This window comes from Pantoea sp. B566 (assembly GCF_024793925.1).
GTDB lineage: Bacteria > Pseudomonadota > Gammaproteobacteria > Enterobacterales > Enterobacteriaceae > Pantoea > Pantoea ananatis.
The window spans coordinates 2,928,027-3,850,772 of sequence record NZ_JANUQL010000003.1; the positions used below are offsets into that span (position 1 = coordinate 2,928,027).

The following is a 922,746-nucleotide window of genomic DNA, read 5'->3' on the forward strand; positions in this document are numbered from 1 at the left end:
CCCTTAGGCTGGCTGCGGCCCACCTGGCAGCCGGAAATGGCGCGTCATCTGGCAAAATACACGATTATGGCGCTGATCACCGCCGTCACCCTGCCGGTTGCCTGGGTGATGATGCGAAATCAACTGGCGGCCAGTAACGGCTGGGCGCAGGTAGGATTATGGCAGGGCGTAACCAGTATATCTGATGCTTATCTGCAGTTTATCACCGCGACCTTTAGCGTCTGGCTACTGCCGACACTGGCCCGGTTAGATAACAAAAAGGATATTGCGCGTGAGATCGGCCGGGCGTTACGCTTTGTGTTACCGGCGGTCGCGGCGGCCAGCCTGAGCGTGTGGATGATGCGTGATATCGCCATCAGCCTGTTGTTCTCCGCGGCATTTCACGACATGCGGGATTTGTTTGTCTGGCAACTCTGTGGCGATGTTTTCAAAGTCGGCGCCTACGTTTTCGGCTATCTGGTCATCGCGAAAGCCTCATTACGCTTTTATGTGCTGACCGAAATCAGTCAGTTTATTTTGCTGACGCTGTTCTCGCGCTGGCTTATCCCGTTACAGGGGGCCAGTGGGGCAGCGCAAGCCTATATGTTCACCTACGTTACCTATTTCGCGCTCTGCTGTGGCGCATTTATTCTTTACTGCCGAAAAAAATGACTTTAATTCACGTTTTGGGATCCAATATTCCCCATCACAATCTGACGGTGTTGCGTTTTTTTAACGACGTGATGAGCATCGAGCAGCCTGTTTCTGCACCGCGTCACTTTATGGTGGTGACATCGCAGCCTGAAAACCTCACCGGTTTTGGCGCTTTGCACATTGAAACCTTTAGCAGTAAGAAAGCGCTGGCTGAGGCGCTGTTGCAGCGGGCGAAAAATCGCGACCAACGCTTCTTTTGCCACGGGCAGTTTAACCCCTGGCTTTGGCTGGCGTTGCTGAGCGGCAGGTTACGCCGTTCTCAACTGTTCTGGCACGTCTGGGGAGCGGATTTGTATGAAGATTCACGCAGCCTGAAGTTCCGGCTGTTTTATTTCCTGCGCCGTGCTGCGCAGGGGCGCATTGCACACCTGTTCGCCACCCAGGGCGATCTGTATCACTACCAGCAACGCCACAAGTCTGTACCGCAGTCTTTACTGTATTTCCCTACAAAGTTACCTGCAGTCGCCATTACGCCCCATCCAGACAAGACGTTTACCGTGCTGCTGGGTAATTCTGGTGACGCCAGTAACCGCCATATTGAGGGGCTTGCAGCGATCAAGGCTCAGTTTGGCGAAGATGTGCGCATTGACGTGCCGCTGGGTTATCCGCCTGACAATGATGAGTATATCGGACAGATTCAGAACGCCGCCGACAGACTCTTTCCGCAGGGGCAGGTAAGGTTACTGCGGGATAATCTTGCTTTTGACGACTATCTGGCGCTGTTGGCACGCTGCCATTTGGGCTATTTTATGTTCGAACGGCAGCAGGGCGTGGGAACGCTATGTTTGCTGATTCAGGCTAATGTGCCTTTCGTCCTGACGCGTAAAAATCCGTTCTGGCGGGATGTTACCGCGCAGCAGCTTCCTGTCTTGTTCAACGACGATGCGCTGACGCCTGATATCGTCGCAGAGGCGCGTCGGCAACTTGTGGGATGCGATAAACAGCGCATTGCTTTCCTGGCCCCAGGCTATCTGGAAGGCTGGCGAACAGCGTTGCGCCTTTGCGAAGGAGAGCCCTCATGAGTCTTATGGCATTTAGTGGTCTGCTGATCGTGTATGTGCTGTCACTGGTGACCATTGTGACCCTGAACATGCGCGAACTTAAACAGGAACGATTTAACTTCCACCTGTTTTTTACCTTATTGTTTTTACTGACCTTCTACTTCGGTTTCCCGCTAACCAGTATTCTGGTCTTTCGGTTTGATACGCAGGTGGTTTCGGCGGATTTTCTGCTGCAGGCGATGCTGTCGGCCACGGCGTTTTATGCTATTTACTTTGTCAGTTACAAGGTGCGCCTCAGGCCGGCATCCGCAGCGCCGGCCCGGCCCTGGCTACAAATGAACCGGGTCGAAACGCATCTGACCGGTGGGCTACTGGCGCTGGTGGCGGTTGCAACCGTAACGGTGTTCTTTATCCATAACGGATTTTTGTTATTCCGGCTGACGGCCTATAACCAGATCTTTTCCAGTGAAGTGTCTGGTGTTGCACTGAAGCGGTTCTTTTATTTCTTCATCCCGGCGATGCTGATTCCCTATTTCTTGCATCCCACGCGCCGTAACTGGCTGCTGTTTCTCATCATCACGGTCAGCTTTGGCTTACTGACCTACGCGCTGGTTGGTGGCACGCGTGCCAATATCATTATCGCTTTTGCGTTATTTCTGTTTATCGGTATTACACGTGGCTGGATCACATTGTGGATGCTGGCCGCTGCGGGCGTGATGGCGATTGGGGGAATGTTCTGGCTGGCGCTGCGTCGCTACAATCTGGCTGTCATGGGCGACGAGGCTTTTTACACCTTTCTGTACCTGACGCGCGATACGTTTTCGCCATGGGAAAACCTGGCTTTGCTGCTGGAGAATTACCATAAGATAGACTTTCAGGGCTTAGCGCCCATGTGGCGCGATTTCTATGTGTTTATCCCAACCTGGCTGTGGCCCGATCGTCCTCTGTCAGTACTGAACAGCGCTAATTACTTTACCTGGGATGTACTGAACAACCATTCCGGACTGGCGATTTCGCCTACCTTAATCGGTTCGCTACTGGTGATGGGCGGCGTCTGGGCCATTCCGCCAGGCGCTGTGGCCGTTGGGCTGATCATCAAAGCTTTCGACACGCTCTATAAGCGCGGACGCAATGAATCGAATCGTTATACCGGGGCGATTCTGCAAAGCTTTTGTTTCGGTGCCGTATTCAACATGATTGTGCTGGCGCGCGAGGGGCTGGATGCGTTTGGCTCACGTGTTGTGTTTTTCTGTATTATTTTTGCCGCCTGTCTGGGGATGGCGAAATTGCTTTTCTGGTTACTGGATCATGTCGGCCTGATTCGCAGCCGACGTGAGCGGGCGCTTCATAGCCCATCCTGATTAACCTCTGGGATCTAAGGGAAGAATTAAAAAGAGATGAGTACAGTTTCCGAAACGCCACGCTATGTGATTCGCGGCATCACGCTATACGGCTTTGACAGCATGGCTTCATTTGTGGATTTCCTGATGCCGCATTCCGCTGTCCGGAGCGGCACGCTGGTGGCCATCAATGCGGAAAAAGTGCTGAATGCCGAACAGGATGCAGCGCTGCGTGCTCAAATTCAGCAGGCTGAATTCAAATATCCGGATGGCATCAGCATTGTACGCTCTGTCCGCAAGAAATACCCGCAGGCCTCAGTACAGCGGATTGCAGGGGCCGATCTGTGGGAAGCTTTAATGGAACGTGCCGGACGCAACGGAACGCCGGTGTTTTTGATCGGCGGTCGGCAGGTAGTGTTGGACGAAACATGCGATAAACTGCGTCGTCAGTGGAACGTGAATATTGTGGGTGCACAGGATGGCTATTTTGTCCCGGCGGAACGCGATGCACTGTTTGCCAGGGTTGCGGCCAGCGGAGCCAGGCTGGTAACGGTAGCGATGGGCTCTCCGCGTCAGGAACTTTTAATGGCCGAGTGTCAGAAGCACTGGCCTGAGGCGTTGTATATGGGCGTAGGCGGTACCTATGACGTGTTTACCGGTCATGTAAAGCGCGCGCCTGTAATCTGGCAGAAGCTTGGACTGGAATGGTTTTATCGCTTAATCAAACAGCCCAGTCGCCTACGCAGGCAGTTGAAGCTGGTGAAATATTTGCGTTATCACTGGCGTGGCGATCTGTAAGATCGCTGATTAACGCCAGGTTTTTCGCACGAGTAACGGCATAAATGCGTTAATTGTCGACGAAATGCACAAAGCGTAATCAAACGCGCTATTTTCTTTAAAAAGCACTAGACAGCGTGGGCGCTTATCTCTAGTATGCACATCCGCAACGGCGCTACGCGCCCGTAGCTCAGCTGGATAGAGCGCTGCCCTCCGGAGGCAGAGGTCTCAGGTTCGAATCCTGTCGGGCGCGCCATTTAGTTTGTGCGTAAGAGCTTCGGTGGTTTGAGTACCGCGTTAGTAACAAAGATTTAAATGCTGTGGGTTTGACTTGCAACATTCAGTACAGTGGTGGCTATAGCTCAGTTGGTAGAGCCCTGGATTGTGATTCCAGTTGTCGTGGGTTCGAGTCCCATTAGCCACCCCAGATTTTGCTGGGATACGCGAAGGTGGCGGAATTGGTAGACGCGCTAGCTTCAGGTGTTAGTGTCTTAACGGACGTGAGGGTTCAAGTCCCTCTCTTCGCACCAGGCAAAACAAAATAAAAAAATCGGCGAGTAGCGCAGCTTGGTAGCGCAACTGGTTTGGGACCAGTGGGTCGGAGGTTCGAATCCTCTCTCGCCGACCATTTTTAGAAACCTGTCTGCAAAGACAGGTTTTTTTTCGCCTGAATGAAAGAGGATGAGCACCGCCGAAGGCGATTCGCGCCGGGCGTCAGCGAGACAACGTTGCGAACGCAACGGTCCGAAGGGGCGCGTAATCCTCTCTCGCCGACCATTTTAGAAACCTGTCTGCAAGGACAGGTTTTTTTTCGCCTGAATAAAAGAGGGTGAGAACCGCCGAAGGCGATTCGCGCCGGGCGTCAGCGAGACAATGTTGCGCAGGCAGTGGCGTCTTTCAGGGGCGAAAATCCGCTCAGACGGGCACGTCATTTCTCTCGGAAGTGAGTCAGAGCGGAGTCATAGTAATGGCTGTCGCAAAAATGAGACGCTTAAATTACTGTTTTAACAGGGATTGACAAGTCTTTACCTTGTTTGTCGCCTGTATGCGACATCCATTGTCTGGTTTGTCGTAATAACACGACGCTCATTGCAAAGAGAAAGAACCCCAAAAAAAGCATTAAGATATAAGTGACTGATTTATAAAAATAATTAAAATAATAATAACAACTGGCATGGATTATGCAATAATTAACGCGTAGATGCTCATTCCACCTCTTATGTTTGCTTCGGCTACATAAACCTGGGAATGACGCAGAGCCAATTTTGGGTACCTGTTGTCTGCCTGCCTGTATCGCGAAAGTCTTACAGGGTTATCAGACACCACGTTGAGTCGGGTACCTCTCGGTTGTCTAACCGACCTGATCTTACACCTGCTTTTAGCAGGTGTTTTTTTTTGCCTGAAAGCGCAGACACAAAAAAACCGGGCGAGCCCGGTTTTTTACTTAACGCGATGCTGTGCTATCAGGCATCAGGGTTATTTTTCAGCGTCAGCAACAGGCCTTCACGACGCATTTTTGCCGCCTCTTCCGGACGGCGAAGGCGATCGTAAACGTCAGCCAGCCACGCGTAGTCAAAGGCGTCAGGGCGCTGAGCCAGTGCCTGCTGAAGTGCTTCCGCTGCCTGCTGCCATTCACCGTGGCGCATTAACAACTGCCCCAGGGTACTGTGCAACAGGGGCGTCGCGCCATGCTGTTTGATTTGCTGACGTAAGGCTTTTTCCAGTGCCTCTGGGTTGCCGCTCTTAATACGTGGCATCAGCAGCACCAGACGATCATCGTAATGACGTTTAAGCCCATCCAGCAAGATGTCCTGCGCGGTATCGTGGTCGTCACACTCAATCAAATGGTCAATCATCGCTACCTGCAATGATGTCTCATGGCGAGTTTTACGGCTCAGATTGCCCCACCAGCGCTTCAGTCCCTCGCTGCCCTGATCGGCCATCGCCTGGTTCATCAGGCCCAGCCAGGCCTGTTGCTGCAGCAGGGTGCGTTGCTCTTCTGTCCCGACCTCGGATTTTTCCATGGCGGGAAGAATATCCAGCAGTGCGCTCCAGGCGCTGGTGCGGACATATGCCTGCTCAGCCAGACGAAGTACTTCCGGATGACGAGGCGCGACTTCGAGCAGGCGATCGATGCTGTGGCGCGCTGCATGATCTTCACGACGCGCCAATTGAATGCGGGTACGGGTAATTTCTACCGGAATCACATCATTGCCGGCCAGCTCAGCCGCCCGTTCAAGGTGCTGGTTGGCCCGCATTTCATCGCCACGCTGTTGTGCGGCTTCTGCAGCTAGCAGGTAGTTAGCGACAGGCACATCAGCATGCTCTGCGTCTTTAGACAGCAGTTTCTCTACCTGTCTGAAATCCCCTTCCGCCAGTTTCATCAGGGCATTTTGCGTATGGCGCTGTGCACGACGACGCTTACGGCCAGTGAACCAGCCGCGGGTACGCGCGCCGGTGCGAAATAAACGGCGCAGTATCCATTCCACAGCCAGGATCACAAGCAGGCTAATAATCAGGATGATGGCCAGGCCCGTCACGCTGGTTTCAACGTTCCAGTTGTCGGTCTGAATCAGCACGTAGCCCTGATGACCCGCAATCATCGGCCCCAATACAATGCCGGCAATCAGCAGAACAAAGAGGATAAATACCTTAAGCATGATTAGCCTCCCTGCTGATTAGCGGCGGCAGAAGGCTGTGCCATCAGATTACGAACGCGGGTTTGCATCAGCTTTTCAAGCAGCGGCTGGCTCTCCAGGCTGTCGGGCAGATCCATATTGATGTTCTGCTGGCTTAATTCATCCAGCTGGGCCAGAAACGCTTTGGTTGAGGCATCATTGGTGTCATACCACGCGCGTACCCATGTTGAGACGGTTTCAAGCGACTGCTTGTAAATCTCTTCCTGGTGACGTGGTACGGCCTGAGCAGCGATGAGCAGGCGCGAGCGGATGTTCTCACGCAGATAAACATCCTGATTCGGTGCCAGCAGCGGCTGTGCGGTATTATCGCGACGGCGGATGGTAATAAAGTCATCCATAAAGTTATGCCAGCTCTTCACCAGATTCTGACGCCATTCACGAATGGAACTGGAAAGTTCACCGCTGTCGCTGTCCATAGGCGCATCATCGCTGTCGTTATCTGCCAGCCGCAGATTATCCACACCGTTTGATAACTGATTAAGTTTCAAAATGATGCCGTCATAATCCACCTGGGAGATGGCGGAGAGCGTACTGATATCCTGAGTTAACGCACGACGCACGTTCATGACGCTGGGATCGTTCATGTCTGCCAGGCTGGCATCTGCACTTTTCAGCAGCGCTGCAGCGGTGGTCACGTCCTGATCGCTCCACAATTTACGTCCGGCCAGCTTCACCAGGTAGTCAGCCTGGGCCACTAACCAACTGCGCACGTCATTACCTGAAATTGAAGCCATTTTTTCACGCAGCGTTTCCAGCTCTTTGGCCGATGCCGCCTGCTGTGACTGAGCGGTCTCTAATGCTTTTTCTGTCGCGCTCAACTGTTGGGCCAGCTGCTGTTTGTCGCTGTTTGCCTGTTTCTGCAGCGTGGACAGCTGATCACTCAGTTCCTGGTTGGTTTGTGCCTGCAGTTCGGCCTGGTGTTTATCGTTCAGGTATAACCCTGCGCCAATCGCCAGTGCGATGACAATCGCGACTGCTCCCAGCACCATGCCACCATTATTGCGATTGCGCGGTGATTTTTCCTGGGTAGAAGAGGGGCGATCAACCGCTGGTGTGGTTTCGTCAACCACGGCGGAGGTGTCTTTTTGTTCCGTCATATCTGGCACATCCCATTGTTAAGTTCAACATAACGCGCGCAACAGCGCATCGTTATCGGCACCATCGGCTACCTGAATAGTCTGCCAACCAAGATCGGCGGCCAGGGAAGCCAAACGTTCGCTGACGACGAGTAGTCGACAGCGGAGCAGCCATTCCTCACGATCGACCTCGGGGAACAGCGAATACAGCTGATGCAGCATCTCACCGCTGGTCACGACCAGCGTGTGAATATTACGATCGCGCCAGCGACGGCCTTCGATGGCGCCGTCATAGTGTTTTTGGCAACGTTGATAGCACTCTGCATAGGTGACCTGCGCGCCACGTGCCACCAGCGTTTCTGACAGCAGCTCGCGGCCCTGATTCCCTCGAAGGATAAGCGCATGCTTACCCGCTATTTGCTGCAATGTCGCCAGTTTTATCAACTCTTCGCTGGTTTCATGCGCGTGAGGGTAGGTCACCTGCAGGCCGCTGAACGTATGAAAAGCCAAAGCGGTACTGCGACCAATTGCATAATAGTCTACGTCAGCGGGCCATGCTTTGATGGCGTGCTGTGCAAAGTGAATAACCTGCTGCGAAAGGAGGAAAACGAGATCGCCGCGTTTCAACGTGGCAAGGGTGGCCGGTAACTGCAGGAGATCGTTACCCGGCGCGAATTCTATCAGCGGCAGGCTCCACGCCTGTTTACCCTGGGCGTGCAGGCGCGAGACCAGCTCCGCCGCTGCGGGTTCCGGGCGCGTCACCAGAATCGTCATACGGGAGGTTGCCCCTGATAAACGTCGCGCAGAATTTCACGTGCGCCACCGTTGAGCAACTCGTCTGCCAGCGAAATGCCCATTTGCTCTGCCTGATCGCGAGGCCCACGGCGTTCACCGCTCACCATGACGCTCCCATCGGGTGCACCCACCAGACCGCGAAGCCAGAGTTCGTCGCCTTCAAGTACGGCAAAGCTGCCAATCGGAACCTGGCAGCCACCTTCAAGTCGGGTATTCATGGCGCGTTCCGCTTTCACACAGACCGCCGTATCATCGTGATTCAATGCCTGTAACAGCGCAATTAACGTGCTGTCGTCTAACCGACATTCGATGCCAACTGCGCCCTGACCCACGGCGGGTAAGGAAATATCTGCAGGCAGCGGTTGGCGAATACGATCGGCCAGGCCAAGTCGATTCAACCCGGCGGCGGCAAGAATAATGGCGTCATATTCGCCAGCATCAAGCTTACTTAATCGTGTGCCCACGTTCCCGCGCAGCGAGCGAATCACCAGATCGGGACGTCGCGCGCTAATCTGGCACTGACGCCGCAGGCTTGACGTTCCAATGACAGCGCCCTGTGGAAGTTCATCAATTGACGCGTAGTGATTGGAGACAAACGCATCGCGCGGATCGTCCCGCTGGCAAATCGTGACCAGGCCCAGGCCTTCCGGAAATGCCACGGGCACATCTTTCATCGAATGTACGGCCAGATCGGCACGGTTTTCTAACATTGCCTGCTCGAGCTCTTTAACGAACAGCCCTTTCCCCCCCACTTTCGCGAGCGGTGTATCAAGAATGATATCGCCCTTTGTCACCATAGGTACCAGCTCCACGCGTAGGCCAGGATGGGCACTGATCAATCGTTGCTGTACATATTGTGCTTGCCACAGGGCAAGTGGGCTTTGTCGTGTAGCAATTCTGAAAATTTTGTTTAACATGCCGTTAACCATTTAGATCGTTCATCGAATATCCTATCATCGTTGAGGGAATGCTGTCAGTTTCAACGGATTGAAAAGAACCGCCTGCGGATTAAACCTGATATATCAGACAGTAATCTCAGGCCAGGCGCAGAGTGAGCGAAAAGTAGACGAAACCGTGCTAAAATGCAGGTAGCGTAACTTTCTTTACGGTCAATCCAGCGAGTGATAGATTGATCACGTTTCCAGCAATTATCTGCACGACATCTCTCTTATTAAGCGGCAGAGACTGGAAACAGGGTGCTTAAACTCCAGGACAACCAGGCGAAACGTCTTGTACCTCTATATTGAGACACTAAAACAGAGACTGGATGCAATTAACCAGCTGCGCGTTGATCGCGCACTCGCTGCCATGGGGCCCGCTTTTCAGCGAGTCTACAGTCTGCTTCCGATCTTACTACATTATCAACATCCGCTGATGCCGGGTTACCTCGAAGGTAGCGTTCCCCACGGCATCAACGTTTTCACGCCTGATGAAAACCAACTGCAGCTGCTTGCAGAGTTAACGGGCAAACAGGAACTCTCCCTGGTCGAAGCCCCTAAAGGTGAACTGCCTATCACCGGCATCTACTCAATGGGGAGCACCTCTTCCGTTGGGCAAAACAGCGTGTCTGATTTGGATATCTGGGTTTGCCATCAATCCTGGCTGGATAATGAAGAGCGCCTGAATCTGCAGCGTAAATGTGCGCTGCTGCAAAAATGGTGTGCCTCGCAGGCCATCGAAGTCAGCTTTTTCCTCATTGATGAAAACCGCTTCCGCCACAACGAAAGCGGCAATCTTGGTGGTGAAGACTGCGGTTCTACCCAACATATTTTGCTGCTGGATGAGTTCTACCGCACGGCGGTAAGAATGGCCGGTAAACGTATTCTGTGGAATATGGTGCCAGGCGAAGAAGAGCATCACTATGATGACTACGTGATGTCGCTGTATGCGAAAGGCGTGCTCACGCCAAACGAGTGGCTGGATTTGGGCGGCCTCAGCACGTTATCAGCAGAAGAGTATTTCGGTGCCAGCCTGTGGCAGCTGTATAAAAGTATCGATTCGCCCTATAAAGCGGTGTTGAAAACGCTGCTGCTGGAAGCTTATAGCTGGGAATACCCGGATACCAAACTGCTCGCGATGGATATCAAGCAGCGTCTGCACGACGGAGAAATCGTCTGCTTTGGCCTTGATCCTTACTGTATGATGCTGGAACGCGTTACACGCTATCTCACCAGTATTGACGATCAGCCCCGCCTTGATTTGGTTCGCCGCTGCTTCTATTTAAAAGTTTGCGAAAAACTCAGCAGTGACGATCACCCGCAGCGTAGCGGCTGGCGCCGTGAGATCCTGTCGCAGCTGGTTAAAGCCTGGGGCTGGGACGACGAAAAGATTGCTATTCTGGACAACCGTGCCGAATGGAAAATCGAGCGCGTGCGCGAAGCGCACAATGAGTTGCTGGATGCGATGATGCAAAGCTATCGCAACCTTATCCGCTTTGCCCGCCGCAACAATTTAAGCGTCAGCGCCAGCCCGCAGGATATCGGCGTGCTGACCCGTAAATTGTACGCCGCCTTTGAGGCCTTGCCGGGCAAGGTGACGCTGGTTAATCCGCAGATTTCTCCCGATCTGTCCGAATCCAATCTGACCTTCATTCACGTGCCGCCGGGCCGTGCCAACCGGCCAGGCTGGTATCTGTATAACCAGTCGCCGGACATGAGCTCAATCATCAGCCATCAGCCGCTGGAATATAACCGCTATCTTAACAAGCTGGTCGCCTGGGCCTGGTTCAACGGACTGCTGACCAGCAAAACGCGGCTGCACATTAAGGGCAATGAGCTATGCGATCTGGCGCGCCTGCAGGAACTGGTCGACGATGTCTCCAGCCATTTCCCGCTGCGTCTGCCTGCGCCCACGCCCAAGGCGCTCTACAGCCCGTGTGAAATCCGCCATCTGGCCATCATCGTTAACCTTGAGCACGATCCCACCTCGGCGTTTCGTAACCAGGTGGTGCATTTCGATTTCCGCAAACTCGATGTGTTCAGCTTTGGTCAGCAGCAGCAGTGTTTAATCGGCAGTATCGACCTGCTGTACCGTAACTCGTGGAATGAGGTGCGTACGCTGCACTTCAGTGGCGAACAGGCGATGATCGAAGGCCTGAAAACCATCCTGGGTAAAATGCATCAGGACGCTTCCCCGCCTGATACCGTTGAGGTGTTCTGCTACAGCCAGCATTTACGTGGATTGATTCGTACCCGCGTACAGCAGCTGGTGTCAGAGTGCATCGAACTGCGCCTTTCTAGTACGCGTCAGGAGCCAGGGCGGTTCAAAGCACTGCGTATGGCGGGCCAGACCTGGGGGTTGTTCTTTGAACGCATGGGCGTATCGGTTCAGAAGCTGGAAAACGCCGTTGAGTTTTATGGCGCCATTTCCAACAACAAGCTTCACGGCCTGTCGATTAAAGTCGAGTCTAATCAGACGCCACTGCCGCCTGTGGTTAACGGCTATGCCAGCGAAGGGATCATTCAGTTCTTTTTTGAAGATACTACCGACGATCGCGGTTTCAACATTTATATTCTGGATGAAAGTAACCGCGTCGAGGTCTATCACCATTGTGAAGGCAGCAAGGAAGAGCTGGTGCGGGACGTCAGCCGTTTTTACTCCTCGTCGCACGACCGTTTTACCTATGGCTCAAGTTTTATCAATTTTAACCTGCCGCAGTTCTATCAAATCGTGAACACAGGTGAACGTTATCAGGTCATTCCATTCAGAAATCAGGTCCTCACCGATCTCTGTGCCTCACAGCCTGATAACGACAATAACGATTATCAGCCACGCTATCAGGTACATTGAGTTCGGTAAGCCCGCAATGATGCTATCTTCAGGGCTTGCCACAACGCTCACGTGATTAGCTGGCATTTCCTGTTGCTTTTCCAACTTCAACTGCGATGATAAGCATCCAGGTCACAGGACATGAAGAGCATAAAGAATGAAGAAAGCGATAAGCCTGTTAGCAATGACAATGGCATTAACAAGCCTTGCAGGCTGTGGATTAAAAGGACCGCTCTACTTCCCGCCGCAGGACACGCCAAAACAAGCTGCGCCAACGTCAGCACCCACGCAAAAACAGAAAGCCGACGCGTCTAAAGCGGATGTAGGTGGTCTGGTGACGGGTGGTTCAAGCTCAAGCTCACAAATGAAATAACACTTATGGCGCATCCGGCGGAGCAAAAAATGCAGTTCTCCAAAATGCACGGTCTCGGCAATGATTTCATGGTTGTGGATGCCGTAACGCAAAATGTCTTTTTTTCGCCGGAATTGATCCGCCGGCTGTCCGATCGCCATCTCGGGATTGGCTTCGATCAGCTGCTGGTCGTTGAGCCGCCTTACGATCCCGATCTCGACTTTCACTACCGCATTTTTAATGCAGACGGGAGTGAAGTCGCGCAGTGTGGGAATGGCGCCCGCTGCTTCGCCCGTTTTGTTCAGTTAAAAGGGCTGACGAATAAAAGCGATATTCGCGTGAGCACCCAGGCTGGTCGCATGGTTCTGAGCGTTACACCAGACGATCTGGTACGTGTGAATATGGGCGAGCCGAATTTCGAACCCCAGCAGGTGCCTTTCCGCGCCAATAAAGCTGAAAACCTTTACCTGTTACGCGTGGCAGAACAAACGGTGATGTTTGGTGCCGTCTCGATGGGCAACCCTCACTGCGTAATCCAGGTGGAAAGCACGAAAACGGCCCAGGTTGAGCTTCTGGGACCGGTCCTGGAAAGCCATGAGCGTTTTCCGGAACGCGTCAACGTGGGCTTTATGGAAATTATCAGCCCTGAACACATCCGGCTGCGTGTTTATGAACGCGGTGCAGGGGAAACTCAGGCGTGCGGTAGCGGTGCCTGTGCGGCGGTTGCCTGCGGTATCCAGCAGGGTATTTTAAGTCAGAAAGTACGCGTTGATTTGCCAGGCGGCACGTTACATATCGCCTGGAAAGGCGTCGGACAGCCGCTCTACATGACCGGTCCGGCCACACATGTCTACGATGGGTTTATTCACTTATGAAAAATATCGAAGAGCAGGTGGAAAATACTGTCCTGCTGGACGATCAGGCCGTCAGTGATTATCTGCGTCAGAATCCTGATTTCTTTATGCGCAACGCCCGTCAGGTGGAACAGATGGCGGTGCCGCACCCGGTTCGCGGCAGCGTATCGCTGGTGGAATGGCACATGGCGCGCCAGCGCAATCACATCCAGCGTCTGGAAGAAGAAATTACGCTGCTGATGGAGCAGGCGACCGCAAATCAACAGTTATTCTCACGTCTGCTTTCACTGCAAAGTCACCTGGCCGCCGCCAGCTCACTCCAGGATATGCTTAATCGCCTGCATCGCTGGGCGCGCGATCTCGGACTGGCGGGAGCCAATATCCGCTTGTTTAACGACAAGTGGCGACTGGGTGCGCCGTCTGACTTTGTGCAGCTTGGCCTGGCCCGTCAGGCTTTCGAACCGTTACGCATTCAGCGCTTCGGTAATGAGCAGCACTATCTGGGGAATATCAATGGCCCGGAACTGCTGCTGCTGCTGCCTCAGGCAAAGGCCATTGGTTCAGTCGCCATGTCCCTGATGGGTGACGAGGGCGAGCTTGGCATCATTATCTTCAGTAGCCGTGACAGCCTGCACTATCAGTCGGGCATGGGCACCTTACTGCTTCAGCACCTTTCACAGATGATACCTGCGCTGCTGGAACGCTGGGTGGAGCGCGCATGAGCAGCGTGTTGCAGGAGACCGTTGACGGCTTTCTGCGCCACCTGAAGGTTGAACGCCAGCTCAGCCCGCTTACCCTGAGCAGCTACGCGCGTCAGCTTGCCGCACTGGTGACAATTGCCGATGAGATGAAAATCAGCGCGTGGTCACAGCTCGATCCCGCCATGGTGCGTAGCATGGCCGCCCGCAGCCGTCGTGCAGGTCTGGCTGCAAGCAGTCTGGCATTACGTCTTTCCGCATTACGCAGTTTCCTTGACTGGCAGGTGAGCCGCGACATGCTGGCGGCTAATCCGGCGAAAGGGATCGCCACGCCGCGCAACGGTCGTCATCTACCGAAAAATATCGATGTTGATGACGTTAACCAGTTGCTGGAGATTGATCTCACCGATCCGCTGGCGATCCGCGATCGTACGATGCTGGAAGTGATGTACGGCGGAGGGTTACGTCTTTCCGAGCTGGTCAATATGGACTGCCGCCATGTCGATCTTGAGGCGGGAGAGGTTTGGGTTTTAGGTAAAGGCAGCAAGGAGCGGCGCGTGCCGATCGGTCGCACCGCCGTCAGCTGGATCCAGCAGTGGTTGCCGCTACGCACCGCGTTTAACCCTGGGGATGATGCGCTGTTTCTCTCCAGCCGTGGCTCTCGTATCTCTGCGCGCAACGTCCAAAAACGCTTTGCCGAGTGGGGAATTAAGCAGGGTCTTTCCAGTCATATACATCCCCATAAGCTGCGCCACTCTTTTGCCACCCATTTGTTGGAGTCGAGTGGCGATCTGCGCGCGGTGCAGGAATTACTGGGCCATGCGAATCTGTCGACCACCCAAATTTACACCCATCTTGATTTCCAGCATCTGGCATCGGTGTATGATGCTGCGCATCCCCGCGCCAAACGAGGAAAGAGTGAATGAAGTTTTATCGCCCTCTGCGTGACATCAAAGCGATCACTTTCGATCTAGACGACACGCTCTACGACAACTATCCGGTGATCCGTAAAACTACGGAAGCCTCTCATGCTGCGCTGCAGGCTTTCCACCCGGCGCTGCGAGCCATAACGCCGGAAGACGTAGCCGCCTCGCGCAGTCAGTTACGTGCAAGCGAACCTGAGATCTACCATGATGTCTCTGAGTGGCGTCGGCGTTCAGTAGAACATGTCATGTGCCAGGCCGGGTTAACGCCATCCGAAGCCGCGGCGGGCGCGACGCAGGTTATGGATGTGTTCCATCAGTGGCGCAGCCAGGTCGATATGCCTGCTGAAACCCATGACACGCTGAACGCCCTGGCGAAGAAAGTGCCGCTGGTGGCGATCACCAATGGCAACGCGCAGCCTGAAAAACTCGGGCTGGCACACTACTTCCAGTTTTCACTCCGGGCGGGGCCAGACGGGCGCGCTAAGCCGTGGCTGGATATGTACCAGCTGGCCGCGCAACGTCTTAATATCGCCCCGGAACACATTCTGCACGTTGGCGACGATCTCACCACCGATGTGGCAGGCGCGATTCGTTTTGGCATGCAGGCCTGCTGGATTAACCTTCGTGAGGGTAATCTCATGCAGATCGAGGATGCCCGTCTGCTGCCACACGTTGAAATTTCCCAGTTGGCATCACTCACCTCGCTGTTATAATGGCTGTAAATTTATCCAGTCTTGTGCTTCGCATTTTCTGACTTATTGGTGCTTATGGACGTTTCTGAACTGCTCGACGGTTTGAATGACAAACAGCGCGAGGCCGTTGCGGCGCCGCGCAGTAACCTGCTGGTGCTGGCGGGCGCGGGCAGCGGAAAAACACGCGTTCTGGTGCACCGCATCGCCTGGCTGCTGTCGGTAGAAAACTGCTCGCCGTACTCCATTATGGCCGTGACCTTTACCAACAAGGCAGCCGCAGAGATGCGCCACCGTATTGAGCAGCTCATTGGTACCAGCCAGGGGGGAATGTGGATAGGCACGTTCCACGGTCTGGCACACCGCCTGCTGCGCGCGCATCATCTTGACGCAGGCCTGCCGCAGGATTTCCAGATCCTCGACAGTGAAGACCAGCTGCGCCTGCTCAAGCGCCTGATTAAGGCGATGAACCTGGATGAGAAGCAGTGGCCAGCGCGCCAGGGCATGTGGTACATCAACGGCAAGAAAGATGAAGGTTTGCGGCCCAAGCATATTGAAAGCTACGGCAATCCGGTCGAACAAACCTGGCTGCGGATATACCAGGCCTACCAGGAAGCCTGCGATCGCGCCGGGCTGGTCGACTTTGCTGAACTGTTGCTGCGTGCTCACGAGCTGTGGTTAAACAAACCCCATATCCTGAATCATTACCGTGAGCGCTTCAGTAACATTCTGGTGGATGAGTTTCAGGATACCAACAATATTCAGTACGCCTGGATTCGCATGCTGGCGGGCGACAGCGGCAAAGTGATTATCGTGGGTGACGACGATCAGTCAATTTATGGCTGGCGCGGTGCGCAGGTCGAAAACATTCAGCGCTTTTTAAAGGATTTTCCCGGCGCGGATACCATTCGCCTGGAGCAAAACTACCGCTCGACCAACAACATTTTGAAGTCAGCGAATGCCCTGATCGCCAATAACAACGGCCGACTGGGGAAAGAACTGTGGACTGACGGCAGCGATGGTGAGCCCATTTCGGTTTACTGCGCCTTTAACGAGCTGGATGAATCCCGCTTTGTGGTCAACCGTATCAAGGCCTGGATGGAAAACGGCAATGCGCTGGCGGATTGCGCCATCCTGTATCGCAGCAATGCCCAATCGCGTGTGCTGGAAGAAGCCCTGCTACAGGCCAGCATGCCGTACCGTATCTATGGCGGTATGCGCTTTTTCGAACGTCAGGAAATCAAGGACGCGCTGGCTTATCTGCGACTGATGGCCAACCGCAACGATGACGCCGCCTTTGAGCGCGTGGTGAATACGCCAACGCGCGGTGTGGGCGACCGTACGCTGGATGTGGTGCGTCAGACGGCTCGGGAAAAGCAGATGACCTTATGGCAGGCAACGCGCGAGCTGCTTCAGTCGCGCGCCCTGGCCGGTCGTGCGGCCTCTGCGCTGCAACGCTTCTGTGAGTTAGTGGATTCGCTGGCAAGCGAAACCGTGGATATGCCGCTGCACGTGCAGACCGACAGAGTCATCAAGGATTCTGGCCTGTGGATCATGTACGAGCAGGAAAAGGGTGAAAAGGGCCAGGCCCGTATCGAAAACCTGGAAGAACTGGTGACGGCAACGCGCCAGTTCAGCTACCAGGATGAAGACGAAGATTTGATGCCGCTGCAGGCATTCCTTTCTCATGCGGCTCTCGAAGCCGGGGAAGGCCAGGCGGACAAATGGCAGGATGCGGTGCAGCTGATGACGTTGCACTCCGCGAAAGGCCTGGAGTTTAGCCAGGTGTTTATTGTCGGGATGGAAGAGGGCATGTTCCCGAGCCAGATGGCGCTGGATGAAGGCGGGCGACTGGAAGAAGAGCGTCGCCTGGCTTACGTCGGCGTCACGCGTGCCATGATGAAGCTGACCCTGACCTATGCGGAAACCCGCCGTCTTTACGGTAAAGAAGTCTACCATCGACCTTCACGTTTTATTGGCGAACTGCCTGAAGCCTGTATTGAAGAAGTCCGTTTACGCGCCAGTGTGACGCGACCGGTCAGTCATCAGCGCATGGGCACACCGATCAGCAAAAACGACACGGGATTCGCCCTAGGGCAACGCGTTCGCCACGCCAAATTTGGTGAAGGCACTATTGTGAATCTCGAAGGCAGCGGAGAACACAGCCGCTTGCAGGTGGCGTTTCAGGGCCAGGGGATCAAGTGGCTGGTGGCCGCCTACGCTAAACTGGAAACCGTCTAGGCGCTGGTTGACGACTTTTTCGTCTCAGCGTAACATGCGCGCACTATTATCATGAGAGGACAATGCCTTGGACACGCCCAGTCGATGCTGGCTCATTAACCTGGTTTTCAGGAATAACATCTAAGGCTATCTCATTACGCTGGTAGCCTTAGCGGTTATCAGCGACCTCCCTTTTTAATCCGTCGCACGAGTCAGCACTGATTTATCCTTTATCCGTGTTCAGGTTCGCGGGTCTGCATTCAGACCGGCCGACAGCGTTGTCCCATAAAGTCTGCAATGGGGAGTCTTGCTATGCTGAGCGCATTTAAACTTGATAACAGTCGCCTGACGCGTCTGGAACTGGAAGATGAAAGCGATAAACTGACCACGTCAGTGTGGGTTGACCTGGTCGAGCCTGAAGAAGGCGAGCGCGACCGCGTGCAATCTGAACTGGGCCAGAGCCTGGCAACGCGCCCTGAACTGGAAGATATCGAAGCCTCGGCGCGTTTCTTCGAAGATGAAGACGGCCTGCACATTCACTCCTTCTTCTTTTTTGAAGATGCCGAAGATCACGCCGGTAACTCCACCGTTGCGTTTACCATCCGCGAAGGGCGTTTATATACGCTGCGCGAGCGCGAGCTTCCCGCTTTTCGTCTTTATCGAATGCGTGCCCGTAACCAGACATTGATCGATGGCAACGCCTATGAGCTGCTGCTTGATCTGTTCGAGACGAAAATCGAACAACTGGCAGATGAAATTGAGAACATTTACAGCGCACTGGAAAAGCTCAGCCGCGTCATCATGGAAGGCCAGCAGGGTGAGGAATACGACCAGGCACTCTCGCGTTTAGCCGAGCTGGAAGATATCGGCTGGAAGGTGCGCTTGTGTCTGATGGATACGCAGCGTGCGCTTAATTTTCTGGTCCGAAAAGCCCGTTTGCCGGGTAATCAGCTGGAGCAGGCGCGCGAGATCCTGCGCGATATCGAATCTCTGCTGCCCCACAATGAGTCGCTGTTTCAAAAGGTCAACTTTCTGATGCAGGCGGCGATGGGCTTTATCAACATAGAGCAGAACCGCATCATCAAGATCTTCTCGGTGGTATCCGTGGTTTTCCTGCCACCGACGCTGGTGGCATCCAGCTACGGCATGAACTTTGAGTTTATGCCTGAACTGAAGTGGAGCTTTGGCTATCCTGGCGCCATTTGCCTGATGATGCTTGCAGGCCTGGCACCTTATCTCTATTTCAAGCGTAAAAACTGGCTTTAATCATCAGCACGGGCTGTTAATACGGCCCATTTTGCTGGCCTGCCGCCTTAATTCTGCTACTCTAGCCGCTCAATTTTCATAATTGATTAATCATTCTATGGACGCTCTTTCGTTGCGCTGGCAATGGCTGCTGCTGTTAGTGTCATCTGTATTACTTGGCGCAATCTTCCAGTATTTTCACGTGCCGGCCGCCCTGTTGCTGGGACCCATGATCGTTGGCGTGGTCATGGGCCTGTCCGGTGCCACACTGCGTATTAACAAGCGGTTATTTCTGCTGTCGCAGGCGGTGCTGGGCTGCATGATTGCGCAAAGCCTGTCACCTTCTATCCTGACGCCGCTGCTGCAGGACTGGCCAGTCGTGTTAGCGGTCCTGCTGCTGACGCTGGCCGCCAGCGGGCTGTCGGGTTTTCTGCTGGTGCGTTTCAGCCAGCTTCCGGGCCCGACGGGCGCATGGGGATCTTCCCCTGGTGGTGCCTCTGCGATGGTCGCGATGGCGGGCGAATTTGGCGCGGACGTCCGGCTGGTTGCGTTCATGCAGTATCTGCGGGTGCTGTTTGTGGCGGGCGCGGCGGCCATGGTGGCGCGGATCGGGCTGGGCGATGGCGGTCATGCCGGCTCGCTGGTGTGGTTTCCGGCGCTTAACAGCGGTTTCCTGGTGACAATGTGCCTGGTGGTTTGCAGCGCATGGCTTGGCCCATGGCTGCGTATCCCATCTGGCGCGTTACTGATACCTGCGCTGATCGGTGCAACCCTGCATTCAACCGGTACGGCGGTGCTTCAGATGCCAGAATGGCTGCTTGCCCTGGCGTACGCCATGATTGGCTGGAGCGTGGGGTTACGTTTCACCCGGCCGATCTTCAGGCTGGCGTTAAGCACGCTGCCGCAGGTGCTGCTGTCCATTTTTGGCCTGATGCTGCTGTGCGGTGGGCTGGCATGGATGTTAACCCGCGTGTTGCATATTGACCTGATGACGGCGTATCTCGCCACCAGCCCAGGCGGGCTGGACACGGTGGCGATTATCGCTGCCGGAAGCCGGGTAGATATGGCTTTTGTGATGGCGATGCAGACCCTGCGATTATTCACCATCTTACTGACCGGGCCGGCAATGGCGCGCTTTCTTTCACGCTTTGCGCATTCGGCTCCGCGCTGAAAACGTCACGGCATCCAGAATAAAGACCAGCAGAGCCAGCCAGATAAAACCAAAGGTTACCATTTTATCTGGCGTAACGGTTTCACCATAAAACAGCACCGCCAGCAAGAACATCAGCGTAGGGCCCAGATACTGAAAGAAGCCCACCGTTGACAGGCGCAGTCGGGTACAAGCCGCGGCGAAGAACATCAGCGGAATCGTGGTGACTATGCCTGCGGCGATCAGTAACAGGTTCAGGCTCATGGGGTTCGCGCTAAGGTGGCTGGTGCTGCTGTCAGCAAAGCCAAACAGATAGAGCGCGGCCAGCGGAAACAGCCACAGCGTCTCTATCAGCATGCCGCTCTGAGCATCGACCTGGATTTTCTTCCTCATCAGGCCATAAAACGCAAAGCTGAACGCCAGCCCTAAGGCAATCACCGGCACTGAGCCAAATTTCCACAGTTGCAGAAGCACGCCGCCAGTTGCCAGGGCGACCGCCAGCCACTGCAGGCGACGGAAACGTTCACGCAGGAAAATCATGCCAAACACAACGTTAATCAACGGGTTGATAAAATAGCCCAGGCTGGCTTCAAGCATATGCTGATTGTTCACCGCCCAGATAAACAGCAACCAGTTTCCCCCTACCGTTACCGCCGTAAGGGCCAGTAGCAGCACTTTTTTTGGCTGGCGCAGCACGCTTCTGACCTGTCCCCAACTGCGACTCAGGGTAATCAGTAACACCATGAACAGTGCTGACCAGATCACCCTGTGGGTCATGATTTCAGTCGCCGGTACGGCCTTCACTAATTTGAAGTAGGCGGGCGCAATGCCCCAAATAAAGTAAGCGCCAAGCGCAAAGCCGATGCCCTGACGGGTGTGCTGGGTATCCATAATTCATCCTGAAATTTCGTACTGTACCGGAGGTCACTGAAATACAGCGGCGTGACAGAGGGCCGCAATGGTAACGCAGTCCTCGTTATCTCTGTAGCCCGATCTGGCGATAATGCTGGGTCAGTCTTTCTCCTGCTCCAGCGCGCGCTGGCGAGAAAGGCAGATGGCCTGATGATTGTTATCTGCCCATGCAATTAATTGCTGCATGGGTTCGAGAAATGAACGGCCTAAATCCGTCAGGCTGTACTCAACGCGCGGCGGCACTTCCGGATAAAGTGTGCGCAGGATATAGCCATCCATTTCCAGCCGTTTCAGACTGCGTGACAGCACCTGACGGGCAACATCGCCAATATGACGGTGAAGTTCATTGAAACGTAAGGTCTGTTCGGCCAGCGCTTCGAGAATCAATAAACTCCATTTGTCGCCTATCCGGTCAAGCACATCCCGGATGGGGCACGGTTGTTGATACGTAAAGGTTGCGGGTGAAGATTTGGGCATCGGGTCGGTTCCTGTGCATCGCTAAGCGTCACTTTCAGGTGATTAAGTCACTCTGGTGTGACTTCTTGTTATCCATTTTGCGCGAATGTAACATCCGTCACGACGTCAGTCTATTTTTGTGACCAGGTGTCCGAGCGAAACCCTGTATCGCATTCGACAGACGTCAGGCAATCCCTGTGTACTCAAAATCTGGTGCCTCGCGACCAGCGCTATGACGAACGATCAAGGAGAATAATGATGGTAGCTTTTCTGAAAACCCTGTTGCTGGCGGCAGGTATCCTGACCGCGGGTGCAGTTTACGCGGCACAACCTGGCGAAGGCCGCGATATCAAGGTGGAAGAGGCCAATCGTGCACTGGTGATCCATTTCTATGATCAATTTTTTAATCACCACAAGGTCGCTGAAGCGGCCCGGGTTATCGCGGATAATTACCGTCAGCACAATCCCGGCGTGCCAAACGGCAAGGCACCGCTTGTTAACTTTTTTACCGACTATTTCAGGAAAAACCCGCAGTCAAAAGCACGCATCGTCCGAAGTGCGACCGATGGCGATTTGGTCTGGCTGCATGTTCACTCCACCAACGGTGAACACGATCGTGGCCAGGCCGTTACGGATATTTTTCGCGTGAAAAACGGCAAAATTGTCGAGCACTGGGATGTGATTCAGGCTGTACCGGCGACGTCGGCGAACACCAATACTATGTTTTGATTCAGGCAGGATAACGCGTGGCAGTACTCAAACGCTGCCACGCGTTCAGTTCTGTGATCAACCTGTCAGATAGGTGGCTGTGGCGGTCGCGATGTAAACGCCCTGATCATTGTGTAACTCCACCCGCGCCACAGAGACTTTATTGCCGGCACGCAGTAAACGACTGGTGGCGATAAAACGCTCGCCGCGACCGGGACGCAGATAGTCTACCCGCATATCAATCGTTCCCATGCGAGACAGTCGCTGGCGGAGCATTTCCTCACTGATTGTTTCCTCACGCGTCAAGGCATGACTGACGCACACCATGCCTGCCGCCACGTCCAGTACGGCGGCGGTGACCCCACCGTGGAGAATCTGTTGAGCGGCATTTCCGACCAGCATGGTTTTGTTCACAAAACTGATTTCAGCGTAGTCGGCGTCAAGGTGATCCAGTTCCAGACCAAGTGCCTGGTTAAACGGCATATGATAAATAAAAATTTCACCGACCAGGCGGCGAGCGTCCTGCTGAGTCAATAGCACGGATGACATGGTGTTTAGTCCTGAACAGCTGACAAATGAACTGTAGATGTTAATGAGTTGTTTATTCTATGCTTCGCTCGACAGGGTTTCCAGTTTAGGAAATCAGCGCTGATGTTCGCTCACATTTGTGTGTAGAATGTCCTGCTTTTTACAACACCCATTCGCTTTTATGAATACGCAGTTTCCATTGGAGAATCCTATGCGTAAGCATCGCGCCTTGCTGGCGGCAATGTTACTTCCTGCTTTGGCGCAGGCGGACGAAGCCACGATCAAACACGTTCACGATGCACCCCAGGTTCGTGGCAGCATTATTGCCAACCTGCTGGAGCAGCATGACAACCCGTTTGTGCTTTATCCTTACGAAAATAACTATCTGCTTTACACGTACACTAGCGACATTAATAAAGAGGCGATTTCCTCTTATAACTGGGCGCAGAATGCCCGTAAGGACGAAGTGAAATTCCAGCTTAGTCTGGCATTTCCACTGTGGCGCGGCATCCTGGGTGACAACTCCGTGTTAGCCGCGTCCTATACTCAGCGCTCATGGTGGCAGCTATCCAATAAAAAAGAGTCGTCGCCCTTCCGCGAGACAAACTATGAGCCGCAGATTTTCCTGGGCTGGGCGACCGATTATTCGTTTGCCGGCTGGACGCTACGTGATGTTGAAGTGGGCGTGAATCATCAGTCCAATGGCCGTAGCGATCCCACGTCACGCAGCTGGAACCGTGTTTATACCCGCCTGATGGCGCAAAACGGTAATTTCCTCGCAGAGATCAAACCCTGGTTCCGTATTTCTGAGAGCGCCAGCACGGACGATAACCCGGATATTACAAAATACATGGGCTACTATCGGGCGAAAGTGGGCTATGCGATGGGTGACAGCATTTTCAGCGTGGAAGGCAACTATAACTGGAATAGCGGTTACGGCGGCGCTACGCTGGGCTGGAGTTATCCCATCACCCAGCACGTGCGTTTTTACACCCAGCTGTTTAGCGGCTATGGTGAATCTCTCATTGACTATAACCACCGTCAGACTCGTTTAGGCGTAGGTGTGACCCTTAACGATTTGTTCTAACCAACCATTAAGTCAGGAATACAGTGGCAACCTCGGCAGTTCTTAATCAGGAAGCGTTGGCGCAGCAGGTATTGCAGGATACCTTCGGCTACCAGCAGTTTCGTCCCGGTCAGCAGACAATCATAAATGAAGCGCTGAGCGGGCGGGATTGCCTGGTGGTGATGCCGACCGGCGGCGGTAAATCACTCTGCTATCAGATTCCGGCGCTGGTGCGCGAGGGGCTGACACTGGTGGTGTCGCCACTCATCTCTCTGATGAAAGATCAGGTGGATCAGCTCCTGGCAAACGGCGTGGCCGCGGCCTGTCTGAACTCGACCATGACGCGCGAGCAGCAGCAGGTTGTCATGGCCGATTGCCGCAACGGGCGCGTGAAGCTGCTCTATATCGCGCCAGAACGTCTGATGATGGACAACTTTCTTGACAGTCTGGCGCACTGGCAGCCCTGTATGCTGGCCGTTGATGAGGCGCACTGTATTTCCCAATGGGGACATGATTTCCGACCGGAATATGGCGCGCTGGGACAGATGCGCCAGCGCTTTCCCGATCTGCCCGTCATGGCGCTGACAGCGACCGCTGACGAAACGACCCGTCTTGATATCATTAACCTGCTGCATATGCAGGATCCGCTGATTCAAATCAGCAGTTTTGACCGCCCCAATATTCGTTACACGCTGGTGGAAAAATTTAAACCCACTGAGCAGCTGCTGCGTTACGTACAGGATCAGCGCGGTAAATGCGGCATTATTTACTGTAACAGCCGGGCAAAAGTTGAGGATACCGCCGCACGTCTGCAAAGCCGGGGGTTAAGCGTTGGGGCATATCATGCCGGAATCGACAGCGCCCAGCGCGCCCGCGTACAGGAAGCGTTTCAGCGCGACGATTTGCAAATCGTGGTGGCGACCGTGGCATTTGGGATGGGCATCAACAAGCCGAACGTGCGTTTTGTGGTGCACTTTGATATTCCACGCAACATTGAATCCTATTATCAGGAAACAGGACGTGCCGGACGTGACGGCCTGCCGGCAGAAGCCATGATGCTCTACGATCCTGCTGATATGGCCTGGCTGCGCAAATGCCTGGAAGAGAAGCAGCCTGGCCCGCTACAGGATATTGAACGTCACAAGCTGAATGCGATGAATGCTTTTGCCGAAGCGCAGACCTGCCGTCGTTTGGTGCTGCTGAACTACTTTGGTGAAGGACGTCAGCAGCCCTGCGGGAACTGCGATATTTGCCTCGATCCGCCAAAGCGCTATGACGGCCTGGTGGAAGCCCAAAAGGCACTCTCCAGTATTTATCGCGTCGGCCAGCGCTTTGGTATGGGCTACATTGTTGAAGTATTGCGCGGTGCCAATAATCATCGCATCCGCGAACAGGGACACGACAAGCTGCCCGTTTATGGGCTGGGTAAAGAAAACAGCCACGAGCATTGGGTCAGCGTCCTGCGTCAGCTGATTCATCTGGGGCTGGTGACGCAAAACATCGCCATGCATTCTGCGCTGCAGCTAACTGAAGCGGCCCGACCGGTATTGCGCGGTGAAGTTCCGCTGATGCTGGCGGTGCCAAGACTGATTACCGCCAGACCGAAAAGCAGCGGGTCGGCCAAAGTGTATGGCGGCAACTACGACCGCAAGCTGTTTGCCAAGCTGCGTAAACTGCGTAAAGCGATAGCCGACGAAGAGAATATTCCGCCCTACGTTGTGTTTAACGATGCAACCTTGCTGGAGATGGCAGAGCAGATGCCGGTGAGCGCCTCAGAAATGCTCAGCGTGAACGGCGTGGGGCACCGCAAACTGGAACGTTTCGGTAAGCCGTTTTTGCTGATGATTAAAGAACATCTCGATGAAGAGTAAAGAGGAGTTACCATGTTGATTTTGTTCGGCACGATTGCCCTGGTCCATCTTGTTGCCCTGATGAGTCCCGGCCCGGATTTCTTTTTTGTCTCGCAAACCGCCGCCAGCCGTTCGCGCAAAGAAGCGATGTTGGGCGTTCTGGGCATTACCCTGGCGGTCATGATCTGGGCCGCGGTAGCGTTGATGGGCCTGCATCTGATTTTGCAAAAGATGGCCTGGCTACACCAAATCATCATGGTCGGTGGCGGACTCTATCTACTATGGATGGGTTGGCAGTTAATTGGCTCAGCCCGTCAGCGCCACAAACAGCCCGTGCAGCAGGAACCTGTCGTCGAACTGCCCAGGAAAGGCATGAGCTTTATTAAAGGCCTGCTGACCAACCTGTCGAATCCCAAAGCGGTTATCTACTTTGGTAGCGTCTTTTCCTTGTTTATCGGTAACGATGTGGGGGGGCTGGAACGTTGGGGGCTGTTCGTCCTGATAAGCGTTGAAACCTTCGCCTGGTTTTCTCTGGTCGCGGCTGTTTTTGCCCTGCCGTGGATGCGGGATAAGTATCAACGTGCTGCGAAGTGGGTAGACGGTGTTGCGGGCGTGCTGTTTGCCGGTTTTGGCATTCATCTGATCCTGTCGCGCTGATAGCGGGTTACCGGACACGTCAGTCGTTACGGCAAGCCGCCGACAGCGTCACTGTCGTGCGGCAGCCTCCGCCGGGTCAGGCGATACGTCTGGCGCTGGCCAGCAGTCCTCCAATCGCGATGAATAAGCCGCCGAAAATGCGGTTCATTAGCTTCATCTGCCTGGGCCCTTTGATCCATCCTGCAATGCGCGTGGCTAATGTGGCATAGCCAATCATGACGATGATATCCACCAGAACGGTTGTGACGCCCAGCACCAGATACTGCAGCATCAGCGGCTGGTGAGGCAGGATAAACTGGGGAAACAGCGCCGCCAGAAACACAATGCTTTTGGGATTCGTCAGGTTCACCATTACCGCCCGCTTGAACAGGCGACGACGCGGCATGGCTTTCGACATAGCGTTGAGGTCAATCGCGCCCGCAGTGCGCCACTGTTGGATGCCCAACCAGACCAGATAGCCTGCACCGGCCCACTTTAAAATCTCAAATGCCAGCAGCGACTGGGAAAAAAGCGCCCCAAGACCGATCCCCACCAGGGCGATATGCAGGGCAAGACCAACCTGCAGGCCTGAAATAGACGCGACCGCACCACGATAACCGTGGCTGATGCCCGTGCTCATGGTGTTAATGGCACCAGAGCCGGGTGAAAGGCTAAGAATTGTGGTGGTAAGAAGATAAGTCAGCCACCATTCGATGGTCATGGGTTGTACTCCCTGTCACGTCTGAAGTGTGACACAATACGCCAGAATGCTGCGCAGGGCTATGGACATCATGCGGCCGTTCAGACTCTTTTTTTCCGGCAATCAGGAGGGCGGATGAAGCAACACAGAGCAAGCTGGCTGCAACGCGAAAAGGCCTTCGCTGCCTTCGCGACCGGCCCACTGCTTGATTTCTGGCACAGCCGTGAAGAGTGTGAATTTACCGGCGTTGAGAATCTGACCTTACGTTACGTTCGGTTCATTTCACCGCAACACAAGCGCGTGATTGTAATCGTTCCCGGGCGCATTGAGAGCTACGTTAAATATCCCGAGCTGGCCTACGATCTGTTTCACTGTGGGTTCGATGTGATCGTGCTCGATCACCGTGGTCAGGGGCGATCCGATCGGCTGCTGGATGATTCGCATCTTGGACATGTGGTGGAGTTTTCCCACTATGTCGATGACCTTGAAACGCTCTATCTGAAAGAGATTGTGAGCCGTCATTATCAACAACGTTATGCGTTGGCGCATTCAATGGGGGGCGCAATTCTGGCCCTGTTCCTGGCGCGTCAGCCTGGCGCGTTTCACGCTGCGGCTCTGGTTGCGCCGATGTTTGGCATCGCGCTGCCGTTACCCTCTTTTCTGGCGCATAAGATCCTCGACTGGGCAGAGAAACGACCTGCCGTTCGCGATGGCTATGCATTAGGCACGGGGCGCTGGCGGGCTCATCCCTTTGGCATTAACCGTCTGACGCACAGTCATGAACGTTATCGTCGCAGCCTGCGTTTTTATGCGGACGACCCGGCGATTCGTGTTGGCGGTCCCACCTATCACTGGGTACGGGAAGGCATTCATGCTGGACGCAACATATTCAGTCAGGTTGATAAAATAACGACGCCGCTACTGCTGCTACAGGCAAGCGAAGACAGCGTGGTGGATAACCGCTCACAAGATCTGTTTTGCGCCGCCATGGCGGCGGCCGGTCATCCCTGTGAGGGCGATAAGCCCCAGGTTATTAAAGGTGCACGCCACGAGATTCTGTTTGAAAAAGACAGCATGCGCGCCGAAGCATTGAATGGGATCGTCGATTTCTTTTTATCGCATCACTAGTTATCCGTTTACATTACCGGCTACGGCCAACCGACACAGATACCCGAGGTTTTCATGTACCACATTGTTGTGTCCGACCTGGACGGCACACTGCTCTCTCCCGAACACCGCCTCACGCCTGATGCCCGAGAAACGTTGCAGCAGCTGGTGGCAAAAGGCATTCACTTTATTTTCGCCACGGGCCGCCATCACATTGATGTTGGACAAATGCGCGACAAGCTGGGGATTCCGGCGTATATGATTACGTCAAACGGTGCCCGTGTGCATAATCCAGCCGGCGAACTGATTTTTAGCCATAACCTGGATTGGGATATCGCCCAGGACCTGTTCGGCCTGCAGTACCATCATCCGGAAGTGCTGACCCATGTTTATCGTGACGATGAGTGGTTTGTCAGCCGTTGCAGTCCGGCAGAGAAAGATTATTTTCGCGAATCTGATTTTCATTATCAGGTTTATGAACCGGGCATATTGCCCACTGACGGCATCAGCAAAGTCTTTTTCACCTGCGAAGAGCCTGAACACCTTATTCCAATGGAGCTGGCGATTGAAGCGCGTTGGGGAGACAGGGTCAACGTCAGTTTTTCACTGCCCACCTGTCTGGAAGTGATGGCGGGCGGCGTCTCAAAAGGCCACGCGCTCGAATCTGTGGCAAAACAGTTAGGCTTTACGCTGAAAGATTGTATTGCCTTTGGTGATGGTATGAACGACGTTGAAATGCTGAGTATGGCGGGCAAGGGCTGCATTATGGCTAATGCGCATCAGCGTCTGAAAGATACCTTGCCAGAGCTAGAAGTGATTGGCAGCAATGTTGAGGATGCCGTGCCGGCGACGCTCAGAAAGTTGTATTTATCGTAGTGCGCCGGAGCAGAAGGCCGGTTAACCGGCCTTCTGACGGCTAGGCCAGTTTTTGCTTGTGTTTATGCTCGCTGACCATAGTGAGCAGCAACAAAATCACTGCCAGCACACAGCCCACAATCATGACTAAAAATCCGCCATCCCAGCCAAAATAGTCCACCGTGTAACCCACAATGGCGCTGGCTGCAACCGATCCTCCCAGATAACCGAACAGCCCGGTAAAGCCCGCGGCCGTCCCGGCGGCTTTTTTCGGCGCCAGCTCCAGCGCGTGGAGTCCTATCAGCATCACCGGCCCGTAGATCAGGAAGCCAATAATAATCATACAGGCCATGTCCACACCGGGATGACCCGGCGGATTTAACCAGTAAACCACCGTTGCGATGGTCACCAGCGTCATAAAGAACACGCCCGTCGCGCCACGGTTTCCGCGAAACACCTTATCGGACATCCAGCCGCACAGTAGCGTGCCAGGGATCCCCGCATACTCATAGAAGAAGTAAGCCCAGGATGACTTATCCAGCGTGAAGTGTTTCACCTCTTTGAGGTAAGTCGGTGACCAGTCCAGAATGCCGTAACGCAGCAGATAAACAAACACGTTTGCCAGGGCGATATACCAAAGTAATTTATTCGGCAGAACATACTTCATGAAGATTTGTTTCGCCGTGAACTCTTCTTCATGGCTTTCGTTGTAGTCAGCCGGATAATCGTTTTTGTAGGCCTCGATGGGCGGCAGACCGCAGGACTGCGGCGTATCCCGCATCAGGGCAAAGGCCAGGATGGCGATGACAATGGCGCCAAAGGCCGGCATATAAAGGGCCGCCCTCCAGTCGTTAAACCAGGCCATTCCCAGCAGAAACAGCAGGGGAGGAATGCCGCCGCCGACGTTATGGGCACAGTTCCACACCGAGACAATGCCGCCGCGTTCCTTTTGCGACCACCAGTGCACCATAGTGCGTCCGCAGGGTGGCCAGCCCATTCCCTGAAACCAGCCACAAATAAACAACAGCACAAACATCACCATGATGCTGGAGGTCGCCCAGGGAACAAACCCCATGAACAGCATCACGAAAGCGGCCAGGATCAATCCTGCGGGTAAAAAGACCCGTGGATTAGAGCGGTCGGACACCGAGCCCATAATAAACTTGGAAAAGCCGTAAGCGATGGAGATACCGGAAAGCGCAAACCCCAGATCGCCTCGTGAGAAACCCTGTTCAACCAGATAAGGCATGGCCAGGGCAAAATTCTTTCTGACGAGGTAGTAAGCCGCATAGCCAAAGAAAATACCGATAAAGATTTGCCAGCGCAGGCGGCGGTAGAGTGGATCGATACGATCCTCTGCCACCTGAGGCTGGTGTGGTGCAGGTTTAAAAATACTTAACATTAGGGTGGCCCTCCGGGCGCATTATGGTTTTGATTCCCCAGCAGGTTGGGTCGAAAGAAAAAAGGGTGCTCGCAATGCACCATTTCGCGCAGAGAATAGACAGAGGCGGACTGGGTTACTGTGATGAATGACAAATTTGTTACAGTTTTATTACAGTAAAGCGCGAAAATGCCAGGCAGATGCGCTTTTTCGCCCATTTTTAACCTCATGCATGCTCTCCTGAGCGGATAAACGTCGGGCTGAGGAGGTGTTGCCTGATTGCCTGGTAAATAACCAGATGTCAACCAGATAATGCAGCTCTGATTCAGGACATTGTTTACACTGACGCTCTGTTTATTTCGGGGTTGTTACCGTGCTTTTATTGATTGTTACTACCATTCTGTGGGCATTCTCCTTTAGCCTGATCGGTGAATACCTTGCCGGGCAAGTGGACAGCTGGTTTTCAGTGCTGATGCGCCTGGCGCTGGCGGCCATTGTGTTTCTGCCGTTCCTGCGCTGGCGCGGCTATCGGCCTTCGACGCTCTTGCTCTATATGCTGGTAGGGATGTTGCAGCTGGGCATTATGTATTTGCTGAGTTTTGAAGCCTATCTGTATCTGAGCGTGTCAGAATTCCTGCTGTTCACCGTGATGACGCCGCTGTATGTCACCTTAATCTACGACCTGATAAGCCGAAGGCCCCTGCGCGTGGGCTACATTTTCAGTGCGCTGCTGGCCGTTGCTGGCGCGGCAATCATTCGTTATGACAAAGTCAGCGATAACTTCTGGTTTGGTCTGCTGCTGGTCCAGTTGGCGAATATCTGCTTCGCGGCGGGGATGGTGGGCTACAAACGTTTGCAGGAAACCCGTCCAATGCCGCAACATACGGCGTTTTCATGGTTTTATCTGGGCGCGGTTCTGATTGCGATCGTTGCCTGGGCAGCCTGGGGCAATCCCCATAAATTGCCTACCACGACGCTGCAATGGGGCATTCTGGTCTGGCTGGGCGTCGCGGCTTCGGGGCTGGGCTACTTTATGTGGAACTACGGCGCGACGCAGGTCGATGCCGGCACGTTGGGCATTATGAATAACATGCACGTTCCGGCCGGCTTATTGGTGAACCTGGCGATATGGCAGCAAAAACCGCACTGGCCAAGCTTTATCGCAGGAGCCATCGTGATTATGGCGTCGCTGTGGGTCCATAAGCGCTGGGTGGTAGACAACAGCGCAAGATAGTCCGTGGCGGGCCTTGCCAGCGAGTAAACCGTTGCGGGAGAAATGCAGGGCATCTGGGCTGGAAACAGGCTGTGAACGCCCCTGAGCCTGACCGGAAGCAGACCGCATGACAGCGAGCTGCTTCCGGTCAGGGCGTTTCTGATTAAGCGGGTTTACCTGTGGCGGGGCGATGAATCATCGTCAGCCCTTTAAGAAAATTACGCAGAATCTGGTCACCGCACTCGCGGTAGTTTTTATGATCCGGTTTGCGGAAGATTGCGCCAATCTCAGCCTGAGAGACCGTAAAGTTGGCTTTTTTCAGCACGTCAGGAATGTCGGTAGTTTTCAAATCAAACGCGATGCGCAGCTTTTTCATAAAGATATTGTTGTTCATCTTGCGCTCGATGGAGGGCGCAGGCGCGTCTTCACTTTTTCCGCGGCGATGAAAAATTAAACCGTTAAGAAAATATCCCATCACCACATCGGGGCAGGGGCGAAACGCCGCATCCTCATCTTTCTTCAGCCAACTGGTAATGTCCGCCTGAGCCACTTCACATTCAGTCAGCGCAAAAATCGCCACCATTTTGGCATCGTTCAGATCGAGCATATAGCGCACGCTGCGCAGAATATCGTTGTTAGTCATGGTGAGATCTTCTCATGGTAAATCGACAGGCTGCGCATTATAGGGGATTTTGCCTGCTATCGCGCAGCTTTGTCACTCACGCGATAAAACCTTCGCAGGATGCGCGGCGTCCCTGACAAAGGGCAAATGCTCGCAGGCATGCTGACGGGCAAAACGCATAAACGCTTCCAGTACCGGCTGGCGCTGTTCACCGTCGCGTACAGCGGCGTAAAGACGACTCCATAACCCTTCGCCCAGCGTTTTGGTGATCACCAGGCCCTGTTTTTCAAAACTTTCAACGACCCAGTGCGGCAGCGCAGCAATCCCCATGCGCGCCGAGACCATTTGAATCATCAGCAGCGTGTTATCGACATTCTTGAGCGCCGGACTGATCCCCGCAGGTTGCAGAAAGTGGCGCCAGATATCCAGGCGCTGGCGCTGTACCGGATAAATCATTAGCACTTCATCCGCCAGGTCTTCAGGTGAAATGTGTTCAACCTGCGCCAGAGGGTGATCTGGCGCCAGTACCAGGCGGACTTCGAAATCAAACATAGGTGAATAGAACAAGCCTGAGCGCGGCAGGATATCCGACGTCAATACAATATCCAGTTCGCCCTGCTGCAGCGCGGGCTGCGGATCAAAGGTTACGCCCGATTTAAAATCCATCATCACCTGGGGCCAGCTCTGACGAAACTTATCTAAAGCCGGTGTCAGCCACTGAATGCAACTGTGGCATTCGATCGCGACGCGCAGCGTGGTCTGATGCGGTTCGTGGCAGGCCTGAAGCGCCTGCTGAATTTGCGGCAGTATCTGCTCTGCCAGCTGCAATAAAATTTCGCCCTGCGGGGTAAAACGCAGTGGCTGACTTTTACGAACAAACAAACGAAATCCCAGCCGCTGTTCCAGATCGCTGAACTGATGTGATAACGCCGACTGTGTCTGATGAAGCTGAGCCGCAGCAGCAGCCAGCGAGCCCGTATTCTGCAGAGCCTGAAGCGTCCGGAGGTGTTTGAATTCGATCATGAGAGTCCTTCACATCGAAGCTGAATAATTTGCGCTTGAGCAACATACAGTACCCGCAGAATATAGCGGTGTAAACATCTGGACGGCTAAACATCTTTGGCGACCCGCCAAAGCCGAAGACTTTCTGGAGAATAGTGAATGACTATCTTAAATCATACTCTCGGTTTTCCACGTATTGGTCTGCGTCGCGAGCTGAAAAAAGCACTTGAAAGCTACTGGGCTGGCAACAGCACGCAGGAAGAATTACAGGCGGTGGGTCGCGAACTGCGTGCGCGCCACTGGCAACAACAAAAAGCGGCCGGCGTCGATAAAGTGCCGGTGGGCGATTTTGCCTGGTACGATCATATTCTGACGACCAGCCTGATGCTGGGCAACGTGCCTGCTCGCCATCGAAATCAGGACGGATCGATTGATCTGGATACGCTGTTCCGCCTGAGCCGGGGGCGTGCACCGACGGGTGAGCCGGCCGCGGCGGCAGAAATGACAAAATGGTTCAACACGAACTATCACTACATCGTGCCAGAATTCACGCAAGGCCAGTCGTTTTCTTTAACCTGGACCCAACTGCTGGATGAAGTGGACGAGGCGCTGGCGCTGGGTCATAACGTTAAGCCTGTGTTGTCAGGACCGTTAACCTACCTCTGGCTGGGTAAGGTAAAAGGAGAACCCTTTAATCGTCTGTCACTACTGAACGATATTCTGCCCGTTTATCAGCGGGTCCTGACCGAACTGAACGCGCGCGGCGTTGAGTGGGTACAGATTGATGAACCCGTCCTGGCGCTGGAACTGCCACAGGAATGGCGCGAGGCCTTCAAAGCGGCTTACGCTGCGTTAAACGGGCAGGTCAACCTGCTGCTGACCACCTACTTCGACAGTATCGGCCAGAATCTGGATATTATCCGCACGTTGCCAGTGCAGGGCCTGCATGTGGATCTGGTGCAGGGGCAAGATGATATCCAGCAGGTGAACCAACAACTGCCCGCAGACTGGGTGTTATCTGTCGGCGTGATCAATGGCCGCAACGTCTGGCGTGCCGATCTCAGCCGTTGGTTTGAGCGTCTGCAGCCGCTGATCGCCTCACGTGAACACCTGTGGATTGGCACATCCTGCTCGTTGCTGCACAGCCCCATTGATCTGAGTGTGGAGACCCGTCTGGACGAGGAGGTGAAAAGCTGGTTTGCCTTTGCCTTGCAAAAATGTGATGAGCTGTCGCTACTGAGTACGGCGCTTCGCCGCAACGATCCCGCATCGCTGAAGGAATGGAGCGCACCGGTTCAGGCACGTGCGCATTCCCGCCGCGTCCACAACGCGGCTGTCGCACTGCGTCTGACAAATTTTCAGGCCAAAGACACCGAACGTGCCAGCCCTTACGCCGGGCGTGCCAGCACACAACGTCAGCGTTTCAACCTGCCCGCCTGGCCAACCACCACCATCGGTTCCTTCCCGCAGACCACTGAAATTCGTGGATTACGACTCGACTTCAAAAAAGGCGCGATTGATCGCGCGCATTACCGTACCGGTATCGCGGAACACATTAAGCAGGCGATAGCTGAGCAGGAGCGTTTGGGACTGGACGTGCTGGTTCACGGCGAGGCGGAACGCAACGATATGGTGGAATACTTTGGCGAGAACCTGGACGGCTTCGTCTTTACACAAAATGGTTGGGTACAAAGCTACGGTTCACGTTGTGTTAAACCGCCGGTCATTATTGGTGACGTCAGCCGTCCTGAAGCCATTACCGTGGCGTGGGCAACCTATGCGCAGTCCCTGACTGACAAGCCGGTAAAAGGTATGTTGACCGGCCCGGTGACCATTCTCTGTTGGTCATTCCCGCGGGAGGATGTATCACGTGAAACGATCGCCAAACAGATTGCACTGGCGCTGCGGGATGAAGTTGCGGATCTGGAACACGCCGGCATTGGCATTATTCAGATTGATGAGCCTGCATTGCGTGAAGGATTGCCGCTGCATCAGTCCGACTGGGCAGATTATCTGCGCTGGGCCGTGGAGGCGTTTCGGTTAACCGCCGCTGTCGCGAAAGACGAGACGCAGATTCACACGCATATGTGTTACTGCGAGTTTAACGACATTATGGCATCCATTGCGGCACTGGATGCGGATGTGATTACCATCGAAACCTCACGTTCCGATATGGATTTGCTGGATGCATTCAACGCATTTGAGTATCCGAATGAAATCGGGCCCGGCGTGTACGATATTCACTCCCCCAATGTACCCGACGTCGAGTGGATAGAAAATCTGTTACGCAAGGCCGCACAACGTATCCCTGAGGAACGTCTGTGGGTGAATCCGGACTGCGGCCTGAAAACCCGCGGCTGGCGCGAAACCCGACAGGCGCTGGCTAACATGGTCAAAGCGGCAAGAAACCTGCGGGGCGAAACCGCCTGATTTCCTGGTGTTGTGTCAATACGTTGTCAGTATGTTGGGGCGCCTGAACGCCCCTTTTTTCAGTCACTTCGCGGGGGCAACACCGTATTGCGCAAACCAGGCTAACATGCGCGCCCAGCCATCGGTGGCCGATTCGGCGTGATAGCTTGGACGATAGTCGGCGTTAAAAGCATGTCCGGCCTCGGGATAAACAATGATCTCAGCTTTGGCATTGGCCGCGTGCAGTGCCTGGCGCATCTGCTCGACGCTCTCCAGCGGAATGCCGTCATCCTGACCTCCATACAACCCCAGCACGGGCGCGTTCAGATCAACGGCGATATCGATAGGATGTTTTTGCTGCTTCATGGTTTTTTCACCCACCAGGCGACCATACCAGGCTACGGCGGCGCGCAGTTGCGGGTTGTGCGCGGCATAAAGCCAGCTGATGCGTCCGCCCCAGCAGAAACCGGTAATCCCCATGCGGCGAATATCTCCCCCGTTACGGGCAGCCCAGTTCGCCGCGTGATCGAGATCTGCCAGCACCTGGCTGTCGGGCACTTTACTGACCAGCTCTTTGAACAGGGTAGGGATGTCGTTGTAATCGTTGGGATCGCCTTCACGGAAGTACAGTTCTGGCGCGACGGCCAGATAGCCCTCCAGCGCCAGCCGACGGCAAATGTCGCGAATATGTTCGTGAACGCCAAAAATTTCCTGTACCACCAGCACGACCGGCAACGGACCTTCTGCTGACTGCGGCTTCGCATAAAACGCCGGCAGGTTTTCACCCTGGCTCGGAATGGAGGTTTCCCCCGCATGGATGTTGGCGCTGTCGGTAATAATGGTGGTCGCTGCTGTGGGCTGAACTGCCGGAGCAAACGCGCCTGCAGCTGATTTTTGTGTCATATTATCTTCGGTTTTCATCGTTCTCTCCGTGCAAGCATAGGCGCAATCACGTAACTATAGCCTGGCCAACCATGACAGGTACCGGGCATTGAGTAACAGAGCTGTTAACCAATAAAATTACACTTCTCTTTAACATTCCCGCGATAGCTTCCACATCACCATATGTAGCAATACGCAAGGCGAGAGATGGATGTGTGATCTAAATCACCTTATTTTTCTTTGGGAATGTAACTTTCATTTTCTTAAGTGAATTTAGTCACATATTTACCTCGCCCGGTGACGTAAAGTGGCGTAAAAATTTTCCTTAACCCGGAGTCTGATATGACACAGTCTGACGTATTCCATCTTGGCCTGACTAAAGCTGACCTGCAGGGGGCAACGCTGGCCATTGTTCCTGGCGATCCAGAGCGCGTGAAAAAGATTGCCGGACTGATGGAAGATGCACAGCATCTTGCTTCCCATCGCGAGTTCACCACCTGGCTGGCGAAGCTGGATGGCAAACCGGTTGTTGTGTGTTCGACAGGTATTGGCGGACCTTCTACATCGATTGCCGTTGAGGAACTGGCACAGCTTGGCGTGCGTACGTTCCTGCGCGTGGGAACCACTGGGGCGATTCAGCCCCATATCAACGTCGGCGATGTTTTGGTCACCACAGCATCAGTGCGCCTGGACGGTGCCAGCCTGCATTTCGCCCCCATGGCGTTTCCGGCAGTGGCGGACTTTACCTGTACGACGGCATTAGTCGCGGCGGCGGAAGCCTGTGGCGCTAAAACCCATATCGGTATTACGGCCTCTTCTGACACCTTTTACCCGGGTCAGGAACGATACGATACCTTTTCAGGCCGTGTCGTAAAAAGCTTCCAGGGCTCTATGCAGGAGTGGCAGCAGATGGGCGTGTTGAACTACGAGATGGAGTCGGCGACCCTGTTAACCATGTGTGCCAGCCAGGGGCTGAGAGCCGGGATGGTAGCGGGCGTTATCGTCAACCGCACCCAAAAAGAGATTCCGGATGCCGTCACGATGAAGCAGACGGAAAGCGACGCGGTGAAAATCGTGGTGGAAGCCGCGCGCCGTTTACTGTAATTCCCCTGTTTTAACAGACAGGCCCGTGATCGGGCCTGTCTGTCCTGCCACTCACAAGCCTTTGCGTCGCCTCTTCCAACGCCAGCAAATATATCTGGACATTCATACAGTGCGAATTTACCTTTTCCTTCATTAGCCTGACCAGCGGGGAAAATATGGATCAGCACATCATTATCTACATCTGCCTGGCGCTTGCCGGCCTTGGTGTGGGCTGGATACTGGCGCAAATGCGGGTCGGCCATCAGCTGGCCAGCTTTTCTACAGAACGTCGCCTGCTAAACGAGGGACAACAGCGTCAGCAGCTGCATATCGACCAGCTCCAGCAACAGGTGCAGCAGCGTGAACAGGAGCTGAGACAGCTTCATGGCGCGTTAAGCGGGGCCAATGAGCGCCTGCAACAGCTCGACTACTGGCGCAACGAGAGCGAACAACTCACTCGTGAACTTCGTAATCAGCTCGAAGTGAACAGCGCGCAGGAAGCAGAGCTGCGCGAGGTCACGATTCGTCTGGAAGAAACCCGCTTTGCAGCAGAAGAAAAACAGCGACTGCTGACAAACAGCGAGCAGCGACTCAGCGCGCAGTTTGAAAATCTGGCCAACCGTATTTTTGAAAACAGTGGACGTCGGGTTGATGAGCAGAATCGTCAAAGTCTTAACAGCCTGATAGGGCCGCTCCGGGAGCAGCTTGACGGGTTTCGCCGCCAGGTGAATGAAAGCTTCGGTGCCGAAGCCCGTGAGCGCCACACGCTCACTCACGAGATTCGTCAGCTGCAGCAGTTAAATGCCCAGATGGCTCAGGAGGCGCTTAACCTCACGAAGGCGCTCAAAGGCGACAATAAAATTCAGGGCAACTGGGGCGAAGTGGTACTGAGCCGAGTGCTGGAAGCTTCTGGGCTGCGTGAAGGCTATGAGTACGACATTCAGGTCAGCATGCAGAATGAACAGCAAAGCCGGATGCAGCCGGATGTGATTGTTCGCCTGCCACAGGGAAAAGATGTGGTTATCGACGCTAAAATGACGCTGGTGGCCTACGAGCGTTATTTTAATGCCGATGACGATGTGGAACGCGAGCAGGCTATTCAGGAACATGTCAGCGCCATGCGCGGGCACATTCGCCTGCTGGGCCGCAAAGATTATCAACAATTGCCCGGTTTACGCTCGCTGGATTATGTGTTGATGTTTATTCCTGTTGAGCCGGCCTTCCTGTTGGCTATCGATCGTCAGCCCGAACTCATCAGTGAAGCCCTGCAGCAGAACATCATGCTGGTCAGCCCGACTACGCTGCTGGTGGCGCTGCGGACGATTAATAATCTCTGGCGCTATGAGCACCAGAGTCGTAATGCACAGCGCATTGCAGAGCGGGCCTCCAGACTGTATGACAAAATGCGGCTGTTTGTAGACGATATGAGCGGGATTGGTCACAGCCTTGACAAGGCGCAGAACAGCTATCGCGAGGCGATGAAGAAACTGGCAGAGGGGCGGGGCAACCTTATCGCCCAGGCTGAAGGTTTTCGCGATCTGGGTGTAGAAGTCAAACGCGCCATTAACCCGCACCTGGTTGAACAAGCCATGCCTGAGAATGAGCACGACAGTGAGCAAAATGACAAGGACAACGCAGACGAAAGTCATGAGAGGATTCGGCACCTCCGCGAATAAGCAGGTCACCAGCGTGCCTGACCTCTATGACTCTGATACACTTCAGTGAGTATTGTTTGTGGAGCAGGTAAAACCGATGGCAGATGAATCACAGCAGGAAACTACCCATTTTGGCTTTCAGACGGTCGCCAAAAGCGAGAAAGCCGATAAAGTCGCGGACGTGTTTCACTCCGTAGCGGCAAAATATGACCTGATGAACGATTTAATGTCGTTTGGCGTCCATCGAGTCTGGAAGCGTTTTACCATTGACAGCAGCGGCGTGCGCCGTGGTCAGCGCGTGCTGGATCTGGCGGGTGGAACCGGCGATCTTACCGCGAAATTTTCGCGCCTGGTGGGTGAAACCGGTCAGGTTGTGCTGGCTGACATTAACAGCTCAATGCTGAAAATGGGCCGGGAAAAACTGCGTAATCTGGGCGTGGTAGGCAACGTCAGCTATGTGCAGGCCAACGCCGAAGCATTGCCGTTTCCTGATAACTATTTTGACTGCATCACTATTTCGTTCGGTCTGCGTAACGTGACTGAAAAAGAGAAGGCACTGGCCTCAATGTTCCGCGTGCTGAAGCCAGGTGGACGTTTACTGGTGCTGGAGTTTTCTAAACCTGTTATCGAACCCCTTAGCAAAGCTTACGATGCTTACTCGTTCCATATTTTGCCCCGTATTGGGCAACTGGTCGCCCAGGACGCAGAAAGCTATCGCTACCTTGCTGAGTCAATTCGCATGCATCCCGATCAGGAAACCCTGAAAGCGATGATGAATGACGTGGGATTCGAAAACACGACTTATTCCAACATGACGGGTGGGATTGTGGCGCTGCATCGTGGGTTTAAATTTTAACCATTATGGCGATGACCTTAACACCTGTAATGACCGCCGGTATTGAAACGGCGTTAAACCGCATACTGTATCGCGATCGTAGCCTGAAAAGCGCACGTCAGCGCCTGGTCGGCAAGGTACTGATGCTGCGTTTAAGTGAGCTATCCTGGCCGCTGGTGCTGGTGTTCAGTGAACAGCAGCTTGACGTGCTCAGTGACTGGCAGGACAGCAGTGACTGCACGGTCATTACCCAGCTTAAGTCCCTGCCAAAGTTACGCGATCGCCAGCAACTGACGACCTTGATTCGTAGCGGTGAGCTGCAGGTTGAAGGTGACTTGCAGGTGGTTCAGCAGTTTTCTGCGCTAATGGATTTGGCCGAGCTGGATCCCGCTGAATACCTTGCTCCCTGGATCGGTGATATCGCCGCTCAGGGGATGAGCCAGGGCGCGCAGCGTGCATGGCGTTTTTTCAAAGCAGAAACACAACGGCGTCAGGACTATCTTGGTCAGGCATTAACCGAAGAGTGGCGGGTTGCGCCGGGCGCCCTGGAATTTGCCTGGTTCACTGAGGAGGTTAGCGCGATGGAACGTTCGCTTGAGGCGCTTGATGCGCGTCTGGCACAGCTGGAGGCGAAATGAGTTTTGGAGAGATCCGCCGGTTATATTTTATTATTAAGGTGTTTTTGACTTACGGCCTTGATGAACTGATTCCGCAGATGCGCCTGACTCTTCCGCTCAGGCTATGGCGACGCTGCATTTTCTGGATCCCCAACCAGCACAAGCAAGAACTCCTTGGCGTGCGTTTGCGTATGGCGATGGAGCAGTTGGGCCCGGTCTGGATCAAGTTTGGTCAGATGCTGTCGACGCGCCGTGACCTGTTTCCCCCGGTGATTGCCGATGAGCTGGCTGTCCTGCAGGACCGCGTTGCCCCCTTTGATGGCGTTAAAGCGAAAGCGCAGATCGAAGCCTCAATGGGCGCACCGATTGAATCCTGGTTTGATGACTTCAATATCATTCCACTGGCCTCAGCCTCTATCGCTCAGGTACATACCGCAACCCTGAAATCCAATGGCAAGAACGTCGTTATCAAGGTAATCCGCCCGGATATCCTGCCGGTCATCAAAGCGGACATGAAACTCATCTACCGCATTGCCCGCTGGGTGCCACGATTGCTGCCGGATGGCCGCCGTCTGCGCCCGGTTGAAGTGGTACGGGATTATGAGAAGACCCTGCTTGATGAATTAAACCTGTTGCGTGAAGCCGCCAATGCCATTCAGCTTCGCCGCAACTTTGAAAACAGCCGCATGCTGTATGTGCCAGAGGTCTATTCGGACTATTGCAGTGAATCCATGATGGTAATGGAGCGCATTTACGGCATTCCCATTTCTGATGTGGCGACGCTGGAGCAGCACGGCGTCAACATGAAGCTGTTAGCAGAACGCGGTGTGCAGGTATTCTTTACCCAGGTTTTCCGCGACAGCTTCTTTCATGCCGACATGCATCCGGGCAATATCTTTGTCAGTTACGATCATCCTGAAGATCCTCAGTATATCGGCATTGACTGCGGTATCGTCGGTTCGCTGAATAAAGAAGATAAGCGCTATCTGGCCGAGAACTTTATTGCCTTCTTTAATCGCGATTACCGCAAAGTGGCGGAACTGCATGTCGATTCGGGCTGGGTGCCTGCCGATACCAACGTTGAAGACTTCGAGTTCGCTATCCGTACCGTATGCGAGCCCATTTTTGAGAAACCGCTGGCAGAAATCTCGTTTGGGCATGTGCTGCTGAACCTGTTTAACACGGCGCGTCGCTTCAATATGGAAGTCCAGCCGCAGCTGGTGCTGTTGCAAAAAACCTTGCTTTACGTTGAAGGCATCGGTCGTCAGCTCTATCCACAACTGGACCTTTGGAAAACGGCAAAACCCTTCCTTGAGGACTGGATTAAGGATCAAATCGGGATTCCGGCGATTATCCGTGCGGTAAAGGAAAAAGCCCCTTACTGGGCAGAAAAACTGCCAGAACTGCCAGAATTGTTTTACGACAGTATGCGGCAGCATAAGCAATTACGCCTCAGCGTGGATAAACTCGCGAACGATTTAAGTGTCCAACGTTCACGTCAGCAGCAGGCGCGTTACCTGTTTGGCGTTGGCGCGACGCTGTTGATTAGCGGAACGGCGGTGCTCCTCAGCAGGCCTGAGTGGGACCTGTTTCCAGCGGCATTAATGGCGGCGGGCTTTGTCAGTTGGTTAATCGGCTGGCGTAAGACAAACTGATTGTCACCTGCGCCAGAAACGCGGTAATGTCGCTGATTCGGACCCGAATAAACACGGGTTTCGTGGTGCATGACCCCGCAGTTTTTAACAATAAAATCGAGGCTATCTCATGGGCGGTATTAGTATTTGGCAGTTGTTAATTATTGCCGTGATTGTGGTTCTTCTGTTCGGTACCAACAAATTACGTAATCTGGGTTCGGATTTGGGTTCTTCTATCCGTGGGTTTAAGAAAGCCATGAGCGACGAAGACGATAAAAAGGATCAACCGAAAGAGCAGGATGCTGATTTCCATGCCAAAACGCTGGCGGATAAACAGCCAACGTCGGCTCAGAAAGATGACGTCAAGAACGACAAGCAGGTGTAAGCCGTGTTCGATATTGGTTTTGGTGAATTGGTATTGGTGTTCGTGATCGGGCTGATCGTTCTTGGCCCGCAACGTCTGCCCCTTGCGGTAAAAACGGTCATGGGCTGGATCAGAGCGATCCGCTCGCTGGCCGCCAATGTCCAGAGTGAGCTGGCGCAAGAACTCAAGCTTCAGGAGCTGCAAGACAGCCTGAAAAAGGTGGAAGAAGCCGGCCGGGGCACGCTGTCCCCCGAGCTGAAGGAATCCATGGAAGAGCTGCGGAAAACGGCTGATTCAATGAAACGCTCGGTCAAGCAGAGCATTGATATTGAAAGAGACGAAGACGAAGCCAATACCATCCATTCTCCTCACCCTGCATCGACCACCGAAACGCTGCACCCCGTTACACCTGCCGCCAGCGAACATCAGGCGCAGGCACCTGTGCAGGCTCCGCTGGCGACGTCTGAACCTGCGGCTTCTCAACCGGCCGACAGCCGCGTTGAGCCCTCCCCGGTTCAGCCGCGACCTGCCTCAGGGCATGCCAGTGCACCGGCACAGTCGCCTGCTCATGCCGATGCACAAACTGCGGCTAAGCCCGTTAGCGCTGTGCCGTCGGCAGGTTCAGTTTCTACTCCTTCTGCAAGTGATGAGCGATAATGGCCGTTGAAGATACCCAACCCCTGATCAGCCATTTGATTGAGCTGCGTAAGCGTCTGCTGAACTGTATTGTTGCCGTGTTAGTCATCTTTCTGGCGCTGATTTACTTTGCCAATGATATCTACCATGCGGTGGCGTCGCCGCTCATTAATCAGATGCCCGCGGGCGCCAGCATGATCGCCACGGATGTCGCGTCACCGTTTTTTACCCCGATCAAGCTGACCATGATCGTATCGGTATTCCTTGCCGTTCCGGTTATCCTCTACCAGGTCTGGGCCTTTGTCGCGCCAGCCCTCTATCGCCACGAACGCAAGTTGGTCATGCCGTTGCTGTTCTCCAGTACGTTGCTGTTTTACGTGGGCGTCGCTTTTGCTTACTTCATCGTCTTTCCGCTGGCCTTTGGTTTTTTCGCCAAGACCGCGCCCCAGGGCGTCACTATTGCAACGGACATTACCAACTATCTTGATTTCGTGATGACGCTGTTCATGGCCTTTGGCGTGGCATTTGAAGTGCCGGTCGCGATTGTGCTGCTCTGCTGGACGGGCATTACCAACCCCGATGATTTGAAAAAGAAACGCCCCTATATTCTGGTTGGCGCGTTCGTTGTTGGGATGCTGCTCACACCACCAGACGTTTTTTCCCAAACTTTGCTCGCTATTCCGATGTACTGCCTGTTTGAAGTCGGCGTATTCTTCTCACGTTACTATGTGGGAAAAGGCCGCCAGGCAGAGGATGAGGAACATAACGCCGATTCCTGATGTCTGATTGGGCACAACCCGCAAGGCGGGAGAGGAAAGTCAAAAACCGCCGCCAGGCGGTTTTTGTTTAGGGTGTTATTGATAAAGAGTGGAAAAAATATGTTTGATATCGGTGTAAACCTGACCAGCACGCAGTTCGCCTCCGATCGGGAAAAGGTGATCTCACGCGCGCGCGAAGCGGGCGTCACCGGCATGTTGATTACCGGCACCAACGCACTTGAAAGTCAGCAGGCGCAGAAACTGGCTGAGGCCCATCAGGATTATTGTTGGTCAACCGCTGGCGTGCATCCCCATCATGCCAGCGAATGGTCAGCGGACGTTGCTAACACGCTACGCCGCCTGGCAGAGAAAAAAGACGTAGTGGCAATAGGTGAATGCGGTCTGGATTTTAATCGTAACCTGTCCGCTCACCAGCAGCAGGAGTATGCGTTTGACGCTCAGTTGGCACTGGCGGCAGAGCTTAATATGCCGGTGTTTCTTCACTGCCGGGAAGCCCACGAGCGCTTTGCGGCAGTTCTTGAACCCTGGCTGCCCAAATTGCCTGCTGCAGTGATTCACTGCTTTACCGGCACGCGCGAGGAGCTGACCGCTTGCCTGGACATGGGGCTGTCGGTAGGGATTACGGGCTGGGTATGCGATGAGCGTCGAGGTATCGCGTTGCGTGAGATGCTGCCACTGATTCCGGCCGAGCGGTTATTACTGGAAACGGATGCACCTTACCTTCTGCCGCGTGATATGCGTCCCCGTCCCACGTCGAGACGAAATGAACCCTGCTTCTTGCCGCATATCCTGCAGCAGGTCGCAAACTGGCGCGGGGAGAATGTCGAGATGCTGGCACGTCAGGTGGATCACAATGCGCGTAAGCTGTTTAGGCTGATTTAAGCTTTGCGGAACTGCCGGTTATCCACGCTGCGTACGACCTGCTTGTTGAGCAGATTCAGCAACAGAATTGAGCGTGCTTCGCCATCCGGTTCAGAGAATATCGCACGCAAGCCCTCGAACGTGCCTTCGGTGATGATCACTTCATCACCGTTTTGCGGCGTTTCGGGATCGAGCAACGTCTGGGGGACGTCGGTTTGCAAGGCATCAATCACCAGGGCGGGCACGGTTGCCGGTGTTGTACCAAAGCGCACAAAATGGCTGACGCCACGCGTACTACTTATGGTCGTGGTATGAATGGCTTCCGGATCAAATTCGATAAACAGATAGTTTGGAAACAGCGGCTCACTCACGGTCGTCCGCTTACCGCGCACGATCTTCTCCATCGCGATCATTGGACTCAGGCATTTTACCTCTTGCCGCTCAAGATGCTCTTTCGCACGCAATAGCTGCCCACGTTTGCAATAGAGTAAATACCAGGATTCCATAACTGCTCCCAATGAATGGACGCTAAGAATAGCAAACCTCCAGCCAGAGTTATAGCGCATTGGGGCCTGTAACGCGGCGTTGCCTGGAAAATAAACTAAGATTGTTCTGAATGATCAGTGCCACCGCATAAAGTGAGTAAACGTGAGTCATTCGCAACCCACGGGGCAATAACGATCGCCGTACCCAGCCTGACCGTTGTAAGTTACAGGCCAGGTAAAAGATGGGGCGCATAAAGCTCAACACATCCCTACAATCAGCCCTATAATGGCCCATTCACTCTGGCCGGAAAGTTGAAGCCGCATGAAATATCAGGATTTAAGAGACTTTATTGCGCTGCTTGAACAGCGTGGTGAACTGAAGCGTATATCGCACGAGATCGACCCCGAACTGGAAATGACGGAAATTGCTGACCGCACCTTACGTGCAGGCGGCCCGGCATTATTGTTTGAGAACCCTAAGGGTTACGACATGCCCGTTCTGTGCAACCTGTTTGGCACGCCAAAGCGCGTGGCGATGGGTATGGGGCAGGAAGAGGTCAGCGCACTGCGAGAAGTGGGCGAACTGCTGGCCTTTCTCAAAGAACCCGAGCCGCCAAAAGGCTTCCGTGACCTGTTCAGCAAAATGCCGCAGTTTAAGCAGGTGCTGAATATGCCCACCAAAAGGTTGCGCAATGCACCCTGTCAGGAAGAGGTCTTCAGCGGCGATGAGGTCGATCTAACGCGGATTCCGGTCATGAAATGCTGGCCAGGCGATGCAGCCCCCTTAATTACCTGGGGGCTCACGGTAACCCGCGGTCCGCATAAAGAGCGACAAAACCTGGGCATTTATCGCCAGCAGGTGATTGGTAAAAACCGTCTTATCATGCGCTGGCTTTCTCATCGCGGCGGGGCACTTGATTATCTGGAGTGGACGAAAGCCCATCCTGGCGAGCGTTTCCCGGTATCTGTTGCGCTGGGTGCCGATCCGGCGACAATTCTTGGCGCGGTGACCCCGGTACCGGACACGCTGTCAGAATATGCCTTTGCGGGCCTGCTGCGGGGGAATAAAACCGAAGTGGTCAAATGTATTTCCAACGATCTGGAAGTGCCTGCCAGCGCGGAAATCGTGCTGGAAGGCTACATTGAACCCGGTGATATGGCCCCGGAAGGCCCCTATGGCGACCATACGGGCTACTATAATGAAGTCGATAGCTTCCCGGTTTTTACCGTAACGCATATTACTCAGCGGCATCAGCCTATTTATCACTCGACCTACACCGGACGTCCGCCAGATGAGCCAGCTGTCCTTGGCGTGGCGTTAAATGAAGTGCTGGTGCCGATTCTGATTAAGCAGTTCCCGGAAATCGTCGACTTTTATTTACCACCCGAAGGATGCTCCTACCGGTTGGCGGTCGTCACGATTAAAAAACAGTATGCCGGTCATGCCAAGCGCGTAATGTTTGGCGTTTGGTCGTTTCTTAGACAGTTCATGTACACCAAATTTGTTATTGTGTGTGACGACGATGTTAATGCCCGTGACTGGAACGACGTCATCTGGGCAATTACTACGCGTATGGACCCGGCGCGCGATACCGTATTGGTAGAAAACACGCCAATCGATTATCTTGATTTTGCGTCACCGGTGTCAGGACTGGGTTCTAAAATGGGCCTGGATGCGACGAATAAATGGCCGGGCGAGACACAACGAGAGTGGGGCACGCCGATTGTTAAAGATCCGGCAGTCACTGCGCGTATCGACGCTATCTGGGATGACCTCGGTATTTTTAAACAGCCATCACAGCGTTGATGGCGCGCAATAACCATAAAGACGACCCGACAGAGGGAACGCATGACAACGTTAAGCTGTAAAGTAACTTCAGTTGAAGCGATTACCGACACGGTGTATCGCGTTCGCCTGATTCCGGAAGCGGAATTTAGCTTTCGTGCAGGACAGTATCTTATGGTAGTGATGGATGAGCGCGATAAGCGTCCGTTTTCTGTAGCCTCTACGCCAATGGAAACTGAAATCATTGAGCTGCATATCGGCGCGTCGGAGCTTAACCTGTATGCGATGGCCGTGATGGATCGCATCCAGCAAGACGGGCAAATCGTTGTTGATATTCCCCACGGCGACGCATGGTTGCGCGAAGAGAGTGACAAACCGTTAATCCTGATTGCGGGCGGCACGGGCTTTTCCTATGCGCGCTCCATCTTACTGACGGCGCTTGCCCAACAGCCTGATCGAGATATTGCGATTTACTGGGGCGGCCGTGAGCTGAAACACCTTTACGATATGGATGAACTGGACGCGCTGGCCATTAAGCATCCTAATCTCAAAGTGATTCCGGTAGTAGAACAGCCTGAAGCAGGCTGGCAGGGTCGTTCTGGCACCGTATTAACGGCCGTCATGCAGGACTTTACTACGCTGAGTGAGCATGAGATTTATATCGCCGGGCGCTTTGAAATGGCAAAAATTGCGCGCGATCGCTTCTGTTCTGAGCGTGGCGCAGTGGAATCACAGATGTATGGCGATGCCTTTGCCTTTATCTGATTTCATGCAGCAAGAAAAAACCCGCCCCTGACAGGCGGGTAAATCCCACAATAACGTCCCAACGTATCAAACGCGTTCGATAACGGTGGCGATGCCCTGACCCAGACCAATACACATTGACGCCAGGCCAAACTGCGCATCGCGGCGTTCCATAATATTCAGCAACGTCGTACTGATGCGTGCGCCTGAACAGCCCAGTGGATGACCCAATGCGATGGCGCCGCCATTTAAGTTGACCTTCTCATCCAGTTTGTCTGACAGTCCCAAATCCTTAATGCAGGGCAGAACCTGCGCTGCAAAGGCTTCGTTGAGCTCGAAGATGTCAATGTCGTTCACGCTCAGCCCAGCGCGCTTCAACGCCAGCTTGCTGGCGGGCACCGGACCGTAGCCCATGATTGAGGGATCGCAGCCCACCACCGCCATACTTTTAATACGGGCGCGGGGTTTCAGCCCCAGCTCCCGTGCGCGGCTTTCACTCATAATCAGCATGGCGGCTGCCCCATCTGACAGGGCTGAGGATGTGCCTGCGGTCACCGTCCCGGTCACGGGATCAAATGCAGGTCGCAGTGCCGCAAGGCCTTCCAGGCTGGTATCTTCACGGATCACTTCATCAAAGTCATAGCGTTTCAGCACGCCGTCGGCGTCGTGGCCGTGTATCGCAACAATTTCATTTGCGAAATCGCCGCGCTGTGTCGCCTGCCAGGCGCGCTGATGGGAGCGCAAAGCGAATGCATCCTGCTGCTCGCGGCTAATGTGGTGCATGCGCGCCAGCATCTCTGCGGTTAATCCCATCATCCCTGCCGCTTTCGCAACGGTACGCCCTAAGCCGGGATGAAAATCAACGCCATGGTTCATGGGTACATGTCCCATATGCTCCACACCGCCGATCAAACAGGCATGTGCATCTCCCACCATAATGGCGCGTGCGGCATCGTGTAGGGCCTGCATTGAGGATCCACACAGACGGTTGACCGTTGTGGCGGGTACGACATGCGGGATTTCGGCCAGCAGCGCGGCGTTGCGGGCAATATTAAAGCCTTGCTCCAGCGTTTGCTGTACGCAGCCCCAGACGATGTCATCCAGGGTGGCAGCATTGACTGCCGGATGCCTACTTAGCAGTTCACGCATAACGTGCGCTGACAGGTCTTCTGCACGTACGTGACGAAAGGCACCGCCTTTCGAGCGGCCCATTGGCGTGCGCACTGCGTCAATAATGACTACATTTTCCATTTTTTATCACCTCAGGCGCTTCTGAACGCGGCTTCATCAATCGGTTTGACGGCGGGGTACCAGCTTTCATGTTGGCGCGCTTTTTCTGACAGCAGGGCAGGCAGCTCATACAGGCCGCCCAGTGCCGTATAGCGTTTCGCCTGATCCACGACATTACTGTTCCCCAGCGTGTCGAGATAACGGAAAGCCCCACCACGGAATGGCGGGAATCCCAGGCCGTACACCAGCGCCATGTCTGCCTCGGCAGGTGAAGCAATAATCTTCTCTTCCAGACAGCGGACAACTTCATTCAGCATTGGCAACATCATGCGGTTCAGGATTTCTTCATCACTGAAGATCCGCTTAGGCTGGCAGGCAGGTTCAAGCAGCGCATCGACCTCGGGATCAGAGACTTTTTTAGGTTTCCCTTTTTTGTCTTCTTCCCAACGCCAGAAGCCTTTACCGTTTTTCTGACCAAAGCGTTTTGCTTCAAACAGAATATCGATAGCATCGCGATAGTCCTTTTTCATACGCTGTGGGAAACCATCCGCCATTACGCTTTGCGCATGATGTGCGGTATCAATCCCTACGACATCCAGCAGCCAGGAAGGGCCCATCGGCCAGCCAAACTGTTTTTCCATCACTTTATCGATTTGGCGGAAATCCGCACCATCGCGCAACAACATGCCGAACGCGGCAAAGTAAGGGAACAGAACACGGTTTACGAAGAAGCCTGGGCAGTCATTCACCACGACAGGGGTTTTGCCCATCTTGCTGGCCCATGCCACGACTTTACCCAACGTCGCTTCACTGGTTTTCTCTCCGCGAACCACTTCTACCAGCGGCATACGGGGAACCGGATTAAAGAAGTGCATACCGCAAAAGTTTTCGGGACGCTGCAGTGCCTGCGCCAGCTGGCTGATGGGGATCGTAGAGGTATTCGAGGCCAGGATGGCATCACTGCGCATATGCTTTTCTGTTTCAGCCAGCACACTGGCTTTGATCTGTGGATTTTCGACCACGGCTTCGACCACGACATCGGCCTGATCAAATCCGGCATAATCCAGCGTGGGTTGAATGGTGGCAATGACGGCAGCCAGCTTATTCCCGTCTATCTTACCTCGCTCCAGCTGCTTGTTCAGAAGCTTACTGGCTTCGTTCATGCCCAGAGTCAGCGCCTGCGGATGAATATCCTTCATCTTGACCGGCACACCTTTCCACGCCGACTGATAGCTGATGCCACCACCCATAATCCCGGCGCCCAGCACGGCAGCCTGCTTCGGCGCACCATTTTCGCTGCTGCGTTTTTTGGCCAGCCCTTTAATGTACTGATCGTTGAGGAAGATTCCGACGAGCGCGCGGGCCACATCCGATTGCGCCAACGGAACAAACGCCGCCGTTTCCAGTTTTAACGCATCGTCACGTCCTAATGCGGCTGCGGCCTCGATCGTCTTCACGGCGGTGAGCGGCGCAGGATAATGTTTTCCGGCCGTTTGCATGACCATGCCTTTAGCGATTGTAAAGCTCATTGCGGCCTCGACAGGGCTCAGCTTTAACGGGGCTAATTTAGGGGCGCGACGTGCCCGCCAACTGCCATCACTGGCTGCCGCTTTAAGCATCGTCAGCGCTGCATCGCGCAGTTTATCAGGGCTGACAACTGCATCGACCAGACCCAGCCTGAGCGCAGCCATACCATCAATATCTTTACCTGCCGCAATAATTTCCAGCGCGCTGTCAGCACCCAACAGGCGAGGCAGGCGAACGCTGCCGCCAAAACCCGGCATGATGCCCAGCTTGGTTTCAGGTAAGCCCAGGCGGGCGCTCGGCGTGGCAACCCGTAAGTCCGTCGCCAGAACACATTCACAGCCACCACCCAGCGCGTAGCCATCGATCGCGGCGATGGTGGGAACGGGTAAATCTTCCAGACGATTAAAAATACTGTTTGCGAAGGTCAGCCACTGGCTCAGCTTTTCCGTTGGCGCGTCAAAAAGCGCAAGGAATTCGGTGATGTCAGCCCCAACGATAAAGGCGGGTTTGGCTGAGCTCAGAAGCACGCCGTGCAGATCGGCGTGTTGCTCCAGCACAGCAATCGCTTCGCCGAGGCTGGCAACAGTTTGTGTATCCAGCTTATTAACCGAGCCGGGGGCATCAAACACCAGCTCGACAATGCCGTCGTCCAACTGATTAAGAGTGAGGTTAGCGCCTTGGTAGAGCATGTACGTCTCCTGAAACCGCGAAAGGTGATCTGGTCATACCAGATGATCGTGAGTTTGGGAGCGATGTTAATTTTTTGCAAACAGCTCTTTGTTTATTTGCTAACAAGATCACAGCCGCCCTGAACCCGGCATCCGTATTTTGGCTGTGATAAACTGCGGCTTTTCCGGACACTGGAGAGGCGGCAATGGATTCATTAAAAAGCTTGTATCACGCGCATATTACGACCTTGCAACAACGTGCTCAGCAGGTATTGGCACGTCATAAACTGGATGCCATGCTGATCCATTCCGGCGAGTTGCTCACCGTGTTTCTGGACGATCATACTTATCCGTTTAAGGTTAACCCGCAATTTAAGGCATGGGTGCCCGTAACCCAGGTGCCAAACTGTTGGTTGTGGATTGACGGTGTGAACAAACCGAAGTTGTGGTTTTACTCTCCGGTGGACTACTGGCATAACGTTGAACCACTTCCGCACAGTTTCTGGACCGATGACGTTGAGATTATCGGCCTGGCAAACGCGAATGCCATCGGCGATCTTCTGCCAGCCCAGCGTGAAAACGTCGCCTACATTGGCCCGGTGATCGAACGTGCGGCGCAATTAGGGATTAAGGCGGGAAATATTAATCCAAAAGGCGTGATCGATTTCCTGCATTACCATCGCAGCATAAAAACCGATTACGAGCTCAGCTGTATGCGTCAGGCGCAAAAAATTGCCGTGGCCGGGCATCGTGCGGCGAAAGAGGCCTTTTCTGCCGGCCTGAGTGAATTTGATATCAATCAGGCTTACCTGACGGCAACCGGACATCGCGATACCGATGTGCCCTATGGCAATATTATCGCCCTGAATGAGCATGCCGCCGTGTTGCACTACACCAAACTGGACCATCAGCCACCGGCTAAGCGTTACAGTTTTTTGATTGATGCCGGAGCGGAATATCAAGGCTATGCCGCCGATCTGACGCGCAGTTATGCCGCACAAAGCGGCACGCTGTATGCCAAAATGGTTGAGGCGATGAATACGGAAGAGCTGGCGTTGATTGCTACGCTGAAAGCGGGCGTGCGCTACACCGATTATCATCTGCAAATGCATCAACGTATTGCGAAATTGCTGACGAAGTTTGATTTGGTCCACGGGATAAGCGAAGAGGCGCTGGTAGCCGAGGATTTGACCGGCCCCTTTATGCCACACGGTTTAGGCCATCCGCTGGGCTTGCAGGTCCACGATGTCGCGGGCTTTATGCAGGATGAAACCGGTACGCACCTGGCCGCGCCAGAGCAATATCCTTATCTGCGCTGCACCCGGGTTATCCAGCCTGGGATGGTGTTAACCATTGAGCCAGGCTTCTATATTATTGATTCACTGCTGGCCCCGCTGCGAGAAGGCAAATTCAGCGCGCATTTTAACTGGCAGGCACTGGATGCGCTTAAGCCTTATGGCGGTATCCGCATTGAGGACAACGTGATTATCCATGCGAACCGCGTCGAAAACATGACGCGCGACCTGCATCTTGCCTGATGGAGGCGTTTGATATTCCTGCGCAGGCGCTCAGCGTCAGCGAGGAGACGATCAAAAAAAGCCGGTTTATTACGCTGCTGGCTCACACCTGTGGCGTGGACGCGGCGCGGGCTTTTGTCCAGCAGGTCAAGCAGGATCACCCGACGGCCCGGCATCATTGCTGGGCCTGGGTAGCGGGTGCGCCCAACGACTCACAGCAGTTGGGCTTTTCCGATGATGGTGAGCCTTCCGGGACGGCAGGTAAACCCATGCTCGCGCAGTTAATGGGTGCCGATATCGGAGAAATTACGGCAGTGGTCGTGCGCTACTACGGCGGCATTATGTTGGGGACGGGGGGCCTGGTTAAGGCTTATGGCGGCGGTGTCCAACAAGGGTTGAAACAGCTTGAGCGCCAGCGAAAAGTTCCGGTAAAACTGTTCACGTTACAGTGCGATTACGCCCAGTTGAGCGATATTGAGCGCCTGGTGCAGCGCTTTGAAGGGAGCATTTCTGAAAGTCAGTATCTTGACCGTATCACTATGACGCTGGCTTTGCCTTATGGACATATTGATGGATTTAAGCAAAACCTGTCAGACTTCAGCCGGGGTGCGTTAACGCTTCTTCCGCTTACACCATGATGTTCTTCTCTTTAATTAAAGGAACGGCTTAATGCACTTTCGCGCCATTACCCGCATTGTCGGTCTGCTGGTGATCCTCTTCTCGGTAACGATGATTTTACCCGGCCTCGTTGCGCTGATTTATCGGGATGGCGCGGGCCGCGCCTTCAGCCAGACGTTTATGATGGCCCTGGTGATTGGTTCGTTATTGTGGTGGCCAAACCGCAAGAAGAAAACGGAACTCAAGCCGCGCGAAGGGTTTCTGATAGTCGTATTGTTCTGGACCGTGCTGGGCAGCGTCGGTGCCATGCCCTTTATCTTTGCTGAACAGCCGCACCTGTCCGTTACGGATGCCTTTTTTGAATCCTTTTCCGGATTAACTACCACGGGCGCGACCACGCTGGTGGGGCTGGACTCCTTGCCTAAAGCCATTTTGTTCTATCGCCAGATGCTGCAGTGGCTTGGCGGCATGGGGATCATTGTGCTGGCCGTGGCTATCCTGCCGATTCTGGGCGTCGGTGGCATGCAGTTGTATCGTGCTGAAATGCCTGGCCCATTGAAAGACAACAAAATGCGCCCGCGCATTGCGGAAACGGCCAAGACGCTCTGGCTCATCTATGTGTTACTGACGATTGCCTGCGCGCTGGCCCTGTGGTTTGCCGGGATGCCTGCCTTTGATGCAATCGGCCACAGTTTTTCCACTATCGCCATTGGCGGTTTTTCAACGCATGATGCCAGTATCGGCTATTTCCAGAGTGGAACGATCAACACCATCGTGGCGGTGTTCCTGCTGATCTCCGGTTGTAACTACGGCCTACACTTCTCATTACTGAGTAACCGCAATCTGCGAGCCTACTGGCGCGATCCCGAGTTCCGGATGTTTATCGGGGTGCAGCTGACGCTGGTGCTGATTTGCACCATCGTCTTGTGGCTCCACAATGTGTATGACAGTGGCTGGCAAACGCTGAACCAGGCCTTTTTCCAGGTGGTATCCATGGCAACCACTGCGGGATTCACCACGGACAGTATTGCGCGCTGGCCGCTGTTTCTACCGGTGTTGCTGTTGTGTTCTGCATTTATTGGCGGCTGTGCGGGTTCTACCGGCGGCGGTTTAAAAGTGATTCGTATTCTGCTGCTGTGCAAACAGGGTAACCGTGAGCTTAAGCGGCTTGTCCATCCCAATGCGGTTTACACCATCAAACTGGGCAATCGTGCGCTTCCGGAACGTATCCTTGAAGCCGTATGGGGATTCTTTTCGGCATACGCGTTGGTGTTCCTGATCAGCATGCTGGCCATTATTGCCACCGGCGTTGATGATTTCTCAGCGTTTGCTGCGGTTGCGGCAACGTTAAACAATCTTGGCCCGGGCCTGGGCGTAGTTGCCGATAACTTCACCTCAATGAACGATGTAGCTAAGTGGATTTTGATTTCTACTATGCTGTTTGGTCGCCTTGAGGTTTTCACGTTGCTGGTGTTGTTCACGCCGACCTTCTGGCGGGAATAACGAATAAGGATGAACATAATGAAAGCGTTAATTCTCTTTTCCACCCGCGATGGTCAGACGCAAAAAATAGCCTCGGCTATTGCTGATGAGATTAAGGGCCAGCAATCTTGCGATGTCATCAATATCCAGGATGCAAAGACACTCGACTGGCAGCAGTACGATCGGGTGTTGATTGGTGCTTCAATCCGCTATGGTCATTTCCAGCCTGTCGTAAACGAATTTGTTAAGCACAACCTTCTTGCACTGCAGCAGCGCGTAAGCGGCTTTTTCTCCGTTAACCTGACGGCGCGCAAGCCTGAGAAGCGCTCACCGGAAACGAATGCTTATACCGTCAAGTTTTTAGCACAGTCGCCCTGGCAGCCTGATTGCTGCGCCGTCTTTGCTGGCGCACTCTATTATCCGCGCTATCGTTGGTTTGACCGGGTCATGATTCAATTCATTATGCGGATGACTGGCGGTGAAACGGATGCATCTAAAGAAGTGGAATACACGGACTGGCAACAGGTGCAGCGTTTTGCCAGGGATTTTGCACAGTTACCAGGCAAATCGTACTGAAATAACGCGATTTGGCGAAATTTGAGACGAACAGTAATCTTTTTGCAATTAACCCTTGTCAGGCCGCGCGAACTCCCTATAATGCGCCTCCATCGACACGGCACAACGGCTTACGGAATGCGGTGTTGAGAGGGTCAGGCAACTGAGCCGCCGGAGAAAAACTTCTGAAAAAGAGGTTGACTCTGAAGGAGGAAAGCGTAATATACGCCACCTCGCGACAGACGGTTAACCCGCTGTTCGCACTGCTCTTTAACAATTTATCAGACAATCTGTGTGGGCACTCGCAGGATTGATATCAGCGTCTCCGGACGTAAAAAATATCAAAGCCTCACGAGTGAACACATAATGAAATTCATTATGACGTTTTACAGATGAGCACCGCTGAACTGGTTTCAGCAAATCAAACTTTAAATTGAAGAGTTTGATCATGGCTCAGATTGAACGCTGGCGGCAGGCCTAACACATGCAAGTCGGACGGTAGCACAGAGGAGCTTGCTCCTCGGGTGACGAGTGGCGGACGGGTGAGTAATGTCTGGGGATCTGCCCGATAGAGGGGGATAACCACTGGAAACGGTGGCTAATACCGCATAACGTCGCAAGACCAAAGAGGGGGACCTTCGGGCCTCTCACTATCGGATGAACCCAGATGGGATTAGCTAGTAGGCGGGGTAACGGCCCACCTAGGCGACGATCCCTAGCTGGTCTGAGAGGATGACCAGCCACACTGGAACTGAGACACGGTCCAGACTCCTACGGGAGGCAGCAGTGGGGAATATTGCACAATGGGCGCAAGCCTGATGCAGCCATGCCGCGTGTATGAAGAAGGCCTTCGGGTTGTAAAGTACTTTCAGCGGGGAGGAAGGCGATGTGGTTAATAACCGCGTCGATTGACGTTACCCGCAGAAGAAGCACCGGCTAACTCCGTGCCAGCAGCCGCGGTAATACGGAGGGTGCAAGCGTTAATCGGAATTACTGGGCGTAAAGCGCACGCAGGCGGTCTGTTAAGTCAGATGTGAAATCCCCGGGCTTAACCTGGGAACTGCATTTGAAACTGGCAGGCTTGAGTCTCGTAGAGGGGGGTAGAATTCCAGGTGTAGCGGTGAAATGCGTAGAGATCTGGAGGAATACCGGTGGCGAAGGCGGCCCCCTGGACGAAGACTGACGCTCAGGTGCGAAAGCGTGGGGAGCAAACAGGATTAGATACCCTGGTAGTCCACGCCGTAAACGATGTCGACTTGGAGGTTGTTCCCTTGAGGAGTGGCTTCCGGAGCTAACGCGTTAAGTCGACCGCCTGGGGAGTACGGCCGCAAGGTTAAAACTCAAATGAATTGACGGGGGCCCGCACAAGCGGTGGAGCATGTGGTTTAATTCGATGCAACGCGAAGAACCTTACCTACTCTTGACATCCAGAGAACTTAGCAGAGATGCTTTGGTGCCTTCGGGAACTCTGAGACAGGTGCTGCATGGCTGTCGTCAGCTCGTGTTGTGAAATGTTGGGTTAAGTCCCGCAACGAGCGCAACCCTTATCCTTTGTTGCCAGCGATTCGGTCGGGAACTCAAAGGAGACTGCCGGTGATAAACCGGAGGAAGGTGGGGATGACGTCAAGTCATCATGGCCCTTACGAGTAGGGCTACACACGTGCTACAATGGCGCATACAAAGAGAAGCGACCTCGCGAGAGCAAGCGGACCTCATAAAGTGCGTCGTAGTCCGGATCGGAGTCTGCAACTCGACTCCGTGAAGTCGGAATCGCTAGTAATCGTGGATCAGAATGCCACGGTGAATACGTTCCCGGGCCTTGTACACACCGCCCGTCACACCATGGGAGTGGGTTGCAAAAGAAGTAGGTAGCTTAACCTTCGGGAGGGCGCTTACCACTTTGTGATTCATGACTGGGGTGAAGTCGTAACAAGGTAACCGTAGGGGAACCTGCGGTTGGATCACCTCCTTACCTGAAGATACCTTCCCGCGAAGTGCTCACACAGATTGTCTGATAGAAAGATAAAGAAGCAAGACGGCTGCGAAGTCGAGACACGTCAGTGTCCCCTTCGTCTAGCGGTTAGGACTCCGCCCTTTCACGGCGGCAACAGGGGTTCGAATCCCCTAGGGGACGCCACTTGCTTGGTGACAGGTGAAAGGTGTCTCCACGAAGTATCTCAAAACTGGCCTCAGGGTCACGTTTGAGATATTTGCTCTTTAACAATCCGGAACAAGCTGAAAATTTGAAACGACACAGCGTCGCATTCTTCCGTAATAAAGAATGATGACGATGTGTTCGAGTCTCTCAAAAGCTTACAGCTTACAAGCTAACTGTGAAGCCGTTACGGCGAAACAGATAAACGCCTGTGGGTTGTGAGGTTAAGCGACTAAGCGTACACGGTGGATGCCCTGGCAGTCAGAGGCGATGAAGGGCGTGCTAATCTGCGATAAGCGCCGGTAAGGTGATATGAACCGCTACAACCGGCGATACCCGAATGGGGAAACCCAGTGTGACTCGTCACACTATCATGCAGTGAATACATAGCTGTATGAGGCGAACCGGGGGAACTGAAACATCTAAGTACCCCGAGGAAAAGAAATCAACCGAGATTCCCCCAGTAGCGGCGAGCGAACGGGGAGGAGCCCAGAACCATCATCAGCTTGTGCATCAGTGGAAGCGTCTGGAAAGTCGCAGGGTACAGGGTGATACTCCCGTACACAAAGGTGCACAGGCTGTGAGTTCGATGAGTAAGGCGGGACACGTGGTATCCTGTCTGAATATGGGGGGACCATCCTCCAAGGCTAAATACTCCTGACTGACCGATAGTGAACCAGTACCGTGAGGGAAAGGCGAAAAGAACCCCGGCGAGGGGAGTGAAACAGAACCTGAAACCGTGTACGTACAAGCAGTGGGAGCCTTCTTTATGGGGGTGACTGCGTACCTTTTGTATAATGGGTCAGCGACTTATATTCTGTAGCAAGGTTAACCGTATAGGGGAGCCGCAGGGAAACCGAGTCTTAACTGGGCGTTAAGTTGCAGGGTATAGACCCGAAACCCGGTGATCTAGCCATGGGCAGGTTGAAGGTTGGGTAACACTAACTGGAGGACCGAACCGACTAATGTTGAAAAATTAGCGGATGACCTGTGGCTGGGGGTGAAAGGCCAATCAAACCGGGAGATAGCTGGTTCTCCCCGAAAGCTATTTAGGTAGCGCCTCGTGAATTCATCTCCGGGGGTAGAGCACTGTTTCGGCTAGGGGGCCATCCCGGCTTACCAACCCGATGCAAACTGCGAATACCGGAGAATGTTATCACGGGAGACACACGGCGGGTGCTAACGTCCGTCGTGAAGAGGGAAACAACCCAGACCGCCAGCTAAGGTCCCAAAGTCATGGTTAAGTGGGAAACGATGTGGGAAGGCCCAGACAGCCAGGATGTTGGCTTAGAAGCAGCCATCATTTAAAGAAAGCGTAATAGCTCACTGGTCGAGTCGGCCTGCGCGGAAGATGTAACGGGGCTAAACCATGCACCGAAGCTGCGGCAGCGACGCTTATGCGTTGTTGGGTAGGGGAGCGTTCTGTAAGCCGTCGAAGGTGTGCTGTGAGGCATGCTGGAGGTATCAGAAGTGCGAATGCTGACATAAGTAACGATAAACAAGGTGAAAAACCTTGTCGCCGGAAGACCAAGGGTTCCTGTTCAACGTTAATCGGAGCAGGGTGAGTCGACCCCTAAGGCGAGGCCGAAAGGCGTAGTCGATGGGAAACAGGTTAATATTCCTGTACTTGGTGTTACTGCGAAGGGGGGACGGAGAAGGCTATATCGGCCGGGCGACGGTTGTCCCGGTTTAAGCGTGTAGGTGTGTGTTCCAGGCAAATCCGGTTCACTTTACACTGAGGCGTGACGACGAGGCACTACGGTGCTGAAGTGATAAATGCCCTGCTTCCAGGAAAAGCCTCTAAGCATCAGGTAACACAAAATCGTACCCCAAACCGACACAGGTGGTCAGGTAGAGAATACCAAGGCGCTTGAGAGAACTCGGGTGAAGGAACTAGGCAAAATGGTGCCGTAACTTCGGGAGAAGGCACGCTGGCGCGTAGGTGAAGGGACTTGCTCCCGGAGCTGAAGCCAGTCGAAGATACCAGCTGGCTGCAACTGTTTATTAAAAACACAGCACTGTGCAAACACGAAAGTGGACGTATACGGTGTGACGCCTGCCCGGTGCCGGAAGGTTAATTGATGGGGTTATCCGCAAGGAGAAGCTCTTGATCGAAGCCCCGGTAAACGGCGGCCGTAACTATAACGGTCCTAAGGTAGCGAAATTCCTTGTCGGGTAAGTTCCGACCTGCACGAATGGCGTAATGATGGCCAGGCTGTCTCCACCCGAGACTCAGTGAAATTGAAATCGCTGTGAAGATGCAGTGTACCCGCGGCAAGACGGAAAGACCCCGTGAACCTTTACTACAGCTTGACACTGAACACTGAGCCTTGATGTGTAGGATAGGTGGGAGGCTTTGAAGCGTGGACGCCAGTCTGCGTGGAGCCGACCTTGAAATACCACCCTTTAATGTTTGGTGTTCTAACGTAGGCCCGTAATCCGGGCTGCGGACAGTGTCTGGTGGGTAGTTTGACTGGGGCGGTCTCCTCCCAAAGCGTAACGGAGGAGCACGAAGGTTGGCTAATCCTGGTCGGACATCAGGAGGTTAGTGCAATGGCATAAGCCAGCTTGACTGCGAGAGTGACGGCTCGAGCAGGTGCGAAAGCAGGTCATAGTGATCCGGTGGTTCTGAATGGAAGGGCCATCGCTCAACGGATAAAAGGTACTCCGGGGATAACAGGCTGATACCGCCCAAGAGTTCATATCGACGGCGGTGTTTGGCACCTCGATGTCGGCTCATCACATCCTGGGGCTGAAGTAGGTCCCAAGGGTACGGCTGTTCGCCGTTTAAAGTGGTACGCGAGCTGGGTTTAGAACGTCGTGAGACAGTTCGGTCCCTATCTGCCGTGGGCGCTGGAGAATTGAGGGGGGTTGCTCCTAGTACGAGAGGACCGGAGTGAACGCACCGCTGGTGTCCGGGTTGTCACGCCAGTGGCACTGCCCGGTAGCTAAGTGCGGAAAAGATAAGTGCTGAAAGCATCTAAGCACGAAACTTGCCCCGAGATGAGTTCTCCCTGAGCCTTTAAGGCTCCTGAAGGGACGTTGAAGACGACGACGTTGATAGGCCGGGTGTGTAAGCGCAGCGATGCGTTGAGCTTACCGGTACTAATGACCCGTGAGGCTTAACCTTACAACGCCAGAGGCGTTTTGGTAGAGAGACGACTTGAATTTTCAGCATTGTTTACCGGATAAAGAATTTAGTTCTGTTCTGCGGACGCGAGTCCGAAGGATTTTGCGCTGAGTGCAAGGCGGCAACCGAGACGGGGTGAAGGAGCATACTGAGGTATGTGACTGAGCGGCGCGAGGGAAGCCAGCGCGGCAGCAGCGTGAAAGACGCAGGACGGAGCACAAAGAATTTGCCTGGCGGCTGTAGCGCGGTGGTCCCACCTGACCCCATGCCGAACTCAGAAGTGAAACGCCGTAGCGCCGATGGTAGTGTGGGGTCTCCCCATGCGAGAGTAGGGAACTGCCAGGCATCAAACAAGTGAAGAAGCCCTGAACTGACGTTCAGGGTTTTTTTACGTCTGCGATCTGGCAGATAACCCCTCATCATATTCCGTCTCATCATGACCCCGATACAACCGCGGGTCTGCAACGCCGCTCTTGCTGCTTTAATCCTCTCCCGCACTGCGTCATTCTGAGCATCATCTGAAACAAAACTGTGAAAATCGTTACCTGCCAGCCTCCCGGTATCCACCCAACCACTTTATTTCTGTCGCTATCAGGATTTTCAGGAGCCGCAAAATCGTTGAAAGCCTTTCATCGCATGCAAATTCCCCCGCATTACCGTTGTGATGCGGTAAACTACCGGCAGATTAACCCGTTAAGGCCGTATCATGTCCAGTTCGTACATCTCATTAAAAGCCGACAACACGCTGGGGCTTGATGTCAGCGCAAAAACACGTATTGTCGCCGAATCGCCGGAAGCCATACTTTCAGCCTGGCAAATGAGCCAGCGTAGCCAGCAACCTTTTCTGGTCCTTGGGGAAGGCAGCAACGTGCTCTTCCTAGAAGACTTTGCAGGCGTGGTGGTGATCAACCGCATTGCAGGGGTTGAAATCCTTGATGAGACTGAGCGCTGGAAACTGCACGTTGGCGCGGGCGAGAACTGGCACCAACTGGTAAAAACTACCCTGGAAAAAGGGATTTCGGGTCTGGAAAATCTGGCACTCATTCCTGGAATGGTAGGATCAGCACCCATACAGAATATCGGTGCCTATGGCGTTGAGTTAAAAGATGTATGTGAATACGTCGATGTACTAAATCTGCATACCGGTCTCACACAGCGTTTGAGCCGTGACGATTGCCAGTTTGGTTATCGCGACAGTATTTTCAAACATCAGTACCAGTCAGGCTACACGATTATCGCTGTCGGATTTTCGTTGAAAAAACACTGGCAGCCCGTCCTGACCTACGGTGATTTAAAAACGCTAAACCCTGCCACGGCAAATGCCTGGGATGTTTTTCATGCGGTCTGTCATATGCGACAGAGTAAATTACCGGATCCGAAAATAACCGGTAACGTGGGCAGTTTTTTTAAAAATCCCGTGATAACTGGCCAGCAGGCGGCTGTGCTGTTGAGTGAGTACCCAGCGATGCCACATTATCCTCAGCCTACAGGTGAAATTAAACTGGCTGCAGGCTGGCTCATCGATCAATGCCAGCTTAAAGGCAGCCGAATTGGCGGTGCGGCAGTGCATCAGCAGCAGGCATTAGTGTTAATCAATGCTGAAAATGCCACACCTGACGACATTGTCGCGCTGGCAAAAAAGGTACGTTCCCGGGTAGGTGAAAAATTTAATGTCTGGCTGGAGCCAGAAGTTCGTTTCATTCAGGCTCAGGGTGAATGTAACGCTGTAGAGGTCATCTCATGAAGGATCATAGCGTACCGCTTAAATTAATTGATATCCTGGCCGATGGTGAGTTTCACTCGGGTGAGCAACTCGGTGAAACGCTTGGTATGAGCCGTGCGGCGATTAATAAACATATTCAAACGCTAAAAAGCTGGGGCCTTGAGGTATATACCGTCACAGGTAAGGGCTACAGTTTTCCAGCCCCACTTCAGTTACTGAATGAACAAAAGATTTTGGGGCAACTGTCTCAGGCTGATATAGCCGTAATACCGGTTATTGATTCAACTAATCAGTATTTACTCGAACGTATGCATTCTCTGCCTTCAGGATCCGTCTGCCTCGCTGAATATCAGCAGGCAGGACGTGGCCGACGCGGACGTCACTGGTTTTCACCCTTTGGTGCCAACCTCTATATGTCTATGTACTGGCGCCTGGAACAGGGCCCGGCAGCGGCAATGGGGCTGAGCCTGGTGATTGGTATCATTATGGCGGAAACGCTGAGGTCGTTAGGTGCGCAGGACGTACGGGTAAAATGGCCTAACGACATTTATCTTCATGACCGGAAGTTAGCGGGGATCCTGGTTGAATTAACCGGTAAAACCGGCGATGCAGCACAAATCGTGATAGGCGCCGGAATTAATCTGGCGATGAGAACTGCCGAAGCGGCGCAGATTAATCAGGGCTGGATTAACTTACAGGAAGCCGGCGTGACGATTAATCGCAATGAACTGGCAGCAACACTGATTAATCGCCTGCGTGAAGCACTACCCGTATTTGAGCAGGAGGGATTAACGCCCTTTGTGACGCGCTGGGCCGAACTGGACAACTTCATCAATCGCCCGGTTAAATTATTGATTGGTGAACGTGAAGTGCACGGTATTGCTCGTGGCATTGATAATCAGGGTGGTTTGCAGCTGGAACAAGACGGAAAAATTCAATCGTGGGTAGGGGGAGAAATATCTCTTCGACCGGTTTGAAAAATAAAATAAAGCCTGCTTTTTGGCAGGCTTTATCGCCACCTGTTATTTTCTGAGACGCAGTTTTTCCACCGCGTGGTTACCGCTTTTCGTCATAATCAAGCTGGCTCTTTCACGTGTAGGAAGAATGTTTTCTTTCAGATTCAACCAGTTAATCTCCCGCCACAACGAGCCAGCAATATTAACGGCTTCGTCTTCAGGTAGCTGAGCATAGTGATGAAAATAAGAGTTGGGATCGGTAAAAGCGCCCTGGCGAAATTTAAGGAAACGATTCACATACCAGCGCTGCAAAAGATCTTCTTCAGCATCCACATAGATTGAAAAATCCACAAAGTCGGAAACAAAAACATGGTGTGGATCGTGAGGATAATCCATGCCGCTCTGCAGCACATTTAACCCTTCCAGAATCAGAATATCAGGTTGCTGGACAACCTTATCGCCATCCGGAATAACATCATAAATTAAATGGGAGTAGACGGGTGCGGTAACCTGGCTGGCGCCCGACTTAAGGTCGGAAACAAATTTCACCAGCCGATGCATATCATAGGACTGAGGAAAGCCTTTTTTCTTCATTAAGCCGCGCTCTTTCAGCACGGCGTTGGGATGAAGAAAACCATCTGTCGTAATTAACTCAACCTTACGGTGTCCGGGCCAGCGGCTCAGAAGCGCCTGCAAAACACGAGCAGTGGTGCTTTTGCCCACCGCAACGCTGCCCGCAATGCTGATGATATAAGGAATTTTTTGCCCGTTCGTTCCCAGAAACTGCTCCAGCACGGCCTGACGGCGGACATTTGAACTTATATAGAAATTAAGCAGACGTGAGAGAGGCAGGTAGATTTCTGCCACTTCCTCAATTGAAAGATCTTCATTAATCCCTTTCAATTGCGCGATCTCATCCTCTGACAGCGTCATTGGAACCGAGTCGCGTAATGCCGCCCACTGTTCACGAGTGAACTGTAAATAAGGCGTCGTAAGTGATGTCGTTTTATCCATAAGTATACATTTGACTGCAGATTCAAACCGATCTGTACATTTTCGCCGATGACGAGTCGGGCCGTGTAGAGAAATGAATTGCCGGTCACAGGGCTATTAACGAGAACAATGGGCTGGAGGGTATCACCAGTATAGCTTTTAAAAGAAGTAAAAAATAAACGGCGGTATGCTTTCGCAAGCCTCTCCGCATATTTGATAAATCGTCGGTACAGAGACTTGAAATCTTTAATCGTTATGCTTTTTATTGCCATTCAGACATCAGGCAATTTTGTGCAAAGGCGTTTTTGGCTTTCGCACCGCTGTCATCGTGACGCATGGTTCAGGCCGGGTGCATGGCATCAGATATGCCCGGATATACTCTTTTGATGCTGCACAGCTGGCGCTATAGCACAACGTCCGTGCCTGCTGTTCGAAAGACAGCCGCGCTGTGTCGTACAGGCGCATGCAGATTGTCAGCGCTTGCTCTTCATTGCGTGAACCCTGTCTGCCCTGGCGTCTTCGGTCTCGTGCTGCTGTATTAAGGACAGCCATAGCTTATCTGTCAGCGACGCTGGTGCATCAGACATTCTTATAGAGGCTGTCAGCGACGTTCTTTATCGCATCTGAGTTTCATGCTCACCCGACCTGCTATGCGGTGGAGAGCATGACAGGCTGTCTGTGAGTCACACAGCCGCTCTACGAACGCTTGTGCAGATTATCAGCCCTTTTTCTCCTCAGGCACCGTACCGCCCCGCAGGTGGTCTGTCAGCCGTGACGTTTTTATCTGCCTTTCGCCTGATACTGATACTTATCTTCAGGCCGGGCAGTGTCGCCTGAAAACTTTTAGGGGATAACACCCAAGGCTGCGGCCTTAGGTAGGGTCCTGTCGCGATAAAAGTACGCATGAGGTGATTGAAAACTGAGCAGTTAATGCATTTTTCTGGCAGAGGCCTAAGAAAAGGTGAGGGATGAAGATAAGAAAGCGGGCGAGACAGGGGGAGGGAGCAACATTATCGGAAAGAGAGTGAAGAGAAATTTTAACCAATAATTGGATGTTATTTCTGCATATCAGGGGTAAATTGCGATGCTTTGCACAAATAGTAAGCGATAGAACAAAAACAGTGATTTTTTTGTTGCATCCTTCTGCCGACCTTCCTAGAATGCGCGTCACTTGATGCCGGCTTAGCTCAGTTGGTAGAGCAACTGACTTGTAATCAGTAGGTCACCAGTTCGATTCCGGTAGCCGGCACCATCAAGTAGGTGGGATTCCCGAGCGGCCAAAGGGAGCAGACTGTAAATCTGCCGTCACAGACTTCGAAGGTTCGAATCCTTCTCCCACCACCATTTCAACCCCCGGGTTGAGAAACAGATAAACAACCTGTTTATCTGGCAGGTGAGTCACTTCTTCTCACCCTGAATTCAGATTGGGTGTAAGCTCAGTCAAAGTCAGTCAGCTTCGCTGACGGGCGAAGGATAACAGAGGACATCCTCTGTTATTCACAAGCTACAGAAAGAACAGGTAGCCGAGTTCCAGGATGCGGGCATCGTATAATGGCTATTACCTCAGCCTTCCAAGCTGATGATGCGGGTTCGATTCCCGCTGCCCGCTCCAGATGTGCTGATATGGCTCAGTTGGTAGAGCGCACCCTTGGTAAGGGTGAGGTCCCCAGTTCGACTCTGGGTATCAGCACCACTTCCTTTATCTCCCTCCTGATTTTTCTCTGTAACTCCTTGCAGTCAGGCAATGCCTGGTTAATGTGACGATATCTTTGATATATCCGTGTCTTAGAGGGACAAGCGATGGCTAAAGAGCAATTTCAACGTAACAAACTGCACGTAAACGTGGGAACCATCGGTCACGTTGACCACGGTAAAACCACCCTGACTGCAGCGATCACCACCGTTCTGGCTAAAACCAACGGCGGCCAGGCACGTGCGTTCGATCAGATCGACAGCACCCCGGAAGAAAAAGCACGTGGTATCACCATCAACACGGCACACGTTGAGTATGAAACCCCGTCTCGCCACTATGCGCACGTTGACTGCCCAGGCCACGCCGACTATGTGAAAAACATGATCACCGGTGCTGCGCAGATGGACGGCGCGATCCTGGTTGTTGCTGCGACTGACGGCCCAATGCCGCAGACCCGTGAGCACATCCTGCTGGGTCGTCAGGTAGGCGTTCCTTACATCATCGTGTTCCTGAACAAGTGTGACATGGTTGATGACGAAGAGCTGCTGGAACTGGTTGAGATGGAAGTTCGTGACCTGCTGTCACAGTACGACTTCCCGGGCGACGATACACCAATCGTTCGCGGTTCAGCCCTGAAAGCGCTGGAAGGCAACCCAGAGTGGGAAGAGAAGATCGTTGAGCTGGCTGGTCACCTGGATAACTACATCCCGGATCCAGTACGTGCAATCGATATGCCATTCCTGCTGCCAATCGAAGACGTATTCTCAATCTCTGGCCGTGGTACTGTTGTAACCGGTCGTGTAGAGCGCGGTATCGTTAAAGTCGGCGACGAAGTTGAAATCGTTGGTATCAAAGATACCGCGAAATCAACCTGTACCGGTGTTGAAATGTTCCGCAAACTGCTGGACCAGGGTCAGGCAGGCGAAAACTGTGGTGTTCTGCTGCGCGGTATCAAGCGTGAAGACATCCAGCGTGGTCAGGTTCTGGCGAAGCCAGGCTCAATCAAGCCACACACCAAGTTCGAGTCAGAAGTTTACGTTCTGTCTAAAGACGAAGGTGGCCGCCATACTCCGTTCTTCAAGGGCTACCGTCCACAGTTCTACTTCCGTACCACAGACGTGACCGGTTCAGTAGAGCTGCCAGAAGGCGTTGAAATGGTTATGCCAGGCGACAACATCAAAATGGTTGTTACCCTGATTCACCCAATCGCGATGGACGAAGGTCTGCGCTTCGCAATCCGCGAAGGTGGCCGTACCGTTGGCGCGGGTGTTGTTGCCAAAGTTATCGCTTAATTACCGATAATATTTGACGCAATGCACGTGGAAAGGGCATCATTTGATGCCCTTTTTGTACGCTGTTTCATAGAACCTGACTCATCAGTGATTTTGAACCATAATCATTGCTGAGACAGGCTCTGTTATGCGGCGCTGGATACCGAGTTACGCCCCAAAAGCTCATTCGGTTTGGATGCCTCGCAATGCGGGGCAGAATAGTTTCTGAATTATTGTGGCAGGTTGGTTTATGAGTGCGAATACCGAAGCTCAAGGGAGCGGGCGCGGCCTCGAAGCGCTGAAGTGGGTAGTGGTAGTCTTATTACTGCTTGCGGCGATCGTAGGTAACTACCTCTATCGCGATGTGACGCTGCCTTTGCGCGCGTTAGCTGTGGTTGTACTGATTGCGGCAGCAGGCGGCATTGCGCTTTTGACGACAAAAGGCAAAGCAACCGTGGCCTTTGCACGTGAAGCAAGAACCGAAATGCGTAAAGTTATCTGGCCAACCCGCCAGGAAACACTGCATACCACGTTAATCGTTGCCGCGGTTACTGCCGTGATGTCACTGATTTTGTGGGGGCTGGATGGTATTCTGGTCCGTCTGGTATCGTTTATCACTGGCCTGAGGTTCTGAGATGTCTGAAGCTCCAAAGAAACGCTGGTACGTCGTGCAGGCGTTTTCCGGTTTTGAAGGCCGCGTAGCACAGTCGCTGCGTGAGCACATCAAACTGCACAACATGGAAGAGCTGTTTGGCGACGTCATGGTTCCTACAGAAGAAGTTGTTGAGATCCGTGGTGGTCAACGCCGCAAGAGCGAGCGCAAATTCTTCCCCGGCTACGTTCTGGTACAGATGGTAATGAATGACGCCAGCTGGCACCTGGTGCGCAGCGTTCCGCGCGTTATGGGCTTTATTGGCGGTACCTCTGACCGTCCTGCGCCGATTAGCGACAAAGAAGTCGATGCGATTATGAATCGCCTGCAGCAGGTGGGCGACAAGCCGCGTCCGAAAACGCTGTTCGAGCCGGGCGAAATGGTACGTGTCAACGATGGTCCATTTGCCGACTTTAACGGTGTGGTTGAAGATGTGGACTACGAAAAGAGCCGCCTGACGGTTTCTGTTTCCATCTTTGGACGCGCAACGCCAGTAGAACTCGACTTCGGTCAGGTTGAGAAGGGCTAACCTTTTCCGACATACAATTTGGCTGTTGCAGCAGGCGCGAAATTTAACTATAATTTCGCGCCTTTTGTTTTTATGCGCTGGCAACAGCGTGTAAATCGTTACCACGGGGAGCCTTTTACAGGCGCTATAACCCAATTGAGGAATTATCATGGCTAAGAAAGTACAAGCCTACGTCAAGCTGCAGGTTGCAGCTGGTATGGCGAACCCAAGTCCACCGGTTGGTCCAGCTCTGGGTCAGCAGGGTGTTAACATCATGGAATTCTGTAAAGCGTTTAACGCCAAAACAGAATCACTGGAAAAAGGTCTGCCGACTCCAGTTGTTATCACCGTATACAGCGACCGTTCTTTTACCTTTATTACCAAAACGCCTCCGGCTGCCGTTCTGCTGAAAAAAGCAGCAGGCATCAAGTCTGGTTCTGGTAAGCCGAACAAAGATAAAGTCGGTAAAGTGACTCGTGCTCAGGTACGTGAAATCGCAGAAACTAAAGCTGCGGACATGACTGGTTCTGACGTTGAAGCGATGACTCGCTCAATCGAAGGTACTGCTCGTTCCATGGGCCTGGTTGTAGAGGACTAAGAAATGGCTAAGCTGACCAAGCGCATGAGCGTAATTCGCGACAAAGTTGACGCGACCAAGCAGTACGATATTGCTGAAGCAATCGCTTTACTGAAAGAACTGGCTACTGCCAAGTTCGTCGAAAGCGTTGACGTTGCTGTTAACCTCGGCATCGATGCACGTAAATCTGATCAGAACGTCCGCGGCGCGACCGTTCTGCCACACGGTACTGGTCGTTCAGTACGTGTTGCTGTCTTCACCCAGGGCGCAAACGCTGAAGCTGCTAAAGCAGCTGGCGCTGAGCTGGTAGGTATGGAAGACCTGGCCGATCAGATCAAGAAAGGCGAAATGAACTTTGACGTTGTTATTGCTTCTCCGGATGCAATGCGCGTTGTTGGCCAGTTAGGCCAGGTTCTGGGTCCACGTGGCCTGATGCCAAACCCGAAAGTCGGTACTGTAACGCCTAACGTTGCTGAAGCGGTTAAGAACGCTAAAGCAGGTCAGGTTCGTTATCGTAACGACAAAAACGGCATCATCCACACTACCATCGGTAAAGTGGACTTCGATGCTGACAAACTGAAAGAAAACCTGGAATCTCTGCTGGTTGCGCTGAAAAAAGCAAAACCTGCACAGGCGAAAGGCGTGTACATCAAGAAAGTTAGCATCTCTACCACCATGGGCGCCGGCGTTGCCGTTGACCAGGCTGGTCTGACTGCCGTAGCAAACTAATTGCTACTTGAAACGGGCGAAAAATTCACCTAGAATCTTACGCCCGTTGTTCTGCATTAATGCAGACGTCGATGTGGGTTATTCAGAACGTGGTAAGACGGTGGCCGAGTCAGCGACCTGAAGCACAGTGAACTGTGCGGCGGGTGAGGGCAAAGACAGCCAGCGCAATGCGGTTTGAGTGACAACACACGACCCAAATTTTAGGTTGGAGCCAGGCCTTATCCTGGCCTCCGTCCAAGACCGCAGGAGCGGAACATCCTCGGATGTAATGCTTAATCCCCTGCGTAGACGGTGACAGAACCAAAAGATTTTTTCTTATCTGGATTCTGCTCACCGTGTATTAGCGCTTATTTTCCTTCGGGCGAGTAAGTGAAGTGAGTTCCGGGGAAATCCTTCCCCGGTCAAATCCAGGAGCTAAAGCTAATGGCATTAAATCTTCAAGACAAACAAGCGATTGTTGCTGAAGTCAGCGAAGTAGCCAAAGGTGCGCTTTCAGCGGTTGTTGCGGATTCTCGTGGCGTTACCGTTGATAAAATGACCGAACTGCGTAAAGCAGGTCGTGAAGCTGGCGTTTACATGCGTGTTGTTCGTAACACCCTGCTGCGCCGCGTCGTTGAAGGTACTCAGTTCGAGTGCCTGAAAGACACGTTTGTTGGTCCGACCCTGATTGCATATTCTATGGAACACCCGGGCGCTGCTGCTCGTCTGTTCAAAGATTTCGCGAAAGCGAATGCAAAATTCGAGGTCAAAGCTGCAGCCTTTGAAGGTGAGCTGATCACGGCGGCCAATATTGACCGTCTGGCAACTCTGCCGACCTACGAAGAAGCACTGGCACGTCTGATGTCGACCATGAAAGAAGCCGCTGCCGGCAAACTGGTTCGCACTCTGGCTGCTGTTCGCGATGCAAAAGAAGCGGCTTAAGGCCTCTCTTTTGTTCGCACTTGCTAACGTATAAACTTTTTCTGATTCTTAGGAACAATTGTTATGTCTATTACTAAAGACCAAATTCTGGAAGCCGTTGCTGCTATGTCCGTAATGGAAGTAGTTGAGCTGGTTTCTGCTATGGAAGAAAAATTCGGCGTTTCTGCTGCTGCTGCTGTAGCTGTTGCTGCTGGCCCAGCTGAAGCTGTTGAAGAGAAAACTGAATTCGACGTCGTTCTGAAAGCTGTTGGCGCGAACAAAGTTGCAGTAATCAAAGCCGTACGTACCGCAACTGGTCTGGGCCTGAAAGAAGCCAAAGATCTGGTTGAAGCAACTGGCGTGATCAAAGAAGGCATCAGCAAAGATGACGCAGCTGCACTTGAAGCTGCTCTGAAAGAAGCTGGCGCTGAAGTTGAAGTTAAGTAAGACAACCCTCGGGTTGCAGTCTGAGTAGTTTCAGACTGATGGCTGGTGACTTTTTGGTCACCAGCCTTTTTGCGCTCCAGGGCCTCAATGGGGTTTCGCACTGTTTGTCCATTGTTGCTCATCAATATCTTTCTCTATCGACGACTTAATATACTGCTTTCCCGTGCGGGTTCCCTGCCCACGCTGAAGCAATGAAATGATTTAAGCGTGATAGAAAGAGGTATTGCACGTACTGCAGAGCAGTAGGTGAATCAAACAAAATCGTGTTGCATGAACTGTCCTGTCAGGACGGACAGCGTGGGTCGACTTGTCAGCTAGCTGAGGAACCCTATGGTTTACTCCTATACCGAGAAAAAACGTATTCGTAAGGATTTTGGTAAACGTCCGCAAGTTTTGGACATACCTTATCTCCTTTCCATCCAGCTTGATTCGTTTCAGAAGTTTATCGAGCAAGATCCAGAAGGTCAGTACGGACTGGAAGCTGCATTCCGCTCTGTATTCCCTATTGCGAGCTACAGCGGCAACTCTGAGTTGCAGTATGTCAGCTATCGCTTAGGTGAACCTGTCTTTGACGTGAAAGAGTGTCAGATCCGTGGCGTGACCTACTCGGCACCGCTGCGCGTGAAACTGCGTCTGGTGATCTATGAGCGCGAAGCGCCAGAAGGCACAGTAAAAGACATTAAAGAACAAGAAGTCTACATGGGTGAAATTCCACTCATGACTGACAACGGTACCTTTGTTATCAACGGTACTGAACGTGTTATCGTTTCTCAGCTGCATCGTAGTCCTGGCGTGTTCTTTGACAGCGATAAGGGTAAAACCCACTCCTCGGGTAAAGTGCTGTATAACGCACGTATCATCCCTTACCGTGGTTCATGGCTCGACTTCGAGTTTGACCCGAAAGACAACCTTTTCGTCCGTATTGACCGTCGTCGTAAGCTGCCGGCCAGTATCATTCTGCGCGCACTGCATTACACCACTGCTCAAATTCTCGACGTGTTCTTCGAGAAAGTGGTGTACGAAATCCGTGACAACAAGCTGCAGATGGAACTGGTGCCAGAGCGCCTGCGCGGTGAAACCGCGACCTTCGATATCGAATCGAATGGCACGGTCTACGTTGAGAAAGGGCGTCGCATCACTGCGCGTCATATTCGTCAGTTGGAAAAAGACGGTATCCAACACATCGAAGTCCCTGTGGAATACATTGCGGGCAAAGTGGTCTCTAAAGACTACATCGATGAGAATACCGGTGAGCTGATCGTTGCGGCCAACATGGAACTGTCGCTGGATCTGCTGGCGAAGCTGAGCCAGTCGGGTCACAAGCGCATTGAAACGCTGTTCACCAACGATTTGGATCACGGCCCATACATCTCCGAGACGCTGCGCGTTGACCCAACCAACGATCGCCTGAGCGCGCTGGTTGAGATCTACCGCATGATGCGTCCTGGTGAGCCGCCAACGCGTGAAGCTGCAGAGAACCTGTTTGAGAACCTGTTCTTCTCTGAAGATCGTTACGATCTTTCTGCAGTCGGCCGCATGAAGTTCAACCGTTCATTGCTGCGTGATGAGATCGAAGGTTCAGGTATCCTGAGCAAAGAAGACATCATCGAAGTGATGAAAAAACTGATCGACATCCGTAACGGTAAAGGCGAAGTGGACGATATCGACCACCTCGGTAACCGTCGTATTCGTTCAGTCGGTGAAATGGCTGAAAACCAGTTCCGCGTCGGTCTGGTCCGTGTTGAGCGTGCAGTGAAAGAGCGTCTTTCTCTGGGCGACCTCGATACGCTGATGCCACAGGACATGATCAACGCCAAGCCAATTTCGGCGGCGGTGAAAGAGTTCTTTGGTTCCAGCCAGCTGTCTCAGTTTATGGATCAGAACAACCCCTTGTCAGAGATTACGCACAAGCGTCGTATCTCTGCTCTCGGCCCGGGCGGTTTAACCCGTGAGCGTGCCGGCTTCGAAGTGCGTGACGTACACCCAACGCACTACGGTCGTGTCTGCCCAATCGAAACCCCTGAAGGTCCGAACATCGGTCTGATCAACTCCTTGTCTGTGTACGCGCAGACGAACGAGTACGGTTTCCTGGAAACCCCTTATCGTCGCGTTATTGACGGTGTGGTTTCCGATGAAATTCATTACCTTTCTGCAATCGAAGAAGGTAACTACGTTATCGCGCAGGCGAACACCAATCTGTCAGAAGAAGGTGCGTTCGTTGATGACCTGGTCACCTGCCGTAGCAAAGGCGAATCAAGTCTGTTCAGCCGCGATCAGGTTGACTACATGGACGTTTCCACCCAGCAGGTGGTTTCTGTCGGTGCGTCACTGATTCCGTTCCTGGAACACGATGATGCTAACCGCGCCCTGATGGGTGCGAACATGCAACGTCAGGCCGTTCCTACTCTGCGTGCTGATAAGCCGCTGGTAGGTACCGGTATGGAGCGCGCTGTAGCCGTTGACTCCGGTGTTACCGCTGTTGCGAAACGTGGTGGTACCGTTCAGTACGTTGATGCATCACGTATCGTTATTAAAGTTAACGAAGACGAGATGTACCCGGGCGAAGCGGGTATCGACATCTACAACCTGACCAAATACACCCGTTCTAACCAGAACACCTGTATCAATCAGATGCCGTGTGTCTCTCTGGGTGAGCCCGTTGAACGTGGTGATGTGCTGGCTGACGGCCCGTCTACCGATCTCGGTGAGTTGGCGCTGGGTCAGAACATGCGCGTCGCGTTCATGCCGTGGAACGGTTACAACTTCGAAGACTCCATTTTAGTCTCCGAGCGCGTAGTGCAGGAAGATCGCTTCACCACCATCCACATTCAGGAACTGGCCTGTGTGTCTCGTGACACCAAGCTGGGGCCAGAAGAGATCACGGCTGACATCCCGAACGTGGGCGAAGCTGCACTCTCTAAACTGGATGAGTCCGGTATCGTTTATATCGGTGCTGAAGTGACCGGCGGTGACATTCTGGTTGGTAAGGTGACGCCAAAAGGCGAAACCCAGCTGACGCCAGAAGAGAAGCTGCTGCGTGCGATCTTCGGTGAGAAAGCGTCTGACGTTAAAGACTCTTCTCTGCGTGTACCGAACGGTGTTTCCGGTACCGTTATCGACGTTCAGGTCTTCACCCGCGATGGCGTGGAAAAAGACAAGCGTGCGCTGGAAATCGAAGAAATGCAGCTGAAGCAGGCCAAGAAAGACCTGTCTGAAGAGCTGCAGATCCTGGAAGCGGGCCTGTTTAGCCGTATCCAGTCTGTCCTGATTTCCGGTGGCGTTGAAGCAGACAAACTGGACAAGCTGCCGCGTGAGCGTTGGCTGGAGCTGGGTCTGACTGACGAAGCCAAGCAAAACCAGCTGGAGCAGCTGGCAGAGCAGTACGACGAACTGAAGCACGAGTTTGAGAAAAAACTCGAAGGTAAGCGTCGTAAAATCACCCAAGGCGATGATCTGGCACCTGGCGTGCTGAAAATCGTTAAGGTTTATCTGGCTGTTAAACGTCAGATTCAGCCTGGTGATAAAATGGCAGGTCGTCACGGTAACAAAGGTGTTATCTCTAAGATCAACCCAATCGAAGACATGCCTTACGATGAGAACGGTACGCCGGTCGATATCGTACTGAACCCGCTGGGCGTACCTTCGCGTATGAACATCGGTCAGATCCTTGAGACTCACCTGGGGATGGCAGCGAAAGGTATCGGCGAGAAGATCAACGCGATGCTGAAAAAGCAGGAAGAAGTCGCCAAGCTGCGCGAATTCATCCAGCGTGCTTACGATCTGGGCACCGATGTGCGTCAGAAAGTTGACCTGAACACCTTTACTGATGACGAAGTTCTGCGCCTGGCTGAGAACCTGAAAAAAGGTATGCCAATTGCCACGCCGGTGTTTGATGGTGCGAAAGAGAGCGAAATCAAAGAGCTGTTAGAGCTCGGCGGTCTGCCTTCTTCCGGTCAGATTACCCTGTTTGATGGCCGTACTGGTGAGCAGTTCGAACGTCAGGTAACCGTAGGCTATATGTACATGCTGAAACTCAACCACCTGGTTGATGACAAGATGCACGCACGTTCTACCGGTTCCTATAGCCTCGTTACTCAGCAGCCGCTGGGTGGTAAGGCACAGTTCGGTGGTCAGCGCTTCGGTGAGATGGAAGTATGGGCGCTGGAAGCTTACGGTGCTGCGTATACCCTTCAGGAAATGCTTACCGTTAAGTCTGATGACGTCAACGGCCGTACCAAGATGTATAAGAACATCGTGGATGGCAACCATCAGATGGAACCTGGCATGCCAGAATCGTTCAACGTACTGTTGAAAGAGATTCGCTCGCTGGGTATCAACATCGAGCTGGAAGACGAGTAACCCTCAGTAACAGGCCTGGCCTGGAAGCGCAGGGTTAACGCGCTCGCATTTGTACTGGTTATGGGGCGTTCAATTTCGGTTGGACGCCCCTGAGTCTCACTCCGACGGGAGCAAATCCGTGAAAGACTTACTTAAGTTTCTGAAAGCGCAAACTAAAACCGAAGAGTTTGATGCGATCAAAATTGCGCTGGCGTCGCCAGACATGATCCGTTCCTGGTCTTTCGGTGAAGTGAAAAAGCCGGAAACCATTAACTATCGTACCTTCAAGCCAGAGCGCGATGGTCTGTTCTGTGCCCGTATTTTTGGGCCGGTAAAAGATTACGAATGCCTGTGTGGTAAGTACAAGCGTCTGAAACACCGTGGTGTGATCTGCGAGAAGTGCGGCGTTGAAGTGACCCAGACTAAAGTGCGTCGTGAGCGCATGGGCCACATCGAGCTGGCTTCGCCAACCGCACACATCTGGTTCCTGAAGTCACTGCCTTCGCGTATCGGCCTGCTGCTGGATATGCCGCTGCGTGACATCGAACGCGTGCTGTATTTTGAATCTTATGTCGTTATCGAAGGTGGCATGACCAACCTCGAGAAACGTCAGATTCTGACTGAAGAGCAGTACCTGGACGCGCTGGAAGAATTCGGTGACGAATTCGACGCGAAAATGGGTGCAGAAGCGATTCAGGCACTGCTGAAAAACATGGATCTGGAGCAAGAGTGCGAACAGCTGCGTGAAGAGCTGAACGAAACTAACTCCGAGACCAAACGTAAAAAGCTGACCAAGCGTATTAAGCTGCTGGAAGCGTTCGTTCAGTCTGGTAACAAGCCAGAGTGGATGATCCTGACCGTTCTGCCGGTTCTGCCGCCAGATCTGCGTCCGCTGGTACCGCTGGATGGTGGTCGTTTCGCTACGTCGGATCTGAACGATCTGTACCGCCGCGTGATCAACCGTAACAACCGTCTGAAACGCCTGCTGGATCTGGCTGCGCCAGATATCATCGTGCGTAACGAAAAACGTATGCTGCAGGAAGCGGTTGATGCCCTGCTGGATAACGGTCGTCGCGGTCGTGCGATCACCGGTTCTAACAAGCGTCCTCTGAAATCTTTGGCCGATATGATCAAAGGTAAGCAGGGTCGTTTCCGTCAGAACCTGCTCGGTAAGCGTGTTGACTACTCTGGTCGTTCTGTTATCACCGTAGGTCCATACCTGCGTCTGCATCAGTGCGGTCTGCCGAAGAAAATGGCACTGGAGCTGTTCAAACCGTTCATCTACGGCAAGCTGGAACTGCGTGGCCTGGCCACCACCATCAAAGCCGCTAAGAAAATGGTTGAGCGTGAAGAAGCTGTCGTGTGGGATATCCTGGACGAAGTGATCCGCGAACACCCGGTACTGCTGAACCGTGCACCAACTCTGCACCGTTTGGGTATCCAGGCATTTGAGCCCGTCCTGATCGAAGGTAAAGCTATCCAGCTGCACCCGCTGGTTTGTGCGGCTTATAACGCCGACTTCGATGGTGACCAGATGGCTGTTCACGTACCGCTGACGCTGGAAGCCCAGCTGGAAGCGCGTGCGCTGATGATGTCTACCAACAACATCCTGTCACCTGCGAACGGCGAGCCAATCATCGTTCCTTCACAGGACGTTGTACTGGGCCTGTATTACATGACCCGCGACTGTGTTAACGCCAAAGGCGAAGGCATGGTACTGACCGGTCCGAAAGAAGCTGAACGCGTTTACCGCGCCGGCCTCGCTTCGCTGCACGCTCGCGTTAAAGTGCGTATCACTGAGCACGAGAAAAACGAGCAGGATGAGTGGGTTTCTAAAACCAGCATCATCGACACGACGATTGGTCGCGCCATCCTGTGGATGATCGTGCCTAAAGGTCTGCCTTTCTCCATCGTCAACCAGGCGCTGGGCAAGAAAGCGATCTCCAAGATGCTGAACACCTGTTACCGCATCCTGGGCCTGAAACCAACGGTTATCTTTGCTGACCAGACCATGTACACCGGCTTCGCCTATGCGGCACGTTCAGGTGCGTCTGTTGGTATCGACGACATGGTTATCCCAGAGAAGAAAGTGGAAATCATCACCGAAGCGGAAGCGGAAGTGGCTGAAATCCAGGAGCAGTTCCAGTCTGGTCTGGTGACGGCAGGCGAACGCTATAACAAAGTGATCGATATCTGGGCTGCGGCCAACGAACGCGTTGCTAAAGCGATGATGGAAAACCTCTCTACTGAAGTCGTGATTAACCGCGATGGTGAAGAAGAGCGCCAGGTTTCCTTCAACAGCATCTTTATGATGGCCGACTCCGGTGCGCGTGGTTCTGCTGCACAGATTCGTCAGCTGGCCGGTATGCGTGGTCTGATGGCTAAGCCAGATGGCTCAATCATTGAGACGCCGATTACGGCGAACTTCCGTGAAGGTCTGAACGTACTCCAGTACTTCATCTCGACGCACGGTGCACGTAAAGGTCTGGCGGATACCGCACTGAAAACAGCAAACTCCGGTTATCTGACGCGTCGTCTGGTTGACGTTGCACAGGATCTGGTTGTGACTGAAGACGACTGCGGCACGCACGAAGGCATCATGATGACGCCGGTCATCGAAGGTGGCGACGTGAAAGAACCGCTGCGTGAGCGTGTTCTGGGTCGTGTGACTGCGGAAGACGTGCTGAAGCCTGGTACGGCTGACATTCTGGTTCCACGTAACACTCTGCTCGATGAGCACTGGTGTGACGTGCTGGAACTGAACTCAGTAGACAGCGTGAAAGTGCGTTCTGTTGTTGGTTGTGAAACCGACTTTGGTGTGTGTGCGCATTGCTATGGTCGCGACCTGGCACGTGGTCACATCATCAACAAAGGTGAAGCGATCGGTGTTATCGCGGCACAGTCCATCGGTGAGCCGGGTACACAGCTGACGATGCGTACGTTCCACATCGGTGGTGCGGCATCACGTGCGGCTGCTGAATCCAGCATTCAGGTGAAGAACAAAGGTACCATCAAGCTGACCAATGCCAAGTCGGTAACTAACTCGGCAGGCAAGCTGGTGATCACCTCGCGTAACGTTGAACTGAAAATGATCGACGAATTTGGCCGTACTAAAGAGAGCTATAAAGTTCCTTACGGTGCGACCATGGCGAAAGGTGATGGTGAGCAGGTTGCTGCGGGCGAAACCGTTGCAAACTGGGATCCGCATACCATGCCGGTTATCACTGAAGTGGGCGGTTTCATTCGCTTCACGGATATGATCGACGGTCAGACCATTACTCGTCAGACTGACGACCTGACCGGTCTGTCATCGCTGGTGGTCCTGGATTCTGCTGAGCGTACTGCGGGTGGTAAAGATCTGCGTCCAGCCCTGAAAATCGTTGATGCTAGCGGCAATGATGTCCTGATCCCTGGTACCGATATGCCAGCTCAGTACTTCCTGCCAGGCAAAGCGATTGTACAGCTGGAAGATGGCGTGAAGATCAGCTCGGGTGATACCCTGGCGCGTGTTCCGCAGGAATCGGGCGGTACCAAGGATATTACCGGTGGTCTGCCACGCGTTGCCGACCTGTTCGAAGCGCGTCGTCCGAAAGAGCCAGCAATCCTGGCGGAGATCAGCGGCATCATCTCCTTCGGTAAAGAGACCAAAGGTAAACGTCGTCTGGTCATTACTCCGCTGGATGGTAGCGATCCGTATGAAGAGATGATTCCTAAATGGCGTCAGCTGAACGTGTTCGAAGGTGAACGTGTTGAGCGCGGTGACGTGGTTTCCGATGGCCCAGAGTCACCACATGACATCCTGCGCTTGCGTGGCGTGCATGCGGTTACCCGATACATCACTAACGAAGTGCAGGAAGTTTACCGTCTGCAAGGCGTTAAGATTAACGATAAGCACATCGAAGTCATCGTTCGTCAGATGCTGCGTAAAGCAACCATCATGAGCGCGGGAAGCACCGAGTTCCTGGAAGGTGAGCAGGCTGAATTCTCTCGCATCAAGATCTCTAACCGTGAACTTGAAGCGAACGGAAAAGTGGGCGCTACCTTCATGCGTGACCTGCTGGGTATTACCAAAGCGTCACTGGCAACCGAATCGTTCATCTCTGCTGCATCGTTCCAGGAAACCACGCGTGTCCTGACCGAAGCGGCAGTTGCAGGCAAGCGCGACGAACTGCGCGGTCTGAAAGAGAACGTTATCGTGGGACGTCTGATCCCTGCCGGTACCGGTTATGCGTACCATCAGGATCGTATGCGCCGCAAAGCGGCAGGCGAAGTGCCGGTTGCACCGCAGGTGACTGCGGATGAAGCCTCTGCAAGCCTGGCTGAATTGCTGAACGCTGGTCTGGGCGGTAACAACGACGAGTAATCGTCAAACGCCTGATAAAAAACCCTGCTCTGGCAGGGTTTTTTTTTATCTTTAAGCTATCAGTGAATATCGCGTCGATTTAACCCAATGTCTTTTAACTGACAATCGCTAAGCCTGGACAAAATAGCGCGGGTTTCCCGCTGGCATTGCCAGCGTCGGATGCTCCCCCAGACAATGCGCAAGAACCGAAACGGTCTTATGACAAATGGCTTAGCCGCGCGGTTTTCTTCATATCCCATGATCCTGCCCCTCGTTGTTTATCTGAGAAACATTTTCACGTAGACCGTCTGTTCAATACAGACTCACCAGGAACAAATATTTAACATACAGATTGCGCGTTGACGCATCTGAATGGTAGAAATAGCGTTAATCTGTACCGCTTTGCGGGGCAATCAAACTTCATAAGGCATACAATGACGCGTTATCAACATTTAGCCATGCTGCTGGAAAAGCGCATTGCGCAGGGGCTGTATCGGAACGGCGAACGGTTGCCCTCGGTGCGCAGCCTGAGTGCTGAACACGGTGTCAGTATTAGCACCGTGCAACAGGCCTATTATTTGCTGGAGCAGAAACAGTTGATCATCCCGCAGTCCCGTTCGGGCTATTATGTCGCGCCGCATAAAGCGATGCCGCCCATTCCGGCACTGACCCGACCGGTACAGCGCCCGGTGGAAATCACGCAGTGGGATGCGGTCTTTGATCTGCTTAACAGCCGGCTGGAAGATGACATATTGCAGTTGGGCAGCGGCATGCCGGATCTCACACAGTCTACCCTGAAGCCGCTCTGGAAAGCGTTTAGTCGGCAGGCACAGAAGCAGGAAAGCACTCTGCTGAATTACGATAATCTGTATGGGGTGACCTGCCTGCGAGAGCAGATCGCCCGGCTGATGATTGACAGTGGCTGTCAGCTCAGCCATGAAGATATTGTCATTACGACGGGTTGCCATGAAGCCCTGTCTGTTTCCGTTCGCGCTGTCTGCCAGCCAGGCGATATCATCGCCGTGGAATCACCATCGTTTCACGGCATCATGCAAACGCTGCGCGGTTTTGGCATTCGCGCCATTGAGATCCCCACCGATGCGGTAACGGGCATCAGTCTTGAGGCGCTGGAGCTGGCCTTTGATCAGTGGCCGATTAAGGCCGTCGTTGTGGTGCCCAACTGTAATAACCCACTTGGTTTCATCATGCCAGAGAAGCGCAAGCGCGCCCTGCTGGCCTTGGCGCAACGTTTTGACGCCGCGATTATTGAAGACGATGTCTATGGCGAGTTGGCCTGGGAGTATCCACGGCCTTCATCCATTAAATCGATGGATGAAGACGGGCGCGTATTGTTATGCAGTTCATTTTCAAAAACGCTGGCGCCGGGTCTGCGCGTAGGCTGGGTGGCGCCGGGGCGCTACCGCGATCGGGTTCTGCATATGAAATACATCGGAACCGGGTCTACTGCGACTCAGCCTCAGCACGCAGTTGCAGAGTTTATTCATCAGGGGCATTACCAGACCCATCTGCGGCGGATGCGTCAGGTTTACCAACACAACTACGAAACCTTTATTTGCTGGGTTCGGCACTATTTCCCCTGTGGAATCTGCGTCACGCGGCCTCAGGGGGGATTTCTGATGTGGATTGAACTGCCAGAAGCCTTTGACGCCGTGCAACTTAACAATACGCTGCGGGAGTCCGGGATACAGATTGCTGTGGGTTCGCTGTTTTCCGCCTCGGGCAAATATCGCAACTGCCTGCGCCTGAACTATGCCTTGCCTGCCAGCGATAAAGTTGAACGGGCACTGGCGATAACGGGCAGCGCCGTTGAGCAGGCGATAGCGGCATGTGTCCACGATCGGCCAAGGGCACATACCTCTTTACCTGTGGTTGAGGAGCAGGGCCAGAAAGAGGAGGGAACTGGCCCTGGTCCGGCCATTCCGGCCGGACACCTGTGACTTTACTGAGCATAAAAAAACCGCGCCAGCCGTAATACTCATTGCCGTGCGCGGCTTTCCACTCTTTAACAGCCTTTTGCACAGGCTGCAGGTATTTCTGGGCGCTGACGCGCGTTAGTACGCCGTTTCGGATTCGGCAAGCCGCAGCAGAACACGCGTGGCCTCCTGCCAGTCTTCTGCCTGAGTAATCGCGCTCACCACCGCAATACTGCCCACCCCGGTGGCCAGGACCTCTGGCGCACGATCAATACTGATGCCTCCGATCGCGACTGTTGAGATGCCGTGCAGCCGGGCCAAATGGCGCTTAAGTTCAGCTACGCCCTGAGGGGAAGAGGGCATGGCCTTCGTCTGGGTGGGGAAGATGTGCCCCAGCGCCACATAGGAAGGGCGCAGTGCCAGCGCCCGATCCAGCTCTGCATCATCATGAGTTGAAAGTCCCAGCCGCAAGCCTGCGTGCAGGATCTGCTGCAGGTTAGCGACCTCTAAATCTTCCTGACCCAGATGGACGCCATAGGCCTGATGTTTAATCGCCAGTTGCCAGTAATCATTGATAAACAGACGTGCCTGATAGCGCTTACCTGCGGCGATAGCCCGAATAATCATGGGTTCAACCACCTCGTCCGGCTGATCCTTGATCCGAAGCTGAAGGGTTCGCACACCGGCTTCCAGCAGGCGCTCTATCCATTCCACGCTGTCAACGACCGGATAGAGCCCCAGACGTGATGCGGTTGCGGGAAAGGCGTCCATTTATTCCTCCTTTATTGCGGTCGCAGGGTGATACAGCTCACCGCCGCGCTCACGAAAATGATCAGACATTTTCGCCATCCCCACCTCAATCGCCTGGGCTTCGGCTTCCTGCCTTGCGGCGTAGTCACGCACTTCCTGGGTAATTTTCATTGAGCAAAATTTGGGGCCGCACATAGAGCAGAAGTGGGCCACCTTACCGGACTCCTGCGGCAGGGTTTCATCGTGGTAAGCCCGGGCCGTATGCGGATCCAGTGCAAGATTAAACTGGTCTTCCCAGCGAAACTCAAAACGTGCTTTGGACATCGCATTGTCGCGGATTTGCGCGCCCGGATGACCCTTGGCCAGATCGGCTGCGTGCGCGGCGATCTTGTACGTGATTAAGCCCTGTTTAACATCTTCCTTGTTTGGCAGACCTAAATGCTCTTTGGGCGTGACGTAGCACAGCATGGCGCAGCCGAACCAGCCAATCATCGCGGCACCAATGCCGGAGGTAAAGTGATCGTAACCCGGAGCAATATCAGTGGTGAGGGGGCCCAGAGTGTAAAACGGCGCTTCATGGCAATGTTCCAGTTGTTCGGTCATGTTGCGACGGATCATTTGCATGGGAATATGGCCGGGGCCCTCAATCATCACCTGCACGTCGTATTCCCAGGCAATTTTCGTCAGCTCACCTAAGGTGTGCAGTTCCGCAAACTGCGCTTCGTCATTGGCATCCTGAATCGATCCCGGACGCAGGCCGTCACCCAGTGATAATGAGATGTCGTAGGCCGCACAAATTTCACAGATGTCGCGGAAGTGCTCATACAGGAAGCTCTCTCTGTGATGCGACAGGCACCACTTCGCCATAATGGAACCACCACGCGAGACAATCCCAGTCAGGCGCTTCGCGGTCATGGGCACGTAGCGCAGCAGCACGCCTGCATGAATCGTAAAATAATCCACACCCTGCTCGGCCTGTTCCAGCAATGTGTCGCGGAAAATTTCCCAGTTCAGATCTTCTGCCACACCGTTAACTTTCTCAAGCGCCTGATAGATCGGTACCGTACCGATAGGCACCGGGCTGTTACGCAAAATCCATTCACGGGTTTCGTGGATATAGCGGCCGGTGGAAAGATCCATGACGGTATCGGCGCCCCAACGCGTTGACCACACCAGCTTTTCAACCTCTTCTTCAATCGAGGAGGTCACGGCTGAGTTGCCGATATTGGCATTCACTTTCACCAGAAAGTTACGCCCGATGATCATGGGTTCGGATTCGGGATGGTTAATATTTGCCGGAATAATAGCGCGCCCGGCAGCCACTTCCTGACGCACAAACTCAGGGGTAATATTTTCTGGCAGATGGGCGCCAAAGCTGTGCCCCGGATGCTGCTGCAGCAGCACCTCGCCGCGGATGCGTTCCCGGCCCATATTTTCCCGCAGCGCGATAAACTCCATCTCCGGCGTAATTATGCCCCGACGAGCATAATGGAGCTGGGTAACGCAGTGGCCTGCCTTCGCACGGCGTGGTGTGGGCAGGTGTTCAAAACGTAAGTGATCCAGGCCGTCATCGGCCAGCCGCTGTTGCGTGTAGGCAGAGCTGATTTGCACCAGATTTTCGCTGTCATTCCGCTCTTCAATCCAGCGCGCCCGCAGTTTATCCAGCCCCCGATGCACGTCGATTTGTGCGGCGGGATCGCCATAGGCACCGGCCGTATCGTAAACCGGAACGGGCTCATTCTCCTCATAAACCGGCGCTTCTTTACTGCCGCTGGTCAGGGTAGGGCTGAGTTGAATTTCCCGCATTGGGACACGGATATCATCGCGGCTGCCGGTAAGCCAGATACGTTTTGAATTAGGGAAGGCGCTGCCGCCCTGAAGAGAGTCAATGAATTCCTGTGCGTGAGCACGTTGTTCGCGACGGGTCGTTTTAGCAGTAGACATAGCAATATTCCAGTAAGAGGGAAGGTTGCTTGTCCGGAGTTCGGAAGGAGTAACGGCACTGCTGACACCATTCGGTGGCGTACCGTATAAATTTACTCTTGTTCCCTTCGCAGGTTCTAACCTGATCAGGTTCCGCGGATCCCGAATTAACGGTCTCAGCCCTTAGGCACTCCGACAAGATGAGGTTTCAACGATTTCGCTACGGCGCCCGCTCGGCTTCACCCCGGAAAAAGGGATAGCATGAACAGCGCCCGTAGATGACGTATCAACCGTAAACACCGACTACGTTCGGCGTTAAACGTAAAGCCCACTCAGCATAAGGGGGCTTTTAGCTAATCACAAGTCTTTTACAATCGATTAGGTTTTAGGCGGGGCGGGCAATTTCGCTGTCGTTAGCCACGGGCGGGGTCAGGTGATTATCCCATGCCATCTGGATGAGTTTGTCCTCAAGCGTAAAGCGTCCTTCCAGGGCTTCTCCGACCTCCGATAGCGCATTCTGAAAGGTGACGTAGTTATCGTCATCAATCGCCTGCTGCAGGTGTCCGTCATACAGCTTCATCAGTTGTTCGGTGTTGGCTTCCAGCGAGGGATAAATCTGCGTTGCTGCCAACAGCGGACTGGTACCGTCCATTTCTCCGATCAGGCGTTGATAGAGGCTGAAGTGGCCGGATGAAAGGTAATCGACCAGATTATGGCAAAAGTTATCAAGTGCCTGTTCATCCAGACGCGTCAGTGCCTCTTTCTTTGGCTTGATACCGACCAAATGGTAATAAGAAACCAGTAACTGGCGGCGAGCGGCCAGCCATGAATCGACCAGTTCATTACTGCCACCTACGCGTTTGGTCAGAACGTCTAACTGGTTGAGCATAGTTAACTCCGTATGAGTTATGCACCTTCATATTTCAGATTAGCGATGCGTCAAGTGCGCTTGTTTTCCACGAGCCTGCCGGGGAGAAATAAGCGTGTTGCCGTCTTGCAACCAGAATTATTTGGGTATAGTTGTTCATCTACACACTTAACATCGGGACTTCAGCGTGCGGGTTGACGCTAAGGATGACGAAATAAATGCAATGCGAAATTTCAAGCGTAGACGCTGGATGGTGGATTGTCAGCAGTGAACAAAAAATTTGGTTACCGCAAGGAGACCTGCCTCACGGTAATGCGCAGCATTTTGGCCTGACGGGTCATCAGGGGCGCGTAATTGGCGAATGGCAGGGGGAGAATGTCTGGCTGATTTGCGAAACACGTTCGGAGGATATGCTGTCTTTACGGCAGTTACTTAACGAAGATCCGGGACTGTTTCAGTTGGCAGGGCGCGGTGTACAGCTGGCCGAATTTTATCGCTCTCACCGCTGGTGTGGCTACTGCGGCCATGAGATGCACGCCAGCAAGCGTGAATTTGCCTGCCTGTGCAGCCACTGCCGTGAACGCTACTATCCACAGATTGCGCCCTGCATTATCGTCGCCATTCGCCGGGGGGACGAGATCCTGTTGGCTAACCATGCGCGCCAGCGTAATAACATTTACACTGTGCTGGCCGGTTTCGTCGAAGTCGGCGAAACCATTGAACAGGCCGTCGCGCGCGAGGTAATGGAAGAGAGCAACGTGCGTGTGAAGAATGTCCGCTATGTTACCTCGCAGCCCTGGCCTTTCCCGCAGTCTCTGATGATGGCGTTTATGGCGGAATATGATGGCGGCGAGTTACAACATGACGGCAAAGAGCTGCTGGACGCCGGATGGTTCCGCTTTGATGCGCTGCCTTTACTGCCGCCGCCCGGTACCGTCGCCCGTCGATTAATTGAAGATACGGTGGCCCTCTGCCGCGCTGAGGCGTGAGAGTGCTACACTACTCGCTTGATACCGAGAGAGTCCTGAGATGAGTGAACTGAAGAACGACCGTTATTTGCGCGCCCTGTTACGCCAGCCTGTAGATGTCACCCCCGTATGGATGATGCGGCAAGCCGGGCGTTATTTGCCGGAATATAAGGCAACGCGCGCCCAGGCAGGCGATTTTATGTCGCTGTGCAAAAATGCCGAACTGGCCTGCGAAGTCACCCTGCAACCCCTGCGTCGCTTTAAGCTGGATGCGGCGATCCTCTTCAGTGATATTCTCACCATCCCTGATGCGATGGGGCTGGGTTTATACTTCGAAACAGGCGAAGGCCCGTGCTTCTCCAACCCGATTACCTGCCGTGCTGATGTCGATCGCCTGCCGGTGCCCGATCCTGAACAGGAGCTGGGTTACGTGATGAATGCGGTACGCACCATCCGTAAAAACCTCAACGGCGAAGTACCATTGATAGGCTTCTCAGGCAGCCCCTGGACGCTGGCGACCTATATGGTTGAAGGGGGAAGCAGCAAAGCCTTCACCAAGATCAAAAAAATGATGTATGCCGAGCCTGCCACGCTGCACGCCATGCTGGATAAGCTGGCCGACAGTGTCATCCTCTATCTTAATGCCCAGATCCGCGCCGGTGCGCAGTCGGTGATGGTCTTTGACACTTGGGGCGGCGTGTTAACCGGGAACGACTATCGTGAGTTCTCGCTTTACTACATGCATAAAATTGTCGACAGCGTGCTTCATGAGAACGAAGGACGTCGTGTGCCCATCACCTTGTTTACCAAGAATGGTGGCCAGTGGCTGGAAGCCATTGCTGAAACGGGCTGTGATGCACTAGGTCTGGACTGGACTATCGATATCAGTGAAGCCCGCCGCCGTGTCGGCCACAAAGTTGCTTTGCAGGGCAATATGGATCCTTCCATGCTCTATGCACCCCCGGCGCGAATTGAGCAGGAAGTGGCAACGATTCTGGAAGGATTCGGCCAGGGTGAAGGCCACGTTTTCAATCTGGGACACGGCATCCATCAGGATGTTCCACCCGAGCATGCCGGCGTATTTGTTGAGGCGGTGCACCGTCTGTCACGCCAGTATCATTCGGCGTCATAATGGATATCGCCGCTCTTCGCGCGGAGCAACGCCAACGGGCCGCAGAAGTCGTACGGCAGGATGATTTTGACGTGCTGCCGCCACGCTTTATTGGTGGCGCAGACGTCGGTTTTGAGCAGGAAGGCGCAGTGACGCGTGCGGCACTGGTTATTCTTGAATATCCGTCCATGAAGCTGGTGGAATATCGCATCGCGCGCATTGATACCACCATGCCTTACATTCCGGGCTTTCTCTCTTTCCGTGAGTATCCGGCCCTGCTGGCGGCCTGGGACATGCTGGAGCAGAAGCCCGATCTGCTATTTGTCGATGGTCATGGTATCTCACATCCGCGCCGGCTTGGTGTCGCGTCGCATTTTGGGTTGATGGTGGATGTTCCCACTATCGGTGTTGCGAAAAAGCGTCTGTGCGGGCACGTTGAGGCGCTGGATGAAACGCCCGGCAGTCGGCAGCCGTTGATGGATAAAGGAGAACAAATTGGCTGGGTATGGCGCAGCAAGGCACGCTGTAACCCGCTGTTTGTTGCCACCGGACACCGCGTCAGTCTGGACAGCGCTCTGGAATGGGTAGAAAAGTGCACACAGGGCTACCGTTTACCGGAGCCCACGCGCTGGGCGGATGCTGTGGCATCTCGCCGACCCGCATTTCTGCGCTGGCAAAGCGCGCTTTAACACTGTTTGTATGGCGCTTTTGGGTTACACTGCCGCCAGCGAAACGAATAAGAGCTCTGTGTATGTTACAAAACCCTGTACATCTGCGTCTGGCAAAGCTGGAAAGCTGGCAACACCTGACGTTTATGGCTTGCCTGTGCGAGCGCATGTATCCCAACTACGTGGCTTTTTGCCAGCAAACCGAGTTTGCCGATCCTGCACTTTACCGCCGTATTCTGGATCTGATTTGGGAAACGCTGACGGTTAAAGATGCGAAGATCAATTTTGACAGCCAGCTGGAAAAGCTTGAAGCGGCGATTCCCGATGGCGATGCGTTTGAGGTTTACGGTGTCTATCCGGCCATCGATGCCTGCGTGGCATTGAGTGAAGTGCTGCATTCGCAGTTAAGCGGTGAAACGCTTGAACATGCGATTGAAGTCAGCAAGACCTCGATCACCACCGTTGCCATCCTGGAAATGACTCACGAAGGTCGCGAAATGACCGATGAAGAGCTACGAGAAAATCAGGCTGTCATCGACGAATGGGACCTGCAATGGGAGATTTTTCGCCTGCTCGCGGATTGTGAAGAGCGAGACCTCGAATTGATAAAAGGTCTGCGATCTGACCTGCGTGAGGCGGGAATTAGTAACATCGGTATAAAAATTCAGCAATAAGGCGAGAAAACGTGACTTCAGGCCTTAATTAGCGCGCCTGGAGGCTTCACATCAGCCCCCAGTCTGGTCTACATTTGGGGGGCTGAAAATTGTGGCTATCGGTGCGTGCAGGCTGAAGAGTGCCCGAAGCTGGCTTTTCCCTCGCACTCGTTGCTTAGCAAGCGATAAATACACTTTAAGGATAACTTATGAACAAGACTCAACTGATTGATGTGATCGCAGAAAAAGCTGACCTGTCTAAAACCCAGGCCAAGGCAGCGCTGGAATCTACTCTGGCTGCAATCACTGAGTCTCTGAAAGAGGGTGATGCTGTACAACTGGTTGGTTTTGGTACTTTTAAAGTGAACCACCGCGCTGAGCGTACCGGTCGTAACCCACAGACTGGCAAAGAAATCAAAATCGCTGCGGCAAACGTACCTGCATTCGTGTCTGGTAAAGCTCTGAAAGACGCCGTTAAGTAAGACGTCGCACTGCGGTAACGTTTTAAAACAGGGGCGATTTCGCCCCTTTTGTTTAGGGGCCAGCCACCATGACTACGCTGTTTCAGCGATTATCAGCCCTGCTTCTCTCCTCTTTTCTCATTGGGTGTAGTTCAACGCCCGACATTCCGGCTTTCTCGGCCAGCGGTTATCTCGCCGATCGCGGCAGTGTTCGTATCTGGCGCAAGAATACCGATCATCACTCGGTACATATTCGTACGCTCTATAATCCGTTCAACAGCGAAAAAAGTGAAATTACGGACTATCGCTGGCTCGGCGATGATCTGATCAGCGTGGAACGCCAGGTGAAAGGCGAAAAGCCAGACGACGTTACGCTACGCTTTGATCAAGGCGGCAATCTCAATTTTATGCAGCGCCAGCTCGCGACGCGCCGTGAGGCAGTCAGTCCGGATGCGGTTGAGCTTTACAAGTTTGATGCACAACGTATGCGTGAAGTCAGCGATGCGCTGTTAAGTGGGCGGGTGTTTCTGAAACAAGGACACTGGTCAGGTGGAAGCGTTGTGACAACCTGTGAGGGCCAGCAGGTGACGCCGGCTTTCGACAGTTATGCACTGCAGACGCTTACGCACTACCGCCGTGATAAGGCGGAACCCTTGATGATTTCATGGCTGGAAGCGCCTGAAGGCGTGCAGTTGCTGCGTGTGACTCAAAAAGATGAATGCGCGGATGCGCCGGATGAGGCGAATTTCTGAGGCAATAAAAAGGGGCACTGGGTGCCCCTTTGATCATTATTTACGGTTAATGGCACGATAGCCGATGTCGCGTCGGCAGAAACTGCCTTGCCAGGAAATCGGCTTAGCCAGTTCGTAAGCCCGTTTCTGTGCGGCAGCAACATCATCGCCTAGCGCGGTGACGCAAAGAACCCGCCCACCGTTCGTCAAAACCCGCTCCTCTTCAAGGCGCGTCCCGGCGTGGAAAACTTTGCCGTCGGCAACCTCTTCCAGCGGCAGACCGTGAATCTGATCGCCGTTATTGTAAGAGCCGGGATAGCCCCCGGCTGCCAGCACCACGCCCAGTGAAGGGCGGGGATCCCATTGTGAGTCTTTTTGATCAAGCTTGCCTTCACAGGCGGCCAGACACAGATCCACCAGATCCGACTGCAGGCGCAGCATAATGGGTTGTGTTTCGGGATCGCCGAAGCGACAGTTGAATTCGATCACTTTAGGCTGACCAGTCTGATCGATCATCAGCCCGGCATATAAGAAGCCCGTATAGACATTGCCTTCGGCGGCCATGCCACGTACGGTTGGCCAGATAACCTGATCCATAACGCGCTGGTGGATTTCATCGGTCACCACCGGGGCAGGGGAATAAGCACCCATTCCTCCCGTGTTCGGTCCGGTATCGCCGTCGCCCACCCGTTTATGGTCCTGGCTGGTGGCCATTGGCAACACATTCTCGCCATCAACCATCACGATAAAGCTGGCTTCTTCGCCGTCCAGAAACTCTTCAATCACGATACGGTGCCCGGCGTCACCAAACGCATTGCCCGCCAGCATATCCTGCACGGCATCTTCCGCTTCCTGCAGCGTCATGGCCACAATCACGCCTTTACCGGCAGCCAGCCCGTCAGCTTTGATGACAATCGGCGCACCTTTTTCACGCAGGTAAGCCAGCGCAGGGGCGACGTCGGTGAAGTTTTGGTACTCGGCACTGGGGATGTTGTGACGTGCAAGAAAGTCCTTGGTGAATGCTTTAGACCCTTCCAATTGCGCGGCGGCCTGAGTTGGACCAAAGATTTTCAATCCGGCCTCGCGGAACGCATCAACCACGCCTGCCACTAACGGCGCTTCAGGGCCGACAATGGTGAGATCAATCTGTTCACGTTGAGCGAAGGCCAGCAAAGCGGGAATATCGGTGGGGGCAATATCGACGTTCTGCAACGCGGGTTCCAGCGCTGTGCCCGCATTACCGGGTGCGACAAAAATGGTTTCTGCCAGCGGCGACTGCGCCGCTTTCCAGGCCAGTGCGTGTTCACGTCCGCCGTTACCGATGATTAAAATTTTCATAAAAGGCTCCACAGAATTAATGGCGGAAGTGACGCATGTCGGTAAAGATCATGGCAATACCATGCTCATCCGCTGCCGCAATCACTTCATCGTCGCGGATAGAACCGCCAGGCTGAATCACACAGCTTACGCCCACGGCAGCAGCGGCATCAATGCCATCCCGGAACGGGAAGAACGCATCGGAAGCCATCGCGGAACCTTTTACTTCCAGGCCTTCATCACCCGCTTTAATTCCTGCAATTTTGGCAGAGTAGACGCGGCTCATCTGGCCAGCACCTATGCCGATGGTCATATTGTCGCGCGCATAGACAATGGCGTTGGACTTAACGAATTTCGCCACTTTCCAGCAGAACAGTGCATCACGCAGTTCCTGCTCAGAAGGTTGGCGCTTGCTGACGACGCGCAACTGGCTGGCATCGACCATACCGAGGTCGCGATCCTGAACCAGCAGACCGCCATTCACCCGTTTGAAATCAAGGGCAGCCACGCGACCCTGCCAGTCACCGCATACCAGCACGCGGACGTTTTGTTTTGCCGCGGTCACTTTCAGCGCAGCTTCCGTTGCAGCAGGAGCGATGATGACTTCAACAAACTGTCGGCTGATGATGGCCTGGGCTGTCGCCTCATCCAGCTCGCGGTTAAAGGCAATGATGCCGCCGAAGGCAGATGTCGGGTCAGTCTGATAGGCACGCTCATAAGCTGCCAGAATTGACTCACCCACCGCAACACCGCAAGGATTGGCGTGTTTGACAATGACGCAGGCGGGCTCAATAAACTCTTTCACGCACTCAAGCGCGGCATCGGTATCCGCAATGTTGTTATAAGAGAGTGCCTTGCCCTGCACCTGGCTGGCGGTAGCGACCGAGGCTTCCTGCACATTCTCTTCTATATAGAAGGCGGCGTCCTGATGGCTGTTCTCGCCATAGCGCATATCCTGCTTCTTAATGAAGTTGAGATTGAGGGTGCGCGGGAAGCGGCCGGCTGGTTGGCTGGTTTCACCATGATAGGCAGGAACCAGAGTACCGAAGTAGTTAGCGATCATGCTGTCGTACGCGGCGGTATGTTCAAACGCTTTGATTGCCAGGTTGAAGCGGGTTTCGAGCGTCAGTGAGTTCTGATTGGCGTCCAGCTCAGCGATAATGGCCGGATAATCGCTGCTCTTAACGACAATCGCCACGTCTTTGTGATTCTTGGCCGCCGAGCGCACCATTGTCGGGCCGCCAATATCAATGTTCTCAACGGCGTCTTCCAGTGAGCAATCTGGTTTTGCGACGGTTTGGGCAAAGGGATAAAGATTGACGACCACCATATCAATCGGGCTGATAGCATGCTGCGCCATCACCGCATCATCTTGTCCACGACGTCCTAAAATGCCGCCATGGACTTTCGGGTGCAGTGTTTTAACGCGTCCATCCATCATTTCCGGGAAGCCGGTGTAGTCAGACACTTCTGTGACGGGAAGTCCCGCCTCTGCGAGCAGGCGAGCGGTACCACCTGTGGAGAGCAGCTCAACTCCGCGCTGAGAGAGTGCCTGAGCAAATTCGAGGATGCCGGCTTTATCAGAAACACTGAGCAGGGCGCGGCGTAAAGGACGAGGTTGTTGCATGGTGGTTTTATCCCTTGGCTTTGATTCGCGTAAATAAGAGCGTTACATCAAGCTTGTGTGCTTACTTTTCTCTATATAGAGCAGCAAAAGCGTAAAAACTTCAGGTAACGCCCCGAAAAGGGGCATCCATTGCGTTGCGGGGCATTGTAGCGAAAACGTTTGCGTGATGCTCGTCTAAATTTGATGCGGCCGGGAATGTGGATAACTTTGTGTGTAACTGCGTATAAGGCGGGGTTTTGCTGTGGAATGCAGCGAACAGTCATTTTTATTGAATTTAGCCCTTGTCAGCCAGAGAGAACTCCCTATAATGCGCCTCCATCGACACGGCACAACGGCTTACGGAATGCGGTGTTGAGAGGGTCAGGCAACTGAGCCGCCGGAGAAAAACTTCTGAAAAAGAGGTTGACTCTGAAGGAGGAAAGCGTAATATACGCCACCTCGCGACAGACGGTTAACCCGCTGTTCGCACTGCTCTTTAACAATTTATCAGACAATCTGTGTGGGCACTCGCAGGATTGATATCAGCGTCTCCGGACGTAAAAAATATCAAAGCCTCACGAGTGAACACATAATGAAATTCATTATGACGTTTTACAGATGAGCACCGCTGAACTGGTTTCAGCAAATCAAACTTTAAATTGAAGAGTTTGATCATGGCTCAGATTGAACGCTGGCGGCAGGCCTAACACATGCAAGTCGGACGGTAGCACAGAGGAGCTTGCTCCTCGGGTGACGAGTGGCGGACGGGTGAGTAATGTCTGGGGATCTGCCCGATAGAGGGGGATAACCACTGGAAACGGTGGCTAATACCGCATAACGTCGCAAGACCAAAGAGGGGGACCTTCGGGCCTCTCACTATCGGATGAACCCAGATGGGATTAGCTAGTAGGCGGGGTAACGGCCCACCTAGGCGACGATCCCTAGCTGGTCTGAGAGGATGACCAGCCACACTGGAACTGAGACACGGTCCAGACTCCTACGGGAGGCAGCAGTGGGGAATATTGCACAATGGGCGCAAGCCTGATGCAGCCATGCCGCGTGTATGAAGAAGGCCTTCGGGTTGTAAAGTACTTTCAGCGGGGAGGAAGGCGATGTGGTTAATAACCGCGTCGATTGACGTTACCCGCAGAAGAAGCACCGGCTAACTCCGTGCCAGCAGCCGCGGTAATACGGAGGGTGCAAGCGTTAATCGGAATTACTGGGCGTAAAGCGCACGCAGGCGGTCTGTTAAGTCAGATGTGAAATCCCCGGGCTTAACCTGGGAACTGCATTTGAAACTGGCAGGCTTGAGTCTCGTAGAGGGGGGTAGAATTCCAGGTGTAGCGGTGAAATGCGTAGAGATCTGGAGGAATACCGGTGGCGAAGGCGGCCCCCTGGACGAAGACTGACGCTCAGGTGCGAAAGCGTGGGGAGCAAACAGGATTAGATACCCTGGTAGTCCACGCCGTAAACGATGTCGACTTGGAGGTTGTTCCCTTGAGGAGTGGCTTCCGGAGCTAACGCGTTAAGTCGACCGCCTGGGGAGTACGGCCGCAAGGTTAAAACTCAAATGAATTGACGGGGGCCCGCACAAGCGGTGGAGCATGTGGTTTAATTCGATGCAACGCGAAGAACCTTACCTACTCTTGACATCCAGAGAACTTAGCAGAGATGCTTTGGTGCCTTCGGGAACTCTGAGACAGGTGCTGCATGGCTGTCGTCAGCTCGTGTTGTGAAATGTTGGGTTAAGTCCCGCAACGAGCGCAACCCTTATCCTTTGTTGCCAGCGATTCGGTCGGGAACTCAAAGGAGACTGCCGGTGATAAACCGGAGGAAGGTGGGGATGACGTCAAGTCATCATGGCCCTTACGAGTAGGGCTACACACGTGCTACAATGGCGCATACAAAGAGAAGCGACCTCGCGAGAGCAAGCGGACCTCATAAAGTGCGTCGTAGTCCGGATCGGAGTCTGCAACTCGACTCCGTGAAGTCGGAATCGCTAGTAATCGTGGATCAGAATGCCACGGTGAATACGTTCCCGGGCCTTGTACACACCGCCCGTCACACCATGGGAGTGGGTTGCAAAAGAAGTAGGTAGCTTAACCTTCGGGAGGGCGCTTACCACTTTGTGATTCATGACTGGGGTGAAGTCGTAACAAGGTAACCGTAGGGGAACCTGCGGTTGGATCACCTCCTTACCTGAAGATACCTTCCCGCGAAGTGCTCACACAGATTGTCTGATAGAAAGTCACGAGCAGAAAAAACCTCTACAGGCTTGTAGCTCAGGTGGTTAGAGCGCACCCCTGATAAGGGTGAGGTCGGTGGTTCAAGTCCACTCAGGCCTACCAAATTTCTTCTTATGCTGCGTTATGCGCGCGGTCGTTTACAGACGTAAACGTCCCTTCCGCATGCCTTGCCTGAGACGAAATGGCATCCTTCTTGATGAAGGATGTTTACTCGGTTGAGTGGTAGTAGTGGTCTCTGCAGTAACTGTATGGGGCTATAGCTCAGCTGGGAGAGCGCCTGCCTTGCACGCAGGAGGTCAGCGGTTCGATCCCGCTTAGCTCCACCATACTCACTACTGTTTTTTTCTGAAAATACTTCAGAGCGTACCGGCAACGGTGTGCTGCGAAGTATTCTGCTCTTTAACAATCCGGAACAAGCTGAAAATTTGAAACGACACAGGGTCGCATTCTTCCGTAATAAAGAATGATGACAATGTGTTCGAGTCTCTCAAAAGCTCATGACACGCAGCGTAAAACGCCTGTGGGTTGTGAGGTTAAGCGACTAAGCGTACACGGTGGATGCCCTGGCAGTCAGAGGCGATGAAGGGCGTGCTAATCTGCGATAAGCGCCGGTAAGGTGATATGAACCGCTACAACCGGCGATACCCGAATGGGGAAACCCAGTGTGACTCGTCACACTATCATGCAGTGAATACATAGCTGTATGAGGCGAACCGGGGGAACTGAAACATCTAAGTACCCCGAGGAAAAGAAATCAACCGAGATTCCCCCAGTAGCGGCGAGCGAACGGGGAGGAGCCCAGAACCATCATCAGCTTGTGCATCAGTGGAAGCGTCTGGAAAGTCGCAGGGTACAGGGTGATACTCCCGTACACAAAGGTGCACAGGCTGTGAGTTCGATGAGTAAGGCGGGACACGTGGTATCCTGTCTGAATATGGGGGGACCATCCTCCAAGGCTAAATACTCCTGACTGACCGATAGTGAACCAGTACCGTGAGGGAAAGGCGAAAAGAACCCCGGCGAGGGGAGTGAAACAGAACCTGAAACCGTGTACGTACAAGCAGTGGGAGCCTCTTTATGGGGTGACTGCGTACCTTTTGTATAATGGGTCAGCGACTTATATTCTGTAGCAAGGTTAACCGCATAGGGGAGCCGCAGGGAAACCGAGTCTTAACTGGGCGTTAAGTTGCAGGGTATAGACCCGAAACCCGGTGATCTAGCCATGGGCAGGTTGAAGGTTGGGTAACACTAACTGGAGGACCGAACCGACTAATGTTGAAAAATTAGCGGATGACCTGTGGCTGGGGGTGAAAGGCCAATCAAACCGGGAGATAGCTGGTTCTCCCCGAAAGCTATTTAGGTAGCGCCTCGTGAATTCATCTCCGGGGGTAGAGCACTGTTTCGGCTAGGGGGCCATCCCGGCTTACCAACCCGATGCAAACTGCGAATACCGGAGAATGTTATCACGGGAGACACACGGCGGGTGCTAACGTCCGTCGTGAAGAGGGAAACAACCCAGACCGCCAGCTAAGGTCCCAAAGTCATGGTTAAGTGGGAAACGATGTGGGAAGGCCCAGACAGCCAGGATGTTGGCTTAGAAGCAGCCATCATTTAAAGAAAGCGTAATAGCTCACTGGTCGAGTCGGCCTGCGCGGAAGATGTAACGGGGCTAAACCATGCACCGAAGCTGCGGCAGCGACGCTTATGCGTTGTTGGGTAGGGGAGCGTTCTGTAAGCCGTCGAAGGTGTGCTGTGAGGCATGCTGGAGGTATCAGAAGTGCGAATGCTGACATAAGTAACGATAAACAAGGTGAAAAACCTTGTCGCCGGAAGACCAAGGGTTCCTGTTCAACGTTAATCGGAGCAGGGTGAGTCGACCCCTAAGGCGAGGCCGAAAGGCGTAGTCGATGGGAAACAGGTTAATATTCCTGTACTTGGTGTTACTGCGAAGGGGGGACGGAGAAGGCTATATCGGCCGGGCGACGGTTGTCCCGGTTTAAGCGTGTAGGTGTGTGTTCCAGGCAAATCCGGTTCACTTTACACTGAGGCGTGACGACGAGGCACTACGGTGCTGAAGTGATAAATGCCCTGCTTCCAGGAAAAGCCTCTAAGCATCAGGTAACACAAAATCGTACCCCAAACCGACACAGGTGGTCAGGTAGAGAATACCAAGGCGCTTGAGAGAACTCGGGTGAAGGAACTAGGCAAAATGGTGCCGTAACTTCGGGAGAAGGCACGCTGGCGCGTAGGTGAAGGGACTTGCTCCCGGAGCTGAAGCCAGTCGAAGATACCAGCTGGCTGCAACTGTTTATTAAAAACACAGCACTGTGCAAACACGAAAGTGGACGTATACGGTGTGACGCCTGCCCGGTGCCGGAAGGTTAATTGATGGGGTTATCCGCAAGGAGAAGCTCTTGATCGAAGCCCCGGTAAACGGCGGCCGTAACTATAACGGTCCTAAGGTAGCGAAATTCCTTGTCGGGTAAGTTCCGACCTGCACGAATGGCGTAATGATGGCCAGGCTGTCTCCACCCGAGACTCAGTGAAATTGAAATCGCTGTGAAGATGCAGTGTACCCGCGGCAAGACGGAAAGACCCCGTGAACCTTTACTACAGCTTGACACTGAACACTGAGCCTTGATGTGTAGGATAGGTGGGAGGCTTTGAAGCGTGGACGCCAGTCTGCGTGGAGCCGACCTTGAAATACCACCCTTTAATGTTTGGTGTTCTAACGTAGGCCCGTAATCCGGGCTGCGGACAGTGTCTGGTGGGTAGTTTGACTGGGGCGGTCTCCTCCCAAAGCGTAACGGAGGAGCACGAAGGTTGGCTAATCCTGGTCGGACATCAGGAGGTTAGTGCAATGGCATAAGCCAGCTTGACTGCGAGAGTGACGGCTCGAGCAGGTGCGAAAGCAGGTCATAGTGATCCGGTGGTTCTGAATGGAAGGGCCATCGCTCAACGGATAAAAGGTACTCCGGGGATAACAGGCTGATACCGCCCAAGAGTTCATATCGACGGCGGTGTTTGGCACCTCGATGTCGGCTCATCACATCCTGGGGCTGAAGTAGGTCCCAAGGGTACGGCTGTTCGCCGTTTAAAGTGGTACGCGAGCTGGGTTTAGAACGTCGTGAGACAGTTCGGTCCCTATCTGCCGTGGGCGCTGGAGAATTGAGGGGGGTTGCTCCTAGTACGAGAGGACCGGAGTGAACGCACCGCTGGTGTCCGGGTTGTCACGCCAGTGGCACTGCCCGGTAGCTAAGTGCGGAAAAGATAAGTGCTGAAAGCATCTAAGCACGAAACTTGCCCCGAGATGAGTTCTCCCTGAGCCTTTAAGGCTCCTGAAGGGACGTTGAAGACGACGACGTTGATAGGCCGGGTGTGTAAGCGCAGCGATGCGTTGAGCTTACCGGTACTAATGACCCGTGAGGCTTAACCTTACAACGCCAGAGGCGTTTTGGTAGAGAGACGACTTGAATTTTCAGCATTGTTTACCGGATAAAGAATTTAGTTCTGTTCTGCGGACGCGAGTCCGAAGGATTTTGCGCTGAGTGCAAGGCGGCAACCGAGACGGGGTGAAGGAGCATACTGAGGTATGTGACTGAGCGGCGCGAGGGAAGCCAGCGCGGCAGCAGCGTGAAAGACGCAGGACGGAGCACAAAGAATTTGCCTGGCGGCTGTAGCGCGGTGGTCCCACCTGACCCCATGCCGAACTCAGAAGTGAAACGCCGTAGCGCCGATGGTAGTGTGGGGTCTCCCCATGCGAGAGTAGGGAACTGCCAGGCATCAAACAAGTGAAGAAGCCCTGAACTGACGTTCAGGGCTTTTTTACGTCTGCGTTCTGCCAGATAACCCCTCATCTCTGCGCCGTTCCGGACCGGACGCATCCCTTTACCGGCGTTTAACGGGCAAGGGTGAACCTGCAGCAAGGCACGGGTGCAGTGGCGGAGCGACGTAAAACACAGGCACGTCATCTGGTACGCGGCAGACAGGCTGTTATCAGTAGGCATCTTTGAAAACGCCTTAAAATCGTTGAAGATCGCCTGGTTGAGTTGGATAAGATGGGCAGCATTAATTAAAGACAAAAAAAGACCAGCTATTTTAAAAACGCGGAATGCGTTTAAAAACAGCCGGTCACGTGCTTTTTTAGCGCCGATATTATTTATATAATTCAGCGGTTACGTGGGCATAATTATTGGTGTCTGCACTGATAACTCTAAAATGATCGCCTTGTTGTTTCGCCTGTCTGGCAATTTTAGAGACCGCGCCATCCAGTGTTAATGAGGTGGCAGAGACGGTTTGTGCAAAACAACCGAAAGACATCAATGAAAATGCCACGGCAGCAGCAGCTGACGTTACTTTATTGATTTTCATAATATTACCCCTTTATTTCAGTTGATGAAGGAGTCTGTCTGGCTCCGTTAAAATTAAATTAGCAGAGTATGTGCAGTTTAAAATTAACGCCCTGTGCTCTAATTAATATCAACCTGCTAGCATTATTTTCAGTATGTAAAAGAGAATATCAGCAGGTTAAAACTGTAGGGATTTAATACTGGAATAATATAACTATACACTGGAATATCTTTCAGCCTGATTGTTTACAGCGCATAGTGAGATGCACTTTCCAGTTATGCCCGCTGACCAGGTCGTAATCTAAAAAACCGTCAAATAGTCTGCACAGTGATTTATCTGACCTTCGCCTGTACAGCCTGAACACGTTCACAAAGCCCTGTCCACCCCGGGCGAAGCTGTATCCCGCTGTCAGCTGTCAACATGATTCCGTTAAAGGTCTGTTCCGCAGCCTTGATGGTTTTAGCGCATCCGTTCTCTTTTTACCTTTCTGGTGTTTCGGTGACGCCGATCCGGACACCGGGTAAAGGAGCACAGCAGCGGTCAGGTATGCGCATCAAGAGGCTACCTTGCGACAGATAAGCGCTATATAATCTCTTGCATTACACTTCGGGGAAACCTTATTGAATACAACATTAAAGCGCCTGATGCTTGCAGGCATAGTGACGCTTACCGCCTTAAACAGTTACGCCAGCCGTGTTGTGACCGATCAAATTGGCCGCACCGTTACGATTCCAGATCGGGTTGATCGTGTGGTCGTGCTTCAGCATCAAACGCTGAATCTCCTGGTGCAGTTAAACGCGACAGATAAAATCGTAGGGATTCTCGCTAACTGGAAGCAGCAGCTAGGGGACAATTACGCGACGCTGGTACCTGAACTGACGCATAAAGCGCTGCTGGGTGATTTGACCCACGTGGATTTGGAAAAGCTGGTTGCGCTGCATCCACAGGTGGTATTTGTCACTAACTATGCGCCAAAAGAGATGATTGACCAAATCTCTGCATTGGGTATTCCGGTCCTGGCAATTTCATTGCGCCATGACGACGCCGGACAGCAGGGTGAGATCAACCCCAATATGCAAAACGAAGATCAGGCGTACGACCTGGGTATAAAAGAGGGGATTACGCTGATTGGGGAAGTCGTCAACAGGCAGCAGCAGGCCAAAGCGTTAATCTCAGCGGCATTCGCCGGTCGTCAGATCGTCACCGACCGTCTCAAAAATATCCCCGAGCAGCAGCGTGTTCGCGCCTATATGGCTAATCCCGATCTGACCACCTACGGAGCGGGTAAATATACCGGCCTGATGATGGCGCATGCCGGTGCCCTTAACGTGGCGGCCTCGTCGATTCAGGGATTCAGGCAGGTCAGCATGGAGCAGGTTGTCGTATGGAACCCACAGGTCATCTTCGTTCAGGACCGCTATCCACAGGTGGTAAAGGAGATTCAACAGAATCCCCTTTGGCGAACCATTGATGCAGTGAAACATCACCGGGTATGGCTGATGCCTGAGTATGCCAAGGCATGGGGCTATCCCATGCCGGAGGCCATAGGGTTAGGCGAACTGTGGATGGCGAAAAAACTCTACCCAGATAAATTCCGCGACATCGATATGCAGCAGCAGGCTAATCGCTGGTATCAACGGTTCTACCGGACGTCATACCATGAGAAATCTACAGGTTCTGGCAGCAGGTAGCCTGCGTGACGTGTGGAAGATGCTCATGACCGCCTTCCATGCCGAATCCGGCTTAACCGCAAATACTCAGTATGGGCCAGCCGGTCTGCTGCGTCAGCGCATTGAACAGGGTGAAATATGCGACCTGTTTGTGTCGGCTAACCTACAGCATCCAGAAAAGCTGCGCCAACAAGGCCTGGCAGATCATACCGGCCATTTTACAAATAACAAGCTTTGCCTGACGGCTAAACGTGATTGCGTCATTGAACAGGATGACTGGCTGTCGCTATTACTCCGTGAGGATTTGCGGCTGGGAACCTCAACGCCGCTTTGCGATCCCTCAGGTGATTACACCCTGGAGTTGTTTGACCATATCGAACAGCGCCATCCCGGTTGTGGCGATGCACTCAGGCAAAGAGCGATCGCGATGGTTGGCGGACCAGACAGCTTGCCTGTGCCTGCGGGTGACCTGGCGGCGCAGTGGATTATCAGTGCAGGCCATGCTGAGCTGTTTATCGGCTACGCCAGCTATGCGCCTCGCCTGGCTCGTTTTTCCCAGCTTCGGGTTTTTAACATTCCTTCCACTTACAATGTCCAGGCACGATATGGCTGGGCCACGCTGTCCGCCGCTGCCAGGCCGCTCGCGGCATTCCTGAGTTCCGATACCGCGCAACAAATTTTACGCCAGTACGGTTTTCTGTCCCTCAGCCAGTGACAGAACAGGCTTTCAATTTCTTTTCCGCAGGGGCGCGCTTAGCGAGATGTCACATCTCTGCCCCGCGCCTTGAAACTTTTTCACCTGTTGATACGCAGACTCGACATTTAGCCTTTAACTGGTTATCTTTGGCTGTCTGGATGTCTAAACGTGTATATGGTTACTAGAGGTGATTAAGCTATGCCAATCAGGGTCCCCGACGAATTACCGGCAGTGAATTTTTTACGTAACGAAAACGTCTTTGTGATGACGTCGTCACGTGCCAGTGTTCAGGAGATCCGTCCGCTTAAAGTGCTGGTTCTTAATCTCATGCCCAAGAAGATTGAGACAGAAAACCAGTTTCTGCGCTTACTCTCTAACTCACCGCTGCAGATCGATATCCAGCTACTGCGCATCGACAGCCGGGAGTCGCGGAATACACCCAGCGATCATCTCAACAACTTCTACTGCAATTTTAACGATATTCAGCACGATAACTACGATGGCTTAATCGTGACAGGTGCGCCGCTGGGCCTGGTTGAATTTAACGATGTGGCTTACTGGCCGCAGATAAAACAGGTGCTGGAGTGGGCGAAAGATCATGTTACCTCAACGCTGTTTGTCTGTTGGGCCGTCCAGGCGGCATTAAACATTTTATATGGCATTCCTAAACAGACCCGGCAGACTAAACTGGCGGGCGTCTTTGAGCATCAGATACTGCATCCCCATTCCTTACTGACGCGGGGATTCGACGATAATTTCCTCGCTCCCCATTCACGTTACGCTGATTTCCCGACGCAGCTCATCACGGATTATACCGATCTGGAATTATTTGCTGAATCGGAACAAACCGGCGCGTATCTGATGGCGAGCAAAGACAAAAGGCTGGCGTTTGTGACCGGGCATCCGGAGTACGATGCACTGACGCTGGCGGGAGAGTTTCAACGCGACTATGAAGCCGGGCTGAATCCTGAAGTACCCTATAACTATTTCCCACAGGATAATCCGCAGCTTACACCGCGCGCCACCTGGCGTAGCCATGGAAACCTGCTGTTTTCAAACTGGCTGAATTATTACGTCTACCAGATTACGCCGTTTGATCTGCGCCATATGAATCCCACGCTGGAATAATCCTTTTTTAGCGACAACTGAACCGTGTTAGCCGCTGGCAGCACGGTTTTTTTTCGTCTGTAAAACGTGAGTGAAAAGTATTACCTGTTAAACAATAAAATAAATCATTTATTAATCATGGTGATAAGTTGTTTTTTTATTAAAAATGGAAATAGTTTTTGATTTTAAAATTAAAATGAATATGCTCTGATCCTGTAGCTCAATAATTACCCTATCTGTGGATCATCCATGTTGATCCGCCTGTAAACAGGAGAGAGCAGACATGACAGACTCTGTTATCAACAGTGAATTACTTTTCAGTAAACCCTTTAGCGATGCGGAAAAGCAGTTGCTTACTCCCGACGCCATCGCTTTTCTGCAGGAACTGGTGACGCGTTTTGCACCCCAGCGTGAGAGATTGTTAGCCGCACGTCAGGTCCGGCAAAAAGAGTACGATTCCGGCGGGTTACCTGACTTTGATATGGAAACGGTTTCCATAAGAGAGCGAGCGTGGACGATCCGTGGTATTCCGGCCGATTTACAGGATCGTCGCGTTGAGATCACCGGTCCGCCCGATCGCAAAATGGTGATTAACGCCTTGAATGCTAACGTAAAGGTGTTTATGGCCGACTTTGAGGACTCGCTGGCACCTTGCTGGGAAAAACTCATTGACGGACAGCAAACCTTACGGGAAGCCGTGGCGGGAACGCTGCGCTATACCAGCGAGAACGGAAAAATCTATCAGCTACGGGCCGATCCTGCGGTATTGATGTGCCGGGTACGTGGACTGCATCTGTCTGAAAAACATGTTAGCTGGCAGGGCAATGCGATTCCCGGTGGTCTGTTTGATTTTGCTCTCTACTTTTTTCATAACGCGGAAGCCTTACTGGCAAAAGGCAGTGGCCCCTATTTTTATCTGCCTAAAACTGAGAGCTGGCAGGAAGTTGCGTGGTGGCGGGATATCTTTAGCTTTGCCGAGGATCGTTTTGATCTGGCTCGCGGCACCATAAAAGCCACCGTATTGATCGAAACGCTACCGGCGGTATTCCAGATGAACGAGATCCTGTGGAATCTGCGGGATCATATCGTGGGGCTGAACTGCGGCCGCTGGGATTATATTTTCAGCTATATCAAAACGCTGCGCGAACATGCCGATCGGATTCTGCCCGACCGGCAGTCTGTAACCATGGCTCAGCCCTTTCTGGATGCTTACTCACGACTGCTGATCCAAACCTGCCATCGCCGCGGTGCTTTTGCCATGGGCGGCATGTCAGCACTGATACCCAGCAAGGACAGCGCGCGCAATGAATGGGTGCTGCAGCGCGTCACTGAAGATAAACAGCGTGAAGCCAACAACGGACATGACGGTACCTGGATAGCGCATCCCGGCCTGGCAGACACTGCGATGTCAGTCTTCAACCAGGTACTGGGTGAACGCCCCAATCAGCTCAACATTCTGCGGCAGGATGACAGCCCGATAACGGCAGAGCAGCTTCTGGCACCCTGCGAAGGCGATCGAACGGAAGCGGGCATGCGCGCCAATATTCGGGTGGCGTTGCAGTATCTGGAAGCCTGGATTAGCGGCAATGGCTGTGTCCCCATCGATGGCCTGATGGAAGATGCCGCAACTGCAGAAATTGCCCGGACTTCAATCTGGCAATGGATCCGCCATCAGAAATCTCTGCTCGATGGACAGCCGGTCACGGCCGCGCTCTTCCAGCAGCTGCTGAACGATGAGCTGCAAACGCTACAGATGCATCTGGGCGATAAGACATTCAGTTCAGGTCGTTATGAGGAAGCGGCGCGCCTGATGGCGCAGATCACAACTCAGGACGAACTGGTTTCCTTTCTGACTCTGCCAGGCTACCGCCTGCTTCCCTGACTTAAGGAGCCGTTGCCATGACACGTACTCAACATATTCAGCAACTTGAAAAACAGTGGCAGGACGCGCGCTGGCAGGGCATTACCCGCCCGTACAGCGCAGAGGAAGTGATTAACCTGCGGGGCTCTGTTGTGCCGGCCTGTACTCTGGCAGAGCGGGGGGCGGTGAAGCTCTGGTCGCTGCTCAATGGCGACGCCAAAAAAGGCTATATCAACAGTCTGGGAGCATTAACGGGCGGTCAGGCTCTGCAACAGGCAAAGGCCGGTATAGAAGCGATCTACCTGTCTGGCTGGCAGGTCGCTGCCGATGCCAACGTAGCAGGGCAAATGTATCCGGATCAGTCGCTTTATCCGGTCAACTCCGTGCCTGAGGTGGTCACCCGTATTAATCAGACATTCCAGCGCGCCGATCAGATTCAGTGGGCTAACGGCACAGAACCTGGGGACAGCCGCTATATCGACTATTTTCTGCCTATAGTCGCCGATGCAGAAGCGGGCTTTGGTGGCGTGCTGAATGCGTTTGAACTGATGAAGTCATTGATCAGCGCAGGCGCGGCGGCCGTGCACTTTGAAGATCAACTGGCGGCGGTGAAGAAATGCGGTCATATGGGCGGTAAGGTGCTGGTGCCAACCCAGGAGGCGATACAGAAGCTGGTGGCGGCGCGTCTGGCTGCCGATGTCATGGGCGTACCCACGATCCTGCTGGCGCGGACCGATGCGGATGCCGCAGACCTGATCACGTCTGACTGTGACGAATACGACCGCCCATTTATACGCGGCGACCGCACGGCGGAAGGTTTTTTCCGCACCAACGCCGGCATTGAGCAGGCAATCAGCCGTGGACTGGCTTACGCCCCTTACGCCGATGTCCTTTGGTGTGAAACCTCCACCCCGGATTTGGCCATGGCCCAGCGTTTTGCCGATGCGATTCACGCCCGCTATCCAGGCAAGCTGCTGGCTTACAACTGTTCGCCTTCGTTTAACTGGAAAAAGAATCTGGATGACAAAACCATTGCGGCCTTCCAGCAGGCGCTCAGTGACATGGGCTATCGCTTTCAGTTCATTACGCTGGCGGGCATCCACAGCATGTGGTTCAACATGTTCGATCTTGCGCACGCTTACGCTCAGGGCGAAGGCATGCGCCACTATGTGGAAAAAGTTCAGCAGCCGGAGTTTGCTGCGCGCGAACGGGGTTACAGCTTTTCATCGCATCAGCAGGAGGTCGGAACAGGCTATTTCGATCAGGTGACCAACACGATTCAGGGCGGCAAGTCATCGGTGACGGCCCTGACAGGGTCCACCGAGGAGCATCAGTTTTGAGTTGAGTCTGTGTCTTTCCCGCCCGGCATCTGCGGGCGGGCTTTTTCAGGAGTGAATCATGCCGCCACGCGAATCACTGATTGCTCACACCATTCTGCAGGGTTTTGACGCGCAGTATGGTCGTTTTCTCGACATTACCGCAGGCGCACAACAGCGTTTTGAACAGGCCGAATGGCAGGCGGTACAGCAGGCGATGAAGGCGCGTATTCATCTTTACGATCATCACGTGGCATTAGTCGCCGATCAACTGCGCGTGCTGAACGGGGCGGCACACTGGGACGATGACTTTTGGCTGACGATTAAAAGCCATTACGAAACCCTGTTGCCCGGCTATCCGCGCTACGAAATTGCCGAGAGCTTCTTTAATTCGGTGTATTGCCGGTTGCATGGCCATAATGCACTGCAGCCGAAACGCCTGTTTATTTTCAGCTCTCAGCCAGCCTCAACGCAAACTTCCCCTGCGCGCCCTCTGGCGCGGACCTATCTGCCACATCAGGGCTGGCAAGCGCTGTTCCATCAGGTACTGCGCGACCTGCCTTTAACGCTGCCATGGCAGGATCGGGCGCGCGATGAAGCGTGGATTCACCGCCATTTGCGCGAGCAGTTTTCCGCCGCCCAGTTGGAGCAGGGCTGGCTGGACGTGTGCAGTGAGCTGTTTTTTCGCAACAAAACCGCCTGGATTGTTGCCCGGCTGCACCTGCCCGACGGCATATTTCCCTGTCTGTTGCCGATTCAGCGCAGCGATAAGGGCGAACTGTGGATTGATACCTGCCTCACGGACGTCAATGACGCGAGCATCGTGTTTGGCTTTGCCCGCGCTTATTTCATGGTCTATGCGCCGCTGCCGGCGGCGCTGGTGGCCTGGCTCAAGCCTGTATTGCCGGGTAAAACCCTGGCAGAGCGCTATATGGCTATCGGCTGTCAAAAACATGGCAAAACGGAAAGCTATCGGGAATATCTCCAGGCGCTGGCGCAAACCGACGCCGCGTTTGAGATTGCACCGGGTATTCGTGGCATGGTGATGCTGGTGTTCACATTACCGGGCTTTGATCGGGTATTTAAAGTCATCAAAGATCGGTTTGCACCGCAAAAAGAGGTCACCGAAATGCAGGTCAGGGCCTGTTATCAGCAGGTCAAAGAGCACGACCGTGTGGGGCGCATGGCCGATACACAGGCTTTTGAACAGTTTGCGTTGCCGCTCGCGCGTATCGCTCCCGCGCTACTGGAGGAATTTCAACACACGATTGCCGGAAAGATACGTATTGAGGGCGATCGCCTGATCATCAGCCACCTCTGGCTGGAACGTCGGATGCAGCCCCTGAATCTTTACCTGGCGCAGGCCAGTGAAAACCAACGCCAGCACGCCATTGAAGAGTATGGCAATGCGATCAAACAGCTGGCTGCCGCCAACATCTTTCCCGGCGACATGCTGTTTAAAAACTTTGGCATCACCCGACACGGGCGCGTCGTGTTTTATGATTACGATGAAATCCGCCCTATGCAGGAACTCAATTTTCGTGAGGTTCCTCAGGCGCGATATGAAGAAGATGAGCTCAGTGCGGAGCCCTGGTACAGCGTGGGGCCGGATGACGTATTTCCTGAAACCTTCCGCTATGCATTATGCAGCGAGCCTGCCACAGGCGCGCTACTGCAACAGCGGCATCCGGAAATTTTTGAGGCTAGCTGGTGGCGTGCACAACAGCAGCGCATCGCTCAGGGGCATATTGAGGACGTGATCGCCTGGCAGCATGCCCAGCGTTTCTGCGTCCGTTACGGCAGCACGTTGACGACGTCGTCACGTGTGCCTGCTACTGCAGGCATTCAGCCGTCCGTTTTTGCCAGCGGCCATGAATCAAACAGATAACCATCGAAATCAAGGTCATCAACATTGGAAAACTCCAGCAGGCGCTGTTTCACGTTTTCAAGATGTTGCCACATCGCCAGCTTTGCAGCGCGTGCGTCCTTCTTGATGAGTGCAGCAAGAATCTGTCGGTGATCGATCAACCATGCTTTACGATAAAGCGTATCGCCCAGGTGACTGTGCAACTGAATCCACATAGGGTTATTTTCACGCCATTGCCATGACTGGCGAAACAGTTCGACCAGCATGCTGTTATGCGTTGCTTCGGCAATGGCAAGATGAAAATGCATGTCACCGCTCTCTGAGTTTTCCAGCGAGCAGCTTGCCAGTTCGCGCTCTTCTAACAGCAGGGCCTGACGCATTTTGACGATATCTTCTCGCGTGGCCTGAAGCGCGGCGAATTCGGCGATATTACTTTCCAGTAGCTGTCGTGCCTGAAGCTGTTCAAACGGGCCGGCATCGTTGCAAAAATGCCTGTTCACTTCCTCAATACGTAATGGGTTTTTGTGCTCCACCACATAAATACCAGCACCGCGTCTGACTTCGATTAGCCCTTCAATTTCCAGCATAATCAACGCCTCGCGAACCACGGTGCGGCTGACGTCGAGCATGTCAGCAATTTCACGTTCTGGCGGCAAACGCTGACCCGAGCGGTAAGGCGTCTCCAGAATCAGTTGCCGGATTTTTATACCCACTTGCTGATAGGGCCGCTGCTGAGAGACAGACCTCATAATTATGCTCCCGTCAGATACCGTTCCGGCGAAAACTATATCACCCAACGGGTAAGGTAACAGGGTTTTGCGCACGTTAAGATAAACTGGTTGACCAGATGAAAAGAGGATTTATCCCTTATTTAACAATTAATTGCGGTTTTTATTAAAAGTGACATCATACGATGCCACTTTTGAAACACCTGTGCGACGTAATGGATGCGTCGTTACTTCAACATAAAATCGTATTGCACGCCGGTTTTCACATCCCAGTAATAAAGTTTATCGCCCAGCGCGCTGCCGGGCCGCTTCTCTCTGGCACGGTCAGCAGCCACGTACATATTCAGTCCTTTGAATGGCCCATCGGTAACGTTATACATCACCGCTCCCATGAGTCCGAGCCCGTTAATTTTAGTATTACGCTGCTTGTCTTCGTAACCTCTGGTGATAATTGGCCCCAGCATGACACCGACGTTTTGATTAAAGAAATACTGCCCGCCAAACTGCGCGGATAACATGTTTTCCTTGTTGCGGTCGATGCTCAGAGAGTCGGGATAGCCAATATCGGTGTAGACAATGCGCCCATCGATATCATGGGTCAGTTTGCCCACGGCGCCAAACAATCTTGCCTTATCAAAAGAGTAAGTTAAGCGTCCGGAAATTAAGGCGGTCTCGTGATGGTAACTAAGAGGCTTACTCATCCCTTCTACCTGACCATAAAATCCCATAAGCTCCCACTTCAGTGTATGGTCGTTGGAAAAGGTATGCGTTTTTTCAAAAATGCTCTGCACCTGGGTTGAGACATCTTGCTGATAAGACGCCCCCAACGAATAGCGTGACGACGCATCGTGCCATGATCCCACCAAATAGCCGCGTCCCCGGCGGGGATGGTACTTACCTGTTGCGCTGTCAATCACCCCTTCATCACGCACGCCGGTTGCCGAATCGACATAGTAGAAGGCGCGTTTACGCCACATTGACCAGAATTCCAGGTTTTCTGTTGCCTCAAAACGGGCCAGGACGCCTTCAGAAATCGTCTGTATCGTGCGGGACGAATTATCGGCGATCAGTGGAATGCGGTAGGGGAGACTGCCGTAACCATAGTCGGTACCAAACCGCCCAATGGTTAAGTAGAGATTATCGGCGGGTTTAAGCTTGACTGCGCCGACTGCCACGCCAAAGCTATCGTGCCCATCCAGATAGTAGCGGGTGCTCCAGCCGTCTTTCGCCCCCAGTTTGTATACGTAATAGGCACCCGCGCTGATACCAATAAAGTCAGAATAGTAGCGGGTGTTCACATCAATGAGCCCGCCTTGTACCCAGGCGTAGATATCACGCCCGGTACCTGCACTCGGCTTGTCTGCACGTCGAAAATCATTCTTTAAACGAATTCTTAAACTGTCTTCATTATCATTAATGGCTGCGGCGTACAGCAGCGAGGGACACAGCAGCAAAGCGATGGCCATGCAGCGAAAAAAACGTGTGTTCATAAAGGAATCCCTGGCGTATTAAGTATTTTCATTACGTTCAGGCGCAGGCAGAACGGGCTGCTATCCGATGGGATCAGCCATGCGTAACGTGCAACCCACTCAAGAACTGGCCTGGTTGAATTAAGGGCGTGCGTTATTATCCTGCTGCCACACCTGTTCATAGTCGTAGCCGGTCAGGGCCTTCACCACGACTTTGGTTTCGGGTGTACAGTCGGCTTTATTCCCGCCGGCCTTAAGACGATCAATTTCTTTCACCAGAACCCGATGCGTTTCACGGGTCAGTTTAAATTTGAAGGTCATATATAAGCTGATGAGTAATAAACCACCGGAGCCAAAGACCAGCAGACCAGTAATTGCATTCAGCGCACTTTCTGGCTGAATTAACTGCCCTTTGACGAAATGACTGTGCTCCAGTACGGCACCGACTATCATAATTGCGACGGCCACGGTACTTTTGCGCATCAGCGTCATCACGCCAGCAAAGACGCCTTCACGCCGTTGACATGTGACCATTTCATCCACATCAGGAATAAAGCTGTAAATATTCCAGGGAATAAAATAAAGCCCTGCGCGGCCAAAACCTAACAGAACAAATATCAGCGTGGTGAGCCACCAGGAAGACACAGCGCTATGGCCGATATACATCAAAATGAGATAACCGAGTACAGCAAAAATACACAGATAAGAAATACGCATGGCCAGGGCGGGCCTGATATTCAGCTTGTCCAGCATAAACATGAAAAGCAGCGTCGCGGGAATGGATACGGAGGTGGCAATCGAAAGATAGGCTGACGCGTTTGCCGCATCCAGGCTCAGGCCATATACGACGAAATAAACAAACACCGCTATGAAAATATCCAGCGCCGTAAATGATGAAATATAGATAATCAAGTGCTGTCTGAATATTTTTATTTTGAAGGTGGTGGCCAGCTCGATAAACATATTTTTCAGGTGGGATATCAGTCCAATACTTGGCCCGGCGTTAAGTCGCTCAAACTCTTCGGGATTCATGTCTTTCGATTCCCAGGTACAGGACCAGGTAATCAGCACCACAATAAAAAACAGGCATGAAAACAGGATACCGGTGTAGGTGAATGTCAGGGCAGAGTCCTGACCAAAATACTGGATCATAACGCCCGGTACTGAGGCGGTGAGGAAGGTGCCCACCTGAGAAAACGTCAGGCGGATTGCCGCCATACGGGTTCTCTCGCCAAAATCGTTGGTCATCTCTGCCGCCAGGGTTTCCCAGGGCACCAACACCATCGCCACCAGTAACTCTACCGCGAGATAGGTTCCAAGATAGTACCAGTAGCTCATGTCGCTGACCCAGACCAGCGCATAGATAAACATCAGCGGGGCGCTGATGAGCAGAAAGAAGCGGCGTCGGCCAAAACGTTTACCGAGGCGGGTGCTGCCAAACTTATCGGTGATATAGCCCATTATCGGGCTGAGAATAGCGTCAATGATGCGGGCGATAGCAAAAATGGAGCTCGCCTCGAGCATCGAAAGACCACAAAATGTCGTATAGAAAAAAAGCAACCAAGTCCCAATTAGCGCCATGGAGCCACCGCCAAAAATATCGGTAATGCCATAGCCTATTGCGGTGCCCGTGCCCACCTTCCTGCGTGGCGGTATTGTTGTTGTCATCATAATGTTCCCTTGATTAATTCAGCGTAACGGTCAGAAAACATCTTCAGGTTGTTATGCGATCGTGAAGATGAAGAGAATTTTTTTTAGTTAATTTGTAATAGGAGAAAACGGTTAAATTGAATCGGCGCTTTGTTTAAATAATGTTCCTCCTTTTGTTTTTTATTGTTGGTTGGTTTTAATGTTTAAAATAAGTGGGTTGATTCCCGTTCTGATGTTTAATGTCAAATGAAATTTATTTTGGTTAACCAGTGTTGACGGTGGTTAAGTCAACACAGTGAAGGCTATGTTGATTATCTGTCAGTGTATTTTTTGCTTGTAGTGCGAATGCATGGTAATCAGTCTGCTCTTTTAAAAAAAAGAGGTCGATCACAAATCCCCTGGATGTCCATAAGTTAGACTCAAAGTCAACTTTTGGTTGACCAGTTAAATGAATGGGATGTTTTATTATGTGAGAAGGATGTTATTTGATGTGGGTCTTGTTTGGGGTTTTTGTTAAATAAGGTGGTGGGTAATATATAAAATCTATTCTTCTTGTAATGTATAAAAGTAATGAAAATAACGCTTTTTATTTTTTTTGAAATTATTCAAGGAATCGATAATGATTTATTTTACATCAGGACGTGTTCCATCCTCTGCAAAACTTGAAGCCGCTATGGATGCGGTTATCGATCAGGCGATTGATGCACAGCGCATTGTCGGTTGTACGGTGATGGTAGCCCAAGCCGGCGAATTAATGTATCAGCGAGCGGCGGGTCTGGCTGACAGAGAGCAGAAGAAAGGCATGGCGCTGGATGCGATTTTCCGCCTTGCCTCGCTGACCAAACCCATCGTGAGCCTGACGGCAATGCGCCTGATCGAACAAGGGTACATGACGCTGGATGACGACATTACGCGCTGGCTTCCCAATTTCCGTCCCTGCCTGGAAGAGGGGAAACCTGCAACCATCCTGGTACGACATCTCCTGAGTCACATGTCAGGTTTACGTTACCGTTATTCCGCGCCGGCTGATTCCCTTTATCACACCCTGAACGTGTCTGATGGGATCGACTATCAACCGGGATTATCCATCGAAGAGAATCTACAACGCCTGGCAGGCACTCCGCTGCAGTTTGAACCGGGAAGCGGCTGGCGTTATTCCCTGGGCATTGATGTTTTGGGCGAAATCATGGTGCGGGCAACCGGTAAGCGTCTGCCGGATCTGGTAAGCCATGCGGTCACGGAGCCGCTCGGGATGAAAGATACGCTGTTTACCGTCAGGGATGAGGCGCGTTTAACCACGGTGTACACCGATGACAGCCCGGTGCCCACGGCAATAGGTGAGAATCAACGAATACCTTTTGGTGAGGGCGCAGCCATTTTCTGTCCTGACCGTATTCTCAAACCCGATGCCTGGCCGTGCGCAGGTGGGGGAATGGCAGGGACGGCCCCCGATTTCATGCAATTGCTGGAAACGATCCGGCGGCAGGGCGCGCCGCTGATTACGCGCGACAGCTTTGACTATATGACGCAGGAACACGTTGCCGCGAAATATGCCACGCAGGGACCGGGATGGGGATTTGGTGTGGGCTGGGCATTGCTTGCCGATCCCGATGCGGCCGGGTCGCCTCAGTCAGCGGGCACGCTGTCGTGGAGCGGCGCTTACGGCCATACCTGGTTTGTTGATCGCCAAAAAGAACTCTGTGTACTAGCCATGACAAACACGACGCCGGAGGGGGTAAACGGTCAGTTCCCCGTGATGTTGCGCGATGCCGTATATAGCGGTCTTGCGTAATGGATTGTTGGACTGACGGCGGGCGCCCCCTTTTAGGGCGGCGCTGGCCAGTCCACAGGCTGTTTCTTATAAAGGCTGCGGTTGAGAAAGCATGAAGGGCGCGCTGGCGTTATCGGGTGGGGCGGGCGGCATTTCTTTAACGGCCACTGTACGCCAGGGTGACCTGACGGGCTTCGCGGATGACCAGCGCGCCCAGTTCGGTGATGCGGTCGTCCGTCATGCGGGCAATAGGCCCAGAGATGGAAAGCGCCGCAAATGGCTCGCCGTGCTCATCGTAAATGGGGGCCGCCACACAACGCAAACCGAGCGCATGTTCTTCGTCATCGAAAGAAAATCCCCGAGTCCGGATCTGTGCCAGATTGGTTTTCAGACTCTGAGGTGACATCAGCGTATTGGGCGTGTAGTAATGCAGGCCTTTCTGATGCAGCAGAGCGGTGACCTGCTCGTCGCTGAGATGCGCCAGAAAAGCTTTACCTGCGCCCGATGCATGCATTGGCAGTTTGCCGCCGATCGGTGCAGACATGCGCATCAGTTGCGTACACTGTACCTGATCGATAATCACCGCCTGAAAATCGCTGAGGTCCAGCACCGCCAGATTGACCGTTTCACCCGAGTTTTCCATCAGCGTACGTAGCACCGGGTGGACCAGCGCCAGCAGGTTCCGGCTCTGTAAAAAACTGCTGCCAACCACAAACGCATGTGCCCCAATGGTCCAGTAGCCTAAATCGCCTTCCTGGCGCACAAACCCCTGCTGCTGCATAGTGGTCAGCAAGCGATGTGTTGTGGAGTTAGGCAGCCCGGCCTGCTGCGCGAGTTCGGTAAGCGCGACGCTGCCATGTGAATTAGCGATCAACTCCAGCAGCGTTAACCCACGGGTCAGTGACTGAACCTGACCGCCTGCGGGCGCTGAGGGGGCAGGGGTGCCACGGGGTTTTTTTCCGCGTTTCGCGGCGACGGGCGTTGCCATTCTGTTTCTCCTTTTCACATAGTGGAAACCATTTTCGTTTTAATCTGCCTGAATGCAAACGCTGACGTGCTGGTCAGACCTGATAATCACTTCCCTGAAAATCTCCGCTAAGGTTACTTTGAGGCATCATGACCTTATGCAAGAATGACTGGCTGGTATTTCACCAGCGCATTGACGTGGATGAGACAACCGTGAGCAATCTAACCGACGCGCTGCATCAGCAACTTGCCCACCGCATTATGGTATTAGATGGTGGAATGGGCACCATGATCCAGAGCTATAAACTGGACGAACACGATTTTCGTGGCAGCCGTTTTGCTGACTGGCCCTGCGATCTCAAAGGCAATAACGATCTGCTGGTGCTAAGCAAACCAGAGGTGATCCGCGAGATCCATGATGCGTATCTGGCCGCCGGTGCGGATATTCTCGAAACCAATACCTTTAATGCCACCTCCATTGCGATGGCGGACTACCAGATGGAAGCCCTGTCGGCAGAGATTAACTTCGCGGCCGCGAAGCTGGCGCGTACCTGCGCAGATGCGTGGACGGCAAAAACGCCAGATAAACCGCGCTATGTCGCGGGCGTACTGGGCCCCACCAACCGCACCTGCTCGATCTCTCCCGATGTTAACGATCCGGCGTTCCGTAATATCACCTTCAATCAGTTGGTGGACGCCTATCGTGAGTCCACCCGGGCGCTGGTGGAAGGCGGTTGCCACATCATCATGATTGAAACGGTATTCGATACGCTCAACGCCAAAGCGGCTGTCTTTGCGGTGAAAGCAGAGATGGAAGCCCTTGGCGTGGCGCTGCCGTTGATGATCTCCGGCACCATCACCGATGCTTCAGGCCGCACGCTTTCCGGACAAACTACCGAAGCCTTTTATAATTCGTTGCGCCATGCAGAACCCTTATCCTTTGGTCTGAACTGCGCACTGGGGCCGGATGAACTACGTCAGTATGTCGCTGAACTGTCACGCATCGCCGAAGGCTATGTCACTGCCCATCCCAATGCCGGTTTGCCCAACGCCTTCGGCGAATACGATCTTGATGCAGAAGTGATGGCGCAGCAGATTGGGGAATGGGCCAACGCCGGCTTTCTGAACATTGTTGGCGGCTGCTGCGGCACCACGCCACAGCACATCGCTGCCATGGCGGCGGCCGTGGAAGGCGTTGCGCCACGTCAGCGCCCCAAACTGCCCGTTGCCTGCCGTCTTTCGGGTCTTGAACCGCTGAATATCAGTGCAGAATCGTTATTTGTGAACGTGGGAGAACGCACCAACGTTACCGGCTCTGCCAAATTTAAGCGCCTGATTAAAGAAGATAAATATCATGAGGCGCTGGAAGTCGCGTTACAACAGGTTGAGAGCGGTGCCCAGATTATTGATATCAATATGGATGAGGGAATGCTGGACGCGGAAGCCGCGATGGTGCGTTTCCTCAACCTGATTGCGGGTGAGCCCGATATTGCCCGCGTGCCAATTATGATCGACTCCTCGAAATGGGAGGTTATTGAGAAAGGGCTGCAGTGTATTCAGGGAAAAGGCATCGTCAACTCCGTCTCAATGAAAGAAGGTGAGGCCGTATTTATCCACCATGCCCGCCTTGTCCGCCGCTACGGGGCCGCCATGGTGGTGATGGCCTTCGATGAGGTGGGGCAGGCCGATACGCGTGAGCGGAAGATTGAGATCTGTCGCCGCGCCTACCAGATCCTGACGCAACAGGTGGGGTTTCCGCCTGAGGACATCATTTTCGATCCCAATATTTTTGCCGTTGCGACCGGTATCGACGAACACAACAACTACGCGATGGATTTTATTGGGGCCTGCGAAGACATTAAACGTGAACTGCCCCATGCGATGATCTCGGGCGGCGTATCTAACGTCTCGTTCTCGTTCCGGGGCAACGATCCGGTTCGTGAGGCGATTCACGCGGTGTTTCTCTACTACGCCATCCGTAACGGTATGGACATGGGAATCGTGAACGCCGGGCAGTTGGCCATTTATGACGACCTGTCTGACGAACTGCGTGAGTCCGTTGAGGACGTGATCCTTAACCGGCGCGCCGACGGTACTGAGCGATTACTGGCGCTGGCGGAAAAATACCGCCGCAATAAAAGCGACAGTGCGGATGAAAAGCAGCAGGCTGAATGGCGCGGCTGGGACGTGGTGAAACGGCTGGAATACTCACTGGTCAAAGGCATCACCGAGTTTATTGAACAGGACACGGAAGAAGCCCGTCAGCAGGCCGCGCGCCCGATAGACGTGATTGAAGGGCCGCTGATGTCTGGCATGAATGTGGTGGGGGATCTGTTTGGTGAAGGCAAAATGTTCCTGCCGCAGGTCGTGAAATCGGCCCGCGTGATGAAACAGGCCGTCGCCTGGCTTGAACCCTACATTCAGGCCAGTAAAGAAGCCGGACGCAGTAACGGCAAGGTGGTGCTGGCAACGGTCAAAGGCGACGTCCACGACATTGGCAAAAACATTGTTGGCGTGGTCTTGCAGTGCAATAACTATGAGATTATCGACCTCGGCGTGATGGTGCCGGGCGAGAAAATCCTCAAGACCGCGCGCGAAGTGAAGGCTGACATCATTGGTCTTTCTGGGCTCATCACGCCGTCGCTGGATGAAATGGTCAACATGGCGAAAGAGATGGAGCGTCAGGGATTTACGCTGCCGCTGTTGATTGGTGGCGCCACCACGTCTAAAGCCCATACCGCCGTGAAAATCGAACAGCACTACAGCGGGCCCACCGTTTACGTGCAAAACGCCTCGCGCACGGTGGGTGTCGTGTCATCCCTGCTATCGGATACGCTCAGGGATGACTTCGTCGCGCGCACCCGCAAAGAATATGAAACCGTGCGTATTCAGCATGCGCGTAAAAAACCGCGCACGCCGCCGGTGTCACTCAGCGCTGCGCGCGACAACGCGACGAAGATTGACTGGGACAGCTATACACCGCCCGTAGCGAAGCACGTCGGTGTCAGGCGCGTCGACGCGGGCATTGACGTGCTGCGCAATTACATCGACTGGACGCCCTTTTTTATGACCTGGTCGCTGGCTGGCAAATACCCGCGCATCCTGGAGGATGAGGTCGTGGGCGATGAAGCGAAACGATTGTTTGCCGATGCTAACGCGATGCTGGATAAGCTGAGTGACGAAAAAGCGCTGACGCCACGCGGCGTGGTCGGCCTGTTCCCGGCTAATCGCGTGGGCGACGATATTCATATCTTTGCGGATGAGCAGCGCGATACGCTGCTGAACATCAGCCATCATCTGCGGCAGCAAACGGAAAAAACCGACTTTGCCAACTACTGTCTGGCCGATTTTGTGGCGCCGAAAAGCAGCGGTAAAGCTGATTATATCGGGGCTTTTGCCGTTACGGGCGGGCTGGAAGAAGATGCGCTGGCCGAGGCTTACGATAAGCAGCAGGACGACTACAACAAGATTATGGTCAAAGCTATTGCGGACCGCTTAGCTGAAGCCTTCGCCGAATATCTGCACGAACAGGTACGCAAAACGATTTGGGGTTTTGCTCCCGATGAGCACCTCAGTAATGAGGCGCTCATCCGCGAAAATTATCAGGGCATTCGTCCGGCGCCGGGCTATCCGGCCTGTCCGGAACACACTGAGAAAGCCACTATCTGGGCGCTGCTGGATGTGGAAACGCACGCGGGTATGAAACTCACGGAGTCTTTTGCCATGTGGCCGGGCGCCTCGGTATCAGGCTGGTACTTCAGCCACCCTGACAGCCGCTACTTCGCCGTGGCGCAGATTCAGCGCGATCAGGTTGAGGACTATGCGGCGCGTAAGCGCATGTCGGTAAGCGAAGTGGAGCGCTGGCTGGCCCCCAATCTGGGTTACGACGCCGACTAAAAAAACAAGGCAGCCTGATGGCTGCCTCTTTTTTAGTTAAACCGGGCGTCACGGTCCGAGGTCATGTCATACAGCTGGTACTTCCTTCCCAGCATCTGGCCACCATCACGGGTGAGCGGTACCCAGTTAATCTGCGCACGGCCACGGGTTGGCGTAACGGTAAACAGATCCATGGGGATGGAGATATAGAAGCCTTTAGTAAAGTCACCTTCGCCATACTGTTGCGATGATACGTTGGTTTTTGTGGCATAAACGCCAACCATCACGCCACTGTCGAAGCGCTTAGAGAGATCAATCGTGACGCCTTTATCCTTCGCCAGATACTGCCCGACGCTGGCTTTCACTAAGACGTTCTCCATAAACCAGGGACGCCAGTAGCCGGTAAGGTTGCCGGTAGGCGCTTCGTAACGGGTGAATCTCATCATGTCATCCCAGTCACGCTGGCGCACATAGTTAGCATCCACGCCAACGGCCCAGTTGCTGTCTACCGGACGATAGAGGACTTCGCCGCCTACGCCGCCATACATGGTTTCCAGATAGCCGCCGTAGACCTGGCCATAGAATCCGTTACCCAGATAATCCATGTAGTTGGCTTGCAGATCGTTAACGTAAACGTTGTTCTCAACGTAGTCGCGAATGTGCGTACGCACGCGTGGCAGCGTGGAATCCGCAGGTGCGCCGTTGTAGTTAAATTTGTCGTAATTGTTCGCAACGTTAGCAAACAGGCTACCGCCTACCAGCAAGTGATCGGTGAGCCAGTAATCGACGTTGCCCATCACGCCAACCTGGTACAGATAGAAACTTTCCGGGCCGCCCACAGACTGGTTAAGCACCGGCGACAGGCTGTAACTCAGGCGCTCTTTGCGAATAAACATGCCCTGCTCGGTAGGCTCCGGATCAACCGGATCTGTGCGGACCTGTTGTAACGGCTTTTCATGCCCTAATGGATAACCCCCCAGCTCGTTGCGCAGGCTGGCAACGGAGGTTTCTGTCGTGACCTGAGGCATGTTGTAACGCGACTCCGTCACGTTTATGGTCTCAATACCGTCTGGGAGATGATTCATGATGATGCGGTTCGCGCGATCCACACCTTCACGCGTGTCACGGTATTTGGTTTGCTCGCCTGATACGTACAGCGTGCTGCCTTTGGTCTGGATTTTTGGACCAGCCAGGCCTGCGTTGTACTTCAGTTCAGACAGCTGATTACCTGTCACCGTGGTTTCCAGCAGCTTAGGTTGCGGGTTCGGGTTGTACGCAGGTTTCGGACTGTCGATATGATCCTGATGCATATCGTTGAAGTTGGTGCGAATGGTGAAGCCGAACATAAAAGTATTGCCGCGCTCATAGCTGGCATTGATATCGGCCCAGTCAGTGACGCGGTAGATTGCACCGACGTTGACCTTGCTGCGCTGCGGCAGGCGTCCGGCGAAATCATCCTTGTAATCGTTACCTTCGTATTCCACCTTCAGGCGCAGCGGCTGCCAGGGCGTCTGGTATTCTATCCCGCCAAATACCGCCGAAGGGCCGTGGAACATCTGCGAGCCATTGATCGATCCCGCCTGACCGACGCCGGGACGCTGACAGTAGCTGTCGCTGTAGGAACAGAAGGGATTTTTCACGGTTCCGCTGTTGCCCAGATAGCCCCAGCCCATACCCAACGTAAAGTCGAACGGCCCCCAGGCTTTGGTGGCGACCAGGTACTCGCTGTCGAACAGGCCGGTGCCGCCCAGATCGCGGGTACCAAACGAGACCTCCGGCAGCCAGTAACCTTCCTGCCACAGGCGCAGCTTCAGGTCGAAAGCTTTATCTTTATAGCTTTGGTTGCCGCTGAAACTTTCCACCGCGCTGTAACGCCGGGTGCGCACATCGGTATAACGCACGGTTGTTTCCAGCCAGGGAAAAAGCTGCAGTGAAGCAGAATAGTAGCGATACTGATCATTATCGCGGAAGTTCAGGCTAAATTCGCCCTCTTTCGCCATACGCGCGGTGGGCACCTGCATCAGGCCCACGCCGCCAAAATCAGACTGCGAAGGCGTTACCGGCGCGGCATACATTTCCGCATGGGCCTGACAGGCGCTTGCCACAGAAACAGCCAACAGGCTGAGAAGATAACGTTTTTTCATCAGTCTGGTATCCGGTGAGTCAGAACAGAAACAAGGCGATCATTCAGGTCTTTAAACGCGCCTGGCAGGCTCCACGACGAGAAGCCCGTCATAATGATGCTGCCGGGTTCGGGTTCAACGTGGCGGTGATTCCAGTAGGCCACAGGCGCTTCCCGCGTCGTGCCGTCCGGCGCAATCACAATCGCGATATTACGTTCTGCTCCAGCCAGGCGGGGGTGCTCGCTCAGGTAATCCCGTACGGATTTCCCTGGCTGCCAGTTCACGGCACCGGCACCCGCGATGGGGCCAAACAACAGGACGCTGGTGCTGGGCTGGGTAAGGTAGAGATCGTAGCTGCCTTCCAGGCGGCGGTTATCCATCGTATGCAGACGGATCCAGTCGGGATCCAGGGAGGTGAACTGCCGCCCGGTCACCCGGATACCGCTTAACTGACGAATAACGGCATCAATGGCCGCAGCCTGCTCTCCGCTACTATCGGCACGCCAGGCGCGCAACTGCGCCAGCGTTTGCTGATACTGCTGCTGCGCGACTGCCGTTGCCCCGCGCTCGGCAATAACGGCGCGTCGCCAGTCAGTCTGTGTCATCAGCGCGGGCTGAGTCACCAGCTGTGCCAGGTTTTCCACCTGGTTAACCTGTACGCTCTGGGTATCGTGGGGGGCATGCACGGTAACCTGACCTGCGGCCTGAGCGGCCAGGGTGGTGAGCAGGCTCATTCCTGCCAACAAGCGTGTTATGTTTTTCATGATTTTGCCGGCTTCAGAATGGTGATATCAACAGGGAATGCATCGGCAGCCAGCATTTGTCGGGACTGCACGACCTGACCGCTACTGTTGTCGATCCAGAACGTGTTTTGCCACTCGCGATCCAGGCTGTCGATATGAAGCTGCTCATGCCAGACGCGGCAGGCAATGCGGTTCCCCGCAATATCCAGCACCTCGTCATCGCCCCGCGTGAAGGTTGAGCTCAGGGTTCCGCTATGGACGTTGCCCTGAACGGTCCACTGAACAATTCGCGTCCAGCTGTCGCCGTTGCTGAGGTGCAGGCCTTTAGCCAGCGGATCCTGCTGTAAATTGCTGACGTCTGTCAGATTGTCAGGCAGGCCCAGCGTTTTGATCAGCCTGCCATGTGCGGTGACCAGCATCGATTGATCGCGAGTGACCCACTTTTGCTGGCCATTTTCGTTATAACCCAGCACGACAAAAATGCGCTGGCCATCATTGATTCGGGCATACAGGCTGGCATAGGGCAGATTATCAATCTGCTGAGGAGTGACGGTGACATCTTCTGGCCCTTCAATGGCCATCATCACGGTCTGTTCGAGTCCTTTTTGCGTTTGTGTACAGGCCTGCAGCAGCAGGCAAACGAGCAGCAGCGGAAGTTGGCGCACAATGTGTCCCTGATAAATGATGCCAAAGTAAAAATAACCACACGAAAGTGTGGTTATGTTTAAAGCTCCCATACCCTTACTCGTTCAGGCCGCCGACGCTGTGGCATCCTGATAGCGACTCATTTACCTGCGCAAACGAATCGTGATATGCGCGTTCGCAGCCTTGCTACAGCCCGAATGAGCAGGGTACCCATCAACGCGTGGTGCCCGTTGTGGTTGTGGTTGTTGTACCAGTATTTGCCCCGTCACCACCGCCAGAAGCGGCAACACCGAGTCCTACTAACGCGCCGAGCACGCCGATACCTACAGCGGTCGTCGTACCTGCGGACATGGTGCCCGCCTGTGCGCCCGCTGCAGCACCAGCTTCTTCCGGCGCGGCAAACGCACTGGAAGAGACGGCTACGTAAAGTAATGCCAGACCGGCAATCATGCGTTTTTTCATAACAACACCTACATTGAGTGAATGAAGGATTGCTATCCGACATTTTTGCACAACAGCATAAACCGTTGACGCAAAGCCGAAGGACAGACCCATTACGGGCGCGTCCAGTATAGGGCAACAAAATACCAGAGTTCAGTAATGTAAAAACCTGTCAGTCTGTGAGGGCGTAAACGGGCTAAATTAAGTAAATTCAGCGTTAACTTATTTTAAAGGCATGGGTTTATGTTGAAAAGCCGGATATTTGTCTGCAAAGACGGAGAAAGCAAAGCGGTTTCTACTTATTTAGTATTCTTTGGTACGGAATAAGAATTATCGGAATTTCCTTAAGCGTGGTTAAATTAAATAACATTATAAAACAACAGGTAAGAATGAGCTGCATGCCGTTTTAGGGCCATTTTTAATAAGATTGTCATGATTTAACCCCGGCTAACTTCGGATTTGCCTCAGCCTATTTTAAGAATTATCCAATCCGTATATCGACTTTTCAGATAAAAAGCGGGTTGCACTCTCCATCATAGAATAAAAAAGGCGACTAAATAGCCGCCTTTTTGTGCCTGGAGAAATTTAACGCCAACGCTTGTAGCGATTAATTAAGGCATTAGTGGAGCTGTCATGACTGGTAATATCACTGTCATTTTCGAGCTCTGGCAGAATACGGTTTGCCAGTTGTTTGCCCAGCTCAACGCCCCACTGATCGAAGGTAAAGATGTTCAGAATGGCACCCTGGGTGAAGATTTTATGTTCATACAGGGCAATCAGGGCACCCAGGCTAAACGGCGTGATTTCGCGTAGCAAAATAGAGTTAGTAGGCCGGTTACCTTCAAACACTTTAAACGGCACAATATGCGCGACCGACTCGGCAGACTTGCCGGCGTCGGTGAACTCTTTCTGAACCACATCACGCGATTTCCCAAAGGCCAGGGCCTCGGTCTGGGCAAAGAAGTTAGACAGCAGTTTAGCATGGTGATCGGCAAGCGCATTGTGGCTCACAGCAGGGGCGATAAAGTCGCACGGGACCAGTTTGGTGCCCTGATGAATCAGCTGGTAGAACGCGTGCTGGCCGTTTGTACCCGGTTCGCCCCAGATAATCGGGCCTGTCTGATAGGTAACAGGCTGGCCTGCACGGTCAACGTATTTACCGTTCGATTCCATATTTCCCTGTTGGAAATAGGCCGCGAAGCGATGCATATATTGGTCGTACGGCAGGATGGCTTCTGTTTCGGCACCGAAGAAGTTGTTGTACCAGATCCCGATCAGCGCCAGCAGCACCGGAAGATTCTGCTCCGCTGGCGTGGTTGAGAAGTGCTTATCCATGGCGTGCGCGCCGCTCAGCAGCTGCTCAAAATTATCGAAGCCAATAGAAAGGATAATTGACAGACCGATTGCTGACCAGAGTGAATAGCGACCGCCTACCCAGTCCCAGAATTCGAACATGTTGTCCGTATCAATACCAAATTCGCCTACCGCTTTGGCATTGGTGGAGAGCGCAGCAAAGTGCTTCGCAACGTGCTGTTGATCGCCGGCCGTTTTCAGGAACCAGTCACGCGCACTGTGGGCGTTGGTCATGGTTTCCTGGGTGGTGAAGGTTTTAGAGGCGACCAGGAACAGCGTGGTTTCAGGACTCAGATCTTTTAGCGTTTCGGCAATGTGCGTGCCATCGACGTTAGACACAAAATGCATGTTCAGGTGATTTTTATACGGGCGCAGCGCTTCCGTCACCATGAAGGGACCGAGGTCAGATCCACCGATACCGATGTTAACAACGTCCGTAATGGGTTTTCCGGTATAGCCTTTCCAGTCACCGCCGATAATGCGTTCGGAAAAGCCTTTCATTTTTTCCAGCACGGCGTTGACTTCAGGCATGACATCTTTGCCATCAACGATAATCGGCGTATTACTGCGGTTACGCAGCGCGACGTGCAGCACGGCGCGATCTTCAGTGCGGTTAATCTTCTCACCCGAGAACATAGACTTAATCGCACCGCTTAAATCGGTCTCTTTTGCCAGTGCCTGAAGCTTATCGAGGGTTTCCTGAGTAATGCGGTTTTTCGAAAAATCCACCAGCATCTGGTCGTCAAAGGTGGCTGAGAATTTAGCAAAACGATCGGCATCCTGGGCAAACAGGTCGGCAATTTTCGCCGTTTTCATCTGTTCATAGTGCTCTTGCAGCGCTTTCCAGGCTGCGGTTTGGGTCGGATTGATATTTTTCATGGCAACACTCTTGTTGATATTAAGAACCGTCATTCCATCGGGGTCGCATCGTACCCGGTTAGCATTTCAGTATGACCACAGTTGCAACTGAAAGGAAAATTTTGTCTGCGCCATAAAGGCACCATGATGAAAACACGCTGTTTTACGGTCAATAATGCGGCAAGATTTCAGCCTGATTCCATGGGGGAAAGGCTGAAAAGTATGGCCTGTTAGCAGACCGCATACCTTGTGCCACATCAGAAAGTGGTGGCGTTGCTGAAGCCATTAAGCACTGTAGTCGCTGCATTAGGGCAAAATTTGTTATCCGGTGCGCTCTGCATGAAAAATTGTCCCACAGCGGTCATTGACAGCAGGGCCAGAAATCGATAAATCTATGCGCGCTACTTGCGCACCCGTGCGCAAGCCAGAAGAGGCGCGTCGCCCAGGCAGTGTGTTGGAGGAACCGTATCCGGCGATAACACATCAGGGGGAGCGACGCCGAGGTGGTAAACACACGGTGTGTTGACTGTCGGCTACAGGGGCTGAATCCTCTGGGTTGTCACCAGAAACGTCCACAGTCGGACGTTTTGCAAGGTGGAGCGCTTCTGGGTGACTCGTCTATTCGATCTTACCCGTTTCTGCTCTTTCCTTGTGCTTAGGCTGAATTACTGTTTCTCACCCGTTAACGGATGAGGGCAACGTACCCTGACACGAGGTCATACAATGTCTCTGAATCTGAATGTAGCGAAATTTGGCGGTACCAGCGTTGCCGATTTCGATGCCATGAACCGTAGCGCCGATGTGGTATTGCAGGACAGCAATACCCGGCTGGTGGTGCTTTCTGCCTCTGCAGGCATCACAAACCTGCTGGTCTCTCTTGCCGAAGGCCAGGAGACATCGCAGCGTGCAGCGCAACTCGATGACATCCGCCGCATTCAATACGCCATCATCGATCGTCTGCAAAATCCGGACGTCATTCGCGACGAAATCGACCGCATCATTGATAACATCGGCATGCTGTCCGATGCGGCCGCGCTGGCCACGTCTAACGCCTTAACCGACGAACTGGTCAGCCACGGCGAACTGATGTCGACCTTGCTGTTCGTTGAGATCCTGCGTGAACGCAAGGTTAATGCAGAATGGTTCGATGTACGCAAAGTCATGCGCACCAATGACCGTTTTGGCCGTGCTGAGCCCGATGTGGCCGTACTGGCTGAACAGGTTAGCGCGCAACTGCAACCGCGTATTGCTGCGTCACTGGTGGTGACCCAGGGCTTTATCGGCAGCGAAGAAAAAGGGCGCACGACCACGTTAGGTCGCGGCGGCAGTGACTACACGGCTGCCTTGCTGGGTGAAGCGTTAAAAGCCTCGCGCGTGGATATCTGGACGGACGTGCCGGGGATCTACACCACCGATCCGCGCGTGGTGCCTGCGGCAAAACGTATTGATGAGATCACCTTTGAAGAAGCGGCTGAAATGGCCACCTTTGGGGCCAAAGTGCTGCACCCTGCGACGCTGCTGCCTGCGGTGCGTAGCGACATTCCGGTGTTTGTTGGTTCCAGTAAAGATCCTGCCGCGGGCGGTACGCGCGTGTGCAATGAGACGGCGAATCCACCGCTGTTCCGTGCGCTGGCGCTGCGCCGCAAGCAAACCCTGGTCACCCTGCACAGCCTGAATATGCTACACACGCCGGGCTTCCTGTCTGAAGTGTTCAATATTCTGGTGCGTCACAACGTGTCAGTGGATCTGATCACCACGTCGGAAGTCAGCGTGGCGTTAACGCTGGATACCACGGGATCAACCTCAACGGGCGACAATCTGCTGAGCCAGGCGCTGCTGACGGAGCTGTCGTCACTCTGTCGGGTGGAAGTGGAAGAAAACCTGGCGCTGGTGGCCATTATCGGCAACGAATTGTCGAAAGCCTGCGGCGTAGGGAAAGAGGTCTTCGGCGTGCTCGAACCTTTTAACCTGCGGATGATCTGCTACGGTGCCAGCAGCTACAATCTCTGTTTCCTTGTGCCGGGCAATGATGCTGAAAGCGTAGTGCGTACACTGCATCACAATTTGTTTGAATAAGCGCTCAGCCGCCACTGGGTTAAAGCCGGGCTCTGTCCGGCTTTTTCACGACAGGCCGCCAGGCGGCACAGCGTGCTTTCACAGTAGTCCCTCACTCGCTCATAAGGATATCTGTTTATGCTTGCCACCTTAACTCGTCTGTTTCCTTTGTGGGCAATTCTGTTGTCTGTCGCTGCCTACTATTCACCCACAACCTTTCTTGGCATCGGTCCATGGGTCGCTTATCTGCTGATGCTGATTATGTTTGGCATGGGCGTAACGCTGAACATTGATGATTTTAAACGCGTGCTGACGCGCCCGGCGCCGGTTATTGCCGGCACCTTCTTACACTATCTGGTCATGCCGCTGGCCGCCTGGGCGCTGGCTAAGCTGTTTCATATGCCGCCGGATCTCGCTGCGGGGATGATTCTGGTGGGCAGCGTTGCCAGTGGAACCGCTTCTAACGTAATGATCTATCTGGCTAAAGGCGATGTGGCCCTGTCGGTGACGATCTCGTCGGTGTCAGCATTGGTGGGCGTGTTTGCCACGCCGCTGCTGACGCGCTTTTACGTGGATACGCACATTCAGGTTGATGTCGCTGGGATGCTACTGAGCATCGTGAAGATCGTCGTGATCCCTATCGGGTTAGGCCTGATCATCCATCACACCATGAACAGCGTGGTGCGCCGGATCGAGCCCTATCTACCAGCCTTTTCCATGCTCTGTATTCTGCTGATCATCAGCGCCGTAGTGGCAGGTAGCCAGGGCTTTATTGCCTCAGTCGGTGTCATGGTGATTGCAGCGGTCATCCTGCACAATGCCATTGGTCTGCTGGGAGGCTACTGGGGCGGTAAACTGTTTGGCTTTGATGAGTCCACCTGCCGCACGCTGGCGCTTGAGGTCGGTATGCAAAACTCAGGACTGGCCGCAACGCTGGGCAAACTTTACTTTTCTCCTCTGGCAGCGCTGCCGGGCGCCCTGTTCTCTGTCTGGCATAACCTGTCCGGTTCACTGCTGGCGGGTTACTGGTCGGGTAAACCTGTTGAGAAAAAGAAGTAGTTTTTTGCCTGTACAACCGATATCACGGGGCCGGATGGCCCCTGTAAATTAATCCCCGTCCCTTTCGTCATCCGGCTGTTCCAGCACCGTGTAGGCCACTGCGCAGAACAGGGAGTTCAGCCGCTTCATATCACCCAGCAGGCCCAGATGGAGTGAGCTGGTTTCAATGCTCTGCACATTCTGCTGGTGCAGGCGATTGACGTGTGAATGGGAATAACGGCGTATTTTCAGGCGGAAACGGTGTTTGGCTCGGCGCAACCGCTTCGCGCTGGTGACGTCGTGCGAGAGGAAAACCGACAGGCTCAGCCGCAGGTTTTCAACCAGCTGTTCGTAGAGTGACTCAAGCTCTTTCATGCCTTCTGGCGAAAAGGTCCGCCGCGCGGCAAGAGACTTATCGGCGACATCGCCGCTCATGCGTTCAATGATATCGCCTGCCATTTCCAGGTTTAGCGACATTTCAATCACTTCTCCCCAACGGCGAGAATCCTGCTCTGATAAATCCTCTTTGGGCATGCGCGCCAGATAGAGTTTGATGGCGGTGTAGAGCACATCGACGTCATCATCCAGCCGCCGCACGCGACGTTCCGCGCGTGCTTCTCCACGAACCACTTGCAGAAACGTGTCCAGCATCTGCTCCAGCACGTCGCCCATGCGCAACGCTTCGCGCGCCGCGTTAACCAACGCCAGTGCCGGTGTATCCAGCGCGCTGCTGTCAAGGTGCCTGGGTTTCAGCGTGGTATCGCTTTCGGCATCGTCAGCAATCAGTCGGCAACACAGACGCGCCATGGCATCGGCGAACGGCACCATCACCACGCAGCGAATCAGGTTGTAGAAAACGTGAAAGAAGATCACCAGCTCTTCGTCGTTCACCGGCAGCTTGTCCAGCCATACCGCAACCGGATCGACAAAGGGCAGAATCAATACGCAGCCAATCAGCTTAAACAGCAGGCTGCCCATCGCGACGCGTTTACCCGCCGCGTTGGAGCCACTGCCGTTGATGACGGCCAGTAAACCACTGCCGAGGTTAGCGCCAATCACCAGGCACAACGCCACCTTAAAGGCGATCACGCCCGTTGCCGTCAGGGTGGCCGTAATCAGCACCGCTGCCAGGCTTGAGTAGCTGATAATCGCAAAGACCGCGCCGATCAAGGCATCCAGCATCACATCACCCGTTAAGCTGGAAAACAGCACCTGTACGCCCGAGGCCTGGGTGATTGGCCTGGCGGCTTCGACAATCAACTGCAGCGCCAGCAGGATAAGCCCCAGACCAATGCTGGTACGTCCAAGCTGTCCTGCGCGGGTTTGTTTGCGGCTGATGAAAAACACTACGCCAAAAAAGATAAACAGTGGTGAAAGCCAGGAGAGATCAAACGTCAGGACGCGCGCCATAATGGCTGTCCCCACGTCAGCACCCAATATCACCACCAATGCCGGTGTCAGGCTCACCAGGTTTTGGGCCACAAATGAGGTCACCAGCAGCGTGGTGGCATTGCTGCTTTGTACCAGCATGGTCACGCCAATGCCGGCCAGGAACGCCATGGGTTTCTTTTCTACACTGCGGCTGAGCACCCGGCGCAAATCGGCACCGTATACGCGCATAATTCCGGAGCGGGTAATGTGCGTGCCCCATACCAGAAGCGCAACGGCAGAGAGTAAGTTAAGCAGGGTTAACACGTATAGTGGCTCCTTAACCATCAGGCTTCAGGCGGTTCAGATTGCCAGCCTGATGGAGAACGCAATCTGATCACGTGATTGCCGGACGCTGTGCAATTTTTTTCAGTGTTTTAAACAACCTGCGCAACGTCGACATCTCTAAATGTAGACTACTCTGGCGATCTGCATGGACAAATCCGGCCTGCGCGCACCGCTTCGTTTACCGGGCGAGCCTTTTCAGGCCGATTGAACGGTCAGCGGTAGCGCATCGCACCGGCAGAAACGTTCAGTGGGCGCGGGGCTGGCCGGAGAGGGCTGCGGGTGATACCCGGTTGCTGACCCTGGCAGGTCAGCACAGGAGCGGGTTTAAGACGTTCATGTTCTTAACCCTTCCGCCGCACGGGGAAGGGCGCCAGCTTCAGTATGCTGAGCCCGCCAGCAGGGCATGATGGACTGGCTTATCATGGAGCACATCAAGCAGTGAACACAGGGTGCCACAAAGCTCGGTTTGTTGAGGCGCCAGGCCGGGCCTTAGCGAGAATCCCTCGCCAAACACAAACAGCGGAACGGTCGTTTCTTCTGGCAGCATGCCACCGTGCGACCGGTCGTCGTTCATCCCGTGGTCGGCCGTGACGACGACCTGATAGCCTTCTGCCAGCCAGCCGGGCATCCACTGCGACAGATAGCCATCCGCCATGCGCGCGCGGTTACGGTACTGCGCAGAAGACAGGCCATGCTGATGTCCGGCATGATCGATATTCATCGGATGAATCAGCAGGAAATCCGGGTTGTAACGTAACCGAAGACTCTCGGCATCTTCAAACAGGTGCGAGTCTGGATAGCTGTCATCGACGTAAAAATGACCAAACTGAACAGGCAGGGTCGGGGCCTCAGTGTGGCGATCGCGTGCCGGGACGAAAGGGGTGCGGTTATACAGCTCGCTTATCCAGTGGTAAGCGGCGGCGGCGGTGGTCAGTCCGGCATCGCGCGCATAGTGAAACACACTGCGTTCGCGGCTCATACGGTTAACGTCGTTATGAATGATGCCACTCTGCACCGGCGCAACGCCGGTCAGAATACATTCATACAGCGGACGTGACAGCGAGGGTAGCTCGCAGGTCAGGCTGTAATAATGCCCTCTGTCCTGGGCGCATTCCGCATGCAGGTAACCCATAGCATGTTGAGCAACGTAGTGACTCAGGCCGTCCAAAATCACCAAAATCGTTTTCATGTTTTCTCCTTGCTGCGCCGCTGAATTTGCGCGTCTGAGCCCTCAGGGATCACTGTGAGGTTATCTGACGCGGTGACAGGCTTTGATTTCACGTCTCATTACCGCCTGCGCAGGATCTATTTTGATAGTGTGCGCACACTAACTTATTGCGAGCCGTCTGCTTTCTGGTGACGTCTCGCGTACTGCATCGCGTTTTTTGCGGCCACCTGACTCTGCTCACTGCTAGAGGACAGAAGCTACGCGCCAGCTCAGGGCAGTAAACGCCTTCATCCAGAGGCGCCGGTGAAAGCATTGTCTGACGCCGTCGTTCGCAAAAGCCGAGCCAATGTAGTCTGCGGATATGAAAAATGGATGACAGGCTTAACAATCCGCGGCACGGCGAAAATCAGCCGCCGTAACGGGCCGATGTGAGCCGCCGTAACACAGCAATAAAAAACCGGCCTGTACAGCTGTGTCATTCCGCCTTAGGGAGACGGAATTCACCCTGCCTGACAGGGAACACTGCACGTCTCAACGTTGTGTCGGAGAGGGCAGCGGATGCGGTAAGCCTGACGGCTATATTGTGATTTAGGTCACACTAAAGCATGATAACGCTAACCGAACTCCATTCGATTCTCGAGGCGTGACATGAGTGATAAAAATCCTGCAGCACAGAAGATTGCGCGCCTGATGCAGTGGGTGCTGAACGCGGGGCTGTTGATCCTGGCCTTCATTTTGATGGTATTTTTGGGCAAGGAGACGGTACATCTGGCCAATGTGCTGTTTAGCACCGGTGAGCAGGCGTCCTCCTACCTGCTAATTGAGGGCATTGTGATTTATTTTCTCTACTTTGAGTTCATTGCACTCATCGTGAAGTACTTTCAGTCGGGCTACCATTTTCCCTTGCGCTATTTTGTCTATATCGGGATTACGGCCATCATCAGGCTGATCATCGTCGACCATAAAAATCCCTTTGATACGCTGTGCTACTCTGCGGCCATCCTGCTGCTAGTGATCACGCTGTGGCTGGCAAACAGTAACCGGCTTAAACGCGAGTAATCACGTTCTCAGCATTCATGACGGGTGTTCCTCGTATCGCTCTGCGCTAAACTACCGCTCTGAAAATTTTTAGGGGAAAGTGCCATGACGCAAGACCCGCTCCGTTCGTTACGTTCACTTAACTGGCTGGCGCTGGACGATGCCGCATTGACGCAACCGCTTCGTGACTGGCTAATGGAAGAGGATTCCATGACGCGACGCTTTGAACAGCATTGCCAGAAGGTCAGGGTGGAACCTGTACGTGAGGACTTTATCTCCGCCGATGAACTCGGCGATGAAGGGGCATTACTCCCTGCCGATCAGCGTTTCTGGCTGCGAGAAGTCATTCTCTACGGGGATGAGGAACCTTGGCTGGCAGGGCGCACGCTGGTGCCAGAAAGTACCCTCAACGGCCCGGAAGCGATGTTACAGCAACTCGGTACGCGCCCGCTGGGGCGTTATCTGTTCTCGTCATCAACGCTGACCCGCGATTTCATTGAGCCTGGCCGCGTTGATGCGCTCTGGGGACGCCGCTCGCGCCTGCGACTGTCAGGGAAACCGCTGCTGTTAACGGAACTGTTTTTACCGGCTTCGCCGCTCTATCGTGATCAAGGTTAAGGGTTTGACCTGTGCAGAACACACAAAACATGACGAAATGGCAGGCTTATAGCCGCCTGATGCGCATTGATAAGCCGATTGGCGCTCTGCTGCTGCTGTGGCCAACATTGTGGGCGCTGTGGTTGGCAAAGATGGCTGTTCCGCCCCTACACATACTGGCGGTGTTTGTCGCCGGGGTATTTGTTATGCGCGCCGCAGGCTGTGTCATCAATGATTATGCCGATCGCAAGGTCGATGGTCATGTCGAGCGCACGAAGCACCGGCCGCTGGCAAGCGGTGCCGTCACTGCGAAAGAGGCCAAATACTTATTTGTGGTGTTAGGACTGATTGCCTTTGCCCTGGTGCTGAGCATGAACCTGATGACTATCATGCTCTCGATCGTGGGCCTGGCACTGGCCTGGGTCTATCCGTTTATGAAGCGCTATACGCATTTGCCGCAGGTGGTGCTGGGCGCGGCATTTGGCTGGGCGATTCCCATGGCATGGTCAGCAGTTAGTGAGTCCTTACCTCTTGTCTGCTGGCTGGTATTTCTGGCTAACATTTGCTGGACGGTGGCCTATGACACGCAATATGCCATGGTCGATCGCGATGATGACTTGAAGATTGGCGTTAAATCAACGGCGATACTGTTTGGCCGCTACGACAAATTCATTATTGGTTTGCTGCAGTTGGCGACGCTGGTACTCATGGCGTGGGTAGGGATGATTCTGGATCTGAACGGGGCGTTTTACTGGACACTATTGCTGGCTGGCGGGCTGTTTGTTTATCAGCAAAAGCTGATCGCAGAGCGCGATCGCCAGGCCTGTTTCCGCGCTTTTCTGAACAACAACTACGTAGGACTGGTTCTGTTTCTGGGCGTGCTGATGAATACGCCGCCGTTTTCACAGCTTCTTTAAACGCCATTGACAGGACATCACAGCCAGCTTGTGGATTGGAAAGTGGGTCAAAGCGGGTAGTTGCGCCATGCCAGCACGCGGATAAAAAAGGCGACCTCAATGGTCGCCTTTTTCGTTGTCGCTGACTCGTTAATCGTGCGCGACAGCGCTCTCAATGGTCATGCGTACATCGCTGGTAACCAGCTCAGCCAGGATATGCCAGGTCGCCAGCGTCTGCGCCACGTCTGCATCGCCACTGTCGCTGATATAGCCTTCATCACGCAGTGTGAGCACCAGTGAGGAAAACACGGCTTTATCAAAGAACTCCGGCGCGTTAATGCCGTGCAACACGCTCAGACGCTGCGCCAGGGTACGACTCTCTTTTTCCAGCGTGCCACGGTTGATGGTGGGCTTGGCACTCAGGATGGAGAAAGTAATGGCGTAGCGCTGCAGCGTCTCACGTACACCTGCGGCCAGCAGCTGAAGCGTACGGTAACGCGCGGTATTGAACGACAGCAGGCCCGCTTCAATGGTAATCAGCCCCTGACGCGTCAGTTCCTGGCACAAATCAGTGAGCAACTGCGGCAGTTGGTCATTGCTCCAGCGCAGGAACAGTTCGCTCTTCAGCATGGGGTAAATCAGACTGACCTGACGCAGCAGTTCGGCTTCGCTCAGATTACGGTGCTGCTGCACAATCGCCGCAATCAGCGCTGGCATCACGAGCATATGATGAATGTTATTACGGTAGTAGGTCATCAGCACGGCCTGCTCGCGCGGCAGAATAATGATGTCACCAATACTGTCTTTCTCACTCTCGAACTTGTTCATGCTAAGGGCATGGTCCAGCAAGGCTTCGGCGGACATGTCTGGCAATGTTGCATCCGGTGAGTAGGGCACATTGCGCAGCAACTGGGTGTAGCACTCCAGTTGCTCAATCAGCTGCTCGCGAGTTAGTGAGCGCTGACGTGAAGCAAGCAGGGCGGTCACGCACAGGTTCATGGCATTCGCCGCGCCGGCTTCATTGATTCGCACCATGATGGTGGCCGCGATATCATTCGCCGTTGGGGTTAACCAACCCGGGCGTTGGGCTTCAATGGGATCGATAGAATCCCGCCATTCAGGAACGCGCTTGTTCAGATAATTTATCAGCGGCAGCGGCTCACCAAAATTCACGTATCCCTGGCCGAGGTTACGCAGCTTGCGCAAGCCGCGCACCATCTGCATAAAGCCTTCTTTCTCTTTAACGGCACCGCGCAGTTCTTTCGCGTAGGTTCCCACTTCCATGACGTGTTCATAGCCGATGTAAATAGGCACTAACGTGATAGGGCGCGTACCGCCGCGCAACATGGCCTGCAGCGTCATGGATAACGTCCCGGTTTTAGGATCCAGCAGTCGGCCAGTACGTGAACGGCCGCCTTCAACGAAGTACTCGACGGAATAGCCGCGGGTAAAAAGCTCGCCCAGATATTCGCGGAAAACGGTGGAGTAGAGCTTGTTGCCCTTAAAGGTACGGCGAATAAAGAAGGCACCCAGACGGCGGAAAATCGGCCCGGCAGGCCAGAAATTCAGGTTAATACCGGCGGCGATGTGCGGCGGTACCAGCCCCTGGTGATACAGCACGTAAGACAGCAGCAGGTAATCCATGTGGCTGCGGTGGCAGGGCACATAAACGATCTCGTGTCCGTCCTGCGCCAACTGACGCACGCGCTCACCGCCGTTCACATTGATACCCTGATAGAGGCGGCTCCAGAGCCAGCCCATTACCCGGTCCGTCACGCGAATGGCTTCATAGGAGAAGTTGGCGGCAATCTCTTCCATCATCTCGATGGCGTTCTGCTGCGCTTTCTCATGGGAAATCTTTTTACTGCGTGCTTCGTCTTCTACCGCTTTTTCAATCGCCTTCGATTGCAGCAGGCGGTTGAACAAATCCTGGCGCGCGGGAAGGCGCGGGCCAACAGCCGCCAGACGCTGACGGGCAAAGTGGATACGGGCAACCCGGGCCAGTTTCTGGGCGATGGATTTATCCGTGCCGTGCTCAGTCGCCATACGACGCAGAGAGACGGTCGGTGAGAAGCGCACAAAACTGTCACGTCCATGCCAGAGCACGGCAAAGAATTTTTGTACGCCGTTAAGCAAGCGCAAATGCGGTGGATTGTCTTCACCCTGCACTTCCCGGCCAGGTGCACGACCAAACATAACTGAAACCGGTAACATCTGAATATCAAGCTCAGGATTACTGCGGTGCAGATCAAGATATTCGTGGAAGATTTTTACCGACTCGACGCTGGGCACGAAATAGGGGAACACGCGCGGACCGTCGTGAATAAAGACATGGCGCGGCAACAGGGCCCCGTCAATCTCCAGTGGTGAGAGCGGATCGGGCAGATCGTGCCGGATGCACTGCGCACGCAAAGTGAGGAGATCGGCCTTTGAATCATAAGGCAGGACATACATAATAGGCCGGGTAGGATCCAGCCCATGTTCGGATACGGGATCGGCCGGAATGGCCTTACTCTTTACCAGAAACGAAAGGGGTAAATTCAGTAATTTATAAAAAAGTATACGCCAACCTGACATAGACAATATGAAGCCTCTTGTTAGCAAAGCGGCGCAAGCTTATCAGAAAGCGCAGCAAAAATCTGTGACAGCGACAATTGTGCGCTGCCCAATATTGACGTCAATCCTTTGAAAAGAGTTCCTTTATTATGACAAATAATGCCACCGGCCTTAACCGTATTGTGAAAGCGGCCGGCTATTCATGGCAAGGTCTGCGTGCTGCCTGGCAGCACGAAGCCGCTTTTCGTCAGGAAGCGGTTGCCGCAGTGGTGGCGATTATCCTGGCCTGCTGGCTGGATGTCGATACTGTTTCGCGCATCCTGATGATTGGTTCTGTCGTGCTGGTGATTATTGTCGAAGTCCTGAACAGCGCGATAGAAGCCGTGGTAGACCGCACAGGCCAGGAGCGTCATCCGCTTGCCGGGCGGGCAAAAGACATGGGATCCGCTGCCGTTTTTATCGCAATATTACTGGCCCTTTTTGTCTGGGGAACGCTGCTTTGGTCGCATTTGCGATAAGCGTTCCATCTCGGCTCAAATAACTGATTTTGACCTGAGTTTTGGTTTCCATTTCACCAATACCTGTATATACTCACAGCGACTGTATAAACAACCAGGGGGCGGGATGAAAGCATTAACCAGCAGGCAGCAACAGGTCTACGACTTGATTCGCGACCACATTAATCAAACAGGCATGCCGCCAACGCGTGCAGAAATTGCTGCACAACTCGGTTTTCGTTCGCCCAATGCGGCCGAAGAACACTTGAAAGCACTGGCGCGTAAAGGCGTGATTGAAATTGTCTCTGGTGCGTCCCGCGGTATCCGTTTGTTAATGGAAGAAGAGCCATCAGAGGGCCTGCCGCTGATCGGTCGTGTTGCCGCCGGTGAGCCATTACTGGCCCAGGAACACATTGAAACGCATTACAAAGTGGATCCCGACATGTTCAAGCCTTCAGCGGATTTCCTGCTGCGCGTAAGCGGTATGTCAATGAAAGACATCGGCATCATGGATGGCGATCTGCTGGCCGTACACAAAACGCAGGACGTGCGCAATGGTCAGGTTGTGGTGGCGCGCATCGATGACGAAGTCACGGTAAAACGCTGGAAAAAGCAGGGTTCTGTGGTGCATCTCTTACCTGAAAACAATGATTTCGAGCCTATCGTTGTTGACACCCGTGCCCAGTCACTGACCGTTGAAGGTCTGGCCGTGGGCATTGTGCGTAACGGTGAGTGGCTGTAAAACCGGTTAAGATTGTCGGCTTTCGTCAATCTTACTATTCCCCTGCTTGTCCTTACTTTTCCGCTGTGGGTTGACCTGAAACCCCGGCGGTTCATCGCACGGATTCACGAATGCGCTTTCTGACGGCTACCGATAAAAAACTGTGGCGGTTAGCGCTGCCCATGATCCTGTCAAATATTACGGTTCCTTTGCTCGGCTTGGTCGATACGGCCGTTATTGGCCATCTCGACAGTCCGATCTATCTGGGCGGCGTCGCCGTAGGCACGACCGTCACCAGCTTTGTCTTCATGTTGCTGCTTTTTCTACGCATGAGCACTACGGGCTTAACGGCACAGGCATTCGGTGCGGGCGATAAGACCGCGCTGGCGCGTGCGCTGACACAGCCACTGATCATCGCCCTGGTGGTCGGCATCCTGTTTATCTTCCTCCGCTATCCCGTCACCGCATTGGCGACCCGCTTTGTCGGTGGGGATCCGTCGGTGCTGGAACAGGCTGCCCTGTTTATTCATATTCGCTGGCTCAGCGCGCCCGCAACGCTGGCTAACCTGGTAATCCTGGGCTGGCTGCTGGGCGTTCAGTATGCCCGGGCACCCGTCATCCTGCTGGTGGTGGGGAATGTCATCAATATCCTGTTAGATCTTTGGTTGGTTCTGGGCCTGCACTGGGGCGTGGCCGGTGCCGCCACCGCCACCGCGCTGGCAGAATACGCGACGTTGCTGGTCGGTATGGCGATGGTGTGGCGCGTATTAAGGCTCCGTGGTATCAGGTTTGATATGCTCGCCCGCAGCTGGCGTGGCGATATTCACCGCCTTCTTCGCCTTAACCGCGATATCTTACTGCGCTCATTGCTCTTGCAGCTCTGCTTTGCCTCGCTGACCGTACTGGGTGCCCGTATTGGCCCGGATGTGGTAGCGGTAAATGCTATCCTTCTGATGTTTATTACTTTTACCGCTTATGCCCTGGACGGCTTTGCCTACGCCGTCGAGGCCTTTGCTGGCGAAGCTCACGGGGCAAAAGACGGTAGCCGACTGCAGCAGGTATGGTTGTCTGCCTGTCGCCAGGCCCTGTTAGTGGCGCTGTTTTTCTCGCTGGCCTATGCTTTTTTTGGCTATCAGATCGTGACTTTGCTGACTTCTATTCGTGCACTGCAAGAGGCGGCCGATAGTTTTCTGATTTGGCAGATGGTGTTACCGCTGATCGGCGTCTGGTGCTATCTGCTGGATGGCATGTTCATTGGTGCAACGCGGGGCAGAGAAATGCGTAACAGCATGGCAGTGGCTGCGCTGGGTTACTTCCTGACGCTCACGACACTGCCTTGGCTGGGCAACCATGGTTTGTGGCTGGCTATCGCCGTTTTCCTGGCCCTGCGTGGCTTATCCTTGTGGCTGGTCTGGCGGAAGCACTGGCGTAATGGCACCTGGTTCAATGCCTGACCGCTCAGCCGGAATTATGACGCAGGATACATAATATTTTCATTTTTTCCGGCAATCCTGAAATTACCTACTACAATTAACTTTGAATGGCGCTGATGACCAGCGCTTTATATCGTGATTTTGCTTAACTGCAAGATAATGCGAAACCGAAGGATAACGTGGAGGTCTGTAATGAATAAAGACGAAGCGAGTGGTAACTGGAAACAGTTCAAAGGAAAAATGAAAGAGAAATGGGGCAAGCTGACCGATGATGACATGCAAGTCATTGAAGGTAAACGCGATCAGCTGGTCGGTAAAATCCAGGAACGTTACGGCTACGCAAAAGAAGAAGCGGAGAAGGAAGTAACGGCCTGGGAAGGTTCTAACAAAGATTACCGCTGGTAATCACGCTTTTCAGGGACGCTCCTACCCGGGTCGGTACGCTCATGCCGGCCACCGCACAAGGATGTGCAAACTAGCCCCGCTTACCGCGCTTTTTCCCTTCAGTATGATGATCGTGATCACAATGTTCATGCTGTTCACACGCCTCAACTTCAGCACAGTTCTCACATAAGCCATGCGCTTCGATCACGCTATTTCTGAGGACAAAATGGGCTTCCTCAGCCAAAGAGGCGATGATCTGCTCCGCGCCCTGAGCCTGCTTTTCGGTCACGCCAGCACAGCGATCGCACACCAGCATAACCGACGTGTGTGCAGGCGCTTCGAAGTGATGGCACATTACGTAGCTGTTATTTGATTCCACCCGATGAATAAATCCCTGCTCCAGCAGGAAATCCAGCGCGCGATAAACGGTGGGCGGTTTTGCCTGTGGCTCGCTAACCCGCAGCTGATCCAGCAGATCATAGGCACTGATTGAGCCAGGCTGTCCGGCCATCAACCTCAGCACTTCTGCTCGCTGTGTTGTCAGGCGGACACCGCGCTGTAAACACAGCTTCTCAGCCTGGGTCATAATTTGCTCTGGCGTCATGGTTGACATGAAAGTTCTCCGCTGGACAGGTGATGTTATCTTATCACAATAATTATGTTGACGCTGAACCTCGCCAGGAGTCCCTAAGCCTGCCTTTTTGGCCGCTTTTACCCCCTGTTTTCCCCCGGCAACAACCCGCCTGAGACCAGTGTATTTCAGAATGTTTATAGATATTTTTTACTTTTACTTTACATCTCACTGAGTTAAGCACTAATGTTTAAATGTTCTTAATAAAGTGCTGGCTCAGACCGGATTTGCCTGAAGCTTTTCTGGCGGTAACTGCACATATCGGATCGAAAAATAATCAATCCACGGAATTGCGCCACTATTTACTCTGAATTCACAGCAATAAAGCGTTAGCAATCCTCCACAATGGAGCTAACAAACTATTCAGTCGTTAATGTTTTGACGGCAATATTTCAGGTGATGATAAGCAAATGGCAAAATTAACCGTACCACGTTCCGTTCTGGTTTTTCCTGCAGTGTTCAATGCCCTGGTTTTTTCATCTTCCGCGCTGGCCGCAGGAACCTGGTATGATGCCCGTAACGATGCCATGGGTGGAACAGGCGTGGCGTCGTCGACCTACGGATCAGCCGTTCTGGCCAACCCGGCCTTGATGACCAAAGCGAAACCTGATGACGATGTCAGCATCATTATTCCCAGTGCCGGTGCGCAAATCACCGACAAAGACAAGATGGTCGATAAGATCGATAACATCACTGACACAGTGAATCGCTATCAGGATCTGTTCGAAAATGCATCGGGGTTTGAGCTGTTGCGTCGTATTCCTGAGATACAGGCCGCTTCAGGCGACTTAGCGAATACGCTCCGGGACTTACGTGGTAACAAAGCTAATGCCACAGCGGGCGTGGCGATTGCCGTAACCATCCCTAACGAAACCCTGCCTTTTGCTTTTGTGACTAAGGCTTACGGTACAGCACATGTACGCGCAAACGTGAAAGAGGGCGACATTGTCATACTGCAGGGCGTTGCTGATGGCTCCTTTGCAGGTATTCCTGGCGGTCCCTTTGGGCTGGCTAATATCCAAAACTTGCTGGGTTCCAGTGCCAATGGGCTGGCTGCACTGAATACGGATTATGGTATTGCCGTTGCGCATGAATTCACCATCGCCGGTCAGCCGGTTTCAATTGGCATTACACCCAAGCTGCAAAAAACCTGGCTGTATAACTATTCCGCCAGCGTCTATAACTACGACAAAAACGATTTACGCGATGGCCGCTACCGCAGCACGGAAAGTGGCTTCAACATTGATGCCGGCATGGCGACAGTGTTTGCTGAAAACTGGACGCTGGGCGTGACCGGACAAAACCTGGTTTCCCGCGATCTGGAAACGAAAGAAGTGAACGGCTACCGCGATACTTACGAAATCCGGCCGTTAGTAACAGCGGGTTTAGCCTGGGATAAAGGTCCCGTTACCCTGACAGGCGATGTTGACCTCACTGAAACCCATCGCTTTAAATCGCAGGAAAACAGCCAGTACGCTGGCGTCGGTGCGGAATACCGTGTACTGGACTGGCTGCAGTTACGTGCTGGTTACCGCGCGGACATGCGTTCGACTGATGAAAACGTAGCCACAGCCGGTTTCGGCCTGTCACCATTCAATAATTCTGTGCACCTGGATCTGGCGGGTTCGGTAGGCCAAAACAATACCTGGGGCGCGATGGCTCAGCTCGGATTTAATTTCTAATCTCCGCCATTCACGGGCGGGCGATACCTTGTCGCCCGCCCTTATGCTATCCTTGCGCAGAATATCATCACTGTTAACCACCGGACCGACTGCGCTTCATGACCGATACTTTTTCATCCCAACGCTTCTCCATTGCCCCCATGCTCGACTGGACTGACCGTCACTGTCGCTATTTCCATCGCCAGCTTACGGCTGACACGCTGCTGTATACCGAGATGGTCACGACGGGCGCGATTATTCACGGCAAAGGCGATTATCTGGCATACAGCGAACAGGAGCACCCGGTCGCGTTGCAGTTGGGCGGCAGCGATCCCGCAGCCCTGGCGCAGTGTGCGGCGCTGGCGGAACAGCGCGGTTACGATGAGGTGAACCTTAATGTCGGTTGCCCGTCAGATCGGGTACAGAATGGTCGTTTTGGCGCCTGCCTGATGGCGGAAGCTGGCTTAGTGGCTGACGGCATCAAAGCGATGCGCGATGTGGTGGATATCCCGGTAACGGTTAAAACGCGCATCGGCATTGACGATCAGGACAGCTATGCTTTCCTTACCGACTTTATCGGCACGGTTGCCGAACGCGGTGGTTGTGACACCTTTATTATCCATGCCCGCAAAGCCTGGCTTTCCGGACTCAGCCCGAAAGAGAACCGTGAGATCCCACCGCTGGATTATCCACGTGTTTACCAGTTAAAACGCGATTTCCCTCAGTTAACGATTGCGATTAACGGCGGCGTTAAAACGCTTGAAGAAGCGAAAACGCATCTTCAGCATCTGGATGGCGTCATGATGGGCCGCGAAGCCTATCAAAACCCCGGTATCCTCGCACAGGTGGATCGTGAATTATTTGGCCGCGACCGTCCTGCTGTCGATCCGGTTGCGGTGGTGCGCGCGATGTATCCTTATATCGAGGCAGAACTGTCGAAAGGCACCTATCTCGGCCATGTCACGCGCCATATGTTGGGCCTGTTCCAGGGCATTCCTGGTGCACGTCAGTGGCGTCGTCATCTTAGTGAAAATGCGCACAAACCTGGCGCTGACGTCCGCGTGCTGGAGGCGGCGCTGGCGTTGGTCGCCGACAAAATTCCTCAGGAAGCCTAGTTCTGCCAAACCAGCCATCAGGCTGGTTTTTTTAACACCATAATTTGGTGAATTTCATCATCTTTGGGCTGGGGCTATTCTGTTATCTTATTTAAAATCAAAAAGTTAACCTTTGGCACGTTTCTTGTAATAAATAATCTATTGATAACGAGGAGCACCAAAATGGACATACTTTTTGTATTGGGTTTTTTCCTGATGCTGTTATTCACCGGCGTGTCCCTGTTAGGCGTCATTGCTGCCCTGATCGTCGCGACGGTGGTGATGTTTATCGGTGGCGTGTTTGCGCTTATCGTACACGTTCTGCCCTGGCTCATACTGGCGGTGGCAGCGGTGTGGCTTTATCGCCGCTTTTTTACTGATGAAGACACACGTCGACGCAACAGGCTCAAACGCCGCTTCAGCCGACTGGAAAGAGATGGCCGGTACTAAATGTGGGCGAGATCACAGGTTAAGAGATTGCCGGTAAGATAATGGCTGCGGACCATACTTTTTACTTATATTTTCTGTCAGGATGGCTCGCGTGATTTCATAATCTGTTCATCGCTTCTGCCCCTACATCAGTGCGAATGAAAAATAAAAGAAGGGCTTCCTGCGGGAAGCCCTTTTTATTTCACGGAATTAACAGGCTCGATCCGTGCGTGGCCCGGCTTTCCAGCACCTGATGTGCCTTACTGGCGTCTTTAAGGGCAAATTGTTGCTGTTCTGGCACATCGACCTTAATCGCACCGCTGGCCAGCAAAGAAAACAGCTCAGCGCTGGCTGTCTCCAGTTCCTGGCGATTGGTGATGTAACCAAACAGGGAGGGCCGGGTAACGAACAACGATCCCTTTTTGTTCAGGATACTGAGATCGATATTGGTCACCGGACCCGAAGCATTACCAAAGCTCACCATCAGCCCCTGACGGCGCAGACAGTCTAGCGAGGCCTCCCAGGTCGCTTTACCCACGGAGTCATATACCACGCCAACCTTTTCGCCTGCGGTCAGTTCCATGACGCGCTGGGCAATATCTTCTTGCTGGTAGTTAATGGTGGCCCAGGCGCCGGCATTTTTTGCCCGCGCCGCTTTTTCTGGAGAGCCGACGGTGCCAATCAGGTGTGCGCCAAGCGCTTTCGCCCACTGGCAGGCAATCAGCCCAACCCCACCGGCCGCCGCATGAAACAGGAATGTTTCATCCGGTTTTACCTTGTAGGTCTGACGAAGCAGATACTGTGTGGTCAGGCCTTTGAGGAAACTGGCGGCTGCCTGCTCAAAGCTAATTGCGTCTGGTAACAGCATCAGACGCTCTTCAGCTACATTGTGGCGTTCACTGTAAGCGCCCAGCGCCGCCTGGCAATATACGACGCGATCGCCGGGCGTAAAGCGCGTAACGGCCGAACCGACGCGGGTGACGACACCGGCCGCCTCGGTGCCCAGCCCCGAGGGAAAATGGCCCGTTGGATACAGGCCGCTGCGCACGTAGGTATCAATATAGTTAATGCCAATCGCGCGATTCTCTACCTGGATTTCATGCTCGGTGGGATCGGCAAGCTCAAAATCGACCCAGTTTAAGACCTCGGGACCGCCGTGTGCGTTGAACTGAATACGCTTTGCCATTCTTACTCCTGTGATTGTTTCATCATGAGGGTGAGGCGCGCCCCTTAACTGAGGTATACTTGCGCGTCCCCACAGAAGATCGGTAATGCATTCACTATGGCAGGAAATAAACCCACCAACAAATCGAACGAAACGCAGGATCGCCAGTTGGAAGGCGTGAAAATGCCCCCGCATTCGCTGGAAGCGGAACAGTCGGTACTGGGTGGGTTAATGCTGGATAACGAGCGCTGGGACAATGTGTCCGAACGCGTCGTAGCTAATGATTTCTTTAATCGCTCGCACCGTCTGATTTTTTCCGAGATGCAGCGCCTGCTGGAAAACAGTAAGCCAATCGATCTGATCACCCTGTCAGAATCGCTCGAAACGCGGGGCGAACTGGAAATGGCAGGCGGTTTCGCCTATCTGGCTGAGCTGGCCAAAAATACGCCCAGTGCTGCGAACATCGGCGCTTATGCCGATATCGTGCGCGAACGCGCCGTGGTGCGCGAAATGATCGCCGTGGCAAACCAGATCGCCGATGCCGGTTACGATCCACAAGGGCGCAGCAGTGAAGATCTGCTGGATTTTGCTGAGTCGAACGTATTTAAGATTGCAGAGGCGCGGGCCAATAAAGATGACGGCCCAAAGAACATCGAGCAGATTCTTGAAGCGACCGTTTCTCGCATTGAGTCGCTGTATCAGACGCCGCATGATGGTGTCACCGGAGTGGATACCGGCTACCAGGACCTGAATAAGAAAACCGCCGGGCTTCAACGGTCAGACCTGATTATTGTGGCTGCCCGTCCGTCTATGGGTAAAACCACCTTTGCCATGAACCTGTGCGAAAATGCCGCGATGCTGCAGGACAAGCCGGTTCTGATCTTCAGTCTGGAAATGCCCAGTGAGCAGATCATGATGCGTATGCTGGCTTCCTTGTCGCGCGTGGATCAAACGCGCATCCGTACCGGCCAGCTCGACGATGAAGACTGGGCGCGGATTTCAGGCACCATGGGCATCCTGCTGGAAAAGAAGAATATGTATATCGATGATTCTTCAGGCCTGACGCCAACCGAAGTGCGTTCGCGCGCGCGTCGTATCTACCGTGAGAACGGTGGACTGAGCCTGATTATGATCGACTACCTGCAGCTGATGCGCGTCCCGGCACTGTCAGATAACCGTACGCTGGAAATCGCGGAGATTTCCCGTTCACTCAAAGCGCTGGCAAAAGAGCTGAATGTGCCAGTGGTGGCCTTATCCCAGTTAAACCGCTCTCTGGAGCAGCGCGCAGATAAACGCCCGGTGAACTCCGATCTGCGTGAATCCGGATCGATCGAGCAGGATGCCGACTTGATCATGTTTATCTATCGCGATGAGGTCTACCACGAAAACAGCGATCTTAAAGGGATTGCCGAGATCATCCTGGGTAAGCAGCGTAACGGCCCCATCGGTACCGTTCGCCTCACTTTTAACGGTCAGTGGTCGCGTTTCGATAACTACGCTGGGCCGCAATACGACGACGAGTAATGCTGCTGTGTGCCGACATGCACGATCTGTGCATGTCGGCCCCCGCCGTGCGAAATAGTGTTGGACAAGCCTGCAGATAATCGGGTTATCTGTAGTAAAGCAACACTTTACGCGATGGAAACAGCATGACTCATGTAGACGATTACGATCTGAAAATCCTCACTCTGTTACAATCCAATGGCCGCCTTACTAATCAGGAACTCAGTGATTTAGTGGGTCTTTCTGCATCGCAATGCTCACGCCGCCGTATCAACCTTGAACAGGCAAACCTTATTCTTGGCTATCATGCGCGTTTGTCGCCCGACGCCGTCGGTCTTGGCATGGTTGGGCTAATCGAAGTGCGCCTGATCAACCATACTGCAGACTATGTTGAGAGCTTTCATCAAATGGTGGAACGGGAAGAGGCCATTGTTGATGCTTATAAAACCACCGGCGATGCCGACTATCTGCTTAAAGTCGCGGTAGCTGACTTAGCCTCGCTCAGTGCCTTAATCAGTCAGCTTTTAGCCGGGCACCAGAGCGTTTCCCATGTCAAAACGTCGGTCGTGCTAGGCAGACTGAAAGAGAATGGCCTGATGATGAGTGCGGAACCGGCTGCGCGCCAAAAAAGCGCATGATGTCCATTTTGGTGCAGATTAAACGCGATAAACTGCCTGATTTTGCGCTATCTGTGCATAAAATAAGTCGGTATTGCACGAAAGCACCCGCCCGGACGGGCGAGAACGGTGATCTTCTGTCAACCTGTTGCCAGCGCAGCCCGGCTGGCGCAGTTATTGCATCAGTGCGTCATTACCCGTACTGAGACAGCATCATGGATAACATTGTACAACCCGCTCATATTCCCCACTCTCGTCTTGAAGATGCGCTTGCAATTCTGCTCGGCACGTTAATGGTGTCGTTCGGCGTGATTATGCTGAAGCAGGCGGGCGCGCTGACCGGCAGCACGGCAGGCCTCGCGTTTTTAATCAGCTACCTGTCGCCCATGTCTTTTGGCAGCGCCTTTTTTCTCATTAACATCCCGTTTTACTGGCTGGCCGTAAAACGGATGGGCTGGGAATTTACCCTGAAAACCTTCAGCGCCGTCGGGCTGGTATCACTTTTTACCCACCTGCACCCGTTGTTTATGCATTTTTCCGCGCTGAATCCTTTTTATGCGGCATTGTTCGGTAACATCATCATGGGGATTGGGTTTATAGTGTTGTTTCGTCACAAAGCCAGCCTGGGTGGAATCAATATTCTGGCGCTGTGGTTACAGGATCGTTTCGATATCCGCGCCGGTAAACTGCAAATGGCGGTAGATACCTGCGTCGTGCTGGCGTCACTTTTTGTCGTCAGCCTGCCAATGTTGCTCGCGTCTGTGGCAGGCGCGGTGGTGCTTAATGTGATTATCGCAATGAACCATCGCCCCGGGCGGTACAGGGTTTAGTGGCCCCTTTTATTTCTAGACCAACCATGGAGATCTGCACCGTGTTCCAAAACGTTGATGCCTATGCTGGCGACCCTATTTTGTCGCTGATGGAAGCCTTTAAACAGGACCCGCGCGAGCATAAAGTGAACCTGAGTATTGGGCTTTATTACAACGAGCAAGGCATCATTCCTCAGCTACAGGCCGTGGCCGATGCTGAGGAACAGTTGCGTGCCGAGCCGCAGCAGGCGTCGCTTTATCTGCCAATGGAAGGATTGAGTACCTACCGCAACGCGATTGCCCCGTTGTTATTTGGTGCCGATCATCCGGTGCTAAAAGCGGGCCATGTGGCATCCATCCAGACATTAGGCGGTTCGGGCGCGCTGAAAGTGGGCGCGGATTTCCTCAAGCGCTATTTTCCGCAGTCAAACGTCTGGGTTAGCGATCCGACCTGGGAGAACCATGTTGCCATTTTTAGCGGTGCCGGTTTTGAGGTGAAGACCTATCCCTGGTACGATCCTGAAACTAACGGTGTCCGTTTCGATGCCTTCCTCAACACGCTGAAAACCTTACCAAAGCAGAGCATCGTGCTGTTGCATCCGTGCTGCCACAACCCAACCGGCGCCGACCTGACCAATGCTCAGTGGGACGAAACCGTCGCGGTGTTGAAAGCGCAGGAACTGATCCCGTTTCTCGATATCGCCTATCAGGGCTTCGGTGCCGGAATGGAAGAGGATGCTTACGCGATGCGTGCGGTTGCTGCCGCGGGCCTGCCTGCGCTGGTCAGCAACTCCTTCTCGAAAATTTTCTCGCTCTACGGCGAACGCGTCGGTGGGTTGTCCATCGTGTGCGACAGCGCTGAAGAGTCCAGCCGAGTTCTGGGTCAGTTAAAAGCGACCGTGCGTCGCAACTACTCCAGCCCGCCGAATTTTGGTGCGCAGGTTGTGGCACGTGTCTTGAACGACGCGGCTTTAAAGGCAAACTGGCTGGCAGAAGTGGAAGCGATGCGTCTGCGTATTATCGATATGCGTCAGGCGCTGGTACAGGTGCTGAGCACGGCATTACCGGGCAAGCGCTTCGACTACCTGTTAAAGCAACGCGGCATGTTCAGCTACACCGGCCTGAGCGCGCAGCAGGTGGATCGTCTGCGCGAAGAGTTTGGTGTGTATCTGGTCGGCAGCGGTCGTATGTGCGTGGCTGGCCTCAACAGTAAAAACGTTCACCAGGTTGCAGAAGCGTTCGCCGCGGTCATGTAATTTACGGCCGTCACAGGTTCTGGCCGCCAGCATTGTCTGGCGGCTTTTTTATTTTCAGGCTTCGGGTTTACCTTTGCGCCACATTCTGCACACTTAAATGGTCTGACAGATTCAGGGAAAAAATTATGTGGCATCAACAAACGTTGGTCTTAAGCGCGAAATCTCGTGGTTTTCATCTGATCACGGACGAAATCGTGCAGCAGTTGACGGGATTACGTGATATCAGAACGGGACTGGTGCATTTGCTGTTGCAACATACTTCAGCCTCACTGACGTTGAATGAAAACTGCGATCCTACGGTTCGACGTGATATGGAGCAGCATTTCATGCGCCACGTCCCGGAAGACGCACCTTATCAGCATGACTATGAAGGTCGTGACGATATGCCCGCGCACATTAAATCGTCCAGTCTCGGCGTGTCGCTGACATTGCCCGTGCAGCGCGGTCAGCTGGTATTAGGCACCTGGCAGGGGATTTGGTTGGGTGAGCATCGCATTCACGGCGGTGCCCGGCGTATCGTTGCCACCTTACAAGGGGAATGATAATGAATAATTCGGAGTTACTGACCTATTGCATGAACAAACCTGGCGCCGAACAGAGCGTACACAGCGACTGGAAGGCCACGCAGATCAAAAGCAACGGCGTACTGTTTGCCATGGTTCACGAGGTAAAAGGGCGTCCAGCGGTATCGTTAAAGTCGACGCCTGCGCTGGCCGAGCTGATGCGGGAAGAGCACAGCGATGTGTTCCCCAGTGAACACCTGAATAAATCCCACTGGAATACGCTGTTTCTGGATGGCACGTTAAAAGATTCGCAAATCTATTATCTGGTGGACGCCTCTTTTCAGCAGGCTGATGCCGGACGATAACGGCCCTTTCCCGAGGTGGGAAAGGGCAAACGGCAGGGTTATGCCGCTGATTCATCACGCAGCGTATTGATATCAATAACAAAGCGGTATTTTACGTCGCTTTTCAGCATACGTTCGTAGGCGTCGTTAATCTGATTCATCGCAATCAGCTCGATATCTGAGGTAATGCCATGCTCGCCACAGAAATCCAGCATTTCCTGGGTTTCTGCAATGCCGCCAATCAGTGAACCGGCAATACTGCGGCGTTTAAAGATCAGATTGAAAACCTGTGGTGCCGGGTGGTCGTGCTCAGGTGCGCCAACCAGGGTCATATTCCCGTCGCGCTTCAGCAGGGTGATAAACGGGTTGAGGTCGTGCTGGGCGGCGACGGTATTCAGGATAAAATCAAAGCTGTTAGCATGCTGAGCCATCTGGTCGGCATCTTTTGAGATCACCACTTCGTCCGCGCCCAGGCGTTTACCGTCTTCGATTTTAGACGGAGAGGTGGTGAACAGCACGACATGCGCGCCCATAGCATGCGCAATTTTCACGCCCATATGACCCAGGCCGCCCAGACCGACGATGCCAACTTTTTTACCGGGGCCTACGTTCCAGTGGCGCAGCGGCGAATAGGTCGTAATGCCGGCACACAGCAGCGGTGCCACGCCTGCCAGTTCAAGATTTGCAGGAATACGCAGTACAAAGTCTTCATCCACCACCATTGAGGTGGAGTAGCCGCCATAGGTAATGGCCCCTGTTAAGCGATCTTCACCGTTGTAGGTGCCGACAAAGCCATTTTCACAATACTGCTCCAGCCCTTCCTGACAGCTCGGACAGCTACGGCAGGAATCCACCAGACAGCCGACGCCGACCAAATCGCCCACTTTGTATTTTTGGGTCTCAGGGCCAACAGCGGTAACGCGACCGACAATCTCGTGTCCCGGTACCACTGGGAAAATTGTGTTTTTCCACTCATTGCGTGCCTGATGCAAGTCAGAGTGACAAACGCCACAGAACAGCACTTCAAGCTGTACGTCATGAGCACGAAGCTCACGCGGTTTGAAATCAAACGGTGCCAGTTTGGATTTTGCATCCTGAGCAGCATACGCATGGGTAATGTTCATGGTGTCTCCAGTTAAGGTGTGTCGTGATTTTTTGATCAACGCCGCAGCGTAAAGCGCGCAGCAAGAAGGTGACGCCAGGGGCGTACCAAAGAGGAACGGATTAAGGATAGTCAGGGGATTGAAAAGCGTATATGCCTATACGTGTCTGAATCTTGCCTGATCCTGCATTTCTCAGGGTAAACAGAACAGCGATCAAAAAAAGCCTGCCAGAGCCGTGCTGCTTGTCAGTCACGCCTCCGCTCAAAGGTGGCCTGAAAAACGGCTGTACCATTACTCAGCGCTACCGCCGATGGCGACGCGCCATTGGCCTTCTCCTGGTTTACGCCTGCCTGGCCGGAAGATCACAACATCAGTCCGTGAAAAATGGCCAACGATGTGAACGTCGCTGCCGGGGCGTTCAGTAAGGTCGTGTCGGAAACAGAGGATGAGGTCATCCCTGGCCATCCCCGGCGTTCTCAACGGCCGGGCACACGAGCAGGATAGTTTCACTGGTGTCTGTTATTGCGTTCGTTCATCTGGACGACTAAGGCTGCTTATCATCCCCGGAAAGGTTCTGTTGCCGTAAGCTGGAATGTTGTCGGACAGGCGATTGAAGAAGAGCCGGCAGGTCAAATCGCGTCAAAAAACATTACGTAAAGTATGGTTTTATGGTGGCGCCGGACAGACATGTAGATAGTCAGCGGAATCAGTCGCGATTTCCGGCCCGTCAGAGAACCTGAACGAGCTAATGGTGCGGGCATGCATAAAGTAAAAATAACGGTTTTATCGGTAGAGTTGAAGCCAACGCTAATTGAGCGGATGGCTATCCGAAAATGGAGAAATGTCCTAAGCATCAAGAGGGCGAGACATTTATTACTGACTTTCGCAAACCCAATGCCCTCTGTGAAGACGCCTGGGGTTGTATGGAAAAGTTCGTGTTTACTCTGGCTCATACCAGCGAGCCATTATTTTGGAATGACTGGTCTAGACAGGGCAAAGCGGTGGTGTGTTGCAATGACGGGTACCGGCCGGTGACATTTTTGCTCGAAACGCTGGATGAAGAGGCCAGGCCGTTTTAGCAATTAAAAGCCACTGTCATATCCCTGTAATATCAGGGGCATGGTCATACAGCGTCTCGTCTTGTGTCAGGGCTCGCCAGATGGGGGCTGCTTCTTACGCTTTGCCTGATGTGCTTGCCAGAGCCTGGCAGAAACGCCCGCCAACGCGCTTTGCTTGCCTGACGTAATGAAGGTATGAGTGCATTTAAAGAACGCCGCAACGTTATCCGTTGCGGCGTTCTGTTATTTTTCCAGCAAGGGCTTCAGGAAGCGCGCGGTATGCGATTTCTCGCAGTTCGCCACGGTTTCTGGCGTACCTGATACCAGAATTTCGCCGCCGCCGCTGCCGCCCTCTGGGCCCAGATCGACAATCCAGTCCGCCGTTTTAATCACGTCAAGATTGTGTTCAATCACCACAATCGTGTTGCCCTGATCGCGCAGCTGGTGCAGAACTTCCAGCAACTGCTGAATATCGGCAAAGTGTAACCCGGTGGTCGGTTCATCCAGGATATACAGCGTCTGGCCGGTACCGCGTTTCGACAATTCACGCGCCAGCTTCACACGCTGGGCTTCACCACCGGAGAGTGTCGTCGCCGACTGGCCCAGACGGATATAGGATAAACCTACATCCATCAGCGTTTGCAGCTTACGCGCCAGCGCCGGAACGGCATCAAAGAACTCGCGGGCTTCTTCAATGGTCATTTCCAGCACTTCGTGAATGCTTTTGCCTTTGTATTTAATCTCCAGCGTTTCACGGTTATAGCGTTTGCCTTTGCACTGATCGCACGGCACATAGATATCCGGCAGAAAGTGCATCTCAACTTTAATGACGCCGTCACCCTGGCAGGCTTCACAGCGTCCGCCACGGACGTTAAAGCTGAAGCGGCCGGGATTGTAACCGCGAGAGCGGGACTCAGGGACACCGGCAAACAGCTCACGTACCGGCGTGAAAATACCGGTATAAGTGGCCGGGTTGGAGCGCGGCGTACGGCCGATAGGGCTTTGGTCGATATCGATAACTTTATCGAAGTGCTCCAGTCCAGCTACGTCGCGGTACGGTGCCGGTTCGGCAATCGTTGCGCCGTTCAGGGCGCGCTGCGCAATCGGGAACAGCGTATCATTGATGAGCGTCGATTTACCTGAACCGGATACGCCGGTAATACAGGTAAACAGGCCGACAGGCAGGGTTAAGGTGACATCCTTAAGGTTATTACCCCGCGCGCCGGTAATTTTCAACACCTTAGACGGATCGCCTTTCACCCGCTCAGCGGGCACGGCGATTTCGCGTTTCCCACTGAGGAACTGACCGGTCAGGGAGGCCTCTTCAGCCATAATCTGATCGACGGTTCCTTCCGCGACAATCGTACCACCGTGCACTCCAGCGCCAGGGCCGATATCAATAACGTGGTCGGCGGCACGAATCGCATCCTCGTCATGCTCGACCACAATGACGGTGTTACCCAAATCGCGCAGGTGAATCAGCGTACCAAGCAGGCGCTCGTTATCACGCTGATGCAGACCAATGGAGGGTTCATCCAGCACGTACATAACGCCGACCAGGCCGGCACCGATCTGACTGGCCAGGCGAATACGCTGAGCTTCACCGCCGGAGAGCGTTTCAGCAGAGCGCGACATCGACAGATAATTCAGGCCGACGTTGACCAGAAAACTCAGGCGATCGCCAATCTCTTTCAGCACTTTCTCGGCGATTTTAGCCCGCTGGCCACTCAGTTTCAGGTTTTCAAAAAATGACATGGCGTGCCCAATACTCATCTCTGAAATAGTGGGCAACGTCGTGTTTTCAATATACACGTGGCGCGCTTCGCGGCGCAGACGTGTGCCTTCGCAGCTGGCGCAGGCCCGGTTGCTAATAAACTTCGCCAGCTCTTCGCGTACTGCGGAGGATTCCGTCTCTTTATAACGGCGCTCCATATTGTTCAGCACGCCTTCGAACGGATGGCGGCGAATCGAGGTATCACCCCGATCGTTAATATATTTAAACTCAATGTTCTCTTTGCCGGATCCATACAGGATCACGTTGCGAACGTTATCTGGCAGGCTGCTGAATGGCGCTTCAATATCAAACTTAAGGTGTTCAGACAGTGAGCGCAGCATCTGGAAATAGTAAAAATTACGACGATCCCAGCCGCGAATAGCGCCACCGGCCAGCGACAGCTCAGCATTTTGCACCACGCGATCGGGATCGAAATATTGCTGCACGCCCAGACCGTCACAGGTTGGGCAGGCCCCGGCGGGGTTATTGAACGAGAACAGGCGCGGTTCCAGCTCACTCATGCTGTATCCACAAATCGGACAGGCAAAGTTAGCCGAAAACAGCAGTTCTTCCGCATCAGCATCGTCCATATCAGCAACAATTGCCGTACCGCCAGACAGTTCAAGCGCGGTTTCAAACGACTCGGCAAGGCGCGTCGCCAGATCTTCACGCACTTTGAAGCGATCGATAACGACTTCGATGGTGTGTTTTTTCTGCAGTTCCAGCTTGGGCGGATCGGAAAGATCGCACACCTCGCCGTCAATCCTGGCGCGGATATAGCCCTGCGTCGCCAGATTCTCCAGCGTTTTGGTGTGTTCGCCTTTACGATCTTTCACGACCGGCGCCAGCAGCATCAGGCGGCGGCCCTCAGGCTGCTCGAGCACCTGATCGACCATCTGGCTGACCGTTTGTGCCGCCAGCGGCACGTCGTGGTCCGGACAGCGCGGTTCACCCACGCGGGCAAACAGCAGACGCAAATAGTCGTGAATCTCCGTGATCGTCCCCACTGTGGATCGCGGGTTGTGCGAGGTGGACTTTTGCTCAATGGAGATCGCCGGTGACAGCCCCTCGATATGATCGACGTCCGGTTTCTCCATTAAAGAAAGAAACTGGCGCGCATAGGCAGAGAGCGACTCCACATAGCGGCGCTGACCTTCCGCATACAGCGTATCAAACGCCAGAGAGGACTTACCGGAACCTGACAGGCCCGTCACCACAATGAGTTTGTCGCGAGGAATCGTCAGGTTGATGTTTTTCAAATTATGGGTGCGGGCACCACGAACTTCGATCTTATCCATTCACCTTTCCCGGATTAGCAGCACTCACCGCGCCCTACGACACGGCCAGAAGAAACGCATCATTATGGCACAAAAAATAGACTGAACAAATATCCAGTAGTTTTTTGCCTTTTTAAGACGGATGATAAAAATGGAACACCGCTCTAAAGTGGGAAACCAGGCGCGGGACGTGTTAGAATTGATCGCGTAGACTTACGTAAAAATTCATCGGGAGACAGCAACATGGCCAGTCGTGGCGTTAACAAAGTGATTCTTGTCGGGAATCTGGGTCAGGATCCGGAAGTACGTTACATGCCAAATGGTGGCGCTGTCGCCAACATTACGCTGGCTACGTCGGAAAGCTGGCGCGATAAGCAGACCGGTGAAAACAAAGAAATCACCGAATGGCACCGTGTCGTGCTGTTTGGCAAGCTGGCGGAAGTGGCGGGTGAATACCTGCGTAAAGGCTCTCAGGTCTATATTGAAGGCCAGCTGCGTACCCGTAAATGGCAGGATCAGGGCGGCCAGGAACGTTACACCACCGAAGTCGTGGTTAACGTCGGCGGCACCATGCAAATGCTGGGTGGACGTCAGCAGGGCGGTAACGCGCCAGCAGCAGGCGGCGGCCAGGGCAACAACAACGGTTGGGGCCAGCCTCAGCAACCGCAGCAGGCGAACAACAACCAGTTTAGCGGTGGCGCGCAGTCTCGCCCGCAGCAGCAGCCAAGCGCACCTGCCAGCAACAACAATGAACCACCGATGGATTTCGACGACGACATTCCGTTCTGATTGCAACGTTGCGTCGCTTCTCTACTATATAAAAGCCCCTTACCGGGGCTTTTTGTTTTTCTGCCTTGATTTTGCCGCGGTGACAGCCTGGCTTTTAGCTCAGGTCGTGCAGTGCCTTATCCAGCGGCGGGCTCAGTGAGATGTCCTCAAACGCAACGGCCAGGCCAGCGCGTTCTGGCGTGCAGCACATGACGCCAACGTTAACGCGGCCCGGCGGGAAGGGGCACAAACGCAGCAGCGGCCAGCATTGCCCGTCGGTTGAATACTGCAGTCTCAGGCTGTCGCCTTTGCGCGTCAGCCTCAACCAGAATGCGCGCGCATCGCCGGGAAAGATGCCCGTGGCCCAGTCAGACTGACCAAGCGTCAGGACGCTGCCGATAGCGGGCGCACCATCATTATATTCAATGCCCGCTTTCAACCAGTGCTGCGCATCGCGCATCAGCATCAGTCCGGCCTGATCGTACAGCGTCGTAAAGTCGGCACGAATCTTGACCTGGAAAGTAAAATCCTCCTGCACCGCCCTGGCGAAGATATGCCCGGAAAAGCGTTCAAATCCATACCAGGTTTGGTGCCAGAAATCCGTTTTTTCGTCGGTAACCACGTGCAGGATACCGTTCTGATGCTGCCACCTTGCGGGTTCATTGATCCAGGAAAAAGAGTCGAGCACGGCGCCTCCAGAATAAACCATTAATCACAGCCTTAGCGTTGAGGATAGTCGGCTAAGAAGACGTGTGCCGATCAAACCACGTTGAGCGGACAGGCCTCAGTGCCATTCGGCCAGCAGGGTGGCGGTATCGACAACGCGCGGCACGTTACCGGGCATGCTAAGGGCTGCCCAGACTTCATTATGCTGACCAATTAACTGCTCAGCGTTGGCATAGGTCCTGTCGGCAGTGGTGTGCGCGTCGGCGGCCACGGTGATGCGATACCCTAAGCCTGCTCCGACTTTGAGCGTGGTATCAACACAGTAGTCGGTGGCACAGCCACAAATCACGAAGTCAGTGATAGCTAAGGTGGCCAGCAGCGAAGCCAGGGTTGTCTGCCAGAAACTGTCGCAGGCGGTTTTGGTAACGTAATACGCATTCTGGGGCTGTTCAATTTCGGGTAGCAGCGCAAAAGCATGGGTGCCCTCAATCATCTTCCCTTCGCGATGCTGAATAAACAGTGTAATGTCAGCCTGTCTGATCAGTCGGTTGATCTGCGCCACTCGCCCGGCGCGATCGAAACGCGGCGATTCAAACACGCCATTTTGCATATCAACGACCATGACTACGCGCTGCATAATTGCTCCCGGTGAGTGTGCCTGTGAAGCAGTGTTACCTAATCGACAGAGGATAACAATCTGCAGTTTGGGTGCGGTGCAGAAGACCTTGTTGCAGGAATAAGGAGAGGTGAGGTGGAGGGCATTCCAGCCGTATTTCCCGGTGAAAAAGATCGCGCACAGTTTAAGCAATCGCCAGACCTGCCAGGTGTGGAGCTTTATCAGGCGCACATCTCTCATTACGCCTTTGAGCCGCATACGCACGAAGCGTTTGGCATAGGCACCATTGAGGCGGGAGCACAACGTTTTCGCTATCGCGGTACGCAGTACATCGCGCCCGCGCATTCGCTGGTGATGATGAATCCCGATGAGCTGCATACCGGTGAATCGGCCTGCGAAGACGGCTGGCGCTATCAGATGATTTATATTCAGCCGCAGTTGATGGACGAACTCAGTGGCGATCGCGGCTGGTGGTTTGATGAGGCGCTCAGAACGGATGTGCGTCTGGCACAACCTTTATCGCAACTCCTCTCGGCGCTGTGGCAGGCCGATACGGCACTGGCACGCGACAGTTTATTATCTGAACTGCTGCTGTATATGCGCCCGCTGGCGCGAATGTCCTCACCGCGTAAAGCTGAAGCCCGACACCGTTTCGATGACGTGCGCGACTACCTGCGCGCCAATCTGGCTGAACCGCTCAGACTGGAGACGCTGGCCGCGTTAGCCTCGTTGTCGCCCTGGCACTTTTTACGGGCCTTCCGAGATCGTTTTCACGTTACGCCTCAGCAAATGTTAATGGCTTACCGACTGTATGAGGCCAAACAGAAGCTGGCTCAGGGTGAGGCCATTGCCAGCGTGGCTGCCGCCGTGGGCTTAACGGATCAGGCTCATCTGACGCGCGCGTTTGCCCATCGTTATGGCATCACGCCGGGGCGCTATCAAAAACAGATAAACCCATAACCACTCAGGCGTTTATGAGGCGACTGCTGGCGCTGATTTGTGTGCGCTGAACAGTGGCCAGTTGGCCTGGCGATAGCCCGTCGTTATAGCATCACGCCGGGCCGCTATCAAAAACAGATAAACCCAAAACCACGCAGGCGTTTATGAGGCGACTGCTGGCGCTGATTTGTGTGCGCTGAATAGTGGCCAGCTGGCCTGGCAATGGCCCGTCGTTATGGCATCACGTCGGGCCGCTATCAAAAACAGATAAACCCATAACCACTCAGGCGTTTATGAGGCGACTGCTGGCGCTGATTTGAGTGTGCTGAACAGTGGTCAGTTGGCCTGCTACTGGGGCCTCATTTCGCTCCGCTGATGTGAATCATGCCGCCTTTCCTGTGAGGGAACACAGCCAGCGCTTATCGCTGTTGTTGATGAGGCCTCCCTCCGTTTTTGCCATCCTCGCCGGGCCGTTGTGGACATTGGTCTGGACTCAATACGGGCAACCTGTCTTCACATTAGTCGCTGTTTTTTTGCCTGGCTTCTGGCCTGTTCTGGACGATGCGATTTAAACCTCAGCCACGCGGTACTGCCATCAACATTCGATAAGCCTTGCCCCTGATAATTGATAATTACCCGGTGTGATATTCACGCTTTTTCGGATTATGCCTGACTCAGGCACGGCAAAATAACGCGGTAATCGCGCTTTTCTCACCCTGTAACTGGCCTTTATCTGTTATATGCGCCGCGCGCTCTGCAAAAAAATGTGATCCCCGTAGGGCGTTACCACGTGCTGCCGGGTGCATTTTGAACAAAAAACAGACAGTTTTGTCCGGGGCACGACCGTCATTCGCCCTAAAAAGAGGAGAATGTGAGCCTGATGTTTAGGCTGGCCGCCAAATTTTATGTGTAACCAGCACGCAGCGTTGCCGTTTGGTTAAGATAAATCCCTATAAAAAACCACCCTTTACTTCAGCAGTGTCTAATTAAATCGCTCGTTCATCCCGCTTCGCTTTTATTTAATGTTTAACGATGGGCATCAATAGTACAGGATATGTGCTATTGGCTGCTGAAAGTGATAAGTATCAATAAACTGTTTATCTGAGATTATTCTGGCCTGTTTTTATCTTTTTATGCTGACAACGATCGCGGCGAGATTGGAAAAAATTCCCAAGGCCAGCGGTGGCTAAAAAAAGCACTTTATAAACCGACTTAACATTACCCTTGCTGAACAAAGAGGCCAGTGGATATTCGATTCTTTTAGGGAGGCTAATGAAAAAAAGAGGGGCGCCAATCTCACCGAAATGAGATTTGGCGTATAAAAGTGGCGTAGATAGAGAGACTTTTGCTGTTGTGAATCAATTTTACCGCAAAAAAGGAAGCGTAACCGCAAATCCATTCATTAATTACGGACTGGGCGAAGCGCACCACCATAAATGTCCTGTTAAATGCTCTTCATCTCTTCTGGTAAGAACAAATCTCAGCGATGTCGCCATTATAAAGCCGTTGTCTCACTATTAGCGGTTATCTGAACCGGCAGGGTAATGATAAACGCTACGGCTAATATCCAGTAAACGGCAGCTGCGCCGGGTTCCTACATCAAAAGTGCTCTGTAAGAAGTTGACCGCCTGACGTTTTTCGTTGGTGGTGAAGAAATTCTTCAATACGCTCTGTAGCATTTCCTTATCCGCGTTCAGCGCTTGCAGTTCGCGTGTCAGAAACTGTACTTTTTCTTCCAGTTCTTTGATTTTTCTGCCTTCTTCCGAGGATAGCCCAGAGAACTTCTTCTTCCAGCTGTAGAAGGTTGCCTCAGAGATGCCCAGCTCTTCACAAATCTCTTTAACCTTAACGCCCGATTCAGAAGCTTTAATGGCATTTGTGATTTGATCTTCGCTATATCGTGACTTTCTCATAAATGCTCTTACCTTTCTTATCAATTAATGGATGAGAATTACTTTATTAACCTTTGGTACTGTATGATTTCATTGAGTGCCGTATTTAAATACGGACGTTAAATTGCGAGGGTTAAATTAAGATATTTAGAATAAATATCATCATGGGATAAATCTTATTTTATTCTTATCGGGATGTCGCGCCTTCCTGGTATGGGGTTTTTGATATAAATTCATCGCATCCCAAAGATAAAAAATGACTGTAAATTTGATATTCAAAGCCGCCTGACCTGTTTTATTCAGGGAGGATGGTTTTTGGAAACATTATTGGTTTCAATTTGAAATCGTTTCCAGTAGAGGGTATTCGGTCCAGATATAATCAGAATTCTCCTGAATTCTCCCGATAAAATAAGACTGGATTCTCATTTTCGCGCCGGACTGGCGCGATGTTTATAATTTCGCTATGAAATTTAAGCGCTTATTAATTCGTCCCAGGGATGGGCACCGAAGTGGTAGATGTAGAGTAATACTAAGGAACAGTCGATGAAATTGAGCGTAATGTCTAATGCCGCCTGGATGATGTCTGAAAAGATTATCTCCGTCTTTGGCGTCATTTTCGTGACGTCATATGTGGCAAAATCCTTCGGTCCGACCCTATTTGGTCAGATGGCATTTTCAACGTCATTATTTGCTATGGTGCAAACCATAGCCCTCTTTGGCACTGAAACAATTTTGTTTAAACGTGTCAGCAAAAATGCGGCCAAAGGTTTACGTTTAATGCGCATCGCACGCACGTTGCGCATGGGTTTATTACTTCTCACCTCAGGGCCAGTATTAATTTGGGTTTGGTACAACATGCAGGAGAACTTCCTGGCATTTGCACTGGCCTCTTTTGTTGCGTCTGTTTTTGTCACACAGGACACCTTTAGCGTTTACAACAATGCACGATTGGCGTCAAAGCTGAATACCGTGGCGAATGCGATTGGCATGCTGATGAGTTTTGCCCTGAGCTTTATCATTGCCTGGCTGCGTCTCAATCCATTGTGGCTAACGCTTTCGGTTATCACGGTCACGCTGGTGCCTTACGCCATCAAACGTTACACCTTTTATCAGGCACATCAGGACCAGCTTCCGCCGCGCGAGACGCGAACACTGTATTTGCGTTACCTGATGTATGCCGGATTGCCTCTGGCGATTTCCAGCATTTTTATCTCTGTCCAGGTAAAAGCCGCGCAGATGTTTTTGGCTGGCATCGCATCGGCCCAGGAGCTTGGCTTGTTTGCCGCAGCCAATACCATCGCCGCCTCGTGGATTTTTATTCCCGTCGCACTCATCACCTCGTGCTTTAGCGAAATTTTTCGCGCGCGCGGTGAGGAAGCGATCAGGCTGACGGCGCGGCTCCATGGCTACGTGATGGCCGTGTCTTTGCTGATGTTGCTGATCGTCGCACTGTTCGGTGAACAGATAATCATCGCGCTGTATGGCCCAGCGTTTACCCAGTCAGGCAATCTCATCACCCTGCTGTCGATAGCGACCAGCTTTTCGGCGCTGGGCACCGTCGCGTATCGCTACATGGTAAAGGAAGGGGGCTTTGATTATTTACTGAAGAAAATCATTTGTCTGGTGATCATCAGTATGCCGCTTTCCTGGTGGCTGATTCAGGGCTATGGCATTACAGGAGCCGCATGGAGCGTTTTTCTATCAGAGCTCCTGTCCCTGACCGTCATGAATTATTTCTTTAAACACGGCGTGATTCAAAAAATCCAGGTTTCCTCACTCAACTACAAAACCTACAAATGAGGTCAAATATGCTCAAGTTAAAACACGAGCTCAGAAGAAGTTTGCAATACTTCATCAAGAAGATGCCCTGGACTTATCAGGACCGGATTTATTATTTCCGTAAGTTCAGAAGGCTCCCCAACCTGCGTGAGCCCAAGGTGTTCAATGAAAAAGTGCTGTATCGCAAGTTCATTCATGGTGACTATCAGCTCTATGCCCGCCTGTCTGACAAGTTTTCGGTGCGTGAGTTTATTGCTGAGAAGATCGGCAATGAATATCTGATACCGCTGCTTCATGACACGACCGATCCCACCACGTTGAACAATCTGACGCGTTGGAAGGGAACGGTGATCAAACCGAATCATGCGTCAAACATGGTCGAGATCGTGCTGGAGGAACCTAACGCACTCCGGAAGCAGCAAATCATTCATAACTGCTACACGTGGTTAAAGACTGACTTCGCCAACGAAGCGCGTGAGATTCACTATCGCTACATCAAGCCACGTATTCTGGTTGAGCAATACATCGGTGATGGCAAAAGTGCCCCGGTTGACTACAAGTTCCACATGTTTAATAAGCGCGATGGCAACTTTGAGTATGTGCTTCAGGTCATTTACAACCGCTGTCAGCCTCAGCTCTCAATGAATTTTTATGTGAACAACCTGAGTGAGGCGTTCCATAAAATTCGCGATACCGGGCTGGACGTTTCGACGGTGATGCCATCGTTACAACAGGCCCTGGCGTTAAGCAAAACGCTGGCCAGCGACTTCGACTATGTCCGTGTTGACTGGTATATCCATGATGAACACATTTATTTTGGCGAGCTGACGTTCACGCCAGGCGCAGGCATGGTGACGGGTCTGGATGGCGGGCTGGATAAGATGATGGGTGAAATGTGGATTCAGGATCGTCGCGGAACGCAGAGGCCGGACGTAGAAATACAGGACGTTGCCATTCCTGTTATGTTGAAGAAAATTTGACGCTACACAGCAATATAAAAAACCCCGCTTTGCGGGGTTTTTTATGGGTTTATCAGGGCATTTGCCAGTTAGCGGGCGCTCGACTCATCACGTCGATAAAGACATCTTTAGAGACGCTAAAGAAATGGTGCACGTTTTCCATACTCAACGTGATGCCCATCAAGCCGGTCACGAACCAGCACGACATCCCAACGCCTACGCTGCCACAGAGAAACGCCATGACGTGATGACTGTCCTGGCGGAGACGGGTTTTTAGCGTGCTGGCAAAGAACATCATTATCGCGCTAAGCAATTCCCAGCGCATAACAAGAAAACTGGTGGTTAAAGTCGCCATCAATTTTGACCTCAAAATCGGAGATTACGCCTGACTGTCTGCGAACATCACGTCGGCGGAAAAGTCTGTCAGGTCGGGCTCTTTCGTCGGCAACAAGTGTCATAATGTGATGTGGGTCACACTATATCATCCGATTTCTGATTTTTGTACAAAATTTGTCTGATCTGGCAGCAGAAAAAGAGGGCGCTTACGACAAGGTTGGGGCACTAAATGCGGCGTGCGCCTGGGCAGGCGCACGGAGCGCGTCAGCTAACCGGACAGCATTCTCCCGTTGTCCGCTGGGTAAAGCTGGTCATCGTGTCGCTGCAGTCAAAGCGCATCAAACGCGGACGCTGGATGGCCTGGCGGCGCATCGCGTGGCGATAAGCCGTGGGCGTTTGTGAAAACTGGCGACGAAAAACGCGTGAGAATGTCTGTTGCGAGTCATAGCCATATTGCATCGCAATATCAAACACCGGCCGCTGCGTTTGTCGCAGCGCTTCAGCGGCCAGCGTCAGGCGGCGTTCGCGAATATAGCCACCCAACGTCTGTTTCGTCACGCTACGGAACATACGTTGCAGATGCCATTTCGAATAGCCTGATTTGGCGGCGACTTCGTCAATTGACAGGCTCTTATCCAGGTTTTGGTCAATCCAGTGCGTCAGTGAATGAATGATCTCTTCTTGTATCATGGCCTCATCCTTCTGGTGAATTTCCCCTTAGCGTTCATGCGGAATTGACAGGCTTTCGGCGATAAAACCGGGTCCGCCCGCTGGCGCATGACATCATAAGGGAAGGTGTCGTTCTGATGGGAAAAGAGTATAATTCCTCAAGTTAACTTGAGGTAAAGTGCCAAATGAAAAAAGATCGCAATTACCCAAAACCCGTGCTGACACCGGGCGAAGTGGCGCGCCGAAGCGGCGTCGCCGTTTCTGCACTGCACTTTTATGAAAGCAAAGGGCTGATTTTCAGCACCCGCAATAGCGGAAACCAGCGGCGTTACAGCCGTGATGTGCTGCGACGGGTGGCCATTATTAAAATTGCACAGCGCATTGGTATTCCGCTCGCCAGCGTCAGTGACAGTCTTGAGAACATGCCGGCAGATAAGCGGATGTCTGCTCAGGAATGGGGCAATCTGACGCAGCACTGGCGCGACGAACTGGATAAGCGCATCGAAACGCTGACGCGCCTGCGTAACGATCTGGATGGCTGCATTGGCTGTGGGTGTTTATCAATGCGTGACTGCCCGCTGCGCAACCCTGGCGACCTGCTGGGCCAGCAGGGCTCTGGCGCGGTATTGCTCGATCCTGAGCAGGATGGTTCCCTGCATAAGACAAGGTGACGTCTATACTTGCAGCATATTCACTCACAGGGAACCATGATGATCACCGTTCACCATCTTGAACAATCGCGCTCTCACCGGGTGCTGTGGATGCTGGAAGAGCTGGAAGTGCCTTACCAGGTCAAGCGCTACCAGCGCGAACCCACGATGCTGGCGCCGGACGCTTTAAAAAAAGTGCATCCGTTAGGGAAGTCGCCCGTGATCACCGATGGCAATCGCGTGGTGGCCGAGTCCGGTGCCATCCTTGAGTATCTGGAAGAAAGATACGACAGCGAAAAACGGCTGCAGCTCACTGATGAAGAGGCGCAGCTACAGGCGCGTTACTGGCTGCACTATGCGGAAGGTTCACTGATGCCGCTGCTGGTGATGAAGCTGGTTTTTGGCCGCCTTGGCAGCGCGCCGGTGCCCTGGTTGCTTCGCCCCGTGGGCGCGGCGCTGGGCAAAGGCGTTCAGAAAGCCTGGCTGGATAAACAACTCAAATTGCACAAGCAGGTCATTGAAGCTCACCTTTCAACACAGCCGTGGTTCGCGGGTCAGCGCTTCAGCATTGCGGATGTGCAGATGAGTTTCCCTATTCTGGCGCTGAGCCAGCGCGCCGGACTGAAAGATGCCCCCGCTACGCAAAGATGGTTAACGACCGTGCAACAGCGCGCGGCCTGGCAGCGCGCTATTCAACAAGGCGGTGAGATTAACCTTTCTGGCTGATGCACGTTGCCCGATGACGCCGACCGGCGTCATTCTTGCCTGCCTTCTCGTGATTGACGCCTTATCCTGACGGACAGAATGTTAAATGATGGTATCAAGAGCATTCCTGATGTTATCAACCTGATCTTTATAGTCACCAATCCTCACTCAGCGGTTGAAAAACGGCGGTTAAACGCCGGATAATCTGCCCCCTTTAAACGGGGCAGCGTGACGTCCCGTTCTGTGCGGCGAAGTAAACGTTTGCCTTTTGCCGGCTACCCGCTGGCGATGACAGGTTTCCAGGGACGTCAGGGCCGTTACCGCACGATCCCACTACAACAATTTTTGAGGCTCAACTATGTCAATTGAATCACGCCCGTCCGGTGGAAAGCTGGATGCCTGGTTCGCCATCTCGGCCCGTGGCAGCAGCGTGCGACAGGAAATTGTCGCCGGGCTGACTACGTTCCTCGCCATGGTTTATTCAGTGATCGTGGTGCCCGGCATGCTCAGTAAGGCGGGATTTTCACCCACGGCGGTGTTCGTTGCGACCTGTCTGGTGGCGAGCGTGGGATCGATCATCATGGGGCTGTGGGCGAATTTACCCATGGCAATTGGCTGTGCTATCTCACTGACGGCGTTTACCGCTTTCAGCCTTGTGCTGGGTCAGCACATTAGCGTACCCGTGGCGCTGGGTGCCGTGTTCCTGATGGGCCTGCTCTTTACCCTGATTTCCACCACCGGGATTCGCGCCTGGATCTTACGCAATCTGCCAATGGGGGTTGCGCACGGAACGGGCGTCGGCATTGGTCTGTTTTTGCTGCTGATTGCGGCAGACAACGTGGGACTGGTCGTCAGAAATCCGGCCTCAGGGTTACCCGTTGCCCTGGGCCAGTTTACGTCGTTCCCCGTCATGATGTCATTGCTGGGGCTGGCCGCCATTTTTGGCCTGGAAAAACGCCGCGTGCCTGGCGGTATTTTACTGACCGTTATCGCGATTTCTGCTCTGGGGCTGGTGTTCGACCCGGCCGTGCGCTGGCAGGGACTGTTTGCCCTGCCCAGCCTGCGTGATGCGCAGGGTGAGTCACAGCTCTTTAGCCTGGACATCATGGGCGCCTTGCAGCCTGCGGTGCTGCCCAGCGTGCTGGCGCTAGTGATGACGGCGGTCTTTGATGCCACCGGCACGATCCGCGCGGTTGCGGGCCAGGCCAATCTGCTGGATAAAGACGGGCAGATCATCAACGGTGGTCGGGCGCTGACCACGGATTCCGTCAGTAGCCTGTTTGCCGGCCTTGTCGGTGCTTCGCCTGCGGCAGTCTACATTGAGTCTGCCGCCGGTACGGCGGCGGGCGGTAAAACCGGCCTGACGGCGATCGTTGTGGGTCTCCTGTTCCTGGTCATTCTGTTCATGTCGCCGATCGCATACCTGGTGCCGGCTTACGCCACCGCGCCAGCGTTGATGTATGTCGGCCTGTTGATGCTGAGCAACGTGGCCAAGATCGATTTCGGTGACTTCGTTGATGCCATGTCCGGCCTGCTCACGGCGGTGATTATCGTGCTGACCTGTAACATCGTTACCGGCATTATGATGGGGTTCGCCACTCTGGTGGTGGGCCGTATGTTTGCGGGCGAGTGGCGTAAGCTCAACGTGGGCACTGTCGTGATTGCCGCCGCGTTAGTCGCCTTTTATGCCGGAGGCTGGGCGATCTGACTGTCAAACCGGACGTTCAGCGGAGCGTCCGGAATTATCCGCTTTTTGGTCTTTTAAGCACGGCTTGCTTTTCCTGCCCTGGCCAGTTTGTTTTACACTTTTAACTTATAGTTGATTCGAAGATAACAACCGCCTAAGGAAAGCATGGAAATCTTTTTTACTATTTTAATTATGACACTGGTGGTGTCGCTCTCCGGGGTCGCCGCACGTATCTTGCCTTTTCAAATCCCGCTACCGCTGGTGCAGATCGCCGTCGGTGCGCTACTGGCCTGGCCTAACTTCGGCCTGCATGTGGATTTTGATCCGGAACTGTTCCTCGTCTTATTTATTCCGCCGCTGTTATTTGCTGACGGCTGGAAAACGCCGGTTAGCGAGTTTCTGCATTACGGGCGGGAAATTCTTGGCCTGGCGCTGGTGCTGGTGCTGATTACCGTCGTCGGAATTGGCTATCTGATTTACTGGACGGTTCCCGGTATTCCTCTTATCCCTGCTTTCGCCCTGGCGGCAGTGTTATCACCTACCGATGCCGTGGCGCTTTCAGGCATTGTCGGCGAAGGCCGCATTCCTAAGAAAATTATGGGAATACTTCAGGGCGAAGCCTTGATGAACGATGCCTCTGGCCTGGTTTCACTGAAATTTGCCGTCGCGGTGGCGATGGGCACCATGGTGTTTAGTTGGGGCGGTGCCAGCGTCGAATTCCTGAAAGTGGCGGTCGGCGGCTTAATTGCCGGTGTTGCGGTCTGCTGGCTCTACGGTAAGTCACTGCGTGTCCTGAACCGCTGGAGCGGTGGGGACGATGCTGCCACACAGATTGTCCTGCTGCTGCTGCTGCCGTTTGCCTCTTATCTGATTGCAGAACACCTGGGCGTTTCCGGCATTTTAGCCGCCGTCGCGGCCGGGATGACCATCACGCGCTCCGGTATTATCCGTCAGGCCCCGCTGACCATGCGACTGCGCGCCAACAGCGTCTGGCACATGCTGGAGTTTGTGTTTAACGGCATGGTGTTCCTGATGCTGGGCCTGCAATTGCCCTCTATCCTGGAAAATTCCATTCAACAGGCGAACGCGGATCCCAACGTGGATATCTGGATGATCTTTGCAGATATCGCATTGGTCTATGCGGCGTTAATGGTGGTGCGTTTCGGCTGGCTGTGGATCATGCAGCGTTTCAGCAAGCGCCTGTTAAAAAACAAGCCGTTAGTTTTCTCCAGCTACTCTTTGCGCGAACTGCTGATTGCCTCTTTTGCGGGCGTGCGCGGGGCCATCACCCTGGCGGGTGTCCTGTCGATTCCCCTGTTCCTGAGCAACGGCAATCCTTTCCCGGCGCGCTATGAGCTGGTGTTTATCGCAACCGGCGTGATTCTGTTCTCGTTACTGGTTGGCGTCATTGTTCTGCCGGTGCTGCTGCGCGGCGTCGAGACGATGGATAAGAGTGCCCATCGGCACGAACTTCAGCATGCAAGAGCGGTGATGGCCGGTGTGGCTATCGATAGTCTGCAAAAGATGGAGGCACGGCTCGAAAAGGAAACCGACGAAAATATCGATCCTGAGCTGCTGAAAGAGGTCAGCCTGCGTGTCATCGGCAACCTGCGTCGCCGTGCGGAGGGGAAAAACGACCTCGAGCACGCGCTGTTTGCCGAGAACCTGGAACGTCGCTTCCGTTTGAACGCACTGCGTGCCGAACGTGCCGAAGTGTATCACCTGCGTGCCACCCAGCAGATATCCAACGAAACGATGCAAAAATTGTTGCACGATCTGGACCTGCTGGAAGCGCTTCTGATCGAGAAAGAAGAGTAAACTCCCTGTTGCGCCGCGCCCGCCCGGTCACCTGCGTTCTGCGACGGCCGGGCGGGCTGCCGCACTAGACGGAGAGGCGCGGCGCCTGATCGGGCCAGTGTTCGCGGCAACACGCAATCCACGCCTGCGCGCTGCGTGACAGATAGCTGCCTTCCCGCCAGATCAGCCCCAGATGCCACTGAAGCTCGGATTCCAGCGGCAGCCACAGTAACGACTGTTTATCTAACCGCTGGCATATCGGCTCCGGCAAAATTGCCAGCCCCATCCCGGCCTGCACCATGGCGGCCAGAAAATCCCACTGCCCGCTACGCACGGCAATGGTAGGGGTTATCTCCTGACGCTGAAAAGCTTTCATTAACTGGCGGTTCAGCGAAAACTCTTCATTAAAGATCAGCAAAGGATGCGGAGCCAAATCGCGCAGGCTGAGCTGGGTGCGTTGCAGCCAGGGTTCCTGACGGGGCAGTAAGACACATAACGGATGCTGCATCAGCGATAACGTTTCCAGGGGTAATTCGGCATCGACCGGGAGCGCCGTCAGGGCAATATCCAGCGTGCCTGCCAGCACCGCCTCCTGAACCGTTAAGCCGCCAAACTCAGCAATGCTGAGTTCCACGCCCGGATACCGGCGACGAAACGCCGAAACCGAACCAGCGATCTGCATGCCGACCATTGGGGGAATACCGAGCCGCAGCTTGCCGGTTTTCAACTGATTGATATCGCCTATCTCTGCCTCAAGCTGATGGAACTCCTGCAAAATAGCCAGTCCGCGTTGATAAACGGCTTGTCCGCTGTCCGTGAGATGTAGGCGACGTCCATCGCGAAGCAGTAGCGCGCAGTCCAGCTCCTCTTCCAGCTGACGCACCATTTTGCTGATCGTCGGCTGCGTCACAAACAGCTTTTGCGCGGCCCGGGTAAAACTCTGCTGACGTACCACTTCGGTAAAGTAACGCAACGCACGAACGTCCATAACTATTCCTTTCTGGCATGATTTTAATAATTTTAATTCATTTTTTTCACAGTACCTCGTGATTCTATACTGAGCGCATTAACGATATGGGAGAAAAATGATGGCCCTGGCATTGCCGCGCCTTAACCTCGACAGGCTGCAACGGCTCAGCTTACCGCTACAGCTGGCGCTGTTTATCTCGGTATTCGTCGCCAGCGAGCAGCTGGTGAACTGGCTGCATCTGCCGCTGCCGGCCAACATTGTCGGCATGCTGCTGATGTTAATGCTGATTGCGCTACGCGTTTTACCGCTGCGCTGGGTGAAAGTCGGTGCCAGCTGGCTGCTGGCAGAGATGCTGCTGTTTTTTATCCCGGCAGTGGTGGCGGTGGTGAATTACGCTGATCTGTTGCAGATTGATGGCTGGCGGATTTTTGTGGTGATTGCGGTCAGTACGCTACTGGTGCTGGCAACGACCGCCCTGGTGGTGGATCGCCTGTACCGCTTCGAGGTCGCGCGGGCCGCGCGTAAGCAGGGCGGCGACGATGCGTAATCTGTTTATCAGCCTGCTGTGTGCGGCCGTCACGCTATTGATTTATTACCTGAATAAACGGCTGTATCGCCGCTGGCCAACACTGTTACTGATGCCGCTGATCATGACGCCGCTCATTCTGGTGGCGCTGCTGCTGCTGACCCATATCAGCTGGCAAAACTATATTGCGGAAAGCCACTGGCTACTGTGGCTGTTGGGCCCCGCGACGTTGGCCTTTGCGGTGCCGGTCTATGAAAATCTGGCGGTGATTAAACGCCACTGGTTATCGCTGAGTGCCGGTGTGTTAACCGCCACAACAGTCTCGGTATGCAGTTCCGTCTGGCTGGCGCGCTTACTGAATTTACCGGAAACTATTCAGCGAAGTCTGGCCGTGCGCTCCATTACTACGCCCTTTGCGCTGGCGGCGGCCAAACCCATGGGTGCGCAGCCCGATCTGGTGGCACTGTTTGTGGTTGTGACAGGCGTATTTGGCATGGCGGTAGGGGATGTGCTGTTCCTGCGCATCGCCATCAAACAGGGCGTGGCGAAAGGGGCCGGATTCGGTGCCGCTTCGCACGGTGCCGGTACGGCACGCGCTTATCAACTGGGGCAGCAGGAAGGCGTGGTATCTAGCCTGGTGATGATGCTGTCTGGTGTAGTAACCGTCATACTGGCGCCGTTCATCGGGCACCTGATGTGGGCACACTGAGCCGGGTGATGACAGGCCTGAATGCGCCTGTCATCCGCTCTTTTCCGCTTAACTTACAGCGCGTTGTCCGTTTTGGCACAAAATGACATCTCTTTTTACGTAAAGCTTTCCAAATTTAGTTGTCACCTCGTTTCAGACTGCTACCCTTGATGCGGAATTATTTGACCCATCATGGAGAGAATCATGTTTAAGCAACTTGTTACCGGAAGCGCTCTGAGCTTCATTATGCTGAGCGGCGCCGCGCAGGCCATCGAGGGCAGCGTCGATGTTGGCGAGCACAGCACCAACCTGAATGTCGGTTTGGGCACGACCTCACCAGGCCTGTTCCTGAACGGCAACTGGTTGCGTAGCGATCATGACGGCAGCACTTACGGCGCTGGCCTGGGCTACAACGTCGATTTTGGCGATCTGCGACTGGCGCCAACCGCAAAGGCGATTTTTACCCATCCTGAAGACGGGAAAGACGGATTTGCGGTGGCGCTGGGCGGCAGCGCGCAGTACAACTTCAACAGCATGTGGGGCCTGTACGGCCAGTATTATTATGCGCCGGAAGGCCTTACCGATCATCTTGACAGCTACCAGGAAGCGAGTGGTGGTGTGAGCTTTACGCCGGTCTCTCTGCTTAACCTGCGCGTGGGTTATCAGTATATCGAGCTGAATAATAAAGGCGGTCGTAAAGACAACGTCCTGGTCGATGGTCCATACGTGGGTGCATCACTGCGCTTCTGATAGTGGCCTGAGAAAAAGGGCAGGGGCCTCGCGGACCCTGCCCTTTTTTTATGCCCGGGAAAAGGGATTAGTGCGCTTTGCCCTGCTCAATACCGGCACCGGTCTGGGAGCGAATAAACTGCGCCCGGAAGCGTGAACGCTCTTCTGCGCCCTGTTGCGAATGATCGGTAACCGAAAACAGCCAGGTGCCCACAAAGGCGATAGTAATAGAGAACAGGGCCGGATATTCATACGGATAGATTGGCGAAGCATGGCCCAACACCTGAACCCAGACGGTAGGGCCAAGAATCATCAGCACCACGGCGGTGATCAGCCCTAACCAGCCGCCGACCATCGCGCCGCGGGTGGTGAGTTTAGACCAGTACATGGAAAGCAGGATAATCGGGAAGTTACAGCTGGCCGCAATCGAGAACGCCAGGCCGACCATAAACGCGATGTTCTGTTTTTCAAACAGAATACCCAGGGCGATCGCCACAACACCGAGCACCAGCACCGTAATTTTCGACACCCGCAGCTCGTCGCGCTCGCTGGCCTGGCCCTTACGGTAAACGCTGGCATACAAATCGTGAGAGACCGCCGAAGCGCCCGCCAGCGTCAAGCCAGCCACCACGGCCAGAATCGTGGCGAATGCCACGGCTGAAATAAAGCCCAGGAAGGTGCTGCCGCCAACCGCATTCGCCAGGTGTACCGCCGCCATATTGGTGCCGCCGATTAACGCGCCGGAGGCATCTTTAAAGGCCGGGTTGGCACCGACCAGCAGTATGGCGCCGAAGCCGATAATAAAGGTCAGAAAGTAGAAGTACCCCATAAAACCGGTGGCCCAAAATACGCTTTTACGTGCCTCTTTGGCGTCGGCAACGGTAAAGAAGCGCATCAGAATATGCGGCAATCCCGCCGTACCAAACATCAGCCCCAGCCCCAGCGACAGGGCAGAAATGGGATCTTTAACCAGCCCGCCAGGCTGCATAATGGCCGCGCCTTTCGGGTGGACAGCCATCGCTTCGGTGAACAGCGTATTAAAGCTAAAACCGGTGCTTTTCATTACCATAATGGCCATGAACGAGGCACCAAACAGCAACAGAACGGCTTTAATGATCTGAACCCAGGTCGTCGCCAGCATGCCGCCGAACAGCACGTACATCACCATCAGGATCCCCACCAGGATGACGGCGATATGATAATTGAGGCCGAACAGAAGCTGGATCAGTTTACCTGCCCCAACCATCTGAGCAATCAGATAGAGCGCAACCACCACCAGTGAACCGCAGGCTGACAGGGTGCGTATGGGTTTTTGCTTCAGGCGATACGAGGCAACATCGGCAAAGGTATAGCGCCCCAGATTACGCAGCCGTTCTGCAATCAGAAACAGAATCATCGGCCAGCCGACCAGAAAGCCCAGCGAATAGATTAAGCCGTCATAGCCCGAGGTATACACCAGCGCCGAAATACCCAGAAAAGAGGCGGCGGACATAAAGTCGCCTGCCATGGCCAGCCCATTCTGAAAGCCGGTGATATTTCCGCCTGCGGTGTAGTAATCGCTACGCGAACGCGTTCTCTTCGACGCCCAGTAAGTGATACTCAACGTGGCGCCGACGAAAATCACAAACATGACGATCGCCTGATAGTTAACAGCCTGTTTCTGTACCGCGCCCGTAATGGCATCGGCGGCCAGAGCAGAAAACGGCAGCAGCGCTGCCAGCATCCACAGCATAAGACGGATCATGGTTTTACCTCGCTGAGGATAGCCTTCGTCAGACGATCAAACTCGCCGTTTGCGCGCCAGACGTACACGCCGGTCAGGACAAAGGAGATGACGATCAGCCCCACGCCGAGCGGAATGCCGCGTGTCACATTGGTGCCGGCATGAAGAGGCGTGCCCAGCCAGCCAGGGGCAAAAGCAATAAGCAGAATAAAGCCGACATACAGCACCAGCATAATTAACGACAGCAGCAGGGCAAAGGACTGGCGCTTGTGTACCAATTCCTGAAAGCGAGGATTACGTTCAATTTGTTGGTAGATCCTTTCCTGTTCGGGCAGGGCATCATTCATCACATTATCTCCAGAAGCATGCAGGCGTGGACCTCACGCAAAAGCGTGAATGAGTTATATTTTTGTGACTACAGAAACACACTACGTAGGGAAGTGGTGGCGGAAAGCCTGATGCTTTCCGCCGGGTTGTTACGGCATGGTGATGGACTGTTTCTCTTCAAGCAGTTTCTCAACGACGCCAGGATCGGCCAGCGTTGACGTATCGCCTAAATTACTGGTATCACCCGCGGCGATTTTCCGCAGGATACGGCGCATGATTTTACCGGAGCGGGTTTTTGGCAGAGAGTCGGTCCAGTGCAGCACATCGGGCGTGGCGATCGGGCCAATTTCTTTGCGTACCCAGTTACGCACTTCGGTATAAAGCTCTGGTGAGGGCTCCTCGCCGTGATTCAGGGTGATATAGGCGTAAATCGCCTGGCCCTTAATGCTGTGCGGGATCCCCACCACAGCGGCTTCGGCAATTTTAGGGTGGGAAACCAGGGCCGATTCAATTTCTGCCGTGCCCAGACGATGTCCTGACACATTCAGCACATCATCCACGCGGCCGGTAATCCAGTAATAACCGTCCTCATCCCGTCGCGCGCCGTCACCGCTAAAGTAGGCATTTTTGAAGGTAGAGAAATAGGTTTGTTCGAAACGGTCGTGATCGCCGAACAGCGTTCGGGCCTGGCCTGGCCAGGAGTCAGTGATAACCAGGTTACCTTCGCAGGCTCCTTCCTGAGGATGCCCCTCATTATCGACCAGCGCGGGCTGTACGCCAAAGAAAGGCGTGGTCGCAGAACCGGCCTTAAGCCGCGTTGCGCCGGGTAGCGGGGTAATCATAAACCCCCCGGTTTCGGTCTGCCACCAGGTATCCACTATTGGACACTGGCTGTTGCCGATTTTTTTGTGATACCACTCCCAGGCTTCCGGATTAATCGGCTCCCCGACCGAACCCATAATACGCAGGCTGCTACGGTCGGTGCCTTCAATCGCCTTGTCCCCTTCGGCCATCAGCGCGCGGATAGCCGTGGGCGCGGTATAGAGCAGGGTGACTTTATGCTTATCCACCACCTGCGCCATGCGGGCGGACGTCGGCCAGTTGGGCACGCCTTCAAACATCAGCGTCGTGGCACCGCAGGCCAGCGGGCCATACAGCAGATAGCTGTGGCCGGTAACCCAGCCTACGTCAGCCGTACACCAGTAGATATCGTCCTGATGGTAGTCAAAAACAAACTTAAAGGTGGTCGCGGCGTAAACCAGATAGCCGCCGGTCGTATGCAGCACGCCTTTCGGCTTGCCGGTTGAACCTGAGGTATACAGGATAAACAGCGGATCTTCTGCCTGCATTTCTGCTGCAGAGTGGTTGGTACTGGCGTTCTGCATCAGCTCGTGCCAGTGCCTGTCACGTCCTTCAACCCAACCGACGTCTTTGCCGGTACGTTGAAAGACCACGACGTTTTTCACGCTGTTTACGTTGGGATTTTTTAACGCTTCATCCACATTTTTTTTCAGTGGGATCGTACGCCCCGCGCGCACGCCTTCATCGGCTGTCACAATTAAGGCTGCACTGGAGTCGATCACGCGACCTGCCACCGCTTCCGGTGAAAAGCCGCCAAAAATAACCGAATGCACGGCGCCAATGCGCGCGCAGGCCAGCATGGCGACCGCGGCTTCCGGCACCATTGGCATATAAATCGCGACGACATCGCCTTTTTTAACCCCGAGCAGCTCCAGCACGTTGGCAAAGCGACAGACATCGGCGTGAAGCTGACGAAAGGTTATTGTTTTGCTTTCGTTGGCATCATCACCTTCCCAGATGATGGCAGGATGATCGCCCCGGGTTGCCAGGTGACGATCCAGGCAGTTCGCCGCCAGATTGAGCGTGCCGTCCTCATACCAACGAATGGAAATATTACCAAGCGCAAAAGACGTGTTTTTGACTTTGCTGTAAGGCTTTATCCAGTCAAGGATTTTACCTTGCTCCCCCCAGAATGTTTCTGGATCGGTAACCGATTGCTGGTACATCGCCTGATACTGTTCGGCAGTAATCAGCGCGTTTGCTGCAATATTTTCTGGAACAGGATAGATATGATGTTGGCTCATGGCGAATCTCCTTGAAGATGTTAATCATATGTCAATCAATGGTTAAGTGAAGCCCGACAACCGGTTTTGTTTCTTTTTTGCGCCATAGATCACGCGTTAACCTTGCTGACATAAAAACGTCGTGAATTGGGTAAAATCACCCTAACTCCCTGCAAAAAATGGGGATTTAAGTTGCAACATTTTGTGAAGGGCTCTGGTTAAAAAAACAGCGAACGAACCGCGCAGACATTGAGCATTGCCTGAATAGCTATGCGAAAACTTATCGAAGGTTTACTTTTCATAACAGCAGGTTAGGGATTTGCGCCTGTGCCAGCATTTTATGCTTAAGAGATGGTGAAGTTTTAATCGAAGCCTCCAAGGGTTGCATTTACCACAGTGAAAATGGTACTTATCTCGCCCCTGATCATCAGGTATCAACTCAGACCGCGTCTGAAAATGGGTATGGAAATCATCGCATTTCAATGCGGGACGCCGTCTATAAACACCCTCTAATTTACCGGGCTTTTTGCTCACTTCCCTGTGTGTATTGTCTTCTGCACCTTCGCAGTAGAGAGAAACGGGTTTTGACTGAGGAAATTACGCGTTATGAAAGGTTTTAAAATCAGCCTTGCCTGGCAGATTCTGATCGCACTTGTGCTTGGCATCATCGTGGGTGCCGTGTTGCATAATCAGCCAGAAGATCGTGAATGGTTAGTCAATAATATTCTCAGCCCGGCGGGCGATATCTTTATTCATCTGATTAAGATGATTGTCGTGCCCATCGTGATTTCATCCTTGATTGTCGGCATTGCGGGTGTCGGGGATGCGAAAAAGCTGGGACGCATTGGTCTCAAAACTATTTTGTACTTTGAAGTGATTACCACCGTTGCCATTGTTGTTGGTATTACCCTGGCCAACGTGTTTAAGCCCGGCACCGGCATTGATATGTCTACGCTGGCAACGGTGGACATCTCTAAATATGAAGCCACAACCGCTCAGGTGCAGGAAGGCACCCACAGTCTGGTGGCGACCATCCTGTCGCTGATCCCGCAGAACATCTTTGCCTCCATGGCGAAGGGTGAAATGCTGCCGATTATCTTTTTCTCGGTACTCTTTGGGCTTGGACTGTCCGCTCTGCCGTCAGAACAGCGCGATCCGCTGGTCAATCTGTTCCGTGGCGTATCAGAAACCATGTTTAAAGTGACGCATATGATTATGCGTTACGCGCCAGTGGGCGTGTTTGCGTTGATCGCCGTGACGATTGCTAACTTTGGCTTCGCGTCGCTGTGGCCGCTCGCGAAGTTGGTGCTGCTGGTATATGTGGCGATCCTCTTCTTTGCCTTTGTGGTGCTGGGAGCGGTCGCGCGTTTCTGCAAGCTACGCATTACGACGCTGATGCGCATTTTAAAAGATGAGCTGATCCTGTCTTACTCAACGTCCAGTTCAGAAACCGTGCTGCCGCGCATCATGGAGAAAATGGAAGCCTATGGCGCGCCCAAAGCGATTACCAGCTTTGTCGTTCCGACCGGCTATTCGTTTAACCTGGATGGATCAACGCTGTATCAGAGCATCGCCGCCATCTTTATTGCTCAGCTGTATGGCATTGATCTGTCGCTGACGGACGAAATTATTCTGGTGCTGACGCTGATGGTCACCTCCAAAGGCATTGCGGGCGTGCCCGGCGTATCCTTTGTTGTGCTGTTGGCAACGCTCGGCAGCGTGGGTATTCCGCTGGAAGGGCTGGCGTTTATTGCGGGCGTGGACCGCATTATGGATATGGCCCGCACCGCGCTCAACGTGGTGGGTAATGCTCTGGCAGTGCTGGTCATTGCGCGCTGGGAAAACCAGTTCGATACAGAACAGGCTAAAGCGTACGAATTACAGTTACGGACGCAAACCGCCAGTTAACAGCGGGTTAGCAAGACAAAGGCTCAACGGTGGTTGGGCCTTTTTTTTACCCCGTTTTTATCACCGCAGAAAAAAACGTGGGCAGAGGATGAATTATTCATTCGTTGTGTTAAAAATATCCAGAATAAATTATTCCTGTGGAGGACGAGTGTGAAAATCGATCTCAGTCAGATGATCACGGAAGGGCGCAATCCGGCCAGCCAGCATATTGATGAAATGAGCACAGAGGCGATGCTGCGGGTCATCAACGAGGAAGACAAAAAAGTCGCTCTGGCCGTGGAGGCGATCGTGCCGGAGATTGCGCGCGCGGTGGAGGCGATCTGCGCGGCGTTCAGCGCAGGGGGACGTCTGGTTTACTGCGGTGCCGGGACATCCGGCCGTTTAGGTATTCTTGATGCAAGTGAATGCCCACCAACTTTCGGAACACCACGCGACCAGGTTATTGGCCTGATTGCCGGGGGCCATCAGGCCATCTTGCAGGCGGTAGAGAACGCAGAAGACAATGTGGAACAGGGCGCTCAGGATCTGAAGGCTATTCACTTTAGCCGCCACGACGTGCTGGTCGGCATCGCTGCCAGTGGACGGACGCCCTATGTATTGGGCGCGCTGGATTATGCCCGGCAGTGCGGTGCCTCCACGATAGCGCTGACCTGTAATCCACTCAGCAAAATGGCTCAGGTCGCCGATATCGCCCTGACGCCAGTAGTGGGGCCTGAAGTGGTGACGGGATCATCACGCATGAAAGCCGGAACCGCACAGAAGCTGGTGCTGAATATGCTCACCACCGGAGCGATGATTCGTAGCGGTAAGGTTTACGGCAACCTGATGGTGGATGTTGAAGCCACTAACCAAAAGCTGGTGCAGCGGCAGGTTAACATTGTTATGCAGGCCACTGACTGTGATGAAGCCAGCGCCCGCTCGGCGCTGTCAGCCTGTGGCGGACACTGTAAAACCGCCATCCTCATGATGTTGGCAGGATTAAATGCCGATGAGGCGATCGCGCTGCTCGCTAAGCACCAGGGCTTTATCCGCAAAGCATTACAGGATTCGGGAGCGCGCTAATGGCAAAAATGACCGATGCACTTCTGCACGATATCGTGCAGGCAGTGGGCGGCGCGGCGAACATCGTCGTATGCGGCAACTGTATGACGCGTTTACGACTGACGCTGAGACACAATCAGGCCGATATTGCCCGGCTGAAACGCCTGCCCGGCGTGCTGGGCGTCATCGACAGCGATGATCAGTTGCAGATAGTGCTCGGTCCTGGTAAGGCACAGACGGCGGCAGAACGGATGCAGGCCATCCTGGCGCAGGCGCAGGGCGATGCCGCGGTATTGCACCAGGTAGCGGCAGAACAGAAACAGCAGATAAAAGCCAGGCAGACTGGCGCGCTGCAGCAGTTCCTGGCACGCTTCGCCACCATTTTTACGCCGCTCATTCCGGGTTTTATTGCCGCAGGTTTACTGCTGGGGTTTGCCACCCTGATTGAGCAAAGCCTGCACCTGAGCACGCCTGGCGATCATCCTGGCTGGCTGATTCAGGGCGTGGCCTATATGAAAGTGTTCGGCAAAGGGCTGTTTACCTTCCTCAGCATTCTGATTGGCTACAACGCGCAAAAAGCCTTCGGCGGCACGGGCGTAAACGGGGCCATCATCGCCTCGCTGTTTATTCTGGGCTACGTGCCGGATGCCAAAGTCGGCTATTACAGCGGTATGGACAGCTTTTTTGGTCTGGCTATCGATCCGCGCGGTAATATCATCGGGGTGCTGCTGGCGGCCATGTTTGGTGGCTGGTTGGAAAGGCGGCTGCGCACGATCATTCCAGACAATCTTGATATGATTCTCACCTCGCTGCTGACCTTATTGATCACGGGCGCGCTGACATACCTGCTGATTATGCCGGTCGGCGGCGAGCTGTTTAAGGGCATGTCATGGCTCTTTATCCACCTCAATAACAACCCGTTTGGCTGTGCGCTACTGGCCGGACTGTTCCTGATCGCCGTCATGTTTGGCATTCATCAGGGATTTATCCCGGTCTATTTTGCCCTGATGGAAACCCAGGGATTTAACTCACTGTTTCCGATTCTCGCCATGGCGGGTGCCGGTCAGGTCGGTGCCTCGCTGGCGCTCTGGTGCAAAGCGGAAAAGGGCGCGCTGCTGCGTGCCCAGATAAAAGGCGCTATCGTGCCAGGCTTACTGGGCGTGGGGGAACCGCTTATCTACGGAGTAACGCTGCCGCGCCTCAAACCTTTTATTACCGCCTGCTGTGGCGGTGCGGTCGGCGGATTCTTTATTGGCTTAGTGGCATGGCTGGGGCTGCCGGTGGGCATGAATACCGTATTTGGCCCGTCTGGACTGGTCACGCTGCCGCTGATGACGTCGCATCAGGGGATTTTTGCCGGCATGGCTGTCTATCTGGGGGGATTGATCGTCGCCTGGGTTAGCGGCTTTTTACTGACGTGGTGGTTCGGCACCCGCAATGTCGACCTGCGCTGAATTGATAAATAAAACACGAAGAAAGCCTGTTAAGCAGGTCTGTAAAAAATTAAGGATGGGGAGTCTGTTGCATCAAAACGTCCCTAACACTGTCTCGGGCTTACCAGTCTGCGTACTCAACCCGCTACGTTCGCAATGCATGATCGCGGTATAAATACCAAAAGCCGCCCTAAAGCGGCTTTTTAAATGCAACAAATTTGCGCGTAGCACTAAAGAGTCATTACGCAAGTGCCGAAAACATAAAAAAAGGTAATCTTTACCTTTTAACACTCACTCATTAACACTTCTGGTGTAAGTCTGACTGGTACGAGCAAGGACTCCTATGCGCAATAACCAACCTGTTTCCCAGCGTGAATATGTCTATGACGATCATGCCACACTGATGTCAACGACCGACCTGAATAGCTATATCACCTATGCCAACGACGCCTTTATTGAGGCCAGTGGTTTTACCTCTGATGAGGTAAAAGGGCAGCCGCACAATATGGTGCGCCATCCGGATATGCCACCAGAAGCCTTTGCAGATATGTGGGCCACCTTAAAACAGGGTGAACCCTGGACCGCGCTGGTTAAAAACCGGCGTAAAAACGGAGACCATTACTGGGTGCGGGCGAATGCCATTCCGGTGGTGCGTGACGGCAAGGTCCAGGGCTATATGTCCGTACGCACTAAGCCCTCAGCGCAGGAGGTTAAACAGTGTGAAGCGCTGTATCGCGATTTCCGCGAAGGGCGCGCAAGGGGCCGCCAGTTTCACAAAGGGCTGATTATACGCAGCGGCTGGCGTCGTCTTGGATCGATATTAAAAACGTTGCCGCTCCGCTGGCGCATTCGCACTGCGTTACTGGCTGTCTTGCCGCTGTCGGTTGCGGGCGTCTGGGCATTGGGCGTTGCGCCACTGGCGCTGGCGGGCTTTACGGGCGGTATGGCCTGCCTGCTGTTGCTGGCCAGCCTGTGGCTCGAACAGCAGATCTCGCGTCCCATCGAGCGCATGTGCAGGCAGGCGCTGCGTGTGGCAACCGGTGCCAGCCATCAGGTTGAGCAGATGGATCGCATCGACGAGGTAGGACTGACGCTACGCGCCATTGGACAGCTGGGGCTGATGTTCCGCTGGTTAGTCGATGATGTCAGTGGCCAGGCCATTAATGTGCTGAGTGCCAGTGATGCGATTGCCCGTAGCAATAATGAACTGAGTCGTCGCACCGAGCAGGCGGCGGCCAACGTACAGCAAACGGCCGCGACCATGAACGAAATGACTGCAACGGTAAAAAGTAATACGCAGACCGCACAGGAAGTGAGTTCGCTCTCTGTTAACACCAGTGAAGCGGCAAGCAAGGGCGGCGAGGTCATGAAGGAGATGATGGGAATGATGGCAGAAATCGCTGACAGCTCACAGCGCATTGCCAGTATCACCAGCGTTATCGACAGCATTGCTTTCCAGACCAACATCCTGGCGCTGAACGCGGCGGTAGAGGCGGCCAGAGCGGGTGAACAGGGGAAAGGGTTCGCCGTGGTGGCCGGTGAGGTGCGGAGCCTGGCACAGCGCAGCGCAAAAGCCGCCAGCGAGATTAAAGCGCTGGTTGAAACCAGCGCCAGCCGGGTCAATTCGGGTAACGAGCATGCGGGTGCCGCAGGCCATACCATGCAGGACATTGTGCAGCAGGTCCAGAACGTGACGTCACTGATCGGCCAAATCAGCGCCGCGACAGCAGAACAGTCCACCGCGTTGAGTGAAGTGAGCACGGCGGTGGAAGATCTGGACGATATTACCCATCAAAACGCCGCCCGCGTTCAGGAAAGCGCAGAAGCCTCAGGGCGCATGACGCATCAGGCTAACCGGCTGGTTGAAGCGATCAGCGTGTTTCGCTAAGACGCGACCGCCTGCGTGCCCGCATAGCCGGCACGCAGCGCACCGGGTGACTGGCCGATTATTCGTTTAAAGGCCCGGCTAAAAGCGGCCAGTGAACCATAGCCCAAATCGAAAGCGACCGTTTCCAGCGCCTCACCATGGTCGGCGATGCGTTTAACCGCCAGTCGCATGCGCAATTCGGTCAGGTAGCGCAGCGGCGTCATACCGGTGGCATGAAGAAAGCGTTCGGCAAATACCGAGCGTGAGCTACCGGCTTCGCGCGCTAAACGTTCTACCGTCCAGTTCTCGCCCGGAGAACGGTGCATGGCGGCAATGGCCTCACTCAGGCGCGGATCGCGCATCGCCTGCACCAGCCCGCTACTTTGCCCACAGCCATTTTCTACCCAGCCACGCACCACCAGGGCCGCAACCACATCCGCCAGACGCGAAAGAATCCCGGCGTGACCCGCGTGTCGGGTTCGTGATTCACGCTCCATCGCCTCCAGCATTGGGCGAATCTCCGGATAGTGTGACAGCAGCGTACTGACCAGCATGACGTCCGGCATCGTGTTGATCAGCGGCTGCATGCCGCCCAGTTCAAATGCCATGCTGGCGCTGAATAACAGGACGCTGTGGTCATCTTCACAGGCATCTGCCGGTGCCGTAATGGCACAGATACTGTCACAGATCGGTTTGCTCGCCATCGCGTCAATGCACTGACAGTCGGCATCCTCACTGGAGAGCAGGCTGTGCGGCTTACCGTGAGGGATCAGCAGGGCATCGCCACTGTTCAGCGTGAAAAGCGCGCCGGATGCGCCACGCACCAGCAGCGTACCGCGCCCGACAAAATGAAACTGGGCCCGTCCCGGAGAATCATTAAAGCGCAGGCCAAAAGGGGCGCTGACGGCAATGCGCTGGTAGTTAACGCCATACAGGCGCATGCCCATTAGCAACTCACTGGTCAACTCATCGTAACGGCTCATCACAGAAATCCAGACGAATTATCAAAAATGACGGTGTAACCATCATAGATCGTCTTGCTCATCCCCTCTATGCTCAGCACTACTTTTTTTTCCGGAGAAGCAACATGAGTCTCAACACTGAAGTGGCTGATGAGGTTTCCATACCCACTCATCCAGCGTGGGGCGCCGTCTTTGCGATGTCGTTTGGCGTATTTAGCCTGATTACCGCCGAGTTTTTACCTATTAGTTTGCTGACGCCGATAGCGCGCAGCCTGAACGTTTCGGAAGGTCTGGCGGGACAGACAGTGACCGTCACGGCCCTGATTGCGCTTCTCACCAGTCTGACGGTAGGCAGCCTGGTCCGACGCATCGATCGCCGGGTGGTGATGCTGGCCTTCTCATTACTGCTCATCGTTTCCGCATTGATGGTGGCACTGGCCGCCAATCTGACCGTCATTTTGCTGGCGCGCGTCCTGCTGGGAGTGGCCATTGGTGGCTTCTGGACGTTGTCTACCGCCATTACCATGCGGCTGGTGCCCGCCGATCAGGTTCCTCGCGCACTCTCCATCGTGTTTAGTGGTATCTCACTGGCGACCATTATTGCGACCCCGCTGGGTAGTTATCTGGGCGGGCTGGTAGGCTGGCGAGCGATCTTCCTGTTTACGGCGGGCCTGGGCGCGACTTCCCTGCTCTGGCAGTTTTTCACCCTTCCCGCCATGCCTGCCGAAGGCAACGCGCGCAGCGGCGGTGTGCTGGCGTTGTTACGGATAAATGTCATGCGCTGGGGAATGCTGGCGGTGATCATGATGTTTACTGCCCACTTTGCTTTTTTCACCTATCTGCGACCATTTCTGGAAAGCGTGGCGCGGCTTGACCTCAGCCAGCTGTCTCTGGTGCTGCTCGCATTTGGCATCGCTAACTTTGTGGGTACGTATCTGGCCGGTTATCTGGTGACACGTAGCGTATCACTGACGCTGAGCGGAATGGCCCTGCTGATGGGCGCGACGGCCCTGATGCTGGTGAGTTTTGGCCATACTGGCTGGCTGGTTGCAGGCGGTGTCGCGATCTGGGGCCTGGCGTTTGGTTCGATGCCGACGGGCTGGTCCACGTGGATTTCTCGTGCGGTGCCAGACGATGCTGAATCGGGCGGTGGGTTACTGGTGGCAACCATTCAGTTAGCGATTACGGTGGGCGCGGCGGCGGGAGGCTGGATGTTTGACTTACGCGGCGCAGGCGGCGTTTTCCTTGCCAGTAGCGCGCTGATGCTGGTGGCGGCAGTAACGATCTTTTCCCGCGTCAGGCATCACGGTTAATGTGACTCATGGCAGCGATATATGCTGCCTTTTTATTGCAGTCTGGTTTTTTAACCTTTTGTGTTTTAACAGGGCTAAACGTGCTTTTCAATTTCAGTTTTATTGAACAACTTAAGCAAAACCCTCTGCTTTTTTCTGATCAATATTCGGCCTATTATGTTTTTCACACAAGGCAAAACGCCTTAAATAAACTGAAAATGACCGAGGAATTTATCATGAAAACTATCAAAACTTTTGCTGCTGTTATCGCCCTTGCCGTTCTTCCTGTTGCAGGCTTCGCGCAAACTGTGACAGCGACCGGTTCTACTCTGGACAGCACCGAAGCGAAAATTGCTGCGCAGGCGCAAGAAGCTGGTGCTTCCTATAAAATCACCGAAGCTAACACCAATAACGGCGTGCACATGACCGCTGAACTGCTGAAATAATGCTTGAAGTTGTGTGCTGACAGGACGCCTATGGGCGTCCTGGCGGCGTTTGTGGATGCCCGCCGTTTCATCTTTTCCCTTCCAGGTTCCCCATCAGACTCCTTTGTTATTCGCCACTAAGCCTGTCAGCTGTGCAGACGCTTGCCTGATTTTTGGGCGCGATAACGTGCAGGCTTCTCCGCTGCGGCCGCGATTTCACGCGAGAGACGATTTACTGCCATTAATAGCCAGGTGCAAGACAGGCTGGCCTCGGACGATCCCTGATGTAGCAAGACGGTAAGACCACGTAAGCCTGGTCGGACGACAGCCGATGGCAAAGTCCATCACGGGCTAAGGGAAGCAGAGCCTGGGCAGAAGGGGAAGACGTAAACCGCATCAGTAACCGGTTTACCGGTCTGCTGCGCTCTGCAAGTCGCCAGGTTCTGCTTGTCAGTCTGGATTGCGTGAAGCGCGGCCAACAATCCTGGCAGGCACCGACTCATGACTCTGGATTCGCGATAATTTGCCTGCGGCATGAGGCTGCCGCAGGCGAAGAGCCTGGTTATGACACGTCTTCAGAGGCGTCACGCATCATCTCACCGTGCGGCACGTCATCCAGAATCTGCTCAAAGCTACGCAGACGTTTATAGATAGACATCAGCTCAACCAGCGTCGACCACGAGGTGATCAGGTACTGGAACGAGCTGCGGACCTGATCGAAAACGTTGGTTATCTGGTTAAGCAAACCCAGCGTTATCGTTCCGGCTACAATGGACGGGAACAACAGAAACAGTCCAAAGACGTTATCGACCTGAAGATAAAGAATGCGGCTGATGTTGAAGTAGAGATAGTGAAAATACAGACGGAAATAGTTAACCCGCACGTTGTTGAACAGCACTTTTACCGTGGGTGGTGTGGCACGGTCGGCGTTGTCTTCGCCGTAAACCAGCTCTTTACGATAAGCAGCTTCAACCCGTTGATTACGAAATTCGAGACCGGGGAGCTTAATCCCGACCAGCGCCAGCAGACCGGTACCGAACAGCGACCAGAGAATCGCAGCAATCACCAGCGCGTAAGGGAGATTCCCCAGAATCGGAATGTTTTCGACATGATGTGACAGGGCGATCAACACCGGCAGAAACGCCACCAGGGTCATAATGGCCTGGATAAAGTTCACGCCCCAGCTTTCCAGCGTTGTGGCAAAACGCATGGTATCTTCCTGCACACGCTGAGCCGCGCCTTCAACGTGGCGTAAGCGCTGCCAGTGGTGCATATAATAATTGTTCATTGCGGTACGCCAGCGGAATACCCAATGGCTGATGAAAAAAGCATTCATCACGCCAATAACGACCGCAATTAAGGCAATGCCCAAAAAGGCCATCACCTGAGCATAAAATTCGTTGATTTGAACCGAGCCGGCTTTCGTCAGCGCTTTTTGGATCAAATCATAAAAAGGGCCATACCAGGCGTTTACGGCAACGCCAACCTGCACACCAAACCAGGTGACAAAAATAATCAGTGCCGAACCCCATACCGACCAGCGTTGCCACGGATGGTTGTCAGTTAGTCGCCAGGCTATCGCGAAAATTGCCACCATCAGCCAGTAATAGGCATAAAACCACAACTCACCCGGCGCAATAAACCGCATTACCGTCGTGGGCAAGGGCTGCTTGATGGCGGCCTGAAAAGCAGGCCAAAAATGGGCCGGTAAATCGCTGGCAAAGCCAAACCAGCCAAAAATCGCCAGTAAACTCCAAAGGGCGGCCGAGCTGAAAAACAGTCCCGGTCGCGGGAAGAAAGACTTAAACATAGGTACTCCGCTGTTGTGTAATCGCTTTTATAACGTTTAAACGGCTATCTGTCTGTAGCCTGTTGTTTCTGAACATGACATCGACAAAATATATGTTAATGAAATTGTGCTTTTTTGTTTCCTTAAACTAAATGTTTATTGGCAATGGTGTTACACTTATATTCATTGTTACCGGTAACAGTTCGTTGTACCCGAAATCCGCAGATAAAAACCACTACAACGTACTCACTTCTCTTTTTCGTACCGCAGTTGATGCGGTGATGAGGCAATGTCATGTCAGACCAGAAAAAGGGTCATTCACGCAGGGATTTTTTGCTGAAGACCATCACCCTGGCGCCCGCAGTGGCGGTAGGCAGTAGCGCACTTGGTGCATTTTCTGCGCCCGCTCAGGCGGCAGCGCCCGCCGCACCCCAGCCCGCCCGAGATTATCAGCCCACTTGGTTTACCGCCGAGGAATTTGCCTTTATCAAGGCGGCCGTTGCGCGCCTGATTCCTGCTGATGAACGCGGCCCCGGCGCGCTGGAAGCAGGCGTGCCTGAGTTTATCGATCGTCAGATGAATACGCCTTACGCCACCGGAGCAAACTGGTATATGCAGGGGCCTTTCAATCCCGACGTCCCTAAAGAAATGGGCTATCAGCTGCCGCTGGTGCCGCAACAGATCTACCGTCTCGGTCTGGCTGATGCCGATCATTACAGTCAGCAGCAGCACGGTAAGGTGTTTGCCCAACTCGACGCCGGGCAGCAGGACGCATTATTACAGGCCATGGAGAGCGGCAAAGCCGGTTTCCGTCAGCTGCCCGCCAACGTGTTTTTCTCATACTTATTGCAGAACACCCGCGAAGGCTTCTTTAGCGATCCCATCCACGGCGGCAATCAGGGCATGGTGGGCTGGAAGCTCATCAACTTCCCTGGCGCACGCGCCGACTTTATGGACTGGGTAGAGCGCGGTGAACGCTATCCGTTCCCGTCAGTGTCGATTCGTGGAGAGAGAAGCTGAGCATGGCAAATGAATTAAAGAAAGTGGATGCCGTGATTGTCGGCTTTGGCTGGGCGGGCGCCATTATGGCCAAAGAGCTGACCGAAGCAGGTCTGAACGTGCTGGCGCTGGAGCGCGGTCCACATCGTGATACCTATCCGGATGGTTCTTACCCGCAGTCGATTGATGAGCTGACCTACAACGTTCGCAAAAAGCTGTTTCAGGACCTGTCTAAGAGCACCGTCACCATTCGGCACGACGCCTCACAAACGGCCGTGCCTTACCGCCAACTGGCGGCCTTCCTGCCCGGTACCGGTACCGGCGGCGCCGGGCTGCACTGGTCGGGTGTCCATTTTCGGGTTGATCCCGTAGAGCTGAAGCTGCGTAGCCACTATGAGGCGCGCTACGGTAAAAACTTTATTCCTGAAGGCATGACCATTCAGGACTTTGGCGTGGACTACCAGGAGCTGGAGCCGTTTTTTGATAAAGCTGAAAAGGTGTTTGGCACCTCCGGTAGTGCCTGGAGTATTCAGGGCAAGGTCGTCGGCAAAGACAAAGGCGGTAACCCCTTTGCGCCCGATCGCTCTGACAACTTTCCACTGCCCGCGCAAAAGCGGACCTGGTCGGCTCAGCTGTTCGCCCAGGCCGCCGAGTCCGTAGGTTATCACCCTTACGATCTGCCGTCGGCGAACACCTCTGGTCCCTATACCAATACTTACGGCGCCCAGATGGGGCCGTGCAACTTCTGCGGCTACTGCAGCGGCTACGCCTGTTATATGTATTCCAAGGCATCGCCGAATGTGAATATTTTGCCTGCGCTGCGTCAGGAGCCAAAGTTTGAGCTGCGTAACAATTCTTACGTGCTGCGCGTCAACCTCACGGGTGATAAGCAGCGTGCGACCGGTGTCACCTATGTCGATGCGCAGGGCCGTGAGCAGGTGCAACCGGCGGATCTGGTCATTCTGTCTGCCTTTCAGTTCCATAACGTCCATTTGATGCTGTTGTCCGGCATCGGTAAACCTTACAACCCGATCACCAACGAAGGTACGGTAGGGCGCAACTTCGCCTATCAAAACCTGTCGACGTTGAAAGCGCTGTTCGATAAAAACACCACCACCAATCCCTTCATCGGTGCAGGCGGTGCAGGCGTCGCCGTGGATGATTTCAATGCCGACAATTTCGATCATGGTCCGCACGGCTTTGTTGGCGGGTCGCCGTTCTGGGTGAACCAGGCGGGCACCAAACCGATCTCGGGGCTCCCCACGCCGACCGGCACGCCAAACTGGGGCAGTCAGTGGAAAGCCGCCGTGGCGGACACCTACACGCACCACCTTTCCATGGATGCTCACGGTGCGCACCAGTCTTACCGCGCTAACTATCTGGACCTGGACCCGAACTACAAAGATGCCTACGGCCAGCCGTTGCTGCGCATGACGTTCGACTGGCAGGACAACGACATCAAGATGGCGCAGTTCATGGTGGGGAAAATGCATAAAATCGCCGAAGCCATGAATCCTAAAATGATCATTGGCGGGGCGAAGAAGCCTGGTACGCATTTTGACACGACCGTGTATCAGACGACCCACATCAGCGGCGGCGCGATTATGGGTGAAGATCCCAATACCAGTGCGGTGAACCGTTATCTGCAAAGCTGGGATGTGCCGAATGTGTTCGTTCCCGGCGCTTCAGCGTTTCCGCAGGGGCTGGGATATAACCCCACCGGCATGGTCGCCGCACTGACCTACTGGTCGGCGAAAGCGATTCGGGAACAGTACCTGAAGAATCCGGGTCCCCTGGTGCAGGCATAAGGAAGATGGTGATGAAAAACGGTATTTTAGCCCTGGTGTTGGGCAGCCTCGCCTTCGCCGCCCTGGCGGATGACAGCACGGCGGATCGGGTCAAACGCGGTGAATATCTGGCGCGCGCGGGCGACTGTGTAGCCTGCCACAGCAGTGAAGGCGGCAAGCCCTTTGCAGGGGGATTGCCGATGGCCACGCCGATTGGCACGATCTACTCCACCAATATCACGCCGGATAAATCGACCGGTATTGGTGACTACAGCTACGACGACTTTCAGAAAGCCGTGCGGCACGGTATCGCGAAAAACGGCGATACGCTCTATCCCGCTATGCCTTATCCGTCTTATGCCGTGGTCAGCGATGAAGACATGCAGGCGCTGTATGCCTACTTCATGCACGGAGTTGCCCCGGTCAGTCAGGCCAACAAAGAGAGTGATATTCCCTGGCCCCTGTCAATGCGCTGGCCGCTGGCGATCTGGCGCAATCTGTTTGCACCGGATGTAAAGGCGTTCCAGCCTGCCGCGCAGGAGGATGCGACGTTGGCGCGCGGCCGTTACCTGGTAGAAGGTCTGGGCCACTGCGGTGCCTGCCATACGCCGCGTAGTTTTACCCTGCAGGAAAAGGCGTTAACCAATGCCGGGGGAACGGATTATCTGGCGGGCAGCAGTGCGCCGGTTGACGGCTGGACCGCAAGCAATCTGCGCGGAGATAACCGCGATGGCCTGGGCCGCTGGAGTGAAGATGACCTGCGCCAGTTCCTGCGCTATGGGCGTAACGACCACACGGCGGCATTTGGCGGCATGTTGGACGTTGTCGACCACAGCCTGCAGCACCTGACGGATGAAGACATCACGGCCATCGCCCGCTATCTGAAGTCGCTGGGTGCCAAAGATCCGCATCAGGTGGCGTTTAGCGTGGATGACGCGACGGCCAAAGCCTTATGGAAGGGCGACGACAGTCAGACGGGCGCCGCGACCTATGTGGACAGCTGCGCAGCCTGCCATAAAACCGATGGCAGCGGCTATAAACGCTTCTATCCTGCGCTGCGGGGCAATCCTGTGGTGATGGCAGACGATCCGACCTCGCTGATTCACATCGTGCTGGTTGGTGGCGAACTGCGTGGAGTAAAAGGCGCGCCTTCAACCATCACTATGCCGGCATTTGGCTGGCGTCTGAACGATCAGCAGGTCGCGGACGTGGTGAACTTTATTCGTCGCAGCTGGGGCAACAATGCGGCGGATAACGTGACGGCGAAGCAGGTGGCTGCCCTGCGTGAAGAGTTCAAAGATCGTCAGGGCAATGCAGATATTAAGGTGTTAGAAGGGAAGTAAACCTCAGTGTTTCAGCCTTCCCCGCAGGGGGAAGGCTGAATGTTCAGATGTGTTCCAGCCTGATACCGCGCGTCTTAGGCCCGAAAACGCCCACCGACAGCATCACCATCAGCATACTCAGCACGATAAACGCGATAACGCCATGCGTGCCGGCGTACTGTAAAATCACACCGATCAAAAGACTGCTGAATGCGGTTGATAACCGGCTGAACGAGTAGCAGAAACCCACTGCCCGTGCGCGGATGTGCGTGGGGAAAATCTCGGTCTGATAGGCATGATAGCTGCAGGTCAGCCAGGCATTCGAGAAGGTGATCAGGAAACCGCAAATAATCAGCAGTACCGGGTTGGTTTGCAGGGCAAACAGCGTACCGAATACCACCGTCATGAGCGAAGAGAGAACGATTTGCCATTTGTTTTCGAGCTGGCTGGTAAAACTGCCACAAATCAGCGATCCAATCGGGTAGGCAAGCGTGATAAAAAACGCATACAGCAGGCTGTGGGTGATCGACGTTCCCTGACCGGACAGCAATGCCGGCAGCCAGTTACCAAAACCATAAAAACCAATCGCCTGAAAGAAGTTCATGACCACCAACATAAGCGTGCGCTTGCGATAGCGGGCTGACCAGATCTCCCGAAAGCGGCTCTTCTCCGGTTTCTTGTCTGAGACGGACGGCTTCGTCAACGGCAGGCCCGGGGCGATGCCGCACCGTTTTTCCATTTTCGCCATCACCTGATGGGCCTCATCGACGCGCCCCTGCTGCACCAGCCAGCGAGCGGACTCTGGCAGGTTTTTGCGCACAAACCAGATCACCAGTGAACAGACCGCACCGGCAATCACCACCCAGCGCCAGCCTTCCAGCCCAAGGATATTTTGCGGCATCAGCCACCACGACATGAGCGCGACGGCAGGCACCGACAGGAACTGGATAAAAAATGAAAAGGCAAAAGCCCGGTTACGCAGGTGAGTGGGCACCCATTCACTCAAATAAGTATCAATGGTGACCAATTCTACGCCCAGCCCAATCCCCACCAGAAAGCGGCACAGGATCACCATCTCCGCGCTGTGCTGAAAAGCCATGAGCAGTGAAAATACGCCGTACCAGGCCAGGGCACAGATAAAGGTCAGTCGACGACCAAAGCGGTCGGCAAGGGGCGTGAGCAGGCTGGCGCCAACAAACAGCCCCAGGAAGGTAGCGGAAGCAAACGCAGCCTGATCGGTAATGCCCAGTATCCCGGCACTGCCCGCGTGAAAGATACCGGCCGCCAGCAAGCCAGTGCTGATATACCCGGTTTCAAACAGATCGTAAAGCTCAAAGAACCCGCCCAGCGCCAGCAGCGAGATAAAGCGCCATAAACCGACAGAAGAAGGTAGCGCATCAATGCGCTCAGCTAAGCTGGTGTTGGCCGACGATGCCGCCGTCGGTGCTATCCCTGTGATGAAGGCTGGTGTCATGTAAGGTGAACCTCATGTCAGGATGATTGCCATTCCCGCTACAGGCCGTGATGTGTTTTGAAAGCGTTGCCCATTCGCGAGCCGTGAAGCAGCAGAATAATCAATTACCTGATTCTTGCCGACAGGAATAGTGATGAATTTTTAGCAACGCATATTGCAGTATTGACTGGGACGGTTTTTAGGGCAGAACGGCAGGCGGCCGAGGTAAAGGCACAAGAGCCGGTCAGGGCACAAAGGCGCGGTCAGCCGTCACCACGATTGGCGGGCCGGTAAAGGCCAGGCACTCACAGGCTGACGCCGCGCCGCACAGAGTCTGTTTCCCGCTCAGGCCTGATCACCCGAGCGGGAATCCGTTTTAGACGCCAGACAGGCGGAAAGCAGAAACGGAGTGGGTCAGGTGCTGAGCCTGCTCTTCCAGCGAAGCAGCCGCGGCGGCCGACTCCTGGACCAGCGCGGCGTTTTGCTGCGTCACACCATCCATCTCAGTGACCGCCTTTTCAATCTGGCTGATACCGTGATGCTGCTCATCGGACGCGGTTGAAATGTGGTCCATCAGCTCGTTCACCCGGCTCACCGAGGAAATAATCGCATTCATCGCCTCGCCCGTGCGGCTGACCTGATCAGAACCCACGCGAATCGTCGCGACCGATTCGGCAATCAGCCCTTCAATTTCTTTCGCCGCCACGGCGCTGCGTTGCGCGAGATTACGCACTTCACCGGCGACAACGGCAAAACCCCGGCCTTGCTCACCGGCGCGCGCCGCTTCGACGGCGGCGTTCAGCGCCAGAATATTGGTTTGAAAAGCAATGCTGTTAATAACGCTGGTAATATCCTCGATCTTCTTCGAACTTTCATTAATTTTGGCCATTGAAACGATAACCTGCTGAGAAACCTTCTCGCCGGTTTCTGCGTTCTGTACCGCTTCGTTAGCCAGACGGCAGGCTTCAAACACGTTGTCCGTGTTCTGTTTAACGGTTGCCCCTAACTGCTCCATGCTGGCCGCCGTTTCCGTTAGCGCCGCAGCTTGCTGCTCGGTACGGGACGCCAGATCGATATTACCGCTGGCAATTTCCTGTGAAGCACAGGACACCGCGTGGGTTGAGTGGCGCACCCGGATAATAATGTCCGTCAGAGACGTCCGCATTTGCTCCATCGAGCTCATCAGTTGCTGAATTTCGCTCTTCGAGCCGATTTTGACCGGCACCGGGTGATCGAGCACGCCTGCCGCAATCTCGCTGCAGTGCGCTTTTGCGTTATTGAGCGGCGATAAGATATAGCGTCTGACAAAGATCAGTATCGCAATGATGATGGCCAGGAATAACAAGCCAAACACGATGAGCAGCGTGATCCCGGATGAAAAGTTGCCCTGGGCGTCAGTATTCAGTTTCTTCGCATAAGCCTCGTGTTGGGCCAGCACCTGATCCAGCACGATTTCATACTGCCGGTCGAGGCGGACTACGTTGGCAATTTGATTTTTAAAGCGCTGCTGATCGCGGGCTTCGGCCGCTTCAATCAAGGGTTGAATTCCCTGATCGCGATAAGCCAGATAGGCCTGACGATAGCGGTCTGCATCGGCCTCTTCACCCGGAATGCGTGGCGCACTCAGATAAGCCTGAAAGGCAGCATCGGCTTTAGCCGCGACGCTTTTCACGCTGTCCAGAGAATAGCCGCCCTGCGGGCCGTCGTTCTCAATTTCTTTCATGTATTCCATCAGCCGGACGCGTAACGTTCGGCTGTGGTTGATAGGATCGATAACTGATAACACTACGCGGATTTCTTTATTAACCGCATTTAACGACGCGTTGCTCCGGGCCAGTAACCAGATGCTGACCGATATGCTGATAAGAAAAAGAATTAACAGGAACGACAAAACCAGTAGTGAAGATTTTTTTAACGACATTACGCAGTCCTGAATAGGGGATTATGGACTGATATATCGGCATCAAGAGGGTAAATATTTAGTGGGAACGTGCTGAAATTAATAAACAATAAGGTGGGTAAAAGATGAGCGAAATAATGAACCAGATGATTCAATATTATTACCTGATGATCTTTTCTGCCGGTTCGGTTATTTCGCCCTTTACGTTAGATAACCTGAGTTTTAGGGCCAGACAGATTTAACAAAGCCCGAACGATCGGCGCGTGCACAGGATGACTGCTGGCGATAAACAGCACGGCGCAAGAGGTGATGTATCGTAACGCGTTATAAACTGGCCTTTTATTTCATCATTCGACGGTCATGCTTTGTTATTATTGCCATGACAATAATATCTGACAGGAAATCACGCTTTTATTGTTGTCAGGTCTGGTCCTGTTTTATTTGTAAAATCAACAGAGAAAAGGCTGACCTACGTCAGGTAAATAATCCGAATGATGAATCTTTATCCGGTTATCGTCGTCAACCCTGACCTGTCGTCTACACTTATTACATCGTTATAAGGAAGTCTCTACTCACCGGTATCGAGGTAATAATGCAAGTATGTCCCTATTTGTTTCTCTATGGTCGCTGTGAAGAAGCGATAGAATTCTATTTGCAGGCAACGGGTGGAAAACTGCTGCAAAAAATGACGTTTGGCGATATGCCGGAGCAGGGTGAACAGGTGGGCGATCGGTCCGCTCCGCCGTTGCCCCCTGAGAAAATTATGCATGCGCACCTCCGCATTGGTCAGGGTGAGCTGATGATGAGTGATGGCAATCCCCATCAGCCTCCGGCCTCAGAACACGCGGGCTATGCCGTGAGTCTGGCAACCAATGATGCAGAGCAGGGTAAGGCATGGTTTGAAAAGCTGTCTGCAGGCGGGAAAGTCACTACGCAATGGCAGGAGACGTTTTGGTCTAACGGCTTCGCCATGTTTATCGATAAATTCAATATTCCATGGCGCATCAACGTGGTAAAACCCGACGCGTAATACGCTGCAGTCTGTAAAGACGCGAGGCCTTCCCTATGGGAAGGCCTCAACGTTTGCCGCCACCTCTTTTCGCGGTGCAACAGCAATCAGAAGTTATAGCCAGCGACCAGGTAGTAACCCCAGCCTGTGGACTTGATTTCAGACGCGCTTTCACCAAATCCTAACTCCTGACCCGCTCCCCACTGACCGCCGTTATGAAAATAACGGGCGACGGCCGAGAAGTGCCAGTGATCGTAACCCAGCGACAGGATATGGCTGGAGGCGATTGAATTGCTGGTGCGAATCGGGCCACTCTTTTCGCGTAAGTCTGAACCCCAGTCGAAGTTGGTAAAGCCTACGTAGCCAAGGTTACCGCCCCACAGGGTGGTGATCGGCATAAAATATTTCACTTTGAAGCGATAGCCATCCCAGCTGTTTTCATTCGCTGCACCGTAGTTTTCCCACTGGTATTTGGCATAGACGTTAAGCGACAGACCGATATCGCTGTGCGTATCGATGTCGGTGCCCAGGCCCATATACCAGGTATTCTGACGGTTGGCGCTGTTGCGGCCCATATCGTAGATATAGTTGTTCGCGAAGTACCACTCTTTAAACGGACCAAAGGCCAGGCTGGTGCCGGTCAGTTTATCAATGGAGAAACGCGGCTCAATTTCCATGAACAGCGGCGAACCGTGGTCGAAAATGCCGTTAGCATTGCTGTTGCCCACGCCAAAGAAGTTCGGCAGATCAACGTAGCCGTAAAAATCAAACCAGTCTTTTTTCGCAAACGCTTCATATTCCAGATAGACGTCATTATTGAACTGCGGTCCGAAGCGAGTGTGGTAACTGCCCACCACGTTTACGCTCTGATGCCACCAGTCGGAAACGTACTGGGGAGCATTGTCAGCAGCCTGCACTGCACCGTTTAAGGAACCTGCCAGCAGGGCGCCTGCCATTAACGTTTTAAATTTCATTATATTTTGACCACTGGTTTTTATGCGCAAGACAATCGTTTGCGCGCTGTTTGGAAATCAATCCCAAAGGTTGGGCAGTAATGTACTCAGGCCGCCTGTTTTAGTTAGCGTAGCGTGCCTGTAACAGAGAGATAGAAAATAGCTTTTGGTCACATTTGTCAAAATGTGTTGCATAACAATTCATCAATATTGTGATTCTTGTCACAATATTGTCTCAGGCGAACGGAACCAGGCAACCGTTTACGTTGTCCGGTTCCGAATCAAACAGCGAGGATCAGGGAAAAGTGACGCGGACCTGAAAACCGCAACGCACACCGTGCGGATTCAGGCAATTGGACAGGGCAACGCGGATATGATGTTTGTGCGCCACGCTTCGTACAATAGACAAGCCTAACCCGCTCCCCTGGGCTTTAACATCCGGGGCGCGGGCAAAGCGATCAAACGCGCGTTCAATAAACGACTCCGGCATGCCAGGGCCGTTATCGACGATATCTACCACGGTTTGCCCGTCAACACGGTGCAGCAGGACATCCACCAGGCTGCCTTCAGGCGTATGAAGCATGGCATTGCCAATCAGGTTATCAAACAGGCTTCGCAGCTCCGATCGTCCGGCCTGCAACTGGTAGTGCGTGGTGCCGCTAAAGCCAATGTCGATACCGCGTTTATCTGCCACCACCATGAGCTGCTCAATGCTCTCTTTCAGCACATCTTCCAGCGCGATAGTTTCGAGGCTTGCGACAACCGACTGATCTTCCCAGCGTGACATATTCAGCAATTGGGTCACCAGATGGCGGGTGCGGGTCACGCCCGATTCCAGTTGTGCAAACTGACGGCTGGCCTCGCCAGGCTGAATATGCTGCCGCAGGTTCTCCAACTGCAACGTAACCGCCGTGACCGGCGTCCGCAATTCGTGAGCGGCATCTTCCATAAACTGGCGCTGTGAAGACCAGGCCGCACGAAGTTTATCCAGCAGCGAATTATAGGCGGCGACCAGCGGCTGAATTTCATCAGGCAGGCTTCCCGGTGAAACGCTGTGTGGGTGATGGGCATCCTGCGCGGCAATCTCCCGGGAGGCAACGCGCAAATCCCGGGTGATTTTGCGCACGACCAGCCAGATAACCAGTAATGACAGCGGCATCATTAAAATCAGCGGAATAATCGCCGACAGCGCCCGCCTCACCATCATTTCTTTCATGTAGCTGAGATTGAGCATCACCTGAATGGTCTTTATCTCGCTGCCGGGCTGGCCGGAGCGGGTATAAATTCGCCATTCGCAGTCGCGGCAGCCGCCGATCTGCACATCTTTGTAGCCGTTTTCGGCCTGTAACGGCGCGTGCAACTCAGGCCAGGAGCTGGAGCGTAGCTGACCTTTGGCATCCCATAGCTGAATGACGAAGGCGCTTTTGATCTTGTGCGCTGGCGCAATAAGCGGCATCAGTGGAGGGATTTCGCGATTCACTGACCAGGCATCGGCCAGCTTGGCGAGCTGCTCATCCTTGATGACGCCCACCATTTCACCGTAGCAGCTAAAGAAATACCAGGCCACGCCGCCAATCATCAGCAAATGAATGACCAGTAACGTACTGAGTAATTTATTCCGTAACGATCGCATAAAGATTTTCATATTGCCGGTACTCGCCAACCCAGTCCGCGCACGTTGCGGATCACATCATTATCCAGCTTGCGCCGCATGCCGTGGATTAATACGTCTACTGCATTGCTGCTGACTTCTTCGCCCCAGCCATAGATGCGGTTCTCTAACTGCTCGCGTGACAGGATGGCACCGGGCCGCTCCAGCAGCGCATAGAGCAGGGCATATTCCCGGGCGGTTAACTGCTCACGTTGCCCTTTGTACAGGACTTCGCGCGTCAGCATATCCAGTTGAACATCCCCGCTGCCCAGCACCGAATCGGCGGAACCGTGATGGCGCCGGGTAATCGCACGCATGCGGGCCATGACCTCCTGAAGATCAAAAGGCTTAAGCAGGTAGTCATCCGCACCATAATCCAGGCCCTGTACGCGCTGAGCGACCGTATCGCGGGCGGTAAGGATCAAGACCGGTGTGGCATCCCCGCGCCCGCGTGCCCGTCTCAGCACCTGCAATCCGTCGTCCCGGGGTAAGCCAAGATCAAGCAGGACGCAGCTGTAGCCGCCTTCGCTCCAGGCGTTTTGCGCATACACGCCATCGCGTACCCAGTCAACTGACCAGCCTGCCGCTTCCAGCGCCTGCTGCAAATTCGCGCCGATCATTTCATCATCTTCGACCAACAAAACGCGCATGGATGATGCCCTCCCGAAAAATGGCAACAGTGTAGCGCTGGATTATTAGCGCAGAATTATTGGGGCGCTCAGCCTGCTAAAAGGCCGGGGCGCGCCGGATGCCTGTACCTAAAGAGGCGATTTTACCGCTTTGCTAATTCTGCGCTAATTTTTCGCTAATTAAGGGATAAATTTAACGCGCTACAGTGTGTTCCCTGCACATCTGCTTTAACCAGGAGAACACCATGAATCAGCGCGAGTTTATTCGTAGTTTGCTGGAATGGATAGAAAGCAATTTAGGACACGATCTGCATCTGGACGAAGTTGCTCGCCGCGCGGGCTATTCCCGTTGGCACCTGCAACGGTTATTTCGCCAGCATACCGGCTTCTCACTGGCCGAGTATATCCGTCAGCGCCGTCTGACCGAGTCGGCCCTGACGCTGCTTAACAGCAACGAAGCGATTTTACAGGTGGCGATGAGCTATGGGTTTGATACCCAACAGGCCTACACACGAACGTTTAAAAACTATTTTATGGTCACGCCGGGTCAACTGCGCCGTCAGCGCCGGGTAGAGCCAGATCGTTTATTATTCCCTTATGCCATGGCAAGTTAGTCTCTGTATGGACATTCCCATCCGCGAACTTGTGGGAATGTCCATGCATCGTCAGGGCTGCCTCGCGTCCTTTTTCCTGCTCCCACGCTGTCCGCTTTCCTTCCGTTGCTTTATTCTGACTGCCTGAGGCACGGCGTCGTGGCTGTGCAATAACCTTCAGCAGGCCGATTTGTCCCAGGAATCCGATGACTAACAGCGATAACCTGATCGCCATGATGTTGTTTGCGCGCGTGGTGGAACTCAAAAGCTTTACGGAAGCCGCACGCGTACTCGGCGTGTCAAAGTCCCATATCAGCCGGGAAATTGCCGGGCTGGAACAGCGGCTGGGCATTCGGCTGCTCCAGCGTACGACTCGCCGGATGACGCTGACGGAACTCGGCCAGGCTTACTATCCCTTTTGCGTGCGTATGCTGGACGAAATGCACCGGGCCGAAGATTTTGTGCAGCAGGCTCACCAAAATCCTGCCGGTAATGTCCGCTTACAGGCGCCCGTCACCTATGGCTGCCAGTGCATCGTGCCGCTGCTGAATCGGTTTCTGCGCGGTCATCTGCACATCAATGTCGATCTCAGCCTTACGGATAACAACGATGAGACCCTTGGCGACGGGGTAGACATCGCGATAGTTATCCGTGCTCATGCGCCCCGCCAGGGCAACTTTCGTGTTTTGAGCGACATCCACTGGGGCCTGTACGCCGCGCCTGACTACCTGGCGCAGCATCCTGCCATTTCGCATCCGCGCCTGTTACCCCGCCATGATCTCTTGATGTTTCACGGTCCGGCGCACACGGCGGCACTGCCTTTTCGTCGCGATAAGCTGCGTCTGGCGGTAGACGTGCGTAGCCGCTTTCGGGCCAATAACAGTATGGCGCTGCTGAACGCTGCACTGGCGGGCAACGGCATCGCCTATCTGCCTTCCTATATGGTGCAGGAGGCGCTGACGCAGGGGCAAATTGTCCAGGTGCTGCCGGAGTGGCAGATGGATCGCTCACAGAGTTACCTGCTGAGGCATCAGGACATCGCATCGGCCTCTCCCATCAACCTGCTGTGCGATACGCTGATCGACCAACTGGGCGCGCACTGATTGTTGCAGTACAGCAACAAAACAGGCCAGTCAGCAAATATCGCGCGCCGACTGTTGTTGTCTCGTCACCATTGTTAGCCTGAGTCCCTAAATACGATGGGGATATCGCATGGAAATCACGTCTGAGGCACCTGTATTCCACCACTGGAAACGTAACTTATGGGTTTGCGTCTTTGGCTCGTTTACGACCCTGGTCGCCATGACCTTGCTGCTGCCTTTTTTACCCTTGTATGTTCAACAGCTGGGCGTACAGCACCCGGCGGCCATTGCGCGCTGGTCCGGCGTGGCCTATGGCGCAACCTTTCTCAGCGCCGCGTTAACCGCGCCGCTGTGGGGCAGGCTGGGCGATCGCTACGGCCGTAAGCTGATGCTGATCCGGGCGAGCCTGGGAATGGCCCTTGCCATGGCACTGATCGGCATGGCAACCGCTGTGTGGCAGCTGGTGGCGCTGCGTTTACTGGCGGGATTACTCGGGGGCTATTCTTCCGGCTCCACCATTCTGATTGCTGCGCAAACCCCTAAAGCGCATACCGGATGGGCGTTAGGCGTGCTGGCATCCGGCATGATGGCCGGTAATGTTATAGGCCCCATACTGGGCGGTGTACTCCCGCCGCTGATCGGCATTCGGGCTACGTTCTGGCTGACGGGGGCGGTCATTTTTGTGGCATTCCTGGCGACCACCTTTTTGCTGAAGGAGCCAGCCGTGGCGCGTAAGAAGGTGCAGAGCGTTTGTCCTCAGCCGGGCGAGGCTGCTGCTCCCTTTGACCGGGCGATAGTCAGGCTGATGTGGTTAATGGCCATGCTGCTGGTGTTTGCCAATATGTCGATAGAGCCTGTCATCACGCTGTATATCGGCCAGTTTTTACATCAGGAGCATGCCATCATCCTGATGTCCGGCCTGGTGATGGCCGCAGCCGCGCTGGGCAGTATTCTTTCAGCACCCTTTGTCGGCAAGCTGGCCGACCGCGTGGGGCACTGGCGGGTCCTGAGCGCTGGCCTGTTTGGCTGCGCGCTGTTACTGATCCCTCAGGCTTTTATTACCGATGCCTGGCAGCTGCTGCCGTTACGTTTCCTGATGGGCATGTCGCTGGGCGGTCTGATGCCCTGCATTACTGCCATTATCCGTCACCACGTTCCCGCCGTGCAGGTGGGGCGCATGCTCGGCTATTCGACGTCGGCGCAGTATATCGGCCAGGTCAGTGGTCCCCTTTTTGGTGGGGTGATTGGTGGCGCGTGGGGAATGCGGCCAGTATTTCTGGCCACCTGCATGGTCATGGGGCTGTGCGCCTGGTTAAGCTGGCGCTCCCCACGCACAAAAGCGCAGGGCAGATAGCAGGCATAAAAAAAGGCGGACCGGAGTCCGCCTCTGTTCAGGTGTTAATTACTTCTGGTCGGGCAGCGCATAGGCAATCACGTAATCGCCCAGCTTGGTGCCGAATGAACCATGGCCACCGGCAGCAATCACAACGTATTGCTTGCCGTTAACTTCATAGGTCATTGGCGTTGCCTGACCACCGGCTGGCAGGCGCGCCTGCCACAAGAGTTCACCGGTGTCGGTGCTGTAAGCGCGCAGGTAGTTATCAGCCGTTGCGCCAATAAAGAACACTTTGCCTGCGGTGGCAACCGGTCCGCCCAGCATTGGCATACCCATTTTAAAGGGCAGCGGTACAGGTGAGCTGTCACGAACGGTACCAATACGTTGTTTCCACACCACTTCGTTGGTTTTCAGGTCAACAGCAGAAACATAACCCCATGCAGGTTGTTTACACGGCAGACCAAAAGGTGACAGGAACGGATTCAGTTCAACGCCATACGGCACGCCGTACTGCGGCTGAATACCGGTTTCAGTACCTGAACCGCCCGTTGCGCCTTTTGGTGGCTCTTCCGGATTACCCGGACCGCGTGGGATCAGCTTAGACACGAACGGCAGCGCCATTGGGTTAGCAATCGCAATCTGACGATGCGGATCAACGGAAATGCCGCCCCATTCAAACATGCCCAGGTTGCCCGGGAAGACCAGGGTGCCCTGCTCAGAAGGTGGCGTGAACGGACCTTCGTAGCGCAGACGTTTGAAAATCACGCGGCACACCAGTTGGTCATACATCGTCGCGCCCCACATGTCCTTATCCGTCAGGTTCTGTTTCGGACGGAAGGTCAGTTCAGAGTAAGGCTGTGTAGCTGAGACATGGTCGCCCTTAGCCGCGCCCTGCGGAACAGGGGTTTCCGGGGCCGGAACCACAGTTTTACCTGTGCGGCGATCCAGAACAAAGATGTTCCCGGTTTTGGCAGGGGCATAGATAACCGGCACGGTGTTACCGTCTTTATCGGTAATATCCGCCAGCGTCGGCTGCGAAGGCAGGTCCATATCCCACAGATCGTGATGCACAGTCTGATATGACCACACCAGCTTACCGGTCGTCGCGTTCAGCGCCAGCACGCTGCTGGCATAACGTTCCTGCTCAGGTGTGCGGTTGCCGCCCCAGATATCCGGCGTGGTCACCCCCATTGGCAGGTAAACGATATCCAGCTTCGGATCGTAAACCGCAGGTGCCCACGAGTTAGGGGAGTTCATGGTGAACGTGTGTTCATCCGCCGGAATCGCGTTAGGATCTTTCGCGCCCGGATCGAACACCCACAACAGCTTACCGGTGTTCACATCAAAGCCACGGATGGCGCCTGAAGGCTCACGGGTTGAAAAGTTATCGGTTACCGCGCCGGCCATCACAATGGTGGTGTCAGTAATCACCGGTGGCGAGGTTGGCTCATACATGCCTGGCGTTGTGACCGGCTGCTTGTGCTGCAGATCCAGCTCACCGTTGTTACCAAAGGCCGGGCAGCGTTCACCGGTTTCCGCATCCAGCGCAAACAAACGCCCGTCATTGACTGGCAGGTAGATACGACGCGAGCACAGCGCAGGCTGGGTATTGGACGCATCCTTCGCTGCAGGGAATTCGTGGTATGACACACCACGACAGGTCACGTGCTGGAAGGTTGGGTTGGTTTTCAGGCCGGGATCAAACTTCCACTTTTGCTTGCCGGTGGCCGCATCCAGAGCAAATAAAATCTGATGTGGCGTGCAAAGATACAGCGTGTCGCGAATCTTGATTGGCGTCACTTCATCGGTAATTTCGCCCGGATCGCTTGGGCGTTTCATATCACCGGTCTGGAATTGCCAGGCAACCTGCAGTTCTTTCACATTGTCGTGGTTGATCTGCTTGAGCGGCGAGAAGCGCGTCCCTTGCTGATCGCGCGCATAGGCCGGCCAGTCGCCATCAGCAATATTGCTCAACGGCTGTGCCTGAGGCGCATTATCCGCTGTTGCCGGTAATGCACCGTTAACCACTTGCGGATCATTAAAGACGGAATAGGTTAACACCGCTGCACTGGCAACCAGCGCTACGCCCATGGCACCCAGTGCGCCTTTACCCGGCTGGTATAAACCGCGATAGACAAAGGGCAACACCAGCCAGACGCCAAAGATCACCAGTACGTCGGTACGCGGTGCCAGTGCCCAGAAGTCGGTGCCGACTTCCCAAACGCCCCAGGCCAGCGTAGCCAGCAGTAAGAGCGCATAGACAACCAGGGCAGCGCTGTTACGTCGCCACAGCAGGAAAGCGGTAAGCAGCATGGCTGCACCGCCGATGACGTAGTACCAGGAACCACCGATCGTGGCCAGCCAGATACCACCAATTAACATGAACGCACCCGTTAGCACGGCGAACAGCACCGTTAAAAAACGGACCACGCTAAAGGATGAGGAGTTTTTCCCCATAATGTTGACCTCATTTCGTTGCCAGAAAACTCAGGAAAACAATCAGATAGATTGTTGTCAGTCATAAAGTACAAAAGATGAAAGGCATTCTTATTTCGCTCTTCCCTGAAGCGTGATGATCCATATCTGTTAAATGTTATAGCAAAATTGGTATGAGTTTTGATTTTTTTGGCTTAAAGCTCTTAACAACGCATCTAAGGCAATACTTTAGACGGTGTTAATGGGGCTTGCCGATATGATTCAATAGTGCCAGGAGATAAGAAAGGTTAAAGCGTAAAGGGAATGAGATCGCCAGACGCGCGTTGTAATTGCCAGCCGCTAATGTTAAGTGCCGCGAGTTGCTCTGCTGATAACGTCGGTTCGTAACCGCGCACGATAATCTCGGCGCCTTTCCCTTTTAATGACTCAAGAAAAAAAGGAAATGTAAATTTCCGATAGTTGTCATTAAAGAATGAATAACTTAAGACAATGGCGGAAAAAGGAAAGGATTCGACTAAATGCCAGTCTGCGCCAGGCGGTGCAAAATCAAAAAGCCAGAAACGATAAGCGTTAATTAATTCCAGTAATTTTTCCTGATGGGCCCTGAGGTTGCGATAATTAATACCAATACGCACCCGCGCATCCTGTAGGTGTAAATAACGTTCAGGATGCTGAATCCATTCTTTTAACTGTGCATCACACAGGGGGATAATGATTAATGCTTCTTCAGTTGCAAGATGGTTGTGCAATGAAATAATGTTGTCATCGTTAAGTATCCTTTTCGTCGGTTGTGTGCAGTCCGAATTCGGGAGGTGGTAACAAATACCGGCCACCTGACTCGTGACGTGATGAATAGGCTCAGTAATATAAGGGTTATATCCGCTATTTTTCATTATCTCATCGAAACTATTTAACGTTTGCTGTGAATTTTATTTTTTGCATAACGAGAGGGAAGTACGGCGATTAATATACGCGATTCTCCTGGCAACACACGTTTTTTATATATTAATCAGCACTTTTTTGTTATCCGTTATTTAAATTTATATGCACTCTAATGATAACGTTAAATGGTCTTTTCTGGCGTGACTACTCGTCGAAAGCGTTAATTCACCCTGCACGTTGTTTTGTAAAACGCGTAATAAACGTCATCTGATTATCAGCAGAAAGTGTCGTTCTGATGTCACAACGGCCGCTTCGTTTACTGCTTTATCTTATCCTGAGTTAAGTTATCAGCAGAGCAGGCGGTTTTTTTTAATAATCATCCGCACAGGTCAATCCTCATGGAAAACGCAGGCGGAAACGCCTGATGCCGCGTGACGCTTGCCCGCAGGGCAGGAGAAGTACAGGTGTGGAGGAATAAAAAAACCGGCCTGAGGCCGGTTTAAGTAGGGTACCAGTCGTCGAGCTATGTTTAACCTGATGGGCTCGGGGGAGTGAGCTATCAGGAGGGAACTAGTGCGTTCCCGTTTTTCCCAGGTTGGCGTCAAAACGTGTCCAGCTTTCGGTCAGATCGATGACGCTGCGGGTTTTGCGCGCTTCATCAATCTTAATGGCCGTCAGGCCGGCTTCCAGTGCGTCAACAACAGAAACTTTTAGCGGCGTTCCCTGCTTGACGTGCTTAACGATCTCTTCCGCCATTAAGGCATCGGCACCGTAATGACCGTCATAGGCGTTGCCGCTGTAGGCGGTTTCCACTTCTTTTTCGCCGGTGCGTGCGTTGTGCACGCGAAAATAGTTACGGACAAAATCGCCTTCAGCCATGCCGTCAGTGCCTATCACGCAGAACCGGCGGAATTCGTCCGGGACGTTGAGGTTAGCGTGAAAAGACAGCGTTGCGCCGCTGGCGTACTCAATCAGGGCGGTCTGGTAATCGACAATATCGGCATCGCTGCTAAACACCGCGTCGGTACTCGACCAGCCGCTGGGCTTAGTGTGATAAATCTCAGACTGCTCGGTGATCGCACCTTGTGGTGCATGCTGAGGCGTGAACGACTTGCGTCCGCCAAAGCTGGCTACCCGAAGGGGGCGCTCCTGCATTAATCCCTGGTAGAGATCGATGTCGTGACAGCATTTTTCCAGAATATAAGGACCGGCATACTTTTCGAGCCTGCGCCAGTCGCGCTGGAAGAACGCGCCATGATAAGGCTTAATATGTTCTGTCGCTTCAATCGAGGTGATTTCACCCAGGCGACGATCGTCACGTGCTGCCAGCAGATCGTGATAGAGCGGCGAGTAACGCAGCACCAGCCCTACCAGAATACGGTCTTCGCCATACTGCTGAACCAGTTTTGCCATCGCCATCGTTTGTTCTTCGTTAATCACGACAGGCTTTTCAGTAAACACAGTATAGCCTGCTGCAAGCGCCTGTGTGACATGCTCAAGATGCATAAAGTTAGGCGAGCCCACCAGCAGCAAATCAAAACCACCCTGTTGCAGCAGCGCCTCAACGGAATCGAACGCTTTGCCGGGATCGATGCCGAAACTGTGCAGATTCGGCAAACCGGCCGGTGCTGGATCGTAATAACCTACCAGCGAAAATTCGGTATCAGCCTTGTGAAACTCTTTAACGACATGAGAAAGACGAAAGCCGAGACCAATAATGCCTACTTTCATGGTAAACCCCTGATCCTGAATTCTGACAACGGTGAGTACGCCGCTGACGGGACGCAATGATGGAAAGACTGGCTACCAACTTATTACGACAGAAAAACTAATGTCAATAACACGTTGTGTGATTTGCATACGTATTTTTGGATATTTCATTGATTTTAAATAATAAATAGTTATTGTTTTTTGCCTATATTTATTTGTTATTGCGATTTAAGTTTTTTTCACCTATCGTTCGCAGATTACAGAATCGAGATGCGTTTACGGCGGGAGGAAGCGCGTGCAATCACACTATCTCCTTGGTATTGATGGCGGCGGTACGCAGTGTCGCGCGCGGTTGACCGACGCGAATGGCAACGTGCTGGCTCAGGCGGTGGGCGGCCCTGCCAACGTCTGGTCACAGTTTGATGCGGCTCTGAACTGCGTTGAGCAGCTCATGGCAGCCGTGCTGTCTCAGGCAGGGCTGACGCCAAAGGCGCTGGCGCAGACCTCGCTGGTGGCAGGATTAGCCGGTGCGAATGTGGCCTCGGTTAAGGCGCGCCTGACGCAATGGCAGCCTGCCTGCGCGACCGTGCAGGTGGTCAGCGATGTTGAGATCGCCTGCGCCGGCGCCCATGCGGCGGCACCCGGTGCGGTTTTTATTATTGGCACCGGTAGCCAGGGCGCAGCCTGGGATGGCGAGCGGTTTACGCTGCTGGGCGGCTGGGGATTCGCGCTGTCCGATCACGGCTCCGGCGCTGAGCTGGGGCGACGCGCGCTGCGGCTGGCATTACTGGCCCATGAAGCCATTGTTGACAGCACAGACTTTACCCACGGCCTGATGGCACAGTTTAACCACAGCCCGGAAACCATGTTGATGTGGACGCGAGAAGCGATGCCCGCCGACTGGGCGCGCGTGGTGCCTGATGTATTCGCCGCCGCGCACGCGGACGATCGTCATGCCGTGGATCTCCTGCAGCAGACTGCAAGCGATATTGGCTTAATGGTCAGCCGTCTCTCTACCATCAGTCAGGGATGCGTCGCCCTCATGGGCGGGCTGGCCACACCGATTCAGCCCTGGCTGAGCGCGGAGAGTCAGGCCCGGCTGGTCGCTGCGCAACACGATGCTCTGGACGGGGCATTAATGATGGCCCGGGCAAATCTGAGGACGCTATGATTGCTCCAAACGTTACCGCGCGCATTCTGAGACTGATCGTGGAACATGCGCCTGTCAGCCAGTCTGACCTCAAGGTCCGAAGCGGACTCAGCATGTCTACCGTCTCCCAGGCGACCAACCGACTGCTGGCGCAGGGCATCGTGCAGGAACTGGGGCTGCGCCGCGTATCAATGGGGCGGCCTAAAACCTTGCTGGGGCTGAATCCCGATCGCGCCAGCGTCATTGGCATTCAGCTTAACGCCGAACGTAACCTGATCGTAATGACCGACCTCAGCGGCAATCTGCTGGGAGAACAGCAGATGCCTTCCGGCGCCATCACGCCACGACAGCTGGGCGATGCGCTGGCTAAATTTCTACGCGGCGTGGAAGAAAAACAGGTTGGCGCGATTGGCCTGGCCTTATCCGGTTTAGTCGATGCCGAAAACGGCTACTGTATTCGTTCGAAAGTGCTCGACTGGGAGAATGTCCCTATCGCGCAGATGCTGGAAACACGCTTTTCCCTGCCGGTATTTATCGAAAACGATGCCAATGCGATGGCGATGGCCACCCTGGTGTTTGGCCAACTGGGCAACGCGCAGTCAGCGGTTATTGCGACTTACGGTAAAGGCATTGGCGCAGGCATTATTCTTAACCGCCGACTGTATCGCGGGCGACATGGCAAAGCGGGCGAGATCGGTAACGGCCTGGTCGGCGATGGCTCGCTGCGTCTGCTCGAGGATGTGGCCTCGTCCCGGGCAATCCTGCAACGTGTCCAGCAGGATGAAGCGGGCGGTCCGCTAACGTTGCAGGCGCTCGATCAGCGGCCCACGGCCGAGGTGCTGAGCGCACTGGAAGAGGCGGGACGTGAACTGGGAATTTCCCTGGCCAATCTGTCGGTGGCGTACGATCCTGACGTCGTGTTCCTGGCGATGGAACCGCACATGGCTTCACGTATTCTGCTGGACCACATTACCCAGAGCTTTCAGGCCTATCGTCTGAAGCTGACGCCACAGATGACACCGCTGCAGTTTCTGACAGAATCAAACCGCATGTGGGCGCTGGGCGCGGCAGGCTTTGCCGTGAATATGCTGCTCGATCTGCTGGCTGCCCAGGCGGATGAAGAACCCGTGACCTGACGGCGCCGCAGCGCCATCCTGTTTAACGCAGACGCTGCCCCTGCTCATCAAACAGCAGGCAGTGGTCTGCCGATAAACCCAGCCTGACCTCCACGCCTAAATCACGCCGTTGCGCCTCGCGCGCCTCAACAACCAGCATCTGTTCAATGCCTAAATCAAGGTAAAGATAATTGGTGTGGCCGAGCATTTCGGCAAAGGAGAGCGTGCCGCTGAACTGACGTTCGGCTGGCGTTTCCGCGGCGGGCTGCATGTGCTCGGGACGAATGCCCAGGGTGACGCGCTGGCCCTCGCGGCAGGGCGCCGCAATCTTTAGCACCAGCTGCGTTATCTTCAAATCCGGCACGCATAACTGCACCTCACCCTGACCCGTGGCGGTGACTTCGGCTTGGAGGAAATTCATCTTCGGCGAGCCGATAAAACCGGCCACAAACAGGTTGTCTGGGTCGCTGTATAACGCTAACGGCGCGCCAACCTGTTCAATCCGTCCTTTGCGCAGCACCACGATACGATCGGCAAGCGTCATCGCCTCCGACTGATCGTGGGTCACATAAATCATGGTGTTGCCCAGCGAGGCGTGCAGGCGGGCAATCTCGATGCGCATTTGCAGACGCAGCTCGGCATCCAGGTTGGAGAGCGGCTCATCAAACAGGAAGATGCGCGGATGGCGAATAATGGCGCGGCCAATGGCCACGCGCTGACGCTGGCCCCCGGAAAGCGCCCGTGGCAGGCGATCCAGCAGTTCGGTCAGGTGCAAGCGCGCGGCGGTTTGTTCAATTGCCTGGGCTATCTCGGCTTTCGGCTTTTTCATCACCTCAAGCGGATAGGCCAGATTACCGCGCACCGTCATGTTGGGATAAAGCGCATAAGACTGAAACACCATGGCGATGCCGCGTTCGGTTGCGGGCTGACGGGTCATGTCTTTATCGTCAATCAGCAATGTGCCGTCAGTAATTTCTTCCAGCCCGGCGATCATCCGTAGCAGGGTAGATTTACCGCAGCCGGATGGCCCAACGAACACCACAAATTCGCCGCTGTTTACCCTGAGATCGACGCCGTGAATCACATCGATATGGTCATAGGACTTCTTAACGTTCTGTAAGCGCAGGCTGGTCATAAACTCTCTCACTTAAAGTAACTGGCCCATATATATGGCGTTGCTGCGCAGGATGTGGCTGAATCCCATGCGTTGATAGAACGCGCACACCTGTTCATTTTGCAGGCTGACGCCAAGGTGAACGCCTTTCACGCCGGCCTGGCGTAGCGCAGCCAGTTCCTGTGCAATCATCCTGCGGCCCCAGCCGCCTTGCTGCACCGGCGGCAGCAGATTGATATGTAAATGCGCGGGCCACTGTGTCACCAGCTGCGCATCGGCACGTTCAGGCTGACGGATGCTGTCGAGAATTTTGCTGTCATAGGGGGCGCTGGGCGTGCGGTCACGGTATTTTTCCTGAAGCTGAGGCCACCAGTGCTGCTCAAGCTGCGCTTCAAAGGCGCGGGTATCGGGCGTAGCGACAACATAGCCCATCACTTCGCCTTCCACGTCCAGCACAAAGGCAAAATCCGGTGCAAAGCGGGCGTAGGGCACCGCAAAGCGCTGTCCAGGATACTCGGGATCGGAATAGTGGTTACGGGCATCCTTACCGGCATTGGCGGTTTCCAGACAGATGCGGTAAAGCGCTGAATAGTCCGACTCGGTGGCCGGACGAATGACACCTTGATTCGCCATCGTCATCTCTCACAGGTCAGTAGTTGAACAACCTCACGGTAATGAAAGCTGACTTAGTTTTCAAGATGGAATAATTGCCCCGCTATCCTGAACTCGCCTCCGCTCGGATCTTATTAGCTGACCAGGCCAGTCCCTGTGGGCTTCTGTCGCAGGCGGTGAACCGGCAGGCGGCAATCGTCAGAGGAAATAAAAAGTTAAAAATGTGAGCGTCATATGATTTTCATATTTTTTATCAGCAAGTTATTACGCCATTTTTAGGCTGGTTTATCGTGCTGGCCCGCGGCGAACGGACACCGATAACGCGCCAGATTTGTGCGGATTTCTCTCCACTTATGCTGAGCGTTGCCCTGTCAGCGTGTTTTTTTGCGCAGGCTCACAACCTGGCAATTCCCAAGGTGGGATGTTTGACTTTATTTTTTTATTAAAGTAACTATGAGTGAGAAGGTGATTTATGCGGCGACAGTCTGCGGGATTGCAGACCCTGTGAAGAAAGGATGCCCATCCTGTATTGGAGAAAGTGAGCATGATGTCTGATTCCTCAGTTCGTTCGTTCCGTTTTCGCACTTCGGTTCGTAGCCTGTTGGCGGCGGGCTTGCTGATGGGCAGCGTTGCGCATGCCGACAGCACCGTTACCCTGAATGAATGGGATATCTACAGTTATCCTCAGCAAACGGCGGCCGTCGATGAAGGTATTAAAGACTTTTCCCAGCAAAACCCCGGTATCGTTATCAACCGGTCCGTGCACTCCTTTGAAGACACGCGCATTCCTCTTAAGTTGGCCCTGACCGCAGGTGAAGGTCCGCAGATTGCCCAGGTGAATCAGGGCGGCGGCGATATGGGATCGCTGGTCAAAGACAAACTGCTGCTGCCGCTGGATAGCTATGCGGCCGAATACGGCTGGACCCAAAAATTCCCGGACTCCATTCTCAAGCGTAACCGCTGGTCTGACAGCGGCCAGTTTGGCAGCGGCAAGCTGTACGGCGTGGCCAGCCTCGGTGAAATGGTTGGCCTCTATTATAACAAGGCGCTGCTGGATAAGGTCGGTATTGCGGTACCGAAAACCCTGAGCGAGCTTGACGCCGCAATGGCAAAACTCAAGCAGCAGGGCACGCCGCCAATGATGCTGGGTTTATTAGACGGCAACATGGGGCAGCAGTTACTCAGTACGCTGTGGGAAGCGCAAATTGAAAGCAGCGACCGCAAAAAACTGGATGATTTGATTTACGACGTGGGCGGCACGTTCAAAGATGACAAGCTGAAAAAAGCGGCCACCATGATGAAAGGCTGGGCGGACAAAGGTTATCTGTTCCCGGGCTATCAGGGCATTGGTCATGATGATGCCGCCACGTTATTCCAGAACGGTCAGTCTGCGTTCCTGGTGAGCGGAACCTGGTATCTGGGCCAGTTTAAAGACAACAAAGATATTCACTTCACCGGGATGCCAGCCGGTGACGGCGTTAAGCAGCCGTTGATGGTCGGCGGAACCGATCTGGCCTTCTCGATGACCAGCATGGCGAAAACCAAAGCCCAGCAGGATGCCGCCGCCAAATTTATTAACTATATGGTGTCGGACAGCATGGCAAACCGCTGGCTGAACGTTGGCTTCCTGCCGGCCAGTACCAATAAAGACGCAAAAATCCCGGCGGATAATCCGCTGTTAGGCGAAGCCTGGCAGGTGTGGCTGAACCTGAATGCCTACGACGGTCTGGGCCATTATGTCGACTGGGCAACCCCGACCATGAACGCCGAACTGAATCAAAACGTTCAGCTGCTGCTGGCGGGCCGACAGACGGCTGAGCAGATGGTGATTAACTTCGATAACAACTATCAGCGTTACATGAAAACCCTGAAACACTAAGCCGGTTGCCCGGCAGCGAACCTGCCGGGCCTGAATGTCGCTCTGACTACGACGAGTACGGTTATGTTGAATCAAAGCAGTTGGCGTAATTTTCTCTATCTTCTTCCCGCAGTCCTGGTTTATGGCCTGTTTCTGCTGTTACCGCTGCTCGCGTCGTTGGGAATCAGCTTTACCGAGTGGGATGGCACCTCGCGGCCAGTTTTCGCGGGCATCAGTAACTACCTGCGTATGTTCAGCGATCCGGTCTTCTGGATTGCCCTTGGCAATAACGCCATTCTGATGCTGTTTTATACTCTCCTGCCGATTGGCGTGGGGCTGCTGCTGTGCAGCTTTCTGTATGAAACCCGAAACAACACCGAGCGCAGCGTACTGCGCATCCTGTTCTTTCTACCTTATATCATGCCGATGGCGGTTCTCGGCGTAGTGTGGCGCTGGCTGTACAACCCGGCCTTTGGCCCCATCGATCAGGTCCTGCGTGCCATCGGATTGCCGCAGTTGGCGATGTCCTGGCTCGGGGATTTTACCTGGGCACTGCCGGCCGTCGGCATGGTCGCCACCTGGTACTTTTTTGGTTTCTGTCTGGTGCTGTTTATGGCGGGACTGCAGCGAATGGATCCGTCCCTGCTTGAAGCGGCGGACCTGGATGGCTCCTCGCGCCGCCAGAAGTTTATGCGCATTACGCTGCCGGGACTGCGTCCGGAGCTGCGCATCGCGCTGTTGCTGACGGTCATCGCCAGTCTGAAGGCGTTCGATCTGGTGTACGTAATGACGCAGGGCGGCCCTGGCACCTCCACCATGGTGACCAATATCTTTATGTACAAGCAGGGCTTTGATCTGCATTACTTCGGCTATGCCTCATCGGTTGCCGTATTCAGTATGGTCATTGTGTTAGGACTTAACTATCTGATCCATCTGGCATTGAAGGAACGTTACTGATGAAAAGCACACCGATCATTTCTCGTGCGCTGATCTGGATTGTGGCGCTGATGACCATCATGCCGTTTTTAATGGCGTTGATGACCTCGTTTAAAACGCAGATGGAGCTGTTTCAGGGCGTGTTTCATTTACCCGCCTCACTGAATGTCAAAAACTACATCACCGCCTGGCAGCAGGGACACTTTAACGTTTACTTTATGAACTCGGTGCTGGTGGTGTTTCCGGTGGTGCTGAGCAGTATTTTACTGGGTATTCTGGCCGGATTTGGCTTTGCCTTACTGAAAATTCCGGGCAAGAAAGTGGTGGCGGCCATGCTGGCGCTGGGCATGGTGCTGCCGAGTGAAGCCTTTATTATTCCGCTCTATCATGAACTGCACTGGATGGGGCTGACCAACACCTATCTGGCCCTGATTCTGCCGCAGGTTGCGCTGTCGCTGCCGTTTACTACCCTGATGATTGCCAGCGCTTTCCAGCAGGTGCCTAAAGAGTTAGTCGAGGCGGCGGTGATGGATGGCGCGCCTCGCATTAAAATCCTGTGGGGGATTTTAGTTCCGGCCATCTGGCCCACGATCTCCACGCTGGCCCTGCTGTTGTTTATCTGGACGTGGAACGAATTCCTTATTCCGTTGATTTTGGTCAACAAAGATGAGCTGCGAACCTTGCCCATTGGCATGATGTTTTTCCAGAATAAGAACACCATTGATATCCCGGTGCTGATGGCTGGCGCGATGATCGTTATCATGCCGCTTATCGTGGTTTTCCTGTTTTTCCAGCGCAAGTTTATCAGCGGCGTAACGGAAGGTGCGGTGAAGTAAGCGCACCGGTTCATCTCTCATTCACTAAGGCCGGACGATGCATCTTTCCCTTGGCGATTTTCATCCCGTCGCAGACGGCGAAACCCCTGATACACGCATCCTGCAACAGGCGATTGACCAGATTGCGGCGGCGGGCGGTGGGCGACTTACGCTGCCGCCGGGGCGTTATCGCAGCGGCTGCCTGAACCTTCCTTCCGATTTTGAGCTGCACCTTGAAGCCGGCGCAGTGCTGGTTGCCAGCCGACATCTGGCGGACTACCAACAGTGGAAAGCGCTGAGCTGTGCCGAGAAATCGCATAACGTCCTGCTGTATGCGCTGGGGCAGCGTAACCTGACAATTACTGGTCAGGGCCATATTGAGGGAGACGCCGAAGCGTGGTTTGCGGCGGAGCCTGACGAACAGGGCTACCGGGTCCCAAAAGCAGACAGGCCACGCATGATCGTGTTTGAGGATTGCGAGCAGGTCAGGTTGCAGGACATCAGCCTGATCCGCGCACCGATGTGGACGGTGCACCTTGTCAGCTGCCGCCATGTGCATATCGAACGTCTGACCATTGATAACGCCATGACGCTGCCCAACACCGACGCACTGGACATTGACAGCTGCGAGGCGGTTTTTATCAGCAACAGCTATTTCAGCGCGGCAGATGATGCGATTTGCATCAAAACCACCTTCAAGCCCGCTGGCCTGCGTCGTCCGGCGCGACGAATCGCGGTGAGCAACTGCCTGCTGCGCAGCGACAGCTGCGCCTTGAAGATCGGCACTGAAACCTGGGACGATATTGAAGACATTACCGTTTCAGGCTGCACCCTGTTCGATTCCAACCGTGGCATCGGCATTGTGTCACGGGATGGTGGGGCGATACGGCGCGTCCTCTTCAGCACAATCGCCTTTAGCTGCCATCATGTTGCCGCCTGCCACTGGGGCAAAGCCGATCCCATTTTTATCTCCGTACGGACCCGTGATCCGGCGGTGCTGCCGGGGATCGTGGAGCAAGTCCAGTTCAGTCAGCTCAGCGGTGTGGCAGAGGGCGCGATCAACCTGCATGCTGCCCAGCCAGGCTGGATCCGTGATATTTCACTCAATCAACTCCATCTGCGGCAAACTGTCGCGCAGGGCGTGCAGGGACAGTACGATGTGCGGCCGCCCTGTAATCCCGATTCCCCCACCGGGATGGGGCTGGATAATGCTTACCGGCTGGATAAAACCACGGGCGAGGCTTACGGCGTTGAGCGCTATCCCGGTGGGCTGCCGGGACTGTTTGCGCGCGGCGTTGAGAACCTGCAATTGAACAACCTGACGATTCAGCGGCCTGAGCCGCTGCCGTCAGGCTGGCATCCGGACAGCGTTGTGCTGCTGGCAGACTAAGTTACAGCGCCGCCGCGATAGCGGCACCCAACTGCTGCGTATCCGCGCTGCCGCCCAGGTCGCGGGTTAAATGTTCACCGGCGGCCAGGGTACGCTCAATGGCGTTCAGCACGGCATCACCGGCTTCCTTGTAGCCGAGATGCTCCAGCATCATGGCACCACACCAAATCTGGCCGATCGGGTTGGCGATATTTTTACCGGCGATATCGGGCGCCGAGCCGTGCACCGGTTCAAACAAGCTGGGGAATTTGCCTTCCGGATTGATATTGGCAGACGGCGCGATGCCAATGGTACCGGTGCAGGCAGGGCCGAGATCCGACAGGATATCGCCAAACAAATTGCTGGCAACCACCACATCAAACCAGTCGGGATGCAACACAAAATTGGCGGTAAGAATATCAATATGATATTTATCCACCTTGATCTCGGGATAGTGCTCACCCATCGCCTGAACGCGGTTATCCCAGTAGGGCATGGTAATCGCGATACCGTTCGATTTAGTGGCAGAGGTCAGGTGTTTTTTGGGCCGACGCTGGGCCAGTTCGAAGGCAAACTTCAGAATGCGATCGACGCCCACGCGGGTCATGACCGTTTCCTGAATGACCACTTCCCGCTCGGTGCCGGGGAACATGGTGCCGCCCACGCTGGAATACTCGCCTTCGGTGTTTTCCCGCACCACGTAGAAATCGATATCGCCCGGCTTACGGTTGGCTAACGGTGCTTTCACGCCGGGCATCAGGCGTACCGGACGCAGGTTCACGTACTGATCAAACTCACGGCGAAACTGCAACAGCGATCCCCAAAGCGAAACATGATCCGGCACCACATCAGGCCAGCCAACCGCGCCAAAATAAATCGCATCGAACGTTTTCAGCTCAGCAAACCAGTCGTCCGGCAGCATTTTGCCATGCTGTTGCCAGTATTCTGCGCTGGCATAATCGAACCACTCCCAGCGCAGTGGAATGTTGAACTTCTCTGCCGCCACGTTCATCACGCGCACGCCTTCTGGCATCACTTCTTTGCCAATGCCGTCGCCGGGAATCACGGCAATACGATGGATCTTCTCTGTCACTGGGCACCTCTGAGGTTGGTAGGGTGAGTCGGTCAGGTTTCCGTATGCTGTCTTGGTGCAGCTTGATTTATCACCGGGCGTTAGCGCAGTATAACTCTCCACCTGAGGTAAACAATTGGCCTTAAAGTTAATCCCATGTTGAATCAAAGTAGAGAATCTCGGACGTCAAGTGACGATCTGGCGTTTTTCCTGCGCGTGGCGTCATTGGGCAGCCTGACGGCGGCCGCGCGGGCGCTGGGGCTTTCTCTGGCGGCCGTCAGCAAACGCCTGAGCCTGCTGGAGCAGCGGCTGGGGGTTCAGTTACTGCGCCGCACCACGCGCAGGCTGGAACTGACGCCCGAAGGCCGTCGATACCTGGAAGGGGCTCGTCCGTTGCTGGAGCAGTTGGTGGCGCTGGAAGACGCGGTGAGCGGCGAAACGGCCGAGCTGCGCGGCACGCTGAATATTAATGCCTCGTTTGGTTTTGGCCGCCGCCATATCGCGCCCTGCGTGTCTGCCTTTGCTGCCCTGCATCCTCATCTGGCGCTTTCCCTGCAGCTCAGCAGTCAGTCGCTGAATTTTCTTGATGCCCATGTGGACATCGACATTCGCGTCGGCGAACCGCCAGACTCACGGCTGGTCGCCCGGAAACTGGTGCACAACCCGCGTGTACTTTGCTGCTCGCCCGCCTACGCCGCCAAACACGGGTTGCCGGACAGCATCCGGGCGCTGGCGCAGCATAACTGCATTTTACTGAGGCAGCATGACAGCGATTTCGCCCTGTGGCGGTTTGTCAGCGATGCGGAGAGCCTGAGTCAGAAAGTCCGCGGAAACCTGGTCACGAACGATGGCGAGGTGGCGATGCGCATGGCGCTGGATGGTCATGGCATCCTGCTGCGCTCCTGGTGGGATGCAAAACACAGCATTGCAGCCGGGGAGCTGCGGCATGTGTTGCCCGAATGGCGGTCACCGGACGGCGATATCTTCGCAGTCTGGCAGGCGCAGCGACAGCAGCCCTCGCGGCTCATGGCGTTTGTGACCTTTCTACAGGAAAGGCTTCAAAGCGATAGCGCGCTAACTCATCTGTAATGTCCCACGCAACTTTTCTGTAAATCATTATCACTATTAAAGTATTTTCCGGCAGCGTCGATACCGATCTTATGTGTCTGCGCCCGTTGCGTAGATCGACTGTGAGCACGCCTCTGGTCTGAGGCGCGGTTTAACCTCTGGTGGATGCCTGGCGATGAATACAGATTTAACCCGCTCCGGGGATGGCGTTTCCCCTCAACGTATTGCAAAACAGGCAGACAGGCTGATTGTCATGCTGTGTTGGATCATGGTGGTGATTTCAGCCATCGTCGGAAGCCTGTACCAGTCAACCTGGCTGGCGATAACGGTCGGCACCGGGCTGGCACTGGTCGCCACGCTGGTGGGATGGCTGGCAAACGGCACGCTATTTTCGCGCTTATGGTTGGCCTTCACGCTCATCGGCTTCGCGGGTTTGCTGATTCAACTGGGCCAGGGCGAAACCGAGTTCCACTTTTCGGTGTTTGTCTTGCTGTCGGTATTGCTGGTCTATCGCGACAGCCGACCCTTGCTGGTGGCCGCCGCGACAGGCGCCGTTCATCATCTCCTGTTTAACTATCTGCAGGAACACGATCTGTTTGGCATCGTGGTCTTTCACCATCCCGGTCTGGATATGGTGCTTTTCCACGCGCTGTTTGTGGTGGTACAGACCGCGATGCTGGTGCTTATCGCCCGGCAGATGGCCGCCGATCTCCGCGCTTCAAGTGAGGTCGCGCAACTGGCTGCCCGCATCAACCGTGAACCGGGTTGCCTGACGCTGTCGGTGGAAAATCAACAGAGTGAAACGCCATTCGCCAAAACCTTTAGCCAGACGCTGAGCACGATGCGCGGTACGTTGAACCAGGTCAGCCACGGCGTCGCTGAACTGCTGCAGGAGGCCGACAGCATGCTGTCGCGTAACGCCGCCCTGTCGCAGCGCACCGATGAACAGGCTCAGGCGCTGGAGGTGGCGACCACCGCGATGTCACAAATCAGCGTTGCCGCCAGTCAGGCGAAGGATAAGGCGCAAACGGCCTGCGATCTGGCTCATGAAACCCGCCAGGTAGCGAATAAAGGTCAACAGAATATTCAGCGGGCGATGGCCTCCATGGCGCAGATTAACGTGGAGTCTGGCCGGGTTAAAACCATTCTTGAACTGATTGACGGCATTGCGTTCCAGACGACGATTTTGTCCCTGAATGCCTCAGTAGAAGCCGCCCGCGCGGGTCAGGAAGGCCGGGGTTTTGCCGTGGTGGCCAACGAAGTGCGCAGCCTGGCATTGCGGTGTGAAAATGCCGCCCGTGAGATTCGCCAGCTCATGGATGTGTCCAGTTCCAGCGCCGAGCAGGGCACCGCGCAGGTTGATCAGGCCGCCCAGACCATGCAGGCGATTCACGTCAGTATCGACAGCCTGTCACAGCTGGTGAACGAGCTGTCGGAGATGAGCGTGCAGCAAAATCAGAGCATCGAACAGATTCAGCACAGCATTAACAGTATTGATGACAGCGTGAATCATAACGTCAAACACGTGACCGAAACGCTACAGGTGGCGCAGCACCAGCGTCAGCAGGCCAGCACGCTACAACAGGCTATCTCACTGTTTCGTTTTAGCTAGGCGAGGCAGGCAGAATCCGTTATGAGGCGGTTCTGGCGGAGAAAACACGGGCGTTATTGCCCGGGTCGCGAGGATACCGTATCAGCGGCGTCGATGGGCGCGAGTGCCCCGCAGGCCAGATGGACTGCGGGGCAATGGCGGGCATGCCCGCAAAGCGATTAATCGACGCCTTTTACCAACAGTACGCGATAAGTCGAGCCCTTCAGGCGGTGCTGTTTCGCCTCCTGATATTCCGGGCTGTCATACCAGGCATGGGCGGCGTCGGTGCTCGGAAATTCAATAATCACCACACCTTCCGCCTCTGGGCCTTCCAGGGTTTCCAGATCGCCGTAAAAGGCTAATGGCTTGATGGGATGGTTGCCATGGGCTTTGCCGGCTTTATCGGCGTAAGTCACCATTTCATCCTGATCCAGGGTGTTGTCACGAATAAATACGACGTAAGCGCTCAACGTTTTTCTCCTCAGGCTTGCTTGTCTTGGGTTTGCGTATCAAAGTCCGATGCGTCATGGCGCTCGCGCAGCTGATCGGCGGGTTCGCCCATCACACGGTTCACCTTGCGGCCGCGCATAACGGCCGGACGCAGGGCGATCTCTTCGGCCCAGCGCACCACATTTTTGTAGGACTGAAGATCGAGGAATTCTGCCGCATTGTACTGGTTATACAGCACCATGCTGCCGTACCACGGCCAGGTGGCGATATCGGCGATGGTGTAATCGTCACCCGCCAGATAACGGTTGTCGGCAAGCTGACGGTCCAGCACGTCAAACTGACGTTTGGCTTCCAGTGAGAAGCGGTTGATGGCGTATTCAATCTTTTCTGGCGCGTAATGATAGAAGTGACCAAAGCCGCCGCCAAGGTAAGGGGCAGAGCCTTGCAGCCAGAACAGCCAGTTCAGCGTTTCGGTGCGTTTGGCCGGATCTTTCGGCAGGAAATAACCGTATTTTTCCGCCAGATAGAGCAGGATGTTACCGGATTCAAATACGCGAATCGGTGGTGTGGCTGAATGATCGCACAGTGCCGGGATTTTGGAGTTGGGGTTGATCTCAACAAAACCGCTGCTGAACTGATCGCCTTCACCAATATTGATTAACCAGGCATCGTACTCTGCATCGTTCACGTTCAGCGCCAGCAACTCTTCCAGCAGAATAGTGACTTTCTGGCCGTTAGGCGTGCCCAGAGAGTAAAGCTGCAGCGGATGCTTACCAACCGGCAGGGCTTTTTCATGGGTTGGGCCAGCGGTAGGGCGGTTAGTTTTGGCACCATTACCTTTCGCTTCCGGGTCCCACTTCCAGACTTTAGCGGGCTGATAGTGTTGTTCAGACATGATGAGGTTCGCCTTTTTGTGTTTGGAGTTTTCACGAGTGTAGCAGTTGCCAGCGCGCTGGTTTAACCCTGGTGGCGGTGACTTTGTATCGCTTTACTACAGCGCTCAAGACAGCTTTACCGCCAGTGCGAAGAGATTTTCCCCACACAAATCACATTTATGACGCCTGAGCAATGCTAAGCTAAAACGGTTTAGTAAAATTTAGCTTTATCTGCGTAGGAGAGAGGTATGTCAGCACGAGTCTGGTGTCTGGGTGATGCCGTGGTGGACCTGCTTCCGGACGGGCCGGGGCATTTAATACAGTGTGCAGGCGGGGCGCCCGCCAATGTGGCGGTGGGCATTGCCCGCTTACAGGGCCGCAGCGGGTTTATTGGCCGGGTTGGGGACGATCCTTTTGGTCACTTTATGCAGCACACGCTGGCGACTGAACAGGTTGATACCCGCTATATGACGCTGGACAGCGCCCAGCGCACCTCAACGGTGGTGGTGGCGCTGGATCAGGAAGGTGAGCGGACTTTTACCTTTATGGTGCGCCCCAGTGCAGATCTGTTTCTGGAACAAGGCGATCTCCCCAGGTTTGAGCAAGGTGAATGGCTTCACTGCTGCTCAATTGCCCTGGCGGCAGAACCTTCGCGCTCCACCACCTTTTCTGCCATGCAGCAGATCAGCGATGCCGGTGGCTTTGTGAGCTTTGATCCCAATATTCGTCACGATCTGTGGCACGACGATGCCCAACTGCGGGACTGTGTGAACCGGGCGTTACAGCTGGCCGATGTGGTCAAGCTGTCTGAGGAAGAGCTGGCTTTTCTGACTCCGGGGGCGCAACACGCTGACAGCATGCAGGCGCTGGCGGAACGCTTTGCGATTAGCCTGCTGATGGTCACCCAGGGCAAGGCCGGAGTGAAAGTCTGGCATCAGGGTAAACATTATCACTATCCCACGCTGCCTGTGGTGAGCGTGGACACCACCGGCGCAGGGGATGCGTTTGTCGCCGGGCTGCTATGGGGGCTGGCGGAAAAGGGGATGCCCGCTAATGAGGCCGAGCTGGCGGCACGACTCAGCAGCGCACAGCAGTGTGGGGCGCTGGCGACGACGGCAAAAGGGGCGATGACCGCGTTGCCTTATCGTCACCAAATTGAAGGATAATATCCCGATAACGCCACGACGCACTGACCGGCAACCCTCGCCTGTGTCCGGTCAGTCAGCGGGTGCAGCGCCGAACGGGGTCGGCCGCTCATCCAGCGGGCCTGTCATCACTAAAGGGGACAGCGCCCGTTACCTCAGATCGGGCAGAGCGATCAGCCCCTGTCCACGCTGATGACCCGGCCGCTCAGGATGAACCGCCTGCCGGCATAAAGCGTGGTCGGGCTTTGTCTGTCACCGCAACGCAAGCTTTACTGTTGCCCCATCATGCCGAGCCTTTTCGCGCATTGATCTGTTCCCGCGGCCATCTGCCCGTTGTCAGCGCTCCCCGTTCGCGCATCCTGACCGGGGCCGGCAAGACAGCGACCCCGCTCATAAATCTCACTGCCGATCCCGCTTTGCTGTGAGGCAGTTCACTCATTCGCCCTTCGTTGCTTTACATCCCCATTCCGGCCTCGTAATGTCATCTTAATGTGAGCGGATAACAATTTTACGCAGGAGACTGCCATGACCCTGGACAGAGATTCATTAGCGGCCGTACTCGCCCGGCGCGACTGGGAAAACCCCGGCGTCAGCGAACATAACCGGCTGGAAGCCCATCCGCCGTTTTACAGCTGGCGCAGCGCTGAGGCGGCCCATAACAACGCGCCATCGGCGCAGCGAAAAAGCCTGAGCGGCGAATGGACGTTTGCCTTTTTCCCTGCGCCCGAGGCGGTGCCGGATAGCTGGCGCACCCAGGATTTGCAGGCGGCAGCGACGATTACCGTGCCGTCAGTCTGGCAAATGCAGGGCTATGATGTTCCGATTTACACCAATGTTACCTATCCCATTCCGGTTGATCCCCCGCGCGTTCCGGCTGAAAACCCTACGGGATGTTATTCGCTCACATTTAATGTGGATGCAGACTGGCTGCAACATGGACAAACCCGAATTATTTTTGACGGCGTGAATTCGGCCTTCTATCTCTGGTGCAACGGACGCTGGGTGGGCTATGGGCAGGACAGCCGCTTGCCGTCTGAATTTGATCTGAGCGAATTTCTGCGCGAAGGTGAAAATCGCCTGGCGGTGATGGTGTTGCGCTGGAGCGATGGCAGCTATCTGGAAGATCAGGATATGTGGCGCATGAGTGGTATTTTCCGCGATGTTTCCCTGCTGCATAAGCCTGCCAGCCATCTTCGCGATCTGCGCATTCGTACGCATTTCAATGACGATTTCAGTCGTGCGCGGCTGGAAGCTGAGGTGCGGGTTGCCGGAGCACTGGATGAAGATTTACGGGTCAGCGTGCAGCTCTTCGCGGGTGACACGCTAACCGGAGAAGCGACGTCGCCCTTGGGCAGCGCGATTATTGACGAGCGCGGCGCGTGGAGCGATCGGACAACGCTGTGCATCAACGTTGCTAACCCTGCGCTGTGGAGTGCGGAAACGCCGCATCTCTACCGGGCGGTTGTGCAGTTACACCGGACGGACGGTACGCTGATTGAGGCGGAGGCCTGCGACGTGGGATTCCGTCACGTCAGCATCGAAAATGGCCTGCTGCTGCTCAACGGTCAGCCACTGCTCATCCGCGGCACCAACCGCCACGAGCATCATCCTGAACGCGGTCAGGTGATGGATCGTGACACTATGGTGCAGGATATTTTGCTGATGAAGCAGAATAACTTCAACGCGGTGCGCTGCTCCCATTACCCTAACGATCCCCTGTGGTATAGCCTGTGTGACCACTACGGCTTGTACGTCGTCGATGAAGCCAACATCGAAACGCATGGCATGGTGCCGATGAATCGCCTGAGCGACGATCCCGTCTGGCTTCCCGCCATGAGCCAGCGCGTCACGCGCATGATGCAGCGCGATCGTAATCACCCCTGCATTATTATCTGGTCACTGGGTAACGAATCGGGCCACGGTGCTAACCATGATGCGCTCTACCGCTGGCTGAAAAGTGAAGATCCTTCCCGCCCGGTCCAGTACGAAGGTGGCGGGGCCAATACCGCAGCGACCGATATTATCTGTCCGATGTATGCGCGGGTCGATGAGGATCAACCTTTCCCGGCCGTGCCGAAATGGTCCATTAAAAAATGGCTGTCTATGCCAGGCGAGCAGCGTCCGCTTATTCTCTGTGAATATGCTCATGCCATGGGAAACAGCCTTGGTGGCTACGCAAAATACTGGCAGGCATTTCGTCAGTATCCTCGCCTGCAGGGCGGTTTTGTCTGGGACTGGGTCGATCAGTCGCTCATAAAATATGACGATAACGGCGAACCCTGGGCTGCCTACGGTGGCGACTTTGGTGATACGCCTAATGATCGCCAGTTCTGCATGAACGGGCTGGTCTTTGCCGACCGGACGCCCCATCCCTCGCTCTACGAAGCCCGCCATGCGCAGCAGTTCTTCCAGTTCAGGCTGCTACCGGGCAGCGAGCGCACGCTGGAAGTGACCAGCGAATACCTGTTCCGCCACAGTGATAATGAAATCCTGCACTGGTCGGTGGCTCAGGATGGCAACCTGCTGGCCGCCGGTGAAGTCACGCTGGATATCGCGCCACAGGGCCGCCAGCAGATCGCACTCCCGGAGGTGCCGCTGCCTCAATCTGCAGGCCAGCTCTGGCTGACGGTGCGGGTGGAACAGCCTCAGCCGACGGCCTGGTCAGAAGCCGGTCATATCAGCGCCTGGCAGCAGTGGCCACTGGAGGCGATCCTGAATGTGGCCCTGCCGCCTCAGGCGGCGAGTGCGCCACAGCTCAGCCGCGGCGAAGACACCTTCAGCGTGGCGGTGAACAACCAACGCTGGGCATTCAGCCGTCAGCAGGGCGTGCTCACGCAGTACTGGATCGACGATCAGCCGCAGCTCCTGTCGCCGCTGCGCGATCAGTTTACCCGTGCGCCGCTGGATAACGATATCGGCGTCAGCGAAGTCACGCGCATCGACCCTAATGCCTGGGTCGAGCGCTGGAAAGCGGCGGGGCACTATCAGTCTGAGGTCACCACCCTGCAGTGCACCGCCGAAGCGCTCTCCGACGCCGTCGTGATCAACACCGTCCATGCCTGGCAGTTCCAGGGCAAAACGCTGTTTATCAGCCGTAAAGCGTACCGTATTGATGGATTTGGCGAGATGGCGGTGACGGTCAACGTGGAGATCGCGAGCGGCACGCCTTATCCGGCACGCATTGGTATGAGCTGTCAGCTCACCCAGATCGTCGAGCGAGTGAACTGGTTAGGCCTGGGGCCGCATGAAAATTACCCGGATCGCCTGACCTCTGCCTGCTTCGACCGCTGGGATTTACCGCTGAGTGAAATGTACACCCCGTATGTTTTCCCCACTGAAAACGGCCTGCGCTGCGGCACGCGTGAACTCAACTATGGTGTGCACCAGTGGCGTGGCGATTTCCAGTTCAACATCAGTCGCTACAGCCAGACACAGCTGATGGAAACCTGCCATCGCCACCTGTTACGGCCTGAGGCGGGCACGTGGCTCAATATTGATGGCTTCCACATGGGCGTCGGCGGTGACGATTCCTGGAGCCCGTCGGTATCACCGGAATTCCTGCTCAGTGCAGGACGTTACAGCTACCAGTTTATCTGGGGGCAACAAAAATAATGAGCGGGCAGGCTTGCGCCTGCCTGACTCTCGCGTAAGGACGTCCAATATGTACTATTTAAAAAACACGAATTTTTGGCTGTTTGGTTTTTTCTTCTTCTTTTACTTTTTCATCATGGGTGCCTATTTCCCGTTCTTCCCCATCTGGTTGCATGATATTAACCATATCAGCAAAGGGGATACCGGCATTATTTTTGCCAGTATTTCGTTGTTTTCTCTGCTGTTTCAGCCGCTGTTTGGCCTGTTGTCCGATAAGCTCGGCCTGCGCAAACACCTGCTGTGGGTTATCACCGGTATGCTGGTGATGTTCGCACCTTTCTTTATTTACGTTTTTGGGCCGCTATTACAGGTGAATATTCTGGCGGGCTCGATTGTTGGCGGTATTTACCTGGGTTTTATCTACAACGCCGGGGCACCCGCGATTGAAGCGTACATTGAGAAAGTCAGCCGCCGCAGCAATTTTGAATTTGGCCGGGCGCGCATGTTTGGCTGTGTAGGATGGGCCTTGTGCGCCTCCATCGTCGGGATCATGTTCACCATCAATAACCAGTTTGTGTTCTGGCTGGGGTCGGGCTGTGCCGTGATTCTGGCGCTGCTGCTGTTCTTCTCCCGTACCAGCACATCGTCATCCGCGACGGTTGCGCAGGCGGTGGGAGCGAATCACTCGGCGTTCAGCCTGAAGCTGGCGCTGGAGTTGTTCAGGCAGCCAAAACTGTGGTTTTTATCCCTGTATGTCGTCGGCGTGTCCTGTACCTATGACGTGTTCGACCAGCAGTTTGCTAACTTCTTTACCTCATTCTTTGCCACAGGCGAACAGGGTACGCGGGTATTTGGCTATGTGACCACCCTGGGTGAATTACTGAACGCGTCCATCATGTTTTTTGCTCCGCTGATCGTTAACCGCATTGGCGGCAAGAACGCCCTGCTGCTGGCAGGCATGATCATGTCCGTGCGTATTATCGGTTCCTCCTTTGCCACCACGGCAGTGGAAGTGGTGATTCTTAAAACGCTGCACATGTTTGAAATCCCTTTCCTGATTGTCGGCTGCTTTAAATACATCACCAGCCAGTTTGAAGTGCGCTTCTCCGCCACCATTTATCTGGTGTGCTTCTGCTTCTTCAAACAGTTAGCGATGATATTCATGTCGGTTCTGGCGGGTAACATGTATGAAAGTATTGGCTTCCATGGCGCCTATCTGGTGCTAGGCTCTATTGCGATGGCCTTTACGTTGATCTCCGTTTTCACTCTGAGCGGGCCGGGACCGCTGACGCTGTTACGTCGTCAGGCTGCCTGATCCCTTCCTCAAGACAACCGGACAGGCGTCATGACGCATCCGGTTGTCTGCTTGCCGACCGCGTTTTTTTCATCACGTCATTCCCCCTTTTCGCCTCGTCGCCGCTTCGTTTTGCGAACTGTCTCACATTCATAAAATCGGTTTAGCAAATTACTTTGCCTGAAAATACATCGATGAATATCATCCGAAAACTAAAACGGTTTAGCAAAAGACAGCATCACTACCCTTACCTTTTCTGGGATGTAAAACGATGAATAAAAAGGCACTTGCCGTAACCGTTGGGCTGCTACTGAGCGCGGGGCCGGTTCTGGCAGCAGAACCAAGCATGAGCAGTATTGAAGCACGGCTGGCGGCACTGGAGCAGCGGTTACAGGCCGCAGAGCAGCGGGCGAATGCGGCAGAGAATCGCGCAGAAGCCGCAGAAAAACAGGCGCAGCAGCTTGCCCGCGCACAGCAGAAAAGCCAGGCCACCGCGACGCAGGTTGAACAGCGCACGGCGAAGCTGGAGCAGAAAGCGAGCAGTGAAGACGGCTTCGAATTTCACGGCTATGCCCGTTCCGGGCTACTGATGAACAGCTCGGCGACCAAAACTCAGGGCGGCCCGACCGTGACGCCTGCCGGGGAAACCGGCGGGCACGTCGGCCGCTTAGGTAACGAACCTGATACCTACGTAGAGCTGAATCTGGAACATAAACAAACGCTGGAAAACGGCGCAACGACCCGCTTCAAGGCGATGCTGGCCGACGGCCAGCGCACCTATAACGACTGGACGGCATCCAGCAGCGACCTCAATCTGCGTCAGGCTTTTGTCGAGCTGGGCCAGCTCCCGACCTTTACCGGCGCGTTCAAAGACACGACCGTCTGGGCGGGTAAACGCTTTGACCGGGATAATTTCGATATCCACTGGATCGACTCCGATGTGGTGTTTCTCGCCGGTACCGGAGCAGGTATTTACGACATGAAGTGGAGCGATCAGGCTCACAGCAATCTGTCGCTTTACGGACGAACCTTTGGCGATATCGAGAACAACGACAACACCGCACAGAACTATATTCTGACGGCTAACAACTTCTACGGCCCATTCCAGCTGATGCTGAGCGGCATGCGGGCGAAAGATAACGACGACCGGCTGGATGTGAACGGCCTGAAGGTGAAGGGCGATGCCGCGAACACCGGGTTACATGCGCTGGTGGGGCTGCATAACGACAGCTTCTATGGCCTGCGCGAGGGTTCAGCGAAAACGGCCGTGCTGTACGGTCACGGCTTAGGTGCAGAGGTAAAAGCTATCGGTTCAGACGGGGCACTGTTACCGGATGCCGATACCTGGCGGCTGGCCAGCTACGGGATTACCCCGCTGGGCGGCGGCTGGCATATCGCCCCGGCGGTGCTGGCGCAAAGCAGTAAGGATCGTTACGTCAAGGGCGACAGCTATCAGTGGGCCACCGCCAACATGCGCCTGATTCAGGGGCTGACCGAGAACTTTGAAATGCAGTACGAAGCTACCTATCAGTATATGGATCTGCGACCAGAGGGCTTTAATCAGCGCAGTGCGGTCAACGGTAATTTCTACAAACTGACCGTTGCGCCTACGCTGAAGGCCAGCAACGTGGGTGAATTCCTCAAACGTCCGGAAATTCGCCTTTTTGCCACCTGGATGGACTGGGACCACCGACTGGATAACTACGCGCGCGGCGATGCCTTTGGCAGCAGCGGCTTTGAAGCGGGCGGTGAGTGGAACTTCGGCGTACAAATGGAAACCTGGTTCTGATCAGTCGGCCCTGCGGGGCTGTTTCAGCCGGGCCGACACTATCACACGATAAAACAGAGGTTTTTTATGGATTTCGTACAAATCTCCCGTGCATTACTGCCGTTGCTGGGGGGCAAAGAGAATATTGCCAGCGCGGCGCACTGCGCGACCCGGCTCAGGCTGGTGCTGGTCGATGACGCCAAAGCGGATACCAGCGCGATCGGAAAAATCGACGGGGTAAAAGGCTGTTTCCGTAATGCCGGACAGCTGCAGGTGATTTTTGGCACCGGGGTGGTCAACAAAGTCTACGCCGCCTTTGTCGCCGAAGCCGGGATCAGTGAATCGAGTAAATCTGAAGCCGCCGATATCGCGGCCCGCAAGCTCAATCCTTTCCAGCGCATCGCCCGTTTGCTCTCGAATATTTTCGTGCCGATTATTCCGGCCATTGTCGCGTCCGGCCTGCTCATGGGCCTGCTGGGCATGGTCAAAACTTATGGCTGGGTGAACCCGGAAAATGCCCTGTATATCATGCTGGATATGTGCAGTTCGGCGGCGTTTATTATTCTGCCGATCCTGATCGGCTTTACGGCAGCACGTGAGTTTGGCGGTAACCCGTTTTTGGGGGCGACGCTGGGCGGCATCCTGACCCATCCGGCGCTGACCAATGCCTGGGGCGTGGCGTCCGGGTTCCACACCATGAACTTCTTTGGGATAGAAGTCGCGATGATCGGCTACCAGGGCACGGTGTTTCCGGTGTTGCTGGCCGTGTGGTTTATGAGCCTGCTGGAAAAACAGTTACGGCGCATCATCCCTGACGCGCTCGACCTGATTCTGACGCCGTTCCTGACCGTGATTATTTCTGGCTTTGTGGCGCTGCTGATTATTGGTCCAGCGGGGCGTGCCTTGGGTGACGGCATCTCCTTCGTGCTCAGCACGTTGATTGCTCATGCTGGCTGGCTGGCCGGATTACTGTTTGGCGGGTTGTACTCCGTTATCGTGATTACTGGCGTGCATCACAGTTTCCACGCCATTGAAGCGGGCTTGCTGGGTAATCCTTCAATCGGCGTCAATTTCCTGTTGCCGATTTGGGCGATGGCCAACGTGGCGCAGGGCGGTGCCTGTCTGGCGGTGTGGTTTAAAACCAAGGATCCTAAAATCAAAGCCATTACCTTGCCTTCAGCCTTTTCGGCCCTGCTGGGCATTACCGAAGCCGCCATCTTTGGTATCAACCTGCGCTTTATGAAGCCGTTTATTGCCGGACTGATCGGTGGTGCCATCGGCGGTGCCTGGGTGGTTTCCGTTAAGGTCTATATGACCGCAGTGGGGCTGACTGGCTTACCCGGCATGGCCATTGTTCAGGCCAGTTCGCTGCTGAATTATATTATTGGTATGGTGATCGCCTTTAGTGTCGCCTTTGTCATCGCTTTCATGCTCAAGTACAAAACGGATTCTGAATAATGGCCCTGAAAAACCTGCTCCCCGCCATGCTTAAGGCGGTAATGAAAGGCCAGCCCAGGGCGCGGGAGGACAGCCACTATCCGGGCTGGCACCTGGCGCCAGTTACCGGGCTGCTTAACGATCCCAATGGCTTTATCCACTTCAACGGACAGTACCATCTGTTCTATCAGTGGAATGCCCTGGCCTGCGAGCACAAGCACAAATGCTGGGGCCACTGGCGTTCAGCGGATTTACTGCACTGGGAACACGAGCCGGTCGCGCTGTTGCCCGATGAAGAGTATGACCGCAGCGGATGCTATTCCGGCAGTGCGGTGGACAACAATGGCGAGCTAACCCTGTGTTACACGGGGAATGTTAAATTTGAGGACGGCTCACGTACCGCCTGGCAGTGCCTGGCCGTGCAGAACGGTGAGGGCGGATTCGACAAGCTGGGGCCGGTTATCCCGCTGCCTGAAGGCTACACCGGTCATGTCCGTGACCCCAAAGTCTGGCGGCATGGCGGGTACTGGTACATGGTGCTGGGCGCGCAGGACGCGCAGTTACAGGGCAAAGTCCTGTTACTGCGCGCCAGCGATCTGCGCCACTGGGAGAACCTGGGCGAAATAGCGGGAAGTGGCCTGGGCGGATTAGGCGCGGCGGGCTATATGTGGGAATGCCCTGACATGTTCACCCTGGGAGCCTCGACGTTTCTGATCTGCTGCCCGCAGGGCATTCCCCGGGAAGAGAAGCGCTATCTGAATACCCATCCCTGCGCATGGCTCAGCGGTACGCTCGACTATGAGAACGCGCATTACTCGCACGGTGCCTTTAATGAACTGGATGCCGGCTTTGAGTTTTATGCCCCGCAAACCACGTTAACCCAGGACGGGCGCAGGCTGCTGGTGGGCTGGATGGGCGTGCCGGACGGCGAAGAAATGCGCCAGCCCACCGTGGCGTTTGGCTGGATTCATCAGATGACCTGTATACGTGAGCTGACCGAGCGGGACGGGCGGCTTTATCAGCAGCCGGTGGCCGAGCTGCAGGCGCTGCGGCTGGACGAGCAACGCTATCGCGGGCCTGCGGATGGCGCACCGGAGATGGCGGCCCGACGTCTTGAGCTGGTGCTGACGTCCGGCGGCGATATCACGCTGGACTTTGCCGATACGCTCCGGCTGAGCTGGCATCAGGAGACGCTTTGTCTGGCACGCCGCAGTCTGGAAAACGGCGAATGGCTTTATCGTCACTGGTGCGGCAGCGCGCGCAAACTGCATATTCTGTGCGATCACTCCAGCGTCGAGATTTTTATCAATGACGGCGAAGGCGTGATGAGTAGTCGCTACTTCCCGCAGCATCCTGCCCGTTTACGCCTGAGCGGCAGCGCAGAAGTCACTGCCTGCTACTGGTCGTTACGATCCTGCATGGTAGAATAAGCCCTTGTTTCCTTAAACGAAGCACCGACGTGAAAAAAACAAAGCGCGTGACCATCAGTGATATCGCTGCGCTGGCCGGGGTGTCAAAAGCCACGGCCAGCCTGGTGCTCAACGGGCGCGGTAAAGAGCTGCGCGTGGCAGAAGAGACGCGCGAACGCGTGATGTCTCTTGCGCAACAGCACCACTATCTGCCCAGTATCCATGCCCGTCTGCTGCGCGAAAACCGCAGCCATACGTTAGGGCTGGTGGTGCCGGAGATCACCAACTACGGTTTCGCCGTTTTCTCTCACGCGCTAGAGAACCTTTGCCGTGAAGCCGGGCTACAGCTGCTGATCTCCTGTACCGATGAAAATGCCAGCCAGGAAACGCTGGTGGTTAACAACCTGGTCTCGCGTCAGGTTGATGGCCTGATCGTCGCCTCAAGTCAGCAGAGCGACAGCGACTATCTGAAGCTGAGTGAACAGCTGCCGGTCGTGCTGTTTGACCGCCACGTGAATAACAGCAGTTTGCCGCTGGTGATCACCGATTCGATTACGCCGACCGCCGAGCTGGTAGAGCGCCTGGCGCGTGCTCATCCCGATGAGGTCTATTTCCTGGGCGGGCAGCCACGACTGTCGCCGACCAAAGATCGTCTGGCCGGCTTTATGCAGGGGCTGGAGCGGGCGGGGGTAAGTCCCCGGCCGGAATGGATTATTCAGGGCAACTACCATCCCAGCAGCGGCTATGAAATGTTTGCGGCCCTGTGTGCCCGTCTTGGCAGGCCACCTAAGGCGCTGTTTACCGCCGCCTGCGGTTTGCTGGAAGGGGTGCTGCGCTATATGAGCCAGCACCATCTGCTGGAGAGTGATATTCACATAGCCAGTTTCGACGATCACTACCTGTATGATTCGCTGTCACTGCATATCGATACCGTAGAACAGAACGTACCGCGCCTGGCGCAGGAGTGCTTTTCCGTGATTAGCCAAATGATCCAGGGGCAGGAACCGGCGGACAAACAGATTATCTTGCCCGCCAGGCTGCGCTACCGTTCATCTCTGGCGCGTTAACGCCGCTTACCGACAGGCGGCCAGATCGGCCATCTGCTGTTTATCAGGCAGGCCAACAATCTGTTGCAGCTTTTGTTCATGATTCAGGTAGTAGATAGCGGGCGTGCCGTTGGCCCCTAACGCCTGCATCTGTGCCTGGTTATGCTGAATCTGATCAAACAGCGCGCGCGGCGTGCTGTCCGGGAAGGCCGGCTTATTTTTACCCTGCGAGCGTTCGAAATCCTGCCAGGCTTGAGCAGGATCGGCCGCCGCGAGAATGGCAGACGCGTAGCGTCCGCTCTCGGGCTTAAGAATGCCGACAAGCTGGGTTTTGATGCTGAGCGAGTTATTTTGTACCAGCGGCTGCACCTGCTGCCAGAAGGTCCGGCAGTAGGGGCAGAACGGATCGGCAAAGACCACGACCTGACAGCGGGCTTCAGCGCTTCCCTCCTTGATGCCCGGCATGGCCTGCAGTTGCTTCCACATGGCGCGTCCGGCGGGCAAATAAATTTCATCATTGATGATTTTTTCGCTGAGGTTATTGCCCTGCGCGTCATACATATAGCCCGAAATCGCATGCTGACCATCTGGCGTCAGGTAAATGGTGACGCCGGTTCCCTGATATTGACCCAGCCAGCCCTGAACCCCGCCGGGTGCCTTAAAGGGTTTGATGATTTCCACGCCCTGCTTTTCAATTTGCTGGACGGGGGCGGGCAGCGTAGCCGCCTGGGTCGTGCTGCTCAACAGCAGTGCGGAAAGCAGTATCCTGAACGTTTTCATTAATCCCTGTCTCTTAACGTCGTGATGAAAGTGAGGCGGTGCGGCTGTCGAGCCACTCAAAGAGCAGCATGCCTGCCAGCATGGCGATCAGGAACACTGCGCCCTTAAGCACTCCGCCGCCGAGCAGCACCAGCGCCGGACCGGGGCAGATGCCAGCCAGCCCCCAGCCAATCCCGAACAGCATAGCCCCTGCGATCAGTTTTTTATCCAGCGCGCGCTGGCCGGGCAGATGAAAGGTTTCGCCAAAGACCGGACGCTCATGTCGGGAGGCCAGCCAGAAGGCCACCAGCCCGACGGTAATCGCGCCGCCCATCACCAGCGCCAGAGAGGGATCCCAGGCGCGGGTAATGTTCAGAAAACCCAGAACCTTGGCCGGGTTCGCCATGCCGCTGACGATTAAGCCCGTACCAAATAACAGCCCACTAAGCAGAGAAAATAAAACGGCCATTGTTCCTCCTGATATTCACCCGTGGCCCATCACGCCAACGGTCAGCATGGCGGTTAACATAAAGACCAGCGTCGCCACCAGTGAGCGCAGTGACAGCCGCGATAATCCACATACGCCGTGACCGCTGGTGCAGCCCGAGCCCAGGCGAACACCCAATCCCACCAGCACGCCGGCGAGTACCAGACGTCCCCATGACGCTTCAGTTTCAATGGCGGGCAGGGCGCTGAACAGCTGGAACACCAGCGGCGACAGGACCAGGCCCGCAATAAAGGCCAGCCGCCAGGGCTTGTCTGATGAGCGGCGTTTAAGCAGACCGCCCAGAATGCCGCTGATACCGGCTATGCGGCCACAAAGCAGCACCAGTATGCCCGCCGCCGCGCCAATCAGCAGCCCACCCACCAGGCTTTGCAGCGGCGTAAAATGAACCAGGTCAATATGCATTATCCACCCTTCCCAGTGCAGTGCTTACGTCTTGCGTTAAAAGCGGTTTAACGGGATTTTCAGATAGCGCTCGCCATCGCTCTCGGGTTCAGGTAACCGTCCGCCGTTGATATTGACCTGCAGTGCCATCAGCATCAGTTCAGGAAGCGGGAGCGTGGCATCACGCTGCCGCCGCCGGGCAATAAAATCCTGTTGGTGTTGATCAACCACCCACGGATTGTTTTCCCGCTGCTCACGTACCGTGCTTTCAAACTGCACGTCGCGCCCGTCAGGGCGATAATCATGACCGGTAAATAAACGTGTGTCGTCAGGTAACTGCAGAATGCGTTGCAGGCTGTCCCATAATACGGCAGCGCTGCCGCCGGGGAAATCAGCCCGCGCTGTGCCGCTGTCGGGCATAAAAAACGTGTCGTGGATAAAAGCACAGTCGGCGATGTGATAGGTCACCGACGCCAGCGTGTGGCCGGGAGATAAAATGACTTCACCCCGCAGATTGCCGATGTAAAATACCTCGCCGTCCCTGAATAAGGTGTCCCAGATTTTCTCAGCTGGCGTCAGGCCGGGCAGGTTATAGAGAGTTTGCCACAGCCTTTGTACCTCAGTGACCTTTTCACCGATGCCGGTAGGCGCACCGGTTTTCCCGGCCAGCCAGGCGGCGGCAGAGAAGTGGTCGGCATGAGGATGGGTATCCAGAACCCACGCAACCTGCCAGTTTTTTTGCTGAATAAAATCCAGTATGCGTTGGGCCTGCTGACAGGATACCGCTCCCGAGCGGCGATCAAAGTCCAGCACCGGATCGATGATGGCGCAGCGCCGGGTTTGTCCGTCAGCAATCACATATTGCAGGCTTCCGCTCTCAGGTTCATAGAAATGGTACACCTCTGCCTGAGGCGGATGGCGCAGCCTGTTTGCATACCAGGCCAGGGGCTTATCGGCATCGGCACCAAACTGTTGGCAGGTAGCCCGAAATTCGGCCTCGTCTATCCGGCCTTCGCGTAACTCATGCAGTAAAAACAGGCTAAGCGATCGCGCACCACTCCGACAGTGTGCAAAGATTTTTGCACCGCGTTTAACCCGACGATGAAAAGCCTCAACGTCTTCCCAGCTCAGCGTGTCAAAGGTGAAGGGCATATAGACGTAGTCCATGCCCAGTTGCTCAGCCAGCGCCTTTTCCTGCTGATGAGGCAGAAAGGGGCCTTCTTCCTCATCAGGCCGATTATTAACCACAACCTCAAAGCCCAACTGGTGCAACTGGCTGAAATCCTCTGCAAGTGGTGCACCGGAAAACGCGATTTGCGCATTAAAATGGCGGATATTCATAACCTGTTCCCGTTTATTCAGAGATTTTTAAGCAACATGTAGCAGGCCATCACGATCAACATGGCTGAAAAGACGGCATTGATCGCGCGCGCATTGTGTTTCAGCCGGCTGGCCACCGCGACACCGACTAAGCCGCCCAGCAGGCCGCCAGCAATGAGGTAGATTGTCATCACCACAGAGACTTTGCCCGCCAGGGCATAGCTTGCGCTGGTCGAGATCCCCATGGCGAACACCACCATCAGCGAGGTTGCTATCGCCTCCACCATGGGTAAGCGGAACAACCAGACAAGCGCGGGCACCACTAAAAATCCTCCTCCGATGCCCATAAATCCGGCCAGTATGCCCAGCAGCAGTACGCTTCCCCAGACGATAGCGGGGGCAAAGTGCCTGTCTGGCGCGGAGGCACCGGGCAAAGGAGACTGTTTTCTCAGCATCATCAGCGCCACGGTGAACATCAAAAGGGAAAACGGCAGTAGCAGGTATTGTCCACTGACGATTTTTCCCAGTTCGGCTCCGAGCAGTGCGCCGCAGACCGCCACAAGAGAAATCCTCGCACCCGTTGCCCATCTGACATTGCCTTTATGACTATGGGCAAACAGATTGATCAGGGCGCTGACCGCCACCGCAATGGCGCTGGTGCCGATGACCCGATGCGTGTCGGGCACCTTTACCAGATACAGCAGCAGCGGCACGCACATGACCGATCCGCCGCCGCCGGTCAGCGCCAGAAAAAAGCCTACGGCGATGCCTGTTACAATTAACAGGCTCACCGTGAGGGCTGAAAAATGGGTGAATTCCTGAATGATCATTTTCATTCCTGGCGTTATTTTTACGCTATTAAAGAGGTCGTAAAAATGACTGTCAACTCATTATTTCTTTTTGCTATATCATATAGCTAAATATTATAAGAGGTTTTTTTTATAACTTTAAAGTCTATTGATTTGCTTTATATCTGTGCTGCTATCCACTACGGTTAAATGAAAGGGAGGCCTGCATGAATGATAAAAATAATCCCCATCACCCGCATCTTGTTGTTATTGGTGGTGGCTCAGCTGGAATTGGCGTCATCGCAAGTATTAAGAAACGCATTAAAAACATCAAAATAACGCTAATTGAGCCAAAGGAAGAACATGATTATCAACCTGCCTGGACACTGGTGGGTGCCGGATTATTTTCCGCTGAAAAAACCCGAAAACGCATGAGTGACGTTATTCCGTCGGGCGTGAACTGGATTCACGATGCCGTGACGCATGTTTCACCTGATCTGAAATATATTGAAACAGCGACAGCCCAAAAAATAGGTTACGACTATCTTATTATCGCCAGCGGTCTGATGCTGCGTTGGGATAAAATCAGGGGCCTGAGTGAAACCCTGGGCCGCAACGGCGTAACGTCAAACTACCGATACGATTTGGCGCGCTATACATGGGAACTGGTGCAAAACCTGAAGCAGGGAAAAGCCATTTTTACCCAGCCAGGGATGCCGATAAAGTGCGCGGGTGCGCCGCAGAAGGCGCTCTATCTCTCCGCCGATTACTGGCTGCGACGGGACCGTCTGGCACAGATCAACATTCAGTTCTGCCTGGCAGGTCAGGTCGTTTTTGGCGTGCCCGAATTTGTTCCGCCGCTGAAGGCCTATCTGGAGAAATATCAGGCGCAGGTCAATTTTGGACATACGCTTACTGCCGTTGATGGAATCAATAAGCAGGCGACGTTTACTCTCACCGATCCCGACGGCAGCACGCGTGACGTCACCCTGCCGTTCGATATGCTCCATGTTGTCCCGCCTCAGGCTGCGCCAGACTTTATTGCCGAAAGCGGTCTGGCGGATGCTGCTGGCTGGTGTGATGTCGATAAAGAAACGCTGCAGCACAGCCGCTGGCCCGATATTTTTGCTTTGGGCGATTGCTGCTCAACGCCGAACGCCAAGACGGCCGCAGCGGCGCGTAAACAGATCGTGGTCGTGGCCGAAAACCTGAGGCAGGTCGTTAACGGGGCGATCCCGCAAACGCGTTACGATGGCTACGGTTCGTGTCCGCTCACAGTGGAGAAAGGCAAAGTCGTGCTGGCCGAGTTTGGTTATGGCAACCGCCTGCTGCCGACCTTTCCGCTCCCTTCAGCCCGTCCCAGCCGCGCAGCATGGTGGCTAAAGGCCTGGTTTTTACCGCGCTTTTATTGGGCTGGTATGCTGCGCGGTATTGAGTGGTTGGCCAAAAGTAAACCCCTGTAGAGAAGGCCGTTCAGGGGCGAACGTATAAAGCGCCCCGCGACTGCTGTTCAATAATGTAGGTTATGGCGGCGGGCACGACGCAAAAGTGGGATGGCAGCATGCTGACGTCAATATTTTGTGCCCGGAGGGCGTTATTGCAGAGTAACAGCGTCACGCTCGGCGCATTCTTAAGGGCATCTGAAATCGTCCTGCCAGTCACATCACCTGCCGCGTCGCCATTAAAAACGATGGCGATATCCCCGTCAAAATCCTCTTCTTTAAGCAGATTGCCAGCATTAGCCAGGGCGTGAGCAATGCGATTTTTATCAGGTACATGCAAAATGATTTTCATTCTGGGCCTCAGGTTGTTATCGCGACGGGCGAAAAACGAATGGCTCAGAATAAAACAGCGTGAGGATCGGATAAATGTGATGAGTGAAAGAAAATATGTCGTCGACGATGGTTTCTAAAAAAAGAAAAATAGCGGCTCTGATAAATTCGAAATTGCTGTGTGCGTCTTTTTTAAAAAAAAGGGGGGTTCCCCTTTTAATAGCTAATTATTTTTTCAAATTTTCAGGGAAATTGGCAGGTAATTCACTCGCCGCGCAGGCTATCACGTCATCGTTATTTTTTCCCGCATCGTGGACAAAGGTGATAGTCGCGAACTCATCAATGACTTCTATTGGATAAGTCGGGCCGGCATCGCGGTACTGCGCCATTTCGTCCAGATGATCGTTCTGGAAGCAGACGGTGCGTTCAGGATTATTCATGACCCAGCGCGGGAAGAAGATGGTGCCATGAAACAGCTTGTCGCCCAGGTTGGCAATCAGGCTGACACTGGTGCCGGTCGGTTCAGTCCAGGACACTTTATAGATGTCTTCACCGACGCAGACAATATAGACATGCTGGTCTTTCACCCAGCGGTTGCCCACCATGCCGCTATGAATACGGTAATCGACGGTGTCTTCGTTTTTAATATACAGCTCGTAATTCCAGCCATTGTCATAGGTATAAACCAGATGTTTACCGATGAAACCGTCAAGATTGTGTTTGTCGAATTTGCTCATTATTTGTTCTCCTCTGTGGTTGAAACCAGCTTACCCATTCACTTTGTGAATTAAAAACGCTAATTTATGATGAAATTGATTCAAAAATTGGATGGGTTATGCATAAAACCACACTGGAGCAGTGGAGCCTGTTGGACAAGGTGGTGCGAGAGGGCAGTTTTGCCAGAGCGGCGAGTCTGACCAACCGCAGTCAGTCATCCGTCAGCTATAACCTTGCTATGTTGCAGCAGCGCATAGGGATTACGCTGTTACATGCAGAGGGGCGCAAGGCGGTGCTGACGCCCGCAGGCGAGTTGCTGCTGGCGCAGGCGCGCCCGCTACTGAAAGCTTTTCATTCACTGGAGGCGTTTGCGGGATCAATACGCAGCGGCGTCAGAACAAAGCTGGATCTGGTGGTTGACAGCATCTTTCCGCGTCGACAACTGTTTTCCGTCCTTAAGGCGTTTCAGCAATGCCATCCTCATACTCAGATCAACCTGACCGAGGTGCTGGAAACCAACACCGATTACGCCGAGGCCGACGTGATGGTGGTGACCCAGCGCCAGGATATGGCCGGGCGGGGAGAGTGGTTGATGAATGTGGATTTCGTCGCCGTGGCGCACTGCGACCATCCCTTGCATCAGCATGGCGGCATCCTGGATGAAGAACGGTTGGCACAGTATCCGCTGATTCGCATTGCCGACCGGGAACATTTCACCGTGCAGGATGAGAGCAGCAATGGCGATTACTGGTCGTTTTCGACTATTGAGGCGGCGGTAGAGGCGGTGGTGCACCAGGTGGGTTATGGCTGGATCCCCTTCGAGCGCATCGAACATGAACTGGCGCAGGGAACAATAAAAATATTGCCCTTACAGCACGGCGTTCGTCGTGCCACCCCGCTGCACTTACTGATTAAGAAAGATATCCTGACGCTGGATCCACAAATTGTTACCCTGCTCGATCTGCTGAAAAACGCCACCCGTTCGTGACAGAGGGATCGCGATGAGGAACGCGTCTTCAGGGGCTATTTGTCACCGTTCAACGCAAGGAGCAGGGCATCCAGCGAATCTGGCGCGTGCGGATATCCGTTTTTTACCTTGTGAACGTCCCAGGACATTGCATCCTCAAGGCAGAAATCGCCTGCACACTGCAACGCGAGGTCTTCATCTAACAGCCCAATCGGTAGCCAGATCAGGGGGCGGCCGCGCAACAGGTTCGGCACCGTCGAGCCACAGTGCCTGCAAAAGTCATTACGGTATCCCTGCGGGCGACGCCAACTGCTGATATCGGCTTCACCGGCCAGCCAGCTAAACTGATCGGCATGCACCAGCGTGGCCAGGTTATGGCCGGTACCGGTCTGACGGCGGCAAAGCGAACAGTGACAGCGGTAAAAATGGCTGGGTTGTTGAGCCAGCTTAAAAACGACCGTTCCGCATAAACAACGTCCAGAAATCATCCTTGTTTCCCTGAATGCGCCAACCCTAAGGCGATGTTTAGTGTGCCCGCTTTTTGGCCCAGTAAGCCATAAAGTTAATCGCGTCGCGATCGACGCCGCGCTCCCCTATCAGGTGGCGGCGTAATAGCTTCACCACGGTCGATTCGGCCGCTACCCAACCGTAAAATTCCGTGTTGCGGCCCTGAGCACGGTCCCACAGCAATTCGCCTTCTGCCTCTTCCTGCACGTCCTGCTGGCGGCCGCCATCGGGAACGTTAACCCGGGATTTTATTGCCTCAACCAGGCATTCCCCGTGTGAAGCAAATGCAGGTTTTCGCGGCAACCAGACGATGTCGGCAAAGGTATAGGCGTGCAGATCGACGCAATCTTCCGCATCTGGGACTTCAAAAAAGGCCTGAACCCGAGGCGGATTTTCCTGTCTGGACAGTCTTTCCAGAATGCCTTTCGCCGCGGGTAATGCGGTTTCATCGGCAATCAGTAACGCATTACGCAGCGCATCCGGTGGCGTCCATTCATATCCGCCGCTGTCAGATTCACAGGCCGCATTGGGCGCAACGATCACCAGGCCGTCACCCGGTTCAGCATTGATTGCCCAGGCCGATGCCGGGCCTTCCGTACCGTGGCTGACAAACTCAATCGTCAACTCCTGGCGCTCAGGATCGAGATGACGCAGCGTATAGGTGCGCAACAGCGGACGCTTCTCTTTTGGCAGCGACAGAATGGTCTGGTACCACTCGCCATCATTGGGAAGCGCAGGCATGCTGCCATCTTCCGCCGGCAGCAAAATTTTGATCCGCTGATCGGGCGCGTCAGACTTCATCTGCGCCACGTCAGGCCCGTTGAACACCAGGCTCAGCATTGAGGGAGAAAGATGACGCTTGCGTGCCAGTTTTACGTCAAACAGGCGGTAGCTATGGGCTTCAGCCATCGTCGTTCCTTTTGGTTAATGAGCCGATAAGGTTGAGCGGCGACGTGCACGCCAGATCACACCTGACATCGCCACGAACAGCAGGGCAGCGCTGAATGCGGCAGCGATCAGCGCCGTTGCGCCCTGTGACTGCGACACCAGGGGAACCAGCAGCGCGCACAATCCGTAGCCTAAGGTATGGCTGGTGGCTATCCAGCCGGCACCGGCACCGTCTGCTAGCCTGTCATTTAGCAGCAGCTGATAAGCTGGCGTACCCAGTGCAGCACCAAACGAAAGCAGGGCACAGCCGGTGTAAAACAGCCAGAGCGGTGTGCTCAGCATCATCGCCAGACCCAGAGACATCAACAGCCCTGCGCTCAGCAACAGCGCAAGCGGCGTCAGTAACTGGGGTCGCAGTACCATAAACTGGGCGCCCAGTGAGGCGATGGCCGCCACGCTCAGCAGCCAGGCAACCTGATGGCTGATTGCGGCGGTATCACCGGTAAACTGTCTGGCCAGTGCCGGGGATAAGCCCAACTGCATCAGGCTCACCGTGGCCGCCAGCAGCAGAGCGCACAGCAGATAGGGCAGACAATCGATGCGCAGGCGGGCATTCCTGCGCGCCACCGCAGGCTGTGGCTCGGTACCGCGCAACGGCAACAACATAGCCAGCGCCAGCAACGGCGCAACGACCAGTAACACCAGCGGTGCCATCGGATGAATAACTAACATTCCGGCAGCGCACAGCGGGCCAAACAGCCTGCCGCAGCTCAGACCGGAGCTGATGGTCGCCAGCGCCGTCATGCGCTTGCCTTCACCGGCACGGTTTAGCGCCCAGACCTGGCACGCCGGAACCATCGCCGATACCATCAGGCCATAAATCACCCGGGCAATAATTAATATACCTAATCCAATCGGAGCACTGACCGCCCGCGTGGAAAGAAGTGCGCAGCCCATAGCGAGTAGCAAAAAACTTGCGCCATAACCGGCCAGTGACCACAGCACGACCGGTTTGCTGCCGAGACGCGCAATCTGTTTTCCCCACCACGGCGATGAGGGCAAAAACAGCATAGAGCCGAGCGTTAACAATCCCGCCCAGACCGAAAGACTTAAACTGGTCTGCGCAACCAGCATCGGGATAGCCACCAGCAAACCATTCTGTCCGACGCCCAGCAGTCCGGCGCTTAATGCTAAAGGCCAGTTAGGTAAGGCTTTTTGTGGCGTAGCGGTCAGTTCAAGAGATGTCACAATGTTGCTAACCCGTATCTTTGTTGTATGTATTTGTAAAATTTATTCCGCCAATTCTAACAATTGTCGTTGATAATGAGAACTGTTATCGGCAGAATTCGCATTATCATAACGCCTGGAAATTGTTTGATAATGATTCAATCGACGTACAATGGATCCTGGGATGTGGCCGCACAGTGCTTCCTGAATTCCCTGATCCGTGAAACCAAGGACTGGCGACTCAGCCAGGGTGAACCCGCCGAGTTAGTGATTCCGTTGGCGGAAGAAAAGGCCCTACACTTTAAGGTGGCTTACTTTTCTCCTACCCAGCATCACCGTTTTGCCTTCCCGGCCCGGCTGGTCACTCACCGTGGCAGCGAGACGGTGACGTTCGCCACCGTTGCCAGACTGATTGTCGATAAACTGCAACATCAGCAACAGCTGCCCGCTCCCGGCTGTGAGGCGTTTTACCAGCGCGTGATGGAAAGCCATGTGCATACCGCTGAGGCAACGGCTGCCCGCCACGACTGGCGAGGCCTGCGTGAGAAAGCCCTGAACTTTGCCGAAGCAGAGCAGGCCCTGCTGGTCGGGCACGCCTTCCATCCGGCACCCAAATCACATGAACCTTTTACGCAGCAGCAGGCCGAACGTTACCTGCCTGATTTTGCGCCACATTTTCCGTTACGCTGGTTTGCGGTGGATAAAGACCAGCTGGCGGGTGACAGCCTGCAGCTGACGTTGCAGCAGCGCCTGACGCGCTTTGCGGCAGAAAACGCGCCGCAGTTACTGCATGCGCTAACCGATCGGCAGTGGCTGTTCCCGCTCCATCCCTGGCAGGCGGACTATCTGCTCCAGCAGACCTGGTGTCAGCAACTGGTGGAAAAAGGCCTGGTTACTGACCTGGGTGAAGCCGGTGCGCCCTGGCTGCCCACCACCTCATCGCGTTCGCTGTACTGCGCGACCAGCCGCGACATGATCAAGTTTTCCCTGAGCGTGCGGCTGACAAACTCCGTCCGCACCCTGTCGGTCAAAGAGGTCAAACGCGGCATGCGGTTGGCGCGTCTGGCGCAGACCGACCGCTGGCAGGACATGCAGGCACGCTTCCCGGCGTTTCGCGTGATGCAGGAAGATGGCTGGGCCGGACTGCGCGATGCGCAGGGCACGATTATGGAAGAGAGCCTGTTCGCACTGCGTGAAAACCTGATTGTCGACAGGCCGCAGAGCCAGACCAACGTGCTGGTTTCCCTGACGCAGTCCGCGCCGGACGGCGGCGACTCACTGCTGTCTGCCGCAGTAAAGCGCCTGAGCCAGCGCCTGCACATCAGCGAAAAACAGGCTGCGCATGCCTGGGTCGACGCCTACTGTCAGCAGGTGCTGAAGCCCCTGTTTACCGCCGAAGCCGATTACGGCCTGGTGCTGTTAGCCCATCAGCAAAATATCCTGGTGGAAATGGAGCAGGACCTGCCGGTTGGCCTGATTTATCGCGACTGCCAGGGCAGCGCCTTTATGCCTCACGCCGCAGGCTGGCTGGACATGATTGGCGAAGCGCAGGCGGAAAACGTCTTTAGTCGCGAGCAGCTGCTGCGCTACTTCCCCTATTACCTGTTAGTGAATTCTACCTTTGCCGTCACGGCGGCACTGGGCGCGGCGGGCATGGACAGTGAAACCCATTTGATGGCGCGGGTACGCGATGCGTTAAGTGCGCTACGTAACGAGGTCACGCACAAGGGCTGCCTGGATTACGTGCTGGAAAGCCCGCACTGGAACGTCAAGGGCAACTTCTTCTGTTACCTGCACGATCACAATGAAAACACCATCGTCGATCCGTCGGTGATCTACTTCGACTTCATCAACCCACTGCTGTCTCAGGAGCGCTAAATGTCTCAGGCAACGATTGTTCACAGCGGCCACGGCCTGCGTTGCGAAAAGTCAGGAAAAACCCTGAATCTGGGTTGGGGACAGGACAACAGTGCGGTGCTGCATTTTGCCGGTCCACTGCCCGAAGGCTGGCTGCGTGACGCGCTGGATCAGATGTTTATCGCTGCCCCGCAGCTTTCTGCCGTGGTGCTGCCCTTCGCAGAGTGGCGTGAAGAGCCTCAGGCGCTGGCGCTGTTTGCGGCCCTGAAAAGCGATATCGTCCACCGCGAGACGTTCTGGCAACTGCCGCTGTGGTTGTCTGCTCCTCGTCAGCAGGCCTCCGGCGAGATGGTATTTGATGCCGAACGTGAGATCTATTTTCCCCAGCGCCCAGCGCGACCTGATGGCGAAGTGTATCGCCGTTACGATCCGCGCGTACGGCGCACGCTGAGCTTCCGCGTGGCCGATCCTGCCCGGGATGCCGAAGCGTTTACCCGCTGGATGAACGATCCGCGCGTGGATTACTTCTGGGAGCAGAGCGGATCGCTGGCCACTCAGACCGCCTATCTTGAACGCCAGCTCGGCAGCAGCTATGCCTTTCCGCTGATTGGCTGTTTTGATGACGAGCCCTTCAGCTACTTTGAAATTTACTGGGCGGCGGAAGATCGTATCGGACGGCACTACAGCTGGCAGCCGTACGATCGCGGTTTGCATCTGCTGGTGGGTGAGCCGCAGTGGCGCGGGCCGCACTTTGTGCAGAGCTGGCTGCGCGGCATCAGCCACTATCTGCTGCTGGATAATCCGCAAACCCAGCGCCTGGTGCTGGAACCGCGGGCGGATAATCAGCGCCTGTTTCGTCACCTTGAACCCGCGGGCTATACCACCGTGAAAGAGTTCGACTTTCCGCACAAGCGCTCTCGCCTGGTGATGACCCAGCGCGCCCGTTTCTTCAGCGAGGTGGGCCTGTGATGAATTCGTACGCATGGGAAACCGTTAACCGTCAGCTGGTGGCAAAAATGCTGGCCGAGCTGGAGTACGAGCAGGTCTTTCAGGCTCAGCCGCAGGGCGACAACCGTTACTGCATCAGTCTGCCGGGTGCCGAATGGCAGTTCACCGCCGAGCGGGGCATCTGGGGCTGGTTATGGATAGATGCACAAAGCCTGCGCTGTGCGGATGAGCCGGTACTGGCCCAGACGCTGCTGTGCCAGCTACAGCCGGTGCTGTCGATGAGTGATGCCACGGTGGCGGAACATATGCAGGATCTCTATGCCACGCTGCGCGGCGATCTTCAGCTTATGCAGGCACGTCAGGGCATGAGTGCCGATGCGCTGATTGATATGGATGCCGACCGCCTGCAGTGCCTGCTCAGCGGCCATCCCAAGTTTGCCTTTAATAAAGGCCGTCGCGGATGGGGACAAGAGGCGCTGGCGCGCTACGCACCCGAATATATGAATACCTTCCGCCTGCACTGGCTGGCGGTAAAGCGTGATCATATGGTCTGGCGCTGCGACAGCGAGCTGGACATCCAGCAGTTGTTGCAGGCCGCGATGGACAGAGCCGAATATACGCGTTTCACCGAGGCCTGGCAGGCGCAGGGGCTGGACGACAGCTGGCTGCCTTTGCCGGTGCATCCCTGGCAGTGGCAGCAAAAAATCGCGCTCGATTTTGTCGCGGATCTGGCCACGGGCAATATGCTGTCGCTGGGTGAATTTGGCGATCGCTGGCTGGCGCAACAGTCACTGCGCACCTTGACCAACGCCAGCCGTCAGGGCGGGCTGGATATCAAACTGCCGCTTACCATTTACAACACCTCCTGCTATCGCGGTATTCCGGGCAAATATATCGCGGCGGGCCCGCTGGCCTCCCGCTGGCTACAAAACGTCTTTGCCACCGACACGACGCTGCAGCAGAGCGGGGCGGTGATCCTGGGCGAGCCGGCCGCCGGTTATGTTTCCCATCGCGGCTACGGCGCGTTGCCCGAAGCCCCCTATCGCTACCAGGAAATGCTGGGCGTGATCTGGCGTGAAAATCCGTCGCGCTGGCTGCACGCGGACGAAACGCCAATTCTGATGGCCACGCTGATGGAGTGCGATGAAAACAACCAGCCGCTTATCGGCGCCTACATTGCCCGCTCGGGCCTGAGCGCCGAGGCCTGGTTAAGTCAGATGTTCCGCGTGGCCGTGGTGCCGCTGTATCACCTGCTGTGCCGTTATGGCGTGGCGCTGATCGCACACGGGCAAAATATTACGCTGGCGATGAAAGACGGCGTACCCCAGCGCGTATTGCTGAAAGATTTTCAGGGCGATATGCGTCTGGTAAAGGACGATTTTCCGGAGATGGACTCTTTGCCTCAGGACGTCCGCGATGTGACGGCACGCCTGAGTGCTGACTATTTGATTCATGATTTGCAGACTGGCCATTTTGTCACGGTCCTGCGTTTTATTTCGCCGTTAATGGCGCGCCTTGGCGTTCCGGAACGACGTTTTTACCAACTGCTTGCCGCAGTGTTGAGCGACTATATGCAGGACCATCCGCAACTGTCGGCGCGTTTTGCGCTTTTCTCACTCTTCAAGCCACAAATCATTCGTGTCGTGCTGAACCCGGTAAAACTCACCTGGCCCGATCAGGACGGCGGAAGCCGTATGTTGCCCAATTACCTGGAAAATCTGCAAAACCCGCTGTGGCTGGTTACCAAGGACTGAATCATGACAAACACTGTTGATTTTATTGGCGTTGGCATTGGCCCGTTTAACCTGAGTATCGCGGCGCTGGCACACGAAGCTGAAGGCTTTACCAGCCAGTTTTTAGACAGTCGCCCAGATTTTGCCTGGCATCCCGGTATGCTGGTGCCTGACTGCCATATGCAGACCTCGTTTTTAAAAGATCTGGTCTCCGCGGTCGCGCCCACCAGCCCGTTCAGCTTTGTGAACTATCTGGTGAAGCGTAAAAAGTTTTACCGCTTTATGACCACCGAGTTACGTACCGTCTCGCGCGATGAGTTTTCCGACTATCTGCGCTGGGCTGCCGAGGGCATGAACAACCTGCGCTTTAATCACACGGTGGAACGCATCGATTTTGATGAGGCCAATAAACGCTTTGTGATTCACAGCAACGGCGGGGAAAGCTATGCCCGCAACATCTGTCTGGGCATCGGCAAGCAGCCCTACCTGCCGCCCTGCGTAAACCGCATCAGCGCCACCTGTTTCCACGCCAGCGAAATGAGCCTGCGTAAACCCGACCTGCGCGGCAAGCGTGTGGCGGTGATTGGCGGCGGTCAGAGTGGTGCCGATCTGTTCCTCAACGCCTTCCGGGGCGAGTGGGGCGAACCGGCTGAGGTCAGTTGGGTATCACGCCGCAACAATTTTAACGCCCTGGATGAGGCCGCTTTCGCCAACGAATACTTCACCCCAGAGTACGTTTCCAGCTTTGTCGGTCTGAACGAGGCTGCCCGACAGAAAATGCTGGCTGAACAGAAGATGACCTCGGACGGCATCACGGCAGATTCCCTGCTGACGATTTATCGCGAGCTGTATCACCGCTTTGAAGTGCAGCGTCAGCCGCGCAATGCGCACCTGCTGCCGAGCCGCTCGGTCATTGAACTCAACAGTCATCACCAGGGCTGGCAGCTTCAGTTGCAGCATCAGCTTGACCAGGGCTACGACCTTATCGAATGCGATGTGGTGATTTTCGCCACCGGCTACCGGCCTGCGCTGCCAGAACTGCTTTCCCCCCTGATGAGCCGCCTGACTATGAAAGATGAGTGCACGTTCAGCGTGCGTGAGGACTTCACGCTTGAGTGGAACGGGCCAAAAGAAAATAACATCTTTGCGGTGAACGCCAGTATGCAAACCCACGGTATCGCGGAGCCTCAGCTCAGCCTGATGGCATGGCGATCCGCCCGTATTCTGAATCGCGCACTGGGGCGTGATTTGTTCGATCTCAGCACGCCGCCCGCCCTGATCCAGTGGCGCAGCGTCAGCCGGGAAAAACCGCAGCACGGCGCTGCGTCCACTAAAAACTATACCGAGTCCTTGGGGTAAGCCTTAACCTCGCACGCAGGAACGATAATGAAGACTAAAAACAAGAATATCTGGCTGCTTAATCCGCTGTTGTTAGCCATGATGGCGCCCGCGGTCGCACAGCAAACCAGTGAAAATGACATGGTGGTTTCGGCCAGCCGTACGCACCGTACGGTGGCAGAAATGGCTCAAACCACCTGGGTGATTGAGGGGGCCGAACTGGAGCAACAGGTTCAGGGCGGCAAAGAGTTTAAAGATGCGCTGGCGCAGCTGGTGCCGGGCCTGGACGTCAGTAGCCAGGGCCGAACCAACTACGGCATGAATATGCGCGGCCGCGCGATTGTGGTGCTGGTGGACGGCGTTCGCCTGAATTCTTCGCGCACAGACAGCCGCCAGCTGGATTCGATCGATCCCTTTAACATCGATCACATCGAGGTGATCTCCGGTTCAACCTCGCTGTACGGCGGGGGCAGCACCGGTGGCCTGATCAATATCGTCACCAAAAAAGGCCAGCCGGGCACCCAGTTTGAGTTTGAAACCGGCACCAAAACCGGGTTTAACAACAGTAAAGATCACGATGAGCGCGTGGCGGGCGCGATTTCTGGGGGGAACGATCGCGCGTCCGGACGGTTGTCGGTGGCCTACCAGAAGTTTGGCGGCTGGTATGACGGCAACGGCGATTCTGTTCTGCTCGATAACACCCAGACGGGCCTGCAATACTCCGATCGTCTGGATGTGATGGGCACCGGCACGCTTGAGATTGACGATCACCAGCAGTTGCAGCTGGTGACGCAATACTACAAGAGCCAGGGCGATGACGATTATGGCCTCTATCTTGGCCGAAACTTTTCGGCGGTAACCGGTAACGGTAACGCCTACACCAGTAAAGGACTGAACTCCGACCGTATTCCCGGCACCGAGCGCCACCTGGTCAGTCTGCAGTACTCTAATACCGATTTCCTGGGTCAGGAGCTGGTGGGTCAGGTCTACTACCGTGATGAATCTCTGGCGTTTTATCCCTTCCCAACGGTGTCCGGCGGGCGGGTGACCAGCCTCTCTTCCTCTAAACAGGATACTGATCAGTACGGCGGCAAGCTGGCAATCACCAGTAAACCGCTCGACAACCTGCAGCTGACCTACGGTGTTGATGCCGATCATGAACGTTTTAGTTCCAATCAGATGTTCTTTGATCTGGCACAGTCGGCCGCCTCGGGTGGCCTGAACAACCAGAGCATTTACACCACCGGACGCTATCCGGGTTATGACATTACTAACCTGGCGGCTTTCCTGCAGTCCAGCTACGACATCAACGATACCTTCACCTTGAGTGGCGGCGTACGTTATCAGTACACCGAAAACAAGGTGGACGACTTTGTCGGCTATGCCCAGCAGCAGGCGATTGCTAATGGCACGGCGCGTTCGGCCGATGCGATTCCAGGCGGCTCAACGGATTACGACAACGTCCTGTACAACGCCGGTATCCTGATGCATATCACCGAGCGGCAGCAGGCATGGTTCAACTTCTCGCAAGGCGTTGAACTGCCGGATCCGGGCAAGTATTACGGCAACGGCACCTATCGTCTGCAAAACGGCAACTACCAGTTGTTGAACAGCGTTAATGTCGATCAGTCGAAGCTTCAGGGCATCAAAGTCGATTCTTACGAGCTGGGCTGGCGTTACACCGGTAATGACCTGCGCACGCAGTTAGCAGCCTACTATTCGCTGTCAGACAAATCGATTTCGGTCAACCGCAGCGATATGACCATTAACGTGGACGATGACAAGCGCCGTATTTATGGCGTGGAAGGTGCGGTGGATTACTTTATCCCCGATACCAACTGGAGCACCGGCGTCAACTTCAACCTGGTCAAGTCTGAAACCAAAAAAGATGGCGGCTGGAAGAAGTGGGATGTCATTTATGCCAGTCCATCGAAAGCCACCGCCTATGTTGGCTGGTCGCCGGATCCCTGGAGCCTGCGCCTGCAAAGCACGCAGTCGTTTGACCTGACCGATAACGGCGGCAACAAAATTGACGGTTATACCACCGTTGATTTTATCGGCAGCTACCAGTTGCCGGTGGGCAAGCTGAGCTTTAGCGTCGAGAACCTGCTGGATCGCGACTACACCACGGTGTGGGGACAGCGTGCGCCGCTGTTCTACAGCCCGACCTATGGCTCGCCGTCGCTGTATCAGTACAAAGGCCGGGGTCGCACCTTTGGGCTGAACTATTCGGTACTGTTTTAAGTCTTCATTCTTGCCCGGTGTGACGCCGGGCAAGCCTCACTCAATCTCACTTTTTCCTCCTGTCGCCGCTAAACACGCTGTGCCGTTACATAATGTAAACAATACCTAAACGAATACGCTCAGTTTTGTCAGGTACATGCCGATAGTCTTTATGTACGTACATTTAATGCACAAAGCATTTTCGTTTTAACGACCAGGCGGAACAAAAAATGACCATTACACAGCGACTTTTCCTGACCTTCTCCCTCCTTGCCGCCTCACTGGCTGTTCTGGCTATGGTGGCGATCACGGTGGTAACAGGATTTCAATCACGCTTCGATTACGTGCAGAGAAATACAATTCCTTCTATTACCGATCTTAATAAGCTTGTCGATAGCAGCAATGCCCTGACACTGCTGCTTTATCGCCATCAAAGTGCGACCGATCAACGCAAGCAGGCCCAGTTTGAGAAAGATATCGCTGGCGTGATTGCGGATCTGAAAAAGCAAAACCAGTATTACTTTGATCACGACCTTTCCAGTGCTGAAGACAAGGCCCTGAGCGAAAAAGCCTTTGCGGAGATAAAAGAAGCGGAAGCCAGGCTGCCGACCTTTTTTGCCGGGTCACGGGCACAAAATGATGCCATCGCGTTGGGCGCGATCCAGGGAGACAGTGGTGTGGGCCAGTCTGTTCGCGATCTGATAGCGGGGTTAAAGCGACAGCTGCAGCTGAATGTGGACATTGGCAAAACCTACAGCCAGCAAAACAATCAGGTTTATCAACAAACCTTGTGGGGCATGTCCGGCGGTTCGCTGCTGATTATCCTGCTGCTTGGCGCGTTTTCGGTGAAAACCATCTTCAGCATCCGTCGTCAGCTCAACGCGATTCGTGCCACCATGGAAAGCGCCAGCGAACGCCTCGATCTGACGCTGCGCGCAGATGAGTCGCGTCGCGACGAAATTGGCTTAACGGCCAGCGCTTATAATCACCTGGTCAGCAATGTGGCGCAGTCGTTGTCGTCCGTTGAACAGGCATCCCACTCTGTCGGCTCTGCCTCATCCCAGATTTCAGCCGGCAACGACGATCTCTCGGCGCGTACCGAAGAGCAGGCAGCGTCGCTGGAGGAAACGGCGGCCAGTATGTCTGAACTGAGCGAAACCGTGCGTCAGACGGCTGAAAATACCCGCCTTGCCAGCCAGCTGTCCAAAAATGCGCGTGAAATCTCGGAAGACAGCTCGGGCAAAGTCAAAACCATGCTGAGCACCATGTCCGATATCAAAAGCAGTTCAGCGAAAATCAACGACATTATCGCGTTGATTGAAGGCGTTGCCTTCCAGACCAATATCCTGGCGCTGAATGCGGCCGTTGAAGCCGCCCGTGCCGGTGAGCAGGGACGCGGTTTTGCCGTGGTCGCCGGAGAGGTGCGTAATCTGGCACAGCGCTCTTCTTCTTCTGCCCGTGAGATCAAAGCACTGATCGAGTCCTCCATGCGCTACGTTGAAACCGGTGCCGCTCAGGCTGAAGAAGTCGGACAAAATATGGGCCGGATGAACGATGCCGTGCGTCAGGTAAACGATCTGGTCGATGAGATTGCGGTGGCGGCAAGCGAACAGTCGCAGGGCATTGGTCAGGTACATGAAGCGGTCAATCAGATGGACAGCGTAACCCAACAAAACGCCGCACTGGTGGAGCAGGCTTCTGCCGCTGCGCGTTCGTTAACGGAGCAGTCCACCACGCTGCAACAGCTGGTGGCCGCCTTTACCATCCGTTCAGCTCAGGTTGTCGCCGCTAAGCCGCCTTTAGCCGCCGTGACGGCCGCGCCCGTGCTGAAGCGTCCACAGCTTGCGGCGGCAGGTGCAGGTGCGCAGGAAGATAACTGGAAGAGCTTCTGATCGTGGCGAAGCAGTGGCCCGGGCGGCCGCTGCTTTTAAAAGGTTACGAACTTCTGTGCAGCGTCAACGGCGTTGATAACCAGCGGGCAACGCGTTTGCCTGCCTTAATGGCGGGTTTTTCAATCCAGAAAAACATCACGGAGGCCAGCGCCACACTGATGCTAATGGAGAGGATGAAAATCATCAGATTGTCCGTCCAGGCTTTATCCGCCAGGCTGTTCATCAGCAATATCATCATCGGATAGTGGATGAGATAGAGCGAATACGAGATATCGCCAAAGAAGATCAGCGTGCGGTTATGACCACTTTCCGTGCGGTAACCCAGCATCACCGTGATGCTCATAATGGCCGCCGCCAGCCAGAAACCGCCATGCAGGCCAAACGGCTGCGGCCCAATCATCAGCGCTGTCGCAAACGCCAGTACCAGCCCCACCTGCAGTATTCTGCGCATCTGAGGATTCAGCTCAGGGAGCTTTTGTCTGACGATTAATTCAGCCAGCATCATCCCTAAGATAAACTCCATGCAGATGGTATTGCTGATAAGTTTGATCCACGCCTGCCACCAGTGCGTCACCGCCATATCAGGCGAAACCTGAGAGGAAAAGGTAAAACTGCCGTTGTAATACAGCTGAAAGCCCACGCTGGAGGCGAGGAAAATCAGTGCACACAGGAAGCTACGGTAGCGATAGTTTATGCACATCGCCACGGTGAATACGGCGTAGAACAGGATCTCATAGGAAAGCGTCCACGGCGGACCTAATGCGCTGAATCCAAAGGTCGGCCCGGGGCTGCTGTAATCCTGCAGGCAGAAGTAGAGCGCACAGGACATATCCTGAAGCGAACGGTCGTGATAAACCACCACGAACGAGAGCAGCCAAACCACAAAGAAGACCGGCCAGATGCGGAAAAAGCGTTTCACCATGAACGACGTCGGCGCTTCGTTAAACTGATGCGTAATAAAAGTCATGATGAAGCCGCTGATAATAAAGAATACGTCCACGCCCAGCGCGCCGGGAATGTGCCGGGTCCAGTGACTTTCTAACAGCGATGAGTTGTGCGCCAGCACCACAAGTAGCGCAGCCAGGCCGCGCAGATACTGGATTGAGACGATTTTCATGAGCGTTACAGGCCTGTCAGTTTACTCAATCACGGCGTTCGCCTGAACGAGCCGGTTAGGGTTAAGCGTAGGCCGTATTGTAAAAATGCCTTAACGATTATCAACCGCCATTTAGCGGCCAGGAAAAAAGGATTTTGCCTGATAGCCTAATTTTGCAGAAAAAATGGCGACGATCGACGGAGTTAGGCGCACAGGATCAGAAGTGCGCCGTTGGGATTTCAGAGGGTTCTTAAACAAATATGATGACTTGAGGGGATACAGGCACTACGCGGACGCGCGCGGAAAGACGCTCCCGCCCATGGCGCGCCGGAAGATCTCAATCGTCCACATCCACAGAATATGCCCCAACGTCTCCGAGGCGATTTCCGCTAACGGCAGGTGCCACAAGGGCGGTGCCCAGCCGTTCATCGGCAAGATCACGCCGTGAAAGCCCAGGGTAATGAGCAGGGCGAACGCTACGCCCTGGCCCAGCGTAACGACCGGGAGGATCTCCGCCAGGGCGCAGTAGAGCAGGGCGAAGACGATTGAGAACAGGTGGTGAACCCCGGCAACGCCCCAGTTCACCACGTAACCGGAATAATGATAGACCAGGTTGCTGACGTTGATCCCCATATCCTGCAGCATCTCCGCAGGGGGAATCGCCCTGTCAGGCGTTCTGGGCGGAAACGGATTCTCCGTTCCCCATTTTACGAAGCTGGCAACGTTGCCGCCCCAAAACCCTGCCCAAAGCGCCGGACCATAATGCCGGTCGGCAGGGGACGTCAGACGAAACGACCTGTTCATAGTTAACCGCTCCTGCTGAGTAAGATAACCACCGTGGATTACTGCCCGTAATAGGCATTTGCTCCATGCTTTCTGAGAAAGTGCTTGTCCAGTAAGGGCTGTTGCATGTGGGTAATACCGGGCGTCAGCTGGCGGGAGAAAATGCCCATATAGGCGATCTCTTCCAGCACCACCGCATTGTGGACCGCATTATCGGCGTCTTTTCCCCAGGCAAAGGGCCCGTGCGCGTTAACCAGCACGGCAGGAATAGCTGTCGGGCTGATGCCGCGCGTGCGGAAGGTTTCAATAATCACTTCGCCGGTATTGTGTTCATAGTCGTGGGCTATTTCGGCCTCCGTCATCAGCCGGGTGCAGGGAATGGCCCCGTAAAAGTAGTCGGCATGGGTTGTGCCCCAGGCGGGCAGGTCCTGACCGGCCTGCGCCCAGATGGTGGCGTGGCGCGAATGGGTATGCACAATGCCGCCAATATCCGCAAAGGCGCGGTAGAGCGCCAGGTGCGTCGCGGTATCCGACGAGGGTTTTTTACTGCCTTCCACCACCCGTCCGCTTTCCAGTTCCACGACCACGATGTCGTCCACCGTCATGCCGTCGTACTCCACGCCGGAGGGTTTGATGGCCATCAGCCCCTGCGCGCGATCGACAGCGCTGACGTTGCCCCAGGTAAAGGTCACCAGCTGATGGCGCGGCAGCGCCAGGTTGGCGGCCAGCACCTGCTCTTTCATGGCGGCTATGCTCATACTAAACCTCCTTCCTGCATTTTCTGTTCAATCCAGCGCCGGGCCTGCACGATCTCGGCAACCGGCTCCTCGGCTTTTTCCGTCCACATTTCAATCAGGAACGATCCGCGATAGTTCAGCGCCTTAAGCGTGCGGAATACGCCGACAAAGTCCACGCAGCCCTGACCAAAGGGGACGTCCCGAAACTGGCCCGGCGAGCTTGCGGTCACGGGTTGGGTATCTTTCAAATGAATCGCGGCGATGCGATCAATACCCAGGGTCAGTTCGGCGGTGACATCATTGCCCCAGGCGCTGAGATTGCCCACGTCCGGATAAACGGAAAACCATGGAGAAGCCTGCTGCTGCTCCCAGACTTTCCACTTGCTGATAGCGTTCATAAACTCGGTATCCATGATCTCAACCGCCAGCATCACCTGCGCCGCGGCGGCGCGTTGCACCGCACGTGACAAGCCTTCGGCAAAGCGCGCTACGGTGCCATCATCGTGAGGTTCGTAATAGACGTCGTAACCGGCAAGCTGAATCGTGCGGATCCCCACGTCCTTTGCCAGTTGGATGGCGCGATCGATCAGATCGTCTGCCCGCTGGCGGATCGCCGGATCGTGACTGCCAAACGGAAAGCGGCGATGCGCCGACAGGCACATGGAGGGAATGGTCACGCCGGTTTCAATCATGGCGTTGACCAGCGACAGGCGCTGCTCTTTGCTCCAGGTCAGGCGCTCCAGCCGCACGTCGGTTTCGTCTACCGACATTTCCACAAAATCAAAGCCACAGGCTTTTGCCAGCGCCAGTCGTTCAGGCCAGGTGAGGTTAGCGGGCAGGGCTTTCTCGTAAATACCTAACGGATGCTGGCGTTTCATACTGTTCCCCAAATGCTGGCAATGGCCTGATGGAATTCCGCTGCGCGTTGAATGCCGCTGGCGGGATCGCTGAGGGCGCGCCCGGCGATAAACGCTTTCACGTCAACGTCTTTAAATTGCGCAAGATCCTGAGGCGTAATGCCGCCCGTGATGGAGAGCGCAAAACCCAAATCCGACAGGGCTTTCATGGTATCCAGGTCATGCTGATTCCATTGCTGCCCGCTGGCTTGGGCATCCCGCCCCCGATGGTAAATGGCCTGTTTCAGCCCCAGTTGCCGCCAGCGGCGGGCATCGTCCAGCGTCCAGTGACCAAACAGTTCGATTTGAATATCGCCCTGGTGCTGCTGCGCCACGTCCAGCGCGCTGGCAAACGTCGCCAACGGTGCGGCACAGATGACCGTCATCCAGCTTGCGCCCGCCGCGAAGGCCATGTCTGCCAGCGTGCCGCCGGCATCCGCCACTTTATAGTCGGCCACCAGGGTCTTTTGCGGATGCTGCTGGCGCAGACGGCGCACGGCTTCGACTCCGCAGCTCAGGCACAGCAACGTACCGGCTTCGATGATATCGACATGCTGATGCAGCTGCTGTGCGGTATCCAGCGCCGCATCCAGCGCGGTATGATCCAGCGCCAGCTGGAGTAAAGGCAGGCTCATAAGGGGGCTCCTTGTGCGTCACTCAGGACGCGGATCAGATGCTGATAACGCTGATACTTCTGCTGATAACGGGCATGCCGTGTGCTGTCCGGTAGCCAGGTGACGATATCCGGCGCCAGGGCCTGCTGGGCCTGCTGCAGCGAGGTGTAAGCACCGGTGCCGGTCAACGCCACCAGCGCCGCGCCCAGACAGCCGCTTTCGCTGATCTGCGGCACTTCAACGCGCAGGCCGCTGGCATCGGCAAACATCTGCATCCAGGGCGCGGAGCGCGTAGGGCCGCCGCTCAGACGCAGGGCAGTGACCTGAGGAAAGCGTTGCAGAATGCGGTTGAGATGCGTCAGGTGGGAGAACACCACGCCTTCGTAGATGGCCTGCACCAGGTGGGCACGCGTGTGGCCCGCCTGCAGACCAAAGAAACTGCCGTGCAGGTCGGCCCCGGCGTTGGTGCCGTACAGAAAAGGCATAAACAGCAGCGCGCTGCTGGCAGGTTCCAGCTCCTCGACCCACTGATTTAATTGTTGGTAGTCGCGGATGCCCCACTGCTCACAGAACCACTCCAGGTTTGCCGCCGATGTCGGGCTGGCTTCGTGGATAAGATACTGGCCTTCAATGGCATAGCGACCGTAAACGTAGGGATAGTCTGCTTCATCGCTAATGCAGTCGGTAATGCCGCTGGTCACCGACCAGGTGCCCATCACCGCGTTCAGGCGCGTTGCGTCATTCAGTCCCGCACACAGCGCGGTGGACATCACGTCAAACAGGCCCCCGACCACAGGCGTGCCGGGCAGCAAACCGCATGCGGCGGCAGCCTGCGCGGTTACATAGCCGGCAATCTGCGTTGATGCCACAATCGGGGGCAACGCCGGCACGATCTCGCTGATATCCAGCATCTCAGCCAGCGCGGGCGACCAGTCTGCCGCCTGCATGTCGTACAGATTGGATTCAGAGATGTTAGTTTCTTCACAGGCCAGCTCGCCGGTCAGACAGAAACGCAGGTAGTCGTGGGCCATCAGTACGCTGCCGATTGCGGCGTAGCGCTGCGGCTGATGCTGCTTTAGCCAGCGCAGGAGCGACACCGGATGGCCGGTCCAGAGCGTCTGTCGGGTGAGAGGATAGAGTTTTTGCGGCATGCCTTCCCGCTGCCACTGTTGCACCAGGCTCAGGGCGCGACGATCGGAGGATAAGATGCCATTTCCCAGCGGATTGCGATCTTTATCCAGCAGAAACAGCCCTTTACCCTGAGCAGAGATGCCTAATCCAGCGACGTCGGCGGCATCCTGACCGCTGCGGGTCAGTACTTCGCGAATGACCGCTGCCGCCTGCTGCCAGAGCAGCGTCATATCGCGTTCGGCATAACCCGGCTCTGGTACCTGTACCGGCAGGTTTTGCCGCGCAACGGCCAGCTCGCGGCCCTGCCTGTCGTAGAGTCCGGCTTTAATAAAGGTGCCGCCGCAGTCCAGTCCCAGCCAGCGTTTCATAATGCCTCCCGTTTCGCAGAATCACAGCGGGCAGGCAGGGTCATTGCCAGCAGCGCAGCCAGCGCCAGCGAAATGGCAAGGCTGTAAACCCCGGCATCTTTGCTGTAGAACGCCATCAGCACGCCGACCATGTAAGGCCCACAGAAGCCGCCAAGGTTGCCCAGTGCGTTGATCAGGCCGCGTGCCCCGCCCGCGACCTCGGCATTGAACAGGCGCGGCGGAATACTCCAGAACACGCCCGCTGCAGACTGAATAAACACGCCACAGCCCACCAGCGCCGCGTAGGACCACCAGATATGCGCTTTTAGCAACACCGACAGCGCCATGCATAGCGCAAAACCTGCCAGTGGCAGCGCCACAAACAGCTTGCGCCGCCCGGTTGCATCCGAAAGAACAGAAAACAGAAACATGCCGAAGATCGCCCCGACGTAGGGCAGTATGGCCAGCATACCAACCTGCTCGACATTGCCGTGGGTCAGCTCTTTAAGAATGGTGGGCAACCACAGGGTGTAGCCGTAAATGCCGGTCTGATAAAAGAAATTGACCAGAATCAGCCGCCACATCACGGGCTCGTGCATGACCTTAAGCAGAGAAGCGTTGCGCACGTTCTGCCCTTTGATCATCAGTTGCTCGTTGTGCAGGGTCGTAATCAGATACTGCTTTTCAGCCGGAGAAATCCACTTCGCCTCCTGCGGCCGGTTGCTGATGGTGAAATGCCACAGGGCCATGACGACCAGCGATAACGCGCCTTCCACGTAAAACAGCATGCGCCAGTCCCAGCCGGTAATGATCCAGCCGGAGAGCGGCGCGGTAATGATCCCGGCGATCGGGACAAACATGATCACAATGGCATTGGCGCGGCCGCGCTCGGCATCCGGGAACCAGTTGCCGATCATCGTCAGCACCACCGGCAGCATGCCGCCTTCGGCGATCCCTAACGCAAAGCGCAGTGCCAGCAGCTGGTACTGACTGGTTGCCATGCCGGTCAGTATCGAAATGACTGCCCAGGCCAGCAGCGACCAGCCAATAAAGCGTTTGCCGTTACCGTAGACGGCCAGCTTGCCGCCCGGCACCTGCAAAAACAGGTAACCAATGAAGAAAATACCGCCCGCCAGACCGGCCATTGAGGCGCTGATGCCCAGTTCGGCGTCCATTCCGCCCGGCATGGCAAAGGCAATATTAACCCGATCCATATAGGAAATGATGCAGGTGATCAGGACAGGCGGAATGATCCGTAACCAGCGCAGGGCAGGGATCTTTTCACGGTTAACGGCAGTTGATGTCAGACTCATGGCCTTTCTCCTTGCTTACGCCAGATCGCAGGTGGGGATCTTGACCACCACTTTGCGAATCGGTCCTGGCGTGCCCACCGCGCAATTTGGCCGGTGGATATCCTGCGGAAAAAACACGGCAAAGGTGCCCGGCAGCATGCGCACTTGGGTCTCATGCGGCACGTGCTGGTAAAAAATAATGTCGCGCTCCGGGTCGTAAGGCTGATGCACCGCGAAATCCACAGGCTGCGTTGCGACGCCGATGACTTCTTCGCCCGTAACCAGGTACTGCACATCAATGTGCAGGCGGTGTGCTTCCGGGTAGTTCTCCTCGGCCGGAACGGTGTGCAGATCCAGTACCTGCATAACCCAGCCGGTTTCACTGTCCTGATAACGTCCCGCCGCCAGGGTGAGCAGGTCGTAGCGGGTCAGGCAGGCGATCGCTTTGGCGATCGCCGGAGGATAGTGACGCGGGTCGGTATTCGCGATGTGTCCGGTGATCATGATTCCCTCCTTACAGCGCCTGGATACGCGCCCAGACGCGCTCATCTACCGGAATGCCAAGTCGCTGATTTTCAGCCCGCAGCGGCGGAAACTTATCGCCGGGCAGGCGAATGGCCTGCGCGCTGTCGGCCCGTTCAGCGTTGATAATTGATGCCCGGATGCGGTCGAGCTTGTGCTGGCGGGTTTCACCGTCGATAAGGCGGTCAACATCAATCGCGATAAAGACCTGCGAGATGCCGAATTCATCGCCGTTGTCGTGTGTCACTTCGGTGACGGAGGCACCGTTGGAGAGCAGGGTGGCCAGCATGTCCAGCACCACCGACAGCGCGGAGCCTTTCCAGTAACCCATGGGTAAGATGCGACGGTTCTGCTCAAGGGTGGCCGGATCGCGCGTGTAATTGCCTTCATCATCAAATCCGCCATCGACCGGCAGGCTCTTACCGGCCAGACGATTCACTTCCAGCATGCCGTAGGAGAACATCGACATCGACATATCCACCATGGTGATTGGCTCGCCTGGTACGGCGATGATCAGCGGGTTGGTGCCGATAGCGCCGCTTTTCGCGCCCCAGGGCGGCATCACGGCAATGGAGTTCGTCCAGCAAATGCCCACAAAGCCCTTTTCCGCTGCCTGCCAGCCATAACTGCCGCCGCGCATCCAGTGATTGGCATTACGCAGTGCCACCAGCCCAATACCGTGATCCGATGCCAGGGCCATAGCGCGATCCATCATCCCGTGCGCGGTGATGTTGCCGATGGCGCGCTGCGCATCCCACTGCTCGATCGCGCCCAGCGACAGGACTTTTTGTGGCTCCGCCTCGGGCACGATATGGCCAGCATCCAGCTGCTGAATAAACCGCGGGAAGCGGTTCACGCCGTGGGAATACACGCCGTTGAGACTGGTTTCGGTAAACATGCGCGCGCAGGCTTCGGCTTTATCCTGAGGCACGTTACGACCTGTAAGTACGCGGAGAAACTCCTCATACAACTGCTGATAGCTGATTCTCATACGACTGATACTCCCAGCGTTACCGCTTTATTTCATAATGTGGAATGTCATTTCAACTAAATGCTATGGGGAAAAGCCGGGCCAGTCAAAGAAATGACCGAAAAATTAATCAATAAAAATCAGTGGCTTATATTTATTGTCGGCTTTTGTGATCTCTGGCTTATTCGCCAGATTTTGCCCACAGGCGGGCCGGTCAGCCCAACAGAGGCTGACCTGATTGACGCATGCGGCATCCCTGCCTGAGCAGACGGCTTAGGGCAGCCTTACCCGGTAGAGCGACGTGTTTGCGGTGATATAGAGTTCATTATTATCCGGCCCACCCAATGTGCAGTTGGATACCGTTTCAGGGACCGGAATTTTGCCTTTGCGCTCTCCGTCAGGGTTAAAAATAATCACGCCGTCTGCGCAGCTACAGTAAATGTCGCCGTGAGAATCGACACAGAAGCCGTCCGGGAAGCCCGGCGTGACATCGGCAAAAAACTGGCCGGGCGACAGCTCGCGTCCTTTAACCTGATAGACCCGGAGCTGGTGGCGCCCCAGGGTTGGAAAGTCCACCACCGACATATCGGCAACATACAGCAGGCTTTCGTCGGGCGAAAACGCCAGCCCGTTAGGCCGTTGCAGATCGCTGGCCGCAATACTGAGCTGCCCGGAGGCGGGATCGAAGCAGTAGAGATAGCAGCCAATCACCTGACTCGGGGCCAGATAGCCTTCGTGATCGTTAACGATCCCGTAAGGCGGATCGGTAAACCAGATGGTGCCATCGGCGCGGATCGCCAGATCGTTGGGCGAGTTAAAGCGCTTGCCCTCTACTTTGTCGATCAACACGTTGACCGTGCCATCCAGTTCGGTCCGGCTGATAGCCCGGCGGCCGTGTTCGCAGCTGACTACGCGTCCCTGCCCATCCCGGGCATTGCCGTTGGCATAGTTAGCGTGATGACGCCAGATGCTGAGCTCACCGTTGCGCTGCCAGCAGTACATGCGGTTGCCTTTGACATCGCTGAATACCACCGCATCGTGCTGCGGCAGCCATACCGGGCCTTCGGCCCAGATGGCAGGGGAACACAGTTTTTCTACCTGCATGCTGCTGGCCTCCGTTACTTCACGCCCCAAATGGTTTTATAGTGCTGCTGATAACCGTTTTCGGGGTCATAGTTATTTTGCGGTCCGCCATCCCGGCTAATATTTTCCTGAGTAATTAAGTGCGCAGGCGTGACATAGCCGGAAGGCGGCTGGCCAGCGAAGGCGCGGTTGAACTCATCCAGCAACTGCCAGCCGTGGAGTTTTAACGGTTCCGCCACGGTTGCCGACTGGCTTTCGCCATTGCGAATACGCTGGAAGGCCGAGACAGACCCGTCGCCCGCAGAGATATTGTATGGCGCGTTTTTGCCCCCCTTGCCTGCGGTTTTCAGCGCCGGTGCCATGAAGTCAAAATAGAGATCGTTAATCGCCAGCGAGTACTGCCAGCGGTCGCCGTACTTCTGTAACAAGCTGAAGGTGAGTGACGGCATACGGTTAGAGGTATCGGCCAGTGGCGTATCAATAAAGTCGATGACCTTACACTCGCTGCACTTTTCAATTTCCTGCTTCATCGCATTGGCTTTATCCAGCGCGATTTTGTACAGCGAGTCGGTAAAGATGATGACCTGAGCTTTACCGCCTGATTTCACCACCGCGTACTGTGCCGCCAGGCGGGCAACCTCATTTGAGTCAGAAGTAATGTTATCCGTAATGCCGTACTGCTTAATCGGGCCTGGCTGTGGCTCCGCATGCCAGGCCATCAGCACTATCTTTTGCTGGACCGCTTTTTTGAGCGGCATTTTGGCGACGTTGGGGTTCCAGCCGCCAATAATGATGCCGTCAGGGCGCTGGGCAATAGCCTGATTCAGCGCGGCAAGCTGATCCTTCACCGACCCCGCACCGTCAAGCGTATCCAGCTTCCAGCCCGCCACTTTCGCCGCCTCGCTCAGCCCCTGCTGAACCCCCTGTACGCCGCCATTTTTCATATCTGAGGCGATAAAAATCAGTTTCTTGTTCGCCTGGAGTTTCGGCCCCGTGGTAGGGCCGTCCCAGGTGGTGGCGCTGGACGTGGCTTTGGCGACGGCCGCGGTGGCCTGTTCCAGGTAGCTGTCTGCATGAGCGGGCAGTGAGGCGACCAGCATGGCAACGAGAGAAAGACCAAATACCGGATTTTTCATAATGAGTTCCCTGGTGTGATGGTTTTTTGCTGTGGGTCAGGTGTTGTTGCTGGCGTGCTCTGACTGCGCACGACAGCTTTTTGGTTCAACATACGGCGACGCTGGGCGTAGCCGGCAAGCGTAATCGACAGCAACAGCGTGGCACCGTTAAATAAGGGTTCAACCCAGAAGGCGCCGCCAAACTGCTGAATACCGGCGATACCAATAGCCAGAATGGCGATGCCCACTACGGTGCCCCAAACGTTAACCCGTCCCGGACGAATGGTGGTGCTGCCCAGAAAGGCGCCCACTAAGGCAGGCAGCAGGTAATCCATCCCGACGCTGGCCTGGCCGACGCCCTGTTCTGCGGCAATCAGCACGCCGCTGAAGCCGGTAATGACGCTGGAGGCGATAAAGGATCCAATGACGTACTTATTAACGGCGATGCCGTTGAGGCGTGCCGCGACGGGATTACCGCCCACGGCATACATGCATCTTCCCAGCGGCGTATGCTCGGTGACCAGCCATAACGCCAGCGCCAGGCCCAGCACATATAATGCGCCAATCGGAATGCCAAGGATTTCCGTGCTGTGCAGCGCGCTGAACGCATCCGGTAAATCACCCACAATTTGTCGGCCGCCGGAGTGCCACAGCGCAATCGCATACAGCACCGTCCCGGAGCCCAGCGTGGCGACGAAGCTGTCAATGTCTGCCAGCGCGACCAGGATGCCGTTAAGCAGGCCATACAGGGCCGACAACACCAGCACTGTCAGCACCGCCATCTGCCAGGAAAAGCCATATTCCACCTGCAGCGTAATGGCCAGGATGTGCCACAGCACGATGCCAAAACCGACGTTGAGGTCGATTTTGCCAACGATCATTGGCAAGGTGGCCGCCAGCGCCAGCAGCGCAATTTTTGCCTTACTGGACAGAATCGCCTGTACGGTCAACATCGAAGCGAAGGTGGGGGACAGAACTGAAAACAGTAACGCTAACAGCACACATAACAGCAGTAGCCCGTAGCGGGTGAGGATCTGCATCGACCACGGCGCAAAGCCATGCTGAGCAAGGCTGACCCGTTGTTCGAGCGCGGTGGACTTCACCGAGGTTTTAGACATTTCGTTTCTCCTGACTGCCTGTTCAGACGGTAGCTAATGGAGCAGCAGAACTGGCCGAGGCCAGCTCCAGTAAACCTGCAAACGTAACCTGTTCATTTCTCAGCTCACCCACCACCTGGCCCCGGTTAAACACCAGCGCGCGGTTGCAGATATGAGCAATTTCTTCAAGGTCATTGGAAATCACCAGCACCGCCACGCCTTCGGCGAGGGCTTTATTGAGCAGGTGATAAATCTCTTCGCGTGCGCCGACATCCACGCCAGCGGTAGGATCTTCAAGAATCAGTAGCGGCGCGTTGAGGTGCATCCAGCGGGCCATGACCACTTTCTGCTGGTTGCCGCCGGACAGGGCGCTGATATCCAGGTTGACGTCTTTGGGACGCACGTCGAACAGCTGGACTTTCCACCAGCTGGCGCCTACCTCGGCGCGGCGACCATAGTGCGATATCAGCCGATGACCGCTGGCGCAGGGATTAATAAACAGGTTTTCACGCACGCTCATCGACATCACCAGACTTTCGCCCGTGCGGTCGCCTGCCACCAGTGAGATGCCCGCTGCCATCGCCTCACGGGGAGAGCGTGGGTGGCAGGGGTTGTCGCGAAAAATAACCTGTCCGCTGGTGGCCTGCTTCAGGCCAAACAGCATTCGGCCTATTTCTTCCTGACCGGCTCCGCGCAGTCCTGCCAGCGCCAGCATCTCGCCTGGCTGCAGGCTAAAAGAAACCGGCCCGACTTCGTCAATGCACAGCTGATTCAGCGACAGCACCGGCGGCCGCGCCTCGGGCAGCGCGAGGCGCTGGTTACTCTCCAGCGCCTCGCCCACAATCATTTCCACCAGATCGTGAAGCTTGTAATCTGCCGTGACGCCTTCCGCAACGCGTTTACCGTCTCGCATCACGCAAATACGGTCGGCAATTTCGATCACCTCATCCAGGCGATGTGTCACGTAAATCATGCCGACGTTGCGGCTTTTCAGGCGTTCAATCACGCCAAACAGGTGGCGCACGTCGTTGGCGGGCAGCGAGGCGGTGGGCTCATCCAGCACCAGCACTTCGGCGTTGACCGCGACGGCACGGGCGATGGCCAGCAGCGATTTCTCTGTCCGCGACAGTTCAAACACGCGGGCATCGGGGTCCAGCTGAATACCGACTTCCTCCAGCGCCGAACGCGCCCGCTCACGCACCGCCCGCCAGTTGACCAGGCCAAAGCGGCGGTTGAATCCCATCACCAGTGCCATATTTTCCGCCACGGTCATCCACTCAATCAGCCCCAGGTCCTGGTGAATAAACGCGATGGGCTGGCTGGTTGCCGTTTTCAACGCGGCGGCGGATGCCGTGACGTTTCCCTGAAAGGTAATCTGGCCCTCATCGCTGGTATACACGCCAGCCAGCACTTTGATCAGGGTGGATTTACCTGCGCCGTTTTCCCCCAGCAGCGCCACCACCTCGCCGGGGAAGACGTCCAGACTCACATCATTAACCGCGGGGTTACCGCCAAAGCGTTTGGTGATATGGCTGAGTGTAAGAACCGGTTTATCCGGATGAGGTTGCATTTCTGCCTCCCGTGACGCCTGGTGAGTATCGGCAGCAAGAGCGGCGACCGCTCGTTGCTAATTTCAATATGTGAAATACTATTCCAAAAAATAGTATTCCTGACGCCGGGGAAAAGCAAAGAAGGAGGGTGGATATTTATCTATAAGAAACAGTAAGTTAAAATATTGTTTTGAATTTGTGATGAACAGCGCACTTCTGTCACGACGAGAAGCGTGCGCCCGACCACACTAAAAAGCTAAAGATTCCCTGTCGGTAAGCCTTGAGTTAACATCATGCGTTAGCGCGTTCAGGAAGTGAGAAATGGAGAGGGTCGGTGGATGGCGGTGAAAGTGGATAAAGCAAAGGAAACGAAGAGCGATAAACCCTTAGGGACACAAAGCCTGTTTCGTGGCCTGCAGTTAATAGAATTGTTAAGTAATTATCCTAACGGTTGCCCGCTAGCCCATCTTGCTGAACTGTCTGGAATGAACAAAAGCACCGTACATCGCCTGTTGCAGGGGCTGCACAGCAGCGGTTACGTGACCCAGGCACCTTCGCCCGGGAGTTACCGCTTAACCACCAAGTTTATTTCAGTCGGTCAGAAGGCGCTGTCGTCGCTCAATATTATTCACGTTGCAGGGCCACATCTGGAAAAACTCAACCTGGACGTGGGTGAAACCGTGAACTTCTCCAGCCGCGAAGACGATCACGTTGTCTTGATCAACAAGTTAGAACCGACTACGGGCATGATGCGCACCCGCGCCTACATCGGTCAGCATATGCCGCTCTACTGTTCAGCCATGGGCAAAATTTTTCTGGCCTGGGGCAGCGAAGAGTACCTGCTGCAATACTGGCAAAACCATCAGGACAGCATTGAGCAACTGACGAAAAATACCATTACCACGCTGCCCGAGATGCAGCAGGAACTCAACGATATTCTTCAGCAGCGCACCGCGATGGATCGCGAAGAAAATGAACTGGGTGTTACCTGCATTGCGGCACCGGTGTTCGATATTCAGCAGCGTGTCCCTTATGCGGTTTCGGTATCCCTGCCGACGGCCAAGCTGCAGCAGATTGGCGCGAAGCATCTGATGGCGAAGGTGGTTGCCACGGCGCAGGCCATTTCAGAAGAGCTGGGCTTCACCGCCTGAAAACGCCCGGCCTGCCGAGCCAGGCTTAGTTTTCAGGGAGCGTGCTGTCTCCGTCACCGAGCGTGCGCTGCATCAGCACCGTATCCAGCCAGCGGCCATGCTTGAACCCCACCGACGTTAATGTGCCGGTCACGGTAAAACCGGCGGCACGGTGCAGGGCGATAGAGGCCACATTGGCACTGTCACCTACGTTTCCCACCATCTGGCGAAAGCCGCGGGACTCAGCCCAGTGAATAGCATGGGCCAGCAGGCGTTTGCCAATGCCCTTTCCCTGGAACGCGGGCGCAATATACAGGGAATCCTCCAGGGTGAAACGATAGGCATAACGGGGCCGGTAAAAGCCCAGATAACAGTAGCCACAAACCTGTCCTTCACTGAGGGCGACGAACCAGGGCAGCCCGGCGGCGCGAAGTTTCTCCAGCCGGCTGGCTATCTCTGCCTCGTCGGGCGGGACGATTTCAAAACTGCCCGTGCCCTGTAATACGTGATGGGCGTAAATCTGTTGTATTGCCGGAACGTGGCTGTCTTCTGCCAGTATTATTTCCATTTCACTGTCTCCCTGCCTGTTAGCGTCGCGAAAGGGCATTGTCATCAGAATAAAAACGACCGGACATCGCGCTTCACCGGCAGAGGCCAGGTTGGCTGAACCGGACGCGGTAAGGCGCAACGCCTCCCACCATACAACCGGGCCAGACACGACCGATCCCGAACAAGAATACGCGGATTACACAGCCAAATTCCAGCGCCTGTAAGCCTCATCAATCGCCTTTGTGCCCTGCAAAAAGCATTTGGGCAGATCGATGTGCGGGTAGCGCGTTTTATAGCGCCTGCGGTTTCCCGGCGTTATCAACGCGATGTGCTTTATCATCGCCCAGTTCACCTTATCCACACTGCCCTCAAGTGCGCCCGGCCGGTTGGCACTGGCGTAACAACGTCTGACGTAACGCAGCAAGCTGGCGGGCATTGGGACATCAAGCAGAATATAGCCGGTTGCTCGCGCCAGTCGTTCGTTAAGACAGGCTGTGTAGTTGCCGTCCATTACCCAACAATCCCGGTGAATAGCCTGATGATGTAAATGCAAAAACTCAGCCTTCTCTCTTGGCTGCCAGTGGGTATTGGGCAGGTGATAAAGTTGGTCAAGATGAATGGCAGGCAGGGCGGTGTGATGTGAGATCGCGGTCGCAAGCGTTGATTTTCCGCTGTTAGACGGCCCCATAATGCAGATGCGTGGCCCTAGATCCTCAAGACTGATTAACGCATTCATGGCGACGGTCCTGTAGACGAAGTGGTGGATTGCCCTCAGCCCGGCGGGCAGAAGGGCAATCCAGCAGAATTAGACTGAACCTTCTTTTTCGATCACCAGCACTCGCGCTTCACCCTGGGGATGGGCGACATGCTCGGTACCGATACTGGCATAGAAAATATCGCCCGTTTCGAGACGAATTGTCTTCGTTTCTCCCGCTTCCTTGTAATGCATGTCAACGCAACCATCCATAACGGCAAACACTTCCTGGCCATCATTGATATGCCATTTGTAAGGCTTGTCTGTCCAGTGAAGGCGCACGGTTGTGCCTTCAAAATTAGCAATGTCGAGGGCGCCCCAGGCCTTTTCGGCTGAGAAAGCTTTGCTGACGTAGGTTTTCATTTTTTTCCTGACAGTCTGAACGCGTGTGATACGGTTATATCGCATCACATGAGGCATGATTTGCAAAATATTGCGCATATTGCTGGCAGAGGAAGGGGAGGTCACTCGCACGGGGCCAGGTGAGCCAGCGCGGCACGCCGGGGCGCTGCCACGTGCACGATAAAACCAGCCAGCCGGATGCGGTCACCTGCCCGGCTGGCATGAAGGCGGAATCAGAAGTTCACGTTAGCGCTGATTCCACCCACAAAGGCATCTTTCACCTCACTGACGGCGCCCGGCGCAACAACGTATTGCAGGTTAGGACGCAACTGCAGCCACCTGGTCAACTGGGCGTTGTAGTAAATCTCATAATTGTATTCCGACCCTTCCTGGATGGGCAGGTAGGTTGGACTCGTAAAGTCAGTCTGGCCGCTGGCATCGTTCTGCGCACGCAGCGAGCGGGTATAGGCGCTGTTAACGTGAATACGCGCGGCCCCCACACCCATCTCATCCTGCGGACGGGCATCAAACGGCCCTTTCCAGGTGAAGCTGATGGACTGGTAGTTATCTGTTTTAGAGGTTTTATGATCGTTCATGACCGCCTGAAGGCTGACGCCCAGGCCACGGCTGGCATCACCGCCTTGTGCCGTAAGCTGCTGCTGTAACAGCACATAGCCGCCGTAGGCATGGTCTTTGCTCTGATAGGCGCCATCACGCCAGCTGCCGTAGTTATCGCCATTTGCCGACGAGTAGTAGTAGCCGATGCGATAATTACCCGGCAGCTTCTCCGGTCCGAAAGTCGGTTTCCAGCCCAGTTCGACCGGCACCAGATTGCCTTCAGAATTGCTGGTATCAAGACGGAAGCCGTCGCCCCGGTCGTAGTTCGCGCGGTTCTGATTATAGAAACCAACCTGGAAAAAGACCTCAGGGGTAAAGTTAACCTTCACCCGTCCGCCCCACTGGGATACCGGCCAGTTGAACCAGCGATCGCCCCGCCAGTTACCGGCCTGACCGCTGCCGAATGCCAGGTTCTGAAACTTGCTGTCGAAATTATCGAAGTCTTCTCCGACGGTGACGCGGCCGGCTTTAACATTCACTGTGTTATCGAACAGGCCTTTGCTTAACCAGAACTGCGTCAGTCGCCAGGTCTGGCCGCGGCCGTAGACTTCCTGTGTCGAAGAGAGCATCCCGGTGCGACGGTCGGCAACCTGATCGGAGATGTTGCGACCATTACGATCGGTGATGGTCACCTGGAACTGAGTATCCTGCCAGTCGAGGAGTTTTTGCAGATCAAAATTGGCCCCGAAAGCCCACTGATCGCTGTAACGCATCGAGGTATGGGTATCGGCGCCGCCGCCCAGATTAGCGGCGCTTTCCATGGTGTAATTAACGTCTAATTTAATGCCGTCTTGTTCCAGCTGTGTTCGCGAACCGTTCCAGTCACCAAACAGATAAGGTGAATCGTAGCTGAAGGCATCGGCGGCCAGCGCGGAGGCGCTTAGCATTGTAAACATCAGGGTGCCCGCGGCCAGGCGAGGCATAAACTGCACTGCTTTTTGCATATTCATAATCGTTATTCTTGTGTGAATGACAGTAATTGACAGGGCAGAGAATAATGCTGACTAAATGTCAATTTTTGCAAATCCGTGCGTATATAACGTCAAGATAATAAGTAATTAACGCAAGTGTGACAGGTCTCTCTGAACGAATATGTTTTTAACAGAAAAGGCATTTATTGCGAGGCAGCGTAAAAAAAGGGATGCCGGAGCATCCCTTTCGCCTCAGGCTTTGCTGGCGCGGGAGAGTTCTTCAATCTCCTGCTTACTTAAGGCCAGTTCCGTTGCCTTTACCAGTTCATCTAGCTGTTGCAGAGAGGTGGCGCTGACGATAGGTGCCGTAATACCCGGACGGGCAATCAGCCAGGCCAGTGCAACCTGAGTAGCCGAAGCATCATGCGAGGCGGCGACGTCTTCGAGCGCCTCAACAATCCGCAAGCCGCGTTCATTCAGGTATTTATCCACAATGCCCTGGCCGCGCTGACTTTTCGCGGCATCCTGAGGTTTCTTGTATTTACCGCTCAGAAAGCCGCTGGCCAGCGCATAGTAATTGATCACGCCAAGGTGGTTGTCGCGTGCGACCTGCTCCAGTTCACTTTCATAACCTTCGCGGTCGTAAAGGTTGTATTCCGGCTGCAGGGTTTCATAGCGCGCCAGCCCCTGCTGCTTGCTGATATCCAGCGCCGCCTGCAACCGCTGCGCGCTGTAATTGGATGCACCCAGCGCCCGCACTTTTCCTTCTTTCACCAGTGCGTCGAAAGTGCCCAGCGTATCGGCCAGCGGCGTGGATTCGTCGTCACGATGTGCCTGATAGAGGTCGATAACATCCGTTTGCAGGCGGCGCAGGGAATCCTCCACGGCCTGGCGAATATAGGCGGGTTTCAGCCCTTTTTTCTCTGGCGACATCTCTATACCGACTTTTGTCGCCAGCACGATCTTGTCGCGTTTGCCGCTTTTCTTCAGCCATTTGCCGATGATGGTTTCTGACTCGCCACCCTGATTGCCTGGTGCCCAGCGGGAATAGACGTCTGCGGTATCAATAAAGAACAGACCTTTTTCAACCAGCGCATCAAGTAGGGAAAACGAGGTTTTCTCGTCTACCGTCCAGCCAAACACATTGCCGCCAAAAGTCAGAAGCGGCACGTTGATACCACTGTTGCCGAGCTGGCGGGTTTTAAGCTGCGTCATAGCATTCTCCTTGGTTAAACGAATAAGGTATATCTTTCAGCTTAGCAAAGGAAAATCCTCGTTATTTAATTCGGCTTATCAACCCGTGCGCCAGGCGAATGCAATGTGCCGAGACGGATGAGAAGGGTGAGATGAATTTAGCCCGTATAGGGCAGACGAAAGGGAACGTCTTTTCATCTGTTTTGCCCGCCATCAGGCGCCGCCGATGCCAGCTGATAAGGCCATCTTTTCCCGGCACGGAACCTGACCTTGCATTTTTTACAGTCTGAAACCCATCTTAACCAGAATGCAAAGAATCGCGGCAGACGGCGAGGTCGTTTGGCGCTATAAAAAAGCAGGGGCCGGGCCAACGTGGCCGGAATATTGCCCACTGGAATCCGGAGGCATCGTGGCGCTACGTCATACCGATACCGTCTTTACCTCAACCTCGCCATGCCGACGCCGGTTTCTGAAAAGCAGCGCGGCGCTGATGCTGGCGGGCGCGCTGCCGTTGCCGGTTCTGGCATCCATCCCACCTTTTCCCGCCCTTAAAATTGTTGCGGCGCAAAGTCATCGGCTGTTTGGCTTTGCCGTCAGGCCCGACAGTCTGCAATCCGATGCGCACTATCGGCAGTTTGTGGCGAGTCAGGCGAGCATTATCGTGCCGGAAAATGCGCTGAAATGGATGGCCGTCCATCCCGCGCGCGATCGCTACGATTTCGCCGGGCCCGATGCGATCGCCGCCTTTGCCCGCGAGCAGGGGATAAGGCTTCGCGGGCATACGTTTTGCTGGCACCGCGCCCTGCCGGACTGGGTACAGGCTATTGCTGATGAGGCTGAGCTGGAGAAGGTTTTGAGGCAGCATATAGCGACCGTTGCGGGCCGCTACCGCGGGCAGATTCACAGTTGGGACGTGGCTAACGAAATCATCAATCTCGCCGACGGACAACCTGGTGGATGGCGCAACAGTTTCTGGTATCAGCGGCTTGGTACGCGTTATATGGATATTGCCTGCGAGGCGCTGCACCAGGCCGATCCCCATGCGGTCATCTGTTACAACGATTACGGGCTGGAAAGTGACGATGTGAGTGGGCAAAGGAAACGGGCGGCGGTACTGGCGATGCTGCGCGACTTGCAGTCCAGACATATTCCGATTGGCGCGCTCGGCATCCAGTCTCATCTCAAAGCCGGGCCTCATCCCGCCTTTGGGCCGGGGCTGGCGGCATTTATTCGCGACGTGAAATCGCTTGGCCTGAAGGTGTACATCACCGAACTGGACGTGGATGACAGCAGCGTGCCGATGGAGAGCCGGCCGATGGCGGTTGCCGCGCTGTATAAACGCTATCTTTCACTGGTTCTGGAGGCGGGCGTTGCCGCCATTTTAACGTGGGGCGTTTGGGATACGCCGCACCGCACGGCTGCGACACCGAAGGCGGGGGACGCGCTGGCGACCGGGCCGCTGCTGTTTGGTAAAGACGGCAGCATTAAAGAGGCCAGTTGGGCGGCGCTGCACGCGCTCCGCTCATCACCGGATCTCAGATGACGCAGGTGCGGCAATCCACTGGCGATAACGCAGCGGCGTCATCTCCATCATCTGATGAGAGGCTTAACCGCAGAGCGGAACCTTGCTCTGCGGTTAAGCGATCAGAAGGACTGCCAGTTTTCCGCTGACAGGCCAGCGCTAGTGCTCTCCGCTAAAGGCTTCTTCAGCGATGGTTTACGCAGCACATTCTGACCTGCGGCCGGGGTTCTGCCTGTGTTAAACACCGCTACCGACTGGCGTAACTGCGTTGCCTGATCCTCCAGCGAGGCAGCGGCACTGGCCGACTCTTCAACCAGCGCGGCGTTTTGCTGCGTGACGCCATCCATTTCAGATACCGCTTTACTCACCTGCTCAATGCCGCGCGTCTGCTCGGCCGAGGCGGAGGCAATCTCTGCCATCAACTGCGTCACGCTGTTAACGGAATTCACAATGCTGCCCATCACATCGCCTGCTTCTGAGGCGTGCGTCGAACCACTGTTTACGCGCTGGGTGGACTGGTCAATCAGCGTGCGGATTTCCTGGGCCGCGCTGGCGCTGCGACCGGCCAGAGACCGCACTTCACCGGCCACCACAGCAAAACCACGTCCCTGCTCGCCCGCACGCGCGGCTTCCACTGCGGCGTTAAGCGCCAGGATATTGGTCTGGAAGGCGATGCTGTCAATAATGCCAATAATGCTGGCGATCTGTTTTGAGCTTTCACTTATCTGTTCAATGTTGGCGATCACCTTCGCGACGATTTGCCCACCCTGCGAGGCCATCACGGAGGCATCTTTCGCCATGGTGGTTGCCTGCTGAGCATTTTCCGCGTTCAGTTTTACCGTTGAGGTGAGCTGCTCCATGCTGGCTGCGGTTTCCTCAAGGGCTGCGGCCTGTTGTTCGGTGCGCGAGGAGAGATCGGTACTGCCGGCAGAAACTTCTGCCGCGCCGGTAAAAATTGACTGCGTGGCATCATCCACAGAGCGGATGGTGACAACCAGCGCACTGCGCATCTCTTCGAGCTGGCGAAGCAGTCTGCCGGTTTCATTTTGACTCTCACTGGCGATCTCCTGAGTCAGATCACCGGCAGAGATAGCACGCATGTAATCCGTCGCCATGCTCAGCGGTTTCAGCAGCAGGGTTCTCAGACCGGCCCAAACAGTGGCAACGGTGACAAGGGCAATGATCGCGATAATCAGCAACGTCCACAGCATATTACTGTAGTTGCTATCGTTTTCAGCGGCGATCTGCTTCATTAACTGGTAGTTCGCACTGCGCCATGTCTGATAAGCCTTATCCAGATTATCCTGAGCTTCCTGCGCATCAAGATTCCCGTAACCCTGATAGTTATTATTTTTCAGGAAGTCTACTGAGGCGAGCATTGTTTCGTGCATCTTGTTGTAAGCCGCCTCGACATTTTTTGTCACCTCAGCATGCTGACCCGGTAATGCGGGTGCGGTCTTATAAGCATGGAAATACTCATCAGCTTTATCGGCGGATTGTTTTGCCACCTCCAGCAGTTTGGCAATAGACGCCAGTGACGCCGGATCTTTCTGGTTTTTAAGGAAGCGGATCGCCACGCGGCTGATCGTCACGCGGGTTTTAATCAGCGTTTGTACACTGTCGCTCAACTGTTGTTGCTGCAGCGTAAGTTGTTCAGTATGAGAGAAATTGCGCCCGGCCTGACTGACAGAGGAATAAAAAAGAAAGCCCGTAATGGTCAATAGCGCACTAAAAAGAAATAACACGGCAACAATACCCGTCGTGATTTTAAGGTTTTTAAGCATTGTAGTAATCCCGGTAAAAGGTGATACAGGTTTATCGGTATTAAAATGATTAGCTTAATAGTGACGCGCTAAATAATGTGATCTATGACAATAACTAAGAAATAAAAGCGGCTTTTCTGAAGAGAGAAGATGTTAGCGAGCCCTTGGGGAACATCGTCTCAATGATAAAAGGCAGCGCGGCTAAAATGTACCATCAGATACATTATTGTGATCTGACAATAATAAAAAGGTCCACGGTTTGCGCCCATGCGTCGTTATTTTGCACACCCGATGCCTGTATTTTCACGCGAATATAATAACGCTTTGAAATAATAATGAAAACCTGATGCCCGGCGCTTTTCTCCCACTGGCGTTATTCGTGCAAGCGATGCAGAAGTTAGCGGATGTCAGGCGCAATGGCGCAATGGAGGGCGAAAAATATTCTGGAAGGCTGCCGCAAGGGCGAATGCAGTTTATGACAGGCATAAAAAAACCCGCACAAGGCGGGTTCTTTTCACAACGACTTAACTGCTCAGGCTGTTGCCATCATCGCGATCGTAAGCGGTCGTGAGGGCATCAGCTGTTACAGAGCAACAACATTGCCAGCTGAAGGACCTTTAGGGCCGTTCTCGATTGAGAACTCCACTTTCTGGCCTTCATCTAATGTTTTGAAATCGCTGCTCTGAATAGCAGAGAAATGTACGAATACATCTTTGCTGCCGTCCTGAGGAGAAATAAAGCCGAAGCCTTTATCAGCGTTAAACCATTTTACTAAACCAGTCATTTTAGTTGACATAGATGTGTCCTTTTCATTTTGAGCCACGCAAGGTGACGAAGATGGCCTGTTTTGCAGATTTTACTTATTGGGCACTTAGGAGGAGGCTCATGAAGAAGGGCATCTGGGAATGACGCTTGAACTGAGGACTGCTTTACTAAAACTGCTTTCATAAGGTCTGTGTTCCAAACCGATGTCGCTACACTATAGAGGTTGAACATATTAAGCAAGGTTTAATTTTATTTAAGTCAGACAGGCAGGCGGCCATGTAGCAAACCCGGCCAGCGCACGGCCTTGCGCTGGCCACGGCCCGTTGTTGAACAGGCCCGCTTATCCCGATCGCCACCACCCCATTCATTTCTGCTTTCCTGGGGTTCTGCCCATCCAGATCAATAAACAAGAATAGTTATCATTTGTATAATCCCTTTCTGCTGTTACCGGAACGGATAAGGCCATGCAAATTACACCAGGTACAACCTATCGCATCAGGGGATACCAACATTCTATTCATCCCGCCTGGCGGCAAAAATTATTAACTATGGGCATGTTACCCGGCACGCTGATTGAGGTCGTTCGGATCGCACCGCTGGGCGATCCCGTGCAGGTCCGCACGCGTCGCGTGAGCCTTGCGGTCAGGCAGCAGGACCTGGCGTCCGTCATGCTGGAAGAAATACGCTGATGAAAACATTGACTCTAGGCCTGATTGGCAACCCAAATACCGGCAAAACCACGCTGTTTAACCAGCTTACTGGCGCACGTCAGCGCGTAGGCAACTGGGCTGGCGTCACTGTCGAACGTAAAGAAGGGCAGTTTTTTACCGCCACAACGGATGTGCGACTGGTGGATTTGCCAGGCACCCGCTCGCTCACCACCTGTTCGGCGGACGGCTCTGTTGATGAAAGCATCGCCTGCCGATACCTGTTTGACGATCACGCCGACCTGATTGTGAACGTGATCGACAGTTCAAACCTGGAGAGCCATCTTTTCCTGACGTTTCAGTTACTGGAACTGGGGGTTCCCTGCATTGTGGCGCTGACTATGCAGGACATTGCGGCCAGCCATAACATTCGCATTGATATCGCTGCACTCTCAGCCCGTCTGGGCTGTCCGGTTGTCACCCTGACTTCTACCCGTGCTGACGGCATCGCTAAGCTGAAAGACGCCATTGATAGCTGGCAAAAAGAGATCGCGCCGCCGCCGGTGGTGTACCCGTCCGGGATCGAAGCAGCGATTTCCCGGCTCCGCGCTATGATGCCCGGCGATATCAGCACGCAAAAACAGCGCTGGCTGGCGTTACAGCTACTGGAAGGCGATGTTCACAGCCGTGAGGTTTGTCCTGCGGCCGTAGCGCATTTGCCCGAGATTGTTGAGGCGGCTGGCGGCGATCCGGCGATGGTGATCGCCGACAGCCGTTATCAGGCCATTGCGACGCTCTGTGCCGCCGTCAGTAATATTCAGCAGTCGGCGCCGGGCACGCTGACTGAAGGACTGGACAGCATCGTGCTCAACCGGTGGGCAGGTATTCCAGTTTTTCTGGGTGTGATGTACCTGATGTTTGTTCTGTCGATCAATATTGGTGCCGCCCTCCAGCCACTATTCGATAGCGGTTCGGTGGCGCTGTTTATTCATGGCACGCAATGGCTGGGTTTTCACTTTCACTTTCCCGACTGGGTGACGGTGTTTCTGGCACAGGGAATCGGTGCCGGAATCAATACCGTGCTACCGATTCTGCCGCAGATTGGCCTAATGTATCTGTTTCTCTCTTTTCTGGAAGATTCCGGTTACATGGCGCGTGCGGCATTTGTTATCGATCGCCTGATGCAGTCGCTGGGCCTGCCCGGTAAATCCTTTGTTCCCTTAATCGTCGGCTTTGGCTGCAATGTGCCATCCGTTATGGGCGCCCGCACGCTCGACACACCCCGTGAGCGCTTACTTACGGTGCTGATTGCGCCCTTCATGTCCTGCGGGGCTCGTCTGGCCATTTTTGCTGTATTTGCCGCCACGTTTTTTGGGGCTTACAGCGCCAGCCTGGTCTTTTCCCTTTACGTGCTGGGCATTGCTGTGGCGATTATCACCGGGTTGATCCTGAAACACACCCTGCTGCGTGGAGAAGCGTCTCCGTTTGTGATGGAGCTGCCCGTCTATCACCGTCCCCATCTCAAGAGCCTGCTGATCCAGACCTGGCAGCGCCTGAAAATGTTTATCATCCGTGCCGGACGGGTCATCATTTTAGTGAGCATGGTTATCGGTCTGCTCAGCAGCTTTTCGTTTAACGGATCGACGGTGGACAATATCAACCAGTCCGCCCTGGCCTCAGCCAGCAAAGTCGTCACGCCGGCACTGCGGCCAATCGGGATCACTCCGGATAACTGGCAGGCCACTGTGGGCCTGGTCACCGGCATTATGGCAAAGGAAGTGGTGGTTGGAACGCTGAACAGCCTCTATGTCGGAGAAAATGTGCAAAGCGGTGCCTTTGATCCGCAGCACTTTGATCTGTTAGGTGAGCTGGGCGACGCACTCACAGAAACCGGCAACAGTCTGCAAGCGGCATTTCGCCTGAGCGCGCTGGCAAATCCTATCGAGGCCAGCAAAGGAGACAGTGAAATAAATGCCAGGCAGATGGGCGTGATGAGTGCGAAGTTTGGCAACGGCTTTGCCGCTTACAGCTACTTAATTTTTGTGCTGCTTTACGTGCCCTGCGTCTCGGTTATGGGGGCGATTGCCCGCGAGGCTGGAAGAAACTGGATGCTGTTTTCATTCTTTTGGGGTTTAAACGTCGCCTATTCCGTCGCCACGCTGTTTTATCAGAGCGTCAGCTTCCGCAGCCACCCTGGCGTGAGTGCGCTTTGCCTGATCGGTGTCGTAATGGTCAACGCTGTGGTGTTTGTTCTGCTGCGGCGATTCAGCACGCGCGTGAAGGTGACGCCTTTTTCCAGCGTGGCAACCTCAGTGGGTTGTGGGGGCTGCCAGGGATGCGCCAAACATCAGCATACAGGTTAGGGCGTTTGCCGTGCGACGAATCAGCGCCCGGAACTCGCCTCTGTTGCTGTTGGCGTGATGGGCGCAATGGTACTGATGGTCCGACGCCAGGGCGTTGTGAGTTGCCCCGATCCTGAAAACCACTGCGCCCGCTGACAACAGCCTTAATCACGCGGCAGTTGATTGGCCCTCAGCCTGTTTCGATTTAGGTACAATACATAGTGCGTGCTCATAGGCCCGTGTGAGCATGACGGCTACCGGCCAAAATGTGATGTTTAAAAAAACAGGCCGTTTAAGCAAAAAAGAGTATTCGATATATCAGCCGCGTGAATATTTAGCGTGGCGATATATCTTCAATACATCGATGCATGAAGTTAAACGTTAATTAAACACGATGGCGTCTTCTGCTTTATATATTTATTTAGTTGTGGACTTTGCTGATTTTTTAGTTATGCCGCCTTTAGCATTTTTATGGCTATTATAAGGATATTCTTATTCCTGAGACAGAATCCCCACTTCCTCCCCGTAAGACTACGATTAAGAGAGTCCTGATTTCGCATTGTGGGGCGGTTTGTAGAGCCGGCTTATTGCGAAAACGATCCGCATTTATGTAAAGTGGAATATACCATTCTTTGTGCATTTCAGACGGTATTCCAGGTCCTTTATAAATTACAGAATACTCCTAATTTATCTGTTATTGTTTTGTTTTTTTTGGTTTTTTTTATCACTGGAGTTCTTTAAAACATTTTGATACAAAAATTGACGATGTGCCTACATACGACTGATTTAGAGTAGCCAAAAATTGTTCAAATAAAATATAGTTGGGACTAACTGGCCATCTCTCTGCATTTCATTTTAATAAATTTGTCACACCAGAGGTTATATGATTAATAATCAGCAGGGCCCTTTAGTGTCATTTATTGTGCCCGTTTACAATGGCGCCGAATTTATTGCGCGCTGCGTTAAGAGTATTCTTAAGCAGCCACAGGCTGAGCGCTGTGAACTGATTCTGGTGAATGATGGATCCAGCGATAATTCACTTGAACTGTTGAATGAATACCAGAATTATCCTGGTGTGTTGATCATCGATAAGCCTAATGGCGGGGTTTCTTCAGCGCGTAACTGTGGGCTGGACGCCGCAAAGGGTACCTTTATTTCTTTCGTTGATGTTGACGATTTCCTGCCCCCACGTGTACTTGATACCTGGCTGATGCTCATGAAGGACGATGCAATTTTAGCCGTAGGCGAATCGCGTACGTTTTCTCATGATGGGGAACCTCTGTCAGAGGTAACAGAAAACGACACACAGCGCTGTATGAGTGCGGATAAGGCGATAAGTGAACTGCTGTATCACACGCCCAGGCACGGTCTTTGCGATAAGTTTTTCCGCCGAGACATCGTGCAGCAGCAGCAGTTGCGCTTCCGTGAAGATATCTTTAACTTTGAAGATCTGTTGTTTGTCATCAGTTATTTGTCTGCTGCGCGCCACGGGCAGGTCGTGTTTAGCCGTCGTGTGGTTTATCACTATGTCGAATCAAGAAACTCTGCCACGCGTTCGGATCTTAAAGAAAAACACTTCACCTATGTCCGGGCGTTTGCAGGAATTAAAATGCTGCTGCTGCGCCCCCATGAACGCTTTTACTACTTTTTGTTCCTGAAGGTGACCGCTTCGCACATTTACAAAGCACTGCACAGTAGGGACTTCAACGCTGCGTTTGTTAAGCAATATATCGATCTCTACCGTCAAAATTACCGTGCTTATTGCGCCGCCGGTGTCATTCCGGATGCATGGAGCCTGTACTTCACCTTTTTCTTTCTGTCTCCGCGGCTGGTATCGGGGCTGCGTCACTTCGCACAGAATGTGCTGAGGGCACGGTCGTGAAACAGAAGCTACAAAACTCCCTGTGGATGATTATTGAGAAGCTGGTTGCCGTCTTTGGGCTGATGTTCGTCACCTCTTTTGTGGCGAAATACGTGGGGCCTGTGACGTTCGGCGTCATCGCAATTTCGATGCTGATATTCCAGTTTATCCAGTCGGTTGCCATGATGGGCTGCGACGTCATTCTGCTCAAACGCATTGCGCAGAACCACCGCTCTGGCATCCGGCTTATGGTGCCCGCCGTCATGCTGGTCTTTGCCATCTACTGCGTGTTGTCTGTGATTGGCATCATCGTGATGCGTGAGGAGATGAGTGCTCAGGCTTTTGTCTTTATCTGCGCCGCCGCGCTGGCCTGCCTGTTTTCTGCTATCGACCTGATTAACATCTATAACGAAGCGGTGTTGAATGCCAGGCTGAATGTCATGGCGAATCTGACCGGCCTGCTCATCAGTCTGGGCATTCGCTATGGAATTTCGTACTACCAGCTCGAACCTGAGTTGCTGGCGATTCCGATTGTACTGGCCACTTTTATTCCTTTCGTCATTAAAATTTGCGTGTTTGGCTGGTATCACAGGCATTCTCAGGTACGACCGCCGCTTCCCAGGCTGAGCCATATTCGCCGTTACAGCCGCTATATCCTTCAGGCCGGGCGTTCGCTGGTGATGTCGGTTATCGCGATTACCATTTACACCCGACTGAATCAGCTCAGCGTCTCATGGTTTTTAGGCCTGAAAGAGGCGGGTATTTTTTCGGTCGCGATGACGTTGTCAGTGGCGTGGGTGTTTTTGCCTAATGCGCTGCTGGCTTCTTTCTATCCGGCTCTGTTTGCCGAACGCGATCCTGACGTGGCCGTGGTGCGGGCCCAAAAACTGCAGTTGCTGGTCATTGCCGTCTCACTTGGTGTGATCCTTGGCATCATCCTTGTCGGCCCGTGGTTTATTGCGCATTTCTATGGCGCGGCCTACACCGAAGCAATTGCGCCCATGGTGCTGTTAAGCGTTGGTGCCATGTTTGGTGTGCTGAGCAGCGTAATGGACAGATTCATCATCAAGTACAACGGTTATCGTTATCTGATCAAAAAAACGTTTTGTGTGTTGGCCGTGTGTCTGGCAACGACGGTAACGTTGGTGCCGCTGTTTGGCATCACCGGAGCGGCGATAAGCGTTGTCATTACCGAGTTTATGGCTTTCACCGTTCTTAATTATTTTTTCCGTGGTCAGCCGATGATGAATATTCATAAAATATTCATCCAGCCGGGTAAATTATGGTTCCTGATTAACCGTACCCTGTTTTCTGGCCGGTAAGTTAAGCTTTTATGAAAGGTATTATTATTTTTGAGAAATAATACCTTTCATCATATTGAAATACATTCATTGAGATTTAATTTCCTCGTAGATTATCTGTAGGCTTCAGATAAATATTATTTTTATAATCCTGCAAACCTGCGGGAGGCGTACGTATGCCTTTATTATTTCATTCATTATTTTATCTACAGTATTTGATTAAGGTTAATTACTGATCTTCGTTGCCGGAATTATACCTGTTTATAGTCAGTTTAATTTAGCGCTTTTATACTGTGATCGTGGATTTATAAATAATTAAAAAGCTCATTTTCTCCAGGGAGATAAGGAATGAAGGCGGCTAAACAGCGCCAGTTTTCCTCTGTCCGATAGTGCCATGACGTATGCTGGTTACGAGGTTTTAAAATGAATGATAAATATTTATTCAGTATAATAATACCGGTTTATAATGCCGAGAAAACGGTGATGCGTACGCTGCAAAGCCTTCTTCTCCAGACATTTAAAAATTATGAAATCATTCTGGTCAATGATGGCAGTAAAGATAACTGCGCTGCGATCCTTGAGGAGTTCAAACAGTACAATAATTTTAAAGTCATTACTCAGGATAATGCCGGAGTTAGCGTCGCCCGCAATACTGGACTGGAAGCGGCATCGGGTGACTATGTTATCTTTATCGATTCCGACGACTGGGTTGACAGTGATTTCCTTGCTGTATTTCATCAGCACCTTTACTCAGGCATTCCACAACCTGTTGATCTGATGGTAGGGAACCTCAAGTGCGATCGCGTGGGCGACCTTTCGACTTACGGTTATTTTACGCAACCCGAGATCCCGGCCGTCCTAGGCGAGATAGAGCTCAGCGATAATATTGGTTATCTTCATAACAAGTGTTACAGAAAAAAAATTATCGATGATTTTAGTATTCGCTTCACTAAAGGCATTTCGATGAGTGAAGATCTCCTGTTTAATCTTAACTATTTCTACTACATCGATAACCTGTTTGTTTTCGACAGTGCCTCCTATCACTATGATGATGTAGAGAACTCGCTTTCAAAGAAACGCGTACTGTATGAAGAGCTGCTGGATCGTAAACATTACCTCAACGACTTATATCAAAGGCTGCTGGTTAAGTATAAAAACGGCGATATGGCCCGCTTTTCTACTGGAATAACCAAACGTAAGCTGACGCTGGATATGCAGATCGTGACCGCGATGTACTACACCACGCTGAATATTAATGAGGTGCGTAACAGCATCAAGCGTATTAAAGAGAAGCGTTATCCTGAGAATGTCCTGGGGCTGTTAAACAGAAGCGAGAAAGTGAAGTATCATGTCATGAACGTCAATGCCAGAGCGGCCTATCTGGTGCTGTATATGCTCTACAGATTGCGTTTTTTTTAAGATTCAAACTGTCGCCTGTTTTCATTATTCACTACCAGTCTTCTGGTGCAGGGCGGGGCATGTTGTTGTTTTAACTTTACCTGGTTTTGCGATTTCCGGATCGCCAGCATCAGGCGCTGTTTTTCCAGCGTCAGTTTGTTAAGGCATGCATAAGAGCGCAGGCTGTTGAACGCCGTCAGCCAACGCTCTGTGATTTTCCCAAATTCAGTCAGTGTCCTTGAGCGATATAATAACCCGTCTGGCAGGTCGTCACGTCCAGTTGAAACGCGGAATAAGAGCTCGCTGGGTGGGTTTTATCGCTTTGATCAATGCCAGCATCGGGCAACGACCCCATGAGATTGATGGATTATGATAGACAAGAGTGATTTATCCCCTCTTCAATAAGAGAAAAAACGTCATCAAGAACATCATAATAAGTGGCTTCAGACTCGCGTTCTTTCCAGATGTCGTAAGCTGAACTGTAGACGAATTCCAAAATAGCCGCGATAGTGTGTGGCCTGATGTCTTTTAAAGGATCGATACCCATTTTCAGTCAATCGCCACGGGTTTAACCGCCCTCTCAGCGTCAGTTGAAATGACTTAATGAGAGGTGTCCATGAGCGGTAAGCGTTATCCCGAAGCGTTTAAAATCGAAGCAGTGAAACAGGTCGTTGATCGCGGCCATTCTGTTTCCAGTCTCGCACTACGCCTCGATATTCCCACCCACCGCTTCACGCAGGGATAAAGACGTCAGGTCCGGATTCTTTCTGTAATAATGAACGGTCAGAATATAAATTAATAATTCTGAATCGAATGCATGAAACGCGTTTTGCCGAATTGGAAAGAGATGCAAAAGTATCAAACGATTCATTAAAATATTATTAAATAAAAAATATCAAAAAAACAATGGGTAACGATATCGGCAATCATTCCAATTTGAATTAATAGCAGCCTATGTAATTTTTTGTAAGTTTTGCGCTTGCATTAACCGTAAAAAAAGCATAGAAAGGTTACAATTTAGCAACATTTAATAAAGTTTTACACTGACACACCTGACAGCTTTCACTTCTGTCTGGAGAGGGAAATGAAAAGACTTTCTGCGTTGTTAACCCTAAAATCTCTAAATAGATGTGCAGGATTGCCCCTGAGTAATTTAATGATGAATCAACGATACCAGACAAGTTCGAATATCGCTGCATCACAGGTTGGGGAATCGGCAGATGACCTTGTTATGTCATGGAGGCCACCAAAAAAAAGCGGAACCCTGAGTAAGGGTTGCAGCATACTGGCTTACCAGTACAGGTGGCAAATAAATGGCAGCGACTCAACCATATGGCATTCTATTCCTCAATATGCCACCTGCTTTCAGCGTTTTCGTGTTGAAAATGGCCTAATAACCAGAGGGTATTCTTCTGGCGTTTGTCCGAAAAGACCTGAAGGTGCGAAGTTGATTCCCAACACACGGGTATCAAAATCAACGCGTTAAAGCTACCTGGTCATAATATTGATATCAAATAAATCTGTCATGCCAGATTTACTTGATATTAACTTTCATTGAAGCTTTATAGTAAAAATTACTTGAAGGTAAAAATGAAAAAAAACAAAAAAACATTCCATTATGCTTCGTAAAAAAGACACACAACGCTTTTTTTAACAGAAGCATAGCGGCGCTCATTTCAGCGCTTATCGCTTTTATTTTTTGTTTTTTTTCTGGCAGTGGTGCTTATGCCCAGTCTGCTCGAATATTATCTGCCACAGATAATCAAGACGACTATAAAGAAAACAGTGACAAAGCCTCTCATTCAGAGGGTAGTGCCCTGGCGCTCCCGACAATGCATGTGGTACTTGAATGGGAGTGGTTGCCAAATGGTGAAAACCTTGCACGCAAGAATTATCAAGTGAAACTTGATGCCTGCAAGGGTTCCGGTATGCCTTTCAAAGCGCTTTCAGCACAAGATGAGGCCAGGCTGGGTAAGGGAGAAGTAGAGATATCTATTGATGGACATCATCAGGTTGCTAAGGAAGTCAGCTGGACGATGGGCGCTGAGGGTGAGGATGCTCAACATGCCTGTATGATTACACTCGAAGAACACACAGACCAAAACGAAGTTAAAGATGCTGCAGAGGAAGGAATGTATCAGGCTATCGACAGCGACAGTCGCATTCAAAATCATCAGAATGCCCAGTCTGTCGGCTGGAAAATAACGGGAGAAAAGCAATATAAAGGTATTCCCTGTACTGCCTGGAGTAATGGTAAACAAGAGGTCTGTATGTGGTCAGGTGGCTTAAAATGGGGTTTTGATGATTCAGCAATGGATACCGCGGGATGTTCCGTAAGTACTGCCGGTGATTTTCTCACGTCTATACCTGTTGACGCGAAGCCTTTAAAAGGGGCAAGCGGGTGTTTATTCAAACTCAAGACATTCAATATTAATAAAAGCTAACTCACCTTTTTTATCGATTCCATAAAGCGGTCAGTCGTTCACAACTCATGGAGAAAAAAATGAAAAGCATCATGGTTCTTTTCACAATAATGTTCGTATTAACAGGATGTAGCACATCGGGTGGGGAGGATAAATTTAGCCGCACTTATGTTTCATCCCATATCATAGCCAACAAAACCACACAGGCTGAAGTCAAAGCGCTTTATGGCGTGCCTGACGATCAAAGTTCATCCTCAAACGGTTCGGTCACCTGGCGTTACTACAAGGGTGGAAACTTAAGCACTGCATCAAGCGTCCTGGGATATATTCCGGGTGCCAGTGCTCTCTCCAGCGCCGTTGGCATGGCTTCGGGTGCGCAAGATGCCTCTAATTCAATGACAAAAGCATCCGGTAAACTGACTGGCAATACAGAACAACATAGTAATTATTTATCGGTGATTTTTGATACAAACAATATTGTAACTGATTGGTATTTATAAAATCCCTGGTTAAGGAGGATGAGATTCAATCTCATCCTCCTTTTTAAACTTTCCTTACCGATGCTTTACGACTGACTTTCGTTTTTATGAATAATTGATGTAGAACGGATTTCGTCGTTAGCGCTCTGGCACCGCGCCGCCTCAATCAGATTTAACCTTATCATTATATCCTAACGTCTAATCCTGACCCCGAGTTTAATCCAGTTATAATCAGGGCTAGCCAGTTTCGGTCTGGCTGCATTAAATGTATCTGGCAGGGAATTAAATACCCTGTACGCCCGTCCATCTTCAGTAATGCGTCGGGCACACATTGAAAGAAATGTCAGGTTCTGTTCTCAGGTGATTGACACTACGCTTTAAGACGTGTCGGTTGTGCACAAATTTATCTAAACAGCGATGAATATCCTTTCCTGCCAGAAAAAACAGATCTTGAAATCAGCGACTCGCAGCACGCCGTGACGGATTCCTGTCTGCTAATCAACGGACAGGCCGCGATCACATTATTCCCTCATGGGGTTTTGCAGGGCGGATCCGATATCAGCGTCGCGCCTCGCTAAACCGCATAAAACTGTTTGCGGGCCTTTACCGATCGCCATTTCGCCCCCACATCTGCAAAATCAGCTGCCGGGATTGTCACGCCGAAATATAACCCTACTGGCGACGCGTGTCGTGCTTGCATGGATTGCCAGAGCATAGCGCTGTTCGTTGAATGATGTTGCTGCAGCTTGTCAGGTTCATTGAGCAGCGTGGCAGTGCGGATGGCGTATTGATGGGGGTTCCAGCGTTTATCGAACCCACGAGCTTGCAGTTATGCCCCAAAATCCAGATATAAAAAAACCCGTTGATATTCAGTGATATCATCGGGTTTATTTAACGTACTGATTTTTATGTCTCCGGACTGACTAAGCTATCCCAAGACAATAATATGGTGCCCGAACCCGGAATCGAACCAGGGACACGGGGATTTTCAATCCCCGCGTTTAAATGTTAAATTTCGTAGCTATAAGTTACCAATATGTTAAATCGAACCTGTTCCAAAACAGGTAAGATTAAATGCATTCAAAATCAGTAAGTTGCACAAATCCTACTAGGGTTAAAGTTATCCCTGTCGTCTCGACAAAGGGCGGTGAAGGTAAGTCCACTCAAACCGCTAATCTTGGCGGATTTCTGGCCGATGCAGGTCTCAAAGTTCTCATCATTGATGGCGATCACGCCCAGCCAACGGCCAGCAGTATATTTCCTCTGACTTATGAAGCCCCCTGCGGATTGTATGAACTGCTTATGCAGAATGCAGACCTGTCAGTGGCTGATAACATCATCTCCCGCACCGCCATCGATAACCTTCATCTCATTGCATCGAACGATCCCCGTAATCTTCTCCCGACCCACATGCTTAATGTGCCCGATGGTCGTGTACGTCTGCGCAATGCGCTCTCAGCTCCTTTGTTTAAAAGCTATGACGTGATCCTGATTGATTCACAGGGTGCCAAATCCGTAATGCTGGAGCTGATTATACTGGCTTCGACGGGTGAAATGATTGGCATGGTCAAGCCTGTGCTGCCAGATGTTAGGGAGTTTTTACGCGGAACGGTCGCGCTGATGGAGGACCTGCGTTCCTACTCTGCATTCGGGATCAGACTGCCGGCTGTGCGCATGCTCGTTAACTGCATGAAATATACAGCTCTTGCAAAAACAACCTTTGAGCAGGCCGAAGCCATCATTAACAGCAGAGAGTACAGCGCTCATGCTGATGAAATAGCTATATCCATGCTGCAGACGCGTATTTACGATCTCACCGTCTATGAGCAGGGCCATGCCAGCGGACTCCCTGTTCACCGGCTTGAGAGCAAAACGTCCCGCGTCAGCGATTCAGCATTTGACTCTATGCACAAGCTTGCGAGTGAACTGTTCCCCGAGTTTAAAGAGCGCTTTGACGCTTTTGCTGCCAGCGGAGGTGTGAATGTCTGATAACCGCAGGAATATACCGGGCCTTTATTCACAGGATGCGGAACAGAGCGTCATTGGCGGCCTGATGCTGGATAACGACTGCTGGGATGAAGTTGTACTGCGCTTAGGCTCGGATGATTTTTTCCACAAGGTTCATCGCGAAATTTTTAAGGCAATGTCGCACCTTGTAGCAGCAGGCAGGCCTATTGACCTTCTGACGCTGTCTGAAAGTATTGAAAGCCGCGGTAAAGACTCGCTTGAGCAACTGGGTGGCTTTGCCTACCTGGCTGAGCTTGCCAAAAACACCCCGAGCGTGGCCAACATCACGCACTACTGCGACATCGTGGCCCGCTACAGCCGTGGTCGCCAGCTGGCAGCCATCGGTAATGAGATACATGAATCTGCTACCGCCCCGGGGGCGGATATCGCCGCTGCGATGGAGTCCGCCGAGCAGAAAATAACGCAGCTGGCAGAGCGAGCCGAACCGCAACAGGGCGTGACCATCATAGACGGTCTCGAAAAACTGGCGGCCGAGCTGGAACGCCGCTGCCAGACGCCCGACGGTATCACCGGCACGCCAACGGGATTTGACGAACTGGACACCTTCACAAGCGGTCTTCAGCCGGGTGATCTTGTTCTTGTCGCTGCTCGCCCCTCCATGGGAAAAACTGCATTGCTCATCAACATCATCATGAATTCTCTGATGAAAAAAACAGAATCCAACGGCCAGTTTTACAGTCTGGAGCAGCCAAAAGAACAAATTCTGATGCGCGTGGTGTCCTCGCTCGGCAACGTTGACCTGACCCGCATGAAAAGCGGAATGATGGACGAAGAGGACTGGGCCCGCGTATCAGGTGTTTTCTCATTGCTGACTAAGGATATTAAAGATCGACTGCTCATTGATGATACCAGCGGGTTGACACCGGCCATGCTTCGCGTCCGTGCGCGGCGTAATGCCCGCCGCTATGGTAACCCTGACATCATTGGTCTCGACTACCTTCAGCTCATGCGCTGTCCGGACCAGGAAAACCGCACCCAGGAAATTGCCGAGATATCCCGTTCGCTCAAGGCGCTGGCGAAAGAGATGGGCTGTCCGGTGGTGGCGCTGTCCCAGCTCAATCGTTCACTGGAAAGCCGTGCTGACAAACGCCCCAACTGCGGCGACCTGCGTGACTCGGGTGCCCTTGAGCAGGATGCTGACGTCATCATCTTTGTTTACCGTGACGAGGTTTACAACGACAACTCCCCGGACAGGGGCCTGGCTGAACTCATTATCGGCAAGCAGCGTCAGGGTCCAACCGGCACCCTGCGCCTGCGCTTTGAGGGCCGGTATACCCGCTTTGAAAATCTCCAGGTCGATGCCGGGAGGTCTGCATGAGTAACGTGCGCAACCTGAACCTGGGCACAGCGATGCTGCAGCGGGGGAAGTCGCCTGTACAGCAGAGTGACAGTGCAGCTTCGCCTCACGTTCCTGTCAGTGAAATGGCCATGATACTGACACTTGATCAGCTCCGGCCCAATCCGGATAACCCCCGTAATGCAAAAAATCCCCGTTACGAAGATATAAAGGCTTCTGTACGTGCGCGTGGTCTGGATTCCGTACCTAAAGTCACCCTAGATCCGGACGGTGATGGCGTCTATATATTCAGCGATGGCGGGAATACCCGCTATCAAATACTGTGTGAACTCTGGCAGGAGACGGGGGATGATCGCTTTTATCGTGTTCACACCATCTTTAAACCCTGGCCGGGTCGGCTGAAATGCCTGGTAGGTCATCTTGCTGAGAATGAGGTCAGGGGTGACCTGACATATATAGATAAAGCCTTAGGCGTACATAAAGCGCGGGTTATATACGAGGAACAGCTTTCACGTAACGTAACATTACGTGAGCTTTCAGAGCTACTGGGGAGAGAGGGATATCCAATCGACAGTTCAAGCATTAGTCGAATGGAAGACACGCTTGATTATCTCTACCCATACATGCCACGAATGCTTGAAAGCGGTATGAGTCGGGGGCAGGTTATGCCGTTGCTCAGCCTGCGTTCCTCAGCACTGAAGGTCTGGAAATCTTTCAGTGGCGACGTCAACCCCAGCGTCACTCTCGATAACGTTTTTGGCGAATCCTGCCGCGTATTTGATGAGCCGGACAGTTATTCCCTGGAAGTTTTCAGGGATGAGTTTATCGGGCAACTGGTGAAGGCTCTGCCACACCCCAGCCTCAACTATGACCGCTGGCTGATAGAGCTCGACCCTAAAGAACAGAAACGCCGCGAGCAGTTTGGTGAGCCGCCGGCCATGCCGCCGCTGACGCCCACTCGCCTGTCAGAAGGTTCTGGCGGGAAGGCTCCCCCTGTCACCGTTCTGCCGGATGACCCGACCGCCGTCACGCCCGTCACCGGCCTGCGCTCAGGCACCCTCACGGGTTCAACCCGCCCCGAACCGGCTCCTGAGCCAGCAGTCAACATGGTATTGCCTGAGAGTCAGGGCATTAGCACCGGCAGTCTTCCGCGCAGTGAAATCCAGAATGATCTCTTTGGTGGCCGTCCCGTTATTACCGGTGACGGCGTCAGCAGTAACGCGGAACACGGCACGGGGCTGGTTTCTCCGGGGAGTTTATCCCTGGCCTCGGCGTTTGGTGAGCAGGACGATGCGGTGCCAGTGTCAGCCGGCTCAGTGAGCTTTGCCGAAACCGGCCTTGAGCCCGTAAGCGACATCTGGCTGATCCCGGCTATGCAGGATGATGTTGAGCATCTTCAGGATATGGCCTACCGGCTGGTCTACGAAATTGCCGAGGGGATGGGCTGTGTAAGCGACATCAGTGAGGACAAAAGCCCTGAGTCTGCCGGTTTTTCCGTATCCGGCGGCAGCAGAGAATTCAGCCTGTTCCTTTCAGGCCTTTCCGGCTGCCTGCCCAATCAGCAGTGCAACATGTTCATGTTCTGTCTCAATTTTTTTGGTTCACAGAAACCGGCTGACACGCCGGTATTTGACGACGTCATGGTGGTCAAAATGATGCGCCTTATCCGCATCATTCGCCGCCTGCGAGAGCTGCAGCGCCTTGCCGCAAAAGGGGGAGAAAATGTCTGATGATTTGAACGACGAAATGGCACAGGCCAGTACGGCCTTATTCATTCAGCGCGGCATTGACGCCGTCCGGTCGCAGCTCCGCTCTGACAGGCCGTCAAACGAATTCTGTGAGTGCTGCGGTGCTGGCATTCCTATTGCCCGTCAGCGTGCCGTGCCGGGTGCGGAACTCTGCGCCGACTGCCAGTATCTCGAGGAGAAAAAGAGCCGCCACATGACGGGCGGTGACGGGAGGGGTCGTCATGGCAGATAAGTCAAAACTCACCCGGCGCATCCGTCGCCTTATGGCCCTTGGGGCGAAGAACAGCAACGACCATGAAGCCGCCCGGGCGGTTGCGCTGGCCCAGCGGCTTATGCGCCGTCACGGCCTGAATGACGAACAGATTACGCTGAGTGAGATAGGTGAATCGGTCTGCGAACAGCTGACCAGCAACGCCGAGAAAGTGCCCGCCTGGATGCACTCGCTGGCCACGGTGGTGTACATGGCCACGGGCTGCCGGTGCTGGTTTGGCTGGTACGGCTATGTGAGCCCGGGCGGACTGCGCATGATACGCCGGTCACTTCATTTTTACGGCTTCGGCGAGCGCCCCGAGCTGGCCCTCTATATCTATACCGTCCTGCAGCGCAAGCTGCGGGCGGCTACCGACAGCCATATGTCTACTTACCGCAAGCGCCGCATTCTCAGGAGCACGCTGCGCGGCCGCGCCGACCAGTTCCGTGAAGGCTGGGTCTCCGGCGTCTGGCACGTTCTGCAGTCTTTCAGTACGCCTGACGGTGAGAATCAGGTGCTACAGCGCTGGCTTGCGCAGCGGCATTCGGGGCAGACGTTATCCGAGTTCGCAGGCCGTCAGGCCGAACTCAGTCACGGCCTGACAGGGGCGCAGGCTAATAAGCAGCTTACGGCGGGAGACACGCGCAATGATTAACACACTCTTACTGGGGGCCTGCCTGTCGGGCTGGCTCTTTGATGCAATCCAGTTGACCAGCCAGGTCAGTACGGGAGGTGGTCTGTGAACCAGCAAAACCTTCCCGGCGCGACAGCCAGCATTCTGAGCTCGCTGCTGATGGACCTCAAGAGCGGCAATATCCGCCGCTGCGAATCGCTGGGCCTGTCGGTTGAGGAAATCCGGGCGCTCAGCGGCCTCAGCCTCGACGAGCTGCACTATATCGGTCAGTCGAAGGTGTCCGTTCTGGACGTCAAATTCAACCACGAGAACTTCTGGCTGATACTCAACCAGGCCCGCAACGAGCAGGCCCGTATGCTTATGATCGACCGCGCCCTTGAGCTGGGTGGCTCTATGGAGCTGATGGACAAATACTTTGGCATGTCACCTTCGGACGTCAGCAGCCGTCGCCGGCTGATGGGCATCGAGAGCCGCCAGGGCCGGACGCAGTCTCTGACCGAGGAGCAGGATGCGCTTCTGTGGGACGAGTGGAAAAACACCGGGCTTGAGTCGCCGGAATCACACAAGGCGCTGGAGGCGATGATGCTCGCGGCTGAGCTTCACGGCCTGTCGCTGACCGCCGTGTGGACGAAGGTCTGCCAGTGGTGCCGGGAGGTATCAAAACGGGTTCCCTCAGTATCTGCGCTGCGTAAGGAGGCCTGATGAGATTAAACGACTTTACACGGCGTCAGCAGGTTTCCCCGTCGGTTCGCCGCCGGTCTCAGCAACTGTTTCTTGCGGTCTGCAGCGGCAAAAAGGTGTTCCGGCGGCTTGCCCTCAACGGCTACCTCAAGATTGATGTCGGTCCCTGCTGGCGTATTCTCAGCAAGGACGGAGGCCGGCAGTGGTGGCTGATGGATCATGAGACGTACAACCGTGAAATACGCCGGTAACGGACGACCAGCGATGACCAGACGGTGCCGGGTTAATCCCGGCACTGTGCTGTCTCAGGCAAAAAAGGGGAGCAAAAAATGAACATACCCGCCGACAGCATCGTGGCGCACACGCTGTCACGCATGGAAAAAAGCCTTGAGCGCAGGGCAGTTAACGGCGACGCCGGTCAGGAACGTAGCGGCCTGTTGTTTATGGGCAACGTCCACGACGCGTTTCCCCGCCGGCTCTTTCTTGACACGCGCCTGTCGCCGCTTGATAAAACGGCCTGGGTGATGATACGGCTTTACGCGCAGCAGAATGAGGGAGCGGTGTTTCCGACCTATGACGAACTGCAGGCGCAGCTCGCCTCGGCGCACTCTGAGAGAGCCTCGCGTGAAACCGTGAGCCGCACGCTGCTGATGCTACGGCTCACGGGCTGGATAAGCCTGTGCAAAAAGGTGCGCGACGAGGGCGGCCGGGTTCGCGGCAACATCTATGCCCAGCACGATGAGCCGCTGGGCTACCGTGATGCGGAGACCTTCGATCCGGGCTGGCTGACGCTGGTTGAGCAGAGCTGCCTGAGCCGGAACAAGTCCGTGCGCATGACGGCGCTGGCCATCATCAACGACATTCTTCTGGACAAGAGTATGCGCCATCGCCACAGCCGTCTGGCGTTGATTGAAAGTCGCATGAATGCCCCTTCAACGCCGATGGCCATGATGCGTAAAAACGGCGCGGCACGACCGGGTTCGAAAAACGAACTCAGTCAGAAAGCAGCTGAAAAATCACCTTTAACACTGAGTTCGGAATCCGAACTCAGTCATGCGCAGGGTCGAAAATCACTGAGTACGGAATCCGAACTCAGCCTGAAATCAGTTAGTTACAACCGAGTTCGAAATTCGAACCGTAACGTACGTTCTTTAACACAGAGTGTGATTAAAGAAACGTACGTCCCTGACGCGCCGGTTCTGCCAGAGAGCTTTCTGGCCATGCTGAGCAGCGAAGACCGCCAGATGGTGAGTCAGCAGTTCGGTGCGCTGCCGGTGCCGGTGGCTGAAGGGCTGAGCGGCCTGCTGCAGGCGCAGCTGCGCAAAGGCCGCCTGGCGAATCCTGCCGGCTGGATGTTCACCATGCTGAAACGCGCCAGACAGGGCGAATTTCGGCAGTCTGATGCCCCGGACACACCCGCAGTCCGGAGTGGATCGGCACCTGTCAACGTTGCCGCAGACAGGCCTGCACAGTATTCCACCTCGTCCATCGCTGCTGCGGTGCTGCCTGAGAACCGGGCATCGGCTGAACAGGTTATCGCTGTCATTGCCGCTATCAGGCAGCAGTTTACCAAAGCGCCATAATAACATTGTATGAAAAACCACCTTGTTGCGGGGCGCAACAAGATTAAAAAACAACCAGCAGGGTAATATTAATGGCGGGCCAAACCTGATTAGCCCGCAACTGGTTAAAAAACAGCCTTGTTGCGGGGCGCAACAAGGTCAAAAATTAAACAGACTGTAATTAGGCGAACGGGATTATGAGTTTCAGGCTGTTGTTAAAACTGCGCTTTCAGGATGATGCCGGTTCATCTTAACTGAATGCAGGTATTAACGATGGCAGAGAAGAAAAACAGGGCCGGTGTGCTTCAGTCTGAACTACGAATTGAACTGCACACTAATTATGCGATTGGTTTATGGGAAGGCCGCAAAGCGGAGAAGCGTGAAGACGGTAAAAAGGGAAAGCAGCCTATTATGGGAATGCCCCAGTTTCTTCATCGTGCCACACAGATCAACCGGGATTCTCAGCAAAACGAACCCTGGGCTGATATGGCCATGCTGACCCTTGAAGAAAAGATTGAGCATGCCAGTCAACAGATGAATGAACTTATCGCATCCCTTGATAAGCAGATGAGTTTCGTGCCTGCTGGCGTCAGTATTACGGATGCACAGGCAACTGAAACGCTGGATCTGACGGTATTCAGTGGTACCCCCCTCGGTTACCGGTGCGTATTTTTACTGATGGGTTTTGATCAGTATGCAAAAAGGGTTTTGCAGGCTGCCCATTACGGTGTCATCTCCCGAAGTCAGCGTTATGACATGCTGGGCAGCGGAAGCCGTCTGCTGAGAGAGATTTATGGTTCTGTTCTACGCTATCGCAAAGTAGGCGCAACCCGTCTTGACGCTGCTGAAGATAACGAGACATGGCGCACTGCATGTGAGGCGGCCGGTGAACCCGATCGCGCTGTCCTTCTCGGAGAAAAGCGCTCGGCGTTTTCCCCGCCCGTTAATGAAGCGAGCGTAAGCCTTCTGCGCCTGCGTTATAAAGCCGGTCAATAGCGGGGCCGGTGATGCGGTTATTTTTGTGTGAGAAGCCTTCTCAGGGTCGTGACCTCGCCGCTGTGCTGGGGGCGAGCCGGCGCGGTGACGGTTTTATGACGGGTAATAGCGTGACGGTCACCTGGGCGGTAGGCCATCTGCTGGAGACCGCACCGCCAGAGGTCTACGGCCAGCAGTACGGCAAGCCCTGGTCTCTGTCTGCACTGCCAATTCTCCCTTCAAGGTGGCAGGTTGTCGTTAAAAAGGACACGCAGGATCAGTTTAAGGTCATTGAGAAACTGCTCAGGCAGGCTGATGAGGTGGTCATCGCCACCGACGCCGATCGTGAAGGTGAAGTCATCGCCCGCGAACTGCTGGACTACTGCGGCTGGGAGGGGAGGATTCTGCGCCTCTGGTTTTCGGCTTTGGACGAGCTCAGCGTCCGGGCTGCTCTGAGCGACCTGCGTCCGGGACAGGCTTCGGTCGGGATGTACCATGCCGGGCTGGGACGTTCACGCGCGGACTGGCTGGTCGGCATGAACCTGTCCCGACTGTATACCCTCCGGGCGGCTGAAGCCGGTTTTGAGGGAGTGGTCTCAGTCGGGCGGGTACAGACGCCCACGCTGGCACTGGTTGTTCGTCGCGACCGCGAGATTGCCGCATTCGTGCCGAAGCCCTACTGGCAGGTTAAGGCTGTGCTCAGCGCCTCAGGTGTCAGTTTTCAGGCATCGTGGGTGCCTGCCGCCGTCTATGCTGATGAGGAAAAGCGCTGTATTCACCAAAATATTGCTCAGCAGGTGGCGCAGCTCTGCCGTCAGGCGGGTGTTGCAACCGTGACGGAGTACGAAACAAAACGGGAGAAAGAAGCCGCCCCGCTGGCCTTTTCACTGGGAACGCTGCAGCGGGCCTGTGGCAAGATGTGGAATATGTCGCCACAGCGGGTGCTGGACACTGCTCAGAGCCTGTATGAAAAGCACAAGGCCACGACCTATCCCCGAACAAACTGCGGCTGGCTGCCGAGGTCTATGCGGGAAGAAATCCCGGCCGTGTTTGATGCCATGGCACGTACTGACCCCTCACCTGAGTTCGCATCCCTGTTGTCACAGCTGGACAGAGGGTTTGCTTCCCGCATCTGGAACGATAAAAAAATCACGGCGCACCACGGCATTATCCCCACGCGCAACGCCGTTCAGCTGTCCGCCCTGACTGAGATTGAGCGTCAGGTTTACCTGCTTATCCGCCGCAACTATCTGGCCCAGTTCCTGCCGCTCTGCGAGTCAGATGCGACGCGCATTTCCTTTGATATTGGTGGCCAGTTGTTCCGCACAACTGGCCGAACTGAAGTCTTAAAGGGCTGGAAAGTGCTGTTTACTAAGGACGAAGAAGATAAGGACACTGCTGAGGAAGACAGCGCAGGTTCCCTGCCACCGCTCAACAAAGGGGCACAGTGCGGCGTTACTGGCGCAGAAGTTAAGCAACTGATGACCCAGCCGCCTGCACACTACACTTTTGACACGCTGATTGGTGCCATGATGAACGCCGCTGCGTACGTCACCGACCTTCAACTGCGTAAAATCCTCAAAGAAAACGCCGGGCTCGGCACTGAAGCAACGCGGGCTGGCATCATCGAGCAGCTGCTGAGCCGCCGTTTCATCACGCTCAAAGGCAGTAAACTTCTGGCAACAGACCTGGGGGCGGACGTCATTGATGCCCTGCCACCGCAGCTGACCGACCCGGGTATGACTGCGCTCTGGGAGCAGGCGCTTGACGAAGTGGCTGCCGGCCGTATGAACCTGAGTGACTTTCTGCAGCGTCAGACCGCCTGGACCTCGACGCTGGTCAGCCAGGGAATGCAGCAGCGCATCAGCATCCGGGTGCCGCCTTCGCCTCCGTGCCCGCTCTGCGGCAGCAAAACCGCCCTGCGCAGGAGCCCTAAAGGAGAAATCCGCAGCTGTACTCGCTACCCGGAATGCAAAGGCATCATCAGTCTGGATACTGGCAGGCGTAAAAGCTCAGGCAGAGCTAAGTCGCCAAAAACAAAAAAGAATTAACCCGTGTTATCCGATTGCGGGCGGGTAGCGCCTTTGTTATTGTGACGCCGGCTCTGAAGCCGCACCCCGTGACTGCGGGCTCCGTCAGCATCTAATGCATGTGCTGCCGGAATACAGTCTGGCCGCCCCCTACTACCTGTGCGGGAGGCGGCAAGGCACGAAAACTCCGTGAAACCCGTGCCGGGAGCTGAACACGCCAGCGGAGCAACTGCCTCAGGCAGATTAACTTAAGGTCGATGGTGCAGACCCCGATGGCGGTGCCGAGAGGTGCCGCTTTTTATTATCCGCGCACTGATGAATTTTTATACGTAGCCAGATTGACAAGCGCTGCGTGTACGTGAAAGATAAAGAGGCTAAACGTTGTCCTTCCGACAACTGCCAATGTTCCGGTGATTTGAGAGGAACGCCTTCGGGTAATCACATGCCAATGCCATCATAACCTGAGAGATGGCGCTTTCGGGCGGTTCAAACCTGTTAACCTTTGCAAACAGGGACCTGTATACCAGGTTAAGGTCCACTTCACTAATACAGCCTGTCGGCAATTACTTGCTGACCCCCTGCGGGAAACTCTCTCCCGCACGGGACTGATGTTTCTCCGCACCCTGTTTCGTGTTACTCCGGAGATCACATCATGACTGCAACTGCAAACACCCCTGCTTCAAACAACACTGCCTCTGCTGGCTCTGCCACTACCGGCAACAACCAGAAAGAGTATTTCAACCTTAACGTCAGTGGTATCGGCTACCTCAGTTCGATTCGTCGTCTTGAGGGGCAAAAAGGTGAATTTACCTGCGCCGTTATCAATGCCCTGACCGGACCAACTGACAGTGCATCCTATACCCGCTTCGACATTACCGTTGCAGGTAAAGAGCAGACCTCACTTATTAACCGCTGTCAGAAAGCCGTTGATGAAGAGGAAAAAGTCCTGATTGGATTTGTACTCAGTGGTCTTAAAGCCGACGTTTTTACCCTGCAAAGCGGTGAGCATGCCGGTGAATCCCGCCCCTCACTGAAGGCCCGCCTGATAAAGGTTGAGTTCATCAAAAAGGGACAGGTCGTTGTTTACAAGGCTCCTAACGCTTCCCAGACGCCAGAAACCGGTCCAGCCGCTCAAAAGGCTTACGATCCGGAATCTTTCTAAGCGTCACGGACACACCGCCGGAACACATCCCGGCGGGTGTGTTCCTCTCAACACCATTTCTAAGAGGAATTCATTATGTCCGCACGCGGCGTCAACAAAGTTATCCTGGTCGGCAATCTCGGTCAGGACCCCGAAGTTCGTTACATGCCAAACGGAACTGCAGTGACCAGTCTTTCTCTGGCCACCTCAGAAACATGGCGTGACAAACAGACCGGTGAAAACCGGGAAAAAACCGAATGGCATCGCGTCGTGCTGTTTGGAAAGCTGGCTGAAATAGCCGGTGAATACCTGCGTAAGGGTTCACAGGTTTATATCGAAGGCAAACTCAGAACACGTGAATGGCAGGATAGCGAAGGTACTAAACGCTATACGACCGAAATCGTGGTTGATGTAAATGGAACGATGCAGATGCTGGGCGGGGCTAAAAACAGCACCAACACCAGTGGAAACAATAAGCCTTCAGGCCAGCAAGATGGATGGGGTAAGCCACAACAGCCTCAGCCTTCTCAGGCACAACAGTCGGCTCCGAGTAATCCGGCGAACGAGCCGCCAATGGACTTTGACGATGACATACCGTTCCTCGGACACGGTTATGGCGTCTGTCGTAAGGCCATTTACGCAATTTCGTAAAGGATTCATTAAGTTATACCATCAGGAGCGCCAGTTTGACTGGCGCTTTTTTATTCACCATAATCGAGCCATGCACGGGGTAAAACGTTTATGCCCGTTATACTCAGAGTACGCGGATTCAAATTTTTCTTTTATTCAAACGAAGGTAACCCCCTCGAACCTGCTCATATCCATGTTCGCAGTGCTGAGGGCGAAGCCAAATTCTGGACGCAGGGTGAAGTCCGGCTGAGCACTAATGATGGATTCGATTCCATAACGCTCAGAGAGTTAACAAAGCTGGTTAAAGTTAACCAGACGCTTTTTGTGGAGGCCTGGAATGACTATTTCAGCTAAAACGGTAAGGTTCGACGAAAGTACCATGTGGGTTGAGCTGAGCGATGGCAGAACGATGGGAGTGCCACTTGTCTGGTTTCCAAAACTTCTCAACGCATCAGAACGAGACAGAAACGACTTTGAGCTGAGTAAGCGTGGCATTCACTGGGATGTGCTCAATGAGGATATATCAGTGGATGGCCTGCTGGCTGGCCGGGGTGACGTAACCCATACCCCTCATCATGTTGCATAATAATTCAAAAACCAGAACGCCAGCTGATGCTGGCGTTTTAATTTAAGTCTTAAAACACAAATTCTTTTAAATTAGTTTAATGGCAGTCAGAAATAAAATACGCAGGCTGTTCCCCCTGAAATAAAACCATCCCGATGGCAGTAAAGTCTTTATGAATAAAAGGAGAAGTTTTATTTAGCATGACCCTCCGACTAAGGCCTGTGAATGTCAGCCCTTCTGAAAAGCATATTTTCACCCGAACCTCCGGTTTTCCGCTGGAGCTCAACATTTGCTTTGTGAGCAATCAGACCAGCGGACATGCATGCTTAATCAACAGGTTTAAATGCACGGTTAAGTTCAGCAATACCTTGATGATTAATTTCTTCATCTGCTTCATCAACAGCCCTCGAAATGGTCAGCAGGCTCTGAAATTCACTGAGCAGGAGCGCGGCATCAGACTTCAGCAGGTCATCGCATTCGGCAGAGTCAATAACCGTATTAATCGCCTTATTGGCGCTTTCAATCATTTCGGTCACGCCACCTTCTTTACTGACAGCAAGAACAAGCGCGCTAATGAGAAGAGACTGCGCCTCAACGCGGGCTGTTAACTGCTTCATACCTGCATCGATGTGCGATATTTTAGCCAGCATGCTGAGTACAACGTTTTTCATTATATCCTCCTTAAAGTGAAGATTAGCTTTTTAAAATGAGCTGTTCAGCACTCTGCTGTTCAGGCGAGACCGCCATGTTCAGTCCGCAATGACCAGTACAATCGGGCTGAACGCGTCAATTGAGTCTTTTTAACGGAAGCCCGACTGCCTCGATGCGCAGGAAACGGTCACAGAACATCAGGCTTTATGATTCCCCTGTGAGGGCAAAGCCTGAACGATTTTCTCCTGAACATGCCTTATACCGTCACGCAGACTGGCGAGCGTTTCAAACGGAATGCCCATTTCACAAATCATCGCAGCAGGCACCCCGGCGGCCCGGCTTTCCAGTTCACGGCCTGCTCCGGTCAGGCGGATAATCACCCTGCGTTCATCATGACCGGTGTCGCGCATGCGGCTGATGAAGCCTGCCTGTTCGAGTCGCTTCAGCAGGTGGCTTAGCGTACCCGTGTCCAGCTGCACGCGCTGACCTACCTCAGACACCGTGATACCGTCCTTTTCCCACAGTACCAGCAGCGCCAGATACTGCGGATAGGTCAATCCGAGGGGCTTCAGATGCGGCTGGTAAAGCTTTGTCATGGCCAGCGAGGCTGAGTAAAGCGCAAAGCAGAGAAACTGCTCCAGACTCTGAGGCTGGTCACCTTTACTTTCACTGACGTCATTTGTGTCGGTCATTCCGGAACTCCTGATGAGGATGAAGCCGGCAGGCGTCTGGCGAACCGTATTGTGCGACAGGCGCAGTGAGCCGGAAATAAAAAGGATATCACGGACAGATACGGATGCCTTTAACCACCGACAGAGTGACCCCGGCAGCAATAATAATGACATCAATTAAGTTGTGTTCAATTTATTTTGTAAAGCCTGTGGAGTCTACCCCTGTTGCAGCCGATAGAACCTGACAGTGACAATCACACCCAGGAAAAATAATGAAGGTTTCAACACGTCTTGCTACAGGCTTTGGTTTACTTGTTCTGCTTCTGGTTATCTGCACGGGTACGGCTCTGCACGCGCTGACCGAGGCGCAGCGCGGCATGAATGATGCGATAAACAATAAAATGAAACGGTTTGCGATTGTTCTGGATATGCGGGGTGATATCCGCGACATGGCGATTGCCGTCCGCAACCTGGCGCTGCTGACCGATGAGAAAGACTCCAGGCCTGAATGGGAGCGCATGACGACTCAGCGCCAGAAGTACATCGCGGAACGTGAGCGGCTTGTAGACAGCATGGCCAGCAATGTCAGTGAGCAGGGCAAAAACGCGCTGGCTGAAATACTCGCGGCAGAAAGTGATGCTATGCAGACGCTGATGACGGCCGGCAAAATGGGGCTGGAGAACCGTCAGCAGGAAGCGACTGCTTACCTGCTGAAGACTGCGAGACCTGCACAGCGCAGGTTACTGAATGCGCTAAACAAGTTGACCGAGATTCAGAGGGCGCAGACGGTAAATACGGTCAGTGAAACCAGTGAGACCGTTTCCCGGACCCGTGCGCTACTGGTTATTCTGACACTGCTGTCTGTACTGACCGCCGTGGCGGGTTGCCTGATTGTCAGCCGCAGCCTGATGCGACAGTTGGGCGGTGAGCCGGTTCAGGCTCAGGCGCTGGCCGCCGCCATCGCTGCCGGCGACCTGACAGGACCGGTTACGCTGCGCCGTAACGACACAACCAGCCTGCTGGCTTCACTGGATGGTATGCAGGCGAACCTTCGCGGCCTGGTGTCGAAGATTAAAGATTCGTCCGCCTCCGTGGCACTGGCCGCAGATGAAATTTCACAGGGCAACACGGAGCTGTCCTCACGCACTGAACAACAGGCCGCCGCCCTGCAGGAAACGGCTGCCAGCATGGAGCAGCTCTCAGCTACTGTGAAAAGTAACGCGGCCGGCGCCCGGCAGACGGCAGATTCGGCCCGCGAGACCGCGCAACTGGCCCGCAACGGTGAAACCGATGTGAAGCGCATGTCGGACACCATGTATGACATCTCAGTGAGTGCAGCGAAGGTACGCGACATCACCTCAGTGATTGAAAGCATCGCGTTCCAGACCAATATTCTGGCCCTGAACGCCGCCGTCGAAGCGGCGCGTGCCGGTGAAGAGGGCCGCGGCTTTGCCGTGGTTGCCGGAGAGGTCAGGACGCTCGCGCAGCGCAGCGCTACGGCCGCGAAAGACATTAAAACCCTGATAGAGCAGGCTGTCACGCAGGTGGAGAGCGGCGTCACAGTGGCCTCATCAACCGGGCAGAGCATCCTGAAAATTGTCGGTATGGTGGGTGAGCTGGCCGAATCCATGGATGAATTGTCGCTGGCGTCCTCGGAACAGATGCAGGGTATCTCACAGGTCAGCATTGCCGTGAGCCAGATGGATGGCGTCACTCAGAATAACGCGGCGCTGGTCGAGGAGTCTTCTTCCGCTTCACAGTCCCTTTCAGAGCAGGCCCACACCCTGCGCAACATTGTGGAGACGTTTAAGGTATGAGTCACGATGCTGATAAAGCGCAAGAAGCCGTACAAATGTATAAGACACTTCGCGGGCTGAAGGAAAGTGTAGACTTCCTGGTAAACCAGCTGATTCTGGGAAATTACCTCTCAACGTCCACTTTTGCCAACAACCTGCTTCACATGAGCCGGGCCTTTGAGCCGATACATACCAGAATGGCAGTGCCGGGCGTTATGGAGCTACTCCTCCGGGAAGACGTACTGCTTGCCGCTGACCTGATTGCGACGGGGCGAGCAATTGCGATGATGAATAATTTTATGGTCTGCCTCACCGGTCATGGTGATGACGGCCCGCCAGGAAAAACTAAAATAATACTTTAAGCATTCCAGCCTTACCCATTTCGAATGCACACACTTTAATGCCAGAAACGGCCCGACAGGCACTGCCGGGCCGTTTCGCTCAGGGTGCTATACTTTAAGGACATTCGCTTTACGGAGGCTTCATGGGTTCCAGAGTGGATACCAGGGAAAAGGCATTTGAACTGACGGGTATCGTTACCTCGCAACTGCTCAGCATAAAAGACGACGTAATGAGAGAAGACATTATTTCCGCGCTGAACCGCCTCAGTCAGGAAACCAGTGACTGGGCGGTGCGGGCAGGGTGTGTAAAGGCCGTTAAGATAATGAGAAGCAGGGGGAACTGACTCATCCTGAAGCACCACCTGCAGTATGTGTAAGAGCGAAGGGTCGATCGTTATCAGTGGCAGATGAACGGCCCCGAGGTTCCTCTAGCATGAGCAGTTTTCCCTCTGGCCGCGTTATCTTGCACGTCTCCTGCACTTTGTAAAAACCCTCCGGTCTGCCTGATTGCATCCTGAATGGCCTTTCGACGCGCTTCGCTGGTCTCAGTTTTAAGCATCCCCTTTAGATGATCCGACAGGTTTTTTGCACTGACTTCAGCGTCATCATCAATCAGTGCTAACAGGGCTTCTCCAATGACAATGTTAACGTTCTCTTCTTCAATTCTGAACATATTAACCTTCCTGTTTCTGGTGATAAAAGTCCATTCTGGCGGACAAGTGGCACTACAATGGAGCGGTATTTCTTTTATGTTTGAATTTTAATCTACACCCTAACTCCCGAAACTTATAATCAAAAATGGCCCTGAATGTATCCGGATATGATGTTGAGTCGACAAGGGGCTGGGCCTCATTAACAGATGATGGCATCGTAAACAGAAAGATACTGGTTGGCTGTAATCCACTAATCAGCCTTAAACCCTCAGGTGATAACATTGTCCTGCCATGAAATTGCTATTATGGCATTACGTAGCAGGCCGCAGAGATATATCAGTAAAGGGTGAAAACCGAGTGTCCGAAAAAGCTGCCTCAGGCGATTGGTTCCCCTTTTACATTGTACAGAGCGCTCTTTGCGGAGAACGCCATTAGCCTGGTTATTCTCACAAAGGTATGAAAGAGCAAGCGGCTAATCTCCACCTCCGAAAATTTTTTGTTCAGTCCACGATCAGAGTTTTGAATTGTCCGGTTTCACGCTACGGCCAGAATAACAGTCCTGATTAAGACTATTCCTGGGGTGGAACCTGATGGCAGTACCTTCCGGACAGGCCGGTAAACGTGCCGGCATCATTGCCTGCACTGTGATGCTGGCAGGCTGTGTGAATGCAGCCGCGACAGACAACGCATCGGTGTATTCCCGCAGCCGCACACCGGCCCGATTTGATGATATCTATCGCAACCGCTCGCCTGAGGTGGTGCGCTACGATCGCTATACCCTGGTCAGCACCCGCCCTGCCGATGCGCAGCTGGACCCGCTGAATCAGGTTGTCGATATCACTATGCCGGCGCAGCTGGTCAGTACGGTCGGTGAAGGATTCCGCTATCTGCTGCTGGAGTCAGGCTATTCACTGTGTTCAGCAACGACCGCTGCATTTTCTGAACTTTTAAGCCGCCCGCTGCCCGCCGTTCAGCGCACCATCGGCCCGCTGAAGCTCAGCGAAGCGCTTCAGGTTGTCGCGGGTCCCGCCTGGCGTCTGAAGGTGGACGAAGTAAACCGTGAAGTCTGCTTCGAGTTGCGCGACCAGTACCGCAGTTTTTCAGCGCCGGCTGCCAGCCTTCCGGCTATTCGCCCTGCGGTCAGCGCCCCGGTCACCAGGCCATACGCAGCTCCGGTTGTGCAGGCTAAAGCCGTATCAGTTCAGACTCCTGCATCCGGGCTTGCCAGAAACCCTTTCACCGGTGATGTGGTCACGCCCTCAGGACTTAAACCGCAGAGCCTCAGCGTTCCCTCGCCGGTACTGCAGCAGAGTCAGTCGTCAGTAACCTCAGGCAGTTTACCGGCCTCTTCACAGAAGCCGGCTTCTTTAGCTTCAGCGGGAACCGCAGCTGCTGCGCACACCACCGCGCAACAGAATCACGCCGTCATTACGCCTGCAGCCGTCAAAACCAAAACTGCCCCCCTGACTACAGTGAATGCCACGCCGAAAGCGTCTTCAGTCGTGCATCAGCAGCCGTCCACGGCTGTCACGCCGGCACCCGCTGCGGACAGCCGCATCGTACCCACTTATTCGACGGGTACACCGGTAACGCCGGCTGCCACGGGGCAGACCTGGCGGGCTGAGCCGGGCACCACGCTTAAAGAAGCGCTTATCGCCTGGACGGCAAAAGCGCCCTGCGCCAGTGGCGGCAACTGGGTCCTGATCTGGCCCGTCACGCTGGATTACCGCATCGATGCCCCCCTGGTGTTTCACGGCAATTTCGAGTCGGTTCTGGTGCAGGTGTTTGACCTGTACCGCCACGCTGAAAAGCCGTTGTTTGCCGAAGCAAACCGCATTCAGTGCCTGGTGTCCGTCAGCGACACACCCACGCCCGGAGGGCGCTGAAATGGGTTTTGCCATGCCGGTTATCGCGCTGGCCATGTTCTTCTGGCTGATGGCCAGTGACGCCCAGCGTCGTAACTCTGACGTTGTCACGCAGTCAGTGACCGTGGCCGCGCCCGCCCGGCTTGCCACCGACATGCTGCGAACGGCTGATGCGGTAAACGACTGGCGGCATGGCCGCTCAGTGGGTGACGGCCCCGTTTCGCCGGCGGCGACCGGTATGATGCCGCCCCCTGATGAGCGGATTCAGAGTGTCATTCAGAACGGCAGGCTGTGGGTCTGGGTCGCTGACACGCCGGGGGTTTATGCCGCGCTCCGTAATCAGTCGACATCCTCTGCGCTGGCGCTGACCGTTTCGGGAGGCCGTCTGCGCATGTATGACGGCACCGACATGAATCTTTCCCTTCCGTCCGGCGTGACGGAGGGGAGCATTGTTTACCTTAACTGAGGAGCAGCGGATGTCGCGCACCCCATTAAAAATGACGCTGCTGGCCATGGCCGTGCTGCTCTCTGCGTGCTCGGTCAGAGACGTGGCCACCATTGAAAAAGACAACAATACGCAGGGCGACACGGCGCAGCGGATACTGCAAAGCCGCCTGGATATGTCGCAGCCGGCTGTCGTGTGGGCGGACAAGCCCTGGGTGAACCTGAAACCCATTCAGTCAGCTATCGCGGCGCCGGACGACGTCAGAATGCCACCCTGTCCGGTGTATTTTAACAGTCCCGAAGGGCTGACGCTGCCGCAGATAGCCAGCCGCATTAATGCCCTCTGTGGCTTCCGGGTTTACATCTCGCCGGAGGTGTCCGCTGCGCTGCTGCAGTCCGCCGGTGGCAGCGTCGTCACGTCACAGATGAGCGGCCGCCTCCCGGCACCGGACGACAACGGTCGGGTGCCGCTGTCACAGATGGGTATGCCGGCGCAGCCCGCTGTCATGTCAACGTCTGAACCTGTCCTGTTCCAGGGAACGCGATTTCAGGGCGATGCGCAGGAAGCCCTGAACATTGCCGCCAGTACGCTGGGCCTTTCCGTTCGCCGCACAACGGGGCGTGTGGATTTCTTTATTCAGGACACGCGCACCTTTCAGCTCGCCATACTCAATACCAAAGTCGACAGCTCCGCGTCTATCACCTCCGGGGCGGGTGCTCAGCTGGGCAACCAGAGCGGAACAGGCGGCACCAAAGGCGACGTCAGTTCGAATCAGAAAACCAACTACGGCATGAACAGCGACCTCTATAACGATATCCGCAAAACGGTCGAGCAGATACTCACGCCAAAAAGCGGCCGCTACTGGCTGTCTGACGCCACCGGCACGCTCAGCGTGACTGACACGCCTGACGTACTGGACAGGGTCGGCCGTTACATTGATTACCAGAATCAGGTCCTGCACCGTCAGGTACAGCTGACACTGCAGATAGTCCGTTTCACCCAGACCAAAAACGTCGACAGGGGGCTGGACTGGGGGCTGGTTGCCAAAACGGTTTCCGGCCTGGGCGCGAGTATCGGCAGCACCTTTACCGGTGCCCCGGCCAATGCGGGGAGCTTTGGTCTGTCCATCCTGAACAGCGTAACCGGCGGGGCTGAGAAATTTTCCGGCTCACAACTCATGATCAGAGCGCTTGAGCAGCAGGGTACGGTCACGATGGCCCTTAACCAGACCGACCCGACGGCTAACCTGACACCGGTGGCCTACCAGTTATCCAACAATACCGGGATGCTAAACAGCTCAAGCTCCACGGCGGTGGCCAACGTAGGGGTGACGTCCAGTCAGAGCGTATCCAGTATTACCACCGGCCTCTTCATTACCATGCTGCCTTTTGTGCAGGCAAATGGCGATATCCAGCTGCAGTTCGCCTACAGCTACACCACGCCGCCCGATATCAAGAGTTTTATCAGCAAGGACGGCAATACCCGTAACGACGTCGCCAATACCGCAACCGAAGGACTTGCGCGCAAGGTCAACCTGCGAGCGGGTCAGACGCTGGTACTTACCGGCTCAGATCAACAGAACGCATCCTCAGACAAGCAGGGCACCTTTTCGCCTGAAAATTATCTTCTGGGCGGCGGTCAGAGCGGCGCGAAGAGCCGTTCCACGCTCATCATTATGATTACGCCGGTTTTGCTGGGACAATAACGATGAAAATCAAAAAGAAAGTGTCAATTCATCTCAGCTCCGGCGTAACGGTCAGAGACAGAAAAAACCGCCGCGAATGGGTGGCCGGGATGGAGTGGGAGGAGGCACAGTCCGGTATTCAGTGGCTTCGCCACGGCAGCCGTGCTGCGGACACGCACTACCGGATTCAGGGAGCTCGTCCGCATGCTCTGGTGGGGTATGTTTCTCCGGGCCGGACCCGTAGCGGCCTGTACTCTCTGGCTCTGGCGTTTCAGCTAAAAGAAAGCGGCAATGCCTGGGGCATATACCGGCTGAGCCGTGAGCATGACAGCTGGGTGCTTCTTGCCATAAACAATGGACACCTCTCGGTCATGGGCGACTTCACCGGCACCCGGGCTGATGCAGAGTCCGCCGCCAGAAACTTCCTGCATTTCAACGAAAACGAATCGGGTGAGTTCCGCTGCGTTGCAGCAGCTGATGAGGATACTGATGTACTGTCTGTTACCTCAGGCCTCACAGGCGCTCAGCTCAAACGCTGCCGTCTCCGCCGTCGCCTGAGCCCGGCGGAAGTCGCACTGCCCTCACTGTTACTGATCGTGTTGCTGTATGCCGGCTGGTATGCAAAAGACACCCTCAGCGAACGGGCCAGACAGGCCGCCGATGAAGCCGCATTCCGCGCAAGGATGGCCATGACGCCGGCAAAACCTGTGCTGCCTGCCTCAGCACCGCATCCCTGGGCGCATCAGTTGCCGGTGCCTGTGATGCTCAGCTTCTGCTGGCTGACGCGTGAACCGCTGTACGCCTCTGTTGCCGGCTGGCGCGTTTCAGATGCGGAATGCATTCCGAAGGGCATACGCCTGCGCTATACCGCCATGCCGGGCGCCACGGTGAGTGATTTTGCCAGACGCGTCAAGGAGTTGTTTGGCCTCGATGCGGTCTTTAACCTTCAGGAAGGCGGCAAAAACGGGGATGTGTTTATCCCTGCCAGGGTTAGCCCTGCGCAGTTTGAAGACGAAAAGCTGCCGGGTACTGATGTGCTTCTGATGCGCTTCATCTCTCATCTGCAGCGGCGAAACATTGATGTGAAGTTTGATGAAGTAAAGCCGCCAGTTCTCGCACCCGGGCAGGAAATGAAAACAGCACCGCAGGACTGGCGGGAATTCACCTTCATCATCAACTCCCGCCTGCAGCCTGAGCTGCTGTTTCAGGGGCTGGATGCGACGGGGATTCGTCTGACGAGCGTGGCCATCACTATGAACGAGCAGGCGAAGTTCAATTACACCATTAAGGGGAGCGTTTATGCGCAGAAATAGCCCTGCCGTTATCTGTCTGCTGCTGTCATGGACGCTGATGCATCACGCTCAGGCAGCAGACAGCGGTTCTCTTCCGCCCAACGTCACCCTGGGTGAGCTGGAATCCGCTCAGGCGCAAAACCTGCTGCTTGAGCAGAGGGTACAGACGGCGCGACTGCAGCAGCAGTTGCGGGAGAGTCAGACGCCCGTCGCGTCTGCGCCAGCGCTGTCAGCCGTCGTTCCGCCGCTCTCCTCTTACCCGCAAGCCGGGCAGATGCCGCCATCATCTGCACAGGTGAAAGAGAGCAGCTCATCGAACGCTAAGTCTGCCGGCATCCGGCTGGTCGAGATTTACGGTAAGCCCGGCCAGCTCCGCGCACGCCTCCTGTTGCCGAGCGGCGGTATCGCCGAGGTGGTGAAAGGTGACCAGATCCCCGGCACGGCAAAGCGTGTCACGGCCGTGACCGAAACGCTCGTGCGTCTCAGTGACGACACCGAACTTTCATTCTGAGGTGACCATGAAACCGGCTAAAGAAATTGCTGACTTTGTGTTTGCAGAACAACACCCGACCCAGGGTGTCACGCTGCTGATTGATAAAAACCGCCGTCAGGACCCGGCCATACAGCGCTGGGCCGTGGATATGGCGAAACAGCACCCCGGCGCAAGAACGGAATTCGTTACGCTCAGTGAACTCAGCCAGCGCCGTGAAAGCGCTGTTGCTCAGGGGCTGGTTGTCTCGGAAAACGACCTTGATAAAAAAGACGTCAGCCGTTCCCAGGATAAGGTGCTGAGTTATTTCAGCCTCGCGTATGAACTTAACTCCTCAGATATTCATTTTGAGATTAGCGCCGACCGCAAACTCACCATTATCAGGATGCGCATCCACGGTGAGCTTGAGGTGATTGATGAGCTCACCGATGAAGAAGGAATTACCCTCGTCTCAACGGTATACATTTCCATGTGCGATGTCCGTGAACAGTCTTTTTACATGGGGCGTGAGCAGTCGGGCCGTGTTGACGCGAAGTTTGCCCGTCAGGCCGGGTTATACGGGGCACGTTATGAGCATCGCACCACGCCTGACGGGCTGTTTGTCGTCATGCGTATGATCCCAGATGACAGCAAAAATATGCCAACGCTGCCTCAGCTTGGCTTCCTGCCCGGGCAAATCGGGATTGTAATGCAGATGCTCCGCCTGCCCTCGGGTATGGTGCTTCTGACGGGGCCAACCGGCTCAGGCAAGAGTGCCAGCATGCGCTCGTTCTGTGATCTGTGGATGAAACTGACGGGCGGCAAAAAGCTGCTGCTCACTCTTGAGAACCCGACCGAAGGCCTGATGCCCGGCGCCATTCAGACGCAGGTTATGCCCGATGACAATAGTCCCGAAGCCATCAGCAGGGCGTGGAATAACGGCAATGCCTCTTCGCTCCGACTCGATCCGGATGCGCTGGGAACGGGTGAAATGCGTGACCTCTATTCCATCCTTGCAGCAATTTATGCCTGCGAGACAGGCCACCTTTTTTTCTCAACGCTGCATACCAAAACCCCAATCGGTGCCCTCCGGCGCATGGAGCTCTTCGGCATTGATCGCCGTCTTCTGGCTGACCCTTCCCTCATCGTCGGGCTGATAGGTCAGCGACTGGTGCCCCTGCTCTGCGAGAGATGCAAAATTTCCTGGTCCGATAAAATGCCTGAGCTCAACACGGAGGCCCGTGAGCGACTGAAGAAATACTGCAACGTTGTAGGCGTCTGCACGCCACAGCAGCTTTTCTTTCGTAACCCTGAAGGTTGTGAGTGCTGCAGAAAGGTCGTTCCGTTCAACGGCCGGATTGTCAGTAAAGGTGTTACAGGGCGTGCCGCAGTGGCAGAGGTCATGCGCACTGATGCCCGATTGATGAAAATCTGGCTGTCAGACGGGCCTGATGCTGCGCGTCTGGACTGGATCAAACGGGGCGGCATCTCACGCCTGATGCACCTGATGCGCTACCTTGCCGAAGGCAGGGTCGATCCGCTGGAAGCTGACCTGATTTGCCCCCTGGATGAAGACGAACACCTGCACAGCGAGGCGTCTCATGTCGCGTAATCTGCGTTTCAGGACAGAGCGGGACATGTCCCTTTTTGAACGATGCCGTTATCACGCCGTGAGACTGACCTTCACCGGCGCACACCGTCAGGTGTTTTACGAGAACATGCGTTTTCTGCTGGAAAACCGCAAGCCGCTGGATATTTCCCTGAAAATGATTGGCGATGTACACACCAGTTTTGGTGAGAAGTGGCATCCCTATCGGGAACTGATCGAAGACTGTCTCGAAGGGCTCAGCGATAACACCCCGGGGCGGTCGCTCAGCGACGTGCTGGCCATATGGGTGCCTTACGAAGAAGCCGCGCTAATCACTGCGGGAATACGGACAGGGAGGATTCCTGTTTCCCTGTTACAGGCAGACAAACTCATCAGAGCCCGACAGCGCATCCTTAATCAGGTGGTTTTTGCTTCGGTCTATCCGCTGGTACTGGTTGTACTGGGCGGGGGGCTGCTGGGCGTCAATAACCTCGCGCTTGTTCCGATGCTGAGTAACATTACCGACCCGGCAGGCTGGACGGGGGCTCTGGGCTTCATGAAAGATCTTTCGGACTGGACCGCTCAGTGGGGGCCTGCAACAGCATGTTCCGCTGCCGCTTTGTTTGTCGCCAGCCTGTGGTCCCTTCCCAGGTGGCGCGGCAGCCTGCGCCGCATCGCCGATAACTTTCTGCCCTGGTCTTTGTATAAAGACCTTCAGGGGGCGGTGTTTCTGATGAACACCGGTGCGCTTCTGGGTGCCGGGGTCCCTGAGCTTGAGGCACTGGAGCTTCTCAACGGTTTTGCTCCCCCATGGCTGCAGGAACGCATTGAGGCCGCCATGGACGCCATGAGCGAGGGGCATTCTCTCGGCATGGCGCTGCGTGAGAGCGGCTATGACTTCCCCAGTCGTGAGGCTGTTAACTACCTGTCACTGCTTGATGACGGCAAGGGGTCAGCCGAAATGATCAGCAACTATGCCGACCGCTGGCTTGAACAGACACTGAAACGTGTGGCCCGCAGGGCCAATACGACCAAATTTTTTTCAATGCTCATGATTCTGGGGTTCTTTGCACTCATCATTCTGATGGTCATGCAACTTCAGGATACAGGCTCTTTTAACCTTCGCTGAGGACATGCCATGTCTGTTTCAAATAATACCGTAAAAATTCACCCTGACCGGGGCTGGGGTTTTAGTGAACAGGGCTATATCGCCTTGGGTTATCTCCTTGTTATTACCATTGTGGTAATCGCCGGCTGGAAACTTTTGCACAAAAAAGACACCGCCGTTGAGGTTACCAGCCTGCAGACCATGCTGAGCAACGGCGTGGCCCTTAAAGGACGTAACGGATACGATTATTCCAGCGGTGCCTCCATGACAGGCACCCTTATCAAAAGAGATCTCGCACCCTCCGGTTATACCGTTCACGGCACGCCATCGTCTGGTACTGCCTCCCTGACAAACAGTTACGGTGGTCAGGTCGTCATCGCCCCGGTTGCGGTCAATGGTTACAACAACGCCTTTTCAGTGACAACCCAGAGCCTCCCGCAGTCAGCCTGTATTGATGTTGCATCCGGTATGAACTCATCGGGCACCTCCAACACGCTGACTATCAACAGCACGGATTTCAGCGATGGTGCCAGCTCTGAGACAATCGCACAGGCCTGTACCGCAGACAGCGGACGCACCGGCAATAACACGATTGTCGTGACCCATAACGGCTGATGTGATGTCTCGCCCGGTACTGATTGTGATGATGTTTATGACGCTGTTTTGTGCCCGCGCGCAGGCATTCTGCTTTGACGCAGCGGGTGCTAAATACCATATTGATCCGCTTCTGATTAAAGCGATCGCGACGGGCGAGAGCAGCCTCCGCCCGGGCGTTACCAACATCAATCATGACCCTAAAACCGGGCGGGCTGTGAGCACGGATTACGGACTGATGCAGGTGAACTCTTCGCATATTCCGTCGCTTGTGGCCCAGGGCTTTATCAGCAGTCCGCAGGATCTGCTGACGAAACCCTGCCTCAACGTGCAGATAGGCACCTGGATTCTGGCCTCGCATTTTCAGGTCTGTGGCATCAGCTGGAACTGCCTGGGGTCGTACAACGCCGGGTTCCGTAAAGACCGGCATGAAACCCGCGAGTCCTACGCCAACCGCGTTTATGCCATTTATAAGAAACTGCTGTTAAAAGAGCGGGGAATAAAACTGTGACAATGCTGACCCTGAGTATGCCCTGGCAGTTTACTGCCGCGCTGTTTCCTGTGTTTCTTTTATTGCTGAGCCTTATCGCCACACACGTCCGTAAAAGCATCGGCCTGTATTACCTCCCCCGTAACCGGGGTGAACAAGAGGTCACCGCCGCTGCCGTCTGCTGGCTGTTTGCAGCGGCTGCCACGGTGGTCATGCTCTCTCCGCTTTCACAGCGACTGCCGGCGTTTTTTTTCATCCTGTTTCTCTTCAGGCTGACGCTGACAGATGCCCTGACGGGGTTGCTGCCGCGACACATGACCGTCAGTTGTCTGCTGGCTGGGCTGGCGGCTTCACTATGGAAGCCCGTCAGTGAAGGTTCCGGCGCCGCGTTGTCTGTCCTGGCGGGTCACGCAGTTGCCTGCCTGGCCGTCCTCGTCATAGTCGGTGCCTTACGGCAGTTCAGTATTATGCGCGACGGCAGAGAAAACCCTGCGCTGGGCGACGTGTTGCTGGCTGGCGCTGTCACCGGCTGGCTTGGATTTTCAGACGGCTGCTGGGCGATCGGAACAGGTGTTGTCATGTTTACACTCTGGCAGGCGCCGAAACGCCACACGGGCGAAGGCGGTCCGCTGGGGCCATGGCTGTCAGCGGGCGCCGTGACAGTGACCCTGATTCAGCTCTATCAACCCATTGTGGTCTGGTGAATAACATGCCTGCTCAAAAATCTCACGATCGTGGCTGGGCCATAGTCAGCACAGGGATTGCGCTTATGGTTGTGCTTTATATGTCCGTCTGGGGCGGTTCGCTGGTACGCGACTGGAATGAGAGACAAAACTGGCTCAGGAGCGCCACCCAGGCATCCCGGTTCACGCAGGCCGTGAAAAGCTACACGGGTCGCTACTACGATACGCTGTTGTCGACCGCGCCCGTCACGGTGACGCCGGCCATGCTGAAAAACACGGGTTTTCTGGAGCCGGGATTTACCGAAAACAACGACTACGGCCAGCTCTATCTTGCCTCTGTGGTGCGTAATCCGTCGCAGAATAACCAGCTACAGGCGCTGGTTTACACGCAGAACGGGAATCCGCTGCCCTTTATGGCCATGGATCAGATTGCCGTCAGTATTAACGCGGGGATGGGCGGCTACATCGATACAGCGGGCACCGTCACTGGCGCCCGGGGCGGCTGGTCGGCACCTCTTCAGACGTTTAACGCCAGCACCACGCCCGGCCATATTGCGGCGCTTCTGACTACGGACGACCTGGGCGCATCCCGTGCCGAAAGCGATCGGTTGTACCGGTTTGCGGTAAACGGCAAACCGGACCTCAACACCATGCATACCAGTATCGATATGGGCGGAAATGACCTGAACAATACGGGCAATGTGAACGCGGCAAACGGCAATTTCAGCAGCAACGTCACGGCGAACGGCACCGTAACGGGTCAGGACGTTAACGCACGCGGCAACATGTCTGCCGGCAGCAGCATCACGGCGAACGGCGATATTCGCAGTAACAGTGGCTGGCTCATCACCCGCGACGGTAAAGGCTGGCTGGATGAAGCGCACGGTGGCGGTTTTTACATGTCGGATAACGACTGGGTTCGCGCCGTTAACGATAAGAGCATATACACCGGCGGCCAGCTTCAGGGCGGAACGGTCAGGTCAAACGGCCGGCTCTCCACTGGGGATGTCCTTCAGCTTGACGGGGTAAACAGTCCCGGTGCGGGATGCGGGCCAAACGGTCTGGTCAGCCGCGACTGGAGTGGAGGCATACTCTCCTGCAAAGATGGTAAATGGGTGGGTATGAAATCAACCGGCCAGTATGCTGACCTGGGTTATATCACGGGGCAGTATAATGGCTATAACGGTCAGCCTTATACCATAACCGTTTATGCTACAGGCGGCTCCCCGACTGTCCACAGAGAAGTGGGGGATGGTGGTGACTGCACTAACACTTACGATCTTACTGGCTACTCCGGAGGTAAGTATGTTGCGCAGGCGCACGATAATAATCCGGGCTGGGCAAAAATGGGGTTTATCAGTTTTGAGGTGCCGGCTAATACCAGCTTCAGCATCGTTTCCAACCCCTTACCTGAATACGGATGTTCACCGGGCGCCTTCAGCGGCTTCATTTACCAGTGATGTCTGTATACAGAACGGGCGTGCAATAAAAGACCGCCCTCTGGCGGTCTGCGTTTCATACTGCTGACCGGGACACCCGGGGTTGCTCTTCTCTGATGTGTTCGTCAGGTGTTTCTGCCGTGTCGGCTATACCTGAATGGCCGGTATAGCCGCTGCGGTGCCAGGGCAGAGGCTTTACATGCGGAATGTCTCTGGCCATCGCGGTAAAGGTGACGAACATACACAGAGCTGCAAAACGGAATCCCGCTTTCATGTGTCTTCCTCCTCGCTGTTGAACAACCGGAGCTATCCTGCAAAAAATTCCGTAAAGCTGCGTCAGTCAGATTTAAATCTCCTGAGTAGCCTGTAACGGATTCATAAATCTTTGAAAGCGGCTGATGAGTTAATCATCGCCAGTGCTGCGTTAATTTTGCACCTTATGGCCGTTCTGCTGTGCAGCCATAAGGAATTCACCGATGTCACTTTCCCATGCCTCACCTGATGAACTGGTTGCGCCCGTATCGGGGGCCTGCGTCACAACAGATGAGTCCGTTGTTTCTTCGCCAGCATCTGAAAAAAGGCCGCCCGACATACGGCGACGGTTGCGTCAGGGTTGTGCTGCCATTGTGGTTATCGCTCTCCTCGGCACCCTGACGGCATCATCGTTACTGCTTGTGCGCGTGTCGAACCTGACTATCCGGGTTAACACCCTGGATGCCGCTTTCCGCAGCGGCGAGATTGGCCAGTTGTCTTCGAACGTTACCATCATGCAGGAAAAGCTGAAAACGCTGGAAAAACAGGTGTCAGCGCTTGCGCCGGTGCAGGACAAAGTCACCTCGATGTCGACTGAACAGCTGAAACTCAGCACCCGTGTGAATCAGCTCAGCGATGCGAGCCTCTCCGATCAGCAGTCTGTTGAACAACTGCAGCAACAGCTGGGTCAGTTACGTCAGGAGGTTCAGACGTCGGCCTCAGCCATCGATGCGTTGAAACAACAGGCCGTGGCCACGCAAAAAGCCCCTGAGCCCGAAAATGCAAAGCCGCAGCCGTCTCAGAGGGCAGTGTCCTCGCCAAAAAAGGCTAAACGGTCAGTCCGGCACGTGGTGATGCCGGCTGCACCGTTTGAGCTGACCGGCATCGAACGTCGCGGCGGCCAGACCTTCGCCGTCGTCATTCCCCGTGGCGTCACCGTGATTTCCTCAATGCGCCTTCTCTCACCCGGGGACGGCTTTATGGGCTGGACCCTGCGTGAGCTTGAGGGCAACGCGGCGCTGTTCAGCGTCAACGGCAATGCCGTTCGTCTTCAGGTTCAGTAAAAGGACAACTCATGAAAAAAACACTGACCGCAGTTCTCATATTACTGCCGCTCTGGGCGCTGGCATCCACAGCGCAGACGCCTGCAGTTAACAGCCGTGTGGCACCGCTTCAGGAAAACACCTCTTCCAGTCTGAGCACTCAGCAGCAGGCCCAGCAGTGGGGGTTATCTGACAGCGACTGGAGCCGTTATCAGACGCTGATGAAGGGTGAGCGCGGGATCATGTCACCGGGTCTGGACCCGCTTACGGCGCTCGGTGTGGAAACCGATAACAGCGCGGAACGCCGGCGTCTGGCTGAGTTATGGGTAAAACACGAATATCAGCGAACCGAGAAGGAGCTCGCTTTTCAGCGTGACGTTAACGCGGCCTGGCTTCGCCTCTATCCGGAAACGCTGGCGGTAAACATGGGCGCCAACGCGGCCGGCATTGCGCACGACACGCAGGGTCGCCTGGCGCTGTTCCTTAAGGAGGACTGCTCACGCTGTGATGCGCGCCTTGCCGCCGTTCTGGCTGATAACCGCCCCGTAGACCTGTATCTGGTAGGCATCGACAGCGATGACGGCCTGCGTGCCTGGGCCGTTAAGCACAACATTCCGGTAGAAAAAGTCCGCAGTCGTCAGATAACGCTTAATCACGACAATGGCCTGTGGTTCAGGTACGGCATGGGGCAGATGCCGGTCATTCTGCAGCAGGGGGAGACCGGATGGCAGGTTGCGGCGTACTGAAAAAAGCGGCCGTAGTGGTCTGCCTTGTCAGCTGCGCCTGCAGTGCGGCTGACAGCCGCCAGGTCATTCCGGATGCCTACCGGCAGATAGCGGCAGCAGAACGCGTGCCGGCGGAGTCGCTGTATTCGCTGGCTATGGCAGAGAGCACCCGCAAAACCGCATGGGGTACAAAACCCTGGCCGTGGACCATCAACGTAGCCGGCCGGGGTTATCACTATGAAACGCGTGAAGCGGCCTTTACCGCGCTGCTGGGGTTCATGCAGCGCTGGCCACTGAAGAACATCGATGTCGGCGTGGCTCAGGTCAACCTGGGCTGGAACGGGCATTTTTTTCCGACTTACCGCGACGCCTTTGACCCGTATCTCAACCTCCGTGCCGCCGCCCGCATACTCCGGGCCTGTTACGAAGCGCGTCCCGGCAGCTGGTTAAACGCGGCTGGCTGTTATCACCATCCTGCCGGCGGTAAAGAAGCGCAGACCTACATCGCCATCGTCCGCCGCAAGCTTGGCCAGATTGCCCCGGTGTCATCCGGTGCACAGTCTGTCACGCCGGTCGAGCTCGCCAGTAACACCCTTGCCTGGATCGAACCGAAATGATGAAACGCAACTGCTTTATCCGGAATGCTCTGTTCAGCGCGTGCCTGCTCTCCGTCGTCACGGGGGCCAGCGCGGCGCTGGTTGTGGTTGGTGACCTGGGTGGTGAGCCCACAGCGCCGTACTTTGATGCCATTAACGCTGACAAAGATGCTGTTGCCGGTGCACCCTCCGTGCCTGCAGCACCGCCAGAGTCGCTGTCCATATCCGACATGCTGCCCGTCAGCACGCCGGAAATGAGCCCGGGGCCAGTAACCCCTCAGCCGCTTGAGCTTTCAGGCATGCCGCCGGTGTTTGTTGTGGGCGACGACAGCCTGTCCAGACAGTGGCTTTCACAGCATGCGGCAGCGCTCGGTCAGATGCATGCCACAGGCATGGTCGTGAGCGTGAAAGACACGGCTGCTCTGAGCGCGCTTCGTGCGCTGGCGCCGTCAACTGAAATGGTGCCGGTCAGCGGCGGTGACCTTGCCCGCCGTCTGCACCTGGTCCATTACCCCGTGCTGATTACCGAAAAGGGGCTGTCACAGTGATACCGGTGTCTGTTATTGCGGAGCTGGTAAGGGGACATCCGTTAAAGGTTGCGGTCGCTGTGGCGCTGGCCCTTGTTCTGGTGTGTCTGCTTTCGCCTTTCTGTCTCAGGAGCGCCAGTGCGCGTCGTCACTGCCTTTATCAGAAACGCGCTGCATCAGCACTCTCCCGCCTGCCGCAGCTGCGTGACGATGCTGCCCGCATGGTCTGGCTGCGCAAAATGAATCCCTATGTGTTTGAGGAGATGTTGCTGACGGCATTATCCCGCCAGGGGTTTCGTATCAAACGCAATGCCCGCTACAGCGGAGACGGCGGTATGGACGGTCAGGTCTGGATAGCCGGCCAGCGCTGGCTGATTCAGGCGAAGCGCTACGGCTCCACCATAAACGCACAACACGTTGCCGCCTTCGGCCTGCTGGCCGTTCAGGAACAGTCCCGAGGGCTGTTTATTCATACCGGTCGCACCGGCCTGAGCAGCCATGATGCTTTCAGGCGCTGCCCGTTAGTCATTCTCATCAGCGGCCAGCGCCTGCTTCAGCTGCTTGCCGGCGACCGGCGCTGGCTGGATTTCAGCGACAACGTCCGACAGCTGTCGTCACAGGCCCGCTCTTCGTCCACCTCAACACCTCCGTAAGGAACCCGTCATGCGCCTATTTCTGAAAACTGTGCCAACAGCTGTCAGTAATCTACTTCAGTCTGTGGGGATAAATAACGCACTCTCATTCATCATGAGCTCTTTACTCTGGCTGCTGGTATCGTTGGCCTTTCTCTTCCTTTACCTGCTTAAAATCGTGATTCTGTGGCCCCTGATGTGTTTTACAGCATTGGCGGCCGTCGTAACTACCCTCATTCCGGTTCTCATGCTGACGAATCCGCTGTTTACACCTGATATTGTGACTCACGGGGTGATCAGGGTATTTCACCAGTTAGCTTATATTTGGCTGGCATTCATCCTGCTGAGCTTTATGACCGACGTGCTGCTTTGTTTACGCCAGGAATATAACCGGGAGTTTGGGAGAGCATGTGGCTTTATATATAAAAGTGGCAGAGGCCAGGCATCCGGTAGTGCCTTACCCTTTAAACAGAGGGCAGAGCCGTGAGCGAATTTCTGTCGAAAATTGACGCAAATCCGCCACACTGGGCAGGCGAGCTTATCGAAGCCTGGGATGACACACTGCTTTATCAGTACGCTGGTTTTCTCACACGGCATCACTGGACGGAATCCGGCACGATCAACGTCTTCTGCATCAAAGGCACATCGCATCCGAATTATCAGGGCCTCAGCTGGTCTGAGTTTCTGCACCAGGGCAAACATATGGCCAGTAACCTTGCCCTCATTGAGAGCAATCAGGCTTACTATGAGTGCTACACGTCTTACTATTCTGAGATAGCAGCAAAACAGCCCGCAATGTGTTTTAACAGCTACAACGGCATTGACTGGTATGTTGGCGCAGACGGTAATCACCGTGCCGCCCTGGCACGATTTCTGTTTGACTACCTGGGAAAGTCGTATCTGCACGGTGTGCAACTGAATCATTATGAGTTCAATCTGCCGCTTCTTGACGTGTTTCTCGCCCTCAGGGAAGAGCTGAGTCTGCACACGGCGCAGGGTTTTTTCATGGACCTGAGCGTTAATCGCGTTCACCGCTGCAGAGAGAGTAATCCTGGCTGGAAAACAGACATTTATTCCACCTCTCTTTATTTCAGCACCGGCTCGTGGAGCCGGCGTTATGAGCAAAATCCGGCTGTCAGAGCTGTAAGCGAAGCCCGTGAAATTACTGATCCTGCTGAGGGCATTGAGCTGCTGGTTGCGCTCAGGCTCTGGCGTGAACGACGCATGGCTGAGCGTAAGGGTGTTTTCAGCTGGCTGTCTGGCAGGAGAGATTTATGAGCGATCGCTATGTCATGGAGTCGCTGCTCCGTCCAGCCGTCGAGCTGTATTCAGCAACCGTTGCCGGCAGCGCCACGTTTATCTGCCTGACTGCGCCCTGGTCTGTTGCGCTGGCGCCCTCGGTAAGCTGGGTGACTGCTGCGGGCTTTGGCGTGCTGGCGCTGAAGCGCACTTCTCAGGGATTAAAAATACTGCGCTACCGGCGCAATATACGTCGCCTTTCCCGCTATGCGCTGACCAGTGACCAGATACCGGTGAGCCGCAGGCATCTGTTCCTCGGCAAAGGTTTTCAGTGGTCTCCCCGGCACACGCAGCGGCTGATGGAGGCCCGCCGTCCTGAATGCGAAATCTACGTCCAGCCCTCCGTCATGTACCGCCTGGCACGCGAGCTGGAAAAAAAGATGGAGTACAGCCTGCCGTGGCTGTGCCGGATGACGTCGGCCGACTCTGCCTTAAACCCGTTCCGGCCGCTGCCGCCGGTCGGCGGCAGTTCCGTTTATCACGGGGTCGAGCCTGACGAGGTTAACGTCATGTCTGACCTGGGCGAGCGCGTGGGTCACATGCTGGTCATGGGCACCACCCGCGTCGGTAAAACCCGCCTGGCGGAGCTGCTCATCACGCAGGATATCCGCAGACGCAACGCCGCAGGCGAATTTGAAGTGGTTATTGTTTTTGACCCCAAAGGTGACGCAGACCTGCTGCGGCGTATGTATGCCGAATCGCACCGCGCCGGCCGTCAGGACAACTTCTGGGTGTTCCATCTGGGCTGGCCGGACATCAGCGCCCGATATAACGCAGTCGGTCGTTTCAGCCGTATCTCCGAGGTGGCGTCGCGCGTCGCGGGTCAGCTCTCCGGCGAGGGAAACTCTGCCGCCTTCCGTGAGTTTGCCTGGCGGTTCGTCAACATCATTACCCGTGCGCTGGTTGCCCTTGGCCAGCGTCCGGATTACAGCCTGATCCTGCGTTACGTCACCAACATCGGCGAGTTGTATGAGACCTATGTCGATAATCTGCTGAGCGAAAAGGCTCCAGAGCTGGTCGCTTCGATGCAGGCTAAGATAGCGCTCCCGTTAGCAGACAGAGATCTGCCACGACACCTCCAGGGGCGGGATAACGGCAAGAAAATCTGGGCGTCTGAGCAGGTGCTCGGCAGTCCTGAGGGTAAAAAGCTCTGGGACCCGGTCCTCGATGGCCTGCGCAGTGCTGTGCAGTATGACCGGACGTATTTCGACAAAATCGTGGCCTCGCTGCTGCCGCTGCTGGAAAAACTCACCACGGGCAAGACTGCCGCGCTTCTGGCACCTGATTACAACGATCTCAGCGACCCACGTCCGATACTCGACTGGCACAACATCATCAAGTCACGCGGTGTGGTCTACGTCGGCCTTGATGCACTGTCTGACCCGGTAGTGGCTGCCGCCGTGGGTAACAGCATGTTTGCCGACCTGGTCTCTGAAGGCGGGCACATCTATAAGTTTGGTCTGGGCGATGAGGGAGAAAAAAAAGCTGGTAAGGCCGTCATCAACCTGCACTGCGACGAGTTTAACGAGCTGATGGGGGACGAATTTATTCCGCTCATCAACAAGGGCGGCGGTGCCGGCTTTCAGGTTACGGCCTATACGCAGACGCTTTCCGACATTGAGGCCCGGATCGGGAATGCGGCCAAAGCCAGCCAGGTCATCGGTAACTTTAACTCACTTGTCATGCTCCGGGTTCGCGAAAAAAACACGGCCATGCTGATGACCGACCAGTTACCTGAAGTGGGGGTCTACCAGAAAACCCTGACGTCAGGTGTGACCGACGTCTCCCGCCCGGGTGAAGGCACGGACTTCAACAGTAACGTTAACGATCAGGTGACGCTGGTTAAGGTGCCGATGATAAGTCCGTCTGACATCATCAATCTGCCGAAAGGTCAGGCCTTTGCCCTGCTGGAAGGCGGAAGGTTGTGGAAAATCCGTATGCCGCTGCCGGTCAGCGACGACAACGACCGCTTTATGCCAGCGAGTCTGAAGCAGCTGGCTGACACGATGGAGAAAAACTACCACAGCGGCGAATCCTGGTGGACGGGTGGCGACGCCGGTATCCCGGGAGGCCTTCATGTCCCAGAATGACGGCGGAAATACCCGGCAGAGCGCTCCCGCGAAACACAGACACCCGGGCCCTTTTACGCTGCTGCTGTGGGACATGCCGCTGAGCATCATCGGCATCCTGATTGGTTCGTTGTTCGTCAGCCTGGGTGTTGAATATGCGTGCATGACATTCCTCTGGCCGGACGAGGGCGCGGCGCACAGCTATCAGGTGATGCTGGCCGAAAGCCACTGGCTGTCTTCGGGGTATACCCGAAGCCTGCTGATGGCCACGCCGGTGGAAACCATCACCCGCTGGGTTCAGGCCGCCTGGCACTGGCTGTTTGTGGACAGCGGATTCAGCCACTGGCTGGCCTCTTTCAGGGAAACGAGCCGGAAAGGGAGCGGTCTCATTCCGGCCCTGAACGGCTTTGGCGCATCCCTCATCAGCTGGCTGGGAGAGTATCTGCAGGCCACGCTCTGGGTGACGCTGATTTTCTTTATCCGCGTGATGATCCTGTTTCTCAGTATCCCGCTGTTCGGGCTGGTCATCATCACCGGTATCGTTGAGGGACTGGTCAGGCGTGACCTGCGTCGCTACGGGGCGGGATACGAATCAAGTTTTGTCTATCACCATGCAAAACGCTTCGTTAAGCCTGCACTGTACGGCCCCTGCATGCTGTATCTGGCATGGCCGACAGCGGTCTGGCCAAATCTGTTTTTGCTGCCCTCTGCGCTGCTGGTTGGTGGCGTACTGGCTGTTGTGACGGCGTCGTTCAAAAAGTATCTGTGATGTGTGTGGTTGCGGGGGATGTGCCCGGAGGGCCTGCGCTGCTGCAGGCCTTTTTTTAAGGCTAAAAAGAGGATTCAGAGGTCCATGCCCAGAACTGCGTATTCCGATGATTCCGGTCAGTGATTCCGGCGATTTCGATCGCGCTTCCCGCGCTGGTTATTTCTTACTTTAGTTTTTAACCCGTCTGATCGGTTTGCGCCAGTTTACGCATTGATTCACCTCTCAGCTCAACGCGATGTCCGTTATGCAGAAGCCGGTCCATCAGCGCATCGGCAACCGTCGGGTTACCCACCAGTTTGTACCATTCACTCACCGGTAACTGGCTGATGATTATCGTGCTTCCACGCTGGTATCTGTCTTCCATCACTTCCAGCAGGTCTGAGGACTGCCGGGTGTTCAGTTTCTCAAGGCCCCAGTCATCAAGGATCAGCAGCTCTTTCTTCGATAACTGCAGAAGCTGTTTCTGGTAACTCCCGTCGGCATGCCCGATATTCAGGTCATCAAGCAGTCGCGTCAGTCGGTAGTACGCCACCTGCATATGCTGCTGGCAGGCCTGCTCACCCAGGGCACAGGCAACGTACGTTTTGCCACATCCGGTTGGCCCGGTGATCAGCACATTTTCATGACGGTGAACATAAGCGCCTGTCAGCAGCTGTACCAGCAGCTGCCGGTTCAGCCCCCGTTCCGGGCGGTAGTCAAGTTGTGAAGGCTGCGCATCCAGCCTCAGTTTTGACTGCCTCCGCAGCCGGTTGACCTTCGAGACCTCACGCTGCAGCAGTTCATGCTCCAGCAGGAGCCCCAGACGTTCCTCGAAGCTCAGCGAGGTGTAGGTCATGGGCTGTGACCATTGCAGTTCCAGCGCGTTACTGACGTGCCCCAGCCGCAGGGCCCGTATCTGTTCCAGCAGGTTGTTGTGCATTATTGTTTCCTCAGTGGTAGTACCCGGCACCGCGTACATTGCTGTGCTCTACAGGCGATTCATCCGGCGCTTCGTCTTTCTGCCGGTCCCGGTGGTTGGTCAGCAGATTCAGGATCACCTGCCGCCATGGTCGCTCCAGCAACAGCGCCTGCTGGCAGGCATTCTCCAGCCGGGCATCGCCATATTCACGGCTGAGATTGAGCAGCCCCAGGCAGGTCCGGTAAGCCTGTTCCGGATGCGCGCGATGGTGCAGGTGCCAGGCCACCACGGCGCGGGTGGCACTGCCGATGCTTTCTCCCCAGGACAGCAGCCTGTCCGGGGTCCATCGTTGCTGGCGGTGCGACTCCGGCATATGTTCTGCCTGCGTGGTGAAGCCGCCCTGTTGCTGAGCCCGTGGATGCTGGGCAACCAGTATTCCCCGGTGATAGAGGCGAACAAGTCGGGCACCTGCCTCGATATCGATATGGCTGCCAACCAGCGCGTGAGGGACGGAGTAGGCATGTTTGCCGTACAGCACGTGATAGTCCGGACCGACCTTTGCCCGGCGGATATCAACGTATTCATACCGGTATGGCGGGAGAGCCTTCAGTGCGGGCTTATCCAGTTGCTCGTACTGGCTTTTCCGGCAACCCGGTAACCGACGGAACGGCCGCTCATTGAGATCCTGCAACAGCTCACTGATGGCCAGATTCAGCGCGGCCAGCGTATGGAACACTTCATGGCGCAACCGCATCAGGATCCAGCGCTCCACGACCAGAACGGCATTTTCAACCTTGGGTTTGTCTCTGGGTTTGCGCGGCCGGGCCGGGATCACTGCCGTGTTGTAGTGCCGGGCCAGCTTACGGTAGTTCTCGTTCAGTACTGGTTCATAGCGGTCCGCATGGCTGACCGCCGCTTTCAGATTGTCCGGCACAAGAAGTTGAGGAACGCCGCCGAAGAACTCGAACGCCCTGACATGGGCCATCAGCCAGCTTTCCTGACGCTGGTTTTCACAGGCTTCAACATAGGTGTAGTTCGAGGCACCGAGCGTGGCCACGAAGATCTGCGCCTGCCGGACCTCCCCCGTATCCGGATTGATAACCGGGATCGTCGGCCCGCAGAAGTCGAGGTACAGCTTCTCACCGGCGACATGATGCTGGCGCATGCTGCGCTTTTGTAACTTCAGCCATTCACCATAGAGGCTACAGAACTGGCTGTACCCGTAGGCGTTTTCACCGGCTTCCTGTTGATATTCCTGCCAGAGCAGGATTTTGGTCATCCCTTTACGCTTAAGTTCCTGATGGCACAGCGGGAAGTCCGGCATCCGTTTATGGCTGTCGCTGGCGCGTCCGGTATAGAGCACCGCTTCGAGTTGTGATTCCGTCATTCCTTCCGGCTGGGGCCACGCCAGCTGGCTCCCCCTGAAGCGGGTGACCACATCAGATACGGTGCTACACCCGATATTCAGACAGGCTGAGATGCTCCTGTTTGGCAGGTGACAGTCAAATTTCAGGCGCAGCAGTTCTTTAATTTTACTCATCCGCGTTCTCAGTCTTGCCATGGCGACACGTCTCCGGAAGATGGATTATCAGGAGAAAGTGTTGTCCATTGTTTTCAAAGTGAAAAGCGCGGGATTCCGACGACAGGATCACTGATTCCGACAATCCGATCACGGATTCCGGAGCCAGGATCACGGATTCCGACGGATGGCCAAATCTGGCCGGAACAAATCGGAATCCGTGGTCGGATTAAATCGGAAAGTGCGATCGGGTTACATCGGAATAAATGATCGGTTTGGAGCGGAATATGCACCCGGAGGGCCTGCGCTGCTGCAGGCCTTTTTTTAAGGCTAACCGGAGGGCCTGCGCTGCTGCAGGCCTTTTTTTAAGGCTAAAAAGAGGATTCAGAGGTCCATGCCCAGAACGTGCACCGTAACATCCTGAGTAGCAGTGTTATAGAAATTATCCCTGATAAACGTCATACCCTGTCTTTCATAAAATTTACGTGCACGGGTATTTTCTTTAAGCACCTCAAGCCACAGAAAGTCACTCCCTCTTTCTTTCGCCATCTCAGCCACTTCCTCAAATATGAGTTGACCGTAGTTTTTCCCGGTTGTGCCTTCTGAAAGATAGAGTTTTTTAAGAAGAGTGCCGTGTAAAGGCGTACCGGGAATATTGCACCGCCATATGACTTTAACAAATCCGATCGGAGCCGACGTCTCGACTATATACCAGCCTGCGGAAGGGTCAGCGAGGCTGCTTTCGATGACCTGTGGCGAATACTCCTGATTAAGGAACTCGTTCAGTTCCTCTCTGTGCGTCCAGTACTGCTTAAAATGATGGGTGTATGTACTGACACCCAACTCACTCAGGAGCGAAGCATCAGACTGTCTTGCTTCGCGCAGTATTAAAGCCATTCATTTATTCCTGACAAAGGGTGACTGTTTCGCCTTACTGGAAAAGCCAGCGGCCTGCCCGGGCCGACTCAATCAGCATGCTGACGGTCAGCGGCTTGTGAGGGTCAGGTACGTCTCTCGTTCCTGGCAACTCGGGGTGGAAATAATTTCTGATGTTAAAGCCCTGACTGTGAACATTCCAGCGCTCAAAATACTCCAGCATCAGCGCTTCAGCCGTTTCTAAAGTCAGCTTCAGGTCATCCCGAATTCGGGTTTCTGGCGTAACAGTCAGACGTTCACCCCAGAAGATAAAGCGACGACGGGCATAGTTTTCTTTCACAAAGGCAATGATTTCTTCGCTCAGGCTGTCCATTAAAAATAGGTCCATTGAATGCGGTGTTCCGGCCGCGCAACCCGGTTATAGGTGCTACGGATATCGTTAAAGATGTTGTAGACCGTGGTAAACGTCATTATCCAGCCCAGCCACGGGACATTCCGACCAACGAAAGCCCCCAGATGATTGGTCCAGCTCACGTGCAGTTGACTGATGGTTTTGCCGTTGAGTGTCGGCAGTAACATGCCTTTTGGAAAACGGTAATTCAGCAGGTATCGGGAAGCCAGAGAGGCGACTGACGTGCCTTTGGTTGCGCTTCCGGGTTTTGCACGGGTGGGGATGAGGGGTTGTCCCGCCAGAACCAGTGCCGCGTCGGTCGCCGCGAGTCCGAGATGCTCACTCACCACCTGTACGCCCACAAGCCAGAACAGCTGGACGTGGGTAACGTTGCTATACCCGCCATAGAAATAGGTGCCATTAAGCTCTTCGGTCGTGTCCATTTGCCTTCAGCTCCGGATATGAATGCATTGTTTAATTAATCATCGCCCAGCCGGTGCGGTTTTCGCCAGAAACAATCTGCTTTTATTTTCAGAAATCCATAAAGATTTTACTGCTGTCAGGCGGGCGCTGTTGCGTCACTCTCACCCTCATCTGTTACCCGGGAGAGCCGTACATGCGCCGTTTACCCCCTTTCATTGCACTCCTTGCCTGCGTCATGCCCACTATTGCGTGCCATGCCTCCGAAAAGGATGAGCTCGCGCTCGTTATGCGCCAGCTGGATCAGGTTCAGGCGGGCCTGGACCGCGCCCGCGTGGTGGCAAACCAGAATCAGGACGCCCGTTTTTATTTCGATTATCAGCAGGCAACACGCGATATCGCCACTATGAAGCAGGGCATTTCCACCTACCTCGAACCATCCCGTGCACAGCCCAACTCCAGCGCTACATCGGTCACCGGGCAATACCGTGCACAGGAGCCGGCATGGCGATGAACGGTGCTCAGACCTCCGGCTGGGCGGCTGGCACCGGCAGCACACTCACGCCTGAACAACTGAATGTTCTGATACTGGGCTCTCTGGCCGGCTTTCTGTTGTTGTTTTCTGCATGGTCACTGGTGCAGGCCCACCGGGGAGTCGCGTCTGGAACCGTGACATGGCGGCAGTTTATAGAGACCGCGGTCAGGCTAATCATTCTCTATCTGATAACGCTTTTTCTCTTTTTTCACTGAAAGGACAAAACAATGAAATCACGCATTCTGAGGCTTCGCCGGTATGCAAAAAAATGCCTGCATTTGTCAGTTATCCCTGCCGTTTTCTGGGTCGGACAGGTGATGGCCGACCTGCCAAACGTCGAAACTTTACCTGGCGGCGGAGGCGGAGGCACTTACGGAACTTTCAAAAATTATATCAAGAACGGTTTATTGCTTCTTGGACTGGTCGTCTGCGCTATCGCCTTCCTGTCCGTAGCACATAACGCCATAACTTCATACCACGGTATCAAGGCACAAAAGAACACCTGGGGGGAGTTCCTGGCGTTTGTGGTAACAGGCATCGGCCTCATCCTGGGCGTAATTTACCTGTGCACTCAGGCTGCGCAGATTTTATAAGGAGCTGGTATGGCCGTCATCGACTTTCTGCCCGACAGACTCAATAACCCGCCCGTAGTATGGAAAGGCTTTACGTCCTCAGAATTTCTTCTGGCTGGCGTGGTCGGCATGATCGCCGGTATTCCTCTTGCCATTCCCTTATGTCTGGTGCCCTTTATAGGCTGGCTTGCATTTCCGACCTGCATTCTCCTTATGCCGCTTGTCGTTGTTTTCCTTGGCGGTCCGAGGCTTGCAGCCTATAAGCGAGGCAAACCTGACAACTATATCTGGCAGCGGCTTGAGCAAATCCGCTGCAGGCTGGGCCTGTCGCGTTCGATGATTCTGGCCAGCCGCGCCTGGGAGCTGCAGCGCACGTCCGCACGCGCTATGAGGAGGTCCACATGAGCCGGTTTCGTAACGGTATCACGGCGCGTGATAACCACATCATTTCCCTTAGGATTTTCTGCGTCCTGTTCTTTACCGGCATGCTGGTTACCTCAGTTGGCTGGATGCGGGCGCCCTCGGAGATGACCATCCACATCCCCCCCGACCTGCGCTCGGGCAGCACGCAGAAATGGTGGGTTATTCCGCCCTATTCGGTATATGCCTTCGCCTTCTATATCTTCCAGCAGCTCAACGCCTGGCCGACTAACGGTGAGGTGGACTATGCGGCGAAGATTGCCCAGCTCAGTCCTTACCTGACGCCGTCCTGCCAGGACTTCCTGAACAAGGACTACGAATTTCGCAAAAACAATGGCGAGCTCAAAGACCGCGTTCGAGTGGTTTTTGAAATTCCGCGTCGAGGCTACAACAAAAGCAGCGTCGACATTCTGGATGACGACCATTGGGTGGTAAGGCTCGATCTCGTTGCAGATGAGTGGTATCAGGGCCAGAAGGTCAAACGCGCCCTGGTACGCTATCCCCTGAAAGTCTTGCGCTGGGAAGGCGATCCGGAACGCAATCCGTTTCGTATGGCACTGGACTGCTATGCCTCAACACCTCAGCAACTGGAAGCCATTCCGCAGACCGTACCGGACAAACAGACGGGGTTATTTCAGTGATGAAAAGAGCTCTCATTTTTCTGTGCCTGCTACTGTCGTCCGGTCTGACACAGGCCGTTGAACTGATGAAGTGGGAACGTATCCCGCTCCAGATCCCGCTCACTGTAGGCCAGGAGCGCATTGTATTTGTAAATAAAAACGTCCGCGTAGGCTTCCCGCCAACGCTCAACGGCAAAGTACGTATTCAGAGCACCGGCGGCGCAGTGTATTTTGATGCAACCGAGGCATTTCCTGTAACGCGGATTGAGCTGCAGAACAAGGAAAACGGCGAAATCATCCTCATGGACGTCAGCGCCGTGCCCGGTAAAACGACCCGAGAACCCGTAAAACTGGTTTATGACGGTGAGCTGGCCACTGCAACGGCCAGTGACAGACAGACTGTAAGCGGCGATGCCGGCAGCAACAGCAGTAAAAACACAACTCCTGACGCGCAGGTTGAATCAGCACCGACACGTAAACAGCCAAAACTCGCCGCCCCGCTGCCGGTGGTGCTGACCCGCTATGCTGCGCAAAGCCTTTACGGACCGGTTCGGACCGTAGAACCAGTGCCGGGCATCAGTCCTGTATCGCTGAAGCTACCCTCACTGATTACCACGCTTATGCCCGGCGAGCCTGTTTCGGTCACGCCGATGGCGGCCTGGAGCCTCCTTGGTGACAGTATTGTGGCGCTACAGGTGCGGAACCGCTCAGCCGGCAAGGTGGTGCTAGATCCGCGTGAGTTGCAGGGTCAGTTCGAGACGGCGACCTTTCAGCACCGTTGGCTTGGTCGTGCCGGTACGCCCGAAGACACGACAGTTGTTTACCTGGTAATTCGCGGACGTCCTGAGGGCGCATTTATGGCTGAACCGCTCACTACCTCAGGCAAGCCAGGACGGAGGGCAAGGAATTGAGTAAGCCTCTCACGAATTCGATTGTAAAAATTGCCGCACCAGTAGTCCTCATTGCTGCTGTCTTTGTTGGCCTCAAATCCTGTTCAGGTCCAAAGACTTCAACGGCTGATTCGCAGGCAAGTACCAATGCAGCCTTAAAAAACATGACACCTGACGAGCTCAAGGCGCTTGGCGTTGAGGGCGATACCCCTCAGGACACCCTGCGCACAATAGTGGGTAACTTTAACCATATGAAGGAACGACTGGACACTTTGGCGGATGATAACAAAAAGCTAAAAGATGAAAACACGGAGCTGAAAAAGACCAACAGTAACGTTGACTCACAAATCAGCCAGGCTGTGGCCAGCGTCCGGGCAGATGAGGCTGCAAAAAGTTCAAAGCTGAGATCGGAGGTTTCAGATCTTAGCGGACAGGTCAGTCAGATGATGGAGCAGTTAAAAAGCGGGAGCACATCCACTACGAATAAAAGCGCTTCGCCGGGTAGTGATATTCCGATTGGTATGGGTTATGACGGTAACCCTTCCGGCGCAGCCGGCTACGCTGCACCCGTCTCGGACGGTCTGCAGTGGGTCGAACCTAAAGACGGCATCCCGGTGGATGCCAGCGGCAAACCCGTTACTGACAGCAATAAAAACAGCGCGACCGGCTTCTCGTTTGCCTCGTCATTCGGTGAAGCGGGTGACGTCGGTAAGCAGGCCGGCGCAGCGGTTTCCACAGCCGTCAGCCAGGCTGTGCCGGATGCGGTGAAACCCGTCGATCCGGTGTTTACGCTGCCGGAGAACTCCACGCTGGTCGGCAGTCGCGCCATGACGGCCCTGCTCGGCCGCGTTCCCATTGACGGTAAAGTCACCGATCCGTACCCGTTCAAGGTCATGTTAGGCAAAGACAACCTGACGGCCAACGGCATCGAGCTGCCGGACGTTCAGGGTGCCATCGTATCGGGTACGGCGACCGGCGACTGGACGCTGTCCTGTGTGCGGGGGTCCATTACCAGCATCACGTTTGTGTTCGCGGACGGCACGGTGCGCACGTTGCCGTCGCCGGACAGTCAGAACGGCGGCGGTAACAATCAGAATTCGCAGAACAGCAGCGGAAACGGCAATAACAGCATTGGCTGGATTTCAGATGACAACGGCATTCCCTGCATCTCCGGCACCCGTAAAAGCAACGCCTCTACCTATCTGCCGACTATCAGCCTGCTGGCCGGCGCGGCCGCTGCCGGCGATGCCCTTTCACAGAACCAGATGACGGGTCAGACCAACGCCATGGGCGGCGTGACGCAGACCCTGACCGGTGATGCGGGACAGGCCGTGCTGGGTAAATCGCTGTCCGGGAGCATGAAAGAAACCGTGGACTGGGTAAAACAGCGTTATGGCCAGACGTTTGACGCGATATACGTGCCGCCGGGTCAGACCGTTGCGCTGCACATTACCCGCCAGCTGGCGATCGACTATGAAGAAAAAGGCCGCAGGGTGAAGTATGACTTCAGCCTGGCAGGCTCAGGCACGGGGATGGACTGATGAAAAATGAACTAACAACCAGTAATTTAAATGATTATGTGCGGGCCTGTGAGGTCGGGCATCTGGCTGAAAGTGCTGGTCCCGTGGGCAATCCGGCGGCGGTGATGCAAAGGCTGATGAGGCTTGAGTGTGAAACAGTAGTGCGAGCTGCAGACGGTAAACTCCGTCATCCCGCATCCCTTTATAATGAACACCCAGCCCCGGAGGTGCCGGATGCGTCAGTGTAAACATCTGGCGGCGCTGGCAGTGGCTGGCCTGACCGCGCTGATGCTCAGCGGCTGCAGCACCTCCAAAGATGAAATGCTGCCCCCCGGTGACAGCACCATGCTGGAGCTCTGGAACAACGGCGCATCCACCACGCACGCCACCGCTGAAAGCCGCACCACGCTGCGCCGGCCGGTCTCCGACAGCGAACGCACGATCGGACAACAGACCCGGGACAGCTACAGCCGCACCCAGGAAAATGAAATTCAGCAGACGTTTCCGCGCCTGCCCAATCCGGACATGGTGATGTATGTGTTTCCGCATCTGGCCGACGGCAATACGCCGGTGCCGGGCTACAGTACCGTGTTCCCGTTTTACAGCCAGGTGCAGTATGCGCTGCCCGGCGAACGCACGGAGGCGCTGTAAATGGCCTTTCGTCTTTTTCGCCGCAGCCGCGAAGCGCAGACTGAACATCAGTACGGTCACGGACCGTTTTCGGTAGAGAGCCATGAGCCGATCACCCGCGACGGCCGGCTGACGCATGCCGATGAGTCAGGTCTTTATGCCACAGGCCCCTCCATCATTGACCACGTTCCCTGGGGAGAATACCTGCCGGAACACCAGTGCATTCTGCTCGACGACGGCATTTCGGTCGGTGCCGTGTATGAACTGACACCCGTTTCCACTGAAGGGCGCCCCGAATCTCGCCTGGAGCAAATCCGCGACGTGGTGGAAAATGCACTGCAGGACAGCATTCCCGAGCTGGACTCCCACCAGTGGGTGGTGCAGTTTTTCTGCCAGGATGACTCCGACCTGTCGGCGTACATGGATTCCATCCGGGGTTATGTCAGACCGCTTGCGCAGGGAACAGCATTTACTGAAGCCTGGCTGCGTGTACAGGAGCAACATCTGGAAAACGTCGCTTCTGAAAAAGGCCTGTTTGTGGATGAAACCGTGACCGGCGCGCCCTGGCGGGGACAAATCCGGCGCACGCGCATGGTGGTTTATCGCTGGGTGGAAAAGCCTTACCGCGACCCGATGGCGCCGGAGGTTCTACTGAGTCAGGTCTGCGGCCGTCTGACATCGGCAATGAGCGGTGCCGGCATCCATTCCTTGCGCCAGAACGGCGAGCAGATACACAGCTGGCTGCTGCGCTGGTTCAACCCGGCCCCTCAGTGGACGGACAAAGCCACGCTGTACCGCTGCGCCCGCCACCGCGACGACGCGCCCGGAGACCTGCCGCTGCTCAATGATTTCAGCGAAAGCCTGTGGTTCACCCGTCCCCGCAGCGATGCAGACAAGGGGATATGGTGGTTTGATAACGTTGCGCACAAAGCGGTGCCGGTCGCCCGACTTCGTACCCGCCCGCAGACAGGACACCTCACCGGTGAGGTAAAGCGCGGTGACAACATCAACGCCATTATGGATCTGCTGCCGGTAGGCACCGTGCTGGCTATGACGCTCGTCGTTCAGCCCCAGGACAGGCTTGAGGAGGATTTTTCCCGTCTCGGTAAGAGCTCAATGGGGGAAAACGTCGATTCCCTGCGGGCCCGCGAGGATGCCGCCACGGCCCGCACGTATCTGGGTAACAAGCACAAGCTGTACCGGGCGGCGATAACACTGCTGATTAAGGGTCAGGACGAGGATATCCTGAGCAAACGCTATCGTGAACTCAGTAGTCAACTACTGAACTGCGGGCTGGAGCCGGTCAATCCTGAACACGATATCGGTCCGCTCAGCACCTATATGCGGGCGCTGCCGATGTGCTTTAACCCGCAGCACGACCGCCACAACTGGTACACGCGCCTGATGTTTGTTCAGCACTTTGCCTGTATGGCACCGTTATACGGGCGTGACACCGGCACCGGTCATCATGGTCTGACCTTCTTCAACCGGGGCGGCGGTCCGCTGTCTGTCGACCCGCTGAATAAAGCGGACCGCACCCAGAACGCGCACCTGCTGCTGTTTGGCCCGACGGGAGCCGGCAAGTCTGCCACGGCGGTCGATAAGCTGTCGCAGATGTTAGCCATTTACCGTCCGCGTATTTTCCTGATCGAGGCGGGTAACAGCTTTGGACTTTTCGGTGATTACTGTGCTTCGCTCGGGCTCACAGTAAACCGAATCAGCATCAAGCCAGGAAAAAAAGTTTCGCTCGCCCCTTTTGCCGATTCGCACCTGTTGCTGGAGGTCAGCCCGAAAAAGCTTCTCATCGATGAAGATGAACTTACGGACATTTACGACGAAGATGAGGAAGATGATGATGAGCGTGACGTTCTTGGCGAGATGGAAATTGCCGCCCGGCTGATGATTACCGGCGGGGAAGCGGTTGAAGAGAGCAAGCTGTCCCGAGCCGACAGGTACATGATTCGCGAGGCCATTTTGACTGCCGCCCGCAAGGCTCATGCGGATTCCCGGCAGATGTTGCCCGAAGATCTGATGAATGAGCTGTATAACATTGCGCATGATGACAGTACAGGCGAAGACGGTCGGGCAAAGCGAACGGAGGCACGCCGCGCGCGCGCTGAAGAGATGTCAGAGGCGCTGGGTATGTTCACTGAAGGCTTTGAAGGTGAACTGTTTAATCAGCCGGGCACGCCCTGGCCTGAGGCTGACGTGACTATTGTCGACCTGGCGACACTTGCACGAGAAGGATATGAAGCCCAGATGGCCGTGGCGGTTATCTCCCTCCTGAACACCGTCAACAACATCGCAGAACGCGATCAGCATCTTGACAGGAACATCATCGTACCCATTGATGAGGGGCACATTATCACCACCAACCCGTTGCTCAGTCCTTTCGCCACTAAAATTGCCAAAATGTGGCGTAAGTTAGGCGCCTGGCTGTGGATATTTACTCAGAACCTTGCCGACTTCCCGGATACATCTGAAAAAATGCTCAACATGGCTGAGTGGTGGATTTGTCTGGTCATGCCGCCTAAAGAGGTGGAGCAGATTGCCCGCTTCAAGAAACTTGATGATGAGCAACGGTCCATGCTGCTTTCGGCCAAAAAACTTCCCCAAAAATATACCGAGGGCGTCATTCTTTCCGTTAACACGCAGGCCCTGTTCAGGGCCGTGCCGCCGAGCCTCTTTCTTGCGCTGGGCATGACGGAAAAAGATGAGAAAGCAGAACGCCGGGCCATTATGGACGAATTTAAGTGTACGGAACTTGAGGCCGTTTTCCACGTTGCACGTCGTTTTGACGAAAGCCGTGGTCTTATTCACTGACAGGGGATTGTATGAAAAAACTGACCATGGCTCCGCCACAGGTTGTCCAGGACAAGGCTTTAGTCGCCACTGTCATATTTACCGTCCCGCCGCAGGGGCTGGCATCGGTGGGCGAGACGGATAACCGCGCCATCGTGCAGCTCCGGGAGGAGATAGGTCAGCGCCTTGAGCATCCCTTGCTGGTATCGGTCTATCCCCATCGCGTCGGGCGCCGCAGCTGCACGGCCGTGCACCTGTCCGGTGCCAATAACAGGGTTCTGGATATTCTTATTACCGTCACGGGTAATACGCTATGGCCAACCGAGGGGGATTACAGGACCGGCATTCGCTGGAATATCTGTGTGCCCGATGCGACGGATATGCTCTGGGTGCTCAAGGAGATAGACCGCGCAACAGAAGCTGAGATGTGCCATTAAACAGGCCCTCCGTTATCGCCCGGCACCGGTGTGTGGTGTCGGGCGGGAACGGAGGCTGCGGGTGCGGGCGGCATAGAGCCCGCGGATGGTAAGATTTTGAAAAGTACAAATAGGATTTTATTCTCACACCCTGAACTGTTATATGCAAGAAGCTAAATAATTTTGTTATATATGAGGTGATGTATAATGATGACTCCAATTCCTTTTGGCCTGTTTGGTGTATATGCCCTATCGTTGCCTAGAGGGTTGGGGTTTGGTGACGATCCCCCTGTTAGCGCTTGGGGTAATCGTGATCACTTAACAGTCTGTGCACTAACTAAAAATTCTAATAGCGGAAAGCATGGCATTCTCATAATGCGTCGTCGTGAGGACGACGTATGGGCAGTCTTGCGTAGGGAATCAAATTCTTTTAGCGAAGGGGAAGCACTAACAATTATCCGTCAGGCGTGCGAAGAATCTGTATGTCGAGTTCCTCTACCTCCAGGAATTCGTAGGCGTGCTCCTCTATGGGATGTTAAGGGAATAGAGCCAAGTGGCATCTTCAAATTGCTCGGAGTACCCTATAGAGAGCGTGGGGCATGGATACTTAATCAATTGTATCTTGCAATGCCTAATCCTGACCCTCACTGGGCCAAAGAATGTCAGACAGATAACTTTCACACCCGCATATGGGAAGCTATGCTTTTGGGTAGTTTCCGTGAGCAAGGACTTTTCGTAGCTCAAGAACAACCTTCTCCTGATTTTCATGTAACGAACAGAGCGGGCGGAGAAGCTTGGATTGAAGCTGTAACAGTCAACCCTTCAGAGCGTTATGATCATGCCAGCGCAGGCGTTGCTCCGTTTCCTATAAATCGGCGTCAAAGAATTTTGGGAACAGCTGCGGAGCGATATGCTCGAACCCTCCGAAATAAATTGCGGAAGAATTATACAAGTTTGACTCATGTTGTAGGAAAACCTTTCGCCATTGCAATAGCGGACTTCCATGCTCCGGGTTCAATGATATGGAGTCGTGAGGCTCTCATTACTTATCTATATGGATTTTATGCCAGAGAGGTAACAATAGATGGAAAGGTTGAAGTTACTGCCGAAACCATTGATTATCTTTCAAGTGACCCCAAAATCCGCGCTGGTTTATTTTTCTCATCTGAAAATATAACACTTTCAGCTGTTATATTTTCTAATTCAGCAACCATATCCAAATTGAGTAGAGTGCCTATTTCTTTCGGTGGTGTTACCGAAGGATACCGCTATGTGAGAATTGGTGAGTTCGCTAACGATACTCATGGCGCTCTACGTGGTATTCCCTTCAGCATGGACGTGAACAGCGACGAATATCGTTGCTTATGGAAACCATATAGTTATGAACCTTGGTCTGCTGAGATTGAAGTTTTTCACAATCCTAATGCTCAAAACCCCATCAACCCTGCGCTTTTTCCAGAGGTAACTCACTGGCTGCCAGTAAATGGTGAGATAATTTGTAAACGCTATTTCAAACACGGCATCTTAAAAAGCCAAACCTTGATTCTACCTTCACATGTGCCAGTTCCCAGTGTAGATAGTCTCGTGTTTCGTGACACTTATGAATAAAACGATACCATGAGTTAATTGTGACCTTCGCTTCATGCCAGCAGCGCTCGTTTCAGCAACAATAGAATTGTTGCATAATGAAAAACTTGACGCTGCTACTGTTATAGTAAAGTTTGCGTTCTGGATGCAAGGTTACAACTCCCAATCTCAAATGTGTGCAAACCGAGGTTGTTAAGAGAAGACAGTACCCGCAGAGCGTGATTAATTAACTGTGTCTAGTTAATGGACTCAACATCAAAAAAATCTAGTAAAATTATTTATCAGCATTTATCATTTATCTTAAGTTAATTCCCCCCCCCCCTGCATTCCAAGTTACATGAAAAGGAATTTATATGCTTGAAAGAATTCATAAAATATCTAGCGTGGGTTTGTTTCGGGATATCCGCCCAGCAGGAATTTCCTTTAAGAAAATGACCTTCATCTATGCTGATAATGGTCGTGGAAAATCCACTCTGGCGTCTATTTTTCGCTCCTACAATGAATCGAATCCAGATATCGTTCGTTACAGGAAAACGATTGGGGAAGCAACCCCCCAAAATATTCACCTACAGTTTTCTAATGGAAATCAAGCTAGATTCGATAACTGTACTTGGAGTGGTAAGTATTCAGACGTGCACATTTTTGACTTAGATTTCGTTGACCGTAATGTTTACTCAGGCGGTGAAATCAACGCTCAGCACAGAAAGCGACTTCTGAGTTTTGCGCTTGGCAGTGATGCGGTAGCAGCTAGGGCTGAGTTCATTGATGCTTCAGCAAATGCCGAAGAAGCTAAAAGAGCTACCAGACTGGCAAGTGAAAAGCTTACAGTTCCCCGGGGGAATGTAACGCTTGCAAAATACATAAAACCTGTTATTGATGAGGGTATTGAGCAAAAAATTGAAACAGTCCTGTCGGAAATAGAGCTCTGCAAAAGAACAGATTCGATCCTCAATCGTCCGGGTTATTTTCAGTTACCGCTTTACACTCCCGATTTCAGTTCGTTGTTCTCAACACTAGCATTGAGTTATGACAGTCTTAGTGCGGGTGCAGAAGAGGCCGTCTGTGCGCACATTGAACATATCAATGTCGAAGGCTTTGAACGATGGGCTAGTAATGGCCTTGATTTTATTAAAGACGAACATTGTCCTTTTTGTACGCAAAGTCTTGAAGGCGTTGAATTGATACGTCACTATCGGGAACGGTTTAATCACGCCTATAAAGCTTTACTTAATCAGGTTACAGGCCTTGATAATGTTGTGTCGATCTCCATGCGTGTTTTCAACATGGACTTACTTAGGAGCAAAATTGAGCAGGCAAAATTAGTTACTGAAAACTGGAAAGATTGCATCCAGTTGAGCGTTAACCTCCCTGATTTCGATAAAATCACAACCAATTTGGGAGGTCTGCAGTCATTGTTGAGTTGCTTTACAGAAGCTAAGAAAAGCAATCCTCTTTCTGAGGCCCAAGGCGACTATGAAAAGCAAATCGCCGATGCAGTGACTGCAATCAATGATGAACTTTCTACTTTTAACACGGAAGTGGAAGCTGCCAATCTGGATATTCAGGCATATAAAGCGACGCTTGAAACTAAAAATGAAGAAACTCTGCGGTCTACATTATCCCAGCTAGAAGCAATCCGACTGCGCCTATCACCCGAGGTGGCAGGTTATATTTCTGATTATCAGACTGCCAAAGCAGCTGAAGTGACAGCCACTGAAATCAAGGAAGCTCGACGAGTTGACCTGAATTCAATCATGGACTCCACTCTCGGAAAGTACCAATCATCCATAAATGATTTATTGATAAGGTTTGGTGCAAGCTTTCGTATCACAGAAATTGATTATAACTATGCCGGTGGAGGAGAACCTAAATCTGAATATGCAATTGAACTTAGAGGGGAAAAGATTTCGCTAACGGGAGATGAATCTAGTTTCCGAAGCTCACTTAGTGAAGGAGACAAAAGGACGTTAGCCTTCGCTTTTTTCATATCTGTATTACTCCATGATGCCGACCTTGATAGAAAAGTTGTCGTGATTGATGATCCGATGTGTAGTCTGGACAATCATCGCAGGAACCATACAATCGCCTTGATTAAGCAGATTTATCTTCGTAGTCAACAGGTAATAATCTTGGCTCATGATCTGTTTTTTATCCGCACGATGCGGGATGAATTTCTGAAAATGCCTTCTACTCAAATACAGGACATTTCTGCATTACGTATCATCCATATTGCAGACGATTTTAGTGACTTGGACAAACTAAATATCGATTTAGAATGTGAATCTCCCTACTACAAAAATCACAGGCTGGTGAGTGGATTTGTCGATGGTACTCATCAGCATCTTCACGATACTGCAGTTGCAATCAGACCGCTTCTTGAAGGATATCTGCATCGACGTTTTCCCGGAAAAATTTCACCGGGAAATATGTTTGGGGAGGTAGTAACGCAGATTACACAAGCACAACCAAACGACCCGTTATTTTTCGCACAATCTCTTGTTGCTGAGTTGAATGAAATTAACAATTATGCTGGTCGCTATCATCACGATACGAACCCTCAAGCTTCATCAGAGCCCATCACGCCCGGTGAATTGAAATCTTATTCTGCACGAGCTTTGAAGGTTATTTATAGCGGCAATGTATGAGAGATAACTGTTCGGTCGTTCTCAATAATAAGTATGAACCGCACATTTCATAGTGAGCCCTCGTAGGGCTCACTGCGCAGTGAGTCCTACGCGTTGAAGCATGGTTATACCTAATTGAAGGTAAAGTTGCCATGAGCTGCAGAGTTTTTCCGATTTAATATCCATCTTTATATCGCTGCCGGACTTTATACAGTCGTTTCGATTCCGCGCGACGACCGTCAGGCGGTACACCTGCGGCCAAGTTAAGGCAGTGCTCACGCCGCCTGGCGATCAATTCTCTTTCTGCATCGTCACTGGAGCCATCCATTACTGCCAGCCACCGGCGTGCTGCGCGGTGCCATAGGCCGCGTTTTTCAAGTGATTCAGCAATGCTGTCTTCCAGTTTCATTGATTTTTTGCTCGTATTAATCAGCCTGATCGTACCCGCTATTCTTTCAGGCTCCCGTTATGACTTCTTCATTTAACCCTTAATCAGCATCAGGAAAATGGCTCTGAAACCACTACAGGAGCATTCTGATGCGACATCCCTTCGAACTCGACCCTGAAATCATTCACCACATCATCTACAGCCAGGCCGGATCAGTGGCCAAAGCCCTTATCGAACTCATCATGAACAGCGTCGATGCCGGCGCGGGCGCGGTCATCCTGGATATTACCCCGGAGGGCTTCACCTGCCGTGACGACGGTCATGGATTTGCGACACATGACGATGTTAAACGCTATTTTGGCCGCTTCGGAACGCCTCACCGTGAAGGCGATGCTACCTATGGCCGCTTTCGTCTGGGCCGTGGCCAGATTATGGCGCATGCCCGGACCGTCTGGCGCTCGCAGCGCTGGCAGATGGAGGTCGACACGCGGGTAATGGGTTATGAATATGAACTGACAGAACCCGGAGAGATTCAGGAAGGGTGTGCCATCAGTGGTGACTGGTATGAGTCGATGTCGACTCAGGAGCGTATGTCATGCATGCAGGAAATTCGTGATCTGGTGCGTTACACGCCCGTCTCGGTCAGCCTCAACGGCAAGGTGATTACGCGTAAACCGGAGCTGGAAAAATGGGACGCTGAGGATGACGCAGCCTGGTATCGGCTGCGGGAAGACGGCGCCGTGTCCATTTATAATCAGGGCGTGCTTGTCAGGCATGACCCGGGCCATAACTGGGGCGTTGGCGGCCTTATCGTGAGTAAAAAAGCCATTGCGCTCAATGTTTCGCGCACTGAGATTCTGCGCAAGAGCTGCACGGTCTGGAAGCAGATAGCAGCAAAATTCAGCGGGCTGGCTCAGGCCTTTTCTGATAATACCGGCAGCCACCGCAAAACCGAGTCCCGCCGTGAGAAAACCGCCCGGGCGCTGCTTGCCGGTGAGGGAGACCTGCAGACGCTGGTTAACGGTGAAGAGGTAATTACGCTGCTCCCGGGCAAACAGCACGTCACCCTGGAGCACTTCCTGCGCAAGTGCCGCCACTATCCGTCCGCCGTCGATAAAAACTGTTTTACTGTGGCTGAGTATGCACGGGACGTCCCGCGCGGGGAGCTCATTGCGCGTGCCGGCATCGCGCCGGTCATTCACCCGGTGACGCTGACGCGCTTTAACTGCGACGGCACGGATGATTTTATGGACTACATGCGTCGCGTACGCGACAACCTCATCGCGTACCGCGCACAGCTGCCGTCTTCCGGCCGCTGGGGAATGCCGTTCAGCTCAGAGCTGCAGCTCATTGATTTTGATACGCTCAGCGCGAACTTTGTCGACCGCACGCAGATGGTGAGTGAAACGACGCTGGATAAGGAAACCCGCAGGGCCTGGACGGCGCTGCGCTACTGCCTGGCCCAGTATGCCCGGGTGTGTTCGGGCGGCGAGCGCGGGAGCACCTCCCGGGCTTACGGCGGCGTGCGGTTCCAGATTCTGCTGGGCGAGTCGACGTCGGCCGACGCCTGGACGGACGGTGAGACGTACATCGCGTATAACACTGATATCGTGCGTCAGCTTAAAACCGAAGCGCTCAGAACGGCCAGTCGCCTTTTCAGCCTGACGGAGCACGAGGTGGCACATGAAGGTGACAGCATGGACTGCGGCCACGATGAGGGATTTTATCAGCGGTTTCACGATATCAGCACAGCGTGTGCAACTGATCGTCAGCATTTTATCCACGTCTGGCTGATGAAATACACGACCAGCCTTGAAGGTGCCGGTAAACGCGCGAAAGGCCAGGCGTGGAGTGAGCGTTACCTGGCTGAACGCGCCAGCACCGGTCGGGAAAGGAACGGCCTGCCCGGGATTATCAGTGCTGACAGCCTGGCTGATGACGTCGGGGCGGCTGTCGAACCGGAGGACGGTAACCTTCTGACCTTCCTTAATCAGCAGCTCGGAGTAGCGGGTACGCAGTCACCTGAATCCGGCAACTGGGCTGACGTAGTGGCTGCGGGGATCGAGGAGGCCGGCGTCGCTCGCGAACGCAGGGCTGAGGAGAGAAGAATTCACGAGGAGGAGTTGGAAGCTTACAAAGCATCGCCCGAATACCTGCAGCTTATAAAAGACCAGACCGAGTCTGAGCAGGAAGAGCGGGAGTTCATGGCGTCCAGCCGTCTTCGTTTACTTGAGTCTCTTCCCGGCGCAACCCCTGAAAACCTCACGCAGGAAATTTTAGAATATCTTGTCTACATCACAGATACAGATGAAGAGGAGCTGGATGCCTGGCAGCGAAAAACATGGGAACAGCCCGGCGGATACCGACCTCTGCCCGCAGCAGACGACAACGCCTCAGCTGTTCAAAAGTCTGAGGCCCGACCAAAAGACAGCATCCCTGAAAACTGGCAGCCGTACGTTAATGAGGGTGAGACGCGCGGAACGATTGAGCGCAATGCGGCCGCTGCGGGATTTTTATGGGAACTGGATTATCTTGAATGGCGACATTCAAACGAGACTGACAGTCACGAATGACTGATAAAAAAAGGGCCCCAGGGGCCCCAAAGTGAATTTGCTAATGATCATATTTGACATGCTCGCCTCTTGCATGGGCTCGCTTATTCTTTATCGTCAGCTGCTCAGGTTTCTTAAGGGTTTAATTATGAAACGTTACATTCTTTCACTGCCTGGAATTCACCCATGCAGAATTATGATTTCCGGTTTAAGAGTTAACTGCTGAACCTTACGCGCTAAAACCGCACCCTGAGGGCATCATTCACTCAGGGAGTGTTAGTCATGAAAATCCCCCTCTGCAGTCTTGCCGTCCTGTTCCTTAGCGCAGGTGCCCACGCCGGCACCGTGATTTACACCGACCATGCGCATCCTGTTACCGGCGAACTGAGCCCCGACGTCACCGTCACCGAGCTGGACGCACCCGACCGTCTCCAGGCTGAACTCTTTGGACCACTCTCCGCTAACCCGGCGCAAGCCGGGCAGCAGGCACGGGCCGTCATCGCCTCACCGGCGTTCCGCCAGAATCAGCAGGCCTTAGCGGCGAGCTATGCCGGTGTCGCACATGCCTGGTCGCTGGGGCTGGAAAAGGTTCCTGCCGTGGTGTTCGACGATAAATGGGTAGTGTACGGCACCACCGACGTCGCAGCTGCACGGGCGAAACTCGATGCCTGGCGGGAGAAACATCCGTGAACATGCGCCTGTCCCGTCCGCGCCGGCTGATGCTGGCCACGCTGTTTACCTGTACCGGCACGCTTGCCAGTGTGAACACCGCGAGCCTGGTCTCCAGCGCCATGAGCCCGGACTGTATAAGCTGGCGCATCAGCGGTATCTGCTACTGGCTGCTCTGCACCCCCTTTGGCTGCACGGTGAAAGCCTCGGTCAAAGTCACCCACTACATTCCGGAAGCGGTGGTGTCTGCCTACCTTAGTCCGGGTGACAATCCCTGGACCGAAATGTCAGCCGTGAGTGCCACGGCAGGCGGCGCTGAAAGCCTGGTATCCGGGGGTCTCGCCGGCGTGCCAGCTGGCGGTGGTCGTCAGGAGATGAAGGCTCCGGGCATGCGCAAACAGAACCTGCATTTCTACTACGGAGATGCGTATGGTCACCCGGCGACGTCGCTCATCGGCGGCATGGTGCCGGGCTACTCCTGCCGCTCAGCCGCCACGCCGTTCGTGCCTTATTTTGTGAGCGCCATGGACGCACTGGCCTGGCGAACGGGCATTCCTGAATCGTTCTATCCGGAAGCGCTGATTCCCGGAAAGCGTGAAATCGGGAATACGTTTGCCGGCGAGATGTGGGGCAACATTTATCCCCGCAGCGGCTTCGTGACGCAGACCAACAGCTACAAGTCAGCGGCCGTCGTGGTCCAGCGCGTGGCCGATATCATCACCCGCGAGGGACAGCTGCACGTCTACAACCCACTGGTTGGCCAGTGGTCGCCGGGCTACTGGCCACCTGACCCCGTTACCGAAAACACCGGCACAAACAACCACAAGTGGCAGCGGCTTTCGCCGCAGCTGTCGCAGAGCTGCGCGGTCTTTCCTGATACGGGTGGCCAGACGGCGGAAAGCGGCGACTACGCCTGGGCGCTCTGGCAGCCCTACAGCTGCTGTAAGCGACGTGGCCAGACCTTCCTTTACAGCACCGATTTTTCATAAGGACACACAGCATGATGAATTTCAGCGTTAAAAAACTGCGCGTGGCCACGGGCACGTTATTCCTTTCCCTGGCGATGCCGGCACTGGCCATCGATACCACGCTTTCCTCACAGGGTGCCGGCGTCAGCGGCGCCATTAACGACGGGCTGTTCTACTCCATCGGCGGCGGCTCGGTCATTTCGCCGCCCTCAACGCGCAGTAACATGTCAAGGCTCGGCCTGGACGGAGGCTGGAGCAGCGATTTGATGTGCGGCAACTTTGACCTGAAAACCACGGTCGGTAACCAGCTGAACGGCATCACCAGCGGATTTAAGGACCTCATGGGCAACGTCATTCAGGGTGCGACCGGCGCGGTGATGAGCATGCCGGCGATGGCCATTCAGCGTGCCAATCCGGGTCTGTATGAAATGCTTACCAACGGCGTGCTGCAGGCGGGCCTGAACTTCGACAAGGCCCAGATGAACTGTCAGAACATGTCGAAAAAGCTGGCCGACTACACCCTGGGCAGCAAGTGGCAGCAGGCGGCGGTGTCTGAAGAGTATAAAGATATCGTGGCATCGAGCGGCGGTGATGCGGTATCGAGCGACCAGAAACTGCAGAAGGCCACGGGCGAAGAGGGTGTGACCTGGGTCGGTGGCCAGAAACGCGGCGGCAAGGGACAGCCGGCGATTCAGCCCACGCGCGACCTGGCAAAAGCCGGCTACAACATGATGAACAGCCTGCCGGTTACCAGCAACAGCAGCGTAGGCTCATCCAGTTGCAACGGTACGGTCTGCCAGCGCTACAAATCCTCCGATGAAGCCGCTGCGGCCGTGGTGAAAGTCCTCGGCGACCGCTCAATCCGAACCTGCCGCGAAACCAGCGAATGCACCAGCGGCGGCGCGGATAACCAGCCGGGCAGCACCGTTGCTGGCACCGGCTTCTCGCCGGTACTGGAAGACGCCACCAAAACCAACCTGGAGCAGCTCAGCAAAATGGTTAACGGTCAGCTTCAGCCCACGGCCGATAATCTGGCCGCGCTCAAAACCGGCAGCCTTGTCGTCACGCGCGGCGTGATTCAGGCGCTGCGCGATGACTCGGACAGGGCCGCACTGGTGCAGCGACTGGCGGGTGAGCTGGCCATGGCTGACACGGTTGAGGCGGCACTCACCATGCGCCGCATGCTGACGACCGGTGAGTCTGAACCGAACGCGGCCGAACAGCCTGAGGCCATCGCCGAGGGTGACCGTCGCGTGGATGCGCTCGACCGCGAGCTGAACGCGCTGCGCAACGAAATGGAGCTGCGCAAATCCATCAGTAGCAACAGCCTGCTGACCACGCTTGAGCGTCAGGGCGAACGCAATCAGGACAACCAGCTGCAGCAGAAAGCCGGCAATCAGGACCAGGGCTTCAGCCAGATGGGCCAGCCCCAGCCAGGAGGCAACTGACATGAAGCGCAGATTCATGAGCGGCCTCACCGGCCGCATTTTTCTGATATTCCTCAGTACCGTTGTGGCCATGGCCGCGCTTTTTGGCCTGGCGTCGGTGTTCATGGCGTACGACCCCGACGGGCACCTTATTCAGAAGTGGCTTTACGACAGCCGCTGGGCCATGTTTGCCTGGCGACTGTGCATGTATGGTTTCATCGGCTGTGTCTGGATTATGAAGGTGCGACCGCGCCTACTGAAGCGCTGGCCGGAAGACGCAGCAACAGTAAAAAGTACAGAAATCTATGCCGTGCTTTTCGTTCTGGTCACGGAGTACGTGGCCTGGTCAAACGCGGTTCAGGGAGGCTGACATGACGGCGAACAGTTACCTGGAATACTTCCTCATCCTGTTTGGCTGGGTGCTCAATAACTCGATGTGGGGCATCCTCAGCAGCACCGGCCTGTTCGCGCTGCCGCTGGTTTTCAAGGTGCTCGGCGTGTGGCTGAAGGTGCGGGAGGAAGGGGCCGATGAGGGAAACAAAGGCGTTCTGGCGCTGCCGCGTATCGAGCACGCCATCTATGTCTCATTTCTGGTCATGCTGCTCTGCTGCGTTCCGCTGGTGCCGGTTGATATCAGCACGATCAAGTTTGATGATTCGCGGGCGAAACAGTGTGGCTTCATCGTGCCCACGCCGCAGAACTCCGGCTATAAAGGGCTCGTCAACGACTTCGACGGCCGCACGGCCGAGGTGCCGGTGTGGTGGTATCTGCTGCATATGATGTCGAAAGGCACCACGCAGGCAATGATTGCCTCCATTCCCTGCGGCACACAGCTGCGGCAGCTGCGCTTTGACGTGCAGAACACCAAACTGCGCGACCCGGTGGTGCTGCAGGAGGTCCAGGACTTTGCAAACCAGTGCTACTCCCGGGCCTACTTCAGGCTGAAGAACAGCAACAGCCAGCTGAGCGACGCCACCATTAACTCGGTCGGCTGGATTGGCAGCGACTATTTTCTCAACACCTCGGGTTATTACGACTATTATACGGCCATGACCCCCCGCAGCCAGTGGCCATACAGCAGCAGTCGTGACAGCGGCTATCCGGATACGGGCCAGGGTGGGTATCCGACGTGCAAAACCTGGTGGTCTGACGGCAGCAACGGGCTGCGTAAGCGTGTTCTGGCCAGCATCAGTGACGGCACGCGCATAGAGCTTCAGCGCCAGTTCCCGGGCAGTCAGTGGGAAGAACCAGCGCTGCGTTGGCTGGTTAGTCCCCGCAATGCCGGGCTGTCCGGTGATGGCACAACTTATGCAATTGGCAGCGCAGATAATACCAGCGGCGTGGTCGGTAACCTTACCCGGCTGACGTCAACAATTGGACTGGGTCTTAAACAAGCTGAAGCTCTGCCGGGCTTTGATGCTCTCAAGCAGGCGCTGCCGATGATACAGGCGCTGCTGCAGATGATGATCATTATCGTCATCCCCGTGCTGATGATGTTCAGTGCCTATGAACCCAAAACAGTTGTGACAATTTCGTTTGCGCTGTTTGCGCTGCAGTTCATCACGTTCTGGTGGGCACTGGCAGGCTGGCTGGATGACCGACTTATCACCATTCTCTACAACAACATGGCTGACCAGGGACTCACGAGCTCGGTTCCTTTTGCCAATTTCATGAGCTCAACTAATGACGGCTGGATTATGAACCTGGTGCTGGGAATGATGTACTTGGTTTTTCCAGCATTTTGGTTAGGTATGCTAAGTTGGGCAGGAGTTCGAATTGGGGGGATCATCGATTCAGCGATGAGTGCTGCATCTAAAATGCCACAGCAAGCCGGAAGCGATGGGGGTAAAGCTGCAGTGGACACAGTTAAAACAATTGGGACAAAGGGCAAGGCTTGACTAAAAACAGGTTAAATCAGCATCTTTAAACGATGCTGATTTAATCTTTGATACCACTACGATAGTAACCATAGCCCTGAGGGCCATTCCTCCATCCGTCAGAAGCACCTGAAAGAGGCTCATGTGCATCTTCAATACTCACAGACTGGGTTTTTGTAGGTATCTTGGAGGCAATAATCGCTGTTGCCCCCAAACAACCTAAAGCCACATCGAGCGTTCCTAAAACTGCGTTTTTACCTAACTCTTTATAATCTTTCTTGCTCATGTGGAATTTACTCCTCTTACGGGAACAAATTTCCTCAAGATCTTTTGGATCGAAGCCATCTTTACTCATAACAACACCTTTATAATGCTATATAAGCACCAAAAAGTTGAACATAGCTACCCATAACCTTCAGTACCCAGGTTACTTTAAATTGCCCTCATTGGCAAATTTTTAAACAACCAAGCGGACTAACCGCGCCATAAGTTATATACGCATAAATTTATATATTAATCAAATGGTTAGATTCATCTTGAGCACCTTGGCGTTTCAGAATAAATTAACCCCCTGAATCCTTCTTAACGAGGTAACTATGTTCAGCAGTTTTATAAAACCTTACGTGCTTTTTTGTTATAGCGCCACTTATAGCATTCTTCAGATATTAGATGGTACAGGTTTAATATCAACTATTAGTTACGGTACAAGCCTCCAAAGCCCCTTTGCTACTCTAATATTTTCAGCGGATGTGCAGGCCCGTAGTCTTTTGCCTTTGATAATTATCAGCATGATAATTATTGTTTGTATATTTATACTGGCTGCATTTGTTTATGGTCATTTCAAAGGAATGGCTTTATGTATTTTCCTTCTATTGTTACCCGGCATACTATCAATTTCCGGGCACTTTCCAGACATAAGGTGGCTTCCATTTTATTACAGTCTTGGTGGCGGCGATGAGGTCGGCAGCCCTACAGGAATTAGTTGCCTCATTATTTCTGGAATGATTTTAGGATGGGCTATTTTCATCTTGGTACAGTATGCAATTAATGCAGGAGAAAAGTTCAGAACTATACTCGATATAATGCTTATACTAACTGCCTCTGCCAATGGAATATTTTGGGTGCATGATAAAGAAGTTGGTGGTATCAATTCCTTATATCAAGAAACCAGTGCAGACATGAACAAAGCAAGCTCATATCTTTTGAAACAAGTTGAGTATTACGATGAGCAATGCAGTAGTGGCTTAGTTAAAAGTAAAAGCTCTTGCCATTGGGCATCAGAAATTCAGTCACATCTGAAAGATTATGCTTATGCTTCTCCTGAGTATCTCATTCGATTCACCCCAAGTAGCATTATAGATTTTTATAAACCCTACGACATGCCAGAAAGTGAGGTTGATGAAATCCGAAATGAGATCTCCAAATTCAACGAAATTACTTGTCCTGAAATACAATTGGGGCAAGGAGTTTCAAAAATGGCTTCATCATCGAGATTATGTCAGGAAACTCCTCAGCAATTCTGCAATGCAATTATTGAAAATAGATTCATGGAAGTTGCTTCAGGAGAGGTTGCGGTTGCAAGTGAGTGCATTTTCTCATCAATGCTCAGAAACAAGAAAATTTTAACTAAACAGAATTCAGAACTTAATGAGTCATCTCATAGTAACAACTTTCGCTGGTTATGGTTTATTCTTCTCTCAATTTTCCTTGGAGGGAAAGTTGCAGCTTTAATGTATAAAATTAAGAAGTAAAGTAGCAAAAACCTGAGGAATTTGAAAGCACCTCAAAAGTCAAATTACAAGCCTTCTGGTCCTTAAAAGGCTTGTATTTGGACTAAGAGTTAAACATATCTCCACGTAAAACTTTCTTGAAATTTATAGCTATCTCGATCTAACATCTCCGTGTTGTACCGTTGCTTTCGCAACACGCCAATGTCCCGGTAATCTGAGAGGGACGCCTTCGGGTGATTGCACTGCCAAAACCGTCATGACCTGAGAGACGGAGCCTTCGGGCGGTAACTTCGTTTAACCTTTGAGAACGAAGATCGCGTTGCGATAAAGGTCCTTTCTTTTTACAAAGCCATTTCTGGCATTTTCTGATAACGGTTTCGGCCGTCTCTCTTCCACTTTTCTTTACGCATTGACGCTGAAGAGCTGCTGCGAACTTTGCAACGCGGGTATGACCATTTGGAACATTTGGGCATCTTCCACGTTTGCATTTAAAGCAGAGGAGCGCGGCGTCACTTGTGTACGAGTGAAACGAGTACCAAGTGACGCGCGCAGCGCATAACGATCAGCGCTTACGCACTGTACCTTCAACGTCATGATTACCAACTGACCAACACGTATTGAAGGACTTCTGACGTCCTAAAGACGTTTTTCCTCTCATCACTGATTTACTTTCAACCTATCGTTCATTCACTTTTTGAAGCATTGAACGTCATTTAAATAAGGAGAAATCGGCACGACATCGATGGCGACACCAGACAGCTGGTGTGTGGAGGCAGACTGATTCATTTCAGCCCGGCGAAAGCCGCGAACAGGTCAGAGACCTGGGGAGCCTTGCAATAACTCAACATTTCGCCGCCCCGATGCACAGATGTCTGCCGAGACGCAGGAAGCGCAAAATGAACCGTGCCGTCGGGGTGAAATTCCATCGTCTGTAATCACTGTGCAGCCGGTGACAGAACTTTTCCGTTCACACGGACGGAAAAGCTCTGTCACCTCATTGAATGGAGCGTGGTCTGTGGCAAAGCTGAATAAAAATTTAAAGACCCTTGCCCGCCAGGCGGGCGGAAGTTTTAAAACTGTATCTGACCGTACAAAAATTGCTGACCGGTTTGCTGACAGAATGATCAGTCTTAACATTCAAATTCGGGATATTAAAAACATAAAGACAAATCATATAGAAACATATATTCGTAGTCGTTTGGCGGAAAATATATCAAAACGTACGCTTCAAAATGAGATGGCGGCGATACGCGCTATACTGCGTGTATCGGGTAAAACCTTTATGGCTGATCCAGCTCATCCGAAGTTGAACAATGATGCTTTGAATATCTCTGGTACAAGCCGCGACGGAACTAAGGTTGCAATAACTGATGACTATTTCCAGCAGGTTTTTGCATCTGTTAGTGAAAAGGATGAGGGCGTCGCCTGTGCAATGAAACTTTCACGGCTTTTAGGTTTACGAACAGAAGAAACTGTACAGTCTGTAAAATCGCTTCAGACATGGAAAAAAGCACTGCAGAATGGTGATGAAAAAGTTCGCGTTGTATTTGGCACGAAAGGAGGGCGACCGAGAGATACCACAATCATAAACCGGGCTGAAACTATTGACGCCATTAACAGAGCAATAAATTATTCTGCTGAGAATAACGGAAAGCTTATCGATAAGCCATCTATTCATCTGGCAATTGAACGATACAGGAATATCGTCCGTGAGGCAGGGCTTGTTGGAGAGTTTGCCCCTCATAGTCTCAGATACGCTTACACTCAGGACGTTCTTAAGTTGCATAGGTATAGAGGTTTTAGCCAGAAGGAGGCTGAGGCACTTACTTCTATGGATCTAGGTCATGGGGATGGACGCGGGCACTATATATCTCGTGTTTATAATAAAGTAAGAATGTAGTGGCTTAAAAAAACCATATTTATCATTCACTTAATTAAGGTATAAAATCTTACCTATAGAGAGCTGGTTAAAAAATGCTCATCGAAACATCCGATACGTGTTAGTAGCTTAAATTTTGGACACCATGCATTTGCAACCAAGTAAGAGTGATTTGAAAATATAAAGCATCTTCACAATATTTCTTTAACGATCCTTATGGATTACAATTGTTCTTTGAAGTTGTATAGCCACCATGCTGTAAAAATTAAAAGGATATTATAATGAGCTTCATCCAATCACCCACTGATTTCTCACAAGGTTTCAATACAAATACTGATATCTTCACAAGAATAAACCTATTCCGTAATCTTATAAATTTGTGCGACAATTCCCCGGAGGAAAATTTAGTAATTGCTTTGGATGATCAATGGGGAGAAGGGAAAACAAGTTTTGTTAAAATGATGAAAGGTCAAATTGAAAAAGATTATTCAGATAAATTTAACGCGATATATTTTGACGCTTTTGAGTGCGATTATCACTCCGACCCATTCATTTCAATTAGTGCAGAATTTTATTCGCTTATCAACAAGCCAGAAAGTAAGTTAGATGGCTTTAAAGATACTTTTATAAATATCACCAAGAGAGTTGGTGCCGCCGCATTAATTGGGGGGTTAAAGGCCGTTATTAATACAACATCTGCTGGATTAATAAGTGGCGACAAGTTGGTTGATGCTACTGTTAATGCTGGTAAGGATATTTCTGATAATTTAACTGGTAGTTTAGAAGAGTATATTAAAAAGAAAATAACGACGGCTAGTGAGGAAAAAGAGGATATTTCTAAATTTAGAGAAATCCTTTCAAAAATGCATGAAGAATCAAATAAAAAAACGATATTCATCATCGATGAGCTTGATAGGGCCAGGCCGGATTACTCCCTTGATCTTCTTGAAAAAATAAAGCACCTCTTCTCTGTAAAAGGTGTCATATTTATATTGGTGATGAATCGAACTCAGTTTGAAAAATGCATTGAAAAGCGGTACGGCAACATAGACTCAAGAATGTATCTCAATAAGTTTATAAATTTTTTCTTTACACTGCCAAAAATAAAACAGCATGATATAACCCGAGTAAATTATTATACAAAGACAACAATATATAGTTACATGAGCAGATTGTTATCTTCGAATAATGTTATAGAGGTGGGCGGTGTTATTCATAAAACCCTTTGCTATCTTTTGGATGTAAATGGATGCTCTCTAAGAGAATGTGAAAGATGTTTATCTTTATTAAGCATTTTCAAACCCTCTACAGGCTTTATTAATTATTACAATGAGTATTCATCCTCACTTGCATTTGTGATCTTCTTAAAGGTTTACAATCCAAAGCTACTAGATTCTTTTATAGAAAAAACTACAGACTTCAAAACAGTTACAAGCAAGATAAATATATTTAATAACTCGACGGTGCATTTGCCAGAAGTGGATATCCTGCTTAAAACAATTAATTACCATTATCTAACTGAAGAAGAATTAAAGAAACCTGAGTACGCGGGTGTGTATCCCAATTTAACATTAGGTGGTCCTGATCTTAGCCCGTTTGTATACTTTGATTCAAATCTAAAGAACTTCACTTTAGAATAATTTAATTTTTTTATCTTAAAAATAAACCCCGTCAATCCGGGGTTTGAACTCATTTCAAAAATAATTTGGTTATGTACTTGTCCGAGTGTTTAGCTTGCAGTACGATATTTCTGCTTACTGTTGTCTCTATGACAACTGCTAATGTTCCGGTGATTTGAGAGGAACGCCTTCGGGTAATCACATGCCAATGTCATCATTACCTGAGAGATGACGCTTTCGGGCGGTAACAAATCTGTTTAACCTTTGAAAACAGAGACCCCTACGGTTAAGGTCCTTTTCTACTTCGCACCACACTCCCATACACCTGTTTTACTCATCTGGCATTTTGTGCCTGATTCTCACTCCTGAGGGATACTTTCCCTCCGGGACGGTTCCCTTTTTATTAAGGAATCGTACCCATGCATTACACCAGAATGATCAACCCTCTCACGTTACTGAACTGTGATTCGCCGGCTTCTGCAAAAATCATGGTGGATTACGTCAAAACTCAGCTTAACGTTCGTCTGGATTACAGACTCATGGTCGATGCAGATCCACAGGTTCCTGCTGACGGCCTTCCGGACTACCTGACTTTTCTGAGACATGTCGCGCTCACAGTTGGTTTTGCAACAGAGCATGGCTACATCAGACATGCCTTTACCGAAGAGGCAGTGAACGAGCTTACTCTCCTTGGGACAAGTGTTCACCGCCTTCACTGGAATGCGGCTTTTCATGAGGGCGCTATCCGGTCTCGCGAGGATAAAGAGCTGGACAACGCTACAGAGCAATTGCGCGCAATGTTTTATCAGAGCGCTAATGCTTCTGACATCGTCTGACCGCTTTATTCACCTAATAGCTTCTCACCCTGTCGGGACTTCTGTCCCCGTCAGGGGCAGGGTTCCTCAATTTTTAAGGAATTCTTTATGAACGCATTAACTCTTACCGAAGATTTTCAAATCAGTGCCAGCGAACGTGACGCTTACAAAGTTGCACTGGCCAAAGCAGAAGGTGACCTGCTGATTATTGCAGCGCATCGTCGCCTTGGTCTTCACACCAGTACCGATGAAGATGGTTCTCCATACTACGTTTGTGAAATGGCTCATGTCGCACAAGACCTTGCCGAGCTGTCTGTACGCGAACTCGTGCCTGCATCCTGGCAGTCTTTCTTTGAAAGCCTCTGCCTCATGGCCAGAGACATTGATGAAGCAGCCTGGACGTTTTTTTTCGGCATTGCCGTAAAATACGAACACGGCCGGATGTATGACGAACGCTAATGGCAGCGTTAAAGCGAATGCTGAACGGACTGCTGTCTATTTACCCTTGCGGGATTTAACTCCCTGCGGAGACAAATCCTCCTTTAATTAAAGAGGATTTGTCGATGAACACACTGGAATCTGAATACTGTTTATACGTTAAACGTGACAGCAGTGAATGGCACCGCATGAGGAAAAAACTGGCGCGCCATAAGCTCAACCGCTCACTTTCGGAGCCTACCGTCGCTGATTATGACGGCGAAATCTGGCAGTACATGTCGACCTGGGAAACCACGTCAGGCCTGTTGCCCGGTAAACGCTTTGAGCACCATTTCAGACATCGTGCGCACCCGCGTTGCGGGCGCACATATATAACCGTTCCTGCGAGCTGGGGTTTTAATCCGGACGATGCAGATAACGTCGGTTACCGTCATTTGGGTTAACTGTTAACCACCGGTCTGCGTCAGTTTCTGACAAAGACTTTAACCCGCGCGGGGACAACCTCCCCGCAACAGCGGCGGTGGTTTTCTCCGCGCTTAATCAGGAGAAAACCATGAGCAGTATAATGCTTTCACTTATCACCCGCCTTTCAGGCGCACTCAACCGGCTTGCCGGCAACCTGCAGCAACAACAGGCAGAGTGGTTTACCAACCGCAGCGGCCGCTGCAGCTTTAAGGCAGACGTCGTGCCGACAGAGAACGGGTTTACGCCCGTCATCTCCCGTCGCACCGGCTTCACTCAGCGTGACTGGCATATAGACCAGTTGCCTGGAACCGGTACGTACGCAACAGCCCGTAAGGCCCTCAGGGCCGGTCGGCTGATGGCGCAGCAGATGGCGGAACTTCGCTACCGCTTTGACTGATGTTAACTGAATGACACTTCCCGGAGGGACCTTCCCTCCCGGGGAGGTCACCTCCTTTTTTAAGGAGCCACTATGGTACGTTTCACTTCCACTCAGCTACGTCCGGTTCTGTCCCTCAGGCGTGGCATGAAAGGTCCCGTCATACTCGAAAAAAACAACGGTATCTTTCTCCGCCGCAGTGATCTCAGACCGCAGGTAAAGGAGCCGCTGGCCTGGGCAGAAGGATGCAATCCGTTGTCAGATGACGGATGGCGTAAGTTGTCAGACTGCCTGATAACCGAGAAATACTTCTTTCATCAGTTTGATCTGAGCCAGGAAGCCTGTGACGCAGTCCTTAATGATCACCAGGATCTGCTTGTATCTTTCATTTGCCAGACTCCGGGTGCCGTCAGGGTTTTTGCCGAAACAGGTGAGCCTGAGAAGGTTTATCTGCCTGTCGGCATTTACCGTAGCAGGATCTCATGGCTTTATGACCATGCATTACATCACTTCCGGTCTTGCGGCAGTAGGGCTGAACATCTCAACTGGCGTTCGCAGGCCCTGAGCGTGCTCGACAGGGTTATCCGGCTCGATTCAAGGCGGGCTAAACCCTCTGATCGTGAAATGCTCAACAGCGCTGTGCAGGAGCTTCGTAAGCGTATCAGCCAGATCGCACCAGACGGCTCAATACGTTTTTACTCATAGCGTTTTTCCCACTCACCGGTGGCGCACTGTCCGCCACCGGGACAGATGCGCCGTTTTTTTAGAGGCGCATCCCATGAAGAAAAAAACTGCCGGCCGTAAGGCCACAACGGAACAACAGACTGACCTTTATCAGCAGGTCACCGACAAAATCATCATCGCGCTGGAAAACGGCGTGCCGCCCTGGCGTCGGCCATGGCGTTCTGCGCAGAAGGTCTACGGCAGTGGGCTGCCGGTCAACGCCGTCACGGGCAGACACTACAGCGGCGTCAACGTGCCGCTGCTGTGGATGGCTGCAGAGGAAGCGGGTTACGGCGCCGATCGCTGGCTCACGTATCAGCAGGCAAAGGCTGCCGGCGGACAGGTCAGAAAAGGCGAGCGCAGCTCAATGGCCATCATCTTCAAACCGTTTGAAAAGCAGCTCCGCGACGGCAATGACAGTCCGGTGTTCAGGGACGGCGTGCCGGTGATGGAAAAGCTGGCCATGATGAAACCCCTGCAGCTGTTCAACGTTGCGCAGTGTGAAGGGCTACCCGATAAGGTGTATGCCCCCACGATGATGCAACCGGATACTCCCCCTGAGGGGTTCTCAACCGGACAGCAGCAACAGGTTCTGGAGATACTCAACGCAACCGGCGTGAAGTGCTCTTCTCACCGGCAGAACCGGGCGTATTACAGCCCGGGGGCAGATCGGATTGTGTTGCCTACAACTTCACAGTTTCGTTCACCTGAAGACTACTGGTCCACGCTGCTGCACGAACTGGTGCACGCGACCGGCCACCGCAGCCGCCTCGATCGTGAGGGGATAACCTCCTCATCAAGAGAGTTTGGCGATCCCGTTTACGCTTTTGAGGAGCTGATAGCGGAAACCGGCAGTGCGTTTCTCTGTGCACATCTCGGCATTTTTGGTGAGGTACAGCACGAGAGCTACCTGAACGGCTGGCTCAGCGTTTTACGTAATGACAAAAAGGCGTTTTTCCGTGCCTGCCGGTTTGCCCGGGAAGCATCGGAATATCTGCTTAAGCCGCTGGGTGAAACCCGGAGCGAAGCAGCGTAGTTAACCCCGGCGACGTCAGTCGCCATCATCCCCCTGAGGGCACTCTCCTCAGGGAGATGCCCTCTTTTTTAAACGTAAAAGAGGAGTACAACTATGTTTTCATGGTGCAAAAACCGTTTGGAAATCACCGGTAAGTCTGACTGCATCAATGTCATGCAGTCGTGGATTGCCGGAACCGAAGTGCCGCTTTACCGCCACGCCATACGGCAGGCCATAAAGCTGTTTCTCGCCGGCTGTGCAGGTATGCTCAAACCCGTTAAAGCAACGAAATACCGTGCTTATCCGGAGCTGGTTTCATCAGGAACCGGAGGCAGCACATCACCGAACCTGGCGTTTCAGCATTTCCTGGAGCTGCTTGACAGGGATGCCTTGCTTGACGATGCAACGCTCTCGAAAATGGACAAAATCTGGCTCCAGTCCGGCATCGGTGACGTGAAATGGGAGAGTATCCCTCATGCAGCCCGCCAGACCATCACCCGGCTTATGTCTGTTCACTACGCCGACTGGTTTGGCGTCGCCTCTGAGGGCGGTCAGTTTGACCCGCAGGAGCGCTGGGAATGGCTCAGTATAATGCCGGACACGACCTGTGCGTGCGACATGCTGATGGTGATGCCGTCATGTCTGGCCACCGAGCTCAACGGGGAAAGTGGTCTCTTCTGTGGCCTCAGCACCACGTCAGAACTCTATACCCAGCTTTACGGGACGGAGTTTCCGGCGGGGCACCGGATGGAGTGGAGTCGTGACGATATCGGTTCACTGAAGCTGACGTTCTCTTCGCCCTGGTTTCCGCCGTCGGCGGAAGTCATGGGGCACATGTCGGAGAAGTTTGACTGTGAAATCCGTCACTACTGGCTGTCTCCGGATGCCGGCACGTCGGGTTACAACTGTTTTGACCGCGGTGACCACGTCGACAGCGGTCCTTACCCGGAGGAGGACGTGCAGTATCCGGTAAGTGAAGGTGCCCGTCTGTATCAGTTCAGTGCTGAAGCAGGCGCACCTGCCACTCCGGCCGTTGCACACTACGCCGGCGTTCGCGCATGACGTTACCAACCGACAGACCGGCATCTCAGGTCTGTCAGACAATGGCCACAGCATCTGCTGTGGCCGCTTTTTCACCCGAAGGGGGAACATCGTTTCCCTTACGGGGCGTGTTCCCCTTTTTCTGAGGAAACACGCATGAGCATCCGTACCGACCATGAGAAAGAATTTATCTCCCTGTTCAACTCCATTGCTCGGGGCACCCGGCGTCTTCAGGTGTTTACCGACTTCATCAGCTGCAGCGTCATTGCGATTCAGAATGGTGTGCAGTTCTGTGATAAACGTGAAAAGAAATACATGGCCATCGTCGCCAGATACAAAAAAGAGGACGTTTAATCGATGGCCAGACTGCTGGCCTGTGTAGTGAACGGCCTGGAAGAAAAGATTTGTGACTTTCTCGGGCGCATTTACATGCTGCTGGAGCTCGGTGACAAAGACAAAGAGCAGTATTTTACTCCATGGAGCGTGGCGCTAATGATGGCGCAGCTGCAGTTCGGCGCGCAAATCAGCAAGTCTGAAGCGGTGTTCAGAGACAAGTCGTTTATCACTTTCGCTGAACCGGCCTGCGGCGCAGGCATTTGCCAGCATGCTCCGGCAGGCAGGTCAAAGCAGCTAGAATGCCGCCAGTGATTCATGTCCATCCGACATAAAGTAATTTTGTTAAACCTAAACACAAATATAAATAGTAAATAAAGCCAATTGTTAGCCAGCAGTCAAGCTTTATGACAGTTTAATCCACTAGGGAGCTTATAATTACACTGTGATAATAATTTTTATTCATCAAAAAAAAGACAGTACGAAAAAAAATAATTTAAAAATTTCATTAAAAAAAATACACGATTTGTAGGGCTTTTGAGGCGAAATGACTAAGCCAATAGAGTGTGAATTTAATTAAAACATTGATTAATAACTGAAATTAAACAGCACACACACGGAAGCAAAAAATAGAAACATTCAGAAACACTAAATCAATTGAAACTCTGCATTTTCGCAAAGTATAACTATCACTCAACAAAACTATAGCGGAGTGGTAAGTTTTATTTAATAATTTCTGCAATAAAATAATTCAGTAAGACTGAAATTTTATTGGTGAGTTAAATTTACTACAAAGCATTAACATCCGCGTTTTACATTAAACTTTGAGAGTAGCAATTCTTTAGCAGCAGATTCAGGAAGATAAGTTAGTTGGAGTTTTGGCTATTGAATATTAATAAATTCGATAGAAAGAAATTTAATTAAATACTGTTGAGCTATATCGGAAAAATGCTATGAAAAATATTCAACTCTACGATCCAACTTTAAGGGATGGCAATCACGCGCTCTCCCATAGTATAAGCCTCAATGACATAAAAAATTACTGCAAAATCATTGATAATTGTGAACTTTACTGTGTTGAAGTTGGACATGGAAATGGTTTAGGCGCATCCTCACTCCAACTAGGTTTAGCATCTCACAGTGATGAAGATATGCTTAGCACTGCTAGAGAAATGTTAAAAAATACGCGTTTGGGGGCTCATGCTATCCCAGGATTTGCAAAGCTTGACGATCTAAGAATGGCAATCGACCAAGGCGTAGATATTCTGCGCATTGCTTGCCATTGTACAGAAGCAAATACAACCTCACGTTATATCGAGTTAGTCAAAAATAGTGGTAAACTAGCTCAAGGTGTCTTAATGATGACTCACCTAACTAGTCCTCAAAATCTTTTAGAGCAAGCCAAACTACAAGTGAGTTATGGATCTGATGCAATAATAATAATGGATTCAGCAGGTGCTTATACTGAAAATGATGTTTATGAAAGAATATCCCTGCTTAAAGAAAATATAAATATACCAATTGGATTTCATGGTCATAATAATCTCGGCTTGGCTATCGCAAATAGCATAACTGCAGCCAATGCTGGTGCTTCGATTATAGATGGAACAATAAAAGGAATTGGTGCGGGTGCCGGAAATACTGCTCTGGAAGTGTTATGTGCTGTGATGATGAAATTAGGCCTTTTGAACGAGCATAAGGCCTTAAATACTATATCAATATCAGAAAAATTAGTGGCAACATTTAATTCTTATCGCTCCGATATTAAACCGGTGAACATTATTAGTGGCTTATATGGGGTGTTCTCTGGGTTCGAAAAGCCTGTTTTAAAATTTTCGAAAGAGTATGGAGTATCGCCATATGATATTTTTAAAATTCTAGGTGACAGAAAAGTTGTAGCCGGACAAGAAGATATAATTATCGAAATCGCAGCTGAACTTGCAAAGCAATCCTAATTAATACAATTTAAAATAAAGTGAGATTATTATGCCTGTCAGAGTTGCTATACTAGGTAGCGGCAACATTGGTTGCGACCTTTTAATGAAGGTGATTCGTAGTAAACATTTGGAATGCAGTTTTTTTATAGGAAGAAATAGCGAATCTGATGGACTTAAATTCGCAAATAAACTGGGTGTACATAATGATAGTTTAGGTATAGAAACGATAATAAAAAATATTAATAATATCGACTTAATTTTTGATGCTACAAGTGCACAAGCTCACTTGGAACATGCTAAAGCAGTTGAACCTTATGGCAAACCATTAATTAATTTAACTCCAGCGGAAATTGGGACTTGGTGTGTGCCTAATATTAACAGAGAAGCTGCAAATAGAAGCAAAAATGTAAATATGATCACTTGTGGTGGTCAAGTGTCTTTACCAATAGTTCATGCAATTAAAGCTAGCAATAATAGAATTAAGTACGTTGAGGTTGTTTCATCTGTGTCAGCAAAAAGTGCTGGGCCCGCAACCAGACTTAACATTAACGAATATTTATGCACAACAGAGAAAGCATTAAAGTTTTTTTCTGGAAGTGAAAATGTGAAGGTAATATTAAATATAAATCCTGCCAATCCTCCAGTTGATATGCAAACAACCATATACACAATTTTAGAGAACCCGAATATATACGATTTGAGGTATAACGTGTTATCAATAATGAAAAATGTTCGTGAGTATATGCCTGGGTATCGTCTTGTAATGGAGCCGACTATATTAGATGGTAAAGTTGTCACTATCGTTAAAGCTACAGGTGCAGGAGACTATTTACCGCCATACGCTGGTAATTTAGACATTATTACTAGCGCAGCAGTCAACATAGCTGAAAAAAAATTTATGTAATTGACCTGTTAGAGTGGAAAATTTGAGGGGGTTGATAAATGTCAAAAACATATGGAACTTATGGACCAAAACTGAAATTTTTACCCAAAGTTGTTAAAATGATTACAGACTTTATATATAAAAAAATTGGCGAGAAAAACCTTTTTTTCAGTGGAGAGAGCTCATATGCGAGAAAAAAAGGTTTTGAATTTTCTCAACGTTTGTCTAATGGAGAAACATTATATTTAATAGGAGTAGGTCCTTTTGGCCATAATACAGGATGTGCACTGATTAGAGTTAGTGAAAAGGATGGGATAAATATCATTGCTAACAATGAGGAGGAGCGATTCAGCGCTGAAAAACATTCTAATAAGTTCCCAGAAAAAAGTCTAAAAGAAATGCATCAAATAATTTTAAATAATGAAATAAAAGAAAAAGACATTTTTTGCATTTTAGGTAGTTGGGATTACATTAAAGTTTTGGGATTTGATCTGAAAATAATTTTTGAACATGCACCAAGCAGTTTAGCATTACTAAATCCAAAACATGATCCTACTTTTAACCCAAGTCATTTGTTGAAAGGATTAAGTGCACCCAAGATGATCTCTAGCACTTTAGGGTTGAGAAATATAAAACCATTGATCGGCATGCATCATCATAACAATCATGCTTATCTTGCTTATGCTTTATCTCCTTTTTCAAAAGAAGATGAGAATGTCATCATAACAGTTTTAGATGGAACTGGGGATAATGGTGCCATATCATTATATGAGGTTCGGAACGGTAAATTCATTTGCCATCGACAAAATGAAAGTACTATAGACTCATTAGGATATCTATACGGCTATATAAGCTCCACACAAGGCGGATGGAGCTTCCTAAGTTCAGAAGGACGTTATATGGGAGCAGCTGCTTGGGGTAACTCAAGTCGATTGATGAATCCATACTATAAAAGGCTGCGACAAATTCTTTACTTTGGGGATGAAGGTAATATTTATGTCAATAGAACAATGGTTAATTGGCATATAAAAAGTCATAGTGAACCTTATGGCAAGCTTTTAATTGAGATACTTGGTGAACCAATCCCCCCCCAAAAAATGTGGAATCCAGACAACGTTTTGAGCGTAGAGAATATTGAGCATTCAGAAATAACTCAAGATAGAGTTGATAAAGCACAAGCACTTCAATTAGTTTTCGAAGATGCATTATTTCATATTGTTGATTACCTAATTCGTAAAACGGGGGCAGATAAATTAGTACTTACTGGTGGAACAGCTTTGAATTGCATAGCGAATATGCACTTAGTTAAGAACTTTGACCAAACTTATTACAAACGATACTTAAATAAAGAAAAATATTTAAAAATATGGGTGCCGCCAATTCCTAGTGATTGTGGTGTCGCGTTAGGTTCTACATTACAATTTGCTATGCAAAATGGAGCAACGGCTCGTAATGATTTCGCAAGCCCTTACATCTGCGGTATAGCCCCCACTACAGAACAAATTCAGCAAGCATTATATAATGATAACGAAATTGAATATGCAAGAATTGGTTCTATATCGCAAACCGAATCCCTTAAAAAAGCAGCAAGAATGATGGCAACTCTTGTATGTAAAGATGCAGTAATAGGCATCTTTCAAGGTTCAGCTGAGACAGGGCCAAGAGCTTTAGGAAACCGGAGTATATTAGCTAATCCATGTAACCCAAAGACTTTAGAGTTATTAAATTCAAAGGTAAAATTTAGAGAAAAAATCAGACCTCTCGCACCAATGGTTACCTTGGACGAAGCTCATAGATTATTTGAATTAGATATAGGAGCTAAAACAGACAATTACTCTGCCTATAATTATATGGTACTTACTGCTCGAGCAAAAGCTGAAGCTCTTAAATTAGTGCCAGCTGTAATACATGTAGATGGTACCAGTAGGTTACAAATTGTACGCCAATCACTAAATCCATTAATTTACGAATACTTAAAGGAAATGGGGAAAATATGCGGTGTTGAAGCATCTGTAAACACGTCTCTTAACGTTGGTAGTCCTATAGCGCAAACACCTTTGCATGCCATAGAAACATTAAAAAAAGCAAAGGGAATGGATGCGGTTATTATGGTTGGTTCTGATGGGGCTATTTTCTCAGTATGGAAAAAAGGGAGTCCATTCAGGAAAAATATAATTTCATTAGAAAATGAAAATTCTAAAATAGCTATTAACAGCTCTAAATTAGAGAACGGAGAAGTAATAGTATGAATATGCATAAAGAAGCTAAGGTGCTTAATAAGTATCGTAATAATGATAAAGCTGTTGAATATGGCAATCAATTTTGGAATGAATCCGAACATAACGGTCTTGCAGCAATTGTAGCCAATTTAGCAGGTGATGGAAGCTTACAAGCGTTAAATGGGCACAAATTTATCAATGTCAGCTGCTGTTCTTATCTTGATCTCGATTCTCATCCAAAGATTATTCAAGGAGCTATAAATGCATTAAACCGATATGGAGTTCTAGATCATTGTATTTCTAGAATCCGTATTCAAATACCAGCTTTATTAGAGTTAGAAGAATCACTTTCCCAATTATTTAATGCAAAAGTTATAACAGCTATTTCTGCTGGTGCAGCTACAGCAGGGATTTTACCACTTTTAGCATCAGGTCATTTAACTAAAGGCTCTCGTCCTGTGATGGCTTTTGATAAATTTGCACACTTTTCTATGAGCCTATATAAACCAGTTTGCGGAGATGAAACTGAAGTAATAACAATACCTCACAACGACCTAAACGCTCTAGAAGACTTATGCCGGAAATATCCCAAAGTTGCTTACGTGGCTGATGGAACCTATAGTATGGGGGGGCATACACCACTCTCAGACCTTCTTACTTTACAAGATAAATATGGCTTATTCCTTTATCTTGATGATTCACATTCATTATCCATCATGGGTAAAAACGGTGAGGGATATGTTCGCTCTAAAATTTCAGAAGTAAATGAAGATACAATTATTGTATCTACTTTAAATAAAGCTTTTGGCACAAGCGGTGCAGCTATTATGTTTGGGCCTAAAGGAAAAGAAGCTGAAGATATCATAACACGTTTTGGCGGTCCTATGGCGTGGTCACAACCTATGAATACAGCAGCCATAGGCGCATCTTTAGCTTCTGCTGAAATACATCGTACTGCGGAATTAACAGAGCGACAAAATGCATTGTCAAAAAATATAAGGTCTTTTGATAAATTTATATCAACAGAGCAACACGGGAATTCATTTCCTATACGACTCGTAAAACTCCCAAATGATAAAGTTATCGAGTGTGGTAAAAAACTATACGAAAATGGATTTTATGTTTCTCCGGTGTTTTTTCCAATAGTTGCTAAAGATAGTGCGGGCTTACGCGTAATGCTGCGCGCAAAAATGGGTGATGAACAAGTGCTACGTTTATGTGAATTAATTCATCAATGTGATATTTCATAAATTTTAGGAGCATATATGATGGAAAACTTAAATGCCTCATATCTACATACGCCGAATATTCCGCGTTCAATTCTTTATACACCTGGATACAATTTGGAACGTTTAGTTAAAGCGCGAGAATCGGGTGCAGATGTGTGCTTGATAGACTTAGAGGACTCAGTTCCATTATCAAAAAAAGCTTTAGCTCGTAAAAACTGTTTGCATATCCTTAGCAGTCATCCTCATAAAAGTAAGGTTGCTGTTCGCATTAATGAATTAAGATCTCCTGAAGGGTTGCTAGACATTAATGTGTTAATAGAAAGTACAGTTATACCTGATATTTTGGTGATGACTATGATACGTGATGCCAGTGAAATAGAGATCGTTCGCTCACTGCTTAATACTAAAAATAAACCTTTTATACTCTACGTCACTATTGAAACATTAGAAGCAATCGATGATATAGACAGAATAGCAATGCAATGTGATGGACTAGTTTTTGGTTCAGCAGATTTCGCAGCAGAACTAGGCGTAGAGATAGCTTGGGAAAACATGCTATATGTTCGTCAACGTATAGCTAATGCAGCAGCGCGTCATAATATAGCAGCTATTGATACTGCTTGTTATCATTTAGATAATCAAGAACTATTACTGGAGGAAAGCATTGCTGTTAAGGCTCTTGGGTTTCATGGAAAAGCTATAGTTCATCCAAAACAATTGAGCACGGTCATGAAAGTGTTTAGTCCTAGTATTAAAGAAATAGAACGCGCAAAAGAGATATTACGTCTTGCAAAAGATTCTAAAGGGGAAATTTTCACTTTTGAAGGGGATATGATAGGCCCTCCATTCATTAAGAAAGCCCGAAAACTATTAAATAACTACTCTGTGGAGATTTAGTATATGAAATCTACAATTGAGATGATAGATGAAGGTGATTATCTGGAGTCGCCAGGAATGTATATGGAAGACTTTAAAGTTGGCGATGTAATTAGGCATTGGCCAGGAAGAACAATTTTAGAAACTGATAATACATGGTTAACTCTATTATCAATGAATCATCACCCTCTTCATTTTGACCAAAATTATGCAGAGAAAACTGAGTTTGGAAAAGTTCTGGTTAATAGCGTGGTTACGTTTTCGATTATTAATGGTATGTCAGTGCAAACTATGAGTATTCGAACTATAGCTAATCTAGGTTGGGACAATGTTCGATTAGTTGCACCAGTTTTCGTAGGAGACACTCTTTATGCTAAGTCTAAAGTCATATCAATTCGTTCTAGTAAATCACGCCCGGGTCAGGGAATAGCGACTATAGAAACACAAGGTTTTAAAGCTGATGGCACGGTAGTTATTAACTATCAACGCTCTTTTATTGTTCCAAGTCGTCAGAGTATTTAATATAATAGGCTTTTGAATGAAAATTCTAACTTTAGACTCTAAATCTATGTCCAACGCATTAACTATGCCTGAGGCGATATCTGCTTTACGTTGTGCTTTAACACCAAGTGATGGTGTTTTTTCTCAGGTACCTGCGCGTACAATTATGAATTTAAGCTCTTGCTTAGATAGTAATCAATTATTAGTCATGCCGGCGGCTTTATCTTCAATTCAATCTCTAGCAGTTAAAGTTTCGACTATTACGCCTGAAAATAAAAATATTGGAAAACCTTTAATACATGCGGTTGTAATTCTAATTAATACTAAAACAGGCGAAATACAAGCCATAATGGAAGGTGCCTATCTTACAGCCTTACGGACCGGAGCAATGGCAGGTTTAGCTACTGATCTTTTAGCTCCACCAGACTCTAAAGTTCTGTCAATTATTGGAGCAGGCACACAAGCACGCACTCAAATTGAAGCAGTTTGCTCTGTAAGGCCTATAGAAAAAATTTTTATTTATTCAAAAACACCTTCTAAAGCTGAAATATTATTTGAGTGGGTAAAAAAAAGAGGGTTATGCAAGAACGTAATATTAAGCGATAGTGCTTCCAAGGCAGTAAAAACCGCAAATGTTGTGTGCACAGCCACTTCGACCTCCAGTAACATACCTATATTAAGAGCAAGCGATATATCTCTTGGAACTCATATTAATGCTATTGGTGGAACAAATGAATACGCGCTCGAAATTGATCCTGATTTATTTAGGTCGGCTGATGTTTTTGTAGAAGATTATGACGCGTCGATTAAAGAAGCAGGTGAAATAATCCAAGGGTTACTTCTGGGTGTGATAAAGGAGAATGAAATTATTGATATTAAAAGTTTATTAACAAACCCATATGAAAGAAGTGTAAAAAAAACAACCGTATTCAAATCTGTAGGTATTGCAATACAAGATGTTGTAATTGCTTCAGCAATATTTCTTGCTGCAAGAAAAACAGGACTTGGAGATGTTGTAAGCTTATAATGCAGTTTAGAAAGGAAAAGCAAATGACCAGTAAAAAGTTAAGTGGTAAAAATGTTTTAATTACAGGGGCTAGCCATGGTATAGGGCGAGCTATAGCTATAGCAATGGCTCGTGAGGGAGCCAATATATTATTCACATATAATAAAGATAATAAATCAGCAGAGGATTTAATCGCCAAAATAGTTAATCTTGGTGTCACTTGCAATGCTTTAAAAATTAATGTTCAAGGTCATAAAGCCGTTGAGAGCCTTGTTAGCCAAGCCTTCATTTTTTTTGACAAAATACATGTCCTTGTCAATAACGTCGGTATCACGACGCGCACCAGTTTTTTGGAGACCTCTGAGGGAGATTTTGATGAAGTTATGAAAGCTAATATTCGCTTTCCTTTTTTTCTTACACAGAAATTAATTGGTCATATGATAAAAATGAAAATAGAAGGAAGTATAATAAATATATCCTCAATTAGCTCTTTTAAAGCTATAAGCAAAATGGCACATTATCAGTCATCAAAAGCCGCGTTATCAATGCTTTCGAAGAGCTTAGCTTTTGAGTTTGCTCATCACGGCATTCGAGTCAATACAATATCTCCGGGATTAACAGCAACACAAGGAAACCGTAATCAGTGGCAAGATAATCCACAAATATGGTCGGATCGCGGTAAAGACATTCCTATAGGACGTGCAGGAAAACCGGACGATCACGCAGGTGCTGCTGTTTTTCTTGCAAGCGATGAATCTACTTGGGTCACCGGTGCTGATATTATTATCGATGGCGGTGAGTCGACTATTTGATTTAATAATAGTAAGGTTAATAAACATGGAATTCAAAGAAATAAACGAAGCTTTGCATAATGAATTGAAAAAATATTTTTATAATACTCCCCTAATAAATATGTTCAAACTCACTCCTCTGCCACCAGTTTTATTCTGTGCAGAATCCTATGAGTCTGTAGCATCCGACTTAACTTTAATACTTAAAGCACAGTCAATAATCCTTAGCTATCTTATGACTCTTATGTCTCAAGATGAAATATTAGAATATTTTAATGTCCCAGTTCAAATTAGAGACTTAGTTGATTGGTCCTTACTAAAAAATGGAGGTCGCCTTATAGGCCGAGCTGATGTGCTTTTAGACAAAAACGGGAAATGTTGGTTATGCGAGTTAAATGTTGGACCCGCTATAGAAGGCCCTCTGATGCATGAAGTTTCATGTAAATATCTTAAAGAGATAGGTTTTGATACAAATGGACTTAAACATGGTGTATCTCCCTATTCAGATTTAGCTCGTTTGATTAAAAATCTTTGTGATGAAAATCAAAAAACAAGGGTCATACTTCTCGATTTAGAAGCATATGAGCATTGGGCAGGTTCGATTGCATACCATCCGCTATTAAACTACGTTCGTCTAGAATGCCCTGGCATAGAGGTTTTATTAGTTAATGAAAATAGCTATTTAGAAGAATGGTTTACATATGAAGAAGGGTCAAAAAATCTTGTGTATCGATTATTTCTAGAAGAAGAAATTGTTGATGGGGGAGAATTAGTTCGACGTATTTGCAACTCAGGTGCATTACTGCTTAATACATTTGAAAATTATGTCACCGGCTGCAAGTCTTGGTTCTCTTTATTTCATGACCCAATCCTTCGTAGCAATTTAGAACAGAAATACTTATCAGCCATAGATAGACGAATCCCTAAAACTATACGAGTATCGAAAGAAAATCTTAGTGCTCTATTAAAAAAGAAGGAAGAATATGTTTTCAAAAAATGTAATTCCACTGGTGGTAAGGGTGTTATACTTGGTGAGGAATCAACATCTGAAAATATCATTCTGTCTATCCAAAATAATCATTCACAATGGATAGCTCAAGAAGTTATTCATCAATGTTCATATAAATTACCCGATATAAATCTCAATGTTTTTGATGAGCAGTTTGTTGTATTTGGTCTTTACTACATTAACAATAATACATCAGGCCTATCTGTTCGTAGCAACAAACGCTCAAAAGCCGTTAATGTTTCATCGGGTGGAATGCCCGGATGGGCTTTACCTATCACCTCAGATGAAAATAAAATTTTATTAACTTGCCTTGATGTTTTGTTTAAAGACAGTAAAATTTAATACAAATATTTTAAATTAGGCACACAGGTGAATATATGGCCGAAAAAGTTTTTTGTTTTGAACGTTTCAGAACCTTACCTATACAAATACGGTTAATTTTATTCAGTAGCTTGTTGAGTCGAACAGCCTTTTTTATGACTTGGCCATTTTTAAGTGTTGTCTTATACATTGATTTTGGTTTAAGTCCGACCATTATTGGTCTGATGCTTACTACCGCTATGGCGATTGGTGCTATGAGCAGCATTTATACTGGATGGCTTTCTGATTTTTTCGGAAGAAGAAAATTAGTACTAGGGGGTTCTATCCTCATTGGCTTATCTTTCCTTTTATTTGTCAACAATAAATCTGTTATTGTTTTTGGTGTAGCTTTAGCTGGAATAAGCATAGGTAGCTCATTTCTTGAATCAACTTACAAAGTACTAGTTGGTGATTTTGTTTCAGATCCCAAATCTCGAGAATTAGCTCTGCATACAAATTATTTCCTTATGAATATTGGTTCTTCAATTGGACCATTATGTGGAATGCTCTTGTTTTCATCTTATCGTCCTTTAGTTTTCTTTTTATGTTCTTTAACATATTTCATATCTGGAGTTATGATGTTTTACATGCTAAAAAATAATGCAAAACTCATATATAAAAACGAGGAAATTGTTGTTCCGGGCTTTTTTAAAGCAATAGTTTCAATATTCAAACATCGTAGTTTTGCGCTTTTAACTATTTGCTATACTTTAGCTGCTTTCGTATATGCATCTTTTGATACAACTCTTCCGCAATACTTAGCAAGATTTACAATGTATCAAACTATCTCATTGCTCGTGATTTTAATCTCTCTTAACTCATTGATGGTGATTTTTTTTCAGTTTCCATTGATGCATTTATTGCAGCCTTTAACTATTAAAAAAAGGCTGCAACTAGGCATGGTATTCTTGCTAACTTCGCAATTTTTCTTTGCCTATTCTTTCATGCATATAATCTGGTTTCTTATATTTGCTACTATACTTTTAAGTATTGGTGAGATGATTGTTTTTCCAACGTTTAGCGTCGAAGTTGACCGCCAAGCTCAATCAGGGCTTCGCGGTACTTATTTTGGTATTTCAGCTTTATATCGAATGGGAATAGCTTTTTCTCCTCTTTATGGTGGTGCAATGTTAGATATATTGGGGGGGAAAGGTATGTATATAGGTTTAGCCATCATATGCGGTCTCATTATGACCATTCAAAAATTTTTAATTCATGAATAGTAGTTTTTTATGTTAAGATATTTGAACATGGAGTAATTTAATGTCTATAATCAGTATTTTAGATGAGAAGTTTTCAAATGTTTTAAGAGAACTAGGGGCTGATAATTGTTCCCCAACAGTTCAAGCTGCCAGCCGTCCGGAATTTGGTGATTTCCAAGTTAATGGTGTTATGGCTGCTGCAAAGAAACTAGGTTTACAACCCCGTAAACTAGCTTTACAATTGATTGAAAGAGTTCAACTTAACGATATTGCAGAAAAATTAGAAATCGCAGGTCCCGGATTCATAAATATTTTTATTGACAATAAATTTATTGAGAAGAAAATTGAGTATGTATTAAAATCACCTAATTTGGGTATAAATATCCCCCCATCTAAACGAGTCATGGTAGAGTATGCTTCTGTTAATCTTGCAAAAGAAATGCATGTCGGTCATTTGCGAGGTAGTATAATTGGTGATGCTTTAGCAAGAATTAATATTTTTATGGGCCAAGATGTAGTATTACAAAGTCATGTTGGTGATTGGGGAACCCAATTCGGCATGCTGCTTGCCCAAATGAACAAGGAAAATAACACAGATATCAAAAAATACGAACTTGCGGATCTTAATAGTTTTTACCAACAAGCAAAAAGAAGCTTTGACGAATCAATAGATTTCGCCAATATTTCTCGTGACTATGTTGTGAGATTGCAGCATGGCGATTCAGAAGTTATGGAGATGTGGGAGTCTTTTGTAGAGATTTCATTATCTCATGCTTTAGATATTTTTGATAAATTGAATTTATTATTAAAAAAATCTGACATTAGAGGCGAAAGTTTTTATAGAGATGATTTGCAACCACTAATTCAAGAACTTTATAGTAAAAATCTTTTATGTGAAAGCCAGGGGGCCAAGATTGTTTCGTTAGATGAATACAAAAACAAAGTAGGTGAAAACTCCGCTTTTATTGTTCAGAAACAAGATGGTGGTTACTTATACGCTACAACAGATCTTGCTGCGATCCGCTTTCGTATTAAAGAATTACAAATCGAACGTTGTCTTTATATTGTTGATGTAAGGCAATCTCTCCATTTTAAGCAACTTTTCTTGGTTGCTCGTAAAGCCGGTTTTTTACCCCCTGCGGCTGAGTTTGAACATATCAGTCATGGAACAATAAAAGGTAATAATGGCAAACCTTTAAAAACAAAATCTGGTGAGTCTGTAAAACTTGATGCTTTGCTAACAGAAGCTATTGATAGAGCCGAAAGTATAATAATTTCTAGGAACCCAAACTTAGACGATAAATCACGCCAGGCCTTAGCTAAAATAGTTGGCATTGGGGCGTTAAAATATGCAGATCTATCGAGAAACAGAATTTCGGATTATGTATTTGATTGGAATTCCATGCTATCCTTTGAAGGCAATACAGCTCCTTATCTTCAATATGCATATGCACGGGCTAATAGAGTACTCAATAAAGTAGGAAGTTTTAATATCATAAATTCACGGATTGAGCATTCAATTGAGCATGATCTTGCTCTCGAAATCTTGCGTTTTGAAGATGTCATGCTTCAAGTCATACGTGAGAGTTCTCCTCACATTCTTTGTAATTATCTTTACAGTCTATCTGCTTTATTCTCTCGTTTTTATGAGTCATGTCCAGTTATTTTACAAGGGAATGCAAATGGTATGCGTTTAAAACTTTGCGAGCTTACCTCATCGATATTGAAAAAAGGGCTTGAATTATTAGGCATTGAAGTTTCTGAAACAATGTAAAATATTGTTTTATAATTAATTCCTAGGGTGTTTTACATGCACCCTTTAAAACCCTTATATGATTTTCTTAATATACACAGAATGTTTTACAATTAATAAATGATTTTCATTTCATGTATCCCCCTTTTATTAATTATTTTTCAATAAAAAAAGGGGAGTTAACTTTCAAACTCATAGGAGTCTGCAATGTACGAAAATATTGAAGAAATTTGGCTTGAGGTTGTTCAACATGTAGAAAAATCCACGGGACTCGACTGTAATAATTTTAAAAAAGCAATATTTCATGTTAACAACAATATACGATCTACTGAAAATATACCTGTTCAAAATCCAAGTTTTATGTCTATACCCGGTATGCTATCGAAACCATGGTGGTCAATAGCCGATTTCGATGATAAGTTACAATTTTTTCTACTACGTTTAGAAGAATTATATAATGAATACTTAGATGAATTTGAACAAAATTACAGATCTATAACTTTTGGTGACGGCACTGCTACCGCTTATTATGGTCCTAATGAGGGTTGGAAATCTTTTATGTTTTATGATGAAGAAGCTAATGTAGTTCCCGGCGCCTCAAAATACTTTCCTAAAATGGCAAACCTGCTTGAAGAGATGCGCAAAGAAAATTATATAGCAAAGTCACATTTTTCTGTATTAAAAGCTGGTGCATCAATTGCAGTTCACTGTGGTGGTATTAATAATGAATTACGTATGCATTATGGATTGAAAATCCCAGATGGTGATATTGGTATTAAAGTGGGTGGTGAAACACGTAAATGGAAAAATGGCAATGTTTTAATTTTTGATGATACCTTTCCTCACGAGGTTTGGAATAATACCGATTGTGATAGGTTTATACTCCATTGCAGACTTCAGCATCCAAGCCTTTCTAAGCATGAAAGAGAGTTGAGTTACATTCTCGATCGAGAACTTACTAAAGCACTCGAACGAAGAAAAAACCAACAATGAACTACAAATATGGTATATTGAATGACTCTTGATATGTCATGGGAAATACTTACTTAAAATATTTCAGCGACTGTACATTCGTTTAATCTGTACAGTTGCTGAATACTTTCTTTATTTTTTATAAAAACCTTAATTTCTTAATAAAAATACTATGCTTACGTGCTGTAAATTTTAAAAATAATAATTTACCACAAGCGTTAAAAGCTTATTTGTGATTTATTTTTCTTATTAATGGTTGCAATTTCTACTCGCTCAAAAAGGGATTTTCTTTGATGCTTAATAACTTCTTTAATGGCATATGACACTGAGAGTCGCAACTCATGGCCGTATTTCAGACTACCAAAAAACCTATCCGGTAATTTGCGAAAATAAATTTGAGCGACTCTTCCTTTTAACCTCAGTAATTCACAGAAAGAGAGAAAAGCGTTTGTTTCTGATTCAGTGTTGACCGTAAGAGGGACCACGCCGGTTAAATAATTAATTTCAAGGTACACGCCATTGATATATTTATCCCGGGTCGCTGTGATTACCATCTCGTGGCTGAAATTTAGTGCTGGCTCACCTTCATTAAGCTGACGTCTGTAAAAACGTAAGGAGTTAATCACTGTATCTTTATGCGGCAGAAGGCATTCAGCTGCCTGCCAGAAGTCACGCAGTACCACGGACGGAACCGGAAGGATGTCTTTTCCGGCGAGCCAGCCGGACTGCACACCGAACCATGACGCAAGCTGCTCCAGCACTGGCAGGGTAAGGTGATCAAGCGTGCGCTCCCGGTTTTCAAGCACACTCATGCCGATGTTCAGCTCAGAGAGCAGCGTAGCCACCTGCGCCACATCAAGGCCGTGGCGGTCCATCAGGTGCCAGAAGCGCTCATAAACGCGGTTTACCGAGGCTCTGCGGGGCGCTGTGGTTTCTGTCATGACGCCCTCAACAATCACATTGACCAGCTCTGAAACGGAGATGCCGAGCTTGTGTGATACCTGATTCACAAATTCCCGTGATGCCGGCCGGAAACGGATGGTCACTGGCGGACTTACGGTTTTCTTCCCTTCCGCAAACTGCTCAAGCAGTTGCCTCTGCTCATCGGTCTGCTCTAAGGCGACGCGGGACAGGATTTCTGTCAGGTTCATGCGTTTCATAAAGGCCCTGGTGTTGGCTGAATGAGAAAATATTTTGTTAATCTTTTCAGTATTCGGTGTGAATACAGTACCTGGCAAAACCGCGTGTTGTATAACGCGATATTTCGATCGTTCAGATCGAATACATGTGTGTAATCAGTGTGAACATTGCCTTCGTGACTTAACACCCGAAATTATTTTTCCGGTTCAGAATTTTTTTTCAGCAGCATCACCGGCCACCGGGTCCGGGACGGACAGCGCCAGTGCCACTGCCGGAAGAGAATTTCCAGCTGCATCAGCGCGCGGGCTGAATCCCGGAAAGGGACGCTGGTCAGCCTGCTGCGGTAAGACCAGCCCCGCACCTTCAGGTATGTCCTGAGCCTGGCCGCACGGGCAGGCGTTAACAGATGTGAAGCAACCACAACGGTTTTTCCCCCGGCTAACGCGGCTTCAGCAGACTCAAACACTCCCGACCAGAACCAGCGCACGCGCTCAGGCGTGAGCCCGACGGTTGGCTGACAGGGTGACAGATGAACGGTGATGCGTTTTCTGCGGCTCAGCATGCAGGGCTTCCTTAGCAGCTGACGGGTCAGCCAGTCGAGGGGTCTGAGCAGAAACGGAGAGAGTGCCGTAAGCAGCCACATAAAAAAGAATGCGTCACAGCCGGATGAAATATAAAGGCTGATGCTGCCGGACAGCGTCAGCCACAGCAGAAGGTACAGCGCTACCAGACGTTGCTGCATAAGTGTGTTCAGTTTAATTAAAGGAAGGTTGCGCAAGAAAAGCACGGGACGTTAAAGCCGTCCGCCGTTAATCCTGAATCCGTTCCTGAAAATTAACGCAAGCAGAATATCTCTCTGCACTAAATCCAGGATTAACGTTGCAAATGTCGCCCCGTCTCTTAGCGTTACGTCATTTCAGATAATGAGCGGGTGTCGATGGAACGGGTGATGAAGTGGCTGACGGGGCGGGGAAACAACAGGCATTCAGGGCAGCCGGCGGATACGGTCGTCAGAGAGGTGGCGTTTCGCCCGGTTCTTGAGGGCAGTACGCTTTTGCAGACGGAGGAGCGACGCAGGTTTGTCAGAATGCTGGCAGATAATAGCCCGCTTTCACAGTCCGTCACCAATGCGTGGTGGCTGAGGCCTGCGCAGACGATGCTTGAGCGTGTGCAGGACTGCCCGGCCGCTTGGAAGGGTGCCTATTCGTCACCGGGGGGATTTGGTGACCTGAGCCTCGGCGTGGCAGTCCGGGCGGTCAGGCTCGTCAGGGGAATGATGCTGCCGCCTGGCGCCACACCTGAAGAGCAGTCGGCACAGGCCCCGGGCTGGATCTGCGCGGTATTCTGGGCAGGCCTGTTTCATCATCTGCCCTGGCTGACGCAGGTGGAAGGCGCGACGCAGTCCGGAAAAATCTGGTATCCGGGGCTGCACAAGCCGGACAGTCCGTGGCGGGTCCGGCCCGCAAAGACTGCCCGGGCGCCGGCCCTGACAGGTCAGTACATGGCGGCAAAGCTGCTGCCAGAAACAGGCATGCTGTGGCTTCACCAGTGGCCGGAAGCGTCACGCTGTCTTCTTCAGTTTCTGTCGGGTGAGCGTGCCGGTGCCGGAGTGCTTTACAGCATCATCATGCAGGCGCGGGAGGGGGCAGGTCTGGAAATGGGTGGTCTTTCAGATGTTACTGTCACGTCTTCTGTAAACCCGGCGCCGGAAACGCAACGTGCTGATAATGCCCCAAAATTAGCAGATAACGCACCTGTCCTTTTGTCGAGTCACATCATTTCAGCAAATGTTTCAGAGCCAATTGAAAGCGAAGCGGCAGCGTATACTTCCACACAGGCAGCCGGAGAGGAGACCGCTCCCGGAACAGAAGAAACTGAGTTACCGGTACTGAGCTCCGCGCTGCAGTCTGCCCTCAGCGGGAGCGAAGCGACTGAGTATGGTTCAGATGGTGAAAATGAAAAGGAAGATTCAGAAATTAAACAGGAAGTGGATTTACTTTCGGTACTGGACCTGATGGCTAAAGGGGAGGCACCCGTTTTATCAGCCGTACAAACTGCTGAGTCAACGAAGCAGGAGCAAACGGAAGACGGGAAGCCGGCAGCGGACAGTGAACCCTCTGAGGGCAACGTTTTTCTGGACTGGCTGCGGGAGAGCGTGGAGGCCGGAAAAGTTACCGTCAATGAGTCCGACAGTCTTCTGCATATGCTGTCCGGTTTTATTTTTATGATATCGCCTGATGTGTTTTTCCGGTTTATTTCCTCGCAGCCAGAAAATAAATACGAAAAAAACAAGCTGCAGAAAAACTTTGAATCACTGGGCCTTCATCACTCACGAAATGGTAAGGGTCTTTACTCCTACCATAAATATGACTCGCCTGATAAACGCGGTCAGTTCACCAAACTGTCGGGCTACATGATTAAGTCTGACATTATTTTAAAGAAAGGAAGCTGTCTTTCAGACAGCAAATGGCTCTTTCCCAAAAAAGAGTAATTACAGGGTTAATAAAATACGAGGTTACCATGTCTGAAAAAACGACCTTCGATGACATTCTGAACGACTATTTTTTCAGTAAGGTTCTCCGTCCAGCCAGTGAATGGAGCTACAGAAAGGTTGTAAAAACTTTCACAGAATTCAGTGAAGGTAAAATATTGCCTGAAAGTATATGTCGCCTTGATGTTCTTAAATGGCGACGTCACGTTTTGAACGAACAAAACTGCAGTAAACGGACATGGAATAATAAAGTTGCACATATGAGAGCGCTGTTTAACCACGCTATAACGCACTCTCTCGTTACTGCCCGGGACAATCCGTTCAATGGCGTGGTCGTTAAGCCAGACCGTAAACGAAAGAAAACGCTTACCCGGGAACAAATGAAGAAAATTGATCTCGTAATGCATCGAAAAATTGAACAGGAGCAGATCGGTATTCATGATCCCCGGCCGAACGCGCTTGAACCCGCATGGTTCTGGATGACAGTGATTGAAACGCTAAAGTTTACAGGCATGCGTCAAAACCAGCTGCTGCATATAAGGCTGTGCGATGTGGATCTTAAACAGGGTGTTATTGAGCTGAGACCTGAAGGCTCAAAAAATCATCGTGAACACCGGGTGCCTGTCACGGACAAGCTGAGGCCTCGCCTTGAAGATCTGTACCGTCAGGCTAAACAAATGGGCGCAAGGCCGAAGGATCAACTGTTTAATATCAACCGTTTTAGTCGTTTAAAAAAGAAAACCGTCACAGGCGGTAACATGGATCATCCCCCAATGCGGGCGTTTTTCAGGCGGCTTTCACGCGAGTGTCAGTGTGATATCAGCCCGCACCGTTTCAGGCATACCATCGCTACAGACCTGATGAAAACACCGGAACGAAGCCTGAATGACGTGAAAATGTTGCTGGGGCATTCAAGTGTTGCGGTCACTCTGGAGTATGTTGAAGCGAATATGGATCATCTTCGAAGGAATCTTGAAAGCGCATTTATGCTCTAGGACTATTCCTAAGTCAAATTTCTAACGTACTGATATCAGTGTAGGAAAAATTAGCGCGGTTTCATTTACAGATCGTTGACACAAACCTTGTGAAAAGGTAAAAACCTGTAATTGAAATACTCGGGATGTGAGAAATCCGGATGATGCTCGCAACATCATCCGGATTCTTAATCCCATAATCTTCAAGTGTAGAACGAATGCGACTCATCCTGCACGATGACGAAAAGGGATCTCTGTCTTGCCCGTTAAGGATCTCAACTCTTAACGAACAGGCTCTGAAGAGTGGTGCCCGAACCCGGAATCGAACCAGGGACACGGGGATTTTCAATCCCCTGCTCTACCGACTGAGCTATTCGGGCAACGGGGCGCATTAAACCGTAAAGGCCGCAGGCCGTCAACGGCTTTGATAAAAAAACCACGCAAAACGTGACTGATTGCCTGAATTTCAGTCAAAGACGATGAAACTCAGGCCAGTGCGCCGTTTTTACGGCAGAGGGCGATACTCAATACGTCTTCCGCCAGGCGTTTCGCCACATCAACGTCCTGCACGTTGCGTTTAACCAGCAGTTTGCTCAGGCAGCCTTCCAGTATCAGTTCCATTTGATCGGCAACCATACTGGGGTTATCCAGACCAAGCGAGGTTAAGATGGTATGCGTAAATTGCCATGAGGCGCGCTTCTGCTTTTCTGCCAACTGATGGATGGGCTGATCGGGCTGGGGATAAAAACTGCAGGCGGCGATAAACAGGCAACCGGGAAAGCGGCCCTTGTTGACCTGCTCGTTTAATCCTTCATAGCGTGCCATCAGCTTCTGATCAGGACGCAGAGCGTCGTTCTGCAGAATGTCATGGCGCCACTGTTCAATCTGCTGGGCGTGAAACTGCAGTGCATCGTAGAGCAGCGCGTCACGATCGGGCCAAAACTGTTCAAGCTGTGTCAGGCTGAGCTGCATATCATCGGCCAGGATTGCCAGCGATGAGGTCGCCGCCAGACCGTTTTGTTCCAGTACGTTTAACGCATGGTCAAGTATCTGTTCACGTTGCAAATCGTTCTCCTCTGGTGTGCAAGCCTGTTTTGTTCAGCAGACTGTGTCCTGGTTCCAGTGTTGTTTACTCATGCAATTTCTGCAAATGCGCGCGAAAATCATTCGCCTTCAGGAAGCCGGTAATACGCGATTCCGGGATCTCTTTTCCTGTCGCATCAAAGAACAAAATCGTGGGTAACCCGAGCACGTGCAAATGCTGCAACAGCGCATTATCGGTGGCCGTGTTCGCCGTGACGTTAGCCTGCAACAGCTGCACATTGTTCAGGTTGTCACGTACCGCGCTGTCGCTAAAAGTATATTTTTCAAACTCTTTACAGGCCACGCACCAGTCCGCATAGAGATCCACCATGGTGATACGGCCCTGAGCCTGCTGCAGGGCCTGGTCTACCTGTTCAAGGGTTTGAACAGGCTGAAAGGGAAGGTGCGCGATGTTTTGCTGCGGCGCGCCGCTGCCAAAGGCCCAGTCCTGCAACGGGCGGGCGCTGATCAGGGCGGCGACCAGCATCATAATTTGCATCACGCGCCATTTGCCGCCGCTGGCGCGTAAGCTCGCGCTGAATGCCCAGGCAAAGAATGCCACGGCCAAAAGGCTCCACAAACGCATGCCCCACAGATCGCCCAGTATCCGCTCCAGTAGGAAGACCGGCAGCGCGAGAATAACAAAACCAAACCCTTCTTTGACGGTCTGCATCCAGGGACCGCTTTTAGGGAGAAAGCGGTTGCCAAACAGGGTAACGGCAATCAGCGGCAGTCCCATCCCGACGGCATACAGCCAAAGCGTACCGGCACCGGCCAGCAGGTTTCCGCTCTGCGCGATATAAAGCAGAATTGCGCTGAGTGGCGCAGTGGTGCAGGGCGAGCAGATTAGGCCTGCCAGCGCGCCCATCAGGAAAACGCCCGGCAGTGAGCCGCCTTGCTGACGATTGCTCCACAGTGCCAGACGCGTTTGCACGCTGGCGGGAAGCTGTAGCGAAAACAGGCCAAACATCGACAGGGCTAACAGGATAAACAGCGCCGATAAGCCAATAAGCACATAAGGATGCTGCAACGCCGCCTGAAAGCGCAGGCCCGCCGCCGCCACAATCACGCCCAGTAAGGTATAAGTGAGCGCCATTCCCTGTACATAGACCATGGCCAGCGCAAACAGCCTGCCCAGTGAATAGTTACGCTTACCGCCAAGGATAATGCCAGAGATCAGCGGATACATCGGCAACACGCACGGCGTGAAGGCCACACCGATGCCAATCAGCAGCGCCCAGAGCGGCGAAAAGGGCAAAGGGTTGGCGCTGGCAGGCGCAACGGCTGGCGGGGACATTGTGGCGGCTACCGGGGAAAGGGGGATGCTGCGGGTTTCCGGTGGATAACAGAAGCCGGCGGCGGCACAGCCTTGATAACTTACGCTAAGGGTCGCTCCTTTCGCGGCCTGCTGCAGTATGATGGGCACGCTGAGATCCTGCGGGTAAATCTCGCTTTTACCAAAAAATTCATCTTCATGCGGCTGGCCCGCAGGCAGGGCTAACGGCGCAATACGTGCATCATGGGGCACGACCTTAATCTGTTGGCGGTAAAGGTAATAGCCCTCTTTGACTTTCCAGTGCAGGTTAAGCTGCGAGCCTTGCTGATCGAAATCAAAGGCAAAAGCCTGGTCAACGGGCAAAAAGCGGCTGGTGGTTTTGGGGGAAAATAAGGCAGCCTGCGCCTGCAGGCAGATAAACAGCGCCAGTACCAGTGTGATTAAGCGAGAGATGCGTGCAGCCATGACAAGTATTCACTGTCTCCATGTTGAACCGGAAGTACCAGCAGTTCTGGTACATCGTAAGGATGCGCGAGCTTAAGCAGTTCGATCAAGGCCTGCTGATGGGCTGTGTCGCATTTGAGTAACATCTGAACTTCGCTGGACTGCGCCAGTTGGCCCTGCCAGACATAATATGACGTTGCACCCGGCAAGAGGGTGACACAGGCGGCCAGCCTGGCCTGCAGCGCCTGTGTGGCAAGCTGTTGCGCACAGGCCTGGTCTGGCGCAGTACAGAGGATGATAACGGCGTTCATCGTAACGATCCTGTTGAAAATAACGCCGATAGTAGCACGTTCCCTGCCCGGCTGGAGTTACAGTAACAGCCCACCAAAAATAAAGCCGAACATGACAGACAAGGTGATAGCAAGGACGCCAGGAATAATAAAGGCATGGTTGAAGACAAACTTACCGATTCGGGTCGAACCCGTATCGTCCATCTCCACGGCGGCTAACAGGGTGGGATAGGTCGGTAACACAAACAGCGCAGACACGGCGGCAAATGAAGCGATGGCTGTCAGTGGCGTTACGCCAAGCGCTAACGCGGCAGGCAGCAGGGCTTTGGCGGTGGCGGCCTGGGAATAAAGCAGCATGGAAGAGAAGAACAGCACCAGCGCCAGCATCCACGGATAGGTTTTTAAGGTATCGCCCGCCAGCATCTGGATATCAGCCAGATGGGCTTTTACAAAGGTGTCGCCCAGCCAGGCCACGCCCATCACACAGATGCAGGCGCTCATGCCAGACTTGAATGTGCTGGCGCTGAGGATAGCACCGGTATCAATTTTGCAGGTCAGACTGATCAGCGTGGCAATAGTGAGCATAAACACGACGATCGCCTCATTGCGCGGCAGCGGTGGGTTAGCGATCAGGTTGACGCTTTCGCTGGTGGCGGTGGCGTAAATCACCACGGCGGCAATACCGGCCAGGAACAGCAGTACCGATTTTTTTGCACCGGGTTGAGTCTGATAAACCGTCTCGCCGCGCAGCGTCACTTCACCTTTCGCCAGCCTTGCCTGGTAAACCTCATCATCTTTTAGCTCTTTACCCAGAAAATTGGTCACCAGGGCGGCAAGAAACAGCCCCACCATGGTGGCCGGAATGGCAATCGCCAGCAGCATGATATAGCTCACTCCGCGCGGTTCCAGCAGCGTGGCAAAGAACACCACCGCTGCCGAAATGGGAGAGGCGGTAATGGCGACCTGAGAGGCGACAACCGCAATCGATAACGGGCGGGAAGGCCGGACGCCTTGCTCTTTCGCCACTTCAGCAATGACCGGCAAGGTGGAGAAGGCGGTGTGGCCGGTACCCGCCAGCAGGGTCATCATGTAGGTCACCAGCGGCGCAAGGAAAGTGACATAACGTGGATGACGACGCAGCAAACGTTCGGCAAGGCTGACCAGATAATCCATGCCGCCCGCCACCTGCATGGCGGCAATCGCGGCGATCACGGCCATGATGATTTCGATCACATCAAAAGGGATCGCACCGGGCTTCATGCCAAAGCCCAGCGTCAGGATCAGGACGCCTGTGCCGCCTGCGAAACCTATGCCGATGCCGCCCAGGCGTGCGCCCAGCCAGATCGCCATCAACACGATAAACAGCTCAATCAGGAACATCTGTCACTTCCTCAAACAGGATTAGCCGGTAAGCAAACTCATCCTTTTAACAAACAAAAAGGCACATCGTTTTGATTACGATGTGCCTTTTACATCAGTAAGTACAATTAAGCCTTACTGTTCGTTTTCGTCGGTGTAACGTTTGGCTTTATAAACCGGATACATCAGGTTTTGCACAGAGAAAATATCGTCCAGCTCGCTTTCGGTGAGCAGGCCGCGCTCAAGCACCACTTCGCGAACGCTTTTACCGGTTTCGGCACAAATTTTACCGACGATATCGCCATTATGGTGCCCAATGTAGGGGTTCAGGTAAGTGACGATGCCAATGGAGTTAAACACATAAGCTTCACAGACCGCTTTGTTGGCTGTGATGCCGTTAACGCATTTTTCCAGCAGGTTGTAGCAAGCGTTAGTCAGGATGCTGACCGACTCAAACAGCGCCTGGCCAATCACCGGTTCCATAACGTTAAGCTGCAGCTGCCCGGCCTCGGACGCCATGGTGACCGTGGTATCGTTGCCAATCACTTTGAAGCACACCTGGTTTACCACCTCAGGCACCACCGGATTCACTTTGGCAGGCATGATTGAGGAGCCGGCCTGCAATTCTGGCAGGTTAATTTCGTTCAGGCCGGCACGCGGACCCGACGAGAGCAGGCGAAGGTCGTTACAAATTTTAGAAAGCTTCACGGCCAGACGCTTCAGCGAAGAGTGCACCATAACGTAGGCGCCGCAGTCGGAGGTGGCCTCGATCAGATCTTCGGCTGGCACCACCGCCAGGTTACTGACTTCTGCCAGTTTCTGAACGGCTAAGTGTTGGTAGCCATCCGGCGTATTCAGGCGAGTACCAATAGCGGTCGCGCCCAGGTTAACCTCCAGCAGCAGTTCGCCGGTGCGCAAAATGCTTTTCGTCTCTTCATTGAGCAGCACGCTAAACGCATGGAATTCCTGACCCAGCGTCATCGGCACCGCATCCTGTAGCTGAGTACGGCCCATTTTTAAAATCGTCTGGAATTCGTCAGCTTTACGCTGGAAACCTTCGGCTAACTGGCTGATGCCGTCGAGCAGTTTCAACAGCGAGCTGTAAACGGCGATGCGAAAGCCGGTCGGGTAAGCATCATTGGTGGACTGGCATTTATTCACGTGGTCGTTGGGGTTCAGATACTGGTATTCGCCTTTCTGATGCCCCATCAGCTCCAGACCAATATTGGCCAGCACTTCATTGGTATTCATGTTGACCGAGGTGCCCGCGCCGCCTTGATACACATCGACCGGGAACTGATCCATGCAGCGACCTTTGTTCAGCACTTCATCGCAGGCCTGAATAATGGTATTGGCGATGTCACGCGGCAACGTTTGCAGCTCTTTATTGGCCATCGCCGCCGCTTTTTTTACCATCACCATGCCGCGCACAAACTCAGGAATATCACTGATTTTGCTGTTGCTGATGTAAAAGTTTTCAATCGCACGCAAAGTATGAACGCCATAATAAGCATCCGCCGGAACTTCGCGCATGCCTAACAGGTCTTCTTCGATACGAATGTTGTTCGCCATGATAACCTTCTTGTTGTCACTGCTAACCATCGCAGATGATGTGTTTGTTTTGTGGGGAAGCGCCAGAACCGCTATTTTATCCGTATTCAGGCGGGTGAGCACGATCCTATTCTGACCCAGCCCTAAAGCGCGAACAGAGATCACCTTACTGGCCTTATGACGTTAACAATATGTGAAATTGCTCACAAATTTAACCCTGCAGCAAAAATTTGCCTGGCACGGTTGAAATGGGCGGCCTGAATGACCATCTCTGTATCTTGTTATCATTATTTTTTACGCTGCCGGGTCATCAGCCGGGCAGCCTGACTCACAGGAGAATCCGGTGCGCTGGTTACCGTTAGTGATCTTTTTCGTACTGGCCTGGATTGAGATCTCGCTTTTCATTCAGGTTGCACACGTCCTTGGCGTGCTGCTCACCATGCTGCTGGTGGTTTTCACCTCCTGCATCGGCGTGTCTTTGGTAAAAAATCAGGGCATGAAAAACTTTATACTGATGCAGGAGAAGCTGGCTCGTAACGAAAGTCCGGCGCAGGAAATGGTGAAAAGCGTTTCGCTGATCATTGCCGGTTTCCTGCTGCTGCTGCCAGGTTTCTTTACCGACATGCTGGGCCTGCTGCTCTTACTGCCACCGGTGCAAAAACACCTGACCTTAAAACTGATGCCGCATCTGCGCGTCTGGCGGGGGCCGGGTGCAGGCCCGGACAGCGGTTATACAATGGATGGCGAGTTCGAACGCAAAGACAGCGATCGCCTTGAACATCATGACGATCCAAAAGATCGTTAATCTCATCCTCTTAGCGCGACATCAGGTCGCGCTTTTTGTTTGTCTTCTGACCCGTCCGCGCGGTTTGTCTAAAAAGTCATCAGTTGCATCATCAGACTAAAAAAATTTGTGGGTTGCCCCCTTGAAAGTGTCAGGTCGCGGCCCTATCTCTCTGGTCACGAGGCCGGAAGCCACACAGCCCGGTATTCAACCCAAAAATGAATGATTGGACTTCTCAAAGGAGAGCTATCAAATGAAAATTCGTCCATTACACGATCGTGTCATCGTGAAGCGTAAAGAAGTTGAAGCTAAGTCAGCGGGTGGCATTGTGCTGACCGGTTCTGCAGCAGGCAAATCCACGCGTGGTGAAGTCCTGGCTGTGGGCAAAGGCCGTATCCTTGAGAGTGGCGAAGTGAAGCCGCTGGACGTACAAGTTGGTGACGTCGTGATCTTCAGCGAAGGCTACGGTGCCAAAACTGAAAAAATCGACAACGAAGAAGTCCTGATCATCTCTGAAAGCGACATTCTGGCGATTGTTGAAGCGTAAGTTTTACGCGTAATTCACTGAACGAAACGAATTTAAGGGAAATTTGAAATGGCAGCTAAAGACGTAAAATTCGGTAATGACGCACGCGTAAAAATGTTGCGTGGCGTGAACGTACTGGCAGATGCAGTAAAAGTTACCCTGGGCCCGAAAGGCCGTAACGTGGTTCTGGATAAATCTTTTGGTGCACCGACCATCACCAAAGATGGTGTTTCTGTTGCGCGTGAAATCGAGCTGGAAGACAAGTTCGAAAACATGGGCGCACAGATGGTGAAAGAAGTTGCCTCTAAAGCGAACGACGCAGCAGGCGACGGTACCACCACGGCAACCGTGCTGGCGCAGTCCATCATCACCGAAGGCCTGAAAGCCGTTGCAGCGGGCATGAACCCGATGGATCTGAAGCGCGGTATCGACCAGGCGGTCATCGCTGCGGTTGAAGAGCTGAAAAAACTGTCTGTTCCTTGCTCAGACTCTAAAGCTATCGCTCAGGTAGGGACTATCTCTGCTAACTCTGATGAAACCGTCGGTACCCTGATCGCTCAGGCGATGGAAAAAGTGGGCAAAGAAGGCGTCATCACCGTTGAAGAAGGCACCGGCCTGCAGGACGAGCTGGACGTGGTTGAAGGTATGCAGTTCGACCGTGGCTACCTGTCTCCGTACTTCATCAACAAGCCAGAAACAGGTGCCGTTGAGCTGGAAACCCCTTTCATCCTGCTGGCTGACAAGAAGATTTCTAACATCCGTGAAATGCTGCCAGTGCTGGAAGCCGTTGCGAAAGCAGGCAAACCACTGCTGATCATCGCGGAAGACGTAGAAGGCGAAGCGCTGGCGACGCTGGTGGTGAACACCATGCGCGGCATCGTGAAAGTGGCTGCGGTTAAAGCACCGGGCTTCGGCGACCGCCGTAAAGCCATGCTGCAGGATATCGCTATCCTGACCGGCGGTACCGTGATCTCTGAAGAGATCGGTATGGAGCTGGAAAAAGCAGCACTGGAAGATCTGGGCCAGGCGAAGCGTGTCGTGATCAATAAAGACACCACCACCATCATCGATGGCGTGGGTGAAGAAACCACTATTCAGGGGCGTGTCACTCAGATTCGTCAGCAGATTGAAGAAGCCACCTCTGACTACGACAAAGAAAAACTGCAGGAGCGCGTAGCGAAACTGGCAGGCGGCGTTGCCGTTCTGAAAGTGGGCGCAGCAACTGAAGTTGAAATGAAAGAGAAAAAAGCTCGCGTTGAAGATGCCCTGCACGCAACCCGTGCTGCGGTTGAAGAAGGCGTGGTTGCAGGTGGTGGTGTGGCGCTGGTTCGCGTTGCAGCACAGCTGACAGAACTGCGTGGTCAGAACGAAGACCAGAACGTGGGTATCAAAGTTGCGCTGCGCGCAATGGAATCACCACTGCGTCAGATCGTTTCTAACGCCGGCGAAGAGCCTTCTGTTGTGGCGAACAACGTGAAAGCAGGCGACGGTAACTACGGTTACAACGCGCAGACTGAAGAATACGGCAACATGATCGACTTCGGTATTCTGGACCCAACCAAAGTGACCCGTTCTGCTCTGCAGTACGCGGCATCGGTTGCTGGCCTGATGATCACCACCGAATGTATGGTCACTGACCTGCCGAAAGGCGATGCGCCAGACTTAGGTGCAGGCGCTGGCGGTATGGGTGGCATGGGCGGTATGGGCGGCATGATGTAATCGCCCCTGACGCTTGCGTCATAAGAACCCCCGATCGGAAACGGTCGGGGGTTTTTCTTTTGCAGAGGAAAGGGTATAAGTAGGGGCGCAACGGTTACGTTGGCACGGATTAGGGCAATGAATGTTCAGAAAAAATGCGTGTTTTTCTGCTACGCTGCCATCCGACACTGATGATAATAAATGGGGATTATAATGCGTATTAACCTCTTGCTCGGTCTTACGGCTGGTGCGTTATTGCTTGCAGGCTGCAGCAGCTCAACCGACCTGACTTCTGCTGGACAGCGCGTCACCTTTACCGATCAGCAGCCTGGCAAACAATGTCAGCTTCTGGGCAGCCTGACCGGCTCGCAAAGTAACTGGTTAAGCGGAGCCGGTGGCGAAACCAGCGCGCTGCGCGGTGCAGCTAACGACCTGCGGAACCGTGCTGCCGAAATGGGCGGAAACGTCATTTATGGCGCAACCAGTCCTACACAAAACCTGCTTTCAGCCTTTGCACCACTCGACAGCAAGATGACCGGCCAGGTCTATAAATGCCCTAACTGATCCTGCGCTGAACAGGCAACATTTTTTGAGACGACCGGCCAATGTGCCGGTCGTTTTTTTAGCGTTTATCAATGGCTTTTAGCCGCCAGTGCAACGGGTTGGCAGCCCGCTGCTCGGCGGAAATGAGGCTTGCGGCTATCGGGCTGTGTGCCGCCCGTGATTTATTCCTGCCGAAGTTGCAGATCCAGCGGGGTTTTACTGGGTTCCCCGCCGATCTCACGTGCCAGCTTCGGCACCAGATAACCGGACACCCGCGGCAGCAGGCTACGCATCAACGCCCGGGCTTCTTCATCAGAAACGAAGAAATGCGCTGCGCCCTGCACTTTGTCCAGCACATGCAGGTAGTAGGGCAGAATGCCGGCATCAAACAGCGCATTGCTCAGCGCCGCCAGGGTTTGTGCATCATCATTCACGCCGCGCAGCAGTACGCTCTGATTAAGCAGCGTCACGTCAGCACGTTTCAGGCGCAGCATGGCATCACAAAGCGCCTCATCAATCTCACGGGCGTGGTTGATGTGGGTGACCATCAAGACCTGAAGCCGCGTTTCCGCCAGCGTCTGACACAGCGCCTCGGTAATGCGATCCGGAATCACGACCGGCAGTCGACTGTGAATACGTAGCCGTTTCAGATGCGGGATAGCGCCCAGCGCGTCAATGAGCCAGGCCAGCTCATGATCTTTTGCCATTAACGGATCGCCACCCGAAAAGATGATCTCATCCAGTTCAGGATGGGCGGTAATATAATCCAGCGCGGCCTGCCAGTTACGCTTGTTGCCCTGATTATCCTGATAGGGAAAATGACGGCGGAAGCAGTAGCGGCAGTTCACCGCGCAGCCGCCTTTGACCAGCAGCAATGCACGGTTTTTATATTTATGCAGTAATCCCGGCACGACGCTATTTTGTTCGTCCAGCGGATCGGTGCTATAACCTGGCGCGTCGACAAACTCCTGACGGCTGGTCAGGACCTGGAGTAGAAGGGGATCCTGCGCATCGCCTTTTTTCATTCGCCGGATAAAGGCGCGCGGCACGCGCAGGGCAAAAAGTCGGCGTGCGTCGCCGCCAGCAGCCAGATCCGGATGATGGTCGAGCGCTAAAAGTTGCAGTAATTCATGAGGATCAGTGACAACATCAGCAAGTTGCTGCAACCAATCTTCTCTGGAAGGGGAATTTAGGGTTACAATGTGTGCCATTTTTTTGGCTATTACCAGTTAATATCTACAGAGGGCCTTTATGGCGACTTATCTTAGCAACGATTTCCGTCCCGGTCTTAAAATCATGTTCGAAGGCGAACCTTATGCCATCGAATCAAGCGAGTTCGTTAAGCCGGGTAAAGGTCAGGCGTTTGCACGTGTAAAAATGCGTCGTCTGCTGACCGGTTCACGCGTTGAGAAAACCTTCAAATCAACTGATTCTGCCGAAGGCGCAGACGTGAAGGATATGACGCTGCAGTACTCTTACAACGACGGCGATTTCTACTACTTCATGCACCCGGAATCTTTTGAGCAATACCAGGTTGAAGCAAAAGTGCTGGATGAAGTGCAGAAGTGGTTGCAGGACAACGCGGAGTGTATCGTAACCTTGTGGAACGATAAACCGATTGCGGTTCAGCCACCAAACTTTGTTGAAGCGGAAGTCATTGAAACTGACCCAGGCCTGAAAGGTGATACTGCCGGTACGGGCGGTAAGCCAGCAACGCTGTCTACGGGTGCAGTCATTAAAGTGCCATTGTTCGTGCAGATTGGCGAGGTGGTGAAGGTTGATACCCGCTCTGGCGAATACGTGTCACGCGTAAAATAACCTTGAAAGGCGCATCCTGTGATGCGCCTTTTTTTTGAGTGAGTTCACCATGAAAAAACGAGCAAAACTTATCGCCTTGGCGTTGCTGGTGGCTTCTGGACTAAGCGGCTGTAACACCTTCCACGGTTTTGGCGAAGACGTATCTCACCTGGGCGGCGCAATCTCGCGCGCGGCTAAATAAGTTATTCCTGCCTTCCTTTTTTCGGCGGCTCAGGCTCGCGACGTTGCATAATCAGTCTATGCTTTAAAAGCTGTACCTATAATGCAACCAAAAAGGATATGGATATGTTGAAGAAAAGTATTGTTGCGATTTTCTCTGTGATGATGTTCTCTGCACTGCTTTCTGGCTGCAACACCACGCGCGGCGTCGGCGAAGACGTTGAAGCGGGCGGCCATGCAATCCAGCGTAGCGCGCAGTAACGGTAAAACCGGTACGAACGTTTTTCGTACCGGCCTTTCTCTAGCCCTGTTTCACCCAAATCAGCTCATCTACCGGGAAACCGGCCTGGCGTGCCTGCTGCACCAGCTTTTGTTTCACACCTTCATCCAACTGCGGCGTCCGTGACAGTATCCACAGATAGTGGCGGTTAGGCCCGCATACCAGTGCGTAACGGTAGTCAGGATCCAGCGCTATCACGTTATAGCCACCGTAGAAGGGCCCAAAGAACGAGACCTTGAGTGCCGCACGCTGTTTATCGCCGGTGAAGTAGGCTTTACCCACGCTCTCCTGCCAGCGCTGCTTTTTAACGTTATAGCCGCGATTAACGACTTTCAGGCCGCCATCCTCACGTGGGCTGTAATTTGCCGTAACCTGTTCGAGGCCGCGTTCAAAGCCATGATCCAGCCGGGCTATCTCGTACCACTGACCGAGGTAACGCTGACTGTCGAAGTTTTCAACGACGGTAACGTTTTTTGGCGGTGTGGTCGTGCAGGCGACGGACAGGAAGGCACTCAGGCTGGCGACCAATGTTTTCCATGGAGACATAAAAAGATTCCTTTGTTATTTAACCTGTTAATTATAGAAGCCGGTCAGTTTATTGGACAGGCTTGCGCCACGATTGTTTGCCACTGACATTACGAGTAGACTTCCCTCCCTTATTTGTATCAGGAGCCGTCACCATGAGTGAAACGACAAGCTGGCAACCTGGCGCTTCGATTGCCAGTTTAATTAAACGCGCAGCCATTATTGCTGAAGTGCGTCGTTTCTTCGCCGATCGTGGCGTACTGGAAGTCGACACGCCCGCGATGAGTCAGGCCACGATTACCGACATTCATCTGGTGCCATTCCAGACGCGCTTTGTCGGCCCTGGCCTGTCTGAAGGCCGCGATCTCTGGCTGATGACCAGCCCGGAATACCACATGAAACGCCTGCTGGCGGCCGGAAGTGGCCCTATCTATCAAATGGGCCGCAGCTTTCGCAACGAAGAGGCCGGGCGCTACCACAACCCTGAATTCACCATGCTGGAGTGGTATCGCCCCCATTACGATATGTACCGCCTGATGAATGAGGTCGACGATCTGCTGCAGCAGGTGCTGGAGTGCGACAGCGCGGAGTCGCTCTCTTATCAGCAGGCCTTTATTCGTCACCTTGAGCTGGACCCGCTTTCTGCCGACAAAGCGCAGCTGCGTGAGGCGGCGGAAAAGCTGGGTGAGGGCGAGCTGGCCAGTCGGGAAGAGGATCGCGATACCTTGCTGATGCTGCTGTTTATGCTGGGCGTGGAACCGAAGATTGGTCAGGACAAGCCGTGTTTTATCTACCACTTTCCGGCCAGCCAGGCGGCATTAGCGGAGATCAGTACGGAAGATCATCGGGTGGCAGAGCGGTTTGAGGTGTATTACAAGGGCATTGAGCTGGCGAATGGCTTCCGCGAACTCACCGACAGCCGTGAACAGCGCCAACGCTTTGAGCAGGATAATCGTCGGCGTGCGGCGCGAGGGTTGCCGCAACATCCGATTGATCACTACCTGCTGGCCGCGCTGGAGCACGGCATGCCGGCCTGTTCGGGCGTTGCACTGGGCGTGGACAGGTTGATTATGCTGGCGCTGAAGGCAGAGTCGCTGTCGGAGGTTATTGCGTTTCCGGTAGACCGCTGCTGACCCTTGACGCCGTGCTGACAGAATGGCGCAGCGCCATTTAAGCTGATAAACAAGGCCTCAAGTGGGCCTTGTTTGCGTTCACCGCTACTGACTGCTGTCCGGAAACTCCTGAATCGTCACCGGGAAGGTCAGCTTCTTGTCATTACGCAGCACCTGCACATTCACCACCGAGCCGGGCCGAATTTCCGCAACCTGGTCCATGGTTTCCTGTGCGGAGAGCGCCGGTTTACCGTCTACGCTCAGCAGCACATCATTGGCCTGGATACCGGCTTTCTCAGCCGGGCCGCCCGGCGTCACCACGCTGACGATAATGCCCTGAACCCGATCGAGACTGTTGCCCTGGCCGTGAAGCGGCGGCACTTCGCGGGCGGTAATGCCGATATAGCCGCGAATGACCCGACCATCACGGATGAGCTTATCCATAATTTTGGTTGCCAGCGCGGTGGGGATAGCAAAACCAATGCCTTCGGGCGTTTCGCCATCGCTGCTCTTATCGAACGTCAGGGTATTGATGCCCATGAGTTCGCCCAGCGAGTTAATCAGTGCGCCACCGGAGTTCCCCTGATTGATTGATGCATCCGTTTGCAGGAAGTTCTGGCGGCCTGACGAGCTGAGTCCAACGCGGCCCGTGGCGCTGATAATGCCCTGTGTGACCGTTTGTCCCAGGTTATAGGGGTTGCCGATGGCCATCACCACATCGCCAATGTGTGCGACGCGTTTGGGATTAATCGGGATAACCGGCAGGTTTGACGCGGTAATTTTTAGCACGGCCAAATCGGTCATGGCATCTGAACCCACCAGCGTGGCTTCAAAAAAACGGCCATCCTGTAGAGCGACGATGATCTGATCGGCATTATTGATAACGTGCTTGTTGGTCAGGATATAACCCCGGTTATTCATAATCACGCCAGAGCCCAGCGTGGTAATACCGCGGTTGTTGTTCCCATGCGCGCTGCGGTTGTAAACATTCACAACGGCAGGCACGGCACGCCTCACCCCTTGATTAAAGCCAAAGGGCGTTTCATCGTTACTGTCATTTTGACTATACAGGGCAGCACCGCCCAAACGCAGTGCGGGCAGCGCTGCGAGCAAGATGCCCGCAACAATCAGTCCCAACACCACTGAACGCAAGAGTTTAAGAAACATGGTGTTAAATCACGTCAGGGGAGAACGTTGGGGAGAATAACATGAGAGCGGCGGACACACACGTGCTTGTGTCCGCCATCGTGCGGGGTTTATCTCAATAACAGATAGATACTTTCCTCACCACGAACCACATTCAGCGCCATCACCGGCGGTTTGGCTTCCAGCACCTTGCGCATTTCGGCAATATTCTGAATTCGCGTGCGGTTGACGCCAATGATCACGTCATCTTTTTGCAGGCCGACCTGTTCAGCCGGAGTGCCTTTTTCGATGGCATCAATCTTCACGCCTTTATCACCGGTTTTGGTCTGACCATCGCTCAGAGTCGCGCCCTGCAGGGCCGGAGAAAGCAGCTGTGCGCTGGCCGTCGTCTGGGCGCTTTGCTCAAGGGTGACATCAACACTCACCGGTTTACCTTCACGTAGCAGGCCAAGCTTCACTTTCTCACCCGGCGCCGTCGTGCCGATCTTCACCCGCAGTTCTGCGAAGCTGGTAATCGGTTTATCGTTGACCGAAACAATGATATCGCCTGACTTGATACCGGCTTTTTGCGCCGCAGACTGCGGCAGCACTTCAGAAACGAACGCGCCGCGCTGTGCGTCAACGTTAAACGCTTTTGCGATGTCCGCGGTCATCTCGGTACCTTTGATACCCAACTGACCCCGTTTGACTTCGCCGTACTTAATCAACTGCTCGGCCAGGTTCATGGCCATATCGCTCGGAATCGCAAAGCCAATGCCGATATTGCCGCCACTGGAGGCCAAAATGGCGGTATTAATGCCGATCAGCTCGCCGTTCAGATTAACCAGCGCGCCGCCCGAGTTACCGCGGTTAATGGCGGCATCGGTCTGGATAAAGTTTTCCAGCCCTTCGAGATTCAGGCCGCTGCGGCCCAGTGCCGAAATAATTCCGGAGGTCGCTGTCTGACCAAGGCCAAAAGGATTGCCGATGGCCACGGCAAAATCACCGACTTTCAGCTGATCCGAATCGGCGACTTTTATCTGCGTCAGGTTTTTCGCGCCCTGAATCTGGATAAGGGCGATGTCGGTCTGCTCATCGTGACCAATCAGTTTGGCATCATATTCGCTGCCATCGCCGAGCTGGACGTTGATCTTATCCGCGCCGTTGACCACGTGGTTATTAGTCAGAACATAGCCTTTGGCGGCATCAATGATGACACCGGACCCCAGCCCCTCAAAGGGTTGAGGCTGGCTCGGGGCACCACCGGGCAACTGGCCAAAGAAACGCTTAAGCGGCTCGGGAATATCCTGTGTCTGGGCCTGGGCATCAGACTGGGTGCCTTCAACGTGCACGCTGACCACAGCAGGTAACACTTTTTCCAGCATCGGTGCCAGGCTGGGAAGCGGCTGGCTCTGAATCTGTGCAGGCAGCGTCGCCATCGCGCCGGGCGCAGCGGCAAGACTCATTCCAATACTCAAGGCTAATGCGCTTAACAGTCGTGCTTGTTTTTTCATTGCTACAACGCTCTCGCTGCAAAAATGGGGGGAGTAAATCAATGAGACAGCCGTTTGCGGCCGGGGTTCGCAAAAACAGCGGGCACAGCGTCACTGTGCCCGATCATGCTTAGTCGCGGACGGCGCGTTCACCACGCAGTAAGCCAGAGGCGCCTTCAGAGTAGTCACGCGGCATTTGCACCGGTGCCTGATCGTTATCCGCTTCGGCTTCGGTCAGTTGCCATGCAAAGGGGTTTTTGTCCCCGGGCATGTTCGGCAGCAGGTCGTTGGACCCTTTCGCCATGTGCTGATAGAGCTGACGGTAATCACGCGCCATGTTATCCAGCAGCTCTGCGCTCTGCGCAAAGTGGTTGGTCAGCTCTTCGCGATAATCTGCCAGCTCGGCTTTCGTCTTATCCAGTTCGTACTGCATGCTGCGCTGCTCACGCAGCTTCCGGTTGCCAAAACGCATTGCGACTGCGCCGACAATAATACCTACCACTAAACCAATTAGCCCGTATTCCCAGGTCATAATGACTCCCGTGTTATTTCCGTTGTTCCGTAGGGCGTTGCACCACTTAATAATAGTCACTATACCCGTTAATCTTATGGATGTGGAACTCTGGAGCGCCATGCCTTAGTGTAGAGCGGCCTTTTTTTCGACAAACGACGTTTGAATAAGACAAAATTCAGGGACACTGAGCGAACCATGCAAACCTCATCTCCGCTTGCCCGCTATGAGCAGGCGCTATCACAGGGCGATTTCAAGCCCGACGACGTACAGCGTGAAGCGATTACCCGCTTAGATGCTATCCAGCAAGGGCTGATCGCGCGTCAGCACACCACCGAACTTCCCTCGCAGGGGCTGTTAGGTCGTCTGTCGAAGCTGATGGGAAAAGAAAAGTCGCAGCCCAAAGCGCCCGTCCGTGGCTTGTATATGTGGGGCGGTGTTGGCCGGGGGAAAACCTGGGTAATGGATCTGTTTTTTCAGTCTATTCCTGGCGACCGCAAACTGCGCTTACACTTTCACCGTTTCATGCTGCGCGTGCATGAAGAGCTGACCGAACTGCAGGGGCACAGCGATCCGTTACTGATCATCGCCGACCGCTTTAAAGCAGAAACCGATATTCTCTGTTTTGATGAGTTTTTTGTGTCTGACATCACGGATGCCATGCTGCTGGGAACGCTGATGGAAGCCCTGTTTGCGCGCGGCATCAGCCTGGTTGCGACCTCGAATATTCCGCCTGATAACTTGTACAAAAACGGCCTGCAGCGTGCCCGTTTTCTGCCCGCCATCGAGCAGATTAAGCAGCATTGTGAGGTAATGAATGTCGATGCGGGCATTGATTACCGTCTGCGTACGCTGACGTCCGCGCATTTGTGGACGTTTCCTCTGGGGCCGGAAACCTACGCCGAGATGGACCGCATGTTCCAGGCATTGTCAGGCGAAAAACGCGACAGCGCACCGGTGCTGGAGATCAATCACCGTAAAATGCCGACCCTGGGCGTGGCAGAAGGGGTGATTGCGATTGATTTTAAAACCCTGTGTGGAGAAGGGCGCAGCCAGCATGATTATATTGAGCTGTCACGCCGCTTTCACAGCGTCCTGCTGTTTGATGTACCGGTCATGATCTACAAGACGGAAGATCAGGCGCGGCGTTTTCTGGCGTTGGTGGATGAGTTTTACGAGCGCCATGTCAAACTGGTTGTCGCTGCAGAAACCTCCTTGTTCGAAATTTATCAGGGCACGCGCCTGAAATTTGAATATCAGCGCTGTCTGTCCCGTTTGCAGGAAATGCAGAGCGAAGAGTACCTGCGGCTGGCGCATTTACCCTGAGATTCCAGGTAATAAATGAAAATAGGGTTCGATTTTTGTAATCGACTTCTCTATAATCTTGCGACCCCACGTTACAGCACAGGATTTTTTTCCCAAATCCTCTGCGTTCCGGTAACGCTATCCGAAGGGGTGGCTTGCTGGTCAAAATGGTCGTGTGAGCCTCATTCGTTTACTTAAGCGTTTGGGATTTCACCAACGTGTAACTTAATTTGGGTAAGCTTTTCGATGAAAACTTTTACAGCTAAACCAGAAACCGTCCAACGTGACTGGTATGTTGTTGACGCAACTGGCAAAACCTTGGGTCGCCTGGCGACTGAACTGGCGCGCCGTCTGCGTGGTAAGCATAAAGCGGAATACACTCCGCACGTTGATACTGGTGATTACATCATCGTTCTGAACGCTGAGAAAGTTGCTGTAACCGGCAACAAGCGTTCTGACAAGATTTACTATCACCACACTGGTCACATCGGTGGTATCAAACAGGCGACCTTTGAAGAGATGATTGCTCGCCGTCCTGAGCGCGTGATTGAGATCGCGGTTAAAGGCATGCTGCCGAAGGGCCCGCTGGGTCGTGCTATGTACCGTAAACTGAAAGTTTACGCAGGTAACGAGCACAACCATGCGGCACAGCAACCGCAAGTTCTTGACATTTAATCGGGATTAAAGGCAATGGCTGAAACTCAAAACTACGGCACTGGTCGCCGCAAAAGCTCATCCGCACGCGTCTTCATCAAGCCGGGTAGCGGTAACATCGTAATCAACCAACGCTCTCTGGAGCAGTATTTCGGTCGCGAGACTGCACGCATGGTCGTGCGTCAGCCTCTGGAACTGGTTGATATGGTTGGTAAACTGGACCTGTACATCACCGTTAAAGGTGGTGGTATCTCTGGTCAGGCAGGCGCGATCCGTCATGGTATCACCCGCGCTCTGATGGAGTATGATGAGTCACTGCGTGGCGAACTGCGTAAAGCAGGCTTCGTTACCCGTGATGCTCGTCAGGTTGAACGTAAGAAAGTCGGCCTGCGTAAAGCACGTCGTCGTCCTCAGTTCTCCAAGCGTTAATTGTTGCTGCTTCGGCAGACACAGTTGGCACAAAAAACCCGCTCCGGCGGGTTTTTTATTTTTATTCTCAGGTCATCCTGTCGTATAAAACCACAATACTGTTCGCATTTTACCCGCAAAAATGCATTCCCCCACCCACAAGCTGCCTAAAATCTGGTAAACTCTGTGTCACTTTGCGCCCGCAAGCTGGCGCGTTATGCGCCTCGCATTAGTCGGGGGTGGTTAGCGCGGATTGCGAGCGAGTTCTATGAGCAGGTGAGTCGCCGTGTGGTTGGCCATTCGCAGTAACTTTTTGTGAACAAACTGGGAGGTTTTCATGGCTGTCGCTGCCAACAAACGTTCGGTAATGACGCTGTTTTCTGGTCCTACTGACATTTTTAGCCATCAGGTACGTATCGTGCTTGCCGAGAAAGGTGTCAGCGTAGAGATCGAGCAGGTCGAAATGGATAACCTGCCGCAGGATCTGATTGACCTCAATCCGTACCGCACTGTGCCGACGCTGGTAGATCGCGAACTGACGCTGTACGAATCACGCATCATCATGGAATATCTGGATGAGCGTTTTCCCCACCCACCATTGATGCCTGTCTATCCGGTTGCACGTGGCGAAAGCCGTTTAATGATGCACCGTATTGAGCAAGACTGGTACAGCCTGATGAGAAAGGTTGAGAACAGTAGCGGTCAGGAAGCTGAAGCGGCGCGTAAGCAGCTGCGTGAAGAGCTGCTGGCTATTGCTCCTCTGTTTGGGCGTACGCCATTCTTTATGAGCGACGAGTTCAGCCTGGTAGACTGCTATCTGGCTCCGCTGTTGTGGCGTTTACCGTCAATGGGTATCGATCTGCTCGGGTCGGGCTCTAAAGAGCTGAAAGGCTACATGAACCGCGTATTTGAGCGTGACTCCTTCCTTGCTTCACTGACTGAAGCTGAACGTGAAATGCGCCTGCAAGCCCGGGGCTAACGTATGGAAATGTCACAACTCACAGCCCGCCGACCTTATTTGCTGCGTGCTTTTTATGACTGGTTACTGGATAACCAGCTCACACCGCATCTGGTCGTCGACATCAACCTGCCTGGCGTTCAGGTTCCACTCGAATATGCCCGCGATGGTCAGATCGTACTGAACATTGCGCCGCGTGCCGTGGGTAACCTTGATCTGGGCAATGACGAAGTCTCGTTTAACGCACGTTTTGGTGGCGTTCCACGTCAGGTGAATGTGCCAATGGCGGCCATACTCGCCATCTATGCGCGTGAAAACGGCGCAGGCACGATGTTTGAACCTGAACCGGCCTATGAAGGCGGCACACAGGAATTTGCTGAGAATCAGGAAGAGACGGTCATGTCAGTGATTGACGGCGACCGCCCTGATGATGCCAGCGATGACGATAATTCACCGGATGACGATCCCCCGCCACGTGGTGGCCGTCCCGCACTGCGCGTGGTGAAATAACACAGAATACCCGTCACCTGACGGGTATTTTTTTGCCTGTCTACCAGCCGGTCACAGGCATAAAAAAATCCGGGAACACAGGTTGCCCGGATTTTTGCTTTCTGCCGCAGCGATCAGTAAACGTCGCGCAGGTAGCGTTTCTCTTTCTTCAGCTGATCGATGTAGTCAGCGGCCCGTTCACTGGAGAGCCCGCCAAACTGACGTACGATTTCATACAGCGCGCTATCCACGTCTTTCGCCATGCGTGATGCATCGCCACACACGTAAAAGTGACCGCCTTCCTGCAGCCAGGCATAGAGCTCTGCACCCTGTTCCAGCATCCGGTTTTGCACGTAGATTTTCTTGTCCTGATCGCGTGAGAACGCCAGATCGAGACGCGTGAGCAGACCGCTTTCCTGCCAGGCCGTCAGTTCTTCGCGATAAATGAAGTCGTGTTCCTGATGCTGATCGCCAAAGAACAACCAGTTTTTACCCTGAGCGCCTGTTACCTGACGCTCCTGCAAAAAGGCGCGGAACGGGGCGATACCGGTGCCGGGGCCGACCATAATCAGGGGGGCGTTGCCGTTAGCCGGAACGCGAAAGGCTTTGTTGGGTGAGATGAAGATCGCGGGCTTTTCACCACGGCGTACACGCTCAGCCAGATAGGTAGAGCACACGCCGCTGCGGTTGCGGCCACCGCTGTGATAGCGCACTGAGGCGATGGTCAGGTGAACCTGATTCGGATGCGCTTTTGAGCTGGACGAGATGGAGTAGGCGCGATGCTGCAACGGGCGCAGCAGGGCGACGAACTCGGGTACGCTCAGGCTACGCGTCAGTTCGAGCTGGAGCAGATCCAGCGTATCTTTGCCCCATAGCCAGACACCGAGCGCGTCTTTGTCGTCGTGCTGAAGCACGTGACGCAGCTCCTGGTTGGTGGTGTTTTGGCCCACCCACTCGATCAGCTTGCGTGAAGGCTCTGAAATTTCAAACTGGTAGGTCAGCAGGTCGCCCAGGCTCCTGTCGAATCCCGGCACCGGCGTCTGGTAATCGGCGTTCAACTGGGTAAGCAGCAGGCTGACCAGCGACGGCTCGTTGACCGGAATCACGCCAAGTGCGTCACCGGCTTCATACTTCAGGCCGCTGTCGGTGAGATCAAACTCGACGTGGCGAATATCTTTTGCCGATTGCTCACTCGACAGGCGTTTATTGGTGATCAGGGCTGCCGCATACGGATTCGATTTGTTGCTGCCAGGAATAACCGGCGCTTCCGGAGCGCTCTCCAGCACCGTGCCGCTGCTGCCTGCGCTGCTGGCAAACTGGGGCATCGTGCTGTTAATCCACTCATTTGACGGCTCTTCGTAATCGATATCGCAGTCAATGCGGTCAACAACGCGCTTTGCCCCAAGCTGTTCCAGGCGCATATCCAGGAACTTACCTGCCTGACAGAATCCGTCATAGCCGGTATCGCCAATGGCCAGCACGGCGAAGTGCATCTGCTCCAGACGTGGCGCGGTGCTGGCGGAAATCGCGTCCCAAAACAGCTGGGCGTTGTCGGGCATTTCACCTTCACCATAGGTCGAAGTGACAATCAGCACGTGCCGCATGGTAGCGAACACGTCGAGATCCACATCGCCTAATGCCTGAACGACCGGCACCAGACCTTTGGCACGGGCTGACTTCGCCGCTGACTGGGCCAGCGCCTCAGCATTACCGGTCTGAGAACCATAAAGGATGTGCAGTTGGGTGGTCGCGGCAGCGCTGCTGCCCGCAGCCGGCTGCTGTTTGTCTTCCAGCACCAACAAACGGGAGTGCAGGCCGGCCAGGAAGCCCGCCAGCCAGTATTTCTGATCACCATTGAAAGGTGCATCTTCAGGAATATATGGAATTTTCATGGATACCTTTACTCAATCCCGCTCTTAACCGTCATGCTTCGCTGTGCCGATGGCGGGCGGTTCCTGTGCTCTCAGCAACAGCCTGCTGCTGAGAGGATAAGGATGCCGCTGCGCCCGGCACGTCGAACAAATCAGGGTCATCATCATTAAACACAGTTCTGTTCACTGAGCCTGCTGTCAGGCCAGTTTACCCACGGCCGCTGCAATTTCAGGTAACGCCGCACGCGCAAACAACTCTTCAAAATCAGGCAGGCGACCGAGAATGTCGCGGTTGCAGGCATCCTGATACATGATCCAGCCGTAAGTGGCCAGGCTGTCCATTGAGCGGATATTACGTTGCGTCAGTGCCGCTTTGTAATCGGACATGCGTTTTGAACCGATCAGGCTGGCCAACTCGCTGTCGCTATAGCTTTCAATCGCTGCTCGCGCATGGCGTTGCAGCTTACTCACCAGTGAAAAGTCTTCGGTCATCAGCAGATTCCGCACGGCTTTCTCCACGGCGGCGTCTTCAACCGGCGTGCCTTTCGGCAGCTTGCTGAGTGCCAACTGCTGGGCAAAGCTCAGTACGGTGTAGTTATTCAGTAAAACAAACATTTCCTGCGTATCTGTCGCGCCATAAGCCGGAACCGCGCCGTCGGCAATGGTCTTGCCTTCGCGCCAGGCGGCTTTAAACTTGGCAACCTGATGGCCTGCCAGCGCCGTTGACAGCTCTTCCAGCAGATCCTTGCGGGACTTGGCCTTCAGAATTTCACCGCCATCCTGGTAAAGCAGCAGGGAACGCGGCATAACGTAGACAAAGTGCTGACATTCGGTTTCCCAGTGCTCCAGCAGCCAGGCGGCACGCGGAGACTGCGTGGCCTCCAGGTGCCAGTTCAGCATGGTGAGAACCGCCTGCTTATGAATCTGTGCCAGCTCATCCGGGTCAGCGATTGAGCCAAACAGAACGGAGTCGCCCGCCGCATGGCTCGCCAGTGAACCATAGGGATCGTACTGATAAGCAAAGCCGCCGCTCATGCCGTTACCGAAGCCTTTACCAAAGGTGCCCAGGTTTAACACTGCGCCGTTGGTCATGTATTCGCAGCAAAAGTCACCGACGCCTTCCACCACCGCAGTGGCACCGGAGTTACGCACCGCGAAGCGATCGCCGGCCTGGCCCTGAACGAACAGACGGCCGCCGGTGGCGCCAAACAGAGCGAAGTTACCGATCAGAACGTTGCCATCGCTGTCCTGCGCGCCGCCGCCCGGTGAGAGCACGACCAGTTCGCCGCCGCACTGACCTTTGCCGACGCCATCGTTGCAGGTCCCACGATGTTTCATCAGCATGCCGTCATTGCAGAAGGCCCCGAAGGACTGACCAGCAGAGCCGGTCGTGGTGATTTCTACGGTGGCAGGTGCCAGATAGCGACGACCGCGATCGTCACGCAGCACGGCCGGCATTGCCTGAATCTGTGCAGCCGTCAGGGTGTGATTCAGCATGCGCTCAATATCGATAGCTAACTGGCCGCCCACGCTTTTATTGCGGTTGTTGAGTACGACATCCTTACCCAGTTGCAGAGAGGTTTTACCCTGATCGACCAGTTGCTGGCTCAGTTCTTCAACCCAGCGGTCATCCAGTTCAAAATCTTTCTCCAGATAAACTGGCTTAGCAATCTTCAGCTCGGGCACCACGGTCAGCATGGCACGCAGGTCCAGCTTACCGACTTCCAACGGGTGATCCATCAGATGAAGCAGATCGGCGCGGCCACGGGCTTCACGCAGGGAACGCAGGCCCATACGCGCCAGAATCTCACGCACTTCATGCGCCACGTTCAGGAAGTACTGTGCCAGCTGGCGCGGATCGCCATCAAAGGCTTCGGCGTTAGTGGTTAATCCCGCCGGGCATTTAACGTTACAGTTCTTCGCCATCACGCACTTCAGCATCATCAGCGCGGTGGTACCAAACTCAAAGCTGTCGCCGCCCAGCAGTGCGGATTTCACCACGTCGCTGCCGGTTTGCTGTGCGCCTGAGCAACGCAGCAGAACTTTGTCGCGCAGGCCGTTTGCACACAGGGCCTGGTGAACTTCGGCGATACCGATTTCGGCAACGCGACCGGTATATTTCAGGCTGGTCACCGAGGCGGCGCCTGTACCACCCGTGTTACCGGCAACGTTAATCACGTCAGCACCGGCTTTCGCCACGCCCACGGCGATGGTGCCAATACCTTCAGATGACACCAGCTTCACAATGACGCGCACGCGGGCCGCTTTACAGTCGTGAATCAGCTGCGCCAGATCTTCGATAGAGTAGGTATCGTGGTGCGGCGGCGGGGAAACCAGCTCAACGCCTGGCGTGCCGCCGCGCGCGGCGGCGATCTCTACGGTAACTTTTGCCGCCGGAAGCTGACCGCCTTCTCCGGGCTTGGCGCCCTGGCCGATTTTGATCTCAAGCTCTTCCAGCATCGGATCGGCCAGGTAGGCCGCCCAGACGCCAAAGCGGCCTGACGCCAGCTGTTTGATACGTGAAGCGCGAATGGTGCCGTGACGGGAGTAGTGCTCACCGCCTTCTCCACAGTTACTCATGCCCCCGACCATGTTGGTGCCATGCGCAACGGCTTCATGCGCCGGTGCGACCAGCGCACCGTGACTCATCGCGCCAGACGCGAAAGTGCGGGTAATTTCGCTCGCGGGCTGAATATCGCTCAACGGCAGCGACGGCAGCGCCGTGAAAATACGTGACAGGTAGTCCGCCGCTTTGCCGCTGGCGGTGACTTTCAGGCCGCCAGCAACCACTTCTGCGGTTTCAATCTCGTCGTTAAAACGGGCTTTCAGCGCACGTGACAGGTTGAGCAGGCGTTCACTTTCTGGTTTCAGTCCGGCAATGGCATCGGTCAGACGCAGCATAAAGGCATTCTGGCTGCCCTCAATGGCGTCACAGACCAGGCCGCGGGTGGCAAAACCATTGTTAGTCAGCGAGTAGCGACCCAGCTTACGCCGGAATTCGGCCTCACTGTCGATGTGGGTAAGATCTGCCGGGAAGGCCAGAATATCGCGCAGCGCGGCTGGGCGGCGTTTGCGCTCTTCGTACATCAGGCTGGAGAACTGACGATAATCGGCCGTAATGGCAAAATCATTCATCACCTCATCCGGGATGCGCTCAAAGCTGCTGTCTTTAAACGTCTCCGGCTTGATGCCAAAGGCATTGTCCAGACGGGCCAGCGTCATCAGACGAATAAAGTTATCCTCTTCACGCGCTTTGTCCGTGAAGCGAATCGGCTCTTCCGTCATATCAATAAAGGTGCGTACGGCAATGGTGCCGTAAGAGTGGCCTGCGCCCTCTGCACGTTCTTTAAACAGGCCTAACAGCGGCACTTCGGACTCGCCCTGAATTTTCAGTGCGCTCTGATGCCAGTCCACCGCCATCTGAGCGATGGTTGCGAAGCCCGCGCCGCCCACAGGCGTTTTAATGTTTGGAAAATACTTTCTCAGTACCGGGTCATCGGTATTCAGGAAGTTAGGCTCGAAGAACTCGCCGCTGCTGTAGCTCTCAACGGTACACAGCCCCACTTTACCCATGGTTTTCATCAGGGCTTTTTCGGCCGCTTTAGCGTAGCGTTTAAAGGCTTTGTTGCCTTCTTCGCCTTCACCAAATTTTTCCTCAGCACGCATTTGCACGCCGAGCGGATAAACGGCTGACGCGCCAAAGCCCAGCGTAGCCGCAATATGGTGAGAAGAGATGATCTGTCCGCTCTCCACCACCAGCGACACATCCAGGCGTAAACCTTCCTGTACCAGACGCTGGTTAACGGCAGAAATGACCAGCAGCATGGGCAATGCGGCCTGGGTAGAAGAGATATGGCGATCGGTCAGTACGGCAATGCCGCCCTCTGAGCGGGCAAAATCCACCACCTGCTGTGCCAGATCGTCAATCGCTTTTTCCAGCGCGCTGGCGTTCGCTGTGCGGCTCAGCAGATCTTTGCCGGTGACCGGCTCGTAAAGCATTTCGAAGCGAGCGTAAGGGGCCACGTTCTGCTCGCGCAGCTGCAGCATGTCCAGATGGGTCAGAATCGGGGTTGGCACAATGATCTGCCGACCTTTACTGCGGCCCAGATGCGGTTTAGCGCCCAGCGCCACGCGCAGCGTCATGCCATCCGCTTCGCGAATGGAGTCCAGTGGTGGATTGGTCACCTGAGCAAAGCGCTGCGAGAAGTAGTGCGCCATGCCGCCTTCATGATCGGAGAGGCCGTTAATCGCATTGCCGTAACCCATCGCAGAGATTTTCTCGGCGCCGGTGTTCAGCATCGGATCCATCATGAACTTAAAGCTTTCCTGGTTATAGTAGTACGCCACGAAGCGCTGATAGGTTTTCAGATCGCCGCGATAGCGCAGGGGAGAACCCTGTTGTTCAGCAGGAATAACCGGCAGCTCTCGTAAATCGACACGCGACTTGCCGAGCAATGCCGCATAGTCTTTTTCAGCAGCCAGCTTCTCCAGCGCCTGGTGCGTGGTGTAACTGCGCTTTTCGCGATGGTCAAAATACAGCATGCCGCCGGCTTCAATACGGCCACGGCGCAGCACGCTTTCAGGGGGAAAGGCAATTTGTCCCGCTTCGGACATGGCACCGATGTATTCCGCCGTTTCGATTGAACGCAGCGGGCGCAGCCCCAGGCGATCAAGACGCGCACCGATTACCTCGCCGTTACCAAAAATTAAGGCGGCCGGGCCATCGTTTTTCTCTTCATAGAGCGAAAAGTATTCCAGCATGTCACGCACGGCAGGGGAGAGCGCGGTATCGTTTTCCCAGGCAGGCGGCATCATCGACACCACCGCGGTGATCAGGTCCAGATCGTCTTCCATCAGGCGGCTGTGAATGCTCTGATCCAGTCGCGAACTGTCTGACTGGCCTTTCGGACGCACAATAGTTTTGCCACGGGCGGAAGCCAACGCAGATTCGGCGATGCGGTTTTTACGATCGGTATTCAGCTCACCGTTGTGGGCCATCAACCGGAAAGGCTGTGCCATGGTGGTGTGCGGATCGGTATTCGTTGAGAAGCGAGTATGGAAAAACAGTCCGCGTACGTGATGATCGGGATCGGTCAGATCTTTGAAGTAAGGGATCACTTCATTCGAATTCAGGCGCGCTTTAAAGACCTGGGTGCGCGACGACAATGACAGTGGATATAACCCGCCAAATTCGGGTTGGGTAAAGGCTTGTGCCTCGATCGTCAGCAGGGCGCGATAAATCAGTTTTTCAAAATCGATCTGATTGCTGATGTCCTGAGGTGCGGCAAAAATCCACTGCACAATGGGAAGCTGAAACTGCATGGCAGCCGGGCGCGTGACGCTGTTATCCAGCGGCATTTCACGCTTCAGGATAACCGGCAGATTAAAGCGATTTAGCGTCTCTTCGACTAAACGTTCGGCATTGGCGCGCAGTTCCGTGTCTTTCGGCACGAAGAAGTTACCTACACCAAAGCGTCCGGCTTCAAGCGCCTGACCGGTAATTTTACGGAAAAAATGCAGGGAAAGATCGACGTTAACCCCGGCGCCATCGCCCACGCCTTCGGCGGACATACCGCCACGGTGCGGAACCGTACAGAGTGCGCTGTGCGCCATGCGCAGAATTTCATGAGTCTGCTCGCCGTCCTTACGGGTAATGAAACCTACACCACAGCTGTCACTTCCTGCTGCTGGGTCATATAAGCCATAGGAATCAGGTTTTTTACTGGACATTGAGGGTCTCCTTAAAACTGCTTTAGACATTACCTGCATTGTTTCAGGCACTGAGTTCAACTGCACACTTCCCAGCGCAAATTCTTTCATTTCCGCGCCTGACAGCCTGCGCGATTGGGTTTTACGCACTTTTCATCGCCAGGAGAAAGGTCCCTTGAGGCGTTGCGCTTGATTTTTCCGTTCTCGAAAGGAGATGACTCAAACCATGTGGGCGTCATGTTGCATAGATATGCCGTGACACGTATCCATCATGAAAGCTTTCAGCGGAATTCCAACTTATCGGGAAAGCGAATCGAGGTCAAATAGTGATACTGACACAGTTTAATCCCATCTTTGTATCCTTAACTGAATGAATTTATTATTTTTTTATGTCTAAAATGTGTCAGTTTGCCATTCAGGTATAGGGTATGAAATGTGAACTGTATCACTGTGCAGAAGGCGTGAAATCACTGAAGTATGCTGGCGATAAGGGACTAAACAGCATCAAATGCTGCTTCAGGCAGTGTAAGCACAGGATGTATCTGTTTTTCTTATAGCACCAAATTTGAATGAATAAGGGCATCATGATTAGCAAAATTAATCACGTCAGGTTGCTTAAAACTGCAATTTATATGAATGAGTATGCATGAAAAGCATGGCGTCGCGATAACAGGAGGTTATTTGGCGAAAAAGCAGAGGCAGTAATAGCCCGCCTTGCAAAAAGGCGGCCTTACAGATTCATTGAGTTAGCACAATTAGTCAAGGGTTTTAGCATTAAGGAGCTGAACGTCGGCGAAGAGACCGTGTTTTGCACCATATAAGTGCATCCGCGCGGCGATCTTACCTTATGCACTGCGACGACAGCGAAATAAATACGCTATCATGTGGCTGTTCTCATCCAGGGAGTGTTTATGAAACAGATTCGCCTGCTGGCGCAATATTATGTTGATTTAATGGTCAAGCTTGGCCTGGTACGTTTCTCGCTGCTGCTGGCCTCCGCGCTGGTCGTGCTGGCGATGATTGTGCAGATGGCGGTCACCATGGTACTGCGTGGCCACGTCGAAAGTATCGATATGGTGCGTTCGGTCTTTTTTGGCCTCTTAATCACGCCCTGGGCGGTCTACTTCCTTTCTGTGGTGGTTGACCAACTGGAAGAGTCTCGTCAGCGTCTGGCAAGGCTGGTGGATAAGCTGGAAGAGATGCGCACGCGCGATCTCGAACTAAATCAACAGATGAAAGAGACCATCTCACAGCTTAATAATGAAATCGCCGATCGTAAAAAAGCTGAGGAAGCACGTGAGCAGGTGATGGCGAAGCTGCGTGAAGAGGTGGCGCGCCGCGAGCAGGCGCAAATTGAGCTGGAGCAACAGTCTTCCTTTCTGCGTTCGTTCCTGGATGCCTCACCGGATCTGGTCTTTTACCGCAATATCGATAAACAGTTTTCGGGCTGTAACCGGGCCATGGAGTTGTTAACCGGCAAAAGCGAAAAACAGCTTATTGGTCTGACGCCTCGCGACATCTATGACAACGATACGGCCACCAAGGTGCTGGAGACCGACGAAAAAGTCTTCCGGCATAACGTCTCGCTGACCTATGAGCAGTGGCTGCAGTATCCCGATGGCCGTAAAGCCTGTTTTGAGATCCGCAAAGTGCCCTATTATGACCGCGTGGGTAAGCGCAGTGGGCTGATGGGCTTCGGACGCGATATTACCGAGCGTAAACGCTATCAGGACGCGCTGGAGAGTGCCAGCCGCGAGAAGACCACCTTTATCTCAACGATCAGCCACGAGCTTCGTACGCCGCTTAACGGCATTGTCGGGCTCAGTCGCATCTTGCTGGATACCGATCTGAACCAGGAGCAGCTTAAGTACCTGAAAACGATCCACGTTTCCGCGATTACGTTGGGCAACATTTTCAATGACGTCATTGAAGTCGATAAGATCGAACGCCGCAAGGTTCAGCTGGATAACCAGCCGGTCGACTTCACCAGTTTCCTGGCCGATCTGGAAAACCTCTCAGGCCTGCTGGCTCAGCCTAAAGGGTTGAAGTTTGTCATGGCGCCACAACTCCCGCTGCCGCATAAGATCTCGACTGATGGCACGCGCCTGCGGCAGATTCTGTGGAATCTGATTGGTAACGCGGTGAAATTCACCCAGCAGGGAGAGATCGTCGTACGCGTCGCGTACGAGCAGGATGAAACGCTGCGCTTTGAGGTTCAGGACTCAGGGCAGGGGATTCGGCAGGAAGAGCAGGATAAAATTTTTGCGATGTATTATCAGGTTACCGATCAACACGGCGGGAAGCCGGCGACCGGAACCGGTATTGGTCTGGCAGTGTCACGCCGCCTGGCACAGGCCATGGGCGGGGATATCAGCGTAAACAGCGCACCGGGGCAGGGCTCCTGCTTTACCGTTGTGATAAAAGCGCCACGCATTGCAGAAGAAGTGGAAGATGAAGGCGTGGACGACCCGCTTCCGCTCCCTGCTTTGCACGTCCTGCTGGTGGAAGATATTGAGCTGAATGTCGTTGTTGCACGCTCGGTACTGGAAAAACTCGGATGCAGCGTAGAAGTGGCGATGACTGGCAAGGCGGCACTGGAGATGTTTGATCCGCTTGAGTTTGATCTGGTGCTGTTAGATATCCAGCTGCCGGACATGACCGGGATGGATGTGTCACGCGCCATCCGTCAGCAACATCCAGACGCAAACCTGCCGCCGTTGGTGGCGTTAACGGCCAACGTGCTGAAAGACAAAAAAGAGTACTTCGACGCTGGCATGGACGACGTGCTCAGTAAGCCCCTTGCCGTGCCCGCGTTAACGGCCATCATTAAAAAGTTTTGGGACTATCAGTCTGAGAGCGATGCGCAGCCGGCCAGGTTCGTGAATAACAGTAAAACCGATGCAATACTGGATGTTCCTATGCTCGAACAATATCTGGATCTGGTGGGGCCGAAGCTGATTACGCAAAGCCTGACTATGTTTGAACAGATGATGCCGGGTTATCTTGAGGTGCTGGATTCCAACATGATGGCGCGTGACCAAAAAGGCATTGCTGAGGAAGGGCATAAAATCAAGGGTGCAGCAGGCTCGGTTGGGTTACAGCATCTTCAGCAGGTGGCAAAGCAGATTCAAAGCCCTGAACTACCGGCATGGTGGGACAACGTGGGCGAATGGGTCGAAGAACTGAAGCGTGAATGGCAACACGATGTGCAGGTACTGCGCGAGTGGGTTGCTGAAAAACAGCGTTGATACAAAAAAATGACCCCAGCCGAAGCCGGGGTGCGCTAATACTGCGCCAACACCAGGGAAAAAGACGCTGCTGCTATGCTTAATGTTATTCATGCAACAGCGGGGTATTGGTTAACACTTGCAACACCTTAGCAAATTCAAATTACTTTGTGACAAGATTCATTAAAATTTGTGATGTTGAACCGCGTTTAAATACAGGAAACATTAATTCGACAACATAGTCAAGCAATGAATCAATTTTACCGTCGTATTGGTTGTTTTTTAATCAAACCTACTGTTTTTTGTACGGGCTTAAGCCAAATTTGTTAACAAAACCTGTGTTGCGCGCGGTAACCAAAATTTTTTGCCGTAGCTTGCGAGTAAAATAGATATAAACTTATGATAATAAAGAATAATGAAGAAAACAGGTCGATCGGACCCAAAACGTTTCGGGTCACCGGATCTTATCTCATCATCAAAAGGTTTTGCCGATAGAAAGTCTTTTATAATTCGGCAAAAACATAGAGTTGAAATAACGCTGTGTGACAAATAAATCCCTTAGCAAGGTCACTGAGTGAACATTTTATCAGCAGGTGCCGTGAGGGCTTTTTACAGTCCGCAGAATTATATATAAGTTTTGTGAAACATTGAGGTATGGGATTGTCACAAAATGGTATCATCTTTTTAGAACGGTGAGCGCATTACAAAAAAGATGGAACCGATTCCTTACGCGTGGAAGTAATTGAACTCATTCAAACTATTGTTGCATTCAGAATGCATTTTCATTGTTTTGTTATAAACGTTGCACAACGTAGCAGCGCATTTGTCAGTAAAAAAGTGTACGCCGGGCAGTGGTCACGCCTGAAATTAATTAACGCATAAAAATCTTGAGACGAGCGCATGAGTAAGCATAAAGGGAACCTGTGGCGGCGCGTGAAGCCTGTAGTGATGCGCATTGTGTTTATTTGGCTGGGGCTGTGGCTGGCGGGCATTCTGCTCTTTTCGTTCATTCCTGTCCCCTTTTCAGCCGTGATGGCAGAACGTCAGGTAGGTGCCTGGTTCAGGGGCGATTTTGGCTACGTCTCTCATTCGGACTGGGTAGGAGCAGATGAAATTTCACCCTGGATGAAACTGGCCGTCATCGCTTCTGAAGATCAACACTTCCCCGACCATTGGGGGTTTGACGTAGCGGCAATCCGGTCCGTACTGGACGACAGTGACAGCCGGATGCGTGGAGCATCCACGCTGTCACAGCAAACGGCAAAAAATCTGTTTTTGTGGGATGGCCGGAGTTGGGTGCGTAAAGGACTGGAGGCGGGATTAACCGTCGGGCTGGAAACCGTATGGACCAAACGGAGGATCCTGACGGTTTATCTGAATATCGCGGAGTTTGGCAAAGGCACGTTCGGGGTAGAGGCGGCTTCACGCCGCTTCTTTCATAAACCTGCCAGCCGATTAACCCTGTCTGAAGCGGCGCTGCTGGCTGCTGTCTTGCCTAATCCGCTGCGCTTTCGCGCAGACGCACCTTCAGGCTATGTCCGTCAACGCCAGCAGTGGATCCTGCGCCAGATGCGTCAGTTGGGTGGCGAAGGCTTCCTGCAGCGCAATCATCTGAACTGACGTTAGTCTTCGTCGAATCCGGCTTCAAACAGTTCAATGACGGCGGCCAGGGCTTCCGTTTCCTGTGGGCCGCTGGCTTCGATCTCAATATGACCGCCTTTGGCCGAATCCAGCATCAGCAACGCGATAACGCTGCTGGCTTCGGCCTCTGTTCCGCTCTCGTTACGTAACAGCACTTCGGCATCGAAACTCTGCACCAGTTCAAACAGCTTCATAGCAGGACGTGCATGCATGCCGAGCTTATTTCTGATTTCCACGGTTTGCTTAACGGTCATGATTTACGTTTTTCCAGCGTGCGATGACGAGACTGTACATTTTTACCCCGCGAGCGGAAATAGTCAGCCAGCTGTTCGGCAATATACACGGAGCGATGTTTGCCGCCAGTACAGCCAATCGCCACGGTAAGATAGCTACGGTTGTTGGTTTCCAGCATCGGCAACCAGAGTTCCAGATAGCTACGCGTCTGATATATGAAGTTATGGACTTCAGTATGGCGATCGAGGAACGCGGCCACGGGCCTGTCCAGACCGGTCATGGGACGTAATTTGGGATCCCAGTGCGGGTTAGGCAAAAAGCGCACGTCGAAAACGTAATCTGCATCAATGGGAATGCCGTGCTTGAAGCCAAACGATTCGAACACCATTGTCAGCTCACGCTCACGTTTACCCAGCAAGCGGGTACGCAACATCTCCGCCAGTTCGTGTACCGACATCTCTGAAGTATCAATAATCAGATCGGCACGGGAACGCAGCGGTTCAAGCAGGTCGCTCTCTTCGTCAATCGCGCTTTCCAGCGACAGATTCTTGCTGGATAACGGATGCAGACGGCGCGTATCACTGTAACGGCGGATCAACGTGTTGCGATCGGCATCAAGAAACAGCAACTGCGGTGAGAATGCTGAAGGCAAACTGCTGAGCGCCGTCTCAAAAATCTCAGGAGATTCGGGCATATTGCGTACGTCAATACTCACGGCCGCAGAGATATTGCGCTCGACCAGTGATTCAGCCAGTTGAGGCAACAGCACCACTGGCAGGTTATCAACGCAGTAAAAACCCATGTCTTCCAGCGCGCGAAGCGCCACTGACTTTCCCGAGCCTGACCGACCGCTGACGATCATCAGCACCATGACCTTCTCTCCCGTTTTAAAGCCGGCTTACGCCGGTAAATCACGCGCTTTATTGCTCTGTTTGTGCTTCGGTAATAATCGCATACAGTTCTTCATCGCTCTGCGCGGCACGCAGGCGGCGGCAAACCGTTTTATCCGCCAGTCGTTTTGCCACTAACGACAGCGTATGTAAATGGGTTTTACACTGGTCAGCCGGCACCAGTAGCGCAAAAAGCAGATCGACAGGCTGGTTATCCACGGCATCAAAAGCGATGGGTTGCTCCAGGCTGATAAAGACGCCTACGGCCCGTAAAGTATCTTCCTCCAGCTTGCCGTGAGGGATCGCGATACCGTTACCGATACCGGTGCTCCCCATGCGCTCACGGGTTAGGATCGCTTCAAACAGCGTTTGATGCGGCAGGTTGAGCTGCTTAGCGGCCAGTTCGCTGATAATCTCCAGCGCCCGTTTTTTGCTTTGGCAGTGTACGCTACTGCGGGTGCAGTCTGGCGAAAGCACCGTGCTCAGTTCCAGTGTTAAATCATTGTTCATTGTCGTTTCACTTGCGAGTTCACATAGCCATCAACCCGGTACGTAAACATCACGTCGCGGAATAATGGCGCTGGCACAGATGACAAAACGGGGCGGTTAATCCGCCCCATCCTTTCAGCTTTGCGCGCCGGGCGCGCCTGCCAGCGTGAAGGTTAGTGTTTTTTTAGCTTGTCTTTATATTTGGTCAGTTGACGGGTCAACTTGTCAATCAATCCGTCAATTGCCGCATACATATCTTCCGCTTCAGATGTGGCATGCAGCTCGCCACCGTTGACGTGCAGGGTTGCATCAGCAATCTGCGTCACCTTCTCAACTTTCAGGACAACATACACCTGATTGATATGATCAAAGTAATGTTCCAGTTTGGCAAATTTCGTTGTCACGAACTCACGCAGGGGTTCGGTGATTTCAACATTTTGCCCGGTAAGGTTCAGCTGCATAGGTCTTCCTTCTCATTTCTGTCAAACCAGCTGTTTACGCTGATTTGAAGGCGGTATGGACAAAGACTCGCGGTACTTAGCGACGGTTCGACGTGCCACTATTATCCCTTGATCAGATAACATGGAGGTCAGTTTACTGTCACTCAAGGGCTTGGCGGGGTTTTCCGCCGAGATTAATTTTTTCACCAGCGCACGAATAGCGGTAGATGACGCTTCTCCGCCACCTTCAGTATTAACATGACTGGAGAAAAAATACTTCAGTTCAAAAATGCCTCGTGGGCTGTGAAGGTATTTTTGCGTGGTCACGCGGGAAATCGTCGATTCATGCATGTCCACCGCCTGGGCAATATCGGCCAGCACCATAGGACGCATAAACTCTTCACCCTGGTCAAAAAAGGCCTGCTGCTGTTCCACAATACAGCGGGAGACTTTTAACAATGTCTCGTTACGGCTTTCAAGACTTTTAATCAGCCAGCGGGCTTCCTGCAAATTACTGCGGATAAACTGACTGTCGCTGTCGTTGCGTCCGGCTCCGCCCATGGCGGCATATTGCTGGTTGATCTTCAACCTGGGCAGGCTGTCGGTATTCAGCTCGACCGTCCAGCGCGTCGTCACTTTACGTACCAGCACATCGGGAATCACGTATTCGGGTTCACCGGTGTTAATCGACTGACCCGGGCGCGGATCGAGCGACTGAATCAGCAGCATTGCCTCTTTCAGTACGTCTTCTTTCAGACGCGTTACGCGCATCAGGCTGCGGAAATCGTGGTTCGCCAGCAAATCGAGATGGCTGCTGACGATCAATTTTGCTTCCGCCAGCATCGGCGTTTCAGGCGCATACTGCGACAGCTGCACCAGCAGGCAGTCGCGCAAATCACGCGCGCCGACGCCGACAGGATCGAAACGCTGAACGCGCTTTAACACGGCTTCGACTTCGTCGATTTCCAGCTCGTCGTTACCGATACTATCGAGAATCTCTTCAAGTGAAACGGTAAGATAACCGGTGTCATCAATGGCATCGACGATAGAGGTCGCAATGGCACGGTCGTTATCGCTGAAGGGCGTTAACTCGACCTGCCACATAAGATAGTCCTGCAGTGACTGTGTGGTTTCGCCCTGATAAATCGGCAGCTCGTCATCCTGATAATCGGTGCCGGTTCCTGAAGGCGTGCCTGCGGTGTAAATCTCGTCCCACGTGGCGTCAAGCGGCAGCTCTTCAGGCATATCCTTTTGTTCCAGCGCTTCTCGGGTATCCAGTCCCGCTTCGCCTTCCTGATACTCTTTCGCGTCTATTTCATCGTGCAGATCGGTTTGCTCAAGCAGGGGATTGCTTTCCAGCGCCAGCTGTAACTCTTGCTGGAGTTCGAGCGTAGAGAGCTGCAGCAGACGTATCGCCTGCTGCAGTTGTGGGGTCATCGCCAGTTGTTGGCTGAGCCTGAGTTGCAAACCTTGCTTCATAGACAGGATGGATATTCCCGGGTAAACATCAGTATTAACGACACCTTATCAGAGTCTGAACTCTTCACCCAAATAAACCCGTTTAACTTGCTCATCTGCAAGGACTTCATTCGGCGTACCGTGCGCAATCAGGTTTCCCTGACTGACGATATAGGCGCGTTCACAGACCGCCAGCGTTTCACGCACGTTGTGGTCGGTGATGAGAACACCAAGGCCACTGTCACGCAGGTGTTCAATGATTTTTTTGATGTCGATAACGGAAATCGGGTCGACCCCGGCAAAGGGTTCATCCAGCAGGATAAATTTCGGATTCGCTGCCAGCGCACGCGCAATTTCTACGCGACGGCGCTCACCACCCGACAGCGATTGCCCCATATTGTCGCGCAGATGAGCAATGTGAAACTCTTCCATTAGCTCGTTAGCCCGATCCTGTCGCTGCTCTTCGGTTAAGTCATCACGAATTTGCAGGACCGCCATCAGGTTGTCGTAAACGCTCAGGCGACGAAAGATTGAGGCTTCCTGCGGCAGATAGCCAATGCCGCGGCGCGCACGCGCATGAAGCGGCAGGATGCTGATATCTTCGTCATCAATAATGATGCGTCCCGCATCGCGCGGAACAATGCCCACCACCATGTAAAAGGTGGTCGTTTTACCCGCACCGTTTGGACCCAACAGCCCGACGATTTCACCGGACTTTACCTGCAGGCTGACGTCTTCAACCACGCGGCGGCCTTTATAAGCCTTTGCCAGGTTTTCTGCGATTAATGTGGCCATAGTGATCAGTTACTCTTTTTTTCGCTGTTGGTTGACGCGGGCTTATCCTGCAACTGCGACGGCACCAGCACGGTCGTTACGCGCTTGCTCTGGCCCTGGCTGTAAGCCTGCATTTTTTGCTCTTTTACCAGATAGGTGATGCGGTCGCCTTTGATGTTGCTGTCCAGTTGCTCAATGTAGGCGTTGCCGGTCAGCTCAACAAAGTCATTGGCAAGCTCATAATGCAGTTTGGACGCATGACCCTGAACCGGTTTGCCGTTGTCCTGCATCTGGTAAAAGGTGGCAGGGTTACCGTAAGCATCTACGATGGTTTTTTTACTGTCACCGCCCGGACGCGTGACCACCACTTTATCCGCAGTAATTTTGATCGATCCCTGGGTGACAATAACATTACCGGTGAAGGTCGCGACATTGCCTTGCAGATCCAGAGACTGATTCTCAGAGTCGATATTGACGGGTTTGTCCGAGTCACCGGTCAGCGCCAGAGCAGGCAGGCTGGTTGCAAGCAGCATACTGGCCAGTAAAAACTTAATGCGGTTTTTGTTCATTTTGAATTTCATAAGAAGTTTTGACCTTTTCGATTAACTCGGCGTTCTTTGTCCGTAAATTACCGCGCATTTTCATACCGGTAGAGTTAAAACTGCGGCCATATAACGTCACCTGGTCGTCAGAGGCGACGTCCTGCGTGACAAGATTGACCTGAGCGTTATCCGTTTTAATTCTCTCAAGCTCAGAATCTGGAGCCAGAGCATTCAGCTCAACATGGCCGTACAGATACAGCATACGATCTTTGGTAAGCTTTGCTTTATCTGAACGTACCGTCCAGGTCGGCATTTTATTTTCGTCATAGGTAGTCATCACCGGATTATCAAACCAGCTTATTCCGCTGTCTTCGTAATAGGTGACTTTGTCCGATATCAGCTTATAAGCCAGCCCGCCTTGCGGGTTGTAGACTACGGTATGCGAATTGGCACTAGTGTAGGTTGGCGTTTGATCATTATTCGCTACCGGCGCGCTGTTGTCGCCATCCCGGTTAGTGAAATTCCAGCCAATAAGCACCAGCGCAATCAAGGCCAGACCCAACGTTATCCAACGCCTGCTTTTACTCATACTGATTGCCCTTTGGCATCCTCGAATTTATTTTGCGCCATTAAGATGAGATCGCACAGCTCCCGCACCGCGCCGCGCCCACCGGCAATACGGGTAACGTAGTTCGCGCGCGTCAATAGCAATGGATGGGCATCGGCGACAGCCACGCTTAGCCCGACTTTCGCCATCACTGGCCAGTCAATCAGATCGTCGCCAATATAGGCGACCTGATCGTCAGAGAGCGACAGTGTATCCAGAAGTTCACCATAGGCCAAAAGCTTATCTGATTGCCCCTGATAAAGGTGGCGAATCCCGAGCGTTTTACAGCGGTCTTCCAGTAATTTGGCCGTGCGGCCGGTAATAATAGCCACTTCGACGTCAGAGGTCAGCAGGCAGCGAACGCCATAGCCATCGCGCACGTTAAAGGTTTTCAGCTCTTCGCCGCTGTTCCCCATATAAATCAGGCCATCCGACATCACACCGTCAACGTCGCAGATCAGCAGGCGAATTTTACTGGCGCGCGTCATGACATCTGAACTGACCGGGCCGTAGCACGTTTCTAAAGTGGCATTTTCCGACTGCATTATGTCTTCCTGTTTACACTACGCCAGCGCGCAGCATGTCATGCATATGTACCACACCCAACAGACGGTCGTCATCGGCCACCAGCAGGGAAGTAATGTTTTTGGTTTGCATCAAATTCAGCGCATCCACCGCCAGCACGTTAGGCCGCACGCGAATGCCACCCCGGGTCATGACTTCAGCGATAGTGGCGTGTTGAAAATCAATGCCCATATCAAAGATGCGGCGCAGGTCACCATCGGTAAAGATGCCCTCGATCTTCATCAGATCGTCCACGATAACCGTCAGGCCGAGATTTTTACGGGTAATTTCCAGCAGGGCATCACGCAGGGAAGCATCGCGAGTGACGTGCGGGAGTTCATCCCCGCTGTGCATAATGTCGCTGACGTGTAGCAGCAGCTTCCGGCCCAGCGCACCGCCCGGATGGGACAAGGCAAAGTCTTCTGGCGTAAAGCCGCGGGCTTCCAGCAGGGAAACGGCCAGCGCATCGCCCATGACCAGCGTTGCGGTTGTGCTGGTGGTGGGTGCCAGGCCGAGCGGACAGGCCTCCTGTGGGACTTTCACGCACAGGTGGATATCTGCGGCGCGGGCCATGGCGCTTTCAGGACGGCTTGTCATACCGATCAACGGAATCTTTTGGCGTTTCATTACCGGTATCAGCGCCAAAATCTCACTGGATTCGCCACTGTTAGATATCGCGATGACGACATCGTCTTTACCTACCATGCCAAGATCGCCATGGCTGGCTTCAGCGGGATGCACAAAGAACGCCGGCGTGCCGGTGCTGGCAAAGGTGGCCGCCATTTTTTTCCCGATATGGCCCGACTTGCCCATCCCCATGACCACAACTTTTCCCTGACAGGCATAAATCAGTGCGCAGGCGTCGGCGAAAGCCTCATTAATATATTGATCAAGCTGCTCCAGGCCTTCGCGCTCGATGCGTAATACCGTTTTACCGGCTTTCTGAAAATCAAAATTTACCGTTGGTTGCTGATATGACATGGCGAATCTGTCCTTTTTAGCCGTCCATAAACGCCGGCTGTAGCCACAGCAGCGTTACCCAGACGAAGAAACCACAGAGTAAAAGCGAGCCCGCCGTACGGCCAACCCGGCGGCGACGCAGCAGACAAAGCATGGCGAACAGCACGCTGACACCCAGCATTATCCAGTAATCGCGCGCAAATGCGTGATAGTCTACGCTGCCGGGATGAATCAGGGCCGGCAGACCCAGAACGATAGCCAGATTATAAATATTGGCACCAATCAGGTTGCCTATAGCGATATCATCTTCACCTTTCAGCGCGCCCGCGATGACGGTTGCCAGCTCTGGCAGACTGGTGCCGACCGCGATGAGCGTCAGCCCCATGACCAACTCGCTGACGCCAAAGTAATCCGCAAATACGGTCGCGTTATCGATCACCATGTGCGTCGACATGGGCAGGATAATCAGTGCGACGGCCAGCCAGAGAAAGGCGACGGTATTTCCGCTCTCTTCACGCGGCAGTTCGGCTAATTGTTCGCGCGTTAACGTATCGTTATTGTCCTTCTCTGCTTTGCGCGCGATGCGGATGGTCACTATCAGATAAATCGCGGCGATAGCAATCAGTGCAAGGCCATCCAGGCGACTAAGATAGTTATCAAATAACATGATGCCGCTAAGAAGTGAGACCAGCACCATCAGCGGCAGTTCACGGCGTATTAAATTGGAATGGATGCTCAGGGGATGCAGCAAGGCCGCGCCACCGAGAATCAAAAGAATGTTGGTGATGTTTGAGCCAAGCGCGGTGCCCACCGCCAGATCCATCTGTCCGTACTGCGCTGCCGAGAAAGAGAGAATGATCTCCGGGAGCGAGGTGCCGATACTGACGACGGTCATGCCGATGATCAAGGGCGGGATGCCAAAGGATCGACAAAGTATTGCAGCACTAAACACCAGACGATCGGCACCATAAGCCAGTAAAAGCAGTCCGATAATCAGCAGTGCGGTAGCGACGAACATGAAAAATCCTTGCTTAAAACCCCTGTCGGCTCGCCTTCAGGTTCTTTGTGACAAAACAGGCGCTGATTTTGACCTTCTGAGCGGCAAAAGTAAATTTTATGACCGTTTTCGCCAAATCTTTGTATTAAGTTTCTGTAAAGCTATCGTGCGTTTAGCCTTAACAGGCTACCATCGTACCCTATGTTGACGCCCGAACCGTAATAGAGGTGATAATGATCCAACAAAAAACGAACCTGGTTGAGGTTCGTGGCGTGAGTTTTTCACGTGGCGATCGCAAAATTTTCGACGATATTTCGCTGACGGTGCCAAAAGGTAAAGTGACGGCGATTATGGGGCCGTCGGGGATCGGGAAAACAACGCTGCTACGCTTAATTGGCGGGCAACTGCAACCTGACAGCGGTGAGATCTGGTTTCGGGATGAGAACATTCCGACATTGTCGCGCACAAAGTTGTATGAAGCGCGTAAAAAGATGAGCATGTTGTTTCAGTCAGGCGCGCTGTTTACCGACTTAACGGTATACGAAAATGTGGCCTGGCCGCTGCGTGAACATACCCGGCTGCCCGCGCCGATTTTACACAGTACCGTATTGATGAAGCTGGAAGCCGTGGGTTTACGCGGTGCTGCGCAGCTGAAGCCTGCGGAGCTGTCAGGTGGGATGGCCCGCAGGGTTGCGCTGGCGCGCGCGATTGCGCTTGAGCCTGAACTCATTATGTTCGATGAACCCTTTGTAGGGCAGGATCCCATTACCATGGGCGTGCTGGTTAAGCTTATTGATGAACTGAATCATGCGCTGGGCCTGACCTGCATCGTGGTTTCCCACGACGTGCCCGAAGTGTTGAGTATTGCTGATTACGCCTACATTGTGGCAGGACAAAAAATTATTGCGCACGGCACGACGCCAGACCTGCGTGCTAACAACGATCCCCGTGTGCGCCAGTTTATTGACGGCATTGCGGATGGGCCAGTGCCGTTTCGTTTTCCGGCGGGCGACTATTTGGCCGACTTAACCGGCTCAGGGAGAATCTAAGCTGATGTTGTTGAAAGCACTGGCGTCGTTAGGACGCCGGGGAATAGGAACCTGCGCCAGCTTTGGGCGTGCCGGTTTAATGCTTTTTCATGCGCTGGTCGGTAAGCCCGCGTTCCGTAAACACTTTCCGCTGCTGATCAAACAGCTTTACAGCATCGGCGTACTGTCTCTGGTCATCATTGTCGTCTCCGGTCTGTTTATTGGCATGGTGCTGGGCCTCCAGGGCTATCTGGTGTTAACCACCTATGGCGCTGAAACCAGTCTGGGCATGCTGGTGGCGCTGTCGCTGCTGCGTGAACTGGGTCCGGTTGTGACGGCGCTGCTGTTTGCAGGGCGCGCAGGATCGGCCTTAACGGCAGAAATCGGGCTGATGAAAGCCACGGAGCAACTCTCCAGTATGGAGATGATGGCAGTCGATCCCCTGCGCCGTGTCGTTTCGCCGCGCTTTTGGGCGGGTTTTATCAGCATGCCGCTGCTGGCGTTAATCTTTACTGCTGTAGGGATTACGGGCGGAGCGCTGGTAGGCGTGAGCTGGAAAGGGATTGACCCTGGCTTCTTCTGGTCGGCGATGCAAAACGCCGTCGATTTTCGTAGCGATGTGGTCAACTGCATTATTAAAAGCGCTGTGTTTGCCGTCACTGTCACCTGGATTGCATTGTTCAACGGTTACGATGCCATCCCGACCTCTGAAGGGATTAGCCGCGCCACGACGCGCACCGTGGTGCATGCATCACTGGCGGTGCTCGGTTTAGATTTTGTGCTGACAGCACTGATGTTTGGGAATTGATGCGATGCAAAGCAAAAAAAGCGAAATTTGGGTTGGCGTGTTTATGATCATGGCAATGATTGCCGTGTTGTTTCTCTGCCTGCGCGTGGCAGATCTCAAATCTTTAGGTACGGAGCCCACCTGGAAACTGTATGCCACCTTCGATAACATCGGCGGCCTGAAAGCCAGTTCGCCAGTGAAAATTGGCGGCGTGGTGATTGGGCGCGTAACGGACATTTCTCTTGAACCTAAAACGTTACTGCCGCGCGTCACAATGGATATCAGTGATAAATATGCCAATCAGATTCCGGATACCAGTTCGCTGGCGATCCGCACTCAGGGGTTACTGGGCGAGCAGTTTCTGTCGTTAAATATCGGCTTTGACGATCCTGAGCTAGGATCGTCAATGCTGAATGACGGCGGGACGATTCGCGATACCAAGTCGGCGATGGTGCTGGAAGATTTGATTGGCCAGTTCCTGTATAAAAGCGGCGACAATAAAGGCAACAAGCAAACCAGTGACAGTAAGGACGCGCAGGGCGGCGAGATGGCCGCACCGGCAGCAGCGGCTCAACCTTAAATAGAGGGATAACATGATGTTTAAACGTTTTCTGATGATCGCCATGCTGGTGGTCACGCCACTGGCAGCCACCGCGGCCGATCAAAGCAATCCTTATAAACTGATGAACGAAGCGGCTAACAAAACGTTCACCCGTCTCAAGAACGAACAGCCGAAAATTAAGCAGGATCCAAACTATCTGCGTGAGATCGTTCGTCAGGAGCTCCTGCCTTACGTGCAAATCAAATATGCCGGTGCATTAGTGCTGGGCCGTTTCTACCGCGATGCCACACCAGCACAGCGTGAAGCTTACTTCAAAGCCTTTGGCGACTATCTGGCTCAGGCTTATGGCCAGGCACTGGCCCTGTATCACGGTCAGACCTATCAGATTGAACCTGAGAAGCCGATTGGCAACACCAATATTGTGGCTATCCGCGTGACCATTATCGATCCTCAGGGCCGTCCGCCTGTACGCCTCGACTTCCAGTGGCGTAAGAACAGCCAGACCGGCAACTGGCAGGCTTTCGATATGATCGCGGAAGGCGTGAGCATGATCACCACCAAACAGAATGAGTGGGGCGATCTGCTGCGTACCAAGGGGATCGATGCGCTGACCGCTCAGCTGGAAGCCTCAGCGAAACAGCCTATCACCCTGGATCAAAACAAATAATGCAGGCATCACTGCACTGGTCACGCGAGGCAAACACGCTGCGGCTGGAAGGCGAGCTGGATCGTGACACGCTGCTGAGTCTGTGGGAGCAGCGTGAAGCGCTGGTTAACGCGGTCGAACTGATCGATGTTTCCGCCCTGCAAAGGGTGGATTCATCGGGACTTGCGCTGCTGGTTCACCTGCGGGAGATTACCTCGCAGCAGGGAGGCTCGCTGCGCTTTGTGGGAATCGGCGACAAATTGCAGTCGTTGATCACCCTTTACAACCTGCAACAAATTATTGTTTCTGCGGATTAAAGCGCCTGAACTGGCCTTTCTCGTCAAAGCCCCGGTCCCGTACAGGGGCTTTTGCGTATTTAAGAATCAGGCACTTTCCTCTACTATGTCAGCCTTATTATTATTAAGTGAAGTTAAGAGCAATGGAAAACAGTGAGATTCAGGCCGTGCTGATGGCAGCGCTGCCCTTAGATGAAGTTCATGTCATGAGCAATGATGGCAGCCATTTCCAGGTTATCGCCGTGGGTGAGCTGTTTGGTGAGTTAAGCCGCGTGAAGAAGCAGCAGGCTGTCTATGCGCCGCTGATGGAATTTATTGCGGACAACCGTATTCATGCCGTCTCCATCAAAACTTACACGCCTGCAGAGTGGGCGCGTGACCGTAAACTCAACGGTTTTTGATTCCCTCCGGGGCTGCTCGCCTGAGCGTGACCGTTTTATAGCCAGTTAATTGAGAACCGTGTTAATGGATAAATTTCGTGTGCAAGGCCCCACCCGCTTAAGTGGTGAAGTCACCATTTCCGGCGCGAAAAACGCCGCGCTACCCATTCTGTTTGCTGCTTTGCTGGCTGAAGAGCCGGTAGAGATCACGAATGTGCCAAAGCTGCGTGACATCGACACCACCATGAAGCTGTTGACGCAATTGGGTGCAAAGGTTGAGCGCAACGGTTCTGTACACGTTGATGCCAGCGGTGTAGACGTTTTTTGTGCGCCTTACGAACTGGTGAAAACCATGCGTGCCTCAATTTGGGCGCTGGGTCCGCTGGTGGCGCGTTTTGGCCAGGGCGAAGTGTCACTGCCGGGCGGCTGCGCCATCGGTGCGCGCCCGGTTGACCTGCATATTACGGGCCTTGAGCAGTTAGGTGCAGAGATCAAGCTGGAAGAAGGTTATGTCAAAGCATCCGTTAACGGACGCCTGAAGGGCGCGCTGATCGTGATGGACAAAGTCAGCGTGGGCGCGACCGTCACCATCATGAGCGCAGCGACGCTGGCAACCGGCACTACCGTGATTGAGAATGCGGCGCGTGAACCTGAAATCGTTGATACCGCCAACTTCCTGAACACGCTGGGCGCCAAAATCAGCGGTGCCGGTACCGATAAAATTACTATCGAAGGCGTCGAGCGTCTGGGCGGCGGCGTTTACCGTGTACTGCCCGATCGCATTGAAACCGGCACCTTCCTGGTTGCGGCAGCCATCTCCGGCGGTAAAGTCATCTGCCGCAATGCACAGCCCGATACGCTGGATGCGGTGCTGGCGAAGCTGCGCGATGCAGGGGCAGACATCGAAACCGGTGAAGACTGGATCAGCCTGGATATGCACGGCAAGCGACCTAAAGCGGTTAACGTGCGTACGGCTCCGCATCCGGGATTCCCGACCGATATGCAGGCACAGTTTACCTTGCTGAATCTGGTGGCAGAAGGAACGGGTTTGATTACCGAAACCATCTTCGAAAACCGCTTTATGCATATCCCTGAGCTGATTCGTATGGGCGCGCATGCAGAAATTGAGAGCAATACTGCAATCTGTCACGGTGTAGAAACCTTGTCAGGTGCGCAGGTGATGGCAACGGATCTTCGTGCCTCGGCCAGTCTGGTCTTGGCAGGCTGTATTGCGGAAGGAACAACGCTGGTCGATCGTATTTACCATATTGACCGTGGCTACGAGCATATCGAAGATAAGCTCAAAGCGATGGGGGCGAATATTGAGCGCATCAGCGGCGAATAATCTCGCGGCGTCATGCTAATGAAACCAGCCTTATCACAAGGCTGGTTTTTTTTTCGGCTACCGATCGCGTTACGCTAGCTTTTGGTCTCGTTGTGAGTCGGTCGCACACGCTTTTTGCGATCCAGGAGACAATGGGTTTCGGGATCGTAATAACGACTTGGCCATATCTCTGACGGATGAACATTGATCGCATCGGCAATCAGCCATTCGCCTTTGGGCCAGGGGCGCGAGAGCGCGTTGGCCAGGGTTGATGAACTTAATCCCGACTGACGTGAAAGCGCCGCCAGCGTGGTGCCACGTTTACGTAGTGCGGCAATGATATCGGCGGGATGCCAGTCCTCTGTCCTGCTCTGCATAACCTTTTCTCCTTGTCCTTGTCAGTGCGTAACGCGCGAGTGATGCTGACTTGTCTACATCCTATCTGGAAAGTTGTCGAATTTTATATCAGAAAATTTCCATAAGATTCCAGTAATATTTAGGCAAGCAGACAGAACTGAGCGGCCTGACGCAAAAGGAGTGTAACGCGTGAAAGAAGAAGGGGAGTGGGAGAAGGTCACGGAGCCGTGGTGGCTCCGTCAGGAACAGAAATCAGAAATCGCGTTGGACTGACATATGCGCCAGCGCTTCCAGGGCTGAGCGCCACGGGGTTTCTGGCAGAATCTGCAAGGCTGCAATGGCTTTATCGGCCTCTTGCTCCGCACGCTGACGCGTCCATTCCAGTGAGCCACACTGGTTCATCGCTTCCAGAACGGGCGCCAGTAAATGGCGACCGTTGCCCTGTTCGATGGCATCGCGGATCATCTTCGCCTGCTCAGGCGAACCATGGTTCATGGCGTGAAGCAGTGGCAGGGTGGGTTTACCTTCGCTGAGGTCGTCACCGGTGTTTTTACCCAGGGTTTCGCCATCGGCACTGTAGTCAAGTAAATCGTCAATTAACTGGAAAGCGGTCCCCAGATAGCGCCCATAATCCTGTAGGGCTTTTTCCTGCGCTGGCGTTGCCTCCGCTAAAATCGCCGAGGCCTGAGAGGCGGCTTCGAATAAGCGAGCTGTTTTGCTGTAGATCACCCGCATATAGCTCTCTTCTGTGATGTCAGGATCGTTGACGTTCATCAGCTGAAGCACTTCCCCTTCCGCGATAACGTTCACCGCTTCAGACATCAGCGCCAGGATACGTAGCGATCCCATGCTGGTCATCATCTGGAAGGCGCGAGTATAAATAAAATCACCGACCAGCACGCTGGCTGCATTACCAAATGCAGCGTTCGCGGTGGCCTTGCCACGGCGCATATCGGATTCATCCACGACATCGTCATGCAATAGCGTGGCGGTGTGGATAAATTCGATCAGCGCCGCGTTGGTGACGTGGAGATCGCCCTGATAACCCATGGCGCGCGCCGACAGCACGGCAATCATGGGGCGAATGCGTTTACCGCCGCCACTGATGATGTAATAACCCAGCTGGTTGATGAGCGAGACATCTGAATTCAGCTGGTCGAGTATGGTCTGGTTAACGGCAGCCATGTCCTGTGCGGTTAATTCGTTAATCTGTTCTAAGTTCATTCGTCTTTTCAGCTATGACTCGTTTCTTTGCCATGGTAAGCGGTTTTACCCAGCCAGCGTTCAGTAATCTGTTACTGATTGTACTTGAATTTTCAGGTTGAGAAACGTTTGCATTGAGCCTGTGTTTTTTTTCTGCAAGAGTGTGCAAAGTGCTCTTGTCTTCTGTTTGAGTTTTGCGTAGAATTCGCGCCCTATTGTGAATATTTAGCGCGCCGCCTGATGAACTGAAAGGCAAGCGCAGAAGCGGAGTTTTATATGTACGCGGTTTTCCAAAGTGGTGGTAAACAACACCGAGTAAGCGAAGGTCAGACCGTTCGCCTGGAAAAGCTGGACATCGCAACCGGTGAAACCATCGAGTTTGACCAGGTTCTGATGATTGCAAATGGCGAAGACGTGAAAATCGGCGCGCCACTGGTTTCAGGCGGTGTGATCAAGGCAGAAGTTGTTGCTCATGGTCGTGGCGAGAAAATTAAGATCGTTAAGTTTCGTCGTCGTAAGCACTACCGTAAGCAAGCTGGCCATCGCCAGTGGTTCACTGATGTGAAAATCACTGGTATCACGGCGTAAGAGGAGATCTGACAAATGGCACATAAAAAGGCTGGTGGTTCGACTCGAAATGGTCGTGACTCCAATGCAAAACGTCTGGGCGTAAAACGTTTCGGTGGCGAATCTGTTCTGGCAGGTAGCATCATCGTTCGTCAGCGTGGCACCAAATTCCACGCAGGTAGCAACGTTGGTTGTGGTCGTGACCACACCCTGTTTGCTACTGCAGACGGCAAAGTAAAATTCGAAGTTAAAGGTCCGAACAACCGTAAATACATCAGCATCGTTGCTGAGTAAGGTTGTCGTGACGCAGACGGTTAACGTCTGAACGCACGAATTGAAGGCCCCGCAACTGTTGCGGGGCTTTTTACATTCTGCGACCCCTTGCCCGACAGGCGACATCGCCTGAATGTTTGCTGTACACTTTATGTACACGCTGGCGTCAGCCAGTTTTGATTTATCCGCCGCTGGTCGCGCAGAAGACCCTGGCGGACCCGTCTGCAGCGTATTGCAGACGATTGTGTGACGGAGAAAGAAAATGAAGTTTGTAGATGAAGCGACAATTTTGGTCGTCGCAGGTGATGGCGGTAATGGTTGTGTCAGTTTCCGCCGTGAAAAATATATCCCGAAAGGCGGCCCGGACGGCGGTGATGGCGGTGACGGCGGCGACGTATTCTTAGTGGCTGACGAAAACCTTAACACCCTGATCGATTATCGTTTCGAAAAGTCGTTCCGCGCCGAGCGGGGACAGAATGGTCAGAGTCGCGACTGTACCGGTAAGCGTGGTAAAGATATCACCGTTAAAGTGCCGGTAGGAACCCGTGTTATCGACCAGGGAACAGGCGAAACGCTGGGCGATATGACGCGTCACCAGCAGACCCTGATGGTGGCAAAAGGCGGCTGGCACGGTCTGGGAAATACCCGCTTTAAATCGTCGGTAAACCGCAGTCCGCGTCAAAAAACCATGGGTACGCCCGGTGAGAAACGCGACCTGCAGCTAGAGCTGATGCTGTTGGCTGACGTAGGCATGCTGGGTTTACCTAACGCCGGGAAATCGACCTTTATCCGTGCGGTTTCTGCTGCTAAACCAAAAGTGGCGGACTATCCCTTTACTACGCTGGTGCCAAGCCTGGGCGTGGTGCGTATGGATAGCGAGCAGAGCTTTGTGGTGGCCGATATCCCCGGCCTGATTGAAGGCGCAGCCGAGGGCGCAGGTTTAGGTATTCGCTTCCTGAAGCACCTGGAACGCTGCCGCGTGCTGCTGCACCTGATCGACATTGCGCCCATTGACGAGAGCGATCCGGTTGAGAACGCCCGTATTATTTTGGGTGAGCTGGAGAAATACAGCGATAAGCTGTTTAACAAGCCGCGCTGGCTGGTATTCAACAAAGTCGATCTGATTGATGAAGAAGAAGCTCAGGCGCGTGCAAAAGCCATTGCCGAGGCGCTGGGTTGGGAAGATAAATACTATCTTATCTCTGCCGCCAGCCGTCAGGGCGTTACGGACCTGTGCTGGGACGTGATGAGCTTTATCAACGCTAATCCGAAAGAAGCTGACGTTGAAGAAAAACAGCCGGAGAAAGTGGAGTTCATGTGGGACGATTACCACAAAGAAGCCATTGAAACCGCGGCGGTTGAAGAAGATGAAGAGTGGGATGACGACTGGGATGAAGATGACGACGAAGGCGTCGAAATCATCTACCAGCGCTAGACCGCTTATGACTGCCCCCTTTCCACCGGAACGGGGGCAGATTTCTTTCAGGGCTGCGCCAGCACCGCAACGGTAAGCCGTGCGCTACAGCATAATTTATCCTGCTCGTGATGAATCTCAATCTGCCACGTCTGATACCGCTTCCCCACATGCAGCGGACGACAGATACCGCGCACCAGACCACCTGAAACGGCCCGATGATGGCTGGCATTCACTTCGATGCCCACTACGCGGCTGCCATCCTCTGATGCCAGATAGCCCGCCACAGAACCCAGCATTTCGGCTAACACCACTGAGGCGCCGCCGTGCAGCAGGCCAAAGGGCTGCTGCGTGCGGCTGTCTACTGGCATGGTGGCTTCAAGATAGTCATCACCCACTGCGGTAAAAATGATGCCCACATGCGCCACCAACGTATGAGTGCTCTGCGCATTGAGCGCATCCAGACACACTACGCGTTTCCAGATCGTTGCCATTGTCAGCCTCCCAGGGTTGCGCCATCGTCTTCCACGCTGCGATGTCACATGACGTAACGCAGAGGCGAAAGAATTAGCGTAGTGATAACCGCCTGCGGCTGTCCAGTTTTACATCAGCATTGCATCTCAAGGGTAAAAGAAGGGCGTTTACTGGGCCGGGCGACAGGGCGTTGCAGCCTCTGCCTGCGATCTCCGTTACCGTCCCTGAATCCGGGTGGATTCGGTTAAGAAAATTTATGCGATTACCCAGGGTGCCAGCGTGAGGCGGGGCGCAGATAACCCGCTAAACAGGTACCGATTCCGTAAGACCCGGGTATAAGAAAAGTCATGCGGCTGGGAGTGATGCGGCCTGGCGCGCAGGCGAAGGTATCCTGAACAGGTTGTTGCGCGCCTGAAGCCGAGGCGTTATCCCTGACTTTTTGGCGATGATAAAAAAAACGCAGCAGGTGGTCGCCCGCTGCGTTTCCTAACATAAATCAGTAATTCTTATTGATATCGCGATAGAGCCGGCTTTCAAAGCGCACCAGCGGAATACGGCGTGTGCGCTGATCCTGCGGCGGAACCGCATAGCCAGAAAGGAACTGCACAAACGCCACGCGTGCCCCGCTGGAGGTGGTGATAAAGCCTGCAAGGTTATATACGCCCTGCAGTGAGCCGGTTTTAGCCGAGACCTTGCCATCCAGACCGGCTTCGTGCAGTCCCCCACGGTACTGCAGCGTGCCATCGTGTCCGGCCAGCGGTAGCATCGAAATATAATCCAGTTTGCTGTCGTTCTGCGCAATATATTGCAGCACCTGCATCATGGTGGCGGGGGAGATCAGATCGTGACGTGACAGGCCCGAACCATCCACCTGGATGCTGTTACCCAAATCAATATTGGCTTTTTCACGCAGGATGCGACGAACCGCATCTGACCCTGCGCGGAAGGTGCCCGGTACGTTGAAGTAATGATGGCCAATGGTGCGGAACACCGTGTCGGCAATCATATTGTCGGACTTCTTCAGCATCATATGCAGCAGCGTATGCAGCGGCGCTGACTGCGTTGATGCCAGCACGGTGCCCGGCTCGGTCACCTGCGTCTGACGTAGCAGATGGCCGCTGTAATCAATACCGGCGGAACGCAGTTCTGCTTTCAGGATTTCGCCTGCCCAGGCCGCGCCATCCTGAACCGCAAAGGCTAAAGGAAGCGGATCGCTACGCTGACGCATACAGCCGGTTAAGGTGTAGCGGTTCAGCTCGCCAGGCACCACGTCCAGCTCGCAGTATTGTCCGTCACCGCTGTTGCGCCCAATCGTCCGCACCTGGCTTAACATGTGAGCCGGGTAGTAGGACGCAATGCGGATAAAGGCATTTTCGCCCGGTTTGTCGGCACTGTAGAGTGAAACCGAGAAGCAGTTTTTATCCACAATAGCCGCCGCCGGCGGTGCGCTAAAGCACTGGGTCATGTCATTCCACGGCCAGCCAGGCGCCGCATCATGGCTGGCAAACACCGAGGTATCGATGACCAGATTACCTTTGATGTGTGTGATGCCTTGTTTTTTTAACGCCGCGACCATATTCCGCAGATCCTGACGACCCAAGGTGGGATCGCCAGCAAACCGGGCTACTAAATCACCATTAAGCGTGCCATCGACCAGCGCGCCTTTGGTTTCAAAGGTGGTTTGAAAACGGTAATCACCGCCCAGTTCCAGCAATGCCGCCAGGGCGGTGATCACTTTCATGGTACTGGCGGGAAGTGCCATCTGTTTCCCGTGGTAATCGATAATTGGCGTGGATGCGCCCACTTTTTGCACCAGCAAAGCCAGATTGGCACCATCTGGCAGATATTGCATGTATTCATCAACTGGCGCTGCTTGTGCCTGCAGCATAAAAGCACAGGTTAATCCGGTAACAAGTCGTGAAAATCGCATAATCTCGCGGCAACTGACAGGTGAAGGCGACAATACTACGTCCCTGGACGGTGGAAAGTAAACGATGACCCGCAGGGAACTCTGGGTTAAAATACGTATCAAATTGCAAAACCTTTTCTGGCCTGGAACACTTTCCGGGTCAGTCTTCTTTTATTTGCAAAACGAGGTCTTGCGCCGCAGAACGCTTTTTTCTGCAGTCACCGGTCAGGATGCACCGTGAAACAGGAATGATGACGAGGAGCTAAAATGAACCAGATTCCGATGACGTTAAGAGGCGCTGAAAGGCTGCGCGAAGAGCTGCATGAGCTGAAAACGGTGAAGCGCCCGCGCATTATTGCCTCCATCGCGGAGGCCCGCGAGCACGGCGATTTGAAAGAGAACGCCGAATACCACGCCGCGCGTGAAGAACAGGGGTTCTGTGAGGGACGCATTCAGGAGATTGAAGCCAAACTCTCTAATGCACAGGTCATTGACGTCACACAGATGCCGAAAACCGGCCGCGTGATTTTTGGCGCAACGGTAACCGTGTTGAACGTGGACACGGATGAAGAGTTTACCTATCGCATCGTGGGTGATGATGAGGCAGACTTTAAGCAGAATTTGATTTCTGTTAACTCGCCGATGGCCCGTGGCCTGGTAGGGAAAGAAGCCGATGACGTGGCGATTATCAAAACGCCAGGCGGCGATGTCGAGTACGAAATCCTGAAGGTGGAGTACATCTGACAGGGTGCAATTGTCTGAAAAGCATTGCCGTACAGTGTAAAGAAAGGAAAAAGGCCGCGCTGCGGCCTTTTATCCCATGTAAGAGCATGGCACTTTCTTTGCCCACCTAGCGTGGCAGAGAAATTTTGCTCTCTTTAGCGGGGCGATACAGCACCAGCGTTTTGCCAATGACCTGAACGTTGCTGGCACGGGTTTCACGTACGATAGCTTCAACGATCAGCTGCCTGGTTTCACGTTCTTCAGAGGCAATTTTCACCTTGATCAATTCGTGATGTTCCAGCGCGTGTTCAATCTCAGCCAGTACACCTTCGGTCAGGCCATTGCCTCCGAGCATGACGACTGGCTTGAGCGGATGGGCGAGGCCTTTGAGGTGCTGTTTTTGTTTGGTACTTAGATTCATCGTATTATTTACTTACTCGGGGATTGAAAACGGTTCATTCTACCGCCATCTCGGGTATATCGCCAAATCGACGCAGCCTATCGCGTGCAGATTTATCGCTACGATGACGATTTAGTTGGAAATTTTATGACCGGTAAAAAGCGTTCAGCCAGCTCCAGCCGCTGGCTACAGGAACACTTTAGCGATAAATACGTGCTCCAGGCACAGAAAAAAGGGTTGCGTTCGCGCGCCTGGTTTAAACTTGATGAAATCCAACAGGGTGACAAGCTTTTCAAACCCGGGATGACCGTGGTAGATCTGGGTGCTGCACCCGGTGGCTGGTCGCAATATGTGGTACAGCAAATTGGGTCCAAAGGTCGCGTTATCGCTTGTGATATTCTGCCGATGGATCCTATTGTTGGTGTCGATTTCCTTCAAGGTGATTTTCGTGAAGAATCGGTGATCAAAGCATTACTTGAACGTGTGGGCGAGCAGAAGGTCCAGGTCGTCATGTCGGATATGGCACCGAATATGAGTGGTACACCTGCCGTAGATATTCCCCGGTCGATGTATTTGGTTGAGCTGGCGTTGGATATGTGCCGTGATATTTTGGCTCCAGGCGGCAGTTTTGTTGTGAAAGTGTTCCAGGGAGATGGCTTTGATGAATACCTGCGGGAAATTCGCTCCCTGTTTACGAAAGTGAAAATACGTAAGCCTGACGCTTCACGTTCACGTTCACGTGAAGTTTATATTGTGGCGACTGGGCGCAAACTGTAACCGACGTGATGGATAACCCGGCATTCCTGCTGCGATTCCATGTACGAAGGATCTATAGTACCCTACGCTATCTGTTAACACCGTTGTAATATGAGGTTAATCCCTTGAGTGACATGGCGAAAAACCTGATTCTCTGGCTAGTCATCGCGGTCGTGCTGATGTCGGTCTTCCAGAGCTTTGGGCCCAGCGAGTCGAATGGCCGTAGGGTTGATTATTCAACCTTCCTGTCGGAAGTGAACCAGGATCAGGTCCGCGAGGCACGTATTAACGGGCGTGAAATTAACGTTATCAAAAAAGACAGCAATAAATACACCACTTACATTCCTGTCAATGACCCCAAGTTACTCGATAACCTGTTGACCAAGAACGTCAAAGTGGTTGGTGAACCACCTGAAGAGCCGAGCCTGCTGGCATCTATCTTCATTTCATGGTTCCCAATGTTACTGCTGATTGGTGTGTGGATTTTCTTCATGCGTCAAATGCAGGGCGGCGGTGGCAAAGGCGCGATGTCCTTTGGTAAAAGCAAAGCCCGTATGTTGACGGAAGATCAGATTAAAACCACTTTTGCTGACGTTGCAGGCTGCGACGAAGCGAAAGAGGAAGTCGGTGAGCTGGTTGAATACCTGCGTGAGCCGAGCCGCTTCCAGAAGCTCGGGGGTAAAATTCCGAAAGGCGTGCTGATGGTTGGCCCGCCGGGTACCGGTAAAACCTTGCTGGCAAAAGCGATTGCCGGCGAAGCGAAAGTGCCTTTCTTTACCATTTCGGGCTCTGACTTTGTTGAAATGTTCGTCGGTGTCGGTGCATCTCGTGTGCGCGATATGTTTGAACAGGCCAAGAAGGCGGCACCGTGCATTATCTTTATCGATGAAATCGATGCGGTCGGTCGTCAGCGTGGTGCCGGTTTAGGTGGCGGTCACGATGAACGTGAACAAACCCTGAACCAGATGCTGGTTGAGATGGACGGTTTTGAAGGCAACGAAGGCATCATCGTGATTGCCGCAACCAACCGTCCAGACGTGCTTGACCCCGCGTTGCTGCGTCCGGGCCGCTTTGACCGTCAGGTTGTTGTTGGCTTGCCAGACGTGCGTGGCCGTGAGCAGATCCTGAAAGTGCACATGCGCCGCGTGCCATTAGCAACGGATATTGACGCGGCGATCATCGCGCGCGGTACGCCGGGCTTCTCAGGTGCCGATCTGGCTAACCTGGTAAACGAAGCCGCGCTGTTTGCTGCCCGCAGCAACAAGCGCGTTGTATCGATGGTGGAATTCGAAAAAGCCAAAGACAAGATCATGATGGGTGCAGAGCGCCGCTCCATGGTGATGACGGAAGCGCAGAAAGAGTCCACCGCTTATCACGAAGCCGGTCACGCCATTATTGGTCGCCTGGTGCCGGAACACGATCCGGTGCATAAAGTCACCATTATCCCGCGTGGTCGTGCATTAGGTGTGACCTTCTTCCTGCCTGAAGGCGATGCGATTAGCGCCAGCCGTCAGAAACTGGAAAGCCAGATTTCGACCCTGTACGGTGGTCGTCTGGCAGAAGAAATCATCTACGGTGTTGAGCATGTCTCAACCGGCGCATCAAACGACATCAAAGTGGCGACCAACCTGGCACGTAACATGGTGACCCAGTGGGGCTTCTCTGAAAAACTCGGTCCGTTACTGTATGCAGAAGAAGACGGTGAAGTGTTCCTCGGCCGTTCTGTGGCGAAAGCCAAGCATATGTCAGATGAAACCGCGCGTATTATCGATCAGGAAGTTAAACACCTGATTGATACGAACTACCAGCGTGCGCGTCAGATTCTGGGTGAAAACATGGACATCCTTCATGCGATGAAAGATGCGCTGATGAAGTATGAAACCATTGATGCACCGCAGATTGACGACCTGATGGCTCGCCGTGAAGTGCGTCCTCCTGCGGGCTGGGAAGATCCCGGCACCAGCAGCAATTCTGATAACAATGGCACGCCAAAGGCACCGCGTCCGGTCGATGAGCCGCGTACGCCAAATCCAGGCAACACCATGTCAGAACAGTTCGACAAATAAGACTTCACGTCTTTTAATAAAACCCCGGCTGGTCCGGGGTTTTTTACATCTATACATTGCGCTACAAGGAGTACATCACCATGAAATTGTTCGCCCGTGATTCCCATCTTGATTTGTCGTTTCCACATGTGATGGGCATTCTTAACGTCACGCCGGACTCTTTTTCGGATGGTGGTAAACACAATGCGTTGGTGGATGCACTCACGCATACCAATGAAATGGTGAATGCCGGCGCAACCATCATCGACGTGGGCGGCGAGTCTACGCGTCCCGGCGCGGATGAGGTCAGCGTTGAGGAAGAACTTGAGCGGGTCATCCCCGTGGTGGCAGCAATCGCTCAGCGCTTTGAAGTCTGGATCTCCGTGGATACCTCTAAGGCTGAGGTCATCAGGGAAGCGGCGAGCGTGGGGGCGCACATCATCAATGACGTGCGCTCTCTGTCTGAACCAGGAGCGCTGGCCGCCGCCGCCGCGACTGGCCTGCCGGTATGCCTGATGCATATGAAGGGCGAGCCGCGCACCATGCAGCAGGCACCGGCCTATCAAGATATCTTCAGCGAAGTGGATGCTTACTTCGTTGAGCAACTGGCCCGCTGCGAGGCGGCCGGAATAAAAAAAGAGAATCTGCTGCTCGACCCGGGCTTCGGTTTCGGTAAGAATCTCAGCCACAATTATGAACTGTTGGCTCGACTCGGCGAATTTCACCATTTTGGTCTGCCCCTGCTGGTTGGCATGTCACGAAAATCAATGATTGGTCAGCTGCTGAATGTCGGGCCTGGCCAGCGTCTGACCGGCAGCCTGGCCTGCGCGGTGATCGCCGCCATGCAGGGAGCACACATTATTCGCGTTCATGATGTAAAAGAAACGGTCGAGGCGATGCGGGTGGTCGAGGCGACACAAAGAGCTAAAGGATGATAGAGCATGAGTAATCGTAAATATTTTGGTACAGATGGTATTCGCGGCAAAGTGGGAGAGTCTCCGATTACCCCGGATTTTGTTTTAAAACTCGGCTGGGCTGCGGGCAAAGTGCTGGCGCGCCACGGTTCAAAAAAAATCATTATCGGCAAAGATACTCGCATTTCGGGCTATATGCTGGAATCTGCACTGGAGGCAGGACTGGCCGCCGCAGGGCTGTCAGCGGCGTTTACCGGCCCAATGCCGACGCCTGCCATTGCCTATCTGACCCGCACGTTTCGCGCTGAGGCCGGTATTGTTATCTCCGCCTCCCATAACCCGTTTGACGACAACGGCATTAAGTTCTTCTCAGCCGAAGGCACCAAGCTACCTGATGATGTAGAAGAAGCGATTGAACTGGAAATGGAAAAGCCGCTGACCTGTGTGGAATCATCCCTGTTGGGTCGCGCCAGCCGAATTGTGGATGCCGCCGGACGTTACATTGAGTTCTGTAAGGGCACCTTCCCCAGTGAGCTGAGCCTGAGTGGCCTGAAAATTGTGGTGGACTGTGCTAACGGTGCCACCTACCACATCGCGCCGAATGTCCTGCGTGAGTTGGGCGCAACGGTGATTGCCGTTGGTGTACAGCCTGATGGCATGAACATCAACAAAGAGTGCGGTGCGACCGATCTGAAAATGCTGCAGCAGCGCGTTCTGGCCGAGAAGGCGGACATCGGCCTGGCCTATGATGGCGATGGCGATCGCATCATGATGGTGGACCACTTGGGCGAGAAGGTCGATGGCGATCAGATTCTTTATATCATCGCCCGTGAAGGCCTGCGTCAGGGGCAACTGTGCGGCGGCGTTGTCGGCACGCTGATGAGTAATATGGGGCTGGAGCTGGCGCTGAAGCAGTTAGGCATTCCTTTTGTGCGGGCCAAAGTGGGTGACCGCTATGTGCTCGAAAAATTACAGGAAAAAGGCTGGCGGCTCGGCGCTGAAAACTCAGGCCACGTGATTCTGCTGGATAAAATCGCTACCGGTGATGGGATCGTAGCAAGTTTGCAAGTGCTTACTGCGATGGTGCGCAATCACATGAGCCTGCATGACCTGTGCACTGGGATGAAGATGCTGCCTCAGGTGCTGGTCAACGTGCGCTTTACGGGTGAACACGATCCTCTGGAAAGCGAAACGGTGAAAACCGTGGCGCAGGACGTGGAGAAAACCCTGGCCGGCCGTGGGCGCGTGTTGCTGCGTAAATCCGGTACGGAGCCGTTAATCCGCGTGATGGTAGAAGGCGAGGATGCAGCCCAGGTGACGGCGCTGGCTAACCAGATTGCGGATGCGGTGAAAGCGGTCTGACGCAGGTGACAGGCCGGGACAGCGTTCTGTTCCTGCCTGTAAAATCATCGCACTGGCGCTTTTTTCTGCAATCAGCCTGCGACAGCTAAATTGCACTTGCAGAGGTATGCGCCATTGGTTAGTATTCACACCCGCTTCTGATGGGTGATGAACATACTCCCCGTCATATTGGTTGAAGCTTTAACTGTGCGGATTACGCGCAAGGAAACAGGTTGATTATGTACGAAGCTCTGTTAGTTGTTTTCCTTATTGTAGCGATTGGCCTTGTAGGTCTTATTATGCTGCAGCAAGGCAAAGGCGCTGATATGGGAGCATCATTTGGTGCAGGCGCGTCTGGCACGCTGTTTGGTTCTAACGGGTCGGGTAACTTTATGACTCGCATGACCGCAGTATTGGCTACGCTGTTTTTCGTGATCAGCCTGATTCTGGGTAACCTGAACAGTAACAAGACGTCCAAAGGAAGCGAGTGGGAAAACCTCACTGCGCCAGCTCAGTCTCAACAGCAGACTCAGCCAGCTAAACCGGCTACGCCGGGCAATGATATCCCGCACTAATAGCAGCAATATAGCGTCAGGAAAAAGCGGCAGAGCAGCGTCGCAGTCAGTGCAGTACCGAGGTGGTGAAATTGGTAGACACGCTACCTTGAGGTGGTAGTGCTCGAAAGGGCTTACGGGTTCAAGTCCCGTCCTCGGTACCAAATCTTAGTATTACTTGCATTTTATGCATGTTCGGCGTAATATTCGCCACGTTTTCGGACGCGGGGTGGAGCAGCCTGGTAGCTCGTCGGGCTCATAACCCGAAGGTCGTCGGTTCAAATCCGGCCCCCGCAACCACTTTCCCTTAGAGTTCTTTTTCAAATATACTGTGTGCATCGACGGGCGCATAAGCAGCGAATTTTGAAAAAAATTCTTTTGGATGGGCGTCCGGGCCGCAGTGCGGCATACAGGGTCCAGTGATAAAAAGCCCCGAATATTCGGGGTTTTTTGTTATTAGCGAATCGTAATACTGGGCTATAGGCCCTTTTTTTATGTCTTGGGGGTGGGCTTGTCCACATTAGAGCAAAAATTGACAGAGTTGGTATCTGCTCCGGTAGAAGCGCTCGGCTACGAACTGGTCGGAATTGAATTCGTTCGTGGTCGCACATCAACCCTGCGCATCTATATTGATAGTGAAGATGGCATCAATGTTGACGATTGCGCGGACGTCAGCCACCAGGTGAGTGCGGTGATGGATGTGGAAGATCCCATCACGGTGCCTTACCACCTTGAAGTGTCCTCACCGGGGCTCGATCGTCCTCTGTTCACTGCAGAACATTATGCACGCTTTACCGGCGATGAGGTGAGCCTGGTGCTGCGTATGGCCGTTCAAAACCGCCGTAAATGGCAGGGAATCATCAAGTCTGTTGAGGGCGAGATGATAACGGTAAACGTTGAGGGTAACGACGAGGTGTTCGCGCTGAGTAATATTCAGAAAGCGAACCTGGTCCCCCACTTTTAAAAGTCCGGATTGAGGCTAACCAGGATGAACAAAGAGATCTTAGCTGTTGTAGAAGCCGTTTCTAACGAAAAAGCCCTGCCGCGTGAGAAAATCTTCGAAGCGCTGGAGAGCGCGCTGGCGACTGCGACCAAGAAAAAGTACGAGCAGGAAATTGACGTACGCGTCAGCATCGACCGTAAGAGCGGCGATTTCGACACGTTCCGTCGTTGGGAAATCGTAGAGCAGGTTACGCAGCCTACGCGCGAAATTACGCTGGATGCGGCGCGCTACGAAGACGAGTCTCTCAATCTGGGCGAATACGTAGAAGACCAGATTGAATCTGTTACGTTTGACCGTATCACGACGCAGACGGCGAAACAGGTTATCGTACAAAAAGTGCGCGAAGCCGAACGTGCGATGGTGGTGGATCAGTTCCGCGAGCAGGAAGGCGAAATCATCACCGGTGTGGTGAAAAAAGTTAACCGCGACAACATCTCGCTGGACCTGGGCAACAATGCTGAAGCCGTGATCCTGCGTGAAGACATTCTGCCACGTGAAAACTTCCGCCCGGGCGATCGTATCCGCGGCGTTTTGTATGCCGTGCGTCCTGAAGCACGCGGCGCGCAGCTGTTTGTGACGCGTTCTAAACCTGAAATGCTGATCGAACTGTTCCGCATTGAGGTGCCAGAAATTGGCGAAGAAGTCCTTGAAATTAAAGCCGCTGCCCGCGATCCGGGTTCGCGTGCCAAAATTGCAGTAAAAACCAATGACAAACGTATCGATCCCGTTGGTGCCTGTGTGGGTATGCGCGGTGCGCGTGTTCAGGCAGTGTCTAGTGAGCTGGGCGGCGAGCGAATCGATATCGTGCTGTGGGACGACAACCCGGCACAGTTTGTGATTAACGCCATGGCTCCGGCCGATGTGGCGTCAATCGTGGTTGATGAAGATAACCACACGATGGATATCGCTGTTGAGGCTGGCAATCTGGCCCAGGCGATCGGCCGTAATGGCCAAAACGTGCGTCTGGCTTCACAGCTGAGTGGCTGGGAGCTGAACGTGATGACCGTCGATGATCTGCAGGCCAAGCATCAGGCTGAAGCACATGCGGCGATCGATATGTTCACTAAACATCTCGACATCGACGAAGAGTTCGCCACCATTCTGGTGGAAGAGGGCTTCTCAACGTTGGAAGAAATGGCCTATGTGCCAATCAACGAGCTGTTGGAAATTGACGGCCTCGACGAAGAGACCATTGAAGCCCTGCGTGAACGAGCAAAAAATGCGTTAACCACCCTGGCACTGGCAAAAGAAGAGAGCCTGGGTAATCAGGAACCTGCAGAAGACCTCCTGAATCTCGAAGGTCTGGATCGTGCACTGGCTTTCCGTCTGGCATCGAAAGGCGTTTGCACGCTGGAAGATCTCGCCGAGCAAGGTGTTGACGACCTGACGGATATTGAAGGGCTGACTGATGAGCAAGCTGGCGCGCTAATTATGGCCGCACGCAATATCTGCTGGTTCGGCGATGACGCGTAATAACAGGAAGGAACAGCATGACAGATGTAACCGTAAAATCGCTGGCAGCAGAAATTCAGACTTCGGTCGATCGCCTGGTACAGCAGTTTGCTGATGCGGGGATCCCAAAGTCTGAAAATGATGCGGTGACCCAGCACGAGAAAGAAACCTTACTGTCTCACCTGAAGCATGGTCAGGCCGGTTCAGGCAAACTGACATTGCAGCGCAAAACGCGTAGCACCTTGAATATTCCTGGCACCGGGGGTAAAAGTAAGTCGGTGCAAATCGAAGTCCGCAAAAAGCGTACGTACGTGAAAGGTGATGCAGAGTCTGAGCAAGCTCAGGCAGAAGCGGAAGCTGAGGCACAGCGTGAAGCGGAAGAGCAGGCGCAACGCGAGGCCGCTGAACAAGCGCGTCGTGAAGCGGAACAGAAAGCGCAACGTGAAGCCGAAGAGAAAGCCAGGCGCGAAGCCGCTGAAAAGGCCAAGCGTGCAGCAGCGGAAAATGAGAAAGTGACTAATCAACCTACCGACGAAGTGACCAAGGCCGCGCAGTCCGATAAAGCACGTCGTGAAGCGGAAGCCGCCGAACTGAAGCGTAAAGCGGAAGAAGAAGCGCGCCGTAAGCTGGAAGAGGCTGCCCGCCTCGCTGCGGAAGAAGCCCGCCGTTTAGCCGTAGAAAAAGCGGCTGAATGGGAAAAGCCTGAAGAAGAGGATAAGGGCGACTATCACGTCACCACCTCTACGCATGCCCGCCAGGCCGAAGACGAGAACGATCGTCAGGTTGAAGCAGGCCGTGCCCGTACCCGCAGTGCGAAAGCTGCCCGTCCGGTGAAAAAAGGCAACAAGCATTCAGAAGCCAAAACTGACCGCGAAGAAGCGCGTGCGCAGGTTCGTGGCGGTAAAGGCGGTAAGCATCGCAAACCAAGCGCACTGCAGCAGGGCTTCAACAAGCCAGCGCAGGCGGTTAACCGTGATGTCATCATTGGCGAAACCATTACCGTTGCCGAACTGGCTAACAAAATGGCCGTCAAAGGTTCACTGGTCATTAAAGCGATGATGAAAATGGGCGCCATGGCGACCATCAATCAGGTCATCGACCAGGAAACTGCACAGCTGGTTGCCGAAGAAATGGGCCACAAAGTGACCCTTCGTCGTGAGAACGAGCTGGAAGAAGCGGTAATGGACGATCGTGATACCGATGCCGCACAGGAATCCCGTGCGCCGGTCGTGACCATCATGGGCCACGTTGACCACGGTAAAACCTCCCTGCTGGACTATATCCGCTCGACCAAAATCGCCTCTGGCGAAGCGGGCGGTATTACGCAGCACATCGGTGCGTATCACGTCGAAACTGAAAACGGCATGGTAACCTTCCTGGATACCCCGGGCCACGCCGCGTTTACCGCGATGCGTGCACGTGGTGCGCAGGCAACGGATATCGTTATCCTGGTCGTCGCGGCAGATGATGGCGTGATGCCACAGACCGTTGAAGCTATCCAGCACGCCAAAGCGGCGAAAGTGCCGGTAGTGGTTGCGGTGAACAAGTGCGATAAGCCAGAAGCCGATCCGGATCGTGTTAAAAACGAGCTGACGCAGTACGGGATCATCCCGGAAGAGTGGGGCGGCGAAAACATGTTCGTTAACGTCTCTGCGAAAGCGGGTACCGGTATCGATGACCTGTTAAATGCTATCCTGCTGCAGGCTGAAGTCCTTGAGCTGACCGCTATCCGTGAAGGTATGGCGAGCGGCGTGGTGATTGAATCGTTCCTCGACAAAGGTCGTGGTCCGGTTGCCACCGTTCTGGTACGCGAAGGTACGCTGAACAAGGGCGACATCGTTCTGTGCGGCTTCGAATACGGCCGTGTCCGTGCGATGCGTGACGAACTGGGCCGCGAAGTGATGGAAGCGGGTCCTTCAATCCCGGTTGAGATCCTCGGCCTGTCCGGTGTACCGGCAGCGGGTGATGAAGCGACCGTGGTACGTGACGAGAAGAAAGCGCGTGAAGTGGCACTGTATCGTCAGGGCAAATTCCGCGAAGTGAAACTGGCGCGTCAGCAGAAATCTAAGCTGGAAAACATGTTTGCGAACATGACCGAAGGCGAAGTGTCCGAACTGAACATCGTGCTCAAAGCCGACGTACAGGGTTCTGTGGAAGCGATCTCCGACTCCTTGCTGAAACTCTCCACCGACGAAGTGAAGGTGAAGATTGTCGGTTCAGGCGTAGGTGGGATCACCGAAACCGACGCCACGCTGGCAGCGGCATCCAACGCTATCCTGCTGGGCTTCAACGTTCGTGCTGACGCGTCCGCGCGCCGCGTGATCGATGCTGAAAGCCTGGATCTGCGTTACTACTCCGTCATCTATAACCTGATTGACGAAGTGAAAGCCGCGATGAGCGGTATGCTGGCTCCAGAGTACAAACAGCAGATTATCGGTCTGGCTGAAGTGCGTGACGTGTTCAAATCACCGAAATTTGGTGCAGTGGCAGGTTGTATGGTGACGGAAGGCAATATCAAACGTCACAACCCAATCCGCGTACTGCGCGATAACGTGGTGATCTACGAAGGCGAACTGGAATCACTGCGTCGCTTTAAAGATGACGTGAACGAAGTGCGTAACGGCATGGAGTGCGGTATCGGCGTGAAGAACTATAATGACGTTCGTGTCGGCGATATGATCGAAGTCTTCGAAGTGATTGAAGTTAAACGCACTATCGCTTAAGTCTTAGCGTTAATGATGCAATTTGGGAGGCCGCTGGCCTCCCGAATTATTTGGGAGAAATAAAAATGGCGAAAGAATTTGGCCGTCCGCAGCGTGTTTCGCAGGAGCTGCAAAAAGAGATAGCCATGATCCTGCAGCGTGAAATTAAAGATCCGCGCCTGGGCATGATGGTGACCGTTTCTGGCGTTGAGGTATCCCGTGACCTCGCTTACGCCAAAGTGTTTGTTACCTTCCTCAATGATAAAGATGAAGAAGCCGTACAAAATGGCCTGAAAGCGTTAAAAGAAGCCTCGGGTTATATCCGCACGCTGCTGGGTAAAGCCATGCGCCTGCGTATCGTGCCGGAACTGACCTTCTTCTACGACAACTCGTTGATCGAAGGGATGCGCATGTCTAACCTCGTCACCAACGTGGTGAAAAAAGACGTTGAGCGTCGTGGTCCTGAGGCCACGGACGATGACGAGGAGGCGTAATGAGTCGTCCTCGTCGTCGCGGTCGCGACGTCCATGGCGTCTTATTGCTGGATAAACCACAAGGGATGTCATCCAACGATGTCCTGCAAAAGGTCAAGCGTATTTTCAACGCTAACCGTGCAGGACATACCGGCGCGCTCGATCCTCTGGCCACCGGCATGTTGCCGATTTGCCTGGGTGAAGCCACCAAGTTTTCTCAGTATCTGCTGGACTCCGATAAGCGCTATCGTGTGATTGCCCGCCTGGGTGAACGCACCGATACCTCTGATGCGGACGGCAATCTGGTGCAGACCCGTCCTGTGACCTTCACTCAGTCAGAACTCGACAAGGCGCTGGACAGTTTTCGTGGCGATATCATGCAGGTGCCTTCCATGTTTTCTGCACTGAAACATCAGGGCAGAAAACTGTATGAGTACGCACGTGAAGGCATCACCATCGAACGTGAACCCCGCCCGATTACCGTTTATGCGCTGCAGTTTATTCGCTGGCAGGGCAATGAGCTGGAGCTGGACGTCCACTGTTCCAAAGGCACCTACATTCGCACCATTATTGACGATCTGGGCGAGAAGCTTGGCTGCGGTGCGCACGTCATCATGCTGCGCCGGGTACAGGTTGCCCGTTATCCGTTTGAGAAGATGGTCACACTGGAGCAGCTCCGGGCACTGCAGCATCGCGCCAGTGAGACAGGTGAAGATCTGGCGCAGCACCTTGATCCGCTGCTTCTGCCAATGGACAGCCCGGCGTCCGATTATCCGGCGGTTAACGTTTCATCCGATGTCGCCGCGTACTTTAAGCAGGGCCAGCCGGTTCACGCCAGTCAGGCGCCAGCCCAGGGCTTAGTACGCGTCACCGAAGGTGAAGAGGGCAAATTTATCGGCATGGCTGAAATTGCCGAGGATGGCCGAATTGCCCCCCGCCGTTTAGTGGTGGAGTATCAGAATTAAGTTGTGCGCTTTCCGCGTTGGGCATTTGCGTTGCCCTCTGGCGAAGAGTAGAATGGCGCGGCTTTAAAGCGGGATGCTGAATTAGAGATCGGCGCCCATACATTCATTTAACTGGAGTTTATTATGTCTCTAAGCGTAGAAGCTAAAGCAGAGATCGTTGCTAAATATGGTCGTGGTGCTAACGACAGCGGTTCAACCGAAGTTCAGGTTGCACTGTTGACCGCGCAGATCAGCCATCTGCAGGGCCACTTCTCTGAGCACAAGAAAGACCACCACAGCCGCCGCGGTCTGCTGCGCATGGTATCTCAGCGTCGTAAGCTGCTGGACTACCTGAAGCGTAAAGACGTTGCACGCTACAGCAGCCTGATCGAAAGTCTCGGTCTGCGTCGCTAAGTCTTAAAATCGGGTCGTCAGGGATGCCACTTAAGTGCGCTAAAACCCGACTGGCGATCTGATTTGTGCGAGTTTCATGAAAAGGGGGCCTTTATGGCCCCTTTTTTCGAGCAATGCGCAGCAATCCTGAGCAAACTCATGTATTGTTGTTGGGTGTGATCTTTGTTTGCAGAGGTTCGCGCGGCTAATGAGAGGCTTTTACCGCAGGGGCGGTTAAGGGTTGTCATTAGTCGCGAGGATGCAACGAGGATCGGTAATCAATGGCAGGCTCAATATAGCACTGCCCCGATGTTAAGGACTTTGATTTTGCTTAATCCGATCGTACGCAAATTCCAATATGGTCAACATACCGTCACGCTGGAAACCGGCATGATGGCTCGCCAGGCGACTGCCGCCGTGATGGTGAGCATGGACGATACCGCAGTATTTGTCACCGTTGTTGGTCAGAAAAAAACCAAGCCAGGTCAGGACTTTTTCCCACTGACCGTTAACTATCAGGAGCGTACTTACGCTGCTGGTCGTATCCCAGGTAGCTTCTTCCGTCGTGAAGGTCGCCCAAGCGAAGGCGAAACCCTGATTTCACGTCTGATTGACCGTCCGGTGCGTCCGCTGTTCCCGGAAGGTTTCGTCAACGAAGTGCAGGTTATTGCGACCGTTGTTTCAGTTAACCCACAGGTTCACCCGGACATCGTTGCCATGATCGGTGCTTCTGCAGCCCTGGCGCTGTCAGGTCTGCCTTTCAACGGCCCTATCGGTGCGGCTCGCGTAGGTTATATCAATGACCAGTATGTACTGAACCCAACGGCTGATGAGCTGAAAACATCCCGTCTGGACCTGGTGGTTGCCGGTACACAGAACGCCGTTCTGATGGTGGAATCTGAAGCGGAAATCCTGTCTGAAGAGCAGATGCTGGGTGCGGTGGTGTTTGGCCACGATCAGCAGCAGATCGTGATTGAAAACATCAACTCCCTGGTTGCCGAAGCGGGCAAACCGCGTTGGGACTGGCAGCCAGAGCAGGCAAATACTGCACTGATTTCACGCGTTGCGGCGCTGGCCGAAACCCGTATCAGCGATGCATACCGCATTACCGATAAGCAAGAGCGTTACACCCAGGTTGGCGTCATTAAAGACGAAACCATTGCTGCGCTACTGGCAGAAGATGAATCACTCGATGCGGCCGAAATCGGCGATATCGTTCACAGCCTGGAAAAGAATGTGGTTCGTACCCGCATCCTGAACGGCGAGCCACGTATTGATGGCCGTGAAAAAGACATGATCCGTGGTCTGGACGTGCGCACGGGCGTTCTGCCACGTACACACGGTTCCGCACTGTTCACCCGTGGTGAAACACAGGCGCTGGTGACCGCGACGCTGGGCACCACCCGCGATGCGCAGAACCTGGATGAGCTGATGGGCGAACGCACCGACAGCTTCCTGTTCCACTATAACTTCCCTCCGTACTCCGTTGGTGAGACCGGTATGGTGGGCTCGCCTAAGCGTCGTGAAATCGGTCACGGTCGTCTGGCGAAGCGCGGCGTGCTGGCCGTGATGCCTAAAGCTGAAGATTTCCCGTATACCGTGCGTGTGGTTTCTGAAATCACCGAATCTAACGGTTCCTCTTCTATGGCCTCGGTCTGTGGTGCCTCTCTGGCACTGATGGATGCCGGTGTGCCAATCAAGGCCTCTGTTGCGGGTATCGCAATGGGCCTGGTGAAAGAAGACGACAAGTTTGTTGTCCTGTCCGACATCCTGGGTGATGAAGATCATCTGGGCGATATGGACTTTAAAGTCGCCGGTAGCCGTGAAGGTATCACTGCGCTGCAGATGGACATTAAAATTGAAGGCATCACCCGCGAGATCATGCAGGTTGCGCTGAACCAGGCCAAAGGTGCGCGTCTGCACATTCTGGGCGTAATGGAACAGGCTATCAGCACGCCGCGTCAGGAAATCTCTGAGTTCGCACCGCGCATTTACACCATCAAGATCAATTCAGACAAGATCAAAGATGTGATTGGTAAAGGCGGTTCTGTGATCCGTGCGCTGACCGAAGAAACCGGTACAACCATCGAAATCGAAGATGACGGTACCGTGAAAATCGCAGCAACCGATGGTCTGAAAGCGAAAGAAGCGATTCGTCGTATCGAAGAGATCACCGCAGAAATCGAAGTGGGCCGTATCTACAGCGGTAAAGTCACACGTATCGTAGACTTTGGTGCCTTCGTCGCTATCGGCGGTGGTAAAGAAGGTCTGGTGCATATTTCTCAAATCGCCGATAAGCGCGTTGAGAAAGTGACTGACTATCTGCAGATGGGTCAGGAAGTCCCGGTGAAGGTGATGGAAGTCGATCGCCAGGGCCGCGTACGTCTGAGCATCAAAGAAGCGACAGAAACCAAGCCTGAAGCTGTTGCAGCTGAGAGCGCACCTGACGCTGAATAAGTCTTTCCTGATTTGCCTCTCCTTGCCTGGCAGGGAGAGGCTTTTGTGTCATCGCGAGGGCGGGAATCCTTGTGCACAGCAGGCGGATAACAGGATGGTTGTCCCAATGTTTGTATTCGGGAGTGGGAAATGAAGCCTTTTTTGCGCTGGTGTTTTGTTGCGACAGCTTTGACGCTGGCAGGATGCAGCAACTCCAATTGGCGTAAGAACGAAGTTCTTGCAGTACCTTTACAGCCCACACTGCAACAGGAAGTGATTCTGGCTCGCATGGAACAAATTCTTGCCAGTCGAGCCCTTACCGATGATGAACGCGCACAGCTGTTATATGAGCGCGGAGTGTTGTATGATAGCTTGGGTCTGAGGGCATTAGCGCGGAACGATTTTTCGCAAGCGCTGTCTATAAGACCAGATATGCCAGAAGTGTTTAACTATCTTGGTATATACTTAACGCAGGCGGGCAACTTTGATGCCGCCTATGAAGCGTTTGATTCTGTACTTGAGCTTGATCCAACTTACAACTATGCGCATTTAAATCGTGGTATCGCCCTCTATTACGGCGGTCGATACAAGTTAGCGCAAGATGATCTGCTGGCGTTTTATCAAGACGATCCTAACGATCCTTTCCGCAGCTTGTGGCTCTACCTGGTTGAAAGCAGGATGGATGCCGACAAAGCAAAAGTGGCGCTTAAGCAGCGTTACGACAAAGCGGTCAAGGACCAATGGGGATGGAATATTGTCGAGTTCTACCTGGGCGACATCAGCGAAGCAACACTGATGGAACGTCTCAAGGCGGACGCAACGGATAACACCTCGCTCGCTGAACATCTCAGTGAAACCAACTTCTATTTAGGTAAGTATTACCTAAGTCTGGGGGAGAAGGACAACGCAGAAGCGTTGTTCAAACTGGCGGTTGCCAACAACGTGAATAACTTTGTTGAACACCGATACGCATTGTTGGAACTGGCGCAACTCGGCCAGGCACAAGACGATTTATCAGAATCTGACCAGCAATAGCTGACGAACTTTTTTGCCTGTAAAACCTGTCAAGTCATCATCTTCAGGGATGAGGGCTTTTCTGTTCGTCAAAACTTCTAATTTGAGCCGGTTCACACTTTTTGATGAAAATGACTGAAAGTTTTCACGACGAGTTATGTAGACTGGCCGCCGCAATCAACGAGGCACGTGTACTACATGACTGATATTCAAACCACTTTTGCAGAACTTGGCCTGAACGCCGAACTCCTTGAATCACTGAACGGCATGGGCTATGTCAAGCCATCCCCAATCCAGGCTGAGTGTATTCCTCACCTGCTGGCGGGCCGTGACGTATTAGGTATGGCGCAGACCGGGAGTGGTAAAACTGCAGCGTTCTCGCTGCCGCTGTTACACAACATCGATCCAACTGTTAAAGCACCGCAAATTTTGGTGCTGGCACCGACCCGCGAACTGGCGGTGCAGGTAGCTGAAGCTGTTACCGAATTCTCTAAACATATGCGCGGTCTGAACGTGGTTGCCCTTTACGGCGGCCAGCGTTATGACGTGCAGCTGCGCGCCCTGCGCCAGGGACCACAGGTTGTCGTAGGTACTCCAGGCCGTCTGCTGGATCACCTGAAACGTGGCACGTTAGATCTGTCTAACCTGCGTGGTCTGGTGCTGGACGAAGCCGATGAAATGTTACGCATGGGCTTCATCGAAGACGTTGAAACTATCATGGCGCAGATCCCAGAAGGTCATCAGACCGCACTGTTCTCTGCCACCATGCCAGAAGCGATTCGTCGTATTACCAAGCGTTTTATGAAAGATCCGCAGGAAGTGCGCATTCAGTCAAGCATGACTACGCGCCCAGACATCAGCCAGAGTTACTGGACGGCTTACGGCCGTAAAACTGACGCGCTGGTTCGCTTCCTTGAAGCAGAAGACTTCGATGCTGCGATCATTTTCGTGCGCACTAAAAACGCAACGCTGGAAGTGGCTGAAGCGCTGGAGCGCAGCGGTTACAACAGTGCGGCACTGAACGGCGATATGAACCAGGCACTGCGTGAGCAGACGCTGGAGCGCCTGAAAGATGGTCGTCTGGATATCCTGATTGCTACCGACGTTGCGGCCCGTGGCCTGGACGTTGAGCGTATCAGCCTGGTTGTTAACTACGATATTCCGATGGACGCAGAATCTTACGTTCACCGTATCGGCCGTACCGGTCGTGCTGGTCGTGCAGGTCGCGCACTGCTGTTCGTAGAGAACCGCGAGCGTCGTCTGCTGCGTAACATCGAACGCACCATGAAGCTGACCATTCCAGAAGTTGAGCTGCCAAATGCAGAACTGCTGGGTCAGCGTCGTCTGGCTAAGTTCGCGGCAAAAGTTCAGCAGCAGCTGGAAAGCAGCGATCTGGAACAGTACCGTGCGCTGCTGGCGAAGATGCAGCCTGAAGAAGAGCTGGATATCGAAACGCTGGCTGCTGCGCTGCTGAAAATGGCACAGGGTGAGCGTCCGCTGATCGTTCCTGCTGATGCACCACGTCCAGCGCGTCGTGAATTCCGTGAGCGTGACGATCGTCGTGAGAGCCGTGATGCACGTGGTCCACGCGAAAGCCGTGATGGCGACCGTCCACGTCGCGAACGTCGTGACGTTGGCGATATGCAACTGTACCGCATTGAAGTGGGCCGTGACGACGGTGTTGAAGTGCGTCATATCGTGGGCGCAATTGCCAACGAAGGCGATATCAGCAGCCGTTACATCGGTAACATCAAACTGTTTGGTACGCACTCCACCATCGAGCTGCCGAAAGGCATGCCAGGTGACGTGCTGCAGCACTTTACCCGTACGCGTATTCTGAACAAGCCAATGAATATGCAGCTGCTGGGTGATGCTCAGCCGCACGAAGGTGGCCGTGGCGAGCGTCGTCCTGGCGCCGGTGCTGGCGAACGTCGTGGCGGCGGTGCACGTCCTGAAGGTCAGGGCCCGCGTCGTTTCTCTTCTGAGCGCCGTGAAGGTGGTCGTGAAGGCGGACGCAGCTTCAACCGCGAAGGCGGTCGTGGTCCACGTCGTGAAGACGGTGCGGCTGCACCACGTCGTCGTGACGCGTAAGCGAGCTAAATCGTCGTAATAAAAAGGGAAGCCTGCGGGCTTCCCTTTTTTTATCCTGCTTCTGGCTTATCCCAGAAGGGCGGCTGCTGCTTTACAGGCTGCGTGCAGCGTCCATCGCCAGCTTAAACGAGTGCAGACGGGCTTGCGTATCGTAAATCTGACCGTTAACCATTATCTCATCCGCCTGGGTTTCACGCAGCAGTGAAGCCAGTCCGTGACGCACTTTCTCGACATCCCCTACCAGCGACATGCTCAGCGCCTGCTGAACGCCATACTGTTCTGACGGCGACCACAGGCTGTCCATGTTCTGGACCGGGGCAGGCAGCGGGCCCGGCTTGCCACGGCGCAGATTAATAAACTGCTGCTGCATTGAAGTGAACAGGAAACGCGCGTCGCTTTCGCTGTCAGCAGCAACCACGTTAATGCACACCGTAGCGTACGGCTCGGCGAGACGGGCTGAAGGCGTAAAGTTCTCGCGATAGACATGCAGAGCCTGGAACAGCTGGTCCGGCGCAAAGTGCGAGGCGAAGGCAAACGGCAGTCCCATTTTGGCCGACAGCTGTGCGCTGTAAAGGCTGGAACCCAGCAACCACACCGGAATTTTCAGGCCTAAACCGGGCACCGGCTGAACAGGTGGCTGCGCGCCGGCTTCCGCATCAAACCAGTCGATCAACTCAGCGACATCGTCCGGGAAGGTATCGGCCTGAATGCCCGACAGGTTGCGGCGCAGGGCCAGCATGGTGCGCTGATCCGAGCCGGGGGCGCGGCCTAATCCCAGATCGATACGGTCGGGATAAAGCGAGGCCAGAGTGCCGAACTGTTCTGCAATCACCAGCGGCGCGTGATTCGGCAACATAATGCCGCCCGAACCCAGACGCAGCGTTGTGGTGTTCGCGGCCAGATAGCCAATCAGCACAGACGTGGCGGCACTGGCAATGCCGGTCATATTATGGTGTTCAGCCAGCCAGTAACGTTCGAATCCCAGGGCTTCAGCCTGACGCGCCAGCGCGAGTGAATGGTGAAACGCATCACGAGGCGTGGCACCCTGAGGAACAGGGGCAAGATCGAGTACGGAGAGGCGAACGCTTTTTTTCTCAGACATGAGTACTCCAGAGTGTATAGCGCAGGTGTCATACCCTGCGCCATCAAGTATTGCGTAACATCCGCCATATTAAAACTTTTTACACTCGCCGTATGTTGCCTGTATGTGCCTTTCAGTCGCCAGCCTGCAAAACCATGCCCGGCAGCTTGCGCCAGTAGCCATTACAGTCCCGATTTTTCGCCAGATCCAGGGGCGCCTGCCCCTCTTCATTTGCGCGGAAACGGTCAATAAGGCTTAAGGTTTCCTCATCCTGAGGTGACAACCGCACGATATCTACATAGTTGTGCATACCAACCAGATCGTTCCCCAGGTTATAGCAGTAACCGCTCAGGGTCTGGATACCGTTCAGGACGAAAACCTGTTGCGATTCCTGTGAGAGGACCCGGCGTCCATGAGGATAATGAATACAGCAGGTTTCGCAGGCATCTTTGGCGCGATTCTCCGAACGTGCTGTAAAGCAGCGGGCTGACAGGGCCAGCGGCAAATGACCATAACCCAGCACCTCCACCTCGAACTGCTGGCGGATGCCTCTTGTCTCACACTGCTGGAGCAGCTCCACTAGCCAGTCGCGCGGCATTTCAACGGGCAAGCACCAGCGCGTCATGCCCTCTTTGACTAAAAGCTGCAGCGTATCGGCGTTATAAACATTGAGCGTGGGCCCCGCAACGAAGGGCAGCTTGCGCTCTGCCGCCATATTCACGGTGCCCAGGTCGTTGGCCTCAATAATAAACTCGCCGTTCTCTACATAGCGCTGTAGCTCTTTGAGCTCAGAAGGGGATTGCAGCAAAGCCAGCGTGCTAATGACCACCTGCTTCCCACGGGCTGACAGCATTCGTGCTAAATCCATCCAGGCGGCAAAAGGCGTGGCGCGTCGCTTGCTGCAGACGGCTTCCCCAAGACAAACAATGTCAGCGCTGCTGTCAGCAGTGAGGTGATAAAAATGTTCCAGCGTGGCGGTGGGCCAGTACCAGAGCACGGGGCCGAGAGAGTATTTCATGGTTTTTCCTCACTGCCAGTCACGATGATAGGCGCCTAAGGTGGTCTGCGTGCCTTCTGACAGGGCCCCCAGCGTTTTCATCCACTGCTGTGCCACTTCAAAGTTATCCGGCTGAGCTTGACAGCGATCGATAGCCTGACGCCAGACGCGGGCGACATCGGATACGTAGGCAGGGCTGCGCTGACGGCCTTCGATTTTTACGGAGGCAATGCCTGCCCGCATCAGCTCTGGCAACAGTTCAAGCGTATTCAGGCTGGTGGGCTCTTCCAGCACGTGATAGCGCTGGTCGTCAACCTGATAACGGCCTTTGCACAGCGTGGGATAGCCGGCGCTTTCCTCTGCGCGATAGCGATCGATCAGCACGTCATTAAGGCGCACCTCCATGCCGGCCGGCGTTTGTTGCCAGCGAACAAACTTCGCGGGGGAGCAGGCGCCTTTACTGTTTGGCGATTCACCGGTTAGCCAGGAAGAGAGGTAGCAGCGGCCCTCGGCCATGATGCACAGGCTGCCAAAGGCAAAGACCTCCAGCGGAACAGGTGTACTGCGCGCCAGCTGTTTTACCTGATGAATCGACAGTACGCGCGGCAGTACCACTCGGTGCAAATTGAAATGGCGATGATAAAAACGAATGGCCTCAAGGTTGGTGGCGGAAGCCTGCACTGACAGATGACGTTCGATGTGAGGATAGCGCGCGGTGGCATATTCCAGCGTTGCAATATCCGCCAGGATCAGCGCATCAGCACCGCTGTCTGCCGCCACATCGATAGCCCGCTGCCAGCGCTGCATGCCGTCAGGATGTGCAAAGGTATTGATCGCCACGTGCAGTTTACGGCGATGCTGATGAAGGTAGTACGCCGCTTCGTGCAGTTTCTTATCTGTAAAATTCAATCCTGCAAAGTGACGCGCGTTGGTGTCATCTTTCAGTCCGACATAAACCGCATCGGCACCATTTTCGACCGCACTTCGTATCGCAGGCAGGTTTCCGGCCGGACACAGCAGCTCCATACTCAATCCTCTCGTGATGCAGATGGAGCACGAGTCTAGTCATGGCGCTTTGGGCAAATGTTGATTTAGGGCAGTGAAACGGTCATTGATGAGATAGCCTGGCTTTTTTTTAACCCGCTTACGATAGGTTTTATTGATCTCAGAGGAGGCGGGAATGGCACTCTATGGCAATATAGCTAAAATTTTTTGTGACAGGAGTGCAAAACGTGTTCCAGCGGTTATCTGCCAGTTTAGTCAAAAACGGCCCTAAAATCCTTAGTTTACCTGCAACACTTGCTCCCTTCATGTTGAAGAAGCAGCTCTTGCAACAACTCTTAAACTGGCAATTTCGTCATGTTTTAGCCGAAGGTGAGTTAGACTTTCTTCAGGGACGCTTTTTGGGGATTGAGATTAGCGATATTAATCTCACGTGGATCACCACGCTGGAAGGCGGCCAACTGAGGGTGTTGCAGCATGCCGAAGCAGATGTCTGGTTCCGGGGCAACGCCAATGATTTGTTGCTGGTAGCAGCACGCAAAGCGGATCCTGATATGCTTTTCTTTCAGCGCCGACTGCTGATCGAAGGGGATACGGAACTGGGACTGGAGGTTAAGAACGTAATGGATGCAATTGAACTCAACACCATGCCCAAGGGGTTACGTACCGCCATTCAACAGATGGCCGCAATCGTGGAGACAACAATGCAACAGGACGCGAAAGCCGCACAGGCACGCGCGGGTGTCTCATGTTAATACGCACAGAAATTGGCGTGGATGCCGCCGGTATCGATGCATTACTGCGACGCTGTTTTCCCACCTCAGCCGAAGCCGAGCTGACTCAGGCCCTGCGTGAAGACGGGCTGCTAACGCTGGGCGTCGTCGCCACAGACGATGAAGGGCAGGTGCTGGGCTATGCCGCCTTCAGCCCGGTTACCCTGCAGGGGGAAGATCGCAACTGGGTCGGACTGGTTCCGCTGGCTGTGGATGAAAGCCTGCGTGGTCAGGGCATAGCGAAACAGTTGGTCTACGAAGGTCTGGATACGCTGAATGAGTTTGGCTACAGCGCCGTTGTGGTAAGGGGCGATCCCGCATTGTATAGCCACCTGGGTTTCGAGCCCGCAGCACGGCATGGGTTGCACTGCCGCTGGCCGGATAGCGAAGCCTCTTTCCTGGTGTACCCTCTGGCAGACAACGCGTTTGACGGGGCCGAAGGGCGCATTGAGTATTCCGCGCCTTTTAATCCACTGCGCTGAGCCAGGCGGTAAGGCTTACGGGTTGCTCGGCAACCAACTGTAGTTTTCGTTGACGGGTCAGTTGCTTAACCTGGTACTCCAGCGCGGAAGCCTGCGACCGGTCGCCCGCCGCGCAGGCATAGACCAGCGCCAATGGGCCCTTACCGCGCAGGGCACGGGCCCCGCGCCCACAGGCATGTTGTCCAAGGCGGCGCGCAACGTCGGTTGTGATGCCGGTATACAGCATGCCTGCGGCCGTTTGTATCAGGTAAAGTTGCCAGTGCTGACTCATAATGTGTTCCAGAAATGCCCGCCCGGCAGTGTAGCGCGCTTCTTTGCGCCGTGCTATCCGTCGCCCTTACCCGGAGTTGATTGTGTCTGACCTTGCCCATCTTGTTCGCTACCTGAAAAAGCAGCATGTGCTGTCCCTGTGCTGCTGTGCTGACGATGATCTGTGGTGTGCAAACTGCTACTACGTGTTTGATGAATTACGCATGGCTTTCTGGCTCATGACGGAGTCGGATACGCGCCATGGCCTGTTAGCAATGAAAAATAACCGCGTGGCGGGGACAATCAATGGACAGCCGAAGACGGTACTGCTGATAAAAGGCGTGCAGTATCGGGGTCAGATCCGGCCGCTCAGCGAAGAAGACGCGTCTGAGGCGCGCACCGCGTACCAACGTCGCTTCCCGGTTTCGCGCAAGGTTTCTGCGCCCCTGTGGGAAATTACGCTTGATGAGCTGAAAATGACCGACAATGCGCTGGGTTTCGGCAAAAAAATTGTCTGGCAACGCGAGGCGTAAATAAAGCGCCCCCTTCCTGGCGGAAAAGGGCGTGGGCCGTTACAGTGCCTGCAGAATACGCAGGGACTCACGGTTAAAGGCAGGCAGATCCGCCGGCGTACGGCTGGTGACCAGTTTGTCACCGTCAACCACCACTTCCTCATCACGGAAGTCGGCACCCGCATTGATCAGGTCGATCGCAATGGCCTTCACGCTGGTCATTTTACGACCGCGAACGCCGTTTGCGCTGATCAGCAGTTGTGGCCCGTGGCAGATAGCAAATATGGGTTTGCCGCTGGCCACAAAGTCTTTGGTAAAAGCAACAAAGCGGTCGTCACCGCGCAGTGCATCCGGCGAGTGTCCACCCGGTAGCAGCAGTGCGTCAAATTCCGCCGGGCTAACGTCGTCGATGCTGCGATCGATGGTGACTTCAGCATCGCCCTGTTTGCCCTTCACGGTTTTACCCGCCTGCTCCTCAATGGTAACCACCTCATAGCCCGCACGTTTGTAGACTTCGGCTGGCGAGGTAAACTCAGAGTCTTCAAATTCATCGGTGATCAGAACCGCAATTCTGGTGCTCATCTATACTCTCCTTTAGGCATGTCAGGCGCATACTGCGCTATCCTGATGACCTGTTAAGCCTGGTTGTCGATTCTGAGAACGCAAGCCAGGCGGCTCACATTGGCCAGATTTTGCACGGCTGGCAGCGAAACAGGGAATATTCTGAGATGAATCGTGTATTACTGACGGGCGCAACCGGCTTAGTGGGATCCTGTCTGCTGCGTTTACTGATCGACGATCCGCGCGTGGATGAAATTATTGCGCCCAGCCGTCGTGCGCTTCCCGCAATGAACAAGGTCGTCAACCCTGTTGAAGCCGATCTCACGGATGTCCTGCGCCCGCTGGAGGCACCGCTGACGACGGTATTTTGCTGTCTGGGCACCACGCGTAAGCAGGCGGGCAGTAAAGAGGCCTTTATTCACGTGGATTACACGCTGGTGGTGGATACCGCCCTGAACGCGTTACGTCTGGGGGCCAGAAAGATGCTGGTGGTCAGTGCGCACGGTGCTAACCGTCACTCCCCCTTTTTATACAATCGCGTGAAAGGTGAGATGGAAAATGCGCTGCGCCATCAGGCGTGGCCGAGCCTGACGGTGGTCCGGCCTTCGCTGTTGCTGGGTGAACGAAAAGATAAACGTCGGGGAGAAAGCCTGATGGCTCCGCTGTTCGCCTGGTTGCCAGGCAACTGGCGTGCCGTGTCGGCTCAGGACGTGGCTCGCTGCCTGCATCACCAGGCGTTTGCCGAAGAAAATACGGGGTTCACGCTGATCGAGTCCGGCGCGATCCCCCGTGTTTCAGCGTAGATACCAGATTTTCTGATTTCGGCTGCCGCGCCACAGGAGCGTGGCATCGCGTTCTGCCTCTTCAAACCGCCCGTCAATCACCACGTCTATCCAGGGCAGGATCGCGCGCTGTGCCGGGCTGAGTGCCTGCATCTCATAGCCGGTCCACAACCAGATATCTTTGCCTGCGCACGTCTGTTTTACCCGTTTCACTAACCGACGAACATGCGGCACGTTATGAGGATGCAGCGGATCGCCGCCGCTCAGCGATAAACCCTGACGCGGGATACGCGTATCCTGTAAATCCGCTAACAGCTGCTCCTCCATTTCCAGCGTAAACGGCACGCCCGAGTCCAGCCGCCAGGTGCTCTGGTTGTAACAGCCGCGACACTGGTGCTCGCAGCCTGAGACAAACAGCGTACAGCGCGTGCCGGGCCCGTTCACGATATCCACATCGTAGTAACGATGGATGCGCATCATCCCAGCTGTCCGCTATCCAGGTGCTTCACCCGACGCTGCACTTCTTGCTGTTTACCGGCGTTAAACGGGCGCGCATCCGGGCTGCCGAGATAGCCACATACGCGTCGCGTAACCGAAACCCGGGCAGGATCGTGATTGCCGCAGTTGGGGCAGGTAAAGCCGCGACTGGTGCAGGTGAATTCCCCGTTGAACCCGCAGTCGTAGCACTCGTCAATCGGCGTGTTGGTGCCGTAGTAGGGCACGCGGTCATAGCTGTAATCCCACACGTCTTCCAGCGCCTTGAGGTTGTGCTGCACGTTGGGATATTCGCCGTAACAGATAAACCCGCCGTTAGCCAACGACGGATAGGGCGCTTCAAAATCGATCTTATCGTAGGGATTCACCTTCTTCTCAACGTCCAGATGGAAGCTGTTGGTGTAGTAGCCTTTATCGGTTACCCCCTTTACCACGCCAAACTGCGCGGCATCCAGACGACAGAAGCGGTCGCACAGGTTCTCACTGGGCGTGCTGTAGAGACTAAAGCCGTAGCCGGTTTCGTCTTTCCAGGCATCGGTAGCCGCACGCATATGGGCCACGATGGCAACGCCTTTAGCGCGCAGCGCCGCATCATCGAAAGGATGGTGTTGCGCGCCACTCAGGGCATTCAGGGTTTCATGCAGACCGATATAGCCCAGTGACAGCGAGGCGCGGCCATTGCGGAAAATGGGGCCAATCTCATCATCGGCATTAAGCCGCACGCCGCAGGCGCCTTCCATGTACAGGATAGGCGCAACGCGGGCTTTGGTTTTTTCGAGTCGGGCAACGCGCGTCATGAGCGCCCGCTTCGCCAGCGCCAGCCGCGCATCCAGCAAGGTCCAGAAACGGGTTTCGTCTCCGTCTGCTTCCAGCGCAATGCGCGGTAAATTAAGGCTGATGACGCCGATATTATTCCGGCCTTCATGAATCTGCTCACCGTTTTCCTCGTAAACGCCCAGAAAACTGCGGCAGCCCATGGGAGTTTTAAAGGAGCCAGTGACCTGGACCACCTGATCATAATTCAGAATGTCGGGATACATCCGCTTACTGGCACAGGTCAGCGCCAGTTGCTTAATATCGTAGTTAACCTCGCCTGCACGGCGGTTCACGCCTTCCCGAATCGTAAAGACCAGCTTGGGGAACACGGCGGTTTTGTGATTTTTACCCAGCCCCGCCAAGCGGTTACGCAAAATGGAGGTCTGAACCAGCCGTGCCGCCCAGCTCGTGCCCAGGCCAAAACCAAAGGTCACGAACGGGGTTTGCCCGTTTGCCGTGTGTAACGTGTTTACCTCGTATTCCAGCGACTGGAAGGCGTCATAGCACTCTTTTTCGGTACGTTCGCGAGCATAGGCGTCCGCCTGAGGAATGTGCCAGTTTTGCGCCACGGCAAGGTGTTTTGCGAAGCTCTTTTCCACATAGGGTGCCAGCACTTCATCAATGCGGTTCAGCGTGGTTCCACCGTAAATATGGCTGGCGACCTGCGCAATGATCTGCGCCGTGACGGCCGTTGCGGTGGCGATGGATTTTGGCGGCTCGATCTCGGCATTACCCATCTTGAAGCCGTTGGTCAGCATCCCTTTCAGGTCGATCAGCATGCAGTTGAACATGGGGAAGAAGGGGGAATAATCGAGATCGTGATAGTGGATCTCGCCGCGTTCATGCGCCTGAACGACGTCCCGGGGGAGGATCTGCTGCTGCGCATAGTGCTTCGCGACGATCCCGGCCAGCAGATCGCGCTGGGTGGGGATCACTTTGCTGTCTTTATTGGCATTTTCATGCAGCAGGGCGGCGTTGGTCTGATCCACCAGACCACGAATGGCGTGATGCAGATGGCTGCGGCGCTCGCGCTCCACGTCGCGATCGTGACGATACTCAATATAGGTGCGTGCCAGCTGCGGGTAAGGCCCGGCCATGAGCGTTTCTTCCACCGCATACTGGATGTCACCGATATCCACTTCCTGACGATGGGCCAGTTGAGTGCTGACCCGATCGGCCACCGTGTCGCACCACCGTGCATCTTCCACGTTTGCCGCCCGTGCCGCAGCCTTCACTGCTGCGGCGATACGCTGTGAATCAAAGCCTACGCGGCATCCGTCGCGCTTCACCACCACCGTTGCCATTTTTTCTCCGTTAACTACATATGGGTGTGTTTTTGGATTTTAGACTCAATATGTAGTAATTGCAGTGAATTAATCGGCTTGTTTTTGACCTGAAGCAAAGAAGCCTTGAACAAGAAGATAAAATCGACACTGAAAAAAAACAGACCCGAGATCGCCTTTTCCGGCGGGCGAATTTGCTTAGCGGAGCAAAATGACTTAACTCTGTTTATCGTTCTTTTTAGCCATTGACCCGCAGGGAGCCGTGCCAATGCCGTTACGTCGAAATGTGCTGATCTGTTGTTGTGCGCTGACCTTTTCCGCCGCCGCCGATACGCTGCCGCTCATGCCGTGGCCACAGCAGGTTGAGCAACCTGCCCGCGCAGGCTGGCTGACGCTCACCCCACAGCTGACGCTACAGATTGTCGGGGACACGCTGCCCGGCGCCGAAACACGCTGGCTGTCGCGCATCGCTCGCCAAACCGGCTGGCCGCTGTTACCCGCCGATCAGCCGGTTGAGCATCCCACAATTCGTATTGCCATCGCGCAGGCGGTCAACCCTGTCCCTCAGCCTGACAGCGATGAAAGTTACCAACTGGACGTCAACCGCGACGGCGTGCTGCTGAAAGCCAACAGCCGCTTTGGCGCGATGCGCGGCATGGAAACGTTACTGCAACTGATAGAAAACAGTGCCGAAGGCACCCGCATTCCCTGGATAACGATTCACGATAAACCGCGCTTTGCCTGGCGCGGCATCCTTATCGACAGCGCCCGCCACTTTATGCCGGTCAGAACGCTGAAACGCCAGATCGATGGGATCGCGGCGGCGCGAATGAACGTGCTGCACTGGCATCTCACCGACGATCAGGGCTGGCGCTTTGCCTCCCTCCGCTATCCGCAACTGCAGCAGAAAGCCAGCGACGGGCTTTTCTATACTCAGGCGGAGATGCGTGAGGTGGTGCAGTATGCGGCTGAGCGTGGCGTACGCGTGGTGCCGGAGATGGATATACCCGGCCATGCCTCCGCGCTGGCGGTGGCGATGCCGGAACTGATCAGCGCGCCGGGGCCGTATCAGATGGAGCGCGGATGGGGCGTTTTCAAACCCTTGCTGGATCCCAGCAACGAACAGGTTTATCAGGTTATTGACGCGCTGGTGGGGGAGATGGCAGCGATCTTCCCCGATCCCTACCTGCATATCGGTGGCGATGAGGTGGATCCCAGCCAGTGGCAGGCATCCGCCGCTGTTCAGCAGTTTATGCGCGATCGTGGATTAGCCGATCCCCATGCGCTGCAGGCCTGGTTCAATCAGCGCGTTGAGAAAATCCTCGAAAAACACCAGCGGCGCATGGTGGGCTGGGATGAAATTGCCCATCCCGATCTGCCGCACAGCATTCTGATTCAGTCCTGGCAGGGACAGGATGCACTGGGCACGGTAGCGAAAAACGGCTATCGCGGCATTCTGTCCACGGGTTTTTATCTCGATCAGCCTCAGCCGGCCAGCTATCACTATCGCAACGAAATCTATCCTCAGGGCCTTAACGGCCAGGATGTGGTGCAGTCGGGCGAACAGGCTCAGAGCTGGTCCTTTACCATGCCACGGTTAAAAGGCAGCCCGGTAACGGGGAGTTTCACCCTGATTAAAGGCCGCGACGGCTGGCGCGGTTTTATCGACTTTGCCGGAAAATCGCGTCGTCTGGTGAACGCCATCGACTGGCTTTCGGCGAACCGGCTGACGTTCACGGTGGATACCTGGATGGGACCGTTCAAACCGGTCGTCACCCTGGCGAACAATCAACTGAGCGGATACATGCTGGTGGGTAACGTCCGTTACGCGGCCGAAGGGCAGCGGCTCGACGCGGTGCCCAGGGGGATTCAGCCTGTGCTGCCGGATGCGCGCCAGATGCAGCAAAACCTGCTGGGCGGTGAGGCCGCGCTGTGGGCCGAAAACGTCAACAGCGCGATTATTGATACCAAACTCTGGCCGCGTGCGTTTGTGGTGGCGGAGCGGTTATGGTCAGCCCAGGATGTCACCGATCCCGACAGCATGTACCAGCGGCTGGCGGCAATGGACCGCTGGACGACCGTATCGGTGGGGCTGCAGCAGCATTATCAGGCAGACCGACAGATGACGCGGCTTGCAAACAGCACGGATATTCAGCCGCTGCGCGTGCTGGCTCAGGCGCTGGAACCGGCCCAGTATTACACTCGACAGCATCTCAAGTTTCAGGCCGGGCATTACAACTACTTTGAGCCGCTGAACCGGCTGGCCGACGTTTTACCGGCAGAAAGCGACGCCGTCAGAACACTGGATAAGCAGGTGGTCGCGCTGGTTGAAGACAGAAGCAACGTGGCGGCTGCCGCAGCTATTCGCTCTCAACTCCAACGCTGGCACGATAACGCTGCTCAGGTTGCGCCATTACTCAACGGCAGCGCGCCACTTAAGGCGCTGGAAAGCAGCGCGAAACAGGTGGATGAGCTGAGCGTCATGGGCATCAACATGGTGAATGCCTGTGTCCGTAACCAGGCGCTTGGGGCCAGCGAAATGGCGCAGATGCATGCGAAGCTGGATGCGGCGGCACAGGTGCAGGACGAAACCGTCATCGCCCTTGTCAGGCCTCTTGAGGCCCTCCTCCGCGCCTTCAAATGAATAAGCTGGCGTCCTTCGCGCCGCAGGTGTCCTTGGCCGCGGCTCATCACCCCAGCCAATAAGCGGGCGTCCTTCGCGCCGCAGGTGCGTTGGCCGCAGCTCATCACCCCAGCCAATAAGCGGGTGTCCTTCGCGCCGCAGGTGCGTTGGCCGCGGCTCATCACCCCGGTCACTTACTGCAGTAAGCTCCCGGGGATGACTCACCTTGCCGCCTTCCCGCAACACGAATGCCACCGGCTTATTCCCTTGAAGGTTAGGAATGGAAAAGACATTTTGAACAATGGTTTGGGGATGATTTGGCGGATGGGTTTCCAGGATGAGGTTATGCCGCGCTGAGCGTCGCGGCAAGGTAAAGATGAACTCAGGATGAGGTCGCCGGGCCGCCGACTGAATGACGGCGGACCAGCGTGGGACTGAACATAGTGGTCACTTACTGCCGTAAGCTCCCGGGGATGACTCACCTTGCCGCCTTCCTGCAACACGAATGCCACCGGCTTATTCCGCAGAAGATGAGGGATGGAAAAGAGATACGGAACAATGGCCTGAAGCTGATTCGGCGGATGGGTTTCCAGGAGGAGGTTATGCCGCGCTGTGCGTCGCGGCAAGGCAAGGATCAACTCAGGATGAGGTCGCCGGGCCGCCGACTGAATGACGGCGGACCAGCGTGGGACTGAACATATTGGTCACTTCCGGCAGCGGCTGTTGATGTGCCAGCGCCAGAGCCAGTTCAGCGGCCTGCTGCGCCATGGTGACAATCGGGTAACGCACCGTGGTTAAGCGAGGGCGAACGTAGCGGGAAACCAGCACGTCATCGAAGCCGATGAGTGACATCTCTTCCGGTACCTGCACGCCGTTGTCGCTCAGCACCGCCAGGGCACCGGCGGCCATGGAGTCGTTGTAGCAGGCCACGGCGCTGAAGTTTTTACCGCGTCCCAGCAACTCCGTCATCGCCTGCTCGCCGCCGACTTCGTCCGGCTCGCCCCAAGCGACCAGCCGATCGTTGCAGGGCAGGCCGTGCTCCTGCAGCGCATCGTAATAACCCTGCAGGCGATCCTCCGCATCGGAAATCGTGTGAGTGGAGCAGATAAACGCAATATTCTGATGGCCCAGTTGAATCAGATGGCGCGTCGCCAGCCAGGCGCCGTAGCGGTCGTCCAGCGCGATGCAGCGCTTTTCAAAGCCCTTCAGCAGACGGTTCAGTAAGACCATGCCCGGCATCTGCTTCATCAACACTTCCAGCTCGCTGTCGGGGATTTTCTTGGCGTGCACCACCAGCGCCGCGCAGCGATGGCGCATCAGCTGCTCAATAGCCTGCCGCTCTTTTTGCTCATTATGGTAACCGTTACCAATCAGCAGAAAGTTGCCTGTCTGGCCCGCCACCTCATCAACGGCTTTCACCATCGCGCCAAAAAACGGGTCGGAAACATCCCCGACCACCAGCCCCAGCGTTTCAGTGGACTGCTGCGCCAGCGCCCGTGCATTGGCGTTTGGATGATACTGCAGCGACTCCATCGCCTGGCTGACCGCCTGACGTGAACTGTCACTGGCTTTAGGCGAATTGTTGATGACGCGGGAAACCGTGGCGACGGAAACTCCCGCCAACCGGGCAACATCCTTAATGGTGGCCATGCGATTACCTGATTTTGGGGAAACGTTTACACATCGCACCAGTGTTACGGAAAAGCGGGCGCACATCAAGACAACAGAATGCCAGCGCTGTCGCAAACAGGGTAAAATCAGACGGTTGGTGATGCCTTCTGTTCAGGTTGCGGCCCATGCTATGCTGCTGATCCCAACACCTGCCATAGCGATGACCATGAAAATTAAAGTGCCACATCTGGCGCACTGGGGCGCCTTTACCGCGGTAAGCGAAAACGATCGTCTTATCGGCTGCGAACCTTTTTTTGCCGACGCCGATCCCTCGCCGATGCTCAACACCATCCCGGAACTGGTTTACTCAGACAAACGTATTCGCCAGCCCATGGTGCGCCGCTCATGGCTGAAATCGCGCGAAAACAGTGACCGCACGCTGCGCGGACGCGAAGATTTTGTTGCCGTTGACTGGGAGACGGCGCTGGATCTGGTGGCAGAGGAAAATCGCCGTATTCGCGAACGCTACGGTGCATCCGGCATTTTTAATGGCTCTTACGGCTGGTCATCGGCGGGGCGCGTCAACCATGCGCGTACGCTGGTGCGCCGCTTCTATTTCCAGGGTGGCGGTGGCGTCGATCAGCAAGGCAACTACAGCTGGGGCGCCGCGCAGTTTTTCCTACCTTACGTGATGGGCACCTACATGCCGCTGACCGGGCGCGTCACCGACTGGCCGCAGGTGGTGGAACATGCGGAGGTGTTTGTCGCCTTCGGTGGGCTGGCGTTAAAAAATGCCCAGGTGGCATCCGGCGGCGCAGGCCAGCACAGCCTGAAACCGGCGCTGGAGCAGCTGGCGGCAAAAGGCACGCCGGTGATTAACATCAGCCCGATGCGCGATGACTGCCCAGAGTTTGTTAACGCGGAGTGGATCCCGATCCGGCCGAATACCGACGTGGCGCTGATGCTGGCACTCGGTTACGAAATTTGTCAGCGTGGTGCGACCGACGAGGCGTTTCTGGCCCGTCACTGCACCGGTTGGCCACAGCTACGTGCCTATCTGCTGGGTGAAAGCGACGGCATCGCCAAAACGCCCGGCTGGGCCAGCAAGATCACCGATATCCCGGCGGATCGCATTGTACATCTGGCCCGACAGCTGATCGGCAAACGCAGTTTTATCACCTGCTCCTATTCGGTCCAGCGCGCCCACCGTGGCGAACAGCCTTACTGGATGATGATCGCGCTCTCTTCCATGCTCGGGCAGCCGGGCTTGCCGGGTGCGGGCTTCTCGTTTGGACACGGCTCGATGAACAGCGTGGGCAATCCGCGTCAGGAAGGCCCCGCGCCGATGATGAGCACCGGACCGAACCCTTCAGGCCTGTCCATTCCGGTTGCCCGCATCAGTGACATGCTGCTCAATCCCGGCCAGCCTTATGGTTTCCAGGGCGAAACTCTGCACTATCCGGACATTCATATGGTGCACTGGGCGGGCGGCAATCCGTTTCACCATCACCAGCAGCTTAACCGGCTGGTGGAAGGCTGGCAGAAGCCGGATACCGTGGTGGTCCAGGATATCGTCTGGACACCTGCGGCGCAGATGGCCGATATCGTGCTGCCCGCCACCACCACGCTGGAGCGTAATGACATCGGCGGTTCATCACGTGACCGTTTTGTACTGGCAATGCACCAGGCGATTAAGCCGCAACATCAGGCACGGAACGATTTTGATATTTTTGCCGATCTCGCCGAGCGCTTAGGCTATCGCGATACCTTCACCGAAGGGCGCAACGAGATGCAGTGGATAGAACATCTCTACCAGCAATGTGCGGTGGCGCATGGCCGTCGTGGCATTCCTTTTCCAGAGTTCGGTGAGTTCTGGCAGCGTGGCTTTGTGGAGATCCCCGAAGGTGGTAAGCCTTATATCTTTATGGAAGACTTCCGCGCCGATCCCGAGGCCAACCCGATACAGACTGCCAGCGGTAAGATTGAGCTGTTCTGCCAGACCATCGCCGACTACCACCTGGAGGATATGGCCGGGCATCCGGAATGGCGTGAGCCTCAGGAATGGCTGGGCGCGGCAGCCAGCCGTGATTATCCGCTACACATGATCTCCATTCAGCCATCGGACCGGTTACACAGCCAGTTAGATGCGACGGCTACCGTTCAGGGTAACAAAACCGCCGGGCATGAAACCCTGTATATGCATCCGCAGGATGCGGCGGTGCGGGATATCGGAGACGGTGACGAAATTGAGGTCAGCAATGCGCGCGGCAGAATACTGGCCGGCGTGCGTCTGACCGAGGGGCTGAAGCAGGGCGTGGTGATCATTTCCACCGGAGCCTGGTTTGATCCCGGTTTTGGCAAAGCGTGGCAGCCGTTTGACCGGGCGGGCAACCCCAATGTGTTAACCCTGGATATCGGCACGTCATCCCTGACGCAGGGACCCAACGCCATGAGTTGCCTGGTTGACATTAAAAAACATGCCGTTTGCACAAAAGCCTAAGGTTCACACGGCTGGTTACATTTTGCAGGCATCTGTTGCGTTTCAGTCGTGGCGAAAAAGCCGTTTCGCTTGCTACATTCAGGATCCCAGAGGTATTGATGGGTGAACATCAACTGATTTTTTCTTGATTACACCGACCTGCGTAGATACGCAGGTTTTTTTTGCCCGAAATAAACTGAACGATAACGAACTGATACACAGTTTTCCTGTGTTTTTACCCGTGCTTTGATTATAACTGCGGGATTGACCTCTTTTTTTAAGCGCAGCGGATTGCCATGCCCCGGATTAAAAAATTACTGGGTAAAGACCAGATAAAAGCCCCGTTTAACCCTTTCCGTTTTCGCCTGATCTGCCTGGGCGTATTTACCTGCATGGCTGTTCTGCTGGTGCGCGTCGCCGATTTGCAGTTTCTTAATCAGCCCATGCTGGAACACGAGGCCGATCAGCGCTCGCTGCGTACCGTTACGCTTCCGACCAGCCGTGGCACCTTACTGGATCGCAACGGCGAAGCCCTGGCGCTCAGCGTACCGTCGCGGGATGTCATCGCCGATCCGCAGCGCGTGCTGGAGAGCAACCCTGATTTTACCAGCGCCAAGTGGGCCTATCTGGCGGCGGCATTAAGTATGCGACCAGAAGAGGTCGCGGCGCAGATCACCGCTAACCCCAAACGTCGTTTTCTCTATCTCGGGCGCAAAGTCGAACTGGGGATCGCCAAAGATATTAAAGATCTGAAGCTTAAAGGCATCAGTGAAGTCTACGACGACAGTCGCTTTTATCCGATGAGCGAAGCCTCCGCGCCGCTGATTGGTATTGTGGGGGCCGATAACACCGGCCTCAACGGACTGGAGAAGGGCTTTGATAAAGTCCTGCAGGGCCAGCCGGGTAAAGAAGTCTACCGGCAGGATGCGGCGGGGAATATTATCGCGATGATTAGCTACCAGCCGCCCACTCAGCCGCCGACGGTGCAGCTCAGCATTGATAAATTCAGCCAGTACACGCTCTACAGTAAGCTGCGCGATGGCGTGCTGCTAAACAAGGCGGATTCGGGCGCGGCGGTGCTGGTTAAAATTGATACGGGCGAGATTCTGGCGATGGCCTCTTATCCCTCGTTCAACCCCAACAACTATCAGGGGGCAACCCCAGCGCAGATGCGCAATACCGCCATTAATGACAGCTACGAGCCGGGTTCAACGGTAAAACCCCTTGTGGTGATGGAAGGGCTGGAACGTCACCTCGTCCGGCCGGATTCCGTGCTGGATACCACGCCTTACCGGGTTAACGGCCACCTGATCCGCGACGTCGGTCACTGGCCGCGCCTGACCATGACCGGCATTTTGCAAAAATCGAGCGACATCGGCGTTTCACATATCGCCCTGGCGATGCCGGCGGAAGCCCTGGTGAACACCTACTACGCATTTGGCCTGGGTAAACCCACCGGGCTGGGGCTGACCGGCGAAAGCGTAGGGTATTTCCCGCTGCACCGCACGCGCTGGGCCGATATCGAACGCGCGACCTTTTCCTTCGGCTACGGTTTGCGCGTCACGCCGCTGCAAATTGCCCGTGAATACGCCACGCTGGGTTCCTATGGCGTTTATCGTCCGCTGTCGATCACCAAAGTGACGCCGCCGGTGCTGGGCAAGCAGGTCGCTAATCCGGAAACGGTCAAGGAAGTGGTGCACATGCTGGAAAGTGACGTCCTGCCGGGCGGTACCGGACTGAAAGCGGCGGTACCGGGCTATCGACTGGCCACCAAAACCGGTACGGCTGAAAAGATGGGCAGCAGCGGGAAGTATGATGGCGGTTATGTGAACTACACCGCAGGTATTGCCCCGGCCAGCCATCCTGAGGTGGCGCTGGTGGTAATGATTAACCATCCTACCGCGGGCGATCACTTCGGTGGCTCCGTAGCCGCGCCGGTGTTCGGTAACATCATGGGGCCGGTGCTCAAGCACATGAATATTGCCCCGGATGCCATCTACAGCAAGCCTGTGGATAGCGGTTCAGATAAATCCTAACCAAATCAAACTGTAAGTGAGGTGTGGATGTTTTTACACCTCGTTTCATTTCGCCGAATTCATTTTCCTTTTTCACCTGTCACTGACTCCTGCAGGGTGAGAGTATGGACATCCCAGAGGTATTGATGGGTGTGAAAACGGGCACTGCTCCGGCAAGGCCAATCGTTATTACACCAACCCACGCAGATGCGTGGGTTTTTTTTGCCCACTATTCCGGCCGCCAGCCCCTGTTATTCGTGCGGGTCCACCCCGTGGGCAGGGGACTGGTAAGGTTTCTTAACGCAACCCTTACGGTTTGGCGATGGAAAGTCGTAACACAAGTAGCCGATAATCTTTGCAGATGCCGTTTCGACGATGCCTCCCATCCGGAGGATTTCTTTTATCCCTGTTTACCTGAAGAGTTCGATGACTACTCACGCTCCCCGTACCCGTGGTTCCCGCTGGCTGAAATGGCTGCTTCTGCTCATTGCGCTGTTAATCGTTGCCGCCGTGGCATGGCGACTGATGGGCCATAAAGGCGCAGGCGGCACCCTGCCCGCGCGCGGTCATGCCGGACGCCATGGCGGCCCCGGTATGCTGAAAGGCGGCACGACGCTGGTTCACAGCGGCACCGCCAGCACCGCCGATGTGCCGGTCTATCTCTATGCGCTGGGTACGGTGATCCCCAATGCCAGCGTAACGGTCACCAGCCGGGTAGACGGTCAACTGGAGAAGGTTTACTTCACCGAAGGGCAGAAGGTTGAAGCGGGCCAGCTGCTGGCGCAGATCGATCCCCGCAGCTACGAGGCCACGCTGAATCAGTATCAGGGGGAGCTCAGCGAAAATATGGCGTTGCTGAAAAGTGCCGAACTGACGCTGGCACGCTACCGTAAACTGGCGGCCCAGGACTCGCTGTCCCGCCAGGATTTAGATACGCAAATCGCGACCGTGGGACAGTATCGCGGCGCAGTGGCTGCCGATCAGGCCCAGATTGCCAGCGCCAGGCTGAATATTGGCTATGCGCGCATCACCGCACCCGTCAGTGGTCGGGTAGGGCTGCGTCAGGTCGATCCGGGCAATATGATTCAGAGCGCCTCCACGACCGGGCTGGTGACCATTACCCAGATGCAGCCTGCCGCCGTTACCTTTAGTGTGCCCCAAAGTCATATCCCGACGCTGGTAAAAGCCCTTCATCACGATCGGACACTGCCCGCCACCGCCTTCGATCAGGATAACCAGCATGCCCTGAGTCAGGGGCAGGTGAAATTTATCAGCAACGAGATCGACACGGCGACCGGCACCATTACGCTGAAAGCCATGTTCGCTAACGACGACGAGGCGCTGTACGCCAACCAGTTTGTGAACCTACGCCTGCAAACCAGCGTGCTGAAAGGCGCCACCATTATTCCGGCGCAGGCGTTACAGTTGAGCAGCGACGGCAGCTTTGTTTTTATCATCAATAAAGACAACACCGTGACGCGCCAGCCGGTTACGGCAGGTCCGGCTTACGGTGAGACGTGGCAGGCTATTCTGCAGGGCGTGAAGCCTGGCGACCGTCTGGTCACGGAAGGGATCGATCGCCTGACCAACGGCAGTAAAGTTTCGGTCGCGGACAGCACCCAACCGACTCCACCGGCTGAGGCACAATGAACCCGTCACGCCTCTTTATTCTGCGTCCGGTCGCCACCATCCTGCTGATGGCGGGCGTGCTGATCGCTGGCCTGTTTGCCTACCGGTTTCTTTCAACGTCGGCGCTGCCGCAGGTCGATTACCCAACTATTCAGGTGACAACGCTCTATCCCGGTGCCAGCCCGGACGTAATGGCATCGACGATCACTTCACCGCTGGAGCGCCAACTGGGGCAGATGTCAGGCCTGAGCCAGATGAGCTCGACCAGCTCAGGCGGATCGTCGATCATCACCCTGACGTTCAGCCTGGATCTGTCGCTGGATGTGGCCGAGCAGGAGGTGCAGGCCGCCATCAACGCCGCCAATAATTTGCTTCCGACCGATCTGCCCACGCCGCCCACCTATAAAAAGGTCAATCCGGCCGACAGTGCGGTCATCACCTTAGCTGCCAGCTCGGATACTCTGCCGCTGACGCAGGTTCAGGACCTGGTGAATACCCGCGTTGCGCTCAAGCTCTCGCAAATTTCCGGCGTGGGCATGGTAACGCTCGCGGGCGGTCACCAACCGGCAATTCGCGTGCAGATGAACCCTCAGGCGCTGGCGGCCCATGGCCTGACGCTGGAAGACGTGAATACGCTTATCGGCAACAGCAACGTCAAAGGCTCCAAGGGCGGATTTGACGGCCGCTATCACTCCGTCACCATTGACGCCAACGACCAGCTGCGCACCGCCGCCGAATACGGCAACCTGATTCTGACCTACCAGAACGGCGCCGCCCTGAGGCTGAAGGACATCGCCCATATTGAGCAGGGACCGGAGAACAGCTTTCAGTCTGCCTGGGCCAACAACCACCCGGCCATCGTGATCGGCGTGCAGCGCCAGCCGGGGGCGAATGTCATCCAGGTGGTGGACAGCATCAAGGCGCAGTTGCCCACGCTGCAGGCCGCGCTGCCCGACGGCGTGAAAATGACCATCCTGTCCGATCGTACCCAAACCATTCGCGCCTCCATCCGCGATGTCCAGTTTGAGCTGATGCTTTCCATTGCGCTGGTGGTGATGGTGACCTTTCTGTTCCTGCGTAACGTGGCGGCCACGCTGATCCCCAGCTTGGCGGTACCGCTTTCGCTGGTGGGAACCTTTGGCGTGATGTATCTCGCCGGCTTCAGCCTCAATAACCTGTCGCTGATGGCGCTGACGATTGCCACCGGTTTTGTGATCGACGACGCGATCGTGGTGGTCGAGAATATTTCCCGGCGGCTGGAAGCAGGGGAGCCACCGCTGGAGGCGGCGTTAAAGGGATCGCAGCAGATTGGCTTTACCATCATCTCTCTGACCTTTTCCCTGATTGCGGTGCTGATTCCGCTGTTGTTTATGGGCGATGTGGTGGGGCGCCTGTTTCGCGAGTTTGCCATCACGCTGGCGGTATCCATTCTGGTTTCAATGCTGGTCTCGCTGACCTTAACGCCGATGCTGTGTGCTTACCTGCTGCACTTTGTTCCGCCCGAGAAGCAGTCCCGTTTCGCGCGCAAAGGCGGCGAGGTTTTTGATTGGCTGATTCGCGGGTACGACCGCCTGCTGACCCGGGTGCTGGATCATCAGAAACTGACGCTGCTGGCGGCGCTGGCGACCTTTGCTCTCACCGCGCTGCTGTATATCCTTGTCCCCAAAGGCTTCTTCCCAACTCAGGATACCGGGTTGATTCAGGGCGTGACCGTGGCCACGCAGGACGTCTCTTTTACCGAGATGGCGAAGCGCCAGCAGGCGCTGTCTGCGGTGATCATGCAAAATCCGGCGGTTGAGAGCGTCTCTTCGACCATCGGTATTGACGGCAACAACACCAGCCTGAACAGCGGTCGGTTGCAGATCAACCTGAAGCCCTTTGGTCAACGCGACGACAAAGCCGGTGCAATCATCAAACAGCTGCAGCAGGCGGCAACGCGCGTGGTCGGCATTCAGCTTTATCTGCAACCAGCACAGGATCTGACGGTTAACGATCAGGTCACGCCGAGCCAGTATCAGTTCACCCTTGACGATGCCAACAGCGAAGACCTGGTGACCTGGTCGCCGAAACTGGTGGCGGCCTTGCAGAAACGGCCAGAGTTCAACGGCGTGGTAAGTAACCTACAGGATCAGGGCCAGGTGGCTTATGTCGAGCTGAACCGGGACAAAGCCGCGCGGTTGGGCGTGACCGCAGCGGACGTTGATACCGCGCTCTACAGCGCGTTTGGACAGCGGCTGGTCTCGACGATCTTTACCCAGTCGAATCAGTATCGCGTGGTGCTGGAAGTCGCTCCGCAATACCAGCAAAGCCCGGCCGCTTTCGACGATGTGTATCTGAAACCCTCTGCCAGCACGTCCAGCACCGCATCAGACAGCACGTCTGCCAGCAGCAGCCCGGATACCTCATCAGCCTCAACCGCCACCAGCACGGCCACAACCACCAGCAGCGGCATGGTCAGGCTGACCGCCATCGCCACGATCCATCAACGGACCGGGTCGCTGATGCACATGCGGCTGAATCAGTTTCCGGCGGTGATGATCTCCTTCAATCTCAATGACGGCTATTCGCTGGAAGATGCGCAGAACGCCATTACCAAAGTGACTGCACAGCTGCAGCTGCCCTCGGCGATTACGCTGCGCTATCAGGGAGAAACCTCGGCGTTTCAAAGCGCTACAAGTAACACGCTGTGGCTGATACTGGCGGCCCTGCTGACGATGTATGTGGTATTGGGCATTCTGTATGAAAGCTTTATCCATCCGGTGACGATCCTCTCGACGCTGCCCTCCGCGGCGGTCGGGGCGCTGTTAACCCTGTTGCTGGCGAATACGGCGTTCAGCCTGATTGCGCTGATTGGGGTGATTCTGCTCATCGGCATCGTGAAGAAGAACGCCATCATGATGATCGATTTTGCGCTGGAGGCCGAAAACAAGCAGCATCTCTCCCCCCGGGAAGCCATTCATCAGGCCTGTCTGCTGCGTTTCCGCCCGATACTGATGACCACCATGGCGGCGCTGCTGGGCGCACTGCCGCTGATGCTCGCGTCCGGATCGGGTGCCGAGTTGCGGCAGCCGCTGGGGCTGGTGATTGTCGGCGGATTGATCGTCAGCCAGGTACTGACGCTGTTCTCCACGCCGGTGATCTATCTGTGGTTTGATGGGATTGCCCAGCGCGGCAATGCCTGGGTGAAACGCCGTCAGCAACAGGCGCGGAGCGGGCAATGAACCTGACCCGGCTGTTTATCTTCCGCCCGGTCGCCACGCTGCTGCTGACGATGGCGATTCTGCTGCTTGGCGTGCTGGGCTACCGCCTGTTGCCGGTGGCCCCGCTGCCGCAGGTGGATTTCCCGACTATTATGGTTAATGCCAGCCTGGCCGGTGCCAGCCCGGAAACCATGGCGGCAACGGTTGCCACGCCGCTGGAACGCTCGCTGGGGCAGATTGCCGGTATCACCGAGATGACCTCAAACAGCTCGCAGGGCTCCAGCACCATCATTTTACAATTCGAACTTAACCGGGATATCAACGGCGCGGCACGCGACGTGCAGGCGGCGATCAACGCGGCACGCAGCCTGCTGCCAAGCGCGATGGCATCGCTGCCGACCTACCACAAAGCCAACCCCTCGGATGCGCCGATTGTCATGCTGGCGCTGACCTCCGCCACCCGCTCGCCGGGTGAGCTCTACGATCTGGCCGAAAGTAAAATCGAACAGGCGATGGGACAGATCAAGGGCGTGGGCGACGTGTCATTAATGGGAAGCGCACTGCCTGCTGTCCGCATCGATCTGCAGCCGCTTAAACTCATCCACGCAGGTATTTCGCTGGATACGGTGCGCAGCGCAGTGGCCAACAGCACCACCACGCTGCCTAAAGGCTCGCTGCAGGGCAGCAGCCAGTCGTGGATGGTGGACGGCAATGGCCAACTGGACAAAGCCGCCAGCTATCGCAACCTGATTATCAGCAACAAAGACGGCAATGTCGTGCGGCTGGGCGACGTCGCCAGCGTGTACGATTCAGTGGAGGACCGCTATCAGGCCGGCTTCCTCAATGCCCAACCGGCGGTCATGGTGGGCATCAAGCGCCAGGCGGGCGCCAACATGCTGGACACCATCGATGCCATTAAAGCCCGCCTGCCTGCCCTGGAAAAAGATCTGCCTGCCGATACTCAGCTTAAGGTGGTGGTGGACCGTTCGCCCGGCGTGCGCGCCTCGCTATACGATACCGAAGAAACGCTGCTGATTGCGGTGCTGCTGGTGATTGCGGTGGTGTTTGTCTTTTTACGCAACCTGCAGGCGGTGATCATTCCGGCCCTGGCGCTACCGGTCTCGCTGATCGGAACCTGTGCGGTGATGTACCTGCTGGGTTACAGCCTGGATAACCTGTCGCTGATGGCGCTGATCATCGCCACGGGATTCGTGGTTGATGACGCCATCGTGGTGTTGGAAAATATCACCCGCCATATTGAAGCCGGCCAGCGCCCGCTGCGTGCTGCCATCCGCGGTGCGCGGGAGGTCAGCTTTACCGTGCTGTCGATGACGGTCTCGCTGATTGCCGTGTTTATTCCCATCCTGCTGATGGGCAGCCTGCTGGGGCGGCTGTTTCGCGAGTTTGCGATCACGCTAACCGTTTCCCTGGTGATTTCGATGTTTGTCTCGCTGAGCCTGACGCCGATGCTCTGCGCGCGGCTGCTGAAACCGAAACCCAACGTGAGCAAGCGCCCGCATCCGCTTTATCAGTGGATTGAAAATCAGTTAAACCACGCGCTTGCGGCCTACTCGCGCGGTCTCAACTGGGTCATGCGCCATCAGAAACTGACCCTGTTCAGCCTGTTGCTCACCGTGCTGCTTAACCTGTTTCTCTATACGGTGGTGCAGAAAGGCTTTTTCCCCGAACAGGATACGGGCCTGCTGATGGGGGCCTTACGGGCGGATCAGAATATTTCGTTTCAGGCGATGAAGCCGAAGATGCTGCAGTTCACCAACATCATTCGGTCCGATCCTGCCGTTGAAAGCGTGATGTCATCCATGGGCAGCGGGATGTTTGGCTCGCGCAATAACGCCGACTTTTTTGTCCGGCTTAAAGCTTTTGACAAGCGTGATGCCACGGCTAGCCAGGTGGCTAACCGCTTAAGCCAGAAAACCAGTAAGATCCCCGGCGCGCAGCTGTTTCTGATGGCGGCGCAGGATCTGCACATCGGCGGGCGCAGTGCCAATGCCACCTATCAGTACAGCCTGCAGGCGGACGATCTGGCCCTGCTGCGCGAGTGGACGCCTAAAGTCCAGGCGGCACTGGCGGCGATTCCGCAGCTCAACAGCGTTGATTCCGATGCGCAAACCGGCGGTCAGGAAGTGATGCTGACGATCGACCGCGACCAGGCCACCCGGCTGGGGGTGAATGTGAAGATGCTGGACACGATGCTGAATAACGCGTTCAGCCAGCGGCAGATTGCCACGCTGTACCATACGCTCAATCAGTATCACGTGGTGATGTCGCTGCAGGACAGCGATACCCGCGATCCGTCGATATTGCAGCAGCTGTTCGTCATTAACGACAGCGGCGACCGCATTCCGCTGTCGGCCTTTGTCAGCTTCACGGGCGGCAATGCCCCGCTGACGGTGACGCATCAGGGGCAGTCAGCTACCAGCACCGTGGCCTTTAACCTGAATGACGGCGTCTCGCTGGAGCAGGCGGAGGCGCTGATCAAACAGGCGATGGCCCAGATTGGCTTGCCCTCAACCATTCAGGCGGGCTATGCCGGCACAGCGGCCGAATTTAATCAACTGACCGCCACGATGCCGTGGCTGATTGTGGCGGCGCTGGTGGCGGTCTATATCGTTCTGGGCGTGCTGTATGAGAGCTATATTCATCCACTGACGATTCTGTCGACATTGCCCTCGGCGGGCGTGGGCGCGCTGCTGCTGCTGTTACTGACCAATACTCAGCTCACGGTGATCGCGCTGATCGGCATTATCCTGTTGATCGGTATCGTAAAAAAGAACGCGATTATGATGATCGACTTTGCCATTGATGCCGAGCGGCGGCTTGGCCTGTCACCGCAGCAGGCGATTACCCAGGCCTGCCTGATGCGTTTTCGCCCCATTATGATGACCACGCTGGCCGCGTTCTTCGGGGCGCTGCCGCTGGCGCTGGGCAGCGGCGGTGATGCCGACTTACGCAGCCCGCTCGGCATTGCCATCGCCGGGGGCTTAGCGCTGAGCCAGCTGCTGACGCTGTTTACCACACCGGTTATTTATCTGTGGCTCGATCGCCTGAGCCGTGCCATCCAACGTCAATGGCGTCGTCTGCGCCATGCAGGAACCTGAATCATGAAATCACGTCTTCCGGCCGTGCTGGTGCTGCTGTTGCTGTTGAGCGGCTGTACTGTTGGCCCCGATTACCAACGCCCTTTGATGGCGATGCCGGTTCACTACAAAGAGGCCAGAGGCTGGCAGCAGGCGACGCCCCAGGACGATCGGCACAAGGGCGAATGGTGGTCGGTGTACCAGGATGCCACGCTAAACAGCCTGCTCAGTCAGGTCAGCCTCTCTAACCAGAATGTGGCTGAATACGCGGCGCAGTATCGCCAGGCGCAGGCGCTGGTGGCGCAGTCCCGGGCAGCGCTGTTTCCCACTCTGGATTATGACGCCAGTACGACGCGGAGCGGCAGCCACACTGACAGCACGCGCACCACCAGCAGCAGCCATCAGGCGGCGCTGAATGCCAGTTGGGAGCTGGATTTATGGGGCAAACTGCGTCGGACACGGGAAGAGGATCAGGCCAGCGCGCAGGCCAGCGCAGCGGAACTCGCCAATATCACCCTGAGCGCCCAGACCGAGCTGGCGGAAGACTACTTCCAGTTGCGCATCATGGACGAAAAAATTGGTTTGTATCAGCAGAGCATCGCCGCCTATCAGCGCTATCTGAGCGTGATACAGAACCAGTATCAGGCGGGAACGGAATCCCGTGCCACGGTGGCTCAGGCGCAGCAACAGCTGGAGAGCGCCAGCGCCTCGGCCCAGGATTATCAGTGGCAACGCGCCCAGATGGAACATGCGATCGCCCTGCTGGTGGGCAAAGCGCCTGCGGATTTCAGCCTGCCTGCCGCAACCCTGACGGCAACCTTACCGGCGATTCCCGGCGGCTTACCGGCCGAACTGCTGCAGCGCCGTCCCGATATCGCCATGGCCGAGCGTAAAATGGCGGCAGCCAACGCGGCGATCGGGGTTGCCACCGCCGGGTACTATCCCGATCTCACCCTCAGCGCCAGCGGCGGCGTGAGCGCCTCTGCGCTGCATAACCTGTTCGCGTTACCTAACCGTGCCTGGTCGCTGGGACCCGAGCTGAGCGGCTCGCTGCTGGACTTTGGCGCCACCTCGGCCAGTGTGGATCAGGCCCGCGCTGCCTACGATGCCAGCGTGGCGAACTATCGACAGACGGTGCTGACGGCGATGCAGGATGTCGAAGACCGCCTGGTGGAACTGAACACGCTGCAGGGCGAAATCGCCGCACAGCAGCGCGCCACCGCCGCCGCGCAGACTTCGGCGCAGGTCACACGCAATCAGTATGAGGCCGGGATGATTGACTATCTGGATGTGGCGACAACCGAAAACAGCAGCCTGAGCGCGCAACAAAGTTTACTGACGCTGAAAAGCACCCAGTGGGTCAGTAGCGTGGCGCTGATCGCGGCGCTGGGCGGCGGCTGGCATACCGCACCATGAAGGCGGCATAGCGCTGAAATCTGCCAATAATCAGTTGTCGATTACGGCTAAATCCTGCATCGTGAGTGGCTATTTTTAAGATGCTAAGGAGCCGGCATGTTATTCACCTTTTTCCGCCTGGTATTCCGCCTGCTGTGGCGGGTTGAACTCCGGGGCGATCTCGCTGAACTGCATAAGCAGAAGGTGCTGATTACCCCGAATCACACCTCGTTTCTGGATGGGGCGCTGCTGGCGCTGTTTCTGCCCATCAAACCGGTTTTTGCGATTTACTCGTCGATCAGCGAGCACTGGTTTTTACGTCTCATCAAGCCGTACGTGGATTTTGTTCCGCTCGATCCCACTAAACCTTTGGGGCTGAAGCAGCTGGTGCGGCTGATCGACAGCGGGCGTCCGGTGGTCATTTTCCCGGAAGGCCGGATTACCGTCACCGGATCGCTGATGAAAATTTACAGCGGGGCCGGATTTGTCGCCGCAAAATCTGGTGCCACCGTGGTGCCGATGCGCATTGAAGGCGCGGAGTTTACGCCGTTTGGTCGCCTGGCGGGCGTCTTTAAGCGTCGTTTGTTTCCGCGCATCACACTCAGCATTTTACCCGGTACCCATATTCCGATGCCTGAAGCGAAACGCGCCCGTGATCGTCGCGTGCTGGCCGGTGAACACCTGCATCACATTATGATGGAAGCACGCATGGCCGTGCGCCCACGGGAAACTCTGTTTGAGGCCTTTCTCAATGCCCGCCAGCGCTACGGCGCGTTTAAACGCTGCATTGAAGACGTGAATTTCAAACCGGACAGCTATACCGGTTTACTGAAAAAAGCGTTGGGCGTCGGACGGATTCTGGAGCGTTACAGCCAACCCAACGAGTACGTAGGGCTGCTGCTGCCTAACGCCACGGTCACCGCGGCGGCTATCCTGGGCGCTTCCCTACGTGGGCGCGTGCCTGCGATGCTGAACTATACCGCTGGCGTAAGCGGCATGCGCGCGGCGCTGACCGCATCAAAAGTGAAAACCGTGTTTACGTCCCGCCAGTTTCTGGACAAGGGCAACCTGTGGCACCTGCCGCAGGGCCTGACAGAGGTACAGTGGATCTACCTGGAAGATCTGAAGGATACCGTTACGCTCAAAGACAAGCTCTGGATACTGGCGCATCTGATCGCGCCGCGCCAGGCCCAGGTGGCGCAGCAGCCGGAAGAGGCCGCGATGGTGCTGTTTACGTCGGGATCGGAAGGCCATCCCAAAGGCGTTGTGCACTCGCACAAAAGCCTGCTGGCCAACGTTGAACAGATCCGTACCGTGGCAGACTTTACGCCGCGCGACCGTTTTATGTCGGCCCTGCCGCTGTTTCATGCTTTTGGCCTGACCGTGGGGCTGTTTACACCGCTGATGACCGGGGCGCAGGTCTTTCTCTATCCCAGCCCGCTGCACTACCGGATCGTGCCGGAGCTGGTTTACGACCGTAACTGCACCGTTCTGTTTGGGACCTCCACCTTCCTGGGTAACTATGCCCGCTTTGCCCAGCCCTATGACTTTGCGCGACTGCGCTACGTGGTGGCCGGGGCAGAGAAGTTGCAGGAAACCACGCGCCAGCTGTATATGGACAAGTACGGCATTCGTATTCTGGAAGGCTATGGCGTCACCGAATGCGCGCCGGTGGTGGCGATCAACGTGCCGATGGCCGCGAAAGCGCATACCGTGGGCCGTATCCTGCCGGGAATGGATTCTCGCCTGATGTCGGTGCCGGGCATCGAAAACGGCGGGCAGCTACAGCTGCGTGGCCCTAACATCATGAAGGGCTATCTGCGGGTCGAGAACCCCGGCGTGCTGGAAACCCCGGCCGCTGATAACGGCGAAGGCCAGAGTGAAGCGGGCTGGTACGATACCGGCGATATCGTCAGCTTTGATGAGGGCGGCTTCTGCCAGATTCAGGGGCGAGCCAAACGCTTTGCCAAAATAGCCGGTGAGATGGTGTCACTGGAGGTGGTCGAGCAGATTGCCCTGAAGGCCTCTTCGGATAAACAGCATGCGGCCTCGCTGCGCCCTGACGGTAATCGGGGTGAAGCATTGGTGCTGTTTACTACCGACAGCGAACTGGCACGCGAGAGCCTGCAAAAAGCCGCGCGTGAGCTGGGGGCTGCCGAGCTGGCCGTACCACGCGACATTCGCGTGGTAAAAACGTTGCCCCTCCTGGGCAGTGGTAAACCTGACTATGTCACGCTGAAAAACATGGCGGAAGAGGAACAGGCATGATCGTAGAACGTGATGCGCCGTTATTGTCGCGCGGCATGATAGCGGTAATGGTGGCGCAGTTTTTCTCCGCGTTCGGCGATAATGCCCTGCTGTTTGCCACCCTGGCATTATTAAAAAACCAGTTCTATCCCGACTGGAGCCAGCCGATCTTGCAGATGCTGTTTGTGGCAACCTATATCCTGCTGGCCCCGTTTGTGGGGCAGATGGCGGACAGCTTTGCCAAAGGGCGGGTCATGATGTTTGCCAACAGCCTGAAGCTACTGGGCGCGATGATCATCTGCTTTGGCTTTAATCCCTTCCTGGGTTACACCCTGGTGGGGATCGGCGCGGCGGCGTATTCGCCCGCCAAATACGGCATCCTTGTGGAAATCGCCCATGACGAGAAGCTGGTCAAAGCCAACGGGCTGATGGAAGCTTCCACCATTGCGGCGATCTTACTGGGCTCGGTGGCGGGCGGCATCCTGGCTGACTGGAACCTGGTTGCCGCGCTGGCGGTCTGTGCCTTGACCTATGCCGTGGCGGTAACGGCGAACCTGTTTATCCCTAAACTGCACGCCGCGCGTCCCGGCCAGAGCTGGAACTTCGCGGCCATGCTGCGCAGCTTTATTGCCGCAACGCGCGTACTGTGGAACAACGCTGAAACGCGTTTCTCCCTGCTCGGGACCAGCATGTTCTGGGGCGCAGGCGTCACGCTGCGTTTTCTGCTGGTGTTGTGGGTGCCGGTGGCGTTGGGGATCCAGGATAACAAAACCCCGACCACGCTGAATGCTATGGTGGCGGTCGGTATCGTCGTGGGCGCGGCGCTGGCGGCAAGGCTGGTTACGCTGGAGACCGTGCGCCGCTGTATGCCTGCCGGTGTGCTGATTGGGATCGTGGTGGTAATTTTCTCGCTGCAACATACGCTGCTGAATGCTTACCTGCTGCTGTTAGTGATTGGCGTACTCGGCGGTTTCTTCGTGGTTCCGCTTAACGCGCTGCTGCAGGAGCGGGGCAAACAGAGCGTGGGATCCGGTAATGCCATCGCGGTACAGAACCTCGTTGAAAACACCGCCATGCTGGTGATGCTTGGGCTGTATACCTTAGCCATACGGGCTGGCGCGCCCGCGGTGGCGACCGGCATGGGCTTCGGCGCACTGTTTGCACTGGCGATTGCCGTGCTGTGGCTGTGGCGTCCTAAAATGTAACATTCTCGCAGTCAGTCGCGGCTAAACAAGTTACGCCAGGCTCCCGGCGAGGTCTTGAAAGTCCTGTTAAAGTGCTGGCGCAAGGATACCGCACTGCCAAAGCCTGACTGTTGCGCCACGTTTTCGATCGGCTGGCGCGTGCTTTCCAGCAAACGTTGAGCATACGCAAGACGCTGGCCCAGCAGCCACTGGTTGACCGTCATTCCCGTCAGCTCACGAAAGCGTCGGGTGAAGTTTCGCCGGCTCATGGACACTCGCTGCGCCAGTGCATCAAGCGTATGCTGCTCAGCGAGGTTCGCCACCATCCAGTTCAATAAATCCGATAAACGGTCTCCGCCCGGCTGATGGTGCAGGGGCTGTTCAATATACTGCCCCTGGCCGCCCTGACGGTGGGGCGCAACGACCAGCCGCCGTGCAATCTGGTTCGCCACCTCTGCGCCATACCAGCGGCGTACTAAATGCAGACAGCAATCGAGCCCTGCTGCGGTGCCGGCCGACGTCACCAGTCGCCCGTCATGCGCATCCAGATACAACACGTCAGGCAGTAATGTGATCTGCGGATAGCGCTGCGAAAAATCTGCCACTGCGCTCCAGTGCGTGGTGGCTTGCTGTCCATCAAGCAGCCCGGCTTCCGCCAGCACATAGGCGCCCAGGCACAGGCCGACCACCGTTGCCCCGCGCTGCCAGGCCGTTCGCACCGCATTCAGCATGGACTCGGGTGGACGTTCCGTTGCGCTGCGCCAGGAAGGGACGATTAACACCTCGGCCTGCATGGCATCCTCAAGCGTCAGATCGCTATGTAACGTAAAACCCGCGACGGTGCGCAGCTTAGCATTTTCGTCAGCATCCACGGCACAGACGCGCAGATCGAAGGCAGGTAAACCTTCACCGGCACGGTTTTCAAACACCAGGCAAGGCACTGAAAGGTGAAAAGGACTTATACCGTTAAACGCCAAAACGGCGATAGTGCTGGGTGGCATCCTGGTTTCCATATTGGCCCGATTATTTCGTTTATTTTCTTTCGGGCCACTGTACCGCATTCCGGCTAAAGGGGAAGATGGGGTGAGAGGACTGGCGCACCGTCAGCTCGGCATTTTCAGAGGAGTTCTGCTAATGGTCACAACCTTTACCGCAAAGCGCGCCTTGATCGTAATTGATGTTCAGAATGAGTATTTTAGCGGCAATCTTCCACTGGAATATCCCAGCCCTGATGAAACGCTGACCAATATTGGTCTTGTTATGGATAAGGCGCGTGAGGCGGGGATCCCGGTGATTGTGGTGCAGCAGACCTCGCCTGCTGATGCCCCCTTGTTTGCGGTAGACAGCGACGGCTGGCAACTGCATCCCACCGTGGCTTCACGTCCGCACGATCTTCTGCTAAAAAAATCCCGTGCCAGCGCCTACGCCGGCACGCAACTGGCGGAGTGGCTGGCAGAGCGCGATATTAATACGCTTACCGTTACGGGTTACATGACCCACAACTGTAATGCCTCAACCATTAACCACGCCTGGCACAGGGGAACCGCCGTAGAATACCTTCATGATGCCAGCGGATCGCTGCCATATAAGAATCAGGCAGGACAGGCGAGCGCAGAAGAGATCCATCGGGTATTTTGTGTGGTATTGCAGTCAAATTTTGCGGCGGTGCTTTCAACCCAGCAGTGGCTGACGTGCGTGGACAGTGGTATGTTGCCGGTGCGTGATACGCTTTACCGCTCAAATCAACGGGCGCGTGGAGTGCTGTACCAGGAAAGGTAAGGACAGTGTGCAAAAACGCGCACGGTCAGTGCCGTGCGCGGTCAGATTTAGCGACGCAGCGCGATCGCTTCAATCTCAATCTTCACATCTTTGGGCAGACGGGCCACTTCCACGCAGGAACGCGCCGGAAAGGGCGCATTGTGCTCGGTAAAGAAGGCTTCGTAGGTGGCGTTTACGGTCGCAAAGTCATTCAAATCTTTCACGAATACCGTGGTTTTCACGATATCGGCAACCTTCAGGCCCGCCGCTTCGACGATCGCCTTCACGTTTTCCAGCGACTGGCGCGCCTGTGCCGATACGTCTTCAGCAACGTCGCCCGTGGCCGGGTTCACCGGAATCTGACCCGAGGTGATGATCATGCTGCCGAGATCAACGCCCTGCACGTAGGGGCCGATAGCCGCTGGGGCTTTTTCCGTACTGATTTCACGAGACATCATTTCTCCTTAGAGTAAGGCCGGGGCAGCAAAGGCGCTGCCCGCCATAAAACGCGGTTCATTATAAGCGCGGCAGGGCCGATTAAAAGTGACCCAATACCACATGACGGGCGAACTCTTTCTCACAGTATTTACACTTGAGGTGTACCTCATCGGCGCGGTGCTTCACGGCGAAGCTGGAGAACACCGGTTCGCTGCGGCTGATGCAGTTGCTGTTCGGGCAGGTCAGCACCCGATCGATGCGATCCGGTAGCGCAGGGGCGATCTTGGCCACCACTTCATAGTCATCAATGCGGTTGACGGTGGCGTGCGGCGCATAAAACGCCAGCTGATTGATCTGATCTTCCGTGAGATAGGTGTTCTCGATCTTAATCAAATCTTTGCGGCCCATTTCCCCCGACGGCAGATTCAGGCCGATGGTGATGCGCTGGTCGGTTTCGGTCAGGCGAAACAGCGACAGGAGCTTAAAGCCTACCTGCGCAGGGATGTGATCGATAACCGTGCCGTTTTTGATGGCTTCGACCTGCAGTTTGTTATCCTGGCTCATACTGTCACTCCTTACAGGGCGGTGTCGCTGTTTAAAACCAGTGCCAGTAAAGCCTGGCGTGCGTAGATGCCGTTACCGGCCTGCTGGAAGTACCAGGCGTACGGCGTGCTGTCCACGTCGGTGGTGATTTCATCGATGCGCGGCAGCGGGTGCAGCACCTTCATGTTGTCGCGCGCACCGTTCAGGTCTGCGGCGCGTAAAATAAACTGCGCTTTGACGTTGGCATATTCTGAAGGGTCAAGTCGCTCTTTTTGCACCCGGGTCATGTAGAGAATATCCAGATCCGGCATCACCTCTTCAAAGCTGTCGTGACGTGACCAGGTGATATTCTGCTCGTCCAGCATATCGGTAATATATGCCGGCATCGCCAGCGCATCCGGGGCGATAAAGAAGAAGCGGTTGCCGTCAAACTTCGCCAGCGCCTGGGTCAGAGAGTGCACGGTGCGCCCATATTTCAGGTCACCCACCATCGCCACGTTCAGGTTGCTGAGGCGCCCCTGGGTTTCACGAATGGTGAACAGGTCCAGCAGCGTTTGCGTTGGGTGCTGATTTGCGCCGTCTCCGGCATTCAGAATCGGGATGCCGTTGGAAAACTCGGTGGCCAGCCGCGCGGCGCCCTCCTGCGGATGACGCATCACGATGGCATCCACGTAGGTGCTGATAACCGAAATGGTATCGGCCAGGGTTTCCCCTTTTTTACCCAGTGACGTATTGCTGCCATCGGCGAAGCCCACCGCAGAGGCGCCCAGGCGATGGATGGCGGTTTCAAACGACAGCCGGGTGCGGGTCGAGGCCTCAAAGAAGCAGCTGGCGATCACGTTATGTTTCAGCAGTTCCGGCTGGGGATGTGCTTTAAGCTGCGCAGCGGTGTGCAGGACCAGCTCCAGCTCGTCGCGGCTGAGATCGTTAATTGAAATGATATGCTTGCGATATAGCGGGTTAGCCATAGCTCTCTCCTCTGCGGCGCGGCCGGATTGCGGACAAAAAAAAGCCCCTTAGAAAGGGGCTTTTTTAAGATCGGTTCGATGACGGAAAGAAACAGCGGTGCCGCCTGCGTTGAGGCGAGGTAGCGCGTCACATTGTGCACGATGCTGTTGCATGTTTCCTCCGGCAAATTGTGGCGCATTATACGCCATCAGGCATGCGCATCAAGGAAAAATCGCGCCACAGGTAAACGTTTGCGGCAACCCGATTAGCGCTGTCCCAGCGTGGCCACCATCACCGCTTTAATGGTGTGCATCCGGTTTTCCGCCTGATCGAATACGATGCTGTGCGCCGACTCAAAGACGTCATTGCTGACCTCCATGCCATCCTGCAGGCCGTACTGTTCCGCCATCTGACGGCCCAGCGTGGTCTGATCGTCATGGAAGGCCGGTAAGCAGTGCAGGAATTTCACCTGCGGATTGCCGGTCAGCGCGAGCATCGCGTGGTTGACCTGATAGTCGCGCAGCAGGGCAATACGTTCTTCCCACACTGCTTTGGCTTCACCCATGGAAACCCAGACGTCCGTATAGATGAAATCGGCGCCTTTCACGCCCTCGGCAATATCTGCCGTCAGGGTGATTTTGCCGCCGGTCTGTTCGGCAACCTGACGGCACTGGGCCACCAGGTCGGCTTCCGGCCAGCAGCTTTGCGGTGCGACCATACGCAGATCTAAGCCAACCTGTGCCGCCGCTTCCAGCATGCTGTTACCCATATTGTTGCGAGCATCGCCCACGTACACCAGGGTCATCTCACTGAGCAGCTTGCCTGGCAGATGCTCCTGCATGGTCAGCAGATCGGCCAGCAGCTGCGTTGGGTGGAACTCGGTGGTCAGGCCGTTCCACACCGGCACGCCAGCATGTTCCGCCAGGGTTTCGACCAGTGCCTGACCGTAACCCCGATACTGAATACCGTCATACATGCGGCCTAACACGCGCGCGGTGTCTTTCATCGACTCTTTATGGCCGATCTGGCTGCCGCTTGGGCCGAGGTAAGTGACGTTTGCCCCCTGATCGTAAGCGGCAACTTCGAAAGAGCATCGGGTACGGGTCGAGTCTTTTTCGAAGATGAGCGCGATGTTTTTGCCTTTCAGGTACTGGGTTTCACTGGCGGTTTTTTTTGCGCGTTTTAATTCGGCGGACAGGGTAAGCAAGTAGTCAATCTCAGCCGGGGTAAAATCCAGCAGCCTGAGGAAATGACGTTGATACAACTGACTCATACAGCACTCCGGTACGGGGTTTATAATGAATTAAAATTCAATTTAACCGTATGAATATGCATTTTCAACCCTGACGAGAATAATCTTTTCTGTTTTGTGTAGTGGCGCGACAGGCAGTATGGGAAAATAATCACTTATTGCCGAACTCAGAGAGGATATCGCCATGGCATTTGAAGCATTGTTGGAAGAGCAGCGTGAAGAGACGCGGCTGATCATCGAAGAACTGTTAGAGGATGGCAGCGATCCCGATGCGCTCTATACCATTGAGCACCATCTCTCCTGTAACAACTTCGACTCGCTGGAAAAAGCGGCGGTGGACGCCTTTAAACTGGGCTATGAAGTCACCGAGCCAGAAGAGCTGGAGCTGGAAGACGGCACTACCGTGATGTGTGTGGACATCCTCAGCGAAGGCGCGCTGAAAGCGGAGCTGATTGATGCCCAGGTGGAGCAGTTGGTGAACCTGGTAGCCAAATACAACGTCGACTATGACGGCTGGGGTACCTACTTCGAAGACCCGAACGCCCAGGATGACGACGAAGACGACGGCGAGGCTATCGACGAAGACGACAACGGCATTCGCCACTAATCAACACCGGCGGAGCCTGCTCCGCCTTTCCTGTTCTCCGGCCCTGTCTGACATCCATGAATTACGCATCTTTACTTGAACCGATACATCAGTTTTTGCTCTGCCGCACGCCTCAGGCCTGGATCCTTGAGGCGCGTAAACCGGAAAACCTGACCCTGCTGCTCACTGACCATCTGGTATGCGAACTGAAAGCGGCCCAGACCGCCGTGTGGCTGATCCGCAAATACGTTGCCGACAAACCCAGCGGTGACCGGATTCTGGCGTGGCTGAAGCCTTACGAGAATTTTATCTTCCGCGAGGACGGCGACAGCGATTTTATCAACGCCCATAAAAATCTGACCAAAGCCATTATTGTGCGTAACGAGCTTCCCTGGGCGGACGATCTGGTTGAGAAAATGGTGCTGCTGATTAAAGAAGAGCTGCATCACTTTTATCAGGTATGGGAAATTATGCAGGCGCGCGGGCTGGTCTATCAGAAAATCACCTCAAGCCGTTACGCCAAAGGCCTGCTGCGTGAAGTGACCACCCACGAACCCGATACGCTGGTGGATAAGCTGATTTGCGGTGCCTATATTGAGGCGCGCTCCTGCGAACGCTTTGCCAGCCTGGCGCCTTATCTGGATAGCGAATTAGAGAAGTTTTATATCTCGCTACTGCGTTCAGAAGCCCGGCATTACCAGGATTACCTGGCGCTGGCCGCGCAGATCTCACCGAAAGACATTTCGGCGCGCGTGCGGGCGATTGGGGAAGCGGAGGCCAGGCTAATCAGTGAACCGGACACGGAGCTGCGCTTTCACAGCGGTGTTCCGGCGTTTTAAGCGCATTACAGCGTTTTCAGCATCCTGAACTCGCAGTCACCATGTCCGGTACAGCCCAGCGCATGGTCGATGCGGGCAAAACCCAGCGATTCATAGAGCTTAATGGCGCGGGTTAAGCTGCCGGTGGTTTCCAGATAGCAGCGGCGAAAGCCCCGCTGACGCGCGTGCGCCATGGCTAAAAGCGCCAGTTCACGCGCCACGCCGAGGCCACGGATGCCCGGCAGGAAATACATCTTTTGCAGCTCACAGATATCCGGCGCGCTGCAGGCGAGGGGGGCAATGCCGCCGCCGCCCATCACTTTTCCCTGATGTTCCACAATCCAGTAGGCGCTGTGCCCGGCGCTGTAAAGTTCATAAAGCTGGTCCAGATTGGGATCGGCCACGGTATAGCCTTTGTCCGCCGTCAGGCCAAATTCCGCAGAAACGTCACGGATCACCCGGGCGATATGAGGATTGTCGTCGGCAGTAATGGGCCGCAACTGAATATCGGCAATGGTTTTCATCAAAATTCCGGTACAAAGTGAGCGCAATAAAAAAGCCGGGCAAGCCCGGCTTCATGTTCAAGCTAGCGGACTACGACGCATTACAATGCCGCAATCACCGCCTGCTGTTCAATCAGTTTTGCTTTTGACTGTTCCATCTCGGCGACGCGCTCGCGCTCTTTGGCAACGACCGCTTCCGGTGCTCGGGACACAAAGCCTTCGTTAGCCAGCTTGGTCTGGATCTTCTCGATTTCCACATCCAGCTTCAGCAGCTCTTTGGCCAGTCGCTCCAGCTCGGCGGTTTTATCCACCAGATCCGCCATCGGGATCAGCAGCTCGGCGCCTTCCACGATTTTGGTCACCGACACCGGGCCTTTCTCGCCCGCAGGCAGAATGGTCAGGCTTTCCAGTCGCGCCAGGCGTGACAGGAAGTTACGGTTGGCCTCAACGCGGCGCTGGGCCGCCGGGGAGCAGTCGCGTAGCAGCACATCCAGCAGCTTGCTGGGCGCGATGTTCATCTCCGCACGGATATTACGGACCGCGATGATCGCCTGCTTCATCCACTCGATGTCGGCTTTGGCTTCGGCATCTTCTTTCGCTGCATCAAACTGCGGGAACGGCTGCAGCATGATGGTGTCGTCGCTGATGTTTTTCAGGCCTTTCACGCGCTGCCAGATGGTTTCCGTGATAAACGGAATGATCGGGTGCGCCAGGCGCAGCAGCGCTTCCAGTACATGAACCAGCGTATGGCGCGTGCCGCGCAGCTCGGATTCACTGCCGCTGTTCATCACCGGCTTAGTCAGCTCCAGGTACCAGTCACAGAACTGGTTCCAGGTGAAGTCATACAGGATGTTGGCAGCGATATCGAAGCGATAGCTGTCCAGCGCCTCACGATAGGCTTTTACCGTGTGGTTGAACTCGGTCAGAATCCAGCGATCCGCCAGCGACAGCGTCATCTCGCCGCCGTTCTGACCGCAGTCCTGGTCTTCGGTGTTCATCAGCACAAAGCGGCTGGCGTTCCACAGCTTGTTACAGAAGTTGCGATAACCTTCCAGTCGCTTCATGTCCCAGTTGATATCACGGCCGGTTGAGGCCAGCGCCGCCAGCGTAAAGCGCAGGGCATCGGTACCTGATGGCTCAATGCCGTTCGGGAACTGCTTCTCGGTACGCTTGCGGATTTTTTCCGCCAGCTGCGGCTGCATCATGTTGCCGGTGCGTTTTTCCAGCAGATCTTCCAGCGAAATGCCGTCAACCATATCCAGTGGGTCAATCACGTTACCCTTGGATTTCGACATCTTCTGGCCTTCTTCGTCGCGGATCAAACCGGTCATGTAGACGGTTTTAAACGGCACCTGCGGCTTGCCGTTTTCATCTTTGATGAAGTGCATGGTCAGCATGATCATGCGGGCAATCCAGAAGAAGATGATGTCGAAGCCACTCACCAGCACGCTGGTGGGGTGGAAGGTGCGCAGGGCTTCGGTATTTTCCGGCCAGCCCAGCGTCGAGAAGGTCCACAGGCCTGATGAGAACCAGGTGTCCAGCACGTCATCGTCCTGACGCAGCGCCACATCGGCGGCCAGGTTGTTCTCGGCGCGAACCTCGTCTTCGGTACGACCCACATAAACGTTGCCGTCGTTGTCATACCAGGCCGGAATACGGTGGCCCCACCACAGCTGACGGGAAATACACCAGTCCTGAATATCACGCATCCAGGAGAAGTACATGTTCTCATACTGCTTCGGTACAAACTGAATATCGCCATTCTCAACCGCTTCAACCGCGACTTTTGCCAGCGGTGCCGTACGCACGTACCACTGATCGGTCAGCATCGGCTCGATGACCACGCCGCCACGGTCGCCGTAAGGCACGGTGAGATCATGCGGTTTGATCTCTTCCAGCAGGCCCAGCTCGTCTACCGCAGCCACGATGGCCTTACGGGCGGCAAAACGCTCCATCTTCTGGAAAGCAGCAGGAATCGCGTCGCTGTAAGCGGTGCTGGCTTCGCCGTTGGTGTCATAAACCTGCGCGCTTTCACGGATATCGCCGTCGAAGGTCAGGATGTTGATCATCGGCAGCTTATGACGACGGCCCACTTCGTAGTCGTTAAAGTCATGCGCCGGGGTGATTTTCACGCAGCCGGTGCCTTTTTCCATGTCGGCGTGCTCATCGCCTACCACAGGAATCAGGCGGTTAACCAGCGGCAGCATGATAAATTTACCGATCAGATCTTTGTAACGCGGATCTTCCGGGTTTACCGCCACGCCGGTATCACCCAACAGGGTTTCCGGACGGGTGGTTGCGACGACCAGATAATCTTTACCGTCGGCGGTTTTCGCGCCATCGGCCAGCGGATAACGGATGTGCCACATCGAGCCTTTGCTCTCGCGGTTTTCCACTTCCAGGTCAGAGATTGCCGTACGCAGCTTCGGATCCCAGTTCACCAGGCGCTTGCCACGGTAGATCAGGTTTTCTTTGTACAGGCGCACAAACACTTCTTTCACCGCATTAGACAGGCCATCGTCCATGGTGAAACGCTCGCGCTCCCAGTCAACCGAGTTGCCCAGGCGGCGCATCTGGCGGGTAATGGTGCCGCCCGATTCAGCTTTCCACTGCCAGATTTTGTCGATGAACGCATCGCGACCGTAATCCTGACGGGTTTTGCCTTCTTCTGCGGCGATCTTGCGCTCAACCACCATCTGGGTGGCGATGCCTGCGTGATCGGTACCGGCCTGCCACAGGGTATTTTTGCCCTGCATGCGCTGGTAGCGGATCATGGTGTCCATGATGGTTTGCTGGAAGGCGTGACCCATGTGCAAGCTACCGGTGACGTTCGGCGGCGGGATCATGATGCAAAAGCTTTCCTGGCTGGTGTCGCCATTCGGTTTGAAGTAGCCCTGCTTTTCCCAATGCTCGTAAAGCGGCTGCTCGATATCTTGCGGGTTATATGTCTTATCCATTTCTGCTATGTCGTTTGCGGCTGTGGCGGCGTTGCCGTATTCAATTGGAAGCCAACGCTGCGATACGCTTTGTAGCGATCGCGCGCCAGCTGTTTGAGAGCGTCTTCGTAAGGAACGAAGTCTATCACTTCATGGAAAGCAGTAGCAAAATCTGCGAACTGGGGCAGCAGGCTGATCAGCAGGTCGCGTGGCGAATTGCCCCGACGCTGCGGCCATGCCAGCTCAACCGGTGCGCCGTAGCGCGGACCTTCCCCGGCGAGATTGTGCGGCACAAAGGCGTTGGCGGGGCGCTGCCACAGCGCCTCATCAAGCCGAATGGCTTGCTGCTCATCTTCACAGGCGATGAGCACCCGCTTACCGGCCCGCCAGCGTATTTCCGCCAGATCGCACACCAGCGCTTCAACGGCGCTTAAGCCATCGCTGGATGCATCGGTTTCCAACACGTAGAAGGTTGCGTTTTTCATCGAATTGCCTGTTTAAAGAAAAGAAGGGCGGAGTAAGCTCCGCCCCGATGGGTTCGGTGGTCCGTACGATCAATCGTCGCCGTTCAGGCCAGCACGATTCAACAGGAACTGCGACAGCATCGGCACCGGACGACCGGTGGCGCCTTTGGCCTTGCCTGAACGCCAGGCGGTACCGGCGATGTCCAGATGCGCCCAGTTATATTTGCGCGCAAAACGGGCCAGGAAGCAAGCGGCGGTAATCGCCCCACCCGGACGGCCGCCAATGTTCGCCATATCGGCAAAATTGGATTCCAGCTGTTCCTGATACTCATCGGCCATCGGTAAACGCCAGGCGCGGTCGCCAGACTGCTCCGAGGCACCAATCAGTTCATGCGCCAGCGGATTGTGGTTCGACAAGAGTCCGCTGATGTGATGACCCAGGGCAATGACGCAGGCGCCGGTCAGTGTGGCAACGTCAATCACCACTTCCGGATCGAACCGCTCCACGTAGGTCAGCGCATCACACAGCACCAGGCGGCCTTCAGCATCGGTATTTAACACTTCAACTGTCTGACCGGACATGGTGGTCAGCACGTCGCCCGGACGCATGGATTTGCCGTCCGGCATGTTCTCGCAGCCGACCAGCACGCCCACCACGTTCAGCGGCAGATTCAGTTCGGCGACCATGCGCATCACGCCATAAACCGAGGCCGCGCCGCACATGTCGTACTTCATCTCATCCATGCTGTCCGCAGGCTTGATGGAGATACCGCCGGAGTCAAACGTCAGCCCTTTACCAACCAGCACAATCGGGCGCGCGTCGGTATCCGGGTTGCCTTTGTACTCAATGACCGACATCAGGGATTCATTATGCGATCCCGCGCCCACCGCGAGGTAGGCGTTCATGCCCAGCTCTTTCATCTGCTGCTCGCCAATCACGCGGGTCGTGATGTTTTTGCTGTAGGCATCCGCCAGCTGGCGCGCCTGAGATGCCAGGTACGCAGGATTACAAATGTTAGGTGGCATGTTGCCCAAATCTTTTGCCGCTTTCACACCGGCGGCCACCGCCAGCCCGTGCTGAATGGCGCGCTCACCGCTGGTGAGTTCACGGCGCGTCGGCACGTTAAACACCAGCTTACGCAGGGGACGACGTGGCTCCGCTTTGTTGCTCTTCAACTGGTCGAAGTTATACAGCGCCTCTTTCGAGGTTTCGACGGCCTGACGCACTTTCCAGTAAGTATTACGCCCTTTGACGTGCAGCTCGGTCAGGAAGCACACGGCCTCCATCGAGCCAGTGTCATTCAGCGTGTTGATGGTTTTCTGGATCACTTGCTTATACTGGCGCTCGTCCAGCTCACGCTCTTTACCGCAGCCAATCAGCAGAATACGCTCTGACAGGATATTCGGCACATGATGCAGCAGCAGCGTCTGGCCCACTTTGCCTTCCAGTTCACCGCGGCGCAGCAGGGCGCTGATATAGCCGTCGCTGATCTTATCCAGTTGCTCGGCAATCGGTGACAGACGACGCGGTTCGAAAACACCAACTACAATGCATGCACTGCGCTGTTTTTCCGGACTACCGCTTTTTACACTGAACTCCATGCACTCTCCTGAATCTTAAAGACAACGGCCGCTGCTGCCGCTAGAATGTAGCGCGTTCGTGACCCATTTATTAATTAGAGCAACATGACAGCATGCTGCTGGAGGTCATAATGAATCAGGGTGACAAGATGTTGTTTTTTCACCACCCAAACGCGATTACCATACATTTTTAGCGTCGACGACGGCCATTTATGAAGAAAAATGGCTAATAAGCGTTGAAATTAGCGATTTTCCTGCAAAAAGACAAGTTTTCACAGGCGTATTAAGCGTGATCATTATTAGATATCTGGTTCGGGAAACGCTCAAAAGCCAGCTGGCTATCCTGTTTATCCTGCTGTTGATCTTCTTCTGTCAGAAGTTGGTAAGGATTTTAGGGGCTGCGGTGGATGGCGAAGTGCCGACAAACCTTGTTCTGACGCTGTTAGGACTCGGCGTGCCTGAAATGGCGCAACTTATTTTGCCCCTAAGCCTGTTTCTGGCGATTTTAATGACGCTCGGGCGGCTGTATACGGAAAGTGAAATTACCGTTATGCATGCCTGCGGCCTGAGTAAGGCGGTGCTGGTCAAAGCGGCGATGGTGCTGATGCTGTTCACCTCGTTAGTGGCTGCGGTTAACGTCATCTGGCTTGGCCCCTGGTCGTCGCGCTATCAGGAACAGGTCACTCAGAACGCTAAAGCGAACCCCGGCGCAGCGGCAATGGCTGCCGGGAAGTTTCAGACATCCAGCGATGGCAACACCGTACTGTTTGTTGAAGACGTTAAGGGCAGCAATTTTGGCCATGTCTTCCTGGCACAGCTGCGGCCAAAAGGGAATGCGCGGCCTTCCGTGGTGCTGGCCGACAGCGGCCATATGGAACAAAAGAATGACGGCTCACAGATTGTGACCCTGGATAAAGGCACTCGCTTCGAGGGAACGGCGTTGCTGCGTGATTTCCGCATCACCGACTTCACTAACTACCAGGCTTACGTAGGTTATAAGCAGGCCACGCTGGATCCTAACGATGTAGACCAGGCCACGTTTGCTACGCTGTTATCGAACAAAACACCTGAGTTTAAGGCCGAACTTCACTGGCGTATTACGCTGGTCTTTTCCGTGCTGATTATGGCGTTAATGGTGGTGCCACTCAGCGTGGTCAACCCGCGTCAGGGACGCGTGCTCTCGATGCTGCCCGCGATGCTGCTGTACCTGATTTTCTTCCTGCTGCAGAGTTCGCTGCGCTCAAGCGGGGCGAAAGGCCGCCTCGATCCGGCTATCTGGATGTGGGTGGTGAATATCAGTTATCTGGCGTTAGCGATCGTGCTTAACCTGTGGGATACCGTGCCGATGCGTCGAATTCGTGCGCGCTTTACACGCGGAGGATCGGTCTGATGTTTCGCGTTCTCGATCGTTATATCGGTAAAACGATATTTAATACCATCCTGATGACGCTGTTTATGCTGGTCTCGCTGTCCGGCATTATCAAGTTCGTCGATCAGCTGCGTAAAACCGGACAGGGTGCCTACAGCGCGCTGGATGCAGGTTATTACACCTTGCTGAGTGTGCCAAAAGACATCGAAATCTTCTTCCCAATGGCGGCCCTGTTAGGTGCATTGCTGGGGCTGGGAACGCTGGCGCAGCGTAGTGAACTGGTGGTCATGCAGGCGGCGGGCTTTACCCGCATGCAGGTGGCCCTGTCGGTGATGAAAACGGCGATTCCGCTGGTGCTGCTGACCATGGCTATCGGCGAGTTTGTCGCCCCTCAGGGCGAGCAGATGGCGCGAAACTTCCGTGCGCAGCAGCTCTATGGTGGCGCGCTGGTGTCGACGCAGAGCGGTTTGTGGGCCAAAGACGGCAACAACTTTATCTACATTGAACGTGTTAAAGGCGACGATGAAATTGACGGCGTCAGCATTTACAGCTTCACAGACGATCGCCGTTTACAGAGCGTCCGCTATGCTGCAACGGCGAAATGGGATAAAGACAAGAAGTTGTGGGTGCTGTCTCAGGTGGACGAATCGAATCTGACCGATCCGAAACAAATCACCGGCTCACAAAGCCTGACTGGCGAGTGGAAAACCAGCCTGACCCCAGACAAACTGGGCGTGGTGGCGCTGGATCCGGATGCGTTGTCGATTACCGGCCTCTACGATTACAGCAAATACCTGAAGCAGAGTGGTCAGGAGTCTGGCCGTTACCTGCTGAACATGTGGAGCAAAATCTTCCAGCCGCTGTCCGTGGCGGTCATGATGCTGATGGCGCTGTCGTTTATCTTTGGTCCGCTGCGTAGCGTATCCATGGGCGTGCGCGTGGTCACCGGGATCAGCTTCGGCTTCCTGTTCTACGTACTGGATCAGATTTTTGGCCCGCTCAGCCTGGTTTATGGTCTGCCGCCGATTTTCGGCGCGATCCTGCCCAGCTTTGCCTTCTTTGCCATCAGTCTGTTTATGCTGATAAAACGGCGATAGATGCTGACAGTCAGAAAGGCCGCGCGATGCGGCCTTTTTTTATGGCTGGTGTCGGTGACGAATCGAACGCCTGAATTTCACCGCCTGATGCGGTGGCGATCGTCACGTGCCAGTAACGGTGCATCCGGTTGCCCTGATGTTTTACAGACTGGATTATCGATCTAGTAAGGTAAGGCATTCCTGAGGAACCCATCCATTTTCCCCAGAAGGCTTCTCAGCCCAGTACCAGCCGTTAAGCGCCTGCGTCACTATCAGGGCCTCACCGGGATGGACGGTTAACTCCTGTGCCCTATAGTCTTCCAGACAGACAACCTCATTTGGGCTCAGTGGCAAAAAGTATTGCTCTGGCGCCCAGCCCGCTTTGCCATCGGGCAGCGTAATCCATATCCATCCTCGCCATTCAAGATCGCAGTGGCTCACCACGGCTATCTCGTCGGCCTTAATCGTAATCGGATCGGGGAATGCCGACCTGTATTCATCGGTGACCACGGCCTGTGCTCTCATGATTTTTTCTCCTGCCATCTTACGAACAGCTTTAACAGACAGCTAAATCGGGTTTACCGGGCGGCGTGCCAGCAGCGCGTCTACATCACCGACACCATCCCCGCATTGTTGCCGACCTTGTAGGGCAGATCGCCTTCACCCGGCCGTGCTTCAGGAGAATACCGCTTCACAGGTCATCGCACTCCGTCACAAATCAACGCACCATAAAGCGTCTCCGCCTCGGCTAACCTGCTCAGCAGGCAATATTCATCGGTCTGGTGCGCCATTGAGGGCTCGCCAGGGCCCAGAATTATGCAGGGCGGATTGCCCAGCGCAGGCAACAGCAGCGACGCATCGGTGAAGTAGGGCACAATGCGCGGCACCAGGGGCGTATCATGCAATGGCTGGCATCGTTGATAAACCGCCTGAATCCATGCGTGATCGCCTTCACTGAGCACTGCTGGCAGGTCCACCAGCGTAGATATCGTCACACTTTCGCCCAGTAAGGTGCTGAGCTGCTGACGGATGGTGGCGTGCTGAAGATTGGGCGCGCTACGAATATCCACGTCAAACTGCGTGCGGTCAGGCACGGAGTTAATATTCAGGCCGCCTGTGATGCGCCCGACGTTGATCGTGGGCTGTTTCATCAGCGGATGCGGCGCGCCGGGGGAGAAATGCTGAATTTTACCCAGCGCATCGGCCGCCAGGTAGATCGCATTGATGCCCAGCTCGGGCATCGCGCCGTGCGCGGTTTTACCGCGTGTTTCACAGCGCAGCCACAGTGCGCCTTTGTGGCCGATAACCGGATAGTTCGCGGTGGGTTCGCCAACGATCAGCGCGCCCACCTCGGGCAGGTCAGCGGTATCGATCAGCGCCCGCGCGCCGTCGCAGCCGGTTTCCTCACCGCCGGTAATCAGCAGCACCACGCCCGGCCCCTGGCGAATGGCCTGCTGGTGCGTGACGCAGGCCACGGCAAAGGCGGCAACGGCCGCTTTCATATCGCTCGATCCCCTGCCATAGAGCCGATCGTCCACGATCTCGCCAAAGGGATCGTGTTGCCAGTCGGCGTTACCGAGCGGCACCGTATCCAGATGGCCGGTAAAGGCCAGCGCAGGTCCGGCCTGCTCGCCGCGCAGGCGGGCTATCAGGTTATGGCGTCCTTCGCCGAAGGATGACAGCGTGACCTCGAAGCCGTTTTCCTCCAGCCAGCCGGCAAAAAACATCATGCAGGCGGCTTCGTTACCCGGTGGATTGAGGGTATCAAAGCGGATCAGCTGTAACGCCAGATCCGCCGTGCGGGTAAGGGCCATCAGTGGCGAACCGTTAACCAGTCAAGACAGTTGATCCACAGCTGGCGATAACCCTGCCACTGGGCAAATTCCTGCGGCAGCCAGTGGGCAGACATATCGCTGGTCCACACCAGCGAGCGGCCCTGCTGATATTCGCGCACCGCCAGCAACGGATGCGCGGTGCCGGCAATGGTTGCCAGCAGTTTGCCTTCAGGGTGCATTTCCACTTCGTTGTAGCCCAGTAACCACGGCCATTCGTCGGGCATGTCGGTAAACAGCGCGTGGGATTCGGTGACGCTCGGATAAGAGCCTTCGGGCGTTTCGATGCGGTCGTCCCAAGCCAGGCAGCGTACCGGCAGCACTTTCTCGACCGCCGTGTTGCGATAGCGCGCGCCGCCGTTGATGCCCTGAAAACTGAAGTAGCCGCCGATCATCATCAAGGCACCGCCCGCCGCCACATAGTCGTGGATCAGCGTCAGACGGTTCGCCGTGCGCTGGCTCTTCAGCCAAGTATCCGGATGCAGCAGCAACGTGTTCGCGCCGATATCCGACAGAATGATCGCGTCCCACGCTTGCAGCCCGGCCAGCGTCAGCGGAAATTCGGTCGCCGCCGCGTGCGCGGGCATATAGGTGATGGCATAGTCGCTGTCGGCCAGCGCCGCCATAAAGTCGGTTGCACCATTGTGCCAGGTGGCGGTGGCAAACTGATCGAAGCCTTTAACGTGAACGGACGTGCTGGTCCAGGATTCCCCGACCAGTAAAATTTTCTTCTGCATTACGGTTCTCCCTTACCCACCAAAAACGCGCTGTGGGTTAGCAATCAGTAAGGTTTCAAGTTGTTCGCCGCTGACGCCGTGGCGTTTCAGGCGCGGAACAAAATGTTTAAGGATGTAGCCATAGCCGTGGCCGCCGTAGCGGGTCAGCATGGTTTTCAGGAACACGTCCTGGGACAGCAAAATCTGCTCAATAAAGCCGTCATCGATCAGTTCGCGGATGGCGCGGGCGTTCTCTTCGTCGGACGGTGACTGCGCGGACTCGTCGGCGTAGTAATAGCTCATGCCGATCATGTCGTATTCCAGAAACGCACCGCGCTGGGCCAGTTCACGCTGATAGCGCTTGTCGGCAAAGCTGGGATTCATGTGGCACAGCACCACGTGGCGCAGATCGGCCCCTTCGTGTTCAAGAATATCCAGCACCTTGTGCCCCAGCCGCTCCCAGCCGGGCAGATGCACCTCAATCGGCACCCGGGTTGCTGCACTGGCCCGGCCCGCCGCCCGCAGGGATTTTTCCTCGCTGGCGGTAAAGCGGCTGGACACGCCGATCTCACCGATCAACCCGGCGAGTACTTCGGGTTTTTCTTCCCGTCCGCCCAGGTCGTAAATCAGCTTGTCAGCTAACGCCTCGACGCTAATCGTTTTCACCCATTCCGGATGCGAAGGCTCCAGGTACAGGCCGGTGCTCATGATGATGTTCAGCCCGGTCAGGCGGGCGATGCGCTGCAATGCTTTGGGATCCCGACCGATGCCGATATTGGTAGGATCGACAACCGTGTCACCGCCGAGAGCACGGAACTTCATCAGCTCCTCAATCGCCAGATCCACATCGAACAGCCGGCAATTATCGCGGCTGATTAACGGGTTAAGCGACAGTTCGCCCAGGTTTTCCATACTCACCGGCATTTCCGCTAAATGGCGATCGCCACAGCAGCAGGGCGGCACCCACTTGCCGGACGCATCCAGCAGAATGTGTTCATGCATCAGCGTCACGCCCATCTCACTGACCGGCAGCGGCCCCAGCACCGTCATGACATAGCCGCTGTTGATGCCGAGCGGTAGGGGATCCGGATGCCGAAAAATAGAGTGTTTCATTGGCTATCCTTTTGCCGCCGCGCGGGTCGGGTTGAGAATGCGGGTATTCAGCCAGATCGCCAGCAAAATAATCGTACCTGTCGCGATCTGCGTGTAAAAAGGAGAGATGTGCGACAAAATCAGGCCGTTCTGAATAATGGCAATCGACAGCGCGCCCAGCAATGTACCGATGATGGTGCCGAAGCCGCCAAACAGGCTGGTACTGCCCAGCACCACCGCCGCAATCACCTGTAACTCAAAGCCTTCGCCCTGGTTAGAGGAGCCGCTGCCAAGACGGGCGGTGATAATCATGCCCGCCAGCGCGGCAGCCATGCCGCTGATGATATAGACCTTCATGGTCACGGCTTTGGTGTTAATCCCGCTGCGGCGCGCGCCTTCGGCATTCGCGCCAATCGCGGTGACATAGCGACCAAAACGCATATGATTAAGCACGATATGGCCGACAATCAGCACCACAATGCCGATCAGCGCCGGCATCGGCACGCCCAGCACTTTCGCGCGCCCCATAAAGGCAAACAGGCTGTCGGCAGGAATGGGAATGGAATAGCCCTGGGTAATCAGCAGCGCGACCCCGCGCACCACGGCTAAGGTGGCAAGCGTGACGATAAAGGCCGGAATGCCCTCATAGGCGATAAAGAAGCCATTGATAGCGCCCACCAGCGCGCCCAGCAGCAGGCCGCCCAGCAACACCACCGGCCAGGGCAGTCCCCAGTTGTTCAGCGCAATAGCCGACAGCGCACCGACCAGCGCCAGCGTCGATCCCACCGAAAGATCGATCCCGCCCGTGGTGATCACCAGGGTCATCGCCGTGGCGACGATCAGCAGAGGCGCGCTCTGGCGAATGATATTGAGCCAGTTAGCACTGCTGAGAAAGTTGCCGGTGATCAACGAAAACACCACGCAACAGAACACAAAGAACAGCGCGATGCTGACCACGCCAGAGTGATTGTGCATCAGGCGACGCGGCAACGAGTGTTGGGCCATACGGGAACCGCTCAGATTCATAATAGTCATCCTGTTACCTCGATCAGTGCGTCGCCGCAGAGCGGGCGACAAATTTTTCGCCCACGATCAAATTCACAATTTCGCCCAGATCGGTGTCCGCCACCCGGCGGTCTGCCACGTTGGTGCCTTCGTACATCACCATGATGCGATCGCAGACCAGGAACAGATCCTGCAGGCGATGGGTAATCAGGATCACGCTGACGCCGCGCGCCGATACCCGACGAATCAGCTCCAGCACCGCTTCCACCTCGGCCACGGCCAGCGCGGCGGTGGGCTCATCCATGATCAGCACTTTGGGATCGAAGGCGGCCGCGCGTGCAATGGCAATCGCCTGACGCTGTCCGCCGGACAGATTGCGCACCAGCAAACGCGTATCAGGAATGGAAATGCCCAGGCCTTTCAGCATTTCGCGCGCATCAGCGTGCATTTTCTCTTCATCAAGAAACGGAATGCCGAGGATAGATTTCATCGGCTCGCGTCCCATAAACAGATTGCCCGCCACATCCACGGTGTCGCACAGCGACAGGTCCTGGTAAACCATTTCGATATGGCAGCGGCGAGAATCCGCCGGATTGCTGAACTGCTGCTCTTCACCGTCAATGCGGATCGTGCCGCTGGTGGGCACCACCGCGCCAGACAGCACTTTGGTCAGCGTGGACTTGCCCGCGCCGTTATCGCCCACCAGGCCCAGCACTTCGCCGGGCGCCAGCTGTAAGTTCACGCCGCGCAGGGAACGTATCGCGCCGTAGGTTTTGGTTATATTCACCATCTCTACCCGTGCCGGGGCAGTTTGTGATTGCTGCATTCGATAACTCCCATCACCACTAACGGGAAAAGCTGAACAGAGATAAAAAAACGTTATCGTGCACGGTTTACGCCCTTGTAAACCGGTTTACCTGCCAGATAAAGCCTTCATACATAATCTCTGAACAACCGCTGTAACGATATTTGCTTGCCAGATACGTCATTGCAGCATCCGTGCCAGCCTGCAACACAGGCATTACACATCCGGTTTAACACGTTGTTTTTAAACACGTTTAAATGCTAACTTTTGGTAAACCGGTTTACTAACTATAACGCGCAGAAATTAAAAAGCGCGTTATTTGCGCTAAAGTTGTGCACTTTTGCGCCATTTTGGGACGCTGTTAACACATCCGTATCGAATCGCGCGCCACCCATTCCACCGCAAGGCGGGTTTCGGGAGGAATATCGGGCTCGTCATTCAGGATGCGCAGCATAATGTGAACCGCCGTGCGGCCCAGTTCCCGGGCGGGCTGGCGGATGGTGGAAATGCGGGGTTGGGTAAAATCGGCATAGGTGGCGTCGTCAAATCCCACCAGAGACAGCGCCTCGGGAGCCTGCAACCCGCGTGCGCGCAGACCATCCAGCAAGCCCAGCACCAGATAGTCACTGGCGGCAAACACGGCGGTTGGGCGTTGCGGCCGGCTGAACAGGTGTTGAAGCGCCTGTTCGCCAAACTCACGCTGGTATTCGCCGTACATTATCCATTCAGGCGGCACGGTCAGGCCCGCCTGCGCCATGGCGGTGCAGAAGCCCTGATAGCGTTCGCGCACGCTCATCAGCTCATCCGGCCCGCCAACAAACGCGATATGACGATGACCGGCGGCGATCAGCTTTTCGGTAGCAATGCGCCCGCCCTGCACGTTATCGGCGAACACCTTTGGCACTCTGCTGCCGGGAATATCTTCATCCAGCAGCACAATACGCTGGTGACGGTTAATTTCCTTACGCAGCAGCCCGTTATCCGGGTGGTTGGTGGTAAACAGCAAACCATCCACCTGGCAGGTATCCAGCCAGCGGATAAACTGGCTTTCTTTGCCGGGATGGTTGCGGGTGATGCAGAGCACAAGGCTGTAGCCACAGGCCGAAGCGGCTTCTTCCGCCGCGTCCGCCAGTTCGGCGAAGAAAGGGTTAGTAATATCGGGCAGGACCAGCCCTAAGGTTTCACTGCCGCCTTTGCTCAGGCGGCGCGCCAGGCTGTTGCCGCGATAATCCAGCTGGCGAATGGCAGCTTCAATGCGGTCGATGGTGTCCTGCGGCAGCATAATGCTTTGATTCATATAGCGGGATACGGTCGCTTTTGACAGCCCGGCCAGCGTCGCTACGTCGGATAACAGCACCCGTTTTTTAATCATATCCACAGCCATCTTGCCCAGAATCGGCTATCTGTAACACAGTTACGCGCGCCGGATACAGTATTTTTGCGCCGCCCCTGGCGATAAAATAATCGCTTGACAAAATCTAAGCGGAAGAGAATGGTAGAGACAGTTTACCGCATTACCCGGGAGTCACTCCCACACCGGCTTAGCCCGTTTCAGGTGTTCACCATAATGGACAGTGAGCAGAAACGCGGTTATTCAGGTTCAGGCTGAATAAGCCATTCACACGATATTTGCCCGCCAACAATAATCCCTCTGCATTTCGATGCGGAGATCGACTGGTTATCGCACATTCCCGACGAGGAATTTTAAGATGATGGCATTTAACACCAGAAAACTGCGTTCTGTTGCGCTGGCAACGGGCTTACTGGCAGCGGGTTCGTTTTTTACTTTGGCTCATGCAGCACCGACTTATGCGCTGGTACAGATCAACCAGCAGGCCTTGTTCTTTAATCAGATGAATCAGGGCGCACAGGAGGCAGCGAAAGCCAGCGGTAAAAATTTAGTGATCTTCAACGCCAACGATAATCCCGTGTCGCAAAACGACGCGATCGAAAATTATATTCAGCAGGGCGTGAAGGGCATTATGGTGGACGCGATTGACGTCAACGGCATTATGCCTGCGATTAAAGAAGCGGCCGCCGCTAAAATACCAGTGATTGCGATTGATGCGGTATTACCGGCTGGCCCACAGGCGGCGCAGGTGGGCGTGGATAATCTGGAAGGCGGTAAGATTATCGGCAAATATTTTGTCGATTACGTGGCGAAAAATATGGGCGGCAAAGCGCGGCTGGGCATTGTGGGCGCGCTGAACTCAGCCGTGCAAAACCAGCGTCAGAAAGGCTTTGAAGAAACCATTAAGAGCAATCCTGGCATTACCGTCGCGGACGTGGTGGATGGCCAGAACGTGCAGGACACCGCGATGACAGCAGCAGAGAACCTGATCACCGGCAACCCGGACCTGACGGCCATTTATGCCACTGGTGAACCGGCGTTACTGGGCGCGATTGCGGCCGTAGAGAACCAGGGGCGGCAGAAAGACATCAAGGTGTTCGGCTGGGATCTGACGTCAAAGGCGATCACCGGTATCGATAACGGTTATGTCACTGCCGTTCTGCAGCAGGACCCGAAAAAAATGGGTGAAGAGGCGGTCAAAGCTCTGAACGCGGTGACGTCCGGCAAAACCGTGTCGAAAACCATTCTGGTACCGGCGACGGTCGTCACCAAAGCCAACGTGGACAGCTACCGCGCGATGTTTAAGTAACGCCTGACTCGCCGCCTGCACTCAGCAGTGCGGCGAGTTCGTCGACGGAGGGGAAGGCACTCAGCGTGCCACGACGGCTCACCGTGATGGCGGCGGCCTGACTGGCGTGAGTAAGTGCTAACTTATCAATTTGAACCTGGCGCCTGAGTGCCGACGCCAGCATGACGGCAAGAAAGGTATCGCCCGCGCCGGTGGTATCCAGCGCCTCGACGGGCGTGGCAGGGCAAAACTCGCGGCGGTCGCCCTGAATCAGCCAGACACCCGCGCTACCGTGAGTAACCACTAACGTTTTAACCGCTTCAGGATGCAACTGCCGGGCTTCGTGCTGATTCACCACGGCAATATCCACCAGCGGCCAGCAGGCACTGAACCCGGCATGGACCGGCGAAGGGTTAAAGACGGTGATCAGGCCACGCGACTTCGCCAGCTGGAACAGCGCATGGGTTTTCTCCGGCGAGAAGTTGCCCTGCTGCACCAGGACATCGCCAGCGCGTGCCGCGGCCAAATGTGCACTGATGATATCAATGTTCAACGCATCGGCTGCCCCGGTGCTCGTAATAATGGCGTTGTCGCCGTCGGCGCTGTTGAGAATAAGCGAGGTATCGCTAAAGGGATGAACCGGTTCAGCGGGCATAAAATAAAGCGGCTCCTGAGTGAGCTGCTGGCGAAGAGTTATTCCATTGCTGTCTTTGCCCGTCGCGGCAATTAAATGGGTTTCTATGCCGCAGCGGGATAACAGAATCGCCTGATTCGCGCCTTTACCGCCGATATCCTGCGAAACTTTATTTCCATGAACCGATGCGCCTTTTAGCGGAATATCGGCAATGCTCCAGGTTTCATCGACAGTGATATTTCCGGCCACATAAACACGCATAGTGTTTCCCTGAACAGGATAAAGACAAGATGGTTGCTATATCAGCAGAAAAAAATGATGCAATACAAGCGATATTTTCCCGCCCCAAAGCGGTCATTGGCGTGATTCACTGTGACCCGTTTCCCGGCTCGCCTAAATACCGGGGGAAATCAGTCAGGGCGATAACAGAGCGTGCACTGCGCGATGCGGAAAATTATATTTGCGGCGGCGTTCATGGCCTGATTATTGAAAACCACGGCGATATTCCGTTTTCAAAACCCGAGGATATTGGCCCGGAAACGTCGGCCCTGATGGCGGTTATCACGGAAAAAGTGCGCGAACGGTTTGGCGTGCCGCTGGGCATTAACGTGCTGGCGAACGCGGCGCTGCCGGCCTTTGCCACCGCGCTGGCGGGCGGGGCGGATTTTATCCGCGTCAACCAGTGGGCGAATGCTTATATCGCCAATGAAGGCTTTATTGAAGGGGCCGCCGCCAAAGCGTTGCGCTACCGCAGCCAGCTGCGTGCCGAACATATTCGGGTGTTTGCCGACAGCCATGTTAAACACGGCAGCCATGCGATAGTGGCCGACCGCTCCATTCAGGAACTGACGCGCGACGTTGACTTCTTTGACGCGGACGCCGTGATCGCCACCGGACAGCGCACCGGCGACAGCGCCACCCTGGACGAAATCGACGAGATCCGCGCCGCCACCGCCTTGCCGCTGCTGGTGGGGTCGGGCGTCACGCCTGCCAATGTCTGCCAGATCCTGGGCCGCACCCAGGGCGTGATTGTCGCCAGCGCGCTCAAGGTGGACGGCGTCTGGTGGAACGATGTGGATCTGGAAAGGGTTAAACACTTTATGGCCGTGGCGCAGGCGGCGCTGGATAAGGCCTAGCCGCCGTTTAGCGTCAGCCACAGGCAACAAAAAACCCCGCGGGTGAGGCGAGGTTTTTTGTTTACGTCAGCACGGTTACGTGCGGTGCACATCATGCATTATCAACCTAATCAGCCTGTTACAGGCAGCGGAAAGGGTCGCAGGCTGTAAGTGCTCCTGACCACAGGAGCCAGCGTATGAGATGGATAGAAATCGCTCGCGTATTTCTGAAGCTCATGGTTGCACTACTGCAACTGCTTGAAATTATCGTGAAGTCTTTCAGGTAAATCACGTTCAGGCCGCACCTAAGGGAGGTGATATTCACCTCCCTTTAATCACAGGGTTCGAAAAAGCAGAGCGGTTACGTCAGGCCAGCCAGCCTTTCACCACCGGCAGCACCGCCGGAATCTGCGACAGCAGGTAGAGAATCAGCCCGATGGTGCCGCCCACCAGCGTGCCGTTGATGCGGATAAACTGCAGGTCCTTACCGATATTCAGCTCGATCTGCTGCGACATATCGCGCGCATCCCAGCTTTTCACCGTGTCGCTGATATGGCGCGTCAGGAACGCCGCGAATTCTGGCGCGACGCTGCGGGCGGCGTCTTCCAGATGCTGATTCATGGAGCTACGCAGTCCTTCATCGGCGGCCAGGGTTTCGCCCAGCCACAGGGCCGCCTGACGGACCTTGTCCTGCACTTTTGACGCCTCGCTGTTGAGATCCGTTTTCAGCCAGTCGCGCAGATCGCCCCACAGCTCGCCAATATAGCGGTTAAGCGTGGGATCGTCTTTTAACCAGCCTTTGATCACCTCGGCGCGCTCGGCCATCTCGGGATCGTTTTTCAGTTTCTCGATCAGGCGATCTACCGCGCGATTAAAGCCCAGCCGCAGCTCGTGGCCCTGATCCAGCGCCACGTCATCCAGCAGGGAATCCACCGCGTTGGCCACCAGCTCTGCGCTGTGCTCCCCCAGCCATTCGGTCGGCAACATTTTGGCCTTGATGGGGTGCTCGCGCTTCAGCCAGCGCACCAGCTGGCTGGCGATAAATTCCCGGGTGCTGGGCTTATGCAGCAGCCGCAGCAACTGCTCGACCGCCGCATCCAGCAGTTCCTGATGCCGGTTATTTTTGGTCAGGCTTTCCAGCATCAGCGCGCCGCTCTGGCTGAGATCCACCTTGTCGATCGCCTTATGCACCGCGCGGCGCATAAAGTGCTGGATGCGCGCGTCATCGGTCAGATCGAGAAAGCCGCGCATGACCTGCAACAGGTGGCGACCGATCCGATCGGCATTGCCGGGCGCACTCAGCCAGGTGGCCAGCATCTGCGAGGGATCGTGACGGCGGATCAGATTCAGCAGCGAATCGGTATCCAGAAACTTTTCCTGCACAAAGCGGCCCAGATTCTCCCCGATGCGATCTTTATTGCGCGGGATGATCGCCGTATGACGGGCAATAAACGGCACCGGTACGCGGCGAAACAGCGCCACCACCGCAAACCAGTCAGCCAGCGCGCCGACCATTGCAGCTTCGGCGATGGCTTTGATGCCGCTGACGTAAAAGTTGGGCGGCAGAAACAGGGTAACCACAAAGGTCGCGGCAGCCAGCAGCAGCAGCGACAGCGCCAGACGTTTGGTCCGTTTTAGTTCACGTTGTTTATCCATGTCCTGATCTTAGCAGCTTGCCTGATGAATACGTCAACATCGCCCAGTCCCGGCACTCAAATCCAGTTAAGCCTGGCATTAAACCGGCCTGTCTTAACGCGGTGGGCGATTGCCGCATCAGACTGTTCCTAAAAACTAATAACATCAAAAATTACCACTCTTATAAACAGTTACGTCAGTGTACATTTCCGGTGCAGTCTCCGTACGTTGACGCACCCTATCCATGGAACCAGACCAGGAGAATTCACGTGAAAGCAATCGCAACGGCAACCGCAAGTCTGTTGATGTTAATGAGTGGCGTATCCGCGCAGGCGGAAGGGCTGACCACCTCGCAGGATGGTAAAAACCTGACCGTCAGCTTCGGCCAGCCCACCATCAAGCAGGTGCTGCATTACCGTAAAATGTACGACAAAAAACCCTTCCCCGATGCCGAAATTTATTACTACGACAACGGCACCTATAAAATCATCTCGCAGGGCGAAAACCACTACGGCGTTTACGTGATGCAGGGTAAGTTTGATGATGAGACCTTCACGGTGCGCTTTATCTCGCTGCCTTCCACCGACTGGGGCAACAAAACCGCCTTCCATCAGCTGACCTTTGTGCGCGGCGACAAGCAGAACGTGTTTATCCAGAACGCGATTGTCGATACCGGCGAGGCGATCGCCCAGCAGAACGGCACCTACACGCAGGAAAAGAACACCGTCACCAATCCGGTGTCCACCAGCTGGAAGCACAAGTAGCGTTGAGGTGGCAGCCCGGCTGCCACCGTATTTTACCGACGACGTCCGCCAAACAGGCTGCCCAGCACGCCACGAACGATCTGGTTAGTAATCTGACGTCCCGCGCTTTTTGCCATGGTTTGCACCACGCCATCCCGCTTGCCGCCGCGCGGACCGGTGCTGCCAAACAAAATGTCTTTTAATCCCCCCAGAATACCGTCATCGACCGCCACCTCATTGCCTTTGGCTTCGGGCGCATTGGCCTTGTCACTGGCGGCCTGCACGCCCTGTTGCAGACGTTCGTAAGCCGATTCCCGATCGACTTCTGTGTCGTACTTGCCCGACAGCGGAGAATGGTTGATCAGCCCGTTGCGCTCGTCCGTGTTCACCGGCCCCATGCGCGAGCCGGGTGCGATCACCATCGCCCGCTCCACCACCGACGGGCTGCCTTTGGCATCCAGAAAGGAGATCAGCGCTTCGCCGGTGCCCAGCGCCTGTATCGCCTCCACGGTCGTAAACGCCGGATTGGCGCGCAGGGTTTCGGCGGCGGTTTTCACCGCTTTTTGATCGCGCGGGGTAAAGGCGCGCAGCGCATGTTGCACCCGGTTGCCTAGCTGGCCCAGCACGCTGTCGGGAATGTCCGCCGGATTCTGCGTCACAAACCAGATCCCAACACCTTTGGAGCGGATCAGGCGGATTACCTGCTCAATCTTCTCCAGCAGCACCGGCGGCGCCTCGTTAAACAGCAGGTGCGCCTCATCAAAGAAGAATACCAGCTTCGGTTTATCCAGATCGCCCGCTTCCGGCAGGTGCTCATACAGCTCTGACAGCATCCACAGCAGGCTGGTCGCGTAAAGCTTGGGCATCTGATACAGCTTCTCGGCCGACAGGATGTTAATAACGCCTTTGCCGTTGCTGTCAACGCGCATCCAGTCGCTAATCTCCAGCATAGGCTCGCCAAAGAAGTGCTCTGCGCCTTGCTCCTCCAGCGCCAGCAGCCCGCGCTGGATCGCGCCCACTGAGGCGCTGTTAATGTTGCCGTACTGCGTCTGAAAGCTTTTCGCGTTATCGCCGATGTACTGTGTCATGGCGCGCAGATCTTTAAAATCCAACAGCAGCAGGCCCTGATCGTCGGCAATGCGGAAGATGATTTGCAGCACGCCGCTCTGCACCTCGTTCAGGTTCAGCAGCCGCGCCAGCATCAGCGGCCCCAGATCCGACACCGTCGCACGCACCGGATGGCCTTTCTCACCGAAAATATCCCACAGCACCACCGGGCTGCTGGTTGGCTGCCAGTCGGTCACACCGATGTTGGCCAGCCGCGCCTGCAGCTTTTCGCTGCTCTGGCCTGCCATCGCCACGCCGGTTAAATCGCCTTTCACATCCGCCATAAACACCGGCACGCCGATGGCAGAGAAGGATTCCGCCAGCTTTTGCAGCGTCACGGTTTTGCCCGTGCCGGTGGCACCGCTGATCAGGCCGTGTCGGTTTGCCATCTGCGGCAGCAGGTGCAGTTGAACGTCAGGGGTTTGGGCGATAAGCAGGGGAGCGGTCATAGCGCGGCACTCATAAACAGTCAGTCATGCGTTAAGCATAGCCAGCGGGGCGGCAGACGTGAGTGAATATTGCGTGCCGCCGCCCTGAAATTTACTTCTCCACCTCTTCAAAATTCAGCAGCGTGACGCCAATCCCCTGTTGCGCGTGCGTCACGTTCTTGCGCAGCGCCACCTGCACCTCGCCCTGCAGCATCACCACGTAAGGCGAGTTCTGCTGAAGCTGCTGTTGCAGCGAGACGTAATCGGCCCGGCGTTTGGCGGCATCGCTTTCTCCGGCGGCTTTGCGCGTCAGGGCGCTCAGCTCCGGAATATCCCAGCCTACGCGCCAGGCCAGGGTTTTGCTGCCGTTCGGCACGTTATAGGCGAAGGTGCTGGCGTTGGTGTTGGGATCGATGTAGTCCGCGCCCCAGTAGGTAAAGATGGATTCAAAGTTGCGGCTACGCATCTTGCTCCACAGCTCGGATTCCGCCACCGGCTGGATGTCCAGATTCACATCCGCCTTCGCAAAGCTCGACTGCAGCGCCTGGGCAATATCGATATAAGGCGGCTGATTCACCACTGACAGCGCGATGTGCGCGCCGGGCTTAATGCCGCCTTTGGCTAATATCGCTTTGGCCTTCTCGACATCGTAGTGGAACGGTTTGGTTTCCAGCGCGCCGTCAAAGCCCTGGGGCAGGAAGCTCTGGTGTACGCGATATTGCCCCTTCAGCAGCTGATTCGCCAGGCTGTCGTAGTCCACCAGCCAGCGCGCGGCCTGCCATAAGGCCGGGTTGCCCAGCGCAGGCTGCTGCGTACTTTTGGTGTTAAAGCCGAGATAGTAGATCAGGCTGGAGGGAAAGGCGGCAATGTGCACGTTGGGATCGCTTTTCAGCGAGGCAAGCTGATCCGGCCCCAACTGGTACGCCGCATCCACATCGCCCTGCTGGATCAACAGCCGACGGGTGCCCGGATCGGCCACGCCTTTCAGCAGCACCCGTTTCAGGTGCGCTTTCTGGGTGCTGTTGGGATTGGCCTCCAGCACCAGCGCCTGCAGGGGCACGAACTGCTTGATTGCGTAGGCCGCGCTGCCCGCAGAGTGGGTTTTCAGCCAGCCATTGCCGAAGTCGTTATTGGCGGCATGCGACTGCGCCAGCTTGCTGTCAACGATGGAGGAGACCGGCGCGGTCAACAGGCGCAGGGCCAGATCCTGCCCGATCTCTGCCGGCCAGCGCAGCTCAAGCTGATGATCGTTGATCACGGTGAACTGCTGATCGATGTTCTCCGGCGTCCAGCCAAATTCCCCGAGGATAAACGAGGGCGCTTTGTTCAGCTTCACCGCGCGGGTAAAGGAGAACACCACGTCCTGCGCCGTTAACGGATTGCCGCTGGCAAAACGCGCCTGCGGATTCAGGTCAAACACCAGGCTGTGCGGGGTTTTGCCCGCCTGCCAGCGGGGCCAGCTTCTGCGGATCCTGATGGTCCGGCTCTAGTAACGTCTGATAGATATTACGCAGGCTGCTGTTGCTGACGGTTTCAAAGCTTTCCGCCGGATCGAAACTGATAATGCCATCTAGCGGCACGGCGACCACAAACGTATCTTTCGGCGTTGCCGCGTGGGCGGCAGAGGATAGAGCAAGGGCGGTAAGCAGGAGCAGCGGTTTGCGCATAGCGGTTATCCTTAATGATTGATAACCCTACTGTAACCCGCGCCAGAGCAGGTCAAAATGCCGGTTTGTTCTGAGCTATGCCAGTTTTGTCTTAGCCGATTTGCCTTAGGTGACAGGCCGCCCTGAGGCGGGCGGCTCAGGCCGTCAGTGAAAGTTATGAATGACTTCCAGCACGCCGTTGATAATGAACTGGACGCCCATGCAGACCAGCAAAAAGCCCATCAGGCGGGAGATAGCCTCGATGCCGCCTTTGCCCACCAGGCGCATGATCGCCCCCGAACTGCGCAGGGAAATCCATAAAATCACGCTCACCACCAGGAACGTCAGCACCGGCGCAATGTTCAGTACCCAGGCAGGGAAATCCACCCCGCTGCGCACGGTAGAGGCCGAAGAGATGATCATCGCGATCGTCCCTGGTCCCGCCGTGCTCGGCATCGCCAGCGGCACAAAGGCGATGTTCACCGGCTCCTGTGCCGTTTCCAGCTCATCGTGCTTGTGCTTAGCTTCAACCGAATGGCCTACCGGTTTCGCCGGAAACAGCATCCGAAAACCAATAAACGCCACGATCAGCCCGCCCGCGATGCGCAGCCCCGGAATGGAGATGCCGAACGTGTGCAACACCGCGCTGCCCGCGTACCAGGCCACCATCATGATGGCGAACACATAGATGCTCGCCTGCAGGGCCTGACGGTTACGCTCCTGAAAATTCATCTCACCGGCCAGGCCCAAAAACAGCGCCACGGTGGTGAGCGGGTTGGCGAGCGGCAGTATCACCACCAACCCCAACCCGATTGCTTTGATTAACTCCAGCATGCCTTATCCCGCTTAGTGTTTAGGACGTTCCAGCGCTTCCAGCAGCTCCGGGAAGAAGTCTTGCAGGATCTCCGGCGTCATCAGCTCCGGGTACTGCATCAGGTGCTCGCGGATACGTTCGTTTACGTCGGGGATCAGGCGCTGTGCCGCATCGCTGGCGCTGATTTTGTGCTTCTTCATGCTGCGCAGCAGGTCGGCGGGCAGGTTATCTTCGTCTTCGTTATCTTCCACCATCTCCAGCGCGTCCAGCTCGTCGAACATTTCCATCAACGCTTCGGTCTGCGGCGTGCGGGATTCATATTCGCGCGGATGCTCTTCTGCCATATAGCGCAGCATCAGGCGCATCGGCGTGCCATCCGGGGACTTGGGCGGTTCGGCGGCGAACCAGGTCAGCAGCTGGTGGATGGTCACCTGATGGACGTGATAACCGTTATCCACCAGCTCGTCGGCCAGCAGCTCGGCGCTTTCGTTTTCAATCAGACAGATATGCGTGCGGTTGGGATCGTACTCTTCGAGCCACTGGTAGATCTCTTCGATCACCCCATCGTCGTACTCGAACTTTTTGTTTACATAGCTCCCTTCTGACGCATTTACGCAGGCTGTGATCAGGTCTGGATCGAAGTAAATTGCGATGTTGATACCTTTCATGCGTGCTGTCCTGTTCAAATCCAAAACATCACTATAGCGCCCAACGCATTAGGAAGGAAAACTTATGACTTAACGTGTTGCGATACAAGGTGATGCAGACAGCGGGCGGGGGACTGACTGGCGGTAAAAAAGCGGGTAAGAAGAGGCGATAAACCTGCCAGCGCGGGGCTGGCAGGCGGCTGTCAGGAGATAAAGTTTTTACCCTGTTTCAACACCACGTCACAGGCTTTAGTTTTCAGCTTCTCGCCCATCGGCGAGTTGCTGAGGCTTTGCAGGTTTAGCTGCTGGCCATTGCCGGTGTTCAGCAGCCCGGCCACACCCTGGGTGTAATCCGGTTTCTGCTCCTGTGCCGCCGTGGTATTCAGGCCCAGCTTGCTCAGCACCTGATCTTTTACCGACTGCACGTTGTTTTTCACCACGTTGTGCTCCACACAGTACTGCATTACGCCGGCGGCATTGGTCATGCTGTTGGCGCTCATGGCTTTGTCGTTGCTGTTCAGCAGGCTGGTAATGGAGGACATCGACAGCCCGCCGTTCTGCTGACCTGTTGCACCGTTGTTTTGCTGACTCAGCTGGTTGGCGGCGCTGCTCAGTTGATCCTGCCAGCTTGCAGCTGACGCATTACCCGCCAGCAGCAGGGCTGCCAGGGCGCAGGCGATATGGCGCTTTTTCATTTCGACCTCGGTTGGGTTTTATGCTTCGTGCTGTTAAGAGGCGGTGCGGATGAGAAAGTTCCGACGAGATCGTAAGGAGAAGGCGGTTTGGGAGGATTCTGGCAGCGGGACAGCGCGGGTTTACCGGCTTCCGTGTGTTTTTTCGCCGCTTAGCGCACATCACAGCGGAATTGGGTTGCGTGCTGGGCATGTAACGGTATAATCGCCAACGTTTTCCGCATCCTCTTCAGTGCCGAAGTGGCGAAATCGGTAGACGCAGTTGATTCAAAATCAACCATCGAAAGATGTGCCGGTTCGAGTCCGGCCTTCGGCACCATCGGAACATCAATAGACGTCAACGGACGTCTTTTTTTGTGCCTGAAATCCAGTATTTACCCATCATTCCCGTTATATTAACTCTCTCAAGGTCAACCGACTTCAACGTACATCTACCAACAGATGTTGGTATAGATGATGGTATTTCCGGTTCGATAATGCTTGTACCAACAGGGAGGGGATAAGCATGGCGTTAACAGATATCAAAGTCAGAACAGCCAAGTCAACGGATAAGCAATACAAACTGACCGATGGCAATGGTATGCATCTTCTCGTCCACCCAAATGGTTCAAGATACTGGCGTCTGCAGTACCGCTATGGCGGAAAGCAAAAGATGCTGGCTTTAGGTGTTTACCCTGACGTATCTCTTGCAGATGCTAGAACTCGTCGCGATGACGCTCGTAAGCTTTTAGCAAACGGCATCGATCCGGGAGATAAAAAGAAAAATGATAAGATTGAGCAGGAGGAAGCACGTACTTTTGAGCAGCTTGCTATTGAGTGGCATGCCACAAATAAAAAGTGGTCAGAAGAACATAGTCGACGAGTGCTTAAAAGCTTGGAGGACAATCTCTTCCCTGCCATAGGTAAGCGGAATATCGCTAATCTTAAAACTAGAGACCTGCTGGCCCCAATCAAAGCGGTAGAGTTGTCGGGGCGACTTGAGGTGGCATCCCGTCTACAGCAGCGCACTACTGCAATTATGAGATATGCCGTTCAGAGTGGTTTACTTGATTACAATCCCGCGCAAGAGATGGTTGGTGCTGTCGCTTCGAGTAACCGTCAGCATAGACCTGCGTTAGAGTTGAGACGTACTCCCGAACTGCTTCAGCGCATTGATAGCTATACCGGCAGGCCTTTGACTCGTCTTGCCGTTGAGTTAACCCTCCTTGTCTTCATCCGCTCCAGCGAATTGCGTTTTGCTCGTTGGTCTGAGATCGATTTTGAAACATCTATGTGGACGATACCTGCAGAGCGGGAAGCTATTGAAGGGGTAAAGCACTCACAGCGTGGCTCAAAAATGCGCACACCTCATCTGGTGCCACTTTCTCGTCAGGCGTTAGCAATCCTTAAACAGGTACATAAGCTTAGTGGCGATCGTGATTTTGTTTTCATTGGCGATCACGACCATCGCAAACCGATGAGCGAAAACACAGTGAACAAGACGCTGCGCGTTATGGGTTATGACACGAAGGTTGAAGTTTGTGGGCACGGTTTCAGGACAATGGCTTGTAGTTCATTGATTGAGTCTGGATTGTGGTCGAGGGATGCAGTGGAACGGCAAATGAGCCATATGGAACGTAACTCAGTACGTGCAGCTTACATTCATAAGGCTGAGCATCTTGATGAGCGGCGACTAATGCTGCAGTGGTGGGCTGATTTTTTGGATGCGAATAGGGAAAGCGAAGTTAGTCCTTATGACTTTGGCAAGTAGTCTAATTCCTGATGCTTGCTATGTTTGAATTCGAAAAACCGGCTTGAAGTATAATCCATACTTTTTTATAACTGTATTATTCAGGCGATGACCAGCCCCCAGTATTAGATACAACCTTCAGTTAGTAATGTCGGTGGGTTTTTCTTCATGTTTCCCGTTTCGCCAGCCTGCTGCAAATTCAGATGGCGTCTGATAATTCAGCGATGAATGAGGTCTGGACTCGTTATAGTCCTGCCGCCAGTCATTAATGATTTTCCGGGCATGAAGAACATCGCTGAACCAGTGCTCATTCAGGCATTCATCCCGAAAGCGACCGTTAAAACTCTCAATAAATCCGTTTTGAGTTGGCTTGCCTGGCTGGATTAAGCGCAGCTCAACACTATGTTCAAAGGCCCATTGATCCAGCGCGCGGCAGGTAAATTCCGGACCATGATCGGTTCTTATTGTCGCAGGATATCCACGAAACAGCGCAATGCTGTCCAGAATCCGCGTGACCTGAACACCTGAAATCCCGAAAGCGGCTGTGATCGTCAGACACTCTTTCGTGAAATCATCCACACAGGTCAGGCACTTAATCCGGCGGCCGCTGGCAAGTGCATCCATGACAAAATCCATTGACCATGTCATGTTCGGCGCATCCGGGCGGAGAAGCGGAAGCCGTTCAGTCGCCAGACCCTTACGGCGGCACCTGCGTTTTACACACAGACCGTTAAGGTGATAGATGCGGTAAACCCGCTTATGGTTGACGTGAAGGCCCTCCCGGCGCAATAACTGCCAGATCCGCCGGTAACCAAATCGCCGGCGTTCAAGTGCCAGCTCTGTGATCCGTAGAGACAGTTGCGCGTCAGCAGCAGGACGCTGGGCCGAATAACGGCAGGTTGAAAGTGACAGACCAGCCAGACTGCAGGCACGGCGTTGCGACAGACCCATTGCCTCACACATGACCTCCACGGCTTCCCGCTTCTGGTCTGTCGTCAGTACTTTCGCCCCAGAGCCACCTGAAGTGCCTCCTTATCCAGCATGGCTTCGGCAAGGAGCTTCTTGAGGCGGGCGTTCTCCTCTTCAAGCGACTTGAGCCGCTTCACTTCGGGAACTTCCATGCCGCCGAACTTCTTGCGCCAGGAGTAAAAGGTGGCATCTGAAATGGCATGCTTGCGACAGAGTTCCCGGGCCGAAACCCCGTCTTCTGCCTCGCGGAGAATACTGATGATCTGTTCGTCGGAAAATCGCTTCTTCATGGGGATGTCCTCATGTGGCTTATGAAGACATTACTAACATCACGGTGTATTAATCAACGGGGAGCAGGTCAATCCTGTCAGACCTGGAAGTGAACCAGCCAGACCTCCGACAATAGAGCCAACCAAAGGGTGTTCCAAAAATTTAGCAAGCCGGCTTTTGGCTTACTGCTTTTCTTCGTCAGAAGCTGAAGATATCCTCGATGTGATGAAGTAATTTATTGAATAAATTGTGAATTTTTTGCGTATTGCGATTGCCAACCTGTGCTGGCCCATGAACATTTAACGTCGCGATTTGCATGCTGGATCCTAACTCGTAAGAACGGTTTTTCCCATGTTAGACTGATATAGCCATGCTCTGGCCTTCTTCTGTCAGGGATACATGTTCAAAATCTCCATAGTCCTTACGTAGAAGAGAACGGGAATGGCAGATGTTGATGATTTTGAACAAATACTCTTCCGACCAGGGGAGCCGCTCGTCAATAGCAATGCGATCGTTCTGGTCCATATCAAATCCAAATGAAACAGTTTTGATCGTCTCTCCGAGGTTCTCCAGGTCATCGTTCATATATGTTAAAAGAGCATCTATATCTGACTGAATTTTCTCTGCATCCATTTTTTACTTTATTTTTCGATTGTTAGAAAACAAGCATCGTGATATGCATATCGCCCGCCTTGCTGATTAATGCAGCAATCTCGAAAGCCATTTGAAAATCTTTATGATTATATTTGTCTTAGAAGTCTGTTGATTTGAAGTAACAGTCTTACTCTGAATGCTTTGAGCTGGTGATACCGACTGTGAAACTGATGTTCTCGTCTGACCTACATAAGGTGATGATGATTTATTAGGCACAATATGCTGAGTTTGCGCTCTTGCTTGCGATGCATTTTGTGTAGAAGCCCGTAACTTGCTGAGGATTGCCTGGTTTGCAGTTGTGGCGTTAGTGCTCACAGGCTTAGGAGTTGAAGTGGTACTCTTACCCTTAATGCGCTCCAGAGCTTCTTGATTGCTGCTAGTAGAAGTTAATGTTTTTCGACTATTATTTGGCCCGGCAAGACGCCAACGGGCATCTGCTTCGGAGATAACTGTCATTTGACCGATTGTCGTGACAGTAATTGCGAGATGTGAATATTTATATTTGTCGTTAGTGTAAGGTGGTTCCATAAGACCGATTGCACTGATCCATTTCCCCACCCATGAGGAATCAGGTTTGACAGGGAAAGACCTGAGGCCTTCGCTCCATATGGATATTTTGAAGATTTTACCCCGCCAATCCCCGAAATTAACGAAGATATATGGTTTTCCATTTCGGTCCTTATCAAGTCTTACGTTAATAATTTTACCGATAACTTCAACTTTATCACCAACTCTCTGAAGGCAAGCACTATAATCCCAGGCTGGCAGAACGGCGTAGGCACTTATGTAACCAGATTTCAGTCTGCTGCTTGGTATATCCCCATTCATACTAACGGAAGTTAGAGATAAGGGAATGTTTCTTCCAGCAATGAAGTCACCAAGAGAAGGCGTTTTTTCCATCGCTGAAGCGCAGATTGCGGCGAAATTTTTTATAAAAGTGGAAAGCTGCTGAATGCCCGATAGCATTCCTAAGATGGATGATGAACCGGGGTCTACAAAATCATTAGCTCGAAAAACTATTGCGTCCAGTTCCGAATTTGATTTATCCCAAATGGAAGGATCGATTTGTAATGACTTAAGTGCCAGCCAGAGAGATATTAGTGAGAAACGGTCTAGTGTGTGATTAAACGGATTCGTCTTTTGACGAAGGGGATGCTGAAAATTGACATGCCCCAGCTCTGAACTTCCTAATGTATCAATCTCATCAACGAACATTCCATCGTAGTCAATTAGCTGGACGGTAGCACCTCCGTCGGAAACCATCAGATTCCCAGTCTGAAAATCACCATGTGCAATTTTTTCTTTTTCAAGATAGGCGGCAAGTGATTCAATTGAGGCCGACAGCTTTGCCATCTCTTGTGCAGAACGCCTGTTGACCTCAAGGAACTCTCCTAGAGTTTCTCCCTTAGCCCATGCCATTTTGACTATAGGGTAAGATACTCCTCCAACGTTGATCCCTTGTGGCTGAAACTGAAAGTCGAGGAAATAGGGAGAACGAAGGCTGGATATTTTCCTGGATATAGCCTTATAGCGCTGTTCTAACGCTTTTGATTCCCTGTGAAAACAACGAACCGCGTATTTCTTAAAGCCTGATTTGATCGTATAAGTAAGCGCAAAGCCGCCACTAATGGCGAGTGGTAGCCCCAATCCTGTCGTTGCGACTGTACCTGACTTTAATTCAGGATCGTCTAGCACTCTGCTATGTTCTTGAAATGCCAGATTGTATTGCTCAAGAGACGGGTAAGGCATCTTAATTTCCGCGTTAGAACGATAGGACAAGCAGCGTTGAGTCGTCGATATGCATACGTTTGGCTGTACGCTCCCTGAGAACTAACTGTGCAAGCTGCTCTTCAGTTTGCAACGAAAGTAATTCGATAAAACCTGGATCCTCTGCCAGTGCTTGTTTCAGTGCCCATTCGCCGAGCGCATCTGTCATACAGAAGAGCTTAGGTTGAACTAGTTTTTCTAGGTAAAAAGTTTTTCCATGCAGTGTCCAGAAAGTACTTCCACCAATGAAATTATTATGAGTGGGAAGCGTAGCAAGCAATGTCGGCCTTTCTTTAAATTTTTCAGGATTATCAATAGGCCATGCACGAATAAGTTTCCCGCAATCAATCAGCATGGTGATGCTATCCCCAATAGCAAGAATATCTACCGTCTGATGATATTCAAATTGCTCAACGCCTATGAGTGTGGCAAAACTTCCTCGTTCGAATGCTGCCTGTTGTGACCAAGACATAGACGGGAAATCATGTGCGGCAGAATATTCTGCTAAAGCAGATGCTACCCACTCAGGCCTGACTTTAGGATCTTCATTAAATTTGCGAGTCAGAAGATCAGCCCATAACTTTGAATTAAAGGATTCACTTGCTCCATCACACAAAGCAAGCCTTCTCCCGTCTTCGGAGAAGGCGAATTTGTCCTCATTTGCCTCAGGGCATTCAGGGTCTTTTGGAACTGTTCCTGAGAATTCCAGTTTCATTGCGGACTCAACGTAATTGAGAAGCACGTGTTCCGATGTCGAAGAAATCGACTAGTTCGGCTGCTTCAGCGTTGAACATGAAACCACGAGATTCTATTCCCACCGTATGCCCTTTTTCCTGCGCGAAGCGTACCAAGTGCTCTGGTAAAGGGCTAGACATGCGGAAAAGCAACTTGGCATAGTCATCAGGTAAGCTAGTATCAGAGGCGGGAAATCTGATTGGATCATTACCGAGAGAGCTAACGTGAATATTAAGAATCAGAACTTCACCATCATTGGTGCGAATTTGTCGCAAATGATTGGCAATTTCTTCTGGATCTCCATCGTTTGATTCGCCATCAGTCACATGCAGGATAGTTGGAGGATAGCAATCCGGATGGGAATCACACCAAATCACCAATTCTTCGGCTGCTTTGGTTAGGGCTTCACGCATCGGTGTACCACCGCTTGCGATAGGATCAAACCATACTGGAAACTTAATTGCTGTCTCTATAATTCCACCTGCACCATCGTCCATCTTCCTTTTACGATCTTCTACCCTGGCTGGATTCTGTTCGAGAGTAGAAATTGGATTGAGTACTTGTCCTCCAAGAGGGCCGGAGAAGCCATTAGAAACTCCGTGATGGCCGTAGCCCAAAACACCAATTTCAAAATAATCACGGACGCCTTCAGATTTTGTACAACGAGTAATTAAATTCATTAACGTTCGATTTAGCGCATCGGCGACAAATTCTGCTTTGCTTCGTCCGGAGGACATTTTGTCAGACATTGAGCCGGACTGATCGACCACGAAAAGAAATGCTGTTGGATTATTACGACTTATCTGTGATTCATATGGCATATGTTATTTTCCTCTCCAAGACTATTCATATCCTATCAAGTTAATAGGTAAATGCGAGAAAATCACTATGAATAACAGCAATTGTTAGCCTGTTGAGAGTGAAAATTACAATTAGCTTTTCTATATGGAATTTATAGTCAAGTATTCTTTCTGTTATGTGTTTTTTGATAGGTTTTGATTATTATTTTCTGTTGTTAAGCATCGAGATCGATAAAAATAATTATTAGGTTATAAAATTATTCAGTAATGAGTGGTCTCTATGCTAAAAGAAGTTTTTTTATATGGAGTTTTTTGATGTGTTTTTAGTGTTAATTTTCCTAAAGATTCATATTAATTTCCCCTCGCAATGTAGTATTTAGTCACGCTTGTTGTTTTTTAAGATAAAAATCCAATTGTAATGGGCACTTAAGCGATAAAATCAACTTTTTCCAACGCCTCAATTCAGATGCCTGTCCTTTAGGCACGGATCTTATAGTGGAGTAATTATTATAAAACCCCACTCGCCCCCACCTCCGCAGGGGCAAGCCCCATCAACCCCTTACCAATCAGTCAGCCCAATCGCCTTCATCACCCGCTTTCTCTGCTGCACAGACAGCGAAGCCAGATCCTCAACCGATCCCACCCGCGTTCCGTTTATCACGTCCCTGGGCTTAAAGCTGATAATAATCTGGCACCAAGTGACCTTCACATCCAGTTGCACCCCAATCGGAAAACCCGCTTCTCCTAACCAACAGCCTTTCAGGGTAATCGCTGGAACGCGGCGGTAATTTGGAGTGCGGGTCACATAACCCACGGTCGCATAGCGCTGGGTATAGGTTTGGTCTTTAGCTTCAATCTGACCTGAAATAGAATTGATGACAGTCATGATGACTATTCCTGTTTAATAGTGATTGTGATCAGCGATGCGGATGTGTTGCCCCACATTCGTATCGCGCTAAATGACCTGATGATTTAATCAGGCAGGCGTGAACGCATCGAGAGTGATAATAAAAAACTGCGAAAGGCCACGCAGAAGAACCCCGCTCGTTTCAGATGAATTCATGCGTTTTCGACGTTGATTCAATTCCCCTCGGTTAACCCGCAAAGGATCGCCATGTTGCAAAAAGACGCTTTCCCTGGCAGGACAAAATGGACCATTATCGTGATTGGTATGCTGGCCGGGCTGACAGGGGCGCTGCCCGATGCGCTACATTTGCCGGCGAGCTATGCGCATTATCTGTGGCCACTTTCACTGGGCGCGGCCAGCGTGCTGGCGTTCACGCTCAATCGCCTGAACGCCGTTAAACCCTGGCTGTGTGCGCTTGCGGTATTGCCGTTGATTGCGTTGATGACCGGCTGGCAGCACTGGAATTTTCCTGCGTCTCATGATGATGATGCTTTTTTCAGAAACAGTGGTGCGGTCCTGCTTATGCTCGTGCTGGCGATGCCGTTTCTCGCCGCTATCTGCCATGAATCGCCGACGCCGCACAATAACCTCTCCCGCAGTGCAATCATCGTCGAAGCGATGTGGCGCAACACTTTTACGCTATGCGTGACCGCCATCATGACCGGGCTGTTCTGGCTGGTGCTGTTGCTATGGAGCAAACTCTTCAGTCTGATCGGCCTTAGCCTGTTCGAGCGGCTCTTTTTCAGAAATGACTTTTTCCCGTCGATGGCGACCGGTGCGGTCATAGCGGCGGGCATTGTATTTTGTCGATGTCTGCCTGGCGCTGTCGGTGTTTACCGCAACGTCGTCACGCTGGCGGTGGGCGTGATAGTGCCGTTGCAGGCGATCGCCTTGCTGCTGTTCCTGGCCTGTTTGCCCTTTACCGGATTGGCGATTATCCCCAAATCGTTCTCGGCCGCCACGCTGCTGCTGACCATGACGTTGCTGATGCTGATATTCAGCGCGATGGTCGTTATAAAAGAGCAGAGCGAACCACGCTGGCAGCGCGTAAGCGCCCAACTGGTGCTGGCTGCACTGTGGCTGACGCCGCTCCTGGCCGGTCTGGCTGTCTGGGCCGTATGGCTGCGTGTTGCCGATTATGGCTGGACGGTGGATCGGGTTTATGGCGCGGTAATCGCGTTTATTGCGTTTGCCGGCTCGCTGCTGATGGTGTGGTTCCAGCGACCAGTCTGGTTTCAGAACGCCAACAGCATGAATACCTATATCGTGCTGATGCTGGCGTTAGCGTCCGGCGGCTGGTTTTTGCTGCATTCACCGGTGATCGATCCCTGGCGCATTATGGTCACAAGCCAGCAGGCACGTTACGAACAGGGCAAAGCAAAAGCGGACGCGGGGGATCTCTATGTATTGAGCACAGCGGGGCGACGTGGGAACCAGCTGTTGCAGACGCTGAATGACCATCCTCAGTGGCTTGAGGATCCTGTAAGATTAAAAGTCATGCTGATGCAGATCCTGGCAGGGCATAACAAGACAGACATTCAGCACGATATCAGCACGCTCAGGCAGGCTATCCCGGTGCGTCCGGGTAGCGAAACGCCGCCGAAAAGCTGGTGGCAGGTACAGAAAGGCTCAGAACAGGCGTTGAGAACCTGTCTGATGGATGTGGGTTCCTGTCTGGTGTGGATGCAGGATCTCAACAACGATGGCTCGCCAGAAGTGCTGTTATACAGCCCACATTCATCCCTCATTGTTATCTATACCTTGCGCGGCAACACATGGCGGCAGACAGGCAGCGCGAACGTGCCGCAAAGCGCCGATAGCGCTATGCGTAAAGCAATGCCTGACATAGTGCCAAAAGCGTGGCGCGATCTGGAGATTAACGGCCAGCGCCTGTCGGTGGATTACTATGGCTATGAGGGGCAGTAGGGAGAGCCTCAGGCTTTGATGTTTTCCCAACTCAATGCAAAGCGAGCCAGATACTTGTGCAGGCGATCGGCGCTGTTGGGCGTTGTCGGGAGACGGCCAGCTGCCGTCGATATGTTTTAGACGGCTGGTACGATGCAGAGTAGAGCGTATTATGTCTGATGTGATTCATTGTTCTCAAAGAAATGCCAATAAATTTTTAAACAGATGTGATCGCGTCGTGTGATTGCTCAAAATTTAGCCATTTTCTGAAATCACGTACAAGAAAAAATCGCGTATAGCCGGAGAATGAGAAGGGCAAATACAACACTTCTTATGGACAGGGCGAAAAAGTGATTAACATCGAAGAAAAAATTGAAAGGCATATTCAATCATTTCCAGCATCATTAATTAACTACCTGAAAAGCGACTATGAAGAAGACTTAATGGTGGTTATAGATGATTTACTACCTGGTGATATAAAAACAGCAATGGAAAATGAGGCGCGCGAACTATTGGCAGAGGAGTCGTTGCGTCGGGAAGTAATTATTGCTGAAAGTGGTCATACACCGCGCGCTTATGATAGCGTGGGCAGAAATGCGATTCGGGAAAGAGGGAAGTATATACCTGCTTTTTTTGATAGCCCAAGCATTCTTAATTTTTTTATGCAAATAACCGGTGAAAAGTTACACCGTGTACCTTATGAGCCCGAAGAGTTTATAATTAATTCACAAAATAAAAGTGGTGATACGCATGGATGGCATTGGGATGATTATTCCTATGCATTGGTCTGGGTCATTGATGAGCCAGATGTTCTTTCAGGTGCTCGCGTTGAATATGTTCCACGTATTCCCTGGAAGAAAAAAGAAACACGTGAGTGGATTAAAAACGTTTTAAAAGATAATACAATTTTTAGCCACCATGTCTCACAGGGACAATGCTATCTGTTGAGGGCTCGGGATGCCCTGCATCGAATTTCTCCTCTCACTTATGAGTCTCGCCGGACGGTTATTGTCTTCACCTATGCCAATGACTTCGATCTGGCGGATGAAGGTCTTACGCATGATTCAATGGAAGCAATTTATCCGCAGGATACACAGGCTTAATTAAATAAAGGGAAGTGAAAATGTCGAAAGAAACTTCACTGGGCGGAATGAACGATGACACAGGTTTTCCCGTGTTTTTTACGGAAATATCAGACTGTCTGGGACGCTATGAAAATTACAAGGATGCAGCCAGAGCAATAGCAGAAAAATTTCCTCCCAGTAAGTTTCCTCGTCTGCTCGACATATGTTGTGGCATAGGAAAAATGAGCGTTTCACTTTTTGAACTGGGCTACGAGGTTGTGGGGTTAGATTTATCTCTTGAGCAGTTGTCTGTTGCTAAAAAGAGGTGTAAAGGACCGGTATATATCCATGCAGACATGGGTAATCTGCCTAAAGATAAATTCGATATTCTTATTAATGTCTACACGAGTTTTGGCTACTGCAGCACTGAACATGAAGATTTGGCCGTTTTGCCCGAATGGTATGAAGCCCTAAATCCAGGGGGCATACTGATAATGGAGTTGGCCGATATGGACAGAGCCCGGAATCGAATAGATGTATCTGGCAGATTAATACGTATGAATAGTGGTGTTACTGAAACGCTTTTTATGGATTGGGAGCAAAGGATTCTGACGGTAAATTACGACAAAGATGGTCAGTCATGGACGTGTTCAACACGACTCTACGAAAAAGAATTTTTACAAAATGCGTTACTAAATTGTGGTTTTTCCAGTGTCGAGCTTTATGGTGATTTTTCACAAAAGCCGAAGGGGAAAGACGATAATTTGCTTATCATTGCGCGTAAAGGATTATAATTATGAAAAATATTATCTGCATTGTGGATGCTTATTCAACGGGCGCAGATCTGGCTCCAGTTTTTAAGAAGTCAGGATGGCAATGTATACACGTTCAGTCTAATGCTGTTATTCCGGATGATTATCTGCCTTCATTTATTCCCAAAAACTTTGATTTTCTGATGGTGCCTGACTCAGATGAGTTAAGTGGATTCGAAAGTATCGTTGAGAAATTACAACTTTTTGACCCGGCATATATTATCCCGGGTACAGAGACAGGCGTCAAAATCGCTGACTATCTTTCCCATCGATTATCTAAACCCGGTAACGCTTGGGAAAGCAGTACCCTGCGACGAAATAAATTTCAAATGCAGGAGGCGCTTAATAATGGCGGACTTTTATCTATTCCTCAATTTGTCACCGATGATGTCATTAAAGCGGTAGACTGGGCAGAACAGCATCAATGCTGGCCGGTGGTTGTTAAACCTGTTGACAGTGCTGGAGCTGATAGTGTCAGGTTCTGTGAAAACCACGTGGAGCTGGAAGACGCTTTCAATAATATTCTTGGTAAGAAAAATAAACTCGGTCTGTTTAACAGCACTGTACTGATTCAGAAAAGACTGCGTGGTCAACAGTTTATCGTCAATGCCGTCAGCATGGATGGCATGCATCTCATCACTGAAATATGGACAGATGATAAAATACCCGTTTCAGATGCTTCCTTGATATGTGAAAAAGAAATCCTTCTTCCTTTTAGGGGAGAAATACAAAATACACTTGTTTCATATATGAAAAAGGCGTTAACACTTCTGGGTGTTGATAATGGTCCTTCACACAGCGAGTTAATCATCACTGAACAGGGGCCTGTTTTGATTGAAACAGCTGCGAGAATGCAAGGTACGATTATGCATGATGCGGTAATTTCTGCTCTTGGGTACAGCCACGTTACCCTGACTGCTGAGCGATATATCAACCCGAATGCTTTTTTAGGGAAAATCAATGATAAGTATAATCTCAAGAAAAATCTTTATTGTGTGACACTTTCTTCAAAAGAAGATGGCGTTGTCAAAAATAACAGATGTAAAGAGTTAATCGGCCAGTTTCCATCCTATTTTGGATTAATGCATACGCCAGAAAAAGGTGAAAATATTTTTCGCACGACTGATCTTTTTACGAACCCTGGAATTATTTATCTTTGTCATGATTGTGAAGATCAAATTAAACGTGATTATATAAAGATACGCGAGCTTGAAAGTGATGGTTTATTGTTTGAATTGATGTGAGAAAATCATGGAAATAAAAACTGGTGCTGTTTTTGGCCTCATTATGGTGTTAATTTATAATTTCCTTGATGCAGGAAAGGAAGTTTATTCTGGCCACTTGGTGCAAAGTTTGCATCCAATGCTAGTGACTTTTATTGTATTTTCAACAGTGCTGGTTTTTTTTCAATGCATATGCTTGGTGAAATTAAGCAGGGATTATATTATTCCTTTGCAGTACCCTGTTATCATTACACTTTTAAATATAACTACTGTGGGTTCTTGGGTGACTTTTTTTTATTGCCTTCGTTATATAGAGCCCGCTATTGCTTCAGCAATAATTACAGGATTTGCCCCACTTATTATTGTTATTATTTCTCCATTTTTATACCGTAATGAGAAAAGGCAATATAGATTAAGTTTACTTCTGGGGATTGCTCTGTGTTCGTTATGGTTGAGCATCATCAGCTTGCAAGTGGATAATAAAAATCATAGTTACACTAACTATGAAATAGTGGCTGGAATAGTTTTAGCGATTTCCTGTGCTTTCTTCAGTATCTTGTCGAATATACTGAGTAAGAAACTGAGTGACAGAAAATGTATTCCTGAATCAATCATGGCTCACCGATTTTACCTGACCATAATAGTTACTTTTAGTTACATTTATGATGTTAATATTGAACATCTAAGCGATAGTGGCCTGTTCCCGGGCGTCCTTTTTCTGGCTATATTGGGAGTGATATTGCCTTTATGGTGCCTTCAGTATGCTATTAAACATTTAGCACCAGCTAAGGTTATGATTTTTATGTCCATAAGCCCTGTGTTTACTTATGTGTTTCAGCTTTTAGATCCCAGGTTGTCTCCAACCTATTCATCGCTCGTGGCCATCTTGCTATTGTGTTGTTTTTCACTCGCCACTGAGATTTGGCAAATCAGACATAAAGGAAGCACTCTGGACAATGGCTATAACGGCGTACCGGAAGATAAGCGGAGTTGAGATTACTTTCTCAGACAGCACTGCTCATGCTTTTCCTAAGCATTCACATGATGAATTTTACATTGGTGCCAATGTCTCAGGACGTGAAAAAATCTGGCTGGACGGTAAGAGTGATGAAGCAAGCGTAGACGAAATCACAATTTATAACCCAGGCCAGGTACAGTCAGCGATTCCTACGCCTTACACATGGCTTTACTATAGTTTTTATATTCAACCCGATATGTTAAGAAGCCTGTCGGGTTTTCACGATGATGAAGAGTTTAAACGTAGCATTTTTTGCGCTCCGGATACCGCTCACCAGATTCGGGAAACGGCCCGATTTTGCCTTGATTCCAGTAACAGTAACGGAGAAGTGATTGAACACTTGGCGTGCCTTTTGAACACCGTGATCAAAAGAGCGGGTGTCCGCTATAAATGTGAGCTTGGTCATAATGATAGTTTATTGGCGGAGAAAATCGCATGCCGTTTGAAAAGTGAAATGTTATCTCCACCGTCCCTTATTGATTTAGCTGCCGAAAATTTCGTTACACCAGTGCAATTAGTTCGTATTTTTAGCCACACCTATGGTTTACCGCCTATTTCCTGGCTCCGATGTGAAAAACTCAAATTATCGAAGCAGCTTATTCTTAGTGGGGATGCCATTTCGGCGGTAGCTGCAGATCTTGGTTTTAGCGATCAAGCTCATTACACACGTAATTTTAAAAATATGTTCGGCATCACACCTGGAGCGCTTTACAATCTTGTGAATAATGTTTGAATGTAATTTTATTGTAACCCAAAGCTAATTGATTTTTCTTGTTTTTTTCTGATTATATTAAAGGGTAAGATTGATTTATAGTAATTTAATGGGGGGGTAATTAAATCCATCTTGTTCAATTAAAAGAGTAATAGATTTTTTTAGAAGGTGTTTGAAAGTGGCGTAATATTACCATTGACTCAGGTGAGTTAATAAAATGAGAAGTCGGGTGCATTAGATCAAGCACAGTTAAGGCAGTGGAAAACCGAATTTTTGCACAAGCACGGTGCTGGTTTATAAAAAATCATATACCTTCACTAAGGGTTAAACTATACGGTTTTTTATAAACTAACGTAACCAGCCAGCCAGACCCTTTTCCAGTTTATCGAGAGACTGAGTATGCTTTCTCCCTGTCATGTGATCATTGTTACGCAGCTTCCCTTGGCTGAACAGGAGGTTTTGCTTGGGATGTATCAAGAATTACCTGTCCCGCATTACATGAAGACAACCCAGTGATTCAGGAAGCGATTAACTATGACAGATGATATCGAACAGCGTGTTTTTGCGCTTGCGCGCCGCCACAACGGCTTTTACCTGTTTAACAACGAAAAGAATCAACGACTGTTAAACTGCAATACTGATATCGACTCTGATATGCAATTAGATGCTGGTGAAGCCGAAGAGCTGATGGATAATTTTTTCGAAGAATTCCAGGTGAAGAGGGGCAGTTTTAAGATTGAAACGTACTATCCAGATGTCCCTTTTTCGTGGAACCCCTTTAAGAAAATTGAACCTATACTCGTGCCTGATTTTACGATCGGTATGTTGATAGAATCAGCTAAGGCAGGAAAATGGTTGTATGACTGAGTGCCAGCGATAATCTTCAAATAGTCGTTATTTTCGAGAAGTGATGATGATTTTATAAATTATTCATAATCGAATTGCAGATTTTGGCATTGAAAAATGCCAGCAAAAAATTGTCTCTTGCTGGCCATTATCAATTTTAAAAATATCATACTTTCACGCGGTAGCACGTTCGTTCCATGCGTCGGTGAACTGGATATTTCCATCGATAATTCGCCAGGTGATCTTTTTATACTGCAGACTGATACTTTCAATATGGTTCATTTTATCATTACCCGATAATCGGACATTAGGTACGCCGCAGTTAACACCAGTGACTTTAACGTTTTCCATCAGGACAGTGTAATAACAAACTTCTTGTCCTGCATCGTTTATATGATAAAACGTTATTTCTGCACTTTTTAATGTTTGACCAGTAGCTGCTGCTTTATAAAAGTAAGGTGTAGAACTATCTACATCTTTTTCAATCATCATTGATGAATGCTGACGCGTACCAGTAATCTTCCCGTTAGTGTTATCAACAGGGAGGTTGACACCATGGCCCAGTCCGATGATCTCTATACTTCCTTCTCGATCTTGAACGTCAACAGATCCTTTAATATCTGCACCGCCGTCGTCTTTAAGCCACATATAGGGAGGGATTGGCATACTAACTTCTCCTGATTTTTCTAATTAATATCATGGTTATTAAATAAAAAACAATGCTGAGCGTTATGACAGTGAAGACGTCTATGTAGAAATAGGCATCGTAGATGGATTCTGCATTGACATCACCAGTTAATAGTAGGGCTAACTGACGGGGAAATTCATGGCCTGCGTAGTTCTCTGGATGACCGAGTGAGCGAGCAGCAGCAAACGTTATAATTAAAAAAAATATTATCTTAACCGCCTTACGGGCAAGAGCTATAACCATTAGTTACCACCTCAATCCAGCCACGAGCCATAAGATCACGCATGCAGGGGACCTGAACAGGATCCGTTTTAAGGATTGCATCCCTTATGCGCGAGTAATCTGAATTATGGGGTATGGTTAAACATCCTTCTGATACTTGCCCAGGATGAAGCCTGAATAATCCGCGGTAAACGCCTTCTATCCATGTTCCGTCATCAATACTCAGGTCATCTTTGTACAAAGCAAACCACTCATCGCGTCCAAAGGCCGTCCCATGATAAAATTTATTCCATGTATCGTGGATTTCCGTCTTTGCTTTAGAAAAAAATCCACCAGAGCCACGCTCTACAATCCAGTATTTACCCAGTGGTAACGGACCGTTACTTTTAACGGCACCACATGCACCGTTATTACGGTAGATACCATTACCAGAAAAGGCCATGAATACACCCACACCATATAAATTAAAAGGTGCATAATCTGCACCATCAAGCGTCACTTTTCCTTGTAATGCCATGATGTACCATTCCATAGTGAGGGTTTGTGGCTTATCATATAAATGAAAGATTAAGCTATCAACTTTATTTTCGCGAATTTGAATTTATATTCAATTAATGTGTTGTGGGTTTATTTTTACGATTTAATTTGTTACGAGCTATGGTTGTTGTTGAATTGCATGTGATCTTATTTTAAAAATCTAAGTTATGTGGTTTGTTTTTTAAATTAATAATAGTGTGAACTGTATACCAATTCAGTGGTTTCGATGAATTTTTTCCGTAACTCATATTGTTAGATGTGAAAGTTATTTGTTCCGTGACAGAAATGAAAGTTGAAATTCCATGGCATTCTATAAAGAGAGGGCTAGCAAGCCAGCGAGGATTTTCTTTTACAATCACTGGTGACGGAGGCGATATAGCGCGGATCACACCTCCGAGAATATAATGAAGGCCTCTGAACGGCTTTATCTCAGCGACACCATAAACCTTACCGCCACCAACGCATAAAACCCCGCACAGATCAGTTCGAAACTGCGCCGTGCCCGATTACGGTATTTCTCCGCCGTATGCGAGGCCAAAATCAGCGCATACAGGCCAAATATAATCAGGCCGGTTAGTGCGCAGGTAGCGACCAGAACATAGCTTTGCCACTGCGGCGCGCTGCGGGTCCGCCCATTCTGGGTAATGGTGAGCCACCGCTAACAATACCGTCATCAGTTTACAGAACAAAGGCGATAACTGCCGACGGCGGGAATCTCTATCGTCGGCCGTTTTTTCATTCAGACCTTGAATGTCTCTACGATGAGACGCAACGTCTGAGCCTGTTCAGAAAGCGACTGTGAGGCGGCTGACGACTCTTCAACCAACGCAGAGTTGTTCTGCGTTACACCATCCATCTGGCTTACCGCCACGCTCACCTGAGAGATCCCCTGCATCTGCTCAGCGGACGACAGGGCGATGGTATCCATTGATGTGGCCAGTTCGTCAACCAGATCGATCACTTTAAGAATATTTTGGCCTGTTTCATTCGCCACCGTGACGCCAGATTCCACCTGACCCACCGCCTGCTCAATGAGTGATTTAATGTCTTTTGCCGCTGTGGCGCTTCGCTGTGCCAACGTCCTGACTTCCGCTGCCACCACGGCAAATCCACGCCCGCTTTCACCCGCGCGTGCCGCTTCTACTGCCGCGTTAAGCGCCAGAATATTCGTCTGAAATGCAATACTTTCGATGACAGAGGTAATGTCTCTGACCTTAGACGCGCTTTGTGAAATTTCGCCCATGGTCCCAGACATACGGCGGACATCGTTTTCACCATTTTTTACGTGTAAAGCCGTATCCCTCGCGGCGTTGGCCGTCTGTCTGGCCATGGCGCTGTTACTCTGCACGGTGGCCGTCAGCTGTTCCATACTTGCCGCTGTCTGCTGGAGTGCTGCTGCCTGCTCTTCAGTGCGGAAAGCCAGTTCGTTGTTACCCTGAGAGATTTCGTTTGCTGAAAGCGCAACGGAAGCCGAGCCAGATTTAATGTCGGATACCACCCCGCGGAGCCGCGACTGCATACTGGACAAAGAGGCCATCAGGCTCCGGGTGTCATTTTTGCGTAGCTGAACGGCTGAGGTTAAATCTCCCTGAGAAATTGCATAGGCAAGGCGCTGTGCGGTAGCGGGTTCACCACCGAGTTCACTCATCAGCTTACGAATCAAATAGATGCCCGTGGACAGGCCAAAAATGACCGCGACAGCGAGCAGTACCAGTAAAATGACGTAAGCCTGTTCCGTCGTTTTACTGTTTGCACTGACGGCGTCATCAGACCGCTGAGTGAGCACCTGACCCATCGCCGTCAGTCCGTCAATCAGGGGATTTTGGGCGGGCCTGACGTTATCCAAAAGAAACTTCACGGTCGCGGCGTTGTTTTTTCCCAGTGCGAGTGGAACCGTATTACTGAATGATTCCAGTGCTTCTTTTTCACTGTTTTTAATCGCGTCGAACGCTTTTTTTTCCTCATTGCTGCCAGACTGGTCAATCATCTGCCCCAGTTGAGTGCTGCTGTCGACAAAGCGGGTCTTTAATTTTCCAAGCCGCGCGGATTGCTCCTCAATGCCTTTTTCATCGGTAAATAACGACAGATTCCTGACTGTAATGGCCATGTCGCGCTGGATTAGCGTCAGGTCTGTTATCAGTTTCGTTTTTTTCATATCTCCCTGAACGATGGATTCAAGGGCGTTTTTGGACTGATACAAAGAATGAATGGCAACCACTATGCACAGGGAAAAGAAGACGATTAACGTACCAAAACCCGAGCCGAGCCGTGTTGAGATTTTCATAAATCTTTCCTGAAGAAGGGAGGGGAGACGACGATCTTTCGGCGCAGACCCGGCAATCTTTATCCCGGCCGTGATAATTAAAATGTAAGCAATCACGACATAAACTTTTACAGGAAAAACCCCTCTCGCGGGTCTGTTAATATTTCTTATCTATAGGTTTTTGATGGCCCGGCCTGCAGCAGAAAACGGCAGATCGTGAGTGAAAGCGCGTCGCCCCAGCATCTTGTTGAGCATTTAGTGGGGAGAGGCTGAGTATCGGTCACGGGGCGGTTCAGTTGGGAGCAGGGCTGTCAGGACATCACCCCATGAGTGGCGATAACACCACGCGGCCAGCGTGAGTCGCGTTGATTGTTGCGATAAAGCGTTTACAGAACGCTTTTCCCAACTGCTGAAACGCGAGCGGATGAACAAGCCTAAGCAACACGGAAAGTAATCACAGTGCTGTTTTTGATTACATGGGAATGTTGTAAAACTGCAGGTGTTGGGATGGCTCGGGCAATCGGATGGCATCTGCTGAATCTAAAAGCCGATATCATCAAGGTTCCATCGTGTCTGAATCATTTTTCGTGATTCAGCGTGTCCACTCTTTGCACAGTGAACACAAGCGTCAGATGCAGGTAATTCGGCCCTTAATGCACAAGAAACCTAACGGCCAACGTTATTTCACAAATGCACGCATTTTGTCTCACTTACGCTAGAATCCGTTGATATTCCTGAAGAGTAAAAGCACTTTTGAATCTTTTTCTTTAGCCGGTTTCTGTCTGGCAAGGGAGGCGGAAATTATGCATCTTCCTTCGAGGTGTCATTCTGTTTCTGAACGGATCGGGGCGCTGGGACTGGGCTATTCCGTTATGCAACACAAAATTATTCTCAGGCATAATCGCATAATCGCATAATCGCATAATCGCATAATCGCATAATGTTTTTTAATTTGTTAAAGGCAATTGGAAACAAGGCAACCGCAGCCTGTAAGGGACCTGGAGCGTAATGAACAAAAAAGATCTCATTTCTGTCATTATTTGTGTGGCAATCTTTGGCCTGACTTACGGCCTTAGCGCACCGTTGATCGCCACACGATTGCAGGATAATGGTTTCAGCGAAAGCTATATCGGACTCAATGCCGCGATGCAGGCTATTGGCGTTTTTGCTGTCGCACCTTTTATTCCTCGTCTCTTTCAGCGCTTCCACCCAAGGCTGCTTTTGGGGACTTCGCTTGCCGCCGTGGCCGTCATCATGTTGCTTTTTACCTGTTTGCCTTTTATTTACTGGTTCGGACTCCGGCTTGCTTTGGGCATTTTCAGTGAGATTATAATGGTGCTCACAGAAACCTGGATCAATGACGCGACCGTTGAGCAGGCAAGGGCAAGAACAATGGCATGGTACACCGCTGGCATCTCAACAGGGTTTGCCTGTGGCCCGTTAATACTGACCCTTAGCGCAAGCCAGAGCAATTTTCCTTTCTTTATCGGCACGGCCATTGTTCTCCTGGCGTTGGTGCTTGTTAAGCTGCTGGGCATGGCGCAGCATCACTCGTCAACCAGCCACGCTATTGGCTTTCTGAAAAGCATCCGTATCGCCTTTTTAATGATCGTTGCCACGGGGTTAAATGCTGCCGTCGAAGTGGCCGGACTTAATTTTTTACCGCTTTATGCCGAGTCCCATGGCTGGAGTCGACAACATGCCGTTGGATTAATTTCGGTTCTGATGTTGGGTGCCATTCTCTTACAGCCTGTGGTTGGCATGATTGCTGACAGCGTTGACCGCCGACGACTCATCGTCATACTGGCGCTGTTGTCCACGGTGGGAGCGGCCATCTGGCCATGGTTATTATCCTGGCCGGTTGCGGCTTATCTGATCCTCTTTGTGTGGGGTGGGATGTTCGTGGGGATCTATACCGTCGCAATAACCTGGGCAGGCGCGACATTCAGTGGAGCAGAGCTCGCAGGCGTATATGCCGCCGCCTCGGTAGCATGGGGCGCAGGGGCTCTACTGGGGCCGCTGCTGTGTGGCCTTGCCATGTCAGCAACGCAGAATGGCTTACCGCTGATGGTCGGCGTGCTTTGCGGCCTCTTCTGTTTGATGGCCGCAGTGGATCTGCGTATTCATGGCCCCGGACGAGCCTGATAAGCCGTTACCGCCTTTGTCCTGAACGGTTTGCGGATAGGGCTGGCAGGTTATTTTTCTATGGCACGGCGCCAGGGCAGACGGTGATACCAGGGGCGAGGAACGGGATGCACCAGCGCATTCAGTGCCCGGCTGTAATCCATTACCAGGCCAGGCGTCCAGGCCATGATCTGCGCGCGTTTACGCACCTGTGCGGCGATCCATAGCTCCGGCACCAGCAGGTCGCTCAGTTTTCGCTCATGTGCCAGCGCACCATCCAGGGCGGCTTCAAGAGCATAGGCAACACTACTTGAGCAGTTACGATAAGTCAGGTTGTAGGTGTTATTGCGGCGATAAGATTCCCAGAAGTGATTCAGTTTCCGCAGGCTGAATTTTTTAAACTCGATTTGACGTACAGAATGACACCATTCTGAGGATTCTGTGGCGTAGTCTGGCAGAAAGCGCCCTGCCACATCATTATCACGGGTGGCCTTAAGTGTGCGCAAAAACTCCGAAGGAGACCGATCAATCTCCTCGGCAGGATAAAGGCTGATGTAGAGATAATCAGCCACTTCAAGCGCCGCGTGTCCGGTTGAGATAACACCATTTTCGTCCACGGCGGCGATATAACGGTTAATGACAGGGCGCGAAACAGGCCTGGCTTCGGTGGTTTCTTCAGGCGTCCATACGTGCACAATCAGTGCGCGCGCTGCAGCAGACGTCGGCACCGGATGGGGGGCGGTCAGTTCTTGTTCCTGGATTAAAGGTGAGCTACTCAGCAGTACGTCGCCGGGTTGAATCAGCTGAAAAATAGACGTACCTCTTTTCATCCGCATCGCCTTCCTGGCGATGCCAAGGGTACTCAACCCACTGGTAACCATCTGAAAACCAATAAAGAATGATACGGTCGCATCATGGTGACTGAGCAGGAAGAACGAAAAGGAAATTAATCCCAGTCCATAAATAAGCGTCAGCTTCCAGCGGGGAAAGCGCACAATAAAAGAGGAAAAGCTGGTGAAGAAGCCGATGATAAAAAAAGTAAAACCAAAAATGACAGCCAGCAGGACATTACTGTATTCCTGATTAACGATGATAATCAGTGATACGAATAAAAATATGCCGCCTTTGAAAAAAAGAATGCTCTTTTTTGTTCCGACAGCGCTGGTCGCAACACAAAGTGTAAGCATGCTTTCCAGCAGCAGAATATAGCCAAAGATCTGTAATGGGAAGTACGAGTGAAGGTCAAGACCATCGATGAAAAGTAATATACCTGTGATAAACCACAGTGTTGCGGCAACCGAAAGGTATCGGGCATTTCGCTTAATATATGCCGTACCCAGTAGCAACATGGCTATCTGTATCAATCTATCCCTCTCCTAAATGCGCTGAAAAGTCAGGTGGAAACCGACCAGTTACCCAGTATGAACAGCGATCCCTGACGCTCGAACATCAGTGCTCCGCTATCGGTAACGTGCAGCCATTGCCCATTTCCGTATTGCAATCTGAATTGAATCGCAGGAAGCGTCTGCTGACGTGGAATGGCCTGCCAGTGTCCGGCGAGGCGCTGTTTATCCTCTGGATGCAATTGCGCCAGTATTGCCTCTTTCTTTTCAAGAATCTCGCGAGGAAGCGCAGCAAGTTCACCAGAAAGGTTTTCCCAGCAGAGCGTGCCCTCTGTCAGGTTTAGCTGATAAATGGCCTGTAAATTGAGTCGTGCGTCGGTTTCTGAATTGAAGCGGTAAATATTTCGCGTCACCACCCGTAAAAAAACCAGCAGCAACGCACTGGCGCTTAAATAGCACTGCACAAGGAGCAGGGGTTCACCGGTATATAATCCCTTGAGAAAGAACGGCCCCACGCCCTTATCGGCATAATAGATAACGCAACCTGACAACGTTAATAACGCTATCGATCCGCCACGATTACCCCAGAAGAGCGTTAAAAAAGCGGCAAGAATAATCGGGAGGCAACTGAAAGCGAAAATCAGGCTTTCATCGTGGGTGATCGTATTAGCGATACTAAATTCTTTAACACCGCCACTGAATATCCACAACGAAAGTGCCACAAGCGCGGCGAGCAGCGTTAAGCCTGACAGAAGTGTTTTGATGGAAATCTGAACGGCTGTGGTAAGGCGGCTGTTAGCAAAGCCCATAATAATGGTGGTGGCCAGGAAAATGCCGGTCATGTCGGCAATAAAACCGGTCCAGAACAGATCGGAGAAGCTGTTTTTTCCTGCTAATGAGAGTCCGATACCGAAAAGCACGGCATCCAGAAAGCTGATGATAATGGTTGAGGCGAACCACAACATAATAATATTTAAATCATCACCGGGCCGGGAAAAACGTTTCACTATCCACGCAATTATCAGTGAAGAAGGCAGATCAAGAATGGCGTAAAACGTCTCGGTCGGCAGCCTGCTGAACGAAGGTTTGTCCAGAATCACATCAAGCACAACAAACAAAACACACAGCGCTGGCCATAGTCGCCAGCGCGAATTTAAAAACGCCGCAGTGGCGACGCCAGCAGGAAACCATACGACAGATATGTGCAACTGAGGATCGTCAAATCGCAGCGACAGCACGCCAGACAGGTAATAAACGACTGCCCATATCGTCAGCACTATCAGCCTGTGTGGTAAGTGTTGGAAAAGATTTTTCATGTTCGTGATAATAATACAGATAGCGATAATATGCTCAACATAAAATAGCGCCATTGGTGAAGCGCCTGCTTAAAGTCGCGCTGAAACGCCATGGGCAATCTTAAAGACCTCAATAATCTGATAATAGAATATTTACGCTTCAGGCAGGAACATTTCACTGATCGAACCATGCCGACGCTTACTGTTATAAACATTTTGGTGTAGTCCAAAAATCACAGCCTGCTTCTTCACGTCTTCCGTTGATCTTTATTGGTTTCGTATTTCCGTCGCTAAAAACCTTCTGTAACCATATTGCCGTGCAGTTAGCGCGACGACGTCTCTTCCTTTCCAGACCAAGGGGTTAATAAACCACAGCTCAAACTTTAAGTAAGTTGGAGCTAGCTGAGCATCAGCGCGGGATCGATACCGCACTGACTCGGCGAAGCGTCAGTGAATAATCCAGGCCCGAATTGAGTGCGGTGCTAGCTAAGAGGTCTTCGTCTTTCTGAGGCTCTGCATGAAGTCAGCCAGCGTCATGTCAGTTTCAAGTCGTATCCTCAGGTTGTTATCTGCGAAGCTGACGCGCCAGGCAGATCGAACAACCGCCTGTGAAAGGGGCTTTTTTAACCCAGCGACACCAAAAACCCCACCGCCACCAACGCATAAAACCCCGCACAAATCAGATCGAAACTGCGCCGTGCCCGATTGAGATACGTCTCCGCCATTTGCGAAGCAAAAATCAGCGCATACAGGCTAAATATCATCACGCCGGTCAGTGCGCAGGTGGCGACCAGAATATAGCTCTGCCACTGTGGCGCAGAGTTCGTCAGGCCCACGCTGGTCACGGTGAACCAGGTTAACGCGGCTTTGGGATTGGTCAGGTGCAATCCCAAACCCTGCAAATAATAGCCGCGTAAACGCGCGTGGGCCTGGGCTGGTCGTGCCGAAAGTTCTCTAGGGCGAAAGGCACTGCGCAGCGCTTTCGAGGCCAGCCAGAGCAGATAAGCCGCGCCGAGCAGTTTTAACCAGACGATAAAACCGTGGGAAGAAACCAAAATCGCGGACACGCCAAAGGCGGTTAACAGGCCCCAACAAATCGAACCTGAAATCACACCGGTGGCCAGCACCAGACCAGCTTTACGACCATAGTTCATCGCCGCATTGGCAATGGAAAGATTGCCCGGGCCAGGCGATGCCGTCCCTATGCTGTAAACCAGTAATGCTGCAAAGAATGAAGACATATCCCACATCTATCCAACCCCAACAGAAAGCATAAGCATGTATTAACATAATTTTAAAAAACATACATAACGGCTTGTATTGGATGGACGTGCACAGCAATGCTCGACCCCACGTGATTAACGCTGTTCAGCACTGAATCCCGCACTTTCGACGATGAGAATGTTCCCGCGTCGTACTGGTCGCCTGAAGCTGAAAAAGGAGGCACGTCCCTTCACGTGCCCCGGGACACATTCCGCGACAACACTACTGCGATACCGCTAACCCGGCATCCGGTTCTCCAGGTTCCTTTGGTTCTTTGATCAGAATCCACAGAGCCGCCGCACCGATAAGGTCAAACACCGCCAGCGCAACAAAGAACGGACCAAAGCCGATGATGCTGACAAACGCGCCGATAAACAGGTTAAAGATCAACTGACCGGACCAGGCACAGGCGCCAGCCATGCCGACGGCAGTCGCGACCTCATCCTTCCTGAACAGGTCTGCGCCCAGCGTGGCAGCTACGGTAGAAAGCAACTGGTGCGAGAAGCCACCAATGCTGATCAGCAACACGGCGACATAGGGGTTTTGAACAATGCTGACCAGGCCGATGGTGGTCATCAGCACCGCCCCGAGCGTAAAGGTAATACGGCGCGAATTGATCAGGCCGATGCCGCGATCGTTCAGGAACTTCGCCACAAAGCCGCTGGCCAGGCAGCCCAGATCGGCCATCAGGAACGGCAGCCAGACAAACATCGCAATCTCTTTCAGGCTGAAGTGCAGGGTTTCCACAAAGAAGATCGGCACCCAGAAATTGATGGTGCCCCAGGCCGGATCGGCCAGAAAACGTGAGAGGCCAATGCCCCAGAAATTACGCTGTTTGAGGATGGCTAATTTAGAGGTCTTCTCTTTCTGCTCGGTATGAAGGTGTTTTTCCTGACCGCCCTCAATATAGGCGCGCTCGTCCGCCGACAGCCGTTTGGCCTCTTTGGGATCTTTATAAAAGATGAGCCAGATAAAGGCCGCCACAATAGCCAGTCCACCGGCAACCAGAAATGCAAACTGCCAGCTGTGAAACAGTATGCACCAGGCGATCAGCGGCGGTGCCAGCATGGCACCAAAAGAGGTGCCCATATTAAATACGCCAGTGGCAATGCCGCGCTCCTTCGCCGGAAACCAGGTGGCAGCGGTTTTCACCCCGGCCGGAATCGCCGAGGCTTCACTAAAGCCCATGATGGCGCGCATAAACGCCAGGCCCTGCCAGGAACCGGTCAGTGAGTGCGCTAAGGTGGCCAGCCCCCAGACGATGGCGCAGATAAAAAAGCCCAGCCTCAGGCCAATGGTATCAATGAAATAACCCATCACGGGCTGGCCGATGGTATAAGCCAGCTGAAAGGCGCTGACGACCCAGGAATATTGCTCCTTAGTAATATCCAGCTCCTTCATAATTGTCGGGGCGGCAACGCCCAACGCAGTGCGATCGAGGTAATTAATAATCGTAATAAAGCACACCAGTAATATCATGTGCCATCGGTAATGTTTGATTATTTTCATGATTGCTCCCTCATTGTTACCTTTTCCTTATGACTTTGCTAAACAGGTGACATGATTTTTAAATTAGAGGCAGGTTAATTAATTGAGTGTTAGTAAATCTCATGATTGCACCTTGTTATTATTAGGTAAGCGATTTTGCAATAAACACGGAATTGCGTGGTGTGATAAGGCTCATTGTTTAATGCCGTGAAAATCACTTTTGGTAAATAATGTGATCAACGTAACCCACACATGTAAAAAGATTAAATAGCGGCAAGATGGCCTGGAATCAGGTTAACACTAAGACGTTGCAGCCAAATCTTTATGCCTGAAGCCACTTGCTGGCGTGCATAAGGGCATGTCCCTTGCAGGTTGAGAGGCGAGGTGCGTTTTTATTTCGACTGATTCAGACGTGATGTTAATCACCACAGCGGGTTGGATGCCTGATGGTCAATAAGGCAGCCTGTCGTTTTTAACGCAAATAAGATCGCGCTTTTATAAATGTTTTTTACTCAGACGCTTTTCTCTTTTGTTCGTTTACGCTGCCGGTGCGGAGCGTTTAGTCCTGCTGAAAAAAGAAATGATGGCGATGTTCAGCGTTCATGAAAATACGAGCGTGAAGGAAGATGTTGCAACTTTATAAGAGGAATCCTAAAAGGTCGTCGTTTGATGTTGAACAGGGATTCAGTATTATTTTCACCCTGTGCCACCCGCAAAGGATGTGAGATGCAAATCTGTACGATGGACTATGCTCGTCTCTCGCCAGACGGAAAAAGGGTCAAGCTTGACTGTTACGGCATCGGCTCATTTGATGTTTTGTCAGGAATTGACCGTTATCTCAATAACCCAGACTGTTCAGATAGAGAAAAGGCCGCGATCCCGCCGGGCACATACTGGATAGTCGACCGTCCGAAAGGAAGCGTGCTAAATCAGCTGCGTGCAGAAGTGATTGATGCGTATCATTTGTACAGAAATCATCATTCCGAATGGTTTGGTTTATATAACGCAGAAACCATGAGTGATCATGCTTACGTCAATGGCACACGTCGGGGCAGCTTTCGGCTTCACCCATTGAACAGCGACGGCACCGGGGTTTCGTGGGGCTGTGTAACGCTGTACAGTTCATCGGATTTTCAAACCCTCAGAAATGCTTTGCTGCGGATACCTAAGATAAAAGTGCCTGGCGGGAAAGACCTGATGGCTTATGGCCGCCTTGATGTGCGCGGCATTCCAGATTTTAGTCGGTGTGGTGTGAGATGAAAATTGCGATATTTATTATTGTGTTGCTGGCGGCTTTTGTGCTGATCCCGGATAGCTGGATCAACACGTTATTCATGAGCCATATCACTATCGAAGGCGATGGCGAAGAGGCGATGAACAGCTATTCGTTTACGTTCATCGTGGTGAAGTTCGTCCTGTCTCTCGTGCTGGCTGTCCTGGCCTCGTGGGGATACCGAAAGCGAAAACGTTAGCCCGCGCTCAGGTGCCTGGCGGGGACGCACGACAGATGCTCAGCGCGATAAGCCAGGCCTTTCCTGAAGGTGATCATCCGCATTCAACGCGCGTTTACCGTCCACAGACCCTTTGTTTCTCGCCCTTCACGATTCACATTTTCTGCTTTTCAGCCATCACAATGCCCGCTTTGATAACGCTTTAGCGACACAACCCTTCACTTCCGTTTACTTCCGTTTTTCCCCAGGTGCTGAGATCTGCATCACTTTCACGCTGCGTGCGCTCCCTTACGCTTAACGGCGAGGCAGGAGGGGGATGATGTTTCTGGAAGAACGACGCAATCAAATTTTGCAATGGCTGGACGAACATGAACGCGTCACCGTTAACGGGCTGGCGAGCCAGTTGCGTGTTACTCGGGAGACGATTCGCACCGATCTGCGTGCGCTGGCAGAGCAGGGGCTGGTTCAGCGCTGCTACGGCGGTGCCATAGTGCAACGCCGTAATCTGCAGGAAAAGCTCATCAGCGAAAGTGGCCATTTTGATGTTTTACTCAAGCGGTTGCAGGGGCGTAAAACCACCGTAAAGACCACCAGCAGGCAGGGAAAAGTCTGCATCCTTGGCGCATTCAATGTTGATATCGTCGCCAGGGTGGCGCGTTTTCCGCAAAGTGGTGAATCGCTGATGGCGCACGGCAGCACACTCGGGCCCGGCGGCAAGGGGGCCAATCAGGCCATGGCCGCCAGCCGGGCCGGAGCGCGCGTCCATTTTGTTGCCAAGGTCGGAACCGATCGGTTCAGCCAGTTTGCGTTTGATCACCTTTCGTCATCGGACATTCACTCTTTCCGTTTATACCAGACGGATACCGAACCCACAGGCAGCGCCATCATTTATGTCTCGCAGGAAAACGGCGAGAACATGATTGCCATCTACCCCGGTGCCAATAAAACCCTGACGGATGCCGAAATTGCCGAGCTGACCCATGAACTTACCGATGCGGATGTGTTGTTACTGCAGTTGGAAAACAACGTCGAGGCCACGCGCAGCGCTATCCGGCTGGCACATGCACTGGGCGTCCGCATCATCATGAACCCGGCGCCGTTCTCGTCAGAGGTTGTGAACGTTCTGCCGATGATCGATGTGCTGACGCCCAACGAAACCGAGGCCTCGCGGCTCTCGGGCATTGAAATCTGTGACATGGCGAGTGCGCGTAAGGCGGCGCAGGCGATTGTGGCGCAGGGGGCGCAGCGAGTGATCATCACCATGGGCGCGCGCGGCGCGCTGCTGTTCGACGCGCCGCATTGTCACGTCATTCCCGCCTTTCCTGCGCTCAGTGTGGACACCACCGGCGCGGGCGATGCCTTTAACGGCGCGCTGGCCGCCGCGCTGGCGCAGGGGCAGCCGTTACTGCAGGCCGCCACATGGGCATCGGCCTTTGCGTCCCTGGCCGTAGAGCGGGAAGGCGCAAGCAATATGCCCAAGCGGCATCAGGTCATCACCCGACTTAACCAACGATAATCCGACGTAACGCAACAGCCGCGCGCTGGCGCTGGCAGGAGAAACCATGAAAAAGATTGAAGGTATTGTCCCCGTCATGCTGACCCCATTCACTGCAGAGAATCAGATCGATTACCCCGGCCTGTCACGCCTGATCGACTGGTATCTGGCGCAGGGCGTGGATGCGCTGTTCGCCGTGTGCCAGTCCAGCGAAATGCAGTCTCTCAGCCTGGACGAGCGCGTTGCGCTGGCGCGTTTTGTGGTGGAGAAAGTGCAGGGCCGGGTGCCGGTGATTGCCTCCGGCCACATCAGCGATGGGTTAAGCGAGCAGACTCAGGAATTGCAGGCGATGGCCGGAACGGGCATCGATGCGCTGGTGCTGGTGACCAATCACCTCGATCCGCACAATCAGGGAAGCGAAACCTTTTATGCTCACCTGAATCACATTCTGGACGCGCTACCTGCCGGGCTGCCGTTGGGGCTCTACGAGTGCCCGGCGCCGTATCGTCGTCTGCTGAGCGACGACGAGTTCAGCTTCTGTGCCAACAGCGGCCGCTTTGTGGTGCTGAAAGACGTGAGCTGCGATCTGCCCACGGTGCAACGCCGCGTCAGGCTGGCGGAGGGCACGCCGCTGGCGGTGATTAACGCCAATGCGGCCATTGCGTGGCCGGCCATCCAGGCGGGCTCGCGCGGCTTCAGCGGCGTGTTCACGAACTTTCATCCGAACCTCTACGTCTGGCTTTATCACCAGGGCGCCCAGCAGCCTGAGAAAGCCCATGAGCTGTCGCTGTTCCTGTCGCTGAGCGCCGTCACCGAAACCCTTGGCTATCCCAAAAACGCCAAAATTTATCACCAGCGCCTCGGCACCTTCGCCAGCGAGCACTGCCGCGTTAACCGGGACAACGTGCTGGAGAAGTTCTGGGGGCTTGGCGTGTTGCTTGACCAGATTCGTGATGGCAGTGCGCTGTGGCAACACCGTCTTTCATAAAAAAACCGGACACCGTCTGTTCCTGCACCGTTTTACCACAAGGGAAAACACCATGATTGTATGCGATCAACTTGACTGGGCGCGTGAGCGTCACGCGTTTCATCCCATCGTTGACCAGGCGATTCGCTGGATAGCGGCCAGCGATTTCAGCCAGATGGAAACGGGGAAATACGATTTACTGCCCGACAACCAGATGTTCTGCCTGCTTCAGGAAATGGCGACCGAGCCCGCCAGCGCCCGCCGGGCCGAATCCCATTTTCGCTATGTCGATATTCAGTACCTGCTGGCCGGACGCGAAACCATCGGCGTGACGCGTGCCCATCCGCAGCATGTGATAGCGGAAGACCGGCGGGAGGAAAATGACGTGGTGTTTTATCAGGACATCACGGATGAGTACAGCATCGCGCTGACGCCGGGGCAGTTTGCGCTGTTTTTCCCTCACGATATTCATCGCCCTGGCTGTGCGTCGCCGGTGGCGCAGACTATCCGTAAAGCGGTGATTAAAATCCATCTCGATCTGTTTGCCGGGCGGGAGGCATCATGAAACCCTCTGCGGCGATGTCAGAAACAACGTTGAGCGGGCAGGGCACGCTGAAAGGGAAGCTGCGCTGGGGCATTGTCACGCTGCTGTTGCTGGCGGCGATAGTGAATTACCTGGACCGCGCCAACCTGAGTATTGCCAACACCACCATTGCGGCGGAATTTGGCTTTTCGCAAACCGAAATGGGGTTGCTGTTGTCGGCGTTTCTCTGGCCCTATGCGCTGGCTAACCTGCCCGCAGGCTGGCTGGTGGACAAGTTAGGCCCCAAAAAGATGTTCTCCTGGGCGCTGGGGCTGTGGTCGGGCTTTACCGTGCTGACGGCGTTTGCCAACAGCTACAGCTATTTCTACGGTCTGCGTATGCTGCTGGGCGTGTCCGAATCCCCGTTCTTTACCTCGGGAATTAAAATCACCCATCGCTGGTTTGGCGACAGTGAACGCGGTTTACCCACTGCGATTATTAATACCGGTTCGCAAATTGCCAACGCCATTGCGCCGCCCATTCTGACCGTGCTGTTGCTGACCTTAGGCTGGCGCGGCATGTTTGTGGCGATCGGCGTAATGGGGCTTCCCCTGCTGCTGGCGTGGTGGAAGTTTTATCGCGATCCCAATGCCCGGGAAGATGCGCTGCTGCATGCCGGACAACCCAGCGTCGCAGTGCCGCAAGCGAAGGGCGAGGTTCGCTGGCGTGCGCTGTTCCGACACAGCACCACCTGGTTTATGGTGATCGGCAACTTCTCCATTATGTTCACGATCTGGGTCTATCTGACCTGGCTGCCGGGCTATCTGGAAAAATCGCTGGGCTTTAGCCTCAAAGCCACCGGCTGGATTGCCTCCATTCCGTTTCTGGCCGGTATTCTGGGCGTGCTGGTGGGTGGGATGCTTTCAGACAACCTGGTGCGCCGGGGCGTCAGAGCCATCACCGCGCGTAAGGTGCCAATCGTATCGGGTGCGGCCCTGGCAGCCTGCTTCGTGGCGCCGATTCCGTTTGTAAACAGCACCCCGCTGGCCATTGGCCTGCTGGCGCTGGGTTATTTCTTCTCGCAGATGCCGCAGGGGGCGCTCTGGACGCTGGCCAGTGACATCGCGCCGAAGTCGCAGGTGGCCTCGCTGGGCGCCATTCAGAACTTTGGCGGTTTCCTGGGGGCGGCAATGGCACCGATCGTTACCGGCATTATTCTGGATACCACCGGCAAATTCACCAACGTGTTTTTGCTTGGTGCAGCGCTCTTGATGCTGGGCGCGCTGAGCTACGGCCTGTTTGTGCGCAAGCCGCTGCAGGCAGGATAGAAAGTCCAACCACGGTCCAGGGTGGCAAGGCGGCTTAATGGAAAAGGCACGCTGAGTGGTGCCGTTGGCGAGGCGTCGAGGTTGTCAGAGTGCACCGCCTTGAAATCAAAGCACCTGAAATGGCTCACCACTGCAAAAGGCACGGCCGGTTGCCTGTGACGTGGTTTCAGGATGGCAGGCCGGTCGATTGTCCTTCAAGAAAAAGATCCCTCCGGGCGAGTAAGTGTTCATCGCCCGGAAGGGGCTTTCCGCTATTCAGGTTAAACGTTTCATTTGCCGCGAGCTGAAATGCCGGATGACGCATGTTGAGCGACTGGCCTGCAAGCAATCCCCGGTTGGTACAACTGCTCCCGGGAGCATTAACACCTCCATCATCATCAAACGCTGGCACTGATATGTATCAGATCTTTCTGGGAAAAATCTCCTCGCTCAGCGCTGGCCCGACAGCGTCTGTGCTGAAAGATCGTGCCCCATTGGGCGCCCGCCGCGCAGGCTGGCTTGCCGGTCGCGTCATGCTTGCCTCTGTGATTTCGCCCCTGCCGGAGATTGTCGTTGGCCAGCACGGCAAACCGGCTTTTTCCACCGATGTGCGGCTCTGGTTTAACCTTAGCCACAGCGGCGACGATATTGCCCTGCTGCTCAGCGATGAAGGGGACGTCGGCTGCGATATTGAGGTGCTGCGTCCAAGAGCGGGCTGGCGCAGCCTGGCGGAAAACCTGTTCAGCGCGCAGGAACAGGCGCAAATAGCGGCGGAAGCTCCGGATCAGCAGTTAGCGGCCTTCTGGCGCATCTGGACGTTAAAAGAGGCGATCATCAAGCAGCGTGGCCCAAGTGCCTGGCAGATGGCCTGCATCGACAGCACGGCACCGACTACGTTGTCGGTCAGCACGCTCCAGGCAGGCGAACTGGCGCTGGCGGTTTGTACGCCGACGCCGTTTGTGTTGACGGTTGCAGCGGTTCAAATACAGGGGCGCTGAGACATCGCTGTGGTAAAGATGGCGTCCAGTAATTACGTCATCCTCAACGCGAGGCTTTTTTGACTTAACGAGAGGGGCGGGGTCTTTAAAAAAATTAGCCGCTTTGCCTTAATCAGAAACGAGGCATCAACGGGGATATTCCGTCTGATGCCTGGAGCCTGGCGTAGAGCACTGTGGCGTTTGGATGTGTCTCAGCCCACTTTTGCAAGGTAACGATCAAGCGTGTCGATTAAGTCTTTCTGTTCTTCTGGGATATAGCAAAGGCGAATATGCCATTCGTGTTGGTCATCAACACTGACAAATAACGAAAGACCGTCGTGATAGGGCACATAGTTGTATCCGAGAAAACGCCACTGTTCCCCTGTGGGATGATTGACGCCGTCATAATCCGTAAAAGGGCGGGATACGATGTACCGTTCTCCTTGTTTGAGATGATGATAATGGGGTTTTAAGCCATGCGCGGTCCAGTGCCCCTGTTCATAAGGCCCTGTCATCCTCCTGTCTCCTTTTGCCGTTTGAGCGTCAGCAACCTGGCTGGCGTTATTCATCCTGAATCAATATTGCCAGCCTGTTAATAATGGCGTCCAGTGTCCCATCCGATGCGGATTTATGGAGCAATCCCTCAATATAGCGATCGCCGCGAGTATAAACGGTCACCAGACTCAGGCACTCAGCGACAGAGGCGTGCGAAATCCTTTCTTTTTCTCTCAGCGACATATTGTTGGTTATCCACCGATTCCATCCAAACCCCGTCAGCATAAGTTGATTTTTTTCGGCGGATAGCGGCATGTTGTTTTCAATATCGTCCTGGCAGTCAGCGATGAAGCGTTTTAGTACTGTATCGTCTTGTCTGATAATCAGGAGATTAGCCCGTTGCTCAATATCATCGTGCCAGGCCAGTCGTGACAGCCAGGATTCAGGCAGGGCATCGTAACCATAATAAGCGCCCGCAAGCTGGCCATAAATAGCGGCGACACTGTCCGCGTCATCGCCAAGATTCGCCGCCAGTAACGCCCCTTCCTCAAATGTCTCGCTGTGCCAGAAACACCAGAGAGCGGCTTCCAGTGAGTGAATCACATAGCCAGAACTGCTGATTTTATCACGGGATTTAAGACGGTAGCGCCCTTGAATGATGGCTAAAGAATCCGGATGCAGTGTTTTTATCCATGAGTACTGCGCAGAATGAAACGCGTTGAATAGCCTTGCTTTGGTCGGTGTGTTATCGCTGTTGAGCAGCATGTGGATCAGGCCCGTGATGTACTGGCAGGCCTCAATACATCGCTGTTCTGCATGAGTGGTGGCGCTGGCCAGTTTCGTCGTTTCAAAGACCGCAGTGAGAGGGGCATGATGCATGAATAATGCCACAGGCGCGGTGCGCATTAGGCTGCCGTTGCCCGCACTTCTGGGGTCGGTGCTGCCCGCCAGCGCAATGCCTTCAGCGCTGAATTTTTTTAACGCGAGGGCGACGGTAGTGCCAATATCGAAACAGGTTCCGGTGCAGGAGTTATAACCATAATCGCGCCAGTTGATATAGCGTCGCATTTGATCGGCAGGAGCATTTTCGCCCCGTTCGATCAGGCTGTCAGCCAGACACAGCATCATGGACGTGTCATCCGTCCATTGACCGGGTTCAAGCATAAAGGGGCCACCGCCAACCAGGTCGGTTACAACCGGTTTTGCCGGTCTGGGCTGAAATTCAAGGGTGGTACCTAACGCATCGCCCAGCGCCAACCCAACTAATGCGCCTTTAGCCCGATTGACTTTATCAGCGTTCATCCATTTGTCCTGATTTACCTCAGCGCCAGCCAGACAGGGCGGCACGCTTCGCGGCTTTTCAAACACGATTTGGCACATTAACGCGAGTTGAAAGCGATGTCGATCAAAGACTATTGGTGGGCTGGGGGAGGAAAGCAGAATGGGAAAGGCAGGCGTGGATTTCATTGCAACGCCGAGGCGTAACCTTTGGCGGGGCGGCCGACTGGCAACCCCAACTGAACCGCTAGTGACTTTGCTTAGTGTCTTCTTCTTTATGCTTCTTCGCCAGGTAATGGCCTGCTGCGCAACCCGCCACGGCACCGGCAACCGCATGATGTTTAAGATGACCCGCTACGCCGCCCACCAGCGCGCCTTTCAGGCAGCCTTCAGCCTGCGCCTGAGAGGTAACCGACATCAAAAGGCCCAGTGTGACCAGCAGAAAGGGAGGTTTACGCATCAATACTCAGTCCTTATCAAGGGGGGAAAGTGTTCATGCTGCGACGATAACGCGAATGCGAGGCGGGCGGATAAAAAAATGCAAGTCGTTGCGCGATTGTTGCAGAAAAAGCGACGGACTTTTCATGCCAGAGAGGGCCTGAATTTTTTGAACCGCATCACACCCTGCGTTTTTTGCGTATCCCTTTGCTCTCTTCCTGAACGTAAAGATGCAATAACTACTTCGCCATACACAAAACCGGAACCCACGATGAAAAGAACTTTAGCCTGTTTTTCATTCCTGGCAGGCAGCCTGCTCACGGGATATGCACCAGCACTGATTGCCGCCCCTTTGCCGTTAACGCCAGACACGAGCATCCCGGTAAGTCGCTACATTACGGCGCTGAATCCGGATCACTCCATTACCTTTCGTCTTTTTGCCCCTGCCGCGAAGCAGGTTGCCGTCGTAACCGGCGCCACGCCGCTGAGCCAGCAGTCGCATGACATGAAAAAGGACAGCACGGGGATCTGGTCATGGACCAGCGAGCCGTTGAAGCCCAACCTGTATGAGTACTATTTTGACGTAGACGGTTTCCGCACGCCGGATACCGGCAGCCGTTTCCCGAAACCGCAGCGCCAGGTGAACACCAGTATGATTCTGGTGCCGGGCAGTATTCTGGATGAGCGCAACGTGCCGCACGGCGATGTACTGACCCTGACCTATCATTCCACCGCCCTGAAGTCTGAACGTCAGGTGTTTGTCTGGGCACCGCCGGGTTACAAGGCCGATAGCAAGCCGCTACCGGTGCTCTACTTCTACCATGGCTTTGGCGATACCGGGCTGTCGGCCATCTCTCAGCTCCGCCTGCCGCAAATCATGGATAACCTGCTGGCAGAAGGCAAAATTAAGCCGATGCTGGTGGTGGTGCCCGATACCGAAACCGACATCGTGCAGGCTATTCCCGAAAACTTCCCGCCAGCCGATCGCCGCAAGGACTTTTATCCCCTCAATGCCGCTGCAGCAGATAAGGAGCTGATGCAGGATATTATCCCGCTGATTGAGAAACGTTTTACTGTCAGCACCAGGCCCGCCGACCGCGCGATTGCCGGGTTATCCCAGGGCGGCTATCAGGCGCTGGTGTCCGGCATGACGCACCTGAACGACTTTGCCTGGCTAGCCAGTTTTAGCGGCGTGACCACCAGTACAGTGCCTAATGAGGTCGTGACGCGTCAGCTGAGCCAGCCGCAGACCGTGAATAAACAGCTGAAAAACTTTACGCTGGTGGTTGGGGACAAAGATGTTGTCACGGGCAAAGATATCGCCGGGCTGAAAACCGAGCTGGAAAAGCAGGGTGTGAAGTTCCATTACACCCAGTATCCGGGGCTGGGACATGAGATGGACGTCTGGCGACCTGCGTATGTGGAATTTGTGCAGCAGCTGTTTAAACCACAGTCGCACTAATTCTGGCTTCAACGCTGACCGCGCACAGGATGAGCAGGGCATCCTGTGTATCCTGTGCGCATTCTCTCCAACGCGGCGGGAACGCTGCTGTTTCGTTGGCGGCGGATTGCGTCATATCAGCCACGCGGTAAGCGCTTACGCATCACCCGCTGCCCAAACGCATCACTCCCTTCTGCGACCCAGCCATTTGCCTGATAAAACCCCTCCGCGTTCGAGCCGGGATCGGTGGTCAGCATAATCGTCTCTGCGCCCCGATCGCTAAACCACTGGACGATCGCGTTCAGCAGGTGCGTCCCGATGCCCTGTTTTTGATATTCAGGTTTAACAAACAGTCCGCCAATTAGCGGTTCGGGCGCATAGATCCCCAATCCATAACCTGCATAATCATCCCCGGCCTGGCAAATCCAGCCGCCGCCCTGACATATATCCTCCAGCGCTTGCTCACGCTGTAAATAGTGAATTTGATGCGCGTGAAGCCGGTTTTCCGTTACGGAAAAGCGTATTTCATATATTTCTTTAAGGTGCCGGGGTTCAAGTTTAAAAAAGGAAAGAGACATGGTCATTCTGTATAACATGACGGTGAAGTTGGAACACATTATCGTCTGGACCGCGGTATTTCAAGTCGCCAATATTTGGGTTGACCTCTGTATTTCCCGGAAGCGGTTTTTAACCCGCTTTTTTCATTTGGCTGGCATCGGTCTGTCATCGGTCTGTCAATTTCTTCTGTTTAACGCTGGCCTTAAGGCCGCCGGGACGATTGAACCCAGCCCTGTTCCCATTTCCCCTGTACTCTGAAAGGAATTAATCGGGACACATTGCCTCACAGGGATGACCAGCAAAAAATGCGGTCCATGGAAAACTGGAGTTTTATAGTTTGCCATTCATCATTAAATAACAAGGGTTTAACGATCGATTTTTGGGATTTGATAGGTTTAATCATAGTTTAATCCGTTAAAATTCATTTGATTGATAGCTAAAGGCGATCAATAATCAATCCACTTCAACATCGTTAATCAGAGCATGGCAATGGAAATCCAGAATCTTGATAATAATAACCGTGCCTGGCGGTTCATTGCTGAACCCATCGTAAACCTGAAATCCGAACGTATTGCCGTTGAAGTCTTAACCCGATTTGCCGCACCAGGGACGCCTTTTTTACATATAAGTAAAATGAATAAAGAACAAAAAATAAGGCTCCTGAGAGAGCAGTTGTGCTTAATTCACCAAAAAAGACATTTTTTTGAAAGTCACCAGTTGCTGTGTTCTGTCAATGTAGATGTAGAGATGGCTTTTGCGCTGCTGGAAGAACGGGATATTTACGAGCTCGCCACAGCGCATTCTTTTCTTCGCATCGAGGTTTCAGAAGACTTTCCCAACCTGGCTGAGGGGCTAAATAATCCCTTACTGCGAAAGTTATATAATAATTACACTTTATGGCTGGATGATTTTGGCAGTGCATCTTCTCATTTTCCCTGTTTGCAGGAGGGATTATATGAGGCGGTTAAAATCGATAAGCACTTTTTCTGGGAACATCATAATCGTCCACTCTGGAAAGAGACGCTGACGCAAATTAAAGACTACTGCCAGTTTATCATTGTCGAAGGCGTAGAAAAGGACACCTACTTCCAGTTTGCTAAACCCCATGCTGCCGCATTTCAGGGCTATCTTTTTAAAGCCTTTTCTTTTGATGCCATTACCTGACGACGCTTTTATTCTTAACGTCGCTGCCTGCTCGTTTTGATTTATTCTGATCGTAAATTTGCTCACTGTCTTATTACTGGCTGAGAGGGTTAAAGCCTACAGCCGGTTGTTGAAGCACGCAGCGTAACGAATGCTGTTCTGGCTGGATAGATTAGCTACAAGAACAGCCCCTCCTGTGATTTACGGCAATCGCGCGGGCTGCAGCCGAACCAGCGGCGAAAGGCGCGTGAAAAAGCGCTGACTTCAGAGTAGCCCAGCAGCAGCGCCATCTCGGAAACAGAAAGATGATGCTGTTTGAGATAATGCGTGGCCATTTCTTTGCGTACGCTGTCCACCAGCGCCGAGAAGCTGGTTTGCTCATCACGTAAGCGCCGTTGCAATGACCAGGCGGATAACCCCTGTTTTTCCGCGATGATTTCCAGTGAAGGTTCGCCGTTCAGCAGTTGCAGATGAATGTCCGTTCGGGTTTGATTAACGGTGTCCTGACGCACCACGGGCGGGCTGAGCCGACGGATGGCATCCTGCATAACCAGCAGCAGCATCGGATCATGATCCGGCATTTTCCGGTTCAGATCCGCTTTCGCGATGATCATCGAGTTAAAGGGTTGATCGAAGTAAACCGGGGCATCAAACACTTTACAGTGTTCGTGCCAGTGCTCAGGGCGCGGATGCTCAAAATGCACTTCCCGCGGCGCCCAGTGCCGACCTGCGGCATGGCGGATCAGGTTGAGGAACATGCCCAGCGTTAACTCGGCATCCTGGCGGCGCATCAGGATCACGCCATGGCGAACCTGATAATCCAGTTGCCAGCAGTCGCCGCGTTCGGTCAGCCGGATGCAGGTGTTGTGTTGATGAAAGGGAAAGGCATTGACGACGTTCCGCAGCGCCTGTTCCAGCGTGGCTGAACACAAGCCAATATAGCCGATCAGCCCCAGTGACTGGGGTCGGAACTGATGACCGTATTGCAGACCAAAGTTGTCCACGCCTGCCTGGCTTGCGGCTTCCTCCAGCACCCGGCAATAGCTGACCAGGTCCAGGCTCAGCGTTGGGCAGGCGAGCATATCGGGATCGATCCCGCTGATCCCGAAAATGCGATCGACATCGCCGCCCTGTGCATTGATAAATTCGCCTAAGCCCGTTGCGGCGGCAGACAACACACCGCGATGGCCGCCTGCGCCGGAGATGGCCGTTAACGCGGCCTCTGGAACTCTGCTGGTCATCTTGTTTTCCGCAAAAAGTGAACGTCTTAAGGTTCTGCAAAAAACGTACCAGCTGGAAACCACGCGATAACAATCGCTTACCCGATTCGCTTTCCGTGTTGCACCGCGATCAGGCACTGCGGCGGTGCGTTAAACGCCAATCGGCAGCGCGGCACCTTCAAGATAGCGCTGACACAGCCGGACGGTGTGGCTGGCCCAGCGATCGCCCAGGCTGCGCGCCATCTCGGTTTCGCGGTGGGAAGCTACCCAGGCCGTCAACTGGATACGCCGCTGGATCAGCATGGCGGGGATCATAGCCAGTTCCCGATCGCTGATGTGTGCGACCTGTTCGTAACCGCGTAACCAGTTTTCCACCCACTGCGGCGCACTCGGATGATGCTCAACAAAACTGATGGCTGCGGCAAGATCGTGCAGGTACCAGCCCATGCCGCAGTCATCAAAGTCGATCACCCGGGTTTCGCCTTTATGCACCAGCAGGTTGGTCAGGCGCAGGTCGGCATGAATCAGCCCATAGCGTTCAGGTGACTGTCCGAAGTCCAGCATCTGGCGGCGCACGTGTTCCAGCGTTTCTTCTACCACCGCGTGTTCAGCGGTGGGTAACCCCGCAACGTCCCGCCAGTCGCCCCAGTGGCCTGCCGGAGACACCATCGTATGATGATCCCAGATGATGCGGCGAAACCCCTGGGGCTTCTGCCATTTCCGGCTGTGATGGTGCAGACGGGCAGTAATGGCACCGAGCTGACGAAACGCAGCCGGATCGACGCTGTCGGTCAGCATATCGCCCTCTATCCAGTGAAACAGCACCGCATAGCGTTCGCCGCCATCGGGCAGCGGCAGGACCTGAATGCGTTCACCCTGACGATCTTCTACGGCAGCGGGGACGCTGATGTCCGCCGCCTGAAGCGCGTCCAGCCAGAGCAGCTCACTTTCAATATCCTGCTTCGCGTGGTAATCGCCCCGGTGAATGCGCAGCGCGTAGCGGCCCTGCGGCGTGCTGACAGATAACGTCGCGTTTTCTGAGCGACACAGCAGCCTGACCTCAGCCTGTGCACAGGCGGGATAGTTCACTAATGCCCGGTGGGCAAGCTGAAGGATGGTGTCGTTACTCAGCGTATCGTACTGTTTATGGCTCATGTCCGGCTCCCGGGTTTCTGCGTGTAGGGCCAGCATGGCGCTGAACCCTGCCTGCACGCTTGACCTGAAAGCAGGGGAAAATTGACTTTGGCAGGCACCTGGCAGCCAGGCCAGGGGCAAGTTGACCTTAAATCACGGCGTTCTGTTTTCTGCGGTCAAGTTTTTCCCTTCCCACTGTGTCCATCATCTACCCGACAGCTTTTGTGCAGTATTTTCAATTAACACAGACGGGGAACGCAGTGATGAAAGAGAAACTGAAACCCACCCTGGGCACCCTGCGACTTTGGGGCATTGCCGTGGGGCTGGTGATATCGGGTGAGTATTTCGGCTGGAGCTACGGCTGGGGCGCAGCGGGCACGCTGGGCTTTCTGGTCACGACGTTTTTTGTTGCCGTCATGTATACCTGTTTTATCTTCAGCTTTACCGAACTGACAACGGCTATTCCTCAGGCGGGCGGCCCGTTCGCCTATAGCCGCCGGGCGTTCGGCGACACCGGCGGGCTGATTGCCGGAATCGCCACGCTGATTGAGTTTGTGTTTGCGCCTCCCGCTATCGCGATGGCCATTGGCGCCTATCTCAACGTACAGTTTCCTGAAATTAATCCCAAGCTTATCGCCGTGTGCGCCTATCTGGTGTTTATGGGGCTGAATATCATCGGCGTGAGCATCGCCGCGACCTTTGAACTGCTGGTTACGCTGCTTGCCGTGATTGAATTACTGGTGTTTATGGGCGTTGTGGCGCCCGGCTTTAGCCTGGCGAATTTCGTCGCGAACGGCTGGGCGGGCCAGGGAACCTTCTCGCTGGCTTCCGTGTCCGGTATGTTCGCTGCGATCCCCTTTGCCATCTGGTTCTTTCTGGCGATTGAAGGCGTTGCGATGGCGGCAGAAGAGGCAAAAGATCCCCGCCGCACCATTCCCCGCGCCTATATCAGCGGTATTTTAACGCTGGTGGTGCTGGCGATTGGCGTGATGGTGTTTGCTGGTGGAGCAGGCGACTGGCGTACGTTATCGGGCATTAACGATCCGCTGCCTCAGGCGATGAAAATGCTGGTCGGGAATGACTCGCGCTGGATGCACATGCTGGTGTGGATTGGCTTATTCGGCCTGATCGCCAGTTTTCATGGCATCATCATGGGCTATTCCCGCCAGTTCTTTGCGCTGGCCCGTGAAGGGTATCTGCCGCCCGCCCTGGCGAAGCTTTCACGCTTTAACACACCGCACCGCGCCATTCTGGCCGGTGGCGTAGTGGGCATTCTGGCCATTTTCTCTGACGGGATCAGCTTTCAGGGCATGAGCCTGACCGCCGCCATGATCACGATGTCGGTGTTTGGCGCCATTGTGATGTACATCATGAGCATGCTGAGCCTGTTTAAGCTGCGTCGTACCGCTCCCACGCTGGAGCGCAGTTACCGTGCGCCGGGTTATCCGGTGATCCCTGCCATTGCCCTGTGCGGATCGCTGATCTGCCTGGCGGCGATGCTGTGGTTTAACCCGGAGATTGGCGCGCTGTTTATGGCCTTTATGGTCGTGGGTTACCTCTATTTCCTGACGACCCAGTCCCGGCGCGGCACGATCGCGCAAACCTCTGTCGCGGCGGAGATCGACTAACGCAGACAGACGCTGCCGCGCACTGATGTACGGCAGCGACAGTATTGAATCCGAGGAGTGATGATGACGGTACGTTCAACCATTATGGATACCAACAGCTTTCGTGCAGAAAACGCGGAAGCGCTGGCCCCGGCGATTCGCCAGTTAACCGACAAACGCAGCAAGGTGCTGGGCGAGTCATATCGGCTGTTTTACCGTAACCCCGTGCATCTGGTGCGCGGGCAGGGGCAGTATCTCTGGGACCAGGCGGGCAAACAGTACCTGGATATGTATAACAACGTCGCCAGCATCGGCCACTGTCATCCGGCGGTCGTGGAAGCCGTGCACCAGCAGATGATGCGGCTGAATACGCACACCCGTTACCTGCATGAGTCTATTCTGGACTACAGCGAGCGCATTTTGGCAACGATGCCGGCGGCCATCGATCGGGCCATGTACATGTGCACAGGGTCCGAGGCAAACGATCTGGCGATTCGTATGGCGCATGCGTGGAGCGGCGGCACGGGCATTATCGTTTCGAAAGAGGCCTACCACGGTACCAGCGCGCTGACGTCCGGCGTATCACCGGCTCTGGGCAGCGGCCAGCCGCTGTCTTCGCATACCCGGCTGGTGGCATCGCCAGATTTTTACCGCATTCAGCCCGCCGATCAGGGGGCCTGGTTTGCCCACGAAATTCAGAAACAGATCGATGATATGGCCGCGCACGGCATTAAGTTTGCGGGCTTTCTGGCGGATTCCATTTTCTCTTCGGACGGCGTATTGCCCGGCCAGCCGGGCTTTTTAAAGCAGGCTATCGACGTCGTCCATCAAAACGGCGGAATTTTTATTGCCGATGAAGTTCAGCCCGGCTTTGCCCGTACAGGGGAATCATTCTGGGGATTTGCGCGCCACGGCGTGGTGCCCGACGTGGTGACCACGGGTAAACCGATGGGCAACGGTATTCCCGTATCCGGTCTGATGGCGAAAGCCCCGGTTATGGCGGCCTTCAGTGACTCGCTCCCGTATTTTAATACCTTTGGTGGCAATCCGGTGTCGATGGCGGCGGCGCACGCGGTGATGGATGTGATCGAGCAGGAATCGCTTCAGGCGCACAGCCTGAAAACCGGGCAAGCTTTGTTAGCGGCACTGCAGTCCCTTCAGGATACCTATGCCTGCGTAGGCGACGTGCGCGGTGCTGGCCTGTTTATTGGCTTTGAGCTGGTCACGGACAGAGAGACGAAGCAGCCTGACAAACGGCTGGCGCTCGATTTGGTCGAGGCGCTGCGCGAAGAGTGTGTGCTGACGTCTGTCGCCGGGCCTTACGGCAACGTGCTGAAGATTCGGCCGCCGCTGTGCTTCCAGACGCATGATATCGACTGGGTAGTCAGCGCGATGGATCGCTGCCTGAAAAAACTGCACGGATAGGCCGCTGCCGGGCACAGGACAGGGCGGTAACGGGATGATTTTGCTGAATGCTGCACGCGTCGCATAACGCCCGTCATCACTGCACGGATAAAGCCCGACGTCAGCCGGGCTGGCGATATCCGTAAAACCTGATGCCAGGGATTGGCACGGCAGAATTACAAGGGGAGTTCGTGGCTGTCGCCGGAAATTGTCCAGCTGTCAGGATCCAGTAACCGCCCCTGCCCGAAAACGCAGCCGTTTGGCTGGAAAAACACCTCGCCATATTGCGGATCGTTGACGTAAAAGGTGCCGTCTTCGCGCCGCTCAACGGTGAGCTGTGCAAATCGCGCCTCAAAATCCGCCAGGTTATCCAGCCGCGGATCGTCATTCAGGCGAATCAGCCAGCAGGTTTCCTGCCCCGGCAAGCGGACTTCACAGTGCTGTGTCGGGCCATGAGCGATCCGCTGGAACGCGCGGTTGCCGGAGATCTGTACCATACCTTTACCACTGCGCAGCAGAATGCGTTTATCGTAGCAACGCACGTCTTCAAAATAGCGCTGCGGCAGCCAGGCGTGAGAAAAATCAGGCTGCCCTTCATGAACACGAAACAGAACGATCGCCAGGCCGCGATACTGCTGCACGCGCGGTAGCGTGCCACATCCTCCCCAGTAGGAAGGCCGCCCGAAGCCACTGTGCAGGCGTTCACCTGGATGGTTGATCCAGATCTGCGCCTCAGGCGTCTCGCCGATCCTCAGATGAATCGGGGTTTCCTGATAGCCCCATTCGCCCCAGCGGTATCCGGCAAGGGAACCCATTGCCACGTCGCGGGTTTTATAGTGGTAAAGGCGCGCAATGCGGTTAAGCCCCTGAGCGAAATACCATTCCAGCGCGCTGTCACCTCGCCATACCGCCACCTTTGCCAGTTCAGGTGAGTGCGTCAGTTTGCCCTGCTTTAACAGTAGTGCCAGCTGCGGTAAGGCATGAAAGCGACAGCCAACGTTGCCTTTGCCCCACAACAGGCGCGAAATTGCGGACAGCTCCAGCGAGCGACCTGCGCGCAGCGTGTGCTCGTATGAACGACCTTGCGATGCGGTGAGCATGCCCTGGTGGGAAGAGCGTGCTATCTGTTCCAGCAGGCGAAGGATAGCGCGCTGGCTACGGGCAACGATATCGGCATCCGGTGCCAGGGCGGCGAGGGCGGTTAATCCCTTGAGATCGATAGGGAAGTAAGGCGCGGAATTCCATTCGGCCATCTCGCATTGTTCAAAGTGATCCAGCCATGCCAGCACGCGCTGACGGCCTGCTTCTGCCTGCTCATAGCCCAGGCGGCCGGATCGCACAAAGGTTTTATCCGGAAAGGTGCTTCCCGCCAGGTAGGCGGCGGTATGAAACAGCAGCGCGTGGTTTTCAGAAAAATACCACTGCACGTCATTTCCCGGCTCATCCATCCAGTAACGAAAGGCTAAAATCGCCCGATCCATTTTCTCGCGAACGGGAGCGGCAATGCGATCCGCCCACTGGATCCGACACCACAGCAGCGGTACAAGCGTAAAGTCGGCGCAGTCATGGCACTCTTCAACCGGTGTTAAAACGCCTTCCAGCATGTTCTGGGTTTCGGTGTCATCCCTCCCGCAGGCTAGCCGGGCCAGCGCTTTTACGCTGCTGTATTCGCCGTGCAGGGCAACATGCATCAGCGCTTCGTCTGCACGCGCGTCTGCCGTTTTCGGCACCTGCGCCTGTTGCTCTGCATGGCAGATCTCCACGCCCAGGGTGCGCCTGATATGAAAGTTGTCTTTTTCCATGCTGATAACGAAATGACGAAAATCAGCCGGCAACGCGTCGCTTTCGGCAATCTCTGCCACCGTTTCGCCTTGATGTAAAACCGCGTTGAGCAGTACGGGCTGGTCTAGCGAAATAAAGTCGCCCTGCACGCGGATATTCAGGTTCAGCGTTTCCGGGGCTGGGATTGGGAAGCACAGGCGAACGGTGCCGCCTGTGTAGGTCGGCTGTTCAAACGCCATGCCTTCGAGCAGGGCTTCCATTTGCCGCACCCGATCTGCCTCAATCGGTGTTGCCAGTGCCACCTGCAGCGGCGAACCTTCAACATAGTCCAGTTGAAAAAAGAAGCGCACATCGCGTTCGGCCAGGTCATCGAACCAGACCGCGATAGCGCTCACTCAGGCATCCAGCATGAGCGCGAACTCAACGGTGCTTTCCAGATTACGCTGATAGTCTGCCTGCCATGCCACATCACCGCCGTTCAGCGTAATACAGGCGGCACCGCAGGTGGTCAGCCGAAAACGGTACAGGCCACCTTGTTCCGCAACAAGGTAGGTTTCTGCCTGAGCGCCGATGCGCGTGGCCCGGAACCAGAAACCTGATAAATCGACCCGATCGGAACCAAAAGGGAACCACCAGTTTTTCAGGGTAGTATCGCCGAAAGGAGTGGGCTTTTTTCCGGCATAGTGTTGCTGAAACTGCGTACGACAGGGATAGGTATGGGGAATAAAGTTTTTATGTTGGCTCAGAAAGAAAAACGGATCCATTTCACCGGACATCGGCGCATTGGGCACATCATAGCGCTGTGAAGAAATCGCGGATAACTGCCAGTAGCGAACGGCTTCATTCTGGTTAAGGGGGAAGTAACAATAATGGTTCTGGTCCATGATGATGTTCTCCTGGTGTCGACGTCCTGTTATTTTTTTAAATGTCTTAACCCTTCGGTCAGGCATAAAATAGCCAGCGCCTGGCCATAGCCGGTTGGCTGTAGCGGAATGTCTTTATAGAACTGCAGGGTTCTTCCCATGCGTGTGCCATAAGAGACGTTGTGGACTGTGCCGCTGCTGTCAATATTTCGCCGTACCGCGCCCAGGGCTTGTAAACCTGCCTGCAACCAACGTTCATCGCCATAGCCAAGACGAACGCCTTTTAATAAGCCATAGCCAAATCCGGCGGTAGCCGATATTTCTTCATAGCTGTCTGGATGGTCGAGCAGCGTGTGCCATGCACCGCTCTCAGATTGCAGCGTGATTAATGAATTAATTTGCGTTTTCAGGCATTCGAGTAAATAGTCACGGACCCCGCCGCGAAGCTGGGTCAGTTCCAGAAACTCAATAATGCCGACGGTTATCCAGGCATTTCCCCGCGCCCAGCGGGCCTGAGCAAAATGGCTCTTCTCGGCAAAGCTCCAGCCGTGAAACCATAAACCGGTCTGCGGATCGTTAAGATAACGGGCATGCAGTAAAAACTGGCGTACGGCCTCATCGACCAGCGCCTGTCGTCCGGAAGCCACACCGTAATGGCCGAGAAACAGCACCACCATAAACAGCGTGTCATCCCATATCTCCATGGGGTTAATGCCGTCGGACACCACGTGCTGGAAGCCTTGTTCCGGGGTGCGCGGCAGTTCTGTCATCACCCTGTCGGCCCAGCTATCCAGCACCGCTTGATAATGTGGTGCCCGGTTATGTGCCCACAACAGGGATAACGGCAGCATGGGGGCGGTGGTATTAATATTTAACGGGGGCAGGCCTTTTTGAATATTTTGCTGAAACCAGTTTTCAATGATTTGATAAATATCATCGCGACGGGTCAACTCCCATAATCTCACCAGACCGAACAGGCCAACGCCCTGCGGCCATTCCCAGTGAGCAAATGAGATGTAATCCCCCGCTGTGCCATCCATATTGGGTTCGTTAAATTTCCCTTCGTCTTTTAGCTGTGTAAATCCATTCAGTAACAGATCAAGTTGGCGGGCTGTTGATAATAATTCCATTATATTTCCCTCAATGCTGTATAAATCCTTACTCGTTTTTTATATTTCTGTGATTATTCACTGTAACCTTGACGTCCTTATTCGCCTCGACAGGCGGGAATAACGGTTATCCATAAGTTTCTCTGGGAAATGAAATCCCATGACGTCATCATTATCGGCTGGCCTTAAGAAGCCAGTTTTACATTAACCAGATATATTGACTTATTCATACGGTTGGCGTTCAGGGTCACTATTCTGGCCTCAATCATTATTCTTTCTCATAAGAAAGTAAAACCGGCTTTAATGATGCGATTGCCTGCCTGATTAATCGGGCTGCCTGCCATCATTATTCACGCATAACGACAGGCTCGCCCGGGCAGACGTAAAGGCTTAATGCTCAGCCTTAACGCGCGAGCCAGCCGCCATCGACGGCAATCGTATAGCCATTCATATAGTCAGAAGCTCGTGAGGCAAGAAATACCACCGGCCCCATCAGGTCCTCTGGTTTTCCCCAGCGACCGGCGGGAATGCGATCGAGGATTTCGGCACTTCGCTGTGCATCAGCGCGCAGTTGCTGCGTGTTATCGGTTGCCATATAGCCCGGGGCAATTGCGTTGACATTAATACGGTGCTTCGCCCACTCGTTGGCCAGCAAGCGGGTTATGCCCATTACGCCACTTTTAGACGCGGTGTAAGAAGGCACGCGGATCCCGCCCTGAAAAGAGAGCATTGAGGCGATGTTGATGATCTTGCCCCCATTCCCTTGGGCAATAAAATGTCGGGCGGCGGCCTGCGACATAAAGAACAGGCTCTTGATATTCAGATCCATCACATCATCCCAGTCCTGTTCGCTGAAGTTGATGGCATCCTCACGGCGAATCATGCCCGCGTTATTCACCAGAATATCAATGCGGTCAAAGTAGGCGATGGCGCTGTCCAGCAGGGCAGGAATAGCATCAATGTTACGCAAATCAGCTTTCAGGCTAAGGAAGCGACGTCCCAGCGCGGTCACCTGTTTAATCGTTTCGTCGGGTTCAACCTGATTAATACCAACAATATTGCAACCGGCTTCAGCCAGTCCCAATGCCATAGCCTGACCCAGGCCGGTATTGCAGCCCGAAACCACCGCGATTTTGTCCTGAAGAGAAAACGCATTCAGTATCATGTGAACTCCTTATTCACGCGCTACCTGCTTCTGACAGGCGGCGCATTGGTGAGGATTAGCGCAGATCCTTGACCGGTACGTGGTCCATATCATCAAACACCTGGTTTTCACCTACCGTTCCCCAGATAAAGGTATAGGCTTTCGTACCGACACCTGAATGGATCGACCAGGCCGGTGAAATGACCGCCTGTTCGTTATGGACAAGAAGATGACGCGTTTCCTGCGGCTCACCCATCATATGAAAAACGCAGGCATCATCATCCATATCGAAATAGAGATAGACTTCCATACGGCGTTCATGGGTATGACACGGCATGGTATTCCAGAGGTTGCCGGGTTCAAGCTGCGTTAACCCCATACTGAGCTGGCAGGTTTCCAGGACGTCAGGAACCAGATACTTGTTGATCGTGCGGCGATTGCTCGTGAGGTTATCGCCGAGCGTGACGGCAGCGGCATCGCCAGCCGTCACTTTGCGGATGGGCAATGTTTTATGCGCCGGTGCGCAGTTGTAATAAAACTTCGCGGGGCGATGGGGGGCCAGGCTGCTGAACAGGACTTCTCGGGCACCTTTGCCGATATACAGCGCTTCACGATGACCGATCTCATAGTCTTCGCCATCAATGGTGACCTGACCGGGCCCGCCGATATTAATCATGCCGAGTTCGCGACGCTCCAGAAAATAGCTGACGCCAAGTTGCTTACCCACATCTTTACCTATCGCGACAGCCTGGCCGACCGGCATCACGCCGCCAACAATGATACGGTCGATATGGCTGTACACCATGGTGAACTCATCGGGCAAAAAGATCTTCTCAATCAAGAATTCATCGCGTAATCCTTGTGTATCCAGCGCGTTGGCGTGGGCGCTATGAATGCTTTGTCTGACTTCCACGTTAACCTCCCGTTAGTGGTGCAAGTAAATTTATTCAGTAATGAATTAAAGCAGCATGAATTCATTTTTGTGCATCCTATTCGGCAAAAAATCTCTTTTCAATTAAAATTGAAACAATGTTTTATTTTTAAATTTAATTGGTGAGATGGCTCTGGTTTTTTTTGGGTGAATTAATGATTTTTGTAAGTGTAATAGCTAACTTTGCAGCATTCTTCTTATTTTTTAAAAGTAGTGTATTAGGACGGTTTTATTTAATTGTTAATTTAAATAAGTACTATCCGAAGGGGAAGAGAAAGTTCATTAAAGGGAGGGGTATATGATGTTAAATTTTCTATTTATAAAGTTAATTTTTGAAAGAAAGTCCTTTTTCCTGTCAGGGCCCCATGCAAGGGGCCATATATTTAAATTAGGTAAATTTTCACTATCGGAAAGCAGTTGTTTTTCTTTGCAAGTCCAACTGTTTTCTCCAGGCTCGATTGTGAAGAATAAAAGCGCAGGACTTATAAAACATCTCGCTATTAAGACACTTAAGAGCGATCAAACTTAACCCGATGCTTAATAATGCGCCAGTAAAAGAAAGAGAGTAATTATTGTTGCCGCTTATTGATGAAATCATAGTGATAAGTAGAAAAAATAAAGCGGTAATCAATGCCAGAATTAATATGAAAATATAAGCCCTTAGCGCCAAATATATTCCGCGCGAAACCATCATCATTGTCGTAAACAATACGAGTACATAGATAAAGGCTGCGGCAATAATACCGATAAAAACGGCGTGTTGTTCCCATCCCATCAGGTCATAGATAAATAACCAGAATGAAAATTGAGGCAGGGAAAAACTGATCACAGTAAGCACCATACTAATGATTAATGGTGCGCCAAAGGTATGTAATCCAATTGGCATGCCCATTTTTTCTTTCATATCATCTTTAATTTTCTCTAGTTCATCAACACCACTAACCTCTATTTTTTTATTTGTTTTTTCGCTTAATTTGATTATTTTATTAATGTATTTCATTTTTATAACTTATGTAGAGGAAAGTGACTGAATAACGCCGATAACATACTTTCCCGATTGAACAATGTTTTGTGGATTTCTTAATGTGCCTGTCAACGCACTACCAGCAAACGCCGATGAATTAACCAGCGCTGACGTTAATTCGCGCTGCAGAGATTTTTGTATAGCCTCAGCAGGGTAACGTTTAGGGTAAACACCTGCTTTCATCGCTGCCTTAATACCCCCGTTTGAAATACCGGGATTTTGAGCGCGTATTATTTCTTCTGTAATTCTTTTTCTCTCAGCGCGACTTAACGTTTTAAGCCATTCGAAGGCCTTTGCAGAAGAGGATGCTTTCATTACCTTGTATGTTTCAATTGCGCTCTTCAGACCGGCTCCCGCTCCTGCAAGCGATATCACATCCAGCGCAGTCGTTGTTGCAACGTACCAGGATTGTGAATCAAGCCACGCGACATAATCTTCGTTGCCTTCATAGATAGCATACAACCGTGCAGTGCCGATAGCGCATTGCATACCTGTAGCCAATCCGCCTGCGATAATCATACCCGCGACAACACCCGATGCGCCTGCTGTCAATGGCACGGCTGCAGCAGAACCAAATGCAAGGAATCCCGTCACCACTAAAGCACCACATGAAAACATCGTCGATGTAATCTCGCTAGCCAATGACGGTTTGCTAAGCGTTTCCGTCAGCGCCTTTGCAGCAACCTGAGGATTTGTGGCATTAACCTTGGTAATGATTACATGGCTCACACTACTCTTACTGGCTTGAGCGTGACGACGTGAAGGGCGAACCAGCCATTGTGCAAGACCATCAGAGTAAATAATGCCGACCTGACTGAAGTCCCGCGTGCAATCTAAACGATTTGCCAGAGCATTGAAATCAATGTCATCTGCGGACACCATCCCCATCCGTTGGCCAAGGCCGTAATCCGGAAGGTTATTTGAATACGATTCTGGTAAGGCCATTCGCTCACTCCTTGATCATGAAAGCCGGGTTGTCAACCCTAAAGGATAAAGCGTAGCGGAAGCTGATAAATTAAGAATAGTCTCAATAACCAATTAGTCCCGCAAATGCATTTACAGAAAAATCGAGTCAGCAATCTGCTTCTGTCTGGATAAGATGTACAAAAAATATTAATGGGGTTTATATTTTAAGTAACAGGTGCAGTCGTTCGTCGCGCAGGCAAAGACTGAGTGGGCCGCGATGAAACAACGGGGGTTATTGCCGTCTTAGTACGCTTCAGTTGCCAGCGTTTTGGGCGTGAGTCTCTGGTGCCATTTCCGCTATGGCAGGTTTGATAGTGTTAAGAAAATGGCTGCACCAGATGAGCCCGCCAAAATCGGGACTGGGCTTTCACAAAAAATTAATAAAAACCCGGTCATCAGGTGAGCATACGTTTAACAATCCTGCCTGATAATCCCTCACCTGAAATAATTCAGTCGCTCCCGTGATGAAAAGAAGAGAGGGTTCATGAACTTCCGATTCACCATGCTGGCGGCCAACAGACGGTTATTGCCTAACGTCTGGGATGCCGTGGCTTTTCCCTTGATCATTTGTCTGATTGCTATGGTCGCGGTCGGCTTTCATCAAACGTTGATGCCGATAGACAGTTTAAAAACCCAGGCTATCTCGCTCGATCCCACTAATCTGCCGGAATATGCCATGCGCACCACGCTGCGCATGCTGGTGGCAATGCTGGCTTCCCTGGTGTTCAGCCTGATTTACGGCACGCTGGCCGCCAAAAGCCGCCGTGCTGAAAAGGTGCTGGTGCCAATTCTGGATATCCTGCAGTCCGTGCCGGTGCTGGGATACATCTCCTTTACCGTCACCTTCTTTATTGCGCTTTTTCCGGGGCAGGTGCTGGGCGTAGAACTGGCGGCCATCTTTGCCCTGTTCACCAGCCAGGCGTGGAACATGACCTTTAGCTTCTATCAGTCGCTGCGCACCGTGCCAGCCGATTTGGTGGAAGTCTCGCGCGGATTTCATCTGACCGGATGGCAACGTTTCTGGAAGCTGGATGCGCCTTTTGCTGTGCCGGGGCTGGTATGGAACATGATGATGTCGATGTCAGGCGGCTGGTTCTTTATTGTCGCCTCTGAAGCGATCACGGTCGGCAATAACACCTTTACCTTGCCCGGTGTCGGTGGCTATCTGGCGCAGGCTATTCTGCATAAAGATATCCACGCGGTAGGCTGGGTGTTACTCACCATGGTGATTGTGATTCTGGCTTACGACCAGTTGCTGTTCAGACCGCTGGTCGCCTGGGCAGATAAGTTCCGCATGGAAAACACCCGCTCAGGCAATGCGCCAACCTCCTGGGTGCGTGATTTGATGCGTCGAACCCGTCTGATTCATCAGATCTTCACGCCGTTACGGCTGCTGCTGTCCGCGCTGGCGCGTATCTCATGGCGCTGGCCGACAGCGGCAACCGTGCGTTTCGAGAACAATACTCGCCGCGCTTCAAGGCTGGGTGACATTGTCTGGGGCGCGTTCGTCATTTTACTGACCCTGTATGTGGTGTACCGGGTCATTACTTACGTTCAGATCGGCGTGACGCTGGATGAGGTGAAACACGTTTTCACGCTGGGGCTGATTACCTTATTGCGCGTGACGGTGCTGATTCTGATTTCGTCGCTGATATGGGTGCCGTTAGGCGTAATGATTGGCCTGCGGCCTGCTCTGGCGGGCAAGATTCAGCCCGTGGCTCAGTTTCTGGCAGCCTTCCCGGCAAACCTGATGTTCCCGGTTTTCGTGATTATGATTGTGCATTTTCATCTTAATCCCGATATCTGGCTGTCACCGCTCATTGTGCTTGGCACCCAGTGGTACATTCTGTTTAACGTTGTGGCAGGGACTACTGCGTTTCCGAATGACTACAAAGAGGCCGCAGCGAACTTTCATATCCGTGGCTGGCAATGGTGGCGCCAGGTGATGTTGCCCGGCATTTTTCCTTATTACATTACGGGCGCGATTACCGCTTCCGGAGGCGCGTGGAACGCCAGCATCGTGTCTGAATTTGTGCAGTGGGGGAATACGCAGGTCACGGCGCACGGTTTAGGTGCCTACATCGCACAAACCACCGCCGCCGGGGATTTCCCCAAAATCATTCTTGGTATCGCGGTGATGTCGCTGTTTGTCACCCTGTTCAACCGTCTGTTGTGGCGACCGCTGTACGTGTACGCCGAATCAAAATTCCGTGCCAATTAAGGGACACCTGATGTTAAATAATCCACCCACACTGAACCCAGACGTGTCGAACAGGAAACCAGAAGGGCGCAAAGCGGTCCTGACGGTGAAAGACATTAAGCACGGTTATGATAAAACGCATGGTGAAGTACTGATTCTGGATGACGTTAATCTCACCCTGCAGGAAGGGGAAATTGTCGGTCTGCTGGGCCGCTCAGGCTCAGGGAAATCCACGTTGTTACGCATCATTTCTGGCCTGATCACGCCGGGTTCGGGCGCGGTTGAGTATCTGGGCAAGCCGCTTAACGGGCCGGCCAAAGGCGTGGCGATGGTGTTCCAGACCTTTGCGCTGTTTCCCTGGCTGACGGTACTGCAAAACGTGGAAGCTGGCCTGGAGGCGCTGGGCGTGGAAAAAGCGGAGCGCAGAAAACGCGCCCTGGCAGCCATCGACCTGATCGGCCTGGACGGTTTTGAAAACGCCTACCCACGCGAGCTGTCAGGCGGAATGCGTCAGCGTGTCGGTTTTGCTCGCGCGCTGGTGGTTGATCCCACTCTCTTATTAATGGATGAGCCTTTCTCTGCACTGGATGTATTAACCGCCGAAACGCTGCGTACGGATTTACTCGATTTGTGGAACGAAGGGCAGATGCCGATGAAGTCGGTGCTGATTGTCACTCACAATATCGAAGAAGCCGTGTTTATGTGCGACCGCATTCTGGTGCTGTCGTCGAATCCCGGACGCGTGGTGGCTGAAATCAAAGTGCCCTTTGGCCATCCCCGCAATCGCCTTGATCCCGCATTCCGTCGTCTGGTTGATGATGTGTACACGCAGATGACCGCCAGGCCAACCAGCGATAATGTGAAAAAGAGCCTCAGGCTGGGCACGCACCTGCCGCAGGTATCAACTAACCTGATGGCCGGCCTGATTGAAACCCTGGCGGCAGCGCCCTATCACGGTCGTGCAGACATGCCGGATGTTGCGCGTTCGCTGCATCTGGAGGTCGATGAGCTGTTCCCGATAGCCGAAGTGCTACAGTCACTGGGCTTTGCCGACGTCAGGGAAGGGGATATTTTCCTGACGCCACCTGCCCGGGTTTTTGCCGAATCGGATACCCAGCAGCGCAAAGTCATGTTTGCCGATCATCTTCTGCGCTATGTGCCGCTGGCCGCCTTGATTAAAACCGTGCTGGATGAACGTCCCGGTCATCGTGCGCCACGCATGCGTTTCGAGCAGGAGCTGGAAGACTCACTGGCTGACAGCGCCGCCAAAGAGACGCTGGACAGCGTGATCAACTGGGGCCGCTATGCAGAGATCTTCTCTTATAACGATCAGACCGAATATTTTAGTCTGGAAGACGTTGAGTTTTAATTCTGCTCGCTCAGCAAAACGTTGCGTATTCCTTACACCATCCCGTTACTCTGCACGGGATGGTGCCTGAAAGATTCTCAAGGCAATAATCCTTTCTGAAAGATAAATAAACGCGGTTTACACTGTTCTTATTCCTCAGAGGTAAATGGTTTATTGTGGTATTTGATGACTATAATTCATTGCCTGCACATTGAAAGCCAGTTGTTTAACTGGCTTGTTCGTGTTTTTTTCTCTTATTATTTTGGGGTGAATTGATTATTGGTGAATATTTAATTCTGTTTTATTTATTAATTTTATGGTTTCTGAAAATTAAGTGGCGGTAATTTATTATTTATTAATATTTCGTGATCTCATTAATGTTTGTGAGTTGGGCGATGGTTAAACAATTAGGATTAGGTTCTTTTAGAACCAGAGGAGTAAGACTGTTTTCATGCCCTAATGAAATGAAGGTTTAGACATGAAAGAAGACAAGGTTTTAATATTACGTACCTGTGCTAATAATATGGCCGATCACGGCGGAATCATCTGGCCGTTAAGCGGTATCGTAGAGTGTAAATACTGGAAGCCGGTTAAAGGCTTTGAGAACGGACTAACGGGGCTAATCTGGGGAAAAGGATCGGATTCACCGCTGAGCCTGCACGCTGATGCCAGGTGGGTTGTCGCTGAAGTGGATGCCGATGAGTGTATCGCTATTGAAACTCATGGCTGGATTAAATTTCCCCGTGCTGAGGTTCTTCACGTTGGAACGAAAACCAGTGCGATGCAATTTATCCTGCACCATCGGGCTGATTACGTTGCCTGTACGGAAATGCAGGCCGGGCCTGGAGCGCCTGATGTCACTTCAGAGGTAAAGGCAGGCAATCGATCGCTGCCTGTAACAGATGATATTGATGCGACCATCGAATCAGGCAGTACGCAGCCGACACAAACGATTGAAATCGCAACCTATGGCAGTACGCTCAGCGGCACGCATCAGAGTCAGCTGATTGCCGGATATGGCAGTACTGAGACGGCGGGTGATAGCAGCACATTAATTGCCGGTTATGGTAGCACCGGTACAGCGGGATCAGACAGCACATTAGTCGCGGGCTACGGCAGTACCCAAACCGCAGGTGAAGAGAGCAGCCAGATGGCGGGTTACGGCAGCACGCAGACCGGCATGAAAGGCAGCGATCTCACCGCCGGTTACGGCAGTACCGGCACGGCGGGTGACGACAGCTCCCTGATCGCCGGTTACGGCAGTACCCAGACGGCGGGCGAAGACAGCTCGCTGACAGCCGGTTACGGCAGCACGCAGACCGCGCAGAAGGGCAGCGATCTTACCGCGGGTTATGGCAGTACCGGCACGGCGGGTGCCGACAGTTCATTAATCGCGGGCTACGGCAGCACCCAGACGGCCGGGGAAGAAAGCACTCAGACAGCCGGTTACGGCAGCACCCAGACCGCGCAGAAGGGCAGCGACCTTACGGCCGGTTACGGCAGTACCGGTACGGCGGGTGACGACAGCTCCCTGATCGCCGGTTACGGCAGTACCCAGACGGCGGGCGAAGACAGCTCGCTGACAGCCGGTTACGGCAGCACGCAGACCGCGCAGAAGGGCAGCGATCTTACCGCGGGTTATGGCAGTACCGGCACGGCGGGTGCCGACAGTTCATTAATCGCGGGCTACGGCAGCACCCAGACGGCCGGGGAAGAAAGCACTCAGACAGCCGGTTACGGCAGCACCCAGACCGCGCAGAAGGGCAGCGACCTTACGGCCGGTTACGGCAGTACCGGTACGGCGGGTGACGACAGCTCCCTGATCGCCGGTTACGGCAGTACCCAGACGGCGGGCGAAGACAGCTCGCTGACAGCCGGTTACGGCAGTACCCAGACCGCCCAGAAGGGCAGCGATCTTACTGCAGGTTATGGCAGTACCTCTACGGCAGGCTATGAAAGTTCATTGATCGCGGGCTATGGCAGTACCCAGACAGCGGGTTACGGTAGCACGCTGACAGCGGGTTACGGCAGTACGCAGACCGCGCAGAACGAAAGCGATCTCATCACCGGCTATGGCAGTACGTCTACCGCCGGGGCAAATAGTTCACTGATCGCAGGCTATGGCAGCACGCAGACAGCCAGCTACAACAGTGTGCTAACGGCGGGCTACGGCAGTACCCAGACGGCGAGAGAAGGCAGTGACCTCACTGCCGGGTACGGCAGCACCGGCACGGCAGGCTCGGACAGCTCAATCATTGCAGGTTACGGCAGCACCCAGACCGCCAGTTATCACAGTAGCCTGACGGCGGGCTACGGCAGTACGCAGACGGCGCGCGAACAGAGTGTGCTGACGACCGGTTACGGCAGCACCTCAACCGCCGGCGCCGACAGTTCCCTGATCGCGGGCTACGGCAGCACGCAGACCGCCGGTTACAACAGTATTCTGACGGCCGGTTACGGCAGCACCCAGACGGCGCAGGAGAATAGCGATCTGACGACCGGCTACGGCAGTACTTCTACGGCAGGTTATGAGAGTTCACTGATCGCAGGCTACGGCAGCACCCAGACCGCCAGTTTTAAAAGTACGTTGATGGCTGGTTACGGGAGTTCGCAGACGGCCAGAGAACAGAGTTCGTTGACTGCCGGATACGGAAGTACCTCAATGGCCGGTTATGACAGCTCATTGATTGCCGGTTACGGTAGTACCCAGACGGCGGGTTATCAAAGTACGCTGACAGCCGGTTACGGCAGCACGCAAACGGCCGAGCACAGTAGTACGCTAACGGCAGGTTACGGCAGTACTGCAACGGCGGGCGCCGACAGCTCCCTGATCGCAGGCTACGGCAGTTCGCTGACCAGCGGTATTCGCAGCTTCCTGACGGCGGGTTATGGCAGTACGTTGATCAGCGGACTTCGCAGCGTACTCACCGCCGGTTACGGAAGCAGCCTGATTTCGGGCAGACGCAGTAGTCTGACGGCGGGATATGGCAGTAATCAGATCGCCAGCCACCGAAGCTCGTTGATTGCTGGCCCGGAAAGCACCCAGATCACCGGCAACCGCAGCATGCTGATTGCGGGAAAGGGCAGCTCACAAACGGCGGGTTATCGCAGCACATTGATCTCCGGGGCAGACAGCGTGCAAATGGCCGGAGAGCGCGGCAAGCTGATTGCCGGAGCGGACAGCACCCAAACCGCCGGGGATCGCAGCAAGCTTCTGGCAGGCAACAACAGCTACCTCACCGCTGGCGATCGCAGCAAACTCACGGCAGGCAATGACTGCATCCTCATGGCGGGAGACCGAAGCAAGCTGACGGCGGGCATCAACAGCATTCTCACCGCCGGATGCCGTAGCAAGCTGATAGGAAGCAATGGTTCAACCCTGACCGCCGGGGAAAACTCAGTTCTGATTTTTCGCTGCTGGGATGGAAAGCGCTACACTAACGTGGTCGCTAAAACCGGAAAGGGGGGAATAGAAGCGGATATGCCTTACCAGATGGATGAGGACAATAATATCGTGAATAAACCCGAAGAATAATCGCCATAACAGAGGGAATGTTCGCGAGGGGACGGGAGGTTTAAACAGCACGCAGACCAGGCTTAAAAAAGCAGAGAAGCGTGTTTTTGTTGGTTATTTATCTGTCCCTGAACACAGTAAAGCCGACCTGAACGGCCTGTTGTGGTCCAGGCCGGCCAGGCCAACAATGCCAGGGAAAAGCAAAAAGGCCCATTGCTGAGCCTCTGCAAAAAGACTTGGTGACTCAGGGACGCCAGACTGTGCCATCCGGAGTCCTGGCCATCGTCCAGGTCGGATTGCCGCCCTCGCAGGGGAATTTCGCCGCCAGCGCTTCGTTGATATCAATCCCTAACCCCGGCTTGTCATTGACGTAAGCATAGCCCTGATCCACTTCAGGACAGCCCGGGAAGACTTCACGTAGCGCATCATTCATTGGCGTGTATTCCTGAATGCCGAAATTAGGCGAGCTCAGATCCAGATGCATGTTTGCGCAAACCCCAATCGGGGAGATATCCCCAGGGCTGTGCCAGGCGGTGCGAACACCGTTTAATTCACTGTAGATGGCGATTTTTTTCGCCGGTGTGATACCGCCAATCGAGCTGATATGACAGCGGATATAATCAATCAGCTTATTGTCGATCAACGGCTTCCACTCATTCACATTAACGAACAGCTCGCCCATTGCGATCGGCGTGGAAGACTGCTGGCGCAACATTTTCAGCCACTCCGTATTCTCGGGAGCAACCGGATCTTCAAGGAAGAAAAGCTGATAAGGCTCCAGCGCTTTAGCCATATGGATGGCATTAATCGGCGTAATACGTTCATGGGCATCATGGAGTAGCTCCACGCTGAAACCCAGTTTATTGCGCAGATGATCAAACAGACGCGGAATGCTTTTCGCATAGGCTTCCGGATCAAAATAGATCCCCGGGGCTTTGGTGCGAGGCGAGCGCTTGGGTTGAATATTTTTCGCTTTCACCATGCGATTGGCAATCAGTCGCAGGTCATCAGTACCGGCACCGCCGTACATGCCCATCTGGCAGCGAATATACTGGTAGCCTTCTTCCATTTTGGCGCGAGCGCTGTCTTCCACTTCAACTTCATCGGCGCCATCGGTGTGCACATAGAGCGCAATACCGTCGCGACATTTCCCACCCAGCAGTTCATAAACCGGCAGGCCAGCCTGTTTACCTTTGATATCCCATAGCGCCATATCAATGCCGGAAAGGGCATTATTCATTACCGGACCATTGCGCCAGTAGCCACTCACTGCGGCGGACTGCCAGATATCTTCTATTCTGGCGGGATCTTTGCCAATCAGAAACGGGGCAAGGTACTCATCAATGGCACTTTGTACGGCGTAAATGCGCTGGGTAAAGGTGGCGCAACCCAAACCGTACAGTCCGGGCTCATTCGTTTCAATTTTAACCACTACCAGATCGATGCCGCCCGGCGCAGTCAAAATTGTTTTTACATTGGTGATGAACAGATTGCTCACACTAGCTCCTTATTATTCAGAACATTAACCGCACCGTACTCATCTCTGCTACGCAGGGTTTAATGGTATGTTGTCATACAACATTGCCTTTCTATCATAAATTTATCCGGCTTGAATTCTGCACTGCTATTTTTGTGACGGCGATCTAATGAAACGTCTCAGGCTAAATGTATTGTTTTTATGTCTATTAAATACAATGAGTTGATGTATTTTTCTGTTAAGCATTTGTGATATGTGCCTCATAAATACGCTTTGTGTATTGATTTAATCTGCCGGCAAATTCACCTTAATAAGATAGTTGTCATACATATTTGAAGGTGGATTATGACTGCAATGTTCGATCTGACCGGTAAAACGGCTTTGATAACGGGGTCCTCCCGCGGCCTGGGGTTTGCCTACGCCGAAGCATTAGCCGCTGCCGGGGCAGAGGTTATTTTGAACGGCACGCGTGAAGCGGTGCTGAACGAGGCCGTTGAACAGCTTAAAAATAAAGGCTATCGCGTCTCCGGCCGGGTGTTTGATGTGACCTGTGAAAGTGCGATAGAGCAGGTGTTCGCCAGTCTGGATGAGCAGGGCATCGCAGTCGATATCGTAATAAATAATGCCGGGATCCAGTACCGCAAACCCATGCTGGAGCTGGAACTGGAAAACTGGCAAAAGGTGATTGATACCAACCTCACCAGCGCCTTTCTGGTTTCGCGCGCGGCAGCCAAACGCATGATTGCCCGCGATCGGGGCGGCAAAATCATCAATGTCGGTTCGTTGACCAGCCAGGCGGCCAGGCCAACCGTTGCACCTTATACCGCTGCCAAGGGCGGCATTAAGATGCTGACCTGCTCAATGGCGGCCGAATGGGCGCAGTTTAATATCCAGACCAATGCGATTGGGCCGGGATATATCCTGACGGACATGAACAGTGCGCTGGTGGACGATGCCCGGTTCGACAGTTGGGTGAAAAGCAGTAACCCTTCGCAGCGCTGGGGACGGCCAGAAGAAGTGGCCGGTACGGCCGTTTTTCTTTCATCGCCTGCCTCAGATTATATCAATGGTCAGATTATCTACGTGGATGGCGGCTGGCTGGCCGTGCTGTAAGCGTTATTGACCCGGAAGAGGAAAAACATGTGCACAGCATAATGACGCATGCCTGCGTGGCAAAGGGTAAAAAAGAGATCGCGGTTGAGCAGCGCGAACTGAAGTATTCGGATGATGATGTCGTTGTTCAAGTGGAGTGCGGCGGCATCTGCGGCTCGGATATTCATTATTACCATGAAGGACGTGCCGGATTATCCGTGATTAAGCAACCACTGGTGATAGGTCACGAATTTGTGGGGCGGATTTTCCAGGCGCCGACAGCATCAGGGTTAGAACCGGGACAAAAAGTCGCGATTAATCCATCACAGCCATGTGGTCAGTGTGAGTATTGTCGGGCAGGTAAACAGAATGCCTGCGCCACCATGCGCTTTATGGGGAGCGCCCAGTTCACTCCGCACGTGAATGGTGGATTTGCACAATATGTCGTGGTGCCTGCGAAGCAGTGCGTGGCTTATGATGAGCAGGTTCCGGCCAGCGTCATGGCCGTTGCTGAGCCTACCGCCGTCGTGATCCATGCGCTCAACGTGGCAGGCAGCATCGTCGGGAAAAGGGTGCTGGTGATGGGCGCGGGCCCCATCGGCGCCTTAGCGATTGCCGCCGCAAGCGCTTCCGCCGCAAGCGCTTCCGGCGCGGCAGAGATCGTGGCGTTCGATCCGAGCGAGCGCTGCCGCCGCATTGCGGTAGAAATGGGGGCTGATGCGGCAGTGGATGCGAGCGATCGTGCCGCCGTTGCCCGCTACGGTGAAAATCGGGGATATTTCGACGTTACGCTGGAAGCCAGCGGAGCCGAAGCAGCGATTGAATCCAGTATTTTGGTTACGCGGCCTGGCGGCGTTGTGGTTCAAATTGGGATGGGAAAAAGTCCGCTTAATTTCCCGGTAGCGCAGATGCTGGTAAAAGAAATTAGCTGGAAAGGCTCCTTCCGTTTTATCGATGAATTTGATGTGGCGGTGAAATGGCTGGAAAAAGGCATTATCGATCCGCGTCCGATTCTTTCCGGCAATTATGCCTATCACGATATTGAAGCGGCATTAAAGGCGGCCAGTGATAAAACACAACATTCAAAAGTATTAGTTCAGTTTTCATAAAATATCTCAGAACCTGTAGTTATTACTCTGGCTTAAAACATCGGTGATTGTCGCGGGTGAAGAGATCCTCACGCTCCGCGTAAGCGGCACTCGCCTGTCATTTAGTCGCCTGTTAACGCATCGTCGACCTCAGGGTGAAAACATGAGTCATTTAAATACCAACACCACAGAACGTAATACCTCTGATCTGGTCCGGGCATCCGTATCAGGATGGCTGGGTACAACGTTAGAATTTATGGATTTCCAGCTCTATTCTCTTGGTGCGGCGTTAGTTTTTCATGAAGTCTTTTTTCCCGAACAGTCGGGTGCGATGGCGCTCATTCTGGCAATGGGAACCTACGGTGCAGGTTATATCGCGCGAATCGTCGGCGCCGTTTTTTTTGGGAAAATGGGCGACCGTGTTGGCCGAAAAAAAGTCCTGTTTATCACTATCGCCTTAATGGGCGTTTGTACCACCTTAATTGGCGTATTACCCACTTACCAGCAGGTGGGTATTTTAGCGCCCTTGCTGCTGGTGGCGCTGCGTATTATTCAGGGATTAGGTGCCGGTGCAGAAATATCGGGTGCCAGCACTATGCTGGCTGAATATGCGCCCAAAGGGAAAAAGGGCATTATTGCCTCGCTGGTTGCCATGGGCACCAACTGCGGCACGTTAAGTGCAACCGCCATCTGGGCGGCTATGTTCTTTTTCTTCACCAATGACGAAGTCATTGCCTGGGCATGGCGTATTCCTTTCCTGGCGAGTTTCGTCGTGATGGGATTTGCTATCTGGCTGCGCTTCAACCTGAAAGAAAGTCCGGTGTTTGAAAACGTTGCCGAATCTGCCACCGTCAAGCCCCACGATCAGCCGGCACAGTCTGTTTTCCAGTTAATCAAAGGCAAAGCCTTCTGGATTGCTACCGGGCTGCGATTTGGTCAGGCGGGTAACTCGGGCATCATCCAGACCTTTCTGGCGGGTTATATGGTTCAGACGCTGTTGTTCAATAAGGCGGTTCCCACCGATGCCATCATGGTGAGCTCGGTAATAGGATTTATGACAATTCCACTTATCGGCTGGCTCTCAGACCGGATAGGGCGCCGTATTCCTTACCGCATTCTGACGCTGGGCTCGATTATTCTGGCTTATCCGATGGTTTCACTCATCGTCGATAACGCGCAGGCGGTGAGTACCATCATGGTTTGCCTGATCGTCATTCACAATATCGCAGTGTTGGGCCAGGCGGCGATTGAAGGGATCACTATGGCAGAGATGTTTGGTTCCAGAAACCGTTTCGCGCAAATGGCCATCTCTAAGGAGATCGGTGGGCTGTTTGCCACTGGCTTAGGGCCGCTCCTGGCCGGTATTTTCTGCCAGCTCACGGGCACCTGGTATCCGATTGCGATCATGCTGATCGGCTATTCCTGTATCGGCCTGCTGGCTTCACTGATAATGCCAGAGGTGGTGGATCGGGATCTTACCGCAGAGGCCGATGCCTCGGGCGGCGTGCCGGATGGTTGTCATCCTGTTGCCCCCTCGATCCGGGCAGGAAGCGGCGAGTAAGGCAAGGTTGAACCCTGTCTGTCACTGCGTTAGCGCAGGACTTTGCTGGAAAGGATAAGATAGAATGGCGTCATGTAGGACATCATATGAGAAGGTGTTGTGAGCATAAAATCCATTCAGAAACAGAACGTCGTTAACGAAGTGTTCGAGCAAATTAAGGCGAAGCTACTGGACGGTAGCTGGTCCGCAGGCACGCGTTTACCTTCTGAAGCGGAGCTGACGCACTCTTTTAATGTCAGCAGAGTCAGTATACGCAGCGCGGTGCAGCGCCTGCGCGATCTGGGTATCGTGATTACCCGTCAGGGCAGCGGCAGTTACGTGTGTGAAGACTTTTCGCCACAGATGCTTAATCACAATGCCAGACCGTTAATGCATCTGAGCCGGGAAGCCTTTAACGACATGATGGTTTTTCGCCAGACCGTCGAGTTTAAATGTGTTGAGCTGGCAGTGGAACATGCCACAGAAGAGGATATTGGCCTGCTGGAGCAGGCGCTCAATAACATGCTTATTAATAAAGGCGATTATAAGAAATATTCGGAAGCGGATTACGAATTTCATCTGGCGATTATCCGCGCTTCTCATAACAGCGTGTTTTACAACGTGATGAAGTCAATCAAAGATATTTATTACTATTATCTTGAAGAACTGAATCGCTCACTGGGCATTACGCTTGAAAGTGTTGAGGCGCACATCAAAGTCTTTATGGCGATTAAAAACCGCGATGCGTCCTCGGCGGTACAGGTGCTGAATGAGGCGATGAAACATAACGTGGTCGCCATCGATATGATTAAAAAAGAAGAGGGGGAATAGGCTGTTTCGCGCTGCGGGAACGCGAAAAAAGCCACCCCCTTCTGCAGGCTGAGGAAAACAGGATTCACCGTGACAGGCTTCTTATTGCCATTGCTCTGCTGGTCCGTTTTATCGCCAGTAACGCGCTGGTCTGGGTCATGAGCACGTAGCGATCCAGCATTCTGTAAGAAATGAGGGCGAAGCGGCAGGTTAGCCATAGGGCTCTTCCGACGTGAGTGGTGAAGTTAACGGTGGCAGAATAAACAAGGGAGCCAGTGGACCGGGCTCCCTCTTCAATCAATGCAGGCAGCACTGCTTGTATTTTCTTCCGCTGCCGCAGGGGCAGGGATCGTTGCGGCCCGGCTGTTTTTCCGCAGTGACCGGCTGCTGCACCTGAGGAATCGCTTCGGGCTGTGAGATCCAGTAATCATGAAGCGCCAGGGCGGCAGGGCGGATAGCATCAATGCTGCTTTCCATTTCTTCAGGCGTCAGCGCATCAACCTTTTCCAGATTCTCTTCTGTGCCGTGCAGGGCGATGGCGTCCAGTGAGTCCTGGAGTTCAGCAGGAAGTGCAGACCAGTCGGTTAAGGCCACGCCGCGCATATAGCCGTAGCACCACTCTTCAACGACGGTAAATTCCAGACCTTCCATTTCGCGCACGCCAAACAGGGGTTCAAACTGTTCTGGAAACTCAGACAGGCGGTCAGCAATGTCATTCATGTGCTGGAAACTGAGTTCCATAAAGCGCGTCATTTCGCGCTCATTACTCCATTTGGGAATATGCTTTTCGCCGCCCCAGAGCGCGACCAGCCAGCGGCTTGGCTCTACCGTCGTCGGACCTGAAAGCACGGCAGTAAGCAGGCCATCCAGTTCTGAAACATCAAGAATCGACGCTTCACTACCGTATTTTTCCAGCATATCTTCGAGCCATTGCAGCTCTTTTTCGCTTAACGGGCCTTCTTTCATGGGATATCTCCGAACGTGTCTGGTGCAGCAGAAAATTTACTGCGTGTAAAAACGCGCAGTGTACACGCTTATTGCGCTGATGGCAGTGTCGTCGGGAGCGGACTCAGCAGAGGCATTACCAGGCCTGCTATGTTACTCTTCGCGGCCTGCAATGCGTTTTTCTGCACGATCGTGGCTATCGGGCGCCAACCTGCTTCGTTTCCCTTACGTATGTCCTGCCAGGGGTGACATCCTTCAGTAGGAAACGATGACCAGAAGCATAAAGATTTGGCTAATCTGTGTCGATATAAGCACAGCGGAATAATCCCCCGGCATGATGCTGATATGAACGTTCGTCAGTGCCTGATAACAACAATAAAATGGGCGCGAGGACGTGACCAGAAAAGAGTATACCCCCAGAGGTTACACCGACTGTTGAGCGGATGCGGCCACCTGTTTAGACGCAGTGCAGTTCTGATGATAAGCGCGCTGTTATTGGCTGCCTGCGGCACGCTGTCGCAGACCTCTGCGCCAGCAGGCGACAAGCTTTATCTGACGCACAGCGATTTTCATGACAACCTGGACGATCTGGTGCGCCATTATATGCAGCGTAAACAGGTGTCCGGCATCAGTATCGCGATTATCCATCATCTTAATCCCACCTTGTTTTACAGCGCAGGTGTCACCGATGACGTGCATCGCTATCCGATTACGCCTGAAACCTTATTTGCGCTCGGCTCACAGAGTAAAGGCGTAACCGCAGAGGTGATTATTGAGTTGGTTAACGAAGGCCAACTGCACTGGAGTGACACGCTGGCCGATTTGTTGCCCTCTGACGTCAGATTGAGCCAGGATGCACGTCAAATCACGCTATTACAGTTAGTGACCCATACCTCGGGTTTGCCGCGTTAGGATATGGATTTGCCGATGTTTATGCAGTTTATGGGCTATCTGCGCAGCGGTCAGAACTTTTATGGCAACCTGGATAGTGATGACGTTCTGGAATACCTGGCGGATTTTTCTGCGCCGCGTCAGCGGGGAGCGCAATACGCTAACCTTGGCTATGCGCTGCTGGGCTATATTTTGCGTGAACGCTGCCATAGTGATATTGAAACGCTTGCCCACCAACGGATTTTCCGACCGCTGGGAATGAGCAACACCAGCTTTGTGCCTGAGCGTTTAAGCGGTTTTTCCACACGGGCGTTAGGGCATGCTGGCGATCAGCCAAAGCTTATCCCGCGCGGTGAACTCACCCCAGACTGGCGTTTCCAGCGTAATATGGTCGCGGCGGGCAGTCTTTACAGCAACGCACGGGATCTGAGCGTCTATCTGCGCGCACATCTCACTGCGGGCAGCGATCCGGCGCGTAATCGTGCCTTTGCTGAGATCAATAAAGGCGTGTATCAGCAGGGCGCACAGACGCAGAATATCGCCTGGGTAACAGACAGGCTGGCAGGAAGGAACATTACCTACCAGGTCGGCTATATTGGTGGTTATTCCGCTTTTATCGGTTTTGACAAGCAGGCAGGCAATGCCATCGTGGTACTGCAAAACGCGTTTAACTGGAGCAACTATCTTGGTATCACATTGTTGCTTAACCTGGCAGAGAAAGACAGGTAAGGTGTAGGTTGGGTCCAGAATGAGTCGTGATTCCTTACACTTACCTTTATGAGTGACGGAACCGCAGCCCTGTTTAGATTGTCTTCAGAGTAGTCTACTGTTATTAAAATCAATTCAATGTGGAAATTATTATGCGCAGGACTCAAATTGCTTTTATTTCAGCTGGTTTACTGTTCGGCTCGCTGAGCCTGATCCCCGCCGCTCAGGCTGCGGGTGAAACCACCGACAATGTGCCACCGCCGCCGCAGATTCAACCGGCCAATCCAACCGCTCAACCTGGCGATAACAACGCGCAGCCCGGTGCTGCAGCACCTGCCCAGCCGCAGGCGCCGATGAGTTCTGACTCTAACGACGGTATTACCCCAACAACGCCTTCACAGTCAGCAGGCAATCCAGGCAAGCCAAATTACGATCTCAGCACCATTATCATTGATTATAAAGAGCATAAAATCGGTGATACCGTGCCTGATAAGTACCGCAGCAAGACTTACACCATCACCGAGTGGCAGAAACGTAATTTGCCTGCGCCTCAGCCAGATACCCACTGGGCTTATATCAATGCCAATTACATTCTGATTACTAACGACACCGGTAAGATCGTTATGGGTAAATCCGGCGATATCTTCTTCCGCGGGTAGTCCTGCGGCGCTTTGTTAGTTATCTCTTCTTTCAATGGCCGCGTTAAGCGGCCGTTTTCTATTTCTGTCTTTTTTATCAGTGATGACTTCTCAACGTGTTTGCAACATGGCAACGTGTTTTTATTCACTGCAATGGAGAAGGCATGATGTCGCAACACGTCAATCAGTATGGTCAACCTGTAGGGCAATCCATGCCCGACTGGCAGCCACGTCCCTTACCTCAGCGTGAGGTGCTTCAAGGTCAGGTTTGCCGGCTGGAGCCCTTTAGCGTGGCTTCGCATGCTGAAGCACTCTGGCAGGCCTGGTCGCTTGCAGAAGATGGCCGTGACTGGACCTATCTTTCTGATGGGCCGTTTAATGATGAAGCCGCCTGGCTCACCCATGCTGCTACGATGGAGGCGAGTCAGGATCCGTTGCATTTCAGCGTCATTGATGTTGAAACCGGTAAGGCCGTCGGAACGCTATCGCTGATGCGTGTTGATGCGCAAAATGGGGTGATGGAAGTGGGATATGTCACCTTTTCCCGATTGCTAAAGCAAACAAGAATGGCGACCGAAGCGCATTTTCTTCTGATGCGTTATGCCTTTGAGCAACTGGGCTACCGGCGTTATGAATGGAAATGTGACAGCTGTAATCTGCCTTCGCGTCGGGCCGCGCTTCGGCTGGGATTTCGCTTTGAAGGTGAATTTCGTCAGGCCCGCGTTTATAAAGGCCGCACGCGCGATACAAGCTGGTTCTCAATCATCGACAGTGAATGGCCAGCTGTTAAAAATGGGCTGGAACGCTGGCTGGCAGAGGCTAACTTTACAGCCGACGGGCGACAGCGTGAAAAGCTGGAAACTCTGCGAGGTTAAGGCCTGAAGCGCGGGTAACGTCTCAGGCAAGCACATATTTAATGGTCGCCATAAGCAACGTGGTGGTCATGATCATCAGCAGACGCTGTACCCAACGCATATCGTTTTTTAAACTCCCGACGTCGGTCTTGAGTACGCTGACATCCGTTTTGAGTTCAGCGACGTCGGTTTTGAGTACGCTGACATCGGTCTTGAGCACGGCAACGTCCGTTTTGAGTACGCTGACGTCTGCCTTGAGTTCATCCACATCGGTTCTGAGGCACGACTCCGTTTTCTTCAGTTGCGTGCTTAGCGAAAAGATATGCTGATTCTGACGCTGAAAAGCCTGCATGACATCAGCACGGGACAGCGCATTGTCCTGCTTTAATGCCGAAAAAATATCCACCATCGCTTCTGCCTGGCGATCGTTGATGCCTGCGCGCTGTAAACGTTTAAACGCTTTGTGTGTATTCATCATGGTGAGTGTCATTCAAGAGCCTTCCCGATTCATCACGTTATTTGAATATCATGTCAGGAGAGCCGGTCTGGTCACAGAAGATAAAAAACATATTGCGAAATAAATTCCATTATATCAATTAGTTAAACGCGTAGTTTTCATCTTTTTGCGGGGTGGGCCGCAAAAAAAACGTTGTCAGTTAGCCTCTTTTACACAGCCCGCTTACCAGGCAGTGTAAAAGGTGGGGGCTAACCGTCATCGTGAATAAACATCAGGGAACGGGGACAACCTTTAACGTAATCAGACCGATGCCGAGTTTGCGTGGGTCCTGACCTGCGATGTTGTTAAGATTGCTGAGTTGCGGCTCTGGTGGGGTAAACGTTAACCGATGGCTTCCGCGGGTGTTATCAAAACGCAGCGTCTGGGTTGATGCTTCTTCTCCCAGCATCAGGGGCTGTTTTGTGTCGCCTACCTGCACCCTTGTGGGTCGGTGCGCATTTGGGCCATAGGCGCGAGCGGTAATCACCAGATCAAATCTGGCGGGCAAAGGGTTAACGAATTCTATGGTCACTTCCGGGGCAAGATTGGCGTTTGACCAGCGGCCCCAGTTTTCCGTACGGGAAAGGCCGCTGAACTGCTTCACGCTTGCGGGTGCGCCGGGAACCGCGAACAGAAAGCTGTCGGCATCATAACGAATCGCATTATCGTCGATGCGCAGCTGCGCCACGGCATGTTGATAGTTTGCATCGTTCTGGGGGCCTGCCGGGAACTGCACCTTTCCTTTCCACAGGGGGGTATCCATACGCATGACGGAGGGATGGCCCGCGAGCTGGCCCATTGCCAGGCACCAGTCGCTGGAAAGGGCCAGCGCCGGTTGCCAGATACGGGCAATTTTAAAGCAGCGATCGACCCAGACAAACTTTTCCGCCGAGGTAAAGTCGGCCAGCTGATAACGTAAAGGCGCCGAATATTCCCCCTCAGGCAGTGGCTCTACATGCTTCTCCGTCACCCGCAGCAGAATGGGCAAGGCAAAGCTGGCGCCGGAAAAGCTGAGCGTGTTTTTCGTCTGATCCAGCGTGATGCTGTCGATCTTTTTGGGAAAGTTCCACAGCTGAATGATATCGGCTTTCCAGCTCAACACTTTGGTTTTCATATCCTCAAACTGGCTCGACAACGACACTGCGGACAGGCTGCTACGTCCCAAACCTATCGCATTGTCGCCGCCCAGAATATCCAGTAACGTCGCGCCGTTATCCAGCGTACTGCGTTTCATATCTATCACTTCTGCCTGCGGTTGATCGCCACGGATCACCATAAACAGATCGTGACGAGGACGCTTGATCAGAAAGGGATGCGCTGTGTTGTTCATGGCCAGATGATCGGATGCCACCACAATCACGGTATTCTTAAACCAGGGTGAAGCCTTAATACGGGCAATCAGGCGTGCGATATGCTCCTGCGAGCAGGATACGGCGCTGAACGACTGATTTGGCTTGCCCGCATAGCTGTAACTTTTGCGCTGGCAACTTCGGGAAATAAACCCATCAGGATGATGCGTATCCACCGTGAGCGCAAACAGCGCAAAACGTTTCTGCTGGCGCGAAAGTGCCTCATAGGTTTCAAACACCTCGTCCAACACGGTATCGTCGTAATAACCCCAGTTGTTGCGGTAGGTGGGATCGCTAACCTTGTCTTTGAGTTCCTGTGAACCGTACAGGCGCGCAGGGTCAAAGCCGTGAGAACGTAAAAAGACATCTTTACCCGCAAAGCGCAGGTCAGCGCCCTGAATAAACCAGTTTTCATAACCGGAATTTTTTAAAATATCGCCCAGGCAAACGTTCTGTGGGTAAAAACTGGAAAGGGAGGCGGAAGCATTTCCGTCGAAAGGGGCAAAAAGCGGGATACCGCACATCGATGCGACCATACCGGCAATGGTGTAATCCGTGCCGGGAAGCTGCTCGGTCTGGGTGAAGTCGATGCTTTGCTCTTTTTCCCGGCTGAGTTCGGGAGCCAGCCCAGGGAAGGCAATCGGGTCGAAGTAGGTCCGCTCCAGGCTTTCAGCATAAATATACACCACGTTAAGTGCGGGCTGCGCAATGCGCTTTTTCGGGACTTTATAGACGGTGGCAAAGTCGGAGTTTTCGCGCAGTGAGTGCGAGGTAATGAGAGAACTCACTTGCTGAAAGGCTGGCGTTGTTTGTACCGCGCCTGCGGCACAGGCAAAAGCCACCAGGCTCCAGCCTGAATGAAAGGGCCGCTCACGGCGGCGCAGCAGCCATGACAGGGCACAAAACAGTAAAAACAGCACGATGACCAGCCCAAGGGCGGGCACAACGTATTTACTCAGGCCCGCACCGGTGAGGCTGTTCGTTAGGGTATACACTACAGCGTCAGTAATGCCGTCGCCGGTAAAATAATTACTGGCGAACAGCGTGGCGTTGAGCAGCACGAACAGCATTAACAAGCACAAGGTGAGGGAAAACCAGATTCTGCTTCGGCCTGCTTTACAGGAATAAACAGCAATCGCGGTCAGAAAAAGTATCACTGACACGAATTCAGACAACGTCAAATCCTCTTATCGTATGAATATGTCTCTTATCAACAGGGGGACATTCCATGGATTTTTGACTCAATCTATAGTGGCTGTCATCAGGCTGCAACATCTCTGCGCAGATTTGGCTGCAGACTCACAGTACAGTCAATTCGACGTTAAACAGGGGCGAAGTGCCCGGCGATTTCTAATGAAACGGCCGGGCAGGGGGTGGATTACGCGCGTTGTTCCTGCGGCGCTGAAAGTCTGGCGGGAGAGGATGGGCTGTCGTGCATCGCTTCTCCGACCAGGCTGGCACGATTGTAAAAGCGTAACCGCAGGTTAAAATCGAGGTGCGCGCGCGCACTGTCACTGAGCCGGATGACCGGCGGCGGCGTGAGCGGACGCTGCTGAAACAGAACAGAGCGCACACAGGCATCGTTGCTGCCAGCATGCACCTGCTGATAATAGCCGACGCTGGCTTCCGCTTTACGTAACCTGGTATTAACCCGACGATGCTCATCCATAGCCAACTGATGTGCCAGCGCCGTGAGTTCGTCACCGGGGTTGCTGAGATTCTGTTGCACTGCAGGGAAATCACTGCGTTTCATTAACTCCAGCAGATAGTTTTGTCTCCCCACGTATTTTACCGGGGCCAGTTGTTTCAGCCATTCACGAATAAAGGGGTTTTGAGCAGGCGCCGCGATAAAGCCGGTTTCAATCATCGGTCTGAGTGGGTTAACCGTGTTTTGCTGACGATAATATCCCAGCACATCCATGGGGCGGTCGCTTTGGGCCTGATGGACCCAGGCAAGATCCTCGAACAGCAACGTGTTGCAGTCTATGCTGATGCCACCGTAGCGTAATAATAGCTCCAGCCGGATGATGTCGCTTTTTAGCTGCGGAGTCAGATCGGAAGAGACAAATTGCACATCCGGCAGCCACTGTCCCAGCGTCTGAGGGGTAAGCAGGTGGATCTCATGATCCGGATTATCACGGCAAATTTTACTGGCGTTAAGGGCAACGGAAGCAGGTAGCCGGTCGCCGGGCCAGTACAGCCAGACTTTTTTAGCAATGGCAGGCAGGGTCTTAGGTACGGATTCCAGCAGCACGTCCTGTTCCAGCGTAGGATCGTATTCAGGCGCGCTTACGGCCCGGTGTTGTTTAATCGTCCACAGCATGCGGCTGGTGAAAGCAAGTTTTTCCCATTGACGCCAGAGATGATGCAAGGAACGGCGGTGTGAATTCATGTTTCACCTGTTATTTTGATTATAGTGTTTATGCCAGTCGGCAAAATAAGGGCTTAAGCTGTCATCCCGTATATAAACCGCCATAAACGCAGACATGCTGCGCTGCGCAATTTTTATTGTATTTCCCTGGTGATGGTTCAATGGCGAGCCACGACAGTTTCTGTGCACAAGCGTGACGTGAGCGGCCGCGACTCATTTATTTAATAGAACACAATTCAACAATTCGCTATTCCTGATGGAAACTTTAGGATAAAACGGAAATAAGCATTCGCCTGAAATAAAAATAAATATTTATTTACGCTAATGTTTTATTCCGCTATGGCAATATCTTTATATCGACAGAGGGGGCGTTTTTCTGTCATGAAACCGATAAACAGTGCGCGAGTATGAGCATCAGTGCGGAATCGAGATAAGTGAAATATTCAGCATGATTAATGAATTTACAGATGTGCGCAGCCTGACAGTCATTGTCTACGCTTTAGCTATACAGACGAAAAGGAGATGACATGCCGTTTGAATCTCGAGGATTACTGGCGATTGACAGGCAAACCAGACGGGCGCTGTTTCTCGATCCTGACACCTTTGACGTCAGCCAGGCCGTGGACGTTATCCCAACGCGACTGCACGAGCTTTTGATGCTCGCGCCCTGGGAAAAGGCTTTTCTCCCTCTGTACGGTGACGATATGCAAGGCGATGCGCCTCATCCTGGCCATAAAGTGGCGGTCATTGATTTACGACAGCGGGCGATTAATGACTATATCGACCTCTCACCGTCACAAGCGCCGCACAGCGGTCAGTTAGGGCGCGACGGCAAAGTGTATCTGTGCTGCGAAAATCCTACTGTCGTGGTGGTGATCGATCCCCTTACCCACCGCGTTGAAAAGACGATTCCCATTCCGCTTGATAATACCCATCGCCTGACGCTTTCGCCCAGCGGCCGCAAGCTCTTTACCGACAATGAGCAGGATGCCACCATTACCGTCGTCGACCTGTGCGAAGCGGAAGGGCGAGTCATTGATACCATCCTGATGCCCGGCCCGGTTTCAGGCCTTACTGCATCACCCAGGCATCCCTATCTCATCGCCAGCGCCGCCGATGTGCCGCTGCTCTATGTCGTCGATCGCCAGAGCCATCGAATCCGCCAGCGGCTGGCGCTTCCAGGCCATCAACAGCCCTGTCAGAAGGTTCGCTTTAGTCCGGATGGCGAGTATCTGATGGCGATCGGGCACCAGGAACCCATCGTCACGCTTTTTGATGAATTACTGAATCCTTTGGGGCATATAGCGCTGACTCACCAGCCGCTGGATGGCTGTTTCAGTCCGGACAAGAAACGGCTATTGATCACCCATGATGATAACCGGACGCTGAGCGTCATTGATCTGGTACAGAAAACCGTTCTTGCGACAACCGAGGTGGGGGCTGGCTACGAAACGCTGAGCTACTTTCAAATTGGTTAAATAAAGGGGCGATGGTAGATGGCCGAACTCCAGTGGCGGCTGCTGGCGTGTTTTTCCGCCTGCCAGCCTCGCTTACGCAATTCACGGGCAATCATCTTGTTCATAATGCCGTGCCCCAGCAACAAAACCGTACCCTGCTGCGACAGGGCGATCAGCCGATCGGCGGCACGCGAGGCGCGGGCGCGCGCATGCTGCAGCGACTCGGTCTCCCCGGCATAGCCACAAAACCACATGGCGCGCAGGATGGCCTGCCAGACAAAGGTGGGTAACTGAATGCGATCAGCCCGGAGCAAAGGAATACCGACTTCACTGAACAGCGCATCAACGTGATGGGGATGCAGTCCGAGGCGCTCCAGCGAAGAGTGGGCGCGGGGCAGAGGACTGCAGACCACAACCGCCGCTTTTCTGGCGATGCTGATGCTGCGATCGGGCGGGCCATCGCTCACCAGTGACAGATCATAGGCTTCACACCAGTCTGCCAGCCCCTGTGCGCTTAAACGTCCGGCAAAAGGGTGGTCAGGTTTACCATGTCGCATCAGGATAATGGTCATAATGATTTAACGGCGTTCTCCGGTTTATGCGCCAGTCAGGTATATCTGAGGATGCGTTATGTGGCAATCGCTGCCTGTGCTGTCATCAGGCAGTCACACCAATATGCGACAACATCAGGCGATGAAAGGGTCAGACAGCCAGTTTGGCTTAATGTTAAAAGAAAAGTGCCTCTGGTTCCGGTGTATGCTGTTTTTTTGTGCGTCGGGTCGGGATTAACCGCCTGATTTTGCGCTTAAAATGGAATATTAATGAAGCTTGATAGTGAAGGAAATTTAACAAATTTTCTCAAAGGCTATTGATTTATCTACGCGCGTAGATACACTAGCTTCCAGTGATTGCTCACGGTGCTCGATGCACGGTAGGCCGATCGAGGATCAAGTTACATTCGCCAGATTAATACGACCGCTGAAATATACAGCGGCGAAGCTCGCGATACTGCGGATTCCAACACCAGGGAATCTTTAACTTTCCTTTTATCATGGTTAGCCAACTGAATGTCGCCACCGGGGCGTTCTGCTCGCAGTCAGGGAACCGTCTCTCGGAATGGCATTTATCGATCTGCATATTTTCAAGGGACAGCGTTTATGACGGCACAGCACTCCGTTACGCAGCAGGCAGCACAGCCTTCCACCTCCGCCGCTGATGAGCGGTTTACTACCCCAGCCGGCCGCAAAGATTTTTGGCGCGCGACGGTTTCATGCTGGTTAGGGACGGCAATGGAGTACGCGGATTTCGCACTCTATGGCCTCGCCGCCGGCATTATCTTCGGTGATGTTTTCTTTCCTGAACAAACCCCCGCCATGGCGCTGCTTGCCAGCTTTGCAACCTGGTCGGTTGGATTTGTTGCCCGCCCTATCGGCGCGTTATTTTTTGGCTGGCTGGGCGATCGAAAAGGTCGCAAAGTCGTCATGGTAACCACCATTATTCTGATGGGCGCATCCACAACCCTAATCGGCTTGATTCCCAGCTACGCCTCCATTGGCATCTGGGCGCCTGCCTGTCTGGTTCTGCTACGTTTCAGTCAGGGGTTTGGCGCAGGCGCTGAGCTTTCCGGCGGAACCGTGATGCTGGGAGAATATGCGCCGGTTAAGCGGCGTGGCCTGGTGTCTTCCGTTATCGCCCTCGGCTCTAACAGCGGCACGCTGCTGGCATCGCTTGTCTGGCTGCTGGTGGTGCAGATGGATAAACAAAGCCTGCTGGAATGGGGATGGCGTATTCCCTTCCTGAGCAGCGCCGTCATTGCCCTTGTGGCACTGTGGATCCGCCGCAACCTGCGGGAAACCCCGGTGTTCGAGCGCAAGAAAGCGCAACTGGAAGCGGAGCGGGCGAACCTTATCGCCACGCAGCATCAGACGGTTGATACGCGCCCCTTCTTTCAGCGTACCCGTGCTTTCTGGACCATGGTCGGCTTACGTATTGGCGAAAACGGTCCCTCTTATCTGGCGCAGGGTTTTATCGTCGGGTATGTCGCTAAGGTCCTGATGGTCGATAAATCCGTGCCGACCACGGCGGTCTTTATTGCCTCGCTGCTTGGCTTCCTGATTATTCCCCTGGCCGGCTGGCTGTCAGACCGCTTCGGTCGCCGGGTCGTTTATCGGGTTTTTTGCCTGTTGCTGATGATTTATGCCTGGCCAGCCTTTACGCTGCTGGATACGCGCGAACCTGCGATTGTTATCCCGGTTATCGTGGTGGGCATGGCGCTGGCTTCTCTGGGCATCTTTGGCGTCCAGGCGGCCTGGGGCGTGGAACTGTTTGGCGTGAACCACCGTTATACTAAGATGGCCGTGGCCAAAGAGCTGGGCTCGATTATTTCAGGTGGCACTGCACCTTTGGTGGCGGCGGCGATGCTGTCGTACACCGGGCACTGGTGGTCCATTGCGATCTATTTCTCAGCGATGGCTTCCATTGGTTTCCTGACCACCTTTGTGGCACCGGAAACGCGCGGGCGCGATCTTAATCTGCCAGAGGACGCCATCTGAATACGATGAAGTTACATGGCAAGCGGCATTAGATGAGGAGGGCGAAGTGGCGAAACCGGTAAAAACGACGGTCACGCGCAACGACGTGGCAAAAGCCGCAGGGACCTCCGTTGCCGTGGTCAGTTACGTCATTAATAACGGACCACGCCCGGTCGCGGATGCCACCCGTCAGCGGGTGCTTGCCGCCATCGAGCAAACCGGCTATCGCCCGAATGCCGCCGCCCGCGCCCTGGCGTCAGGCCACACCAAAACCTTTGGGCTGGTGGTGCCGAATATCAGCAACCCCTTTGTCGCGTCGATGGCGCACATGCTGCTGCAGGAGTCGCTCAATCACGGGCATGTAATGCTGCTTGGTGATGCAGGCGACGATCGCAAACGGGAGCTGGAGCTGATTCAGGGGCTACTGAATCGTCAGGTCGACGGCCTGTTTTATAACAGCGTGGATCGCCATCCTTTCATTGATATCATCACAGCCAGCGGGACACCGCTGGTTATGCTTGATCGGGTTGAAGCGCAGCCCGGGGTCAGCATGTTACGGGTGGATGAGCGACAAGCCGCCTTTCAGGTGTGCGCACATTTGCTGAGCCATGGTTATCAGCAGGTCGGCATGATTAGCGGACCGCTGGATATGCTCAATGCCCAGGATCGTATTCAGGGCTGGCGTGACGCGATGCAGGCGCACAATGTACAGATTGATGAATCACTGATTTTCCCCACCACCTATACCCGTGAGGGCGGTTATCAGGCAACGCTGCGCATGATAGCCAGCCAGAAGCTGCCCCGCGCGCTGTTTGCCAGTAACGAAGGCCAGGCCATTGGCTGTATCCGCGCCTTGAGTCAGCACGGCATTCGCGTGCCGAAAGATGTCGCGCTGGTCTGCTTTAATGGCACAGAACAGTCTGCCTATCACGTTCCGGCATTAACGACCGTGCGTCAGCCGGTAAAAGAGATGGCACGCTGCGCTATCCATATGTTGAAACAGTGGAATGGCGAGGCACGCATTGAATCGTTTCCACACCATCTTGAAATTGGTGAATCTTGTGGCTGTCGGCCATCACAGGCCAGAGTAAATAAACCAAATAATGAAAAGACTGATTATTGATTGTGATCCGGGGAATGGTATTGCAGGGGCGAACACGGATGACGGCCTTGCACTTTCTCTGGCATTAGCCTCACCAGGGCTGTCGTTAGAATTAATTACCACCGTAGCAGGGAATACGCCGAGTGATGTCGGTGCGCGGGTCGCCAAAGATTTGGTGACACGGCTGGGCTGTGCCGTGCCTGTCGTGCAGGGGGCCCGTCAGGCATTGTGCGAAGATCCCGGCCCCTGGCGCGCTGTGCTGGACAAGCGGGTTGAACAGCTCAATCTGCTGTCACTCTGGCAGGGCGTTCCTCAGCCTGCCATGTTAGAGGCCGATGCAACGGATGCCGCGCAGGCGATGGGGCAACTCATCTGCGATAACCCCGGCGAAATCACGCTGATTGCGATTGGCCCACTCACCAATGTGGCGCTGGCCATGCAGCGTTTTCCGGACATGGCGGAATCGGTGGCAGAGATAGTGATTATGGGCGGTGTTTTTGCGCTGGATGATTACATCAAAGACACCAATTTCGGCATCGATCCGGAAGCTGCTCATCAGGTATTACACAGCGGCGCCGCCATTACGCTGGTCCCCATGGATGTCACCACGCAAACGCTGCTGACTCAGGACGATCTGACGCGCATGACCTGTCGCGAACATCCGCTGACGCGCTTTGTGCATGGCACCTTGCAGCCCTGGATCGACTACTCAATGCAAACCCGTCACCTGGCCGGATGCTGGATCCATGATGCGCTGGTCGTCGCCTGGTTGCTTAATCAGCGCGTGGCATGGGGAACGGACTACCGTGTTGATATTGAGCTTCGTCCGGGCGCGACGCGCGGTAAAACCTGGCGCTATCGGCAGCCACTGCGTCTGGACGTGGGTATTCCGCCTGACGCCGGCGCGCTGGTGCATGTGTTGCACAGTGTGGATAACGCGCTCCTGCTGTCAATCATTGAGCAGGCCTTCAACCACCTCCCCGAGTAAAACCCAGGCGATTCGTCGCCTGGATTCTCTGCCGTCAGACACGCTTTCTTACAGCCTGATCCACTGCCTGACAATTGCGCGGTACGCTCTCCTCTAGAACATGATGTATACATTTGATTAACAATTACATCACTCTCCGACAGCGGCCAGGAACGTTATGGGCGATGCGCCAGAGTGTCTCACAGAGGAGACGTGTATGCTTGACTGGACATCCACCCAGCGCAACGTGGCTTTCGCCTGTTTTGCCAGTTGGACGTTGGACGCATTCGATTTTTTTATTCTGGTGTTTGTACTGAGTAACCTTGCTCAGTACTTCCACAATTCTGTCACCGATGTGTCCGTCGCCATTATGCTAACGCTGGCGGTGCGCCCGATTGGCGCGCTACTGTTTGGGCGGATGGCGGAGAAATATGGCCGTAAGCCGATCTTAATGCTGAACATTGTCTTTTTCTCCGTGTTCGAACTGCTGTCTGCCTGGTCACCGACCTTCGCTGCATTTCTGGCTTTCCGCATTTTCTATGGTATAGCCATGGGCGGCATTTGGGGCGTGGCCTCTTCGCTGGCAATGGAAACCATTCCCGATCGCTCCCGCGGTCTGATGTCGGGACTTTTCCAGGCCGGCTATCCGTGCGGTTACCTGCTCGCGTCCATCGTCTTTGGTTTATTTTTTGATGCGGTGGGCTGGCGCGGCATGTTCCTCATCGGGGCTGTTCCGATTCTGCTGTTACCCTTTATCTATTTCAACGTCCCTGAATCGCCCGTGTGGCTGGCGGCACGTGAGCGCAAAGAGAGCAGCGCACTGATGCCGATACTGCGCCAGCACTGGAAAATCTGCATCTACATGGTGCTGTTAATGGCCTGCTTTAACTTCTTTAGTCATGGTACGCAGGATCTTTACCCGACCTTCCTGAAAGTGCAGCACCAGTTTGATGCCCACACCGTGAGTATTATTGCCATAAGCTATAACATTGCCGCTATGCTGGGTGGCATCTTCTTCGGCACGCTGTCTGAACGTATTGGCCGCAAGAAAGCCATTATTATCGCCGCATTGCTGACGCTGCCGGTGCTGCCGCTGTGGGCCTTTTCCAGCGGTTCATGGGCTATTGGTCTTGGCGCCTTTTTGATGCAGTTTATGGTGCAGGGCGCATGGGGCGTGATACCGACTTACCTGAACGAACTGGTGCCGGGGAATGCAAGAGCGGTATTGCCCGGCTTTGTTTATCAGTTAGGTAATCTCATTGCGTCCGTCAACGCGACGCTACAGTCACGTATTGCTGAAGCGCACGGTGGCAACTACGGGCTTGGTATGGCCATCGTAGCGGGAACCGTGGCCGTATTGATTTGTGTTTTTGTCGCCTTTGGCCGCGAAACGCGCGGAATTAAAATTTCCGGCGCGATGGCAAAGCAGACACATTAACGCGTTTCACAGACGTCTACCCATTTTGCCGCAGTAAGTTCAGCCATCTGCTGCGGCGAAATGCGTACTGCACTGTGAACCGCGCCCGCGGCGGGCAACACTTCATCAAAGCTTTTTAACGAGATATCACAATATACCGTGACCGGATTTTCCAGGCCAAAGGGGCAAACCCCGCCAACCGGATGCCCGGTCCAGTTGATCACTTCGTCCACGCTTAACATCCGCGCTTTAGCACCCAGGGCGGCTTTGAGTTTGCGGTTGTCTAACCGCGCATCGCCACGGGTCACCACCAGGATCACCTCATTCTTGACCTTGAGGGAAAGGGTTTTGGCGATTTGTCCCGGCGCCACACCGTGAACGCGAGCCGCCATTTCTACCGTTGCCGTACTGTAAGGCATCTCAATGATGTCGATTTCCGGCGCACGCTCGGCAAAAAACTGGCGTACAGACTCCAGGCTCATTTTTCTCTCCATGCTAATTGAAGGCGTAAAAATTGCCACAAGCCCGCAGCGGTGTAAACGAGAGAGAGAAAGAATAGGTAACAGAATGCATAGCGGCGAGAGGGCTGGGGAAGGGCAGAGGCAAAACGAGAGGGCGCTAAGGGGCTGACGCGGTTTTATCTCTTCCTGTTTTCACCAGAGGAGCGCCGGATAACATGGCTATCCGGCACGCACTTATATGACGTCACTCGTCGCGGGGCTGGGAACACCGGGCAGATCTTCCCAGGCCAGAATCGTATTTCGCCCCCGATTTTTTGCGACGTATAATGCGCGATCAGCATTGGCAACGGCCTGATCAAATTCATTGTCGTAAATCGGCGCAATACCTGCACTAATGGTGACATGCGTCGAAACGCGCTCATTAAACAAATGGGGAATTTCCAGATTCACCACATATTGGCGAATTCTTTCCGCCAGCTTCATAGCGATTGATGCATTGACGTTGGTCATTAATACTAAAAACTCTTCTCCGCCGTAACGTGTTACCACATCGCGTGAGCGTACCGCATCGCGAATGGCAACCGAAACGCGTGCCAGCGCCTGATCACCCATCGCATGACCATAATTATCGTTGTAAGCCTTAAAGTGGTCGATATCTAACAGCAACACATAATGACTGCCGACATGATTATCCAGAATGTTATCAAGGCGATTTTTCAGTCCGCGTCGGTTATATAAGCCTGTTAAGGGATCAAGCATACTGAGGTCGCTGAATGACTCTTTTTCTTCATACAATTGATACATTAAGCGCAGCGTAAAGTCTTCCGAACGGCGTCGCATCAGATGTTGCAATGAAAAGCCAATCAGGGGTAAGGCAATCGTCAATAAAATCAACGGCAGATGTTGCCCGTGATCCAGCATGAGCACTGTTAACATGGAAGGGGTAATGTGTAGGCAAAACGCGACCAAATAATCGCTCAGTGCAATGGCGCTGATAAAAAAAACGCACAGCAGACTGACAATCAAAAAACCGCCATCGTCAATTAAAACAGAATGATAGCGATACTGAATATGCCATGCCCATAGCCCACCCAGGATGAGCGCGACGGGATTTAACAGCGGTAATTTTAGTTTAGTTTTTATTAAACACGTGCTCAGCATGGTCAGGCTAAAGAACGCCACCATCATCACCGGCACGGTGATTTGTGTTTCATTATTTTCGGCCAAAGGGAGCAGACAAAATAGCGAAACGGATGCGTTTAAAAACAAAAAGAGCATCAACGAGAGGCGGTATTTGCTGTGTTTCAATTCATCATAAGATTCTATTTTCATTATTCATACTCGTGACGGCCCTGAAATAACAAAGCAAAAACCGGCGCAGGATTTCAGCCGGTCGACAGGCATTATATTGCTGTTATAAAAAGTGTAATCGGTTGCAATTTAACATTTTCTTGTTTAGCTGTCATCTTCCCGCCCGCCTGTAAAAAAACAAGCTGAAAGTTGAGAATTATTATCATATGCTAATGGGAATGGTTATCATATCGGATTGACTAAAACGGCTCACAGGTGGTCAGGGGGAAGGCAATGCGCGGTATCAAACTGGATAGTGCATGGGGAAGTATGCTGGCATGTGCGGCAATACCGGTAATAACAGCATGGCAGCCTACCTTTGAGCAGTGGCGCATCGTGATGTTAATCGCGTTATTGCTCACCCTGCTTATGTTGTTTAATCAGCGCATGCGGCACTATGTATTGCTGCCTTCCTGTCTCGCGCTGGCAGGCGGCATTGCGGCAACAGGCTTCAAATTCAGCGGGCTGTAGTCTGTCCGAGGAGTGAAACGGGTAACGCAAGGGAAAGGAAAATGCAGGGATAATAGAGTGGGAATGACAACGTTGGTGCGAAGAGAGGGACTTGAACCCTCACGTCCGTTAAGACACTAACACCTGAAGCTAGCGCGTCTACCAATTCCGCCACCTTCGCATCGAGTTGTCTTTTCATATCACCGCAATGGTGCGAAGAGAGGGACTTGAACCCTCACGTCCGTTAAGACACTAACACCTGAAGCTAGCGCGTCTACCAATTCCGCCACCTTCGCGCAGTGCTCGCGATATGAAATATGTGATTTTGGTGCGAAGAGAGGGACTTGAACCCTCACGTCCGTTAGGACACTAACACCTGAAGCTAGCGCGTCTACCAATTCCGCCACCTTCGCATACCCGCAATACGTTACCGTATTACAACCACGGAGGCGCATTTTAGAGATTTTACTCAATGCGTCAACACATATTTCGCCAGACGGAAACGATCGCTGCAAAAAGCAACGTTTTCAGCCTGGCGACGCGCTAAAACGGCGAAAAAGGCAGAGAAAATGTATTAACGGGCTTTGGCACCGCGACCGTAAACCGCACGATAAACTTTAAAGCGGCCGGTTTGCGCCAGCACTTCGTGATTGCCAAAGGCTTCGTCCAGCACCTGGGGATAAGGCAGGAAGGCGTTCGCGACAATGCGCAGCTCCCCACCGCTGTTCAGGTGCTTAACGGCACCCCGGATTAGCGTTTGGGCGGCATCCAGGCTGGTCTGCGTGCCTTCATGGAACGGCGGGTTAGAGATAATCATGTCAAAGCGCCCGGTCACGTCGGAAAAGACGTTACTGGCAAAGACTTCGCCTTCCAGGCCGTTAGCGGCCAGCGTGGCTTTACTGGCCTCGATGGCGGCGGCATGTACGTCACACAGCCACAGGCGCACTTTAGGTGAATGCGCCGGTAACGACGCGGCGATCACGCCTGCGCCGCAGCCGATATCCAACACTTTCCCTTTGGTGTGCGGCGTGAACGTGGATAGCAGTAATGCGCTGCCCGCATCCAGACCGTCGCGACTGAATACGCCGGGTAACGTATGAACGGTCAGATCATCCAGCTGGTAGCTGTTACCAAAGGCCGAGGCATCAAAGGCAGGCAGCTTCTCCAGACGACCATGATAAAGACCACAGCGGCGTGCACTGTCGATTTTTTCCAGGGGCACCCACTGCTCCAGCATCCCTTCCGCACTGCGCACGCCGCTGCGGTTTTCACCTACCACAAAGACATCGCAGCCAACCGGCAGCAGAGACAGCAGATTTTGTAACTGGAATTGCACTTCCGGTTTGTTCTTGGTCCAGAAGTAAACCAGCGTATCGCAGCCCTGAACATCCTCTGCCTGAGCGACCAGTCCATAACGCGCCTGTTCCCCCATACGACGGCTCAGGTTTTGCCAGTGATGATATTGCTGAGTGTGCACGCGTGAAGAGGCGGTCTCAAGCTGTGCGGGCAGGTCATCCTGCAGATCGCCAGCAAATAAAACGTGGCGGGCGGTAAATTCATCACTGTGGCGCAGAATGACTTCGCTGGCCGGGGTAAAAGCAGACATGTAGGGCTCCTGTAAGATCTGAGCGGAGATTATAGTGGTTTGTTGGCGCATGTTCGATGGGTTTGCTAGCATAGCGTCGCATTCAGCGAGCAAAGCAGGTATATCATGACGTCCAGGCGCGACTGGCTTTTACAGCAAATGGGGATTACGCAGTATCAACTGCGCCGCCCGCGCGTGCTCCAGGGCGAGATCGCCGTACGGCTTTTGCCGGATACGCAGCTGATTATTGTGGCGGAGAATCCGCCAGGTTTGCAGGAACCCATCCTGCGTGATGTCCTGCACACGCTCAGTCTTAAACCGACGCAGGTGATGACTGTGACGCCTGACCAGCTGCAAATGCTGCCGGAAACGCTCAACTGCGCGGGCTGGCTATTGGGCGTTGAGAGCGAACAAACCTTTAATGGCGTTGCCTTAACCAGCGCTTCTTTTAATGAACTGCTTAGCAGCGGTGCCGCCCGGCGCGCGCTCTGGCAACAGATGTGTGAACATGACAGCCATTTCTTTCCTCACGCCTGACGCGATTCCCGAGGCCTTTGCTATTGAATGTCGCAGCCATGCATTCCCCTGGCGCGAAGAGACCTTTAACAGCAATCAGGGCGAACGTTTTCTGAATCTGCGGTTGGATGTCGATAACCAGATGGCCGCCTTCGCGATCACCCAGGTGGTTCTGGATGAAGCGTCGCTGTTTAATATTGCTGTCGACCCGGCTTATCAGCGGCGCGGCCTTGGCCGGGCGCTGCTGCAGCATTTAATCGATCAACTGATTGCGCGCGATGTCATGACATTGTGGCTGGAGGTGCGTGCGTCAAATGCACCCGCCATCGCGCTGTACGAACAGCTGGATTTCAACCAGGTCAGCCGCCGTCCCCACTATTATCCCACCGCCAGCGGCCGTGAAGATGCACTGATCATGGCGCTCACGCTGTAGCCGTTTCTGAGGAGTTTTGATGTTAGAGAACTGGGATTGCATCCTGTTTGATGCGGATGACACGCTGTTTCACTTTGACTCGTTTGCCGGCCTGCAACGTCTGTTTGCCGGATACGATGTGCAGTTCACCGACCAGGATTTTGCGGATTACCAGGCGGTCAACAAGCCACTCTGGGTGGAGTATCAAAATGGCCAGCTGTCCGCACAGGAGCTCCAGACCCGCCGTTTTGTCGGCTGGGGGCAGAAACTCAGCGTGGCACCGGCGATCCTTAACGATGGCTTTTTGTCAGCCATGGCGGAAATTTGTCTGCCGCTCGAGGGTGCAGTCAGCCTGATGACGCTGCTGCACGGCCGCGTCAAAATGGGCATCATCACCAACGGCTTTACCGCGCTGCAGCAGCGTCGTCTGGAGCGTACCGGCTTTCTCGAGTACTTCTCTGCACTGGTGGTGTCAGAAGAAGTGGGCGTGCCTAAACCTGACGCCAGGATTTTTGACTATGCGCTCGAACAGATGGGACATCCGCAACGCGATCGCGTGTTGATGGTTGGCGATACGCCAGAATCAGACATCCTCGGCGGCATGAATGCGGGCGTTAAAACCTGCTGGATCGACCACGGCTCGCGCCCGCTGCCCGAAGCGATCAAACCGGACTGGCGGGTGAATACGTTATCCGAGCTGGAAGCGCTGCTAAAAGGCTGATCCTGGCGCGTCACGCGGATCTGGAAAGGAAAAGGCCCTTAAGACGGGCCTTTTTTCATCGAGTGGGTTGGTGAGGCATGAGAGCAATGTCTGGCAGGCGGTAAAGTAAACCGCGCCGGGCCGTCGCGTCAGACCGAAGGGTTTGCGGTATCGTCCTTTTTCTCGTCCTCATCATCATCCTCTTTCACAGGCGTACTGGCCGTGAGCAGGAACGGAGACTGCTGCCAGCGCGTGCGGCGGTCACGCAGTAACGTACGGCTGAGGATGATGCCAATCGCCAGCGCCAGCAGCATCATCAGGCGCAGAATATTCGTGGTGTTATCCACCTGACGCGATTCGGTGACCAGCACGTGCGTATCCAGCGTCACCCGCAGAAACCCTGCGGGGCCGTTGCCGCCGGTGAGCGGTTGAACGATTTGGTGATTGAAGTAGCTTCCCGCGCGTTTGCCATCCAGCGCCAGCCGATCGCGCACGTTAATATTTTCGCCGCTGTGCGCCACCAGGCTGCCATCGCCTGCATAGACGGACGCATCCAGAATACGGCTGTTTTCGGTCATCTGATTAATAATGGCTTCAATCTGACTGCGGTTGTCTTCGCTGTTATCCATCAGGGGCTTAAGACTGAACGCCACCTGGCGGGTCAGCGTTTGAGCCAGCTCTTCTGCCTGTTCAGAACGCGCCATCTGATGGCCAAGGCTAAACCAGGATGCGCCTTGCATAAGCACCACTAACAGCGCCAGCGAAATCAAAACGATCACCGTGCGATGTAAGCGAAATTTCAGTGCGGTTTTAGCCATTAATTATCCGAATCACGTTACGACAGAAAGCCTGGATATTATGTTGCCAGAAGCAGCGCAGACAAGGTAGCCTCTTGCGTGGTTTTGTTGTTCCTACAGGAGCCCTGATGTCAAATCATCTTACCTGGTGCGATCTGCCTGCTGATGTCTCTCTCTGGCCGGGGTTGCCCCTTTCACTCAGCGGTGACGAAGTCATGCCGCTGGACTATCGTGCGGGTCGAACCGGCTGGTTACTCTATGGTCGCGGCCTGGATAAACAGCGTTTGACCGATTATCAGCACCAGCTTGGCGCCGCGATGGTGATCGTCAGTGCCTGGAACGTAGACGACTACCAGGTGATTCGTCTGGCAGGTTCCCTGACGCCGTTTGCCAGCAAACTGGCGCACGATCTGGCGCTGGATGTGGCACCGCTCGGGAAAATCCCGCATCTGAAAACGCCGGGCCTGCTGGTCATGGACATGGACTCCACCGCGATCCAAATCGAATGTATCGACGAGATAGCCAGACTGGCGGGCTGCGGCGAGCAGGTGGCAGAGGTCACCGAGCGGGCGATGCGCGGCGAGCTGGATTTTACCGCCAGCCTGCGCCAGCGCGTGGGCAAGCTGAAAGATGCCGACGCCAATATTCTTAAACAGGTGCGCGATGAGCTACCGTTAATGCCAGGCTTAACCACGCTGACCAAAAAATTGCAGGCGCTGGGCTGGCAGGTGGCTATCGCCTCTGGCGGCTTTACCTATTTTGCGGAGTTCCTGCGCGACAAGCTGCATCTGTCGGCCATCGCGGCTAACGAACTGGAAATCCGCGACGGTAAACTCACGGGTGAAGTGCTGGGCCAGATTGTGGATGCCCAGTACAAAGCCGAGACGTTAAAAAAACTGGCGAAGCGGTTCGGGATTGCGCCAGAACAAACCGTCGCCGTGGGTGACGGGGCGAATGATTTGCCGATGATCAAAGCCTCGGCGCTGGGCATTGCTTACCACGCCAAACCGAAGGTCAATGAGCAAACGGCCGTCACCATTCGCCATGCCGATTTAATGGGCGTGTTTTGCATCCTGACCGGAAGCCTGATTCACGAAGAGCGTTAACTGAGGAGTTGTTTTGGCCAAAGCGGCAAAACGCGCATTTGTTTGTAACGAGTGTGGCGCAGATTATCCGCGCTGGCAGGGGCAATGCAGCGCCTGTCACGCCTGGAACACCATTACCGAGGTACGGATTGCCGCCTCACCCGCTGCAGCGCGCAATGAGCGCCTCAGCGGTTATGCGGGCAGTGCCGGGACCAGTCGGGTGCAAAAGCTGTCCGAAATCAGCCTGGAAGCCTTGCCCCGTTTCTCGACCAGCTTTAAAGAATTTGACCGTGTGCTGGGCGGTGGCGTGGTGCCCGGCAGTGCCATTCTGATTGGTGGTAATCCCGGGGCCGGTAAATCCACTTTGTTGCTGCAGGTCATGTGCCGCTTAGCGCAGAACATGAAAACGCTGTATGTCACCGGCGAAGAATCTTTACAGCAGGTGGCAATGCGTGCCCATCGGCTGGGTTTGCCGACTGAAAACCTGAACATGCTGTCGGAAACCAGCATCGAACAGATCTGCCTGATCGCCGAGCAGGAAGCGCCGCAAATCATGGTCATCGACTCCATCCAGGTGATGCACATGGCCGATATCCAGTCTTCACCCGGCAGCGTCGCCCAGGTGCGCGAAACCGCCGCTTATCTGACGCGCTTTGCCAAAACCCGCGGCGTGGCGATTATCATGGTGGGCCATGTCACCAAAGACGGATCGCTGGCCGGGCCGAAGGTCCTTGAGCACTGCATCGACTGTTCGGTGCTGCTGGATGGCGATGCCGATTCGCGCTTCCGCACCTTGCGCAGCCATAAAAACCGTTTTGGTGCCGTGAATGAACTGGGGGTTTTTGCCATGACGGAGCAGGGCATGCGTGAGGTGAGCAATCCTTCCGCCATTTTCCTGTCGCGTGGTGAAGAGATTACGTCGGGCAGTTCGGTCATGGTGCTGTGGGAAGGAACCCGGCCATTGCTGGTCGAGATTCAGGCGCTGGTGGACCATTCGATGATGGGGAATCCCCGTCGTGTTGCCGTCGGGCTTGAACAAAACCGCCTGGCGATTCTGCTGGCGGTACTGCATCGTCACGGTGGATTGCAAATGGCGGATCAGGATGTGTTCGTCAACGTCGTGGGCGGCGTGAAAGTCACAGAAACCAGCGCCGACCTGGCGCTGATGCTGTCAATGGTTTCCAGCCTGCGCGATCGCCCCTTGCCGCAGGATCTGGTTATCTTTGGCGAAGTCGGGCTGGCCGGCGAAATTCGCCCGGTGCCCAGCGGCCAGGAACGGATTTCAGAAGCGGCTAAACATGGCTTCAAACGGGCGATTGTGCCTGCCGGTAACGCGCCGAAAAAGCCGATTGAGGGCATGCGCGTCTACAGCGCGAAAAAGTTGGCGGATGCGCTGGCGATTCTCGATGATCTTTAAGCTTTCCCCAATGCCCTTTTGCCGTTGTGCAAAAGGGCCGGTGAGAGACAACTGTCCTCACGTCGTTGATCATTTTTTGCAGGAGGCACCACATGTCGGCGTTTGATTATTTAAAAACGGCCATTCGCCAGCAGGGCCACACGCTACAACAGGTGGCCGATGCCAGTGGCATGACCAAAGGGTACTTAAGCCAACTGCTTAACGCGAAAATTAAAAGCCCCAGTGCACAAAAGCTGGAAGCCCTGCACCGTTTTCTCGGTCTGGAGTTTCCACGTCGCGACAAAAAAATTGGGGTGATATTTGGTAAGTTTTATCCGCTACATACCGGCCATATCTATCTGATCCAGCGTGCCTGTAGTCAGGTCGATGAGCTGCATATCATTATGGGCTACGACGAGCCGCGCGATCTGAGCCTGTTTGAAAACAGCGCCATGTCGCAGCAGCCTACCGTTAGCGATCGTCTGCGTTGGTTACTGCAAACCTTCAAGTACCAGAAAAATATTCGCATTCATGCCTTCGATGAAGAGGGCATTGAACCCTATCCACACGGCTGGGATGTGTGGAGTGCAGGGGTGAAAACCTTCCTGGACGAGCAGGGGATTGCCGCAGACTGCATCTATACCAGTGAAGCCCCCGATGCCGAAATGTATCAGCAGCACCTGGGCATTGAGACGATACTGATCGATCCAAAACGATCGTTTATGAATATCAGCGGCGCGCAGATTCGTCAGGATCCCTTCCGCTTCTGGGAGTATATTCCCACCGAAGTGAAGCCTTTCTTTGTACGCACCGTGGCCATTCTGGGCGGTGAGTCGAGCGGAAAGTCGATGCTGGTGAACAAGCTGGCGAACATCTTTAATACGTCCAGTGCGTGGGAATATGGCCGTGACTATGTTTTTTCCCATCTGGGCGGCGATGAGATGGCACTGCAGTATTCTGACTACGATAAGATCGCGCTGGGCCATGCACAGTACATCGATTTTGCGGTGAAATATGCCAATAAAGTGGCGTTTATCGATACCGACTTTGTCACCACCCAGGCCTTTTGCAAAAAGTATGAGGGACGCGAGCATCCTTTTGTTCAGGCAATGATTGATGAGTATCGCTTTGACCTGGTCATTTTGCTGGAGAATAACGTGCCCTGGGTGGCGGACGGATTGCGCAGCCTGGGCAGCTCTGTGGATCGCCGTGAGTTCCAGAGCATGCTGATCTCGATGCTGGGTGAAAACCACATCGATTTCGTTCATGTGCAGGAAGAAGACTACGATACGCGTTTCCTGCGCTGTATTGAACTTGTGAAAGGAATGCTGGGCGAACAGAGCCCGCTCTAAGGCTTTTACCTTCATACCGGGGCGGGGAAGGAACAAGACGTCGCCCCTTTAATGGCTATTTTTCATTCATATTATTCGCGCCCTCTCTAACCTGAACATGAGAAATAATGGCTCGTGAAAAACCACGTGCAGCCAAATAACGCGCGTAACATTAGAAAACAAAAAAAGAGATTTTGAATTCCCAGGTAACATTATTACGTATTTAAAAACTGATATTATTTCATTTCTTCTGTGTGTTGCTGTTAAATGTAAGTTCAATATTTTTAACTGGTTTATATTGAGGGAATGTTCTTAAGATAGAAATAATGATATACCCGGATGTAATAAGATGAAAAAGATTAGTATTGGTAGCGATGTGGTTTTTTATCCTGGGAAAAGGGAAATTATTAGTCATGATCAGACGGTGAAGTTGCACTCATCGGCCTCCTATTGTTTTGAATTGCTGATCGCGCGCCAGGGCGAAATTGTCGATCATGAAGCATTTTATCAATATGCCTGGCGCCGGTTCGGTATGGAAGTCAGTGCCAATGCCTTATATCAAAGTATTTCCCTGATCAGAAAAGCGCTGCTGGCATGCGATATCCGCCAGGACGTGATCAGAACAATTCCGCGTCGCGGCTTTATGCTTTCAAACGCAATCCTCATTGAGGAATCGACGACTGCGCCTGAAAAGCGTATTTCTGATGAGGAAGCAGTGGCTGGTAAATGTGCCCAGGAAGACGAACAGCGCATTTCGCTCTCACCTTCGGCCAGTGAAGATGAGGTTTCGCCAAATACGACGCAGTCCGTTATTCAGGATGATGAGAATATTTCAGAAAACCTCATTAATGACATGCCGCTTTCTGAACCAAAATCAAAAAAACCGATCGGCGATCCTGAATCTGCTATATTAACACTCAGAAAAAGCGCAAATCGCTATGCGATTTCCCCCCGTCATCTGTTTGTGACAGGGCTGACGGGGTTGACGATACTGATTTGTGGTTTTGCCATCATGGCCTTTTCACTTTACCGCCAGGAAATGGATTTTGTTAAACGCTTTGATATGAATGGATGCGAAATATATGGCAATGAAAAAGCGGATAACAGTCTGGTGGCACGAGTCGCTGTCGATATTAAAGTCGGTTGTACGGAGCGACGAAAAATTTTTATTACAGCGTTCACCAATGGTGAACGAATTTCAGTTTTACAGTGTAAAAATACCCTTTCACTTTTCGGCTCCCCGGACTGTGTTTCGTATTATTATATAAGGAGTCAGTGGTGAAGTTAACCTTTCTGTTGGCTGTAATCGTGATGACAGCAGCAGGCATTGTCGTATTTATGTTTCGACAGGATTCTGTCCATTGTATAGCAAACATTAATTACATCAGAGGCGGTGAGACATTTTCAGTGATCGCCTCTCACGATATGCGAAACGGTCAGGGTATTATTGCGATTACGGGACGACTCACCGATAGCGCGCATAAGGTTATCAGCCTGAGTAAAATTATCCGTTTTACTTATCAGCGTGAGGGTAATCTGTATCTTGCGCGATCAACATTAATAGAACCCTCACCGGATAACCAAATGTCTTTAGAGGAGCAACAAAAGTGGCTGCCGGCATTTTTCATTAGCGTCGGGGCGACATTTCCGTTTGTCATTAAAAGGACAGGCCTGCAGACGTGGGTATTCTATTCTGGGCCGGTACCGCTTTACCTTTGCGAAAAGTGATGTCGTCAATGTGGCGTTCGCTGTCGTCGCGCGCACGGCCTGGCCTGTTGTTATCTTATGAAATGTCTCTCTTCAGCAACACAGGGTTAACATTATCATATTGAATTTAAACATATTTTTTGTTTTCTAAAGCATTCTTCACATAAGGTCAGAACACTTCACACACAGTTTCTCTCCCATGCCCCTTATGATTCTCGCCGCCAATGAGCATGTTTATTAATCAGAATCACAAGAGGGAACCAATGAAAGCCAGGTCTTTATCACTCGGCATGACAATTGCCTTATGCGGTGCAAGTTTTATTTCTTTTAATGCTTTTTCCGCATCACAAAATACCATTCGCTTTCAGGGCGAGGTCAATGCACAAACCTGTAACGTTAATGTCAATGATGCAACCGGTAGCCCGATTATTCTGCTGCCAACGGTTTCCACTACCGCGCTGAGTACGGCAAAATCAACCGCCGGAAAAACGCCTTTTACCATTAACTTAACCGGTTGTGTTGCACCGGCATCAGGATCAACGCAGGCAATTAATATTAATCTGGTCGGCAACAACATTTCATCGACTGGTGATTTACTGAATACCGGAACAGCGAAAAACGTGGCACTGCGTTTGCTGGATAGTAGTGATAAAGCGATCGATTTATCTGGCGGTGCGGCGACGGTCAGCGGCATGACGCTGGCGAGCGGAAGTACCAGTGCATCACAAAATTTTTCGGTCGAATATTACAGCGACTCTGGAAGCGCTGGTGCAGGTACAGTTTTGAGTAGCGTCCAATATTCTGTCAGCTATCCATAACTATCAGGCCCTCTTTATTTAAGAGGGCAGGAGAAACCTGTGTTTAAATCTAGCGTTATTTTGTTGCTGATGCTGTCAGCCACTCTGTGTCAGGCGAGTGTGGTACTAAACGGCACCCGGATAATTATTGATGGTTCGAAAAATGAAAAGACCATCCAGTTTACTAACGCAGGCGATCAGCCTGTGCTTATTCAAATTCAGGCAGTGAATCCTGATGCAAATTCAACGCCGCCCTTTGTGGCGCTGCCGCAAATTTTTCGTATAGCACCGGTCGCCGGTCAAACGGTGAAAGTCAACGTCACTGAAAAAAATTTGCCGCAGGACAGAGAGTCGCTGTTTTATCTGGACTACACGGAGCTCCCCTCTGTTAAAAAGGGCGATGAAGATAAAAATAAACTTTATCTGGTTATCAAGAACAGGGTGAAAGTCATCGTTCGTCCCGGGGATCTCGATTTCTCTGTGGATAAAGTCAGACAGGCGCTTTCCTGGCGTATCGAGGGGCACACAATCCTCCTTAAAAATGCGTCTCCCTTTTACGCCAATATTCGCTCGTTTGTCCTGGTAAAAGGTAATCACACGCTTCCCTGGGACGATGCCGTCACGCTGGCACCTTTTAGTGAACAGCGCATTACGCTGAAAAGCCATTCACCCCTCTCTGGATATGCGCTTAATGCCGTCCTGATTAATGATTTTGGCGCCGACGAAAAAATCAACGTAAACGAAAAATAGCAGAAATGAATAAAGCCACATTATTGTTATTCTTCGCTTCAAGCCTGATTGCAGCCTGGGCAAGTCAGGCGGCTGATGCGCAAAATGACTATACGTTTGATCCTGCTTTAATCCGTGAAATGATGCCGGGACAGGTTGCGATGCCCGTTGATTCACAGGATGCCTGGTTTCAGCCTGGCCGTTACGATGTCGATCTTTACCTCAATGGTAAGTTCCAGCAATCCACGGCTCTGCAAATCGTGCGCGCCGAGGGGCCGCTCTCCGTGTGTCTTACCTCGCCGTTTTATCGGGCGTTTGGCGTCAAAACCCCTTATTTGTCCGCCCTGAAGGCGGAAGACTGCGCACGGCCTGAGGCATTTTTGCCCGGCGCGACCGTCAACGTGAATACGGCAAGCTTACGCGTGGATGTGACCATTCCTCAGGCGATGCTGGTCCAGCGGCCCGTAGGCTATATCGCGCCCGAAAACCTGACGGCGGGCGATACCATGGCATTCGTGAATTACAACCTTAACCAGTTTTATTCCGATTATAAAAATGCGCAGCGTTTTGAATCCACCTATCTGGGCATTAACAGTGGTATGAACGTCGGGATGTGGCGTTTCCGTCAGCAGGGGAATTTCACCCATGACGAGTTCGGCAATCGCTGGCAAAGCGCCCGGGCCTGGGTGCAACGTGCGCTGCCCACTTTACGAAGTGAGGCGGGGATAGGGGAACTTTTCAGTAACGGTGACTTATTTACTGCTGTCAGTTTTAACGGCGTCAGTCTGGACTCTGACGATCGTATGCTGCCGGATTCTGTTCGGGGTTATGCCCCGGTGGTGCGCGGCGTGGCAAGCAGTAATGCACGGGTAACAATCTGGCAGGGCAAGCAGCGGATATACCAGACAACCGTGCCGCCGGGTCCGTTTATCATCAATGACCTGAGTCCGGTGAGCTATGGCGGCGATCTCAGCGTTGAGGTTCAGGAGTCTGACGGCAGCCTTCATCGATTTAGCGTGCCTTATGCGGTGTTACCGCAGTCGCTGCGTCCTGGCCGGACGGACTACAACTTTGCTGCCGGTAAAGTCAGGGATTACAGTAAAGACAACGCCTTTACCGAATTAACCGTTAAGCACGGACTGACCAACGCCATCACCCTTAATGGCGGCGTACGGCTGGGCCAACGCTATCATGCTTTGCTGGCCGGCGGCGTCTGGGCCTCTGACATCGGCGCAGTGGGATTTAACAGCGCGTATTCTGAAGCCGATCTGAACGGCGGTGAGTCGACCCAGGGATGGCGTTACGCACTGAGTTACAGTCGAACCTTTCAGCCTACCAATACCACACTGACCTTTGCCGGATACCAGTATTCCACTCAGGGTTACCGGGATCTTAACGACGTGATTGCACTGAATAATGCAGAAACGCCTGGCCGCAACCTTATCAACAGCGAATATATGCAGCGTAACCGCCTGCAAATGACCCTTAATCAAACGCTGGGGCAGTGGGGCAATGTCTATCTCTCTGGCTCGAAGCAAAATTACTATGATGGACGCTCCCGGACGACGCAGTTTCAGGTCGGCTATGGCACGGTGCTGCCCAAAAATATCGCGCTGAATATTTCTCTCTCACGCCAGTATTCGCGCAGAGCCTACTCAACCGATCCGCGCATGGCGGTGATGGCCCAGCATGCAGACGATACCTTTTATAAAGATACCCAGTTGCAGGTCAGCCTCTCTGTGCCGTTGGGCTCGGACGCCACCTCACCCTATCTGGCTCTGGGCGGCACGCGGGGAAGCCAGAACGGCAGTAACTACAACGCGTCGCTCAGCGGGCTGAGCGGCGAGAGCGGCACCAGCTATAGCGTGAATGTGAATCGCGATCAGCAGCAACGTGATACGACGTTAAGTGGCAGCCTGGGCAAAAAGTTTTCAGAAGCCAGCGTGACCGGTACCGCATCGACCTCTTCGCGGTTTAACCAGATGTCCGTTAACGCGATGGGCGCAGCAGTGATCCACAGCGGCGGCGTGACGTTGGGCAATTATCTCGGCGACACCTTCGCCCTTGTCGAAGCGAAAGGCGCCAGGAACGCCCACGTTCTCAACAGCCAGGGTACCGAGATCGACCGCTTCGGCTATGCCCTGGTGCCGTCGCTTAACCCCTATCACTACAACCGGATTTCGTTGGGAGCCGGCGGCAGCGATAGCCATGTTGAGATACAGGACAGCGAGAAAATCGTCGCGCCCTATGCCGGTGCGATGGTGAAGGTGTCGTTCAGAACCTTACGCGGTTATCCGCTCATGTTAAAGACCCGCACCAATCGCGATAACACGGTGCCGATGGGCGCAGATCTGCTGGACGAGTCGGGCAATCGGGTGGGTACATTTGGTCAGGGCGGCAATGCCTGGTTGCGGGTGGCTAAAACTCAGGGGCAACTGAAGGCCGTCTGGGGAGAGGGCGCACAGTCATCCTGTTTAATTGATTACCGCATCCCGAAACCCAAGCCCGACGCGGTGATCACCTACGCGGATGCCGTCTGTCTTTTTTAGAATCTGAGGTATAAATGATGAAGCGCATTTTAGCGGTAATAACAGTATTTTTTTGGACGGTGTGGCTCCCGGCTCACGCGACCTGCACGCGTATACAGCCGGTCGATCAAGGCTGTGATGCCTGTGGTGCGCCCCTGAATTTCGGCAATATCGGGTTAATGAATCTTCGCTATCAGCCCGCCGGCACCGTGCTGGCCCGTTCGGTGTTTCGGGTGGTGCCGTCTGTGGCTAACAATAATCCCGATCGCGTGTTGTACGAGTGTGACCTTGCTGATAAAGACCAACTGTTTGAAGTCTTCGCCACCAACGGTGACAGCAACGTTGGCGGTGCCTGGGACATGGGGAACAACTATTTCCAGACCTATTTTCCTTTTACCGCATTAAAGCTGGTTCACGTGCGCAGCGGTAAGCCTTTTACCCGTATCTGGCAAAAAGTGCCGCTCACGCAGTATGAGATAGACGGGAACAAAATCAAGATCAGGGGGCGCGATTTCAGCCCCATCAGCGCGGAGCTCATTCGTACCGACAGCAACAACCGCACGCCCGGTTACGCGTCATGGGGCTGCCCCTGGGCGGCAGCCGATAATTATACCGGCGCATATAGTTGTAATCAGCCCAATGGCTATGTGGTGTTTATGGGGCCGGGAATGAATGTGCCCGAAGCGGGTCAGGACAGCTGGAACCATTTTGAAACCTGGGGTTCCGGACGTTATATGGCCTTTGGGATGAATACCGCGCCGGTCGCCACCCTGACGCAAAATATGACCCAGGGCTGTCGGGTGGAAAATTATACCGCAAACGTCATTTTCCCTGGCATCAGCATCAACGGGCTTAATGAAGGCCAGGCCGTGACAGCGCCGCTCAGCATTACCCTGGCCTGTGCAAACGGGACCGAGAACATCTCGGGTATTAACTCAGGCCAGCTCTCTCTGGGCTTCCAGCCAAGTTACGCGGCTTGGCTGCAGGCCGAGCAACTGAGTTTGACGACGGCAGGCGGTATCTCGCGCTACCTGGTGTCCGATCGCTATGACAGCGATCCTTCACTGGCAAAAGGCGTCGGCATTCAGTTACAGACGTCCAGTGGTCAGCCTGTCTCCTTTTTGAGCTGGAGCAGCTTCAGCAGTAATGCGGGCTGGCGGCCGGTACTGGAAGACGCGCAGGTTATCAGCGGTGGCCAGCAGAGTGACGAAAAGCTGTACCAGCGTACGTTCAGTGCCCGTCTTGCAAAGCTTCCCGGTCAAACAGTGACGGCGGGCCGTGTCGATGCGACCGCATCCATCCTTATTCGGCTGCAATAACATGAAAACGTTTTTTTGGTTAGTTATGTCTATCGCGATTCATGCCCATGCCGCAGTGATTCCACAGCAAAGCCGGCTCATCTTTCATCCTGGCGAGGTACAAATTCCGTTGCTGTTGGTCAACAGTGGTGACGCGCCTGTACTGATCCAGACCTGGATAGACGGCGGTTCACCGGAACGATCACCCGGCAGTAAAGCCTTTCCCTTTGTTGCGCTTCCCGGCGTTTTTACGCTGAATAAAGATGAAAAAAAGCAGATTGCGGTTCTGCGCACCGAGCTGGCCGCACAGCTGCCAAAGGATCGGGAATCCCTGTACTGGCTCAATCTTTACGAGATCAGCGCAGTGAAAAAAAGCACGCTACGGGCGGACAACGACAAGATCAGCATGGCGCTGAACACTCAGCTTAAAGTGATTAACCGGCCGTTCACGGACATTACGCCCTTTGCGGCACGGGTAAACGCGGTCACCTTTCAGGTAAGAAAAAAGCAGGGACAGTTTTTTATTCAGGCCATGAATCATAGCCGTTACTTTTTTACGCCGGGAAAAATGACGGTGACGGCAGGGGGGAAACGTTATCCCGTTTATCTGGACGGGGATAAAACGCTGGCACCTTTCACCCATAAAGAATATCCCCTCATGGGTGATGAGCCGCCTTTAGCCACAGGTGAGGGCAGCCTTAACTTTACCGCGCTGGACGATCAGGGTAATCCTCAGGTTTTCACGGCAACGCTGAGTCAGGCTTCGGCTTCCCCGTAAAATAACCGTACGCGGGTGCCCCTATTGTCTGGCACCCGCGAGTGATCAGTAAACCATGACAACCTTGCCGCGCATATGGCCTTCCAGCACGCGCTGGTGAGCGGTCTCAAGCGTTTCCACACTCAGGCCATGAAGCGTTTCGTTGAGTGTACTTTGCAGCTTGCCTTCGTCCAGCAGGCTGGCGACGGTATTGAGGATTTCACCCTGCTGCGCCATGTCTGGCGTGTTGTACATGCTGCGCGTATACATGAACTCAAAATGCAGTGCGGCGCTTTTTAACTTCAGTTGATCCATCGACAGCGGATGTTCATTCTCGACGATGGTGCAGATATGGCCCTGAGGGGCGATGAGCTGGCTCATGGTTTCCCAATGGCCGTCGGTGTCGTTAAGGCAGAAAATATAATCGACCTGTTTGATACCGTGCTTTTCCAGCTCCCCAACCATGTCTTTGTAGTTAATGACAAGGTCTGCCCCGCGATCGCGGCACCACTGGGCGGAATCTTCCCGTGAGGCGGTGGCAATCACTTTGGCTTTGCTGCGCATTTTTGCCAGCGGAATGGCCAGCGAACCGACGCCGCCAGCGCCGCCCACGACAAGCAGTGTTTGATCTTCACGTGCGGCGGCCATATCCAGCCGTTCAAACAGGCCTTCCCATGCGGTCAGCGCCGTCAGGGGAATAGCGGCAGAAGCCGCCCAGTCGAGGGTTTTCGGTTTGTGGCCGGTGATGCGTGAATCGACCAACTGCTCCGTACTGTTGCTGCCCGGGCGGGTAATATCGCCCGCGTAGTAAACCTCATCGCCTGGCTTAAAGCCGCTGACTTTGCTGCCGGTTTCCAGTACCACACCGCTGGCATCCCAGCCAAGAATACGCGGCACCTGTAAACCATTTTTGATCGCCCCTTTGTGGACTTTGGTATCCACCGGGTTGACCGAGGCGGCTTTCACCTGGACGCGCAGGTCATATTCGCCAGGCGTGAGGGTTTCTGGAAAAATTTCGACGAAGTTTTTTGGGTTTTCGGGATCGACGGCAATCGCGCGAACAGACATGGTTTATCTCCTGTAGTGTTTTCTCAAGTGTAGAACCCTGAGGCGATACTGATAAGATGGACAATCGTTATTAGCGTGTTCGTCTGAGGTGAACAATGGCGTTTCGTCAGTGGCAGGATATGGCGCTGTTTGCGTTAGTGGCAGAGTGTGGCAGTTTTACCGCCGCGGCAGAACGGGCGGGCTTACCCAAATCCAGCGTCAGTCAGCGCATCAGCCAGCTTGAACAGCGGCTGGGCATTCGCCTGTTAAACCGCACCACGCGTCAGTTAAACCTGACGTTTGCGGGCGAACGCTACCTGCTGCATTGCCAGGAGATGATGCAGGCCAGCGAACGTGCTGAGCAGGCTATTGCCAGTCTGCGGGAAAATCCCAGCGGTCGCCTGCGCATTACCAGCCCGGCAGGTATTGGCGCAACCTTACTGGCCCGCTGCAACGCCGCGTTTTTACGGCGCTATCCTGATGTGACGCTGGATATTTCCATTTCGGATGATATCCGCGATCTGGTGCAGGACGGTTTTGATCTGGCCTTGCGCACCGGCCAGCCGCAGGAGTCGTCTCTGATTGGTCGGCGCGTTGGCTACTGCCAGCGCTCGCTGGTGGCCGCGCAAGCCTATCTCGATCAGCATCCTCCGGTGACCCATCCTCAGCAGTTAGCCGCGCATCGTTGCATTGCGCACCGGGCCTGGAACGAGTGGGTGCTAAAACGGCACGATCAGTATCACCGTTGGCTGCTCCCGCCTGCACACCTCACCGACAATTTACTGTATGCACGCGAATCTGCGTTGGGCAGTGCCGGTATTACGCTTCTGCCGCGCTTTTTAATCGACGGAGAGATGCATGATGCGCGCCTGGTGCAGGTCTTGCCGGAATGGGAAATGGAGGGGAATGAACTGTGGCTGGTGTATCCCAGCCGAAAACTGAACTCACCTGCGCTGATGAAGTACATTGAATTTGCGTTGCAGTCGCCGGTGTTTCGCGAATTCTACCACTGAAGAAAATAGAAGGGCGGCATCGCTGCCGCCCCTGTGTTACTTAATAATACGCTTGTACTTAATACGCTTCGGCTCCAGCGCATCCGCGCCCAGCGTGCGTTTCTTGTACTCTTCGTATTCGGTAAAGTTACCTTCGAAGAACTCGATCTTGCCTTCATCCTGGTAATCCAGAATGTGGGTCGCGATACGGTCAAGGAACCAACGGTCATGCGAGATCACCATGGCGCAGCCAGGGAACTCAAGCAGGGCGTTTTCCAGCGCGCGCAGGGTTTCAATGTCCAGGTCGTTGGTTGGCTCATCGAGCAGCAGCATGTTGCCGCCAACCTGCAGCAGTTTTGCCAGATGCAGACGACCACGCTCACCACCGGACAGCTCGCCGACACGTTTGCCCTGATCCACGCCTTTAAAGTTAAAGCGTCCGACATAGGCACGGCTTGGCATTTCAGTGTTGCCGATGCGCATAATATCCTGACCGCCGGAGACTTCTTCCCATACGGTTTTGGCATTATCCATGCTGTCACGGAACTGATCGACAGAAGCCAGCTTCACGGTTTCACCCAGCACAATCTCGCCGGAGTCCGGCTGTTCCTGACCGGACATCATGCGGAACAGCGTTGATTTACCGGCGCCGTTCGGGCCGATGATGCCGACGATGGCGCCTTTCGGTACGGAGAACGACAGGCCGTCAATCAGAACGCGGTCACCGTAGGATTTACGCAGGTTGCTGACTTCCAGCACTTTGTCACCCAGGCGGGCACCCGGCGGAATAAACAGCTCGTTGGTTTCGTTACGTTTCTGGTAGTCGGTGTTGTTCAGTTCTTCAAAGCGAGCCAGACGGGCTTTGCCTTTAGACTGCTGGCCTTTTGGCCCTTTACGTACCCACTCCAGCTCTTTCTCGATCGATTTACGACGTGCGGCTTCGGAAGAGGCTTCCTGTGCCAGACGGGCATCTTTCTGCTCCAGCCATGAGGAGTAGTTACCTTCCCACGGAATACCTTCGCCGCGGTCCAGTTCCAGAATCCAGCCAGCAACGTTATCCAGGAAGTAGCGGTCGTGCGTAATCGCTACCACGGTCCCTTCGAAGTCGTGCAGGAAGCGCTCCAGCCAGGCGACAGATTCGGCATCCAGGTGGTTCGTCGGTTCGTCCAGCAGCAGCATGTCGGGCTTTTCCAACAGCAGGCGGCACAGCGCGACACGGCGACGTTCACCACCAGACAGGTTTGCGACTTTTGCGTCCCAGTCCGGCAGGCGCAGGGCATCGGCGGCGCGTTCCAGCTGCGTGTTCAGGTTATGACCATCATGTGCCTGAATGATCTCTTCCAGACGTCCCTGCTCGGCAGCCAGCTTATCGAAATCCGCATCTTCTTCAGCGTATAAGGCATAAACCTCATCAAGACGTTTCAGCGCACCGACCACCTCGGACAGGGCTTCTTCAACGGACTCGCGCACGGTGTGCTCAAGGTTAAGCTGCGGTTCCTGTGGCAGGTAGCCGATTTTAATACCGGGCTGTGGGCGAGCTTCACCTTCGATATCTTTATCAATACCGGCCATGATGCGCAGCAGCGTAGATTTACCCGCACCGTTCAGGCCGAGTACACCAATTTTCGCGCCGGGGAAAAAGCTAAGGGAGATGTTCTTGAGAATATGTCGCTTGGGCGGAACTACTTTGCCGACGCGATGCATGCTATAGACGAATTGAGCCACGTTGTATTGAGCCTCTGGGTCTGTTTGTCGTTTGGATGATGTCGAAGTTTAGCCTTTTTCGCCGCCTATTCACAGCCGATGGGCCGGGATAATTCCGCGCAGTCGCGCAGTCGGGCGTAACTGTTTGATTTGTGTCCGCTGTCAGACGGAGCAGCAAACGGCCGCCTTAGCGCAGCGCGTCTGCTGTCCGCGACGAGAATTTAGCAACAGCCTGTTGCCGCCGCGTGACAGAAAAGCGTCAGGGAAGGCGGACGGGAATGTGCTGTTGGGTTAACCACTCACGCAGGGCGGGTTCGGGCGCGCTGTCGCTGACCAGTAAATCAAAGCGGGCGAGCTCGCCAATGCGCGCGGGCAGCACTTTGCCATATTTGCTGCTGTCGGCAACCAAAATACGTTGGCGGGCGCGCAGCATGGCATGGTGTTTCATCGGCAGCTCGTTGAGGTTGTAGCAGGTCGCTCCCTGATCCCGATCTACGCCAGCCGCAGAGATAAACGCCAGGCTGGGACACAGGTCATCCAGAATGGAATGGCCGCCGACGGGCGTGAATAAGGCATTGTCTGCATGAAATTCCCCGCCGCTCAGGATCACGTTGCAGGCGGGTTTTTCTTTCAGCGCCAGAAAGGTATTCATGGCACAGCAGATGGCGGTAAAGGGCAGCTCATCCGGAATCGCATCCACGACATAGGGCAGGGTGGTGCCGCAGTCGAAAAACACCGTGTCGTTTTCACTAATCAGGCTGGCTGCTGCCTGAGCGAGCCGCTGCTTGCGGGCCGCATTTTGGCCATGTTGATCGGAGATGAAATAGTGTCCGGCGTGGTTTCGGGGATCGCTCACAATATAACCGCCCAACAATACCACGCTCGATGTCGGTTCACTTAAGTCCCGACGCACGGTCATTTCGGAGACGTCCAGCAGCTGTGCGGCATCTTTCAGATGTAATTTATCGGTGCGCTTAAGTGCCAGAGCCAGTTTGCGAATGCGTTCGTCGCGGCGGGTTTCCATTGTCATTTCTGAACCTGTATTCCTTGAAGAAGACGTCATACGTCAGTGCCTGTCACATTGTTATCGCGCAATTAAATTTACCTGAAATCGCCGTGGTTTTATTGAGGCTGTGACAAATTTCAAAAAATATAAGGTGTTGCGTGCTCACCGGGTAAGATTTTTCATCTTACCCGCAATGTTATTACCCCGCAAACCTGCACTAAAGCTAAGAATAACGCGCCGTTCAGATAGCTTGCTTTGTTATAATAGTAACATCTTGAGGGCGAGAAATCCGATATATCGCGGAATCTTGTCACGTTAAATGTGAAATTTATCACATATTAAACGCCGGTGAATTGATAGTGTTATTTTTATAACATTTTAGCTGTTCATTACCGGGGGAAAAATGGATATCGCCGTTATTGGTTCAAACATGGTGGATTTAATCACCTATACCAACAGCTTTCCTAAAGCTGGAGAGACGCTTGAGGCACCCGATTTTGCGATTGGCTGTGGGGGAAAAGGGGCCAATCAGGCTGTGGCGGCAGCAAAACTGGGTGGCGAGGTGATGCTGGTCAGTAAAGTCGGCGATGACCTGTTTGCGCCCACCACGTTGGCTAATTTGCAACAGCAGGGCGTGGATACGCGTTATGTCACAACCGAAAAAGGGGTTTCCAGCGGCGTGGCCCCCATTTTTGTTGATGATCAGTCGCAAAACCGCATTTTAATTATCAAAGGCGCGAATCAGCACCTCAAGCCGGCGGATATTGATGCTGCGGGTGATGCGTTGAAACGCTGTCGGTTGATCATTCTTCAGCTCGAAATTCCGCTGGAAACGGTGTACTACGCTATCGATTTTGCCCGTCAGCATGATATTCGCGTCATCCTCAACCCTGCGCCCGCCGTGGCAGACCTGGATATCCGCTATGCCTGCCAGTGCGACTTTTTTATGCCCAATGAGACGGAGCTGGAAATTCTTACCGGGATGCCGGTGGGGACGGATGATGACGTCAGGCTGGCCGGTGCGTCCTTGCTGAAACGTGGCCTGAAAAACCTGATCGTTACGCTGGGCAGTCGCGGATCGTTGTGGATGACCGGAGAGACACAGCACCAGGTTGCGCCTGTGCCGGTTAAGGCAGTGGATACCAGCGGTGCCGGTGATGCGTTTATCGGCTGCTTCGCTCATGAACTGGTGAAAACGGGCGATATTCCTGCGGCGATGGCCAAAGCCTCCGCCTACGCGGCCTGTAGCGTGACGGCGCGCGGCACACAACGTTCTTATCCTGATACAGCGGAATTTCAGCGCTTTCTTGACCTTCAGTGAGGTACAGCCATGCACCAGAACATTGTTCAGCAAAATGACGGTTATCTAAATAAGACTCCGCTGTTCCAGTTCATTCTGCTTTCCTGCCTGTTCCCCTTGTGGGGCTGTGCGGCAAGCCTGAATGACATTCTGATTACGCAGTTTAAAAGCGTTTTCGCCCTGAGCGATTTTGCCAGCGCCCTGGTGCAGAGCGCCTTTTACGGCGGCTATTTTCTGATTGCGATTCCTGCCTCGCTGGTGATCCGTAAAACCAGTTACAAGCTGGCTATATTAGCCGGTCTGGCGTTGTACATCCTGGGCTGCCTGCTGTTTTATCCCGCCTCGCATATGGCAACCTACACCATGTTTCTGGCGGCGATTTTTGCCATTGCCATTGGGTTAAGCTTTCTGGAGACGGCGGCGAACACCTACAGCTCAATGATCGGACAGCGTCAGCATGCCACGCTGCGTCTTAACATCAGTCAGACGTTCTATCCGGTGGGGGCGCTGATGGGCATTGTGCTGGGAAAATATCTGGTGTTCCAGGATGGAGAAAGTCTGGAAACGCAAATGGCAAACATGACGGCGGCGCAGGCGCATGCCTTCCGCCTGTCCATGCTGGAACATACCCTGGAACCCTATAAATATCTGGTGATGGTGCTGGTGGTTGTCATGCTGCTGTTTATGTTCACCCGCTATCCACGCTGCAAGCCGCAAAGCAACGAAAAATCGCTGCCAACGCTGGGGGAAACCTTTCGCTATCTGGCTAAAAATCGCCATTTTAAACGCGGTATTCTGGCGCAGTTTTTGTACGTCGGTATGCAGGTGGCGGTGTGGTCCTTTACCATCCGTCTGGCGCTTACGTTGGGAGCGGCCAATGAGCGCGAGGCATCCAGCTTTATGATTTACAGCTTTATCTGTTTCTTTATTGGCAAGTTTGTCGCCAACATTTTAATGACGCGTTTCCGGCCAGAGAAAGTGCTTATCGCCTTTTCACTCCTTGGCATCGCAACGCTGGGCTACGTGATGCTGATGCCCAATTTCACAGCAGTCTACGCTGCGGTGTTTGTCAGCGTGCTGTTTGGCCCGTGCTGGGCGACGATCTATGCCGGGACGCTCGCGACCGTTGACAGTAAATACACCGAAGTCGCAGGAGCATTTATTGTGATGTCCATTGTGGGTGCGGCCTTTGTGCCCGCGCTGCAGGGCTTTGTTTCCGATCACCTGGGATCGATGCAGCTGGCATTCGGCGTATCGCTGCTGTGTTTCGCATGGGTTGGGTTCTATTTTTGGGGCGAGCTGCGCCACAAAAAGCAGCTTCGCCTTAGCGGAAACCTGGCGGAGGAGGGGCGATGAAAACCCGTTTACCGCTTTGTCGCGAACAGTTCACCTACACGCCTTGCCTGCTGCTGGAGAGCGAGGACTTCAGCGTCGAGCTGTTTCGTTATCCTGCGGGCATTGAAGCCATTCGCATTCACAACCGACGGGGCACGGTAATTGTGTTGCCGTTTCTGGGCCAGATGGTGTGGGACGTGAATTTTGACGGCCGCGCATTAACCATGGGACATCGCTTTAAACAGCCGCTGCCGGGTGATTCGATTATCGATACCTATGGCTGCTTTGCCTTTCACTCTGGCCTGCTGGCGAATGGCTGCCCTGCTGCGGAAGACACGCACGCGCTGCACGGCGAAATGGCCTGCGCACGCATGGATACAGCATGGATTGTGCTGGAGGGCGACAGACTTTCGGTGGAGGGCGAAACCGAATACATCAAGGGGTTTGGTCACCACTATCGGGCGGCTCCGGCGGTAAGATTAGGGGCCAGTCAGGCACGACTGGTGCTGGAGATGAGCGTCACCAACCTGGCTGGCGCGCCGATGCCGTTGCAGTACATGTGCCACATCAACAGCGCGTGGGTGGCGCAAGGGCAGTTCAGGCAGACGATACCGGATGAGGCATTTCAGCTGCGCCGCTCCCTACCGGCACATGTGCGGCCCACGCCGCAATGGACCGCTTTTACCGCTTCCCTTGCCGGCGATCCCGCCGCTTTACGCCGGTTGGATCAACCCGAGATGTACGATCCAGAGATTGTCTTCTTTGCCGATCGTCTGGCGCAGTACGGGGAGAACGTTCAGTTTGAACTCCATTCTCCGGACGGTTACGCCCTGATGACCCGCTTTTCCACTGCGCAGTTCCCACATGCCACGCGCTGGATACTGCATAATGCGGATCAACAGGTTGCTGCCTATGTGCTGCCTGCCACCTGCCGTCCTGAAGGCTTTGCTGCGGCAACGCGCGCCGGAACGTTAATCGCGCTGATGCCCGGCGAGCAGCGCCATTTTCAGGTCGAAACCGGTCTGCTGTAAAACCCGTACGGCGACACTTCAGGGTCGTAACCTTACCCGGTGAAACAGGCTGTTGTTACCGCATCGTCTTTTTCCCCTGGGATTCCGGGGGCGTCATGCGCCCGGGATAATTCCGGTGGCGAAACGCGCTGGATAGCCTGTCGGTATCTTCGTTCGCGCTGGCTTCTTACTGAAGCCGGCCTCTTCAGACCGGATAAACACACCGGTATGCCGCGTTATGTCAGAACCCCGTCGTCACGCCTCCTGTTTTTTGCCCGGCTGAGAACCCTTCTTCTTTGGTTTGGCGCCGATGGAGATTATTTTCGCCATCTCTTCATCTTCCCGCGCCGAACATAAGCTGTTTTATGTGATCAAGATCACATAAAAAGACATTAGCCAGCTTTATGAGAATGCTTACCCTTTTAAAAGTTGAATGATAATGATTATTATTAGTGTTGTTATTATCGTTAAAAAGCGCATATTTAATGCAAATTAACCACATAAAATGTAGTTTTTAATGATTTTTTTAAACATAAATTCTTAATTTTCTTGATCTCATTGGTTAGCCAGCTCGGCTAAAGGTTACTGAATCTGAACTGACTCGCGCGGTCTGGCGCATGCTGCTGCCCTGTTTTCACGGTGGCCGGGCAGCCTACGTCTTTAACAAAGGAACAGGATATGGTGTTACGTAAGCAAAATCTGTCGGTGCCTCGCCGACATCTGCCTGATGAGGTCCTGACTGCTCAGGACTTTATCTTTAACGACGCGCAAATCCCTGCGTGGCATCAGCAAACGCAAGAGGCGCTGGCGCTGATCTCCAGCACCGTTCAGCGCGTTGAAAAGCCCTTCAGCGGTATTCTGCCCCACGAGCTGGCTCCGGCTTTCAGCGCTGTCGATCTTGACCAGCCGCTGGGAAATAACGAGGCCGCGCTGGAAGAGCTGCGGACGCTTTATCTGCGCGATGCCGTCTGGTTTCACCATCCCAAATACGTGGCGCACCTTAACTGCCCGGTCGTACTGCCGTCGCTGCTGGCCGAGCAGATCATGGCGGCAGTCAACAGCTCCGTGGATACGTGGGACCAGAGTGCGGGCGGAACGCTGATAGAACAGAAGGTGATTGACTGGACACTGGGCCGCATCGGTCTGCCTGCGAGCGCAGACGGCATCTTTACCAGCGGCGGGACGCAGTCGAATCTGATGGCGATGCTGCTGGCGCGCGACAGCTGGTGCGCCGCACATCATCCGGGCCACCTGATCAAACATCAGGGCCTGCCTGCCGATGCTGCAAAATGGCGCGTGTTGACCTCCAGACTGAGCCACTTCAGCATCCAGAAATCGATGGCCATTCTCGGCCTGGGCTACGATGCGGTCATCCCGGTAGCGTATGACGACCATTACCGCATGGACAGCGTGCAGCTTGAGCAGGAGATTCAGCGCTGTCATGAGCAGGGCCTGATCCCTATCGCCGTCGTTGCCACCAGCGGCACCACCGATTTCGGCAGTATCGATCCGCTGGAAAGCATCGCGAAACTTTGTCAGCAGCACGGCATCTGGATGCACGTCGACGCGGCGTACGGCTGCGGCCTCTTGGTTTCCGAACAGCATCGCCAGCGCCTCAACGGCATTGAAAAAGCCGACTCGGTGACGGTGGATTACCACAAGTCATTCTTCCAGACCGTAAGCTGTGGCGCGTTCTTTGTGCGCGAGAAACAGCACCTTAGCCATGTGACTCACCATGCTGATTACCTCAATCCGCTTAGCGCCCAGCAGGAAGGGACGCCAAACCTGGTCAATAAAAGTATTCAGACCACGCGTCGGTTTGACGCGCTGAAAATGTGGCTGACCTTACGCATTATGGGGCCGTCTGCACTGGGTGAGGCATTCGATACCATTCTGACGCTGACTCAGGCAACCCATCAGCGGCTGAACGCCCATCCGGCGATTGAGGTTCTGCATGCGCCTGAACTGACCACCCAAATCTTCCGCTTCGTGCCACGCCCTGGCATGAATCCCGCACAGCTGGATGCCATCAACGCCGGTATCCGCAAGGCGCTGTTCCGATCCGGTAATGCGGTGATTGCCGGGACCAAAGTGGAGGGGCGGCAGTACCTGAAATTTACCCTGCTGAATCCCACCACCTCGGTGGCTGACATTGAAGATGTGATCGCCCTGATCGCCCATTACGGTCGAGAACAGGCGCGTGACGTGACATTACCCGTGGCTAACCAGTGAGAACGGTGCAATGAACAACCAGATGTATGACTTTATCGGTATTGGTATCGGTCCTTTTAATCTCAGCCTGGCCTGCCTGAGCGAACCGGTTGAGGGGCTGAAGGGGATTTTTTTGGATCAAAATTCGGGATTCGACTGGCACACCGGCATGATGCTGGAGAGTGCGCATCTGCAAACGCCCTTTATGGCTGACCTGGTGACGCTGGCCGATCCCACCAATCCCTATAGCCTGCTGAATTATATGAAACAGAAAGGGAAAATTTATTCGTTTTACATTCGCGAAGACTTCTTCCTGATGCGTAAAGAGTACAACCAGTACTGTCAGTGGGCCTGTTCACAGCTGAGTAATTTACGCTGGAACACGCGCGTAGACTATGTAAGCTACGACGATGCCCGACAGTGCTACTGCGTTCGCTCGGTGGATACGCTCACGGGTCAGCAGCAAGAGTGGCTGGCCCGTAAGCTGGTGTTGGGCACCGGACCCACCGCCTGGCTGCCGGCGTGCAGCCGACCGCACCAGTCGCGTTTCACCCATTCCAGCCAGTATCTGGCAGACAAAGCGGAATTGCAGAAAAAAAGCACCCTCACCGTGCTGGGAAGCGGGCAGAGCGCTGCAGAGATCTATTACGATCTGCTGACGGACATCGATCGGTTTGGCTATCAGCTGAACTGGATCACCCGCGCGCCGCGTTTTTATCCGCTGGAATACACCAAACTGACCCTGGAGATGACCTCGCCAGAATGGGTCGACTACTTCCACGCGCTGCCGGGGGAGAAGCGCGATGCGCTGAACGCGCGCCACAAAAATCTCTACAAAGGTATTAACAGCACCTTAATCAACGACATCTACGACCTGATGTACGTCAAGCAACTGGATGGCGCGCTGGACGTTAACCTGTTCACCCATTCTGAACTTACCGGTATGCGCTGGTTGCCAGGCGGTGAATGTGAACTCGCGCTGCATCATCAGGAACAGGATTGTGCTTACACGCGTCGTACTCAGGGCCTGGTCATGGCAACGGGTTATCAGTATCGCCCGCCGATGTTTATCGAAGGCATCAGCCAGCGTCTGCGCTGGGATGAAAAGGGCCGTTACGACGTCCAGCGCAATTACAGTATCGACCTGCACAACCAGGTCTTCGTCCAGAACGCGGAGCTGCATACGCATGGTTTTGTGACGCCGGATCTTGGCATGGCCTGCTATCGCAACTCGGTGCTCCTGCGTGAACTCACCGGGCGGGAAGTTTATCCCGTTGAGCGTCAAATCGCCTTCCAGACTTTCCCGGCCCAAACGGAACACTAATATGTCACAGTCCACACTTTTCACTGCGGCCCGTCCAGCGGGGCAGTTTACCCTTCGTCCCCTGCTGCCCGCTGATGTGAGGCTTATTCACCGCTGGGTCACGCGCGACTACGCCCGCTTCTGGGGAATGCAGGATCACGCGCCAGAGCAGGTCGCCGAATTCTATCAACAGCTGACGGCAAAAGATCCCCATGCGGCGTTAATCGGCTGCTGCGATGGCGAACCGGCGTTTCTTATCGAATGTTATCGTGCCAGTGAGGATGAGGTCGGCAGGCATTATCCCGCCCAGCCAGACGACTACGGCATGCATATTCTGATCGCGCCCGCGGTGACACCGGTCAGCCAGTTTAGCTGGCAGGTGTTCAGCACGGTCATGGACTACATGTTCAGCCGCCCCGAGGTTAACCGCGTGGTGGTCGAGCCGGACGTGCGCAATGACAAAATCCATCGCCTGAATAAACGTGCGGGTTTTCGCTATCAGCACACCATTGATATGGGACATAAAACGGCCTGGTTGGCTTTCTGCCAGCGCGATGATTATCAGCAGGCCCTACTGCAGGAATCACATATGAATAACACCACACCGCTGTTGAACGGTTCACACCTCACCGGACATGACTGGCTGCAGGCCAACCGTTTACTGATTCGCAAAGCCATTGCCGAATTCGCGCACGAGAAGCTGATCACCCCTGTTGATGTCGGCAGTGGCCGTTACCAGCTGGCCGTGCCGAATGGCGAATCAGAGTATGTTTTTTCCGCACAACGGCTGGCGCTGGACCACTGGGAAATCGATGTGGCTTCCCTGCAAAAACAGGAAAACGGCCAGCGTTTACCGCTGGATGCGCTGCAGTTTATTGAAGAGTTCAATGCCCAAATCGGCATCCCTCAGGCGCTGTTGGCGACCTATATGGAAGAGATTAGCAGCACGTTGTGCAGTAGCGTGTTTAAACTGCAGAAGAACAATCCAGACAGCCAGGCGCTGGTGAAGGCGGACTTCCAGACCCTGGAGTCGTCGATGACGGAAGGGCATCCCTGCTTTGTCGCCAATAACGGCCGTATTGGTTTTGATGCTCGCGATTATCTCGCTTATGCGCCTGAGGCGGCGACGCCGGTGAGATTGATCTGGGTCGCCGTGCATCGACGTAATGCTCACTTCTCCAGCATCAGTGAACTGAGCTATGCGCGGCTGTTGCAGGAGGAGTTAGGACAGGCTGCCCTCGACCAGTTCGCCGCTCAACTGGCGAGCAAAGACGTCGTCGCCGAAGACTATATCCTGATGCCGGTCCATCCCTGGCAGTGGCAGAATAAACTGCTGACGGTGTTTGCTGCGGATATTGCTAACCAGGACATTATTTATCTCGGAATCGGTGAGGACCACTATCAGGCTCAACAGTCGATTCGCACCTTCTTTAACCGCAGCCAGCCGCAGAAACGCTATGTGAAAACGGCGCTGTCGGTGCTGAACATGGGCTTTATGCGCGGTCTTTCGCCTTACTATATGGCGACCACGCCCGCGATTAACGAATGGCTGGAAACGCTGGTGGCAAACGATAGCTGGCTCCAGCGCTGTGATTTCCGCATCCTGCGTGAAGTGGCCGCAGTGGGCTATCACAACCGACATTACGAACGCGCGATCAAAGGCGACTCTGCCTACAAGAAAATGTTTGCGGCCCTGTGGCGTGATAATCCGGTCACTGACCTGCAGCCTGGCCAGCGTTTAATGACCATGGCGGCGTTTCTGCATGTCGATCATCAGCAGCAGCCGTTATTACCGGCGCTGATCGCCGATTCGGGGCTGCCAGCGGAACAGTGGATTGACCGTTACCTGAACTGTTATCTCAGCCCGCTGCTGCATTGCTTTTATCAACACGATCTGGTGTTTATGCCTCACGGTGAGAACCTTATTCTGCTGCTGGAAAACAATGTGCCGGTCAGCGCCTACATGAAGGACATCGGCGAGGAGATTGCGGTGATGAATCCGGATGCGGTTCTGCCTGAAAAGGTGCAGCGGCTGGCGGTGGACGTGCCTGAACATCTGAAGCTGCTGTCGATTTTTACCGACGTCTTCGACTGCATTTTCCGCTTTATCAGCGCGATTTTGCATCAGTCTGATACCTTGTCGGAAACCCAGTTCTGGCAGCGGGTGGCGCAGTGCGTCAAGGACTATCAGCAGGCCCATCCGCAGCTTGCCAGTAAGTTCGCCCGCTACGATATGTTTGCGCCCGAATTCACCCGCTCTTGCCTGAATCGCCTGCAACTGGCGAACAATCAGCAGATGATTAACCTGTCCGATCCTGCAGAAAACCTCAAGTTTGCCGGTACGCTGGAGAATCCCATCGCCAAATGGCGGTAACGGGATAATGACCTCCTTTCACATCAGCGCGGTCGCTCAGGCGACCGCGTTTTTTATCGTTTTTCTGGACATTCTACACGATGGCTCTTTTTCAACCGGTCTCGCGCCTCACGCGTCGACATTTCCTGTTCCCCTTATCGCTGGTGTTATTTGAGTTTGCCACCTATCTGGCGCACGACATGATTCAGCCAGGCATGCTGCTGGTCACGCAGGCATTTCACGTGGGTCCGGAGTGGGTCTCCACGTCACTGACCGCTTACCTGATGGGCGGCATGCTGTTGCAGTGGCTGTTGGGCCCGCTATCCGACAAGCTGGGACGACGTCCGGTGCTGCTGGCAGGCGTTGCCTTTTTCATGCTGACCTGCCTCGCAACCCACTGGGTGCAGAGCATTGGGCAGTTTATCCTGCTGCGCTTTCTTCAGGGCATCAGCCTGTGTTTCATCGGTGCAGTCGGTTATGCCGCCATTCAGGAGGCATTTGACGAAGCGCTCAGCGTAAAGATGATGGCGCTGATGGCTAACGTAGCGCTGCTGGCACCGTTGGCCGGGCCGCTGGCGGGCACGGCGTTTCTGGCTGTTGCGGACTGGCGCACGCTGTTCCTGTTTTTTGCCGCCCTGTCTGCTCTGGCATTGACGGGCCTGTGGCTCTCGATGCCGGAAACGGCGGGCGACAGAAACACCTCCGTGTCGCTGAAGTCCCTGGCGGCCGGCTATTACGCCTTGTTAAAAGACCGCCAGGTGATGTGCGGTTCACTGGCCATCGGCCTGGTGACGATTCCCTGTCTGGCCTGGGTAGCGCTTTCTCCCGTTATCCTTATTCACGATCTGGGACTGAGCCGCATGGATTATGCGCTGCTCCAGTTACCGGTCTTTCTGGCGATGATCGCCGGAAATCTGCTGCTGGGGCGGCTTGCCAGCCGTCTGCCGGTTGAACAGCCGCTGCGGCTGGGGGCCTGGCCGATTTTGGCGGGTTTGACGGTGGCCGCTATTGGCACCTTTATCAATGCAGGCAACGCGGCATGGCTGACGGCGGGCCTGAGCCTTTACGGATTCGGCACCGGAATGGTGAATGCCGGGCTGTACCGACTGACATTGTTCTCCAGCCGGGCGGGCAAGGGCAGCGTCGCGGCGATGTTAGGGATGGTCAGTATGGTGGTGTTTGCGCTGGGCATTGAGGCGGTGAAAGCGGCGTACTTCGGTGGCGGAACGGCCTGGTTCAGCCTGATTAATCTGCTGTGCGGGCTGTTATGGCTGGCACTGGTGCGGTCGTTTCTGCGCGAAAAACAGCGGCGACACAGCACCGTAACGGCCTGAGGTGAGACAGGCGGCCTGGTGCCGCCTGTGGGAAGGATCAGAAATCGTAGCCGACGGTGGCAACAATGGTGCGTTCAGCTCCCCAGTAGCAGAAGCCGGTGCCATAGCAGGCGGAGACATAGTCGCGATCGGTCAGGTTATTCGCGTTAACCTGCACAAAAGCCCCTTTCAGGCTGCTGTTCCAGACGCCTAAATCGGCACGTACCGTGGCATCAAACAGCGTAGCGGAAGGCAGACGAGTGGTGTTTTCATTGTCTGCCCACTGCCGACCAATGTAACGGACGCCTGCGCCTACGCTGATCCCGGCATCAAACTGGTATTTCGCCCACGCAGAAGCCATCGAGTTGGGCGTCACGTAAGGCGTATGACCGTTGTTACCGTCGATAGAATCTTTGAAGCGCACGTGGTTGAGCGTAAAGCTCGCCAGCGTGCTCAGGCGCGGAGTGAGCTGATTATGGGCTTCCAGTTCGAGGCCCTGAGAGTGCACTTTCCCGGCCGGTTCGTAATAAGAGCCTACCACCACGCGGTTACCCACATCATTTTGCGTCAGGTCGTACACGGCTGCTGAGTAGAGATCGGACGTGCCCACGGGCTGGTATTTAATCCCGGCCTCGTACTGCTCAGATGTAGTCGGTTTCAGCAGGTTGCCGTCCTGTCCGGAAAGCGATTGCGGCGTAATGGCCTGACTGTAGCTGGCATACGGAGAGATACCGTTATCGAATGCATAGAGCAGCGCCGCGCGACCGCTGACGTGATCGTCTTGACGACGATATTGCGTATCGGTGCTGTACTGTCTGTTTTCAGACACGATCCGATCGTAGCGGCCGGAGAGATCCAGATGCCACTTGTCCCATTTCATCTCATCCTGCAGATACATACCGGTTTGGTAGTAACGGCGCTGTGAGTTCTGGAATACGTAAGCCGGATTCGTCCCCACGGCCTGGCCTGTCAGCGCGTTAAGCTGACTGGCTAAGCCACTGGCATCACGCAAATCATTGGTGTACTGATGATATTCCGCGCCCAGTACGACCTTATGATCTACCGGACCCGTGGCAAAATCGGCTTCCAGTTGATTATCGATCGCGTACGCATTCAGTGAAGAACGTGAACCGGAATAGTAGCGATTAAGCAGTTCAGACTGCGGAGAATCCCAGCCAGCCTGATAAACCTGATCCAAATCGACATTGGAGTGGGAATAGCTGGCATTGGAGCGGAAGGCCCAGGTTTCATTAAAGCGGTGAGCGAACTCCGCGCTGTAAATTTGCTCGCGACGTTTGAACTGATCCAGTGTACTGTCGCCGTCATAAAAACCGGTGCTGAGCTTACGTCCGTTATGCTCGGTTATGCTGCCATCACCCGGCACGGCGCTGTGATAGCCACCGGAAGGATCCTTCTGCAGATAGGCGCGTAACAGCAGTGACGTATCTTCATCCGGTTGCCACAGCAGCGAGGGCGAAATCGCATATTTTTCTTCGCGGGTATGATCGTACTGCGTATCGCTGTTGCGCGTGATGCCGGTCAGACGAAAAGCCCACTGATCGTTGATCGCGTTGGTGTAATCAAATGCGGCGCTGTTGGTGTTATGGGTGCCGGTGGACAGACGGAAATGTCCTTCAGGCGCATATTGAGGACGCTTAGAGGTCTCCATCACTAATCCACCGGGAACGGTTTGGCCATACAGGGCAGAAGAGGGGCCTTTGATCACGTCAATGCGTTCGAGGAACCAGGGATCAACCTGCAGCACGTTGTAGCTGCCCGGATCGCTCATCAGCCGCAGGCCGTCCAGAAAAATATTATCAACGTCGCCGCCGTGGAAACCGCGCAACGATACCGTATCGTAGCGGGTGGCCGCACCGGCGAAGTTCGTAAAGGCGCCCGCAGTGTAATTCAGCGCCTGATTCACATCCATCGCACCCTGATCGTCCATTTGCTGGCGCGTGATCACCGAGACTGACTGCCCGGTGGTGATCAGCGGACGATCGGTCTTGGTTGCGCCTTTACTGACGGTCGCCGTATAGCCTTCTGTCGGGGTTGTCGACGTTTCTTCGGGCTTTGCTGTGACCACCAGCGTGTTGGCGGCAAAGGTCACTGCAGGTGTGGCAATGGCGATGGAACACAGCAACGCTAACCGTTTCCGGCAGAAAGGCATTCTCATTGTTTATCCCTTACAAATGGTAGATACGCCGCTCCCGACAGAGGAAAGGAGCGAAAATTGGTGTTAAGAACAAGTTATTTACATTGAATGCAAATGAGAATTATTGCCTTTACTGTTAATCATTACAAGATGTCTACAGCGTTATTGTTAAAGAAATTGCAGGCTAACGGGGTAAACACGCGTGGAACGTGCGTCAGGGAAGCCTTTTCGGGCAGGTTGTATCGGGCGGGGCGAGGGAGAAACATTCAACACGCTTCACGTACAACGTGAAGGCAGGCCAGGCGATCTGGCCTGCCGGGGAGGAGATGTCAGATGGCGACCAGACCGCGCACGTTCTCCGCCTCCATGTCACTGCCACGACCGCGCTGGATAATCTCGCCGCGCGACATCACCAGATAGCTGTCGGCCAACTCAGCGGCGAAATCATAGAATTGCTCAACCAGCAGAATCGCCATATCGCCGCGCTGCGCCAACTGACGGATCACCATGCCAATCTCTTTGATCACCGACGGCTGGATCCCTTCCGTCGGCTCGTCGAGGATCAGCAACTGCGGACGACTTGCCAGCGCGCGACCAATCGCTAACTGCTGCTGTTGTCCCCCGGACAGGTCGCCTCCGCGCCGCGACTTCATGTCGAACAGCACGGGAAACAGCTGATAGATCTCATCAGGCACCTGTTTGGCCTGTGAGGCGGAGAAGCGGGACAGGCCCATTAGCAGATTCTCCTCAACCGTGAGACGGGGGAAAATTTCGCGGCCCTGTGGCACGTAAGCGATGCCGGACTGCACGCGCTGATGCGGCTTGCGCGTCCCGATCGGCTTGTCCTGCCAGCGTACCTCACCCGATTTGGCCGGAATCAATCCCATCAGGCATTTCAGCAGCGTGGTTTTGCCCACGCCGTTACGGCCCAGCAGGCAGGTGATTTCGCCTGTTTTTACCTCAAAAGACAGGCCGCGTAGAATATGGCTGCCACCGTAATACTGATGCAGTTCAGATACCTGTAACATTTAGCGCCCCAAATAAACGTCGATGACCTGCTCGTTGGCCTGAACCTCGCGCAGCGAACCTTCCGCCAGCACCTTGCCTTGATGCAAAACCGTGACGTAGTCGGCAATGGTTTCCACAAAGCCCATGTCGTGTTCAACCACCATGAGTGAGTGTTTCCCTGCCAGGCTACGGAACAGCTCGGCGGTATAGTCGGTTTCCGCATCGGTCATGCCGGCCGCAGGTTCATCCAGCAGAAGCAGGTGCGGCTCCTGCACCAGCAGCATGCCGATCTCAAGAAACTGTTTCTGTCCATGCGACAACAGGCCCGCCTGGCGGTGACGCGAACCCGTAAGCCGCAACAGGACGAGGACCTCGTCAATCCGATCCCGCTGCTCGCTGTTAAGCCGTGCGCGCAGGCTGGCCCAAACGGTTTTGGTGGTTTTCAGGGCAATTTCCAGATTTTCAAACACCGTCAGCGCTTCAAACACCGTGGGTTTCTGAAATTTGCGTCCGATACCGCGACGGGCAATCTCAACGGGGGAGTGGCTGGTCAGGTCATTATCCTGATCGTAAATGACCCGGCCCTTATCCGGTCGTGTTTTACCGGTAATCACATCCATTAGCGTGGTTTTTCCAGCGCCGTTAGGGCCGATCACACAGCGCAGTTCGCCCACGCCTATCTGTAAGGACAGATCGGACAGGGCGCGAAAGCCATCAAAAGAGACGGTGACGGCTTCCAGTTGCAGCACCGGATCGCGCTGAACACGATGACGATCGGCGGGAAATGATTGGGTATACGGGTGCTCAGTCATCTTTTCTCCGGCGGAGTAAGCCAATCACGCCACGCGGCAGAAACAGCGTGACCAGAATAAACATCATCCCCAGAAAGAACAGCCAGTACTCGGGGAAGGCAACGGTAAACAGGCTCTTCGCGCCGTTAACAATCGCGGCGCCCAGCAGCGGGCCAATTAAGGTGCCGCGTCCACCCAGTGCGACCCAGATAGCGGCTTCGATGGAGTTGGTGGGGGACATTTCACCAGGATTAATAATGCCGACCTGAGGCACATAAAGTGCGCCCGCCATGCCGCATAACACGGCGGACAGCGTCCAGACGAACAGCTTAAAGCCACGGGGATCGTAACCGCAGAACATCAGACGGTTTTCCGCGTCGCGGACCGCCGTCAGCACCCGGCCGAATTTACTGCGTGCCAGGACAAAACCCAGGCCTAAACTGACTAACAGCAATATCACCGTCGCGACAAACAGGCCGATGCGCGTGCCCGTGGCGGTAACATTAAAACCCAGCAGGGTGGTGAAGCCGGTAAAGCCGTTGTTGCCACCAAAGCCGGTTTCATTGCGGAAAAACAGCAGCATGCCGGCATAGGTCAGCGCCTGGGTCATGATGGAGAAATAAACCCCTTTAATTTTCGAGCGGAAGGCGAAAAAACCAAAGACCAGCGCCAGCAGGCCGGGAACCAGTACAATCAGGCACAGCGCCCAGGCAAAATGCTGGGTGCCCGCCCAAAACCACGGCAGCCGATCCCAGGAGAGAAAGGCCATAAAGGCCGGTACGCCGTCGCCCGCCGCCTGGCGCATCAGGTACATGCCCATCGCATAGCCGCCCAGCGCAAAAAACAGGCCGTGTCCCAGAGAGAGTAAACCGGCATAACCCCAGACCAGATCCAGCGCCACCGCGACCACCGCATAGCACAGAATTTTACCCACCAGGGTTAAGGTATAGGTCGATATCGCCAGCGGATGGGTTGCCGGCAGCAGCGCCAGAAATGGCATGATCAGCAGCATCAGCGTAACCAGTGCGCCAATACCCAGCGTCAGGCGCGGGGCCTGACGAGCCAGACGTAAGGAGATGGGTTGCGTCATTAGTCAGTCACCCTTCCTTTCACCGCAAATAACCCTTGCGGACGTTTTTGAATAAACAGCACGATCATGACCAGAATCAGGATTTTCCCCAGCACCGCGCCGATTTGCGGTTCCAGCACTTTATTGAGAATGCCCAGCCCCAGCGCAGCCACGACGGTGCCGGCCAGTTGCCCCACACCGCCGAGCACCACCACCAGGAAAGAGTCAATAATGTAGCCCTGGCCCAGTTCCGGTCCGACATTTCCCAACTGGGACAGGGCCACGCCGCCCAGCCCGGCGATGCCGGAGCCCAGGCCAAAAGCCAGCATATCGACTCGGCCTGTTGGCACGCCGCAGCAGTCGGCCATGGCCCGGTTTTGCGTTACCGCCCGCACGTTCATCCCCAGCCGCGTGCGGTTCAGCAGCAGCCAGGTCAGGATCAGCACAAACACCACGAACAGAATGACCGCAATACGGTTCCAGGGCAGAACCAGATTCGGCAGCACCTGCAATCCGCCGGACAGCCAGGCGGGGTTCGCAACCTCAAGGTTCTGCGCGCCAAACAGCATCCGCACCAGCTGAATCAGCATCAGGCTGATGCCCCAGGTGGCTAACAGGGTTTCCAGTGGACGGCCATACAGGTGACGGATAATGGTGCGCTCCAGCGCCATACCGATAACCGCCGTTAACCCAAAGGCGACCGGGAGCGCCAGCAGCGGATACCAGCCGATGTAATGCGGCGCGAACTGCTGAAACAGGTTTTGCACCATCCAGGTCGCGTAGGCACCCAGCATCAACATTTCCCCGTGCGCCATATTGATCACGCCCAGCAGGCCGTAGGTAATCGCCAGGCCCAGGGCGGCAAGCAGCAGTATCGAACCCAGCGACAGGCCGCTAAACGCCTGGCCCAACAGATCGCCCCACATCAGGCGGCTTTTAATCTGTTGCAGGCTTTCTTTTGCCGCCTCGCGTACGGTTTCATCGGGCTCCACTGTGGGCTGGGTCAGCCGTTGCAGGCTGGCCTGGGTGTTAGGATCGCCGGACTCGCCCAGCAGTTTCACCGCCCGCAGCCGAACCATGGGTTGAGGGCTGGACAGTTGCAGGCTGGCCGCCGCCATCGCCAGCGCGGCATGCACGCGCGCATCCTTTTCGAGGCTCAGGCGTTGCGTAATCAGCGGGAGAAGATCGGCGGCGGCGTCATTTTGTAACTGCTGTGCCGCACTCAGGCGTACGCTGGCGTCGCTGCTCACCAGTTGATGTGCGGCGAGCGCACTGGCGACCAGCACGCGCAACCGGTTATTCATAAACAGTTTTTTTAGCGCGCCCTTCGGCTGTGATGACGTATCCAGCGGCTGGAGCCCATTACCGGTTTGGCTAAAAGGATGACGATCCTGATCCGTGACCACGGTTTCGGCTTTCAGCGCCTGAAGCAGCGGCAACAGGCTGACATCTGGCGCAGCGGCCCACTGTTGCAGCAATTCCGCCTGCTGAGCGCGGCTCGCCGCGGCGAAGTCGGCCGCCGGTCCGGCGCTGGCAAACAGCGGCAGGAGCAGCAAAAAACTAAAGAAACACAGGCGAAGCGTCATGGGAGAGCCTCATCAAATAGGCGATCATAGGAAGTCCTTACTGCCGCCCCACAGAGGGATCAGGGGCGGCACCTGTCTTACTGAGACGTTTTCATCGGGTGATCGGGTTTTTTGTCATTACCGGGGATATACGGGCTCCAGGGTTGGGCGCGTACCGGTTTGTCGGTTTGCCAGACCACGTTGAACTGACCGTTTTCTTCCACTTCGCCAATCATCACGGGTTTATGCAGATGGTGGTTAGTCTGATCCATCGTCAGGGTAAAGCCATCCGGCGCTTTAAAGGTCTGACCGGCCATGGCGGCGCGCACCTTATCCACGTCGGTGGTGCCCGCTTTTTCGACGGCCTGCGCCCACATATGGATCCCTACGTAGGTCGCCTCCATCGGATCGTTCGTCACAACGCTGCTGGCATTCGGCAGGTTATGGGCTTTGGCATAAGCACGGTAATCGGCGACAAATTTGGCGTTGGTCGGGTTATCCAGCGATTCGAAGTAGTTCCAGGCGGCGAGCTGGCCGACCAGCGGTTTGGTATCAATTCCACGGAGCTCTTCTTCGCCCACTGAGAACGCCACCACCGGTATATCGGTGGCTTTGATGCCCTGATTCGCCAGCTCTTTGTAAAACGGCACGTTGGAATCCCCGTTGATGGTGGAGACCACCGCGGTTTTCCCGCCTGCGGCGAACTTCTTGATATTGGACACGATGGTCTGGTAATCGCTGTAGCCGAACGGGGTATAAACTTCTTCGATGTCTTTATCCTGTACGCCTTTGGTGTGCAGGAAAGCCCGCAAAATTTTGTTGGTCGTGCGGGGATACACATAATCTGTTCCCAACAGGAAGAAGCGTTTCGCGCCGCCGCCATCCTGGCTCATCAGGTATTCCACTGCCGGAATAGCCTGCTGGTTAGGGGCTGCCCCGGTGTAGAAGACGTTCGGTGACATCTCTTCACCTTCATACTGTACCGGGTAGAAGAGCAGGCCGTTCAGCTCTTCGAAGACCGGCAGCACGGATTTTCGTGATACCGAGGTCCAGCAGCCAAACACCACCGCAGTTTTGTCCTGGGTCAGCAGCTGGCGCGCCTTTTCGGCAAAGAGCGGCCAGTTTGAGGCGGGATCCACCACCACCGGTTCGAGCTTTTTACCCAGCACGCCACCTTTCGCATTGATTTCATCAATGGTCATCAGGGCGACATCTTTCAGTGGCGTTTCGGAAATCGCCATAGTGCCGGAAAGCGAGTGCATAATACCCACTTTGATGGTGTCAGCCGCCTGGGCGTTCCATGAGAATCCCATACCTGCAACGGTAGCGGAGAGTGCAAAAGCCTTGAGCAATGAACGTCTTTTCATCAATGTTAAACCCCTGGTTAGATGGATGCGTTATTCGATGGGTTGGAGCCTGGCCTGCTGTAACATATGGATCGTGATCTTCCTGACCTCAGCCTTACTGGCGGCAATGTGTTCGCTCAGCATCTGCTGGGCTTTGCCGGTCTGCTGCAAAAAAATGGCCTGTAAAATTTGCGCGTGCTCGCGATACGTCGCCGCGATCCTGTCTTCGCGGGTAAAATCGAGACGACGAATAATGCGGATCTTCTCGGTCAGTTCAGCGTGAATACGCGCGATCTCACTGTTGCCTGCGGCGGCGACCAGCGTCATATGAAAGGCCTCATCGTGCTGCGACACTTTCTTGCCGTCATCCAGCCGGGCGGCCTCACACCAGAACTGATAAAGCTCGCGCAGCCGGGCGGCGCACTGCGCCGAGGGCAGTTCGCACAGACGCTTCACGGCTTCGCACTCCAGTACCGTGCGCAGATCGTACAGCTCTTCGAAATAGGCAAAATCGAAGGTTTTGACCTGCCATCCGCTGCGAAACCACACATCGACATAGCCTTCACGCTCCAGCCAGAACAGTGCCTGCCGGACTGGCGTGCGGCTGACCGCCATACGTTCAGCAATTTCACTCTCGCTGAAGCGGTCACCGGGCATCAGGCGAAACTCAAAAATGTCGTTTTTCAGCGTCTGGTAAACACGTTCCGCCAGGGCTTCCGGACGCGCTTTATTACGGGGTAAACGGGTTGTCATCGGCTCTCCTTATTCCAGCCACAGCAGCGTATCGCCAGGGCTGACGGCACGCCCTGCCTGACAGGCGATGCGTTTCACCCGACCGGCGCAGGGGGCTGCAATCGCCAGCTCCATTTTCATTGCTTCAACAATCACCAGCGTCTGACCCGCGCTGACGTCATCCCCGGGCTGTACCAGCACTTTCCAGATATTGCCGTTCATATCTGCCTGCACCGCGTGCGCGCTGTCATCTTCAGCGGCGGTGTGAGGCGCTTTATCTGGAGGAGAGGCGATCTCCTGTTCCTCCTGCGACCAGCGCGTGACTTCCTGCTCGAAAGCCGCTGCCTGACGCTGGCGAAACGCCGTGATGTCCTGAGCGTTATCCGCCAGGAATTGTTGGTGAGCGGCAAAGTCAAATTCAGTTTCGTCAATACGCAGCGTGGCGCGACCTTCGCGGAAATCGTCACGTAACTGCGTCAGCGCCTCTTCCGTTACGGGATAAAAGCGCACCTGATCGAAGAAGCGCAGCAGCCAGGGTTCGCCTGCAGTAAACTGCGCATTTTTGAGGAACTTGTTCCAGATAGGTAAGGTACGGCCCACCAGCTGATAGCCGCCGGGCGAGTCCATGCCGTAAATGCACATATACATCCCGCCGATGCCGACGGTGCCTTCTGCCGTAAAGGTACGGGCCGGGCTGTATTTGGAACTCAGCAGGCGGTGACGGGGATCGACAGGCACGGCGCAGGGCGCGCCAAGGTACACATCCCCCAGCCCTAAAATCAGATAGCTGGCCTCAAAGATCGTGTCGCGGACCTGGTCGCGGCTGGTTAATCCGTTAATGCGCTGAATAAAATCGACATTATTTGGCAGCCAGGGCGCGCTGGCACGCACGGTTTCTTTATAGCGTTCCACCGCACCGAGCGTCGCGCTGTCTTCAAAGGCCATCGGCAGCCAGACGATGCGTGACGGAACTTTCAGGTGACTGACATTGCCGAGCATCGCTTCCCGTTCCAGCAGCACGTTCATTAACTGCGACTGGCTCAGGACCAGGCTGTCGTAGCGAATTTGCAGCGAGCGCACGCCAGGAGAGAGCTCTTCGATCCCGGTAACAGGCTGAGCACGCAGCGCCTCCATTAACAAATGCACACGCAGACGCAATGCCAGATCGAGGACGTTGTCGCCATATTCGATGAGGATGTATTTATCACCGGCCTGGCGATAGACCGCCCTGGGGGAGGTTTCCGTGGCGGCGACAGCGGCGAGCAGGGTGCCGGAACCAAAGCGGTTTTCAGCCAGCGAGGGGACGTCAAACGCGGGCGCAGAGTGGGGCCGCAGCGTGGCAATCACCTGCTTCTGAGCCTGTTCCCGCGCGGTCGCTTCCTCTACGCTGATGGGGTGAAAACGGATGCTGTCACCAGGTTTAACCTGACCGACTTTCCACAGCTCGGCTTTGGCTATCGTTACCGGGCAGACAAAGCCGCCAAGGCTGGGGCCGTCGTGGGTGAGGATCACCGGGAAATCACCGGTAAAGTTGACTGCGCCGATAGCATACTCGCAGTCATGTACGTTGGAGGGATGCAGACCGGCCTCACCGCCGTTAGCGCGAGCCCAGCTCGGTTTTGGCCCGACCAGGCGTACGCCAAGGCGGTTTGAGTTGTAGTGTACCTGCCAGTCGCTGGCAAAAAAGTCGTCGATGGCGGCCTGGGTGAAGAAGTCAGGTGCGCCGTGCGGCCCGTACAGCACGCCAATGTGCCATTCGTTCGTGTAGGTCGGTATCAGCGCCGGGCTGAGCGCCTGGGGCGCGCTGATCGGGGCCGGTGTGGTGCAGGCGGCCAGCAGCGGCTGGGAAACCGGCAGCATATCGGCAACCCGCAGCGTCCGCCCCGCGTGCCCACCAAACTGACCGAGCGAGAAAGTGGAGCGGCTGCCGAGGTATTCCGGTACGTCAAAACCATTACGGATGGCCAGATAACAGCGACAGCCTTGCAGCGCGCGGCCCAGCGTGAGCGTTTGTCCCGCATTGACCGTGACAGGCTGCCAGTTTGCAACGGGTTCACCATCCAGCATGGCGGCGCAGTCAGCGCCGGTCAGGGCAATTGTCGTCGCACAATGAAAACGCAGCGTCGGGCCCTGTAAGGTAAATTCCAGTCCTGCTGCGGCCTCATGATTGCCGACGATACGGTTAGCCAGCCGGAAAGCATAGTCGTCCATGGGGCCGGAGGGCGGTACGCCGATATCCCAGTAGCCAAGGCGGCCCGGAACGTCCTGCACGGAGCTAAAGGTGCCGGGCTGCAGAACTTCCACTACCGCGGCCGACGGCGTGAAATCATCCAGAAAACCAGTCCAGACGTTGCCGCTCTGGAAGGCGTCGGTGGCGATGACCTGCCGCAGGTAATCAAGATTGGTGGCGATGCCGTGCAGTTGAGTGGCATTAAGCGCGCGTTGCAGTTTGGCCAGCGCGGCGTCCCGGGTTTCAGCATGAACGATCAGCTTGGCGATCATGGGATCGTAGTAGCTCGATACGTCGCTACCGGTGCTGATTCCACTATCGACGCGCACATCCTCGGGAAAGTGCACATGGGTTAAGACACCGGGACAAGGCTGAAAGTGTTTAAGCGGATCTTCAGCGTAGAGCCGGACTTCGATCGAGGCGCCCTGAGGTGCCTGCTGCAGGCGCGGCCAGTCGATCGCTTCATCGGCAGCCACGCGCAACATGCACTCGACCAGGTCAAGACCCGTGACGCATTCGGTGACCGGATGTTCAACCTGCAGGCGGGTATTGACCTCCAGGAAATAGAAGGCGTCCTGCTGCGCATCGTAAATGTATTCGACGGTGCCCGCGCTGCGGTAATTGACCACCTCGCCCAACCGGACTGCCGAGGCGAGCAGCGCATCGCGGGTTGCAGCGGGCAAACAGGGAGCGGGCGTTTCTTCTACCACTTTCTGGTTGCGGCGTTGCAGAGAGCAGTCGCGCTCGCCCAGAGCGACCACGGTGCCTTTGCCGTCGCCAAAGATCTGTACCTCAACATGGCGGGCATGATCGATGCAGCGTTCAAGAAATACGCCTGCGTCGCTGAAGAACTGTTCGCCAAGCCGGCGCACGCTCTCCCAGGCATGCCGGAGCGCCTCGGCATCCGCGCAGCGCGTCAGGCCGATGCCGCCGCCCCCGGCCGTGCTTTTTAACATCACCGGATAACCAATATGACTCGCGGCGGCCAGGGCGTCATCCAGCGAGTCGAGCAGCGGCGTGCCTGGCGTCATGGGAACACCGGCGTGCGCTGCCAGTTCACGGGCACGGTGCTTTAAACCGAACTCACCAATTTGCTGCGCTGTCGGTCCAACAAATACGATGCCGGCCTCCTCACAGGCGGCGGCAAACGGCAGGCTTTCAGAGAGAAAACCGTAGCCCGGCCAGACAGCCTGGGCGCCGCTTTCCTGCGCGGCCGCCAGAATTTTATCAATGCGCAGATAGCTGTCGCTGGCTTTGTCACCGCCCAGACAAATAGCGATATCGGCATCTTTGACATGTTGCGCGTTACGGTCGGCATTGGAAAAGACCGCGACGCTGGTAATGCCCAAACGTTTCAGGGTACGGATAGCGCGGCAGGCAATTTCGCCACGATTGGCAATCAGAACGGTGCTGAACATGATTGATTAACTCTCCAGAGAAGCGAGCCAGTTACGCCAGCCGCCGAATTCGGTAATCTCCAGCGCGTGCGTCAGCGCGGAACCTTCACAAATAAAGCCTTTCACCACGCGACCATCGGCAAGCGTGAGGCTGCCAATGCCTAGGGGTTGTGGGATCTCGGCCACGAATTCGCCAAAGCGCGCCAGGGGGATATCCCAGAGCTCGACGGCGATGGCGGCGCCCTGTTCCGCCCGCATCAGTCCCGGCTTTTTGACCGGGCCATCCAGCAGGGCAAACAGGCGATACTGGCTGGCCGTCTGGGTCTCTTCTACCCGGACGGCCTGGCGTTGCGTGAGCTGAAAGTTAAGTGGCATGCCGGTCAGGTGCGCGCCCACCACTGCAATGCGAACGTGGTCGCTGGAAAGGGGAAGCGGCGCAGGCTCAGCGGGTTGGGCCTTGCCAGTGGCGCCGCGCGGCAGGGCCATAGCCTGCTGCCAGCGCAGGCCAAACTGCGCCAGCGCGCGGTCATGCCAGGCGGGGGCGATGAGCGTAATGCCCGCGGGCAGATCGTCGTTTCTGAAAGGGGCGGGCAGCGCCAGTGCGGCAAGATCGGCCAGATTGGTAAAGTTGGTGTAAGTACCAAAATGTGAGTTGTAAATCACCGGCTCCTGCTGCATCTCATCCAGGGTATAGATCGTGGGGGACGTGGGCACGACCAGCGCATCAAACGGCGCCAGAGCCTGCTGAATCTGGCGCGCCAGCCGGGCGCGCAGGTATTCGGCCTCAAAGGCCTCGACGGCACTGTATTTCAGACCCGTCGAGATAATGCTGTGCACCACCGGATCCATCTTCTCCGGGTGGTTGAGCATCTCGCCTACGGCAGCGGTACGCTCCGCCACCCACGGGCCGTAGTAGAGCTGTTCGGCGAGCTGCGTGAAGGGGGTGAAATCAATCGGATGCAGCGTGGCGCCGCTGTCCTGCAGTGCGGTCAGCGCGGCGTCCCAGGCCGCTTCGGCAGCCGCATCATCAAAAAACACGGGGGCGGCAGGAATCGCGAAATCAGGATGGGATTTCATGCCCGCGGGCGCCGTACGAGGATGAACGCGCGAGTAGGCATCCTGAGCATCGTATCCTCCCGCCAGGCTGGCGACGCGAAACGCATCGTCCACCGTCAGCGCAAAGACGGAAATCGTGTCGTTCAGGCGGCAGGCAGGAACGACACCGCGCGCAGACAGCCAGCCCTTGGTCGGTTTCAGACCGACAATATTGTTGAAACCGGCGGGCACCCGGCCTGAACCGGCGGTATCGGTACCCAAAGAGAACGCCACCAGCCCTCGAGCCAGTACCGAGGCCGATCCCGAACTGGAGCCGCCGCTTACAAAGTCCGTGTCAAAGGTGTTACATACCGCGCCGTAAGGTGAACGTGTACCGACCAGTCCGGTAGCAAACTGGTCGAGGTTAGTTTTCCCCATCACCACCGCGCCCGCCGCTTTAAGCTGTGCCACCACAAAGGCATCCTCGGCGGCGATATAACGGAATGCAGGGCAGGCTGCCGTTGTCGGCCAGCCAGCCACGTCAATGTTATCTTTCACGGCAAAGGGAACACCGAACAGTGGAAGGGCATCCGGATCCTGCTGGTAACGTGCCAGGAGCGGCTCAGTTTGCGCCATTAACTGGGCGGGAGTGGCAAGACAGATCCACGCATTATCGTCTGGATCCAGCTCAGAAAGGTGTTCAGCCAGCAGCGTGTGAACCTGCTCCGGGTGTTGCCGAACGCGTTGCTGCCAGTCATTAAGGGTCAAACCGAATGTCGAAGCCATGCAGTGAATTCCAACAGGTATACAAGATGGGATTCAACAGAGCAAAGGACGTGCCAGAATTTTAATGCCATGAATCAATGAGATAATTCGAACAGCCATAAGAAGATGTGATGATAAAACGCACAGTTGTCGCGCAGGCAGTGTGACATCAGGGTGCGTTAAAGCGGTGCGAAGGTAAATTTTGTGAAGAACATGGCAAGAGTGGCTTCCCCTGGTTAGCATGAATAACGTCTGGCACAGAGCCAGCGCCCAGCAACAGAGGAGATTTACGTGGAGAAGTGGCGTAACTGGATGATAGGGATCTGCCTGGTCAGCACGGCCGGCAGCGCATGGGCTGATTCGCTTGATCAACAACGGCAACGATATCAACAAATTAAGCAGGCCTGGGACAGTAATCAGATGGCAACAGTTGAACAGCTGTTACCGACGCTACAGGATTATCCGCTTTATCCTTATTTAGAATACCGTCTGCTGGCGCAGGACCTGGACCAGGAAACCAGCCTGGCAGTACAAAATTTTATTCAAAAGTATCCGACTTTACCGCCAGCGCGCTCGCTGAAAACGCGTTTTGTTAACGTACTGGCGCATCGTCAGGACTGGCAAGGCGTGCTTAACTTCAGCCCCGACGAGCCCACGCCGGTGCAGGCACGTTGTAACTGGTACTATGCCAAATGGTCAACCGGAAAGCAGCAGGCGGCATTTGACGGTGCCAAAGCCATTTGGCTGCGCGGCACGGCCCTGCCGAATGACTGCGATAAGCTCTTCTCCGTGTGGCAGGCCAGCGGTCAGCTTTCTCCCATCACTATTCTTGAACGTATCCGCCTGGCAATGAAAGCGGGCAATGACAGCCTGGTCAGCTATCTGGCCAAAACGCTGCCTGCCGATTACAAGACGATGTCGGATGCATTACTGGCGTTGCAGAAAGATCCTCAGTCCGTCACGACCTTTGCCAACAGCGTGGGCGCAACCGACTTCACGCGCCAGGCCACGATTTTTGCCTTTACCCGCGTTGCCCGTGCCGATATGGAAACAGCCCGTAGCCTGATCCCTGAGCTGGTGCGCGCGCAAAAAATGGGGCCAGAAGATGAGCAGGCGCTGAAAGAGATTGTCGTCTGGCGGATGATGGGCAGCGATCTGACCTCCGAGCAGGCGCGCTGGCGCGATGCGGTGGTGATGAACAGCGAATCGACCGCGTTAGTAGAACGGCGGGTGCGCCTGGCGCTGAGTGAAAACGATCGTCGTGGCCTGAACACCTGGATTGCGCGTCTGCCGGTTGAAGCGAAAGAGAAAGACGAGTGGCAGTACTGGCAGGCCGATTTGCTTTATTCAAAAGATCGCAAAGAAGAAGCCGATGACATTCTGCGTAAGCTGATGAAAGAGCGCGGTTTTTATCCTATGGTTGCCGCACAACGTTTAGGGGTGGACTATCCTCTTCAGGTCGATGCGGCACCCAAACCTGACGCGGCAACCACCCAGGGGCCAGAACTCGCACGCGTGCGTGAGCTGATGTACTGGGGCATGGACAATCTGGCACGCAGCGAGTGGGCCAACCTGATCGGCAGCAAAACCCATGTCCAGCAGCAGATGCTGGCGCGCTACGCAAGCGAACAGGACTGGTGGGATCTGAGCGTACAGGCCACGATCACCGCGAAAATGTGGGACAGCCTGAAGGAGCGTTTCCCGCTGGCATGGCAGGATCTGTATAAGCAGAACACCCAGGGTAAATCCATTCCGCAGAGTTATGCGATGGCGATTTCCCGTCAGGAAAGTGCATGGAACCCGAAAGCCCGTTCCCCGGTGGGTGCCAGCGGACTGATGCAGATTATGCCGACGACCGCAACACACACCGTGAAGATGTTTAGCATCCCGGGCTATGTGAACGCGTCTCAGCTGTTCGATCCGCAGACCAACATTCAGATCGGGACGCAATATCTGGAGTATGTTTATCAGCAGTTTGATAAGAACCGGATATTCGCCTCAGCGGCTTACAATGCCGGCCCGGGACGCGTACGGACCTGGCAAGGCAGTACAGCAGGCAATCTCAACGCCGTCGCCTTTATCGAAACCATTCCGTTTTCGGAAACCCGGGGTTACGTGAAGAATGTGCTGGCCTATGATGCGTACTACCGCTACTTCCTGGGTCAGCCGGACAAGATCCTGTCCGATGCTGAGTGGAATCGCCGCTACTAGCTGTGTTAAGCTTCCGTACTCTTTAGCGAGTACGGAAGCCTCTCATGAATCAACCCTCTGTGCCATCCACGACTGACCCGGCTACGGACGCGCACTGGCTGCGTTTTGTTGAGCTGATGCAACAGGCTTTTGCGGATAACCAGGCGCTGCCGCTGTTACAGCTGATGACGACGCCAGATGAACGAGAGTCCTTTGGTACACGCTTGCGTATCATTGAATCGCTGCTGAATGGCGACATCAGCCAGCGTGAACTGAAAAACGAACTGGGCGTGGGCATTGCCACGATTACCCGCGGATCAAATAGCCTGAAAGAGGCGCCTCCGGCACTGAAGCAGTGGCTGGAAGCACACCTGACGCGTCGCTGATTACTGCTGATAGAACGGATGGGTTAGCGGGCAGAGCGCCAGTATCAGAGCCTGGTGGTAAACGCTGGAGCGGCTGAGCAGGCCCTGGGTCAGGGTGCCGATTGCGCCGCCTTTGTGCTTAATATTGTCGATGCCGGTGAGGCGCGCCATCTCCTCACCCAGTTCGCGTCCTTCACGTAAACCGGCCATCACCACCGGCGGCAGGGTAAAACTGGCCGAACGTGACTCTCCCCGCTGTTTCTGGTTTTCCACCACCATCCAGGCAAAAGCGCACTCTTCTTCAATTCCGGCTTCAATCGCCACCCAGAAGTCGGCTTCCGGACGAACCTGACGGGCATTCATCACGCGCTGGCGTGCGCCAGTTCGCGTTTCGAGGTTGGTTAAAGGCTGTGCCGCAACGCCGCTCTCGACCTCGACCCCTTCGATATGGCAGGATCCCTCGCCGAAAACGTCGTTGAATGCCTGAGCAATCGCACGAATCTTCGCTGGATTGATGGTAGCTGCGACAACATGGTACATAATTAATTGAACCCTCAGGTAATTAAGGCGATTTTGGTCGCAGTATAACGGAAACTAAGCATGCTACAGGTCTATCTTGTTCGTCACGGTGAAACGGTATGGAATGCAGAACGTCGCATTCAAGGGCACTCCGACAGTCCGCTGACGGAAAAAGGTGAGCAACAAGCCCGTCAGGTCGGTGAACGCATCAAAAGCGCCGGTATCACGCATATTATTTCCAGCGATTTAGGGCGCACCCGGCGCACCGCTGAAATCATTGCCGATGCCTGTGGTTGTGATATCACTTTCGACCCGCGACTGCGGGAGCTGAACATGGGCATACTGGAAAAACGATTGCTAGATGAACTGAGCCCGGAAGAAGAGGGCTGGCGTGCTTCGCTGGTGAACGGCAGCGAGGGCGGCCGCATTCCTCAGGGCGAATCCATGACGGAACTGGCGCAGCGTATGCAGGAGGCACTTAATGCCTGCCTGGCGCTGCCGGCAGGGAGCCGCCCGCTACTGGTCAGCCACGGCATGGCGCTGGGCGTGCTGGTCAGCACCATTCTGGGACTACCGGCCTATGCCGAACGTCGCCTGCGCCTGCGCAACTGTTCGATTTCCCGCGTTGATCATCAGCAGAGCGCATGGCTGGCACAGGGTTGGGTCGTGGAAACGGCGGGTGATATTGCCCACCTCGACGAACCCGCGATGGACGAGCTTCAGCGTTAATCGATGATGCCGTCATTACGGCGGCATCACACCAGGTATTAACGGCGAATCGGGATCAGATATTCACAACGAATCTCTGTAGGCGGTTCGCTGCGCTTTTTACCGCCGTGGGTAATAAAGCGCTCGATGTCCTGCCCCATGCGGCGCGTCAGGCCCAGCGTCGGCATGCAGGTACCGTATAACAACAGAATAAACTCCTGAAGTTCAACGCGCGGACCGCTGTAGTTGAACTGAACGTAATCCCCGGCTTCAAGAATGACCTTCTGGCCCGAATGCATATTGGTCGCGCTGTCGGTTGGCACGGCTGTGGTGTACAGAATCTCCTGCTCATCGTCTTTTTCATGACTGGCACGGACCTGGTGCAGACCGTAGAGCACGGGCGGAACCGTATCCGTTTCCAACAGAAACTGTTTCCAGAAATGGACACGCATTTCATCGCGGTAGCTGGAAATTTGTTCCAGGGTACAGGTGTAGCTCTGTGTCTGTCCCACCAGAACGGTCTCCGGCAGGGTGACGAACTGCGATTCCGGCTGCTGATCGTTTCCTAACCGAATGGGTGGGCGAATACCAAATGAATTCCAGTCAGACGAGCGGCGATACCATGCAGGTGTTTGATTAAACTGCTTTTTAAAGGCTCGTGTAAAGGTCTGCTGTGAATCAAACCGATACTGCAAAGCAATATCGAGAATCGGGCGGCTGGTCAGGCGAAGTGCCACCGCGGCTTTGGAAAGACGTCGTGCCCGGATATAGGCGCCAATGGCGTGTCCGGTAACGTCTTTAAACATCCGTTGTAGATGCCATTTAGAATAACCGGCTTTAGTGGAAACGTTATCCAGTGAAAGTGGTTGATCCAAATGGCTCTCCAGCCAGGCAAGCAAATCGCGAATGATACCGGCTTGGTCCATAAAACATCCTCATACTCTGGTGGCGCAGCTAAATGAAGTCGACGAATAATAGCACTTATTGCTTTAAAGACATGTTTGGTTTTGACTGGGATGGTTGTGCTATCTACGCGGGAATTTATACCCTTTTTACGTTGGTTATTGTATCGATTGACAGTACATTACATGCTCATCTATTACATTTGCAATGGTAACTCAATGACAATACCTCGTCTCCTGCTCGTCACCTTCGCGGGTTTGCTGTTTTCCAGTCCGCTTCTGGCTGAAGAGATTGGCTCCGTCGACACTGTGTTTAAGATGTTTGGACCCGACCACAAAATTGTGGTTGAGGCATTCGACGATCCCGACGTAAAAAATGTCACCTGCTACATCAGCCGGGCGAAAACAGGCGGTATCAAGGGCGGGCTGGGATTAGCGGAAGATACATCAGACGCGGCCATTTCGTGTCAGCAAATCGGGCCGGTAGAACTGAGCGAGAAAATTGCCAAAGGCAAAGCACAGGGTGACGTAGTGTTTCGTCAGCGCACATCGCTGATCTTCAAGAAACTGCAGGTCGTGCGTTTCTTTGACAGCAAGCGTAACGCATTAATTTATCTGGCTTACTCAGATAAAGTGGTGGATGGTTCACCTAAAAATGCGCTAAGCGCCGTACCGATTATGCCGTGGCACTAAGGCAATCATTAAACGCCCGTAAGGGCGTTAAATGATTGCCAGCTTAATCCTGCAGGTCACCACAGAAACGATAACCTTCGCCGTGAATGGTGGCGATGATTTCAGGGGTATCTGGCGTGGATTCAAAATGTTTACGGATACGACGGATTGTCACGTCAACAGTACGGTCGTGTGGCTTGAGATCGCGTCCGGTCATTTTCTTCAGCAAATCAGCACGCGTCTGAATCTTGCCGGGGTTTTCGCAGAAGTGCAGCATGGCACGGAACTCACTGCGCGGCAGTTTGTACTGCTCACCGTTGGGATTGATGAGTGAGCGGCTGTTGATGTCCAGCTCCCAGCCGTTGAACTTATAGCTTTCAACCTGGCGACGCTCTTCATTGGGTAAAGGCAAATTCATGGTGCGCAACAGCAGGTTACGTGCACGAATAGTTAATTCGCGTGGGTTAAACGGCTTAGTAATGTAGTCGTCTGCACCAATTTCCAGCCCAAGAATTTTATCGACTTCGTTATCGCGTCCGGTCAGGAACATCAATGCGACATTGGCTTGCTCACGCAGTTCACGTGCCAGTAACAGGCCGTTTTTACCCGGCAGATTGATGTCCATAATAACCAGATTGACATCATTGTCGGTCAACACCTGGTGCATCTCTGCACCATCGGTCGCTTCGTACACGACATAACCTTCCGCCTCAAAAATGCTTTTGAGGGTATTGCGCGTGACCAGTTCGTCTTCAACGATGAGAATGTGCGGGGTCTGCATGTTTAGCTACCTAATTTTGCCAACTAAATTGAAAACAGGGCGTACAGCGGTTAGGTGCTCTCCAGTGCGGAGAACGGCAAGCTTTGCTGAACCGTTGTACAAAAGTAAATTTTGATAAGCTTTTATCAAGGTCAACAACCGTATTCGCCAGCCTGCCGGGGTAAAAATTCCATGCCCTGCGGAATAATAATTTGAAACACATACTAACTGTATTAACAGCAACCTAACAGCAATAACAACAACTGGTAAGCATAAAAACAACGCTTCGTTGACTTATATCAAATGCAATTGTAGCACGTTAACATTTCTGTGAAAAACATCTCAAAAAATAGCGTGCTGGCTGACATTACGTCTCATTTTTGTCCCCGCCAGCCCGGCTTATCACTAAATATGATGTTAGAAACTTACTATTACAGTGGACTGAAATGAAAGGCTTTTATTTTGAAGGTTTTGATAATGTGCACTTTATGATAAAAAGGCGCGCTCCGGCCTTTTTTAACGTGTTTTAACATGTATGTCAGAGTCTTAACATGACCACCTATATCCCTCAATAAAGCAGGTGCGTGTTACACTAGCAGCGTGCACATTTACTGATGGAATGATCATGCTTTTTCCTCTTATCCTCGTCTCACCTGCCCGGGCAGAAAATATTGGCGCGGCGGCGCGTGCCATGAAAACCATGGGCTTTAATGAAATGCGTATTGTTGCCAGTGATGCATGGCAGGATCCGGCCGCCCGCCGCGTAGCTCATGGCGCAGGTGATATTCTGGACAGGATAAAAACCTTTGATACGCTGGCCGAAGCGCTGGCAGACATCGACTTTTCCGTCGCCACGACCGCGCGAAGTCGGGCCAGGTTCCGCTATTATGCAACGCCGCAGCAGGTGGAAGCGCAACTGCGGGAAAAACGTCAGTGGGTAAACAGCATGGCATTGGTATTTGGCCGTGAAGACAGCGGGCTGACCAATGAAGAGCTGGAGCAGGTTGACCTGCTCACCGGCATTCCAATGGCAAACGATTATCCTTCACTGAACCTGGGGCAGGCCGTTATGGTTTACTGTTACCAGCTGTCGGCGCTCAATCAGGTGGCTGCGCCTGTCGCCCCAGCGGCCGATGGTCAGCAGCTCCAAGCCCTGCGCCAGCGGTTTGAACAGTTACTGAGCCGGTTAGAGGTGAGTGACGACAATAAAATGGCCGACTGGATTAATCAGCGTATTGGCCTGTTAGAGCAGCGCGACAGTGCGATGTTGCACCGTTTGTTGCATGACGTGGAAAAAAAGCTGGCAGATAAATCCTCGGGTTAAGCGTGACTATACAGTCACAGATGTTAACGAAATGCGGTATAACAAACGATTCACCAGGCTTTTTTTGTTTAACAGCATGCTAAACATTGTGGTCTGTATTTGCGCAACGGATAAAACCGTTGACTTAATGTGCGCTTTGCTTTACTTCTTGACGCAGACGGACAATCAATGACAGACAGAAAAAATAAATCTGAATGCGTAATCACAGCCTGAACACCACAATTATTACCACCACCATTACCATTACGATCGGTAAAGGGGCGGGCTGACGCATCCAGGAAAAACAGAAAAGAAGCCCGCACCTCACGAGTGCGGGTTTTTTTTTGACTCAAAATCAGGAGAGTTGACATCATGCGAGTGCTGAAATTCGGTGGGACCTCGGTTGCTAATGCAGAGCGTTTTCTGCGCGTGGCCGATATTCTGGAAAGTAATGCGCAACAGGGACAGGTTGCCACCGTGCTTTCTGCGCCCGCTAAGATTACCAACCATCTGGTCGCGATGATCGAAAAAACCATTAGCGGTCAGGATGCGCTGCCGAATATCAGTGACGCGACGCGCATCTTTGCGGAGCTGCTGCAGGGGCTGGCCGAGGCGCAACCCGGTTTCGACTATGACGGGCTTAAAAGCCGCGTAGACAGCGAGTTTGCTCAGCTTAAACAGGTGCTGCACGGGATCAGCCTGTTGGGACAGTGCCCTGACAGCGTCAACGCCGCGATGATCTGTCGTGGTGAGAAGCTCTCGATTGCGATTATGGAAAAGCTGCTTGAGGCACGAGGTTATGGCGTCAGCGTTATCGATCCGGTCGAGAAGCTGTTAGCCATCGGCCACTATCTCGAGTCTACCGTGGATATCGCAGAATCAACCCGCCGCATCGAAGCCAGTAAAATTCCGGCTGAAAATATGATCCTGATGGCCGGTTTTACCGCCGGTAATGAGCGGGGCGAGCTGGTGGTGCTGGGCCGAAACGGTTCCGACTACTCTGCTGCCGTGTTGGCGGCTTGTCTGCGTGCCGATTGCTGCGAAATCTGGACCGACGTAGACGGGGTTTATACCTGTGATCCCCGTCAGGTGCCGGATGCCCGCCTGCTCAAATCCATGTCATACCAGGAGGCGATGGAGCTCTCCTATTTCGGGGCGAAAGTCCTGCATCCACGGACTATCGCGCCTATCGCCCAGTTCCAGATCCCTTGCCTGATTAAAAACACGGCCAATCCGCAGGCCCCAGGTACGCTGATCAGCGCCAATGGTGAACAGGATGAATTCCCGGTTAAGGGCATCACCAACCTGAATAATATGGCGATGTTTAACGTGTCTGGCCCGGGGATGAAAGGCATGGTGGGCATGGCCGCCCGCGTGTTCGCGACCATGTCACGCACCGGGATTTCAGTGGTGTTAATCACCCAGTCTTCTTCTGAATACAGCATCAGCTTCTGTGTTCCTCAGAGCGAGCAGGCGCGAGCGCGCCGTGTGCTGGAAGACGAATTCTATCTTGAACTGAAAGATGGATTGCTGGATGCGCTGGACGTTATCGAAAATCTGGCGGTGATCTCGGTTGTAGGGGATGGCATGCGCACCCTGCGCGGGATTTCAGCGAAATTCTTCTCTGCCCTGGCGCGCGCCAATATCAACATTATCGCTATCGCTCAGGGATCGTCTGAACGCTCTATTTCGGTCGTGGTCAATAATGATGACGTCACCACGGGCGTGCGCGTCGTGCATCAGATGCTGTTTGCCACCGACCAGGTGATTGAGGTTTTTGTGGTGGGCGTCGGCGGAGTCGGCGGCGCCCTGCTGGATCAGCTGCATCGCCAGCAGACGTGGCTTAAACAAAAGCACATCGATCTCCGCGTTTGCGGCATTGCGAATTCCCGGGCGCTGTTAACCAACGTGCACGGTATCGATCTCAGCGACTGGAAAGGCGAAATGGCGCAGGCCAAAGAGCCGTTTAACCTGGGGCGCTTAATTCGCCTGGTTAAAGAGTATCATTTACTGAATCCGGTGATTGTGGACTGTACCTCGAGCCAGGCGGTTGCCGACCAGTACGCAGATTTTCTGGCGGAAGGTTTTCACGTGGTCACGCCGAATAAAAAGGCCAACACCTCGTCGTGGGAATACTATCAGAAGATGCGTGTGGCGGCGGCGGGATCGCGTCGTAAGTTCCTGTATGACACTAACGTCGGCGCGGGTTTACCCGTCATTGAGAACCTGCAAAATCTGCTCAATGCAGGCGATGAGTTGATCAGGTTCTCTGGAATTTTATCAGGATCGCTATCCTATATTTTTGGCAAGCTGGATGAAGGTGTATCGCTGTCAGAAGCGACCAGGATGGCACGCGAGATGGGCTTTACCGAGCCCGATCCTCGCGACGATCTCTCAGGTACGGATGTCGCGCGCAAGCTGCTGATTCTGGCGCGTGAAGCGGGGCATTCGCTCGAAATGAGCGACATTGAAATCGAACCCCTGCTGCCCGCGCATCTGAATGCCATCGCCGATGTCGACCAGTTTATGGCGCAGTTACCCGAAGCCGATGCGGCGATTGCAGCCAGGGTGGAACAGGCACGTGCTGAAGGCAAAGTGCTGCGTCTGGTTGGCGTGATCGAAGAGGGCGGGGCATGTAAAGTGAAGATCGATGCGGTTGACGGTAACGATCCGCTTTTCAAAGTCAAAAATGGCGAAAACGCGCTGGCCTTTTACAGCCGCTATTATCAGCCGATTCCGTTAGTATTGCGCGGATACGGTGCAGGAAACGATGTGACAGCTGCGGGCGTGTTTGCCGATCTGCTGCGCACACTGTCATGGAAGTTGGGAGTGTAATGATGGTAAAAATTTATGCGCCGGCCTCAATCGGTAACGTCAGCGTGGGTTTTGACGTGCTGGGCGCGGCGGTATCGCCAGTGGATGGTACATTGCTGGGTGACTGCGTGTCGGTCGAGGCGGCCGACAGCTTTAGCCTGAGCAATGCGGGACGTTTTGTCAGTAAGCTGCCCAGCGATCCCAAAGAGAACATCGTCTATCAGTGCTGGCAGCGTTTTTGTGAAGCGATTGGCAAAACCGTACCTGTAGCGATGACGCTGGAAAAAAATATGCCGATCGGCTCCGGCCTCGGCTCCAGCGCCTGCTCCGTGGTGGCTGGCCTGATGGCGATGAATGAATTTTGTGGTAACCCGCTTGATGACACTCAGCTCCTGACCCTGATGGGAGAACTGGAAGGGCGCATCTCCGGTAGCGTACATTACGATAATGTCGCGCCCTGCTTCCTTGGCGGTATTCAGCTGATGCTGGAAGAAAACGGCATTATCAGTCAGGCCGTACCCGGATTTGACGACTGGCTGTGGGTTATGGCCTATCCGGGTATTAAAGTCTCGACGGCGGAAGCGCGGGCGATTTTACCTGCGCAGTATGCAAAGCAGGACTGCATCAAACACGGTCGTCTGCTGGCAGGCTTTGTTCACGCCTGTCATACGCGCCAACCCGCGCTGGCGGCTAAACTTATGCAGGATGTCATTGCTGAGCCTTATCGTACTCAGCTGTTACCGGGCTTTGCCGAGGCTCGCCAGGCCGCGCAGGATATTGGCGCGCTGGCCTGTGGAATATCGGGCTCCGGCCCCACGCTATTTGCCGTTTGCAACCAGATGGAAACGGCGCAGCAGATGGCCGACTGGCTGAGCCAGCACTATCTGCAGAACGATGAAGGCTTCGTCCATATCTGCCGTCTTGATACGGCTGGCGCACGTAAACTGGGATAACGCATGAAACTCTACAACCTTAAGGATCATAACGAGCAGGTCAGCTTCGCCCAAGCGGTGAAACAAGGTCTGGGTTCACAGCAAGGGCTGTTTTTTCCGCTCGAACTGCCGGAATTTGAACTGACCGACATCGATGCCATGCTGGAAATGGATTTTGTTACCCGCAGCAGTAAAATCCTTTCAGCCTATATCGGGGATGAAATCCCGGCAGCGCACCTGACTGAACGCCTGAAAACCGCGTTCACCTTCCCGGCGCCGGTTAAGGCCGTCAGCGACGACATTGCCTGCCTGGAGTTGTTCCACGGCCCGACGCTGGCGTTCAAAGATTTTGGCGGCCGCTTCATGGCGCAGATGCTGTCATACGTCAGCGGGTCGGATGAGCAAATTACCGTTCTGACGGCGACGTCCGGCGATACCGGTGCTGCCGTGGCTCACGCCTTTTACGGTATGGAGAATGTGCGTGTTGTCATCCTCTATCCGCAGGGGAAAATCAGCCCGTTACAGGAGAAGTTGTTCTGCACGCTGGGCGGCAACATCGAAACCATTGCGATTGACGGCGATTTTGACGCCTGCCAGTCGCTGGTTAAGCAGGCGTTTGACGATCAGGCGCTGAAAAAGGCGATCGGCCTGAACTCCGCTAACTCGATTAACATCAGCCGCCTGCTGGCGCAGATTTGCTACTACTTTGAAGCGGTTGCCCAACTGCCGCAGGAGAAGCGTAATCAGCTGGTGGTCTCCGTGCCAAGCGGAAACTTTGGTGATTTAACGGCCGGCCTGCTGGCGAAATCACTGGGTCTGCCGATTAAACGCTTTATCGCCGCGACCAACGCCAATGATACGGTGCCACGTTTCCTGGGCAAGGGTGAATGGCAGCCTAACGCCACCGTGGCGACGCTGTCGAATGCTATGGACGTTAGCCAGCCAAACAACTGGCCGCGTGTGGAAGAGCTGTTCCGCCGTAAAACCTGGCGTCTGAGCGATCTGGCTTACGGTGCGGTAACGGACGATGTTACGCGTGAAGCGATGCGCGAGCTGGCGAAGCTGGGTTACGTCTCTGAGCCGCATGCGGCAATTGCCTGGCGTCTGTTGCGTGACCAGCTGCAGGAAGGGGAGTTTGGTTTATTCCTCGGAACGGCCCATCCGGCTAAGTTCCTGGAGAGCGTGGAAAGCATTCTGGATCAGAAACTGGCATTGCCTGCCGAGCTGGCTGAGCGCGCGGATCTGCCCCTGCTGTCGCATCAGATGGGCGCAGATTTTGCCCAACTTCGGGCGTTTCTGCTCAAGTAATGCTCTGTCAGTCAGGATGAGGTGGGCTGACCACCTCATCGCTTTTGCAGGGCTAATGCTTCGGGCTGTTGTTACTGTTCGGCGCGTTTAAACACCATCTCATTCTCACGGCTTTCCTCAGCCGCAAAAGCATAGCCATCCACGTCGAACCGCGTAAGCTGCTCTGGCTTCGTCAGGCGATTCTGAATGATGTAACGGCTCATCAGTCCCCGCGCTTTTTTCGCATAGAAACTGATCACTTTGAATTTGCCATTTTTCTCATCCAGAAAGACCGGTTTAATCAGGCGCGCCTGCAGTTTCTTGGGTTTGATGGCTTTGAAGTACTCATCGGAAGCCAGATTAATCAGCACGTCATCGCCCTGACTGGCCAACGCGTCGTTCAGTTTTTCCGTTAACAGATCGCCCCAGAAGCTGTAGAGATCCTGACCGGCCGGGTTAGCCAGTTTGATGCCCATTTCCAGCCGATAGGGCTGCATTAAATCCAGCGGCCGCAGCAGGCCGTAAAGTCCGGACAGCATACGCAGATGCTGCTGGGCAAAGTCGAAATCTTGCTCGCTAAACGTCTCGGCCTGTAAACCGGTATAGACATCACCTTTAAACGCCAGAATAGCCTGACGGGCATTCTTCAGATTGAAATCCGGCTGCCAGCTGTTAAAGCGGTCAGCGTTTAAGTGTGCCAGCTTGTCGCTAATGCTCATCAGTGAAGCGACCTGTGCCGGCGAGAGCTTACGCGCAATTTCAATCAGCTGTTGTGACTTTTCTAACAGCGCGGGCTGGGTAAAACGCTGCGTCGTCAGGGGGCTTTCATAATCCAGCGTCTTGGCAGGAGAAATCACCATCAACATCGTCGCTTCCTCAATGAGTCCCTTTTTTTAAGGGGTTAGCCTGTAATTGTTGCCTGCGAGTGTAGCAAAAAAGCCGCAAGGATCGGCAAATCACTCCTATTTGTTCGCGCTATCGTAAACGGCATTCCCTGACCTTGCACCACCGTTACCGCGTGATATTATCCCAACAGCCTTTTATCACCCTGACAGTTAACTAAGAGAAAAAACATGACGGACAAACTGACCTCCCTGCGTCAACTGACCACCGTAGTGGCCGACACTGGTGATATCGCAGCGATGAAGCTGTATCAGCCTCAGGACGCAACGACCAACCCTTCTCTGATTCTCAATGCTGCTCAAATCCCTGAATACCGCAAACTGATTGATGAAGCGATCGCCTGGGCGCGTCAGCAGAGCAGCGATAAAGAACAACAGCTGCAGCTGGTATCCGACAAGCTGGCCGTTAACATCGGTCTGGAAATTCTTAAGCTGGTGCCGGGCCGTATCTCCACCGAAGTAGATGCTCGCCTTTCTTATGACACCGAAGCCAGCATTGCCAAAGCTCGCAGCCTGATTAAATTGTACAACGATGCCGGTATCAGCAACGATCGTATCCTGATCAAACTGGCCTCCACCTGGCAGGGCATTCGTGCAGCAGAGCAGCTGGAAAAAGAAGGTATCAACTGTAACCTGACCCTGCTGTTCTCCTTCGCTCAGGCGCGTGCCTGTGCTGAAGCGGGTGTTTACCTGATTTCGCCGTTTGTTGGCCGTATCCTCGACTGGTACAAAGCGAACACGGATAAGAAAGAGTACGCGCCACACGAAGATCCTGGCGTGGTGTCCGTGTCTGAAATCTACGATTACTACAAGCAGCACGGTTACGAAACCGTTGTGATGGGCGCCAGCTTCCGTAACGTCGGTGAGATCATCGAACTGGCCGGTTGTGACCGTCTGACCATTTCGCCTGCGCTGCTGAAAGAGCTGGCGGAGAGTGAAGGCACACTGGAGCGTAAGCTGAGCTACAAGGGTGAAGTTAAAGCGCGTCCGGCTAAGATGACAGAATCCGAGTTCCTTTGGCAGCACAATCAGGATCCTATGGCTGTGACCAAGCTGGCCGAAGGCATTCGTAATTTTGCCATCGACCAGGGCAAGCTTGAGAAGATGCTGGCAGAAATGCTGTAATCGTTTTACCGTGGCGGCGCTGTCGCCACGGTTTTCCCTTTCCGCCACCGTTTGTTATTCTTCTTAGTACCTCCTTCCCCATGCACCGCACTGCGGTAAATCACAGCGAATATCATCATGAACACATTACGTATCGGATTGATCTCGGTTTCCGATCGCGCCGCGAACGGGATTTATCAGGATCAGGGGATCCCTGCCCTGGAAGCCTGGCTGAACAGCGCGATCAGCACGCCTTTTGAAGTGGAAACGCGCCTGGTGCCCGATGAGCAGCCCATGATAGAACAGACGATTTGCGAGCTGGTCGATGAGCGTTTTTGCCACCTGGTATTGACCACCGGAGGGACAGGCCCGGCCCGGCGTGATGTTACGCCCGATGCCACGCTGGCCGTTGCCGATCGCGAGATGCCGGGGTTTGGTGAGCAGATGCGGCAAATCAGCCTGCAGTTTGTGCCGACCGCCATTCTGTCGCGTCAGGTAGGGGTAATCCGTAAACAGTCGCTCATTCTCAATCTGCCCGGCCAGCCGAAGTCCATCAGGGAAACCCTGGAAGGCCTGAAAGACGATCAGGGCAAGATAAACGTTCCGGGCATCTTTGCGGCTGTACCTTATTGTTTACAGCTTCTGGAAGGCCCTTACGTGGAGACGCACGCGGATGTGGTAGCAGCTTTTCGCCCCAAAAGCGCTATACGTGAGATAAATAACTAAATATTTTGCTTTTCAGGAATAAGCTACAGGCTCGCTGGTGTGGTGATAAATTGACGGTATAGTAAGCGAATCTTTACAACTGTTTTCACTTTCTCTGGACGCTTATGACCACACTTGAGACACCGCGCCTGAAACCCCAGGATTACAAAACGCTGGCACTCGCGGCGCTGGGTGGCGCGCTGGAATTTTACGACTTTATTATTTTCGTCTTTTTTGCTGCCGTGATCGGCGAGATTTTCTTCCCCAGCGATATTCCTGAATGGCTCCGTCAGCTCCAGACGTTCGCCATTTTTGCAGCGGGCTACCTGGCGCGTCCGCTGGGCGGCATCATCATGGCCCACTTTGGCGATAAAGTGGGCCGCAAAAAAATGTTCAGCCTGAGTATTTTGTTGATGGCGCTGCCCACGTTGGCTATGGGCGCACTGCCTGGCTGGGACGCGATTGGCCTGGCGGCCCCCCTGTTAATGCTGCTGATGCGCATGCTACAGGGCGCGGCGATTGGCGGGGAAGTCCCGGGCGCATGGGTTTTTGTGGCGGAGCACGTGCCCTACAAACGTATTGGTATCGCCTGCGGCACGCTGACCGCCGGACTCACTATCGGCATCCTGTTAGGGTCGGTCGTGGCAACCTTAATTAATACCACCATGACCCAGCAGTCCATTCATGATGGCGGCTGGCGTATTCCTTTTTTCCTGGGCGGATTGTTTGGCCTGGGGGCGATGTATCTTCGCCGCTGGCTACATGAAACGCCGGTTTTCATTGAAATGCAGCAGCGTAAAACGCTGGCGCAGGAGCTGCCGCTGAAAACCGTAATCCTTAAACACCAAAAATCGGTCGTGATTTCGATTCTGCTGACCTGGATGCTGTCTGCCTGCATCGTGGTGGTAATTTTAATGGCGCCGGTCTGGCTGCAGAAACAGCATGGTATGGCCCCGGCGCTCACCTTAAAGGCCAACAGCATCGCGATTATCATGTTATGTATCGGGTGCATCGTTGCCGGGCTGTTGGTGGACCGTTTTGGCGCCAGTCGGACGTTGAGCCTCGGTAGCGTGCTGCTGGCATTGTGTAGCGGGATGTTCTATTCCCTCGCGCCTCAGTATCCTGATTACCTGTTTCAGCTCTATGGGCTGGTGGGTTTTAGCGTGGGCGTCGTGGGGATTGTGCCCTTTGTGATGGTACGTGCGTTCCCTGCTGAGGTGCGTTTCACCGGCTTGTCGTTCTCTTATAATCTTTCTTATGCGGTATTTGGTGGCCTGACGCCGATTTGCGTGACGCTGCTGATGAACGTTTCCACCATGGCACCCGGCTGGTATGTCATGACGCTTGCGCTGGTCGGGTTGCTGACCGGTCTCTGGCTCAGACAGGATATCAGCCATGAGCCGAATCTGTGTGACGGGATAAAACAGGCATAAACACGCACGCGGAGCCGGGCTCCGCGTGCTGCCTCGACCATTTGCTTACGCGCCGATGGGCAGAACGATCCGTCCGAAGGTTTCGTTTAGCACTTCACCTATGGCCAGGTAACAGGCGCTGGCACCGCACACCAACCCGACCCAGCCTGCGCAGGGGATCAGCGCGGGAAGATGCGCCAGGTGACCCGTCGCCAGTAACAGGAACAACAACGCCAGCGAGCCGAAAACAAACTGCAGCATCGTTGCGCTCCGCAGCGTGCCAAAGAACATAAACAGGGTAAACAGGCCCCACAGTCCTAGCCAGGCGCCTAAAAAGGTCTCATTGGCCGGTTTCGCCAGCCCCATTTCAGGCAGTAACTGAATAGCCACAAAAATCAGCCAGAACATGCCGTAAGAGGTAAAGGCCGTCAGTCCAAACGTATTATTCTTTTTAAACGCCAGCAGTCCGGCCAGCACCTGCGCAATCCCACCATAAAACATGCCCATCGCTAAAATGGTCACATCCATGGCAAACAGGCCCGTATTGTGTAGATTCAGTAAAATCGTTGTCATGCCGAATCCCATCAACCCCAGGGGGGCAGGATTGGCCAGTGTTGTCGTTGTCATCGTTCCTCAGCGGTGTTGTTAGCGTAAAAGGCGCTGCCCGCCTCAATGCAGAATAAGCGCGGCGAGCCGCATAATAGTCAGCGTATTCATAGCCGTCTTTGATCCTGGTCTGACAGGGACTGAAAATTTTTTTTCATTTAACCCTTGATGCGCTTCTAAGCGACCCCATTTACTTGTCATCGAGCGTTGTGAACGTTGTAAAAAAAAGCATGTGAGGTTGGGTTGAATGTAAACAACCTGCCCACATAAAAGGTTCACAACCCAAACTGGCAACGAATTTAAGTGGGAGATGTTTAGATGGGTAAGATTATTGGTATTGACCTGGGTACAACCAACTCTTGTGTTGCGGTCATGGACGGCACCAAAGCGCGCGTACTCGAAAACGCGGAAGGCGATCGCACCACGCCTTCGATCATCGCTTACACCCAGGATGGGGAAACTCTGGTCGGACAACCGGCTAAACGTCAGGCCGTCACTAACCCGCAGAATACCCTGTTTGCGATTAAGCGCCTGATCGGCCGTCGCTTCCAGGACGAAGAAGTGCAGCGTGATATCAAAATCATGCCATACAAAATTGTGGGTGCCGATAACGGCGACGCATGGCTGGAAGTGAAAGGCCAGAAAATGGCACCGCCGCAGATTTCTGCGGAAGTCCTGAAAAAGATGAAGAAAACGGCTGAAGATTTCCTGGGTGAGCCAGTGACTGAAGCGGTTATCACTGTTCCAGCCTACTTCAACGATGCGCAGCGTCAGGCAACCAAAGATGCCGGCCGTATCGCAGGTCTGGAAGTTAAACGTATCATTAACGAACCTACCGCCGCGGCACTGGCTTACGGTCTGGATAAAGGCCAGGGCAACCGCACGATCGCGGTCTATGACCTGGGTGGCGGTACATTCGATATCTCTATCATCGAAATCGATGAAGTTGATGGCGAGAAAACCTTTGAAGTGCTGGCAACCAACGGTGATACCCACCTGGGTGGTGAGGACTTCGACAGCCGTCTGATCAACTATCTGGTCGCGGAATTTAAGAAAGATCAGGGCATCGATCTGCACAACGATCCGCTGGCGATGCAGCGCCTGAAAGAAGCGGCAGAGAAAGCGAAGATCGAGCTGTCTTCTGCGCAGCAGACCGATGTTAACCTGCCGTACATCACGGCGGACGCAACCGGTCCTAAGCACCTGAACATTAAAGTGACCCGTTCTAAACTGGAATCACTGGTTGAAGATCTGGTTGCTCGCTCTATCGAGCCGCTGAAAGTGGCACTGCAGGACGCCGGACTGTCAGTTTCTGACATCAACGATGTCATCCTGGTCGGTGGTCAGACACGTATGCCACTGGTTCAGGCGAAAGTGACCGAGTTCTTTGGTAAAGAGCCACGTAAAGATGTGAACCCGGACGAAGCGGTTGCCGTAGGTGCTGCGGTACAGGGCGGTGTGTTAGGTGGTGATGTTAAAGACGTTCTGCTGCTGGACGTGACCCCGCTGTCGCTGGGTATCGAAACCATGGGTGGCGTGATGACATCGCTGATCAGCAAGAACACCACCATCCCAACCAAGCACAGCCAGGTGTTCTCGACGGCAGAAGACAACCAGTCTGCCGTAACGATTCACGTGCTGCAGGGTGAACGCAAGCGTGCCAACGACAACAAGTCTTTGGGCCAGTTTAACCTGGACGGCATTCAGGCTGCGCCACGCGGTATGCCGCAGATTGAAGTGACCTTTGACATCGATGCGGACGGTATCCTGCACGTGTCGGCGAAGGACAAAAACAGCGGTAAAGAGCAGAAGATCACCATTAAAGCGTCTTCCGGCCTGAACGAGGACGAGATTGCGAAGATGGTTCGTGATGCTGAAGCGAACGCAGAATCTGATCGTAAGTTCGAAGAGCTGGTGCAGACCCGTAACCAGGGTGACCAGATCGCGCACAGCACACGTAAGCAGCTGGATGAAGCGGGCGACAAGCTGTCAGCTGATGATAAAGCGCCTATCGAAGCTGCACTGAGCGCGCTGGAAACTGCGCTGAAAGGCGAAGATAAAGCAGAGATCGATGCCAAAATGCAGGCGCTGATGGAAGTGTCCAGCAAGCTGATGGAAGCGGCACAGCAGTCTCAGGCAGGTGCAGCGGATGCCCACGATGCGTCAGCGAAGAAAGATGACGACGTGGTTGATGCTGAATTCGAAGAAGTGAAAGACAATAAGAAATAATTGCCCCTGACCGGGCGCGACGGTTGCCCTGACAGCCGTTGAAACCAGCACGGGCGTAGGAGTTTTCTCCACGCCCGTGCGATCATGTTAAGGGCTAAATAAATGGCGAAGAGTGATTACTACGAGATTTTAGGCGTCGCCAAATCTGCAGACGAGCGTGAAATCAAAAAGGCTTACAAACGCCTGGCGATGAAACATCATCCGGACCGCAATCCCGGTGATAAAGAATCTGAAACCAAATTTAAAGAAGCGAAAGAAGCCTACGAGATTCTGACCGACCCTCAGAAGCGTGCGGCCTACGATCAGTACGGCCATGCTGCCTTTGAACAAGGTGGTATGGGCGGTGGCGGATACGGCGGCGGCGGCTTTGGCGGCGGCGGTGCAGATTTCAGCGATATCTTTGGCGACGTTTTCGGTGACATCTTTGGTGGTGGCCGCCGTCAGCGCGCAGCCCGTGGTGCAGATTTGCGCTACAACATGGAGCTGACGCTGGAAGAAGCGGTTCGCGGCGTGACCAAAGAGATCCGTATACCGACGCTGGAAGAGTGTGACGTTTGCCACGGCAGTGGTGCCAAAGCGGGCACCAAACCGCAAACCTGTTCAACCTGTCATGGTGCAGGCCAGGTACAGATGCGTCAGGGCTTCTTCACCGTACAGCAGGCTTGTCCGACCTGTCACGGTCGCGGCTCGGTGATTAAAGATCCGTGCAATGCCTGTCACGGGCACGGTCGCGTAGAGAAATCGAAAACCCTGTCGGTAAAAATTCCTGCCGGTGTGGATACGGGCGACCGTATTCGTCTGAGCGGCGAAGGTGAAGCCGGTGAGCAGGGCGCACCTGCGGGCGATCTGTACGTGCAGGTGTCGGTGAAAAAACACCCGATCTTCGAGCGTGAAGAGAACAACCTCTACTGCGAAGTACCGATTAACTTCGCGATGGCCGCCCTGGGTGGCGAGATTGAAGTGCCGACGCTGGACGGTCGCGTGAAGCTGAAAGTCCCGGCAGAAACCCAGACCGGCAAGCTGTTCCGCATGCGCGGGCGTGGTGTGAAGTCGGTGCGCGGCGGTGCGGTAGGCGATCTGCTGTGTCGTGTGGTGGTGGAAACGCCAGTCAGCCTGAACGACAAGCAGAAAGCGTTGCTGCGTGAGCTGGAAGAGAGCTTTGGTGGGCCCAGCGGCGAGCATAACAGTCCGCGCTCCAAAAGCTTCTTCGACGGCGTGAAGAAATTCTTCGACGACCTGACGCGTTAATCGCGTTACTGACGTCAGACCCGATGAAAGCGGAGAGGAAACTCTCCGCTTTTTTTTGCGTCCTGCACTGCTGAAACGGTTTCTGGCACAGACCAGCTCTGCACCTTTCACGGCTATCCGGTTCTCCCGTCGGGTTATCATTCGCGGGCTGTTGTAGCCAAAAGTCTAACGTAATGTAAAAGCGACTAAATAAGCTTTTTATCAGGTTCGTTGAATCGTTACACTGCTCAGCATTCTGTATTACGCTCAGGAGGAGTGCATTTTGTCAAAACCTCGTCGAATTAAGCATTTACTGAAAAGTTTTATTGAGAGCGATGCCAGCAACGGCATGGTGCTCATTCTGGCTGCGGTCGTCGCTATGATCCTCGCCAATGGCGCTTCCACCGCCCAGGGCTACCAGGCTTTGCTGGATACACCGGTACAGATTCGCTTCGGCGAACTGGATATCAGTAAAAATCTGCTTCTATGGATCAACGACGCCCTGATGGCACTGTTCTTCCTGCTGATTGGTCTGGAAGTGAAGCGCGAGCTGATCTCAGGCGAACTCGCCAGCCGCGATCGGGCCATCTTTCCGGTGATTGCCGCGTTAGGGGGAATGGCGGCACCGGCACTGGTGTTTTTGCTGTTTAACCACGGTGATGAGATTGCCCGAAATGGCTGGGCGATCCCCACCGCGACGGATATCGCGTTTGCGCTCGGAGTCCTTGCCCTGCTTGGCAGCCGTGTGCCGACCGCCCTGAAGGTATTCCTGATGGCGCTGGCGATTATTGATGACCTGGGTGCCATCGTGATCATCGCGCTGTTTTACACCAGCGATCTGTCTGTGATGTCTCTGAGCGTGGCGGCAGGCGCTATCGTGGTGCTGGCGGTGCTGAACCGCTGTAACGTGCGGAATATCGCCATCTATATGCTGGTCGGCATAGTGCTGTGGACGGCCGTGCTGAAATCGGGCGTCCATGCTACGCTGGCGGGCGTGATCGTGGGCTTCTTTGTACCGCTGGAAGAGAAAGACGGCCATTCGCCTGCGGAACATCTGGCACACGGATTAATGCCGTGGGTGAACTGGCTGATTCTGCCGCTGTTTGCCTTTGCTAACGCTGGCATTTCGCTGACGGGTATCACCTTTGGCGATGTGCTGTCACCAGAGCCGCTGGGCATCATCCTGGGCCTGTTAATCGGTAAGCCGCTGGGGATTACGCTGTTTTGCTGGCTGGCGGTGAAGCTGAGGCTGGCAGCCTTGCCGAGCGGCACGACTATTCGCGATATCATGGCGATTGGCGTGCTGTGCGGTATTGGCTTTACCATGTCGATATTTATCAGTTCGCTGGCCTTTGACGCTGCCCACGAGCAGTTAGTGACGTTCTCTAAGCTGGGTATCCTCAGCGGTTCGTTGCTTTCCGCCGTTCTGGGTTACACCTTATTGCGAATCAAGCTGCGATAAAAATCCATTGCTGCAACACGTTCATCCGGTGTTGCAGCAATGCTGTTTCCTGTCTCAACATCTCAACATCTCAACATCTCAACATCTCAACATCTCAACATCTCAACATCTCAACATCTCAACATCTCAACATCTCAACATCTCAACATCTCAACATCTCAACATCTCAACATCTCAACATCTCAACATCTCAACATCTCAATATGGCCTGTGACCCACGATGACATTGCGCGTTGACTGGCTGTTATCGCGTTTCTCTGCGGCCGGTCTGAACTCGCAAGGACGCCGTGATTGACCTTCTCTGTTCACCCTGGACCTGATAACCCGAAGGAGGGCTCGTGAGAGAGGCTGCCCGGAGCGCTACGAGCCTGAACCTGGGGCAGCATTGTTCGGCAGGTTGAGAGCAGTGCAGAGGCGGTGGGTTGTCTGGCATGGCAGGGCAGGGCTGGAAGATAAAGTCAGGAAGATAAAGTCATGAAGAGACAGTCGCCTGGCGGTGCTAAACAGCAGGCATAAAAAAACCGGCTTAGCGCCGGTTCTTTCAACAAAGCGATGAACAAATGGCGATTAAGCCAGTTTGTTGATCTGTGCAGTCAGGTTTGCTTTATAACGTGCAGCTTTGTTTTTGTGGATCAGACCTTTAGCAGCCTGACGGTCCACAATTGGTTGCATTTCATTAAATGCGTTCTGCGCAGCAGCTTTGTCGCCTGAAGCGATCGCCGCGTATACTTTCTTAACGAAGGTACGCATCATAGAGCGACGGCTTGCGTTATGCTTGCGACGTTTCTCAGATGTTACGGCACGTTTCTTAGCTGATTTGATATTAGCCAAGGTCCAACTCCCAAATATGTTCGATAGAGACAAATCAAAGGCCGAGGACTATGCCTTTTGGACCTTCTGTTGTCAATGGATTTGTGCAAATAAGCGTCGTTTACAAGTGATAACCTGTATGACACTCGGTTACGTATTTGATGGCGCAAGATTCTACCAGCTTCCGCTCCCTGAATACAGTATTTCGCAACAAAATTCTCTCAGCGGCTTTGCAAGGCAGTAAATACGGCCTGTAACGCATGAAAGGCGTGTTCACGGGTTAACCTTGGCGGCTTTCGAGGGTATAATCCGCCGATTTCCACCGGTTTGAGTCAGCCATGAAGTTTATCCGCGGTATTCATAATCTTAACGCGCAGCATCACGGCTGCGTTTTGACCATTGGTAATTTCGATGGTGTGCACCGCGGTCATCAGGCGCTGATGGGGCGGTTGCTGGAAGAGGGACGGAAACGTAACCTGCCAGTGATGGTGATGGTGTTTGAACCCCAGCCGCTTGAACTGTTTGCGGGCGAAAGCGCACCCGCCAGGCTCACTCGCTTGCGAGAGAAGCTAAAATATCTGGCAGAAATCGGCGTGGACTCCGTGCTGTGCGTGCGTTTTGACCATCGCTTTGCCGCGTTGTCGGCGCAGAGTTTTATCAGCGAACTGCTGGTGAACAAGCTGGGCGTGAACTATCTTGCCGTCGGGGATGATTTCCGCTTTGGCGCTGGTCGCCAGGGGGATTTCCTGCTATTACAGAAAGCCGGCGCCCAGTATGGCTTTGATGTGGTCAGCACAGAAACCTTTTGTGACGGCGGTAAGCGCATCAGCAGCACGGCGGTGCGTCAGGCACTGGCCGAGGACAACTTAGCGCTGGCGCAGTCACTGCTGGGCCATCCTTTCAGTATCTCTGGGCGCGTCGTGCACGGTGATGCACTCGGACGCACGCTGGGGTTCCCTACGGCTAATCTTCCTTTACGCCGCTGCGTGTCGCCGGTTAAAGGCGTTTATGCGGTGGAAGTCCATGGGCTGGGGCCACAACCCCTGCCTGGTGTTGCCAATATCGGCACCCGCCCGACGGTAAAAGGTTTGCGCCAACAGCTTGAAGTTCACCTGTTGGACATCAATATGGATCTCTATGGTCGCCACATTGATGTGGTGTTGAAGCAGAAAATACGAAACGAGCAGCGCTTTGCTTCACTGGATGCGTTGAAAGAGCAAATTGCGAAAGATACGGTAACGGCCCGACAATTTTTTGGTCTGTAACCTGAGCGAAAAACGGAATCGAGAATCTGATGAGTGACTATAAATCAACCCTGAATTTGCCGGAAACGGGGTTCCCCATGCGTGGCGATCTGGCCAAGCGCGAACCGGGAATGCTGCAACGTTGGTATGATGACAACCTGTACGGCATCATCCGCGAAGCCAAGAAAGGGAAAAAAACCTTTATCCTGCATGATGGCCCTCCTTATGCGAACGGCAGCATTCATATTGGTCACTCTGTTAACAAGATTCTGAAAGACATTATTGTGAAGTCTAAAGGCATGGCAGGTTACGACTCGCCGTATGTGCCAGGCTGGGACTGTCACGGTTTGCCTATCGAGCATAAAGTTGAGCAGATGATCGGCAAGCCGGGCGAAAAAGTCAGCGCCGCCGAATTCCGCGCCGCCTGCCGTCAGTATGCCGCCGAACAGGTTGAAGGGCAGAAAGCCGACTTTATTCGCTTGGGCGTGCTGGGCGACTGGGATCGTCCTTACCTCACCATGGACTTCACCACCGAAGCCAATATCATTCGTGCGCTGGGTAAAATCATCGGCAATGGCCACTTGCACAAAGGTGCCAAGCCGGTGCACTGGTGCATGGATTGCCGTTCTGCTCTGGCGGAAGCCGAAGTGGAATACTACGACAAAACCTCCCCCTCCATCGATGTGATGTTCAATGCCGTTGATGCGGACAGGGCGCGCGCAGCCTTCGGTGTGACCGCCTCAGAAGGCCCGGTTTCGCTGGTGATCTGGACGACCACGCCGTGGACCATTCCGGCTAACCGCGGTATTTCACTGCATCCCGAGTTCACCTATCAGCTGGTGCAGATTGCAGGACGTAGCCTGATCCTGGCAAAAGATCTGGTTGAGAGCGTCATGAAACGCGCGGGCGTCAGCGACTGGACCGTGCTGGGCGAATGTCAGGGCGCGGCCCTGGAATTGCAGCTGTTCCAGCATCCTCTGCTTGAGCAGATCCAGTCCAAAGTCGTATTAGGTGAGCACGTCACGCTGGATGCCGGTACGGGGGCTGTTCATACCGCGCCAGGCCACGGCCCGGATGACTACGTGATTGGTCAGAAATATGGTCTGGAAACGGCTAACCCGGTCGGCCCTGATGGTGCCTACCTGCCGGGTACGTATCCGGGACTCGACGGCGTTAACGTCTTTAAAGCCAATGATATGATCGTTGAGCTGCTGAAAGAGAAAGGCGCATTGCTGCACGTTGAAAAACTGCTGCACAGCTACCCACACTGCTGGCGCCACAAAACCCCGATTATCTTCCGTGCCACGCCGCAGTGGTTTATCAGCATGGATCAGAAAGGCCTGCGTGCTCAGTCATTGCAGGAGATCAAAGGCGTGCAGTGGATCCCGGACTGGGGTCAGGCGCGCATTGAGTCCATGGTTGCCAACCGGCCTGACTGGTGTATTTCCCGCCAGCGTACCTGGGGCGTGCCAATGGCGCTGTTCGTACACAAAGAAACCGAAGCCCTGCATCCGGATACCCTGGCGCTGATGGAAAAAGTGGCGCAGCGCGTTGAACAGGATGGCATCCAGGCATGGTGGGATCTCGATCCGCGCGATCTGATGGGCGACGATGCTGACCACTACGTGAAGGTGCCGGACACGCTGGACGTCTGGTTTGACTCAGGTTCCACCAGCTATTCGGTCGTGGATGCCCGCCCGGAATTTGGTGGCAATACACCGGATATGTATCTGGAAGGTTCCGATCAGCATCGTGGCTGGTTTATGTCGTCGCTGATGATCTCGACCGCGATGAAAGGCAAAGCGCCTTATCGCCAGGTACTGACGCACGGCTTTACCGTCGATGGTCAGGGCCGCAAGATGTCCAAATCCATCGGCAATACCGTTGCACCCCAGGATGTCATGGACAAGCTGGGTGCGGACATTCTGCGCCTGTGGGTTGCTTCTACCGATTACTCGGGTGAGATGGCGGTATCCGATGAAATCCTGAAACGCTCTGCGGATGCCTATCGTCGTATTCGTAACACCGCGCGCTTCCTGTTAGCCAACCTGAGCGGCTTTAACCCGGCCACCGATCTGGTTAAACCGGAAGAGATGGTGGTGGTCGATCGCTGGGCGGTGGGACGTGCGCAGGCGGCGCAGGCGGATATCATCGCCTCTTACGAGCACTACGATTTCCACGAAGTGATTCAGCGCCTGATGCAGTTCTGCTCCATCGAGATGGGCTCCTTCTACCTGGATATCATTAAAGATCGTCAGTACACCGCGAAAGGCGACAGCCTGGCCCGCCGTAGCTGCCAGTCAGCGCTGTGGCACATTGTTGAAGCGCTGGTACGCTGGATGGCACCGATCATGTCTTTCACGGCCGACGAAATCTGGGGCTATCTGCCAGGCGATCGGGCGAAGTATGTCTTCACTGAAGAGTGGTATACCGGCCTGTTTGGTCTGCCAGAAAACGAAGCGCTGAACGATGCGTACTGGGCAGAACTGCTGAAAGTACGTGGTGAAGTGAACAAGGTGATCGAGCAGGCGCGTAGCGACAAACGTATCGGTGGCGCGCTGGAAGCGTCCGTTACTCTGTATGCCGATGCGGACCTGGCGACGAAACTGCAGGCGTTAGGTAACGAACTGCGTTTTGTGCTGTTGACCTCCGGTGCTCAGGTCGCTGATTACGCAGAGGCAGAGGCTGAAGCGCAGCAGAGCGAACTGGTAAAAGGGCTGAAAATCGGCCTGCATAAAGCAGAAGGCGAGAAATGCCCGCGCTGCTGGCACTACACGACTGACGTCGGTCAGAATCCGGAGCACGCTGCGGTGTGCGGTCGCTGTTACACCAACGTAGCCGGCAACGGCGAAGAGCGTAAGTTTGCCTGATGAGTAGACCTGTTTTCTCCACCGGATTGCGCTGGCTGTGGCTGGTGCTGGTTGTTATAGTTGTTGATTTCGTCAGCAAGCAGTGGGTCATGAACAACATGATGCTGCATGAAACGCAGCCGCTGATGCCGTTCCTTAACCTGTTCTATGCGCATAACTATGGCGCGGCGTTCAGCTTCCTCGCGGATAAAGGCGGCTGGCAGCGCTGGTTCTTTGCCGGCATTGCCCTGGCGATCGTGGTGTCGTTACTGGTCATGATGTACCGCAACAGCGCCAGTCAGAAGATCGCCAATATCGCCTATGCCTTAATCATTGGCGGCGCAGTGGGCAATCTGTTTGACCGTTCGTATCATGGCTTTGTGGTAGATTTTATCGATTTCTACGTCGGTAACTGGCACTTTGCTACATTTAATATCGCTGACTGCGGCATCTGTATCGGGGCCGCGTTGGTGGTGCTGGAGGGCTTTTTCAATCCTTCCAGCAAGCAGGTTAAAAAAGGGTAAACCATGACTGAGTCTGTACAGGGCGACAGCGCGGTATTGTTGCATTTCGTCATGAAGCTGGAAGACGGCTCAGTGGCGGAATCCACTCGTGCCAACGGTAAACCTGCGCTGTTTCGTCTCGGCGACGGTAGCCTGTCCGGCGCGCTGGAGCAGGCACTGTTGGGATTGACGCCGGGTGAAAAGCATCAATTCACGCTGGCACCAGAAGACGCGTTTGGTAGCGTCAGCCCCGATCTTATCCAGTACTTTTCCCGCCGTGATTTTATTGACACGGGAGAGCCTGAGATTGGCGCCATCATGCTGTTTACCGGAATGGGCGGTAGTGAAATGCCGGGCGTGATTCGGGAAATTTCCGGTGATTCAATCACCGTGGATTTCAACCATCCGCTGGCAGGCCACCGCGTTCAGTTTGATATTGAAGTGCTGGATATCGATCCGGTACTGGAGGCGAACAATGCAAATTCTGCTGGCTAATCCACGGGGTTTTTGTGCAGGTGTAGATCGCGCCATCAGCATTGTTGAAAACGCACTAACGCTGTTTGGTGCGCCGGTGTACGTCCGGCACGAAGTGGTTCATAACCGCTACGTGGTGGACAGCCTGCGCCAGCGCGGCGCGATCTTTATTGAGCAGATCGCGGAAGTGCCTGATGGCGCTATCCTGATTTTCTCTGCCCACGGCGTCTCGCAGGCGGTACGCAATGAAGCAAAAGGGCGTGATCTCACCGTCTTTGATGCCACCTGCCCGCTGGTGACCAAGGTGCATATGGAAGTGGCCCGCGCCAGCCGTCGGGGTGAAGAATCGGTGCTGATTGGCCACGCGGGCCATCCGGAAGTGGAAGGCACCATGGGGCAGTACAACAACCCTAAAGGTGGGATGTATCTGGTGGAGTCGCCGGAGGACGTCTGGAAGCTGGACGTTAAAGATGACAACCGCCTGTCCTTTATGACCCAGACGACGCTGTCGGTGGATGACACGTCGGAAGTGATTGATGCGCTGCGCGCTCGCTTCCCGAAAATCGTGGGCCCACGTAAAGATGATATTTGTTATGCCACCACCAACCGTCAGGAAGCCGTACGGGCGATGGCCGAGCAGGCCGATGTGGTACTGGTAGTCGGATCGAAAAACTCCTCTAACTCCAATCGCCTGGCCGAACTGGCCCAGCGCATGGGCAAAGCGGCGTATCTGATTGATGATGCGGCGGACATTCAGCCTGAGTGGGTGGTTTCTGTCGATTGTGTTGGCGTAACGGCGGGCGCTTCGGCTCCCGATATTCTGGTTCAGAACGTGATTAGTCGCCTGCAGGCCTTGGGCGGTGGTGAAGCGAGAGTGCTGGAAGGGCGGGAAGAAAACATTGTGTTTGAAGTGCCCAAAGAGTTGCGGGTTGACGTCCGCAACGTGCAGTAATCCGCACACGTTAAGCAATGAAAAGGCCGACTCTGTTCGGCCTTTTTGCTTTTCAGACCGGGCGGCGGCGGCGGAAATTGCTTTTACTGATAATCCGCCCCACCTGGCATAAAAATTCTTATTATCCCCGAGAAAGAGTGGCGCAGTTGTTATCTCATGGTTAACCTGATTGCGCTTGCATGCATAGATTTGTTTTAGGAATGAATAAATATGAAGAATATCCGCATTGCCATCGTGGGCGCGCCGGGGCGCATGGGGCGCAATCTGATTCAGGCGGTTGCTCAGCTGGAAGGCGTTGAGCTGGGCGCAGCGTTAGCCCGACCGGGATCCTCGTTGATCGGCAGTGACGCAGGTGAACTGGCCGGTATCGGCCACGCTGGCGTTACCCTGAGAGATGACTTACGCGCCGTCGTCGATGATTTTGACGTCGTGATTGATTTCACCCGCCCGGAAGGAACGCTGGAATACCTTGCCATCTGTCGTGAGCACCGCAAAGCCATGATCATCGGTACGACAGGCTTTGATGACGCCGGTAAAGCAGCGATTCGCGACGCGGCGGCGGATATTGGCATTGTGTTTGCCGCTAACTTTAGCGTAGGCGTTAATCTGGTCCTGAAGCTGCTGGAGAAAGCCGCCAAAGTGATGGGCGATTATGCGGATATTGAAATTATTGAAGCGCATCATCGCCACAAGGTGGATGCGCCCTCCGGCACGGCGCTGGCGATGGGCGAGGCGATTGCAGAGGCGATGGACTGGAAACTGGATGAACATGCCGTTTACAGCCGTGAGGGCCATACCGGTGAGCGCAAAGCGAATACCATTGGTTTTGCCACTGTGCGGGCAGGAGACATTGTCGGAGAGCATACCGCGTTATTTGCCGACGAAGGGGAACGCATAGAGATAACGCACAAGGCGTCCAGTCGCATGACCTTTGCCAATGGCGCCGTAAAGGCTGCCATTTGGGTGAGTGAGAATAAAACCGGGCTTTACGATATGCGTGACGTGCTGGATTTATCAATTTTGTAATGATTTTTACCTGTGTGATGTGGTGATTTCAATCGCTAATAACTTGATTGAGAAGGGCAATTTTTTAATTGCCCTTAATTTTATCTAAAAAATAGTCACTTTGACCTGTTTTTTCATTGTGATGAATGAAAGTCGGGTTTTTCTTCCTTTCGCTTCTCAGTAAACCTGCTAATTTTGACCATTTGGTCAAAATTAGCAGGTGGTTTTCCCGGAATAAACATCGACTGCGATCGGCAAACGTTTATTCGGCTGTGTTTACCCCTGTTTTTAACGCTTATCCTCTTCATTTTCGCTCTGAGCCTGAAAAGATGTTAAAAATGTTGCTTCAGGGTGGACAAGTATCAGGACGATCATTAGAATGCGCGCAATTTGCCAAAAATTGACCACTCAGGCAGTTTTTGCATTGATTCAGATCACTATTTTGAATTAATATGCAGATATTGTGACTGTTTATTCCCTGGAGGATGTTTTGATTAAGTCAGCGCTCTTGGTTCTGGAAGACGGAACCCAATTCCACGGTCGGGCCATCGGGGCTACAGGGTCGGCAGTGGGGGAAGTCGTTTTCAATACGTCAATGACCGGTTATCAAGAAATCCTCACTGATCCCTCCTATTCCCGCCAGATTGTTACTCTCACTTATCCCCATATCGGCAATGTTGGTGCTAACGCCGCCGATGAAGAATCCAGTCAAATCCATGCGCAGGGCCTGGTCATTCGTGACCTGCCGCTGATTGCCAGCAACTACCGTAGCGAAGAAAGCTTATCGGCTTATCTGCAGCGCAATAACATCGTGGCGATTGCCGATATTGATACGCGCAAGCTGACGCGACTGTTACGGGAAAAGGGCGCGCAGAACGGCTGCATTATTGCAGGCGATAATCTGGATGCGGCTCTGGCCTTACAAAAAGCGCAGGCTTTCCCTGGCCTGAAAGGCATGGATCTGGCAAAGGAAGTGACGACGGCTGAAACCTATGCCTGGCAGCAGGGGAGCTGGACACTGGAAGGGGATTTGCCAGAACAGAAACAGGCAGAAGCACTGCCTTACCACGTCGTCGCTTATGATTACGGCGCGAAACGCAACATCCTGCGTATGCTGGTGGACCGCGGCTGCCGCCTGACAGTGGTGCCGGCCAAAACGCCAGCAGAAACGGTCCTGGCGATGAATCCGGACGGTATCTTCCTCTCTAACGGCCCTGGCGATCCTGAGCCCTGCGATTATGCCATTGAGGCGATTCAGGCCTTCCTGAAAACTGATATCCCGGTGTTTGGTATTTGCCTGGGCCACCAACTGCTGGCCCTGGCCAGCGGCGCGAAAACCGTCAAAATGAAGCTGGGCCACCACGGCGGCAACCATCCAGTTAAAGATTTGGACAACAACCGCGTCATGATCACGGCGCAGAACCACGGCTTCGCGGTGGATGAGGCGAATCTGCCTGCGAACCTGCGTGTGACGCATATCTCCTTGTTCGATAAGACGGTGCAGGGCATCCACCGCACCGATAAGCCTGCGTTTAGCTTCCAGGGCCATCCGGAAGCCAGCCCGGGACCGGGTGATGCTGCACCGCTGTTTGACCACTTTATTGAGTTGATTGACGCATTCCGTTCGAAAGCAAAGTAATCAGGAGCTAATCATGCCAAAACGTACAGACATAAAATCCATCCTGATTCTTGGTGCCGGTCCGATTGTGATCGGTCAGGCCTGCGAATTCGACTATTCCGGTGCACAGGCGTGTAAAGCCCTGCGTGAAGAGGGTTACCGCGTCATTCTGGTGAACTCCAACCCGGCCACCATTATGACCGACCCGGAAATGGCCGATGCAACCTACATTGAGCCGATTCACTGGGAAGTGGTACGTAAAATCATTGAAAAAGAGCGCCCGGATGCGGTGCTGCCCACCATGGGCGGCCAGACAGCGTTGAACTGTGCGCTGGAGCTGGAGCGTCAGGGCGTGCTGGAAGAATTCGGCGTCACCATGATTGGTGCAACCGCAGACGCTATTGATAAAGCAGAAGACCGTCGTCGTTTTGACGTGGCGATGAAAAGCATCGGTCTGGATACCGCGCGCTCCGGTATCGCGCATACCATGGATGAAGCGCTGGCAGTGGCGGCCGATGTGGGCTTTCCCTGCATTATCCGTCCGTCTTTTACCATGGGCGGCACCGGCGGCGGTATCGCGTATAACCGCGAAGAGTTTGAAGAGATCTGTGAACGCGGCCTCGACCTTTCCCCAACCAACGAGCTGTTAATTGACGAATCGCTGATTGGCTGGAAAGAGTATGAGATGGAAGTGGTGCGTGACAAAAACGACAACTGCATCATTGTCTGCTCAATTGAAAACTTTGATGCCATGGGGATCCACACGGGCGACTCCATCACGGTTGCGCCCGCGCAGACGCTGACCGACAAAGAGTACCAGATTATGCGTAACGCCTCGCTGGCGGTGCTGCGTGAGATTGGTGTGGAAACCGGCGGCTCCAACGTACAGTTTGCGGTGAACCCGAAAAATGGTCGTCTGATCGTGATCGAGATGAACCCGCGCGTGTCACGTTCCTCGGCGCTGGCCTCCAAAGCAACCGGCTTCCCGATCGCGAAAGTGGCGGCAAAACTGGCGGTTGGCTTTACGCTCGATGAGCTGATGAACGACATTACCGGTGGACGGACGCCGGCCTCGTTTGAGCCTTCAATCGATTATGTCGTCACAAAAATTCCTCGCTTCAACTTTGAAAAGTTTGCTGGTGCGAATGACCGTCTGACCACGCAGATGAAGTCAGTGGGCGAAGTCATGGCGATTGGTCGTACCTTCCAGGAGTCGGTGCAGAAAGCGCTGCGCGGCCTGGAGGTTGGCGCGAATGGTTTTGATCCGAAAGTCCACCTTGACGATGCGGAAGCCTTAACCCGTATCCGTCGTGAGCTGAAAGATGCCGGTTCCGATCGGATCTGGTACATCGCCGATGCCTTCCGTGCCGGGATGTCGGTGGACGGCGTATTCAATCTCACCAATATTGACCGCTGGTTCCTGGTGCAGATTGAAGAGCTGGTTCGTCTTGAAGAGCAGGTAGCGCGCGAAGGCGTGAACGGGCTGAACGCCGATTTCCTGCGCACGCTGAAGCGCAAAGGTTTTGCCGATGCGCGCCTGGCCTCACTGGTGGGCGTGGCAGAAGGTGAAATTCGTAAGCTACGTCAGCATCACAATCTGCATCCGGTTTACAAGCGGGTGGATACCTGCGCGGCAGAATTCTCGACCAATACAGCCTATATGTACTCTACCTATGAGGAAGAGTGCGAAGCGAATCCTAACCAGGATCGTGACAAGATCATGGTGCTGGGTGGTGGACCAAACCGTATCGGCCAGGGCATTGAGTTTGACTACTGTTGTGTTCATGCGGCACTGGCACTGCGCGAAGACGGTTTCGAAACCATCATGGTGAACTGTAACCCGGAAACCGTCTCCACGGATTATGACACCTCTGACCGCCTTTACTTCGAGCCGGTAACGCTTGAAGACGTGCTGGAAATCGTCCGCATCGAAAAACCGAAAGGGGTGATTGTGCAGTACGGTGGTCAAACGCCGCTGAAACTGGCTCGCGCACTGGAAGCCGCTGGCGTACCGGTCATCGGGACCAGCCCGGATGCGATTGATCGGGCAGAAGACCGCGAACGCTTCCAGCAGGCCGTTGACCGCCTGAACCTGAAGCAGCCTGCCAACGCCACCGTTGCCACCCTGGAGCAGGCGGTAGAAAAAGCTGCCGGGATTGGTTATCCGCTGGTGGTCCGTCCCTCGTACGTGCTGGGCGGACGTGCGATGGAAATCGTCTACGACGAAATAGACCTGAAGCGTTATTTCCAGACGGCGGTGTCGGTTTCTAACGATGCGCCGGTCTTGCTGGATCGCTTCCTTGACGATGCTGTAGAAGTCGATGTGGATGCCATCTGTGATGGTGAGCGTGTACTGATCGGCGGCATCATGGAGCACATTGAGCAGGCAGGCGTTCACTCAGGTGACTCGGCCTGTTCTCTGCCGGCCTACACGCTGAGCCAGGATATTCAAAACGTAATGCGTCAGCAGGTTGAAAAGCTGGCGTTTGAGCTGAACGTTCGCGGCTTAATGAACGTGCAGTTCGCGGTGAAAGACAATGAAGTCTACCTGATTGAAGTTAACCCACGTGCTGCGCGTACCGTTCCTTTTGTATCAAAAGCGACGGGCGTACCTCTGGCGAAAGTCGCCGCACGCGTGATGGCAGGCAAAACGCTGGCAGAGCAGGGCGTCACCGAAGAGGTGATTCCGCCTTACTACTCTGTCAAGGAAGTGGTGCTGCCGTTTAACAAGTTCCAGGGCGTTGACCCCATTCTGGGGCCAGAAATGCGCTCAACCGGTGAAGTCATGGGCGTGGGCCGTACCTTTGCAGAGGCCTTTGCCAAAGCGATGCTGGGTGCGCAAAGCAACATGAAGAAAACCGGACGCGCGCTGCTGTCGGTCCGTGAGGGCGATAAGAAACGTATCGTTGACCTGGCCGCGAAGTTGCAGAAGTTTGGCTTTGAGCTGGATGCCACTCATGGCACTGCCGTGGTGTTGGGGGAAGCGGGCATTAATCCTCGCCTGGTTAACAAGGTTCACGAAGGTCGTCCACATATTCAGGACCGGCTGAAAAACGGCGAATATGCCTACATCGTGAATACCACGGCAGGCCGCCAGGCTATTGAAGACTCCAAGCTGATTCGTCGTAGTGCGCTGCAATACAAAGTTCATTACGACACTACGCTAAACGGGGGTTTTGCAACGGCCATGGCGCTAAACGCCGACCCGACTGAAAAAGTGATTTCAGTACAGGAAATGCATGCGCAGATCCTTGCGCACAAATAGCGCTGGCTGAGTGGCGGTAATAGCCCCTGCGGTGGGACGATTTGCCAGTGTGCTGGCTTAACGCTCCTCGCAGGGGCTTTTTTTTGAGAGATCGGGCCTGAACTGAGCGGTTCTACAGGCACGGGTACAGATCACCCTCCGCTGAGTGCGTTTCTGTCTTAGCGGGCAGCGTGGAGGCTGTACCTGCCTGCGGCAAGCGCCGCCTGTAAAAAAGGGCATCGCCTTTAGAATGGTTGGTGAGTCTGGGGTTGGTCAGAAAGCAGTCTGTTCCCAACGGAACGGGATGAACCCTGTTTCTGGGCAGCGATTCTCAGGTCAGCGCGACATTTCGAATAAACCGGTATTTTTTTAATATTCTTTTCAGGCTCATGAACGTTTCTGAGTAAACAGACTTTAATTAAATAGGTTTTTTAAATATTGATGCCTTGATGTTTAAATATGCATTAATATTTTTAATTATTTACGATCTGTTTCTTAACGTTCTACTGTATTTTCGCTATTTGATCGTTGCTCAACCGATTTTAAACAAACCCGCATTACTGCTTACAGTGCTCGATAATCACCTGTTCAGCCGCAGCGCTTATCTTTAAAATACCCTGTATTTTTCATGGTTTACATATCCAGAGAACCCATTCGCTTCTCTGAAGTTTACATGCTTGATTAAGAGTTAGCGCCTGACATGTTTATTCCCAAGTTTTTCAGATGGGGGCAGTGCTCTTTTGAGGATTATCAAAGAGCCTGTAATCATTTTGGTTATAACTGCGAGTCCGCACCGGAATTTATTGCCTTTAAAATGCGATTTGGGCAGTCCTTTGACTTTTATTCTTATCAAAGGAATGGGAAAACGATGGGGAGCGTCTGCGTTGAAAAGGGCTGGCTTGCCAACGATGGCAGACATCGGCAGCGTTCGCTTCCCGCGCTACTTGCTCCCTCAACCTCTGTCTATGTGCCGTTTTGCAACGAGGCGTCGAAAAAGGTGCTTTTACCTTTCCGGTGCAAGTCGCTACATCATTTGCAGCGTCATCGCTTCCTCAATACCTCCTATAGCCTGTTTAGTAAGAGCCATGCCGCTTTTACCAAGAGCCCTGTCGCCGACTTTTCCCGTAAAACGGTCTCGACACGGGAGAGAGAACTCAGAAAGTTTCTCAATGACGGGGGGAGTTTTCTCAATGTCAGCCAGCTTGACGGGGAACATATTTTTGAGGTGTTTGAGATTCTCTATCAGGCGAGACGCAATCAGGCCATCGCGGAGAGGGCCATTAATAAAGCGTTTTTCCGGGAGTTTCAGCCCTGTTTCAAAGGCTATATGATGTTCCTGCATAATGAACCTGTTGCACTGCAGCTCCTGCTTTCTGTCTCGAGCAGTGCCGGGATGTTCGTTGATTTTATTAATATTGGCTACCGGATAGACAGCAATGCTGGCGCGGTGGGGACAATGCTGATGTGGAAGAACCTGACAGCCTTGTATCAGGAAGCAGCAGAAAAGCAGCTTCCTCTTCATTACTCCTACGGTTCGATGTCCGGAGACTATAAAAACCGCTGGTGCCATTCGGTTAATAACGGCCGGGTCATCATCTGATTGATCCGTTCTGTCGGCGCGTTGACATACCTCTGCGTCGTGAAGCCAGTTTAGCGTGATTCGACCAGGTGCCTGATGGCCCTGTTTTTCCGCTCCCGTGGGCGGCTTTTGCCTGCGAAGCGCGATTGATCAATGCTCCCCTGCCAGCGCTGCGGCAGGGGAAAATGGCTCGCTGCATGCCTCAGGGAATAATGTTCGCCATCCTGAACTGAGTAAACAGGCGGATAAACATCTCATCCGTGGCGCAAAATTCGGTAAACCCTGCCCGCCTCAGTTTGCTGCCATCACCAAACATATCGTAATCCCAGCTAAAGACAAAATCGGCGAACTGACCGTCACTCAGCCTCATGATGTCAGCCTCAACCAGCTGTTTTTTTTCCGCCAGGGCATGCCATGTCCTGCGGTAATCGCCGAAAAGCTGCTGAAATGACAACGCAACCGGGGGCGCCGTCTCCAGTTCAAACCAGCCTGCAATGAGGGGCCAGAGCTCACACCATCGCCAGATATCACCGTTATTGATGTTAAATGCCTGATTCCTGGCGGAGGATGCGGTTGATGCCCACAGGGTGGCGGCAGACAATAAGCTATCATCGGTGTGATCGATAATGCTGTGCCAGGTGCGCTGCGACCCTGGAAAGCGCAGGGGCAGATTTTGCGCTTTGCACAGTGAAGCGTATATCGCGATACTCAGCGCAAGATTCATGGTATTGCCGGTTAACGCGCTGCCGACAACGCCAGGACGAAGTGCATGCCAGTGCCAGGTTTTATGATGCTGAAAGCGGCACAGCCAGTCCTGTTGCGCCGTATTGAATTCGGCGCCGGGAATAGCGGCATCGCTTTCTCTGGCGGGGGTTTTGAACGGGCCAAGATGAGCGCCGTAAATTTTGTAGCCCTGCATCAGGCTCACCGTTTCCAGCGGAGCCACGTTCTCAACCTGAGTGACCAGGTTACGTAACATGGTGACGTTGGGTTCAACCATTTCCCGCCAGCTCGCGGCATTAAGCCAGGCGCTGTAGAAAATGTGGGTAACGTGCCGAAGGGGCTTGAGGGCGCGTGCAGTGTCTTTTTCATTGAGCAGATCGACGTTAACAAACGGCACCGTGCCCCGGTGAGCGCCTCCTGCGCGAGACAATCCAATAACCTGCCATTCATTCTGCAACAGCGTTTTAACCAGTTTGCTGCCGACAATACCGCTTGCACCCGCAACCAGTGCGACTTTAGATTGAGGCTTCTGTGACATTTTTTGTCCTCCAGTTTGGTTGCAGACAGCCTGCTATAAATTGTTTTTTGTCGGTATCCCCGAACGCTGATGTCACTTATAAGAGAAATGCGTAAATGAATAACAAGCTCAATGCCATTCGAACGTTTTTACGCGTGGCTGAGGCGGGGTCTTTTTCTGAGGCAGCACGCCAGTTGAATATCAAACAGTCTGCGGTCAGCCAGCAGATCGCCGCGCTTGAGGCTGAACTCGGCGTAGTGCTGCTGCACAGGACGACGCGGGTGAGGGTACTGACAGCGCAAGGAGAATATTACCGGCGTAAGATGCAGCCCATACTTGAGGCAATGCAGGCGGTCGAGAACCAGCTATCCCCTGCCGCACAGCAATGGCAGGGCAAGATAAACGTTCAACTCCCGGGCGGATTAGGGCGTTTGTTTCTTCCTCATCTGCTCGGATTGCAAAAAGCGAATCCGGGTTTGCATCTGACGCTCTCGCTTGATGACAGGATATCCGACCTGGCCAGAGAAGGCGTGGATGTGGCGTTCCGCCTTACTCAGGATGCGCCGGAAGTGTATCCGGCACGGAAAATCGCGCGTATTGAAACACCGCTTTTCGCATCACCGGATTTCCCGCCGCTCAATTCACTGGATGCATTGATGTGCCAACCGCACGTGCGTTTCAGCAGCATTGCCGAGTCTGCGCCATTGCGGCTTGTCAGGGGCGATGAAACCGTAGAACTGGCCGTAAAGACAGCCTTCAGGGCCAATAGCAGTGAAGGGTTATTACAGGCGTTGCAGGCGGGAATCGGTGTAGGCGGTATGCAATTACCCCTTGCAACTGAGGCGTTGAAATCCGGCTCGCTTATCAGGGTGTTGCCAGCGTATCGCTATGCCGATCGCTTTGTGTATGCTGTTTTCCCGGATGCGCGCTTTATCCCTCCCAGGATTAGAGGCATCGTCGCGTTAATCGAAAAAGTGCTGGTCGATCTGCCAGGGGCAAACTAAACACGGCTCACAGCCAAAGGGAAGACCGGCGATGTAACGCATTCTCAGTCAGGCTGCTGATGCGGCCCACTGGCGCTGTATCAACCCGTTCATACTGGGGTAAGCGGCAGCAATCTCAAATAAATTTGATTTAATTTTTAGCCAATCATGCCCAATCTGCTCATTCGCACAAATCTATAATACAAAAAACTACCAGGCTGACATTGACCGCTGTAATATCCGGCTCGCTCATTATTAGAGCGTAAACAGGATAGTTATAACAATGAAAGCGCGTTCTTTTTCACTGAGTGCAGTGGCTGCACTCCTGGCTCTGGCGTCTTTTTCCAGCCAGGCTGAAATCACTCTTCTCAAACAAGACCCACAAGCAGGCGATCCCCTTAGCCGTCTCGATTTTAAATTCGGTGGCAGTATTCGTCCTCAGTTTAACCATCAAACCGGCGTGAATGATAAATCCTATAAGCGTAATGGCTTTGACGGTGGTTCACGTTTCCGCTTTAGCGCGGATTACTACCTGTTCGACGATATCAGTTGGACCAGCTACTACGAGCTGGGCGTTAACATTCCGGCCGTATTCAACTGGGATAATCACTACGCTGAAGGGGCGCATGAAACCACGCGCCGCCAGCTCTATACCGGCCTGAAAAGTAAAACCTGGGGCCAGTTGACCTTCGGTCAGCAGAACAGCGTTTATTACGACGTTGTAGGTGCCAAGACGGATATCTGGGATTACGACATGCTGGCCCAGGCACCGGGTAACGGCATTAACGGTGATTACGACGGTTCATACCGTTCTCGTAAGCAGCTGAAATACAAAAACAGTTATGGTGCAGTTGATCTTTATGCCTCTTACCTGTTTAGCGATAACGAATATTTGCCGGGCAATGGACTGCGCTACAAGCGTCAGGGCGGCGGTTCGCTGGGCGTGAATTACAACATTACGCCAACGCTGGCATGGGGCACGGCCTGGAACTACACCCGCGCCAGCATGCGTGATCCGGTCACGGGCAACAATAAAGATTACGACCAAAACATTTTTGGCACAGCACTGAGCTGGACGCCGGGTAACTGGACACTGTCAGCAGGCGGTGGCTGGTATCAAAACTTCCTGACGACCAAACAGCGCAACGTGAATAACTATTTTGCGGACGATGCCTGGGGCATCGAATATTACGCCGGATACAAAATCCCGGTGGCGCAATATGGTGTCAAAGCCGTTCAGCCTTATGTGATGGGCGACCGTTTAGAATACGTGAATGGCCGCAACTACCAGCGCATTGACAATGGCCTGGGCGTAACGTTATTCCTGGACTACGGTTTCCGTGTGGATTACGAACATGTCTTCACTTCCAGTACGGACAATCAGGGCGATATGAACCTGGTTCGTTTCCGCTACGATTTCTGATGACACACAACGGCTCCCCAGGGAGCCGTTTTTATTATCATGATTTATAGCGAGGTGACGCCATTATCTGGCGACTTTTGCGGTGGGCTTGCCCTTCTTATGGAGTAAAACCCTGTACAACGTCTGAAACATGGTGGCAATGCCGCTTTATGCAATAAGCACCTTCCTGCTATCGACGAAGGTTTAACCTTTACGTATCATGGCGCCTGTTTTTTTCAGCGAGCCTTTTAACATGATTAGTCTTATCGCGGCATTAGCAGCAGATCGCATTATTGGAATGGAAAACGCCATGCCGTGGGACCTGCCTGCAGACCTGGCGTGGTTTAAGCGCAACACACTGAAAAAGCCAGTTATTATGGGCAGACTGACCTTTGAATCTATTGGTCGTCCATTGCCTGGCCGGCTCAACATTGTGGTCAGCAGCAAGCCGGGCAGTGCCGAAGGCGTAACCTGGGTAACTTCGCTGGACGACGCCATCAGTGCGGCGGGTGAGGCTGAAGAGATCATGGTCATTGGCGGCGGCCGCATCTATGAGCAGATGCTGGCGCGCGCCGACCGTCTTTATCTGACGCACATTGATGCGGAAGTGGAAGGCGATACGCAGTTCCCGGATTACGAGCCGGATGAGTGGCACTCCACGTTCAGTGAGTTTCATGATGCCGATGAGCAGAACTCGCACAGTTACTGCTTTGAGATCCTCGAACGCCGCCGTTAATTTACGCGCAGTAAATAACGCCTTGTTGTGACAAGGCGTTTTTTTATGGCTGCGCGTTAGCGGGTTGACGATTGCGGAGTAAGATCGTCCGGTACGGACAACTGACGGTTCGATGGCTGAATATAGTAGCGTTGGGTTTCCCAGTGCAGGAGCGTCAGGTTCCCGCCCCAGCAGCAGCCGGTATCCAGACCGATAATGCCCTCTGGCGTGCCTTTCCCTTCCAGCGACGCCCAGTGACCGAAAACAATAGTGTGATCGCGTGCGACCGGGCCTTCAATCATGAACCAGGGTTTTAACGGCGGCGGGGCGGATTCCGGCGCATCCTTACAGATCATGTCTAGCTGACCGTTAGGAAAGCAGAAACGCATACGGGTTAGTGCATTGGTCGAGAAGCGCAGGCGGGCCAGGCCGGTCAGAGATTCACTCCAGTTATTCGGCATGTCGCCGTACATCGCGTCAAGAAACAGTGGGTAACTGTCGCTGGACAGCACGGCTTCCACTTCGCGTGCGCACTGTTGTGCTGTATCCAGATCCCACTGAGGCGTAATGCCGGCATGGCCCATCACCAGCTTTTTCTCTTCATCGACCTGCAGCAACGGCTGGCGACGCAGCCAGTTAATCAGGTCATCGGCATCTTCCGCTTCCAGCAGCGGTGTCAGGCGATCTTTGGGTTTATTACGACTGATTCCGGCATAAACGGCCAGCAAATGCAGATCGTGATTACCCAGCACCAGACGGACGCTGTCACCCAATGACTTTACGTAGCGCAGAACCTCCAGCGAGCCGGGCCCTCGCGCCACCAGGTCACCCGTCAGCCATAAGGTATCCTGACTGGGATCGTAATTAACCTGGTTCAGCAGAGCACGTAATTCATCATAACAACCGTGAACGTCGCCAATCAGGTAAGTATTCATAGAGGATTATCCAACTCAGACAGTCGCCCGCCAGGCGGGCGAAGGGCGCCAGTATCAATGGATGTGGGTTTGAATCGCGAGGCGGAATACCGGGATCTCGACGTGGAATTCATCGCCTTGCTCATCGACCATCACATAGTGACCTTGCATGGTGCCCATCGGGGTTTCAAGAACAGCACCGCTGGTGTACTGATATTCATTTCCCGGTGCAATATGCGGCTGTTCGCCTATGACGCCTTCACCCTGAACTTCCGTCTCACGGCCGTTGCCGTTAGTGATGAGCCAGTAGCGTCGGAGCAGTTGCACTGAGGACCGGCCTACGTTGCGAATCGTGACGGTATAAGCGAAGACATAGCGCTCATCTTCCGGTGAGGACTGTGAGGCGACATACAGACTTTGTACGTGCAGCGATACGCGGGCCGGTTCACTCATGGGTTACTCCTGGGGTTGATCCAGATGATCTGCCAGCCAGTTTGCTAACTGGCAATACTGCGCGACCGAAACATTTTCGGCACGCAGGCTGGTGTCGATTTCCAGCTCATCCAGTGCGCCAGCAACGACCATATGGCTCAGGCTGTTACGCAGCGTTTTGCGGCGTTGACCGAATGCTTCAGTGGTAATGCGGCTCAGAATACGCACGTCTTTGACCGGATGAGGCGGTGTCATGTAAGGGACTAACCGCACAACCGCCGAGTCCACCTTCGGGGGCGGGGTAAAAGAGTGCGGCGGCACTTCCAGCACCGGAATCACCTGACAATAGTACTGAGCCATTACGCTCAGACGACCATAGGCTTTGCTGCCGGGACCCGCAACCAGACGATTAACCACCTCTTTCTGCAGCATGAAGTGCATATCTTTAATCGAACCAGTATAGCTGAACAGATGGAACATCAGCGGGGTCGAAATATTATATGGCAGGTTACCGAAGACCCGCAGCGGCTGGCCTTTCTCTTTGGCCAGCGCAGCGAAGTCAAACGTCATGGCGTCCTGCTGGAAAATCGTCAGCTTGGGCCCTAAAAACGGATGAGTTTGCAGGCGTGCAGCCAGATCGCGATCTAACTCCACCACGGTTAAACTGTCCAGGCGTTCGCCCACGGGTTCAGTAAGTGCACCCAAACCCGGACCGATTTCCACTATTGCCTGATCGCGCTGTGGATGGATGGCGGAGACGATGCTGTCGATAATATATTGATCGTTCAGGAAGTTTTGCCCGAAACGTTTACGGGCGTAGTGCCCCTGATGGACGCGATTATTCATTACTGCTCTTGATCATAGTGATGGCGAGGTTAAGCGCCGTGATAAAGCTGCCCGCGTCAGCCTGACCCAACCCGGCTAATTCAAGCGCGGTGCCGTGGTCGACTGAGGTACGGATAAACGGCAGGCCGAGGGTAATATTAACCGCCCGACCAAATCCCTGAAATTTAAGCACCGGTAACCCCTGATCGTGATACATCGCCAGCACCGCATCGGCATGTTGCAGATATTTGGGCTGGAACAGTGTATCCGCAGGCAGCGGACCGGTGAGTTGAATGCCTTGCTCGCGCAGCGCATTGAGTGCGGGGATGATCGTGTCTATCTCTTCCCGCCCCATGTGACCGCCTTCTCCGGCATGGGGATTCAGTCCGCAGACAAAAATATGCGGCTGAGCAATGGCAAACTTATGCTTGAGATCCTGATGCAGAATGGTGATGACTTCATGCAGACAATCGCGGGTGACGGCACCAGCAACATCTTTTAACGGCAGATGCGTAGTGGCAAGCGCGACACGCAGTTGCTCGGTGGCCAGCATCATCACCACGCGCTGCGCGCCCGCGCGCTCGGCAAAAAATTCGGTATGCCCGGTAAACGGAATGCCCGCGTCGTTAATCACGCCCTTGTGAACGGGGCCAGTAATTAAGGCAGAAAACTCCCCGGATAAACATCCGTCGCAGGCGCGTGCCAGAGTTTCCAGCACATAGTGGCTGTTGGCGACGCATAGCGTGCCGGGCGTGACCGGCTGCGGTATTTCAACGGGGAGGACGGTGAGCGTGCCAGCCTGTTGCGGTTCGGGTTCGCCTGCGGCGTCGTAAACGCGCAGCGTCAACGGCAAACCCAGCTGAGCGGCACGTTGCAGCAACAGCTGGGGAGAAGCACACACAACCAGTTCAACAGGCCAGGCTCGCTGAGCCAGTTGAACGGCAAGATCGGGACCAATCCCGGCGGGTTCGCCGGGCGTGATCACCACACGAAAATCACTGCGCATTGTTATCCAGGATTTTCACGTAAGCGCCGGCGCGCTGTTCCTGCATCCAGGTTTGCGCTTCTTCCGCAAACTTACGATTAAACAGCATACGGTAAGCGCGCTCTTTCTGGGCTGCATCGGTTTTATCCACCTGACGCGTATCCAGCAGCTGAATCAGATGCCAGCCAAAAGAGGAGTGGACCGGCTGACTGGTTTCGCCTTTTTTCAGACGCAGCAGCGCATCGCGGAATGCCGGGTCAAACACTTCTGGTGAGGTCCAGCCTAGATCGCCGCCCTGATTAGCCGAACCCGGATCGTCGGAGAACTGTTTGGCGGCCGCGGCAAAGGTCGTCTTACCACTGCGAATGTCGGCAGCAATCTGTTCCAGCTTAGCGCGAGCCTGATCGTCAGTCATGATCGGAGACGGCTTCAGCAGAATGTGGCGCGCATGCACTTCGGTAACAGAGACGTTTTTGCTCTCGCCGCGTAGATCGTTCACCTTCAGGATATGGAAACCCACACCTGAACGGATAGGGCCAACAATGTCGCCCTTCTTCGCTGTGGTCAGCGCCTGAGCAAACAGGGTAGGCAGCTCTTCGATTTTTGCCCAGCCCATGTTGCCGCCCTTCAGCGCCTGAGAATCGGCGGAGTAGGTCACGGCCAGCTTGCCAAAGTCTGCGCCACCTTTCAGTTCCGTTATCAGCTGTTTTGCCAGCTTCTCCTGATCGTCAACCTGCTGCTGCGTAGGGTTTTCCGGCAGAGGCAGCAGGATATGACTGATATTCATTTCAGTGCCCTGCGTATTCTGAGCGCCAACCTGCTGCGCCAGCGTATCGACTTCCTGCGGCAGGATAGTGACACGACGGCGGACTTCATTATTACGCACTTCAGAGATCAGCATCTCTTTACGGATCTGAGCACGATAGGTGTTGTAGTTCATCCCGTCGTAAGCCAGGCGGCTTCTCAGCTGATCAACGCTCATGCGGTTTTGCGCGGCGATATTCTGAATAGCCTGATCCAGTTGCTGATCGGTAATCTGTAAACCGGCTTTATCACCTAACTGCAGGATGATCGCGTCCATGATCTCACGTTCGAGGATCTGATGGCGCAACGTCTTGTCATCAGGCAACTGTTGACCTGCCTGCTTCGCCTGAGATTTAACGGTGCTCATCATGCTGTCCACGTCACTCTCGAGGACCACGCCGTTATTCACTACAGCTGCAACTTTATCAACCACTTGTGGTGCTGCGAACGCGGTGTTGGCACTGAGCGCCACACCAAGAATCAGCATTCTCCAGTTCTTCATACTTTATCCATTATTGGTTCCGCACTGCGGGATTGCCTGTCAAACATCACAACATCAGAATGCACGCTGATAAGGGATGATACCCTGACTCAGCATCTGGCCGGTTCCCAGGCCATAATTTGAGCTCAGGCCACGTAACTCAATGTTGAATGAGATTTGGTTGTCATACTTACTGTCGTTGTTTTCCCAACCGTTGATTTTGCGCTCATATCCCAGACGAATTGCGTAGCAACAAGAGCTGTACTGCAGGCCAACCAACTGTGATGCAGGACGATTATTACGCGTATCATAGTAATACGCGCCAACCACCGACCAGGCATCATGAATCGGCCAGCTCGCCGTCGTACCGACCTGTGAAATCCCGTTTTTATAAATCGGGTTATTCACCAGTGAACTGTCGTTCAGCGCAGAAGCAACATACTCCGGGCTACTGTAACGGTAGCTCAACTGCACCATACGGTCAGCATCACGGCGGTATTCCAGCACGGTATTTCCCTGTGCCACGTTATTCAGGCGGGTATCGTACTGCAGCCCGCCGCGCACGCCCCAACGGTCACTTATCTTCCAGTAGCTGTCACCCGCCCACAGAAGACTACCGGTGTCGTCTTCTTTATTGACCTGGTTAACACCCGTACGAGAAGGTGTGAACGAATAGATTTGACCCACAGAAACGTTAAAACGTTCAACCAAATCGGTATCATAAATTCGCGTAGTGACACCGGTGGCAACCTGGTTGGCCGATGCGATGCGATCCAGGCCGCTGTATGAACGATCGCGGAACAGGCCGGTATAGTCGGTTTGCAGCAGGGTGGAGTCGTAAGGGTAGATATCACTCTGGTCACGATACGGGATATACAGGTACTGAACCCGGGGTTCCAGCGTCTGCGTGTAGCCCTGCGCCCAGTCCATATCGCGGTCAAACACCATACGACCGTCAACTTTAAACTGTGGCAAGGTCCGGTTAACAGAGTCTTTCAGCACGCCACTACTTGTACTGGTTGGCGCAAAATTCGTGTTGTAGTAATCAACATCTTTCTGCTGATAGTGCGTCGCCAGAAACTTCGCTTCGGTATCCAGACTGGCCCAACCGTTGGACAACGGCAGATTAATCGTGGGCTCAACGTGTAAACGCGTGGTTTCAGGATAGTTGCTGTTGACGTTGGTAAACTTGACGGCCTGCGCATAGATGCGGGTGTCGAACGGACCCACATCGTTCTGGTACCAGTTCAGATCCAGTTGCGGGAAGGCGCGATAGACGTTGCTGTTGCTCGTGTTGCCAAAAATCTGGAAATCTTTGGTCGACAGCGTTGCGTCCCAGTTGGTATCCGCATAGCCCACGCTGAATTTTTGCGAGGCGTAACCATCTGTCGAACTGTAGTAAGGCGAGGTCAGATCGTTGAAATAATACTGATCGCTGACTTTGGTGTAGTCAGCACTGAAACGCCAGTGTTGGTCGTAAACACCAGAGTGACGCCAGTAAAATAACCAACGGTCCGAACTGTCATTTTGGGCAATGCCGCGTGCAGCTTTGTCGTTGTCATACTGTTTATCTGAGGCCAGATAGTCAAACTCAACGAGGCCTGCGCCAGCCTGTGTCAGATAACGGAACTCATTCTGTAATTGCAGCCCGCGATTACTCATGTAATGCGGCGTAATGGTCGCATCGGCCTGCGGCGCGATGTTCCAGTAGTAGGGCAGAATGAACTCAAAACCGTTGCTGCTGCCGTATTTAGCATTGGGGATCAGAAAACCGGAACGGCGACGATCGCCCAATGGCAATTGCAGATAGGGGCTGTAAAACACCGGAACGGAACCCAGTTTAAAGCGCGCATTCCAGATTTCAGCCACTTCTTCCTGACGATCCTGAATGATCTCAGAACCCGCGACGCTCCAGCTGTTGCTGCCGGGCAGACAGGAAGTGAAGGTGCCGTTTTCCATGATGGTGTAACGGTTTTCACCGCGCAGCTTCATCTGATCGCCCGTTCCACGGCCCTGACGGCCTACCATCTGATAATCGCCGTTCCAGACGTTGGTATCTTTGGTATTCAGATTTGACCAGGCTTTCGGACCTTTCAGGATGACCTGATTATCATCGTAGTGCACATTACCTAGCGCATCGACGGTACGAACGGGGACGGTCTGACCTTCAGGCTGGCGTTGGTGAAGCTGTACTTCATCTGCCAGCATGCGGCTGTTACCCTGCTGCACATCCACATCACCTGTGAAGACCGCATCGTCAGGATAGTTGCCTTTCAGGGAATCCGAGTGAATAGTAACGGGCAGCTGATTAGGATCGCCGTTAACCAGGGGGCGATTGTAGCTCGGCACGCCTAACATACACTGCGACATTAAATCATCGGCGAAGGCTTGCTGGCTAATGGCTGCGCCGATCATGGTGGCCAGCAGAGTAGGTATATGTTTTTTCATACGCGGTATCGAGAATTCCATGAAAACTGGCATCATGCCGACAATCGGGTCAGAGACTAACGCACTGCCTGGCGTTGCGCCAGTGTTAATCCTTTTCTGTCCGCGCTGCCGTTAGGCGCTGAGATAAATGACAGGTATGATAATGCAATTTTCAGCCGTAAGCATGGCGAATTGAGGAGTTTATGCGCTACTGGGGAAAAGTAATAGGTTTAGTGCTTGGATTGCTGTCCGGCGCAGGCTTTTGGGGAATTGTTATTGGTCTGATCATTGGGCATGGATTTGACAAGGTTCGCGGCGCGCAGAGCAAAGCTTACTTCTCAAATAATCAGACCCGGCAGTCACTCTTTTTCAGCACGACTTTTCAGGTCATGGGGCACTTAACCAAGTCGAAAGGGCGCGTAACCGAAGCGGATATTCAGATTGCATCGCTGTTTATGGATCGCATGCAGCTGCATGGCGATGCCCGAATGGCTGCACAGCGCGCCTTTCGCGAAGGCAAGCAGGGGGAATATCCGCTCCGTACCAAACTGCGTGAATTGCGCAGTGCCTGCTTCGGACGTTTTGATCTGATTAGGATGTTTCTGGAAATTCAGATCCAGGCCGCGTTTGCCGATGGGTCGCTGCATCCCAATGAACGTCAGGTGCTGTATGTGATTGGTGAAGAACTGGGGATTTCTCAGAGTCAGTTCGACCAGTTTCTGCGCATGATGGAGGGGGGACAGCAGTTCGGCGGCGGTCGCAGCTATTCACAGCAGGGCGGTTTTCAGCAGGCGCAACGAGGCCCGACGTTATCCGATGCCTGTAACGTTTTGGGTGTGAAAACCACCGACGATGCCACCACCATCAAACGCGCCTATCGCAAACTGATGAGTGAACATCACCCGGATAAGCTGGTGGCGAAAGGTCTGCCGCCCGAGATGATGGAGATGGCGAAACAGAAAGCGCAGGACATTCAGTCGGCTTACGATCTGATTCGCAAAGAAAAAGGCTTTAAATAAGTGAGATGCGCGCCCGGCTGATGGCGAGGGCGCGCGAAGCATTAGCATCATGGCAGATTAAAAATCGGCAGGCTGCCTGAAGGTCATGGCATTACCAAACGCCGGGTGCGTGATGGTCAGCGATTCGGCGTGCAGCAGAAGACGATCTGCCATGGCTTTTGCTTCCGGATGTGCGTAAAAACCGTCACCCAGAATCGGATGGCCCAGCGCCAGCATATGTACGCGCAGCTGATGCGAGCGCCCGGTAATCGGTTTGAGCGCGACGCGCGCGCTGTTATCTTCACCGTATTCCACAACCTGATAGTCGGTTTGCGCCGACTTGCCGGTGTCGAAACACACTTTCTGCTTCGGGCGATTAGGCCAGTCGCAAATCAGCGGTAAATCCACCATGCCCTTCTCCTGCGCCGGATGGCCCCAAACCCGTGCCACATAGGTCTTTGCAGGCTCGCGTTCACGAAACTGACGTTTAAGCTCGCGCTCTGCGGCCTTTGTCAGGGCGACCACAATCACGCCGCTGGTCGCCATGTCCAGCCGATGCACAGATTCCGCCTCAGGATAATCGCGTTGGATCCGCGTCATCACGCTGTCTTTGTGCTCGTCAAGCCGACCGGGTACCGAAAGCAGGCCGCTGGGCTTATTCACCACCATGATATGGGCATCCTGATACAGAATGTGCAGCCAGGGCTCAAGCGGCGGATTGTAGGGTTCCATACTCTATTCCAAAAAAAGAGGGCCTTGCGGCCCTGAACTTATTGATGCGTAACCACAATCAGACGCAGTGCATCCAGTCGCCAGTTCGCTTCATCCAGACTCTCCAGTACCTGCTGGCGATTCGTTTCCAGCGCCTCGACCTCATCGTCACGGATGTTGGGGTTAACGGCTCTCAGTGCTTCCAGACGTGATAACTCGGCCCCCAGCTTTTCGCTCGCCTCGCGCCGTGCCGCGTCAATAACGGCACGTGCTTCACTGACGACTTCTTTTTCAGCCAGCGTCAGGATCGCGTGAACGTCCTGCTGTACGGCATTCACCAGCTTGCTGCCGGTGTGGCGGTTAACGGCATTCAACTGGCGGTTGAAGCTTTCGAATTCCACTTTACCGGCCAGGTTCGTCCCGTTGCGATCCAGCAGCAGGCGCACCGGCGTAGGGGGCAGGAAGCGGGTTAGCTGCAGATGTTTCGGTGCCTGGGATTCCACCACGTAGATCATCTCGACCAGCAGTGTCCCCACAGGCAATGCCTTGTTCTTTAACAGCGACAGCGCACAACTGCCGGTGTCACCTGACAGAATCAGATCCAGGCCATTACGGATTAACGGATGTTCCCAGGTAATAAACTGCGTATCTTCACGCGACAGGGCCTGGTCGCGATTGAAGGTGATCGTACAGCCGTCTTCCGGCAGGCCCGGAAAGTCCGGAACCAGCATATGATCTGAAGGTGTCAGCACGATCAGGTTATCACTGCGGTCTTCCTGATTAATGCCGACGATATCAAACAGGTTAAGAGCAAAGTTAACCAGTTCGGTATCATTATCCTGTTCGGCAATAGTATTGGCCAGCGCCTGGGCGGCTTCACCACCGTTAGAGTTTAGCTCCAGCAGGCGGTCGCGGCCCTGTTCGAGTTGGGATTTCAGCGCATCATGCTGCTTACGGCATTCGCTAATGAAATCATCAAACCCGTCGCTGTTTTCCGGTGCGGCCAGGTAGTTAATCAGCTCTGCGTTGACGCTGTCGTAGATGGCTCTGCCGGTCGGGCAGGTGTGCTCGAACGCGTCCAGCCCTTCGTGATACCAGCGCAGCAGCACGGCCTGGGCCGTTTTCTCCAGCCAGGGGACCAGAATCTGAATATCGTGCGCCTGGCCAATACGATCCAGTCGGCCAATACGCTGTTCCAGCAGATCCGGGTTAAACGGCAGATCGAACATCACCAGACGGCTGGCGAACTGAAAGTTACGGCCTTCGGAACCAATTTCGGAACACAGCAGAACTTGTGCGCCGTTCTCTTCAGAAGCGAACCAGGCGGCAGCCCGATCGCGTTCAATGATCGACAGCCCTTCATGGAACACGGCGGCGCGAATCCCTTCACGTTCACGCAGCACCTGCTCCAGTTGAAGTGCTGTAGTGGCCTGAGCACAGATCACCAGCACTTTTTCTTTACGGTTGCTGGTCAGGTAACCCATGAGCCATTCAACGCGCGGATCGAAGTTCCACCAAGTGCCGGTATCGCCTTCGAACTCCTGATAAATCTGTTCCGGATAGAGCAGATCGCGCGCGCGCGCTTCTGCGCTTTTACGTGTGCCCATAATACCGGACACCTTAATGGCCGTTTGATACTGAGCCGGCAGGGGCAGACGAATAGCGTGTAACTCACGTTTCGGGAAGCCTTTCACCCCGTTGCGGGTATTACGGAACAGCACGCGGCTGGTACCGTGGCGATCCATCAGCATGGAAATGAGTTCGCTGCGCGCGTCCTGTTTGCCTTCACGATCGCTGTTTGCCACCTGCAGCAGCGGTTCAATATCCTGCTCGCCGACCAGCTCATTGATCATATTCATCTCGTTTTGTGAGATGGCATGATCGGCCAGCAGCGATGTCACCGCATCGGCAATCGGGCGGAAGTGCTGCTGCTCTTCAACAAAGGCGGCAAAATCATGAAAACGGTCGGGGTCAAGCAAGCGCAGGCGCGCAAAATGACTCTCCATGCCCAGCTGTTCTGGCGTCGCGGTCAGTAACAGGACGCCCGGCGTTTTTTCAGCCAGTTTTTCGATCACCTGATACTCGCGGCTTGGTTCGCCTTCGGACCAGGCCAAATGGTGCGCTTCATCCACCACCATTAAATCCCAGTCTGCGTCCGCCAGCTTATCCAGACGCTGTTTGTTGCGACGCACAAAGTCCAGCGAGCAGATAATCAACTGTTCGGTGTCAAAGGCATTGTCGCTGTCGTGCTGCGCTTCAGCGTAACGATCGTCGTCAAACAGGGCGAAGCGCAGGTTGAAGCGGCGCAGCATTTCTACCAGCCACTGATGTTGCAGGGTTTCTGGCACGACGATAAGTACGCGTTCAGCACGGCCTGCCAACAACTGCTGCTGGATGATCATGCCGGCTTCGATGGTTTTCCCCAGGCCGACCTCATCCGCGAGCAGGACGCGCGGCGCATGGCGGCGGCCTACGTCGTGGGCGATATGCAGCTGGTGGGGGATCAGATTGGTACGCATGCCGCGCAGGCCGCTGACGGGCAGGCGATACTGCTCACTTTGATATTTACGTGCGCGAAAACGCAGGGCGAAGCGATCCATACGGTCGAGCTGGCCTGCAAACAGCCTGTCCTGAGGTTTGCTGAACACCAGTTTGCTGTCGAGCATAACTTCACGCAGCATGACGTGGGTTTCTTCGGTATCAAGGCGCGTGCCGATATAGGTTATCAGGTCATTGTCATTGCGTACTTCATCGACCTGCATCTGCCAGCCTTCGTGGCTGGTAACGGTATCACCCGGATTAAAAATCACGCGGGTGACCGGCGAGTCGCTGCGAGCGTAGAGGCGATTTTCCCCTGTGGCCGGGAACAGCAGGGTGATCATGCGCGTATCAATCGCCACCACGGTGCCTAATCCCAGTTCACTTTCTGTATCACTAATCCAACGCTGACCTAATGTAAAAACCATATAATTTTTGCTCGAATTTTTAACGTTTTTGAAGGTGTTCCCCATTCTCAGGCAATAGCATTTCATCCAGGCAAAAGGGCCTGGTGCGTCATGTCAGAGCAGTGAGTTTTGAGGAAGGGCGTTATGGTACTGGATGGCAGGGCATTCGTCACCTGTCAAAAAAGGCCTAACTGCCCGGTAATGAGTGTAGCAAAGTCGCCATCGACAAAAGGCAGAATGCCTTCGGCTACGGGCTGCAGCTGTTTAGTCACGTAGTGATCGTAGTCCAGCGGCGTGGTTCGGGCCTCTACCGGCTCGGGGCCGCCAGTGGCAATCACATAACGAATGCGGCCCCCGGTCTGATATTGCAACGGCCGGCCCAGCTTACGATTCTGCTCATCAGCCAGACGGGCGGCGCGGACATGGGGCGGCACATTGCGTTCATACTCGTTCAGTGGGCGGCGCAGGCGCTTTTTATAAATCAGCCTGTCGTCCAGCTCACCTGCCAACAGCTGGGCCACCGTGTTACGAACATAGTCTTCCCACGGCTGGCGATGAAATATGCGGCTGTAAAGCTCCTGCTGAAACTGCTGCGCCAGCGGCGTCCAGTCGGTACGTACCGATTCCAGTCCTTTGAACACCATACGCTCACTTTCGCCTGCCCGAATTAAGCCCGCATAGCGTTTTTTACTGCCCTGTTCAGCACCGCGAATCGTCGGCATCAGGAATCGGCAAAAGTGATTTTCATACTCCAGCTCCAGGGCGCTGGTCAGGCCGTATTGCTGCTGCAGATGTTCACGCCACCAACCGTTGACCTTCCCGGCCAGTGCCCGGCCAATTGCCTCTGCCTCGTCTTCATCCCGGGCGGATTTCAGCCAGACAAAGGTCGAATCGGTGTCGCCATAAATCACATCGTACCCTTCGGCTTCAATGAGTTCACGGGTTTGCTGCATGATGGCATGACCGCGCAGCGTGATAGACGAGGCCAGGCGAGGGTCAAAAAAGCGGCAGGCGCTGGTGCCGAGCACGCCGTAAAACGCATTCATGATGATTTTCAGGGCCTGCGACAGGGGTTTATTGCCCTGTGTTTTTGCGGTTTCGCGCCCCTGCCAAATCTGCTCTACGATGGCGGGCAGGCAATGCGTCTCACGTGAGAAGCGCGCCTCGCGAAAACCGGGCACCGAGTCCGCATCCGTTGGGTGCGCCAGACCTTCGATGAGCCCGACGGGATCGATCAGAAAGGTGCGGATAATCGAGGGATACAGGCTTTTATAATCCAGCACTAACACGGAATCATACAGGCCGGGCCGGGAATCCATCACGTAGCCGCCGGGGCTGGCTTCCGGCGCCACATCGCCCAGATTCGGGGCGACAAAACCGGCCCGGTGCATGCGGGGGATGTACAGATGACCGAATGCCGCGACGGAGCCACCGTGGCGATCGACTGCCAGCCCGTTAACGGCAGCGCGCTCCAGTAAAAACGGCATGATCTCGGTTTTATGAAAGATGCGCGTGACCAGCTCGCAGTCCTTCAGGTTGTAGCGCGCCAGCGCCGGTTTATCGTTGGCAAAACGCCAGTTGATCTCTTCCATGCGCTGCCATGGGTTATCAATGGCTTTGCCTTCACCGAGCAGCTGTTGCGAAACAGATTCCAGACTAAAAGAGGGAAAATCCCAGAAGGCGGATTTCAGGGCATCGATGCCGTCAATAATCAGGCGACCTGTCGCCTGGGCAAAAAACACGCCGGGTTTAAACCCATGCTCGCGCCACTCCAGCGCGGCCTGCTGGCGGCCAAGACGTAACGGAATGCCGTAGCGATCGGCGTGTTTCTGCAGCACGCGCAGGTCAAACTGCACCACGTTCCAGCCGATAATCACATCCGGATCGTTATCGGCAAACCAGCGATTCAGCGCCTCCAGCAACTGCGGGCGGCTCTCAAGATAGATAAGTTCGAAATCCAGTTCGCTGGCGTCGCCGTTAGGCGGTCCCAGCATGAAAACCTGGCGCTGCCCGCAGCCTTCCAGACCAATGCAGTAAAGCTCGCCATGCTGGGTCGTTTCAATATCCAGCGAGACCCACTTCAGCGGGGGCCGGTAATCGGGATGGGGTTTCAGACGGGCGTTAACCCATGTGTCGCCCTGAATGTCACCATCAAACCACACGGGCGCGGTAATAAACCGTTCCATCAGGTAGCGTTCGGGTGGACGAATGTCGGATTCATACAGGGGGATACCGCTTTCGCGCAGTTTCTTTTCAACCCACTGCAACTGGCGATGCTGCCGGCAGTACAGGCCAAATACTGGACGGCGGCGAAAATCTTTTAATTGCAGAGGCTGCATCCGCAGCTGGCGCTCGCCCTGCAACAGCGTGTCGACCTGCGCCTGATATTCACAGGGAATAAACGTCACGGATTCCTGCAAAGGCAGCACAACGCGCTGAGCACCCTCGTCGGTGGCCAGCCACAGCGTAATTTCGGTGCCTTGCGGCGTGTCGCGCCAGTGACGGCTGAGCAGAAACCCTGCGCGGGGCTTATTCACGTATTCTCCAGGCAGATAGCGAGTCGGACATCTCATTAACCAGTATAACATGGATATTTATACAGTGTCTGCCGGTGCGTTTTGTCAATATTGGCCTACAATTCTTGCCTTGACGCTGTGATGTCTGCTCTGGACAATCCAGCCTTCTGCTTTTTCTGAGGATTGATATGGAAGCCTGGGTTGAACACCTGATTACACAGTCGCTGGAGTGGGCGCTGTTTGCCGTCGCGCTGGTGACGTTTCTGGAGTCATTGGCGTTCGTGGGGCTGTTACTCCCTGGCACCGTCATGATGGCGAGCCTGGGTGCGCTGGTGGGCAGTGGACAGATCGGCTTATATCCCGCCTGGGCCGCGGGCTTCATTGGCTGCCTGCTGGGCGACTGGGTTTCCTATGGCATTGGCTGGAAGTTTCAGGGGCCGCTCCATCGCTGGAAATACCTGCAAAAGTACAAAGGGCTGCTGGATAAGACCGAACACGCGCTGTATCAGCACAGCATGTTTACCATTCTGGTCGGGCGCTTTGTCGGGCCAACCCGGCCGCTGATCCCGCTGGTGGCGGGTATGCTGGAATTGCCGATACGCAAATTTCTGCCCCCCAATCTGATCGGCTGTATTTTATGGCCACCGCTCTATTTATTGCCGGGTATTCTGGCAGGCGTCGCGATTGATGTCCCGAAAGAAGCCCAGGGCGGCCATTTCATCTGGCTGTTATTAGGCGTTGCTATCCTGGTATGGCTGGGATGCTGGCTGTGCTGGCGCTGGTGGCGCAGTGGAAAAACGCGCGACTGGGCGACGGCGTATTTGCCACCCGAACGTCTGCGCTGGCTGGCACCGCTAAGTTTTGTGGTGGCCGTTGCGGCGTTCGTCGGCATCCAGTTTCATCCGATGATGCCGATTTTCCGCCACCTGTTGTGGCAGGTCTTTATCGGTTAACGGCGCGGGATGCCGAGCACATCGGCTTCCCGTATGTTCCCTGACAGCAGTGCGTCCGTCGATCCCTGCCAGTAAACGCGTCCATCCACCACCACCACGCTACGTGGCGCTATCTGCTGTGCGTCTTCAAGACTGTGCGACACCATCAGCAACGTAATCGCACGGGTTTCGCAGACGGTGCGCACCAGATTAAGCATCTCGCCGCGCAGGGCCGGATCGAGCGCCGAAAAAGGTTCATCCAGCAGCAGCACCGGGCGATCGCGCAGTAAACAGCGTGCCAGGGCAACGCGCTGGCGTTGTCCTCCCGAGAGCTGGCCCGGCAGGCGTGACAGCATCTCACTGAGTCCGACCTGCTGCGCAATGGTCGTCACCTGCTGGCGCTGATCTGAGGTCAGCTTCAGACCGGGATGTAAGCCCAGCCCCAGATTCTGTTCTACGCTCAGGTGCGGAAACAGGTTATTTTCCTGAAACAGCATTGATACCGGGCGCTGGGCAGGCACGCTATTCGTATGGTCAACACCGTTAATCGTCAGGCTGCCCTGGCTGACGGGCAGAAAACCGGCAATCAGGTTTAATAACGTACTTTTACCTGCCCCGCTTGGGCCGAGAATCGCCAGTCGTTCGCCGCGCCCGGCGTGAAGGGAGAAACGCATCGGCAAATGCTGATACAGGTAAGTCAGATTATTCAGTGTCAGCATGGCGGCCCGGTAATTTTTCCATCAAGGTGAACAGAGACAGGCAGAGTAGCAGCAATAACAGTGCAGTAACGGCGCCATCGGCACCGCGATAGGCGCCTATCTGCTGATAAAGGTAGAACGGCAGCGTGCGGAAATCGGCATTACCAAACAGCGCTACGACGCCAAAATCACCAATCGACAGCACGCAGGCAAACGCCAGCGCCTGCGCCAGCGGACGTTTCAACGCCCGGAGTTCAATCAGCCACAGGCGGTTCCAGCCGCTGATGCCCAGTGCCCCGCACAGGTGGGCGTAACGTTCAGCGATATCCCGCATCGGATTTTCCAGCACTTTCAACGCGTAGGGAATCGCGATTAACGCATTGGCAAAGATCACCACGCCATCCGCGGAGTCCGGCAAGCCGGTCGTGGCGTTCAGTAGCAGGAAAAAGCCGGTTGCCAGCACGATACCGGGCATTGCCAAAATCAGCATGCCGCTGGTGTCCATGATCTGTGCGGCGAGTGTATGCTGCCGCAGGCGCAGCTCCCGGCTGCTCCACAACAGCATGGTGGTCAGGACCAGACACAGCACGCCGGCGCCGAGCGCGATACGTAACGAGGTCAACGTTGCCTGCCATAACGCCGGTTGCTGTAACGCGCCCCGAAGCCCGCTATCCAGACCATTTACGATCACCGCCAGCAGCGGCGGCAGCAGCAGCAGCAGGGCGAAAAAGATGATGGCGGCGTCGCTGACGCGGGCCAGCGTGGAATCCTGAGGATCGCGCCAGCCGTTCAGTTGCGGGCTACCCGCCGGAATGGCGTTGCTGAAGCGCTGGCTGAGGAGCACCAGCACCAGGCAGCAGCTGAGCTGAATCAGCGCCAGGAGCGCCGCGCGGCCCGGATCGTAGTCATAGCTTAGCGCCTGGAAGATGGCCAGTTCGATGGTGGTCGCCTGCGGCCCGCCACCCAGCGATAGCACGGTGGCAAAACTGGCAAAACAGAGCATAAAGATTAATGCCCCGGTGGGCAGGAGCTGGCGGCGCAGCCAGGGCCATTCAAGCAGCCGGAAATGATGCCAGCCACGTATGTTCAGTTGGGCAGCAAGCTGACGCTGTTCGGCAGGAATGCTTTCCAGCGCCTGCAGCATCAGGCGCGTGGCCAGCGGCAGGTTGAAAAACACATGGGCCAGTAAAATTCCCTGAAGCCCGTAAGGCGAGAAGTGATAGTCCACGCCAAGCCAGGCGCAAAGCTGCGCCAGCCAGCCCACCCGACCATAGACGGTGAGCAGGCCGAATACGGCCACCAGCACGGGCAGAACCAGCGTCATGGCGCACAGGCGCAGCAACACCTGACGTCCGGGAAAGCGCCGCCGATAAAGGGCTCGGGACAGTGGAATGGCCGGCAGCAAGGAGAGCAGGGCGGAAAGCAGCGCCTGCTTAAACGAAAAGCCAATAACATGATGCAGATATGTATCCTGCAGGACAGACCGCCAGTTGGTCGCTGGCGCCGCCATCCACAGTGCTGTGAAGGCCAGCAGCGCCACGCTGCAGAGCAGCAGCGTGGCGAGCGAACCCGGAATCAGCCAGAAAGGGATTAACGGCTGACGGCGCGTTGCCATTGGCTAACCCATTGCGAACGGTGGCTGGCAACCTCTTCCGGTGAAAACTGCAATGTTGTCTTTGGCACGCTGAGCGAGGCAAACCCGGCGGGCAGGTCAGTTTTGATCACCGGATACATCCAGTTCCCGGTAGGGATGGTGTTCTGAAAGGCTGGCGTAACCATGAATTGCATAAACTGTTCTGCCAGTTTGGGCTGCTTGCTGTTCGCCAGTCGGGCGGCCACCTCAACCTGCAGATAGTTGCCTTCGGCGAAGGATGCCGCAGCATAGTTATCTTTTTTCTCTTCAATGATGTGATAAGCCGGTGACGTGGTATAGCTCAGCACCAGATCGCTCTCGCCTTTAAGAAACAGGCCGTAGGCTTCACTCCAGCCTTTGGTGACCGTGACGGTTTTCTTCGCCAGCTTTTGCCAGGCCTCAGGCGCGTTGTCCCCGTAAACCTTTTGCATCCACAGCAGCAGGCCAAGGCCTGGCGTGCTGGTGCGAGGATCTTCATAAATCACGCGCCATTTCTCTGGGCTTTCGACCAGTTCTTTCAGGCTTGTAGGGGGATTTTTTAGCGTGTTTTTGTTGTACACGAATGCGAAATAACCGTAATCGAACGGCACAAAGGTGGTGTCCTTCCAGCCGCCGGGCACCTGCAGCTCACGGGTATCCACGTCGCTTTTGGCAAACAGGCCGGTTTGCTGCGCGGCCTGCAGAAGGTTGTTATCCAGGCCTAGTACCACATCGGCCTTTGTGTTCTTGCCTTCCATACGTACACGGTTCAGCAGCGAAACACCGTCTTCCAGCGCGACAAATTTCAGCTCGCAACCGCACTGGGCTTCAAAGGCTTTTTTGACGGCCGGACCCGGCCCCCAGTCAGCGGAAAAGGCGTCGTAGGTGTAAACCGTCAGGACAGGTTTGGCCGCAAAGACCGGGGCAGAAAGTAACAGCAGCACGGGCAGGACGTTTTTTAACACTTTGCGCTCCTAGGGCGGCAGGGTTGAGTCGCAAAGGATCTGAGCAAAACAACCTCTCAAATCCCTACGTCGGTATTAACCGATTCAGGTTCGACGGGTATTTCTCAGCGCCCTGACACTGTGGAAAGGGGCACCCCGTTGAGAACGCCACATTCTAGTCATTAAATGCGCAAGGGGAAAGGCTCACAGCGTAGGCGGGGCAAACCAGGCGGATTTAAAATCAAACCAGCCCAATGTATTCATCCGCACGCCGCGCATACTGCGCTGGCCCTCCAGCAGCAGCCAGTGATGAAACAGCGGATGAAGCCAGCTATTTTCCACCAGATATTTACCCCATTCAGCGAGGGAGAGCGTTTTTTCACGCCAGCGCGTGGCATCCTGCTGCCAGTTAACAGGCAGACAGTGCTGCATCAACGGCGTTTCGTATAACAGGGCAAACAGGGAATATTCGAGGGGCAGGGTAAAATTGACGCTGCCCAGCCAGATATCACTCTCGCCTTCGCCCTGATGCCAGCTTTCGTAACTGACTTCCCGGGTGTTCAACGTAACGCCCTGTTCTGCCAGCAACGGACGTAAGGCATCCGTAATACTGACATGCTCAATATGCTGGTTATACCAGGTTAACGTCAGGCTCGTGAGGCCCGCCGGTTTGTCCACTGGGGTCAGATCGCGGCGATGGTGCCAGCGGGGTAGCAGGCCGTAAGCCGGGAACCAGTAGCGCTGATAACCCCTGCCCGCATTATTGAGGAGTGCAATCGGGTTAAGCAGGTCGCTGAGCCAGCGTCGAATGTCTCGATCGGCCATTTTTTCTGAACGCTGATCGAACAGTAAATAGTAGCAACCTTCTTCAAGCCGGCTCTCTTCCTGTTTCTCATCGGCTTTTTCGCCCTGCAGGCGAACCCCTGCATAAACCAGCTCGTCACTGATCTCTGGCAGTACCCACACCGACACATCATCGATCAGCGCGCGATAGCCAAAGTAGTCGTCAAACGCTTCTATCTTCAACTGGCTGTGCTGATTACGGACGACCCGATAAGGACCTGTTCCCACAGGTTGACGGGCAAAATCGCGAATTTCAGGCCATTCCCGTGGCAGAATCATGGCGCTGACGCTGCCCAGCAGCCAGGGCAGCCAGCTGTCGGGCTGATCCAGATAGATATCCAGGGTCCAGGGGGCCGGTGAGTCGAGCCGTTGGATATGAGAAAACAGGGGATACTGACGCAGGCGTTCCAGGCTTGCGATCACATCGGCCATGTCCAGCTCCCGGCCATGATGAAAACGAATGGCAGGACGTAAATAAAAGCGCCAGTGGAAATCGGATGTTTGCTGCCAGTGATGGGCGATATCGGCCTCGATTTCCCCCTTTTCCTCATTTATGCGCGTCAGGCCGCTAAAGATCTGGCGGGCAATATGGGTTTCCGAACGGCGCAGGGGCGAACCGGGTAACAGATTCAGCAGAGGGCGATAATAGAGGACGCGCAAAATATGTTTGCCCTGGCGGAAGCTCCGCCCCAGGTGGGCGCTGATCATCTGTCTGACCTGATCTTTATCCCCCACCAGCTGGACTAACTGATCGATACGATCCTGCTCCAGAAGATCTTCGGCACGCTGCTGCTGGAGCGCCAGCCCGGTGTAGCAGAAGGTCATCAGGGAACGTTTGCCCCGTCCGGCTTCGGCCTGCCAGGTGAGCCAGCCAGCCGCTTGCATTCTGTTGAGCAGGTTTCGCATATGGCGACGCGAACAGTGCAGCAAATCAGCCAGTTCGCCCAAGGTTGTTTCCTGTGGTTGTCCCTGGCAATTTTGCCACAGACGAATGAACTGCTGCTTCAGACGTGATGACGACATAAAAGAGGAACTCCCTGATAAAGGTGCTCTGTTTTTCTTACCCCATTTTAGAGGCAATCTTTCCTGTATTGGAAGAGCGGGAGGCATTCAGTAATGAATGGCGCTCTGACATGGACTGGCAGCGATGTCTGTCCCTTCTGAGTAGTGTGTTACGATTTCGCCAGCAGGGTTATTCTGCTGGTTTTTTTTACGTTGCAGGTTTGGGTCGGGGTTCAATTGTTCCCGTTTCTCCCGTTGTTCTGTCAGGGATAAGGCATGAAATCTTTGTTATCGTTCTCGCGCCGTTTCAATCCGGTCTTTTTGGCTTTTATGGTGACCGCCTTTATCCTCGGCGTGGCCGGTGCGCTGCAGGCGCCGACGCTGAGCTTGTTTTTATCGCGAGAAGTGCAGGTGCCACCGCTGTGGGTCGGGCTGTTTTTTACCATCAATGCCATCGCCGGCATTGTGGTCAGCATGATGATCGCAAAGCGCTCCGACAGCGTTGGCGATCGGCGGAATATCATCTTAGTGTGCTGTATCCTTGCCCTGGCAAACGCCATACTGTTCGCGTTTACCCGCCATTACCTGACGCTGATAACGCTGGGCGTGCTGTTATCGTCGCTGGCGAACGTCGCCATGCCGCAGCTCTTTGCGCTGGCGCGAGAATATGCCGACAGTTCCTCGCGCGAAGTGGTGATGTTCAGTTCCATTATGCGCGCTCAGGTGTCGCTGGCGTGGGTGATTGGGCCACCGCTGTCGTTTGCGCTGGCGCTGAATTTTGGTTTCGTTACGCTGTTCAGCGTGGCGGCCGGCTTGTTTTTTCTCTGTTTCCTGCTGATCTGGTTTACCGTGCCCTCGGTGCCGCGCGCGGCTTCCCTGATGCAGTCGGGCGGGATCCCCCTGAGCGGCTGGCGGATTCGTGACGTGCGCATTTTGTTTGCCGCATCAACGCTGATGTGGACCTGTAACACCATGTACATTATCGATATGCCGCTGTGGATCAGCAACGATTTGGGCCTGCCCGAAAAGCTTGCCGGTCTCTTAATGGGCACGGCCGCCGGGTTGGAAATCCCAGTCATGATTCTGGCCGGTTTCTATGCCAAACGTTGGGGTAAACGAAAGATGATGGTGGGCGCGGTGGCCTCCGCCGTTGTGTTTTACAGCGGCCTGATTCTGTTTCACAGCCACCTGGCGCTGCTGGTCCTGCAGGTGTTCAACGCCCTGTTTATCGGCGTTGTCGCGGGCATTGGAATGTTGTGGTTTCAGGATCTGATGCCGGGGCGGGCAGGCGCAGCCACAACCCTGTTTACCAACAGCATTTCGACCGGCATTATTTTGGCGGGGTTATTTCAGGGCATACTGGTTGAACATTTTGGTCACGGCAGCGTGTACTGGGTGATTGCCGCGATTGCTTTACTGACGCTGGGAATGATACGCAACGTTAAAGACGTTTAATAAGCACGTACCCCCGGCATAACAGTGCCGGGGGTACGGTGCTTTAGAGCACAATCCGCCTAATATCGCCAATGATAAAGATATAGGCGACTAAGCCAATCACCGCAGTGATACCGATATACACGAGCGCATAAAAAAAGCTGCTTGTCATTGAAATGATAATGCCGATAATCAGGGGCGCTAAAATCGAAGCCATATTGGCGCAAAAGTTAAATATACCACCAGTGAGTCCTGCCATAGAAGCCGGGGCAATATCTGCGATTATTGTCCAGCCCAGACCGACCATGCCTTGTCCAAAAAAGGCAATGGACATAACGATGATAACGGCGCTGTCTGAACTCATCCAGTTAGCCGCAATAATCGTGCCGGAAAGCACCAGGCCGCTAATAACCGGAAGTTTTCGGCTCAGATTCATAGATCCTGTTGCATTCAACAGTTTATCTGAGAGCCACCCGCCAAAGAAAACGCCTACAGCGGCAGCCATAAATGGCCATACAGAGAAAAAGCCCACCTGAAGCCATTCCAGTTGCCGTTCTTTCGCTAAATAGGTGGGAAACCATGTCAGAAAAAACACCAGGGTCGTATTTCCAGCGAATTGTCCGAGACTGGCGCCAATAATTTGTCGGCAGCAGAGTAAACGTTTGGCATCGGGCCAATTAAAGGGCGTGTTTTTTAATGTTTCAATGGGTTCATTATTGATAATGTAATCAATTTCTTCCTGATTGGCTTTTTGGGATGCTTCAGGCTCATGGTAAAGTCGCCACCAAATAAACGTGAACAGAATACCGGCTCCGCCGGTAATAAAAAAAAGGCTGCGCCAGCCGTGATACTCCAGAATGAGATAGAGTAAGGGCGAGAAAGCCGCCAGACCAATATATTCCCCGACGGTATAGGTTGCGGTGGCGCGGGCACGTTCATGACGCGGGAACCATTTTGCCACTACGCGACTGTTAACCGGAAAACAGGGTGCTTCGCTCAATCCCAGCCCCAGTCTGAGGAAGATCAAAGACTTGAGCCCAAGAGTAAATGTTTGCAGTAGAGTGAAAATCGACCAAAACAGCACGGAAAGGGCGTAGGTCAGTTTGTTACCAAAGCGATCTAAAAACATCCCTCCGGGGATTTGTGCCAGCGTATACGTCCAGGCGAAGGCAGAAAAAGCCACGCCCATCATAGCGGGATCGATTTCAAGTTCGCGGGTGATTTTTGGCGCAACGATGCCTAAAATTGTCCGATCAAGATAGTTAATCATTGTGCCAGCGGATATTAATAGCAGAATGATTATTCTGACTTTCGTGGGTTTATTTTTCGGCGTGCGCCTGCCAGCGTGTTCCTCTTTGTATAACTTTTCCATGATGTATCCCTGAAGTTTAAACTATTTTTTGATGTTTTTTTTACATTGAAAAATAGTCTGATATTGCTAATTTTTTTGTTTCTTTATAGCATTTTTTAAGCGTCATTAATTTTGACCTGAGTACATAATTAGTCCTTTTAACGGTGATAAAGTAGCGATAGCAGATTTACTTTTCATTCAAAGGCAAATGCCATGAACCTCAAGCAACTTTATTATTTTAAACGCCTGTCAGAAACGGAGCATTACACGGAAGCGGCATCCAGTCTTTTTATCACCCAGCCCTCGCTTAGCCATGCTATCGCTGAATTAGAAAAGGAGTTAGGCGTTTCACTCTTTTTCCGTCAGGGCAGAAATGTAAGGATTAGTGAAAGTGGGAAATGTTTTTTACCCTATGTTGAGACAGCACTGTCGGCACTGGAAAATGGCAGGGAGAGGCTAAAAAACAATCACCTTCTGTGCCGGGAAAATATCCGAATTGGGTTTATCTATACAATGGGGGAATATGTTATTCCGCAAATTATCAACAATTACTCCCAACACTTTCGTCATAATGATGTGACATTCTCTTTTAAACAGGGGACGTCAGTTGCGTTGTTGCAGTCACTCAAAGCGGATAAGGTTGATATGGTCATCTGTTCGCGGATTGGCGACGATCCTGATATTGAATTTATCCCGGTTATTGAACAAGAATTAGTGGTAGTGACAGCGAAAGATCATCCGTTAGCGCGTCTTCACGAAAGCGACGTTGATTTAGCGGAAACCATCCATTATCCCTATGTCTATTTTTCAGAAAGTAGTGGGCTACGTCCGTTTATTGACGACATCTTTCACCAGCAAACGCTGTCACCGGATATTGCCTGTTATGTGGAAGAGGATTTAGCAATGGCCGGGTTGGTCAGTATCGGCTATGGTATTGCCATCATGCCAAGAATTGCGGCGCTCACGCACTACAATCTCCATATCCTGACGATCAAAAATTCGCTTCCACCGCGTTATATTTGTCTGGCGACAATTAAAACAAAAATGCTTTCACCGGCGGCGCTGAGGCTAAAAAACTTTATTATTACGCACAGTGATGTCGCCAGGAAACATGCCCAAAGCGCGGCTTTGGGCATGTCCGCCGCTAGGAAAGCGTCTCCATCATCTCCCGCAGTTGTGTAACGGCGATTTGCCCTGGTGCCGAGGACTGGCCCAGGGTGCCAAACGTCATTGCGGAACCGAACAGGCGTCCGGTGACCCGACTGACTCCGCCCATTTTTCCCATCGACATCGTGATAAGCGGCCGCGTTGCGTAGTGCTCTTTCATTAACAGGGTCGCAGACAGCAGCGTCAGCACATCCTGAGGTGTTTGAGGCATTACGGCAATCTTGGGCAGGTCTGCACCTAAATCCTGCATGCGACGTAACCGGTAAATGATCTCTTCCTTCGCGGGCGTTTGGTGAAAGTCATGATTACTCATAATGACCTTAACACCTGCGTTATGCGCCTCGCTTACCAGCGAACGGATGCGTGACTCATCGTTAAACAACTCAATATCAATCACATCAGCCAGCCCGCTTAAGGCGGCCGCGTGGTTGAGCGCGAAGTATTGGTCATCACTGATGTCCATTTCGCCACCTTCTTTTTTACTGCGGAAGGTAAAGAGCAGCGGCGTTTCCCCAAGTTGCTGACGAATGTCGGCCAGCGCCAGCAAGACTTGCTTCTCGTCTTTACCCTCGATGAAGTGGTCGACGCGCCATTCGATAATGTCTGCCTGTGCGGAAGTCAGTAACTGTGCTCTGGCCTGAAGCTCCTCGCGAGTGCGGCCTGTCAAGGGCACACAAAGCCGCGTTTGCCCTGCCTGAAAGACGATTTTTTTAACCCTAACCGTTTGAGTCATAGTCATTCCTGTTTTAACTGTTCAACTAGCCGCTGTAGCGGACTGACGGCGTGTTTCCGCACAATGACGTTGAAATTGGCGGGAAGCGATATAAAGCGCAAGGATAAAACCTGTCACCGCAATAATCAGATCAAACAACATGATGCTGGCGATACTGGTTCGTGAGAGATGCGCTGTAAATAAAGGGATGGTAAAGCTGGCCAGACTGCCGGCGGTATAAAACACGCCTGTCGCAAAGCCTTTCGCTTGTGGAAAACTCATCGCCATAATCGTTGCACCCAGTTGCATAACGCCGCCCGCGGCTGCAAACCCAAATACGAACGCAAAACCGGTAACAATCAGTGGCGTTGGATAGAGGCAGACGATCAGCAGTGAGAGGGCCGACAGGAACGTGTAAATGACCATCGCGATAGCGGAGCTCAACACTTTTTTCACCATGACCGCAGTGACGAATACGCAGGTCAGCGATCCTGCCGTGTAGATACTGAGTAACTTCACCGATGCGGTGTAGGGCATGCCCGCGACAAACTGTCCATACTGTGCCAGCCATTGGCTCACCAGATAAAACGTCGCCATGCTGATATAGCCGTAAAAGGTGAACACAACCATATCCAGCTGATACAGACGACTACGCGGTGGCGCGGTCACGCTGGCTGATGTTTCCGAGACTTTCTGTACCCGGTGATCGGGAAACGGCATTTTGATCAGGTAGATTCCGCTCATCGTCATTAAGGCTGCTGCCAGCACGAATGACCAACCAAACCACAAATCCGCCCAGATAAGCAGGCTAATGATAAACGGCAATAAAAATTGTCCGGCGGAGACAAACGCTTTTATCAGCACGTTAGCGCGGCTGGCGGAGTCCGGGAAGGCCTCCATCAGCGCCGGATAGGTAGCAGAATCAAGGAAACTGTTAGCCATTCCTGCCAGCACGCCAAAGAAATAGGCCGTATAAATATCCCGGGTAAACAGGATACCGATGAAAAAGGCCACGTAACTGATGATGCCAAAATAGACAAAAGGCTTTCGGCCAAAACGATCCGACAGAAAACCGGTAACGATGGTAATCAGTTTGCCAATGCCCAGTGAGGAAATCACAATCGATACGCCCGCCGCATCGGTATTCCATTGTGCCTGCAGGTTAGCCATGTTGAGAGTGATGACCAGCACGCCCATGCCATGAATGAGGTAATTGAGATACAGCCCGGCGGCGGTGGGAATATACTTGTTTTTCATCTCAGCCATCCTCAAAAAAGGATGTTTTTGATGTGATCAACCGGCATCGGTTTTCCCGTCCAGATTTCGAACGCGCTTGCGCCTTGCCACAGCATCATGCCGAGACCGTTAATAATACGGCAGCCTTTTTTCTCGGCCGTCTCAAGCAAATGTGTTTTACGTGGGATATAGACCACATCGGAGACAATAAGCTCAGGACGCAGGAAGCTCTCGTCGGGAAGCAGCATCTGTCTTTCAAAGGGTTTCATGCCGACGCCGGTCGCATTGGTCAGAATAACGCTGTCGTTAATTTCAGCACGCAAACGATCGTGGTCGTCGAGGTCAAAAAGGTGAATCTCACAGTCAGTATGGGCGCGAATCTTCGCGACGGTTTCCTGGGCATTTGCAAAGAATTTATCGCGTTGGTTAAAGACCGAGATCGCCTTAACGCCATCCAGGGCGGCCTGAACGCAAATGGCCGTTGCCGCACCGCCCGCGCCCAGAATCGTCATCTTTTTGCCCAGAATATCGATGCCCTCTTCAGCGAGGGCGCGCATATAACCTGTCCCATCCGTGATGTGCCCGGTCAGCACGCCGTTATCATTGACGACGGTATTCACCGCGCCCACAAGCTGTGCTGCGGGAGACAACGTATCCAGATAGCGGCAAACCTCCGTCTTATTGGGCATGGAAACATTGCATCCGCGCAGCTTCAGCGCACGAAAACCCTGCACCACCTTCTCCAGTTCCGCAGTGCCGACCTCAAAAGCCAGATAAACATAGTCCAGCCCAAGGTGCGCGAAAGCTTCGTTGTGCATGGTTGGCGACATGCTGTGGCGAATGGGGGTGGCGATCAGCCCAATCAGCTCGGTATGCCCGGTAATACGTTCTGCCATGATAGTGTCCTCAGTAAGTTAAAAGTGGAATGCTTGTCGCTTCGTGGCTGCCCAGTGCGCCAGTCTCTTCCAGGGCATCCAGTACGTTGCGTCCTTCGCGTACACCATCAATAATTCGCCGGGCTTTCAGGCTGTCGCCGATGTTCATTATTTTGATATGTCTGGCGGTGGCCCAGCGCTCAACGGCCTCGAAACCGCTGCGGTTGGGGCGCATCCCCAGACAGATAAAGCCGTAGTCGAAGGCGATGTCGAAGGTGTGGTGGGCGTTTTTAACGCGGAAGCGATCGGGTTTGACCTCAATGAGCTGCGTGTCCATGTGTTGTTCTACCTGGTGCTGTTCAAGCAGCGTTAACATGGCACTCTTTGTGATGATGTCGAGGTCACGTCCTGGTGAATTCTGCATTTCAATCAGTACTGCTTCAGCGCCCCGGGTGGCAAAATACTCGATGACATCGAGTCCAACGGCACCGCCGCCGACCACGGCGATACGTTTGCCTTGCAGCGCGCTGAATGTATCCAGGTGTTGAATCATGCCCGTAATCGTGAACACGACGCTGCCGGGGCGGTCGATCGTCTCATGTAATCCCGCAATGGGCGGCAGCAGGGGGACAGAGCCCGTGGCATTAACAATTAAGTCGGGACGCAGAACCTCAAGCTGCTCGGGCTGAACCTGTTGTCCCAGATGCAGTTGTAAATTCTCCAGCCGGGCCATACGGTTGCGCAGGAATTGCGGAAAATCGGCAATACGTTTTTTTTCGGGTAATCGTGCGATCTCGACAGCCAGCCCACCGATATGGTTTTTGGCTTCGAACAGCCAGGTCTTGCACCCTACCTCTGCGGCGGTGCAGGCGGCTTCGATGCCTGCCGTGCCAGCCCCGATCACGACGACACGCGTCGGACGCTTGACCTGGCGCTGCTTATAAGCGTCGCCATGGATGATATCGGGGTTAATTGAGCAGCGAAGGGGAAGAGAGCGGGCGATGCGATGGTCGGCGCATCCAATATTGCATGAGATACACTTACGCATTGTCTCCTCATGCCCACTCTGTACCTTTTGTACCCAATCCGGTTCAGCAATCAACCCACGACCAATAGCGATCAGGTCCGCGTCACCCTGAGCAAGAATGTCTTCAGCAAGTTGCGGGGTGCGAATATTGCCTGCGACAACGGTGGGCTTATTAAATCTGGTGCGAACGGCACGTGACAGATAGCGTTTCCAGCCATCCTCTTGAGACATTTGGTCTATCTGTAAATACAGGTTATCATTCTGCGCCGCTGACACATTGATGATGTCGACCTTTTCCTGACAACGTTCAAGAATGTGTAGCGAATCTTCCAGCGTGTTTCCACCTTGTAAGAAATCATCCGCGCTGATACGCAGGCTGATGGGAAACATCGGTCCCACGCAGGCCCGAACTTTGTCGACAATCAGGGTTAAAAAGCGCGACCGATTCTCGATATTGCCACCAAATTCATCAGTACGCTGATTAAACAGTGGAGATAAAAACTGACTGATTAAATAAGAGTGACCGGCATGAATCTCTACGCAGTCAAAATTGGCGCGTCTGACGCGTTCTGCTGCGTCGCCAAATTTGTCAACCGCCCGATATATTTCCTCATGCGTCATCGGACGGGGAATATTACCATTCTTTTTGGAGGGGACCGCGGAGGCGGAAATGGGCATTTCCCCATTGAGGCGATAGGCATAGGCTGATGCACCGGCGTGGTTTAACTGGATGGCGACACAGGTTCCATGTTTATGCAACGTTTCGGTAAGTTTGTATAAGCCAGGAATATACTGATCATTATCAATGCGCAGTTGTGTGGTGCCGTTCGACGCGAAGGGAAAATCCACACAAATATTCTCAATCGTAATGAGCCCAGTGCCGCCCCTGGCGCGAAGCGAATAGTAATCAAGCTGTTCCTGAGACACTTCGCCATTCAGACTGGCCAGGTTGGTGCCCATTGGCGGCATGATGACACGGTTTTTTAACGTCATTCCGTTGATTGTGAGCGGGGTAAACAGGTGAGGATAAGCGTGCATACAGAGTCTCCACAAAAGATCCGACAGCCAGGCTGAGACGATCTCGATGTGTTTTGCGTTAATCTTTATCTGTGGCGATGATAGCGAGGGAGAATGAGCGGAAATAATGCTTTTTTTTCTACAAGCTATAGGTGAGCTCTATGGAGTTAACGATCAAATAACATAAAAATGAAAACGATATTAATTAAATCAGCAAGCCATTTACGTCTTGTGAAAAAAAAGAAGGGAAAGTTGAGAAGAAAATGATGCGAGTCAAAATATCAACGTTGTTGCTGAATAAATAACAGGAGTTCTGCAATAAAATAAATCGCGATTAATTGTTTTAGCGCAGTTTTGCCAGATGAAAAAAAGCCCGAACGGCAGAGCCGAACGGGCTGGTTACATTATTTACGCGTTAACGCATAAAGGCAGGCTGGTTACTTTCGTAAGCCGAGATCGCGCTTTCGTGCTGCAGCGTCAGGCCGATACTGTCCAGCCCGTTCAGCATGCAGTGACGACGAAAGTCATCAATCTTAAAGCTGTAGGTGTTGTTGCCCGCTTTCACGACCTGCGCTTCCAGATCCACTTCGAAGCGGATACCCGGATGCGCATTCACCAGCGTAAACAGCTCCTCCACCTGCTCATCGCTCAGCGTAACCGGCAGTAACTGGTTGTTGAAGCTGTTGCCATAGAAAATATCGGCAAAGCTGGGCGCAATCACGACTTTAAAGCCGTAATCGGTCAGTGCCCAGGGCGCATGCTCACGTGACGAACCACAACCAAAGTTTTCCCGCGTCAGCAGGATAGAAGCACCTTTATACTCCGGAAAGTTGAGAACGAAGTCCGGATTGGGTTCCAGGCCGTGATCGTCCAGGAAACGCCAGTCATTGAACAGGTGGGCGCCAAAGCCTACGCGGGTGACTTTCTGCAAAAACTGCTTTGGAATGATGGCATCGGTATCGACGTTAGCGGCGTCCAGTGGAACCACCAAACCAGTATGTTGGGTAAATTTTTCTGCCATGATGGTGTCCTTATGTCAGGCTGCGAATGTCGGCGAAATGGCCATTAACGGCGGCAGCGGCGGCCATTGCCGGGCTAACCAAATGCGTCCGTCCGCCACGGCCCTGGCGGCCTTCGAAGTTACGGTTACTGGTTGAGGCACAGCGCTCGCCGGGGTTCAGACGGTCGTTGTTCATGGCCAGACACATTGAGCAGCCGGGCAGGCGCCACTCAAATCCTGCTTCAATAAAGATCTTATCCAGCCCTTCCGCTTCGGCCTGTGCTTTAACCGGGCCTGAACCCGGCACCACCAGTGCCTGAACGCCAGGCGCGACCTTACGCCCTTTGGCAATCGCGGCGGCGGCACGCAGATCTTCAATGCGTGAGTTTGTGCAGGAGCCAATAAAGACTTTATCAATGCTGACATCGGTCAGTTTGATGCCGGGTTGCAGATTCATGTAAGCCAGCGCTTTCTCCGCAGAGGCGCGCTCGACCGGATCGGCAAACGAAGCCGGATCGGGAATCTGCGCGTCCACCGCGATCACCTGGCCGGGGTTGGTTCCCCAGGTCACCTGCGGTGCAATCTCTTCCGCATGCAGCGTCACCACGCGGTCAAACTTAGCGCCTGGGTCGGACTTCAGCGTGCCCCAGTACTCAACGGCCTGCTCCCATTTTTCACCTTGAGGTGAAAACTGGCGACCTTTCAGGTAAGCGAAGGTGGTCTCATCCGGGGCGACCAGACCGGCTTTTGCGCCCATCTCGATAGCCATGTTGCACAGCGTCATGCGGCCTTCCATGCTCAACGCTTCAATCGCCGAGCCACAGAATTCAACAACGTGGCCGGTACCACCTGCGCTGCCGGTTTTACCAATAATCGCCAGTACGATATCTTTCGCCGTAATGCCCGGCGCAACCGTACCTGTCACTTCAATCTTCATGGTTTTGGCACGGCCCTGTTTCAGGGTTTGCGTGGCAAAAACATGCTCAACCTCTGACGTACCAATACCAAAGGCCAGTGAACCAAAGGCACCGTGCGTCGCCGTATGGGAATCGCCGCAGACAATGGTCATGCCGGGCAACGTCATGCCTTGCTCTGGCCCAATCACATGCACGATGCCCTGGAACGGGTGATTCAGGTCATACAACTGCACGCCGAATTCGGCACAGTTTTTCATCAGTTCCTGCATCTGAATACGCGCCATTTCGCCCGAAGCATTAATATCTTTGGTCTGGGTGGACACGTTGTGATCCATGGTGGCAAACGTCTTTGAAGGCTGACGAACTTTACGACCGTGGGCACGCAAGCCATCAAAGGCCTGTGGCGAAGTCACCTCATGAATCAGATGACGATCGATATAGAGCAACGGTGTTTCATTCGGCGCTTCGTGAACGACATGTGCATCAAATAACTTCTGGTATAAAGTTTTCATTTTATTATTTTTCCTCGGCGATAAAGCGGGCAATGATGCTGCCCATCTCATCTGTGCTGATCGCAGAGCCGTCACCGGCCAGGTCTTTGGTGCGATAGCCTTCCGCTAACGCCCGGCTGATGGCGCGCTCAATAGCGGCGGCGGCGTCATCGGCATTCAGGCTGTAGCGCAGCAGCAGCGACAGTGACAGGATCTGGGCAATGGGATTCGCAATATTTTGCCCGGCGATATCCGGCGCCGAGCCGCCAGCCGGTTCATACAGGCCAAAACCGTCTTCGCTCAGGCTGGCGGACGGCAACATGCCCATTGAGCCGGTGATCATCGCGCACTCGTCTGACAAAATGTCGCCAAACAGGTTAGAGCACAGCAGCACGTCGAACTGAGAAGGATCTTTGATCAACTGCATGGTGGCGTTGTCGATGTACATGTGGCTCAGCTGAACATCGGGATAATCTTTCGCGATCTCGTTCACGATTTCCCGCCACATAACGGATGTTTGCAGCACGTTAGCTTTATCGACAGAGGTGACTTTATTACGGCGCTTGCGGGCGGACTCGAAAGCCTGACGCGCAATGCGTTCGATTTCAAAACGATGATAGACTTCGGTATCAAAAGCGCGCTCGTGCGGGCCGCTGCCTTCGCGTCCTTTCGGCTGACCAAAATAAATGCCGCCGGTCAGTTCACGTACGCACAGGATATCGAAACCGCGTGCTGCGATATCGCTGCGCAAGGGACAAAAAGCTTCCAGGCCGCTGTAGAGCGCCGCAGGACGCAGGTTGCTGAACAGCTTAAAGTGTTTACGCAGCGGCAACAGCGCCCCGCGCTCGGGTTGAGAGGCCGGGGGCAGGTGCTCCCACTTAGGGCCACCTACCGATCCAAACAGGATTGCGTTGGCCTGTTCGCAGCCTGCAACGGTAGCCGGTGGCAAGGGTTCGCCGTGACGGTCAATGGCGATACCACCGACGTCGTACTCACTGGTGGTAATACGCAGGTTAAAACGCTGACGAATCGCATCCAATACTTTGATAGCCTGGGCCATCACTTCCGGGCCGATTCCGTCGCCCGCCAGTACTGCGATATGTGAAGAGTTTGACATGATTACACCGTTTCCTTCTGATCTTTAGACTTGCGCTGTAACTCTTTCTCGACCTGTTTGGCTCGCCAGATGTTGTTTAATGCGTTCACCATCGCTTTGGCAGAAGACTCGACGATATCCGTCGCCAGACCGACGCCGTGGAACTTACGATTGTTGTAGCCCACCACGATATCAACCTGACCCAGCGCATTCTCGCCGTGGCCTTTTGCCGTCAGCTTGTAATTAACCAGCTCTGCGTTGAACTGGGTAATTCGGTTAATGGCCTGATAAACCGCATCAACCGGACCGTTACCGGTCGCCGCTTCTGATTTCGTTTGTTCGCCGCAGCCCAGATTCACCGACGCGGTGGCCGTGATACTGGAGCCTGACTGCACATTGAAATCATTCAGTTGGAAAAATTCAGGCTCTTCGTTTTGTTTATTAATGAAAGCCAGCGCTTCCAGGTCGTAATCAAACACCTGACCTTTCTTGTCCGCCAGTTTCAGGAAAGCGTCATACAGGGAGTCCAGATTGTATTCGCTTTCTGTGTAGCCCATCTCTTCCATACGATGTTTTACCGCTGCGCGGCCGGAACGGGATGTCAGATTAAGCTGAATTTTGTGCAGGCCAATGGATTCTGGAGTCAGGATTTCATAGTTTTCACGGTTTTTAATGACGCCGTCCTGATGAATGCCCGAAGAGTGGGCAAAGGCGTTAGAACCGACCACCGCTTTATTAGCCGGGATTGGCATGTTGCAGATCTGACTAATCATCTGGCTGGTACGATAAATTTCCTGATGGTGAATGTTGGTGTGAACATTCATGATCTGCTGACGGGTTTTAATCGCCATGATCACTTCTTCCAGTGCGCAGTTACCGGCGCGCTCACCTAACCCGTTCAGCGTACCCTCCACCTGACGCGCGCCAGCCTGCACGGCAGCAATCGCGTTGCCGGTCGCCATACCTAAATCATCATGGGTATGAACAGACAGGATGGCTTTATCGATATTTGGCACGCGGTGAATTAACTGGCTGATAATGTTGGCGTACTCGTTTGGCAAGGTGTAGCCAACGGTATCCGGAATGTTAATGGTGGTGGCACCGGCATTAATTGCGGCTTCGACCATGCGGCACAGGTCGTCAATCGGTGTACGGCCACCGTCTTCGCAGGAAAACTCCACATCGTCCGTGTAGTTACGGGCGCGTTTCACCATGCGCACCGCACGTTCAATCACTTCAGGCAGGGTGCTGCGCAGCTTGGTGGCAATGTGCATGGGTGAGGTGGCAATAAAAGTATGGATACGGAAGGCCTCGGCGACGCGTAAAGACTCGTAGGCGGCATCAATATCTTGTTCAACACAGCGTGCCAGGCCGCAAACCCGGCTGTTTTTAATCGTGCGTGCAATGGTTTGCACGGATTCAAAATCACCCGGTGAGGACACAGGGAAACCGACTTCCATAACATCAACGCCCATACGTTCCAGCGCTAACGCAATTTGCAGTTTTTCTTTCACACTCAGGCTGGCTTGTAATGCCTGTTCACCATCACGCAGAGTGGTATCGAAAATAATAACTTGCTGGCTCATCGTGTTCATCCTTTTGCGTTTCTTGCCTTGCAACGAGCATAAAAAAACCCGCGACAGGCGCGGGTTTTTAACTTTTAGCAGGTTCGAATCAGTGTTTGATTTCGCCCACAAGTCTACCGCGCAGATAAGTTGCGTTTAGTAGTAGACCTGATAGACGGAAAGAAAGTGACATGTTTCAAACCTCGTGAATTTTTTGCTGCCTCTATTGGTACTGGAATCGCCAATCAATGTCAACCATAAGCGAAGGGTTATTTTTTTGTCACAGTAAAGAAAAATGTTCTGACATTTAACGCCTGCGCAGAGTATTAAACGAGACCCTTTGCACGCGCGGCGTTTAGTGCCGACGATCCGGGCCTGAAGGGCTGCGGTGATGGAGTAATGCAATGAAATATAATGATAATTTACTGTCGTGGTATCATTTTACCCAGGCGGTTTTGTTTAAAGGCAGCATAATCGAATGTGCATGACGCGTTTATAAGAGACTTACGCCATAAAAGTGCCCGACCAAAACACGGCTGCCTGAAGGCCTGCATCATATGTTTTTTTTATTTCTTAGATACGGCTGGAAAAAATATCAATCCCAGCATTTTCCTCTGCTATTAACAGACGTATTTAGTTTAATAATCGTAAGCCAAAGTTGGCGAGCAGAGCCTTTGTATCCTGCGCCATTTAATAAAAGGCGTTTGGCGTTTGCCAGCCCGTTTTTCTGCGGTTATGGTAATCGACCTACTCTTAGAAAAAATAACCCAGCAGAATTCTCTGTATCGGGACAGCAGAAATGAATTCTGCTGTCTTTGCAAAAACATAAGGTTTTGATCTTAATTGGCGAATAGCAGGGCAGGATGCATGTGGCTAGCGGGAAAGCAGTCGTCAGTAGATTCAGTTCCTCAAGCCGGGAGGCAGAAAATGGAGATGTTGTCAGGAGCCGAAATGGTCGTCCGGTCGTTAATCGATCAGGGCGTTAAGCAGGTATTCGGTTATCCGGGTGGCGCAGTGCTCGACATTTACGATGCGCTGCAGACCGTCGGCGGTATTGATCACGTTCTGGTTCGTCACGAGCAGGGCGCCGTGCATATGGCCGATGGCCTGGCTCGCGCAACCGGCGAAGTGGGCGTGGTGCTGGTAACGTCGGGTCCGGGCGCAACCAATGCGATCACCGGTATTGCGACGGCCTATATGGATTCTATTCCGTTGGTTATTCTGTCAGGTCAGGTGCCTTCATCCCTGATCGGCTACGACGCCTTCCAGGAATGTGACATGGTGGGTATTTCCCGTCCGGTGGTGAAACACAGTTTCCTGGTGAAAAATACCGAAGAGATCCCGACGGTACTGAAAAAAGCCTTCTGGCTGGCATCCACGGGGCGTCCTGGACCGGTAGTTATCGATCTGCCAAAAGATATTCTCAACCCTGCCAATAAGCTGCCTTATCATTATCCGCAGGAAGTGAGCATGCGCTCCTATAATCCGACGATTCAGGGGCATAAGGGCCAGATCAAGCGTGCGTTAAACACGTTGCTGGCAGCGCATAAGCCGGTGATCTACGCCGGAGGCGGCGCGATTACCTCTTCGTGCGAAGCCGAACTGCTGCAGCTGGCCGAGCGCCTGAATATTCCGGTTACCACGTCATTGATGGGGCTGGGCGCGTTTCCCGGTAGTCATCGTCAGTGCGTAGGCATGCTTGGCATGCATGGCACCTACGAAGCAAATATGACCATGCACAATGCCGATTTGATCTTCGGGGTGGGCGTCCGTTTTGATGACCGCACCACGAACAATCTGGCGAAGTATTGCCCGAACGCTACCGTGATGCACATCGATATCGATCCTACTTCCATTTCAAAAACGGTGGCGGCCGATATTCCGATCGTTGGGGATGCCAAACAGACGTTACAGCAAATGCTCGAACTGCTTGACCAAAGCGAAGCGAAGCAGCAACTGGACAGTCTGCGCGACTGGTGGCAGTCGATTGAAACCTGGCGTGGTCGTCAATGCCTCGAATACGATCGCACCAGCGACAAAATCAAACCGCAGGCGGTTATCGAAACCATTTGTCGTCTCACCAACGGGGAGGCCTATGTGACCTCGGATGTGGGTCAGCATCAGATGTTCGCCGCCCTCTATTACACCTTCGATAAACCCCGTCGCTGGATCAACTCCGGTGGTCTCGGCACCATGGGCTTTGGCCTGCCTGCCGCACTGGGGGTGAAAATGGCCCTGCCTGACGAAACCGTCATCTGCGTTACGGGCGATGGCAGTATTCAGATGAACATCCAGGAGCTCTCTACCGCACTGCAGTACGATTTGCCGGTGTTGGTGCTGAACCTGAATAACCGTTTCCTGGGCATGGTGAAGCAGTGGCAGGATATGATCTATTCTGGCCGCCACTCTCAATCCTATATGGAATCGCTGCCTGATTTTGTTCGTCTGGCAGAAGCCTATGGCCACGTGGGTATTGCCATTAATCATCCCGCTGAGCTGGAAGAGAAGCTGGCCATGGCGCTGGAAACCCTGGCGACAGGACGGCTGGTCTTTGTTGACGTCAACGTTGACGGCAGCGAGCATGTTTACCCGATGCAGATTCGCGGTGGCAGTATGGACGAAATGTGGTTGAGCAAAACGGAGAGGACATAATTATGCGTCGCATTTTATCGGTTTTGCTGGAAAACGAATCCGGCGCATTGTCTCGCGTAGTGGGCCTGTTTTCACAACGCGGCTATAACATTGAGAGTCTCACCGTTGCGCCCACTGACGATCCTACGTTGTCACGCATGACGATTCAGACCGTGGGCGACCAGAAAGTGCTGGAGCAGATCGAGAAGCAACTGCACAAGCTGGTCGATGTACTGCGCGTCACGGAGTTGGGGCAGGGCGCTTACGTTGAACGTGAAATTATGCTGGTGAAAATTCAGGCAACGGGCTATGGCCGTGAAGAGGTAAAGCGCAGCGCCGAAATTTTCCGTGGACAGATCATTGACGTCACGCCTTCGCTTTACACGGTTCAGCTGGCAGGGACGAGCGACAAGCTGGATGCCTTTTTGAACACCGTCCGGGAAGTGGCGGAAATTGTTGAAGTAGCCCGCTCGGGGATTGTGGGCGTGTCTCGTGGTGAGCGCATTATGCGTTAATGACGCACTGGTAGCCTCAGCGAAATTTGCAACCCGGCGAAATGCCGGGTTTTTTCTTTTTAATGCGTAAGACAGCCAACCATCGGAAAAGCGGTTGCTACGCGCACTTTTCTGCTGTTAGATGTGCTAGAAAGGATGTCCATAGCTTATCTGCGGATTAACGATCAGCTTAAGCCTGTTTAATGGTGGGGTTACAGTGAAACTGGATGAAATTGCGCGTCTGGCGGGTGTATCGCGCACCACGGCCAGTTACGTTATTAATGGGAAAGCACGGCAGTATCGTGTCAGCGACAAAACCGTTGAGAAAGTCATGGCGGTGGTGCGCGAGCACAATTACCATCCCAATGCGGTAGCGGCAGGTCTGCGCGCCGGTCGCACGCGCTCGATTGGGCTGGTCATCCCCGATCTGGAAAATACCAGTTACACGCGTATTGCTAACTACCTTGAACGCCAGGCCCGCCAGCGCGGCTACCAGCTGTTGATCGCCTGTTCTGAAGATCAGCCCGATAACGAGATGCGCTGTATTGAACATCTGCTGCAACGCCAGGTTGATGCGATTATCGTTTCAACGTCGCTTCCGCCCGAGCACCCTTTTTATCAGCGCTGGATTAATCACCCGCTGCCGATTATTGCGCTGGACCGGGCGCTGGATCGCGAACACTTTACCAGCGTGGTGGGTGCCGATCAGGATGATGCCTTTGCGCTGGCTGCTGAATTGCGTCAGCTTAAAATCAGTAATGTGCTGTTTATGGGCGCGTTACCTGAATTGTCGGTCAGTTTTCTGCGCGAGCTGGGCTTCAGAGATGCCTGGAAAGAGGATGAGCGCCCGATAGATTACATTTACTGTAACAGTTTTGAACGCACTGCCTCCGCAGCCCTGTTCGAAACCTATCTGGAAAATCATCCAATGCCAGATGCGCTTTTCACCACTTCTTTTGGCCTGCTGCAGGGCGTTATGGATGTTACGCTGAAACGTAACGGCCGCTTACCGGCCGACCTGGCGATTGCCACCTTCGGCGATCATGAGCTGCTGGACTTTCTTGAATGTCCGGTCCTGTCTGTGGGTCAACGTCATCGTGATGTCGCCGAACGGGTGCTGGAATTAGTGTTGGCTTCTTTAGATGAACCCAGAAAACCCAAACCCGGTTTAACCCGAATTCGTCGTAATTTATTACGGCGGGGACAATTAAGCAGAATTTCTAAATAAAATCAGGGCAGCAATGCGTCTGCCCCTGACTATTACCTGCTGTTTTTAAACTCTTTCCTTACAAAGTAAAAAAGCGTCAGCGCTAATCATCTATGCTAACAAATTAACTTAACAGACCATTCTTGTTTACTTACAACTTAGCCGCTGTTTAAAACCCCCGTCCGCGCGCGTGCCGCTGTGCATCCTTTAAGAAATCCCCTAAAATGCGTCCCCTGTCTCAAAACGACGCGCCGCCGTTCGGCCGGAATAAGCGCGCTAATTTTAGCCATGCTGTTTCGGGGCAGGTTTTTTTATTCAGTTATTCATTAGTTTAATTTTGATTAATCATCTTTTGGCGTTTTGAAACCTTCCCAGCGTTAATTCCCGCCTCGGTAAATAATCATATTCACCTGCCGCTCCGGCTTGACAATGATTTCCTACGATCCTTAAACTCGTTTTGTGGTAAAAAGTGGGATAAAGTGGTGTTATTGGGTAATTGAGGGGTGAGACTGGCATGTTCCGTGGAGCAACGTTAGTCAATCTCGACAGCAAAGGACGCCTGGCGGTACCAACCCGCTATCGCAATTTGCTGAACGAGGAATCACAGGGGCAGATGGTGTGTACCATCGACCTCCACCAGCCATGCCTGTTGCTCTACACCTTGCCCGCCTGGGAAATCATTGAGAAGAAGCTGGCGAGTCTTTCCAGCATGAATCCTCTGGAGCGCCGCGTGCAGCGCTTGCTGTTGGGGCATGCCAGTGAATGTCAGATGGACAATGCGGGCCGCTTACTGGTGGCGAATACGCTTCGTCAGCATGCAAATTTAAGCAAAGAAGTGATGCTGGTTGGGCAGTTCAACAAGTTTGAACTGTGGGATGAACAGACCTGGTATCAACAAGTCAGGGAAGATATTGACGCAGAACAGTCAGCTCAGGCGCCTTTATCTGAGCGGTTGCAGGATTTATCGCTATAGCTATGCAGGAAAATTACAAACACACCACCGTGCTGTTGGATGAGGCGGTTAATGGCCTCAACATCAAGGAAGACGGAATCTACATCGACGGCACTTTTGGTCGTGGCGGTCACTCACGCTTAATTTTGGCGCAGCTTGGCGCCAGCGGAAAGCTCATCGCCATTGACCGTGACCCGCAAGCTATCGCCGCGGCGGCTGAGATAAAGGATCCGCGCTTTTCCATTGTTCACGGCCCTTTTTCCGCCCTGGCGGACTACGTGGCAGAGCGTGAACTGGTTGGGCGCATCGACGGCATCTTGCTGGATCTGGGGGTTTCGTCCCCGCAGCTGGATGATGCTGAACGTGGCTTTTCTTTTATGCGCGACGGACCGCTGGATATGCGAATGGATCCAACGCGGGGCCACTCTGCCGCCGAATGGTTGATGCAGGCGGAAGAAGCCGATATCGCATTTGTGCTGAAAACGTATGGGGAAGAGCGTTTTGCAAAACGCATCGCCCGCGCCATCGTCGAGCGCAACCGTGAACAGCCAATGACGCGCACGAAAGAGCTGGCAGAGGTGATCGCCGCGGCCACGCCGATTAAAGACAAGTTTAAACATCCGGCCACCCGCAGCTTCCAGGCGATTCGGATCTGGATTAACAGCGAACTGGAAGAGATCGATACCGCCCTGAAAGGCGCGGTCGAGGTCCTGGCTCCACAAGGGCGTTTGTCCGTTATTAGCTTCCATTCGCTGGAAGACCGTTTAGTAAAACGCTTTATGCGCGATCAAAGTCGGGGTCCGCAGGTGCCGCGTGGACTGCCAATGACCGAACAGCAGCTCAATGCGCTGGGCGGTCGTCAGTTAACGTTACTGGGCAAGATGGTACCGGGTGACGCCGAGGTGAAAGAGAACCCCCGTGCGCGTAGTTCCGTTTTACGCATCGCGGAGAGAACCGACGCATGATCGGCAACGAAAGGCACAGCCTACCCGGCGTTATCGCTGGGGATATTTTGCGCAAAGGCAAAATTCCGCTGCTGTTGCTGATTGCTGTACTGGTTTCTGCCGTGTTGGTGGTCACCACTACGCATAAAACGCGCCTGTTAACTGCCCAGCGAGAGCAGCTGGTGCTGGAGCGCGATGCGCTGGACATTGAATGGCGCAATTTGATTCTGGAAGAGAACGCCCTTGGCGATCACAGCCGCGTTGAGCGGATCGCCACCGAAAAGCTGCAGATGCAGCACGTTGATCCTTCGCAGGAAAACATCGTGGTGCAAAAATAAGGATCTGTTACTGCTAATGAACGGCGTAAAAAGAACGCTGAAGTTAAAAAAACCAGAAGATAAAGCCAGCTTTGTAAGCTGGCGTTTTGCGTTGTTATGCGGTTGCATTTTGCTGGCGTTAGGTGGGCTGCTGTCCCGGGTTGCGTGGCTGCAGGTGATCAATCCAGACAAGCTGGTTAAAGAGGGCGATTTACGCTCCTTACGCGTTCAGGCGGTGCCGACCGCGCGCGGGATGATCAGCGATCGCGGTGGCCGTCCGCTGGCGGTCAGCGTGCCGGTTAATGCGATCTGGGCCGATCCTAAAGAGCTGCACGATGCCGGTGGCGTCACGCTCGACAGCCGCTGGAAAGCGTTGTCAGATGCGCTTTCCATCCCGATCGATCAGCTGGCCGCGCGCGTAAATGCCAATCCCAAAGGGCGCTTTATTTATCTGGCGCGCCAGGTTAATCCCGCCATTGGGGAATATGTTAAAAAACTTAAGCTGCCGGGCATTCACCTGCGCGAAGAGTCCCGTCGCTACTATCCGGCGGGGCAGGTCACCTCACACCTCATCGGCTTTACCAATATTGATGGCGAAGGCATTGAAGGCATCGAAAAGAGCTTCGATAAATGGCTGACCGGCGAGCCGGGCGAGCGAACCGTACGTAAAGATCGCTATGGCCGTGTTATCGAAGATATCTCCTCTGTAGACAGCCGTGCCGCGCATAACCTGACGCTGAGCATCGACGAACGCCTGCAGGCGCTGGTCTACCGCGAACTTAATAACGCGGTGGCGTTTAACAAAGCGGAATCAGGCACGGCGGTGCTGGTGGACGTTAACACCGGTGAAGTGCTGGCGATGGCCAACAGTCCGGCATACAACCCGAATAATCTGAGCGACACGGCCAAAGACCTGATGCGTAACCGCGCCATCACCGACATTTTTGAACCCGGTTCAACGGTGAAGCCGATGGTAGTGATGACGGCGCTGCAACGTGGCGTGGTGAAAGAGAACAGCGTGCTGAATACCGTTCCCTACCGCGTCAACGGCCATGAAATCAAAGATGTCGCGCGTTATAACGAACTGACTTTGACAGGTGTTTTACAGAAATCGAGTAACGTTGGTGTTTCACGACTGGCGTTAGCGATGCCCTCCTCAGCACTGGTAGAAACTTACGCGCGCTTTGGGCTGGGCAAACCGACCAATTTGGGGCTGGTCGGGGAAAGTAGTGGCTTATACCCTAAAAAACAACGGTGGTCTGACATAGAGAGGGCCACCTTCTCTTTCGGCTACGGGCTAATGGTAACCCCGTTACAGTTAGCGCGAGTCTATGCAACCATTGGCAGCTTTGGCATTGCCCGTCCGCTGTCGATAACGAAAGTTGATCCGCCGGTAGGCGGAGAGCGCGTGTTTCCTGAGGCCCTCGTGAAAACCGTGGTCCACATGATGGAAAGCGTGGCGCTACCGGGCGGCGGCGGGGTAAAAGCCGCCATTAAAGGCTATCGCGTGGCGATCAAAACCGGTACGGCGAAAAAGGTCGGCCCGGATGGTCGTTACGTGAATAAATACATTGCGTATACCGCAGGCGTTGCGCCTGCCAGTCGCCCTCGTTTTGCGCTGGTGGTGGTCATTAACGATCCCCAGGCCGGTAAATATTATGGTGGTGCGGTTTCTGCACCGGTGTTCGGTGCCATCATGGGCGGCGTGCTGCGCACCATGAACATCGAACCGGATGCCCTGCCGACCAATGACAAAAACGAGTTGGTGACAAACAGAAGTGAGGAATCAAGTGACAGATCGTAACCTGCGCGACTTACTCGGACCGTGGGTGCCTGACGCACCCGCGCGCCCGTTGCGTGACATGACTCTGGACAGTCGCTTAGCGGCTGCAGGTGATCTGTTTGTTGCAATTGCAGGCCATCAGGTTGACGGACGCCGGTTTATTCCTCAGGCAATTGCGCAGGGCGTGGCGGCCGTTATCGCGGAAGCGGAAGGGGAAGCAAGCGACGGTGAAATTCGGGAGATGCACGGCGTACCGGTGATTTATCTGGCGCAACTGCATCAGCGTCTTTCTGCCCTGGCAGGCCGTTTTTACCAGCAGCCGGGCGAAAAGCAGAAACTGATTGGCGTGACCGGTACGAACGGCAAAACCACGACCACACAGCTGCTGGCGCAGTGGGCCAGCCTGCTGGGTGAAACCAGCGCGGTGATGGGGACAGTCGGCAATGGTCTGGTCGGGCAACTGGTCCCGGCTGAAAACACCACCGGTTCAGCGGTGGATGTGCAACATAACCTGGACGAACTGGTCAGGAAGGGCGCATCGCTGACGGCAATGGAAATTTCCTCGCACGGGCTGGTACAGCATCGGGTCGCAGCGCTGCCGTTTGCCGCTGCCGTCTTTACGAATCTCAGTCGCGACCATCTTGATTATCACGGTGACATGCAGCAGTACGAGTCCGCTAAATGGCTGCTGTTTTCCGAACATCAGGTCGGTGTGGCCATTATCAATGCTGACGATGAGGTCGGTCGCCGCTGGCTGGCAAACCTGCCAGACGCTGTGGCCGTCACGATGGAAAATAATCTGCAGCCCGGCTGTCATGGCCGCTGGCTTCGTGCGACTGACGTGAATTATCACGACAATGGTGCGCACATTCGTTTTGACTCCAGCTGGGGCGAGGGCGAAATGAACAGTCGCCTGATGGGCGCCTTCAACGTCAGCAATTTACTGCTGGCGCTGGCGACGCTGCTGGCGCTGGGCTACGCCCTGGACGATCTGCTGCGCGTAGCGGCAAGACTGCAGCCGGTGAACGGACGCATGGAGGTCTTTAGCGCCACCGGTAAACCCACCGTGGTAGTGGATTATGCCCATACGCCAGATGCATTAGAGAAAGCGCTGGAAGCGGCGCGGCTGCATTGCAAAGGCAAACTATGGTGCCTGTTTGGATGTGGTGGCGATCGTGATAAAGGTAAGCGCCCACTAATGGGAGCGATCGCTGAGCAATTTGCCGACATCGTGGTGGTGACAGATGATAACCCACGAAGCGAAGATCCGCAGGCTATCGTACAGGATATTCTGAGTGGGCTGCTTGACCCTGGCCGTGCCCGCGTGGTCGCCGGTCGGGCGCAGGCCGTGACCAGCACCATTATGCAGGCCCAGCCCGATGACATCGTACTGGTGGCTGGAAAAGGTCACGAAGACTACCAAATTATTGGCAATCAACGCCTGGATTACTCCGATCGTGCCACGGTCGCCACACTGCTAGGAGGCGTAGCATGATTCCGGTTTCATTGAGCACATTGGCAGAGATCGCCAGCGGCACCCTGCACGGCGATGACCTGGTTTTAAATGACGTCACGACGGATACCCGTAAGGTCACCGCAGGCAGCCTGTTTGTGGCCATCGTGGGCGAGCGTTTTGATGCCCACGACTTTGCAGAAGATGCCATCGCCAAGGGTGCCAAAGCCTTGCTGGTGAGTAAGCATTTACCTGTCTCAGTGCCTCAGGTGGTTGTAAAAGATACGCGTATCGCCTTTGGTAAGCTGGCAGCATGGGTGCGCCAGCAGGCCACTGCCCGCGTTGTCGCGCTGACCGGCTCATCCGGCAAAACGTCAGTGAAAGAGATGACCGCGTCCATTTTGCGTCAGTGCGGCGAAACGCTGCATACCGCCGGTAACCTGAATAACGATTTTGGCGTGCCCATGACCTTGCTGCGTCTCACGCCAGAACATCAGTATGCCGTCATTGAGCTTGGCGCCAATCATCAGGGCGAAATCGCTTACACCACTGACCTGGTTCGTCCGGAAGCGGCACTGGTCAATAATCTGGCCGCCGCGCACCTCGAAGGCTTCGGGTCGCTGGAAGGTGTAGCAAAAGCGAAGGGTGAAATTTTTTACGGCCTGCCTGCCAGGGGAACGGCCATTTTAAATGCTGACAGCAATGACTGGCCGCGCTGGCAGGAGAACCTGCACGGTAAAACGGTCTGGCGTTTCTCGCCTCAGGCCGCGGACTGTGACTTCGGTGCGCATGATATCCGCATTCGTCAGGATGGGACCCATTTTGTGATGCGCACGCCCCGTGGAGAAGCCGACATCATTCTGCCGTTGCCCGGGCGGCACAATATCGCCAATGCGCTGGCCGCTGCTGCGCTCGCCCTGTCGGTCGATGCGCCGCTTAGCGCAGTTCAGGCGGGCCTGAAAAGTCTTCAGTCCGTTCCCGGTCGCTTATTCCCTGTTCGCCTCTCTGAGCATCAACTCATTCTGGATGACAGCTATAACGCCAACGTAGGATCGATGGTTGCGGCGGCACAGGTGCTGTCTGAGATGCCGGGCTACCGTGTGATGGTCGTGGGCGATATGGCTGAATTAGGTGATGAAAGCGAAAAGTTTCATCGTGAAGTCGGGCTGGCGGCTAAAGCTGCAGGGCTGGATCGGGTGCTCAGCACCGGTCAGTTCAGCCACTTCCTGAGTGAAAGCAGTGGCGTTGGCGAACATTTCAGCGATAAAACCGCGCTGACTGAACGTTTACGCCAGCTGCTGTCCGCACACCAGGAAATGACCGTATTGATTAAGGGCTCGCGTAGTGCCGCCATGGAGCAGGTAGTACAGAGTTTACAGGAGAAAGGAACATGTTAGTTTGGCTGGCCGAGCATCTGGTCGCATTTTATTCCGGCTTCAACGTCTTTTCGTATCTGACGTTTCGCGCCATTGTCAGCCTGCTGACCGCACTGTTTATTTCACTGTGGATGGGCCCACGGCTGATTGCGTGGTTGCAAAAACTGCAAATCGGCCAGGTTGTGCGTAACGATGGTCCAGAGTCGCACTTTAGCAAGCGCGGTACGCCGACCATGGGCGGCATCATGATTTTGACGTCGATAACCCTGTCAGTATTGATGTGGGCTTATCCTTCCAACCCGTACGTCTGGTGCGTACTGGTGGTGCTGGTGGGCTTTGGCGTGATCGGTTTTGTCGACGATTACCGCAAAGTGGTCCGTAAAGACACGAAAGGGCTGATTGCGCGCTGGAAATATTTCTGGATGTCGGTGATCTCTCTGGGCGTCGCTTTTGCGCTTTACCTGGCCGGAAAAGATACCCCGGCGACCGAGCTGGTGGTGCCTTTCTTTAAAGATGTTATGCCACAGCTGGGCTTGTTTTACATCGTACTGGCTTACTTCGTCATCGTCGGCACCGGCAATGCCGTTAACCTCACCGATGGTCTGGACGGCCTGGCGATCATGCCGACCGTCTTTGTTGCGGCGGGCTTTGCGCTGGTTGCCTGGGCAACGGGTAACGTGAAATTCGCAGAATATCTGCATATTCCTTATCTGCGCCACGCTGGCGAACTGGTGATCGTCTGTACCGCTATCGTGGGGGCGGGCTTAGGGTTCCTCTGGTTCAACACCTATCCGGCCCAGGTGTTTATGGGGGATGTCGGATCGCTGGCGCTGGGCGGCGCACTGGGCACCATCGCCGTGCTGCTGCGTCAGGAATTTTTACTCGTGATCATGGGCGGCGTGTTTGTTGTTGAAACCCTGTCGGTGATCCTGCAAGTGGGATCGTTCAAGCTCCGCGGGCAACGCATTTTCCGTATGGCGCCGATTCACCACCACTATGAACTTAAAGGCTGGCCGGAGCCGCGCGTGATTGTGCGCTTCTGGATTATTTCGCTCATGCTGGTGCTGATTGGCCTGGCGACGCTGAAGGTACGTTAATCATGGCTGACTATCGCGGGAGAAAAGTTGTCATCATCGGACTGGGCCTGACCGGGCTGTCCTGTGTTGATTTCTTTGTAGCGCAGGGCGTAACGCCACGCGTGATGGATACCCGTATGTCACCGCCCGGGCTGGACAAGCTGCCTGAGCAGGTGGAGCGCTATGTGGGCGGGATCAACAGCGACTGGCTGTTGGCTGCCGACCTGATTGTTGCCAGCCCCGGTATTGCGCTGGCACATCCGGCGCTGTGCGAAGCCGCGGATGCGGGCATCGAAATCGTGGGCGATATTGAGCTGTTTTGCCGTGAAGCACAGGCACCCATCGTGGCAATTACCGGTTCGAACGGAAAAAGTACGGTCACCACCTTAGTCGGCGAAATGGCGAAGGCCGCAGGCTGGCAGGTCGGTGTCGGCGGCAACATTGGCTTACCCGCCCTCAGCCTGCTGAAAGCGCCTGCGCAGCTCTATGTCCTTGAACTGTCCAGCTTTCAGCTGGAGACCACTCACAGCCTGAAAGCCGCAGCGGCCACCATCCTTAACGTGACTGAAGATCATATGGATCGCTATCCGTTAGGTATGCAGCAGTATCGGGCAGCAAAACTGCGGATTTACGAAAACGCGCAGGTCTGTGTCGTGAACGCGGATGATGGCATGACGATGCCGGTACGCGGCGCTGACGCGCGCTGCGTGAGTTTTGGTATCGATATTGGTGATTATCACCTTAATAAGCAGCAGGGCAGCATCTGGCTGCGCGCCAAAGGCGAGAAGGTCCTGAATACCGACGAAATGACGCTGGTAGGCCAACACAATTACACCAATGCGCTGGCGGCTTTAGCGCTGGCAGATGCGGTAGGGCTGCCCCGCTCAACCAGCCTGTCTGCGCTGGCAGCGTACTCTGGACTGCCGCACCGCTTTCAACTGGTTCATCAGAGTCGCGGGGTGCGCTGGATCAATGATTCAAAAGCGACCAACGTTGGCAGCACGGAAGCGGCACTGAAAGGCTTACAGGTTAACGGCACGCTCTGGCTGCTGCTCGGGGGCGATGGGAAATCGGCTGATTTCTCGCCGCTGGCCACTTATCTGCAAGGCGATCGTATCCGGCTGTACTGCTTTGGTCGCGATGGCGATGCGCTCGCCGCGCTGCGGCCTGACGTGGCGGTGCGTACCGATACGCTGCAGCAGGCCATGGAGCAGATCGCCAGACAGGTCCAGCCGGACGATATGGTACTGCTTTCCCCCGCCTGTGCCAGCCTCGATCAGTTTCGCAATTTTGAACAGCGCGGTGACGTCTTCGCGCAGCTGGCAAGGGAGTTAAGCTGATGCGGATTCCTGGTGCAGGCATAGTGAATTATCTGTCAGGTCGCCTGAGCAACTGGGTGATGGGGTCGCGTGAGAGCGACGATACCTCACTGGTGCTCTACGATCGTACGCTGCTGTGGTTAACCCTGGGATTAGCCGCGATTGGTTTTGTGATGGTGACGTCGGCATCAATGCCGGTAGGTCAGCGTCTGAATGACGATCCGTTCTACTTTGCCAAGCGTGATGCGTTCTATATTGCGCTGGCATTCGGCATGGCGCTGGTCACGCTGCGCGTTCCGATGGATTTCTGGCAGCGCTACAGCAACATAATGCTGATGGTTTCCGTCGCCATGCTGCTGATTGTGTTGGTGGTGGGCAGCTCGGTAAACGGTGCGTCACGCTGGATTGCCTTGGGGCCGCTGCGTATTCAGCCCGCTGAGTTATCTAAACTCACGCTCTTCTGCTATCTCGCCAGTTACCTGGTGCGCAAGGTAGAAGAAGTGCGAAATAACTTCTGGGGCTTTTGTAAGCCAATGGGCGTGATGGTGGTGCTGGCCGTACTGCTGCTGGCCCAGCCCGATCTGGGGACGGTGGTAGTGCTGTTTGTCACTACGCTGGCGATGCTGTTTCTGGCGGGGGCCAAACTGTGGCAGTTCCTGGCCATTATCGGCTCCGGCATCTTTGCTGTGGTGCTGCTGATCATCGCCGAGCCATACCGTATGCGCCGTGTCACCTCGTTCTGGAATCCGTGGGAAGATCCGTTCGGCAGCGGCTACCAGCTGACGCAGTCTCTGATGGCGTTTGGCCGCGGTGAATTCTGGGGGCAGGGGCTGGGGAATTCGGTTCAGAAACTGGAGTATTTGCCCGAAGCCCATACCGACTTTATTTTCTCCATTATCGGAGAAGAACTGGGTTACATCGGTGTGGTTTTAGCGCTGTTAATGGTATTCTTCGTGGCTTTTCGTGCGATGTCGATTGGCCGGCGCGCGCTTGAACTTGATCAACGTTTTTCCGGCTTTTTAGCCTGTTCAATTGGCGTGTGGTTCAGCTTTCAGGCACTGGTCAACGTGGGCGCTGCGGCCGGTATGTTACCGACCAAAGGTCTGACGTTGCCGCTGATTAGTTACGGTGGCTCGAGTTTGATCATTATGTCGACGGCCATCGTATTTTTGTTACGTATTGATTATGAAACGCGTCTGGCTAAAGCGCAGGCGTTTACCCGAGGTGGTCGATGAGTGGTAAACGATTGATGGTAATGGCAGGTGGCACCGGTGGACACGTTTTCCCGGGGCTGGCTGTTGCCCATCATCTGAAAGCGCAGGGCTGGGAAGTTCGCTGGTTAGGCACTGCAGATCGTATGGAAGCCGATCTGGTACCGAAGCACGGTATCGACATCGACTTCATTCGTATCAGCGGATTACGCGGCAAGGGCATCAAAGCCCTGCTGTTGGCACCGGTGCGTATTTTCAACGCCTGGCGTCAGGCTCGCAAGATTATTAAAGCCTGGAAGCCTGACGTTGTGCTGGGCATGGGTGGCTATGTTTCGGGGCCGGGTGGCCTGGCTGCATGGAGCTGTGGTGTTCCTGTGGTGCTGCATGAGCAAAACGGGATCGCCGGGCTGACAAACAAGTGGCTGGCAAAAATTGCCACCAAGGTTATGCAGGCGTTTCCCGGCGCCTTTCCTCACGCAGAGGTGGTAGGAAACCCGGTACGTACAGACGTGCTGGCACTGCCCTCACCGGCTCAGCGTCTGGCCGGGCGCAGCGGCGCTATCCGTATTCTGGTGGTGGGTGGCAGCCAGGGCGCACGTATCCTTAACCAGACCGTGCCCCAGATTGCGGCTCTACTGGGTGAGCAGATTACCGTCTGGCATCAGACCGGAAAAGGCGCGTTGCAGGACGTTCAACATGCTTATCAGCAAGTGGGTCAGGACCATCACAAGGTGACCGAGTTTATTGATGATATGGCAGCGGCCTACGCCTGGGCAGACGTCGTGATTTGCCGCTCAGGTGCACTGACGGTGAGTGAGATCGCCGCGGCAGGATTACCGGCGATCTTCGTGCCGTTTCAGCATAAAGATCGTCAGCAGTACTGGAATGCCTTGCCGCTTGAGGGCGCAGGTGCAGCCAAAATTTTTGAGCAGCCGCAGTTTACAGCGGAGGCGGTAGCGGAAACGTTGCGTCACTGGGATCGACCAACATTACTCGCGATGGCTGAAAAAGCCCACGAGGTGGCGGTACCCGATGCGACTGAACGGGTCGCGCAGGAAGTGGCTCGCGCCGCACATTAACGCATCAGGTCAGCCTGGCTGACCCGTGCTCATATTGAGCACAAACTGAATGAGTAGGTAGGTAATAAAGCGTAATGAATACACAACAACTGGCGAAACTGCGTTCTATCGTGCCCGAGATGCGTCGCGTCCGGCACATTCACTTTGTCGGCATCGGTGGTGCTGGCATGGGCGGTATTGCCGAAGTGTTAGCGAATGAAGGTTACCATATCAGCGGTTCTGATCTGGCGCCAAATCCGGTGACACAGAATCTGATCAATCTGGGCGCGACCATTTACTTTAACCATCGCCCGGAAAACGTAACGGATGCCAGCGTTGTCGTGGTCTCCAGTGCGGTGGCGCAGGACAACCCTGAGCTGGTGGCTGCACGCGAACAGCGAATCCCGGTCATCCGCCGCGCAGAGATGCTGGCAGAGCTGATGCGTTTTCGCCACGGTATTGCGATTGCCGGCACGCACGGCAAAACCACCACGACGGCGATGGTCTCGAGCATTTACGCGGAAGGCGGTCTGGACCCCACCTTTGTGAATGGGGGGCTGGTAAAAGCCGCAGGCACGCATGCACGTCTGGGCAGTAGCCGCTACCTGATCGCCGAAGCGGACGAGAGCGATGCGTCATTCCTGCACTTACAGCCAATGGTCGCCGTTGTCACCAATATCGAAGCGGATCATATGGACACCTATCAGGGCGATTTTGAAAACCTGAAGCAGACGTTCATTAATTTCCTGCACAATTTGCCGTTTTACGGTCGTGCGGTGATGTGTGTTGATGATGCCGTGATCCGCGATCTGCTGCCGCGTGTCGGCCGCCAGATTACTACTTATGGTTTCAGCGACGACGCCGACTTTCGCATCGAGGCGTTTGAACAACGCGGCGCGCAGGTTCATTTCAGCCTGATTCGTCAGGACAAAGCGCCGTTACAGATCACTCTGAATGCGCCGGGTCGACACAATGCTTTAAACGCCGCCGCCGCCGTGGCGGTGGCCAGCGAAGAAGGGATTGAAGACAGCGCGATTCTGGCTGCGCTGGAAAGCTTCCAGGGTACCGGTCGTCGTTTCGACCAACTGGGTGAGTTTCCTACGGAGCCGGTTAATGGGCAGCCTGGCACCGCCATGCTGGTGGACGATTATGGTCATCATCCCACGGAAGTTGACGCCACCATTAAAGCCGCGCGAGCGGGCTGGCCGGATAAAAAACTGGCGATGGTGTTTCAGCCGCACCGTTATACCCGCACGCGTGACCTGTTTGATGATTTTGCCAACGTGCTGTCTCAGGTTGACGTTTTGCTGATGCTGGATGTCTACGCCGCAGGCGAAACGCCCATCCCAGGCGCAGACAGCCGTGCACTGTGCCGCGCCATTCGTCATCGCGGCAAGGTCGATCCTATTCTGGTGCCGGAACATGATGCGCTCGTTGAAATGCTGGCGCCTTTGCTGTCAGGCAACGATCTGATTCTGGTTCAGGGGGCAGGAAACGTCGGTAAAGTGGCGCGGAAGCTGGCTGAATGCAAACTGCAGCCAGCACGCAAAGTGGAGGGCCGTCATGACTAAAGTTGCCGTTTTAATGGGCGGCACGTCAGCCGAGCGCGACGTGTCCCTGATGTCCGGCGGTGCCGTGCTGGCGGGCCTGCGTGAAGCCGGTATCGATGCACAGGGTATTGATACCCGCGACGTCTCAGTGCTGGAGTTAACCGCGCAAGGTTTTGAAAAGGTGTTTATCGCCCTGCATGGTCGCGGCGGCGAGGACGGCACGCTTCAGGCGGTGCTGGAATTCCTGCAGTTGCCTTACACCGGCAGCGGTGTGATGGCTTCCGCCGTCACCATGGACAAGTTGCGCACCAAACTGCTGTGGCAGGGCAGGGGACTGCCGGCGGGTAAATTTGTCTGGATTACGCGTGAACAGATGCAGAGCGGTCTGGATGCGGCGACCGAGGCGGCGATTAGCGCATTGGGATTACCCCTGTTCGTGAAACCGAGCAGCGAGGGATCCAGCGTCGGCATCAGCCGTGTAAACCAGTTAAGCGATCTGTCAGCTGCGCTGGAAGAGGCGTTTCGCCACGACGACAATGTGCTGGTCGAAGCTTTTCTGAGCGGTGAGGAATATACCGTTGGTATTCTGGGTGACCAGATTCTGCCCGCGATAAAAATAAAGACCGCCAGCGAGTTCTATGACTATGAAGCGAAATACATTTCTGACGATACTCAGTACTTCTGTCCAGCCGGGCTGAGTGCCGAGCGCGAGGCGGAATTACAACAGCTGGTGTGGTCAGCCTGGCGTGCACTCGGATGCAGCGGCTGGGGACGCGTTGATGTCATGACTGACGATCAAGGACACTTCCAACTGCTGGAAGCGAACACCTCACCGGGCATGACCAGCCACAGCTTAGTGCCGATGGCGGCAAAGCAGGCCGGGCTGACATTTTCTCAACTGGTCGTACGTATTCTGGAGTTGGCCGACTGATATGTCACAGGCGGCGATGAATGTACGTAATCGTGAAGCGCAGGAGCGGGCACGCACCGGTCGCAGTAACGGTGCCCGGCTCTTCGGCATCGTGTTTCTGCTGATGGTGATGGGCGTAATGATTGCGGGTGGCCTGGTCGTTCTGAAGTGGATGAACGATGCCTCCCGTTTACCCCTGTCGAAGCTGGTGGTCACAGGGCAACTGCACTACACCACCCATGACGATATTCGTCAGGCGATTTTGTCACTGGGTTCACCGGGCACGTTTATGTCGCAGGACGTGAACGTGATCCAGCAGCAGATAGAACGGTTGCCATGGATTAAACAGGTTAGTGTGCGTAAGCAGTGGCCAGACGAACTGAAAATTCATTTGGTGGAGTTTACACCGGTAGCGCGCTGGAATGACTCACACATGGTGGACAGCGACGGTGTGTCATTCAGCGTCCCGGCTAACCACATGGGTAAAGAAACGCTGCCGATGTTATACGGTCCAGAAGGCAGTGAAAAAGAGGTGCTGGCGGGTTATCACAGTATGGATGACGTGCTGAAGGCCAGGAAGTTTACCCTGAAGGTGGCGTCGATGACGGCGCGACGTTCATGGCAGTTAGTGACCAGCGATGATGTCCGCATTGAGCTGGGGCGGACCGATACCATGAAGCGTCTGAATCGTTTTATTGAGCTCTATCCGGTGCTGCTGCAGCAAGGTCAGAATGAACACAAGCGCATCAACTCGGTTGATTTACGCTATGACTCTGGCGCTTCTGTTGGCTGGACACCGATAGTGATGGATCCACAGGACAGTAATCAGCAACAAAACCAGGCACAGGCTAAACAACAATGATCAAGGCAACGGACAGAAAACTGGTAGTTGGACTCGAAATCGGCACTGCGAAGGTCGCCGCCCTGGTTGGGGAAATTCTGCCCGATGGTATGGTCAATATTATTGGGGTCGGCAGTTGTCCGTCCCGCGGTATGGATAAAGGCGGCGTAAACGATCTTGAGTCGGTGGTGAAATGCGTTCAGCGCGCCATCGATCAGGCTGAGTTGATGGCGGATTGCCAGATCTCCTCTGTTTACCTTGCATTATCGGGCAAACATATCAGCTGTCAGAACGAAATCGGGATGGTTCCGATTTCCGAAGAGGAAGTGACTCAGGATGATGTCGAGAACGTGGTGCATACTGCGAAGTCAGTGCGCGTTCGTGATGAGCATCGTATCCTGCACGTTATTCCGCAGGAATATGCTATCGACTACCAGGAAGGCATCAAAAATCCGGTCGGCCTGTCTGGTGTGCGCATGCAGGCAAAGGTGCATTTGATCACCTGTCACAACGACATGGCAAAAAATATTGTTAAAGCCGTTGAACGTTGTGGCCTCAAAGTTGACCAACTGATTTTTGCCGGTCTGGCGTCCAGCTTTGCGGTCCTGACCGAAGACGAACGTGAACTGGGTGTTTGTGTCGTGGATATTGGTGGCGGCACAATGGATATCGCCGTCTATACTGGCGGTGCATTGCGTCATACTAAGGTGATTCCCTATGCGGGGAATGTGGTAACCAGCGATATCGCCTACGCATTTGGTACGCCGCCCACCGATGCGGAAGCCATTAAAGTGCGTCACGGCTGTGCGCTAGGATCGATTGTAGGTAAAGATGAAAACGTTGAAGTGCCGAGCGTAGGCGGACGTCCGCCACGAAGCCTGCAACGTCAGACGCTGGCAGAGGTGATTGAGCCACGTTATACCGAGCTTTTAAATCTGGTCAATGACGAGATTTTGCAGTTACAGGAACAGCTTCGCCAGCAGGGCGTTAAGCACCATCTGGCAGCCGGGATTGTGTTAACCGGCGGTGCGGCGCAGATTGAAGGTCTGGCAGCCTGCGCGCAGCGCGTATTCCATACGCAGGTGCGCATTGGACAGCCGCTGAACATTACTGGCCTGACGGACTACGCCCAGGAGTCTTACTATTCCACGGCGGTCGGGCTGTTGCACTACGGTAAAGAGTCACATATGAACGGTGACGCAGAGGCTGAAAAGCGCGTTTCCGTGGGTAACTGGTTTAAACGTATTAATAGTTGGTTAAAAAAAGAGTTTTAATTTTTGTAAAAGGGGATCATGCTGTTTTCTTTAGTGATCTCCAGGCGACAGGCACATAACGGAGAGAAATCATGTTTGAACCTATGGAATTAACCAATGACGCGGTGATTAAAGTCATCGGCGTCGGCGGTGGCGGTGGCAACGCCGTAGAGCACATGGTACGCGAGCGTATCGAAGGTGTGGAATTCTTCGCTGTGAATACCGACGCGCAAGCGTTGCGTAAAACAGCAGTCGGCCAGACCATCCAGATTGGTAATAACATTACCAAAGGACTGGGAGCGGGTGCGAACCCGGAAGTCGGCCGTAACTCTGCAGAGGAAGATCGCGAAGCACTGCGTTCTGCGCTGGAAGGGGCAGACATGGTGTTCATCGCAGCAGGTATGGGTGGCGGTACCGGTACCGGCGCTGCGCCTGTTGTGGCTGAAGTGGCCAAAGATCTGGGTATTTTGACCGTTGCGGTCGTGACCAAGCCCTTCAATTTTGAAGGCAAAAAGCGCATGGCCTTTGCTGAGCAGGGGATCGCTGAGCTGTCCAAGCACGTGGATTCACTGATCACTATCCCGAACGACAAGCTGTTAAAAGTTCTCGGACGTGGTATTTCCCTGCTCGACGCGTTTGGTGCGGCTAACGACGTGCTGAAAGGCGCCGTACAGGGGATCGCCGAGCTGATTACCCGTCCTGGCTTGATGAACGTGGACTTTGCTGACGTACGTACCGTGATGTCAGAAATGGGTTACGCGATGATGGGTTCAGGCGTGGCTTGTGGTGAAGACCGTGCAGAAGAAGCCGCTGAGATGGCGATCTCCAGTCCACTGCTGGAAGATATCGACCTCTCTGGTGCGCGCGGCGTGCTGGTCAACATTACTGCGGGCTTCGACCTGCGTCTGGATGAGTTCGAAACCGTGGGTAACACTATCCGCGCCTTCGCTTCAGACAACGCGACCGTTGTAATTGGTACCTCTCTGGATCCAGAGATGAATGACGAACTGCGCGTCACCGTGGTGGCAACCGGTATCGGCATGGATAAGCGTCCAGAGATCACACTGGTAACGAACAAACCAGCCAGCCAGCCTGTCATGGATCATCGTTACCAGCAGCATGGTATGTCCCCGCTGCCGCAGGAGCAAAAACCTGCTGCGAAAGTGGTAAACGATCAGAGTGCACAGTCAAACAAAGAGCCCGATTACCTTGATATTCCGGCGTTTTTGCGCAAGCAGGCCGACTAGGAATAACCTTATAATTGGGATTTCCCGCTCTTTGTGCTAAAGTGTTCGCCCGCTGGTAACGTATACTGGCGGTCGGAAAGCGATATTGCGAGATAATAACGATGATCAAACAAAGGACATTAAAACGTATTGTTCAGGCGACAGGTGTCGGTTTACATACCGGCAAGAAAGTCAGCCTGACCCTGCGCCCTGCGCCGGCTAATACCGGGGTCATCTATCGTCGCACTGACTTGAATCCACCGGTTGATTTTCCGGCTGATGCAAAATACGTGCGCGACACCATGCTGAGCACCTGCCTGGTGAACGATGAAGGCGTGCGTATTTCGACAGTTGAACACTTAAATGCCGCACTGGCAGGTCTGGGCATTGACAACATTATTGTCGAAGTTGATGCGCCAGAAATCCCAATTATGGACGGCAGTGCAGCGCCTTTCATCTATCTGCTGATGGATGCAGGCATCGAGCAGCTGAACAGCGCGAAGAAATTTGTGCGTGTTAAGCAGACCGTGCGTGTTGAAGACGGTGACAAATGGGCTGAGATCAAACCTTACAACGGTTTCTCGCTTGATTTCACCATTGATTTCAATCACCCGGCTATCGATTCCAGCTCTCAGCGTTACCAGATGAAATTCTCTGCCGAAGCGTTTGTTCGTCAGATCAGCCGTGCACGTACTTTTGGCTTCATGCGTGAAATCGAATATCTGCAGTCTAAAGGCCTGTGCCTGGGCGGTAGTTTAGATTGTGCGATTGGCCTTGATGATTTCCGCGTGCTTAATGAAGAAGGCCTGCGTTTTGAAGACGAGTTTGTGCGTCACAAAATGTTAGATGCCATCGGCGATCTGTTTATGTGTGGCCATAACGTTATTGGCGCTTTTACCGCGTACAAATCGGGTCATGCTCTGAACAACAAACTGCTGCAGGCCGTTTTGGCGAAGCAGGAAGCCTGGGAATGGGCGACCTTCGAAGACGAAGCTGAATTGCCACTGGCGTTTAAAGCACCTAATCTGGTTCTGGCCTGATATCGGCTCAGAACGTAAAAACGGCTGGTTGCGCTGACACTCTCTCCGGTCAGTTGCACCAGCCGTTTTTTATTGTCTCGCCATTCATTTCCGCTTGCTGCGACAGCATTCTCCGCTCAGAACGACCAATTGCTGAATTGCTGCACAATCGCGCGCGATTTCTCCCACTGTCGCACTAAACTCAGGTGTCGCCGCGCCACATTAGTGTTACTATCTCTGGCGCTTTTACAGGCTGCATGCTGCTGAAAACAGCAGTGAATAATTAAAATGTTATGCGCAATGGAACAATTGTGATCGGAATTTTTCTACGCTGGCGACAAATAGGTAGACGCTATTTCTGGCCTCATTTCCTCCTGGGAATGGTGGCGGCCAGTCTTGGCTTGCCGGCGTGTGCGCAAACCACTGAACTCAATACGGCATCCGAAGCCTCAGCCAGTAGCCTGTTCATTGGCAATGCCGTCCGTTTTGATCATTTGATCCGTCTTCAGGAAGCCTCGCGACGCCCCAGTTTTACGGTTGACTACTGGCACCAGCATGCCATTCGCACGGTTATCCGCCATCTCTCTTTCACGTTAACGCCACAGGCGCAGGCGGAAGAGCAGGTGCATCCGCTGGCCGCACAAAAGCTGGCGTTGATTGATTCCCTTCATGCGTTATTAACGTCTCAGGCGGCACAGTCCGGCATCCCTGTTGGTTTGTCCCCGCAACCTCTTCCTGCTGCTCCGGTATCCTCACAGGCTGACGGACACGGCAAAGTGCACGGTATCCGTGCCGGACCCGCGCCATTGTTCTGCTAATCTTTGTGCTTTAAATCCCATTTTAGATTTCGCAGTCCGGGTGACCCGGCTGAATTGAGAATATATTTATTATGTTAATCAAAATGTTGACCAAAGTTTTTGGTAGCAGCAACGATCGTACTTTGCGCCGTATGCGTAAAAACGTTGATATCATCAACAAGATGGAGCCGGAATTCGAAGCGCTCTCTGATGAAGAACTGAAAGCCAAAACTGAGCTGTTCCGTGAGCGTCTGAAAAAAGGGGAATCACTCGAAAGCCTGATTCCTGAAGCTTTTGCGACGGTACGTGAAGCCAGTAAGCGTGTGTTTGGCATGCGCCACTTCGACGTGCAGCTGATTGGCGGGATGGTGCTGAATAACCGCTGTATTGCAGAGATGCGCACCGGTGAAGGTAAAACCCTGACGGCAACCCTGCCAGCCTATTTGAACGCGTTAACCGGAAAAGGCGTACACGTCGTTACCGTCAACGATTATCTGGCCCAGCGTGATGCGGAAAATAACCGCCCCCTGTTTGAGTTCCTTGGCCTGAGCGTCGGGATCAACATGTCAGGCCTGCCTTCCGTCGCCAAACGTGAAGCTTATGCCGCAGACATTACTTACGGTACCAACAACGAATACGGTTTCGACTACCTGCGTGACAACATGGCGTTCAGCCCTGACGAGCGTGTACAGCGTAAGCTGCACTATGCACTGGTGGATGAGGTTGACTCCATCCTGATTGATGAAGCCCGTACGCCATTAATCATCTCGGGTCCGGCAGAAGACAGTTCAGACCTGTACACCAAAGTGAATAAAATCATTCCTCATCTGATTCGTCAGGAAAAAGAAGACTCAGACAATTTCCAGGGCGAAGGTGACTACTGGGTTGATGAGAAAGCGCGCCAGGCACATATGAGCGAGCGCGGCCTGGTCAAAGTTGAAGAACTGCTGGTGAGCCAGGGCATCATGGTAGAAGGTGAGTCGCTTTATTCACCGACCAATATCATGCTGATGCACCACGTTACCGCTGCGCTTCGCGCCCATGCGCTATTCACGCGTGACGTTGATTACATCGTCAAAGAGGGTGAAGTTGTCATTGTTGATGAGCACACGGGTCGTACGATGCAGGGCCGGCGTTGGTCAGATGGTCTGCATCAGGCCGTTGAAGCCAAAGAAGGCGTTGAAATTCAAAACGAAAACCAGACGCTGGCGTCAATCACCTTCCAGAATTACTTCCGCCTCTACGACAAGCTGGCAGGGATGACCGGTACGGCTGATACAGAAGCGTTTGAGTTCAGTTCCATCTACAAACTCGACACGATTGTTGTCCCGACCAACCGTCCGATGGTGCGTAAAGATCTTGCCGATCTGGTTTATATGACCGAGAAAGAGAAGATTGACGCCATCATCGAAGATATTCGTGAGCGTACGGCTAACGGGCAGCCGGTTCTGGTGGGTACGATCTCCATCGAAAAATCAGAAGTGGTATCGAACGAGCTGACACGTGCAGGCATTAAACACAACGTACTGAATGCTAAGTTTCACGCCCGCGAAGCGGACATCGTGGCGCAGGCTGGTCAACCAGGCGCGGTTACCATCGCGACAAACATGGCGGGCCGTGGTACCGATATCATGCTGGGCGGTAGCTGGCATGCGGACGTTGCCGAGCTTGAAAACCCAACCGATGCGCAAATCGACGAGATTAAAGCCGCCTGGCAGATTCGTCATGATGCGGTGCTGGCCTCTGGCGGTCTGCATATCGTGGGTACTGAGCGCCATGAATCTCGCCGTATCGATAACCAGCTGCGCGGTCGTGCAGGCCGTCAGGGTGACGCCGGTTCTTCACGCTTCTACCTGTCAATGGAAGATGCGCTGATGCGTATCTTTGCTTCGGATCGTGTTTCAAACATGATGCGCAAGCTGGGCATGAAACCTGGCGAGGCCATTGAGCATCCGTGGGTGACCAAAGCCATTGCCAACGCACAGCGTAAAGTGGAAAGCCGTAACTTCGATATTCGTAAGCAGCTGCTGGAATATGACGACGTGGCCAACGATCAGCGTCGTGCTATCTACAGCCAGCGTAATGAACTGCTGGATGTGTCCGATGTATCAGACACTATCAACAGCATTCGCGAAGACGTCTATAAATCCATTATCGACAGCTACATTCCACCTCAGTCGCTGGAAGAAATGTGGGATGTACCGGGCCTTGAAGAGCGCCTGCGTAACGACTTCGATCTGGATCTGCCGATTAGCGAATGGCTGGACAAAGAACCGGATCTGCATGAAGAGACACTGCGTGAACGTATCATGACGCACGCGGCCGAAAGTTATGCGGCAAAAGAAGAGATTGTCGGCGCAGAAATGATGCGCAACTTTGAAAAAGGCGTCATGCTGCAAACGCTGGATTCGCTGTGGAAAGAGCACCTGGCCGCAATGGACTATCTGCGTCAGGGCATCCACCTGCGTGGCTATGCGCAAAAAGATCCTAAGCAGGAATATAAGCGTGAATCTTTTGCCATGTTTGCCGCGATGCTGGAAACGCTGAAGTACGAAGTGATCAGCACGCTGAGCAAAGTCCAGGTGCGCATGCCGGAAGAGGTTGAAGCGATGGAGCAACAGCGTCGTGAAGAGGCCGAGCGTCTGGCGCAACAGCAGCATCTGAGCCACGCCAGCGAAGAAATTCTGGCAGCGGAATCTCTTGCGCAGCAGGGTGGTGAGCGCAAAGTGGGGCGTAACGATCCTTGTCCGTGCGGTTCAGGTAAAAAATACAAACAGTGTCACGGTCGTCTGGCCTGATAAGCGGTTAACGAAAAGGAGCCACTGGCTCCTTTTTTTTTACTTTTCCGCTGACCATTCGGCCCCCTGAGCGGTTAACAACCTGCTTAACATGTTTTAGAATCAGCCCTCATTCACCCACTCTTCGGGATATTTTCATGAAGCACCTGCAGGTTGCAGTCGGCATCATTCGTAATGCCAGTAAACAAATTTTCCTTGCCCAGCGTGCGGCCTCTTCCTATATGGCCAATAAATGGGAATTTCCCGGCGGCAAAATTGAAGCCGGTGAGAGCGCAGAGGAAGGGCTGGTGCGCGAACTGGCCGAAGAAACCGGGATTGAAGTGACGCAGGCGCGGGCAATTGGCACGAAAGATCACACTTACGATGACCTGCGCGTGACGCTGCACTTTTTTCTGGTGGAAGGCTGGAAAGGAGAACCCTGGGGCAAAGAAGGGCAACCACAGCGTTGGGTCGATCAACAGGCGCTGATCGCCGATGAGTTTCCTGCGGCGAATCATGAGCTGATCGCACGTCTGGTGGCGGGCGAACTTTAACAGAGTGGGGCAACAAAGCCCCACGTCTCACTCAGCGCTCTTCCTCACTCCAGTTGTCGCTGTCGTTTAAATCATCACTGCTGGGAATGCGCTTCTCTTCCGCCGCCCATTCGCCCAGATCGATCAACTGACAGCGTTTACTGCAAAATGGCCGCCACGGACTGAGTTCATCCCAGATCACCGTTTTACCGCACTGTGGACATTCCACCGTCATTATCTCTTCCTGCATGTTCACCTCTAACAACAGGCCAGTTGGAAATTCAGGCGCGCAGGCACTTCGCCGCGCTCACTGTCCAATGGCATAAAACGAATCGCAAAACGGCTTTTATGGCCTGAAACCTGAGGATACAGCGCATCCTCCATTTCCAGCTGCAGCCGCAGTAAATCAGCGCCTTCAGCATTATCCTGGTAAAACCCATTCAAACTGGTTTGTAAACGGTAGGTGCCTGACTGGCGAATCAAATCCAGCAACATCGCCAGCGTACTGTGCAGCGGGATAAGCGTTTCCATCCAGCGCGTCACCTGCGCGTCGCGCGTCGCCTGGGGCAGGTGCAGCCAGATGTGCAGGCCGGGTAAATCAAAGCTACAGCATCCGCCGGGAATGCTGAGTCGCTGGCGCACCAGGGCAATCAGACGATCTTCCCGCAGCTGCTGGCCCATTCGTGGGGCGCTGTTAAGCAAAACAGACTGCGCTTTGAGTTTGTCACGCAATGCATCGACCACGGACATATCGACACCGGGGACATCCGCCCAGGCGCGCAGTTTCGTTTGCTGGCGTTCAAGTTCTTTCAGCAACTCGGTGCGCATGTCGCCGCGCTCGAAGATATCCAGTAATTCGCCAACCAGGCGGAAAAAAGTCAGTGCCGTGGCGGTGTTTTCCAGCGGCATAATGTCATGCAACTGGTCGATCAAAAATTCCACGCGCAGCCAGGTACGCATTTTTTCATTCAGTGGATGTTCAAACAGAACGACTGTACTCATGGGTTAATCCTGTCTCGTTGCCGCAAGCTTTAGATAAAGCTGATGAAGCTTGGCAACCTGGGGTAGCGCCTTTTCAGGTGCGCCACTGTTATCAATAATATCGTCAGCACAGTCAAGGCGCTGTTGGCGAGTGGCCTGTGCTGCAAGAATACGTTTAGCCTGCTCAAGAGAAACATTATCGCGCTGCAGCGTTCGTCTGAGCTGCGTCTCTTCGTCGGTATCGACCACCAGCACGCGATCGGCCTGGCGCTGCAGCCGGTTTTCGACCAGCAAGGGCACGACCCACAAAACATAAGGTGAGGCCGCCTGAGCTTTAAGCTGTTGCGTCCGGGCATTAATAAGCGGGTGAAGCAGCGCGTTTAACCAGTTTTTCTCATCGGGCGTCGCAAAGATGATTTCTCTAAGCCGTGAACGTTGCAAGGTTCCCTGTTCGGTCAATATCGCATCGCCATAGCGTTCGATAATGGCCTGAAGCGCTGGCGTGCCGGGTTCAACGACTTCGCGTGCAATGACATCCGCATCAATGATATCGACACCGGACGCAGCAAAATACCCGGCAATCGTACTTTTACCGCTGCCAATTCCGCCAGTCAGCGCCACGGTGTAGGGGGGATTTCTCACTCGAACTCTCTTAGTCGGTCAGTATCACGCAGGTCAACGCGTCGTTACAGGAAAAAATGCGTGCCGGATCACACTAAAAATCCGCATCTGAATGTAATGGATTGTAGCGTAAATAAAGTGAAATTCGCAGTCTTGTTGCGGCTGGAATGGCGCGTATCATGAGACAGGGAAAACCCTGATGGCGTCATGTACGGCAGTGTATAACCTCTTACCAGGACACGATGTATGCGCATTGAAGAAGATTTGAAACTGGGATTTAAAGACGTACTGATTCGCCCCAAGCGCTCCACGCTGAAAAGTCGCTCACAGGTTGAGCTGGATCGCCGATTCACCTTTAAGCATTCCGGTCTGAGCTGGAGCGGCGTCCCGGTTATCGCCGCCAATATGGATACCGTTGGCACCTTTATGATGGCTGAGGCGCTGGCAGGTTTTCATCTTTTAACGGCCGTCCATAAGCATTACAGCGTGGAAGAGTGGCGGGCCTTTGTTCAGCGCGTGCCGGGTTCAGTACTGAACTATGTCATGGTTTCAACCGGTACCTCGGATGCCGATCTCAATAAACTGATTGCGATCATGGCGATCTCCGATGCGCTACAATTTATCTGCATCGACGTCGCCAACGGCTACTCTGAACACTTTGTTGATTTCCTGAAGCGTGCCCGTGAAACGTTTCCCGGCAAGACAATCTGCGCGGGTAACGTGGTAACCGGTGAGATGGTGGAAGAGCTCATCCTGTCTGGGGCGGATATCGTCAAAGTGGGCATTGGGCCTGGCTCAGTTTGCACCACGCGAGTCAAAACGGGTGTCGGCTATCCCCAGCTTTCTGCGGTTATTGAATGTGCCGATGCAGCGCACGGTCTGAGCGGTCAGATCGTCAGCGACGGTGGCTGCAGCGTACCCGGCGATATCGCAAAAGCCTTTGGTGGTGGCGCAGACTTCGTCATGTTGGGCGGCATGCTGGCGGCGCATGACGAGTGCGAAGGTCGTATAACAGAAGAAAACGGTGAGCGTTTCATGCTGTTCTACGGCATGAGTTCAGAATCGGCCATGAAGCGTCATGCCGGTAGCGTCGCAGAATACCGTGCGGCCGAAGGCAAAACGGTGAAGCTACCGTTGCGCGGGCCGGTAGAGGAAACCCTCCGCGATATCCTTGGTGGTCTTCGTTCTGCCTGCACCTATGTTGGCGCTGAGCGTCTGAAAGAGTTAACCAAGCGCACCACCTTTATTCGGGTCGCCGAGCAGGAAAACCGAACCTTTAATCGTTAAGGTTGCCTGCTGCGTATGCAGTAAGGGCTATACAGCGCCTTTACTGCATCGCTTCTCCCAGCCCAAACACCGGCAAATACATGGCAATCACCAGCGTGCCAACGATGCCGCCAATCACCACCATCATGACAGGCTCCAACGAGGCGGCAAGGTTATCAGCCCGCATCAGCGTTTGCCCTTCATGCCATTCAGCCAGGCGCGCCAGCATCACATCCAGTGCGCCAGCCTCTTCCCCCACGCGAATCAACTGGCTGCAGAGCGGACTAAATAAGGGATGATTGCTCAGCGCCAGATACAGGGGATTACCCTGCGCAATGTGGTTCTGTAGCAGCCTGATGGCGTCCTGCCACAGTCGCGAGGACAGGGTGACTTTCGCTGCCTCAAGTCCCTGTAGCAGCGTGAGTCCAGCCTGCTGCGTCAACTGGAGAACGCTGTAGATTTGTGTCAGCTGATTGCCCTGCCATAGCCCGCCAACGATCGGAATGTGCATCAAAACGCGCTGTTCGCGCCGCTGCCAGTTTTCAGAACGCCGCCGCCACTGTTGCCACCCTGCGACCAGCAGAATAATCAATCCACTTAGCGGGAATCCCCATGCCTGTAATCGCTCAGAGAGCCCGATCACGGCCGCAGTGAACGCAGGCAAGGGAGCATTGAAGGAAGCATACACGGAAACAAACTCCGGCAAGACGAACAGCAGCATGCCGCAGGTAACGGTCAGTGCGACGGCCAGAATAAACAGCGGATAGCGCAGCGCCTTGATCACCTTGCTCCGCAAATGTTGCTGGCGCGTTTGCTGCAGTGCCAGCTGCTCGCAGCAGACATCCAGATGGCCCGTCAGCTCACCCACCTCCATGAGCGCCGGGTAAAGCGGGGGAAATATTTGCGGCCACTGTCGTAAGGCGCTGGAAAAAGGTTCGCCCGCTAATATCTGATGTTGTAGAGCCAGCATCAAGGCTCGCCAGGGCGTCTGCGAATGTCCTTCGGCAAGCAGGCTCAGGCTTTGTGACAGAGGAAGGCCTGCCTTAAGCAGCGTGGCGAGCTGGCGAATCAAGTCAATTTTGTGCTGCCACTTCCAGTCTCTTCGCCGCATCACCTTTCCCCGCGTCCAGCTGACGGGCAGTAAATGACGCTGTGCCAGGTCAGAAAACAACGTCTCGCCGTCAGGCGCAAGATGGTGGCCCGTTTGCAACCTTCCGCTGCCGTCTACCGCATGCCAGCGATACACATAAAGGCTAGTCATTATCCAGTCCGACAACGCGCTGCATTTCTTCCAGGGAGGTATCCCCACGGCTGACGGCTTCAAGACCCGACGCCAGCAGGGTGCGCATGCCCTGCTGTTTTGCCAGACTCAGCAAGCCCTCAAGTGGCATTTCGGCGGCAATGGCGTTTTGTAACTTAGCCGTTATGGGCAGTAATTCAAACAAGGCCAGCCGACCAAAATAACCGGAGAAGCAGTGATCGCAGCCCGGCGCCCGCCAGGTTTGTAACGTTCCGGGCCAAAGTGAGGCGGGAAAGTGGGCAACAGCCTGTGCTGGCTTACGGCAGTGAGGGCACAAACGCCTGACCAGCCGCTGGGCAACGATCAGACGAAGTGCGGAACCCAGCAGATAACCGGGAATGCCCATTTGACGCAAGCGCGTCAGCGTTTCCGCTGTCGAGTTAGTATGCAGGGTAGAGAGAACCAGATGACCGGTCTGAGCTGCCTTAACGGCAATCTCCGCCGTCTCGCCGTCACGTATTTCACCGACCATCATCACGTCCGGATCCTGACGTAACAGGGCGCGTAACACGCGATTAAAATCAAGGCCATACTTTGGATTAATCTGGGTCTGGTTGATACCGGGGAGAGGGATTTCAACAGGATCTTCCACGCTGCAGACATTCTTATCAGGCTGGTTGATCGCGCTCAGGCCACTGTAAAGCGTGAAGGTTTTGCCACTCCCGGTAGGGCCCGTTACCAAAATCAGCCCTTGTGGCTGCCTGAGCGCGGCGGTCAGAAGGCGTAACTGCGCGGTGGGTAATCCCAGCTTGTCCAGCGACAAGGCCGCGCCCTCACTCTGAAGCAGGCGAACGACGGCTTTTTCGCCGCCCTGAACGGGCAGGGTAGAGAGCCGAAAAGAGGCCGATTTTCCGTCAATGTCACAACTAAACTGTCCGTCCTGAGGCAGGCGCCGTTCGGCAATATCCAGACCGGCCAGAATTTTCAGTCGTGCCAGCAGCGCAGCCGGTTGTGTATCAAACTGCAGGGGGAGAGGATGCAGGACCCCGTCAATCCGCAGGCGAATACGCAGAGTGCTCTGATAAGGTTCGATATGAATATCCGATGCACGACGCAGAGTTGCCTGGCGCAAAAGCTGACTGGCCGTATCAATGGTCGATTCGCCGGGAGCTTTTTCATTGGCCACCAAAGGTTTACGCATCGATTCAAACTGTTCTATCCGGGCACGAGGCCAGCACTCCACCTCTGCCTGACACTGGCTGGCAAACTGTAATGCCTCCATCAGGCCCGCCGGGACGCTTTCAGGAACGGCAAGGCGCAAGTGTGTCGCACTGTGCTCAAGGACAATCGCCCGAAAGCGCTGGCAGATGAGCGCAATCGCATCATCAGACGTGGGCATAGGCACCTCCCCGATCGGCAAAGCGGAACTGCTCCTGACAATTATCACGTAGCGTGGTGTTAGCGCTGGTACAGGTGCGCTGCCACTGAATGCTGCCTTCATTGCTGTCCCACACGGGCAGCATTTCAACGCTTAGCCCGTTAAGGCTTTCCTGTCCGGTCAGGGTGATCGTGCCGTTCACGACGGTGACCGCTGAAACATACCGTGATGTTGTGCCTTGCGGAATCCCTCGCTGTCCGGCCTGGCAGGCGTCCGGGCCGCCGCGTTCAATGGCGCAAAGCTCAACCGCCGTTTTAAACGGCACCATCGTTTGCAGCATGTCGGTCAGCGCGGCGCGCTGCAGATAATTTTGGTAGGCGGGCAACCCAATAGCGCTGAGTATTGCCACGATGCCGACCACAATCATTAACTCGACCAGCGTGAATCCACGTTGAGAGATCATTGCATTACCTCCTGAATAAGAAGGTCGCAGTTTAAAAAGCCTGTGATGGCGTTAACAGCAGCAAAAGGGAAGAGTGGAAAAGGGCAGGCAGTAAATACAGCGGGTTACAGCAATACAGCGGTTACGCTGGAAGAAATAGCACAAAACAGGCCGTGCCAGCGGCACGGCACAAGCTGTTATTTAGCGTCAAAGCGCATAGAAAGATCCAGGGCATGGACATGTTTAGTCAGTGCGCCGACGGAAACATAGTCCACACCGGTCTGAGCAATCTCCTGGATCGTCGTTTCGGTCACGTTGCCTGAGACTTCCAGCAGCGCACGGCCCTCGGTTATCTTCACCGCCTCGCGCATCTCATCCAGCGTGAAGTTGTCCAGCATGACGATGTCGGCCGACGCCGTAAGCGCGTCCTGTAGCTCCTTTAACGACTCAACTTCGACTTCGACCGGTACATCCGGATAGAGCCAGGAGGCTTTTTCCACGGCCTGGCGAATCGAACCACTGGCAATGATATGATTTTCTTTAATCAAAAAGGCATCTGACAGACCCAGACGGTGATTGCTGCCGCCACCGCACAGCACCGCATATTTCAAAGCTGTGCGCAGCCCTGGTAGGGTTTTGCGAGTATCCAGAAGCTGAGTCTGTGTGCCTTCCAGCAGCGCAACATAGCGACTGACTTCGGTGGCAACGCCAGACAGCGTTTGCACAAAGTTCAGGGCGGTGCGTTCGGCGGTGAGCAACAGGCGGGCAGTGCCCTCGATTTCAAACAGCAGTTGATCCGGCGTAAGCGTTTGGCCATCTTCCACGTGCCATGTCAGCGCGGTATAGGCACCCAACTGGTTGAAGACTTCCTCTACCCAGCGTTTACCACAAAAAACACCGGCTTCGCGGGTAATCACCCGGGCGTGGGCGCGACTTTCGGCGGGCAACAGTTGGGCGGTAATATCCCGTTCGCTGTCTACCTCACCGCCAAGATCTTCCTGTAATGCGCGTGCGACCGTTTCAGGAATATCATTTTCAATACGTTCAAGCAGCGCACTCCGGCGACTGTCAGGATCATAGCGACGCACAGACATAGCGTTCAGCTCCAGCAAAAGACAGATAACAGTGGGATTACCATATCCTGGATAACAAAGCGGTGCCAGCCCCGAGGGGATTTTTGTTTAGTATACTTAACAAGCGGGCGAGAGTGAGGAGAGCGCGGCGCATTTTGGCGCAATAATGCCTTAGAATTCATGCTATTCTCAGTTCGACTTCGCGATGAGAAATCAGTATGAAATTAGAACATGGATGGCTGACCGGTGTGCGCCAGGTACCGTCACCCCACTGTAATGAACGGCCGCACAACGAGGCGCCCTCTCTTCTGGTCATTCATAATATCAGCCTGCCGCCTGGCGAATATGGCGGGCCGTGGATCGATAAACTGTTCACGGGCACACTGCCCTCAGACGCGCATCCCTACTTTGCTGATATCGCGCATTTGCGCGTTGCAGCCCACTGCTTAATTCGTCGTGATGGCGAGATTGTGCAATATGTTCCTTTTGATCAACGCGCCTGGCATGCAGGCATATCGCAGTTTGAAGGGCGGGAAAACTGCAACGACTTTTCCATCGGTATCGAGCTGGAAGGAACGGACGTTGAGCCCTATACCGAAGCGCAATACCACGCGCTGCATCAGGTCACGCAAATTTTGTTACAGCACTATCCGATAACGCCTGCTCGCATTACCGGACACAGCGACATTGCACCGGGACGTAAAACCGATCCCGGACCGGCGTTTAACTGGCAATATTATCTGCAGCGGTTACCGCAACAAAAATCGTGATTCATCTGGAGTAACTATGACGTTATTTACCTTGTTACTGGTTTTAGGTTGGGAGCGGCTGTTTAAGCTGGGAGAGCACTGGCAACTGGATCATCGGCTTGAACCTGTTTTTCGTCGCCGTCGGCAGGTTTCCCTCATGCGTACTCTGTTGATGTTGTTGGTCGTGATGGCATTGACTGCGCTGGTGGTGTGGAGCCTGAAAGGGATTCTGTTTGGGATCCCGCAGCTTGTGTTCTGGATTGTGGTGGGATTACTGTGCATCGGTGCCGGTGTGGTGCGTCAGCATTATCATGCCTATCTGCAGGCGGCGAGTCGGGATGAGGCGGCCGCGCATCAGGCGATGGCGGCAGAACTGACCTTGATCCACGGCGTGCCGGTTGAATGCAGCGAACGCGAATTTTTACGCGAGTTACAAAACGCCCTTATCTGGATTAACTTTCGTTTCTATCTGGCGCCAATGTTCTGGTTTGTGGTGGGCGGCGCATGGGGGCCAGTTTTACTGGTCGGCTACGCCTTTTTACGGGCCTGGCAAAGCTGGTTGGCAAAACACGGTACGCCAATGGCGCGCGCGCAATCAGGCGTAGACACGCTTTTGCATCTGGTTGACTGGATCCCGGTCCGCCTGGCGGGCGTTGCCTATGCGCTGCTGGGGCATGGTGAAAAAGCGTTGCCTGCCTGGTTTGCATCATTAACCGACAGGCATCGCTCTCAATACCATGTGCTGACGACGCTGGCACAGTTTTCGCTGGCCCGCGATCCTCATACTGATAAGGTTGCTACGCCACGTGTTGCGGTGGCGCTGGCAAAACGCATTTCACTGGTATTAGTGGTGGTCGTGGCGCTCTTGACCATTTACGGGACGCTGGTGTAATCCGCAGGTGGCACGCCAAAATCCGGTGTGCCATCTTCACGCCAGTAAAAATATTTCAGGCGCGTGTGGCGGTTGCCATCCCACAGTGGATCCCCTTCAATTTCCGTATAGTTGCGCGCATGGTAGACCAGCAGATCCCGCCCCGCTTCATCCTGGGTAAAACAGCTGTGCCCAGGGCCATACTGGCGGTTCTCCCAACTGGTTGAGAATACCGGCCGCGCTGACTTCTGCCAGGCCAGGGCATTAAGCGGATCGGCATCACGCGGAATCGACAGCAGGCCCATACAATAATTCTCATCCGTTGCGCTGGCGGAATAGGTAATAAAAAGCTGGTCGCCATGCACTATCGCCGCCGCCCCTTCATTAACACTAAAGCCTGCGCACTCCCATTCATATTCCGGACGGCTCAGCATGACCGGTTTACCTTTAAGCGTCCATGGGTTGCGCAGCTCCGCAAGATAGAGGTTGGAATTGCCCGGAATGCCGGGATCTTTCTGCGCCCATAAATACCAGTTTTTACCCTGATGAACGAAGTGAGTGGCGTCCAGCGAGAAGCTGTCGATATGGCTCAAAACCTGGCGTACAGGCTGCCAGCGGCCGCTGAGCGGATCCTCACCCTCGCAAACCAGCGCATACATGCGGTGCTGAAACAGCCCGTCTTTGATGTCACGCGAGGGCGCTGCGGCAAAATAGATGACCCATTGACCGTCAATGTGATGCAGCTCCGGCGCCCAAATCAGCTCGCTGAAGGGACCGATATCGGGCTTGTGCCAGATCACCACCGGCTCCGCGTGGCGTAAGTCCATTAGCGTACTGGCGCGTCGGATTTCCAGACGATCGTATTCCGGCACAGAGGCAATAAAGTAGTAGTGCTCTCTGTGGCGCAGGATAAAAGGATCGGCACGCCGTTCGATAAAGGGGTTCGGCCAGTGTTCACTCATTTCAGTGCTCCTGTCTGGATCTCGCTCAGCGGCTGGTTGCTGCCCGACTGTGCCGCGATGCGACGCAGGGCAAGATCGCGTTGGATGGTTTGCATTAAGGTACGATCCACTTTCATCAGTCGTACTACGCCCGCGGTGATCAAATAGCCGATGCCAGGAATAACGGTAAACAGCAGCACGATGCCGTTAATCGCCTGGGCGGATTGCTGCTTAGCTCCCGCATCGTAACCGTAAGCGGAGAGCAGGAACCCCACCATCGCCCCTGCTACCGCTAACCCGACCTTGAGAAAGAACAGGTTGCCTGAAAAGCTGATACCCGTGATGCGCTTGCCAGTTTTCCATTCACCGTAGTCATCCACGTCTGCCATCAGGGACCAGTGCAGGGGGGAAGGAATTTGATGCAGGATATTCAGCAGGAAGTAAGCGATAACGATTGCTACGGTGGCATGAGGATCAAGCCCGTAGAAGCCGCAGGAGAACAGGGCCAGGACAATATTGGTCCAGAAAAAGACTTTCAGCTTGCACCAGCGATCGGTCAGCACTTTGGCCAGCGTACTGCCCAGCATCATGCCCACCACGCCAAGGCTGATAAACAGCGTCGCAAAGTGCGGCGTTTGGCCCATTACCCAGGTCACGTAATACATGGTCGCCGCCATACGAATAAACCCCGGACACACGTTGCAGAGCGTGAGCAGCAGAATGCGCACCCATTGGTCATTCTTCCAGACATCGCGCAAATCGTGTTTCAGGTCATCATTTGTCGGCACGGCAGGATGAATACGTTCACGGACGTTTGCGAAACAGAACAGGAACATCGTCAGGCCGACCAGGGCCAGTACGCCCATCGCCATTTGGTAGCCGCGCGCTTTATTGTCGCCGCCAAACCACTCTGCCATGGGCAGTAAAGACAGCGAGAGAATCAGCGTGGCAATCCCCACCATCACAAAACGGTACGACTGACAGGATACACGCTCGCCAGGATCGTTAGTGATCACGCCACCCAGCGAGCAGTAGGGGATATTGATCGCGGTGTAGGTCAGGGACATGAAAAAATAGGTCACAAACGCCCAGATAACTTTGCTGTGATAGCTCCAGTCAGGCGTGGTAAACATCAGCACACTGAATATAACGTAGGGCACCGATACCCACAGCAGCCAGGGGCGAAAGCGCCCCCAGCGGCTTTGGGTTCTGTCGGCAATCGCGCCCATTATCGGATCGGTAATGGCATCCAGAATCCGGACGGAGAGTAACAGCACACCGACCAGCGCCGGGGCTAAGCCAAATACGTCGGTATAGAAATAGCTGAGAAATAACATGACGGCACCGCCAATCATGTTGCAGCCGGCATCACCCATGCCGTAACCCAGCTTTTCTCTGAACGAGAGGGTTTTACCTGTCATTAATGTTTCCTGCAGAACAATTAAACAGAAAAGAAGTATTAATGTTTAATCAGCAGGATGAGCGGCAATAAATCGTTGCGATGATGGACAAAACAGCCATGCGAGAAGAAGTGTGAACCGCGTCGGGTCTGGTGACGGCCCACCCGCTGAAAAATGGCGGCGGGTGGGCAGGGGGATCAGGCTTTTTGCGTCTTATTTTTGACGAAATAGCCAATAGCAAGAACGATCAGCCAGACAGGAATCAACCAGACGGAGATGGCCATCCCCGGCGTCATGGCCATCAGAACCAGAATGCCGGCCAGGAACACCAGGCAAATCCAGTTACCCAGCGGGTAGAGAACGGCCTTGAATCGGGTGGTTACGCCTTGCTGATTTTTCTTTTTACGGAATTTCAGGTGCGCCAGGCTAATCATCGCCCAGTTGATGACCAGGGCAGAAACGACCAGCGACATCAACAGGCCAAACGCTTCAGCCGGCATAAGAAAGTTGAGCAGTACACACAATGCCGTGGCAACGGCCGACACCAGAATACTCATCACGGGCACACCGCGACGGTCCACGTTCAGCAGCGCTTTAGGTGCATTGCCCTGCTGCGCCAGACCAAACAGCATACGGCTGTTACAGTAAACGCAGCTGTTATAGACCGACAGCGCCGCAGTCAGAATGACGACGTTCAGCGCGTTAGCCACCATCGCATCGCCCAGCTCGTGGAAAATAAACACAAACGGGCTGGTTTCTGCGGTTACGCGCGTCCACGGCATTAAAGAAAGCAGTACCGCCAGCGAACCGATATAAAAGATCAGAATACGCCACAGCACCTGATTAGTGGCTTTAGGAATCGTGGTTTCAGGATTGTCCGCTTCGGCAGCCGTAATCCCTACCAGCTCCAGTCCGCCGAACGAAAACATAATAATGGCCATGACCATCACCAGTCCGCCCAGGCCGTTGGGCATAAAGCCGCCTTGCTCCCACAGGTTGCGCACGGTAGCCTGTGGACCGCCGGTACCGCTAAACAGCAGCCAGCCGCCGAACAGGATCATGGCAATAACCGCAATCACCTTAATAATGGCGAACCAGAACTCCATCTCACCAAACACTTTTACATTGGTCAGGTTAACGGCGTTGATCAGCACAAAGAAGATGGCGGCTGAAGCCCAGGTAGGAAAATCAGGCCACCAGAACTGGATATACTTGCCCACCGCGCTCAGCTCGGCCATCGCCACCAGCACATACAGGACCCAGTAGTTCCAGCCGGAGGCAAAACCGGCGAAGTTGCCCCAGTATTTGTAAGCGAAATGGCTGAAGCTGCCGGCGACCGGCTCCTCGACGACCATTTCGCCGAGTTGGCGCATGATGAGAAAAGCGATAAATCCGGCAATGGCATAGCCTAAAATAACGGCCGGGCCAGCGGATTTGATAACCGACGCACTGCCCAGAAACAGGCCGGTTCCCACTGCACCACCCAGGGCAATCAACTGAATATGGCGGTTTTTTAAACCGCGCTTCAGCGATTCGCCGTGCTGTTGTTCCATACACACCTCATGATGTTGTTATTCTTCGCCGCAGGATGCTCTGACTGTAAAGAATTAAATACACGTAAGACTGATATTTTAGGGAATCTGACTTGCGTAATGCCGCCAGCTGTAACCTGCCGACCAGAATAGTGATAAGCGCATGGCTTTGCACCTGCTTTCGCTTTACCTGTTACGAGTTGGCTGAAAAAGAAGCAGCGGAAAAGGGGGATGTTGACGAGGTGGGTAAAAAAAGAACCTGAACGCAGCGAAAGGAAAGCGCAGCGAGCTAAATCGGTTTAACTGGGAGCTTTGTGTAATTTTAGGTAAACCCGAAAAAATTTAACATTGAGTTAACACCCTGTTTTCCACTTTTCAACTCAACAGTTAATGCAAAAGCACAGCCTTACGTCACCTTAATGTCACCGATGCCGTATAGACACAAGGTGAATACTTTGTTACTTTACGGGCTCCTTTTTTGAATTGGTATTACCAATTTACTTTATCAGACAGGCACACTAAGAAGGGAAGATGGCTTACATTAAGATTCGTCAACCCAAACTCTCCGATGCCATTGAGCAGCAACTTGAATCCCTGATTATGGAAGGGACGCTGCAGCCGGGAGAGAAGTTGCTCCCCGAGCGCGAACTCGCCAAACAATTCGATGTTTCACGTCCGTCTCTCCGTGAGGCAATCCAGCGTTTAGAAGCGAAAGGATTGTTACTACGCCGTCAGGGCGGCGGAACATTTGTACAGAAACATCTCTGGCAGAGCGTGAGCGATCCTCTCGTTGGGCTTCTTGCCGAGCATCCGGAATCGCAGTTTGACCTGTTGGAAACGCGCCACGCGTTAGAAGGCATCGCCGCTTACTATGCCGCGCTGCGCGGTACAGAAGAGGATTTACAGCGGATTCGCGACTGCCATCTTCATATTCAGCAGGCGCAGGACAGCGGCGATCTCGACGCTGAAGCAGACGCAGTAATGAAGTATCAGATCGCTGTCACAGAAGCAGCCCATAATGTCGTGCTTTTGCATTTGCTACGATCAATGGGACCTATGCTGGAACAGAACGTTCGACAGAATTTTGAATTGCTCTACTCGCGCCGGGAAATGCTGGCGAAAGTGAGCGGTCACCGCGCCAGAATTTTCGAGGCGATTGTGGCTCGTGAGCCGGAACAAGCACGCGAGGCTTCACACCGTCACCTGGCGTTCATTGAGGAAATCTTGCTGGACAGAAGTCGGGAGCAGAGCCGTCGAGAACGCTCCCTGCGTCGTTTACAGCAACGTAAGGAATAACGTGCGGCAAAGATCGTGCGAACATGTGCGACGAGCCTGTCTCCCTGACGTTAACAGGCTCCCGATTTTTCAACGTATTAGACACAGATAAGGAATACCCCCATGTCAGAACGTTTACACAATGACGTGGATCCGATTGAAACTCGTGACTGGCTACAGGCGATCGAATCGGTCATCCGTGAAGAAGGTGTTGAACGTGCACAGTATCTGATTGATCAGGTGCTGAGTGCAGCCCGCAAAGGCGGTGTGAAAGTTGCTGGCGGTGCTGCCGCAATCAGTAACTACATCAACTCTATTGCCGTTGAAGATGAACCGGATTATCCGGGCAACACCTCACTTGAACGTCGTATCCGTTCCGCCATTCGCTGGAACGCCATCATGTCGGTGCTGCGCGCATCGAAGAAAGATCTGGAACTTGGCGGCCACATGTCCTCCTTCCAGTCTTCTGCCACCATCTATGAAGTGTGTTTTAACCACTTCTTCCGCGCGCGCAGTGAAAAAGACGGCGGCGATCTGGTGTACTTCCAGGGCCACATTTCTCCGGGTATCTATGCCCGTGCTTTCTTGGAAGGTCGTCTGACTGAAGAGCAGATGAATAACTTCCGTCAGGAAGTGGACGGTAAAGGTCTGTCCTCTTATCCGCATCCTAAACTGATGCCGGAATTCTGGCAGTTCCCGACCGTCTCCATGGGTCTGGGCCCACTCAATGCCATCTATCAGGCTAAATTCCTGAAATATCTGGAACACCGTGGTCTGAAAGATACCTCCGGTCAGACCGTTTACGCTTTCCTGGGCGACGGCGAGATGGATGAGCCAGAATCCAAAGGTGCGATCACCATCGCCACCCGTGAAAAACTGGATAACCTGGTTTTCATCATCAACTGTAACCTGCAGCGTCTGGATGGACCGGTCACCGGTAACGGTAAGATCATCAACGAGCTGGAAGGCATTTTTGCCGGTGCTGGCTGGGAAGTGATCAAGGTTATCTGGGGCGGTCGTTGGGATGAACTGCTGCGTAATGACACCAGCGGTAAACTGATCCAGCTGATGAACGAAACCGTTGACGGCGACTACCAGACGTTTAAGTCACGTGATGGTGCCTATGTGCGTGAGCACTTCTTCGGCAAATATCCGGAAACCGCTGCCCTGGTGAAAGACTGGTCAGATGATGAAATCTGGGCACTGAACCGTGGTGGTCACGATCCGAAGAAGATCTATGCGGCACTGAAAAAAGCGCAGGACACCAAAGGCAAGCCGGTACTGATCCTGGCGCATACCATTAAAGGTTATGGTATGGGCGACACAGCCGAAGGTAAGAACATCGCGCACCAGGTGAAGAAGATGAACATGGATGGCGTTCGCTACATCCGCGATCGCTTCAACGTGCCGGTCGAAGACGACAAGATCGAATCTCTGCCTTACATCACCTTCGATAAAGGCTCTGAAGAGTACAACTACCTGCACGGCCAGCGTGAGAAGTTAGGCGGTTACCTGCCATCACGTCAGCCGAAGTTCACTGAAAAGCTGGAAATGCCGGCGCTGGAAGAGTTCAGTGCGCTGCTTGAAGAGCAGAACAAAGAGATCTCGACCACCATCGCGTTCGTGCGTGCACTGAATGTGATGCTGAAGAACAAATCGATCAAAGATCGTCTGGTGCCTATCCTTGCGGATGAAGCCCGTACCTTTGGTATGGAAGGCCTGTTCCGTCAGATTGGTATCTACAGCCCGAACGGTCAGCAGTACACACCGCAGGACCGTGAGCAGGTGGCTTACTATAAAGAAGACGAGAAAGGTCAGATTCTGCAGGAAGGGATTAACGAGCTGGGCGCAGGATCATCCTGGCTGGCGGCGGCAACCTCTTACAGCACCAACAACCTGCCGATGATTCCGTTCTACATCTATTATTCGATGTTCGGATTCCAGCGTATTGGCGATCTGATGTGGCTGGCGGGCGACCAACAGGCGCGGGGCTTCCTGGTCGGCGGTACATCAGGCCGTACCACCCTGAACGGCGAAGGTTTGCAGCATGAAGATGGCCACAGCCATATTCAGTCACTGACGATCCCTAACTGTATCTCCTACGATCCGTCGTATGCCTACGAAGTGGCAGTCATCATGCATGACGGTCTGGTTCGTATGTACGGCGAAGCGCAGGAAAATATTTATTACTACATCACCACGCTGAACGAAAACTACCACATGCCAGCGATGCCGAAAGGTGCCGAGGAAGGTATCCGTAAAGGTATCTACAAGCTGGAAACCGTTGAGGGTAGCAAAGGTAAAGTTCAGCTCTTGGGTTCAGGCTCTATCCTGCGTCACGTGCGTGAAGCTGCCCAGATTCTGGCGACCGATTACGGCATTGGTTCAGACGTTTACAGCGTCACCTCGTTCACCGAGCTGGCCCGCGATGGTCAGGACTGTGAGCGCTGGAACATGCTGCATCCAACGGAAGCCCCACGCGTGCCTTACATCGCTCAGGTGATGAACGAAGCGCCAGCCGTGGCCTCCACCGACTACATGAAGCTGTTCGCTGAGCAGGTTCGCAGCTATGTGCCTTCAAGCGATTACCGCGTGCTGGGTACGGATGGCTTTGGCCGCTCTGACAGTCGTGAAAATCTGCGTCACCACTTTGAAGTGGATGCATCTTACGTTGTGGTTGCCGCGCTGGGTGAACTGGCTAAACGTGGCGAAATCGATAAGAAAGTCGTGGCGGATGCGATCGTGAAGTTCAAGATCGATGCCGATAAAGTTAACCCGCGTCTGGCTTAAGAGGTAACAGAGTAATGGCTATTGAAATCAAGGTACCAGATATCGGGTCAGACGAAGTTGAAGTCACCGAAATTCTGGTCAAGGTTGGCGACAAGGTGGAAGCCGAGCAGTCGCTGATCACCGTGGAAGGCGATAAAGCCTCTATGGAAGTTCCCTCGCCGCAGGCTGGCGTGGTGAAAGAGATCAAAATCGCAACCGGTGACAAAGTGGAAACCGGTTCGCTGATCATGATGTTTGACGCAGAAGCCGCTGCAGAAGCAGCCCCTGCGCCCGCGCATGAGAAAAAAGCAGAGGCCGCGCCAGCCGCTGCACCTGCCAGCGCCAGCAAAGACGTTAACGTGCCGGACATCGGCGGTGATGAAGTTGAAGTCACCGAGATTCTGGTGAAAGTGGGCGACAAAGTTGAGGCTGAGCAATCGCTGATCGTCGTTGAAGGTGACAAAGCCTCAATGGAAGTTCCTGCGCCGTTCGCGGGCGTGGTGAAAGCGATCAAAATCTCGACCGGCGATAAAGTGAATACCGGTTCTCACATCATGGTCTTTGAAGCAGAAGGCGCTGCGCCTGCTGCAGATGCGAAGCCAGACGTGAAAGAAGACGCGGCGCCGGCACCTGCCGCTGCCGCGGGTTCAAAAGAGGTCAACGTACCTGACATCGGCGGTGACGAAGTCGAAGTCACCGAAGTGCTGGTGAAGGTGGGTGATAAAGTCGAAGCTGAGCAGTCACTGATTGTGGTGGAAGGCGATAAAGCGTCGATGGAAGTCCCGGCACCTTTCGCGGGCACGGTCAAAGAACTGAAAGTGGCAACGGGCGATAAAGTCAGCACCGGTTCGCTGATCATGGTGTTTGAAGTGGAAGGCGCTGCGCCTGCCGCTGCACCGGCTGCCAAAAAAGAGGCGGCACCTGCGCCAGCGGCGTCGGAATCGAAGCCTGCTGCACCTGCTGCTAAAGCAGAGAGCAAAGGCGAATTTGCCGAAAACGATGCGTATGTGCATGCCACGCCGGTCATTCGTCGCCTGGCGCGTGAATTTGGCGTTAACCTTGCCAAAGTTAAAGGCACAGGCCGTAAAGGTCGTATTCTGAAAGAAGACGTTCAGGCTTACGTTAAAGATGCCGTGAAACGCGCAGAAGCCGCGCCAGCCGCCGCCAGCGGTGGCGGCCTGCCGGGCATGCTGCCATGGCCGAAGGTTGACTTCAGTAAGTTTGGTGAAGTTGAAGAAGTGGAGCTGGGCCGTATCCAGAAAATCTCGGGTGCGAACCTGAGCCGTAACTGGGTCATGATCCCACACGTTACGCACTTCGACAAAACCGATATTACCGAGCTTGAAGCTTTCCGTAAGCAGCAGAACGCCGAAGCGGAGAAGCGTAAGCTGGACGTGAAATACACGCCAGTGGTCTTCATCATGAAAGCGGTGGCGGCGGCGCTTGAGCAGATGCCACGCTTTAACAGCTCACTGTCTGAAGATGCGCAGAAGCTGACGCTGAAAAAGTACATCAACATCGGTGTGGCGGTGGATACGCCAAATGGCCTGGTGGTTCCGGTCTTTAAAGACGTGAACAAGAAGGGCATTACAGAACTGTCTCGTGAACTGATGGCGATCTCTAAAAAGGCGCGCGATGGCAAACTAACCGCAGGCGACATGCAGGGCGGCTGTTTCACCATCTCCAGCCTTGGCGGCCTGGGCACCACCCACTTTGCGCCGATTGTTAACGCGCCAGAAGTGGCCATCCTTGGTGTGTCAAAGTCAGCGATGGAGCCAGTGTGGAACGGTAAAGAGTTTGCACCACGTCTGATGATGCCAATCTCTCTGTCCTTCGATCACCGCGTTATCGACGGTGCAGATGGCGCACGTTTCATTACCATTATTGGCAATATGCTGTCAGACATTCGTCGTCTGGTTATGTAAAAAGCGCAAAAGGCCGGCAAATGCCGGCCTTTTTGTAACATTCAGGGCACCGCGGTTGGCAGTTTATTAACAATTCTGTAAACTCTTGCGGTGAACATGTCCCGGTGGAATAAGGACATCATGAGCCTATTCCATTAGGCATAATTGGCGCAGTCAGCTTGCGTACCTGCCACGCAAACCCGTCAACGGTAGGGTGGTAGCAACATACGCAATATGGCCAGTTAACTAGCCTAATGGGATAGGCTCAGCGTCTGACCCGCCGGAAATCCAATAAGAGGTCATGATGAGTACAGAGATTAAAACTCAGGTCGTGGTACTTGGGGCAGGTCCTGCAGGTTACTCTGCAGCTTTTCGTTGCGCTGACTTAGGTCTGGAAACCGTACTGGTTGAGCGCTACAGCACCCTCGGCGGTGTCTGTCTTAACGTAGGCTGTATCCCGTCTAAAGCGCTACTGCACGTTGCCAAAGTGATTGAAGAAGCGAAAGCGCTGGAAGAACACGGCATTGTGTTTGGTCAGCCGCAAACGGATATCAACAAAATCCGCAGCTGGAAAGAGAAGGTGATTAACCAGCTGACTGGCGGTCTGTCAGGCATGGCAAAAGGTCGTAAAGTCAAGGTTGTTAACGGCCTGGGCAAATTTACCGGTGCGAATACGCTGGTGGTTGAAGGTGAAGGTGGTGCAACCACCATTAACTTCGACAACGCCATTATCGCTGCGGGCTCACGCCCAATCGAGCTGCCGTTCATTCCTCATGAAGATCCTCGCGTGTGGGATTCAACCGATGCGCTGGAACTGAAAGAAGTGCCTAAACGTCTGCTGGTCATGGGCGGCGGTATTATCGGTCTGGAAATGGCGACGGTTTACCATGCGCTGGGTTCAGAGATCGACGTGGTTGAAATGTTCGACCAGGTTATCCCGGCTGCCGATAAAGACGTGGTGAAAGTCTTCACCAAACGTATCAGCAAGAAATTCAACCTGATGCTGGAAACTAAGGTGACCGCCGTTGAAGCAAAAGACGACGGTATCTATGTTTCAATGGAAGGTAAAAAAGCGCCAGGCGAAGCCCAGCGTTATGATGCGGTTCTGGTGGCAATTGGTCGCGTGCCAAACGGTAAGGGCATGGATGCAGATAAAGCCGGCGTTGAGGTTGACGACCGTGGCTTTATCCGCGTTGACAAACAAATGCGCACCAACGTGCCGCACATCTACGCTATCGGCGATATCGTCGGGCAGCCGATGCTGGCGCATAAAGGCGTGCATGAAGGCCACGTTGCGGCAGAAGTCATTTCAGGTCTGAAGCACTACTTCGATCCGAAAGTGATTCCGTCCATTGCCTATACTGAACCAGAAGTTGCCTGGGTTGGTCTGACCGAGAAAGAAGCGAAAGAGAAAGGCATCAGCTATGAAACTGCCACATTCCCGTGGGCAGCATCCGGCCGTGCTATTGCTTCTGACTGCGCAGACGGTATCACCAAACTGATTTTCGACAAAGAAACCCATCGCGTTATCGGTGGCGCCATCGTCGGTACTAACGGCGGTGAGCTGCTGGGCGAAATTGGTCTGGCCATTGAAATGGGCTGTGATGCAGAAGACATCGCATTGACCATCCATGCGCACCCGACCCTGCATGAGTCAGTAGGCCTGGCCGCTGAAATCTTTGAAGGCAGCATCACCGATCTGCCTAACGCGAAAGCGAAAAAGAAATAATTTTCAGAACTGAAATAGCGGCCCCTTATGGGGCCGTTTTTTTATGGCTTAGATTCAATCGGATAATGAAAGGAATAAAAGAAAGGGCGCCTGTGCTAACACCTTTACACGGGCAAAAATGGCGTAGTCAATCCCGCCATTAACGCATTTTTTACTGTCTGGTTTCGTTATTCAAGACAGCCGAAAGTTCAGTACTCATTATTCTGAGGCGAAGTTCACATAATGAACGTCAATTTGATAAACGTAATCCTAAGAGCATTGACCCGCTGATAACAAGCGAACCGTATTTCGACTTGATGGTGGCACCTCTCTTGATTTTTATCGTGAGAGGGGTTAGGGCTTGCAGTGTTGAGGTATCAGGGTTTCCCCGCTCGCACGCGTTAAAATTATTGTGAGCGGTTCCTGCCTCTTTCCACCTCAGATTCTCACGTCAGGCAGAATGATTCATGAGCCCAACCGCAGTCTGCGCATGTATTATTTCAGAGTCTCTTTATATTTTATTGGATTATTTAGTGAACCATTAATAAGATCGTCAGAGGTTAATACGTCCTGATTAAAAAGGTTTTATATTTACTTTTTGGCGCCTTTTTAATTTTTTTAACGCGAGATCGCGTTGTTATTCAATTTTTATGATTGCCTGCTTCGTTATTATTAAGGCGTAGCCAGTCAATAAAATGCCGCAACGGCGCAGAGACATAACGCCTGCCAGGATAATACAGCCAGAAGCCATCTGCATGTTGGGTAAAGCCACTGAGCAGTTCAACGAGTGCGCCGCGCTGCAGATGGGCGCTGACCACGGCTTCCTGTAAGAAGGCGATCCCTGCCCCTGAAAGGGCGGCCTGCAAAATCCGCTCGTTGTTATCCAGCACCAGCGGGCCACTGACCGCGACCTCCTGCCTTTGCCCCGCGTGCCAGAATTCCCAGCGATAGCGTCGGCCACTGGGGAAGCGGCGTTCGATGCAGGGAAATGCAAGCAGTTCATCCGGCGTTTGCGGTGCGCCATGACGTTCGATTAAGGCCGGGCTTGCGACAACCAGAGTGCGCATTGCCGGGCCAAAGGGCAGGGCAATCATATCCTGTGCCAGCACATCGCCATAGCGAATGCCTGCATCAAAACCCGCTTCCAGAATATCGACCAGCGCATCATTACTGTCAATTTCCAGCGTGATTTCCGGATAGCGCTGGATAAACGGCAGAATCAAGCTTTCAAAGAACAGTGTTTCAGCAGAACGCGGCATATTGAGTTTCAGCTTGCCGTGTGGACGCGCCCGCCAGTCATTAAGTTCATCCACGGCCTGAGAGAGTTCGACCAGCGCGGGTTGAATACGCTGGAGAAAATGCGCGCCCGCTTCGGTCAGGGAAACGTTGCGAGTGGTGCGGTTAAGCAGCCTCACGCCGAGCCGCTGCTCGAAATGGCGCATTGCATGGCTGAGTGCCGAGGGCGTGACGTTACGCGCCTGCGCGGCTTTGCGAAAGCTACGATGGTGCGCAATCGCACAAAACATTTCCAGTTCCTGAAGCGTTGCCCGGGATAGCGTCATTGATGAGTTTTTCTCACTGAATTAGAAAATTAAGCACAATTGTTGTTGCGATTGATGAGGATTATAACAATAACACCGCAATAATGAGGAAGATGTCATGCAACAACGTCAATTAGGTAATCAGGGTTTACAGGTATCGGCACTCGGGCTGGGCTGCATGGGCATGACCTTCGCCTATGGCAACACGGATGAGTCACAGGCATTAAATACGCTCTCCCGCGCATTTGAACTGGGCATTAATTTTCTGGATACCGCTGAGATTTACGGGCCCTTCACAAACGAAGCGCTGATTGCAAAAGCCCTTAAAGGCCGCCGTGATAGCGTGACCGTTGCGACGAAATTTGGTTTTAGCATTAGCGGTGCCGGTCAGGGCTGGGAGAACATGACCGGTGTGAACAGTCAGCCACAGCATATTCGCGAGGCAGTAGAAGGATCTTTGACGCGTCTCGGCACCGATCATATTGACCTGCTTTATCAACATCGTTTCGATCCCGCGGTGCCGATCGAAGACGTGGTGGGCACGATGGCAGATTTAATTAATGAGGGAAAAGTGCGCTACCTCGGCCTGTCGGAAGTGTCTGCTGCCACGCTGCGCCGTGCCTGTGCCGTACATCCGATTTCGGCCTTACAAAGCGAGTACTCACTTTGGACTCGCGATCCCGAGCAGAGCATTCTTGCTACCTGCCGCGAACTTAACGTCGGTTTTGTGCCTTACAGCCCTCTGGGCCGCGGTTTTCTGACCGGTAAGCTGGCAGCGGTGACCGACCTTGATCCGCATGATTTCCGCCGTGGCTTGCCGCGTTTCCAGCAGCAGTCACAGCAACATAACCAAAAGTTAGTGGATCAACTGATGGAGATGGCGCGGGGTTATGGTATTTCTGCAGCTCAACTGGCACTGGCGTGGGTTTTAGCGAAGGGTGAGGATATCGTGCCTATTCCGGGAGCAAGCAAAGTCCACCATCTGGAAGAAAACTGTGCCGCCGCGTCAGTTGCCCTGAAAAAGGTCGACATCGACATGCTGGATACTGTGTTTGCCCCGGAAAACATTCGCGGTGAGCGCTACGCCAATGCAGAATACGGTATGATCGACCGCTAAACGTAATCGGGTATGACTGTGTTAGCAGGCGGGGCTTTACGCCCTGCTTTTTTTCCGTTTACACCGGATTAGTTAGCGCATTCTGCTACAGAAAACCCTAATGTTGCTTTTTTGTAAACAGATTAACAAGGCGGTTAAATCCTGCTATGCTGCCCCACGCGGAACCGGGCACCTTACCCTACTCATGGAATGCGTTGTCATCAGGGTGCACCGGAAACCCATACAATGAGAGCGAGGAGAACGTCGTGCTAGAAGAATACCGTAAGCACGTTGCCGAGCGTGCTGCCCAAGGGATCGTACCTAAGCCATTAGATGCTTCCCAAATGGCCGCGCTGGTTGAACTGCTAAAAAATCCACCTGCGGGTGAAGAAGAATTTTTGACCGATTTGTTGGTCAACCGCGTACCACCCGGCGTCGATGAAGCGGCGTATGTTAAAGCAGGTTTCCTGGCTGCTGTCGCCAAAGGCGAAACAACCTCTCCTCTGGTATCTCCTGAAAAAGCTGTTGAACTGCTCGGTACCATGCAGGGCGGCTACAACATCCATCCTCTGATTGAAGCATTAGATGATGCGAAACTCGCACCGATTGCGGCAAAAGCGCTTTCCCACACGTTGCTGATGTTTGACAGCTTTTACGACGTTGAAGAAAAAGCCAAAGCAGGCAATCCACACGCGAAGCAGGTGATGCAGTCGTGGGCGGATGCCGAATGGTATCTGTCACGTCCTGAGCTGGCTGAAAAAATTACCGTTACGGTTTTCAAAGTCACGGGTGAAACCAACACCGATGACCTGTCTCCGGCACCGGATGCCTGGTCACGTCCTGATATCCCACTGCATGCCCTGGCGATGCTGAAAAATGCCCGTGAAGGCATTGAGCCGGATGAGTCAGGCAACATCGGTCCGATCAAACAGATCGAAGCACTGCAGGCTAAAGGTTTCCCGCTGGCCTATGTGGGCGACGTTGTGGGCACAGGTTCATCCCGTAAATCGGCCACCAACTCGGTGCTGTGGTTTATGGGCGATGACATCCCTAACGTGCCGAATAAAAAAGGCGGTGGTGTTGTTCTGGGCGGCAAGATTGCGCCTATCTTCTTCAACACCATGGAAGATGCCGGCGCGCTGCCGATCGAAGTGGATGTGAACGACCTGAATATGGGTGATGTCATTGATATCTATCCTTTTAAAGGCGAAGTGCGCAATCACGAAACCGGCGATCTGCTGGCCAGTTTTGAACTGAAAACCGACGTGCTGATTGATGAAGTGCGTGCCGGTGGCCGTATTCCACTGATCATCGGTCGTGGCCTGACCAGCAAAGCGCGTGAATCCCTGGGGCTGCCTGTCAGCACCGTGTTCCGTATCGCGAAAGACGTGGCGGAAAGCTCACGCGGCTACTCACTGGCGCAGAAAATGGTTGGCCGCGCCTGTGGCGTTGACGGCGTCCGTCCGGGTGCCTATTGCGAACCGAAAATGACCTCGGTGGGCTCGCAGGATACCACCGGTCCTATGACCCGCGACGAGCTGAAAGACCTGGCATGTCTGGGCTTCTCTGCCGATCTGGTGATGCAGTCATTCTGTCACACGGCGGCTTATCCTAAGCCAGTCGATGTGAACACGCACCACACGCTGCCAGACTTCATCATGAACCGTGGCGGCGTTTCCTTGCGTCCTGGGGATGGGGTAATTCACTCCTGGCTGAACCGTATGCTGCTGCCGGATACCGTCGGCACCGGTGGCGATTCCCACACCCGCTTCCCAATCGGTATTTCCTTCCCGGCAGGTTCGGGTCTGGTTGCCTTTGCGGCAGCGACCGGCGTTATGCCACTGGATATGCCGGAATCGGTACTGGTACGTTTTAAAGGTAAAATGCAGCCCGGCATTACGCTGCGCGATCTGGTTCACGCGATTCCGCTGTATGCGATTAAGCAGGGCCTGTTAACCGTTGAGAAGAAAGGTAAGAAGAACATCTTCTCCGGTCGCATCCTTGAAATTGAAGGTCTGCCCGATCTGAAAGTGGAGCAGGCGTTCGAACTGACCGATGCCTCTGCTGAGCGTTCTGCTGCAGGCTGTACCATCAAGCTGGATCAGGCGCCAATCAAAGAGTATCTGACATCTAACATTGTCCTGCTGAAATGGATGATCTCAGAAGGCTACGGCGATCGTCGTACGCTTGAGCGCCGTATCGAAGGCATGGAGAAATGGCTGGCGGATCCACAGCTGCTCGAAGCCGACGCCGATGCAGAATATGCTGCGGTGATTGACATCGATCTGGCGGAGATCAAAGAGCCGATTCTGTGCGCGCCAAACGATCCCGACGATGCGCGTCTGCTGTCAGATGTGCAGGGCGAGAAGATTGATGAAGTCTTTATCGGTTCGTGCATGACCAACATCGGTCACTTCCGCGCGGCAGGTAAGTTGCTGGACAGCCACAAAGGCCAGCTGCCAACCCGTTTGTGGGTCGCACCACCGACCAAAATGGATGCGGCACAGCTGACGGAAGAAGGCTACTACAGCGTGTTCGGTAAGAGCGGTGCGCGTATCGAGATCCCGGGTTGTTCACTGTGCATGGGTAACCAGGCACGTGTCGCCGATGGCGCAACGGTCGTTTCGACCTCAACCCGTAACTTCCCGAACCGTTTAGGTACAGGGGCTAACGTCTACCTGGCTTCTGCGGAGCTGGCGGCGGTCTCATCACTGTTAGGTAAGCTGCCAACGCCAGATGAGTATCAGCAGTTTATGGCGCAGGTGGATAAAACGGCTAGCGATACCTATCGCTATCTCAACTTTGACCAGTTGAGCCAGTACACTGAAAAAGCGGATGGCGTGATTTTCCAGACCGCCGTCTGATTGCTGACCGTTGGTCCATTTAAGAGGGACGCTCTGGCGTTCCTCTTTTTTTTATGCCTGAAAAGTGTCCTGAAGGAAGCCGGATGTGTGCGCTAAGCAGGTGCATGGTAATGAAAATAGCGGTATAACAGCGCGAGTGACTGATAAAGAGATAAGATCATGGAGTATGAATTTCTACGTGACATCACGGGCAAAGTGAAAGTTCGTATGTCGATGGGACATGAAGCACTGGGCCACTGGTTTAATGAAGAGGTCGAGCACGATGCCAGCGTGCTGGATGAGGTGGAAGCGGAAGCCCATAAATTAAAAGGAAGTGAACGTCAGTGGCAACGTATCGGGCGGGAATACACGCTGTGGATGGATGACGAAGAGGTGATTGTCCGCGCGAATACGCTGAATTTTGAAGGCGATGAAATGGAAGAGGGCATGAATTATTACGATGAAGAAAGCTTGTGCTTCTGCGGTATGGAAGATTTTCTGGCGGTCATTGCTGCCTGGCGGCGCTTCATGCAAAACAGATAATACCGGTGAGTATTGCAGGCCCTGTGGTTCCACTCCGTATTGATTGATTATGCTCAACTAACCGCGCGCTATTCTGCGATTCATGCCGCAATTTTCCTCTTAATGATTTAATATCATCATGGTGATTATAATTAATCATAATGGTGATAATATGGATATTAAAGCAACAGTTGAAAAAATCCCGGGCGGTATGATGGTTGTCCCGCTGGTTTTAGGGGCCATCGTGAATACGCTCGCGCCCGAAGCCTTACAGGTGGGCGGCTTTACCACCGCGCTTTTTAAAGAAGGTGCACCTGCTCTGATTGGGGCATTTTTGTTTTGTATGGGCGCAGGGATATATATCAAAGCGGCACCCAAAGCCTTGTTGATAGGCGGTGGCGTCACGGCAAGCAAGTTTCTTGTTGCTGTGGCCGTGGGCTTTGCTGTGGATACCTTTTTTGGCGCGGAGGGGCTGTGGGGACTGACGTCGGTCGCCGTCATTTCGGCCATGAGCAATACGAATGGCGGCCTTTATGCTGCCCTCGCGGGGGAGTTTGGCCAGGACAATGAAGTCGGCGCGACACCCGTGATCTCCCTTAACGATGGTCCGGTACTCACCATGATTGCCCTGGGCGCGGCAGGGATGGCAAATATTCCTGTCATGTCGGTGGTGGTGGTGATCGTCCCCATGCTGCTGGGCATGTTGCTCGGTAATCTCGATCCAAAAATGCGCGATTTTTTGTCTCAGGGCGGCCCGATACTGATTCCCTTCTTTGCCTTTGCGTTGGGTGCCAGCATTGATTTTGCCATGCTGCTCAAAGGCGGGCTGGCTGGCATTGTTCTGGGGGGCTTAACCACGCTCGTCGGCGGCTTCTTTAATATAAAAGTCGATCGCTTGTTAGGTGGCAGCGGAATTGCCGGCGCGGCGGCATCCAGCACGGCGGGCAATGCTGTCGCCACGCCTGTTGCTATTGCTCACGCCGATCCCGCCCTGGCGGACGTCGTTGCGTCGGCCACGCCGCTGGTCGCGACGTCGGTCATTGTTACCGCAATTTTAACGCCCATGCTGACCTCATGGGTGGCAAAGAGTAATCAGCAGCGATCGCTGTCATCCACGGAGAAGTTATGATGAAAATGCTTGTCATCGCCGACGATTTTACGGGCGCAAACGATACCGGTGTCCAGTTGGCTAAAAAGGGCGCACGCACCGAAGTGATGCTGACGCCACAGCAGAAACCCTCGCGGCGGACTGACGTACTCGTCATCAACACGGATAGCCGGGCGCTTAGCGCAGAGCAGGCGAGCATTGCCGTTACTCAGGCGCTTTCTGCCTGGCTGGGCACGACGCAAAATAACGTACTGATTTATAAAAAAATCGACTCGACCTTGCGGGGGAACCCCGGGGCGGAGATTGCCGCGGCTATGGCGGCAAGTGGTGCCACGCTGGCGATCGTTGCCGCGGCCATACCTTCGGCAGGCCGCATCACGCGCCAGGGTGAGTGCCTGGTGCACCAGCGTCCGTTGCTGGAGACAGAGTTTGCCAGCGATCCTCGCACCCCGATTATTTCGTCGCGGATCAGTACGCTTATCGGCTTACAGACTCATCTGCCGGTGAGTGAAATGTCGCTGGACGTGGTAAGAGGCGGTGAGCTACGTGCCCGGCTTGAAAGTCTGGCCCGGCAGGGAGGGGGCATCGTGGTCATGGATGCCGAAAATGATAACGATCTGACGCTAATTGCCCAGGCCGCCCTGGCCATGACCCAGCCCCCTTTATTGGTCGGTGCGGCGGGGCTGGCGAATGCACTTCCGGCTGAAAGTTACATGACTATGCATCAAACTCTGCCGGTACTGGTGGTGGCAGGCTCAATGAGTGAAATGACCCGACGTCAGGTTGAGCAGGCGCAGCGCTCAGGACGCGTTGACGTTGTCAGAATTGCGGTACAAACCCTTCTGGGGCCTAAAGATGAGTGCGAGCATATCGTGGCCCAGGCGTGCGAGATTCTGATGCAGAACAGGCACTGTGTTCTTCAGACCAGCAGTAGCGTTGACGATCGTAATCAGATTGATGCTCTGACCGCGCACTACGAACTGAGTCGTGAAGCCTTAGGTGAAAAGCTGAGTCAGCGGCTGGGAGAAATCACGTTGGCGATTCTCGATCGTGCTCGTACCGGCGGCCTGTTTCTCACCGGTGGGGACATCGCTATTGCGGTGGCTAACGCATTGGGCGCTGAAGGTTATCGTATTCAGAGCGAAGTCGCTCCCTGTATCCCCTGCGGCACCTTCGTGAACAGTGAAATTGATGACCTGCCGGTTATTACCAAGGCGGGGGGATTTGGCACAGACAGTACGCTATGCGAAGCCCTGCACTACATAGAAGAGTTGTATCTCCAACCCTAAGCCCGGGCCTGTACATCGGCGACGTTGCAGTCGATGTGCAGGTTAAAATCGATTTCAGAGAGCACAAGGTAGGGGTGATTTGTATTAAGAGCACGGGGCACAGGGCAATATTTAACGCCGCGCGCGATGTTCTGTTTTATTAAAATATAACCTTTCACCAAAAAGATGAGGAGATGACAGGCGGTTTTGACATGAGTGATAAAATTTAATTGGTTAATAATGCGATGGCGCTAAGTCAAATTAACGTTGCACTTTATTCCTTCAACGCAATGTTGTAAGCATTTTCATTCTCATCTCTTTTAAAAGTCTTTGATTTTAATCTTTTTTATTTCGGTGGGTTAATTCACGCTCCGCTGAAGCTGCATAGTGATAGATAAGCATCTCTGCGATTTTTTGAAGTGGCTTAAAATTAAAAAGGTAACGCAGTGGAAATTTCAGCAACTGCGTTAATAATCAACTGGACATTAATGCGTTTATATTGGCGTCACTCATTTTTGGGTGCGTTAACAGGCTTTTCATTAAATTTACATGCCTGATTATTAATGTTTTTGCCATTAGTCTCAGTTAATTAATGGAATTTATTTATTTTTTCCACTCGCGGAGAAATTATGCTCAGCAACACATCTATCAGAACACGACTCTATATTGCATTTGGCGCGATTACGCTGGTCATGATTGTCGTTTGTGGCCTGTTTTATGCTGGTTTTGGCCGGGTAACACAAGCCAGCCAGCTTAATATTCATACTTATCAGGTTGTTGAAGGATTAAACAAGGCCACCGAAAACCTGCTTAATATGGAGACGGGCGTGCGTGGTTTTGCGCTCAACGGCAAACCGCAGATGCTGGTTCCGTTTAATGAAGGGAAACAGGCGTTCAGTCGATATATAGAGACTACGCATCAGCTGACCCAGGATAATCCGGAACAGCAGAAACGTTTAGTTGATTTGGAAAACAGACAAAAGGCCTGGCTGGAAACCTATGCCCAAAAGGTGATCGATGCGCGCGAACGCCTGAATCAGGGCTCGCTGGATCAGCAGCGCTTTTTTGAGCTCTTTGCCTCGGGTGAAGGGAAAGTTCAAATGGATGCGATGCGTTCTGTCATTGAGTCAATGATTGCCACTGAAAAATCGTTGCTGCAGGCCCGTGCAGACGAGTTAATCACTGAGCGTACAAAGACCAGAATGACGTTAACAGGCGGGCTGGTGCTTTCGACAGCCATCTCATTGGTGCTGGGACTGCTTATTTCCCGTAGCATTTCCCGTCCTCTGACGCTGGCGGTGAATACGGCTGATACCATCGCCCGGGGCGACCTGACCTCCGTCATTACCGTGGATCGAAAGGATGAGACCGGCAAGCTGCTTGCGGCGCTGGCCAATATGCAAAATCATCTGCGGACACTGGTTTCTCAGATCAAAGATTCCGCTGCGTCGGTTGAACTGGCAGCCAGCGAAATTGCACAGGGAAATACAGAGCTCTCTTCCCGCACGGAGGAGCAGGCTGCCGCGTTGCAGCAGACTGCAGCCAGTATGGAGCAGATTACCGCTACCGTGCGCAATAACACTTCCGTCGCAGAATCCACCGCCTCTTCGGCTCGCGAGACGGAATCGCTGACCCGCGCCAGTGAAAAAGCCGTCAATGAAATGAGTCAGACCATGCACAGCATTTCGGTGAGTGCGGCCAAGGTCAAAGAGATTACGGCGGTCATTCAGAGCATCGCGTTTCAGACGAACATTCTGGCGCTGAATGCCGCCGTTGAAGCAGCAAGAGCAGGTGAACATGGTCGCGGTTTTGCCGTGGTGGCGAGCGAAGTCCGGACGCTGGCTCAACGCAGCGCCTCGTCGTCACGAGAAATCGGCACCCTGATTGAAGAAGCCGTCAGTGGCGTCGAGAAAGGCGTAAAAGCGGCAGATAATACGGCACACAGTATTCTTAAAGCCGCGAGCGAGGTCGCCTCGCTGGCACAATATATGGATGGGCTGGCTCTGGCATCGGTAGAACAAATGCAGGGCGTTTCGCAGGTCAGCGTGGCTGTGACCCAAATGGACAGCGTAACGCAGAGCAACGCGGCGTTGGTCGAACAGTCCGCTTCTGCATCCCAGTCGTTAACGGAACAGGCAAGGAGCCTGAGAGTATTAACGGCCGCGTTTCAGATCTGATGCCCATCGGCCAGCCAGGGTAAATCATGCCTGGCTGGCTGTGCCGGATGGCTTAACGGGTCAGAAAGTTTTCCAGTTCGTGACTTTTATTGCCCGCTTTATCAAATTGCGCCGCGTAGTAATCGCAATTATGTTTCTTATGGCGTGAAAGCGCCGCCATTTTCCGGATTTCCTTTATCCCTTTTCCTTTCAGCCCACAGGCCAGCCGCTCAAGTGCACGGGCGTTTTCAAACTGATCGAACGCGCGGGGATAGATCAGTTGGGGAACGCCATTCTTGAGTAACTGCGCGGTGGTGCCAATACCGCCATGATGAATGGCAAATAAGCACGTTTCGACAAGGGCAATATTCAGTTGAGGTACGGTCATCACGTCATCGTTCACCGACAAGGCGGTTGCTGTTGGCGTAACAAGTACGCATTTTAACCCCTCAGCTTTTAAGTCCTGCAATATCTGGCTAACGGACTTTTTCTCAGCCAGTGCCCAACTGGTAAAAAACACCACCGTTCGGGAGTCAATAAAGGCGGTAATCTGTTCGTCATCCGTTGATGCACGGCTTTTATTAAGCATAAAACCAGCGTAAAACCCGTTACGCGCTTTTTTCTGATAGAACCAGGGTTCATATAACACGATCGAACGCTGTCCACCGCTCACCCAGTCAGCATAAATATTTCGACAGGCGGGCAGGTGATTGTCGCGGCGTAATTTGTCCAGCGTATCCTGAAGTGCGGGTGACACCAGTGCGCGTTGAAATAAGGCCAGTTTCCAGTTCAGATTCACTCGCAGGCCTTTTTCCAGCGCGTTAATCACGCGCCCGGGCTGCAATTTTAAATTTGAATTGGTCAGGCTGATTGCATATTTCTTAATCTGGTATTTGTCACTTACCGCTTTTGCAGCGAAGCACCATAAAGAATGAATGATAATGCAGTCATCATCCACAAGGGCGCTCATGGCATTGAACATGGCTTCCTGCTGTTCCGCCATATAGTGTGAGATACGTTTCAGAGAGTGCTTTTTTTCCCACAGCGAACGGTCCTGTACCGCGTTGACGTACGTTTCTTTATCGCCCACCGCAACAAAGGAAAGTCCGCGAGAAACGGCTTCTGACCTGAAGTAATCGTTAGCGAGCAAATAAACATCGTGATTTTTTTCTTTCAGAAGCGATCCAATTTCGATACAGGGAAAGACATCGCCAGCTGAGCCGAGTGCGCCAATGATCACTTTCATTTCAGACACCAATCTGGTTAAAAATGGTGTTAAAGGCGGCAGCCGTACGCTCCCGGCTAACTTTTCCTTCCAGATCTAAAAAGTGTCCCGCATCTCTGATCTGATAAAAGCAGGTTTTGTCCGACTCGCCGCAAATCTCTTCAATGTTTTTCTGCGGCGTATGAATATCCAGATCGCCATTGATAAAGTGAAACTGACATGCCGAATTATCGATAATGCTTTTGTAGTCATGATTGCGAATATTAGCGATTTGCTCAAGGTGGAAGCGACCCTGGCGGTACTCAATTTCATCCAGCGTGGTGAGGTGTCTGAAATTGCAGAATTTCATTTTGTTTGGCAAATAGGCACCGACTTCTTCGTTCATCAAATGCGCAAGATCGACAAATTTTTTCTCTTTTGAGTACAGATTTGCCTGTTTAACGTAGGTGCGCATTCGATCGTTAAATTCGAAAGAGTAAGACGCAATAATGGCGTGTTCCAGGCCATCTTCGCCGTTATTTAACAGCTTCAGCGTCGATGCGCCGCCCCACGAAGCAGAGGCAATAATGTTAGGCTTATAGATTGAAATAATTTCCCGAATGATCGCCACTTCATCATCCAGCGTAACGATATTACAGTCCTGCTCATTGTAGGGTTTCGATTTGCCGGAAAAAGGCAGATCGAACGTAATCACATCTGATTTATCCGCCAGAAACCGCTTCCAGTTCCGAAAGGAAGACGAGGTCGCCAGCGCGCCATTTATCAGGATGGTCCTGTTACGTGTGGGCACGCTGCATTTCACTAATTCCACATAAACGTTAAGTTTGTTTATGTTTATAACAGAGTATGCGTGACTCATATCACTCTCCTTACCAACGATTACCCGCGAAAAGTAAATTTTTTTAATGTATATCACAGGGTGATGTGATCATTAAGTTATTTTTATGTTTTATTGGTTTTTTTAATGGGATTAATTTTATGCCTATGATAGTTAAGGTTTTTAACGAGGTTTTAGATGACTAACCTTAAATGGCTTACTTTTAATCAAAAATTAAGCTTATGTTTTCTTGCGATACAATGTGATCTTCCTCATGGAAAAAGCATTGGTTAGCATGGCGTAAAGCGATGCAGTTTGTTAGGTCACATCATTTTCATTACAGAAATTCATGTTAACTAAATTAATGATTTGGGCGGATCTGGATTGGTTTTTTAGTGTTTAGTACTGAATATTTGAATTAATACCTGTGTTGTAGCGGAAAAGAGACAAGAACGGCCGGAGGAGGGCAGCGATGACAGCGCTGAGCAGGAGAAAGTGAGACGCGGGGTTCTGCGCGTATTACAAGAAAAGTGCTCGCGGCAACCAGGCGATAAAGCCACCAGAAGAGGCAAATTAACCGGACGGCGGCCATCCTGGTTTGCAGCGCATAATAAGTCCTGTTCTGGTTGAAACCGGAAGAGGCATGGATGATGACGAAGGAGAAAATGGCCCCCAACGCTGGGGGGCAGGGCAGCGGTAGGGTGACTAGTACGTTTTTAATCCCACTGACGGAATATTTCTGCCGTAGTAAATCTCACGCATTTCCTTCCACAGCAGGTCGGTAATACGTTTATGCTCCTGAGGCGTCAGATCTTCAGGGCGGGTATTGAAAAGATAGTGTTTTAAATCGAACTCTTTTAATAACATCTTGGTGTGAAAGATGTTTTCCTGGTAAACGTTAACATCCACCATGTCGTACATGCCCTTCATGTCTTCAGACATAAAGTTCTGAATAGAATTGATTTCATGGTCGATAAAATGTTTCACGCCGTTCACGTCACGCGTGAAGCCGCGCACGCGATAATCCACCGTGACGATGTCTGACTCCAACTGATGAATCAGATAATTAAGCGCCTTAAGAGGGGAGATCACGCCACAGGTCGATACTTCGATGTCGGCACGGAAGGTGCAAAGGCCGCCTTCTGGGTGGCTCTCTGGATAGGTATGTACACAGATATGACTCTTATCAAGGTGCGCAACGACGGAGTTGGGCAGCGGACCCGGATGTTCTGACGTATCAATATCTTTGGGATCGATGGGTTCCTCACTGACCAGAATGGTCACGCTGGCACCCTGTGGCTCATAATCCTGACGGGCAATATTCAGGACATTTGCGCCAATGATGGAACAGGTTTCGGTCAGAATTTCTGTCAGGCGATTGGCATTATATTGCTCATCGATATAAGCAATATACCCATCACGTTCAGCTTCAGTATTTGCATAGCAAATATCGTAGATACAAAAACTCAGGCTTTTGGTCAGGTTATTGAAGCCATGTAGTTTTAGCTTTTGCAATTTTATTCACCCCCTTATAAATGCCCAGTCAGCGCGGGTCTTCCAGTGCATTCAACAGATATTGTGGCAGGGCAAAGCTGCCAGTATGAATCGCCGGTGTATAGTAACGGCAGCGCAAGCCAGAGGCTTCGAAACGCGCCTGTAACAGGGCCGCGTCGGGCTGGCGCAAAGCAGGATTGTCGCTGGCCCAGGCAAACGTCATGATCCCGCCATAGTAGGTCGGGATAGCCGCCTGATAAAAGCTGACATCCTGGAAGTAGTGGCTGAGTTTACGATGGCTGTTCACTGCCTCATCCTGCTGCAGGAAGCAGACGCCGTTTTGTGCAACGAAAATACCGTTCTCATTCAGGGCTTTTTTACAGCCTGCATAGAATTCAGAGGTAAACAGGCTTTCGCCCGGACCGATGGGATCGGTACAGTCTGAGATAATAACGTCAAACTTTTCAGTGGTGTGATTGACGAAATTCACGCCGTCATCGATAACCAGATTGAGACGCGGATCGTCGTAAGCGCCGGCACTGTGATTGGGCAAATACTGACGGCAAAAGGTGACCACGCCAGCATCAATCTCGACCATTGTGATTTTTTGGATATCAGCGTGGCGGGACACTTCGCGCAACATGGCACCGTCGCCGCCGCCGATGATCAGCACGCTTTTTGCCGAGCCGTGAGCCAGCAACGGCACGTGCGTCATCATCTCGTGATAGATAAACTCATCACGTTCGGTTGTTTGCACCACGCCATCCAGCGCCATGACGCGACCCATGGCCGCGTTTTCAAAGATGATTAAATCCTGGTGGGCCGTTTTATCCCGATAAAGCTGTTTATCGACGGTAAAATACTGGCCAAAGCCGGCATGAAGTGTTTCATACCACATCTCATTTTGGGCCATGATGAAGCTCTCCTTTCGTGACATCACCCCGAAAATCGGCGGGACATCATAGCTAACTATGATAGTCCTTGCACGGGCAAATGTCTGGTGGGAGAGCGGGCTGGCGCGCTACTTTACATAAGCAAGCAGGCTGAGAGAATCCCGGGACAACGACTTACATTTTTGGTCATTAGCAATGGCGATGCCGCTTAAATCACGATAGCTGGCTTCGCCGAGGGCTTTCATGTTGTAGTTGTTGTAATTGCTTAAGTCCCAGCGGTTCTGCTGAGCAAAAAACACCAACGCCTTACGAATCTGCGCATCGGGCAAATCCTGGTAGCCACAATCATTTTTTAAATAAACGAATACGGCAGTGAGATCGGCAAGATCTTCTGCTTCGGATTCGCTCAGGGCAAAGCTGGTGGAGGAGAAGCCGAAGAGTCCCGCCAGCAGCAGGATCTTGATGCTTTTCTTCATAGTTATTCTCATCAGATAATTGTCTTAAGACGTTAGCACAGTTATGTAAAGATTTTCGATCAATTTACGCTTTTCGGGGCATTCTGTCCGGCTATGCTTGACCTTGCCATAAGGGCAGGGTTTAGGCTTCAGGTAATTTCGTTACAAGGATGCTGATTATGCAACGTCGCCACTTTTTGAAACTCAGCGCGGCACTGGGCGCGGCGGGTGCGCTGCCGCTCTGGAGCCGCTCGCTCATGGCCGCCACCCGACCGCCGCTTCTTATTCCCGCGTTGCTGGAGGCGGATGCGAATGGCCTGTACAGCCTGACGGCGATGGAGGGCACGACGCAGTGGCAGGGGAAAGCCGTACCCACCTGGGGCTACAATGGCAGCCTGCTGGGCCCGGCGATTCGCCTGAAGCGCGGTACGACAGCCACCATCAACATTCATAACCGGCTTAAAGAAGCGACTACGCTTCACTGGCACGGGCTGGACATTCCCGGTGAGGTAGACGGCGGCCCACAGGGCGTCATTGCACCGGGTGCGATGCGTCAGGTGACCTTTACCCCGGATCAGCCTGCGGCAACCTGCTGGTACCATCCGCATCTACACGGCAAAACCGGCCATCAGGTCGCTCAGGGCCTGGCGGGGTTAATTTTGCTGGAGGATCAGCCGTCAGGTACGCTCCGGCTGCCCAGCCAGTGGGGCACCGACGATGTACCGCTTATCTTTCAGGATAAGCAGCTGAGTCAGTCTGGCGAGCATATCGATTATCAACTTGACGTGATGCGCGCGGCGGTGGGTTGGTTTGGCGACATGATGCTGACGAATGGCGTGCAGTATCCGCAGCACGCCGTGCCGCGTGGCTGGCTACGTCTGCGCCTGCTTAACGGCTGCAATGCCCGTTCGCTGCATATCGCGGCCAGCGACAAACGTCCCCTGTATGTTATCGCCAGTGACGGTGGGCTGCTGTCGGAGCCGGTGAAAGTGGATTCACTTCCGCTGCTCCCTGGTGAGCGTTTTGAGATCATGGTCGATACCTCTGACGGCAACGCCTTTGATATCGTCACGCTGCCGGTCACGCAAATGGGCATGACGCTGGCACCTTTCGATCGCCCCCTGCCGCTGGTGAATATCTTGCCGCTGCGGATCATGGCCAGTGCAACTTTACCCGACCAGCTCGCCACGCTGCCAGCTGTGCCAAAAACAGAAGGCCTGACAACGCGCTGGCTGCAGCTCAGTATGGATCCCCAGTTGGATCAGCAAGGTATGCAGGCGTTAATGGCGCGTTACGGTGAGAAAGCCATGGGCAAAGGAGGGCAGCACGCTATGCCAATGGGCAACGACGCGAGCGAGATGAAACATGACAGCGGCGCAGAGACGATGGATCACCAAAATATGGACCATGGCGCAATGTCCGCTGCCGCGTATGATTTCCATAACGGCAATAAAATTAACGGTCTGGCATTTGATATGACGCGTCCCGCCTTCAATGTGAAACAGGGCGCCGTGGAAAAATGGACCATTTCCGGCGAAGGCGACAGCATGCTGCATCCTTTTCATATTCACGGTACGCAGTTCCGTATTCTTTCAGAAAACGGCAAACCGCCCGCCGCCCATCGTCAGGGATGGAAAGACATGGTGAATGTCGACGGCTGGCGCAGTGAAGTACTGGTGCGTTTCAATCACACCGCCGCCGCCGATCATGCATATATGGCCCACTGCCATTTGCTGGAGCATGAAGATACCGGGATGATGCTGGGCTTCACCGTGACCTGATCAGGCTTGTTCAAGGGCCAGTCGGATGTCTTCTACCAGATCTCCGGCATGTTCGATGCCGATCGATAAGCGTATCGTCGCGTCGGTGATACCGATGCGCTCACGGACCGCATCCGGCACGCCAGAATGCGTGGTTGTGCCGGGATGGCTGGCAAGTGACTCGGTGCCGCCCAGGCTAACGGCCTGCTTAAACAACGCAAGCGCATTGAGAAAGCGAAACGCGGCAGGTTGTCCGCCCACGATATCAAAAGAGAAGGTCGAGCCGGCGCCGCTGCACTGCTCGCGATACGTTTTGCCCGCGGGGCTTTCTGCATCCAGATAGGGCAACCAGTGCAACGCTGCTACCTTAGGATGCGGCTGCAGAAAGGCGGCAACGGCTTCGGCATTGCGAAAGGCTTTTTCCATGCGCAGCGACAGCGTTTCCAGCGAACGGCTAATCATCCAGCTTGAGTGCGGATCCAGTTGCGTACCGATAGCGCTGCGCAGGGCGCGAATTTGCGTCATCAGCGTTTTCTTACCCATCACCGCGCCAGCGATCAGGTCAGAGTGCCCGCCGACATATTTCGTCAGAGAATACAGCGATAAGTCCGCCCCCAGCGTCAGCGGCTGTTGAAAAATTGGGCCCAGCAAGGTGTTATCACAGGCGATGACCGGACGCGAACCCTGATGCCGATCGATCTCGTCGGCGATGCGCCCCATCAGCGCAATATTCACCAGGCTGTTGGTGGGATTCGCCGGGGTTTCCACCAGAATCATCGCGACGCGCCCCTGCGCCATCGCACGATGAGCCGCATCACGCACTTTTGCTTCATCGTGTCCGTCGCTGAAGCCGACCGCCTGAATGTCCAGATTGTGCAGTGTCTTACTCAGCAACGTTTCCGTGCCGCCATACAGCGGCTGCGAATGCAGAATGACTTCTCCCGGTCGTGCAAAGGTTAACAGCGTTGTCGAGATAGCCGCCATACCGGAAGCAAACAGGGCACAGCTTTCCGCCTGTTCGTAAATGGCCAGGCGATCTTCTACGATCTCGCTGTTGGGATGATTAAAGCGGGAATAAACCAGTCCGCCGCTTTTGCCTTCCGGAGGCTGACGACGGCCTGAAACATAGTCGAAAAAGTCGCGGCCTTCTTCTGCGCTGTCGAAAACAAAGGTAGAGGTAAGAAACACGGGCGGCTTCACGGCACCTTCCGACAGGCGAGGATCGTAGCCATAATTCAGCATCTGGGTTTCAGGATGCAGTTGACGATCGCCAACGTGCGTTTTCTTACTTGAGGGTGAAGTCATTGAGATCTCCCAATAAGGTCGTTAACTGCATAACGATATGTTGATAAAATCCTATCATGCAGCAATTAATGCTGTTAAATGCTGTGTTGTTCTAAGGTAATGCTGACTGTGCAACTGCCAGACGACAGGTGAAGATTTTTACTACACGTAAACGTTTGCTTTTTCCGCGCGGCATCAGTACGCCTTTCTACTATGATAGACTGCGTGGCTTTGTGAGCTACCGGGCAAAAGGCAATGAAACATACTGTTGACGTAATGATCCCTGAACAGGCAATCGCCGCGCGCATCGCTGAACTGGGCAAAGAAATCACCGACCATTACCGCGACAGCGGCAGTGATATGGTGCTGGTGGGGCTACTTCGTGGCTCATTTATGTTTATGGCTGATTTATGCCGCGTCATTGACGTTCCGCACGAAGTGGATTTTATGACCGCATCCAGTTACGGCAGCGGTATGTCCACGACCCGGGATGTGAAAATCCTGAAAGACCTGGATGAAGATATTCGCGGCAAAGATGTTTTAATTGTCGAAGACATTATCGACTCCGGTAACACGCTTTCGAAAGTGCGTGAAATCCTGCGCTTGCGTGAGCCAAAATCCCTGGCGATTTGTACGCTGCTGGATAAGCCTGAACGTCGGGAAGTCAACGTCAACGTTGAATACGTCGGCTTTTCTATTCCCGATGAGTTTGTGGTGGGCTTTGGTATTGATTATGCGCAACATTATCGCCACCTGCCTTACATCGGCAAAGTGGTGCCGCTCGAAGACTGAATGCCGTTGACCGCACATTCTTCCAAGGCCTGAGCCCGTCGTTTCGTGTAGGCTTGTCGCGCAACAGCGTTACTGGCGCTGAAAATCGCCCTTAACTAACAGATTAGCCATGCCGTGACGATAGCGTTGTTCAAGGTTCTCCCGGCTGCTTGCCGTCACATCAAGATTGCGCAGGCAGCCATCCTGGATACCGTAAACCCAGCCATGGAGCGACACTTTGCGTCCACGTTTCCAGGCGGATTGCAGAATCGTGGAATGCCCAAGATTATAAACCTGCTCAACAACGTTGATTTCGCAAAGTTTATCCAGGCGTTTATCCGGCGGGAGTTCCCCCAGTAACACGCTATGCTTGTACCAGAGATCGCGAATGTGCAGCAGCCAGTTATCTATGAGACCCAGCTCCGGGTTATCCATAGCGGCCTGAACACCACCGCAGCCATAGTGGCCGCACACGATGATATGTTCAACTTCTAACACCTCTACCGCGTACTGCACCACAGAAAGGCAGTTGAGGTCGGTATGAATGACCAGGTTGGCGACGTTGCGATGAACAAACAGTTCGCCGGGCTCAAGGCCGGTAAGGCGTTCGGCGGGCACGCGGCTGTCTGAACAGCCAATCCAGAGGAAACGCGGTTTTTGCGCCTGAGCCAGTCGCTCAAAAAAGCCGGGATCTTCTTTGACCAGTAATGTGGACCATTCGCGGTTATTACTGATCAGGGTATCAATATCTGTCATGGCGTTAAGCAACCTGTTACTGCGCATTTGCGTGCGCGTACTATAGGCGAAGGCTTCCTAAATTCAAACGGCATTACAATGCCATACAACAGGGTATGTATTCAGAATGACCTATGCACTGGAACTTTCCCGGCTGACCAAGACCTATCCCGGCGGCGTACAGGCGCTCAAGGGCATCGATCTGAACGTCGAAGCCGGTGATTTTTATGCGCTTTTAGGGCCTAACGGCGCGGGTAAATCGACCACTATCGGCATTATCAGTTCGCTGGTGAATAAGTCTGAGGGCAGCGTCAGGGTTTTTGGCTACGATCTGGAAAAAGACGTAGTGAACGCCAAACGCCAGTTGGGCCTTGTCCCACAGGAGTTTAACTTTAACCCGTTTGAAACGGTCATGCAGATCGTAGTGAATCAGGCCGGTTACTATGGCGTTGAGCGTCGTGAAGCCCTGCAACGTGCGGAAAAGCACCTGAAGCAACTCGACCTGTGGGAAAAACGCAACGAGCGCGCGCGGATGTTGTCCGGTGGCATGAAACGTCGTTTGATGATCGCCCGCGCCCTGATGCATGCGCCCAAGCTGCTGATTCTGGATGAACCTACCGCCGGGGTCGATATTGAACTGCGCCGCTCGATGTGGGTGTTTTTGAAAGATCTGAACGCGCAGGGCACCACTATCATTCTGACCACTCACTATCTTGAAGAGGCAGAAATGCTGTGCCGCAACATCGGCATTATTCAAAATGGCGAGCTGGTAGAAAACACCTCAATGAAATCTCTGCTGTCAAAGCTGAAATCGGAAACCTTTATCCTGGATCTGGCCGCGCGCAGTCCGCTGCCGTCGCTGGAAGGTTTCCAGTATCGCCTGGTCGATACATCGACGCTGGAGGTCGAAGTCCTACGTGAGCAGGGGCTGAACAGTGTATTTAGCCAGCTCAGCGCTCAGGGCGTGCAGGTACTGAGTATGCGCAACAAAGCGAATCGTCTGGAAGAGCTGTTCGTCGGCCTGACGCAAGGAAAAACAGGAGCTAAAGCATGACACATTTGTACTGGGTGGCGTTAAAGAGCATCTGGGCTAGGGAGGTGAACCGCTTCGCCCGTATCTGGATTCAGACGCTGGTGCCACCCGTTATCACCATGACGCTGTATTTTATTATCTTCGGCAACCTTATTGGTGCGCGTATCGGCGATATGAATGGGTTCAGCTACATGCAGTTTATTGTGCCTGGCCTGATTATGATGTCGGTGATCACCAACGCCTATGCCAACGTGGCTTCCTCGTTTTTTAGCGCCAAGTTTCAGCGCAATATCGAAGAGCTGCTGGTGGCACCGGTGCCGACGCACATCATCATTGCGGGCTATGTCGGTGGCGGTGTGGCACGCGGCGTTTGTGTCGGTGTGCTGGTTACGGCGGTGTCGCTGTTTTTTGTCCCTTTCCATGTTCATTCATGGATGATGGTTGCCGTCACGCTGCTGCTCACTGCCGTGCTGTTTTCGCTGGCCGGCCTGATTAACGCGGTGTTTGCCCGTACCTTTGACGATATCAGCCTGATACCGACCTTTGTACTGACGCCATTAACTTACCTGGGCGGCGTGTTTTATTCGCTGACGCTGTTACCGCCCGTGTGGCAAGCCATTTCAAAGCTGAACCCGGTGGTGTACATGATAAGCGGCTTCCGCTTTGGTTTCCTCGGCATCCACGATGTTCCGCTGGCGCTGACCTTATCGGTACTGATTGCCTTTATCGTGGTGTTCTATATCGCGGTCTACTTCCTGATTCAGCGCGGGCGCGGATTGCGTACCTGATGCCATGACGGACAAAAAAGCAGCGATATCGCTGCTTTTTTATGTGGGCCGGGCTTACGCCAACTGTACCGGCAAGGCTTTCGCCAGGCGCTTCATCTGATTATCCCCTTCAAAGTAGGCCACGTTGGGCTTCCACTGACGGGCTTCTGCATCTTCAACCTGCACATAGGAGCAGATAATCAGGATATCGCCTTCACAGGCACAGCGCGCCGCTGCGCCGTTGACCGAAATGATTTTTGAACCTCGTTCGGCGGCGATAGCATAGGTAGAGAAACGCTGACCGTTGGTCACGTTGTAAATATCGATGGCTTCGTATTGCAGGATGCCAGAAGCATCAAGGAAATCCTGATCGATGGCGCAGGAGCCTTCATAGTTGAGGTCTGCCTGCGTCACCTTCACGCGATGCAATTTGCCTTGTAAAACCGTGCGAATCATAGTCAGAAACCTTGTTATACAGCCAAAAATACGACCTGCAGCCTTTACTGCGTGAGGTCGACCTGTTGATTATCGATCAGCCGTGCGTTCCCCAGCCAGGCCGCCATTAAAACCACGGCACGCTGGCTGTCCACCGTCAGAGGGGCTAGCGTTTCTGCATCGCAGATTGCCAGGCCATCCGGCCGCAATCCTTTTTCCTGCAGCGACAGATTCGCGGCATCAATAATATCGTCAATCTGCCGCTCGCCATTAGCCAGTCGGGCGGCCATTTCATTCATTACCTGACTCAAACCGGGGGCCAGCTTGCGTTCATCGTCAGTGAGATAGCCGTTGCGTGAGCTGAGTGCCAGGCCATCTTTGGCACGGACGGTGGGCACACCGACAATCTCGATGTCGAACCCCATATCCGCCACCATTTTACGAATGATGGCTAACTGCTGAAAATCTTTCTCACCGAAGCAGGCAATATCGGGCTGAACCAGATTAAACAACTTGCTGACGATGGTCGCGACGCCGCGAAAATGGCCGGGACGGCTCGCGCCTTCCAGCAGCGATGACAACACCGGGACCTCTACGAACGTCTGATTCGCCAGCCCCTGGGGATAAACCTCGGCAGGTGAGGGCGCAAACACGACATCGACGCCGTGACGGTTGAGCTTCTCGCAATCCTCCTGGAGCGTACGCGGATAGCGAGCCAAATCGTCAGGACGATCAAACTGCATGGGGTTGACGAAAATGGACACGATAACGATATCACCCCGTTCACGCGCCTCGTCGACCAGCGTTAAATGCCCTTCGTGCAGGTTGCCCATTGTCGGCACCAGCGCGATACGTTTACCTTGCTCGCGCCAGCGACGAACGTCACGTCGCAACATAGGCAGAGTGTCGATGATCAGCACGGCAATTCTCCTGAATTACTGGAAACTGTGTTCAACAGCGGGATAGCTTCCTGCTTCAACTTCAGCAATATAGCGGCGGATGGCCGCCCGGATGTCGCCGGTCTCAGCCAGAAAGTTTTTCGCAAATTTGGGCACGTGCCCGCCGGTGATCCCCAGGGCGTCATGCATGACCAGTATCTGACCGTCGGTAACGTTACCTGCGCCGATACCAATCACAGGAATCGCCAGCGCCTGGGTCACGCGCTGCGCCAGCGCAACAGGGACACATTCCAGCACCAGCAGCTGAGCCCCCGCCGCTTCGATAGCCAGCGCATCAGCCAGAAGCTGCTCCGCGCCTGCTTCATCGCGCCCCTGTACTTTATAACCGCCAAAAATATTCACAGACTGCGGCGTTAATCCCAGATGGCCACATACCGGCACGGCGCGCTCCGTCAGCATGCGTACGCTGTCTGCCAGCCATGCGCCGCCTTCCAGCTTCACCATATTGGCTCCGGCTCGCATGAGCTGCGCTGCGTTATTAAAGGTTTGCTCTGGCGTGGCATAACTCATGAAGGGCAGGTCAGCCAGTAAGAGCGACTGAGGCGCACCCCGACGCACCGCTGCGGTATGGTAGGCGATATCGCTTACCGTTACAGGCAACGTCGAATCATGGCCCTGTACGGTCATTCCCAGCGAGTCGCCTACCAGTAGCACCTGAATGCCCTCATCGGCAAATAGCCGGGCGAAACTAAACTCGTAGGCGGTCAGGGTCGCGAATTTTTTGCCGCTTTCTTTCCACTGACGCAAATGAGAAATGGTGGTGGGTTTCATGGCGCTCTCAACTCAGAAATTCAGATGGACGCATTTTACTGTATCGCGTTGCTGAGCGGAATCTGTGACGTGTGAATAGATGATCAACTGTGCCAGGGACGGATGCTGGAGCAGTCAAGTCTGGCCAGAAGCGGCTGAAGCGGGCGGCCATCAGGCAGGTGCAGATTGGGCGCAATCGCCAGCAGCGGTACCAGCATAAATGCGCGATTAAGCAGGTCGTAATGCGGCACGATCAGCCGATCGCTGTTGAGGCTGGCTGTACCAAACAGCATGATATCAATATCCAGCGTGCGCGGGCCCCAGCGCTCGGCTTTGCGAACGCGACCATGTTCCCGTTCAATTCGCTGGGTTTGATCCAGGAGCGCCTCGGCAGTGAGCGTGGTTTCAAGCGCTACCGCTGCATTAAGGTAGTCCGGCTGGTCGGGTGGGCCATAGGGCGGCGTGCGGTAAAAGGGGGAGGTAGCTACGCGTTGAGTCTCAGGGAGAGCGTCCAGGGCTGAGAGCGCTGCATCAATCTGATGCAGCGGATCGGCAAGGTTACTGCCTAATGCCAGATAAACCCGGGTCATGAGGCGTTGTTGTTATCACGACGCGGAGCCGTTGAACGGCGACGAGGGCGGCGCGTACGGCTGCGCGGGGCCGGATCGTCTCCCAGGGTATTCAGCATCGTTTTCTGCTGTGGCGGCGCGGCAACCTGGAACTCTCCCCACCACTTACTCAGGCGCAGCAGTTCCGGATTGTTTTCTACCTCCGCTCGCAGCGAGAGCAGGTCGTAAGCAGCACGGAACTTAGGATGCTCCATCAGCTTCCAGGCCCGCTTACCGTGGCGACGAGACATGCGTAGCTGCAACTGCCAGATGTCGCGAATCAACGAGGTGATGCGCTTAGGAATGGCTAACGCACGGCAGGCTTCGTCCAGCGTATCGTTCATGGCCAGGGCAAAGGCATCGTAATAGGTCAGGCCACTTTCCTGCGCAATGCGTTCAGCCGCTTCGAGCTGTGGATACCAGAACATCGCGGCGAACAGGAAGGCCGGATTAACCCGCATATCATTTTGAATACGGTTATCCGTGTTCTTAAGCACCTGGGCCAGCATGCGCTCCATGTGGCTGTCGCCGTTCTCGGTAAAGTTACGGGCCAGCGTGGGGAACAGCGGCTGAAATAACTGGTATTCACACAGCTTAAGCCAGGTACTGTAACCATAGCCGGCCTGCAGCAGTTTTAGCGACTCTTCAAACAGACGCGCGGCGGGCACGTCACGAAGTAACGACGCCAGACGGGGAATCGGCTCAGCCGTTTCAGGCGCAATACGCATATTTAATTTGGCAGCGAAACGCGCAACGCGCAGCATGCGCACAGGATCTTCGCGATAACGGGTTTCCGGATCGCCAATCAAGCGAATAATGCCTTGCTGCAGATCGTTCAGACCACCAACATAATCCCGAACCGAAAAATCGGCCACGCTGTAATAGAGGCTGTTGATCGTCAGATCGCGACGCTGAGCATCATCTTCGATGCTGCCGAAAATATTGTCGCGCAGCAGCATACCGCTCTGGGCACGCTGAGAATTGTTATGATCGTCGCTGGTCTCTTCAATCTGATGATGACCGCGGAATGTCGCCACTTCGATCACTTCCGGCCCAAACATCACGTGCGCCAGACGGAAGCGGCGGCCAACCAGACGGCAGTTGCGGAACAGTTTACGCATCTGCTCCGGCGTGGCGTTTGTGGTCACGTCGAAGTCTTTAGGCTTCTGTCCCAGCAGCAAATCACGCACGCCGCCGCCAACAAGATAGGCTTCATAACCGGCTTTATTCAGACGATACAGCACCTTGAGGGCATTTTCGCTGATGTCTTTACGTGAGATGGTGTGGCTTTCACGAGGAATGATGGTCATATGACTCTCAGGTTCAACCTCTGCTGGTGCTTCCTCGTCATCACGCTTCAGGACTTTCCGGCAAAAATTAGCGACTCGGGTAAAAATGGGACACCTCGACAGTGACAATTAGGGTGTAGGTAAAATCAGCGGCTAATCATAGCCTGTTGTGAATCATTTGAGAATGCTGTTGTCTATGCATCCGTTATCAGGGCGTTATCGTGAGGTATCAAAGCGATATTCCACTGCTTCACGGCGTCAGACAGCAGTTTCTCCTGCGTTTTGTCCATCCAGCCTTCGGCGACAGGCTGCCCCAGAAAGCGTAAAGCCTGCACCAGGCTCGGCCGCGTATCCCCTTCCGGTAACGCGGGCGCATGATTTTGCTTAGAAAGTTTGTGACCATCGGCCGTCGTTGCCAGCGGCAAATGCAAATAGTCCGGTAGCGCCCAGCCAAATTGCTGGTAAAGAGCAATCTGCCGTACCGTAGGCTCAATTAAGTCTGCACCGCGCACAATTTCCGTGATGCCCTGATGATGATCGTCCACGACGACAGCCAGATTGTAAGCAAACAGCCCATCACGACGATGAATGATAAAATCTTCCTCAGCCAGCCGCCGATCGGCAATGATCTCGCCTCTGAGCCGATCCTGAAAACCATAAACAGGCGCATGCTGGCGCAGGCGCAGGGCCGCACCTTCGGGGCCGCGCTGACGATCCCGACAGTGGCCATCATAAAAGCCACCGGCTTGCTGAATGCGGCTTCGGGTACAGGTGCAGAAATAGCTTTGACGGTGCGCTCTTAACCAGTGCAGTGCATCGCGATAAGCGTTGTGTCTCTGGGATTGCCACATCACCTCGCCATCCCAGAACAGGCCGTAATGCTCCAGCTGTTGCAGAATACGCGTTGCGGCACCGGCGACTTCGCGCGGCGGATCGATATCTTCAATACGAACCAGCCAGCGGCCGTGCTGTGAACGTGCGCTCAGGTAACTGCCTAACGCAGCAATCAGGGAGCCGAAATGGAGTTCGCCAGAGGGAGATGGCGCGAAGCGCCCAACGCAGGATGAGTATGACATAGGCGTTATGAATCACACGGCGGAAAAAGTGGGACTTCTTCCGCCGTGTGGCTGCAGTCAGACGGCAACATTAACCCGCCATTTGCTTCTCACGAATTTCTGCCAGTGTCTTACAGTCGATACACAGATCGGCGGTAGGACGCGCTTCAAGACGGCGGATACCGATCTCTACGCCACAGGAATCGCAATAGCCAAAGTCATCATCTTCGACTTTCTTCAGCGTTTTCTCGATCTTTTTAATTAACTTACGCTCGCGGTCGCGGTTACGCAGTTCCAGGCTGAACTCTTCTTCCTGAGCGGCACGGTCAACCGGGTCAGGGAAGTTAGCAGCTTCATCCTGCATATGTGTAACGGTGCGATCGACTTCGTCCCGCAATTGATTGCGCCAGGCTTCCAGAATCTTGCGAAAATGGTCCAGTTGCGCGTCATTCATATACTCTTCGCCCGGCTTCTCCTGATAAGGCTCCACCCCAGCGATGGCGAGAATACTCAGGGACGATGTTTTACGGTTTTGCCCTTCTTGCATGTTGTTTCTCTCCTGGATAACACGCACTATACCCTTCGATAGCCATCGGTAAGCGCATTCACGCTGACCGTGTTTATGGCCCTCTCCTGGGTACATCGATCCCCCAACGGGGAAAAAACAGGCCGCTATAAATAACAGAAGCAGTCAAGGTTGGCAATTATTCCTGATCGCATCTTGACAAGCCTGTGAGGAACAGCGTAGTTGACCCCTGACAGAAGGTAGTCATATCACAGAAGGATGCCAGTGATATTACAATGTTACGTCAACCGGCGTCGTTAATAACATCCCGGCGGATGACAGTTCTGCCCGATAAGCCAAAATCTCCACGCCACTCAGCTGCGCCTGTACCAGTTGCTCTGCGTAAGCGGCATCAATGTGACGCGCCGGGGAAACGTCCTCAATCCCCGAGTGCAGAACGGCAAACAACAAAACGGCCCGATGACCCTCTGCCACAGCCTGACTCAGCTCGCGCAGGTGTTTCTGTCCTCGAATCGTCACCGCATCCGGAAAATAGCCTTTACCTTCCTGCAAAAGCGTCACGGATTTCACCTCAATATAGCACTCAGGTCGATCCTGTGCCTTGAGCAGGAAATCAATTCGGCTTTTTTCAGTGCCATATTTGACTTCGGCCTGACATTCCTCGTAGCCCGCCAGCGGTAAAATCTGGTTTTTGCTTAGCGCCTCACGTACCAGTTGGTTGGCGCGCAGGGTATTCACGCAGATCCAGTGGCCCTGCTGCGTCTCGGTCATCTCCCAGCTATGCGGATATTTGCGCGTCAGGCTGTCAGAGGTTGAATACCAAACGGTGTCGCCCGGCGTTGCACAGCCGGTCATTGCGCCGGTATTGGCGCAATGTATTGTCAGCGTTTCGCCTTCAGGCGTTACGACATCGGCCAGAAAACGCTTATAGCGGGTAACCAGTCGCGCAGATTTGAGAACGGGGGAAAAAAGCATAAGGCTCCTGATTAAGGCAGCAAGGGCCAACTGGCCAGCGTGCGGTAGCGGGTCCGGCCTTGCACGTACTCGGAGGCGAAAAGGGAAAATTCGCTGGCTGAAAATTGCCAGTGAAAGCCGCGAGGGGGCAGGGCGACGGGCTGCGTCGCCGCACGCAGCAGCGTCACGTGGGGATGAAAGGGCTGGGCCGGTTGCCCGCAGCCGTGGCGCGCGGCCTGGGCGCGCAGCAGGCTTGCTAACTGTAACAAGCCGCGCGGCGGACGCTGGCAACCCAGCCACACCACGCCGGGACGAGGCCAGTGGCCCGCATCGTCTAATGCGACGTCAAACGCGGGCTGGCGGATACGCGACGCCAGCGTCTGCAACTGGGTTGAGGTTTCAGGGGAGACATCCCCCAGAAAAGCCAGCGTCAGGTGGAGGTTGGCGGCTGCAATCGGGCGGCCAGCATCCTCACTAAACGTGTGTGCCCGCCAGTGCACCAGTTGCTGTTGCAGCGCCTCTGGCGGGGTAATAGCAAAAAATAAGCGTTGTGACGCCATGGCGGTCTCCGGCAATCCTCACGGATGAGTGCTACAATGCGCGCCATCTTAACACAGCCATTCGTGGAGTTTGCGGTGAGTGATCTACCCGTCAGCGCGGTGTTGCCTGACCTTCTGAGCGCGCTTAACGACGCCTCAAACATCCTGCTGGCCGCGCCCACTGGCGCAGGTAAATCCACCTGGTTGCCGCTTCAGCTTTTACAGCATCAGGCGATAGCGGGACGCATCATTATGCTGGAGCCGCGTCGGCTTGCCGCACGTAATGTGGCGCAACGGCTGGCAGAACAGTTGGGTGAACAACCCGGCGCGACCGTAGGCTACCGTATGCGTGGCGAAAGCTGCACAGGGCCGATGACCCGGCTTGAAGTGGTGACCGAAGGCATTCTGACCCGAATGCTGCAGCAGGATCCCATGCTGGACGGCGTATCATTGGTTATCCTGGATGAGTTTCATGAGCGCAGCCTCCAGGCCGATCTGGCGCTGGCGCTGCTGCTGGACGTGCAGCAGGGGTTGCGTGAAGATTTGAAAATCATGCTGATGTCGGCGACGCTCGATAACGCCAGGCTGGCAGCCTTGTTACCGAATGCCCCTCTCATTACCTCGGAAGGGCGGAGCTACCCGGTTGAACGCCGCTATACGGCAATGAGCCAGACTCTGCGGTTTGAAGAGGCGGTGGCGCGCGAAGTCGCGCAGTTGCTGCGAGAGGAAACGGGCTCACTGCTGTTGTTTCTGCCTGGCGTTGCGGAAATCGAGCGGGTAAAGCGAGAGCTGGAAGCGCGCGTTGACGCTGATGTGGATCTGACCCCGCTGTATGGCGCACTTCCCCTTGCGGCCCAGCAACGGGCCATCCTGCCTGCCGCCAGCGGACGCCGCAAAGTGGTGCTGGCGACCAACATCGCCGAAACCAGCCTGACAATTGAAGGCATTCGCCTGGTGGTGGACAGCGCGCAGGAACGAAGCGCGCTGTTTGATGCCCGCAGCGGTGTGACGCGGCTGCAGACCCAGCGCGTCAGTCAGGCCTCCATGACGCAGCGCGCCGGACGAGCCGGACGTGTCATGCCCGGTATTTGCCTGCATCTGGCAGCGCAGGAACAGGCCTCACGCGCGCCTGCGCAGAGCGAAGCGGAAATTTTGCACAGCGATCTCACCTCGTTGTGGCTGGGGCTGCTGCAGTGGGGATGTACCCGTATCGATCAACTACAGTGGATCGATCTGCCGCCGGAAAAGCATTTGCGCGCGGCCCGGCAGCAGCTGTTGCGGCTGGGGGCGCTGGACGATCAGGGCCATCTTAATGCCCAGGGACGACGAATGGCGCAGTTGGGCAGCGACGCCCGTCTTAGCGCGATGTTATGTGCGGCAGGCGGCGACGCTGATGCCGTTGCCAGCGCGGCCTTGCTGGTGGCCATTCTGGAAGATCCTCCTCGCAGCGCCAGCGTCGATTTACGTGACGCGCTTTATCGTCCATCGCCTCAGTGGCAACGCCGCGCACAGCACTGGCAAAAACGCATCGGCGTCCTGGGTGGCCGGGTGGACGAAGACCGGTTTGCCGCGCTGCTGACTGCTGGATTCAGCGACCGCCTGGCACGACGTCGCGATAACAGCGGCCGGTATCAGCTCGCTAACGGACTGGGCGCGATGCTGGACGAACAACAGGCACTGACGCGTTACGAATGGTTAATCGCGCCCACATTGTTACAGGGCAGCAGCGCGCCGGACGCGCGCATCCTGCTGGCCATGCCCGTCGATATTGATACCTTGACGCAACATTGTCCGCTGCTCGTTGAACAGCGTACCGAGGTGGAATGGGATGAGGAGAAAGGCACACTGCGCACGTTGCGGCGTGAGCAGATTGGCGAACTGGTCCTGAAAACCCAACCGCTTGCCCGGCCCGATACAGAAGTACTGCAGGCGGCCATGCTACGGTGGATCAGTAAAAAAGGACTCTCGGTGTTGGGCTGGACGCCGGCGTCCGGGCAGTTGCGCCTGCGCATTCAGTGTGCGGCCCAATGGTTACCCGAGGAGCCGTGGCCTCAGGTTGATGACGCCAGCCTGCTTGAGTCGCTCGAACACTGGCTTCTGCCTGAGATGAGCGGAGTGCGCGACCTGAAGAGTTTACAGTCCGTGAACCTTGTCAGCGCGCTCTTACATTTGCTCACATGGTCACAACGTCAGCGGCTGGATACTGTGCTGCCAACTCATTACACTGTGCCCACCGGAAGTCGGCTGCCCATCCGCTATGATGCGGATAAACCGCCTGCACTGGCGGTACGCATCCAGGAAATGTTTGGCGAAGCCAGCAATCCGACCGTGGCAGAAGGGCGGGTTCCACTGGTACTGGAGCTGTTATCGCCCGCCCAGCGCCCTTTACAGATCACCCGCGATCTTGCGGCCTTCTGGCGGGGTGCCTATGCGGACGTGCAAAAAGAGATGAAAGGGCGTTATCCCAAACATCTCTGGCCTGACGATCCTGCCTCTGCCTTGCCGACAAGGCGGACAAAAAAGAATACGTCACAGGGCGGAACCTCAGGTTAATTCAGAGGGTTCTGCCATGCGACAGTGAAGAAAGCAGTTAGAGTAGCGGCGCAGCCGTAAGCTATGCCTGGAGAATAAAACGCATGTCTGGGAACGATCGCGAACCTATTGGGCGCAAAGGAAAACCGCTGCCACCGCGCAGTAGCGCCCGCCGTGGGCGGCGCAGAGACATCGATGACGATGCTCAGGACGATTTTGATGATGACTACGAGGAGGAAGCGCCGGTGCCACGTAAAGGTAAAGGTGGAAAACCGCCGCGCGGCAAACGCCGTTGGCTGGGATGGTTAATTAAGCTGTTCCTGGTATTTGTGGTGGTAATGGCCGCGTGGGGCGTATACCTCGACTCGGAAATTCGCAGCCGTATAGACGGAAAAGTCTGGCAACTGCCCGCCGCCGTATACGGTCGTATGGTCAGCCTTGAACCTGGCATGGCCTACAACAAAAGTGAAATGATCGCGCTGCTTGAAGGCACGCAATACCGTGAAGTTTCACGTATTACGCGCCCGGGTGAGTTCTCGGTCAAGGGCAACACCATTGAACTGTTGCGCCGTCCGTTTGATTTTCCGGACAGCAAAGAGGGGCAGATCCATGCCCGTATGACCTTTAGCAAAGATGAACTCAGCGAGATTAAAAACGTTGAAACCGGACGTGATTTTGGTTTCTTCCGTCTTGATCCACGTCTGATTACCATGCTGCAGTCACCCAACGGTGAACAACGCCTGTTTGTGCCCCGTGCGGGTTTCCCGGATCTGCTGGTTGATACGCTGATTGCCACCGAAGATCGCCATTTTTACGAGCATGACGGTATCAGCCCCTATTCTATCGGTCGTGCCTTCGTCGCGAATATTACGGCAGGTAAAGCGGTGCAGGGCGGCAGCACGCTGACTCAGCAGCTGGTAAAAAACCTGTTCCTGACCAACGAGCGTTCACTGTGGCGTAAAGCGCGTGAAGCCTATATGGCCGTGATCATGGACGCCCGTTACAGTAAAGATCGCATTCTGGAGCTTTACCTTAACGAGGTGTACCTCGGCCAGGCAGGTAACGATCAGATTCGTGGTTTCCCCCTGGCCAGCCTTTACTACTTTGGCCGACCGGTAGATGAACTGAGCCTCGATCAGCAGGCAATGCTGGTTGGCATGGTAAAAGGCGCTTCGCTCTATAATCCATGGCGTAACCCGAAGCTGGCGCTGGAACGACGCAATCTGGTTCTGCGCTTACTGCAGCAGCAGAAAGTCATCGACCAGGAACTGTATGACATGCTGTCAGCCCGTCCGTTAGGCGTGCAACCGAAAGGCGGTGTGATCACGCCTCAGCCTGCCTTTATGCAAATGGTACGCAATGAGCTGCAGGCGAAGCTGGGCGACAAGGTCAAAGATCTGTCGGGTGTGAAAATTTTCACCACGTTAGATCCGGTCTCACAGGATGCCGCTGAAAAAGCGGTGATCGACGGTATTCCCACCCTGAAAAAGCAGCGCGGTTTGAAAGATCTGGAAACCGCAATGGTGGTCGTTGACCGCTTCACGGGTGAAGTTCGCGCGATGGTCGGCGGCGCCGATCCGCAGTTTGCAGGCTATAACCGTGCGTTACAGGCTCGCCGTTCAATTGGTTCTCTGGCGAAACCCGCGACGTATCTTACCGCACTGAGCCAGCCGAATACGTACCGGCTGAATACATGGATCGCCGACGAACCTATTGCGCTGAAACAGCCCAACGGCAGCGTCTGGAAACCCATGAATGACGACCGCCGCTTCAGTGGCAAAGTTATGCTGGTGGACGCGTTAACCAACTCTATGAACGTGCCAACGGTGAACCTGGGCATGACGCTGGGGCTCAATGCAGTGGTGGATACCTGGACCAAACTGGGCGTGCCAAAAGATCAGCTCAACCCGGTGCCGGCTATGCTGCTGGGCGCACTCAACCTGACGCCGGTTGAAGTTGCCCAGGCGTTCCAGTCGATTGCCAGCGGAGGGAATCGTGCCGATCTGTCTGCAGTGCGCTCCGTCATTGCGGAAGACGGAACCGTACTGTACCAGAGCTTCCCACAGGCCCAGCGGGTTGAACCGGCGCAGGCGGCCTATTTAACGCTCTACACGATGCAGCAGGTTGCCGATCACGGTACAGCGCGCGCCCTGGGCGCGCGTTTCCCGAATGCGCATCTGGCAGGTAAAACAGGCACCACAAACGACCTGATCGACAGCTGGTTTGCGGGCATCGACGGTAAAGAAGTAGCGATAACCTGGGTAGGGCGTGATAACAACCAGCCCACCAAACTGTACGGTGCCAGCGGCGCCATGCAGATCTATCGTCGCTATCTTGATAACCAGGCACCCATGCCGTTGCAGCTGACGCCGCCTGAAGATGTCACGATGATGAATATAGATTCGGCAGGCAACTTTGTTTGTGGCTCGGGCAGCAGCACCTGGCGTTCGCTACCGGTTTGGGCGCTGGATCCCAACGCGCTGTGTCAACAGCAGCAGCAGCAGGTTCAGCAGCAGCAAATGCAGCAGCAACAACAACAGCAACAGCAGCAACAATTGCAACAGCAGCAACAACAGGAACAGAAAGACAGTGATGGCGTTGCGGGCTGGATAAAAGATATGTTTGGTAAATAACCGGCTAAAAGCGGTTAAAAAAAGGCACTCCGGTGCCTTTTTTTGTGCCTGCTGATGATGAAGGAATCGAGCGACAAACAGCGCCACTGAAGGGAATTCCGCTTGCAGAAAATGTTGGATCTCGCATATTATCGAAACGTTATAATAATCATTATCGTTTCGATTCGCTTGTTCATCCCCATTTGAGAGACACCTTCATGACTGCGCGCACTACCACTTTTGGTTTCCCACAAAGGTTATTTACCCGTCGCCCTCTGGCACTGATGATTGCGCTGCTTTCCGGCGGCGCAAGTTCGCTGGCCTTCGCCGAACAAACGGTGGTGGTTTCGGCCAACGGTGGTGCCGCTGTCGGGCAGGAAAATCCGTGGGGACCGGCGGCCACCGTTGCTGCGAAACGCAGCGCTACCGGTACCAAAACGGATACGCCGATTGAAAAGAACCCGCAGTCGGTTTCCGTGGTCACGCGTGAAGAGATGGAGATGCGCAACGTCAGCAGCGTCAAGCAGGCATTTAACTATACGCCTGGCGTACTGACCGGCAACCGCGGCAGCTCTTCAGTCATTGACGCGCTGTCGATTCGCGGCTTTAGCGAAACCAACACCAACCAGTATCTCGATGGGCTGAAGCTGCAGGGTGACAACTACTCTGAATTCGCTATCGATCCCTATTTTCTGGAGCGGGCTGAACTGCTGCGCGGTCCGGTTTCCGTGCTGTACGGTAAAAGCAATCCCGGCGGTGTTGTCGCTTTAGTCAGCAAGCGTCCCACTCAGGAAACGCTGCGCGAAGTCCAGTTCCAGATGGGCAACCATAATCTTTACTCCACCGGTTTCGACTTTGGCGGTGCCATAGATGATGCGGGCGTATACAGCTATCGCCTGACAGGCCAGGCCAGCAGCCAGGATGCCCAACAGGCGAACAATAAACAAAAGCGTTACACTATCGCCCCTTCATTCAGCTGGCGTCCGGATGAAAATACCCGTTTAGATCTGCTGACCTATTTCCAGAACGAGCCGGACACCGGCTACTACGGCTGGCTGCCGCGTGAAGGGACCGTTGTGCCGATCACCCGGCCTGATGGCAGCCAGTACAAACTGCCGACCAACTTTGATGAGGGCGAGAAGAGCAACCGCATCTCACGCAATACCAAAATGCTGGGCTACAGCTTCGAGCACCGTTTTGATGATACCTGGACGGTGCGTCAGAATCTGCGCTATGCCGAGTTAACCACGGATTACCGCAGTATCTATGGAAACGGCTTTGATGCAACCACTCAGCAAATCACCCGCGGGTCTGCGGCTTCAGACGAGAAACTGAATCAGTTTGCGGTAGATAATCAGGCTCAGGCTAAATTTGCCACCGGCCAGCTTGATCATACGTTACTGCTTGGCGTTGATTATCAGCGCATGCGAAATGATATTAATGCGGCTTTTGGCTCAGCATTCCCGTTGAATGCGGTTAATCCGCAATACGGCAATGACGCGCTAAACGGCACAGCTTTCCCGTATCGCTATCTCAACAAACAGGAGCAAACCGGCCTGTATGCACAAGACCAGATGGAATGGGATCGTTGGGTACTGACATTGGGCAGTCGCTATGATTACGCAATGACCTCTGCTTTTAATCGCAGTAGCAGTACCGAAGTTAAAAGTCATGACCAGGCGTTTACCTGGCGTGGCGGCTTAAACTATGTGTTCGATAATGGTATCGCGCCGTATTTCAGTTATAGCGAATCCTTCATTCCGACATCCGGAACGACTCAAAGTGGTCAACCTTTCGACCCTTCACGCGCTAAGCAGTATGAAACGGGCGTAAAGTTTGTGCCAAAAGATCGCCCTGTCGTTGTCACGGCCGCGATTTATGAGCTGACAAAGACCAAGAACTTAACAGCTGATCCTAACAGTCCTAATTTCAGCATCCAGAGCGGCGAAATCCGTTCTCGCGGTTTGGAACTGGAAGCCAAAGCGGCGCTAAACGCCAACGTAAACCTGACGGCCTCTTATACCTATACCGATGCCGAGTATACGGAAGATACCCAGCTCCAGGGCAAAACCCCGGTACAGGTGCCCAAACACATGGCGTCACTGTGGAGTGACTATACCTTCCACGAAACCGCGCTGTCAGGCGTCACGGTCGGAGCGGGCGTCCGTTACGTGGGCGAAAGTCAGGGGCTGTATAGCACAGGTCCTGATGCCAACCAGAACTTTAGCGTGGCGGGTTATACCACTGTCGATGCTGCACTGAAATATGATTTAGGACGTTTTGGTTTGCCTGGCTCAACGGTAGGCGTTAACGTTAACAACCTGTTTAACCGCGACTACGTTGCCAGTTGTTACCGTGAGTATGCGTGCTACTGGGGCGCAGAACGGCAGATTACAGGTACCGCCACGTTCCGGTTCTGATAGATGAGGGCGCTCCGGCGCCCGTTTACAGGGATTACCATGCAGCTTCCGCAGCATCAACAAACGACCTTCCAACTGGAGAATGCCAGCTTTCGTGTACCCGGTCGCACGCTTCTCCAGCCGCTGTCTCTCTCTTTTACTCCAGGCAAAGTGACCGCACTGATAGGTCATAATGGTTCAGGCAAATCCACGCTGTTAAAAATGCTGGGGCGGCATCACGCGGCCAGCGAAGGCCGGGTGCTCCTTAACGGTCGGCCTGTAGAGAGCTTAAAAAGCAAAGTGTTTGCCCGGGAGGTCGCCTATTTACCGCAGCAGTTACCGGCTGCCGAAGGCATGACGGTGCGTGAGCTGGTGGCCATCGGGCGTTATCCTTGGCATGGGGCGCTGGGACGTTTCAGTCAGGAGGACCGGGCACGCGTTGAGCAGGCGATTTCGCTCGTCGGATTAACGCCTTTTGCCTTTCGTCTGGTAGACAGCTTATCGGGTGGGGAACGGCAACGGGCCTGGCTGGCGATGATGGTGGCGCAAAACAGCCGCTGTCTGCTGCTGGATGAACCCACTTCCGCACTGGACATTGCCCACCAGGTGGACGTGCTGGCCCTGATTCAGACGCTGAGCCGGGAGCATGGCTTAACCGTCATTACCGTATTGCATGACATCAACATGGCGGCCCGTTACTGCGACCATCTGGTGGCATTACGTGGCGGCGGGCTTATCGCGCAAGGCGGCCCGGAGCACATCATGCAGGCGGACGTTTTGCAGGATATCTATGGTATTCCAATGGGGATCTTTCCCCATCCTGGCGGCGGCGCGCCGGTGAGCTTTGTGTGTTAAGGACAGGATAATGCCCGATTTATTCCGCCGTCGCCTGATGATGGCGATGGCGTTATCGCCACTGATGAGCCCCTTTTCACTCCAGGCGGCGCAGCCCGATCCCGCTCGCATCATCGCGCTGGAGTGGTTACCCACCGAACTGCTGCTGGCGTTAGGCGTTAAGCCCTTTGGGGTCGCCGATGTGCATAATTATAATATCTGGGTCGGGCAGCCAGCCTTGCCTGCCGGCGTGGTGGATGTTGGGCTGCGTACCGAGCCTAACCTTGAACTGATGACCCAGATGCATCCCTCCCTGATTCTCTGTTCAAACGGCTATGGACCGCCTAAAGAGAAACTCCAGCGTATTGCGCCCATTATGGGGTTTGACCTGCACGGCGGCGACGGTAAACCCTTGTCGCGCGCGCGTGTCTCGCTGCGCGCGCTCGGGGCCAGGCTGGGGCGGGAAGCTCAGGCTGAAGCGCATCTGCAATACGTGGATGCGGAAATCGCCGCAGCCCGTCAGCGTCTGGCTCCCTATGCCGGACGCGCTATCTTGCTGATGTCACTGCTTGACAGCCGCCATGCCATCACCTTCGGTAAGAACAGCTTATTCCTTGAAGTCATGGAACGGCTTGGCCTGAAGAATGCCTGGCAGGGAGAAACCAATTTCTGGGGAAGTTCAGTGATTGGCCTGGAAAGGCTGGCGGCGTTTCACGATGTCGAAGCCATCTGCTTCGACCACGACAATGCGGCCGTTATGCAGCAGCTGTCGCGCAGCCCGCTGTGGCAGGCAATGCCTTTTGTCCAAAGCGGTCATTTTCAACGCGTACCGGCGGTCTGGTACTACGGGGCAACATTGTCGGCCCTGCATTTTATACGCGTGCTGGAACATGCGCTGGAGAAGGTCTGATGCGGCATCGTTATTTTCCTGTCACAGTGCTGAGCGTCCTGTTTCTGCTCGCGCTGGCGCTCACCGCGATAAACCTTCAGCAGGCCCTGCCTCCGGGGCAGTGGACTCAGGCCTTGTGGTCACCGGATACCGCTAATGTCCAGCAGATGGTGTTTCACTACAGTTTGCTGCCGCGCTGGGCGCTGGCGCTGTTGGTGGGTGCCGGTCTGGGATTAGCGGGCTTGCTGTTTCAACAGGTACTGCGAAACCCGCTGGCGGAACCGGGAACGCTAGGGGTTTCATCCGGCGCACAGTTGGGGATCACCGTCGCCACATTGTGGCACCTGCCGGGCGGAGCACTCACCCAGCAGCTTGCCGCCTCAGGTGGTGCGTTGCTGGTGGGGGCGCTGGTCTTTAGCGTGGCCTGGAGTAAACGCTTATCGCCCGTTACCCTGATTCTGGCAGGGCTGGTCCTGAGTCTCTACAGCGGGGCGGTTAATCAGATCTTCGCCATCTTCAATCACGACCAGTTGCAAAATATGTTTTTGTGGAGCACGGGCGCACTGAACCAGATGAGCTGGGACAGCGTTACCCAGCTCTGGCCGCGCCTGGTGCTGGCGCTGATACTGTCACTGGCGCTTCTGCGGCCGCTGACGCTCATGGGGTTGGACGATGGCGTGGCAAAAAACCTCGGGCTGGCCCTGTCCGTCACCCGGCTAGCGATTCTGGCGCTGGCAATACTGCTGAGCGCACAGCTGGTGAGCGTCGCCGGCATCATTGGTTTTATCGGCCTGTTTGCGCCGCTGCTGGCAAGGCTGCTCGGTGGACGCCGCTTGCTGAGCCGCATGCTGCTGGCTCCGCTGATTGGCGCATTGCTGCTGTGGCTGGCGGATGCCTGCGTCCTGTGGCTTACGACGCACTGGCGCGAGGTTTCCACCGGCACGGTGACGGCGTTACTGGGCGTGCCGATTCTGCTCTGGCTGCTCCCGCGCCTGCGGACGGGGTCCGTTCCCCCCGCACTGGATCAGGGCGACAGCGTGCCGGTTGAACGTCATCATTTTCTGCGCTGGAGCCTGACCGGTCTGGTGGTGTTAGGCATGCTGGCCTGGCTCTGTCTGGCGTTTGGACGGGACGCGCAAGGCTGGATCTGGACCCAGGGTGACATGCTCAATGTGCTGCTTCCGTGGCGCGCACCGCGCGTGCTGGCGGCCCTGGCGGTAGGCTTAATGCTGGGCGTAGCCGGTAGCCTGATTCAGCGACTGACCGGTAACCCGATGGCCAGCCCGGAAGTCTTGGGCATCAGTTCCGGGGCGGCCTGTGGTGTGGTCGTGATGTTATTCCTGGTACCCGGTAATGCGCTGGCGTTTCTGTTGCCTGCCGGTGCGCTGGGCGCAGCGGTAACCCTGGCGATCATTATGCTGGTTGCCAGCCGTGGCGGGTTTTCACCCGAACGCATGCTGTTGGCCGGGATGGCGTTAAACAGCGCTTTTGTCACCATTCTGATGTTGTTGATGGCCAGTGGCGATCCCCGGATGTCGGGTTTACTGACCTGGATCTCCGGCTCGACCTATAACGTCAGCGCCACCCAGGCGCTGCAAAGTGCAGGCTGTGCAGTCGTGCTGGTGTCGTTAGCGCCGCTGGCCAGCCGCTGGCTCACGCTGCTGCCTTTGGGAAGCGCCACGGCGCGCTCGGCCGGCATGGCGCTCACCGCCTCGCGGCTGGCGCTGCTGCTGCTGGCCGCGGCCTTAACGGCCAGTGCCACGCTGACGATTGGGCCATTGAGCTTCGTGGGGCTGATGGCACCACACATGGCGCGCATGCTGGGGTTCCGTCGCGCGTTGCCGCAGCTGTTACTGTCGGGTGTGCTTGGCGCAGGTTTAATGATGATAGCTGACTGGTGTGGGCGAATGGTGGCGTTCCCAAACCAAATTCCGGCGGGATTGATGGCCACATTTTTAGGGGCACCCTATTTTATTTGGTTATTGCGGCGCGCTCGTTAAAAAAAAGACCGGCGTTTGCCGGTCTGCATTTTTTACAGCTTAGCGAAGCAGCGACGGGCGGCATCGACAGTATGCTGAATGTCCTCTGCGCTGTGCGCCAGCGACATAAAGCCGGCTTCAAAGGCGGACGGCGCAAAGTAAACGCCTTCTTCAAGCATCAGGTGGAAAAAGCGCTTGAAGCGTTCAACATCGCACTGCGTCACATCTTTATAGCAGGTGACGCTGTCGGCATCGGTAAAGAACAGGCCAAACATGCCGCCAACCTGATTCACCACCACCGGAATATTTTCCTGTTTTGCCGCGTCGAGCAGTCCCTGCGCTAACTGTGAGGTCAGACGATTGAGTTTGTCATGCATGCCCGGCTGGGCAATCTGGGTTAAGCAGGCATAGCCGGCAGCCATAGCGACAGGGTTACCGGACAGCGTACCCGCCTGATAAACCGGTCCGGTCGGTGCCAGTGCCTCCATGACTTCGCGACGGCCGCCAAAAGCACCCACCGGCATACCGCCACCGATGATTTTGCCGAGGCAGGTGAGATCCGGTTTAACGTTGTAGTACTCTTGCGCACCGCCCAGGGCAACGCGGAAACCCGTCATCACTTCATCGATAATCAGCAGTGCGCCAAACTCATCACAGAGCGCGCGCAGGCCGGGTAAGAATTCGGGTTGGGGCGGAATACAGTTCATGTTTCCGGCCACGGGCTCGACAATAATAGCGGCGATAGCCTGCGGATACTGTTCAAACGCAGCGCGCACCGAATCCAGATCGTTATATGTACAGGTCAGCGTATGCTTGGCAAAATCGGCGGGCACGCCCGGTGAGTTAGGCTGCCCCAGCGTCAGCGCACCGGAACCGGCTTTCACCAGCAGATGGTCGGCATGACCGTGGTAGCACCCTTCAAACTTGATGATTTTGTCGCGACCGGTAAAACCGCGCGCCAGACGAATCGCGCTCATGGTGGCTTCGGTGCCGGAGTTCACCATCCGCACCATTTCCATGCTGGGAACCAGTTTACACACCAGCTGCGCCATGGTGACTTCCATCTCGGTTGGTGCCCCGAAGCTCAGGCCGCGCTGGGCAGCCTCAATCACGGCCTGACGAATGCCATCATTGTTATGTCCCAGCACCATGGGGCCCCATGACCCAACATAGTCGATGTACTTTTTACCGTCGGCGTCATAAAGATATGCACCGTCAGCATGCTCAATGAACAGCGGAACGCCACCCACACCGGTAAACGCCCGTACCGGCGAGTTCACACCGCCGGGGATCAGGCGTTGTGCTTCGGCGAACAGTTCTTCAGACTTACTCATTTTCGGCTCCAGCAGTTCATAAAATATCGGGCTATTCTACGGAAGAGGGGCTGCTGACGAAAGGCCGCTATAATCATCAAAGTGAATCCGGCACAGAGTGCGAAGCTGAAAGCTTGATTGCGCCGGGTCGCTGGCAGATAATAGCAATATTGAGGTCGTTTTCTGACCCGGACGTTTACGGAGTAACTCATGAGTGATGAAGTAGTAGCACTGCCGTTGCAGTTTACCGACGCAGCAGCCAAAAAAGTTAAGAATCTGATTGCTGACGAAGAGAACCCGGCACTGAAGCTGCGTGTGTATATCACTGGTGGTGGTTGCAGCGGCTTTCAGTATGGTTTTACATTCGACGATCAAATGAACGACGGCGACATGACCATTGAAAAGCAGGGCGTCTCGCTGGTGGTTGATCCCATGAGCCTGCAGTATCTGGTGGGCGGTTCTGTGGATTACACGGAAGGGCTGGAAGGATCGCGCTTTATCGTCACCAACCCTAACGCCAAAACCACCTGCGGCTGCGGGTCGTCATTCAGTATCTGATTATCGGGCCGCCTCAGCGGGCGGCCTCGGCTACCATTCAACCGTCACCAGACGATCGTTCGTCCCGCTGCTTCCCTGTCGCTTTAACACCGTTTGTGTCACGCGCGGCTGTGCGTTTATCTGACGACCGCACTCAACCTGCGGCACAGACTGCCCCATTGAACGGTTAACTTCACAACGTGAATAGATGACGAGTCTGACGTTAATAGAGCCGGTCGTCGATCCCGCGTAGGCCTGCTGCGCGATCAGAAGCCCTATGGCCAGAAGCGGTGCTTTGGTCATATTTAAATTCCTGGTGTAGTCGAATGCACTAAGCGCTAAAACGGACATCGGGCATACGTGGCACGTGTCTCATACTTAAAATTAACGGCAGTCAGGGTGATTTCTTTAGTTGACGGTGTAACGCATGCAGAACCGACAGCATTATTTAACCGGGTGCAGGCCTTTACACAGTTGGTCGGCGGCTAACAGGATGCGCGGTCCCGGACGGCTGAGCCAGTCGTCGTTAATGGCAATCACGCTGACGTTAAGCTGCGGTCGCCAGAACTGCGCCGTGTGACTCGCCTGCTGTGCATCACCTGTTGTGACGATGACCTGCGGATGGCGCATCAGCACCTGTTCCCGGCTCACCTGGGGCCAGCTCACCGCACTGTCGGCAAAGATATTCTGCCCGCCACACAGCCTGATGATATCGTTTTGCAGCGTCGCCTTAGCCGCGGTAAACATGGGCGAAAAGCCAAACTGCAGAAAGACGGGAATGGGATGTTGTGTGTGATAGCGCTTCCGCAAAGCCGCTTCCTGCTGGCGCAGCTCCCCGGCGGCTTGTGCGGCACGTTGCGGCGCTGGACTCCACTTTGCTAATCCTGCCAGTGCATCAATCATGCCATCCAGCGTTGCGGCATTGACCCATTCAACCTTAATACCCAACTGCTGCAGCTGGTCTACCTGACGCTGCGGATTGCCGCCGCGCCACGCCAACACTACGTCGGGTTTAAGCTGCAAAATACGTTCAAGATTGATGCCCTGCCAGTTAGCGACCTGTTCAATGTTTTTTGCTTCAGGCGGATAGCTGGACCAGGCGCTGACCGCAATCGGGGTAATACCTGCGGCAAAGGCGAGCTCAGTCAGATGGGGAGCAAGGGTGATGACTCGGGGTGGGGCAGCATACAGGCTGCTGCTCAACAGCAGCAGCCAGCACAACAACAGCCGTTTAGCCACGAGCCAGACGGGCCAGCAAATTTTCAACCATCAGTGACGACTGGCTGGCCGCGACGCTCAGAAACTCGTCAAAACTCAGGTGTGATTCCTTGTCGGCCACGTCGGAAATCGCTCTGACGACCACAAAAGGCACCTGGAACTGATGACAGACATGGCCGATGGCGGTCGCTTCCATTTCAACCGCAATAGCCTGTGGGAAGGTCGCCCGGATGCGCGCCAGGGGCTCAGCCCCGTTGATAAACGCATCGCCGCTCACCACCAGGCCGCGAACCGCGTTCAGGTTGAGCTGCTTAATGCAGGCTTCCGCCTCGGCAATCAGGGTGCTGTCAGCCGTAAAGGCAGCCGGACAACCTGCCATCTGGCCCGGCTCATAGCCAAACGCGGTCACATCGGCATCGTGATAGCGCACTTCTTCCGACACCACGATATCACCTACGGCTAACGTCGGGGCTAAACCGCCTGCGGAACCGGTATTAATAACGAGATCGGGTTTACACAGCTGCAGCAACAGCGTGGTGCCAAGGGCTGCCGAGGTTTTACCAATGCCTGATTTCAGCAAGGCAACGTCAACACCATTGAGTGTGCCAGTGTAAATTTCACAGCCCGCCAGAGACAGAGTCTGACGATTTTCAATTTTGTCACGCAGCAGGGTCACTTCCTGCTCCATTGCGCCAATGATGCCTGCTTTCATTTTGCGTCTCGCTAATGTAATGAATGTAAAAATCGGGCATAGTCTATCATGGCACTGACAGGATCATTTCACGAAAAAATAAGGGGACAGGTATGGCGGCGATCAATTTCAGGAAGAAGATCAGCTTCACTCGCCCTTATAGCAACCGTAAAGATCCGCAAGGTGAATATTTTATTACCCGCCATTTTGAAAGCGATCGTGGACGCATCATTAATTCGGCGGCCATTCGCCGACTGCAACAAAAAACCCAGGTCTTTCCGCTTGAGCGCAACGCCGCCGTCCGTTCACGCCTGACGCATTCGCTTGAAGTGCAGCAAACCGGTCGATATATCAGCAAAGAGATTCTGCAAACCTTAAAAATGCAGGGTGGGCTGGCAAAATATGGACTGGACGACATGGAAGGGGCCTTTGAAAGTCTGGTCGAAATGGCGTGTCTGTTGCATGACGTCGGGAATCCTCCGTTCGGGCATTTTGGCGAAGCTGCCATTAACGACTGGTTTGAAGATAATCTGGCTGCCGAACTGGTCGATCCGCTGGTGGCTGGCGTCGAAAGCGAAGAGCAGCGCCAGTCCTTTGATCAAATGAACGCTATGATTCGTCAGGATTTATGCCATTTTGAAGGCAATGCCCAGGCGATCCGTATGGTGCACACCTTGCTGCAGCTCAACCTGAGCTACTCTCAGGTGGCCTGTATTCTTAAATATACCGCGCCGGCATGGTGGCAGGGTGAGAAACCGGCCGAATTTAGCGTATTAATGAAAAAACCGGGCTTTTATTTGTCTGAGCGGGAATATATCAGCGATCTCCGTGCCGCGACGCATCTGACGGAGCATCATCGCTTCCCGCTGACCTATATCATGGAAGCGGCTGATGACATTTCATATTGTATTGCCGATCTGGATGACGCCGTCGAAAAAGCCATTTTCAATGTCGACAGTTTGTATGAATTCCTCAGCAAAGCCTGGGGGCCAATAAATAACAATGATGCGTTCAGCCGTACCGTAGGTGAGGCCTGGCGCGAAGCAGGAAGTAAAAAACGCCGCAGCCGAAGCGATCAATTTTTCATGTCCCTCCGGGTTAATGTTCAGAACGTTCTGGTCACCTATGCCGTTAAACGTTTTATCGACAATCTGCCCGCTATTTTTGACGGAAACTTCAACCATGCATTATTAGAAGATGGCGGCGAAGAGGGGCGTTTATTACAAATATTTAAAACTGTAGCACGGCAGCAGGTGTTTAATCATTCCGAAGTTGAACAGCTGGAGCTGCAGGGTTATCGCGTCATAAAGGGGTTGCTTGAAATATACCAACCGTTAATGATGTTGAATTATGAAGACTTTACTACACTGATAAATGAAGATTTTTTGCGCAACCATCCGATTGAGACACGTCTTTTCCATAAACTTTCCGGAAAGCACAGAAAAGCCTATCTGTATAAAATGCGCACGCTGGTTGTTGAACACAAATATGAGCGTTTGTTATGGGAACGTTATTATCGCTTTCGTCTGATTCAGGATTACATTAGCGGCATGACCGATCTCTATGCCTGGGATGAGTACCGTCGTTTGATGGCGGTGGAATAAGCGGAGAATTGTAAAGAGCGCGAATAAATTTTTACCTTTGCCTAAAACTTTTCGAGGAACTTCGCGCTAAAACATTTATCTCAACATTCGACCACAGCAATGGTCAGTATATCCATCATTGTGAGATACCAAAATGAAAAAAACCTCGTTAATGTTAAGCGCTCTGGCGCTTAGTCTTGGCATGGCACTGACCCCTGTGAGTGCTTTCGCTGCGGAGACATCCTCTTCCGTTTCATCTTCCCCAAGCCAGCCGTTGCCAAGCCTTGCCCCCATGCTGGAGAAGGTGATGCCTTCCGTTGTGAGCATCAGCGTGGAAGGCAGTACAACGGTCAAAACGCCGCGTATGCCGCAGCAGTTCCAGCAATTTTTTGGCGATAATTCGCCTTTCTGTCAGGACGGTTCTCCGTTCATGGGCTCGCCGCTGTGCCAGGGCGCGGGCGGGAGCGGCGGCGGTGCGCCTGCAGGCCCGGATACGCAGCAGCAAAAATTCAGAGCGCTGGGTTCTGGCGTGATCATTAACGCAGAAAAAGGCTATGTGGTAACCAACAACCATGTGGTCAACGATGCGACGAAAATTCAGGTCAAACTGAGCGATGGTCGTAGCTACGACGCCAAAGTCATCGGCAAAGATCCCAGCTCGGATATAGCGCTGATTCAGCTGGAAGGCGCGAAAAATCTGACCGCCATTAAAATGGCTGACTCCGATAATTTGCGCGTTGGCGATTATACCGTAGCAATCGGTAATCCCTATGGTCTGGGCGAAACCGTAACCTCGGGCATCGTGTCGGCGTTGGGACGCAGCGGCCTCAACGTTGAAAACTACGAAAACTTTATCCAGACCGATGCCGCGATTAACCGCGGTAACTCGGGTGGCGCGCTGGTGAACCTCAACGGTGAGCTGATTGGTATTAACACCGCGATTCTGGCCCCAGACGGCGGCAACATTGGTATTGGTTTTGCCATCCCCAGCAACATGGTGAAAAACCTGACCGCACAGATGGTGGAGTATGGTCAGGTGAAACGCGGTGAGCTGGGTATCATGGGAACAGAGCTCAACTCTGAACTGGCTAAAGCGATGAAGGTCGATGCGCAGCGCGGCGCCTTTGTTAGTCAGGTCGTGCCCAATTCCGCAGCAGCGAAAGGCGGTATTAAAGCGGGTGACGTGATCGTTTCTATGAACGGCAAGCCGCTCACCAGCTTTGCCTCGCTGCGCGCTGAAGTCGGCTCTTTACCGGTAGGCACGACGCTGAAGCTTGGCCTGCTGCGTGATGGCAAACCGCTGGATGTCTCCGTGCAGCTGCAGCAGAGCACCCAGGACAAAGTGCAGTCCGCTACGATTTACACCGGCATTGAAGGTGCAGATCTGAGTAATAACGCAGGCAAAGAGAAAGGCGTGCGGGTCGATAGCGTGAAAGCGGGCAGTGCGGCGGCAAGAGTGGGTCTGAAAAAAGGCGACCTGATTCTTGGCGTCAACCAGCAGCCAGTAACCAACTTAGGGGAACTACGCAAGATCCTCGATACCAAACCACCGGTACTGGCGCTGAATGTGCAACGTGGCGACACATCGCTCTACCTGCTGATGCAGTAATCACTGCTTGATGCTTATCAGGCGGACTTCGGTCCGCCTTTTTTATAGCACAGATCACAAATGTGATGCCTGCCGCATTTCTGCCAAAGCCGGCGCGGCTATGGGCGAATGCATAATGTTCTCCGCGTGTCACACGGCTATTCTGTCCTTCCTCTCATATGACTCAGGAGATAAGGATGGCTACCTGTCATCTCGACGCGCGGCTGGCGCAGGAAATTGTTGCGCGCACCATGAAAATCATTGATGGCAATGTCAACGTGATGGATGCGCGTGGGCGAATCATTGGCAGTGGTGACAGGGAGCGCATCGGGGAGTTGCATGAGGGCGCGCTGTTGGTGTTGTCTCAGGGGCGCATCGTGGATATCGACGATGCTGTGGCAAAACATCTGCACGGCGTGCGGCCAGGCATCAACCTTCCGCTACGTATTGACGGGGCGATCGTGGGCGTCATTGGCCTGACAGGCGAGCCGGGCGCACTGCGTCACTATGGCGAATTAGTCTGTATGGCGGCAGAGATGATGCTGGAGCAGGCCCGACTATTACATATGCTGGCTCAGGACAGCCGACTGCGTGAAGAGCTGGTGCTCAACCTGATAAGAAGTGATGCGCTGACGCCACAGCTGACAGAGTGGGCACAGCGCCTGGGGATCGATCTTAATCAGCCCCGCGTGGTGGCGGTGATCGAAGTCGACAGCGGGCAGTTAGGCGTGGACAGCGCCATGTCTGAATTACAGCAGCTGCAAACCTTACTCACCACCCCCGTTCGGGATAACCTGATAGCCATTGTGTCGCTAACCGAAATGGTCGTACTGAAACCGGCATTAAACACACACGGACGTTACGACCGTCACGATCATCGCAAGCGGGTTGAGCAACTGATGCAGCGAATGAACGAAAGCGGTCATCTGCGCATGCGTATTGCGCTGGGCAACTTCTTTACCGGTCCGGGCAGCATCGCCCGCTCTTACCGCACTGCGCGCACCACCATGGCCGTTGGAAAGCAGCGCATGCCAGACGTCCGCAGCTATTTTTATCAGGATCTGATGCTGCCGGTATTACTGGACAGTTTACGCGGTGGCTGGCAGGCGAACGAGCTGGCACGTCCGCTGGAAAAACTGAAAAGCATGGACAGCAACGGTTTACTGCGCCGGACCTTAAGCGCCTGGTTCAGCAATAACGTCCAGCCCGGCGCAACATCACGCGCGCTGTTTATTCATCGTAATACGCTGGAGTATCGACTGAATCGGATCGCTGAGTTAACCGGACTGAACCTTGGTCATTTTGACGATCGATTACTGCTGTATATTGCGTTACAGCTGGATGAGCAGGGCTGATGACGCTGCTTATGAAACCATGAGGACGCCCGATGCGTATATTGCCCGCCATACTTTGCCTGCTAATCGTTACGTTTACCTGCCAGGCACGGCCTGACAGCCTGATTTTTCTCTCTACTGATGCCCTGATGAATACCCGGCAGGCTTTGCAGAATCATCAGGCGAGCACACTGACGGAACAGGCCTGGCGTCAGCTGCAACATCAGGCAGAAAAGGCGCTCAGCCAGCCCGATCCCAGCGTGATGGATAAGGGGCTGATGCCGCCCAGCGGATCGCGGCATGACTATCTGAGCCTGAGCGCCTACTGGTGGCCGGACGGAAAGCAGAAAACGGGGTTGCCCTGGATTCGTCGGGATGGTGAGATTAATCCCGACACGAAAAATAACCAAACCGACGGCGTGCGGCTGGCGCGCTTTAGCGCAGATGTACAGACACTCTCGCTGGCCTGGTTCTTTTCTGGCGATGCACGCTATGCCAGCAAAGCACAATCGATGATCCGCCACTGGTTTATCGATCCTGCCAGCCGTATGAATCCAAACCTGAATTATGCCCAGGGGATTCCAGGCAGGACGCCTGGCCGTCATGATGGCGTACTGGATGGGCGCTATTTTGCGACCCGCATTGTTGATGCGCTGGTGCTGTTGCGCCAGTCACCCGGCTGGCGCGACAGCGACGAGGCGGCGTTACATCGCTGGTTCAGTGACTATCTTAGCTGGCTGCAGACCAGCCAGCTGGCGCAACAGGAGCGGGATGCCCCAAATAATCATGGCAGCTGGTACAGCGTACAGGTTGCCGGTATTGCCGCTTACCTGGGCAAAAACACGGTGATCGCTGATATGTCGGCGCTGGCCAAACGAAAAATTGATGGGCAAATACAGAAAGAGGGGACTCAGCCACTTGAGCTGGCGCGAACCCGCTCCTTTCATTACAGCGTCTTTAATTTGCAGGCGCTAACCGCTATCGCGGCGTTGGCTTCTCAGCGTGGGCTGGACGATCTCTGGCACTATCAAAACAAGCAGGGTGGCTCGCTACTGGCGGCGCTGGATTATATGGCGCCCTTTAGCGATCCATCACGCCGCTGGCCGTGGAAAACCCGCGAACGCCAAAGCGAGCGGTTAATCCCCTTACTGCTGTTGGCTGACGTCACACTTAAGTCAGAACGTTACCAATCCTGGATTGATCGTCCTGAATGGCGTACCGGCTCAGCAGAGGTGCTACGTGATGTGGTGTTACTCAGGCGATAGCCGCGCAGATTGCCAATAAAAAAGGCCAGACGCGTCAAGTGAATCACACTTAATGCGGCTGGCCTGATGTAAATCTGAAATAATTAACGGCCGCTGCGGGTCAGTTTTTCCAGATCGGATTCAATTTCGGCGATTTTATGGGAAACGACGCCTTCAAGATGACGCAGATCATCAAGGATTTTACGTTTCAGATCGACTTCCACCTGATCGCGCTGGCAGATCTGGTCCAGTTCATCGATCACATAACGCAGGTTCGGGCTGATTTCCTGCACTTCGCGATAGCCTTGTGACGCGTTATCAGCAACGACGGTCTTGCGCTGGCGAGGATATTTAAATTTCACGCTTTTGGCGAAAAATTCACCTTTATCTTTGCGGAAATAAATTTTCAAAATATCGTTATTCGCTTCCTGACGCAGGCTGTAGCGATCGATATCGTCAGGGTTACTAATGCCTAAGCTCTTAATATTGTCATACATAATTATTTTCCACCAATTGATAGGCGCGCAGAATTGTTCATGACTTAATGACTATAGACATAAATAACATGAATCAGTGCGCAACAGGATTTAACTGGCGCGAATTATGACCTGGATGAAAAGTAAACGCACCTGTTGGTTCGTGTAGAAAAACAACATTACCCGTAACAGCTGTAAACAAAAGATGACGGGCTGCCGAACAGCCCGTCCGACAGATTAGTCGATCGTACGCAGCAGTTCATTGATGCCGGTTTTTGCCAGCGTTTTCGCATCAACTTTTTTCACAATGACTGCGCAGTAAAGGCTGTAGCTGCCATCTTTAGACGGCAGGTTACCGGATACCACGACCGAGCCGGCAGGCACGCGACCGTAGTGGATTTCGCCGGTTTCACGGTCATAAATTTTGGTGCTCTGACCGATATAAACACCCATTGAAATCACGGAGCCTTCTTCAACGATCACGCCTTCAACGATTTCAGAACGTGCGCCAATAAAGCAGTTATCTTCAATGATGGTGGGGTTGGCCTGGAGCGGCTCAAGTACGCCACCGATTCCTACACCACCGGATAAATGTACGTTTTTACCAATCTGCGCACAGGAACCGACGGTTGCCCAGGTATCAACCATTGTGCCTTCGTCCACAAAGGCGCCGATGTTCACGTAGGAAGGCATCAGAACCGTGTTGCGCGCAATAAAAGCCCCTTTGCGAACGGCTGCGGGCGGCACCACGCGGAAGCCGGCTTCTTTGAAGCGCGCATCGTCCCAGTCGGCAAACTTCATCGGCACTTTGTCGTAAAAACGGGTTTCAGCCCCTTCCATCACCTGATTGTCATTAATGCGGAAAGAGAGCAGAACGGCTTTTTTCAGCCACTGATGCGTTACCCATTCGCCGTCGATTTTTTCAGAAACGCGCAGTTCACCACTGTCCAGTTTGGCGATAACCTGATTGATCGCCTCGCGGGTTTCAGTATCCACACTGGTCGGGGTGATGTCGGCGCGACGTTCGAAGGCAGATTCAATAACACTCTGTAACTGTTGCATATTTTTTCCTGATCTGTCATTTGTGGTGCCAGCCAGTGACCGGCACGGGTAAAAAGTTGATGTTCACAAATTGAAGCGGGTCACACTTTATCGTTTGGATTAAGGGCTTCTGTCAACCGTTGTTGCAACGTCTGACGCATTTCCTCATCCAGTGCCTTGCGTTCGCTATTGGCTAAAATAAACAAATCTTCCACGCGCTCGCCAATGGTGCTGATGCGCGCACCATGCAGAGAGACGCCGAGATCGGCAAACACTTCCCCCACGCGCGCCAGTAAACCGGGCTGATCCAGGGCTACCAGCTCCAGATAACTGCGGCGATCGGTGTGAGTTGGCAGGAAATTAACTTCGGTATCCACGCTAAAGTGCTTGAGCCTGGCGGCCTGACGACGGGTGCGCGGCGGCACCCACTCTCTCTGGGTTATCGCCTGCTCCAGCGCCTGAATGATCATCGCATGACGATCGGGCGACAGGGGACTGCCATCCGGCTCCAGTACAATAAAGGTATCCATCGCCATGCCATCGCGGCTGGTAAAAATTTGCGCATCATGCACGCTGAGGTTGCGACGATCCAGCTCTCCTGCCACGGCGGCGAACAGGTGCGGGCGATCGGGACTCCAGATAAAAATTTCAGTCCCGCCGCGCGTTGCCTGCGGGCTGACCAGCACCAGCGGTTGATTAAGATCGTGTCCCAGTAAGTGGCGGGCATGCCAGGCAATCTGGTTGGGCGTATGGCGCAGAAAATAGTCGGCGCGACAGCGATTCCAGATGTGATGTAACCGCTCTTCATTGATGTTGTCCATACGCAGCAGCGCCAGCGCCTGCAGGCGGTGATGACGTACGCGTTCCCGCAGATCCGGACTGTTTTCCATGCCGCGACGCAGCTGTTTTTCGGTGGCGAAGAACAACTCTCGCAGCAGACTTTGCTTCCAGCTGTTCCACAGGCTCTCATTGGTGGCGCAGATATCAGCCACCGTCAGGCACACCAGATAACGCAGTCGGTTTTCGTTCTGCATGACCTCGGCGAACTGCTGAATCACCGTGGGGTCCTGAATATCACGACGCTGCGCGGTCACGGACATTAACAGATGATGCCGTACCAGCCATGCGACAAGCTGCGTTTCACGCGAGTTAAGGCCGTGCATCTCGGCGAACTCCAGCGCATCCTGCGCGCCAAGAACAGAGTGATCGCCGTTACGTCCTTTCGCAATGTCATGCAGCAGCGCCGCCATCAGCAGTAACTCTTGCTGAGGCAGGCGCGGCCAGAGTTCAACGCATAAAGGATGTTGTGGACGCGTCGCTTCGTTGGCAAAACTTTCCAGCTTCTGAAGAACCCGAATGGTGTGCTCATCCACGGTATAGGCGTGGAACAGGTCAAACTGCATCTGCCCAACGATCTGACCCCAGAGCGGCGTATAGGCCCAGAGTACGCTATGGCGATGCATCGGAACTAATGCACGACTGACCGCACCGGGATGACGCAGGATCGACATAAACAGACGGCGTGCTTCAGGCAACTGACAGAGCGGCTGCTTAAGATGGCGACGTGTGTGGCGCAGGCGGCGCAGCGTGGTCGAATAGATCCCTTTGATGTTGTCATTGCGCACCATGACGTAAAACATGCGCATTATCGCCTGAGGCTCCCGATCAAACAGCGTTTCATCGCGCAGATCGATCAGGTTACCCCGTAGCTGAAAGTCATCATCAATAGCGCAGGGTTTTTCATTGGTAGAGAGGGCCAGAATGGCTTCATCGAACAACTGCAGCAGCATCTGGTTCAGTTCGCCGATACGACGCGTGACGCGATAAAAATCCTTCATCATGCGTTCAACCGGCTCGTTGCCTTCGCCCTGATACTGAAGGCGCTGGGCAACGCTAAGCTGGCGATCGAACAGTAGCCGGTTGTCATAACGCGGCAGCAACAGATGCAGCGCAAACCGAATCCGCCAGAGAAAGGCCTGGCATTCATTCAGTTCGGCGCGTTCGGCGTCGGTCAGAAAGCCAAAGCCCACCATCTCGTCGAGCGTTGTCGCGCCGAAGTGCCGTCGCGCAACCCACTGTAACGTATGAATATCACGTAAACCGCCCGGGCTGCTTTTAATATCCGGTTCCAGGTTGTAGCTGGTACCGTGATAGCGCGTATGACGCTCTTGTTGCTCTTCAATTTTGGCGGCAAAAAAGCGGGACGACGGCCAGAAGCCATCGCTAAAGACATTTTTCTGCAGTTCGAGGAACAGCGCGACATCACCGGCCAGCATCCGCGCTTCAATCAGGTTGGTCGCCACCGTCAGGTCGGATAGGCCTTCCAGCAGGCATTCTTCAAGGCTACGCACGCTGTGGCCCACTTCCAGTTTGAGATCCCACATCAGCGTCAGCAGCGCGCTGGCGCTTTGGGCGGCCTCTTCGTTAAGCGGCTGGCGGCTGAGAATCAATATGTCAATATCGGAAAGCGGGTGAAGCTCACCCCGACCATAACCCCCGACAGCAACCAGAGCGATGGATTTCATGCTGTCGAAGCCAAAGTAACGCCACAGGCGACGCAGAAGGCGATCGATAAACAGGGTTCGGGCATGAATCAGATTCTCTGCCGCCTCACCGCTATCAAAGGCCGCCGCCAGGTGCTGTTGAAAGCACTCCAGGCGCTGCTTGAGTATTTCACGTGATAGCTGATCGTCCTGCCACTCGCCAGGCGAATCATTCAGACCGTTTTTCACTTCTTGCGACAGGCTCATGCAGCGTTCTCATCAGTAACCATAAAAAAACCGGCAGAGCGCCGGCCTTTTATCAGGGGAGGAATTACGCCTGGTTAACTAACACCGCGGGAAGGGTGTCGTCTTTACGCAGGGTTAAAATCTCACAGCCGTTATCCGTCACCACAATAGTATGCTCGTACTGCGCCGACAAGCTGCGATCTTTGGTTTTCACCGTCCAGCCGTCTTTCATGGTACGAATGCGATAATCACCGGCGTTCACCATCGGTTCCACGGTAAAGGTCATGCCGGCCTGCAGGACGACACCGCTGTCGTCTGCATCGTAGTGCAGAACCTGTGGCTCTTCATGAAAGCCCTTGCCGATGCCATGACCGCAGTATTCACGCACCACTGAGAAGTCATTCGCTTCAACATATTTCTGGATAGCGCGGCCCAGCTCGCGCAGGCGAATACCCGGCTTCACCAGACGCAGTGATAAATAAAGGCTTTCCTGAGTCACGCGGCACAGGCGCTCACCCTGGATCGTCGGCTTGCCGACGATAAACATTTTCGAGGTATCGCCGTGGTACTCGTCTTTAATCACGGTCACGTCGATGTTAACGATGTCGCCATCTTTCAACGGACGATCGTCGCTCGGAATACCGTGACAGACCACTTCATTTACCGAGATGCAGACGGATTTCGGAAAACCGTGGTAACCCAGGCAGGCAGAAATCGCCTGCTGATGCTGAGTAATGTGTTCGTGGCAGAGACGATCCAGTTCACCCGTGGTTACGCCAGGCTGTACATGGGGTTCGATCATTTCTAACACTTCGGCGGCGAGGCGGCCAGCGACGCGCATTTTTTCGATTTCTTCGGGGGTTTTAATTGAGATTGCCATTAAATTATTCCGCTGCTGCTGAAATTTTCAGCGATAATGAATGCTGTGCTCTCATGTTAACAGCAAGCCAAAAGAGCTGCCAAACAGAGAACGCGCCACAGGCCGTAAGCGAACATTTATTGGCGTCCAAAGCGGGATTGTGGTATAAAGCGCGCCGACGATTCTCTGTATGGCCGTTAAAGTCTGCGGGAAACGCAATAATCTCACTATGTGTAATAAAACACACATGTATCGACACATACGCCGGGGTGCCTTGAAAGAGGTCGGTTGTATGGGATACATGGAGGCCCAACCCCAATTAAACTAGAGGTAGTAATAATGGCAACTGTTTCCATGCGCGATATGCTCAAGGCTGGTGTTCACTTCGGTCACCAGACCCGTTACTGGTGCCCAAAAATGAAGCCATTCATTTTCGGTGCGCGTAACAAAGTTCACATCATCAACCTTGAGAAAACTGTACCAATGTTCAACGACGCTCTGGCTGAGTTGACCAAAATCTCTTCCCGTAAAGGTAAGATTCTGTTCGTTGGTACTAAGCGCGCTGCTGCCGAAGCGATCAAAGAGTCTGCACTGAGCTGCGACCAGTTCTTCGTAAACCACCGCTGGTTGGGTGGCATGCTGACAAACTGGAAAACCGTTCGTCAGTCTATCAAACGTCTGAAAGAGCTTGAGACGCAGTCTCAGGACGGCACTTTCGACAAACTGACCAAGAAAGAAGCGCTGATGCGCGCTCGTGAACTGGCCAAGCTGGAAAACAGCCTGGGCGGTATCAAAGACATGGGCGGTTTGCCGGATGCACTGTTTGTTGTCGATGCTGACCACGAACACATCGCAATCAAAGAAGCAAACAACCTGGGTATCCCAGTATTTGCTATCGTTGATACTAACTCTGATCCAGATGGCGTTGATTACGTTATCCCAGGTAACGACGATGCGATCCGTGCTATCAACCTGTACCTGACTGCCGTTGCGACCACCGTTCGCGAAGGCCGCTCTCAGGATCTGGCTGAGCAGGCTGAAGAAGCGTCTTTAGAAAACGCTTAATTAAGGTTTGCTCTGCATAAGAGCCCTTAGCATTCAGATGTGATCTGTAAGGGGCCAAACATGGCCCCTTTATTTTATCCAAGTCTGTTACGCCCCTGTTCAGGACGGCGGGACAGAGTAAATTTTCCGCAAATAAGTACCTTCTGACGCACTTGTGCTCAGGTACGAACCGAGGATTCTGGAATGGCTGAAATTACCGCTGCATTGGTAAAAGAACTGCGTGAGCGTACTGGCGCAGGCATGATGGACTGCAAAAAAGCGCTGACTGAAGCGAGCGGCGACATCGAGCTGGCGATTGAAAACATGCGTAAGTCTGGCGCAATTAAAGCAGCGAAAAAAGCGGGTAACGTTGCTGCTGATGGCGTAATCAAAACCAAAATCGTTGGTAACTACGGTGTGATTCTGGAAGTGAACTGCCAGACTGACTTCGTAGCAAAAGACGGCGGTTTCCAGGCGTTTGCTGATAAAGTTCTTGACGCTGCTGCGGCTGACCGCATCACCGACGTTGAAGTGCTGAAAGCACAGTTCGAAGAAGAACGTGTTGCCCTGGTTGCTAAAATCGGCGAGAACATCAACATTCGTCGCGTTGCTCTTCTGGAAGGCGAAGAACTGGGCAGCTACCTGCACGGCGCACGTATCGGCGTTCTGGTTTCTGCCAAAGGCGCTAACGAAGATCTGATCAAACAGATCGCAATGCACGTTGCGGCAAGCAAACCTGAGTTTGTTAAGCCAGAAGACGTTTCTGCGGAAGTGGTTGATAAAGAATACCAGGTTCAGCTGGACATCGCGATGCAGTCTGGTAAGCCAAAAGAGATCGCAGAGAAGATGGTTGAAGGCCGTATGAAGAAATTCACCGGTGAAGTCTCTCTGACCGGTCAGGCATTCGTTATCGATCCAAGCAAAACCGTTGGTCAGGCGCTGAAAGAGCAGGGCGCTGACGTGATCAACTTCATCCGCTTTGAAGTGGGCGAAGGCATCGAAAAAGTTGAGACTGATTTTGCTGCTGAAGTTGCAGCAATGTCCAAACAGTCTTAATGATCTGAAAGAACCGCCAGATGGCGGTTCTTTTTTGTCTGCCACAGGCAAAAGATACGTTTTCAGTTTCATCCCAATAGTAATTCTTTTGCTCTAAGCGGATGATTGATCGGAATTACTTCTTATTCATCATATCTTCCAGGACGAATTGACCATGGCGACCAACGCAAAACCTGTTTATCAACGTATCCTGCTAAAACTCAGTGGCGAAGCACTTCAAGGTGCAGAGGGTTTTGGTATCGACGCGAGCGTGCTTGACCGCATGGCTCAGGAAGTCAAAGAACTGGTCGAGCTGGGTATCCAGGTGGGCGTTGTGATTGGCGGCGGTAACCTGTTCCGCGGAGCCGGCCTGGCGCAGGCGGGCATGAACCGCGTTGTGGGTGACCACATGGGGATGCTCGCTACGGTAATGAACGGCCTGGCGATGCGTGATGCACTGCACCGCGCGTACGTCAATGCCCGTCTGATGTCCGCGATTCCCCTCAACGGCGTTTGCGATAACTACAGCTGGGCAGAAGCCATCAGCCTGTTACGTAATAACCGTGTGGTTATCTTTTCTGCGGGTACGGGCAATCCTTTCTTCACGACGGATTCAGCCGCCTGTCTGCGTGGTATTGAAATCGAAGCGGATGTGGTGCTGAAAGCCACGAAAGTTGACGGTGTTTACTCGGCCGACCCGGTGAAGCACCCTGATGCAACGCTGTATGAAAAACTGACTTATGCGGAAGTGCTGGATCAAGAGCTTAAAGTGATGGATCTCGCCGCGTTTACGCTGGCGCGCGATCACAAACTGCCAATCCGCGTTTTCAATATGAACAAACCTGGCGCATTGCGTCGCGTAGTGATGGGTGAAAAAGAAGGTACCCTGATTACGCATTAATACCCGAGGCGAGATAAAATAAGGTATATTCTGTCAGTGCGGTAATGTTTAGCCGTGCACCAGTCAGGATTATCGATGATTATCGATCCCGCTTCCGGTGATGCCGGAACTGGCCAGGTCAAACCGAATCCAAGGGTTTTAACGTGATTAACGACATTAAAAAAGATGCTGATACGCGCATGGACAAATGCGTCGAGGCATTCAAAACCACTATCAGCAAGGTACGCACAGGCCGTGCTTCACCTTCTCTGCTCGACGGCATTATCGTTGAATATTACGGTACGCCGACGCCACTGCGTCAGCTGGCTTCCGTTACCGTTGAAGACTCCCGCACGCTGAAAATCAACGTGTTTGATCGCTCTCTCGGCCCGGCCGTTGAAAAAGCGATTATGGCGTCCGATCTTGGCCTCAATCCAAACTCAGCGGGTTCGGACATTCGTGTTCCGCTCCCTGCGCTGACGGAAGAGCGTCGTAAAGATCTGATTAAAATCGTACGCGGTGAAGCCGAGCAGGGACGTGTGTCTGTACGTAACGTTCGTCGCGACGCCAACGATAAAATCAAAGCGTTGCTGAAAGATAAAGAAATCAGCGAAGACGACGAACGTCGTTCGCAGGATGAAATCCAGAAAATGACCGATGCGCACATCAAGAAAGTTGATGCGGCACTGGCCGAAAAAGAAGCGGAGTTGATGGACTTCTGATTCCATCATCGCCGACCAAAACGCCGTACAGAGAGGCATTCTGACAGAATGTCACCTCTGGCGGCGTTTTACATTGTGCCCCACGCTTTCACCTCTACATGGACAGCATTATGAAGCGATTAACTCTGCTCGGTTCAACCGGTTCGATAGGCACCAGCACGCTGGCAGTCGTCAGTGCCAATCCTACGCGCTATCAGATCACGGCGCTGGTTGCCGGTAAAAACGTGGCCCTGATGGCTGAGCAGTGCGTACAGTTCCAACCCCGCTATGCGGCGATGGCAGACGAAGAAGCCGCTACTGCGCTACGTGAGCGACTGAGAGCATTGAAGGTGAAGACTGAAGTGCTCTCCGGCGTTCAGGCAGCCTGTGAACTGGCCGCGCTGGATGAGGTTGACCAGGTGATGGCGGCGATTGTAGGCGCCTCAGGTTTACTGCCCACGTTGGCAGCGATTCGCGCGGGTAAAACCGTCCTGCTGGCGAATAAAGAATCCCTGGTGACGTGCGGCCGTTTATTTATGGAGGCGGTGCGCCAGCATAGGGCGCAGCTGTTGCCGGTAGACAGCGAGCACAATGCGATTTTTCAGAGTTTGCCCGCTACCATCCAGCATCAGTTAGGTTACGCTGACCTGCAGAATAACGGCATTGAGTCGATTATTCTTACGGGATCGGGTGGCCCTTTTCGTGACACAAATTTAGCGGATCTGCGCAATATGTCGCCAGATCAGGCTTGTGCACATCCGAACTGGTCAATGGGGCGTAAAATCTCGGTTGATTCGGCCACCATGATGAATAAAGGTCTTGAATACATTGAAGCTCGTTGGCTGTTCAACGCCAGTGCCGCGCAGATGGAAGTGATTTTGCACCCCCAATCGGTGATCCACTCCATGGTGCGTTACTGCGATGGCAGCGTGCTGGCACAGTTAGGTTCACCTGACATGCGAACCCCTATCGCCCACAGTATGGCCTGGCCAGCGCGTATTCACGCTGGGGTCACACCGCTGGACTTTACCCGCATGTCGGCGCTGACGTTCTCAGAACCTGATTTTGGCCGTTACCCCTGTCTTAAACTGGCAATTGATGCCTGCGAGGCCGGGCAGGCGGCCACCACCACGCTTAATGCTGCCAATGAGATCGCCGTGGCGGCGTTCCTGAATCAGCGAATTCGTTTTACCGATATCGCAGCGTTAAACAGCGCAGTGCTGTCATCGCAGCACGGCCAGGAACCGGATTCAGTGGACGCTGTCATCGAAATCGATCGTATGGCACGCGCCGCTGCGACCGAAATGTTGCCACGCTTCACGGCATAACAACGATTGCGTTGAGGCTATTTGTTCGCTTCAGGTGAAAATGTTATAGTCGCTGGCTCGCGTTTAACGGTCTGTCACCAAATTCGGTGTGGCCTGGCAGACAGTGCCGGGATTTGTACCGGGCGCAATGTATTCAGAAACCACAGCATTTCTGATGAAAGGAATTGATTACGCGTTATGTCGTCTGAAAATCACAACAACACCGATGACCAACAGGGAACCGGTCCACGCCACGTCGCTATCATTATGGATGGCAATGGCCGTTGGGCTAAGAACCAGGGAAAACTGCGTATCTCCGGTCACAAAGCGGGCGTGAAATCAGTACGTCGCGCCGTTAGCTTTGCCGTCAGTAATAATCTTGAAGCGTTAACGCTTTACGCCTTTAGTAGCGAAAACTGGAGCCGTCCTGCGCAGGAAGTCACTGCCTTGATGGAGCTGTTTGTCTGGGCGCTGGACAGTGAAGTGAAAAGCCTGCACAAGCATAATGTTCGCTTACGCATCATTGGCGATATCAGCCGCTTCAGCCCCCGCATTCAGGAACGTGTCCGTCGGGCAGAAGCGCTGACGGAGAATAACGATCGACTCACGCTAAACATTGCTGCGAACTACGGCGGGCGATGGGATATTATCGAAGGCGTTAAAAAGTTGGCTGAACAGGTTCAGGAAGGCTTGTTACGCCCTGATCAGATAACCGAAGAGAGCCTGACGTCGCAACTGTGCATGAACCAGTTGGCGCCAGTGGATTTAGTGATAAGGACCGGGGGAGAGCATCGGATTAGCAACTTCCTGTTGTGGCAAATTGCCTATGCGGAATTCTATTTTACTGATGTGCTCTGGCCGGATTTTGATGAACACGTTTTTGAAGGTGCACTGAATGCATTCTCTCTGCGGGAGCGACGCTTTGGCGGCGCTGCACCAGGCGGCGCCTGAGCAATCTGGGGGTAACCTTTGCTGAAGTCTCGTCTGATCACCGCGCTGATTCTCATCCCGCTGGTGATCGCTGCATTGTTCTGGTTACCGCCTGTTGGCTTTGCAATTATTACGATTATTATCTGCATGCTGGCCGCCTGGGAATGGGGGCAGCTGTCTGGTATGGCATCGCGTCAGCAACGGATCTGGCTCGCGCTGATATGCGGTCTGGCTCTGACGCTGATGCTGTTTACGCTTCCTCCCTACGAACATAACGCGCACCTGCCGCAGGTGGCGGGCTGGCTGTGGGCCTCACTGGCCTGGTGGATTGCTGCGCTGTTACTGGTTCTGTTCTATCCTGCCTCTGCTGCGTTATGGCGGACTTCCCGACCCTTGCGTCTGCTGTTTGGTGCGTTAACGGTCATTCCTTTCTTCTGGGGCATGATGGCGCTCCGCCAGTATCACTACGAAGCCGATCACTTTGCCGGTGCCTGGTGGCTGCTGTTTGTTATGTTTCTGGTATGGGGCGCCGATTCCGGTGCCTACATGTTCGGCAAACTGTTTGGCAAACATAAGCTGGCGCCAAAAGTGTCGCCCGGTAAAACATGGGAAGGTTTTCTGGGCGGACTGATCTCTTCTGCGCTGATTGCCGTCCTGTTCGCCAGTTTTGCGCCGCTTTCCGTTCCCACCGGCACGCTGGTGATCTGCGCCGTGATTTCCACCCTTGCTTCGGTACTGGGCGATCTGACGGAAAGCATGTTTAAACGCGAGGCCGGTATCAAAGACAGCGGGAGCCTGATTCCCGGACATGGCGGTATTCTTGACCGCATCGACAGCCTGACAGCAGCAGTGCCGGTATTTGCCTGTTTATTGCTGTTGGTGTTTCAAACACTTTAAGGGCAAACGACGATGTTAAGCGTAATCTGGAGTTTTGCCGCATTTATCATTGCACTGGGCGTGTTAATCACCGTGCATGAGTTTGGCCATTTTTGGGTGGCGCGGCGTTGCGGTGTGAGAGTAGAGCGCTTTTCTATCGGCTTTGGCAAGGCGTTATGGCAACGCCGCGATCGTCACGGCACCGAATTTGTGATTGCGCTCATTCCCCTTGGCGGTTATGTCAAAATGCTGGACGAGCGGGTAGAAAGCGTTCCCGCCGAGCTTCGGCACCAGGCGTTTAACAATAAAGCGATTTGGCAGCGCGCGTCTATTATTGCTGCCGGCCCGATTGCCAATTTCCTGTTTGCTATCTTTGCCTACTGGGTCGTGTTCATCCACGGCGTACCGGGTATTAAACCGGTAGTTGGTGAAATTCTGAACGGTTCGGTCGCCGCAGAAGCGCAAATTACACCCGGGACGGAACTTAAGGCCGTTGACGGTATCGAAACGCCTGACTGGGAAGCTGTGCGCATGGCATTGATCGGTAAAATCGGTGATGCCAGCACGACATTAACAGTGGGTCGTTTTGGCGAACAGGGGACGCAGCAAAAACAGGTCGATTTGCGCAACTGGCAGTTCGAACCTGATAAGCAGGACCCTGTCGTCGCGCTGGGAATTCGTCCCCGGGGCCCGCAGATTGAAACGACCCTGGCTGAAGTGCAAAAGAATTCGCCTGCCAGTGCAGCCGGTTTGCAAGCTGGCGACAGGATCGTTAAAGTCGATGGTCAGTTATTATCGCAGTGGCAGCCTTTTGCTACCCAGGTTCGGGATAACCCAGGAAAAAGTATTGCTCTTGAGGTCGATCGCAACGGTGACGCGGTGCAGTTAACCCTGACGCCCGAAGCGAAACCTGGGAACAAAGCACAAGGGTTTGCGGGGGTGATTCCCCGAGTCGTACCGCTGCCAGACGAGTATAAAACGGTAAGACAATATGGTGCGTTTTCAGCCATTGGTGAAGCCAGTGTAAAAACCTGGCAGTTAATGAAGCTGACCGTCTCTATGTTGGGCAAGTTAATAACCGGCGATGTGAAGCTGAACAACCTGAGCGGCCCGATTTCGATTGCGCAAGGTGCAGGTTTGTCAGCCGAGTATGGAATGATTTACTACCTGATGTTCCTGGCGTTGATTAGCGTCAACTTAGGGATCATCAACCTGTTCCCGCTACCGGTTTTAGATGGTGGGCACTTGCTCTTCCTTGCGATTGAAAAGATCAAAGGGGGACCGGTGTCCGAGCGAGTTCAAGACTTTAGTTACCGCATCGGTTCAATACTGCTGGTGATGTTAATGGGGCTTGCACTTTTCAATGATTTCTCACGTTTGTAACCGCTGGAACGCGAGCTTACGTGGGATGTGTTAGGAAAACGCATAATAACGATGGCGATGAAAAAGTTGCTCATAGCGTCGCTGCTGTTTAGCAGCGCCACCGTTTACGGTGCAGACGATTTCGTGGTGAAGGACATTCATTTCGAAGGGCTGCAGCGAGTCGCCGTCGGCGCGGCTCTGCTGAGCATGCCAGTTCGGGTTGGCGATACGGTGAATGACGATGACGTCAGAAATACCATTCGCTCCCTGTTCGCAACTGGCAACTTTGAGGATGTTCAGGTCCTGCGAGATGGTAATACGCTGATTGTTCAGGTCAAAGAACGTCCCACCATCGCCAGCATTACCTTCAGCGGTAACAAAGCGGTTAAAGACGATCAGCTCAAACAAAACCTTGAAGCCTCAGGCGTGCGCGTCGGCGAAGCGCTGGACCGCACCACCATCTCTTCGATTGAGAAGGGCCTGGAAGACTTCTACTACAGCGTGGGCAAATACACCGCCAGCGTTAAAGCCGTAGTCACACCGCTGCCGCGTAACCGCGTCGATTTGAAACTGGTGTTTACCGAAGGTGTTTCTGCCAAAATTCAGCAGATCAATATCGTCGGTAACAAAGCTTTTAGCTCCGACGAGCTCATTTCCCGCTTCCAGTTGCGTGACGAAGTGCCGTGGTGGAACGTGGTGGGCGACCGTAAATACCAGAAGCAGAAACTGGCGGGCGACCTTGAAACCCTGCGCAGCTTCTATCTGGATCGGGGTTATGCGCGTTTCAACATTGATTCGACCCAGGTCAGCCTGACGCCGGATAAGAAAGGCATCTACATCACCGTGAACATTACCGAAGGCGATCAGTACAAGATTGCTGGCGTAATCGTAAACGGCAGCATGGCGGGTCATTCGGCCGAAATCGAACATCTGACCAAAATTCCGGCGGGCGAGCTGTATAACGGCACGAAAGTCACGTCGATGGAAGATGACATTAAAAAACTGCTGGGTCGCTACGGCTATGCCTATCCACGTGTTGTGACACAGCCTGAGATTAACGATGCGGATAAAACCGTTAAGCTGCACATCAACGTCGATGCGGGTAACCGCTACTACGTGCGTAAAGTGCGCTTCGAAGGAAACGATACATCAAAAGATGCCGTACTGCGTCGTGAAATGCGTCAGATGGAAGGCGCCTGGCTGGGCAGCGACCTGGTCGATCAGGGCAAAGAGCGTCTGAATCGTACGGGCTATTTTGAAACCGTTGACGTGGATACGCAGCGCGTTCCCGGCTCACCTGACCAGGTTGACGTGGTCTATAAAGTTAAAGAACGCAATACCGGTACCTTTAACTTTGGCGTCGGCTACGGTACAGAAAGTGGCGTGAGTTTCCAGGTCGGTGTTACCCAGGATAACTGGCTCGGCACCGGTAATACCGTGGGGATTAGCGGCACTAAAAACGATTACCAGACCTATGCAGAATTCTCCCTGACCGATCCCTACTTTACCGTTGACGGTGTGAGTCTGGGCGGCCGGGTGTTCTACAACAACTTTAAGGCCAGCAACGCCGATCTCTCCGGCTATACCAACAGAAGTTACGGTACAGACGGTACATTGGGCTTCCCAATCAACGAGAACAACTCGCTGCGCGTCGGTCTGGGCTATGTCCATAACGACCTGTCAGACATGCGTCCACAGGTTGCGATGTGGCGTTATCTTGACTCGGTCGGTAAGCCACAGCAGTTGAACAGCAACGGCGACTTCTCTGCTGACGACTTCACCTTTAACTATGGTTGGACCTATAACACGCTCGACCGTGGTTTCTTTGCCACCTCAGGTAACCGTACTAACCTGAACGGCAAAGTCACGATTCCGGGTTCAGATAACCAGTTCTACAAAATGACCCTGGACAGCCAGCAGTATGTTCCGATCAATAAAGATCATACCTGGGTTGTGTTAGGTCGCGGTCGTGTGGGCTACGGTGACGGCATTAGCGGTAAAGAGATGCCGTTCTATGAGAACTTCTACGCCGGCGGTTCGAGTACCGTGCGCGGGTTCCAGTCCAATACCATCGGTCCGAAAGCCGCTTACCTGAACAATGGTTCGTCATACTGTAACCTGAGCGATCCGAACGGTATCTGTAAGTCGAGCGATGCAATCGGGGGTAACGCGATGGCGATTGCCAGCCTTGAGCTGATCACGCCAACACCGTTCCTGAGTGAGAAATATTCGAATTCCGTCCGCACTTCGCTGTTTGTGGATGCGGGTACGGTCTGGGATACCAAATGGCAGAACACGGCGGAGACGCGCGCGGCCGGTATTCCTGACTACAGCGATCCGAACAACATTCGCGTTTCGACCGGTGTGTCTTTGCAGTGGATGTCACCGCTGGGGCCGTTAGTCTTCTCCTATGCCCAGCCGGTTAAGAAAGTTGAGGGAGATAAGTCAGAGCAGTTCCAGTTTAACATTGGTAAAACCTGGTAATGTTCTGTACAGGGATGTTAAAAAATTAGCTTGCACACGTGGGGCATTGCTATGCTCCACGCTGCAAACATACATGTTGAGGGTAAGGAGTTTATAGTGAAAAAGTTGTTATGTGCAGTTACTCTGGGTGTTGCATTGGCTGCTTCTGCTGGCGCACAGGCGGCGGATAAAGTCGCAACTGTGGATCTGAGCCAGGTTTTCCAGAAATCACCTCAGCGCGCGACTATCACCAAGCAGCTCGAGAGTGAATTCCAGGGCCGCGCGGCAGAACTCCGTTCTCAGCACGACAAAATCCAGCAGGAAATGCAGGATCTGCAGCGAAACGCGCCAACCATGAAGGCGAGCGAGCGCAGCAAGAAAGAGAAGCAGATTGACTCTGAGCGTAATGCTTTCCAGGCAAAAGCCGACGCGTTTGAGAAAGACAACCAGACCCGTCAGGTTCAGGAGCGTAACAAGCTGCTGGAAAAAATCCAGACTGCTGTTCAGTCGGTTGCCAAAAGCGGCGGCTATGACCTGGTGCTGAATTCTCAGGCTGTGCTGTATTCGGGTTCTGATGTTAAAGACATCACCGATGAAGTTGCGAAGCAGGTTAAATAATCGATGTCATCAATTCGACTGGCTGATTTAGCCCAGCAGTTGGATGCAGAATTGCACGGAGATGGCGATATCGTCATCTCCGGCATTGCTTCTATGCAATCCGCCACCACTGGTCAAATCACGTTTCTTGCCAACAGCCGTTACCGCGAGCAGCTCGCCCTGATACAGGCTTCAGCCGTGGTGCTGACGGAAGCGGATCTGGAGTGGTGTAAAACCGCCGCGCTGGTTGTTAAAAACCCCTATCTTACCTATGCGCGAATGGCGCAGTTACTGGATACGACGCCGCAGCCTGCGCAGCACATTGCGCCGAGCGCCGTAATCGATTCCAGCGCCAGACTGGGTGAGAATGTGTCCATCGGCGCCAATGCCGTTATTGAGTCCGACGTGGTACTCGGTGACAACGTGGTCATCGGCCCAGGCTGTTTTGTGGGCAAAAAAACCCGTATCGGCAACGGCTCGCGTTTATGGGCTAACGTCTCGGTTTACCATGAGGTGCAGATTGGTCAGGATTGTCTGATTCAGTCCGGCACGGTGATAGGTTCAGATGGGTTCGGTTATGCTAACGATCGTGGCAACTGGGTGAAAATCCCGCAGTTGGGTTCGGTCATCATTGGCGATCGGGTCGAAATCGGTGCCTGTACCACCATCGATCGTGGTGCGCTGGATAACACTCTGATCGGCAATGGTGTTATCATAGATAATCAATGTCAGATTGCTCACAACGTGGTTATTGGCGACAATACTGCGGTTGCTGGCGGTGTGATCATGGCGGGTAGTTTGAAAATTGGTCGTTATTGTATGATTGGCGGTGCCAGCGTCATTAATGGCCATATGGAAATCTGTGACAAAGTAACCGTAACCGGCATGGGCATGGTTATGCGTCCGATAACAGAACCTGGTGTATACTCCTCAGGCATTCCATTACAGCCCAACAAAACCTGGCGCAAAACTGCAGCGTTGGTGATGAATATCGATGAACTAAGCAAACGCTTAAAAGCAATCGAGCGGAAAGTCGGCAAAGACGACTAGACGCCATCCCATGACAGACCGGCTTTCATAATAACAGTGTTAAGCAGGGAAGCCAGGCGCCACGGAACCTATTTGCGGCCTGCCAACGATCATGATGATCGGTGCAGGCCGTGTTATTGATGTCATCAGATTTTTAGGACAGGAAGAGTATTTTGACTACTGAAACTCATACTCTGCAAATTGAAGAGATTTTAGAGCTGCTGCCGCACCGTTATCCGTTTCTGCTGGTAGATCGCGTGCTGGATTTTGAAGAAAACAAATATCTGCGCGCCGTAAAGAATGTCTCCTTTAACGAGCCGTTTTTCCAGGGGCATTTCCCTGGTAAACCGATTTTTCCCGGCGTTCTGATTCTGGAAGCGATGGCACAGGCCACCGGCATTCTGGCATTTAAAAGCGTGGGTAAACTGGAGCCAGGCGAGCTTTATTATTTTGCTGGCATTGATAATGCCCGTTTCAAGCGTCCGGTCGTACCGGGCGATCAAATGATTATGGAAGTGACCTTCGAGAAAACCCGCCGTGGTCTGACTCGCTTCAATGGCGTAGCGACTGTCGACGGTAAAATCGTCTGTGAAGCGACCATGATGTGTGCCCGTAGCCGGGAGGCATAACTCGTGATTGATCCAACCGCCAACATCCATCCCAGTTCAGTCATCGGAGACGGGGCTGTTATCGGCCCCGGCGTTCATATTGGTCCTTTCTGTTTTGTCGGGGCGAATGTCGAGATTGGTGAGGGAACCGTCCTTAAGTCACACGTGGTGGTAAACGGCCATACGCGTATCGGTAAAGACAACCAGATCTATCAGTTTGCTTCTATCGGTGAAGTGAATCAGGATCTGAAATACGCGGGTGAACCTACCCGTGTTGAAATTGGCGATCGTAACCGTATTCGTGAAAGCGTGACCATTCATCGTGGCACGACTCAGGGCACAAATGTCACGGTTGTCGGCAGTGACAATCTGTTGATGGTTAACGTCCATATCGCGCATGACTGTGTCATTGGCAACCGCTGCATTATGGCCAACAATGCGACACTAGGCGGCCATGTCACTGTCGACGATTTCGCCATTATTGGCGGCATGACGGCCGTGCACCAGTGGTGCACCATTGGCGCACATGTGATGGTTGGTGGTTGTTCAGGCGTGGCTCAGGATGTGCCGCCCTATGTCATTGCGCAAGGCAACCATGCCACGCCATTCGGTATCAACATTGAAGGCCTGAAGCGCCGTGGCTTCAGCAAAGAAGCACTGCACGCTATCCGCAACGCCTACAAGTTACTTTATCGCAGCGGCAGAACGCTGGATGAAGTCAAACCGGAAATCGAGGCGATTGCTCAGCAGCACAGCGAAGTGCAGCCTTTCTTTGATTTCTTTGCTCGTTCAACTCGTGGATTAATTCGCTAATTCATGTCAGCGCGTCCCCTTACGATTGCCCTGGTCGCCGGAGAAACCTCTGGCGATATCCTTGGCGCAGGCCTGATTCGGGCATTAAAAGCGCGTCATCCTGATGCCCGTTTTGTTGGCGTCGCGGGTCCGCTAATGCAGGCCGAAGGTTGCGAAGCCTGGTACGAGATGGAAGAGCTGGCGGTGATGGGCATTGTGGAGGTGCTGGGGCGGTTACGGCGTTTATTAAGTATACGTCGCGATCTTACGCAGCGCTTTACCGCGCTTCAGCCTGACGTCTTTGTCGGTATTGATGCGCCGGATTTCAACATCACGCTGGAAGGCCATCTCAAACGCGCAGGCATTCGCACCATTCATTACGTCAGCCCCTCTGTCTGGGCCTGGCGACAAAAGCGCGTCTTTAAAATCGGCCGCAATACCGATCTGGTATTGGCGTTTCTGCCGTTTGAAAAAGCCTTCTACGACCGTTTCAACGTTCCCTGTCGCTTTATTGGTCATACCATGGCGGATGCCATGCCGTTACAGCCCGACAAGGCCGCCGCTCGCCGCCATCTTGGCATAGACGAGCACGCGCTCTGTCTGGCACTGCTTCCCGGCAGCCGGGGTGCCGAAGTCGAAATGCTGAGTGCGGATTTCCTTAAAACCGCACAGCGTCTGCGTACGCACTATCCGGCGCTGGAAATTGTCGTGCCCCTGGTTAACGCTAAGCGCCGCGAACAGTTTGAAAAAATTAAAGCGGAGGTCGCGCCTGAGCTGCCGATGCACCTGCTGGATGGTCAGGGCAGGGAAGCCATGGTGGCAAGTGATGCTGCGCTACTGGCTTCGGGAACGGCGGCGCTGGAGTGCATGCTGGCAAAATGCCCGATGGTGGTTGGCTACCGCATGAAGCCGTTTACCTTCTGGCTGGCTAAACGACTGGTCAAAACGGATTACGTCTCTTTGCCGAATCTGCTGGCCGGGCGCGAACTGGTCAAAGAGCTGTTGCAGGATGAATGTCAGCCTGAGGCGCTGGCCGCGGCGCTGGATCCGTTGCTGCATGCCAGTCGTGAACGTGAAACGCTGCTGAACACCTTTTATGAACTGCACCAGCAGATCCGCTGGAACGCTGACGAACAAGCCGCAGATGCGGTGCTGGAGCTTGCCAATGGCTGATTTTATCTATCCTGCCGCCGGTTGTATTGCCGGGGTGGACGAAGTCGGGCGCGGGCCATTAGTCGGGGCCGTTGTGACCGCCGCCGTGATCCTCGATCCCGCGAATCCTGTTCCCGGCCTGGCAGACTCCAAAAAACTGTCAGAAAAACGCCGTCTCGCGCTGTTTGATCAAATCAAAGAGAAAGCGCTCGCCTGGAGCCTGGGGCGCGCAGAACCGGACGAGATCGACAATCTTAATATCCTGCACGCCACGATGCTGGCGATGCAGCGCGCGGTCGCTGGCCTGTCCATCACGCCAGACTTTGTGCTGATTGACGGCAATCGCTGTCCGGCGTTGCCGATGCCTTCTCTGGCGGTGGTGAAGGGCGACAGCCTGGTCGCCGAAATCAGTGCCGCCTCCATCATCGCCAAGGTCACGCGCGATCGTGAAATGGCAGAGCTGGATTTGTTGTTTCCGCAGTATGGTTTTGCGCAGCATAAAGGTTATCCTACGGCGTTACACATGGAAAAATTGACGCAGTACGGTGCAACCCCTCATCACCGCCGCAGCTTTGCGCCGGTGCGTAATGCGCTGATTGATGCCGATGTACTGGCGAGCAGCCTGACCACGCTGCGCTAATCCGAACCTGTTTTAACCGGAAACTGATATGGCCGAACCCCGTTTTATACATCTGCGCGTACACAGCGACTATTCCATGGTCGACGGCCTGGCGAAAACCGGCCCGTTGATCAAGAAAGCGGCTGCGCTGGGTATGCCAGCCATCGCGATTACCGACTTCACCAACCTTTGCGGGCTGGTGAAATTTTACGGCGGTGCGCACGGGGCAGGGGTTAAACCGATTATCGGGGCAGATTTTAACGTTGCCAGCGAGTTGATGGGCGATGAACTGACCCAGATTACCGTGCTGGCGGCAAATAATACCGGCTATCAGAATCTGACACTGCTGATTTCCCGTGCTTACCAACGGGGTTACGGTATTGCTGGCCCGATTATCGATCGCGACTGGCTGGCCGAACTGCAGGAAGGACTGATTCTGCTGTCCGGGGGCCGTCGAGGGGATGTTGGCCGCAGCCTGCTACGAGGTAACAGCGCGCTGGTGTCTGACTGCCTGGCTTTCTATCAACAGCATTTCGCCGATCGCTACTTCCTGGAGCTGGTCCGTACCGGTCGTCCTGATGAGGAGAGCTATCTGCATGCGGCGGTTGAGCTGGCGATTGCAGAAGGGATCCCCGTTGTTGCCACGAATGAAGTCTGCTTCATCAATGAAGAAGATTTCGACGCCCACGAGATCCGCGTTGCCATTCATGATGGTTACACGCTCGACGATCCGAAACGTCCTCGCCATTACAGTCCTCAGCAATACATGCGCAGCGAAGAGGAGATGTGCGAGCTGTTCGCGGACATCCCGGAAGCGCTGGAAAACAGCGTAGAGATTGCTAAGCGTTGTAACGTCACGGTCCGGCTGGGTGAGTACTTTCTGCCCCAGTTCCCGACAGGGGATATGACCACCGAAGACTTTTTGGTGATGAAATCCCGCGAGGGGCTGGAAGAGCGCCTCGCGATGCTGTTTCCGGACGAAGCCGTACGGGCCGAAAAGCGGCCGGAATACGATGAACGTCTGGAAGTGGAACTCAACGTTATTAACCAGATGGGGTTCCCTGGCTACTTCCTGATCGTGATGGAGTTTATCCAGTGGTCGAAAGATAACGGCGTGCCGGTTGGGCCGGGCCGTGGTTCTGGTGCGGGATCCTTAGTCGCCTATGCGCTCAAGATCACTGACCTTGATCCGCTGGAGTTCGACCTGCTGTTCGAACGTTTCCTGAACCCAGAACGTGTTTCCATGCCCGACTTCGACGTCGATTTCTGCATGGAGAAACGTGACCAGGTGATTGAACACGTGGCCGACATGTACGGCCGCGAAGCGGTGTCTCAGATTATTACTTTCGGCACCATGGCGGCTAAGGCGGTCATTCGTGACGTGGGACGCGTTCTGGGCCATCCCTATGGTTTTGTCGATCGTATTTCAAAGCTGGTGCCGCCCGATCCGGGCATGACGCTGGAAAAAGCCTTTGCTGCAGAGCCGCAACTGCCTGAAATTTATGAGGCCGATGAGGAAGTCAAAGCGCTAATTGATATGGCGCGCAAGCTGGAAGGTGTTACGCGAAACGCCGGTAAGCACGCGGGTGGAGTAGTGATTGCGCCCACCAAAATTACCGATTTTGCGCCACTGTACTGTGACGAAAACGGCCAGTATCCGGTGACGCAGTTTGATAAAAATGATGTGGAATATGCCGGCCTGGTGAAGTTTGACTTCCTGGGGCTGCGTACGCTGACCATTATCGACTGGGCACTGAAGATGATTAACCCGCGCCGTGAAAAGCAGGGGTTGCCGCCGATCGATATCGCCACCATTCCGCTTGAAGACAAGAAAAGCTTTGATATGCTGCAGCGCGCGGAAACCACGGCGGTTTTCCAGCTTGAATCGCGCGGCATGAAAGATCTGATCAAGCGTCTGAAACCTGACTGCTTTGAAGACATGATCGCCCTCGTGGCGCTGTTCCGCCCTGGCCCGTTGCAGTCGGGCATGGTGGATAACTTTATCGACCGTAAGCACGGTCGGGAAGCCATCTCCTATCCTGATATCCAGTGGCAGCATGAAAGCCTGAAGCCGGTTCTCGAGCCGACCTACGGCATTATCCTGTATCAGGAACAGGTGATGCAGATCGCCCAGGTCCTGTCTGGCTATACGCTCGGCGGGGCGGATATGCTGCGTCGCGCCATGGGTAAAAAGAAACCCGAAGAGATGGCCAAGCAGCGCTCCGTATTTAAAGACGGCGCTGAAAGCATGGGCATCGACGGCGAACTGTCGATGAAAATCTTCGATCTGGTAGAGAAATTTGCCGGATACGGTTTTAACAAATCGCACTCTGCGGCTTATGCGCTGGTGTCCTATCAAACGCTGTGGCTGAAAGCGCATTATCCGGCCGAATTTATGGCTGCGGTCATGACGGCGGATATGGATAACACGGAAAAAGTGGTTGGCCTGGTGGATGAGTGCTGGCGCATGGGGCTAAAGGTCCTGCCGCCGGATATTAACTCGGGCCTGTATCAGTTCCACGTCAATGATGAGGGCGAGATCGTTTACGGCATCGGCGCCATTAAAGGCGTCGGTGAAGGGCCGATCGAAGCGATCATCGATGCGCGTAACGAGGGCGGTTATTTCCGGGAGCTGTTCGATCTCTGCGCGCGCACCGATACCAAAAAGATCAACCGTCGGGTCATGGAAAAACTGATCATGTCAGGTGCCTTTGATCGTCTCGGCCCACACCGCGCTGCCTTAATGAGCGCCCTTAACGATGCGCTGAAGGCGGCGGATCAGCATGCGAAAGCCGAAGCGATCGGCCAGGCGGACATGTTTGGCGTACTGGCCGACGAGCCTGAACAGGTAGAACAGTCCTATGCCAGCGTGACGCCCTGGCCGGAACAGGTGCAGTTGGATGGTGAACGAGAAACCCTTGGGTTGTATCTTACCGGCCATCCTATTAATCAGTATTTAAAAGAAATTGAGCGTTACGTTGGCGGGATGCGTTTGAAAGATATGCATCCTACCGATCGTGGTAAGATTACCGTTGCGGCAGGTCTGGTGATTGCTGCGCGTGTAATGGTGACCAAACGCGGCAACCGAATTGGTATTTGTACACTTGACGATCGTTCCGGCCGTCTCGAAGTCATGTTATTTACCGATGCGTTAGATAAATACCAGCAACTGCTGGAGAAAGACCGTATCCTGATCGTCAGCGGACAGGTCAGCTTTGATGACTTCAGTGGTGGGCTTAAAATGACCGCCCGGGAAGTCATGGACATCGACGAAGCGCGCGAAAAATACGCCCGTGGACTTGCTATCTCGCTGACGGACAGGCAAATTGATGACCAGCTATTAAACCGACTCCGTCAGTCCCTGGAACCTCATCGTTCAGGGACAATTCCAGTGCATCTCTACTATCAGAGAGCCGACGCGCGAGCGAAGCTACGCTTTGGTGCAGCGTGGCGAATTTCGCCCAGCGATCGTTTACTCAACGATTTGCGGTCGTTAATTGGATCGGAGCAGGTGGAACTGGAGTTTGACTAAAACAGGAACATTATGAGTCTTAATTACCTGGATTTTGAACAGCCAATTGCAGAACTGGAAGCGAAGATTGATTCGCTAACCTCGATTGGTCGTCAGGACGATAAACACGTCAATCTCGACGAAGAAGTGAAGCGACTGCGCGAGAAAAGCGTTGAGCTGACCCGTAAAATCTTCGCCGATTTGGGCGCATGGCAAATTGCACAACTGGCACGCCATCCGCTACGTCCTTATACCTTTGATTACGTGCGCAATGCCTTTGACGATTTCGATGAGCTGGCGGGTGACCGTGCTTATGCGGATGACAAAGCCATTGTGGGCGGGATTGCGCGCCTTGATGGTCGCCCGGTCATGATCATTGGTCACCAGAAAGGACGTGAAACCAAAGAGAAGATTCGCCGTAATTTTGGCATGCCAGCACCAGAAGGCTATCGCAAAGCGCTGCGCCTGATGGAAATGGCTGAGCGTTTCAAGATGCCAATCCTGACCTTTATCGACACGCCTGGCGCTTATCCTGGCGTTGGTGCGGAAGAGCGTGGTCAGTCTGAGGCTATTGCCCGTAATCTGCGGGAAATGTCCGGTCTGAAGGTGCCTGTGATCTGTACGGTCATCGGTGAAGGCGGTTCCGGTGGTGCGCTGGCCATTGGTGTGGGTGATAAAGTTAACATGCTGCAGTACAGCACTTACTCTGTTATCTCTCCGGAAGGCTGTGCCTCTATTCTGTGGAAAAGCGCCGATAAAGCGCCTCTGGCAGCCGAAGCGATGGGTATTACCGCGCCGCGTCTGAAAGAGCTGAAGCTGATTGACTCGGTTATCCCTGAGCCACTGGGCGGGGCGCATCGTCATCCTGTCGAAATGGCGCAGTCGCTGAAACAGCAACTGCTGGCCGATCTGGCCGATCTGGAAGGGCTCAGCACCGAAGAACTGCTCGATCGCCGTTATCAACGTCTGATGAGCTACGGCTACGCCTGATTGTGCTTCATGACGATAAAGCGGACTTCGGTCCGCTTTTTTTATGCCATTAATCTGACTGCAGTTGAGTGGCATCATTCGCTATGCTTACTTAATGCCTCAACAATCAGGGAGATGTGCATTGAATATTCTGGCGATCATGGGCGCGCATGGCGTGTTTTACAAAGATGAACCCTTGCGCGAACTGGAAGTCGCGCTGAGTCAGCAAGGTTTTCAACTCATCCGGCCGAAAAACAATGACGATCTGCTAAAACTCATTGAACACAATCCCCGTATCAGCGGCGTCATTTTTGACTGGGATGAACACAACAGCCCGGAGCTGTGTGGTGAAATCAATCAGCTTAATGAATACCTGCCGCTGTATGCCTTTATCAATACCCATTCCCAGATGGATATCAGTATCAATGAAATGCGTATGCCGCTGCATTTCTTTGAATATGCGCTGAATGCCGCCGACGATATTGCTCTTCACATCCGACAGTACACAGATGACTACCTCGACAACATCACGCCGCCGTTGACCAAAGCGTTGTTTACCTATGTGAAAGAGGGGAAATACACCTTCTGTACCCCAGGCCATATGGCCGGTACGGCCTTCCAGAAAAGCCCGGTCGGCTGCTTGTTCTATGACTTTTTTGGTGCCAATACGCTGAAGTCGGATATCTCGATTTCGGTAACGGAACTGGGATCGCTGCTGGACCACACAGGGCCGCATCTGGAAGCCGAGGAGTATATCGCCCGCACTTTTGGTGCGGAACAGAGCTACATGGTGACCAACGGCACCTCGACCTCGAATAAAATCGTCGGAATGTATGCTGCCCCGGCAGGCAGCACGATTCTGGTGGACCGCAACTGCCATAAGTCGCTCACGCATCTGTTGATGATGAGCGATTTGATCCCCATCTGGCTCAAGCCAACACGCAACGCATTGGGTATTTTGGGCGGTATTCCGCAAAAAGAGTTCACCCGTGCCAGCATCGAGCAAAAAGTGGCGGTCACGCCGCGCGCCAGTTGGCCGGTACATGCGGTGATTACCAATTCGACCTACGACGGTTTGCTCTACAACACTCAGTACATCAAGCAAACCCTTGAGGTGCCGTCGATCCACTTTGATTCTGCCTGGGTTCCCTATACCAACTTTCATCCCATCTATGAGGGGAAAAGCGGCATGAGCGGTGAGCGGGTGCCGGGTAAAGTCTTCTATGAAACGCAGTCCACCCATAAACTGCTGGCGGCTTTTTCCCAGGCTTCGCTGATTCATATTAAAGGCGACTATGACGAGCAGACGTTTAATGAAGCCTACATGATGCACACCACCACCTCACCGAACTATGCCATCGTCTCATCCATTGAGACAGCGGCGGCGATGCTGCGGGGAAATCCGGGCAAAAGGCTCATTAACCGGTCAGTGGAACGCGCCCTGCATTTCCGTCGTGAGATACAGCGGTTGCGAGAAGAGTGCGACAGCTGGTTTTTTGATATCTGGCAGCCTGAACACGTTGATGAAGCCCAGTGCTGGCCGATACAGCCGGGGGAAGAGGACTGGCACGGATTCACCCAGGCCGATGACCACATGTATCTTGATCCGATCAAGGTAACGATCCTGACACCCGGCATGAGCGAGCTGGGCGTGATGGCGGAAGAGGGCATTCCGGCGGCGCTGGTGGCGAAGTTCCTGGATGAGCGCGGCATCGTGGTTGAAAAAACCGGCCCTTACAATCTGTTATTCCTGTTTAGTATCGGCATTGATAAAACCAAAGCGATGAGCGTGCTGCGAGGGTTAACGGAATTTAAGCGCGCCTACGATCTCAATCTCCGGGTCAAAAATATGTTGCCGGATCTCTATGCGGAGGATCCCGATTTTTATCGCAACATGCGTATTCAGACGCTGGCGCAGGGGATCCACCGTCTTATCCAGCAACATGATTTACCGCAGCTCATGTTGAAGGCGTTTGACGTGTTGCCCGAGATGAAAATGACGCCGCATCAGGCTTTTCAGCAACAGGTGAAGGGCAATATTGAAACCGTGAACATCAATGAGCTGGTGGGCCGCATCTCTGCCAACATGATCCTGCCTTATCCTCCGGGCGTTCCTCTGGTGATGCCTGGTGAAATGATCACAGAACAAAGCCGCGCCGTACTCGACTTCCTGTTAATGCTGTGTAGCATTGGACGCCACTATCCTGGCTTTGAGACGGATATTCACGGCGCGATCCTCACCGAAGAGGGGGAATATCGGGTACGTGTGCTGAAACAGGCCGGCTAACAGGACGTCATGTTTAACAGGAAGCAACGATGCTACAGCTAACGCACATCCATCATATCGCGATCATTGCATCAGACTATTCGCGCAGCAAAGCGTTTTACTGCGACATTCTGGGGTTTGAACTGCAAAGCGAACACTATCGTGAAGCGCGTGATTCGTGGAAAGGGGATCTGGCACTGAACGGTCAGTATACGATTGAGCTGTTTTCGTTTCCCAAACCGCCCGCACGCGTCAGTCAACCGGAAGCCTGTGGCCTGCGTCATCTGGCCTTCAGCGTGCCGGACGTTGAAGCGGCGATGCGCTATCTGGCAACGCAGGGCGTGATATGTGAAGCGATCCGCATCGATGAGCTAACCGGAAAGCCCTGCACGTTCTTTGCCGATCCGGATGGTTTGCCGCTGGAACTCTATCAGGCGTAAAATGGCGGCTTTGGGCGACTCCACTGGCCGCGGTATGGATTGAGAACATGTCTGATTTTGACGCACTGTTAAAGGAAAATGACGCGCTGGTCGTGGCGTTCAGCGGTGGTCTGGATTCTACCGTTCTGCTTCATCAACTGCGGGCCTGGCAGCAAGCGCGCCCGCGGTCACGGCTGCGTGCGCTGCATGTGCATCATGGCCTCAGTCCGAATGCCGATAGCTGGGCAGCGCACTGCCTGTGCCTGTGCGAACGGTGGCAGATTCCTTGTGAAGTCCTGCGTGTGCAGGTAACGGATCAGGGACAAGGCATTGAAGCGGCAGCGCGGCAGGTGCGCTATCAGGCTCTGGGGCAGGCGCTGTGCGCGGATGAAAAGCTGCTAACCGCGCAGCATCTGGACGATCAGTGTGAAACGCTGCTCCTGGCGCTGAAACGCGGCAGCGGCCCGGCGGGCCTGGCGGCCATGCCGGCGGCGGCGACATTTGCCGGACATGCCTTACTCAGACCCTTGTTAAACCATTCCCGCCTGAGCCTGGAGCAGTACGCCAAGGCGCATCAACTGGTCTGGGTTGAAGATGAAAGCAATCAGGATCAGCGCTATGACCGAAACTTTCTGCGTCAGCAGCTGTTGCCGACGCTTCTGCGCCGCTGGCCGCATTTTGCCGAGGCGTCGGCGCGCAGTGCCGCTTTGTGTGGCGAGCAGGAGCAACTGCTGGATGAGTTACTGGCTGAGCCGCTTAGCGAGCTTATTCAACCCGACGGTAGCCTGTGCTTCACACCTTTGCTGACCATGAGTGAGGTAAAAGGCAACGCCCTGCTGCGCCGCTGGCTGGCCGCTCAGGGCGAGAAAATGCCGTCGCGCGAAGCATTACGTCGAATCCGTCAGGAGATCATGTTGTGCCGTGAAGATGCGCAGCCGCGCCTGAAGCTGGGCAACCACGAGATCCGTCGCTACCGGCAGCAGCTTTACCACTTGCCGCTCAGCGCCTCTTTAGCTGACTGTGAAATCGCCTGGAATGACGTCGAACAACCTCTGCATTTGCCACAAAACCTGGGCGTACTGACGGCCGAAAAAAGCACGAGTACGCTTCGCTGCCCACAACCGCAGGAGCAGGTATTCGTGCGGTTTCACGCAACAGGCTATGTGCATATCGTGAATCGCCCAGGCGGACGAGACATAAAAAAAATCTGGCAGAGGCTGAATATCCCGCCCTGGCAACGCGCGCGCATTCCATTAATTTATTTTAATCAGACGTTGATTTGCGCGCCCGGGCTGTTTGTTACCCGCGAAGGTGCCAGCGAGGATGCCGCTGGCTGGCAAGTCAACTGGCAGAAAACGACGGGAGAGCCGGAATAATGCAACGCATAGCAGCCTTGCTGCTGATAACTGTTTTACCGGTCCACGCCGCAGGCGATGTGAAAGCGGGTGAGCAACGCGCGGCCGCCTGTATGGCCTGCCACGGGGCACAGGGTAAAGCAACCACGCCTCTCTATCCCAATCTGGCTGGCCAAAATGCGGCCTATCTTAACCAGGCATTACATGCCTATAAGAAAGGGGAACGAAGCGGGGGACAGGCTGAAGTCATGAAGGCATTTGTGGCAGGCTTAAATGATGAGGATATGGCGAATTTAGCCGCCTATTACAGTTTGTTGAAACCTGAATGAGGTGGGCGGGAGTGCATCCCGCCCGACGGGAAGTGAATTACTCTTCGCTGACAACAACGGTGCCGAGTTCAGGATGGCTGAAGCTGGCAATGTGATCGAGGCGTAACTCGCGCGTTTCACCGGAAAGGTCAATCGCCAGATATTCAACGTTTTTACGTGAAAGAATATCTTTGGCTTTGGCCTTAAGCTGTTCACCGTCTTTTAACTCCAGCGACAGCATCCAGTTTTTTTGGCAGGCGAGTTCCAGATTATCGTAGTCATCGCAATTGATGGGTTTATAAGCTTCATTCATCAACATAGTCGCTCACCAATAAGTTTGCGGCGGCATAGGCCGCCTGTTCCCTGAGAGAAGCGTTTAGCGCAACATTCGCGGCAATATCATCCAGCGCTTTTAAGGCGCAGCCAATGGCATCGGGTACATATCCCAGATCTCCGCTGCCGATTTCGGCATATTTTTGGCGAACTAACTCACAATATTTTTGCACAGGCACCTCCTCAGCAGAGCAGAAACACTCTGGTTGATTAGCGACTATATCACAGGCATTTCCAGAAAATCAGCCAGGCAAAAACAGGAACCGCGCGCAAATCACTGCTAAAGTAGCTGGCTACGCCGTCTAAGACGACTCAGGATAAAGCACGAAAGGTTCAGTGAATGGATAGCCCGATACAAAAAAACGCGTACTGCACGCAGGCAGGTGACAGATGATTATGCTGTCACGCAACGTTGAGCTGCCGGACAGTGAAATTGAACTGACGGCTATTCGGGCGCAGGGTTCTGGCGGTCAGCATGTGAATAAAACCAGCACCGCCATTCATCTACGTTTCGACATTGCTGCCTCGTCGTTGCCACCGTTCTATAAAGAGCGACTGCTAAATGCCAGCCACCATTTAATTACCGGTGACGGAACCGTGATCATCAAGGCGCAGGAGTACCGGAGTCAGGAGATGAACAGGGAGGCGGCACTGCAGCGGCTGGTCAACCTGATCCGCGAACTTACCACGGTAGAGAAAGTCCGGCGCTCAACACGACCTACGCGCGCCTCGAAAGAGCGCAGGCTGGAAGGCAAGTCACGGCGCAGCAATACCAAAGCGCTGCGCGGTAAGGTGCAATAAGGGGCATGTGCATGGGGCGTTATGACAAGTCAGACAGGGGCAGAATGCGGGAACAAGCCTGATAGCCGCGCGTTATTCAGCAAAAAAAACGCCCCTTAAAGGGGCGTTATAGTGCGGTTACTTGTTAAGCGCGTTAAGCAGAAATTCGACAATCTCATCCTGCTTGATCATCTGCTTCTCACCGGCACGACGGGCTTTATACTCAATCTCCTGATTATCAAGATTGCGATCGCCAATCACGATGGTGTGCGGTACGCCAATCAGCTCCATATCCGCAAACATCACGCCCGGACGCTCTTTACGATCGTCCAGAATCACCTCTACGCCTTTGGCGCGCAGCGTGTTGTACAGCTCTTCCGCTAACTCTTTCACGCGGAACGATTTCTGCATGTTCATCGGCAGAATCGCCACTTCGAACGGCGCCAGCGCAGCAGGCCAGATGATGCCGCGGTCGTCATGGTTCTGCTCGATGGCCGCCGCAACCACGCGGGTGATGCCGATGCCGTAGCAGCCCATGGTCATGATCTGGTTACGACCGTCTTCGCCCTGTACGGAGGCTTTCATCGCTTCAGAGTATTTGGTGCCCAGCTGGAAAATGTGGCCGACTTCGATACCACGTTTAATCTGCAACGTACCTTTGCCATCCGGGCTCAGGTCACCTTCCACGACGTTACGCAGATCGGCTACCTGCGCCATTGGCAGATCGCGTTCCCAGTTGATGCCGAAATAGTGTTTACCCTCAATGTTGGCACCGGCACTAAAATCGCTCATCTTCGCCACGGTACGGTCTGCGATAACTGGCATATTCAGCCCCACTGGGCCGAGCGAGCCAGGACCCGCACCAACCGCTGAGCGGATCTCTTCTTCGGTGGCAAAGGTCAGCGGAGAAGCAACCAGAGGCGATTTCTCTGCCTTGATTTCGTTCAGTTCGTGATCGCCGCGAACCAGCAACGCCACCAACGCGTGACCGCTTTCTTCTGCGCCCTTCACCATCAGGGTTTTCACGGTTTTCTCAATCGGCTGCTGGAACTGGCTCACCAGTTCTGCGATGGTTTTGGTATTCGGCGTATCCACCTCACGCATCTCTTCTGCAGGCGCAGGACGATCGCCCGCGGGCGCGACGGCTTCAGCAAATTCAATGTTGGCGGCGAAGTCAGACGCCGTTGAGAAAATCACGTCATCCTCACCGCTCTGCGCCAGCACCTGGAATTCGTGAGATGCGCTACCACCAATTGAGCCGGTATCAGCCTGCACTGCACGGAAATCCAGCCCCATACGATTGAAAATCTGGCTGTAGGCGCGATACATCGCGTCATAGGTTTCCTGCAGCGATTCCTGAGAAGTATGGAAGGAGTAAGCATCCTTCATGATGAATTCACGCGAACGCATTACGCCAAAGCGCGGGCGCACTTCATCACGGAATTTAGTCTGGATTTGATACAGATTCAGCGGCAGCTGTTTGTAGGAGCTCAGCTCATTACGAATCAGATCGGTGATCACTTCTTCGTGCGTCGGACCGAGCACAAACGGGCGCTCATGGCGATCGGCAACACGCAATAGCTCTGGACCGTACTGTTCCCAGCGACCGCTCTCCTGCCACAGATCGGCGGGTTGCACCACAGGCATTGAAATCTCAATGGCACCGGCATTGTTCATTTCTTCACGGACGATGTTTTCGACCTTTTTTAATACGCGCAGTCCGGTTGGCAGCCAGGTATATAAGCCTGAAGCCAGTTTACGGATCATCCCGGCACGCAGCATCAGCTGGTGGCTGATCACTTCCGCGTCAGAAGGTGTCTCTTTCTGAGTAGAGAGCAGATATTGAGTAGTACGCATTGATTACGATTCCAGTTGATCGGAAATTCACAGACAAAATTTGCTGGCGGCTAGTGTACCAGTGAGATCACTGGCTAAAAAGCGGGTTTTAACGCGGATCGATAGCCACCACTTCCGTCCCTGCGTCATCAATGCGCCAGCGCACGTTAAACTCCATTAGCCAGGCGGCATATTCCCTGTCCTGGATTTCACCTTTACGGTAAGCGGGCCGCGGATCCTGAGCGAGAACGTCGCTGATAAAGCGTGCCAGATGCGGATAGCGGGCGTGCTGTTGCAACTGCTGTTGGGCAAGCGCTGAAAACCGGACCGGCATAGTGCTTTCCGGCGCGGCCTGCGCGAAACCGGCGCGCGCTTCGGGCAGGGCCTCGGCAAAAGGCAGGTAAGGTTTAATATCGACAACCGGCGTACCGTCCACTAAATCCAGGCTGCCCAGTTGCAGAATGACCTGCTGCTTCTCGCAGCGAATGCCTTTGAGCTCAACCAGCGACATGCCGACGGGATTGGGGCGAAAGGTGGAGCGGGTGGCAAAAACGCCCATGCGCGCGTTACCGCCCAGCCGTGGAGGCCGTACGGTAGGGCGCCAGCCGCCTTCCATGGTCTGATGAAAAACAAACAGAATCCAGAGGTGGCTGAAGTCTTCCAGGCCGCGCACGGCATCCGCCTGGTTATAAGGCGGCAAAAGATGCAGTTCGCCGCCGCCGTCCTGTACCAGCCCAGGCTGACGCGGCACGGCGAACTTCTCTTTCCAGGGTGAACGGATCACGCCGATTTGCGCAAAGGCGAATTCACTCATTGACTGGTGACTTTCAACGCCGATCCCTGACAAACAGCCTGACGGTAACAGCCCGGTGTGCTGCTGACGATTTCACATTTATGCAGCAGCACAGCATTGGCTTTCATCTGTGACGCTTTAATCTGCATACGTTTACGTGCGGTAGCGATATTTGGGGGGGAGTTCTGATTGCTCACCTGGCAATCTTCAGCGGACACTTCGCCTAAATCGCGGAAGGGTTTGCTCACCAGATCGGCCGCATCGGTGTAAACCTTAACAGGCGCGGGACGATACGTTGGCTTACGTGTCGGTTCGCTGGATTGCTGCGGATGAGAAGGTGCGCTGCTTATTGGGTGGTACTCTCGAACACACCCTGTCAGCATCAATGCTAACAAGCAGAGCGGTAAAAAACGCATGGCAACATCCTCAAGTTTCAAAAAGTGGCGTTATTGAAACAAGGACACGGATAAATAACAAGTCAGCAAAGCGCAATATCAGTAAGGGCGGCTATAAGCCGCCCTGAGGAGAGATGTAAGGCTAAATTACCAGCCTTTAACCGCACCACCGTTAAAGACTTTATTCGCCGCATCCGCGACCTCGTCAGACTGATAAGCCTGCACGAATTTTTTCACGTTTTCTGCGTCTTTATTGTCCTCACGCGCAACAATCAGGTTCACGTACGGTGAGTCTTTATCTTCAACAAAGATGCCATCTTTTGCCGGTGTCAGGCCGATCTGGCTGGCGTAAGTCGTGTTGATGACCGCCAGTGCGATTTGCTGATCGTCCAGCGAACGTGGCAGCTGTGGCGCTTCCAGCTCAACAATCTTCAGGTGTTTTGGATTCTCAACGATATCCAGTGAGGTTGGCAGCAGGCCCACACCGTCTTTCAGCTTAATCAGGCCCACTTTCTGCAGCAGCAGCAGCGAACGACCAAGGTTAGTTGGGTCATTAGGAATGGCAACCTGCGCGCCGTCCTGCAGTTGGTCGAGTGATTTGATCTTTTTCGAGTAGCCCGCAATCGGATAAACGAAAGAATTACCAACGGATACCAGCTTGTAACCACGATCTTTGATTTGTTGATCCAGATACGGTTTATGCTGGAAGGCATTCACATCAATATCACCTTTGCTCAGTGCTTCGTTAGGCAGCACGTAGTCGTTAAAGGTGACCAGCTCAACATCCAGGCCATACTTGTCTTTAGCGACTTTAGCCGCCGCTTCCGCAACCTGCTGTTCTGCGCCGACAATCACGCCCACTTTAATGTGGTTTGGATCTTTGGCTTTTTGATCGCATCCTGCCAGCGCAATCGCGCCAATTAATGCACCCACAGCGGCAATTTTTTTAAATTTGAAAGACATATCCTTTCCTTAATAGTGATATTGCTTGCTTATTTATGGGACACAGCATGCACGATGCGGTCGCCACAGAATTGTATGAGATACACCAAAACGACTAATAACACTAATACCGTATTCATCACTGTCGCGTTATATCCGATATAACCGTATTGGTAGCCAATCTGTCCCAGACCGCCCGCGCCCACGGCTCCGCCCATTGCAGAGTAGCCGACCAGCGTAATCAACGTGATGGTGGCCGCATTGACGAGGCCGGGCAGGGCTTCGGGCAGCAGCACTTTTCGCACGATTTGCATCGGTGTGGCACCCATGGCGCGTGACGCTTCGATCAGTCCGGTTGGCAGTTCCAGCAGGGCGTTCTCAACCATACGGGCAATAAAGGGAGCCGCACCCACGGTCAGTGGCACAATGGCGGCCTGCAAGCCAATAGAGGTGCCAACAATGATGCGGGTAAACGGAATCATCCAGACCAGCAGGATAATAAAGGGAATAGAGCGGAAGATGTTGACCAGCGCCGACAGCACCCGATACAAACCTTTGTTTTCCAGAATCTGACCCGGACGGGTCACATAGAGCAGGACGCCTACCGGTAATCCCAGTACGAAACCGAAAAAGCCAGAGACAAAGGTCATCATCAACGTTTCCCACACGCCGCGCCCCAGCAACGCAATCATCGCTTCAGACATAACCTAGTACCTCTACTTTTACGTGATGTTCCTGCAGCCACTGAATCGCGGCCTGTGTATCGCTTTCGCTGCCGTGAATTTCCGCCAGCATGATGCCGAACTTCACACCGCCGGCATAATCCATCTGCGCACTAATAATGTTGTTGTTGATATTGAAACGACGCGCGGCTTCAGAGAGTAAAGGTGCATCGACAGACTGCCCGGTGAATTCCATACGCAGTAAGGGCATGCTCTCTGGGCCTGCTTCAGGTGACAGGCGCTGTTGATAATCGTCCGGAATATCCAGGTGCAGCGTTGACTGGATAAACTGTTGTGCCAGCGGCGTTTTAGGATGCGAGAAGACTTCGCTCACGCTGTCCTTTTCAATTAACTCGCCCTGGCTTATCACTGCGACCTGATCGCAGATGCGTTTTACGACATCCATCTCATGCGTAATCAGCAGAATGGTCAGGCCAAGACGACGGTTAATATCTTTGAGCAATTCAAGAATCGAACGGGTTGTTGCCGGATCGAGCGCGCTGGTGGCTTCATCACACAGAAGGACTTTGGGATTGCTTGCCAGCGCACGCGCGATAGCGACGCGCTGTTTCTGACCACCGGAAAGATTGGCTGGCCAGGCGTCGTGTTTATCAGCCAGGCCGACCAGATCCAGCAGCTCGGTCACACGCTTTTTAATTTCCTCACGAGAGAGCTGACCCAGCTCTAACGGCAGCGCAACGTTGCCCGCAACCGTGCGTGAGTTCATCAGGTTAAAGTGCTGGAAAATCATGCCGATCTGACGGCGGGCTTGAGTCAGTTGCCGTTCGCCCAGCGCCGTTAAGTCTGCACCGTCAACCAGCACGCGGCCGGAAGTCGGACGTTCAAGCAGATTCACGCAACGAATGAGCGTGCTTTTACCGGCACCGGATGCACCGATGACGCCATAGATTTGCCCGGCAGGTACGTGCAGGCTGACATTTGATAATGCCTGTATCGATCGCGAACCTTGCTGGAACACTTTGGTAATATTTTCTAATTTAATCATTACGTTATTTATTATCGTCTTGCATTGTCCGTGGTCTGGTGTGCTCTCATCACTGAAAGCATGCATAAGCTGGATGGATGGTAAGGCATCCAGACGTCTAAATCAATGGAAGTGATTCAATCAGACATTCTCCCTTTAATCGCAATCGTGCGATACTGATCGGCAATTTTTATAGCAGGAGTTTTTACGTGACGAATAAAGTCCCGGCCATTTTTCTCGATCGCGATGGCACCCTCAATGTTGATCACGGCTACGTCCACGAAATCGATAATTTCCAGTTTATTGATGGCGTCATTGAAGCATTGCAACAATTAAAGAAGATGGGCTTTGCGTTGGTTGTCGTGACTAACCAGTCTGGTATTGCTCGCGGTATGTTTAGCGAAGATCAGTTTATGCGGCTTACCGAGTGGATGGACTGGTCGCTGGCCGATCGGGATATCGACCTTGATGGGATCTATTTCTGCCCGCACCTTCCCGACGCGACGATTGAAGAATATCGCCAGCAGTGTGACTGCCGTAAGCCTCAGCCCGGAATGTTACTGTCCGCGCAACAAGAGTTGCACATCGATATGGCGGCCTCTTATATGGTGGGTGACAAACTGGAAGATATGCAAGCCGCCGAGGCCGCCGGCGTAGGTAAGAAAGTCCTTGTGCGCAGCGGTAAGCCGGTCACGGCTGAAGGTGAAGCGCTGGCTGACTGGGTAATAAAGAGTCTTGCCGAGTTACCTGCCCGTATTAAAAGCGCGTAAAACAGCCCCTTTGTGCAAATTTCAGACGAACAGCAAAAAAGTTCAAATTTGCACTTGCGCTCTGTGAAAGCTTCCCTATAATGCGCCTCCACTGACACGGCACAACGGCTTACGTAACGCGGTGTTCAGCAGGAGGCTCCCAGGAGTTTCCGCCGGAGAAAAACTTCTGAAAAAGAGGTTGACTCTGAAGGAGGAAAGCGTAATATACGCCACCTCGCGACAGACGGTTAACCCGCTGTTCGCACTGCTCTTTAACAATTTATCAGACAATCTGTGTGGGCACTCGCAGGATTGATATCAGCGTCTCCGGACGTAAAAAATATCAAAGCCTCACGAGTGAACACATAATGAAATTCATTATGACGTTTTACAGATGAGCACCGCTGAACTTGTTTCAGCAAATCAAACTTAAATTGAAGAGTTTGATCATGGCTCAGATTGAACGCTGGCGGCAGGCCTAACACATGCAAGTCGGACGGTAGCACAGAGGAGCTTGCTCCTCGGGTGACGAGTGGCGGACGGGTGAGTAATGTCTGGGGATCTGCCCGATAGAGGGGGATAACCACTGGAAACGGTGGCTAATACCGCATAACGTCGCAAGACCAAAGAGGGGGACCTTCGGGCCTCTCACTATCGGATGAACCCAGATGGGATTAGCTAGTAGGCGGGGTAACGGCCCACCTAGGCGACGATCCCTAGCTGGTCTGAGAGGATGACCAGCCACACTGGAACTGAGACACGGTCCAGACTCCTACGGGAGGCAGCAGTGGGGAATATTGCACAATGGGCGCAAGCCTGATGCAGCCATGCCGCGTGTATGAAGAAGGCCTTCGGGTTGTAAAGTACTTTCAGCGGGGAGGAAGGCGATGTGGTTAATAACCGCGTCGATTGACGTTACCCGCAGAAGAAGCACCGGCTAACTCCGTGCCAGCAGCCGCGGTAATACGGAGGGTGCAAGCGTTAATCGGAATTACTGGGCGTAAAGCGCACGCAGGCGGTCTGTTAAGTCAGATGTGAAATCCCCGGGCTTAACCTGGGAACTGCATTTGAAACTGGCAGGCTTGAGTCTCGTAGAGGGGGGTAGAATTCCAGGTGTAGCGGTGAAATGCGTAGAGATCTGGAGGAATACCGGTGGCGAAGGCGGCCCCCTGGACGAAGACTGACGCTCAGGTGCGAAAGCGTGGGGAGCAAACAGGATTAGATACCCTGGTAGTCCACGCCGTAAACGATGTCGACTTGGAGGTTGTTCCCTTGAGGAGTGGCTTCCGGAGCTAACGCGTTAAGTCGACCGCCTGGGGAGTACGGCCGCAAGGTTAAAACTCAAATGAATTGACGGGGGCCCGCACAAGCGGTGGAGCATGTGGTTTAATTCGATGCAACGCGAAGAACCTTACCTACTCTTGACATCCAGAGAACTTAGCAGAGATGCTTTGGTGCCTTCGGGAACTCTGAGACAGGTGCTGCATGGCTGTCGTCAGCTCGTGTTGTGAAATGTTGGGTTAAGTCCCGCAACGAGCGCAACCCTTATCCTTTGTTGCCAGCGATTCGGTCGGGAACTCAAAGGAGACTGCCGGTGATAAACCGGAGGAAGGTGGGGATGACGTCAAGTCATCATGGCCCTTACGAGTAGGGCTACACACGTGCTACAATGGCGCATACAAAGAGAAGCGACCTCGCGAGAGCAAGCGGACCTCATAAAGTGCGTCGTAGTCCGGATCGGAGTCTGCAACTCGACTCCGTGAAGTCGGAATCGCTAGTAATCGTGGATCAGAATGCCACGGTGAATACGTTCCCGGGCCTTGTACACACCGCCCGTCACACCATGGGAGTGGGTTGCAAAAGAAGTAGGTAGCTTAACCTTCGGGAGGGCGCTTACCACTTTGTGATTCATGACTGGGGTGAAGTCGTAACAAGGTAACCGTAGGGGAACCTGCGGTTGGATCACCTCCTTACCTGAAGATACCTTCCCGCGAAGTGCTCACACAGATTGTCTGATAGAAAGTCACGAGCAGAAAAAACCTCTACAGGCTTGTAGCTCAGGTGGTTAGAGCGCACCCCTGATAAGGGTGAGGTCGGTGGTTCAAGTCCACTCAGGCCTACCAAATTTCTTCTTATGCTGCGTTATGCGCGCGGTCGTTTACAGACGTAAACGTCCCTTCCGCATGCCTTGCCTGAGACGAAATGGCATCCTTCTTGATGAAGGATGTTTACTCGGTTGAGTGGTAGTAGTGGTCTCTGCAGTAACTGTATGGGGCTATAGCTCAGCTGGGAGAGCGCCTGCCTTGCACGCAGGAGGTCAGCGGTTCGATCCCGCTTAGCTCCACCATACTCACTACTGTTTTTTTCTGAAAATACTTCAGAGCGTACCGGCAACGGTGTGCTGCGAAGTATTCTGCTCTTTAACAATCCGGAACAAGCTGAAAATTTGAAACGACACAGGGTCGCATTCTTCCGTAATAAAGAATGATGACAATGTGTTCGAGTCTCTCAAAAGCTCATGACACGCAGCGTAAAACGCCTGTGGGTTGTGAGGTTAAGCGACTAAGCGTACACGGTGGATGCCCTGGCAGTCAGAGGCGATGAAGGGCGTGCTAATCTGCGATAAGCGCCGGTAAGGTGATATGAACCGCTACAACCGGCGATACCCGAATGGGGAAACCCAGTGTGACTCGTCACACTATCATGCAGTGAATACATAGCTGTATGAGGCGAACCGGGGGAACTGAAACATCTAAGTACCCCGAGGAAAAGAAATCAACCGAGATTCCCCCAGTAGCGGCGAGCGAACGGGGAGGAGCCCAGAACCATCATCAGCTTGTGCATCAGTGGAAGCGTCTGGAAAGTCGCAGGGTACAGGGTGATACTCCCGTACACAAAGGTGCACAGGCTGTGAGTTCGATGAGTAAGGCGGGACACGTGGTATCCTGTCTGAATATGGGGGGACCATCCTCCAAGGCTAAATACTCCTGACTGACCGATAGTGAACCAGTACCGTGAGGGAAAGGCGAAAAGAACCCCGGCGAGGGGAGTGAAACAGAACCTGAAACCGTGTACGTACAAGCAGTGGGAGCCTTCTTTATGGGGGTGACTGCGTACCTTTTGTATAATGGGTCAGCGACTTATATTCTGTAGCAAGGTTAACCGTATAGGGGAGCCGCAGGGAAACCGAGTCTTAACTGGGCGTTAAGTTGCAGGGTATAGACCCGAAACCCGGTGATCTAGCCATGGGCAGGTTGAAGGTTGGGTAACACTAACTGGAGGACCGAACCGACTAATGTTGAAAAATTAGCGGATGACCTGTGGCTGGGGGTGAAAGGCCAATCAAACCGGGAGATAGCTGGTTCTCCCCGAAAGCTATTTAGGTAGCGCCTCGTGAATTCATCTCCGGGGGTAGAGCACTGTTTCGGCTAGGGGGCCATCCCGGCTTACCAACCCGATGCAAACTGCGAATACCGGAGAATGTTATCACGGGAGACACACGGCGGGTGCTAACGTCCGTCGTGAAGAGGGAAACAACCCAGACCGCCAGCTAAGGTCCCAAAGTCATGGTTAAGTGGGAAACGATGTGGGAAGGCCCAGACAGCCAGGATGTTGGCTTAGAAGCAGCCATCATTTAAAGAAAGCGTAATAGCTCACTGGTCGAGTCGGCCTGCGCGGAAGATGTAACGGGGCTAAACCATGCACCGAAGCTGCGGCAGCGACGCTTATGCGTTGTTGGGTAGGGGAGCGTTCTGTAAGCCGTCGAAGGTGTGCTGTGAGGCATGCTGGAGGTATCAGAAGTGCGAATGCTGACATAAGTAACGATAAACAAGGTGAAAAACCTTGTCGCCGGAAGACCAAGGGTTCCTGTTCAACGTTAATCGGAGCAGGGTGAGTCGACCCCTAAGGCGAGGCCGAAAGGCGTAGTCGATGGGAAACAGGTTAATATTCCTGTACTTGGTGTTACTGCGAAGGGGGGACGGAGAAGGCTATATCGGCCGGGCGACGGTTGTCCCGGTTTAAGCGTGTAGGTGTGTGTTCCAGGCAAATCCGGTTCACTTTACACTGAGGCGTGACGACGAGGCACTACGGTGCTGAAGTGATAAATGCCCTGCTTCCAGGAAAAGCCTCTAAGCATCAGGTAACACAAAATCGTACCCCAAACCGACACAGGTGGTCAGGTAGAGAATACCAAGGCGCTTGAGAGAACTCGGGTGAAGGAACTAGGCAAAATGGTGCCGTAACTTCGGGAGAAGGCACGCTGGCGCGTAGGTGAAGGGACTTGCTCCCGGAGCTGAAGCCAGTCGAAGATACCAGCTGGCTGCAACTGTTTATTAAAAACACAGCACTGTGCAAACACGAAAGTGGACGTATACGGTGTGACGCCTGCCCGGTGCCGGAAGGTTAATTGATGGGGTTATCCGCAAGGAGAAGCTCTTGATCGAAGCCCCGGTAAACGGCGGCCGTAACTATAACGGTCCTAAGGTAGCGAAATTCCTTGTCGGGTAAGTTCCGACCTGCACGAATGGCGTAATGATGGCCAGGCTGTCTCCACCCGAGACTCAGTGAAATTGAAATCGCTGTGAAGATGCAGTGTACCCGCGGCAAGACGGAAAGACCCCGTGAACCTTTACTACAGCTTGACACTGAACACTGAGCCTTGATGTGTAGGATAGGTGGGAGGCTTTGAAGCGTGGACGCCAGTCTGCGTGGAGCCGACCTTGAAATACCACCCTTTAATGTTTGGTGTTCTAACGTAGGCCCGTAATCCGGGCTGCGGACAGTGTCTGGTGGGTAGTTTGACTGGGGCGGTCTCCTCCCAAAGCGTAACGGAGGAGCACGAAGGTTGGCTAATCCTGGTCGGACATCAGGAGGTTAGTGCAATGGCATAAGCCAGCTTGACTGCGAGAGTGACGGCTCGAGCAGGTGCGAAAGCAGGTCATAGTGATCCGGTGGTTCTGAATGGAAGGGCCATCGCTCAACGGATAAAAGGTACTCCGGGGATAACAGGCTGATACCGCCCAAGAGTTCATATCGACGGCGGTGTTTGGCACCTCGATGTCGGCTCATCACATCCTGGGGCTGAAGTAGGTCCCAAGGGTACGGCTGTTCGCCGTTTAAAGTGGTACGCGAGCTGGGTTTAGAACGTCGTGAGACAGTTCGGTCCCTATCTGCCGTGGGCGCTGGAGAATTGAGGGGGGTTGCTCCTAGTACGAGAGGACCGGAGTGAACGCACCGCTGGTGTCCGGGTTGTCACGCCAGTGGCACTGCCCGGTAGCTAAGTGCGGAAAAGATAAGTGCTGAAAGCATCTAAGCACGAAACTTGCCCCGAGATGAGTTCTCCCTGAGCCTTTAAGGCTCCTGAAGGGACGTTGAAGACGACGACGTTGATAGGCCGGGTGTGTAAGCGCAGCGATGCGTTGAGCTTACCGGTACTAATGACCCGTGAGGCTTAACCTTACAACGCCAGAGGCGTTTTGGTAGAGAGACGACTTGAATTTTCAGCATTGTTTACCGGATAAAGAATTTAGTTCTGTTCTGCGGACGCGAGTCCGAAGGATTTTGCGCTGAGTGCAAGGCGGCAACCGAGACGGGGTGAAGGAGCATACTGAGGTATGTGACTGAGCGGCGCGAGGGAAGCCAGCGCGGCAGCAGCGTGAAAGACGCAGGACGGAGCACAAAGAATTTGCCTGGCGGCTGTAGCGCGGTGGTCCCACCTGACCCCATGCCGAACTCAGAAGTGAAACGCCGTAGCGCCGATGGTAGTGTGGGGTCTCCCCATGCGAGAGTAGGGAACTGCCAGGCATCAAATTGAAGGACCTGCACGTAACCTCGGGCAGTTCACTACTCAGTAGAGTAGGACAAAAGCGAACGCTTTTGAACGCTGCGAAGCAGCAGCCCGAAGGGTGAATCACAGCGTGATTCATAAACTGCCAGGCATCAAATTAAGACCAGTACGCTGGTCATGACCTTACCGGTGACGCGGAAGGGCGATATACCTGATATCAGAACGTTTTTCTGACGTCAGTACAGAATCGGTGGAGCGGTAGTTCAGTTGGTTAGAATACCTGCCTGTCACGCAGGGGGTCGCGGGTTCGAGCCCCGTCCGTTCCGCCACTTAATTGGAAAGCCCTGACTTAACGGTCAGGGCTTTTTCCATTTCTGAGCCAAAATAATTGCCATTACTCTCCCACACGGCAACGTCTCACAGGCTGTAGCGAGCACAGCCCTTCAGGGCTTTATAGAGAGGTGTTGCTGCAAATCGTTTTGCACATGCCAGGGCTGTCTGACCACCCACTCACTGAGAAAATCAATAAAGGCACGCACGCGCTGGGTTACGCCGAGATCGCTGTAATACACGGCGTTAAAGGGCATCTCAACCGGCAAACGCTGATCGGCCATGATCTCCACCAGGCTGCCTTCTTCAATTTCTTTATGCACCATGTAATCTGACAGACAGGCGATACCATTCCCTTCCAGGCAAAGCTGCTTGATGGTCTCTCCGCTATTTGAATCGAGCTCAGAACGAATGCCATAAAGTTCGCCGCCTTCACAGGCCACAGGCCAACGATTAAGGCGCGGTGCATCAATAAAACCAAGACACTGATGATTATCCAGATCGGCCGCCCGCAAAGGTATACCGTGTTTTTTCAAATAGTCGGGAGAGGCAATGAGACGGCGATAGCTGATAAAAAGCAGTCGCGCTCTGAGGCCAGAATCCGTCAGACTGCCTGCCCGAATTGCCACATCGACTTTTCGCTCAATCAGGTTGATAAAGTTTTCAGAAGAAATCAGCGAAAGCGCGATGTCCGGATAGCGTTCCCGAAAGGACTTTATCATCGGCATGATGAGATGCAATATGACTGGCGTAGCTGCGTCTATCCGCAACAGCCCTTTGGGCACATCACGGCTTTCCATCAACTCGTTTTCCGCCGCGGTCATCACCTGAAGAAAATGTTGGACCTGCTGAAAATAACGTTCCCCTTCCTGCGTTAATGCAAGATTGCGGGTCGTTCGCGTAAGTAAGGCCAGCCCCAGCTTAGTTTCCAGCTTCTTAATCGTACGGCTTACGGCAGAGTTGGCCATCTCTAACGTCTCGGCAGCCCGGCTGAAGCTTCCACTTTCAACCACGCTCACAAATACTTTCAGTTCTTCAGACGATGCCTTCATGGTGTCTCTTCACGCCAAATAGCCTGTAGGCCGATAGAACTGTTATTAAAGCACAGCACTGACCTGGCCCCTTGGCGCGAAAGGCTTTTTCCCGATAAGACAGATGATAAATTATGCCGCGCTTGAGCAGACCGGCCCACAAGACAGCGTATCAATACAGCCCGTTATGATTAAAATAAACAGAGTGGGTTTGGAACAATCGGCAGCATCCATTGAAACCGCGTACTAAAATCCCTATAACAGATAAGTCATACGACTTTTTGAACGATTAGCCAGGCGGGAAAGTGCGCAAAAAAACCTACGCGATGAGATATGTAGCCGGACAGCCAGCGGAGAGGATCTTTCCCCCGGGTGCAATGTTTCATCTCGGCCAGGCGCTGCCTCCCGGCGCGCCGCTCCCCGCTCACCCCAATCTTAAAGTGCTGGTATGGAATATCTTTAAACAGCAGCGTGCCGACTGGATGTCCGTACTGGAAGGCTTTGGTAAAGATGCGCATCTGGTTCTGCTCCAGGAAGCGCAAACCACGCCAGAGCTTATCCGGTTTGCGACCAGCAACTATCTGGCGGCCGATCAGGTTCCGGCATTCGTGTTGCCTCAGCATCCCTCTGGCGTGATGACACTGGCTTCCGCTCACCCAGTCTACTGTTGCCCTTTGCGTGAGCGAGAGCCGCTTCTGAGGCTCTCTAAATCGGCTTTAGTCACGGCCTATCCGTTACCCACGGGTGAAACGCTTATGGTAGTCAACATTCATGCCGTAAACTTTAGTCTGGGCGTGGATGTCTACAGTAAACAACTTGGGCCTATTGGCGAACAGATTGTCCACCACCGTGGTCCGGTTATCATGGCTGGCGATTTCAATGCGTGGAGTCGTCAACGGATTAACGCGCTTTACCGGTTTGCTCATCAGATGCAGCTGGAAGAAGTGATGTTCACCGCGGATCATCGACGTAAAGCCTTTGGCCGGCCGTTAGATTTCGTCTTCTATCGCGACATGCACGTTAGTGAGGCGTCAGTGCTGGTGACGCGCGCATCCGATCATAATCCCTTACTGGTCGAATTTAACGCCAGTCGGTGAGGAGAATCGCGGAGAGGCGTTCTGTCAGGAGGAGAGGGCGAAACGCCGGGAGATCATGCAAAGTGCAGAAGAATCGAATAAGAAAAAAGGCTGACATTTGTCAGCCTTTTCAACGTATCAGGTATCTGGCGTTGCGTTATTCTTAACAAACAACGTTAGCTCATCGCCAGGCTGAATATCTTTTGCATTACTCACAACACTGTTCCAGCGCATCACGTCTTTAATATTCACGCCGTGACGACGGGCGATACTGTCAAGAGAATCACCCTTACGAACACGATAGGTGATGCTGTTGCCATTATCCGCCAGGCTCGTGCCGCTCGATCCGACAGTCAGTATCTGACCCGGACGAATGCTGGCACTGCGCAGGTTATTTTGCTGCTTCAGTGTTGCAACGCTGACGCCTAACTTATTGGCAATGCCCGACAGGGTATCGCCGCTTCGCACTTTGTAGCCACCATCATTACTGGCCTTCGCCAGTTGGGTGGGCTGCACTGCAGAGATATCACCGGAAGCCAGTGAATCCCGCAACTGTGCGACGTTAGCTTTCGGCACCATAATGTAGTGTGGCCCATTAGGTGCTGTCGCACCGCCTTTATACCCGGTATTAAAGCTCTTTAACTTTGTGAGCGACATACCGGCCATTTCAGCGGCTTGCGTCAGTTTTATCTGCTGACCCACTTCAACACGTGCCAGTGCACGGTTTTCGTTAGGTGTCGGCAGTTTGATACCGTAACGCTTGTTGTTCTTAAGCAACTCGCTCAAGGCCAACATTTTTGGAACATAAACCGTCGTTTCACGTGGAAGCGAAAGATGCCAGAAGTCGGTAGGCTTACCGCGTGCCTTGTTCTGCTTAATCGCTTTGAGCACGCGTCCTTCGCCACTGTTGTAGGCCGCAACTGTCAGAAGCCAGTCACCACCGAACATGGTATTTAGACGCTGCATCATATCCAGCGCTACTTTGGTTGAAGCGACAACATCGCGACGACCATCGTAGTAACGGTTTTGTTTTAAACCATAGTTTCGACCCGTACTGCCAACAATCTGCCAGATGCCAGCGGCATTTGCAGATGACGTTGCGTGAGGATCAAAAGCGCTCTCCACTATGGGTAGCAGTACTAGTTCCATCGGCATCTTACGTTTCTTAATCTGCTCGACTATCCAGTACATGTACGGCTCTGCCCGTAATGTTACATCGTGGAGATAGCTCTTATTTTTTAAAAACTTTAATTTCTGTTCGCGGATCCGGGGGTTTTCCGGAATCCCCATCTTCAACTCGTCACTAATGAAACTCCAGAGATCACTATCTTCTGCGAGGCCAGTTCCATCTTCCTGCCATCGCGGCGATAAAAGTCGATCACCGTACTTTCCATTTTCACTTTGACCAGCTGAAGACAGACTCTGTGCATGCTGTTCGGGGATATTGGCGTCATTCCGTGATGCCTGACATCCTACCAGCAAGACCGAGGCGAGTAATATCGCTTTAGCCTTCATGTGTGTGTCAATAGTTCGCTTAAAAGACGAGCAACTATACGTGACGGTCCTTCACAACACAACCTGAAAAATCAAAAACGGTCTTTCTTCTCGCGTAGAACGGCAAATGTCTTCCATACAGGCTCTACCTCTGAATCAACGCTCAAAGCATGTTGTAAATCAGGATCTTGCGTTCTGAGAAATAAATTTATCACACGCTCGTGAGCCAGTTTTGTAGGTAAAGTAATGCGATTTTCGGCCCGTAAGTCCTTAATTTTATGGTATTCAGCCGTTATTTGCGGATCGTGGGGTAAAATTGCAGCAGCAAACTTCAGATTGGATAAAGTGTATTCATGTGCACAGCACACCAGGGTATCCTCTGGGAGTTGGTTAAGCTTCTGAAAAGAATCGAACATTTGCTCTGGCGTACCTTCAAATAATCTACCGCAGCCGCCCGAAAACAGAGTGTCACCGCAGAAAAGATAAGGCGAACTGTAATATGAGATATGTCCTAAAGTGTGTCCGGGCGTAGCGATAACCTCGAAAGACAGACCCAGAACGTTGAATTTATCCCCTTCGCTGACCCGAATGGTTGCACCTTTGTCCGCTGTTTCTTGCGGACCATAAACGGCAATGTCAGGAAAATGTTCGCAGAGGGTTTTAACACCGCCTGTGTGGTCATTATGATGATGGGTTAACAAAATCGCTTCAGGCTGCCAGCCGTTAGCTTTGATCTTCTCCAGTACCGGCAGAGCTTCACCGGGATCAACAATCAGGCATTTTCCGTTGTCATCTGTTAACGTCCAGATGTAGTTATCTTGTAATGCAGGAATACTGGTAAGATTCATAGATACCTCTCGCTGGCCGTATAAAAAGGAAAATGGTAAAGCATGAAGCCCGCTAAAACACGCCAAATCCTGAACGCGCCACGCTCATGGCACGATATGCCCTGGGGCGTCTATTTCCGCGATGCGCTTACACAGCAGCTTCAGCCTTACCTGGGAAAGCTGTACGGCTTTCATATGCTTAAGCTTGGCAACCTCAGCGCAGAAATCAATACAGAAAATTGTGCTATCTCACATCAGGTCAGTGTAGGCACTGAAGGGGAACAGCTACAGGTGCTGGCAAATCCGGCACAGCTGCCGTTTGAATCGAAGTCTGTTGATGCCTGTTTACTGGCCCATACGTTATCCTGGAGTCAGGATCCGCACCGGATATTGCGCGAGGTTGATCGCGTTCTGATCGATGACGGCTGGATGATCATCAGTGGTTTTAATCCGTTCAGTCTGCTGGGCATCAGTAAGATGGTGCCGGGCATCCAGCGTAAAGCGCCCTGGAGCAGCCGGATGTTTAGTCAGATGCGATTACTGGACTGGCTGGGCTTACTGAATTACGAACTGGTTTACCGCACGCGTTTCCAGGTGCTGCCCTGGCATCGGCAGGGGGGGAAAATGATCAGCGCCCATCTTCCCGCGTTAGGTTGCCTGAACATTGTTGTGGCGCGTAAACGAAGTTTTCCCCTTACGCCCACCAAGGCGCGGATGAGCCTGAGCAAAAGACAATTGCCCCAGACGGTCAACGCGACGCGCCAGTTCCGACACGTCAAAGATCAGGATTCTGGCTGATAGCCAATATCATCAAAGGCCGGGTTGTTCGCTGCGCTGCGCGCCAGTTCATCACAACGTTCGTTTTCGGGATGGCCGGCATGACCTTTAACCCATTCCCACTGAATCTGGTGTGTGCTGAGCGCGGTATCCAGCCGTTGCCACAAATCGACGTTCTTAACCGGCTTCTTCTCAGCCGTTTTCCAGCCACGCTTTTTCCAGTTGTGTATCCATTGTGTAATACCCTGGCGCACATACTGACTGTCGGTACTTAACACCACATCGCAGGGTTGCGTCAGGGCTTCCAGTGACACGATGGCCGCCATTAACTCCATGCGATTATTGGTCGTCAGGCGATAACCCGCACTGAAGGTTTTTTCATGCTGCCCGTAACGCAAAATTGCGCCATAACCACCGGGGCCCGGGTTGCCGAGACAAGATCCATCGGTGAAAATCTCTACCTGTTTACGCATCTCTGGTAGACTTCCTTCTGACAAAACGCCAAGTCTGACATAAAACGAGGCCTATGAGCACTGCAAATAACCGTCAAATTGTTCTCGATACTGAAACCACCGGTATGAATATGATCGGGGTACATTATGAAGGTCACCGCATCATTGAGATTGGTGCCGTCGAAGTCATTAACCGCCGCCTGACGGGCAATAACTTCCATATGTATCTCAAGCCCGACAGGCTGGTGGATCCTGAAGCGTTTGGCGTTCACGGTATCGCCGATGAATTCCTGCTGGATAAGCCGACCTTCAGCGATATTGCCGATGAGTTTCTCGATTACATCCGCGGTGCGGAGTTGGTGATTCATAACGCGTCGTTTGATATCGGCTTTATGGATTACGAATTCGGTAAACTGCAGCGCGGTATTGAGAAAACCGAAACCTTCTGCAAGATTACCGACAGCCTGGCAATGGCGCGCCGCATGTTTCCCGGCAAGCGCAACAGCCTTGATGCGCTGTGCTCACGTTACGAAATAGATAACAGCAAGCGTACGTTGCACGGCGCACTGCTGGATGCCGAGATACTGGCCGAAGTTTTCTTAACGATGACCGGCGGGCAAACTTCGCTGTCGTTCTCATCGGAAGAGGAACGAGCACGTCAGCAGCAGAGCGAAGGTATTCAGCGTATTGCTCGCCCCAGCTCGGGATTGCGTGTGGTTACCGCCAGCGATGAGGAAGTTAACCAGCATGAGTCCCGGTTAGATCTCATTATGAAGAAGGGCGGCAGCTGTCTGTGGCGCGCCTGAGTCGCAAAGATTTGTGTGTAAAATCAACATTGGGGCGAAAATAGCAGCAAACAGAATGTTGCACGGGGAAAAGCGTTGACGCGTACTCTTGTTGTGATTAATATGCGCCTCGTTCCCGACGGGGAACAAAGCGCGGAGCGGTAGTTCAGTTGGTTAGAATACCTGCCTGTCACGCAGGGGGTCGCGGGTTCGAGCCCCGTCCGTTCCGCCAAATTTCGACGCCATGCTGGTTATCAGCATGGCGTTTTTGCTTTTCTAGCGTCGAAAACTCCGAAACAATTTCCTTTCATTCAGGCAACCAAAGTATTAATGCTGCCAAATAAAAACGTTGTCTCACGCCAGCACGATTAACATCTTCGCACCACTAAATCATTAACTGCAAACGGTTGAACGCCCGATGCCAGTCATGACTGAAATCATCAATGGCATGCTTTGCCAGAGGGGAGTTAAACATTTCGCACATCACATCGACAGGTAAGGTGACAGCCGCCGCGCCAGAGAGCAGGCAGTCCGCTACCTGCGTCGTGTTTTTAAAGCTGGCTGCTAATATCTTGCACTCCATCTTATGCAGTTGAATAAATTGCTGCATATCTGAAACGGCCTGCTTTGCATTGATATTATTATTTTCCATACGGTTGAAATAGGGCGCAATATAATCAGCGCCAGCAAAGGCCGCCAACATCGCCTGTGAGGTAGAGTAAATCGCCGTGCCTAAAGTAGGAATGTTACGTTGTTTCAACTGGGTAATCGCGGCGAGTCCGGCCCGGTCGACGGGGATTTTCACGACCATATTGGCGCACAGCTCATGGAGGTACTGCGCCTCGCGAATAATCGTTGGTGTATCCTTTGCCAGAACCTGAGCAAAGATAAGCTTCTCTTCCCCTAAAATCGTGCGTAGCTCGCTGATTAACTTTGTCAGTTCGACGCCAGATTTGGCGACGAGCGAAGGGTTGGTGGTCACGCCATTAACGGGTAAAACGTTGACCAGATCGTGAATAGCTAACGTATCTGCACTATCGATATACAATTCCATATTCCCTCCCAGGTGGCTGATAGATTAAAAACGGGCTAAATAAATGTTATTTATGCAAATCATAGAGATTGATGGCTCCAACTAACTGACCCTGTTGATTGACGACTGGCGCCGCGCTAATGCGTCGGTCATATAATTTCTGCGTAGCGGCCGCAACGCTAAGGTGTTCGGCCAGTTTGTAGCCGGGGCGCGTCAGGAGAGGATCAAGCCGATCGTCCAGCTTTTTACCAGCTAACAGCGCGCGGCGCAGATCGCCGTCAGTAAAAATACCCTCGATATCGTTGTCGTCATCACAGGCAATCACAATCCCCATACCGGTACGGGTCAGTTCTTCCATGGCATCTAACACGGAGGCGTTTTTATTTACGCGAGGAATGCGTTCGCCTTTTCGCATAGATTGCGCAACCGAATTAAGCAGGCCAGCGCCCAGGCTGCCTCCGGGATGGGAGCGGGCAAATTGCTCCTCATTAAAATTACGTGAACGCATCAGCGCCATTGCCAAAGCGTCACCCAATAACAGGGTATTCACGGCGCTCGACGTGGGCGCAAGCCCCATCGGGCAGGCTTCCCGATTAACAGCAAGATGCAGTACGTGGTTGGCCTGCTGGGCCAGAAAGGAGTGGGCGACATTAGTGATCGCAATAATGGGAACGTTGAGCGCCTTAAGGGCAGGAACAATAATCTGTAATTCAGCCGCGCTGCCGGAATTCGAGATAAAAATAAACACGTCCTGCGAAGTGATCATGCCCAGATCGCCATGCAAGGCTTCAGCAGGATGCACAAAAAAAGCGGGAGTGCCGGTACTGGCCAGCGAAGCGGCGATTTTTTTTCCAATATGGCCAGATTTACCGATGCCAGAAACAATCGTTTTGCCCTGACATTGCAGAATTAATTCACACGCATTGATAAACGCGTCATCTAAGCTGTTAAACAGATTCTGAGCCTCGGCAATTTCAAGCGACAGGGCCTCTCTGGCATACTCGAGCAGCACCTCTTTATTCTTCATCCTCCCCTCCTGCGACAATGACGTTGATTTTTTTGTCCACGAGTCGCTGAAGGTAATGAGGCGTAATACCGGCATCCGTGATAATGGTATCCACCTTATCCAGACTACACACAACATTTGGGCTTTTACGACCAAACTTGGATGAATCAGCAAGAACAATAATCCTGTCAGCCGCCGCGCACATCGACGTGCTGACGGCATGAACTTCGTTAAAGGTGGTGATCCCCATATCCAAATCAATACCATCGGCGCCAATAAATAACTTATCGAAGTTAAAAGAGCGAAAGGCTGACTCGGCAAGTCCGCCATGAAATGAGGCGGACTTTTTTCGTAACGTTCCGCCGGGCATTAAAATGGTCTGATCGCCATCTAATTCCATTAACGCATTCACAATGTGCAGGCTGTTTGTCATGACGGTAATGTTATTGAAGGGTTTGAGATGCCTGACCATTTGAAGCACAGTGCTGCCAGTATCCAGGATTAGCGAATCACCATCGTTAACCAGTTGTATGGCCGATTCAGCAATGTGCCTTTTTCTGTCACTGTTGATATGCGTTTTATGGTCGATAGGTTGATCGCCTTCTTCATGGCCCAGAATGACGCCACCGTGAATACGAATCACCTCGCTGCGCTTTTCCATTTCGGTCAGATCTTTGCGAATCGTCGTGCCTGTTGCTTTGAAATAGTCGATCAGATCGCCAATGGTGGTTTTGCCATTTTTTTGGAGATAGGCAAGGATAGCTTCCTGTCTTTGTTGCGGTTTCATCAGTAACGCCTTATCTGAAAGGGGTTTTGTCAAAATTAAAGCAGCGCTAAAATTTTCATCCTGCTTTCAATTTAACACATCACTCTTTCATTGATATGGCGGAAAGTAAGGCTTTTTGACACGTTTCACGTTCGGGAAAAATTTTTTTCGCATCGATATCATCAAGATAACAGTCGGTTAACAAAGGCAAAGCATGTGGACGCGCAAAAACGGTGAAGCCTTTCATAATGACAGCCGCCAGGATTCGTCCTTCGGGATTGACCGCGACTGCGATAATTACGCGGGGTTTAACGTTGAAGCGGTTTGAAGCCGATCGCCCGATGCCAACCCGACCTTGCTGAAATAACCCCTCCAGCATATGGTTAAAGCGTCGTAACTGATACCAGCCAAACAACGAATGGGCCAGCCATGCCAACAGTGCTACAGCAATTATCCCGCTACTCATCTTCGTCTCCTGAGCAAGGCCAACATACCAGGCCAGCGATATTGAAGGGGGCAATCAGAACATCACCTGGCCGCCCGTGATATTGATAGACTGCCCGGTGCAATATGAGGCCTTGTCACTTGCATAAAACAACAAGACGTTCAGCACATCCTGGTATTCACAACCGCGCTTGAGTGGCACTTTTGCAATATAGCTGGCTTCAACTTCCTCGGGCGAGATGCCCAGTTTTTTTGCATACTGAGGAAGCAGAGACTGAAACATCGGCGATTTGAGCAAATTACCCAGCATCAGCGAATGTACTCTGATGCCATAATCCGCTAAATCGAGGGCCAGTGACTGTGTTAATCCCACGCCGCCAAATTTAGCCGCGCTGTAGCCCGAATTATGTTTACTGCCTGTTTTGCCCGACTTCGAATTGATCTGAATAATGCGGCCCGGAATATTATCGCGAATCATCAGTCGGGAAAATTCACGTGCACAGAGAAAATACCCAACCAGATTGACCTGCAAAGATATTTCAAAATCTTTTAAGGCGAAATCAGTGACAAAGGACGCTTTTGCCATGCCGGCACTGTAAATCATCACATTGACCTGTTTAAAGACCTTATCGATATTGCCAGCAAGCGCAATAACACTCGCCTCATCTGTTGCATCAACCTCAAAACCCACGGCCCGATTGGCGCCATATTCGGCGTTAATTTCTGAGGCGACCTTTCGGGCGTTTTCCCCTTTCAAATCCGCGACGGCAACGCGGTAACCTGCTTCGGCCAGCCCTTTTGCCAGAAATGCCCCCAGCGTTTGCCCACCACCGATAACCACAGCAACTTCAGACATAACTCGCTCCTATGCAAAGAGTTTTACGGATGTTTCCGTCGTAATTCTGTCGGGCGCTTTTCCACTAACATGGATTGAACCAGGCAGTTGCGCGGTTGGCTGCCCGTCGAAAACAACGGTGATATGGCCCAGTTCGCGCAAGTTTTCGATCGCGACCTCACCGATGGCCGTCACGGCATAACACCGTTCTCCCAGCTGCAGGGTTGAACCCGTGACAGGATGCCCCGTCAGCGTGCCATGCTGGTGGATAAAGCAATAATCCTGAATATCGGCGGGTGCGCCTTCCCGAAATAAAATCATCATGTTTTCAAGCAGCGCATCGTGGGCGTTTATGCCCACTTTGATTATTTCGGTTTCAAAGTGCGTCATGACTTTTCTCCAGAAGGGGGGCGTTTAGTGATAAATAAAGGCAGAGACTGCCCAGGCAATCAGCACGGTAGGGGCACCGGTCAGGAAGCGGCCGACCAGAACGGAAGGAACCCCCACGCGCACGGTGTCCTGTTTCGCCTCCGCCAGCGATAAACCCACAGGAATAAAATCTGCAGCGGCTTGTGCATTGATGGCAAACAGGGCTGGCAGGGCAAGATGGGGCGGAATATGACCCAGTCCGATTTGAACGCCGATCAGTACACCAATAACCTGGGCTATCACGGCGCCCGGCCCCAAGAACGGCGACAGGAGCGGAAAGGAACAGATTAAGGCCAGCGTGATTAAGCCAAGAGGATTGGTGGCGAGTGGCGTCAGCCCGTGGGCAATCATATCGCCCAAACCTGAGGCCATGATGATGCCAATGATGGCCGCCACAAATGCCATAAAAGGGAGGATGGTCTTGAGTACGGTATCAATGGTATCCCGCCCGGCCTGGAAAAATTCGGCAACGACGGTCCCCATTCCTGTGCCAATTTTTGCCAGTAAACCGTCGCTTTGCTCGGTAATTTTTTTACTCGAGTCATAATCTTTCCCCGCGCCAGCGCCACGGGGCGCGGGGGCAGCACGTTTTTCGTCATGGGTGTGAATGACGTCTTTACTGCCGTGATCCTCGCGATTGACGATGCTGATATTCTCAGGCTTAACGCCAGAGACATAAATGTCTTCCAGGATATATTGTGCCAGCGGTCCGGACTTTCCTGTCGCATGGATATTCACGGTGGGGATACCGCGTTTGGGATAAAGACCACAACGCAGCGTGCCACCACAATCGATGATGGCCAGACCAATTTCATCGGCTGGCGGTTCCCCTTGTTTGAAACCATCTACAGCTTCCCAATGGGTGATTTCACTGATCCTGTCCACGATTGACGGTCGGGCGCCGGCGGTGATGTAAACAATTTTTTTCCCGGGTGTTATATCAAGTTGTAAAGGGCCGCCCCAACCGCTGTTTCCTTTTTCGATACGGATTTGTGTCGTCATTTTATTTTCCGCCTTTATTAGAGCTGAACGTTTTTATCGAGTTTGATGCCCATCTTTTTTTCAAACAGGCTGGTGGTGAGATCGGTAATCCAGCCGCGAAAAAAGTTAGTAAAAAGCCCAACCAGAAAATAGCTGACAGCAAGAGGGCCCAAGGGTAAGCCCAGAGTCGTCAGGCCACTGGCAACCCCTAAATAAACGAAGAGTTCACCCGGATTCACGTGCGGAAATAACCCATTCATTGAATGGCAACTGTATGACGAGGCCGCGTAATATCCTGGCTTATATTTCTCGGGCATAAATCGCCCCAGGCTGAGTGTCATCGGGTTACAAAAAACAAAGGTGCCAATAAGCGGTAAAAGCAAATAGCGTGATACAGGATTGCCCGCACATTTCTGTGCCAGTCGTTCAATTCGATGTTGCCCTACGAATCGTATTAACGCGTTCATTACGACTAATAAACTAATTAACAAAGGTAAAATTCCTGTCACCATGCCGACAAAAACTTCACCTCCTTTCTGGAACAGTCCAATAAACCATTCCGCACCAAAGGTGATTGCATCAATCATGTGCCGCTCCTTTTAAGGTTGCCCGGATTTTCACGTTGGTTAGGTCTTAACACGCAGAAAATATAGTCGTTTAAAAGGCATAAATATTTTATATGGATCACAAATAAATCATTTAACTTTCATTTTGAATCTTTTTTATTTTGAAATGAATGTTATCGGGTGCGGGAATCCCGCGTTCTTTCGTTACCGCGACGCCGGGATACGCAGAGGGTTTAATGACTTATCTCGCTGATTTTAAATGCCTTGTCACTGCAAATTTCTAGCAGGTCAAGACAGGGGGTAACGGGCACACGGCGCTTTTGCACGAAAGGGAGAGGGGCAAACAGGATGAGCGCGTATTCACACGCGAACATTATCTGGGGCGGTAAGGGCTGGCGCGCCAAACAGTCAGCAGTATTCGCCATCAAGGCGATCCGGTGTTCGGCTATTAAAAAAAACGACTCCAGTCAGAGTCGTTTATATGGTTATTGTACAGGCATACTGCGTCTGAACAGGGCGTTATTCCTTCTGCATGACCACCGTGCCGGAAGGCATAGTGAGGTCTTTCTGCTCAGTCTGCTTTTCTCGCGCCACTAACCAGTAGCAGCTTGCCGCCAGCGCCACGCCGATAAACCAGCTAAAGTTGGCCACCTGATGCAGGGAAGGGATAAAACTGATCACCAGACAGATAGCGACTGAGGGCAGCAAAGCGATAATGGCCTTCGGGTTAAATCCACCGCGATACCAGTAGCGCCCCTGCGGTGTGGCATCAAACAGATCGTCTACTGAAATACGGCCGCCCTTAATCAGATAAAAATCGGCTAACAGAATGCCAAACAGCGGCCCGATAAACGAACCCAGTACGTCGAGCGTGTAGTGAATCAGTTCAGGAGACTGAAACAGATTCCACGGTGTGAGCAGGACCGATCCGACTGCCGCAATCATGCCACCGGTGCGGAAACTGATTTTCTGCGGCGAACAGTTTGAAAAATCGAAAGCAGGCGAGACAAAGTTCGCCACGATGTTGATACCGATCGTTGCGGTGATCATAGTCAGTAAGCCAATCGCCACGGCTAAATCGCTGCCGACCATGCTGACGGTTTCAATAGGATCGGTAATCATTTTGCCAAACAGGGATTGAGTGCCCGATACAATGACAACGGTCACGATGGAGAACAGCAGAAAGTTGAACGGCAGTCCCCAGCGGTTACCCCGGCGGATCTCGCCCATGCTTTTGCCATAGCGGGAAAAGTCACCAAAGTTCAGCAGCGGGCCTGAGAAGTAAGACACCACTAATGCCGTTGCCGTAATCATCTGCCAGGTTTGTTCGCCTGCCGACAGCGACTTGCTGGCCAGCGTAAAGGAGATACCGTCGAAACCGGTTTTGTATACAATCCAGCCCGCCAGTGCCAGCATCACCACATACACTGCGGGGCCTGCGATATCGATAAAGCGCTTAATCGCACTCATGCCATGCCAGAACACCATTGCCTGCAGAACCCACATCACGCCAAAGCAGTACCAGCCCAGCTGCGATAAACCAAGCCAGTGGCTGTGGGTCAGGCTTTCAAGCGACGGGTAAAACTTCAGCAGCACCAGCATCAGCGCGTTTGCCGCCAGCCAGGTCTGAATACCGTACCAGGCAAATGCAATCAGGCCGCGGATCACCGCCGGAATATTAGCCCCAAAAACACCGAATGCCTGACGACAAATAACCGCATAAGGCACACCGGCCATCTGGCTCGGTTTAGCGACCAGGTTGGCGCAGAGCTGAACAATGCAGATCCCCGCCAACAGGCAGAGCAACACCTGCCAGCTCGCCAGGCCCAACGTGAAGAAGCTCGCCGCTACCACATAGCCGCCCATGCTGTGTACGTCCGACATCCAGAAAGAAAAGATGTTGTACCAGGACCAGTTTTGATGGCGCGTAGGCGCCAGGTCTTCATTACATAGCTTTGGACTGTATGCTTTCCCGGCTTCAGAGGCCGATGTGCTACTCACCGTTGAATGATTTGGCATGAAACCTGCTCCTCTCAAAGACATGAATAAAATAACCTTGTGAAATGACTTTGCAGGATCCAGGCCAAATTTGTTTTTTGTATACAAAATTTATTTTTAACGTATACGATAAGTGACGCAACGCTGTTTACCGGAGCAGGTAATGAAGAGTGAAAAGGGCCAGAGAACGGCGGCCGATCTGCATGATAAAGATGAACCTATCTATCAGGCGTTAATGAACGCCATTGTTGAACACCAACTGCCGCCCGGCAGCAAATTGCCGGAAGAGGCGCTTTCAGAGGTCTTTGGCGTCAGCCGCACGGGCATCCGTAAAGTGTTGCAGCGCCTTGCTGCGGTGCAAATGGTTACGCTTACGCCCAAACGTGGTGCACATGTTGCTACGCCCGGCGTTGATGAAGCCCGTGATATTTTTCGTACCCGCAGTTTACTCGAGTGCGCCAACCTTCCCGCTGTGCTGGAACATATGCAGCCGCCTCACCTTGCCGGGCTGGCTGCGCTGGTCGCCCAGGAAAAGGCGGCCATCGAACATCACGATGGCCCTGCGGCGATTCGTCTCTCGGCGGCATTTCATATTCAGCTGCAGGCGATTTCCGGCAATCAGGTGTTAACCGATCTTGTTACGCGCCTGGCGCAGCGATCGTCTCTGGTGATTGCCGCGTGGGGCGCGCCGTGGCAACGCGGTTGTCGCTGTGATGATCACGATCGTTTGTTACAGCTGCTACGTGAAAAGGCCTTGGTGCCGCTCACTGACTCACTGCAGCACCACTTTGAACACATTGTTTCCAGCCTGCATTTCGAACGCGGCGGCGAAACCTTGCCCGATTTCACCCGACTATTTTCGGGTCACAAAGGAGCCGTATCATGAGCCTGATTCAGGTTATTAATCCTAATACCAGCCAGGCGATGACGGAAACCATCGGTCGGGCAGCCCGCGCCGTTGCCGCGCCGGGTACGGACATCCTCGCCGTGTGCCCTTCGCAGGGCGTGCCCTCCATTGAAGGGCATTTCGATGAGGCGATTGCGGCGATAGGCGTACTGGAGCAGGTGAAACTTGGCAGAGCACAGGGCGTCAGTGGCCACGTGATTGCCTGTTTTGGCGATCCGGGACTGCTGGCGGCACGTGAACTGGCCAGCGGTCCGGTCATCGGCATCGCAGAAGCGGCCATGCATACGGCCACACTGGTGGCAACGCGTTTCTCGATCGTCACCACGTTGCCGCGCACGCTGGTCATCGCACGACATTTACTTCAGCAGTATGGCTTTACCCACCATTGTGCGGCCTTACATGCTATCGATTTACCCGTGCTGGCGCTGGAGGATGGCAGCGGGCTGGCACAGGAGAAAGTGCGCCAGCGCTGTATCCAGGCAAAACGGGAAGATGGCTGTGGGGCGATTGTTTTAGGCTGCGGCGGCATGGCAACGTTGGCGGCGTCGCTCACACAGGAGCTGGAGATGCCGGTGATTGATGGCGTCAGTGCAGCGGTAAAAATGGTGGAATCGCTGGTGGCGCTGGGATTTGGCACCAGCAAACAGGGCGATTTGGCTTATCCTTTACATAAACCCCTCTCGGGTGCCTTTCAGCACCTAAACTAAGCAGATGTTCCCGTTCACCGACAGGATGCAAGTTATGACTGAAAGCCAGGATAAGAAAACCTACAGCTTCAATAAAAATTACCCGCGCGATCTAATCGGTTACGGCGCGAATCCTCCTCATGCGGCGTGGCCCAAAAAAGCGCGGGTGGCGGTGCAGTTTGTGCTCAACTACGAGGAGGGGGCCGAGAACAGCGTATTACATGGCGACACGGGTTCAGAGCAGTTCCTGTCTGACATCATTGGTGCCGCCAGCTATCCCGATCGTCACATGTCGATGGAATCGCTGTATGAATACGGTTCCCGAGCCGGTTTCTGGCGCATTCATAACGAGTTTCAGAAACGGGGATTGCCCCTCACCGTGTTCGGTGTGGCGATGGCCCTGGCGCGTCATCCGGAAATCGTAGACGCCATTAAACAGGCGAAGTACGACGTGGTCAGTCACGGCTGGCGCTGGATCCACTATCAGGGCATCGATGCTAAAACCGAGCGTCAGCACATGCAGCAGGCGGTGGATGTGTTAACGGATCTGTTTGGTCAGGCGCCGACGGGCTGGTACACCGGACGCGACAGCCCGAATACGCGTCGTCTGGTGGTCGAACAGGGCGGATTCAGTTACGACAGCGACTATTATGGCGACGATCTGCCCTTCTGGACGCAGGTTACCTGTCAGGATGGTACGGTAAAACCGCATCTGATCATTCCCTATACGCTCGAATGTAACGATATGCGCTTTGCATCGCCCCAGGGCTTTAACACCGCAGAGCAGTTCTTCACGTATTTGCGCGATACGTTCGACGTGCTGTATGAAGAGGGCGAGACCGCGCCCAAAATGATGTCGGTGGGGATGCACTGCCGCCTGTTAGGGCGCCCAGGAAAATTCCGCGCGCTACAAAACTTCCTTGACCACATTCAGCAGCATAAGGATGTGTGGATCTGTACCCGGCAGCAGATTGCCGAGCACTGGATAAAAACGCATCCCGCTTCAGAAGCGTAATCGCTTCCGGGCGGCAAGCGCGTGGCGGCAAAAGGCTGTCGCCACGTGCTGTCTTTGTTGCTGTCACCTGCGTGACAGCCGTGCGTGGAAGCACTCAGTCGCACAGGGCGGGATCGGCCTCAATCATCAACTGCTTCATCTCCTCGAAATGCCGCAGAGAGAAGTCGGGAATACCTTCCCAGTCGCGGGCCGTTTTTTCCGCGACCTCATCGCTCAGGACTTTCAAGGGTTGCCCGGTAGACCAGGCGGTAACCAAAATCTGGCAGGCGCGCTCTAGCGTCCAGATGTCATCAAAGGCCTCGCCAATGGTCTGGGCGGTAACCATGACGCCGTGATTGCCCATTAACAGACGACGCTTATCGGTCAGCAGGCTGGCCAGACGTGCGCCTTCCTCTTTCGTATCGGCCATGCCACCGTATAACGTATCTACCGCGATGCGGTTGAAGTAGCGCGCGCTGTTTTGATCGACAGGCGGAATGTGCGGCTGCGCCAGGCAGGCAACGCTGGTGGTGTAAACCGGATGCAGATGCATCACGACCCGGGTTTCTGGCAGCCGCTGATGAATTTGCCCATGAATGGACCATGCGGTGGCATCAACATCATCCCACTCTGCACAGGATGCATCCTCAGCATTGAGCAGCAGTAAATCGCTGGCGCGAAGGCGTGAAAAGTGTTTCCACTTTGGGTTCATCAGAAACTGCTTACCATCCGGTGAGACAGCGGCACTGAAATGATTCGCTACCGCCTCATGCATGCCCAGGTGGGCAATAATGCGGAAGGCTGCCGCCAGATCGATACGCGTTTGTTCTTCGAAAGAAAGCGCCATATTACCTCCTGAAAATGAACGCGTGCCCGGCACGCGTTTGAGATTAAGGCTTAGGCATCAAGGTCTTGAGATCGTCCGCCGTCGGCGCTTCAAAATGGTATTTTTTGAGCAGTGCGGCATACTCTGGCGTTTTACTGTAGGCTTCCAGCGCCGCAACCAGGGCCTGTTTCACCTCCGTATTGTCCTTCTTCACGCCGAAACCGTTTAATACGGGATAGATGAGCGTCGTGGAAGATATCTGGATGCGGTCGCCCAGCTTCTGGACAACGCCACGCGCCACCGCGGCATCGGTGATCTGCGCTTCCACCGCATGGGAAAGCATCGCCTGAGTCGTCTGAGGATCGGTCGCATATTCGCTGATCGCGATAGGGGGCTTACCGTTTTTCACACAGTAATCGTCAGACAGTTTATGCAACTGCTGTAGCCAGGAGGTGGCGCCCATCGATCCAATTTTATGGCCGCAGAATTCTTCAGGCGTCTTGGGTTGATAATCACTTCCCTTCAGCGACAGGATAGCCTCGCCGCTTTTCAGGTAGGGAATCATGTCGATCACTTTCATGCGATCGGCGGTGATATACATCGACGAGTTAGTGATATCGAACCGGTTACTCTGTAAACCGGTGATCAGGTTAGGAAAACGGGTATCAATATTCACGGCCTGACGGCCCATCACTTTTGCCAGGCCATCAAGAAACTCAATGTCAAAGCCAGCGGGTTTATTATCCTTCATGTATTCATACGGAAAGAAGGTCATATCCGATCCGGCGATGATTTTACCTGGTTGTAAAAAGGCTGAGGCGTTAAATGACGCCAGGACAGCGCCTGCGGCAAGCAGACTTAATACATATGTTTTCATCATTATTATCTCTCTGTTAGGCGCAATCAGACGTTGGCAAGATCTTGACCTGCCTGCTGAACAAAGAACGATGCTCCGCGCGGTTTCTGCGGCAGGCGAAGTTCATTTGGGGTGCTGCGGACCATGCCGCTTTCGTCACCATAAACCAGCGTTCCGGCATCCGGGCTGGGCAAGGGGTTTTCACCGAAAGGCAGCGCGTCTTCCGCCGCGTACACGGCGATAAACAGCGTGCGCGGCCACTCGGTTTCATTGGGGCTGGAGGCGTGCAGCAGCCTTGTGTGCATAAAGCACACGGACCCGGAGGGACCAAAGCAGGCGCTGGGCTGCTGACACTGCTCTTTCACCACCGCAGGCTCGACGGCCCCGGTAAAACGCCCGTCCTGCCAGTGCGAATACAGTGGTCCCCGATGGCTGCCCGGCACCACGTTCAGCGGGCCATTTTCCGGCGTGACCTCGCTGACCATCAGCAGCGCGGTCACGATATCGTCGTTGCTGTGCGGGGTGAACAGGAAATCCTGATGCCATTCCACTTTCGTTGCGGTATGGGGCAGCTTCGAGTTGATCTTGCTGTGATGATAGCGTGCGCCGCTGCCACCAATTAACTGCCCGGCAATCTGCGCCATTCGTGACTGCAGTGCCGCATGGCGATAGGCGGCAGAGATGTCGTTTGGTGAGCTCACGCGACGCAAAGAAGGATGGTCGGCACTGTGATCGCTCTCAATGTCGAAACGCGAACGGCCATCCTGAGTATTGCCCCATGGGGCACTCTGGCTGCGGCTTTCCTCAACCCACTGGTCAAAATCGTGCTGCAGCGCGGCGATTTCCTCGCTTGTCAGGACATGTTCAACTACCAGAAATCCCTGCTGGTGATACTGATCTACCTGCCACTGTTCAATCATGGTCGTGCCCTCGTGTTGAATACATCGTTACGCCAGCGAGACATCCTTCAGAAATGCTTCCACGCGCGGATGCTGGCCATCGCGCAGCGCCTGGGGTGCGTCGTCACAGACCACGCGTCCTTTTTCCATAAAGACAATTCGGTCAGAAACTTTGAAGGCAAAGTTCATCTCATGGGTCACGATCACCATGGTGATGCCCTCGCTTGCCAGGGCTTCAATCACCTGAAGGACTTCATTCACTTTTTCAGGGTCCAGCGCTGACGTGGGTTCGTCGAACAGCATGATTTGGGGGCGCATCATTAAGGCGCGTGCGATAGCCACGCGTTGCTGCTGACCACCGGAGAGCTGATGAGGGTATTTCCACGCATGTTCGAGCATGCCGACTTTGAAAAGCAGCGCGGCGGCCTGCTGCTTTAAGGCCTGGGTGGGCGCGAGCTTGTGATAGCGCGGTGCCAGCATCAGGTTATCCATAACGTTGAGGTGGCTGAACAAGTTGAAGCTCTGAAAAACCATCCCAATGTTGAGGCGGTGCTCGGTATGCTCAATGAAGCGTGGCTTACGTTGTTCTCCCTGCTGACGAAGGTGAATAAAAGGTTTTCCGTTAATACGAATCTCACCGTTATCGATCTGCTCCAGGCCGTTGAGCAGGCGAATCAGCGTGGTTTTTCCCGAGCCTGAAGGCCCGATCACCGAGACCACCTCACCAGCGTGGATCTGCAGGTTCACTGCGCCCAGTACTTCAACATTGTTGTAAGCCTTGTGAAGACGCAGGGCCTGCAACGCTGGCCCGCTGTCGTGCACTGCCTGACGAACCGGGCTCACTGCCGTGCGTTGTGCGAGGTCGAACAGTTGCGCATCGGGTTTGCCGGAAGGCTGACGCTGCGTGACGTCAAGATAGCGCTCCAGCTGCTTTAACAGGAAATCAAAGACGGTGACGATCAGCACGTAATAGAAGGCCACGGCAGCCATGGTTTCCATGACCAGAAAGTTCTGCGAGTAAAGCCGCTGGCCGACCATCAAAATTTCGGTAAGTGAGATAACAGAGACCAGCGACGTCAGCTTCACGATCGCGATGTATTCGTTCGCCAGCGCTGGCAAGGCCACACGCAGAGCCTGCGGAATAATAATGCGCCACTGAATACCGGCATAGCGTAGTCCCAGTGCCCGGGCAGCCTCGCTCTGGCCCCTGGGAATTGACAGCAGCCCACCGCGGTGAATCTCCGCGATGTAGGCGCTCTCACAAATGGTCAGCGCAATAAACCCGGCCCAAAACGGATCGCTCAATATCGCCGACGTGGCGGGCACTGCCTGAGGCAGGTTGTAAACAAAGATCAGCAGAACCAGTAAGGGCAGGCTGCGAAAGAGCCAGATATAAAATCGGGCAGGCAGCGTCAACAAGGGATGGCGCGACTGCTTGGCCAGCGCCAGAATAAATCCCGCGATAATGCTCATTCCCCAGGTCAGCAGGCTCAGTTTGATGACGGTCCAGGTCGCCAGCCAAAAGTTAGCGTCGCTAAACAGACTGAACATATAGTTCCAGTTAAATGTCATGGGCTTGCTCACATTAAACAGAAGAGGGTTAGTCATTTAATTCTGTAATTCACTATGGCGGCATGACGGGAACGATAGCAATTAGTAATTTCTTTGGTTCTGATTTTAAAAAAACTATCCAATGGCTATCTGCCTTTTTAAATGACGTGTTTTTTAATATCACAGGGGAATAATTAGCGTATTGCTTCCCTTTTTGCGCTTATTTAGGGCAGGGCGCTGATCATTAAGACGCAACGTGAGAGTTATTGGTGCAATTTCTTTTTTTGAGCGTCGCGATCGGTTGCCGCTAAAAAAACAGGCGGGCGGTATTTTTGAATAAAGGGCACGCAGGCTAACTGAACGTGATGTGGCACAGCATTTGCAGCGCTACTTAGTCGAAAACGAAGCAAGGCTTCCGGTTAGCCATAAAAAACAGAGGTAACGCTATGAGTCGCTTTACACTTAAACAGCTCAGGTATTTTGTCGCCGTCGTAGAGACAGAAAGCATTGCTGAAGCTTCGCGCCAGCTGCATATCGCACAGCCCTCTATCTCTGTCTCCATTAAAAATCTGGAAGACGCCTTCGATCAGCAGCTGTTGATCCGTCATCATGCTCAAGGGGTTTCTCTGACGCCCGGTGGCCGCCGTTTTTATGAAAAAGCCCAGGAGCTGTTACGCCTGACACATGAGTTTGAGCAAAATTCACGTGCAGATAACACGCTGATTTCAGGAACGATTGCAATAGGTTGCTTCGAATCTGCGGCACCGCTGTACATGCCAAAACTGATTGCGGGCTTCAAAAAGCGTTATCCCGGCATCACCATTGAACTTTACGATGGCGAGCAGCATGAACTGATGCACGGGCTCCATCGCGGACGTTTCGACCTGGCTTTCCTGTACGATCTTGAGCTGGATAACACGATACAAAAAGCGGCGTTGAACGCGCCGCATAAACCCTATGCGCTCTTGCCAGTAAAGCATCCGCTGGCGCAAAAATCCCTCGTCACGTTGCGTGAGCTGAGTCAGGAACCCATGATTTTACTGGATGCTGTACCCAGCAGGAATTACTTCATCAATATTTTCAAAAGCAAAGGTTATCACCCGCAGGTTGCCTACAGTTCGCCCTCCATCGAAATGGTACGGTGCATGGTGGGGCAGGGATTAGGCTTTTCCGTGCTGGTCACCCGGCCTTACACGGATATGACTTATGACGGTGAAAAACTTGCGCAGATTGATATTGAAGATGAGATGGAAGCCTCGACGTTAATCATGGCCTGGTTAAGTCATAATGAACCGACGCGCCCAACAAAACTTTTTATGGACTATTGCCAGAATAGTGCATTAGGGCCGACGGCGTGAAAAGCAGGGTGCATTTATCGTGCAGTTCGGTAAGAAAAGGAAAAGTATTTTTGACCACGGTGTTGAGTCATTCCGCGTTGTAATCGTTGGGTGGCCATAATAATCGGCTGCACATCCTTTGCTTATTAATTTCTTATTTAGATATTAGCTTTATAATATTTTACCCATTCACTTGCCTCAAATAGTCTTGGCGCTATCGCGTGTCAGGAACACGTCATTGAAACGGCGGGCTTGAGGATGGTGGAATGACAATAACAGAGCAAGAAACAGACACCCTGGTGATTGGGGCAGGACAGGCCGGTATCGCCATGAGCGAGCATCTGGGGCGGCTCGGCATTCCGCATTGCGTGTTGGAAAAAAAACGTATTGCTGAGGCATGGCGGACCCGCCGATGGGATTCGCTGGTCGCCAACGGCCCGGCCTGGCACGACCGGTTTCCCGGCATGACGTTTTCGGGGCAAGATCCCGACAGCTTTGTGCCTAAAGAACAGATCGCGGACTATTTTGAAGCCTATGCGCAACACATTAAAGCCCCTGTCAAGACCGGCGTCGAGGTCATCAGCGTGGCGCCCCGTGCCGGGCGCAGCGGGTTCGATGTCCTCACCTCTGAAGGCCCGCTCGTCGCTCAACGCGTGGTCGTTGCCACAGGCCCCTTTCAGAAGCCCATTATCCCCGCGATTGCGCCCACGGATGCGGGATTCACTCAATTGCATTCAGCAGACTATCGCAACCCGCAACAACTGCCTGAAGGCGGCGTGCTGGTGATCGGCGCGGGCTCGTCAGGGGTGCAGATTGCCGATGAGCTGCAGCGTGCAGGAAAAGACGTCTGGCTCTCTGTTGGGCCGCACGATCGGCCGCCGCGCCGTTATCGCAACCGGGATTTTTGCTGGTGGTTAGGTGTGCTCGGCCTGTGGGATGCTGCTGCCAGTCAACCGGGTAAAGAGCACGTCACCATTGCGGTCAGCGGCGCGCGAGGCGGCCACACCGTTGACTTTCGCAGGCTGGCGGAACAGGGCATCAACCTGGTCGGGTTAACGGAGCGCTTTTCCGGTGATGTCGTGACCTTTAAGCCCGATCTGGCGCAAAACATCGCCTCGGGTGATGAAAACTATTTATCCCTGCTTGACGCGGCAGATGCCTGGGTAAAACGGCATGGCCTCGATTTGCCCGAGGATCCGGCCGCGCGCGCGTTTCTGCCCGATCCGGAAAGCGTCTCGCATCCTGTGCAGTCGCTCAATCTCGTCCGCGCAGGGATCACCACCCTCATCTGGGCAACGGGCTATGCCACCGATTACAGCTGGCTGAAGGTTAACGCCTTTGACGAGAAGCGCAGACCCGTTCATCAACGCGGCGTTTCCACCGAGTCCGGGCTCTATTTTCTCGGGCTTCCCTGGCAGTCGCGCCGGGGGTCCTCGTTTATCTGGGGCGTGTGGCATGACGCAAAATATGTCGCCGACCATATTGCTATCCAGCGCCAGTATCAGGATTACCGTGCCGCTTCAGAAAACTGAACCAGGAGACTGTCTTTATGCCAACCCATACACGTATTCGGATGTTTAACACCAAAGAAACCTATCCCAATCAAACGCTGGACAACGATCTCTGCCAGGCCGTGCGTGCAGGTAACACGGTGTATCTGCGGGGCCAGGTCGGCACTGACTTCGACGGCAATCTGATTGGTCTGGGCGATCCGGCTGCACAGGCGGCGCAGGCGATGAAAAATGTGAAGCAACTGCTGGAAGAGGCAGGAAGCGACTTGTCGCATATCGTCAAAACCACCACCTATATTATCGATCCGCGCTATCGCGAGCCGGTGTACCGTGAAGTGGGAAAATGGCTCAAAGGCGTTTTCCCCGTCTCGACCGGTCTGGTGATTTCAGCTCTGGCGCAGCCGCAGTGGCTGATGGAAATAGATGTCATTGCGGTGATTCCGGATGACTGGAAAGGTGGAGCGACCCAATGACCTTATCGGTAACGGCACGTTGTGAAGAAACCGGTCAACTTGGCATCGCCATCAGTTCATCCAGCATCGCCGTGGGCGCGCGCTGCCCCTGGCTGCAGGCTGGTGTGGGGGCCGTATCCAGCCAGAACATTACGCTGCCTTCTCTGGGGCAGCAGATTCTGGTGTATCTGGATCAGGGCCGCGCGCTCGATGTGGCGCTCAAGCTGGCGCTGGCTGAAGACAGATTCAGTGACTACCGTCAGGTCGCCGCAATCGATATCGAGGGGAATACGGCGTTTTTCAGTGGCAGCCAAACCCTGGGGATCTGGAGCGTGGCTGAAGGAAAAAACTGTATCGCCGCAGGTAATATGCTGGCGGACAAAGGCGTGACGGCAGCAATGTGTGCGGCTTTTGCTGCGGCCTCCGGTGAACTGGCCAGCAGGCTGCTTGCGGCCCTTCAGGCCGGTGTAGCGGCGGGCGGAGAAGCCGGACCGTTACATTCTGCCGCGCTCAAACTGGTGGATGACTACACCTGGCCATTGGTGGATCTGCGCATCGACTGGACAGAAGGCGATCCTGTCGGACAACTGACGCAACTGTGGCTTGCCTATGAACCGCAGATGGAAGCCTATGTCACGCGCGCGTTGGATCCGCGTGAGGCTCCCTCCTATGGCGTGCCCGGCGATGAATGATCGTTTACGGGCGCTTCTGGCCTCACTGCTGGCCGTTGACACAACCAGCCGGGCGTCAAATCTGGCCCTGATTCAGTTTATTGACGACTACCTGACTGACAGAGGCGTGACGACGCAGTGGCTGCATGACGACAGCGGTAAAAAAGCCAATCTGTATGCGCGTCTGGGGCCGGACGGCGAGGGCGGGGTCATGCTGTCGGGGCACACGGACGTGGTGCCGGTTGAGGGACAAAACTGGTCCGTCCCGCCTTTCGCCCTGACGGAGCGTGACGGGCGATGTTATGGCCGGGGAAGCGCCGACATGAAAGGCTTTATTGCCTGCGTGCTGGCGTCGCTGGATGACTTTCTGCAACAGCCCCTCCGCATGCCCTTACATCTTGCTTTTTCCTATGACGAAGAGGTCGGCTGCCTGGGCGTGCGCTCGCTGGTGGCGATGCTCAATGCTTCAGCGGCAAAGCCCGCGATGTGTATCGTGGGTGAGCCGACCGGCATGCAGCCGGTTTACGGACATAAGGGAAAGCGGGCGGTGCGCTGCCGGGTACAGGGCCTTGCCTGTCATTCCGCCTATACGCACCAGGGCGTCAACGCGATTCACTATGCCGGGCGGCTAATTGCGCATCTTTTGCATCAGGAAGCGGCGCTCAGGCAGCAACGTGATGAACGGTTCGAACCGCCCTACAGCACGCTGCAGGTGGGCACGATTCAGGGCGGAACAGCACTCAATATTGTGCCTGAAACCTGCCAGTTTGATGTGGAGTGGCGAACGCTGCCCGATACGGATATACAGAACCTGTATGACAGTGTGCGCCACTTCGCCGAAGCTGAGCTGATGCCTGAAATGCAGCGCATTGATCCGGTATGTCACATTGCCTTTCAGCCGCTGAGCGACTATCCCGGCTTGCTGACGGATCCGCAGACCGACTTTGCCCGCTGGCTGGCGCAGTGGAGTGGGCAAGACGACTTCACCACGGTGGCCTTTGGCACCGAAGGCGGGTTATTTAACGAGATGGGAATAGCGACCCTGGTTTGTGGGCCGGGAAGTATGGAACAGGGACACAAAGCAGATGAGTTTGTCAGTGTTGAACAGCTTGAACGCTGTATGACGATGTTAAAAAATCTGCGCCAGTGGATGCGGTCACGTCTGTAAAAGCGACCGATTAAGCCACGCAGGGCGGAACGCCCCGTGTGGCCTGAGCCCATCCGCTCGCCGGTGCCGTTTACAACCGACCGTAAAATGTCATCCGGGCCGTCTCAGACAAGGCGATGCCGGGCGCGGTATTGTAAGCCAGCACCGCCAGCATCCGGGTCACGTCGCCTTCGGTAGGCGTCACGCGATGCAGGGAATTACGTCCGCGAAACAGTACCAGGTCACCGGCTTCAATTGCCAGCTCTTCGACGGGCTGCTGTTCATCCAGCACGTCGGCCACGCCCGGATAATTCATCTCGCCCGCATCGGCATCCCGCAGATCTTTCACATACTGAAACCGCCCGCCGCCGGTTGGTTTCTGCACCAGTAACGTGATGGCAAACGACGAGTTATCGAAATGCCATCCCAGCTCTTTCCCGTGCGAGGCATAGTGAAGGTTAATGGACGACAAAGGATCGGCGTAGGGATACAACGCCTCTTCATCAAGCACCTCACACAAAAAAGACTGAAAAAGTGCATCGTCGTAGAGCTGACGCAGCGGAGAATCCAGCGCGATGACGTCATCAGTAATACAGCCCTTAGTGCTACTGACTTCGCGGTTCCTGGGATGCGTATCGCTAAACGCAGGGTCCGTTTTCATCAGGTAGACGTTATGCTTACTTTGGGTATGGTAAGCACGGTGGCGTTGCGCATCGCCTTCTGCGACGATGGCCGCTAAGGCGGCGGGCTGTAAAAAATTGCGCAGCACCAGCGCGCCCTGCTGATGAAGTTGCGTCCGACACTGTTGACGCCAGGCGTGACTGGACAGAGGATGTAAGTCAGTGCGTACCAGAGATTCAGACATCGTTTATTTCCTACGCGTGATTATTTAGTCATCACTGTAACGAGGCCCGATTGTACTGAATACCAATAAATATTTAAGACCCTGATAAGGAAGCCTTAATGCCCACGCCGTCGTTGCGCCTGCCTAAAATTAACGTTATTCAGTCATTTAAGGTCGCTGCGGAAACCGGCAGCCTGACAAAGGCGGCAGCGCAGTTGGCCTTGACGCCAGCCGCGGTGAGCCAGCAGATTCGTCAGCTGGAAGATCACCTTGGCTGCGTCCTGTTTTTACGGACTCAGCATGGTGTCATGCTGACTGAGATGGGCAGGCAGTATCTCCGCTACGTGTCGGAAGCCTTCGATATACTGCAGCTTGGCCAACGGAATATCGGGCGAAAAGATACCGCCGCTCAGCTTACGCTGTATGCGCTTCCCGCACTGGCATCAAAATGGGTCCTGCCGCATTTGTCTGACTGGCGAGCGCGCTGCCCGCATGTCGGCCTCTCTCTTCATGGCACGCACGCCGACGTGGACTTCAGTAAAACCCCGGCTGATTTTGTTATTTGCTTTGGGGAAGAGGCCTATCCCAGGCTGAACAAACAGTGTCTGTTCCATGATGAGGTTTTTCCGGTCGCCAGCCCCGCGCTGATCAATACCTTTGCTGCCGCAGACAGATTAAACCAGGCTCCGTTGATTCATCTCGACTGGGGGAAAGAGGGACGTTTTCTGCCGGACTGGCCTGCGTGGTTTGAGGCAAAAGGACTCCCTGAGCCCGTGGCGCAGCCCGGCCTGACGTTTAATCTGACCTCACTGGCGATTGATGCGGCGGTGGCAGGCGCGGGGATGCTGTTAGGGCAACGTCACATGATTGCCGGGGAACTGGCCCGGGGTGAGTTGGTGGCGATCGATTCCTTATGTCTGCCGCTCAGTAAACCCTATTATCTTGCCTGGCCTGCGCGGACAACCAGCCAGGAGGGAAGTGAAGAGATGATTGCCTGGCTGCGGGAACGCGCGGCAGAGCACGGTCCCGCCGGAAAGCCAGCCGGGGATGCTGCCTCGCTTTCCTGAGGGGCCTGCACTGGTCACCGGGGCGATGATCGACCAGCATGAAGGTGAGGCATCCTTGCCTCTGGCGCAATGGTTCGGTTTAACTCATCAGACTGACCTGGGCCGCGACGATGCGCCAGCCTGAGGGGAATTTCACCCAGGTTTGTTGCTGACGGCCAATTTTCTCCGTGCCTGCACGGGTGAATTCGGTACTGCACACGGCAAAGGCATCGCCAAAGGTGGTGATCACCGTGTTCTGTAAGGTGCGATCCAGCCCCGCCGAAGGACGGGCGGCACGGAAAGCGCGAATCTCATCAATGCCGTATAAATTCTCTCCGGCACCCAGCCGCACCGTTCTGGCATCGTGCCAGAACAGCTCATCCAGAACGGCAATATCGTTGCCCGTCAGCGCCTGTTCGTAACGGTAAAAGGCGGCGGTTACGGCATCCAGCACGTCGGGGTGGTTAATCTCTTCAGTATTCATCAGGCTCCAGCCATACAGGTAGGCGAAAATGTCAGACCTTGTTGTTCAAGGGCAAAGGCGGCTCGTAATACCGCCTGTTCGTTAAACGGCGCACCGATAAGCTGCACGCCAATCGGCAAGCCGCTTGCCGTGGCCAGTGGAACAGTACAGACGGGCAGGCCGAGAAAAGAGATCGGCTGGGTTAACATGCCCATGCTGGCCTTGGTCGGCAAGTTCTGCCCGTTGATGGCAATAGTTTCCTGATCTATCAGCGGCGCGCTGCAAGGGGTGGCGGGGGCGATCAGGACATCAAACCGATCAAATAACGGCAGTATTTGCTGTTGGAAATGACGGCGGAAGCGTTGCGCCTGCACATACCACGCACCCGGCAGCATCGCGCCCGCCAGCAGGCGCTCACGGGAATGAGGTTCGAACCGTTCAGGTTGCTGACGCAGCGCCGGCAGATAGTGATTGCCGCCTTCTGACGCGGTCATAATAAAGGCGGCTGAGCGGGCCAGTTCGGCTTCCGCCATAATCACTTCCTCACTAGCCTGCAACGCGGTCGCGATTTGAATCTGCGCGTTACGGGCATCATGATCACACCACGTCGAAAAGAAGCCGCCCAGAACCGCACAGCGCAAATCCTGTGCCCCCCGTTCCAACTGAGGCCGCGTGGGTGCCTGAGGCCGATCGGCCTGAAAGGCATCCATGCTGTCTTTACCCTGCAGGAGATCGTAAACCTGCGCCAGATCGTCAACGCGGCGTGCAAAGGGACCGATGTGATCCAGACTGGCGACAAACGGATGGCTACCGCTGCGGGACAGGCGACCAAAGGTTGGCTTCAGGCCAAAGATGCCGCACAGGGAAGCCGGCACGCGTATCGATCCATTGGTATCCGTGCCCAGCGAGAAAGGCACCAGTCCGGCCGCCACGGCTGCCGCTGAACCGCCGGAGGATCCCCCGGCGATCCGCGCCAGATCATGCGGATTGCGCGTGGCGCCATAGTGGCTGTTTTCAGTGGTAAAACCGTAGGCATAGGCATCCATATTCACCATGCCAGAAAGCAGGGCGCCGGCCTGTTGCAGTTGGGTGATGGCAAAGGCGTCACGGTTGGCTGCCGGGCGCTGACCAAATAATTCAGCCCCAGCCAGGGTTGAGTAACCCTGCACATCAAACAGGTTTTTTACCGCATAGGGAATGCCCGCCAGCGGCGGTAACATCTCACCGCGCAGGCGCTGTTTATCAATCGCATCCGCTTCCTGCAACATTCGCGTTGAAGTGATATCCGTCCAGGCATTAAGCTGCGGATTCTGTTTCTCAATCGCGGTCAGCGTCTGCTCCGCCACTTCGCGCGCACTGATCTCTCCCTGCTGAATCTTCTGCTGAAGTGCCTGAATGGAAACCTCGCTCAGCCTCATGCGTTGTACACTCCTGCAACTTCAAGACGATCGTCCAGCGGATAAGCCATCAGCGGGGCCGCCATATCGGCAATGCGCGTCATCTGGACCAGCAGGGCTGCACGGCGTGCGTCGTCCAGCTCCAGATGAAGAATGTGTTCCATTTGGGCGATATAGGTTGCCCACTCAATGTGATTCATAACGTACTCCTGTCAAAAACCGGCGGCGCTGCCGTTGCTACGCGGATCGCTTGCGCCTTCGAACATACCGTTGTTGTGACGAACAATCGCACCTGCATGGCCGACGACTTCACTGAATGGCGGAAGTGACTCCACCTCATGGCCTAACTGACGTAACCGCTCCAGCGTTTCTGGCGCGAAGCGACTCTCCAGCTTGAGGGAATCCGAGGTCTGTCCCCACGTTCGGCCCAACAGCCAGCGGGGTGCGCTGACCGCCTGTTGCAGCGGCAGGCGCTGGATCACATGGCGGGTAAAAATGGCAGCCTGGGTCTGGGGCTGTCCGTCACCGCCCATGGATCCATATACCATCGTCCGGCCGTCTTTCAGGCGCGCCGCGGCAGGGTTCAGCGTGTGGAAAGGTTGTTTACCCGGGGCGAGTGCCAGCAGGTGATCGGGATCGAGGCTGAAAGCCGCCCCGCGGTTTTGCCAGACGATCCCGGTGCCGGGCATCACCACGCCACTGCCAAATTCATGATAAATGCTCTGGATAAAAGAGACGGAAAGGCCGCTGCTGTCCATGACGCCCATCCAGACGGTATCGCCGGGGCCTCGTCCGGTTCCCCATGGCGCAGCGCGGTTATCATCAATCTGGCTGGCGATCGTTGTGAGCAGATCGCTGTCGAGCAGCGCCTGCAGATCGTCCACCACATGACGAGGATCGGTGATGTGCCGATCGCGTAAAGCAAACGCTTTTTTTGTCGCCTCAACGATGCGGTGAATGGTTTGTGCTTCATCGGCATTCGCCATATCCAGATGATCGGTAATGCCCAGGATCGCCAGAGAAACCAGCCCCTGCGTCGGCGGTGTGATATTCCAGATATCGCCTTCGCTATGTCTGACATGCAACGGCTTGACCCGACTGGCCCGCTGCTGCTGTAAATCGGCCAGGGTAACGGGAATGCCCAGGTTGACCATCTCGCCTGCCAGATGGTGCGCCAGCGTGCCGCGATAAAAGCTTTCCAGCCCTTCTTCACTTAACAGACTGAGCGTGCGCGCCAGATCGGGTTGGGTGAAACGACTGCCTTCCGCCGGAACATCTCCGTCCGGCAAAAACAGGGCGGAAAAGCCGGGCTGATGCTGGAGCTCTTCGCGCTTGCTGCGGGTGGCCGAGGCCTGCGAGGCCGTGACCGGAATGCCGTCTGCCGCGTAACGCACCGCGTCACGCAGTAATCGTGCCAGGGGCAGGGGCGTGCCGCCGAGCTCGGCTGACAGCGCCAATGCCTCATGCCAGCCGCTCACCGTGCCCGCCACCGTTAATGCGGCTTTTGGCCCGCGATGTGGAATTTGCGTTTCACCCTGATAGAAGTCGATATTTGCAAGAGAACCCGCTCTGCCGCTGGCGTCGATAGCAATAGGGTCGCCCTTACCCGGCATTATCAGCCAGAAACCGTCCCCGCCCAGGCCGTTCATATGCGGATAGACGACGGCAATAGTCGCAGCAGCGGCCACCATGGCCTCAATCGCATTGCCGCCTTCACGCAGCACCGCCAGCGCACTTTCACTGGCCAGATGATGAGGCGTTACCGCCATGCCCAGCGGGGCCATATTGCTCTGAATCATGCTCTTCTCATTGTGTTATTCAGGGTACAGAACCAATAACTAAGCAAGAGCCGTTCCAGTTTTTATCGCCGCGAAGGATCGGAACCGGTTCATCTGGCCCAAATTATGCTAGCTTCTGTTAAACCCCGCGGTTGAAACAAAAGTTACAGGACCTGAATGAAACAGCTTGATGAACGGCTCAAAACCCATTACCCCCAGCTTTCGCCGCAGGAGCAGCGCATTGCCGACTTTATCTTTGACCACTTCGACGATCTGATTAGCTATAACAGCGCCGAGCTGGCGCGCCTGAGCGGCGTGTCAAAAGCGACCGTCAGCCGGCTGTTTAAACGGCTCGGTTATGACAAGTACAAAGATATGCGCGATGAGCTGCGTACCCTGCGCCAGAGCGGGATGCCGCTAACGGATAACCGCGATGCCGTACAGGGCAATACCTTACTGTCGCGCCATTACAAGCAGGAGATGGCCAACCTTACACAGTGGGTAAACAGCATTGATGCCCGGCAGTTTACTGAGGTGATCGCTCAACTGGCTCAGGCGAAACGTATCTACATTGTCGGCATGCGCAATGCCTATCCGGTGGCGCTGCACCTGCGCCAACAGCTGATCCAGACGCGTTCGCAGGTGCATATCCTGCCCCAGCCGGGACAGACGCTGGCCGAGGACCTGGTGGATATAACGCCTGAGGATATGGTCGTGGTTATCGCCTTCCGGCGGCGCACCCGCATTATCCAGCCGCTGATGCAGCAGTTGCAAAGCGCCGCTATTCCCGTGCTGGCGCTGTGCGAGCCTCAGGCGCAGAGCGTTATCGCCCTGGCGCGCTGGCAGTTTTGCGCACCGCTGGACAGCGTGTCAGCGTTTGACAGTTACGCGTCGGCCATGAGCCTGATCAACCTGCTTGCCAATGCCTTGCTGCATGAACTGCTGTCAGACGGACGCCAGCGCATTCACCATATTGCCGATCTTTATCACCAGCTTGACGAGCTGGAGCACCGTTAACAGGCACCGTTTTGGTGCTTTGCCCCGTTTTGGAACGTCCTGCGGGGCAACGTCTGATGCCTCTGTATTGCTATAAATAGCGCTTATCAGCCATTAAGTCGCATTTTTCAGCGTGCGTCCGCGTTGGCACATTAGTTGCAGAATGCCTTCAATAAGAATCTTTTGTTTCACATAATCTCACCGGGGTGCATAATGAAAAAAGTTCTGATGGCGGTCGCAGCAGCGGCAGTATTGATGGTGCAGGCGGGCAACGTGTTGGCCGATCAACTGCAGGATATCCAGAAACGCGGCGTGCTGCGGGTTGCGGTACCGCAGGATTTCCCGCCGTTTGGCTCAGTGGGGACCGATCTGCAACCCCAGGGCTATGACATCGACATGGCGAAGTATCTGGCTAAGCAGATGAAACTTAAGTTGCAGCTGGTGCCGGTCACCAGCGCGAACCGCGTACCTTACTTGCAAACGGACAAAGTTGACCTGGTGATCTCCAGCATGGGGAAAAATCCGGAACGCGAAAAGGTGATCGACTTTAGCCGGGCCTATGCGCCGTTCTTCCTGGGCGTTTTCGGTCCTAAAGGCGATCATCTGAAGGATGCCGCAGCACTGAGCGGTAAATCTGTTGGCGTCACCCGCGGTGCGGTAGAGGACATGGTACTGAGTGAGGTAGCCCCTAAGGATGCGCAGGTGAAACGTTATGAAGATAACAACACCACCTTATCCGCTTACCTCTCCGGCCAGGTGCAGTACGTGGCAACGGGTAATCTTGTGGTCGCGGCCATTACGCGTCAGAACCCGGCAAAAGCCCCTGTTGCGCAATTTATGCTGAAAGACTCTCCGTGCTATATCGGATTGAAGAAAGACGAGCCGGCGCTGAAAGACAAAGTGAATACGCTGATCGAGCAGGGCATTAAAGACGGCACGCTGAATAAAATGTCCGAAGAGTGGCTGAAAGCGCCGCTGCCAGCCAACCTGGGCGCATAAGGACGGAGCAATGACCGGGCAACTTAATTTCCCTGCATTGTGGCCGTACTGGCCGGAGTTGCTCTCCGGCCTGTGGGTAACGATCCAGTTAACCGTGCTGGCAACGGTCGGGGGCGTCAGTATCGGTATCATCGGCGCGGCGCTGCGCAGTGGTAAACCCAGTTGGTTAAGCCGCCTGTGGGGCCTCTATGTTGAACTGATACGCAACACGCCGTTTGTGGTGCAGCTGTTCTTTATTGTGTTCGGCTTGCCGAACCTGGGGCTGAAACTCACGGCGGGTGAAGCCGCGCTGCTGGCCATGCTGGTTAACCTGGGGGCTTACAGTACGGAAATTATCCGTGCCGGTATTCAGGTCACGCCAAAAGGGCAGTGGGAAGCCGGTCGGGTTCTGGGGTTGACGCGCAGCCAGACGTTTTTACGCGTGGTTTTGCCGCCGTCGCTGCAGCGGATTTATCCTGCGCTGGTGAGCCAGTGCATCATTGTCATGCTGGGATCGTCGGTGGTTTCGCAGGTCTCCTACGAGGAACTGACCTTCGCCGCCAACCTGATTCAGTCGCGCACCTTTTTGAGTTTTGAAGTCTACTCGGTGACCACGCTGATTTACCTGGCGTTGTCGATTGTGATGCGTCAGCTGCTGCTGGCGATTGGCCGCAAATGGCTGGGGGTGCAGGCATGATGACAACCTTTACTGACTGGGACATCCTGCGCAATCTGCTGCTGGCGGCTCGCTGGACCATCGCGCTGTCGCTGGTGGCCTTTTTAGGCGGCACGCTGGTCACGCTGCCGCTGCTGTTTTTACGCCTGTTAAAGCGTAAATGGCTGACGCGCGTGATCCGTGCCTATACCGAACTGTTCCAGGGCACGCCGCTGCTGATGCAGCTGTTTCTGGCTTTCTTTGGCGTCGGACTGTTCGGTATCGACGTCGCGCCCTGGACCGCCGCCTCGCTGGCGCTGACCTTTTATACCAGCGCGTTTCTGCTGGATATCTGGCATGGCAGTATTCAGGCCCTGCCCAAGGGCCAGTGGGAAGCATCACGCTGTCTCGGGCTTGATTTTGGTCAGACGCTGACGCGGGTCATCGCACCCCAGGCGATTCGCATTGCCATTGCCCCCACGGTGGGATTTGCGGTGCAGGTGATCAAAGGCACGGCGCTGGCATCCATTATCGGGTTCGTCGAGCTGACCAAGGCCGGCACCATTCTGAATAACGTGACCTATCAGCCCTTTAAAGTCTTTGGGCTGGTGGCACTGGGCTATTTCCTGCTGTGTTATCCGCTGTCGCGCTACAGCCAGTATCTGGAGAAAAAATTTAATGCCGCTCATCACCATTAATCAGGTGCAGAAGTATTACGGCACCAACCACGTTCTCAAAGGCGTGGATCTGGATATCGATATGGGAGAAGTGATCTCCATTATCGGGCGCAGCGGTTCAGGCAAAAGTACGCTGTTGCGCTGCATGAACGGGCTGGAAGGCTATCAGGATGGCAGCATTAAACTCGGCGGTATGACGATTACCGACCGTGATTCCCAGGCGCGGGAAATCAGCCGCTCAGTCGGCATGGTGTTTCAGAACTTCAATCTGTTCCCGCATATGACGGCGCTGGAAAACGTCATGCTGGCGCCGCGTCGGGTGCTGAAAAAAAGCCAGGCGGAGTGCCGCGAACTGGCGGCGCGCATGCTGGAGAAAGTGGGGCTGGGCGAGCGGCTGGATTATTACCCTTCCAGCCTGTCTGGTGGTCAGCAGCAGCGCGTTGCCATTGCCCGCGCGCTGGCGATGGAACCCCGCGTCTTACTGTGTGATGAGATTACCTCTGCACTGGATCCTGAGCTGGTCGGTGAAGTGCTAAAAGTGCTGGAACAGCTTGCCGCCGAGGGCATGACGTTGATTCTCGTCACCCATGAAATGAACTTCGCCCGCGACGTGGGCGATCGTGTGGTCTTTATGCATCAGGGGCGCGTCTGGGAGCAGGGCGACAGTAAAACGCTGTTCGCTTCTCCACAGACGGCGGAGCTAAAGCAGTTTATTTCCTCTGTGCGTCTTTGAGTGCTTAACAAGGAATTCACTATGGATATCTCTCAATTTCCGCAAATTAATCCTCCTCAGCGTCTGTTAATGGGACCTGGCCCTATCAATGCCGATCCGCGCGTGCTGCGTGCGATGTCGAGCCAGCTGCTCGGGCAATACGATCCGGCGATGACGCACTATATGAATGAGGTGATGGCGCTGTATCGTGGCGTGTTTCGCACGGAAAACCGCTGGACGTTACTGATTGACGGCACCTCACGCGCTGGTATTGAGGCAATTCTGCTGTCGGCGATTCGCCCCGGCGATAAAGTGCTGGTGCCGGTCTTTGGCCGTTTTGGTCATCTGCTGTGTGAAATTGCCCGCCGCTGCCGTGCCGATGTGCACACGATTGACGTGCCATGGGGCGAGGTCTTTACGCCAGACCAGATTGAAGACGCCATCAAAAAAGTCAAACCGCGCCTGTTGCTGACCGTGCAGGGCGATACCTCGACCACCATGCTGCAGCCGCTGGCTGAGTTGGGTGCCATCTGCAAAAAATATGGCGTGCTGTTCTATACCGATGCGACGGCGTCGCTGGCGGGCAATGCGCTGGAAACCGATGCATGGGGGCTGGATGCGGTCTCCGCGGGCATGCAGAAATGCCTGGGCGGCCCGTCCGGAACCTCCCCGATCACGTTAAGCGATGAGATGGCGGCGATAGTCCGCAAGCGCAAATGCGTGGAGCAGGGGATCCGCACCGACGCGCATCAGGATGGTGACGACGAGATGATCTACTCCAACTATTTCGATCTCGGCATGATCATGGACTACTGGGGCCCGGAACGGCTCAATCACCATACTGAAGCCACCAGCGCCCTGTTCGGCGCGCGTGAGTGTGCGCGTCTGATTCTGCAGGAAGGGCTGGACAACGGCATTGCCCGCCACCAGCTTCACGGCGAGGCGATGCTGAAAGGCATTCAGGGAATGGGGCTGGAAACCTTTGGCGATCTCAGTAACAAGATGAGCAATGTCCTGGGCGTGGTGATTCCCCAGGGCGTCAATGGCGATGAAGTGCGTAAGCTCATGCTGGAGGATTTTGGTATTGAGATCGGCACGTCCTTTGGCCCGCTGCATGGCAAAGTGTGGCGCATCGGCACTATGGGTTATAACGCGCGTAAAGACTGCGTGATGCAAACGCTGGCGGCGCTGGAAATGGTCCTGTCCCATGTCGGTTATCGTACGCCACAGGGGGCCGGTTCGCAGGCGGCATGGAACCACTATGGGAGCCATGCATGATGATGAATGCCAGCGAGGCTCAGATTGCCGCTCGGCGCGTGATGGCGCGCTGTGACGCGCTGGCTGAGATCAGTGAAAGCGATCAGGGCCTGACACGGGTTTACCTGTCGCCAGAGCACCTGCGGGCCAATGCGCGCGTGGGCGAATGGATGCAGGCTGCCGGTATGACGGTCTGGCAGGATGAGGTGGGCAATATCTGCGGTCGCTATGAGGCCGCGCAGCCCGGCGCTCCCGCACTGTTATTGGGTTCGCATCTGGACACGGTACGCAACGCCGGCCGCTATGACGGGATGCTGGGCGTGCTGAGCGCCATTGAAACCGTCCAGTGGCTGCACGATCGCCAGCGTCGATTGCCGCTGGCCATTGAAGTCATCGGCTTCGGGGATGAAGAGGGCACGCGCTTTGGCATCACGTTGCTGGGCAGTCGCGGCATTACCGGCACCTGGCCTGACAGCTGGCCGACACATCCTGACGGCAACGGCATCACGGTTTCCCAGGCGATGAGCGACGTGGGGCTGGATGCCAGTCAGATCCAGCGTGCCGCGCGCAACGTCAGCGATATCGTGGCCTATCTGGAGCTGCACATTGAGCAGGGACCTTGCCTGGAGCAGGAAGATCTCGCGCTCGGGGTGGTCACGGCGATCAACGGTGCCCGTCGTCTGAACTGCTGCTTTACGGGCGAGGCGGGCCATGCCGGTACGGTGCCGATGAAGCATCGTAAAGATGCCCTGGCGGCCGCGGCGGAATGGATGGTGTTTATTGAACACACGACGCGCGAACAGCCGGGGCAGTTAGTGGCAACGGTAGGCACGCTCAACTGCGCACCGGGCGCGGTCAACGTCATTCCGGGCGAGGTGAATCTGTCGCTGGATGTGCGCGGACCCGAGGACGCACCGCTTGAAGCGCTGCTGTCCGCCTTGCTGACCCAGGCGGAAGCCATTGCGCTGCGTCGGGGATTAACCTTCGAATCTCATGAGTATTACCGCATTGCGGCGACGGCCTGCGATGCCGGATTGCAACAGGCGTTGAGCCACGCGGTTGAAACCGTACAGGGGCGCAGCCTGGCCCTGCCCAGTGGCGCAGGCCATGATGCTATCGCAATCGCAGAACGCTGGCCGGTAGGCATGCTGTTTGTGCGTAACCATCGCGGTATCAGCCACCATCCGGCCGAATCGGTCAATGAAGCCGATGTCGCTCCCGCGATTCAGGCCTATTTGCAGACGATATGTCACCTTGCGGAGCAGCATTAAGATGGATTTAGGCACCTTTAACCAGCTACCGCAAGCCGCCGCTCAGCTTGCGCTCTCGCACTGCGTCGCGATTCCTCGCTGGCAGCAGGCGCTGGCGGCGGCCCGCCCGTTTCACAGCGTTGAGGCCCTGCTGGCTGAGGCACAACGGCTCGCCCAGGCCTGGCAGGAAGACGATCTGAATCAGGCGCTTTCAGCTCATCCGCGCATCGGGGAAAAGGCACAGGGCGACGAGAAGGAAAAACGGTTATCACGCAGCGAACAAGCGGCCATGCAACAGGCAGACGATGCGTTACAGCAGGCGATGGTGCAGGGCAACCAGGCTTATGAGGCGCGCTTTAACCGGGTCTTTTTGATCCGGGCGAAAGGGCGCAGCGCACAGAATATGCTTGATGAACTTACACGGCGGCTGGACAACAGCCCGGAAAGCGAGCGCCAGGAATCTCTGGAACAACTGCGGGAAATCACCCTGCTGCGCCTTAAGGAGAGTTTTTCATGAGCACTATCAGCACCCATATTCTGGATACCGCGCTGGGTAAACCCGCGCCAGGCGTAGCCATGTTGCTGGAACAGCACGGGGCACAAGGGTGGGTAACCTGTGCCCGGGGCATCACGGATAACGATGGTCGCCTGAAGGATCTGACACCCGAGCCGCTTGCGCCGGGACAGTACCGCCTGACGGCCGCGATTGGCGAATACTTCCGCGCAGGCGGACGAGAAACGTTGTACGTCAGTGCGCAAATTGATTTTGTGCTGACGGAAAGCGCCAGCCATTATCATCTGCCATTTTTAATCTCGCCCTGGAGCTGGTCTACCTATCGCGGCAGTTAACAGGTGCATCAGGCGCAGCGTTTTTCCGCTGCGCTTGAGAGCTATCGGCTATCAATACCTTCGGCCCATCCGACTATATTCCTGCTAACGCCAGGGTTATCTTAAGGTCAATAATGTGAAGGCAACGGAGCCGATAATGAGCACGCCAAAAGATAATGATGTAGCCGCTTCAGGTAAATGTCCCTTTCATCACGGTAAATCGGAAGAAGAAAGCGTTCTGGCTCGTGGAGCCGGCAGTGGTACCAGCAATCGCGACTGGTGGCCAAACATGTTGCGCGTGGATCTGCTAAACCAGCACTCCAACCGTTCTAATCCCCTCGGCGAAAACTTCAACTACCGCGAAGCGTTCAGCACGCTGGACTACTCCGCACTGAAAGCCGACATCCGGGCGTTGCTCACCGACTCCCAATCCTGGTGGCCAGCCGACTGGGGCACCTACATTGGCCTGTTTATTCGTATGGCGTGGCACAGTGCCGGTACTTACCGCACCGTCGACGGGCGCGGTGGCTCAGGCCGGGGTCAACAGCGTTTCGCCCCACTGAACTCCTGGCCAGATAACGTCAGCCTTGATAAAGCCCGCCGCCTGCTGTGGCCGGTAAAACAAAAATACGGTCAGAAAATTTCCTGGGCCGATCTCTACATCCTCGCCGGCAACGTTTCGCTGGAAAATTCAGGTTTCCGTACCTTTGGTTTTGGTGCCGGTCGTGAAGACGTCTGGGAACCGGATATGGACGTGGATTGGGGTAACGAAACCGAGTGGCTGGCCCATCGCCATCCGGAAAGCCTGGCTAACGCACCGCTGGGCGCGACCGAAATGGGGCTGATCTACGTGAACCCAGAGGGGCCTGAAGCCAGCGGCGATCCCGCTTCTGCCGCGCCAGCGATTCGCGCGACATTCGGCAACATGGGCATGAACGACGAAGAGATCGTGGCGCTGATTGCGGGTGGACATACCCTGGGCAAAACCCATGGTGCCGCCGCCGCCAGTCACGTGGGCGTCGATCCTGAAGCCTCACCTATCGAAGCACAGGGCTTTGGCTGGAACAACAGCCACGGCAGCGGTGTGGGTGCAGATGCGATTACCTCCGGCCTTGAAGTCGTCTGGACGCAAACGCCAACCCAGTGGAGCAACTACTTCTTTGAGAACCTGTTCAAATATGAGTGGGTGAAAACGCACAGCCCGGCGGGTGCGATTCAGTATGAAGCGGTCAACGCTGACGACATTATTCCGGATCCGTTCGATCCTGCGAAAAAGCGCAAACCGACCATGCTGGTGACGGATCTGACGTTGCGTTTCGACCCCGAGTTCGAGAAGATTTCTCGCCGCTTCCTGAACGATCCGCAGTCCTTTAACGAAGCCTTTGCCCGCGCCTGGTTTAAGCTGACCCACCGCGATATGGGGCCAAAAGCGCGTTACATCGGTCCGGAAGTGCCAAAGGAAGATTTACTGTGGCAGGATCCGTTACCGCAGCCAACGCATCAGCCGACGGCCGATGATATCAGTGAACTGAAGGCGAAAATCGCTGCATCAGGTTTGACGGTAAGCCAGCTGGTTTCGGCGGCCTGGGCTTCGGCTTCAACCTTCCGTGGTGGCGACAAACGCGGCGGCGCAAACGGTGCCCGTCTGGCGCTGGCGCCCCAGAACAGCTGGGCGGTGAACGCCAGCGTCATTAACGATGTGTTACCGAAACTGCAGCAGATCCAGCAGGAATCCGGTAAAGCTTCATTAGCTGACGTCATTGTCCTGGCGGGCAGCGTCGGCATCGAAATGGCCGCAGCCGCAGCCGGCGTCAGCGCACAGGTGCCCTTTACCCCAGGCCGCGTGGATGCTCGTCAGGATCAAACTGATGTAGAATCCTTTAACGTACTCCAACCGCTGGCAGATGGTTTCCGTAACTATCGTCGCGTACAGGGAGGATCATCCACTGAAACCCTGTTGCTGGATAAGGCGCAGCAACTGACGCTGAGTGCCCCAGAGCTCACCGTCCTGCTGGGTGGCCTGCGTGTCCTGGGCACCAACTTTGACGGCAGCCATCACGGCGTGTTCACCGACCGCGTGGGCGTGCTGAGTAATGATTTCTTTGTGAATCTGCTGGATATGCGCACCGCATGGCGTGCGACCGACGGCAGTGAAGAGATCTTCGAAGGCCGCGATCGTCAGAGCGGAGAAGTGAAGTACAGCGCGACGCGCGCCGATCTGGTGTTCGGTTCCAACGCCATCCTGCGCGCTCTGGCCGAAGTTTATGCCAGCAGCGATGCAAAACAGAAGTTTGTTACCGACTTCGTGGCGGCCTGGACGAAAGTGATGAACCTGGACCGTTTCGACCTGCAGTAAACGCCTGAATCGCCCCCGGCCTGGCCGGGGGCGATTTTATTCTGCCAACGTAAAGCCATCCGCATCGCGCCATGCCGGAAACCGCTCGCGATAAGCCTGCAACTCGGCTAGCGACAGCGACGCCTCAACCTGACCGGCTTTGAACGGCTCGCCCGCCGCCAGAATCTCCCCCTGCGGAGAAATAATTCGACTGTCCCCACTGTACTGATGCTGATTACCATCGCTGCCCACACGGTTGCAGCCTGCTACATATGCCTGATTTTCGATAGCGCGAGCCAGCAGCAGGGCCTGCCAGTGAAGGGCGCGCGCTGCAGGCCAGTTGGCGACATACAGCGCCAGATCGTAGTCATTTTGATTGCGTGAGAACACCGGAAAGCGCAGGTCGTAACAGATTTGCGGCAGAATACGCCAGCCGCGCCACGGAATCACCGTACGCGCCTTGCCCGCAATATAATGCTGCTGTTCATCGGCCATGCGAAACAGATGACGTTTGTCATAATGGTGCAGCGTGCCGTCCGGCTCAACCAGCAGAAAACGGTTTACGGCGCCCTCAGCGGTATGAACGGCGGCGCTGCCGCCCACCAGCGCATTGGTGCGCTTAGCATGGTGCTGTAACCATTCCACGACCTGCGCCTGCGGTAGCGCCGACTGGGCGGCCTCCATGGCAAAACCGGTGGTGAACATTTCGGGCAGAATAATGACATCCCGTTGCGTGAGGTCGGCTAAGATCCGATCGAAATGGCGCAGGTTGGCCTCGCCATCCATCCACGTCAGTGGCTCCTGTAGCAGCGTTATCGCTAAAGTCGACATAACCGCTCCGCTGCCGCATCAAGTGTGGCTTCCTGTTTTGCAAAGCACAGCCGAATCAGTTTGTGCGGGAAAGGCGCCTCGCAGAATACCGACAGCGGAATGGCGGCTACGCCCACTTCACGCGTCAGCCACTGGCAAAAACTGACATCGTCCAGGTCCGAAATGGCACTGTAGTCCGCCAGCAGGAAGTAGGTGCCTTCACAGGGCAACAGGTGAAAACGACTGCTGCGCAAGGCCTGTATCAGTCGGTCACGGCGCGCGCGATAAAACTCGGGCAGTTCACGATAGTGTTCGGGATGCTGGCGCAGCATATCGGCAATCGCCAGTTGCGCAGGCGTGTTGACTGAAAACGTCAGGTACTGATGGATCTTACGGATCTCGGCGCTAATGGCCGCCGGTGCCACGCAGTAACCGACTTTCCAGCCCGTCATATGAAAGGTTTTGCCAAAGGATGACACCGCCACCGCACGTTGACGCAGCTCAGGATGCGCCAGCACGCTGGCATGACCCTCCTGTGCAAAGCAGATGTGCTCATAGACTTCATCGCTCAGTACGTAGATTTCCCGGTCGGCGACAGCCTGCCATAACGCGGCATAGTCCGCGTGATGCCAGATGCTGGCCGAGGGATTATGCGGCGTGTTTAAGATGACCAGGCGGGTTTTGTCGCTTAGCAGCGCGGAGAACGCAGGCCAGTCAACCGTGAACAACGGTGGCTGCAAGGTGAGGCGTTTCAGTGTACCGCCCGCCAGCTGTACCGCAGGCGCATAGCTGTCGTAACTGGGATCGAAACAGATGACCTCGTCACCGGGCCGCACCAGGGCGGTGATGGCGGCATACAGGGCTTCAGTAGCCCCTGCCGTCACGGTGATATCGCTGTTCACATCGGGCCGATAGCCATAGATCGCGGCGGTTTTATCCGCAATGGCTTCGCGAAGCGGTTGTGCGCCGGTCATGGGTGCGTACTGATTCGCGCCCTGACTGACGTGGTAAGCCAGCCTTTCCTGCAGGTAAGACGGACCATCAAAATCCGGAAATCCCTGAGAAAGATTAATCGCATTATGCTGCTGTGCCAGCGTGCTCATTTGCGTGAATATGGTGGTGCCGAGTGCAGGCAGCTTGCTCTCGGGCGTCAGGTTGGACTGCGTCATGATTAGGTAGCCTTACGCGCAAAAACGGTAGCGGAAAAACCCTTAGTTGATGCCACTATAAACAGGATGCTAGTATTTGGCAATCAAGACGCTTAGACGGCTAAAAGGAACGATGATGTCCGATTCTTCTGCAGTAGATCAGCTGGTGCAAGCCTGTCACTGGATAGGCGCGAAGGGCTGGGCACCGGCCACCGGTGGCAATATGTCGGTGCGCCAGGATGCACATGTTTGCCTGCTGAGTGAGTCGGGCAAAGACAAAGGCAGCCTGACGCGGGATGATTTTATTCAGGTCCACATTGCCACTAATCTGGCCCCCTCGGGCCGCAAGCCTTCGGCAGAAACCGCGCTGCACACGCTGATTTACCGTCTGTTCCCGGAGGCGGGCGCGGTACTGCACACGCACACGGTCAATTCCACGGTGCTGTCGCGGGTTGAGCAGGGTGCCGCCGTGCTGCTCTACGGCTATGAGATGCAAAAGTCGCTGAGCGGGCAAACGACCCACGATGCTACCGTGGCGATTCCCCTGTTCGACAACAGTCAGGATGTGGCGGCGCTGGCGTCAGAGATCGAGGATTATGCCGCCCGTTTTCCCCTGCGCTATGGCTTTCTGCTGCGCGGACACGGCCTGACCTGCTGGGGCAAAGATGTCGCTGAAGCCCGTCGTCATCTTGAAGGTCTGGAATTTTTATTTGAATGCGAGCGCCAACGTCGCCTGCTGGAGAAAGCATGATAAAGGCCATTGTTACCGATATTGAAGGGACCACCAGCGATATCCGCTTTGTACATAACGTTCTGTTTCCCTATGCCCGAGCGCATCTGGCTGATTATGTTCGCAAGAATCAGACGCAGACTGAGGTGCAACAGGCGCTAAACGCCGTGCGTACCGAAGCGGGGCAACCCGATGCCGATACAGACGAGGTCATCGCTATTCTGTTTTCTTACATGGATGCGGATCGCAAATCGACCGGCCTGAAGGCGCTGCAGGGAATGATTTGGCGCGAGGGCTACCTGAGCGGTCGCTTTACCGGGCACCTTTATCCTGATGTGCTGCCCGCGCTTAAGGCCTGGCACGTGCAAGGCATTAAATTATATATATATTCCTCTGGCTCGGTTGCCGCGCAGAAATTGTTATTTGGCTACAGCGACGAAGGTGATATTACTGGTTTGTTCAGCGGCTATTTTGATACCCACGTGGGCGCCAAGCGTGAGAAGACGTCGTATCAGAACATCGCTGCGCAAACGGGCTTGCCCGCCGAACAACTGCTGTTTCTTTCTGATATTCATCAGGAGCTGGACGCAGCAGAGCAGGCCGGCTGGCACACGCTGCAGCTGATTCGTGACGCGGCAGATGATGACAGCCATCATCGTCAGGTCGCCGATTTTTCCCAGATTAACCCGGAGTCGATTTGAGATGAGTGCACTGACCATTTTTAGCGATAGCGATCCCAGCCAGCCGATATGGCACAGCACCGATGCTGAGGCGATTCGCGCGCGGCTGAATGCCAAAGACGTCCGTTTTGAACGCTGGCAGGCCGACCGCGATCTGGGCGAAAACCCGGATGCGGAAACGGTCATCAACGCCTATCAGCATGCCATCGACCGGCTGGTGGCCGAAAAAGGCTATCAGAGCTGGGACGTGATTAGCATGCGTGCCGATAACCCGCAGAAGGACGTTCTGCGCCAGAAGTTTCTGTCGGAACACACGCACGGCGAAGATGAAGTGCGCTTCTTTGTCGAGGGTGCGGGGCTGTTTTGTCTGCATCTGGACGGTGAAATTTTGCAGATCCTGTGCGAAAAGAACGATCTGATTTCGGTGCCCGCCGGCACGCCGCACTGGTTTGATATGGGATCGTCCCCGCACTTCACCGCGATTCGCATTTTTGATAATCAGGAAGGCTGGATCGCCAATTTCACCGGCGACAAGATTGCCGATGCCTATCCGCGCCTTGCGTAATCACGGCGCATTCTGCGGGCGGCTGATTCCGTAAGCCGCCCGTCCGCTTACTGTGGCTGGAAGATGCCAGCGGCAACCTGAGCCGGTGCGATCACGCCGGTATCCAGCACCCAACCGCTGATCAGCGCGGCAGGCGTAACATCAAAGGCGGGATTGTAGACCTGCGCTTCTTCAGGAGCCCACTGCACGCTGCCGAAGCTTCCGGACACACCGGTGACTTCACTGGCGGCACGCTGTTCAATAGGAATGGCCGCGCCCGTCGGGCAGAGCCGATCCAGCGTGGTATGCGGGGCCGCAACGTAGAACGGAATACCGTGATAGTGCGCTAACACCGCCAGGCTGTAGGTGCCGATTTTGTTCGCTACGTCACCATTGGCGGCGATACGGTCCGCGCCCACCCAGATAGCGTCCACGTTGCCCGCAGCCATCAGGCTGGCGGCCATCGAATCGGTGATCAACTGGTAAGGCACGCCGAGTTCGCCGAGTTCCCAGGCGGTTAAGCGCCCGCCCTGCAACAGGGGACGCGTTTCATCGACCCAAACATTTCGGACCTTGCCCTCTTGATGCGCGCGCGCGATAACGCCCAAGGCTGTGCCGACGCCTGCGGTCGCCAGGCCGCCTGTATTGCAGTGGGTTAACAGCTGGCTGCCGGGTTTGACCAGCGAGCTTCCGGCTTCGGCGATGCGATCGCAGAGCTGTTTATCCTCCTGTACCAGCCGCAAGGCTTCTTCTGCCAGGCTCGTCACCCTGTCTGGCTGCTCCAGCGCCTGTTTCATACGATCGAGGTTATTCATCAGGTTGACCGCGGTCGGGCGGGCGGCCCGCAATATTTCCAGCGACTGTGCCAGCTGCTCGCGCGTTTCACCCTGTTCCGCTAGCAGTGCCAGCAGCAGGGATGCAGACAGGCCAATTAACGGCGCACCGCGCACCCGCAGCGCATGAATATGTTCAACCAACTGCGCGACCGAATGGGCAGGCAGCCAGTTCTTTTGCTGGGGCAGGGCCTGCTGATCCAGTATCCAGAGCTGGTTGTTACGAACCTGTAAGCTGGTAGTTTGGAATGTCTGCATTGTTGGTGAAATCCATGTTGCGTTAATAGCGGATATTGTGCCAACATGCTTAACGGATGTATAGACGTCTGAACGGCTTATTACGAAAGATTAATCAGGTCCGGCTTGCACCGGCGTTTGTTGATGAGGAAAGGTCAATGTCGCAATACCGTACGTTCACTGCAGCCGATGCTGTGGAATATGCCAAAACGTTTGGCGGCATGGATGATCCTTCTGTTCTAAGCAGCGCGGAAGAGATTGGCGATGGTAACCTCAATCTGGTCTTTAAAATTTACGACAACCAGGGTAAAAGCCGCGTGGTAGTCAAACAGGCGCTGCCCTATGTTCGCTGCGTCGGCGAATCGTGGCCGTTAACCCTGGATCGTGCGCGTATCGAAGCGCAAACGCTGGTTGAGCACTACAAATATTGCCCCCAGCACACGGTTAAGGTTACGCATTACGATGCTGATCTGGCGGTGATGGTGATGGAAGATCTTTCCAGCCACCGCATCTGGCGCAGTGAGCTGGTGAAAGGTGCCTACTACCCTGAAGCGCCGCGTCAGCTCGGCGAATATCTGGCGCAAACGCTGTTTCACACCTCAGACTTTATTCTGCACCCGCATCACAAGAAAGCCGAGGTGGCGCGCTTTATCAACCCTGAGCTGTGCGAGATCACCGAAGATCTGTTCTTTAACGATCCCTACACTGACCACGAGCGCAACAGCTATCCTGACGCGCTGGAGCCGCTGGTCGCATCCCTCCGCACTGACGACGCGTTGCGTATTGCTGTGGCCGGGCTCAAGCACGTTTTCTTCAGCCATGCCGAGGCGTTACTGCATGGGGATATCCACAGCGGCTCGATTTTTGTGGCTGACGGCAGCTTGAAAGCGATTGATGCCGAGTTTGGTTATTTTGGACCCATCGGCTTTGACGTGGGCACCGCGCTAGGTAACCTGCTGATCAACTACTGTGGTTTACCGGGCCTGTTGCCTCCCCGCGAAGCCGTTGATGCCCGTGAGCAGCGCCTTAGCGACGTGCGTGATGTCTGGAATACCTTTGCGACGCGCTTCCTGGCGCTGGCAGAAAGTCACACCCAGGATGTGGCCATGGCGTATCCGGGTTATGCACAGGCGTTTCTGCGCAAAGTCTGGGCGGATACAATTGGCTTTTGTGGAACAGAGTTGATCCGTCGAACGGTGGGCATGTCGCACGTGGCGGACATGAAGCTGATTCGGGATGATGAAATGCGCACCGATTGTATTCGCAATGCGATTACCTTAGGCCGCACCCTGATTCTGGCCGCCGGGCACGTGGACGATGTCGAGGCATTGATTGCCCGCATTCGTCAGGCAGGATAAAAAAAGGCCGACATGATGTCGGCCTGATTGTTTATGCCGCCTCACTGGGGCGGGCGGGTTTTGAGACATCCTGCTTTGCCGGCACGGCCAGCGCATCAGCCTCAAACTCATCCACGTTAATGGAACGCAGACGGCTCTGCTCGGCGCGTTTCAGCACTTCAGCTTCTTTGTCGTCAATCCAGCCCTGTTCCAACGCCTGTCTAGCCAGCGCATCCAGTCGGGTGAATGAGAAGTGTTTTTTATGCTGCTTGCACAGGCGGTCGTGAATCACTTCCGCCGCCATCACGTCCTGCAATGCCTGCTCTAACTGACCTGCAGGATTATGCTGGCTCGGCGCAAGATACTGACCACGACCTAAACGCGTACGCGTCGCCGAAGGCACCTGCAGCATTTTTGCCAGTTTGTGATCAAGACGATCGGACGGTGCAGGGCAGTGCTGACCACCGGCAAACACCATCAGTCGAATAACGCCAGCCACCAGGCGGTTCGGGAAGTTACTCAGCAGATCGTCCATGGCTTTCTCTGCTTTATTCAGTGCATCCTGCACGCCCCAGTGCACCAGCGGTAAATCGGCTTCGTGGCGTCCTTCATCGTCATAGCGTTTCAGAGTGGCAGACGCCAGGTAGAGCTGACTCAGCACATCACCCAGGCGAGCAGACATCCGTTCGCGACGTTTCAGGCTGCCGCCTAAGACCGCCATAGAGACATCTGACAGCAAGGCCAGGTTGGCACTAATGCGGTTCATGTGCTGATAATATCGACGCGTTACATCGCGGGTTGGCGCGGCGCTGGTGCGACCGCCCAGCAGGCCTAGCCACAGGCTGCGCATCGCGTTGCTGCCAACGTGACCAATATGGCTAAACAGCGCCTTATCGAAGGCGGCAACATCGTTGCTGGCGGCGGCGGCCATTTCCTGCAGGACATAAGGATGGCAACGAATTGCCCCCTGACCAAAGATAATCATGCTGCGGGTCAGAATGTTCGCGCCTTCCACGGTGATAGCGATGGGCGCACCCTGATAGGCACGCGCCAGGAAGTTGCTGTCACCCAGCATGATGCCCTTACCACCCGCGATATCCATCGCATCGATGATTGACTGTTGAGCGCGATGGGTACAGTGATATTTGACGATGGCTGACAGAACCGCGGGTTTTTCACCCTGCATAATCCCGGTGGTGATTAGCGTAGCGGCCGCGTCCATTACATAGGCATTACCTGCGATGCGCGCCAGCGGCTCTTCAATACCTTCCATTTTACCGATAGACAGCTTGAACTGACGACGGATGTGCGCATAGGCGCCGGTCGCCAGTGCCACCGTTTTCAGGCTACCGGTTGAGTTTGACGGCAGCGTGATGCCACGTCCGACGGACAGACATTCCACCAGCATCCGCCAGCCCTGACCGGCCATTTCCGGGCCGCCAATGATGAAATCAATGGGGACAAAAATGTCTTTCCCACGGGTTGGACCATTCTGGAACGGTACGTTGAGCGGGAAGTGGCGATGACCGATTTCCACGCCCGGCGTGCTGGTTGGGATCAGGGCACAGGTAATGCCCAGTTCCTCTTTCTCGCCCAGCAGATGCTCGGGGTCGGAAAGCTTAAAGGCCAGACCCAGTACGGTGGCGATTGGGGCTAACGTGATATAGCGCTTGTTCCAGGTCAGTCGCATGCCCAGCACCTGCTGGCCCTGCCATTCGCCCATGCAAACGACGCCGGTATCGGGGATTGCCCCGGCATCGGAACCGGCTTCCGGGCTGGTAAGGGCGAAACAGGGAATCTCGTCGCCCCGCGCCAGACGCGGTAAATAGTGATCTTTCTGTTTTTCCGTTCCGTAATGTTGCAGCAGTTCGCCCGGACCCAGTGAGTTAGGCACCCCCACGGTAATCGCCAGAATACCCGATACGCCCGACAGTTTTTGCAACACGCGTGCCTGGGCATAGGCGGAGAATGCCAGTCCGCCGTACTCTTTTTTAATGATCATGGCGAAGAAGCGGTGCTCTTTCAGATAGGCCCACAACTCTGGCGGCATATCCGCCAGTTCATGGGTGATCTGGAAATCATTCGCCATGCGGCAGGCTTCTTCCACCGGGCCATCAATAAAGGCCTGTTCTTCCGGCGTCAGGCGCGGTTGCGGGTAGTTGTGCAGTTTCTGCCAGTCAGGTTTGCCCTGAAAAAGATCGCCTTCCCACCAGGTTGTGCCCGCGTCAATCGCCTCTTTTTCCGTACGAGACATCGGCGGCATGACCTGCTGAAAGCGCTGCAGCACCGGTTTGGAAAACAGTTTGCGGCGCAGGCTGGTCAGGTTCAGCGGCACCAGGATGATCGCCAGCGGCAACAGCAGCCACGGCGTCCACAGGTGGGCCACCGCCATCGCAGCGGTCCACAGCAGCAGGATTGCGCTACTGAGTGACAGAGAGATGCGGTGATAAAACAGGGCGCCAATTAGCACCACTGTCGCAAGAATCGAGACAACCATCATAATGAAGTGCTCCGTTAAGTAGTAAGAGGTCTGACCTGTTATAAGGAGAGGTTTAAATCACCTGCTGGCATTTATCAATTTGTTTACATCGCAATTACAACCTGACTCACAAAATCAGCGAAACAGCGCCCGTAATGAAAATAACGAACGTGAAAAAAACGGCGGGCACACGGCTATCTGACCCTGTGGTGCTTTGCGCAGGTCAACCATTCCGTTAAACTTGCTGCGATTAACCTCCCCTACAAAGGACAAGTCTATGTATCAGGACATTATTCGTTCAGAGCTCAATGAAGCGGCAGAGACGTTGAATCACTTTCTGAGTGACGACGCGAACATTCACACCATCCAACGGGCGGCGGTGATGTTGGCTGACAGCTTCAAAGCGGGCGGCAAAGTGCTTTCCTGCGGCAACGGTGGTTCTCACTGTGATGCGATGCACTTTGCTGAAGAACTCACGGGCCGCTACCGTGAAAATCGTCCTGGATATCCGGCTATTGCCATTTCAGACGTCAGCCACCTTTCCTGCGTGAGCAATGACTTCGGCTATGACCACGTCTTTTCCCGTTACGTTGAAGCGGTAGGGCGTTCAGGCGACGTGCTGCTCGGGATCTCGACGTCAGGAAACTCGGCCAACATCATCAAGGCCGTTGAGGCTGCGCGTGCGCAGGGGATGAAAGTGATCACTCTGACGGGTAAAGATGGTGGCAAGATGGCTGGCAGCGCGGACATTGAAATCCGTGTGCCGCATTTTGGCTATGCCGATCGCATTCAGGAGATCCATATTAAAGTGATTCATATCCTGATGCTGCTGATTGAAAAAGAGATGGTCAGGTAACAGCACGACTGGCCTCCTGAGCGGCAGGAGGCGTTTTGACATAAGGCGGTTGCTATGTGCGAATTGCTCGGGATGAGCGCCAATGTTCCCACCGACATTTGTTTCAGTTTTACCGGATTAGTGCAGCGCGGCGGCGGAACAGGGCCGCATAAAGACGGCTGGGGTATTACGTTTTACGAAGATAAAGGTTGCCGCACCTTTAAAGATCCCTTGCCGAGTTTTAATTCCCCCATTGCGCGTCTGGTGCAGGAATACCCGATCAAGTCCCATTCCGTCGTGGCGCATATTCGCCAGGCGAACCGTGGGCCGGTCTCTCTGGAAAACACCCATCCGTTTACGCGGGAACTGTGGGGGCGAAACTGGACCTATGCGCACAACGGGCAGCTTAAAGGCTACAGGCAACTGGAGACCGGAACCTTTCGTCCGGTTGGTGAAACCGACAGTGAAAAGGCATTCTGCTGGATCCTGCACAAGCTGGCCACGCGCTATCCGCGTACGCCAGGTAACTGGCCTGCGGTCTTTCGCTATATCGGCGAACTGGCGGGTGAACTGCGGCAGAAGGGCGTGTTTAACATGCTGCTGTCGGATGGTCGCTACTTAATGGCGTTCTGCTCCACCAATCTGTTCTGGATTACCCGCCGAGCCCCTTTTGGCCGGGCGCAGCTACTTGATCAGGATGTGGAAATTGATTTCCAGAAACATACCGGCGCGAACGATGTGGTCACTGTCATTGCGACACAGCCGTTAACGGGGAATGAAACCTGGCACCGGATAGTGCCAGGCGAATGGGCTTTATTTTACCTTGGAGAGCGCCAGGAACGACTGTGAGGCCGCTTCGGGTTGTGTGATGACCGGGCTGCTGTTCATCACATATCTGCCGCTGGCAACATTCACCGTTGGCGGCTGATGATATTGCGCAAAGTAGGCATAGCCGGGCTGAAGCTGCTTCCAGAAATCCGCATAGGTGGAATAGCGATGACGCTGCATATTGCTCTCCGTCATGCGAAACGGATAAATGGCAATATTCACTTCCTGCTGGCCATTGCGTAATGCGGCGTTCACATAAGTGAAAATCTGATCCATGTAAGCATTGGTCATGGCATAGCAGCCGATAGACTTGCAGTCGCCATGAATCATCAGGTAGTTACCGCTGTAGCCCTGATCGCGGTCATATTGGTTGGGAAAGCCAATATTAATCGCGCGGTAAAAACGGCTGTCTGGCTTCAGTTGATTCATTTTTACGCTGTAAAAACCTTCCGGGCTTTTAAAATCGCCTTCACGACGTTTAGGGCCAAGGCCGCCAGAAAAGTTGCAGATGCGGTAGGTATCCAGCAAACGGTACTCATTACCGATTTTGCCGTATAGCTCAAGCGTACGCTCTTCCTTAAAGATCTGAATATAAACCGGTGTACCGATTAGCTGTTTCTTTAATTCTTTACTGACCGGGGCCAGTTGCTGAACCGGCTCAGGAGTCATTGCCATGCTGAGGGCTGGCAGTAAAATCATCGCAAACAGAAGTGCGATTTTGCCCATGCTGTGTATACCTTGAAGTGAAGAAGAACAATGGCGCGGTAAGTGCGCCTCTGTTTGCATTATCGGAACTTTCCGCTACCGCAGCGCAACATTAAACATTGTGTGTTTTTTTAGCAATACAGCGCAGAGCAAAATGTCCATTTCTTTGATGGAATAGCGCTGAAAATTTGTAAAGTTTGTTAGCAACTGCAAGAAATATTGCACAAGTCTCTTCTGACTGTATACTTATCCAGTACTGGAGGGGCGATGCGTAAGATCATTCATGTCGATATGGACTGCTTTTTTGCTGCAGTGGAAATGCGTGATGACCCTTCATTACGTGATATTCCCATGGCCATTGGCGGCAGCCGCGATCGCCGCGGCGTGATCAGTACCGCTAACTATCCGGCACGTAAATATGGCGTGCGCAGTGCGATGCCGACCGGTATGGCATTAAAGCTTTGCCCCCATCTGCGTTTATTGCCCGGGCGCTATGAAGTCTATAAAGAAGCCTCCAGCCAGATTCGCGCCATCTTTTCCCGTTTTACCTCCCTTATTGAGCCGCTGTCGCTGGATGAAGCCTATCTGGACGTTACCGACAGCACGCACTGCCAGGGCTCTGCCACGTTGATCGCCCAGGAGATCCGCGCCACTATTTTTCGCGAAACGCAGCTTACCGCCTCGGCGGGCATCGCACCGATCAAGTTCCTTGCCAAGATCGCCTCCGATTTAAATAAGCCGGATGGTCAGTACGTCATCACGCCTGCGCAGATGTCTGACTTTTTGCTGGCATTACCCTTGGCAAAAATCCCCGGCGTGGGGAAAGTCTCGGCAAAAAAGTTGGAAGAGATGGGCCTGCACACCTGCGCCGACGTGCAAAATGCCGATTTGGCGCTGCTGCTAAAACGGTTTGGTAAGTTTGGCCGGATATTATGGGAGCGCAGCCACGGTATTGATGAACGCGGTGTGGTGGTGGAACGCGAACGGAAATCATTAGGCGTTGAGCGTACGCTGGCTGACGATATCGACAGCTGGGAGCGCTGCCTGGAAATCATTGATTACCTCTATGCCGAGCTTGATCGGCGCCTGACGCAGATTCGCCCCGATAAGCATATTGCGCGCCAGGGCGTGAAGCTGAAGTTCAGTGATTTCCAGCAGACGACTCAGGAGCATGTCTGGCCGGTGCTAAATAAAGAAGACATGATTGCCGTGGCGCGTAAAACCTGGGATGAGCGCCGGGCGGGTCGCGGTGTGCGGCTGGTGGGATTGCATGTGACGCTGGTGGATCCGCAGCTGGAGCGGCAGCTGTTGCTGGGCATATAGAGGGAGTTCCGCCGTTGGCGGGGATGGGTTTTGCTCTGGTTCTGCCCGGCTGGGCGCTACGGTTTTGCACTGAGTATGTTCCGCCCGGCTGGGCGTTATGGTTTTGTTCTGAGCATGTTCCGCCCGCCAGGCGGCAGGGAGTTTCAGCCTGCCCGTGCAGGCGGTCGGGTTAAGGGGCTCGCGCCAGCCCCTTAACAATCCCGGCGTCCGGCAGCCGCCGCTGTTCCTTCGTCGTTAGCTGCGGCCTGACGGACCGTCCGGATGCGCCATCCCTGGCGCAGCCGTCCTCGTCGCGGCTTCCCTGCCGCGCCGTCCTGGCCTTCGCTCTCTCCTCAGCGCGGCGGATGCCTCAGGAAAACCCCCGCCTGTGGGATTTTGTTCTTTGTTTGGTGTGGTTTTGCCTGGAGGGTTTTTCTTTAATGAGTTTGCCCTCAAGGCTGGCGCATACTTTGCCTGCCTGCGGGTATTTACGGTTTTGCTCCGTGCAGATTCCGCCCGCCAGGCGGTGGGGAGTTTCAGCCTGTCCATGCAGGCGGTCGGGTTAAGGGGCTTGCGCCAGCCCCTTAACAATCCCGGCGTCCGGCAGCCGCCGCTGTACCTTCGTCATTCACTGCGGCCTGACGGACCGTCCGGATGCGCCGTCCCTGGCGCAGCCGTCCTCGTCGCGGCGTCCCTGCCGCGCCGTCCTGGCCTTCGCTCTCTCCTCAGCGCGGCGGATGCCTCCGGAAAACCCCCGCCTGTGGGATCTTGTTCTTTGTTTGGTGTGGTTTTGCCTGGGGCCTGCCAGGTGGTAAATCCACGGTTTTGCTCCGAGAATATTCCGCCCGCCAGTCGCCGGGGAGTTTCAGCCTGTCCGTGCAGGCGGTCGGGTTAAGGGGCTTGCGCCAGCCCCTTAACAATCCCGGCGTCCGGCAGCCGCCGCTGTTCCTTCGTCGTTTGCTGCGGCCTGACGGACCGTCCGGATGCGCCGTCCCTGGCGCAGCCGTCCTCGTCGCGGCTTCCCTGCCGCGCCGTCCTGGCCTTCGCTCTCTCCTCAGCGCGGCGGATGCCTCAGGAAACCCCTCGCCTGTAAGATTTTCTGTTTTTCTAAAAGACTGGTTTTGTCTGTTATTAACAGCATGCAATAGAATTCTGATGAAACAAAAAATGAACACTAATGGGGCGGATGCTTTTATGGCACCTGAAGCGATACGGAAGTTGGTTTTAACCCAGTGACTGAAGCGGGGGGTTTTGGGCCGGCCATCCCACTCGCTGAGCGGATGCAGGATTTCCGGATGAGCCGACAGGACGTCGGCGAAAGTCAGGCCGCGCCAGGGACGGCGCGTCCTGGCGGTCCGGCAGAAATCCTGAAGCAGTGAAGGGACCGCGCAGCGGCGGGTGGGCAGGACGGGAGCCCGGGGTCAAGGGGCCGCGGCGACTGGCGGCCCCTTGTCGGTCGCCCGCACGGGGCGAGCTGAAACTGCCTGCCGCCTGGCGAGCGAAACCTTCCCGGAGCTTTGTGACTGGACGCCGCTCAGGCTGGAAAGCCGGGAGCCCGGGGCGTACTGAAACTGCCTGCCGCCTGGCGAGCGAAACCTTCTCAGAGTTTCATGACAAGCCGTTGCTAAGGTCGCCAACAAAACCAAAGCCACGTTCATGCAATGAACATCCCCGCTCAGGCAGCCCCCCTTAACCACCCCTGTTCGGCGACGAACACCTACTTCTTATATTTCGCTTCCAGCGTCGCAAACCACGGCTGGACGAAATCCTCATTACTGCCCCAGCCTGGAATAATCTTGTTCAGCGATGCTACGTTCACCGCACCAGGATGGCTGTTGAGCGCCTGCTGAGAAATCGATGCGGCTTTGAATTCATACGTCGCTGGGGTGGTTTCACCGGCAATCTTGTTCGCTACCAGGCGCATATTTACGGCCCCGATGGTTTTAGGGTCGACGGCGACGGTCTGTACCCACGGGCTGCCTTTCTGACGCATCAGCTGCAAATCCTGATTGGAGACATCAATGCTGTACAGTTTGATCTCTGTACGGCCATTCTCCTGCAGCGCTTTATAAGCGCCCTGGCTGAACGCATCCCACGCGCCCCAGATGGCATCGATCTTGCCTTTGGGGTATTTCGCCAGAATAGCGCCCACTTTATTGGCGGTGTCGCCCTGAACATCCGTTGATACCGCGCCAATCGACTCAAGTTGATGAATGCCCGGGTTCTCTTTCAGCAGTTTTTCATAAACCACCTGACGACGTTCCATCGGTGGGAAACCCGCTACCCATAATTTAACGATGTTGGCTTTACCGTTGAAATCTTTGATTAACTGTCCCAGAGACAGTTGAGCCAGAGAAGCATCGTCCTGAGCTGTCACCGTAACGCCCGGAATCGGGGTATCCACCGGTGTATCAAATACCGAGACTTTAATACCAGCGTCCGCAATGCGTTTTACCAGCGCGCTAGCGTATGGCGCTTTGCCATGTGACAGAACAATACCGTCGTATTTCTGGCTGATGGCCTGATTCACGAAATCCTGAAAGCGCGCATCGTCGCCGTTGCTGAGAAACGTACTGACTTTAAAGCCCAACTGGCGGCCTTGTTGAATCGCCCCCGCAACAAACTGTGTGGTGTTGTCGTCTGAGCCAAGGTTACGGATAACCGCAATACGGATCGGCCCTTCATGGTTAGCGATAGCGGCAGGAACGGGCGTAACGGTGTCGGCAAACGCTGCGCTGGCGTTTAGCAGGCTTAATGCCAGCAGCGAGAGTGTTATCTTTTTCATTATTCTTAACTCCAGTAAGGGGAATGCGCCTCAGCGGCGCTGAACGTACGTGATAGCCAGTGCTAAAGCCAGCACCAGCCCTTTAATAATGTCCATGGCGTAATAGGGCACGGATAACATCACCAGACCGTTTTGCAGCACGCCAAGAATAACGGCACCAAGTAGCGTACCCAGCGCATTCGGTTTACCTGAACCGGCAAGGGATAAGCCGATCCAGGCCGCAGCGACGGCATCCATCAGATAACCGCCGCCCGCATTCACCTGCGACGATCCAATGCGTGAGGCCAGCAGAATACCGCCCAGCCCCGCTAACAATGAGGCGATAACATAGGCCAGTACGCGATAACGCGTGGTACGAATACCCGAAAGTCTGGCGGCTTCGGGATTACCGCCCAACGCGTACATGCGGCGACCGTGCTTTGTCAGGGATAGCGCCAGCTGTGCAACGACCGTGACAACCAACATGATAATGACGATGGTGGGCACCTGGCCAAGCAGGTTAAAGGTTGCCGGAATTGTGCCCTCAGCCATGTCGCCGCTGGGCAACACCATATTTTCCGTAATCGATCCACCAAAGCTGTATGTCATTGCCACGCCCTGAATCACAAACAGGGTGGCGAGTGTTGCCAGCATGTCGGGAATACGCAGCACCACGATCAGGAAGGCGTTGAACAGGCCGACCAGCGTACAAAGGGCCAGCGTAATCGCGATAGCCGCCGTCGTATCAAAGCCGTACCAGACGAATAACGAAATCACCAGGGCGTTTGCCAGTGAGGCGGTCGAACCAACGGAAAGATCGAAGCCGCCCACGGTCAGCGACACGGAAACGCCCACGGCGATAACGGTCACGATGGCGATAGATCGCAGGATATTAATGATATTGTTCGGCTCCAGAAAACTGTCGGATGCCAGACCAAAGGCTGCGATCAATATCACTACCGTCAGCAGCATGCCCCACTTGTACAGGAAATCGAACAGTTGATGGCGCAGCGAGGAAGACGCTGCATTCAGGGATAAGTCTTTACTGCTCACGCAGGGGTTCCTCCGGTGGAATAGAGCAAAAGTGTCTCTTCTGTGGCTTGCCGTCCCTCTAACTCCGCCACAATACGTCCATCCCAGAGCACACAAATACGGTCGCATAAGCCGACCAGTTCAGAAAATTCGCCAGAGGCGTAAATTATCCCTTTGCCTTCTTGGGCAAGGTTGCTGATCAGCGTGAACAGCTCCGTTTTGGCTTTAACGTCCACGCCTTTCGTGGGTTCATCAAAAATCAGTACGTCGGCGTTGTTGCGTAACCACTTGCCTATCGCCACTTTTTGCTGATTACCGCCTGAGAGACGACGCAACTGCTGCGCCGGGCCTGTCGTACGTACGCTGAGACGACGGATAACCTCCTCTGCCCAGCGCCAGGCCTGACGATGACCAAACAGGCTCCAGCGGGAAAAACTGTCGTCTGCGCTGATACTCAGGTTCATCGCCACCGATTCATCAATGAAAATGCCTTCTTTGCGACGCTCTTCTGGCACGAGGGCCATGCGCTGTTGCACCGAGTCGTGTGGCGATCGCGGTTTCCAGCGTTTACCGTGCAGTTCACCGCCTGAAACACGGCTCTTACTGGCACCGAACAGCGCCTTGCAGAGTTCGGTTTTCCCTGCACCGGCCAGACCGGCAATGCCCAGAATCTCGCCTTTGTGCAGGCGCAGCGAGATATCCTGTAGCAGGTGTTCATCATGCAAACCCTCCACCGCCATGAGCACTGACTGCGGCTGAAAGGGGCGACGCGGGGGATAAATATCGGTTAACGGATGCCCCAGCATTTTTTCAACAATCTGCTCACCGCTCAGCGAAGCCATCGGGGCGCTTTCGATCAGCCGTCCATCGCGCAGCACCGTCAGGCGATCGCAAATGGCTTTCAGCTCGTGGATGCGGTGAGAAATAAACACCACGCCAATGCCGCTGGTCTGCAGGCGACGGACCACGGCGAACAGGCGTTCGCTCTCGTGCTGGTCTAGCGGCGCAGTAGGTTCATCGAGGATCAGAAAGCGGCAGTGATGCGACAGGGCTCTCGCCAGCAGAATTTGCTGCTTCTCCGCCAGCGAGCAGCGCTCTACCGGGCGTTTAACATCTATGCTGGCATCCAGTTGGGCCAGCAGTTGGCGCGCCTGGCGACGAATATCGCCCCAGCGAAAGCCGTGGCCGGGCTCGGCCAGCTGATCCAGCAGAATATTTTCAGCGACGCTTAATTGCGGCACCAGCGCCACATCCACCTCCTGCTGTACAAGGTGAATGCCCAACTGCTTCGCGTCTCGCGGGCTGCGAATCGACACAGGTTTACCGTCCAGCAGAATCTCGCCGCTGTAGTGACTATGGGCGCCCGAGAGCACCGCCATCAGCGTAGACTTACCGGCACCATTGGCCCCGGTCAGAGCATGAACCGAGTGGCCTTCACTCTGAAAATCCACCGACGTTAACGCGGCAAATCCGCCAAAATCGATGGAGATGTTACGCATCTCAAGGCGATTTAAAGCACGCATTGCAGGGATCTCCATTAAAGTCACTGACCACATTTTTTCCTGAAGCATCAGGCACGGCAACAGCCGAAAGCGCATAAGTTAGCACAGAAACTTATTAGCCATCCAGACATCTGGACATAATGGCGGCTAAAGCTGGTGAAGCGCAGTAAGTTGGTGATTTAGCGGCAGGAAGTGGGCTTACTCCAGCGGATTATGCTGCGCAGGCACCAGGAACGCTGTGACGCGCTTTCACTCATCAGGAAAGAATGCGCGCGCGCTGGGATGCTGAAGGCCAACGTGACCCGGTTAATCTTTAAAACGGGGGCAGGGCAGGTTATTTGAATGCGTAAACCTCGGCTAAGTCGGCCAGATCCCAGTTTCCCCCAGTGAGCAGCACACACACTTTCTCGTCGGGTTGCAGGCTAACCGATCCCGCCAGTAGCGCACCGAGACCGATTGCGGCGGCCGGTTCCGCAATCAATTTTGCATCCCTCGCAAGCACGCGCATGCCCTGAATAATATGTTCTTCATCTACCACAATAATCTCGTCGACGTACCTCTCGATAATGGGGTAGGGATTACGTCCCGGTACGCTAATTCTTAAGCCGTCAGCGATGGTGTTGAGCAGCGGAAGGGAGGTGGGCTGCTGGTTGATCCGGCTTTGATAATATTTCGGCGTCAGGGCTGGCTCAGCCCCAATGACCCTGACAGCGGGGCGAGATTCTTTGATGGCCGTGGCGACACCGGAAAGAAGCCCGCCACCGCCCAGCGGCACGATCACGGTATCCACATCCGGTAAATCATTCAGTATTTCGCAGCCGATCGTGCCCTGACCGGCCATAACCATTGGATCTTCAAAGCCATGCACCACCGCATAGTTGTTTAGCTCGGCAATCTCATAGACTTTTTTCCAGCGCGAGGCGTTGTCGCCATCGAAGAGAATAATCTCCGCACCCAGGGCCCGGGTGTTCTCGATTTTGATTTTCGGCGTCGTTACCGGCAACACCAGAACCACTTTCACGCCCAGCATGCTGGCCGCATACGACAGGCCCTGCGCATGATTGCCTGATGAACTTGAAATAATGCCGTGAGCAAAGGCTTCAACGGGCAGGGAAAGCACTTTATTTAACGCACCGCGAATTTTAAACGCGCCGGTAATTTGCAGCGTTTCCGGTTTGAGATAGAGCTGGCAGCCCACCTGTTTTTCAATTTTCTCAGCGCGCAGCAAGGGTGTGTGACGAATATGGGCGGCAATGCGCTGTTGCGCTTCGTGAATATCTTGCAGGGTAGGATACTGACGCGTCATAGCGGTTACCTTCGTCTGGACGAAAAATTATTCAAAAAAAGCAAAACGGGTTCCGACGCCTTTTTCAATCGCTTTGCGGTAAATTTTACCGGCGGTCGTGTTGTCCTGGATGGACAGTCCGGTGGAGTCAAAAAAGGTAATTTCCGCCTCGTTCTCTCTGCCCGGTTTATTGCCCAGCAAGATTTCACCTATCTCAGCATGAATCGCGTTTTCACTGATGATGTTTCTGTCCAGCGCGTGCCAGGTTTCCCCTTTCTGCGTGCACTGGGTCAGGGAATCGACAACGATTTTTGCCCGGCTGAAAATCTGCGGATCGAACTCCTGCTTGCCGCGCTGGTCGGTGCCGATGGCGATGATATGGGTGCCGGGCTTGATCCAGCTGGCTTCAACCAGCGGCCCTTTGCCTCGGGTGGTGGTAATGACAATATCGGCTTGCTCCACCGCGGCCTGACAGCTCTCAGCCACAATCACCGGAATGCCAAACGTGCTTTCAATATCCTTTTTAAAGGCAATACGGGTTGCTGGCGTTCGGCTCCACGCATGAATCTCCTCAATTTGCATTACCCTGACAATGGCGCTGATCTGCATCCTGGCCTGATTGCCGGTGCCTATCATCGCAATTTTTTTTGCCCCGGCGCGCGCCAGCGCCTTCACAGAAACGGCACCCGAGGCGCCGGTTCGCAGGCCGGTAATCAGGCTGCCGTCCATGACGCAGCACAGCGCACAGCTACGGGCATCAAATAAAATTACCGTTCCCATGCCGCCCGGCAGGCCATATTCCACCGGATTCTGGGGAAAAGGACCGGAGGAAGCCTTCATCGAAATCAGTTCACTGGTTTTGTAATAACTGGTTTTGAAGTCGATTTCCCCTCCCGCTTCGGGGAGATGCAGGCCAATATAATCCGGCTGTTCCACCAGGTTGCTGTTGAACGCTTTGTAGGCTTCTTCTACGGCCTCAATGACGTCGTCGGTGCTGATGAGCTGACGGACTTCCTGTTTGGTAAGCAATAACGTATTCATGCACCCTCTCATTGCGCAGTGAAGAAGGCCTCTCCGTCACACAAAAGGCATGATGCAGTGGCCGGAGGCAGTTTGGCTAATGCGCATTATTGCATCGGCGGTGCAACAGAAAATGTCAATTTGCGGGTGGAATAAACGCATTTAGCTGTTTTAGCGAGCAATAGCGAAAGCGCATGCTAAGTCAGTGCCGGGTAGCGAGGGAGGGGGCCAAAAGGGGCAATAAAAAAGGGTTTATGATGAACATAAACCCTCAGAGACGTTATCGCGCTGGAATTACTTTTCGGGCACCACGTTCAGCAGCGTCGTCAGCAGTTTCCAGTAAAGACCGACGCTCTCGATGTGCACCTGCTCATCGGGTGAGTGGGGACCGGTGATCGTTGGGCCAATTGAAACCATATCCATATCTGGATAAGGCTTTTTGAACAGACCACATTCCAGGCCTGCGTGAATAACCTGAATGTTAGGCGTCTTGTTGAACAGTGCCATGTAGGTTTCACGGGTCAGTGCCATAATGGGCGAATCTGCATCTGGCTGCCAGCCAGGGTAGCCGCCTTTCGGCTTCGTTTGCGCGCCTGCCAGCTGGCCCAGTGAGGTTAACATCTGCACAACGTAATCGCGGCCGGTATCGATCAGCGAACGAATCAGGCAGTTAATTTCTGCTTTATCGGCCTCCATCGTGACCACGCCGACGTTCAGTGAGGTTTCAACCACGCCTTTGGCAACGTCAGAGTTACGGATCACGCCGTTTGGCGTGCTGTTCAGCAAATTCAGGAAGCGATCGCGGCTCTCTGTCGTCAGCGCATCACCCTGATGGGCAACCGGCTCGGTGACAAAGGCGATGTTTTTCTCTTTCACGCCGTGTTCATTTTGCAACGCGGCCAGGAAGCTGGCGGCTGCCGATTTCAGGTTGTCCACTTTGCTGCTGTCAACAGACACGGTCGCAAAGGCTTCACGTGGAATCGCGTTACGCAGTGTTCCCCCGGTGAACGTCACCAGACGTAAATCCAGCTCTGCGGCATGGGCGGCAAGGAAACGAGCCAGTAACTTGTTGGCATTCCCCAGGCCCATATGAATATCTGCGCCGGAGTGGCCGCCACGCAAACCTTTCAGCGTAAGCTTCAGGGTTTCGCTACCAGCCGGAACGGCTTCACGAGTCAGGGGGAGCGTAGTGATAAAGTCGATACCGCCCGCGCAACCCATGTAGATCTCACCTTCTTCTTCCGAATCGGTGTTGATCAGAATATCGGCCTGCAACCAGCCAGGCTGTAAGCCAAACGCGCCATCCATGCCGGTTTCTTCGGTCATGGTCAACAAGACTTCCAGCGGGCCGTGAGTCAGGCTGCTGTCCGCCAGGACGGCCAGCGCAGACGCCATGCCAATGCCGTTATCGGCACCCAGCGTCGTGCCGCGCGCTTTCACCCATTCGCCATCAACATAAGGCTGGATAGGATCTTTGGTGAAGTCGTGAACGGTATCGTTGTTTTTCTGCGGCACCATATCAAGGTGAGCCTGCAGCACCACCGGGGTGCGCTTTTCCATCCCCGGGGTGGCTGGTTTACGGATCAGAATATTGCCTACCTGATCGCGCTCACACCAGAAACCTTGTTCTTTAGCCCAGCCAACGATATAGCTTGCCAGTGCTTCTTCATGAAAAGAAGGATGCGGAATAGAGCAGATCTTAGCGAAAAAATCCCACAGTGGCTGTGGAGAGAGTTGAGACAATTCAGACACGACAAGTCTCCTGTGTCAGTGCGCCGGCCAGGCCGGACATTGCGAAGTTCCAGTGAAAGATCGCCGTCAGTATACCGACGAGATAGGGCGAGAATATCACTGTTTCTCACCCGGTGTGATATTCAACGCGTTAAAAAGCCGCAACCAGAAGCCAGGTGCTGGTTTTTAGCGCGTCATGTCCTTATAATCTCGCGCAACCTTTTCCCCGTTGCACATTTTTTAAGCCACACTGACTGGCTGGGATACCTATTTATGAGCGAAAAATACGTCGTTACCTGGGACATGCTGCAGATTCATGCCCGTAAACTGGCTCAACGCCTGCTTCCTGTTGAACAGTGGAAAGGCATCATTGCAGTCAGCCGCGGCGGTCTGGTACCGGCTTCGCTGCTGGCACGTGAACTGGGTATTCGCTATGTCGATACCGTTTGTATTTCCAGCTACGATCACGATCACCAGCGCGAAATGAAAGTGTTAAAGCGCGCAGAAGGCGATGGCGAAGGCTTTATCGTGATTGACGACTTGGTTGATACCGGCGGCACCGCACAGGCCATTCGCGAAATGTACCCAAAAGCCCGTTTCTGCACCATTTTTGCTAAGCCTGCGGGCCGTGAGCTGGTTGACGATTATATCGTTGATATCCCTCAGAACACCTGGATTGAGCAGCCATGGGACATGGGCGTGGTCTATATTCCGCCGATTGTAAAAAGCTGATTGATGTAACACAAACAACGCCCGGTTTTCCGGGCGTTGTGCTTTCTGCGCCTCGCGAGTTGTTTTGCGGTACAGTACACTTACTTACCGCTGTTAATGCTGTCAGAGAGGTAATATGCCTGGCAAAAACCTGAGCGTTGAGCTGTTCAAGCCTCGTTTTAAACACCCTGAAACCTCGACCCTGGTGCGACTGCGTCGTCACGCCACACATGAGGTGCATTCTGCGCTGGATGGGGACAGCCAGCGTGGCTGGTACCGGATGCTTAATAAGCTGATGTGGGCCTGGCGTGGTTTGCCCTCCCAGGAGATTAGTGAGGTGCTGGCGCGAATCGCCATCAGCGATGTTGAGCACACCAATTCGGCGCTGCTGGATACGGTCATCGGTTACCGTAACGGTAACTGGAACTACGAGTGGAGCAGGCAGGCGGGCATCTGGCAGCAGCGGGCACTTGACGCGAACACCGACGAACACGATCGGGCTGGTCACGACTGGTTACATGCGTCGCATCTCTACAGCGTGGCGGCGTATCCTTATATAAAAGGCGATGAGCTGGCCGATCAGGCGCAGACGCTGGCCAGCCGCGCTTATGAAGAGGCAACCCAACGGCTACCCGGAGAGCTTAAAACGCTCACCTTTCCGATTCAGGGCGGCAGCCCGGTAAGCGGCTTTTTGCATATGCCGTCCGGCGTGGACGCGCCTTATCCCACCGTCATGTTTTGCGGCGCGCTGGATTCGCTACAAACCGATCATTATCGTCTGTTCCATGACTATCTGGCACCGCGTGGCATTGCCATGCTCACGCTGGATATGCCTTCCGTGGGCAATTCGATGAAGTGGAAGCTCAGCCAGGATACCAGCTTTCTGCATCAGCAGGTCCTGCGTGACCTGACCTCTGTTCCCTGGATCGATCACACACGCGTTGCCGCGTTGGGCTTTCGCTTTGGTGCCAATGTGGCGGTCCGTCTGGCCTATCTCGAATCACAGCGGCTTAAAGCCGTGGCCTGTCTGGGACCGATCGTACACAGTCTGCTGACGCAGGCTCCTCTGCAGAACAAAGTGCCGGATATGTATATGGATATGCTTGCCAGCCGACTCGGCATGACGGGCACCACGGACAGCGCATTGCGGGCGGAACTGCTTAGCTACTCCCTGAAAAATCAGGGCTTGCTGGGGCGCAGAACCTCAACGCCAATGTTGTCCGCCTACTGGACAAACGATCTCTTCAGCCCGGAAGAGGAGAGCAAATTAATTGCTAACTCCTCGTCGCAGGGTAAGGCCTTGTTAATTCCGGTAAAACCGGTGATCGCCAGTTTTGATAAGGCACTTAATGAAATCAGCGACTGGCTGGCACAACGTTTGCAAAGATAGCTGGCAAAATTTGCCGTGTTTGCTACAACTACTAGCTGGAATCATTCGGATCGTCGAAAGACAGAGCAGCATGGCTGCTACGGTTCGGAATATAAAGCCTGTCCTTATGGAGAATTAGCATGACGTTACCGAGTGGCCATCCCCGCAGTCGCCTGCTTAAACGCTTCACGGAACTGGGACCTTACATCCGTGATGGAAAGTGTAGTGAAAACCGTTTTTTCTTCGACTGCCTGGCTGCCTGCGTGAATGTAAAACCTGCGCCCGAACTGCGTGAGTTCTGGGGCTGGTGGATGGAGTTGGAAGCGCACGCCGATCACTTTACCTACGTTTATCACATTGGTCTGTTTGACAAAGAAGGCGACTGGTCTGTCGCTACGATCAAGGGCAAAGATAACAACGCCCGCGTGGAAGAAACGTTACGTAATTTCCACGGCCGTCTAAAAGAGATGCTGAAAGAGTTTGAACTGGATCTGGTGCCTGCCAGTGATTTTGATGAAAAACCGGTAAAACTCAGCGCCTGACATCAGGCCCCTGCGAGGGCCTTTTTTGTACCCGCCTCAGGCAGCCAGAGTATCTGCAGGCAGACAGAGTCATGGGGCGACAGGAAAAGGAAAGGGCGAGTTTTGCAACTCGCCCTTTTAATAGACACATTCACATTGAGGGTAAAGCACTAAGCCTCTCCATAGCGCGGGCCGTCATTCCCTCGACAGTCCCTCTCGCCAGGCAAGACTCAGATTCATCAGAACTGGTAAGTCAGGCCAACAGCAACAACGTCATCGTTGTTAAGCGCCAGCTTGTTGTCTTTATCCAGTTGGTTAATTTTGTAATCAACAAAGGTCGACATGTTTTTGTTGAAGTAGTAGGTCGCGCCCACGTCGATATATTTAACCAGGTCAGCATTGCCGATACCGTTTTCGATATCTTTGCCTTTGGTCTGCACGTAGCCAATGGATGGACGCAGGCCGAAGTCAAACTGATACTGCGCAACCAGTTCCAGGTTGTCAGCTTTGTTGGCGAAACCACCTACTGTACCTGTAGTATTGCTGAAGCTGCCTGGAACTGAAATTGGCGTCATGTTACGGGTTTCTGTATAGATCGCCGCAAGATAAACGCTGTTGGCATCATATTTTAAACCAGTACCCCATGATGTGGCTTTATCGCCGCGACCATAGGTTCCCGCGACTTGGGCATTGGTACGATCAGATGAAGTGATCGCACCTAATACGCTTACACCAGAATCAGGAATGGTATAGCCCAGTGATGCACCAAAACCATCGCCGTTCTGGCGGGAGGTATCTGTACGGCTGTTTGCAGAAGTCGAGTCATTTTTACCCTGATACTGAAGAGCAAACTTCAGACCATCCACCAGACCAAAGAAGTTGGTGTTACGGTAGGTCGCTACGCCAGTAGCGCGCTGTGCCATAAAGTTGTCGGTACGTGCCGTGCCGTCACCACCAAATTCCGGGAAGACGTCAGTCAGAGACTCAACGTCATACAGCACGCCGTAGTTGCGGCCGTAGTCAAATGAACCGTACTGAGAGAATTTCAGACCGGCAAAGCCCAGACGGGTTTTGTTGCCGTTGTTGGCATCGGAGCCTTCTGAGTTGTTGGCGTTGTACTGATATTCCCACTGGCCGTAGCCGGTCATCATATCGTTAATCTGCGTCTGGCCTTTAAAACCAATACGCACATAAGATTTATCGCCGTTAGCACCGGCATTGTCGCTGAAGTAATGCTCGGCTTTAACCTTGCCGTAGAAATCCAGCTTGTTACCATCTTTGTTATAAACTTCAGCGGCCTGCGCAGCAGAGGTCAGGGCCAGAGCAGATACCACGATTGCCAGTGTACTTTTCTTCATTTGCTATCAATCCCAATGAGTAAAAATTTTTTGTCCTCAACGTCTTCCTGTTACAGGCATGGCTGCCTTTATTCTCCGGCTGCTCAGTGAACAGGCCGGGGGGCATTCAGTTGCCGCCTTGTTACAACAAGAAAACTTTTGAGGCATCAATGAAAAAGTTTGTAAAACACGGACTTTTTACCGATCAACGATGAACTTTTTATGACAATTTTGATGTTTTGTTGTTAAGAGGGAACTTTTGGTCTAATTGACGCTCTGCGAAATTTGCAGTTTTTCCCTTACTGGCTGTTGGCTTCCCTCACTGCACCTGTTAAAAAGTCGGTTCACAGAAATTTTTTACGGCAGGACAACATGAGTGGCAGTCAGACCCTTGTGGTCAAATTGGGTACCAGCGTTCTTACCGGCGGTTCGCGTCGGTTAAACAGAGCGCACATGGTGGAATTAGTGCGTCAGTGCGCGCAACAGCACGCCGCCGGCCATCGTATTGTGATTGTGACCTCCGGCGCGATGGCGGCCGGTCGTGAGCATCTGGGGTACCCCGAACTGCCGCCTACCATCGCCTCAAAGCAGCTGCTAGCTGCGGTGGGGCAAAGTCGTCTTATCCAACTGTGGGAACAGCTGTTTTCCATCTATGGCATTCATATCGGTCAGATGTTACTGACTCGCGCCGATATGGAGGATCGTGAACGCTTTCTTAATGCGCGCGATACTTTGCGTGCCTTGCTGGATAACCACATCGTGCCCGTCATCAATGAAAATGACGCGGTTGCCACCGCTGAAATCAAAGTGGGTGACAATGACAACCTGTCTGCGCTGGCAGCCATGCTGGGTGGGGCAGACAAGCTGCTCTTACTGACCGACCAGCCGGGGCTGTTTACTGCCGATCCACGTAATAATCCAGAGGCGGAATTAATCAGCGATGTGCATATTATCGATGATGCGTTGCGCGCCTTAGCGGGCGGCAGCGTGTCCGGACTGGGAACGGGCGGAATGTCGACCAAACTGCAGGCCGCAGACGTTGCCTGCCGCGCCGGTATCGATGTGATTATTGCTGCAGGCAGCCGCAGCGGCGTCATTAGCGATGTCATTGCGGGCAAGCCGGTGGGCACCCTGTTTCATGCGCAGCAAACGCCGCTTGAAAACCGCAAACGCTGGATTTTTGGTGCCCCGCCAGCAGGCGAAATTACCGTGGACGACGGCGCGCTTGCCGCCATTATCGAGCGCGGCAGCTCACTGCTGCCAAAAGGTATCCGCGAGATTCAGGGCAATTTCTCCCGTGGAGAAGTCATCCGTATCCGCAGCCTGCAGGGGCGCGATATCGCCCACGGCGTTTCGCGCTATAACAGCGACGCGATGCGCATGATCGCAGGGCATCATAGTCAACAGATAAGCGAAATTCTGGGCTATGAGTACGGGCCGGTTGCGGTACATCGTGACGATATGATCGTCAGCTAAGGAACAGTTATGCTTGAAGAAATGGGAAAGGCGGCGCGTGCCGCAGCCTGGGCGATGGCGGACCTGTCCGCAGCCGAAAAAAATCAGGTTTTGCTCACGATTGCTGACCGACTTGAAGCAGAAAGTGAGATTATTTTAACAGCGAATGAGCAGGATCTGGCCGAGGCGCGACAGAACGGTTTGAGCGCCGCGTTGCTCGATCGTCTGACCTTAACGCCGGCGCGCCTCAGCGCGATTGCCAACGATGTCCGCCAGGTCTGCCAGTTAGCGGATCCGGTCGGGCAGGTGATCGATGGCGGCCAGCTGGACAGTGGGCTGCGCATTGAGCGCCGTCGCGTACCGCTTGGTGTGGTGGGGGTTATTTATGAAGCGCGTCCAAACGTTACCGTGGACGTCGCCAGCCTGTGCCTGAAAACCGGCAACGCCGCGATTCTGCGCGGCGGGAAAGAAACGTGGCGCACCAATGCAGCGACGGTGCGGGTGATTCAGACTGCCCTACAGCAGCACGGTTTACCGGCGGCGGCGATTCAGGCTATCGAAAATCCGGATCGTGAGTTAGTCAATCAGCTACTCAAACTGGATCGGTATGTGGATATGCTGATCCCGCGTGGTGGGGCGGGCCTGCATAAGCTCTGCCGGGAAAATTCTACTATCCCGGTGATCACCGGTGGAATCGGGGTTTGCCATATTTATATCGATGACACCATGGACGTTGCCCCTGCACTGGACATCATCGTCAATGCCAAAAAACAGCGTCCGAGCGCCTGTAATTCGCTGGAAACGCTGTTGATTGACGCCGCGATTGCCGATCGTTTTCTACCGGCTTTTACTGCGCGCATGGCCGAAGAAAATATCCCCTTACATGCTGATGCCAATGTTCTGACGCGGCTGCAACAGGGGCCTGCCAGCGTAACGGCCGTGAAAGCGGGCGACTATGACGATGAGTGGCTGTCGCTCGATCTGAACGTCAAACTGGTCGCTGATATGGATGAGGCGATTGCGCATATCCGTATGCATGGCACCCAACATTCCGACGCTATCCTGACGCGTAGCACCAAGAATGCGGCCCGCTTTGTGAAGCAGGTGGACTCTTCTGCGGTGTACGTCAACGCCAGTACACGTTTTACCGACGGCGCACAGTTCGGTCTGGGCGCAGAAGTTGCCGTCAGTACGCAAAAACTGCACGCCCGCGGCCCTATGGGGCTTGAAGCGCTGACCACCTACAAATGGATTGCCTGGGGTGATGACACCCTGCGTGCATAACTGCATTTTTTAAAATAAAACGGGGGCCTGTTCAGGCTCCCGTTTTTTTTATGCTGCTTTTTCCGCGCCACTCAATGGTAGAGTCTTACGTTTTTTGATGCGTTTTTAAGCCGTCAGAATGATATTGATCGACCAGGACGATTCAGTAGCCTGGCCTTTTTTTACAAAGAATGACTGAAAAGTGAGACTGCACGCGGCTTGCCGACGCATTTTGTGGTTCGCTGTGCGGTGATAGGGTGACAAATAATCAGAAATGCTAAGTCATGCTGTTAGGTAGTAAACTGACGGTAATATAAAATGAACTGGTAGCAAAAATGAAAAGAACATTCAGCGCCTCTTTCACGGTCAATTATTAACTAATGGTTAAAAAAGAAAGTACCAGACAAGCTTTCACCGCAAGGCTGATTGCAGCCTGCGAAAGTGCGGGCATTACTGGACACGGACGCAATAAACAGGTCGCCTGTGCGTTACAACGCCAGGGTTGCAAGATTTCAGCACCGGGCGTGTGGAAATGGTTCAACGCGCAGTCCGTACCCGATAATGGCAATTTACTCGCGCTCAGCCAGTTACTGGGCGTCAGGGTTGAGTGGCTGCAACACGGTATGGATCAGCCTCCGGAATCCTATCCCCTTCACGCATTTCCCGGCCCAAAAAACACCTTTCGCGTGAACAGTTTTGATTTAGGGCAAAAGTCAGCGGTAGGCGATGATTTTGTCGAAATCATTCAGGCCATTGAATACGATCAGGATGAGGCCCGGGTTCTGTTCAGCGGCCGTCCTGCCGACCATATCCGGCTCATTGCCATAAACAGCGATGCCATGTCCGATACCTTTGGCCCGCGCGATCAGCTGTTTGTTGACATAAGCGTTCAGAATTTTGACGGAGACGGTATCTACATTTTTACGTTGGATGAGCAGCTGTATCTCAAGCGTCTGCAGCTGCAACACAAAAGAATTGCCGTCATATCGGACAACAAACGTTACGAAACCTGGTATCTCGACAGAGACGATGTCGAGAGTTTAAACGTACTGGCTAAAGTCATTATGAGTCAGGCCCGGCAGTATCATATTCTGGGATAGGCCATCCAGCAGGCCCGCCCGCATACTCTGCAAAAAAATAATCGGCCTAAATTCAAAAAGTTAACTTACAGTTAAAAATAAATTAACTGGTGGTATTTGATAAAGCATAAGAACCTGTTAATAATTTGAACAT

The 922,746-nt window shown here is 53.8% G+C and carries 791 protein-coding genes, 22 tRNA genes, 9 rRNA genes, 1 other RNA gene, 6 pseudogenes, 3 riboswitches and 1 other annotated feature (1 of these 833 cut by a window edge); of the genes and pseudogenes, 506 read left to right on the forward strand and 323 right to left on the reverse strand.

Annotation, left to right across the window (positions count from 1 at the left end):
• The 9 genes from wzxE to NYE92_RS15415 all read left to right on the forward strand — a co-directional run.
• Window positions 1-651, forward strand: the 3' portion of a protein-coding gene (gene wzxE, locus NYE92_RS15375; RefSeq protein WP_029570844.1) for a lipid III flippase WzxE. Its footprint begins 600 nt before the window's first position; the window shows 651 of its 1,251 coding nt (coding positions 601-1,251); the start codon falls outside the window, past its left edge; it ends in the stop codon at window positions 649-651.
• The gene (locus NYE92_RS15380; RefSeq protein WP_015701296.1) at window positions 648-1,715 is read left to right on the forward strand and encodes a TDP-N-acetylfucosamine:lipid II N-acetylfucosaminyltransferase; all 1,068 of its coding nucleotides are present in this window, start codon (window positions 648-650) and stop codon (window positions 1,713-1,715) included. The genes wzxE and NYE92_RS15380 overlap by 4 nt, the downstream gene beginning before the upstream one ends.
• Window positions 1,712-3,055: an ECA oligosaccharide polymerase gene (gene wzyE / locus NYE92_RS15385; protein WP_014606994.1), complete on the forward strand. Its 1,344-nt coding sequence runs from the start codon at window positions 1,712-1,714 to the stop codon at window positions 3,053-3,055. Before NYE92_RS15380 ends, wzyE begins: the two co-directional genes overlap by 4 nt.
• A gap of 36 nt (window positions 3,056-3,091) precedes the next feature.
• Window positions 3,092-3,832, forward strand: a complete 741-nt coding sequence (gene wecG, locus NYE92_RS15390; protein ID WP_014606993.1) for a lipopolysaccharide N-acetylmannosaminouronosyltransferase — start codon at window positions 3,092-3,094, stop codon at window positions 3,830-3,832.
• A 158-nt stretch (window positions 3,833-3,990) separates the two neighbouring features.
• Window positions 3,991-4,067, forward strand: a tRNA-Arg gene (locus NYE92_RS15395).
• A 95-nt stretch (window positions 4,068-4,162) separates the two neighbouring features.
• Window positions 4,163-4,238: transfer RNA gene (locus tag NYE92_RS15400), tRNA-His, on the forward strand.
• A gap of 16 nt (window positions 4,239-4,254) precedes the next feature.
• Window positions 4,255-4,341: transfer RNA gene (locus tag NYE92_RS15405), tRNA-Leu, on the forward strand.
• A 21-nt stretch (window positions 4,342-4,362) separates the two neighbouring features.
• Window positions 4,363-4,439: transfer RNA gene (locus NYE92_RS15410), tRNA-Pro, on the forward strand.
• A 32-nt stretch (window positions 4,440-4,471) separates the two neighbouring features.
• Window positions 4,472-4,588, forward strand: a non-coding RNA gene (locus NYE92_RS15415) — RtT sRNA.
• A 686-nt stretch (window positions 4,589-5,274) separates the two neighbouring features.
• Here NYE92_RS15415 and hemY read toward each other — a convergent pair.
• Genes hemY through hemC form a run of 4 tightly spaced genes read right to left on the reverse strand, consistent with a single transcriptional unit; the run spans window position 5,275 to window position 9,298 of the window.
• Window positions 5,275-6,471: a protoheme IX biogenesis protein HemY gene (hemY, locus tag NYE92_RS15420; RefSeq protein ID WP_022623767.1), complete on the reverse strand. Its 1,197-nt coding sequence runs from the start codon at window positions 6,469-6,471 to the stop codon at window positions 5,275-5,277.
• Between the two features lie 2 nt (window positions 6,472-6,473).
• On the reverse strand, window positions 6,474-7,607 hold the full coding sequence (hemX, locus tag NYE92_RS15425) for a uroporphyrinogen-III C-methyltransferase (RefSeq protein WP_014595008.1): 1,134 nt from the start codon (window positions 7,605-7,607) through the stop codon (window positions 6,474-6,476).
• Window positions 7,608-7,631: 24 nt separating this feature from the next.
• Window positions 7,632-8,360: a uroporphyrinogen-III synthase gene (hemD, locus tag NYE92_RS15430; protein WP_022623768.1), complete on the reverse strand. Its 729-nt coding sequence runs from the start codon at window positions 8,358-8,360 to the stop codon at window positions 7,632-7,634.
• The gene (gene hemC, locus NYE92_RS15435; RefSeq protein WP_029569333.1) at window positions 8,357-9,298 is read right to left on the reverse strand and encodes a hydroxymethylbilane synthase; all 942 of its coding nucleotides are present in this window, start codon (window positions 9,296-9,298) and stop codon (window positions 8,357-8,359) included. Before hemC ends, hemD begins: the two co-directional genes overlap by 4 nt.
• 313 nt (window positions 9,299-9,611) lie before the next feature.
• Here hemC and NYE92_RS15440 point away from each other — a divergent pair, with 313 nt between their 5' ends.
• The 10 genes from NYE92_RS15440 (at window position 9,612) to NYE92_RS15480 (ending at window position 20,304) form a co-directional block, all read left to right on the forward strand.
• Window positions 9,612-12,170: a class I adenylate cyclase gene (locus NYE92_RS15440; RefSeq protein WP_019106245.1), complete on the forward strand. Its 2,559-nt coding sequence runs from the start codon at window positions 9,612-9,614 to the stop codon at window positions 12,168-12,170.
• Window positions 12,171-12,306: 136 nt separating this feature from the next.
• Window positions 12,307-12,522: an LPS translocon maturation chaperone LptM gene (lptM, locus tag NYE92_RS15445; RefSeq protein ID WP_013024069.1), complete on the forward strand. Its 216-nt coding sequence runs from the start codon at window positions 12,307-12,309 to the stop codon at window positions 12,520-12,522.
• A 29-nt stretch (window positions 12,523-12,551) separates the two neighbouring features.
• Window positions 12,552-13,376: a diaminopimelate epimerase gene (gene dapF, locus NYE92_RS15450; protein ID WP_015701292.1), complete on the forward strand. Its 825-nt coding sequence runs from the start codon at window positions 12,552-12,554 to the stop codon at window positions 13,374-13,376.
• Window positions 13,373-14,077, forward strand: coding sequence for a DUF484 domain-containing protein (locus NYE92_RS15455; protein ID WP_013024071.1), 705 nt, complete (start codon window positions 13,373-13,375; stop codon window positions 14,075-14,077). Before dapF ends, NYE92_RS15455 begins: the two co-directional genes overlap by 4 nt.
• A complete protein-coding gene (gene xerC / locus NYE92_RS15460; protein WP_013024072.1) occupies window positions 14,074-14,979 on the forward strand; it encodes a tyrosine recombinase XerC in 906 nt (301 codons plus the stop codon). The genes NYE92_RS15455 and xerC overlap by 4 nt, the downstream gene beginning before the upstream one ends.
• Window positions 14,976-15,692, forward strand: a complete 717-nt coding sequence (gene yigB, locus NYE92_RS15465) for a 5-amino-6-(5-phospho-D-ribitylamino)uracil phosphatase YigB (RefSeq protein ID WP_014595013.1) — start codon at window positions 14,976-14,978, stop codon at window positions 15,690-15,692. The genes xerC and yigB overlap by 4 nt, the downstream gene beginning before the upstream one ends.
• A gap of 54 nt (window positions 15,693-15,746) precedes the next feature.
• On the forward strand, window positions 15,747-17,909 hold the full coding sequence (gene uvrD / locus NYE92_RS15470; RefSeq protein WP_014606986.1) for a DNA helicase II: 2,163 nt from the start codon (window positions 15,747-15,749) through the stop codon (window positions 17,907-17,909).
• Between the two features lie 67 nt (window positions 17,910-17,976).
• Complete coding sequence (ysgD, locus tag NYE92_RS23280) at window positions 17,977-18,033, forward strand: YsgD/CorL family protein (protein ID WP_349887138.1); 57 nt, start codon at window positions 17,977-17,979, stop codon at window positions 18,031-18,033.
• A 167-nt stretch (window positions 18,034-18,200) separates the two neighbouring features.
• Window positions 18,201-19,154, forward strand: coding sequence for a magnesium/cobalt transporter CorA (corA, locus tag NYE92_RS15475; RefSeq protein WP_014606985.1), 954 nt, complete (start codon window positions 18,201-18,203; stop codon window positions 19,152-19,154).
• Between the two features lie 97 nt (window positions 19,155-19,251).
• Window positions 19,252-20,304 carry an AbrB family transcriptional regulator gene (locus NYE92_RS15480; protein WP_259019134.1) on the forward strand — a complete coding sequence of 351 codons (1,053 nt, stop codon included), beginning with the start codon at window positions 19,252-19,254 and terminating at the stop codon, window positions 20,302-20,304.
• Here NYE92_RS15480 and rarD read toward each other — a convergent pair.
• Together rarD and NYE92_RS15490 are read right to left on the reverse strand one after the other, a co-directional pair.
• Window positions 20,275-21,174, reverse strand: a complete 900-nt coding sequence (gene rarD / locus NYE92_RS15485) for an EamA family transporter RarD (RefSeq protein WP_259019135.1) — start codon at window positions 21,172-21,174, stop codon at window positions 20,275-20,277. The two genes, NYE92_RS15480 and rarD, sit on opposite strands and share 30 nt — an antisense overlap.
• Before the next feature lie 120 nt (window positions 21,175-21,294).
• A complete protein-coding gene (locus tag NYE92_RS15490) occupies window positions 21,295-21,672 on the reverse strand; it encodes a helix-turn-helix domain-containing protein (RefSeq protein ID WP_013024078.1) in 378 nt (125 codons plus the stop codon).
• A gap of 234 nt (window positions 21,673-21,906) precedes the next feature.
• On the opposite strand from NYE92_RS15490, the gene NYE92_RS15495 reads away from it, so the two are divergent.
• Window positions 21,907-22,380: an ester cyclase gene (locus NYE92_RS15495; RefSeq protein WP_014595017.1), complete on the forward strand. Its 474-nt coding sequence runs from the start codon at window positions 21,907-21,909 to the stop codon at window positions 22,378-22,380.
• 57 nt (window positions 22,381-22,437) lie between these two features.
• Here the strand turns inward: NYE92_RS15495 and NYE92_RS15500 are convergent, their stop codons facing one another.
• Entirely contained in the window at window positions 22,438-22,908 is a 471-nt protein-coding gene (locus tag NYE92_RS15500; protein ID WP_014595018.1) for a thioesterase family protein, read from the reverse strand.
• A gap of 190 nt (window positions 22,909-23,098) precedes the next feature.
• Between NYE92_RS15500 and pldA the strand changes: the two genes are divergently transcribed.
• From pldA to rhtC, 3 genes are read left to right on the forward strand one after another with little or no spacing between them, the layout of a single operon-like run.
• Window positions 23,099-23,974 (forward strand): phospholipase A, encoded by an 876-nt coding sequence (pldA, locus tag NYE92_RS15505; RefSeq protein WP_014606982.1) that lies wholly within the window; start codon window positions 23,099-23,101, stop codon window positions 23,972-23,974.
• 23 nt (window positions 23,975-23,997) lie between these two features.
• Entirely contained in the window at window positions 23,998-25,824 is a 1,827-nt protein-coding gene (gene recQ, locus NYE92_RS15510; RefSeq protein ID WP_013024082.1) for an ATP-dependent DNA helicase RecQ, read from the forward strand.
• Between the two features lie 12 nt (window positions 25,825-25,836).
• Complete coding sequence (rhtC, locus tag NYE92_RS15515) at window positions 25,837-26,460, forward strand: threonine export protein RhtC (protein WP_013024083.1); 624 nt, start codon at window positions 25,837-25,839, stop codon at window positions 26,458-26,460.
• A gap of 76 nt (window positions 26,461-26,536) precedes the next feature.
• On the opposite strand, the gene rhtB is transcribed toward rhtC, so the two are convergent.
• Complete coding sequence (rhtB, locus tag NYE92_RS15520; protein WP_013024084.1) at window positions 26,537-27,160, reverse strand: homoserine/homoserine lactone efflux protein; 624 nt, start codon at window positions 27,158-27,160, stop codon at window positions 26,537-26,539.
• A gap of 114 nt (window positions 27,161-27,274) precedes the next feature.
• On the opposite strand from rhtB, the gene pldB reads away from it, so the two are divergent.
• Both pldB and yigL read left to right on the forward strand, forming a co-directional pair.
• Window positions 27,275-28,267 (forward strand): lysophospholipase L2, encoded by a 993-nt coding sequence (gene pldB, locus NYE92_RS15525; protein ID WP_014595021.1) that lies wholly within the window; start codon window positions 27,275-27,277, stop codon window positions 28,265-28,267.
• Between the two features lie 54 nt (window positions 28,268-28,321).
• Entirely contained in the window at window positions 28,322-29,122 is an 801-nt protein-coding gene (gene yigL, locus NYE92_RS15530) for a sugar/pyridoxal phosphate phosphatase YigL (protein WP_013024086.1), read from the forward strand.
• Window positions 29,123-29,162: 40 nt separating this feature from the next.
• On the opposite strand, the gene glpT is transcribed toward yigL, so the two are convergent.
• Window positions 29,163-30,503, reverse strand: a complete 1,341-nt coding sequence (gene glpT / locus NYE92_RS15535) for a glycerol-3-phosphate transporter (protein ID WP_029569337.1) — start codon at window positions 30,501-30,503, stop codon at window positions 29,163-29,165.
• 352 nt (window positions 30,504-30,855) lie between these two features.
• Between glpT and NYE92_RS15540 the strand changes: the two genes are divergently transcribed.
• The gene (locus tag NYE92_RS15540) at window positions 30,856-31,716 is read left to right on the forward strand and encodes a carboxylate/amino acid/amine transporter (RefSeq protein WP_029569338.1); all 861 of its coding nucleotides are present in this window, start codon (window positions 30,856-30,858) and stop codon (window positions 31,714-31,716) included.
• 142 nt (window positions 31,717-31,858) lie between these two features.
• Here the strand turns inward: NYE92_RS15540 and NYE92_RS15545 are convergent, their stop codons facing one another.
• Both NYE92_RS15545 and metR read right to left on the reverse strand, forming a co-directional pair.
• The gene (locus NYE92_RS15545; RefSeq protein ID WP_259019136.1) at window positions 31,859-32,338 is read right to left on the reverse strand and encodes a DUF1456 family protein; all 480 of its coding nucleotides are present in this window, start codon (window positions 32,336-32,338) and stop codon (window positions 31,859-31,861) included.
• A 72-nt stretch (window positions 32,339-32,410) separates the two neighbouring features.
• Window positions 32,411-33,340 carry an HTH-type transcriptional regulator MetR gene (gene metR / locus NYE92_RS15550; protein ID WP_022623771.1) on the reverse strand — a complete coding sequence of 310 codons (930 nt, stop codon included), beginning with the start codon at window positions 33,338-33,340 and terminating at the stop codon, window positions 32,411-32,413.
• Window positions 33,341-33,478: 138 nt separating this feature from the next.
• Here metR and metE point away from each other — a divergent pair, with 138 nt between their 5' ends.
• Complete coding sequence (gene metE / locus NYE92_RS15555; protein ID WP_029569339.1) at window positions 33,479-35,749, forward strand: 5-methyltetrahydropteroyltriglutamate--homocysteine S-methyltransferase; 2,271 nt, start codon at window positions 33,479-33,481, stop codon at window positions 35,747-35,749.
• A 63-nt stretch (window positions 35,750-35,812) separates the two neighbouring features.
• Here metE and NYE92_RS15560 read toward each other — a convergent pair whose 3' ends face one another.
• Window positions 35,813-36,649 carry a dienelactone hydrolase family protein gene (locus NYE92_RS15560; RefSeq protein ID WP_013024092.1) on the reverse strand — a complete coding sequence of 279 codons (837 nt, stop codon included), beginning with the start codon at window positions 36,647-36,649 and terminating at the stop codon, window positions 35,813-35,815.
• A 303-nt stretch (window positions 36,650-36,952) separates the two neighbouring features.
• Between NYE92_RS15560 and udp the strand changes: the two genes are divergently transcribed.
• The 9 genes from udp (at window position 36,953) to tatD (ending at window position 45,095) form a co-directional block, all read left to right on the forward strand.
• A complete protein-coding gene (gene udp / locus NYE92_RS15565; RefSeq protein WP_014606979.1) occupies window positions 36,953-37,714 on the forward strand; it encodes a uridine phosphorylase in 762 nt (253 codons plus the stop codon).
• 155 nt (window positions 37,715-37,869) lie between these two features.
• On the forward strand, window positions 37,870-39,369 hold the full coding sequence (gene rmuC, locus NYE92_RS15570) for a DNA recombination protein RmuC (protein ID WP_210451131.1): 1,500 nt from the start codon (window positions 37,870-37,872) through the stop codon (window positions 39,367-39,369).
• A gap of 76 nt (window positions 39,370-39,445) precedes the next feature.
• Window positions 39,446-40,204, forward strand: a complete 759-nt coding sequence (gene ubiE / locus NYE92_RS15575; RefSeq protein ID WP_014595026.1) for a bifunctional demethylmenaquinone methyltransferase/2-methoxy-6-polyprenyl-1,4-benzoquinol methylase UbiE — start codon at window positions 39,446-39,448, stop codon at window positions 40,202-40,204.
• A gap of 11 nt (window positions 40,205-40,215) precedes the next feature.
• Entirely contained in the window at window positions 40,216-40,821 is a 606-nt protein-coding gene (locus tag NYE92_RS15580; protein WP_158150557.1) for an SCP2 domain-containing protein, read from the forward strand.
• Window positions 40,818-42,455 (forward strand): ubiquinone biosynthesis regulatory protein kinase UbiB, encoded by a 1,638-nt coding sequence (gene ubiB / locus NYE92_RS15585; RefSeq protein ID WP_014606977.1) that lies wholly within the window; start codon window positions 40,818-40,820, stop codon window positions 42,453-42,455. Before NYE92_RS15580 ends, ubiB begins: the two co-directional genes overlap by 4 nt.
• A 109-nt stretch (window positions 42,456-42,564) precedes the next feature.
• Entirely contained in the window at window positions 42,565-42,819 is a 255-nt protein-coding gene (gene tatA, locus NYE92_RS15590; protein WP_013024098.1) for a Sec-independent protein translocase subunit TatA, read from the forward strand.
• 3 nt (window positions 42,820-42,822) lie between these two features.
• Window positions 42,823-43,455 (forward strand): Sec-independent protein translocase protein TatB, encoded by a 633-nt coding sequence (gene tatB / locus NYE92_RS15595; protein ID WP_029569343.1) that lies wholly within the window; start codon window positions 42,823-42,825, stop codon window positions 43,453-43,455.
• On the forward strand, window positions 43,455-44,213 hold the full coding sequence (gene tatC, locus NYE92_RS15600; RefSeq protein WP_013024100.1) for a Sec-independent protein translocase subunit TatC: 759 nt from the start codon (window positions 43,455-43,457) through the stop codon (window positions 44,211-44,213). Before tatB ends, tatC begins: the two co-directional genes overlap by 1 nt.
• A 99-nt stretch (window positions 44,214-44,312) precedes the next feature.
• Window positions 44,313-45,095: a 3'-5' ssDNA/RNA exonuclease TatD gene (tatD, locus tag NYE92_RS15605; protein ID WP_259019137.1), complete on the forward strand. Its 783-nt coding sequence runs from the start codon at window positions 44,313-44,315 to the stop codon at window positions 45,093-45,095.
• On the opposite strand, the gene rfaH is transcribed toward tatD, so the two are convergent.
• A complete protein-coding gene (gene rfaH / locus NYE92_RS15610; RefSeq protein ID WP_014606974.1) occupies window positions 45,092-45,580 on the reverse strand; it encodes a transcription/translation regulatory transformer protein RfaH in 489 nt (162 codons plus the stop codon). The two genes, tatD and rfaH, sit on opposite strands and share 4 nt — an antisense overlap.
• 301 nt (window positions 45,581-45,881) lie before the next feature.
• On the opposite strand from rfaH, the gene ubiD reads away from it, so the two are divergent.
• Both ubiD and fre read left to right on the forward strand, forming a co-directional pair.
• Window positions 45,882-47,366: a 4-hydroxy-3-polyprenylbenzoate decarboxylase gene (ubiD, locus tag NYE92_RS15615; RefSeq protein ID WP_013024103.1), complete on the forward strand. Its 1,485-nt coding sequence runs from the start codon at window positions 45,882-45,884 to the stop codon at window positions 47,364-47,366.
• Window positions 47,367-47,408: 42 nt separating this feature from the next.
• Complete coding sequence (gene fre / locus NYE92_RS15620; RefSeq protein ID WP_014595029.1) at window positions 47,409-48,110, forward strand: NAD(P)H-flavin reductase; 702 nt, start codon at window positions 47,409-47,411, stop codon at window positions 48,108-48,110.
• Window positions 48,111-48,176: 66 nt separating this feature from the next.
• Here fre and fadA read toward each other — a convergent pair whose 3' ends face one another.
• Together fadA and fadB are read right to left on the reverse strand one after the other, a co-directional pair.
• A complete protein-coding gene (gene fadA, locus NYE92_RS15625; RefSeq protein WP_029569346.1) occupies window positions 48,177-49,340 on the reverse strand; it encodes an acetyl-CoA C-acyltransferase FadA in 1,164 nt (387 codons plus the stop codon).
• Between the two features lie 11 nt (window positions 49,341-49,351).
• Window positions 49,352-51,535, reverse strand: coding sequence for a fatty acid oxidation complex subunit alpha FadB (gene fadB, locus NYE92_RS15630; RefSeq protein WP_259019138.1), 2,184 nt, complete (start codon window positions 51,533-51,535; stop codon window positions 49,352-49,354).
• A gap of 185 nt (window positions 51,536-51,720) precedes the next feature.
• On the opposite strand from fadB, the gene pepQ reads away from it, so the two are divergent.
• The 10 genes from pepQ (at window position 51,721) to birA (ending at window position 63,671) form a co-directional block, all read left to right on the forward strand.
• A complete protein-coding gene (gene pepQ, locus NYE92_RS15635; RefSeq protein ID WP_013024107.1) occupies window positions 51,721-53,052 on the forward strand; it encodes a Xaa-Pro dipeptidase in 1,332 nt (443 codons plus the stop codon).
• Complete coding sequence (locus NYE92_RS15640) at window positions 53,052-53,669, forward strand: IMPACT family protein (RefSeq protein ID WP_013024108.1); 618 nt, start codon at window positions 53,052-53,054, stop codon at window positions 53,667-53,669. The genes pepQ and NYE92_RS15640 overlap by 1 nt, the downstream gene beginning before the upstream one ends.
• 31 nt (window positions 53,670-53,700) lie before the next feature.
• Window positions 53,701-55,152 (forward strand): Trk system potassium transporter TrkH, encoded by a 1,452-nt coding sequence (gene trkH, locus NYE92_RS15645; RefSeq protein WP_013024109.1) that lies wholly within the window; start codon window positions 53,701-53,703, stop codon window positions 55,150-55,152.
• 18 nt (window positions 55,153-55,170) lie between these two features.
• Entirely contained in the window at window positions 55,171-55,707 is a 537-nt protein-coding gene (hemG, locus tag NYE92_RS15650) for a menaquinone-dependent protoporphyrinogen IX dehydrogenase (protein ID WP_014606970.1), read from the forward strand.
• A 409-nt stretch (window positions 55,708-56,116) separates the two neighbouring features.
• Window positions 56,117-57,658 (forward strand): 16S ribosomal RNA (locus NYE92_RS15655).
• Between the two features lie 90 nt (window positions 57,659-57,748).
• Window positions 57,749-57,823: transfer RNA gene (locus tag NYE92_RS15660), tRNA-Glu, on the forward strand.
• Between the two features lie 240 nt (window positions 57,824-58,063).
• A 23S ribosomal RNA gene (locus NYE92_RS15665) occupies window positions 58,064-60,971 on the forward strand.
• Window positions 60,972-61,200: 229 nt separating this feature from the next.
• Window positions 61,201-61,316 (forward strand): 5S ribosomal RNA (rrf, locus tag NYE92_RS15670).
• Together the 16S, 23S and 5S rRNA genes with 1 tRNA gene alongside form the textbook arrangement of a ribosomal RNA operon.
• 361 nt (window positions 61,317-61,677) lie before the next feature.
• Window positions 61,678-62,715, forward strand: a complete 1,038-nt coding sequence (gene murB / locus NYE92_RS15675; RefSeq protein WP_029569348.1) for a UDP-N-acetylmuramate dehydrogenase — start codon at window positions 61,678-61,680, stop codon at window positions 62,713-62,715.
• A complete protein-coding gene (gene birA / locus NYE92_RS15680; protein WP_013024112.1) occupies window positions 62,712-63,671 on the forward strand; it encodes a bifunctional biotin--[acetyl-CoA-carboxylase] ligase/biotin operon repressor BirA in 960 nt (319 codons plus the stop codon). The genes murB and birA overlap by 4 nt, the downstream gene beginning before the upstream one ends.
• 45 nt (window positions 63,672-63,716) lie before the next feature.
• Here birA and coaA read toward each other — a convergent pair whose 3' ends face one another.
• Complete coding sequence (gene coaA, locus NYE92_RS15685) at window positions 63,717-64,664, reverse strand: type I pantothenate kinase (protein ID WP_013024113.1); 948 nt, start codon at window positions 64,662-64,664, stop codon at window positions 63,717-63,719.
• A gap of 1,155 nt (window positions 64,665-65,819) precedes the next feature.
• Here coaA and NYE92_RS15690 point away from each other — a divergent pair.
• From NYE92_RS15690 to rpoC, 13 genes are all read left to right on the forward strand, one after another.
• Window positions 65,820-65,895 (forward strand) — tRNA-Thr (locus tag NYE92_RS15690).
• 7 nt (window positions 65,896-65,902) lie between these two features.
• Window positions 65,903-65,987 (forward strand) — tRNA-Tyr (locus NYE92_RS15695).
• 193 nt (window positions 65,988-66,180) lie between these two features.
• A tRNA-Gly gene (locus NYE92_RS15700) sits at window positions 66,181-66,255 on the forward strand.
• 5 nt (window positions 66,256-66,260) lie between these two features.
• Window positions 66,261-66,336 (forward strand) — tRNA-Thr (locus NYE92_RS15705).
• Window positions 66,337-66,443: 107 nt separating this feature from the next.
• Window positions 66,444-67,628, forward strand: coding sequence for an elongation factor Tu (gene tuf / locus NYE92_RS15710; protein ID WP_013027471.1), 1,185 nt, complete (start codon window positions 66,444-66,446; stop codon window positions 67,626-67,628).
• Window positions 67,629-67,857: 229 nt separating this feature from the next.
• Window positions 67,858-68,241 (forward strand): preprotein translocase subunit SecE, encoded by a 384-nt coding sequence (secE, locus tag NYE92_RS15715; protein ID WP_014606967.1) that lies wholly within the window; start codon window positions 67,858-67,860, stop codon window positions 68,239-68,241.
• 1 nt (window position 68,242) lies between these two features.
• The gene (gene nusG, locus NYE92_RS15720; RefSeq protein WP_003848088.1) at window positions 68,243-68,788 is read left to right on the forward strand and encodes a transcription termination/antitermination protein NusG; all 546 of its coding nucleotides are present in this window, start codon (window positions 68,243-68,245) and stop codon (window positions 68,786-68,788) included.
• A gap of 148 nt (window positions 68,789-68,936) precedes the next feature.
• Window positions 68,937-69,365: a 50S ribosomal protein L11 gene (gene rplK / locus NYE92_RS15725; protein WP_006121495.1), complete on the forward strand. Its 429-nt coding sequence runs from the start codon at window positions 68,937-68,939 to the stop codon at window positions 69,363-69,365.
• Window positions 69,366-69,368: 3 nt separating this feature from the next.
• Complete coding sequence (gene rplA / locus NYE92_RS15730; RefSeq protein ID WP_013024115.1) at window positions 69,369-70,073, forward strand: 50S ribosomal protein L1; 705 nt, start codon at window positions 69,369-69,371, stop codon at window positions 70,071-70,073.
• A 423-nt stretch (window positions 70,074-70,496) separates the two neighbouring features.
• Window positions 70,497-70,994 (forward strand): 50S ribosomal protein L10, encoded by a 498-nt coding sequence (gene rplJ, locus NYE92_RS15735; RefSeq protein ID WP_003848098.1) that lies wholly within the window; start codon window positions 70,497-70,499, stop codon window positions 70,992-70,994.
• A gap of 63 nt (window positions 70,995-71,057) precedes the next feature.
• Window positions 71,058-71,420, forward strand: coding sequence for a 50S ribosomal protein L7/L12 (gene rplL, locus NYE92_RS15740; protein WP_009092660.1), 363 nt, complete (start codon window positions 71,058-71,060; stop codon window positions 71,418-71,420).
• A gap of 330 nt (window positions 71,421-71,750) precedes the next feature.
• On the forward strand, window positions 71,751-75,779 hold the full coding sequence (gene rpoB, locus NYE92_RS15745; protein ID WP_013024116.1) for a DNA-directed RNA polymerase subunit beta: 4,029 nt from the start codon (window positions 71,751-71,753) through the stop codon (window positions 75,777-75,779).
• 118 nt (window positions 75,780-75,897) lie between these two features.
• Complete coding sequence (gene rpoC / locus NYE92_RS15750; protein WP_014606966.1) at window positions 75,898-80,121, forward strand: DNA-directed RNA polymerase subunit beta'; 4,224 nt, start codon at window positions 75,898-75,900, stop codon at window positions 80,119-80,121.
• A gap of 59 nt (window positions 80,122-80,180) precedes the next feature.
• Here rpoC and NYE92_RS15755 read toward each other — a convergent pair whose 3' ends face one another.
• The gene (locus tag NYE92_RS15755; RefSeq protein WP_071822338.1) at window positions 80,181-80,360 is read right to left on the reverse strand and encodes a DUF1127 domain-containing protein; all 180 of its coding nucleotides are present in this window, start codon (window positions 80,358-80,360) and stop codon (window positions 80,181-80,183) included.
• Between the two features lie 174 nt (window positions 80,361-80,534).
• On the opposite strand from NYE92_RS15755, the gene NYE92_RS15760 reads away from it, so the two are divergent.
• Complete coding sequence (locus tag NYE92_RS15760; RefSeq protein WP_014595034.1) at window positions 80,535-82,058, forward strand: PLP-dependent aminotransferase family protein; 1,524 nt, start codon at window positions 80,535-80,537, stop codon at window positions 82,056-82,058.
• 114 nt (window positions 82,059-82,172) lie between these two features.
• Here the strand turns inward: NYE92_RS15760 and thiE are convergent, their stop codons facing one another.
• The 3 genes from thiE to NYE92_RS15775 all read right to left on the reverse strand — a co-directional run bounded on the left by thiE (window position 82,173) and on the right by NYE92_RS15775 (window position 85,596).
• Window positions 82,173-82,805 carry a thiamine phosphate synthase gene (thiE, locus tag NYE92_RS15765; protein WP_259019141.1) on the reverse strand — a complete coding sequence of 211 codons (633 nt, stop codon included), beginning with the start codon at window positions 82,803-82,805 and terminating at the stop codon, window positions 82,173-82,175.
• The gene (gene thiC / locus NYE92_RS15770) at window positions 82,806-84,728 is read right to left on the reverse strand and encodes a phosphomethylpyrimidine synthase ThiC (protein WP_259019142.1); all 1,923 of its coding nucleotides are present in this window, start codon (window positions 84,726-84,728) and stop codon (window positions 82,806-82,808) included.
• Window positions 84,729-84,813: 85 nt separating this feature from the next.
• A riboswitch (TPP riboswitch) is annotated at window positions 84,814-84,912 on the reverse strand.
• Between the two features lie 180 nt (window positions 84,913-85,092).
• Window positions 85,093-85,596, reverse strand: coding sequence for an Rsd/AlgQ family anti-sigma factor (locus tag NYE92_RS15775; RefSeq protein ID WP_013024121.1), 504 nt, complete (start codon window positions 85,594-85,596; stop codon window positions 85,093-85,095).
• Between the two features lie 197 nt (window positions 85,597-85,793).
• Here NYE92_RS15775 and nudC point away from each other — a divergent pair, with 197 nt between their 5' ends.
• The 6 genes from nudC to NYE92_RS15805 all read left to right on the forward strand — a co-directional run bounded on the left by nudC (window position 85,794) and on the right by NYE92_RS15805 (window position 90,188).
• Window positions 85,794-86,564 (forward strand): NAD(+) diphosphatase, encoded by a 771-nt coding sequence (gene nudC / locus NYE92_RS15780; protein ID WP_013024122.1) that lies wholly within the window; start codon window positions 85,794-85,796, stop codon window positions 86,562-86,564.
• Between the two features lie 40 nt (window positions 86,565-86,604).
• Window positions 86,605-87,675: a uroporphyrinogen decarboxylase gene (gene hemE, locus NYE92_RS15785; protein ID WP_013024123.1), complete on the forward strand. Its 1,071-nt coding sequence runs from the start codon at window positions 86,605-86,607 to the stop codon at window positions 87,673-87,675.
• Window positions 87,675-88,343: a deoxyribonuclease V gene (gene nfi, locus NYE92_RS15790; RefSeq protein ID WP_014595037.1), complete on the forward strand. Its 669-nt coding sequence runs from the start codon at window positions 87,675-87,677 to the stop codon at window positions 88,341-88,343. The genes hemE and nfi overlap by 1 nt, the downstream gene beginning before the upstream one ends.
• A gap of 62 nt (window positions 88,344-88,405) precedes the next feature.
• Window positions 88,406-88,996, forward strand: a complete 591-nt coding sequence (locus tag NYE92_RS15795) for a YjaG family protein (RefSeq protein ID WP_013024125.1) — start codon at window positions 88,406-88,408, stop codon at window positions 88,994-88,996.
• A 188-nt stretch (window positions 88,997-89,184) separates the two neighbouring features.
• Window positions 89,185-89,457: a nucleoid-associated protein HU-alpha gene (hupA, locus tag NYE92_RS15800; protein WP_006121511.1), complete on the forward strand. Its 273-nt coding sequence runs from the start codon at window positions 89,185-89,187 to the stop codon at window positions 89,455-89,457.
• Window positions 89,458-89,525: 68 nt separating this feature from the next.
• A complete protein-coding gene (locus NYE92_RS15805; protein ID WP_014595039.1) occupies window positions 89,526-90,188 on the forward strand; it encodes a DUF1481 domain-containing protein in 663 nt (220 codons plus the stop codon).
• 36 nt (window positions 90,189-90,224) lie between these two features.
• Here the strand turns inward: NYE92_RS15805 and purD are convergent, their stop codons facing one another.
• Together purD and purH are read right to left on the reverse strand one after the other, a co-directional pair.
• On the reverse strand, window positions 90,225-91,505 hold the full coding sequence (purD, locus tag NYE92_RS15810) for a phosphoribosylamine--glycine ligase (protein ID WP_158151077.1): 1,281 nt from the start codon (window positions 91,503-91,505) through the stop codon (window positions 90,225-90,227).
• Between the two features lie 16 nt (window positions 91,506-91,521).
• Entirely contained in the window at window positions 91,522-93,111 is a 1,590-nt protein-coding gene (purH, locus tag NYE92_RS15815; protein WP_013024128.1) for a bifunctional phosphoribosylaminoimidazolecarboxamide formyltransferase/IMP cyclohydrolase, read from the reverse strand.
• Window positions 93,112-93,746: 635 nt separating this feature from the next.
• On the opposite strand from purH, the gene NYE92_RS15820 reads away from it, so the two are divergent.
• From NYE92_RS15820 to rrf (NYE92_RS15840), 5 genes are all read left to right on the forward strand, one after another.
• A 16S ribosomal RNA gene (locus tag NYE92_RS15820) occupies window positions 93,747-95,288 on the forward strand.
• 73 nt (window positions 95,289-95,361) lie between these two features.
• Window positions 95,362-95,438: transfer RNA gene (locus tag NYE92_RS15825), tRNA-Ile, on the forward strand.
• Between the two features lie 148 nt (window positions 95,439-95,586).
• Window positions 95,587-95,662 (forward strand) — tRNA-Ala (locus NYE92_RS15830).
• A gap of 205 nt (window positions 95,663-95,867) precedes the next feature.
• Window positions 95,868-98,773 (forward strand): 23S ribosomal RNA (locus NYE92_RS15835).
• 229 nt (window positions 98,774-99,002) lie between these two features.
• Window positions 99,003-99,118 (forward strand): 5S ribosomal RNA (gene rrf, locus NYE92_RS15840).
• A gap of 373 nt (window positions 99,119-99,491) precedes the next feature.
• Here rrf (NYE92_RS15840) and NYE92_RS15845 read toward each other — a convergent pair.
• The gene (locus NYE92_RS15845; RefSeq protein ID WP_014606960.1) at window positions 99,492-99,707 is read right to left on the reverse strand and encodes a DUF1471 domain-containing protein; all 216 of its coding nucleotides are present in this window, start codon (window positions 99,705-99,707) and stop codon (window positions 99,492-99,494) included.
• A gap of 623 nt (window positions 99,708-100,330) precedes the next feature.
• On the opposite strand from NYE92_RS15845, the gene NYE92_RS15850 reads away from it, so the two are divergent.
• From NYE92_RS15850 to aceK, 6 genes are all read left to right on the forward strand, one after another.
• A complete protein-coding gene (locus NYE92_RS15850; protein ID WP_015701279.1) occupies window positions 100,331-101,377 on the forward strand; it encodes an ABC transporter substrate-binding protein in 1,047 nt (348 codons plus the stop codon).
• On the forward strand, window positions 101,346-102,071 hold the full coding sequence (locus NYE92_RS15855; protein ID WP_089517703.1) for a substrate-binding domain-containing protein: 726 nt from the start codon (window positions 101,346-101,348) through the stop codon (window positions 102,069-102,071). Before NYE92_RS15850 ends, NYE92_RS15855 begins: the two co-directional genes overlap by 32 nt.
• Window positions 102,072-102,251: 180 nt before the next feature.
• Complete coding sequence (gene metA, locus NYE92_RS15860; protein ID WP_013024132.1) at window positions 102,252-103,181, forward strand: homoserine O-succinyltransferase; 930 nt, start codon at window positions 102,252-102,254, stop codon at window positions 103,179-103,181.
• Window positions 103,182-103,443: 262 nt separating this feature from the next.
• Complete coding sequence (aceB, locus tag NYE92_RS15865; protein ID WP_014595043.1) at window positions 103,444-105,042, forward strand: malate synthase A; 1,599 nt, start codon at window positions 103,444-103,446, stop codon at window positions 105,040-105,042.
• Window positions 105,043-105,059: 17 nt separating this feature from the next.
• Entirely contained in the window at window positions 105,060-106,361 is a 1,302-nt protein-coding gene (gene aceA, locus NYE92_RS15870; protein ID WP_014595044.1) for an isocitrate lyase, read from the forward strand.
• Window positions 106,362-106,419: 58 nt separating this feature from the next.
• Window positions 106,420-108,225 (forward strand): bifunctional isocitrate dehydrogenase kinase/phosphatase, encoded by a 1,806-nt coding sequence (aceK, locus tag NYE92_RS15875; RefSeq protein WP_259019143.1) that lies wholly within the window; start codon window positions 106,420-106,422, stop codon window positions 108,223-108,225.
• Here the strand turns inward: aceK and uxuR are convergent.
• The 3 genes from uxuR to NYE92_RS15890 form a co-directional block, all read right to left on the reverse strand.
• Window positions 108,183-108,953, reverse strand: coding sequence for a Uxu operon transcriptional regulator (uxuR, locus tag NYE92_RS15880; RefSeq protein WP_019105665.1), 771 nt, complete (start codon window positions 108,951-108,953; stop codon window positions 108,183-108,185). The two genes, aceK and uxuR, sit on opposite strands and share 43 nt — an antisense overlap.
• Before the next feature lie 206 nt (window positions 108,954-109,159).
• Window positions 109,160-110,422 carry a glucuronide uptake porin UidC gene (uidC, locus tag NYE92_RS15885; RefSeq protein ID WP_022622115.1) on the reverse strand — a complete coding sequence of 421 codons (1,263 nt, stop codon included), beginning with the start codon at window positions 110,420-110,422 and terminating at the stop codon, window positions 109,160-109,162.
• A gap of 120 nt (window positions 110,423-110,542) precedes the next feature.
• Window positions 110,543-112,072 carry an MFS transporter gene (locus NYE92_RS15890; protein WP_014595047.1) on the reverse strand — a complete coding sequence of 510 codons (1,530 nt, stop codon included), beginning with the start codon at window positions 112,070-112,072 and terminating at the stop codon, window positions 110,543-110,545.
• Window positions 112,073-112,670: 598 nt separating this feature from the next.
• Between NYE92_RS15890 and NYE92_RS15895 the strand changes: the two genes are divergently transcribed.
• Window positions 112,671-113,843: a serine hydrolase gene (locus NYE92_RS15895; RefSeq protein ID WP_105088421.1), complete on the forward strand. Its 1,173-nt coding sequence runs from the start codon at window positions 112,671-112,673 to the stop codon at window positions 113,841-113,843.
• Window positions 113,844-113,979: 136 nt separating this feature from the next.
• Here the strand turns inward: NYE92_RS15895 and iclR are convergent, their stop codons facing one another.
• Window positions 113,980-114,810, reverse strand: coding sequence for a glyoxylate bypass operon transcriptional repressor IclR (gene iclR / locus NYE92_RS15900; protein WP_104933016.1), 831 nt, complete (start codon window positions 114,808-114,810; stop codon window positions 113,980-113,982).
• A 191-nt stretch (window positions 114,811-115,001) separates the two neighbouring features.
• Here iclR and metH point away from each other — a divergent pair, with 191 nt between their 5' ends.
• Window positions 115,002-118,685 carry a methionine synthase gene (gene metH / locus NYE92_RS15905; RefSeq protein ID WP_105079653.1) on the forward strand — a complete coding sequence of 1,228 codons (3,684 nt, stop codon included), beginning with the start codon at window positions 115,002-115,004 and terminating at the stop codon, window positions 118,683-118,685.
• 32 nt (window positions 118,686-118,717) lie between these two features.
• On the opposite strand, the gene NYE92_RS15910 is transcribed toward metH, so the two are convergent.
• The 5 genes from NYE92_RS15910 to pgi all read right to left on the reverse strand — a co-directional run bounded on the left by NYE92_RS15910 (window position 118,718) and on the right by pgi (window position 124,848).
• Window positions 118,718-120,808: a YjbH domain-containing protein gene (locus tag NYE92_RS15910; RefSeq protein ID WP_013024142.1), complete on the reverse strand. Its 2,091-nt coding sequence runs from the start codon at window positions 120,806-120,808 to the stop codon at window positions 118,718-118,720.
• Window positions 120,808-121,551, reverse strand: coding sequence for a capsule biosynthesis GfcC family protein (locus NYE92_RS15915; RefSeq protein WP_014595052.1), 744 nt, complete (start codon window positions 121,549-121,551; stop codon window positions 120,808-120,810). Before NYE92_RS15915 ends, NYE92_RS15910 begins: the two co-directional genes overlap by 1 nt.
• Entirely contained in the window at window positions 121,548-122,195 is a 648-nt protein-coding gene (locus tag NYE92_RS15920) for a YjbF family lipoprotein (RefSeq protein WP_033766286.1), read from the reverse strand. The genes NYE92_RS15915 and NYE92_RS15920 overlap by 4 nt, the downstream gene beginning before the upstream one ends.
• Window positions 122,196-122,388: 193 nt before the next feature.
• Window positions 122,389-122,637, reverse strand: a complete 249-nt coding sequence (gene yjbE / locus NYE92_RS15925) for an exopolysaccharide production protein YjbE (protein WP_026020991.1) — start codon at window positions 122,635-122,637, stop codon at window positions 122,389-122,391.
• Window positions 122,638-123,201: 564 nt separating this feature from the next.
• Complete coding sequence (pgi, locus tag NYE92_RS15930; protein WP_078828982.1) at window positions 123,202-124,848, reverse strand: glucose-6-phosphate isomerase; 1,647 nt, start codon at window positions 124,846-124,848, stop codon at window positions 123,202-123,204.
• A 399-nt stretch (window positions 124,849-125,247) separates the two neighbouring features.
• A riboswitch (Lysine riboswitch) is annotated at window positions 125,248-125,440 on the forward strand.
• Window positions 125,441-125,550: 110 nt separating this feature from the next.
• Between pgi and lysC the strand changes: the two genes are divergently transcribed.
• Together lysC and panS are read left to right on the forward strand one after the other, a co-directional pair.
• A complete protein-coding gene (gene lysC, locus NYE92_RS15935; protein WP_014595054.1) occupies window positions 125,551-126,903 on the forward strand; it encodes a lysine-sensitive aspartokinase 3 in 1,353 nt (450 codons plus the stop codon).
• A 117-nt stretch (window positions 126,904-127,020) separates the two neighbouring features.
• Window positions 127,021-127,941 (forward strand): ketopantoate/pantoate/pantothenate transporter PanS, encoded by a 921-nt coding sequence (panS, locus tag NYE92_RS15940; protein WP_013024148.1) that lies wholly within the window; start codon window positions 127,021-127,023, stop codon window positions 127,939-127,941.
• A 48-nt stretch (window positions 127,942-127,989) separates the two neighbouring features.
• Here panS and NYE92_RS15945 read toward each other — a convergent pair whose 3' ends face one another.
• Together NYE92_RS15945 and NYE92_RS15950 are read right to left on the reverse strand one after the other, a co-directional pair.
• The gene (locus NYE92_RS15945; protein ID WP_014606950.1) at window positions 127,990-129,615 is read right to left on the reverse strand and encodes a Na/Pi cotransporter family protein; all 1,626 of its coding nucleotides are present in this window, start codon (window positions 129,613-129,615) and stop codon (window positions 127,990-127,992) included.
• 397 nt (window positions 129,616-130,012) lie between these two features.
• A complete protein-coding gene (locus NYE92_RS15950; protein ID WP_014606949.1) occupies window positions 130,013-130,825 on the reverse strand; it encodes an alkaline phosphatase family protein in 813 nt (270 codons plus the stop codon).
• Between the two features lie 627 nt (window positions 130,826-131,452).
• On the opposite strand from NYE92_RS15950, the gene psiE reads away from it, so the two are divergent.
• The 3 genes from psiE (at window position 131,453) to ubiA (ending at window position 133,356) form a co-directional block, all read left to right on the forward strand.
• Window positions 131,453-131,863, forward strand: coding sequence for a phosphate-starvation-inducible protein PsiE (gene psiE, locus NYE92_RS15955; protein WP_013024151.1), 411 nt, complete (start codon window positions 131,453-131,455; stop codon window positions 131,861-131,863).
• A gap of 84 nt (window positions 131,864-131,947) precedes the next feature.
• Entirely contained in the window at window positions 131,948-132,460 is a 513-nt protein-coding gene (ubiC, locus tag NYE92_RS15960; RefSeq protein ID WP_013024152.1) for a chorismate lyase, read from the forward strand.
• Between the two features lie 11 nt (window positions 132,461-132,471).
• Window positions 132,472-133,356 (forward strand): 4-hydroxybenzoate octaprenyltransferase, encoded by an 885-nt coding sequence (gene ubiA, locus NYE92_RS15965; protein ID WP_014606947.1) that lies wholly within the window; start codon window positions 132,472-132,474, stop codon window positions 133,354-133,356.
• Between the two features lie 129 nt (window positions 133,357-133,485).
• Here the strand turns inward: ubiA and plsB are convergent, their stop codons facing one another.
• Complete coding sequence (gene plsB / locus NYE92_RS15970; RefSeq protein WP_014595060.1) at window positions 133,486-135,912, reverse strand: glycerol-3-phosphate 1-O-acyltransferase PlsB; 2,427 nt, start codon at window positions 135,910-135,912, stop codon at window positions 133,486-133,488.
• Window positions 135,913-136,040: 128 nt separating this feature from the next.
• Between plsB and NYE92_RS15975 the strand changes: the two genes are divergently transcribed.
• From NYE92_RS15975 to NYE92_RS15990, 4 genes are all read left to right on the forward strand, one after another.
• Complete coding sequence (locus tag NYE92_RS15975; protein WP_013024155.1) at window positions 136,041-136,409, forward strand: diacylglycerol kinase; 369 nt, start codon at window positions 136,041-136,043, stop codon at window positions 136,407-136,409.
• 106 nt (window positions 136,410-136,515) lie between these two features.
• Entirely contained in the window at window positions 136,516-137,130 is a 615-nt protein-coding gene (lexA, locus tag NYE92_RS15980) for a transcriptional repressor LexA (RefSeq protein WP_014595061.1), read from the forward strand.
• 110 nt (window positions 137,131-137,240) lie between these two features.
• Window positions 137,241-138,563, forward strand: a complete 1,323-nt coding sequence (dinF, locus tag NYE92_RS15985) for an MATE family efflux transporter DinF (RefSeq protein ID WP_013024157.1) — start codon at window positions 137,241-137,243, stop codon at window positions 138,561-138,563.
• 171 nt (window positions 138,564-138,734) lie between these two features.
• On the forward strand, window positions 138,735-138,947 hold the full coding sequence (locus NYE92_RS15990; RefSeq protein ID WP_014606944.1) for a CsbD family protein: 213 nt from the start codon (window positions 138,735-138,737) through the stop codon (window positions 138,945-138,947).
• A 70-nt stretch (window positions 138,948-139,017) separates the two neighbouring features.
• Here the strand turns inward: NYE92_RS15990 and zur are convergent, their stop codons facing one another.
• On the reverse strand, window positions 139,018-139,539 hold the full coding sequence (gene zur / locus NYE92_RS15995; RefSeq protein WP_072136294.1) for a zinc uptake transcriptional repressor Zur: 522 nt from the start codon (window positions 139,537-139,539) through the stop codon (window positions 139,018-139,020).
• Between the two features lie 428 nt (window positions 139,540-139,967).
• On the opposite strand from zur, the gene NYE92_RS16000 reads away from it, so the two are divergent.
• The 3 genes from NYE92_RS16000 (at window position 139,968) to pspG (ending at window position 142,762) form a co-directional block, all read left to right on the forward strand.
• Window positions 139,968-141,239 carry a conjugal transfer protein TraF gene (locus tag NYE92_RS16000; RefSeq protein ID WP_013024160.1) on the forward strand — a complete coding sequence of 424 codons (1,272 nt, stop codon included), beginning with the start codon at window positions 139,968-139,970 and terminating at the stop codon, window positions 141,237-141,239.
• 98 nt (window positions 141,240-141,337) lie between these two features.
• Window positions 141,338-142,333 carry a tRNA dihydrouridine(20/20a) synthase DusA gene (gene dusA, locus NYE92_RS16005; protein ID WP_013024161.1) on the forward strand — a complete coding sequence of 332 codons (996 nt, stop codon included), beginning with the start codon at window positions 141,338-141,340 and terminating at the stop codon, window positions 142,331-142,333.
• A 162-nt stretch (window positions 142,334-142,495) separates the two neighbouring features.
• The gene (pspG, locus tag NYE92_RS16010) at window positions 142,496-142,762 is read left to right on the forward strand and encodes an envelope stress response protein PspG (protein WP_014606942.1); all 267 of its coding nucleotides are present in this window, start codon (window positions 142,496-142,498) and stop codon (window positions 142,760-142,762) included.
• Window positions 142,763-142,943: 181 nt separating this feature from the next.
• On the opposite strand, the gene NYE92_RS16015 is transcribed toward pspG, so the two are convergent.
• Window positions 142,944-143,927 (reverse strand): quinone oxidoreductase, encoded by a 984-nt coding sequence (locus NYE92_RS16015; protein WP_014606941.1) that lies wholly within the window; start codon window positions 143,925-143,927, stop codon window positions 142,944-142,946.
• 96 nt (window positions 143,928-144,023) lie between these two features.
• Here NYE92_RS16015 and dnaB point away from each other — a divergent pair, with 96 nt between their 5' ends.
• The 6 genes from dnaB (at window position 144,024) to NYE92_RS16045 (ending at window position 148,959) form a co-directional block, all read left to right on the forward strand.
• Window positions 144,024-145,430 carry a replicative DNA helicase gene (gene dnaB, locus NYE92_RS16020; protein ID WP_013024164.1) on the forward strand — a complete coding sequence of 469 codons (1,407 nt, stop codon included), beginning with the start codon at window positions 144,024-144,026 and terminating at the stop codon, window positions 145,428-145,430.
• A 125-nt stretch (window positions 145,431-145,555) separates the two neighbouring features.
• Window positions 145,556-146,047 carry an Lrp/AsnC family transcriptional regulator gene (locus NYE92_RS16025; RefSeq protein ID WP_013024165.1) on the forward strand — a complete coding sequence of 164 codons (492 nt, stop codon included), beginning with the start codon at window positions 145,556-145,558 and terminating at the stop codon, window positions 146,045-146,047.
• Window positions 146,048-146,241: 194 nt separating this feature from the next.
• Window positions 146,242-146,856 carry a YitT family protein gene (locus NYE92_RS16030; RefSeq protein WP_259019146.1) on the forward strand — a complete coding sequence of 205 codons (615 nt, stop codon included), beginning with the start codon at window positions 146,242-146,244 and terminating at the stop codon, window positions 146,854-146,856.
• Window positions 146,857-146,897: 41 nt separating this feature from the next.
• On the forward strand, window positions 146,898-148,091 hold the full coding sequence (locus tag NYE92_RS16035) for an amino acid aminotransferase (protein ID WP_024471455.1): 1,194 nt from the start codon (window positions 146,898-146,900) through the stop codon (window positions 148,089-148,091).
• A gap of 125 nt (window positions 148,092-148,216) precedes the next feature.
• Window positions 148,217-148,633, forward strand: coding sequence for a secondary thiamine-phosphate synthase enzyme YjbQ (locus NYE92_RS16040; RefSeq protein ID WP_014606939.1), 417 nt, complete (start codon window positions 148,217-148,219; stop codon window positions 148,631-148,633).
• A gap of 2 nt (window positions 148,634-148,635) precedes the next feature.
• Window positions 148,636-148,959: an MmcQ/YjbR family DNA-binding protein gene (locus NYE92_RS16045; RefSeq protein WP_014606938.1), complete on the forward strand. Its 324-nt coding sequence runs from the start codon at window positions 148,636-148,638 to the stop codon at window positions 148,957-148,959.
• A gap of 38 nt (window positions 148,960-148,997) precedes the next feature.
• Here NYE92_RS16045 and NYE92_RS16050 read toward each other — a convergent pair whose 3' ends face one another.
• Window positions 148,998-150,062 carry an NAD(P)-dependent alcohol dehydrogenase gene (locus NYE92_RS16050; RefSeq protein WP_014595065.1) on the reverse strand — a complete coding sequence of 355 codons (1,065 nt, stop codon included), beginning with the start codon at window positions 150,060-150,062 and terminating at the stop codon, window positions 148,998-149,000.
• A gap of 812 nt (window positions 150,063-150,874) precedes the next feature.
• On the opposite strand from NYE92_RS16050, the gene NYE92_RS16055 reads away from it, so the two are divergent.
• Complete coding sequence (locus tag NYE92_RS16055) at window positions 150,875-151,120, forward strand: TIGR04076 family protein (protein WP_072136298.1); 246 nt, start codon at window positions 150,875-150,877, stop codon at window positions 151,118-151,120.
• A gap of 222 nt (window positions 151,121-151,342) precedes the next feature.
• On the opposite strand, the gene uvrA is transcribed toward NYE92_RS16055, so the two are convergent.
• A complete protein-coding gene (gene uvrA, locus NYE92_RS16060; RefSeq protein ID WP_259019147.1) occupies window positions 151,343-154,171 on the reverse strand; it encodes an excinuclease ABC subunit UvrA in 2,829 nt (942 codons plus the stop codon).
• A 222-nt stretch (window positions 154,172-154,393) separates the two neighbouring features.
• Between uvrA and ssb1 the strand changes: the two genes are divergently transcribed.
• Window positions 154,394-154,939 carry a single-stranded DNA-binding protein SSB1 gene (gene ssb1, locus NYE92_RS16065; protein WP_013024173.1) on the forward strand — a complete coding sequence of 182 codons (546 nt, stop codon included), beginning with the start codon at window positions 154,394-154,396 and terminating at the stop codon, window positions 154,937-154,939.
• Window positions 154,940-155,033: 94 nt separating this feature from the next.
• On the opposite strand, the gene NYE92_RS16070 is transcribed toward ssb1, so the two are convergent.
• Window positions 155,034-155,627, reverse strand: coding sequence for a DUF1349 domain-containing protein (locus NYE92_RS16070; RefSeq protein WP_014606936.1), 594 nt, complete (start codon window positions 155,625-155,627; stop codon window positions 155,034-155,036).
• A 75-nt stretch (window positions 155,628-155,702) separates the two neighbouring features.
• Window positions 155,703-156,221 carry an isochorismatase family protein gene (locus tag NYE92_RS16075; RefSeq protein WP_105079517.1) on the reverse strand — a complete coding sequence of 173 codons (519 nt, stop codon included), beginning with the start codon at window positions 156,219-156,221 and terminating at the stop codon, window positions 155,703-155,705.
• Window positions 156,222-156,335: 114 nt separating this feature from the next.
• Between NYE92_RS16075 and NYE92_RS16080 the strand changes: the two genes are divergently transcribed.
• Window positions 156,336-157,160, forward strand: coding sequence for an AraC family transcriptional regulator (locus NYE92_RS16080; protein WP_126843279.1), 825 nt, complete (start codon window positions 156,336-156,338; stop codon window positions 157,158-157,160).
• A 1,496-nt stretch (window positions 157,161-158,656) separates the two neighbouring features.
• On the opposite strand, the gene NYE92_RS16085 is transcribed toward NYE92_RS16080, so the two are convergent.
• Window positions 158,657-159,052: a transposase gene (locus NYE92_RS16085; RefSeq protein ID WP_014606933.1), complete on the reverse strand. Its 396-nt coding sequence runs from the start codon at window positions 159,050-159,052 to the stop codon at window positions 158,657-158,659.
• 522 nt (window positions 159,053-159,574) lie between these two features.
• Here NYE92_RS16085 and NYE92_RS16090 point away from each other — a divergent pair.
• On the forward strand, window positions 159,575-160,831 hold the full coding sequence (locus NYE92_RS16090; protein WP_105079519.1) for a polysaccharide biosynthesis C-terminal domain-containing protein: 1,257 nt from the start codon (window positions 159,575-159,577) through the stop codon (window positions 160,829-160,831).
• An 8-nt stretch (window positions 160,832-160,839) separates the two neighbouring features.
• A complete protein-coding gene (locus NYE92_RS16095; RefSeq protein WP_041457442.1) occupies window positions 160,840-161,790 on the forward strand; it encodes an ATP-grasp fold amidoligase family protein in 951 nt (316 codons plus the stop codon).
• Between the two features lie 52 nt (window positions 161,791-161,842).
• On the opposite strand, the gene NYE92_RS16100 is transcribed toward NYE92_RS16095, so the two are convergent.
• Together NYE92_RS16100 and soxS are read right to left on the reverse strand one after the other, a co-directional pair.
• The gene (locus NYE92_RS16100) at window positions 161,843-162,124 is read right to left on the reverse strand and encodes a YjcB family protein (protein ID WP_014606931.1); all 282 of its coding nucleotides are present in this window, start codon (window positions 162,122-162,124) and stop codon (window positions 161,843-161,845) included.
• A gap of 245 nt (window positions 162,125-162,369) precedes the next feature.
• Window positions 162,370-162,795: a superoxide response transcriptional regulator SoxS gene (gene soxS, locus NYE92_RS16105; protein ID WP_013024181.1), complete on the reverse strand. Its 426-nt coding sequence runs from the start codon at window positions 162,793-162,795 to the stop codon at window positions 162,370-162,372.
• A 164-nt stretch (window positions 162,796-162,959) separates the two neighbouring features.
• On the opposite strand from soxS, the gene soxR reads away from it, so the two are divergent.
• The 4 genes from soxR (at window position 162,960) to NYE92_RS16125 (ending at window position 167,634) form a co-directional block, all read left to right on the forward strand.
• The gene (gene soxR / locus NYE92_RS16110; RefSeq protein WP_013024182.1) at window positions 162,960-163,445 is read left to right on the forward strand and encodes a redox-sensitive transcriptional activator SoxR; all 486 of its coding nucleotides are present in this window, start codon (window positions 162,960-162,962) and stop codon (window positions 163,443-163,445) included.
• A gap of 39 nt (window positions 163,446-163,484) precedes the next feature.
• The gene (locus NYE92_RS16115) at window positions 163,485-164,150 is read left to right on the forward strand and encodes a glutathione S-transferase family protein (protein ID WP_015701255.1); all 666 of its coding nucleotides are present in this window, start codon (window positions 163,485-163,487) and stop codon (window positions 164,148-164,150) included.
• A 337-nt stretch (window positions 164,151-164,487) separates the two neighbouring features.
• Window positions 164,488-165,837: an NCS2 family permease gene (locus tag NYE92_RS16120; RefSeq protein ID WP_105079520.1), complete on the forward strand. Its 1,350-nt coding sequence runs from the start codon at window positions 164,488-164,490 to the stop codon at window positions 165,835-165,837.
• Between the two features lie 144 nt (window positions 165,838-165,981).
• Window positions 165,982-167,634, forward strand: coding sequence for a Na+/H+ antiporter (locus NYE92_RS16125; protein ID WP_105079521.1), 1,653 nt, complete (start codon window positions 165,982-165,984; stop codon window positions 167,632-167,634).
• A 64-nt stretch (window positions 167,635-167,698) separates the two neighbouring features.
• Here the strand turns inward: NYE92_RS16125 and NYE92_RS16130 are convergent, their stop codons facing one another.
• A complete protein-coding gene (locus NYE92_RS16130; protein ID WP_013024186.1) occupies window positions 167,699-168,601 on the reverse strand; it encodes a LysR family transcriptional regulator in 903 nt (300 codons plus the stop codon).
• 97 nt (window positions 168,602-168,698) lie between these two features.
• Here NYE92_RS16130 and NYE92_RS16135 point away from each other — a divergent pair, with 97 nt between their 5' ends.
• The 3 genes from NYE92_RS16135 to NYE92_RS16145 all read left to right on the forward strand — a co-directional run bounded on the left by NYE92_RS16135 (window position 168,699) and on the right by NYE92_RS16145 (window position 170,547).
• Complete coding sequence (locus NYE92_RS16135; RefSeq protein ID WP_015701251.1) at window positions 168,699-169,130, forward strand: CidA/LrgA family protein; 432 nt, start codon at window positions 168,699-168,701, stop codon at window positions 169,128-169,130.
• The gene (locus NYE92_RS16140; protein WP_013024188.1) at window positions 169,123-169,818 is read left to right on the forward strand and encodes an LrgB family protein; all 696 of its coding nucleotides are present in this window, start codon (window positions 169,123-169,125) and stop codon (window positions 169,816-169,818) included. Before NYE92_RS16135 ends, NYE92_RS16140 begins: the two co-directional genes overlap by 8 nt.
• A 183-nt stretch (window positions 169,819-170,001) precedes the next feature.
• Window positions 170,002-170,547 (forward strand): YfaZ family outer membrane protein, encoded by a 546-nt coding sequence (locus tag NYE92_RS16145; protein ID WP_014606929.1) that lies wholly within the window; start codon window positions 170,002-170,004, stop codon window positions 170,545-170,547.
• A 67-nt stretch (window positions 170,548-170,614) separates the two neighbouring features.
• Here NYE92_RS16145 and actP read toward each other — a convergent pair whose 3' ends face one another.
• The 3 genes from actP to acs form a co-directional block, all read right to left on the reverse strand.
• Window positions 170,615-172,270, reverse strand: a complete 1,656-nt coding sequence (gene actP, locus NYE92_RS16150; protein ID WP_013024190.1) for a cation/acetate symporter ActP — start codon at window positions 172,268-172,270, stop codon at window positions 170,615-170,617.
• The gene (locus tag NYE92_RS16155) at window positions 172,267-172,596 is read right to left on the reverse strand and encodes a DUF485 domain-containing protein (RefSeq protein ID WP_014606928.1); all 330 of its coding nucleotides are present in this window, start codon (window positions 172,594-172,596) and stop codon (window positions 172,267-172,269) included. The genes actP and NYE92_RS16155 overlap by 4 nt, the downstream gene beginning before the upstream one ends.
• Window positions 172,597-172,725: 129 nt before the next feature.
• Window positions 172,726-174,681 (reverse strand): acetate--CoA ligase, encoded by a 1,956-nt coding sequence (gene acs / locus NYE92_RS16160; protein ID WP_259019148.1) that lies wholly within the window; start codon window positions 174,679-174,681, stop codon window positions 172,726-172,728.
• A 585-nt stretch (window positions 174,682-175,266) separates the two neighbouring features.
• Between acs and gltP the strand changes: the two genes are divergently transcribed.
• The 4 genes from gltP (at window position 175,267) to NYE92_RS16180 (ending at window position 180,930) form a co-directional block, all read left to right on the forward strand.
• Entirely contained in the window at window positions 175,267-176,568 is a 1,302-nt protein-coding gene (gltP, locus tag NYE92_RS16165) for a glutamate/aspartate:proton symporter GltP (RefSeq protein WP_014595076.1), read from the forward strand.
• A gap of 150 nt (window positions 176,569-176,718) precedes the next feature.
• Window positions 176,719-177,630 (forward strand): N-acetylmuramic acid 6-phosphate etherase, encoded by a 912-nt coding sequence (murQ, locus tag NYE92_RS16170; protein ID WP_259019150.1) that lies wholly within the window; start codon window positions 176,719-176,721, stop codon window positions 177,628-177,630.
• On the forward strand, window positions 177,630-179,063 hold the full coding sequence (gene murP / locus NYE92_RS16175; protein WP_029569368.1) for a PTS N-acetylmuramic acid transporter subunit IIBC: 1,434 nt from the start codon (window positions 177,630-177,632) through the stop codon (window positions 179,061-179,063). The genes murQ and murP overlap by 1 nt, the downstream gene beginning before the upstream one ends.
• A 322-nt stretch (window positions 179,064-179,385) precedes the next feature.
• Window positions 179,386-180,930, forward strand: coding sequence for a PAS domain-containing methyl-accepting chemotaxis protein (locus NYE92_RS16180; RefSeq protein ID WP_013024196.1), 1,545 nt, complete (start codon window positions 179,386-179,388; stop codon window positions 180,928-180,930).
• Here NYE92_RS16180 and NYE92_RS16185 read toward each other — a convergent pair.
• Window positions 180,927-181,892 (reverse strand): AraC family transcriptional regulator, encoded by a 966-nt coding sequence (locus tag NYE92_RS16185; protein WP_014606924.1) that lies wholly within the window; start codon window positions 181,890-181,892, stop codon window positions 180,927-180,929. The two genes, NYE92_RS16180 and NYE92_RS16185, sit on opposite strands and share 4 nt — an antisense overlap.
• A 104-nt stretch (window positions 181,893-181,996) precedes the next feature.
• Here NYE92_RS16185 and NYE92_RS16190 point away from each other — a divergent pair, with 104 nt between their 5' ends.
• The gene (locus NYE92_RS16190) at window positions 181,997-183,184 is read left to right on the forward strand and encodes an MFS transporter (RefSeq protein ID WP_014606923.1); all 1,188 of its coding nucleotides are present in this window, start codon (window positions 181,997-181,999) and stop codon (window positions 183,182-183,184) included.
• Between the two features lie 215 nt (window positions 183,185-183,399).
• Window positions 183,400-183,609 (forward strand): DUF1471 domain-containing protein, encoded by a 210-nt coding sequence (locus NYE92_RS16195; RefSeq protein ID WP_014606922.1) that lies wholly within the window; start codon window positions 183,400-183,402, stop codon window positions 183,607-183,609.
• Between the two features lie 541 nt (window positions 183,610-184,150).
• On the opposite strand, the gene sbmA is transcribed toward NYE92_RS16195, so the two are convergent.
• A complete protein-coding gene (gene sbmA / locus NYE92_RS16200) occupies window positions 184,151-185,398 on the reverse strand; it encodes a peptide antibiotic transporter SbmA (protein WP_259019152.1) in 1,248 nt (415 codons plus the stop codon).
• Window positions 185,399-185,671: 273 nt separating this feature from the next.
• Here sbmA and NYE92_RS16205 point away from each other — a divergent pair, with 273 nt between their 5' ends.
• From NYE92_RS16205 to NYE92_RS16215, 3 genes are read left to right on the forward strand one after another with little or no spacing between them, the layout of a single operon-like run.
• Window positions 185,672-186,397, forward strand: a complete 726-nt coding sequence (locus tag NYE92_RS16205) for a gluconate 2-dehydrogenase subunit 3 family protein (protein ID WP_014606921.1) — start codon at window positions 185,672-185,674, stop codon at window positions 186,395-186,397.
• 2 nt (window positions 186,398-186,399) lie between these two features.
• A complete protein-coding gene (locus tag NYE92_RS16210) occupies window positions 186,400-188,184 on the forward strand; it encodes a GMC family oxidoreductase (RefSeq protein WP_013024201.1) in 1,785 nt (594 codons plus the stop codon).
• A gap of 11 nt (window positions 188,185-188,195) precedes the next feature.
• Window positions 188,196-189,506 carry a cytochrome c gene (locus tag NYE92_RS16215; RefSeq protein ID WP_259019154.1) on the forward strand — a complete coding sequence of 437 codons (1,311 nt, stop codon included), beginning with the start codon at window positions 188,196-188,198 and terminating at the stop codon, window positions 189,504-189,506.
• A 43-nt stretch (window positions 189,507-189,549) separates the two neighbouring features.
• Here the strand turns inward: NYE92_RS16215 and NYE92_RS16220 are convergent, their stop codons facing one another.
• Window positions 189,550-190,959, reverse strand: coding sequence for an MFS transporter (locus tag NYE92_RS16220; RefSeq protein ID WP_013024203.1), 1,410 nt, complete (start codon window positions 190,957-190,959; stop codon window positions 189,550-189,552).
• 355 nt (window positions 190,960-191,314) lie between these two features.
• Window positions 191,315-192,859 carry a methyl-accepting chemotaxis protein gene (locus NYE92_RS16225; RefSeq protein WP_014595085.1) on the reverse strand — a complete coding sequence of 515 codons (1,545 nt, stop codon included), beginning with the start codon at window positions 192,857-192,859 and terminating at the stop codon, window positions 191,315-191,317.
• 571 nt (window positions 192,860-193,430) lie between these two features.
• Here NYE92_RS16225 and yjdN point away from each other — a divergent pair.
• On the forward strand, window positions 193,431-193,868 hold the full coding sequence (gene yjdN / locus NYE92_RS16230; protein WP_022622130.1) for a VOC family metalloprotein YjdN: 438 nt from the start codon (window positions 193,431-193,433) through the stop codon (window positions 193,866-193,868).
• 86 nt (window positions 193,869-193,954) lie between these two features.
• Here yjdN and NYE92_RS16235 read toward each other — a convergent pair whose 3' ends face one another.
• The 3 genes from NYE92_RS16235 to NYE92_RS16245 all read right to left on the reverse strand — a co-directional run bounded on the left by NYE92_RS16235 (window position 193,955) and on the right by NYE92_RS16245 (window position 197,101).
• Window positions 193,955-194,821 (reverse strand): nucleoside-specific channel-forming protein Tsx, encoded by an 867-nt coding sequence (locus tag NYE92_RS16235; RefSeq protein WP_259019155.1) that lies wholly within the window; start codon window positions 194,819-194,821, stop codon window positions 193,955-193,957.
• 274 nt (window positions 194,822-195,095) lie between these two features.
• Window positions 195,096-196,445: a HAMP domain-containing sensor histidine kinase gene (locus NYE92_RS16240; RefSeq protein WP_029569372.1), complete on the reverse strand. Its 1,350-nt coding sequence runs from the start codon at window positions 196,443-196,445 to the stop codon at window positions 195,096-195,098.
• Window positions 196,442-197,101: a response regulator gene (locus NYE92_RS16245; protein WP_014595088.1), complete on the reverse strand. Its 660-nt coding sequence runs from the start codon at window positions 197,099-197,101 to the stop codon at window positions 196,442-196,444. Before NYE92_RS16245 ends, NYE92_RS16240 begins: the two co-directional genes overlap by 4 nt.
• A gap of 224 nt (window positions 197,102-197,325) precedes the next feature.
• Here NYE92_RS16245 and NYE92_RS16250 point away from each other — a divergent pair, with 224 nt between their 5' ends.
• The 3 genes from NYE92_RS16250 (at window position 197,326) to NYE92_RS16260 (ending at window position 200,109) form a co-directional block, all read left to right on the forward strand.
• Entirely contained in the window at window positions 197,326-197,694 is a 369-nt protein-coding gene (locus NYE92_RS16250; protein WP_014606915.1) for a helix-turn-helix domain-containing protein, read from the forward strand.
• A 185-nt stretch (window positions 197,695-197,879) separates the two neighbouring features.
• Complete coding sequence (locus NYE92_RS16255; protein ID WP_015701240.1) at window positions 197,880-198,776, forward strand: LysR family transcriptional regulator; 897 nt, start codon at window positions 197,880-197,882, stop codon at window positions 198,774-198,776.
• A 109-nt stretch (window positions 198,777-198,885) separates the two neighbouring features.
• Window positions 198,886-200,109, forward strand: coding sequence for an MFS transporter (locus NYE92_RS16260; protein ID WP_259019156.1), 1,224 nt, complete (start codon window positions 198,886-198,888; stop codon window positions 200,107-200,109).
• Window positions 200,110-200,157: 48 nt separating this feature from the next.
• Here the strand turns inward: NYE92_RS16260 and NYE92_RS16265 are convergent, their stop codons facing one another.
• From NYE92_RS16265 to NYE92_RS16275, 3 genes are all read right to left on the reverse strand, one after another.
• Window positions 200,158-202,548 (reverse strand): glucose/quinate/shikimate family membrane-bound PQQ-dependent dehydrogenase, encoded by a 2,391-nt coding sequence (locus tag NYE92_RS16265; RefSeq protein ID WP_019106831.1) that lies wholly within the window; start codon window positions 202,546-202,548, stop codon window positions 200,158-200,160.
• A 266-nt stretch (window positions 202,549-202,814) separates the two neighbouring features.
• Window positions 202,815-203,420 (reverse strand): hypothetical protein, encoded by a 606-nt coding sequence (locus NYE92_RS16270; protein ID WP_013024213.1) that lies wholly within the window; start codon window positions 203,418-203,420, stop codon window positions 202,815-202,817.
• A gap of 559 nt (window positions 203,421-203,979) precedes the next feature.
• Window positions 203,980-205,140: a Gfo/Idh/MocA family protein gene (locus tag NYE92_RS16275; RefSeq protein WP_014595093.1), complete on the reverse strand. Its 1,161-nt coding sequence runs from the start codon at window positions 205,138-205,140 to the stop codon at window positions 203,980-203,982.
• 274 nt (window positions 205,141-205,414) lie between these two features.
• On the opposite strand from NYE92_RS16275, the gene NYE92_RS16280 reads away from it, so the two are divergent.
• Together NYE92_RS16280 and NYE92_RS16285 are read left to right on the forward strand one after the other, a co-directional pair.
• Window positions 205,415-206,290 carry a BadF/BadG/BcrA/BcrD ATPase family protein gene (locus tag NYE92_RS16280; RefSeq protein WP_019105643.1) on the forward strand — a complete coding sequence of 292 codons (876 nt, stop codon included), beginning with the start codon at window positions 205,415-205,417 and terminating at the stop codon, window positions 206,288-206,290.
• The gene (locus tag NYE92_RS16285) at window positions 206,287-207,405 is read left to right on the forward strand and encodes an ROK family transcriptional regulator (protein ID WP_013024216.1); all 1,119 of its coding nucleotides are present in this window, start codon (window positions 206,287-206,289) and stop codon (window positions 207,403-207,405) included. Before NYE92_RS16280 ends, NYE92_RS16285 begins: the two co-directional genes overlap by 4 nt.
• A 22-nt stretch (window positions 207,406-207,427) precedes the next feature.
• Here NYE92_RS16285 and NYE92_RS16290 read toward each other — a convergent pair whose 3' ends face one another.
• Window positions 207,428-208,519: an ABC transporter ATP-binding protein gene (locus NYE92_RS16290; protein WP_158150505.1), complete on the reverse strand. Its 1,092-nt coding sequence runs from the start codon at window positions 208,517-208,519 to the stop codon at window positions 207,428-207,430.
• A 12-nt stretch (window positions 208,520-208,531) separates the two neighbouring features.
• A complete protein-coding gene (locus NYE92_RS16295) occupies window positions 208,532-209,131 on the reverse strand; it encodes a GNAT family N-acetyltransferase (protein WP_041930951.1) in 600 nt (199 codons plus the stop codon).
• Window positions 209,132-209,657: 526 nt separating this feature from the next.
• Here NYE92_RS16295 and NYE92_RS16300 point away from each other — a divergent pair.
• The 4 genes from NYE92_RS16300 to NYE92_RS16315 all read left to right on the forward strand — a co-directional run bounded on the left by NYE92_RS16300 (window position 209,658) and on the right by NYE92_RS16315 (window position 214,109).
• Window positions 209,658-210,989, forward strand: a complete 1,332-nt coding sequence (locus tag NYE92_RS16300) for an extracellular solute-binding protein (RefSeq protein WP_259019506.1) — start codon at window positions 209,658-209,660, stop codon at window positions 210,987-210,989.
• 63 nt (window positions 210,990-211,052) lie between these two features.
• Window positions 211,053-211,925 carry a carbohydrate ABC transporter permease gene (locus NYE92_RS16305; RefSeq protein WP_013024220.1) on the forward strand — a complete coding sequence of 291 codons (873 nt, stop codon included), beginning with the start codon at window positions 211,053-211,055 and terminating at the stop codon, window positions 211,923-211,925.
• A complete protein-coding gene (locus NYE92_RS16310) occupies window positions 211,925-212,740 on the forward strand; it encodes a carbohydrate ABC transporter permease (protein ID WP_014595099.1) in 816 nt (271 codons plus the stop codon). The genes NYE92_RS16305 and NYE92_RS16310 overlap by 1 nt, the downstream gene beginning before the upstream one ends.
• 37 nt (window positions 212,741-212,777) lie before the next feature.
• Entirely contained in the window at window positions 212,778-214,109 is a 1,332-nt protein-coding gene (locus NYE92_RS16315; RefSeq protein ID WP_013024224.1) for a glycoside hydrolase family 28 protein, read from the forward strand.
• A 1-nt stretch (window position 214,110) separates the two neighbouring features.
• Here NYE92_RS16315 and NYE92_RS16320 read toward each other — a convergent pair whose 3' ends face one another.
• Window positions 214,111-215,181: a tartrate dehydrogenase gene (locus NYE92_RS16320; protein WP_014606905.1), complete on the reverse strand. Its 1,071-nt coding sequence runs from the start codon at window positions 215,179-215,181 to the stop codon at window positions 214,111-214,113.
• Between the two features lie 135 nt (window positions 215,182-215,316).
• Between NYE92_RS16320 and NYE92_RS16325 the strand changes: the two genes are divergently transcribed.
• Both NYE92_RS16325 and NYE92_RS16330 read left to right on the forward strand, forming a co-directional pair.
• Window positions 215,317-216,249, forward strand: a complete 933-nt coding sequence (locus tag NYE92_RS16325) for a LysR family transcriptional regulator (protein WP_019105641.1) — start codon at window positions 215,317-215,319, stop codon at window positions 216,247-216,249.
• 154 nt (window positions 216,250-216,403) lie between these two features.
• On the forward strand, window positions 216,404-217,840 hold the full coding sequence (locus NYE92_RS16330; protein ID WP_013024227.1) for a methyl-accepting chemotaxis protein: 1,437 nt from the start codon (window positions 216,404-216,406) through the stop codon (window positions 217,838-217,840).
• A gap of 158 nt (window positions 217,841-217,998) precedes the next feature.
• Here NYE92_RS16330 and NYE92_RS16335 read toward each other — a convergent pair whose 3' ends face one another.
• Both NYE92_RS16335 and yghU read right to left on the reverse strand, forming a co-directional pair.
• On the reverse strand, window positions 217,999-218,289 hold the full coding sequence (locus NYE92_RS16335) for a DUF1330 domain-containing protein (RefSeq protein ID WP_019105640.1): 291 nt from the start codon (window positions 218,287-218,289) through the stop codon (window positions 217,999-218,001).
• 11 nt (window positions 218,290-218,300) lie between these two features.
• Entirely contained in the window at window positions 218,301-219,164 is an 864-nt protein-coding gene (gene yghU, locus NYE92_RS16340; protein WP_013024229.1) for a glutathione-dependent disulfide-bond oxidoreductase, read from the reverse strand.
• Window positions 219,165-219,392: 228 nt separating this feature from the next.
• Between yghU and NYE92_RS16345 the strand changes: the two genes are divergently transcribed.
• From NYE92_RS16345 to NYE92_RS16375, 7 genes are all read left to right on the forward strand, one after another.
• Window positions 219,393-220,310, forward strand: coding sequence for an aminoimidazole riboside kinase (locus NYE92_RS16345; RefSeq protein ID WP_013024230.1), 918 nt, complete (start codon window positions 219,393-219,395; stop codon window positions 220,308-220,310).
• Window positions 220,311-220,814: 504 nt separating this feature from the next.
• Window positions 220,815-223,901 (forward strand): beta-galactosidase, encoded by a 3,087-nt coding sequence (locus tag NYE92_RS16350; protein ID WP_259019157.1) that lies wholly within the window; start codon window positions 220,815-220,817, stop codon window positions 223,899-223,901.
• A 49-nt stretch (window positions 223,902-223,950) separates the two neighbouring features.
• Complete coding sequence (locus tag NYE92_RS16355; protein WP_014606902.1) at window positions 223,951-225,195, forward strand: MFS transporter; 1,245 nt, start codon at window positions 223,951-223,953, stop codon at window positions 225,193-225,195.
• Window positions 225,196-225,445: 250 nt separating this feature from the next.
• Window positions 225,446-226,963, forward strand: coding sequence for a carbohydrate porin (locus tag NYE92_RS16360; protein WP_014606901.1), 1,518 nt, complete (start codon window positions 225,446-225,448; stop codon window positions 226,961-226,963).
• 66 nt (window positions 226,964-227,029) lie between these two features.
• Entirely contained in the window at window positions 227,030-228,400 is a 1,371-nt protein-coding gene (locus NYE92_RS16365) for a sucrose-specific PTS transporter subunit IIBC (protein ID WP_029569383.1), read from the forward strand.
• Complete coding sequence (locus NYE92_RS16370) at window positions 228,400-229,809, forward strand: sucrose-6-phosphate hydrolase (RefSeq protein WP_028715945.1); 1,410 nt, start codon at window positions 228,400-228,402, stop codon at window positions 229,807-229,809. The genes NYE92_RS16365 and NYE92_RS16370 overlap by 1 nt, the downstream gene beginning before the upstream one ends.
• A gap of 29 nt (window positions 229,810-229,838) precedes the next feature.
• Complete coding sequence (locus tag NYE92_RS16375) at window positions 229,839-230,855, forward strand: substrate-binding domain-containing protein (RefSeq protein ID WP_014606898.1); 1,017 nt, start codon at window positions 229,839-229,841, stop codon at window positions 230,853-230,855.
• A gap of 6 nt (window positions 230,856-230,861) precedes the next feature.
• Here the strand turns inward: NYE92_RS16375 and dsbG are convergent, their stop codons facing one another.
• The 5 genes from dsbG to NYE92_RS16400 are packed head-to-tail and all read right to left on the reverse strand — an operon-like array spanning window position 230,862 to window position 234,632.
• Window positions 230,862-231,614, reverse strand: coding sequence for a thiol:disulfide interchange protein DsbG (gene dsbG / locus NYE92_RS16380; RefSeq protein WP_013024237.1), 753 nt, complete (start codon window positions 231,612-231,614; stop codon window positions 230,862-230,864).
• Between the two features lie 13 nt (window positions 231,615-231,627).
• Window positions 231,628-232,062, reverse strand: a complete 435-nt coding sequence (locus NYE92_RS16385) for a DUF6691 family protein (RefSeq protein WP_105080424.1) — start codon at window positions 232,060-232,062, stop codon at window positions 231,628-231,630.
• A 15-nt stretch (window positions 232,063-232,077) separates the two neighbouring features.
• Window positions 232,078-232,503: a YeeE/YedE family protein gene (locus NYE92_RS16390; protein ID WP_013024239.1), complete on the reverse strand. Its 426-nt coding sequence runs from the start codon at window positions 232,501-232,503 to the stop codon at window positions 232,078-232,080.
• A gap of 36 nt (window positions 232,504-232,539) precedes the next feature.
• Window positions 232,540-233,823, reverse strand: a complete 1,284-nt coding sequence (gene blh / locus NYE92_RS16395) for a bifunctional sulfur transferase/dioxygenase Blh (RefSeq protein WP_072138498.1) — start codon at window positions 233,821-233,823, stop codon at window positions 232,540-232,542.
• A 17-nt stretch (window positions 233,824-233,840) separates the two neighbouring features.
• Entirely contained in the window at window positions 233,841-234,632 is a 792-nt protein-coding gene (locus NYE92_RS16400; RefSeq protein WP_072138499.1) for a sulfite exporter TauE/SafE family protein, read from the reverse strand.
• 185 nt (window positions 234,633-234,817) lie between these two features.
• Between NYE92_RS16400 and NYE92_RS16405 the strand changes: the two genes are divergently transcribed.
• The gene (locus tag NYE92_RS16405; protein WP_042676985.1) at window positions 234,818-236,053 is read left to right on the forward strand and encodes an FAD/NAD(P)-binding oxidoreductase; all 1,236 of its coding nucleotides are present in this window, start codon (window positions 234,818-234,820) and stop codon (window positions 236,051-236,053) included.
• 10 nt (window positions 236,054-236,063) lie between these two features.
• On the opposite strand, the gene NYE92_RS16410 is transcribed toward NYE92_RS16405, so the two are convergent.
• Together NYE92_RS16410 and NYE92_RS16415 are read right to left on the reverse strand one after the other, a co-directional pair.
• On the reverse strand, window positions 236,064-236,384 hold the full coding sequence (locus NYE92_RS16410) for a hypothetical protein (protein WP_042676986.1): 321 nt from the start codon (window positions 236,382-236,384) through the stop codon (window positions 236,064-236,066).
• A gap of 205 nt (window positions 236,385-236,589) precedes the next feature.
• Window positions 236,590-237,099: a phenolic acid decarboxylase gene (locus NYE92_RS16415; protein ID WP_015701223.1), complete on the reverse strand. Its 510-nt coding sequence runs from the start codon at window positions 237,097-237,099 to the stop codon at window positions 236,590-236,592.
• Between the two features lie 98 nt (window positions 237,100-237,197).
• On the opposite strand from NYE92_RS16415, the gene NYE92_RS16420 reads away from it, so the two are divergent.
• Entirely contained in the window at window positions 237,198-238,067 is an 870-nt protein-coding gene (locus tag NYE92_RS16420) for a LysR family transcriptional regulator (RefSeq protein WP_259019161.1), read from the forward strand.
• Between the two features lie 35 nt (window positions 238,068-238,102).
• Here the strand turns inward: NYE92_RS16420 and NYE92_RS16425 are convergent, their stop codons facing one another.
• The 3 genes from NYE92_RS16425 to NYE92_RS16435 are packed head-to-tail and all read right to left on the reverse strand — an operon-like array spanning window position 238,103 to window position 240,689.
• Window positions 238,103-238,534, reverse strand: a complete 432-nt coding sequence (locus NYE92_RS16425; RefSeq protein WP_015701220.1) for a GFA family protein — start codon at window positions 238,532-238,534, stop codon at window positions 238,103-238,105.
• Window positions 238,535-238,571: 37 nt separating this feature from the next.
• On the reverse strand, window positions 238,572-239,462 hold the full coding sequence (locus NYE92_RS16430) for a siderophore-interacting protein (protein WP_015701219.1): 891 nt from the start codon (window positions 239,460-239,462) through the stop codon (window positions 238,572-238,574).
• 15 nt (window positions 239,463-239,477) lie between these two features.
• The gene (locus NYE92_RS16435) at window positions 239,478-240,689 is read right to left on the reverse strand and encodes an MFS transporter (protein WP_015701218.1); all 1,212 of its coding nucleotides are present in this window, start codon (window positions 240,687-240,689) and stop codon (window positions 239,478-239,480) included.
• 132 nt (window positions 240,690-240,821) lie between these two features.
• Here NYE92_RS16435 and iucA point away from each other — a divergent pair, with 132 nt between their 5' ends.
• The 6 genes from iucA to NYE92_RS16465 all read left to right on the forward strand — a co-directional run bounded on the left by iucA (window position 240,822) and on the right by NYE92_RS16465 (window position 250,659).
• Window positions 240,822-242,546, forward strand: coding sequence for an aerobactin synthase IucA (gene iucA, locus NYE92_RS16440; RefSeq protein WP_259019162.1), 1,725 nt, complete (start codon window positions 240,822-240,824; stop codon window positions 242,544-242,546).
• Window positions 242,547-243,494: a GNAT family N-acetyltransferase gene (gene iucB, locus NYE92_RS16445; protein WP_014606886.1), complete on the forward strand. Its 948-nt coding sequence runs from the start codon at window positions 242,547-242,549 to the stop codon at window positions 243,492-243,494.
• On the forward strand, window positions 243,494-245,227 hold the full coding sequence (gene iucC, locus NYE92_RS16450) for an aerobactin synthase IucC (protein ID WP_072138501.1): 1,734 nt from the start codon (window positions 243,494-243,496) through the stop codon (window positions 245,225-245,227). Before iucB ends, iucC begins: the two co-directional genes overlap by 1 nt.
• A gap of 3 nt (window positions 245,228-245,230) precedes the next feature.
• Window positions 245,231-246,565, forward strand: coding sequence for an NADPH-dependent L-lysine N(6)-monooxygenase (gene iucD, locus NYE92_RS16455; RefSeq protein WP_013024253.1), 1,335 nt, complete (start codon window positions 245,231-245,233; stop codon window positions 246,563-246,565).
• A 27-nt stretch (window positions 246,566-246,592) separates the two neighbouring features.
• Entirely contained in the window at window positions 246,593-248,788 is a 2,196-nt protein-coding gene (locus tag NYE92_RS16460; protein WP_014595119.1) for a TonB-dependent siderophore receptor, read from the forward strand.
• A 209-nt stretch (window positions 248,789-248,997) separates the two neighbouring features.
• Entirely contained in the window at window positions 248,998-250,659 is a 1,662-nt protein-coding gene (locus NYE92_RS16465; RefSeq protein ID WP_029570888.1) for a methyl-accepting chemotaxis protein, read from the forward strand.
• A 43-nt stretch (window positions 250,660-250,702) separates the two neighbouring features.
• On the opposite strand, the gene NYE92_RS16470 is transcribed toward NYE92_RS16465, so the two are convergent.
• From NYE92_RS16470 to NYE92_RS16530, 13 genes are all read right to left on the reverse strand, one after another.
• Window positions 250,703-251,776 (reverse strand): acyltransferase, encoded by a 1,074-nt coding sequence (locus tag NYE92_RS16470; protein ID WP_014606882.1) that lies wholly within the window; start codon window positions 251,774-251,776, stop codon window positions 250,703-250,705.
• A 264-nt stretch (window positions 251,777-252,040) separates the two neighbouring features.
• Entirely contained in the window at window positions 252,041-252,559 is a 519-nt protein-coding gene (locus NYE92_RS16475; RefSeq protein WP_072138502.1) for a DUF1440 domain-containing protein, read from the reverse strand.
• A gap of 38 nt (window positions 252,560-252,597) precedes the next feature.
• Window positions 252,598-253,296, reverse strand: a complete 699-nt coding sequence (gene araD, locus NYE92_RS16480; RefSeq protein ID WP_029570889.1) for an L-ribulose-5-phosphate 4-epimerase — start codon at window positions 253,294-253,296, stop codon at window positions 252,598-252,600.
• Window positions 253,293-254,153 carry an L-ribulose-5-phosphate 3-epimerase gene (locus NYE92_RS16485; protein ID WP_014595123.1) on the reverse strand — a complete coding sequence of 287 codons (861 nt, stop codon included), beginning with the start codon at window positions 254,151-254,153 and terminating at the stop codon, window positions 253,293-253,295. The genes araD and NYE92_RS16485 overlap by 4 nt, the downstream gene beginning before the upstream one ends.
• Entirely contained in the window at window positions 254,150-254,806 is a 657-nt protein-coding gene (ulaD, locus tag NYE92_RS16490) for a 3-keto-L-gulonate-6-phosphate decarboxylase UlaD (RefSeq protein WP_064372993.1), read from the reverse strand. The genes NYE92_RS16485 and ulaD overlap by 4 nt, the downstream gene beginning before the upstream one ends.
• On the reverse strand, window positions 254,803-256,284 hold the full coding sequence (locus NYE92_RS16495) for an FGGY-family carbohydrate kinase (protein WP_064372996.1): 1,482 nt from the start codon (window positions 256,282-256,284) through the stop codon (window positions 254,803-254,805). The genes ulaD and NYE92_RS16495 overlap by 4 nt, the downstream gene beginning before the upstream one ends.
• Window positions 256,281-257,576: an MFS transporter gene (locus NYE92_RS16500; protein ID WP_089517678.1), complete on the reverse strand. Its 1,296-nt coding sequence runs from the start codon at window positions 257,574-257,576 to the stop codon at window positions 256,281-256,283. Before NYE92_RS16500 ends, NYE92_RS16495 begins: the two co-directional genes overlap by 4 nt.
• Before the next feature lie 15 nt (window positions 257,577-257,591).
• Window positions 257,592-258,059 carry a YhcH/YjgK/YiaL family protein gene (locus NYE92_RS16505; protein ID WP_019105625.1) on the reverse strand — a complete coding sequence of 156 codons (468 nt, stop codon included), beginning with the start codon at window positions 258,057-258,059 and terminating at the stop codon, window positions 257,592-257,594.
• Between the two features lie 10 nt (window positions 258,060-258,069).
• A complete protein-coding gene (yiaK, locus tag NYE92_RS16510) occupies window positions 258,070-259,068 on the reverse strand; it encodes a 3-dehydro-L-gulonate 2-dehydrogenase (RefSeq protein ID WP_014595128.1) in 999 nt (332 codons plus the stop codon).
• 252 nt (window positions 259,069-259,320) lie between these two features.
• A complete protein-coding gene (locus tag NYE92_RS16515) occupies window positions 259,321-260,151 on the reverse strand; it encodes an SMP-30/gluconolactonase/LRE family protein (RefSeq protein WP_064372999.1) in 831 nt (276 codons plus the stop codon).
• Between the two features lie 14 nt (window positions 260,152-260,165).
• Window positions 260,166-261,266, reverse strand: a complete 1,101-nt coding sequence (locus NYE92_RS16520) for a substrate-binding domain-containing protein (protein ID WP_013024267.1) — start codon at window positions 261,264-261,266, stop codon at window positions 260,166-260,168.
• A complete protein-coding gene (locus NYE92_RS16525; RefSeq protein WP_259019167.1) occupies window positions 261,263-262,363 on the reverse strand; it encodes an ABC transporter permease in 1,101 nt (366 codons plus the stop codon). The genes NYE92_RS16520 and NYE92_RS16525 overlap by 4 nt, the downstream gene beginning before the upstream one ends.
• A 22-nt stretch (window positions 262,364-262,385) precedes the next feature.
• Window positions 262,386-263,912, reverse strand: a complete 1,527-nt coding sequence (locus NYE92_RS16530; RefSeq protein ID WP_013024269.1) for a sugar ABC transporter ATP-binding protein — start codon at window positions 263,910-263,912, stop codon at window positions 262,386-262,388.
• A 318-nt stretch (window positions 263,913-264,230) separates the two neighbouring features.
• On the opposite strand from NYE92_RS16530, the gene NYE92_RS16535 reads away from it, so the two are divergent.
• Window positions 264,231-265,043: an IclR family transcriptional regulator gene (locus tag NYE92_RS16535; protein WP_014595130.1), complete on the forward strand. Its 813-nt coding sequence runs from the start codon at window positions 264,231-264,233 to the stop codon at window positions 265,041-265,043.
• A 25-nt stretch (window positions 265,044-265,068) separates the two neighbouring features.
• On the opposite strand, the gene NYE92_RS16540 is transcribed toward NYE92_RS16535, so the two are convergent.
• The 5 genes from NYE92_RS16540 to NYE92_RS16560 all read right to left on the reverse strand — a co-directional run bounded on the left by NYE92_RS16540 (window position 265,069) and on the right by NYE92_RS16560 (window position 269,411).
• Window positions 265,069-265,590: a GNAT family N-acetyltransferase gene (locus tag NYE92_RS16540; RefSeq protein WP_031283310.1), complete on the reverse strand. Its 522-nt coding sequence runs from the start codon at window positions 265,588-265,590 to the stop codon at window positions 265,069-265,071.
• A 177-nt stretch (window positions 265,591-265,767) separates the two neighbouring features.
• Window positions 265,768-266,307: an ATPase AAA gene (locus tag NYE92_RS16545; protein ID WP_013024272.1), complete on the reverse strand. Its 540-nt coding sequence runs from the start codon at window positions 266,305-266,307 to the stop codon at window positions 265,768-265,770.
• Window positions 266,308-266,376: 69 nt separating this feature from the next.
• On the reverse strand, window positions 266,377-266,688 hold the full coding sequence (locus tag NYE92_RS16550) for a cupin (protein ID WP_042676995.1): 312 nt from the start codon (window positions 266,686-266,688) through the stop codon (window positions 266,377-266,379).
• 212 nt (window positions 266,689-266,900) lie between these two features.
• On the reverse strand, window positions 266,901-268,235 hold the full coding sequence (locus tag NYE92_RS16555; RefSeq protein ID WP_210522875.1) for a carbohydrate porin: 1,335 nt from the start codon (window positions 268,233-268,235) through the stop codon (window positions 266,901-266,903).
• A gap of 213 nt (window positions 268,236-268,448) precedes the next feature.
• Window positions 268,449-269,411, reverse strand: coding sequence for an aldo/keto reductase (locus NYE92_RS16560; protein ID WP_013024275.1), 963 nt, complete (start codon window positions 269,409-269,411; stop codon window positions 268,449-268,451).
• A 388-nt stretch (window positions 269,412-269,799) separates the two neighbouring features.
• Here NYE92_RS16560 and NYE92_RS16565 point away from each other — a divergent pair, with 388 nt between their 5' ends.
• The gene (locus NYE92_RS16565) at window positions 269,800-270,933 is read left to right on the forward strand and encodes an endo-1,4-beta-xylanase (protein ID WP_259019172.1); all 1,134 of its coding nucleotides are present in this window, start codon (window positions 269,800-269,802) and stop codon (window positions 270,931-270,933) included.
• Between the two features lie 101 nt (window positions 270,934-271,034).
• Here the strand turns inward: NYE92_RS16565 and NYE92_RS16570 are convergent, their stop codons facing one another.
• Together NYE92_RS16570 and cspA are read right to left on the reverse strand one after the other, a co-directional pair.
• Complete coding sequence (locus NYE92_RS16570; protein ID WP_042676998.1) at window positions 271,035-272,696, reverse strand: methyl-accepting chemotaxis protein; 1,662 nt, start codon at window positions 272,694-272,696, stop codon at window positions 271,035-271,037.
• Window positions 272,697-273,258: 562 nt separating this feature from the next.
• Window positions 273,259-273,471 carry an RNA chaperone/antiterminator CspA gene (cspA, locus tag NYE92_RS16575; protein ID WP_014606872.1) on the reverse strand — a complete coding sequence of 71 codons (213 nt, stop codon included), beginning with the start codon at window positions 273,469-273,471 and terminating at the stop codon, window positions 273,259-273,261.
• A gap of 433 nt (window positions 273,472-273,904) precedes the next feature.
• Between cspA and feoA the strand changes: the two genes are divergently transcribed.
• The 22 genes and pseudogenes from feoA (at window position 273,905) to NYE92_RS16685 (ending at window position 297,453) form a co-directional block, all read left to right on the forward strand.
• Window positions 273,905-274,129 (forward strand): ferrous iron transporter A, encoded by a 225-nt coding sequence (gene feoA, locus NYE92_RS16580; RefSeq protein WP_013024283.1) that lies wholly within the window; start codon window positions 273,905-273,907, stop codon window positions 274,127-274,129.
• The gene (feoB, locus tag NYE92_RS16585) at window positions 274,129-276,450 is read left to right on the forward strand and encodes a Fe(2+) transporter permease subunit FeoB (RefSeq protein WP_259019173.1); all 2,322 of its coding nucleotides are present in this window, start codon (window positions 274,129-274,131) and stop codon (window positions 276,448-276,450) included. Before feoA ends, feoB begins: the two co-directional genes overlap by 1 nt.
• Window positions 276,451-277,312: 862 nt before the next feature.
• Window positions 277,313-278,311: a glycosyltransferase gene (locus tag NYE92_RS16590; RefSeq protein ID WP_259019174.1), complete on the forward strand. Its 999-nt coding sequence runs from the start codon at window positions 277,313-277,315 to the stop codon at window positions 278,309-278,311.
• Window positions 278,308-279,612: an oligosaccharide flippase family protein gene (locus tag NYE92_RS16595; protein ID WP_014606871.1), complete on the forward strand. Its 1,305-nt coding sequence runs from the start codon at window positions 278,308-278,310 to the stop codon at window positions 279,610-279,612. The genes NYE92_RS16590 and NYE92_RS16595 overlap by 4 nt, the downstream gene beginning before the upstream one ends.
• Before the next feature lie 402 nt (window positions 279,613-280,014).
• A complete protein-coding gene (locus tag NYE92_RS16600) occupies window positions 280,015-281,010 on the forward strand; it encodes a glycosyltransferase family A protein (RefSeq protein ID WP_014595139.1) in 996 nt (331 codons plus the stop codon).
• Window positions 281,011-281,605: 595 nt separating this feature from the next.
• Window positions 281,606-281,754: pseudogene (locus NYE92_RS16605) on the forward strand (transposase); the annotation flags it as partial.
• Window positions 281,755-282,821: 1,067 nt separating this feature from the next.
• A complete protein-coding gene (locus NYE92_RS16610; protein WP_072137759.1) occupies window positions 282,822-283,433 on the forward strand; it encodes a hypothetical protein in 612 nt (203 codons plus the stop codon).
• Window positions 283,434-283,492: 59 nt separating this feature from the next.
• Window positions 283,493-283,912: a hypothetical protein gene (locus NYE92_RS16615; RefSeq protein WP_019105619.1), complete on the forward strand. Its 420-nt coding sequence runs from the start codon at window positions 283,493-283,495 to the stop codon at window positions 283,910-283,912.
• A 1,053-nt stretch (window positions 283,913-284,965) separates the two neighbouring features.
• Window positions 284,966-285,880, forward strand: coding sequence for a ParA family protein (locus tag NYE92_RS16620; protein WP_259019175.1), 915 nt, complete (start codon window positions 284,966-284,968; stop codon window positions 285,878-285,880).
• Window positions 285,873-287,237 (forward strand): SPI-7-type island replicative DNA helicase, encoded by a 1,365-nt coding sequence (gene dnaB-PI / locus NYE92_RS16625; protein ID WP_259019177.1) that lies wholly within the window; start codon window positions 285,873-285,875, stop codon window positions 287,235-287,237. Before NYE92_RS16620 ends, dnaB-PI begins: the two co-directional genes overlap by 8 nt.
• The gene (locus tag NYE92_RS16630; RefSeq protein ID WP_259019179.1) at window positions 287,234-288,946 is read left to right on the forward strand and encodes a ParB family protein; all 1,713 of its coding nucleotides are present in this window, start codon (window positions 287,234-287,236) and stop codon (window positions 288,944-288,946) included. Before dnaB-PI ends, NYE92_RS16630 begins: the two co-directional genes overlap by 4 nt.
• Window positions 288,939-289,196, forward strand: coding sequence for a TraR/DksA C4-type zinc finger protein (locus NYE92_RS16635; protein ID WP_259019181.1), 258 nt, complete (start codon window positions 288,939-288,941; stop codon window positions 289,194-289,196). Before NYE92_RS16630 ends, NYE92_RS16635 begins: the two co-directional genes overlap by 8 nt.
• Window positions 289,186-289,869, forward strand: a complete 684-nt coding sequence (locus NYE92_RS16640) for a DUF2786 domain-containing protein (RefSeq protein WP_259019182.1) — start codon at window positions 289,186-289,188, stop codon at window positions 289,867-289,869. Before NYE92_RS16635 ends, NYE92_RS16640 begins: the two co-directional genes overlap by 11 nt.
• Before the next feature lie 84 nt (window positions 289,870-289,953).
• Window positions 289,954-290,550 (forward strand): DUF2857 domain-containing protein, encoded by a 597-nt coding sequence (locus tag NYE92_RS16645; protein WP_028722021.1) that lies wholly within the window; start codon window positions 289,954-289,956, stop codon window positions 290,548-290,550.
• On the forward strand, window positions 290,550-290,780 hold the full coding sequence (locus NYE92_RS16650) for a hypothetical protein (RefSeq protein ID WP_028722020.1): 231 nt from the start codon (window positions 290,550-290,552) through the stop codon (window positions 290,778-290,780). Before NYE92_RS16645 ends, NYE92_RS16650 begins: the two co-directional genes overlap by 1 nt.
• Window positions 290,781-290,858: 78 nt before the next feature.
• On the forward strand, window positions 290,859-292,112 hold the full coding sequence (locus tag NYE92_RS16655) for an STY4528 family pathogenicity island replication protein (protein ID WP_259019183.1): 1,254 nt from the start codon (window positions 290,859-290,861) through the stop codon (window positions 292,110-292,112).
• Between the two features lie 252 nt (window positions 292,113-292,364).
• Window positions 292,365-293,087, forward strand: coding sequence for a PFL_4669 family integrating conjugative element protein (locus NYE92_RS16660; protein WP_259019184.1), 723 nt, complete (start codon window positions 292,365-292,367; stop codon window positions 293,085-293,087).
• Window positions 293,088-293,098: 11 nt separating this feature from the next.
• Window positions 293,099-295,117, forward strand: a complete 2,019-nt coding sequence (locus NYE92_RS16665; protein ID WP_259019185.1) for a DNA topoisomerase III — start codon at window positions 293,099-293,101, stop codon at window positions 295,115-295,117.
• Between the two features lie 631 nt (window positions 295,118-295,748).
• Entirely contained in the window at window positions 295,749-296,258 is a 510-nt protein-coding gene (locus tag NYE92_RS16670) for an STY4534 family ICE replication protein (RefSeq protein WP_210451338.1), read from the forward strand.
• Window positions 296,259-296,333: 75 nt separating this feature from the next.
• Window positions 296,334-296,888, forward strand: coding sequence for a single-stranded DNA-binding protein (locus NYE92_RS16675; protein WP_028724187.1), 555 nt, complete (start codon window positions 296,334-296,336; stop codon window positions 296,886-296,888).
• A 90-nt stretch (window positions 296,889-296,978) separates the two neighbouring features.
• The gene (locus NYE92_RS16680) at window positions 296,979-297,221 is read left to right on the forward strand and encodes a DUF4160 domain-containing protein (protein ID WP_024472137.1); all 243 of its coding nucleotides are present in this window, start codon (window positions 296,979-296,981) and stop codon (window positions 297,219-297,221) included.
• Complete coding sequence (locus NYE92_RS16685) at window positions 297,205-297,453, forward strand: DUF2442 domain-containing protein (RefSeq protein WP_024472138.1); 249 nt, start codon at window positions 297,205-297,207, stop codon at window positions 297,451-297,453. Before NYE92_RS16680 ends, NYE92_RS16685 begins: the two co-directional genes overlap by 17 nt.
• A gap of 305 nt (window positions 297,454-297,758) precedes the next feature.
• On the opposite strand, the gene iraP is transcribed toward NYE92_RS16685, so the two are convergent.
• Complete coding sequence (gene iraP, locus NYE92_RS16690; protein ID WP_022622171.1) at window positions 297,759-298,103, reverse strand: anti-adapter protein IraP; 345 nt, start codon at window positions 298,101-298,103, stop codon at window positions 297,759-297,761.
• 177 nt (window positions 298,104-298,280) lie between these two features.
• Window positions 298,281-298,775, reverse strand: a complete 495-nt coding sequence (locus NYE92_RS16695; RefSeq protein WP_259019189.1) for a MarR family winged helix-turn-helix transcriptional regulator — start codon at window positions 298,773-298,775, stop codon at window positions 298,281-298,283.
• A 251-nt stretch (window positions 298,776-299,026) separates the two neighbouring features.
• On the opposite strand from NYE92_RS16695, the gene NYE92_RS16700 reads away from it, so the two are divergent.
• Both NYE92_RS16700 and NYE92_RS16705 read left to right on the forward strand, forming a co-directional pair.
• On the forward strand, window positions 299,027-300,571 hold the full coding sequence (locus NYE92_RS16700) for a methyl-accepting chemotaxis protein (RefSeq protein ID WP_259019190.1): 1,545 nt from the start codon (window positions 299,027-299,029) through the stop codon (window positions 300,569-300,571).
• Window positions 300,568-300,912, forward strand: coding sequence for a hypothetical protein (locus tag NYE92_RS16705; RefSeq protein ID WP_259019191.1), 345 nt, complete (start codon window positions 300,568-300,570; stop codon window positions 300,910-300,912). The genes NYE92_RS16700 and NYE92_RS16705 overlap by 4 nt, the downstream gene beginning before the upstream one ends.
• Window positions 300,913-301,288: 376 nt before the next feature.
• Here the strand turns inward: NYE92_RS16705 and NYE92_RS16710 are convergent, their stop codons facing one another.
• Window positions 301,289-301,564, reverse strand: coding sequence for a hypothetical protein (locus NYE92_RS16710; RefSeq protein WP_024472565.1), 276 nt, complete (start codon window positions 301,562-301,564; stop codon window positions 301,289-301,291).
• A gap of 570 nt (window positions 301,565-302,134) precedes the next feature.
• Here NYE92_RS16710 and NYE92_RS16715 point away from each other — a divergent pair.
• From NYE92_RS16715 to pilV, 11 genes are read left to right on the forward strand one after another with little or no spacing between them, the layout of a single operon-like run.
• On the forward strand, window positions 302,135-303,430 hold the full coding sequence (locus NYE92_RS16715) for a TcpQ domain-containing protein (protein WP_259019192.1): 1,296 nt from the start codon (window positions 302,135-302,137) through the stop codon (window positions 303,428-303,430).
• Window position 303,431: 1 nt separating this feature from the next.
• Window positions 303,432-303,875, forward strand: a complete 444-nt coding sequence (gene pilM, locus NYE92_RS16720) for a type IV pilus biogenesis protein PilM (RefSeq protein ID WP_259019193.1) — start codon at window positions 303,432-303,434, stop codon at window positions 303,873-303,875.
• Between the two features lie 10 nt (window positions 303,876-303,885).
• Window positions 303,886-305,559: a PilN family type IVB pilus formation outer membrane protein gene (locus tag NYE92_RS16725; protein ID WP_259019195.1), complete on the forward strand. Its 1,674-nt coding sequence runs from the start codon at window positions 303,886-303,888 to the stop codon at window positions 305,557-305,559.
• A gap of 2 nt (window positions 305,560-305,561) precedes the next feature.
• Window positions 305,562-306,851, forward strand: coding sequence for a type 4b pilus protein PilO2 (gene pilO2, locus NYE92_RS16730; protein ID WP_259019196.1), 1,290 nt, complete (start codon window positions 305,562-305,564; stop codon window positions 306,849-306,851).
• Complete coding sequence (gene pilP, locus NYE92_RS16735) at window positions 306,838-307,341, forward strand: type IV pilus biogenesis protein PilP (RefSeq protein WP_259019197.1); 504 nt, start codon at window positions 306,838-306,840, stop codon at window positions 307,339-307,341. Before pilO2 ends, pilP begins: the two co-directional genes overlap by 14 nt.
• Window positions 307,342-307,348: 7 nt before the next feature.
• A complete protein-coding gene (locus NYE92_RS16740; protein ID WP_259019198.1) occupies window positions 307,349-308,911 on the forward strand; it encodes a GspE/PulE family protein in 1,563 nt (520 codons plus the stop codon).
• Complete coding sequence (locus tag NYE92_RS16745) at window positions 308,901-310,016, forward strand: type II secretion system F family protein (protein ID WP_259019200.1); 1,116 nt, start codon at window positions 308,901-308,903, stop codon at window positions 310,014-310,016. The genes NYE92_RS16740 and NYE92_RS16745 overlap by 11 nt, the downstream gene beginning before the upstream one ends.
• Window positions 310,017-310,025: 9 nt before the next feature.
• Window positions 310,026-310,610 (forward strand): type 4 pilus major pilin, encoded by a 585-nt coding sequence (locus tag NYE92_RS16750; protein ID WP_259019201.1) that lies wholly within the window; start codon window positions 310,026-310,028, stop codon window positions 310,608-310,610.
• Between the two features lie 4 nt (window positions 310,611-310,614).
• Window positions 310,615-311,100, forward strand: a complete 486-nt coding sequence (locus NYE92_RS16755; protein ID WP_105082909.1) for a lytic transglycosylase domain-containing protein — start codon at window positions 310,615-310,617, stop codon at window positions 311,098-311,100.
• The gene (locus tag NYE92_RS16760) at window positions 311,097-311,783 is read left to right on the forward strand and encodes a potassium transporter TrkH (RefSeq protein ID WP_259019202.1); all 687 of its coding nucleotides are present in this window, start codon (window positions 311,097-311,099) and stop codon (window positions 311,781-311,783) included. Before NYE92_RS16755 ends, NYE92_RS16760 begins: the two co-directional genes overlap by 4 nt.
• Window positions 311,784-311,788: 5 nt before the next feature.
• On the forward strand, window positions 311,789-313,222 hold the full coding sequence (gene pilV, locus NYE92_RS16765; RefSeq protein ID WP_259019203.1) for a shufflon system plasmid conjugative transfer pilus tip adhesin PilV: 1,434 nt from the start codon (window positions 311,789-311,791) through the stop codon (window positions 313,220-313,222).
• Between the two features lie 55 nt (window positions 313,223-313,277).
• Here pilV and NYE92_RS16770 read toward each other — a convergent pair whose 3' ends face one another.
• Window positions 313,278-313,475 carry a hypothetical protein gene (locus NYE92_RS16770; RefSeq protein ID WP_024472528.1) on the reverse strand — a complete coding sequence of 66 codons (198 nt, stop codon included), beginning with the start codon at window positions 313,473-313,475 and terminating at the stop codon, window positions 313,278-313,280.
• Window positions 313,476-313,677: 202 nt separating this feature from the next.
• Here NYE92_RS16770 and NYE92_RS16775 point away from each other — a divergent pair, with 202 nt between their 5' ends.
• Genes NYE92_RS16775 through NYE92_RS16815 form a run of 9 tightly spaced genes read left to right on the forward strand, consistent with a single transcriptional unit; the run spans window position 313,678 to window position 321,113 of the window.
• Window positions 313,678-314,517: a plasmid transfer protein gene (locus tag NYE92_RS16775; RefSeq protein ID WP_259019204.1), complete on the forward strand. Its 840-nt coding sequence runs from the start codon at window positions 313,678-313,680 to the stop codon at window positions 314,515-314,517.
• A gap of 11 nt (window positions 314,518-314,528) precedes the next feature.
• Window positions 314,529-315,242, forward strand: a complete 714-nt coding sequence (locus NYE92_RS16780) for a TIGR03759 family integrating conjugative element protein (RefSeq protein WP_259019205.1) — start codon at window positions 314,529-314,531, stop codon at window positions 315,240-315,242.
• Window positions 315,221-315,838, forward strand: a complete 618-nt coding sequence (locus tag NYE92_RS16785) for a transglycosylase SLT domain-containing protein (RefSeq protein WP_259019206.1) — start codon at window positions 315,221-315,223, stop codon at window positions 315,836-315,838. Before NYE92_RS16780 ends, NYE92_RS16785 begins: the two co-directional genes overlap by 22 nt.
• Entirely contained in the window at window positions 315,835-316,365 is a 531-nt protein-coding gene (locus NYE92_RS16790; protein WP_259019207.1) for an integrating conjugative element protein, read from the forward strand. The genes NYE92_RS16785 and NYE92_RS16790 overlap by 4 nt, the downstream gene beginning before the upstream one ends.
• Window positions 316,365-316,997, forward strand: coding sequence for a restriction endonuclease (locus NYE92_RS16795; protein ID WP_259019507.1), 633 nt, complete (start codon window positions 316,365-316,367; stop codon window positions 316,995-316,997). The genes NYE92_RS16790 and NYE92_RS16795 overlap by 1 nt, the downstream gene beginning before the upstream one ends.
• A gap of 10 nt (window positions 316,998-317,007) precedes the next feature.
• Entirely contained in the window at window positions 317,008-317,463 is a 456-nt protein-coding gene (locus tag NYE92_RS16800) for a hypothetical protein (RefSeq protein WP_259019208.1), read from the forward strand.
• Window positions 317,460-318,254 carry a hypothetical protein gene (locus NYE92_RS16805; RefSeq protein ID WP_259019209.1) on the forward strand — a complete coding sequence of 265 codons (795 nt, stop codon included), beginning with the start codon at window positions 317,460-317,462 and terminating at the stop codon, window positions 318,252-318,254. The genes NYE92_RS16800 and NYE92_RS16805 overlap by 4 nt, the downstream gene beginning before the upstream one ends.
• Window positions 318,251-320,365 (forward strand): type IV conjugative transfer system coupling protein TraD, encoded by a 2,115-nt coding sequence (traD, locus tag NYE92_RS16810; RefSeq protein WP_259019210.1) that lies wholly within the window; start codon window positions 318,251-318,253, stop codon window positions 320,363-320,365. The genes NYE92_RS16805 and traD overlap by 4 nt, the downstream gene beginning before the upstream one ends.
• Complete coding sequence (locus NYE92_RS16815; protein ID WP_259019211.1) at window positions 320,352-321,113, forward strand: TIGR03747 family integrating conjugative element membrane protein; 762 nt, start codon at window positions 320,352-320,354, stop codon at window positions 321,111-321,113. The genes traD and NYE92_RS16815 overlap by 14 nt, the downstream gene beginning before the upstream one ends.
• Before the next feature lie 175 nt (window positions 321,114-321,288).
• On the opposite strand, the gene istB is transcribed toward NYE92_RS16815, so the two are convergent.
• From istB to NYE92_RS16840, 5 genes are all read right to left on the reverse strand, one after another.
• Complete coding sequence (istB, locus tag NYE92_RS16820) at window positions 321,289-322,032, reverse strand: IS21-like element helper ATPase IstB (protein ID WP_191923888.1); 744 nt, start codon at window positions 322,030-322,032, stop codon at window positions 321,289-321,291.
• Window positions 322,033-322,042: 10 nt separating this feature from the next.
• Complete coding sequence (gene istA / locus NYE92_RS16825; RefSeq protein ID WP_259019212.1) at window positions 322,043-323,572, reverse strand: IS21 family transposase; 1,530 nt, start codon at window positions 323,570-323,572, stop codon at window positions 322,043-322,045.
• 342 nt (window positions 323,573-323,914) lie between these two features.
• Complete coding sequence (locus NYE92_RS16830) at window positions 323,915-324,427, reverse strand: GNAT family N-acetyltransferase (protein ID WP_259019213.1); 513 nt, start codon at window positions 324,425-324,427, stop codon at window positions 323,915-323,917.
• Window positions 324,428-324,461: 34 nt separating this feature from the next.
• Entirely contained in the window at window positions 324,462-324,779 is a 318-nt protein-coding gene (locus NYE92_RS16835) for a DUF1493 family protein (protein ID WP_394547362.1), read from the reverse strand.
• On the reverse strand, window positions 324,779-325,240 hold the full coding sequence (locus NYE92_RS16840) for an STM2901 family protein (protein ID WP_019105577.1): 462 nt from the start codon (window positions 325,238-325,240) through the stop codon (window positions 324,779-324,781). Before NYE92_RS16840 ends, NYE92_RS16835 begins: the two co-directional genes overlap by 1 nt.
• Before the next feature lie 173 nt (window positions 325,241-325,413).
• Here NYE92_RS16840 and NYE92_RS16845 point away from each other — a divergent pair, with 173 nt between their 5' ends.
• The 13 genes from NYE92_RS16845 (at window position 325,414) to NYE92_RS16905 (ending at window position 337,854) form a co-directional block, all read left to right on the forward strand.
• Entirely contained in the window at window positions 325,414-325,731 is a 318-nt protein-coding gene (locus NYE92_RS16845; protein WP_259019215.1) for an RAQPRD family integrative conjugative element protein, read from the forward strand.
• Window positions 325,722-325,967 carry a TIGR03758 family integrating conjugative element protein gene (locus NYE92_RS16850; protein WP_022622201.1) on the forward strand — a complete coding sequence of 82 codons (246 nt, stop codon included), beginning with the start codon at window positions 325,722-325,724 and terminating at the stop codon, window positions 325,965-325,967. Before NYE92_RS16845 ends, NYE92_RS16850 begins: the two co-directional genes overlap by 10 nt.
• A 12-nt stretch (window positions 325,968-325,979) precedes the next feature.
• Window positions 325,980-326,345 (forward strand): TIGR03745 family integrating conjugative element membrane protein, encoded by a 366-nt coding sequence (locus NYE92_RS16855; RefSeq protein WP_024472512.1) that lies wholly within the window; start codon window positions 325,980-325,982, stop codon window positions 326,343-326,345.
• Between the two features lie 9 nt (window positions 326,346-326,354).
• Complete coding sequence (locus tag NYE92_RS16860) at window positions 326,355-326,729, forward strand: TIGR03750 family conjugal transfer protein (RefSeq protein ID WP_259019216.1); 375 nt, start codon at window positions 326,355-326,357, stop codon at window positions 326,727-326,729.
• The gene (locus NYE92_RS16865) at window positions 326,726-327,385 is read left to right on the forward strand and encodes a PFL_4703 family integrating conjugative element protein (RefSeq protein WP_024472514.1); all 660 of its coding nucleotides are present in this window, start codon (window positions 326,726-326,728) and stop codon (window positions 327,383-327,385) included. The genes NYE92_RS16860 and NYE92_RS16865 overlap by 4 nt, the downstream gene beginning before the upstream one ends.
• Entirely contained in the window at window positions 327,385-328,275 is an 891-nt protein-coding gene (locus tag NYE92_RS16870) for a TIGR03749 family integrating conjugative element protein (RefSeq protein WP_259019217.1), read from the forward strand. The genes NYE92_RS16865 and NYE92_RS16870 overlap by 1 nt, the downstream gene beginning before the upstream one ends.
• A complete protein-coding gene (locus tag NYE92_RS16875; protein WP_259019218.1) occupies window positions 328,272-329,795 on the forward strand; it encodes a TIGR03752 family integrating conjugative element protein in 1,524 nt (507 codons plus the stop codon). The genes NYE92_RS16870 and NYE92_RS16875 overlap by 4 nt, the downstream gene beginning before the upstream one ends.
• On the forward strand, window positions 329,795-330,022 hold the full coding sequence (locus NYE92_RS16880; protein ID WP_259019219.1) for a hypothetical protein: 228 nt from the start codon (window positions 329,795-329,797) through the stop codon (window positions 330,020-330,022). Before NYE92_RS16875 ends, NYE92_RS16880 begins: the two co-directional genes overlap by 1 nt.
• A complete protein-coding gene (locus NYE92_RS16885; RefSeq protein WP_228225415.1) occupies window positions 330,009-330,425 on the forward strand; it encodes a TIGR03751 family conjugal transfer lipoprotein in 417 nt (138 codons plus the stop codon). Before NYE92_RS16880 ends, NYE92_RS16885 begins: the two co-directional genes overlap by 14 nt.
• Window positions 330,426-333,227, forward strand: a complete 2,802-nt coding sequence (locus NYE92_RS16890; protein ID WP_259019221.1) for a conjugative transfer ATPase — start codon at window positions 330,426-330,428, stop codon at window positions 333,225-333,227.
• An 11-nt stretch (window positions 333,228-333,238) separates the two neighbouring features.
• Window positions 333,239-333,643 carry a hypothetical protein gene (locus NYE92_RS16895; protein WP_259019222.1) on the forward strand — a complete coding sequence of 135 codons (405 nt, stop codon included), beginning with the start codon at window positions 333,239-333,241 and terminating at the stop codon, window positions 333,641-333,643.
• A 186-nt stretch (window positions 333,644-333,829) separates the two neighbouring features.
• Complete coding sequence (locus NYE92_RS16900; protein WP_259019223.1) at window positions 333,830-335,230, forward strand: hypothetical protein; 1,401 nt, start codon at window positions 333,830-333,832, stop codon at window positions 335,228-335,230.
• A gap of 332 nt (window positions 335,231-335,562) precedes the next feature.
• Window positions 335,563-337,854, forward strand: a complete 2,292-nt coding sequence (locus NYE92_RS16905) for an AAA family ATPase (protein WP_259019224.1) — start codon at window positions 335,563-335,565, stop codon at window positions 337,852-337,854.
• A gap of 154 nt (window positions 337,855-338,008) precedes the next feature.
• Here NYE92_RS16905 and NYE92_RS16910 read toward each other — a convergent pair whose 3' ends face one another.
• Window positions 338,009-338,242, reverse strand: a complete 234-nt coding sequence (locus NYE92_RS16910) for a PerC family transcriptional regulator (protein WP_259019225.1) — start codon at window positions 338,240-338,242, stop codon at window positions 338,009-338,011.
• Between the two features lie 128 nt (window positions 338,243-338,370).
• Between NYE92_RS16910 and NYE92_RS16915 the strand changes: the two genes are divergently transcribed.
• The 6 genes from NYE92_RS16915 to NYE92_RS16940 all read left to right on the forward strand — a co-directional run bounded on the left by NYE92_RS16915 (window position 338,371) and on the right by NYE92_RS16940 (window position 345,735).
• Window positions 338,371-340,794 carry an ATP-binding protein gene (locus NYE92_RS16915; RefSeq protein ID WP_259019226.1) on the forward strand — a complete coding sequence of 808 codons (2,424 nt, stop codon included), beginning with the start codon at window positions 338,371-338,373 and terminating at the stop codon, window positions 340,792-340,794.
• A 261-nt stretch (window positions 340,795-341,055) separates the two neighbouring features.
• Window positions 341,056-341,463 (forward strand): TIGR03757 family integrating conjugative element protein, encoded by a 408-nt coding sequence (locus NYE92_RS16920; protein WP_259019227.1) that lies wholly within the window; start codon window positions 341,056-341,058, stop codon window positions 341,461-341,463.
• Between the two features lie 2 nt (window positions 341,464-341,465).
• Entirely contained in the window at window positions 341,466-342,431 is a 966-nt protein-coding gene (locus tag NYE92_RS16925; RefSeq protein WP_409035027.1) for a TIGR03756 family integrating conjugative element protein, read from the forward strand.
• A 74-nt stretch (window positions 342,432-342,505) separates the two neighbouring features.
• A complete protein-coding gene (locus tag NYE92_RS16930; protein ID WP_409035028.1) occupies window positions 342,506-343,858 on the forward strand; it encodes an integrating conjugative element protein in 1,353 nt (450 codons plus the stop codon).
• A 1-nt stretch (window position 343,859) separates the two neighbouring features.
• Window positions 343,860-344,207, forward strand: a complete 348-nt coding sequence (locus NYE92_RS16935) for a hypothetical protein (protein WP_259019230.1) — start codon at window positions 343,860-343,862, stop codon at window positions 344,205-344,207.
• A gap of 1 nt (window position 344,208) precedes the next feature.
• Complete coding sequence (locus NYE92_RS16940; protein ID WP_259019232.1) at window positions 344,209-345,735, forward strand: conjugal transfer protein TraG N-terminal domain-containing protein; 1,527 nt, start codon at window positions 344,209-344,211, stop codon at window positions 345,733-345,735.
• Between the two features lie 40 nt (window positions 345,736-345,775).
• Here the strand turns inward: NYE92_RS16940 and NYE92_RS16945 are convergent, their stop codons facing one another.
• Entirely contained in the window at window positions 345,776-346,069 is a 294-nt protein-coding gene (locus NYE92_RS16945) for a hypothetical protein (protein ID WP_024472562.1), read from the reverse strand.
• Between the two features lie 241 nt (window positions 346,070-346,310).
• On the opposite strand from NYE92_RS16945, the gene NYE92_RS16950 reads away from it, so the two are divergent.
• The 23 genes and pseudogenes from NYE92_RS16950 to NYE92_RS17060 all read left to right on the forward strand — a co-directional run bounded on the left by NYE92_RS16950 (window position 346,311) and on the right by NYE92_RS17060 (window position 370,907).
• Complete coding sequence (locus tag NYE92_RS16950) at window positions 346,311-347,465, forward strand: hypothetical protein (protein WP_259019233.1); 1,155 nt, start codon at window positions 346,311-346,313, stop codon at window positions 347,463-347,465.
• Between the two features lie 994 nt (window positions 347,466-348,459).
• On the forward strand, window positions 348,460-349,344 hold the full coding sequence (locus tag NYE92_RS16955) for an integrase domain-containing protein (protein ID WP_259019234.1): 885 nt from the start codon (window positions 348,460-348,462) through the stop codon (window positions 349,342-349,344).
• A gap of 260 nt (window positions 349,345-349,604) precedes the next feature.
• Complete coding sequence (locus tag NYE92_RS16960; protein WP_259019235.1) at window positions 349,605-350,963, forward strand: KAP family NTPase; 1,359 nt, start codon at window positions 349,605-349,607, stop codon at window positions 350,961-350,963.
• Window positions 350,964-351,361: 398 nt separating this feature from the next.
• The gene (locus NYE92_RS16965; protein WP_259019236.1) at window positions 351,362-351,778 is read left to right on the forward strand and encodes a hypothetical protein; all 417 of its coding nucleotides are present in this window, start codon (window positions 351,362-351,364) and stop codon (window positions 351,776-351,778) included.
• 87 nt (window positions 351,779-351,865) lie between these two features.
• A complete protein-coding gene (locus NYE92_RS16970) occupies window positions 351,866-352,216 on the forward strand; it encodes a hypothetical protein (protein ID WP_259019238.1) in 351 nt (116 codons plus the stop codon).
• Window positions 352,217-352,320: 104 nt separating this feature from the next.
• The gene (locus NYE92_RS16975) at window positions 352,321-352,638 is read left to right on the forward strand and encodes a hypothetical protein (RefSeq protein WP_259019239.1); all 318 of its coding nucleotides are present in this window, start codon (window positions 352,321-352,323) and stop codon (window positions 352,636-352,638) included.
• Between the two features lie 110 nt (window positions 352,639-352,748).
• Window positions 352,749-353,057, forward strand: coding sequence for a hypothetical protein (locus NYE92_RS16980; protein WP_058706067.1), 309 nt, complete (start codon window positions 352,749-352,751; stop codon window positions 353,055-353,057).
• Window positions 353,058-353,129: 72 nt separating this feature from the next.
• On the forward strand, window positions 353,130-353,741 hold the full coding sequence (locus NYE92_RS16985; protein WP_259019240.1) for a hypothetical protein: 612 nt from the start codon (window positions 353,130-353,132) through the stop codon (window positions 353,739-353,741).
• A gap of 73 nt (window positions 353,742-353,814) precedes the next feature.
• Complete coding sequence (locus NYE92_RS16990) at window positions 353,815-354,795, forward strand: ArdC family protein (protein WP_259019241.1); 981 nt, start codon at window positions 353,815-353,817, stop codon at window positions 354,793-354,795.
• Between the two features lie 93 nt (window positions 354,796-354,888).
• Complete coding sequence (locus NYE92_RS16995) at window positions 354,889-355,836, forward strand: DUF1281 domain-containing protein (RefSeq protein WP_259019243.1); 948 nt, start codon at window positions 354,889-354,891, stop codon at window positions 355,834-355,836.
• Between the two features lie 135 nt (window positions 355,837-355,971).
• Window positions 355,972-356,443 (forward strand): annotated as a pseudogene (locus NYE92_RS17000) (SAM-dependent DNA methyltransferase); the annotation flags it as partial.
• A 658-nt stretch (window positions 356,444-357,101) separates the two neighbouring features.
• The gene (gene dmpG / locus NYE92_RS17005; protein WP_259019244.1) at window positions 357,102-358,103 is read left to right on the forward strand and encodes a 4-hydroxy-2-oxovalerate aldolase; all 1,002 of its coding nucleotides are present in this window, start codon (window positions 357,102-357,104) and stop codon (window positions 358,101-358,103) included.
• A 31-nt stretch (window positions 358,104-358,134) separates the two neighbouring features.
• The gene (locus tag NYE92_RS17010; protein WP_259019246.1) at window positions 358,135-358,989 is read left to right on the forward strand and encodes an acetaldehyde dehydrogenase (acetylating); all 855 of its coding nucleotides are present in this window, start codon (window positions 358,135-358,137) and stop codon (window positions 358,987-358,989) included.
• Between the two features lie 38 nt (window positions 358,990-359,027).
• Window positions 359,028-361,217, forward strand: a complete 2,190-nt coding sequence (locus tag NYE92_RS17015; protein ID WP_259019248.1) for a carbamoyltransferase C-terminal domain-containing protein — start codon at window positions 359,028-359,030, stop codon at window positions 361,215-361,217.
• Window positions 361,214-362,437, forward strand: a complete 1,224-nt coding sequence (locus NYE92_RS17020; RefSeq protein WP_200286702.1) for an aminotransferase class I/II-fold pyridoxal phosphate-dependent enzyme — start codon at window positions 361,214-361,216, stop codon at window positions 362,435-362,437. The genes NYE92_RS17015 and NYE92_RS17020 overlap by 4 nt, the downstream gene beginning before the upstream one ends.
• A gap of 15 nt (window positions 362,438-362,452) precedes the next feature.
• Window positions 362,453-363,313 (forward strand): CoA ester lyase, encoded by an 861-nt coding sequence (locus tag NYE92_RS17025; protein ID WP_259019249.1) that lies wholly within the window; start codon window positions 362,453-362,455, stop codon window positions 363,311-363,313.
• Window positions 363,314-363,316: 3 nt separating this feature from the next.
• Window positions 363,317-363,814 (forward strand): MaoC family dehydratase, encoded by a 498-nt coding sequence (locus NYE92_RS17030; protein ID WP_200286700.1) that lies wholly within the window; start codon window positions 363,317-363,319, stop codon window positions 363,812-363,814.
• 16 nt (window positions 363,815-363,830) lie between these two features.
• Window positions 363,831-364,820 (forward strand): ornithine cyclodeaminase family protein, encoded by a 990-nt coding sequence (locus NYE92_RS17035; protein ID WP_200286699.1) that lies wholly within the window; start codon window positions 363,831-363,833, stop codon window positions 364,818-364,820.
• A gap of 23 nt (window positions 364,821-364,843) precedes the next feature.
• Window positions 364,844-365,611, forward strand: a complete 768-nt coding sequence (locus NYE92_RS17040; protein ID WP_200286698.1) for an SDR family NAD(P)-dependent oxidoreductase — start codon at window positions 364,844-364,846, stop codon at window positions 365,609-365,611.
• A 25-nt stretch (window positions 365,612-365,636) separates the two neighbouring features.
• A complete protein-coding gene (locus tag NYE92_RS17045) occupies window positions 365,637-366,941 on the forward strand; it encodes a hypothetical protein (protein WP_259019250.1) in 1,305 nt (434 codons plus the stop codon).
• Window positions 366,942-366,976: 35 nt separating this feature from the next.
• Window positions 366,977-368,182, forward strand: coding sequence for an MFS transporter (locus NYE92_RS17050; RefSeq protein WP_259019251.1), 1,206 nt, complete (start codon window positions 366,977-366,979; stop codon window positions 368,180-368,182).
• 40 nt (window positions 368,183-368,222) lie between these two features.
• On the forward strand, window positions 368,223-369,935 hold the full coding sequence (gene argS / locus NYE92_RS17055; protein WP_200286695.1) for an arginine--tRNA ligase: 1,713 nt from the start codon (window positions 368,223-368,225) through the stop codon (window positions 369,933-369,935).
• Between the two features lie 186 nt (window positions 369,936-370,121).
• A complete protein-coding gene (locus tag NYE92_RS17060; RefSeq protein WP_259019252.1) occupies window positions 370,122-370,907 on the forward strand; it encodes an aspartyl/asparaginyl beta-hydroxylase domain-containing protein in 786 nt (261 codons plus the stop codon).
• A gap of 197 nt (window positions 370,908-371,104) precedes the next feature.
• Here NYE92_RS17060 and NYE92_RS17065 read toward each other — a convergent pair whose 3' ends face one another.
• The gene (locus tag NYE92_RS17065) at window positions 371,105-372,046 is read right to left on the reverse strand and encodes a conjugal transfer protein TraE (RefSeq protein WP_309600951.1); all 942 of its coding nucleotides are present in this window, start codon (window positions 372,044-372,046) and stop codon (window positions 371,105-371,107) included.
• A 173-nt stretch (window positions 372,047-372,219) separates the two neighbouring features.
• The gene (locus tag NYE92_RS17070; protein ID WP_259019253.1) at window positions 372,220-372,768 is read right to left on the reverse strand and encodes a pili assembly chaperone; all 549 of its coding nucleotides are present in this window, start codon (window positions 372,766-372,768) and stop codon (window positions 372,220-372,222) included.
• Between the two features lie 195 nt (window positions 372,769-372,963).
• On the opposite strand from NYE92_RS17070, the gene NYE92_RS17075 reads away from it, so the two are divergent.
• Window positions 372,964-374,517, forward strand: coding sequence for a conjugal transfer nickase/helicase domain-containing protein (locus tag NYE92_RS17075; RefSeq protein ID WP_309600956.1), 1,554 nt, complete (start codon window positions 372,964-372,966; stop codon window positions 374,515-374,517).
• A gap of 29 nt (window positions 374,518-374,546) precedes the next feature.
• Window positions 374,547-375,512, forward strand: coding sequence for a site-specific integrase (locus tag NYE92_RS17080; RefSeq protein ID WP_022622363.1), 966 nt, complete (start codon window positions 374,547-374,549; stop codon window positions 375,510-375,512).
• 283 nt (window positions 375,513-375,795) lie between these two features.
• Here NYE92_RS17080 and NYE92_RS17085 read toward each other — a convergent pair.
• From NYE92_RS17085 to aspA, 6 genes are all read right to left on the reverse strand, one after another.
• Window positions 375,796-375,871 (reverse strand) — tRNA-Phe (locus NYE92_RS17085).
• A gap of 106 nt (window positions 375,872-375,977) precedes the next feature.
• Window positions 375,978-376,556 carry a division control transcriptional repressor DicD gene (gene dicD, locus NYE92_RS17090; RefSeq protein ID WP_014606765.1) on the reverse strand — a complete coding sequence of 193 codons (579 nt, stop codon included), beginning with the start codon at window positions 376,554-376,556 and terminating at the stop codon, window positions 375,978-375,980.
• Between the two features lie 64 nt (window positions 376,557-376,620).
• Window positions 376,621-378,315, reverse strand: a complete 1,695-nt coding sequence (locus tag NYE92_RS17095) for a protein-disulfide reductase DsbD (RefSeq protein ID WP_259019255.1) — start codon at window positions 378,313-378,315, stop codon at window positions 376,621-376,623.
• Window positions 378,291-378,614, reverse strand: coding sequence for a divalent cation tolerance protein CutA (gene cutA, locus NYE92_RS17100; RefSeq protein WP_024472201.1), 324 nt, complete (start codon window positions 378,612-378,614; stop codon window positions 378,291-378,293). Before cutA ends, NYE92_RS17095 begins: the two co-directional genes overlap by 25 nt.
• Window positions 378,615-378,662: 48 nt before the next feature.
• A complete protein-coding gene (locus tag NYE92_RS17105) occupies window positions 378,663-379,964 on the reverse strand; it encodes an anaerobic C4-dicarboxylate transporter (protein ID WP_013024297.1) in 1,302 nt (433 codons plus the stop codon).
• 114 nt (window positions 379,965-380,078) lie between these two features.
• Entirely contained in the window at window positions 380,079-381,515 is a 1,437-nt protein-coding gene (gene aspA, locus NYE92_RS17110) for an aspartate ammonia-lyase (RefSeq protein ID WP_015701111.1), read from the reverse strand.
• 322 nt (window positions 381,516-381,837) lie between these two features.
• On the opposite strand from aspA, the gene NYE92_RS17115 reads away from it, so the two are divergent.
• The 4 genes from NYE92_RS17115 (at window position 381,838) to NYE92_RS17130 (ending at window position 385,066) form a co-directional block, all read left to right on the forward strand.
• Window positions 381,838-382,299 (forward strand): FxsA family protein, encoded by a 462-nt coding sequence (locus tag NYE92_RS17115; protein WP_013024299.1) that lies wholly within the window; start codon window positions 381,838-381,840, stop codon window positions 382,297-382,299.
• A 232-nt stretch (window positions 382,300-382,531) separates the two neighbouring features.
• On the forward strand, window positions 382,532-382,825 hold the full coding sequence (locus NYE92_RS17120) for a co-chaperone GroES (RefSeq protein WP_014606761.1): 294 nt from the start codon (window positions 382,532-382,534) through the stop codon (window positions 382,823-382,825).
• A 48-nt stretch (window positions 382,826-382,873) separates the two neighbouring features.
• Window positions 382,874-384,523 (forward strand): chaperonin GroEL, encoded by a 1,650-nt coding sequence (gene groL, locus NYE92_RS17125; RefSeq protein ID WP_013024301.1) that lies wholly within the window; start codon window positions 382,874-382,876, stop codon window positions 384,521-384,523.
• Window positions 384,524-384,715: 192 nt separating this feature from the next.
• Window positions 384,716-385,066: a DUF4156 domain-containing protein gene (locus NYE92_RS17130; protein WP_014606760.1), complete on the forward strand. Its 351-nt coding sequence runs from the start codon at window positions 384,716-384,718 to the stop codon at window positions 385,064-385,066.
• A gap of 161 nt (window positions 385,067-385,227) precedes the next feature.
• Here NYE92_RS17130 and epmB read toward each other — a convergent pair whose 3' ends face one another.
• Window positions 385,228-386,256 (reverse strand): EF-P beta-lysylation protein EpmB, encoded by a 1,029-nt coding sequence (gene epmB, locus NYE92_RS17135; protein WP_013024303.1) that lies wholly within the window; start codon window positions 386,254-386,256, stop codon window positions 385,228-385,230.
• Window positions 386,257-386,296: 40 nt separating this feature from the next.
• Here epmB and efp point away from each other — a divergent pair, with 40 nt between their 5' ends.
• From efp to NYE92_RS17150, 3 genes are all read left to right on the forward strand, one after another.
• A complete protein-coding gene (efp, locus tag NYE92_RS17140) occupies window positions 386,297-386,863 on the forward strand; it encodes an elongation factor P (RefSeq protein ID WP_013024304.1) in 567 nt (188 codons plus the stop codon).
• Window positions 386,864-386,912: 49 nt separating this feature from the next.
• Window positions 386,913-387,044, forward strand: a complete 132-nt coding sequence (locus NYE92_RS17145) for an entericidin A/B family lipoprotein (protein ID WP_024472200.1) — start codon at window positions 386,913-386,915, stop codon at window positions 387,042-387,044.
• A gap of 104 nt (window positions 387,045-387,148) precedes the next feature.
• Window positions 387,149-387,283, forward strand: coding sequence for an entericidin A/B family lipoprotein (locus NYE92_RS17150; RefSeq protein WP_014606758.1), 135 nt, complete (start codon window positions 387,149-387,151; stop codon window positions 387,281-387,283).
• A 40-nt stretch (window positions 387,284-387,323) separates the two neighbouring features.
• On the opposite strand, the gene NYE92_RS17155 is transcribed toward NYE92_RS17150, so the two are convergent.
• Complete coding sequence (locus NYE92_RS17155) at window positions 387,324-387,848, reverse strand: lipocalin family protein (protein WP_014595147.1); 525 nt, start codon at window positions 387,846-387,848, stop codon at window positions 387,324-387,326.
• Window positions 387,849-387,982: 134 nt separating this feature from the next.
• Between NYE92_RS17155 and epmA the strand changes: the two genes are divergently transcribed.
• Window positions 387,983-388,960 carry an elongation factor P--(R)-beta-lysine ligase gene (epmA, locus tag NYE92_RS17160; RefSeq protein WP_014595148.1) on the forward strand — a complete coding sequence of 326 codons (978 nt, stop codon included), beginning with the start codon at window positions 387,983-387,985 and terminating at the stop codon, window positions 388,958-388,960.
• A gap of 84 nt (window positions 388,961-389,044) precedes the next feature.
• On the opposite strand, the gene degS is transcribed toward epmA, so the two are convergent.
• The 3 genes from degS to zapG form a co-directional block, all read right to left on the reverse strand.
• A complete protein-coding gene (gene degS / locus NYE92_RS17165; RefSeq protein WP_013024309.1) occupies window positions 389,045-390,106 on the reverse strand; it encodes an outer membrane-stress sensor serine endopeptidase DegS in 1,062 nt (353 codons plus the stop codon).
• Between the two features lie 89 nt (window positions 390,107-390,195).
• Window positions 390,196-391,578, reverse strand: coding sequence for a serine endoprotease DegQ (gene degQ, locus NYE92_RS17170; RefSeq protein ID WP_014595149.1), 1,383 nt, complete (start codon window positions 391,576-391,578; stop codon window positions 390,196-390,198).
• Between the two features lie 109 nt (window positions 391,579-391,687).
• Window positions 391,688-392,089: a Z-ring associated protein ZapG gene (gene zapG, locus NYE92_RS17175; protein WP_006121720.1), complete on the reverse strand. Its 402-nt coding sequence runs from the start codon at window positions 392,087-392,089 to the stop codon at window positions 391,688-391,690.
• Between the two features lie 177 nt (window positions 392,090-392,266).
• On the opposite strand from zapG, the gene zapE reads away from it, so the two are divergent.
• The 5 genes from zapE to sspB all read left to right on the forward strand — a co-directional run bounded on the left by zapE (window position 392,267) and on the right by sspB (window position 395,903).
• Window positions 392,267-393,394: a cell division protein ZapE gene (zapE, locus tag NYE92_RS17180; RefSeq protein WP_014595150.1), complete on the forward strand. Its 1,128-nt coding sequence runs from the start codon at window positions 392,267-392,269 to the stop codon at window positions 393,392-393,394.
• A 225-nt stretch (window positions 393,395-393,619) separates the two neighbouring features.
• Window positions 393,620-394,048: a 50S ribosomal protein L13 gene (rplM, locus tag NYE92_RS17185; protein ID WP_006121722.1), complete on the forward strand. Its 429-nt coding sequence runs from the start codon at window positions 393,620-393,622 to the stop codon at window positions 394,046-394,048.
• A gap of 15 nt (window positions 394,049-394,063) precedes the next feature.
• Window positions 394,064-394,456, forward strand: coding sequence for a 30S ribosomal protein S9 (gene rpsI / locus NYE92_RS17190; protein WP_006121723.1), 393 nt, complete (start codon window positions 394,064-394,066; stop codon window positions 394,454-394,456).
• Between the two features lie 316 nt (window positions 394,457-394,772).
• Window positions 394,773-395,414, forward strand: coding sequence for a stringent starvation protein SspA (sspA, locus tag NYE92_RS17195; protein WP_013024313.1), 642 nt, complete (start codon window positions 394,773-394,775; stop codon window positions 395,412-395,414).
• A gap of 3 nt (window positions 395,415-395,417) precedes the next feature.
• The gene (gene sspB / locus NYE92_RS17200) at window positions 395,418-395,903 is read left to right on the forward strand and encodes a ClpXP protease specificity-enhancing factor (protein ID WP_013024314.1); all 486 of its coding nucleotides are present in this window, start codon (window positions 395,418-395,420) and stop codon (window positions 395,901-395,903) included.
• A 113-nt stretch (window positions 395,904-396,016) separates the two neighbouring features.
• Here the strand turns inward: sspB and NYE92_RS17205 are convergent, their stop codons facing one another.
• Entirely contained in the window at window positions 396,017-397,774 is a 1,758-nt protein-coding gene (locus NYE92_RS17205; RefSeq protein ID WP_013024315.1) for a sulfite reductase subunit alpha, read from the reverse strand.
• Window positions 397,775-397,951: 177 nt separating this feature from the next.
• Window positions 397,952-403,483 (reverse strand): glutamate synthase-related protein, encoded by a 5,532-nt coding sequence (locus NYE92_RS17210; protein WP_259019262.1) that lies wholly within the window; start codon window positions 403,481-403,483, stop codon window positions 397,952-397,954.
• Window positions 403,484-404,373: 890 nt separating this feature from the next.
• Between NYE92_RS17210 and arcB the strand changes: the two are divergent.
• A pseudogene (arcB, locus tag NYE92_RS17215) lies at window positions 404,374-406,793 on the forward strand (aerobic respiration two-component sensor histidine kinase ArcB).
• A 796-nt stretch (window positions 406,794-407,589) separates the two neighbouring features.
• A complete protein-coding gene (mtgA, locus tag NYE92_RS17220) occupies window positions 407,590-408,309 on the forward strand; it encodes a monofunctional biosynthetic peptidoglycan transglycosylase (protein WP_013024318.1) in 720 nt (239 codons plus the stop codon).
• Window positions 408,310-408,311: 2 nt separating this feature from the next.
• On the opposite strand, the gene npr is transcribed toward mtgA, so the two are convergent.
• From npr to NYE92_RS17275, 11 genes are all read right to left on the reverse strand, one after another.
• Window positions 408,312-408,584 (reverse strand): PTS phosphocarrier protein NPr, encoded by a 273-nt coding sequence (gene npr, locus NYE92_RS17225; RefSeq protein ID WP_013024319.1) that lies wholly within the window; start codon window positions 408,582-408,584, stop codon window positions 408,312-408,314.
• A complete protein-coding gene (gene rapZ / locus NYE92_RS17230) occupies window positions 408,581-409,435 on the reverse strand; it encodes an RNase adapter RapZ (RefSeq protein WP_013024320.1) in 855 nt (284 codons plus the stop codon). Before rapZ ends, npr begins: the two co-directional genes overlap by 4 nt.
• Window positions 409,436-409,484: 49 nt before the next feature.
• Complete coding sequence (ptsN, locus tag NYE92_RS17235; protein ID WP_013024321.1) at window positions 409,485-409,964, reverse strand: PTS IIA-like nitrogen regulatory protein PtsN; 480 nt, start codon at window positions 409,962-409,964, stop codon at window positions 409,485-409,487.
• 152 nt (window positions 409,965-410,116) lie between these two features.
• Entirely contained in the window at window positions 410,117-410,404 is a 288-nt protein-coding gene (gene hpf, locus NYE92_RS17240) for a ribosome hibernation promoting factor (protein WP_013024322.1), read from the reverse strand.
• Between the two features lie 21 nt (window positions 410,405-410,425).
• A complete protein-coding gene (rpoN, locus tag NYE92_RS17245; protein WP_013024323.1) occupies window positions 410,426-411,862 on the reverse strand; it encodes an RNA polymerase factor sigma-54 in 1,437 nt (478 codons plus the stop codon).
• A gap of 48 nt (window positions 411,863-411,910) precedes the next feature.
• Window positions 411,911-412,636: an LPS export ABC transporter ATP-binding protein gene (gene lptB, locus NYE92_RS17250; protein WP_013024324.1), complete on the reverse strand. Its 726-nt coding sequence runs from the start codon at window positions 412,634-412,636 to the stop codon at window positions 411,911-411,913.
• A gap of 5 nt (window positions 412,637-412,641) precedes the next feature.
• On the reverse strand, window positions 412,642-413,196 hold the full coding sequence (gene lptA / locus NYE92_RS17255) for a lipopolysaccharide ABC transporter substrate-binding protein LptA (protein WP_014606756.1): 555 nt from the start codon (window positions 413,194-413,196) through the stop codon (window positions 412,642-412,644).
• Window positions 413,165-413,746: an LPS export ABC transporter periplasmic protein LptC gene (lptC, locus tag NYE92_RS17260; RefSeq protein ID WP_014606755.1), complete on the reverse strand. Its 582-nt coding sequence runs from the start codon at window positions 413,744-413,746 to the stop codon at window positions 413,165-413,167. The genes lptA and lptC overlap by 32 nt, the downstream gene beginning before the upstream one ends.
• Complete coding sequence (gene kdsC / locus NYE92_RS17265) at window positions 413,743-414,309, reverse strand: 3-deoxy-manno-octulosonate-8-phosphatase KdsC (RefSeq protein ID WP_013024327.1); 567 nt, start codon at window positions 414,307-414,309, stop codon at window positions 413,743-413,745. The genes lptC and kdsC overlap by 4 nt, the downstream gene beginning before the upstream one ends.
• A 13-nt stretch (window positions 414,310-414,322) precedes the next feature.
• Complete coding sequence (gene kdsD / locus NYE92_RS17270) at window positions 414,323-415,309, reverse strand: arabinose-5-phosphate isomerase KdsD (protein WP_029569500.1); 987 nt, start codon at window positions 415,307-415,309, stop codon at window positions 414,323-414,325.
• Between the two features lie 16 nt (window positions 415,310-415,325).
• Window positions 415,326-416,306: a calcium/sodium antiporter gene (locus NYE92_RS17275; RefSeq protein ID WP_013024329.1), complete on the reverse strand. Its 981-nt coding sequence runs from the start codon at window positions 416,304-416,306 to the stop codon at window positions 415,326-415,328.
• A 212-nt stretch (window positions 416,307-416,518) separates the two neighbouring features.
• On the opposite strand from NYE92_RS17275, the gene mlaF reads away from it, so the two are divergent.
• The 7 genes from mlaF (at window position 416,519) to murA (ending at window position 421,329) form a co-directional block, all read left to right on the forward strand.
• Window positions 416,519-417,334, forward strand: a complete 816-nt coding sequence (gene mlaF, locus NYE92_RS17280; RefSeq protein ID WP_014595153.1) for a phospholipid ABC transporter ATP-binding protein MlaF — start codon at window positions 416,519-416,521, stop codon at window positions 417,332-417,334.
• A gap of 4 nt (window positions 417,335-417,338) precedes the next feature.
• Window positions 417,339-418,121: a lipid asymmetry maintenance ABC transporter permease subunit MlaE gene (mlaE, locus tag NYE92_RS17285; protein ID WP_013024331.1), complete on the forward strand. Its 783-nt coding sequence runs from the start codon at window positions 417,339-417,341 to the stop codon at window positions 418,119-418,121.
• Window positions 418,122-418,125: 4 nt separating this feature from the next.
• Complete coding sequence (mlaD, locus tag NYE92_RS17290; protein ID WP_014595154.1) at window positions 418,126-418,680, forward strand: outer membrane lipid asymmetry maintenance protein MlaD; 555 nt, start codon at window positions 418,126-418,128, stop codon at window positions 418,678-418,680.
• Window positions 418,681-418,696: 16 nt separating this feature from the next.
• Window positions 418,697-419,329: a phospholipid-binding protein MlaC gene (mlaC, locus tag NYE92_RS17295; RefSeq protein ID WP_024472197.1), complete on the forward strand. Its 633-nt coding sequence runs from the start codon at window positions 418,697-418,699 to the stop codon at window positions 419,327-419,329.
• Window positions 419,329-419,625: a lipid asymmetry maintenance protein MlaB gene (gene mlaB / locus NYE92_RS17300; RefSeq protein WP_013024334.1), complete on the forward strand. Its 297-nt coding sequence runs from the start codon at window positions 419,329-419,331 to the stop codon at window positions 419,623-419,625. The genes mlaC and mlaB overlap by 1 nt, the downstream gene beginning before the upstream one ends.
• A gap of 122 nt (window positions 419,626-419,747) precedes the next feature.
• A complete protein-coding gene (gene ibaG, locus NYE92_RS17305) occupies window positions 419,748-420,005 on the forward strand; it encodes a BolA family iron metabolism protein IbaG (RefSeq protein ID WP_010251880.1) in 258 nt (85 codons plus the stop codon).
• A gap of 64 nt (window positions 420,006-420,069) precedes the next feature.
• Window positions 420,070-421,329: a UDP-N-acetylglucosamine 1-carboxyvinyltransferase gene (gene murA / locus NYE92_RS17310; protein ID WP_014595155.1), complete on the forward strand. Its 1,260-nt coding sequence runs from the start codon at window positions 420,070-420,072 to the stop codon at window positions 421,327-421,329.
• 74 nt (window positions 421,330-421,403) lie between these two features.
• Here murA and NYE92_RS17315 read toward each other — a convergent pair whose 3' ends face one another.
• Entirely contained in the window at window positions 421,404-421,685 is a 282-nt protein-coding gene (locus NYE92_RS17315; protein ID WP_013024337.1) for a helix-turn-helix transcriptional regulator, read from the reverse strand.
• A 232-nt stretch (window positions 421,686-421,917) separates the two neighbouring features.
• The gene (gene ispB, locus NYE92_RS17320; RefSeq protein ID WP_013024338.1) at window positions 421,918-422,889 is read right to left on the reverse strand and encodes an octaprenyl diphosphate synthase; all 972 of its coding nucleotides are present in this window, start codon (window positions 422,887-422,889) and stop codon (window positions 421,918-421,920) included.
• Between the two features lie 255 nt (window positions 422,890-423,144).
• On the opposite strand from ispB, the gene rplU reads away from it, so the two are divergent.
• The 3 genes from rplU (at window position 423,145) to cgtA (ending at window position 425,143) form a co-directional block, all read left to right on the forward strand.
• Window positions 423,145-423,456 carry a 50S ribosomal protein L21 gene (gene rplU / locus NYE92_RS17325; RefSeq protein ID WP_013024339.1) on the forward strand — a complete coding sequence of 104 codons (312 nt, stop codon included), beginning with the start codon at window positions 423,145-423,147 and terminating at the stop codon, window positions 423,454-423,456.
• Window positions 423,457-423,471: 15 nt separating this feature from the next.
• A complete protein-coding gene (gene rpmA, locus NYE92_RS17330) occupies window positions 423,472-423,729 on the forward strand; it encodes a 50S ribosomal protein L27 (protein ID WP_009092448.1) in 258 nt (85 codons plus the stop codon).
• A gap of 241 nt (window positions 423,730-423,970) precedes the next feature.
• Window positions 423,971-425,143: an Obg family GTPase CgtA gene (gene cgtA / locus NYE92_RS17335; RefSeq protein WP_013024341.1), complete on the forward strand. Its 1,173-nt coding sequence runs from the start codon at window positions 423,971-423,973 to the stop codon at window positions 425,141-425,143.
• Between the two features lie 47 nt (window positions 425,144-425,190).
• Here the strand turns inward: cgtA and NYE92_RS17340 are convergent, their stop codons facing one another.
• The gene (locus NYE92_RS17340; RefSeq protein WP_259019284.1) at window positions 425,191-425,616 is read right to left on the reverse strand and encodes a hotdog fold thioesterase; all 426 of its coding nucleotides are present in this window, start codon (window positions 425,614-425,616) and stop codon (window positions 425,191-425,193) included.
• Between the two features lie 476 nt (window positions 425,617-426,092).
• Window positions 426,093-427,526 carry a serine-type D-Ala-D-Ala carboxypeptidase gene (dacB, locus tag NYE92_RS17345; RefSeq protein WP_014595158.1) on the reverse strand — a complete coding sequence of 478 codons (1,434 nt, stop codon included), beginning with the start codon at window positions 427,524-427,526 and terminating at the stop codon, window positions 426,093-426,095.
• A 246-nt stretch (window positions 427,527-427,772) separates the two neighbouring features.
• Here dacB and greA point away from each other — a divergent pair, with 246 nt between their 5' ends.
• Entirely contained in the window at window positions 427,773-428,249 is a 477-nt protein-coding gene (gene greA, locus NYE92_RS17350; RefSeq protein ID WP_006121754.1) for a transcription elongation factor GreA, read from the forward strand.
• A 106-nt stretch (window positions 428,250-428,355) separates the two neighbouring features.
• Here the strand turns inward: greA and yhbY are convergent, their stop codons facing one another.
• Window positions 428,356-428,649, reverse strand: a complete 294-nt coding sequence (gene yhbY, locus NYE92_RS17355; RefSeq protein ID WP_013024345.1) for a ribosome assembly RNA-binding protein YhbY — start codon at window positions 428,647-428,649, stop codon at window positions 428,356-428,358.
• Between the two features lie 126 nt (window positions 428,650-428,775).
• Between yhbY and rlmE the strand changes: the two genes are divergently transcribed.
• From rlmE to NYE92_RS17435, 17 genes are all read left to right on the forward strand, one after another.
• The gene (rlmE, locus tag NYE92_RS17360; RefSeq protein WP_014595159.1) at window positions 428,776-429,405 is read left to right on the forward strand and encodes a 23S rRNA (uridine(2552)-2'-O)-methyltransferase RlmE; all 630 of its coding nucleotides are present in this window, start codon (window positions 428,776-428,778) and stop codon (window positions 429,403-429,405) included.
• Window positions 429,406-429,518: 113 nt separating this feature from the next.
• The gene (ftsH, locus tag NYE92_RS17365) at window positions 429,519-431,450 is read left to right on the forward strand and encodes an ATP-dependent zinc metalloprotease FtsH (protein ID WP_015701098.1); all 1,932 of its coding nucleotides are present in this window, start codon (window positions 429,519-429,521) and stop codon (window positions 431,448-431,450) included.
• An 80-nt stretch (window positions 431,451-431,530) separates the two neighbouring features.
• Window positions 431,531-432,364 (forward strand): dihydropteroate synthase, encoded by an 834-nt coding sequence (folP, locus tag NYE92_RS17370; RefSeq protein WP_014595161.1) that lies wholly within the window; start codon window positions 431,531-431,533, stop codon window positions 432,362-432,364.
• 6 nt (window positions 432,365-432,370) lie between these two features.
• Window positions 432,371-433,705 carry a phosphoglucosamine mutase gene (gene glmM / locus NYE92_RS17375; protein WP_259019286.1) on the forward strand — a complete coding sequence of 445 codons (1,335 nt, stop codon included), beginning with the start codon at window positions 432,371-432,373 and terminating at the stop codon, window positions 433,703-433,705.
• 218 nt (window positions 433,706-433,923) lie between these two features.
• Window positions 433,924-434,259, forward strand: a complete 336-nt coding sequence (secG, locus tag NYE92_RS17380; RefSeq protein WP_014606749.1) for a preprotein translocase subunit SecG — start codon at window positions 433,924-433,926, stop codon at window positions 434,257-434,259.
• Between the two features lie 56 nt (window positions 434,260-434,315).
• A tRNA-Leu gene (locus NYE92_RS17385) sits at window positions 434,316-434,402 on the forward strand.
• 59 nt (window positions 434,403-434,461) lie between these two features.
• A tRNA-Met gene (locus NYE92_RS17390) sits at window positions 434,462-434,538 on the forward strand.
• A gap of 211 nt (window positions 434,539-434,749) precedes the next feature.
• Complete coding sequence (gene rimP / locus NYE92_RS17395) at window positions 434,750-435,202, forward strand: ribosome maturation factor RimP (RefSeq protein WP_006121761.1); 453 nt, start codon at window positions 434,750-434,752, stop codon at window positions 435,200-435,202.
• Window positions 435,203-435,226: 24 nt separating this feature from the next.
• Complete coding sequence (gene nusA / locus NYE92_RS17400) at window positions 435,227-436,714, forward strand: transcription termination factor NusA (protein ID WP_259019287.1); 1,488 nt, start codon at window positions 435,227-435,229, stop codon at window positions 436,712-436,714.
• A gap of 17 nt (window positions 436,715-436,731) precedes the next feature.
• Entirely contained in the window at window positions 436,732-439,416 is a 2,685-nt protein-coding gene (gene infB, locus NYE92_RS17405; protein ID WP_013024353.1) for a translation initiation factor IF-2, read from the forward strand.
• Between the two features lie 65 nt (window positions 439,417-439,481).
• Window positions 439,482-439,889 (forward strand): 30S ribosome-binding factor RbfA, encoded by a 408-nt coding sequence (gene rbfA / locus NYE92_RS17410; protein ID WP_014606748.1) that lies wholly within the window; start codon window positions 439,482-439,484, stop codon window positions 439,887-439,889.
• Complete coding sequence (gene truB / locus NYE92_RS17415) at window positions 439,889-440,833, forward strand: tRNA pseudouridine(55) synthase TruB (RefSeq protein ID WP_078828952.1); 945 nt, start codon at window positions 439,889-439,891, stop codon at window positions 440,831-440,833. The genes rbfA and truB overlap by 1 nt, the downstream gene beginning before the upstream one ends.
• Before the next feature lie 123 nt (window positions 440,834-440,956).
• Entirely contained in the window at window positions 440,957-441,226 is a 270-nt protein-coding gene (rpsO, locus tag NYE92_RS17420) for a 30S ribosomal protein S15 (RefSeq protein ID WP_006121766.1), read from the forward strand.
• 306 nt (window positions 441,227-441,532) lie between these two features.
• Window positions 441,533-443,662: a polyribonucleotide nucleotidyltransferase gene (pnp, locus tag NYE92_RS17425; RefSeq protein ID WP_014606747.1), complete on the forward strand. Its 2,130-nt coding sequence runs from the start codon at window positions 441,533-441,535 to the stop codon at window positions 443,660-443,662.
• Between the two features lie 129 nt (window positions 443,663-443,791).
• Window positions 443,792-444,676 carry a lipoprotein NlpI gene (nlpI, locus tag NYE92_RS17430; protein WP_013024357.1) on the forward strand — a complete coding sequence of 295 codons (885 nt, stop codon included), beginning with the start codon at window positions 443,792-443,794 and terminating at the stop codon, window positions 444,674-444,676.
• A 110-nt stretch (window positions 444,677-444,786) separates the two neighbouring features.
• Window positions 444,787-444,861, forward strand: coding sequence for a protein YrbN (gene yrbN / locus NYE92_RS23285; protein WP_226374622.1), 75 nt, complete (start codon window positions 444,787-444,789; stop codon window positions 444,859-444,861).
• Entirely contained in the window at window positions 444,854-446,746 is a 1,893-nt protein-coding gene (locus NYE92_RS17435; protein ID WP_014595165.1) for a DEAD/DEAH family ATP-dependent RNA helicase, read from the forward strand. Before yrbN ends, NYE92_RS17435 begins: the two co-directional genes overlap by 8 nt.
• A 91-nt stretch (window positions 446,747-446,837) precedes the next feature.
• Here NYE92_RS17435 and NYE92_RS17440 read toward each other — a convergent pair whose 3' ends face one another.
• From NYE92_RS17440 to NYE92_RS17450, 3 genes are all read right to left on the reverse strand, one after another.
• Window positions 446,838-447,848 (reverse strand): luciferase-like monooxygenase, encoded by a 1,011-nt coding sequence (locus NYE92_RS17440; RefSeq protein WP_013024359.1) that lies wholly within the window; start codon window positions 447,846-447,848, stop codon window positions 446,838-446,840.
• Between the two features lie 112 nt (window positions 447,849-447,960).
• A complete protein-coding gene (locus NYE92_RS17445) occupies window positions 447,961-448,845 on the reverse strand; it encodes a U32 family peptidase (RefSeq protein WP_013024360.1) in 885 nt (294 codons plus the stop codon).
• Between the two features lie 9 nt (window positions 448,846-448,854).
• Window positions 448,855-449,850, reverse strand: coding sequence for a peptidase U32 family protein (locus tag NYE92_RS17450; RefSeq protein WP_072138512.1), 996 nt, complete (start codon window positions 449,848-449,850; stop codon window positions 448,855-448,857).
• Window positions 449,851-450,056: 206 nt separating this feature from the next.
• On the opposite strand from NYE92_RS17450, the gene NYE92_RS17455 reads away from it, so the two are divergent.
• Both NYE92_RS17455 and NYE92_RS17460 read left to right on the forward strand, forming a co-directional pair.
• Window positions 450,057-450,581: an SCP2 domain-containing protein gene (locus NYE92_RS17455; RefSeq protein ID WP_029570911.1), complete on the forward strand. Its 525-nt coding sequence runs from the start codon at window positions 450,057-450,059 to the stop codon at window positions 450,579-450,581.
• Window positions 450,575-451,081, forward strand: coding sequence for a GNAT family N-acetyltransferase (locus NYE92_RS17460; RefSeq protein ID WP_105077065.1), 507 nt, complete (start codon window positions 450,575-450,577; stop codon window positions 451,079-451,081). Before NYE92_RS17455 ends, NYE92_RS17460 begins: the two co-directional genes overlap by 7 nt.
• Here NYE92_RS17460 and NYE92_RS17465 read toward each other — a convergent pair.
• Entirely contained in the window at window positions 451,065-451,352 is a 288-nt protein-coding gene (locus NYE92_RS17465) for a GIY-YIG nuclease family protein (protein ID WP_013024364.1), read from the reverse strand. The two genes, NYE92_RS17460 and NYE92_RS17465, sit on opposite strands and share 17 nt — an antisense overlap.
• An 82-nt stretch (window positions 451,353-451,434) precedes the next feature.
• On the opposite strand from NYE92_RS17465, the gene NYE92_RS17470 reads away from it, so the two are divergent.
• A complete protein-coding gene (locus NYE92_RS17470; RefSeq protein WP_259019288.1) occupies window positions 451,435-451,863 on the forward strand; it encodes a YhbP family protein in 429 nt (142 codons plus the stop codon).
• A gap of 39 nt (window positions 451,864-451,902) precedes the next feature.
• On the opposite strand, the gene NYE92_RS17475 is transcribed toward NYE92_RS17470, so the two are convergent.
• Entirely contained in the window at window positions 451,903-452,424 is a 522-nt protein-coding gene (locus NYE92_RS17475; RefSeq protein WP_013024366.1) for a type 1 glutamine amidotransferase domain-containing protein, read from the reverse strand.
• Window positions 452,425-452,570: 146 nt separating this feature from the next.
• Between NYE92_RS17475 and NYE92_RS17480 the strand changes: the two genes are divergently transcribed.
• A complete protein-coding gene (locus NYE92_RS17480; RefSeq protein ID WP_015701089.1) occupies window positions 452,571-453,206 on the forward strand; it encodes an NAD(P)H-binding protein in 636 nt (211 codons plus the stop codon).
• Here NYE92_RS17480 and nrdG read toward each other — a convergent pair.
• Window positions 453,198-453,665 carry an anaerobic ribonucleoside-triphosphate reductase-activating protein gene (gene nrdG / locus NYE92_RS17485; RefSeq protein WP_259019289.1) on the reverse strand — a complete coding sequence of 156 codons (468 nt, stop codon included), beginning with the start codon at window positions 453,663-453,665 and terminating at the stop codon, window positions 453,198-453,200. The two genes, NYE92_RS17480 and nrdG, sit on opposite strands and share 9 nt — an antisense overlap.
• The gene (nrdD, locus tag NYE92_RS17490) at window positions 453,662-455,800 is read right to left on the reverse strand and encodes an anaerobic ribonucleoside-triphosphate reductase (RefSeq protein WP_014595170.1); all 2,139 of its coding nucleotides are present in this window, start codon (window positions 455,798-455,800) and stop codon (window positions 453,662-453,664) included. The genes nrdG and nrdD overlap by 4 nt, the downstream gene beginning before the upstream one ends.
• A 247-nt stretch (window positions 455,801-456,047) precedes the next feature.
• Between nrdD and NYE92_RS17495 the strand changes: the two genes are divergently transcribed.
• On the forward strand, window positions 456,048-458,423 hold the full coding sequence (locus NYE92_RS17495) for a family 20 glycosylhydrolase (RefSeq protein WP_259019290.1): 2,376 nt from the start codon (window positions 456,048-456,050) through the stop codon (window positions 458,421-458,423).
• A 618-nt stretch (window positions 458,424-459,041) separates the two neighbouring features.
• Here the strand turns inward: NYE92_RS17495 and galR are convergent.
• Window positions 459,042-460,052, reverse strand: a complete 1,011-nt coding sequence (galR, locus tag NYE92_RS17500; RefSeq protein WP_013024371.1) for an HTH-type transcriptional regulator GalR — start codon at window positions 460,050-460,052, stop codon at window positions 459,042-459,044.
• A 187-nt stretch (window positions 460,053-460,239) separates the two neighbouring features.
• On the opposite strand from galR, the gene NYE92_RS17505 reads away from it, so the two are divergent.
• From NYE92_RS17505 to lplT, 8 genes are all read left to right on the forward strand, one after another.
• Window positions 460,240-462,513 carry a molybdopterin guanine dinucleotide-containing S/N-oxide reductase gene (locus NYE92_RS17505; protein ID WP_072136351.1) on the forward strand — a complete coding sequence of 758 codons (2,274 nt, stop codon included), beginning with the start codon at window positions 460,240-460,242 and terminating at the stop codon, window positions 462,511-462,513.
• A 275-nt stretch (window positions 462,514-462,788) separates the two neighbouring features.
• Window positions 462,789-464,528 (forward strand): penicillin-binding transpeptidase domain-containing protein, encoded by a 1,740-nt coding sequence (locus NYE92_RS17510; protein ID WP_014595174.1) that lies wholly within the window; start codon window positions 462,789-462,791, stop codon window positions 464,526-464,528.
• Window positions 464,529-464,933: 405 nt separating this feature from the next.
• Window positions 464,934-466,157 carry an MdtA/MuxA family multidrug efflux RND transporter periplasmic adaptor subunit gene (locus tag NYE92_RS17515; RefSeq protein ID WP_014606735.1) on the forward strand — a complete coding sequence of 408 codons (1,224 nt, stop codon included), beginning with the start codon at window positions 464,934-464,936 and terminating at the stop codon, window positions 466,155-466,157.
• A complete protein-coding gene (locus NYE92_RS17520) occupies window positions 466,154-469,357 on the forward strand; it encodes an efflux RND transporter permease subunit (protein ID WP_259019292.1) in 3,204 nt (1,067 codons plus the stop codon). Before NYE92_RS17515 ends, NYE92_RS17520 begins: the two co-directional genes overlap by 4 nt.
• The gene (locus NYE92_RS17525; RefSeq protein WP_259019294.1) at window positions 469,354-472,455 is read left to right on the forward strand and encodes an efflux RND transporter permease subunit; all 3,102 of its coding nucleotides are present in this window, start codon (window positions 469,354-469,356) and stop codon (window positions 472,453-472,455) included. The genes NYE92_RS17520 and NYE92_RS17525 overlap by 4 nt, the downstream gene beginning before the upstream one ends.
• A 3-nt stretch (window positions 472,456-472,458) precedes the next feature.
• Window positions 472,459-473,850, forward strand: a complete 1,392-nt coding sequence (locus NYE92_RS17530) for an efflux transporter outer membrane subunit (RefSeq protein ID WP_259019295.1) — start codon at window positions 472,459-472,461, stop codon at window positions 473,848-473,850.
• Window positions 473,851-473,946: 96 nt separating this feature from the next.
• Complete coding sequence (aas, locus tag NYE92_RS17535; protein ID WP_028715975.1) at window positions 473,947-476,097, forward strand: bifunctional acyl-ACP--phospholipid O-acyltransferase/long-chain-fatty-acid--ACP ligase; 2,151 nt, start codon at window positions 473,947-473,949, stop codon at window positions 476,095-476,097.
• Window positions 476,094-477,281, forward strand: a complete 1,188-nt coding sequence (gene lplT, locus NYE92_RS17540) for a lysophospholipid transporter LplT (protein WP_014606730.1) — start codon at window positions 476,094-476,096, stop codon at window positions 477,279-477,281. Before aas ends, lplT begins: the two co-directional genes overlap by 4 nt.
• A gap of 11 nt (window positions 477,282-477,292) precedes the next feature.
• On the opposite strand, the gene NYE92_RS17545 is transcribed toward lplT, so the two are convergent.
• On the reverse strand, window positions 477,293-478,261 hold the full coding sequence (locus NYE92_RS17545) for a GlxA family transcriptional regulator (protein ID WP_088900618.1): 969 nt from the start codon (window positions 478,259-478,261) through the stop codon (window positions 477,293-477,295).
• Window positions 478,262-478,394: 133 nt separating this feature from the next.
• On the opposite strand from NYE92_RS17545, the gene NYE92_RS17550 reads away from it, so the two are divergent.
• The gene (locus tag NYE92_RS17550) at window positions 478,395-479,039 is read left to right on the forward strand and encodes a cysteine hydrolase family protein (RefSeq protein ID WP_042677074.1); all 645 of its coding nucleotides are present in this window, start codon (window positions 478,395-478,397) and stop codon (window positions 479,037-479,039) included.
• 47 nt (window positions 479,040-479,086) lie between these two features.
• Here NYE92_RS17550 and ridA read toward each other — a convergent pair whose 3' ends face one another.
• From ridA to argF, 4 genes are all read right to left on the reverse strand, one after another.
• Window positions 479,087-479,473, reverse strand: a complete 387-nt coding sequence (ridA, locus tag NYE92_RS17555) for a 2-iminobutanoate/2-iminopropanoate deaminase (RefSeq protein WP_014606727.1) — start codon at window positions 479,471-479,473, stop codon at window positions 479,087-479,089.
• 82 nt (window positions 479,474-479,555) lie between these two features.
• Window positions 479,556-480,020, reverse strand: coding sequence for an aspartate carbamoyltransferase regulatory subunit (gene pyrI, locus NYE92_RS17560; RefSeq protein WP_013024382.1), 465 nt, complete (start codon window positions 480,018-480,020; stop codon window positions 479,556-479,558).
• 11 nt (window positions 480,021-480,031) lie between these two features.
• Window positions 480,032-480,967: an aspartate carbamoyltransferase gene (pyrB, locus tag NYE92_RS17565; protein WP_013024383.1), complete on the reverse strand. Its 936-nt coding sequence runs from the start codon at window positions 480,965-480,967 to the stop codon at window positions 480,032-480,034.
• 245 nt (window positions 480,968-481,212) lie between these two features.
• On the reverse strand, window positions 481,213-482,220 hold the full coding sequence (gene argF / locus NYE92_RS17570; RefSeq protein ID WP_259019296.1) for an ornithine carbamoyltransferase: 1,008 nt from the start codon (window positions 482,218-482,220) through the stop codon (window positions 481,213-481,215).
• Window positions 482,221-482,383: 163 nt separating this feature from the next.
• On the opposite strand from argF, the gene rraB reads away from it, so the two are divergent.
• Together rraB and miaE are read left to right on the forward strand one after the other, a co-directional pair.
• Complete coding sequence (rraB, locus tag NYE92_RS17575; protein WP_013024385.1) at window positions 482,384-482,806, forward strand: ribonuclease E inhibitor RraB; 423 nt, start codon at window positions 482,384-482,386, stop codon at window positions 482,804-482,806.
• 56 nt (window positions 482,807-482,862) lie between these two features.
• Window positions 482,863-483,624 carry a tRNA isopentenyl-2-thiomethyl-A-37 hydroxylase MiaE gene (gene miaE, locus NYE92_RS17580; protein ID WP_259019297.1) on the forward strand — a complete coding sequence of 254 codons (762 nt, stop codon included), beginning with the start codon at window positions 482,863-482,865 and terminating at the stop codon, window positions 483,622-483,624.
• Window positions 483,625-483,629: 5 nt separating this feature from the next.
• Here the strand turns inward: miaE and NYE92_RS17585 are convergent, their stop codons facing one another.
• The 4 genes from NYE92_RS17585 to pepA all read right to left on the reverse strand — a co-directional run bounded on the left by NYE92_RS17585 (window position 483,630) and on the right by pepA (window position 489,108).
• A complete protein-coding gene (locus NYE92_RS17585; RefSeq protein WP_072136356.1) occupies window positions 483,630-484,127 on the reverse strand; it encodes a GNAT family N-acetyltransferase in 498 nt (165 codons plus the stop codon).
• An 80-nt stretch (window positions 484,128-484,207) separates the two neighbouring features.
• Window positions 484,208-487,063, reverse strand: a complete 2,856-nt coding sequence (locus NYE92_RS17590) for a valine--tRNA ligase (RefSeq protein WP_089517655.1) — start codon at window positions 487,061-487,063, stop codon at window positions 484,208-484,210.
• 5 nt (window positions 487,064-487,068) lie between these two features.
• Window positions 487,069-487,527, reverse strand: a complete 459-nt coding sequence (locus tag NYE92_RS17595) for a DNA polymerase III subunit chi (protein WP_259019298.1) — start codon at window positions 487,525-487,527, stop codon at window positions 487,069-487,071.
• A 69-nt stretch (window positions 487,528-487,596) separates the two neighbouring features.
• Entirely contained in the window at window positions 487,597-489,108 is a 1,512-nt protein-coding gene (gene pepA / locus NYE92_RS17600) for a leucyl aminopeptidase (protein ID WP_088900620.1), read from the reverse strand.
• A 268-nt stretch (window positions 489,109-489,376) separates the two neighbouring features.
• Here pepA and lptF point away from each other — a divergent pair, with 268 nt between their 5' ends.
• On the forward strand, window positions 489,377-490,477 hold the full coding sequence (gene lptF, locus NYE92_RS17605) for an LPS export ABC transporter permease LptF (protein ID WP_014606721.1): 1,101 nt from the start codon (window positions 489,377-489,379) through the stop codon (window positions 490,475-490,477).
• Entirely contained in the window at window positions 490,477-491,553 is a 1,077-nt protein-coding gene (gene lptG, locus NYE92_RS17610; protein ID WP_014606720.1) for an LPS export ABC transporter permease LptG, read from the forward strand. Before lptF ends, lptG begins: the two co-directional genes overlap by 1 nt.
• Before the next feature lie 153 nt (window positions 491,554-491,706).
• On the opposite strand, the gene NYE92_RS17615 is transcribed toward lptG, so the two are convergent.
• From NYE92_RS17615 to NYE92_RS17645, 7 genes are all read right to left on the reverse strand, one after another.
• The gene (locus NYE92_RS17615) at window positions 491,707-492,057 is read right to left on the reverse strand and encodes an SH3 domain-containing protein (RefSeq protein ID WP_022622343.1); all 351 of its coding nucleotides are present in this window, start codon (window positions 492,055-492,057) and stop codon (window positions 491,707-491,709) included.
• Window positions 492,058-492,230: 173 nt separating this feature from the next.
• Complete coding sequence (locus NYE92_RS17620; RefSeq protein ID WP_259019300.1) at window positions 492,231-493,346, reverse strand: M20 family metallopeptidase; 1,116 nt, start codon at window positions 493,344-493,346, stop codon at window positions 492,231-492,233.
• Window positions 493,346-494,101, reverse strand: coding sequence for a glutamine amidotransferase (locus tag NYE92_RS17625; protein WP_014595188.1), 756 nt, complete (start codon window positions 494,099-494,101; stop codon window positions 493,346-493,348). The genes NYE92_RS17620 and NYE92_RS17625 overlap by 1 nt, the downstream gene beginning before the upstream one ends.
• A 12-nt stretch (window positions 494,102-494,113) precedes the next feature.
• The gene (locus NYE92_RS17630; protein ID WP_014606717.1) at window positions 494,114-495,193 is read right to left on the reverse strand and encodes a phosphotriesterase; all 1,080 of its coding nucleotides are present in this window, start codon (window positions 495,191-495,193) and stop codon (window positions 494,114-494,116) included.
• A gap of 3 nt (window positions 495,194-495,196) precedes the next feature.
• Window positions 495,197-496,198: an ABC transporter permease gene (locus NYE92_RS17635; protein ID WP_259019508.1), complete on the reverse strand. Its 1,002-nt coding sequence runs from the start codon at window positions 496,196-496,198 to the stop codon at window positions 495,197-495,199.
• 22 nt (window positions 496,199-496,220) lie between these two features.
• Window positions 496,221-496,967 (reverse strand): ATP-binding cassette domain-containing protein, encoded by a 747-nt coding sequence (locus NYE92_RS17640; protein WP_020693768.1) that lies wholly within the window; start codon window positions 496,965-496,967, stop codon window positions 496,221-496,223.
• A 376-nt stretch (window positions 496,968-497,343) separates the two neighbouring features.
• Window positions 497,344-498,366, reverse strand: a complete 1,023-nt coding sequence (locus NYE92_RS17645; protein WP_072138522.1) for a LacI family DNA-binding transcriptional regulator — start codon at window positions 498,364-498,366, stop codon at window positions 497,344-497,346.
• 325 nt (window positions 498,367-498,691) lie between these two features.
• On the opposite strand from NYE92_RS17645, the gene NYE92_RS17650 reads away from it, so the two are divergent.
• A complete protein-coding gene (locus NYE92_RS17650) occupies window positions 498,692-499,642 on the forward strand; it encodes a substrate-binding domain-containing protein (protein ID WP_028715985.1) in 951 nt (316 codons plus the stop codon).
• Here NYE92_RS17650 and NYE92_RS17655 read toward each other — a convergent pair.
• Window positions 499,635-500,516, reverse strand: coding sequence for a ribokinase (locus NYE92_RS17655; protein WP_259019301.1), 882 nt, complete (start codon window positions 500,514-500,516; stop codon window positions 499,635-499,637). The genes NYE92_RS17650 and NYE92_RS17655 overlap by 8 nt on opposite strands.
• 29 nt (window positions 500,517-500,545) lie before the next feature.
• Here NYE92_RS17655 and NYE92_RS17660 point away from each other — a divergent pair, with 29 nt between their 5' ends.
• Complete coding sequence (locus NYE92_RS17660) at window positions 500,546-501,391, forward strand: BtpA/SgcQ family protein (protein ID WP_210450067.1); 846 nt, start codon at window positions 500,546-500,548, stop codon at window positions 501,389-501,391.
• Between the two features lie 345 nt (window positions 501,392-501,736).
• Here the strand turns inward: NYE92_RS17660 and NYE92_RS17665 are convergent, their stop codons facing one another.
• Window positions 501,737-503,026, reverse strand: coding sequence for a DUF445 domain-containing protein (locus NYE92_RS17665; RefSeq protein WP_019106727.1), 1,290 nt, complete (start codon window positions 503,024-503,026; stop codon window positions 501,737-501,739).
• Window positions 503,027-503,274: 248 nt separating this feature from the next.
• On the opposite strand from NYE92_RS17665, the gene NYE92_RS17670 reads away from it, so the two are divergent.
• Complete coding sequence (locus NYE92_RS17670; protein ID WP_014606710.1) at window positions 503,275-503,769, forward strand: hypothetical protein; 495 nt, start codon at window positions 503,275-503,277, stop codon at window positions 503,767-503,769.
• Between the two features lie 32 nt (window positions 503,770-503,801).
• Here NYE92_RS17670 and NYE92_RS17675 read toward each other — a convergent pair whose 3' ends face one another.
• The 5 genes and pseudogenes from NYE92_RS17675 to NYE92_RS17695 all read right to left on the reverse strand — a co-directional run bounded on the left by NYE92_RS17675 (window position 503,802) and on the right by NYE92_RS17695 (window position 509,085).
• The gene (locus NYE92_RS17675) at window positions 503,802-505,304 is read right to left on the reverse strand and encodes a helicase HerA-like C-terminal domain-containing protein (protein ID WP_259019302.1); all 1,503 of its coding nucleotides are present in this window, start codon (window positions 505,302-505,304) and stop codon (window positions 503,802-503,804) included.
• Window positions 505,305-505,395: 91 nt separating this feature from the next.
• Window positions 505,396-506,950 (reverse strand): annotated as a pseudogene (locus NYE92_RS17680) (ABC transporter substrate-binding protein).
• Window positions 506,951-507,094: 144 nt separating this feature from the next.
• The gene (locus NYE92_RS17685; RefSeq protein ID WP_015701064.1) at window positions 507,095-507,763 is read right to left on the reverse strand and encodes a MarC family NAAT transporter; all 669 of its coding nucleotides are present in this window, start codon (window positions 507,761-507,763) and stop codon (window positions 507,095-507,097) included.
• A gap of 12 nt (window positions 507,764-507,775) precedes the next feature.
• Window positions 507,776-508,411 carry a hypothetical protein gene (locus tag NYE92_RS17690; RefSeq protein WP_006121820.1) on the reverse strand — a complete coding sequence of 212 codons (636 nt, stop codon included), beginning with the start codon at window positions 508,409-508,411 and terminating at the stop codon, window positions 507,776-507,778.
• 182 nt (window positions 508,412-508,593) lie between these two features.
• Complete coding sequence (locus NYE92_RS17695; protein ID WP_019106731.1) at window positions 508,594-509,085, reverse strand: DUF2501 domain-containing protein; 492 nt, start codon at window positions 509,083-509,085, stop codon at window positions 508,594-508,596.
• A gap of 231 nt (window positions 509,086-509,316) precedes the next feature.
• Here NYE92_RS17695 and NYE92_RS17700 point away from each other — a divergent pair.
• Both NYE92_RS17700 and NYE92_RS17705 read left to right on the forward strand, forming a co-directional pair.
• Window positions 509,317-509,401: transfer RNA gene (locus NYE92_RS17700), tRNA-Leu, on the forward strand.
• A gap of 186 nt (window positions 509,402-509,587) precedes the next feature.
• On the forward strand, window positions 509,588-510,832 hold the full coding sequence (locus tag NYE92_RS17705; protein WP_259019303.1) for an integrase arm-type DNA-binding domain-containing protein: 1,245 nt from the start codon (window positions 509,588-509,590) through the stop codon (window positions 510,830-510,832).
• Between the two features lie 117 nt (window positions 510,833-510,949).
• On the opposite strand, the gene NYE92_RS17710 is transcribed toward NYE92_RS17705, so the two are convergent.
• From NYE92_RS17710 to NYE92_RS17735, 6 genes are all read right to left on the reverse strand, one after another.
• A protein-coding gene (locus tag NYE92_RS17710; RefSeq protein WP_085980269.1) for an IS3 family transposase occupies window positions 510,950-512,070 on the reverse strand; the annotation gives its coding sequence in 2 pieces (ribosomal slippage) (window positions 510,950-511,812 and window positions 511,812-512,070; 1,122 coding nt in all).
• 334 nt (window positions 512,071-512,404) lie between these two features.
• Window positions 512,405-512,683: a hypothetical protein gene (locus tag NYE92_RS17715; RefSeq protein ID WP_235193341.1), complete on the reverse strand. Its 279-nt coding sequence runs from the start codon at window positions 512,681-512,683 to the stop codon at window positions 512,405-512,407.
• A gap of 66 nt (window positions 512,684-512,749) precedes the next feature.
• On the reverse strand, window positions 512,750-514,453 hold the full coding sequence (locus NYE92_RS17720; RefSeq protein WP_028716003.1) for a serine/threonine protein kinase: 1,704 nt from the start codon (window positions 514,451-514,453) through the stop codon (window positions 512,750-512,752).
• Between the two features lie 13 nt (window positions 514,454-514,466).
• On the reverse strand, window positions 514,467-515,186 hold the full coding sequence (locus NYE92_RS17725; RefSeq protein WP_014606697.1) for a hypothetical protein: 720 nt from the start codon (window positions 515,184-515,186) through the stop codon (window positions 514,467-514,469).
• Window positions 515,187-515,193: 7 nt separating this feature from the next.
• Window positions 515,194-516,027 carry a TerY-P anti-phage system-associated VWA domain-containing protein gene (locus NYE92_RS17730; RefSeq protein WP_014606696.1) on the reverse strand — a complete coding sequence of 278 codons (834 nt, stop codon included), beginning with the start codon at window positions 516,025-516,027 and terminating at the stop codon, window positions 515,194-515,196.
• Between the two features lie 538 nt (window positions 516,028-516,565).
• Window positions 516,566-516,892, reverse strand: a complete 327-nt coding sequence (locus tag NYE92_RS17735) for a SymE family type I addiction module toxin (protein WP_014606695.1) — start codon at window positions 516,890-516,892, stop codon at window positions 516,566-516,568.
• A 228-nt stretch (window positions 516,893-517,120) separates the two neighbouring features.
• Here NYE92_RS17735 and NYE92_RS17740 point away from each other — a divergent pair, with 228 nt between their 5' ends.
• From NYE92_RS17740 to NYE92_RS17770, 7 genes are all read left to right on the forward strand, one after another.
• Entirely contained in the window at window positions 517,121-518,839 is a 1,719-nt protein-coding gene (locus NYE92_RS17740) for a DUF4153 domain-containing protein (RefSeq protein ID WP_028716004.1), read from the forward strand.
• 329 nt (window positions 518,840-519,168) lie between these two features.
• Window positions 519,169-519,921 (forward strand): hypothetical protein, encoded by a 753-nt coding sequence (locus tag NYE92_RS17745; RefSeq protein ID WP_014606692.1) that lies wholly within the window; start codon window positions 519,169-519,171, stop codon window positions 519,919-519,921.
• A gap of 20 nt (window positions 519,922-519,941) precedes the next feature.
• Window positions 519,942-520,676, forward strand: coding sequence for a class I SAM-dependent methyltransferase (locus tag NYE92_RS17750; protein WP_029571393.1), 735 nt, complete (start codon window positions 519,942-519,944; stop codon window positions 520,674-520,676).
• A gap of 2 nt (window positions 520,677-520,678) precedes the next feature.
• Window positions 520,679-521,938 (forward strand): ATP-grasp domain-containing protein, encoded by a 1,260-nt coding sequence (locus NYE92_RS17755; protein ID WP_028716006.1) that lies wholly within the window; start codon window positions 520,679-520,681, stop codon window positions 521,936-521,938.
• A gap of 7 nt (window positions 521,939-521,945) precedes the next feature.
• Entirely contained in the window at window positions 521,946-522,911 is a 966-nt protein-coding gene (locus tag NYE92_RS17760) for a DMT family transporter (protein ID WP_014606689.1), read from the forward strand.
• Window positions 522,874-523,668 (forward strand): AraC family transcriptional regulator, encoded by a 795-nt coding sequence (locus NYE92_RS17765; RefSeq protein WP_014606688.1) that lies wholly within the window; start codon window positions 522,874-522,876, stop codon window positions 523,666-523,668. The genes NYE92_RS17760 and NYE92_RS17765 overlap by 38 nt, the downstream gene beginning before the upstream one ends.
• A 513-nt stretch (window positions 523,669-524,181) precedes the next feature.
• The gene (locus NYE92_RS17770) at window positions 524,182-524,514 is read left to right on the forward strand and encodes a DUF1493 family protein (protein ID WP_014606687.1); all 333 of its coding nucleotides are present in this window, start codon (window positions 524,182-524,184) and stop codon (window positions 524,512-524,514) included.
• Window positions 524,515-524,667: 153 nt separating this feature from the next.
• Here NYE92_RS17770 and NYE92_RS17775 read toward each other — a convergent pair whose 3' ends face one another.
• From NYE92_RS17775 to NYE92_RS17785, 3 genes are all read right to left on the reverse strand, one after another.
• A complete protein-coding gene (locus NYE92_RS17775; RefSeq protein ID WP_014606686.1) occupies window positions 524,668-525,159 on the reverse strand; it encodes a type VI secretion system tube protein TssD in 492 nt (163 codons plus the stop codon).
• A 242-nt stretch (window positions 525,160-525,401) separates the two neighbouring features.
• Window positions 525,402-525,920: a DUF2778 domain-containing protein gene (locus NYE92_RS17780; protein ID WP_014606684.1), complete on the reverse strand. Its 519-nt coding sequence runs from the start codon at window positions 525,918-525,920 to the stop codon at window positions 525,402-525,404.
• Window positions 525,921-526,679: 759 nt separating this feature from the next.
• Window positions 526,680-528,224 (reverse strand): methyl-accepting chemotaxis protein, encoded by a 1,545-nt coding sequence (locus tag NYE92_RS17785; RefSeq protein ID WP_028716007.1) that lies wholly within the window; start codon window positions 528,222-528,224, stop codon window positions 526,680-526,682.
• A gap of 987 nt (window positions 528,225-529,211) precedes the next feature.
• Here NYE92_RS17785 and NYE92_RS17790 point away from each other — a divergent pair.
• Entirely contained in the window at window positions 529,212-530,348 is a 1,137-nt protein-coding gene (locus NYE92_RS17790) for an MFS transporter (protein WP_105087769.1), read from the forward strand.
• A gap of 50 nt (window positions 530,349-530,398) precedes the next feature.
• Here the strand turns inward: NYE92_RS17790 and NYE92_RS17795 are convergent, their stop codons facing one another.
• The 4 genes from NYE92_RS17795 to NYE92_RS17810 all read right to left on the reverse strand — a co-directional run bounded on the left by NYE92_RS17795 (window position 530,399) and on the right by NYE92_RS17810 (window position 535,737).
• A complete protein-coding gene (locus tag NYE92_RS17795) occupies window positions 530,399-531,691 on the reverse strand; it encodes an MFS transporter (RefSeq protein WP_088900695.1) in 1,293 nt (430 codons plus the stop codon).
• Between the two features lie 29 nt (window positions 531,692-531,720).
• Window positions 531,721-533,040 carry an MASE1 domain-containing protein gene (locus tag NYE92_RS17800; RefSeq protein ID WP_116584783.1) on the reverse strand — a complete coding sequence of 440 codons (1,320 nt, stop codon included), beginning with the start codon at window positions 533,038-533,040 and terminating at the stop codon, window positions 531,721-531,723.
• Window positions 533,041-533,588: 548 nt separating this feature from the next.
• Window positions 533,589-534,215, reverse strand: coding sequence for a LysE family translocator (locus tag NYE92_RS17805; protein ID WP_014606682.1), 627 nt, complete (start codon window positions 534,213-534,215; stop codon window positions 533,589-533,591).
• Window positions 534,216-534,450: 235 nt separating this feature from the next.
• Window positions 534,451-535,737: an MFS transporter gene (locus NYE92_RS17810; protein WP_259019307.1), complete on the reverse strand. Its 1,287-nt coding sequence runs from the start codon at window positions 535,735-535,737 to the stop codon at window positions 534,451-534,453.
• Window positions 535,738-536,442: 705 nt separating this feature from the next.
• On the opposite strand from NYE92_RS17810, the gene NYE92_RS17815 reads away from it, so the two are divergent.
• The 7 genes from NYE92_RS17815 (at window position 536,443) to acpT (ending at window position 542,457) form a co-directional block, all read left to right on the forward strand.
• Complete coding sequence (locus tag NYE92_RS17815) at window positions 536,443-536,976, forward strand: DUF2778 domain-containing protein (RefSeq protein WP_022622305.1); 534 nt, start codon at window positions 536,443-536,445, stop codon at window positions 536,974-536,976.
• Entirely contained in the window at window positions 536,973-537,188 is a 216-nt protein-coding gene (locus NYE92_RS17820) for a hypothetical protein (protein WP_014606679.1), read from the forward strand. The genes NYE92_RS17815 and NYE92_RS17820 overlap by 4 nt, the downstream gene beginning before the upstream one ends.
• Before the next feature lie 298 nt (window positions 537,189-537,486).
• Window positions 537,487-538,683 carry a ribokinase gene (rbsK, locus tag NYE92_RS17825; protein WP_259019509.1) on the forward strand — a complete coding sequence of 399 codons (1,197 nt, stop codon included), beginning with the start codon at window positions 537,487-537,489 and terminating at the stop codon, window positions 538,681-538,683.
• A 46-nt stretch (window positions 538,684-538,729) separates the two neighbouring features.
• Entirely contained in the window at window positions 538,730-539,650 is a 921-nt protein-coding gene (locus NYE92_RS17830) for a dihydrodipicolinate synthase family protein (protein WP_014606677.1), read from the forward strand.
• A 52-nt stretch (window positions 539,651-539,702) separates the two neighbouring features.
• Window positions 539,703-540,194, forward strand: a complete 492-nt coding sequence (locus tag NYE92_RS17835; protein WP_105080514.1) for a YhcH/YjgK/YiaL family protein — start codon at window positions 539,703-539,705, stop codon at window positions 540,192-540,194.
• Window positions 540,191-541,480, forward strand: coding sequence for an MFS transporter (locus NYE92_RS17840; protein ID WP_014606675.1), 1,290 nt, complete (start codon window positions 540,191-540,193; stop codon window positions 541,478-541,480). Before NYE92_RS17835 ends, NYE92_RS17840 begins: the two co-directional genes overlap by 4 nt.
• 395 nt (window positions 541,481-541,875) lie before the next feature.
• On the forward strand, window positions 541,876-542,457 hold the full coding sequence (gene acpT, locus NYE92_RS17845; protein WP_015701034.1) for a 4'-phosphopantetheinyl transferase AcpT: 582 nt from the start codon (window positions 541,876-541,878) through the stop codon (window positions 542,455-542,457).
• Window positions 542,458-542,648: 191 nt separating this feature from the next.
• Here the strand turns inward: acpT and NYE92_RS17850 are convergent, their stop codons facing one another.
• From NYE92_RS17850 to NYE92_RS17860, 3 genes are all read right to left on the reverse strand, one after another.
• Window positions 542,649-543,005, reverse strand: coding sequence for a DUF3601 domain-containing protein (locus NYE92_RS17850; RefSeq protein WP_259019309.1), 357 nt, complete (start codon window positions 543,003-543,005; stop codon window positions 542,649-542,651).
• Window positions 542,998-544,233, reverse strand: a complete 1,236-nt coding sequence (locus NYE92_RS17855) for an ADP-ribosylglycohydrolase family protein (protein ID WP_259019310.1) — start codon at window positions 544,231-544,233, stop codon at window positions 542,998-543,000. The genes NYE92_RS17850 and NYE92_RS17855 overlap by 8 nt, the downstream gene beginning before the upstream one ends.
• 223 nt (window positions 544,234-544,456) lie before the next feature.
• A complete protein-coding gene (locus tag NYE92_RS17860) occupies window positions 544,457-544,669 on the reverse strand; it encodes a hypothetical protein (protein WP_259019311.1) in 213 nt (70 codons plus the stop codon).
• A gap of 249 nt (window positions 544,670-544,918) precedes the next feature.
• On the opposite strand from NYE92_RS17860, the gene NYE92_RS17865 reads away from it, so the two are divergent.
• Window positions 544,919-546,109 carry an alpha/beta hydrolase-fold protein gene (locus NYE92_RS17865; RefSeq protein ID WP_116197744.1) on the forward strand — a complete coding sequence of 397 codons (1,191 nt, stop codon included), beginning with the start codon at window positions 544,919-544,921 and terminating at the stop codon, window positions 546,107-546,109.
• A 116-nt stretch (window positions 546,110-546,225) separates the two neighbouring features.
• Here NYE92_RS17865 and NYE92_RS17870 read toward each other — a convergent pair whose 3' ends face one another.
• Window positions 546,226-546,705 carry a GNAT family N-acetyltransferase gene (locus NYE92_RS17870; RefSeq protein ID WP_259019313.1) on the reverse strand — a complete coding sequence of 160 codons (480 nt, stop codon included), beginning with the start codon at window positions 546,703-546,705 and terminating at the stop codon, window positions 546,226-546,228.
• On the opposite strand from NYE92_RS17870, the gene NYE92_RS17875 reads away from it, so the two are divergent.
• Both NYE92_RS17875 and NYE92_RS17880 read left to right on the forward strand, forming a co-directional pair.
• Window positions 546,665-546,904 carry a hypothetical protein gene (locus NYE92_RS17875; RefSeq protein ID WP_050547547.1) on the forward strand — a complete coding sequence of 80 codons (240 nt, stop codon included), beginning with the start codon at window positions 546,665-546,667 and terminating at the stop codon, window positions 546,902-546,904. The two genes, NYE92_RS17870 and NYE92_RS17875, sit on opposite strands and share 41 nt — an antisense overlap.
• Before the next feature lie 225 nt (window positions 546,905-547,129).
• Window positions 547,130-547,810: an EAL domain-containing protein gene (locus tag NYE92_RS17880; RefSeq protein ID WP_259019315.1), complete on the forward strand. Its 681-nt coding sequence runs from the start codon at window positions 547,130-547,132 to the stop codon at window positions 547,808-547,810.
• Between the two features lie 155 nt (window positions 547,811-547,965).
• Here NYE92_RS17880 and NYE92_RS17885 read toward each other — a convergent pair whose 3' ends face one another.
• Window positions 547,966-549,030, reverse strand: coding sequence for an AraC family transcriptional regulator (locus tag NYE92_RS17885; protein WP_014606669.1), 1,065 nt, complete (start codon window positions 549,028-549,030; stop codon window positions 547,966-547,968).
• Window positions 549,031-549,159: 129 nt separating this feature from the next.
• The gene (locus tag NYE92_RS17890; RefSeq protein WP_014606668.1) at window positions 549,160-550,164 is read right to left on the reverse strand and encodes a phosphotransferase enzyme family protein; all 1,005 of its coding nucleotides are present in this window, start codon (window positions 550,162-550,164) and stop codon (window positions 549,160-549,162) included.
• A 242-nt stretch (window positions 550,165-550,406) separates the two neighbouring features.
• Here NYE92_RS17890 and eat point away from each other — a divergent pair, with 242 nt between their 5' ends.
• Window positions 550,407-551,771: an ethanolamine permease gene (gene eat / locus NYE92_RS17895; protein ID WP_014595250.1), complete on the forward strand. Its 1,365-nt coding sequence runs from the start codon at window positions 550,407-550,409 to the stop codon at window positions 551,769-551,771.
• A 63-nt stretch (window positions 551,772-551,834) separates the two neighbouring features.
• Window positions 551,835-553,175, forward strand: coding sequence for an aspartate aminotransferase family protein (locus NYE92_RS17900; RefSeq protein WP_019105049.1), 1,341 nt, complete (start codon window positions 551,835-551,837; stop codon window positions 553,173-553,175).
• 155 nt (window positions 553,176-553,330) lie between these two features.
• On the opposite strand, the pseudogene NYE92_RS17905 reads toward NYE92_RS17900, so the two are convergent.
• From NYE92_RS17905 to NYE92_RS17935, 6 genes and pseudogenes are all read right to left on the reverse strand, one after another.
• Window positions 553,331-555,820 (reverse strand): annotated as a pseudogene (locus NYE92_RS17905) (hypothetical protein).
• Between the two features lie 29 nt (window positions 555,821-555,849).
• The gene (locus tag NYE92_RS17915) at window positions 555,850-556,929 is read right to left on the reverse strand and encodes a glycoside hydrolase family 105 protein (RefSeq protein ID WP_024472323.1); all 1,080 of its coding nucleotides are present in this window, start codon (window positions 556,927-556,929) and stop codon (window positions 555,850-555,852) included.
• A gap of 382 nt (window positions 556,930-557,311) precedes the next feature.
• Window positions 557,312-558,073 (reverse strand): 2-dehydro-3-deoxy-D-gluconate 5-dehydrogenase KduD, encoded by a 762-nt coding sequence (gene kduD, locus NYE92_RS17920; protein ID WP_042677839.1) that lies wholly within the window; start codon window positions 558,071-558,073, stop codon window positions 557,312-557,314.
• A 55-nt stretch (window positions 558,074-558,128) separates the two neighbouring features.
• Window positions 558,129-558,965, reverse strand: coding sequence for a 5-dehydro-4-deoxy-D-glucuronate isomerase (gene kduI, locus NYE92_RS17925; protein WP_259019319.1), 837 nt, complete (start codon window positions 558,963-558,965; stop codon window positions 558,129-558,131).
• A 421-nt stretch (window positions 558,966-559,386) separates the two neighbouring features.
• Window positions 559,387-559,983, reverse strand: coding sequence for a hypothetical protein (locus NYE92_RS17930; protein ID WP_019105054.1), 597 nt, complete (start codon window positions 559,981-559,983; stop codon window positions 559,387-559,389).
• Between the two features lie 9 nt (window positions 559,984-559,992).
• Complete coding sequence (locus tag NYE92_RS17935; RefSeq protein WP_014595257.1) at window positions 559,993-560,952, reverse strand: hypothetical protein; 960 nt, start codon at window positions 560,950-560,952, stop codon at window positions 559,993-559,995.
• Window positions 560,953-561,457: 505 nt separating this feature from the next.
• Between NYE92_RS17935 and NYE92_RS17940 the strand changes: the two genes are divergently transcribed.
• From NYE92_RS17940 to NYE92_RS17950, 3 genes are all read left to right on the forward strand, one after another.
• Window positions 561,458-563,194, forward strand: a complete 1,737-nt coding sequence (locus NYE92_RS17940) for an ABC transporter permease subunit (RefSeq protein WP_022622292.1) — start codon at window positions 561,458-561,460, stop codon at window positions 563,192-563,194.
• Between the two features lie 10 nt (window positions 563,195-563,204).
• Complete coding sequence (locus tag NYE92_RS17945; RefSeq protein ID WP_014595259.1) at window positions 563,205-564,542, forward strand: AAA-associated domain-containing protein; 1,338 nt, start codon at window positions 563,205-563,207, stop codon at window positions 564,540-564,542.
• 457 nt (window positions 564,543-564,999) lie between these two features.
• Window positions 565,000-568,056 carry an Ice nucleation protein gene (locus tag NYE92_RS17950; RefSeq protein ID WP_309600952.1) on the forward strand — a complete coding sequence of 1,019 codons (3,057 nt, stop codon included), beginning with the start codon at window positions 565,000-565,002 and terminating at the stop codon, window positions 568,054-568,056.
• Window positions 568,057-568,279: 223 nt separating this feature from the next.
• On the opposite strand, the gene NYE92_RS17955 is transcribed toward NYE92_RS17950, so the two are convergent.
• Window positions 568,280-569,533 carry an enolase C-terminal domain-like protein gene (locus NYE92_RS17955; protein ID WP_013024487.1) on the reverse strand — a complete coding sequence of 418 codons (1,254 nt, stop codon included), beginning with the start codon at window positions 569,531-569,533 and terminating at the stop codon, window positions 568,280-568,282.
• A 324-nt stretch (window positions 569,534-569,857) separates the two neighbouring features.
• Here NYE92_RS17955 and NYE92_RS17960 point away from each other — a divergent pair, with 324 nt between their 5' ends.
• The 4 genes from NYE92_RS17960 to NYE92_RS17975 all read left to right on the forward strand — a co-directional run bounded on the left by NYE92_RS17960 (window position 569,858) and on the right by NYE92_RS17975 (window position 574,063).
• Window positions 569,858-570,625, forward strand: a complete 768-nt coding sequence (locus tag NYE92_RS17960; protein ID WP_014595262.1) for an SDR family oxidoreductase — start codon at window positions 569,858-569,860, stop codon at window positions 570,623-570,625.
• Window positions 570,626-570,666: 41 nt separating this feature from the next.
• Window positions 570,667-571,713 (forward strand): L-idonate 5-dehydrogenase, encoded by a 1,047-nt coding sequence (idnD, locus tag NYE92_RS17965; RefSeq protein ID WP_259019510.1) that lies wholly within the window; start codon window positions 570,667-570,669, stop codon window positions 571,711-571,713.
• Window positions 571,714-571,855: 142 nt separating this feature from the next.
• Window positions 571,856-573,253 (forward strand): MFS transporter, encoded by a 1,398-nt coding sequence (locus NYE92_RS17970; protein WP_026021058.1) that lies wholly within the window; start codon window positions 571,856-571,858, stop codon window positions 573,251-573,253.
• Between the two features lie 99 nt (window positions 573,254-573,352).
• Window positions 573,353-574,063 carry a FadR/GntR family transcriptional regulator gene (locus tag NYE92_RS17975; RefSeq protein ID WP_013024491.1) on the forward strand — a complete coding sequence of 237 codons (711 nt, stop codon included), beginning with the start codon at window positions 573,353-573,355 and terminating at the stop codon, window positions 574,061-574,063.
• A gap of 276 nt (window positions 574,064-574,339) precedes the next feature.
• Here the strand turns inward: NYE92_RS17975 and NYE92_RS17980 are convergent, their stop codons facing one another.
• Window positions 574,340-575,008 carry a YecA family protein gene (locus NYE92_RS17980; protein WP_014606658.1) on the reverse strand — a complete coding sequence of 223 codons (669 nt, stop codon included), beginning with the start codon at window positions 575,006-575,008 and terminating at the stop codon, window positions 574,340-574,342.
• A 456-nt stretch (window positions 575,009-575,464) separates the two neighbouring features.
• Here NYE92_RS17980 and NYE92_RS17985 point away from each other — a divergent pair.
• The 3 genes and pseudogenes from NYE92_RS17985 to NYE92_RS17995 all read left to right on the forward strand — a co-directional run bounded on the left by NYE92_RS17985 (window position 575,465) and on the right by NYE92_RS17995 (window position 578,099).
• A pseudogene (locus NYE92_RS17985) lies at window positions 575,465-576,607 on the forward strand (serine hydrolase domain-containing protein).
• 131 nt (window positions 576,608-576,738) lie between these two features.
• Window positions 576,739-577,245 (forward strand): RcnB family protein, encoded by a 507-nt coding sequence (locus NYE92_RS17990; RefSeq protein WP_014595268.1) that lies wholly within the window; start codon window positions 576,739-576,741, stop codon window positions 577,243-577,245.
• A gap of 146 nt (window positions 577,246-577,391) precedes the next feature.
• Window positions 577,392-578,099: a GNAT family N-acetyltransferase gene (locus NYE92_RS17995; RefSeq protein ID WP_024472367.1), complete on the forward strand. Its 708-nt coding sequence runs from the start codon at window positions 577,392-577,394 to the stop codon at window positions 578,097-578,099.
• Window positions 578,100-578,121: 22 nt separating this feature from the next.
• On the opposite strand, the gene NYE92_RS18000 is transcribed toward NYE92_RS17995, so the two are convergent.
• From NYE92_RS18000 to NYE92_RS18010, 3 genes are all read right to left on the reverse strand, one after another.
• Entirely contained in the window at window positions 578,122-578,556 is a 435-nt protein-coding gene (locus tag NYE92_RS18000; protein ID WP_230957789.1) for a coiled-coil domain-containing protein, read from the reverse strand.
• A 250-nt stretch (window positions 578,557-578,806) separates the two neighbouring features.
• Window positions 578,807-581,098 carry a phosphatidylglycerol--membrane-oligosaccharide glycerophosphotransferase gene (gene opgB / locus NYE92_RS18005; protein WP_210450015.1) on the reverse strand — a complete coding sequence of 764 codons (2,292 nt, stop codon included), beginning with the start codon at window positions 581,096-581,098 and terminating at the stop codon, window positions 578,807-578,809.
• 203 nt (window positions 581,099-581,301) lie between these two features.
• Window positions 581,302-582,315, reverse strand: coding sequence for a glycosyltransferase family 32 protein (locus NYE92_RS18010; RefSeq protein WP_013024498.1), 1,014 nt, complete (start codon window positions 582,313-582,315; stop codon window positions 581,302-581,304).
• Between the two features lie 506 nt (window positions 582,316-582,821).
• On the opposite strand from NYE92_RS18010, the gene NYE92_RS18015 reads away from it, so the two are divergent.
• Entirely contained in the window at window positions 582,822-583,772 is a 951-nt protein-coding gene (locus NYE92_RS18015; RefSeq protein ID WP_014595272.1) for a YncE family protein, read from the forward strand.
• Here the strand turns inward: NYE92_RS18015 and NYE92_RS18020 are convergent.
• Window positions 583,769-584,323 (reverse strand): histidine phosphatase family protein, encoded by a 555-nt coding sequence (locus NYE92_RS18020; RefSeq protein WP_014595273.1) that lies wholly within the window; start codon window positions 584,321-584,323, stop codon window positions 583,769-583,771. The two genes, NYE92_RS18015 and NYE92_RS18020, sit on opposite strands and share 4 nt — an antisense overlap.
• Window positions 584,324-584,908: 585 nt before the next feature.
• On the opposite strand from NYE92_RS18020, the gene NYE92_RS18025 reads away from it, so the two are divergent.
• The 4 genes from NYE92_RS18025 to NYE92_RS18040 all read left to right on the forward strand — a co-directional run bounded on the left by NYE92_RS18025 (window position 584,909) and on the right by NYE92_RS18040 (window position 589,789).
• Window positions 584,909-586,303, forward strand: coding sequence for an MFS transporter (locus tag NYE92_RS18025; protein ID WP_015701011.1), 1,395 nt, complete (start codon window positions 584,909-584,911; stop codon window positions 586,301-586,303).
• A 46-nt stretch (window positions 586,304-586,349) separates the two neighbouring features.
• Entirely contained in the window at window positions 586,350-587,405 is a 1,056-nt protein-coding gene (locus tag NYE92_RS18030) for a LacI family DNA-binding transcriptional regulator (protein WP_014595275.1), read from the forward strand.
• Complete coding sequence (locus NYE92_RS18035) at window positions 587,386-588,372, forward strand: nucleoside hydrolase (protein ID WP_210496420.1); 987 nt, start codon at window positions 587,386-587,388, stop codon at window positions 588,370-588,372. The genes NYE92_RS18030 and NYE92_RS18035 overlap by 20 nt, the downstream gene beginning before the upstream one ends.
• Window positions 588,373-588,568: 196 nt before the next feature.
• Window positions 588,569-589,789, forward strand: a complete 1,221-nt coding sequence (locus NYE92_RS18040; RefSeq protein WP_014606652.1) for an MFS transporter — start codon at window positions 588,569-588,571, stop codon at window positions 589,787-589,789.
• Here the strand turns inward: NYE92_RS18040 and NYE92_RS18045 are convergent.
• Window positions 589,786-590,250, reverse strand: coding sequence for a YbaK/EbsC family protein (locus tag NYE92_RS18045; RefSeq protein ID WP_029570979.1), 465 nt, complete (start codon window positions 590,248-590,250; stop codon window positions 589,786-589,788). The two genes, NYE92_RS18040 and NYE92_RS18045, sit on opposite strands and share 4 nt — an antisense overlap.
• 213 nt (window positions 590,251-590,463) lie before the next feature.
• Window positions 590,464-591,561, reverse strand: a complete 1,098-nt coding sequence (locus NYE92_RS18050; RefSeq protein WP_029570980.1) for a diguanylate cyclase — start codon at window positions 591,559-591,561, stop codon at window positions 590,464-590,466.
• A 252-nt stretch (window positions 591,562-591,813) separates the two neighbouring features.
• Between NYE92_RS18050 and NYE92_RS18055 the strand changes: the two genes are divergently transcribed.
• Window positions 591,814-592,050: a DUF1435 family protein gene (locus tag NYE92_RS18055; RefSeq protein WP_014606649.1), complete on the forward strand. Its 237-nt coding sequence runs from the start codon at window positions 591,814-591,816 to the stop codon at window positions 592,048-592,050.
• A gap of 73 nt (window positions 592,051-592,123) precedes the next feature.
• Here the strand turns inward: NYE92_RS18055 and NYE92_RS18060 are convergent.
• The 4 genes from NYE92_RS18060 to rsmC all read right to left on the reverse strand — a co-directional run bounded on the left by NYE92_RS18060 (window position 592,124) and on the right by rsmC (window position 593,635).
• Window positions 592,124-592,210, reverse strand: a tRNA-Leu gene (locus NYE92_RS18060).
• A 28-nt stretch (window positions 592,211-592,238) separates the two neighbouring features.
• Window positions 592,239-592,325: transfer RNA gene (locus NYE92_RS18065), tRNA-Leu, on the reverse strand.
• Between the two features lie 30 nt (window positions 592,326-592,355).
• A tRNA-Leu gene (locus tag NYE92_RS18070) sits at window positions 592,356-592,442 on the reverse strand.
• A gap of 161 nt (window positions 592,443-592,603) precedes the next feature.
• The gene (rsmC, locus tag NYE92_RS18075) at window positions 592,604-593,635 is read right to left on the reverse strand and encodes a 16S rRNA (guanine(1207)-N(2))-methyltransferase RsmC (protein ID WP_259019323.1); all 1,032 of its coding nucleotides are present in this window, start codon (window positions 593,633-593,635) and stop codon (window positions 592,604-592,606) included.
• 105 nt (window positions 593,636-593,740) lie between these two features.
• Between rsmC and NYE92_RS18080 the strand changes: the two genes are divergently transcribed.
• From NYE92_RS18080 to yjjG, 3 genes are read left to right on the forward strand one after another with little or no spacing between them, the layout of a single operon-like run.
• Window positions 593,741-594,151 (forward strand): DNA polymerase III subunit psi, encoded by a 411-nt coding sequence (locus NYE92_RS18080; RefSeq protein WP_013024509.1) that lies wholly within the window; start codon window positions 593,741-593,743, stop codon window positions 594,149-594,151.
• Complete coding sequence (gene rimI / locus NYE92_RS18085) at window positions 594,123-594,563, forward strand: ribosomal protein S18-alanine N-acetyltransferase (protein ID WP_014606647.1); 441 nt, start codon at window positions 594,123-594,125, stop codon at window positions 594,561-594,563. Before NYE92_RS18080 ends, rimI begins: the two co-directional genes overlap by 29 nt.
• Window positions 594,564-594,582: 19 nt before the next feature.
• A complete protein-coding gene (gene yjjG, locus NYE92_RS18090) occupies window positions 594,583-595,263 on the forward strand; it encodes a pyrimidine 5'-nucleotidase (RefSeq protein WP_105078983.1) in 681 nt (226 codons plus the stop codon).
• Between the two features lie 128 nt (window positions 595,264-595,391).
• Here yjjG and NYE92_RS18095 read toward each other — a convergent pair whose 3' ends face one another.
• Window positions 595,392-596,060, reverse strand: coding sequence for a YtjB family periplasmic protein (locus tag NYE92_RS18095; RefSeq protein WP_013024512.1), 669 nt, complete (start codon window positions 596,058-596,060; stop codon window positions 595,392-595,394).
• Window positions 596,061-596,167: 107 nt separating this feature from the next.
• Between NYE92_RS18095 and serB the strand changes: the two genes are divergently transcribed.
• The 10 genes from serB (at window position 596,168) to NYE92_RS18145 (ending at window position 607,688) form a co-directional block, all read left to right on the forward strand.
• Complete coding sequence (gene serB, locus NYE92_RS18100; protein WP_014595282.1) at window positions 596,168-597,145, forward strand: phosphoserine phosphatase; 978 nt, start codon at window positions 596,168-596,170, stop codon at window positions 597,143-597,145.
• Between the two features lie 13 nt (window positions 597,146-597,158).
• Complete coding sequence (gene radA, locus NYE92_RS18105) at window positions 597,159-598,541, forward strand: DNA repair protein RadA (RefSeq protein WP_013024514.1); 1,383 nt, start codon at window positions 597,159-597,161, stop codon at window positions 598,539-598,541.
• Between the two features lie 92 nt (window positions 598,542-598,633).
• Complete coding sequence (nadR, locus tag NYE92_RS18110) at window positions 598,634-599,872, forward strand: multifunctional transcriptional regulator/nicotinamide-nucleotide adenylyltransferase/ribosylnicotinamide kinase NadR (protein ID WP_014606644.1); 1,239 nt, start codon at window positions 598,634-598,636, stop codon at window positions 599,870-599,872.
• A 328-nt stretch (window positions 599,873-600,200) separates the two neighbouring features.
• Window positions 600,201-601,133 carry a winged helix-turn-helix domain-containing protein gene (locus tag NYE92_RS18115; RefSeq protein ID WP_024472315.1) on the forward strand — a complete coding sequence of 311 codons (933 nt, stop codon included), beginning with the start codon at window positions 600,201-600,203 and terminating at the stop codon, window positions 601,131-601,133.
• Complete coding sequence (locus NYE92_RS18120) at window positions 601,130-601,579, forward strand: hypothetical protein (protein ID WP_022622279.1); 450 nt, start codon at window positions 601,130-601,132, stop codon at window positions 601,577-601,579. Before NYE92_RS18115 ends, NYE92_RS18120 begins: the two co-directional genes overlap by 4 nt.
• Window positions 601,580-601,821: 242 nt before the next feature.
• Window positions 601,822-602,376 (forward strand): fimbrial protein, encoded by a 555-nt coding sequence (locus NYE92_RS18125; RefSeq protein WP_014606641.1) that lies wholly within the window; start codon window positions 601,822-601,824, stop codon window positions 602,374-602,376.
• 39 nt (window positions 602,377-602,415) lie between these two features.
• Entirely contained in the window at window positions 602,416-603,105 is a 690-nt protein-coding gene (locus tag NYE92_RS18130; RefSeq protein ID WP_259019326.1) for a molecular chaperone, read from the forward strand.
• A gap of 5 nt (window positions 603,106-603,110) precedes the next feature.
• Complete coding sequence (locus NYE92_RS18135; RefSeq protein ID WP_126843133.1) at window positions 603,111-605,633, forward strand: fimbria/pilus outer membrane usher protein; 2,523 nt, start codon at window positions 603,111-603,113, stop codon at window positions 605,631-605,633.
• A gap of 14 nt (window positions 605,634-605,647) precedes the next feature.
• Window positions 605,648-606,931: a fimbrial protein gene (locus tag NYE92_RS18140; RefSeq protein WP_259019327.1), complete on the forward strand. Its 1,284-nt coding sequence runs from the start codon at window positions 605,648-605,650 to the stop codon at window positions 606,929-606,931.
• A gap of 1 nt (window position 606,932) precedes the next feature.
• On the forward strand, window positions 606,933-607,688 hold the full coding sequence (locus NYE92_RS18145; RefSeq protein WP_019106385.1) for a molecular chaperone: 756 nt from the start codon (window positions 606,933-606,935) through the stop codon (window positions 607,686-607,688).
• Between the two features lie 45 nt (window positions 607,689-607,733).
• On the opposite strand, the gene NYE92_RS18150 is transcribed toward NYE92_RS18145, so the two are convergent.
• Complete coding sequence (locus NYE92_RS18150) at window positions 607,734-608,735, reverse strand: zinc-binding alcohol dehydrogenase family protein (RefSeq protein WP_014606636.1); 1,002 nt, start codon at window positions 608,733-608,735, stop codon at window positions 607,734-607,736.
• 95 nt (window positions 608,736-608,830) lie between these two features.
• On the opposite strand from NYE92_RS18150, the gene NYE92_RS18155 reads away from it, so the two are divergent.
• Window positions 608,831-609,727 carry a LysR family transcriptional regulator gene (locus tag NYE92_RS18155; RefSeq protein WP_013024524.1) on the forward strand — a complete coding sequence of 299 codons (897 nt, stop codon included), beginning with the start codon at window positions 608,831-608,833 and terminating at the stop codon, window positions 609,725-609,727.
• 36 nt (window positions 609,728-609,763) lie between these two features.
• Here the strand turns inward: NYE92_RS18155 and ettA are convergent, their stop codons facing one another.
• A complete protein-coding gene (ettA, locus tag NYE92_RS18160; protein WP_013024525.1) occupies window positions 609,764-611,431 on the reverse strand; it encodes an energy-dependent translational throttle protein EttA in 1,668 nt (555 codons plus the stop codon).
• A 238-nt stretch (window positions 611,432-611,669) separates the two neighbouring features.
• Window positions 611,670-612,434, reverse strand: coding sequence for a DNA-binding transcriptional repressor DeoR (deoR, locus tag NYE92_RS18165; RefSeq protein WP_024472311.1), 765 nt, complete (start codon window positions 612,432-612,434; stop codon window positions 611,670-611,672).
• Between the two features lie 385 nt (window positions 612,435-612,819).
• Here deoR and rbsK (NYE92_RS18170) point away from each other — a divergent pair, with 385 nt between their 5' ends.
• From rbsK (NYE92_RS18170) to NYE92_RS18200, 7 genes are all read left to right on the forward strand, one after another.
• The gene (gene rbsK, locus NYE92_RS18170) at window positions 612,820-613,737 is read left to right on the forward strand and encodes a ribokinase (RefSeq protein WP_013024527.1); all 918 of its coding nucleotides are present in this window, start codon (window positions 612,820-612,822) and stop codon (window positions 613,735-613,737) included.
• Between the two features lie 9 nt (window positions 613,738-613,746).
• Window positions 613,747-615,072: an L-fucose:H+ symporter permease gene (gene fucP, locus NYE92_RS18175; RefSeq protein ID WP_015700999.1), complete on the forward strand. Its 1,326-nt coding sequence runs from the start codon at window positions 613,747-613,749 to the stop codon at window positions 615,070-615,072.
• Complete coding sequence (locus NYE92_RS18180) at window positions 615,069-616,082, forward strand: aldose 1-epimerase family protein (protein ID WP_015700998.1); 1,014 nt, start codon at window positions 615,069-615,071, stop codon at window positions 616,080-616,082. Before fucP ends, NYE92_RS18180 begins: the two co-directional genes overlap by 4 nt.
• 657 nt (window positions 616,083-616,739) lie before the next feature.
• Entirely contained in the window at window positions 616,740-618,293 is a 1,554-nt protein-coding gene (locus NYE92_RS18185; RefSeq protein WP_029568443.1) for an aspartate aminotransferase family protein, read from the forward strand.
• Between the two features lie 10 nt (window positions 618,294-618,303).
• Entirely contained in the window at window positions 618,304-619,596 is a 1,293-nt protein-coding gene (locus NYE92_RS18190) for a lysine N(6)-hydroxylase/L-ornithine N(5)-oxygenase family protein (protein ID WP_014606631.1), read from the forward strand.
• A gap of 1 nt (window position 619,597) precedes the next feature.
• Window positions 619,598-621,949: a GNAT family N-acetyltransferase gene (locus tag NYE92_RS18195; protein WP_028714798.1), complete on the forward strand. Its 2,352-nt coding sequence runs from the start codon at window positions 619,598-619,600 to the stop codon at window positions 621,947-621,949.
• A gap of 80 nt (window positions 621,950-622,029) precedes the next feature.
• Window positions 622,030-623,262 carry an MFS transporter gene (locus NYE92_RS18200; RefSeq protein WP_014606629.1) on the forward strand — a complete coding sequence of 411 codons (1,233 nt, stop codon included), beginning with the start codon at window positions 622,030-622,032 and terminating at the stop codon, window positions 623,260-623,262.
• A gap of 37 nt (window positions 623,263-623,299) precedes the next feature.
• Here the strand turns inward: NYE92_RS18200 and NYE92_RS18205 are convergent, their stop codons facing one another.
• The 9 genes from NYE92_RS18205 to atzF form a co-directional block, all read right to left on the reverse strand.
• Window positions 623,300-625,417 (reverse strand): TonB-dependent siderophore receptor, encoded by a 2,118-nt coding sequence (locus NYE92_RS18205; RefSeq protein ID WP_110015272.1) that lies wholly within the window; start codon window positions 625,415-625,417, stop codon window positions 623,300-623,302.
• Window positions 625,418-625,725: 308 nt separating this feature from the next.
• Window positions 625,726-626,424, reverse strand: coding sequence for an urea ABC transporter ATP-binding subunit UrtE (urtE, locus tag NYE92_RS18210; RefSeq protein ID WP_013024535.1), 699 nt, complete (start codon window positions 626,422-626,424; stop codon window positions 625,726-625,728).
• A complete protein-coding gene (gene urtD / locus NYE92_RS18215) occupies window positions 626,425-627,216 on the reverse strand; it encodes an urea ABC transporter ATP-binding protein UrtD (protein WP_014595297.1) in 792 nt (263 codons plus the stop codon).
• On the reverse strand, window positions 627,209-628,285 hold the full coding sequence (gene urtC, locus NYE92_RS18220; protein ID WP_013024537.1) for an urea ABC transporter permease subunit UrtC: 1,077 nt from the start codon (window positions 628,283-628,285) through the stop codon (window positions 627,209-627,211). Before urtC ends, urtD begins: the two co-directional genes overlap by 8 nt.
• A complete protein-coding gene (urtB, locus tag NYE92_RS18225; protein WP_109706994.1) occupies window positions 628,285-629,850 on the reverse strand; it encodes an urea ABC transporter permease subunit UrtB in 1,566 nt (521 codons plus the stop codon). The genes urtC and urtB overlap by 1 nt, the downstream gene beginning before the upstream one ends.
• Before the next feature lie 77 nt (window positions 629,851-629,927).
• The gene (gene urtA, locus NYE92_RS18230; RefSeq protein ID WP_064373188.1) at window positions 629,928-631,196 is read right to left on the reverse strand and encodes an urea ABC transporter substrate-binding protein; all 1,269 of its coding nucleotides are present in this window, start codon (window positions 631,194-631,196) and stop codon (window positions 629,928-629,930) included.
• A gap of 30 nt (window positions 631,197-631,226) precedes the next feature.
• A complete protein-coding gene (locus NYE92_RS18235) occupies window positions 631,227-631,928 on the reverse strand; it encodes a GntR family transcriptional regulator (RefSeq protein WP_013024540.1) in 702 nt (233 codons plus the stop codon).
• Between the two features lie 9 nt (window positions 631,929-631,937).
• Complete coding sequence (uca, locus tag NYE92_RS18240; protein WP_014595300.1) at window positions 631,938-635,555, reverse strand: urea carboxylase; 3,618 nt, start codon at window positions 635,553-635,555, stop codon at window positions 631,938-631,940.
• A 6-nt stretch (window positions 635,556-635,561) separates the two neighbouring features.
• Complete coding sequence (gene atzF, locus NYE92_RS18245) at window positions 635,562-637,355, reverse strand: allophanate hydrolase (RefSeq protein ID WP_019106394.1); 1,794 nt, start codon at window positions 637,353-637,355, stop codon at window positions 635,562-635,564.
• A 270-nt stretch (window positions 637,356-637,625) separates the two neighbouring features.
• On the opposite strand from atzF, the gene sltY reads away from it, so the two are divergent.
• Complete coding sequence (gene sltY / locus NYE92_RS18250; protein ID WP_013024542.1) at window positions 637,626-639,545, forward strand: murein transglycosylase; 1,920 nt, start codon at window positions 637,626-637,628, stop codon at window positions 639,543-639,545.
• A 44-nt stretch (window positions 639,546-639,589) separates the two neighbouring features.
• On the forward strand, window positions 639,590-639,910 hold the full coding sequence (gene trpR, locus NYE92_RS18255) for a trp operon repressor (RefSeq protein WP_013024543.1): 321 nt from the start codon (window positions 639,590-639,592) through the stop codon (window positions 639,908-639,910).
• Here trpR and yjjX read toward each other — a convergent pair whose 3' ends face one another.
• Entirely contained in the window at window positions 639,911-640,429 is a 519-nt protein-coding gene (gene yjjX, locus NYE92_RS18260) for an inosine/xanthosine triphosphatase (protein ID WP_013024544.1), read from the reverse strand.
• Between the two features lie 60 nt (window positions 640,430-640,489).
• Here yjjX and gpmB point away from each other — a divergent pair, with 60 nt between their 5' ends.
• Complete coding sequence (gene gpmB, locus NYE92_RS18265; RefSeq protein ID WP_014606621.1) at window positions 640,490-641,137, forward strand: 2,3-diphosphoglycerate-dependent phosphoglycerate mutase GpmB; 648 nt, start codon at window positions 640,490-640,492, stop codon at window positions 641,135-641,137.
• Between the two features lie 38 nt (window positions 641,138-641,175).
• Here the strand turns inward: gpmB and robA are convergent, their stop codons facing one another.
• Complete coding sequence (gene robA / locus NYE92_RS18270) at window positions 641,176-642,042, reverse strand: MDR efflux pump AcrAB transcriptional activator RobA (protein WP_013024546.1); 867 nt, start codon at window positions 642,040-642,042, stop codon at window positions 641,176-641,178.
• Between the two features lie 195 nt (window positions 642,043-642,237).
• On the opposite strand from robA, the gene creA reads away from it, so the two are divergent.
• Window positions 642,238-642,711 carry a protein CreA gene (gene creA, locus NYE92_RS18275; protein WP_019106396.1) on the forward strand — a complete coding sequence of 158 codons (474 nt, stop codon included), beginning with the start codon at window positions 642,238-642,240 and terminating at the stop codon, window positions 642,709-642,711.
• Window positions 642,712-642,754: 43 nt separating this feature from the next.
• Here creA and arcA read toward each other — a convergent pair whose 3' ends face one another.
• On the reverse strand, window positions 642,755-643,471 hold the full coding sequence (gene arcA, locus NYE92_RS18280; RefSeq protein ID WP_013024548.1) for a two-component system response regulator ArcA: 717 nt from the start codon (window positions 643,469-643,471) through the stop codon (window positions 642,755-642,757).
• Window positions 643,472-644,075: 604 nt separating this feature from the next.
• Between arcA and NYE92_RS18285 the strand changes: the two genes are divergently transcribed.
• The 5 genes from NYE92_RS18285 (at window position 644,076) to thrC (ending at window position 649,807) form a co-directional block, all read left to right on the forward strand.
• Window positions 644,076-644,774: a tRNA/rRNA methyltransferase gene (locus NYE92_RS18285; protein WP_014606619.1), complete on the forward strand. Its 699-nt coding sequence runs from the start codon at window positions 644,076-644,078 to the stop codon at window positions 644,772-644,774.
• 194 nt (window positions 644,775-644,968) lie between these two features.
• The gene (gene thrL, locus NYE92_RS23290) at window positions 644,969-645,043 is read left to right on the forward strand and encodes a thr operon leader peptide (RefSeq protein WP_109707012.1); all 75 of its coding nucleotides are present in this window, start codon (window positions 644,969-644,971) and stop codon (window positions 645,041-645,043) included.
• Window positions 644,976-645,100: a sequence feature (Thr leader region), on the forward strand. Its footprint overlaps the gene before it by 68 nt.
• Before the next feature lie 25 nt (window positions 645,101-645,125).
• Window positions 645,126-647,588 carry a bifunctional aspartate kinase/homoserine dehydrogenase I gene (gene thrA, locus NYE92_RS18290; protein WP_013024550.1) on the forward strand — a complete coding sequence of 821 codons (2,463 nt, stop codon included), beginning with the start codon at window positions 645,126-645,128 and terminating at the stop codon, window positions 647,586-647,588.
• A gap of 2 nt (window positions 647,589-647,590) precedes the next feature.
• Window positions 647,591-648,520, forward strand: a complete 930-nt coding sequence (thrB, locus tag NYE92_RS18295; RefSeq protein ID WP_033770745.1) for a homoserine kinase — start codon at window positions 647,591-647,593, stop codon at window positions 648,518-648,520.
• 3 nt (window positions 648,521-648,523) lie between these two features.
• Entirely contained in the window at window positions 648,524-649,807 is a 1,284-nt protein-coding gene (gene thrC, locus NYE92_RS18300; RefSeq protein WP_259019329.1) for a threonine synthase, read from the forward strand.
• Between the two features lie 71 nt (window positions 649,808-649,878).
• Here the strand turns inward: thrC and yaaA are convergent, their stop codons facing one another.
• Complete coding sequence (gene yaaA / locus NYE92_RS18305; RefSeq protein ID WP_014592877.1) at window positions 649,879-650,652, reverse strand: peroxide stress protein YaaA; 774 nt, start codon at window positions 650,650-650,652, stop codon at window positions 649,879-649,881.
• A gap of 207 nt (window positions 650,653-650,859) precedes the next feature.
• Here yaaA and tal point away from each other — a divergent pair, with 207 nt between their 5' ends.
• The 3 genes from tal to NYE92_RS18320 all read left to right on the forward strand — a co-directional run bounded on the left by tal (window position 650,860) and on the right by NYE92_RS18320 (window position 653,930).
• On the forward strand, window positions 650,860-651,813 hold the full coding sequence (tal, locus tag NYE92_RS18310) for a transaldolase (protein WP_013024554.1): 954 nt from the start codon (window positions 650,860-650,862) through the stop codon (window positions 651,811-651,813).
• Window positions 651,814-651,930: 117 nt separating this feature from the next.
• Window positions 651,931-652,518, forward strand: a complete 588-nt coding sequence (mog, locus tag NYE92_RS18315; protein WP_013024555.1) for a molybdopterin adenylyltransferase — start codon at window positions 651,931-651,933, stop codon at window positions 652,516-652,518.
• A 104-nt stretch (window positions 652,519-652,622) separates the two neighbouring features.
• Window positions 652,623-653,930 carry an MFS transporter gene (locus tag NYE92_RS18320; RefSeq protein WP_110015273.1) on the forward strand — a complete coding sequence of 436 codons (1,308 nt, stop codon included), beginning with the start codon at window positions 652,623-652,625 and terminating at the stop codon, window positions 653,928-653,930.
• A gap of 45 nt (window positions 653,931-653,975) precedes the next feature.
• Here the strand turns inward: NYE92_RS18320 and NYE92_RS18325 are convergent, their stop codons facing one another.
• The gene (locus NYE92_RS18325) at window positions 653,976-654,536 is read right to left on the reverse strand and encodes an acetate uptake transporter (RefSeq protein ID WP_110015274.1); all 561 of its coding nucleotides are present in this window, start codon (window positions 654,534-654,536) and stop codon (window positions 653,976-653,978) included.
• A gap of 297 nt (window positions 654,537-654,833) precedes the next feature.
• Here NYE92_RS18325 and dnaK point away from each other — a divergent pair, with 297 nt between their 5' ends.
• From dnaK to nhaA, 3 genes are all read left to right on the forward strand, one after another.
• Window positions 654,834-656,744: a molecular chaperone DnaK gene (dnaK, locus tag NYE92_RS18330; protein ID WP_013024558.1), complete on the forward strand. Its 1,911-nt coding sequence runs from the start codon at window positions 654,834-654,836 to the stop codon at window positions 656,742-656,744.
• A 102-nt stretch (window positions 656,745-656,846) separates the two neighbouring features.
• Complete coding sequence (gene dnaJ, locus NYE92_RS18335; protein WP_013024559.1) at window positions 656,847-657,992, forward strand: molecular chaperone DnaJ; 1,146 nt, start codon at window positions 656,847-656,849, stop codon at window positions 657,990-657,992.
• Window positions 657,993-658,254: 262 nt separating this feature from the next.
• Window positions 658,255-659,433: a Na+/H+ antiporter NhaA gene (gene nhaA / locus NYE92_RS18340; protein ID WP_013024560.1), complete on the forward strand. Its 1,179-nt coding sequence runs from the start codon at window positions 658,255-658,257 to the stop codon at window positions 659,431-659,433.
• 567 nt (window positions 659,434-660,000) lie between these two features.
• Here the strand turns inward: nhaA and rpsT are convergent.
• Window positions 660,001-660,264 carry a 30S ribosomal protein S20 gene (rpsT, locus tag NYE92_RS18345; RefSeq protein WP_006117633.1) on the reverse strand — a complete coding sequence of 88 codons (264 nt, stop codon included), beginning with the start codon at window positions 660,262-660,264 and terminating at the stop codon, window positions 660,001-660,003.
• Window positions 660,265-660,581: 317 nt separating this feature from the next.
• Between rpsT and ribF the strand changes: the two genes are divergently transcribed.
• From ribF to NYE92_RS18390, 9 genes are all read left to right on the forward strand, one after another.
• Window positions 660,582-661,508, forward strand: coding sequence for a bifunctional riboflavin kinase/FAD synthetase (ribF, locus tag NYE92_RS18350; RefSeq protein WP_013024562.1), 927 nt, complete (start codon window positions 660,582-660,584; stop codon window positions 661,506-661,508).
• 29 nt (window positions 661,509-661,537) lie between these two features.
• Entirely contained in the window at window positions 661,538-664,357 is a 2,820-nt protein-coding gene (gene ileS, locus NYE92_RS18355) for an isoleucine--tRNA ligase (RefSeq protein ID WP_013024563.1), read from the forward strand.
• Window positions 664,357-664,860 (forward strand): signal peptidase II, encoded by a 504-nt coding sequence (gene lspA / locus NYE92_RS18360; protein WP_013024564.1) that lies wholly within the window; start codon window positions 664,357-664,359, stop codon window positions 664,858-664,860. Before ileS ends, lspA begins: the two co-directional genes overlap by 1 nt.
• 3 nt (window positions 664,861-664,863) lie before the next feature.
• Entirely contained in the window at window positions 664,864-665,334 is a 471-nt protein-coding gene (fkpB, locus tag NYE92_RS18365) for an FKBP-type peptidyl-prolyl cis-trans isomerase (protein ID WP_014592885.1), read from the forward strand.
• The gene (gene ispH, locus NYE92_RS18370; protein ID WP_014592886.1) at window positions 665,315-666,265 is read left to right on the forward strand and encodes a 4-hydroxy-3-methylbut-2-enyl diphosphate reductase; all 951 of its coding nucleotides are present in this window, start codon (window positions 665,315-665,317) and stop codon (window positions 666,263-666,265) included. The genes fkpB and ispH overlap by 20 nt, the downstream gene beginning before the upstream one ends.
• Before the next feature lie 210 nt (window positions 666,266-666,475).
• Window positions 666,476-667,291, forward strand: coding sequence for a 4-hydroxy-tetrahydrodipicolinate reductase (dapB, locus tag NYE92_RS18375; RefSeq protein ID WP_210451670.1), 816 nt, complete (start codon window positions 666,476-666,478; stop codon window positions 667,289-667,291).
• 469 nt (window positions 667,292-667,760) lie between these two features.
• Window positions 667,761-668,909: a glutamine-hydrolyzing carbamoyl-phosphate synthase small subunit gene (carA, locus tag NYE92_RS18380; RefSeq protein ID WP_014606611.1), complete on the forward strand. Its 1,149-nt coding sequence runs from the start codon at window positions 667,761-667,763 to the stop codon at window positions 668,907-668,909.
• A gap of 13 nt (window positions 668,910-668,922) precedes the next feature.
• A complete protein-coding gene (gene carB, locus NYE92_RS18385; RefSeq protein ID WP_259019331.1) occupies window positions 668,923-672,153 on the forward strand; it encodes a carbamoyl-phosphate synthase large subunit in 3,231 nt (1,076 codons plus the stop codon).
• Window positions 672,154-672,832: 679 nt separating this feature from the next.
• Entirely contained in the window at window positions 672,833-673,732 is a 900-nt protein-coding gene (locus NYE92_RS18390) for an antimicrobial resistance protein Mig-14 (protein ID WP_259019332.1), read from the forward strand.
• A gap of 181 nt (window positions 673,733-673,913) precedes the next feature.
• On the opposite strand, the gene NYE92_RS18395 is transcribed toward NYE92_RS18390, so the two are convergent.
• Window positions 673,914-674,972, reverse strand: coding sequence for an SDR family oxidoreductase (locus tag NYE92_RS18395; protein ID WP_013024571.1), 1,059 nt, complete (start codon window positions 674,970-674,972; stop codon window positions 673,914-673,916).
• Window positions 674,973-675,067: 95 nt separating this feature from the next.
• Here NYE92_RS18395 and NYE92_RS18400 point away from each other — a divergent pair, with 95 nt between their 5' ends.
• The 3 genes from NYE92_RS18400 to folA all read left to right on the forward strand — a co-directional run bounded on the left by NYE92_RS18400 (window position 675,068) and on the right by folA (window position 678,072).
• Window positions 675,068-675,955, forward strand: a complete 888-nt coding sequence (locus tag NYE92_RS18400; protein ID WP_110015276.1) for a LysR family transcriptional regulator — start codon at window positions 675,068-675,070, stop codon at window positions 675,953-675,955.
• 262 nt (window positions 675,956-676,217) lie between these two features.
• On the forward strand, window positions 676,218-677,357 hold the full coding sequence (locus NYE92_RS18405) for a porin (RefSeq protein ID WP_014592892.1): 1,140 nt from the start codon (window positions 676,218-676,220) through the stop codon (window positions 677,355-677,357).
• Between the two features lie 232 nt (window positions 677,358-677,589).
• Window positions 677,590-678,072, forward strand: coding sequence for a type 3 dihydrofolate reductase (folA, locus tag NYE92_RS18410; RefSeq protein ID WP_024472273.1), 483 nt, complete (start codon window positions 677,590-677,592; stop codon window positions 678,070-678,072).
• 56 nt (window positions 678,073-678,128) lie between these two features.
• Here folA and apaH read toward each other — a convergent pair whose 3' ends face one another.
• From apaH to lptD, 6 genes are read right to left on the reverse strand one after another with little or no spacing between them, the layout of a single operon-like run.
• The gene (gene apaH / locus NYE92_RS18415; RefSeq protein WP_014606606.1) at window positions 678,129-678,986 is read right to left on the reverse strand and encodes a bis(5'-nucleosyl)-tetraphosphatase (symmetrical) ApaH; all 858 of its coding nucleotides are present in this window, start codon (window positions 678,984-678,986) and stop codon (window positions 678,129-678,131) included.
• A 54-nt stretch (window positions 678,987-679,040) separates the two neighbouring features.
• Window positions 679,041-679,418 (reverse strand): Co2+/Mg2+ efflux protein ApaG, encoded by a 378-nt coding sequence (gene apaG, locus NYE92_RS18420; protein WP_013024576.1) that lies wholly within the window; start codon window positions 679,416-679,418, stop codon window positions 679,041-679,043.
• Between the two features lie 3 nt (window positions 679,419-679,421).
• Window positions 679,422-680,243, reverse strand: coding sequence for a 16S rRNA (adenine(1518)-N(6)/adenine(1519)-N(6))-dimethyltransferase RsmA (rsmA, locus tag NYE92_RS18425; RefSeq protein ID WP_013024577.1), 822 nt, complete (start codon window positions 680,241-680,243; stop codon window positions 679,422-679,424).
• Window positions 680,236-681,228 (reverse strand): 4-hydroxythreonine-4-phosphate dehydrogenase PdxA, encoded by a 993-nt coding sequence (pdxA, locus tag NYE92_RS18430; protein WP_013024578.1) that lies wholly within the window; start codon window positions 681,226-681,228, stop codon window positions 680,236-680,238. The genes rsmA and pdxA overlap by 8 nt, the downstream gene beginning before the upstream one ends.
• Complete coding sequence (gene surA, locus NYE92_RS18435; RefSeq protein ID WP_013024579.1) at window positions 681,218-682,513, reverse strand: peptidylprolyl isomerase SurA; 1,296 nt, start codon at window positions 682,511-682,513, stop codon at window positions 681,218-681,220. The genes pdxA and surA overlap by 11 nt, the downstream gene beginning before the upstream one ends.
• Window positions 682,514-682,567: 54 nt before the next feature.
• Window positions 682,568-684,940, reverse strand: a complete 2,373-nt coding sequence (gene lptD, locus NYE92_RS18440; RefSeq protein ID WP_233255856.1) for an LPS assembly protein LptD — start codon at window positions 684,938-684,940, stop codon at window positions 682,568-682,570.
• Between the two features lie 182 nt (window positions 684,941-685,122).
• Between lptD and djlA the strand changes: the two genes are divergently transcribed.
• The gene (gene djlA, locus NYE92_RS18445; RefSeq protein WP_013024581.1) at window positions 685,123-685,938 is read left to right on the forward strand and encodes a co-chaperone DjlA; all 816 of its coding nucleotides are present in this window, start codon (window positions 685,123-685,125) and stop codon (window positions 685,936-685,938) included.
• A gap of 57 nt (window positions 685,939-685,995) precedes the next feature.
• On the opposite strand, the gene rluA is transcribed toward djlA, so the two are convergent.
• The 3 genes from rluA to polB all read right to left on the reverse strand — a co-directional run bounded on the left by rluA (window position 685,996) and on the right by polB (window position 692,110).
• The gene (gene rluA / locus NYE92_RS18450) at window positions 685,996-686,649 is read right to left on the reverse strand and encodes a bifunctional tRNA pseudouridine(32) synthase/23S rRNA pseudouridine(746) synthase RluA (protein WP_013024582.1); all 654 of its coding nucleotides are present in this window, start codon (window positions 686,647-686,649) and stop codon (window positions 685,996-685,998) included.
• 38 nt (window positions 686,650-686,687) lie between these two features.
• Window positions 686,688-689,594, reverse strand: a complete 2,907-nt coding sequence (rapA, locus tag NYE92_RS18455) for an RNA polymerase-associated protein RapA (RefSeq protein ID WP_259019334.1) — start codon at window positions 689,592-689,594, stop codon at window positions 686,688-686,690.
• A gap of 155 nt (window positions 689,595-689,749) precedes the next feature.
• Window positions 689,750-692,110 carry a DNA polymerase II gene (gene polB, locus NYE92_RS18460; protein WP_028714812.1) on the reverse strand — a complete coding sequence of 787 codons (2,361 nt, stop codon included), beginning with the start codon at window positions 692,108-692,110 and terminating at the stop codon, window positions 689,750-689,752.
• A gap of 167 nt (window positions 692,111-692,277) precedes the next feature.
• Here polB and NYE92_RS18465 point away from each other — a divergent pair, with 167 nt between their 5' ends.
• A complete protein-coding gene (locus NYE92_RS18465) occupies window positions 692,278-693,042 on the forward strand; it encodes a DedA family protein (RefSeq protein WP_110015280.1) in 765 nt (254 codons plus the stop codon).
• Here the strand turns inward: NYE92_RS18465 and thiQ are convergent.
• From thiQ to sgrR, 4 genes are all read right to left on the reverse strand, one after another.
• Window positions 693,039-693,740 carry a thiamine ABC transporter ATP-binding protein ThiQ gene (gene thiQ / locus NYE92_RS18470; protein WP_013024586.1) on the reverse strand — a complete coding sequence of 234 codons (702 nt, stop codon included), beginning with the start codon at window positions 693,738-693,740 and terminating at the stop codon, window positions 693,039-693,041. The two genes, NYE92_RS18465 and thiQ, sit on opposite strands and share 4 nt — an antisense overlap.
• On the reverse strand, window positions 693,724-695,334 hold the full coding sequence (gene thiP, locus NYE92_RS18475; RefSeq protein ID WP_064352860.1) for a thiamine/thiamine pyrophosphate ABC transporter permease ThiP: 1,611 nt from the start codon (window positions 695,332-695,334) through the stop codon (window positions 693,724-693,726). Before thiP ends, thiQ begins: the two co-directional genes overlap by 17 nt.
• On the reverse strand, window positions 695,310-696,296 hold the full coding sequence (gene thiB / locus NYE92_RS18480) for a thiamine ABC transporter substrate binding subunit (RefSeq protein ID WP_013024588.1): 987 nt from the start codon (window positions 696,294-696,296) through the stop codon (window positions 695,310-695,312). Before thiB ends, thiP begins: the two co-directional genes overlap by 25 nt.
• Window positions 696,297-696,339: 43 nt before the next feature.
• Window positions 696,340-696,444: riboswitch (TPP riboswitch) on the reverse strand.
• Window positions 696,445-696,479: 35 nt separating this feature from the next.
• Window positions 696,480-698,141 carry an HTH-type transcriptional regulator SgrR gene (gene sgrR / locus NYE92_RS18485; RefSeq protein WP_088900664.1) on the reverse strand — a complete coding sequence of 554 codons (1,662 nt, stop codon included), beginning with the start codon at window positions 698,139-698,141 and terminating at the stop codon, window positions 696,480-696,482.
• Between the two features lie 255 nt (window positions 698,142-698,396).
• On the opposite strand from sgrR, the gene NYE92_RS18490 reads away from it, so the two are divergent.
• On the forward strand, window positions 698,397-699,575 hold the full coding sequence (locus NYE92_RS18490) for an MFS transporter (protein WP_013024590.1): 1,179 nt from the start codon (window positions 698,397-698,399) through the stop codon (window positions 699,573-699,575).
• A gap of 43 nt (window positions 699,576-699,618) precedes the next feature.
• Here NYE92_RS18490 and NYE92_RS18495 read toward each other — a convergent pair whose 3' ends face one another.
• Complete coding sequence (locus NYE92_RS18495) at window positions 699,619-700,926, reverse strand: MFS transporter (RefSeq protein ID WP_088900663.1); 1,308 nt, start codon at window positions 700,924-700,926, stop codon at window positions 699,619-699,621.
• Between the two features lie 192 nt (window positions 700,927-701,118).
• On the opposite strand from NYE92_RS18495, the gene NYE92_RS18500 reads away from it, so the two are divergent.
• The gene (locus NYE92_RS18500; RefSeq protein ID WP_014606599.1) at window positions 701,119-702,087 is read left to right on the forward strand and encodes a LysR family transcriptional regulator; all 969 of its coding nucleotides are present in this window, start codon (window positions 701,119-701,121) and stop codon (window positions 702,085-702,087) included.
• On the opposite strand, the gene aroD is transcribed toward NYE92_RS18500, so the two are convergent.
• From aroD to leuL, 9 genes are all read right to left on the reverse strand, one after another.
• Entirely contained in the window at window positions 702,050-702,805 is a 756-nt protein-coding gene (aroD, locus tag NYE92_RS18505; protein WP_014606598.1) for a type I 3-dehydroquinate dehydratase, read from the reverse strand. The genes NYE92_RS18500 and aroD overlap by 38 nt on opposite strands.
• Window positions 702,806-702,826: 21 nt before the next feature.
• Complete coding sequence (locus NYE92_RS18510) at window positions 702,827-704,041, reverse strand: MFS transporter (RefSeq protein WP_088900662.1); 1,215 nt, start codon at window positions 704,039-704,041, stop codon at window positions 702,827-702,829.
• Window positions 704,042-704,052: 11 nt separating this feature from the next.
• Window positions 704,053-704,916 (reverse strand): shikimate dehydrogenase, encoded by an 864-nt coding sequence (locus NYE92_RS18515; RefSeq protein WP_259019339.1) that lies wholly within the window; start codon window positions 704,914-704,916, stop codon window positions 704,053-704,055.
• Window positions 704,917-704,926: 10 nt separating this feature from the next.
• A complete protein-coding gene (locus NYE92_RS18520; RefSeq protein WP_019106417.1) occupies window positions 704,927-706,960 on the reverse strand; it encodes an FAD-dependent oxidoreductase in 2,034 nt (677 codons plus the stop codon).
• A gap of 394 nt (window positions 706,961-707,354) precedes the next feature.
• Window positions 707,355-707,960 carry a 3-isopropylmalate dehydratase small subunit gene (gene leuD / locus NYE92_RS18525; protein ID WP_013024597.1) on the reverse strand — a complete coding sequence of 202 codons (606 nt, stop codon included), beginning with the start codon at window positions 707,958-707,960 and terminating at the stop codon, window positions 707,355-707,357.
• A 10-nt stretch (window positions 707,961-707,970) separates the two neighbouring features.
• Window positions 707,971-709,368 (reverse strand): 3-isopropylmalate dehydratase large subunit, encoded by a 1,398-nt coding sequence (leuC, locus tag NYE92_RS18530; protein ID WP_014606594.1) that lies wholly within the window; start codon window positions 709,366-709,368, stop codon window positions 707,971-707,973.
• A 4-nt stretch (window positions 709,369-709,372) separates the two neighbouring features.
• Window positions 709,373-710,464 carry a 3-isopropylmalate dehydrogenase gene (gene leuB, locus NYE92_RS18535; protein WP_022622256.1) on the reverse strand — a complete coding sequence of 364 codons (1,092 nt, stop codon included), beginning with the start codon at window positions 710,462-710,464 and terminating at the stop codon, window positions 709,373-709,375.
• Between the two features lie 2 nt (window positions 710,465-710,466).
• On the reverse strand, window positions 710,467-712,029 hold the full coding sequence (gene leuA / locus NYE92_RS18540) for a 2-isopropylmalate synthase (RefSeq protein WP_014606593.1): 1,563 nt from the start codon (window positions 712,027-712,029) through the stop codon (window positions 710,467-710,469).
• Between the two features lie 88 nt (window positions 712,030-712,117).
• Window positions 712,118-712,201 carry a leu operon leader peptide gene (gene leuL / locus NYE92_RS23295; RefSeq protein WP_161611388.1) on the reverse strand — a complete coding sequence of 28 codons (84 nt, stop codon included), beginning with the start codon at window positions 712,199-712,201 and terminating at the stop codon, window positions 712,118-712,120.
• Between the two features lie 734 nt (window positions 712,202-712,935).
• Here leuL and ilvI point away from each other — a divergent pair.
• From ilvI to mutT, 22 genes are all read left to right on the forward strand, one after another.
• Window positions 712,936-714,660 (forward strand): acetolactate synthase 3 large subunit, encoded by a 1,725-nt coding sequence (ilvI, locus tag NYE92_RS18545; RefSeq protein WP_014606592.1) that lies wholly within the window; start codon window positions 712,936-712,938, stop codon window positions 714,658-714,660.
• Between the two features lie 2 nt (window positions 714,661-714,662).
• Window positions 714,663-715,154 (forward strand): acetolactate synthase small subunit, encoded by a 492-nt coding sequence (gene ilvN, locus NYE92_RS18550; protein WP_014592909.1) that lies wholly within the window; start codon window positions 714,663-714,665, stop codon window positions 715,152-715,154.
• Window positions 715,155-715,350: 196 nt separating this feature from the next.
• Window positions 715,351-716,361 carry a catabolite repressor/activator gene (gene cra, locus NYE92_RS18555; RefSeq protein ID WP_013024603.1) on the forward strand — a complete coding sequence of 337 codons (1,011 nt, stop codon included), beginning with the start codon at window positions 715,351-715,353 and terminating at the stop codon, window positions 716,359-716,361.
• A 493-nt stretch (window positions 716,362-716,854) separates the two neighbouring features.
• The gene (mraZ, locus tag NYE92_RS18560) at window positions 716,855-717,313 is read left to right on the forward strand and encodes a division/cell wall cluster transcriptional repressor MraZ (protein ID WP_014592911.1); all 459 of its coding nucleotides are present in this window, start codon (window positions 716,855-716,857) and stop codon (window positions 717,311-717,313) included.
• Window positions 717,314-717,315: 2 nt separating this feature from the next.
• The gene (gene rsmH, locus NYE92_RS18565; RefSeq protein WP_014606590.1) at window positions 717,316-718,257 is read left to right on the forward strand and encodes a 16S rRNA (cytosine(1402)-N(4))-methyltransferase RsmH; all 942 of its coding nucleotides are present in this window, start codon (window positions 717,316-717,318) and stop codon (window positions 718,255-718,257) included.
• Entirely contained in the window at window positions 718,254-718,574 is a 321-nt protein-coding gene (gene ftsL, locus NYE92_RS18570; RefSeq protein WP_013024606.1) for a cell division protein FtsL, read from the forward strand. The genes rsmH and ftsL overlap by 4 nt, the downstream gene beginning before the upstream one ends.
• Window positions 718,575-718,590: 16 nt before the next feature.
• The gene (locus tag NYE92_RS18575; protein WP_013024607.1) at window positions 718,591-720,357 is read left to right on the forward strand and encodes a peptidoglycan glycosyltransferase FtsI; all 1,767 of its coding nucleotides are present in this window, start codon (window positions 718,591-718,593) and stop codon (window positions 720,355-720,357) included.
• Window positions 720,344-721,831 carry a UDP-N-acetylmuramoyl-L-alanyl-D-glutamate--2,6-diaminopimelate ligase gene (gene murE, locus NYE92_RS18580; RefSeq protein ID WP_014606589.1) on the forward strand — a complete coding sequence of 496 codons (1,488 nt, stop codon included), beginning with the start codon at window positions 720,344-720,346 and terminating at the stop codon, window positions 721,829-721,831. Before NYE92_RS18575 ends, murE begins: the two co-directional genes overlap by 14 nt.
• Window positions 721,828-723,186: a UDP-N-acetylmuramoyl-tripeptide--D-alanyl-D-alanine ligase gene (gene murF / locus NYE92_RS18585; RefSeq protein ID WP_210449968.1), complete on the forward strand. Its 1,359-nt coding sequence runs from the start codon at window positions 721,828-721,830 to the stop codon at window positions 723,184-723,186. Before murE ends, murF begins: the two co-directional genes overlap by 4 nt.
• Window positions 723,180-724,262: a phospho-N-acetylmuramoyl-pentapeptide-transferase gene (gene mraY, locus NYE92_RS18590; protein WP_013024610.1), complete on the forward strand. Its 1,083-nt coding sequence runs from the start codon at window positions 723,180-723,182 to the stop codon at window positions 724,260-724,262. Before murF ends, mraY begins: the two co-directional genes overlap by 7 nt.
• A 2-nt stretch (window positions 724,263-724,264) precedes the next feature.
• Entirely contained in the window at window positions 724,265-725,581 is a 1,317-nt protein-coding gene (gene murD, locus NYE92_RS18595) for a UDP-N-acetylmuramoyl-L-alanine--D-glutamate ligase (RefSeq protein ID WP_029571008.1), read from the forward strand.
• Entirely contained in the window at window positions 725,581-726,795 is a 1,215-nt protein-coding gene (gene ftsW / locus NYE92_RS18600; protein WP_013024612.1) for a cell division protein FtsW, read from the forward strand. Before murD ends, ftsW begins: the two co-directional genes overlap by 1 nt.
• Window positions 726,792-727,850, forward strand: a complete 1,059-nt coding sequence (gene murG, locus NYE92_RS18605) for an undecaprenyldiphospho-muramoylpentapeptide beta-N-acetylglucosaminyltransferase (protein WP_013024613.1) — start codon at window positions 726,792-726,794, stop codon at window positions 727,848-727,850. The genes ftsW and murG overlap by 4 nt, the downstream gene beginning before the upstream one ends.
• Before the next feature lie 74 nt (window positions 727,851-727,924).
• Window positions 727,925-729,400, forward strand: a complete 1,476-nt coding sequence (murC, locus tag NYE92_RS18610) for a UDP-N-acetylmuramate--L-alanine ligase (protein WP_013024614.1) — start codon at window positions 727,925-727,927, stop codon at window positions 729,398-729,400.
• Complete coding sequence (locus NYE92_RS18615) at window positions 729,393-730,310, forward strand: D-alanine--D-alanine ligase (protein ID WP_013024615.1); 918 nt, start codon at window positions 729,393-729,395, stop codon at window positions 730,308-730,310. The genes murC and NYE92_RS18615 overlap by 8 nt, the downstream gene beginning before the upstream one ends.
• A 1-nt stretch (window position 730,311) precedes the next feature.
• Window positions 730,312-731,151 carry a cell division protein FtsQ gene (gene ftsQ / locus NYE92_RS18620; RefSeq protein ID WP_013024616.1) on the forward strand — a complete coding sequence of 280 codons (840 nt, stop codon included), beginning with the start codon at window positions 730,312-730,314 and terminating at the stop codon, window positions 731,149-731,151.
• On the forward strand, window positions 731,148-732,404 hold the full coding sequence (gene ftsA / locus NYE92_RS18625) for a cell division protein FtsA (RefSeq protein ID WP_006117681.1): 1,257 nt from the start codon (window positions 731,148-731,150) through the stop codon (window positions 732,402-732,404). Before ftsQ ends, ftsA begins: the two co-directional genes overlap by 4 nt.
• A 71-nt stretch (window positions 732,405-732,475) precedes the next feature.
• Window positions 732,476-733,630 carry a cell division protein FtsZ gene (gene ftsZ / locus NYE92_RS18630; protein ID WP_013024618.1) on the forward strand — a complete coding sequence of 385 codons (1,155 nt, stop codon included), beginning with the start codon at window positions 732,476-732,478 and terminating at the stop codon, window positions 733,628-733,630.
• Between the two features lie 101 nt (window positions 733,631-733,731).
• Window positions 733,732-734,649, forward strand: a complete 918-nt coding sequence (gene lpxC / locus NYE92_RS18635; protein WP_013024619.1) for a UDP-3-O-acyl-N-acetylglucosamine deacetylase — start codon at window positions 733,732-733,734, stop codon at window positions 734,647-734,649.
• A gap of 290 nt (window positions 734,650-734,939) precedes the next feature.
• Window positions 734,940-735,446 carry a secA translation cis-regulator SecM gene (gene secM, locus NYE92_RS18640; RefSeq protein WP_014606586.1) on the forward strand — a complete coding sequence of 169 codons (507 nt, stop codon included), beginning with the start codon at window positions 734,940-734,942 and terminating at the stop codon, window positions 735,444-735,446.
• Between the two features lie 71 nt (window positions 735,447-735,517).
• Window positions 735,518-738,223 carry a preprotein translocase subunit SecA gene (gene secA / locus NYE92_RS18645; RefSeq protein ID WP_013024621.1) on the forward strand — a complete coding sequence of 902 codons (2,706 nt, stop codon included), beginning with the start codon at window positions 735,518-735,520 and terminating at the stop codon, window positions 738,221-738,223.
• Window positions 738,224-738,360: 137 nt separating this feature from the next.
• Window positions 738,361-738,756: an 8-oxo-dGTP diphosphatase MutT gene (mutT, locus tag NYE92_RS18650; protein ID WP_013024622.1), complete on the forward strand. Its 396-nt coding sequence runs from the start codon at window positions 738,361-738,363 to the stop codon at window positions 738,754-738,756.
• 31 nt (window positions 738,757-738,787) lie between these two features.
• Here the strand turns inward: mutT and yacG are convergent, their stop codons facing one another.
• The 3 genes from yacG to coaE are packed head-to-tail and all read right to left on the reverse strand — an operon-like array spanning window position 738,788 to window position 740,358.
• On the reverse strand, window positions 738,788-738,985 hold the full coding sequence (gene yacG / locus NYE92_RS18655; protein ID WP_014606584.1) for a DNA gyrase inhibitor YacG: 198 nt from the start codon (window positions 738,983-738,985) through the stop codon (window positions 738,788-738,790).
• A gap of 8 nt (window positions 738,986-738,993) precedes the next feature.
• Window positions 738,994-739,737 carry a cell division protein ZapD gene (gene zapD, locus NYE92_RS18660; RefSeq protein ID WP_013024624.1) on the reverse strand — a complete coding sequence of 248 codons (744 nt, stop codon included), beginning with the start codon at window positions 739,735-739,737 and terminating at the stop codon, window positions 738,994-738,996.
• Window positions 739,738-739,740: 3 nt separating this feature from the next.
• Complete coding sequence (gene coaE, locus NYE92_RS18665) at window positions 739,741-740,358, reverse strand: dephospho-CoA kinase (protein ID WP_014606583.1); 618 nt, start codon at window positions 740,356-740,358, stop codon at window positions 739,741-739,743.
• Window positions 740,359-740,583: 225 nt separating this feature from the next.
• Between coaE and NYE92_RS18670 the strand changes: the two genes are divergently transcribed.
• Window positions 740,584-741,624, forward strand: coding sequence for a GMP reductase (locus tag NYE92_RS18670; RefSeq protein WP_013024626.1), 1,041 nt, complete (start codon window positions 740,584-740,586; stop codon window positions 741,622-741,624).
• Window positions 741,625-741,664: 40 nt separating this feature from the next.
• Here the strand turns inward: NYE92_RS18670 and hofC are convergent, their stop codons facing one another.
• From hofC to nadC, 4 genes are all read right to left on the reverse strand, one after another.
• Window positions 741,665-742,864 carry a protein transport protein HofC gene (gene hofC / locus NYE92_RS18675; RefSeq protein WP_105077126.1) on the reverse strand — a complete coding sequence of 400 codons (1,200 nt, stop codon included), beginning with the start codon at window positions 742,862-742,864 and terminating at the stop codon, window positions 741,665-741,667.
• A complete protein-coding gene (gene gspE / locus NYE92_RS18680; protein WP_026021064.1) occupies window positions 742,857-744,242 on the reverse strand; it encodes a type II secretion system protein GspE in 1,386 nt (461 codons plus the stop codon). Before gspE ends, hofC begins: the two co-directional genes overlap by 8 nt.
• Window positions 744,229-744,684, reverse strand: a complete 456-nt coding sequence (gene ppdD, locus NYE92_RS18685; protein ID WP_014606580.1) for a prepilin peptidase-dependent pilin — start codon at window positions 744,682-744,684, stop codon at window positions 744,229-744,231. The genes gspE and ppdD overlap by 14 nt, the downstream gene beginning before the upstream one ends.
• A gap of 176 nt (window positions 744,685-744,860) precedes the next feature.
• Window positions 744,861-745,757, reverse strand: coding sequence for a carboxylating nicotinate-nucleotide diphosphorylase (gene nadC, locus NYE92_RS18690; protein ID WP_259019345.1), 897 nt, complete (start codon window positions 745,755-745,757; stop codon window positions 744,861-744,863).
• A 197-nt stretch (window positions 745,758-745,954) separates the two neighbouring features.
• Here nadC and ampD point away from each other — a divergent pair, with 197 nt between their 5' ends.
• Window positions 745,955-746,506 (forward strand): 1,6-anhydro-N-acetylmuramyl-L-alanine amidase AmpD, encoded by a 552-nt coding sequence (gene ampD / locus NYE92_RS18695; protein ID WP_014592923.1) that lies wholly within the window; start codon window positions 745,955-745,957, stop codon window positions 746,504-746,506.
• Window positions 746,507-746,522: 16 nt separating this feature from the next.
• Entirely contained in the window at window positions 746,523-747,377 is an 855-nt protein-coding gene (ampE, locus tag NYE92_RS18700; RefSeq protein WP_013024632.1) for a beta-lactamase regulator AmpE, read from the forward strand.
• Here ampE and NYE92_RS18705 read toward each other — a convergent pair.
• From NYE92_RS18705 to aroP, 3 genes are all read right to left on the reverse strand, one after another.
• Window positions 747,359-748,318: a family 43 glycosylhydrolase gene (locus NYE92_RS18705; protein WP_105077128.1), complete on the reverse strand. Its 960-nt coding sequence runs from the start codon at window positions 748,316-748,318 to the stop codon at window positions 747,359-747,361. The genes ampE and NYE92_RS18705 overlap by 19 nt on opposite strands.
• Complete coding sequence (locus NYE92_RS18710) at window positions 748,315-749,718, reverse strand: glycoside-pentoside-hexuronide (GPH):cation symporter (RefSeq protein WP_259019346.1); 1,404 nt, start codon at window positions 749,716-749,718, stop codon at window positions 748,315-748,317. Before NYE92_RS18710 ends, NYE92_RS18705 begins: the two co-directional genes overlap by 4 nt.
• Before the next feature lie 176 nt (window positions 749,719-749,894).
• Entirely contained in the window at window positions 749,895-751,250 is a 1,356-nt protein-coding gene (gene aroP / locus NYE92_RS18715; RefSeq protein WP_014592927.1) for an aromatic amino acid transporter AroP, read from the reverse strand.
• 510 nt (window positions 751,251-751,760) lie between these two features.
• Here aroP and pdhR point away from each other — a divergent pair.
• The 4 genes from pdhR to lpdA all read left to right on the forward strand — a co-directional run bounded on the left by pdhR (window position 751,761) and on the right by lpdA (window position 758,906).
• Window positions 751,761-752,525 carry a pyruvate dehydrogenase complex transcriptional repressor PdhR gene (gene pdhR, locus NYE92_RS18720; RefSeq protein WP_013024636.1) on the forward strand — a complete coding sequence of 255 codons (765 nt, stop codon included), beginning with the start codon at window positions 751,761-751,763 and terminating at the stop codon, window positions 752,523-752,525.
• Window positions 752,526-752,627: 102 nt separating this feature from the next.
• Window positions 752,628-755,294 (forward strand): pyruvate dehydrogenase (acetyl-transferring), homodimeric type, encoded by a 2,667-nt coding sequence (gene aceE, locus NYE92_RS18725; RefSeq protein ID WP_014592928.1) that lies wholly within the window; start codon window positions 752,628-752,630, stop codon window positions 755,292-755,294.
• Between the two features lie 14 nt (window positions 755,295-755,308).
• On the forward strand, window positions 755,309-757,198 hold the full coding sequence (aceF, locus tag NYE92_RS18730; RefSeq protein WP_015700948.1) for a pyruvate dehydrogenase complex dihydrolipoyllysine-residue acetyltransferase: 1,890 nt from the start codon (window positions 755,309-755,311) through the stop codon (window positions 757,196-757,198).
• Between the two features lie 283 nt (window positions 757,199-757,481).
• Window positions 757,482-758,906 (forward strand): dihydrolipoyl dehydrogenase, encoded by a 1,425-nt coding sequence (lpdA, locus tag NYE92_RS18735; protein WP_014606575.1) that lies wholly within the window; start codon window positions 757,482-757,484, stop codon window positions 758,904-758,906.
• A gap of 620 nt (window positions 758,907-759,526) precedes the next feature.
• On the opposite strand, the gene NYE92_RS18740 is transcribed toward lpdA, so the two are convergent.
• Complete coding sequence (locus NYE92_RS18740) at window positions 759,527-760,447, reverse strand: LysR family transcriptional regulator (protein ID WP_013024640.1); 921 nt, start codon at window positions 760,445-760,447, stop codon at window positions 759,527-759,529.
• A 97-nt stretch (window positions 760,448-760,544) separates the two neighbouring features.
• Between NYE92_RS18740 and NYE92_RS18745 the strand changes: the two genes are divergently transcribed.
• The 6 genes from NYE92_RS18745 (at window position 760,545) to NYE92_RS18770 (ending at window position 769,440) form a co-directional block, all read left to right on the forward strand.
• On the forward strand, window positions 760,545-761,543 hold the full coding sequence (locus NYE92_RS18745; RefSeq protein ID WP_015700947.1) for an aldo/keto reductase: 999 nt from the start codon (window positions 760,545-760,547) through the stop codon (window positions 761,541-761,543).
• A gap of 245 nt (window positions 761,544-761,788) precedes the next feature.
• Window positions 761,789-764,386 carry a bifunctional aconitate hydratase 2/2-methylisocitrate dehydratase gene (gene acnB, locus NYE92_RS18750; protein ID WP_085980279.1) on the forward strand — a complete coding sequence of 866 codons (2,598 nt, stop codon included), beginning with the start codon at window positions 761,789-761,791 and terminating at the stop codon, window positions 764,384-764,386.
• Between the two features lie 159 nt (window positions 764,387-764,545).
• Complete coding sequence (gene yacL, locus NYE92_RS18755; protein ID WP_013024643.1) at window positions 764,546-764,908, forward strand: protein YacL; 363 nt, start codon at window positions 764,546-764,548, stop codon at window positions 764,906-764,908.
• Between the two features lie 151 nt (window positions 764,909-765,059).
• The gene (locus tag NYE92_RS18760; RefSeq protein WP_015700944.1) at window positions 765,060-766,016 is read left to right on the forward strand and encodes a 2-keto-3-deoxygluconate permease; all 957 of its coding nucleotides are present in this window, start codon (window positions 765,060-765,062) and stop codon (window positions 766,014-766,016) included.
• On the forward strand, window positions 766,016-767,284 hold the full coding sequence (gene dtnK / locus NYE92_RS18765) for a D-threonate kinase (protein WP_259019511.1): 1,269 nt from the start codon (window positions 766,016-766,018) through the stop codon (window positions 767,282-767,284). Before NYE92_RS18760 ends, dtnK begins: the two co-directional genes overlap by 1 nt.
• 608 nt (window positions 767,285-767,892) lie before the next feature.
• Window positions 767,893-769,440 (forward strand): methyl-accepting chemotaxis protein, encoded by a 1,548-nt coding sequence (locus NYE92_RS18770; protein WP_014592933.1) that lies wholly within the window; start codon window positions 767,893-767,895, stop codon window positions 769,438-769,440.
• A 52-nt stretch (window positions 769,441-769,492) separates the two neighbouring features.
• On the opposite strand, the gene NYE92_RS18775 is transcribed toward NYE92_RS18770, so the two are convergent.
• The 5 genes from NYE92_RS18775 to NYE92_RS18795 all read right to left on the reverse strand — a co-directional run bounded on the left by NYE92_RS18775 (window position 769,493) and on the right by NYE92_RS18795 (window position 774,324).
• Window positions 769,493-770,665, reverse strand: a complete 1,173-nt coding sequence (locus tag NYE92_RS18775) for a nucleotide disphospho-sugar-binding domain-containing protein (protein ID WP_128392315.1) — start codon at window positions 770,663-770,665, stop codon at window positions 769,493-769,495.
• A 1-nt stretch (window position 770,666) separates the two neighbouring features.
• Window positions 770,667-771,434, reverse strand: a complete 768-nt coding sequence (locus NYE92_RS18780) for an alpha/beta fold hydrolase (protein WP_227008665.1) — start codon at window positions 771,432-771,434, stop codon at window positions 770,667-770,669.
• A 732-nt stretch (window positions 771,435-772,166) separates the two neighbouring features.
• Window positions 772,167-772,976, reverse strand: coding sequence for an adenosylmethionine decarboxylase (gene speD, locus NYE92_RS18785; protein ID WP_013024649.1), 810 nt, complete (start codon window positions 772,974-772,976; stop codon window positions 772,167-772,169).
• 28 nt (window positions 772,977-773,004) lie between these two features.
• A complete protein-coding gene (gene speE / locus NYE92_RS18790) occupies window positions 773,005-773,868 on the reverse strand; it encodes a polyamine aminopropyltransferase (RefSeq protein ID WP_014606566.1) in 864 nt (287 codons plus the stop codon).
• A 108-nt stretch (window positions 773,869-773,976) separates the two neighbouring features.
• Entirely contained in the window at window positions 773,977-774,324 is a 348-nt protein-coding gene (locus tag NYE92_RS18795; RefSeq protein WP_259019347.1) for a YacC family pilotin-like protein, read from the reverse strand.
• 158 nt (window positions 774,325-774,482) lie between these two features.
• Here NYE92_RS18795 and cueO point away from each other — a divergent pair, with 158 nt between their 5' ends.
• Window positions 774,483-776,084, forward strand: coding sequence for a multicopper oxidase CueO (gene cueO / locus NYE92_RS18800; RefSeq protein WP_259019348.1), 1,602 nt, complete (start codon window positions 774,483-774,485; stop codon window positions 776,082-776,084).
• Here the strand turns inward: cueO and NYE92_RS18805 are convergent, their stop codons facing one another.
• Window positions 776,085-777,368 (reverse strand): cystathionine gamma-synthase family protein, encoded by a 1,284-nt coding sequence (locus NYE92_RS18805; protein ID WP_014592938.1) that lies wholly within the window; start codon window positions 777,366-777,368, stop codon window positions 776,085-776,087.
• A 234-nt stretch (window positions 777,369-777,602) separates the two neighbouring features.
• Between NYE92_RS18805 and hpt the strand changes: the two genes are divergently transcribed.
• Window positions 777,603-778,139, forward strand: a complete 537-nt coding sequence (gene hpt, locus NYE92_RS18810; RefSeq protein ID WP_013024654.1) for a hypoxanthine phosphoribosyltransferase — start codon at window positions 777,603-777,605, stop codon at window positions 778,137-778,139.
• 69 nt (window positions 778,140-778,208) lie between these two features.
• On the opposite strand, the gene can is transcribed toward hpt, so the two are convergent.
• Window positions 778,209-778,874 (reverse strand): carbonate dehydratase, encoded by a 666-nt coding sequence (gene can, locus NYE92_RS18815; RefSeq protein WP_014606563.1) that lies wholly within the window; start codon window positions 778,872-778,874, stop codon window positions 778,209-778,211.
• Window positions 778,875-778,980: 106 nt separating this feature from the next.
• Between can and NYE92_RS18820 the strand changes: the two genes are divergently transcribed.
• A complete protein-coding gene (locus tag NYE92_RS18820; protein WP_028714825.1) occupies window positions 778,981-779,907 on the forward strand; it encodes an ABC transporter ATP-binding protein in 927 nt (308 codons plus the stop codon).
• The gene (locus NYE92_RS18825; RefSeq protein ID WP_013024657.1) at window positions 779,904-780,674 is read left to right on the forward strand and encodes an ABC transporter permease; all 771 of its coding nucleotides are present in this window, start codon (window positions 779,904-779,906) and stop codon (window positions 780,672-780,674) included. The genes NYE92_RS18820 and NYE92_RS18825 overlap by 4 nt, the downstream gene beginning before the upstream one ends.
• Window positions 780,675-780,728: 54 nt before the next feature.
• Here NYE92_RS18825 and panD read toward each other — a convergent pair whose 3' ends face one another.
• From panD to thpR, 9 genes are all read right to left on the reverse strand, one after another.
• A complete protein-coding gene (gene panD, locus NYE92_RS18830) occupies window positions 780,729-781,109 on the reverse strand; it encodes an aspartate 1-decarboxylase (RefSeq protein ID WP_013024658.1) in 381 nt (126 codons plus the stop codon).
• A 44-nt stretch (window positions 781,110-781,153) separates the two neighbouring features.
• On the reverse strand, window positions 781,154-782,008 hold the full coding sequence (gene panC / locus NYE92_RS18835; protein ID WP_013024659.1) for a pantoate--beta-alanine ligase: 855 nt from the start codon (window positions 782,006-782,008) through the stop codon (window positions 781,154-781,156).
• Between the two features lie 15 nt (window positions 782,009-782,023).
• Window positions 782,024-782,818, reverse strand: a complete 795-nt coding sequence (gene panB, locus NYE92_RS18840) for a 3-methyl-2-oxobutanoate hydroxymethyltransferase (protein WP_014606562.1) — start codon at window positions 782,816-782,818, stop codon at window positions 782,024-782,026.
• Window positions 782,819-782,901: 83 nt separating this feature from the next.
• Window positions 782,902-783,387 carry a 2-amino-4-hydroxy-6-hydroxymethyldihydropteridine diphosphokinase gene (folK, locus tag NYE92_RS18845; protein WP_013024661.1) on the reverse strand — a complete coding sequence of 162 codons (486 nt, stop codon included), beginning with the start codon at window positions 783,385-783,387 and terminating at the stop codon, window positions 782,902-782,904.
• Window positions 783,384-784,802, reverse strand: a complete 1,419-nt coding sequence (gene pcnB / locus NYE92_RS18850) for a polynucleotide adenylyltransferase PcnB (protein ID WP_206099803.1) — start codon at window positions 784,800-784,802, stop codon at window positions 783,384-783,386. Before pcnB ends, folK begins: the two co-directional genes overlap by 4 nt.
• A gap of 86 nt (window positions 784,803-784,888) precedes the next feature.
• Window positions 784,889-785,770: a tRNA glutamyl-Q(34) synthetase GluQRS gene (gene gluQRS / locus NYE92_RS18855; protein ID WP_014606561.1), complete on the reverse strand. Its 882-nt coding sequence runs from the start codon at window positions 785,768-785,770 to the stop codon at window positions 784,889-784,891.
• Window positions 785,771-785,840: 70 nt separating this feature from the next.
• A complete protein-coding gene (gene dksA / locus NYE92_RS18860; protein ID WP_006117731.1) occupies window positions 785,841-786,296 on the reverse strand; it encodes an RNA polymerase-binding protein DksA in 456 nt (151 codons plus the stop codon).
• A 249-nt stretch (window positions 786,297-786,545) separates the two neighbouring features.
• Window positions 786,546-787,250, reverse strand: coding sequence for a DNA/RNA nuclease SfsA (sfsA, locus tag NYE92_RS18865; RefSeq protein WP_014592945.1), 705 nt, complete (start codon window positions 787,248-787,250; stop codon window positions 786,546-786,548).
• Between the two features lie 11 nt (window positions 787,251-787,261).
• The gene (gene thpR / locus NYE92_RS18870) at window positions 787,262-787,789 is read right to left on the reverse strand and encodes an RNA 2',3'-cyclic phosphodiesterase (protein WP_015700935.1); all 528 of its coding nucleotides are present in this window, start codon (window positions 787,787-787,789) and stop codon (window positions 787,262-787,264) included.
• Between the two features lie 36 nt (window positions 787,790-787,825).
• On the opposite strand from thpR, the gene hrpB reads away from it, so the two are divergent.
• The 6 genes from hrpB (at window position 787,826) to fhuB (ending at window position 799,034) form a co-directional block, all read left to right on the forward strand.
• Window positions 787,826-790,321, forward strand: coding sequence for an ATP-dependent helicase HrpB (gene hrpB / locus NYE92_RS18875; RefSeq protein WP_259019349.1), 2,496 nt, complete (start codon window positions 787,826-787,828; stop codon window positions 790,319-790,321).
• An 83-nt stretch (window positions 790,322-790,404) separates the two neighbouring features.
• Window positions 790,405-792,933 carry a bifunctional glycosyl transferase/transpeptidase gene (mrcB, locus tag NYE92_RS18880; protein ID WP_013024668.1) on the forward strand — a complete coding sequence of 843 codons (2,529 nt, stop codon included), beginning with the start codon at window positions 790,405-790,407 and terminating at the stop codon, window positions 792,931-792,933.
• Between the two features lie 197 nt (window positions 792,934-793,130).
• Entirely contained in the window at window positions 793,131-795,332 is a 2,202-nt protein-coding gene (fhuA, locus tag NYE92_RS18885) for a ferrichrome porin FhuA (RefSeq protein ID WP_105087810.1), read from the forward strand.
• A gap of 39 nt (window positions 795,333-795,371) precedes the next feature.
• Window positions 795,372-796,166 carry a Fe3+-hydroxamate ABC transporter ATP-binding protein FhuC gene (gene fhuC / locus NYE92_RS18890; protein WP_116220024.1) on the forward strand — a complete coding sequence of 265 codons (795 nt, stop codon included), beginning with the start codon at window positions 795,372-795,374 and terminating at the stop codon, window positions 796,164-796,166.
• A 10-nt stretch (window positions 796,167-796,176) separates the two neighbouring features.
• Window positions 796,177-797,055 (forward strand): Fe(3+)-hydroxamate ABC transporter substrate-binding protein FhuD, encoded by an 879-nt coding sequence (gene fhuD, locus NYE92_RS18895; protein WP_014592950.1) that lies wholly within the window; start codon window positions 796,177-796,179, stop codon window positions 797,053-797,055.
• On the forward strand, window positions 797,055-799,034 hold the full coding sequence (fhuB, locus tag NYE92_RS18900; protein WP_259019350.1) for a Fe(3+)-hydroxamate ABC transporter permease FhuB: 1,980 nt from the start codon (window positions 797,055-797,057) through the stop codon (window positions 799,032-799,034). Before fhuD ends, fhuB begins: the two co-directional genes overlap by 1 nt.
• Before the next feature lie 32 nt (window positions 799,035-799,066).
• Here the strand turns inward: fhuB and hemL are convergent, their stop codons facing one another.
• Window positions 799,067-800,347 carry a glutamate-1-semialdehyde 2,1-aminomutase gene (gene hemL / locus NYE92_RS18905; protein ID WP_014592952.1) on the reverse strand — a complete coding sequence of 427 codons (1,281 nt, stop codon included), beginning with the start codon at window positions 800,345-800,347 and terminating at the stop codon, window positions 799,067-799,069.
• 189 nt (window positions 800,348-800,536) lie between these two features.
• Between hemL and erpA the strand changes: the two genes are divergently transcribed.
• Complete coding sequence (erpA, locus tag NYE92_RS18910; protein WP_013024674.1) at window positions 800,537-800,884, forward strand: iron-sulfur cluster insertion protein ErpA; 348 nt, start codon at window positions 800,537-800,539, stop codon at window positions 800,882-800,884.
• A 30-nt stretch (window positions 800,885-800,914) separates the two neighbouring features.
• On the opposite strand, the gene NYE92_RS18915 is transcribed toward erpA, so the two are convergent.
• From NYE92_RS18915 to mtnN, 3 genes are all read right to left on the reverse strand, one after another.
• A complete protein-coding gene (locus tag NYE92_RS18915; protein ID WP_014606555.1) occupies window positions 800,915-801,166 on the reverse strand; it encodes a hypothetical protein in 252 nt (83 codons plus the stop codon).
• 141 nt (window positions 801,167-801,307) lie between these two features.
• Window positions 801,308-802,102, reverse strand: coding sequence for a vitamin B12 ABC transporter substrate-binding protein BtuF (gene btuF / locus NYE92_RS18920; protein WP_078828868.1), 795 nt, complete (start codon window positions 802,100-802,102; stop codon window positions 801,308-801,310).
• Entirely contained in the window at window positions 802,095-802,793 is a 699-nt protein-coding gene (mtnN, locus tag NYE92_RS18925; RefSeq protein WP_013024677.1) for a 5'-methylthioadenosine/S-adenosylhomocysteine nucleosidase, read from the reverse strand. The genes btuF and mtnN overlap by 8 nt, the downstream gene beginning before the upstream one ends.
• Before the next feature lie 92 nt (window positions 802,794-802,885).
• Between mtnN and dgt the strand changes: the two genes are divergently transcribed.
• The 4 genes from dgt to NYE92_RS18945 all read left to right on the forward strand — a co-directional run bounded on the left by dgt (window position 802,886) and on the right by NYE92_RS18945 (window position 808,542).
• Window positions 802,886-804,376 (forward strand): dGTPase, encoded by a 1,491-nt coding sequence (gene dgt / locus NYE92_RS18930; protein ID WP_014606552.1) that lies wholly within the window; start codon window positions 802,886-802,888, stop codon window positions 804,374-804,376.
• A gap of 133 nt (window positions 804,377-804,509) precedes the next feature.
• Window positions 804,510-805,964: a serine endoprotease DegP gene (gene degP, locus NYE92_RS18935; protein WP_013024679.1), complete on the forward strand. Its 1,455-nt coding sequence runs from the start codon at window positions 804,510-804,512 to the stop codon at window positions 805,962-805,964.
• 176 nt (window positions 805,965-806,140) lie between these two features.
• Complete coding sequence (locus tag NYE92_RS18940) at window positions 806,141-807,298, forward strand: CdaR family transcriptional regulator (protein WP_014606551.1); 1,158 nt, start codon at window positions 806,141-806,143, stop codon at window positions 807,296-807,298.
• A gap of 32 nt (window positions 807,299-807,330) precedes the next feature.
• Window positions 807,331-808,542 (forward strand): alginate lyase family protein, encoded by a 1,212-nt coding sequence (locus NYE92_RS18945; RefSeq protein WP_014592956.1) that lies wholly within the window; start codon window positions 807,331-807,333, stop codon window positions 808,540-808,542.
• Between the two features lie 83 nt (window positions 808,543-808,625).
• On the opposite strand, the gene NYE92_RS18950 is transcribed toward NYE92_RS18945, so the two are convergent.
• The 4 genes from NYE92_RS18950 to map all read right to left on the reverse strand — a co-directional run bounded on the left by NYE92_RS18950 (window position 808,626) and on the right by map (window position 813,647).
• A complete protein-coding gene (locus tag NYE92_RS18950) occupies window positions 808,626-809,018 on the reverse strand; it encodes a DUF3461 family protein (protein ID WP_006117754.1) in 393 nt (130 codons plus the stop codon).
• A 216-nt stretch (window positions 809,019-809,234) separates the two neighbouring features.
• On the reverse strand, window positions 809,235-810,059 hold the full coding sequence (gene dapD / locus NYE92_RS18955) for a 2,3,4,5-tetrahydropyridine-2,6-dicarboxylate N-succinyltransferase (RefSeq protein WP_014592957.1): 825 nt from the start codon (window positions 810,057-810,059) through the stop codon (window positions 809,235-809,237).
• A gap of 80 nt (window positions 810,060-810,139) precedes the next feature.
• A complete protein-coding gene (glnD, locus tag NYE92_RS18960) occupies window positions 810,140-812,788 on the reverse strand; it encodes a bifunctional uridylyltransferase/uridylyl-removing protein GlnD (RefSeq protein WP_013024683.1) in 2,649 nt (882 codons plus the stop codon).
• 64 nt (window positions 812,789-812,852) lie between these two features.
• Window positions 812,853-813,647 (reverse strand): type I methionyl aminopeptidase, encoded by a 795-nt coding sequence (gene map, locus NYE92_RS18965; RefSeq protein WP_013024684.1) that lies wholly within the window; start codon window positions 813,645-813,647, stop codon window positions 812,853-812,855.
• A gap of 318 nt (window positions 813,648-813,965) precedes the next feature.
• On the opposite strand from map, the gene rpsB reads away from it, so the two are divergent.
• The 21 genes from rpsB (at window position 813,966) to NYE92_RS19070 (ending at window position 837,870) form a co-directional block, all read left to right on the forward strand.
• Window positions 813,966-814,691, forward strand: a complete 726-nt coding sequence (gene rpsB / locus NYE92_RS18970) for a 30S ribosomal protein S2 (RefSeq protein WP_014592960.1) — start codon at window positions 813,966-813,968, stop codon at window positions 814,689-814,691.
• A 183-nt stretch (window positions 814,692-814,874) separates the two neighbouring features.
• Window positions 814,875-815,726, forward strand: a complete 852-nt coding sequence (tsf, locus tag NYE92_RS18975) for a translation elongation factor Ts (protein ID WP_013024686.1) — start codon at window positions 814,875-814,877, stop codon at window positions 815,724-815,726.
• A 154-nt stretch (window positions 815,727-815,880) separates the two neighbouring features.
• Complete coding sequence (gene pyrH / locus NYE92_RS18980; RefSeq protein WP_006117760.1) at window positions 815,881-816,606, forward strand: UMP kinase; 726 nt, start codon at window positions 815,881-815,883, stop codon at window positions 816,604-816,606.
• A gap of 143 nt (window positions 816,607-816,749) precedes the next feature.
• Window positions 816,750-817,307, forward strand: coding sequence for a ribosome recycling factor (gene frr / locus NYE92_RS18985; RefSeq protein WP_013024688.1), 558 nt, complete (start codon window positions 816,750-816,752; stop codon window positions 817,305-817,307).
• Window positions 817,308-817,417: 110 nt separating this feature from the next.
• Window positions 817,418-818,614 (forward strand): 1-deoxy-D-xylulose-5-phosphate reductoisomerase, encoded by a 1,197-nt coding sequence (ispC, locus tag NYE92_RS18990; protein WP_064373232.1) that lies wholly within the window; start codon window positions 817,418-817,420, stop codon window positions 818,612-818,614.
• A 177-nt stretch (window positions 818,615-818,791) separates the two neighbouring features.
• Window positions 818,792-819,544, forward strand: coding sequence for a (2E,6E)-farnesyl-diphosphate-specific ditrans,polycis-undecaprenyl-diphosphate synthase (gene ispU / locus NYE92_RS18995; protein WP_013024690.1), 753 nt, complete (start codon window positions 818,792-818,794; stop codon window positions 819,542-819,544).
• A gap of 18 nt (window positions 819,545-819,562) precedes the next feature.
• Window positions 819,563-820,420, forward strand: coding sequence for a phosphatidate cytidylyltransferase (cdsA, locus tag NYE92_RS19000; RefSeq protein WP_013024691.1), 858 nt, complete (start codon window positions 819,563-819,565; stop codon window positions 820,418-820,420).
• Between the two features lie 12 nt (window positions 820,421-820,432).
• Window positions 820,433-821,782 carry a sigma E protease regulator RseP gene (rseP, locus tag NYE92_RS19005; RefSeq protein WP_014592964.1) on the forward strand — a complete coding sequence of 450 codons (1,350 nt, stop codon included), beginning with the start codon at window positions 820,433-820,435 and terminating at the stop codon, window positions 821,780-821,782.
• Window positions 821,783-821,833: 51 nt separating this feature from the next.
• The gene (bamA, locus tag NYE92_RS19010; protein ID WP_014592965.1) at window positions 821,834-824,245 is read left to right on the forward strand and encodes an outer membrane protein assembly factor BamA; all 2,412 of its coding nucleotides are present in this window, start codon (window positions 821,834-821,836) and stop codon (window positions 824,243-824,245) included.
• 96 nt (window positions 824,246-824,341) lie between these two features.
• A complete protein-coding gene (locus tag NYE92_RS19015; RefSeq protein WP_014606549.1) occupies window positions 824,342-824,842 on the forward strand; it encodes an OmpH family outer membrane protein in 501 nt (166 codons plus the stop codon).
• A gap of 3 nt (window positions 824,843-824,845) precedes the next feature.
• The gene (lpxD, locus tag NYE92_RS19020; protein ID WP_013024695.1) at window positions 824,846-825,871 is read left to right on the forward strand and encodes a UDP-3-O-(3-hydroxymyristoyl)glucosamine N-acyltransferase; all 1,026 of its coding nucleotides are present in this window, start codon (window positions 824,846-824,848) and stop codon (window positions 825,869-825,871) included.
• Between the two features lie 152 nt (window positions 825,872-826,023).
• Complete coding sequence (fabZ, locus tag NYE92_RS19025) at window positions 826,024-826,479, forward strand: 3-hydroxyacyl-ACP dehydratase FabZ (protein WP_006117769.1); 456 nt, start codon at window positions 826,024-826,026, stop codon at window positions 826,477-826,479.
• Window positions 826,480-826,482: 3 nt separating this feature from the next.
• Entirely contained in the window at window positions 826,483-827,271 is a 789-nt protein-coding gene (gene lpxA / locus NYE92_RS19030; RefSeq protein WP_210494707.1) for an acyl-ACP--UDP-N-acetylglucosamine O-acyltransferase, read from the forward strand.
• A gap of 3 nt (window positions 827,272-827,274) precedes the next feature.
• Window positions 827,275-828,423 carry a lipid-A-disaccharide synthase gene (gene lpxB, locus NYE92_RS19035; protein ID WP_013024698.1) on the forward strand — a complete coding sequence of 383 codons (1,149 nt, stop codon included), beginning with the start codon at window positions 827,275-827,277 and terminating at the stop codon, window positions 828,421-828,423.
• Complete coding sequence (rnhB, locus tag NYE92_RS19040; protein WP_014606548.1) at window positions 828,416-829,042, forward strand: ribonuclease HII; 627 nt, start codon at window positions 828,416-828,418, stop codon at window positions 829,040-829,042. Before lpxB ends, rnhB begins: the two co-directional genes overlap by 8 nt.
• Window positions 829,043-829,070: 28 nt before the next feature.
• Entirely contained in the window at window positions 829,071-832,553 is a 3,483-nt protein-coding gene (gene dnaE / locus NYE92_RS19045) for a DNA polymerase III subunit alpha (RefSeq protein ID WP_014592968.1), read from the forward strand.
• A 12-nt stretch (window positions 832,554-832,565) separates the two neighbouring features.
• Complete coding sequence (gene accA, locus NYE92_RS19050; RefSeq protein WP_013024701.1) at window positions 832,566-833,522, forward strand: acetyl-CoA carboxylase carboxyl transferase subunit alpha; 957 nt, start codon at window positions 832,566-832,568, stop codon at window positions 833,520-833,522.
• Window positions 833,523-833,643: 121 nt separating this feature from the next.
• Window positions 833,644-835,788, forward strand: a complete 2,145-nt coding sequence (locus NYE92_RS19055; protein WP_259019351.1) for a lysine decarboxylase LdcC — start codon at window positions 833,644-833,646, stop codon at window positions 835,786-835,788.
• Between the two features lie 29 nt (window positions 835,789-835,817).
• Window positions 835,818-836,207: a VOC family protein gene (locus NYE92_RS19060; protein WP_013024703.1), complete on the forward strand. Its 390-nt coding sequence runs from the start codon at window positions 835,818-835,820 to the stop codon at window positions 836,205-836,207.
• Window positions 836,208-836,254: 47 nt separating this feature from the next.
• Window positions 836,255-837,562 (forward strand): tRNA lysidine(34) synthetase TilS, encoded by a 1,308-nt coding sequence (gene tilS, locus NYE92_RS19065; RefSeq protein ID WP_014592972.1) that lies wholly within the window; start codon window positions 836,255-836,257, stop codon window positions 837,560-837,562.
• A complete protein-coding gene (locus tag NYE92_RS19070; protein WP_210494705.1) occupies window positions 837,562-837,870 on the forward strand; it encodes a cytochrome c in 309 nt (102 codons plus the stop codon). Before tilS ends, NYE92_RS19070 begins: the two co-directional genes overlap by 1 nt.
• 37 nt (window positions 837,871-837,907) lie before the next feature.
• On the opposite strand, the gene rof is transcribed toward NYE92_RS19070, so the two are convergent.
• Entirely contained in the window at window positions 837,908-838,168 is a 261-nt protein-coding gene (gene rof, locus NYE92_RS19075; RefSeq protein ID WP_013024706.1) for a Rho-binding antiterminator, read from the reverse strand.
• Window positions 838,155-838,355, reverse strand: coding sequence for a YaeP family protein (locus tag NYE92_RS19080; RefSeq protein WP_014606545.1), 201 nt, complete (start codon window positions 838,353-838,355; stop codon window positions 838,155-838,157). Before NYE92_RS19080 ends, rof begins: the two co-directional genes overlap by 14 nt.
• A 217-nt stretch (window positions 838,356-838,572) precedes the next feature.
• On the opposite strand from NYE92_RS19080, the gene arfB reads away from it, so the two are divergent.
• A complete protein-coding gene (arfB, locus tag NYE92_RS19085; RefSeq protein ID WP_013024708.1) occupies window positions 838,573-838,983 on the forward strand; it encodes an alternative ribosome rescue aminoacyl-tRNA hydrolase ArfB in 411 nt (136 codons plus the stop codon).
• Between the two features lie 117 nt (window positions 838,984-839,100).
• On the opposite strand, the gene proS is transcribed toward arfB, so the two are convergent.
• The 6 genes from proS to metN all read right to left on the reverse strand — a co-directional run bounded on the left by proS (window position 839,101) and on the right by metN (window position 844,656).
• Window positions 839,101-840,819, reverse strand: a complete 1,719-nt coding sequence (proS, locus tag NYE92_RS19090; protein ID WP_014592973.1) for a proline--tRNA ligase — start codon at window positions 840,817-840,819, stop codon at window positions 839,101-839,103.
• Between the two features lie 88 nt (window positions 840,820-840,907).
• Window positions 840,908-841,612: a tRNA (N6-threonylcarbamoyladenosine(37)-N6)-methyltransferase TrmO gene (gene tsaA, locus NYE92_RS19095; RefSeq protein WP_013024710.1), complete on the reverse strand. Its 705-nt coding sequence runs from the start codon at window positions 841,610-841,612 to the stop codon at window positions 840,908-840,910.
• Window positions 841,609-842,007, reverse strand: coding sequence for an Rcs stress response system protein RcsF (gene rcsF, locus NYE92_RS19100; RefSeq protein WP_015700918.1), 399 nt, complete (start codon window positions 842,005-842,007; stop codon window positions 841,609-841,611). The genes tsaA and rcsF overlap by 4 nt, the downstream gene beginning before the upstream one ends.
• 126 nt (window positions 842,008-842,133) lie before the next feature.
• Entirely contained in the window at window positions 842,134-842,949 is an 816-nt protein-coding gene (locus tag NYE92_RS19105) for a MetQ/NlpA family lipoprotein (protein ID WP_014592975.1), read from the reverse strand.
• A gap of 29 nt (window positions 842,950-842,978) precedes the next feature.
• On the reverse strand, window positions 842,979-843,632 hold the full coding sequence (locus NYE92_RS19110; RefSeq protein WP_015700917.1) for a methionine ABC transporter permease MetI: 654 nt from the start codon (window positions 843,630-843,632) through the stop codon (window positions 842,979-842,981).
• Entirely contained in the window at window positions 843,625-844,656 is a 1,032-nt protein-coding gene (gene metN, locus NYE92_RS19115; RefSeq protein ID WP_020693764.1) for a methionine ABC transporter ATP-binding protein MetN, read from the reverse strand. The genes NYE92_RS19110 and metN overlap by 8 nt, the downstream gene beginning before the upstream one ends.
• Before the next feature lie 188 nt (window positions 844,657-844,844).
• Here metN and gmhB point away from each other — a divergent pair, with 188 nt between their 5' ends.
• The 7 genes from gmhB to NYE92_RS19150 all read left to right on the forward strand — a co-directional run bounded on the left by gmhB (window position 844,845) and on the right by NYE92_RS19150 (window position 851,501).
• Window positions 844,845-845,405: a D-glycero-beta-D-manno-heptose 1,7-bisphosphate 7-phosphatase gene (gene gmhB, locus NYE92_RS19120; protein ID WP_014606544.1), complete on the forward strand. Its 561-nt coding sequence runs from the start codon at window positions 844,845-844,847 to the stop codon at window positions 845,403-845,405.
• Window positions 845,406-845,815: 410 nt separating this feature from the next.
• Window positions 845,816-847,357: ribosomal RNA gene (locus NYE92_RS19125) — 16S ribosomal RNA — on the forward strand.
• 73 nt (window positions 847,358-847,430) lie between these two features.
• A tRNA-Ile gene (locus tag NYE92_RS19130) sits at window positions 847,431-847,507 on the forward strand.
• 148 nt (window positions 847,508-847,655) lie between these two features.
• Window positions 847,656-847,731: transfer RNA gene (locus NYE92_RS19135), tRNA-Ala, on the forward strand.
• Window positions 847,732-847,936: 205 nt separating this feature from the next.
• A 23S ribosomal RNA gene (locus NYE92_RS19140) occupies window positions 847,937-850,844 on the forward strand.
• A 229-nt stretch (window positions 850,845-851,073) separates the two neighbouring features.
• Window positions 851,074-851,189: ribosomal RNA gene (gene rrf / locus NYE92_RS19145) — 5S ribosomal RNA — on the forward strand.
• A 235-nt stretch (window positions 851,190-851,424) separates the two neighbouring features.
• Window positions 851,425-851,501: transfer RNA gene (locus NYE92_RS19150), tRNA-Asp, on the forward strand.
• Window positions 851,502-851,615: 114 nt separating this feature from the next.
• On the opposite strand, the gene yafC is transcribed toward NYE92_RS19150, so the two are convergent.
• Window positions 851,616-852,554: a DNA-binding transcriptional regulator YafC gene (gene yafC, locus NYE92_RS19155; RefSeq protein ID WP_014592977.1), complete on the reverse strand. Its 939-nt coding sequence runs from the start codon at window positions 852,552-852,554 to the stop codon at window positions 851,616-851,618.
• A gap of 284 nt (window positions 852,555-852,838) precedes the next feature.
• On the opposite strand from yafC, the gene NYE92_RS19160 reads away from it, so the two are divergent.
• Window positions 852,839-853,630: an endonuclease/exonuclease/phosphatase family protein gene (locus tag NYE92_RS19160; protein ID WP_014606543.1), complete on the forward strand. Its 792-nt coding sequence runs from the start codon at window positions 852,839-852,841 to the stop codon at window positions 853,628-853,630.
• 117 nt (window positions 853,631-853,747) lie between these two features.
• Here the strand turns inward: NYE92_RS19160 and mltD are convergent, their stop codons facing one another.
• Both mltD and gloB read right to left on the reverse strand, forming a co-directional pair.
• Window positions 853,748-855,124, reverse strand: coding sequence for a murein transglycosylase D (mltD, locus tag NYE92_RS19165; protein ID WP_013024718.1), 1,377 nt, complete (start codon window positions 855,122-855,124; stop codon window positions 853,748-853,750).
• 71 nt (window positions 855,125-855,195) lie between these two features.
• Window positions 855,196-855,951, reverse strand: a complete 756-nt coding sequence (gene gloB, locus NYE92_RS19170) for a hydroxyacylglutathione hydrolase (protein WP_015700915.1) — start codon at window positions 855,949-855,951, stop codon at window positions 855,196-855,198.
• A 42-nt stretch (window positions 855,952-855,993) separates the two neighbouring features.
• Between gloB and NYE92_RS19175 the strand changes: the two genes are divergently transcribed.
• Window positions 855,994-856,728, forward strand: coding sequence for a class I SAM-dependent methyltransferase (locus NYE92_RS19175; RefSeq protein WP_259019352.1), 735 nt, complete (start codon window positions 855,994-855,996; stop codon window positions 856,726-856,728).
• Here the strand turns inward: NYE92_RS19175 and rnhA are convergent.
• Window positions 856,713-857,180 (reverse strand): ribonuclease HI, encoded by a 468-nt coding sequence (gene rnhA / locus NYE92_RS19180; protein ID WP_014606540.1) that lies wholly within the window; start codon window positions 857,178-857,180, stop codon window positions 856,713-856,715. The genes NYE92_RS19175 and rnhA overlap by 16 nt on opposite strands.
• A 53-nt stretch (window positions 857,181-857,233) precedes the next feature.
• On the opposite strand from rnhA, the gene dnaQ reads away from it, so the two are divergent.
• Window positions 857,234-857,965, forward strand: coding sequence for a DNA polymerase III subunit epsilon (gene dnaQ / locus NYE92_RS19185; RefSeq protein WP_014606539.1), 732 nt, complete (start codon window positions 857,234-857,236; stop codon window positions 857,963-857,965).
• Between the two features lie 134 nt (window positions 857,966-858,099).
• A tRNA-Asp gene (locus tag NYE92_RS19190) sits at window positions 858,100-858,176 on the forward strand.
• A 153-nt stretch (window positions 858,177-858,329) separates the two neighbouring features.
• On the opposite strand, the gene NYE92_RS19195 is transcribed toward NYE92_RS19190, so the two are convergent.
• From NYE92_RS19195 to NYE92_RS19235, 9 genes are all read right to left on the reverse strand, one after another.
• Window positions 858,330-858,998 (reverse strand): transaldolase family protein, encoded by a 669-nt coding sequence (locus NYE92_RS19195; protein ID WP_019106318.1) that lies wholly within the window; start codon window positions 858,996-858,998, stop codon window positions 858,330-858,332.
• Window positions 858,999-859,044: 46 nt separating this feature from the next.
• Window positions 859,045-860,004, reverse strand: coding sequence for a KpsF/GutQ family sugar-phosphate isomerase (locus NYE92_RS19200; protein ID WP_015700913.1), 960 nt, complete (start codon window positions 860,002-860,004; stop codon window positions 859,045-859,047).
• Window positions 859,994-860,770: a DNA-binding transcriptional repressor gene (locus NYE92_RS19205; protein ID WP_210495059.1), complete on the reverse strand. Its 777-nt coding sequence runs from the start codon at window positions 860,768-860,770 to the stop codon at window positions 859,994-859,996. The genes NYE92_RS19200 and NYE92_RS19205 overlap by 11 nt, the downstream gene beginning before the upstream one ends.
• 79 nt (window positions 860,771-860,849) lie before the next feature.
• Window positions 860,850-861,215, reverse strand: coding sequence for a transcriptional regulator GutM (locus NYE92_RS19210; RefSeq protein WP_015700912.1), 366 nt, complete (start codon window positions 861,213-861,215; stop codon window positions 860,850-860,852).
• A gap of 54 nt (window positions 861,216-861,269) precedes the next feature.
• On the reverse strand, window positions 861,270-862,049 hold the full coding sequence (gene srlD / locus NYE92_RS19215; RefSeq protein WP_015700911.1) for a sorbitol-6-phosphate dehydrogenase: 780 nt from the start codon (window positions 862,047-862,049) through the stop codon (window positions 861,270-861,272).
• 9 nt (window positions 862,050-862,058) lie between these two features.
• Complete coding sequence (locus NYE92_RS19220) at window positions 862,059-862,418, reverse strand: PTS glucitol/sorbitol transporter subunit IIA (RefSeq protein WP_014606533.1); 360 nt, start codon at window positions 862,416-862,418, stop codon at window positions 862,059-862,061.
• Window positions 862,419-862,442: 24 nt separating this feature from the next.
• Window positions 862,443-863,459 carry a PTS glucitol/sorbitol transporter subunit IIB gene (locus NYE92_RS19225; protein ID WP_013024729.1) on the reverse strand — a complete coding sequence of 339 codons (1,017 nt, stop codon included), beginning with the start codon at window positions 863,457-863,459 and terminating at the stop codon, window positions 862,443-862,445.
• A 17-nt stretch (window positions 863,460-863,476) separates the two neighbouring features.
• Window positions 863,477-864,025 carry a PTS glucitol/sorbitol transporter subunit IIC gene (locus NYE92_RS19230; RefSeq protein ID WP_013024730.1) on the reverse strand — a complete coding sequence of 183 codons (549 nt, stop codon included), beginning with the start codon at window positions 864,023-864,025 and terminating at the stop codon, window positions 863,477-863,479.
• A 498-nt stretch (window positions 864,026-864,523) separates the two neighbouring features.
• Entirely contained in the window at window positions 864,524-866,023 is a 1,500-nt protein-coding gene (locus NYE92_RS19235; protein ID WP_015700909.1) for an NCS1 family nucleobase:cation symporter-1, read from the reverse strand.
• A gap of 142 nt (window positions 866,024-866,165) precedes the next feature.
• Between NYE92_RS19235 and NYE92_RS19240 the strand changes: the two genes are divergently transcribed.
• The 3 genes from NYE92_RS19240 to puuE are packed head-to-tail and all read left to right on the forward strand — an operon-like array spanning window position 866,166 to window position 868,610.
• Window positions 866,166-866,888: a GntR family transcriptional regulator gene (locus NYE92_RS19240; RefSeq protein ID WP_014592984.1), complete on the forward strand. Its 723-nt coding sequence runs from the start codon at window positions 866,166-866,168 to the stop codon at window positions 866,886-866,888.
• A complete protein-coding gene (gene hpxA / locus NYE92_RS19245; protein WP_013024733.1) occupies window positions 866,885-867,616 on the forward strand; it encodes an allantoin racemase in 732 nt (243 codons plus the stop codon). The genes NYE92_RS19240 and hpxA overlap by 4 nt, the downstream gene beginning before the upstream one ends.
• A 34-nt stretch (window positions 867,617-867,650) precedes the next feature.
• Window positions 867,651-868,610 (forward strand): allantoinase PuuE, encoded by a 960-nt coding sequence (puuE, locus tag NYE92_RS19250; RefSeq protein ID WP_014606528.1) that lies wholly within the window; start codon window positions 867,651-867,653, stop codon window positions 868,608-868,610.
• Window positions 868,611-868,704: 94 nt separating this feature from the next.
• On the opposite strand, the gene NYE92_RS19255 is transcribed toward puuE, so the two are convergent.
• The 4 genes from NYE92_RS19255 to NYE92_RS19270 are packed head-to-tail and all read right to left on the reverse strand — an operon-like array spanning window position 868,705 to window position 872,742.
• The gene (locus tag NYE92_RS19255) at window positions 868,705-869,436 is read right to left on the reverse strand and encodes a class II aldolase and adducin N-terminal domain-containing protein (protein WP_014592986.1); all 732 of its coding nucleotides are present in this window, start codon (window positions 869,434-869,436) and stop codon (window positions 868,705-868,707) included.
• A gap of 43 nt (window positions 869,437-869,479) precedes the next feature.
• Window positions 869,480-870,295: an ABC transporter substrate-binding protein gene (locus NYE92_RS19260; protein WP_015700907.1), complete on the reverse strand. Its 816-nt coding sequence runs from the start codon at window positions 870,293-870,295 to the stop codon at window positions 869,480-869,482.
• 23 nt (window positions 870,296-870,318) lie between these two features.
• Complete coding sequence (locus NYE92_RS19265; protein WP_013024737.1) at window positions 870,319-871,191, reverse strand: phytanoyl-CoA dioxygenase family protein; 873 nt, start codon at window positions 871,189-871,191, stop codon at window positions 870,319-870,321.
• A gap of 27 nt (window positions 871,192-871,218) precedes the next feature.
• Complete coding sequence (locus NYE92_RS19270) at window positions 871,219-872,742, reverse strand: amino acid ABC transporter permease/ATP-binding protein (RefSeq protein WP_014606526.1); 1,524 nt, start codon at window positions 872,740-872,742, stop codon at window positions 871,219-871,221.
• Window positions 872,743-873,167: 425 nt separating this feature from the next.
• Between NYE92_RS19270 and NYE92_RS19275 the strand changes: the two genes are divergently transcribed.
• The 5 genes from NYE92_RS19275 (at window position 873,168) to argE (ending at window position 877,860) form a co-directional block, all read left to right on the forward strand.
• Window positions 873,168-874,079, forward strand: coding sequence for a LysR substrate-binding domain-containing protein (locus NYE92_RS19275; RefSeq protein ID WP_015700906.1), 912 nt, complete (start codon window positions 873,168-873,170; stop codon window positions 874,077-874,079).
• A gap of 245 nt (window positions 874,080-874,324) precedes the next feature.
• Window positions 874,325-875,590 carry an NAD(P)/FAD-dependent oxidoreductase gene (locus NYE92_RS19280; RefSeq protein ID WP_014606525.1) on the forward strand — a complete coding sequence of 422 codons (1,266 nt, stop codon included), beginning with the start codon at window positions 874,325-874,327 and terminating at the stop codon, window positions 875,588-875,590.
• A gap of 17 nt (window positions 875,591-875,607) precedes the next feature.
• A complete protein-coding gene (locus tag NYE92_RS19285) occupies window positions 875,608-876,042 on the forward strand; it encodes a RidA family protein (RefSeq protein ID WP_013024742.1) in 435 nt (144 codons plus the stop codon).
• A complete protein-coding gene (locus NYE92_RS19290; protein WP_110015518.1) occupies window positions 876,039-876,713 on the forward strand; it encodes a DUF1028 domain-containing protein in 675 nt (224 codons plus the stop codon). Before NYE92_RS19285 ends, NYE92_RS19290 begins: the two co-directional genes overlap by 4 nt.
• The gene (argE, locus tag NYE92_RS19295; protein WP_072136451.1) at window positions 876,691-877,860 is read left to right on the forward strand and encodes an acetylornithine deacetylase; all 1,170 of its coding nucleotides are present in this window, start codon (window positions 876,691-876,693) and stop codon (window positions 877,858-877,860) included. Before NYE92_RS19290 ends, argE begins: the two co-directional genes overlap by 23 nt.
• 70 nt (window positions 877,861-877,930) lie before the next feature.
• On the opposite strand, the gene NYE92_RS19300 is transcribed toward argE, so the two are convergent.
• Entirely contained in the window at window positions 877,931-878,704 is a 774-nt protein-coding gene (locus NYE92_RS19300; RefSeq protein ID WP_024471622.1) for a 2OG-Fe(II) oxygenase family protein, read from the reverse strand.
• A gap of 98 nt (window positions 878,705-878,802) precedes the next feature.
• Between NYE92_RS19300 and NYE92_RS19305 the strand changes: the two genes are divergently transcribed.
• Window positions 878,803-879,750, forward strand: coding sequence for a LysR substrate-binding domain-containing protein (locus NYE92_RS19305; RefSeq protein WP_259019363.1), 948 nt, complete (start codon window positions 878,803-878,805; stop codon window positions 879,748-879,750).
• Window positions 879,751-879,829: 79 nt separating this feature from the next.
• Here the strand turns inward: NYE92_RS19305 and hpxZ are convergent, their stop codons facing one another.
• Genes hpxZ through NYE92_RS19325 form a run of 4 tightly spaced genes read right to left on the reverse strand, consistent with a single transcriptional unit; the run spans window position 879,830 to window position 883,388 of the window.
• Entirely contained in the window at window positions 879,830-880,213 is a 384-nt protein-coding gene (gene hpxZ, locus NYE92_RS19310; RefSeq protein WP_110015519.1) for an oxalurate catabolism protein HpxZ, read from the reverse strand.
• Window positions 880,213-881,610, reverse strand: a complete 1,398-nt coding sequence (locus NYE92_RS19315) for an AtzE family amidohydrolase (protein ID WP_110015520.1) — start codon at window positions 881,608-881,610, stop codon at window positions 880,213-880,215. Before NYE92_RS19315 ends, hpxZ begins: the two co-directional genes overlap by 1 nt.
• Window positions 881,607-881,789, reverse strand: a complete 183-nt coding sequence (gene hpxX / locus NYE92_RS19320) for an oxalurate catabolism protein HpxX (RefSeq protein WP_013024749.1) — start codon at window positions 881,787-881,789, stop codon at window positions 881,607-881,609. Before hpxX ends, NYE92_RS19315 begins: the two co-directional genes overlap by 4 nt.
• A 12-nt stretch (window positions 881,790-881,801) precedes the next feature.
• Entirely contained in the window at window positions 881,802-883,388 is a 1,587-nt protein-coding gene (locus NYE92_RS19325; protein WP_014606518.1) for a gamma-glutamyltransferase family protein, read from the reverse strand.
• A gap of 156 nt (window positions 883,389-883,544) precedes the next feature.
• On the opposite strand from NYE92_RS19325, the gene hpxU reads away from it, so the two are divergent.
• The 10 genes from hpxU to katG all read left to right on the forward strand — a co-directional run bounded on the left by hpxU (window position 883,545) and on the right by katG (window position 893,076).
• Window positions 883,545-884,384, forward strand: coding sequence for a MurR/RpiR family transcriptional regulator HpxU (gene hpxU, locus NYE92_RS19330; protein ID WP_013024751.1), 840 nt, complete (start codon window positions 883,545-883,547; stop codon window positions 884,382-884,384).
• Window positions 884,385-884,576: 192 nt separating this feature from the next.
• A complete protein-coding gene (locus NYE92_RS19335; RefSeq protein WP_014592993.1) occupies window positions 884,577-885,362 on the forward strand; it encodes a transporter substrate-binding domain-containing protein in 786 nt (261 codons plus the stop codon).
• A gap of 10 nt (window positions 885,363-885,372) precedes the next feature.
• The gene (locus tag NYE92_RS19340; RefSeq protein ID WP_013024753.1) at window positions 885,373-886,038 is read left to right on the forward strand and encodes an amino acid ABC transporter permease; all 666 of its coding nucleotides are present in this window, start codon (window positions 885,373-885,375) and stop codon (window positions 886,036-886,038) included.
• Window positions 886,038-886,694: an amino acid ABC transporter permease gene (locus NYE92_RS19345; protein WP_024471625.1), complete on the forward strand. Its 657-nt coding sequence runs from the start codon at window positions 886,038-886,040 to the stop codon at window positions 886,692-886,694. The genes NYE92_RS19340 and NYE92_RS19345 overlap by 1 nt, the downstream gene beginning before the upstream one ends.
• Entirely contained in the window at window positions 886,675-887,406 is a 732-nt protein-coding gene (locus tag NYE92_RS19350) for an amino acid ABC transporter ATP-binding protein (protein WP_014592994.1), read from the forward strand. Before NYE92_RS19345 ends, NYE92_RS19350 begins: the two co-directional genes overlap by 20 nt.
• Window positions 887,407-887,427: 21 nt before the next feature.
• The gene (locus NYE92_RS19355) at window positions 887,428-888,663 is read left to right on the forward strand and encodes an alanine--glyoxylate aminotransferase family protein (RefSeq protein WP_014592995.1); all 1,236 of its coding nucleotides are present in this window, start codon (window positions 887,428-887,430) and stop codon (window positions 888,661-888,663) included.
• Window positions 888,660-889,913 (forward strand): allantoate amidohydrolase, encoded by a 1,254-nt coding sequence (gene hpxK, locus NYE92_RS19360; protein WP_072404168.1) that lies wholly within the window; start codon window positions 888,660-888,662, stop codon window positions 889,911-889,913. Before NYE92_RS19355 ends, hpxK begins: the two co-directional genes overlap by 4 nt.
• A gap of 1 nt (window position 889,914) precedes the next feature.
• Complete coding sequence (uraD, locus tag NYE92_RS19365) at window positions 889,915-890,409, forward strand: 2-oxo-4-hydroxy-4-carboxy-5-ureidoimidazoline decarboxylase (RefSeq protein WP_022622714.1); 495 nt, start codon at window positions 889,915-889,917, stop codon at window positions 890,407-890,409.
• The gene (gene uraH / locus NYE92_RS19370) at window positions 890,406-890,741 is read left to right on the forward strand and encodes a hydroxyisourate hydrolase (RefSeq protein ID WP_013024759.1); all 336 of its coding nucleotides are present in this window, start codon (window positions 890,406-890,408) and stop codon (window positions 890,739-890,741) included. The genes uraD and uraH overlap by 4 nt, the downstream gene beginning before the upstream one ends.
• A gap of 136 nt (window positions 890,742-890,877) precedes the next feature.
• Window positions 890,878-893,076 carry a catalase/peroxidase HPI gene (katG, locus tag NYE92_RS19375; RefSeq protein WP_014592998.1) on the forward strand — a complete coding sequence of 733 codons (2,199 nt, stop codon included), beginning with the start codon at window positions 890,878-890,880 and terminating at the stop codon, window positions 893,074-893,076.
• A gap of 36 nt (window positions 893,077-893,112) precedes the next feature.
• Here the strand turns inward: katG and NYE92_RS19380 are convergent, their stop codons facing one another.
• Entirely contained in the window at window positions 893,113-893,886 is a 774-nt protein-coding gene (locus tag NYE92_RS19380; protein WP_014606511.1) for an amidohydrolase, read from the reverse strand.
• Window positions 893,874-895,034: a pyridoxal phosphate-dependent aminotransferase gene (locus NYE92_RS19385; protein ID WP_088900367.1), complete on the reverse strand. Its 1,161-nt coding sequence runs from the start codon at window positions 895,032-895,034 to the stop codon at window positions 893,874-893,876. Before NYE92_RS19385 ends, NYE92_RS19380 begins: the two co-directional genes overlap by 13 nt.
• Before the next feature lie 115 nt (window positions 895,035-895,149).
• Here NYE92_RS19385 and NYE92_RS19390 point away from each other — a divergent pair, with 115 nt between their 5' ends.
• Genes NYE92_RS19390 through NYE92_RS19400 form a run of 3 tightly spaced genes read left to right on the forward strand, consistent with a single transcriptional unit; the run spans window position 895,150 to window position 896,988 of the window.
• Window positions 895,150-895,764, forward strand: a complete 615-nt coding sequence (locus NYE92_RS19390) for a methylthioribulose 1-phosphate dehydratase (protein ID WP_014606509.1) — start codon at window positions 895,150-895,152, stop codon at window positions 895,762-895,764.
• Window positions 895,761-896,444, forward strand: coding sequence for an acireductone synthase (mtnC, locus tag NYE92_RS19395; protein WP_088900368.1), 684 nt, complete (start codon window positions 895,761-895,763; stop codon window positions 896,442-896,444). Before NYE92_RS19390 ends, mtnC begins: the two co-directional genes overlap by 4 nt.
• A gap of 1 nt (window position 896,445) precedes the next feature.
• Window positions 896,446-896,988: an acireductone dioxygenase gene (locus NYE92_RS19400; protein ID WP_014606507.1), complete on the forward strand. Its 543-nt coding sequence runs from the start codon at window positions 896,446-896,448 to the stop codon at window positions 896,986-896,988.
• 47 nt (window positions 896,989-897,035) lie between these two features.
• On the opposite strand, the gene mtnA is transcribed toward NYE92_RS19400, so the two are convergent.
• Complete coding sequence (gene mtnA, locus NYE92_RS19405; RefSeq protein WP_014593003.1) at window positions 897,036-898,058, reverse strand: S-methyl-5-thioribose-1-phosphate isomerase; 1,023 nt, start codon at window positions 898,056-898,058, stop codon at window positions 897,036-897,038.
• A gap of 137 nt (window positions 898,059-898,195) precedes the next feature.
• On the opposite strand from mtnA, the gene mtnK reads away from it, so the two are divergent.
• Window positions 898,196-899,395: an S-methyl-5-thioribose kinase gene (mtnK, locus tag NYE92_RS19410; RefSeq protein ID WP_014606506.1), complete on the forward strand. Its 1,200-nt coding sequence runs from the start codon at window positions 898,196-898,198 to the stop codon at window positions 899,393-899,395.
• 31 nt (window positions 899,396-899,426) lie between these two features.
• Here mtnK and fadE read toward each other — a convergent pair whose 3' ends face one another.
• The gene (gene fadE / locus NYE92_RS19415; RefSeq protein ID WP_014606505.1) at window positions 899,427-901,874 is read right to left on the reverse strand and encodes an acyl-CoA dehydrogenase FadE; all 2,448 of its coding nucleotides are present in this window, start codon (window positions 901,872-901,874) and stop codon (window positions 899,427-899,429) included.
• 256 nt (window positions 901,875-902,130) lie between these two features.
• Here fadE and lpcA point away from each other — a divergent pair, with 256 nt between their 5' ends.
• Entirely contained in the window at window positions 902,131-902,709 is a 579-nt protein-coding gene (gene lpcA / locus NYE92_RS19420) for a D-sedoheptulose 7-phosphate isomerase (protein ID WP_014593004.1), read from the forward strand.
• A gap of 54 nt (window positions 902,710-902,763) precedes the next feature.
• On the forward strand, window positions 902,764-903,537 hold the full coding sequence (locus tag NYE92_RS19425; protein ID WP_013024770.1) for a class II glutamine amidotransferase: 774 nt from the start codon (window positions 902,764-902,766) through the stop codon (window positions 903,535-903,537).
• Here the strand turns inward: NYE92_RS19425 and dpaA are convergent.
• The gene (dpaA, locus tag NYE92_RS19430) at window positions 903,502-904,242 is read right to left on the reverse strand and encodes a peptidoglycan meso-diaminopimelic acid protein amidase (protein WP_014606503.1); all 741 of its coding nucleotides are present in this window, start codon (window positions 904,240-904,242) and stop codon (window positions 903,502-903,504) included. The genes NYE92_RS19425 and dpaA overlap by 36 nt on opposite strands.
• 246 nt (window positions 904,243-904,488) lie before the next feature.
• Here dpaA and dinB point away from each other — a divergent pair, with 246 nt between their 5' ends.
• Window positions 904,489-905,544 (forward strand): DNA polymerase IV, encoded by a 1,056-nt coding sequence (gene dinB / locus NYE92_RS19435; RefSeq protein WP_014593005.1) that lies wholly within the window; start codon window positions 904,489-904,491, stop codon window positions 905,542-905,544.
• Between the two features lie 1,696 nt (window positions 905,545-907,240).
• Here dinB and NYE92_RS19440 read toward each other — a convergent pair.
• From NYE92_RS19440 to pepD, 6 genes are all read right to left on the reverse strand, one after another.
• A complete protein-coding gene (locus NYE92_RS19440; RefSeq protein WP_014593006.1) occupies window positions 907,241-908,308 on the reverse strand; it encodes a sugar ABC transporter substrate-binding protein in 1,068 nt (355 codons plus the stop codon).
• Window positions 908,309-908,338: 30 nt separating this feature from the next.
• Entirely contained in the window at window positions 908,339-909,340 is a 1,002-nt protein-coding gene (locus NYE92_RS19445) for an ABC transporter permease (protein ID WP_013024774.1), read from the reverse strand.
• Entirely contained in the window at window positions 909,337-910,842 is a 1,506-nt protein-coding gene (locus NYE92_RS19450; protein ID WP_015700891.1) for a sugar ABC transporter ATP-binding protein, read from the reverse strand. The genes NYE92_RS19445 and NYE92_RS19450 overlap by 4 nt, the downstream gene beginning before the upstream one ends.
• A 313-nt stretch (window positions 910,843-911,155) precedes the next feature.
• Window positions 911,156-912,127, reverse strand: a complete 972-nt coding sequence (locus NYE92_RS19455; protein WP_013024776.1) for a threonine/serine dehydratase — start codon at window positions 912,125-912,127, stop codon at window positions 911,156-911,158.
• 27 nt (window positions 912,128-912,154) lie between these two features.
• Entirely contained in the window at window positions 912,155-913,147 is a 993-nt protein-coding gene (locus NYE92_RS19460; protein WP_019106682.1) for an ornithine cyclodeaminase family protein, read from the reverse strand.
• 273 nt (window positions 913,148-913,420) lie between these two features.
• Window positions 913,421-914,878, reverse strand: a complete 1,458-nt coding sequence (gene pepD, locus NYE92_RS19465; RefSeq protein ID WP_029569686.1) for a beta-Ala-His dipeptidase — start codon at window positions 914,876-914,878, stop codon at window positions 913,421-913,423.
• Between the two features lie 252 nt (window positions 914,879-915,130).
• On the opposite strand from pepD, the gene gpt reads away from it, so the two are divergent.
• The 3 genes from gpt (at window position 915,131) to crl (ending at window position 917,479) form a co-directional block, all read left to right on the forward strand.
• Window positions 915,131-915,589 (forward strand): xanthine phosphoribosyltransferase, encoded by a 459-nt coding sequence (gpt, locus tag NYE92_RS19470; protein ID WP_014606498.1) that lies wholly within the window; start codon window positions 915,131-915,133, stop codon window positions 915,587-915,589.
• Between the two features lie 115 nt (window positions 915,590-915,704).
• The gene (gene frsA, locus NYE92_RS19475) at window positions 915,705-916,958 is read left to right on the forward strand and encodes an esterase FrsA (RefSeq protein ID WP_028714855.1); all 1,254 of its coding nucleotides are present in this window, start codon (window positions 915,705-915,707) and stop codon (window positions 916,956-916,958) included.
• 119 nt (window positions 916,959-917,077) lie between these two features.
• Complete coding sequence (gene crl, locus NYE92_RS19480; protein ID WP_015700889.1) at window positions 917,078-917,479, forward strand: sigma factor-binding protein Crl; 402 nt, start codon at window positions 917,078-917,080, stop codon at window positions 917,477-917,479.
• 218 nt (window positions 917,480-917,697) lie between these two features.
• Here the strand turns inward: crl and ompC are convergent, their stop codons facing one another.
• Window positions 917,698-918,816: a porin OmpC gene (gene ompC / locus NYE92_RS19485; RefSeq protein ID WP_116197549.1), complete on the reverse strand. Its 1,119-nt coding sequence runs from the start codon at window positions 918,814-918,816 to the stop codon at window positions 917,698-917,700.
• 351 nt (window positions 918,817-919,167) lie between these two features.
• On the opposite strand from ompC, the gene proB reads away from it, so the two are divergent.
• The 3 genes from proB to NYE92_RS19500 all read left to right on the forward strand — a co-directional run bounded on the left by proB (window position 919,168) and on the right by NYE92_RS19500 (window position 922,613).
• The gene (proB, locus tag NYE92_RS19490; protein WP_014593015.1) at window positions 919,168-920,271 is read left to right on the forward strand and encodes a glutamate 5-kinase; all 1,104 of its coding nucleotides are present in this window, start codon (window positions 919,168-919,170) and stop codon (window positions 920,269-920,271) included.
• 9 nt (window positions 920,272-920,280) lie between these two features.
• A complete protein-coding gene (proA, locus tag NYE92_RS19495; RefSeq protein ID WP_259019365.1) occupies window positions 920,281-921,534 on the forward strand; it encodes a glutamate-5-semialdehyde dehydrogenase in 1,254 nt (417 codons plus the stop codon).
• 359 nt (window positions 921,535-921,893) lie between these two features.
• A complete protein-coding gene (locus NYE92_RS19500) occupies window positions 921,894-922,613 on the forward strand; it encodes a LexA family transcriptional regulator (protein WP_029569687.1) in 720 nt (239 codons plus the stop codon).
• Window positions 922,614-922,746: the final 133 nt, after the last annotated feature.

Excerpts from the sequence above, each read along its gene's own strand:
- NYE92_RS15380 (WP_015701296.1), top strand. The coding sequence starts at position 648 with ATGACTTTAATTCACGTTTTGGGATCCAATATTCCCCATCACAATCTG.
- wzyE (WP_014606994.1), top strand. The coding sequence starts at position 1,712 with ATGAGTCTTATGGCATTTAGTGGTCTGCTGATCGTGTATGTGCTGTCA.
- wecG (WP_014606993.1), top strand. The coding sequence starts at position 3,092 with ATGAGTACAGTTTCCGAAACGCCACGCTATGTGATTCGCGGCATCACG.
- hemY (WP_022623767.1), bottom strand. The coding sequence starts at position 6,471 with ATGCTTAAGGTATTTATCCTCTTTGTTCTGCTGATTGCCGGCATTGTA.
- hemX (WP_014595008.1), bottom strand. The coding sequence starts at position 7,607 with ATGACGGAACAAAAAGACACCTCCGCCGTGGTTGACGAAACCACACCA.
- hemD (WP_022623768.1), bottom strand. The coding sequence starts at position 8,360 with ATGACGATTCTGGTGACGCGCCCGGAACCCGCAGCGGCGGAGCTGGTC.
- hemC (WP_029569333.1), bottom strand. The coding sequence starts at position 9,298 with ATGTTAAACAAAATTTTCAGAATTGCTACACGACAAAGCCCACTTGCC.
- lptM (WP_013024069.1), top strand. The coding sequence starts at position 12,307 with ATGAAGAAAGCGATAAGCCTGTTAGCAATGACAATGGCATTAACAAGC.
- dapF (WP_015701292.1), top strand. The coding sequence starts at position 12,552 with ATGCAGTTCTCCAAAATGCACGGTCTCGGCAATGATTTCATGGTTGTG.
- NYE92_RS15455 (WP_013024071.1), top strand. The coding sequence starts at position 13,373 with ATGAAAAATATCGAAGAGCAGGTGGAAAATACTGTCCTGCTGGACGAT.
- xerC (WP_013024072.1), top strand. The coding sequence starts at position 14,074 with ATGAGCAGCGTGTTGCAGGAGACCGTTGACGGCTTTCTGCGCCACCTG.
- yigB (WP_014595013.1), top strand. The coding sequence starts at position 14,976 with ATGAAGTTTTATCGCCCTCTGCGTGACATCAAAGCGATCACTTTCGAT.
- uvrD (WP_014606986.1), top strand. The coding sequence starts at position 15,747 with ATGGACGTTTCTGAACTGCTCGACGGTTTGAATGACAAACAGCGCGAG.
- corA (WP_014606985.1), top strand. The coding sequence starts at position 18,201 with ATGCTGAGCGCATTTAAACTTGATAACAGTCGCCTGACGCGTCTGGAA.
- NYE92_RS15480 (WP_259019134.1), top strand. The coding sequence starts at position 19,252 with ATGGACGCTCTTTCGTTGCGCTGGCAATGGCTGCTGCTGTTAGTGTCA.
- rarD (WP_259019135.1), bottom strand. The coding sequence starts at position 21,174 with ATGGATACCCAGCACACCCGTCAGGGCATCGGCTTTGCGCTTGGCGCT.
- NYE92_RS15490 (WP_013024078.1), bottom strand. The coding sequence starts at position 21,672 with ATGCCCAAATCTTCACCCGCAACCTTTACGTATCAACAACCGTGCCCC.
- NYE92_RS15495 (WP_014595017.1), top strand. The coding sequence starts at position 21,907 with ATGATGGTAGCTTTTCTGAAAACCCTGTTGCTGGCGGCAGGTATCCTG.
- NYE92_RS15500 (WP_014595018.1), bottom strand. The coding sequence starts at position 22,908 with ATGTCATCCGTGCTATTGACTCAGCAGGACGCTCGCCGCCTGGTCGGT.
- pldA (WP_014606982.1), top strand. The coding sequence starts at position 23,099 with ATGCGTAAGCATCGCGCCTTGCTGGCGGCAATGTTACTTCCTGCTTTG.
- rhtC (WP_013024083.1), top strand. The coding sequence starts at position 25,837 with ATGTTGATTTTGTTCGGCACGATTGCCCTGGTCCATCTTGTTGCCCTG.
- rhtB (WP_013024084.1), bottom strand. The coding sequence starts at position 27,160 with ATGACCATCGAATGGTGGCTGACTTATCTTCTTACCACCACAATTCTT.
- pldB (WP_014595021.1), top strand. The coding sequence starts at position 27,275 with ATGAAGCAACACAGAGCAAGCTGGCTGCAACGCGAAAAGGCCTTCGCT.
- yigL (WP_013024086.1), top strand. The coding sequence starts at position 28,322 with ATGTACCACATTGTTGTGTCCGACCTGGACGGCACACTGCTCTCTCCC.
- glpT (WP_029569337.1), bottom strand. The coding sequence starts at position 30,503 with ATGTTAAGTATTTTTAAACCTGCACCACACCAGCCTCAGGTGGCAGAG.
- NYE92_RS15545 (WP_259019136.1), bottom strand. The coding sequence starts at position 32,338 with ATGACTAACAACGATATTCTGCGCAGCGTGCGCTATATGCTCGATCTG.
- metR (WP_022623771.1), bottom strand. The coding sequence starts at position 33,340 with ATGATCGAATTCAAACACCTCCGGACGCTTCAGGCTCTGCAGAATACG.
- metE (WP_029569339.1), top strand. The coding sequence starts at position 33,479 with ATGACTATCTTAAATCATACTCTCGGTTTTCCACGTATTGGTCTGCGT.
- NYE92_RS15560 (WP_013024092.1), bottom strand. The coding sequence starts at position 36,649 with ATGAAAACCGAAGATAATATGACACAAAAATCAGCTGCAGGCGCGTTT.
- udp (WP_014606979.1), top strand. The coding sequence starts at position 36,953 with ATGACACAGTCTGACGTATTCCATCTTGGCCTGACTAAAGCTGACCTG.
- rmuC (WP_210451131.1), top strand. The coding sequence starts at position 37,870 with ATGGATCAGCACATCATTATCTACATCTGCCTGGCGCTTGCCGGCCTT.
- ubiE (WP_014595026.1), top strand. The coding sequence starts at position 39,446 with ATGGCAGATGAATCACAGCAGGAAACTACCCATTTTGGCTTTCAGACG.
- NYE92_RS15580 (WP_158150557.1), top strand. The coding sequence starts at position 40,216 with ATGACCTTAACACCTGTAATGACCGCCGGTATTGAAACGGCGTTAAAC.
- ubiB (WP_014606977.1), top strand. The coding sequence starts at position 40,818 with ATGAGTTTTGGAGAGATCCGCCGGTTATATTTTATTATTAAGGTGTTT.
- tatA (WP_013024098.1), top strand. The coding sequence starts at position 42,565 with ATGGGCGGTATTAGTATTTGGCAGTTGTTAATTATTGCCGTGATTGTG.
- tatC (WP_013024100.1), top strand. The coding sequence starts at position 43,455 with ATGGCCGTTGAAGATACCCAACCCCTGATCAGCCATTTGATTGAGCTG.
- tatD (WP_259019137.1), top strand. The coding sequence starts at position 44,313 with ATGTTTGATATCGGTGTAAACCTGACCAGCACGCAGTTCGCCTCCGAT.
- rfaH (WP_014606974.1), bottom strand. The coding sequence starts at position 45,580 with ATGGAATCCTGGTATTTACTCTATTGCAAACGTGGGCAGCTATTGCGT.
- ubiD (WP_013024103.1), top strand. The coding sequence starts at position 45,882 with ATGAAATATCAGGATTTAAGAGACTTTATTGCGCTGCTTGAACAGCGT.
- fre (WP_014595029.1), top strand. The coding sequence starts at position 47,409 with ATGACAACGTTAAGCTGTAAAGTAACTTCAGTTGAAGCGATTACCGAC.
- fadA (WP_029569346.1), bottom strand. The coding sequence starts at position 49,340 with ATGGAAAATGTAGTCATTATTGACGCAGTGCGCACGCCAATGGGCCGC.
- fadB (WP_259019138.1), bottom strand. The coding sequence starts at position 51,535 with ATGCTCTACCAAGGCGCTAACCTCACTCTTAATCAGTTGGACGACGGC.
- pepQ (WP_013024107.1), top strand. The coding sequence starts at position 51,721 with ATGGATTCATTAAAAAGCTTGTATCACGCGCATATTACGACCTTGCAA.
- NYE92_RS15640 (WP_013024108.1), top strand. The coding sequence starts at position 53,052 with ATGGAGGCGTTTGATATTCCTGCGCAGGCGCTCAGCGTCAGCGAGGAG.
- trkH (WP_013024109.1), top strand. The coding sequence starts at position 53,701 with ATGCACTTTCGCGCCATTACCCGCATTGTCGGTCTGCTGGTGATCCTC.
- hemG (WP_014606970.1), top strand. The coding sequence starts at position 55,171 with ATGAAAGCGTTAATTCTCTTTTCCACCCGCGATGGTCAGACGCAAAAA.
- murB (WP_029569348.1), top strand. The coding sequence starts at position 61,678 with ATGTCCAGTTCGTACATCTCATTAAAAGCCGACAACACGCTGGGGCTT.
- birA (WP_013024112.1), top strand. The coding sequence starts at position 62,712 with ATGAAGGATCATAGCGTACCGCTTAAATTAATTGATATCCTGGCCGAT.
- coaA (WP_013024113.1), bottom strand. The coding sequence starts at position 64,664 with ATGGATAAAACGACATCACTTACGACGCCTTATTTACAGTTCACTCGT.
- tuf (WP_013027471.1), top strand. The coding sequence starts at position 66,444 with ATGGCTAAAGAGCAATTTCAACGTAACAAACTGCACGTAAACGTGGGA.
- secE (WP_014606967.1), top strand. The coding sequence starts at position 67,858 with ATGAGTGCGAATACCGAAGCTCAAGGGAGCGGGCGCGGCCTCGAAGCG.
- nusG (WP_003848088.1), top strand. The coding sequence starts at position 68,243 with ATGTCTGAAGCTCCAAAGAAACGCTGGTACGTCGTGCAGGCGTTTTCC.
- rplK (WP_006121495.1), top strand. The coding sequence starts at position 68,937 with ATGGCTAAGAAAGTACAAGCCTACGTCAAGCTGCAGGTTGCAGCTGGT.
- rplA (WP_013024115.1), top strand. The coding sequence starts at position 69,369 with ATGGCTAAGCTGACCAAGCGCATGAGCGTAATTCGCGACAAAGTTGAC.
- rplJ (WP_003848098.1), top strand. The coding sequence starts at position 70,497 with ATGGCATTAAATCTTCAAGACAAACAAGCGATTGTTGCTGAAGTCAGC.
- rplL (WP_009092660.1), top strand. The coding sequence starts at position 71,058 with ATGTCTATTACTAAAGACCAAATTCTGGAAGCCGTTGCTGCTATGTCC.
- rpoB (WP_013024116.1), top strand. The coding sequence starts at position 71,751 with ATGGTTTACTCCTATACCGAGAAAAAACGTATTCGTAAGGATTTTGGT.
- NYE92_RS15755 (WP_071822338.1), bottom strand. The coding sequence starts at position 80,360 with ATGGGATATGAAGAAAACCGCGCGGCTAAGCCATTTGTCATAAGACCG.
- NYE92_RS15760 (WP_014595034.1), top strand. The coding sequence starts at position 80,535 with ATGACGCGTTATCAACATTTAGCCATGCTGCTGGAAAAGCGCATTGCG.
- thiE (WP_259019141.1), bottom strand. The coding sequence starts at position 82,805 with ATGGACGCCTTTCCCGCAACCGCATCACGTCTGGGGCTCTATCCGGTC.
- thiC (WP_259019142.1), bottom strand. The coding sequence starts at position 84,728 with ATGTCTACTGCTAAAACGACCCGTCGCGAACAACGTGCTCACGCACAG.
- NYE92_RS15775 (WP_013024121.1), bottom strand. The coding sequence starts at position 85,596 with ATGCTCAACCAGTTAGACGTTCTGACCAAACGCGTAGGTGGCAGTAAT.
- nudC (WP_013024122.1), top strand. The coding sequence starts at position 85,794 with ATGCAATGCGAAATTTCAAGCGTAGACGCTGGATGGTGGATTGTCAGC.
- hemE (WP_013024123.1), top strand. The coding sequence starts at position 86,605 with ATGAGTGAACTGAAGAACGACCGTTATTTGCGCGCCCTGTTACGCCAG.
- nfi (WP_014595037.1), top strand. The coding sequence starts at position 87,675 with ATGGATATCGCCGCTCTTCGCGCGGAGCAACGCCAACGGGCCGCAGAA.
- NYE92_RS15795 (WP_013024125.1), top strand. The coding sequence starts at position 88,406 with ATGTTACAAAACCCTGTACATCTGCGTCTGGCAAAGCTGGAAAGCTGG.
- hupA (WP_006121511.1), top strand. The coding sequence starts at position 89,185 with ATGAACAAGACTCAACTGATTGATGTGATCGCAGAAAAAGCTGACCTG.
- NYE92_RS15805 (WP_014595039.1), top strand. The coding sequence starts at position 89,526 with ATGACTACGCTGTTTCAGCGATTATCAGCCCTGCTTCTCTCCTCTTTT.
- purD (WP_158151077.1), bottom strand. The coding sequence starts at position 91,505 with ATGAAAATTTTAATCATCGGTAACGGCGGACGTGAACACGCACTGGCC.
- purH (WP_013024128.1), bottom strand. The coding sequence starts at position 93,111 with ATGCAACAACCTCGTCCTTTACGCCGCGCCCTGCTCAGTGTTTCTGAT.
- NYE92_RS15845 (WP_014606960.1), bottom strand. The coding sequence starts at position 99,707 with ATGAAAATCAATAAAGTAACGTCAGCTGCTGCTGCCGTGGCATTTTCA.
- NYE92_RS15850 (WP_015701279.1), top strand. The coding sequence starts at position 100,331 with ATGCTTGCAGGCATAGTGACGCTTACCGCCTTAAACAGTTACGCCAGC.
- NYE92_RS15855 (WP_089517703.1), top strand. The coding sequence starts at position 101,346 with ATGAGAAATCTACAGGTTCTGGCAGCAGGTAGCCTGCGTGACGTGTGG.
- metA (WP_013024132.1), top strand. The coding sequence starts at position 102,252 with ATGCCAATCAGGGTCCCCGACGAATTACCGGCAGTGAATTTTTTACGT.
- aceB (WP_014595043.1), top strand. The coding sequence starts at position 103,444 with ATGACAGACTCTGTTATCAACAGTGAATTACTTTTCAGTAAACCCTTT.
- aceA (WP_014595044.1), top strand. The coding sequence starts at position 105,060 with ATGACACGTACTCAACATATTCAGCAACTTGAAAAACAGTGGCAGGAC.
- aceK (WP_259019143.1), top strand. The coding sequence starts at position 106,420 with ATGCCGCCACGCGAATCACTGATTGCTCACACCATTCTGCAGGGTTTT.
- uxuR (WP_019105665.1), bottom strand. The coding sequence starts at position 108,953 with ATGAGGTCTGTCTCTCAGCAGCGGCCCTATCAGCAAGTGGGTATAAAA.
- uidC (WP_022622115.1), bottom strand. The coding sequence starts at position 110,422 with ATGAACACACGTTTTTTTCGCTGCATGGCCATCGCTTTGCTGCTGTGT.
- NYE92_RS15890 (WP_014595047.1), bottom strand. The coding sequence starts at position 112,072 with ATGATGACAACAACAATACCGCCACGCAGGAAGGTGGGCACGGGCACC.
- NYE92_RS15895 (WP_105088421.1), top strand. The coding sequence starts at position 112,671 with ATGATTTATTTTACATCAGGACGTGTTCCATCCTCTGCAAAACTTGAA.
- iclR (WP_104933016.1), bottom strand. The coding sequence starts at position 114,810 with ATGGCAACGCCCGTCGCCGCGAAACGCGGAAAAAAACCCCGTGGCACC.
- NYE92_RS15910 (WP_013024142.1), bottom strand. The coding sequence starts at position 120,808 with ATGAAAAAACGTTATCTTCTCAGCCTGTTGGCTGTTTCTGTGGCAAGC.
- NYE92_RS15915 (WP_014595052.1), bottom strand. The coding sequence starts at position 121,551 with ATGAAAAACATAACACGCTTGTTGGCAGGAATGAGCCTGCTCACCACC.
- yjbE (WP_026020991.1), bottom strand. The coding sequence starts at position 122,637 with ATGAAAAAACGCATGATTGCCGGTCTGGCATTACTTTACGTAGCCGTC.
- pgi (WP_078828982.1), bottom strand. The coding sequence starts at position 124,848 with ATGAAAAATATCAATCCGACCCAAACCGCAGCCTGGAAAGCGCTGCAA.
- lysC (WP_014595054.1), top strand. The coding sequence starts at position 125,551 with ATGTCTCTGAATCTGAATGTAGCGAAATTTGGCGGTACCAGCGTTGCC.
- panS (WP_013024148.1), top strand. The coding sequence starts at position 127,021 with ATGCTTGCCACCTTAACTCGTCTGTTTCCTTTGTGGGCAATTCTGTTG.
- NYE92_RS15950 (WP_014606949.1), bottom strand. The coding sequence starts at position 130,825 with ATGAAAACGATTTTGGTGATTTTGGACGGCCTGAGTCACTACGTTGCT.
- psiE (WP_013024151.1), top strand. The coding sequence starts at position 131,453 with ATGAGTGATAAAAATCCTGCAGCACAGAAGATTGCGCGCCTGATGCAG.
- ubiC (WP_013024152.1), top strand. The coding sequence starts at position 131,948 with ATGACGCAAGACCCGCTCCGTTCGTTACGTTCACTTAACTGGCTGGCG.
- plsB (WP_014595060.1), bottom strand. The coding sequence starts at position 135,912 with ATGTCAGGTTGGCGTATACTTTTTTATAAATTACTGAATTTACCCCTT.
- NYE92_RS15975 (WP_013024155.1), top strand. The coding sequence starts at position 136,041 with ATGACAAATAATGCCACCGGCCTTAACCGTATTGTGAAAGCGGCCGGC.
- lexA (WP_014595061.1), top strand. The coding sequence starts at position 136,516 with ATGAAAGCATTAACCAGCAGGCAGCAACAGGTCTACGACTTGATTCGC.
- dinF (WP_013024157.1), top strand. The coding sequence starts at position 137,241 with ATGCGCTTTCTGACGGCTACCGATAAAAAACTGTGGCGGTTAGCGCTG.
- NYE92_RS15990 (WP_014606944.1), top strand. The coding sequence starts at position 138,735 with ATGAATAAAGACGAAGCGAGTGGTAACTGGAAACAGTTCAAAGGAAAA.
- zur (WP_072136294.1), bottom strand. The coding sequence starts at position 139,539 with ATGTCAACCATGACGCCAGAGCAAATTATGACCCAGGCTGAGAAGCTG.
- NYE92_RS16000 (WP_013024160.1), top strand. The coding sequence starts at position 139,968 with ATGGCAAAATTAACCGTACCACGTTCCGTTCTGGTTTTTCCTGCAGTG.
- dusA (WP_013024161.1), top strand. The coding sequence starts at position 141,338 with ATGACCGATACTTTTTCATCCCAACGCTTCTCCATTGCCCCCATGCTC.
- pspG (WP_014606942.1), top strand. The coding sequence starts at position 142,496 with ATGGACATACTTTTTGTATTGGGTTTTTTCCTGATGCTGTTATTCACC.
- NYE92_RS16015 (WP_014606941.1), bottom strand. The coding sequence starts at position 143,927 with ATGGCAAAGCGTATTCAGTTCAACGCACACGGCGGTCCCGAGGTCTTA.
- dnaB (WP_013024164.1), top strand. The coding sequence starts at position 144,024 with ATGGCAGGAAATAAACCCACCAACAAATCGAACGAAACGCAGGATCGC.
- NYE92_RS16025 (WP_013024165.1), top strand. The coding sequence starts at position 145,556 with ATGACTCATGTAGACGATTACGATCTGAAAATCCTCACTCTGTTACAA.
- NYE92_RS16030 (WP_259019146.1), top strand. The coding sequence starts at position 146,242 with ATGGATAACATTGTACAACCCGCTCATATTCCCCACTCTCGTCTTGAA.
- NYE92_RS16040 (WP_014606939.1), top strand. The coding sequence starts at position 148,217 with ATGTGGCATCAACAAACGTTGGTCTTAAGCGCGAAATCTCGTGGTTTT.
- NYE92_RS16045 (WP_014606938.1), top strand. The coding sequence starts at position 148,636 with ATGAATAATTCGGAGTTACTGACCTATTGCATGAACAAACCTGGCGCC.
- NYE92_RS16050 (WP_014595065.1), bottom strand. The coding sequence starts at position 150,062 with ATGAACATTACCCATGCGTATGCTGCTCAGGATGCAAAATCCAAACTG.
- NYE92_RS16055 (WP_072136298.1), top strand. The coding sequence starts at position 150,875 with ATGGAGAAATGTCCTAAGCATCAAGAGGGCGAGACATTTATTACTGAC.
- uvrA (WP_259019147.1), bottom strand. The coding sequence starts at position 154,171 with ATGGATAAGATCGAAGTTCGTGGTGCCCGCACCCATAATTTGAAAAAC.
- ssb1 (WP_013024173.1), top strand. The coding sequence starts at position 154,394 with ATGGCCAGTCGTGGCGTTAACAAAGTGATTCTTGTCGGGAATCTGGGT.
- NYE92_RS16070 (WP_014606936.1), bottom strand. The coding sequence starts at position 155,627 with ATGGTTTATTCTGGAGGCGCCGTGCTCGACTCTTTTTCCTGGATCAAT.
- NYE92_RS16075 (WP_105079517.1), bottom strand. The coding sequence starts at position 156,221 with ATGCAGCGCGTAGTCATGGTCGTTGATATGCAAAATGGCGTGTTTGAA.
- NYE92_RS16085 (WP_014606933.1), bottom strand. The coding sequence starts at position 159,052 with ATGAGAAAGTCACGATATAGCGAAGATCAAATCACAAATGCCATTAAA.
- NYE92_RS16090 (WP_105079519.1), top strand. The coding sequence starts at position 159,575 with ATGAAATTGAGCGTAATGTCTAATGCCGCCTGGATGATGTCTGAAAAG.
- NYE92_RS16095 (WP_041457442.1), top strand. The coding sequence starts at position 160,840 with ATGCTCAAGTTAAAACACGAGCTCAGAAGAAGTTTGCAATACTTCATC.
- NYE92_RS16100 (WP_014606931.1), bottom strand. The coding sequence starts at position 162,124 with ATGGCGACTTTAACCACCAGTTTTCTTGTTATGCGCTGGGAATTGCTT.
- soxS (WP_013024181.1), bottom strand. The coding sequence starts at position 162,795 with ATGATACAAGAAGAGATCATTCATTCACTGACGCACTGGATTGACCAA.
- soxR (WP_013024182.1), top strand. The coding sequence starts at position 162,960 with ATGAAAAAAGATCGCAATTACCCAAAACCCGTGCTGACACCGGGCGAA.
- NYE92_RS16115 (WP_015701255.1), top strand. The coding sequence starts at position 163,485 with ATGATCACCGTTCACCATCTTGAACAATCGCGCTCTCACCGGGTGCTG.
- NYE92_RS16120 (WP_105079520.1), top strand. The coding sequence starts at position 164,488 with ATGTCAATTGAATCACGCCCGTCCGGTGGAAAGCTGGATGCCTGGTTC.
- NYE92_RS16125 (WP_105079521.1), top strand. The coding sequence starts at position 165,982 with ATGGAAATCTTTTTTACTATTTTAATTATGACACTGGTGGTGTCGCTC.
- NYE92_RS16130 (WP_013024186.1), bottom strand. The coding sequence starts at position 168,601 with ATGGACGTTCGTGCGTTGCGTTACTTTACCGAAGTGGTACGTCAGCAG.
- NYE92_RS16135 (WP_015701251.1), top strand. The coding sequence starts at position 168,699 with ATGATGGCCCTGGCATTGCCGCGCCTTAACCTCGACAGGCTGCAACGG.
- NYE92_RS16140 (WP_013024188.1), top strand. The coding sequence starts at position 169,123 with ATGCGTAATCTGTTTATCAGCCTGCTGTGTGCGGCCGTCACGCTATTG.
- NYE92_RS16145 (WP_014606929.1), top strand. The coding sequence starts at position 170,002 with ATGTTTAAGCAACTTGTTACCGGAAGCGCTCTGAGCTTCATTATGCTG.
- actP (WP_013024190.1), bottom strand. The coding sequence starts at position 172,270 with ATGATCCGTCTTATGCTGTGGATGCTGGCAGCGCTGCTGCCGTTTTCT.
- NYE92_RS16155 (WP_014606928.1), bottom strand. The coding sequence starts at position 172,596 with ATGAATGATGCCCTGCCCGAACAGGAAAGGATCTACCAACAAATTGAA.
- acs (WP_259019148.1), bottom strand. The coding sequence starts at position 174,681 with ATGAGCCAACATCATATCTATCCTGTTCCAGAAAATATTGCAGCAAAC.
- gltP (WP_014595076.1), top strand. The coding sequence starts at position 175,267 with ATGAAAGGTTTTAAAATCAGCCTTGCCTGGCAGATTCTGATCGCACTT.
- murP (WP_029569368.1), top strand. The coding sequence starts at position 177,630 with ATGGCAAAAATGACCGATGCACTTCTGCACGATATCGTGCAGGCAGTG.
- NYE92_RS16180 (WP_013024196.1), top strand. The coding sequence starts at position 179,386 with ATGCGCAATAACCAACCTGTTTCCCAGCGTGAATATGTCTATGACGAT.
- NYE92_RS16185 (WP_014606924.1), bottom strand. The coding sequence starts at position 181,892 with ATGAGCCGTTACGATGAGTTGACCAGTGAGTTGCTAATGGGCATGCGC.
- NYE92_RS16190 (WP_014606923.1), top strand. The coding sequence starts at position 181,997 with ATGAGTCTCAACACTGAAGTGGCTGATGAGGTTTCCATACCCACTCAT.
- NYE92_RS16195 (WP_014606922.1), top strand. The coding sequence starts at position 183,400 with ATGAAAACTATCAAAACTTTTGCTGCTGTTATCGCCCTTGCCGTTCTT.
- sbmA (WP_259019152.1), bottom strand. The coding sequence starts at position 185,398 with ATGTTTAAGTCTTTCTTCCCGCGACCGGGACTGTTTTTCAGCTCGGCC.
- NYE92_RS16205 (WP_014606921.1), top strand. The coding sequence starts at position 185,672 with ATGTCAGACCAGAAAAAGGGTCATTCACGCAGGGATTTTTTGCTGAAG.
- NYE92_RS16210 (WP_013024201.1), top strand. The coding sequence starts at position 186,400 with ATGGCAAATGAATTAAAGAAAGTGGATGCCGTGATTGTCGGCTTTGGC.
- NYE92_RS16215 (WP_259019154.1), top strand. The coding sequence starts at position 188,196 with ATGAAAAACGGTATTTTAGCCCTGGTGTTGGGCAGCCTCGCCTTCGCC.
- NYE92_RS16220 (WP_013024203.1), bottom strand. The coding sequence starts at position 190,959 with ATGACACCAGCCTTCATCACAGGGATAGCACCGACGGCGGCATCGTCG.
- NYE92_RS16225 (WP_014595085.1), bottom strand. The coding sequence starts at position 192,859 with ATGTCGTTAAAAAAATCTTCACTACTGGTTTTGTCGTTCCTGTTAATT.
- yjdN (WP_022622130.1), top strand. The coding sequence starts at position 193,431 with ATGCAAGTATGTCCCTATTTGTTTCTCTATGGTCGCTGTGAAGAAGCG.
- NYE92_RS16235 (WP_259019155.1), bottom strand. The coding sequence starts at position 194,821 with ATGAAATTTAAAACGTTAATGGCAGGCGCCCTGCTGGCAGGTTCCTTA.
- NYE92_RS16240 (WP_029569372.1), bottom strand. The coding sequence starts at position 196,445 with ATGAAAATCTTTATGCGATCGTTACGGAATAAATTACTCAGTACGTTA.
- NYE92_RS16245 (WP_014595088.1), bottom strand. The coding sequence starts at position 197,101 with ATGCGCGTTTTGTTGGTCGAAGATGATGAAATGATCGGCGCGAATTTG.
- NYE92_RS16250 (WP_014606915.1), top strand. The coding sequence starts at position 197,326 with ATGAATCAGCGCGAGTTTATTCGTAGTTTGCTGGAATGGATAGAAAGC.
- NYE92_RS16255 (WP_015701240.1), top strand. The coding sequence starts at position 197,880 with ATGACTAACAGCGATAACCTGATCGCCATGATGTTGTTTGCGCGCGTG.
- NYE92_RS16260 (WP_259019156.1), top strand. The coding sequence starts at position 198,886 with ATGGAAATCACGTCTGAGGCACCTGTATTCCACCACTGGAAACGTAAC.
- NYE92_RS16265 (WP_019106831.1), bottom strand. The coding sequence starts at position 202,548 with ATGGGGAAAAACTCCTCATCCTTTAGCGTGGTCCGTTTTTTAACGGTG.
- NYE92_RS16270 (WP_013024213.1), bottom strand. The coding sequence starts at position 203,420 with ATGAAAAATAGCGGATATAACCCTTATATTACTGAGCCTATTCATCAC.
- NYE92_RS16275 (WP_014595093.1), bottom strand. The coding sequence starts at position 205,140 with ATGAAAGTAGGCATTATTGGTCTCGGCTTTCGTCTTTCTCATGTCGTT.
- NYE92_RS16285 (WP_013024216.1), top strand. The coding sequence starts at position 206,287 with ATGATTGCTCCAAACGTTACCGCGCGCATTCTGAGACTGATCGTGGAA.
- NYE92_RS16290 (WP_158150505.1), bottom strand. The coding sequence starts at position 208,519 with ATGACCAGCCTGCGCTTACAGAACGTTAAGAAGTCCTATGACCATATC.
- NYE92_RS16295 (WP_041930951.1), bottom strand. The coding sequence starts at position 209,131 with ATGGCGAATCAAGGTGTCATTCGTCCGGCCACCGAGTCGGACTATTCA.
- NYE92_RS16300 (WP_259019506.1), top strand. The coding sequence starts at position 209,658 with ATGTCTGATTCCTCAGTTCGTTCGTTCCGTTTTCGCACTTCGGTTCGT.
- NYE92_RS16305 (WP_013024220.1), top strand. The coding sequence starts at position 211,053 with ATGTTGAATCAAAGCAGTTGGCGTAATTTTCTCTATCTTCTTCCCGCA.
- NYE92_RS16310 (WP_014595099.1), top strand. The coding sequence starts at position 211,925 with ATGAAAAGCACACCGATCATTTCTCGTGCGCTGATCTGGATTGTGGCG.
- NYE92_RS16315 (WP_013024224.1), top strand. The coding sequence starts at position 212,778 with ATGCATCTTTCCCTTGGCGATTTTCATCCCGTCGCAGACGGCGAAACC.
- NYE92_RS16325 (WP_019105641.1), top strand. The coding sequence starts at position 215,317 with ATGTTGAATCAAAGTAGAGAATCTCGGACGTCAAGTGACGATCTGGCG.
- NYE92_RS16330 (WP_013024227.1), top strand. The coding sequence starts at position 216,404 with ATGAATACAGATTTAACCCGCTCCGGGGATGGCGTTTCCCCTCAACGT.
- yghU (WP_013024229.1), bottom strand. The coding sequence starts at position 219,164 with ATGTCTGAACAACACTATCAGCCCGCTAAAGTCTGGAAGTGGGACCCG.
- NYE92_RS16345 (WP_013024230.1), top strand. The coding sequence starts at position 219,393 with ATGTCAGCACGAGTCTGGTGTCTGGGTGATGCCGTGGTGGACCTGCTT.
- NYE92_RS16350 (WP_259019157.1), top strand. The coding sequence starts at position 220,815 with ATGACCCTGGACAGAGATTCATTAGCGGCCGTACTCGCCCGGCGCGAC.
- NYE92_RS16355 (WP_014606902.1), top strand. The coding sequence starts at position 223,951 with ATGTACTATTTAAAAAACACGAATTTTTGGCTGTTTGGTTTTTTCTTC.
- NYE92_RS16360 (WP_014606901.1), top strand. The coding sequence starts at position 225,446 with ATGAATAAAAAGGCACTTGCCGTAACCGTTGGGCTGCTACTGAGCGCG.
- NYE92_RS16365 (WP_029569383.1), top strand. The coding sequence starts at position 227,030 with ATGGATTTCGTACAAATCTCCCGTGCATTACTGCCGTTGCTGGGGGGC.
- NYE92_RS16370 (WP_028715945.1), top strand. The coding sequence starts at position 228,400 with ATGGCCCTGAAAAACCTGCTCCCCGCCATGCTTAAGGCGGTAATGAAA.
- dsbG (WP_013024237.1), bottom strand. The coding sequence starts at position 231,614 with ATGAAAACGTTCAGGATACTGCTTTCCGCACTGCTGTTGAGCAGCACG.
- NYE92_RS16385 (WP_105080424.1), bottom strand. The coding sequence starts at position 232,062 with ATGGCCGTTTTATTTTCTCTGCTTAGTGGGCTGTTATTTGGTACGGGC.
- NYE92_RS16390 (WP_013024239.1), bottom strand. The coding sequence starts at position 232,503 with ATGCATATTGACCTGGTTCATTTTACGCCGCTGCAAAGCCTGGTGGGT.
- blh (WP_072138498.1), bottom strand. The coding sequence starts at position 233,823 with ATGAATATCCGCCATTTTAATGCGCAAATCGCGTTTTCCGGTGCACCA.
- NYE92_RS16400 (WP_072138499.1), bottom strand. The coding sequence starts at position 234,632 with ATGATCATTCAGGAATTCACCCATTTTTCAGCCCTCACGGTGAGCCTG.
- NYE92_RS16405 (WP_042676985.1), top strand. The coding sequence starts at position 234,818 with ATGAATGATAAAAATAATCCCCATCACCCGCATCTTGTTGTTATTGGT.
- NYE92_RS16410 (WP_042676986.1), bottom strand. The coding sequence starts at position 236,384 with ATGAAAATCATTTTGCATGTACCTGATAAAAATCGCATTGCTCACGCC.
- NYE92_RS16415 (WP_015701223.1), bottom strand. The coding sequence starts at position 237,099 with ATGAGCAAATTCGACAAACACAATCTTGACGGTTTCATCGGTAAACAT.
- NYE92_RS16420 (WP_259019161.1), top strand. The coding sequence starts at position 237,198 with ATGCATAAAACCACACTGGAGCAGTGGAGCCTGTTGGACAAGGTGGTG.
- NYE92_RS16425 (WP_015701220.1), bottom strand. The coding sequence starts at position 238,534 with ATGATTTCTGGACGTTGTTTATGCGGAACGGTCGTTTTTAAGCTGGCT.
- NYE92_RS16430 (WP_015701219.1), bottom strand. The coding sequence starts at position 239,462 with ATGGCTGAAGCCCATAGCTACCGCCTGTTTGACGTAAAACTGGCACGC.
- iucA (WP_259019162.1), top strand. The coding sequence starts at position 240,822 with ATGATTCAATCGACGTACAATGGATCCTGGGATGTGGCCGCACAGTGC.
- iucB (WP_014606886.1), top strand. The coding sequence starts at position 242,547 with ATGTCTCAGGCAACGATTGTTCACAGCGGCCACGGCCTGCGTTGCGAA.
- iucC (WP_072138501.1), top strand. The coding sequence starts at position 243,494 with ATGAATTCGTACGCATGGGAAACCGTTAACCGTCAGCTGGTGGCAAAA.
- iucD (WP_013024253.1), top strand. The coding sequence starts at position 245,231 with ATGACAAACACTGTTGATTTTATTGGCGTTGGCATTGGCCCGTTTAAC.
- NYE92_RS16460 (WP_014595119.1), top strand. The coding sequence starts at position 246,593 with ATGAAGACTAAAAACAAGAATATCTGGCTGCTTAATCCGCTGTTGTTA.
- NYE92_RS16465 (WP_029570888.1), top strand. The coding sequence starts at position 248,998 with ATGACCATTACACAGCGACTTTTCCTGACCTTCTCCCTCCTTGCCGCC.
- NYE92_RS16470 (WP_014606882.1), bottom strand. The coding sequence starts at position 251,776 with ATGAAAATCGTCTCAATCCAGTATCTGCGCGGCCTGGCTGCGCTACTT.
- NYE92_RS16475 (WP_072138502.1), bottom strand. The coding sequence starts at position 252,559 with ATGAACAGGTCGTTTCGTCTGACGTCCCCTGCCGACCGGCATTATGGT.
- araD (WP_029570889.1), bottom strand. The coding sequence starts at position 253,296 with ATGAGCATAGCCGCCATGAAAGAGCAGGTGCTGGCCGCCAACCTGGCG.
- NYE92_RS16485 (WP_014595123.1), bottom strand. The coding sequence starts at position 254,153 with ATGAAACGCCAGCATCCGTTAGGTATTTACGAGAAAGCCCTGCCCGCT.
- ulaD (WP_064372993.1), bottom strand. The coding sequence starts at position 254,806 with ATGAGCCTGCCTTTACTCCAGCTGGCGCTGGATCATACCGCGCTGGAT.
- NYE92_RS16495 (WP_064372996.1), bottom strand. The coding sequence starts at position 256,284 with ATGAAACGCTGGCTGGGACTGGACTGCGGCGGCACCTTTATTAAAGCC.
- NYE92_RS16500 (WP_089517678.1), bottom strand. The coding sequence starts at position 257,576 with ATGAGTCTGACATCAACTGCCGTTAACCGTGAAAAGATCCCTGCCCTG.
- NYE92_RS16505 (WP_019105625.1), bottom strand. The coding sequence starts at position 258,059 with ATGATCACCGGACACATCGCGAATACCGACCCGCGTCACTATCCTCCG.
- yiaK (WP_014595128.1), bottom strand. The coding sequence starts at position 259,068 with ATGAGAATCAGCTATCAGCAGTTGTATGAGGAGTTTCTCCGCGTACTT.
- NYE92_RS16515 (WP_064372999.1), bottom strand. The coding sequence starts at position 260,151 with ATGCAGGTAGAAAAACTGTGTTCCCCTGCCATCTGGGCCGAAGGCCCG.
- NYE92_RS16520 (WP_013024267.1), bottom strand. The coding sequence starts at position 261,266 with ATGAAAAATCCGGTATTTGGTCTTTCTCTCGTTGCCATGCTGGTCGCC.
- NYE92_RS16525 (WP_259019167.1), bottom strand. The coding sequence starts at position 262,363 with ATGTCTAAAACCTCGGTGAAGTCCACCGCGCTCGAACAACGGGTCAGC.
- NYE92_RS16530 (WP_013024269.1), bottom strand. The coding sequence starts at position 263,912 with ATGCAACCTCATCCGGATAAACCGGTTCTTACACTCAGCCATATCACC.
- NYE92_RS16535 (WP_014595130.1), top strand. The coding sequence starts at position 264,231 with ATGGCGGTGAAAGTGGATAAAGCAAAGGAAACGAAGAGCGATAAACCC.
- NYE92_RS16540 (WP_031283310.1), bottom strand. The coding sequence starts at position 265,590 with ATGGAAATAATACTGGCAGAAGACAGCCACGTTCCGGCAATACAACAG.
- NYE92_RS16545 (WP_013024272.1), bottom strand. The coding sequence starts at position 266,307 with ATGAATGCGTTAATCAGTCTTGAGGATCTAGGGCCACGCATCTGCATT.
- NYE92_RS16550 (WP_042676995.1), bottom strand. The coding sequence starts at position 266,688 with ATGAAAACCTACGTCAGCAAAGCTTTCTCAGCCGAAAAGGCCTGGGGC.
- NYE92_RS16555 (WP_210522875.1), bottom strand. The coding sequence starts at position 268,235 with ATGAATATGCAAAAAGCAGTGCAGTTTATGCCTCGCCTGGCCGCGGGC.
- NYE92_RS16560 (WP_013024275.1), bottom strand. The coding sequence starts at position 269,411 with ATGACGCAGCTTAAAACCCGCCAGCTCGGCAACAGTGGTATCAACGTG.
- NYE92_RS16570 (WP_042676998.1), bottom strand. The coding sequence starts at position 272,696 with ATGCTTAAAAACCTTAAAATCACGACGGGTATTGTTGCCGTGTTATTT.
- cspA (WP_014606872.1), bottom strand. The coding sequence starts at position 273,471 with ATGTCAACTAAAATGACTGGTTTAGTAAAATGGTTTAACGCTGATAAA.
- feoA (WP_013024283.1), top strand. The coding sequence starts at position 273,905 with ATGCAAATTACACCAGGTACAACCTATCGCATCAGGGGATACCAACAT.
- feoB (WP_259019173.1), top strand. The coding sequence starts at position 274,129 with ATGAAAACATTGACTCTAGGCCTGATTGGCAACCCAAATACCGGCAAA.
- NYE92_RS16590 (WP_259019174.1), top strand. The coding sequence starts at position 277,313 with ATGATTAATAATCAGCAGGGCCCTTTAGTGTCATTTATTGTGCCCGTT.
- NYE92_RS16600 (WP_014595139.1), top strand. The coding sequence starts at position 280,015 with ATGAATGATAAATATTTATTCAGTATAATAATACCGGTTTATAATGCC.
- NYE92_RS16610 (WP_072137759.1), top strand. The coding sequence starts at position 282,822 with ATGCATGTGGTACTTGAATGGGAGTGGTTGCCAAATGGTGAAAACCTT.
- NYE92_RS16615 (WP_019105619.1), top strand. The coding sequence starts at position 283,493 with ATGAAAAGCATCATGGTTCTTTTCACAATAATGTTCGTATTAACAGGA.
- NYE92_RS16620 (WP_259019175.1), top strand. The coding sequence starts at position 284,966 with ATGCATTCAAAATCAGTAAGTTGCACAAATCCTACTAGGGTTAAAGTT.
- dnaB-PI (WP_259019177.1), top strand. The coding sequence starts at position 285,873 with ATGTCTGATAACCGCAGGAATATACCGGGCCTTTATTCACAGGATGCG.
- NYE92_RS16630 (WP_259019179.1), top strand. The coding sequence starts at position 287,234 with ATGAGTAACGTGCGCAACCTGAACCTGGGCACAGCGATGCTGCAGCGG.
- NYE92_RS16635 (WP_259019181.1), top strand. The coding sequence starts at position 288,939 with ATGTCTGATGATTTGAACGACGAAATGGCACAGGCCAGTACGGCCTTA.
- NYE92_RS16640 (WP_259019182.1), top strand. The coding sequence starts at position 289,186 with ATGGCAGATAAGTCAAAACTCACCCGGCGCATCCGTCGCCTTATGGCC.
- NYE92_RS16650 (WP_028722020.1), top strand. The coding sequence starts at position 290,550 with ATGAGATTAAACGACTTTACACGGCGTCAGCAGGTTTCCCCGTCGGTT.
- NYE92_RS16655 (WP_259019183.1), top strand. The coding sequence starts at position 290,859 with ATGAACATACCCGCCGACAGCATCGTGGCGCACACGCTGTCACGCATG.
- NYE92_RS16660 (WP_259019184.1), top strand. The coding sequence starts at position 292,365 with ATGGCAGAGAAGAAAAACAGGGCCGGTGTGCTTCAGTCTGAACTACGA.
- NYE92_RS16665 (WP_259019185.1), top strand. The coding sequence starts at position 293,099 with ATGCGGTTATTTTTGTGTGAGAAGCCTTCTCAGGGTCGTGACCTCGCC.
- NYE92_RS16670 (WP_210451338.1), top strand. The coding sequence starts at position 295,749 with ATGACTGCAACTGCAAACACCCCTGCTTCAAACAACACTGCCTCTGCT.
- NYE92_RS16675 (WP_028724187.1), top strand. The coding sequence starts at position 296,334 with ATGTCCGCACGCGGCGTCAACAAAGTTATCCTGGTCGGCAATCTCGGT.
- NYE92_RS16680 (WP_024472137.1), top strand. The coding sequence starts at position 296,979 with ATGCCCGTTATACTCAGAGTACGCGGATTCAAATTTTTCTTTTATTCA.
- NYE92_RS16685 (WP_024472138.1), top strand. The coding sequence starts at position 297,205 with ATGACTATTTCAGCTAAAACGGTAAGGTTCGACGAAAGTACCATGTGG.
- iraP (WP_022622171.1), bottom strand. The coding sequence starts at position 298,103 with ATGAAAAACGTTGTACTCAGCATGCTGGCTAAAATATCGCACATCGAT.
- NYE92_RS16695 (WP_259019189.1), bottom strand. The coding sequence starts at position 298,775 with ATGACCGACACAAATGACGTCAGTGAAAGTAAAGGTGACCAGCCTCAG.
- NYE92_RS16700 (WP_259019190.1), top strand. The coding sequence starts at position 299,027 with ATGAAGGTTTCAACACGTCTTGCTACAGGCTTTGGTTTACTTGTTCTG.
- NYE92_RS16705 (WP_259019191.1), top strand. The coding sequence starts at position 300,568 with ATGAGTCACGATGCTGATAAAGCGCAAGAAGCCGTACAAATGTATAAG.
- NYE92_RS16710 (WP_024472565.1), bottom strand. The coding sequence starts at position 301,564 with ATGTTCAGAATTGAAGAAGAGAACGTTAACATTGTCATTGGAGAAGCC.
- NYE92_RS16715 (WP_259019192.1), top strand. The coding sequence starts at position 302,135 with ATGGCAGTACCTTCCGGACAGGCCGGTAAACGTGCCGGCATCATTGCC.
- pilM (WP_259019193.1), top strand. The coding sequence starts at position 303,432 with ATGGGTTTTGCCATGCCGGTTATCGCGCTGGCCATGTTCTTCTGGCTG.
- NYE92_RS16725 (WP_259019195.1), top strand. The coding sequence starts at position 303,886 with ATGTCGCGCACCCCATTAAAAATGACGCTGCTGGCCATGGCCGTGCTG.
- pilO2 (WP_259019196.1), top strand. The coding sequence starts at position 305,562 with ATGAAAATCAAAAAGAAAGTGTCAATTCATCTCAGCTCCGGCGTAACG.
- pilP (WP_259019197.1), top strand. The coding sequence starts at position 306,838 with ATGCGCAGAAATAGCCCTGCCGTTATCTGTCTGCTGCTGTCATGGACG.
- NYE92_RS16740 (WP_259019198.1), top strand. The coding sequence starts at position 307,349 with ATGAAACCGGCTAAAGAAATTGCTGACTTTGTGTTTGCAGAACAACAC.
- NYE92_RS16745 (WP_259019200.1), top strand. The coding sequence starts at position 308,901 with ATGTCGCGTAATCTGCGTTTCAGGACAGAGCGGGACATGTCCCTTTTT.
- NYE92_RS16750 (WP_259019201.1), top strand. The coding sequence starts at position 310,026 with ATGTCTGTTTCAAATAATACCGTAAAAATTCACCCTGACCGGGGCTGG.
- NYE92_RS16755 (WP_105082909.1), top strand. The coding sequence starts at position 310,615 with ATGTCTCGCCCGGTACTGATTGTGATGATGTTTATGACGCTGTTTTGT.
- pilV (WP_259019203.1), top strand. The coding sequence starts at position 311,789 with ATGCCTGCTCAAAAATCTCACGATCGTGGCTGGGCCATAGTCAGCACA.
- NYE92_RS16770 (WP_024472528.1), bottom strand. The coding sequence starts at position 313,475 with ATGAAAGCGGGATTCCGTTTTGCAGCTCTGTGTATGTTCGTCACCTTT.
- NYE92_RS16775 (WP_259019204.1), top strand. The coding sequence starts at position 313,678 with ATGTCACTTTCCCATGCCTCACCTGATGAACTGGTTGCGCCCGTATCG.
- NYE92_RS16780 (WP_259019205.1), top strand. The coding sequence starts at position 314,529 with ATGAAAAAAACACTGACCGCAGTTCTCATATTACTGCCGCTCTGGGCG.
- NYE92_RS16785 (WP_259019206.1), top strand. The coding sequence starts at position 315,221 with ATGGCAGGTTGCGGCGTACTGAAAAAAGCGGCCGTAGTGGTCTGCCTT.
- NYE92_RS16790 (WP_259019207.1), top strand. The coding sequence starts at position 315,835 with ATGATGAAACGCAACTGCTTTATCCGGAATGCTCTGTTCAGCGCGTGC.
- NYE92_RS16800 (WP_259019208.1), top strand. The coding sequence starts at position 317,008 with ATGCGCCTATTTCTGAAAACTGTGCCAACAGCTGTCAGTAATCTACTT.
- traD (WP_259019210.1), top strand. The coding sequence starts at position 318,251 with ATGAGCGATCGCTATGTCATGGAGTCGCTGCTCCGTCCAGCCGTCGAG.
- NYE92_RS16815 (WP_259019211.1), top strand. The coding sequence starts at position 320,352 with ATGTCCCAGAATGACGGCGGAAATACCCGGCAGAGCGCTCCCGCGAAA.
- istB (WP_191923888.1), bottom strand. The coding sequence starts at position 322,032 with ATGCACAACAACCTGCTGGAACAGATACGGGCCCTGCGGCTGGGGCAC.
- istA (WP_259019212.1), bottom strand. The coding sequence starts at position 323,572 with ATGGCAAGACTGAGAACGCGGATGAGTAAAATTAAAGAACTGCTGCGC.
- NYE92_RS16830 (WP_259019213.1), bottom strand. The coding sequence starts at position 324,427 with ATGGCTTTAATACTGCGCGAAGCAAGACAGTCTGATGCTTCGCTCCTG.
- NYE92_RS16835 (WP_394547362.1), bottom strand. The coding sequence starts at position 324,779 with ATGGACAGCCTGAGCGAAGAAATCATTGCCTTTGTGAAAGAAAACTAT.
- NYE92_RS16840 (WP_019105577.1), bottom strand. The coding sequence starts at position 325,240 with ATGGACACGACCGAAGAGCTTAATGGCACCTATTTCTATGGCGGGTAT.
- NYE92_RS16845 (WP_259019215.1), top strand. The coding sequence starts at position 325,414 with ATGCGCCGTTTACCCCCTTTCATTGCACTCCTTGCCTGCGTCATGCCC.
- NYE92_RS16850 (WP_022622201.1), top strand. The coding sequence starts at position 325,722 with ATGGCGATGAACGGTGCTCAGACCTCCGGCTGGGCGGCTGGCACCGGC.
- NYE92_RS16855 (WP_024472512.1), top strand. The coding sequence starts at position 325,980 with ATGAAATCACGCATTCTGAGGCTTCGCCGGTATGCAAAAAAATGCCTG.
- NYE92_RS16860 (WP_259019216.1), top strand. The coding sequence starts at position 326,355 with ATGGCCGTCATCGACTTTCTGCCCGACAGACTCAATAACCCGCCCGTA.
- NYE92_RS16865 (WP_024472514.1), top strand. The coding sequence starts at position 326,726 with ATGAGCCGGTTTCGTAACGGTATCACGGCGCGTGATAACCACATCATT.
- NYE92_RS16870 (WP_259019217.1), top strand. The coding sequence starts at position 327,385 with ATGAAAAGAGCTCTCATTTTTCTGTGCCTGCTACTGTCGTCCGGTCTG.
- NYE92_RS16880 (WP_259019219.1), top strand. The coding sequence starts at position 329,795 with ATGAAAAATGAACTAACAACCAGTAATTTAAATGATTATGTGCGGGCC.
- NYE92_RS16885 (WP_228225415.1), top strand. The coding sequence starts at position 330,009 with ATGCGTCAGTGTAAACATCTGGCGGCGCTGGCAGTGGCTGGCCTGACC.
- NYE92_RS16890 (WP_259019221.1), top strand. The coding sequence starts at position 330,426 with ATGGCCTTTCGTCTTTTTCGCCGCAGCCGCGAAGCGCAGACTGAACAT.
- NYE92_RS16895 (WP_259019222.1), top strand. The coding sequence starts at position 333,239 with ATGAAAAAACTGACCATGGCTCCGCCACAGGTTGTCCAGGACAAGGCT.
- NYE92_RS16900 (WP_259019223.1), top strand. The coding sequence starts at position 333,830 with ATGATGACTCCAATTCCTTTTGGCCTGTTTGGTGTATATGCCCTATCG.
- NYE92_RS16905 (WP_259019224.1), top strand. The coding sequence starts at position 335,563 with ATGCTTGAAAGAATTCATAAAATATCTAGCGTGGGTTTGTTTCGGGAT.
- NYE92_RS16910 (WP_259019225.1), bottom strand. The coding sequence starts at position 338,242 with ATGAAACTGGAAGACAGCATTGCTGAATCACTTGAAAAACGCGGCCTA.
- NYE92_RS16915 (WP_259019226.1), top strand. The coding sequence starts at position 338,371 with ATGCGACATCCCTTCGAACTCGACCCTGAAATCATTCACCACATCATC.
- NYE92_RS16920 (WP_259019227.1), top strand. The coding sequence starts at position 341,056 with ATGAAAATCCCCCTCTGCAGTCTTGCCGTCCTGTTCCTTAGCGCAGGT.
- NYE92_RS16925 (WP_409035027.1), top strand. The coding sequence starts at position 341,466 with ATGCGCCTGTCCCGTCCGCGCCGGCTGATGCTGGCCACGCTGTTTACC.
- NYE92_RS16930 (WP_409035028.1), top strand. The coding sequence starts at position 342,506 with ATGCCGGCACTGGCCATCGATACCACGCTTTCCTCACAGGGTGCCGGC.
- NYE92_RS16935 (WP_259019230.1), top strand. The coding sequence starts at position 343,860 with ATGAAGCGCAGATTCATGAGCGGCCTCACCGGCCGCATTTTTCTGATA.
- NYE92_RS16940 (WP_259019232.1), top strand. The coding sequence starts at position 344,209 with ATGACGGCGAACAGTTACCTGGAATACTTCCTCATCCTGTTTGGCTGG.
- NYE92_RS16945 (WP_024472562.1), bottom strand. The coding sequence starts at position 346,069 with ATGAGTAAAGATGGCTTCGATCCAAAAGATCTTGAGGAAATTTGTTCC.
- NYE92_RS16950 (WP_259019233.1), top strand. The coding sequence starts at position 346,311 with ATGTTCAGCAGTTTTATAAAACCTTACGTGCTTTTTTGTTATAGCGCC.
- NYE92_RS16960 (WP_259019235.1), top strand. The coding sequence starts at position 349,605 with ATGAGCTTCATCCAATCACCCACTGATTTCTCACAAGGTTTCAATACA.
- NYE92_RS16965 (WP_259019236.1), top strand. The coding sequence starts at position 351,362 with ATGCATTACACCAGAATGATCAACCCTCTCACGTTACTGAACTGTGAT.
- NYE92_RS16970 (WP_259019238.1), top strand. The coding sequence starts at position 351,866 with ATGAACGCATTAACTCTTACCGAAGATTTTCAAATCAGTGCCAGCGAA.
- NYE92_RS16975 (WP_259019239.1), top strand. The coding sequence starts at position 352,321 with ATGAACACACTGGAATCTGAATACTGTTTATACGTTAAACGTGACAGC.
- NYE92_RS16980 (WP_058706067.1), top strand. The coding sequence starts at position 352,749 with ATGAGCAGTATAATGCTTTCACTTATCACCCGCCTTTCAGGCGCACTC.
- NYE92_RS16985 (WP_259019240.1), top strand. The coding sequence starts at position 353,130 with ATGGTACGTTTCACTTCCACTCAGCTACGTCCGGTTCTGTCCCTCAGG.
- NYE92_RS16990 (WP_259019241.1), top strand. The coding sequence starts at position 353,815 with ATGAAGAAAAAAACTGCCGGCCGTAAGGCCACAACGGAACAACAGACT.
- NYE92_RS16995 (WP_259019243.1), top strand. The coding sequence starts at position 354,889 with ATGTTTTCATGGTGCAAAAACCGTTTGGAAATCACCGGTAAGTCTGAC.
- dmpG (WP_259019244.1), top strand. The coding sequence starts at position 357,102 with ATGAAAAATATTCAACTCTACGATCCAACTTTAAGGGATGGCAATCAC.
- NYE92_RS17010 (WP_259019246.1), top strand. The coding sequence starts at position 358,135 with ATGCCTGTCAGAGTTGCTATACTAGGTAGCGGCAACATTGGTTGCGAC.
- NYE92_RS17015 (WP_259019248.1), top strand. The coding sequence starts at position 359,028 with ATGTCAAAAACATATGGAACTTATGGACCAAAACTGAAATTTTTACCC.
- NYE92_RS17020 (WP_200286702.1), top strand. The coding sequence starts at position 361,214 with ATGAATATGCATAAAGAAGCTAAGGTGCTTAATAAGTATCGTAATAAT.
- NYE92_RS17025 (WP_259019249.1), top strand. The coding sequence starts at position 362,453 with ATGATGGAAAACTTAAATGCCTCATATCTACATACGCCGAATATTCCG.
- NYE92_RS17030 (WP_200286700.1), top strand. The coding sequence starts at position 363,317 with ATGAAATCTACAATTGAGATGATAGATGAAGGTGATTATCTGGAGTCG.
- NYE92_RS17035 (WP_200286699.1), top strand. The coding sequence starts at position 363,831 with ATGAAAATTCTAACTTTAGACTCTAAATCTATGTCCAACGCATTAACT.
- NYE92_RS17040 (WP_200286698.1), top strand. The coding sequence starts at position 364,844 with ATGACCAGTAAAAAGTTAAGTGGTAAAAATGTTTTAATTACAGGGGCT.
- NYE92_RS17045 (WP_259019250.1), top strand. The coding sequence starts at position 365,637 with ATGGAATTCAAAGAAATAAACGAAGCTTTGCATAATGAATTGAAAAAA.
- NYE92_RS17050 (WP_259019251.1), top strand. The coding sequence starts at position 366,977 with ATGGCCGAAAAAGTTTTTTGTTTTGAACGTTTCAGAACCTTACCTATA.
- argS (WP_200286695.1), top strand. The coding sequence starts at position 368,223 with ATGTCTATAATCAGTATTTTAGATGAGAAGTTTTCAAATGTTTTAAGA.
- NYE92_RS17060 (WP_259019252.1), top strand. The coding sequence starts at position 370,122 with ATGTACGAAAATATTGAAGAAATTTGGCTTGAGGTTGTTCAACATGTA.
- NYE92_RS17065 (WP_309600951.1), bottom strand. The coding sequence starts at position 372,046 with ATGAAACGCATGAACCTGACAGAAATCCTGTCCCGCGTCGCCTTAGAG.
- NYE92_RS17070 (WP_259019253.1), bottom strand. The coding sequence starts at position 372,768 with ATGCAGCAACGTCTGGTAGCGCTGTACCTTCTGCTGTGGCTGACGCTG.
- NYE92_RS17075 (WP_309600956.1), top strand. The coding sequence starts at position 372,964 with ATGGAACGGGTGATGAAGTGGCTGACGGGGCGGGGAAACAACAGGCAT.
- NYE92_RS17080 (WP_022622363.1), top strand. The coding sequence starts at position 374,547 with ATGTCTGAAAAAACGACCTTCGATGACATTCTGAACGACTATTTTTTC.
- NYE92_RS17095 (WP_259019255.1), bottom strand. The coding sequence starts at position 378,315 with ATGGCTGCACGCATCTCTCGCTTAATCACACTGGTACTGGCGCTGTTT.
- NYE92_RS17105 (WP_013024297.1), bottom strand. The coding sequence starts at position 379,964 with ATGTTCCTGATTGAGCTGTTTATCGTGTTGATGGCGATCTGGCTGGGC.
- aspA (WP_015701111.1), bottom strand. The coding sequence starts at position 381,515 with ATGGCGAACAACATTCGTATCGAAGAAGACCTGTTAGGCATGCGCGAA.
- NYE92_RS17120 (WP_014606761.1), top strand. The coding sequence starts at position 382,532 with ATGAAAATTCGTCCATTACACGATCGTGTCATCGTGAAGCGTAAAGAA.
- groL (WP_013024301.1), top strand. The coding sequence starts at position 382,874 with ATGGCAGCTAAAGACGTAAAATTCGGTAATGACGCACGCGTAAAAATG.
- NYE92_RS17130 (WP_014606760.1), top strand. The coding sequence starts at position 384,716 with ATGCGTATTAACCTCTTGCTCGGTCTTACGGCTGGTGCGTTATTGCTT.
- epmB (WP_013024303.1), bottom strand. The coding sequence starts at position 386,256 with ATGGCACACATTGTAACCCTAAATTCCCCTTCCAGAGAAGATTGGTTG.
- efp (WP_013024304.1), top strand. The coding sequence starts at position 386,297 with ATGGCGACTTATCTTAGCAACGATTTCCGTCCCGGTCTTAAAATCATG.
- NYE92_RS17145 (WP_024472200.1), top strand. The coding sequence starts at position 386,913 with ATGAAAAAACGAGCAAAACTTATCGCCTTGGCGTTGCTGGTGGCTTCT.
- NYE92_RS17150 (WP_014606758.1), top strand. The coding sequence starts at position 387,149 with ATGTTGAAGAAAAGTATTGTTGCGATTTTCTCTGTGATGATGTTCTCT.
- NYE92_RS17155 (WP_014595147.1), bottom strand. The coding sequence starts at position 387,848 with ATGTCTCCATGGAAAACATTGGTCGCCAGCCTGAGTGCCTTCCTGTCC.
- epmA (WP_014595148.1), top strand. The coding sequence starts at position 387,983 with ATGAGTGAAACGACAAGCTGGCAACCTGGCGCTTCGATTGCCAGTTTA.
- degS (WP_013024309.1), bottom strand. The coding sequence starts at position 390,106 with ATGTTTCTTAAACTCTTGCGTTCAGTGGTGTTGGGACTGATTGTTGCG.
- degQ (WP_014595149.1), bottom strand. The coding sequence starts at position 391,578 with ATGAAAAAACAAGCACGACTGTTAAGCGCATTAGCCTTGAGTATTGGA.
- zapG (WP_006121720.1), bottom strand. The coding sequence starts at position 392,089 with ATGACCTGGGAATACGGGCTAATTGGTTTAGTGGTAGGTATTATTGTC.
- zapE (WP_014595150.1), top strand. The coding sequence starts at position 392,267 with ATGCAAACCTCATCTCCGCTTGCCCGCTATGAGCAGGCGCTATCACAG.
- rplM (WP_006121722.1), top strand. The coding sequence starts at position 393,620 with ATGAAAACTTTTACAGCTAAACCAGAAACCGTCCAACGTGACTGGTAT.
- rpsI (WP_006121723.1), top strand. The coding sequence starts at position 394,064 with ATGGCTGAAACTCAAAACTACGGCACTGGTCGCCGCAAAAGCTCATCC.
- sspA (WP_013024313.1), top strand. The coding sequence starts at position 394,773 with ATGGCTGTCGCTGCCAACAAACGTTCGGTAATGACGCTGTTTTCTGGT.
- sspB (WP_013024314.1), top strand. The coding sequence starts at position 395,418 with ATGGAAATGTCACAACTCACAGCCCGCCGACCTTATTTGCTGCGTGCT.
- NYE92_RS17205 (WP_013024315.1), bottom strand. The coding sequence starts at position 397,774 with ATGAAAATTCCATATATTCCTGAAGATGCACCTTTCAATGGTGATCAG.
- NYE92_RS17210 (WP_259019262.1), bottom strand. The coding sequence starts at position 403,483 with ATGTCCAGTAAAAAACCTGATTCCTATGGCTTATATGACCCAGCAGCA.
- mtgA (WP_013024318.1), top strand. The coding sequence starts at position 407,590 with ATGAGTAAGCATAAAGGGAACCTGTGGCGGCGCGTGAAGCCTGTAGTG.
- npr (WP_013024319.1), bottom strand. The coding sequence starts at position 408,584 with ATGACCGTTAAGCAAACCGTGGAAATCAGAAATAAGCTCGGCATGCAT.
- rapZ (WP_013024320.1), bottom strand. The coding sequence starts at position 409,435 with ATGGTGCTGATGATCGTCAGCGGTCGGTCAGGCTCGGGAAAGTCAGTG.
- ptsN (WP_013024321.1), bottom strand. The coding sequence starts at position 409,964 with ATGAACAATGATTTAACACTGGAACTGAGCACGGTGCTTTCGCCAGAC.
- hpf (WP_013024322.1), bottom strand. The coding sequence starts at position 410,404 with ATGCAGCTGAACCTTACCGGGCAAAATGTTGAAATCACCGAACCCCTG.
- rpoN (WP_013024323.1), bottom strand. The coding sequence starts at position 411,862 with ATGAAGCAAGGTTTGCAACTCAGGCTCAGCCAACAACTGGCGATGACC.
- lptB (WP_013024324.1), bottom strand. The coding sequence starts at position 412,636 with ATGGCCACATTAATCGCAGAAAACCTGGCAAAGGCTTATAAAGGCCGC.
- lptA (WP_014606756.1), bottom strand. The coding sequence starts at position 413,196 with ATGAAATTCAAAATGAACAAAAACCGCATTAAGTTTTTACTGGCCAGT.
- lptC (WP_014606755.1), bottom strand. The coding sequence starts at position 413,746 with ATGAGTAAAAGCAGGCGTTGGATAACGTTGGGTCTGGCCTTGATTGCG.
- kdsC (WP_013024327.1), bottom strand. The coding sequence starts at position 414,309 with ATGCAGTCGGAAAATGCCACTTTAGAAACGTGCTACGGCCCGGTCAGT.
- kdsD (WP_029569500.1), bottom strand. The coding sequence starts at position 415,309 with ATGTCATATCAGCAACCAACGGTAAATTTTGATTTTCAGAAAGCCGGT.
- NYE92_RS17275 (WP_013024329.1), bottom strand. The coding sequence starts at position 416,306 with ATGTTCGTCGCTACCGCACTGCTGATTATCGGACTGCTTTTACTGGCT.
- mlaF (WP_014595153.1), top strand. The coding sequence starts at position 416,519 with ATGATCCAACAAAAAACGAACCTGGTTGAGGTTCGTGGCGTGAGTTTT.
- mlaE (WP_013024331.1), top strand. The coding sequence starts at position 417,339 with ATGTTGTTGAAAGCACTGGCGTCGTTAGGACGCCGGGGAATAGGAACC.
- mlaD (WP_014595154.1), top strand. The coding sequence starts at position 418,126 with ATGCAAAGCAAAAAAAGCGAAATTTGGGTTGGCGTGTTTATGATCATG.
- mlaC (WP_024472197.1), top strand. The coding sequence starts at position 418,697 with ATGTTTAAACGTTTTCTGATGATCGCCATGCTGGTGGTCACGCCACTG.
- mlaB (WP_013024334.1), top strand. The coding sequence starts at position 419,329 with ATGCAGGCATCACTGCACTGGTCACGCGAGGCAAACACGCTGCGGCTG.
- ibaG (WP_010251880.1), top strand. The coding sequence starts at position 419,748 with ATGGAAAACAGTGAGATTCAGGCCGTGCTGATGGCAGCGCTGCCCTTA.
- murA (WP_014595155.1), top strand. The coding sequence starts at position 420,070 with ATGGATAAATTTCGTGTGCAAGGCCCCACCCGCTTAAGTGGTGAAGTC.
- NYE92_RS17315 (WP_013024337.1), bottom strand. The coding sequence starts at position 421,685 with ATGCAGAGCAGGACAGAGGACTGGCATCCCGCCGATATCATTGCCGCA.
- ispB (WP_013024338.1), bottom strand. The coding sequence starts at position 422,889 with ATGAACTTAGAACAGATTAACGAATTAACCGCACAGGACATGGCTGCC.
- rplU (WP_013024339.1), top strand. The coding sequence starts at position 423,145 with ATGTACGCGGTTTTCCAAAGTGGTGGTAAACAACACCGAGTAAGCGAA.
- rpmA (WP_009092448.1), top strand. The coding sequence starts at position 423,472 with ATGGCACATAAAAAGGCTGGTGGTTCGACTCGAAATGGTCGTGACTCC.
- cgtA (WP_013024341.1), top strand. The coding sequence starts at position 423,971 with ATGAAGTTTGTAGATGAAGCGACAATTTTGGTCGTCGCAGGTGATGGC.
- NYE92_RS17340 (WP_259019284.1), bottom strand. The coding sequence starts at position 425,616 with ATGGCAACGATCTGGAAACGCGTAGTGTGTCTGGATGCGCTCAATGCG.
- dacB (WP_014595158.1), bottom strand. The coding sequence starts at position 427,526 with ATGCGATTTTCACGACTTGTTACCGGATTAACCTGTGCTTTTATGCTG.
- greA (WP_006121754.1), top strand. The coding sequence starts at position 427,773 with ATGAACCAGATTCCGATGACGTTAAGAGGCGCTGAAAGGCTGCGCGAA.
- yhbY (WP_013024345.1), bottom strand. The coding sequence starts at position 428,649 with ATGAATCTAAGTACCAAACAAAAACAGCACCTCAAAGGCCTCGCCCAT.
- rlmE (WP_014595159.1), top strand. The coding sequence starts at position 428,776 with ATGACCGGTAAAAAGCGTTCAGCCAGCTCCAGCCGCTGGCTACAGGAA.
- ftsH (WP_015701098.1), top strand. The coding sequence starts at position 429,519 with ATGGCGAAAAACCTGATTCTCTGGCTAGTCATCGCGGTCGTGCTGATG.
- folP (WP_014595161.1), top strand. The coding sequence starts at position 431,531 with ATGAAATTGTTCGCCCGTGATTCCCATCTTGATTTGTCGTTTCCACAT.
- glmM (WP_259019286.1), top strand. The coding sequence starts at position 432,371 with ATGAGTAATCGTAAATATTTTGGTACAGATGGTATTCGCGGCAAAGTG.
- secG (WP_014606749.1), top strand. The coding sequence starts at position 433,924 with ATGTACGAAGCTCTGTTAGTTGTTTTCCTTATTGTAGCGATTGGCCTT.
- nusA (WP_259019287.1), top strand. The coding sequence starts at position 435,227 with ATGAACAAAGAGATCTTAGCTGTTGTAGAAGCCGTTTCTAACGAAAAA.
- infB (WP_013024353.1), top strand. The coding sequence starts at position 436,732 with ATGACAGATGTAACCGTAAAATCGCTGGCAGCAGAAATTCAGACTTCG.
- rbfA (WP_014606748.1), top strand. The coding sequence starts at position 439,482 with ATGGCGAAAGAATTTGGCCGTCCGCAGCGTGTTTCGCAGGAGCTGCAA.
- truB (WP_078828952.1), top strand. The coding sequence starts at position 439,889 with ATGAGTCGTCCTCGTCGTCGCGGTCGCGACGTCCATGGCGTCTTATTG.
- rpsO (WP_006121766.1), top strand. The coding sequence starts at position 440,957 with ATGTCTCTAAGCGTAGAAGCTAAAGCAGAGATCGTTGCTAAATATGGT.
- nlpI (WP_013024357.1), top strand. The coding sequence starts at position 443,792 with ATGAAGCCTTTTTTGCGCTGGTGTTTTGTTGCGACAGCTTTGACGCTG.
- NYE92_RS17435 (WP_014595165.1), top strand. The coding sequence starts at position 444,854 with ATGACTGATATTCAAACCACTTTTGCAGAACTTGGCCTGAACGCCGAA.
- NYE92_RS17440 (WP_013024359.1), bottom strand. The coding sequence starts at position 447,848 with ATGTCTGAGAAAAAAAGCGTTCGCCTCTCCGTACTCGATCTTGCCCCT.
- NYE92_RS17445 (WP_013024360.1), bottom strand. The coding sequence starts at position 448,845 with ATGAAATACTCTCTCGGCCCCGTGCTCTGGTACTGGCCCACCGCCACG.
- NYE92_RS17450 (WP_072138512.1), bottom strand. The coding sequence starts at position 449,850 with ATGGAGCTGCTGTGTCCGGCCGGAAACCTGCCTGCGATACGAAGTGCG.
- NYE92_RS17460 (WP_105077065.1), top strand. The coding sequence starts at position 450,575 with ATGTTAATACGCACAGAAATTGGCGTGGATGCCGCCGGTATCGATGCA.
- NYE92_RS17465 (WP_013024364.1), bottom strand. The coding sequence starts at position 451,352 with ATGAGTCAGCACTGGCAACTTTACCTGATACAAACGGCCGCAGGCATG.
- NYE92_RS17475 (WP_013024366.1), bottom strand. The coding sequence starts at position 452,424 with ATGAGCACCAGAATTGCGGTTCTGATCACCGATGAATTTGAAGACTCT.
- NYE92_RS17480 (WP_015701089.1), top strand. The coding sequence starts at position 452,571 with ATGAATCGTGTATTACTGACGGGCGCAACCGGCTTAGTGGGATCCTGT.
- nrdG (WP_259019289.1), bottom strand. The coding sequence starts at position 453,665 with ATGATGCGCATCCATCGTTACTACGATGTGGATATCGTGAACGGGCCC.
- nrdD (WP_014595170.1), bottom strand. The coding sequence starts at position 455,800 with ATGGCAACGGTGGTGGTGAAGCGCGACGGATGCCGCGTAGGCTTTGAT.
- NYE92_RS17495 (WP_259019290.1), top strand. The coding sequence starts at position 456,048 with ATGCCGTTACGTCGAAATGTGCTGATCTGTTGTTGTGCGCTGACCTTT.
- galR (WP_013024371.1), bottom strand. The coding sequence starts at position 460,052 with ATGGCCACCATTAAGGATGTTGCCCGGTTGGCGGGAGTTTCCGTCGCC.
- NYE92_RS17505 (WP_072136351.1), top strand. The coding sequence starts at position 460,240 with ATGAAAATTAAAGTGCCACATCTGGCGCACTGGGGCGCCTTTACCGCG.
- NYE92_RS17510 (WP_014595174.1), top strand. The coding sequence starts at position 462,789 with ATGCCCCGGATTAAAAAATTACTGGGTAAAGACCAGATAAAAGCCCCG.
- NYE92_RS17515 (WP_014606735.1), top strand. The coding sequence starts at position 464,934 with ATGACTACTCACGCTCCCCGTACCCGTGGTTCCCGCTGGCTGAAATGG.
- NYE92_RS17520 (WP_259019292.1), top strand. The coding sequence starts at position 466,154 with ATGAACCCGTCACGCCTCTTTATTCTGCGTCCGGTCGCCACCATCCTG.
- NYE92_RS17525 (WP_259019294.1), top strand. The coding sequence starts at position 469,354 with ATGAACCTGACCCGGCTGTTTATCTTCCGCCCGGTCGCCACGCTGCTG.
- NYE92_RS17530 (WP_259019295.1), top strand. The coding sequence starts at position 472,459 with ATGAAATCACGTCTTCCGGCCGTGCTGGTGCTGCTGTTGCTGTTGAGC.
- aas (WP_028715975.1), top strand. The coding sequence starts at position 473,947 with ATGTTATTCACCTTTTTCCGCCTGGTATTCCGCCTGCTGTGGCGGGTT.
- lplT (WP_014606730.1), top strand. The coding sequence starts at position 476,094 with ATGATCGTAGAACGTGATGCGCCGTTATTGTCGCGCGGCATGATAGCG.
- NYE92_RS17545 (WP_088900618.1), bottom strand. The coding sequence starts at position 478,261 with ATGCCACCCAGCACTATCGCCGTTTTGGCGTTTAACGGTATAAGTCCT.
- NYE92_RS17550 (WP_042677074.1), top strand. The coding sequence starts at position 478,395 with ATGGTCACAACCTTTACCGCAAAGCGCGCCTTGATCGTAATTGATGTT.
- ridA (WP_014606727.1), bottom strand. The coding sequence starts at position 479,473 with ATGTCTCGTGAAATCAGTACGGAAAAAGCCCCAGCGGCTATCGGCCCC.
- pyrI (WP_013024382.1), bottom strand. The coding sequence starts at position 480,020 with ATGAGCCAGGATAACAAACTGCAGGTCGAAGCCATCAAAAACGGCACG.
- pyrB (WP_013024383.1), bottom strand. The coding sequence starts at position 480,967 with ATGGCTAACCCGCTATATCGCAAGCATATCATTTCAATTAACGATCTC.
- argF (WP_259019296.1), bottom strand. The coding sequence starts at position 482,220 with ATGAGTCAGTTGTATCAACGTCATTTCCTCAGGCTGCTGGATTTTACC.
- rraB (WP_013024385.1), top strand. The coding sequence starts at position 482,384 with ATGGCATTTGAAGCATTGTTGGAAGAGCAGCGTGAAGAGACGCGGCTG.
- miaE (WP_259019297.1), top strand. The coding sequence starts at position 482,863 with ATGAATTACGCATCTTTACTTGAACCGATACATCAGTTTTTGCTCTGC.
- NYE92_RS17585 (WP_072136356.1), bottom strand. The coding sequence starts at position 484,127 with ATGAAAACCATTGCCGATATTCAGTTGCGGCCCATTACTGCCGACGAC.
- NYE92_RS17590 (WP_089517655.1), bottom strand. The coding sequence starts at position 487,063 with ATGGATAAGACATATAACCCGCAAGATATCGAGCAGCCGCTTTACGAG.
- NYE92_RS17595 (WP_259019298.1), bottom strand. The coding sequence starts at position 487,527 with ATGAAAAACGCAACCTTCTACGTGTTGGAAACCGATGCATCCAGCGAT.
- pepA (WP_088900620.1), bottom strand. The coding sequence starts at position 489,108 with ATGGAGTTCAGTGTAAAAAGCGGTAGTCCGGAAAAACAGCGCAGTGCA.
- lptG (WP_014606720.1), top strand. The coding sequence starts at position 490,477 with ATGTTTCGCGTTCTCGATCGTTATATCGGTAAAACGATATTTAATACC.
- NYE92_RS17615 (WP_022622343.1), bottom strand. The coding sequence starts at position 492,057 with ATGAGAGCACAGGCCGTGGTCACCGATGAATACAGGTCGGCATTCCCC.
- NYE92_RS17620 (WP_259019300.1), bottom strand. The coding sequence starts at position 493,346 with ATGGCCCTTACCCGCACGGCGGATCTGGCGTTACAGCTGATCCGCTTT.
- NYE92_RS17625 (WP_014595188.1), bottom strand. The coding sequence starts at position 494,101 with ATGCAGAAGAAAATTTTACTGGTCGGGGAATCCTGGACCAGCACGTCC.
- NYE92_RS17630 (WP_014606717.1), bottom strand. The coding sequence starts at position 495,193 with ATGAAACACTCTATTTTTCGGCATCCGGATCCCCTACCGCTCGGCATC.
- NYE92_RS17635 (WP_259019508.1), bottom strand. The coding sequence starts at position 496,198 with ATGAATCTGAGCGGTTCCCGTATGGCCCAACACTCGTTGCCGCGTCGC.
- NYE92_RS17640 (WP_020693768.1), bottom strand. The coding sequence starts at position 496,967 with ATGGTGAATATAACCAAAACCTACGGCGCGATACGTTCCCTGCGCGGC.
- NYE92_RS17645 (WP_072138522.1), bottom strand. The coding sequence starts at position 498,366 with ATGGCTGTGGATATGATTAAAAAACGGGTGCTGTTATCCGACGTAGCG.
- NYE92_RS17650 (WP_028715985.1), top strand. The coding sequence starts at position 498,692 with ATGATGGCATTTAACACCAGAAAACTGCGTTCTGTTGCGCTGGCAACG.
- NYE92_RS17655 (WP_259019301.1), bottom strand. The coding sequence starts at position 500,516 with ATGCGTGTTTATGTGGCCGGAAATATCACTGTCGATGAAACCTGGAGC.
- NYE92_RS17660 (WP_210450067.1), top strand. The coding sequence starts at position 500,546 with ATGGTTGCTATATCAGCAGAAAAAAATGATGCAATACAAGCGATATTT.
- NYE92_RS17665 (WP_019106727.1), bottom strand. The coding sequence starts at position 503,026 with ATGGATAAACAACGTGAACTAAAACGGACCAAACGTCTGGCGCTGTCG.
- NYE92_RS17675 (WP_259019302.1), bottom strand. The coding sequence starts at position 505,304 with ATGACCGCTCCCCTGCTTATCGCCCAAACCCCTGACGTTCAACTGCAC.
- NYE92_RS17685 (WP_015701064.1), bottom strand. The coding sequence starts at position 507,763 with ATGCTGGAGTTAATCAAAGCAATCGGGTTGGGGTTGGTGGTGATACTG.
- NYE92_RS17690 (WP_006121820.1), bottom strand. The coding sequence starts at position 508,411 with ATGAAAGGTATCAACATCGCAATTTACTTCGATCCAGACCTGATCACA.
- NYE92_RS17695 (WP_019106731.1), bottom strand. The coding sequence starts at position 509,085 with ATGAAAAAGCGCCATATCGCCTGCGCCCTGGCAGCCCTGCTGCTGGCG.
- NYE92_RS17705 (WP_259019303.1), top strand. The coding sequence starts at position 509,588 with ATGGCGTTAACAGATATCAAAGTCAGAACAGCCAAGTCAACGGATAAG.
- NYE92_RS17715 (WP_235193341.1), bottom strand. The coding sequence starts at position 512,683 with ATGGATGCAGAGAAAATTCAGTCAGATATAGATGCTCTTTTAACATAT.
- NYE92_RS17720 (WP_028716003.1), bottom strand. The coding sequence starts at position 514,453 with ATGCCTTACCCGTCTCTTGAGCAATACAATCTGGCATTTCAAGAACAT.
- NYE92_RS17725 (WP_014606697.1), bottom strand. The coding sequence starts at position 515,186 with ATGAAACTGGAATTCTCAGGAACAGTTCCAAAAGACCCTGAATGCCCT.
- NYE92_RS17730 (WP_014606696.1), bottom strand. The coding sequence starts at position 516,027 with ATGCCATATGAATCACAGATAAGTCGTAATAATCCAACAGCATTTCTT.
- NYE92_RS17735 (WP_014606695.1), bottom strand. The coding sequence starts at position 516,892 with ATGACTGTCATCAATTCTATTTCAGGTCAGATTGAAGCTAAAGACCAA.
- NYE92_RS17740 (WP_028716004.1), top strand. The coding sequence starts at position 517,121 with ATGTTGCAAAAAGACGCTTTCCCTGGCAGGACAAAATGGACCATTATC.
- NYE92_RS17750 (WP_029571393.1), top strand. The coding sequence starts at position 519,942 with ATGTCGAAAGAAACTTCACTGGGCGGAATGAACGATGACACAGGTTTT.
- NYE92_RS17755 (WP_028716006.1), top strand. The coding sequence starts at position 520,679 with ATGAAAAATATTATCTGCATTGTGGATGCTTATTCAACGGGCGCAGAT.
- NYE92_RS17760 (WP_014606689.1), top strand. The coding sequence starts at position 521,946 with ATGGAAATAAAAACTGGTGCTGTTTTTGGCCTCATTATGGTGTTAATT.
- NYE92_RS17765 (WP_014606688.1), top strand. The coding sequence starts at position 522,874 with ATGGCTATAACGGCGTACCGGAAGATAAGCGGAGTTGAGATTACTTTC.
- NYE92_RS17770 (WP_014606687.1), top strand. The coding sequence starts at position 524,182 with ATGACAGATGATATCGAACAGCGTGTTTTTGCGCTTGCGCGCCGCCAC.
- NYE92_RS17775 (WP_014606686.1), bottom strand. The coding sequence starts at position 525,159 with ATGCCAATCCCTCCCTATATGTGGCTTAAAGACGACGGCGGTGCAGAT.
- NYE92_RS17780 (WP_014606684.1), bottom strand. The coding sequence starts at position 525,920 with ATGGCATTACAAGGAAAAGTGACGCTTGATGGTGCAGATTATGCACCT.
- NYE92_RS17785 (WP_028716007.1), bottom strand. The coding sequence starts at position 528,224 with ATGAAAATCTCAACACGGCTCGGCTCGGGTTTTGGTACGTTAATCGTC.
- NYE92_RS17790 (WP_105087769.1), top strand. The coding sequence starts at position 529,212 with ATGAACAAAAAAGATCTCATTTCTGTCATTATTTGTGTGGCAATCTTT.
- NYE92_RS17800 (WP_116584783.1), bottom strand. The coding sequence starts at position 533,040 with ATGGCGCTATTTTATGTTGAGCATATTATCGCTATCTGTATTATTATC.
- NYE92_RS17805 (WP_014606682.1), bottom strand. The coding sequence starts at position 534,215 with ATGTGGGATATGTCTTCATTCTTTGCAGCATTACTGGTTTACAGCATA.
- NYE92_RS17810 (WP_259019307.1), bottom strand. The coding sequence starts at position 535,737 with ATGAAAATAATCAAACATTACCGATGGCACATGATATTACTGGTGTGC.
- NYE92_RS17815 (WP_022622305.1), top strand. The coding sequence starts at position 536,443 with ATGCAAATCTGTACGATGGACTATGCTCGTCTCTCGCCAGACGGAAAA.
- NYE92_RS17820 (WP_014606679.1), top strand. The coding sequence starts at position 536,973 with ATGAAAATTGCGATATTTATTATTGTGTTGCTGGCGGCTTTTGTGCTG.
- rbsK (WP_259019509.1), top strand. The coding sequence starts at position 537,487 with ATGTTTCTGGAAGAACGACGCAATCAAATTTTGCAATGGCTGGACGAA.
- NYE92_RS17830 (WP_014606677.1), top strand. The coding sequence starts at position 538,730 with ATGAAAAAGATTGAAGGTATTGTCCCCGTCATGCTGACCCCATTCACT.
- NYE92_RS17835 (WP_105080514.1), top strand. The coding sequence starts at position 539,703 with ATGATTGTATGCGATCAACTTGACTGGGCGCGTGAGCGTCACGCGTTT.
- NYE92_RS17840 (WP_014606675.1), top strand. The coding sequence starts at position 540,191 with ATGAAACCCTCTGCGGCGATGTCAGAAACAACGTTGAGCGGGCAGGGC.
- acpT (WP_015701034.1), top strand. The coding sequence starts at position 541,876 with ATGTATCAGATCTTTCTGGGAAAAATCTCCTCGCTCAGCGCTGGCCCG.
- NYE92_RS17850 (WP_259019309.1), bottom strand. The coding sequence starts at position 543,005 with ATGAATAACGCCAGCCAGGTTGCTGACGCTCAAACGGCAAAAGGAGAC.
- NYE92_RS17855 (WP_259019310.1), bottom strand. The coding sequence starts at position 544,233 with ATGAACGCTGATAAAGTCAATCGGGCTAAAGGCGCATTAGTTGGGTTG.
- NYE92_RS17860 (WP_259019311.1), bottom strand. The coding sequence starts at position 544,669 with ATGCGTAAACCTCCCTTTCTGCTGGTCACACTGGGCCTTTTGATGTCG.
- NYE92_RS17865 (WP_116197744.1), top strand. The coding sequence starts at position 544,919 with ATGAAAAGAACTTTAGCCTGTTTTTCATTCCTGGCAGGCAGCCTGCTC.
- NYE92_RS17875 (WP_050547547.1), top strand. The coding sequence starts at position 546,665 with ATGGTCATTCTGTATAACATGACGGTGAAGTTGGAACACATTATCGTC.
- NYE92_RS17870 (WP_259019313.1), bottom strand. The coding sequence starts at position 546,705 with ATGTGTTCCAACTTCACCGTCATGTTATACAGAATGACCATGTCTCTT.
- NYE92_RS17880 (WP_259019315.1), top strand. The coding sequence starts at position 547,130 with ATGGCAATGGAAATCCAGAATCTTGATAATAATAACCGTGCCTGGCGG.
- NYE92_RS17885 (WP_014606669.1), bottom strand. The coding sequence starts at position 549,030 with ATGACCAGCAGAGTTCCAGAGGCCGCGTTAACGGCCATCTCCGGCGCA.
- NYE92_RS17890 (WP_014606668.1), bottom strand. The coding sequence starts at position 550,164 with ATGAGCCATAAACAGTACGATACGCTGAGTAACGACACCATCCTTCAG.
- eat (WP_014595250.1), top strand. The coding sequence starts at position 550,407 with ATGAAAGAGAAACTGAAACCCACCCTGGGCACCCTGCGACTTTGGGGC.
- NYE92_RS17900 (WP_019105049.1), top strand. The coding sequence starts at position 551,835 with ATGACGGTACGTTCAACCATTATGGATACCAACAGCTTTCGTGCAGAA.
- NYE92_RS17915 (WP_024472323.1), bottom strand. The coding sequence starts at position 556,929 with ATGGAATTATTATCAACAGCCCGCCAACTTGATCTGTTACTGAATGGA.
- kduD (WP_042677839.1), bottom strand. The coding sequence starts at position 558,073 with ATGATACTGAATGCGTTTTCTCTTCAGGACAAAATCGCGGTGGTTTCG.
- NYE92_RS17930 (WP_019105054.1), bottom strand. The coding sequence starts at position 559,983 with ATGAAATACATTAATAAAATAATCAAATTAAGCGAAAAAACAAATAAA.
- NYE92_RS17935 (WP_014595257.1), bottom strand. The coding sequence starts at position 560,952 with ATGGCCTTACCAGAATCGTATTCAAATAACCTTCCGGATTACGGCCTT.
- NYE92_RS17940 (WP_022622292.1), top strand. The coding sequence starts at position 561,458 with ATGAACTTCCGATTCACCATGCTGGCGGCCAACAGACGGTTATTGCCT.
- NYE92_RS17945 (WP_014595259.1), top strand. The coding sequence starts at position 563,205 with ATGTTAAATAATCCACCCACACTGAACCCAGACGTGTCGAACAGGAAA.
- NYE92_RS17950 (WP_309600952.1), top strand. The coding sequence starts at position 565,000 with ATGAAAGAAGACAAGGTTTTAATATTACGTACCTGTGCTAATAATATG.
- NYE92_RS17960 (WP_014595262.1), top strand. The coding sequence starts at position 569,858 with ATGACTGCAATGTTCGATCTGACCGGTAAAACGGCTTTGATAACGGGG.
- idnD (WP_259019510.1), top strand. The coding sequence starts at position 570,667 with ATGACGCATGCCTGCGTGGCAAAGGGTAAAAAAGAGATCGCGGTTGAG.
- NYE92_RS17970 (WP_026021058.1), top strand. The coding sequence starts at position 571,856 with ATGAGTCATTTAAATACCAACACCACAGAACGTAATACCTCTGATCTG.
- NYE92_RS17980 (WP_014606658.1), bottom strand. The coding sequence starts at position 575,008 with ATGAAAGAAGGCCCGTTAAGCGAAAAAGAGCTGCAATGGCTCGAAGAT.
- NYE92_RS17990 (WP_014595268.1), top strand. The coding sequence starts at position 576,739 with ATGCGCAGGACTCAAATTGCTTTTATTTCAGCTGGTTTACTGTTCGGC.
- NYE92_RS17995 (WP_024472367.1), top strand. The coding sequence starts at position 577,392 with ATGTCGCAACACGTCAATCAGTATGGTCAACCTGTAGGGCAATCCATG.
- NYE92_RS18000 (WP_230957789.1), bottom strand. The coding sequence starts at position 578,556 with ATGATGAATACACACAAAGCGTTTAAACGTTTACAGCGCGCAGGCATC.
- NYE92_RS18010 (WP_013024498.1), bottom strand. The coding sequence starts at position 582,315 with ATGAATTCACACCGCCGTTCCTTGCATCATCTCTGGCGTCAATGGGAA.
- NYE92_RS18015 (WP_014595272.1), top strand. The coding sequence starts at position 582,822 with ATGCCGTTTGAATCTCGAGGATTACTGGCGATTGACAGGCAAACCAGA.
- NYE92_RS18020 (WP_014595273.1), bottom strand. The coding sequence starts at position 584,323 with ATGACCATTATCCTGATGCGACATGGTAAACCTGACCACCCTTTTGCC.
- NYE92_RS18025 (WP_015701011.1), top strand. The coding sequence starts at position 584,909 with ATGACGGCACAGCACTCCGTTACGCAGCAGGCAGCACAGCCTTCCACC.
- NYE92_RS18035 (WP_210496420.1), top strand. The coding sequence starts at position 587,386 with ATGAAAAGACTGATTATTGATTGTGATCCGGGGAATGGTATTGCAGGG.
- NYE92_RS18040 (WP_014606652.1), top strand. The coding sequence starts at position 588,569 with ATGCTTGACTGGACATCCACCCAGCGCAACGTGGCTTTCGCCTGTTTT.
- NYE92_RS18045 (WP_029570979.1), bottom strand. The coding sequence starts at position 590,250 with ATGAGCCTGGAGTCTGTACGCCAGTTTTTTGCCGAGCGTGCGCCGGAA.
- NYE92_RS18050 (WP_029570980.1), bottom strand. The coding sequence starts at position 591,561 with ATGAAAATAGAATCTTATGATGAATTGAAACACAGCAAATACCGCCTC.
- NYE92_RS18055 (WP_014606649.1), top strand. The coding sequence starts at position 591,814 with ATGCGCGGTATCAAACTGGATAGTGCATGGGGAAGTATGCTGGCATGT.
- rsmC (WP_259019323.1), bottom strand. The coding sequence starts at position 593,635 with ATGTCTGCTTTTACCCCGGCCAGCGAAGTCATTCTGCGCCACAGTGAT.
- NYE92_RS18080 (WP_013024509.1), top strand. The coding sequence starts at position 593,741 with ATGACGTCCAGGCGCGACTGGCTTTTACAGCAAATGGGGATTACGCAG.
- rimI (WP_014606647.1), top strand. The coding sequence starts at position 594,123 with ATGACAGCCATTTCTTTCCTCACGCCTGACGCGATTCCCGAGGCCTTT.
- yjjG (WP_105078983.1), top strand. The coding sequence starts at position 594,583 with ATGTTAGAGAACTGGGATTGCATCCTGTTTGATGCGGATGACACGCTG.
- NYE92_RS18095 (WP_013024512.1), bottom strand. The coding sequence starts at position 596,060 with ATGGCTAAAACCGCACTGAAATTTCGCTTACATCGCACGGTGATCGTT.
- serB (WP_014595282.1), top strand. The coding sequence starts at position 596,168 with ATGTCAAATCATCTTACCTGGTGCGATCTGCCTGCTGATGTCTCTCTC.
- nadR (WP_014606644.1), top strand. The coding sequence starts at position 598,634 with ATGTCGGCGTTTGATTATTTAAAAACGGCCATTCGCCAGCAGGGCCAC.
- NYE92_RS18115 (WP_024472315.1), top strand. The coding sequence starts at position 600,201 with ATGAAAAAGATTAGTATTGGTAGCGATGTGGTTTTTTATCCTGGGAAA.
- NYE92_RS18125 (WP_014606641.1), top strand. The coding sequence starts at position 601,822 with ATGAAAGCCAGGTCTTTATCACTCGGCATGACAATTGCCTTATGCGGT.
- NYE92_RS18135 (WP_126843133.1), top strand. The coding sequence starts at position 603,111 with ATGAATAAAGCCACATTATTGTTATTCTTCGCTTCAAGCCTGATTGCA.
- NYE92_RS18140 (WP_259019327.1), top strand. The coding sequence starts at position 605,648 with ATGATGAAGCGCATTTTAGCGGTAATAACAGTATTTTTTTGGACGGTG.
- NYE92_RS18145 (WP_019106385.1), top strand. The coding sequence starts at position 606,933 with ATGAAAACGTTTTTTTGGTTAGTTATGTCTATCGCGATTCATGCCCAT.
- NYE92_RS18150 (WP_014606636.1), bottom strand. The coding sequence starts at position 608,735 with ATGTCTGTTCGCGCGATTGCCGTCGATCCCGAAAACCCAAAAAACTTC.
- NYE92_RS18155 (WP_013024524.1), top strand. The coding sequence starts at position 608,831 with ATGGCGTTTCGTCAGTGGCAGGATATGGCGCTGTTTGCGTTAGTGGCA.
- deoR (WP_024472311.1), bottom strand. The coding sequence starts at position 612,434 with ATGGAAACCCGCCGCGACGAACGCATTCGCAAACTGGCTCTGGCACTT.
- rbsK (WP_013024527.1), top strand. The coding sequence starts at position 612,820 with ATGGATATCGCCGTTATTGGTTCAAACATGGTGGATTTAATCACCTAT.
- fucP (WP_015700999.1), top strand. The coding sequence starts at position 613,747 with ATGCACCAGAACATTGTTCAGCAAAATGACGGTTATCTAAATAAGACT.
- NYE92_RS18180 (WP_015700998.1), top strand. The coding sequence starts at position 615,069 with ATGAAAACCCGTTTACCGCTTTGTCGCGAACAGTTCACCTACACGCCT.
- NYE92_RS18185 (WP_029568443.1), top strand. The coding sequence starts at position 616,740 with ATGGTGTTACGTAAGCAAAATCTGTCGGTGCCTCGCCGACATCTGCCT.
- NYE92_RS18190 (WP_014606631.1), top strand. The coding sequence starts at position 618,304 with ATGAACAACCAGATGTATGACTTTATCGGTATTGGTATCGGTCCTTTT.
- NYE92_RS18195 (WP_028714798.1), top strand. The coding sequence starts at position 619,598 with ATGTCACAGTCCACACTTTTCACTGCGGCCCGTCCAGCGGGGCAGTTT.
- NYE92_RS18200 (WP_014606629.1), top strand. The coding sequence starts at position 622,030 with ATGGCTCTTTTTCAACCGGTCTCGCGCCTCACGCGTCGACATTTCCTG.
- NYE92_RS18205 (WP_110015272.1), bottom strand. The coding sequence starts at position 625,417 with ATGAGAATGCCTTTCTGCCGGAAACGGTTAGCGTTGCTGTGTTCCATC.
- urtE (WP_013024535.1), bottom strand. The coding sequence starts at position 626,424 with ATGTTACAGGTATCTGAACTGCATCAGTATTACGGTGGCAGCCATATT.
- urtD (WP_014595297.1), bottom strand. The coding sequence starts at position 627,216 with ATGACTGAGCACCCGTATACCCAATCATTTCCCGCCGATCGTCATCGT.
- urtC (WP_013024537.1), bottom strand. The coding sequence starts at position 628,285 with ATGACGCAACCCATCTCCTTACGTCTGGCTCGTCAGGCCCCGCGCCTG.
- urtB (WP_109706994.1), bottom strand. The coding sequence starts at position 629,850 with ATGACGCTTCGCCTGTGTTTCTTTAGTTTTTTGCTGCTCCTGCCGCTG.
- urtA (WP_064373188.1), bottom strand. The coding sequence starts at position 631,196 with ATGAAAAGACGTTCATTGCTCAAGGCTTTTGCACTCTCCGCTACCGTT.
- NYE92_RS18235 (WP_013024540.1), bottom strand. The coding sequence starts at position 631,928 with ATGACAACCCGTTTACCCCGTAATAAAGCGCGTCCGGAAGCCCTGGCG.
- uca (WP_014595300.1), bottom strand. The coding sequence starts at position 635,555 with ATGTTCAGCACCGTTCTGATTGCCAATCGTGGCGAAATTGCCTGCCGC.
- atzF (WP_019106394.1), bottom strand. The coding sequence starts at position 637,355 with ATGGCTTCGACATTCGGTTTGACCCTTAATGACTGGCAGCAACGCGTT.
- trpR (WP_013024543.1), top strand. The coding sequence starts at position 639,590 with ATGAATCAACCCTCTGTGCCATCCACGACTGACCCGGCTACGGACGCG.
- yjjX (WP_013024544.1), bottom strand. The coding sequence starts at position 640,429 with ATGTACCATGTTGTCGCAGCTACCATCAATCCAGCGAAGATTCGTGCG.
- gpmB (WP_014606621.1), top strand. The coding sequence starts at position 640,490 with ATGCTACAGGTCTATCTTGTTCGTCACGGTGAAACGGTATGGAATGCA.
- robA (WP_013024546.1), bottom strand. The coding sequence starts at position 642,042 with ATGGACCAAGCCGGTATCATTCGCGATTTGCTTGCCTGGCTGGAGAGC.
- creA (WP_019106396.1), top strand. The coding sequence starts at position 642,238 with ATGACAATACCTCGTCTCCTGCTCGTCACCTTCGCGGGTTTGCTGTTT.
- arcA (WP_013024548.1), bottom strand. The coding sequence starts at position 643,471 with ATGCAGACCCCGCACATTCTCATCGTTGAAGACGAACTGGTCACGCGC.
- NYE92_RS18285 (WP_014606619.1), top strand. The coding sequence starts at position 644,076 with ATGCTTTTTCCTCTTATCCTCGTCTCACCTGCCCGGGCAGAAAATATT.
- thrA (WP_013024550.1), top strand. The coding sequence starts at position 645,126 with ATGCGAGTGCTGAAATTCGGTGGGACCTCGGTTGCTAATGCAGAGCGT.
- thrB (WP_033770745.1), top strand. The coding sequence starts at position 647,591 with ATGGTAAAAATTTATGCGCCGGCCTCAATCGGTAACGTCAGCGTGGGT.
- thrC (WP_259019329.1), top strand. The coding sequence starts at position 648,524 with ATGAAACTCTACAACCTTAAGGATCATAACGAGCAGGTCAGCTTCGCC.
- yaaA (WP_014592877.1), bottom strand. The coding sequence starts at position 650,652 with ATGTTGATGGTGATTTCTCCTGCCAAGACGCTGGATTATGAAAGCCCC.
- tal (WP_013024554.1), top strand. The coding sequence starts at position 650,860 with ATGACGGACAAACTGACCTCCCTGCGTCAACTGACCACCGTAGTGGCC.
- mog (WP_013024555.1), top strand. The coding sequence starts at position 651,931 with ATGAACACATTACGTATCGGATTGATCTCGGTTTCCGATCGCGCCGCG.
- NYE92_RS18320 (WP_110015273.1), top strand. The coding sequence starts at position 652,623 with ATGACCACACTTGAGACACCGCGCCTGAAACCCCAGGATTACAAAACG.
- NYE92_RS18325 (WP_110015274.1), bottom strand. The coding sequence starts at position 654,536 with ATGACAACGACAACACTGGCCAATCCTGCCCCCCTGGGGTTGATGGGA.
- dnaK (WP_013024558.1), top strand. The coding sequence starts at position 654,834 with ATGGGTAAGATTATTGGTATTGACCTGGGTACAACCAACTCTTGTGTT.
- dnaJ (WP_013024559.1), top strand. The coding sequence starts at position 656,847 with ATGGCGAAGAGTGATTACTACGAGATTTTAGGCGTCGCCAAATCTGCA.
- ribF (WP_013024562.1), top strand. The coding sequence starts at position 660,582 with ATGAAGTTTATCCGCGGTATTCATAATCTTAACGCGCAGCATCACGGC.
- ileS (WP_013024563.1), top strand. The coding sequence starts at position 661,538 with ATGAGTGACTATAAATCAACCCTGAATTTGCCGGAAACGGGGTTCCCC.
- lspA (WP_013024564.1), top strand. The coding sequence starts at position 664,357 with ATGAGTAGACCTGTTTTCTCCACCGGATTGCGCTGGCTGTGGCTGGTG.
- fkpB (WP_014592885.1), top strand. The coding sequence starts at position 664,864 with ATGACTGAGTCTGTACAGGGCGACAGCGCGGTATTGTTGCATTTCGTC.
- ispH (WP_014592886.1), top strand. The coding sequence starts at position 665,315 with ATGCAAATTCTGCTGGCTAATCCACGGGGTTTTTGTGCAGGTGTAGAT.
- dapB (WP_210451670.1), top strand. The coding sequence starts at position 666,476 with ATGAAGAATATCCGCATTGCCATCGTGGGCGCGCCGGGGCGCATGGGG.
- carB (WP_259019331.1), top strand. The coding sequence starts at position 668,923 with ATGCCAAAACGTACAGACATAAAATCCATCCTGATTCTTGGTGCCGGT.
- NYE92_RS18390 (WP_259019332.1), top strand. The coding sequence starts at position 672,833 with ATGTTTATTCCCAAGTTTTTCAGATGGGGGCAGTGCTCTTTTGAGGAT.
- NYE92_RS18395 (WP_013024571.1), bottom strand. The coding sequence starts at position 674,972 with ATGTCACAGAAGCCTCAATCTAAAGTCGCACTGGTTGCGGGTGCAAGC.
- NYE92_RS18400 (WP_110015276.1), top strand. The coding sequence starts at position 675,068 with ATGAATAACAAGCTCAATGCCATTCGAACGTTTTTACGCGTGGCTGAG.
- NYE92_RS18405 (WP_014592892.1), top strand. The coding sequence starts at position 676,218 with ATGAAAGCGCGTTCTTTTTCACTGAGTGCAGTGGCTGCACTCCTGGCT.
- folA (WP_024472273.1), top strand. The coding sequence starts at position 677,590 with ATGATTAGTCTTATCGCGGCATTAGCAGCAGATCGCATTATTGGAATG.
- apaH (WP_014606606.1), bottom strand. The coding sequence starts at position 678,986 with ATGAATACTTACCTGATTGGCGACGTTCACGGTTGTTATGATGAATTA.
- apaG (WP_013024576.1), bottom strand. The coding sequence starts at position 679,418 with ATGAGTGAACCGGCCCGCGTATCGCTGCACGTACAAAGTCTGTATGTC.
- rsmA (WP_013024577.1), bottom strand. The coding sequence starts at position 680,243 with ATGAATAATCGCGTCCATCAGGGGCACTACGCCCGTAAACGTTTCGGG.
- pdxA (WP_013024578.1), bottom strand. The coding sequence starts at position 681,228 with ATGCGCAGTGATTTTCGTGTGGTGATCACGCCCGGCGAACCCGCCGGG.
- surA (WP_013024579.1), bottom strand. The coding sequence starts at position 682,513 with ATGAAGAACTGGAGAATGCTGATTCTTGGTGTGGCGCTCAGTGCCAAC.
- lptD (WP_233255856.1), bottom strand. The coding sequence starts at position 684,940 with ATGAAAAAACATATACCTACTCTGCTGGCCACCATGATCGGCGCAGCC.
- djlA (WP_013024581.1), top strand. The coding sequence starts at position 685,123 with ATGCGCTACTGGGGAAAAGTAATAGGTTTAGTGCTTGGATTGCTGTCC.
- rluA (WP_013024582.1), bottom strand. The coding sequence starts at position 686,649 with ATGGAACCCTACAATCCGCCGCTTGAGCCCTGGCTGCACATTCTGTAT.
- rapA (WP_259019334.1), bottom strand. The coding sequence starts at position 689,594 with ATGGTTTTTACATTAGGTCAGCGTTGGATTAGTGATACAGAAAGTGAA.
- NYE92_RS18465 (WP_110015280.1), top strand. The coding sequence starts at position 692,278 with ATGGAAGCCTGGGTTGAACACCTGATTACACAGTCGCTGGAGTGGGCG.
- thiQ (WP_013024586.1), bottom strand. The coding sequence starts at position 693,740 with ATGCTGACACTGAATAATCTGACTTACCTGTATCAGCATTTGCCGATG.
- thiP (WP_064352860.1), bottom strand. The coding sequence starts at position 695,334 with ATGGCAACGCGCCGTCAGCCGTTAATCCCTTTCTGGCTGATTCCGGGT.
- sgrR (WP_088900664.1), bottom strand. The coding sequence starts at position 698,141 with ATGTCGTCATCACGTCTGAAGCAGCAGTTCATTCGTCTGTGGCAAAAT.
- NYE92_RS18490 (WP_013024590.1), top strand. The coding sequence starts at position 698,397 with ATGAAATCTTTGTTATCGTTCTCGCGCCGTTTCAATCCGGTCTTTTTG.
- NYE92_RS18495 (WP_088900663.1), bottom strand. The coding sequence starts at position 700,926 with ATGGAAAAGTTATACAAAGAGGAACACGCTGGCAGGCGCACGCCGAAA.
- NYE92_RS18500 (WP_014606599.1), top strand. The coding sequence starts at position 701,119 with ATGAACCTCAAGCAACTTTATTATTTTAAACGCCTGTCAGAAACGGAG.
- aroD (WP_014606598.1), bottom strand. The coding sequence starts at position 702,805 with ATGACTCAAACGGTTAGGGTTAAAAAAATCGTCTTTCAGGCAGGGCAA.
- NYE92_RS18510 (WP_088900662.1), bottom strand. The coding sequence starts at position 704,041 with ATGAAAAACAAGTATATTCCCACCGCCGCCGGGCTGTATCTCAATTAC.
- NYE92_RS18515 (WP_259019339.1), bottom strand. The coding sequence starts at position 704,916 with ATGGCAGAACGTATTACCGGGCATACCGAGCTGATTGGGCTGATCGCC.
- NYE92_RS18520 (WP_019106417.1), bottom strand. The coding sequence starts at position 706,960 with ATGCACGCTTATCCTCACCTGTTTACCCCGCTCACAATCAACGGAATG.
- leuD (WP_013024597.1), bottom strand. The coding sequence starts at position 707,960 with ATGGCAGAAAAATTTACCCAACATACTGGTTTGGTGGTTCCACTGGAC.
- leuC (WP_014606594.1), bottom strand. The coding sequence starts at position 709,368 with ATGAAAACTTTATACCAGAAGTTATTTGATGCACATGTCGTTCACGAA.
- leuB (WP_022622256.1), bottom strand. The coding sequence starts at position 710,464 with ATGTCAAACTCTTCACATATCGCAGTACTGGCGGGCGACGGAATCGGC.
- leuA (WP_014606593.1), bottom strand. The coding sequence starts at position 712,029 with ATGAGCCAGCAAGTTATTATTTTCGATACCACTCTGCGTGATGGTGAA.
- leuL (WP_161611388.1), bottom strand. The coding sequence starts at position 712,201 with ATGTCACTTTCTTTCCGTCTATCAGGTCTACTACTAAACGCAACTTAT.
- ilvI (WP_014606592.1), top strand. The coding sequence starts at position 712,936 with ATGGAGATGTTGTCAGGAGCCGAAATGGTCGTCCGGTCGTTAATCGAT.
- ilvN (WP_014592909.1), top strand. The coding sequence starts at position 714,663 with ATGCGTCGCATTTTATCGGTTTTGCTGGAAAACGAATCCGGCGCATTG.
- mraZ (WP_014592911.1), top strand. The coding sequence starts at position 716,855 with ATGTTCCGTGGAGCAACGTTAGTCAATCTCGACAGCAAAGGACGCCTG.
- rsmH (WP_014606590.1), top strand. The coding sequence starts at position 717,316 with ATGCAGGAAAATTACAAACACACCACCGTGCTGTTGGATGAGGCGGTT.
- ftsL (WP_013024606.1), top strand. The coding sequence starts at position 718,254 with ATGATCGGCAACGAAAGGCACAGCCTACCCGGCGTTATCGCTGGGGAT.
- NYE92_RS18575 (WP_013024607.1), top strand. The coding sequence starts at position 718,591 with ATGAACGGCGTAAAAAGAACGCTGAAGTTAAAAAAACCAGAAGATAAA.
- murF (WP_210449968.1), top strand. The coding sequence starts at position 721,828 with ATGATTCCGGTTTCATTGAGCACATTGGCAGAGATCGCCAGCGGCACC.
- mraY (WP_013024610.1), top strand. The coding sequence starts at position 723,180 with ATGTTAGTTTGGCTGGCCGAGCATCTGGTCGCATTTTATTCCGGCTTC.
- murD (WP_029571008.1), top strand. The coding sequence starts at position 724,265 with ATGGCTGACTATCGCGGGAGAAAAGTTGTCATCATCGGACTGGGCCTG.
- ftsW (WP_013024612.1), top strand. The coding sequence starts at position 725,581 with ATGCGGATTCCTGGTGCAGGCATAGTGAATTATCTGTCAGGTCGCCTG.
- murG (WP_013024613.1), top strand. The coding sequence starts at position 726,792 with ATGAGTGGTAAACGATTGATGGTAATGGCAGGTGGCACCGGTGGACAC.
- murC (WP_013024614.1), top strand. The coding sequence starts at position 727,925 with ATGAATACACAACAACTGGCGAAACTGCGTTCTATCGTGCCCGAGATG.
- NYE92_RS18615 (WP_013024615.1), top strand. The coding sequence starts at position 729,393 with ATGACTAAAGTTGCCGTTTTAATGGGCGGCACGTCAGCCGAGCGCGAC.
- ftsQ (WP_013024616.1), top strand. The coding sequence starts at position 730,312 with ATGTCACAGGCGGCGATGAATGTACGTAATCGTGAAGCGCAGGAGCGG.
- ftsA (WP_006117681.1), top strand. The coding sequence starts at position 731,148 with ATGATCAAGGCAACGGACAGAAAACTGGTAGTTGGACTCGAAATCGGC.
- ftsZ (WP_013024618.1), top strand. The coding sequence starts at position 732,476 with ATGTTTGAACCTATGGAATTAACCAATGACGCGGTGATTAAAGTCATC.
- lpxC (WP_013024619.1), top strand. The coding sequence starts at position 733,732 with ATGATCAAACAAAGGACATTAAAACGTATTGTTCAGGCGACAGGTGTC.
- secA (WP_013024621.1), top strand. The coding sequence starts at position 735,518 with ATGTTAATCAAAATGTTGACCAAAGTTTTTGGTAGCAGCAACGATCGT.
- mutT (WP_013024622.1), top strand. The coding sequence starts at position 738,361 with ATGAAGCACCTGCAGGTTGCAGTCGGCATCATTCGTAATGCCAGTAAA.
- yacG (WP_014606584.1), bottom strand. The coding sequence starts at position 738,985 with ATGCAGGAAGAGATAATGACGGTGGAATGTCCACAGTGCGGTAAAACG.
- zapD (WP_013024624.1), bottom strand. The coding sequence starts at position 739,737 with ATGAGTACAGTCGTTCTGTTTGAACATCCACTGAATGAAAAAATGCGT.
- NYE92_RS18670 (WP_013024626.1), top strand. The coding sequence starts at position 740,584 with ATGCGCATTGAAGAAGATTTGAAACTGGGATTTAAAGACGTACTGATT.
- hofC (WP_105077126.1), bottom strand. The coding sequence starts at position 742,864 with ATGACTAGCCTTTATGTGTATCGCTGGCATGCGGTAGACGGCAGCGGA.
- gspE (WP_026021064.1), bottom strand. The coding sequence starts at position 744,242 with ATGCCCACGTCTGATGATGCGATTGCGCTCATCTGCCAGCGCTTTCGG.
- ppdD (WP_014606580.1), bottom strand. The coding sequence starts at position 744,684 with ATGATCTCTCAACGTGGATTCACGCTGGTCGAGTTAATGATTGTGGTC.
- nadC (WP_259019345.1), bottom strand. The coding sequence starts at position 745,757 with ATGTCTGTGCGTCGCTATGATCCTGACAGTCGCCGGAGTGCGCTGCTT.
- ampD (WP_014592923.1), top strand. The coding sequence starts at position 745,955 with ATGAAATTAGAACATGGATGGCTGACCGGTGTGCGCCAGGTACCGTCA.
- ampE (WP_013024632.1), top strand. The coding sequence starts at position 746,523 with ATGACGTTATTTACCTTGTTACTGGTTTTAGGTTGGGAGCGGCTGTTT.
- NYE92_RS18705 (WP_105077128.1), bottom strand. The coding sequence starts at position 748,318 with ATGAGTGAACACTGGCCGAACCCCTTTATCGAACGGCGTGCCGATCCT.
- NYE92_RS18710 (WP_259019346.1), bottom strand. The coding sequence starts at position 749,718 with ATGACAGGTAAAACCCTCTCGTTCAGAGAAAAGCTGGGTTACGGCATG.
- aroP (WP_014592927.1), bottom strand. The coding sequence starts at position 751,250 with ATGGAACAACAGCACGGCGAATCGCTGAAGCGCGGTTTAAAAAACCGC.
- pdhR (WP_013024636.1), top strand. The coding sequence starts at position 751,761 with ATGGCTTACATTAAGATTCGTCAACCCAAACTCTCCGATGCCATTGAG.
- aceE (WP_014592928.1), top strand. The coding sequence starts at position 752,628 with ATGTCAGAACGTTTACACAATGACGTGGATCCGATTGAAACTCGTGAC.
- aceF (WP_015700948.1), top strand. The coding sequence starts at position 755,309 with ATGGCTATTGAAATCAAGGTACCAGATATCGGGTCAGACGAAGTTGAA.
- lpdA (WP_014606575.1), top strand. The coding sequence starts at position 757,482 with ATGAGTACAGAGATTAAAACTCAGGTCGTGGTACTTGGGGCAGGTCCT.
- NYE92_RS18740 (WP_013024640.1), bottom strand. The coding sequence starts at position 760,447 with ATGACGCTATCCCGGGCAACGCTTCAGGAACTGGAAATGTTTTGTGCG.
- NYE92_RS18745 (WP_015700947.1), top strand. The coding sequence starts at position 760,545 with ATGCAACAACGTCAATTAGGTAATCAGGGTTTACAGGTATCGGCACTC.
- yacL (WP_013024643.1), top strand. The coding sequence starts at position 764,546 with ATGGAGTATGAATTTCTACGTGACATCACGGGCAAAGTGAAAGTTCGT.
- NYE92_RS18760 (WP_015700944.1), top strand. The coding sequence starts at position 765,060 with ATGGATATTAAAGCAACAGTTGAAAAAATCCCGGGCGGTATGATGGTT.
- dtnK (WP_259019511.1), top strand. The coding sequence starts at position 766,016 with ATGAAAATGCTTGTCATCGCCGACGATTTTACGGGCGCAAACGATACC.
- NYE92_RS18770 (WP_014592933.1), top strand. The coding sequence starts at position 767,893 with ATGCTCAGCAACACATCTATCAGAACACGACTCTATATTGCATTTGGC.
- NYE92_RS18775 (WP_128392315.1), bottom strand. The coding sequence starts at position 770,665 with ATGAAAGTGATCATTGGCGCACTCGGCTCAGCTGGCGATGTCTTTCCC.
- speE (WP_014606566.1), bottom strand. The coding sequence starts at position 773,868 with ATGGCCCAAAATGAGATGTGGTATGAAACACTTCATGCCGGCTTTGGC.
- NYE92_RS18795 (WP_259019347.1), bottom strand. The coding sequence starts at position 774,324 with ATGAAGAAAAGCATCAAGATCCTGCTGCTGGCGGGACTCTTCGGCTTC.
- cueO (WP_259019348.1), top strand. The coding sequence starts at position 774,483 with ATGCAACGTCGCCACTTTTTGAAACTCAGCGCGGCACTGGGCGCGGCG.
- NYE92_RS18805 (WP_014592938.1), bottom strand. The coding sequence starts at position 777,368 with ATGACTTCACCCTCAAGTAAGAAAACGCACGTTGGCGATCGTCAACTG.
- hpt (WP_013024654.1), top strand. The coding sequence starts at position 777,603 with ATGAAACATACTGTTGACGTAATGATCCCTGAACAGGCAATCGCCGCG.
- can (WP_014606563.1), bottom strand. The coding sequence starts at position 778,874 with ATGACAGATATTGATACCCTGATCAGTAATAACCGCGAATGGTCCACA.
- NYE92_RS18820 (WP_028714825.1), top strand. The coding sequence starts at position 778,981 with ATGACCTATGCACTGGAACTTTCCCGGCTGACCAAGACCTATCCCGGC.
- NYE92_RS18825 (WP_013024657.1), top strand. The coding sequence starts at position 779,904 with ATGACACATTTGTACTGGGTGGCGTTAAAGAGCATCTGGGCTAGGGAG.
- panD (WP_013024658.1), bottom strand. The coding sequence starts at position 781,109 with ATGATTCGCACGGTTTTACAAGGCAAATTGCATCGCGTGAAGGTGACG.
- panB (WP_014606562.1), bottom strand. The coding sequence starts at position 782,818 with ATGAAACCCACCACCATTTCTCATTTGCGTCAGTGGAAAGAAAGCGGC.
- folK (WP_013024661.1), bottom strand. The coding sequence starts at position 783,387 with ATGACCCGGGTTTATCTGGCATTAGGCAGTAACCTTGCCGATCCGCTG.
- gluQRS (WP_014606561.1), bottom strand. The coding sequence starts at position 785,770 with ATGTCATACTCATCCTGCGTTGGGCGCTTCGCGCCATCTCCCTCTGGC.
- dksA (WP_006117731.1), bottom strand. The coding sequence starts at position 786,296 with ATGCAAGAAGGGCAAAACCGTAAAACATCGTCCCTGAGTATTCTCGCC.
- sfsA (WP_014592945.1), bottom strand. The coding sequence starts at position 787,250 with ATGCTTTTTTCCCCCGTTCTCAAATCTGCGCGACTGGTTACCCGCTAT.
- thpR (WP_015700935.1), bottom strand. The coding sequence starts at position 787,789 with ATGGCGTCACAACGCTTATTTTTTGCTATTACCCCGCCAGAGGCGCTG.
- hrpB (WP_259019349.1), top strand. The coding sequence starts at position 787,826 with ATGCGCGCCATCTTAACACAGCCATTCGTGGAGTTTGCGGTGAGTGAT.
- mrcB (WP_013024668.1), top strand. The coding sequence starts at position 790,405 with ATGTCTGGGAACGATCGCGAACCTATTGGGCGCAAAGGAAAACCGCTG.
- fhuA (WP_105087810.1), top strand. The coding sequence starts at position 793,131 with ATGACTGCGCGCACTACCACTTTTGGTTTCCCACAAAGGTTATTTACC.
- fhuC (WP_116220024.1), top strand. The coding sequence starts at position 795,372 with ATGCAGCTTCCGCAGCATCAACAAACGACCTTCCAACTGGAGAATGCC.
- fhuD (WP_014592950.1), top strand. The coding sequence starts at position 796,177 with ATGCCCGATTTATTCCGCCGTCGCCTGATGATGGCGATGGCGTTATCG.
- fhuB (WP_259019350.1), top strand. The coding sequence starts at position 797,055 with ATGCGGCATCGTTATTTTCCTGTCACAGTGCTGAGCGTCCTGTTTCTG.
- hemL (WP_014592952.1), bottom strand. The coding sequence starts at position 800,347 with ATGAGTAAGTCTGAAGAACTGTTCGCCGAAGCACAACGCCTGATCCCC.
- erpA (WP_013024674.1), top strand. The coding sequence starts at position 800,537 with ATGAGTGATGAAGTAGTAGCACTGCCGTTGCAGTTTACCGACGCAGCA.
- NYE92_RS18915 (WP_014606555.1), bottom strand. The coding sequence starts at position 801,166 with ATGACCAAAGCACCGCTTCTGGCCATAGGGCTTCTGATCGCGCAGCAG.
- mtnN (WP_013024677.1), bottom strand. The coding sequence starts at position 802,793 with ATGAAAGCAGGCATCATTGGCGCAATGGAGCAGGAAGTGACCCTGCTG.
- dgt (WP_014606552.1), top strand. The coding sequence starts at position 802,886 with ATGGCGGCGATCAATTTCAGGAAGAAGATCAGCTTCACTCGCCCTTAT.
- degP (WP_013024679.1), top strand. The coding sequence starts at position 804,510 with ATGAAAAAAACCTCGTTAATGTTAAGCGCTCTGGCGCTTAGTCTTGGC.
- NYE92_RS18940 (WP_014606551.1), top strand. The coding sequence starts at position 806,141 with ATGGCTACCTGTCATCTCGACGCGCGGCTGGCGCAGGAAATTGTTGCG.
- NYE92_RS18945 (WP_014592956.1), top strand. The coding sequence starts at position 807,331 with ATGCGTATATTGCCCGCCATACTTTGCCTGCTAATCGTTACGTTTACC.
- NYE92_RS18950 (WP_006117754.1), bottom strand. The coding sequence starts at position 809,018 with ATGTATGACAATATTAAGAGCTTAGGCATTAGTAACCCTGACGATATC.
- dapD (WP_014592957.1), bottom strand. The coding sequence starts at position 810,059 with ATGCAACAGTTACAGAGTGTTATTGAATCTGCCTTCGAACGTCGCGCC.
- glnD (WP_013024683.1), bottom strand. The coding sequence starts at position 812,788 with ATGAGCCTGTCGCAAGAAGTGAAAAACGGTCTGAATGATTCGCCTGGC.
- map (WP_013024684.1), bottom strand. The coding sequence starts at position 813,647 with ATGGCAATCTCAATTAAAACCCCCGAAGAAATCGAAAAAATGCGCGTC.
- rpsB (WP_014592960.1), top strand. The coding sequence starts at position 813,966 with ATGGCAACTGTTTCCATGCGCGATATGCTCAAGGCTGGTGTTCACTTC.
- tsf (WP_013024686.1), top strand. The coding sequence starts at position 814,875 with ATGGCTGAAATTACCGCTGCATTGGTAAAAGAACTGCGTGAGCGTACT.
- pyrH (WP_006117760.1), top strand. The coding sequence starts at position 815,881 with ATGGCGACCAACGCAAAACCTGTTTATCAACGTATCCTGCTAAAACTC.
- ispC (WP_064373232.1), top strand. The coding sequence starts at position 817,418 with ATGAAGCGATTAACTCTGCTCGGTTCAACCGGTTCGATAGGCACCAGC.
- ispU (WP_013024690.1), top strand. The coding sequence starts at position 818,792 with ATGTCGTCTGAAAATCACAACAACACCGATGACCAACAGGGAACCGGT.
- rseP (WP_014592964.1), top strand. The coding sequence starts at position 820,433 with ATGTTAAGCGTAATCTGGAGTTTTGCCGCATTTATCATTGCACTGGGC.
- bamA (WP_014592965.1), top strand. The coding sequence starts at position 821,834 with ATGGCGATGAAAAAGTTGCTCATAGCGTCGCTGCTGTTTAGCAGCGCC.
- lpxD (WP_013024695.1), top strand. The coding sequence starts at position 824,846 with ATGTCATCAATTCGACTGGCTGATTTAGCCCAGCAGTTGGATGCAGAA.
- lpxB (WP_013024698.1), top strand. The coding sequence starts at position 827,275 with ATGTCAGCGCGTCCCCTTACGATTGCCCTGGTCGCCGGAGAAACCTCT.
- rnhB (WP_014606548.1), top strand. The coding sequence starts at position 828,416 with ATGGCTGATTTTATCTATCCTGCCGCCGGTTGTATTGCCGGGGTGGAC.
- dnaE (WP_014592968.1), top strand. The coding sequence starts at position 829,071 with ATGGCCGAACCCCGTTTTATACATCTGCGCGTACACAGCGACTATTCC.
- accA (WP_013024701.1), top strand. The coding sequence starts at position 832,566 with ATGAGTCTTAATTACCTGGATTTTGAACAGCCAATTGCAGAACTGGAA.
- NYE92_RS19060 (WP_013024703.1), top strand. The coding sequence starts at position 835,818 with ATGCTACAGCTAACGCACATCCATCATATCGCGATCATTGCATCAGAC.
- tilS (WP_014592972.1), top strand. The coding sequence starts at position 836,255 with ATGTCTGATTTTGACGCACTGTTAAAGGAAAATGACGCGCTGGTCGTG.
- NYE92_RS19070 (WP_210494705.1), top strand. The coding sequence starts at position 837,562 with ATGCAACGCATAGCAGCCTTGCTGCTGATAACTGTTTTACCGGTCCAC.
- rof (WP_013024706.1), bottom strand. The coding sequence starts at position 838,168 with ATGTTGATGAATGAAGCTTATAAACCCATCAATTGCGATGACTACGAT.
- arfB (WP_013024708.1), top strand. The coding sequence starts at position 838,573 with ATGATTATGCTGTCACGCAACGTTGAGCTGCCGGACAGTGAAATTGAA.
- proS (WP_014592973.1), bottom strand. The coding sequence starts at position 840,819 with ATGCGTACTACTCAATATCTGCTCTCTACTCAGAAAGAGACACCTTCT.
- tsaA (WP_013024710.1), bottom strand. The coding sequence starts at position 841,612 with ATGAGTGAATTCGCCTTTGCGCAAATCGGCGTGATCCGTTCACCCTGG.
- rcsF (WP_015700918.1), bottom strand. The coding sequence starts at position 842,007 with ATGCGTTTTTTACCGCTCTGCTTGTTAGCATTGATGCTGACAGGGTGT.
- NYE92_RS19105 (WP_014592975.1), bottom strand. The coding sequence starts at position 842,949 with ATGTCTTTCAAATTTAAAAAAATTGCCGCTGTGGGTGCATTAATTGGC.
- NYE92_RS19110 (WP_015700917.1), bottom strand. The coding sequence starts at position 843,632 with ATGTCTGAAGCGATGATTGCGTTGCTGGGGCGCGGCGTGTGGGAAACG.
- metN (WP_020693764.1), bottom strand. The coding sequence starts at position 844,656 with ATGATTAAATTAGAAAATATTACCAAAGTGTTCCAGCAAGGTTCGCGA.
- yafC (WP_014592977.1), bottom strand. The coding sequence starts at position 852,554 with ATGAAGGCATCGTCTGAAGAACTGAAAGTATTTGTGAGCGTGGTTGAA.
- mltD (WP_013024718.1), bottom strand. The coding sequence starts at position 855,124 with ATGAAGGCTAAAGCGATATTACTCGCCTCGGTCTTGCTGGTAGGATGT.
- gloB (WP_015700915.1), bottom strand. The coding sequence starts at position 855,951 with ATGAATCTTACCAGTATTCCTGCATTACAAGATAACTACATCTGGACG.
- NYE92_RS19175 (WP_259019352.1), top strand. The coding sequence starts at position 855,994 with ATGAAGCCCGCTAAAACACGCCAAATCCTGAACGCGCCACGCTCATGG.
- rnhA (WP_014606540.1), bottom strand. The coding sequence starts at position 857,180 with ATGCGTAAACAGGTAGAGATTTTCACCGATGGATCTTGTCTCGGCAAC.
- dnaQ (WP_014606539.1), top strand. The coding sequence starts at position 857,234 with ATGAGCACTGCAAATAACCGTCAAATTGTTCTCGATACTGAAACCACC.
- NYE92_RS19195 (WP_019106318.1), bottom strand. The coding sequence starts at position 858,998 with ATGGAATTGTATATCGATAGTGCAGATACGTTAGCTATTCACGATCTG.
- NYE92_RS19200 (WP_015700913.1), bottom strand. The coding sequence starts at position 860,004 with ATGAAGAATAAAGAGGTGCTGCTCGAGTATGCCAGAGAGGCCCTGTCG.
- NYE92_RS19205 (WP_210495059.1), bottom strand. The coding sequence starts at position 860,770 with ATGAAACCGCAACAAAGACAGGAAGCTATCCTTGCCTATCTCCAAAAA.
- NYE92_RS19210 (WP_015700912.1), bottom strand. The coding sequence starts at position 861,215 with ATGAGTAGCGGGATAATTGCTGTAGCACTGTTGGCATGGCTGGCCCAT.
- srlD (WP_015700911.1), bottom strand. The coding sequence starts at position 862,049 with ATGTCTGAAGTTGCTGTGGTTATCGGTGGTGGGCAAACGCTGGGGGCA.
- NYE92_RS19220 (WP_014606533.1), bottom strand. The coding sequence starts at position 862,418 with ATGACGCACTTTGAAACCGAAATAATCAAAGTGGGCATAAACGCCCAC.
- NYE92_RS19225 (WP_013024729.1), bottom strand. The coding sequence starts at position 863,459 with ATGACGACACAAATCCGTATCGAAAAAGGAAACAGCGGTTGGGGCGGC.
- NYE92_RS19230 (WP_013024730.1), bottom strand. The coding sequence starts at position 864,025 with ATGATTGATGCAATCACCTTTGGTGCGGAATGGTTTATTGGACTGTTC.
- NYE92_RS19235 (WP_015700909.1), bottom strand. The coding sequence starts at position 866,023 with ATGCCAAATCATTCAACGGTGAGTAGCACATCGGCCTCTGAAGCCGGG.
- NYE92_RS19240 (WP_014592984.1), top strand. The coding sequence starts at position 866,166 with ATGAAGAGTGAAAAGGGCCAGAGAACGGCGGCCGATCTGCATGATAAA.
- hpxA (WP_013024733.1), top strand. The coding sequence starts at position 866,885 with ATGAGCCTGATTCAGGTTATTAATCCTAATACCAGCCAGGCGATGACG.
- puuE (WP_014606528.1), top strand. The coding sequence starts at position 867,651 with ATGACTGAAAGCCAGGATAAGAAAACCTACAGCTTCAATAAAAATTAC.
- NYE92_RS19255 (WP_014592986.1), bottom strand. The coding sequence starts at position 869,436 with ATGGCGCTTTCTTTCGAAGAACAAACGCGTATCGATCTGGCGGCAGCC.
- NYE92_RS19260 (WP_015700907.1), bottom strand. The coding sequence starts at position 870,295 with ATGATGAAAACATATGTATTAAGTCTGCTTGCCGCAGGCGCTGTCCTG.
- NYE92_RS19265 (WP_013024737.1), bottom strand. The coding sequence starts at position 871,191 with ATGATTGAACAGTGGCAGGTAGATCAGTATCACCAGCAGGGATTTCTG.
- NYE92_RS19270 (WP_014606526.1), bottom strand. The coding sequence starts at position 872,742 with ATGACATTTAACTGGAACTATATGTTCAGTCTGTTTAGCGACGCTAAC.
- NYE92_RS19275 (WP_015700906.1), top strand. The coding sequence starts at position 873,168 with ATGAGTCGCTTTACACTTAAACAGCTCAGGTATTTTGTCGCCGTCGTA.
- NYE92_RS19280 (WP_014606525.1), top strand. The coding sequence starts at position 874,325 with ATGACAATAACAGAGCAAGAAACAGACACCCTGGTGATTGGGGCAGGA.
- NYE92_RS19285 (WP_013024742.1), top strand. The coding sequence starts at position 875,608 with ATGCCAACCCATACACGTATTCGGATGTTTAACACCAAAGAAACCTAT.
- NYE92_RS19290 (WP_110015518.1), top strand. The coding sequence starts at position 876,039 with ATGACCTTATCGGTAACGGCACGTTGTGAAGAAACCGGTCAACTTGGC.
- argE (WP_072136451.1), top strand. The coding sequence starts at position 876,691 with ATGGCGTGCCCGGCGATGAATGATCGTTTACGGGCGCTTCTGGCCTCA.
- NYE92_RS19300 (WP_024471622.1), bottom strand. The coding sequence starts at position 878,704 with ATGTCTGAATCTCTGGTACGCACTGACTTACATCCTCTGTCCAGTCAC.
- NYE92_RS19305 (WP_259019363.1), top strand. The coding sequence starts at position 878,803 with ATGCCCACGCCGTCGTTGCGCCTGCCTAAAATTAACGTTATTCAGTCA.
- hpxZ (WP_110015519.1), bottom strand. The coding sequence starts at position 880,213 with ATGAATACTGAAGAGATTAACCACCCCGACGTGCTGGATGCCGTAACC.
- NYE92_RS19315 (WP_110015520.1), bottom strand. The coding sequence starts at position 881,610 with ATGAGGCTGAGCGAGGTTTCCATTCAGGCACTTCAGCAGAAGATTCAG.
- hpxX (WP_013024749.1), bottom strand. The coding sequence starts at position 881,789 with ATGAATCACATTGAGTGGGCAACCTATATCGCCCAAATGGAACACATT.
- NYE92_RS19325 (WP_014606518.1), bottom strand. The coding sequence starts at position 883,388 with ATGATTCAGAGCAATATGGCCCCGCTGGGCATGGCGGTAACGCCTCAT.
- hpxU (WP_013024751.1), top strand. The coding sequence starts at position 883,545 with ATGAAACAGCTTGATGAACGGCTCAAAACCCATTACCCCCAGCTTTCG.
- NYE92_RS19335 (WP_014592993.1), top strand. The coding sequence starts at position 884,577 with ATGAAAAAAGTTCTGATGGCGGTCGCAGCAGCGGCAGTATTGATGGTG.
- NYE92_RS19340 (WP_013024753.1), top strand. The coding sequence starts at position 885,373 with ATGACCGGGCAACTTAATTTCCCTGCATTGTGGCCGTACTGGCCGGAG.
- NYE92_RS19345 (WP_024471625.1), top strand. The coding sequence starts at position 886,038 with ATGACAACCTTTACTGACTGGGACATCCTGCGCAATCTGCTGCTGGCG.
- NYE92_RS19350 (WP_014592994.1), top strand. The coding sequence starts at position 886,675 with ATGCCGCTCATCACCATTAATCAGGTGCAGAAGTATTACGGCACCAAC.
- NYE92_RS19355 (WP_014592995.1), top strand. The coding sequence starts at position 887,428 with ATGGATATCTCTCAATTTCCGCAAATTAATCCTCCTCAGCGTCTGTTA.
- hpxK (WP_072404168.1), top strand. The coding sequence starts at position 888,660 with ATGATGATGAATGCCAGCGAGGCTCAGATTGCCGCTCGGCGCGTGATG.
- uraD (WP_022622714.1), top strand. The coding sequence starts at position 889,915 with ATGGATTTAGGCACCTTTAACCAGCTACCGCAAGCCGCCGCTCAGCTT.
- uraH (WP_013024759.1), top strand. The coding sequence starts at position 890,406 with ATGAGCACTATCAGCACCCATATTCTGGATACCGCGCTGGGTAAACCC.
- katG (WP_014592998.1), top strand. The coding sequence starts at position 890,878 with ATGAGCACGCCAAAAGATAATGATGTAGCCGCTTCAGGTAAATGTCCC.
- NYE92_RS19380 (WP_014606511.1), bottom strand. The coding sequence starts at position 893,886 with ATGTCGACTTTAGCGATAACGCTGCTACAGGAGCCACTGACGTGGATG.
- NYE92_RS19385 (WP_088900367.1), bottom strand. The coding sequence starts at position 895,034 with ATGACGCAGTCCAACCTGACGCCCGAGAGCAAGCTGCCTGCACTCGGC.
- NYE92_RS19390 (WP_014606509.1), top strand. The coding sequence starts at position 895,150 with ATGTCCGATTCTTCTGCAGTAGATCAGCTGGTGCAAGCCTGTCACTGG.
- mtnC (WP_088900368.1), top strand. The coding sequence starts at position 895,761 with ATGATAAAGGCCATTGTTACCGATATTGAAGGGACCACCAGCGATATC.
- NYE92_RS19400 (WP_014606507.1), top strand. The coding sequence starts at position 896,446 with ATGAGTGCACTGACCATTTTTAGCGATAGCGATCCCAGCCAGCCGATA.
- mtnA (WP_014593003.1), bottom strand. The coding sequence starts at position 898,058 with ATGCAGACATTCCAAACTACCAGCTTACAGGTTCGTAACAACCAGCTC.
- mtnK (WP_014606506.1), top strand. The coding sequence starts at position 898,196 with ATGTCGCAATACCGTACGTTCACTGCAGCCGATGCTGTGGAATATGCC.
- fadE (WP_014606505.1), bottom strand. The coding sequence starts at position 901,874 with ATGATGGTTGTCTCGATTCTTGCGACAGTGGTGCTAATTGGCGCCCTG.
- lpcA (WP_014593004.1), top strand. The coding sequence starts at position 902,131 with ATGTATCAGGACATTATTCGTTCAGAGCTCAATGAAGCGGCAGAGACG.
- NYE92_RS19425 (WP_013024770.1), top strand. The coding sequence starts at position 902,764 with ATGTGCGAATTGCTCGGGATGAGCGCCAATGTTCCCACCGACATTTGT.
- dpaA (WP_014606503.1), bottom strand. The coding sequence starts at position 904,242 with ATGGGCAAAATCGCACTTCTGTTTGCGATGATTTTACTGCCAGCCCTC.
- dinB (WP_014593005.1), top strand. The coding sequence starts at position 904,489 with ATGCGTAAGATCATTCATGTCGATATGGACTGCTTTTTTGCTGCAGTG.
- NYE92_RS19440 (WP_014593006.1), bottom strand. The coding sequence starts at position 908,308 with ATGAAAAAGATAACACTCTCGCTGCTGGCATTAAGCCTGCTAAACGCC.
- NYE92_RS19450 (WP_015700891.1), bottom strand. The coding sequence starts at position 910,842 with ATGCGTGCTTTAAATCGCCTTGAGATGCGTAACATCTCCATCGATTTT.
- NYE92_RS19455 (WP_013024776.1), bottom strand. The coding sequence starts at position 912,127 with ATGACGCGTCAGTATCCTACCCTGCAAGATATTCACGAAGCGCAACAG.
- NYE92_RS19460 (WP_019106682.1), bottom strand. The coding sequence starts at position 913,147 with ATGAATACGTTATTGCTTACCAAACAGGAAGTCCGTCAGCTCATCAGC.
- gpt (WP_014606498.1), top strand. The coding sequence starts at position 915,131 with ATGAGCGAAAAATACGTCGTTACCTGGGACATGCTGCAGATTCATGCC.
- frsA (WP_028714855.1), top strand. The coding sequence starts at position 915,705 with ATGCCTGGCAAAAACCTGAGCGTTGAGCTGTTCAAGCCTCGTTTTAAA.
- crl (WP_015700889.1), top strand. The coding sequence starts at position 917,078 with ATGACGTTACCGAGTGGCCATCCCCGCAGTCGCCTGCTTAAACGCTTC.
- ompC (WP_116197549.1), bottom strand. The coding sequence starts at position 918,816 with ATGAAGAAAAGTACACTGGCAATCGTGGTATCTGCTCTGGCCCTGACC.
- proB (WP_014593015.1), top strand. The coding sequence starts at position 919,168 with ATGAGTGGCAGTCAGACCCTTGTGGTCAAATTGGGTACCAGCGTTCTT.
- proA (WP_259019365.1), top strand. The coding sequence starts at position 920,281 with ATGCTTGAAGAAATGGGAAAGGCGGCGCGTGCCGCAGCCTGGGCGATG.
- NYE92_RS19500 (WP_029569687.1), top strand. The coding sequence starts at position 921,894 with ATGGTTAAAAAAGAAAGTACCAGACAAGCTTTCACCGCAAGGCTGATT.